Origin of the sequence: Marinobacter sp. LV10R520-4 (assembly GCF_002563815.1) — a bacterium.
Classification (GTDB): Bacteria; Pseudomonadota; Gammaproteobacteria; order Pseudomonadales; family Oleiphilaceae; genus Marinobacter.
In genome coordinates, this window is sequence record NZ_PDJM01000001.1 from 3,489,642 (window position 1) to 4,412,387 (window position 922,746).

At 54.1% G+C, this 922,746-nt stretch carries 824 protein-coding genes, 9 tRNA genes, 1 other RNA gene, 56 pseudogenes and 2 riboswitches (1 of these 892 cut by a window edge); of the genes and pseudogenes, 414 read left to right on the forward strand and 476 right to left on the reverse strand.

Going from position 1 to position 922,746, the window contains the following annotated elements:
- Positions 1–106: 106 nt before the first annotated feature.
- Together zipA and ligA are read left to right on the forward strand one after the other, a co-directional pair.
- Positions 107–1,180, forward strand: a complete 1,074-nt coding sequence (zipA, locus tag ATG98_RS16925; protein WP_098423905.1) for a cell division protein ZipA — start codon at positions 107–109, stop codon at positions 1,178–1,180.
- 1 nt (position 1,181) lies between these two features.
- Positions 1,182–3,215: an NAD-dependent DNA ligase LigA gene (ligA, locus tag ATG98_RS16930; protein ID WP_098423906.1), complete on the forward strand. Its 2,034-nt coding sequence runs from the start codon at positions 1,182–1,184 to the stop codon at positions 3,213–3,215.
- Positions 3,216–3,259: 44 nt separating this feature from the next.
- Here ligA and ATG98_RS16935 read toward each other — a convergent pair whose 3' ends face one another.
- The 6 genes from ATG98_RS16935 to flgA all read right to left on the reverse strand — a co-directional run bounded on the left by ATG98_RS16935 (position 3,260) and on the right by flgA (position 7,990).
- The gene (locus ATG98_RS16935) at positions 3,260–3,892 is read right to left on the reverse strand and encodes a CBS domain-containing protein (RefSeq protein ID WP_098423907.1); all 633 of its coding nucleotides are present in this window, start codon (positions 3,890–3,892) and stop codon (positions 3,260–3,262) included.
- An 11-nt stretch (positions 3,893–3,903) separates the two neighbouring features.
- Positions 3,904–5,493 carry an FAD-dependent 5-carboxymethylaminomethyl-2-thiouridine(34) oxidoreductase MnmC gene (gene mnmC, locus ATG98_RS16940; protein WP_228706179.1) on the reverse strand — a complete coding sequence of 530 codons (1,590 nt, stop codon included), beginning with the start codon at positions 5,491–5,493 and terminating at the stop codon, positions 3,904–3,906.
- 77 nt (positions 5,494–5,570) lie between these two features.
- Positions 5,571–6,191 carry a peptidylprolyl isomerase gene (locus tag ATG98_RS16945; protein WP_098423909.1) on the reverse strand — a complete coding sequence of 207 codons (621 nt, stop codon included), beginning with the start codon at positions 6,189–6,191 and terminating at the stop codon, positions 5,571–5,573.
- Between the two features lie 79 nt (positions 6,192–6,270).
- Positions 6,271–6,741 carry a flagella synthesis protein FlgN gene (locus ATG98_RS16950; protein WP_098418274.1) on the reverse strand — a complete coding sequence of 157 codons (471 nt, stop codon included), beginning with the start codon at positions 6,739–6,741 and terminating at the stop codon, positions 6,271–6,273.
- Between the two features lie 7 nt (positions 6,742–6,748).
- Positions 6,749–7,069, reverse strand: coding sequence for a flagellar biosynthesis anti-sigma factor FlgM (flgM, locus tag ATG98_RS16955; RefSeq protein ID WP_098418275.1), 321 nt, complete (start codon positions 7,067–7,069; stop codon positions 6,749–6,751).
- Positions 7,070–7,288: 219 nt separating this feature from the next.
- Positions 7,289–7,990 carry a flagellar basal body P-ring formation chaperone FlgA gene (gene flgA, locus ATG98_RS16960; protein WP_098421630.1) on the reverse strand — a complete coding sequence of 234 codons (702 nt, stop codon included), beginning with the start codon at positions 7,988–7,990 and terminating at the stop codon, positions 7,289–7,291.
- A gap of 210 nt (positions 7,991–8,200) precedes the next feature.
- On the opposite strand from flgA, the gene ATG98_RS16965 reads away from it, so the two are divergent.
- From ATG98_RS16965 to ATG98_RS16980, 4 genes are read left to right on the forward strand one after another with little or no spacing between them, the layout of a single operon-like run.
- Positions 8,201–9,130, forward strand: a complete 930-nt coding sequence (locus tag ATG98_RS16965; protein WP_098423910.1) for a chemotaxis protein CheV — start codon at positions 8,201–8,203, stop codon at positions 9,128–9,130.
- A 36-nt stretch (positions 9,131–9,166) separates the two neighbouring features.
- Positions 9,167–9,994 (forward strand): CheR family methyltransferase, encoded by an 828-nt coding sequence (locus tag ATG98_RS16970; protein ID WP_098423911.1) that lies wholly within the window; start codon positions 9,167–9,169, stop codon positions 9,992–9,994.
- A gap of 3 nt (positions 9,995–9,997) precedes the next feature.
- The gene (locus tag ATG98_RS16975) at positions 9,998–11,182 is read left to right on the forward strand and encodes an MFS transporter (protein WP_098418278.1); all 1,185 of its coding nucleotides are present in this window, start codon (positions 9,998–10,000) and stop codon (positions 11,180–11,182) included.
- Between the two features lie 54 nt (positions 11,183–11,236).
- Positions 11,237–11,767 (forward strand): lipocalin family protein, encoded by a 531-nt coding sequence (locus tag ATG98_RS16980; protein WP_098418279.1) that lies wholly within the window; start codon positions 11,237–11,239, stop codon positions 11,765–11,767.
- On the opposite strand, the gene ATG98_RS16985 is transcribed toward ATG98_RS16980, so the two are convergent.
- Positions 11,764–12,426 (reverse strand): cupin domain-containing protein, encoded by a 663-nt coding sequence (locus ATG98_RS16985; RefSeq protein ID WP_098418280.1) that lies wholly within the window; start codon positions 12,424–12,426, stop codon positions 11,764–11,766. The two genes, ATG98_RS16980 and ATG98_RS16985, sit on opposite strands and share 4 nt — an antisense overlap.
- Positions 12,427–12,502: 76 nt before the next feature.
- Positions 12,503–13,039 (reverse strand): isochorismatase family protein, encoded by a 537-nt coding sequence (locus tag ATG98_RS16990; protein WP_098418281.1) that lies wholly within the window; start codon positions 13,037–13,039, stop codon positions 12,503–12,505.
- Between the two features lie 120 nt (positions 13,040–13,159).
- Here ATG98_RS16990 and ATG98_RS16995 point away from each other — a divergent pair.
- Positions 13,160–13,250: transfer RNA gene (locus ATG98_RS16995), tRNA-Ser, on the forward strand.
- A gap of 244 nt (positions 13,251–13,494) precedes the next feature.
- On the opposite strand, the pseudogene ATG98_RS17000 reads toward ATG98_RS16995, so the two are convergent.
- A pseudogene (locus ATG98_RS17000) lies at positions 13,495–14,436 on the reverse strand (IS1595 family transposase).
- Positions 14,437–14,894: 458 nt separating this feature from the next.
- On the opposite strand from ATG98_RS17000, the gene ATG98_RS17005 reads away from it, so the two are divergent.
- The 3 genes from ATG98_RS17005 to ATG98_RS17015 all read left to right on the forward strand — a co-directional run bounded on the left by ATG98_RS17005 (position 14,895) and on the right by ATG98_RS17015 (position 19,418).
- Positions 14,895–15,848, forward strand: a complete 954-nt coding sequence (locus tag ATG98_RS17005) for a DUF2860 domain-containing protein (protein ID WP_098418283.1) — start codon at positions 14,895–14,897, stop codon at positions 15,846–15,848.
- 297 nt (positions 15,849–16,145) lie between these two features.
- Positions 16,146–17,636, forward strand: a complete 1,491-nt coding sequence (locus ATG98_RS17010) for a methyl-accepting chemotaxis protein (RefSeq protein WP_098423912.1) — start codon at positions 16,146–16,148, stop codon at positions 17,634–17,636.
- Positions 17,637–17,642: 6 nt separating this feature from the next.
- Positions 17,643–19,418 (forward strand): bifunctional diguanylate cyclase/phosphodiesterase, encoded by a 1,776-nt coding sequence (locus ATG98_RS17015; RefSeq protein WP_098423913.1) that lies wholly within the window; start codon positions 17,643–17,645, stop codon positions 19,416–19,418.
- A 57-nt stretch (positions 19,419–19,475) separates the two neighbouring features.
- On the opposite strand, the gene ATG98_RS17020 is transcribed toward ATG98_RS17015, so the two are convergent.
- Entirely contained in the window at positions 19,476–20,165 is a 690-nt protein-coding gene (locus tag ATG98_RS17020; protein ID WP_098418286.1) for a haloacid dehalogenase type II, read from the reverse strand.
- A gap of 45 nt (positions 20,166–20,210) precedes the next feature.
- Positions 20,211–20,975 carry a murein L,D-transpeptidase catalytic domain family protein gene (locus ATG98_RS17025; RefSeq protein WP_098418287.1) on the reverse strand — a complete coding sequence of 255 codons (765 nt, stop codon included), beginning with the start codon at positions 20,973–20,975 and terminating at the stop codon, positions 20,211–20,213.
- Between the two features lie 171 nt (positions 20,976–21,146).
- Here ATG98_RS17025 and ATG98_RS17030 point away from each other — a divergent pair, with 171 nt between their 5' ends.
- Positions 21,147–22,847, forward strand: a complete 1,701-nt coding sequence (locus ATG98_RS17030) for a L,D-transpeptidase family protein (RefSeq protein ID WP_098418288.1) — start codon at positions 21,147–21,149, stop codon at positions 22,845–22,847.
- On the opposite strand, the gene ATG98_RS17035 is transcribed toward ATG98_RS17030, so the two are convergent.
- Positions 22,774–23,637 carry a LysR substrate-binding domain-containing protein gene (locus ATG98_RS17035; RefSeq protein ID WP_098423914.1) on the reverse strand — a complete coding sequence of 288 codons (864 nt, stop codon included), beginning with the start codon at positions 23,635–23,637 and terminating at the stop codon, positions 22,774–22,776. The genes ATG98_RS17030 and ATG98_RS17035 overlap by 74 nt on opposite strands.
- 114 nt (positions 23,638–23,751) lie before the next feature.
- Between ATG98_RS17035 and ATG98_RS17040 the strand changes: the two genes are divergently transcribed.
- Positions 23,752–24,678 carry a DMT family transporter gene (locus ATG98_RS17040; protein WP_098423915.1) on the forward strand — a complete coding sequence of 309 codons (927 nt, stop codon included), beginning with the start codon at positions 23,752–23,754 and terminating at the stop codon, positions 24,676–24,678.
- A gap of 23 nt (positions 24,679–24,701) precedes the next feature.
- Here ATG98_RS17040 and ATG98_RS17045 read toward each other — a convergent pair whose 3' ends face one another.
- Together ATG98_RS17045 and ATG98_RS17050 are read right to left on the reverse strand one after the other, a co-directional pair.
- On the reverse strand, positions 24,702–25,337 hold the full coding sequence (locus ATG98_RS17045; protein WP_098423916.1) for a YceI family protein: 636 nt from the start codon (positions 25,335–25,337) through the stop codon (positions 24,702–24,704).
- Complete coding sequence (locus tag ATG98_RS17050) at positions 25,324–26,085, reverse strand: CDP-alcohol phosphatidyltransferase family protein (RefSeq protein WP_098423917.1); 762 nt, start codon at positions 26,083–26,085, stop codon at positions 25,324–25,326. Before ATG98_RS17050 ends, ATG98_RS17045 begins: the two co-directional genes overlap by 14 nt.
- 64 nt (positions 26,086–26,149) lie before the next feature.
- Here ATG98_RS17050 and ATG98_RS17055 point away from each other — a divergent pair, with 64 nt between their 5' ends.
- The 4 genes from ATG98_RS17055 to ATG98_RS17070 are packed head-to-tail and all read left to right on the forward strand — an operon-like array spanning position 26,150 to position 30,514.
- On the forward strand, positions 26,150–27,163 hold the full coding sequence (locus ATG98_RS17055) for a zinc-dependent alcohol dehydrogenase (protein ID WP_098418293.1): 1,014 nt from the start codon (positions 26,150–26,152) through the stop codon (positions 27,161–27,163).
- Between the two features lie 54 nt (positions 27,164–27,217).
- Positions 27,218–27,616 (forward strand): 6-pyruvoyl trahydropterin synthase family protein, encoded by a 399-nt coding sequence (locus ATG98_RS17060; RefSeq protein WP_098423918.1) that lies wholly within the window; start codon positions 27,218–27,220, stop codon positions 27,614–27,616.
- A complete protein-coding gene (locus ATG98_RS17065) occupies positions 27,603–29,555 on the forward strand; it encodes a glycosyltransferase family 4 protein (RefSeq protein ID WP_098423919.1) in 1,953 nt (650 codons plus the stop codon). The genes ATG98_RS17060 and ATG98_RS17065 overlap by 14 nt, the downstream gene beginning before the upstream one ends.
- 5 nt (positions 29,556–29,560) lie before the next feature.
- Positions 29,561–30,514, forward strand: a complete 954-nt coding sequence (locus ATG98_RS17070) for a lysylphosphatidylglycerol synthase transmembrane domain-containing protein (protein ID WP_098418296.1) — start codon at positions 29,561–29,563, stop codon at positions 30,512–30,514.
- On the opposite strand, the gene ATG98_RS17075 is transcribed toward ATG98_RS17070, so the two are convergent.
- From ATG98_RS17075 to ATG98_RS17100, 6 genes are all read right to left on the reverse strand, one after another.
- Positions 30,489–31,388 (reverse strand): RibD family protein, encoded by a 900-nt coding sequence (locus tag ATG98_RS17075; RefSeq protein ID WP_416376603.1) that lies wholly within the window; start codon positions 31,386–31,388, stop codon positions 30,489–30,491. The genes ATG98_RS17070 and ATG98_RS17075 overlap by 26 nt on opposite strands.
- 91 nt (positions 31,389–31,479) lie before the next feature.
- Entirely contained in the window at positions 31,480–32,427 is a 948-nt protein-coding gene (locus ATG98_RS17080) for an AEC family transporter (protein WP_098418297.1), read from the reverse strand.
- Positions 32,428–32,446: 19 nt separating this feature from the next.
- The gene (locus ATG98_RS17085) at positions 32,447–32,791 is read right to left on the reverse strand and encodes a branched-chain amino acid transporter permease (protein ID WP_098418298.1); all 345 of its coding nucleotides are present in this window, start codon (positions 32,789–32,791) and stop codon (positions 32,447–32,449) included.
- Positions 32,784–33,497: an AzlC family ABC transporter permease gene (locus ATG98_RS17090; protein ID WP_098418299.1), complete on the reverse strand. Its 714-nt coding sequence runs from the start codon at positions 33,495–33,497 to the stop codon at positions 32,784–32,786. The genes ATG98_RS17085 and ATG98_RS17090 overlap by 8 nt, the downstream gene beginning before the upstream one ends.
- 127 nt (positions 33,498–33,624) lie before the next feature.
- On the reverse strand, positions 33,625–35,433 hold the full coding sequence (locus ATG98_RS17095) for a PHA/PHB synthase family protein (protein WP_098423920.1): 1,809 nt from the start codon (positions 35,431–35,433) through the stop codon (positions 33,625–33,627).
- 88 nt (positions 35,434–35,521) lie between these two features.
- On the reverse strand, positions 35,522–35,863 hold the full coding sequence (locus tag ATG98_RS17100; RefSeq protein WP_098418301.1) for a phasin family protein: 342 nt from the start codon (positions 35,861–35,863) through the stop codon (positions 35,522–35,524).
- Positions 35,864–36,081: 218 nt separating this feature from the next.
- Between ATG98_RS17100 and ATG98_RS17105 the strand changes: the two genes are divergently transcribed.
- The 4 genes from ATG98_RS17105 (at position 36,082) to pgsA (ending at position 39,496) form a co-directional block, all read left to right on the forward strand.
- The gene (locus ATG98_RS17105) at positions 36,082–36,342 is read left to right on the forward strand and encodes a hypothetical protein (protein WP_098418302.1); all 261 of its coding nucleotides are present in this window, start codon (positions 36,082–36,084) and stop codon (positions 36,340–36,342) included.
- A gap of 101 nt (positions 36,343–36,443) precedes the next feature.
- Complete coding sequence (uvrY, locus tag ATG98_RS17110; RefSeq protein WP_098418303.1) at positions 36,444–37,094, forward strand: UvrY/SirA/GacA family response regulator transcription factor; 651 nt, start codon at positions 36,444–36,446, stop codon at positions 37,092–37,094.
- Positions 37,078–38,940 (forward strand): excinuclease ABC subunit UvrC, encoded by a 1,863-nt coding sequence (gene uvrC, locus ATG98_RS17115; RefSeq protein WP_098423921.1) that lies wholly within the window; start codon positions 37,078–37,080, stop codon positions 38,938–38,940. The genes uvrY and uvrC overlap by 17 nt, the downstream gene beginning before the upstream one ends.
- A 7-nt stretch (positions 38,941–38,947) precedes the next feature.
- On the forward strand, positions 38,948–39,496 hold the full coding sequence (gene pgsA / locus ATG98_RS17120) for a CDP-diacylglycerol--glycerol-3-phosphate 3-phosphatidyltransferase (RefSeq protein WP_098423922.1): 549 nt from the start codon (positions 38,948–38,950) through the stop codon (positions 39,494–39,496).
- Between the two features lie 36 nt (positions 39,497–39,532).
- Here the strand turns inward: pgsA and ATG98_RS17125 are convergent, their stop codons facing one another.
- The 7 genes from ATG98_RS17125 to thiB are packed head-to-tail and all read right to left on the reverse strand — an operon-like array spanning position 39,533 to position 46,512.
- On the reverse strand, positions 39,533–40,156 hold the full coding sequence (locus tag ATG98_RS17125; RefSeq protein WP_098423923.1) for an ABC-type transport auxiliary lipoprotein family protein: 624 nt from the start codon (positions 40,154–40,156) through the stop codon (positions 39,533–39,535).
- Entirely contained in the window at positions 40,153–41,091 is a 939-nt protein-coding gene (locus ATG98_RS17130; RefSeq protein WP_098418307.1) for an MlaD family protein, read from the reverse strand. The genes ATG98_RS17125 and ATG98_RS17130 overlap by 4 nt, the downstream gene beginning before the upstream one ends.
- Positions 41,091–41,933, reverse strand: a complete 843-nt coding sequence (locus ATG98_RS17135) for an ABC transporter ATP-binding protein (RefSeq protein ID WP_098423924.1) — start codon at positions 41,931–41,933, stop codon at positions 41,091–41,093. Before ATG98_RS17135 ends, ATG98_RS17130 begins: the two co-directional genes overlap by 1 nt.
- Positions 41,934–43,082 carry an MlaE family ABC transporter permease gene (locus ATG98_RS17140; protein ID WP_416376604.1) on the reverse strand — a complete coding sequence of 383 codons (1,149 nt, stop codon included), beginning with the start codon at positions 43,080–43,082 and terminating at the stop codon, positions 41,934–41,936.
- A 57-nt stretch (positions 43,083–43,139) separates the two neighbouring features.
- Positions 43,140–43,766: an ATP-binding cassette domain-containing protein gene (locus ATG98_RS17145; protein WP_098423926.1), complete on the reverse strand. Its 627-nt coding sequence runs from the start codon at positions 43,764–43,766 to the stop codon at positions 43,140–43,142.
- Positions 43,759–45,438 carry a thiamine/thiamine pyrophosphate ABC transporter permease gene (gene thiP / locus ATG98_RS17150; RefSeq protein ID WP_098423927.1) on the reverse strand — a complete coding sequence of 560 codons (1,680 nt, stop codon included), beginning with the start codon at positions 45,436–45,438 and terminating at the stop codon, positions 43,759–43,761. Before thiP ends, ATG98_RS17145 begins: the two co-directional genes overlap by 8 nt.
- A 12-nt stretch (positions 45,439–45,450) precedes the next feature.
- A complete protein-coding gene (gene thiB / locus ATG98_RS17155) occupies positions 45,451–46,512 on the reverse strand; it encodes a thiamine ABC transporter substrate binding subunit (protein ID WP_218925887.1) in 1,062 nt (353 codons plus the stop codon).
- Positions 46,513–46,560: 48 nt separating this feature from the next.
- Positions 46,561–46,653, reverse strand: a riboswitch (TPP riboswitch).
- Positions 46,654–46,976: 323 nt separating this feature from the next.
- On the opposite strand from thiB, the gene ATG98_RS17160 reads away from it, so the two are divergent.
- Positions 46,977–47,477 carry a TetR/AcrR family transcriptional regulator gene (locus tag ATG98_RS17160; protein ID WP_098421633.1) on the forward strand — a complete coding sequence of 167 codons (501 nt, stop codon included), beginning with the start codon at positions 46,977–46,979 and terminating at the stop codon, positions 47,475–47,477.
- 68 nt (positions 47,478–47,545) lie between these two features.
- Here the strand turns inward: ATG98_RS17160 and yghU are convergent, their stop codons facing one another.
- The 8 genes and pseudogenes from yghU to ATG98_RS17205 all read right to left on the reverse strand — a co-directional run bounded on the left by yghU (position 47,546) and on the right by ATG98_RS17205 (position 58,523).
- Positions 47,546–48,421 (reverse strand): glutathione-dependent disulfide-bond oxidoreductase, encoded by an 876-nt coding sequence (yghU, locus tag ATG98_RS17165; protein WP_098423928.1) that lies wholly within the window; start codon positions 48,419–48,421, stop codon positions 47,546–47,548.
- 95 nt (positions 48,422–48,516) lie between these two features.
- Entirely contained in the window at positions 48,517–49,071 is a 555-nt protein-coding gene (locus ATG98_RS17170; RefSeq protein WP_098423929.1) for a carboxymuconolactone decarboxylase family protein, read from the reverse strand.
- 602 nt (positions 49,072–49,673) lie between these two features.
- Positions 49,674–51,287, reverse strand: coding sequence for a Fic family protein (locus tag ATG98_RS17180; RefSeq protein WP_098423930.1), 1,614 nt, complete (start codon positions 51,285–51,287; stop codon positions 49,674–49,676).
- Between the two features lie 92 nt (positions 51,288–51,379).
- Positions 51,380–53,674, reverse strand: a complete 2,295-nt coding sequence (locus ATG98_RS17185) for a TOTE conflict system archaeo-eukaryotic primase domain-containing protein (protein ID WP_228706181.1) — start codon at positions 53,672–53,674, stop codon at positions 51,380–51,382.
- 394 nt (positions 53,675–54,068) lie between these two features.
- Positions 54,069–54,383: pseudogene (locus tag ATG98_RS17190) on the reverse strand (cysteine hydrolase family protein); the annotation flags it as partial.
- Between the two features lie 3 nt (positions 54,384–54,386).
- A complete protein-coding gene (locus ATG98_RS17195; RefSeq protein ID WP_098423933.1) occupies positions 54,387–55,748 on the reverse strand; it encodes a VOC family protein in 1,362 nt (453 codons plus the stop codon).
- Between the two features lie 60 nt (positions 55,749–55,808).
- Complete coding sequence (gene iscB, locus ATG98_RS17200; RefSeq protein WP_098423934.1) at positions 55,809–57,152, reverse strand: RNA-guided endonuclease IscB; 1,344 nt, start codon at positions 57,150–57,152, stop codon at positions 55,809–55,811.
- A 357-nt stretch (positions 57,153–57,509) separates the two neighbouring features.
- Positions 57,510–58,523 carry a cytochrome P450 gene (locus tag ATG98_RS17205; protein ID WP_228706182.1) on the reverse strand — a complete coding sequence of 338 codons (1,014 nt, stop codon included), beginning with the start codon at positions 58,521–58,523 and terminating at the stop codon, positions 57,510–57,512.
- A 453-nt stretch (positions 58,524–58,976) separates the two neighbouring features.
- Between ATG98_RS17205 and ATG98_RS17210 the strand changes: the two genes are divergently transcribed.
- Genes ATG98_RS17210 through ATG98_RS17225 form a run of 4 tightly spaced genes read left to right on the forward strand, consistent with a single transcriptional unit; the run spans position 58,977 to position 64,264 of the window.
- Positions 58,977–60,593: a cbb3-type cytochrome c oxidase subunit I gene (locus ATG98_RS17210; protein WP_098418319.1), complete on the forward strand. Its 1,617-nt coding sequence runs from the start codon at positions 58,977–58,979 to the stop codon at positions 60,591–60,593.
- Positions 60,590–61,195: a cbb3-type cytochrome c oxidase subunit II gene (locus tag ATG98_RS17215; protein WP_098423935.1), complete on the forward strand. Its 606-nt coding sequence runs from the start codon at positions 60,590–60,592 to the stop codon at positions 61,193–61,195. Before ATG98_RS17210 ends, ATG98_RS17215 begins: the two co-directional genes overlap by 4 nt.
- Positions 61,196–61,203: 8 nt before the next feature.
- Positions 61,204–61,992 (forward strand): c-type cytochrome, encoded by a 789-nt coding sequence (locus ATG98_RS17220; RefSeq protein WP_098423936.1) that lies wholly within the window; start codon positions 61,204–61,206, stop codon positions 61,990–61,992.
- Between the two features lies 1 nt (position 61,993).
- Entirely contained in the window at positions 61,994–64,264 is a 2,271-nt protein-coding gene (locus ATG98_RS17225; protein ID WP_098423937.1) for a heavy metal translocating P-type ATPase, read from the forward strand.
- 205 nt (positions 64,265–64,469) lie between these two features.
- On the opposite strand, the pseudogene ATG98_RS17235 reads toward ATG98_RS17225, so the two are convergent.
- Positions 64,470–65,559: pseudogene (locus tag ATG98_RS17235) on the reverse strand (RNA-guided endonuclease InsQ/TnpB family protein).
- A 20-nt stretch (positions 65,560–65,579) separates the two neighbouring features.
- Here ATG98_RS17235 and ATG98_RS17240 point away from each other — a divergent pair.
- Positions 65,580–65,711 (forward strand): annotated as a pseudogene (locus tag ATG98_RS17240) (transposase); the annotation flags it as partial.
- A 69-nt stretch (positions 65,712–65,780) separates the two neighbouring features.
- Here the strand turns inward: ATG98_RS17240 and ATG98_RS17245 are convergent.
- Complete coding sequence (locus ATG98_RS17245; protein WP_098423939.1) at positions 65,781–66,080, reverse strand: thiol-disulfide oxidoreductase DCC family protein; 300 nt, start codon at positions 66,078–66,080, stop codon at positions 65,781–65,783.
- A gap of 58 nt (positions 66,081–66,138) precedes the next feature.
- Positions 66,139–66,837, reverse strand: a complete 699-nt coding sequence (ytfE, locus tag ATG98_RS17250) for an iron-sulfur cluster repair protein YtfE (RefSeq protein WP_098424482.1) — start codon at positions 66,835–66,837, stop codon at positions 66,139–66,141.
- Positions 66,838–68,180: 1,343 nt separating this feature from the next.
- On the opposite strand from ytfE, the gene ATG98_RS23040 reads away from it, so the two are divergent.
- On the forward strand, positions 68,181–68,291 hold the full coding sequence (locus ATG98_RS23040; protein ID WP_218925889.1) for a group II intron maturase-specific domain-containing protein: 111 nt from the start codon (positions 68,181–68,183) through the stop codon (positions 68,289–68,291).
- Between the two features lie 1,343 nt (positions 68,292–69,634).
- On the opposite strand, the gene ATG98_RS17265 is transcribed toward ATG98_RS23040, so the two are convergent.
- The 3 genes from ATG98_RS17265 to ATG98_RS17270 all read right to left on the reverse strand — a co-directional run bounded on the left by ATG98_RS17265 (position 69,635) and on the right by ATG98_RS17270 (position 73,838).
- Positions 69,635–72,520, reverse strand: coding sequence for a plasmid replication protein, CyRepA1 family (locus ATG98_RS17265; RefSeq protein ID WP_098423941.1), 2,886 nt, complete (start codon positions 72,518–72,520; stop codon positions 69,635–69,637).
- A gap of 518 nt (positions 72,521–73,038) precedes the next feature.
- Positions 73,039–73,227 carry a hypothetical protein gene (locus ATG98_RS23045; protein WP_179888193.1) on the reverse strand — a complete coding sequence of 63 codons (189 nt, stop codon included), beginning with the start codon at positions 73,225–73,227 and terminating at the stop codon, positions 73,039–73,041.
- An 83-nt stretch (positions 73,228–73,310) separates the two neighbouring features.
- Entirely contained in the window at positions 73,311–73,838 is a 528-nt protein-coding gene (locus tag ATG98_RS17270; RefSeq protein ID WP_098423942.1) for a hypothetical protein, read from the reverse strand.
- A 145-nt stretch (positions 73,839–73,983) separates the two neighbouring features.
- Between ATG98_RS17270 and ATG98_RS17275 the strand changes: the two genes are divergently transcribed.
- Complete coding sequence (locus ATG98_RS17275) at positions 73,984–74,580, forward strand: hypothetical protein (RefSeq protein WP_098423943.1); 597 nt, start codon at positions 73,984–73,986, stop codon at positions 74,578–74,580.
- Here the strand turns inward: ATG98_RS17275 and ATG98_RS21640 are convergent.
- Both ATG98_RS21640 and ATG98_RS17280 read right to left on the reverse strand, forming a co-directional pair.
- The gene (locus tag ATG98_RS21640) at positions 74,552–74,965 is read right to left on the reverse strand and encodes a hypothetical protein (protein WP_143751487.1); all 414 of its coding nucleotides are present in this window, start codon (positions 74,963–74,965) and stop codon (positions 74,552–74,554) included. The two genes, ATG98_RS17275 and ATG98_RS21640, sit on opposite strands and share 29 nt — an antisense overlap.
- Positions 74,966–75,905: 940 nt before the next feature.
- Positions 75,906–76,106, reverse strand: a complete 201-nt coding sequence (locus tag ATG98_RS17280) for a hypothetical protein (RefSeq protein WP_098423944.1) — start codon at positions 76,104–76,106, stop codon at positions 75,906–75,908.
- Between the two features lie 408 nt (positions 76,107–76,514).
- Between ATG98_RS17280 and ATG98_RS17285 the strand changes: the two genes are divergently transcribed.
- The 4 genes from ATG98_RS17285 (at position 76,515) to ATG98_RS17300 (ending at position 81,200) form a co-directional block, all read left to right on the forward strand.
- The gene (locus tag ATG98_RS17285; protein ID WP_143751489.1) at positions 76,515–76,742 is read left to right on the forward strand and encodes a hypothetical protein; all 228 of its coding nucleotides are present in this window, start codon (positions 76,515–76,517) and stop codon (positions 76,740–76,742) included.
- 617 nt (positions 76,743–77,359) lie between these two features.
- Positions 77,360–78,373 carry a helix-turn-helix transcriptional regulator gene (locus ATG98_RS17290; protein ID WP_098423946.1) on the forward strand — a complete coding sequence of 338 codons (1,014 nt, stop codon included), beginning with the start codon at positions 77,360–77,362 and terminating at the stop codon, positions 78,371–78,373.
- A 46-nt stretch (positions 78,374–78,419) separates the two neighbouring features.
- On the forward strand, positions 78,420–78,932 hold the full coding sequence (locus tag ATG98_RS17295; protein ID WP_098423947.1) for an opioid growth factor receptor-related protein: 513 nt from the start codon (positions 78,420–78,422) through the stop codon (positions 78,930–78,932).
- A 159-nt stretch (positions 78,933–79,091) separates the two neighbouring features.
- A complete protein-coding gene (locus ATG98_RS17300; RefSeq protein WP_098423948.1) occupies positions 79,092–81,200 on the forward strand; it encodes an AAA family ATPase in 2,109 nt (702 codons plus the stop codon).
- 132 nt (positions 81,201–81,332) lie between these two features.
- Here ATG98_RS17300 and ATG98_RS17305 read toward each other — a convergent pair whose 3' ends face one another.
- Positions 81,333–81,992, reverse strand: coding sequence for a hypothetical protein (locus ATG98_RS17305; protein WP_098423949.1), 660 nt, complete (start codon positions 81,990–81,992; stop codon positions 81,333–81,335).
- A gap of 534 nt (positions 81,993–82,526) precedes the next feature.
- Here ATG98_RS17305 and ATG98_RS17310 point away from each other — a divergent pair.
- From ATG98_RS17310 to ATG98_RS17420, 24 genes and pseudogenes are all read left to right on the forward strand, one after another.
- On the forward strand, positions 82,527–85,439 hold the full coding sequence (locus ATG98_RS17310) for a DEAD/DEAH box helicase (protein WP_098423950.1): 2,913 nt from the start codon (positions 82,527–82,529) through the stop codon (positions 85,437–85,439).
- 14 nt (positions 85,440–85,453) lie between these two features.
- Positions 85,454–90,463 carry an Eco57I restriction-modification methylase domain-containing protein gene (locus tag ATG98_RS17315; RefSeq protein WP_098423951.1) on the forward strand — a complete coding sequence of 1,670 codons (5,010 nt, stop codon included), beginning with the start codon at positions 85,454–85,456 and terminating at the stop codon, positions 90,461–90,463.
- Between the two features lie 146 nt (positions 90,464–90,609).
- Entirely contained in the window at positions 90,610–91,404 is a 795-nt protein-coding gene (locus ATG98_RS17320) for an AAA family ATPase (protein ID WP_098423952.1), read from the forward strand.
- Entirely contained in the window at positions 91,405–93,045 is a 1,641-nt protein-coding gene (locus tag ATG98_RS17325) for a hypothetical protein (RefSeq protein WP_218925890.1), read from the forward strand. It abuts the gene before it with no gap.
- Positions 93,023–94,735: a LeoA/HP0731 family dynamin-like GTPase gene (locus ATG98_RS17330; protein ID WP_098423953.1), complete on the forward strand. Its 1,713-nt coding sequence runs from the start codon at positions 93,023–93,025 to the stop codon at positions 94,733–94,735. The genes ATG98_RS17325 and ATG98_RS17330 overlap by 23 nt, the downstream gene beginning before the upstream one ends.
- 33 nt (positions 94,736–94,768) lie before the next feature.
- Positions 94,769–95,734: a CsgG/HfaB family protein gene (locus ATG98_RS17335; RefSeq protein ID WP_098423954.1), complete on the forward strand. Its 966-nt coding sequence runs from the start codon at positions 94,769–94,771 to the stop codon at positions 95,732–95,734.
- Positions 95,734–96,054: a hypothetical protein gene (locus tag ATG98_RS17340; RefSeq protein WP_098423955.1), complete on the forward strand. Its 321-nt coding sequence runs from the start codon at positions 95,734–95,736 to the stop codon at positions 96,052–96,054. Before ATG98_RS17335 ends, ATG98_RS17340 begins: the two co-directional genes overlap by 1 nt.
- Positions 96,047–96,391, forward strand: coding sequence for a DUF4810 domain-containing protein (locus ATG98_RS17345; RefSeq protein WP_098423956.1), 345 nt, complete (start codon positions 96,047–96,049; stop codon positions 96,389–96,391). The genes ATG98_RS17340 and ATG98_RS17345 overlap by 8 nt, the downstream gene beginning before the upstream one ends.
- On the forward strand, positions 96,391–97,098 hold the full coding sequence (locus ATG98_RS17350; RefSeq protein WP_098423957.1) for a DUF799 domain-containing protein: 708 nt from the start codon (positions 96,391–96,393) through the stop codon (positions 97,096–97,098). The genes ATG98_RS17345 and ATG98_RS17350 overlap by 1 nt, the downstream gene beginning before the upstream one ends.
- 104 nt (positions 97,099–97,202) lie before the next feature.
- Positions 97,203–97,550 carry a hypothetical protein gene (locus ATG98_RS17355; RefSeq protein ID WP_098423958.1) on the forward strand — a complete coding sequence of 116 codons (348 nt, stop codon included), beginning with the start codon at positions 97,203–97,205 and terminating at the stop codon, positions 97,548–97,550.
- Between the two features lie 72 nt (positions 97,551–97,622).
- Positions 97,623–98,138, forward strand: coding sequence for a hypothetical protein (locus tag ATG98_RS17360; protein ID WP_143751491.1), 516 nt, complete (start codon positions 97,623–97,625; stop codon positions 98,136–98,138).
- 85 nt (positions 98,139–98,223) lie between these two features.
- On the forward strand, positions 98,224–100,680 hold the full coding sequence (locus ATG98_RS17365; protein WP_098423960.1) for a hypothetical protein: 2,457 nt from the start codon (positions 98,224–98,226) through the stop codon (positions 100,678–100,680).
- The gene (locus ATG98_RS17370) at positions 100,673–102,658 is read left to right on the forward strand and encodes a hypothetical protein (RefSeq protein WP_098423961.1); all 1,986 of its coding nucleotides are present in this window, start codon (positions 100,673–100,675) and stop codon (positions 102,656–102,658) included. The genes ATG98_RS17365 and ATG98_RS17370 overlap by 8 nt, the downstream gene beginning before the upstream one ends.
- A gap of 12 nt (positions 102,659–102,670) precedes the next feature.
- Positions 102,671–108,505, forward strand: coding sequence for a DEAD/DEAH box helicase (locus tag ATG98_RS17375; protein WP_098423962.1), 5,835 nt, complete (start codon positions 102,671–102,673; stop codon positions 108,503–108,505).
- 230 nt (positions 108,506–108,735) lie between these two features.
- Positions 108,736–109,818: a toxin-antitoxin system YwqK family antitoxin gene (locus tag ATG98_RS17380; RefSeq protein ID WP_098423963.1), complete on the forward strand. Its 1,083-nt coding sequence runs from the start codon at positions 108,736–108,738 to the stop codon at positions 109,816–109,818.
- Between the two features lie 107 nt (positions 109,819–109,925).
- Complete coding sequence (locus tag ATG98_RS17385) at positions 109,926–110,870, forward strand: hypothetical protein (protein WP_143751493.1); 945 nt, start codon at positions 109,926–109,928, stop codon at positions 110,868–110,870.
- A 113-nt stretch (positions 110,871–110,983) separates the two neighbouring features.
- A complete protein-coding gene (locus ATG98_RS17390) occupies positions 110,984–112,609 on the forward strand; it encodes a MotA/TolQ/ExbB proton channel family protein (protein WP_098423965.1) in 1,626 nt (541 codons plus the stop codon).
- Between the two features lie 66 nt (positions 112,610–112,675).
- The gene (locus tag ATG98_RS17395; RefSeq protein ID WP_228706184.1) at positions 112,676–113,326 is read left to right on the forward strand and encodes an OmpA/MotB family protein; all 651 of its coding nucleotides are present in this window, start codon (positions 112,676–112,678) and stop codon (positions 113,324–113,326) included.
- Positions 113,323–114,447, forward strand: a complete 1,125-nt coding sequence (locus ATG98_RS17400) for an HNH endonuclease (RefSeq protein WP_098423967.1) — start codon at positions 113,323–113,325, stop codon at positions 114,445–114,447. Before ATG98_RS17395 ends, ATG98_RS17400 begins: the two co-directional genes overlap by 4 nt.
- A 106-nt stretch (positions 114,448–114,553) precedes the next feature.
- Positions 114,554–115,195, forward strand: a pseudogene (locus ATG98_RS23050) (DUF262 domain-containing protein); the annotation flags it as partial.
- A 42-nt stretch (positions 115,196–115,237) separates the two neighbouring features.
- Positions 115,238–116,815, forward strand: a complete 1,578-nt coding sequence (locus tag ATG98_RS17405; protein ID WP_228706185.1) for a hypothetical protein — start codon at positions 115,238–115,240, stop codon at positions 116,813–116,815.
- A gap of 73 nt (positions 116,816–116,888) precedes the next feature.
- Positions 116,889–123,335: a DEAD/DEAH box helicase gene (locus ATG98_RS17410; RefSeq protein WP_098423969.1), complete on the forward strand. Its 6,447-nt coding sequence runs from the start codon at positions 116,889–116,891 to the stop codon at positions 123,333–123,335.
- On the forward strand, positions 123,313–125,454 hold the full coding sequence (locus ATG98_RS17415) for a UvrD-helicase domain-containing protein (protein WP_179888194.1): 2,142 nt from the start codon (positions 123,313–123,315) through the stop codon (positions 125,452–125,454). Before ATG98_RS17410 ends, ATG98_RS17415 begins: the two co-directional genes overlap by 23 nt.
- A 112-nt stretch (positions 125,455–125,566) precedes the next feature.
- The gene (locus ATG98_RS17420) at positions 125,567–126,280 is read left to right on the forward strand and encodes a hypothetical protein (protein WP_098423971.1); all 714 of its coding nucleotides are present in this window, start codon (positions 125,567–125,569) and stop codon (positions 126,278–126,280) included.
- Between the two features lie 95 nt (positions 126,281–126,375).
- Here the strand turns inward: ATG98_RS17420 and ATG98_RS17425 are convergent, their stop codons facing one another.
- The 4 genes from ATG98_RS17425 to ATG98_RS17440 form a co-directional block, all read right to left on the reverse strand.
- Complete coding sequence (locus ATG98_RS17425) at positions 126,376–126,744, reverse strand: hypothetical protein (protein WP_098423972.1); 369 nt, start codon at positions 126,742–126,744, stop codon at positions 126,376–126,378.
- Positions 126,741–127,139 carry a hypothetical protein gene (locus ATG98_RS17430; protein ID WP_098423973.1) on the reverse strand — a complete coding sequence of 133 codons (399 nt, stop codon included), beginning with the start codon at positions 127,137–127,139 and terminating at the stop codon, positions 126,741–126,743. Before ATG98_RS17430 ends, ATG98_RS17425 begins: the two co-directional genes overlap by 4 nt.
- A gap of 160 nt (positions 127,140–127,299) precedes the next feature.
- Entirely contained in the window at positions 127,300–128,274 is a 975-nt protein-coding gene (locus ATG98_RS17435; RefSeq protein WP_098423974.1) for a helix-turn-helix transcriptional regulator, read from the reverse strand.
- 22 nt (positions 128,275–128,296) lie between these two features.
- Positions 128,297–129,202: an ADP-ribosylglycohydrolase family protein gene (locus ATG98_RS17440; protein WP_179888196.1), complete on the reverse strand. Its 906-nt coding sequence runs from the start codon at positions 129,200–129,202 to the stop codon at positions 128,297–128,299.
- A gap of 113 nt (positions 129,203–129,315) precedes the next feature.
- Between ATG98_RS17440 and ATG98_RS17445 the strand changes: the two genes are divergently transcribed.
- From ATG98_RS17445 to ATG98_RS17490, 10 genes are all read left to right on the forward strand, one after another.
- The gene (locus ATG98_RS17445) at positions 129,316–130,245 is read left to right on the forward strand and encodes an ADP-ribosylglycohydrolase family protein (RefSeq protein WP_098423975.1); all 930 of its coding nucleotides are present in this window, start codon (positions 129,316–129,318) and stop codon (positions 130,243–130,245) included.
- Positions 130,246–130,381: 136 nt separating this feature from the next.
- On the forward strand, positions 130,382–131,002 hold the full coding sequence (locus ATG98_RS17450) for a hypothetical protein (RefSeq protein ID WP_098423976.1): 621 nt from the start codon (positions 130,382–130,384) through the stop codon (positions 131,000–131,002).
- A gap of 261 nt (positions 131,003–131,263) precedes the next feature.
- Positions 131,264–133,054, forward strand: a complete 1,791-nt coding sequence (locus ATG98_RS17455) for a GmrSD restriction endonuclease domain-containing protein (RefSeq protein WP_098423977.1) — start codon at positions 131,264–131,266, stop codon at positions 133,052–133,054.
- Between the two features lie 93 nt (positions 133,055–133,147).
- A complete protein-coding gene (locus ATG98_RS17460) occupies positions 133,148–133,414 on the forward strand; it encodes a hypothetical protein (RefSeq protein WP_098423978.1) in 267 nt (88 codons plus the stop codon).
- A gap of 176 nt (positions 133,415–133,590) precedes the next feature.
- Positions 133,591–135,132, forward strand: a complete 1,542-nt coding sequence (gene istA / locus ATG98_RS17465) for an IS21 family transposase (RefSeq protein WP_098423979.1) — start codon at positions 133,591–133,593, stop codon at positions 135,130–135,132.
- A gap of 9 nt (positions 135,133–135,141) precedes the next feature.
- Positions 135,142–135,882 (forward strand): IS21-like element helper ATPase IstB, encoded by a 741-nt coding sequence (gene istB, locus ATG98_RS17470; RefSeq protein ID WP_098423980.1) that lies wholly within the window; start codon positions 135,142–135,144, stop codon positions 135,880–135,882.
- Between the two features lie 274 nt (positions 135,883–136,156).
- Entirely contained in the window at positions 136,157–136,699 is a 543-nt protein-coding gene (locus ATG98_RS17475; protein WP_228706280.1) for a DUF4433 domain-containing protein, read from the forward strand.
- Positions 136,700–136,702: 3 nt separating this feature from the next.
- Positions 136,703–137,413 (forward strand): macro domain-containing protein, encoded by a 711-nt coding sequence (locus tag ATG98_RS17480; protein WP_098423982.1) that lies wholly within the window; start codon positions 136,703–136,705, stop codon positions 137,411–137,413.
- 44 nt (positions 137,414–137,457) lie between these two features.
- On the forward strand, positions 137,458–139,080 hold the full coding sequence (locus tag ATG98_RS17485; RefSeq protein ID WP_098423983.1) for a hypothetical protein: 1,623 nt from the start codon (positions 137,458–137,460) through the stop codon (positions 139,078–139,080).
- Positions 139,081–139,206: 126 nt separating this feature from the next.
- Positions 139,207–139,845, forward strand: coding sequence for a hypothetical protein (locus ATG98_RS17490; protein WP_098423984.1), 639 nt, complete (start codon positions 139,207–139,209; stop codon positions 139,843–139,845).
- Positions 139,846–140,047: 202 nt separating this feature from the next.
- Here ATG98_RS17490 and ATG98_RS22515 read toward each other — a convergent pair.
- From ATG98_RS22515 to ATG98_RS17510, 3 genes and pseudogenes are all read right to left on the reverse strand, one after another.
- A pseudogene (locus ATG98_RS22515) lies at positions 140,048–140,322 on the reverse strand (IS30 family transposase); the annotation flags it as partial.
- Positions 140,323–140,922: 600 nt separating this feature from the next.
- A complete protein-coding gene (locus ATG98_RS17505; RefSeq protein WP_098423986.1) occupies positions 140,923–141,816 on the reverse strand; it encodes a hypothetical protein in 894 nt (297 codons plus the stop codon).
- A gap of 343 nt (positions 141,817–142,159) precedes the next feature.
- A pseudogene (locus ATG98_RS17510) lies at positions 142,160–142,639 on the reverse strand (IS66 family transposase); the annotation flags it as partial.
- Positions 142,640–142,650: 11 nt separating this feature from the next.
- On the opposite strand from ATG98_RS17510, the pseudogene ATG98_RS21910 reads away from it, so the two are divergent.
- Together ATG98_RS21910 and istB (ATG98_RS17520) are read left to right on the forward strand one after the other, a co-directional pair.
- Positions 142,651–142,965 (forward strand): annotated as a pseudogene (locus ATG98_RS21910) (IS21 family transposase); the annotation flags it as partial.
- On the forward strand, positions 142,962–143,759 hold the full coding sequence (istB, locus tag ATG98_RS17520) for an IS21-like element helper ATPase IstB (protein ID WP_098423988.1): 798 nt from the start codon (positions 142,962–142,964) through the stop codon (positions 143,757–143,759). The pseudogene ATG98_RS21910 and the gene istB (ATG98_RS17520), both read left to right, overlap by 4 nt.
- 103 nt (positions 143,760–143,862) lie before the next feature.
- Here the strand turns inward: istB (ATG98_RS17520) and ATG98_RS17525 are convergent, their stop codons facing one another.
- Complete coding sequence (locus tag ATG98_RS17525; protein WP_098423989.1) at positions 143,863–144,210, reverse strand: SLOG family protein; 348 nt, start codon at positions 144,208–144,210, stop codon at positions 143,863–143,865.
- Positions 144,211–144,673: 463 nt separating this feature from the next.
- Between ATG98_RS17525 and ATG98_RS17530 the strand changes: the two genes are divergently transcribed.
- From ATG98_RS17530 to ATG98_RS17540, 4 genes and pseudogenes are all read left to right on the forward strand, one after another.
- The gene (locus ATG98_RS17530; protein ID WP_143751495.1) at positions 144,674–145,153 is read left to right on the forward strand and encodes a hypothetical protein; all 480 of its coding nucleotides are present in this window, start codon (positions 144,674–144,676) and stop codon (positions 145,151–145,153) included.
- Positions 145,154–145,468: 315 nt separating this feature from the next.
- Positions 145,469–145,671, forward strand: a pseudogene (locus ATG98_RS22520) (IS21 family transposase); the annotation flags it as partial.
- Positions 145,672–146,030: 359 nt separating this feature from the next.
- Positions 146,031–146,288, forward strand: coding sequence for a hypothetical protein (locus ATG98_RS17535; RefSeq protein WP_143751498.1), 258 nt, complete (start codon positions 146,031–146,033; stop codon positions 146,286–146,288).
- 2 nt (positions 146,289–146,290) lie between these two features.
- On the forward strand, positions 146,291–147,562 hold the full coding sequence (locus ATG98_RS17540; protein WP_228706186.1) for a hypothetical protein: 1,272 nt from the start codon (positions 146,291–146,293) through the stop codon (positions 147,560–147,562).
- A 121-nt stretch (positions 147,563–147,683) separates the two neighbouring features.
- Here ATG98_RS17540 and ATG98_RS17545 read toward each other — a convergent pair.
- The 8 genes and pseudogenes from ATG98_RS17545 to ATG98_RS17585 all read right to left on the reverse strand — a co-directional run bounded on the left by ATG98_RS17545 (position 147,684) and on the right by ATG98_RS17585 (position 151,261).
- A tRNA-Cys gene (locus ATG98_RS17545) sits at positions 147,684–147,757 on the reverse strand.
- 80 nt (positions 147,758–147,837) lie between these two features.
- A tRNA-Gly gene (locus ATG98_RS17550) sits at positions 147,838–147,913 on the reverse strand.
- Between the two features lie 134 nt (positions 147,914–148,047).
- Positions 148,048–148,770 (reverse strand): FGGY family carbohydrate kinase, encoded by a 723-nt coding sequence (locus ATG98_RS17555; protein ID WP_267283847.1) that lies wholly within the window; start codon positions 148,768–148,770, stop codon positions 148,048–148,050.
- Positions 148,751–149,329 (reverse strand): FAD-dependent oxidoreductase, encoded by a 579-nt coding sequence (locus ATG98_RS22755; protein ID WP_179888200.1) that lies wholly within the window; start codon positions 149,327–149,329, stop codon positions 148,751–148,753. The genes ATG98_RS17555 and ATG98_RS22755 overlap by 20 nt, the downstream gene beginning before the upstream one ends.
- Positions 149,330–149,336: 7 nt before the next feature.
- Positions 149,337–149,657, reverse strand: coding sequence for an FAD-dependent oxidoreductase (locus tag ATG98_RS22760; protein ID WP_098423993.1), 321 nt, complete (start codon positions 149,655–149,657; stop codon positions 149,337–149,339).
- A gap of 41 nt (positions 149,658–149,698) precedes the next feature.
- On the reverse strand, positions 149,699–150,067 hold the full coding sequence (locus ATG98_RS22765; RefSeq protein WP_098423994.1) for an FAD-dependent oxidoreductase: 369 nt from the start codon (positions 150,065–150,067) through the stop codon (positions 149,699–149,701).
- Positions 150,064–150,336 (reverse strand): annotated as a pseudogene (locus tag ATG98_RS17575) (FAD-linked oxidase C-terminal domain-containing protein); the annotation flags it as partial. The pseudogene ATG98_RS17575 and the gene ATG98_RS22765, both read right to left, overlap by 4 nt.
- A 370-nt stretch (positions 150,337–150,706) precedes the next feature.
- Entirely contained in the window at positions 150,707–151,261 is a 555-nt protein-coding gene (locus ATG98_RS17585; protein ID WP_228706187.1) for a type II secretion system protein N, read from the reverse strand.
- Between the two features lie 250 nt (positions 151,262–151,511).
- Between ATG98_RS17585 and gspE the strand changes: the two genes are divergently transcribed.
- The 11 genes from gspE (at position 151,512) to gorA (ending at position 160,663) form a co-directional block, all read left to right on the forward strand.
- Positions 151,512–153,026: a type II secretion system ATPase GspE gene (gene gspE / locus ATG98_RS17590; RefSeq protein ID WP_228706188.1), complete on the forward strand. Its 1,515-nt coding sequence runs from the start codon at positions 151,512–151,514 to the stop codon at positions 153,024–153,026.
- A gap of 3 nt (positions 153,027–153,029) precedes the next feature.
- Positions 153,030–154,229 (forward strand): type II secretion system inner membrane protein GspF, encoded by a 1,200-nt coding sequence (gene gspF, locus ATG98_RS17595; protein ID WP_098423995.1) that lies wholly within the window; start codon positions 153,030–153,032, stop codon positions 154,227–154,229.
- A 68-nt stretch (positions 154,230–154,297) separates the two neighbouring features.
- Positions 154,298–154,750: a type II secretion system major pseudopilin GspG gene (gspG, locus tag ATG98_RS17600; protein ID WP_098418330.1), complete on the forward strand. Its 453-nt coding sequence runs from the start codon at positions 154,298–154,300 to the stop codon at positions 154,748–154,750.
- Positions 154,751–154,756: 6 nt separating this feature from the next.
- Positions 154,757–155,287 carry a type II secretion system minor pseudopilin GspH gene (gene gspH, locus ATG98_RS17605; protein WP_098418331.1) on the forward strand — a complete coding sequence of 177 codons (531 nt, stop codon included), beginning with the start codon at positions 154,757–154,759 and terminating at the stop codon, positions 155,285–155,287.
- Entirely contained in the window at positions 155,284–155,658 is a 375-nt protein-coding gene (gspI, locus tag ATG98_RS17610; protein ID WP_098418332.1) for a type II secretion system minor pseudopilin GspI, read from the forward strand. The genes gspH and gspI overlap by 4 nt, the downstream gene beginning before the upstream one ends.
- Positions 155,658–156,374 (forward strand): type II secretion system minor pseudopilin GspJ, encoded by a 717-nt coding sequence (gene gspJ, locus ATG98_RS17615; RefSeq protein WP_098421636.1) that lies wholly within the window; start codon positions 155,658–155,660, stop codon positions 156,372–156,374. The genes gspI and gspJ overlap by 1 nt, the downstream gene beginning before the upstream one ends.
- Before the next feature lie 70 nt (positions 156,375–156,444).
- Positions 156,445–156,951 carry a general secretion pathway protein GspK gene (locus ATG98_RS22770; RefSeq protein WP_267283848.1) on the forward strand — a complete coding sequence of 169 codons (507 nt, stop codon included), beginning with the start codon at positions 156,445–156,447 and terminating at the stop codon, positions 156,949–156,951.
- A gap of 5 nt (positions 156,952–156,956) precedes the next feature.
- Positions 156,957–157,385 carry a type II secretion system protein GspK gene (locus ATG98_RS22775; RefSeq protein ID WP_267283849.1) on the forward strand — a complete coding sequence of 143 codons (429 nt, stop codon included), beginning with the start codon at positions 156,957–156,959 and terminating at the stop codon, positions 157,383–157,385.
- Positions 157,386–157,387: 2 nt separating this feature from the next.
- Positions 157,388–158,683: a type II secretion system protein GspL gene (gene gspL, locus ATG98_RS17625; protein WP_098423996.1), complete on the forward strand. Its 1,296-nt coding sequence runs from the start codon at positions 157,388–157,390 to the stop codon at positions 158,681–158,683.
- A gap of 3 nt (positions 158,684–158,686) precedes the next feature.
- Positions 158,687–159,184, forward strand: a complete 498-nt coding sequence (gene gspM, locus ATG98_RS17630; protein ID WP_098418334.1) for a type II secretion system protein GspM — start codon at positions 158,687–158,689, stop codon at positions 159,182–159,184.
- 105 nt (positions 159,185–159,289) lie between these two features.
- Positions 159,290–160,663, forward strand: coding sequence for a glutathione-disulfide reductase (gorA, locus tag ATG98_RS17635; RefSeq protein ID WP_098418335.1), 1,374 nt, complete (start codon positions 159,290–159,292; stop codon positions 160,661–160,663).
- Between the two features lie 53 nt (positions 160,664–160,716).
- Here the strand turns inward: gorA and ATG98_RS17640 are convergent, their stop codons facing one another.
- From ATG98_RS17640 to ATG98_RS17650, 3 genes are read right to left on the reverse strand one after another with little or no spacing between them, the layout of a single operon-like run.
- On the reverse strand, positions 160,717–162,348 hold the full coding sequence (locus ATG98_RS17640; RefSeq protein ID WP_098423997.1) for a sensor histidine kinase: 1,632 nt from the start codon (positions 162,346–162,348) through the stop codon (positions 160,717–160,719).
- Positions 162,345–163,376 carry an ABC transporter substrate-binding protein gene (locus ATG98_RS17645; RefSeq protein ID WP_228706189.1) on the reverse strand — a complete coding sequence of 344 codons (1,032 nt, stop codon included), beginning with the start codon at positions 163,374–163,376 and terminating at the stop codon, positions 162,345–162,347. Before ATG98_RS17645 ends, ATG98_RS17640 begins: the two co-directional genes overlap by 4 nt.
- 25 nt (positions 163,377–163,401) lie before the next feature.
- Positions 163,402–165,729 carry a TonB-dependent receptor plug domain-containing protein gene (locus ATG98_RS17650; RefSeq protein WP_228706190.1) on the reverse strand — a complete coding sequence of 776 codons (2,328 nt, stop codon included), beginning with the start codon at positions 165,727–165,729 and terminating at the stop codon, positions 163,402–163,404.
- Between the two features lie 133 nt (positions 165,730–165,862).
- On the opposite strand from ATG98_RS17650, the gene ATG98_RS17655 reads away from it, so the two are divergent.
- Positions 165,863–166,534, forward strand: a complete 672-nt coding sequence (locus tag ATG98_RS17655) for a J domain-containing protein (protein ID WP_098423998.1) — start codon at positions 165,863–165,865, stop codon at positions 166,532–166,534.
- An 8-nt stretch (positions 166,535–166,542) separates the two neighbouring features.
- Here ATG98_RS17655 and ATG98_RS17660 read toward each other — a convergent pair whose 3' ends face one another.
- A complete protein-coding gene (locus ATG98_RS17660; protein ID WP_098423999.1) occupies positions 166,543–167,436 on the reverse strand; it encodes a LysR family transcriptional regulator in 894 nt (297 codons plus the stop codon).
- A gap of 111 nt (positions 167,437–167,547) precedes the next feature.
- Between ATG98_RS17660 and ATG98_RS17665 the strand changes: the two genes are divergently transcribed.
- Both ATG98_RS17665 and ATG98_RS17670 read left to right on the forward strand, forming a co-directional pair.
- Positions 167,548–169,173, forward strand: a complete 1,626-nt coding sequence (locus ATG98_RS17665) for an NADH-quinone oxidoreductase subunit L (protein ID WP_098424000.1) — start codon at positions 167,548–167,550, stop codon at positions 169,171–169,173.
- Positions 169,170–171,623, forward strand: coding sequence for a DUF2309 domain-containing protein (locus ATG98_RS17670; protein WP_098424001.1), 2,454 nt, complete (start codon positions 169,170–169,172; stop codon positions 171,621–171,623). Before ATG98_RS17665 ends, ATG98_RS17670 begins: the two co-directional genes overlap by 4 nt.
- Here ATG98_RS17670 and ATG98_RS17675 read toward each other — a convergent pair.
- The 7 genes from ATG98_RS17675 to ATG98_RS17705 form a co-directional block, all read right to left on the reverse strand.
- Positions 171,560–172,696: a sulfate/molybdate ABC transporter ATP-binding protein gene (locus tag ATG98_RS17675; RefSeq protein WP_098424002.1), complete on the reverse strand. Its 1,137-nt coding sequence runs from the start codon at positions 172,694–172,696 to the stop codon at positions 171,560–171,562. The genes ATG98_RS17670 and ATG98_RS17675 overlap by 64 nt on opposite strands.
- Positions 172,696–173,580 carry a sulfate ABC transporter permease subunit CysW gene (gene cysW, locus ATG98_RS17680; RefSeq protein ID WP_098424003.1) on the reverse strand — a complete coding sequence of 295 codons (885 nt, stop codon included), beginning with the start codon at positions 173,578–173,580 and terminating at the stop codon, positions 172,696–172,698. Before cysW ends, ATG98_RS17675 begins: the two co-directional genes overlap by 1 nt.
- Before the next feature lie 4 nt (positions 173,581–173,584).
- On the reverse strand, positions 173,585–174,466 hold the full coding sequence (gene cysT / locus ATG98_RS17685) for a sulfate/thiosulfate ABC transporter permease CysT (protein WP_098418345.1): 882 nt from the start codon (positions 174,464–174,466) through the stop codon (positions 173,585–173,587).
- 3 nt (positions 174,467–174,469) lie between these two features.
- Positions 174,470–175,483, reverse strand: coding sequence for a thiosulfate ABC transporter substrate-binding protein CysP (gene cysP, locus ATG98_RS17690; protein WP_098418346.1), 1,014 nt, complete (start codon positions 175,481–175,483; stop codon positions 174,470–174,472).
- Between the two features lie 181 nt (positions 175,484–175,664).
- Positions 175,665–175,973, reverse strand: a complete 309-nt coding sequence (locus tag ATG98_RS17695; RefSeq protein WP_098418347.1) for a c-type cytochrome — start codon at positions 175,971–175,973, stop codon at positions 175,665–175,667.
- Positions 175,974–175,989: 16 nt separating this feature from the next.
- Positions 175,990–177,180, reverse strand: a complete 1,191-nt coding sequence (locus tag ATG98_RS17700) for a sulfite oxidase (RefSeq protein WP_218925891.1) — start codon at positions 177,178–177,180, stop codon at positions 175,990–175,992.
- 100 nt (positions 177,181–177,280) lie between these two features.
- Positions 177,281–178,249 (reverse strand): beta-ketoacyl-ACP synthase III, encoded by a 969-nt coding sequence (locus ATG98_RS17705; protein ID WP_098418348.1) that lies wholly within the window; start codon positions 178,247–178,249, stop codon positions 177,281–177,283.
- A gap of 334 nt (positions 178,250–178,583) precedes the next feature.
- On the opposite strand from ATG98_RS17705, the gene ATG98_RS17710 reads away from it, so the two are divergent.
- Complete coding sequence (locus ATG98_RS17710) at positions 178,584–179,330, forward strand: sulfite exporter TauE/SafE family protein (protein WP_098418349.1); 747 nt, start codon at positions 178,584–178,586, stop codon at positions 179,328–179,330.
- Between the two features lie 24 nt (positions 179,331–179,354).
- Here ATG98_RS17710 and ATG98_RS17715 read toward each other — a convergent pair whose 3' ends face one another.
- The 3 genes from ATG98_RS17715 to ATG98_RS17725 all read right to left on the reverse strand — a co-directional run bounded on the left by ATG98_RS17715 (position 179,355) and on the right by ATG98_RS17725 (position 183,853).
- Positions 179,355–180,518: an AI-2E family transporter gene (locus ATG98_RS17715; RefSeq protein WP_179888202.1), complete on the reverse strand. Its 1,164-nt coding sequence runs from the start codon at positions 180,516–180,518 to the stop codon at positions 179,355–179,357.
- A 97-nt stretch (positions 180,519–180,615) separates the two neighbouring features.
- Positions 180,616–183,210 (reverse strand): ABC transporter permease, encoded by a 2,595-nt coding sequence (locus tag ATG98_RS17720; RefSeq protein ID WP_098424004.1) that lies wholly within the window; start codon positions 183,208–183,210, stop codon positions 180,616–180,618.
- Complete coding sequence (locus ATG98_RS17725; protein ID WP_179888312.1) at positions 183,200–183,853, reverse strand: ABC transporter ATP-binding protein; 654 nt, start codon at positions 183,851–183,853, stop codon at positions 183,200–183,202. The genes ATG98_RS17720 and ATG98_RS17725 overlap by 11 nt, the downstream gene beginning before the upstream one ends.
- Before the next feature lie 81 nt (positions 183,854–183,934).
- Here ATG98_RS17725 and ATG98_RS17730 point away from each other — a divergent pair, with 81 nt between their 5' ends.
- The 10 genes from ATG98_RS17730 to ATG98_RS17780 all read left to right on the forward strand — a co-directional run bounded on the left by ATG98_RS17730 (position 183,935) and on the right by ATG98_RS17780 (position 192,059).
- Positions 183,935–184,306, forward strand: coding sequence for a hypothetical protein (locus ATG98_RS17730; protein ID WP_098424006.1), 372 nt, complete (start codon positions 183,935–183,937; stop codon positions 184,304–184,306).
- Between the two features lie 40 nt (positions 184,307–184,346).
- Entirely contained in the window at positions 184,347–184,529 is a 183-nt protein-coding gene (locus tag ATG98_RS17735) for a DUF1289 domain-containing protein (protein WP_098418352.1), read from the forward strand.
- Between the two features lie 191 nt (positions 184,530–184,720).
- A complete protein-coding gene (folE2, locus tag ATG98_RS17740) occupies positions 184,721–185,650 on the forward strand; it encodes a GTP cyclohydrolase FolE2 (protein ID WP_098418353.1) in 930 nt (309 codons plus the stop codon).
- Positions 185,647–186,195: a hypothetical protein gene (locus ATG98_RS17745; RefSeq protein ID WP_098418354.1), complete on the forward strand. Its 549-nt coding sequence runs from the start codon at positions 185,647–185,649 to the stop codon at positions 186,193–186,195. Before folE2 ends, ATG98_RS17745 begins: the two co-directional genes overlap by 4 nt.
- Before the next feature lie 220 nt (positions 186,196–186,415).
- Entirely contained in the window at positions 186,416–186,976 is a 561-nt protein-coding gene (locus ATG98_RS17755) for a carbonate dehydratase (protein WP_098418356.1), read from the forward strand.
- On the forward strand, positions 186,966–188,387 hold the full coding sequence (locus ATG98_RS17760) for a dihydroorotase (protein WP_098418357.1): 1,422 nt from the start codon (positions 186,966–186,968) through the stop codon (positions 188,385–188,387). Before ATG98_RS17755 ends, ATG98_RS17760 begins: the two co-directional genes overlap by 11 nt.
- A complete protein-coding gene (hisI, locus tag ATG98_RS17765) occupies positions 188,377–188,877 on the forward strand; it encodes a phosphoribosyl-AMP cyclohydrolase (RefSeq protein ID WP_098424007.1) in 501 nt (166 codons plus the stop codon). Before ATG98_RS17760 ends, hisI begins: the two co-directional genes overlap by 11 nt.
- Before the next feature lie 88 nt (positions 188,878–188,965).
- The gene (locus ATG98_RS17770) at positions 188,966–189,940 is read left to right on the forward strand and encodes a CobW family GTP-binding protein (protein WP_098418359.1); all 975 of its coding nucleotides are present in this window, start codon (positions 188,966–188,968) and stop codon (positions 189,938–189,940) included.
- The gene (locus ATG98_RS17775) at positions 189,933–190,958 is read left to right on the forward strand and encodes a WD40 repeat domain-containing protein (RefSeq protein ID WP_098418360.1); all 1,026 of its coding nucleotides are present in this window, start codon (positions 189,933–189,935) and stop codon (positions 190,956–190,958) included. Before ATG98_RS17770 ends, ATG98_RS17775 begins: the two co-directional genes overlap by 8 nt.
- A gap of 60 nt (positions 190,959–191,018) precedes the next feature.
- A complete protein-coding gene (locus ATG98_RS17780) occupies positions 191,019–192,059 on the forward strand; it encodes a CobW family GTP-binding protein (protein ID WP_098424008.1) in 1,041 nt (346 codons plus the stop codon).
- On the opposite strand, the gene ATG98_RS17785 is transcribed toward ATG98_RS17780, so the two are convergent.
- From ATG98_RS17785 to ATG98_RS17795, 3 genes are read right to left on the reverse strand one after another with little or no spacing between them, the layout of a single operon-like run.
- Positions 192,052–193,407 (reverse strand): peptidoglycan DD-metalloendopeptidase family protein, encoded by a 1,356-nt coding sequence (locus ATG98_RS17785; RefSeq protein WP_098424009.1) that lies wholly within the window; start codon positions 193,405–193,407, stop codon positions 192,052–192,054. The genes ATG98_RS17780 and ATG98_RS17785 overlap by 8 nt on opposite strands.
- A 39-nt stretch (positions 193,408–193,446) precedes the next feature.
- Positions 193,447–194,253, reverse strand: a complete 807-nt coding sequence (locus ATG98_RS17790; protein ID WP_098424010.1) for a metal ABC transporter permease — start codon at positions 194,251–194,253, stop codon at positions 193,447–193,449.
- Positions 194,253–195,011, reverse strand: a complete 759-nt coding sequence (locus tag ATG98_RS17795) for a metal ABC transporter ATP-binding protein (protein WP_218925892.1) — start codon at positions 195,009–195,011, stop codon at positions 194,253–194,255. The genes ATG98_RS17790 and ATG98_RS17795 overlap by 1 nt, the downstream gene beginning before the upstream one ends.
- A 139-nt stretch (positions 195,012–195,150) precedes the next feature.
- On the opposite strand from ATG98_RS17795, the gene ATG98_RS17800 reads away from it, so the two are divergent.
- Positions 195,151–196,155, forward strand: a complete 1,005-nt coding sequence (locus ATG98_RS17800) for a zinc ABC transporter substrate-binding protein (protein ID WP_098418365.1) — start codon at positions 195,151–195,153, stop codon at positions 196,153–196,155.
- A 24-nt stretch (positions 196,156–196,179) separates the two neighbouring features.
- Here the strand turns inward: ATG98_RS17800 and ATG98_RS17805 are convergent, their stop codons facing one another.
- On the reverse strand, positions 196,180–197,442 hold the full coding sequence (locus tag ATG98_RS17805; RefSeq protein ID WP_098424012.1) for a tyrosine-type recombinase/integrase: 1,263 nt from the start codon (positions 197,440–197,442) through the stop codon (positions 196,180–196,182).
- 202 nt (positions 197,443–197,644) lie between these two features.
- Between ATG98_RS17805 and ATG98_RS21650 the strand changes: the two genes are divergently transcribed.
- Together ATG98_RS21650 and ATG98_RS17810 are read left to right on the forward strand one after the other, a co-directional pair.
- Positions 197,645–197,860: a hypothetical protein gene (locus ATG98_RS21650; RefSeq protein ID WP_143751501.1), complete on the forward strand. Its 216-nt coding sequence runs from the start codon at positions 197,645–197,647 to the stop codon at positions 197,858–197,860.
- Between the two features lie 263 nt (positions 197,861–198,123).
- Positions 198,124–198,771, forward strand: coding sequence for a Crp/Fnr family transcriptional regulator (locus tag ATG98_RS17810; RefSeq protein WP_416376581.1), 648 nt, complete (start codon positions 198,124–198,126; stop codon positions 198,769–198,771).
- A gap of 20 nt (positions 198,772–198,791) precedes the next feature.
- Here ATG98_RS17810 and ATG98_RS17815 read toward each other — a convergent pair whose 3' ends face one another.
- The 7 genes and pseudogenes from ATG98_RS17815 to ATG98_RS17845 all read right to left on the reverse strand — a co-directional run bounded on the left by ATG98_RS17815 (position 198,792) and on the right by ATG98_RS17845 (position 204,351).
- A complete protein-coding gene (locus ATG98_RS17815) occupies positions 198,792–199,355 on the reverse strand; it encodes a YIP1 family protein (protein ID WP_098418369.1) in 564 nt (187 codons plus the stop codon).
- 238 nt (positions 199,356–199,593) lie between these two features.
- Complete coding sequence (locus ATG98_RS17820; RefSeq protein ID WP_098421641.1) at positions 199,594–200,304, reverse strand: ABC transporter ATP-binding protein; 711 nt, start codon at positions 200,302–200,304, stop codon at positions 199,594–199,596.
- A gap of 4 nt (positions 200,305–200,308) precedes the next feature.
- Positions 200,309–201,511 carry an ABC transporter permease gene (locus ATG98_RS17825; protein ID WP_098418370.1) on the reverse strand — a complete coding sequence of 401 codons (1,203 nt, stop codon included), beginning with the start codon at positions 201,509–201,511 and terminating at the stop codon, positions 200,309–200,311.
- A complete protein-coding gene (locus ATG98_RS17830) occupies positions 201,508–202,659 on the reverse strand; it encodes an efflux RND transporter periplasmic adaptor subunit (protein WP_098424013.1) in 1,152 nt (383 codons plus the stop codon). The genes ATG98_RS17825 and ATG98_RS17830 overlap by 4 nt, the downstream gene beginning before the upstream one ends.
- Positions 202,656–203,264 (reverse strand): TetR/AcrR family transcriptional regulator, encoded by a 609-nt coding sequence (locus ATG98_RS17835; RefSeq protein ID WP_098418372.1) that lies wholly within the window; start codon positions 203,262–203,264, stop codon positions 202,656–202,658. Before ATG98_RS17835 ends, ATG98_RS17830 begins: the two co-directional genes overlap by 4 nt.
- 199 nt (positions 203,265–203,463) lie before the next feature.
- Positions 203,464–203,781: a cytochrome P450 gene (locus ATG98_RS17840; RefSeq protein ID WP_143751502.1), complete on the reverse strand. Its 318-nt coding sequence runs from the start codon at positions 203,779–203,781 to the stop codon at positions 203,464–203,466.
- A gap of 1 nt (position 203,782) precedes the next feature.
- Positions 203,783–204,351, reverse strand: a pseudogene (locus tag ATG98_RS17845) (transposase).
- Positions 204,352–204,660: 309 nt separating this feature from the next.
- Here ATG98_RS17845 and ATG98_RS17850 point away from each other — a divergent pair.
- From ATG98_RS17850 to erpA, 8 genes are all read left to right on the forward strand, one after another.
- Positions 204,661–204,909 carry a BolA family protein gene (locus tag ATG98_RS17850; protein ID WP_098418373.1) on the forward strand — a complete coding sequence of 83 codons (249 nt, stop codon included), beginning with the start codon at positions 204,661–204,663 and terminating at the stop codon, positions 204,907–204,909.
- 17 nt (positions 204,910–204,926) lie between these two features.
- The gene (gene grxD, locus ATG98_RS17855; RefSeq protein WP_098418374.1) at positions 204,927–205,244 is read left to right on the forward strand and encodes a Grx4 family monothiol glutaredoxin; all 318 of its coding nucleotides are present in this window, start codon (positions 204,927–204,929) and stop codon (positions 205,242–205,244) included.
- A gap of 35 nt (positions 205,245–205,279) precedes the next feature.
- On the forward strand, positions 205,280–205,603 hold the full coding sequence (locus ATG98_RS17860; RefSeq protein ID WP_098421642.1) for a rhodanese-like domain-containing protein: 324 nt from the start codon (positions 205,280–205,282) through the stop codon (positions 205,601–205,603).
- A gap of 132 nt (positions 205,604–205,735) precedes the next feature.
- Positions 205,736–206,983, forward strand: coding sequence for a P-loop NTPase (locus ATG98_RS22885; RefSeq protein WP_098418375.1), 1,248 nt, complete (start codon positions 205,736–205,738; stop codon positions 206,981–206,983).
- The gene (locus tag ATG98_RS17870) at positions 206,967–207,611 is read left to right on the forward strand and encodes a NifU family protein (RefSeq protein ID WP_228706191.1); all 645 of its coding nucleotides are present in this window, start codon (positions 206,967–206,969) and stop codon (positions 207,609–207,611) included. Before ATG98_RS22885 ends, ATG98_RS17870 begins: the two co-directional genes overlap by 17 nt.
- Positions 207,608–209,356, forward strand: a complete 1,749-nt coding sequence (locus tag ATG98_RS17875; protein ID WP_098424014.1) for a protein adenylyltransferase SelO — start codon at positions 207,608–207,610, stop codon at positions 209,354–209,356. The genes ATG98_RS17870 and ATG98_RS17875 overlap by 4 nt, the downstream gene beginning before the upstream one ends.
- An 87-nt stretch (positions 209,357–209,443) precedes the next feature.
- Complete coding sequence (locus tag ATG98_RS17880) at positions 209,444–209,794, forward strand: tetratricopeptide repeat protein (protein ID WP_098424015.1); 351 nt, start codon at positions 209,444–209,446, stop codon at positions 209,792–209,794.
- Between the two features lie 39 nt (positions 209,795–209,833).
- Entirely contained in the window at positions 209,834–210,187 is a 354-nt protein-coding gene (erpA, locus tag ATG98_RS17885) for an iron-sulfur cluster insertion protein ErpA (RefSeq protein ID WP_098424016.1), read from the forward strand.
- Here the strand turns inward: erpA and idi are convergent.
- The 10 genes from idi to sufB form a co-directional block, all read right to left on the reverse strand.
- Positions 210,180–210,734, reverse strand: a complete 555-nt coding sequence (gene idi, locus ATG98_RS17890; protein ID WP_228706192.1) for an isopentenyl-diphosphate Delta-isomerase — start codon at positions 210,732–210,734, stop codon at positions 210,180–210,182. The two genes, erpA and idi, sit on opposite strands and share 8 nt — an antisense overlap.
- A 4-nt stretch (positions 210,735–210,738) precedes the next feature.
- The gene (gene mvk, locus ATG98_RS22540) at positions 210,739–211,476 is read right to left on the reverse strand and encodes a mevalonate kinase (RefSeq protein WP_267283850.1); all 738 of its coding nucleotides are present in this window, start codon (positions 211,474–211,476) and stop codon (positions 210,739–210,741) included.
- Positions 211,477–211,483: 7 nt separating this feature from the next.
- Positions 211,484–212,305 (reverse strand): hypothetical protein, encoded by an 822-nt coding sequence (locus tag ATG98_RS22545; RefSeq protein ID WP_228706194.1) that lies wholly within the window; start codon positions 212,303–212,305, stop codon positions 211,484–211,486.
- Positions 212,306–212,317: 12 nt separating this feature from the next.
- Complete coding sequence (locus ATG98_RS17900) at positions 212,318–213,403, reverse strand: mevalonate kinase (protein ID WP_098424018.1); 1,086 nt, start codon at positions 213,401–213,403, stop codon at positions 212,318–212,320.
- A complete protein-coding gene (gene mvaD, locus ATG98_RS17905) occupies positions 213,400–214,491 on the reverse strand; it encodes a diphosphomevalonate decarboxylase (protein WP_228706195.1) in 1,092 nt (363 codons plus the stop codon). Before mvaD ends, ATG98_RS17900 begins: the two co-directional genes overlap by 4 nt.
- Before the next feature lie 91 nt (positions 214,492–214,582).
- Complete coding sequence (locus ATG98_RS17910; protein WP_098424019.1) at positions 214,583–215,425, reverse strand: iron-sulfur cluster assembly protein; 843 nt, start codon at positions 215,423–215,425, stop codon at positions 214,583–214,585.
- The gene (locus ATG98_RS21915; RefSeq protein ID WP_179888203.1) at positions 215,415–215,564 is read right to left on the reverse strand and encodes a hypothetical protein; all 150 of its coding nucleotides are present in this window, start codon (positions 215,562–215,564) and stop codon (positions 215,415–215,417) included. Before ATG98_RS21915 ends, ATG98_RS17910 begins: the two co-directional genes overlap by 11 nt.
- 186 nt (positions 215,565–215,750) lie before the next feature.
- Positions 215,751–217,037: a Fe-S cluster assembly protein SufD gene (sufD, locus tag ATG98_RS17915; RefSeq protein ID WP_098424020.1), complete on the reverse strand. Its 1,287-nt coding sequence runs from the start codon at positions 217,035–217,037 to the stop codon at positions 215,751–215,753.
- Positions 217,038–217,050: 13 nt separating this feature from the next.
- Positions 217,051–217,827 (reverse strand): Fe-S cluster assembly ATPase SufC, encoded by a 777-nt coding sequence (sufC, locus tag ATG98_RS17920; protein ID WP_098424021.1) that lies wholly within the window; start codon positions 217,825–217,827, stop codon positions 217,051–217,053.
- 47 nt (positions 217,828–217,874) lie between these two features.
- Positions 217,875–219,323 carry a Fe-S cluster assembly protein SufB gene (gene sufB, locus ATG98_RS17925; RefSeq protein ID WP_098418385.1) on the reverse strand — a complete coding sequence of 483 codons (1,449 nt, stop codon included), beginning with the start codon at positions 219,321–219,323 and terminating at the stop codon, positions 217,875–217,877.
- A 409-nt stretch (positions 219,324–219,732) separates the two neighbouring features.
- Between sufB and ATG98_RS17930 the strand changes: the two genes are divergently transcribed.
- The 4 genes from ATG98_RS17930 (at position 219,733) to ATG98_RS17945 (ending at position 228,873) form a co-directional block, all read left to right on the forward strand.
- A complete protein-coding gene (locus ATG98_RS17930) occupies positions 219,733–220,341 on the forward strand; it encodes a MarR family winged helix-turn-helix transcriptional regulator (protein WP_228706196.1) in 609 nt (202 codons plus the stop codon).
- An 82-nt stretch (positions 220,342–220,423) separates the two neighbouring features.
- On the forward strand, positions 220,424–225,280 hold the full coding sequence (locus ATG98_RS17935; protein ID WP_228706197.1) for a glutamate synthase-related protein: 4,857 nt from the start codon (positions 220,424–220,426) through the stop codon (positions 225,278–225,280).
- Between the two features lie 104 nt (positions 225,281–225,384).
- A complete protein-coding gene (locus ATG98_RS17940; protein WP_098424023.1) occupies positions 225,385–226,848 on the forward strand; it encodes a glutamate synthase subunit beta in 1,464 nt (487 codons plus the stop codon).
- Between the two features lie 63 nt (positions 226,849–226,911).
- Positions 226,912–228,873, forward strand: coding sequence for an aconitate hydratase (locus tag ATG98_RS17945; RefSeq protein ID WP_098424024.1), 1,962 nt, complete (start codon positions 226,912–226,914; stop codon positions 228,871–228,873).
- A 123-nt stretch (positions 228,874–228,996) separates the two neighbouring features.
- Here the strand turns inward: ATG98_RS17945 and ATG98_RS17950 are convergent.
- Together ATG98_RS17950 and ATG98_RS17955 are read right to left on the reverse strand one after the other, a co-directional pair.
- Positions 228,997–229,351 (reverse strand): annotated as a pseudogene (locus tag ATG98_RS17950) (transposase); the annotation flags it as partial.
- A gap of 78 nt (positions 229,352–229,429) precedes the next feature.
- The gene (locus ATG98_RS17955) at positions 229,430–230,047 is read right to left on the reverse strand and encodes a tellurite resistance/C4-dicarboxylate transporter family protein (RefSeq protein ID WP_228706198.1); all 618 of its coding nucleotides are present in this window, start codon (positions 230,045–230,047) and stop codon (positions 229,430–229,432) included.
- Between ATG98_RS17955 and ATG98_RS17960 the strand changes: the two genes are divergently transcribed.
- The gene (locus tag ATG98_RS17960) at positions 230,004–230,627 is read left to right on the forward strand and encodes a Crp/Fnr family transcriptional regulator (protein ID WP_179888205.1); all 624 of its coding nucleotides are present in this window, start codon (positions 230,004–230,006) and stop codon (positions 230,625–230,627) included. The genes ATG98_RS17955 and ATG98_RS17960 overlap by 44 nt on opposite strands.
- A gap of 121 nt (positions 230,628–230,748) precedes the next feature.
- Complete coding sequence (locus tag ATG98_RS17965; protein WP_007349978.1) at positions 230,749–230,964, forward strand: heavy-metal-associated domain-containing protein; 216 nt, start codon at positions 230,749–230,751, stop codon at positions 230,962–230,964.
- Between the two features lie 164 nt (positions 230,965–231,128).
- Here ATG98_RS17965 and gnd read toward each other — a convergent pair whose 3' ends face one another.
- Positions 231,129–232,139 carry a phosphogluconate dehydrogenase (NAD(+)-dependent, decarboxylating) gene (gnd, locus tag ATG98_RS17970; protein ID WP_098424490.1) on the reverse strand — a complete coding sequence of 337 codons (1,011 nt, stop codon included), beginning with the start codon at positions 232,137–232,139 and terminating at the stop codon, positions 231,129–231,131.
- 297 nt (positions 232,140–232,436) lie between these two features.
- Here gnd and ATG98_RS22550 point away from each other — a divergent pair.
- Together ATG98_RS22550 and ATG98_RS23055 are read left to right on the forward strand one after the other, a co-directional pair.
- Positions 232,437–232,606, forward strand: a pseudogene (locus ATG98_RS22550) (IS5/IS1182 family transposase); the annotation flags it as partial.
- A 48-nt stretch (positions 232,607–232,654) separates the two neighbouring features.
- Positions 232,655–233,077 carry a hypothetical protein gene (locus tag ATG98_RS23055; RefSeq protein ID WP_218925894.1) on the forward strand — a complete coding sequence of 141 codons (423 nt, stop codon included), beginning with the start codon at positions 232,655–232,657 and terminating at the stop codon, positions 233,075–233,077.
- Positions 233,078–233,165: 88 nt separating this feature from the next.
- On the opposite strand, the gene ATG98_RS21920 is transcribed toward ATG98_RS23055, so the two are convergent.
- The 4 genes and pseudogenes from ATG98_RS21920 to ATG98_RS23070 form a co-directional block, all read right to left on the reverse strand.
- Complete coding sequence (locus ATG98_RS21920; protein WP_179888207.1) at positions 233,166–233,324, reverse strand: hypothetical protein; 159 nt, start codon at positions 233,322–233,324, stop codon at positions 233,166–233,168.
- 60 nt (positions 233,325–233,384) lie between these two features.
- The gene (locus tag ATG98_RS23060; RefSeq protein WP_416376582.1) at positions 233,385–234,077 is read right to left on the reverse strand and encodes a hypothetical protein; all 693 of its coding nucleotides are present in this window, start codon (positions 234,075–234,077) and stop codon (positions 233,385–233,387) included.
- Between the two features lie 188 nt (positions 234,078–234,265).
- A pseudogene (locus ATG98_RS23065) lies at positions 234,266–235,542 on the reverse strand (aconitase family protein); the annotation flags it as partial.
- Positions 235,515–235,811: a hypothetical protein gene (locus ATG98_RS23070; RefSeq protein ID WP_416376583.1), complete on the reverse strand. Its 297-nt coding sequence runs from the start codon at positions 235,809–235,811 to the stop codon at positions 235,515–235,517. The pseudogene ATG98_RS23065 and the gene ATG98_RS23070, both read right to left, overlap by 28 nt.
- Before the next feature lie 300 nt (positions 235,812–236,111).
- Between ATG98_RS23070 and ndhC the strand changes: the two genes are divergently transcribed.
- The 13 genes from ndhC to nuoN all read left to right on the forward strand — a co-directional run bounded on the left by ndhC (position 236,112) and on the right by nuoN (position 251,166).
- Positions 236,112–236,522, forward strand: coding sequence for an NADH-quinone oxidoreductase subunit A (gene ndhC / locus ATG98_RS17995; RefSeq protein ID WP_098421647.1), 411 nt, complete (start codon positions 236,112–236,114; stop codon positions 236,520–236,522).
- Positions 236,523–236,554: 32 nt separating this feature from the next.
- Positions 236,555–237,235, forward strand: coding sequence for an NADH-quinone oxidoreductase subunit B (locus ATG98_RS18000; RefSeq protein WP_098418390.1), 681 nt, complete (start codon positions 236,555–236,557; stop codon positions 237,233–237,235).
- 55 nt (positions 237,236–237,290) lie between these two features.
- Positions 237,291–239,078, forward strand: coding sequence for an NADH-quinone oxidoreductase subunit C/D (gene nuoC, locus ATG98_RS18005; RefSeq protein WP_098418391.1), 1,788 nt, complete (start codon positions 237,291–237,293; stop codon positions 239,076–239,078).
- Positions 239,079–239,080: 2 nt separating this feature from the next.
- The gene (gene nuoE / locus ATG98_RS18010) at positions 239,081–239,605 is read left to right on the forward strand and encodes an NADH-quinone oxidoreductase subunit NuoE (RefSeq protein WP_098424026.1); all 525 of its coding nucleotides are present in this window, start codon (positions 239,081–239,083) and stop codon (positions 239,603–239,605) included.
- Positions 239,602–240,954, forward strand: coding sequence for an NADH-ubiquinone oxidoreductase-F iron-sulfur binding region domain-containing protein (locus ATG98_RS18015; protein ID WP_098424027.1), 1,353 nt, complete (start codon positions 239,602–239,604; stop codon positions 240,952–240,954). Before nuoE ends, ATG98_RS18015 begins: the two co-directional genes overlap by 4 nt.
- Positions 240,954–243,734, forward strand: a complete 2,781-nt coding sequence (nuoG, locus tag ATG98_RS18020) for an NADH-quinone oxidoreductase subunit NuoG (protein ID WP_098424028.1) — start codon at positions 240,954–240,956, stop codon at positions 243,732–243,734. Before ATG98_RS18015 ends, nuoG begins: the two co-directional genes overlap by 1 nt.
- A complete protein-coding gene (gene nuoH, locus ATG98_RS18025; protein WP_098424029.1) occupies positions 243,731–244,741 on the forward strand; it encodes an NADH-quinone oxidoreductase subunit NuoH in 1,011 nt (336 codons plus the stop codon). The genes nuoG and nuoH overlap by 4 nt, the downstream gene beginning before the upstream one ends.
- 37 nt (positions 244,742–244,778) lie before the next feature.
- Positions 244,779–245,318: an NADH-quinone oxidoreductase subunit NuoI gene (nuoI, locus tag ATG98_RS18030; protein ID WP_098418396.1), complete on the forward strand. Its 540-nt coding sequence runs from the start codon at positions 244,779–244,781 to the stop codon at positions 245,316–245,318.
- Between the two features lie 66 nt (positions 245,319–245,384).
- Positions 245,385–245,915 (forward strand): NADH-quinone oxidoreductase subunit J, encoded by a 531-nt coding sequence (gene nuoJ, locus ATG98_RS18035; protein WP_098424030.1) that lies wholly within the window; start codon positions 245,385–245,387, stop codon positions 245,913–245,915.
- Positions 245,912–246,220 (forward strand): NADH-quinone oxidoreductase subunit NuoK, encoded by a 309-nt coding sequence (gene nuoK, locus ATG98_RS18040; RefSeq protein ID WP_098418398.1) that lies wholly within the window; start codon positions 245,912–245,914, stop codon positions 246,218–246,220. The genes nuoJ and nuoK (ATG98_RS18040) overlap by 4 nt, the downstream gene beginning before the upstream one ends.
- Positions 246,220–248,115: an NADH-quinone oxidoreductase subunit L gene (gene nuoL / locus ATG98_RS18045; protein ID WP_098424031.1), complete on the forward strand. Its 1,896-nt coding sequence runs from the start codon at positions 246,220–246,222 to the stop codon at positions 248,113–248,115. Before nuoK (ATG98_RS18040) ends, nuoL begins: the two co-directional genes overlap by 1 nt.
- Before the next feature lie 37 nt (positions 248,116–248,152).
- Entirely contained in the window at positions 248,153–249,724 is a 1,572-nt protein-coding gene (gene nuoM, locus ATG98_RS18050) for an NADH-quinone oxidoreductase subunit M (protein WP_098424032.1), read from the forward strand.
- Positions 249,724–251,166, forward strand: a complete 1,443-nt coding sequence (nuoN, locus tag ATG98_RS18055; RefSeq protein WP_098424033.1) for an NADH-quinone oxidoreductase subunit NuoN — start codon at positions 249,724–249,726, stop codon at positions 251,164–251,166. Before nuoM ends, nuoN begins: the two co-directional genes overlap by 1 nt.
- Before the next feature lie 58 nt (positions 251,167–251,224).
- On the opposite strand, the gene ATG98_RS18060 is transcribed toward nuoN, so the two are convergent.
- The 3 genes from ATG98_RS18060 to ATG98_RS18070 form a co-directional block, all read right to left on the reverse strand.
- Positions 251,225–251,458 carry a hypothetical protein gene (locus tag ATG98_RS18060; RefSeq protein ID WP_098424034.1) on the reverse strand — a complete coding sequence of 78 codons (234 nt, stop codon included), beginning with the start codon at positions 251,456–251,458 and terminating at the stop codon, positions 251,225–251,227.
- Between the two features lie 638 nt (positions 251,459–252,096).
- Positions 252,097–252,201 carry a DUF1499 domain-containing protein gene (locus ATG98_RS18065; protein ID WP_267283851.1) on the reverse strand — a complete coding sequence of 35 codons (105 nt, stop codon included), beginning with the start codon at positions 252,199–252,201 and terminating at the stop codon, positions 252,097–252,099.
- Between the two features lie 297 nt (positions 252,202–252,498).
- The gene (locus ATG98_RS18070) at positions 252,499–253,242 is read right to left on the reverse strand and encodes an alpha-ketoglutarate-dependent dioxygenase AlkB family protein (RefSeq protein WP_218925895.1); all 744 of its coding nucleotides are present in this window, start codon (positions 253,240–253,242) and stop codon (positions 252,499–252,501) included.
- A gap of 423 nt (positions 253,243–253,665) precedes the next feature.
- Between ATG98_RS18070 and ATG98_RS18075 the strand changes: the two are divergent.
- Both ATG98_RS18075 and ATG98_RS18080 read left to right on the forward strand, forming a co-directional pair.
- A pseudogene (locus tag ATG98_RS18075) lies at positions 253,666–253,989 on the forward strand (transporter substrate-binding domain-containing protein); the annotation flags it as partial.
- Positions 253,971–254,213 (forward strand): annotated as a pseudogene (locus tag ATG98_RS18080) (amino acid ABC transporter ATP-binding protein); the annotation flags it as partial. The pseudogenes ATG98_RS18075 and ATG98_RS18080, both read left to right, overlap by 19 nt.
- Before the next feature lie 68 nt (positions 254,214–254,281).
- Here the strand turns inward: ATG98_RS18080 and ATG98_RS18085 are convergent.
- Positions 254,282–256,252 (reverse strand): hypothetical protein, encoded by a 1,971-nt coding sequence (locus ATG98_RS18085; RefSeq protein ID WP_098424035.1) that lies wholly within the window; start codon positions 256,250–256,252, stop codon positions 254,282–254,284.
- 304 nt (positions 256,253–256,556) lie between these two features.
- Here ATG98_RS18085 and ATG98_RS18090 point away from each other — a divergent pair, with 304 nt between their 5' ends.
- Complete coding sequence (locus ATG98_RS18090) at positions 256,557–257,864, forward strand: ATP-grasp domain-containing protein (RefSeq protein ID WP_098424036.1); 1,308 nt, start codon at positions 256,557–256,559, stop codon at positions 257,862–257,864.
- A 90-nt stretch (positions 257,865–257,954) separates the two neighbouring features.
- Here the strand turns inward: ATG98_RS18090 and ATG98_RS18095 are convergent, their stop codons facing one another.
- Positions 257,955–259,910: an alkaline phosphatase D family protein gene (locus tag ATG98_RS18095; RefSeq protein ID WP_098424037.1), complete on the reverse strand. Its 1,956-nt coding sequence runs from the start codon at positions 259,908–259,910 to the stop codon at positions 257,955–257,957.
- Between the two features lie 268 nt (positions 259,911–260,178).
- Positions 260,179–261,193, reverse strand: a pseudogene (gene tnpC, locus ATG98_RS18100) (IS66 family transposase).
- Positions 261,194–261,461: 268 nt separating this feature from the next.
- Between tnpC (ATG98_RS18100) and ATG98_RS18105 the strand changes: the two are divergent.
- Positions 261,462–262,847 (forward strand): LTA synthase family protein, encoded by a 1,386-nt coding sequence (locus ATG98_RS18105; RefSeq protein WP_228706199.1) that lies wholly within the window; start codon positions 261,462–261,464, stop codon positions 262,845–262,847.
- 51 nt (positions 262,848–262,898) lie between these two features.
- Here ATG98_RS18105 and ATG98_RS18110 read toward each other — a convergent pair whose 3' ends face one another.
- The 9 genes and pseudogenes from ATG98_RS18110 to ATG98_RS18150 form a co-directional block, all read right to left on the reverse strand.
- On the reverse strand, positions 262,899–264,188 hold the full coding sequence (locus ATG98_RS18110) for a sensor histidine kinase (protein ID WP_098424038.1): 1,290 nt from the start codon (positions 264,186–264,188) through the stop codon (positions 262,899–262,901).
- Positions 264,185–264,976 carry a response regulator transcription factor gene (locus tag ATG98_RS18115; RefSeq protein ID WP_098424039.1) on the reverse strand — a complete coding sequence of 264 codons (792 nt, stop codon included), beginning with the start codon at positions 264,974–264,976 and terminating at the stop codon, positions 264,185–264,187. Before ATG98_RS18115 ends, ATG98_RS18110 begins: the two co-directional genes overlap by 4 nt.
- Positions 264,966–266,465 (reverse strand): ArnT family glycosyltransferase, encoded by a 1,500-nt coding sequence (locus ATG98_RS18120; RefSeq protein ID WP_098424040.1) that lies wholly within the window; start codon positions 266,463–266,465, stop codon positions 264,966–264,968. Before ATG98_RS18120 ends, ATG98_RS18115 begins: the two co-directional genes overlap by 11 nt.
- A complete protein-coding gene (locus ATG98_RS18125; RefSeq protein WP_098424041.1) occupies positions 266,449–267,489 on the reverse strand; it encodes a glycosyltransferase family 2 protein in 1,041 nt (346 codons plus the stop codon). Before ATG98_RS18125 ends, ATG98_RS18120 begins: the two co-directional genes overlap by 17 nt.
- Positions 267,473–267,862 (reverse strand): GtrA family protein, encoded by a 390-nt coding sequence (locus tag ATG98_RS18130; protein WP_098424492.1) that lies wholly within the window; start codon positions 267,860–267,862, stop codon positions 267,473–267,475. The genes ATG98_RS18125 and ATG98_RS18130 overlap by 17 nt, the downstream gene beginning before the upstream one ends.
- A gap of 191 nt (positions 267,863–268,053) precedes the next feature.
- Positions 268,054–268,739: pseudogene (locus ATG98_RS18135) on the reverse strand (VIT1/CCC1 transporter family protein).
- A gap of 86 nt (positions 268,740–268,825) precedes the next feature.
- A complete protein-coding gene (locus tag ATG98_RS18140) occupies positions 268,826–270,112 on the reverse strand; it encodes a ferric reductase-like transmembrane domain-containing protein (RefSeq protein ID WP_098424042.1) in 1,287 nt (428 codons plus the stop codon).
- Between the two features lie 70 nt (positions 270,113–270,182).
- Positions 270,183–271,511, reverse strand: a complete 1,329-nt coding sequence (locus ATG98_RS18145; RefSeq protein ID WP_098424043.1) for an ATP-binding protein — start codon at positions 271,509–271,511, stop codon at positions 270,183–270,185.
- Positions 271,501–272,166, reverse strand: a complete 666-nt coding sequence (locus tag ATG98_RS18150) for a response regulator transcription factor (protein WP_098418427.1) — start codon at positions 272,164–272,166, stop codon at positions 271,501–271,503. The genes ATG98_RS18145 and ATG98_RS18150 overlap by 11 nt, the downstream gene beginning before the upstream one ends.
- 149 nt (positions 272,167–272,315) lie before the next feature.
- Between ATG98_RS18150 and ATG98_RS18155 the strand changes: the two genes are divergently transcribed.
- Genes ATG98_RS18155 through ATG98_RS18165 form a run of 3 tightly spaced genes read left to right on the forward strand, consistent with a single transcriptional unit; the run spans position 272,316 to position 275,455 of the window.
- On the forward strand, positions 272,316–272,708 hold the full coding sequence (locus ATG98_RS18155) for a PepSY domain-containing protein (RefSeq protein WP_098424044.1): 393 nt from the start codon (positions 272,316–272,318) through the stop codon (positions 272,706–272,708).
- A gap of 17 nt (positions 272,709–272,725) precedes the next feature.
- Positions 272,726–273,211, forward strand: a complete 486-nt coding sequence (locus tag ATG98_RS18160) for a DUF2271 domain-containing protein (RefSeq protein WP_098418429.1) — start codon at positions 272,726–272,728, stop codon at positions 273,209–273,211.
- 18 nt (positions 273,212–273,229) lie between these two features.
- Positions 273,230–275,455 carry a PepSY domain-containing protein gene (locus ATG98_RS18165; RefSeq protein ID WP_098424045.1) on the forward strand — a complete coding sequence of 742 codons (2,226 nt, stop codon included), beginning with the start codon at positions 273,230–273,232 and terminating at the stop codon, positions 275,453–275,455.
- A gap of 77 nt (positions 275,456–275,532) precedes the next feature.
- On the opposite strand, the gene arsB is transcribed toward ATG98_RS18165, so the two are convergent.
- From arsB to ATG98_RS18185, 4 genes are all read right to left on the reverse strand, one after another.
- Positions 275,533–276,603 (reverse strand): ACR3 family arsenite efflux transporter, encoded by a 1,071-nt coding sequence (arsB, locus tag ATG98_RS18170; RefSeq protein ID WP_098418431.1) that lies wholly within the window; start codon positions 276,601–276,603, stop codon positions 275,533–275,535.
- 62 nt (positions 276,604–276,665) lie between these two features.
- Positions 276,666–277,394 carry an arsenical resistance protein ArsH gene (arsH, locus tag ATG98_RS18175; protein WP_416376584.1) on the reverse strand — a complete coding sequence of 243 codons (729 nt, stop codon included), beginning with the start codon at positions 277,392–277,394 and terminating at the stop codon, positions 276,666–276,668.
- Positions 277,391–277,804: an arsenate reductase (glutaredoxin) gene (gene arsC / locus ATG98_RS18180; protein WP_098424046.1), complete on the reverse strand. Its 414-nt coding sequence runs from the start codon at positions 277,802–277,804 to the stop codon at positions 277,391–277,393. Before arsC ends, arsH begins: the two co-directional genes overlap by 4 nt.
- Positions 277,805–277,810: 6 nt before the next feature.
- Entirely contained in the window at positions 277,811–278,197 is a 387-nt protein-coding gene (locus ATG98_RS18185; protein WP_218925896.1) for an ArsR/SmtB family transcription factor, read from the reverse strand.
- A gap of 406 nt (positions 278,198–278,603) precedes the next feature.
- Here ATG98_RS18185 and ATG98_RS18190 point away from each other — a divergent pair, with 406 nt between their 5' ends.
- A complete protein-coding gene (locus ATG98_RS18190) occupies positions 278,604–278,960 on the forward strand; it encodes a DUF2141 domain-containing protein (RefSeq protein ID WP_228706200.1) in 357 nt (118 codons plus the stop codon).
- Between the two features lie 273 nt (positions 278,961–279,233).
- A pseudogene (locus tag ATG98_RS22780) lies at positions 279,234–279,293 on the forward strand (hypothetical protein); the annotation flags it as partial.
- A 60-nt stretch (positions 279,294–279,353) separates the two neighbouring features.
- On the opposite strand, the gene ATG98_RS18205 reads toward ATG98_RS22780, so the two are convergent.
- The 9 genes and pseudogenes from ATG98_RS18205 to ATG98_RS18245 form a co-directional block, all read right to left on the reverse strand.
- Positions 279,354–280,766, reverse strand: coding sequence for an NADH-quinone oxidoreductase subunit N (locus ATG98_RS18205; protein ID WP_098424047.1), 1,413 nt, complete (start codon positions 280,764–280,766; stop codon positions 279,354–279,356).
- Positions 280,766–282,253, reverse strand: coding sequence for a complex I subunit 4 family protein (locus tag ATG98_RS18210; protein ID WP_098424048.1), 1,488 nt, complete (start codon positions 282,251–282,253; stop codon positions 280,766–280,768). Before ATG98_RS18210 ends, ATG98_RS18205 begins: the two co-directional genes overlap by 1 nt.
- Positions 282,254–283,020: 767 nt before the next feature.
- Positions 283,021–284,199, reverse strand: a pseudogene (locus ATG98_RS23075) (proton-conducting transporter membrane subunit); the annotation flags it as partial.
- Positions 284,199–284,504, reverse strand: coding sequence for an NADH-quinone oxidoreductase subunit NuoK (nuoK, locus tag ATG98_RS18220; RefSeq protein WP_098418437.1), 306 nt, complete (start codon positions 284,502–284,504; stop codon positions 284,199–284,201). The pseudogene ATG98_RS23075 and the gene nuoK (ATG98_RS18220), both read right to left, overlap by 1 nt.
- Positions 284,505–284,580: 76 nt before the next feature.
- Entirely contained in the window at positions 284,581–285,186 is a 606-nt protein-coding gene (locus tag ATG98_RS18225; protein WP_098424050.1) for an NADH-quinone oxidoreductase subunit J, read from the reverse strand.
- Positions 285,183–286,109, reverse strand: a complete 927-nt coding sequence (locus tag ATG98_RS18230; RefSeq protein ID WP_098424051.1) for a complex I subunit 1 family protein — start codon at positions 286,107–286,109, stop codon at positions 285,183–285,185. Before ATG98_RS18230 ends, ATG98_RS18225 begins: the two co-directional genes overlap by 4 nt.
- Complete coding sequence (locus tag ATG98_RS18235; protein WP_098424052.1) at positions 286,106–287,392, reverse strand: hypothetical protein; 1,287 nt, start codon at positions 287,390–287,392, stop codon at positions 286,106–286,108. Before ATG98_RS18235 ends, ATG98_RS18230 begins: the two co-directional genes overlap by 4 nt.
- Positions 287,383–287,739 carry an NADH-quinone oxidoreductase subunit A gene (locus ATG98_RS18240; RefSeq protein ID WP_098424053.1) on the reverse strand — a complete coding sequence of 119 codons (357 nt, stop codon included), beginning with the start codon at positions 287,737–287,739 and terminating at the stop codon, positions 287,383–287,385. Before ATG98_RS18240 ends, ATG98_RS18235 begins: the two co-directional genes overlap by 10 nt.
- Positions 287,740–287,831: 92 nt before the next feature.
- Positions 287,832–288,455, reverse strand: a pseudogene (locus tag ATG98_RS18245) (IS5 family transposase); the annotation flags it as partial.
- A 3-nt stretch (positions 288,456–288,458) separates the two neighbouring features.
- Here ATG98_RS18245 and ATG98_RS18250 point away from each other — a divergent pair.
- The gene (locus ATG98_RS18250) at positions 288,459–288,797 is read left to right on the forward strand and encodes a DUF6088 family protein (protein ID WP_228706201.1); all 339 of its coding nucleotides are present in this window, start codon (positions 288,459–288,461) and stop codon (positions 288,795–288,797) included.
- A gap of 228 nt (positions 288,798–289,025) precedes the next feature.
- A pseudogene (locus ATG98_RS18260) lies at positions 289,026–289,238 on the forward strand (formaldehyde dehydrogenase, glutathione-independent); the annotation flags it as partial.
- A gap of 140 nt (positions 289,239–289,378) precedes the next feature.
- Here ATG98_RS18260 and ATG98_RS18265 read toward each other — a convergent pair.
- Positions 289,379–289,531 (reverse strand): annotated as a pseudogene (locus tag ATG98_RS18265) (transposase domain-containing protein); the annotation flags it as partial.
- Between the two features lie 935 nt (positions 289,532–290,466).
- Positions 290,467–291,492, reverse strand: a complete 1,026-nt coding sequence (locus ATG98_RS18280; protein WP_179888209.1) for a fatty acid desaturase — start codon at positions 291,490–291,492, stop codon at positions 290,467–290,469.
- A 188-nt stretch (positions 291,493–291,680) separates the two neighbouring features.
- Between ATG98_RS18280 and ATG98_RS21925 the strand changes: the two genes are divergently transcribed.
- Positions 291,681–291,830: a hypothetical protein gene (locus ATG98_RS21925; protein WP_179887988.1), complete on the forward strand. Its 150-nt coding sequence runs from the start codon at positions 291,681–291,683 to the stop codon at positions 291,828–291,830.
- 170 nt (positions 291,831–292,000) lie between these two features.
- On the opposite strand, the gene ATG98_RS18285 is transcribed toward ATG98_RS21925, so the two are convergent.
- The 8 genes from ATG98_RS18285 to ATG98_RS18320 all read right to left on the reverse strand — a co-directional run bounded on the left by ATG98_RS18285 (position 292,001) and on the right by ATG98_RS18320 (position 304,630).
- Positions 292,001–292,459, reverse strand: coding sequence for an ATPase (locus ATG98_RS18285; RefSeq protein ID WP_098418444.1), 459 nt, complete (start codon positions 292,457–292,459; stop codon positions 292,001–292,003).
- A 48-nt stretch (positions 292,460–292,507) separates the two neighbouring features.
- Complete coding sequence (locus ATG98_RS18290; RefSeq protein WP_098418445.1) at positions 292,508–294,244, reverse strand: isocitrate/isopropylmalate family dehydrogenase; 1,737 nt, start codon at positions 294,242–294,244, stop codon at positions 292,508–292,510.
- A gap of 37 nt (positions 294,245–294,281) precedes the next feature.
- Complete coding sequence (locus ATG98_RS18295; protein ID WP_098418446.1) at positions 294,282–295,745, reverse strand: malate:quinone oxidoreductase; 1,464 nt, start codon at positions 295,743–295,745, stop codon at positions 294,282–294,284.
- A gap of 65 nt (positions 295,746–295,810) precedes the next feature.
- Positions 295,811–298,141: a xanthine dehydrogenase family protein molybdopterin-binding subunit gene (locus ATG98_RS18300; protein ID WP_098418447.1), complete on the reverse strand. Its 2,331-nt coding sequence runs from the start codon at positions 298,139–298,141 to the stop codon at positions 295,811–295,813.
- Positions 298,138–298,632, reverse strand: coding sequence for a (2Fe-2S)-binding protein (locus tag ATG98_RS18305; protein ID WP_098418448.1), 495 nt, complete (start codon positions 298,630–298,632; stop codon positions 298,138–298,140). The genes ATG98_RS18300 and ATG98_RS18305 overlap by 4 nt, the downstream gene beginning before the upstream one ends.
- Positions 298,633–298,899: 267 nt before the next feature.
- Complete coding sequence (locus tag ATG98_RS18310) at positions 298,900–302,022, reverse strand: efflux RND transporter permease subunit (RefSeq protein ID WP_098418449.1); 3,123 nt, start codon at positions 302,020–302,022, stop codon at positions 298,900–298,902.
- The gene (locus tag ATG98_RS18315; protein ID WP_098418450.1) at positions 302,022–303,305 is read right to left on the reverse strand and encodes an efflux RND transporter periplasmic adaptor subunit; all 1,284 of its coding nucleotides are present in this window, start codon (positions 303,303–303,305) and stop codon (positions 302,022–302,024) included. The genes ATG98_RS18310 and ATG98_RS18315 overlap by 1 nt, the downstream gene beginning before the upstream one ends.
- A 5-nt stretch (positions 303,306–303,310) precedes the next feature.
- Positions 303,311–304,630, reverse strand: a complete 1,320-nt coding sequence (locus tag ATG98_RS18320) for a TolC family protein (protein ID WP_098424054.1) — start codon at positions 304,628–304,630, stop codon at positions 303,311–303,313.
- Between the two features lie 223 nt (positions 304,631–304,853).
- Between ATG98_RS18320 and ATG98_RS18325 the strand changes: the two genes are divergently transcribed.
- The 10 genes and pseudogenes from ATG98_RS18325 (at position 304,854) to dmeF (ending at position 313,559) form a co-directional block, all read left to right on the forward strand.
- Complete coding sequence (locus tag ATG98_RS18325) at positions 304,854–305,204, forward strand: hypothetical protein (protein WP_098424055.1); 351 nt, start codon at positions 304,854–304,856, stop codon at positions 305,202–305,204.
- A gap of 156 nt (positions 305,205–305,360) precedes the next feature.
- On the forward strand, positions 305,361–305,627 hold the full coding sequence (locus ATG98_RS18330) for a hypothetical protein (protein WP_098418453.1): 267 nt from the start codon (positions 305,361–305,363) through the stop codon (positions 305,625–305,627).
- A 757-nt stretch (positions 305,628–306,384) separates the two neighbouring features.
- Complete coding sequence (locus ATG98_RS18335) at positions 306,385–307,152, forward strand: MotA/TolQ/ExbB proton channel family protein (RefSeq protein WP_098418454.1); 768 nt, start codon at positions 306,385–306,387, stop codon at positions 307,150–307,152.
- Positions 307,139–307,540, forward strand: a complete 402-nt coding sequence (locus ATG98_RS18340) for an ExbD/TolR family protein (RefSeq protein WP_098418455.1) — start codon at positions 307,139–307,141, stop codon at positions 307,538–307,540. Before ATG98_RS18335 ends, ATG98_RS18340 begins: the two co-directional genes overlap by 14 nt.
- Positions 307,541–307,576: 36 nt before the next feature.
- Positions 307,577–307,978 carry an ExbD/TolR family protein gene (locus ATG98_RS18345; RefSeq protein ID WP_098418456.1) on the forward strand — a complete coding sequence of 134 codons (402 nt, stop codon included), beginning with the start codon at positions 307,577–307,579 and terminating at the stop codon, positions 307,976–307,978.
- Positions 307,975–308,724 carry an energy transducer TonB gene (locus ATG98_RS18350; protein ID WP_098424056.1) on the forward strand — a complete coding sequence of 250 codons (750 nt, stop codon included), beginning with the start codon at positions 307,975–307,977 and terminating at the stop codon, positions 308,722–308,724. Before ATG98_RS18345 ends, ATG98_RS18350 begins: the two co-directional genes overlap by 4 nt.
- Before the next feature lie 123 nt (positions 308,725–308,847).
- On the forward strand, positions 308,848–311,037 hold the full coding sequence (locus tag ATG98_RS18355; protein WP_098418458.1) for a TonB-dependent receptor family protein: 2,190 nt from the start codon (positions 308,848–308,850) through the stop codon (positions 311,035–311,037).
- Positions 311,038–311,703: 666 nt separating this feature from the next.
- Positions 311,704–311,856: pseudogene (locus ATG98_RS18360) on the forward strand (DUF411 domain-containing protein); the annotation flags it as partial.
- Between the two features lie 337 nt (positions 311,857–312,193).
- Entirely contained in the window at positions 312,194–312,472 is a 279-nt protein-coding gene (locus tag ATG98_RS18365; RefSeq protein WP_098418459.1) for a metal/formaldehyde-sensitive transcriptional repressor, read from the forward strand.
- Between the two features lie 142 nt (positions 312,473–312,614).
- Entirely contained in the window at positions 312,615–313,559 is a 945-nt protein-coding gene (gene dmeF, locus ATG98_RS18370) for a CDF family Co(II)/Ni(II) efflux transporter DmeF (RefSeq protein ID WP_098418460.1), read from the forward strand.
- Positions 313,560–313,603: 44 nt separating this feature from the next.
- Here the strand turns inward: dmeF and ATG98_RS18375 are convergent, their stop codons facing one another.
- Positions 313,604–314,161 (reverse strand): manganese efflux pump MntP family protein, encoded by a 558-nt coding sequence (locus tag ATG98_RS18375; RefSeq protein ID WP_098418461.1) that lies wholly within the window; start codon positions 314,159–314,161, stop codon positions 313,604–313,606.
- Positions 314,162–314,172: 11 nt separating this feature from the next.
- A riboswitch (yybP-ykoY riboswitch) is annotated at positions 314,173–314,337 on the reverse strand.
- Between the two features lie 234 nt (positions 314,338–314,571).
- Complete coding sequence (locus ATG98_RS18380; RefSeq protein ID WP_098418462.1) at positions 314,572–314,850, reverse strand: metal-sensing transcriptional repressor; 279 nt, start codon at positions 314,848–314,850, stop codon at positions 314,572–314,574.
- Between the two features lie 81 nt (positions 314,851–314,931).
- Here ATG98_RS18380 and ATG98_RS18385 point away from each other — a divergent pair, with 81 nt between their 5' ends.
- Genes ATG98_RS18385 through ATG98_RS18395 form a run of 3 tightly spaced genes read left to right on the forward strand, consistent with a single transcriptional unit; the run spans position 314,932 to position 316,780 of the window.
- Positions 314,932–315,294: a hypothetical protein gene (locus ATG98_RS18385; RefSeq protein WP_098418463.1), complete on the forward strand. Its 363-nt coding sequence runs from the start codon at positions 314,932–314,934 to the stop codon at positions 315,292–315,294.
- Positions 315,295–315,340: 46 nt separating this feature from the next.
- A complete protein-coding gene (locus ATG98_RS18390; RefSeq protein WP_179888212.1) occupies positions 315,341–316,075 on the forward strand; it encodes a HupE/UreJ family protein in 735 nt (244 codons plus the stop codon).
- A gap of 15 nt (positions 316,076–316,090) precedes the next feature.
- The gene (locus tag ATG98_RS18395) at positions 316,091–316,780 is read left to right on the forward strand and encodes a hypothetical protein (RefSeq protein WP_098418464.1); all 690 of its coding nucleotides are present in this window, start codon (positions 316,091–316,093) and stop codon (positions 316,778–316,780) included.
- Between the two features lie 127 nt (positions 316,781–316,907).
- Here the strand turns inward: ATG98_RS18395 and ATG98_RS18400 are convergent, their stop codons facing one another.
- Positions 316,908–318,002: a saccharopine dehydrogenase gene (locus ATG98_RS18400; protein WP_098418465.1), complete on the reverse strand. Its 1,095-nt coding sequence runs from the start codon at positions 318,000–318,002 to the stop codon at positions 316,908–316,910.
- A 138-nt stretch (positions 318,003–318,140) separates the two neighbouring features.
- Between ATG98_RS18400 and ATG98_RS18405 the strand changes: the two genes are divergently transcribed.
- Complete coding sequence (locus ATG98_RS18405; RefSeq protein ID WP_098418466.1) at positions 318,141–318,713, forward strand: TetR/AcrR family transcriptional regulator; 573 nt, start codon at positions 318,141–318,143, stop codon at positions 318,711–318,713.
- 273 nt (positions 318,714–318,986) lie between these two features.
- Here the strand turns inward: ATG98_RS18405 and ATG98_RS22555 are convergent.
- The 3 genes and pseudogenes from ATG98_RS22555 to ATG98_RS18415 all read right to left on the reverse strand — a co-directional run.
- A pseudogene (locus ATG98_RS22555) lies at positions 318,987–319,268 on the reverse strand (CopD family protein); the annotation flags it as partial.
- A gap of 15 nt (positions 319,269–319,283) precedes the next feature.
- Entirely contained in the window at positions 319,284–319,889 is a 606-nt protein-coding gene (locus ATG98_RS18410; RefSeq protein WP_228706203.1) for a hypothetical protein, read from the reverse strand.
- Between the two features lie 40 nt (positions 319,890–319,929).
- On the reverse strand, positions 319,930–320,277 hold the full coding sequence (locus ATG98_RS18415; RefSeq protein ID WP_098418467.1) for a copper resistance CopC family protein: 348 nt from the start codon (positions 320,275–320,277) through the stop codon (positions 319,930–319,932).
- A 292-nt stretch (positions 320,278–320,569) separates the two neighbouring features.
- On the opposite strand from ATG98_RS18415, the pseudogene ATG98_RS18420 reads away from it, so the two are divergent.
- Positions 320,570–321,582: pseudogene (locus tag ATG98_RS18420) on the forward strand (IS66 family transposase).
- 114 nt (positions 321,583–321,696) lie between these two features.
- On the opposite strand, the gene arsJ reads toward ATG98_RS18420, so the two are convergent.
- Genes arsJ through ATG98_RS18435 form a run of 3 tightly spaced genes read right to left on the reverse strand, consistent with a single transcriptional unit; the run spans position 321,697 to position 324,736 of the window.
- Positions 321,697–322,929, reverse strand: coding sequence for an organoarsenical effux MFS transporter ArsJ (gene arsJ / locus ATG98_RS18425; RefSeq protein ID WP_098424057.1), 1,233 nt, complete (start codon positions 322,927–322,929; stop codon positions 321,697–321,699).
- A gap of 2 nt (positions 322,930–322,931) precedes the next feature.
- Complete coding sequence (locus ATG98_RS18430) at positions 322,932–323,936, reverse strand: ArsJ-associated glyceraldehyde-3-phosphate dehydrogenase (protein ID WP_098418469.1); 1,005 nt, start codon at positions 323,934–323,936, stop codon at positions 322,932–322,934.
- A gap of 29 nt (positions 323,937–323,965) precedes the next feature.
- Positions 323,966–324,736: a metalloregulator ArsR/SmtB family transcription factor gene (locus ATG98_RS18435; RefSeq protein ID WP_228706204.1), complete on the reverse strand. Its 771-nt coding sequence runs from the start codon at positions 324,734–324,736 to the stop codon at positions 323,966–323,968.
- A 380-nt stretch (positions 324,737–325,116) separates the two neighbouring features.
- On the opposite strand from ATG98_RS18435, the gene ATG98_RS18440 reads away from it, so the two are divergent.
- The 3 genes from ATG98_RS18440 to ATG98_RS18450 are packed head-to-tail and all read left to right on the forward strand — an operon-like array spanning position 325,117 to position 326,743.
- A complete protein-coding gene (locus tag ATG98_RS18440) occupies positions 325,117–325,785 on the forward strand; it encodes a HupE/UreJ family protein (RefSeq protein ID WP_416376605.1) in 669 nt (222 codons plus the stop codon).
- A gap of 11 nt (positions 325,786–325,796) precedes the next feature.
- The gene (locus ATG98_RS18445) at positions 325,797–326,393 is read left to right on the forward strand and encodes a hypothetical protein (RefSeq protein ID WP_098418470.1); all 597 of its coding nucleotides are present in this window, start codon (positions 325,797–325,799) and stop codon (positions 326,391–326,393) included.
- A gap of 29 nt (positions 326,394–326,422) precedes the next feature.
- Entirely contained in the window at positions 326,423–326,743 is a 321-nt protein-coding gene (locus tag ATG98_RS18450) for a DUF6488 family protein (RefSeq protein ID WP_098418471.1), read from the forward strand.
- A gap of 141 nt (positions 326,744–326,884) precedes the next feature.
- On the opposite strand, the gene ATG98_RS18455 is transcribed toward ATG98_RS18450, so the two are convergent.
- From ATG98_RS18455 to ATG98_RS18465, 3 genes are all read right to left on the reverse strand, one after another.
- Complete coding sequence (locus tag ATG98_RS18455; RefSeq protein WP_098418472.1) at positions 326,885–327,790, reverse strand: DMT family transporter; 906 nt, start codon at positions 327,788–327,790, stop codon at positions 326,885–326,887.
- A gap of 4 nt (positions 327,791–327,794) precedes the next feature.
- Positions 327,795–328,868: a YncE family protein gene (locus ATG98_RS18460; protein WP_098418473.1), complete on the reverse strand. Its 1,074-nt coding sequence runs from the start codon at positions 328,866–328,868 to the stop codon at positions 327,795–327,797.
- A gap of 315 nt (positions 328,869–329,183) precedes the next feature.
- Positions 329,184–329,702, reverse strand: coding sequence for a DsrE family protein (locus tag ATG98_RS18465; protein WP_098418474.1), 519 nt, complete (start codon positions 329,700–329,702; stop codon positions 329,184–329,186).
- Positions 329,703–329,960: 258 nt separating this feature from the next.
- Between ATG98_RS18465 and ATG98_RS18470 the strand changes: the two genes are divergently transcribed.
- The 3 genes from ATG98_RS18470 to ATG98_RS18480 all read left to right on the forward strand — a co-directional run bounded on the left by ATG98_RS18470 (position 329,961) and on the right by ATG98_RS18480 (position 332,955).
- Positions 329,961–331,253 carry a hypothetical protein gene (locus ATG98_RS18470; protein WP_098418475.1) on the forward strand — a complete coding sequence of 431 codons (1,293 nt, stop codon included), beginning with the start codon at positions 329,961–329,963 and terminating at the stop codon, positions 331,251–331,253.
- A gap of 139 nt (positions 331,254–331,392) precedes the next feature.
- The gene (locus tag ATG98_RS18475; RefSeq protein WP_228706205.1) at positions 331,393–332,124 is read left to right on the forward strand and encodes a DUF305 domain-containing protein; all 732 of its coding nucleotides are present in this window, start codon (positions 331,393–331,395) and stop codon (positions 332,122–332,124) included.
- Between the two features lie 75 nt (positions 332,125–332,199).
- On the forward strand, positions 332,200–332,955 hold the full coding sequence (locus ATG98_RS18480) for a MauE/DoxX family redox-associated membrane protein (protein WP_179888214.1): 756 nt from the start codon (positions 332,200–332,202) through the stop codon (positions 332,953–332,955).
- Between the two features lie 79 nt (positions 332,956–333,034).
- Here the strand turns inward: ATG98_RS18480 and ATG98_RS18485 are convergent, their stop codons facing one another.
- Together ATG98_RS18485 and ATG98_RS22560 are read right to left on the reverse strand one after the other, a co-directional pair.
- Positions 333,035–333,490: a hypothetical protein gene (locus tag ATG98_RS18485; protein WP_228706206.1), complete on the reverse strand. Its 456-nt coding sequence runs from the start codon at positions 333,488–333,490 to the stop codon at positions 333,035–333,037.
- 193 nt (positions 333,491–333,683) lie between these two features.
- Positions 333,684–333,881 carry a transposase gene (locus ATG98_RS22560; protein WP_416376585.1) on the reverse strand — a complete coding sequence of 66 codons (198 nt, stop codon included), beginning with the start codon at positions 333,879–333,881 and terminating at the stop codon, positions 333,684–333,686.
- A 69-nt stretch (positions 333,882–333,950) separates the two neighbouring features.
- Between ATG98_RS22560 and ATG98_RS22565 the strand changes: the two genes are divergently transcribed.
- Genes ATG98_RS22565 through ATG98_RS22575 form a run of 3 tightly spaced genes read left to right on the forward strand, consistent with a single transcriptional unit; the run spans position 333,951 to position 334,635 of the window.
- Positions 333,951–334,112, forward strand: coding sequence for a helix-turn-helix domain-containing protein (locus ATG98_RS22565; protein ID WP_267283868.1), 162 nt, complete (start codon positions 333,951–333,953; stop codon positions 334,110–334,112).
- Between the two features lie 7 nt (positions 334,113–334,119).
- Entirely contained in the window at positions 334,120–334,410 is a 291-nt protein-coding gene (locus ATG98_RS22570; protein ID WP_267283852.1) for a transposase, read from the forward strand.
- Positions 334,411–334,434: 24 nt separating this feature from the next.
- Positions 334,435–334,635: a zinc ribbon domain-containing protein gene (locus ATG98_RS22575; RefSeq protein ID WP_228706285.1), complete on the forward strand. Its 201-nt coding sequence runs from the start codon at positions 334,435–334,437 to the stop codon at positions 334,633–334,635.
- Positions 334,636–334,888: 253 nt separating this feature from the next.
- On the opposite strand, the gene ATG98_RS18500 is transcribed toward ATG98_RS22575, so the two are convergent.
- The 12 genes and pseudogenes from ATG98_RS18500 to ATG98_RS18555 all read right to left on the reverse strand — a co-directional run bounded on the left by ATG98_RS18500 (position 334,889) and on the right by ATG98_RS18555 (position 344,768).
- On the reverse strand, positions 334,889–335,362 hold the full coding sequence (locus tag ATG98_RS18500; RefSeq protein WP_098418477.1) for a hypothetical protein: 474 nt from the start codon (positions 335,360–335,362) through the stop codon (positions 334,889–334,891).
- A 133-nt stretch (positions 335,363–335,495) separates the two neighbouring features.
- Entirely contained in the window at positions 335,496–335,882 is a 387-nt protein-coding gene (locus ATG98_RS18505; RefSeq protein ID WP_098418478.1) for a DUF302 domain-containing protein, read from the reverse strand.
- 34 nt (positions 335,883–335,916) lie between these two features.
- Positions 335,917–338,262: a heavy metal translocating P-type ATPase gene (locus ATG98_RS18510; protein ID WP_098418479.1), complete on the reverse strand. Its 2,346-nt coding sequence runs from the start codon at positions 338,260–338,262 to the stop codon at positions 335,917–335,919.
- The gene (locus ATG98_RS18515) at positions 338,255–338,482 is read right to left on the reverse strand and encodes a hypothetical protein (protein ID WP_098418480.1); all 228 of its coding nucleotides are present in this window, start codon (positions 338,480–338,482) and stop codon (positions 338,255–338,257) included. Before ATG98_RS18515 ends, ATG98_RS18510 begins: the two co-directional genes overlap by 8 nt.
- A 148-nt stretch (positions 338,483–338,630) precedes the next feature.
- Positions 338,631–339,299, reverse strand: coding sequence for a methyltransferase family protein (locus ATG98_RS18520; RefSeq protein WP_098418481.1), 669 nt, complete (start codon positions 339,297–339,299; stop codon positions 338,631–338,633).
- A pseudogene (locus ATG98_RS22580) lies at positions 339,296–339,526 on the reverse strand (ATPase); the annotation flags it as partial. The gene ATG98_RS18520 and the pseudogene ATG98_RS22580, both read right to left, overlap by 4 nt.
- A complete protein-coding gene (locus ATG98_RS18530) occupies positions 339,516–339,740 on the reverse strand; it encodes a hypothetical protein (protein WP_098418482.1) in 225 nt (74 codons plus the stop codon). The pseudogene ATG98_RS22580 and the gene ATG98_RS18530, both read right to left, overlap by 11 nt.
- Before the next feature lie 30 nt (positions 339,741–339,770).
- Positions 339,771–341,123, reverse strand: coding sequence for an APC family permease (locus ATG98_RS18535; protein WP_098418483.1), 1,353 nt, complete (start codon positions 341,121–341,123; stop codon positions 339,771–339,773).
- Between the two features lie 11 nt (positions 341,124–341,134).
- Complete coding sequence (locus ATG98_RS18540; RefSeq protein ID WP_098418484.1) at positions 341,135–341,488, reverse strand: hypothetical protein; 354 nt, start codon at positions 341,486–341,488, stop codon at positions 341,135–341,137.
- Positions 341,489–341,653: 165 nt separating this feature from the next.
- Positions 341,654–342,403, reverse strand: coding sequence for a copper resistance protein B (locus tag ATG98_RS18545; RefSeq protein ID WP_098418485.1), 750 nt, complete (start codon positions 342,401–342,403; stop codon positions 341,654–341,656).
- Positions 342,400–344,151, reverse strand: coding sequence for a copper resistance system multicopper oxidase (locus ATG98_RS18550; RefSeq protein WP_098418486.1), 1,752 nt, complete (start codon positions 344,149–344,151; stop codon positions 342,400–342,402). Before ATG98_RS18550 ends, ATG98_RS18545 begins: the two co-directional genes overlap by 4 nt.
- Positions 344,152–344,168: 17 nt before the next feature.
- On the reverse strand, positions 344,169–344,768 hold the full coding sequence (locus tag ATG98_RS18555) for a cupredoxin domain-containing protein (RefSeq protein ID WP_098418487.1): 600 nt from the start codon (positions 344,766–344,768) through the stop codon (positions 344,169–344,171).
- 229 nt (positions 344,769–344,997) lie between these two features.
- On the opposite strand from ATG98_RS18555, the gene ATG98_RS18560 reads away from it, so the two are divergent.
- Together ATG98_RS18560 and ATG98_RS18565 are read left to right on the forward strand one after the other, a co-directional pair.
- Entirely contained in the window at positions 344,998–345,663 is a 666-nt protein-coding gene (locus ATG98_RS18560; protein WP_098418488.1) for a response regulator transcription factor, read from the forward strand.
- Positions 345,650–346,984 carry a sensor histidine kinase gene (locus tag ATG98_RS18565; protein ID WP_098418489.1) on the forward strand — a complete coding sequence of 445 codons (1,335 nt, stop codon included), beginning with the start codon at positions 345,650–345,652 and terminating at the stop codon, positions 346,982–346,984. Before ATG98_RS18560 ends, ATG98_RS18565 begins: the two co-directional genes overlap by 14 nt.
- A gap of 28 nt (positions 346,985–347,012) precedes the next feature.
- Here ATG98_RS18565 and ATG98_RS18570 read toward each other — a convergent pair whose 3' ends face one another.
- From ATG98_RS18570 to ATG98_RS18600, 7 genes are read right to left on the reverse strand one after another with little or no spacing between them, the layout of a single operon-like run.
- Complete coding sequence (locus ATG98_RS18570; RefSeq protein WP_098418490.1) at positions 347,013–348,191, reverse strand: CynX/NimT family MFS transporter; 1,179 nt, start codon at positions 348,189–348,191, stop codon at positions 347,013–347,015.
- Positions 348,192–348,228: 37 nt separating this feature from the next.
- A complete protein-coding gene (locus tag ATG98_RS18575; RefSeq protein ID WP_098418491.1) occupies positions 348,229–348,801 on the reverse strand; it encodes an ACP phosphodiesterase in 573 nt (190 codons plus the stop codon).
- Positions 348,802–348,858: 57 nt separating this feature from the next.
- On the reverse strand, positions 348,859–349,518 hold the full coding sequence (locus tag ATG98_RS18580) for an alpha/beta hydrolase (RefSeq protein WP_098418492.1): 660 nt from the start codon (positions 349,516–349,518) through the stop codon (positions 348,859–348,861).
- A gap of 12 nt (positions 349,519–349,530) precedes the next feature.
- Positions 349,531–350,391, reverse strand: a complete 861-nt coding sequence (locus ATG98_RS18585; RefSeq protein ID WP_098418493.1) for a DUF7281 domain-containing protein — start codon at positions 350,389–350,391, stop codon at positions 349,531–349,533.
- Positions 350,375–351,625 (reverse strand): hypothetical protein, encoded by a 1,251-nt coding sequence (locus ATG98_RS18590; RefSeq protein ID WP_098418494.1) that lies wholly within the window; start codon positions 351,623–351,625, stop codon positions 350,375–350,377. The genes ATG98_RS18585 and ATG98_RS18590 overlap by 17 nt, the downstream gene beginning before the upstream one ends.
- The gene (locus ATG98_RS18595) at positions 351,625–352,263 is read right to left on the reverse strand and encodes a condensin complex protein MksE (protein ID WP_098418495.1); all 639 of its coding nucleotides are present in this window, start codon (positions 352,261–352,263) and stop codon (positions 351,625–351,627) included. The genes ATG98_RS18590 and ATG98_RS18595 overlap by 1 nt, the downstream gene beginning before the upstream one ends.
- The gene (locus ATG98_RS18600) at positions 352,253–356,029 is read right to left on the reverse strand and encodes an ATP-binding protein (protein WP_098418496.1); all 3,777 of its coding nucleotides are present in this window, start codon (positions 356,027–356,029) and stop codon (positions 352,253–352,255) included. Before ATG98_RS18600 ends, ATG98_RS18595 begins: the two co-directional genes overlap by 11 nt.
- 263 nt (positions 356,030–356,292) lie before the next feature.
- Between ATG98_RS18600 and ATG98_RS18605 the strand changes: the two genes are divergently transcribed.
- Entirely contained in the window at positions 356,293–357,219 is a 927-nt protein-coding gene (locus ATG98_RS18605) for a DNA replication terminus site-binding protein (RefSeq protein WP_098424058.1), read from the forward strand.
- Between the two features lie 47 nt (positions 357,220–357,266).
- Here ATG98_RS18605 and ATG98_RS18610 read toward each other — a convergent pair whose 3' ends face one another.
- Together ATG98_RS18610 and ATG98_RS21935 are read right to left on the reverse strand one after the other, a co-directional pair.
- A complete protein-coding gene (locus ATG98_RS18610) occupies positions 357,267–357,875 on the reverse strand; it encodes an ATP-dependent zinc protease (RefSeq protein WP_098424059.1) in 609 nt (202 codons plus the stop codon).
- Between the two features lie 82 nt (positions 357,876–357,957).
- Entirely contained in the window at positions 357,958–358,161 is a 204-nt protein-coding gene (locus ATG98_RS21935) for a hypothetical protein (protein WP_179887990.1), read from the reverse strand.
- On the opposite strand from ATG98_RS21935, the gene ATG98_RS18620 reads away from it, so the two are divergent.
- On the forward strand, positions 358,136–359,548 hold the full coding sequence (locus ATG98_RS18620) for a TrkH family potassium uptake protein (RefSeq protein WP_098418499.1): 1,413 nt from the start codon (positions 358,136–358,138) through the stop codon (positions 359,546–359,548). The two genes, ATG98_RS21935 and ATG98_RS18620, sit on opposite strands and share 26 nt — an antisense overlap.
- Before the next feature lie 79 nt (positions 359,549–359,627).
- On the opposite strand, the gene ATG98_RS18625 is transcribed toward ATG98_RS18620, so the two are convergent.
- Positions 359,628–360,821, reverse strand: a complete 1,194-nt coding sequence (locus ATG98_RS18625; protein ID WP_098424061.1) for a 1-acyl-sn-glycerol-3-phosphate acyltransferase — start codon at positions 360,819–360,821, stop codon at positions 359,628–359,630.
- Positions 360,822–361,143: 322 nt separating this feature from the next.
- Between ATG98_RS18625 and recQ the strand changes: the two genes are divergently transcribed.
- The 5 genes from recQ (at position 361,144) to selD (ending at position 368,149) form a co-directional block, all read left to right on the forward strand.
- Complete coding sequence (recQ, locus tag ATG98_RS18630) at positions 361,144–363,003, forward strand: DNA helicase RecQ (protein WP_098418501.1); 1,860 nt, start codon at positions 361,144–361,146, stop codon at positions 363,001–363,003.
- A gap of 117 nt (positions 363,004–363,120) precedes the next feature.
- Positions 363,121–364,647, forward strand: a complete 1,527-nt coding sequence (locus ATG98_RS18635) for a bifunctional GNAT family N-acetyltransferase/carbon-nitrogen hydrolase family protein (protein WP_098421653.1) — start codon at positions 363,121–363,123, stop codon at positions 364,645–364,647.
- A 91-nt stretch (positions 364,648–364,738) separates the two neighbouring features.
- Positions 364,739–365,005, forward strand: a complete 267-nt coding sequence (locus ATG98_RS18640) for a hypothetical protein (protein ID WP_098418502.1) — start codon at positions 364,739–364,741, stop codon at positions 365,003–365,005.
- Between the two features lie 82 nt (positions 365,006–365,087).
- Complete coding sequence (locus ATG98_RS18645; RefSeq protein WP_098424062.1) at positions 365,088–365,828, forward strand: hypothetical protein; 741 nt, start codon at positions 365,088–365,090, stop codon at positions 365,826–365,828.
- Positions 365,828–368,149 (forward strand): selenide, water dikinase SelD, encoded by a 2,322-nt coding sequence (gene selD / locus ATG98_RS18650; protein WP_098424063.1) that lies wholly within the window; start codon positions 365,828–365,830, stop codon positions 368,147–368,149. Before ATG98_RS18645 ends, selD begins: the two co-directional genes overlap by 1 nt.
- Here selD and ATG98_RS18655 read toward each other — a convergent pair.
- On the reverse strand, positions 368,137–368,607 hold the full coding sequence (locus ATG98_RS18655; RefSeq protein WP_098418505.1) for a hypothetical protein: 471 nt from the start codon (positions 368,605–368,607) through the stop codon (positions 368,137–368,139). The genes selD and ATG98_RS18655 overlap by 13 nt on opposite strands.
- A 194-nt stretch (positions 368,608–368,801) precedes the next feature.
- Between ATG98_RS18655 and ATG98_RS18660 the strand changes: the two genes are divergently transcribed.
- Genes ATG98_RS18660 through ATG98_RS18670 form a run of 3 tightly spaced genes read left to right on the forward strand, consistent with a single transcriptional unit; the run spans position 368,802 to position 371,009 of the window.
- Complete coding sequence (locus tag ATG98_RS18660; protein ID WP_098421654.1) at positions 368,802–369,719, forward strand: ABC transporter ATP-binding protein; 918 nt, start codon at positions 368,802–368,804, stop codon at positions 369,717–369,719.
- A gap of 19 nt (positions 369,720–369,738) precedes the next feature.
- Entirely contained in the window at positions 369,739–370,500 is a 762-nt protein-coding gene (locus tag ATG98_RS18665; protein WP_098418506.1) for an ABC transporter permease, read from the forward strand.
- Positions 370,497–371,009, forward strand: coding sequence for a DUF192 domain-containing protein (locus tag ATG98_RS18670; protein ID WP_098418507.1), 513 nt, complete (start codon positions 370,497–370,499; stop codon positions 371,007–371,009). Before ATG98_RS18665 ends, ATG98_RS18670 begins: the two co-directional genes overlap by 4 nt.
- Here ATG98_RS18670 and ATG98_RS18675 read toward each other — a convergent pair.
- On the reverse strand, positions 371,006–371,797 hold the full coding sequence (locus tag ATG98_RS18675; RefSeq protein WP_098424064.1) for an enoyl-CoA hydratase: 792 nt from the start codon (positions 371,795–371,797) through the stop codon (positions 371,006–371,008). The genes ATG98_RS18670 and ATG98_RS18675 overlap by 4 nt on opposite strands.
- A gap of 205 nt (positions 371,798–372,002) precedes the next feature.
- Here ATG98_RS18675 and ATG98_RS22785 point away from each other — a divergent pair, with 205 nt between their 5' ends.
- Positions 372,003–372,137 carry a hypothetical protein gene (locus ATG98_RS22785; protein ID WP_267283853.1) on the forward strand — a complete coding sequence of 45 codons (135 nt, stop codon included), beginning with the start codon at positions 372,003–372,005 and terminating at the stop codon, positions 372,135–372,137.
- Positions 372,138–372,161: 24 nt separating this feature from the next.
- Here the strand turns inward: ATG98_RS22785 and ATG98_RS18680 are convergent, their stop codons facing one another.
- Complete coding sequence (locus ATG98_RS18680; RefSeq protein ID WP_098418509.1) at positions 372,162–372,647, reverse strand: DUF1456 family protein; 486 nt, start codon at positions 372,645–372,647, stop codon at positions 372,162–372,164.
- Positions 372,648–372,767: 120 nt separating this feature from the next.
- Here ATG98_RS18680 and ATG98_RS18685 point away from each other — a divergent pair, with 120 nt between their 5' ends.
- Entirely contained in the window at positions 372,768–373,772 is a 1,005-nt protein-coding gene (locus tag ATG98_RS18685) for a TerB family tellurite resistance protein (RefSeq protein ID WP_228706208.1), read from the forward strand.
- 103 nt (positions 373,773–373,875) lie between these two features.
- On the opposite strand, the gene ATG98_RS18690 is transcribed toward ATG98_RS18685, so the two are convergent.
- Both ATG98_RS18690 and ATG98_RS18695 read right to left on the reverse strand, forming a co-directional pair.
- Entirely contained in the window at positions 373,876–374,523 is a 648-nt protein-coding gene (locus tag ATG98_RS18690; protein ID WP_098418511.1) for an alternative oxidase, read from the reverse strand.
- Positions 374,524–374,661: 138 nt separating this feature from the next.
- Positions 374,662–375,126, reverse strand: a complete 465-nt coding sequence (locus ATG98_RS18695; protein WP_098424065.1) for a GGDEF domain-containing protein — start codon at positions 375,124–375,126, stop codon at positions 374,662–374,664.
- 421 nt (positions 375,127–375,547) lie between these two features.
- On the opposite strand from ATG98_RS18695, the gene ATG98_RS18700 reads away from it, so the two are divergent.
- On the forward strand, positions 375,548–376,825 hold the full coding sequence (locus ATG98_RS18700; RefSeq protein ID WP_098424066.1) for an MFS transporter: 1,278 nt from the start codon (positions 375,548–375,550) through the stop codon (positions 376,823–376,825).
- A 31-nt stretch (positions 376,826–376,856) separates the two neighbouring features.
- Here ATG98_RS18700 and ATG98_RS18705 read toward each other — a convergent pair whose 3' ends face one another.
- Entirely contained in the window at positions 376,857–377,216 is a 360-nt protein-coding gene (locus tag ATG98_RS18705; RefSeq protein WP_098418514.1) for a DUF1569 domain-containing protein, read from the reverse strand.
- A 182-nt stretch (positions 377,217–377,398) separates the two neighbouring features.
- Here ATG98_RS18705 and ATG98_RS18710 point away from each other — a divergent pair, with 182 nt between their 5' ends.
- A complete protein-coding gene (locus tag ATG98_RS18710; protein WP_098424067.1) occupies positions 377,399–378,529 on the forward strand; it encodes an L-dopachrome tautomerase-related protein in 1,131 nt (376 codons plus the stop codon).
- A gap of 24 nt (positions 378,530–378,553) precedes the next feature.
- On the opposite strand, the gene ATG98_RS18715 is transcribed toward ATG98_RS18710, so the two are convergent.
- Positions 378,554–379,747 carry a CaiB/BaiF CoA transferase family protein gene (locus ATG98_RS18715; protein ID WP_098424068.1) on the reverse strand — a complete coding sequence of 398 codons (1,194 nt, stop codon included), beginning with the start codon at positions 379,745–379,747 and terminating at the stop codon, positions 378,554–378,556.
- A 239-nt stretch (positions 379,748–379,986) separates the two neighbouring features.
- Between ATG98_RS18715 and ATG98_RS18720 the strand changes: the two genes are divergently transcribed.
- The gene (locus tag ATG98_RS18720) at positions 379,987–380,217 is read left to right on the forward strand and encodes a hypothetical protein (RefSeq protein ID WP_098424069.1); all 231 of its coding nucleotides are present in this window, start codon (positions 379,987–379,989) and stop codon (positions 380,215–380,217) included.
- Positions 380,218–380,232: 15 nt separating this feature from the next.
- Here the strand turns inward: ATG98_RS18720 and ATG98_RS18725 are convergent, their stop codons facing one another.
- Positions 380,233–381,165, reverse strand: coding sequence for a DMT family transporter (locus tag ATG98_RS18725; RefSeq protein WP_098424070.1), 933 nt, complete (start codon positions 381,163–381,165; stop codon positions 380,233–380,235).
- A gap of 159 nt (positions 381,166–381,324) precedes the next feature.
- On the opposite strand from ATG98_RS18725, the gene ATG98_RS18730 reads away from it, so the two are divergent.
- On the forward strand, positions 381,325–382,254 hold the full coding sequence (locus ATG98_RS18730; protein ID WP_179888216.1) for a LysR family transcriptional regulator: 930 nt from the start codon (positions 381,325–381,327) through the stop codon (positions 382,252–382,254).
- A gap of 12 nt (positions 382,255–382,266) precedes the next feature.
- On the opposite strand, the gene ATG98_RS18735 is transcribed toward ATG98_RS18730, so the two are convergent.
- Together ATG98_RS18735 and ATG98_RS18745 are read right to left on the reverse strand one after the other, a co-directional pair.
- A complete protein-coding gene (locus ATG98_RS18735) occupies positions 382,267–383,226 on the reverse strand; it encodes a LysR family transcriptional regulator (protein WP_098418520.1) in 960 nt (319 codons plus the stop codon).
- A gap of 856 nt (positions 383,227–384,082) precedes the next feature.
- Positions 384,083–384,733 (reverse strand): glutathione S-transferase family protein, encoded by a 651-nt coding sequence (locus ATG98_RS18745; RefSeq protein ID WP_098418522.1) that lies wholly within the window; start codon positions 384,731–384,733, stop codon positions 384,083–384,085.
- A 116-nt stretch (positions 384,734–384,849) separates the two neighbouring features.
- On the opposite strand from ATG98_RS18745, the pseudogene ATG98_RS22585 reads away from it, so the two are divergent.
- Positions 384,850–385,097, forward strand: a pseudogene (locus ATG98_RS22585) (type II toxin-antitoxin system Phd/YefM family antitoxin).
- Positions 385,094–385,249, forward strand: a complete 156-nt coding sequence (locus ATG98_RS18755) for a type II toxin-antitoxin system YoeB family toxin (protein WP_098418523.1) — start codon at positions 385,094–385,096, stop codon at positions 385,247–385,249. The pseudogene ATG98_RS22585 and the gene ATG98_RS18755 overlap by 4 nt, the downstream one beginning before the upstream one ends.
- Positions 385,250–385,544: 295 nt before the next feature.
- Here the strand turns inward: ATG98_RS18755 and ATG98_RS18760 are convergent, their stop codons facing one another.
- The 4 genes from ATG98_RS18760 to ATG98_RS18775 form a co-directional block, all read right to left on the reverse strand.
- Positions 385,545–385,952 (reverse strand): MAPEG family protein, encoded by a 408-nt coding sequence (locus ATG98_RS18760; protein WP_098418524.1) that lies wholly within the window; start codon positions 385,950–385,952, stop codon positions 385,545–385,547.
- A 121-nt stretch (positions 385,953–386,073) separates the two neighbouring features.
- Positions 386,074–386,400 (reverse strand): antibiotic biosynthesis monooxygenase family protein, encoded by a 327-nt coding sequence (locus tag ATG98_RS18765; RefSeq protein ID WP_098424072.1) that lies wholly within the window; start codon positions 386,398–386,400, stop codon positions 386,074–386,076.
- A 434-nt stretch (positions 386,401–386,834) separates the two neighbouring features.
- Positions 386,835–387,164, reverse strand: coding sequence for a DHCW motif cupin fold protein (locus tag ATG98_RS18770; protein WP_098418526.1), 330 nt, complete (start codon positions 387,162–387,164; stop codon positions 386,835–386,837).
- A 121-nt stretch (positions 387,165–387,285) separates the two neighbouring features.
- Positions 387,286–388,320, reverse strand: coding sequence for a threonine aldolase family protein (locus tag ATG98_RS18775; RefSeq protein WP_228706286.1), 1,035 nt, complete (start codon positions 388,318–388,320; stop codon positions 387,286–387,288).
- 191 nt (positions 388,321–388,511) lie between these two features.
- Here ATG98_RS18775 and ATG98_RS18780 point away from each other — a divergent pair, with 191 nt between their 5' ends.
- Together ATG98_RS18780 and ATG98_RS18785 are read left to right on the forward strand one after the other, a co-directional pair.
- Entirely contained in the window at positions 388,512–388,985 is a 474-nt protein-coding gene (locus ATG98_RS18780; RefSeq protein WP_098424074.1) for a hypothetical protein, read from the forward strand.
- A 6-nt stretch (positions 388,986–388,991) separates the two neighbouring features.
- Complete coding sequence (locus ATG98_RS18785) at positions 388,992–389,489, forward strand: hypothetical protein (protein ID WP_098424075.1); 498 nt, start codon at positions 388,992–388,994, stop codon at positions 389,487–389,489.
- 133 nt (positions 389,490–389,622) lie between these two features.
- On the opposite strand, the gene ATG98_RS18790 is transcribed toward ATG98_RS18785, so the two are convergent.
- The 3 genes from ATG98_RS18790 to ATG98_RS21940 form a co-directional block, all read right to left on the reverse strand.
- Complete coding sequence (locus ATG98_RS18790; RefSeq protein WP_098424076.1) at positions 389,623–390,717, reverse strand: hypothetical protein; 1,095 nt, start codon at positions 390,715–390,717, stop codon at positions 389,623–389,625.
- Positions 390,717–391,994 (reverse strand): hypothetical protein, encoded by a 1,278-nt coding sequence (locus ATG98_RS18795; protein WP_218925897.1) that lies wholly within the window; start codon positions 391,992–391,994, stop codon positions 390,717–390,719. The genes ATG98_RS18790 and ATG98_RS18795 overlap by 1 nt, the downstream gene beginning before the upstream one ends.
- 242 nt (positions 391,995–392,236) lie before the next feature.
- Positions 392,237–392,315, reverse strand: a tRNA-Leu gene (locus ATG98_RS21940).
- Positions 392,316–392,440: 125 nt separating this feature from the next.
- Between ATG98_RS21940 and ATG98_RS18800 the strand changes: the two genes are divergently transcribed.
- The 9 genes from ATG98_RS18800 (at position 392,441) to ATG98_RS18840 (ending at position 400,026) form a co-directional block, all read left to right on the forward strand.
- The gene (locus ATG98_RS18800; protein WP_098424077.1) at positions 392,441–393,742 is read left to right on the forward strand and encodes an integrase family protein; all 1,302 of its coding nucleotides are present in this window, start codon (positions 392,441–392,443) and stop codon (positions 393,740–393,742) included.
- The gene (locus ATG98_RS18805) at positions 393,739–394,185 is read left to right on the forward strand and encodes a hypothetical protein (protein ID WP_098424078.1); all 447 of its coding nucleotides are present in this window, start codon (positions 393,739–393,741) and stop codon (positions 394,183–394,185) included. The genes ATG98_RS18800 and ATG98_RS18805 overlap by 4 nt, the downstream gene beginning before the upstream one ends.
- Before the next feature lie 77 nt (positions 394,186–394,262).
- Positions 394,263–394,523 (forward strand): helix-turn-helix transcriptional regulator, encoded by a 261-nt coding sequence (locus tag ATG98_RS18810; RefSeq protein WP_228706209.1) that lies wholly within the window; start codon positions 394,263–394,265, stop codon positions 394,521–394,523.
- 3 nt (positions 394,524–394,526) lie between these two features.
- Positions 394,527–394,754 (forward strand): hypothetical protein, encoded by a 228-nt coding sequence (locus ATG98_RS18815; protein ID WP_098424079.1) that lies wholly within the window; start codon positions 394,527–394,529, stop codon positions 394,752–394,754.
- Entirely contained in the window at positions 394,742–396,874 is a 2,133-nt protein-coding gene (locus ATG98_RS18820) for a DUF3987 domain-containing protein (RefSeq protein WP_218925898.1), read from the forward strand. The genes ATG98_RS18815 and ATG98_RS18820 overlap by 13 nt, the downstream gene beginning before the upstream one ends.
- 423 nt (positions 396,875–397,297) lie before the next feature.
- Positions 397,298–397,654, forward strand: a complete 357-nt coding sequence (locus ATG98_RS18825; protein WP_098424080.1) for a hypothetical protein — start codon at positions 397,298–397,300, stop codon at positions 397,652–397,654.
- Positions 397,651–399,048 carry a hypothetical protein gene (locus ATG98_RS18830; RefSeq protein ID WP_179888218.1) on the forward strand — a complete coding sequence of 466 codons (1,398 nt, stop codon included), beginning with the start codon at positions 397,651–397,653 and terminating at the stop codon, positions 399,046–399,048. The genes ATG98_RS18825 and ATG98_RS18830 overlap by 4 nt, the downstream gene beginning before the upstream one ends.
- Before the next feature lie 10 nt (positions 399,049–399,058).
- Positions 399,059–399,760 carry a hypothetical protein gene (locus tag ATG98_RS18835; protein ID WP_098424081.1) on the forward strand — a complete coding sequence of 234 codons (702 nt, stop codon included), beginning with the start codon at positions 399,059–399,061 and terminating at the stop codon, positions 399,758–399,760.
- The gene (locus ATG98_RS18840) at positions 399,757–400,026 is read left to right on the forward strand and encodes a hypothetical protein (protein WP_098424082.1); all 270 of its coding nucleotides are present in this window, start codon (positions 399,757–399,759) and stop codon (positions 400,024–400,026) included. Before ATG98_RS18835 ends, ATG98_RS18840 begins: the two co-directional genes overlap by 4 nt.
- Before the next feature lie 76 nt (positions 400,027–400,102).
- Here the strand turns inward: ATG98_RS18840 and ATG98_RS18845 are convergent, their stop codons facing one another.
- From ATG98_RS18845 to ATG98_RS18855, 3 genes are all read right to left on the reverse strand, one after another.
- Entirely contained in the window at positions 400,103–400,753 is a 651-nt protein-coding gene (locus ATG98_RS18845) for an outer membrane beta-barrel protein (protein ID WP_098424083.1), read from the reverse strand.
- A gap of 162 nt (positions 400,754–400,915) precedes the next feature.
- Positions 400,916–401,001, reverse strand: a tRNA-Leu gene (locus ATG98_RS18850).
- 208 nt (positions 401,002–401,209) lie between these two features.
- The gene (locus tag ATG98_RS18855) at positions 401,210–401,842 is read right to left on the reverse strand and encodes a class I SAM-dependent methyltransferase (protein ID WP_098418529.1); all 633 of its coding nucleotides are present in this window, start codon (positions 401,840–401,842) and stop codon (positions 401,210–401,212) included.
- Positions 401,843–402,075: 233 nt separating this feature from the next.
- Here ATG98_RS18855 and ATG98_RS18860 point away from each other — a divergent pair, with 233 nt between their 5' ends.
- Genes ATG98_RS18860 through ATG98_RS18880 form a run of 5 tightly spaced genes read left to right on the forward strand, consistent with a single transcriptional unit; the run spans position 402,076 to position 409,108 of the window.
- Positions 402,076–403,503, forward strand: coding sequence for a cytochrome ubiquinol oxidase subunit I (locus ATG98_RS18860; RefSeq protein WP_098418530.1), 1,428 nt, complete (start codon positions 402,076–402,078; stop codon positions 403,501–403,503).
- Between the two features lie 2 nt (positions 403,504–403,505).
- A complete protein-coding gene (gene cydB / locus ATG98_RS18865) occupies positions 403,506–404,507 on the forward strand; it encodes a cytochrome d ubiquinol oxidase subunit II (RefSeq protein WP_098418531.1) in 1,002 nt (333 codons plus the stop codon).
- On the forward strand, positions 404,508–406,292 hold the full coding sequence (gene cydD / locus ATG98_RS18870; RefSeq protein WP_098418532.1) for a thiol reductant ABC exporter subunit CydD: 1,785 nt from the start codon (positions 404,508–404,510) through the stop codon (positions 406,290–406,292).
- Entirely contained in the window at positions 406,285–407,922 is a 1,638-nt protein-coding gene (gene cydC, locus ATG98_RS18875; RefSeq protein WP_098418533.1) for a thiol reductant ABC exporter subunit CydC, read from the forward strand. The genes cydD and cydC overlap by 8 nt, the downstream gene beginning before the upstream one ends.
- Before the next feature lie 28 nt (positions 407,923–407,950).
- Positions 407,951–409,108 carry an iron-containing alcohol dehydrogenase gene (locus ATG98_RS18880; protein WP_098424084.1) on the forward strand — a complete coding sequence of 386 codons (1,158 nt, stop codon included), beginning with the start codon at positions 407,951–407,953 and terminating at the stop codon, positions 409,106–409,108.
- A 31-nt stretch (positions 409,109–409,139) separates the two neighbouring features.
- On the opposite strand, the gene ATG98_RS18885 is transcribed toward ATG98_RS18880, so the two are convergent.
- The 3 genes from ATG98_RS18885 to ATG98_RS18895 form a co-directional block, all read right to left on the reverse strand.
- Entirely contained in the window at positions 409,140–410,381 is a 1,242-nt protein-coding gene (locus tag ATG98_RS18885; protein WP_098424496.1) for a saccharopine dehydrogenase family protein, read from the reverse strand.
- Between the two features lie 86 nt (positions 410,382–410,467).
- Complete coding sequence (locus tag ATG98_RS18890; RefSeq protein ID WP_098418535.1) at positions 410,468–411,406, reverse strand: electron transfer flavoprotein subunit alpha/FixB family protein; 939 nt, start codon at positions 411,404–411,406, stop codon at positions 410,468–410,470.
- Positions 411,406–412,155, reverse strand: coding sequence for an electron transfer flavoprotein subunit beta/FixA family protein (locus ATG98_RS18895; RefSeq protein WP_098418536.1), 750 nt, complete (start codon positions 412,153–412,155; stop codon positions 411,406–411,408). The genes ATG98_RS18890 and ATG98_RS18895 overlap by 1 nt, the downstream gene beginning before the upstream one ends.
- Before the next feature lie 373 nt (positions 412,156–412,528).
- On the opposite strand from ATG98_RS18895, the gene ATG98_RS18900 reads away from it, so the two are divergent.
- The gene (locus ATG98_RS18900; RefSeq protein ID WP_098424085.1) at positions 412,529–414,181 is read left to right on the forward strand and encodes an electron transfer flavoprotein-ubiquinone oxidoreductase; all 1,653 of its coding nucleotides are present in this window, start codon (positions 412,529–412,531) and stop codon (positions 414,179–414,181) included.
- 60 nt (positions 414,182–414,241) lie between these two features.
- Here ATG98_RS18900 and ATG98_RS18905 read toward each other — a convergent pair whose 3' ends face one another.
- From ATG98_RS18905 to ATG98_RS18930, 6 genes are all read right to left on the reverse strand, one after another.
- Positions 414,242–414,703 carry an FKBP-type peptidyl-prolyl cis-trans isomerase gene (locus ATG98_RS18905; RefSeq protein ID WP_098418538.1) on the reverse strand — a complete coding sequence of 154 codons (462 nt, stop codon included), beginning with the start codon at positions 414,701–414,703 and terminating at the stop codon, positions 414,242–414,244.
- Positions 414,704–414,809: 106 nt separating this feature from the next.
- Complete coding sequence (locus tag ATG98_RS18910) at positions 414,810–415,373, reverse strand: DUF1285 domain-containing protein (RefSeq protein WP_098418539.1); 564 nt, start codon at positions 415,371–415,373, stop codon at positions 414,810–414,812.
- Between the two features lie 34 nt (positions 415,374–415,407).
- The gene (sixA, locus tag ATG98_RS18915) at positions 415,408–415,857 is read right to left on the reverse strand and encodes a phosphohistidine phosphatase SixA (protein ID WP_098418540.1); all 450 of its coding nucleotides are present in this window, start codon (positions 415,855–415,857) and stop codon (positions 415,408–415,410) included.
- Between the two features lie 74 nt (positions 415,858–415,931).
- Positions 415,932–417,008 carry an NAD(P)H-dependent glycerol-3-phosphate dehydrogenase gene (locus ATG98_RS18920; RefSeq protein ID WP_098424086.1) on the reverse strand — a complete coding sequence of 359 codons (1,077 nt, stop codon included), beginning with the start codon at positions 417,006–417,008 and terminating at the stop codon, positions 415,932–415,934.
- Positions 417,009–417,048: 40 nt separating this feature from the next.
- Entirely contained in the window at positions 417,049–417,540 is a 492-nt protein-coding gene (locus ATG98_RS18925) for an STAS domain-containing protein (RefSeq protein ID WP_098418542.1), read from the reverse strand.
- An 18-nt stretch (positions 417,541–417,558) separates the two neighbouring features.
- On the reverse strand, positions 417,559–418,764 hold the full coding sequence (locus ATG98_RS18930; RefSeq protein ID WP_098418543.1) for a PP2C family protein-serine/threonine phosphatase: 1,206 nt from the start codon (positions 418,762–418,764) through the stop codon (positions 417,559–417,561).
- Between the two features lie 170 nt (positions 418,765–418,934).
- Between ATG98_RS18930 and ATG98_RS18935 the strand changes: the two genes are divergently transcribed.
- The gene (locus tag ATG98_RS18935; protein WP_098418544.1) at positions 418,935–420,407 is read left to right on the forward strand and encodes an HD domain-containing protein; all 1,473 of its coding nucleotides are present in this window, start codon (positions 418,935–418,937) and stop codon (positions 420,405–420,407) included.
- Here ATG98_RS18935 and ATG98_RS18940 read toward each other — a convergent pair.
- Positions 420,382–421,458, reverse strand: a complete 1,077-nt coding sequence (locus tag ATG98_RS18940; protein WP_098418545.1) for an NAD(P)/FAD-dependent oxidoreductase — start codon at positions 421,456–421,458, stop codon at positions 420,382–420,384. The genes ATG98_RS18935 and ATG98_RS18940 overlap by 26 nt on opposite strands.
- Positions 421,459–421,498: 40 nt before the next feature.
- Here ATG98_RS18940 and ATG98_RS18945 point away from each other — a divergent pair, with 40 nt between their 5' ends.
- The 10 genes from ATG98_RS18945 (at position 421,499) to ATG98_RS18990 (ending at position 430,069) form a co-directional block, all read left to right on the forward strand.
- The gene (locus ATG98_RS18945; protein ID WP_098418546.1) at positions 421,499–422,455 is read left to right on the forward strand and encodes an acyl-CoA desaturase; all 957 of its coding nucleotides are present in this window, start codon (positions 421,499–421,501) and stop codon (positions 422,453–422,455) included.
- Positions 422,452–422,919 (forward strand): nuclear transport factor 2 family protein, encoded by a 468-nt coding sequence (locus tag ATG98_RS18950; protein ID WP_098418547.1) that lies wholly within the window; start codon positions 422,452–422,454, stop codon positions 422,917–422,919. The genes ATG98_RS18945 and ATG98_RS18950 overlap by 4 nt, the downstream gene beginning before the upstream one ends.
- Positions 422,916–423,710: an SDR family NAD(P)-dependent oxidoreductase gene (locus ATG98_RS18955; protein ID WP_098418548.1), complete on the forward strand. Its 795-nt coding sequence runs from the start codon at positions 422,916–422,918 to the stop codon at positions 423,708–423,710. Before ATG98_RS18950 ends, ATG98_RS18955 begins: the two co-directional genes overlap by 4 nt.
- A gap of 33 nt (positions 423,711–423,743) precedes the next feature.
- The gene (locus tag ATG98_RS18960) at positions 423,744–425,009 is read left to right on the forward strand and encodes an NAD(P)/FAD-dependent oxidoreductase (RefSeq protein WP_098418549.1); all 1,266 of its coding nucleotides are present in this window, start codon (positions 423,744–423,746) and stop codon (positions 425,007–425,009) included.
- A 15-nt stretch (positions 425,010–425,024) separates the two neighbouring features.
- Positions 425,025–425,918 carry a DUF1365 domain-containing protein gene (locus ATG98_RS18965; protein WP_098424087.1) on the forward strand — a complete coding sequence of 298 codons (894 nt, stop codon included), beginning with the start codon at positions 425,025–425,027 and terminating at the stop codon, positions 425,916–425,918.
- Positions 425,906–427,189, forward strand: a complete 1,284-nt coding sequence (locus ATG98_RS18970) for an SAM-dependent methyltransferase (protein ID WP_098418551.1) — start codon at positions 425,906–425,908, stop codon at positions 427,187–427,189. Before ATG98_RS18965 ends, ATG98_RS18970 begins: the two co-directional genes overlap by 13 nt.
- Positions 427,186–427,707 carry a DUF2878 domain-containing protein gene (locus ATG98_RS18975; protein WP_098418552.1) on the forward strand — a complete coding sequence of 174 codons (522 nt, stop codon included), beginning with the start codon at positions 427,186–427,188 and terminating at the stop codon, positions 427,705–427,707. Before ATG98_RS18970 ends, ATG98_RS18975 begins: the two co-directional genes overlap by 4 nt.
- A complete protein-coding gene (locus tag ATG98_RS18980; protein WP_098418553.1) occupies positions 427,704–428,513 on the forward strand; it encodes a hypothetical protein in 810 nt (269 codons plus the stop codon). Before ATG98_RS18975 ends, ATG98_RS18980 begins: the two co-directional genes overlap by 4 nt.
- 77 nt (positions 428,514–428,590) lie before the next feature.
- Positions 428,591–429,403 (forward strand): exodeoxyribonuclease III, encoded by an 813-nt coding sequence (gene xthA, locus ATG98_RS18985; RefSeq protein ID WP_098418554.1) that lies wholly within the window; start codon positions 428,591–428,593, stop codon positions 429,401–429,403.
- Positions 429,404–429,439: 36 nt separating this feature from the next.
- Positions 429,440–430,069 (forward strand): TetR/AcrR family transcriptional regulator, encoded by a 630-nt coding sequence (locus tag ATG98_RS18990; protein WP_098418555.1) that lies wholly within the window; start codon positions 429,440–429,442, stop codon positions 430,067–430,069.
- 24 nt (positions 430,070–430,093) lie between these two features.
- On the opposite strand, the gene ATG98_RS18995 is transcribed toward ATG98_RS18990, so the two are convergent.
- On the reverse strand, positions 430,094–430,546 hold the full coding sequence (locus ATG98_RS18995) for a phasin family protein (protein WP_098418556.1): 453 nt from the start codon (positions 430,544–430,546) through the stop codon (positions 430,094–430,096).
- Positions 430,547–430,704: 158 nt separating this feature from the next.
- On the opposite strand from ATG98_RS18995, the gene ATG98_RS19000 reads away from it, so the two are divergent.
- From ATG98_RS19000 to ATG98_RS19010, 3 genes are all read left to right on the forward strand, one after another.
- Entirely contained in the window at positions 430,705–431,136 is a 432-nt protein-coding gene (locus ATG98_RS19000) for a TIGR01244 family sulfur transferase (protein ID WP_098418557.1), read from the forward strand.
- A 47-nt stretch (positions 431,137–431,183) separates the two neighbouring features.
- Positions 431,184–432,299: a ferrochelatase gene (hemH, locus tag ATG98_RS19005; protein WP_098424088.1), complete on the forward strand. Its 1,116-nt coding sequence runs from the start codon at positions 431,184–431,186 to the stop codon at positions 432,297–432,299.
- Positions 432,300–432,531: 232 nt separating this feature from the next.
- Positions 432,532–433,734, forward strand: a complete 1,203-nt coding sequence (locus ATG98_RS19010; protein WP_098424089.1) for an esterase/lipase family protein — start codon at positions 432,532–432,534, stop codon at positions 433,732–433,734.
- Positions 433,735–433,799: 65 nt separating this feature from the next.
- Here the strand turns inward: ATG98_RS19010 and ATG98_RS19015 are convergent, their stop codons facing one another.
- A complete protein-coding gene (locus ATG98_RS19015) occupies positions 433,800–434,561 on the reverse strand; it encodes an SDR family oxidoreductase (RefSeq protein WP_098424090.1) in 762 nt (253 codons plus the stop codon).
- A gap of 1,465 nt (positions 434,562–436,026) precedes the next feature.
- On the opposite strand from ATG98_RS19015, the gene ATG98_RS19020 reads away from it, so the two are divergent.
- Positions 436,027–437,283 carry a tyrosine-type recombinase/integrase gene (locus tag ATG98_RS19020; protein ID WP_098424091.1) on the forward strand — a complete coding sequence of 419 codons (1,257 nt, stop codon included), beginning with the start codon at positions 436,027–436,029 and terminating at the stop codon, positions 437,281–437,283.
- A 285-nt stretch (positions 437,284–437,568) separates the two neighbouring features.
- On the forward strand, positions 437,569–437,934 hold the full coding sequence (locus ATG98_RS22590) for a hypothetical protein (RefSeq protein WP_228706210.1): 366 nt from the start codon (positions 437,569–437,571) through the stop codon (positions 437,932–437,934).
- Positions 437,935–438,483: 549 nt separating this feature from the next.
- Here the strand turns inward: ATG98_RS22590 and ATG98_RS19030 are convergent.
- Positions 438,484–439,419: a hypothetical protein gene (locus ATG98_RS19030; protein ID WP_098424092.1), complete on the reverse strand. Its 936-nt coding sequence runs from the start codon at positions 439,417–439,419 to the stop codon at positions 438,484–438,486.
- Positions 439,420–439,857: 438 nt separating this feature from the next.
- On the opposite strand from ATG98_RS19030, the gene istA (ATG98_RS19040) reads away from it, so the two are divergent.
- From istA (ATG98_RS19040) to ATG98_RS22595, 5 genes and pseudogenes are all read left to right on the forward strand, one after another.
- On the forward strand, positions 439,858–441,399 hold the full coding sequence (gene istA, locus ATG98_RS19040; protein WP_098424093.1) for an IS21 family transposase: 1,542 nt from the start codon (positions 439,858–439,860) through the stop codon (positions 441,397–441,399).
- Between the two features lie 11 nt (positions 441,400–441,410).
- Complete coding sequence (gene istB, locus ATG98_RS19045) at positions 441,411–442,166, forward strand: IS21-like element helper ATPase IstB (RefSeq protein WP_098422572.1); 756 nt, start codon at positions 441,411–441,413, stop codon at positions 442,164–442,166.
- Positions 442,167–442,607: 441 nt separating this feature from the next.
- A complete protein-coding gene (locus ATG98_RS19050) occupies positions 442,608–442,826 on the forward strand; it encodes an antitoxin Xre/MbcA/ParS toxin-binding domain-containing protein (RefSeq protein WP_098424094.1) in 219 nt (72 codons plus the stop codon).
- Positions 442,827–443,082: 256 nt separating this feature from the next.
- Positions 443,083–444,215, forward strand: a protein-coding gene (locus ATG98_RS21675; RefSeq protein WP_143751503.1) for an IS630 family transposase whose coding sequence is annotated in 2 segments (ribosomal slippage) — positions 443,083–443,515 and positions 443,515–444,215 — 1,134 coding nt in all. Because the reading frame shifts where the segments join, the coding sequence is not laid out codon by codon here.
- Between the two features lie 194 nt (positions 444,216–444,409).
- Positions 444,410–445,079, forward strand: a pseudogene (locus ATG98_RS22595) (IS3 family transposase); the annotation flags it as partial.
- A gap of 495 nt (positions 445,080–445,574) precedes the next feature.
- On the opposite strand, the pseudogene ATG98_RS19075 reads toward ATG98_RS22595, so the two are convergent.
- A pseudogene (locus ATG98_RS19075) lies at positions 445,575–446,027 on the reverse strand (IS66 family transposase); the annotation flags it as partial.
- A gap of 27 nt (positions 446,028–446,054) precedes the next feature.
- Positions 446,055–446,397, reverse strand: a pseudogene (locus tag ATG98_RS19080) (transposase); the annotation flags it as partial.
- Positions 446,398–447,358: 961 nt separating this feature from the next.
- On the opposite strand from ATG98_RS19080, the gene ATG98_RS19085 reads away from it, so the two are divergent.
- From ATG98_RS19085 to ATG98_RS21680, 3 genes are read left to right on the forward strand one after another with little or no spacing between them, the layout of a single operon-like run.
- Complete coding sequence (locus ATG98_RS19085; protein ID WP_098424098.1) at positions 447,359–448,999, forward strand: acyl-CoA synthetase; 1,641 nt, start codon at positions 447,359–447,361, stop codon at positions 448,997–448,999.
- Positions 448,996–449,451 carry a MaoC family dehydratase gene (locus ATG98_RS19090; protein WP_098424099.1) on the forward strand — a complete coding sequence of 152 codons (456 nt, stop codon included), beginning with the start codon at positions 448,996–448,998 and terminating at the stop codon, positions 449,449–449,451. The genes ATG98_RS19085 and ATG98_RS19090 overlap by 4 nt, the downstream gene beginning before the upstream one ends.
- On the forward strand, positions 449,448–449,651 hold the full coding sequence (locus tag ATG98_RS21680; RefSeq protein WP_143751504.1) for a hypothetical protein: 204 nt from the start codon (positions 449,448–449,450) through the stop codon (positions 449,649–449,651). The genes ATG98_RS19090 and ATG98_RS21680 overlap by 4 nt, the downstream gene beginning before the upstream one ends.
- Positions 449,652–449,968: 317 nt before the next feature.
- Here ATG98_RS21680 and ATG98_RS19095 read toward each other — a convergent pair whose 3' ends face one another.
- Positions 449,969–450,670, reverse strand: a complete 702-nt coding sequence (locus ATG98_RS19095; RefSeq protein ID WP_228706287.1) for an IS5 family transposase — start codon at positions 450,668–450,670, stop codon at positions 449,969–449,971.
- Between the two features lie 292 nt (positions 450,671–450,962).
- Between ATG98_RS19095 and ATG98_RS19100 the strand changes: the two are divergent.
- From ATG98_RS19100 to ATG98_RS19115, 4 genes and pseudogenes are all read left to right on the forward strand, one after another.
- Positions 450,963–451,379: pseudogene (locus ATG98_RS19100) on the forward strand (FKBP-type peptidyl-prolyl cis-trans isomerase); the annotation flags it as partial.
- 41 nt (positions 451,380–451,420) lie between these two features.
- Positions 451,421–451,876, forward strand: coding sequence for a metallophosphoesterase family protein (locus ATG98_RS19105; RefSeq protein WP_098424100.1), 456 nt, complete (start codon positions 451,421–451,423; stop codon positions 451,874–451,876).
- A gap of 352 nt (positions 451,877–452,228) precedes the next feature.
- Positions 452,229–453,170, forward strand: a complete 942-nt coding sequence (locus ATG98_RS19110; RefSeq protein WP_098424101.1) for an IS1595 family transposase — start codon at positions 452,229–452,231, stop codon at positions 453,168–453,170.
- A gap of 162 nt (positions 453,171–453,332) precedes the next feature.
- A protein-coding gene (locus tag ATG98_RS19115) for an IS3 family transposase (protein ID WP_228706212.1) occupies positions 453,333–454,900 on the forward strand; the annotation gives its coding sequence in 2 pieces (ribosomal slippage) (positions 453,333–453,818 and positions 453,821–454,900; 1,566 coding nt in all).
- Positions 454,901–455,047: 147 nt separating this feature from the next.
- Here the strand turns inward: ATG98_RS19115 and ATG98_RS19120 are convergent.
- The 3 genes from ATG98_RS19120 to dctP form a co-directional block, all read right to left on the reverse strand.
- Positions 455,048–456,379 (reverse strand): TRAP transporter large permease, encoded by a 1,332-nt coding sequence (locus tag ATG98_RS19120; RefSeq protein WP_098424102.1) that lies wholly within the window; start codon positions 456,377–456,379, stop codon positions 455,048–455,050.
- On the reverse strand, positions 456,376–456,876 hold the full coding sequence (locus ATG98_RS19125; protein WP_098420332.1) for a TRAP transporter small permease subunit: 501 nt from the start codon (positions 456,874–456,876) through the stop codon (positions 456,376–456,378). The genes ATG98_RS19120 and ATG98_RS19125 overlap by 4 nt, the downstream gene beginning before the upstream one ends.
- 67 nt (positions 456,877–456,943) lie before the next feature.
- Positions 456,944–458,047: a TRAP transporter substrate-binding protein DctP gene (gene dctP / locus ATG98_RS19130; RefSeq protein ID WP_098424103.1), complete on the reverse strand. Its 1,104-nt coding sequence runs from the start codon at positions 458,045–458,047 to the stop codon at positions 456,944–456,946.
- A 259-nt stretch (positions 458,048–458,306) separates the two neighbouring features.
- On the opposite strand from dctP, the gene ATG98_RS23080 reads away from it, so the two are divergent.
- Both ATG98_RS23080 and ATG98_RS19140 read left to right on the forward strand, forming a co-directional pair.
- Entirely contained in the window at positions 458,307–458,690 is a 384-nt protein-coding gene (locus tag ATG98_RS23080) for a transposase (protein WP_179888220.1), read from the forward strand.
- A gap of 318 nt (positions 458,691–459,008) precedes the next feature.
- Positions 459,009–460,505, forward strand: coding sequence for a CoA-acylating methylmalonate-semialdehyde dehydrogenase (locus tag ATG98_RS19140; protein WP_098424105.1), 1,497 nt, complete (start codon positions 459,009–459,011; stop codon positions 460,503–460,505).
- An 81-nt stretch (positions 460,506–460,586) separates the two neighbouring features.
- Here ATG98_RS19140 and ATG98_RS22790 read toward each other — a convergent pair whose 3' ends face one another.
- Positions 460,587–460,718 carry a hypothetical protein gene (locus ATG98_RS22790; protein WP_267283870.1) on the reverse strand — a complete coding sequence of 44 codons (132 nt, stop codon included), beginning with the start codon at positions 460,716–460,718 and terminating at the stop codon, positions 460,587–460,589.
- A gap of 223 nt (positions 460,719–460,941) precedes the next feature.
- Between ATG98_RS22790 and ATG98_RS19150 the strand changes: the two genes are divergently transcribed.
- Positions 460,942–461,883, forward strand: coding sequence for an IS1595 family transposase (locus tag ATG98_RS19150; RefSeq protein ID WP_098424106.1), 942 nt, complete (start codon positions 460,942–460,944; stop codon positions 461,881–461,883).
- Between the two features lie 70 nt (positions 461,884–461,953).
- Here ATG98_RS19150 and ATG98_RS19155 read toward each other — a convergent pair whose 3' ends face one another.
- On the reverse strand, positions 461,954–462,310 hold the full coding sequence (locus tag ATG98_RS19155) for a hypothetical protein (protein WP_098424107.1): 357 nt from the start codon (positions 462,308–462,310) through the stop codon (positions 461,954–461,956).
- 1,160 nt (positions 462,311–463,470) lie between these two features.
- Here ATG98_RS19155 and ATG98_RS19160 point away from each other — a divergent pair.
- Entirely contained in the window at positions 463,471–464,154 is a 684-nt protein-coding gene (locus ATG98_RS19160) for a hypothetical protein (RefSeq protein ID WP_098424108.1), read from the forward strand.
- A 320-nt stretch (positions 464,155–464,474) separates the two neighbouring features.
- Here ATG98_RS19160 and ATG98_RS19165 read toward each other — a convergent pair whose 3' ends face one another.
- Positions 464,475–465,770, reverse strand: a complete 1,296-nt coding sequence (locus ATG98_RS19165) for an IS4 family transposase (protein ID WP_098424109.1) — start codon at positions 465,768–465,770, stop codon at positions 464,475–464,477.
- A 734-nt stretch (positions 465,771–466,504) separates the two neighbouring features.
- On the opposite strand from ATG98_RS19165, the gene ATG98_RS21685 reads away from it, so the two are divergent.
- The 9 genes and pseudogenes from ATG98_RS21685 (at position 466,505) to ATG98_RS19210 (ending at position 472,366) form a co-directional block, all read left to right on the forward strand.
- Complete coding sequence (locus ATG98_RS21685; RefSeq protein WP_143751505.1) at positions 466,505–467,029, forward strand: DUF6680 family protein; 525 nt, start codon at positions 466,505–466,507, stop codon at positions 467,027–467,029.
- A 95-nt stretch (positions 467,030–467,124) separates the two neighbouring features.
- Entirely contained in the window at positions 467,125–467,994 is an 870-nt protein-coding gene (locus ATG98_RS19175; RefSeq protein WP_143751506.1) for a hypothetical protein, read from the forward strand.
- 335 nt (positions 467,995–468,329) lie between these two features.
- Entirely contained in the window at positions 468,330–469,175 is an 846-nt protein-coding gene (locus ATG98_RS19180) for a cell envelope integrity protein TolA (RefSeq protein WP_228706213.1), read from the forward strand.
- A 182-nt stretch (positions 469,176–469,357) separates the two neighbouring features.
- Positions 469,358–469,837 (forward strand): hypothetical protein, encoded by a 480-nt coding sequence (locus ATG98_RS19185; RefSeq protein ID WP_098424112.1) that lies wholly within the window; start codon positions 469,358–469,360, stop codon positions 469,835–469,837.
- 256 nt (positions 469,838–470,093) lie between these two features.
- Positions 470,094–470,618, forward strand: a complete 525-nt coding sequence (locus ATG98_RS19190) for a hypothetical protein (protein ID WP_098424113.1) — start codon at positions 470,094–470,096, stop codon at positions 470,616–470,618.
- A gap of 156 nt (positions 470,619–470,774) precedes the next feature.
- Positions 470,775–471,025, forward strand: a pseudogene (locus ATG98_RS19195) (IS1182 family transposase); the annotation flags it as partial.
- Between the two features lie 178 nt (positions 471,026–471,203).
- Positions 471,204–471,755, forward strand: coding sequence for a hypothetical protein (locus tag ATG98_RS19200; RefSeq protein WP_098424115.1), 552 nt, complete (start codon positions 471,204–471,206; stop codon positions 471,753–471,755).
- A 117-nt stretch (positions 471,756–471,872) separates the two neighbouring features.
- Positions 471,873–472,130: a type II toxin-antitoxin system RelB/DinJ family antitoxin gene (locus tag ATG98_RS19205; protein ID WP_098424116.1), complete on the forward strand. Its 258-nt coding sequence runs from the start codon at positions 471,873–471,875 to the stop codon at positions 472,128–472,130.
- Positions 472,130–472,366 carry a type II toxin-antitoxin system YafQ family toxin gene (locus ATG98_RS19210; protein ID WP_098424117.1) on the forward strand — a complete coding sequence of 79 codons (237 nt, stop codon included), beginning with the start codon at positions 472,130–472,132 and terminating at the stop codon, positions 472,364–472,366. Before ATG98_RS19205 ends, ATG98_RS19210 begins: the two co-directional genes overlap by 1 nt.
- A gap of 311 nt (positions 472,367–472,677) precedes the next feature.
- Here ATG98_RS19210 and ATG98_RS19215 read toward each other — a convergent pair.
- The 6 genes and pseudogenes from ATG98_RS19215 to ATG98_RS19240 form a co-directional block, all read right to left on the reverse strand.
- Positions 472,678–472,942, reverse strand: a pseudogene (locus ATG98_RS19215) (transposase); the annotation flags it as partial.
- 308 nt (positions 472,943–473,250) lie between these two features.
- The gene (locus tag ATG98_RS19220) at positions 473,251–473,721 is read right to left on the reverse strand and encodes a DUF4468 domain-containing protein (protein WP_098424118.1); all 471 of its coding nucleotides are present in this window, start codon (positions 473,719–473,721) and stop codon (positions 473,251–473,253) included.
- A 392-nt stretch (positions 473,722–474,113) separates the two neighbouring features.
- Positions 474,114–474,707, reverse strand: a complete 594-nt coding sequence (locus ATG98_RS19225) for a hypothetical protein (RefSeq protein WP_143751507.1) — start codon at positions 474,705–474,707, stop codon at positions 474,114–474,116.
- Between the two features lie 156 nt (positions 474,708–474,863).
- Positions 474,864–475,753: pseudogene (locus tag ATG98_RS19230) on the reverse strand (transposase); the annotation flags it as partial.
- Positions 475,754–476,020: an outer membrane beta-barrel protein gene (locus tag ATG98_RS23085; protein ID WP_098424121.1), complete on the reverse strand. Its 267-nt coding sequence runs from the start codon at positions 476,018–476,020 to the stop codon at positions 475,754–475,756.
- A 352-nt stretch (positions 476,021–476,372) separates the two neighbouring features.
- Positions 476,373–476,822, reverse strand: a pseudogene (locus tag ATG98_RS19240) (transposase); the annotation flags it as partial.
- A gap of 65 nt (positions 476,823–476,887) precedes the next feature.
- Here ATG98_RS19240 and ATG98_RS19245 point away from each other — a divergent pair.
- The 4 genes and pseudogenes from ATG98_RS19245 to pcaQ form a co-directional block, all read left to right on the forward strand.
- Positions 476,888–476,980: pseudogene (locus ATG98_RS19245) on the forward strand (IS5/IS1182 family transposase); the annotation flags it as partial.
- A 176-nt stretch (positions 476,981–477,156) separates the two neighbouring features.
- On the forward strand, positions 477,157–477,405 hold the full coding sequence (locus ATG98_RS19250; RefSeq protein WP_098424122.1) for a type II toxin-antitoxin system Phd/YefM family antitoxin: 249 nt from the start codon (positions 477,157–477,159) through the stop codon (positions 477,403–477,405).
- The gene (locus ATG98_RS19255) at positions 477,395–477,685 is read left to right on the forward strand and encodes a type II toxin-antitoxin system RelE family toxin (RefSeq protein ID WP_098418563.1); all 291 of its coding nucleotides are present in this window, start codon (positions 477,395–477,397) and stop codon (positions 477,683–477,685) included. The genes ATG98_RS19250 and ATG98_RS19255 overlap by 11 nt, the downstream gene beginning before the upstream one ends.
- 611 nt (positions 477,686–478,296) lie before the next feature.
- Positions 478,297–479,280 carry a pca operon transcription factor PcaQ gene (gene pcaQ, locus ATG98_RS19265; RefSeq protein WP_228706214.1) on the forward strand — a complete coding sequence of 328 codons (984 nt, stop codon included), beginning with the start codon at positions 478,297–478,299 and terminating at the stop codon, positions 479,278–479,280.
- 39 nt (positions 479,281–479,319) lie between these two features.
- On the opposite strand, the gene ATG98_RS19270 is transcribed toward pcaQ, so the two are convergent.
- From ATG98_RS19270 to ATG98_RS19295, 5 genes are all read right to left on the reverse strand, one after another.
- Positions 479,320–479,502 (reverse strand): hypothetical protein, encoded by a 183-nt coding sequence (locus tag ATG98_RS19270; RefSeq protein WP_098418565.1) that lies wholly within the window; start codon positions 479,500–479,502, stop codon positions 479,320–479,322.
- Positions 479,503–480,455: 953 nt separating this feature from the next.
- Positions 480,456–482,027, reverse strand: coding sequence for an FAD-binding oxidoreductase (locus ATG98_RS19280; RefSeq protein WP_098418567.1), 1,572 nt, complete (start codon positions 482,025–482,027; stop codon positions 480,456–480,458).
- A gap of 14 nt (positions 482,028–482,041) precedes the next feature.
- Positions 482,042–482,680, reverse strand: coding sequence for a hypothetical protein (locus ATG98_RS19285; RefSeq protein WP_098424125.1), 639 nt, complete (start codon positions 482,678–482,680; stop codon positions 482,042–482,044).
- Positions 482,677–483,015, reverse strand: a complete 339-nt coding sequence (locus tag ATG98_RS19290; protein WP_098418569.1) for a c-type cytochrome — start codon at positions 483,013–483,015, stop codon at positions 482,677–482,679. The genes ATG98_RS19285 and ATG98_RS19290 overlap by 4 nt, the downstream gene beginning before the upstream one ends.
- Positions 483,016–483,047: 32 nt before the next feature.
- Positions 483,048–484,517: an aldehyde dehydrogenase family protein gene (locus tag ATG98_RS19295; RefSeq protein WP_098424126.1), complete on the reverse strand. Its 1,470-nt coding sequence runs from the start codon at positions 484,515–484,517 to the stop codon at positions 483,048–483,050.
- 412 nt (positions 484,518–484,929) lie between these two features.
- On the opposite strand from ATG98_RS19295, the gene pcaD reads away from it, so the two are divergent.
- The 14 genes from pcaD (at position 484,930) to ATG98_RS19365 (ending at position 499,558) form a co-directional block, all read left to right on the forward strand.
- Positions 484,930–486,108: a 3-oxoadipate enol-lactonase gene (gene pcaD / locus ATG98_RS19300; protein WP_098418571.1), complete on the forward strand. Its 1,179-nt coding sequence runs from the start codon at positions 484,930–484,932 to the stop codon at positions 486,106–486,108.
- A 2-nt stretch (positions 486,109–486,110) separates the two neighbouring features.
- The gene (pcaH, locus tag ATG98_RS19305; protein ID WP_098424127.1) at positions 486,111–486,809 is read left to right on the forward strand and encodes a protocatechuate 3,4-dioxygenase subunit beta; all 699 of its coding nucleotides are present in this window, start codon (positions 486,111–486,113) and stop codon (positions 486,807–486,809) included.
- 3 nt (positions 486,810–486,812) lie between these two features.
- Positions 486,813–487,412, forward strand: coding sequence for a protocatechuate 3,4-dioxygenase subunit alpha (gene pcaG / locus ATG98_RS19310; RefSeq protein ID WP_098424128.1), 600 nt, complete (start codon positions 486,813–486,815; stop codon positions 487,410–487,412).
- 5 nt (positions 487,413–487,417) lie between these two features.
- A complete protein-coding gene (locus tag ATG98_RS19315; RefSeq protein ID WP_098418574.1) occupies positions 487,418–488,269 on the forward strand; it encodes a CoA transferase subunit A in 852 nt (283 codons plus the stop codon).
- Between the two features lies 1 nt (position 488,270).
- The gene (locus ATG98_RS19320) at positions 488,271–489,038 is read left to right on the forward strand and encodes a CoA-transferase subunit beta (protein ID WP_098418575.1); all 768 of its coding nucleotides are present in this window, start codon (positions 488,271–488,273) and stop codon (positions 489,036–489,038) included.
- Positions 489,039–489,049: 11 nt separating this feature from the next.
- Positions 489,050–490,264, forward strand: coding sequence for a 3-oxoadipyl-CoA thiolase (gene pcaF, locus ATG98_RS19325; protein WP_098418576.1), 1,215 nt, complete (start codon positions 489,050–489,052; stop codon positions 490,262–490,264).
- Between the two features lie 166 nt (positions 490,265–490,430).
- The gene (locus ATG98_RS19330) at positions 490,431–491,759 is read left to right on the forward strand and encodes a class-II fumarase/aspartase family protein (protein WP_098418577.1); all 1,329 of its coding nucleotides are present in this window, start codon (positions 490,431–490,433) and stop codon (positions 491,757–491,759) included.
- Between the two features lie 403 nt (positions 491,760–492,162).
- Positions 492,163–493,098, forward strand: a complete 936-nt coding sequence (locus ATG98_RS19335; RefSeq protein WP_098424129.1) for an AEC family transporter — start codon at positions 492,163–492,165, stop codon at positions 493,096–493,098.
- A 215-nt stretch (positions 493,099–493,313) separates the two neighbouring features.
- On the forward strand, positions 493,314–494,225 hold the full coding sequence (locus ATG98_RS19340) for a SphA family protein (protein ID WP_218925900.1): 912 nt from the start codon (positions 493,314–493,316) through the stop codon (positions 494,223–494,225).
- Positions 494,226–494,299: 74 nt separating this feature from the next.
- Positions 494,300–495,484 carry a 4-hydroxybenzoate 3-monooxygenase gene (gene pobA, locus ATG98_RS19345; RefSeq protein WP_098418580.1) on the forward strand — a complete coding sequence of 395 codons (1,185 nt, stop codon included), beginning with the start codon at positions 494,300–494,302 and terminating at the stop codon, positions 495,482–495,484.
- Positions 495,485–496,360: 876 nt separating this feature from the next.
- A complete protein-coding gene (locus tag ATG98_RS19350) occupies positions 496,361–496,660 on the forward strand; it encodes a tyrosine-type recombinase/integrase (protein ID WP_098418581.1) in 300 nt (99 codons plus the stop codon).
- 218 nt (positions 496,661–496,878) lie between these two features.
- A complete protein-coding gene (locus tag ATG98_RS19355) occupies positions 496,879–497,628 on the forward strand; it encodes an IS5 family transposase (RefSeq protein ID WP_098418337.1) in 750 nt (249 codons plus the stop codon).
- Positions 497,579–497,953, forward strand: coding sequence for a transposase (locus tag ATG98_RS19360; RefSeq protein ID WP_098418582.1), 375 nt, complete (start codon positions 497,579–497,581; stop codon positions 497,951–497,953). Before ATG98_RS19355 ends, ATG98_RS19360 begins: the two co-directional genes overlap by 50 nt.
- Before the next feature lie 270 nt (positions 497,954–498,223).
- Positions 498,224–499,558: an ISNCY family transposase gene (locus ATG98_RS19365; RefSeq protein ID WP_098424130.1), complete on the forward strand. Its 1,335-nt coding sequence runs from the start codon at positions 498,224–498,226 to the stop codon at positions 499,556–499,558.
- 408 nt (positions 499,559–499,966) lie between these two features.
- Here ATG98_RS19365 and ATG98_RS21945 read toward each other — a convergent pair whose 3' ends face one another.
- The 3 genes from ATG98_RS21945 to ATG98_RS19375 form a co-directional block, all read right to left on the reverse strand.
- Positions 499,967–500,407 (reverse strand): hypothetical protein, encoded by a 441-nt coding sequence (locus ATG98_RS21945; RefSeq protein WP_179888223.1) that lies wholly within the window; start codon positions 500,405–500,407, stop codon positions 499,967–499,969.
- A 276-nt stretch (positions 500,408–500,683) separates the two neighbouring features.
- Positions 500,684–501,523: an ABC transporter permease gene (locus tag ATG98_RS19370; RefSeq protein WP_228706215.1), complete on the reverse strand. Its 840-nt coding sequence runs from the start codon at positions 501,521–501,523 to the stop codon at positions 500,684–500,686.
- A complete protein-coding gene (locus tag ATG98_RS19375) occupies positions 501,523–502,734 on the reverse strand; it encodes a quaternary amine ABC transporter ATP-binding protein (protein ID WP_098418584.1) in 1,212 nt (403 codons plus the stop codon). Before ATG98_RS19375 ends, ATG98_RS19370 begins: the two co-directional genes overlap by 1 nt.
- A 421-nt stretch (positions 502,735–503,155) precedes the next feature.
- Between ATG98_RS19375 and ATG98_RS19380 the strand changes: the two genes are divergently transcribed.
- Genes ATG98_RS19380 through ATG98_RS19390 form a run of 3 tightly spaced genes read left to right on the forward strand, consistent with a single transcriptional unit; the run spans position 503,156 to position 505,436 of the window.
- Complete coding sequence (locus ATG98_RS19380; protein ID WP_098418585.1) at positions 503,156–504,076, forward strand: 3-keto-5-aminohexanoate cleavage protein; 921 nt, start codon at positions 503,156–503,158, stop codon at positions 504,074–504,076.
- Complete coding sequence (locus tag ATG98_RS19385) at positions 504,073–505,029, forward strand: L-carnitine dehydrogenase (RefSeq protein ID WP_098418586.1); 957 nt, start codon at positions 504,073–504,075, stop codon at positions 505,027–505,029. The genes ATG98_RS19380 and ATG98_RS19385 overlap by 4 nt, the downstream gene beginning before the upstream one ends.
- Positions 505,029–505,436 carry a thioesterase family protein gene (locus ATG98_RS19390; protein WP_098424131.1) on the forward strand — a complete coding sequence of 136 codons (408 nt, stop codon included), beginning with the start codon at positions 505,029–505,031 and terminating at the stop codon, positions 505,434–505,436. Before ATG98_RS19385 ends, ATG98_RS19390 begins: the two co-directional genes overlap by 1 nt.
- A gap of 121 nt (positions 505,437–505,557) precedes the next feature.
- Here the strand turns inward: ATG98_RS19390 and ATG98_RS19395 are convergent, their stop codons facing one another.
- Positions 505,558–506,514 carry a GlxA family transcriptional regulator gene (locus ATG98_RS19395; RefSeq protein WP_098418587.1) on the reverse strand — a complete coding sequence of 319 codons (957 nt, stop codon included), beginning with the start codon at positions 506,512–506,514 and terminating at the stop codon, positions 505,558–505,560.
- Between the two features lie 493 nt (positions 506,515–507,007).
- On the opposite strand from ATG98_RS19395, the gene ATG98_RS19400 reads away from it, so the two are divergent.
- A complete protein-coding gene (locus ATG98_RS19400; RefSeq protein ID WP_179888225.1) occupies positions 507,008–507,961 on the forward strand; it encodes a GlxA family transcriptional regulator in 954 nt (317 codons plus the stop codon).
- Between the two features lie 118 nt (positions 507,962–508,079).
- A complete protein-coding gene (locus ATG98_RS19405; RefSeq protein WP_098418589.1) occupies positions 508,080–509,306 on the forward strand; it encodes a TauD/TfdA family dioxygenase in 1,227 nt (408 codons plus the stop codon).
- 6 nt (positions 509,307–509,312) lie between these two features.
- On the opposite strand, the gene ATG98_RS19410 is transcribed toward ATG98_RS19405, so the two are convergent.
- The gene (locus ATG98_RS19410; protein ID WP_218925901.1) at positions 509,313–510,389 is read right to left on the reverse strand and encodes a GlxA family transcriptional regulator; all 1,077 of its coding nucleotides are present in this window, start codon (positions 510,387–510,389) and stop codon (positions 509,313–509,315) included.
- A 28-nt stretch (positions 510,390–510,417) separates the two neighbouring features.
- Between ATG98_RS19410 and ATG98_RS19415 the strand changes: the two genes are divergently transcribed.
- From ATG98_RS19415 to ATG98_RS19475, 14 genes and pseudogenes are all read left to right on the forward strand, one after another.
- Complete coding sequence (locus ATG98_RS19415; protein WP_218925902.1) at positions 510,418–511,536, forward strand: TauD/TfdA family dioxygenase; 1,119 nt, start codon at positions 510,418–510,420, stop codon at positions 511,534–511,536.
- A complete protein-coding gene (locus ATG98_RS19420; protein ID WP_098418591.1) occupies positions 511,533–512,120 on the forward strand; it encodes an HD domain-containing protein in 588 nt (195 codons plus the stop codon). The genes ATG98_RS19415 and ATG98_RS19420 overlap by 4 nt, the downstream gene beginning before the upstream one ends.
- Complete coding sequence (locus ATG98_RS19425) at positions 512,117–513,706, forward strand: 5-guanidino-2-oxopentanoate decarboxylase (protein WP_098424133.1); 1,590 nt, start codon at positions 512,117–512,119, stop codon at positions 513,704–513,706. Before ATG98_RS19420 ends, ATG98_RS19425 begins: the two co-directional genes overlap by 4 nt.
- 49 nt (positions 513,707–513,755) lie before the next feature.
- Positions 513,756–514,703 carry a glycine betaine ABC transporter substrate-binding protein gene (locus ATG98_RS19430; protein ID WP_098418593.1) on the forward strand — a complete coding sequence of 316 codons (948 nt, stop codon included), beginning with the start codon at positions 513,756–513,758 and terminating at the stop codon, positions 514,701–514,703.
- Entirely contained in the window at positions 514,700–515,434 is a 735-nt protein-coding gene (locus ATG98_RS19435) for a class II aldolase/adducin family protein (RefSeq protein ID WP_098424134.1), read from the forward strand. The genes ATG98_RS19430 and ATG98_RS19435 overlap by 4 nt, the downstream gene beginning before the upstream one ends.
- Positions 515,435–515,456: 22 nt before the next feature.
- Positions 515,457–516,668 carry a pyridoxal phosphate-dependent aminotransferase gene (locus ATG98_RS19440; RefSeq protein ID WP_098424135.1) on the forward strand — a complete coding sequence of 404 codons (1,212 nt, stop codon included), beginning with the start codon at positions 515,457–515,459 and terminating at the stop codon, positions 516,666–516,668.
- Positions 516,665–517,462, forward strand: coding sequence for an amino acid ABC transporter ATP-binding protein (locus tag ATG98_RS19445; protein ID WP_098424136.1), 798 nt, complete (start codon positions 516,665–516,667; stop codon positions 517,460–517,462). Before ATG98_RS19440 ends, ATG98_RS19445 begins: the two co-directional genes overlap by 4 nt.
- Before the next feature lie 33 nt (positions 517,463–517,495).
- The gene (locus ATG98_RS19450) at positions 517,496–518,269 is read left to right on the forward strand and encodes a transporter substrate-binding domain-containing protein (RefSeq protein WP_098424137.1); all 774 of its coding nucleotides are present in this window, start codon (positions 517,496–517,498) and stop codon (positions 518,267–518,269) included.
- Positions 518,270–518,347: 78 nt separating this feature from the next.
- A complete protein-coding gene (locus tag ATG98_RS19455) occupies positions 518,348–519,055 on the forward strand; it encodes an ABC transporter permease (protein ID WP_098418598.1) in 708 nt (235 codons plus the stop codon).
- Between the two features lies 1 nt (position 519,056).
- The gene (locus ATG98_RS19460; protein ID WP_098418599.1) at positions 519,057–519,782 is read left to right on the forward strand and encodes an ABC transporter permease; all 726 of its coding nucleotides are present in this window, start codon (positions 519,057–519,059) and stop codon (positions 519,780–519,782) included.
- 15 nt (positions 519,783–519,797) lie between these two features.
- Positions 519,798–519,971, forward strand: a complete 174-nt coding sequence (locus ATG98_RS22080; protein ID WP_218925903.1) for a hypothetical protein — start codon at positions 519,798–519,800, stop codon at positions 519,969–519,971.
- Positions 519,972–519,985: 14 nt separating this feature from the next.
- Positions 519,986–520,228: an aldehyde dehydrogenase family protein gene (locus tag ATG98_RS22085; RefSeq protein WP_218925904.1), complete on the forward strand. Its 243-nt coding sequence runs from the start codon at positions 519,986–519,988 to the stop codon at positions 520,226–520,228.
- A pseudogene (locus tag ATG98_RS19470) lies at positions 520,228–520,662 on the forward strand (integrase core domain-containing protein); the annotation flags it as partial. The gene ATG98_RS22085 and the pseudogene ATG98_RS19470, both read left to right, overlap by 1 nt.
- Before the next feature lie 124 nt (positions 520,663–520,786).
- Complete coding sequence (locus ATG98_RS19475) at positions 520,787–521,746, forward strand: ABC transporter substrate-binding protein (protein ID WP_098424138.1); 960 nt, start codon at positions 520,787–520,789, stop codon at positions 521,744–521,746.
- Between the two features lie 100 nt (positions 521,747–521,846).
- Here ATG98_RS19475 and ATG98_RS19480 read toward each other — a convergent pair.
- The 4 genes and pseudogenes from ATG98_RS19480 to ATG98_RS19495 form a co-directional block, all read right to left on the reverse strand.
- Positions 521,847–522,038, reverse strand: a pseudogene (locus ATG98_RS19480) (IS4 family transposase); the annotation flags it as partial.
- A gap of 389 nt (positions 522,039–522,427) precedes the next feature.
- Entirely contained in the window at positions 522,428–523,324 is an 897-nt protein-coding gene (locus ATG98_RS19485; RefSeq protein WP_098424140.1) for a 3'-5' exonuclease, read from the reverse strand.
- Positions 523,325–523,342: 18 nt separating this feature from the next.
- The gene (locus tag ATG98_RS19490) at positions 523,343–526,864 is read right to left on the reverse strand and encodes an ATP-binding protein (RefSeq protein ID WP_098424141.1); all 3,522 of its coding nucleotides are present in this window, start codon (positions 526,862–526,864) and stop codon (positions 523,343–523,345) included.
- Positions 526,861–528,123, reverse strand: a complete 1,263-nt coding sequence (locus ATG98_RS19495; RefSeq protein WP_218925905.1) for a metallophosphoesterase family protein — start codon at positions 528,121–528,123, stop codon at positions 526,861–526,863. Before ATG98_RS19495 ends, ATG98_RS19490 begins: the two co-directional genes overlap by 4 nt.
- A 107-nt stretch (positions 528,124–528,230) precedes the next feature.
- Between ATG98_RS19495 and ATG98_RS22600 the strand changes: the two are divergent.
- The 4 pseudogenes from ATG98_RS22600 to ATG98_RS22610 all read left to right on the forward strand — a co-directional run.
- Positions 528,231–528,444, forward strand: a pseudogene (locus ATG98_RS22600) (transposase-like zinc-binding domain-containing protein); the annotation flags it as partial.
- 23 nt (positions 528,445–528,467) lie between these two features.
- Positions 528,468–528,602 (forward strand): annotated as a pseudogene (locus ATG98_RS19500) (ATP-binding protein); the annotation flags it as partial.
- A gap of 218 nt (positions 528,603–528,820) precedes the next feature.
- Positions 528,821–528,994, forward strand: a pseudogene (locus tag ATG98_RS22605) (transposase); the annotation flags it as partial.
- Between the two features lie 41 nt (positions 528,995–529,035).
- Positions 529,036–529,149, forward strand: a pseudogene (locus ATG98_RS22610) (IS5/IS1182 family transposase); the annotation flags it as partial.
- A 16-nt stretch (positions 529,150–529,165) separates the two neighbouring features.
- On the opposite strand, the gene ATG98_RS19510 reads toward ATG98_RS22610, so the two are convergent.
- A complete protein-coding gene (locus tag ATG98_RS19510) occupies positions 529,166–529,600 on the reverse strand; it encodes a type II toxin-antitoxin system VapC family toxin (RefSeq protein ID WP_098424142.1) in 435 nt (144 codons plus the stop codon).
- Positions 529,597–529,827 carry a type II toxin-antitoxin system VapB family antitoxin gene (gene vapB / locus ATG98_RS19515; protein WP_098424143.1) on the reverse strand — a complete coding sequence of 77 codons (231 nt, stop codon included), beginning with the start codon at positions 529,825–529,827 and terminating at the stop codon, positions 529,597–529,599. The genes ATG98_RS19510 and vapB overlap by 4 nt, the downstream gene beginning before the upstream one ends.
- Before the next feature lie 252 nt (positions 529,828–530,079).
- On the opposite strand from vapB, the gene ATG98_RS19520 reads away from it, so the two are divergent.
- Genes ATG98_RS19520 through ATG98_RS19530 form a run of 3 tightly spaced genes read left to right on the forward strand, consistent with a single transcriptional unit; the run spans position 530,080 to position 531,304 of the window.
- Entirely contained in the window at positions 530,080–530,325 is a 246-nt protein-coding gene (locus tag ATG98_RS19520) for an AbrB/MazE/SpoVT family DNA-binding domain-containing protein (RefSeq protein WP_098418620.1), read from the forward strand.
- Complete coding sequence (locus tag ATG98_RS19525; RefSeq protein ID WP_098418621.1) at positions 530,322–530,729, forward strand: PIN domain-containing protein; 408 nt, start codon at positions 530,322–530,324, stop codon at positions 530,727–530,729. Before ATG98_RS19520 ends, ATG98_RS19525 begins: the two co-directional genes overlap by 4 nt.
- Complete coding sequence (locus ATG98_RS19530; RefSeq protein WP_098418622.1) at positions 530,726–531,304, forward strand: hypothetical protein; 579 nt, start codon at positions 530,726–530,728, stop codon at positions 531,302–531,304. Before ATG98_RS19525 ends, ATG98_RS19530 begins: the two co-directional genes overlap by 4 nt.
- Before the next feature lie 251 nt (positions 531,305–531,555).
- Here ATG98_RS19530 and ATG98_RS23090 read toward each other — a convergent pair.
- From ATG98_RS23090 to ATG98_RS19540, 3 genes and pseudogenes are all read right to left on the reverse strand, one after another.
- Positions 531,556–531,701, reverse strand: a pseudogene (locus tag ATG98_RS23090) (IS66 family transposase); the annotation flags it as partial.
- A 166-nt stretch (positions 531,702–531,867) separates the two neighbouring features.
- Positions 531,868–533,292, reverse strand: a complete 1,425-nt coding sequence (locus ATG98_RS19535; protein ID WP_098424144.1) for an esterase-like activity of phytase family protein — start codon at positions 533,290–533,292, stop codon at positions 531,868–531,870.
- Positions 533,293–533,354: 62 nt separating this feature from the next.
- On the reverse strand, positions 533,355–534,230 hold the full coding sequence (locus tag ATG98_RS19540) for a hypothetical protein (protein WP_098418624.1): 876 nt from the start codon (positions 534,228–534,230) through the stop codon (positions 533,355–533,357).
- 238 nt (positions 534,231–534,468) lie between these two features.
- On the opposite strand from ATG98_RS19540, the gene ATG98_RS19545 reads away from it, so the two are divergent.
- Both ATG98_RS19545 and ATG98_RS19550 read left to right on the forward strand, forming a co-directional pair.
- The gene (locus tag ATG98_RS19545) at positions 534,469–534,717 is read left to right on the forward strand and encodes a type II toxin-antitoxin system Phd/YefM family antitoxin (RefSeq protein ID WP_098418625.1); all 249 of its coding nucleotides are present in this window, start codon (positions 534,469–534,471) and stop codon (positions 534,715–534,717) included.
- Positions 534,707–534,997: a type II toxin-antitoxin system RelE family toxin gene (locus ATG98_RS19550; protein ID WP_098418626.1), complete on the forward strand. Its 291-nt coding sequence runs from the start codon at positions 534,707–534,709 to the stop codon at positions 534,995–534,997. The genes ATG98_RS19545 and ATG98_RS19550 overlap by 11 nt, the downstream gene beginning before the upstream one ends.
- Before the next feature lie 132 nt (positions 534,998–535,129).
- On the opposite strand, the gene ATG98_RS22800 is transcribed toward ATG98_RS19550, so the two are convergent.
- Positions 535,130–535,390 (reverse strand): recombinase family protein, encoded by a 261-nt coding sequence (locus tag ATG98_RS22800; RefSeq protein ID WP_267283854.1) that lies wholly within the window; start codon positions 535,388–535,390, stop codon positions 535,130–535,132.
- Positions 535,347–535,613, reverse strand: a complete 267-nt coding sequence (locus ATG98_RS22805; RefSeq protein ID WP_267283855.1) for a recombinase family protein — start codon at positions 535,611–535,613, stop codon at positions 535,347–535,349. The genes ATG98_RS22800 and ATG98_RS22805 overlap by 44 nt, the downstream gene beginning before the upstream one ends.
- A gap of 246 nt (positions 535,614–535,859) precedes the next feature.
- On the opposite strand from ATG98_RS22805, the gene mads1 reads away from it, so the two are divergent.
- The 8 genes from mads1 to ATG98_RS19595 all read left to right on the forward strand — a co-directional run bounded on the left by mads1 (position 535,860) and on the right by ATG98_RS19595 (position 550,524).
- Entirely contained in the window at positions 535,860–536,048 is a 189-nt protein-coding gene (gene mads1, locus ATG98_RS19560; protein ID WP_098418627.1) for a methylation-associated defense system helix-turn-helix domain-containing protein MAD1, read from the forward strand.
- Between the two features lie 12 nt (positions 536,049–536,060).
- Positions 536,061–539,627 carry a helicase-related protein gene (locus tag ATG98_RS19565; RefSeq protein WP_098418628.1) on the forward strand — a complete coding sequence of 1,189 codons (3,567 nt, stop codon included), beginning with the start codon at positions 536,061–536,063 and terminating at the stop codon, positions 539,625–539,627.
- Positions 539,624–540,988, forward strand: coding sequence for an AAA family ATPase (locus tag ATG98_RS19570; protein ID WP_098418629.1), 1,365 nt, complete (start codon positions 539,624–539,626; stop codon positions 540,986–540,988). Before ATG98_RS19565 ends, ATG98_RS19570 begins: the two co-directional genes overlap by 4 nt.
- A gap of 1 nt (position 540,989) precedes the next feature.
- Entirely contained in the window at positions 540,990–541,625 is a 636-nt protein-coding gene (gene ptuB, locus ATG98_RS19575) for a retron Ec78 anti-phage system effector HNH endonuclease PtuB (RefSeq protein WP_098418630.1), read from the forward strand.
- 9 nt (positions 541,626–541,634) lie between these two features.
- A complete protein-coding gene (locus ATG98_RS19580) occupies positions 541,635–544,550 on the forward strand; it encodes a DUF1156 domain-containing protein (protein WP_098418631.1) in 2,916 nt (971 codons plus the stop codon).
- A 9-nt stretch (positions 544,551–544,559) separates the two neighbouring features.
- Positions 544,560–546,779 (forward strand): DUF262 domain-containing HNH endonuclease family protein, encoded by a 2,220-nt coding sequence (locus ATG98_RS19585; protein WP_098418632.1) that lies wholly within the window; start codon positions 544,560–544,562, stop codon positions 546,777–546,779.
- Between the two features lie 120 nt (positions 546,780–546,899).
- Positions 546,900–549,740 (forward strand): ATP-binding protein, encoded by a 2,841-nt coding sequence (locus ATG98_RS19590; RefSeq protein ID WP_098424145.1) that lies wholly within the window; start codon positions 546,900–546,902, stop codon positions 549,738–549,740.
- 214 nt (positions 549,741–549,954) lie between these two features.
- A complete protein-coding gene (locus ATG98_RS19595) occupies positions 549,955–550,524 on the forward strand; it encodes a recombinase family protein (RefSeq protein WP_098418634.1) in 570 nt (189 codons plus the stop codon).
- Between the two features lie 125 nt (positions 550,525–550,649).
- Here ATG98_RS19595 and ATG98_RS19600 read toward each other — a convergent pair whose 3' ends face one another.
- The 7 genes from ATG98_RS19600 to ATG98_RS19630 all read right to left on the reverse strand — a co-directional run bounded on the left by ATG98_RS19600 (position 550,650) and on the right by ATG98_RS19630 (position 556,191).
- Complete coding sequence (locus ATG98_RS19600) at positions 550,650–550,973, reverse strand: hypothetical protein (protein WP_098418635.1); 324 nt, start codon at positions 550,971–550,973, stop codon at positions 550,650–550,652.
- Positions 550,974–551,074: 101 nt separating this feature from the next.
- Positions 551,075–551,509, reverse strand: coding sequence for a hypothetical protein (locus ATG98_RS19605; RefSeq protein WP_098418636.1), 435 nt, complete (start codon positions 551,507–551,509; stop codon positions 551,075–551,077).
- A gap of 82 nt (positions 551,510–551,591) precedes the next feature.
- Positions 551,592–552,446 carry an HNH endonuclease gene (locus ATG98_RS22615; RefSeq protein WP_228706216.1) on the reverse strand — a complete coding sequence of 285 codons (855 nt, stop codon included), beginning with the start codon at positions 552,444–552,446 and terminating at the stop codon, positions 551,592–551,594.
- Positions 552,447–553,227: 781 nt separating this feature from the next.
- On the reverse strand, positions 553,228–553,983 hold the full coding sequence (locus tag ATG98_RS19615) for a hypothetical protein (protein WP_098424146.1): 756 nt from the start codon (positions 553,981–553,983) through the stop codon (positions 553,228–553,230).
- A gap of 52 nt (positions 553,984–554,035) precedes the next feature.
- The gene (locus ATG98_RS19620; protein WP_098418641.1) at positions 554,036–554,620 is read right to left on the reverse strand and encodes a hypothetical protein; all 585 of its coding nucleotides are present in this window, start codon (positions 554,618–554,620) and stop codon (positions 554,036–554,038) included.
- Between the two features lie 120 nt (positions 554,621–554,740).
- On the reverse strand, positions 554,741–555,337 hold the full coding sequence (locus ATG98_RS19625; protein WP_098418642.1) for a recombinase family protein: 597 nt from the start codon (positions 555,335–555,337) through the stop codon (positions 554,741–554,743).
- A 401-nt stretch (positions 555,338–555,738) separates the two neighbouring features.
- Positions 555,739–556,191 carry an aspartate carbamoyltransferase gene (locus tag ATG98_RS19630; protein WP_228706217.1) on the reverse strand — a complete coding sequence of 151 codons (453 nt, stop codon included), beginning with the start codon at positions 556,189–556,191 and terminating at the stop codon, positions 555,739–555,741.
- Positions 556,192–556,362: 171 nt separating this feature from the next.
- Between ATG98_RS19630 and ATG98_RS19635 the strand changes: the two genes are divergently transcribed.
- Both ATG98_RS19635 and istA (ATG98_RS19645) read left to right on the forward strand, forming a co-directional pair.
- Positions 556,363–556,995, forward strand: coding sequence for a Crp/Fnr family transcriptional regulator (locus ATG98_RS19635; protein WP_098418644.1), 633 nt, complete (start codon positions 556,363–556,365; stop codon positions 556,993–556,995).
- A gap of 908 nt (positions 556,996–557,903) precedes the next feature.
- On the forward strand, positions 557,904–559,259 hold the full coding sequence (gene istA, locus ATG98_RS19645) for an IS21 family transposase (RefSeq protein WP_228706218.1): 1,356 nt from the start codon (positions 557,904–557,906) through the stop codon (positions 559,257–559,259).
- Positions 559,260–559,348: 89 nt separating this feature from the next.
- On the opposite strand, the gene istB (ATG98_RS19650) is transcribed toward istA (ATG98_RS19645), so the two are convergent.
- Both istB (ATG98_RS19650) and istA (ATG98_RS19655) read right to left on the reverse strand, forming a co-directional pair.
- Entirely contained in the window at positions 559,349–560,104 is a 756-nt protein-coding gene (istB, locus tag ATG98_RS19650) for an IS21-like element helper ATPase IstB (RefSeq protein WP_098419152.1), read from the reverse strand.
- Positions 560,105–560,115: 11 nt separating this feature from the next.
- Positions 560,116–561,657 (reverse strand): IS21 family transposase, encoded by a 1,542-nt coding sequence (gene istA, locus ATG98_RS19655; RefSeq protein WP_098424147.1) that lies wholly within the window; start codon positions 561,655–561,657, stop codon positions 560,116–560,118.
- Between istA (ATG98_RS19655) and ATG98_RS21955 the strand changes: the two genes are divergently transcribed.
- From ATG98_RS21955 to ATG98_RS19670, 3 genes are read left to right on the forward strand one after another with little or no spacing between them, the layout of a single operon-like run.
- Positions 561,648–562,013 carry a hypothetical protein gene (locus ATG98_RS21955; RefSeq protein WP_179888229.1) on the forward strand — a complete coding sequence of 122 codons (366 nt, stop codon included), beginning with the start codon at positions 561,648–561,650 and terminating at the stop codon, positions 562,011–562,013. The genes istA (ATG98_RS19655) and ATG98_RS21955 overlap by 10 nt on opposite strands.
- On the forward strand, positions 562,006–562,764 hold the full coding sequence (istB, locus tag ATG98_RS19665; protein WP_098424148.1) for an IS21-like element helper ATPase IstB: 759 nt from the start codon (positions 562,006–562,008) through the stop codon (positions 562,762–562,764). Before ATG98_RS21955 ends, istB (ATG98_RS19665) begins: the two co-directional genes overlap by 8 nt.
- Positions 562,761–562,946, forward strand: a complete 186-nt coding sequence (locus tag ATG98_RS19670) for a hypothetical protein (protein WP_007348139.1) — start codon at positions 562,761–562,763, stop codon at positions 562,944–562,946. The genes istB (ATG98_RS19665) and ATG98_RS19670 overlap by 4 nt, the downstream gene beginning before the upstream one ends.
- Positions 562,947–563,054: 108 nt before the next feature.
- On the opposite strand, the pseudogene ATG98_RS19675 reads toward ATG98_RS19670, so the two are convergent.
- The 7 genes and pseudogenes from ATG98_RS19675 to ATG98_RS19705 form a co-directional block, all read right to left on the reverse strand.
- A pseudogene (locus ATG98_RS19675) lies at positions 563,055–563,375 on the reverse strand (IS66 family transposase); the annotation flags it as partial.
- A gap of 45 nt (positions 563,376–563,420) precedes the next feature.
- Complete coding sequence (gene tnpB / locus ATG98_RS19680; RefSeq protein WP_098424149.1) at positions 563,421–563,789, reverse strand: IS66 family insertion sequence element accessory protein TnpB; 369 nt, start codon at positions 563,787–563,789, stop codon at positions 563,421–563,423.
- Positions 563,789–564,109: an IS66 family insertion sequence element accessory protein TnpA gene (tnpA, locus tag ATG98_RS19685; protein WP_098418107.1), complete on the reverse strand. Its 321-nt coding sequence runs from the start codon at positions 564,107–564,109 to the stop codon at positions 563,789–563,791. Before tnpA (ATG98_RS19685) ends, tnpB (ATG98_RS19680) begins: the two co-directional genes overlap by 1 nt.
- A 79-nt stretch (positions 564,110–564,188) precedes the next feature.
- Positions 564,189–565,532 carry a UvrD-helicase domain-containing protein gene (locus ATG98_RS19690; protein ID WP_098418653.1) on the reverse strand — a complete coding sequence of 448 codons (1,344 nt, stop codon included), beginning with the start codon at positions 565,530–565,532 and terminating at the stop codon, positions 564,189–564,191.
- 13 nt (positions 565,533–565,545) lie between these two features.
- Positions 565,546–566,535, reverse strand: a complete 990-nt coding sequence (locus ATG98_RS19695; RefSeq protein WP_098424150.1) for a PH domain-containing protein — start codon at positions 566,533–566,535, stop codon at positions 565,546–565,548.
- A gap of 86 nt (positions 566,536–566,621) precedes the next feature.
- Positions 566,622–567,110: a conjugative transfer protein MobI(A/C) gene (mobI, locus tag ATG98_RS19700; RefSeq protein ID WP_143751135.1), complete on the reverse strand. Its 489-nt coding sequence runs from the start codon at positions 567,108–567,110 to the stop codon at positions 566,622–566,624.
- 727 nt (positions 567,111–567,837) lie between these two features.
- Positions 567,838–568,062, reverse strand: a pseudogene (locus ATG98_RS19705) (IS66 family transposase); the annotation flags it as partial.
- A gap of 533 nt (positions 568,063–568,595) precedes the next feature.
- On the opposite strand from ATG98_RS19705, the gene ATG98_RS19710 reads away from it, so the two are divergent.
- Genes ATG98_RS19710 through ATG98_RS19720 form a run of 3 tightly spaced genes read left to right on the forward strand, consistent with a single transcriptional unit; the run spans position 568,596 to position 571,443 of the window.
- Positions 568,596–569,492 (forward strand): site-specific integrase, encoded by an 897-nt coding sequence (locus tag ATG98_RS19710; RefSeq protein WP_228706219.1) that lies wholly within the window; start codon positions 568,596–568,598, stop codon positions 569,490–569,492.
- Positions 569,489–570,436 (forward strand): tyrosine-type recombinase/integrase, encoded by a 948-nt coding sequence (locus tag ATG98_RS19715; RefSeq protein WP_098424153.1) that lies wholly within the window; start codon positions 569,489–569,491, stop codon positions 570,434–570,436. The genes ATG98_RS19710 and ATG98_RS19715 overlap by 4 nt, the downstream gene beginning before the upstream one ends.
- The gene (locus tag ATG98_RS19720) at positions 570,433–571,443 is read left to right on the forward strand and encodes a tyrosine-type recombinase/integrase (protein ID WP_098424154.1); all 1,011 of its coding nucleotides are present in this window, start codon (positions 570,433–570,435) and stop codon (positions 571,441–571,443) included. The genes ATG98_RS19715 and ATG98_RS19720 overlap by 4 nt, the downstream gene beginning before the upstream one ends.
- A gap of 88 nt (positions 571,444–571,531) precedes the next feature.
- On the opposite strand, the pseudogene tnpC (ATG98_RS19725) reads toward ATG98_RS19720, so the two are convergent.
- The 3 genes and pseudogenes from tnpC (ATG98_RS19725) to tnpA (ATG98_RS19735) all read right to left on the reverse strand — a co-directional run.
- A pseudogene (tnpC, locus tag ATG98_RS19725) lies at positions 571,532–572,968 on the reverse strand (IS66 family transposase); the annotation flags it as partial.
- 39 nt (positions 572,969–573,007) lie between these two features.
- Positions 573,008–573,376 (reverse strand): IS66 family insertion sequence element accessory protein TnpB, encoded by a 369-nt coding sequence (gene tnpB, locus ATG98_RS19730; RefSeq protein WP_098424155.1) that lies wholly within the window; start codon positions 573,374–573,376, stop codon positions 573,008–573,010.
- Positions 573,376–573,696, reverse strand: a complete 321-nt coding sequence (gene tnpA, locus ATG98_RS19735) for an IS66 family insertion sequence element accessory protein TnpA (protein WP_098418107.1) — start codon at positions 573,694–573,696, stop codon at positions 573,376–573,378. Before tnpA (ATG98_RS19735) ends, tnpB (ATG98_RS19730) begins: the two co-directional genes overlap by 1 nt.
- Before the next feature lie 209 nt (positions 573,697–573,905).
- Between tnpA (ATG98_RS19735) and ATG98_RS19740 the strand changes: the two genes are divergently transcribed.
- The 7 genes from ATG98_RS19740 to ATG98_RS19770 all read left to right on the forward strand — a co-directional run bounded on the left by ATG98_RS19740 (position 573,906) and on the right by ATG98_RS19770 (position 579,709).
- Complete coding sequence (locus ATG98_RS19740; RefSeq protein WP_098424156.1) at positions 573,906–574,886, forward strand: ParM/StbA family protein; 981 nt, start codon at positions 573,906–573,908, stop codon at positions 574,884–574,886.
- Positions 574,873–575,253 (forward strand): hypothetical protein, encoded by a 381-nt coding sequence (locus ATG98_RS19745; RefSeq protein ID WP_098424157.1) that lies wholly within the window; start codon positions 574,873–574,875, stop codon positions 575,251–575,253. Before ATG98_RS19740 ends, ATG98_RS19745 begins: the two co-directional genes overlap by 14 nt.
- A gap of 61 nt (positions 575,254–575,314) precedes the next feature.
- Positions 575,315–575,869, forward strand: a complete 555-nt coding sequence (locus ATG98_RS19750; RefSeq protein WP_098424158.1) for a hypothetical protein — start codon at positions 575,315–575,317, stop codon at positions 575,867–575,869.
- Positions 575,869–576,714, forward strand: coding sequence for a hypothetical protein (locus tag ATG98_RS19755; protein WP_098418659.1), 846 nt, complete (start codon positions 575,869–575,871; stop codon positions 576,712–576,714). The genes ATG98_RS19750 and ATG98_RS19755 overlap by 1 nt, the downstream gene beginning before the upstream one ends.
- A 3-nt stretch (positions 576,715–576,717) precedes the next feature.
- Positions 576,718–577,902, forward strand: coding sequence for a hypothetical protein (locus tag ATG98_RS19760; RefSeq protein ID WP_098418660.1), 1,185 nt, complete (start codon positions 576,718–576,720; stop codon positions 577,900–577,902).
- Between the two features lie 359 nt (positions 577,903–578,261).
- A complete protein-coding gene (locus ATG98_RS19765; RefSeq protein WP_179888230.1) occupies positions 578,262–578,978 on the forward strand; it encodes a sigma-70 family RNA polymerase sigma factor in 717 nt (238 codons plus the stop codon).
- A complete protein-coding gene (locus ATG98_RS19770) occupies positions 578,975–579,709 on the forward strand; it encodes a hypothetical protein (protein ID WP_098418662.1) in 735 nt (244 codons plus the stop codon). Before ATG98_RS19765 ends, ATG98_RS19770 begins: the two co-directional genes overlap by 4 nt.
- 31 nt (positions 579,710–579,740) lie before the next feature.
- Here the strand turns inward: ATG98_RS19770 and ATG98_RS19775 are convergent, their stop codons facing one another.
- Positions 579,741–580,148 (reverse strand): hypothetical protein, encoded by a 408-nt coding sequence (locus ATG98_RS19775; RefSeq protein ID WP_098418663.1) that lies wholly within the window; start codon positions 580,146–580,148, stop codon positions 579,741–579,743.
- 223 nt (positions 580,149–580,371) lie between these two features.
- Between ATG98_RS19775 and ATG98_RS19780 the strand changes: the two genes are divergently transcribed.
- Positions 580,372–580,587 (forward strand): DUF4224 domain-containing protein, encoded by a 216-nt coding sequence (locus tag ATG98_RS19780; protein WP_098418664.1) that lies wholly within the window; start codon positions 580,372–580,374, stop codon positions 580,585–580,587.
- Complete coding sequence (locus tag ATG98_RS19785; protein ID WP_098418665.1) at positions 580,584–581,612, forward strand: tyrosine-type recombinase/integrase; 1,029 nt, start codon at positions 580,584–580,586, stop codon at positions 581,610–581,612. Before ATG98_RS19780 ends, ATG98_RS19785 begins: the two co-directional genes overlap by 4 nt.
- A gap of 95 nt (positions 581,613–581,707) precedes the next feature.
- Here ATG98_RS19785 and ATG98_RS19790 read toward each other — a convergent pair.
- A tRNA-Ser gene (locus ATG98_RS19790) sits at positions 581,708–581,798 on the reverse strand.
- A 402-nt stretch (positions 581,799–582,200) separates the two neighbouring features.
- Between ATG98_RS19790 and ATG98_RS19795 the strand changes: the two genes are divergently transcribed.
- The 5 genes from ATG98_RS19795 to ATG98_RS19815 all read left to right on the forward strand — a co-directional run bounded on the left by ATG98_RS19795 (position 582,201) and on the right by ATG98_RS19815 (position 584,448).
- Positions 582,201–582,920 carry a Bax inhibitor-1/YccA family protein gene (locus ATG98_RS19795; RefSeq protein WP_098418666.1) on the forward strand — a complete coding sequence of 240 codons (720 nt, stop codon included), beginning with the start codon at positions 582,201–582,203 and terminating at the stop codon, positions 582,918–582,920.
- A gap of 74 nt (positions 582,921–582,994) precedes the next feature.
- On the forward strand, positions 582,995–583,408 hold the full coding sequence (tusD, locus tag ATG98_RS19800) for a sulfurtransferase complex subunit TusD (protein WP_098418667.1): 414 nt from the start codon (positions 582,995–582,997) through the stop codon (positions 583,406–583,408).
- Positions 583,409–583,410: 2 nt separating this feature from the next.
- Positions 583,411–583,761, forward strand: a complete 351-nt coding sequence (locus tag ATG98_RS19805) for a DsrE family protein (protein WP_098418668.1) — start codon at positions 583,411–583,413, stop codon at positions 583,759–583,761.
- Positions 583,762–583,786: 25 nt separating this feature from the next.
- The gene (locus ATG98_RS19810) at positions 583,787–584,113 is read left to right on the forward strand and encodes a DsrH/TusB family sulfur relay protein (RefSeq protein ID WP_228706220.1); all 327 of its coding nucleotides are present in this window, start codon (positions 583,787–583,789) and stop codon (positions 584,111–584,113) included.
- 5 nt (positions 584,114–584,118) lie between these two features.
- Positions 584,119–584,448, forward strand: coding sequence for a TusE/DsrC/DsvC family sulfur relay protein (locus ATG98_RS19815; RefSeq protein WP_098418669.1), 330 nt, complete (start codon positions 584,119–584,121; stop codon positions 584,446–584,448).
- Positions 584,449–584,499: 51 nt separating this feature from the next.
- On the opposite strand, the gene nfuA is transcribed toward ATG98_RS19815, so the two are convergent.
- Positions 584,500–585,087, reverse strand: coding sequence for a Fe-S biogenesis protein NfuA (gene nfuA / locus ATG98_RS19820; RefSeq protein ID WP_098418670.1), 588 nt, complete (start codon positions 585,085–585,087; stop codon positions 584,500–584,502).
- Positions 585,088–585,357: 270 nt separating this feature from the next.
- On the opposite strand from nfuA, the gene metH reads away from it, so the two are divergent.
- Positions 585,358–589,056: a methionine synthase gene (metH, locus tag ATG98_RS19825; RefSeq protein WP_098424159.1), complete on the forward strand. Its 3,699-nt coding sequence runs from the start codon at positions 585,358–585,360 to the stop codon at positions 589,054–589,056.
- 29 nt (positions 589,057–589,085) lie between these two features.
- On the forward strand, positions 589,086–589,328 hold the full coding sequence (locus ATG98_RS19830) for a DUF2970 domain-containing protein (protein WP_098418672.1): 243 nt from the start codon (positions 589,086–589,088) through the stop codon (positions 589,326–589,328).
- Positions 589,329–589,530: 202 nt separating this feature from the next.
- On the opposite strand, the gene ATG98_RS19835 is transcribed toward ATG98_RS19830, so the two are convergent.
- Positions 589,531–590,568: a YhdH/YhfP family quinone oxidoreductase gene (locus ATG98_RS19835; protein ID WP_098418673.1), complete on the reverse strand. Its 1,038-nt coding sequence runs from the start codon at positions 590,566–590,568 to the stop codon at positions 589,531–589,533.
- Positions 590,569–590,636: 68 nt separating this feature from the next.
- Complete coding sequence (gene sohB, locus ATG98_RS19840; protein ID WP_098418674.1) at positions 590,637–591,725, reverse strand: protease SohB; 1,089 nt, start codon at positions 591,723–591,725, stop codon at positions 590,637–590,639.
- Positions 591,726–591,906: 181 nt separating this feature from the next.
- On the opposite strand from sohB, the gene ATG98_RS19845 reads away from it, so the two are divergent.
- Complete coding sequence (locus ATG98_RS19845) at positions 591,907–592,221, forward strand: SCP2 sterol-binding domain-containing protein (protein ID WP_098418675.1); 315 nt, start codon at positions 591,907–591,909, stop codon at positions 592,219–592,221.
- Between the two features lie 12 nt (positions 592,222–592,233).
- On the opposite strand, the gene ATG98_RS19850 is transcribed toward ATG98_RS19845, so the two are convergent.
- From ATG98_RS19850 to ATG98_RS19865, 4 genes are all read right to left on the reverse strand, one after another.
- Positions 592,234–593,928, reverse strand: a complete 1,695-nt coding sequence (locus ATG98_RS19850; RefSeq protein WP_323807762.1) for a chemotaxis protein — start codon at positions 593,926–593,928, stop codon at positions 592,234–592,236.
- 201 nt (positions 593,929–594,129) lie between these two features.
- Entirely contained in the window at positions 594,130–594,840 is a 711-nt protein-coding gene (dnaQ, locus tag ATG98_RS19855) for a DNA polymerase III subunit epsilon (RefSeq protein ID WP_098418676.1), read from the reverse strand.
- Positions 594,841–594,873: 33 nt separating this feature from the next.
- A complete protein-coding gene (rnhA, locus tag ATG98_RS19860; RefSeq protein WP_098418677.1) occupies positions 594,874–595,314 on the reverse strand; it encodes a ribonuclease HI in 441 nt (146 codons plus the stop codon).
- Positions 595,311–596,093: a class I SAM-dependent methyltransferase gene (locus tag ATG98_RS19865; protein WP_098418678.1), complete on the reverse strand. Its 783-nt coding sequence runs from the start codon at positions 596,091–596,093 to the stop codon at positions 595,311–595,313. Before ATG98_RS19865 ends, rnhA begins: the two co-directional genes overlap by 4 nt.
- A 150-nt stretch (positions 596,094–596,243) precedes the next feature.
- Between ATG98_RS19865 and gloB the strand changes: the two genes are divergently transcribed.
- Both gloB and ATG98_RS19875 read left to right on the forward strand, forming a co-directional pair.
- Positions 596,244–597,047, forward strand: a complete 804-nt coding sequence (gene gloB, locus ATG98_RS19870; protein ID WP_098418679.1) for a hydroxyacylglutathione hydrolase — start codon at positions 596,244–596,246, stop codon at positions 597,045–597,047.
- Positions 597,048–597,297: 250 nt separating this feature from the next.
- The gene (locus ATG98_RS19875) at positions 597,298–599,037 is read left to right on the forward strand and encodes a lytic transglycosylase (protein ID WP_098418680.1); all 1,740 of its coding nucleotides are present in this window, start codon (positions 597,298–597,300) and stop codon (positions 599,035–599,037) included.
- Here ATG98_RS19875 and ATG98_RS22620 read toward each other — a convergent pair whose 3' ends face one another.
- The gene (locus ATG98_RS22620; protein ID WP_228706222.1) at positions 599,038–599,214 is read right to left on the reverse strand and encodes a hypothetical protein; all 177 of its coding nucleotides are present in this window, start codon (positions 599,212–599,214) and stop codon (positions 599,038–599,040) included.
- Here ATG98_RS22620 and ATG98_RS19880 point away from each other — a divergent pair.
- The 6 genes from ATG98_RS19880 to ATG98_RS19905 are packed head-to-tail and all read left to right on the forward strand — an operon-like array spanning position 599,213 to position 606,690.
- Positions 599,213–600,946: an extracellular solute-binding protein gene (locus ATG98_RS19880; RefSeq protein WP_228706223.1), complete on the forward strand. Its 1,734-nt coding sequence runs from the start codon at positions 599,213–599,215 to the stop codon at positions 600,944–600,946. The two genes, ATG98_RS22620 and ATG98_RS19880, sit on opposite strands and share 2 nt — an antisense overlap.
- A complete protein-coding gene (locus ATG98_RS19885) occupies positions 600,947–602,029 on the forward strand; it encodes a microcin C ABC transporter permease YejB (RefSeq protein ID WP_098424160.1) in 1,083 nt (360 codons plus the stop codon).
- A 3-nt stretch (positions 602,030–602,032) separates the two neighbouring features.
- Positions 602,033–603,088 (forward strand): ABC transporter permease, encoded by a 1,056-nt coding sequence (locus ATG98_RS19890; protein ID WP_098424161.1) that lies wholly within the window; start codon positions 602,033–602,035, stop codon positions 603,086–603,088.
- A 1-nt stretch (position 603,089) separates the two neighbouring features.
- Positions 603,090–604,709 carry an ABC transporter ATP-binding protein gene (locus ATG98_RS19895; RefSeq protein ID WP_098424162.1) on the forward strand — a complete coding sequence of 540 codons (1,620 nt, stop codon included), beginning with the start codon at positions 603,090–603,092 and terminating at the stop codon, positions 604,707–604,709.
- Positions 604,710–604,761: 52 nt separating this feature from the next.
- The gene (locus ATG98_RS19900) at positions 604,762–605,556 is read left to right on the forward strand and encodes an enoyl-ACP reductase FabI (protein WP_098418684.1); all 795 of its coding nucleotides are present in this window, start codon (positions 604,762–604,764) and stop codon (positions 605,554–605,556) included.
- Between the two features lie 57 nt (positions 605,557–605,613).
- Positions 605,614–606,690 carry a 3-deoxy-7-phosphoheptulonate synthase gene (locus ATG98_RS19905; RefSeq protein WP_098424163.1) on the forward strand — a complete coding sequence of 359 codons (1,077 nt, stop codon included), beginning with the start codon at positions 605,614–605,616 and terminating at the stop codon, positions 606,688–606,690.
- Between the two features lie 116 nt (positions 606,691–606,806).
- Here the strand turns inward: ATG98_RS19905 and serS are convergent, their stop codons facing one another.
- The 17 genes from serS to leuC form a co-directional block, all read right to left on the reverse strand.
- Positions 606,807–608,081 carry a serine--tRNA ligase gene (gene serS / locus ATG98_RS19910; protein WP_098424164.1) on the reverse strand — a complete coding sequence of 425 codons (1,275 nt, stop codon included), beginning with the start codon at positions 608,079–608,081 and terminating at the stop codon, positions 606,807–606,809.
- A 116-nt stretch (positions 608,082–608,197) separates the two neighbouring features.
- Positions 608,198–609,535 (reverse strand): replication-associated recombination protein A, encoded by a 1,338-nt coding sequence (locus ATG98_RS19915; RefSeq protein WP_098424165.1) that lies wholly within the window; start codon positions 609,533–609,535, stop codon positions 608,198–608,200.
- Positions 609,535–610,209 carry an outer membrane lipoprotein chaperone LolA gene (gene lolA / locus ATG98_RS19920; protein WP_098424166.1) on the reverse strand — a complete coding sequence of 225 codons (675 nt, stop codon included), beginning with the start codon at positions 610,207–610,209 and terminating at the stop codon, positions 609,535–609,537. Before lolA ends, ATG98_RS19915 begins: the two co-directional genes overlap by 1 nt.
- An 18-nt stretch (positions 610,210–610,227) precedes the next feature.
- The gene (locus tag ATG98_RS19925; RefSeq protein WP_098424167.1) at positions 610,228–612,897 is read right to left on the reverse strand and encodes a DNA translocase FtsK; all 2,670 of its coding nucleotides are present in this window, start codon (positions 612,895–612,897) and stop codon (positions 610,228–610,230) included.
- A 6-nt stretch (positions 612,898–612,903) separates the two neighbouring features.
- Complete coding sequence (locus tag ATG98_RS19930; protein ID WP_098418690.1) at positions 612,904–614,145, reverse strand: O-succinylhomoserine sulfhydrylase; 1,242 nt, start codon at positions 614,143–614,145, stop codon at positions 612,904–612,906.
- A gap of 92 nt (positions 614,146–614,237) precedes the next feature.
- Complete coding sequence (gene purF, locus ATG98_RS19935) at positions 614,238–615,761, reverse strand: amidophosphoribosyltransferase (RefSeq protein ID WP_098418691.1); 1,524 nt, start codon at positions 615,759–615,761, stop codon at positions 614,238–614,240.
- A gap of 92 nt (positions 615,762–615,853) precedes the next feature.
- Positions 615,854–616,372: a CvpA family protein gene (locus tag ATG98_RS19940; protein WP_098418692.1), complete on the reverse strand. Its 519-nt coding sequence runs from the start codon at positions 616,370–616,372 to the stop codon at positions 615,854–615,856.
- Positions 616,373–616,466: 94 nt separating this feature from the next.
- Positions 616,467–617,114 (reverse strand): SPOR domain-containing protein, encoded by a 648-nt coding sequence (locus ATG98_RS19945; RefSeq protein ID WP_416376586.1) that lies wholly within the window; start codon positions 617,112–617,114, stop codon positions 616,467–616,469.
- A gap of 2 nt (positions 617,115–617,116) precedes the next feature.
- Positions 617,117–618,454, reverse strand: a complete 1,338-nt coding sequence (folC, locus tag ATG98_RS19950) for a bifunctional tetrahydrofolate synthase/dihydrofolate synthase (protein ID WP_098424169.1) — start codon at positions 618,452–618,454, stop codon at positions 617,117–617,119.
- Entirely contained in the window at positions 618,438–619,364 is a 927-nt protein-coding gene (gene accD / locus ATG98_RS19955; RefSeq protein WP_098424170.1) for an acetyl-CoA carboxylase, carboxyltransferase subunit beta, read from the reverse strand. The genes folC and accD overlap by 17 nt, the downstream gene beginning before the upstream one ends.
- Positions 619,365–619,589: 225 nt before the next feature.
- The gene (locus ATG98_RS19960) at positions 619,590–620,231 is read right to left on the reverse strand and encodes a phosphoribosylanthranilate isomerase (RefSeq protein ID WP_098424171.1); all 642 of its coding nucleotides are present in this window, start codon (positions 620,229–620,231) and stop codon (positions 619,590–619,592) included.
- Positions 620,224–621,135 carry a tRNA pseudouridine(38-40) synthase TruA gene (gene truA, locus ATG98_RS19965; RefSeq protein WP_098424172.1) on the reverse strand — a complete coding sequence of 304 codons (912 nt, stop codon included), beginning with the start codon at positions 621,133–621,135 and terminating at the stop codon, positions 620,224–620,226. The genes ATG98_RS19960 and truA overlap by 8 nt, the downstream gene beginning before the upstream one ends.
- Positions 621,136–621,227: 92 nt before the next feature.
- Positions 621,228–624,095: a FimV/HubP family polar landmark protein gene (locus ATG98_RS19970; RefSeq protein ID WP_098424173.1), complete on the reverse strand. Its 2,868-nt coding sequence runs from the start codon at positions 624,093–624,095 to the stop codon at positions 621,228–621,230.
- Between the two features lie 361 nt (positions 624,096–624,456).
- Positions 624,457–625,572 carry an aspartate-semialdehyde dehydrogenase gene (gene asd, locus ATG98_RS19975; protein ID WP_098418699.1) on the reverse strand — a complete coding sequence of 372 codons (1,116 nt, stop codon included), beginning with the start codon at positions 625,570–625,572 and terminating at the stop codon, positions 624,457–624,459.
- Between the two features lie 63 nt (positions 625,573–625,635).
- Positions 625,636–626,709 carry a 3-isopropylmalate dehydrogenase gene (gene leuB, locus ATG98_RS19980; protein ID WP_098418700.1) on the reverse strand — a complete coding sequence of 358 codons (1,074 nt, stop codon included), beginning with the start codon at positions 626,707–626,709 and terminating at the stop codon, positions 625,636–625,638.
- A gap of 45 nt (positions 626,710–626,754) precedes the next feature.
- Positions 626,755–627,402, reverse strand: a complete 648-nt coding sequence (gene leuD, locus ATG98_RS19985) for a 3-isopropylmalate dehydratase small subunit (protein ID WP_098421663.1) — start codon at positions 627,400–627,402, stop codon at positions 626,755–626,757.
- Positions 627,403–627,421: 19 nt separating this feature from the next.
- Complete coding sequence (gene leuC / locus ATG98_RS19990; RefSeq protein ID WP_098424174.1) at positions 627,422–628,840, reverse strand: 3-isopropylmalate dehydratase large subunit; 1,419 nt, start codon at positions 628,838–628,840, stop codon at positions 627,422–627,424.
- Positions 628,841–629,059: 219 nt separating this feature from the next.
- On the opposite strand from leuC, the gene ATG98_RS19995 reads away from it, so the two are divergent.
- A complete protein-coding gene (locus tag ATG98_RS19995) occupies positions 629,060–629,950 on the forward strand; it encodes a LysR family transcriptional regulator (protein ID WP_098418702.1) in 891 nt (296 codons plus the stop codon).
- A gap of 47 nt (positions 629,951–629,997) precedes the next feature.
- Here the strand turns inward: ATG98_RS19995 and ATG98_RS20000 are convergent, their stop codons facing one another.
- From ATG98_RS20000 to ATG98_RS20045, 10 genes are all read right to left on the reverse strand, one after another.
- Positions 629,998–631,161 (reverse strand): MFS transporter, encoded by a 1,164-nt coding sequence (locus ATG98_RS20000; protein WP_098424175.1) that lies wholly within the window; start codon positions 631,159–631,161, stop codon positions 629,998–630,000.
- Between the two features lie 102 nt (positions 631,162–631,263).
- Complete coding sequence (gene aroC, locus ATG98_RS20005) at positions 631,264–632,358, reverse strand: chorismate synthase (protein ID WP_098424176.1); 1,095 nt, start codon at positions 632,356–632,358, stop codon at positions 631,264–631,266.
- A 47-nt stretch (positions 632,359–632,405) separates the two neighbouring features.
- Positions 632,406–633,308: a 50S ribosomal protein L3 N(5)-glutamine methyltransferase gene (gene prmB / locus ATG98_RS20010; protein WP_098424177.1), complete on the reverse strand. Its 903-nt coding sequence runs from the start codon at positions 633,306–633,308 to the stop codon at positions 632,406–632,408.
- Between the two features lie 79 nt (positions 633,309–633,387).
- Positions 633,388–634,653: a patatin-like phospholipase family protein gene (locus tag ATG98_RS20015; protein WP_098418706.1), complete on the reverse strand. Its 1,266-nt coding sequence runs from the start codon at positions 634,651–634,653 to the stop codon at positions 633,388–633,390.
- A 4-nt stretch (positions 634,654–634,657) separates the two neighbouring features.
- Entirely contained in the window at positions 634,658–635,521 is an 864-nt protein-coding gene (locus tag ATG98_RS20020; RefSeq protein WP_098418707.1) for a DUF4892 domain-containing protein, read from the reverse strand.
- A gap of 68 nt (positions 635,522–635,589) precedes the next feature.
- On the reverse strand, positions 635,590–636,510 hold the full coding sequence (locus ATG98_RS20025; protein WP_098424178.1) for an alpha/beta fold hydrolase: 921 nt from the start codon (positions 636,508–636,510) through the stop codon (positions 635,590–635,592).
- Positions 636,511–636,518: 8 nt separating this feature from the next.
- On the reverse strand, positions 636,519–636,869 hold the full coding sequence (locus ATG98_RS20030; RefSeq protein ID WP_098418709.1) for a PilZ domain-containing protein: 351 nt from the start codon (positions 636,867–636,869) through the stop codon (positions 636,519–636,521).
- 160 nt (positions 636,870–637,029) lie between these two features.
- On the reverse strand, positions 637,030–638,040 hold the full coding sequence (locus tag ATG98_RS20035; RefSeq protein WP_179888318.1) for a DNA polymerase III subunit delta': 1,011 nt from the start codon (positions 638,038–638,040) through the stop codon (positions 637,030–637,032).
- Between the two features lie 53 nt (positions 638,041–638,093).
- Positions 638,094–640,226, reverse strand: a complete 2,133-nt coding sequence (locus ATG98_RS20040; protein WP_098424179.1) for a transglutaminaseTgpA domain-containing protein — start codon at positions 640,224–640,226, stop codon at positions 638,094–638,096.
- Positions 640,223–641,272, reverse strand: a complete 1,050-nt coding sequence (locus tag ATG98_RS20045; RefSeq protein ID WP_098424180.1) for a DUF58 domain-containing protein — start codon at positions 641,270–641,272, stop codon at positions 640,223–640,225. Before ATG98_RS20045 ends, ATG98_RS20040 begins: the two co-directional genes overlap by 4 nt.
- Positions 641,273–641,373: 101 nt before the next feature.
- On the opposite strand from ATG98_RS20045, the gene pabB reads away from it, so the two are divergent.
- Positions 641,374–642,777: an aminodeoxychorismate synthase component I gene (gene pabB, locus ATG98_RS20050; RefSeq protein WP_098418712.1), complete on the forward strand. Its 1,404-nt coding sequence runs from the start codon at positions 641,374–641,376 to the stop codon at positions 642,775–642,777.
- 82 nt (positions 642,778–642,859) lie between these two features.
- Here the strand turns inward: pabB and thrH are convergent, their stop codons facing one another.
- The 5 genes and pseudogenes from thrH to ATG98_RS20075 form a co-directional block, all read right to left on the reverse strand.
- Positions 642,860–643,474: a bifunctional phosphoserine phosphatase/homoserine phosphotransferase ThrH gene (gene thrH, locus ATG98_RS20055; RefSeq protein ID WP_098418713.1), complete on the reverse strand. Its 615-nt coding sequence runs from the start codon at positions 643,472–643,474 to the stop codon at positions 642,860–642,862.
- Positions 643,475–643,594: 120 nt separating this feature from the next.
- Positions 643,595–644,572, reverse strand: a complete 978-nt coding sequence (cysB, locus tag ATG98_RS20060; protein ID WP_098424181.1) for an HTH-type transcriptional regulator CysB — start codon at positions 644,570–644,572, stop codon at positions 643,595–643,597.
- Between the two features lie 158 nt (positions 644,573–644,730).
- The gene (gene dinG, locus ATG98_RS20065; protein ID WP_098424182.1) at positions 644,731–646,860 is read right to left on the reverse strand and encodes an ATP-dependent DNA helicase DinG; all 2,130 of its coding nucleotides are present in this window, start codon (positions 646,858–646,860) and stop codon (positions 644,731–644,733) included.
- Positions 646,860–647,108 (reverse strand): annotated as a pseudogene (locus tag ATG98_RS20070) (general secretion pathway protein GspB); the annotation flags it as partial. The gene dinG and the pseudogene ATG98_RS20070, both read right to left, overlap by 1 nt.
- 131 nt (positions 647,109–647,239) lie before the next feature.
- Entirely contained in the window at positions 647,240–648,100 is an 861-nt protein-coding gene (locus ATG98_RS20075; RefSeq protein WP_098424183.1) for a VacJ family lipoprotein, read from the reverse strand.
- A gap of 42 nt (positions 648,101–648,142) precedes the next feature.
- Between ATG98_RS20075 and ATG98_RS20080 the strand changes: the two genes are divergently transcribed.
- Positions 648,143–648,550, forward strand: coding sequence for an acyl-CoA thioesterase (locus ATG98_RS20080; protein ID WP_098424184.1), 408 nt, complete (start codon positions 648,143–648,145; stop codon positions 648,548–648,550).
- 30 nt (positions 648,551–648,580) lie between these two features.
- Here ATG98_RS20080 and ATG98_RS20085 read toward each other — a convergent pair whose 3' ends face one another.
- From ATG98_RS20085 to ffs, 14 genes are all read right to left on the reverse strand, one after another.
- Positions 648,581–649,702 (reverse strand): beta-ketoacyl-ACP synthase III, encoded by a 1,122-nt coding sequence (locus ATG98_RS20085; protein WP_098424185.1) that lies wholly within the window; start codon positions 649,700–649,702, stop codon positions 648,581–648,583.
- An 82-nt stretch (positions 649,703–649,784) separates the two neighbouring features.
- A complete protein-coding gene (gene hrpA / locus ATG98_RS20090) occupies positions 649,785–653,711 on the reverse strand; it encodes an ATP-dependent RNA helicase HrpA (protein WP_098424186.1) in 3,927 nt (1,308 codons plus the stop codon).
- Positions 653,692–655,368, reverse strand: a complete 1,677-nt coding sequence (locus ATG98_RS20095; RefSeq protein ID WP_098421665.1) for an AMP-binding protein — start codon at positions 655,366–655,368, stop codon at positions 653,692–653,694. The genes hrpA and ATG98_RS20095 overlap by 20 nt, the downstream gene beginning before the upstream one ends.
- A 203-nt stretch (positions 655,369–655,571) precedes the next feature.
- Positions 655,572–656,750: a vWA domain-containing protein gene (locus ATG98_RS20100; protein ID WP_098424187.1), complete on the reverse strand. Its 1,179-nt coding sequence runs from the start codon at positions 656,748–656,750 to the stop codon at positions 655,572–655,574.
- A 110-nt stretch (positions 656,751–656,860) separates the two neighbouring features.
- Positions 656,861–657,703, reverse strand: a complete 843-nt coding sequence (locus tag ATG98_RS20105; protein ID WP_014871450.1) for an AAA family ATPase — start codon at positions 657,701–657,703, stop codon at positions 656,861–656,863.
- A gap of 17 nt (positions 657,704–657,720) precedes the next feature.
- On the reverse strand, positions 657,721–659,829 hold the full coding sequence (locus ATG98_RS20110) for a VWA domain-containing protein (protein WP_228706224.1): 2,109 nt from the start codon (positions 659,827–659,829) through the stop codon (positions 657,721–657,723).
- Between the two features lie 72 nt (positions 659,830–659,901).
- Complete coding sequence (locus ATG98_RS20115) at positions 659,902–660,240, reverse strand: hypothetical protein (protein WP_098418722.1); 339 nt, start codon at positions 660,238–660,240, stop codon at positions 659,902–659,904.
- Positions 660,240–660,689, reverse strand: coding sequence for a YcgN family cysteine cluster protein (locus tag ATG98_RS20120; protein WP_098424189.1), 450 nt, complete (start codon positions 660,687–660,689; stop codon positions 660,240–660,242). The genes ATG98_RS20115 and ATG98_RS20120 overlap by 1 nt, the downstream gene beginning before the upstream one ends.
- Positions 660,686–660,982 carry a YcgL domain-containing protein gene (locus tag ATG98_RS20125; RefSeq protein ID WP_098424190.1) on the reverse strand — a complete coding sequence of 99 codons (297 nt, stop codon included), beginning with the start codon at positions 660,980–660,982 and terminating at the stop codon, positions 660,686–660,688. Before ATG98_RS20125 ends, ATG98_RS20120 begins: the two co-directional genes overlap by 4 nt.
- Positions 660,979–662,127, reverse strand: coding sequence for a ribonuclease D (locus tag ATG98_RS20130; RefSeq protein WP_098424191.1), 1,149 nt, complete (start codon positions 662,125–662,127; stop codon positions 660,979–660,981). The genes ATG98_RS20125 and ATG98_RS20130 overlap by 4 nt, the downstream gene beginning before the upstream one ends.
- Before the next feature lie 24 nt (positions 662,128–662,151).
- On the reverse strand, positions 662,152–662,754 hold the full coding sequence (recR, locus tag ATG98_RS20135; RefSeq protein WP_018404220.1) for a recombination mediator RecR: 603 nt from the start codon (positions 662,752–662,754) through the stop codon (positions 662,152–662,154).
- Positions 662,755–662,795: 41 nt separating this feature from the next.
- On the reverse strand, positions 662,796–663,119 hold the full coding sequence (locus ATG98_RS20140; RefSeq protein WP_098418727.1) for a YbaB/EbfC family nucleoid-associated protein: 324 nt from the start codon (positions 663,117–663,119) through the stop codon (positions 662,796–662,798).
- 4 nt (positions 663,120–663,123) lie between these two features.
- On the reverse strand, positions 663,124–665,028 hold the full coding sequence (gene dnaX / locus ATG98_RS20145; protein ID WP_098424192.1) for a DNA polymerase III subunit gamma/tau: 1,905 nt from the start codon (positions 665,026–665,028) through the stop codon (positions 663,124–663,126).
- A gap of 176 nt (positions 665,029–665,204) precedes the next feature.
- Positions 665,205–665,301: signal recognition particle sRNA small type (ffs, locus tag ATG98_RS20150), an RNA gene on the reverse strand.
- Between the two features lie 262 nt (positions 665,302–665,563).
- Here ffs and prsK point away from each other — a divergent pair.
- From prsK to ATG98_RS22625, 4 genes are all read left to right on the forward strand, one after another.
- On the forward strand, positions 665,564–667,669 hold the full coding sequence (prsK, locus tag ATG98_RS20155) for an XrtA/PEP-CTERM system histidine kinase PrsK (RefSeq protein ID WP_098424193.1): 2,106 nt from the start codon (positions 665,564–665,566) through the stop codon (positions 667,667–667,669).
- A gap of 90 nt (positions 667,670–667,759) precedes the next feature.
- On the forward strand, positions 667,760–669,139 hold the full coding sequence (gene prsR, locus ATG98_RS20160; protein ID WP_098424194.1) for a PEP-CTERM-box response regulator transcription factor: 1,380 nt from the start codon (positions 667,760–667,762) through the stop codon (positions 669,137–669,139).
- Positions 669,140–669,285: 146 nt separating this feature from the next.
- Positions 669,286–671,715, forward strand: a complete 2,430-nt coding sequence (locus tag ATG98_RS20165) for a tetratricopeptide repeat protein (protein WP_098424195.1) — start codon at positions 669,286–669,288, stop codon at positions 671,713–671,715.
- Positions 671,716–672,078: 363 nt separating this feature from the next.
- Entirely contained in the window at positions 672,079–672,705 is a 627-nt protein-coding gene (locus ATG98_RS22625) for a PEP-CTERM sorting domain-containing protein (protein WP_228706225.1), read from the forward strand.
- Between the two features lie 130 nt (positions 672,706–672,835).
- Here the strand turns inward: ATG98_RS22625 and ATG98_RS20175 are convergent, their stop codons facing one another.
- Complete coding sequence (locus tag ATG98_RS20175) at positions 672,836–674,377, reverse strand: hypothetical protein (protein ID WP_098424197.1); 1,542 nt, start codon at positions 674,375–674,377, stop codon at positions 672,836–672,838.
- Between the two features lie 300 nt (positions 674,378–674,677).
- Between ATG98_RS20175 and ATG98_RS20180 the strand changes: the two genes are divergently transcribed.
- Positions 674,678–676,099, forward strand: a complete 1,422-nt coding sequence (locus ATG98_RS20180; protein ID WP_098424198.1) for an exosortase/archaeosortase family protein — start codon at positions 674,678–674,680, stop codon at positions 676,097–676,099.
- A gap of 11 nt (positions 676,100–676,110) precedes the next feature.
- Here the strand turns inward: ATG98_RS20180 and ATG98_RS20185 are convergent, their stop codons facing one another.
- On the reverse strand, positions 676,111–677,286 hold the full coding sequence (locus ATG98_RS20185; protein ID WP_098424199.1) for a DegT/DnrJ/EryC1/StrS family aminotransferase: 1,176 nt from the start codon (positions 677,284–677,286) through the stop codon (positions 676,111–676,113).
- 9 nt (positions 677,287–677,295) lie between these two features.
- Positions 677,296–678,456 carry a glycosyltransferase gene (locus ATG98_RS20190; RefSeq protein ID WP_228706226.1) on the reverse strand — a complete coding sequence of 387 codons (1,161 nt, stop codon included), beginning with the start codon at positions 678,454–678,456 and terminating at the stop codon, positions 677,296–677,298.
- Between the two features lie 111 nt (positions 678,457–678,567).
- Here ATG98_RS20190 and ATG98_RS20195 point away from each other — a divergent pair, with 111 nt between their 5' ends.
- The 4 genes from ATG98_RS20195 to ATG98_RS20210 all read left to right on the forward strand — a co-directional run bounded on the left by ATG98_RS20195 (position 678,568) and on the right by ATG98_RS20210 (position 683,673).
- Complete coding sequence (locus tag ATG98_RS20195; RefSeq protein WP_228706227.1) at positions 678,568–679,671, forward strand: polysaccharide deacetylase family protein; 1,104 nt, start codon at positions 678,568–678,570, stop codon at positions 679,669–679,671.
- Between the two features lies 1 nt (position 679,672).
- The gene (locus ATG98_RS20200; RefSeq protein WP_179888232.1) at positions 679,673–680,839 is read left to right on the forward strand and encodes a glycosyltransferase family 4 protein; all 1,167 of its coding nucleotides are present in this window, start codon (positions 679,673–679,675) and stop codon (positions 680,837–680,839) included.
- A gap of 65 nt (positions 680,840–680,904) precedes the next feature.
- Complete coding sequence (locus ATG98_RS20205; RefSeq protein ID WP_098424202.1) at positions 680,905–682,704, forward strand: ATP-binding cassette domain-containing protein; 1,800 nt, start codon at positions 680,905–680,907, stop codon at positions 682,702–682,704.
- Positions 682,705–682,797: 93 nt separating this feature from the next.
- Positions 682,798–683,673: an ATP-grasp fold amidoligase family protein gene (locus tag ATG98_RS20210; protein ID WP_098424203.1), complete on the forward strand. Its 876-nt coding sequence runs from the start codon at positions 682,798–682,800 to the stop codon at positions 683,671–683,673.
- 285 nt (positions 683,674–683,958) lie between these two features.
- Here ATG98_RS20210 and ATG98_RS20215 read toward each other — a convergent pair whose 3' ends face one another.
- From ATG98_RS20215 to ATG98_RS20255, 9 genes are all read right to left on the reverse strand, one after another.
- Positions 683,959–684,768 (reverse strand): glycosyltransferase family 2 protein, encoded by an 810-nt coding sequence (locus ATG98_RS20215; RefSeq protein WP_098424204.1) that lies wholly within the window; start codon positions 684,766–684,768, stop codon positions 683,959–683,961.
- 202 nt (positions 684,769–684,970) lie between these two features.
- Positions 684,971–686,152, reverse strand: a complete 1,182-nt coding sequence (locus ATG98_RS20220; protein WP_098424205.1) for an ATP-grasp fold amidoligase family protein — start codon at positions 686,150–686,152, stop codon at positions 684,971–684,973.
- Between the two features lie 337 nt (positions 686,153–686,489).
- Positions 686,490–687,311, reverse strand: a complete 822-nt coding sequence (locus ATG98_RS20225; protein WP_098424206.1) for a hypothetical protein — start codon at positions 687,309–687,311, stop codon at positions 686,490–686,492.
- A 151-nt stretch (positions 687,312–687,462) separates the two neighbouring features.
- Positions 687,463–688,338, reverse strand: coding sequence for a polysaccharide pyruvyl transferase family protein (locus ATG98_RS20230; protein ID WP_098424207.1), 876 nt, complete (start codon positions 688,336–688,338; stop codon positions 687,463–687,465).
- Between the two features lie 121 nt (positions 688,339–688,459).
- Positions 688,460–689,284: a glycosyltransferase gene (locus ATG98_RS20235; protein WP_098424208.1), complete on the reverse strand. Its 825-nt coding sequence runs from the start codon at positions 689,282–689,284 to the stop codon at positions 688,460–688,462.
- Positions 689,285–689,543: 259 nt separating this feature from the next.
- Complete coding sequence (locus ATG98_RS20240) at positions 689,544–690,662, reverse strand: glycosyltransferase family 4 protein (RefSeq protein ID WP_143751513.1); 1,119 nt, start codon at positions 690,660–690,662, stop codon at positions 689,544–689,546.
- Positions 690,652–691,584 (reverse strand): glycosyltransferase family 2 protein, encoded by a 933-nt coding sequence (locus ATG98_RS20245; RefSeq protein ID WP_098424210.1) that lies wholly within the window; start codon positions 691,582–691,584, stop codon positions 690,652–690,654. The genes ATG98_RS20240 and ATG98_RS20245 overlap by 11 nt, the downstream gene beginning before the upstream one ends.
- 179 nt (positions 691,585–691,763) lie before the next feature.
- The gene (locus ATG98_RS20250) at positions 691,764–692,417 is read right to left on the reverse strand and encodes a PEP-CTERM sorting domain-containing protein (RefSeq protein WP_098424211.1); all 654 of its coding nucleotides are present in this window, start codon (positions 692,415–692,417) and stop codon (positions 691,764–691,766) included.
- A gap of 364 nt (positions 692,418–692,781) precedes the next feature.
- On the reverse strand, positions 692,782–693,792 hold the full coding sequence (locus ATG98_RS20255; RefSeq protein WP_098424212.1) for a hypothetical protein: 1,011 nt from the start codon (positions 693,790–693,792) through the stop codon (positions 692,782–692,784).
- Between the two features lie 446 nt (positions 693,793–694,238).
- Here ATG98_RS20255 and ATG98_RS20260 point away from each other — a divergent pair, with 446 nt between their 5' ends.
- Positions 694,239–695,078 carry a hypothetical protein gene (locus ATG98_RS20260; RefSeq protein WP_098424213.1) on the forward strand — a complete coding sequence of 280 codons (840 nt, stop codon included), beginning with the start codon at positions 694,239–694,241 and terminating at the stop codon, positions 695,076–695,078.
- Between the two features lie 278 nt (positions 695,079–695,356).
- Here ATG98_RS20260 and ATG98_RS22630 read toward each other — a convergent pair.
- The 4 genes and pseudogenes from ATG98_RS22630 to ATG98_RS20285 all read right to left on the reverse strand — a co-directional run bounded on the left by ATG98_RS22630 (position 695,357) and on the right by ATG98_RS20285 (position 699,423).
- Positions 695,357–695,977 (reverse strand): annotated as a pseudogene (locus ATG98_RS22630) (FkbM family methyltransferase).
- A 465-nt stretch (positions 695,978–696,442) separates the two neighbouring features.
- The gene (locus ATG98_RS20275) at positions 696,443–697,756 is read right to left on the reverse strand and encodes an O-antigen ligase family protein (RefSeq protein WP_098424216.1); all 1,314 of its coding nucleotides are present in this window, start codon (positions 697,754–697,756) and stop codon (positions 696,443–696,445) included.
- On the reverse strand, positions 697,757–698,290 hold the full coding sequence (locus ATG98_RS20280) for a low molecular weight phosphatase family protein (RefSeq protein ID WP_179888233.1): 534 nt from the start codon (positions 698,288–698,290) through the stop codon (positions 697,757–697,759). It lies immediately after the preceding gene.
- Between the two features lie 17 nt (positions 698,291–698,307).
- A complete protein-coding gene (locus ATG98_RS20285) occupies positions 698,308–699,423 on the reverse strand; it encodes a glycosyltransferase family 4 protein (protein ID WP_098424218.1) in 1,116 nt (371 codons plus the stop codon).
- Positions 699,424–699,539: 116 nt separating this feature from the next.
- Between ATG98_RS20285 and ATG98_RS20290 the strand changes: the two genes are divergently transcribed.
- Both ATG98_RS20290 and ATG98_RS20295 read left to right on the forward strand, forming a co-directional pair.
- Positions 699,540–700,718: an ATP-grasp domain-containing protein gene (locus ATG98_RS20290; RefSeq protein WP_098424219.1), complete on the forward strand. Its 1,179-nt coding sequence runs from the start codon at positions 699,540–699,542 to the stop codon at positions 700,716–700,718.
- Positions 700,718–701,737: a polysaccharide deacetylase family protein gene (locus tag ATG98_RS20295; protein WP_098424220.1), complete on the forward strand. Its 1,020-nt coding sequence runs from the start codon at positions 700,718–700,720 to the stop codon at positions 701,735–701,737. Before ATG98_RS20290 ends, ATG98_RS20295 begins: the two co-directional genes overlap by 1 nt.
- A gap of 21 nt (positions 701,738–701,758) precedes the next feature.
- On the opposite strand, the gene ATG98_RS20300 is transcribed toward ATG98_RS20295, so the two are convergent.
- From ATG98_RS20300 to ATG98_RS20330, 7 genes are read right to left on the reverse strand one after another with little or no spacing between them, the layout of a single operon-like run.
- The gene (locus ATG98_RS20300) at positions 701,759–702,760 is read right to left on the reverse strand and encodes a GNAT family N-acetyltransferase (protein ID WP_098424221.1); all 1,002 of its coding nucleotides are present in this window, start codon (positions 702,758–702,760) and stop codon (positions 701,759–701,761) included.
- A gap of 1 nt (position 702,761) precedes the next feature.
- Positions 702,762–704,078, reverse strand: a complete 1,317-nt coding sequence (locus tag ATG98_RS20305; protein WP_098424222.1) for a FemAB family XrtA/PEP-CTERM system-associated protein — start codon at positions 704,076–704,078, stop codon at positions 702,762–702,764.
- A complete protein-coding gene (locus tag ATG98_RS20310; RefSeq protein ID WP_098424223.1) occupies positions 704,078–705,436 on the reverse strand; it encodes a hypothetical protein in 1,359 nt (452 codons plus the stop codon). Before ATG98_RS20310 ends, ATG98_RS20305 begins: the two co-directional genes overlap by 1 nt.
- 4 nt (positions 705,437–705,440) lie before the next feature.
- Positions 705,441–706,316, reverse strand: coding sequence for a polysaccharide biosynthesis protein (locus tag ATG98_RS20315; protein ID WP_098424224.1), 876 nt, complete (start codon positions 706,314–706,316; stop codon positions 705,441–705,443).
- Positions 706,316–707,917 carry an XrtA system polysaccharide chain length determinant gene (locus ATG98_RS20320; RefSeq protein WP_098424225.1) on the reverse strand — a complete coding sequence of 534 codons (1,602 nt, stop codon included), beginning with the start codon at positions 707,915–707,917 and terminating at the stop codon, positions 706,316–706,318. The genes ATG98_RS20315 and ATG98_RS20320 overlap by 1 nt, the downstream gene beginning before the upstream one ends.
- Positions 707,917–708,555 carry an XrtA/PEP-CTERM system exopolysaccharide export protein gene (locus tag ATG98_RS20325; protein ID WP_098424226.1) on the reverse strand — a complete coding sequence of 213 codons (639 nt, stop codon included), beginning with the start codon at positions 708,553–708,555 and terminating at the stop codon, positions 707,917–707,919. Before ATG98_RS20325 ends, ATG98_RS20320 begins: the two co-directional genes overlap by 1 nt.
- 43 nt (positions 708,556–708,598) lie before the next feature.
- Positions 708,599–710,008 (reverse strand): TIGR03013 family XrtA/PEP-CTERM system glycosyltransferase, encoded by a 1,410-nt coding sequence (locus ATG98_RS20330; RefSeq protein ID WP_098424227.1) that lies wholly within the window; start codon positions 710,006–710,008, stop codon positions 708,599–708,601.
- Positions 710,009–710,208: 200 nt separating this feature from the next.
- On the opposite strand from ATG98_RS20330, the gene ATG98_RS20335 reads away from it, so the two are divergent.
- Positions 710,209–711,177, forward strand: a complete 969-nt coding sequence (locus ATG98_RS20335) for an XrtA system polysaccharide deacetylase (RefSeq protein WP_098424228.1) — start codon at positions 710,209–710,211, stop codon at positions 711,175–711,177.
- 18 nt (positions 711,178–711,195) lie between these two features.
- Positions 711,196–712,242, forward strand: coding sequence for an ExeA family protein (locus ATG98_RS20340; RefSeq protein ID WP_098424229.1), 1,047 nt, complete (start codon positions 711,196–711,198; stop codon positions 712,240–712,242).
- A 7-nt stretch (positions 712,243–712,249) separates the two neighbouring features.
- Here the strand turns inward: ATG98_RS20340 and prpD are convergent, their stop codons facing one another.
- Positions 712,250–713,734 carry a 2-methylcitrate dehydratase gene (gene prpD, locus ATG98_RS20345; protein ID WP_098424230.1) on the reverse strand — a complete coding sequence of 495 codons (1,485 nt, stop codon included), beginning with the start codon at positions 713,732–713,734 and terminating at the stop codon, positions 712,250–712,252.
- Between the two features lie 626 nt (positions 713,735–714,360).
- On the opposite strand from prpD, the gene ATG98_RS20350 reads away from it, so the two are divergent.
- Positions 714,361–715,200 (forward strand): PEP-CTERM/exosortase system-associated acyltransferase, encoded by an 840-nt coding sequence (locus ATG98_RS20350; protein WP_098424231.1) that lies wholly within the window; start codon positions 714,361–714,363, stop codon positions 715,198–715,200.
- 134 nt (positions 715,201–715,334) lie between these two features.
- On the opposite strand, the gene ATG98_RS20355 is transcribed toward ATG98_RS20350, so the two are convergent.
- From ATG98_RS20355 to ATG98_RS20405, 11 genes are all read right to left on the reverse strand, one after another.
- Entirely contained in the window at positions 715,335–716,177 is an 843-nt protein-coding gene (locus tag ATG98_RS20355) for a THxN family PEP-CTERM protein (RefSeq protein WP_098424232.1), read from the reverse strand.
- Positions 716,178–716,644: 467 nt separating this feature from the next.
- Entirely contained in the window at positions 716,645–717,823 is a 1,179-nt protein-coding gene (prpF, locus tag ATG98_RS20360) for a 2-methylaconitate cis-trans isomerase PrpF (protein ID WP_098424502.1), read from the reverse strand.
- A gap of 8 nt (positions 717,824–717,831) precedes the next feature.
- A complete protein-coding gene (acnD, locus tag ATG98_RS20365) occupies positions 717,832–720,444 on the reverse strand; it encodes a Fe/S-dependent 2-methylisocitrate dehydratase AcnD (RefSeq protein ID WP_098424233.1) in 2,613 nt (870 codons plus the stop codon).
- 178 nt (positions 720,445–720,622) lie between these two features.
- Positions 720,623–721,750, reverse strand: coding sequence for a bifunctional 2-methylcitrate synthase/citrate synthase (gene prpC, locus ATG98_RS20370; RefSeq protein ID WP_098424234.1), 1,128 nt, complete (start codon positions 721,748–721,750; stop codon positions 720,623–720,625).
- 147 nt (positions 721,751–721,897) lie between these two features.
- On the reverse strand, positions 721,898–722,788 hold the full coding sequence (gene prpB, locus ATG98_RS20375; RefSeq protein WP_098424235.1) for a methylisocitrate lyase: 891 nt from the start codon (positions 722,786–722,788) through the stop codon (positions 721,898–721,900).
- 45 nt (positions 722,789–722,833) lie between these two features.
- The gene (locus ATG98_RS20380) at positions 722,834–723,514 is read right to left on the reverse strand and encodes a GntR family transcriptional regulator (protein WP_098424236.1); all 681 of its coding nucleotides are present in this window, start codon (positions 723,512–723,514) and stop codon (positions 722,834–722,836) included.
- 95 nt (positions 723,515–723,609) lie between these two features.
- Positions 723,610–725,202 (reverse strand): glucan biosynthesis protein, encoded by a 1,593-nt coding sequence (locus ATG98_RS20385; protein WP_218925906.1) that lies wholly within the window; start codon positions 725,200–725,202, stop codon positions 723,610–723,612.
- Positions 725,203–725,259: 57 nt separating this feature from the next.
- On the reverse strand, positions 725,260–727,338 hold the full coding sequence (gene mdoH / locus ATG98_RS20390) for a glucans biosynthesis glucosyltransferase MdoH (protein WP_098424237.1): 2,079 nt from the start codon (positions 727,336–727,338) through the stop codon (positions 725,260–725,262).
- Positions 727,331–727,582: a hypothetical protein gene (locus ATG98_RS20395; protein WP_098418737.1), complete on the reverse strand. Its 252-nt coding sequence runs from the start codon at positions 727,580–727,582 to the stop codon at positions 727,331–727,333. Before ATG98_RS20395 ends, mdoH begins: the two co-directional genes overlap by 8 nt.
- A 2-nt stretch (positions 727,583–727,584) precedes the next feature.
- Positions 727,585–729,180, reverse strand: a complete 1,596-nt coding sequence (locus ATG98_RS20400) for a glucan biosynthesis protein G (RefSeq protein WP_098424238.1) — start codon at positions 729,178–729,180, stop codon at positions 727,585–727,587.
- A 133-nt stretch (positions 729,181–729,313) separates the two neighbouring features.
- Positions 729,314–730,417 carry a ShlB/FhaC/HecB family hemolysin secretion/activation protein gene (locus ATG98_RS20405; protein WP_143751514.1) on the reverse strand — a complete coding sequence of 368 codons (1,104 nt, stop codon included), beginning with the start codon at positions 730,415–730,417 and terminating at the stop codon, positions 729,314–729,316.
- A gap of 314 nt (positions 730,418–730,731) precedes the next feature.
- Here ATG98_RS20405 and galU point away from each other — a divergent pair, with 314 nt between their 5' ends.
- The 3 genes from galU to ATG98_RS22635 all read left to right on the forward strand — a co-directional run bounded on the left by galU (position 730,732) and on the right by ATG98_RS22635 (position 732,383).
- Positions 730,732–731,568 carry a UTP--glucose-1-phosphate uridylyltransferase GalU gene (gene galU / locus ATG98_RS20410; RefSeq protein WP_098421668.1) on the forward strand — a complete coding sequence of 279 codons (837 nt, stop codon included), beginning with the start codon at positions 730,732–730,734 and terminating at the stop codon, positions 731,566–731,568.
- 63 nt (positions 731,569–731,631) lie between these two features.
- Positions 731,632–731,708, forward strand: a tRNA-Val gene (locus ATG98_RS20415).
- A gap of 474 nt (positions 731,709–732,182) precedes the next feature.
- A complete protein-coding gene (locus ATG98_RS22635) occupies positions 732,183–732,383 on the forward strand; it encodes a BrnA antitoxin family protein (RefSeq protein WP_228706228.1) in 201 nt (66 codons plus the stop codon).
- 92 nt (positions 732,384–732,475) lie between these two features.
- On the opposite strand, the gene ATG98_RS20425 is transcribed toward ATG98_RS22635, so the two are convergent.
- The 4 genes from ATG98_RS20425 to ATG98_RS20440 all read right to left on the reverse strand — a co-directional run bounded on the left by ATG98_RS20425 (position 732,476) and on the right by ATG98_RS20440 (position 733,663).
- Positions 732,476–732,751: a type II toxin-antitoxin system RelE/ParE family toxin gene (locus tag ATG98_RS20425; RefSeq protein ID WP_098424240.1), complete on the reverse strand. Its 276-nt coding sequence runs from the start codon at positions 732,749–732,751 to the stop codon at positions 732,476–732,478.
- Positions 732,751–733,020, reverse strand: coding sequence for a CopG family ribbon-helix-helix protein (locus ATG98_RS20430; protein WP_098424241.1), 270 nt, complete (start codon positions 733,018–733,020; stop codon positions 732,751–732,753). The genes ATG98_RS20425 and ATG98_RS20430 overlap by 1 nt, the downstream gene beginning before the upstream one ends.
- 150 nt (positions 733,021–733,170) lie before the next feature.
- The gene (locus ATG98_RS20435) at positions 733,171–733,416 is read right to left on the reverse strand and encodes a BrnA antitoxin family protein (protein ID WP_098418792.1); all 246 of its coding nucleotides are present in this window, start codon (positions 733,414–733,416) and stop codon (positions 733,171–733,173) included.
- Positions 733,400–733,663 carry a BrnT family toxin gene (locus ATG98_RS20440; RefSeq protein WP_098418793.1) on the reverse strand — a complete coding sequence of 88 codons (264 nt, stop codon included), beginning with the start codon at positions 733,661–733,663 and terminating at the stop codon, positions 733,400–733,402. The genes ATG98_RS20435 and ATG98_RS20440 overlap by 17 nt, the downstream gene beginning before the upstream one ends.
- 330 nt (positions 733,664–733,993) lie before the next feature.
- On the opposite strand from ATG98_RS20440, the gene ATG98_RS20445 reads away from it, so the two are divergent.
- On the forward strand, positions 733,994–734,941 hold the full coding sequence (locus ATG98_RS20445; protein ID WP_098424242.1) for a DMT family transporter: 948 nt from the start codon (positions 733,994–733,996) through the stop codon (positions 734,939–734,941).
- Positions 734,942–735,025: 84 nt separating this feature from the next.
- Here the strand turns inward: ATG98_RS20445 and ATG98_RS20450 are convergent, their stop codons facing one another.
- Complete coding sequence (locus tag ATG98_RS20450) at positions 735,026–735,946, reverse strand: ROK family protein (RefSeq protein ID WP_098424243.1); 921 nt, start codon at positions 735,944–735,946, stop codon at positions 735,026–735,028.
- A gap of 151 nt (positions 735,947–736,097) precedes the next feature.
- Between ATG98_RS20450 and ATG98_RS20455 the strand changes: the two genes are divergently transcribed.
- Complete coding sequence (locus ATG98_RS20455) at positions 736,098–736,490, forward strand: glutaredoxin family protein (protein ID WP_098424244.1); 393 nt, start codon at positions 736,098–736,100, stop codon at positions 736,488–736,490.
- 47 nt (positions 736,491–736,537) lie between these two features.
- Here the strand turns inward: ATG98_RS20455 and ATG98_RS20460 are convergent, their stop codons facing one another.
- From ATG98_RS20460 to ATG98_RS20470, 3 genes and pseudogenes are all read right to left on the reverse strand, one after another.
- On the reverse strand, positions 736,538–738,043 hold the full coding sequence (locus ATG98_RS20460; protein WP_098424245.1) for an efflux transporter outer membrane subunit: 1,506 nt from the start codon (positions 738,041–738,043) through the stop codon (positions 736,538–736,540).
- A gap of 4 nt (positions 738,044–738,047) precedes the next feature.
- A pseudogene (locus ATG98_RS20465) lies at positions 738,048–740,007 on the reverse strand (MacB family efflux pump subunit).
- Complete coding sequence (locus ATG98_RS20470) at positions 740,004–741,134, reverse strand: efflux RND transporter periplasmic adaptor subunit (protein ID WP_098424246.1); 1,131 nt, start codon at positions 741,132–741,134, stop codon at positions 740,004–740,006. Before ATG98_RS20470 ends, ATG98_RS20465 begins: the two are co-directional and overlap by 4 nt.
- Positions 741,135–741,396: 262 nt before the next feature.
- Between ATG98_RS20470 and ATG98_RS20475 the strand changes: the two genes are divergently transcribed.
- Positions 741,397–742,326, forward strand: a complete 930-nt coding sequence (locus ATG98_RS20475) for an RluA family pseudouridine synthase (protein WP_098424247.1) — start codon at positions 741,397–741,399, stop codon at positions 742,324–742,326.
- Between the two features lie 48 nt (positions 742,327–742,374).
- On the opposite strand, the gene ATG98_RS20480 is transcribed toward ATG98_RS20475, so the two are convergent.
- The 5 genes from ATG98_RS20480 to dapA all read right to left on the reverse strand — a co-directional run bounded on the left by ATG98_RS20480 (position 742,375) and on the right by dapA (position 747,023).
- Entirely contained in the window at positions 742,375–743,382 is a 1,008-nt protein-coding gene (locus ATG98_RS20480) for an NAD-dependent epimerase (RefSeq protein WP_098424248.1), read from the reverse strand.
- Between the two features lie 12 nt (positions 743,383–743,394).
- Positions 743,395–744,120: a TIGR04219 family outer membrane beta-barrel protein gene (locus tag ATG98_RS20485; RefSeq protein ID WP_098424249.1), complete on the reverse strand. Its 726-nt coding sequence runs from the start codon at positions 744,118–744,120 to the stop codon at positions 743,395–743,397.
- Between the two features lie 28 nt (positions 744,121–744,148).
- Positions 744,149–744,862 carry a phosphoribosylaminoimidazolesuccinocarboxamide synthase gene (purC, locus tag ATG98_RS20490; protein WP_098421674.1) on the reverse strand — a complete coding sequence of 238 codons (714 nt, stop codon included), beginning with the start codon at positions 744,860–744,862 and terminating at the stop codon, positions 744,149–744,151.
- A gap of 101 nt (positions 744,863–744,963) precedes the next feature.
- Positions 744,964–746,109 (reverse strand): outer membrane protein assembly factor BamC, encoded by a 1,146-nt coding sequence (bamC, locus tag ATG98_RS20495; RefSeq protein ID WP_098418803.1) that lies wholly within the window; start codon positions 746,107–746,109, stop codon positions 744,964–744,966.
- A gap of 35 nt (positions 746,110–746,144) precedes the next feature.
- Positions 746,145–747,023 (reverse strand): 4-hydroxy-tetrahydrodipicolinate synthase, encoded by an 879-nt coding sequence (gene dapA / locus ATG98_RS20500; RefSeq protein ID WP_098418804.1) that lies wholly within the window; start codon positions 747,021–747,023, stop codon positions 746,145–746,147.
- A 74-nt stretch (positions 747,024–747,097) separates the two neighbouring features.
- On the opposite strand from dapA, the gene ATG98_RS20505 reads away from it, so the two are divergent.
- On the forward strand, positions 747,098–747,565 hold the full coding sequence (locus ATG98_RS20505) for a peroxiredoxin (protein WP_098424250.1): 468 nt from the start codon (positions 747,098–747,100) through the stop codon (positions 747,563–747,565).
- Between the two features lie 13 nt (positions 747,566–747,578).
- Here the strand turns inward: ATG98_RS20505 and ATG98_RS20510 are convergent, their stop codons facing one another.
- Both ATG98_RS20510 and ATG98_RS20515 read right to left on the reverse strand, forming a co-directional pair.
- A complete protein-coding gene (locus ATG98_RS20510; protein WP_098418806.1) occupies positions 747,579–748,652 on the reverse strand; it encodes an AI-2E family transporter in 1,074 nt (357 codons plus the stop codon).
- Positions 748,652–748,897 carry a sulfurtransferase TusA family protein gene (locus ATG98_RS20515; protein WP_098424251.1) on the reverse strand — a complete coding sequence of 82 codons (246 nt, stop codon included), beginning with the start codon at positions 748,895–748,897 and terminating at the stop codon, positions 748,652–748,654. The genes ATG98_RS20510 and ATG98_RS20515 overlap by 1 nt, the downstream gene beginning before the upstream one ends.
- Positions 748,898–749,024: 127 nt before the next feature.
- On the opposite strand from ATG98_RS20515, the gene ATG98_RS20520 reads away from it, so the two are divergent.
- Positions 749,025–750,533: a M48 family metalloprotease gene (locus ATG98_RS20520; RefSeq protein WP_098424252.1), complete on the forward strand. Its 1,509-nt coding sequence runs from the start codon at positions 749,025–749,027 to the stop codon at positions 750,531–750,533.
- Positions 750,534–750,538: 5 nt separating this feature from the next.
- Here the strand turns inward: ATG98_RS20520 and nadA are convergent, their stop codons facing one another.
- From nadA to aspS, 32 genes are all read right to left on the reverse strand, one after another.
- On the reverse strand, positions 750,539–751,615 hold the full coding sequence (nadA, locus tag ATG98_RS20525) for a quinolinate synthase NadA (protein ID WP_098424253.1): 1,077 nt from the start codon (positions 751,613–751,615) through the stop codon (positions 750,539–750,541).
- Between the two features lie 94 nt (positions 751,616–751,709).
- Complete coding sequence (locus ATG98_RS20530; protein WP_098424254.1) at positions 751,710–752,264, reverse strand: BMC domain-containing protein; 555 nt, start codon at positions 752,262–752,264, stop codon at positions 751,710–751,712.
- Positions 752,265–752,276: 12 nt separating this feature from the next.
- Positions 752,277–753,608 (reverse strand): 4Fe-4S dicluster domain-containing protein, encoded by a 1,332-nt coding sequence (locus ATG98_RS20535; RefSeq protein WP_098424255.1) that lies wholly within the window; start codon positions 753,606–753,608, stop codon positions 752,277–752,279.
- Between the two features lie 48 nt (positions 753,609–753,656).
- Positions 753,657–754,313 (reverse strand): ethanolamine utilization microcompartment protein EutL, encoded by a 657-nt coding sequence (gene eutL / locus ATG98_RS20540; protein WP_098424256.1) that lies wholly within the window; start codon positions 754,311–754,313, stop codon positions 753,657–753,659.
- Between the two features lie 37 nt (positions 754,314–754,350).
- Positions 754,351–755,355 (reverse strand): ethanolamine ammonia-lyase subunit EutC, encoded by a 1,005-nt coding sequence (gene eutC, locus ATG98_RS20545; RefSeq protein WP_323807757.1) that lies wholly within the window; start codon positions 755,353–755,355, stop codon positions 754,351–754,353.
- A 10-nt stretch (positions 755,356–755,365) separates the two neighbouring features.
- Entirely contained in the window at positions 755,366–756,730 is a 1,365-nt protein-coding gene (locus tag ATG98_RS20550) for an ethanolamine ammonia-lyase subunit EutB (protein ID WP_098424257.1), read from the reverse strand.
- A 14-nt stretch (positions 756,731–756,744) separates the two neighbouring features.
- Positions 756,745–758,178 carry an ethanolamine ammonia-lyase reactivating factor EutA gene (locus ATG98_RS20555; RefSeq protein WP_098424258.1) on the reverse strand — a complete coding sequence of 478 codons (1,434 nt, stop codon included), beginning with the start codon at positions 758,176–758,178 and terminating at the stop codon, positions 756,745–756,747.
- Positions 758,175–759,473 (reverse strand): ethanolamine utilization protein EutH, encoded by a 1,299-nt coding sequence (gene eutH / locus ATG98_RS20560; protein ID WP_098424259.1) that lies wholly within the window; start codon positions 759,471–759,473, stop codon positions 758,175–758,177. Before eutH ends, ATG98_RS20555 begins: the two co-directional genes overlap by 4 nt.
- Positions 759,474–759,519: 46 nt before the next feature.
- The gene (locus tag ATG98_RS20565; RefSeq protein WP_098424260.1) at positions 759,520–760,767 is read right to left on the reverse strand and encodes an iron-containing alcohol dehydrogenase family protein; all 1,248 of its coding nucleotides are present in this window, start codon (positions 760,765–760,767) and stop codon (positions 759,520–759,522) included.
- Between the two features lies 1 nt (position 760,768).
- Positions 760,769–761,650, reverse strand: coding sequence for an ethanolamine utilization protein EutJ (gene eutJ / locus ATG98_RS20570; RefSeq protein WP_098424261.1), 882 nt, complete (start codon positions 761,648–761,650; stop codon positions 760,769–760,771).
- 38 nt (positions 761,651–761,688) lie between these two features.
- Complete coding sequence (locus ATG98_RS20575) at positions 761,689–763,086, reverse strand: aldehyde dehydrogenase family protein (RefSeq protein ID WP_098424262.1); 1,398 nt, start codon at positions 763,084–763,086, stop codon at positions 761,689–761,691.
- 56 nt (positions 763,087–763,142) lie between these two features.
- Positions 763,143–763,448 (reverse strand): EutN/CcmL family microcompartment protein, encoded by a 306-nt coding sequence (locus ATG98_RS20580; RefSeq protein ID WP_098424263.1) that lies wholly within the window; start codon positions 763,446–763,448, stop codon positions 763,143–763,145.
- Between the two features lie 25 nt (positions 763,449–763,473).
- Positions 763,474–763,800: an ethanolamine utilization microcompartment protein EutM gene (eutM, locus tag ATG98_RS20585; RefSeq protein ID WP_143751531.1), complete on the reverse strand. Its 327-nt coding sequence runs from the start codon at positions 763,798–763,800 to the stop codon at positions 763,474–763,476.
- Positions 763,801–763,890: 90 nt separating this feature from the next.
- Positions 763,891–764,184, reverse strand: coding sequence for an ethanolamine utilization microcompartment protein EutM (gene eutM, locus ATG98_RS20590; protein ID WP_098424264.1), 294 nt, complete (start codon positions 764,182–764,184; stop codon positions 763,891–763,893).
- A 45-nt stretch (positions 764,185–764,229) separates the two neighbouring features.
- On the reverse strand, positions 764,230–765,216 hold the full coding sequence (pta, locus tag ATG98_RS20595) for a phosphate acetyltransferase (protein WP_179888235.1): 987 nt from the start codon (positions 765,214–765,216) through the stop codon (positions 764,230–764,232).
- On the reverse strand, positions 765,213–766,037 hold the full coding sequence (gene eutT, locus ATG98_RS20600; protein WP_098424265.1) for an ethanolamine utilization cob(I)yrinic acid a,c-diamide adenosyltransferase EutT: 825 nt from the start codon (positions 766,035–766,037) through the stop codon (positions 765,213–765,215). Before eutT ends, pta begins: the two co-directional genes overlap by 4 nt.
- Before the next feature lie 14 nt (positions 766,038–766,051).
- Positions 766,052–766,741 carry an ethanolamine utilization acetate kinase EutQ gene (gene eutQ / locus ATG98_RS20605; RefSeq protein ID WP_098424266.1) on the reverse strand — a complete coding sequence of 230 codons (690 nt, stop codon included), beginning with the start codon at positions 766,739–766,741 and terminating at the stop codon, positions 766,052–766,054.
- Positions 766,738–767,253, reverse strand: a complete 516-nt coding sequence (locus tag ATG98_RS20610; RefSeq protein WP_098424267.1) for a EutP/PduV family microcompartment system protein — start codon at positions 767,251–767,253, stop codon at positions 766,738–766,740. The genes eutQ and ATG98_RS20610 overlap by 4 nt, the downstream gene beginning before the upstream one ends.
- Positions 767,232–767,597, reverse strand: a complete 366-nt coding sequence (eutS, locus tag ATG98_RS20615; RefSeq protein WP_098424268.1) for an ethanolamine utilization microcompartment protein EutS — start codon at positions 767,595–767,597, stop codon at positions 767,232–767,234. The genes ATG98_RS20610 and eutS overlap by 22 nt, the downstream gene beginning before the upstream one ends.
- 264 nt (positions 767,598–767,861) lie before the next feature.
- A tRNA-Lys gene (locus tag ATG98_RS20620) sits at positions 767,862–767,937 on the reverse strand.
- A gap of 162 nt (positions 767,938–768,099) precedes the next feature.
- A tRNA-Lys gene (locus ATG98_RS20625) sits at positions 768,100–768,175 on the reverse strand.
- Positions 768,176–768,259: 84 nt separating this feature from the next.
- Complete coding sequence (ybgF, locus tag ATG98_RS20630; RefSeq protein WP_098418810.1) at positions 768,260–769,030, reverse strand: tol-pal system protein YbgF; 771 nt, start codon at positions 769,028–769,030, stop codon at positions 768,260–768,262.
- Between the two features lie 63 nt (positions 769,031–769,093).
- Complete coding sequence (pal, locus tag ATG98_RS20635; RefSeq protein ID WP_098418811.1) at positions 769,094–769,663, reverse strand: peptidoglycan-associated lipoprotein Pal; 570 nt, start codon at positions 769,661–769,663, stop codon at positions 769,094–769,096.
- A 144-nt stretch (positions 769,664–769,807) separates the two neighbouring features.
- Positions 769,808–771,121 carry a Tol-Pal system beta propeller repeat protein TolB gene (gene tolB, locus ATG98_RS20640; protein ID WP_228706229.1) on the reverse strand — a complete coding sequence of 438 codons (1,314 nt, stop codon included), beginning with the start codon at positions 771,119–771,121 and terminating at the stop codon, positions 769,808–769,810.
- A 33-nt stretch (positions 771,122–771,154) separates the two neighbouring features.
- The gene (gene tolA, locus ATG98_RS20645) at positions 771,155–772,162 is read right to left on the reverse strand and encodes a cell envelope integrity protein TolA (RefSeq protein WP_098424269.1); all 1,008 of its coding nucleotides are present in this window, start codon (positions 772,160–772,162) and stop codon (positions 771,155–771,157) included.
- Between the two features lie 79 nt (positions 772,163–772,241).
- On the reverse strand, positions 772,242–772,688 hold the full coding sequence (gene tolR, locus ATG98_RS20650; RefSeq protein WP_098424270.1) for a protein TolR: 447 nt from the start codon (positions 772,686–772,688) through the stop codon (positions 772,242–772,244).
- A gap of 33 nt (positions 772,689–772,721) precedes the next feature.
- Positions 772,722–773,399, reverse strand: a complete 678-nt coding sequence (gene tolQ, locus ATG98_RS20655) for a protein TolQ (protein WP_416376606.1) — start codon at positions 773,397–773,399, stop codon at positions 772,722–772,724.
- A 135-nt stretch (positions 773,400–773,534) separates the two neighbouring features.
- Positions 773,535–773,969: a tol-pal system-associated acyl-CoA thioesterase gene (gene ybgC, locus ATG98_RS20660; protein ID WP_098421675.1), complete on the reverse strand. Its 435-nt coding sequence runs from the start codon at positions 773,967–773,969 to the stop codon at positions 773,535–773,537.
- The gene (gene ruvB / locus ATG98_RS20665) at positions 773,962–775,017 is read right to left on the reverse strand and encodes a Holliday junction branch migration DNA helicase RuvB (RefSeq protein ID WP_098424271.1); all 1,056 of its coding nucleotides are present in this window, start codon (positions 775,015–775,017) and stop codon (positions 773,962–773,964) included. Before ruvB ends, ybgC begins: the two co-directional genes overlap by 8 nt.
- Before the next feature lie 121 nt (positions 775,018–775,138).
- Positions 775,139–775,768: a Holliday junction branch migration protein RuvA gene (gene ruvA / locus ATG98_RS20670; protein WP_098424272.1), complete on the reverse strand. Its 630-nt coding sequence runs from the start codon at positions 775,766–775,768 to the stop codon at positions 775,139–775,141.
- Between the two features lie 37 nt (positions 775,769–775,805).
- Positions 775,806–776,333: a crossover junction endodeoxyribonuclease RuvC gene (ruvC, locus tag ATG98_RS20675; RefSeq protein ID WP_007352044.1), complete on the reverse strand. Its 528-nt coding sequence runs from the start codon at positions 776,331–776,333 to the stop codon at positions 775,806–775,808.
- Between the two features lie 3 nt (positions 776,334–776,336).
- Positions 776,337–778,169, reverse strand: a complete 1,833-nt coding sequence (aspS, locus tag ATG98_RS20680) for an aspartate--tRNA ligase (protein ID WP_098424273.1) — start codon at positions 778,167–778,169, stop codon at positions 776,337–776,339.
- A 282-nt stretch (positions 778,170–778,451) separates the two neighbouring features.
- On the opposite strand from aspS, the gene fabR reads away from it, so the two are divergent.
- Complete coding sequence (fabR, locus tag ATG98_RS20685; RefSeq protein WP_098424274.1) at positions 778,452–779,087, forward strand: HTH-type transcriptional repressor FabR; 636 nt, start codon at positions 778,452–778,454, stop codon at positions 779,085–779,087.
- Here fabR and ATG98_RS20690 read toward each other — a convergent pair.
- The 7 genes and pseudogenes from ATG98_RS20690 to ATG98_RS23095 form a co-directional block, all read right to left on the reverse strand.
- Positions 779,084–779,509, reverse strand: a complete 426-nt coding sequence (locus ATG98_RS20690) for an HIT domain-containing protein (RefSeq protein ID WP_098418820.1) — start codon at positions 779,507–779,509, stop codon at positions 779,084–779,086. The two genes, fabR and ATG98_RS20690, sit on opposite strands and share 4 nt — an antisense overlap.
- Positions 779,510–779,520: 11 nt before the next feature.
- Positions 779,521–780,864 carry a UDP-glucose dehydrogenase family protein gene (locus tag ATG98_RS20695; RefSeq protein ID WP_098424275.1) on the reverse strand — a complete coding sequence of 448 codons (1,344 nt, stop codon included), beginning with the start codon at positions 780,862–780,864 and terminating at the stop codon, positions 779,521–779,523.
- A gap of 61 nt (positions 780,865–780,925) precedes the next feature.
- Entirely contained in the window at positions 780,926–781,915 is a 990-nt protein-coding gene (gene galE / locus ATG98_RS20700) for a UDP-glucose 4-epimerase GalE (RefSeq protein ID WP_098421676.1), read from the reverse strand.
- Between the two features lie 55 nt (positions 781,916–781,970).
- Positions 781,971–783,314, reverse strand: a complete 1,344-nt coding sequence (gene iscB, locus ATG98_RS20705; RefSeq protein ID WP_098424276.1) for an RNA-guided endonuclease IscB — start codon at positions 783,312–783,314, stop codon at positions 781,971–781,973.
- Positions 783,315–783,609: 295 nt separating this feature from the next.
- Positions 783,610–784,101 (reverse strand): tRNA adenosine(34) deaminase TadA, encoded by a 492-nt coding sequence (gene tadA / locus ATG98_RS20715; RefSeq protein WP_098418823.1) that lies wholly within the window; start codon positions 784,099–784,101, stop codon positions 783,610–783,612.
- Positions 784,102–784,285: 184 nt separating this feature from the next.
- Positions 784,286–784,651: a hypothetical protein gene (locus ATG98_RS22640; protein ID WP_143751515.1), complete on the reverse strand. Its 366-nt coding sequence runs from the start codon at positions 784,649–784,651 to the stop codon at positions 784,286–784,288.
- Positions 784,587–784,873, reverse strand: a pseudogene (locus ATG98_RS23095) (protein-L-isoaspartate O-methyltransferase family protein); the annotation flags it as partial. The gene ATG98_RS22640 and the pseudogene ATG98_RS23095, both read right to left, overlap by 65 nt.
- A 292-nt stretch (positions 784,874–785,165) precedes the next feature.
- On the opposite strand from ATG98_RS23095, the gene ATG98_RS20725 reads away from it, so the two are divergent.
- The 3 genes from ATG98_RS20725 to ATG98_RS20735 are packed head-to-tail and all read left to right on the forward strand — an operon-like array spanning position 785,166 to position 786,476.
- The gene (locus ATG98_RS20725) at positions 785,166–785,378 is read left to right on the forward strand and encodes a lipid A-modifier LpxR family protein (protein WP_228706230.1); all 213 of its coding nucleotides are present in this window, start codon (positions 785,166–785,168) and stop codon (positions 785,376–785,378) included.
- A gap of 54 nt (positions 785,379–785,432) precedes the next feature.
- A complete protein-coding gene (locus tag ATG98_RS20730) occupies positions 785,433–785,882 on the forward strand; it encodes a cytochrome c (RefSeq protein WP_098418825.1) in 450 nt (149 codons plus the stop codon).
- Positions 785,883–785,918: 36 nt separating this feature from the next.
- A complete protein-coding gene (locus ATG98_RS20735; protein ID WP_098418826.1) occupies positions 785,919–786,476 on the forward strand; it encodes a cytochrome c in 558 nt (185 codons plus the stop codon).
- 76 nt (positions 786,477–786,552) lie between these two features.
- Here ATG98_RS20735 and ATG98_RS20740 read toward each other — a convergent pair whose 3' ends face one another.
- From ATG98_RS20740 to ATG98_RS20790, 11 genes and pseudogenes are all read right to left on the reverse strand, one after another.
- Entirely contained in the window at positions 786,553–787,677 is a 1,125-nt protein-coding gene (locus tag ATG98_RS20740; protein WP_098418827.1) for an ABC transporter permease, read from the reverse strand.
- A 2-nt stretch (positions 787,678–787,679) separates the two neighbouring features.
- Positions 787,680–788,693 (reverse strand): ABC transporter permease, encoded by a 1,014-nt coding sequence (locus tag ATG98_RS23100; protein ID WP_416376587.1) that lies wholly within the window; start codon positions 788,691–788,693, stop codon positions 787,680–787,682.
- 8 nt (positions 788,694–788,701) lie between these two features.
- Positions 788,702–789,601: pseudogene (locus ATG98_RS23105) on the reverse strand (ATP-binding cassette domain-containing protein); the annotation flags it as partial.
- Positions 789,598–790,581 carry an HlyD family secretion protein gene (locus ATG98_RS20750; protein WP_218925907.1) on the reverse strand — a complete coding sequence of 328 codons (984 nt, stop codon included), beginning with the start codon at positions 790,579–790,581 and terminating at the stop codon, positions 789,598–789,600. The gene ATG98_RS20750 and the pseudogene ATG98_RS23105, both read right to left, overlap by 4 nt.
- An 89-nt stretch (positions 790,582–790,670) precedes the next feature.
- Positions 790,671–791,291 (reverse strand): TetR/AcrR family transcriptional regulator, encoded by a 621-nt coding sequence (locus ATG98_RS20755; protein WP_098418828.1) that lies wholly within the window; start codon positions 791,289–791,291, stop codon positions 790,671–790,673.
- 26 nt (positions 791,292–791,317) lie between these two features.
- Positions 791,318–794,419 (reverse strand): efflux RND transporter permease subunit, encoded by a 3,102-nt coding sequence (locus ATG98_RS20760; protein WP_098418829.1) that lies wholly within the window; start codon positions 794,417–794,419, stop codon positions 791,318–791,320.
- On the reverse strand, positions 794,416–795,783 hold the full coding sequence (locus tag ATG98_RS20765) for an efflux RND transporter periplasmic adaptor subunit (protein WP_098424279.1): 1,368 nt from the start codon (positions 795,781–795,783) through the stop codon (positions 794,416–794,418). The genes ATG98_RS20760 and ATG98_RS20765 overlap by 4 nt, the downstream gene beginning before the upstream one ends.
- A 180-nt stretch (positions 795,784–795,963) precedes the next feature.
- Positions 795,964–796,095: pseudogene (locus ATG98_RS20770) on the reverse strand (murein L,D-transpeptidase catalytic domain-containing protein); the annotation flags it as partial.
- A gap of 181 nt (positions 796,096–796,276) precedes the next feature.
- Positions 796,277–796,885, reverse strand: a pseudogene (locus tag ATG98_RS22645) (protein-L-isoaspartate O-methyltransferase family protein).
- Positions 796,882–805,476, reverse strand: coding sequence for a GH36-type glycosyl hydrolase domain-containing protein (locus tag ATG98_RS20785; protein ID WP_098424280.1), 8,595 nt, complete (start codon positions 805,474–805,476; stop codon positions 796,882–796,884). The pseudogene ATG98_RS22645 and the gene ATG98_RS20785 overlap by 4 nt, the downstream one beginning before the upstream one ends.
- Positions 805,477–805,618: 142 nt before the next feature.
- Entirely contained in the window at positions 805,619–806,551 is a 933-nt protein-coding gene (locus tag ATG98_RS20790) for a formate/nitrite transporter family protein (protein ID WP_098424281.1), read from the reverse strand.
- A gap of 287 nt (positions 806,552–806,838) precedes the next feature.
- Here ATG98_RS20790 and ATG98_RS20795 point away from each other — a divergent pair, with 287 nt between their 5' ends.
- From ATG98_RS20795 to ATG98_RS20820, 6 genes are all read left to right on the forward strand, one after another.
- On the forward strand, positions 806,839–807,492 hold the full coding sequence (locus tag ATG98_RS20795) for an ABC transporter permease (protein ID WP_098418835.1): 654 nt from the start codon (positions 806,839–806,841) through the stop codon (positions 807,490–807,492).
- Positions 807,479–808,708, forward strand: a complete 1,230-nt coding sequence (locus ATG98_RS20800) for an ATP-binding cassette domain-containing protein (protein ID WP_098424282.1) — start codon at positions 807,479–807,481, stop codon at positions 808,706–808,708. The genes ATG98_RS20795 and ATG98_RS20800 overlap by 14 nt, the downstream gene beginning before the upstream one ends.
- Positions 808,701–809,468 carry an ABC transporter permease gene (locus tag ATG98_RS20805; RefSeq protein WP_098418837.1) on the forward strand — a complete coding sequence of 256 codons (768 nt, stop codon included), beginning with the start codon at positions 808,701–808,703 and terminating at the stop codon, positions 809,466–809,468. The genes ATG98_RS20800 and ATG98_RS20805 overlap by 8 nt, the downstream gene beginning before the upstream one ends.
- A 3-nt stretch (positions 809,469–809,471) precedes the next feature.
- A complete protein-coding gene (locus ATG98_RS20810; protein WP_098424283.1) occupies positions 809,472–810,488 on the forward strand; it encodes a glycine betaine ABC transporter substrate-binding protein in 1,017 nt (338 codons plus the stop codon).
- 279 nt (positions 810,489–810,767) lie between these two features.
- Positions 810,768–811,799 (forward strand): zinc-dependent alcohol dehydrogenase family protein, encoded by a 1,032-nt coding sequence (locus ATG98_RS20815; RefSeq protein WP_098418839.1) that lies wholly within the window; start codon positions 810,768–810,770, stop codon positions 811,797–811,799.
- Between the two features lie 184 nt (positions 811,800–811,983).
- Positions 811,984–813,003 carry an ATP-grasp domain-containing protein gene (locus tag ATG98_RS20820; RefSeq protein ID WP_098424284.1) on the forward strand — a complete coding sequence of 340 codons (1,020 nt, stop codon included), beginning with the start codon at positions 811,984–811,986 and terminating at the stop codon, positions 813,001–813,003.
- A gap of 100 nt (positions 813,004–813,103) precedes the next feature.
- Here ATG98_RS20820 and ATG98_RS20825 read toward each other — a convergent pair whose 3' ends face one another.
- From ATG98_RS20825 to guaB, 12 genes are all read right to left on the reverse strand, one after another.
- Entirely contained in the window at positions 813,104–814,345 is a 1,242-nt protein-coding gene (locus ATG98_RS20825; RefSeq protein ID WP_098424285.1) for a TerD family protein, read from the reverse strand.
- A gap of 59 nt (positions 814,346–814,404) precedes the next feature.
- Positions 814,405–814,983, reverse strand: a complete 579-nt coding sequence (locus tag ATG98_RS20830; protein WP_098424286.1) for a TerD family protein — start codon at positions 814,981–814,983, stop codon at positions 814,405–814,407.
- A gap of 105 nt (positions 814,984–815,088) precedes the next feature.
- Positions 815,089–816,075, reverse strand: coding sequence for a calcium/sodium antiporter (locus ATG98_RS20835; protein WP_098418843.1), 987 nt, complete (start codon positions 816,073–816,075; stop codon positions 815,089–815,091).
- Between the two features lie 59 nt (positions 816,076–816,134).
- Positions 816,135–816,584, reverse strand: a complete 450-nt coding sequence (locus ATG98_RS20840) for a tellurite resistance TerB family protein (RefSeq protein WP_098418844.1) — start codon at positions 816,582–816,584, stop codon at positions 816,135–816,137.
- Between the two features lie 13 nt (positions 816,585–816,597).
- Positions 816,598–817,185, reverse strand: coding sequence for a TerD family protein (locus ATG98_RS20845; RefSeq protein WP_098418845.1), 588 nt, complete (start codon positions 817,183–817,185; stop codon positions 816,598–816,600).
- Positions 817,186–817,281: 96 nt separating this feature from the next.
- Entirely contained in the window at positions 817,282–818,226 is a 945-nt protein-coding gene (locus ATG98_RS20850) for an HpcH/HpaI aldolase/citrate lyase family protein (protein ID WP_098424287.1), read from the reverse strand.
- Entirely contained in the window at positions 818,223–819,344 is a 1,122-nt protein-coding gene (locus ATG98_RS20855) for a cysteine protease StiP family protein (RefSeq protein WP_098424288.1), read from the reverse strand. Before ATG98_RS20855 ends, ATG98_RS20850 begins: the two co-directional genes overlap by 4 nt.
- Positions 819,341–820,105, reverse strand: coding sequence for a hypothetical protein (locus ATG98_RS20860; protein ID WP_098424289.1), 765 nt, complete (start codon positions 820,103–820,105; stop codon positions 819,341–819,343). Before ATG98_RS20860 ends, ATG98_RS20855 begins: the two co-directional genes overlap by 4 nt.
- Complete coding sequence (locus tag ATG98_RS20865; protein WP_098418849.1) at positions 820,105–821,316, reverse strand: phosphoribosyltransferase domain-containing protein; 1,212 nt, start codon at positions 821,314–821,316, stop codon at positions 820,105–820,107. The genes ATG98_RS20860 and ATG98_RS20865 overlap by 1 nt, the downstream gene beginning before the upstream one ends.
- A 4-nt stretch (positions 821,317–821,320) precedes the next feature.
- Positions 821,321–821,959 carry a DUF1523 family protein gene (locus ATG98_RS20870; RefSeq protein WP_098424290.1) on the reverse strand — a complete coding sequence of 213 codons (639 nt, stop codon included), beginning with the start codon at positions 821,957–821,959 and terminating at the stop codon, positions 821,321–821,323.
- A 208-nt stretch (positions 821,960–822,167) separates the two neighbouring features.
- Entirely contained in the window at positions 822,168–823,745 is a 1,578-nt protein-coding gene (guaA, locus tag ATG98_RS20875) for a glutamine-hydrolyzing GMP synthase (protein WP_098418851.1), read from the reverse strand.
- Between the two features lie 63 nt (positions 823,746–823,808).
- Positions 823,809–825,272 carry an IMP dehydrogenase gene (guaB, locus tag ATG98_RS20880; RefSeq protein ID WP_098418852.1) on the reverse strand — a complete coding sequence of 488 codons (1,464 nt, stop codon included), beginning with the start codon at positions 825,270–825,272 and terminating at the stop codon, positions 823,809–823,811.
- Positions 825,273–825,482: 210 nt separating this feature from the next.
- On the opposite strand from guaB, the gene xseA reads away from it, so the two are divergent.
- Both xseA and iscB (ATG98_RS20890) read left to right on the forward strand, forming a co-directional pair.
- A complete protein-coding gene (gene xseA, locus ATG98_RS20885) occupies positions 825,483–826,859 on the forward strand; it encodes an exodeoxyribonuclease VII large subunit (protein ID WP_416376588.1) in 1,377 nt (458 codons plus the stop codon).
- Between the two features lie 256 nt (positions 826,860–827,115).
- Positions 827,116–828,459, forward strand: coding sequence for an RNA-guided endonuclease IscB (iscB, locus tag ATG98_RS20890; RefSeq protein WP_098424291.1), 1,344 nt, complete (start codon positions 827,116–827,118; stop codon positions 828,457–828,459).
- A gap of 110 nt (positions 828,460–828,569) precedes the next feature.
- Here iscB (ATG98_RS20890) and ATG98_RS20895 read toward each other — a convergent pair.
- Positions 828,570–829,119, reverse strand: a pseudogene (locus tag ATG98_RS20895) (transposase).
- Between the two features lie 248 nt (positions 829,120–829,367).
- Here ATG98_RS20895 and ATG98_RS20900 point away from each other — a divergent pair.
- Complete coding sequence (locus tag ATG98_RS20900; protein WP_098418858.1) at positions 829,368–831,245, forward strand: propionyl-CoA synthetase; 1,878 nt, start codon at positions 829,368–829,370, stop codon at positions 831,243–831,245.
- A gap of 140 nt (positions 831,246–831,385) precedes the next feature.
- Complete coding sequence (locus ATG98_RS20905) at positions 831,386–831,595, forward strand: cold-shock protein (RefSeq protein WP_007352080.1); 210 nt, start codon at positions 831,386–831,388, stop codon at positions 831,593–831,595.
- Positions 831,596–831,685: 90 nt separating this feature from the next.
- On the opposite strand, the gene leuA is transcribed toward ATG98_RS20905, so the two are convergent.
- Positions 831,686–833,380 carry a 2-isopropylmalate synthase gene (gene leuA, locus ATG98_RS20910; protein WP_098418859.1) on the reverse strand — a complete coding sequence of 565 codons (1,695 nt, stop codon included), beginning with the start codon at positions 833,378–833,380 and terminating at the stop codon, positions 831,686–831,688.
- Between the two features lie 145 nt (positions 833,381–833,525).
- Here leuA and ATG98_RS20915 point away from each other — a divergent pair, with 145 nt between their 5' ends.
- A complete protein-coding gene (locus tag ATG98_RS20915) occupies positions 833,526–834,023 on the forward strand; it encodes an Lrp/AsnC family transcriptional regulator (RefSeq protein ID WP_098421678.1) in 498 nt (165 codons plus the stop codon).
- 145 nt (positions 834,024–834,168) lie between these two features.
- On the forward strand, positions 834,169–835,905 hold the full coding sequence (locus ATG98_RS20920; protein WP_098424292.1) for a proline--tRNA ligase: 1,737 nt from the start codon (positions 834,169–834,171) through the stop codon (positions 835,903–835,905).
- 76 nt (positions 835,906–835,981) lie between these two features.
- Here the strand turns inward: ATG98_RS20920 and murB are convergent, their stop codons facing one another.
- The 9 genes from murB to ATG98_RS20965 form a co-directional block, all read right to left on the reverse strand.
- Entirely contained in the window at positions 835,982–837,022 is a 1,041-nt protein-coding gene (gene murB, locus ATG98_RS20925; RefSeq protein ID WP_098424293.1) for a UDP-N-acetylmuramate dehydrogenase, read from the reverse strand.
- A complete protein-coding gene (locus ATG98_RS20930) occupies positions 837,019–837,498 on the reverse strand; it encodes a low molecular weight protein-tyrosine-phosphatase (RefSeq protein WP_098418862.1) in 480 nt (159 codons plus the stop codon). The genes murB and ATG98_RS20930 overlap by 4 nt, the downstream gene beginning before the upstream one ends.
- Positions 837,498–838,295, reverse strand: coding sequence for a 3-deoxy-manno-octulosonate cytidylyltransferase (gene kdsB / locus ATG98_RS20935; protein ID WP_098424294.1), 798 nt, complete (start codon positions 838,293–838,295; stop codon positions 837,498–837,500). Before kdsB ends, ATG98_RS20930 begins: the two co-directional genes overlap by 1 nt.
- 14 nt (positions 838,296–838,309) lie before the next feature.
- Positions 838,310–838,498 (reverse strand): Trm112 family protein, encoded by a 189-nt coding sequence (locus tag ATG98_RS20940; RefSeq protein ID WP_098418864.1) that lies wholly within the window; start codon positions 838,496–838,498, stop codon positions 838,310–838,312.
- Positions 838,491–839,576, reverse strand: coding sequence for a tetraacyldisaccharide 4'-kinase (lpxK, locus tag ATG98_RS20945; protein WP_098424295.1), 1,086 nt, complete (start codon positions 839,574–839,576; stop codon positions 838,491–838,493). The genes ATG98_RS20940 and lpxK overlap by 8 nt, the downstream gene beginning before the upstream one ends.
- Before the next feature lie 16 nt (positions 839,577–839,592).
- Complete coding sequence (gene msbA / locus ATG98_RS20950) at positions 839,593–841,332, reverse strand: lipid A export permease/ATP-binding protein MsbA (RefSeq protein WP_098424296.1); 1,740 nt, start codon at positions 841,330–841,332, stop codon at positions 839,593–839,595.
- A gap of 107 nt (positions 841,333–841,439) precedes the next feature.
- On the reverse strand, positions 841,440–841,865 hold the full coding sequence (locus tag ATG98_RS20955) for an ExbD/TolR family protein (RefSeq protein ID WP_098424297.1): 426 nt from the start codon (positions 841,863–841,865) through the stop codon (positions 841,440–841,442).
- Between the two features lie 5 nt (positions 841,866–841,870).
- Entirely contained in the window at positions 841,871–842,497 is a 627-nt protein-coding gene (locus tag ATG98_RS20960) for a MotA/TolQ/ExbB proton channel family protein (protein ID WP_098424298.1), read from the reverse strand.
- Between the two features lie 68 nt (positions 842,498–842,565).
- The gene (locus ATG98_RS20965) at positions 842,566–845,070 is read right to left on the reverse strand and encodes a DNA internalization-related competence protein ComEC/Rec2 (protein ID WP_098424299.1); all 2,505 of its coding nucleotides are present in this window, start codon (positions 845,068–845,070) and stop codon (positions 842,566–842,568) included.
- Between the two features lie 79 nt (positions 845,071–845,149).
- On the opposite strand from ATG98_RS20965, the gene ATG98_RS20970 reads away from it, so the two are divergent.
- The gene (locus ATG98_RS20970; protein ID WP_179888240.1) at positions 845,150–845,668 is read left to right on the forward strand and encodes a DUF2062 domain-containing protein; all 519 of its coding nucleotides are present in this window, start codon (positions 845,150–845,152) and stop codon (positions 845,666–845,668) included.
- Here ATG98_RS20970 and ATG98_RS20975 read toward each other — a convergent pair.
- The gene (locus ATG98_RS20975; protein ID WP_098418870.1) at positions 845,665–846,381 is read right to left on the reverse strand and encodes an ABC transporter ATP-binding protein; all 717 of its coding nucleotides are present in this window, start codon (positions 846,379–846,381) and stop codon (positions 845,665–845,667) included. The two genes, ATG98_RS20970 and ATG98_RS20975, sit on opposite strands and share 4 nt — an antisense overlap.
- A gap of 9 nt (positions 846,382–846,390) precedes the next feature.
- On the reverse strand, positions 846,391–847,632 hold the full coding sequence (locus ATG98_RS20980) for a lipoprotein-releasing ABC transporter permease subunit (RefSeq protein ID WP_098418871.1): 1,242 nt from the start codon (positions 847,630–847,632) through the stop codon (positions 846,391–846,393).
- 119 nt (positions 847,633–847,751) lie between these two features.
- Here ATG98_RS20980 and ATG98_RS20985 point away from each other — a divergent pair, with 119 nt between their 5' ends.
- The 8 genes from ATG98_RS20985 to infA all read left to right on the forward strand — a co-directional run bounded on the left by ATG98_RS20985 (position 847,752) and on the right by infA (position 853,797).
- Positions 847,752–848,378, forward strand: a complete 627-nt coding sequence (locus ATG98_RS20985) for a PilZ domain-containing protein (RefSeq protein ID WP_098418872.1) — start codon at positions 847,752–847,754, stop codon at positions 848,376–848,378.
- 40 nt (positions 848,379–848,418) lie between these two features.
- Positions 848,419–848,733 carry a hypothetical protein gene (locus ATG98_RS20990; protein WP_098424300.1) on the forward strand — a complete coding sequence of 105 codons (315 nt, stop codon included), beginning with the start codon at positions 848,419–848,421 and terminating at the stop codon, positions 848,731–848,733.
- Between the two features lie 101 nt (positions 848,734–848,834).
- Positions 848,835–849,884: an agmatine deiminase family protein gene (locus ATG98_RS20995; RefSeq protein ID WP_098418874.1), complete on the forward strand. Its 1,050-nt coding sequence runs from the start codon at positions 848,835–848,837 to the stop codon at positions 849,882–849,884.
- A gap of 84 nt (positions 849,885–849,968) precedes the next feature.
- Positions 849,969–850,883: an AAA family ATPase gene (locus tag ATG98_RS21000; RefSeq protein WP_098418875.1), complete on the forward strand. Its 915-nt coding sequence runs from the start codon at positions 849,969–849,971 to the stop codon at positions 850,881–850,883.
- Between the two features lie 214 nt (positions 850,884–851,097).
- A complete protein-coding gene (trxB, locus tag ATG98_RS21005) occupies positions 851,098–852,051 on the forward strand; it encodes a thioredoxin-disulfide reductase (protein ID WP_098418876.1) in 954 nt (317 codons plus the stop codon).
- A gap of 19 nt (positions 852,052–852,070) precedes the next feature.
- Positions 852,071–852,787: a leucyl/phenylalanyl-tRNA--protein transferase gene (gene aat, locus ATG98_RS21010; RefSeq protein WP_098418877.1), complete on the forward strand. Its 717-nt coding sequence runs from the start codon at positions 852,071–852,073 to the stop codon at positions 852,785–852,787.
- Positions 852,784–853,497, forward strand: a complete 714-nt coding sequence (locus ATG98_RS21015; RefSeq protein ID WP_098424301.1) for an arginyltransferase — start codon at positions 852,784–852,786, stop codon at positions 853,495–853,497. The genes aat and ATG98_RS21015 overlap by 4 nt, the downstream gene beginning before the upstream one ends.
- Before the next feature lie 81 nt (positions 853,498–853,578).
- Positions 853,579–853,797, forward strand: coding sequence for a translation initiation factor IF-1 (gene infA, locus ATG98_RS21020; protein ID WP_007350942.1), 219 nt, complete (start codon positions 853,579–853,581; stop codon positions 853,795–853,797).
- Positions 853,798–853,872: 75 nt separating this feature from the next.
- Here infA and clpA read toward each other — a convergent pair whose 3' ends face one another.
- The gene (gene clpA, locus ATG98_RS21025) at positions 853,873–856,140 is read right to left on the reverse strand and encodes an ATP-dependent Clp protease ATP-binding subunit ClpA (protein ID WP_098418879.1); all 2,268 of its coding nucleotides are present in this window, start codon (positions 856,138–856,140) and stop codon (positions 853,873–853,875) included.
- Between the two features lie 18 nt (positions 856,141–856,158).
- Positions 856,159–856,518, reverse strand: coding sequence for an ATP-dependent Clp protease adapter ClpS (gene clpS, locus ATG98_RS21030; protein ID WP_098421680.1), 360 nt, complete (start codon positions 856,516–856,518; stop codon positions 856,159–856,161).
- 309 nt (positions 856,519–856,827) lie between these two features.
- Between clpS and cspD the strand changes: the two genes are divergently transcribed.
- The 7 genes from cspD to ATG98_RS21065 all read left to right on the forward strand — a co-directional run bounded on the left by cspD (position 856,828) and on the right by ATG98_RS21065 (position 863,408).
- Positions 856,828–857,061 carry a cold shock domain-containing protein CspD gene (gene cspD / locus ATG98_RS21035; RefSeq protein ID WP_098424302.1) on the forward strand — a complete coding sequence of 78 codons (234 nt, stop codon included), beginning with the start codon at positions 856,828–856,830 and terminating at the stop codon, positions 857,059–857,061.
- Between the two features lie 137 nt (positions 857,062–857,198).
- Positions 857,199–857,855: a pseudouridine synthase gene (locus tag ATG98_RS21040; RefSeq protein ID WP_098424303.1), complete on the forward strand. Its 657-nt coding sequence runs from the start codon at positions 857,199–857,201 to the stop codon at positions 857,853–857,855.
- Positions 857,856–857,903: 48 nt separating this feature from the next.
- The gene (mnmA, locus tag ATG98_RS21045) at positions 857,904–859,124 is read left to right on the forward strand and encodes a tRNA 2-thiouridine(34) synthase MnmA (RefSeq protein WP_143751517.1); all 1,221 of its coding nucleotides are present in this window, start codon (positions 857,904–857,906) and stop codon (positions 859,122–859,124) included.
- The gene (gene hflD, locus ATG98_RS21050; RefSeq protein ID WP_098418882.1) at positions 859,121–859,747 is read left to right on the forward strand and encodes a high frequency lysogenization protein HflD; all 627 of its coding nucleotides are present in this window, start codon (positions 859,121–859,123) and stop codon (positions 859,745–859,747) included. The genes mnmA and hflD overlap by 4 nt, the downstream gene beginning before the upstream one ends.
- A gap of 113 nt (positions 859,748–859,860) precedes the next feature.
- Positions 859,861–861,228, forward strand: coding sequence for an adenylosuccinate lyase (gene purB / locus ATG98_RS21055; RefSeq protein ID WP_098424509.1), 1,368 nt, complete (start codon positions 859,861–859,863; stop codon positions 861,226–861,228).
- A 16-nt stretch (positions 861,229–861,244) separates the two neighbouring features.
- The gene (locus ATG98_RS21060; RefSeq protein ID WP_098424304.1) at positions 861,245–862,396 is read left to right on the forward strand and encodes a cupin domain-containing protein; all 1,152 of its coding nucleotides are present in this window, start codon (positions 861,245–861,247) and stop codon (positions 862,394–862,396) included.
- 19 nt (positions 862,397–862,415) lie between these two features.
- On the forward strand, positions 862,416–863,408 hold the full coding sequence (locus tag ATG98_RS21065) for a GNAT family N-acetyltransferase (protein ID WP_098424305.1): 993 nt from the start codon (positions 862,416–862,418) through the stop codon (positions 863,406–863,408).
- A gap of 64 nt (positions 863,409–863,472) precedes the next feature.
- Here the strand turns inward: ATG98_RS21065 and ATG98_RS21070 are convergent, their stop codons facing one another.
- Complete coding sequence (locus ATG98_RS21070; RefSeq protein ID WP_098418885.1) at positions 863,473–864,453, reverse strand: LysR family transcriptional regulator; 981 nt, start codon at positions 864,451–864,453, stop codon at positions 863,473–863,475.
- Positions 864,454–864,587: 134 nt separating this feature from the next.
- On the opposite strand from ATG98_RS21070, the gene ATG98_RS21075 reads away from it, so the two are divergent.
- Positions 864,588–865,361, forward strand: a complete 774-nt coding sequence (locus ATG98_RS21075; RefSeq protein WP_098424306.1) for a hypothetical protein — start codon at positions 864,588–864,590, stop codon at positions 865,359–865,361.
- 8 nt (positions 865,362–865,369) lie between these two features.
- Here the strand turns inward: ATG98_RS21075 and ATG98_RS21080 are convergent, their stop codons facing one another.
- A complete protein-coding gene (locus tag ATG98_RS21080) occupies positions 865,370–865,852 on the reverse strand; it encodes a glutathione peroxidase (RefSeq protein ID WP_098424307.1) in 483 nt (160 codons plus the stop codon).
- Between the two features lie 170 nt (positions 865,853–866,022).
- Here ATG98_RS21080 and ATG98_RS21085 point away from each other — a divergent pair, with 170 nt between their 5' ends.
- The 4 genes and pseudogenes from ATG98_RS21085 (at position 866,023) to ATG98_RS21100 (ending at position 868,450) form a co-directional block, all read left to right on the forward strand.
- The gene (locus ATG98_RS21085; RefSeq protein ID WP_098418888.1) at positions 866,023–867,237 is read left to right on the forward strand and encodes a pyridoxal phosphate-dependent aminotransferase; all 1,215 of its coding nucleotides are present in this window, start codon (positions 866,023–866,025) and stop codon (positions 867,235–867,237) included.
- A gap of 59 nt (positions 867,238–867,296) precedes the next feature.
- A pseudogene (locus ATG98_RS21090) lies at positions 867,297–867,479 on the forward strand (protease HtpX); the annotation flags it as partial.
- 112 nt (positions 867,480–867,591) lie between these two features.
- Positions 867,592–868,029, forward strand: a complete 438-nt coding sequence (locus tag ATG98_RS21095) for a phosphate-starvation-inducible PsiE family protein (RefSeq protein WP_098418889.1) — start codon at positions 867,592–867,594, stop codon at positions 868,027–868,029.
- 79 nt (positions 868,030–868,108) lie between these two features.
- Complete coding sequence (locus tag ATG98_RS21100; protein ID WP_098418890.1) at positions 868,109–868,450, forward strand: DUF7352 domain-containing protein; 342 nt, start codon at positions 868,109–868,111, stop codon at positions 868,448–868,450.
- Between the two features lie 111 nt (positions 868,451–868,561).
- Here the strand turns inward: ATG98_RS21100 and pdxB are convergent, their stop codons facing one another.
- Genes pdxB through ATG98_RS21115 form a run of 3 tightly spaced genes read right to left on the reverse strand, consistent with a single transcriptional unit; the run spans position 868,562 to position 871,774 of the window.
- The gene (pdxB, locus tag ATG98_RS21105; protein ID WP_098418891.1) at positions 868,562–869,728 is read right to left on the reverse strand and encodes a 4-phosphoerythronate dehydrogenase PdxB; all 1,167 of its coding nucleotides are present in this window, start codon (positions 869,726–869,728) and stop codon (positions 868,562–868,564) included.
- Positions 869,729–869,786: 58 nt separating this feature from the next.
- Positions 869,787–871,148, reverse strand: coding sequence for a DEAD/DEAH box helicase (locus ATG98_RS21110; protein WP_098424308.1), 1,362 nt, complete (start codon positions 871,146–871,148; stop codon positions 869,787–869,789).
- Positions 871,145–871,774, reverse strand: coding sequence for an elongation factor P hydroxylase (locus ATG98_RS21115; protein ID WP_228706232.1), 630 nt, complete (start codon positions 871,772–871,774; stop codon positions 871,145–871,147). The genes ATG98_RS21110 and ATG98_RS21115 overlap by 4 nt, the downstream gene beginning before the upstream one ends.
- Before the next feature lie 200 nt (positions 871,775–871,974).
- Here ATG98_RS21115 and dsbD point away from each other — a divergent pair, with 200 nt between their 5' ends.
- Positions 871,975–873,912, forward strand: a complete 1,938-nt coding sequence (dsbD, locus tag ATG98_RS21120) for a protein-disulfide reductase DsbD (protein WP_098424310.1) — start codon at positions 871,975–871,977, stop codon at positions 873,910–873,912.
- Between the two features lie 12 nt (positions 873,913–873,924).
- Here dsbD and tusA read toward each other — a convergent pair whose 3' ends face one another.
- Positions 873,925–874,164 carry a sulfurtransferase TusA gene (gene tusA, locus ATG98_RS21125; protein ID WP_014871679.1) on the reverse strand — a complete coding sequence of 80 codons (240 nt, stop codon included), beginning with the start codon at positions 874,162–874,164 and terminating at the stop codon, positions 873,925–873,927.
- A 97-nt stretch (positions 874,165–874,261) separates the two neighbouring features.
- Here tusA and ATG98_RS21130 point away from each other — a divergent pair, with 97 nt between their 5' ends.
- Positions 874,262–874,552, forward strand: a complete 291-nt coding sequence (locus ATG98_RS21130) for an antibiotic biosynthesis monooxygenase family protein (RefSeq protein ID WP_098418895.1) — start codon at positions 874,262–874,264, stop codon at positions 874,550–874,552.
- A gap of 14 nt (positions 874,553–874,566) precedes the next feature.
- Here the strand turns inward: ATG98_RS21130 and ATG98_RS21135 are convergent, their stop codons facing one another.
- Positions 874,567–875,277 carry an alpha/beta family hydrolase gene (locus ATG98_RS21135; protein ID WP_098418896.1) on the reverse strand — a complete coding sequence of 237 codons (711 nt, stop codon included), beginning with the start codon at positions 875,275–875,277 and terminating at the stop codon, positions 874,567–874,569.
- A 208-nt stretch (positions 875,278–875,485) separates the two neighbouring features.
- On the opposite strand from ATG98_RS21135, the gene ccoN reads away from it, so the two are divergent.
- The 9 genes from ccoN to ATG98_RS21180 all read left to right on the forward strand — a co-directional run bounded on the left by ccoN (position 875,486) and on the right by ATG98_RS21180 (position 884,266).
- Positions 875,486–876,916, forward strand: coding sequence for a cytochrome-c oxidase, cbb3-type subunit I (gene ccoN / locus ATG98_RS21140; protein ID WP_098424311.1), 1,431 nt, complete (start codon positions 875,486–875,488; stop codon positions 876,914–876,916).
- Positions 876,917–876,930: 14 nt separating this feature from the next.
- Positions 876,931–877,539, forward strand: a complete 609-nt coding sequence (gene ccoO, locus ATG98_RS21145; protein ID WP_098424312.1) for a cytochrome-c oxidase, cbb3-type subunit II — start codon at positions 876,931–876,933, stop codon at positions 877,537–877,539.
- Positions 877,540–877,543: 4 nt separating this feature from the next.
- Positions 877,544–877,729, forward strand: coding sequence for a cbb3-type cytochrome oxidase subunit 3 (locus tag ATG98_RS21150; protein ID WP_098424313.1), 186 nt, complete (start codon positions 877,544–877,546; stop codon positions 877,727–877,729).
- A complete protein-coding gene (gene ccoP, locus ATG98_RS21155; RefSeq protein WP_098424314.1) occupies positions 877,726–878,616 on the forward strand; it encodes a cytochrome-c oxidase, cbb3-type subunit III in 891 nt (296 codons plus the stop codon). Before ATG98_RS21150 ends, ccoP begins: the two co-directional genes overlap by 4 nt.
- Positions 878,617–878,783: 167 nt before the next feature.
- Positions 878,784–880,214, forward strand: a complete 1,431-nt coding sequence (ccoG, locus tag ATG98_RS21160) for a cytochrome c oxidase accessory protein CcoG (RefSeq protein WP_098424315.1) — start codon at positions 878,784–878,786, stop codon at positions 880,212–880,214.
- Positions 880,215–880,268: 54 nt separating this feature from the next.
- Positions 880,269–880,772, forward strand: a complete 504-nt coding sequence (locus ATG98_RS21165) for a FixH family protein (protein WP_098418902.1) — start codon at positions 880,269–880,271, stop codon at positions 880,770–880,772.
- Entirely contained in the window at positions 880,769–883,222 is a 2,454-nt protein-coding gene (locus tag ATG98_RS21170) for a heavy metal translocating P-type ATPase (protein WP_098424316.1), read from the forward strand. Before ATG98_RS21165 ends, ATG98_RS21170 begins: the two co-directional genes overlap by 4 nt.
- A gap of 37 nt (positions 883,223–883,259) precedes the next feature.
- Positions 883,260–883,565: a cbb3-type cytochrome oxidase assembly protein CcoS gene (ccoS, locus tag ATG98_RS21175; RefSeq protein ID WP_098424317.1), complete on the forward strand. Its 306-nt coding sequence runs from the start codon at positions 883,260–883,262 to the stop codon at positions 883,563–883,565.
- Positions 883,565–884,266, forward strand: coding sequence for a sulfite exporter TauE/SafE family protein (locus ATG98_RS21180; RefSeq protein WP_098424318.1), 702 nt, complete (start codon positions 883,565–883,567; stop codon positions 884,264–884,266). The genes ccoS and ATG98_RS21180 overlap by 1 nt, the downstream gene beginning before the upstream one ends.
- Here the strand turns inward: ATG98_RS21180 and ttcA are convergent.
- Positions 884,187–885,053 (reverse strand): tRNA 2-thiocytidine(32) synthetase TtcA, encoded by an 867-nt coding sequence (gene ttcA / locus ATG98_RS21185; protein ID WP_098424319.1) that lies wholly within the window; start codon positions 885,051–885,053, stop codon positions 884,187–884,189. The two genes, ATG98_RS21180 and ttcA, sit on opposite strands and share 80 nt — an antisense overlap.
- Positions 885,054–885,181: 128 nt before the next feature.
- Between ttcA and ATG98_RS21190 the strand changes: the two genes are divergently transcribed.
- Positions 885,182–885,895: a DNA-J related domain-containing protein gene (locus tag ATG98_RS21190; protein ID WP_098424320.1), complete on the forward strand. Its 714-nt coding sequence runs from the start codon at positions 885,182–885,184 to the stop codon at positions 885,893–885,895.
- 51 nt (positions 885,896–885,946) lie between these two features.
- Positions 885,947–886,969, forward strand: a complete 1,023-nt coding sequence (locus ATG98_RS21195; RefSeq protein ID WP_098424321.1) for a polysaccharide deacetylase family protein — start codon at positions 885,947–885,949, stop codon at positions 886,967–886,969.
- Positions 886,970–887,003: 34 nt separating this feature from the next.
- Here ATG98_RS21195 and ATG98_RS21200 read toward each other — a convergent pair whose 3' ends face one another.
- Complete coding sequence (locus tag ATG98_RS21200; protein WP_098418909.1) at positions 887,004–887,669, reverse strand: SLC13 family permease; 666 nt, start codon at positions 887,667–887,669, stop codon at positions 887,004–887,006.
- Positions 887,670–887,838: 169 nt separating this feature from the next.
- Between ATG98_RS21200 and ATG98_RS21205 the strand changes: the two genes are divergently transcribed.
- Positions 887,839–889,611: a diguanylate cyclase domain-containing protein gene (locus tag ATG98_RS21205; protein ID WP_098424322.1), complete on the forward strand. Its 1,773-nt coding sequence runs from the start codon at positions 887,839–887,841 to the stop codon at positions 889,609–889,611.
- Here the strand turns inward: ATG98_RS21205 and ATG98_RS21210 are convergent.
- The 11 genes from ATG98_RS21210 to ATG98_RS21260 form a co-directional block, all read right to left on the reverse strand.
- Positions 889,565–890,092, reverse strand: coding sequence for a methylated-DNA--[protein]-cysteine S-methyltransferase (locus ATG98_RS21210; RefSeq protein ID WP_098424323.1), 528 nt, complete (start codon positions 890,090–890,092; stop codon positions 889,565–889,567). The two genes, ATG98_RS21205 and ATG98_RS21210, sit on opposite strands and share 47 nt — an antisense overlap.
- Positions 890,093–890,157: 65 nt before the next feature.
- Positions 890,158–891,828, reverse strand: a complete 1,671-nt coding sequence (locus tag ATG98_RS21215) for an NADP-dependent glyceraldehyde-3-phosphate dehydrogenase (RefSeq protein WP_098424324.1) — start codon at positions 891,826–891,828, stop codon at positions 890,158–890,160.
- Between the two features lie 31 nt (positions 891,829–891,859).
- Positions 891,860–892,672, reverse strand: coding sequence for a triose-phosphate isomerase (gene tpiA, locus ATG98_RS21220; protein WP_098418913.1), 813 nt, complete (start codon positions 892,670–892,672; stop codon positions 891,860–891,862).
- Between the two features lie 25 nt (positions 892,673–892,697).
- Positions 892,698–893,999 (reverse strand): phosphopyruvate hydratase, encoded by a 1,302-nt coding sequence (gene eno / locus ATG98_RS21225; RefSeq protein ID WP_098424325.1) that lies wholly within the window; start codon positions 893,997–893,999, stop codon positions 892,698–892,700.
- 161 nt (positions 894,000–894,160) lie between these two features.
- Complete coding sequence (locus ATG98_RS21230; RefSeq protein ID WP_098424326.1) at positions 894,161–896,167, reverse strand: methyl-accepting chemotaxis protein; 2,007 nt, start codon at positions 896,165–896,167, stop codon at positions 894,161–894,163.
- Positions 896,168–896,370: 203 nt separating this feature from the next.
- Complete coding sequence (locus tag ATG98_RS21235) at positions 896,371–898,119, reverse strand: extracellular solute-binding protein (RefSeq protein ID WP_098424327.1); 1,749 nt, start codon at positions 898,117–898,119, stop codon at positions 896,371–896,373.
- A 230-nt stretch (positions 898,120–898,349) separates the two neighbouring features.
- A complete protein-coding gene (locus ATG98_RS21240) occupies positions 898,350–898,625 on the reverse strand; it encodes a DUF2160 domain-containing protein (RefSeq protein WP_098424328.1) in 276 nt (91 codons plus the stop codon).
- Positions 898,626–898,636: 11 nt separating this feature from the next.
- Positions 898,637–899,443 carry a carbohydrate ABC transporter permease gene (locus ATG98_RS21245; protein WP_007352626.1) on the reverse strand — a complete coding sequence of 269 codons (807 nt, stop codon included), beginning with the start codon at positions 899,441–899,443 and terminating at the stop codon, positions 898,637–898,639.
- A gap of 10 nt (positions 899,444–899,453) precedes the next feature.
- Positions 899,454–900,320, reverse strand: coding sequence for a carbohydrate ABC transporter permease (locus ATG98_RS21250; protein ID WP_098424329.1), 867 nt, complete (start codon positions 900,318–900,320; stop codon positions 899,454–899,456).
- Positions 900,320–901,420 carry an ABC transporter ATP-binding protein gene (locus tag ATG98_RS21255; protein WP_098418919.1) on the reverse strand — a complete coding sequence of 367 codons (1,101 nt, stop codon included), beginning with the start codon at positions 901,418–901,420 and terminating at the stop codon, positions 900,320–900,322. Before ATG98_RS21255 ends, ATG98_RS21250 begins: the two co-directional genes overlap by 1 nt.
- The gene (locus tag ATG98_RS21260) at positions 901,420–902,514 is read right to left on the reverse strand and encodes an ABC transporter ATP-binding protein (protein WP_098418920.1); all 1,095 of its coding nucleotides are present in this window, start codon (positions 902,512–902,514) and stop codon (positions 901,420–901,422) included. Before ATG98_RS21260 ends, ATG98_RS21255 begins: the two co-directional genes overlap by 1 nt.
- A 329-nt stretch (positions 902,515–902,843) precedes the next feature.
- Here ATG98_RS21260 and ATG98_RS21265 point away from each other — a divergent pair, with 329 nt between their 5' ends.
- Positions 902,844–904,748, forward strand: coding sequence for a sigma-54-dependent Fis family transcriptional regulator (locus ATG98_RS21265; protein WP_098424330.1), 1,905 nt, complete (start codon positions 902,844–902,846; stop codon positions 904,746–904,748).
- A 34-nt stretch (positions 904,749–904,782) separates the two neighbouring features.
- On the opposite strand, the gene glpK is transcribed toward ATG98_RS21265, so the two are convergent.
- Positions 904,783–906,255 carry a glycerol kinase GlpK gene (glpK, locus tag ATG98_RS21270; RefSeq protein WP_098424331.1) on the reverse strand — a complete coding sequence of 491 codons (1,473 nt, stop codon included), beginning with the start codon at positions 906,253–906,255 and terminating at the stop codon, positions 904,783–904,785.
- Positions 906,256–906,457: 202 nt separating this feature from the next.
- Between glpK and ATG98_RS21275 the strand changes: the two genes are divergently transcribed.
- Positions 906,458–907,216 (forward strand): DeoR/GlpR family transcriptional regulator, encoded by a 759-nt coding sequence (locus ATG98_RS21275; protein ID WP_098418923.1) that lies wholly within the window; start codon positions 906,458–906,460, stop codon positions 907,214–907,216.
- 178 nt (positions 907,217–907,394) lie between these two features.
- Positions 907,395–908,891 (forward strand): glycerol-3-phosphate dehydrogenase, encoded by a 1,497-nt coding sequence (gene glpD / locus ATG98_RS21280; protein ID WP_098424332.1) that lies wholly within the window; start codon positions 907,395–907,397, stop codon positions 908,889–908,891.
- 201 nt (positions 908,892–909,092) lie between these two features.
- Here glpD and ATG98_RS21285 read toward each other — a convergent pair whose 3' ends face one another.
- Positions 909,093–910,286: a porin gene (locus ATG98_RS21285; protein ID WP_098421859.1), complete on the reverse strand. Its 1,194-nt coding sequence runs from the start codon at positions 910,284–910,286 to the stop codon at positions 909,093–909,095.
- Positions 910,287–910,844: 558 nt separating this feature from the next.
- Between ATG98_RS21285 and gap the strand changes: the two genes are divergently transcribed.
- The 3 genes from gap (at position 910,845) to ATG98_RS22650 (ending at position 914,181) form a co-directional block, all read left to right on the forward strand.
- Positions 910,845–911,849: a type I glyceraldehyde-3-phosphate dehydrogenase gene (gene gap, locus ATG98_RS21290; RefSeq protein ID WP_098418926.1), complete on the forward strand. Its 1,005-nt coding sequence runs from the start codon at positions 910,845–910,847 to the stop codon at positions 911,847–911,849.
- A 68-nt stretch (positions 911,850–911,917) separates the two neighbouring features.
- Positions 911,918–913,366, forward strand: coding sequence for a pyruvate kinase (pyk, locus tag ATG98_RS21295; RefSeq protein ID WP_098424333.1), 1,449 nt, complete (start codon positions 911,918–911,920; stop codon positions 913,364–913,366).
- A 458-nt stretch (positions 913,367–913,824) separates the two neighbouring features.
- Complete coding sequence (locus ATG98_RS22650) at positions 913,825–914,181, forward strand: DUF2141 domain-containing protein (protein ID WP_228706233.1); 357 nt, start codon at positions 913,825–913,827, stop codon at positions 914,179–914,181.
- A gap of 102 nt (positions 914,182–914,283) precedes the next feature.
- Here ATG98_RS22650 and ATG98_RS21305 read toward each other — a convergent pair whose 3' ends face one another.
- The 5 genes from ATG98_RS21305 to zwf all read right to left on the reverse strand — a co-directional run bounded on the left by ATG98_RS21305 (position 914,284) and on the right by zwf (position 919,421).
- Entirely contained in the window at positions 914,284–915,408 is a 1,125-nt protein-coding gene (locus tag ATG98_RS21305; RefSeq protein ID WP_098424334.1) for an NAD(P)/FAD-dependent oxidoreductase, read from the reverse strand.
- Between the two features lie 18 nt (positions 915,409–915,426).
- The gene (locus tag ATG98_RS21310; RefSeq protein ID WP_098424335.1) at positions 915,427–916,740 is read right to left on the reverse strand and encodes an SAM-dependent methyltransferase; all 1,314 of its coding nucleotides are present in this window, start codon (positions 916,738–916,740) and stop codon (positions 915,427–915,429) included.
- 188 nt (positions 916,741–916,928) lie between these two features.
- On the reverse strand, positions 916,929–917,237 hold the full coding sequence (locus tag ATG98_RS21315; RefSeq protein ID WP_228705974.1) for a hypothetical protein: 309 nt from the start codon (positions 917,235–917,237) through the stop codon (positions 916,929–916,931).
- On the reverse strand, positions 917,234–917,959 hold the full coding sequence (gene pgl / locus ATG98_RS21320) for a 6-phosphogluconolactonase (RefSeq protein ID WP_098421860.1): 726 nt from the start codon (positions 917,957–917,959) through the stop codon (positions 917,234–917,236). Before pgl ends, ATG98_RS21315 begins: the two co-directional genes overlap by 4 nt.
- Positions 917,946–919,421, reverse strand: coding sequence for a glucose-6-phosphate dehydrogenase (gene zwf / locus ATG98_RS21325; RefSeq protein ID WP_098421861.1), 1,476 nt, complete (start codon positions 919,419–919,421; stop codon positions 917,946–917,948). Before zwf ends, pgl begins: the two co-directional genes overlap by 14 nt.
- Positions 919,422–919,599: 178 nt before the next feature.
- Here zwf and ATG98_RS21330 point away from each other — a divergent pair, with 178 nt between their 5' ends.
- Positions 919,600–920,487, forward strand: coding sequence for a MurR/RpiR family transcriptional regulator (locus ATG98_RS21330; RefSeq protein ID WP_098418933.1), 888 nt, complete (start codon positions 919,600–919,602; stop codon positions 920,485–920,487).
- Between the two features lie 141 nt (positions 920,488–920,628).
- Here ATG98_RS21330 and ATG98_RS21335 read toward each other — a convergent pair whose 3' ends face one another.
- On the reverse strand, positions 920,629–922,482 hold the full coding sequence (locus tag ATG98_RS21335; protein WP_098421862.1) for a SurA N-terminal domain-containing protein: 1,854 nt from the start codon (positions 922,480–922,482) through the stop codon (positions 920,629–920,631).
- Between the two features lie 194 nt (positions 922,483–922,676).
- Positions 922,677–922,746, reverse strand: the 3' portion of a protein-coding gene (locus tag ATG98_RS21340; protein WP_007352523.1) for an HU family DNA-binding protein. It continues 203 nt past the right edge of the window; only the last 70 of its 273 coding nucleotides appear in the window; its start codon lies beyond the right edge, outside the window — the gene reads right to left on this strand; its stop codon occupies positions 922,677–922,679.

Consider the following 922,746-nt stretch of genomic DNA (forward strand, 5'->3'; position numbering starts at 1 on the left):
TACGCGGGTTCAATTTTTATAGTACCCACTTTGATAGCATCAAATTTACCAGTACCGGTTTTGATAGCAACAACATTCTTCGATCCGCAAACAGGACAGCAGCACTATGTCACCACTTAGGGAGTGGCTAATCGCCATCGGTACCCTGGTTATTATTGGTATTGTCATTGATGGCATTCGGCGCATGCGCCGCGCGCGCAAAGAGTCGTCGGCTATTTCCTCTGGCATGGGCGCTGACAACCTGCGGGATTCGCCGCTGGACGAGCATTTCAACCCGGAACTGCCATCAGGTGGTGCTCGAACCATTTCCCGCGACGAGCTGGGCCAGGATCGCACGTCCAAGAAAAGATCACGGACATCGCGCCAGGTGCAAAAACCAACTCGGCCGGTGATTGCCGCTGGCCGCAACAAAAGCTCTGAACCTGCAACAGAGGCAACAGCCAAAACTCATTCGGCGTTTGTTACCGCTGCTGATAGCACCGAAGTTGATAGCACCGAAGCAGATCGCGACAGCAGCGAATTTACCGAAGCGCCGCTGAGTGGCTTGCACGATCAATGGGAACCCGAGCCTTTCAGCGCAGACGTAGACAGCACCAATAGCCTTGAAAGTGATTATCCTGATACCCGCTACGCCGATGAAGACGAAGACCCACCTGTCATTGCGAAGGCCGAGCCTAAGCCCAAACCCAAACCAGCGCCTTTGCCCCGCGACCCGTCTCAGCCTTTGCCGGGTGCTAACCGCCCTCCTGCCAAAGAAGTGATTGTCATCAACGTACTGGCCCGCACCGGTGAGGAGTTTCAAGGCCCGGCTCTGCAGCGGCTGCTGGAAGCTTGTGGCCTGCTATACGGTGATATGGACATCTACCATCGCCACGAAACCACCGATACCACAAGCCCTGTGCAGTTCAGCGTAGCCAGCGCGGTTGAGCCTGGCACCTTCAGGCCCGCAGAGATTGCGGCTCTGAGTACGCCTGGCATCAGCTTTTTTATGAGCCTGCCAGGGCCGGAGAATGCCCTGCAGGCGTTCAACTTTATGTACGAAACAGCGCAAGCTGTCGTGCGTAATCTTGGAGGTGAACTGAAAGACGAACGCCGCAGTGTGATGACATCACAGACCGCCGAGCACTGCCGCCAGCGCATCCGCGAATTCGAGCGCAAGCAACATTCAAAACGGGATTAACATGAGCTCAGTCAGCACCAGCGTGCGCGACCGGGTTGACCAGCTGCGTACAACCATTACCGATCACAACCATCATTATTACGTGCTCGATGATCCACAAGTGCCCGACGCCGAATACGATCGGTTGTTTCGTGAATTGCAGGCCCTAGAAGCCGAACATCCGGAACTGGCGACGGCAACGTCGCCGACCCAGCGTGTAGGCTCCGCGGTAGAAACCAGCTTTGCGGAAGTGACCCACCGTATCCCCATGTTGTCTTTGGATAACGCCTTCAGCGCCGACGAGTTGCGGGATTTCGACCGCCGTGTGCGCGAGCGGTTAGATGCACAGAGCGCTATTGAATACGTGTGCGAACCCAAGCTCGACGGCCTGGCGGTCAGTCTGCATTATCAGAACGGCGAGCTGGTCCAAGCTGCTACCCGCGGCGACGGTTACACAGGTGAAGACATTACTGCCAACATACGCACCATTGCGTCTGTGCCTCTTACCCTGCGGGGCGGAGATTTGCCACAAACCGTAGAGGTGAGAGGCGAGGTGTACATGCCCCGCGCCGGTTTCGACCGGCTGAACCAGCGACTGGCCGGGCGCGGTGAGAAAACCTTCGTAAATCCCCGTAACGCCGCAGCCGGCAGTCTGCGCCAGAAAAAATCCAGCGTGACCGCCAGGCGCCCCTTGGAGATGTGCGCTTACAGCGTAGCGGTTACTGACGAGTCAGCGCTGCCGCCCACACACTGGGAAGGTTTGCAGCAGGTCAGCGAGTGGGGCTTTCGCATTAACCCTGAAATGTCTCTCGCCAGCGGGGCCGATCAGTGCCTTGAGGCCTACGAGGCATTGATGGCCAAACGCGACAGCCTGCCTTATGAAATAGACGGCATTGTGTTCAAGGTAAATCGTCTGGATCTTCAGCAGCAGTTAGGCTTTGTCAGCCGCGCGCCGCGCTGGGCGATTGCGCAAAAGTTTCCGGCTCAGGAAGAGTTGACGGTGGTTGAAAGCGTGGAATTTCAGGTCGGCCGCACTGGCGCTATTACGCCCGTGGCGCGCTTGAAGCCGGTGTTTGTCGGTGGTGTTACGGTATCCAACGCAACCTTGCACAATATGGACGAAGTGCGGCGGTTGGATTTGCACATCGGCGACACCGTGTTTATCCGCCGCGCCGGTGACGTTATCCCGAAAGTGGTCAAAGTGGTTCAGGATAAACGGTCCGCCGATGCCGGGGTAATAGAGCTTCCGGCGCAATGCCCGGCGTGCGGTTCAGACGTTGTACAGATTGAAGGCGAAGTGATTGCCCGTTGTTCTGGTGGTCTGTTTTGCCCGGCCCAGCGCAAAGAAGCCATCCGCCATTACGCCTCACGTAAAGCCCTCGACATAGAAGGCCTGGGTGACAAGTGGGTGGACATTCTGGTGGACAGCGAAAAAGTTGAAACCATTGCCGATCTGTATCGGCTGCGCAAAGCAGACCTAATCGGGCTGGAGCGCATGGGCGACAAGTCTGCCAGTAATTTGATTGCTGCCATTGACGCCTCCCGCCAGCCGTTGTTGTGGCGGTTTCTCTACGCCCTGGGTATTCGCGAGGTGGGCGAGGCTACAGCCAAAGGCCTTGCCGGCTACTTTGGCAATCTGGAGGCGATTGCCGAAGCCGATGAAAACGCCCTGCAAGCGGTGTCCGACGTTGGGCCCATTGTGGCCGGGCACCTACACAGTTTTTTTGAGCAGCCTCATAATCAGGAAATTCTGCAGAATTTGAAGCAGGCCGGCGTCATCTGGCAAACCCAGGAAATTACCGCGGCCAGTATGCCTCTGCATGGTCAAACCTGGGTACTGACCGGCACTATGGAGCAGGTGACCCGCGACCAGGCAAAACAAAAACTGGAAGGTTTGGGTGCAAAAGTGGCCGGCAGCGTGTCGAAAAAGACGGCGTGCGTGGTGGCCGGTGAAGCGGCGGGCTCCAAACTGACCAAAGCACAGCAGTTAGGCGTTGAGGTTTTGAGTGAGCAGGGTCTACTAGACCTGCTGCGCGGGCATGGCTTAGAGGTCTGATTGCGCTTGATCGCATCAAATGACAGGGTTGTTGCTACTGGCCGTCAGACGTCAGCTTGGTAACTGCCTGAATCGGCATAAAGACGCAGATAGTCGATGCTGGTAACGATACCCATTGGCTCGCCAGCGGTATCAATAATCAGGGCTGCATCCAGCTGGTGTGCCAGCATCAGTCGCGCTAGCTGATGTGCATCGGTTTCCGGAAAAGCGGTTAAGAATGCCGGCAGCTCGATAGTTGCCAGGCTTTGATCTGCAGCCTTGCCCGGGAACTCGTTGGCCCAAGCCAACAGCCAGAGTTCGTCGACCATGCCTGCAATGATGTTGTTGCCCACCGTAACCGCTAAGTGGCGAGTTTGGTTCTCCTCCATGGCGACCAGTGCCTCCGCTAGAGTGGCTGTTGCCAGTACCGACGCTACGCCCGACACACACATAGTCGACACCGGCAAGTAGGCGCGATGTTCTATAGGTTCGCCGGCGGTACTGCGGCCATACTGCTGGGCTTTACGTTTGCCAGCCTGCACCCCGGCCTGGAATTCTGCGTCCGTTGTTTCGCTGTACTCCGGGTTTATTTTTGCGCTTTCGGCCACCTCGCTCACGTCTCCCACTCGGCGATTGCGAAATATTTCTGGCAGGCGCGTTCCTATTGGCCGGCCTGGTTCACTAACGTGGATAGACATGGGCGTTTCCCTTATTCCTGCTGTAAAACGCGCTCGACACGGAGCCTGTGTGCCAATGCATGGGGTAGGGCAGCTGGCTGGCTACACATGCGATCAGCCAGGTATTCTGCCAACAGCGGTGCGTAGGTCAGGCCCTTACTGCCCAGACCGGTGAACATCCAGGCGCCGGCATTAGTCTTCATGCTTTGCGTGGCGAAGACGCCTGCCACCGGTTGATAATCGTGGGTGGTGCAGCGAAACGCCACCCGCCCTTGTAAGTTTTCCGCCGTCACAGCCGGGTGTTCTGTGTTCAGGATGCCCGGTAGCAAGCTGTCGAGTTCTGTCAAATTTTCCTGATGGCTGGCGGTGGTTGGCAGCGGGTTGCCATCGCGTAGGTCGAATGTGGCGCCGGTTACCGCTATGCCGTCGTGCTGTGGATTTAAATAGCGTGAACCACAAATAACGGCGCTGGGCGAGGTGATTGCAGCCGCTGGTAAATGACTGACTTGCCCGCGGATGGGTTTCAGACGCAGGCGCTCGCCAGGTGCCAGCCAGGCCTGGGGTAAGAGTTCGGGGGTTTGTGCACCCGCGCAGATAACCAATTGATCGGACTCTAGATTAAGGATTTGATCGGACCCCGCCGTCGCATTGCTCTGGCGCGCACTGATTTGCCATAGGCGGTCGCTTTGGGCCATGCCTGTGACCCTGCAGTGGGGGTGCACTGTAATCAACGGGTGTTGCACCAGGGCCTGGCACAATTGCGACGGCGCCAGCCATCCGCCCTGGGGAAACCAGAGCCCGCCGCGATGAACCGTCACACCCACCAAGTCACTGGCCTGTTGCGCCGTCACCGGATACAGCACGCCGGTGGGGTAGTGATTGCGGGCCAAAAATTTATGCTGGCGTTGTTGTTCGTGGTCGTTAAAGGCTAGTTGTAACAGGCCTGTAGCGTGAAAAAAAGGCGCTTGACCGGTGCTGCTCTGGTACGTTTGAAACTGCTGATAGAAACGCTCTGCGAACAGCAGTGCAGACAGCGATAGCGCCGTTTGCGGCGAGTAGTCCACCCCCAGCTTGGCGTAAAGCGCACCCTGCCTATTGCCCGAAGCGGCCTGGCCTGGCGTCAGTGAATCCAGTATCTGTACCGACACCCCGCGCTCTGCCAGATTGCGCGCCAGGCAGGCACCGGCAATGCCGGCGCCGATAATCACCACGGAACCCGGGCGGGATGCTGGCTGTGAATCGGGTTTGTTCAGGTCGTGCCAGGCGTCGCCTTGCGGGCCGAAGTGCAGTGTCAGGCGCACTTGCCCATCCGCAAATACCAAACGGTGCAGGCCCGCCACGGCGGGTGGCCAGGCTTGCACCAGCTGTTCGCTGAATTGGGCCAGTTGCGGCCAGAGTGAGACTGCACGCTCGAGATCGTCGCGGCTAAGGGGGTGCTGCTGATGGGCAACAAAATGCAGAACGCTGCCCGGCTCAGGGCGTTGAACGATCCAATTCTGCCAACAGGTCAGAAAGTCCAGCCCGACGTCGAATTCGGCCTCGGCAAAGACCGTCTGGTGAAAGTGTGCGACTCGCTCAACGAGCTGAATCTGAACGTGCTCCGGGCTGAGCGCATCATACATCCGACTACTGGCGCCGTTTAAGTAAAGGCCACCATTTTTCAGCCAGGTTACTTCAGCATGAGCAAGGGCCGGCCCGATCATTGATCACTGGAATTAACAATCGACATGCTTTCAATCGTAACCGCCTGAAGCGGAACATCATTCATGCCCTGGCGTGACCCGGTTTGTACATTGGCAATGGCATCAATAACGCCCATACCGGAAACAACCTTGCCAAAGACCGCGTAACCAGCACTGCGCGAGTTGGGGTTAAGGAAGTCGTTATCGGTCAGGTTGACAAAAAATTGGGCGGTTGCCGAATCCGGCGCATTGGTGCGCGCCATGGCAAGGGTGCCACGCAGGTTTGGCAGGGAGCCGGTGGCCTCGTTACGGATGGGCGGCCGGGTTTCCTTGCGCTGCAGCTGTTCGGTAAACCCACCGCCTTGAATCATGAACCCTGGAATTACCCGATGAAATACGGTGTCATCATAATAACTCGAACGCACGTATTCCAGAAAATTGGCCACTGTGTCCGGTGCGACGTCTGGCCTCAACTGAAGTGTAAATTGGCCTTCGGAGGTGATGACATCCACTTTGACCAGATCCTGATTGCTGAATTCGCTGGCGCTATCATCAGCGTTAGCGGTGCCCACCAGAGCGCAGGTTGCGGTCAGAACGGAAAAGCAAAATGCAGGAAAAAAACGTTTTACAGCGGGCATGCTCTGGCTACCTTTGCAGATTGCGATTAAAAAATGTGATTTAAAGCACGGCAGAGAAGCGGAACAGGCTATTAACGCTTCAGGCGCTGGCCAGAATAGTACTGGATGACACTGCCGTATGCTGGCCACCAGCGCCGTAGAGTTTTTGCCGGCTGCTAGCACCGCGAACTATATCACTTAATCTGGCCAGGCGTTTTTGCATGTGGGCCATTACCCGGCCGTTGTTCTGGTTTAGTTGCTGGCACTGGGTCAGTGCCTGATCGGCCTGTTGCCAAAGCTGGTGAAGCTCGGTCAAGCCAGCAGCGGCAATAAAGCGGGAAGGATTGCCGCTCTCAGGACGAAAGCCCATAGCAACCAAAGCGTGAATCTTGAGCTTGGCGCGTTCGCGAATTTGCTCCAGCTGGGCGTTCTTTTCGTCAGTCAGTGCCTGCAACTGTTTCATGTCAGAGGTGGACAGCAGTTCTTTTTCATCGCGCAAAAGATCCGCCATAGCAGACAACTGGCGGATATCCTGCGCAAGAAGGTGTTTCAGATCATCAATAGCGGCCATAATTTATTCACCCGAATATGCTTTTATCCATATCAAGCATTTTCTGGGCCAATTGTTGAGCGTCTACCTTGTAACTGCCATCTTCCAGGGCGCTGCGAATCTGAGAGATCCGCTCATCGTCCATTTCCGGGAAGTCGCCCAGTTTCTGCTCTAGCTGTTTAAGATCGCGGGCCTGAGTGCTCAAATTAACATTCTCACCGCGGGCCTGCGTGCTTTGGGCTGCGGCCTTCTCTGCCGTTGCGGTTTTGGCCGCGTTGCCGGCTTTATCGGCGGTGGGGCGCTGGGTGTTGATTTGGCTTTGGTTGATTCCATTGAAGTCAACGGACATGTTGGTACCTGCTGTATTGGGTGCTGCGCCGGTCGAGGCGCAAAATATGGCCTATGACTGAGTAACGGCGGCGGTCAAAAAAGCTTTAACATATTTTTACAAAAAAATGGCCGGCTAGTTTTTGCCGCTGGTGTTTTGGCGGCAAGGGCTTCTGTGGTGTAACGGCAAGGATGTGCCGAAAAGTGCAGAAAAAGCGCCGCCTGGCTTTCCGTTGGCTTCTTACATCGGAATCAGCACCTGGCCAGGCGCGGTCACCCGCCCTTTGATGGTTCGTGAAGACTGCAGGTTTTCCACCAACACCTGCTCACCAATCGCCGCATTGGCCAGGGCCTTTCCGCGCGAACGCACGGTGAAAGAACCGCTGCTGGCGGTGATCATAACATGGTCGCCACGCTCCACGGCATCGGGTGCCGCAAGTAGATTCGGGGTAATCAGCGAGCCACTGTTAATGGGCCGGCGAACTTCCATGCCGATGATTGATTGCGCTTCGACAATGGTCCCACGGCGGCTGGCATTCACCACAACGGTCCGCTGGCTTAACATATCGGCGCGAAGGCGCTCGCCGCGGGCGAGTGGGCGGCTAGCCACCAAAGCCGGTCCGCGAATGTCTACGGTAGCACCCAGATACATGCGCCATGGTCGCTCGCCGCTGCACTCGATTAACATAGAGGGCTGGCCGGACTTCCAGGGATCACCGTTGAAATGAACGTTCAGCGGACCACTGCAGGCAGCCAATGACAATCTGGGGTCGGGTTTTGCGCTTTCATAGCTGACTTCATAGCCTGCAGCGGCCTGTTCTGTGGCAAACTGTTGCAAAAACAGATTAGCCGCAGTGTGAATGTCATGTGCGGTAGAGTTTGCCAGCGCAAACGAGCTTAGGCATAGGCCGAGCAGGGCAATGACAAGAGTGTGTTTGCGCATAATATAAAAGCGTCCTGTTTTGCCGGTGTGTTGGTAAAGCCTGCTGTGCTGCGCAAAAATAATTCCGGTGGCATCACGATTTGCGGGCACTGGCCGTTAAACCTGACATGCGATAGCGATATTTTGGCGCATGTCAGAAAAATTGCTCTTTCAAGACTCTTAAGAAAGCAAAAACTGTGCCGGTTAGCCCGGCCGTCGGGAGAAAGAACTATGGCAGGTGTATTGGACAGCGTGAACCAGCGTACGCAGATGGTCGGGAAAAACCGGCTGGAGTTGCTATTGTTTCGGCTCCGCGGGCGCCAGGTGTATGGCATTAACGTGTTTAAGGTAAAAGAGGTGTTGCAGTGCCCTAAGCTGTTCAGCATTCCCAGCAGCCTACCGGTGGTTCGCGGCGTGGCGTACACACGCGGCGCGACTATTCCGATTATTGATCTGGCGATGGCGATTGGCATGCCGGCCATCCCTCAAGAAGATCTGGCCACCAGTTTTGTGATCATTACCGAGTACAATCGCAAAACCCAAGGCTTTCTGGTGAGTGGCGTGGAAGGCATTGTGAATATGAACTGGGAAGATATTCTGCCACCGCCTAAAGGCGCAGGCCGCGATGTGTACCTGACAGCCGTCACCAAAATTGACGACAAGCTGGTTGAAATCATTGATGTAGAGAAAGTTCTTTCGGAAGTGGCTCCACTGAAGGAAGACGTTGGTGAAGGTGTTCTCAGCCGCAGTGCCGAGAGGGTTCAAGGCCATCTTCCGGTGTTGGTGGTGGACGACTCGAATGTGGCCCGGCGGCAGATCGAGCGTTGCCTGAAAGCCATAGGCATGGACGCTGTTATCCACAATGACGGCAAGCAGGCTCTGGACTATCTGGTGGAGATCACCGCCGACGGCTCCAAAGCGACAGATCATCATTCGATGATGATTTCCGACGTTGAAATGCCTGAAATGGACGGCTATACACTGGTTGCGCGTTGTAAGGAAAATCCGCTGATCAGCGAGCTGTATATTATGCTGCATACGTCCCTGAGCGGGGTGTTTAACAAAGCGATGGTTCAGAAAGTGGGGGCGGACGATTTTATGGCGAAATTCAGTCCGGACGAACTGGCCGAGCGGGTTATGGATATTATTGATGGAAAATAAACGTGTTACGTCACAGGCCATTAGAATCGAGAACGCATGAAATCTGAAATTACTCATCAGGAATACGCGGCGTTCAAAACCTTTCTGCAGGACGCATCCGGCATTCTGCTGGGTGACAATAAACAGTATCTGGTGAAAAGCCGGCTACGCCGGATTTTGGAAGACAATCAGCTTGTCTCTCTTGGGGAGTTACTTGATCGCCTGAAGCGTCCGGGCCGCAATAATCTGAGCGAGGTGGTTATAGACGCTATGACCACCAACGAAACTCTATGGTTTCGGGATAATCATCCGTTCCGCATTTTGCAGGATATTTTGTTGCCTGAGTTTGCTGACCGTAAGATGCCGCAGCCGTTACGCATCTGGTCGGCGGCCTGCTCTACCGGGCAGGAACCGTATTCCACTGCAATGGTGATCGAAGAGTATCGCCGCTTGCGGCCGGGGCGCCTGCGTGACGTGAAGATTGTCGCCACCGACATTTCCAAAACGGTGCTGGATGCGGCGCGTCGTGGCGAATATGAAACTATTGCTATTGGTCGGGGCTTGTCGCCGGAGCGGCAAAAACAGTTTTTTACCGCTGCTGCCAACGGCCGTTGGCAGATCAAACCACAGATAAAAGCGATGGTGGAGTATAAGGAAATCAACTTATTAGAGCGGTATCTTCTAGGCAAGTTTGATATCGCCATGTGCCGCAACGTGCTGATCTATTTCTCCGCGGAGCACAAGCGCGACATTCTTACCCGTATTCACGCGTCCTTGAACCCAGGCGGCTATCTTATACTGGGTGCATCGGAATCCCTCACCGGATTAGCGGACCTGTACGAAATGGTCCAGTGCAGTCCGGGTATTATCTACCGAAAAAAATAAACTATGCCATTGAATGTCTGGGTGTTAATCGCGGCGCAAGCGATGGCCATGTGTACGGCGCCATTTATTGTGTTTATTGGCAGTATTCAGGGCCGGGCGCTGGCCGGGAGCCCTGAATACGCGACCTTGCCGGTTGCGCTCGTGGTGGTGGGTACGGTGTTGTCCATCAAGCCCGCCACCTGGCTTATGGCTCGCGTCGGGCGCAAGCCCGTGATGCTTTTGGGCACGGTTATGGGCACGGTTGCTGCTGGAGTGGGTGCGCTGGCTTCCTGGCAAGGTGCTTTTGCCCTTTTGTGTCTAGCGGCGGTACTTGGCGGCAGCGGGCTTGCGGTGGTGCATCAGTACCGCTTCGCCGCTATGGAATCTGTTCCCCCAAAACTGGCCAGCACTGCAGCGGCCCGCGTTCTGTTAGGTGGATTGGTTGCGGCCTGGGTCGGTCCGGAAATTGCCTCGATTGGTGGTGACGATCCGCTGCACCCGTTTCTGACCAGCTGGCTGGGACTGGCAGCGGTTCAGCTTGCGGCCATGATCATATTGGTGCTCGGTTACCGCAGCAGTGGCGAACTACCGCGACCGGTGCATGAAGGCGGTGGTCGGCCGATGCGTGAAATTCTTGCAAATCCGGTGATATGGGTTGCTATTAGCGCTGCTGCGGTGGGTTACGCGACTATGAGCTTCATTATGACGGCAACGCCCTTAAGCATGACCGAAATTGCAGGGCACCCCCTGAATGATGCCAAGCGTGTTATACAGTTGCACATTATGGCTATGTACTTGCCATCCCTAATAAGCGGCTGGTTGATTCGAGTGGTAGGCATAGGGCGCATGATGTTAGCGGGTATGGTTGCCTATCTGATCTGCATTGCCCTGGCGGTCAGCGGCGTCAGCTTTCATCATTACTTGGGTGCATTGATTTTACTGGGGATAGGCTGGAATTTTTTATTCGTGGGTGGTACCAGTTTGTTGCCGCAAGGCTATAGCGACTCCGAGCGTTTCCGCGTTCAGGGCCTGAATGACATGATGGTTTTTGGCTTTCAGGCCGTTGCGTCCATGTCAGCCGGTCTGGCCTTAAGCTCCCTCGGCTGGGCCGGCCTGTTGCTGCTTGCGATCCCACTTTTACTGTTGCACTCTGGGCTTATGCTTTTTTGGTACTTGCGCAGCAATTCAACGGTCACGCAACCGCACTGATACGGCTACTCTTCGCTAACTATCTACCCATATCCGCAAGGAGTGACCATTACCATGTACGACTTACGCAAACTCATTATCGCACCGCTGTTATTGATGGTGGGTGCCTGCACCGGCGTGCCTGAGGGTATCCAGCCGGTAAACAGCTTTGATACCGAACGTTATCTGGGTACCTGGTACGAAATTGCCCGGCTTGATCATTCTTTCGAGCAAGGTTTAAGCCGGGTAACTGCCAAGTATGAAAAGCAGGACGACGGAAGCCTGAAAGTGATCAACCGCGGTTACAATGACGAAAAAAGCGAATGGAAAGAAGCTGAGGGTCGGGCGGTCTTCGTAAATGAAGACACAGACGGCCACCTGAAAGTGTCCTTCTTCGGCCCCTTCTATGCGTCGTACGTTATTTTTGAGCTGGATGACCAATACCAGCAGGCCTACATCACCAGCTACAATCGGGATTATTTGTGGTTTCTGTCACGCAGCCCGACGGTTAGCGATGAGGCCATGGCCGAGTTCAGAAAAACAGCCCTGGCCGCAGGATTCGATCTGCAAGAGCTGATCTTGGTGGATCACAGCGCTGTTAATTAACTTGCTTGCTCAACAGGCAAGTGGCCGGTTTTTACCCAAATAATCGTCTCTTGATCGACAAAAGGATGATGTTGGCTCAGATGAGGGCTTCTAATCCAGGTTTCCTGGGGATACCGCCCGTTCTCGTCACAAAACTCTCCTGAAATAACATAGATTTCTTCCCCACCAAAATGCCGGTGGGGCTGGAAGCGTTCGTTAGCCGGCCATTTCACCAGTGCCACATGCTCGTGCTCGAATTCGTGCAGGGGCATGACTTCCAGCCCACCGATTCCGGGAAGCCAGGGAGTTTTCCGGGTATTGATTCGCACCGGAGTGCGGTCGCGCTTGTCGAACTGATGCAATTTTACCAACAGGGTGCAGCCAGGCTCGCTAAAAGGCGCGTGACCCGTGCCCGGCGGATTGCGCAGATAGGTACCTGCCGGGTAATCGCCGGTTTCATCCGAAAACACGCCTTCGAGCACCAGTATTTCCTCGCCCAGTGGGTGCTCATGGCGGCTGAACGACGCACCGGGCTTATAGCGAACAATACTGGTAGCGTGGCCGCGCTCCGCCTCTTCTCTGGCCAATGGCTTTCTGTCCACACCACCTGAGGGGCTGGCAAGCCATTCCTGTTCACCGGTATGAACTACAACCCGGCTGGCAAAATCCATATTTAGCATTGTTGACCTCTTTACTGGTGAAAACGTGATTTTTAAATACGCTGCCCGGCTATGAATGGATGGCTGGGTTTCATGCCTACTTAATCAACCGCTGCACATCTTTGAAGGCCGCGTTTTTACAGTGTCGCATCCACTCGAACGCGACCATTTCAACGGTAACTATGTTTGCGCCGCAAGCGCTGAGCCGGTCAATGGCGACATCCCGATCAAATTCTTTACGCGACCCTGTAGCATCTGCCACAACCCAGAGCGAGTAGCCGGCATCCATCAGGCTAAGTGCCGTTTGCATCATGCACACATGGGCTTCGCAGCCGGCAATAATAATATGTGGCCGGCACCGGCCTTCCGGTAGCGCCTCGAGCAGGCCATCTGAGCAGGCATCGAAGTGGTGTTTGGCCAGGGTAAGGTGGCAAAGCTCCTTAACCGTTTCCAGGTTTGGCCCCAGTTTTTCTGGCAACTGTTCCGTGGCTAAAACCGGCACGTTCAACAGGCCAGCAATCTTAGCGAGCGTGACACACTGGCTGACGACATCCTGCCCGTTGGCAATTGCTGGCATCAGCTTTTCCTGAAGATCGATTAGCAACAGGGTCGAGTGTTCAGATCGCATCAACATTAGTTATTCGCCTCGAAGTTTTGCGGCTTTTGGTTTCAAGGTAGTTGCCAAGCGCCGATAAAACCATTAAAGTCTGCGCCCTCGAATCGGTGATCATCTTGCTGATTCGACTCTGTTTTAGGAGAGGTGGCCGAGTGGCTGAAGGCGCACGCCTGGAAAGTGTGTAAACGTTAATAGCGTTTCGAGGGTTCGAATCCCTCTCTCTCCGCCATATTAAACCCCTGATTTTCTTAAATAAATTCAGGGGTTTTTTTTTGTTTGGGCCTAATTTGGGCCTAAGTTGAGATTTCACTGTCCGCTACTGTCCACAATAAAACCAAGTTGTTGAGAGATTTTTGCTGCCATTTTTGGTGAGTCGTCCGGAATCCATTTAGCGTAGTGCTTTTTCACCATGCTGGTGTCAGAGTGGCCCAGCTGCCTCGAAATCCATTCCAAACTCACATAATTCGACCTAATTACGCATAAGAGTCAGCCATCTTTAGCAGCCTATAGGGCATAGGCGGTGTCCGGGCTGCGACTGTGAGGAACCGCGGAAGCATGGCTTTGAGATCGTAGCGCCGATTGAAGCGGTATTCGAACTCAGCGAGGTAGCGAGGGGCATGCTGCTCCCGGATAGCGTGGTAAGTGCCAGTGATCGCGTTCTTAACGTTGCCGAGCAGGGTGTTGACCCAGTTGAACTCAGGATTTTCCACGCTGGCACGACCGCCTCCGGTGATGTGGCGCTCGTGGACGCAGGTGGCCGTGTCAAAGGCCCGGAAACAGTTGAGACCATCGCTGACAACGTGGCTTCCGGGCGCAATGGCCTGTTGGCTATAGCGACGCACCTCGGCCAGGGTAAAGCCACTCACACGGCGAAGCTGAACCCGCATCGGGTGGCCCTCGCTATTAGTTTGTACCGCAGCGACAAAGGGGAATTTATGCTCGGCACCACGACCTGGTTTTCCTGACCGTTAGCCGCCCAGATAGGCGTCATCAATCTCGATGCGGCCGCTGAGCCTCTCTCCCTGGTTGCGATCGTACATGACCTGCAGCACCTTGTGTTTGAGCTTCCAGGCCGTGTTATAAGTGACACCGAGATCCCGAGACAGCTGCAATGCCGAGAGACCGCTCTTACGCTGGGTCAGCAGATAAATGGCCAGGAACCAGGTGGTCAACGGCAGGTGAGTCGCATGAAAGAGAGTGCCGGCGGTCAGTGACGTCTGATGATGACAGCGATGGCACTGGTAATGCCCCCTCGATAGCCGGCAGCCGGTAGCATTGCCGCAGTCAGGGCACACAAATCCCTTGGGCCAGCGGTGCTGAAAAAGGGCTTCCTGGCACTGTGCTTCTGTGCCGTATTGCTTGAGAAAAGCCGGCAACGACAGGCCGGGCTGGAACTGAATTGGGTTACGTGCCATGAGATTGCCTCCTGTACTGTATATAATCAGTGTATGCCAAAATGGCGGCAGCGTGGCTGATTAACGTGAGTAATCAGAAAACTCTTTGGCCTGCTATGGATTCTTTTGTAGAAAAAATAGTAGATTACGGATTAAGTGTAAAAAAAGTGTGTTGAGTGTAAAAAAAGTGGGCTTACAGGGCAGGCAAGCATAAACATGCAATTTTGATTTTGTGTTTATGCACCCGTTCATGGATGGCGATGGTCACCTGTCGCGATCTCTGTAGCATTGCATCGCAAATAATCAGTCAGGCTCGATATCACCATCGCTTTTCAAGTGACCAGTGATCGTATGTCTCATCATGACCTTGCTGAAATAGAACTCTGCCTTGCCCGCATAGTCATATCAGATGGGCAGAACACCGCCTGCGTGCCCTGAGCACCTTTGCGCCGCATTCAACCCTGGATTGGAGCTTCCGAATGAAAAAGTACCTGGCACTTTCTGCTCTTTTCATCGCATTGCCCAGCTACGCACAATTAGCCCCCCAGCAAGGAATCAGTGGTGAAATCTCATTGAATGCGGGTGTTACGTCCTCAACCTCCAATTTTAATACCGAAGGTGACGCAACAATCAATTCGCTGGAAAACAAGGCACAAAGTGAGTCACAAAGCCTGATAGCACCGCTCGGAAACATCGCTTATACCTTTGGCAAGCAACTCAGGCAGCAGATTTATTTTGGTACCTCAAGAGAAGATATCGCGGTGGGAACCTTGGCGATGGAGCTGGGTTATAAACATGAGCTCAGCTCGGGCACTGTTGTGGATGTGTCCTTTTTACCAACGGTGGTATCCGGAGAAACCTGGCGAAACCCATATCAGCTCAACACCGCTCGAAGGGAGACCGACATCACAGGCAATGCCTACCGCCTGAAGCTTGAGAGCATCTCAGGTTCCAACTTCAGTCTGGATCTTGCCTACGCCACCACAGATGTTGAAGACGACCTCAACGCCGGCACTGACCTGGCGCGCGATGCTGAAAGCTACTATGCCAAAGGCGGTTATCGCTTCACCGTAGCGCCCACCAGCTTTCTGACACCTTCGGTCACTTACATTCAACATGATGCCGATGGTAGTGCAAACTCGTTCGACTCTTATGGCGCCGATATCAGCTGGTTTAATATTCTGGGCAAACACAGCCTGGTGTTAACTGCGGGTTACGCCAGGCGAGATTATGACAGTGCGAGCACACTGTTCAATAAAACGCGATCAGATGATGAGTTTAGCCTGTTTGCGGCTTACGAATACCCGGACTTCATAGAGTGGAAGGATTGGTCGTTTATTTCTTTTGCCGGCTATGGCGACACCCAATCCAACCTCATCTTTTACGATGAATCGTCTTACCTGCTTGCAGTTGGTTTGAACTACAAGTTCTAGTCAGGCTGACTCGTGAAAGACCATCCCCTCGGAATTTCATTGGCGCCGTGCCTTTAAAGTATTGAAAGATTTGATCATATTTAAAGAATGCCTCTGGCACACACGCCATTGAAACAAAACTGTCATGATCATGACCTATGCTCAGCGTGAACGTTTCGAGAGGTAGTTCACGTTATGCGTCTTACGGTCCGTCAGCGCTTAGTAGTGTTTTCTGGGTTTTGTTTAATCGCTCTTGCCGGTCTGACATGGCTTTCTATGTCAGTAGTGCGGGAGGCTGAGGAGGCGACGGATCGACTCGTGCGAGAGCAGATGTCGGATGTTTGGCTGCTCACCGATCTGGATCGCAGCCACCGCCAGCTCAAAGATCTTTCCTACAAAATTAAAGCCCAATTGTTGCTGTGGGATGAGATCAACGCACAGTTTGAAGAAACTTCGGCAGCGATAAAGGCGCAATGGCAGTCAGCTCTTGAGAACCCGCGCCTGCAAAGTTGGGCTGAGAAGAACATGGCGGCCCATCAGGCCGTTTTAAGTCTGCTTGTGGCTCTGAAAAAACCTATCGACGAAGCCAGTTATTATTCGGCCGGTAAAGTGGTGGACTTTCAGCTTTATCAGGCCCTTGATCCCATGCTTGACGATATTGATGCCCGGCGCTCGGTTGGCCGCCAACAGGCGGAGGCAGGGTCGGCCGCGCTGGTCGAATTTCTCGACCAGCAACAGCACTTCCTGGTTGCAGGCTCCCTTATTGTTTTGCTTGGCGTCCTGCTATTGACGTACTGGCTCCGCCGCACGGTGACCACAAGGCTTCAGTTGATTGCGGAACGCCTCCGGTCCATGGAAGCCGCTTCAGACCTTTCCACTCCGCTGCCGATTTCGGGGCGTGATGAAGTAACGGCTGTGGCATTGGCAATCAACGGTTTGATCGAAAAGTTCAAACTGTTCGTGGGTGACGTCACCGACGCTGCGGCCGCCCTACAACAGCGTTCAGCCAATTTGGATGAGCAGGCTGATGCAGTGCAGGCATCTTCGCTACATAACACTCGCCAGATCCACGATGTGGTTTCATCAATGAGTGCTATTACCAAGAGCGCAAGCCGGATTGAGCAATCAGCACAGCATTCCCGAACGCAGGTTACTGGCGCTGTGGAAGGCAACGATGATGTTCAGAACCAGCTGCGCGAGAGTGAGCGTGCCGCTGAACACGCGATTGAGGTTATCAATCGCGTGGCAGGAGCGATTGAGGCGCTTCACGGTTCCAGTAAAAAGATCGAACAGGTGATTGACGTGATCGCGGGCATCGCCGAGCAGACCAACCTGCTGGCCCTGAACGCAGCCATCGAGGCGGCTCGCGCCGGAGAGCAGGGTCGGGGGTTCGCCGTTGTGGCCGATGAAGTACGAAGCCTGTCCCGCCGCACCGGTGACTCCACCAATCAGGTGCGTCAGTGGGTTGGCGAACTGGTAGCCCAGGTTAAAAGTGCTAACGGCTTACTGGATGAGACCCGGGCAGCCGGTGGCACTAACCGGGAGACGCTGGGAACACTCAAGACCCACCTGGTGGCACTTAAGCAAACCTTTGATGATCTCAGCCATTTTACCACTGAGGTAGACGAGGCAATTCACGTTCAACGGGATGAGATTGGCCGGGTAGGGCGGCGCGCGGATGCGCTGGGAGAAAGCTCTCAGGGCCTGGAGCAGCATATCGGTCACACGAAGACGGTGAGCGATCAGTTGCGTGGGCAGTCAGAATCGCTGCGAGCCCTGATTGGTCGTTTCCAGATTCAGGAGGCATAAGTCAGAATGACAGCCGGTGACCAAGCGAGAGAGTTACAGCGCATTATTGATCAGCAGCTGATTTCAACGATGTTTCAACCCATTGTTGACTGCCAGAAAGGAACCGTTCTTGGCTATGAGGTACTTAGCCGGGGACCTTCAGACAGCCCCCTCCATGGGGCTCCTGCATTGTTTCAGGCAGGAGAGCAATGCGGGCAGGTGATTAGCCTGGAGCAGGCATGTCTGCTGGAGGCCGGGCAAAGCTGCATTCGTCACGGAGTCAGTTACCTGGTTTTCGTGAATGTTTCACCGGGGCTGCTGCTACCCACAGAGTTTTCAGAGGATCGCTTAGAGTCTTTGTTGACGACGAACGGTCTCAAGCCGGAAAACGTCGTTATTGAACTATCCGAACGTTATCCGGCGGATAACCCGGAGGCGTTAAAGGCTCGATTGATTGCATTGAAGAAACGGGGTTTCCGGGTTGCAATAGACGACCTGGGCACGGGTTATTCCGGGTTAAAACTCTGGTCTGAAATCCAGCCGGATTTTGTCAAAATTGACCGGCATTTTATACGCGATGTTGATCGAGACTTGGTGAAAAAAGAGTTCGTTCGGTCCGTCATCAACCTCTGTGAGCGGCTGGGGTGCCGGCTGATTGCAGAAGGCGTGGAGACGGTTGCTGAGCTGACGCTGCTGCGCTCAATGGGAATTCATCTGATTCAGGGCTTCCTGTTGGGGCGCCCCAATCCGTTTCCTACTGCCGAATTGTCAGCACTGGACAAGCCGTTGCCCGTCGGCGGGGGCCAGGCGACCTCCGATGCGGGATATCTCGGGCGCTACATCGTGCCACTTGCTCCAACGGCGTCACTGGGCGAGGCCTGGCAGGTCCTGCAATCTTCGCCCTCCATATTTGCGTTGCCCGTGGTGGACAATGACCGGCCTCTCGGTTTGCTGCATAAGTGGCGTGTGATGGAAGTGTTCAGCTCTACCTATGGCCGTGCACTTAATGAGACAAAGCCGGTGTCGAGTTTGACCGCCTACGATGCGCTTGTCGTGGAGCATGACGAATCTTTGGAAGCCGTAAGTCAGTCGCTTTTAGAGGACGACCTTCATTATCTCAAGCAGCATTTCATCGTAACCAGGAATGGCCTGTACATAGGGTTGGGTTCAACCCGGTCTCTGCTTCGTTTGATGACCCGGAGCCGGGTGGAGCAGGCAAGACATGCCAATCCTCTTACTCAGTTGCCGGGGAATGTTCTGATTCAGCAGGAAGCCGTTCGCCGGCTTCAGCAAAACAATCCGTTCACCTGCATTTACTTCGACATTGACCACTTTAAGCCTTTCAATGACTTGCTGGGCTATAGCAAAGGTGATGAGGTCATCTTGTCGTTGGCACGACAACTGTGTGCGGTTTTCAATGGGGATAATGAGTGGGTCGGTCATATTGGCGGGGATGATTTTGTGGTGTTCAGCGACCGACTTGAAATCCGAAAGCGCTGCAAAGAAGTGCAACAGCTTTTTGCTTTAGAGGCAGCGACGCGTTATCCGGAAGCGATACGTCAGGCGGGTTTCATAACCGGTGAAGATCGTGATGGCCAGCCAAGGCAGTTCCCCCTGGTGGCTCTCTCGGCAGGAATCGTTGTTGCAGATAGCAGGGCATTTGGTTCCGCGGCAGATCTGGCAGCGACCGCAGCGGTTGCCAAGTCCAAAGCCAAGAAAGCAATAAGCGGGATCCAGATTGTAAGTAATATTGCGTCTCTAAACGAGACGCCTGATGAACGCAAATTGGCTCTTTTAGACTGACCTGGTTTGCACGGCCCGCCTGGCTTTAGTGCCACAGCCGGGCGTTTCTATACCGAGTCAACGGTAGCCAATAATCTGATCGGCGAGGGCTGTCAGTTCGGCTGCAACCAGATCCGGAAGGGGCACACCAGGCGCTGTCAGAATAGCGTTGTGAGGGCGCGTTAAAAACGCACCACGGCAGCCCGCTGCCTGAGCGCCTATGGTGTCCCAAAGGTGGCAGGCGACCAGGCAAAGGTCTGAGGTCTCGACAGACAAAGCATTGGCGACCAGGCGATAGGTTTCAGGGGCGGGTTTAAATTTACCCGTCTCCTCGATGTTGAAGGTTCGCTCAAAAAAGTGGCTTAATCCAGCCTTTTCCAGCGGGGTGGGCGAAGCGCCGCTGGCCGAGTTGGTCAGGGTTACCAGTCTGAAACCTGCATCGCGCAACCGGATAAGAGCTGGAATAGCGTCCGGATGTGCCGGCATTGTACTCATCCGCTTTTTCAGCTCCGCAATATCGTCATCCCCGATGTCCACTTGGTGAATGTCGGCGGTCATCCGCAGTGCGCCAACGCCAAGCTCCCCAAAGGGTGTATAAAGACCGGATAAAGTCATTGTCTGTGAATACAGAACCAATGCTGAAAACCACTCTCTCAGCACCTGCCGGTCGCCGAACACGCGATGAAATAAAGGCTCCAGGGTGGTTATATCGAGAAGTGTTTCATTCACATCAAACACGATAATGGATGGAAACTTCTTGTCGGGCATGAGCATTCTCTTTTGGGTTGCAGTATTAATCGCGGAGACTAGACATCAGTTCATGGCCAGTCGGGCATCTGTGCGTTTACAGCTTAAGAATTCAGACGTTGCCAACCACTCGGGATCCGGGTAATAGGTAAACAGATACTGGTTTTCTTTCAGGCTATCGATCAGTTTGATGGCCACTTCCTGGCGAACCGCAGGGCAGCCGTGGCTGCGCCCCAGGCGCCCGGTTTGTTCTATGAAGTTCTCGCTGACGTAGTCGGCACCGTGAATCACGATGGCCCGCTGGTAGGCCAGATCGTTTACACCTGCCTCCAATCCTTTCAGGCGCAATGAGTAGCCGTTGCGGCCGTGATAACTGTTGAGCGTGCGAAACAGGCCAATACTGGATTGATAGCTTTCCGGAATGTTCGAAAATGACTCGGCCTCGGCATTGCCGGAGCCCCGGCCATGGGACACTAGTTCTTTAAATAGCAGTTTCTGGCGTTTCAGGTCAAACACCCAAAGCCGCTGCTCGGTGGATGGCAATGAAAAATCGATGACGGCAAGTCTCTCGGCATCGGGTTGGGCGCAGGCCAGCGCACGTGCCGCCAAGCGCAAGACTTGTGGATTGGCTTTTGGTGCCAGCCTTGCCAGTGTGTTGTTGAGGCGAGTTTGCTGGGCTGAAGGCGTTGCGCTATTAGAAGTTGCGGTATTAACGGTCGCGTTTTTTGCTGGTTTGTCGGAGTTGGCGGCCATCGCATTGTGGCCACCCAGAATTATTTGACTACAAAAAGCTGCGCCGAGCAGCCATCGGTTTAAACGTATCATCGGCATCCAGAAAATCCGTATTAAAGGCAGGACCTTACCTGACGTTGGACTGTCTTACTGGTAATGGCGGATCATGCTGTCATTATAAAAGCGGATCATCCGGTTTTCCGCTAGGACCATTATTATAACGATAGAAGCTGAAATAGCCAGATTTCCGCTGGCACATGGAGGAACTGTATGCTGAGGCGCCATGCGCTAAGCTGCGTTTTGTTGATGTTTATATTTTGGCTGGGCGTTGCTTACCAAAGCCTGGCTTCTCAGGAAAACGGCGAGCCAGACGAAGATTTCGTGGCTTACCTATCGTTTGAAACTGAGGATTTGCGCGCTTTTTACGCGGCCAGAGACGGTCGGCTTGTGTGGCAGCACAGTGAATCGGTTGCGGCTTTTGCGGCTGCACTCAATACCCTACAAAGTGATGGTCTGAATGTAGCCGACTACCAACCCGGCGCCATTATGGCGCGTTATCGTCAACTGCAGACACCTTACACAACAGCCAGTGACCGCCTGCGCTTTGAGCTGTCGCTGAGCCGAATCCTGTTGACCGCGTTGACGCACCTGCAGCGCGGCAAAGTGGACCCATACCAGATAGATCCTCAGTGGGAAATACCGATTATGGCGCGCCCTCTGGATTATCCGGGAATTTCCGAGGCGGTAGATGCGCAGCGTTTTGAACAGGCGTTTTCCCTGGCACGGCCTTACCCGGCGCCTTACCAGCGCCTGCGTGCAGGGTTGGCATACTATCGCAACATCCAGATGGAAGGCGGCTGGCCGCAGTTGCCGCAACGACGTCAGTCACTAAGGCCGGGGGATGTCGACGCCGACGTCCCTCTGCTGCGCCAGCGATTGGCGATGATAGGGGGCGCGGACTTACAAAACGACATGCCTGCTGGCAAGCCCGAAGAACAGACTGCGAATCTTCTTGGATACGATGAAGCCCTGGTAGAGGCCGTGCGTCTTTTTCAGCAGCATCACTTGCTGGAGACAGACGGTATAGTGGGTCAGCAAACACGAGACGCTTTGAATGTGACTGTAGGCGAGCGTATTGACCAGATTCGAGCCAATATGGAACGTGCCCGCTGGTTGTTACACGGTGAAGCCAGCTCTTTTATTCTGGTGGACATTGCCGGTTATCGCATCAGCTACTTTCGCCCTAGCGGCGAAATCTGGCGTTCGCGGATTGTGGTTGGCCAACCTTACCGCAGCACGCCGTCGCTGCGCTCTGAAATTACCCATCTGACCGTTAACCCGACCTGGACGGTGCCGCCGACCATTTATCGGGAAGATTCATTGCCAAAAATTCGCGACGACATTGATTATCTGTATCGCCAGAATATGAGCGTGCTTGACCTCCGGGGGCAGCGCCTGGATCCGCAACAGATCGACTGGTGGAATCCCGGTAGCATTATGCTGCGCCAGGGCCCGGGCCCGATGAACGCGCTCGGGCAATTGGTTCTGCGTTTCCCCAACAACCACCTGGTGTATTTGCACGATACGCCTGCGCAGGCGCTGTTCGGGCGCCAGCAGCGGGCGTTCAGCTCCGGTTGCATTCGGGTCCAAGGCATAGCGGAGTTGGCACAACTGCTGTTTGACGACACCGACACGGCTGCGGATGTGAACGCATTAATAGCGACTGGAGACACTCGCAACATTAACTTGCGGCGCACGATGCCGGTCATACTGCATTATTGGACGGTACACCCGGGCGAAGACGGCGAGCTGGTGTTCCGCCCGGATATTTATCAAAAAGATGCCAGACTGCAGAAAGCGCTCGACCAGCCTTTGGAATCACAGGGCTGGTTCGAGTTTAATCATTGGACGCCAGGTGAGTCCGAATCAGGTCCGCCAGCTGACGTGCCGGTTCCGATGGCCGGCCAATAGAGCGATGCAGGGCGATTTCAACGGATTGTAATGCCGGCATGCCGCTGCGCTCGTCAATCACCCGCAGTTGGTCAGTTAGCATATTGCGGGTCACCACAACCACCGCCAAACCAGCCACGACAACCGGTAAAAGTCCGGTCATGGACTGGCTGGAGTAGGCCATACGCCAGCTCCGGCCCGCCGAGGCCAGCGACGCTTCAGCAACATCACGAAACACGTCTGCGCCGGGCGAATAAAGCGCCAGCGGTATCGGGTCGGCCAGTGATGGTTGCGCGGTGGCGCCAACGGCCCATACCAGCGGTTCGCAGCGAATCACCTCACCGCCCGGTGAGCGCACCTGGCGCGTCACCACGGCCATATCCAGGTCGCCGTCTTGCACTTGCTTCACCAGATCGACGCTAGAGCGACAAATAACCTGTAATTGAATCGCCGGATACCGCTGACTGAAGTGCGATAACACAGACGTCAGCAGAAAAGCGTAATCCTCGGGAATACCCAGGCTCAGCTCGCCGGAGATCTGTCGGCGCTGCACGTCGTCTACCGCTTCGCTGTTCAACGCCAGCATTTTTCGTGCGTAACCCACCAGCTTTTGCCCCTCTGCTGTCAGGCGAATTTTACGCCCTGCGGGTTCGTGCAGGGCAACGTCCAGTGATGCCTCCAGCCTTCGCAGTTGCATGCTCACAGCCGATTGTGTGTAAGCCAGGCGTTCAGCCGCCGCGGTTATGCTGCCGGCGTCGGCAATCGCAACCAGCGTGTGCAACATGTTCAAATCCAGAATGCGCCGTCTCAATTCATCAATTCCTGTTAGGTCATCAATCAAAAAATGTCGATTTTGTGATGTATTGAAAGTGTATAGGGTTAGGTCCTGCCTTGCTAATTCAGCAGCGCCAAGGGAGCACTAACCGTGAACAGCCACACCATTGCCCTGTATCAACCGCTTTACCTCAGCGTTTTTGCGGCGCTTGTTGCCGTTGTTCTGTGGGCGATTGCGCCGCTGCTGGTGGATATCGCAAGCGCAGTTCCGCCGTTTCGATTGGCGACAATTGCTTTGTTAAGTGGTGCTCTGGCAGCTTTGCCCACGACGTTGCGCAAGCGCAAAAAAGCGCGAACGGAAGCCAGGCAGGTGGCGCTGTCGCTGAAGTGGAAACTGGTGATTTACGGATTGGTGCCAGTGCTGATTTTTGGCGCCGTGGTCGGTTATCTGGCGGGCATGGGCAAGGCGCCCGCTGCGGAGGCCGCGTTGATTACTTATACCTGGCCCATACTGTTTATTGTGCTTAGCCAATGGATGTTTCACCGGCGCATTCCATTGCCAGTCATCGTCGGGGCCGGTATTGCATTTTGTGGCGCAGCGGTATTGATAGCGCCTGATTCCCTGAGTGCGGGCGCTAGCGAACATTATGCCGGGTATGCACTGGCACTGCTGGCGGCTTGTTGCTGGGCATTGTATTCGTGGATTTGTCAGGCAGCTCCGGTAGCAATTGCACCGTTGATGCCATTGTTGTTTCTGGTTGCAGGCGCCGGCGCGGCAACCGCTGACACTTTGGCTGGAAGCACGCCGGGAATGCCTTCCGGTGGCGCCTTGCTGGCCGGCATTGCTCTTGGCCTTGGGCCTTATGGGCTTGCTATGGTGGCTTGGGACCTGGCTCTGCGCACCGGGCCTACGGCGTTGATTGGCAGCTTGGCCTATGCGGTGCCGGTATTGGCCGCAGTGCTTTTGGTTGTTGCGGGCATTGCCGCCCCGGATTGGCGTTTGCCGGTGGCGGCGTTACTGGTAGTGGCTGGCTCGGTGGTGGCGTCTATAAAATCTGGCCGCCAACAACCGGTCTAGAGTCGGTCAGCTTAGAGCTAACCCTATTGCTTGATGGCCTCAAAACCAAAACGCAGGGTGACTTCGTCGCCTACCATGTCGCCATCAAGACCGTAGGTCATGCCCCATTCGCTGCGTTTCAGGCTGGTTTCGGCGCTAATACCCAGCGTGTATTCCTCGTGCCCGAACGGATAAACCGCAGATTTGTTGAGTGTTACGTTTAACACAACTGGATTGGTTTGGCCGAGCATGGCCAGGTCTCCGGTGACCTGGCCGGTGTTATCGCCGGTGGTGTTGAAATCGGTCACGGTGAACACAATGTCGGAGTGCTTGGAGCTGTCGAGGAAGTCTTTGTTGGTAACGTGCTCGTCGCGCTTTTTGTGATTGGTGAAAACGCTGTCGCTTTTGAATATCAGCTTGCCGGAACTAAGCTCACGGTTTTCCTCGTCGTAAACAAATTCTCCCTCTATCTCGCGGAACATGCCCATCACCGGGGCGTAGCCGATGTGCATGATTTCAAACACCATGGAAAAGTGCTCATCATCGACTTTGAAATTGGTCGGCTCGGCGTGAGCCAGTGGAGCCATGGCCAAGCAGATTGGCACTACAGCAGTGGCGGCAATTCGACGCCAAGATGGTGTAACGATTCCGGCAGTAAGTTTTGTTTCAGGCTGTTTCATATTTTTTTCTCCGTTGATAGAGCCAATATACGTCTAGAAAAAACGACCAGGTTAATAGTAATAGCGCCGTTGCCAGCGACACGCTGACAAGCAGGGAAGGCGCTGGCGGCACAATCGCCACCATGAGCGTGACAATCTGCCATACGCACACTGTTTTGCGGCGAAAGCTCGGCGGTAGCGGCTGGTTCATCCAGGGCAGAGCCCAGGCCGCCGCTACAAATCCATAACGCATCAGGCCTAGCGCCAGCACCCAGGCGCCGGCTTTGCCAATGGCGAAAACCATCAGACACAGACCAAGAATAAACAGGGCGTCCAGTTCCATATCGAATCTGGCGCCGAACTCACTGGCGCTGTTGGTGCGCCGCGCGATCTGGCCGTCTACGCCGTCCAGTATCAGCGCCAACAAAGCCGCAACGGCATACCACCAAAGGCTGTTAACCGACAGTTCAGCACCCGCGGCCATAGCGAAGGCAACGGCAACCAATACAATGATTATGCATCCGCGCAGCAGAGTTGCCCGGTTGGCCCAGCCAAAGTCCTGGTGTGGCGGCCAGCGTGTGACCACACTCGCCACAATGGCACCATACAAAACGATAGTTACCGCGGTGGCGAGTGCGACTGCAGCTGCCTGAGTGTTCGCAACAGGCGAAATCACCAGTGCAGACAAAACCGCCAGCACTCCGGCACTCCACAGCAGATCCATCCATGGCGCAAGGCCTTGCGCCCGCGCTTGGGGTGCTGAATTCATCAGTGAACTCCGTCAGTAATTCTGTAGACTGTCTTGCATTTATTATAGACACAAGGAGCACTGGATGAGTTCCACAAATGATGGCTCATCGCACGCAGCGACACGGGCATTCTGGATTACCGCCGCTGGCGAAGGGAAAATACTGGACACTGTGCTGAATAGTCCGCCAGGCACGAGTGCAGGTGTTAAAGACACGGAGGTAACCGTGCAATCGTTGTACTCCGGTGTGAGCCGTGGCACCGAATCTCTGGTATTTCACGGACGAGTGCCCGCCAGCGAGCACCAGAGTATGCGCGCACCTTTTCAGCAGGGAGAATTTCCTTGGCCGGTGAAATACGGCTACGCCAATGTTGGCCGGGTTACCAGTGGTCCCGAGGCGCTAGCCGGTAAGACCGTATTTTGTCTGTACCCCCATCAACAGAGTTATAAAGTGCCTGCTGCGGCCGTTACGCCTTTGCCGCCGGGTTTACCTGCTGCTCGTGCCGTATTGGCAGCCAATATGGAGACCGCCGTAAATGGCCTTTGGGATGCCATGCCGGGCGTGGGCGACCGCATTGCGGTGGTAGGCCTGGGTGTTGTTGGTTTGCTTGTAGCCTGGTTAGCCAGCCGCATACCCGGAACCCACGTCGTCGCTCTGGACACCAACCCTGGTCGCGAAGCGGTGGCGCGTAAGCTGGGCCTGAACTTCGCCAGCCAGAGCAGCTTTGATGATTTTGACCTGGTGATTCATGCCAGTGGCCAAAGCGCCGGCCTGGCGACAGCCCTTGGCCTGGCCGGTCCGGAGGCAACGGTGGTGGAAATGAGCTGGTACGGCGACCAGCCCGTCAACGCACCCCTGGGCGCGGCCTTTCATCCCCGTCGCCTGACCCTGAAATCCAGCCAGGTGGGTGGAATTAACCCGCTCCGCAAGCCGCGCTGGGATTATCGCCGGCGCCTGACGCTGGCTCTGGAATTGCTACAAGATCCGGTGTTGGACGCTCTGATCAGCGCCGAAACCCCGTTCGAGCAAATGCCGCACACCATGGCGCAAATTCTCGCCCCGGGTGATGATACGTTATGCCATCGAATTCGTTATTAGTCATAGCTCTTTACAGATAGCTCTGCACATTATGCTTTGCCAAAGGAGATTTAAATGTACAGCCTGACCGTTCGCGATCACATCATGATTGCCCACAGTTTTAACGGCGAAATTTTTGGGCCGGCCCAGAAAACTCACGGTGCCACTTATATTGTCGACGTTAGCTTTGAGCGTAAGACGCTTGACCATGACGATTTGATTGTCGACATTGGCCTGGCTTCAGAGCAGCTGAAAGCACTGCTGGCGGAGTTCAATATGAAAAACCTGGACGACGTGGAAGAGTTCAAAGGCCGCAACACCACCACCGAATTTATGGCAAAGGTCATATTTGAACGACTTGCCGCGGCGATTCGAGCCGGCCAACTGGGGGAGTCAGGCAAGGGTGTTGAAAGCGTTAAGGTAACCTTGGCCGAATCCCATATTGCGTGGGCCAGCTACCATGGCGACATTTGAATCCAGCCACGAACTGCTGTTTGTTGTACCGGGTGATCCGCAACAGAATACCGGCGGGTACCGCTACGTGCGCGAGTTGGTAAACGCGCTGAACAATGCCGGAACCAATACCCGGTTAGCGGGATTGCCAGGCCAGTTTCCGCAACCCGATATGGTGGCGCTGACTGCCATGAACGAGTTGCTTGCGAGTGCGGCAGAACAGTCCTGGGTGGTGCTCGACGGACTTGCCATGAGCGCCATGCCAGACATACTGGAAGCACACCGGTCACGGCTGAATCTGGTCGCGTTGATTCACCATCCGCTGGCCGATGAAACTGGCCTGAGCTCGCAGCAGCAAGCGTGGTTCTTTGCCGCCGAAAAGCGGGCGCTGGCGGCGGTGCCCCACGTTGTGACCACCAGCCGCTTCACCGCAGAACGCCTTAAGGATTTTGGCGTATCGCCAGACCGCATCCGCATCGCCGAACCGGGTGTCGAAAAGCGTGCTTTGGGTGCGCCGGAACACTCTGCCGGTGGCACGGTTGAGGACACAAAGACGATACGGCTGTTATGCGTTGCGCAACTGTCGCCGCGTAAGGCCCAGCATCAGTTGGTAGAAGCCCTTTCCGGGTTGAAAGAGCTACCCTCGTGGCAGTGCGTTCTGGCGGGTGCCTGTGATCGTGATCCGCACTACGCCGAGCAGGTGCGCCGGCAGATTCAGCAGGCTGATTTGTGTTCGAGTATTACGCTGACCGGCGAAGTGGACGGCGATGCGCTGGCAGCACTTTACCGCAACGCCGATATCTTCGTGTTGCCGTCGCTGTACGAAGGCTATGGCATGGTGATTGATGAAGCACTGGGTGCCGGTTTGCCGGTTATTTCCTCCAACGGTGGCGCTTTGTTGTATACCGCCGATCGCCGCGGTGTTGCGATGTACAACGCGGGGGATGTGGCAGCGTTGCGCGAACGTTTGCGTAACTGGATAACCAACCCTGCCGCTCTGGCCCAGGCCCGCCTTAGTGCCGACTCCGAGTCGCGGCTTGTGCGCACCTGGGCCGATACAGCCGCGGCCTTTACGGCCGCGCTAACCGACTTTCAAAGCCATCACCCGGATACCGGGTTCAGCGCTGACTGGCTCAGCCTGCGGCAGCCGGCGGACTATCAGGCGCGGTCGCAAGACCTCAACACCAGGCTGCGTGACTGGCTACAACAGCAATCGGGGGACGAGGTTGGGCAACACCTGCCCACCTTGGTCGATCTGGGTACCGGGCTGGGGTCCAATGCCGGGTATTTGGCTAAGGTACTTGATAACCCGCAGAAATGGCTTTTGATCGATCAGGACACGGGTTTGTTGGCAGCCGCAACGGCGCGACTGGCGCCGCTGGGTCTGAACGTCGAGACCCGGGCTTTACAGCTGCTACCACACACGTTTGCCGGGCTATTACCCGCGAATACACGCCTGGTGACCGCATCGGCGCTGATTGATCTGGTGTCGGCCCAATGGCTGCAGGCGCTGGTAAAAGAAGTAGCGGACGAACGCGCGGCCCTATTGGTTGTGCTGAGCTACGCCGGACGCTTCGAGCTTAGTCCGCAGCACCCTGAGGACGACCTGTTGCGCACACTGGTGAATCAACACCAACACGGAGACAAAGGCCTGGGAGCAGCACTGGGGCCAAGTGCTACCGCAGCGCTGACCGCAGAACTGCAAAAATGTGGCTTTGAGGTGCACATTGCCGCCAGTGACTGGAAGCTGGGCGTGGATTTAGGTGCAGGTGAAGAGCATGCCGAACTGGCGCGCCAACTGATGCACGGCTGGGTCAATGCCGCCATCCAGCAGGACCCGGATCTGAGCGCACGCTTAAGGGGCTGGCTTGACGCCAGAGAAGGGCAGCTGGGCACAGGGGAGTTGCGCATTACGGTGTGCCATGAGGATCTGCTCGCGTTGCCGCCAAGGGCCGGGTAGCCGATATGTCTGCTACGGCAAAAACGGGCGCGCGGGGCACCGCTGCCTGGCGCTGGCTGGCGAGTGCGGCTTTGCTTGGCGCACTTTTCCTGCTGGTGGATACCACCGCCCTGTGGCGGGAGCTGCAACGAATTCCGCTCTGGGTGGTACTACCGGCCGTTGTACTGAGTGCGGTTCAGGTTGTCATTTCTTCCTGGCGCTGGCGTTACACTGGCAAACGCCTGGGCTTGAGCATCGGCTTAGGTGATGCGGTGCAGGAATATTACCTGGCCACGTTTATAAACCAGGTTTTGCCCGGCGGCGTGCTTGGTGATGTGAACCGAGCGATGCGCCACGGCGCCAAAGCCGGCAAGCGACAAAAAGCGGCTCACGCGGTGGCGATTGAACGGTTGTCTGGGCAGCTGGTTCTGGCGCTGGTGGTTGGCCTGGGCCTGGCTGTGCTTTGGCAGGCAAACGTGTTCAAACCGTCGCTGGCGGACTCTTCTGCTGCAATCGGCTGGTTGCCCACTATTTTGCTGCTGGCAATAGCGGGCGGTTTGCTGTTGCTACGGCGTTACAGCGCACGATTCAAATCTTACCTTCTGGCCTTGCGTGATGATGTGCGCCAGGCTTTGTTCAGCTGGCCAGCGTTGCCGCTGCAGTTAATATCCTCGCTGTTGGTTATGGCCAGCTATCTTGCGGTGTTTTTATTGCTGGCGGTGGCTGCGGATTACGTTAACGGCGCCGCAGCGGCGGTTGTGCTGCTGGCGCTGTGTACGGTGCTATTGCTGAGTATGGTCGTACCACTGACCGTGGCCGGTTGGGGTATACGCGAAGGGGCCGCAGCTTTGTTGTGGCCGCTGGCCGGGTTACCGGCAGAGCAGGGCGTAGCGCTCAGTGTCGGCTACGGTGCGTTGGTGTTTATCGGCAGTTGTCCCGGCGCCCTGGTGCTGCTTAAAGGCCGCCGTGGTTTACCTTGAACTCCAGAGCGAACAGCATATCAGATCCCAGACTGACCATGGTTGCCCTGGGTCGCAGGGCGTCGTCCAGATGATCGATTTCGGGCAGTGTAAACGCCGGCCGACCGCTACCGATGATCATCGGCGCCACCATTACGTGCAATCGGTCCAGCAATTGCGCGTTCAGAAATGACGACACAGTCACTCCGCCACCTTCTATAAATATTTTGTGCAAACCAAAATCCGCCAGTACCGCCAGTATCTGCGAGGGGCAAACGGGTTGCTGGTTGTGACCCAGGCACGGAACTTCTAAAACACCCCGTTTTAGCTTGGGTTTCGGGCCGGATTGGTAATCGCCAGCGACCAGCCGCAGTGTTGGTGCTGCGTTGTCGGTAAACAGGTGATGGCTGACGGGCACACGGCGGCGGCGGTCGATAACCACCCGTACCGGATTGTCACCAGAGGTGCGTCTGACCGTAAGCTGGGGGTTGTCGGCCACGGCCGTTCCAGCGCCCACCACAACCGCGTCTGATAACGCCCTTATGCGATGTAAATGGGTAATGCCATCGTCACCATTAATGAATCGTGAATGGCCACTCACCGTGGCAATACGGCCGTCCAGGCTCTGGCCTAACTGGCCGATAACCGATGTGGTCTGGCCGTCTGCCAGTGGGCTTGCCAACGGAAGAAACAAATCAAACAGCCGCTTTGCGTGCTCGTTGGCAGGGCGCAATAAACGCCAGTTTCCGCCGGCTTCAGACAACGCAAGTGCGGGTGCTGTGCCGTTTGGAACAGGCAAAATAACGTCGGCACAATCCCGAGCCTGCAGGATAAGTTGCCAGGCTGAATGGGTGTCCAGAAGTGGGGAATCCATAGCCAGTCTATTCATAGCCACTCTATCCATAGCCAGTCTATCCATAGCCAGTCGGTCCGGTTGCTTTGGCTGTATCTAAACAGGGAAAGCGTGCAAGGTACACCCAACCAGGCTAAATAATGCCGGAACTGCGCAAAACAAATACCCCGAGTGTAACGGTCACGCTGGCAAGCAACGTGGTCAGCCCGATGATGTTTGCGGCCAGGCGGTCGTTCCCCCCCAGCGCTTTGACCATCACAAAGCTGGCCGCTGCCGTCGGGCTGGCAAAAAACAGGAACATCAAACCCAGTTCTGCGCCGCGAAAGCCCCAAAGCCATGCCGCCAGAGTGGCTAGTGCTGGAATCGTTACCATTTTCATCAGGCTGGCGCCCATGGCCGTGCGGCTGTCGGTGCGAATGGAGCCCAGTGATACGGTGGCGCCAATGCACATCAGTGCCAGCGGCAAGGTGAGAGACGCAAAGTAATCCCCCGATGTCATTACCCAGGCGGGCAGTTCCAGATTCAGCGCGGCCACTGGAATGGCAATAACCACCGAAATAATCAGCGGATTGTGCAGAATGTCGTGGAGGATTTTGCCTGGGCTGGCGCTTTGGCCGTGTTGATAGGCTAGCAGCACCACCACCGACAAGATGTTGTAGGAAATAATCACCAGGCCCAGCAGAATGCCGCCGGCAGACAAACCATAATCGCCGTACAGATTGGCCGCCAGCGCCAGCCCTACGATGCCACAATTACCGCGGAATGCTCCCTGCACATACACGCCGCGGTCTTCCCGGCGAACGCGGAAATGCGCCCACACCCAAGCCAACCCAAAGCTGCCAAGGGTCGCCAGTAAAAAGAACACGAGCAAACTGGGGTTCAGGGCGATACCCAGGTCCGCCCGGATAATGCTCAGAAAAATCAGCGTTGGCAATGTTGCTTTGAACACCAGGCCAGACGCGGTATTGACGAACGCGTCGTCTATCCAGTTAACGCGGCGCAGCCCCATGCCAATAAAGACCATAATGAAGACGGGCAGTGTCGTTTCGAGGGTTTGGGCAAATGTGTTCAGCAACTCCATGGCGGTGCTTTCCTATGATTCAGAACAGGCCGGCCTGTTGAATGGCCATATACGGAAGGGTGCCTGCAGCAATAGAAAGCAGAGCGTTACGGCGCCAAAGGTGAATCAGCACCACCAGAGCGCCGGGGATTAGAGCATCCAGGCCAACAACGGGTAAAGACCATGTCGCCGAGCGTTGTAAAAATACGATAGCCAGCAACGCCATAACAGCGGCGGGTAAATAGCGCCCCAGGTGTTTGATGAGGGGGTGCTCAGTGTGGCGCTCGAAAAACACAAACGGAATGATGCGGGTGGCGAACGTTGCCAGTACCGTTACTGCTATAAAGCTGGACAGGTAGTAGTTTTGAAACAGGTTCTCAGCCATGGGTTGCCTCCCCGCTGCGATTGCGGGCCAGAGCGTCTCTGTGCCGGCGGTATTGCAGTAACAACACCAGTGAAACGATCACAATGGCTCCGATGAGTTGGTGCGGTGCTGGCAGAACGGCCATAGCGACCCCGGCGGCCAGAGCACCCAGCCAGAGCGGAAAGGTTTCGCCCAGCGCTTTGTACTGCTCAATGGTTAACACGATGAACAGCGCGATCAACGCAAATTCAATGCCGGTGCTGTTGAAGGCAACGCTGTGACCCAAAAACCCACCGGCCGCGCAGCCGACCACCCAGTACAACTGGTTCAGTAGGGTAATGCGGAAATCCGTATGCAACTCCTGCTCGCGGCTCTGGGTGCGCTGGCGGCTGGTGAGCAGCGAGTAAGTTTCATCGGTCAGGCCGAATATCAAATACAGCTTGCGCCAGCCGGCGCCGCGAAATTGGCCCAGCAAAGACAGGCCATAAAACAGATGTCGGGCGTTCAGCACAAACATCGCAATAAACACTTCCAGCAATCCGGCATGGGCGGCCAGCAAACTGACAGCCAGTATCTGCCCGGCACCGGCGTATACCAGCACACCCATCAGCGGGGCTATCCACCAGGGATAATCAAGCTGAGTTGCAAACAGTACGCCAAACGCCATGCCCAGCGGCAAATAGCCAAACAGGATTGGCAAGGTGAGTCGAAACGCAGAGGGAGTCATTAGCATCCAAACTATTTTCAGGGGCGGCAATGATAATCAATTTAAAGCGCAGATTGAAGAACCAAAAAACCGCGACGAAGCATAAGCTTCGCCGCGGTTTTCGGGCAGACCACTTTACACTCCGTTATCAGCTTTTCGCTGCGTCCGCTGCGCGGACTTTCACGTAACTGCCAGGGGCATCTTCCAACGCCTTCAACTTGCCTTCGCCTGGGACGCGGGCAGGAACCTGGTCGCCCTGATACTGGGCCAGCCACTCAACCCAGTGCGGCCACCATGAACCAGGATGCTGCTCGGCTTCTGCCAGCCAGTCGTCCGGATTCTCTGGCAATGTATCCACATTGTTGGTCCAGAAACCGTACTTTTCTTTGTATGGCGGGTTGATAATGCCCGCAATATGGCCTGAGCCGCCCAGCAAGAATTGTACTTTGCCACCGTGAACCTGAGCGCCGGTATAGCAGGACTTCCACTTGGCAATGTGATCCTGGCGTGCGGCGATGAACATAGACGGCACGTCAATCTCTTCCAGGTTGATGGTCTCGCCACAGAACGACAGAGAATCCGGCTGCACCAGACGGTTGTTCAGGTACATTTCCCGCAGGTAAGGGCCATGCAGCGCTGCCGGCAGGTTGGTGCCATCGGTGTTCCAGTACAGCAGGTCAAAGGCCGCTGGTTTTTCGCCTTTCAGGTAGTTTTTGGTCCAGAAAGACCAGAACAACTCGTTTTCCCGCAGCAGATTGAAGGTGAAGGCCATGGCGCGGCCGTCCAGGAAGCCCTTCTTGTTCATCATCTTCTCGATGCCCGCAAGCGAACGATCGTTGATGTAAATGCTAATGCCGCCTGGATCAGTGAAGTCCAGCAGCGTGGTAAAGTAGGTAACGCTGACGGTTGGTTTGCGGCCTTTTTTCTTCAACCAAGAAAGGGTCGATGCCACCAGGGTGCCACCAACGCAGTACCCAATCAGGTTCATTTTCGCTTCGCCGGTCGCTTTGGTAACGTTGTCCATCGCCGCTACCACGCCTTTCTCCATGTAATCGTCCCACGCCAGGTCTCTTTGGCTGGGCCCCGGGTTGAGCCAGGAAACAACAAATACCGTTTGACCCTGATTAACCAGCCACTGAATAAACGAGTTGCGGGCGGTCAGATCCAGAATGTAAAACTTGTTGATCCAGGGTGGCACGATCAATACCGGGCGCTTAGCGACGGTTTCTGTTGTCGCGGTGTACTGGATCAGTTGGATCAGTTCGTTCTGGAATACAACTTTGCCTGGCGTTGTTGCCAGGTTGCCACCGACCTCAAACGCAGAGCGGTCGGTCATGCCCACGTTGAACAGTTTTGGATTCTGTTTGTAGTCGTCAATAAATTGCTTGCCGCCTGTCAGCAGGTTCTTACCTTTGGTTTCCCAGGTAATGCGCAGCGCTTCCGGGTTGGTGGCCAGGAAGTTGGCAGGGGACAGCGCACTGGTGACCTGGCGCGCGTAAAAAAGCATTTGGTCACGGGTGTCTTTGGGCAGGTTGTCCATGCCCTCCAACCAATCTTGAAATGCCTGAGAGTTGATCAAATAAGCTTGTAACAACAAATCAAAAGGCAAATGTTTGGACCATTCTTCCGCTTGAAAACGACGGTCGTCGGATTCAGGGCTAGCCACCGAATCCTGATCTTTACCCATTGCGCGGCTGAACGTGTAGGAACCTAACGCCAGATATTTGCGCAGCAAGTCACTTTCTGCAGAAATTGTGCGCAACGGATTCTTTGCAACATCGGCGGCCATGGCCTTATAAATGTCCGACATTTCGCCCATCATTGACAGAGTAGTTGGGCTAACCAAGCCTTTGTCACTCAGCATCTTCGCCAGTTTCTCCTGGCCACGGCGTACATTAGTGTCAACAACACCTGCCACTAATTTTTTGGTTTTACTTAGCTTTTCCATTCCCAGCATGCAGAACTCCTCAAAGAAACAAAAGTAGCCGGTCAAGAATTGAAACTTGACTGACCACAAACGCTATTATTTCCGATGCCAGACGCAATTAACTTTTTTGCGAGCTCGCTTTGCCTTTTGGTGCGGTAGCTTCTTCATCCGCACCGGCTACAGCTTTCTGAACTTCTTCTCGAGCTTCGCTGGCATATTCCTGCCACGACTTCATATCGGCAGTGAATTGTTCGCTCAGTGTTTTGAGTGTTTCGGACTGTTCTGTCGCCAGGCTCTTCAATCCGTCGAGGTCACGAACCTCAGAGGCTTTTTTTGCTTGGCTCAGTGCCATCTCGGAGTAGCGCTGGAATGCGTTCATCTGCATTTCTGCGGCTCTGCCCAGTTGTTCCAGCATAGTTTCGTTCAGGCGACTGACTTTTTTGAACATATCATTATTCATGTTTGCAGATCCTTTGTGATTGGAATCATTAAAGAAAAGCTTTTCACATTAACGTATAATAGCTCTAAGTGAACAACAGGGAAGTTTGTCCCTTTGCAGCCAAAATGAGTATACAAGGCACCGCATGAAATTTTTGTTACAAGCATACTAAATTGTTTTGAGTGGGCGCACCAATTAGACCTTCGATATTTATGATTCAATGACCGAGGTTTTAAATAATGAACGAGTCGTTTTCAACGGTATCTGAACAGGACCCGCGAGAAGAATTATTTGTTGTACCTGCCGATATGCTGGCCGACGACCAGATACTGGGTCTTGTTGAAGAATACTGCACTCGTTATCACGGCCTGAACGATCAGGAAAACCCGCTGGTGGAAGCCAGCAGAGTCAAGGCTGCGGTGGATAAGGGCGAGCTAGTAGTGTGGTTTGATCCAGTCACTAATACCGCCAGTCTGGACAGGCCGCAGGCCCAGCGCTGACGATGTTGGTGATGTTTCGTTATGGTTTGTTGCCTATCGTGATTCGGCGTTAAACGTTACAATTGCGGTCTGAATGTTAACAGCTGTGTGTGAGGTGCATATTGATCAAAGTGTTACTGGTAGACGACCATGACCTGGTTCGATCCGGGCTTTCACGCATGCTGTCTGATAACCCGGACATCGAAGTCATCGGCGAGGCTAAAAATGGTGAAGATGCCATTGAACAGGTGCGCCGTAACCCACCCGATGTGGTGTTGATGGACATCCGCATGCCAGGTATTGGTGGTCTTGAAGCAACCCGCAAAATTCTGCGATTGAATGACGCCGTTCGGGTAGTTGTGGTAACCGGTTGTGCGGATAACCCCTATCCGGTTCGGGTTATGCAGGCCGGTGCGTCAGGCTATATTACCAAGTGCGCCGATATTCGCGAAATCATTCGTGCTGTGCGCAAAGCCCACGCCGGACAGCGCTACATCAGCCCGGAAATTGCGCAGCAAATGGCGTTGGGGCAGGGCAATGAAGATCACCCGGAACTGATGTTGTTCCAACGTCTTTCCGAGCGGGAGCGTGAAATAGCGTTGATGGTGGTGAAATGCAGAAAAGTTCAGGACATATCCGACGCACTCTGCTTAAGCCCGAAAACCGTCAATACCTACCGCTACCGCGTGTTTGAAAAACTCGGTATTTCCAGTGATGTTGAGCTGGCCCTCATGGTTGTACGCCTCGGGTTTCACGATGCCAGTATCGTCTGATGCGGCCGCCCCTCCGGCGGCGCCTTTTGATAGCCGGCACTTCCTTAAGCAACTTACCGAAAGGCCAGGCGTTTACCGGATGTTCGACGCCGCCGGCTCGGTGCTGTACGTGGGTAAAGCGCGCAATCTGAAAAACCGGGTTAGTAGCTACTTCCGTAACACCGGCCTGGCGCCAAAAACCCAGGCTCTGGTGGCAAAAATCTGTTCCATAGAGGTCACCATAACCGGCAGCGAAACGGAAGCTTTGCTGCTAGAACAGAATCTGATTAAGTCGTTGCGGCCGCCTTACAATATACTGCTGCGGGATGATAAATCTTACCCTTACATTTATGTATCCGCGCACCAGGATTATCCCTCACTGACCTTTCGCCGAGGGCGTACGAAAAAAGGTGGAGGAACCTGGTTCGGGCCTTTTCCCAGCTCGGGCGCGGTTAAAGAAAGCCTTAATGTTTTACAAAAAATATTCCGCATAAGATCCTGTAACGAAAGCTATTTCAGGAACCGAAACCGACCTTGCCTGCAATATCAGATCAATCGATGCACCGCGCCCTGTGTGGGCTATATCTCGCCAGAGGACTACCAGCAGGATATACGCCGAGCAGCGATGTTTCTTGAAGGCAAGAATCCGGTGGTGATTGAGGATCTGATGCAGGCTATGGAAACGGCGGCGGCAGAACTGAATTTTGAAAAGGCCGCTGCTTACCGCGATCAAATGAACCACCTGCGACATGTTCAGGAGCAGCAGTCGGTTGACGGTGAAGGCGGCGATGCTGATGTGATCGCCATAACCCAAGACGCGGGCATCGTGTGTGTGGTGGTTATTATTGTGCGTGGTGGCAGAGTGCTGGGTACTAAAGACTACTTTCCGCGATTTATCATTGAGCAGTCTGACGGTGAATTGCTGGCGGCGTTTTTGGGCCAGTACTATTTTGCCGGAGACACCCGTCGCGAGATCCCCCAGAATATTTTGGTGAGCTCTGAACCGGAAGGCATGGCGCTGTTAGCAGAAGCTTTGTCAGAGGCAGCCAAGCGAGACACCCGCATTCGTGGTAATGTGCGCGGCGAGCGTAGGCGCTGGTTAGAGCTGGCGCAAACCAACGCGCGCCAGACGCTGCTGACGCACCTGGCCAGCAAGGAAACCGTATACCGCCGGTTGTTGGCGTTAAAAGACCTGCTGGATCTGGCAGAAACACCGACACGCATGGAGTGTTTTGATGTCAGCCACAGCCATGGCGAAAACACAGTCGCGTCTTGTGTGGTGTTTGATGAAAACGGCCCATTGAAAAGTGATTACCGGCTCTACAACATTGAAGGTATTACCGGCGGCGATGATTACGCCGCTATGCGCCAGGTTCTGACCCGTCGCTACAAGCGATTGGTAGCCGGGGAAGGCAAGAGGCCCTCGTTGGTGTTTATTGATGGCGGTATAGGCCAGCTTAATATTGCCCGTGAAGTCTTTGAGTCTTTGGAAATTACAGACATTCCGCTGATTGGCGTTGCAAAAGGCGCTGCCCGGCGGGCGGGCATGGAACAGTTGATCGACGCGGTCACCGGGCGGCTATTCCGGGTGCCAGCAGATTCACCCGGGCTGCACCTGATTCAGCACATTCGTGACGAATCACACCGCTTTGCCATTACCGGCCACCGAGCGCGTCGAGATAAAAAGCGTCGCCAGTCTACCCTTGAGGGTATCGAAGGCGTAGGTCCAAAGCGCCGGCGCGATCTGATACGTTACTTTGGGGGCATACAAGAGCTGCGCAAAGCGGGCATTGACGAAATGATTAAAATTCCTGGCATCAGCAAGGCCCTGGCTGAAACCATTTACGCAGCATTGCACGACGAGTAGGCAACGAATGAACATACCAAATATTCTCACTCTTTCGCGCATCGTGATGATTCCGGTGTTTGTGTTTATCTTTTACATGCCGGTGCAATGGAGCTATCTGGTCAGCGCGGCTATTTTTACACTGGCTGCCGTAACCGACTGGCTGGACGGCTATCTGGCGCGCAAACTGAACCAGAGCACGCCTTTCGGAGCGTTTCTGGACCCGGTCGCTGACAAGCTGATGGTGGCTGTGGCTCTGGCGGTGCTGATTGAAGAGCATGCAGCGTTGATTCTGACGTTGCCGGCAACCATCATTATTGGTCGCGAGATTGTGATTTCCGCACTGCGTGAATGGATGGCAGAAATTGGCAGCCGCGCCAGCGTGGCGGTGTCTTATATTGGTAAAATCAAGACCGTTGCCCAAATGGCGGCCATTATCGGGCTATTGGCCTTCCCACCCGGCGTGGTTCAGGCTGACATCGCAATCGGGTTGCTGTACGTGGCCGCCGGGCTGACCTTGTGGTCTATGGGGTTATATTTGAAGGCGGCCTGGCCGGACCTGTTTCCGCGCAAGTAAGCGTTCAACCTGCGCTTAAGGCGACTGGTTTTCCGGTTACCGGTTGGCCGATAGCCCTTCGCAGGCGCTCGCCCAGAGCGCAAGCTCACTCATCAGGCGTTGCCCGGCGCCATCAAATGCAACAATCACATCGTCTAGGCTATTGCTGGCGGCGCTGGTTTTAATATCGAAGACCTGCGAGCACGCCGTTCTACGACTGCGATTTTCCATGATTTCGCTGTATAGGCGGATGACCACATCGCTTTGATTAGCGCCGGGTTGGCTTTGAAACGCCAGCAATTCGGTGACCATGGTCAGATCAGCTTCGGCCGGGCTAACGTCAGTAATTACCCGCTCAAAACCCTGACTTCTGCGCAATGCCGCAGTCATCGCATCGCGCATGATAACGGGCGCTGTGTCGCGCCAGCGCACGCCACCGTATATGCGAAATTCTGTAGCCTCGGGTTTTGCGAGAATGCGGGTGCTGTTGATGGGTTCAGAGGCCACCGGTGTGTCCACACGCAGACTAAAAGGCTGCTGGTCTCCAGCGCGGCCCAAGGTTAAAGGTGCGGGCGCGAAATCCATTACCCGTGGCGTCTCTGGAACCGGAAAAATGGTGCAGCCGGTCATCACCAGCGCGAACAGGGTGGCCGATACAAAACTCTTCGAATAGCGAATCATTGTGGCAATTCCTTGATAGTGTCTGCGCCCCAGAGTATTCCTGCCGGGTTCTCGTCCAGGCGGCGGGTAAAGCGGTTCAGGTTATTGAGTGTGTCACGTAATTCCCGCAGCGCCGGTGCCAGCTCGCCCATGCCCTGCAGCCCTGCATCCAGTGCGCCGGCGTTGGTGGAGGTGAGGGTGTCCAGCCTTTGCATAACGGCGTCAAAATTACCCAGGGCGCGGTCCATCGAGCGCAGCGCCGAGCGGCCTTCATTGCGCAACAGCGTATCGGCCGTGCCGGACACGTCGGCTATTTGGGCAGCGGCCTGGCTGGCAGTCGCGCTCGCCTGATTCAGATTTGCAAACAGCTCGTCCAGAGCGGCGCTTTTGCGCACCAGCGTTTCACTGGCCTCACGGGTATTGTTCAGAATGGCAGACACCTGCTCAATATTGTCAGCCGAAAATAACTGGTTGGCGTTACGGAGTAGTTGGTCGGCTTTATTCATGAGCATCTGACTGTTATCCAGCAGGCCGCTAAGCGCGGAGCGCTGGGCGTCAATAATCGGGGGATTCTTGCGGCTACCGATTAACAGCGGGCTGTTCTGGCTGCCGCCGCTAAACTCGATGCTCATGCTGCCGGTGATGTTCGCCAGTACCAGGCTGGCCCGGGTGTCTTCATGCATCGGGATAGTTTCATCGACGCGCACCAGTACCCGCACTTCCCCTGGATTTTTCCGTACCAAACGCAGAGACACAACGTCGCCCACGTTAACGCCGTTGTACAGAACCGGATTGCCTTCAGAGAGTCCACTGACGGTGTAGTCAAACGCCACCTCATACCAGGCCCACACCCGCTCGTTACTGGTTTTTCCGAGCCACAATGCGAACACCAGAGCGGCGGCGGCCGTGACGATCGTAAACATTCCAATCAGGAAGTGATGGGCCCGGGGTTCCATTATGATAACTCCTGCTGGGAATGGGGCACGTGTGATGCCTGGTTGGTTTGAACCGCATAGCTGGCGGCTCGGCCCCGTGGTCCAAGGAAATACTCCTGAATCCACGGGTCGGGATTTTCGACAACTTTCTGCAAACGGTCGGCCACCAGAACTTTTTTCTGCGACAGTACCGCCACCCGGTCACAACTGTTGTAGAGCGTATCCAGGTCATGGGTCACCAGAAACACGGTTAAACCCAGTGCATCACGCAGGGTAACAATCAGTTGGTCGAAGGCGCCTGCGCCGATTGGGTCTAGTCCGGCGGTTGGCTCGTCCAGAAACAGAATTTCCGGATCCAAAGCCAAGGCTCTTGCCAGCGCCGCGCGCTTGATCATGCCGCCGGATAACTCCGACGGATACTGGGTAGCCGCTTTTACTGACAAACCGGTCAGTGCCAGTTTCATGCGGGCAAGATGCTCGGCTTCCGATCGCGGCAGTTTACGATGCTCGATCAGGGGCAGGGCAATGTTTTCCTGAAGATTGAGTGAGGTAAACAGCGCGCCTTTCTGAAACAGAACACCAAAGCGCTGTTCGGTAAGCGAGCGTTGGCGAGAAGACAGCGCCAACAAATCTTTGCCAAACACCCGAATGTCTCCGCCTGACGGCTTGACTAACCCAACGATGCTGCGCATCAAAATCGACTTGCCGGTTCCAGATCCGCCGACCACTCCGAGGATTTCACCGCGAAACAGGTCCAAATCAAGCTGTTGGTGAACCACGTGACTGCCAAAGCGGTTTTCCAGGTTTCGCACCTGGATAATTGGAGCCTGGGATCTGTTTTCTTCATCCACTGTTTGAGTCATCTACCAGCCCATCTCCATAAAAAACAGCGCAGCGATGGAGTCGAACAGAATAACCATAAAAATCGACTGTACTACGCTGGATGTTGTGTGTACGCCTACCGACTGGGCGCTGCCGCTGACTTTGAAACCCTCAAGACAAGCCACAGCTGCAATTAGAAAAGCGAATATGGGTGCCTTGGACAAGCCCACCAAAAAGTGCTTCAACGCGACATCCTGCGACACAATCGATATGAATTGTGTTGGAGTAATGTCCAGCGTCACCGCACACACCAGGGCGCCACCCACCATGCCGGATATCATCCCCACAAATGTCAGCAACGGCAGGCTCACCATCATTGCAAGCACCCGCGGTAACACAAGCAGTTCGATGGGGCTGAGGCCCAGCGTGCGCAGCGCGTCCACCTCCTCATTCACTTTCATGGCGCCAATCTGGGCGGTGAAGGAGCTGGCTGTTCGGCCAGCCAGCAGAATAGCCGCCAATAAAACGCCAAATTCCCGCAGGAACGAAAACGCCACCAGGTTAACGGTGTAAATGGTGGCGCCAAAATCGGCCAGTACCGTGGCCCCGAGGAAAGCGACAACGGCACCCACCAGAAAGGTGAGCAGGGCCACAATGGGTACCGCATTCAGCCCGGTGTCTTGAACCGCAGCTACAAAAGCCGTCATGCGCCAGCGCCGTGGGTGCAGTGTTGTCCACGCCAGGGCTGCAATAATCTGGCCGATAAAGCCAATAAGGGTAACAACGAGCTGGTACAACTGTTCGACCCAGGCGCCTATATCGCGCAACATACCAGACAGCGTAAAGCCGGGTGGGGCTGGCAGTGGCTGTTGACCGGCCATGGCAGTTGCGACCGCACTCAAAAGCGCGGCGGTTTCGCGACTAATCGCTTGCGGGTTATCCGCTAGCCATTGCTCCAGTTTATGGGCCCCAATGAGTTCGGCCAGCAGTGACGCACCGGCGGTGTCTATGCGCCCCAACGTTTGCAGGTTCAGTGTTTGATAGCGGTCGGAGTCTTGGCCAGCTGCGGTAACGGATGAGTAGAGGGCGTGGTAGTAGGGCAGGGTCCAGTCGCCGCAGGCGCTTATTTGGTCACCGTCGATCAGCAGTTCGCCAGCGGCGCTCTGGCCAGGTTGTGAGTAATCCGACATGTCAGCACGGGTCACGTTGTTGCCAAACTCCCAGGATAATAACTAATGGATAGCAGCTTAAAGACTCCAGACCTTATCCGCCAGTACCTGGCGGTCTTCCGCATCGTGGCTGGCCAGTATCATCGCCACACCGTCGCGTTTTTGTTCCAGCAACAGGCCGTGCAAAATATGACGGGCGTCTGGATCAAGCCCGGTCAGGGGTTCGTCCAATAGTAACAGGGGCTGGCCGCGCAGCAGTGCTCGCAGCAAGGCCACCCGCTGACGCTGACCGCCGGACAGTTGCGCCGGGCGGCGCTTGCCCATGCCGGCCAGACCCACGCGCTCTAAAGCAGCGGCGATGGTTTGCTTCTGTGTGCCTGACAGCTTTAATCCCGGATGAAGGCCAAGGCCGATGTTATCTGCAACGTTCAGGTGCTCAAACAGATTGTGCTCCTGAAACACACTGGTGATCGGGCGCTCCCAAGGTGGCAATGGCGTCAATTCCTGCTGGCGCCAGCGAATAGAGCCGCCACTTGCTTGCAGGAACCCGGCAAGCAGATTGAGCAGGGTGGATTTGCCAGAACCACTGACGTCATGAATAGCAAGGCATTCGCCGGGTGCCAGCGTAAAATCAAACTGCCACTTTGGCCCATGTTGGTCGGGTGAAGTCGGGTAGTGAAAACCTAGACCGGAAACATCAAGCATGGCGAATGTCCATAACGGATAGGTTCTGCGGTCGGGCGAATGGGCGTAAGCGGGCGGCGCGGGTAAGAACATGAGCCAGGCTGAATATCATCAACAACAGTAGAATAAGCCAAAGCCCAGTAGCCGCTGCTGCAACCAGTTGATAGCTGCCGAGCTGCTGGTACAGCAGCACCGGAAGCGTGGGTGCACCAGGCGAGCCAAACAGCGCAATCACCCCAAAATCGCCGAGAGAGAGGCCGACCCCGTAGGCCAGCGCCAACGCTAATGGCCGCTTGAGCCGCGGCCAGTGCAACCAGCGCCAGCGATACCAGCCCAGAATGCCCAGCTGGTCAGCTTGCTGCCGGCTTGACTGGTCCAGGCTCGCCAGCGGCCCGCGGACCAACTGCAGAATAAAGGGCAGCGCCATCATGGCGTTTATCAGCACTACCAGAAGCATTCCCTGGCCGGCTGCGCCCAGGCTTGGGCGAAACAGCAGAAACAGACCGGTTCCCAATACCAGTGGAGGCACTATTAATGGCAGGTAGCCGGCGCTGTGAGTGACCGTTTTTGCCTTGGGGAATTGCCCGGCCGCAACAATGGCCAGAGTGGCGATGACCGCCAACAGGCCTGCGGGCAGGGCAATCACCAGGCTTTTCACAGTGGCTTGGAATAGCGCTGTTTGTGGATCAAGCATGGGCAGCGTGGCCAGCCCAGGATAACCGCGGACGGCAATAGCCAGCAGCGGTAGCAGCAGGAAAACGGCGAAGGCCAGTATCAGTGTAGCGTCGAAAAATCGTGCGCCTCCGCGATTATCGCGTCGCGGCGGTGGTTGGCTGAAGCGTCGTTCCGACAACACACTGGTGTGCTCACCCATGCCCAGAACCAGCCACCACAGGCTCCCACAAATACCCAGCTGCACCAGTGCCAGCAAAGCGGCGCGGCCAAAATCGAACTCAAAACGCAGGGCCTGGTAAATGGCCACTTCCAATGTGGTTGAACCTGGCCCGCCGCCCAACGTCATTACAATGGCAAAACTGGTAAAGCACAGGGTAAACACCAGCGCCAGCAACCCGGGCAACACCGGCTTCATGGCCGGCCAGTCCAGAACCCGCCACAGCATAAAACCGCGCAGGCCCATTTGGCTAGCCAGGCGCTTTTGGCCTTGCGGTGTCGCCTCCAAAGCTTGAAGTAGAATGCGCGCAATCAGCGGGGCGTTAAAAAACACATGGGCCAAAACAATGCCGTTCAAGCCGTACAAGTTCCACTGCAGCGCCGGTGCAAAGTCACTCACAATCCCAGTGAGCCAACCCTGGCGGCCGTAAACGTTAACCAAACCAGAGACCACCACAATGGTGGGCATCACCAGGCTGAGCTCCATCAGCCGAAGCAGCAGGCCGCGGCCGGGAAACCGGGGTTGCCGCGCCAGCGCCCGGGCAACGGGAATGGCCAGCAGCGTGCTGATAAGCACGGACAGCAGCGCCTGCCAAACGGTAAAACTAACCACATTGCGCAGGTAACGGCTGTGCCAGAGTTCTGCCGGGTTTAGCGCCGGTGCTTGCCATAGTAGGGCGCCCACGCCTGTGGCCGTCAGCGTGATTATGGCCAGGGCGATCAGCAGGCCGGGTGCCAACTGCCAGCCGGGGTGGCTCAGGGGCGCGCGATGGGTTTTATAAAAGCTCAGCGGATTTTGCATTAGCCAGCTCCGCTAGCGTGTCATGGCTTCCAGCCACTCATCGACCCATTCGCGACGATGTTGTGCCACCTCGGCCGGATCAAAAAACAGAGTGCGGGACGGCTGTATCAAACGGTTAAAAACATCGGGCAATTCGGCGCCCAGATCAATAGCCGGGTACATAACGTTCTTCAGCGGAATATGGCGTTGAAAGTCGGCGCTCAACATGAAGTCCAAAAACTCCCTTGCCAGCGCTTTATGTGGTGAACTGGCGACCACCGCCGCTACTTCTACTTGCAGGTAGTGCCCCTCGCTGAACGCCGCTGCCTGATAGCGCTCGGTCTTGTCGATGGCCATGTGGTAAGCCGGTGAGGTGCTGTAAGACAAAATCATTGGCGCTTCACCGTTCATAAACAATGAAAAATAGCCGTCACTCCAGCTCTTTGTGGTGGTCAGGATTTTTTTCTGCAACTGTTCCCACTTGGCCCCGGCATCGTCGCCGTAAACGTGGCGCATCCAAAGCAAAAGGCCAAGGCCAGGTGTACTAGTGCGCGGGTCCTGAATAATGATCTTCAAATCATCCGGTGCCGCAATCAGCTCAGCCAGATTTGTTGGCGGGTTGGCCAACTGCTCGGTGTCGTAAACAAACGCGAAGTGGCCCCAGTCGTAGGGTACGAATAATGGGTCTTGCCAGAGGATAGGCAGATTGAGAGCGTCCAGGTTTACATTGTGCGGCGCCAATAGCCCAGTGGCGCGAGCCAGTTCCATGGTGCCGGTGTCTAGGCCCAACACCAGGTCGGCTGAGCTGCTGGTACCTTCTAGCCTCAGTCGCTGTAGAATGTCTCCGCCGCTGTCGAGCACCACATAATTAAGTTGGCAGTCACAGCGCTGCTCAAACGCCGTTTTTACCGCCGGCCCCGGCCCCCATTCCGCTGCGAACGAGGGGTGGGTGTATACCGTTAAATCTGGGTTTTCGGTAGCGCTGGATAAACTGGTAAAAATGAGGATAAAGAGCCCTAAAACTGTCTGGGTTTTAGCAGGGAGTAGGGCAGTCTGACTCTTTTGAACAACGCGTTGGAACAGCGAATACGGCATGGTGGTTAAACCTCAAAATCCGGTTTTGGGGCACCATACGCGGTTTTCGGCCGATTAAAGCTCAATTCCTTCGCCGGCATTATCCGGGGCAGGTTCCGCGGGTATGGTCTCAGCCTGTTGGAGGCACCCCGTTGAGATGGGTGAGTATAACAGCCTAAGCCTTATAAGGACGACACCGCAGATCGACAAAACTATACCAACATGCAAAGACAAGCTTACCGTCTTGACGCAGCATAGGAGATCATATCAAACACGGTGGTATACCAAGGTTTCGTGAAAATATTTAACCAACGCATCCACTGCGCAAACCCCACCAACCGGAACAGAACCGCGTGATATTGGGAATTTATCAGGTTGTAGCTGTACTTGAGTAGTTGTTCAATACAAAATCGGATGATGACTTAAAATTTTCCCTGAAGCTACGTCTCAGCCTCAAAAATCTGGAATTGACCAGGGCTCGCGCGATGATTCACAACCGGCAAGACTCTCTGGAGCGGGCTCTTCAGCTGTTCTGGCAAAAGGGCTTTCATGCCACCTCGTTGAAGGATCTGGAGAAAGCACTCGATATGCGACCGGGTAGTATCTATGCCACTTTTGGCAGCAAAGATGGGCTTTTTCAGGAGTCCTTGGAGCGTTATGCCCGCTTGGGGCTGGCCGAGTTTGAGCGCACTTTGAACGCTTACCCATCACCATTGGCTGGGTTGGCCGCCTGGCGCAAGGCCGAAGATTTGTTGGCAGGCATGGAAGAACGCTTTATTGATCGTTTTGATGCGGCACAGCAGATCGGGGAACTGGATGCCCGGCTTGATCCCGTTCGCCTTGGGCGGCGCTTGCAGGCAGAAGTAATGGGGTTACGCGCTTTCGCCCAACGTGACGTCAACAGTGCGACTGTTCATGCTCTTGCTGAAGATATGGCACTGTCCCTGGAAGCTCTGCGTAAGGACGGTGTTACAGATAAACGCTAATATTTATCGCGTATTTGCCTGCTCTTGTTGCCTTAGGGCAGGGAGCAGGCTTCTTCAAGGCAGACTGTTTAGTCGATCGTTTTAGGTGCCAGTTTTTCTTGAGTTTTCAAATCAAAATCCGAGGCATCATGCCGCTCGTGCAGTTGCTCTGAAAGCTCACCCCAAGTGCGGTTGACTTTGCGGCCACGTTTGACAGCGGGGCGTTCAAAGATCTCTTGTGCCCAGCGGCGCAGGTTCTTGTAGCTTTCGACCTGCAGGAATTCACCCGCACCATAGGCCTCTCCCAGCACCAAATTGCCATACCATGGCCAAGTGGCTATGTCGGCAATGGAATACTCGTCTCCGCCGAGAAAACGGTGCTCGGCTAGCTCCCGGTCAAGCACGTCCAGTTGGCGTTTCACTTCCATCGTGAAGCGATTGATCGGGTATTCTAACTTCTCGGGTGCATAGGCGTAGAAGTGCCCGAATCCGCCGCCCAGATAGGGCGCTGAACCTTGCAGCCAGAACAGCCAGTTCAGTACTTCGGTGCGTGCAGCCGTGTCCTTTGGAAGAAAGTGCCCGAACGTCTCAGCCAGATAAAAAAGGATCGCACCGCTTTCAAAAACTCGGCTGCCGCTCTCCGTATCAAACAGAGCCGGGATTTTCGAGTTTGGATTTACGTCGACAAAGCCGGATGAAAACTGGTCGCCTTCGCCAATCTGGATCAGGTGAGCATCGTATTCGGCCCCGGTTTCACCGATGGACAGCAGCTCTTCGGCCATGATGGTGACCTTCTGGCCATTGGGTGTTCCCATCGAATAAATCTGCAAAGGGTGCTTTCCACGCGGCAGCGTCACCTCATGTGTCGCGCCGGCTATGGGGCGGTTAACACTGGCCCACGTTCCGCCGCTTTCGGCGTCCCAGGTCCAAACCTGTGGTGGTGCATATTGATGGCTGTTCGACATGATCCTGACCCTCTTTTAGAAATAAATAAAGCATTTAATAGAGCAGCGACACGTCAGGGCGGGAAACGAGAACCGCCTCCGACTTGCTGGGCATATTAGTCAGCCTTGTGCCACTCAAACTTCTGGAACGGCTTGTCTATCGGCGTGTCGGCAAGGTGATTTGTGTAGTTGCTCATCACCTTCTGTGCGGTGCCAAGAATGACCTCAAGAATCTGGCGCTTGGTGAATCCGGCCTCCAGAAATGCTGCCACGGCGCTGTCATCCACGTTGCCGCGGCCGCGCACAACGGCGAGGGTGAAGTCGCGCAGGGTTTCCAGCCGGTCTGTCGGTAACGGTGTTTCGTTACGCAGAGCGTCAGTGATGCCGTCATCAACGTTCATGCTCTTGGCGATGCCGGTGTGTGCGGGCACGCAGTAATGGCAAGCATGTTCGACGTTGATGGTTTGCCACACCACGGTGGTTTCTTCGTCGTCGAAACTGCTATCCAGAAAGAGCTGATGAAGCCGCTGATAACCTTCAAGTAAGCCTGGTGCTTCAGCCATAACCGCGTGAAGGCTTGGAATCATACCGAAAGCTTTGATGGAGTTGTCGAGTAAATTCTGGCTTTCTTGTGGGGCGCTTTCTTTGTCATGAAGAGTAAAGTTGGTCATGGAATGACTCCTTGCCTAAAAAGTAAAAGTGATGCGATTTACATCGAGTTAAACGTTGCCGCCAAATTTGAGTGATCGATCAAATTTAGGCGTTAACTTTTCAAAGTAGGTTTAACAGGAATAACACTAACTGAACTTGAGTGATCGTTCAATATTAATTTGAGCGATTACTCAAATTGCAGGGACGTATCGCCATCACAGTATTTTTAGAGCAAAAAATCTCTAACCAAATTCCTAGCCTTGTAAGCTTGCCATTACCTTAGCTTTCGAGGCCCTTTCGCGTTCGGCATAAAGGGATAGCTCATCGGTTACCTGAGCACCAAGAGCCTCTTCAAAGGCATCACGGTTCGCGCCCCCAAGGTTTGACTGGGAAATACCCGCCTCACTTACTGGAAAAAATCTTCATAGGTATTGGTTGCGCTTCAATCAGCCCTTACGCAATCAAGGCTTCCGTATCTTTGTCGGTGCAGTCCTTAGCGGCTTGCCTAACTTCGGTCAGATAATAGTGGAATAGGATCTGATGGCGACTATTGAGGGGTATTTGCCGGTGTCTGAACAATAATGCGCCCCTACAGGCAATGGATGTCGGGGCCTGCAGAGGTTTATGTCTTTTTTAGAGGGGAAATTCCTAGGACCCCATTTAGCAGTGCCTCGATCTCCGCACCAGGATCATAATTCTGGCGTACAGGGCGGTTAGCAGTGTGGGCATTGATCACATCTTTAATCGGTTCACCGATTGTTGAGTCATTCAGCACAGGAAATTCATTTTTTAATTTATTGCTGATCTGACCTTCATTGCGCTCGACTGAGCGCATAATCCGATCTATATGTTCATCCGGCCCTTCTAAGAAGTCCTTCACCTTATCCCGAGCTTCGATATATGAATGATGCGACTGAATCTGATGGCGCATCTCGTATTCAATCGTTTCGTGAATAACGTGGAAAAGGTATTCAGATTGCTCCGTGAGATCAGGATAGCGCCAGGCCGGGCGCAGGGTGTCATTGCCGGAAAACTCGAAATCCGACACCACACCATCTGGGTAGGCGGTCCGACTTCCGAATCGGATATCGTTGGCTGTTTTCGCCATCATCGGGCGGGAATAGGCTTCAAGAATCTTGTCGTAGCGGGTGCGACTGACTGTGCTTTTGGTGATAGTGGAGGATATCGGCAAAAGCAAAGGCGCCGGTATTGCGGAATCCCGGCGAAGGGTGTCGTTGATCAGAAAGCGAGAAATCCGCCCATTTCCATCTGCCATAGGGTGAATGAAAACAAAGCCGAAACTGGCTACCGCCGCCCGAATGACTGGGTTCACGTTCCGGGTTTTTTCCATGAACGTTTGCAGACCCTTGAGCATAGGTTCCACATCGTTGGCATCAGGGGCGACGTAGTGAACATAGGAGCCCATCTCCTGAGTTCCTGAGCCAACAAAGACCGGAGACTGGCGAAGCCCATGGCGAATGGTGCTAGTGCCAAGAATGCTGTCTTGAATTTCGGTTAACGCTCCGATGGAAAGGGGGGCTTCGATCTGCCCGCAATATCGGCCCATCGCCAAGGCGAAGCGGTGAATCTTGCTCTTCTGATCGCCCTCATGCTCGATCGCAAAGCTGGCTCGACTCTCACGGATGGTTAGCCAAACCGCGCTTCTGGTCATCAAATCGGTACCGTAGTCGTCCTCAATATTTTGAAGCCGCTCGGCTAAATTATAGTCGTCGATGAGGTCAAGCAGTTCTGTTCGACGGATTATCGGGCAGAAGTAGGGCGTGCCCGGGAGGTTGTCATTGATCCGCCAGCGTGAGTTTTTAATGGGTATGTCAGCGGCAACTACCTGATTCGGGTCAAGCAGGTTGCGATAGTTACCGGACATTTCCGGCGCCTGCAGAATGTTGCCGGTCAGCCATTCGTATAGAAAACCGGCTTTGCGAGTGTATTGCCCGGTTGGCTCAGAGGCGATCCAGTCTATCAATGCCTGCTTGTCAAAGCTTTTGAACGCGTGACTGAGTAGCTCTAAGTGAATGCCCTCATGTTTAAGGGCGAACGCCAGGTGAGCCAAAGGAATGTCGTCGGGCTTAGAATTAGGCCGGTAGGTTTCATAGCGAACGCCGTCCTGGAAGCTGGTCTTCCGGTCACGGCCAATCTGGCTGAGAATTGACAATTTCTGGGTTACCGGTAGATTGAAATGCTCTCGTAACCATGCATAGCCTGCCCAGGAACTCATGCCGCTCACCTTGTCGTTTGACCTGTGATTTCCGTTATTTCGTTTATCCTACTGCATTACTGATTATATTGTGCTGTAAAACCGTCTTTTTTCTACAATAATCTGGGTTGCCCGGAAGATACAAATTGATATCCCATTGCCTTGTAGCCTTTCTCGCGCTTTTGGAACATCCGCTCTAGCATTGGCAGGCCAGTATCCAAGTAGTCATACACGGTGACTTCCTGCTTGCCATCGGCTTCCCGGTGGATCCTGCAGGCATATTGCGCCAGCGTTCCTTTCCAGGCGATTGGCAGGGCCAAAAACAGAGTGTCTAGCCGTGGCAAATCAAAACCTTCTCCGATGTATTTTCCTGTTGCAACGATAACCTGAGCTTCATGTAACCGCGCCTCTGCATCCCGGCGCTCTCTGACGCGCATTCCTCCACGCAGCACAACCGACGGTATGGATTCAGCGTCCAGCATTGTCGCCAACCTCTCAGCATGCTCTCGCCGCTCCGTCAGCAGAAGACAGTTTGCCCGGTTGCGGGCACAGCCTGCGACATCCTGAACAATATCCTGATTCCGGGCGGGGCTCTGGGAGAGCCAACGGTAAACCGATGCTATATGGGGCCGCCCACTCGACTGATAAATGTCGGTGGGTGGACTTTCATGACGCTCCCGAACGATGACGCGTTGGACAAACCTGGAGCTGTGTTCCGCCCGAACTTTGTGACGAACGGGTCCCGCAACCATGAGCATGATTTTTTGGTGCCCATCCTGACGGTCAGGTGTTGCTGTCAAGCCGACGACGTAACGGGCGCTGACTTCATTAAGGAGCATTTCGTAACGGGGAGCGGAAATATGGTGGCATTCGTCTATGATGACCTGCCCATATTCCCGGACCAGGCTTGAGACAGTATTGTCTTTCTTGTTGATCAGGCTCTGGTAGGTGGCAACATCGATCTGACCGGTAGGTTTCTTTTTCCCACCGCCAATCACACCCACGGCTGCACCTTCAATGAAGGTTTCCAGGCGCTCCTTCCATTGGTCTAGTAACTGACGACTGTGAGTCAGGATCAATGTGTTGACCCCACGCTTGGCTACAATGGCAATTGCCGTTACGGTTTTACCGAAGGCGGTTGGGGCGTGGAGTATTCCGGTATCGTGATTGGTAAGCGCCTTCACAGCCTTTTTTTGATCCTCGCGCAGGGTTGCTTTCAGACTGGCGCCACCCAGCGACTGACCCGGAATCCTGCGGTCATCGATCTCTATCGTTATCCTCTGATCCAGCAGCAATGCTTGTAACTCATCAAAGCAGCCTCTCGGTACCGATAGATAACCTTGCTCAATCCGGGCACAGGATATGTACCGAGGAATACCATGAGTAGAGAAACGAAGTGCCTGTGTTTTGAAAAACACTGGATTGGCGAAGCTGGCCATGCGCTTTATTCGAGTAGCCAATGTCCCCGGTATTTCGGACAACTTCATATAAATGTGGTTTGCTAAAATGAGAGTGATGCGTTCAGGGCATCCTGTAATGATACCTGCCTCTACCGGTAACGATTGCTCCCATGGCAACGAAACCTCTGCTGTAAGATCAGAATCAGGCCCCTTACCGACCATCTCTCGAAGCTGGGCCGATGAAAGGGTCTTCTGCCGACTGAGCAGCGCCCATTGATCTGGATACGGAGTTAATTCATCGTCGACGAACACAGTACACCCGCGATTTCGCGCCTCGTGTTGAAGCGGAAGGGCAATCAGATTGCCAAACCCACCATCGGGCATCGTGTCCTGGTTGGGGAACAACCGGTCATAGGAATCGAAGGACAAGCCTGGATAGAGCTCCATGGCTTTATCCAGCAACTTGAACCCCAGAACTCTCGCAGACCAGGCCGAAACGGCTTCCGAAAAGAAGATCCATAAATGGGCACCAGCACCGGATCGAGACACCTCGACGAGATAAGGAATAGCTTCACCACGACAGGTCTCGGCCAACGCACGAACGTCTGCTTTCCAGTTGTCCTTATCAAAATCCACTGCCAGGAGGTAACAGGAGTTGTCCGATAGTAAAGGATATAGCCCAGCGACATGCTTACCAGAAAGGTGGTCGTACAAGGCACTGAAATCCAGAGGCTTGAATTTTCTGTGCGGACATTCTCCGCACTTGATCCTGGGTTTCTGACAAATTCTGGGGGCCCATTCGTTCTCACAGGCCACAGCATAGCCGGAGCGGCCACCGGAACCCTGCCAGCGAATTGCATAGACATCCTGTCTACCGCGAAAGAGCTTCCGGAACGATTCGATTTTTTGATCGGGGGTTAGGTGCGATAACGTGGATCGGCTCGCAGCTTGCCGAAGCTCTTTCTTTCGGGAAAGGAGGGCGGCCTTTTCCTTCTCAAGCTTAGACAACCTAAGTTCAATGGCTGCGAGCTCTTCATCTACTCGGATACGTGACTCCTACTCAGTGAATCCGTCAAGCATGGTGATTGACTGTTCTGAGGTCATTTCTAATCCTGCCGCTACTTGGCTGATCCTATCAGATTTAGTCTCACGATCATCAAATCAAATAACGAATTGTCTCATTGGTAACCCAGCAACATGTCTGTTATAGAAACTTTCAAACACTGGGTCGCCAGAGTCCCGAGAGGCAAAAAATTTACCAGCAGCCTGTTCCTGAAACTGGATCCGTCTTGAGAGCGCCCGTTCGGCTTCGGCCAGGGTAGGTAGGTTTACACTACTTGAATACCCTGGATGACGAATATGTGCTCAACCCCCAGGTGGGTGTGACCCGGCCCCCGGGCACCGGGTCAGTGGCGCCACAGCAATCCTCAACCAACAGGCAATCAAAGCCACGGTCGTTGCCCTCACGCATGGTGGTATGAACACAGACGTCCATGGTAATGCCGGTCAAGATAATATTACGGATTCCGCGTACCAGAATCTTGTCCAACGGGCTCTGGTTGCCGATACCGGGGCAAACCTGTTTGCCCCTCCAACGCTTGTTGAAGGGCAGATCCACCAGTTCGGGCCGGTGGCCTTCGCGAGTGTGGATGATATGCATATGCGGAATGGTCCGAACCGCCTCCAGAACACTGCGGATCGGCGGAATCGTGGCCCGGGCTTAGCCTTGTAAGCTTGCCAACACCCTAGCTTTCGAGGCATTTTCGCGTTCGGCATAAAGGGATAGCTCATCGGTTACCTGAGCACCCAGAGCCTTTTCAAAAGCATCACGATTTGCGCTACCTGAGTAGGCCTCACTTTTCGCGCCCCCAAGGTTTGACTGAAAAATGCCCGCCGCGCTTACCGGCAAAAAGTCTTCATAGGTAATTGGCTGAGCTTCAACCAGCCCTTGCGCAATCAAGGCTTCCGTATCTTGATCGACAACGCCCTTGGCAGCTTGCCCGGTGTCAGTTAGATAATAATGAAAGTAGGCCAACCCCTCACGACGCATCGCCTGATCACTGTCGGGAAACGCCGTAAAGACGCTGTTCATGACCGTTTGGTGCGCATCGTTATCCAGCCTTATCGCTTGTTCGCGGCCTTCATCAAGAAGCTGGTCATAAAGCGCGCGTCCTTTTGGCGTAAGCGCCGCACCACGCTGCTCAACTTCACCAAAGCGAGCAGTGTGGGTACCCTGGGCGTCACCGGCAAAGCGGATCGACTCCTCCAGCGCTTTAAAGCTCGTTTGCCGAAGCAAAATGGGCCATGCACGACGTGGTGGCCCTTCGATCACTGCTTTCGGATTCATTCCCACATCAGGCATGCGGCGTTGAACTTCATCGATATCTAAAGTGCGCGGCGTCAGGTGATTGATGTGCGGCCCACGAAAGCAGACGACGTCGGCAATCAAACGGTGTTCGTCACATAGCGCATGATAGGTCTCTAAATCGACCGTGGCGTTCTGGTGCCAGCGGAATGTTTCCAGGGCTTCCTTTACAAATTGGTCCGCTTCCTCGCTGGATAGCTCACCTTTTGACTCATGGCATTCGATCAGTTCACGTACTTTGGATGTAAAAATATCGCGCGTCGCTAAAATGGCTGTTGCACCCTGGCGGAGCGCCTCATTTTCAATTAACTCCAGGCGCAGTAGGGAGGTGAAAACACGGAACGGATTTTTTGCCAGCGCATTATCGTTGATGGGCCTGAAAGCGGTTGAGTGAACCGGCACGCCCGCTTCGGAAAGATCGTAATAACCGACAGGATGCATTCCCATAACGGCAAACAAGCGTCGCAACGTAGAGAGCTCATCCGCTGTGCCCACACGAATTGCTCCATGGCGCTCTACCGTAAGGCGTGCCAGTTCACCCTGCGCTTCCAGCCGGCGGTAAAGCTCAGGTTGCTGGCTAAGCGTCTCCTGGTTTACGCGTTCCACGAGCTCAAGCAGCGTTCCGTACTGAGGAACTTCCGCTTGATACATAGCCGACATGGCCTTAGAGAAACGGTCGCGAACATCATCGGTTGAGGGAAGTGTTTTTTGGTTCATTTCATCATTTTGCGCGAGATACCCCGTCCTTCAGGTCGGGGAGGGATAGCGCGTCGTGCCTCAGCGCGACTCGTTTTCCCTGTCTCCCTCCTCCTTTCGTTGGTTGGGTTGGATGTGATAGCCGTAGCCATCCGCTCGTTGGGTTAATGTGCAATGCCGATATGAGACGCCTTGTATGGCACCGCCCGATGTCTGGATGTTGAAACTGCCGGTCTTGCGAACGGCAACCCTGCCTAGCCAGGTGCCAGCTTTCGTGCCTGTCGGCACAATGGCTCGCACCATGTCGCCAGTCTGAAACCCCTGTACTTGCTTCTGGCGCATCAGATAGCCGCGGGGGAAGCCGTGCTTTGTTAAGCGTGTGCGCTTATAGCTGCCGCGCCCGGTGGCTTTGATCGCCAAGGTTGGAACGTCCCAACCCTCTACGATCTCGACTTCTCCGACGCAAGCCGCATCCAGCGCGTGTGTCTTAGGAATGTTCAGTCGCCGACGATTGAACTTGGTGCGGCCGCCGGTACCTACTTCAACCGGCAGGCCCGTCTGCTTCAGTGCCTGATGCAATGCCCACCGGGTTGAGTTGACCGCTGAAGCGTCTCTTAAGGGCTTTTTGCACTGTTTGAGGATGCGATCCAGCCTGGCCTGGTGGTTTTTCAGCCGCTTGGACGATGCAAAGAAATCAGCAAGTGGCTGCCTGCCTTTCTCCTGATTGCATGGCCGGCACGCCAATGTCAGGTTGCTGATCCGGTTCGAGCCACCGTTGGCTTTTGGGTCGATATGCTCAATTTGAAGAGGGGTGTCTTTACCGGTGCAGTAAGCGCATTCGCGGCCCCACTTCTCCAGAAGGTATTCGCGGACCTCGTAGCCGAGCAAGGTGCCCTGCTGGTACTCGACACCGCTGACTTCCGGGTTTTCCATCTTTTGCGTATCAAACCGAACCAGTTCCTGGCTGATAGATTCAACCGGCACCAAAGATCGAAGCCGATTCACCAAGCTTTTCGTGGTATCCACCCGGTGTTGCAGGCTCGGGGCCAGCCAGCCCCTGGGCTTGGTTCGATTCAGGAATCTGGGTGCCCGGTACCTGAGCTGGCTGCGACGACGCCGGCGAAACGCCCGACGTTGCTCCAGAGACTTGCTGATCTGGCGACCGCGATGAGCCAACTCCATTAACGCCAGAACGTGTTGCTTCTGGCCGCTTTCTCGAACCACTGCAATCCCGCTGGTTTTGCTGCCGGGATCGATCTTGATACGGACCGGCTGTGTGATGCCACCGGCACGGTCTTTCAGCCGGATCGTAAACGGATACGCACGCACCACCACGGCTCGCCTACGGCCGAGCAGAAGCCGCGCGCGCTTTTCGGTGCACGGCATCCGTGGTTGCTTGCGTCTATCCAGTACGAAGACCGACATCGTTTTCCTTTCAATGAATGCCCTTACGGGCCTTGTGACGGAGGCCGAAGCCTCTCTCCCCTCGGGAATGTCTACCACCGGCTCCCGCTTGCGCGGCAACTGAAACCTTCGGTGCTTTACCTTTCGCCAGCGTGACCCCAGTCTTCCAGAGCGCCGAACTGAGGAAGCATTCGGCGGTGGGTCTTAGCGACCTGTGATAAACGTAGCGGGTTGGTGTCCGCTTTCCCTGGTCAACCTGGCTTGCAGGGTGTTCTCTACAAGCCCCGTCCTTCAGGGCGGGGTAGTTGACCGCTCGATATTGAACAGTGTTGAGTTGAGGATGTTATACCTGCTTCCGTCGGGCTACCAGTCCGTTCCTTAACGCTTCCCAATAACAACAGGTAAATAACTGAACCCGCCGGTTGGGAAAACTGCGCGTTCAGGCAGCTCATTGGGCGCGAATTCCAGGGTATCGATACCGCGAAGAAATTCCTCAATCAGAATTCTGAGTTCCATCCTGGCCAGAGGTGCACCAGGGCAAATATGAATACCTGCACCATAAAGCAGATTCTGGCCACGGTTCTTCTCGGGACAAAAAACATCCGGATCGCCGAATACTTCCTCGTCACGATTGGCGGATGCCCACAGAACGGTGACTTTCTCGCCAGCAGGAATCTTTCTGGTACCCATCTTTACTTCCCGTGTTGTTATCCGGCGATTGGATATTAACGGTGCGTCGATGCGCAGTATTTCATCGATCGCATCCTCTACTTTGTAGGTTTCTTTGGTCAGGCTTTCTTTTAAGTCAGGGTGTTCAGCCAGATAATTCAGCAGAATCGATACGCTTGAGCTGATGGTACCGAGTTCACCAACTGTCCAGTTTCGCATCAGGCTGGTGAGCTCTTCATCGGTTAAGGGTCGACCATTAACGGTTTCTTCCATCAGTAACCTGGTGACGTCCCTTGGCGCGTTCGCTCCGGCTTGCCGCCGGGTCTCCAGTAGTTCATGAATATAGCCATCAAATTCTTGGGCAACATCAGCCATGGCCTTGCGGTCTCGGGCGAGTGTGGCCTGATGGTTCTTCAAGACCCACTCACGAAGTGGTTCATGGAGGGAGTCGGGCCATCCCATAAAAGCGCACTGTATTTGTAACGCAAAGGCTCTGCTGAACCGTTCGACAATATCAAACTCTTCACCACTAGGCAGGCTGTTTACAAGATTACGAGCTATGTTCCGACAGGTGGGCTCAAACTCGCTCATCGCCTGTTCTGAAAAATAGGGTTCGATCACCTGGCGATAGTGGGTGTGTTCGGGCGGGTCCATGCCATTCGGCACAGAAAGATGGCTGGACGACACGCTGCTAAACGTTTGGTGATCTTCCAGCGCCTGCATAACATCGCTATGCCTGAATAATGTCCAGTGTTGGTAGTTACTCCAGGCGACCGGGCACTGTGTACGCATGGTGTCGTAGGCGCGTATCTGGTCTTTTAAAACCTTACCTGCACGGGGGTTCCAGTCTGGTTCGCGGGGCCTGTTGACCATTGAAAATCCTCGTAAGAAAAACGGTTTTCAGGCTAACAGATGGCCAAATAGTCTTCTTAAAGATTAATCAATTAGTGCTAGATTCAATAACCTGAACCAGCCACCAACGTCTGCCAGCGGTCCGGACTTGATCTAGAACACGTGACACCATAGCTCAGCCATCTCGGTAGCGTTATCGTGCGATGGGTGTTCGTTGCCTCCCCAGAACGTGTTAATACAGCACTTTTAAGGCTGCAATTATTTGTACACGTGTCTGTATTTATCTACTAATATTTATCTGATATAAATCAAATAGGACGGTTTATGACGCCTACTATTGCCATTCTGCTGATCATTACCTTCGTGCTCTCAACGGTTGGTTTGCTGTTGTTGATCTGGTCTATTGCCAACAATCAGTTCAGCCATGGCCAGGAGGCCGCACGCAGTATTTTCTCGCCGGGCGAGGAGGGCCACAGTGAGGACCCTGCACGCCCTGCCGACCCGTCGTTCACGGGAGAAAACACAGCTCAGGCCGCCGCGATCAAAGCACGCTGGACCGCCGATCAATCTTCCCGAACGGCCGTGCTTACGTGGCTGAGCTCGTCCATTTTCTGGTTGGTGTTAGGCTCGTTTTTCGGCTTGGTGTCGTCCATCAAAATGCATCTCCCCGAATTTCTGGCGGCCAGTGAGTTTTTAACCTTCGGCCGGATACGCCCTGCTCACCTAAACGCAGTTACATACGGTTGGGCGTCAATGGCAGGCATTGGTGTGGCGTTATTTCTGATTCCCCGGTTATTTAAGACATCGTTGGCAGGCGGAAAATACGCTGTTCTGGGTGCTGTTATCTGGAATATTGGTCTGATTTTGGGTGTGGCGGCCATCATCCTAGGCTTATCCGATGGCAAGGAGTGGCTTGAGTTCCCATGGCAAATCGACATCCTGTTCGTTGTGGGGGGTGCCCTGTGCGCCATACCGTTGCTTTTAACTGCGGCCAACCGCCAGGTCGAACATCTTTACGTTACCAGCTGGTACTTAATGGCGGCGCTGGTGTGGTTTCCGATTCTGTTTCTAATCGCCAACTTGCCTTTTACTTTTCCCGGCGCATCCGGCGCCACCGTTAACTGGTGGTTTGCCCATAATGTTCTCGGGCTTTGGGTAACTCCCATAGGCATTGGTATCGCCTACTACATGATTCCAAAAATTCTTGGTCGACCGATCATTTCCTATCAGTTATCACTCATTGGTTTCTGGTCTTTAGCTTTGTTTTACAGCCAAGTGGGCATTCACCACATTATTGGAGGCCCCATACCGACCTGGCTGGTGACTCTGTCAATCGTTCACAGCGTGATGATGTCGATACCGGTTATTACCGTCGCCATCAACCACCACGGGACTATGATGGGCAACTTTGGGCGTCTTAAAGATTCGCCGACACTTCGATTTGTGTGGATCGGCGCTCTCATGTACACGGTGGCTTCGCTTCAGGGGTCTATGGAAGCACTGCGCAGCATTAATGTAATCACTCACTTTACCCACTACACGATTGCCCACGCGCACCTGGGTATGTATGCCTTCCTGAGCTTCATTCTTTTTGGTGCGGTTTATTTCATCATGCCCCGCCTGACCAACTGGGAGTGGCCATGGCGCAGGCTGATCAGTCTGCACTTCTGGCTGGTGAGCGTCGGCATCGTGATTTATGTGGTGTCGTTGAGCATTGCTGGCTGGAAGCAGGGTATGGCTTTGCTCGATGCGGCTATGCCGTTCATGGACATTGTTCGAATGACAATGCCGGCACTTCAGGCCCGCACGGTAGGTGGCGCTCTGATGACGCTTGGGCACCTGGTGTTTGCGTTCCATTTTGTTGCGATGCTGATGCATCGTGGAATTGGCAATCAGCAACCAACACTCTTTCGTTCTGCTATTAAGGAGGTCACTCAATGAAAGGTGCTCTTGCAATTATGGTCGGTGCGGCCCTTATTTTATTGTTGGCCATGCTTACCCTGGTGGTTATGCCGTATCTGCAAATGTCGGCAGAACAGGTTCCGCCTGATCTCAAGCCTTATACTGAAACGCAGCAGCGCGGTCGGCAGTTGTACATAGCGAACGGCTGTATTTACTGCCATAGCCAGCAACCGCGGGATCCGGGTTTTGCTCCCGGAGACAGAGATCGGGGCTGGGGGCGCCCTTCCGTACCCGGGGACTACGCTTACGATCAGCCCCACCTGCTTGGCACCATGCGCACCGGACCTGATCTGTTCAATGTCGGCGCACGGCTGCCCAGCATAGACTGGCAACTGCTGCACCTTTACAACCCCAGAGTGGTCCACAAAGACAGCATTATGCCGTCGTATCCTTTTTTGTTTCGCCATGTGGATGAGGCTGAGGCGGGTGATAAAGTCGTTTACCTACCGGCGTCTTTTGGTCCTGAATCCGGGCAGATTGTTGCTACCGACGATGCGCTGGCACTCGCCGAGTATCTGCTTGCCCTTGACCATACTTATCCGGCACCTACCTTGCCGAAAGCCGATAACTCCAAGGAGTAACGAGCGCTATGAACGAGCATGATCATCGCGCCCAAAACCGGGAATCTGCTGAACCGGAAGAGGGCACTCGCGCCGCTCCAAAAGTTGTATTCGTCTGGATTGCCATCCTGATTGTCTGGGGCGTTGGCTACTACGCCTGGCAGATTGGCAAGCCATTGCTGGGTGGTGACAGCCGCACACCCGTTATAACCGAGCATCAGGAATCCAGGCCGGCAGACGGCGCAAGCGCTGATAGCGCTATGGAATCTAATAATGTTGCAAACGCTGACAGCGCTGAAGTCCCGGTAAACCCGACTGCGCCGAACACAGATAAATCAGACGCTTCGAATTCGGGCTCGTCACGCGCGTCGGATCAAGAAATGTCAAACACTGCGAACTCAGAAGGTCCGGCCTCTGACAGCCTCACAGCAAGCGCAAAACCGGATGGCGCGGCCATTTTTAGCGCCCAGTGCAGCGCCTGCCATCAGGCAAGCGGACAGGGCATACCGGGCGCCTTTCCACCCTTAGCTGGAAGCGAATGGATGTTGGCCGACGCAGCCATTCCTGTCGCTATCGTCCATGATGGTCTGCAGGGGAAAATTGAAGTTGCAGGCAATCAGTTCCAGGGTGTTATGCCCAAGTTTGGCGGCCAACTTTCCGATGCGGAACTGGCGGCTGTATTGAGTTATGCACGCAGCCAATGGGGCAATGACGCGAGCGCGATCAGCCCGGGCGCGGTCACCGAACATAGAGAACGTTTCGGTGACCGTAAGGAATGGTCAGCAGAAGAGCTAACGAAGGTTTTCGGGAAACCCTGAGATGGCCGCCGATAACGTAAACACAGCACAGGAATCTCTGGACCGGGACCCCAGACACAGGGACCCCGAGCATTACAAAACCGGGCACCAGGAAATCTTGATGGTTGAGGGGATGCGCTGTGGCAGTTGTGCCATTGCCGTAGAAGCTCTGTTAAAAAAGCAACCGGGCGTTCGTGATGCGGCGGTTAATTTTGCAGCCGACGTCGCCATGATTTGCTGGGACAGGGAGAAGCCCCGGCTTGCCAACCTTCAGCAGGCCGTCGCCCGATTGGGTTATCGCCTGCACGATTCGGTTGACCCTGAACGGAGCAAGTTCCAGGCAGAGTCCGTGCGCAAGCACCTCCAAAGACGACTGGCGGTGGCGGTTGTCTTCGGCATGTGGAGCATGATGCCGGCTCTGTTGATTTATCTGGCACCGTTCGGAGCGGCAGAGCCGGAGGTTCTGTGGCCGCTCGCTTTGGCTAGCGGTCTGTTCGCGGTGCCCGTTGTAATTTACTCCGGATCTCACTTCTACCGCGTTGGCTGGCGCACGCTGATTGCCGGCGCACCGGGCCTCGACAGTTTGATTTTTCTGGCGGTTTTTTCGGCTTGTATCATCTCAACCTGGCAGCTCTTTTCCGGCAGCCACCATGTGTACTTCGATGCGGCCGTTATGCTGATCACTTTCCAGCTGATCGCAAGACTGCTGGATACCAGCGTACGCCGGCGTGCCTCGGAGATCATTCGACGCTACCTTCAAGATGTGCCCGAGCTAGTGACCGTAAAAGCTTCTGACGGCAAGCTCGAAACTCGCCTGGCCAAGGATGTTAGCGCTGGCGAACGCATTTTTCTCCAGGCCGGTGACCAGTTGGCATTGGACGGAAACGTTTTCCGGGGGCATGGTCAGGCCGACCTGTCCATGCTGACGGGAGAGCACCTGCCGCAATCGCTCGGGCCAGGGGATGAGCTGCTTGCAGGCTGCCAATTGGTTGAAGGTGAGCTCGAACTAACCGTAACCGCCATTATTGGCCAACGCCGGATCGACCGCTTATCGCGGTCCATCAGCGCTCTGCTCAGCCGCAAAACCACCTTGCAGCGACTGACCGACCGGATTGCCCGAATCCTGCTGCCGGTCATCGTGACTGCGGCCGCCCTGGCCGTGGGTTTGGCTTTTTTTCAAGGCGTTTCTGCCCCGGAAGCGGCAGCCCGTGGCTTGGCCGTCATGATCATAAGTTGCCCCTGTGCCCTTAGTCTCGCCATTCCGCTGGTGATCACCATGGGCCACGCCAATATGGTCAGCCGCGGCATCGTTTTGCGGGATCCCGCTGCACTGGAGGCTGCAGCAAAGGTTGGGGCCATCGTCTTCGACAAGACCGGCACTCTGACCACCGGTGTGCCCAGCGTGAACACGATCACGCCGGCCGGACAATGGACCGAGAGCAGTCTGTTGCAACTCGCACGAGACATTCTCAGAGAGTCGACGCACCCGGTCGCTAAGGGGCTTGCGGCGGATACAGAATTTGGGCTTGTAGCGGCCTCCGACGGCACGCGTGAAAGTATTGCAGGCGCGGGCACGCGCTGGACTAACGGCATGAATACCGCTTTGGCCGGGCAAGCGAACTGGCTCTGCAAACAAGGTGTTAAGGTACCATCAACCGAAGACACCGGAATGAGCGTCTACCTGGCCTGCAACGGAATCTATGCCGGTAAAATCGGTTTTAAAGAAACACTCAGGCCGGAGACTGCGTCTACTATCCATCAGCTGACACGCCAGGGTTTTACCATTTACTTGCTCAGCGGCGATACGCGCAACGCATGCCTTGAGCTGGCCGAACGCCTTGGTATTTCATCCAAACATGTGCTTTCCGGCTATTCACCCGAACAGAAGCACCGTTTTATCGAAACCATCGAGGAGCAGGCTAATGTGGTATTCGTAGGTGACGGCCTCAACGATGGCCTTGCCCTCGCGGGCGCCAGGCTTGGTATTGCTGTAGGTGATGCCTCGTCCGTCGCCGGTGCAGCAGCGGCCGTTTACCTGACCGAGAGCATCGCCAAAGTGCCTGCCACTCTACAGCTCGCGCGACGAGCCCGAAAGCTTATGCACCAGAACCTGTTCTGGGCAGTAGGTTATAACGCTGTCGTGATCCCACTAGCCGTAATCGGCTGGGTCCAGCCCGTTATTGCGGCCATTGCCATGTCACTCAGCAGCGTGTGTGTTCTGCTTAACAGCTTGCGTATGCAGAAGGAGGTGTCTGGCGATGATCCGAACAGTAAGGCCTCAGCCGTTCAGTAGGCCGTCCGATTGCAGATTTTTTATGTTAAAAACCTGTCACGCACTTCTTTTTTCGGCATCATGCACGTCGCTCGTTTGCCAAATAATGTGTAACGGTTCCGGGCAAGAATCCTGTAAAAATAATCCCGAACAACAGCAGGTACGATTTTAAAGGCTCCGAACTTGACATCCTCCCCGCCCTGAAGGACGGGGATTCCTACTGCGCTCAGGCGTGGCATTGAGCCATCCCTGAGTCGCTTCGGTGGGTTCCTGTTGCTGACGGCATTACCGCACCGTTCACTTCACAGGCTAACCGGGCATGACCTGCCCTTAGAATATTGATGGCGGCGTTGAGGTCTGCATTTTCAGCATACCCACATTCGACACAGTCGAATTGCGATTGAGTCTTGCAATTCTCTGCACAAATATGACCGCAGGCCGGATTTGGCTTTTACGCTTCGCCTTGGTGCCTCAAGTGTGCCGCTTGCTGACTTGCTCATATTCGTGACGTTCAGATCTTCGATGACGACCACCGCGTGGTTTTTGCTGATGATGTTCGAGGTCTTGTGGAGAAAGTCATTGCGGGTATGAGCAACCCGTTGATGCAACTGGGTGATACGGGCCTTTGCCTTTTTCCAATTGCTGCTGAACTTGACCTTGCGGCTCATGCGTCGCTGATACTTTGCCATCTTCGCAGCGCGGGTACGCAGCGCATTGACCGGCTCGAACATCGTGCCGTCAGAGAGCGTCGCGAATAGCGTGATGCCCGCATCGAGGCCGACTATCGACGTTGATGGATGTATTGGCTGCCCAACTTCGCGCTCGGTCTGAATGCTGGCGTACCACTTGCCAGCCACACAGGAAACGGTGATGTTCTTTGCCAGTCCGAGGATGCCACGGCTCTTGCGGTAGCGAATCCAGCCTAGCTTTGGGAGTCGAATACGTCGATTGGCTTCGTCAATCTCGAAACCTTGCGGAAAGCGAAAGCTGTCTGACGACCTACCTTTTTTCTTGAATTGTGGAAAATCGGCACGCTTCTCAAAGAAGTTCTTGTACGCAGCGGCCAGGTCTTTTGTGACTTGTTGTAGTGTTTGTGAGGGAGAGTCGCACAAGTACGAGAATTCCTGCTTCCACGCTGGCAGCCAATTATTCATGCCAAAGCTGTTGGTGAATTTTTCACCGGCCGTATGTAGCCCTTGCTGACGATTCAAAGCCAAATTCCAAATCTTGCGAGCATTACCCGCGTACTGACGCATGGCGCGGATTTGCTCACCGTTTGGCTCAATCTGAAATTTGAATGCTTGAAGGCGTTTCATAGCTCAATTATGGTTGGTCCATGGAAAAAAACAATGATATTAGGCACGGGCGGTATTGCGTTTTTAGGATGCACGTTCATTTGGTATTTGTGACGAAATATCGTCGCGGCGTGTTCACGGCTGAGATTATTGATGACCTGCGCGGTATCTTCTTTGAACAGCAGCAAACGCCGGAATGAGAATTTTGCTCACGAGAGGGACACCTGCGGTGTCCGCGCTATTCATCCCCGGCCTGAAGGCCGAGGTTTTCCGCGCATTCCGATAAACCAGAAACCGTCAAGGTCTTTTGTTATCTCAAGCGCAGCGTTGGTGCGTAAGAAGGATTGTCCATTTTTTATCAGAACAAAAGAGTCATAACCTACTTCAGGAACTTGATGCTTTAATAAAAGGTCCTGAGCTATTTTGCTCTGCGTTGGAGTAAATTTAAAAACGGCTTTAGAGTCTCGTTTAATGATGAAATTTACCGCTCCGTTGCAGAAGTTGCATATTCCATCAAAAATAACGATCTGATTATCCTCCATAACTCTCTCCGCATCTCCTGGATGAGCAGAACGCGAACGTTCACTGGAAGTTCGTCGCTCACATTGATGGGTTCGAGCTCTTGGCTGCCCCACCTTGCTGACCATCTACTTGAGTGAACAACACGTTATTTTCCAGGTGAATGTGGTCCATCAGATCCCTTCGGAATGTCTGTAGCCCTTTGTAGAGCGCCTGCCAGGTGTTGCAGGCGCGGTCCGGCAGGTTGTAGTGACGGGTCAGACTGTCCAAGCGTTCCAGTGCTTTGCCGTGATCGTCGTGCTCGGCACGCATGATCTGGATCGGATAAACGGCCATGCTGTCCACACCACGGGTGAGCATTGGAAACAGGATCTGTTCTTCCTTGGCCATGTGCTCTTCCAATTCCTGTGCCAACGTTTCCAGATGTGCGGCTAGTCCGGCCGGGCATTCCGGATGGCCACCGTGAACGCGCTCCACGCGTTGTGCCAGGCGGATAAGCTCGGGCAATTGCTCTCGGTAGACGTCGTGGTAGCTCGTAAGGATGTGTTCAATTAACCCGGGCAGGTCGGTACCTGCCCAAATGTCCTGCGGTTCATCACGCTGTTGAAGGCGCTCAAGACTGGCCAGAAGGATTGCTGTATTAAGGCCTTTCTTTTCCGCCGCGCTCCGCAACGTGCGTGCACCACCGCAACAAAAATCCAATTTAAAGCGGTGCAGGACCGCTGTTGCACCGGGAATGTCCCGGGCAATATTTCCCATAGATTGGTCCAGTAGATTCATGGCTTCATACCTCCGGTTTGCGTGAATCGGTTTCAGATTCTGCTGCGCCCCGGTGATGTGACGTATCGGGCCATTGCTCATCTGATTAAAGATTAAGCTTAGAGTACATCCTTTAAGATTTATATTAAATACTTTTTATAGGGTGTGTCTTCTGGGGCCCGGATTGAAGTGGTCAACTGAATTTGGTCAAGGTTGCGTCGTTAGAACGGCAACGGCACCACGCGAAATTCAGAGCAGAACGTTATCGCGTTTCTGACCTTCGCAAAAAAGACTGACAAAAGAATGCGTGATGCGGAGTAAAACCGAGAAGGATAACCATGAGACAAAAGCGATAGTGGATTGCTATCGGTTAATTGAGCCACTAAAAAATCGGAGTCACACTTACAAAATAGAAGTTTTTGATGTACCGATAAAATGGAGGCGCGGGTCGGAATCGAACCGGCGTTAACGGAGTTGCAGTCCTGCCTAAGTGGAGGGTTTTAAGTTATATAAAACAATAGTTTAAGATATTAAATTGATGTGATTTATCGCTCATTGCGGTATTTTTCTTTTGTTTTAAATCATATAGTTAGGTTTCTATTTTTTCACCAGTTTAGGTGCAGGTCAGGTCGCATTGCCTTGCGGTTCAGATGTCGATCCTGGTAAAAATGAAGAATAATGTTTGAGAATTTTCCGGCATGGTTCGAACATATTATCTTGCGGATAGAGACTCAAAAAAAGCTGCTTTATTGCAAGTTGGCCCCGGAGTCTAGGTGCGTTTGTCAAGACACAGACAGCTTTGACGAGGAAGAGATCTTCGTCAGCATTTTAAATGCAGTATTTACCCGTGCCTAGCCAAAAAACATTGACGACAGGGCCGTTCCTGACCACTGGGAAGAAGATCTGATTTCTAGGTCTATGAACTCCATATTGCAACGTTCGTATAGCGACAGTTCAGGTTTACGATGCTGATTCACGTTGCAGGCAAAGATACTAGCCGCGTTATTTCTTTACTTTTCAAGAAATTGGGAGTCCACCTGAGGAAGACAGGATTCGAACCTGTTAACAATGCCTCCACCAACTCCATAGCAGTAAAGTTAATGGAGATCACTTGACCATCGCGATCGATACCGCGCACGCCCTCGTCAAGGTATGCTGACGAGGGCATATTGCACTGCCGCAGCGAAGACGAAGCAGGCTATCTGCGAGAGTGATGAGCAAATTCAATTCGATTTTCTTGGCTACACATTCCGGCCAGGACGCACGGTTAGTCGAAACGAAACGGCAGACCCTTGCTGGGGTTTACTCCAGCAGTGAGTCGACAAGCGATGACCACCATGCGCCAGTCGATACGATGATGGCATTTGACCCACCGAAGTGAACTGTCACTGGATCAGCTAGCCCAGATGCTAGCGCTACGTGTACGAGGGTGGATCAATTATTATTGTCGGTTCAGAGTTTCAACCTGTAGCTGATCATCTTGATCGCGCCATCATTCGATGGGCTATGCAGAAGCAGCCAAAAATGTTCGCACATTGGTGCGGGCGTGGTGCATTTTCGGTTGGAGCAATGGGAGCCCGGTGAGCTGAGAGGTTCACGCCGGGTTCTGAGAGCAATTGAGGGGGCAGTTCCCCGGCTGACTCATCCCGCAACTCATTCTTTGGTAGGGACTCATCGTCGTAGCAACTTGAATCCCTGTTTAACTAATGCCCGGTATTAGCTGACTATTGTATCAGAGCTTTGGGTGGATTCGCTGAGACCGTTCCTTGCCTTCAGCATTTATGATTGACCCGCGGCCCAGAGTTGAAACCGACCGTCATTTCCCAGACTGAAGTGTGACACATTGGCATATATACTTTAATAAATAAACGGGCATGTGTCACACCTAACGGGTTGGGATCATTGTAGAAAGGGAACTACTGTCAATGATTTGAGCACACTTCAACGATGTCACATGGCTGGGGTCTTTAAAAAATCCCGGCCAGGTCAATGTCTTGATCGAATTGGTAGTTTCCGGTCAACTGCAGTTTTAGATTTATGACGTTGACTGTGCCTGAGCAAGAAATCCTGTGCCATATTAACGTGCCCAAAATAGGGGGCTTGACCGGATTCGTTTTTATATACGCGGGCCGTTTAGAAAAACGTGGGAAAAGACCTTGCACGGATCAAACCGGGCAAATGCTTGATTATGCGTTGCTGGAAATGATTGTCATCAATTATTGCATTCCGCCATTGGTTTGGTTTCACCCTAGGTCTTTGCGACAAAGAAAATTCCGATCTTTTTCCCCTTGACCCGGACTAACGACAATACAACCTCTGCGCCACTATTCAGCGTGCTAAGGTATGAAAGAAGGTTTGAGGATGGTAAATATCTAGGCTTTGTAGCCGGCGTAACCAGTTTGCAGTCTGCATTGTCATGTGGATTTCGACATCGCTCAATTGAATGTGGCAAAGCCTTACAGAGCCTTAAGCGGCTTGGCTTTGAAGATAGATAGATGCTACGAGCCGCGCATACGTTGTCCATTTTCGAGGCCTACATATTTCAGCAGTAATTCTTCGTTCGTGAGGGAACTGAGTCTAGACAGCCAGGTGCCTGTTTTCTGCTAGAAGCCAACAAGAGCAATTGGATAAGCATCCATTCAACCAGAGCGGTGCAGTAAAGCGGTGCAGTAAATAGTTCAGCCGTCGCTAAAAGTACTTTCGTATTTGGTGACGGCTTGAACTGCTGCTGCTCGTCGTTGCCGTTAAGGTGGGACGGACAATTACCCGTTACGGGTATATCTATACATTCGATTTTCAGTATACCGGCTAACTGGTCCTACACGATCTCAAATTGCTCGGTTGCTCGCTGCTGATTGCGCAGATTCGCCAAACGCTCCATCCTCTCGAAGTCCGCAGGTGCGATTTGGTAAAAGCGCTTAATTGGATTTCCTTTGGTTACTTTTTTCTGGTCACCGAATGAGGGGGTTTTGACCCGTTTTCTGGACGTCACCAGTTTCACTCCCATCTTTTGAAAAATATCACTGACATCTCTTACAGGATATTCGCGTTTTCCGTTCATTAAAGGGGCTATTCCCAAGAAATTAATCAGCGGTGATCGTTGCACCAACTTGTCGATCACGGTCTGTGCCGAGTCCCTATCAACACCGTATTCCATATCTATACCTGCAAAGAGCCAGCTGAGCATTTTAGCTCGCGCAATCGGATAGTTACGGCTGATAAGTGATTCATCAGATGAAGCCTGCGGTGGAACTATACCCCTGAAAGAATCAAACAGGTCCAGTTTACCGACACCGCGGCCGCGGTCCCAAAAAAGAACGATCTGCTCGGTTAGTGGCTCATTGCCTATGTTCAATGTTGATCGCAAAAAGTGGGCATCCATGATTATGTTCTGGGCTTCAGTGCGATGGCGTGTACGCTGGAGCCTGGCGGCATGCCTTTGATTCAAAATTGGAGCCGATATGAGGGCCGCGACATATTCCTTACGAGAATCTGACACAATTTTTTTGTGCGCACTCGTTTTTTCAGCATCTGATTTGTTATAGCTACGCCTGAGAACCCATCCGGCTGCATCGAGCTGCCAAAGTAGCCCCGCTGCGAAATCTTGCCGTGCAACGTAATCTTGAGTAATAATATCGGCAGTAAAATGGTCAAAATCTGTTGATAGAGTTGTGCATTCCTCCAGAGCGCATGCTGCTTCGGCAGCACGGATTTGCGCATCGGCCGTCAATCCAATACCTTTGCGTGGACCCGGCCTCATGCCAATAATGTGATGTTTTAGATACCGCACACGTCGGAGCTGCTGGAATGCCTCCGATGGAGTCGTAGTATAACCGCCTCCCACATACAGCCCAAGAGTGAACCGTTGATGCTCTGGAACCTGCTTGTGTTCGACAGAAATGCCAGAGCTGATTACTGGGGATGCGATAACAACATCGTATCGAAGGCTGTCAGCTTCAATGTTAGCCAAGAATCTCTTTTGGCGAGGGCTGCCCTTGTTGTCCCCGTGTATTGCAAGGGTCTTGTATCCGGCGTTGCTGAATATTTTCGCTAATTCAACTGTTGACGTTTTTGCCTCTGCAGCTATCCAAATTCGCCCTCCTGACTCCAGTTCTGCCTGACCCTCGCAGGCAATATGGGCCACCGCATCACTTCCGCTATAGTAATCCGCCTGGATCCCCGCCTTCTTTGGATGAGGAACATCGATAATTCGAAATTTCTCGCCAGGTCGACAGGTTTGGAGAAACTTGATAGTTCGAGAGTCAATATTTACGTCGGCGACGACGACACAGGTCGCACGCGCCACCAGCGTTTTTAGTTGCTCGTAAACCTGTTCGTTTGTCGACGTGGAGTTACTGCAGTACCTTCTATTTTGCAGGAATCGAAGAACCTGTGAGATTTCGTCGATGAACACCATTCGTGTCTTTTCGATCACCGATTTGTAGGCCTTGAGAGTAATCGATGGTAGGCATATTGCCAGCCCATTTTTCGGGTCCGCTTCCGCTTTAAAATCGTGATAGCTTTGCAGTTCTAAGCGTTTTTCCAGCTCTGAAGCCAGGGTAATTCGGTGGCAGATTGCGACAAAGCACTCTCCAGCGGCTGCGGCCCATGCTGCAAATGGTTTGCCAACGAGCTGAGTTTTCCCTTTGGCCATTGGCGCACGGATTATGATTACTCCCCGCCAATCATAATCATTCAGAACCGGAATTCCGCAGGGGTGTGCCTCATAGTTATGACTTTCGATTACTCCAGACGGCAGCCGAACATGCGTCAGCGCCAAATCACGACGAATATTGAGTTTTTTTTCAAGCTGCTTAAAAATTCTGTCCATGGTTACTGGATGAACTGTTGGTTCCTTAATAACAGCTTCGAGATGTTGTCGATGCTCCTCTAGACTCATGGTTTTTGGTACGCCGCCGAGAAGGCGCTTTGAGATACTCCACACAAGTGACGCGGCATTGGTTGGGTCTGTGGCTTGCGAGAGTTTATCAAACCAGGAACTTTTAAAGGACGCGCTGCCTAACTCGATGCGTTCTAGTTTGTGCACGTCCAGAATGGGCAAATCCGACACAGGAGGTTTCGAAAATATTTCCTGAGTTTGCTCAATTCCCATTGCGGAAAAACTAGCGCCGGGCTTCGATAGATAAAACGGTAGTCCAGTCTCTATTGCGGAGCGGATAGCGCTGTTCTGACCTGGTTTACGATTGAGAACGTTAGAGTTCGTTGAACCCTCATTCAGATTATCGACAGCGATACAGTCTCCTGGCTGTGTGGCCAGATTGTTAAATACTCGCTTAAGCTGTCCTGAATCCCAAACAATGATCACTGAGCGGCCGGTCGCTCGCCAAACTGCCCATGCGGTTGCAAAGTCAGCGCAAAATATTCTGCCGCCTTCGTCACACCCATCAATCACCGAGTGAAGGACATTAGTTTTGCTATCAGCAATCAATAGCGCGCTTGTGCCATCCTCGTGGATCAGCATGAAATTGACGATCTCTTTTTTGTCACCCGCCATCAACGGGATGACCAGTTTATGGTCGTCACTGATTCGAAGATCCAGATGCTTAGGATCGATACCCATTGCCCGGAGATAAAAGTGCTCTGACTCCGTGAGTGCAGATCGAGTCTGTTTCCAGTAAAGCGCTGTTTTAATGCCCAAAGTGTCGCTTAGCGGCGACATAACGAAATCTGTAAGTTTAAACATATAGATAGTGCTCCTTTTGAAATGGGAGCAACTAGATTACGAAAAAACAGCACTTGGCAATTTCGGCTAATTTCGGTAAATCGTTAATTACACGAAGAACGACATTTTTTTTGCTCGTTGGGGCAGAATTGGAGTAAACCTGTGACCGCTTCTGTCCGTCTTAGTCTGTCGGCTAGAAGACTCGGTGTTATAATTTCGCCTATGTCCGGCAGAGGGGCTTTGTAAGCGCTGATTTACAGGGTCGCGTTTGAATTCTTGCCGCCATGTTGCACGGAAGTTCAGGTTACACAAGACTACGGCATTGCTTTCGCACTTTTACGGACTAGTCGCAATGTCCAACTTTGGGGAACTTACTACAAAACTTCCGTAGTGTAGACAGGCACAATAAAACGAAAGCGTTGACGAGCGGGTTTGATAACGGTCCCAATCTGGGGCTTGGTCTGGTCGAAAGGAGAGGGTGAGTTAGCTTTTTGTAGTCGCTGTCTGTATTTACCTTAAACTTCCTCCCGTACCGGGCTTTAACGTCTGCCTCGCGCATCAGCGACCGCGCCTTTCGCCGGTTTACTAAATAACCCCGGGCGTTCACGGCCTGTTTCGTCCGCCTCAATCCATAGTGCTCCTAGACCTGAGTTGTTGCCGGCGCTGGCAAAACTGGGCGTTTTCTCTCCTGAAAGAGCAAAACGTAAAATAATACGCGCTTTTTTCATCCGCCTAAGGAGGGGTCACCTGATCATGGCGACAGCTAGTTTTAGGCGGACAATGAAGGCGCGATTATTTTTGACCTGGAAACCTACGAAGAAAACTCCAAGTCGTCATCGAAGCAGTGAATGGTTGCTGTCGTCGTATTGATTGTAATATTTACGGAAGGCCGTATTCCGTTTTTAATCAACTCATATTCATGTGGCTTCAAAACAGGCATATACGCACGATAAAATTTAAATGGAAGGCGTTGGTTGCAGCTTGCGTCAATCGACATTTGATCAATTCGAACGACAATATAATCAACCAGAGAGTTTTCATAAAACCCGTATTTCATATGCGACACGAAGTTTTTCTGTTCATCAGCCCCCAATAAACCATAAGATTTATCTAAGTCTAAAACTGGCACACCGGTCTGCGCCATGTTGTAAGCGTCATCTTCTGTATAGCAGGGTATGAAATAAAACAAAAAATTACGATCTGTGTCTTCAGCAACATAAAAATTACGGCCAGGACTCAGCTCCACGACTTTCACTCTGCCGACCAATGGGTGTTCAAGCATGCCATTATTAATGGACTCTAACATTTCAAGATCTTCACCATAAGCACTAAGTATCATTTTAATATTCCTGCTTTGAATTTTTATCAATTTTACATGATTGTAAAGACAATAGGGCTCGTCTAAACACGAACTTTTGGCGTTTAGAGAAATATTTACTTTTATTTGGTGGTGTATACTATAAAATCAAAAGTTGGAGAGTATTATGAGCGTGGAGCTTCGCTGGCATTACTTAAGGTGCCAAGTTATTAACCTTAATGATCGTCGGTCTGATGATTTTGATTCTATAATCCGTTATATGATGGGCATTGCCGAATCAATCGTTGATGAATATAAACAGGACAGAGAGTTTAATAAAAATAACGACTCACGGTTCCAGTTTTGGACTTACGTGCCCAGTGTTGAACGCGGCGCTTCCTCTGTCGTGATTCGCTGGAGAAGGTACAACGGATCAAGTCGTTACTCAGAACCCATAGCTACCTCATTGACGGTAGAAAATAAAATTCCACAATCGTTTTTCCCAGGCTGCAAAAAATCTGAGAAAAAGGCAGTTTTACACGCTGAGAAGCAATTTTCTATTGTCCGAAAAATTAACGAGAAACTTTTAGAGATCAGTCAGGCTCAGAACGCCCTCATGGGTATCACCGGGGCCCGAGAGCTAAAAGCTAGCTTTGATGAAAATTCTAAATCAGGGCAAAAAAATGGTTTTGACGCTGATCTCGGTGGCCCGCTTCCTCCAGCAAAAATTTTCACAGAAACTGATCGCACGAGGCTCAGGAAGTCGCTTGGTTTAGACCGTTAAGATACAGGCTGCCCTGTATCACAAGAGGGGGGGTTGTGGTCAAGATAGGATAGGTAACTTGACCCTTCAGTGTAATGGGAAACATATAGGGTTGAATCGGTGATGGGCAAGTTATCGAAGTCATTATCGCGTCGAAACTGGAAGTAATCGAAACGCCATTTGAGCTGAGATCGGTGCCAAAAGGGTTGCCTTCAATATCAAAGCCTCCAACACTGTCACCAGTCATTGGAAGGCCAGTAGCAGGATTGATACGGGTATCACCACCCATACGTTGGAAGTTATCATTACTGAAAAGTTCACTCGATTCATGACTAGAATTAAGATTTTCATCATCGATTTCAAAGGCGATGTTAACAATTACTAAACCAAAATCAGCCCCGATCAAAAACCAAAAGGGCCGAATAACCCACCAATAATTCCTCCTATCAAAAAAATAGCAATACTCAATTTAATAGCTCCTTTTAATGACTGTTGGAAATAGTTTAAGTGATTGTACGTTTCGTCCTAATCGAAGTGCCTCGACGAGGCATTCAGTCGGACTGGAGCTACGAGAAAGTATGATCATGAATAGGATGGGTCGGTTTAAAACTGGCACTGACGTGTGATAAAGGGGAGTTGTCCCTATGCCCCTGGTCACGACAAGGGAATGCTAGCGTTTACGCATTTCTAAAAACCAAATTCGGGGGGGGGGGGGCACGCACAGTAAGTTAGGATATATAGGGGAGGTGCCGCACATATGTGCATGACCGGGGGGTCAGGTTCATAGATAGGTTTTGTAAAGCACGGGCATGATTTCCTAAATAGAAAATTGAGAGTGCAGTGGTAGTGTGGCCGCGAATAACCTGAGGTTGCCAGAGAGGGCCACGTCGGTTGACCGCAATCGAGCGCCGTTAACATAGTTGCATAGCGGATTAGATTATATGCAGTAGATTTATAGCTATTGACTCCGCGCCAACGAATGGGCTAATAGCCCCATCTTTAAAATTGGATAGCAGTATTTCATGAGCTTTTAGCCCCGCGCTGTAAGCAGATCCATTAGTCAATAGTATTCACCCTGAATCGACTCTGTGCGGCCTCAGGTTGAGACTTTTTTATCACGCGAGGATTTGCTTACAGACTGACAGTTAAGGCAACCTAGAGCCGTTGTGCACCGTTTGCGAGTACAATCCTAAGCAAGGGAGAACCTGAATTTGCTATTCAGCATGGAATCAACGCTAAACCAGAGTTCGCGGATCATATAGCTCAGAATATTCAGAAAGTAGTCGGGTCCTAGGAATGCCTGGGTTTTACTGAGCGATGCCGCCCAAGTTAATAGTGCCCAATTATTAAAATTCAATATGATGGTCGGATTTAGATCGTTTTTTATTATTTATGGGTTCTAGGTTGCGCTCTGATTGTAAGCGAATAAAATCGGAACGTTGGCCGTCATGAGTGCGAATCAAAATAGTTAGTTCGACCTCATGAAATTGATCTGAACATTCTGCAGCATCAATTACCTTTTTTGCTAATTCATGAATGTTATTCATTGGGTTTCTCTTTTTGGTCGGGGGTTAGATGAATTGTCAAAGGTCTGTCGTTAAAATTCTTTGCTAATTATTAAAGAAATTCCATCCATGACCTGATTTTAAATTACACTAAAAAAATAGAGCTGCAAGTAACAAGCAGACTACGTTATAAAGCTTATTACTTGGATGTTATAATAAGTAAAAATTGCACGTCCCCGCAAGGAGGTTTTCTACGTGACGTGCTGTCGGTGTTTTTTGGCACCGCCGACTGGCCGCTATATGGAGCTATCTTACTACAAGTTCCATTAGCAGCAAGAAAATAGTTATCTCGGCAATGTCGATTAAGATTCATTCAATTGAGAGTTGGTTTATAATCGACATCATCGCCAAGATTAGAATAATTCATGGCGTTTTTAAAGAGGAATGGGCGTGAAAAAAAGCATTCGTTTTGTTATCGAGTTTGATGAGCGAGAACTGATCATCGACGAACTCCAGATTCAGGCCCGTCTTAACGGGATTAGTGTTGAGCATCTCATCAAGCGGTTTATTATTTGTGCAATGATGCCAGCTGATTTAGCTCCCTGTGTACCGGGTGAAAATTTAAACGATTTCTTAGAAAAAAATGGGGTTTTACGCCCTGCTAAAAAAGAGTCTTAGCACTACTAGAAATGTCATGAATTCTTCGTGAAGCGGATTGTCCAAGAATCGCTAAAATTCGTGTAACGTACGGCGATTCGCGACGGATTATCAGTTTCCTAATGCAAGAAGAATGCGAGCTTACCCGAGCTACATTCAAAGATGATCTGAAGTTCCTGCAGGTTTATCTATGTCCACTGGTTCTGACGTCCGTCTACCAAAAACAGACCATTACGCAGTCAATACAGCCAAAAATTACTTAAACTTCCTGCAAAAATTGCTTGGGCTGACTGGCGTGCAGAATTCCTTGCGCCTCCCGAATAAGTAAACCACAAGCTTGAGTTTTTAGTATTGAGGCTGCGTGCGCTGGAGCTAGTGATATTTTTAAACAGTGATCATTGATGTGAAAATATTACTGCGTAAGCGGCAAAGGCAGTTCCTAATTTTCTGAAAGCTGGTTGGGGCGGGCATTACATCTTTGCCAGTGACGTCAGCCTGCTAGGTTGAGACCGCCACTAATCATCAGGTGCAGGCTGCTAATACCGAATGCCGATGTGGCCTCTTTGCCCGTTGTTAAGTAGAGTAAGGCGACAGTCTAAGTCGCAATTGAAAGCATTGATCAAGGCAAGGAATCCGCTATGTCTAACACCGCCGTCCGATACCTCACCATGCTCCGAATGGTGCCACGCCATCCGAAGTCTATTACCACCACAGAGCTGGCAGAGCGACTGACTGAACACGATTTTATCGTGACTATGCGGTCACTTCAGCGGGATCTGGAAAAGCTGAGTGCATTTTTTCCACTTCAGGTCGATGAAACTAAACGGCCTTTTCTATGGTCGTTCGACCGGGATGCCACCGTGGACATCATTCCGGCCTTGGATTTGGCGGCTGCGCTGACGTTTGAGTTGGCAAAGGCGTATCTGACGCCCATGCTTCCCCAAAGGGCCCTGTCGCACCTAAGACCACATTTCGATGAGGCGCATCGCACATTGGCGCGAGAGAAGAGCCCCCTTGGTCAATGGCCGAACCGAGTGAGGGTGATTAGTCGTGGCTTGGGCGGACAGCGGCCTGCCATTGATGCCGACGTTCTGGAAACGGTGACGGAAGCTGTGTTGAGAGAACACCAGTGCAAGTTAACTTATCAGGCTCGCAATTGGCCGCAGCCAGAAGACATCGTTGTCCATCCATTCGGGCTGATTTTCCGAGACCCGAATGTTTATCTGATCGGAACCATTGACGGTCGAGAGGGGGTGCGACAGCTGGTCTTACACCGAGCCACCGCTGGAGAGCTCATGGAGGAGCAAATAGAACGACCGGATGACTTTGATCTGGATCTTTACATTCACTCTGGCGCCATGGGTATTCTGAAATCCAATGAGCCAGTGTTCCTGAAACTCCGCTGTGACAAGCCATCGCTAAATCATCTCATTGAGTCACCGTTAGGCCTTGACCAGATGACGGTGAAGATTAACGAAAATACCTTTGAAATCTCCGTAACGGTGGGAGATACACAGGATCTGCGCTGGTGGTTAGTGGCGCAGGCGACTCACTGCGACATTCTGAAACCTCGGTGGTTGAAAGATGAGATTGAAAACACGCTCGCGAAGGGCCTGGAGCGTGTTCGAAGTGCCCCAACCGACAGTGCCTAAACAGTGTGGTACCCGGGCACTATTCAGGGCGAAGAAGGAGGGGTAAATGGCCGAGCTCTCAGACAATCGACTGGTCCTGTTCACGCTTGGTGAGGGCACCGATCACAAAGGAAGAACTATCCACGACGTTCTGGCACTGGAGAACTTCTGGCTGGAACACACCCATGATTACATCCAATGGTTATTCCCCATTCCGGAAGCCGGCAGGTTCAATGGCTTTGCTCCAGTATTGGACAGTGGCACACGCGCCTGTTTTGGGGAAAATCCAAAGCTCCGCGAACAGCAGTCCCTTTCACTCAACCGCATGCTCGCTTTTTTTGGGCTTGAGCGAAACGGCACGGTCATCGAGCCAGCGCCGGACCTCAATCCTCAAGACCATATCTGGCTGAAAGCAGGCGGCCACAATCATCTGCGAATTACCCGGATGATTCGCAGCCTGCATTACTGCCACCAGCCCGAACTTGCGGAACAGTTCCAGACTGCCGCTATGACTCATGGCCAAACTCGCGGGTATGTGCGCGAAGCGACCTGTGACTATTGGCGCAAAGCCACTGAGTAATGCGCTTTGTCCGAGACGATCAAGTTCATGGCAAAGCCAGCAGGGCAAGGCTTTAAAGCTCAGATAATACCGCAGAATGTTGCCTCCAATATCCTTAAAGCGACAATACATGTCGCAGTCAGGGCGTAGAATACTTGTATCGATTCTGGAGGCCCGCCTATGCTGTTGTGGAAAGAACTTATCAACGAATCCCGTGAGCTGAATAAAGAAACGACCGCGTCCAAAGACGACCTGAAGCTGCTTCAGATTTATCTTTGTAGGCTTTATCTCACCCCTGCGTATGAAAATACCCTGAGCTTGTTCAACACCGAAGAAAGTTTGGTGTTTCTCGGTATCAAACCGCCGGAAGACGCCGATGCGCTGGGCACACGAGCGCATCGGAGCATCATACGCAAGCGGGAAAAGGCACTTACGTCCTCACTTAAAGGCAGTCCAAAACTGTCTTTCGAACCGCTACTGGCAAGCCTGGTGAAGCTCTTAAAACCCAGCCTGGTTGAGACCAAGCTGTTGGTTTATGCAATTTTGCTGCTTAAACACCCGCAGGCTCAGCCAGTGCTTCGGGAACTTGAAATCAACGAGTTCAATAATTCTGTGAGTGCACTGTCCAGGACTCTGCGTGAATCTTCTCGCATGGTCGCCCGAGCGCTTGAAGACGATTCGATGCTGTGCCAGGTTCGCTTGCTTGAGGCGGCCAATCGAGGCAGTGATATCTGGGATTTGGTGGAGGCCGGCCCGTTGCTTGGCCAGTTGGTACAGGCTACTTCTGATGGCGAGAAAGGCCAAAGCGAAAGCGACATTGAACAAATCCTATTTCGCCATGTGTGTCCGCCTGGGCCAGGCGCCCAACATCAGATCGCGGAATTTCAAGGCGTACCGGAACTGCAGTTGATGCTAGATTATTTGCAGAATGCGCTCGCCACCAAGGGCAGAGGTAAAAATATCCTGCTCTATGGAAAGCCGGGCACTGGTAAAACCCAGCTGGCCCGCGCCATGGCCGAAAAATTGTCGGCCCCTCTGTACGAAGTGCCAACCAAAGACGATGGCTCTGGTGCCATGACCGGCCGCGTCCGACTGGATGCAGCCAAGTTGGCTCAGATGTTTCTGGAAGACCGCCTGGGTGCCATATTGCTGTTCGATGAAATGGAAGACGCCTTCCGTAAAGCGAACGATCTTGCAAAAGGCTGGTTCAACCAATTACTGGAAGAAAACCAGGCGCCTGCGATCTGGATCAGCAACAACATCAGTGAGGTGGATTCGGCCTTCTTACGCCGCTTTGACTTCATCTTTGAAGTGCAGGGCTCCGGCACAGATCAGCAGGCCGAAAAGCTTGAGCGCGACCTGTCTGCGCTGCCTGTTAGTCAGGCTTGGATATCAGAAGCGGCCCGCACTTCCTGGATGACCCCCGCGCTGGCTAAAAATCTGTTAGACGTCGCGCAGTACATGCCGGCACGACAGATCATCCGTAACCAGCAGCGTCTGGAGGCCCTGATTCACCAGCGCCTGTCTGTCATGGGAGAACGCAAGCCCGCACCGTTACTGAAACGAAAGCCAACACAGGACTTTCCCGAATTCCGGCTGGAATGGATTAACACCAAGCCGACTCTGAAAAACGTAGAACGCCTGATTCGCAAAGAAGGAGCGGCCAAGATTTGTCTGTATGGCCCGCCCGGCGCCGGTAAAACCGCCTATGCACAGGAGCTGGCCAAGCGGCTGGAAAAGCCCTTTATGCTACAGTCCGGAAGCGACCTTTTGGGCAAGTACGTTGGTGAGACCGAGAAGAATATCGCCAAGATGTTCGACAAGGCCGAAAGAACCGGTGCTGTCTTGCTGTTGGACGAGGCTGACACATTTCTTTACAACCGGGGCATGGCTGATCGCAGCTGGGAGGTAAGCGCAGTCAATGAGTTCATGATTCGCCTGGAACGATTTGAAGGCGTTTTGTTGGCGACCACCAACCGTTTCGACAGTCTGGACAAAGCCATCCTGCGCCGTTTCCAGCTCAAGGTAGGGTTTGGCTACTTGAGTACCGACCAACTGAAAGAGCTCATCGAAGCCTGCGTGATGGACAAGGACAAAGCTCAAGCGTTGCGACCTGATCAACTTGCTCAATTTGAGTACCTGACGCCAGGCCTGGTGCGGGCAGCCGTTCAGCATCTTCGGTTACGAGGTTTCAAACCGCGCACAGAGCGGCTGTTGGAGGCGCTTAAGGCAGAACAGGATCAGCAGATTGACGGTGTAATTGGTCAGCCGATTGGGTTTGTGCAGTAAATAAACAGTGGGGTCAGAGTGACTCCAAACAGGTTCTGGAGCCTCGGCGGTGTCTATCATAAAGAATACTCATAACCTTTTGATAAGGACAAAGCCGAGGGCAACGGAATAAGCTGGAGCATCTCGCAGACATCAACTCACATTAAAGCCGAGATTTGGGCAAATCAGGTTCACCATTTTGTCGGACTTTCTACGATAATCTTCGCCCGCCCACACATAAGCTTTGATCCAGATTGTCATATTTTTATACTGGAAGCGGATACAGCTTCCTTCATCAAGGTGTTTTGACGTCCTTTTAATATAATCTTCACGCTCGTAAACTGTCGCGACGATTCCGACTCGATAATCTTTTTTATCAGCACCCTGCTGTTCCTCTTTAACGGCTTGAAAGTCGCCTTTGGAAAACTGATAAAGGCTGTTTCTCTCAAGGTCTAGTTCGGTCCTTACTTGATTTTGCGCTTCCGAGTAAGGGTGACTGTGGAAGTCACCTAAAAAACGAAATTCAGGGTAATAACAATCTAAAAAATCACGTTTGTATTCATAGCTTTCATTCTTTGCGATGACCCAGCTTTTGTCGCGATCGGCTGCGGTCGATACGTCAGCCATTTCAATTCTATAAACATATTCGCCACGCCTAGACTCATTAATAAAACCCCATAAATTGCCAATGGTTTCTAGGTGGGTTTCTGGGTCTCCATCAAGTTTTGCATGATCAACTTGATAGGCCTCCAAAGCCGAGGTGACAATTGTAAAGAAGGCCTGATCAGACAACGAAACCAAACAGTCAGCCATAGTGTTCCTTATAGATTAATGAATTGTGAGCCAATTTCACAAATCGCAGTTGGTGAAAAAATTACGATTTTGACTCTGCCACACGTCAAGTGATGCGACAAGTCCCCAATGCCTTTGTGGTGGACCGCAGCATTGTTCACTCCAGATGGTTTCGCGCAAGTGTCTCTTGCGCTCGCCTGTGCGGCTGGAATGAATTACAAAGGTGTTTTTGTCAAAATCAAATCGATTTGTCGGCTGCGTTCTGAACAAGGGCCCGGTGAAGCCTGATGACAAAATGATGGCTGATGTCGAGAAAAAAGAGTGATCAACAGTCTATGGCGCTTTTAATATGCGTTACGCATGTAAACACAAAAAAATCAGACAGTTAAATAAGGATTTTTATACGCCTCCTCTTTCGCTTTGCGCCAAACTGACGCATCATCCTGCTCATAACCAGAATGTAATTATTCATAAAGCGACAGCGGATGTCGGGCATCACCAGTAGTATGCCGTCATTACTCAGAAAGCCGTCGCGAAACGTTTCAGGGATCAGGCATGCAAGCACTCTACGCACCAGGCGCACGCGTTGTTGTTCGGGATTGTGAATGGATTGTTCGCCGTGCAGACCCCTGTGACGATGGCGGTTACATTCTCACGGTAGATGGCCTTTCCGAATTGGTTATGGGTAAAAGCGCCCAGTTCCTGACAAGCTTGGAAGAAAAAGCTGACGCTATTCGCGTTCTAGACCCAGCAGAAACCCGTTTCGAACAGGATATGAGCCCGGGCTTTGAAAAAAGCCGCCTGTTTATTGAAACCCAGCTGCGCCAGATTACTCCTGCGGATGACCGGATTCACCTTGGCCACGACGCGGCCATGGATGCAGTTCCTTATCAGCTAGACCCAGCCCTGCAAGCATTAAAGCAAAATCGCCAGCGCATTCTGATTGCCGACGCCGTAGGCTTGGGTAAAACGCTGGAAGCCGGCATATTAATGACAGAGCTTATGCGGCGCGGCAAAGGCAAGCGCATTCTGGTGCTCACGCTGAAAAGCATGATGACCCAGTTCCAGAAGGAGATGTGGAACCGATTCACCATCCCGCTTACCCGGCTGGACTCCCAAGGCCTGCAGCGTGTGCGCAACAACATCCCGGGCAATCACAACCCGTTTTATTATTACGACAAGTCGATTATCTCCATCGACACCCTCAAGCAAGACAACGAATACCGTCGCCATCTTGAGCAGGCCTATTGGGACATCATTGTTATAGATGAAGCACACAACGTCGCCGAACGCGGCTCCAGCTCCCAACGAGCAAAACTGGCGCAGCTGCTAGCCGGCCGGTCCGATACGCTCATCATGCTTTCCGCTACGCCCCACGATGGTAAAGCGCGCTCATTTGCCAGCTTGATGAACATGCTTGACCCCACCGCCATCAGCGACCCGGACGACTATGCCAAAGAAGATTTCCGCGACAAAGGCCTGGTAATTCGCCGATTCAAAAAAGACATTCGGGACCAAGTCGCGCAGGAATTCAAAGAGCGGGTGGTGAAAGACATTTATCTGGATGCCTCACCAGAAGAAGAGGTCGCTTACGAAAAACTGCTGCAAGTGCCGTTCACCTATCGCGGCGAGCACAGCCAAACCAAAAATGGCCAACTGGTGCGCGTGGGCCTGCAAAAATCCATGTTTAGCTCACCGGCGGCGGCAATAACGTCTGTGAAACAGCGTATTAAAAAGCTCCATGCCAAAGACGAGTCAACAGAAGACGAACAGTTAGAAACCGAAACGTTGCAATCACTGCTACTGGGTTTGCGTAACGTCACCCCGGAGCGTTTCAACAAATATCAGCAGCTGCTTAAACTTCTCAAAAGTGCCGATTACGCCTGGAAGAAAAACGACACCGAAGACCGTTTGGTTGTCTTCAGTGAACGCATAGAAACCCTCAACTGGCTGTGGGACAACCTAAAATCCGACTTGAAGCTGAAAGACGACGCCGTGCGCATACTCCACGGCGGTATGAGCGATGTAGAGCAGCAGGAGATTGTTGAGGCGTTTGGCAAGTCTGAATCCAAACTGCGAGTGCTACTGTGTTCCGATGTCGCCTCTGAAGGCATCAACTTGCACTACCTGTCTCATCGCTTGGTGCACTTTGATCTGCCCTGGTCGCTGATGGTGTTCCAGCAACGTAACGGCCGCGTAGACCGTTACGGCCAGACACAAATTCCAATCATCACCTACCTGATTAACCAGAGCGATAACCCCACGGTGAAGGGAGACCAGCGCATTCTGGAAATTCTGAAAGAGAAAGACGAGCAGGCGTACAAGAACATCGGTGACCCCGCCACATTTATGAAAGTGCACGACCCAGAGCAGGAAGAAACCCTAACCGCCGAAGCTATGGCGGCTGGGATTGCTGCAAACACCTTTGATGAACAGTACCAGCCAGACGACAGCAACGAAGGCGATGACCTGCTGGCCATGTTCCTCAACCCGCAAGCGGCGCAACCAAAAACTGAACCGCAAGTGATTCAACACACGGTTGAAGACTACAGCCTGTTCGCCAGTGATTTCGAGTTCGCGCGCCAGGCATTAGAAGCCATCAACCGCGAGCGCCGGCTGGTCAGTTTTAGCGTTAACCAAGAACGCAAAACAATTACGCTGACACCGCCAGACGATCTGGAATATCGCTTCCGTTTTCTGCCGCCAGAAATAAGGCCGGAAAACGGCAGCATGGTACTAACCGCCGACAAAAAGCGGTTCGAGGACGAAATTCGCCGCAGCCGTCAGGATGAAAACGCTTGGCCCAAGTTGCACTATCTATGGCCCCAACACCCTGCCATGCAGTGGCTGCAAGACAAGCTGATGGCCCAAGTAGCTCGCCATAGCGCGCCCCTACTGGTGCTGCCAGATACCGATAGCGTGAAAACCGCCCTGCAACCGGGTGAATCTGTATTTCTTGTGTCTGGCCTTATACCCAACCGCAAAGCGCATCCGGTGATCTGGCAATGGTTTGCTGTGCGTTGCCACAACAACGCCGTGGTAAACGTGCAGCCGGCAGAGGCCTGGCTAAAGTCCCTGCAACTGGACAACCGCGTGCCAAATCGGGGCCAACCAACAAACATTGCGCCTTTGGAAGCCTTGCGGGTGAACGTTATTGCGGCTGCTAATGCAGAAATGGCGAAGCGGCAGCAGGAATACACCAGCGCCACCGAGCCGCACTTGCAGCAGCAATTGAGCGAGCTTCAAAGCCTGAAAAACCGCCAGGTTACCCAGCTGGAACTCCAACTGCAAAGCTCCGCCCAAGCTGAACACTTCAAGGCGGCTCGACGTGAAGAACGCACCAGCCGCATAGACAGCGTGTTCAACGACTACCAAACCTGGGTACGCGACACCCTCACCATAGAGCCGGTGCCCTACGTACAGATCATCGCCGTGTTCACTCGGGACAATGACGATAGCAACGGTTAAACAGGACACACATTATGGCCGTACAAGACACCGCTGCCACCTTCATTGGCCTGACCAACGACAACGAATTCTTCAGTGCCCATTACCTGGCCGAAGTATTCCAGGGTGATTTCGCCGACACGATAAAAGACTGGGATAGCCTTGAAGAACAAGCTCGCAGCGACAGTGAAGGGCAGCTTGGCAACCAATTTACAACGCCGCACCGGGGCCTGCGTAATCTTAATCAGCGCTACTTCGCCCTGCGTCACCGGTTAAAAACCGAGCGCAGCGCGGAAGCGCGCATACAGCAGCAGCGTGAGTTTTATAAAGACCTGATGGCCGTGCTGGACATACCCTGGCAGCCACAAAATCGCGAACTGGCCCCGAACACCGAATTGCCGGTACTCAGCACTCTGGGCGACCAGCTTTGGGTGCTAGGCGCGCTGGATTCCGACAACGAAGGCGAAGACCCGCTATCGCTGACCCTGCACAGCAATCAGTTTTTTGGCACCGGCCCCCATCACGACAGCCTGAAAGGCAGCAGCTGGTACAGCATTTTAAACGAAGCCGTATTCAGGCAAGACAACCCGCCGCGCTGGGTGTTACTGGTTAGTGATCGCCAGGGCATACTCATAGACCGCTACAAGTGGTCACAAAACCGCATGCTGCGCTTTGACTGGGAAGAAATCCTGGGCCGGCGCGACGACAAAACCTTAAAGGCCACCGCCGTACTGCTGAACCGCGAAAGCCTGGCGCCGCAAGACCAAGGCGGGCAGGGCCAGTGCCGGCTGGACAACCTGGACGAAAACAGCCACAAACACGCCTTCGCTGTTTCCGACGATCTGAAATACGCTTTGCGCCAAGCCATTGAACAACTGGGCAACGAAGCCGCCACCCAACTGATTGCCCAAGCTAGAGAGCGCAAAGAGGGCATTTACAGCGGCAGCCATGCGCTAGACCCAGACCAGCTTTCCAAAGAATGCCTTCGCTACATGTACCGCATACTGTTTCTGTTCTACATAGAAGCGCGGCCAGAACTGGGTTACTTGCCGCATCAACACAGCGCCTGGCGCAGCGGCTACAGCATGGACAGCCTGCGCGACCTGGAAATGGTGCGGCTGACCACCGAAGACAGCCAACAGGGCCATTACTTCCACCACAGCCTGCAACGCATGTTCGGCCTTATTTATGAAGGCTACAGCCCCACCCACTATCACGCCAGTAACGATCAGCAAGGCGAAACCACTAGCAACGCCTTCACTCTGCAAGGGCTGGACAGCCACCTGTTCGACCCAGCCAAAACCCCGCTGCTGAACCGTGTGCAGTTCAGCAACGCCACATTGCAGCAAGTCGTGCAATCCATGTCGCTCACCCGTGCAGCGAAGGGCAAGTGGCGCCGTGGCCGGGTAAGCTACACCCAGTTGGGCATTAACCAGTTGGGCGCCGTGTACGAAGCCCTGCTCAGTTATCGCGGATTTTTTGCCACCGACGACCTGTACGAAGTAGCTGCAAAGGGCAGCAACATAAACCCCGACGAACTCGACACCGGGTATTTCGTTACCCGCGAACAGCTTGACGAATTCCACAACAACGAACGGGTATACGACAAAGTAGACGGCAAACTCAGCCTGCGCCTCCACCCCAAAGGCAAGTTCATTTACCGCATGGCCGGGCGGGACCGGGAAAAATCCGCCAGTTACTACACCCCGGAAGTGCTCACCAAAAGCCTGGTGAAATACACCTTAAAAGAACGCCTGACCGAAGACGTAAGCGCAGACGACATTTTAAAACTCAGCGTGTGCGAACCCGCCATGGGCAGCGCGGCCTTCCTGAACGAAGCCGTTAACCAGCTGGCCGAAGCCTACCTGGGTCGCAAACAGCAGGAGCTGGGCGAACGCATACCCCACGCAGATTACCAGCGCGAACTGCAACGGGTAAAAATGCACATCGCCGACCACAACGTATACGGCGTAGACCTGAACCCAATTGCCGTAGAACTGGCGGAAGTGTCGCTGTGGTTGAACGCCCTAAGCGGCGGCCACAACGTGCCCTGGTTTGGCTATCAGCTGTTCAGCGGCAACAGCCTGGTGGGCGCTCGCCGCGAGGTGTACGCCACAAGCACCTTGAAAAAACAGGCGAAAGACGGCCTCTGGTATAAAAACGCTCCCCGCCGGTTGCCGCCAGAAACCTTGTCGCGGCCAACAGGCGAGGGCGGCCGCAAAGCCGGTGATATTTACCACTTCCTGCTGCCAGACCCCGGCATGGTGGGCTACAACGACAAAGTGGCCAAGCAGCTGCGCCCGCAGGCGTTCAAAACCATCGCGAGTTGGAAAAAAGACTTCTGCGCCCCGTTGGACGACAACGAACTGCGCACCCTGGAACTGCTCAGCCAAGCCGTAGACCGCCTGTGGGGCGAACACACGCAAATGCTGGCGCAAGATCGTCAACGCACCGAAGACAGCTACGCTCTTTGGGGCCATCACATTGAAGAGCAGCACAATACCAGCACCCGCGAGAAAGACGATATTCGCACCCGCGGCATTTTCAATACCAACGCCCGCATTGCCTCGCCTTATCGCCGTCTGAAACTGGCCATGGATTACTGGTGCGCCCTCTGGTTCTGGCCGCTGGACAAAGTGGACCAACTGCCAGACCGGCAAAAGTGGCTGTTTGATTTGAACACCATACTCAACAGCGCCGGCACCTTCGAGTTCGCGCCAGAGCAAGAAGGTCTGTTTGAAAGCCCGGCACAACCGGATACCGCTGAGCAGGAAAGCGACCCCTTCGCCAAACCCCAGAACGACATGTTCGGGGCCGACGACGACCAGCTCAGCCTGCGCGAAGAAACCAAAGCCGCCCGCGAAGTTCATAACCAGCACGGTGACCTGAACCTGGAAAAGCTGTTCAAACAGCCGTTCTTTGCCACCCTGAACATTGCCAACCAGCTCAGTGAAAAATTCCGCTTCTTCCATTGGGAATTGGCCTTCGCCGATATTTTCGCCAAACGCGGTGGTTTCGACATAACACTGGGGAATCCGCCTTGGCGCAAAGTGGAATGGCAGGAAGGCGGAATACTGGGCGACCATAATCCGCGTTTTGTGTTGCACAAACTTAGCGCTACACAGTTGACCGCCGAGCGCGAAACAGCCTTTGCTCGCGACCCGCAGTTGGAGAACAGCTGGTTTGCCGAGCTAGCGGAAGCGGAAGGCACACAGGCGTTTTTGAACGCGATGCAGAATTATCCGCAGTTAAAAGGCGTGCAAACCAATCTGTACAAGTGCTTCTTGCCAGTGGCTTGGGCCAATGTGAACGCGCAGGGCGTAAGTGGGTTTTTGCATCCGGAAGGGATTTATGATGATCCGAAGGGTGGGCCGTTTCGGCGGGAGGTCTATCCGCGGCTGCGACAGCACTTCCAGTTTCACAACGAGATGGGCCTATTTGCTGAAGTTCACCATGCTACGATTTACAGCATCAACGTTTACGGTGAAAAGCAGGAATTCCCGGATTTTCGTCACATTGCTAATTTGTTTGTGCCTCAAACGGTCGATGTTTGCTTTGGCCATGAAGGCAAAGGGCAAGTCCCAGGAATTAAAGAGGAGGTTGAGTCTGCTAGTGGCGCTGTCAAAACCGTTTGGAACACGAACGGCCACCACGACCGCATTATAGAAATCGGCCCGCACGAACTGGCCATGTTTGCTCAGCTGTATAGCGAAGCCGGCACCGATCCACTTGAGGCTCGCCTGCCTGCCTTGCACGCTCGTCAATTGACCAGTGTGCTGGAAAAATTTGCCGCCCAGCCGCGACGACTGGGGGATGTGAATGGGCAATACTTTTCTACGGTAATGTTTGACGAAACTTTCGCCCAACGGGAAGGAACTATAAAGCGGGATACTCAGTTTCCGGATTCTTTACAGCAATGGGTGCTTTCTGGTCCGCATTTTTTCGTTGGAAACCCATTTTACAAAACGCCCCGAGCGGAGTGTACGCTGAGTAGCCATTATGACGTTGTCGATCTAAATACTCTTCCGGACAACTATCTGCCGCGCACCAACTACGCTCCCGCCTGCGATCCCGACATCTACCGCGATCGAACACCGAGAGTGCCCTGGGTGGAGGAGGGTGAGGCGAATGGCCGTCTGGTTACGGAGTTTCATCGGTTTGTGAATCGGGAAATGATCGGGCCATCATCAGAGCGAACGCTGATACCCACTATCATTCCTAAAGGTGCGGCGCATATAAACACTTGCCTTGCATCAATCTTCAAATCAGAGCATGTCATGCTCGATTATTTTGGTATGACGTTATCCATCGTCTTGGATTACCGCGTTAAAAGTACGGGTATGGGGCATGCCAATACATCCCTGATCAATCAACTTCCGATATTGTCTGATGAGCGATATCGGGCTTCGCTTCACCTGAGAGCTTTGGCGTTGGTTTCTCTAACCAATCATTACGCAGACCTCTGGCAATCCAACTGGCAAGACTGTTTTCGCCAACAACGCTGGGCCATCGCCGAACCTAACAACGCTTTGCCCCAGGACTTCTTCACCAATCTCACCCCAGATTGGCAACGCAATAACGCCCTGCGCAGCGACTACGCCCGCCGCCAAGCATTGGTAGAAATCGACGTTTTGGTCGCCCAGGCCCTCGGCCTTACCTTGCAAGAACTGCTCACCATCTATCGCGTGCAGTTCCCCGTGATGCGCCAATACGAAGCCGAAACCCACTACGACCAAACCGGCCGCATCGTCTTCACCCCCAGCAAAGGCCTGGTAGGCGTAGGCTTGCCCCGCAAAGCCAGCAAAAAAGAACTCGGCGAAGGCACTCACTACCGCGTAAACGCCCCGGGCAAACAACAACAAAACACCGCCCTAGGCTGGGAAGATATCCAGACCTTGACCGAGGGCAGTGTTTACAAAACCTACATGGACGACACGCTACCCGGCGGCCCTACCGAACGCACAGTGGAATACAAAGCGCCGTTCTTCAAACCAGATCGGGAAGAGGATTATCGGGTGGCTTGGGAGATATTCACGAATGGTTAATGGCACATCAAAGAATATGAAGCCAATCAGGCTCTCGTGGTTAAAAAATTTACATGCACTGCCGATTGCTGCCAATGCTTGCTCGCAAGAAAGTTGTAAGCACTCAACGCAATATTGGCAACAACTGATTTGGAAAAAGGAACTGCATGAACTCGTCTCAAGACTTTAACCAGTTGTATCGTGATGTTTCCGAAAACATGACCTCCGCAATGGCGGATCTCGCGGATTTAAAGGTTGATAACAAAGAAGGACAGGAACGGCTCTTCAGCATTAACAATAAGCTTCGTGAGATTCAGGCAGGCTTCGATGAAGAGCTGGAGTTTCTGGAAGAAAACGCAGAATGGGAAAAATTCACCATGGCGTTTTTTGGGGAAACAAATGCTGGGAAAAGTACCATTATTGAATCGCTGCGAATTTTGTTTAATGAAGAATCGCGCCAGAACCTTTTAGATGAGGGGCAGGGAGATCTGGAGAAGTTTTCAGAAGAGGTTGAACTTCATGCGGACAAGGTAAAAACGCAACTCAGTCAATTTTATCACCTCTATACAGCCGAGATTATGTCAATCCGGCATGAAGCCACCCAGCTTGCAGATATTCTCCGTCAAGAAGCTGATGCTCGTTTAAGGTTGGAAGAAAAGAGTGCCGTAGTAGAGGCGGATATTCTGCGCAAAGAAGTTAAGGCACGCTTGGAGTTAGAAAAGGAAAAAGCCGCAAAAGAGGCCGATATTTTGCGCAAAGAAGTCGATTCTCGTTTGAAGTTGGAAGAAGAGAGAATCGCAGCAGAAGAAGATATCCTGCGTAAAGAATCCAAAGCCCGCGTACAAGTAGTGGAAAATCAGGCATCAGCGAAGTTTATGCGTAAATTGACTTTTGTGGGTTTGGCGGCAGCGGGAACAGGCGCCGGTGTGGCAGCTCTGTCTTTTATGTTGTTAGGGGGCTAAATGAAAAACTCTGACAACCAGCAACTGTTCGATGACAGTTTACCGGCACTTACTCGTTCTCTGGTCAACCAAGCACGCCTGAAAGCATTGGCGGGAAAAGTTGACGGATTAATCATTGGCACGGGAGAAGCAGATTTTACAAAAGGCAATGTAACCTATCCGCTTCGTTATGAAAATAAGACGTTTCAGCTTGTAGACGTGCCTGGTATTGAGGGCGATGAAGCAAAGTATGTAGATTCAGTTCAAAAGGCGATAGCAAAAGCCCATCTGGTATTTTATGTAAACGGCACCAACAAGAAACCCGAAAAAGCCACCGCCGAGAAAATCCGTTCGTACCTTCGCCGTGGCAGTCATGTCTGTCCTTTGGTGAATGTGAGGGGAAGTGCCGACAATTACGAATTTGAAGATGACCGGGAGTCACTGCTTCAGAAAGGTGCCGATGGCACGCTGGAACAAACCGAAAAGGTTCTTGCGTCTGCTTTGGGTAAGCACGTTCTGTTGCCCGGGCACTGTGTTCAGGGACTGATGGGTTTTTCTTCACTCGCTTATAACCCGCATACAGAATCCACAACTATCCATCCCTCAAGGGACTCGTCACTTGTTCGCCAGCAGCGTAATTATCTGAAGCATTTTAATACTTCTTCAGAGATGTATCAGTTCAGTCAGATGGAATCTGTTGCGAATGTACTAAAAAGTAAACTTTCGACTTTTCGGGAAGATATCGTTGAGAGTAATAAGGCTAAAGTTAGAGAATTACTGGGCCGGAACATCAAAGAGCTTTCACAGGCTGTTGAATCCCATAATTCGTTTATTTGTGATACTGACCCTGAGTTTCAAAAATGCAGGGCGGCAGTTGAGGAAGCTGTGGCCAGTTTTGAGAGGATTTCGCTATCTGCACGGCGGAATATTATCAACAAGCTGTTTAATGGTCTTATGGAGGACAGCGACAGAATTGTTGATAGATATTTTGGTGAGGCCGATGACATTAAAAAAGGAATAGGTGAGGCCTTTGACCGACTCCGTGGCAGGGCCGAGGCAGAGCTGGAGAGCAATCTTGAGAAGAATATCGAAACGCTGCACGGTCAGTTGGAGCAAGCTATGAAGCGGCTCCTGGAAGATGTGGTACGCGTCGAGTTTGAGCAGCAGATTCAATCTGTTAAATCGGATGGCTGGGGCCTTGGGCACTCAGACGCAAAGGGCTGGGATCTGGGGCTTGGGGACTTTGGCTCTATTGCTTTCCAGATAGGCAGCTACGCGACAACGGGAGCTCTTCTCGGCACTCCCTTCGGGCCGCCGCTTGGAAACATTATCGGCGGCGCTGTGGGCGCTGCGGTGGGCGCAATCATTGCAATGGTTAATTTATTTATGAGTAAAGCCAAGCGCATCAGGAAATCCCAGAGTGAGGTGCGCAAAAAAGTAGAGAAAGTGCGGGATCAGAAACTTGCTGAGATTGACAAAGAGGTTGTTGAACTGATGACTGTTGTCCGGCAGGAAGTAAACGAAGGCTTTTTACGCAAAGTGGACGAGCTTGAGAAAAACCTGAAAGCGCCGGTAAAAATACTCGAAAAACAAATCGAAATAATGGACGAACTTAAAGACAAGATAGAGAGGATGCCATATGGAACAACTGAAGCAGCTTGAAAATGAGAAACAGAACACTATTGGCATGTTGGGGGCGCTCAGGGAGATTCTGCAAGAACTTCAGGCCATCGGAATGGATGTACAGCTCGACCTTAAAAAAATCGACGCTGCCGTGTCTTCCGTTGAAGATGACGTATTGCGCATAGCGTTGCTTGGTGCGTTCTCCGACGGAAAAACCAGTGTTGTTGCCGCTTGGCTTGGGAAGGTAATGGCGGACATGAACATTGATATGGACGAGTCTTCTGACAAGCTAGCCATTTATACGCCGGAAGGGCTCCCTGATAAGTGCGAAATTATTGACACTCCAGGCTTGTTTGGCGACAAGCACAAGGAAGTTGATGGTGAAAAGGTCATGTATGAAGACCTAACTCGTCAGTACATATCGGAAGCACACCTTATTCTATATGTTGTAGACGCAACAAACCCACTGAAGGAGAGCCACAACGCCGTTGTTAAATGGATACTGAAAGATCTGAATAAGCTGGATTCTATAGTTTTTATTATCAATAAGATGGATGAAGTTACTGATCTTTCAGATAAGCAGGCGTTTGACGAACAGGCAGCCATCAAAATCGATACACTGAAAAAGAAGCTTCAACGAGCTGCCGGCCTAAATGAAGAGGCACTATCTCGCCTCAGTATTGTGTGTATGGCCTCGAATCCTAATGGCCGAGGTTTGCCTTTCTGGTTTACGAAGCCGGATGTGTATAAAGCCAGGTCGCGAATCGATGACTTAAAAAGTGCTACTGCCAACATTCTCGATAATAACTTGCGCGAAACTATGATCGCAAAAACAGGACTGGATGTTGTTGCTGATTTGGTGAGCCAGCGTGTGACTTATGCTGAATCGCAGTTGGCCGAACTGGATGTGTTCGCCCAGCAGCGCGAGCAGGAGTCCAGCCGTATTCACGATGATATCAGGCAGGGACGACGAGACGTTAAAAGACTGGCAGGCGAGTTGTTTCGTGAGCTCCAGAGTGTTGAAAGTCAGTTAATGGGAAGGCTTCGTCCTTTGTCGCTGGAAGATCTACGGCCCTTTCTGGAAGATGAGATTGGCTACGGCGAACAGGGTGTGGGCTACAAACTCGGCACCAGAATAAAGACCATCGTTGATTCTTACTGTGGCGAAACTGCTGAGGTAACGGCCCGGCTATCACGAGAAATTAGTAGTCAGTGGGATTCGAGTGAAAGCTTTCTGAGTTCCATCTCGGGCGACGCTTTAAGTATGACCAGCAAAGCTTTCGGTCAACTATCCAAGGTTGATCCGAATACGATTAAGTCGACGATTTTTGCTGCCAGAGATGTGTTGGGGAGTATGACGGGCCATGTGTATAAGTTCAAACCCTGGCAGGCAAGTAAGCTAGCCGGCAATGTAACCAAGTGGGCGGGGCCTGTTGGTGCGGCAATCACTCTCGGTTCGGATCTTTATGGGGTATATAAAAGCCACGAACTAGAAGCCGAATTGCAGGCAACGAAGAGTGATATTGGCGAGATGGTAAAAAACGCGTTTAAAGATCTTTATGATGTGATTTCAGACGATCAGAAGTTGTTCGACTTTTTTGCACCGCAGCTGAAAGAATTTGAAAACCTGATGCTGGATCTTGACGGGCAGGCTAAGGAAATTCGACATAATCAGGAAAATATCAACACCATTCAATTGAAGCTGAAATCATTGTCTATATGCGGCTAATCGGACGAGTAAAATCATGAACTGGAGTAAATTGTGAAAAAAGTACTATCACTGACTGTTGCTATAGCCCTTACCGGTTGTGCGATTCAAACCCCACAAATGAAGGACGTTGAACCCAGCGTAACGGAGGAGCTGCAGCGTGCAGCCCAGCTTGATGCACAAGAGGCTGCCGCACCGGAACAGCTCGCGCTGAAGCGTAAAATCGCGGTTGGCCGTCTTTCCAACGAAACGAACTATGGTCGCAGCCTGCTACGCCAGAATGCTGAGGATCAGCTAGGCGGAAAGGTGACCGATATGTTTCTCCAGGCGCTGACCAATAGCGATAGCTTCCTGGTATTTGAACGCCCTGATATCTCCTTGCTGCAGAAAGAGGCGAGTCTTTCGGGCCAGAATGTAGATATCGTTGGTGTGGATACTCTGGTTATCGGTTCCCTTACCCAATTTGGCCGTGCCACCACGGGCGAACGTGGCTTTCTGTCGTCTTCGAAAAAACAGGAGGCAACGGCAACCGTCGATATTCGTTTGGTAGATGTTAAAACCGGCCGGGTATTCGAGTCGGTGACCGGCTCTGGTTCTTCTTCAACCGAATCTGCCCGCACTTTTGGATTCGGCTCCGCTGCGGGTTATGACGGCAGTTTGAATGACCAGGCGATTGCTGCAGCGGTAACCGCGGCCGTCGACAAGATGACCCGACTATTTATGGACAAGCCCTGGACGGCGGATCTTTTGGCTCAGGAAGACGGCATGGTGTTTATCAGTGGCGGTGAAAGTCAGGGTGTTAAGCCCAGTATGGTGTTTGATGTGGAAACCAGAGGCCGCGAAGTGAAATCCCAGACTACCGGCACAACGATTAGCTTGCCCGGTAAGAAAGTGGCTGAAATTAACGTGGTCAGTTTGTTTGGCGAAGACGTCCTAAACCAAGGTGCGGCGACAATGGTTACCAGTGGGTCTCTTGAAGGCTACAAATTGAACGAACTCCAAGTTAAGGAGCAAAAGTAATGAGATTTTTGATTGTATCGATGTTTGCGTTAATGCTCTCAGCTTGTGTTCAAACACCTACCCAAAATACTCAGGTGGTTGATGACCGGCCGGGTTTGGCTTTTGAACTTTCATCCTCCGCGGCTGAGGGCTATGAGCTGAAGGTGGACGGTGTCTCTTATGGTCGTGTTGGGCAGTACCTTGCCGGTGAAAACCGCCTACGCATTATCGATGGCAGCCACTTAGTGGAACTGGAAAACAACGGCGATGTGGTGTTCACACAGAAAGTTTACCTTGGCGCTGGCAGCAATCGGATTTTGAAGGTGGGCAACTATGAATAAGCGTTTAATACCGGTGGCTTTGGTTGTTTTATTAGCGACAGGTTGCGCAACAGGAAACAAACAACTGTATGACTGGGGCGATTATGAGCAAACGCTGTTTGTGGTTTATCACGAGCCTGAATATAAAGAGCAGGCACTGAACAACTATTTGACCTTTGTTCGGGAACACAACGGTCAGGGGACCCTTGCCCCCGGCCTGTATGCCGAAGCGGGTACTTTTCTGCTTGAGCAGGGCGATGTAAACGGGGCCGTTGATTTCTATAAAATGGAGTACGAGCGTTGGCCAGAAAGCCGGCCTATGCTCGGTATCCTTATTGAGAACCTGGAGGCGCAGTAATGAATAAGTTGAACCTAGCATTACTTTTGCTCATTTCGATAGTGGCCTCTGGTTGTGCTACCACTAAGAGCGATCCTACCCGGTTAAATGCCTTTCATGATGCCCAGCCAACATCCATTTTGGTGGTCCCACCAATGAATGAGGGGACAGATATTCAAGCAACCACCTCGGTTCTGGCAACTTTGCCTTACTTCCTCGGTGAGAAAGGCTTCTATGTTTTCCCGGTAAACACGGTGAAAACCTTGCTGGAGTTTGAAGGGTATTACGAGCCTGCCGAAGTCCATGCTGCTCCGCCAGAGCAACTGGCCAATCTATTTAAAGCCGACACCATTCTGTACGTAACTATCCATGAGTGGACATCCAAGTATGTAGTTTTCGCTACTGTTACCCAAGTGGATTTTGGCTACAAGCTCGTTTCTGCTGATGGGGCGTTGCTCTGGGAAGAACGATTGCAAGCAGAGTATTCGCCTAACAATAACAGCGGCGGTGGTCTTATCGGCTTGATTGTAGATGCGGTAGAAGCGGCGGTAGAAAGAGCCAATCCCACCTATATTCCGTTGACCAAAACGGTACATGCTCGGGCTTTGGTAACGCCCGTTGGTAATAGCGGCAACCAGGGCATTCCGCTGGGTCCCTACCACCCGGGCTACGATGAGTACTACCAGCGTGTTGTTGCGGAGAGCGGAACAGACGGAAAATCTGAATGAGAGTAGCTTCCCCCACGTAGGGACTCCGTGGGGGAAGCTACCAGAAAAGCTGAGAGCACAGCGTTGGGTAGTGGCGTTTGGATTATTTTACCAAGGAGATAGGAATGTCTAAGATCGAAAATACTTCAAGCGCAATGGAGCAAAAAGGATTCTTTTCAAAGTTGATGAGTGGTGATTTTGGCCTGGCAAAAACCTACTGGCTCTATGGTTTTTTGGTTGGGTTAATCATTAATGTTGTCACTCGGATCATTCCCTCTTTAGGTGCTGTTGCGATAATACTGGCACTGACAATTCCATACCAAGTGATGGTTTTGCTGGGCGTATGGCGGGCGGCCGACCGGTATCAGGGAAGGACGGCATGGGCGATTTTGGCAAAAATTGCGACGGTGCTTGGTTGGTTGGGGGTGCTGGGAAGTCTCGGCGTTTTCATTGAAGTTCTTGGCTACCTGTAAGTGTTGGCGGGCATGAAGTTTCTCGGGTTCGTACTGATAATCAGCCTGTTTGCTTTTTCACCAGCAAGTGCGATGGAGATAAACAATCGCAATAGCCGTAGCTTGGGCGAGGTTTACGGATTTGTTATTGCCCAAGGTGCGTCGCTTGAAGCCATCGCAAAAAAATATCCGGAATTAGCCCGCGAGGCTTTACTAGCTGATCTCAATTTTGAGCGAACCTTTGGCGATGTTGAGTCGCGTTTACAGACTATGTTCAGTAGCGTTTTGGGAAACGAGGAAACGACCAAGCTGAGGCTACAGCTTCTAAATCAAAATGCGCAGCGGCTTCAGGAAAACCCGATCACCAAAGACATTGCGTTGGTATTTTTGGAGGAGGACCGTAACCGGGCAAAAAGTGATGACCACGCTCACCGCCAGGCACTGGTAGAAACCGACGTACTGGTTACCCAAACGCTCGGCCTTCCTTTGCAGGAACTGCTTACCATCTACCGCGTGCAGATCCCCGTAATGCGCCAATACAAAGCCCCAGTCTTACGCCCGGATCGGGAGGAGGATTATCGGGTGGCTTGGGAAGTGTTTGCGAGATGAAGTTATGACATCTAAGCGTCCAATATTATCTGCCAAAGTGTGGGAGGAGTGTTTACAGCACCACTACCTCCGAACGGATGGACCAATGGGGAACACACCTTTAGATTCGTTGGATGCAACGCCGTCGGAGTTAAGGTCTGCGGTCGGCCTTGAGGATCTGTCTGACGAAGGAATCCTTCAGGAATTCATGGCGATTTTTTCGCGAGAAACTGTGAAAAAGATTTTGGGCTCTGAGGTATCTGAGCGGGCAGGCCTCTTCGCTTTTCGGCATTTTCATTTTCTCGTTTTAACATGTGTCGTCTGCGCGACTACAACCGACGCCGGCGATTCAGGTAATTTCCGCGAGAGATTGGGTGTTTTACTTGATGATGGTCGTGGTCAGACACAGCAAGTTCACGGTATTAATTCCCTTTGGCGCTCACTTGCCAAATGGGTCGACAGTGAAATAAAAAAAGGTGAACCACTCAGGCAGATTATTCTGCCCAATCCTGGCGCAATGACCCAGATCGGGCATGCTGTCCGGCTCGCACACCCATCACGAAATGACCGAACTCAGTTGAAAAGCGTCTTGAAAAGAGCGTCGGAGCGCGCTCTGGAAAACCGCTATGTCCTTTTGCAATTTTTACGTGGCGAAAGCGCATGGCTTCCACAGCGAATGCAAAGTGATCTGCACGAACTGGAAACACTCTATCAACGCAACGGCTCCTTTGATCAACATTCGTTTTGGCGGCTGATAGAAAATGTGTTGGCAGAGCTGTCGCAAGTTGAACCTGCAAGAGCCTCTTTACTTTGGTGCTTGTCTCTCGTTTTCAGCGGCTGGAACGGCGACGAAATTGATACTTCGCTGGCGCGCGGAAGTCATCGGTCCCAGTTAGATTTTTCATATTGGTCTGGCAGTTTTGAAGAACTGCTGAGTTACTTAAAAGTGCCTCTTCAGGTCAGAGACCTGTTGAAGTCCGGCGTTGTGATTTTACATGAAGTGCCCGGCGGCCGGTGGGTTCAAGACGACCGAAAAGTACCTGCAGATTGTAAAGCCATAGTGCTCTCACGCCGCGATGAAATAATTGCCGATAGTCGGTTTGCTTTGGTGGCTGGAAAAGGCTGGAAAGTATCTGAGCCGATGACGCTAGCAGAGGCCTTGGAGCTGACCGGAGGAGAAGGAGTCGCACATAAAGAACCTGCACAACCCAGCGTCCAACTTGAGGGTGGCGTGTCGCTTGGCCGCGGGAAATGGCTTAACCGAGATGGTTTATTGCCGTATTTAAGATTGAATGATTGTCGTCAGCTCACAATTATTCCGGAGATAGCCCTCAAATATGAGGCTGGTATCGCTGTAATGCAGGGTTCTTTGCTAACCGATGGTCGCCGGCGAATTAATGCTCTATCTAGAGAGTCGTCCACTTTTACGACATCGTTTCAGTTAATTCGTAATACCCCGTTGGCAACTCGTTGGGCGACAAGGTCCGAGCGTCATGAGCCGCCTAAGGAAGTTCTTTTTGAAGATGGGCCATTTCTGTCAAATGGTCGACGGCCATTTAACGCAGGCTCTTATCCGAATCGCTTTTCTGACATTCTTGAAGCTATATACTCGCGTGCTGGATCACCAAGGCCGGAGGGGGAGATCGTTCAGCTTTTAAAACGAGTAATACCTGGCGCTTTATCTCCTTGGGACATTTTACGCTCGTTGGAGGAAGCTGGCTGGGTCGAACAAGATCTGAACCGGCAATGGCGAGGACGTTTTTGGCGGGTGAAACCGCCGAGTATTGTCTATACGGGTGATGACATTGCCTTAGTAGAGGGCGCGCTGGGTAGTGCTGAGCTCGACCTGCTGACGGTTGAAGCAACAAAAGTTTCAGTTGAGCTATTAATAAACGCCGAAAAACCTTGGGCCGCACCAGTTATTGGGCTAACTGGTGATCGCATTCCCGAGGTTGCCAAAAATCTTGGTTACAGGATTTATCAAGCAAAAACCCCGAAACTTCGCCCGGCGCCAGCGTGCTGGCCGACGGAAAAGCGTACAGAGCGAGGTCGAGAATGTGTAGGTTTTTGGCATTCCACACTAAGAAAGTTTGTACCGGGTGGTTCAAATAGCGCACTTAATTGGGCGCTCTCACGCTTTGTCCGAGATGATGATCGTGATCTTTACGTTATCAAAAGAAAAAACGACACCTTTTTCGCTTCTCAGCGAATTGTTGCGCTCCTTGAACATTCTCGTCTTTCGAGAAAGCCACAGTTTGACTGGGCCGATTCCATTCTTTGCAGCAAAGGCCCAGGAATTCATCTTCCATTACCCGTTGCGCAATGGCTAAGGCGAGCGTCTTTTACACAAACAGGCCCTGCAATGTTAGAACCTGACCGGGCGGGCTACTTGTACGGTGTTAGTCCCAGCCAGGTGAACGTTTTGACGAAGGTATTTGGTGGAGTCATCGCTGTGCAAGGGATTCAGCGACAAAGGCAGACTGCAGCATCGCTTTCTATGCAGCGTCGCAGGGGAGAGCAATTGAGTATTTACAAGCATGGAGGTGTAGGTTTTTATGGCTGACTTATTTTATCTCGGCTACTCGGATTATCTTCCCAGGTCTCATACGAGACTTACCTGTGTAGCAAAGTCTGTTGCAGGAAAGTGGCAGCGAAGTGGGGATTTGACAGCAGAACTGCCACCGGTTGGTAAAGTCTTTGCTGTCTCTTTGCCGTGGATACAGTTAAACCAGCCCGTGGCAATTACGACCGCGCAGAACCGGATATCTGTTACTGATGAAGATAAAGACCGGTTGATTGTTGATCAAGCAACACGTTTGCGGCAGGTTGTTGATTTTAGAAAAAGAGGAATAGAGGCGGCCAGAGCTGCGTTGCTTGAAGAGGGGGTGGTCCGGGTGGCTCCTTATTCGAGTGAGCTCATTATGGCTATCTCAGATACTCAGTGCGCTGTTGTTGTTCTTTCCGAGCATCCGGTGTCTGGACGTTTGGTAGCGCCCTCGGGTGCGATAAAACTTTTCGGATTAAATCCGGAAGTTTTTGAAGGTGATCAATTTGATGACCAGTTTCTGGAGGTTCCAAGAGTAACTGTTGGTGAGTTTCAAGAAGAGATTCATTGGCAAATGGACCAAGATCTGCTCGATACAGCGTTAAAGCGTCTGAAGAAATTTGACGAGGAAGGGCCTTCCAGGAGTGAGCGAGAGAGAATTATATCCCTTTTAATTCGGGCTGTGGCCATCGCCAGCGAGAATCCTGACTGGCACTCACTCAAAGACTGGCTCGAAAGCTATGTTAGCCGCGTCCAGAGTCCCCTTAACTCTGCTGAGGAAATTGCAACGGCGCTTTCGAAGTTGGCGCCAGTACGGGATGAGCTTGATCTGATACGAGAGCATGCATTTGAGACACTTCGAAACGAGCTTGAGCCCGTTGTTCGAGCTGAAATAGAGAGCGATTTAAGTGAGCTTTACGATAAATGGGATCGTGTAGAAGGCGAGTTAGAAGCGGAAAAAAGTAAGCTGGATGAAACACTCCACGAGCAAAAAAATGCTTCAAAAACGCTAACCGAGCTGCAGTCTCAGATCTTCGCTGAAATTGGTTTGTTAAACGGTGTTCTAGGTGACGCCAGTGAGCCAGATAGTCAGGATTTTGAAAATCTGGTTGAACGATTTAAACACGCGTTAGGCTCATCTGGGGCTCTAATTCAACCTGTTAACCAGAGCCTTCCCCCTTGGGCGCGTGTTGACCATTCTGTCGCGCCGCAGACGATAGTGTTCAGTGAATTCATTGAACGTCTTTCGGCCGATACCAGAAGGATTGGCTTAGGCGCAGACGACCTCTCTGCAATGGACATAGCACTAAGATCAGGTGCTATTACTATTCTTCCACAGGCTGCAGCAGAAATTTTGGTTCCGGCCTACGCGATTGCGGCGACCGGTGGTGAATTTGTCCGACAACCGCTTGGGCCAAGTATTTTAAGCTTGGATGATTTGTGGAACGATCCGGTTCGAGGGGTTTTAACCGCGTTTGCTCATGGATGGAGCGCCGCTCTTAAAAACAGTGAGCGTTTCTACCTTGTATGGCTTGATGGTTTGCAGCGGACGCCAATGGATGTGTGGTTGCCAAGCTTGGCTGGGGTGCTCGCCAGTCAAGGTCGGCCGCAAAACTTGCTTTTGGTTGCAAGCCTTGATGCTCCGCTTCTTGACCGTGATCGCGTTTGTTCGAATCTGCATAAAATTGCTATTCCGCTTGCTCCGGTTCTGACGGAGCTCAGACCTGGGAACTTTCTTACCAGTATTAACAACGCAACTCCCAAGGGTACGTTCCTTCGTGCTAACCAGCTAATCGCAATAAATAGCGCTGAATTTCTTGACTATCTTGACGACGTCCAAGAAAAGGAAGAAGGCTGCATGTCTCTCGGAGCGGGGTTATATAAAGCAGCGAGCGCTTATATAAATGAAAGTCGTTCGACAGGTGAAGTGTTGAAACGAACCAGAGTGCCATTTAGTAGCGGGCACAATTGGTTAAAAGCCCTTTTTGAGAGTTAACGAGGTGTTGCGGTGATAGACCCCATAGGTGCGCATAAAGATATTCAGGAGCTTTATCTTTCTTACCTGGATACGGTGTATCGAATCAGGCGCGATGATCTGCGGCAAGAACGAATGAAGCTACTGTCTCAGCCAGGTACGTTAATGCCTGAGCCATTCCTTGAGCCTGTTGTGCGTTATCGCCCCTCCAAGCAGCCTTTGGAGTGCCTGCTTGCTGATGAGTCTGATGATAATCCGCTGTCACGCTTTTCAAGGGAGGAGCGCCGAGCCATTATCGAGATGACCCTTTCAGGTTTGTTTCCTGGTAAAACAACAGACGGTGAGCTGAGACGAAAAAGCTTATTTAAACCCTATCAACACCAAGTAGATATGCTTCGCCGGGGCTTAATGCCCGGGCACCCCGGCATAGTGACTTCGGGTACGGGTTCTGGGAAAACAGAATCCTTTTTGCTCCCCATACTCGCTGAAATTACAGCAGAGGCAACTCGCTGGCCGGCACCTGGCCTAGGTTACCTTGATACTCGTTGGTGGAAAGATGGTGGTGATTTTTCTCGGCATAGAAAAGAGGAGTCGCTTTCGCGCCCTAAGGCCGTAAGAGCATTGCTGCTTTATCCAATGAACGCACTGGTTGAAGACCAGATGGTTCGGTTGCGTAAGATGCTTGATTCGCCTGAAGCAGAATCAGTTCTGAATCAGCGAGCCAACGGTAATCGAATATTTTTCGGCCGGTACACCAGTGCCAGTCCAGTGCCAGGCTATGTGACACATCCTAGGCGAGTAGATCAGCAAGAAAAAAAACGCAGTAAAAAACGACTGGAGCGAGCGCGTGCCGCGCTTTGTGGTTTGGCCGAAGACCAAGAGAAGGCCCGTCGGTTCGATGCAGCCACGGGCGAGTCTGCAGATCCGACTCGCTACCTCTTTCCGTCACCGGAAGGTGCCGAACTAATAAGTCGGTGGGATATGCAGGCGACACCGCCTGATCTTTTAGTAACAAACATTTCGATGTTGAATGCGATGCTCTCACGCGAAGTGGATGCGCCAATCTTTGAGCAGACGCGGCAATGGCTAGAGACTGATCCCGATGCTTATTTCTTTCTAGTTCTTGATGAGCTTCATTTAATACGCGGTTCTACTGGCTCTGAAGTCGCTTCTTTGATTCGCATTTTGATTAACCGACTTGGGTTAGATCGCCCCGAACTCTGCCATAAGTTGCGAATTCTAGCTTCTAGCGCCTCACTGCCAATTGAAGGCGATGAAAGGTCAGCAAGCTTGCAGTATCTGTACGACTTTTTTGGCCCTTTTGGAACTTTTACAAGTGTTTCAAGTAAAGGTGCTAGCAGTCCAGATGAATGGGCGGCTTCAGTGGTGACGGGAGAGGTGTCTTTGCCTGATCCTTTGATTACGGGGCAGCTGATATCAAGCCCCTTTGAAGCGTTAACCAGACATTTGAGTCCATTAGATGAATATATTGGCAAGGTTAATTGCGAACCCGGAAACGACCCGGAACTTGATCGACTGCTTGCTGTTTGTGGTGAAGCCCTAGGGTTACCGCCCAATGCATCATTGACGAATGTTGTAGATGAGTCGGCAGCATTGCTCACTTATGGGTGTGCTGATGAGAATGGTGATATCAAAGCTCGACCTTTATCGCAGTTGGCTCGGAAAATCTTTGGTTCCCCTGACGCGATAAATTCAGTGAGAGGTTTGACTCTGATCAGAGGGCTTGGGGATAACATCGGGGCTGAAAGTATCGCTTTTCGTGAGCATCTTTTTTTGCGAAGTCTTGAGGGGTTATTCGCGACTCCCCTGATGACAGGGCAAGGGCTGCAATACGCTGGATTAACGATCGAGCCTGGCACCAGTCATTTTGAAACGCCGCAGGGGACGCAACGGCTTTTTGAACTTTTTCATTGTGAAGGTTGCCATTCAGAGTTTATCGGTGGTTTGAAGGGCAATGGTGCCCAGGGTGGGCCAAACCCACCAATAGAAGTTCTTCCTCAAACTCAAGACCTTGAGAAGCTTCCCGAGTCTGGGGTAGGCCGCAATTTTGAAGATCTGAGTCACGAAGAATTTGTTCTTTTTTGGCCTTATGATAAAGAACCTAGAAAAGGAGACAATGACGCCGAAAGCTGGGTGCCCATGTGGCTTGATGCCAGAAATGGGCAATTGCGCCGTAGCACTAAGGTTCCTGAGAGCATGGGTTCCATAAGTGGCTGCGTTTTTTCAATCATAAGCGGTGGCAAAAGAGATACGAGGGCGCCGAAAACTGCAGCTCCAAACTGCTGCCCGGCCTGTGGTGCAGACTATTTTAGGCGGAGTGAACAATATCGACGTTCCCCAATCCGAAGCTTCAGAACTGGGTTTGCCAAAACCTCCCAGCTTTTGGCTACCGAGGTTCTTGAACTTTTAAAACGTTCAGGCAACGCTCCCAAAGCGATTGCGTTCTCTGATAGCCGGCAAGATGCAGCTAAAACTGCTATCGATATAGAGAGGCATCATCACAATGACACCCGGCGGAAGGTGTTGGTGGATGCTTTACAAAAGGCGGCCCAACCGGCGGAGGATCTCTCGACCCTGCGAAAGCGTCAACAAACCGCAGAGGATGGCGGTGACTATGAACTTGCGGACGAGTTAACTGATCGAATAAGACAGGTCAGAAAACAAGGGGCCTCCGATCGCATTCCGCTGGGAAATGTACTTGAGTTTTCGGACTTTAGTGCGTCTATGAGTGGGGCAAAGACCCATCCGCTGCTATACGGAATGATCAATATCGGTGTTCACCCGACAGATGAAACCGGAGTGGAGCAAATAGCCGGTGCTGATGGAAACCGGGTTAAATTTGACTGGCCTGAACTCTTCAAAAGACAGGGAGATTCTATTTATTGGAATACAGATCTTGATTCACTTGATATCAACGCAGCCCGCGTGGAGGTGGCCAAAGCCCAGAGAACGCTCGTTGAGGATGTGTTGTTTTCTCGGAACTATTTTGCATTGGAAGAGACTGGGCTAGGTTATCCCTGCGTCGAAATCGGTGATGGAACAGAAGTCGAGGCAGAGGAACTTGATGCGTTTCTTCGCGTTCTAGCAGATAGTTACCGAGTGCTGGCCAACAAATGGGTGCGCGAGGACGACATCAAAGAATGGGTTGACGGATATTCCGTAAGCAGTCGTCGCCTCAAGGAATTTATGAAGGCGTCGGGGGTCGACGCTTCCACCATGACTGGGGTGTTAGAAAAACTCGAAAAGCTGGGGCATAAAGGAGGGATTATTCGGCTCGAACGGTTGCGTGTCCGCCTGGTTAAGCCTGACGCACCTGCGTTTGAATGTGGAACCTGTGGTAGAGCGCACTTGCATCGGGGAACCGGCGTTTGTACCCGTTGCCATGATGGTCTGCCTGAAACGCCAAATCTGACGGCTGGCGACTTACAACGCCGGAATTATATTGCTTTGCGATTGGATAAAGCGCTTTCTGATGAACAGCCTTCATTCAGACTTCGATGCGAAGAGTTAACGGGTCAGACCAGTTCCCCTGCTGATCGTTTGCGTCGCTTTAAGGGAATATTCTTGGATGAGGAAGTTGGAAGCCTTAAACGGCTTGCTGAAGAGATAGACCTGCTCTCCGTCACCACAACAATGGAGGTGGGTATTGATATTGGTTCACTTCAGGCCGTTTACCAAGCAAACATGCCTCCGCAAAGATTTAATTATCAGCAGCGTGTTGGTCGAGCGGGGCGCCGTAAACAAGCTTTTTCTTTGGCCATGACACTTTGTCGTGGGCGAAGCCACGATATGCACTACTTTCGCCACCCAGAGGCGATTACTGGCGACGCACCACCTCCACCATTCCTTACTCAAGATCATTTGGATATCAGCTTGCGTCTAGCACGTAAAGCTCTTTTAACAAGCGCTTTTTCTTTCTTGCGCTATGAAGATGGAGCTGATTTCCCAGGTGATCAGGCGCCGCCGGACATTCACGGTGAGTATCTTCCGGCAAGCGTATTTTATGAAAAGAGCAGTAGCTGGCCGGCGCGCTTAAACACAGCATTATTGCGAACGACACACTTGGCCGCCGAGATTTGTCGTGCTTTGGGCGCAGGTATACCGGGAAGAAGCGAAGCTTTGGCCGCGCTTATGCAGCCTAAACTCGTTATCAAAGACATTATGGCTCTCGGTGTGGAAGGAGCACGCAGGGATATCGGTTTGGCTCAGTTTCTCGCAGAAAGTGGTTTGTTACCTATGTTCGGTATGCCAACGAGAGTTCGGCCGATGTACCTTGGTCTTAAACCCTCCGGGCAGAAGAGCGTGGAGTGGGACTTGATCGATAGAGAGATTGACATCGCAATTTATGAATTTGCGCCCGGTCAGGTTGTAGTTCGCGATAAGCGACTTCATGAGAGTATCGGTTTCACAGATCAGCTGGGTTTTGTCCAGCCGTCAAAAGGCGGCTCCAGGGTTGTACCTCCGCCTAGTGAGAATTGGTGGACAGAAAAAGCAGGGTTTGCCGACTGTCCAAATTGCGGTGCTTTGAACCGAACAGACGATGTCGAACAAAAAATTCTGAGTTGCGATGATTGTGGCAAGGACATTCCTGTTGAAAATGTTGAAGAGTATTTCTCGCCAGCAGCGTTCCGGACTGACTTCGTGCCAAGAACTTCTGATGGAACTGAACCACCAAGAAGTATGATAAGGCGTGAAACTAGCTCAATCATAAAGCCGATGAAAACAACCACTGTCAGTGACACTAATCTTTCTGTTGCTAGTGGGACCGAGGCTTATGTAATCAGGCGAAATCGCGGCGCGATTTCAGTGGGTGGTGAGCCTGAGAGTTACAATATTATTAAACGGACACAGCACCGAGTGTACGCGCCGGTGCGAGGATTCAAACCCGTTGCTGAGTTACCCAATCAAGCTATTTTGGCTGATAAAGCGGCAAGTCGCGAACGCTGGATTGAGCAGCCGGGAGGGCCGGGCGCAGAGCACGTCAAGCTTTTTTCTAGTAAGCGAACTGACGCAGTTAGCATAGGTATGCTAAGCATTGCCAACGGGCTTTCAATGGACCGCATTGGGCCAAGGCGGCAGTCAGGGACCAGCCTGAGAGCCGCTGCATTAAGCGCAACTCACATGCTCGTGCAAAGAGCGTCTTTGGCTATGGATATTGCACCCGAAGAGTTTGAGCCGCTTGAACCAAGATTACGCAATGGGAAACCATATTTACAGATCGCGGACACGTTGGTTAACGGTGCAGGATTTTGTCGTCGTTTGGCTAAAGTAGATAGTGGGTCCGAACCGTTAGTTGTTGAGTTAATCCGTTCCATGCTTGACAACCCTGCGGACGCGATGACGGGAGCCTTTATTGAGAAAAATCATCGGGCCGAATGTGTCCGAGCTTGTTACCGATGTATGCAACGCTATGGCAATAGGGGGTACCACGGTCTGCTGGATTGGCGTCTCGGCATGGGTTTCCTGCGAGCCCTTGTCGATCCAGCATATCGGGCGGGTCTGGATGGGGACTTTCAGGGTTATCCAGAGCTAAAAGATTGGCATAACCAAGCAAAAATAGCGGCCGAGAATATTCGACGGCTGAATCCGGATCATTGCACTGTGGTGTCGATCGGCCATATTGGCTTGCCTACAGTAATCGACACTAGTAACCCAGAGTCGCACGCGGCGTTTGTGGTTGTTCATCCATTCTGGGATATAAATGCGAGAGCGTTAGAGTTGAAAGCGGCCGTAAATGAGTTAGATGATTCTGTAGCGTTGTATTTTGTAGATACGTTTGAGGCTAGTCGTCGGTTGATGAGTGCTATGCAGTTTGCAAGAGTGCGTGGCGATGCTAATCGGAGCTAAATTAGATATCAGAAAGGCAATATCCGGATTATAAAAAAAGACGTTTAGGTATTATGTCAATCGGTTTTCTGTTTATGCTTGAGTTTTTTATAGATAAAACGTCTTTTTATAGGGTTTTACAGACTAAGCCGACGCTGTATTACGACGGCCTTTGACTCCGTGATGATGGGATAGACTGCGCCGAATCCATCACGAACTTATCAAATAGCATTCACGCAACGCGAGGGATAATGGGTTTTTTTAGCAATTTGAAAACTGCAACCAGCGAGTCAATTAAAGCTGTCAATCACGGCGCTGAATTATTTTCGGAGGCTGCTTCGAGTTTAGAAAGAGCTACCGACATCTGGGTGATTGAGTCGAAAATAAGTCGCTTGGAAGACGATATTGATAGGGCGTTGTTAGGCGAATACTGTCGTTATGAATTGGAAGGAATGACCGAAGAGCTCGACGAGCTGTATCAGGAATTTTCAGAAAAAGCGGATTCCGGTGATATTGTCAGATTACGAGAACGGAGAGCACGACTCTATTCGCGAGTGCATCAAGTGCAGATGAATTCTCTTGCCGATGACATCCATAAAACTCAGGCCGCCTTGCAACATCGTACTTTTTTGATGCCGGTTGACTATAAAAGAGAGCTGGAGTGGTTGAAGTCTGAGGTAGAGAATTTGCTGGGGATGCTGCCAGCTAGTAAGCAGGGTATGAAACAAAAATACGAGCAGCAGCAGAAACAGCTAGCGGCAGACATACAGCGCCTTGAGGCCCAGCGCTATACAGAAGAGTTCGATTACTACCTTAGTGGCAGCAAAAAATCCGTTCTCCGCCGGCGCGACAGCAAGCTCAATGGCGACTCAGAGGAATGGTATGAAAACGGCATGCGCAAGCAACTTGCCCAGTTTTCCAACGGTAAATGTGATGGTCAATTTTTTTGTTGGCGAGATGACGGCTCTTTGATAGTTCAGGCGATTAAAAACCGATCAACGGGCGAGCGTATTCAGACTATTTACTTGGAAAATGGGACGATTGTGTGCGTTGTCAGGTTTGAAAGTTCAAAAAATGGACAGATGAAGATTTGGCTTTGGAATGGAGTCTATCTCGGGAAAGCATGTATTAATCACGGGTCTGTTGAACGTGGTGGTTTTTTATTTCAGATGCTGTTCCGGCCGTTAGTTTGGATGTCAGTATTCAAAGCTTGGAAATATAAGGCAGACCGAGATGGGCTAGAAAATCTAGTAGAAGCTACCCGCCATTGGGAGGCGTCGATAAACGTAATAGATCGGATGCAAGATATAGATAAAAATCCGAAAATTTTTTAAATTGAAAGACCATTGATATGAAGAATTTCGGATTCGTTCTGATAATCACGTTGCTGGCTTTTTCATCAGCAAGCGCCATAGAAATCAACAATCGCAATAGCCGTAGCTTGGGCGAGGTTTACGGCTTTGTTATTGCCCAAAATGCGTCCCTTGACGCCATCTTAATAAAATATCCGGAATTGGCCCGCGATGTCTTACTCACTGGTCTAGATTTTGAGCGAACTTTTGGCGATGTTGAATCGCGTTTACAGCCTATGTTCAGTAGCATTTTGGGGAAAGAGGAAGCGGCCGGGCTGAAGCTAAAGCTTCTAGCTCAAAATGCGAAGTGGCTTCAGGAAAATCCGATCACCAAAGACATTGCGTTGGTGTTTTTGGAGGAGGTTCGTAACCGGGCAAAAGGCGAGATTCACAGCCCAGTGCTTGAATACCTTTTGGCGCTGAGGTTTTCTGACAACCCCGCAAAAGAGCTAATAGAAGGGTTTCGGCAATCCTTCAAAACCGACGGCAGCGGAAAATCTCAAGGCCTTGTGCTGAATCTACAGCTACCGCGTTCTTGGAAAGAGAAAGAAGCGTCACGGCCTCACATTGTTCGGAAGTGGCAAAGTGAGGGCGGAACAGGCCCTGGCTTGATTATGTTAATGGTGCGCGACACTGCGGGTGAAACTCCTAGCCGAACAGATATTGCGGGTTGGATGCAGCCGGGTGAAATTGAGACCTTGGTTCCAGACGGTGGTGTGCTGCGAGACCACGGTTTGGTGATGATTGAAAATCAACCGGGTTACTTTATGGATTTTGAGATGCTCAATCAAAGAGCAGGTGCGGTGGTATTTCAGATAATGCGTCAGTACTCGGTGTTTTATCGCGGCAAGATGGTTAGCATTCATTGCGCCGCTGGCGCTCTGGAATCTCAACACATAAACGTGGATGAAGAGTTCCAGCGCATCAAACCACTGTGTCAGCAGGTTGTAAATACCCTGGTAATACCAGAGCTTTATACGCCAGCGCCATATAATGTCGCCCCACAGGCGGGAGAGCGGCAAAACGCTATTTGAGCTTTCCATTTAAAAAACTATTTCTACAATTCGCGTCGCCAGGAAGGTTGCGCTCATCACCGAAGGATTCGACATAAGTATGTTCCGTTTTACAGCGGATAGATGGAGTTTTTATGTTTTCGAGTCCTCTTGAGAAAGCCATTGCTCCCTTGCAGGCGAGTGCTGTTACTGATTTTTTTATCGGGATTTTATTGCTGGTTTTCGTTTTAGCCTGCGTTCTGAAACGCACCAATAAACTCCATGGTTTTACTCAGTACACCCCTACGTTACTCACCACGTTGGGTATTCTGGGCACATTTTTTGGCATTGTCGCCGGGCTTCTGGCGTTTGATATTGAACGGATAGACGAGAGTATACAGGGCCTTCTTGGTGGTATGAAAACGGCCTTTATAACCAGCCTGGTGGGTATGCTGCTTTCCATCGTCTACAAAGTGCTGGTGTCTGTTGGCCTGTTGGTCAACTCTGCCAAAGAAGAGCTGGATGAAGATCAGATTGGTGCAGCGGAACTCTACGCCGTGATGCGTGAACAACGTGATGGCATTGCGGCGCTAAACCAAGCTATTGGCAGCGGTGACGAGTCGAGCTTAACGGGGCAGATGAAACTGCTGCGTTCTGATATCAACAATGCTGGAAAACAATCCCGCAAAGATGCCGTCGAATTCCAGGAAAAGCTTTGGATAAAGCTCCAAGACTTCGCCGACATGATGTCAAAGTCGGCGACTGAAACGGTTATTGAGGCTCTGAAACAGGTCATTGCTGATTTTAATAAGAACTTGACGGAGCAATTCGGGGAAAACTTTAAACAGCTAAACCTGGCCGTAGAAAAACTCGTTGTGTGGCAGGACAACTATAAAGGCCAGGTTGAGGATATGACCAAGCAATACGCCCAAGGTGTGGCTGCAATAACGGATACGGAAGCTGCCGTCGCCAAGATTCATGAACACACCACGCATATTCCACAATCCATGACCAAACTGGGCGAGGTGATGACGGTGAACCAGCATCAGATTGATGAGCTTGGCCGCCACCTTGAGGCCTTCAAAGACGTTCGCGACAGCGCAGTTGAGGCAGTTCCGGCGCTTAAGGAGCAGATTGGCTTGACCGTTGACGGCGTCAGAGATGCTTCGAAAGTGTTGCTCGATGGTGTTGCCAGCACCACTGAATCCTTTCAAGAGGTGATTTCACAGGGAGCGGAAGAATTCCGTTCTAGCGCCTACAGCGCAAACCAGTCGCTGGTAAGTGCATCCGATGTAATTCAAAAAAGCACCGAACAAACCACACAACTATTGAAAGACATGGCAGACGAACTGAATAACAACTTCCGGAATCTGGCTGCCGATATGAACGAACAAAGTAAAACCATTGGCGATACGCTTCGTGATTCTGGCAGGGCGATGATGGATGAAGCCGCACGCAGCCGCGAAAGCTTTGAAAGTGGTCTGGAGAGTATGCGCACGCAGCTGGCGGGAAATCTGGAGCAGATGGCCGAGCAGCAGGCAGCCCAAGTTCAGAATTTGGTGGCAGGGTTGAAACAATCGATGGAAGAGGCCATTCGAAAGAGTGCAGAAACAACATCTGAAAGTGTACAGATTCTTGACCAGGCGCTTCAGTCTGAAATAAATCGCAGTATGGAGCAGATGGGGCAGGCTTTGGTGAGCATCACTGGGAAGTTTACAGAAGACTATCAGGGCTTGGTTAATGAAATGGACCAAGTGATTCGGACGCGGGCAACAGCTTAAGGGTTTGTTATGGCAAATTTTCTGAACCCCAAAGCGTCAGAGCAGGAAGAAAGCCACTGGCTGTCTGTGTCTGATTTGATGGCCGGTTTAATGGTGGTGTTTTTGTTTATTGCCATTGCGCTTATGCGTAATGCGCTAGCAGAGCGCGATAAAATCAAAGAAGTTGCGGTTGCCTATCAGGAAACCCAAGTACAGATTTACGACGCGCTCTTGGTCGAGTTTTCTGACGATTTGCCCGTATGGAACGCTGAAATTGACAGGGACTCCCTCACATTCACCTTCAACTCCCCTGATGTGCTATTCGAACAAGGGGAAATTGCATTAAGTGAGGAATATCAAGCGCTGTTAATGGATTTCTTTCCGCGTTATCTGGTTGTGTTGGGTGAGTTTAAAGAATCGATCAACGAGGTTCGTCTAGAAGGTCACACCAGTAGTGTGTGGGGCCGCACAACGAGTGATACAGAAGCTTACTTCCTGAATATGGCGCTGTCTCAGGGACGAACGCGAAGTGTGCTCGAATTTGTGTACAGTTTGGATCAAATCAAGCCTTATCAAAGCTGGATAAAATCCAATATTGCGGCGGTTGGTTTCTCTTCTGCAAAACCGGTGTTTAAAGACAATGCTGAAGAAGATTTTGAGAAAAGCCGACGTGTGACATTTCGGGTGATTACCAACGCAGACATCCGCATCAAGCAGATTCTGGAGATTGATGGATGAAGCTGCACTTTCCCATTGAGCAGCTTTGGCGTCAGGTTCGAAAGATGGGAGCGCAAGAGCGGCAATATTCTCTCAACGCGCCTGTCGCTGAACCGGTTCCTGATATTGTTACTCGCTTCAACCAGGGCGGCGCGGAAATTGCGTTGGAAGATGTCGACGTTATCGGGGGCGTGCTTGGCAGCCACGGTGCCCAGATTGTGCTTTACATACCGGATCAGGGGCAGGGCATTGATGAAGTTTTGCAAGATGGGCCGAAAGGTAAAAAAGTTCACGTTGCCGACTGCCAGACCCTTGAGCAAATGCGACAGAGAAATCGTTTCCAGCGATATCAGGCGGTTGTTAACGTAACCGGAGATTTCAACGTGTTCGGTTTTTCCATGTCCCAGCGCCAGAGTGTTGAGGGTACCGCTCGTTTGCGGGTGTGTATCAACTGCCTCAAGCACCTCAACTACAAAGGCTATGTAACTGAGCGAGGGCAGGCGAGCCAAATCTTGAGCCGTTTCAACCTGAAAGACTTTTTTGCCGAACACAGCACACTGTTCCGCTATTTACCCACAGCTTTCATTGAACCAAAATCCGGTTATTCCGATGATTGGAAAGAAATATCTCGCAACTTTCGCGCTCGAAAAAACTATAGCTGCGAAAGCTGCCGGGTAGACTTGAATGCCCATAAAAACCTGCTTCACAGCCATCATATTGATGGTAACAAACGGAATAACAGCGTAACCAACCTGCAAGCCCTTTGCGGTGATTGCCACCGCAAGCAGCCACTACATGACAACATGTATGTGAAAGCCGCCGACCTGAGCGTTATTCAAAAGCTGCGAAAAAACCAGGGGGTTCTGGGAGACACAACCGATTGGAATGACTTGTTCCAGTTAATTGACCCGCCTTATCAGGGGTTGCTGCGACTTTATAGGAGCAGAAATGAGCCAAAACCAGAAATCGGCTATGAAGTTATGGATGCCTTAGGCGCAGTAAAAGCGGAGGCCGAGATGGCCTGGCCAAGAACCAAGTTTGCGGTTGTAGGGGATCAAAAAGCGAAAGAAAGTTGGGGCGCACTTGGATGGAAAGTGGAGACTCTGGAAGAGGCATTGCGTGGTTTCAGGGATGGAAAATGAATGTGCCAGCCCGGGCAGCCTTTGATTTTTATGTACCAGAAATGTATGTCGATGATAGCGTTGTTTGAGCGTTTCACGATGGACTTAATCTGAAATAGGACGTTTCATGAAAATTTCCACTCTTCTTTCACAAATTGAGCTTGGTCAAATTGCTTTGCCGGAGTTTCAGCGTGGTTATGTTTGGAATCGTGACCAGGTGCGGGGCCTAGTTCGTTCATTGTACAAGCGCTACCCGGTTGGGAGCTTGCTGGCGTGGAATACTGATTCGTCTGAGGCGAAAAGCCGTGGTGTAAGCCATTCTCAGCAAAGCTCGAATGTAAAAATGCTATTAGATGGTCAACAACGGATGACCTCGCTTTACGGTATTGTGAACGGCTGTCCGCCAGCGTTTTTTGATGGCAATGCCAGCGCCTTTATCGACTTGTATTTTAACGTTGAAACGGAGGAGTTCTCGTTTTACATATCGAGCAAAATGCAGGCAAACCCTTTGTGGATTGATGTTACCGGCCTGATGAGAAATGGCCCGGACGTTTTTCTAACAAGAATCATCAGTAGTTGCGAAGACCCCATGGTGCTTGCGGGCCTGGTAAGCCGGTACTCCACGCGTTTGAATCGGTTAAGGGATATACGCGACATTGATGTTCACGTGGAGGATGTCTCTGGCCCCGAAATGACCCTAGATGTAGTGGTTGATATCTTCAACCGCGTCAACAGCGGTGGCCGAAAGCTGTCTAAAGGCGACTTGGCACTGGCTCGAATCTGTTCGGTTGAGCCAGATGCTCGTTCGCGTATGCGCAAAGCTCTGGACGACTGGAACGAGGCCGGGTTTTGTTTCAGCCTAGACTGGTTACTGCGCAGCGTTACCACCATTGCAACAGGTGATGCCCGTTTTACTGCACTTCATGATCTTGACCCCGGCACGTTCAACGCTGCCTTGCAGCGCGCCATCAACCATATCAATAGACTTCTTGATCTATTTGGTGCGCGCTTGGGGCTGGATCACCAGCAGGTTCTTACTGGTCATTTTGCTTTTCCAATACTGGCCCGATTTTTAGACGATGCAGGTAGTAAAGCGCAGAGTGCGGAAGTTCAGAATAAGATTTTGTTCTGGTATGTACAGGCCGCTATTTGGGGCCGTTATTCCGGTTCTACAGAAAGTGTTCTCGCCCGTGACCTTAACATACTGCTTAACGCAGAGCCTGGAGACGGCCTTGATGCGTTAATACGTGAGCTTCATTTGTGGCGTGGAAGTTTGCGTATTCGCCCTGAACACTTTACGGGGTGGAGCCGTGGAAATCGGTTCTATTTCACGTTGTATATGCTCACCCGGGTAGGCGAAGCCCAAGATTGGGGCACAGGTCTGCCGCTGAGGAAAGGCATGCTGGGCAAGAACACATCGCTTGAGATGCACCATATTTTTCCACGGGACTACCTTAAGAAAAATGGCCATGACGATAAGATAGCCATCAACGCCTTGGGTAATTTCTGTTTTCTTACAAAGAACAGCAACTTGCAAATAAGCAACCGGCCACCGACTGACTATTTTCCTGAAGTGGAAGCGCAGTACCCGAGCGCGCTGGTAAGCCAGTGGGTTCCGCAGAATCCAGAGCTGTGGAAGGCAGAGAACTACCCGCAATTTTTATTGCAGCGCCAGCAGATGTTGGCTGATGCGGCGAATGATTTTCTTGATTCGCTGTATCAATTGCCGCTAGGCGATAGCGGCTACGAGTATGCTCCCATCGAGCAGGGCGTGAGCGCGCCAGGTGGTATTTCCGATGCCGAAGAAGAGAGGCAGCTTGATGCTGTGAATGACTGGGTGTTGATGCGTGGTTTGCCGGCTGGCGATAAGGAATACGAGCTGCGTGACAAAGATACTGGCGAGCTAAGGGCTTTTCTTGATTTGGCCTGGCCATCTGGTCTTCAGGAAGGGCTTTCGGAGCCCGTCGCGCTCATTCTTAACGAAGGCGCAGACGTTGTAAAGGCTGCTATGGGCGCGGGTTTTCAGATATTTGAAGATGCTGAAGAGTTTCGTACTTATACGGCGCGTAAAGTGTTGGGTGATTTGCATTACGGTTTACCTGAATGGGCTGCTCAGGTTGAAGAAACCGCTATTCCCGTGGTGAACCATATTTTGAAAAGTGACTTGCCAGCGCCAGAGTGCGGAGCTGAAGTTCAGTTGCCGTCAGGCGAAGTGGCCGGTGAGTTTGAGTTTGCTTGGTACGAGCAGCGAGTGGCCGTGTGGTTTTCTGCGGTGCGTGCACCGCAAAGATCAATGCTTGCTGCGCAAGGTTGGCGGCTTTTTTCGTTAGAAGAAGTTATTACGCTGCCAAAGTTACTAGAGGTTGCGCTGGAAAAGCACTCATATTAAAAGGTTTGGGGTGATTGAAGCGTTGCAACTTCACGAATGAAAAAAGTCTAAGCATTTAGAAAAAGGAAGCATCATGATTCCCGGCCTTTTAGCTAACGAAGTATCGGCTGCACTGCGCGAGTTTATCGTTACCGGCTATGAAACTGAAACAGCGCCCTTCAAAGGTGAGTTCAAGCGGCTGGTAGAAGAGCAGCAAGACGGTGAAGCGTTTATTAAAGGGCCTTATGTGTCTGTAGGGCTGCCGTTCGTGAGCGGCTCCGCAGGCCGGGATTTCTTCCGAAGTTTTACCACAGAATTTCTTCCCCATGCACATCAGGAGCAAGCCTGGCAGCGTTTGGCTTCTGACAAGCAGGCCGCCAATACCCTCATTGCCACCGGCACTGGCTCTGGTAAAACAGAGTGCTTTCTGTACCCGATTCTGGACCATTGCCAGCGTGTGGGGAACCGCGGCATTAAAGCGATTGTCATTTATCCCATGAACGCGTTGGCCACCGACCAGGCTAAGCGTTTCGCCCAAACAATTCATAGTCAACCTGCTTTGAAAGGCCTGCGAGTCGGGCTTTTTGTGGGTGGTGACGGCCATGGCAGCAAAGCCATGGCGCCGGAACAGGTGATTACAGATAAAGACACTCTGCGGAGTAACCCGCCAGATGTGCTGCTGACCAACTATAAAATGCTCGATTACCTGTTGATGCGCCCAAAAGATCAAAAATTATGGGCCAACAACGGTTCTGACACGTTGCGCTACCTGGTAGTAGACGAGCTGCATACATTTGACGGTGCCCAGGGTACGGATTTGTCGCTGCTTATTCGGCGATTGAGGGCGCGGTTCGATATGGTGCCGGAAAAGCTGATTTGCGTAGGTACGTCGGCCACCCTGGGTGGAGACGACAGTACTCAAGGCCTGTTGGATTACGCCTCGGATGTGTTCTCAAGTCGGTTTCGCTCTAATGGCGTGATTGTAGAGCAGCGTAAAAGCGAGTCGGATTTTTTGGGTGACATGGTGTATTTAAGCTTGAACCCGCAGGTTGGCCCCGAGCAACTCAGTGAAACTCTTGGCCAAAGCCTGGAGGCGTATTTACAAGCTGCTTACCAACTGTTCTTTAGTAAAGTCCCGGAGCAAGGCCTCACCGGAATGGCCGGCCGCATTATGTTGGGTCGAGAGCTTAAGCAACACGGTCAGTTGGCGAATTTGTTACGCCAGCTAAAGCAGGGCAAAGGCACACCTACGTTTCGAACTTTGGTTGAACGCCTGGCGGCGCAGATTCCCAAGCGCTTTCAGCGCCAGCCCGAGCAGGCACTGATTGCATTGCTGGCGCTGCTGGCTCATGCCCGCGCTGATAACGAACAGCCGTTTGTACAGTTGCGTTTGCAGCTGTGGTCGCGAGAACTGCGGCGAATTGTTGGAACGTTGCGTGAACCCGCTGGCAACGCCGTAACCGATGACGAAACAGATGACGGCATCGGGGCACAGCGCCAGTCGCCGTTGCTGTCGTTTGGCGATGATCAGCCACCAAAAGATCAGCAATTGGTTCGTTTGCCGTTGGTGCAGTGCCGCGAATGCCACGGTACGGCCTGGTTAACGAGCATGGAGCAGAGCCACGCCACGGGGCAGACCATCGAAACAGATTTATCTCGTATCTATCCCGATTTTTTTGCCAATAAAAAACAAAGCAGCCTACTTTTGCCCTGGCAAGAGGGGCGGGCTCAGTCTTCGGGCGGGTTCCATCTTGAACATTTCCGAGTATGCCGCGATTGCGGCGACACAACCGCAGTGGATTACAACGGTGATTGCAAAAGCTGCCAAGCGGGTAACGAGGCGCTTGTTCGTGTTAGCAAACCAAACTTGCTAAAAGCGGTACGCAGGGGCAAGACAAACGATTCGGTGGCCGAACACAACTGTCCTTATTGCTCTGCTAAATCGGCTTTGGTGGTGTTCGGTGCCCGTGCAGCAAGCTTGAGTGCGGTAGCCATTCACCAGCTGTTCAGCAGCCGCGATAACGATGACCGCAAGTTGCTCGCGTTCAGTGATTCGGTTCAGGATGCTACCCATCGTGCCGGTTTTTTTGCCGCCCGAACCTGGCAAAATAACGTGCGTATGGCGCTCACCCAACTGCTTGAAAGTCAGCCCGGCCCAGTCCCGTTGGCGCGGTTTTCCGAACTGTTTGAATCCTGGTGGTTGAATCACCAAGGTCAGCAGGGGCGTTTAGCTTTGCCCGACTATTTACGCGAATTTATGCCGCCAGACAAGCGCTACCAGGGGGCTTTTGAAAAGTTTGAACAGTCCGGCACGATCAACGATCCCAGTACACTGCTAAAGCTAATTCGTGAGCGTATGCTGTGGCAACTGCTCGAAGACTTGGGTTGGCGTTCGCAGGTAGGTCGCTCCCTGAACCGCTTGGGTATTGCTGCGCTGACCTGCCCTCTGCCCGAGGTGAATGCCGCCGCGTTAGCTTGGCGTGAAACTGTGGATAACACCCTGGGTTACCGCATAGACGCAGACACCGCCGCCAAGTTCATGTTGGGGTTGGTTCAGCACCTTTTACAGTTGGGCGCCTTTGGACTCGAAAGCCTGGCCTACTACCGCGAGCACTCCGGAAAATCTTACCTGCTCAGTTTTTTAAATTACGCGCCGCCATTAGGGCCGGGCTCGCCCAGGCCAAAGTACCCGGCTACGGGTAAAGGTGAAGGTTATGAGCCGTTGGTGAATGCCAACGCATCGCAATCTTGGTATGAGCGGTGGTTAGCCTGTCTTGATCCGCAAGCTCTTATTGACCGAAAACAGCTGGAGCATGTTCTGGTCGCCGCGCTGGATGCATTGTGTACATGCGATCTGCTGCGCCAAGAGTTAAATGAGCGGGGCTCAAAACTGTGGGTGTTGAACCCCGAAAAAATCAACATCACAACGGATATTCAGGCTGTTGAATGTCCGGGTTACAGGCCGATGCACCTGCCGGCAAGTGAGGTGAGTAATTGGCTAGGCTTGCCTTTGCTGAATGCGGCCTCGGCAGAGCTTACCTATCAGCACTTGGCGCCAGTGCGCGATTCGTTGTACCGAACGCTGTATCGCCAGGGCGAAATTCACCGGGTGATTGCCCATGAACATACGGGTTTACTGGCGCCCGTTGAGAGAATACGGGTAGAGAAGAGCTTTATAGAGGGTGTTGGCCCCTGGGAATACAATTTGTTATCGGCGACACCCACGTTGGAAATGGGTATTGATATCGGTGGCCTGTCCAGCGTGCTGTTGTGTTCGGTGCCCCCGGCACAGGCTAATTATTTGCAGCGAGTGGGGCGTGGCGGCCGTCGCGACGGCAATTCCTTTGTGCTGACGGTTGCCAATGGCCGTCCGCACGATTTGGTGTTTTATGCAGACCCGAGCCGAATGCTGGATGCGCCGGTAGAGCCCCCAGCGGTTTTTCTTAAAGCCCGCCACGTGTTGAGGCGCCAGTTGCTGGCCTATGCGATGGATTGCTGGACACGTAAGGCCAAGGGCGATAACCACATACCGCCGCACATGCAGCCCGTGCTGGATGCGGTAGAAAAAACTCGCGAAGACAACTTCCCTTACACATTGTTGAATTTTCTGAAGCACAATATGCAGGAGATTTGGGATGGTTTTGCCGGCCATGTGGCGACCGACCTGAGTGACGACGACCAAGAACTGCTACGCCAGTATCTGTTTGGCGGGCCGCAACACCCGGATGATCACTTGCAGTTGTATGTGCTTAGCAGGCTGAAAGTGGTGGCTGATGAGCGCCTGCAAATGGCCACAACGATTAAAGAATTGGATAAGCAGTTGAGCAATCTGCGCAAGCAGCCACAAGACGAACACACAAAAGACGAGATTGTTGAGCTTGAGCGTGAACTGGCAGGTTACCGCAGCCTGCGTATTCGCTTAAACAAACGCGAAACCCTGAATTTCTTTACCGATGAGGGCCTGCTGCCTAACTATGCCTTCCCGGAAGAAGGCGCCACCTTGCACTCGGTGATTTTTCGGTCCGAGAAAGCGGTGGCTAGCAGTGCCGACGGCGCTGAACGGGAGTTTATAAAGCGCGAGTATGAATACCAAAGGCCCGCCCAAGCAGCCTTAACCGAGCTGGCGCCGGATTCGGTGTTTTACGCAGGTAATCGAAAGGTGAAGATCTCCCGGGTGGAAACGGCGAAAGGGCGCAATATTCAGGACTGGCGTTTTTGCCCCCGCTGCAATTACTCCGCAGCGGCAGATGTGCCCAAAGCAGGCTTTAGTGATAAAACTTGCCCGCGCTGCCAAACCAATCAGTGGGGTGATGAAAGCGCGCGCACCAAAATGCTGAAAATGACCCAAGTGTACGCCTTCACCAACGCCAGAGACGCTCAGCTGGATGACAACTCTGATAACCGCGAGCCGGTGTTTTTCAATAAGCAGATGTTGATTGATTTCAAACCGTCAGACATTCGCATTACTTGGGTTTTGGATGACAAAGATCGCCCCTTTGGTTTTGAGTTTATTCGCGCTGCCAACTTCCTGGAGGTAAATTTTGGCCGCAGGGATGGCGATGAAATGTTTTTTGATGTGGCTGGTGAAGAGCTTCAGCGCGCTGGCTTTCCGCTGTGTAAAGAGTGCGGCTCGGTGCAGTCGCGGGCGGCGGCTGCTGGCAAAGCCGAAGCCAGCCATTTGAAAAGCTGCACCTATTCACGGGGTGCAAAAAAGCTGCCCAACGGTAAGGAAGACATAGGCATTGAGAACTGCCTGTATCTGTATCGCCAGTTTTCGTCTGAAGCCTTGCGTATTCTGCTGCCGCGGCTTGCCACCGGCGGTACTGATGAGCAAGTGAATTCGTTTGTGGCGGCTTTGCAGTTAGGGCTGAAGCGCCGCTTTGGTGGCAAGGTAGATCATTTGCGAGTGGCCTACCAGAGTGAGCCGGTAGGTGAAACCGACGAGCGTAGGCACTTTATTGTGCTTTACGATTCGGTTCCCGGTGGAACAGGTTATCTACATGAGCTGTTGAGCAAGGCGGAACACATGCAGGCGGTGTTCCGCATGGCCTACAACGTGATGAAAGCCTGCGACTGCTACCAAGATACCATGGATGGCTGCTACCGCTGCCTGCTGGAATACCGCAACGCCTATGGTATGGAGAGCACCAGCAAAGCACTGGCGCTAGAGATGTTAAAGGACATTGTGGATAACGCGCACCAGTGGGTTCAAGACACTCATTCACTCAGTGCATTAGCGGCTAATCCGTGGATTGAAAGTGAACTGGAGGCGCGCTTCCCAGAGGCCCTTGCAGCGTTTTCGGGCCACGATGCAGTGAGTGGCCAAAAGGTTCGTGTTTCCCAGGATGTGATTCGTGGCAAGCATGGCTGGCGCCTGATCATTGGGCAGGTGGCCTATGAAATGGAGCCGCAGGTTAACCTTGGTTCGGCTCAGGGCGTGCAGTTCGCCAGCTGCCCGGATTTTGTTCTGTGGCCTGTGGGCAGTGATTTACAACCGGTGGCGATATTCCTGGATGGTTATAAATTTCATGCCAATAAAGGCAGTGAAGATTTGATCAAACGGCAGGCGTTAATGCATGCGGGTTTTGTTGTTTGGTCACTCAATTGGTACGACGTTAACAAGGTGCTGGGGGATAAGGCTATAGATGTACCGCTGCCGGCGGGTATGACTTCGCCAGAACAAAACCACGCAGCGATTGCTGGGTTGGCGAAGTTGGCGGGTGTTGAAAACAGTGCCGAGCACTTGGCGAAAACCACGTTTGAACTGCTTATGCATTTTCTGACTAAACAAGATTCGGATGCACTGGCTAAACAAGCGTTGCTGTTTACATTGCAGTGTTTGCCGGCGGGTTCGCTCGTAGACCCAGCCATAAAATCGAGTGTGCTGGGTAATCTAAACGGTTTGCCAGCGGCGTTTACCGATAGAACGCCCAGTGCGATTGCGCTGACAGGTTCGGTGCAATTGCGCGACGAAAAACAGGCGGCCGACATTGTTATGCAAATGGTCGCGGGCGCGGACCTGTTCAAAATCTGTGATCTTAACCAGGCTATGGTGTCTGTATGCTATGACTTGCACAAAGACAGCGCCGAACAAGCCCGTTATCAGTGGCAGAGATTCTGGGCCGCTGTGAACCTACTGCAATTTTTGCCGCTGATGTACGCTTGGACACCCGCTTCTAAACACGACGGTACAGCGGCCGGATTGTTATGGCCTGATTTGCAGAACCAGCAGGCGGAACAAAAATTCAACGAGGTTCCGGACTGGTTTGAACAACTGGATCAGCCGATAGCAGACTTACTCAGTGCCAAGAATATAAATTGGCTGGAGCCGGGCGTGGTGGGGGAAGCGGTGATGAACGTTAACAACGAAGTTATCGGCGAGGCTGAGATTCTGTTCTACGAAGGCAAAATTGCTTTTTTGCTAGAGGAGTCAGATGACCAAATGGCCAGTAAGTCCTATTTGCAGGCGGAAGGCTGGTGTGTGTGTAGCTCGGTAGATGATTTGGCCGCGGCCATCAATGAATTGGATTCAGGAGATTGAGATGGTCAGCGTTGCGTTTTCTGACAAGTACTTTGAAAATTTGTTGAAACTTACGCCGAATGAGCAAAGCCAAGCTAACAAAGCGGTGATGCAGTTTCAGCAAGACCCGCAACATAGCGGTTTGCACTATGAAAAACTAACGGCCTGCAAAGATACCAAACTGCGATCTATTCGTGCCAATCAGGACGTGCGCATCATTCTGGCCGCGGCCGAAAACCAAAGCCTCTACCTGATGCTGCACGTGGCGCATCACGACGATGCCTATGCTTGGGGCGCCAAGCGTAAGGTTGAGGTTAACCCGAACACGGGCAGCATCCAGGTTTACACGGTTGAAGAAAAGTCATTAAGTGCAGCGCCTGCTGAAAACGCTGATGTAGTTCAGCCCGGGCTGTTCGACGCTGTTCGTGACCGGCAGTTATTGCAGCTTGGCCTACCAGACAGTTCATTGGCTTTGGTTCGCGCCATGAGAATAGAAGCCGACCTCGAAAACGCCCGCGATAACGAACAGGTCCCGCTGGATGTTTACGAAGGATTGTTCATGCTGTTGGCCGGCGCGAGTTTTGAAGAAGCCTATAACGAGATTGTTCCTGTTGCTCCACAAGCGGTAGATACAGACGACTTCAGCACCGCGCTTGCGCGCCCTGAATCCCAGGCTCATTTTGCGGTGGCTGAAAACGAAGAAGCGCTGCAGGAAGTGCTTAACCAATCCATCGAAAAATGGCGGGTGTTTTTGCATCCGGCCCAGCGACGGCTGGCCAATGGCAAGAAAAACGGGCCTGTGCGCGTGCTCGGTGGCGCTGGCACCGGTAAAACTGTGGTGGCCATGCACCGGGCCAAATTTTTGGCTGAGCAGTTAGCCGACGACGAAGGCACCATACTGTTCACCACATTTACGCGTAATTTGGCGGCCGATATTCAGCAGAATCTGAATAAAATTTGCAGTCAGGAGGCTCTAAAACGCATAGAGGTGATGAACCTGGATGCCTGGGTGGTCAGTTTTCTAAAGAAGCAGGGCTACGATTATGGTTTGCTAATGGACAGCCAGGAAGAGAGGCGCTTGTGGGAGCAGGCCTATTCGGAAAAGCCGGCTGATTCTGATTTGAGTATGGCGTTTTTTCAAGAAGAGTGGGCCCGTGTTATTCAGCCCCAGTCGGTAACAACGGTAGACGACTACAAAAAGGCGTCGCGCATTGGCCGAGGCACCCGCCTAAACCGCCAGCAGCGCGTAGATATCTGGCCAGTGTTCGAGCGTTATCGGCATTTGCTGGCTAGCAATTATCTGAAAGAAGCAGACGACGCTTACCGCGACGCTCGCAATCTGCTTGAGACAAATCCTGAGCTGCGGCCAACTCTGCGTTCGGTGATCGTTGACGAGGCCCAGGATATCGGTAGCCAGGCGTTTATGCTGATTCGCGCGTTGGTGCCGCCAAGCCCCAACGATTTGTTTATTGTGGGCGATGGTCACCAGCGAATTTATGGTAAGAACAAAGTGGTTCTTGGCCAGTGCGGCATCGACATTCGAGGCCGCAGTGCGCGTCTTAAAGTGAATTACCGAACAACGGACGAAACCCGCAAGCTGGCGGTGAGTATTCTTGAAGGGGTCGAGGTCGACGATCTGGACGGCGGCCAAGACACGCAACAGTTCTATCACTCGCTGATGCACGGGCCGGTGCCAAGCGTTCAGTGTTTTGACTCCAGCGCAGATCAAGCGACCGCCATACTGGCCGCTATTCACGACAACAAATTGATGCCTGATGCCTGTTGCGTTATTGCCCGTACCCGCAAAGAAGTTAACGATCTGAGAAGTCAACTGGAGAGCCAGCAACAAATTTGCCACTTGCTAGACGGCCGCAGCGCCAGCACCCCAAACGGTGCGCTTAACCTAGCGACCATGCACCGAGTAAAAGGCTTGGAGTTTGACTCGGTGTTCATAGCTTCTGCCAACAAGGGCCTGGTGCCCATGGACTATGTGGTTAATACAGCCGCCGACCCCGTAACCCGGCGCCAACGGGAAAACGAGGAACGAGCATTGGTGTACGTGAGTCTGACACGGGCGCGGAAGCTGGCGTTTGTTTTTGGGTATGGGCAGATGAGTGAGTGGTTTGATACGGATAAATAATAGAGGCTGGGTGGTTCAATGGCTCGCTAAAACGTTTTGAGTAAGCCGATGGAAGGTTAAGCGGTCGATGTCTTGATATGGTTTTATTAGTCGGCAATGAGGAAATTGATCTATGAGTAAGCTCGCCGAAAATAAAATTCGAATCCCCGTTAAACTGGTCGATGGCAAGTGGGAGTTTTTCTATGGGGGGGATGTGCCTATCGCCGAGGAAACTTTCGCCGAAATTGTCGTAGACAGAGCACGAATTACAGATCAGGAATTTCTTACCCGGCTTAAGAAGAAAACGTCGTACAAAATTATGGAACCGGGAACAAAGCTGATTGTCTCGCTGACCATTAAGAATCAGCCGAAGATCGAAGGTAACCTCCTGCAGCATTTTAAAAAGATCGACATAAAACAGATATCAATCGAGAAAAAATTCACACGATATGGCGTCGGTCCTGAGACTCGCTTTGTCGAAATCATGGTGGGTGAGGCGTCGACGCGAAGACTTAACCGTGAAAAGTCTTCTCAGGGAGGCGTGTGGCTAGATTTGGAAGGGATGGAACCTCAAGGCCTGACAGTCAGCACTTTGATTTTACCTGAAGGTATTACTGATGAAGAAGTAGATAGTCTTAATTATGCGTTTACCCTTCTGTCCGACAAATTTGAGCCTTGGCGCAGGTCGCATACCGGTAACATCTATGAACGTATTTTCTATCAGGAGGAGAGTGGTGTTTGGCATCCTCTGAATGTCCTGCGGAATGCTGCGATTGCCAGCGAGGAGCAAAGGTTTATCCGAGCTCAGTGGCAAGATATTTGTAGGCAGTTGAATCTCAATTTTTGAGGGCGCGACTGCTCGTAGGACAGGTCTCCGCGTCGCGTTTAAATAAATTGCGACAGTATTCGGTAGCGTGTCAACTCCATCCAAGCACGGTGGCTTCAGATCGTCTCTAATCCTGCTACCCGCTTCCGAGCTTCACGAAACGCAACATCCCAGCTGTCATTGGTAGTTGGCATGCCGTTTAGTCCAAGTGGGCTTACCCCGAGTTTCTCACGACGCGCATTCACTTTCGCAGTGTATTCAGCGCTCATTGGGTTAATACCCCGCCGGCGGTCGGCGGCGTCGGAAATTGAATCAAGTTGGTTATCGGATTCTTCCGGAAACAATTCAAAATGCAGGGTGCGTGCAAGCTGTGAAATCTGCTGATTACGGGCATCTTCTTCGTTTACCCGTCTGATTTCAGCTTCGCTCAAGCCCTCGCGTGCTTTTTGGTACGCGCGGGCTTCTTCTTTTTTAAAGCGGTTCATAGGCTTTCCTTGGCAGGTTGTTTGATGCTGATATGAAAAGTCATCGCGTTGTGTGAGCTGATCAGCAGGGCGCGTATTTCAACGGACTCCGGCTGCTGGGTAATGTCCAGAATCTCCCGTGTTACGTTGCTGTATCTCAGTTCGGAAACCCAACGCTTCAAGAACAATAACAAAGCGCCATCCAGGCTGGCATTCCGGGTGATCAGTTCGCACCGCAAGTAGGCGGTTGGGTTGTCCCACTGTCGTATTATTTTTGATTGCTCAATATCAAAAACGGTGTCTTGGTCGAACAGTGCAAATTGCAGTTCGTAATCAAACCTGGCGATGGTGGCATCAAAATCGTAGCGCGTAGGCGTAAATCCGTTATCGGCAAGAATGGCTGCAAAATCGTTCATATTGTTTCCTCTGTTGACTGACGTGCCTTATTCATTGCCAGCTCTTCAAAGAACAAAACGATCATAGCGGATGTTTGCGACAGATTGTGTCGCAACGCTTGGCCGATTTGAGTTTGAGCGGTAAATGCACTGAAGAGCACGTTCTACAACCCGCGCCTGGTCAGCTTTGCTTCAAAAATCCCGCTGGCTCCAGAATTTCAAGCTCTGTTTCTATTCGCCGCGACAACCATCGGCGTAGCTGCGGGCTGTCTTCTATAAAGGTGGTGACGATGTAATGGCTCGGGCTGTCGCTGCTCCGTTCCAGGTTCTGCTCCCGGCCAATGGGGCGGTTGAACAAGGCCTCGGCCAGGGGCTGATTTGCGCGTATGACTAACCGAAACGAGCCCTCCATACCCAGCACGAACTGCTGCGCAAGATCCGGCTCCAGTGAGCTGTCGTTAAAGCTCAGACTGGCGCTTGCTTGGGTAATACGGTGCAGCGGGATCAGCTGAATGCTGTCGTCGATGGCGTTGGCGTCGGGATTTTCGGCGAGTAGATACAGAACTTCTTCCTGTAACAGCAGACGCAATGGCTGAAGTTTGCGGTAGGTTGTTTCGCCATTCAGCGTTGTGACTGTCAGGTCTAGTGCATCGGTGTCCCTAAGCGCGTCTTCGATAATGCTTTGTGCCTCTGCATCAATGGGCGGGGACTCCGGGCGCATTGGGTCAGGCAGGTACTGGATCAGCTGCATCCACTGTTGAGTCTCGCGGTTTTGAGCGGCCGTTGCGGTTGCTTGTTCCCAAAGGGAGTCGAGGCGGTTATAAACGCCGCGGGGTAATCGGTTGTAGGCCTGCTGTTTTAGCAGGGTTAGGGCTAAAGCCGCGTCGCTGTTGTTGATCAGTGTTTCCGGCAACAGGCCTTTAAGGCTTGTTAAATGCCAGTAACTTGCTCGCCCGTTATCGCCCTGATTGTCTTCACAATAAACGGCTTGCGGGAACGTATCGAGAAGGCTGGCCAGATCCCGCTCCACGCTGCGTTTGCTGGCGGCGTAGCCGCGGTCCCCGAGGATTTTGTGGATTTCTTTAGTGGACTTCGCCTGGCCCGGGCGAGGGAGAGTTTTAAGTATTTCAATTTGCCGTTGAAGCTGAGTCGCCATGGGTACAATGCATTCCCTGTCGTTATTCGCTTTGAGGCGTCATGCCGATTAACCGCTTGGCCAACGTTTCTATGCGACGTTTGCCCACCAACACGTTTAGCCAGCCTTCGGGAATTCCGTCGATGCCATAATGGCACCCAGCTAACTGGCCTGTTACGGCGGCGACGGTATCGCAATCGTCGCCAAGGTTGGCGGCGGTGAGTAACGCGGATTCCAACGAGCTGGTTGATGCGAAACACCAAAGGGCGGCTTCCAAGGTGTCGACCACATAACTTTTGGCTTTGATCAGCGTCTCCGGTTTGTTGAGGTATTCGCCTCGGGCTAATGCCATGATCTTTTTGCTTTGCCAGGTTTGGTCAGCCGCTGCCGACAGCGCGTCGGATTTGTCCTCGCCAAGGAGTAAGTGCTGAAGGATAAGGGCGAGCAATTCACTGGCTTCCAGACACTCTTGGGCGCCATGTGTGGTGCGCGTGGATTCCCGCGCCCAAAGGCGGACAAGTGCCGTGTGCGGGTGCGCGGCGAGCACAGCGGGAAGAAGACGCATCAAACCGCCGTTCCCTGCCGCCAGGGGGTGAGTGGACCCCGAGAAGGCTTCACCGGTGTCTTTGAATTTGTTCAGTGCTGCACCAAGGGTGTTGCCCGGGGTGAGTGCCAGCTCACACGGCCAACCTTCTTTGCGATCGTAAAACCCCTCGTAACGGCGCATTTGATCGGCGGGATCTAAGCGGTTTGTCTCAACCAGGCTTTCTCCCAGGCACAACGCCAGTCCCGTATCGTCAGACCACTGGCCGACCGGAAGGTAACGGCGGGTGCTGTGCATATCTGTGATTTCAGCGCTTCCACGGGGACTGAATTCAACGCCGTTGGCCAGAGCATCTCCACAAGCCAGTGCTAACAGTCCACCGAGTGCGCGATCGTTCAGGGTCATGGGTTTTCCGGTTGTTTGGGTGATGTCACTGTGCAATTCATTATCATAGCCGGTTGCGACAAAATGTGACGCATAGAGTGTATAGGCTGTTTCCATCATCAAGGAGACGGCAAATGAAAAACAACACCGAATTTGCGAAAAGTACGCTGCTGGGTTTGGCTTGTGGCGACGCGCTGGGGACCACCGTCGAGTTTCGACGCCGGGATACTTTCCCGCTGCATACGGAAATGACCGGCGGTGGCGCATTCAATGTAAAGCCGGGCGAGTGGACGGATGATACCTCTATGGCTTTGTGCCTGGCACAGAGCCTAGTTCAGTGCCAGGGGTTTGACTCGAAAGACCAGCTTGAACGCTATCTTCGTTGGATGAACGAAGGGTATTTGTCGTGCCACGGCTGCTGCATCGATATTGGCGGTACCACTCGCAACGCCTTAAAACGTTTTGAGCAAACTCGTGTGAGTTATGCCGGCACGGATAACCCGTTTGAGAGCGGCAACGGTGGAATCATGCGCCTGGCGCCCGCCATTTTTGCGAGTGCGGACCGCGCTAAGGCGTTGGAGCATTTGATTAATAGCAGCCGCACAACACATGCCAGTGCAGATTGCCTGGATGCGGCGGAGTTACTGGGTGCCATTCTCTGGGAGCTGCGCGAGGGTAAGGTGTTGAAAGCGGTGCTTGAAAATCTGCCTGACACTTGCGAGCGAGGTATGAAAATTGGCCGAATCAAGCGCGGGTTTTTTCGCACGCTTGGGCGCGAGCAGGTCTCATCAAGTGGCTACGTGATCGATACCCTGGAGGCTGCACTCTGGTGCTGTTACCACTCGGAGGACTTTGAAACCGCACTCATTACAGCGGTGAATCTGGGAGACGATGCCGACACGGTGGGGGCGGTTACGGGACAGATCGCGGGTGCGGCCTGGGGCGAAGCCAGCATACCCTCGCGGTGGCTAAACAGCTTGGTATGGCGGAGCCAAATTGAGGACATGGCGAATGGATTGGGGCGACTGGCAAGTTGCCCATTGAACGAAGAACATGCGGTTTAGATTCGCCTGATGTTTGTGGCGTTGCCTGTTGGCCTCTATGGGTACCGGCAGGTGATAGAGTGGGGCGACGGGCAAGTCTGGTACATTAATGTCGGGGTTTTAAATTAATCAGAAATAAGAATGGAATCTGTATTTCATGCCATTACAAAATCGCGTGTGCCCAGATGGGATAATAAAAAGCAGTCGCTCACGAGGTACCTTCATGGGTAACCGCGGTGTGCTTCACAACGCCAACAAAGAGCTCAAACGGCAGTTCAAAGCCAAGGCGTGGATTACCTGCCTTCTCGAATTTAAGGGAAGGCAGCGGGAGCTAATGTCGCCCAACGCATACACCGAGCTGTTCTTTCTTGATGAGGTAACTGCGTTCGCGGCCGGACATCGGCCCTGCGCAGAGTGCAGGCGAGCTCGTTACAATGAATTTCGCGATGCCTGGAGTGACGCCAACAGCTGGGAGGGCGACACCGTTGTTAGGGCCCCTCAACTGGATGAGGTTCTTCACGCTCAGCGGATCGATGGTGATCAAAAAGTTCTTTGGCGCCATTCCCTGGCGAATCTGCCCCACGGAACGATGTTCAGAGTTGGTGACGACAGCTATGCAGTGTGTGATCAGAAAATGGTGAAGTGGGGCTTTGAGGGTTATTCAGCCGCAGAAAGAGAAGATCTACCGGAAACTGTCGATGTTTTGACTCCGCGCTCCGTGGTGAATGTTTTTAATAGTGGTTTTAGGCCAGTGTTTCATCCAAGTGCAATTTCGTGAGTGTGAACTTTGGAGAGCGAGCTGATGATTCTACGACTTTGATGGATGAACAGAGGCAATGGTTGAGTAACTCCTCGGAATGCATTCTCAAAGACGGTTTTAAAAGTTGTTACGCGAGTCGAATTTTTGAGTTGAATAGGCATGGCAGATAAGTTTCGAGAGGTCTTGGCCGAACCTGCGGTCGCGATTTGACAGCAATGCTACCGTGCGTTCACGCGTTCTAGTTCCCCAAAGGCGCTCTAGGTTAGGGATATAAAAAGTATGGCGAAGTACGAAGTTAAGCAAACCGCAGTCAGTCAGGTACTGGCGGATGTGCGCAGTGACAAGATCGCAATACCGGAGCTTCAACGCCCGTTCGTATGGAAAACCTCCCAAGTCCGCGACCTGATGGACTCCCTTTACCACGGCTACCCGGTTGGCTACCTGATCACCTGGCAATCAGTTGGCGCCAAGCTCAAAGGTGGCCAGGTGGCTGCGCATCAGCAAATTCTGATTGACGGCCAGCAACGGGTTACGGCGCTGCGTGCAGCGATCGCCGGCCAGCCCGTGGTCGGCAAGCGTTATGAAAATAAGCGTATCGCCATTTCATTTAACCCTTTGACTGAGGAATTCGCGACACGGACCCCGGCCATAGGTAAAAGTAGCCAATGGATTCACGATATCAGCGAGTTCTTCTCGGGAGCCAGCCAACTGACGTTTTTGCGGAAGTATTTCGATAAAAACCCTGACGCTGATGAGGGCCAAGTCGAGGCCGCGGTGGCGAAGCTTGCAGGCATAGAGCACGCCCAGGTTGGTGTGATTTCTCTGGCGGACAATCTTGATGTGGATACGGTGGCTGAAATCTTTGTCCGCATCAACGCTAAAGGCGTGCCCCTGTCGAGTGCGGACTTTGTGATGAGCAAAATCGCTACCTACGGCGATGAGGGGCGCAACCTGCGCAAGTTGATTGACTACTTTTGCCACCTGTCGGTATCGGGTCACGCCTTCAAGGACATTAGCGAGAACGATGAGGAGTTTACCGCCTCAGGTCACCTCGCCAAGATTCAGTGGCTGCAAAACCAATCTGACGAGCTGTTTCAGCCGGAGTACACGGATGTTATCCGAATTGCGGGTCTGGTTGGGTTCAGCCGCGGCAAGGCTGGGGCGATTGTCAGTGAGCTTTCAGGGTTGGATCCGCAAACTCGCAAGATTGATGAAAGCCGTATTCCCGATGCCTTTGCCCGGTTTGGCCATGCGCTTGATCAAATAGTGCGCAAGACTCACGTTGAACGCTTTGTGATGATGATCAAGTCAGCAGGCTTTATCGACTCAAGCATGATTGGATCAAAAAACGCATTGAACTTCGCTTACGCCTTATATTTGCGCCTGCGTGACAATGAACATCTGTCCGAAGGCCAGCGGTCGCAGATCGTTAAACGCTGGTTTGTGATGACCTTGCTTACCGGTCGCGCGGTGGGTAGTTTTGAATCGACTTGGGAGAAGGATCTGCGACGCATTGAGGAGCTGGGAGCTGCCGAGTATTTGCTCAACATAGAAGCGGCTGAACTAAGTGAAGGCTTCTGGGATGTTGCCTTGCTTCAAGAGCTAGTGTCACCGAGCAAGCGCAGCCCTGCATTTCAGATTTTTTTGGCAGCACTTGTGAGGAAGGGCGCACGCGGTTTTCTGTCCAAGTCGATCAATGTCGCGCAGATGATTGAGGGGCATGGCGACATGCACCACATTGTGCCTAAAAATCACCTGATCAAGCACGGCTACCCCAAAGAGGGTGACTATAACCAGATTGCCAATTTTGCCCTCACTGAAACGCCAATCAACATTACCATCAAGGATCACCCGCCAACGGAATACATGGCTCGGATTGCCCAGCAAATTGAAATCGGGGAGCTGAAGATCGGTGAAATCACGCATCAGGCTGACTTAGAAGCCAACCTTGCCGAGAACGCCATTCCAGCGTTAATCCATGAAGTCTCTGCCGACAATTATCAGGAATTTCTTGAGGCGCGGCGTAAGCTGATGGCAGAGACGATTCGGGGTTATTACCGGGCGTTATAGGTCGGTTTATACATAACGAGAAGGCCTGCGGCGGGCAACTGCATGTGTGGTCGTGCACAGATTCAAAAAATACAGTCAAAGGATTTGCTATAAGTGTTCTGGATAATTGTTGGTATCGTCATTATCGGGCTGATCATTGAGTCTGGAAAGTCTGCAAAAAAAGGTGACCGCCCTCGCCCAATTGAGCGAGGCAGTGCCTATGAAAAAGAAAAGGACAGGCTAGAGCTGGAGCGGCAAATTAAGGAGGCCAACTGTATCCTAAGCGAGGCAAACGAACAGAAAGAAGCATCGGTGCATATTCCGGCCCATCATGAACACCCATTCCGGACGAACGTGAACACCTATTCTGGTTCAACGTGAACAGCCATTCCGGCTGAAGATGAACACTTTTGGTGATTTACCGGAATCGGTGTTCATGATGCCGGAATCCGCGTTCACATTGCCGGAATCGGTGTTCACGTTCGACCGGAATCTTTCTTAACGCATTGTTTATTCAACCGCTTGCTACTCTGGTTCCTTTTTTGGGGATCAGGGCTATGCCAGCTAAGAGAATGCCAATGCGTAAAATCAGAGAAGTACTTCGTCTGCGGCTGGAAGCCGGGCTCTCGATCCGACAGATCAGCGCCAGCACCAAGACCAGTGTCGGAGCTATCCAGAAGCTCTTATCTCGGGCCAATGCCTTAGAGATTGCCTGGCCATTGCCAGAGGATCTGGACGATGGCCGCCTGGCGGCCATGTTCTATCCCGGCTCCGATCCCGCCTCATCTTCACGCTATCAGGTGCCTGACTGGACGACGGTTTATCAGGAACTCAAGCGCAAAGACGTCACCAAACAGTTGCTGTGGGAGGAATACACCGCTCAATACCCCAACCGGTGTTACAGCTACTCTCAATACTGTGACCGCTTCCGGCACTGGCAAAAGCAGCAAAAGCGCTCCATGCGCCAGATTCACAAGGCCGGTGAAAAGTGCTTCGTGGATTATTGCGGCCCCACCGTACCCATCATCAACCCGCAAACCGGCGAAATCCGCACGGCTCAGGTGTTTGTCGCCGTGCTGGGGGCCTCTAATTACGCCTACGCGGAAGCCACCTGGAGCCAGGGATTGCAGGACTGGTTGCTGAGTCACGTGCGCACCTTTGAATTCTTCTGTGGCATTCCGGAGATGGTAATCCCCGATAATCTCCGTAGCGGTGTCAGCAAAGCCTGTCGGTACGATCCGGATCTGAACCCCAGTTACCAACAACTGGCGGCGCACTATCAGGTCGCGGTTCTGCCGGCACGGCCCTACAAGCCCAAGGATAAATCCAAGGCGGAAGTGGGCGTACAAATCGTTGAGCGCTGGATCCTGGCCCGATTACGCCACCACACCTTCTTCACGTTGGCCGACCTGAACCAGTGCATCCGGTCCCTGCTGGATGACCTGAACAGCCGGCCGTTCAAACGACTTCCGGGGAACCGGCAGGAAGCCTTCAAGACGCTCGATCAGCCCGCTCTAAGGGCACTACCCAAACACCCCTATGAGTACGTCGAGATCCGGCGTTGCCGGGTCAACATCGATTACCACATCGAGTTCCAGCAGCATCACTACTCGGTGCCGCACCAGTATGTGGGCGAACGAGTGGATATCCATGCCAGTGAGCGTCTGGTGCAGATCTACTTCCGGCAGCGGCAGATCGCCAGCCACCCTCGCAGTCACCAGTTCGGTATCACCACCGAGTCAGGACACATGCCCACCCGCCACCAAAAGCAACAACAGTGGACTCCCGGACGCCTTAAGAACTGGGCCCGGGACATCGGGCCAGACACGCTGATCTGGGTCAGTGGCCGGTTGGACGAACGGGCGCATCCGGAGCAGGCCTATCGTGTCTGTCTCGGGTTGCTCAACCTGAGCAAGGGGTATCCCAGCCCGCGCTTGAACGCCAGTTGCCGTCTTGCCAACCGGGAAGGTCTGAACCGACTGAAACACATCAAAGCCATTCTCCAAAGCAACCGGGATACCTTGCCGGAACAACTGGCCCTGCACGCCGAGTTGCCCCAGTACCACGAGAACATCCGTGGCCCAAAGAGCTTCCACTAGGACACCGTCATGAGCAATCTAAAAACCCTGACACAACTGCGAGACCTGAAGCTGGGCGGCATGGCCGCCGCTCTGGAGCATCAACAAAACCAGCCAGGCACCTATGACGAGCTATCGTTCACCGAACGCCTGGAACTGCTACTCGATCGGGAGTTCCAGACACGGGAGCACCGAAAGCAGGATCGCCTGGTTCGCCAGGCCCGCTTTAAGCTCCGCGCCTCGGTTCAGGACATCGATTACCAACACCGGCGCAATCTCAAGAAAGCACAGGTGGCGCAACTGGCTCAAATCGATTGGCTGGAGCGGGGACAAAACCTGCTGATCACCGGTCCCTGTGGCAGCGGCAAAACCTACCTGGGCTGTGCCATCGGCCATCAGGCCTGTCTGAACGGCCTCAGTACCCGGTACTACCGGATCTCTCGGCTACTTCTGGGACTGACTCAGGCCAAGGCCGACGGCACTTACCAGAAAGTCCTGAATCAGTTGGGCAAAGTGGAATTGCTGATCCTGGACGATTGGGGGCTGGAAGTGCTGACACCCGCACACCGGAATGACCTGATGGAGATCATGGATGATCGGCACGGAACTCACTCAACCATGATCATCAGCCAACTGCCAACCGACCAGTGGTACGCGGCCATCGGAGACAACACCCTGGCCGACGCCATTCTGGACCGGCTGATGCATAACGCCCACCGCTGGGCACTGAATGGAGAATCGATGAGAAAACGACTTCAAGAAATTGACTGAACATGAACACCCGAGGTACAAACCTCGGTGGGTGATGCGTTAAGAAAAAAGGTGTTCACGTTCAGCCCGAATGAGCGTTCACGTTCGCCGGAATACGCAATCGGAGCAAAAAAAAACGAATGGTCGTAATAATATAAAAGCACCTGCCGTCTCTACGGCGACTACAAATAGCGCGGATAGTCAGCCGCCTGCGATAAAACCTAAGGTTGTTCCGAAAACTGACTCTCCTGTAGTGCGAGAGTTTAAGCACAGGGGAGTTTCAAGTTTATGGCATATGACGCATGAGCGGAACGTGCCCAGCATAATGCGCAATGGAATACTGCCTCACACGTCGCCTACTCTTCAGGCATTTAATCACGTTGATATTTCAGATCCGGATGTGCAGAGGTGGAGAACGCGACCAGACCCCCATTATGGGCGCAAGCTTCACGACTACGTACCCTTATACATTAACCCCCGAAATCCGATGTTGTATCGGCGCAAGGAGATGCAAAAGGAGATTTGCTTGATTGAGATTTCATTAGAAGCTTTGGACGGGGGAAATCTATTGGTCACAGATGGAAATGCGGCCTCATACCGAACGCAATTTTATATAGTTCCCGCTGCTTTGCAGTATCTTCCATGGGATGTGCTCAACTCCAATTTTTGGACAGACTTTGAGGATGGCAAGAGGAAAGCATGCTCGGAGGTTTTAGTGCCAAATATTGTCGCTCCAAAGCATATTGCTGCTATTCATTGTTTTTCTTCTGCCCAATCTGGTCGATTGGCTCAAAAAGGTATCAGATCAGTGATTTCAATGGATAAATATTTCAGGTGATTCATGCCCGTTATTGTAATTAAAGGCAATATTTTCACGTCAAACTGCCAGACGATTGTTAATACCGTGAACTGTGTTGGGGTGATGGGGGCGGGCATTGCACTTGAATGCAGGCTGCGTTATCCAGACATGTTTGAACGCTATGTTCAACTGTGTGACGCTGGTCAGATTGAGATTGGCAAGCTATGGATTTACAAGTCAGACCGTTGGGTTCTGAATTTTCCTACCAAAAAGCATTGGAAGTATCCCTCCAAGATAGAATTTCTTGAAGCCGGTCTGGAAAAGTTTGTGGACACGTATCGCGATAAAGGCGTTGAGTCTATCGCCTTCCCGCTGCTAGGGGCCGATAAGGGCGGGATTCCTCCCCAAGACAGTCTCTCTGTGATGCGCCGATACCTCGAAGATTTGGATATCAATATAGAAATTTATCAGTATGACCCGAGTGCAAAAGATGACCTGTTTGCTGTAACTAAAGCATGGATGTTGAGTAAGGATGCATCTGAGCTATCAAGGCTCGCAGGAATTCGGCCGCAATATGTGGCCAAGGTTCTTGAAGCTATTGAGAGGCCTGATATCGCGCAGTTGAATCAGCTTGCTCGTGTTAACGGTATAGGTATCAGAACTATGGAAAGTATCTTTAGGGCGTCGAGATCGGTAGGTCCTGAAGGTGGTGGTGATCACAATGCAAGTGGGCAGGGAACGCTGCCTCTGTAAGGTAATGCATAGGCTCATTATATTGAACACGAGGAAACGACTTGATGGTAGGAAGCAATCTAACTGAACTTCGGAGTGAGGTCGCCAAAGAGCGCAAGCGAGCCGCGGTGCAGGGGCTACCCTGGTTTTTCTTGGCCTTTATTCTGTCATACCTGGCGTGGGCGGATGAGCTTGTACCGTTTGAGCTATCTGTCGGCTCGTTAGCGAAAGGGCAAATTTTGTTTTGTCTCTCTTTGTTGCCTTGGTTTGCTTTTGCCGTCTACGCAGGAAAGTACAACAGCCAACAATGGTTACTCTCTGAGGCGAAAACCGCTGATCAAGAGCTTCAAAGAATCTTAAATTCTTCAAGCATTGGATCGATTAAGGACGTTGTTACAGCGCATCGTCAGAAAGGGGGAAAGAACCCATTAGTTCAGGAGCTTTTAGACGCGAACCTTCCCCGACTGGCTGAACGCATCAGGATTCTCCGTACGGATGAGGCTTACGCGACGTTGAGTGCGAGTGTTCAAAAGGCCACTTCCAGAATTGACCCGTTTCTGAGGGCGGAGAAAAACAATTTGCCCATTTTCAAAGCCCGATCTGAAATAAAGGCGTCGGCTGAATTTTTAGGTAAGCGTAGGGAGGAACTTCAGCAGCAGTGGGATCAAGCGTACGAGCAGTTTTCATGGTGGAATAAACTGAAATATGGTGGCGGGCCGGACTTTTCAAAAATCGACAAGTTGCTGACAGATCTTCGCGTTATATCTCGCAAGCTCGAACGAAAACATGGGCAGGATTTTGTCGCCATTGAAAAACACTTCGAGACTCTACGGGAGCAGGCAATCGATCGTGTTCATGAGGCTCAACGGACAGGGGCCGAGTTTATTCGTCAGATTGACGGTGACGCGGCGGTTGGTTCTGAGGTGCTCCGGAAGTCAATGTGGCTCTCAATGCTCTCAATCCCGGTGTCCGTTTGGTTTGATGCCGACCAGGCAACTAACGTTTTCGATGCAGTTCGGGGCATTAATGGTGAGTTCGCTGGGATGTCTGATTCTGAAATTTGGTGGGAAACATTATTTCTGCCAACAGAGAGCTTGGCTGGACTGGCAGCACTGACGAAGGGGGCGTATTTCGAGCGGCTAGTTGCAGCGGACACCGGGGGTCAGCTCCATGAACACTTCAATCACCCGGGTACCGATGTCGTCATTGATGGAACAGCTTTTCAGTTAAAAGCGACCGATAGCGAAGCTTATGTAAATAGCGTGTCGGATGGCATACCTGTAATCGCTACGTCTGAAGTGGCGTGGGCGACAGGCTCAATTGATTCTGGGTTTACGAACGAAGAATTGAATAGTGCAGTGGGTTTGGCCCTTGGAGGAACGATTGTTGATATTGGCGATACGACTGTGGACGCTGTTTTGGCCGGTGTTGGAGGGCTGGGATTCTTTGCGACGCTTGAAGGTTTGAATCACGCAGTTAAAAAACACGAGAATGGTGGAGATGCTGTTGAAGCAATGTTTGAAGGAGCAGGCGTTGCTATAGAAGGTACTGCTCGTGCGTTGGTCGGAGCAGTCGAGATGGGATACAACGTTCTTGCATCAAGACCTAGCCGGTTTGTTGGAAGAGTACTGCTGAAGGGAGCTAAGAAGCTGGATGATAAAATGATGGCGGCAGGTGAGCAAAAGTAACTCGGCAGTTAGCGCTATAAAGGTTTTACTGAATGACTAATAACCAACAGGTTAATACTCGAAAAATTAACAAGGCTATTTATCTTCTGCTTGAAAAGTCCCACCGCCTATTTGGCTTAGAGGTCTATGGCTTCAGTGGAGGGCACGGCCCCGGTTACGCTGGTTTTCAAGTCGCAGCAAAGCGGTGCTGGTTTGATGGTAACCCGCACGTTAATTATGAGCGGCCCTTCGGAGATGGGCGACAGGTGCCCGTTACCTATTTTCTCCACGTTGTGGTTCCCGCTTGGTGCGCAGGGGGGGGGACAGTTGGAGCTGGCTGGGTGGGAGCAAAAGAGAACAAACTCTATTGTGGCGTGGCTGGAGAAACACTTAACCCATCTGGAACTTTGCGACTTATACAAGTCCGAGATTGACCAGTGGCGCAGCCTCTATACGGTCGAGCAATCAGAAAAGTACCTGCTCATGTTTAACTTGGCTGGATTGCTAAGTAGCAGGATAGGGGACTTTCCCAGAACGCCTGGGCAGCTGTTTCATAATATGGATCCTGAGGGTTGTTCGAAGGCTGAAGACATTGCATCTCGGCTTCGCTTGAAGGATCAATATATAGACGCCTTCGGCATTTCTGGCTGCATGATAGGTCGCAATGGCTTCGCCCTGGTCGGTGACGAGGTAGTGGGTGTTTGGGCGATGCGGACACAAGGGCAGTCTTTTTTTGCAATTGCAGACTATCTTTGGGAAGCACGAGCGCAAGCTCTGGTAGGTTAAATTTAAACACTTCGGGTCGATAAGGCGCGGTATATGGATTCGAAGCAGCTCACTGGGGGGGCACCGTGCATTTCTTTCAGAGAACAACCACTATGTTTCCAAGGTTTCTGGAATTTTCATAACGATAAAATCACGCAAGAAGATTGGGAAAGCCAGTTCGAGGGTAATCCCCCCTAAAAACCAAGGTGGCGTATTCAACCGGTCAGCGTAACACCTCTGCCAGCTTATCGGCTGGCGTATGAAAGCCCAGCGTTTTCCTGGGTCGATTATTTAATTTCGCGGCAAACCGATCTAGTTCATCTTGAGAATAATCCGACAGACCGCTGCCTTTGGGAATTACTGTCTCAGAAGCCCATTGGTATTCTCATTGGTACCGCGCTGCCACGGGCTCTGCGGGTCGCAGAAATACACTGCCATCTTGGTTGCCATTGAGAATGCACGGTGGCCCATCATTTCTGTTCCACGATCCCAGGTCAGCCACCTGCTTGACGGCTTCAATTTTGAATTCTTCGGTGTAACGTGGGTTGCTCATTGGACCTCCTGGGTGCCTTGATTATAAGGCCTGGAGGTGTCTATGAAGCTAGGGGCGATTCAAAGTCCGCAATGTCGGAAAGCCCTTAACCAGATCGCCGTCGCTGAAGAAAACGTGGGCGAAGCGGGGAACGCGCTAAGGTGGTGGACCGATGTGTGGACCTGCCCGGCAGGCCATGTGTTACGCGAGAGAGATCAATATATCAGGTTGATACAATCCCGCCATCGGTCATGAGCTGGCTCTGGCCAATTATGGAACCATACATGTTCTGAAAAGTTGGCAAAACCTTTAAGAGAAAATGAATAAAAAGAAGTTTTATGCCGGTGAACCGATACGTCGCGGTGTATTTATTTCAGTTGCAGAATTGGAAGAGAAGATTATGGAATTTATTGAGCACCATAATGAATCACCCAGACCATTTGTCTGAACACAAACGGTGAAGAAATATTGGGAAAAGTGGTGCACGCCCGTGAGAAAGCTAATAATCATCAGCTTGTTTGAAGCACTACACTATTAGGACCCAACGCCTTATCACATAATTCGAATCAACCGTCAAGGTTAGCGAAAAAAATAGAAAGCAAGTTTTCCTTTTGCTCGTTAGTCATATTTTCCACAGGAACATATTCCGAGAAAATAATACCCCTATCGCTATCTTCTGGAAAGGAAACTTCTGTGTTAGTGAGTTCAGATATTGGTAGATTGAGAATCGCGTCTTGTACCGCCTCCATAAAATCATTTTCAGTTACTGATCGATCCCCAAGAAAATCAATTATAGCTCCATCCTCAAAAATCGTGCAGTCATAATCTCCCTTAACCAAAAATTGAATTAACAAGTTGATAGATTCATCGTCCCATAGTCTGTATCTCATATGTGTTTTTTCATATTCTGAAATTAGGTCCCTAATAATATCGTCTCTGTTCAAACGAACATATAAGAATTCGTCGAAGGGGCGAAGGGAATCTTCTTCAAGGGTAGATGCGTCATTGATAACTCCTTCCTTGCAGTTTTTTATGAAGAACTTTGCCAACAATTTTCTACAAATTGAATATGAGCTTCCTCGCAATATAGGATCGACAATAGGCAAGCTTTTTACTTCATCAATAATCTCATAGATGATTGATTCTCTTATGCTTTTATTTATTTCAGAAAACCTCGATTCAAACCACGAAGCTAAAGTATCGTGTTTATAAAAAACATGTATGTCATCTTTAGGGATCAGCACTTCAGGAGGCATTGCTGTAATACCATCTTCGCGAGATGCACATACATTAGGTGAAGTCGGAACATGCATAGAATCAATGTAAACTGAGTTTTTAAAATAAATGCTAATTTTTTCTGTAATAAATCTCAGTTCCTCAATAGCCTTATCGACTTGATGTCTTGTGTGCTCTATTTCTGACTCCGTCCACTTTATTTCAGTTCTGTGCCATTCACTCATAAAACTCTCCTTTTATATTTTATTGATCAGGAATAAATAGACAAACCACCGTTACTGGCTAGTGTTCCGTCTGATATTTTTTTAACCAAGATGATATCTAATAAGTCCTATCTCTACATTCAGGATTATTTACTAGTATGGCCAGGCCGGTAGCTATTTTTTCCTCAGTTGATTATAGAGTATAATAAGTATAAATCACCTTTTTGCCCTTCTGGTGAAGCATAGTACCCGAAATTTCCTCACTCGTTTACCATTCGAATGGACTGGCTCGTTCACAACGCCTATAAGATCAATCTGAGGGGTGAATCTATGCGAAAACGACACGCACAGTTGACGGGCACCATGCGGAGCCTTCCGGCACTTTCTGTCGGTGTGCGAGCATCCATTGATGCAGAGCATCGGCAATCGGCCGTGCTTTTTCATTTCGGATAAAGTGTCGTTTGTCAGGCGGCAGATCTTTGGTTTCTCGCTCAACCTGGTAAAGCTGGCCGATGTATTCCAGAGCCTGTGCCGCCAGTTCACTCTTATTCGCTTGATGCAGATCGTAGAACTTGCGGCGGGCATGGGCCAGGCAACCGATTTCGGTGATGCCGTTGCCGAAGCCCGCCTTGTAGCCCGAGTAATCGTCGCAGACCAGCTTGCCTTGCCAGTCTGCCAGGAAGTTGGGAGCGTGCTCACCGGCCCGGGTGGGAGCGAAGTCGTAAACAACGGCCTTCAACTTCGAGAATGGTGTGGTGCAATAAGCCCAGACGTAAGCCCTATGAGTTTTCTTCTTGCCCGGTGCCAGCATGCTGACCGGTGTTTCATCGGCGTGCAGAACGGCGTGTTCCAGCAGATGGCTACCTGAAGGGCAGTTTCATCACGCCCCTGGCGGCCTCCCTGCATCAGGCCGGTTTGCGGTTGGACGTGACCACGGCCAACGCGCACATAGGGCCTTGGCTGGAGCTGATAGCACACCAGCGCATTCACGGCACCACGGGTGTTAAACCCAAGATACGGCTGGACCAGGAACGTTTTGAGCTCGCGCCACTGCCATCTCGGCCACAAACGGCGGTACAACAAAGACCGGAATCAACACGACCTGTTCCGACAGAGAGCTTTCAGCATCCCCTCAGTGTTTACGACCGGCTGCTGGAGGCTCATCTATGAACCTGCAACATCAACGTATCGAGCACGCCTGCGCAAGCCTCAAGCTCGATACCTTGGCCAGCGAATGGGCGGCTATCGCCGACCACTCTGCCTCGCAAGACGCCACGCTGGCAGACTTCCTGGAACAGCTACTAAATCTGGAACTGAACGCCCGGTCACAACGATCCCGAGAGACGTTGCTGAAGTTCGCAGGCTTCCCGGGACGAAAGCTCTTTGAAGATTATGACTTCAAGTTCGCCAGCGGAGCCCCGCGCAAACAGCTGAATGAACTGACGAGCATGGCCTTTGTAGAGCGAGCAGAGAACGTAGTGCTTCTGGGCCCCAGTGGCGTTGGCAAAAGCCACTTGGCCATCAGCCTAGGTCATAAAGCCGTCAGCCAAGGCATCAAAACGCGGTTCATTGCAGCCGCCGACATGATGCTGCAACTGGTTATTGCTCGAAAACAGGAACGTCTGGACCAGTACTTAAAACGCAGCATCTTAGCGCCACGACTCTTGATCATCGACGAAATCGGCTATCTACCGTTTGGTCGAGAGGAAGCCAATCTGTTCTTTAACGTCATCGCCAAACGCTACGAGCACGGCAGTGTCATCGTCACCAGTAACCTTCCGTTCTCACAATGGGCCAGTGCCTTCGATGGCGACACGACATTAACCGCTGCGCTGTTGGACCGCCTGTTACATCATGCGCACATCGTCCAAATCCGCGGAGAAAGCTATCGATTGAAGGATAAGAAAATGGCCGGTACCGCACCGATCTCAGCCAGCAGCCAAGATTTATTAACCAACACTTGAACGCCAAGGGTGGGTAAGTTTTAGATTGGCGATATCGCCGGTAAGTGGGTCAGTTTTGAGTTGGCGTTGACACTGAGTATCGATGATGAAGCCAATTTGCAGGTCACCCGTGAGAAACATCTTCAACAATAATGATTTTCTTTTGCTTAAGAGCGCAGTCCAGCGCGGACTTGGTTCCTTTTGACTCGCCATCCCAAAATGCGATCACCATATCGACGGCATCCACGATATCCCGATTGCGAATCGGGCCGGCAGCTCGACCGTGTTGCTGCCAATCCGGCTTGATGATAGTTATGACAAGCTTATGCTCCTGGGCAAGACGCTCAGCCAGAGCATCTGCGCCTTTTGCGCCACCGGAAACGATGTGTGCTGGAAGCCAGGGCAACAACACAGAGACAAGCCGGTTATAGTCGTTAAAGGAACGTGACCCAATAATTGCGATTTTTTGCATTCCTTTGTCTCTCCTGCTGCGGTAGGTTTAGCTGAATGGTAGGCTCGCTAAGCGACAATATATGTCGCATTTTTTTCGGGATGGACAAAGAGTCAGTGAGAGACCTACATGCTTCAAGCATGTTATTGGCTGGCCAGGTGGCGATTGTGCAGGGGCGCCAACAGGAATTAGGGGCAATACCTTAGTTATCTGGGGAACCCCGAAATGTCGCTTCCATTATCTTTAGAAGACGGTTCAACGACGGTGCATGGATGCTATCGGGCAGATCCTCTCAGGTTATTCGCTCCTTGAGGTCGATCATAGCCGCTGAGCATCCAGTGTCAGGTAAGCCTGGATCGTCGTCGTCAGCTTGTCTCCTTGTTACTCAATGAGACCCAATTGATCGTTAACGAAGGAGTGCGTCATTTGGTGTCGCCTTGAGCTGGTACGCTTCCGTCATTAGTCATCAATGGGGAAGCACGCTATGACAACGATCGAAGTCATCCGCGAATGGATGAGGCTTACTAATCAACAATTCGTACCACAAAGGAAACCCTGTACGGAATTCAATGATCTTTTTTTCGGGTATTTTCCAGAAGAATTTCTCGCTACAAGCTACTACGTTATCGTTCCGCATATGCCGGTTCCGGCACACAAGTTCCTGGTGCAACATGGCCTGACAGATCTTTTCAATCGCGATCTGGCCGGGTTAACGCTGAATGACACTTACTACCTGATCCCAACTCATGAAAATGACCTTCAAATTCATTTTCATGAGTTGGTCCGCGTTGCCCAGTGGCATCATTGGGGTTTCGAGGGCTTCATTGCTCGTTATCTGGAAGAACTAAAAAACTTTGGCTATGACAATATGCCGCTTGAACGGATGGCCCATGACCTAGGTGGCTACTACACGGCTGGAGATGCATTGGTTAACGTTCCCAGAATCATTGAGGCTTTGAAGTGAAACCAGCATGCATGAGACTCGCTACCCCGAATTTGCCACGCCAAACGGAATATGCGCCACGCTCAGAATCCGGTTTTTCTTTATTTCGCCGAGGAAGAAAACCTCTTTGGCGGTCATTCCCCAGCGCCAGAAAGCCGAATGCGATGGTTACCATCCAAACTGAGTTAAATTACATCGGTTGCAACCGTTCGGGAAGATGGTGATCATTGATCGATTTTTGTGACGCAGAAAAGTTACTTTTTTGAGGTTGGTTGTAAATGGAACTATTAGGGTGCGTAAGCCGCTGAAGGTTGCCACCCATTCCACGCGAAAGCTCCGCGCTGGATTGGTTCCCACATCCGAGTCTTCGAGTTCCTTAGGAGGTGGCAAAACTGGTGCGTCACGACAACCTGAAGTTCGGTGTCGCCAAGGACCACCGCTACGAGACTGGTCTCAATCCGACCTACCAAGACATAGCCGCCCAGTCCGGCTTGGCCGTTGTCAACACACGGGGCCGAAGGCCCCGAAAAAAGTCAAGGTGGAACGCTCAATCAGCTCATTTTGAGCGCATTACTCAAACACTTCGAACGTTCTGCATGTGTTGTTTAGCCATGTGCACGGTAAGTTCACGGACTCCCGGGTATCTTTTGAGTGTTGCCATACCTCAATCTCTCAAAATCAGGATATGCACACAAACCCCGGCATTATTAAAGCCGTCTAATTAGCTTTATGGCGCAGTTAGCCGAAACAAATAACCTCTAAATTCGTTTACATTTATGGCAATTCAATTGAAAACATATTAGGAGTTTGCCGTGAGTGTTAGCGCATATTTAAACCAGCTGATGATATCTGGATCTGTTCAACCCGCCGTTGGTGGAGATCTTCTGTCATGAGGCTAGTGTCTATTGAAAGCTTTATTAAGATCATTTTTGAACGTGATGAAAAGCCGCCGGCGCCTTCGACAATCCGCAGGCATTGCAGTCAATTCAACACCGATGGGTCCCACAAGATTCCAGGCGCCTACAAAATTGGGAAGGCGTGGAAAATAGATATGGATACCTACGTTCCAGAAATTGAACGCCGGATGGTTGCGCGCACAGACGTTTCGTTGGAAGACCGCACGTTTATTGAACAATTTTCACAGAGGATGTCATAGTAATGGCTCGTTCCCGCAAACCAGAAAATGAATGGTTACAGAGCTTTCCTGGGCTCTATATGAATCGGTACGGAGTTTTTTTTGTTGTTCATCCAAAAACAGGCCGCAGAGCAACTCTTGATACTAAAGACCGTCCCTCAGCAATTCGTCGATGGACGGCGGTCAGCCAATCTTGGGAAAAAGAAATAAACCAATGGCGTAGCGATTTACTGGTAGCAAAGCTTTCCGCACTATCAATACCCCATAATTTTGAAGGGCAGGTTCTTTTGTGTGACTACATGAGCAACTGGCGTAAAGAAGAATTGGGTCATGAGCTCTTGGATGGGAAAAACGTTTGGAGCGAGTGCAAGCTGACTTCCTTGCGTGGTGGTAAGCCCATAGCATCTTCGACTAAGCGTGATTACGCATCGGATTGTCAACAACTTGAAGTATTAGCTGACGCAAGATTTTTTTTATCTGATCCAGACTCGTTAAGAAAAATTCGAAAGCTCTTATCTCCTTGGCTTGATAAGCCAACTCACTATAACGGGCTAAAGAATACAATTAATCGAGTGTATATACACGCTGTGGAAGACGGAACTGTTCAGCGCAATCCTATGATCGATCTTCGCAAAGCAATTGTGCAAAAACGAAACGTTTTGGTTCCGGATGATGCATATATAGCCATTACGACGCGACTGTGTGTTCATAGACACAATCGGCGGATAATGGATGGGACGTGGCGCGCAAAGATCTGCGATCTTATTTATATGATGAGTCAGCAACCTATCGATGTTTTTGGAATCAAAGAGAGTAAGGGTGAAATTTATTCCGAGCCTGTGACAGTAGATGATGAGCTGATTTATGGAGTTATAAGTTTTGCTAGGCACAAAACCGAAATCGGAGTTGAGTTAGGTATGAATAAAGAATTAGCGGAGCTCTGGCAATGGTTCATCACGATGAAGAAAAAGGAAAAAATTATCAGTCCATATCTGCTGGTCAACCCGCGATATTTTGATATGCGCTCCAGAGCAGAACCGGCAACCCATAGGACTCTGCAAGCGGCATGGAGGGATGCGTGCAAAGAGGCCGGCTACGGCGGCCTATACCATCTGTCAGATCTCCGTAAAAAAGGGCTTACTGAAGAATTCGTGACTCAGGGCGAGAATGACAAAGGCGGCCACGAGACACAGGCGATGGCAGATCATTACAGGCTCATTAAACCTCCAAAACGCGCCAGATCTACGATCAAATTTCTTCGTGAAGAGGCTAGTCAGAGCGGGAGCGTAGGTTAGTCATGATTGAGCTTTGAGCAGCGAATCTAGCGGGTTATTTTTTCAGTTTATTGTCATTATTTTTTCAGTGCATTTTACAACTAATTTAATATTTCTAACGCTTTGATAAGTAACAAAAAAATGGAGGCGCGGGTCGGAATCGAACCGGCGTTAACGGAGTTGCAGTCCGCTGCATGACCACTCTGCCACCGCGCCTGATAAAGCCTGTTGACTTTGTGCTCTCAAGTGGGGTGAGAGACTTTTGAAGCATTTTTCCGGATGTTAACCGGAAAAATTGGAGCGGGAAACGAGATTCGAACTCGCGACCTCAACCTTGGCAAGGTTGCGCTCTACCAACTGAGCTATTCCCGCAAATGCCGTCGTAAGTTGTTGCCCGACAACGGAAGCGAATTATACGGATCTTTCCTCGAGCGTCAACAACCTGATGAAAAAATATCGGTAAATGCTGTAGCGGACGGGAGTTTGCTGGTTAGCCGTAGAGAATACTAGCGCGGGTAACCGGTAATGCGGCGGATGGTTTTATACAGGCTTTGCAGCTGCGGATAGATTTTCAGGTAAACCTCGCGGTACAGCTGCTGGTAAAGCGCCTGACTAGCCGGGTAGGGTGGTATAAAACGCACCGGTTCTACATAGCGTGGGTTGGTGGTATTCATCGTGGCGGTGGTGCCATAACTCAGGCAAGCGGTGTCGGGCGCAAGCGCGCCGCTGCCCAGCACTTCGCAGGCTTTATCCGACGCCGCCGCCAGCGCCGGCAGGCCCGCTGGTAGCCCGAGGTGCTGGGCAGCAATAGCGGTCAGTGGGCCGACGGTTTCACCGGGCGTAATCAGCTGCGGCAGCTGTTCAGGGCGAACCGGCATCAGCCGCCACTTGAAGTTGCGTTTGCCGGCCCAGGTCTGGCGTTTGTAATCGTAGGGCAGGTAGCCTACTTGGCTGGCACTGGAGTCGCGGAATTTGCCGGTCAGGCGATAGTTCAGGTAACCCGATAATAATAGAAAATGGCGGGTGTCGAGCCAGACATCTGGCTGATTCTCGGCAATCCAGTTGGCCTGGCAGTTTTCGCGAAAGCGCTGAATGGTAGTTGTCAGGCCCAGCAAACGGAACGTCCAGCGCAGGTAGGCCGGCAGGGGGGCGCTGGCGTCGGCGTGGCGTTGGTCCAGCCAGATAATGGCCGGGCGTAGCGGTGTTCCGTTAGCGTCCAGATTCACCACTGTGCCACGCTGGGTGGTCAGGATGACGCCTTTGACCTGCGCGGGGTTTATGGCTCACCGAATCTGGCTTTTGCAAATCGGGCGGGGGGGGGTTGAACACCCTCAGTTGGTTATTGAGCAGCGCCTGTCCGCGGGCTGCGGACAATCCCATGCTCAGGGCTTCCCGAGCGATCAGGCGAAAGGTGGTTAGTTTGCCGCCGGCGATGGTAATCAGCCCGTTATCGCTGCTGATGCTGTGCTCGCGACTTTCACCGGAAGGCGCAAGCTTGCGCCCGCCGTTTTTCTGGCTGCTGATAACGGGCCGAACACCGGCCCAGCTCGACAGAATGTCGCCGGATTTCAGCTCGCTTTCGGGAAACAGATGTGCGGCCATGGTCAGCAGGTAATTCACTTCGCTCTGGTTGATGACAGGCTCTTCGGTCAGGTCTTCGTTATGATCAAGATCGGTAGTGCCTAGCACGGTTTGCCCCAGCCACGGGAACGCGAACACGGGGCGCCGGTCCTGGGGGTGGAATGCGGTGACCGAGCAATTTACCGGCAAACGCTGCCAGGGTAGCACCAGGTGGCTACCGCGCAGGGGGCGTATGGCGAGCTGTTTCTCTCACTGCCGATTGGAACTGGCCACTCCAGGCACCGGTGGCTGCGATGACCAATTGAGTTTTTATGGCAAACGGTTCGGTGTCTTCCTCGGCCTGAGCGGTCAGGCCGCAGATCTGCCGCGAAGTGTCCGAGGCTCGTTGCAGTTCTAGCGCTTTCACGTAGTTCAGGTAGAGCGCGCCCTTGGCGCCTGCCTCGGCAAGCAGTCGCTGTACCAGCCGGGTATCGTGGGTCACCGCGTCGGTAAAAACGCTGGCAGCGGTCAGGTTTTTAGAATTCAGCCCAGGCACCCAGAGTGGAACCTGGGATGGCTGCAAAGGGGGCAATGTCGCTACGCCAGCAAATCGGTTGTACAGGCGCAGCAGCGCCGAAACAGCCGCGGGCCCGGAAACTCGCCTTTATAATGGGGCATGACATAGTGCATGGGTGTTACCAGGCCCGGTGCCTCAGTCAGCATGCGCTGGCGTTCCTGAACGGCGCTGCGAGCCAGGCGCAGGTGGCCGCCGGCCAGATAGCGCAGCCCGCCATGAACCATTTTTGACGAGCGGCTGGAACTGCCCCAGGCGAAACCCTGCTGCTCCAGCACCAGGGTTTTCAGGCCGCTCGCGGCGGCTTCAAGGGCGATGCCCGCGCCGATAACCACCACATCAAAACTTTGTGTCTGCTGTTTTAGCTCTGACAGCTGTTGCGAGCGGCTCATGATTTTGCGCCCTCACTTTTCTTTGGTGCGGGTGCCAGCGTTCCCGGGTTCATCATTGATTGCGGGTCAAAGCCCTGGCACAGGTGTTGAATTGTCTGAATCGCAAGCGCACCTTTTTCCTGCAACAAATAGGGGGCGTGGTCTTTACCCACGCCGTGTTGATGGCTGATGGTCCAGCCCTGGCGAACGATGAGCTCCGAGGTGCTGTGCTTGAGGGTCTTACAGCGATCTAATGTACTGGCGTAGCAAGCCGCAACGCGGAAGACGTAAGCATCGGGGAAGCAATCAATCTGCAAAATCTTCGCCGTTGCGGGGCAGTCTCAGTGAAAAAGAATCATCACCCTAGCCATTCCAACGCCGCATCCGGTGTGTTCCTTGTTGTCGAGTTTCAGGGTTGCCCGGACTGTTGCATCCGCTGGTTCAAATCGCGCCAACGAGACAGTTTGTCTGCCTCACTGTCGGTCTATCGGGGCTCTGCTGGCCAGGAGTTGTAGGCGCTGATAATTTTTCAGGCGCTGGTAGGCTTCGTCACCAAACTCGGTGCGCACATAGTTCATTAATTTATCATTGAGCTCTAACGCGTTTCCAACCGAGCCCAGAGTGAGCGTAAGCAAAATCGCCCATAACCAGGAATGGCCATTAAAAAGCCGGCGCTGCACCGACATTCTGGCTGCGGGTAAAGAAGCGCGGTCTTGGGACGCTAGAAACAAGCTTATCAACCCCATTGCGCAAGCTGTGGCGTAACTGCTCAAGCCTTTCGCGTATTTCGGCTCGTCGTTGTTCGTCAGTAGACGCAGTGGGAGCGCCGGTAGATTGTGAGAGGTCAGGTTGTGAGAGTGCCGGATTCGGAAGCATCGGAGGCGTATAGGCAGGCTCGGGGCTTTGCGTTTCATTAGCAACAGCGCTTAAACCACTAGGGCTGTCGATTTCTGGAAAATACAATTTTTCCAGCTTACCTGAACGCTCAATGATGATTCGTGCAGGGTGAACCGAACGCAGTATTGCGTTGCCGGGTAGGGTGTCACCCACCAGATAGGCGTCGGTGTTGTTGCGCTCGTCTTCAATCAGTGCACTGCCGGCAAAGTCGCCGGTGGCCGCCAGAACGCCCCGTAAGGTCAGCTGTAGATTGGTTTCGGGCAGATTCTCTGTGTTTTGCCGAAGGCCCGGAGTATTGGTTTGTGACTTGCCAAACACGCCAAGCCTGCCAGGCGGTGGATGCTAGCAACAGCGCTGCCAGCGCAAGGGCGGCAGCCGTTATAAGATATTTCGAATCCAGGCGCATGTGTTGTTCCGGCTAAGACAGGTTTGGCAGATAACACCAACAGGTTACCAGAGAGCCACTGATTAATGGCAGTATAGAACATCGGGTTATTCAGCTGGCCTGCCCGCTGTGGTAGCCTTTAGCCTTGTTTCGTCGGCACGCCGACCAGCAGCGAGAAACATCGTGAGCTCAGAAATCCAACAACTGCCGTACAATAATAATAGCGCTGCCAGCAGGCTGCCGTTTTCGTTTGCCAAACGCAACGGCGTTATTGTGACCCGCGCAGGTAACGGCGAAACAGTTATTCTGGTGCGCCCCGGCTCTTCCCACATTGCGTTGGCCGAAGCCAACCGCCTGTGCGGAGGGCGCGCCCGCTTTGCCACCGTTGAAGCGGATAAGTTCGATCAGGCCCTGAACGACGCCTACCAGAATGATTCTACCGCTGCCATGCAAATGGTTGAGGGTATTGGTGACGACATGGACCTGGCGTCGTTAGCGGATTCGGTGCCAGAAACCGAAGACTTGTTGGAACAGGAAGACGACGCTCCTATTATACGTCTGATTAACGCGATACTGACTGAAGCGGTGAAAACCGGTGCTTCAGACGTTCATATTGAAACCTATGAAACGCGATTGATTATACGTTTCCGGGTAGACGGCGTTCTACGCGAGATTGTGCAGCCCAAGCGGGCACTGGCGCCTTTGCTGGTGTCTCGTATCAAGGTTATGGCCAAACTCGATATTGCCGAAAAGCGTATTCCCCAGGATGGCCGTATTGCGCTGCGGGTTGCTGGTAGGGAAGTGGATATCCGCGTGTCAACCATGCCTTCGTCGGTCGGTGAGAGGGTGGTGCTACGATTGCTCGACAAGCAAGCTGGCGCTATACGTCTGAAATCTCTGGGCATGGGCGGATACGACCTGAAAAAACTGCGCAAGCTGATCTATCGTCCCTACGGTATTTTGTTGGTAACAGGCCCGACAGGCTCCGGTAAGTCCACGACTTTGTACGCGGCATTGCAGGAAATAAATGACCGCAGCCGCAATATTCTGACGGTAGAAGATCCCATTGAGTATAACCTGCCGGGGATTGGCCAGACCCAGGTTAATACCAAAGCGGATATGACCTTCGCCCGGGGTCTACGTGCAATTCTGCGGCAAGACCCTGATGTGGTGATGATTGGCGAAGTGCGAGACCTTGAAACGGCGGAAATTGCAGTTCAGGCGAGTTTGACTGGGCACCTGGTGTTGTCCACCTTGCACACCAATTCTGCGGTGGGTGCGATTACGCGGATGATGGATATGGGCATCGAACCTTTTCTAATTTCATCAAGCATTGTGGGTATTGTGGCCCAGCGCTTGGTGCGATTATTGTGCCCCTATTGCCGTGAAGCCTATGAGCCTACGCCGGAGCAGTGTGAATTTCTGCAGCAGGACCCGGCCAACCCGCCGCGAATATTTCGCGCCAGAGGCTGCGCACACTGTAACGATCTGGGCTATCGCGGCCGCATCGGTATTTACGAAACCGTGGAAATTAGCGAAAGTCTCTGTGCGCTGATTCATAAGCGCGCCGGCGAGCTGGTCTTGGAACGGGAGGCTCGCCAGCATAGCCCTAGCATTCATGCCGACGGCGTTGCCAAGATTTTGGCGGGCATCACCAGCGTGGAAGAAGTGCTTCGCGTTACCCACCGGAACCAATAAACCATGCCGGCTTTTGAGTACAAGGCGCTGGACGCTCGCGGGAAACAGACACAAGGCGTACTTGAAGCCGATGCACCGCGGGCGGTCCGCCAGCAGCTGCGGGAAAAAGGGTTGACGCCACTGGCGGTAGAGCCGGCTGTGGGAAAACTGGGGCGAGGCCCCTCATTGAATGGCAGCGGCTCCCTAAGTGCGGCGGATCTGGCGTTGGTGACGCGCCAGATGGCGACTTTGATCCAGTCCGGGATTCCCATAGAGCAGGCTCTGAGCGTTACCTCAAAACAATCAAATAATCCGCGTATTCGCAGTATGTTAATCGTTATTCGCGCCAAGGTGATGGAGGGTCATAGCTTCGCCAACAGCCTGGGCGAGTTCCCGCGGGCCTTTCCGCGGCTGTTCTGCTCAACAGTCGCCGCGGGCGAACACGCTGGCCATCTTGATCTGGTATTGAACCGGCTCGCGGATTACACCGAAAGTCGCCAGGAAGCTCGCCAGAAAATTCAGTTGGCGGCTATTTACCCAATTATTCTGAGCGTGGTCGCCATTTCCATTGTGGTGTTTTTGCTCACCTATGTGGTGCCGGACATCATCGCGGTGTTTGTTCGCCAGGGGCAACAGTTGCCGTTGCTGACGCGGGCCATGCTGGCCATGTCGGATTTTTTGCTGAGCTACGGCATCTATCTGTTAATGGCCCTGGGCGCCGGTCTTGTGGCTTTTCGTTTTGCCAAGGGTAAACCGGCGTTTCGCATGCGCATGCACAAACGCCTGCTGCACTTACCGCTACTGGCAGGTATGGTGCGGGGCGTTAATACGGCCCGCTACGCCAGTACCCTGAGTATACTGACCACCAGTGGTGTGCCGCTGGTGGACGCCATGCGCATTGCCGGGGAGGTTCTCGGTAACGATTATCTGCGCCAGGAGCTAAAAAATGCTGCGCGTAAAGTCAGTGAGGGCGGAGCATTACACAGGGCACTGGATCAGAGCGGTTATTTTCCGCCGATGATGCTGCACATGATTGCCAGTGGCGAGCTGGACAGCATGCTGGAGCGCACGGCCAGAATGCAGGAAAACACTCTGCAGGCAAAAATTGCCGCGATCGTTGGCCTGTTTGAGCCATTGATGCTGTTGCTGATGGGTGGAGTGGTGTTGATTATAGTGATGGCCATTATGCTGCCGATTCTGAATATGAGTAATTTAGTGGGCTAGACTGTGATGTCTGCCAAAGCTCACTCTGAACAGCCAATAGACCCATAACCCAGGACACGAGTCTTATCATGAAGCGTTCGAACTCTCCCGTAGGTCGCCGCAACCAGGGCTTCACCCTTATCGAAATTATGGTGGTAATGGTCATTTTTGGTTTGCTGGTCGCTATTGTGGCGCCCAATATTATGGGTCGCAGCGATCAGGCCAAGGTCACTGTGGCACAAACCCAGCTCAGCAATATTGGCAATGCTCTGGATTTGTATCGCCTTGACAACAGCCGTTACCCGTCAACCCAGCAAGGGCTGGAAGCCCTGGTTAATGAGCCGGCGGGCAGCCCGAAGCCGAAAAACTGGAACGCCGACGGCTACCTGAAAAACGTTCCGGAAGACCCTTGGGGCACGGCTTACCAGTACGTTAGCCCGGGCACGGAAGGCGCTTATGATCTTTACTCGTTGGGTTCAGACGGCCAGGAAGGCGGCGAAAGCGACGCCGCTGACCTCAGTATATGGAATACCAAAGGCTGATACACCTTGCCACGTAACACCCCCCAGAATGGCTTCACTCTGATCGAAATATTGGTGGTGCTGGTTATTATTGGCCTAATGGCGGCCCTGGCGGTGTTCACTATGGGCGGCAGCTCGCAGCAGCGCGAGCTGGAAGTTGAGGTTCAGGATTTGTATCTGCGAATGCAGGTAGTGTCCGAACAAGCCATGTTAAACAATCTGGAAGCGGGCCTGGTAATAGAGGCTGACAACTATCAGTTTGTAGTGTTCGATGATGAAACCCGTGCTTGGAAAACCAGCCAAGAACGGCTGTTTCAGGTACACGCCCTGCCATCCTGGCTGTCAGTAGACACAACCGTGGCCGCTGACGCCCCGCGCTTAACGAATGAAAATAATACGTTACGGCCGAATATTGTGTTTTTTTCTAGCGGAGAAAGCACAGCTTTCGAAATTGAATTGATGGCGAGGGGCCAGGCATCGCCACCCCATCGCTTGTATTCTGACGGTATTGCACTCATACACTGGCAAAAGCCCGGCGCTGAGGCGGAGGGTCCATGAGTCGGTCACGGGGCTTCACCTTAATCGAAGTGCTTGTGGCCCTGCTGATTTTTGGCTTGATTGCAACGGCGGCTGCGCAAGTGGGCAGCCAGTATATTGCCAGTTACGAACGTGTTCGCGATAAAACCCTGGCGGCATGGCTGGCAGAAAACCGAATCAACGAAATAAGGCTGAAAAGTCGTTTGCCGGCCACCAGTGACGCCGCCAGCGACCAAGAGTTTGGGCCCTACCGCTGGCAAGTCATCACCCGGGTAACAGCCACGGCAGATTCTGACATCCGGCGTGTTGAGGTGAGCGTTAGCCGCTACCGGGACGAATCTTCAGACCCTTACACGGTGCACAGCCTGGCCGCTTTTGTGGGTGCAAGATGATGGCGTGCCAACGCGGCTTCACATTAATGGAAATGCTGATAGCCGTTACCATTACCGCCGTGATTGGCCTTGGTGTCTGGCAGGTTTTAAACGGCGTTATCAACGCCCGCGACCGGGTAGACGAAGTGGCCGATGAGTTTGCGGCGCTTCAGCGCACCATGCTGTTGTTTGAACGGGATATGAACCAGATCATCAATCGCCCGGCGCGGGATATTTTTGGCGACGTTCAGCCTGCACTGACCAGTCGTAGTGAACCTTCCAACCTGCTTTTTACCCGTCAGGGCTGGCGCAACCCGCTGGGCCAGCGCCGCAGCGAATTGCAACGCGTTGCATGGGAATACGATGGCAATGCACTGGTGCGCAGTTACTGGCCAACGCTAGACCAGGGTCAGGAAGACAATCGCAGGCAAGCGCAGGTGCTGGACGGGCTAAAGACGTTCAAGCTGCGTTTTCTGGACAGTAACCGCCAGTGGCATGACAACTGGCCTGTTCAGGGGCCGTTTGCCAGCACCACAGTAGACAACGAAACGCCCGCGCTGCCTGCGGGCCTGGAGTTGACCATAGAGCACGACCGTTTTGGCACACTGGAGCGCCTCTTCGTACTAACAGATTTCGACGCCGGCAAGGCCCAGGCCAGTCTGAGCCGAAACGTTGAAGGCAACATCAGCGACAGAGCCGCCGATGAAGAGGCGTCAGTCCAAGCGGGCGGCCAATGATGCGTCACAATGAAGCCTTTTCAAAACGCTGTAATCAGCAGGGTGTGGCGTTAATTATGGTGCTGCTGCGATGGCACTGGTGGTTATACTGGCAACCGGAATGGCACGCCAACAAAGCTTTCGGGTGTTCAAGGCAGGGCATTATCTGGCTCAGCAGCAAGGGCTGAGTGTGGCCCTGGGTGCAGAAGCGTTCGCCCACCAGATACTGATCACAGATTACGAAGAAGACAACGAAGCTGGAACGCCGATCGACAGCCTGGACGAATTCTGGGCGGCCAACTCCGTTGTGCTGCCGTTAGACGACGGCGGCGTTGCAGAGATACAGTTGGACGGTTTGGGCGGCAGGCTGAACCTGAATGACCTTATAGGTGCCGATAACGAGCCAGACCCGGTCAGCCGTGAACGCTTGGACCAACTACTGCAGAACCTTCAGATAACAGGCCTGAAAGCCGATGTGTTTATTGACTGGGTGGATGCAAATAACCAGACCATCAGTGCTTATGGTGCCGAAGACGGCCAATATCTGCTGGTTAGCAGCCCGGTTACCGGGCTGCTAACCAGCCGTTTGCCAGCGTAACCGAGTTGCGCCTGCTGGAGGGCGTGACCGAGGAAAGCTATCAGGCGCTAAGGCCTTTCGTGGCGGCGCTGCCGGTCAGTGGCCTGGGTATCAATGTAAACACTGCCAGCGCGCAGGTGTTACAAACCTTGCACCCGGATTTGAACGCGGCCCAGGTAAAGGCGGTGATTGATAGGCGAAAAGAACAACGATTTGAAAACATCAAAGATTTTCTGGCGCTGCCACAATTTTCCGGTCTAGGCTTGAAACCAGAGGGCCTTACTTTGCAAACCCGCTTTTTTGAGGTTGTTGCACGAATTACCTACGATAAACGGGTTGTGCACCTGATCAGCACCGATTACCGCGACCCGGAAGGCAAGGTGTCTACGTTGCACCGGGACACAGGGCAGAAAAACCAGATTACCAAAGCGCCGTTTAACATCTTGGAAGGATAACCATGTCTTATCGCCTGTATGTGCGGTCGGTTTCAGGCTCTGTCGCTGTCGAACAACAGCCAGGCGAACGGCGTTACAGTTGGGCGCTGCTGGACAGTGCCGGCCATTGCCAGGCCAGAGGCGAAGCCGATAGCCAGGATGACATCGAGCAGACGCTGGCGCAGAACGCTATTGAACACAGCCTCCTGATTGGGTTGATTCCCGGTGACGAGGCGGCATTCTGTTTGGCCAATATACCCGCAAAACAACAGCGGTTTATTGCCCAGGCATTGCCTTATGCGGTTGAAGAACAGCTAGCGCAGGATATAGAAACCCTGCACCTGGCGCTCGGTAACCACGGCGATCAGGGCTACCGCGTAGCCGCGATTGATCGTGAGCGCATGGCCAACTGGGTCGGTGTGTACAGCGGTTGGCGCGACCTTACTTTGAGTGGCATATACGCCGACGCGTCGCTGCTCCCGCCCAGGGCTGACGGTTGGAGCGCCTGTGTAGATGGCGAGGTGACCATGTTGCTGGGCCCGGCCGGCGAGTGGTTGAGTGTGCAAACCTCCAATCTAAGCTTGTTCCTGCAAACACTGCTAGTGCCCGGCAACGACGCGGCTACGGCTCTGACCTTGTATCTTGAAGGGCAGGCGGGCGATGAGCCGTCTTTACTCATGACGAACAGGGTCGCTCAAGATGAAATAGAGATTACGACTGAACATTTCGAGCGCTTGCCAGTGGAACTGTTGGCCCTGTCTCACCAGCACCCGGGCGCAGGCGCCATCAACCTTTGCCAGGGCAACTTTGCCACTGGCCCGGCGAAAAAAAGTGCTCTGACGCCCTGGAGGCCCTTAATTCTGGTCGCGGCGGCCTGGCTGGTACTTCAACTGTCTTTAGAAACAGGGCTAGGCTGGTATTATCAAAATCAGGCCGACAACCTGAATGCACAGGCCATGAGTTTTTACCGACAGGCATTTCCCGACGATCGGCGCACCCACCCCGGCAATGCGCGCAGGGTGGTTGAGGGCCAGCTCAGACAAAACGCTGACAGCGGCCCGAGTCTGAATTTTATAACCCTGATGAAATTTACCGGCCAGCAGTATGCGGCGGTTTCTGGTAGCAACGGTATTCGCTTCAATTCGCTGAATTATAACCAGGCCCGCGGTGAACTGGTGGTGGATTTACGCGCAGACAGTTACGACCTGATGAGCCGGTTGCGCAATGGGCTTGCGGCCCAGGGGCTGGATGCACAAATTGGATCGGTGGTGAACGAAGCCGGTGAAATTCGCGGGCGTTTAACGGTTTCAGGAGGTTAAACGATGCTGGAAAAATTGAAAAACCAAGCCGGTGTACGCAAACTTCAGGTGCAGTATCTGCAACTCCCCCCGCGGGATCAAAAAGCCCTGCGGTGGCTGGCCGTTGCCGTACTGGCGGGTGTTTTGTATTTCGCCCTCTGGCTGCCGGCCACCGGTTATCACGATCGCGCGCAGACATCGCGGCTCAACGCCGCCCAGCTGCTGGCCTGGATGAACGGCAACGCTGCCAGTATAAGCGCGCTTGCAGGAGCGATCCCGGTTGATGATGGCGCCGACAGCGCTATCGAAAAGCCAGCAGACAGTCGCGCCTTGATGGGGTTGGTGACTCGCACGGCAAGGGAGTCCGGGCTGTTGTTGCAGCGCTTTGAGCCTGGCAGTGATAACTCTGTTCGTATATGGATGGATAACGTACCCTTTGCCGATGTGGCATCCTGGCTGGTAACTCTGAGTGTCGAAAATGGCGTTGTAATAGATCAGGCGGCGCTGGAACAGACCGCCTAAGCGGGCAAGGTAACAGCCCGTTTAACACTTGGCCTTTAATCGCCCAGCCAGCGTAAAACTGAATTGAATGAAACAGCTTCAAATCGATTAACAACGGGAGACAATGTGTCTGACTCAGCAGATTACGACTTGATTGTGATAGGTGCCGGTTCTGGTGGCGTTCGATTGGCCCGCATATCCGCCCAGCGCGGTGCGCGGGTAGCGGTGGTGGAATCGCGTTACCTGGGCGGTACCTGCGTAAATGTGGGTTGCGTACCCAAAAAACTGTTTGTTTATGGCGCCCACGTTCACGATGAACTGGAAGACGCCGCAGGTTACGGCTGGCAGGTGCCTCTTGCCGACGTAAAGTTCGATTGGCCCACATTGCTCGCTAACAAAAATCGCGAGATCGAGCGCCTGAACGGCATTTATGGTCGCCTGTTGGAAAACGCCGGCGTGACCATTCTCAATGGCAGTGCCCGCTTGAGCGGGCCAAACACAGTGGTTATTGGCGATAAAAGCTACAGCGCCAAACACATTACGGTTGCCACTGGCAGTTGGCCCGTAGTGCCTGACATTCCCGGCAAAGAGCACCTACTGACGTCTAACGAAATGTTCTTCTTACCGGAACTTCCACAGCATGCAGTCGTTTGGGGCGGTGGCTATATAGCCGTAGAGTTTGCCGGTATTTTGGCTGGCCTTGGTGTTAAAACCACACTGCTGTATCGCGGGGACCTGTTTCTTCGTGGCTTTGACGACGACATTCGCACGTTTACGGCCCAGGAAATGGTGAAGAAAGGCGTGGATCTGCAATTCAACGTCACTATCGAATCGGTCACCGGCGCAAGCGGCGATTATTCAGTGCTTTTGAGCAACGGCGAAACACTCAAAACCGGTCTCGTTATGGCCGCGACCGGACGCCGCGCGCTCGTTGACGGCCTTGGCCTGGCTGAGCTTGGCGTGGCGCTGAATGGCTCGGGCCACGTGGTGGTAAACGACTATTTCCAGACCGAAGTGCCCTCAATCTCTGCGCTCGGTGACGTGATCGGCACCCCCCAGTTGACCCCGGTCGCTTTGGCCCAGGCGATGGTGTTGTCACGAAGGTTGTTTGGCGATGGTGAAGGCGAGATGGACTACGCGGCGATACCCACCGCGGTTTTCTGCCAACCAAACATCGGCACCGTAGGCCTGACCGAGCAGGAAGCTCGTCTGGCAGGGCATAGCCTGCGAGTTTACCGCTCGGAATTCAGACCCATGAAGTACACCTTAAGCGGGCGCGATGAACGCTGCATGATGAAACTGGTGGTTGATAACCGCACCGACAAAGTGCTGGGCGCTCACATGGTAGGGACAGACTCCGGTGAAATCACCCAGGGCCTTGCTATTGCGATCAAGGCCGGGGCCACCAAGGCGCAATTTGACGCAACGCTGGGCATTCATCCAACGTCAGCGGAAGAGTTTGTCACCATGCGGGAGCCTGTTCGGGTTGATCCTGACTGACCGTGAAGGTGAAATGAAAGCGCTGGCTCTGATAAACGGAGCCGGCGCTTTTTTTATTGTTCGAAGGGGATCTCGAAGCGCAAGAGTGAACGCCCCTCGGCATTGGTCTCTACCTTTAGCTGACCCCCCATCAATTCGATAAGGCGTTGCACCAACGGCAGGCTAAGACCCATGAACCCGGAGTTTCCGCTCAGGTTGCTCTGGCTCACCTTGTCGAACTCATCAAAATTATTAAATCCAGAGCCTAAACTGTGGGACAAATCCTGAACAGCGGCATCGGACACTGTTACGCTCAGTAATACCGCCGAAGGGAGTTGATCGCCAGCGTCCCGGTGATCCAGCAATTGTTCTGTCTCTACGGTTTTCAGGCAGGCTTCAATCTGTATCTTGCCATCGTGACTGCCCTTAATAGAGTTATCCAGAAGGCCTGCTAATATCTGACGTAATTTTGGCGCGTCGCCTTGCACCATCGCTACGTCTGGAAAACCTGAGTGGAAACTCAGGTCCAGGGTTAATTCGGCCTCCAGCGCGGCTTGTCCGTGGGACGCCACGCAGTTGTGAATCAGCTGGTGCAAATCAAATGGATAAGACCGCAGCACCGCAGTGCCGCCGTCCAGACGGGAGTACTCCAAAATATCGTTTATCACCAGCAAAAGGTCCTGCGCAGAGCGACTGGCGGTCATCAGATATTCGCTCTGACTGCTGCTCAGGCTTTCGCGCTCGATCAGCTTGACCATGCTCAGCACAGCCTGAAGAGGGGTCTGCAACTCATGACTCGCAATGTCCATAAATTCAGATTTGGCCTGGCTGTTGCGCTCAGCCTGCTCCAGCGCAGAGCGGGTTTGCGTTAAGGTTTGCTCCTGCAGCTTTCGTTGCTCTTCGAGATGCTGGGCCAACTCGTTCAGGCGCGTTTCTATGGTTATGAGTTCCTGTGAATTACGATATTGATTCACCGGCGTCACCTTGTAATCGTGGTGGCTGAGGGCTTTAATTCGCCGCGCAATGTTGCGCATGGGGCGCAAGATACCAGTGAGAAAGTAATTAACCAGTAGCATAGTCAAAAGCAGCAGGGCAGTACTCAAAACCACAGACGTCCACAAAATGCTGCGGCGTTTGCTGGCCAGCAGGTCTGGATCAACGCCTACATACACGCTGCCTACCCGTAAGGCTCCGCCGACGAAGCTCAAACCCGGGTCGAACCACTCAGGGATATCCAGGTCGTCCATATTCAAGGGTTTTTGCAGAATCTCGGCGGTATAAATGTTTTTGTTTAAAGCTGGCACAGCAAGCGTCGCTATTCGTGCTTCCACCTCAGCCTGTTTACGAGCACGGGCGTCGGCGTTACTGACAAAGCCGATAACCTCGCCGCGAACGCTCGTTACGCGTATCCAGTCAGCGTCACTGCGGCGTAAAGATTCGGAAATAATGTCATTGAGCACGCTGGTGTTGCCCGATACGACCGCGTACTCCAATGCGGGAGCCAGACTGTCAGCAACAATCTGGCTGTGTTCCGCCACCCGTTCGTTGGCGTCTTGCAATCGCACATAGGTAAAAAACAGCATCAGTGCGGCGAACATCAGAACCGCGGGCAAAGCGCCAAGAATAAGCAGTTTGCGGGCGAGTTTTGCCGACTGACGGTGCGCCGGATTGCCCTTTGCAGGAACGCCCAGTGAAGGTGACTTCATGGCAAGATCCCACTGTTCGCGGCATCTGCTGCCGCGTCTTTGGTGGCAGACATCGCCTGCTTACGCAGCAGCTCTGTTACCTGTTGCTTCACGCTGTCCTCTGACGGCAGCGGGATGTTCAGGGAGCGTCCGACTTGCTCGTTTATCTGAACATTGAAATAGGTCGGGTACATAGGTTCCGGCAAAAAACCCTCTTGAAACCACTGTTCCAGAGCGCTGACCAAAGTTTGCGCAATCGCAGAGTAGGGCGCATAGCTTGAGGCCAGCGAGCCGGCTTTAACATAGACCTGGCTGGGACCAATGACCATGATGTTACGGCGGTAGGCGGTCAGAAGAATGTGTTTAATGGTGCTTGGGTTATAAATGCTGGGGTCTTGAGCTGCCAATACGAAATCACCGTAATAGAGCGCGCGCACCAGAGTCGGTATGAGCTCGCTACTGCTGTTTACAACAAACATCTGCGCTTCCAGATTGTACTTTGGCAGCTGCGACAGCAATTCGCTGTAAAGGTGGGTGCTGTCTGGCGTTGCTAACAGGGCAATCCGGCGGGCTTGGGGAAGTATGGCCTTGCCGGTAAGCGCCTGGTTGAGCAGAGGCACGTCGTAGTAAACGGCAGAAACAGTGCGCTCCGATCCCTTATCTGAGCGCGCACTGGTCATAGCCCGATAGTATTCCTGCGAAATCAGTGTTGCCAGTATCGGCGACTGCGGATACCTGCCCAGCGCCGTGGTAAACGCTCTGGGGCCAATGGTTACTATGGGCACGTCCGGATTTAATGTCGCTTCAGACTCCTTAACCGGCATGACCGGTATTTCTTGCCCGACCACTTGGCGAACCTGCTCCAGCAAATAGTTGTCCAGAACATCGTTACCTGAACCCACCACATAGATCAACGGAATCGTAATGTCTGAGCGGGCAGCGCTGGCAACCAGCATCAAGAGCAAACCGAAGAGCGCAGCAACAACACGTCCGCGGGCGATAAAGTAGGCCATCCGGAACAGGCCTGCCTTGCTGAGCGATCGATCCATGATTGCCATTACCTACGAACGTCCATTAAAAATGTAACCCTGCTTCCACAAAAAACTGGTTGTGGTCTGCAATATTGTTATCAGAACTAAGCTCAAACTCCCGGTTCAGGTAGTGCTGCATAACAAACGCAAGTTCCGCTGTGTAGCGTGGCTGAATAATCTGCTTGGCCAGGCGTATATCCAAGCGTTCAAACTGGGAGTTGCGGAACTCGTCGGCCCAGTAAAATGCGCTCGCCGCGGTAATATTCCATGGAAGTCGCTGGATGGCTGCAATGCTTCCAGAATGTCTTGCAGACAGGCGCCCAAGCCATTTGAGCTTGTTTTCCTTCTCTTCGGCGGATAACTGTTTGCCGTCATAACTATCAGGGCCGCTGTAGCGCGAATCCTGATCAAGATAGCCATAGCTTAGACGCAGAGTTGTTGAAGGAAAGACCACGGAGCCTTCGACCTCAAAACCTTTCTGATCAATATCCACGCTGTTATCAATATTCCATTCTTCGAACTGGATAACCCCGCCGATCATATCCCGCATCTCGTCCCTGAATCCACGCACCTCCAGTGTGAGCAAGGCAGGTGACACCGGGAACTGGCCGAAATAACTGATTTCGTGAGAGCGAATTTTTTCCTCCGTCAAATGGACCCCCAATGTGTTGACGTAATTTTTATTGAGTAAGTCGTTTATCGTTAAGCGGTAACTCTCAAGTTCACCAGCGTAAGCAGCATTGACATTTCGAAGTGTATAACCGTAGTCCGGGTTTTGCTCAAAACTGTCCGGCGTGCGCACGGCCTCAGAGTAAATAAAACGCAGCGCATGTTGATTATTGAAAATCAGGTTAGCCGCCAAGCGCGGGGAGAAGTAACCCCGGCCGGTTGTGTCTGTATGTTCCCAGTTACCACCGCCGTTAAAGGTCAGCCAGTCCGTAGGGCTATATTCCAGGTTGCCGAAAACCCGGTACTGTTCACTGGTACCGCGACCATTAAAAAAGGTTTCCGAACGATAGGTGTTGTGGCGATAACCCAGCCCGGATACCAATCTAATCTTGTCAGACAGTAACAGCGTGTCTTGCAATTCCAGTTCCAGACGCGAATCTTCGGAGTCAGCGTTCAGATTAGCTGTTAAGGGCTCCGTTGCAGCAGCCCGAGCTTCGCAGTCTTCAGGGTTGCCGCCAGCACTGATGCAAATGCCGTCAAATAAAGAGTTGAGCTCGCTTTTTTTTTCATCATCGCTTTTTTTCTCATCATCATCGCTCTTGTCTGCGGAGACTTCGATAGGCCAACGCTGACGGCGTTTGAAGTTCTCAAAACTGACCTGAACGTGGAAAAAATGATCGGCCGAGGGGATGAAGTTAAAGCGGCTATCCAGATAGTAATCCCGCACATCAATATCGGGATTGGCTTGCGCCGGGAAATAGCCTGTCTTGTATTGATCTTCCTCGTTAACGCCGTCTGTAACTCCAGCTCGCAATTCCATGTTGAAGTCTGGTTGCAGTTTTAAGCGCGAGTCGAACGTCAGAAAGTTCAGATTCTGGCCATCATGGAACGGTATGAATTCGCCACTCTCTTTCTGGTAATCGAATCCTCCGAACTCGCGTTTCTCGAAAGCCAGGCGCCAGTCCATGTCGGCGTTGGCATCGCCGACGCTGGCAAACGTGCGCCGATAATCGCGAGATCCGGACATCACCCTCAGTTCTGTACCGGCGGTGTCGGCCGGGTCCCGGGTAATAATATTGATGCTGCCCAGGAACGCATTGATGCCGTATGCAGCCGAGTTGGGCCCTCGGCTGATCTCGATGCGCTCAATCAACTCCAGCGCAACCGGCATACTTTGCCAATCCATATCCGACAGCGTGGCACGATGGGCTGTGCGCCCGTCTATTAGCACCTGCATACGGCGCTGCTCGTAGTGCGCAGTGCCATGGTAGGTTGTCACCGGTGTACCGCTGCCCACCTCGGCAACAACCATACCCGGCACCAGACGAAAAATTTCAACCAGACTGTTAATGCCCAGCTGCCGTATCAAATTGCCTTCAATAACGGTGGTGCTGCCCGGCACTCGGGTTTTGGGCTGTCGCAATCGGGTTGTGGTCAGAACTTCAGGGATGTCATCACTAAAACCGTAAAAACCGGGCAGAGGCTCAACCTTATCGGAAAGGTCATTGCCGTCGGCCAAGGCGGGTGCGACCGCTACGGTGACTCCCAGCAATGTTGCTGTGCAAAATAGCCCAAAGCCGCCAAATGCTCGGGGTGCACGGCGTAGAGTGGTCTGGCGCGGAGCCGCTTGCAAAGACGTGGTTGCTAAGAGCGAATCCGCCCGGGTACCGCTCGGGCAACAGGAATAATTCGTAACGGCCATGTTTGTGATTCTATACTTGTTGTGTAGTGCGATTCGAACGATCGATTTATGCAGTGCAAAGCGTATGCTATTGCAGTGAGGTTCATTTGTCGCGCATAAATGTACATTTTGTAATCATTGGAGATCCGTATTAATGAACTGCTGGGACCTACTAGGAATAGAGCCGACATCCGATCGCCAGCGCATAGAACAGGCTTACCAACAGCAACTGAAGTTTGCCAGCAGCGATGAGGCCGTGAGCCTGGAGCAAGCCTTTCGCGAGGCCACAGGTGCTGCTGCACCGACCGCCCCTGATATCGACGCAAAAACAACGTCACACGCTCCGGAGACACAGCCTGAGCAAGAGTCTGAGCAGTCCCAAGAGCTGGACGCTTATTCAGCGCAAGTGGCGCGCGAGGTGGTCATTCAGATTAAAGCGCTGCTGAATGACAGTATTCGCGCGGAAAATGTAAACGTATGGAAGGCCATTTTGTGTGAGCCACCTGCCGACCAGCCTGCTTTGCGCGCTGACATTGCCCGCCGGCTTGAGTCACAGTTGCGGCCGATGGCCAAAAATGGTGTGTTTCCGGCATCGGTCACTGCATTTCTGGGTGACTGGTTTGAATGGCCAAGCCTGCGCGAAGCGACGAGCAAAAATGAGAAAAAGCCGCAGCCGGACGAACGCAATTATCCCGAACCAGAGATGATGAGCGGCGAGCAGGATGAACAGCCACCGCAATCCGTTAACTTCTGGCCGGCGGTGATTGGTTGGATTATCGGGCTGGTCATTTTAACAAGCCTGTTCGGCGGAATGGGCGGCGGCTGACCAGCCGTTTAAACCTGATTAAGAAAATCGCCGACCGGTTGGGCCAACAGCCGGGCCAGACTGGCAGGCTCGAATCGGCGGCGGATGCTGATGGCGTAAAATTCTTCGAAAACACCGGGTAGGGCACCGTAATCTACCAGGCTTCCCGCTTTCAGTTCGTCACGGACGACCACAGGAGGTAGTACGGAAAAGTAGCGGGTGTCCCTTGCCAGCAGTCGCATCATCGCCATGTCGTCCACCTCTGCTATCAGTCTTGGCCGCACTTTGTGGTAATCGCAGAATTGATCAAACGCGTGGCGTATATTGTTTTCGGCCCCGGGCACAATTAGCCGCAAACCCTGAAGAAAGTCAGGGAATACCACGTTGGTAGCCGCGTCGGGAGGCCCGATAATGCTGACCGGCTGACGTGCGATGCGGCGGGAGCGAAATGGGTTCTGTTGGTCGCCTTGAACCGGCTGGTTTGACAGCACCAGGTCTAACCGGTGTGCCGACAGGCGCCGCAGCAAATCGTCAAGTCCGCCGCTTTGCAGGCTAAGCTCCAGATCATCCCGCTCTAGTAGCGGCGCCAGAAACCCCTCCTGAAAGTTTCGCGACAGTGTCGCCACAGCACCTACCTTTAATGTTTCGCGCGCCGGCTGCTGTCCGCTTTCAAACAAAGCGGACAGCTCCGCGCCTTGGCGAAAAATTTCCTCGGCGTAGCTGAACGCCACGCGGCCGGCCTCGGAAAGCTTCAGGCGCCGCCCTTCGCGAATAAACAGCGCTTCACCAAAACTGTCCTCCAGCTTTCGTATTTGCCCTGACAGCGCCGATTGGGATATGTGCAAAGCTTCCGCAGCACGGGTCAGGTGTCCGGTGCGGGCCACTTCCCAGAAGTAGTACAGGTGATGGTAATTAAGCTTCATATATTCGTTCTTTAAAAGTGAATATTACGTTCTTTATAAACTATTTTTTAAATGTATGCACGGTGGGCATAGTAGCTACGTTGCCTAATTTGCTGTTCAAGGAGTTGCTGAATGAACCCCATTGCCACCGTCGTTGCAGAACTTGCCCTGTTGGGCTGGTTGCTGGTCCCTTTGTCGCTGCTGTTGCTTGCGGCTTATGCCAGCTGGACCAGCAACCCACGCAAGCTTGCCCATTGCTGGACCGCCGCCAAGAGCCTGTTCGTCGCCTTGATGGCTATCACGGGCTTTATTGGCCTGATGTTGCTGGCCGATGGCCCGGGCTTCACAACCGGTTTGCCGGAAATTAGCGCCCAGTTTGGCCTGCTCCCCAATGGCCTGTCATTGTGGATGTCTATGCTGGTTGGCTTTATCGGCTGGGTCATCATTCGTTACGCAGACGACTACCTGCGCGAGGACCCGGGGCGCGAGCGCTTTTTCCCCTGGTTTCTTATTACCCTAGCCAGCGTTCTGGTTCTGGTGCTGACCAACCACCTGCTTATCCTTGTGGGTGCCTGGGTGGGCGTAAGCCTTTCATTTCACCATTTGCTCACCCTTTACCCCCAACGTGCCGCGGCGAATGCGGCCGCTTTGCAAAAGTTCATTATCAGTAGGGTAGGCGATGTGTGTGTACTCAGCGCCGTTTTGCTTCTGCACCACCATTACGAAACCTTTTACCTTCCGGAAATGATAGCCGCCGCAAGCGGTGGAGCTGATCAATCATTGGCGCTGCGGTCCGCGTCTGTACTGCTGGCTATAGCGGCGCTGCTGAAATGCGCCCAGCTGCCCGTTCACGGCTGGTTGTTGCGGGTTATGGAAGCGCCAACGCCGGTTTCGGCACTGCTGCACGCAGGCATTATCAACCTGGGTGGTTTCCTGTGGCTGCGTTTGTACCCGGTGTTTGACGGCTTTACTCCGGGCCACGGCATTCTTCTTGTCGTCGGCGGTGTGACCGCCGTGGTGGCTGCGCTGGTGATGATGACGCAGTCGTCGGTGAAGCACTCACTGGCGTGGTCTACGTCAGCGCAGATGGGTTTTATGTTGTTCGAAATTGGTTTAGGCGCTTACACCTTGGCCCTTCTTCACCTGCTGGCGCACTCGCTGTACAAGGCGCATTCGTTCCTTGCCAGCAGCCGCACCGTGGTAGCCAGCCATAAACTGGCAGGGTATGCGGGAGTGGAGAGAGTTCAGGTGATAAACGGCGTGCTGGCCGCAGTGGTCGCCGCTGTCATATTGTGGGCGGTGCCGGCACTGGTTGAAGGGAAACTGGTTCTAGGCACGCTGCTTGTGCTGGCGTGTACTGCTGCCGCACTGGGCATTCCAGCCTGGGTGAAGGCGCCTGTCCGCGCCAGTCTGCTGCTGTGCACCCTGATGCTGTTGCCGATGTATAGCTTGCTGCATGCGCTGCTGTCACCGGCTCTGGGTTCAGCCAACAACCTGGTGTTGCCATTTGCAGCACAAGTGGCGGGCCTGGCCATTGTCGCTGCTCTGGCGGCCGGCTCGCTGATGATTTTGCTTAAACCGCAAAGCCGCATCAGCCAGGCGCTCCACCATTACTGCTGCGACGGCTTAGGGCTAGACCTGCCGCTGAACCGCATCAGTGCTGCGCTGGCAAGAAAAACCAGCAGCTTGAGCCTTAGCGGCGCCAAACCGACCAATCTAAACAAAGCTAACCCGTTGAGTTCAGGAGAACAGTCATGAACCCTAACCACGCTATACAAAACGAATTACAGGCGGCTGTAACCGCGGCTTGCGAGGCCATAGCGCCGATATGGCCACTGGACCAGTTTATCGCCGTTAATCCCTGGTGGGGGATGCGGGAACAGTCGGTGGCAGCGGCGGCCGATCAGTTGCAGCGCCGTGGCGGTATCAGCATGTTAATGCCTGCGTCTTTCTACTTGTCGGCCTGGGAGGGCGGGCGTATTCGCCCCGAAGACGTGCAGGATGTGTTGCAGGCGGCTGGCCCTGAGCCTGCACCATCGCTTGAAGACCTGCTTAAGCGCTTGCGCGCGGGCGATTCTGTTCAGCCGCGGGTAGCCTGCTCTATTTTCCTCAGCCACGAAGGCCTTGCGCCAGCCGGCGATGGCAACTCCCAGCAAGCCGTTGTACGTCAAACCGGTCGTTTCTGTGCCCGTTACTTTGATCAGCGCCAGGCACGCTGGGCTGCAGACAAGGAACACGGCCTTTACACGGCTTGGCATCAGCATGTAAACGCCAGCCACCTGGTAGACAAGCAGATTGGCGTTAAAGGTTTACAGCGTATGCTTGCAGGCTTGCCGCAAGAGACCGAACAGGCCCTGGCACAACTGACCAGCGATCTGGCCCTGCCGCCCGCGGCGTTGGAAGCGCTTTGCCACGGATTGTTACTGGATATGATTGGCTGGGCGTCCTGGTGCCGAGGAATAGACTGGCGAGCCGAAAATCAAGGGGGTAGCAATAGGGTCTGTCGTGAACTGCTGACCGTGTTGCTGGCATGGGAATGGGCAGGGGTCGCGCTGGCCGATAACGCTACCCGGAAAGCCTGGCGTAGCCAGTGGTCTCTGGCCGCCAAGAGTGGGTTTGATGCGAGCGGTCTCGATAAGGGCGCAAACACTGACGGCCAGCTCTGGTTGTGGCAGCAGGCGTTCGAGCGGGCGTGGCAGCGCCAGTTGATATCAAGTCTGAATCTCGATGAGAGCCCGGTTGCGGCGACAAAGCCGGATATTCAAGCGGTATTTTGTATTGATGTACGTTCGGAAGTTATCCGGCGCAACCTGGAACAGGCGGACGGCGGGATTCAAACCAAAGGTATGGCCGGCTTCTTTGGCCTGGCGCTGGCACATCAGACACTCAGCGACAAGCCCGGCATGCGTCAGCTTCCTGGCCTGTTGGAGCCGGCGATTATAGCCGCTGACACCACGGGTACCAGCCAGGGTGACAATATACAGCGAAGCAAAACCAATCAGCAGGAACTGGTCCGTCAAGCCGTTCGTGGCGCCAAGTATGGGAGTCTGTCAACATTTACCCTGGTGGAAACCACCGGCTTGGCTTGGGCTTGGAAGCTGGTGCGTGACAGTTTAAACAAAGGGAATGGCAGTAAAGGTGAAGACCACGAGCCGGGCCAGCTACGCATGCATCATGCCGGAACCGGAGATCCGTTGTCTGATGCGAACAAAATCCGCCTGGGCACTGATTTTTTGCGGTCGCTGTCGCTGACGGAATATTTTGCCCCGTTACTGGTTTTGGTGGGCCACGGCGCCCACACAGACAATAACGCTCACCACGCGGGTTTGGCCTGCGGCGCCTGCGGGGGCCGCAACGGCGGCCTGAATGCGCAGATTGTGGCTGATATGCTGAATGAGCCGGTGGTGCGTGCAGGGCTGGAAAAAGAGGGTATCGTTATTCCGCAGGAAACTTGGGTGGTTGCCGGCCAGCACTGCACGGTAACCGACCAAGTGCAGATTATTCGCCGCAGCGCCTTACCGGACAGTCATCGGGGTGTCCTGTCGCGTTTTGAAAATGCCCTGAGCATTGCTGGTACCAGCATGCGGAGGGAGCGGGCGACACCGCTTCAGCTAAACGGTTTGGGCGATGACGCGCTGCTGGCCGAACTGCAAAGACGTACCCGGAACTGGGCAGAGGTGCGCCCTGAGTGGGGTTTGGCCAACAACGCCGCGATGCTGATTGGCAATCGCACATTGTCGCGCGGACGCGACCTGGGTGGCCGGGTGTTCATGCACGATTATGACCCCGGGGCAGACGAGGATGGCAATGTACTGACCGCCATATTCGGTGGCCCTGTGGTGGTTGCCAGCTGGATTAATTTGCAGTATTTCGCCTCGGTGACTGCACCGGAAACCTACGGTGCGGGCAATAAGCTGCTGCATTCGGTGATCGGCGGCAATGTGGGCGTGATTGAAGGCGATGGCAGCGATCTGCGGATTGGCTTGCCGTGGCAGTCGGTTCACGACGGCACGAACTGGCGGCACGAGCCCATGCGTTTAACGGTTCTGATTGATGCGCCCCAAGAGCGGATTGATTTGGCTTTGGAACGCACCCCGGCGCTCGCCACACTGGTTAAAAACCAGTGGCTGAGTATGACCAGCCTTCAACTGATCAAGCGAACCCGGGGTGCCAGTTCCGCTTCGGCCCAGTTGACCGTTGCGGGCTGAGCGTCGTTACCGGTAAACAGATGCCCGACCTCCGGCACTGCATAACGCAGATCGCCGCGAGTCGGGCGCTGACTATTGAACTCAGCATGGCTGATACCCACTTCCCAGATGTTATCCGATCCTTCGCTTTGCCAGCCTTCAGGGCGTAACTCAACCCGCACTTCCGAGCCAATCAGGCTGACCGCTTCAATGCGCAGCGGCAAATTGGCGTGCGCCACCGGCGCTGTTGCCAGCCGCACTTCATGTGGCCGCAGGTAGAGCTGGGCGTCTCCCTTGTGCTGCACTCCGGGTAAGGTTACCCAGGCATTACCCTGGCTCAGGCTGCCTTGCCTTACCTGGCCAGAAATAACATTTACCTGGCCCAAAAAATCGAACACAAAGCGGCTCTCTGGCCGAGCGTAAAGCTCTATGGGTTCATTCACCTGCTCCACTCGGCCCTGGCTCATAACCACCACCTGATCAGACAGTTCCAACGCTTCTTCCTGATCGTGGGTCACGAAAATGCTGGTGAAGTGAAATTCGTCATGAAGGTTGCGCAGCCAACGGCGCAAGTCTTTACGTACTTTGGCGTCCAGCGCTCCAAAGGGCTCATCTAAAAGCAGAATTTTCGGTTGGGTCGCAATCGAGCGGGCCAATGCCACCCGCTGTTTCTGACCGCCGGACAATTGCGCCGGGTAGCGTTGGGCCAAGTGCGGCAACTGAATCATTTCCAGTAGTTCGCTAACGCGCTTCTGAATATCCGTTTTTGACGGGCGCTGTTTGCGTGGCAGAGAATCCAGGCCGAAAGCAATGTTCTGTGCCACGGTCATGTGGCGGAACAGAGCATAGTGCTGAAACACAAAACCGATGTTGCGATCGCGCACATGAAGCCCGGTAACATCCTGGCCTGAAAACGAGATTTGTCCGCTGTCGGCGGACTCCAGCCCGGCAATAATTCGCAGCAAAGTTGTTTTGCCCGAGCCAGAGGGGCCCAGCAAAGCGGTGAGTTTGCCCTCGGGAATATCCAGAGAGACGTTATTCAGCGCCTGAAACTTGCCAAAGCGCTTGTTGATGCCATCAACGGTAATACTCATTAAGCAGTCTCCTGTGCTTGCAGACGGACAAGGGTACGAGCCTGCCGCCATTCCACAAAACCTTTAGCGGCCAGCGTAAACACGGCAATGCCGGCCAATAGTGAGGCGCTGGTGAAAGCGCCGACAACGTTATAATCCTGGTACAACAATTCCACGTGCAGGGGCAGGGTGTTGGTTTGCCCTCGAATGTTACCCGCCACCACCGACACCGCGCCAAATTCGCCGACTGCACGAGCGTTGGTCAGTACAACGCCGTAGATAAGCGCCCATTTGATGTTGGGTAGTGTGATGGTCCGAAATATTCTCCAACCCGATGCGCCAAGCACCACGCCGGCCTCTTCTTCCTCGCTGCCTTGCTGTTGCATCAGCGGAATCAGCTCGCGGGCCACAAACGGGCAGGTCACAAACACCGTCACCATAACAATGCCGGGCCAGCTGAACATCAGCTGAATGTCATAATCCGCCAGCCAGCTGCCAATCCAGCCGTTACGGCCATACAGCAGCAGATACAGCAAACCAGCCACCACTGGCGACACCGCAAACGGAATATCAATCAGGGTGATCAGCAGTTTACGGCCGGGAAAGCGAAACCGGGTGACCAGCCAGGCCAGCGCGACACCAAACACCAGGTTTAGCGGCACGGTCAAAGCGGCCACAAACAAGGTCAGCCCGATGGCGTGCAGAGTGTACTGGTCTAGCAGGTTATCAGCGAAGGTGCTCCACCCGGCGCTCAGGGCTTCGGTGAAAATAACCACCAGCGGCATAATTAAAAGGCCAGCGGTAACAGCGATGGCAATGCCAATCAGCAGCCACTTTATGGCCGGGCTGTCGCCAACGCGACGCTGTTGTAAAGAGCGTGAAGAGCGGGACCGGGTGCTTGCCATGGTGCTAGCGTCCTTCCAGGCGTTTGAGATAGCGCGCTTGCCATACCGTAATGGAAAACAGCAGCACCAGTGATGCCAGCAGAACAACCGAGGCGATCGCGCTGGCCGCCGCGTAGTCGTATTCCTGTAGGCGGATAAAGATCATCAGGCTGGTGACTTCACTGATGTAGGGCATGTTGCCGGCAATGAAGATAACCGCGCCAAACTCGCCAAGGCTGCGGGTGAACGACAAAGCCACACCGGTGACCAATGCTGGCCATAGTGCCGGAAAAATGACCCGGCGAAACACATGGGCGTCGCTGGCGCCCAGGCTTACGGCGGCTTCTTCATCTTCCGGTGCCAGCTCTTCCAGAACCGGCTGCACAGTGCGCACCACAAACGGTAAGCTGGTAAACGCCATAGCCACCACGATGCCAACCGGAGTGAAGGCAACTTCAATGCCCAGTTTGGTGAGCCATTGTCCATACCAGCCGTTTGCGGCGAACAGCGTTGCCAGAGTAATACCGGCAACGGCGGTGGGTAACGCAAAGGGTAGATCTACCACTGCATCAATCAGGCGTTTTCCGGGAAATTCATAGCGCACCAATACCCAGGCCAGCAGCAGGCCAAATGCGCCGTTGAACAGCGACGCGGCTAATGCCGCCAGTGCGGTTACCTTATAGGAGGCAACCACCCGTGGATCAGTGATTACAAACCAGAATTCGCTGAGGGTCATGGCGGACATTTCAATGACCAGACCGGTCAGCGGCAATAGCAGAACCAGGCTGATAAAGAACAGCGAAATGCCGAGGCTCAGACCGAACCCCGGCAATACCCGCTTACTGCGGCCCTTAGCAAGCGACCAGCGCTGTGGTTTCACAACGCTGGCCTGATTGGCAGTGGACATTAATTACTTCCGACGCTGCAGTTGGTCAAGTTTGCCGCCACTGGCAAAGTGTTCTTCGGTGGCGTTTTCCCAGCTGCCGGCAATGGCGCTGATGGGCAGTAATTTGACATCCGGGAAGCGGTCAGACGTTTCCTTTTTGACGACCTCGTTGTGCACGCGGTTGTTGAATCCGGCCAGCAGGCGCTGGGCGTCTTCGCTGTAAAGGTGCTCAAGATAAGCTTTGGCCAGTTCTTCGGTGCCGTTCTGTTTTACGTAATCGTCTATCCAGGTCACCGGGAATTCGGCCAGAAAGCTGACTTTAGGCGTGACAACTTCGTATTCGCCGTTGTCGTAGCGGTCGACCAGATTCAGTACTTCCGATTCAAACGTTAGTAGAGCGTCGCCAATACCACGCTCAATAAAAGTGGTCGTAGCGCCACGACCGCCGCTGTCGAAGACTTTTACGTGGCCCAGAAAGTCCCGCAGAAAGCCGTCTATTTTCTGCTGGTCGTCACCAAAGGTCTCCTGGGCGTAGCCCAGTGCGGCCAGGTAGGTATAACGACCGTTACCGGAGGTTTTCGGGTTGGGCATAACCAGAGCGACGTCTTCTTTTACCAGGTCGTCCCAGTTTTGGATGTTTTTCGGATTACCCTTACGCACCAGGAACGCCATAGTCGAGTAGTAAGGAGAGCTGTTGTTTGGTAAACGCTCGGCCCAGTTTTCAGGAATCAAGTTGCCGCGGGTGTGCAGAATGTCGATGTCGGTAACCTGGTTAAAGGTAACCACGTCGGCTTTCAGACCTTGAATAATCGCTTGTGCCTGCTTGGAAGAGCCTGCGTGAGACTGGCTGACTTCAACGTTGTCGCCGGTCTTTTCATTCCAGTATTCATTGAAATGCACGTTGTAAGCGGCGAACAGTTCACGGGCGATGTCATAGGATGAGTTCAGCAGTTCACGATCGGCCGATAAAGCGGCAGGTGCGAAGAGCGAGGCACTGAGCGCGAGGCCGGTAACCAGGCCCTTGAGTTTACGTTGCATGACATTCCCCTAAACAGATGGTGTGTTGAGGGGTAAGTTAACAAAGTGCGGTTAAAACGGGAAAGAATAACGAATCACTTAAATATAAATTTTTAGAATAAGAAGAGGGTAAGTAGTAAAAGCGCTTTCATGATGACGAAAACCTGAAGCCCGCAATATGTGCGAGCTTCAGGTTTTGCCGCTACTGCTTAGAGGCTTCGGCGACGTAATGCGCCACCGCTTTCATCTGCTCTTGCGACAGGCTGTCCGAAAAATTCGGCATAATACCAACCCCGCCGTTCAGCGCCTTCCAAACCTGCTCTTCAGAAGGCTTCAGATCATTGAAGTTGGGTCCGATAACACCTGCCGACCCTGCGTCTGCCAAAGTGTGGCAAATCGCGCAGGAAGGCTGAGACTGATCAAATACCTGCTTACCCTGTTTGTAAAGTTCGTCTGCAAAAGCGGTCCCAGCACACAGACATAATATAATACTAACAACCGCTGTTTTCATAAATGAGTTTCCACGCTCAAGTTACGTTAACGGTAACGCCGTGATCTTGCCAGCTGGTGTTGCCATAACCGCGTTCGTTCGGCGTACGCTCAGGTGGTTGAGTGTTGCCTTCAACATCGGTGGCACGACTGACGATGCGATGCTCGCCGGCCGGCAGATCGGTGCCCAGTACAAACGGACGCCATGCAAAAGGTCCTAAATCCGGTCCCAGGAAACGGGCCTGTTTCCAATTTTTGCCACCGTCGACAGAGACTTCTATTTTCTCAAGATCATTAACACCGCCAAAGGCCACGCCATAAATCATATTACGACCGGTTTTTGCGCCTTCTAGAGGAGCAGTTACCCAGGACTTAACCGGCATTTCCCACATGGAAGGTTGGTCCGGGGCGCCTTTTACGCCAACGTCGCGAAAGCGATAGCCCGAGGCCTGAATTTTGGCGTCGGTTTGGTCTTTCGTAAGAGTGATGTTTTTGACGTACTTAACGTTGTTGACACCAAAGTAGCCCGGCACAACAAAACGCAAAGGCCCGCCATGGCTCAAGGGTAAGGGTTGATCGTTCATTTCCCACACCAGCATAGCCTGGTCTAACGCTCTAAGGGGGACAGAGCGCTTTACCATCAGGGTTTTCGGGTCCAAACCTGCAGGCAGAGTCTCGCCGCCCGTGGCGGTTATGTAACGGGCATCTTCAATGTTGCCACCCAGTTCTTTGATCACATCGCTTAGGGGCACGCCTGTCCAAACGACACAGCCCGCAGCGCCGGTGGCCCACTGGGTTCCGCCCGGGCCATGGGTAAAGAAAGCGCGGCCATTGCCGGAACACTGCAATACAGACGCAACCGACGTGACATTCATTTTTTTCAGATCGGCAACCGTAAAGGTTTTGGGCGATGCCACACCATCAATGGCAACTTCCCAGGCATCCGGGTTATCCGTGATGCCGCCGGGCGCGGGCAGGTTGTTACGCACAAACAAATGGGTGCTTGGCGTTACCACACCGCTACCAATGGCACCACGCTGGGTTTCCATAGTGTTCGCGCTGTGCACGATCAACGCAGATTGATCTTTCCATTTCACGAAGTCAGGCAGGGTTTTGGGCTCTTCGGCACGCGCCAGTGGCACCATGCCTAACAAGCTGACAGAGGCCATGGCGCCGGCGCTGCCAACCAGTAAACGTCTGCGGCTGAGGCTCGCAGGTTGGGTTGTCATAGCTTGAGTATCCCGAGGTGACATTTTCATCATTTCTTCCTCTTATTTTTTTTGATGCACATCGGGACTAAGCTTAAACCAGCTTCTTATATGCTGCCACTTAAAAACGTAGTAACGCAGACCCCCAGGTAAAACCGCCGCCAAACGCTTCCAGCAAAACAACCTCGTTCCGCTTGATCCGGCCATCACGTACAGCTTCATCAAGGGCCAGAGGAATAGACGCTGCTGAGGTATTGCCATGCTTGTTAACGGTTACTACAACCTGATCCATCGGCATGTTCAGTTTTCTAGCGGTCGCTGCGATAATGCGCATATTAGCCTGGTGGGGCACAAGCCAATCAATATCCGATTTTTTCATATTGTTGTGGGCAAGGGTTTCATCAACAATTCTACCCAGCGTGTTTACCGCCATTCTGAAGACTTCATTGCCTTTCATTTCCACATAGCCCAAGCCTGCCTTGAACTTTTCAGGATTTTCGGCGATGCCACATGGCACGTGAAGAAGTTTTTCATAGCTGCCGTCGGCGTGAAGATGGGTGGACAAAATCCCAGTTTCATCACTGGCTTCAAGAATAACCGCACCGGCGCCATCGCCGAACAACACGCAGGTACCGCGATCGCTCCAGTCGATAATACGAGAGAATACCTCGGCACCAATGACGAGCACTTTTTTGCTGGTTCCGGTTTTTATAAACTTATCCGCGGTGGCCAGCGCGTACACAAAACCGCTGCATACAGCCTGAATGTCAAAAGCGGGACAGCCTCGAATGCCCAGGCGCGCCTGCAGAATACAGGCGGAGCTTGGGAATATTTTATTGGGCGTAGAAGTAGCGAACACGATCAGATCAATATCTGCAGCGTCTATTCCGGCGGCATCTATGGCTCTCAATGCGGCCTGTTCGGCCAGGTCAACCGTGGTTTGACCCTTCACCGCAATATGGCGCTGCTCAATGCCGGTGCGCTCGCGGATCCACTGGTCCGTGGTGTCCACAGTTTTTTCTAGATCTTTATTGGTAACAATCTGGTCCGGCAGATACGAGCCAGTGCCGGTAATACGTGCGAAGGTCATTCGTAACTTCCTGCAGCATTGATTTTTTGTCAATCCGTCATGCTATACCGGTCTATGCCGGCGGCGTTATTAGCGATTTGTCGGTTGAACGTTAGTTTGTCATCTTTCAGCATGGCAGCGACGGCTAGTTAGGTCTAGATTTAATCTTCGACTCGACCGCAATACACTGGAATGGGACGGAATTATGACACAGGGACGTTTTGTAAAATCTACCATTAGCTTTTCTTGTGCAACCTCCGTTAGCCTTGCGTTAAGCATTCAAGCTTGGAGCAGTTACAAATCTTCTGCCGCGGCAGCTCGCAAACCCTTGGTTCAACATTGATACGGTCACCGAATGACGCTCACTGAAATGGTTTTGCTGGCTGCCCTGGGCGGGGTCGCCGGCTTTATTAACGTGCTCTCCGCCGGCGGCTCAATGCTCACTTTGCCCTTGCTGATGTTTCTGGGCTTGCCGCCCCAGGTTGCCAATGGCACCAATCGGGTCGCTATAACGTTGCAGAGCGTTACCGCCGTTGGCAGTTTTTTCCGTAACGGGCACGGCCAGCTAGGCATTGGTTTGCGCCTGGCCGTGCCGGCCGTGCTGGGATCCTTGCTTGGTGCATGGCTTGCAACCGATGTGTCGGCAGCTGTTTTCGAGTTCATTCTGGTTGCCGCCATGATCGCCACCTCGGCATTTTTACTGTTGCCAGCGCCAAAGCTGGACACTCGGCCTTTAACCCCCCAACGGCTCGGCCCGGTGATCTACGCCGCCATGTTTGTGGTGGGTCTTTACGGTGGTTTCATTCAGGTGGGAGTAGGGGCGCTGTTTATTGTGGCGCTGCACCGTATGCTGAAAATAGACCTGCTCCAGGTGAACGTGCTCAAAGTCTTCATCATTCTTCTGTATACCATCCCGGCACTGGCGATATTCGCAGGCAGTGGGCAAGTACGCTGGGCCATGGGCCTGACCCTGGCCGCAGGTAACATTGCCGGGGCAATCATTGCGGTGAAGGTCAATGTTGGGCCACGGGGTGCACAGTGGGTGAAATGGCTAACTCTGATTATGGTCGGCGCCATTGTTATTCGCCTGATTGTCGCTTGATTGGCCGCTGACTATTGTGCTCTTTTACTTTCCCAGCAATTCACCCAGGGGCCTCAAGTTGACCACAGAATCACATAGGGATTTTGTCATCATCAACAAGGGCGTGGCGACAATCAAACCGACCGGCCCCCACAACCAACCCCAGACCAATAAACCAATAAAAATAACAACGGCGTTCAGGCTCGACACGCGCGCCGTTAACACCGGGGTAAGTATGTTGCCCTGAATACTGGTAATGATCAGTGAGGTCAACGACACCGCAAGGGCCATATTGACCGAGCCGAACTGAACAAACGCTGCTGCCCCTGTGGCTAGGAAAATCAGAACAGGCCCCAGATAAGGAACGGCACTGGCCACACCGGCGAGCACACCCCACAGGCCGGCTTGTTCAAAGCCCAGAGCCATGAATGCCAGCCAGGTTATGATGCCTACAAATACCGCGCCGATTAACGTCACAAACAGGAAACGCCGCACCTGATGGTGGAAGTCTGCCATGATATGGGCCGCTTTGCGCATACGGCCAAACGACGGCCCGGCAATGCGCACAACTTTCAAACGGTAGAGCTTGCCTACGGCCAACAGGAAAAATACCAGCAGCAACACTGAAAGCACCTGCGAGAACAGCACCAGTGCAGCAGGTGAGCCCTGCATAATAAAATTGCGGAGATCGAAGGGCTCTTTTGCAATCCTCACCAATGTAGCGCGAGTCCGGGAGCTGTCTCTTTTATCGTCTGACGCGGTCGTTTCTTCAATTTTGATTGCGGCCTCCTGGGCCTTTTCGATAACGCTTTCTTCTTTTACAGGATTTCTCGCCTCTTCACGCTGAAAGCGCTCAACCGCTTGCGGAATTTTGTTTAAAAGATCCATCGCTTCATCTTTTAAAGGCACGCTTGCGGCTGCGCAAATGGCTATAACGACGGTGATCACCAACCCAGCGGCAAGAGTTCGCGGCAGTCGCAAACGTTCGAGCCCGGTTACCAGCGGGTCGAGCGCATAGCTGATCAGCACCGCCACCACTAAGGGCAATAAAATGGCTTGCGCCCAGTCGATAAAAAACAAAGTGGCGACGGTCGCCAGAATGACCAGTGATACGCTTCGAACGTTTACCGCCTGAATCATTCCATCGGAGTTGTTCAGAGGGTTCCCGTTGGTTTTATCGGATTCGTCAGAGCCTGTCTGTACTATCATATGAGCCTTTTCCTGGCGTGTTGGTCGAGTGCAATTGTCTCAGTTTAGTCAACACAGAAAAACACGCATATACATTTCGTTAATAGCCACCCTCCACTCAACCCTCCCGCAGCAGCAGGGCCGGGTTCAGCCGCAGCGCCCGCAGCGTTGGCAGCAGGCCTGCCAGCAGGGCAAGGGAGCTGACGGCGCCCGCCACCAGCGCGCCAAGCCACCACAGATCGCCTGCCGGCAGTTTTAGCAACATGCTGGCCAGTGGAAGGGCAATCAGCGCTCCGAGTGCGGTCGCGAACACGGTAGAAAGCAAGGTAAGTAACCCGGTTTCCAGCAGCATGGACTGCCGAATAGCCTGGTGCCTCGCGCCAAGGCAGTGAAGCAGGTTGGCCTCGTATAGCTGTCGTCTGCGGCTGACACTGACCACGCTGGACAGCACAAGAAGGCTCGCCGTCAGGCTGACCAAAGCAACGGTGGCAAGGCCGGCCGCTGCTTTGTTGAGCAGGTTACCGGCGGTCTCGAGCCAGTCGGCTGTGCGCAGGGTAATCACATTCGGGATGTTTCTGGCCAGCCACTGCTGTGACGTTTTTGCGGCCGGGTCGGTTTGGTAAACCACGCCTACATACCTGCCAATCAACTCGTCCAGCGCGCCATCTTGCAGAAGGCCTTCGAACCAGAATCGGGTTTGAAGGCCTTTTTGCTGGTACAGGGCTTTAATTTCGGCGGCAATTGTCTGGCCCTCAGCCTGAAACTCCACTCGGTCTCCTACTTTCAGCCCGAGCTGGTTGGCTTCACGATCTTCCATCGCCATGAAGGCGGGCTCACCCTCTGCTGCCGGCGACGACCACCAGCTGCCACTGACGAGCTCTAGATCTTCCGGGTTTCCTGACAGATAACTGAGCTTGTACTCATCACCCATGGCCTCGCGTCTGGCTTGCGAGTTGTCTGCCAGAACATCCGCGATTGGCTGGTTGTTGATCGCCGCCAGGCGGCCACGAACCAGTGGCAATAGTTCAATCTGACTGGCCGGATCAAGGGATTCGAGGCCAGACTTGAGCGGGTCAATCTGATCAAAAAAAACCTCATACAGGATCAGGGCAGGGGCTTCGGCCGGGATCGTGGATTCCAGCGCGCGAAGGAGGGTGCCCACAAGCAGGGTGCAAGCCACCACAAGAGTCAGCGCCGTACCCAGCGAGAGCAGGGTTGCCCGCAACGGTGAATCTGGCCTGTGCAAATTGGCCAGCGCCAGTCGGCGTGCAAAATTTCGACCAGCAAAGCCGCTGTCTTCCAAATCTCTGGCAGCGCGTTGCAGTCCCTTGATCAGACCTTCCAGTAAGCCCCAGAGCAGCACAACAGCCAGCAGAAACAGGAACCCGAGTTGCGGGGAGGGTAGCCAGAGAAGAGTGGCGGCAATGTAGGCCGCTAGCAGAAGATAACTCGCTATCCGCCAGCTGCGAGGCTCATGGCTGGCCGCCTGAACCCGGCCGCGGAACAGGCCTGCCGGCGACGCAGCAAGTGCTCTGGCCAGCGCCGGCAGTGCGAAAACGTAGGCCGTCAGCACCGCAAACAGCCAGCTCAGCAGCAATGGCACAAGCCAAAGAGCTACCCACTGGCCAGCATCAACAGAGCCGGGCAGCGCAAAGGCATCACCGGCCAGACCAATGGCTGCGGCAGACAGCGCCAACCCGATGGCGCCGCCGATGATGCCGGCCATGCTGCCCAGCAGGCCAATCTGAAGAAGATAAATGCCCACCAAAGGCCGGCGGCGCAAGCCCAGTGTTTGCAGTGTGGCGATGGTGCCAAGCTTTTCGTCCAGGTAGGCATGTATGCTGTTGGCGACACCCAGGCCGCCAATGAACAGCGTGGTAAAAGCGATCAGAATGAGCGCCGTTGCAATCTGGTCAAGCCTTTCGGACAGGCGTTCGCTGCGCTCGGCAAAGGTTGTGGTATCCCAGCGGGTATCGGGAAACGCCTGCTCGAATTCATCCAGCCAGACGTCCAGATTGCGATCGGTCTGCACCCGGTATTCGTAGTCAACGCGGCTGCCCGGCCGAATCAGCCCAGTTGCTTCTACCGCCGCTTCGGAAATCATGATCGGCAAGCCGCGCCAGTTGGCATTCAGGCTGCGATCCGGCTGCGCCTGAATCAGGCCGCTGATGCGAAAAGTTGCTGCGCCAATCTGAATCTGATCGCCAATGGACTGGCCCAGACGCTCAGCAAGCAAAGGATCAATGATGGCGCCCCAAAGATCATTCTTCTGTGAAGTTAGCTCTGCAAGTGGTTGATCCGGCATTAGTTGCAGCTTGCCGTAAAGCGGATAGGCGGCATCCGGAATCAGTATCTCGGCTCTGACGAAGCTTGCGCCGCCGTCTTCACCTTCACCTTCACCACTCGCTGCCCCGCTTACCATCGTATCGAGCTCTCGAACCAGCGAGAGGCTGCCGGTCGCACGAACCCATGCAAGCACTTCATCCGGCAGAGGTTCACTGGCTTCCAGTTCGACGTCGCCGCCCAGAAGCATGCGGGTATCCGCTAGCAGACTCTGCTCGATAACCCGGTAGAGACTAGCCGTGGCAGCCACCAGGGTAACGCCCAGTATGAGGCATGCCAGAAAAACCTTGAGCGCGGAGATGCGCGAGCGCAGGTCCGAGATCGCGAATTTCAGCATCCAGAAGGGTCTTGCGGAGGTTTCAGATTTCATAGAGGTGCCCACCGTCCATCCGAACCCTGTGCTGACATCGCTCCGCGACGCGCTCGTCGTGGGTCACCAGCACCAGCGTAGACTTGCTTTTCTTATGCAGGTCGAACAGCAACGAAAGCACTTTCTCGCCGGTTTCCTGGTCCAGATTGCCTGTAGGCTCGTCACCCAGCAGCAAACTCGGTTGATTCACCAGTGCCCTGGCAATCGCTACACGCTGCTGCTCGCCGCCAGACAGTTGCGCTGGATAGTGCTGCAATCGATGGCTCAGCCCAACGGCCTCCAGCATGGCAATAGCTTGTTCACGGGCGTGGGCTTGCCCGGCAATTTCAAGGGGCAGGCTGACGTTACCCAGCGCGCTGAGACCGGGCAGCAAATGAAATGACTGGAAAATAATGCCAAGGTGCTTGCTGCGCCAGTCGGCCAATGCATTTGAATCCATGTCACCAAGGCGCTGGCTGCCAATCAGAATCTCGCCCTTGTCTGGGCGCTCAAGACCAGAAAGCAGCAGAAGCAGGGAGGTTTTCCCGCTTCCGGATGGGCCAGTAATCGCCAGTGTTTCGCCGGGTGGAACCTTGAGTGATGCGTTATTGAGCACTGAGACAGCACCTGATTCTGTTGGATAGGTAAGGTAAATGCCGCTCATTTCGACGCTGGTGGACACTGAGGCTCCTTGTTTTGTGATTAGTGCGAATCTGATCTTTTCGTTATGTTACTCTATAACACTATGAAACCTGACAAACGTGAACTTAAACAAATAGAACGCCAGTTTGTCGTGGCGCTCACCGAAGCCTGCGAAGCTGCAAAAACTGAAGTACCCGGTTTTTGCTGGCTGACACACGATAGCGGCGCAAATCAGTTTCCGGCGGGCCTTCGCGTGACCTGGATTTTTGATACCCGGGCCAACCTTGAGCAAGCGCTTGTTGATGGCTTTAAACAGCATGCGCGTGCACAGACCTTGGCCGCGCTTGAACAAACCGGCCTGGACCCAGGCCTCATTTCCAATTGCCTGCAGTTCGACAGCGAGGAAGCCTGCACGAACTCCCAGAAGGGTAACTGGTTAGCGCGGCTGGCGCAGATACGGCGCATCAGACATTAAGAGCAGGCAACACTTGACGATCCGCAGGCTGGGAGCCCCCATGGCGAAGGAAATAGAAAACCCCTGCAACTCTGTCTGTCAATTGGACAGCGGCGTCTGCCGGGGTTGCGGCCGCACACGGGCGGAAATCAAAGCCTGGAAAGGAATGAAGCGGCCCGAGAAACAGACGTCGGCAAGAGCGGCGGGTCTGAGGCTGAAAAAACAGAAAACGAAGAATTGCTAAAGACCCAGCCCAGAACAACCTCTTTCAGTACCGGAACCACGCACGTTTAAGTTGATCAAGTAGTTACATTGTGTTATGTTATAACATAACAATTAAGGGGAAGTGACCGACTGTTGGGGTGCGCATTCCCTCAATGACTTGCTCCACACCCCCAGTCTTGCCAAACAGCGCAGAATGCAGGGAGTCAAACGATGACCGCGGATCTTCCCGATATCGCAAAAAACCAGGTGGGGCAGGGAGGTGCTCCGCTGGATTGGGTGGGGATGGAAAACATCAGCCTTCCTGTAGTGCTCAATGAAGCCAGTCAGGTGTCTTATACATCCGGCAGCGCATCGGTATTTGTAAATGTTCCATCGGGGCCGCTGGCTGTGAAAGGTATCCACATGTCGCGGCTTTACCAGCTACTCAATACCTCGTCGTCCAGTGCACTAACCCCGGGATTGCTTCGGAGCCTGTTGGCATCGGCCATTGCAAGCCATCAGGATTGTGGTTCCGAAAAGGCAAAAATCACTTACTCGTTCAACTTTCTGGCTCTGCGCGATGCGTTAGTCACTCCCGATAGTTCAGGATGGCAGAGTTACTTGGTCTCATTATCTGCTGAAAGAGATGACGATAGAAAGTGCGAGCAAATATGGCTATCGGTGAATATTACATACTCGTCAACTTGTCCGTGCTCAGCCGCACTGTCCCGGCAGGTTCTGCGGGATGCGTTCACCAACGATCACTTTGGAATGACACAGGTATCGGTGAATGATGTGGCTCTTTGGCTCGATCAAAATGGCAGCGTCGCAACACCCCACAGCCAACGGAGCATTGCCCGTGTATCCGTTCCGTTGGATATGGCGCGGCCAGATCGTCTTGGCCTCATCGATCTGATTGATCGTGCTGAAGCAGCGCTCTCAACGCCGGTGCAAACGCTGGTTAAACGAGCCGATGAGCAGGCATTTGCTCGGCTCAATGGCGCAAATCTGATGTACGTGGAGGATGCCGTTCGGCGGTTGTCAACAGCACTTACGCCACATTATAAGGAAGTTGGGGTCAAAGTACGCCACCTCGAAAGCCTGCATGCCCACGATGCGGTTGCTTCCATTAGCCCCGCTAGGGGCGGGTTGGCGCCATGACTGACGCGCCTGACATCTTCATTTTCAACACACTGAGTAAGCGCAAAGAGGCGTTGGTTACTGCCGAATCAGATCGAGTAACCCTCTATGTCTGCGGACCTACGGTCTACAACTATTCGCACCTCGGCAATGCCCGCCCGGCAGTGGTGTTCGATCTTCTGGTCAACCTCCTGAAAACCAGATACAGCGAAGTGGCCTATGCCCGGAATTTCACCGATATTGATGACAAGATAAACCATGCGGCCGCGGCGGAAGGGAGTTCAATTGACACTGTTGCAACGCGTTTTATCAATGCGTATCACCGGGATATGGACGCGCTGGGTGTGGCACGACCGCAATGGGAACCCCGGGTCACCCATCATATTCCCCAGATAATTGCGCTGATTGCCCGGCTTCTCAAAAAAGGGCATGCCTACAGTCACAAAGGGCACGTGTTGTTCAGTATTGTTTCCTACCCAGAGTACGGGCTTCTCTCTGGCCGAAATATGAATAGCGTGAGCGCCACTGTACCAGCGCACGACCGACACCTTGGAGAACACGATTAAACCATTCTGGGTCGAGTGGATCGAAGCGCGGATAGAGCAACGCAATATTGCGCTGAAAGCGGGGAATTATGAGTTGGCGGACATCATTCGGTCTGAATTACTGGCCCGGCACGTCCAGTTGGACGATACCCGGAGCGGAACAACATGGGAGGCGATTGCCCAGCCTTTCGCTATCTGAGAAGTGGTATAAAAATGGCAACATCCCAACTGGAGGTATCAAATGATTCGTAAGAATCCGAATGGTGATCTGCCGAGAATTCATCCGGATGCGTTTGTGGACCCTACGGCAATTATTTGTGGAAAAGTCATCATTGAAAAGAATGTATTTGTTGGCCCTTACGCTGTCATTCGTGCCGACGAATCCAACGACGATGGAGACATGGAACCCATTGTCATAAAAGAGGGTTCGAATATTCAAGATGGCGTTGTCATTCATTCAAAATCAGGTGCTTCGGTTACTATTGGCGTTGGCGCATCCATCGCGCACAGAGCAATCGTGCATGGGCCCTGTAGTGTCGGCGACGGCGTTTTCATTGGATTCAATTCCGTTTTGTTTAACTGCAGTGTGGGTGAGGGCAGCGCGATACGCCACAATGCCGTCGTTGACGGGGTAGCGTTGCCATCAGGCTTTTATGTTCCCTCAACCACGCGGATAGGCCCGCAAACAAACCTGGCTGAAATCCCTAGAATGTCGTCGGCGGCGTCTGCTTTTTCCGAGGATGTTGCGCAAACCAATCTCAAACTGGTTCGAGGATACAAGGCGATTCAAAATGAACTGTGATGAACAGGCGCTCCACTCAGAGCAAAAACAGGCACTGAAATTTGCCGACTTGCTCATCAAAAATGCCCAAGTAATGCTGCCCTGGGGGTGTGAGGAGCTCGATGTTGCCTGCATCGAAGGCCGCATTGTGGCCATTGGCGAATCTGCGTGGAAGGGACGGGGAACCATTGACGCATCGGGCCTGCACCTATTACCCGGCGTCATCGACTCACAGGTTCATTTCCGCCAACCCGGTCTAGAGCACAAAGAGACCATTGAAGCCGGTACACGGGGGGCGGTTTTGGGCGGTGTCACTGGCGTTTTTGAAATGCCCAACACCAACCCGTTGACGCTGACCCAGTCCGACCTTCAACAAAAACTGACGATTGCCGAGAACGACGCGTGGTGCAATTACGCATTTTACGTTGGTGGCTCGCCTAAAAACGTGCACCTGCTGGAGGCTTTGGAGCAGCAGGCAGGCTGTGCCGGTGTGAAAATATTCATGGGCAGCTCATTCGGTGACCTCCTCGCCGAAGACGACGAAGTTCTAGAGCGCATTCTTGCAAGCGGCAACCGCCGCGTCTCGATACACGCTGAAGACGAAGCCCGCCTGAGACAAAGACGCGCCCTCGCAGAGCAGAGTGGCGATGTGCGTGACCATCCGAACTGGCGGGATGTTGAAAGTGCCTTCCGTGCGACGCGGCGTATTGTCAGTATCGCCCGCAAAACCAATAGGCCCATTCACATTCTCCACATTTCCACCGAAGAAGAACTTGCGTTTCTCGCGGAGCACAAGGATATCGTAACGGTGGAGGCATTGCCCCAACACCTGACGATGGTCGCACCCGATTGCTATGAGCAGCTCGGTACGCTCGCACAGATGAATCCGCCCATACGATCCCTTCGACACAGGGACGCGCTCTGGCGCGGAATAAACAACGGCCTAATCGATGTCTTGGGCAGTGATCACGCCCCGCATACATGGCAAGAAAAGCAGCTTCCTTATCCCGATACACCCAGCGGTATGACCGGTGTACAAACTCTGCTTCCCGTAATGCTGAACCATGTGAACGAGGAAAGAACCAGCTTGTCGCGTATCGTTGATTTGCTTTGTAGCGGGCCCGCCCGTGTCTTTGGGATGGTTGGCAAAGGTCGTATTGCGGTTGGGAACGATGCTGATTTCACCATCGTAGATCTGCAGGCAACCCGAACGGTCAGGGATGAGGATATGGCCAGTATGTCAGGATGGAGCCCCTACGCTGGTGTTACGTTAACGGGGTGGCCTGAAATAACCATTATCTCTGGCAAGCCCGTTATGCGTTCCGGCCAGTTGATCGGTCAGCCTGGGGGCCGCCCCATCGTTTTTCGCAATGAATTACGAAACCGGGAGCCATCAGAACAGACAATAGGAGGTGTCCCTGGTGGCCGATGACGGGCAAAGTGGTACTGACAGATCTTTCTTCTCGGACCGCATCAGTATTGAACAAGTGGAGGAAGGGCATACTCTGGCTCCGAAGTTTGATTCATCGGGGCTCATCACGTGTGTGACGACCCATGCTGATTCCGGTGAGGTGCTCATGCTGGGGTACATGAACGAAGACGCATTGACTCGCACCATTGAGTCGGGAGAAGCGCATTACTGGAGCCGGTCAAGGCAACAACTCTGGCACAAAGGAGGCACCAGTGGACACATCCAGACTGTTGTCGAAATACGAATAGATGATGATCAGGATGCCTTATGGCTGCGAGTTCGGTTGCGAGGCAGGCAGGCTAGCTGCCACGTTGGTTACAGGTCTTGTTTTTACCGGACGATAAACTGGAACAAGGCGCAATCGGCCCCGACACTGAGCTTCATTGAAACTGGAAAAGTGTTTGATCCGTCAGAGATCTATGGCGACGCACCTAATCCCACCATTCTATAACGTTTTTCATCATGAACGTCGCAACCTTTTTATGCGAGCGTTTAATTGTAATGTTATAACGTATTAATAAAATAGTCAGGAGAGCTTAATGAATAAAGTTCCGGTTACAGTCCTCACCGGCTATCTCGGTGCTGGCAAAACAACACTGCTTAATCGCATCCTCTCGGAACAGCACGGCAAGCGCTACGCCGTGATTGTTAATGAATTTGGCGAGATTGGCATCGATAACGACCTGGTTGTTGGGGCGGACGAAGAAGTGTTCGAAATGAACAACGGCTGCATCTGCTGTACCGTCCGGGGCGATCTGATCCGAATTATTTCAGGTTTGATGAAACGCCTGAAAGGCTTTGACGCCATCATTCTTGAGACAACAGGAATTGCCGATCCGGCGCCGGTGGCGCAAACATTCTTCGTAGACGATGAGGTGAGGGCGAAAACGTCATTGGACGCCGTGGTAACGGTGGTTGATGCCAAGAACCTGCCAGCGCGACTGGCTGACAGTTCAGAGGCAGCCGAGCAGATAGCGTTTGCCGATGTCATCCTGCTTAATAAAGTCGACCTGGTGTCTGAGGAGGAACGTAAAGCACTTGAGAGTCGCATCCTGGGCATGAACCCCTATGCCCGAATTATTCCTAGCAACTACTGCGATGTGCCGCTTGACCAGATTCTCAATCTAGGAAGCTTTGATCTGGAAAGGATCGTCGCGCTGGAGCCCGGGTTTCTCACCGAAGATCACGACCACGAGCACGACGATACGATAAAAAGTATTTCACTGAAGAGCAACGTTCCCCTAGATTCGGACCGATTCGAATCCTGGATAATGGAGGTGCTGCGCACCCAGGGCGTGGATATTCTTCGGTGTAAAGGCATTCTGGATTTGGTCGGCATGGATCAGCGGTATGTTTTCCAGAGTGTTCATATGCTTGCTGATGGCACTGCCACACAGCCCTGGCGAGCTGACGAAAAGCGCGAAAGTCGCCTTGTGTTCATCGGCCGTGACCTTGATGAAACAGCCTTAACGGCAGGATTCAGCGCCTGTAAAGCAGGCACCGTCCATGGCTAAGGCACCGTCTCTGATTGAACGCCTCGGTCGGGTCTGGCAACTATCAGATCATGTGGTCGCTTGCCGTTTTGAGCGATCGGGTGCCCTGGCATTCGCACTGGGCGACGGCTCGCTAACCATCATTCCGCATGCGGATGGCGAACCACTGACAGTGCAGGCGCATGCAGGGGGCTGTCTGAGCCTGGCTGCGGCTCCGGGCGGTGGGTTTATCAGTGGCGGTGACGATGGACGGTTCCTGGCAATATCCGTGGCCGGAGAAGTGACGGAACTGGCCAACTACCCCGGTCGTTGGCTAGACAATGTGAGCAGTCATCCGGCCGGCGTCATTGCCTGCTCCGAAGGCAAGCGTTTACATCTGACCCGTATCGGCAAACCCACGATCAGTTTCGAGTATCCCAGCACCGTAGGCGGTTTTTGTTTTTCCCCGGATGGCAAGCGAGTCGCCGTGGCTCATTATGGTGGCGTGAGTATACGCGCCGTTAACGACCAACACTCCGGAGTGCTGGCGTTGAAGTGGGCAGGCTCGCACCTGGACGTGACCTGGAGCCCGGATTCAAGATTTATCCTATCGGCAATGCAGGAGAACTGCATTCGAGGTTGGCGCCTTAAGGACAAACAGGACTTTCACATGAGCGGATATGCCAGCAAGGTAAAATCCTGGGCCTGGGTGGCTGGCGGGCGTTACCTGGCAACCAGTGGCGCCGATGTTATCCCGTGCTGGCCGTTTAGCGGTCGCAAAGGCCCCTTGGGCAAAGCGCCTGTCTCCTTGGGTTATGCCGAATCCGGACGGGTCACGGCCGTTGCTGCGGCACCCGACTATCCATTGGTGGCTGCAGGTTACGATGACGGGCTCGTGCTAGTTACCCAACTGGCTGATGGTGATGACAATGAGCAGGCTGCAGTCATCAAGCCGGCCGGGGGTGGCGGCGTTACCGATATCGCCTGGGCGCTCGACGGGAAATATCTCGCGGTAGCAACGGAGCAGGGGTTTGCCGGTATTCTGCCAACAGCCGCTTAATATTTGCCAGCTCGGTCCCCGAAAAGTGGTGTGAAAATTGCTTGATCAAAGAGTGTCAGTATGAAAATCACCAAAGCAGTGCCAACTAATATCATCACCGGATTCCTCGGGGTGGGTAAAACCACTGCCATTTTGCACCTGCTGGCCAATAAGCCCGCCAATGAGCGTTGGGCGGTATTGGTCAATGAGTTCGGCGAAATAGGTATCGACGGCGGTTTGATGGCTGGAGGCCAGGGGGCTCAAACCGGCGTTTTTATCCGCGAGGTACCCGGGGGCTGCATGTGTTGCGTTTCAGGTTTGCCCATGCAAATGGCGTTGAACAGATTATTGATGGCCGCAAATCCAGACCGGTTGCTCATCGAACCGACGGGGTTAGGGCACCCTCAGGAAGTGATTGAGTCGCTGAACCAGCCGCATTACGCCACCGTTATTGACTTGAGAGCGACGCTGACCTTGGTTGATCCTCGACGCATACGAGATTCGCGTTATACCCAGAACGCCACATTCATTCAGCAAATTGCAGTAGCCGATGTACTCGTGGCGAATAAGTCCGATCAGTGTACGGATGACGACTTTTCTTCCCTGAATGCTTACCTGGTGGAAAAAGCCAGTCACGAAAAGCCGTTGTATCGCGTGAGTTTCGGGGAGATCCCGTTCGCGGCTCTTTTGGTCCCTTCTGCCCACACAACGCCTAAGCCTGACCCGTCCAGGCGCTTCACGATGCCCGCATTATCACAAAACGCCTTTGGGCAACCTGAATCCACAGAGCGTTCAGATCACAAGCCATTGCCTGAGGGTGATTACATTAAAATCAAAAAACACGCTGACGGTTTCACGTCGGTTGGCTGGCGTTTTCACGCCAGCATTCTGTTTGATAGAGGCCGGCTGTTTGAGCTCTTTTCCGGTCTCACCCTTCAAAGGGTTAAAGCCATATTCATTACGCCAGACGGTGTTTTTGGCTATAACTTCAGTGATCAGGCGTTAACTGAGGTGGAGTTGGACGAGGCACAGGAGAGTTGCATCGAAGGCATCGACAATGACGTGACGGTTTTTGAAGGTTTTGAAGCGGGCCTTCTGGCCTGTAAGGCCCGCGTCAGTTGATGTCTTGACGCTCCTCATCTTTTTCAGTGGTTCGAGTGGATTGCGGCGACCTAATTGCCAAAACAAGATCGGAGCTGATTCGAGACTGCATGGACACCATTTGTTTGCTGACTTGTGCTTTAAAGGAGGCAAGTTCGATATCAGGCACTTTGGCGGCAGTCGGGATATCCGCGGTCAACGGATTAACGGGTTGGCCGTCCACATGAAATTCGAAATGCAGGTGGGGCCCCGTTGAGCGTCCCGAATTTCCGGTAAGCGCTATTTTTTGGCCCCGCTTTATTCTTTGACCTCGTTTGACCAAAACTTTGCTCAAGTGGAGGTAGCGTGTTTCAAAGGTCCCACTGTGATTGATATCAATATATCGCCCGGCAAAGGGGTGATTGCCAACACGCGAGACGACGCCGTCGCCGGTACTTACAATGGATGTGCCGAAAGGTGCTGCGAGATCGACACCGTTATGGGGTGATCGTCTGCCGGTAATCGGATGGAGACGATCAGGACTGAACGGGGAACTTATTCTGAAGCGTTTTTCGGTTGGCCAACGTAAAAATGCCAGCAAAACGCTTTCGCCGGTCGCGTTATAGTAGTTGCCATCGTCGAAGAGAAACGCGTTATAGGCTTTAGGTCCGCGAAGCAGGGATACCGCTTCAATTCGTTGGCGGCCCGTTGGCGTATCGTGAGTCATCTCGCGACCCGTGATAACAGTGAATGTATCGCCTGATCTGAGATCTCGCCGAAAATCGATTTTGCTTTTCAGAAGCTGAGCCACTTCGGCCACCTCGGCTTTACTCAGTCCCGACTTGACGGCGGAGGCATAAAAGCTGCCATTAACGGCCCCTCGGGTAATGGCTGATTGCCAGTGCGTCTCGGATTGCTGTTTGCGGGCGACAAATGCGCCATCGTCCTGGCGGGCAAAGGTAATGGTTCTGGCCGCATCAATGCGCAGTGTTAATGCCTTAAGCGCCCGGTTCCTGTCGTACTTGAACGTAACCCGTTTTCCAGGTTTCAGTGTTTCAAGAGACAGATACTCGACGTCAGCTTCAAGAACCTGGTGCAGCACAGACGCAGGAATACCTTTTAACTCGAAAATGTCACTTAGGGTATCCCCCTTTTTGATCTCATAACCCTGTGTTTCAGTCTCATTGGTAGGCGGAGAGGGCAGGTGTGCGGGTTCAGGCACAAGGGCTAAATGCCCATTCGGCTGAGCATTCAGGGAGCGGGGATTGTCCAGTTGGATTGATACGGCGCCGGAATGCTTTGGTGAAGCGAAAATAGCGACGACAACGAAAATGATCGCCAATGACAATAGGATTTTGTGGGTAAGTGTAAAAAAGTGTCGAAATAACATGGTTGCGAACTGTCTCCCCGAGCTGCCCAGAATCGCCGTTCAGGCATGAGTTTTTTGTGGCCGGATGAAGTACCGGAAAGCGCTGGATACACCGAAAAGAATAGCAACAATACAGACAATTGTTGGGCCTGTCGGGGTGTCCATAACGTAAGACACCTGCAATCCGGCCAGTGAGGCACCGCACCCGATAATCGCTGCAATAATGGCCATGGTTTCTGGCGTTCTGCTGAAGGGGCGAGCTGTCGCTGCCGGTATGATCAGCATGGCGGCAATCAGCAATACTCCCACTACTTTAATGGCCACAGCCACAACGACCGCCAACGATAAGGTAAGAATCATGTTCTCTCGCTTGGGTGAAATGCCACTTGCGCAAGCGAGTTCAGGGTTAACGGTTGATGTAAGCAGAGCCGACCAGCGCCAACCAACCAGTGTGAGAACAAGGGCTGCGCCACCCCAAATCACACCAAGGTCAAGGGTGCCCACAGAAAGAATATCACCAAACAGATAGGCCATAAGGTCGATGCGAATACCCGACAGAAAGGACACTGCCACCAGACCAAAAGCCAACGAAGAGTGCGATAAGACACCAAGCAGGGTGTCCATGGCGTAACCGCGCTCACTCAGAGTTGCAATGGCCAGAGCCATTAGCAGCGATACCACCAGGACTCCTGCAAATATTGGCATGGATAACGTAAGTGACAACGCTACCCCCAGAATGGCGGCATGTGCGGTTGCATCGCCGAAAAAAGCCATACGTCGCCAAACAATAAAGCAGCCAAGCGGCGCCGCGGCGATTGCGACACCGAGGCCGGCAAGGGAAGCGCGGAACATAAAGTCATCGAACATTAAACAGCTTCCTCGTGCCGGGGAGTCGCATGGTCATGGTGGTCGTGGTCGTGGTCGTGGTGATGGTAACTAGCGAACATTTCCGCATTATCGAGGCCAAATAATAATCGATATTCGGGGGCGACCTTGACAACCTCAGGCGCGCCTTCGCAACAAATACTGCCGTTCAGGCAGATAACCCGATCCGATGTTCGCATCACAGTGTGCAGCTCATGGCTGACCATCAGGATGGCGCAACCCAGTTCCTGCCGCACCCGCTCAATCTGCCGGTAAAAGTCTGCTGAGCCAGAATGATCCAGCCCTTGGGTGGCCTCATCCAACAAAAGCAGATCGGGTTTCTCTATGAGGGCCCGGGCCAGCAAAACGCGCTGGAACTGCCCTCCGGACAGGGTGCTTAACTGTTGTTTGCCAAGTCCGGACAACCCCGCTTGCTGGAGAGCAGCCTCCATGTTGTCCTTTTGCTGGCGCTTGGGAAGCGATAGAAACCGATAAACCGTCATTGGGAGTGTTTCATCAATATTGAGGCGCTGTGGAACGTAGCCGATGATCTGTTTACTGATCATTTCAACCTGACCGGAGGTCAGTGGCTGGGCGCCGATAATTGCGCGCAGAAGCGTCGATTTTCCTGACCCGTTCGGGCCGACAATCGTCACAATTTCGCCCCGCTCTATATGGATATTAATGTCTTTTAGCACACTGTTTCCGCCAAAACTGACGGACAGGTTTTTGGTGGCAAGGACTCTCATTTGTTTTCCCATCGAAAGCAGGTCTCACACATCCGCACAGGTCTGGAGCATTTTTCAGCTTTCACAACATAAACCTCTTTCCTAGTTAATGGCAATGTTATAACATAACGTTTAAGCAATAAAGCTTCCATGACGAAAAGGCTGAAAAAGAATGAGAAAGCGCCAAAAATTAATGGCTACTGCGTTTATAGCGACCTTGCCGTTTAGTGCAAATGCTGTTCCCAATGTAGCGACCGATGTTACACCCATTCACTCACTGGTGTCGCAAGTCATGGCGGGAGTAGGCAAGCCGGATCTGCTTGTTCAGTCTGGCGCTTCGCCGCATAACTATTCGCTCAGCCCGTCGGAAGCTCAAGCATTACAGGAAGCGGACCTCGTGTTCTGGGTGGGTGAGGGCTTGACACCCTGGCTGGAAAGGTCTCTGGATAACCTGTCTCCCGATTCAAGGAAAGTCGAGTTGCTGGAGGTGGTGGGCACAACAACCTATGCCTTCAGAGAAGGAGCTACGTTCGACGCTCATGATGACAGCGATCATGACAAGGAAAAAGAGGATGGGCACGACGCTCATGATGACCTCCATCATGATGAGAAGACAGAGGATGATCATAATGAAGGCGATCATCATGAACACAGCGGTACGGACCCGCATGCGTGGTTAGATCCCGCCAACGGAAAGGTCTGGCTTGATGTGATAGCAGCGGCTCTGGCAGAAAAAGATCCTGAAAATGCTGCCCAGTATCTTGAAAATGCAGCGACGGGAAAAGCTGACATTGATGCCGCAGTCAGTCGTATTGAAATCACCATAGCTCAGCTCAAAAATAAACAATTCATTGTTTTTCATGATGCTTACCAATACTTTGAAAAACGCTTTGGCATTCCGGCAGCAGGGGCGATCTCGATCGGGGATGCATCAAAACCAAGCCCAGCCCGGATTGCAGAAATCAGGAAAGTTGTGACGGATTTAAACGTAAGCTGTGTGTTCACTGAGCCGCAATACAACCCAGGTATCGTTAAAGCGGTTTTTGGCGGAACGGGTGTTAATACGTCTGGAGTTATTGACCCATTAGGATCAGGCCTGGTTACCGGCGCCAACCTGTACCCTGACTTATTGATCGAGATCGCTGACGGCCTCCAATCATGCCTTGGAGAAAAGTAGGGGGTTACGAACCCTCAACTTGTCTCATACTTTCCGCTCGCGGCCTTCAAACCGCTTGCGGGCCTGATCCGAGTTAACGTAAACCGACTCGGTAAAAGCCGCGCTGGCATGGCCGAGTTCTTCGCTGATGTGGCGAATATCCGCGCCGGATTCGATGGCTTGGCTGGCGCCGGTGTGGCGCAGGTAGTGAGTTTCTGACCTTATAGCTTCAAGCTGTCGGGCTTCGTCGACAAAACCGGCTTCCTCCATGCGCGCAACAGCGAACATAACGGCCTGCTCGTAAATGCGTTGAACCTGACGTTTGCCCAGTGCTGCGCCATGGGTTGAAGGTAGAACAGGGTGGTGATCGCCCGGGTCTGGCATAGGCGATGGCAGGCCCAAGTAGGCGCGCCAACGTTTTAAGTAGGGCAGGTAGGCATCTGGCAGGGTGACCGAACGGGCTTTATCACCTTTACCAAACACAAAATACGACCAATATTGCTCGCCTTGAATGACCTTTCTGCGAAAATCACCAAAAACCGGAATCCGTTCTGCGCCATCCTCTAGCGGACGCGGCGCCAACTCGCCAACCCGAAGAAACAACGATTTCATGGTTACGATCACAAACAAATGTCGTTCACATTTTGGGTTTTGATCTGCTTCGGTAACCAAGGTCTCTAGCAACCAGGACCACTGCCAATCGGTTAGCCGGCGCACAGCGACTTCGAGATCTTTGGCCAGTTGCGGTTTGGCGCGACGATCACGGCGGCGTAGATCGTTAAGCGGGTCTGTTAGCAGATATTGTTGGTAAACCAGATATTTAAAGAAGGTTTGTAAAGCAGTTCGGCTGGCGTTCAGGCTGGCTTGGCTGGCATTGTAAACGGCGTTTTCATCACTGGAGCGCAACGCGAACGGACGCCATTGCGGGTTTGGTAGGCGTAAACCGTTGGCATGGGTGAAAGCCGAAAATACGCCGCGGGCGATCCAGCTACGTGGTGGGTTCTTCAGGGTCTTGAAATACGCGGTTACAACATCAGCGTCGGTTTGCACCAGCGTGCGTTTGGTGGTTACCCAAAGATAATTCAAAAAACGCTGAACCTCACCGCGGAAGCGTGAAAAGGTTCCAGGCACATCGGCATATTTCATCAGAAATTGGCGACTGATTTCGTAATCATCGCGCAGTATGATCAAGGGCTGCGGTAAAGACGCCAAAAATGTCGGTATGGATGGGTGGCAATGAAAGTCGGAAAGATCTTCCAGGTAGTTTGCAGTATCGAACAGCGGCTGGCCGCTAAATGAAGTTGACACGTTAATCCTTTTAACCCTTGATTCAGTAGACAACCGCAGAAAGTACAAAATTTCTGAAACCACAAATCAACAGCTTGGGCTCGTAATTCCACGCAAAGTACTAAAGAGACTTAATGTGAATTCTAGTATACGGGATCCGTTTGAGTTTCCACACAAAGTACTGAATTCGTCGTATAGATTGTGAAATAAGCGGCGATAGCTTTTGGATGCAAACTTCACTCAGTTAACTAATATTTGCGAAGGCGTGGCGCGGAGGATTCGCTGGCTGAGCGATGGTTTTGACCATAAAGCGCGCCATTCACAATCGAATCACTCAGGGCTGAAACAAGCTCATATTGCTGCTGTCCCCGCGGCTATCATTCCATTTTTCGATAACATCCAGATCACTATAAAGGCTTCGCCCATACTGCGTTTCTGACTTAGGGCAGCACTTAAGAGCTGGCTTCTGAAAGTGCGCTATAGGTTCAGCTAAGACTTAGATGACGAATTGGCGCAAAAGGGACAACCGAAAGGGGTAATGACGCCTAAGCTCATATCGAATGATTTTTGAGATGAAAAGCGAATCGACGAAAAGTCAGGCGGTGATCGGACCTAATCTAGAATTGGCAAAAATGCTAAGAACAGTATTTTCCGGCCTGATGTGTTCTCATCGGCTATTTATTGTCGGAGCGTTATCCAAATATGATTAAGCCATCGCGCACGCCGTCAGAAACGGTCTTGCTTAACAGCCTAAGCCGTGTATTTGGAATGCGCTTGGGTGAAGACCAGACGACGCCAGGCGCAGTGCTAGTGAGTGACTTGGCCCGTCTATTCAGCATGCACAGCATAGACGCTGAGGCTGTATTAGAAAGGCATGACCAACCTTGGGCCCATGTCTACCTAATTCAGCACGGGGTGGTGCGTATGTTCCGCCAAACCGTGGGTGGCAAGGTGGCCATTCATCACTTTTTCTCGGAAGGCGATATCATTTGGCCGGTATTCGGTCGCAGCCGCACAATGCGCAATACGCTATGCTTGAAAAGCAGCACGCCGGTTACGGCATGGGTGGCAGATTTCGCTGCATTCCGTTCAGCGATACAAAGTCACGGCGCGGTACAATGGCCGAAATTTGCTTTAGCGTTGACAGAAGAACTGGCCGAGTTGGCCAGCATGCGCGAGTTCCGCAAACACACCATGCCTGCCAACGAACGCTATTCGTTGGTGCAGGAAGAGTACCCAGAACTGACGAAGCTAGTGCCAGACAACCAATTAGCGGCCTGGCTTGGTGTTGTGCCCGCTACTTTTTCGCGCTTGAAAAGAGCAGCGTCTAACCGCCAAAAAAACGGCTGACGCCGACCATCACAACTGATTCAGAAAGCCCACACCATTACCATCAACAGCGCCCATGCCAAAAACGACGCTGCCATTATTGTGTAGGTTGCAGACATAGCCTCCACGTCGGTATCTGGGCGATGGCTTAAAGCTCGCAAGCCTTGGTAAATCAGTGTGCATGACAGCCCCATCGCAATAAGCACAACGACAACGCTAAATGCTAGAGAGGGGACTAGCAACGCCAGCGACGACAGCCATAGCGGCACGGGAGCAATCGCAGCTAACAAATAGGCGTCTTCGTAACTGATAGCCAGATCCTTACCCGCAACAACCGAGTGAATCAGCCAACCCATCACAAAAAACGTCAGCAGCTCGGCCAGAAACAGAATAGTGGTAATAAAGCGCCATTCTTTGCCGGCGAAACCAGCCATAAAGTGCTCGCCGTAATGCGTGCCGGCGTAATACAACAGAATCGGTGGCAGTAAAGACAGGGGTAAAACAAGGGCCCAGGCAATCAACGGAATGGATATCTGTCGGCGCTGCAATTCGGGCCAAGCGCCTTCACTGTGAAAGGGTAATTGCAAAAGCATGGTCAGGTTCATGACGTTTCTCCGGATTCTAGCATTACGTAGATGATGCATCTGACATACATTTAGATCCCAAAACCGACTGTCAGCAAGAAACTGGAGTGACCTAGATCAAGTCACTTATCTGAAAAGCCATTTCAATTCAGTTCCTAGGCCGCCCGCGCGGCGGCTCAGCATGACACCGGCGAAAGCGACAGTTCTGGGGCCACGCTCTGCATGGCAGTCGTCGAGTGAAAAACCAGTCGGCGGAGGCTTACTCGAACCCACGTCCTTCACCCGTTTCTTCGTGAGTGACGCCGTCCCGAATGTGGTAAATACGCTTGAACGTAGGAATGATTTTTTCGTCGTGGGTGACAACGATGATAGCCGTTTGGAACTTGCGTGCCATTTCGTTGAGGATCTTGATGACAGCCATGGCGCGCGGACTGTCAAGGGCGGCAGTTGGTTCGTCGGCCAGTATCACCGGCGGCTGGTTGACCAGCCCGCGTGCGATCGCTACCCGCTGTTGTTCGCCACCCGAAAGCTTCGATGGCATGGCGCGGGCTCGATGTTGCACGTCCAGCGCTGTGAGTAATTCCAGCGCCTTCGCACGCGCCTCGCCATTGGGTACACCTCTTAACATCGGCAGCAATGCCACGTTGTCAGTAACATCCAGAAACGGAATCAAATACGGTGCTTGAAACACATAACCGATTTTGTCACGGCGCAGAGCACGCAAATCCTGAACCTTCCAGCCATCGTCAAAAATGACCTGATCACCCAGAGTCATGCGTCCCGCCGTCGGGCTGATGACCGCACCCAGACATTTCAGCAAGGTACTCTTGCCGGAGCCGGAAGGCCCAATGAGGCCGACAACTTCTCCCGGAGCAACATGCATATCCACATGCTTTAACGCATCAACGGCGGTATCGCCCTTGCCATAACGCTTGCTCAACCCTTCAATACGGATGCCTTTTTCGCTCATTTTGTCACCCAATCGCTTCGGCCGGATCAACCTTCAGTGCTGCATAGATGGCGATAACGCTCGACAATACGCAGATCAACACAACCGCAATAAACCCGAATATCGAATCAAGGGGTTCAAGCAAGACATACTTGGGAAATATCGGCGCCATAAACAAGGTGGCGACAATTTTTCCCACCACGAACCCGATAACCCCGAGCGCAATCGCCTGCTGCAGAATCATTCCGGCGATGGTGCGGTTGCGGGTGCCGATCAGTTTGAGTACGGCGATCTCGCGGATTTTTCCGAGTGTCAGTGTGTAGATAATAAAAGCCACGATAGCCGCACTGACCATCGATAGAATCACCAGAAACATACCGATCTGTTTTGCGGAGGTGGCGATCAATTTGCCTACAAGGATCTCTTCCATCTGCGCGCGGGTGTAAACCGTTAGCCGCTTCCAGCGGCGGATCGATTCGGCCACATCGTCATGGCTATAGCCGTCTTCGATCTGGACTAGAACCGCGTTTACATAGGTGTTGGTGGTTTGCAAATCGATAACGGCGCCAAGTAAATCCGGACTACCAGGCTTGTTAAATGCAGGGTTGGCCTCAGTTCGACGCCGGCTTTGCAGAATGGCGTCGTTGTCTTTCAGAAACTGTGCTTCTTGCGCATCCTTTAGCGGAATAAAAATCATGGGGTCGCCGCCAGACGAGACCATGCGACGGGTGAGGCCGACAACGGTGTAGTGGTTACGGCGTATCTGCAGGCGATCACCAAGCTCAAAACCGCTTGCGATATCGGCGACGGCTTCGTAATGGCTACGAGTGATCTGACGACCCGCAACAAGATACGGCGGCCAGCCTGGGGTACCGGGCTCGCCAGCCGTTATGCCGGCGATCATTGCCCGCACATCGCGCTCACCTTGGCGTACCTGCATGGTCAGGTAAGTAACATTGGCTGTTCGTGCCACACCGGGCATACCACGGATACCGCGCCAGGTATCCTGATAGATACTCGACGGTTCTGCATAAGGGCCCAGGGTATCCTTTTGCACCACCCAAAGATCTGCACTGCTGTTATCCAGCAACACTTTGGCGTCGTCGATCATGCCACGGTAGATTCCGGCCATAGACAGTGTCACACCGATCAGCAGACCAAGGCCCACCCCGGTAAAAACGAACTTTCCCCACGCCTGAAGAATGTCGCGACCGGCCAAGCTAATCATTTGGACACCCCTGGAATGCGGTCAACCACCTCGATGCGACTGCGCGAGGTCAGCGCTTGTTCGCTGTAGAGCACAATTTGGTCTCCTTCTTTAATTCCCTTCCGGACTTGAACAGAGCCATCCAGGTCTGTAACACCCAAGGTGACCGGAGTTAAACGCAACTCATCATCCACGATTTGCCAAACGCCGACGCTATTGCCGTCGCGTCGAATCGCAGCGTTGGAAATGGTCGGCGCGACGGGAAGGGCAGGGAGATCAACCGTGACTTCGGCTAACTCGCCTAACGGCGGCAAAGGCTGGGGGAGTTCATCAAAGACCACTTTCGCGAGCATTTCCTCGGTTACCGCATCGGCTTTTAATTCAACGCGCAACACACCGCCGCTCAGCGTTTGGCCGCTACGTGAACGCAAAACAATGCGTGCGGGTAGATCTTTGGCCAGCCCCGCTGCGCTAATCTGATCGAAGCGCACATTGACCCAAACACTTTCGGGATCGATGAGTTCCAGTACAGCCTGGCCGGCAACTACCGTGGTGCCTGGCTCGGTGTCCCGAGAGGCGACCACACCATCGTGCGGTGCGATCAGCTGTAGATTTTTTTGCTGCGTCACCAGAGCCTCTTGATCTGACCGAATACGAGCGAGGTTTTCGTAAGCAGCGGAAAGGCTGGCGGCGGCTATCGCCAGTTCCTGTTGTTTGGTGTTAAGAGTTTCATCGCTGGTTGATCCCGCAGCGAACAATCGTTTATATCGACCCACCTGGGTCTGCGCATAGGTTTGCCGGGCCTGGGCCTCGCGCAACGCGGCTTTGGCTCCTCTAAAGGCCGCTTGTTGCGAGCGCAGCCGGTCATCCAGATCGACCGGGTCCATCTCGCCGAGCACTTGACCAGCCGTTACTTGGTCGCCTACATGCACCTCAAGGTTTTTGACGCGCCCGGCGAACGTTGGCCCGATTTTGTAGGTGTAGCGCGCCTCAACTGTGCCTATACCGAACAGCGCCGGCGTAATCGCACGCGATTCCACGGTCATCACCGTTACAGCAACCGGTGCCAGTGGACCAGAGCGCAATCCGACGTAAACGAAGAGTGCAAGCAATGGAACGATAACGGCTAGCAGGGCCAAGGTACGGCCCTGAATAGGTAGGTGTTTCATAAATCAGTCCCGATACCGCGCCGATAAATTGCAAACACTCGTGGCGCATCGTGGCGTATGCGTTGCACATCGCCAGTCAGCAGCGATTGCATAACCAGGCCCTGAATCGTGCCTATAAAAAGCGTGCTCGCCGCTTCGCTGTCTAAAGAGGAACTCAATTCACCATTCGATTTACCCTTCTCAATAAGATGATTCAAGCGTTCGCCATAGCGTTGGATCAAGGTTTGCACCATACGCTTGGCAGGAGTTGACTCTGCTCTTTGAAGCTCGCCAAACAGCATCCTGGGCACGCCAGGATGTTCGGCCACGAATTCGACATGAGTCATGAAAATCGCCTCCATTGCGGCCAAAGGCGAATCGATTCCGTGTACAGAGCGGTCGATTCGATTCAGCAGACGCTCTGCCACCCATTCCATCACCGACTGCCAGATGGCTTCCTTGTTCGGGAAATGTCGAAACAGCGCGCCTTGGGTTAGATTCATGTGCTTGGCGATAGCAGCGGTTGTTATCTCGACAGGATTCTGTAACGCGGCGAGCTGAATTACAGACTCGACGGTCGCGAGCCGGCGTGCGTCGGCCGAAAGTTTTTTTGGGCGCTCATTCATTGTGGCCTCCAGATAAGAAAGAAAGTAATTAATTACTATCTTATCTGGAGGCCTTGAAACAAGCTATACAAACTTTAATTTAAGGCTGTGTAGGTCTGGATTTCAGGCCGGCGCCATGAATCGTCTTGATGGTGGTTATTTTCGTCATAAACACAGTCTTTTAGCTCAGCGCAGAGCGCATCCAGGCGCTTTACAATCCTTATTTTTTTCCAATAATCATCGGTAAATAATTGAAACCGCCGGTTGGGAAAACGGCACGTTCAGGTAGTTCATTGGGCGCGAATTCCAGGGTATCGATACCGCGAAGAAATTCCTCAATCAAAATCCTGAGTTCCATCCTGGCCAGAGGTGCACCAGGGCAAATATGAATACCTGCACCATAAAGCAAATTCTGGCCACGGTTCTTCTCGGGATAAAAACCATCCGGATCGCCGAATACTCCTTCGTCACGATTGGCGGATGCCCACAGAACGGTGACTTTCTCGCCGGCGGGAGTCTTTCTAGAGGCTGTTGACAATTCACATCGGCAGCCAGAGAAATGCGCAAGCTAATGACACGAATCTCTCATAATGACGAGTCAGTTTGTCACATCGGGTGGCGACGGCCCGATAATGCTTGAGTCTGGCAAACGCATTCTCGACCAGGTGTCTGAGCTTATACAAATGCCAGTCGAGCCCCCTGTTTCCCTTATCGAGTTTTTCCTTCTGGGGATAATAACGCTCATTTCGAGGGCTTCTGCCTTGTCACGTATTATCTGGCTGTCGTAGCCACCAGCGGCTCCGGCACTGTGCTGGTGTGCTTTCACATAACTGCCATCAATGAAGACCCATTCCAGATCGGAGTCTGTTTTCAGCACGTCAAAGAGCTTTTTCCAGATGCCTTTTTTCGACCAGTAATTGAACGCTTTGTAGACAGAATTCCATTTGCCGAAAGGGTCTGGCAGATCTCTCCAGGGCACACCGGTCCGCATTCTGAACAGAATGCCTTCGACTGTTTTGCGCAAACCTGCCTTGTTATACAGACTGAATTGAAGCAATATTTCTCTTAGCCTGGACCACAGCTTCTCTGTGAGCATGTATCTGGGCATTGCGGGCTCGTATGATTGTTGTTTCGGAACTTCATTATACGAACTTGCTCTTATCTTTCAAAGGCTTACGAGCAATTTTCAACAGATCCTAGGGTTTCGATGTTTCTTATTGTCTGTGAAGCCGTATCCCGGGCCCAAGTGATAGACCAAATCTGCGATCGCACGACTGTCCAAATTCAACCCCCTTTCATTAGGTTTTGAAAGTCGCGTTTTTAAACTATCTTGACAATATTATAGTTTCGGAACGATACTATAATCCTGCCGTATTGGTGAAGGTCATTAGGCCTTGGTAACCCTTGGGAGGACAAAATGCTGACAGCGAATAATCTAAGAGACTACATCATGAATGGCCTGACCTGCGATCATGTGGAAGTGCAGGGCGATGACGGTCAGCACTTCGAAGCAGTCATCGTGAGCCAGCAATTTGCCGGCAAAAATAAGATACAGCAGCATCAACTGGTTTATCTGGCACTCGGAGATCGGATGGGCTCGGAGATTCATGCGCTGGCAATGCGCACTTTTACGCCCCAAACCTGGGCGCAACCAGGCACCAAATAGCTTCGGAGAAATCAGAAATGAACGTACAGGAAAAAATTCTCAGTCAGGTCACAGCTGATACCGTTGTGCTCTATATGAAAGGCAAGCCCCAGTCTCCGCTGTGTGGTTTTTCTGCTACGACTGTGCAGGTATTAAATGCCTGCGGCGTGCAGGATTTTGCTGCTGTCGATGTGCTAGCCGATCCGGAAATCCGCGATGGTATCAAGGTATACAGCAACTGGCCGACCATTCCTCAGCTCTACATCAAGGGCGAGTTTGTCGGTGGTGCCGATATTGTGCGTGAAATGTATGAGCAAGGTGAACTGCAGAAATTGCTCCAATCAGCGCTGGCTTGATGACATTGAAACCGGTGAGGGGCGGGATCCCAACGATGCAAAGCTTGACTGCACCAGAACTGGCCGCATGGATCGAGAATGCGGCGCGCCCGAACCCCGTATTACTCGACGTACGTGAGCCGTGGGAATTTCAGATCTGTCATATTAGCGGTGCGTTGACGATGCCTATGAATACCATCCTTGACAAGTTCTCCGAACTGGACGCGGAGCATTCGATTGTCTGCATCTGCCACCACGGCGTGCGTAGTATGCAAGTCGGGTTGTTTTTAAAAAAGCATGGTATTAGCCACGTTAGCAACCTTACAGGTGGCGTTCATGCCTGGGCTCTGCAAGTCGACGGCACGATGCCGACCTATTGAGCTTCAGGTTTATCGACTTTCGCAAAAATGATGGTAGGCAATAAGCGTATGAATTGGGATTGGTTGTTATTTTGGCGGCAGAGATCAAAGCCACGTTCTCCCCCGTTAATTGAAAACACAAGGAACTTAACCATGCAGACCACTGACCGTAATCAATCTCACGCGCCTGACGCGTCATCCGGCTCGGCCGATAACTCGGATAAGCTGCCGGGGATACGCCATATCATTGCCGTCGGAAGCGGCAAGGGCGGCGTCGGAAAATCCACGGTAAGTGTGAATTTAGCGCTGGCACTGCAGCAGCTTGGGGCGCGTGTCGGAATCGTAGACGCCGACATTCTTGGCCCCAGTATCCCCGGTATGCTCGGCATCGCAACCGGTGAGAAGCCAGCGACGACCCAGAGTGGCAAGATGATCCCGGCGCAACAGCACGGTCTGAAGGTAGTGTCGATGGCCATGCTCACCGAAGATGACCAGCCAGCTGTTTTACGCGGGCCGATGGTAGGAAAATACCTGAAGATGTTCGTTGACGGCGTGCAATGGGGATCGCTGGACTACCTGATTCTTGACCTTCCACCCGGCACAGGCGACGTCCAGTTGACGCTGGCACAGAGTATGCCGCTGTCGGGTGTGGTGATCGTAACGACACCTCAGGCCGTTAGCCTCAAGATCGCCCGCCGAGGCTTGCGAATGTTCGAGAAGGTGCAGGTCAAGATTCTTGGGCTAGTCGAGAACATGCGCACCTTTACCTGTCCTCACTGCGGCGAGAACACGGATATCTTCCGTCACGGCGGTGGCGAGCAGATGAGCGAGGAGCTTGGCGTCCCGTTTCTGGGTGCCTTACCTCTCGATGCCGATGTTGTTACCAGCGGTGATGAAGGTCGCCCGATAGTGGCGGAACAGCCAGCGTCGGTCAGCGCCAAGGTGTATGCCTCCATTGCGACGGCGCTTGTAGAGCAGCTCAACGCGTCGGTCACGGTGCTGAAACCGTTTGTCTGGAAGTGGGACAGTAACGAGGGAGCCCCGGACTGGGCGGAAGATGCGGCGCGGCCTGCTGGATCACAAAACACCCCGATCGGTTTACTGCGTCGCGATCCGCGCACTTTATCCGTTCTCTGGGAGGATGGTCATCGCGATGATTTTGACGTCCGCGACCTGCGCCTGGCATGTCATTGCGCTCTTTGCGTCGAGGAAATGAGCGGACGCAAGTTACTCGATCCAAAGACAATACGCCATGATGTGGCGCCGCGACAGATCGTGAGCATAGGTAACTACGCCATCAAATTCGATTGGAACGACGGCCATAACAGCGGAATATATACGTTTAACAACCTGCGTGCCTTGGGTGCCAGCGCTGCAGCGAGCGATGTTGAAAATGTCTGATGTCCTGCTTGCGGATCAGCCGGTCAGTATTCGCGCCGAGTCTTCGCTCGCTGACCCCGACACGTGTAAGTTCATCGTGAGCCGTAGCTTGCACCCCGGCGGCTCGTTCTTTTTTGGCAACAAAGAACGAGCCGTTGGTTCACCGCTCGGCGAGCAACTGTTCGCACTCCTTGGCGTGGCCAATCTGCTCATTGCCGATAACGTAGTGACCGTGTGCAAAGAGCCAGCCGCCTCGTGGTCAGGGCTCAAAGCAGCTATCGGAATGGCCATCCGTACGCAGCTGCGTACGGGCGTGCCGGCGGTCCTGGAAATGTCTGTTCATAACGGCGTGCAAGGAAGGTCCGATGCAGAGCTTACGGCGGCTGTTCAGGAGCTTCTGGACAAAGAGGTCAATCGTTCGATCGCTAACCACGGCGGAAAAATTTCTATTGTGGAGGTCCGGCAAGGGAAGCTTTCCATCACCATGAGTGGCGGCTGCCAGGGATGCGCTTCCTCTCAGGTGACGCTGAGGCAGGGATTCGAAGTCATGCTCAAAAGAGTCGCCCCAGAAATCGATGAGATTATTGATGTGACCGACCACGCAGCGGGAAAGCAGCCTTTCTACCCGCGCCATCAGGAGCCCTTATGATAAAGTGTCCACCCCAGGAAACCGCCCCTATGGTTGCAACCCTCGACGATCTCGCAACCTTGGCAAACTATTCGCTCATGGATTCCCTCAACTGCGACCCTGACGCCAAAGCGAACGGAGTTGACCACGCCCCGCGGCAAGTCTTCTCGGGCCACTATGTTCCTGTTAATCCTACGCCCATCGAAAACCCCGAGTACGTCGCCCACAGCCAAAACCTGTTTCGCGAACTGGGCTTCGCCGACAGCATGGCGCAGTCGGCCGACTTCGTTCGCATGTTTTCCGGCGACCTTGAGAACGTCCCTGAGCCGATGCGCAAGGTCGGTTGGGCGTGTGGCTATGCACTGTCCATCTATGGCACTGAATACACCCACCAATGCCCGTTCCAAACCGGCAACGGGTACGGCGACGGGCGCGCCATGTCCGTGCTTGAAGCCGTCATCAACGGTCAGCGTTGGGAAATGCAGCTTAAGGGTGGCGGCCGCACGCCATACTGCCGCGGCGCGGACGGCCGGGCCGTTCTGCGGTCCAGTGTTCGGGAGTTTCTGGCGCAGGAGCACATGCACGCGCTTGGGGTGCCAACATCGCGTTCGCTGAGTTTGTACGTGTCGAAAACAGAGAAGGTCAGGCGGCCTTGGTATTCGGAGGGCTCACATTCAAGAGATCCGGACGCGCTGGTATCCGACGCCGTCGCCATCTCGACGCGTGTTGCACCGTCGTTCATTCGGGTTGGTCAACTGGAGCTCTTCGCCCGCCGTGCCCGCAAGAAGGAACACCCGCAAGCGATGGAGGAGCTCGAAAAGATTGTGTTGCACCTGATCGATCGTGAGTACAGTGACGTCATCGACCAGAACCTCGCAACAGCCGAGAAAGCGGTATTGCTTGCGCGGGAGTTCCGCAGCCGACTCACATCCCTTGTGGCGAACTGGATTCGCGTTGGCTACTGCCAGGGTAATTTCAACAGTGACAACTGCGCCGCCGGCGGTTTCACACTCGACTACGGTCCCTTCGGATTCTGTGATGTGTTTGATCCGCAGTTCCAGCCATGGACGGGTGGCGGACATCACTTCTCGTTTCTGAACCAACCAATGGCGGCAGAGCGCAATTTTCACACGTTTTGTTCGGCGTTGCGCCCGCTGCTAACGGCGAAACAGGACTGCCTGCTTCAGCTCGACGAGATTCAACGTGATTTTTCAAAGGTAATGCACGCGCAGATGGAAAAGATGTGGGCTGCCAAACTCGGACTTGCCACTTTTCACGCGGCCTTGTTCAGTGAGCTCGCCACGCTTATGGTGCAAACGCCTGTTGATTACACCCTGTTCTTTCGCCAGCTCTCAACGGTGCCAGACGACATTAGCCCGCTCAAAAAAAGCTTCTACAAAAGCTCAGCGTATAAATCAGACCCCGCAGGCATGGACCAGCGCTGGTCGGAGTGGCTCACAAAATGGAAATCGCTTGCCGGCATCGGCAGCGCGACCGGCGAAAATGCGACTTCGCCCCGCTCTCGTGAAGATCTTGCTAGCCAGATGAAACTCGTCAACCCGAAATACAGTTTGCGGGAGTGGTTCGTTGTGCCTGCGTATCAGCAAGCAGCTGCCGGTAACTACTCTCTAGTGCGAGAACTGCAGGAAGTCATGACGCAGCCATACGCCGAGCAATCGAAAGACGTAGAGGAGAAATACTATCGGCTGAAGCCGTTGGAGTGCTTCGACGTTGGCGGGTCGTCGTACTACAGCTGCTCGTCATGACCCAAAAAGTAACGGAAAAGTTGATCGAAAACCACCTGAGTGTAGACGTTATGAGGCGTGACGAAAAGATCGATAGGAGCCACAGGTATGGCTGATCAACTTAACGAAAAAAAGGCGTTTTTGACATGGGAAGAATCGGTGGTGGCCTTACAAACCGATGCTGGACAGGGCTCCGCCCGTGCGCAACGTTTATTGGCGATGCGATACTTGCGCGGCCGTGGAGTGCCTAAAGATGAGACCATCGCTTTTTATTGGATGCAGCTCGCTGCACAACAAAATTTTGCCTTGGCACATCGCAGTCTGGGCGAGCTTTACGAAAATGGCTCGGGTATCGCCCAAGACATGACCCTGGCGGCCCATTGCTATCGTCTTGCAGCAGAGCAGGGCGATCCCATCGCTCAAAAACATTTGCAACGTTTAGCACAGCCAAACACGTGATGTAAAAACCGTCAAATATCAAAGTACCCGGAGGCAATTTTGAGCATAGTTCAGGAACACACGATAACCCCGCTGTTTCTCAGTGAAAGTGCGGTGTCCAAAGTACGTGAATTAGCCGAAGTAGAAGGCAACGAGAACCTGAAGCTTCGGGTGTTTGTAACCGGGGGCGGCTGCTCTGGATTTCAGTACGGCTTCTCGTTCGATAAGGTACAAGATGATGAAGACGCGGTGATTCAAAAAGACGGCATGAGTCTGCTGGTCGACCCGATGAGCTATCAGTATCTTGTGGGCGCAATGGTCGATTATCAGGAGGGGCTACAAGGAGCCCAGTTTGTCGTGCAGAACCCGAACGCTAGCTCAACCTGTGGTTGCGGCAGTTCGTTCACTATCTAGTGTCGATATGGTTGCGCCCCTGGTCCATCAGTTCCTTCCATTCCATCTTGAACCAGGGCGTGTATTCGGATGGCGCGTCTTCGAGCTCGCGAGTCACTTCTTCCATGGGCACCCAGCGCCAGTCGGTGATTTCAGCCGGGTGCACCCGGGCTTCGCCGCCCGATGAGCCGATGTATACGTGGCACAATTCGTGCTCCGCACCGCGATCACCGAAATCGGCTTGGTAGATAAACTTATAAACGAATGTCAGCGACGCTTCCAGCCCCAGTTCTTCCCGTAGACGGCGGTGAAGCGCCTGGTCCATCGTTTCACCGCGTCGGGGATGCGAACAGCAGCTGTTGGACCAGTACAGCGGCCAGAGCGGTTTGCCCGCCGCACGCTGCTGCAGAAGCACCCGGCCCTGTTTGTCGAACAGGAAAATCGAGAACGCCCGGTGCAGGGTTCCATGGCCTTCGTGGCAGTCGCTCTTTGAGCGATAGCCAACTTCGTTGTCATCTTCATCAACGAGTATCAGGGGCTCGTCATCGAACGATACTTTTTCGCGCATATCTTCACCCATTTTTCGGCTTACCGCCTATTGTAACCTGAATCGCCTGATAGCCGGCTTCACGGATACCCGATTCAATGCGATCGGCAGCGCCGGGTTCCGGTGGACACAGGGCAATGATGGAACCACCGCCACCGCCACCGGTGAGCTTTGCCCCGAGAGCGCCGTGGCGGCGGGCAATCTGGATCATTTCCTCCAGTTCCCAGCTCGACACCTGCATCGCGTTGAGCAGGCCATGGCAAATGTTCATCAGCTCTCCCAGCGTTTCGAGCTTGTGCCTGACCAGCGCATCCACGCCCTCGATCACCAGCGAATCGATCTGGTTGAAGATATTCTCGTACAGTTCGGGGTGCGCTTCGCGTGCCTTGCGAACACGCGCGACTGTCGCCGCGGTCAGGCTCTCGATACCGCTGATACCGACGACCAGCTGCACGGCCTGATCGATCTCGATCACCTTGCGCAGCGGCGATTCACCGGAACGGAAGAGCATGGTCTGGCCATAGGTCGAGAGCGTGTTATCGATACCCGATGGCGTACCATGCGCGATCTTTTCGCACTCGAACGCCAGCTCGTTGACGCGCTCGTCGTCAAGGCCGAGTTCGAAACAGCGGTCTAGCGCGCGAATGGTGGCCACCGCGATCGCCGCCGACCCGCCCAGCCCCATGGCTCGCGGTACGTTGGGGAAGATTTCCAAACGCATGCTCTCGCGTTCGAGTCCGAGCGTCTTGAAAATAATCGCCAAGGATTTCTCATAAGAATGCTGTTTTTCCGCGCTTCGGTGTAATCGCTGCACGGTAGGGGTCGATCGAGGCAAATTCGTTGGCCAGGATGATTCCGTCGCGCACCTGCTCACCATCGAAGCCGCGGCCGGCCAGCGCGTCCAGCGGAATCGAGACCCGGGCCTTAACCAGGGCTCGATCGGTCAGATTTGAGAGAATCCGCAGGAACACCTTGCCTTCGGCGATATTCTCGACCAGTGAGGCAACGCCTTCGCACATTGTGTTGACCAAGTTCGCACCCATCGCGTCGCACGTATCCACCAGCAGGTGGGCGACGACCATGTCACCGCGCTGGCCCGATGATGGGTGAATCAGCACCTGGAGGTCCTTGGCCCCGCCGCCGCGAGCCACCATGTTCGGGTGCAGACTGTTGGCAAGGTTCAGGATTTCGCTTTTGCGCTGCAACAGTGCCGCCTTGGCGCGCTGCGGATGCGGTACATCGACGACCTGGATCTGGCCAATCAAAATCGGCTCGGAGCTTTCAACCCGGAAGCCGCCGCCGGCCCGTGCGATCTTGGCCGCAGAGCTCAGCGCCGCAACGATCGAAGGCTCCTCCACGACCAGTGGAATGGCGTATGCCTTGTCGTTGATAAGGAAATTCAGGCCCAGTGCCAACGGCAGCCCCATGACGCCGATGACGTTTTCGATCATCTTGTCGGCCGACTGGATCGAGAGCGTGTGATCGCCGCTGGCCAGCGCCTGGTAATCCTGGCTCGAAAGCAGGCCCTGCTTGCGAACTTCGTGAACCCGCTGCGAAACCGAAAGTTTGTAGAACTCGGGAATTCTTGCCATGCTCGTTCCTTATTAAGGTTTTCTGCCCGATTCGGGCACCTGGCGCCGCGCAGCCTCTGCGCCAAATTCTGACATCGCCAAGTTTAAGGGAACCCCGCCGCAATCTGAGACGCCGAGCTCGAATGCTTTGAGTCTTTCCGGGTCACGCGCCAGGGCAATTCCAAGGTCGCCACCACCGGCGCCACAACTCTTGTAGACCACGCCGCACTCGTGTCCATGCTCGGCCAGACGGCGATGGGGGGCAGTCATGACCTCCTTTCCCATGGCATCGCCCAGCGCGACCATCTCAACGGCGTACGCGGCGCAAGCATCGAACAGCACAGCCCCGTCGTGCGCGTTGGCCACGGCGTGGCGCGCAATCTCGTCCAGGCGGGACCGGATCCGGCCTGCACTAACAGGATCAGCCAGCTTCCAAGTAACGAACGCACCGACAAAATCCGTGGTCTGGGCAGCCTGACGGGTCCAGATTGCTCGCCAATACAGGTCTTCCGGCCAGTTCGCCGGCGTGCAGATCGCGAATTCGCCGGTGGATCGAAATTCGCTGATGCCACCGCAAAACGCCGCGGCCAGGTCTGCGCCACTGGCACGGGCGCCCAATGATTCGCGATAAACCGGCAACCATCGACGCAGACGCTCTCGCGGATCCGACGGACCTGCCGTCCCCGCGAACCACTCGGTCAACGCCACCGCCAGTGCCGCGCAGACGGCCGAACTGGAGCCTAGGCCCAGCTTTATCAATCGTCTGCGGTCGGATTCGAAAAGGGCCCTAGAATCGATCTCGACGTTCATTGTCGTGATCTCGCCGGGTGACCGGCCCAGCGCCCGCATGATGCCCGGTATCAACCGACCGGTCAGGCCCAGCACGGAGGAATCTACGCCATCGCAGCGCAGCGCATCGCCCTCGACCCGCATGGCTGCCCGCTCAAATCCGAGCTGGACGGCACTTAACCAGCCCGTACCGCTCGATGCCCGCTGCAACCGGACTTTCACCCGCCGATCCACCGCCATCACCAGCGCCGGTGCCCCGTCGAGCACCGCATATTCGCCAATCAAAAGCAGTTTGCCCGGCGCAGAGGCCTGGACGCAGTTCACATTCACGTCTGACCGTCGTCCATGCTCACCGCACCGCCGCCCAGCCCAGCACGCAGAATCTCAGTCACGCCGGGCACATCCTCGAGCGCGGCGGCCACCGTATCCGCCGCTTCCGGTGCACATATCGCTTTGACCTGGGGGCCGGCATCGACGGTAAAAAACACCGCAACGCCCCGGCCGCGCAAATGACGTATGCGATGCAGGCATTCCATAGTCGTTGCGTTGAAATACAGAAGACCCGGCCGGGCCGACATGGCCAGGCCGTGCAAGGCCAGTGCGCTTGCTTCAGAAACGTGCGCCAGCGCATCGAAATCACGGGCCGCGATAGCCGTTCGCGCCAGCGCGAGGTCGTCGGGCTGATTGTTCACCCAGGCCGAATAGAACGGTGATGTTTGTGCGGTCCGCTGCATGCCTTCGGTGGATCCCACCGACTTGCGGCCGCGCTCACTGACCGCGATCACGACAGCCAACGGCCAGTCCGCGGCCGTGGCCAACGGTTCGGCGACGCTGTCGCTGCCGTCGGGGAGTTCGCCGCGGTGCATCTCAACGTATCCGCCAAAAATCGAGCGCGCGGCGGAGCCGGACCCGATTCGCGCAAGCTCCGAAAGCCTGGAGAGAGAAAGACCCAACCCGTAGGCGCGATCCGCCGCAGTCACCAGCGCGGCGAAACCCGACGCCGACGAGGCCAGACCAGCGCCGGTAGGAAAGTTGTTTTGGCTGAAAACCCGGGACCGGGTCTCACTTCCCCCGATGGAGCGCATGCGCGTCAGCAGTGCCGTCACGCGCCCTGAACCGTGGGCCTCAATCTGACCATCGAGCTCGAAGCTATCCCGCTCCAGCGCCGGATCCAGTTCCACCCGGGTGCGGGTCCACAGCGCGTCCAGCGCGATCGAGACCGACCCGACGTCTGGCAGGTTCAAGTCCGCATCACGTTTGCCCCAGTACTTGACAAGGGCAACATTGGCGTAAGCGATGGCCTGGGCTCGACCCGGCGAGTATTCGGTGTTCATGAGATTCGCGACAGATCCGGCTCGTTCGTGGCTGGTACGGTCATTTCTGGCGGTTCGCATCCGTTTAGCTTCATCGGTCAGCATGTCGTTGCTCCAGAGCGGTATCTAAGTAGGCCAGAAATTCCACTTGTTTCTGATGGTCGCTTGCCTGGCCAGTACTGGTTACGATGCTGGCTCAGATCAGCCCCAGCTCCAGCCGCGCTTCCTCCTCCAGGTTGTCGTAGCTCCAGGGCGGATCAAACACCACATCCACCTTGCCGTCTTTAACATTCGGAACCTGCAATAACTTGTCTTTTACGTCGCCGGCAATAATGGCGCCCATTCCACAACCCGCTGACGTTAGGGTCATTTCAACAAATACAAAATGCTTGTCTTGGTCAATATCCAGTTTATAGATGAGACCCAGACCGACAACATTCACCGGAATCTCCGGGTCATAGACCAGTCGCATCGCATCCCAGCATTGCTGATCACTGATTTGCCCATCCTCAGGGGGTTCGAACACGATGGCGTCTGACTGAAAGCCCAGTTTCCGGGTAACTTCTGGGGACAGTCGATACAGATTGCCCTGGTGGTTAACAGTGAAGCTGCCGCCGAGCGCTTGGGTTATCAAGACAGAAGCTCCCTGCGTTAGCGTGACAGACTCACCGGAGGGCACCTTTAGCGCAGGACAGTCTTCTGACAAAACAAATGTCTTGGGCTGCTTTGCCAGTTTTTTCGAGTTCGGTGCCTTGATCGTCGGGGTCTGAAGACCATCCTCTTCATCAAGGCCGATCTGCATGTCTTGAAGATAAGGCACGCTCGCCGCGTCGAAATAGAGGATCAGGTCACCAAACTCTTTCCTGACATCCTTAGCTGACTCTTCGCCGGGCGGGCAGAAGGCCAGGCAGGTCTCGGCCTTCTGAGTGCCACCATTCTCTATATAAACACGCACCGTCATTCCTGGCACTGCCTGTTTTGCAAGCAAGGACATCAGGAAATCACGGGCTTCTGGTGTGACTTCAGCATTAATATTCACGAGCGATACCCCCGTGTTCTGCGTTTTCACGCCGGCGCTTGAGCTGGTTGGTTTTACACTCGTTGCTTACAAGATCCAGCCACCCCAAGTGTTGATCCCAGCTCTCGTCTTTAAGATGATCGGGTTTGTTGCAAGTCATCGTTACCTCCTCAGGCACTGTGGAAATGAGGAAAACTCTTGACACACTGTCAGCACCCGTCGAGCGTCTACCTCGCGTTTGGCGTCATGGTGACGGCAACGGTTGGTGTGAATACTTCGGTTGTCATGGTTCCACCTCCATCAGGCAAAAAGACGCTGGATTTTCTGCAGGGCCGTAAATAACGGCTCACGCCTCCAGAAATGTTTGATTGAAAAAGTCATTTAGCCGAAGCTGCACGGCTTCTCGAACCGCTTCAACGGGAATCTGTTCAACCAGCTCGTTGATAAATGCGATGGTCAACAGCGTCTTGGCTTCGCGACGACCGACACCACGGGAAACCAGGTAAAACAACGAGGTTTTATTGAGCTGGCCAATGGTGGCGCCGTGGGCGCATTTTACGTCGTCGGCGTAAATTTCCAGCTCGGGCTTGGTGTCGATTTCTGCGCCGGTTGAGAGCAATAGATTCTTGTTGCTCATATTGGCGTTGGATTTCTGGGCATCCTGATGAATATGGATGCGCCCATTGAAAATCGCATGAGACTGGCCAGCAGCGATGTTGCGATAGGTTTCTTCGCTGTCGCAATGAGCTGCTATATGCTCGATGGACGTGTGGTTGTCGAAGTGCTGTTTGCCCTGCGTGACTACGACACCGTTCAGTTTGCACTCGGCGCCTTCACCTTCAAGACGTACCTGCAGATCGTGCCGACGCAGTGGGCCGCCAAAGCCAACGCAGTGGCTTTCAAAACGCGAGGCGGTCGCTTGGCGAACACCCGTTGCCCCGATGTGCTGAACGCTTTCGCCTTCCAGAGTCAGCCTCACGCTGGTTATCCGGGCACCTTCCGCCAGAACAAATTCAGTGACCGTGTTGACCATCACCGGCTCACTACCGCTGGAAATGTACTCTTCTACCAGCGTCATCTGGCTGTGCCTTGCCGCATCGACGTAAATCCGCGGATAGGCGGAACCTACCGACGAAGCGGTGACTTCATGGATGATAAACAGCGGCTGGTCGAGAACGGCTTCTTTGTCCAGCTGGATAAACAGGCCATCCTCAAACCGGGCGGAGTTTAGCTGGGCCATCTGCACGGTTTGGCTGTCCAACGTGTTGTTCAGGCGTTCTGCCAGCGCAGCGGCGGCATGGTCGTCAAGGTCGCAGAACCGCTGAATACGAATGCCGTTAAGATCGGGAAAGTCGCTGGCTTCCGGAACCATTACGCCGTTGCGAGAAACCACGCGGTATCCAGCCGTGGACAGGCTGGTGCCTTCCTTGCCACGGGAGGGGAGGGCGACGGCAAGCTCATCCGACAGCTTTAGGTGGCGGACGGAATACTTCCAGTTCTCGGTTTTACGGGTCGGCAATGGCATATCCACCAGAGCCGTACCCGTTTGTTTGCGCAATGCGAGCAAAGGCTCAGGCAGGTAGTTGCCGGCTGGCTCAAGAAAGACACGGGAAAGCGTGGGTGCTGACTTCATTCGGTGGCCTCCGTTAACCGGCTGGGGAGCTGGCTGTGGCTTCTTTGTCTTTCACGTTGAGCCAGCCGTAACCGCGCTCTTCAAGCTCATAGGCCAGCTCGCGCCCGCCGGATTTGACAATTTTTCCATCGGCCAGAACGTGAACATAGTCCGGCACAATGTGGTTCAGCAGGCGCTGGTAGTGAGTCACCATCAAGATGGCTCGATCTTTAGCGCGCAGTGCGTTGACACCGTTCGAAACCACGTGCAACGCATCAATGTCCAACCCGGAATCGGTTTCGTCCAGAATGGCCAGCTTGGGTTGAAGCAGCAGCGCCTGCAAAATCTCGTTGCGCTTCTTCTCGCCACCGGAAAAGCCTTCGTTTACGCCGCGTTTAAGGAAGGCCGGGTCCAGATCGACTTGCATGGACACTTCCCTCGCATGCTTCATGAACTCAGCCGCATTCATCTCCGGCTCGCCACGGTGGCCGCGCATGGAATTAACGGCGGTACGCAGAAACTGCAGGTTGCTGACGCCGGGAATCTCTACCGGGTACTGAAACGCCAGGAAAACGCCTTCACGGGCCCGTTCTTCGGTTTTTAGGTCCAGCAGGTTTTCACCGTTAAAGGTGACTTCACCCTCGGTGACTTCAAAGGTTTCACTGCCTGCCAGCACCTGTGACAGGGTGCTTTTACCTGAGCCATTGGGGCCCATAATGGCGTGGATTTCCCCGGCTTTAATTTCCAGGTTGATGCCCTTGAGGATTTCTTCACCCCCAACGGACGCGTGCAGATTTTTGATGTTCAGCATGTATTGGCTTCTCTCTCTTCTGAAATCTGTAATCTGAAATTCTGTATTTAACCGACAGAGCCTTCAAGGCTCACCTCAAGCAATTTGCCAGCTTCAACGGCGAACTCCATCGGCAGTTCCTTGAACACCTCTTTACAGAAGCCGTTCACAATCATCGAAACGGCCTGTTCAGGGTTGATACCGCGCTGGCGACAAAGGAACATTTGTTCGTCGCTGACCTTGGAGGTAGTGGCTTCGTGCTCGATGATGCCCGATTTATTTTTGCTCTCGATGTACGGGAAGGTATGCGCACCGCAGCGGTCGCCAATCAGCAGCGAATCGCACTGGGTAAAGTTGCGTGCGCCCTCTGCACCTGGGCCAAACTTCACCAGGCCACGGTAGGCGTTCGAGCTGTTACTGGCAGAAATCCCTTTGGCGATGATGGTGCTGGACGTGTTCTTGCCCAAGTGGATCATCTTGGTGCCAGTGTCGGCCTGCTGGTAATTGTTGGTCAGCGCCACGGAGTAGAATTCGCCAACGCTGTTATCGCCCCGAAGGATGCAGCTCGGATACTTCCAGGTAACGGCAGAGCCGGTTTCGACCTGAGTCCAGGAAATCTTGGAGTTTTTGCCGATGGCAGCGCCACGTTTGGTGACGAAGTTGAAGATGCCGCCCTTGCCGTTTTCATCGCCCGGATACCAGTTCTGGACGGTGGAGTACTTGATCTGGGCGTCGTCCAGGGCCACCAGTTCTACCACAGCTGCGTGGAGCTGGTTTTCGTCCCGCATAGGAGCGGTGCAGCCTTCCAGATAGCTGACGTAGCTGCTGTCTTCGGCGATGATCAGGGTGCGTTCGAACTGCCCAGTGTTGGCTGCGTTGATGCGGAAATACGTAGACAGCTCCATGGGGCAACGCACGCCTTTCGGTATGTACACGAAGGTGCCGTCGGAGAAGACCGCAGAGTTAAGGCCTGCAAAGAAGTTGTCACCCGCCGGAACGACAGAGCCCAGATATTTTTTGACCAGCTCCGGGTGTTCCTGAATGGCTTCGGACATGGAGCAGAAAATCACGCCTGCTTTGGCGAGTGGTTCTTTGAACGTTGTCGCTACTGAGACTGAGTCAAACACGGCATCGACCGCCACGCCTGCCAGCTGTTCACGCTCGTGCAGGGGGATGCCCAGTTTTTCGTAGGTCCTGAGTAGCTCCGGATCCACTTCGTCCAGGCTCTGGAGCATGTCTTCTTTGCGCTTGGGCGCGGAATAATAGGAAATTGAGTTGTAGTCAATTTTTGGGTAACCCACGTGCGCCCAGTTCGGCTCATCCATTTCCAGCCAACGACGATAGGCCTTCAGACGCCACTCAAGCATCCATTCCGGCTCTTTCTTAAGGCCGGAAAGGCGGGCAATCACGTCTTCGTTCAATCCAGGTTCGAAAGTGTCGGATTCAATCTCAGTCACGAAACCGTGTTCGTATTCCCGCTTGACCAGCTCGTTCACTTCTTTATCAGTGGTCGCCATGATCGTCGCTCCTTATCTTTCATTGAAGGCTCCAAAAGCCTCGGTTTTTCTGCGGTTTTCATTTAATACCCAAGGTCACCATCGCTTTCTTCCTGATGTCTGGTAAGCGCGCCTATATCGATTTTTTCCTTAATTAGTGTCGTAACGATGCTAAATAAGCATATCGAATTTGTCAATATAGTATCGAAACGCTATCGTCTTTGTCGTGGCCTCATTATGGCCTGAATATTGAAGAGGTGACCTATCAAAAAGCGTTCAGGGCCTCACACTCTTCACGAATACGGCAATATTATGGTATCGCTCCGAAACTACAATCTTGTTAAATTAGTTCTTAAACGCTATTATCAGAGAATTATTTAGGAGCTTGAAATTAGACGTCACCAAATTAAGTATGATCAAGGAGTTGGAAATGAACGGTCGCGCTAACGCGGAGTTGGTCTTTCACTTGGGACGCATAGCGTCCGGCGAGGGTCTCGCGGAGGGGCTGACGGCAGCGCAATGGGCGGCGCTCAGATACTTCGCGCAGGCCAACCGTTTCTCGCAAACGCCGTCCGCCTTTGCCGCATTCCATGCCACAACCCGGGGTACCGCGTCACAGACAATCAAAAGCCTCGAAACCCAAGGCTATTTGACACGCATGCGGTCAGAGGACGACAGGCGCAGTGTCCGGCTAGTTCTGACCGAGAAAGCCCGGGGCATTCTCGCGAACGACCCCTTCGAATCCTTGGTCCGTGCTGCGGAATCCCTACCCCCCAGTGTCCAAGGCCACTTCGCCAGCGCGTTGCAACGCTTGCTCGGTCAGGTGACGCAAGAGAGAGGCAAGCCTCACTTCGGCGTCTGCACGTCGTGTCAACATCTGGAAAGCGACGGCTGCAGCCGGGACGGACAGGCGCCTTATGCGTGCGGTTTCATGAGCGCGCCCCTGTTTTTGGAAGAACTCGACGGAGTCTGCATCAACTTCATCCAGAGCAAACCGGTAACGGTAAAGGGTTCTGTCACCGGAGCCGAACAGCGATGAGTCCTGTTCCGCATCAGCGCTTGCCCTCGTCAGGACCGTGTCATGACTGATACAGCTTCACTGAAGCCCGTTAAGGCATATAATGAGCTCCAAACCGACATTATTGTCCGCCACCGCCACGGTGGATAAACGCGCCATTTTGCCGCTGCCCGATTCCCGCAACATCCATGAGGAGTGCGCTGTGGAGCACAAGCACGACATTGAAGCCGAAATCCAACACGCCCAGCAATACGGCCTTTACAACCCCGCCAACGAGCATGATGCCTGCGGCATCGGTTTTATCGCCCATATAAAAGGCCATAAAAGTCATTCGATCGTTAAGCAAGGCTTGCTCATCCTGAAGAATCTCGCCCATCGCGGCGCGGTCGGTGCCGACAAGTTGATGGGCGACGGCGCGGGCGTTCTGATCCAGCTGCCGGATCAGTACTATCGCGAAGAGATGGCCAAGCAGGGTGTTGAACTGCCGCCGCCCGAAGAATATGGCGTAGGCATGATTTTTTTGCCGAAGGCAAATACATCCCGCATCGCGTGCGAGCAAGAGATAGAACGTGTGGTGCGCGCCGAAGGCCAGGTCGTGTTGGGTTGGCGCAACGTGCCAATCGACACCGAGATGCCGATGTCGCCTACCGTGCGTGAAAAAGAGCCGGTGATCCGCCAGATCTTCATAGGTTGCGGGCCAGACATCACGGTGAGCGACGCGCTGGAACGTAAACTGTACGTGATTCGCAAGTCTTCCAGTCACGCGATCCTGGCGCTGGATTTGCCCCACGGCAAAGAGTTTTTCGTGCCTTCGATGTCGGCCCGTACCATTGTCTACAAGGGTTTACTGCTGGCAGATCAAGTCGGCGTCTATTACAAAGATTTACAGGATGAGCGCTGCGTTTCCGCATTGGCACTGGTGCATCAACGTTTTTCTACCAATACCTTTCCGGAATGGCCGCTGGCCCACCCCTTTCGCCTGATTGCCCACAACGGCGAGATCAATACTGTCAAAGGCAATGTAAACTGGATGCGCGCGCGTGAAGGCGTGATGAAATCCACTGTGCTAGGCGACGATTTGCAAAAATTGTTCCCGCTGATTGACGACGTGCAGTCCGACACCGCGTGCTTCGATGACGCGCTTGAACTGCTGCTGATGGCAGGCTATCCGATCGCGCAAGCGATGATGATGATGATCCCCGAAGCTTGGGAAAATCACCCGTTGATGGATGACAACCGCCGCGCCTTTTACGAATATCACGCCGCGATGATGGAGCCGTGGGATGGCCCCGCCGCGATGGCGTTCACCGATGGTCGTTACATCGGTGGCACGCTGGATCGCAACGGTTTGCGTCCCGCGCGTTATATCGTAACGGATGACGACCTGGTGGTGATGGCATCCGAATCCGGCGTGCTGCCGATTCCCGAATCCAGAATTATCAAGAAATGGCGCCTGCAGCCTGGCAAGATGTTCCTGATCGACCTCGAAGCCGGGCGCATCATCGATGACCAGGAAATCAAAGATACCTACGCCAACGCCAAGCCTTACGAGGCGTGGATCAATTCTGTGCGTATCAATCTGGACGACATTAAGCTTCACGAAGTCACGCTCGACGACATCAAAACGCAAACATCGGCAGCAAATACCCGCGCATCCTTGCTTGACCGTCAGCAGGCATTTGGCTACACCCAAGAAGATGTCAGGGTATTGATGTCGCCGATGGCGCTGAATGCCGAAGAAGCGACGGGCTCAATGGGCAACGACTCGCCGCCGGCCGTGATGTCTGACAAGCTCAAACCGCTGTATCACTACTTCAAGCAGAGGTTCGCGCAAGTAACGAATCCGCCGATCGATCCGATCCGCGAGGCGATGGTGATGTCACTGGTGTCCTTTATAGGCCCCAGGCCAAACCTGCTCGACGTCAATAACAACAATCCGCCGATGCGCTTGGAAGTATCGGAGCCGATTCTGGACTATTCAGACATCGCCAAACTGCGCAACATCAGTGCCCACACCAGCGGTAATTTTAAATCCCACGAACTGAACATTTGCTATCCGGTGGCCTTGGGTAAAGAAGGCATGGAAGTGCGCCTGGCATCGCTGTGTGCGCAAGCGGTGGATGCGGTCAAAGCGGACCACAACATCCTGATCGTGTCCGACCGCAAGGTGGACGCCGAGCACGTGGCGATCCCGGCCTTGCTCGCGACGTCGGCAATCCATTTGCATCTGGTTAGCACAGGTTTTCGCACGTCGACCGGCTTGGTGGTGGAAACCGGTTCTGCCCGTGAAACGCATCATTTCGCGCTGCTTGCCGGTTTTGGCGCAGAAGCCATCCATCCGTATCTGGCGATGGATACGCTAGCGGAAATGGCCAACAGATTATCCGGTGATTTGTCGCCAGAAAAAGCCATCCAGAATTTCCAGAAAGCGCTCGCCAAGGGTTTGTTGAAGGTGATGTCGAAAATGGGCATATCGACTTACATGTCGTACTGCGGCGCGCAAGTTTTCGAAGCGATCGGCTTGAATAAGTCGCTTATCGACAAGTATTTCGAAGGCACTGCGTCCAATATTGAAGGCATCGGCGTCGTCGAAGTAGCAGAAGAGGCGTTGCGTCTGCATCAGCAAGCTTACGGCAGCGATCCGGTATTGGCGCATGCGCTCGATGCCGGTGGCGAATACGCGTTTCGCGTGCGCGGCGAAGAGCACATGTGGACGCCGGATGCGATTGCCAAGCTGCAGCATTCGACCCGATCCAACAATTTCAGCACCTACCAGGAATATGCGCAGATTATCAACGACCAAAGCAAGCGGCACATGACCTTGCGCGGTTTGTTTGAATTCAAGCTGGACCCGTCCAAAGCGATTGCTCTGGATGACGTTGAGCCGGCGAAAGAAATCGTCAAGCGCTTCACCACCGGCGCAATGTCGCTTGGCTCGATCAGCACCGAAGCGCACGCCACGTTAGCGGTCGCGATGAACCGCATCGGTGGCAAGTCCAACACCGGCGAAGGCGGTGAAGATCCGAGCCGTTATCGCCAGGAGATGAAAGGCATCCCGGTCAAACAGGGCGAGACCATGGCGTCCGTTATCGGCCATGACCAGATTGAAGCCGATATTGTCTTGCAAGATGGCGATTCGGTCCGTTCCAGGATCAAGCAGGTCGCGGCGGGTCGCTTTGGCGTGACAGCAGCGTATTTGGATTCCGCTGATCAAATCCAGGTCAAAATGGCGCAAGGCGCCAAGCCTGGAGAAGGTGGGCAGTTGCCAGGCTACAAGGTGTCTGAATATATCGCAAAATTGCGTTTCTCGGTGCCGGGCGTGGGCTTGATTTCGCCGCCGCCGCATCATGATATTTATTCGATCGAAGACTTGGCGCAGCTGATTCACGATTTGAAAAATGTAAATCCAAGCGCGTCGATCTCCATTAAGTTGGTGTCCGAAGTCGGGGTTGGCACGGTCGCGGTCGGCGTCACCAAGGCCAAGGCCGATCATGTGGTGATCGCCGGTCATGATGGCGGCACCGGCGCCACGCCGTTGTCTTCACTCAAACATGCGGGAACACCGTGGGAACTGGGTTTGGCCGAAACCCAGCAAACACTGGTACTGAACGGTTTGCGAAGCCGCATCCGGGTACAAGCCGATGGCCAAATGAAAACCGGCCGAGATGTCGTGATCGCCGCCATGTTAGGCGCCGACGAGATCGGTTTTGCGACTGCGCCGCTGGTGGTTGAAGGCTGCATTATGTTGCGCAAATGCCACCTTAATACGTGCTCGGTCGGCATCGCGACACAAGACCCGGTGCTACGCGCCAAGTTCTCCGGCAAGCCGGAACACGTGGTCAACTATTTCTTCTTCGTCGCCGAGGAAGCACGGCAGTTAATGGCGCAACTCGGTATCCGCACGTTTGATGAATTGATCGGTCGCGTCGACTTGCTCGACAAGTCACAAGCGATTACCCACTGGAAAGCCAAGGGACTTGATTTCAGCAAGATTTTCTATCAGCCGGTCATGCCTACTAGCTCACCGTGTTATCACGTCGAGGAACAAGACCACGGGCTGGAAAAAGCCCTCGATCATACGCTGATTGCCCAAGCGCAAGCAGCGATAGAACATGGCAAAAAAGTCTCGTTCAGTTTGCCGGTCAGAAACCTCAACCGCACGGTCGGCACCATGCTGTCTGGCGTCGTTGCAAAAAAATACGGTCACGAAGGCTTGCCCGACGACACTATCCACATCCAGTTGTTAGGGACCGCAGGCCAATCGGCGGGCGCGTTTCTGGCGCATGGCATCACCCTAGATCTAGTCGGCGAAGGCAATGATTACGTCGGCAAAGGTTTGTCGGGCGGGCGCATTATCGTCCGTCCGAATACAGAGTTTCCCGGTTCGGCAGACGACAACATTATCATCGGCAATACCGTGTTATACGGCGCGATTGCCGGCGAGGCATTTTTTAACGGCGTCGCCGGCGAGCGTTTCGCGGTGCGCAATTCCGGCGCCATCACAGTGGTTGAAGGCGCCGGCGACCATGGCTGCGAATACATGACTGGCGGCACAGTGGTGGTGTTCGGAGAAACCGGTCGTAACTTTGCCGCCGGCATGTCGGGCGGTATTGCTTACGTGTGGGACCCTGACGGTGATTTCGCCAACAAATGCAATATGGCGATGGTCACGCTGGAACCTGTCCTCGCCCACGCCGAGCAAGAAGCGAACGTCGATCGCGCGATCTGGCATAGCCTGCTGCGCGGTGACCAAAGTGAGACTGACGAGGTGATTCTAAAGCGCCTGATTGAGCGCCATTTCAAGGTCACCGGCAGCACGCGCGCACGCAATTTGCTGGATGACTGGTCCAATGGCCGCAACAAATTTATCAAAGTGTTCCCGAATGACTACAAGCGCGCACTGGGTGAGATGAATACGGCGCGAGTGGCTATTCGGCAGAAAGAAAAAAACGCAACATAAGTTTGCTTCGCCAGTACCTTCCTCCTTTGGGGGAAGGTCAGGATGGTGATTCGACCCCGAACACTCTCCCTGGCAAGGAGAGTTAGCTAAGACAGAGGTAGGCAATGGGTAAAATAACGGGCTTTATGGAATTTCAGCGTCAGAAAGAATCGTATTTACCGGCCGATTCACGCGTCAAGAACTATAAAGAGTTCATCCTGCCGTTGAAAGATGTACAAGCGAAAACAGAGGGTGCGCGCTGTATGGACTGCGGTACCCCGTTTTGCATGACCGGTTGCCCGGTTAACAACATCATCCCCGACTGGAACCAGCTGGTTTATAGCGGCAATTATCGCGAAGCGTTAGAGACACTGCATTCGACGAACAACTTCCCCGAATTCACCGGTCGCATCTGCCCCGCACCGTGCGAATCTGCCTGTGTGCTTGCCATCAACAACGATGCAGTTGGCATCAAATCAATCGAGCATTTCATCATCGATAAGGGCTGGAAAAACGGTTGGGTTATGCCGCAACCAGCAGTCTTCAAAACAGGTAAAAAAGTTGCCGTGGTTGGATCCGGCCCAGCTGGTCTGGCCGCAGCCCAGCAACTCGCGCGTGTCGGTCACGATGTGACTGTGTTCGAAAAAAACGATCGGATTGGCGGTTTGCTGCGTTACGGCATTCCGGGCTTCAAGATGGAAAAGTCGCATATCGACCGCCGCATCGAGCAGATGCAAGCCGAAGGTGTGCAGTTCCGTACCAGTGTGTTGATCGGCGAAGATTTCCCGTCAAACATCATTAACTGGACCAAAGAAACCATTTCGCCCAAGCAACTCGATCAAAATTTCGATGCTATCATCCTTGCGGGCGGTGCTGAATTGCCGCGCGATCTGCCGGTGCCTGGCCGTGAGCTGAAAGGCGTCCATTTTGCGATGGATTTCCTGCCGCAGCAAAATCAGGTGGATGCAGGTGACAAAGTCAATAACCAGATCATGGCTAGCGGTAAGCACGTCGTCGTTATCGGTGGTGGCGATACCGGTTCAGACTGCGTAGGCACATGCAACCGTCATAGCGCAGCCAGCTTGGCGCAATTTGAGCTGATGCCGCAACCGCCGGAACAAGAGGATAAGCCGTTGGTATGGCCGTACTGGCCGATCAAGTTGCGTACCTCCTCGTCACAAGAAGAGGGTTGCGACCGGGATTGGGCGGTTGCGACCAAGCGTTTCGAAGGGAAGGGCGGCAAGGTCGAGAAGCTGATTGCAGTCCGCGTCGAATGGATAGACGGCAAGATGCAGGAGGTGCTAAATTCCGAATTCGAAATGAAAGCGGATTTGGTATTGCTGGCGATGGGTTTTGTGTCGCCAGTGACGCAAGTGCTGGAAGCGTTCGCTGTCGAAAAAGATACGCGCGGCAACGTCAAAGCAACCACCGATGGCGACGGTTGCTACCAGACTTCGGTCGACAAAGTATTTGCTGCCGGGGACATGCGGCGCGGCCAGTCTCTGGTGGTATGGGCAATCCGTGAGGGTCGTCAGGCCGCGCGTGCGGCGGATGAGTTTTTGATGGGTGCCTCTAATTTGCCGCGATGAAAATAGGATTGCTACATTAACTTTGTGTGATTCCGTAATCTTATCAAAGTTGGGAGAAAGATCATGAGCATGAACGTTACGCAGAAATTGATCCAGTCGCATCTGATGCACGGCGACATGACGCCCGGCGAGGAGATCGGGATTCGCATTGACCAGACACTCACCCAAGACGCCACCGGCACGCTGGTGATGCTGGAGCTGGAGGCTATGGGCCTGGACCGGGTGAAAACTGAGGTGAGCGTCCAGTACGTTGACCACAACATCATTCAGGAAGACTTCAAAAACCCCGACGATCATCTTTTTCTGCGCAGCGCCTGCCAGCGCTTCGGCGTGTGGTACTCGCGACCTGGTAACGGGGTGAGTCATCCGTGCCACCAGGAAAATTTTGGTAAACCGGGCAAGACGCTGCTTGGCTCTGACAGCCACACGCCGGCCGCCGGCGCAATTGGCATGCTGGCCATCGGCGCTGGTGGGCTGGAAGTGGCGCTGGCAATGGCGGGCGAACCGTTCTTCACACGTATGCCGCTGATCTGGGGCGTGAAGCTCACCGGCAGCTTGCCGGACTGGGTGAGCGCCAAGGACGTGATTCTGGAGATGTTGCGCCGCCACGGCGTCGACGGCGGAGTGGGCCGGATTATTGAGTATTACGGGCCGGGGCTGGCCACGTTGAGCGCGATGGATCGGCACGTGATCGCCAACATGGGCGCCGAGCTTGGCGCGACCAGCACCGTTTTCCCTTCCGATCTGGAGGTGCACCGTTTCCTGCGCGCCTGGCAGCGGGAAGAGGATTGGGTCGAGCTGGCCGCGGATGCAGACGCAACCTACGATGTGAATGAAGAGATTGATTTGTCCAGCCTGGTGCCGCTGATCGCCATGCCGTCCAGCCCTGGGAACGTGCGCCCGGTCAGCGAGGTTGCCGGCGAGCGGATCTACCAGACCTACATTGGATCGTCGGCCAATCCCGGCTACCGTGACTTCGCCGTTTCCGCGATGATGGTGCAGGATCGTAAAGTCAACGACCGCGTGTCGTTCGACATCAACCCCACGTCCCGAGCCCAGCTCGAAACCTTGGTGCGCGACGGGCACGTAGCCCACTTGTTGCACGCTGGCGCGCGGCTGCACCAAGCTGGCTGTAACGGCTGCATCGGCATGGGTCAAGCGCCAGCCACAAACGAGATTTCTCTGCGCACGGTGCCACGCAACTTTCCTGGCCGCTCAGGCACCCGCGAGGACAAGGTGTGCCTGGTCAGTCCGGAGACCGCCACGGCGTCCGCGCTCACCGGCGTGATCACCGACCCGCGCACGCTTGGCATCTCCTATCCACGCATCGCGGACCCAGACCACCCGATTATCAACCGCGCGATGTTCATGCCGCCGTTACCGCTTGAGGAGGCGCTGCACGTGGACCTTGTGAAGGGCCCGAACATCGCTTCGCTGCCGAACTTCGAGCCGCTGCCTGATGAAATCAAAGTGCCGGTTCTGCTCAAGGCAGCGGACGATGTTTCCACCGATGAGATCATGCCACCCGGTTTGCGGGTGCTGCCGTTTCGCAGCAACATTCCCAAGATCGCCGAGTTCTCCTTCGATCGAATCGATCCCACCTACGCCACGCGAGCCAAGCAGGTGCCCGGCCACGTGGTGGTGGGTGGCAGCAATTATGGCCAAGGATCAAGCCGAGAGCACGCTGCACTAGGCCCTCAGTATCTTGGGCTGCGCGCGGTTCTAGCCAAGGGTTTTGCGCGGATCCACGCGCAGAACCTGATCAACTTCGGCGTGCTACCGCTGACCTTCGTTGATTCTGCGGACTACGACGGCATTCAGGCTGGCGATGTGCTGCGCCTGGCCAATCTGCGCCACGTGCTGACGGAGGGCGGCGAACTGGTGGTCGAAAACGTCACGCGCCAGTACAAATTCGAGATGCGTCACGCCATGTCGCCGCGACAAGTGCGGTTCTTGCTCCGCGGGGGGTTGATCAGCTGGATGAAGGAGCGCCTCTCCGCTTTACCCGAGTCTAGCGACACATGATGGGGTCTGCAGCGCAAGGCACCAGTTCGGTATTGCCGACATCGAGCAGCTCGTGCTGCGCGTTGGCGGTGATGCCAGCCACCGGTTTGACGAAGGCCGGGCAGGGCAGCGGTAAAACGGCCTTCCAGCCCTGCTTTTACCGATATTCTCGTCGTAGCCACCAGCGGCTCCGGCACTGTGCTGGTGTGCTTTCACATAACTGCCATCAATGAAGACCCATTCCAGATCGGAGTCTATTTTCAGCACGTCGAAGAGCTTTTTCCAGATGCCTTTTTTCGACCAGTAATTGAACGCTTTGTAGACAGAATTCCATTTGCCGAAAGGGTCTGGCAGATCTCTCCAGGGCACACCGGTCTGCATTCTGAACAGAATGCCTTCGACTGTTTTGCGCAGACCTACCTTGTTACACAGACTGAATTGAAGCAATATTTTTATGAAACCAAGACCACAGCTCCTCTGTGAGCATGTATCTGGGCATTGTGGGCTTGTATGATTGTTGTTGTGGAGCTTTATTATACGAGCTTTCTATTACCTTTCAAAGACTTACGAGAAATTGTCAACAGACCCTAAGGGAAAACTTGAAAAACGTATAGCGATAGAAAATTAACGACATCATCCAAATGTACAGCATGCCGCCCCAGAGCCACATGGATAGCGCCAAAAAGTTAATGCCCAGTTTGTAAGGTTGCGGCATATCCACCGCTATCAACGCACTGAGTACTGCAATTGACTGGGTTGCCACCACTGCCAGTAGCCACCCGCCCGTAATGCCCTTATCTAGTGATGGCTTTTCCTCTTTGACCGTGAACGCGGTAAATATGGTGTAGGTCAGCGTCAGCCAAAGCAGTATGGCAAACACCCAGAGAATTCGGTCGGCCAGAGTGTAATCCGTCAACATAATGAACTGGCTGCCAAGAACACTGGATCTGGCAGGCAGGATAAAAAACCCGGGACCACGAAGGTAGTCTATAACATCGAGCAGGAATTCTCGGCGATACCTCAGAAACCTGGCAAACGTAGCAGCCCACAAAATCCCGTAGAAGCCTATGTTTACAGTGAACAGGCTGATGGCTATCAGCTCAAAACCCAACATGTGAGCGGTTAGCGAGATGATGCCAGTAGCCATCACCATGCCAAAGTATGCGGGTGACAGGCTTTTCAAATCGTGTGTCATACCTCGGTCACCTGCATTTCCTTTTAGTGGTTTCCCGAAAGCTTTTTCGTTCGCTGCCCACGGCACAGTCAAGCTGCTTCAGTACAGCGCCTCTGGGGAGGAGGTGCTGCTCGGCCTTTTGGGGCCGAGCGATTTATTCGGTGGCCTGACCATGCTCGGCCAGCGCTGCTACCCGCAGAACGCATTCGCGCAGACAACTTGTTGCGTGTTGGTGATCACGATCACCGACTTTCGATATCTGTTGCGCACCTATTCCGAGGTGGCATTGAACGTCCTTGATGCCGTTGCCCGTGATCTTGAGGCGGCTCAAGCGACGATCCGCGCGATCAGTACCTTGCCGGTGGAGGCACGGATCGCACGTGTGTTGGTGCGTCTAGCCGACCGGTTGGGTGAAGCCGACGACGGTGGCATTCTGATCCAGTCGCCGCTGTCGCAGCAGGATCTTGCCGCCATGGTAGCTACGACCTCAGAGACCGTGAGTCGCGTCATTTCCGGGTTACGGCGAAGCGGTGACATCGAAACCGGCCGACAGTGGATACGCAATCGCACGAACCTGGCCCGTCTGGCGGACGAAATCTAGCCTGTCTGTGCATTTTCCGCATTTTATGACAAATCAATGGAGCTACTTGTTGCGGCTCATGTAACACACCACGCACATCACTCATTCTAGTCGTGACCCAAACACAGACAGGAGATGAGAGATGAAGACCCTACTGCGTAGTGATGAGTTGAACTGTCCTTCCTGCATTACCAAGATCGAGAAAGCGCTGGGCCGGCTCGGGGGTGTGACTAATGCCAAGGTCCATTTCGCGACCGGACGCATCGAGGTCGAGCACGATGCCGAACAAATCAAGGCTGAACAGCTGCTTTCGGCGGTGCGTGAAGTCGGCTACGAGGCGCGCATCAGCGCATTCTGAGTTCACAAACGTTCGGGTGGGCCACAAGCCTGCCCGGCAGTTTCACCATGAGGTGAACAATCATGAAATTTATCAGTACATTGTCCCACTGGGCTCGCCAGTTGCGTTCACCAGCGCGGCTCAGTAGCCCTAGTGGCGGCACTTTGCAGCATGTCCATGATGCGTTATCTGCGACTACTCGGCCCATGCCCTCCGAACCCGTCACGCATGGCCGATAACAGGCGGTTGCCATAGCGCGCCTGATCCCGACTGGTAAAGCGCTGGAACAATGCCTGGGCCAGTAGCGGTGCAGCCGTCTCCGTCGCGATGGCTGTCTGCAGCGCCCAGCGTCCTTCTCCCGAATCTGCTACTCGGCCATCATGAGCGATCAGGGCGGGATCGACGGCTAATGCCTCACCGGTCAGATCGAGAAGCCAGGAACGGATCACCGATCCTTGCCGCCAAAGCTGGGCGATTTCCGCGACATCGAAGTCGTAATCGACGGCTTCCGGACTGTCGCAGGAGGCGGGAAGCTCATCGGGGCTTTGCCGATCGTGGCCGGCATTGCGAAGCAGTTCGAAACCTTCGGCATAGGCGGCCATGAGCACGTATTCGATGGCGTTGTGTGCCATCTTCACGTAATGACCGGCCCCTGCGGGGCCGCAGTGCAGATAGCCTTCTGCCGCGGTGTCGCTGTCATTTCCCAGAGGTACGGGTGCCATGGTGCTTCCCCTGCCGGGCGCCAGAGTGCGGAAGAGCGGAGCCAGACGAGCCACCGGCGCGTCAGCGCCACCGATCATCAGGCAGTACCCCTGCTCCAATCCCCATATGCCACCGGACACACCGACATCGACAAAGGCAACACCCTTTTCGGCCAGGCTCTTTGCTCGATAACGCGTATCACGATGATGGGAGTTGCCGCCGTCGACCAGGATATCGTCGGTGTCGAGCAAGGGGCTCAGGGTGTCAATGACATTCGCCACCGCGGTGGCGGGAACCATCAACCAAATCACCCGTGGCACGGTCAAATGCCCGACCAGTTCATCAGGCGTCCGTGCAGGTTCGGCACCAAGCGCCGCGAGTCTGCCCAGCGCCTCGGCATCACCATCATGCACGACCACATCATGGCCGGCCGCCATCAGGCGTTGCGCCATATTACCGCCCATGCGGCCCAGTCCGATAATTCCGATTTGCATTACACAGTCATCCTTTGCATAACAATCAAGCGTCAAGCGTTCGAGTCTGGCCTGCGGGTCGGTGTCTGCGACACGCAGCTCGCGAGTTGTAGGTCCGGAGGGAAGACTCACGACAGGCTCGTGTTTGGCACGAGGCGATACGCCGACCGACAAAACTTCCGATGTCAATTGAACGTAGCAGTTGATTGGGGTCTTAGCCACCGGTGCGATAAGTGAAATTTTGTTCGATTGACGGCCAGACATCTTATCTACTTCCCGCGGTCCGTTGGCGATTGGTTGCCCCGAGGCCATTTGGTGCGATTTCTCGACGAGTTGACCGATCTGTTTGTTCAGGCTCTCCGCGTAGCGCTTGGTATGAAGCTGCTCAAGCTGGGCACTACCAGTCTGGAGGGCACTAAGATCCACGCCAACGCCTCGCGTTACGTCACAGCGCTCTGTCTCATGGCCACATCGAGAAGATGGAAGCCTGAGCGCAGTAGGAATTCCCGTCCTTCCGGGTAGCTCGGATTGGCGCTTTGTTTATTCTGCGTTTCAGGATCGTGACGATAAAAGCGATCACTGGTGCCGAAGTAGCGAGCAAGCCGGAGCGCCGTATCCGCGGTGATTCCCCGGTTTTCCCGGACAATTCATTCATCCGGGTTGCCGGAACATGTAGCGCCTTGGAAAGCGCATTAACGCTCATTTCCAGCGGGTTTAAATACTCCTCCCGAAGAATCTCCCGAATGAATGGGGCGCATACCATTACGCGTCATTTTGCATTCTCCTCAGTGATAACCAGTAATTTCAACATCTTCAGGGCCATCCTCTGTCCATCGGAAACACATACGCCACTGCTTGTTTGTGCGGATGCTTTGTTGACCTTTGCGGTCTCCCTCCAGCAGTGGAGTGGTCAAGCGTTTTGTGACAACCCAGTTAAGCTGCTTTTCTCAATTCAATAACGGCTGACTCGTAATCGTTCGGGCTTGTGTAACCCAATGTAGAAGTAGCTGTATTTGCTACTTTTGGCGACTTGCTTCACATCAGCAATTATCGCCTCGCGCTCGGAATCTGGCGGCCTGTTACACTGACGCTGGCAACCTTACCCGGCTGAATGCGAAACTCAGGCGGAACCTGTGCGTTATGGGGTATGGGAAAGCGCTTGAATAGCGTCTTGCGTGGTAGTTCATCGGGCGACTTGATCAGCATGTTTATCTCCTCGCCCCATCAAAGGGCCCACTGTGATGTTTCACCATGCCAGCGATTGAGCTATCGACTGGCCTCTCCCGGCTCCAGCAACTGTCGAAGTACATAAGGCAGGATACCGCCGTGCCGGTAGTAATCGGCCTCAGCCGGGGTGTCGATGCGCACGATGGCATCAAATGTCCGGGTCTGGCCCTGTGAGTCGGTGGCTGAGACACGCAGCTCATGAGCCGGGGTCTCGGCACTCGCCAGGCCTTTGATCGCGAAGGTTTCTTCGCCGGTCAGCCCGAGGGTCTCTGCATTCTGGCCATCGAGGAACTGCAGCGGCAGCACGCCCATGCCGATCAGATTAGAGCGGTGGATGCGCTCGTAGGACTCGGCAATCACCGCGCGCACACCTAGTAGGGCCGTGCCTTTGGCCGCCCAATCACGGGAAGAACCCGAACCGTATTCCTTGCCGGCCAGGATCACCAGCGGCGTCTTGGCCGCAGCATAGCTCTCGGCGGCCTCGTAGATGGTGGTGACCGGCGCATCGGCCCGGGTGAAATCGCGGGTGAAGCCACCCTCGGTGTCGGGAGCCAGGTGGGCGCCGATGATATCGATCAAGGGAGCAGGATCGCGCTCCATACCGTCGAAGAACGGCGGCTTGCGCACGTAGGTCGAATCAGGCTGCCACTGGAAAGTATCACCCTCGGCAATATCCATGCCCTGCCAGCGTTCGTCCCCAGCGTAGAGATCGGAATAGCCATCGGTGAACATCCCGGCGTGCAGATTCGCAGCGATCGTGTCCTCGATGGTCTGTGACGAGGGCCATATATCGTGCAGATAGACCGGCTTGCGTCAGAGTCTTCACCTAAAGGATCGTGCAGCAGGTTAACGTGCAGGCTGCCGGCCAGAGCATAGGCCACCACAAGCGGTGGCGAGGCCAGAAAGTTCATCTGCGTCTGGGGATGAATCCGGCCCTCGAAGTTGCGATTGCCGGACAGCACTGAGCACACTGTCAAATCGTTGTCGTTGACCGCGGCGCCGACTTCGGGGATCAGCGGTCCGGAGTTGCCGATGCAGGTGGTACAACCGTAGCCCACCAGATGGAAACCGAGCTTTTCGAGATACGGCGTCAAGCCGGCGCGCTCGATGTAATCGGTGACCACCCGGGAGCCGGGCGCCAGCGAGGTTTTGACCCAGGGTTTGCTGACCAGTCCTTTCTCCACGCATTTTTGGCCAGCAATGCGGCGCCGAGCATGACCAACGGGTTGGAGGTGTTGGTGCATGAGGTGATCGCGGCGATCACCACCGAACCGTGGTCGATTTCACCCTGGCTGCCATCAGCCAGGGTTATCGGGATAGGGTTGGGTGACCATTCGGCGCCGCAGCCATCGTCGGGAAGCGCTCGCGGCGCATCGCTGGGATCACTATGTATGATCGAGATCGGGTCGCTCGCCGGAAAGGAGGCATCAGAGGCTGCGTCAAGACCGACCCGCAGCGCGTCAGCCTGGGATTGACCGGCAAGCAGCGCGCAGACCGTATTCGGCGCAATGCGCAGTGGCACTTGGTCCTGCGGGCGCTTGGGCCCGGCCAGCGACGGCTCGACGCTGCCAAGATCGAACTCCAGGATTTGGGAATATTCGGCCTCGTGCTCCGGGTCGTGCCACAAGCCCTGTTCTTTGGCATAGGCCTCGACCAGGCGGATTTGATGCTCGGGCCGCCCGGTCAGGCGCAGATAGGAAAGGGTCTCGTCGTCGATGGGAAAGATGGCGCAGGTCGAACCGTACTCGGGGCTCATGTTGCCGATGGTAGCGCGATTGGCCAGTGGCACACTGGCCAGGCCAGGGCCATAAAACTCGACAAACTTCCCAACTACGCCGGTTTTGCGCAGCAACTCAGCCACCGTAAGTACCAGGTCGGTGGCGGTAGTGCCCGGCTTCAGTTCCCCGGTGAGCTTGAAGCCGAGTACCTGAGGCATGAGCATGCTGATCGGCTGGCCGAGCATAGCAGCTTCAGCCTCAATGCCGCCCACGCCCCAGCCAAGCACGCCCAGGCCGTTGACCATCGGCGTGTGTGAGTCGGTGCCTACCAGGGTGTCCGGGTAGGCAAGGGTTCCATCGGGAGTCTCGCGGGTGAACACCACTCGGGACAGGTATTCGAGGTTAATCTGGTGGCAGATGCCGGTGTCAGGCGGAACAACCTTGAAATCGTTTAACGTTTGCGCGCCCCAGCGCAGCAGCTGGTAGCGTTCTGCGTTGCGTTCGAATTAATGCACGGCACACCGGTGAAATCCTGCATCAGCACCCGCGCCGGCGCCGGCGTGTACTGTATTTCCTGTGTGCGCACATTTTTCGGCTGCCACTCGGCCAGAGTCTGAATCTGCTCGGGGGTGATTCGCTCACCATCCTCGTTGCGCAGCAGGTTTTCCAGTAACACCTTCAGGCTGTAGGCAGCCGCTGCGCGCCGTCGATACGATCGAGGCGATAGGATAGATGGTGTAGGTCGCATCGTCGACTTTGAGTGTATCGCGGGTATTGAAACTGTTGGATGACATGAGAAACTCTCCACAGCATGTGGGTTGTAAGGTCGGGGGGGCTCCCGATTTTAATTAAACGTAGCAGATGATCGGAAGGGCGGCCACTGGCGCGCATGACCTTTGAGATGGGCTTAATCGACAGGCGCCCTTGACAAGACCATAAGCGCCTTCTAGTTTAGGACTGACTAATGATTGGCAACATAAGCGAGTTTGTTGCCAATCTCGGTGGGTTCCTTGGACGGCAAATCACAGAAGCCATTAGCAGGATAACTATGCAACAGGGCGGGACAGTGTTGATTGCCGAGTACTGGGCCACCGGGCTTTTTGTTCTGGCAGTCATAGGCCTGTGCGCTTTCATGATCGGCGTGTCTGCGCTGCTCGGCGGGCGCAGTCAGGGGCCCAGCAAAGGGTTGCCTTTCGAAAGCGGCATCATCGGCACGGGTAGCGCACGCCAGCGTTTTTCCATCCAGTTCTATCTGGTCGCAATGCTCTTCGTAATCTTTGATATCGAAGCCATGTTCCTGTTTTCCTGGGCCGTGTCGGTGCGCGAGGTGGGTTGGGGCGGCTTCTGGGGTGCCGCAATATTTATCGGCATACTTCTCGCAGGGCTGGTGTATGACTACCGTTCTGGTGCGTTGGATTGGGCTCCCGTAGGTCGCGAACGGCTACATCGAGGAAAGTAATCACTTATTGGTTTTCATCTGGGAGGCACACCATGGCATACACCCTTACTCGGGCCGAAGATGCAGTGGCAGCAGAAAACGATCGCTACCCCTTAGGTAAACAACAACACGTCGAAGACCCGATGAGGGACCAGGTGCACCGCAGCGTGTACACCGGCAAGCTTAAAGATGCCCTCAATTCGACGGTGAACTGGGGGCGCAAAAACTCCCTGTGGCCCTATAACTTCGGCCTGTCTTGCTGTTATGTGGAAATGACCACGGCGTTTACCTCGCCCCACGATATCGCTCGTTTCGGTGCCGAGGTCATTCGTGCTTCTCCACGCCAGGCGGATTTCATGGTTATTGCCGGCACCTGTTTTGTGAAAATGGCGCCGATTATCCAGCAACTCTACGACCAGATGCTCGAACCCAAGTGGGTGATTTCCATGGGCTCCTGCGCCAATTCTGGTGGCATGTACGATATTTATTCGGTAGTGCAGGGGGTTGACAAGTTTTTGCCTGTGGATGTTTACGTGGCCGGCTGCCCGCCGCGCCCGGAAGCTTTTTTGCAGGGCTTGCAGCTGCTGCAAGACTCGATTCAAGAGGAACGTCGGCCGCTATCCTGGGTAGTTGGCGACCAGGGCGTGTACCGCGCAGAAATGCCGTCCCAGCGAGAGAAGCATCGCGATCGGCGTATTCAGGTGACAGAGCTGCGAACACCGGACAGCGTTTAACCCAAGAATTTCCAGATATTCTCACGCACCTTAGAGCGAGAGGGACACTGTTAAAATGAGTGTTGTTAACCCCAACACCAGCGCGGCAGCCGCTCCCGACCATCGGGCCAGCTCCCTCGTGGCAATGCTGCGAGAGCGCTTTGGTGACCAGGTGCTCCATGAACAGCCCACTTTGACGGGCATGCCGGTGTTGTGGGTGAGCCGGGACGCACTGGTTGAGGTGCTGGCAACGCTGCGCAAGCTACCCGAACCATTCGAGATGCTGTTTGATTTGTCAGCGGTTGACGAGCGCCTGCGCAGTCATCGCCATGGCTTGCCCGAAGCCGATTTCACTGTGTTCTATCAGCTGCTGTCCGTATCGGGCAATCGCGACATCATGCTTAAGGTGGCGCTCCTCGAGCAGGATCTGTCTTTGCCTACAGTGATCCCGGTCTACCCCAACGCCAACTGGTACGAGCGCGAAGTCTGGGACATGTTCGGTGTTCACTTTGACGGACACCCCAACCTTTCCCGCATTTTGATGCCGTCTACCTGGCAGGGCCACCCACTACGTAAGGATCACCATGCCAGAGCGACCGAATTTGATCCTTATACCCTAACCGTGGCGAGCCAGGAACGAGAACAGCAAGCCCTGAAGTTCAAGCCTGAAGACTGGGGCATGAAACGTAAAAACGATGAAACTGATTTCATGTTTCTTAACCTGGGGCCGAATCATCCGTCCGCCCATGGCGCATTTCGCCTTGTATTGCAGCTCGACGGCGAGGAGATCATCGACTGCGTGCCGGATATCGGCTACCACCATCGTGGTGCAGAGAAAATGGCCGAGCGCCAGTCCTGGCACAGCTTCATTCCCTACACCGACCGTATCGATTACGTGGGCGGCGTAATGAACAATCTGCCCTACGTGCTTGCGGTGGAGAAGCTTGCCGGCATACAAGTGAATGGCCGCATCGAGACCATTCGGGTGATGATGGCAGAGCTTTTTCGTATTACCAGCCACCTGCTATTTCTGGGCACTTATTTGCAGGATCTTGGCGCTATGTCGCCGGTTTTCTATACCTTTACCGACCGCCAGAAGGGCTACGACGTGATTGAGGCGATCACCGGGTTTCGTATGCACCCGGCCTGGTATCGCATCGGTGGCGTAATGCAGGATCTGCCGAAAGGTTGGGACAGGCTCATGCAGGGCTTCGTTGACTGGATGCCTGCCCGGCTCAACGAATACGAGCGTGCGATGATGAAAAACTCCCTGGTATGGGATCGCACCAAACACATCGCCGCCTTCGATACTGCCAATGCCTTGGCCTGGGGCGTTACCGGTCCCAACTTGCGGGCCACCGGTTGCGACTTCGACCTGCGCAAGAAGCGACCCTATTCGGGCTATGAGAATTTCGACTTCGAGATACCGCTGGCACACAACGGCGACGTCTTTGACCGTGGCCAGCTGCGCATCGACGAGATGCGTGAAAGTGTGAAGATCATTCAACAGTGCATCAATCACATGCCCGCAGGCGATTACAAAGCAGATCATCCGCTGACCACGCCACCACCCCGGGAGCGCATGCTTGAGCATATTGAAACCCTGATTACGCATTTTCTGCAGGTGTCCTGGGGGCCGGTTCTGCCCGGCAACGAATCGCTGCAGATGATTGAAGCCACCAAGGGCATCAACAGTTATTACCTGACCAGTGACGGCGGCACCATGAGCTACCGCACGCGAATTCGCACGCCAAGCTTTCCGCATCTGCAGCAGATTCCTGTGCTGATGCGCGGCGGCTTTGTGCCGGATTTGATCGCGCATCTGGGCAGTATCGATTTCGTTATGGCCGACGTGGACCGCTGATCATGCCGCAAACATTTATACCTTTGAGCACAGCCACAGACCTCATCGCAACCGATGGCTTTGAGCTGCACGAGGACGACCGCCGAGCCATGCTCACCGAACGCGACCATTACGAGCAGCCTCAGGCAGCCTGCATCGAAGCACTGAAGATCGTGCAAAAGCGCCACGGCTGGGTGCCAGATGGAGCCATTGTCGCCATCGCCGAAACCCTCGGCATCGGTGCCGGAGCAGTGGAGGGCGTTGCTACCTTCTACAGCCTGATCTTTCGCGAGCCGGTGGGGCGTCACGTGATCCTGCTGTGCGATAGCAGCTCATGCTTCCTCACCGGCTATGAAGCGTTGAGCGAGGTTTTGAGTGAGCGTCTCGGCATAGGCTTCGGCCAGACTACGGGAGATGGCCGCTTTACTCTGCTGCCGGTGTGCTGCCTGGGAGCCTGCGATCGCGGCCCTGCGATGATGATTGGCGATGACACTTTCGGCCCCATCGAAGCAGACGACCTGGATGAACTTCTGGAGGCCTATCCATGACGGTGATACCGAAAGATTCACGGCTGCGCTATCACTGCCAGCTGCGCCAGAGTGCCGAGGAGCGCCACGCTGAGACACACCCGTTGACCTGGCGACTACGCGAGGACGGCGCCCGGGTCGGGTTCGCGGAATATTGTGCGAAGGAGGGTTATCAGAGCGCAAGACAAACCCTGACACAGCGCACACCTGCTGACATAATCGACACCATGAAACAGGCCAATGTGCGTGGCCGGGGCGGCGGTGGTTTCTCCGCCGGGGTCAAGTGGGGCCTGACACAGGTAGGAGATCATCTGCCCCGTGGCTACCTGATCTGTAATGCCGACGAGATGGAGCCGGGTACCTTCAAAGATCGCCTGCTGCTGGAACAGCTGCCGCACCTGCTGATTGAAAGCATGATCATCGCGGGCTATGCCAACCGCTCTTGTTATGGCTATATTTTCCTGCGCGGCGAATACGTGGAGGCGGCGCGCTCCGTGGCCCTGGCCATCGAAGAGGCACGGCAGGCCGGCCTGCTGGGAAGCGACATCGCCGGCAGCGGCTTCGATTTCGATATCGCCTTACACACAGGTGCCGGGCGCTACATCTGCGGTGAAGAAACCGCACTGATCAATTCCCTGGAAGGCAAGCGCGCTAACCCCCGGGCCAAGCCGCCGTTTCCCGGCCAATCTGGCGCCTGGGGCAAACCCACGGTGGTTAACAACGTGGAGACTCTGTGCAATGTGCCTAGCGTTATGCAGCACGGTGCAGACTGGTATCAAGGACTATCCGGCGGGCTCAGTGGGGATGGTGGCACCAAGCTGTATGGCGTCTCCGGGTTAGTTGAACGCCCGGGGCTCTGGGAGCTGCCCATTGGCACCAGCGGCCGGGAGATTCTCGAACGCGCCGGTGGCATGCGCCAGGGCCACACCCTCAAAGCCTGGCTGCCCGGTGGCGGTAGCACCGGTTTTCTGTTGCCGGAACATCTCGATTTGCCCATGGACTTCGATACGATCGGCCAATACGGCAGCCGTCTGGGCACCAGCGTGATAGCCGTGGTCAGTGAGCGCCAGAGTATTGTTTCGCTGCTCCGCAACCTCGAACAATTCTTTGCCCGGGAGTCCTGCGGCTGGTGCACTCCCTGTCGCGATGGCCTGCCCTGGACAGTAAAAATACTGCAGGCCCTGGAGAGAGGTGAAGGCAAGCCAGAGTATATCGAGATCCTCGAGCAGCACACCTTAGGGCTGAATTCTCCGCGTACTTTCTGCGCCCATGCGCCGGGGGCAATGATGCCGCTGGAATCGGCCCTCAAACTCTTCCGGGCAGAATTTGAGGCTGGCATCGCTAGTACATCGCTGGAAGGGGTGAGCTGATGGCGACGATTCACGTGGACGGCAAAGCCTACGAAGTAGACGGCGCGGATAATCTGCTGCACGCCTGCCTGTCTTTGGGGCTGGACATTCCGTATTTCTGCTGGCACCCGGCCATGGACAGCATTGGTGCCTGTCGTCAGTGCGCGGTCAAGCAGTACAAGGACAAGGACGACACCCAGGGCAAACTGGTGATGTCGTGCATGACGCCTTCTACAGACAATAGCTGGATCTCCATCGCCGACGAGGAAGCCAAGACATTCCGGTCGGAGGTGGTGGAGTGGTTGATGACCTATCACCCTCACGATTGTCCGGTCTGCGAAGAAGGCGGCCACTGTCATCTGCAAGACGTGACGGTGATGACCGGCCACAGCCGGCGCAGCTACAGTTTTCGCAAGCGCACCCACCGCAACCAGTACCTGGGGCCGTTTGTTGCCCATGAGATGAATCGCTGTATCAACTGCTATCGCTGCGTGCGCTTCTACAACGACTACGCCGGCGGCACAGATCTCGGCGTCTTCGGCTCGAACAACAACTTGTATTTCGGGCGCCATCAGGAAGGCGTTCTGGAGAGTCCGTTTGCCGGCAACCTGACCGAAGTCTGCCCCACCGGCGTGTTCACTGACCAGACCCACTCGGACCGCTACGTTCGCAAGTGGGATATGCAATTCGCGCCCAGCGTCTGCCATCAGTGCGCGGTGGGCTGCAATATCAGCCCGGGAGAACGCTACGGCGAGATTCGCCGCATCGAGAACCGCTATCACGGTGATCTCAATCGTTATTTCCTGTGCGATCGTGGACGTTTCGGCTACGGCTACGTCAATCGCACCGACCGGCCGCGCCAGCCAGAGTGGAGGAGAGAGGGGCGTAGTGAGCGCAGGAGTGATGATCATGGCGAGCGCGCCGAAGAGATAGTCATCCTGGAAGTGGACCCGGCTCTGGATCGCGGCGCTGATCTGCTGCGCAACGCCAAACGGGTGATTGGCATAGGTTCGCCACGGGCCAGCCTGGAAAGCAATCATCAGCTGATCAAGTTAGTCGGCCGGGACAACTTCTCTAGTGGTGTCGCCGCCGCTGAGCAGGCTTGTCTTGAGCGCATGGCGGAACTGGAGAGCTCTTGCGGCTTGCCGATTCCCACAGTGCGGGAGGTGGAGGCCCACGACGCAGTGTTGGTGCTTGGCGAGGACCTGATGCACAGCGCGGCACGTCTGGCATTGTCATTGCGCCAGGCAGTGCTGGCCCGGCGCGATGCTTTGGCGGAAGAACGTGGCATCCCAATCTGGAACGCCGAAGCGGTCAAGATCCTCGCCCAGGACAACCGACACCCACTGTTCATCGCCTACCCCAGCGCCACCGAACTCGACGAGATCAGTGCCGGTAGCTGGCAGTTAGCGCCTGCGGACATCGCCCGCTTAGGCTTCGCCATTGCTCATATTATCGACGGTAACGCACCTGCGGTGCCGGGGCTCGATGCGGCTCTGGCAGCGGCGGCGCAGACGGTGGCCAAACAGTTGATAGCGGCGGAGAGACCACTGGTAATCAGCGGTGGCTCATTGGAGTCCACCCAGGTACTCGATGCGGCGGGCAGCATTGCCCGGGCACTGTCGCGGCGCACCAAACGCGCCGGCCTTATGCTCATTCGTAGGGAAGCCAACAGTACAGGCCTTACCATGCTGGGCGGTCGTCCACTGGAGTGGGCCCTGGATGAAATCGTCGAAGGCCGGGCAGATGCCCTCGTGGTATTGGAAAACGACCTGTACGTCCGGCTGCCGGAAGCGCGGGTTGACGCCGCATTAAATACGGCAACCGCGTTGGTCGTGCTCGATCACCAGCGTACCCGCACCTGGCAGCGAGCCAGGCTTGGCTTGGCCGCCGCCAGTTTCACCGAGGCGGACGGCACGCTGGTGAATCTGGAGGGCCGGGCCCAACGGTTCTACCAGGTCTTCGATACGAGCTATATGCGCCCGGAGTCCCGCATTCACCAAAGTTGGCGCTGGCTACACGCCCTACGTACCAGTCTCATTCGCGGCGAGGACAGCACCATTACTCTGGACCAGGCCACTGAGGCCTGTGCCCAGGATTATCCGGCACTGGCGGACATTGTTGCGAGCTCTCTAAGCGCGGATTATCGAGTTAAAGGCGTCAAGTTGGCCCGGGCCCCCCACCGCTTCAGTGGGCGAACGTCTCTGCGTGCCAACATTGCAGTGAGCGAACCGCGCACGCCCCAGGACCCGGATACGCCCTTTAACTTTTCCATGGAAGGTTACAGCGGTTTCGATCGGCCTCGTAAAGAAGTGCCATTCGCCTGGGCCCCGGGCTGGAACTCGCACCAGGCCTGGAATAAATTTACCGATGAAGTGGGTGGACATCTGCGTGGCGGCGATCCCGGAGTGCGCCTGGTTGCACCGCGGCCCGGTGCGTATCGCTATGCCAGCGATATCCCCGCGGCCTTCGAACCGCAACAGGACCGTTGGCAGCTGCTGGTGTTGCCGCGACTGTTTGGCGGCGAGGAAACTTCCTCCCGCTCCGCGCCCATTGAAGAACGTGCGGAACTGCCGACCATTGGTTTATCCAGCGCAGATGCGGCACGGCGGGGGTTTGAGCAGGGCGCATCGCTGACACTGGAAACAGAGACCGCGTGTCTTACCCTGCCATTACGCTGCGATCAGCGTTTACCCAGCGGTATCGTCAGCTTGCCGGCAGGAATATCCAGCGAATTCAGCAGCGGCGATTGGGCCAGGCTTGAGGCTTCGGGCCCCGACTATAAGGAGGCGCGCGAATGAGCTGGATAACCCTTGGCGACTGGCGACCCGAATGGTTGACCCCGACGGTGATGGATATCGCCGTGGCCATGATCCAGGCAGTGGTCATTCTGCTGGTAGCGGTGCTGGTGGGGGCAATCCTCACGGTGGTAGAGCGTCGCCTGCTGGGCTGGTGGCAAGACCGTTACGGCCCCAACCGGGTCGGCCCCTTCGGCTCCCTGCAAGTGGTCGCCGATATGATCAAGATCTTTTTCAAGGAAGACTGGATACCGCCCTTCGCCGACCGGACACTCTTCGTGCTGGCCCCGGCGATTGCTATGGCATCGCTGCTGCTGTCGTTCATGATTATCCCCATCACGCCGGGCTGGGGCGTGGCGGACTGGAATATCGGTCTGCTGTTCTTCCTGGCCATGGGCGGCATCAATGTCTATTCCGTACTGCTGGGAGGCTGGGCCAGCGCCAACAAGTATGCGTTGATCGGCGCCATGCGCTCTTCGGCTCAGACCATCTCCTATGAGGTCTTCATGGGCCTGTCACTGATGGGCGTTGTTGCCATGGCCGGCACCTTTAACTTGCGCGAGATCGTCAATGCGCAGCAGGAAATGTGGTACATCATTCCCCAGTTTCTGGGCTTCTGTAACTTTCTTATTGCCGGCTTCGCGGTAGTGCACCGTCACCCCTTCGATCAGCCCGAAGCGGAGCAGGAGTTGGCAGACGGCTATCACGTTGAATACTCCTCTATGAAATTCGGCATGTTCTTTATCGGCGAATATGTCGGCATGCTGTTAATTTCGGCGCTCGTGGTGACGCTGTTCTTCGGTGGTTGGCACGGGCCGCTGCTGCCACCCATTGTCTGGTTTGTACTCAAGACCAGTGTCTTTTTGATGCTGTTCATTCTGGTGCGAGCTGCGCTGCCCCGCCCGCGTTACGACCGGGTGATGACCTTTGGCTGGATTGTCTGTCTGCCGCTGACGCTGATCAACCTTCTGGTAACCGGCGCGGTGATACTGCTTGTTGCGCCAGGCTAGGAGCATTCGAATGGATGAAGAACGAGGAGCAACTGCCATGTACAAGGGACTTTTAAAAGGTACCTGGTCGCAATTGCGCACCTTGGGCATGGTTTTCATGCACGGCTTTCGCAAGCGCGAAACCGTCAGCTATCCCGAAGAAGAGGTCTATCTGTCGCCGCGCTACCGCGGGCGCATTGTGCTGACCCGGGATCCGGACGGTGAGGAGCGCTGCGTGGCTTGCAATCTGTGCGCCGTAGCCTGTCCAGTGGCTTGTATCTCGTTGGAGAAGGGCGAAAGGGAAGATGGGCGCTGGTACCCCGAATTCTTTCGCATTAACTTTTCACGCTGCATTTTTTGCGGCATGTGTGAAGAAGCCTGCCCGACCTCGGCGATCCAGCTAACGCCAGACTTCGAGATGGGTGAATACAACCGCCAAGAGCTGGTATATGAAAAGGAAGATCTGTTGATTAGCGGCCCTGGCAAGGACCACAACTATAATTTCTACAAGGTAGCGGGCATGGCCATCGCCGGTAAAGACAAGGGTAAGGGCGTGGCGGAATACGAGCCGATCAAGGTCACCACGCTGCTTCCCTGAAGCCGCCTCTCCAGCGTCGCCTCGCTGGAGAGTAGTGGAAAGGAGGAGAGGAAGGGAGAGAGAAACATGGAATACGCATTTTACCTGAGCGGTTTGGTCGCGGTGCTGGCGACTGTGGGGGTTATCAGCAATACCAGCCCGGTGCATGGGGTGCTGTATCTGGTGGTGTCATTGCTGGCGGTGGCCATGGTGTTCTTTGCCCTGGGTGCGCCCTTCGCCGGAGCGCTTGAGATTATCGTCTACGCCGGAGCGATCATGGTGCTGTTCGTCTTTGTGGTGATGATGCTTAACCTGGGCGAGGCGGCGGTCGCCCAGGAGCGCATTTGGCTGCAACCGCGCACGTGGCTGGGGCCATCGCTGCTCGCGGCCGTATTGCTGCTGACATTGATCGACATACTGTGGCGCGGTGATGCGGGCATGCTGATTCAAGGCGATGTGCTGAGTGCCAAGCAGGTGGGCACGATTTTGTTCGGCCCTTGGCTGCTGGTAGTGGAACTCAGCGCTTTGCTGCTGCTGGCAGCGCTGGTCACGGCCTCTCATGTCGGACGTTTACGCCAGCCAAGGTCGGATTCAAAAATTGGCAAGGAGGCTTCATGAGCGGCGTACCCATGGAACATGGTCTGGTGTTGGCGGCCATCCTGTTCGCGCTGGGGCTGGCGGGCCTGATGTTCAGGCGCAATATGATCTTTATACTCATGAGCCTTGAGATCATGCTTAACGCTGCGGGGCTTGCCTTTATCGTCGCCGGCGCGGCCTGGCAGCAGCCGGAAGGCCAGGTCATGTTTCTGCTGGTGATCACACTCGCGGCTGCAGAAGCCAGCGTCGGTCTGGCGCTGCTGATTCAGCTGCACCAGCGCTTCAAGTCCCTGGATATCGATGCGGTCAGCAGGATGCGCGGATAATGGAAATAATGACATTACTGCCCTCGACCACGCTGCTGCTGCCGCTGACGTTTCTGCTGCCTCTTGCAGGAACGTTGATTCTGGCCTTTTCCCGGGGCACATTTAGCTACCGTGTCAGTACCATTGTGGGAACCGGCAGCGTGGGACTGGCTGCGCTGGTCACTGCACTGTTGGTACTGGGTTTTGTCAACGACGCGGCTAATGCCAGCCATCCTCAAATTGTTACCTTGTGGACCTGGATTGTCGTGGGGGAGTTTCAGCCCACCATGGGTCTTGCCCTGGACGGGTTGTCGCTGACCATGCTCGGCATTATTACCGGCGTAGGCTTTCTGATTCATCTGTTTGCTGCCTGGTACATGCGCGGCGATGACGGTGTTACGCGCTTTTATACCTATATGAACCTGTTCGTGTTCAGCATGGTGCTGCTGGTACTGGGTGATAATCTGCTGCTGCTGTTTCTGGGCTGGGAAGGGGTCGGCATGTGCAGCTACCTGCTGATCGGCTACTACTACCAGAATAACGCCAACGGCTGGGCAGGGTTCAAAGCCTTCATCATTACCCGCATCGGCGATGTGTTCCTGGCCATCGGTATGTTTTTGCTGTTTGCTAAACTCGGCACCCTAAACATTGCCGAGATCCTTTCTCTCGCACCGCAGATGTGGCGCGCGGGGGATCCAACCGTAGAGTTGGTGGCATTGCTACTGCTGGGCGGAGCAGTGGGCAAGTCTGCCCAACTACCGCTGCACACCTGGCTTGCCGACGCCATGGCAGGCCCCACGCCGGTGTCGGCTTTAATTCACGCCGCGACCATGGTCACCGCCGGGGTTTATTTGATCGCGCGCATGCACGGGGTGTTTGAGTTGGCGCCCACTGCGCTCTATCTGACTGGCCTGATTGGCGCCCTGACGCTGCTGATGGCTGGTTTCGCTGCCTTGGCCCAGACCGACATCAAACGGGTGCTGGCCTATTCCACCATGAGTCAGATCGGCTACATGTTTCTGGCGCTGGGGGTTGGCGCCTTCAACGCGGCGGTGTTTCACTTGATGATCCATGCCTTCTTTAAGGCACTGCTGTTCCTGTCTGCCGGCGCGGTGATCATCAGTTGTCATCACGAACAGGACATAAGACGCCTGGGCGGGTTGTGGCGCAAGCTGCCGCTGGCTTACATGGGCTTTATCGTTGGCGGTGCGGCCCTGGTGGCCTTGCCACTGGTTACTGCGGGGTTCTACAGCAAGGATGAGATTCTCTGGCAGGAGCTGGCGGCAGGCCGCCAAGGGTTGCTGATTGCCGGTCTGTTTGGCGCTTTCCTGACCTCGTTGTACACCGTGCGGCTGATCATTGGTATTTTCCATGGTGAGATGAAAAGTGATGGCGCCCGCCAGGCTAAAGCGGGGCGGGGCCTTGCCCACGGCTTACCACTGGTGATCCTGGCGCTGCTCTCAACGCTGTTGGGCGCCTGGATTACGCCGCCCCTGAGTGGGGTGCTGCCGGCTGGCCCCGCTGAGGGCATGGAAGCGGGGCATGCCGCGCTTGTGCTGGTCGCTTCGGCCACGGCGTTGATTGGTCTTGGCCTGGGAGCTTGGCTGTTTATCTTCAAACGCGACTGGCTTGCACACATCACTCGCCAGGGAATCGGTGCCGGGCTTTGGACCTTGTGGCATCTAGCATGGGGCTTCGACATTATTTTCGACTGGCTGTTAGTAAGGCCCTATCGCGGCCTGGTGCGCCTGCTGAAAGGCGATCTGTTTGATGCCTTCTTCCGGCTGATTGCCCAGGCTTTGCGAGTTGTACATTTAGGGCTTTCCCGAACCCAGACAGGCAAATTACGCGGCTATGCTGCCACCATGGTGGTCGGGGCGACGCTGATTTTACTGAGCCTGGCGCTAGTATACTAGCGGTTGCGCAAAACCCGGATAAGGAGATGCAACGCTTATGATACTGGTGTGGTTAATTGTGATCCCATTCGTCGGGGGACTCCTGTGCTGGCAGATAGAGCGATTAGGTGATAAGCCGACGCGCTGGATCGCGCTTGTCACCATGCTGGTCGAGCTGTTGATTTCGCTTTGGTTATGGGCACAGTACGATTTCCATCTGCCGGCGCTGGATGGCTCGACTACCCAGTGGGCTCTGGAATTCCGGGTGGTCTGGATTGAACGTTTTGGCATTGATTTTCACCTTGCCATGGATGGTCTGTCGTTGGTGCTGATCGCCTTGACCAGCTTTCTCGGCGCGCTGGCGGTGTTGTGTTCGTGGAACGAGATTGTGCGCCGGATCGGGTTTTTCCATCTCAACCTGCTGTGGATTCTCACCGGCGTTGTCGGGGTGTTTCTGGCTATCGATCTGTTCCTGTTCTTCTTCTTCTGGGAGCTGATGCTGGTGCCGATGTACTTTTTGATTGCTCTGTGGGGCCATAGTGGCTCGAAGGGCAAAACTCGCATCGGCGCGGCCATCAAGTTCTTTATCTATACCCAGGCCAGTGGGCTTTTGATGCTGGTCTCGATCCTGGGACTGGTGTTCGCTCATCATGCCAACACAGGTGAGTATTCTTTCAGCTATCAGGTGCTGCTGGAGACCAAGCTTTCGCCCACACTTTCCATGTGGTTGATGTTGGGCTTTTTTATCGCCTTTGCGGTCAAGCTGCCCGTGGTGCCACTGCACGGTTGGCTGCCGGACGCCCATGCTCAGGCACCTACCGCCGGCAGCGTGGATCTGGCGGGAATACTTCTCAAGACCGCCGCCTACGGCATGATGCGCTTCGCCTTGCCGCTGTTTCCAGAAGCATCCCAGGCATTCGCGCCCATCGCCATGGGGCTTGGCCTGCTCGGCATATACTACGGTGCGGTGCTGGCCTGTGGGCAACAGAACGTTAAGCGCTTCATCGCCTATACCAGTATCGCCCACATGGGGTTCGTACTGATTGGCATCTATTCCGGCTCTCTATTGGCTTTACAGGGTGTGATAGTACTGATGCTGGCTCACGCCTTTTCCGCAGCGGGGCTCTTTGTTCTCAGCGGACAGCTATACGAGCGCCTGCATACTCGTGAAATGGATAAGATGGGCGGTCTGTGGGGGCGGCTGGGGAGCCTGCCTGGGTTCTGGCTGTTCTTTATTGCCGCTTCGCTAGGTATACCGCTCACCGCCAATTTCGTCGGCGAATTTATGGTGCTGTTCGGTACCTTTGCCACGGCACCGTGGGTGGTTGTGATCGCAAGCTTTGGCCTGGTGCTGGCCGCAATCTATTCGCTGATCCTGATGCAGCGCGTGCACTATGGCCCGCCTCGCAGCGACACGCCATTGAAGGGGCTTGATGCCCGCGAATTTGCCATGATGCTGAGCATTGTCGTGCTGCTGATATGGCTTGGCATCTACCCCCAGCCGCTGCTCGATACCACCGAAGCCGCCATGGGCGAGGTGCAGCGGGTGTTCGAGATCTCGGGCGCCCCTGAGCGGGGCGTCGATGCCGGGCCGGGTGCGGCCATTACGCTAATGCCGGAGGCCCGCTGATGCCCGTTGCTGTTCTTATCGCCTATCTGCCAATAATTTTGGTCGCCGCAACGGCGATTGCGGTGATGCTTGGCATCGCGTGGCGTCGCGAGCACGCCGTAACGGTTGCCGCCAGCGTGCTGGGCCTGGCGCTGGCTTTGATCGCTCAGGTGTTTGCCTGGCGGGTGATTCCGGTACACACGCCACTGCTCGATTTTGATGGTCTGGCGCTATTAGCCGGGATCTTGATACTGGCGTCGACCCTGGTTTGCGCGATTCTGGCTCATGGTTATCTTGAGTCTTTTCACGGCGCCCGCGAAGAATTCTATGTTCTGCTGCTGTGCGCGGCAGCAGGAGGGCTGGTACTGGTGGCGAGTCGGCACCTGGCCAGCCTGTTCATCGGCCTGGAGCTGTTATCAATGCCGCTCTACGGAATGCTGGCCTACGCTTACCATGAGCCGCGTTCCCTTGAAGCCGGTATTAAATACCTGATTCTTTCTGCCGCCGCCAGCGCATTTTTGCTGTTCGGTATGGCGCTGCTCTATGCACAAACCGGTGAGTTACGGATCGACGTTTTGATGGCCAGCCTTGATTCGCACACCGGTGTCTGGGGCCTGGCGGGCGTTGGCCTGATGCTCGTTGGGTTGGGCTTCAAGCTTTCGGTAGTGCCCTTTCATCTATGGACCCCGGACGTCTACGAGGGCGGGCCGGGGCCGGCGGCCACCTTTCTGGCCACTGCCAGCAAGGTGGCGGTATTCGCGTTGCTGCTGCGGCTGATGCTGTCGACGCCGGTTGCCCAGGGTGACTGGTTGCGCGCGGTGTTTACCGGGCTGGCACTTGCCAGCATGTTAATCGGCAACCTGCTGGCGTTGACTCAATCTAACCTCAAACGCATTCTTGGCTATTCGTCGATTGCGCACTTCGGCTACCTGCTGATCGTGCTGGTGGTCGCGGACGGCCTGGCGGCGGAAACGGGAGGGGTCTACCTGATCACCTACGTGTTGAGCACTCTGGCGGCGTTTGGCGTGGTCATTCTGATTTCGAGCACGATCAGCGGCGAAGATGCAGCAGCGCTGCACCACTATCGCGGCCTGTTCTGGCGGCGCCCTTATCTGACCGCCGTACTGACCGTGGCTATGCTGTCATTGGCGGGCATTCCGGCAACCGTCGGCTTCATCGGCAAGTTCTATCTCATCGCTCTGGGCGTGGAGGCTCAACGCTGGTGGCTGGTAGGTGGCATCATACTTGGCAGTGCCATCGGGCTTTACTACTACCTGAGGGTCACCATCACGTTGTTTATGGCCGAACCGGGAATGCACCGTCGCGATGCGTCCGATGACTGGGGCTCGCGGGCAGGGGGGCTGGTTGTGCTTACTGTAGCGGGGTTGGTGATATTTCTGGGCGTCTATCCGGCGCCGATGATCGAGCTCGCGCGAGCCCTTGGTGGGATTACCCTCCGCTGAATGAAACCGCCGGACAGACTTCCAGCGGGATAACCACCAAGCTATGAAAGGAGTTCAGTCACTCCAGACAAAGAAGGTTGCCGTCTGTACCACCAGGCTGCGCCACCATTTCCCCGAACGGGCTGGCAGTAATTCCTTGGCTTTTCGGAGCTTGCTCGATTTTTGCCCTTGCTGAAGGAGCCACAGCCACTAGCAAGCCATCACTTGTTTGAGGGTCACACACGATAAGAGAATCACTATCTTCCTTTTGCCTGTATTCCAGCACCTTCAACTGGGCCGGAATGAACTGCAACGCTTCCTTAACAGAAGCCGGGAAATGACAACGAGTCGCGGATCGGGTTTCTGGTCAAACGGCCAGTCAGCGGCTAACCTAATTCGAAGGAAGTATGTCAACCCGCGCCACCGCCGAGATCGCCCCGATCCGTGGCCGTCGGCGAGCGACGTCGCATTGACGGATGACACCTGGGGTGAGCGTTATCTGGAAGGGAATAATGGTCACTACTGGATTAGCGCCGGCTGCCGCAATATTACAGTAGCGCTATCACATGAACTGGTCTCACTTCATTCAGCAGTAATGGCTCGACAAATACGATTGCTATCGACCCGTGAACAGGCTCAGATCCGAATTTGGGACCATGACGATTCTACTGGATCCGTCATCTTACATGTTATTCCTGCTGCCTCAAGAATCATGTAGTTAGACGGGTAGTACGCCAGATTAAGTACTTGCGTGGAAACTAAGTACTTTGTGTTGAAAATTTAGTACTTTGTGTGGTCGTCCACCAGTTGGTTTTTTAAAGGATATAGGGAAGCGCCATTTTTGTCCAATACTCCTAAATATTGGACATTGTATGATGGGCTTTGCAGGGCGGTTTACTCGCAACCTTTGACGCCTTTCCCCGGATTCGGTCTGGCTTCACGTTATCGGCATCAGTTGATGGCAATGCCGCGTTCTATAAGACGGCTCCTGAGTAACTCGACCCTGCGCCGATTCACTCCCAGATCGTAGAACCCGATAAGCGATTGAGACCTCACGTCCAGATGTTGTTTGTCTGAATCGACCAGCAGCTCAAGATAGTCCGGGGCACTTTACCCGTAGATGCGCATCCTGCGAGCAGGAGTATTGAGACGGCGACGAAATAACGCATAGTTATGAGGTACTCCTGAAAAGTGTGCCAGTGGGAACAAGATGCTTCAATGCAGTGATCCTGCACTGCCGACTCTCGAATAAACAATTCCTTCCTATAATCTCGTACTGCGCATAATGTATATTATGTTAAACACGGTAATTAGCAGTGCTTGAATTTGCAGTTGATGGCTGTAGAACCACCCTCATCGAATTGAACGAAACGTAAGGTTGAATCTTGAGCCGTTTGCTCTCTTTCGCTTCGGAACCGAATGCTCCCAGTAATGCTGCAATTCTCCCTGCATTACGAGCACAGTTCCGTGCGCTAACGGAAACACGATCTTTTTCATTTTATCATCCTTTCTTCTGACGACAAAATCACGAGTTTCTCCGAAATTTGCGGACGCAATGACAGGATTTCTTCCAAGTTCTCTTTCATCGTCGGAATGCCAGCCCATATGGTCGTCACCATCTCTATACCAATTAAGCAAAACGCTGTTGAAATTGACGCCCGCCCATTTTTCAATTTCACCTTTCAGATACAGCAGGCCTGTGTTCCACTCGTTGGGCGCTGAAGTGATTCCGGAATATGTGTAGCACTTGCCCCTGTCGCCGTACCACGACGTTAGCCTGGGCAGCCGGATGACCTTGCCATAAAACTTAATGAAGTCCTGTTTCCATTTGATGTTTTTAAAGTCGATTGGCGAGAGGTCTTCGCGAACCAAATCGTTCCATGCATTGCTTCTCCAATCGCAATTGGCATTCTCCTGGAAATATTCGACGGTTCTGTTGCTGATTCTTGAGTCAAAAAACGTTTCTGCATAGAGCATTTCGCCGTTAGGTACGGAAATCCGGTAACCCTGAAGTGTGTTATTCCAGTTTGTTTCGTACCCACTGCCTTGCGGTATCTCAAACGGTAATTGCTGCTTAGTTCTGCCAAAGAGATCCACGAGTTGCCTCCGCCTGAAAGATTCAAGATGCGCCGTCTTTGATTGGAACATTGGCGAGAGTTCAATGAAAATAATTTTCTGAACCAATTTACTACTGCCCTGCTCAGTCTGTTCTATTCAATGAAATACGCAGAAACGTGATGCAGGCCCAGCGATCGGAAATAAATGTCCACTAATAACAACGAAGTTCTTCGTTAAATGTACACCCTACTTCTAAGGTTGAAATACGCAGCCAATGCACCAAAGCCCAGCTTGAGCGCACCAATAAGCTGCGTTTTTTGTGCCTGACATACGCAAAGATGAGCGGCCATTTTTAGGAATAAAATACTATTTCGATAATAATCATAATGTTAGAAAAGTTGGCTTATGCTTTGCGTTAACGCAGTGGCTGTGTACCTAACGAAACTTTGGAGACGAATAATAATGAAAAAACAACTCTCACTGGTCGCCGTTGCAACGACCCTCGCCGGCACCTTAATGACAGGAAGTTTGCAGGCAGCAACCTTAGATGACGTTCAATCACGGGGCCATGTGCAGTGCGGCGTAACCTCTGGTTTGCCGGGTTTCTCCCAGCCCGACGAGAAAGGCAGCTGGACTGGCCTTGACGTTGACACCTGTCGTGCCGTAGCAGCTGCAGTCTTTGGTAGTGCCGACAAAACCCGATTCACACCACTTACAGCGAAAGAATGCTTCACCGCGTTACAATCTGGTGAAATCGATATTCTATCCCGCAACACCACCTGGACCCGGAGATGATCAAAGAAGTGCCGGACGTTATGATTGAACTGGCCGGCAGTGGCATGACCATGATCTGTGTCACCCACGAGATGGGTTTTGCTAAAACCGTCGCAGACCGGGTGATCTTCATGGACCAGGGCGAAATTGTGGAGTTGGCACCGCCTGAGGCGTTTTTCTCGAATCCCAAAGAAGCGCGGACCCAGCAATTCCTGAATCAGATTTTACAGCACTGAGTCGAAGGCTACTGATGACAACGGACGTCGTTTCTGCAGCTTCTCCCTAACGGAAGAGAAGCTGTGTTTTACTCATAACCGGCCGCCCAACTCGCGTGGCCGAGTTCTGTAGCGCGTGCGACGTCTGCTTCAGGTACAACGGATATGTCCCCCAGTTCCCTCGAATCGTAATGAAATACGCACAACCGTGACGCAAATTCAGCGAACGGCAGCGATGCTTCGCCGTACCGTTCACCATGGCTCTGGGTCGAGCAGTTAATACCCTGCCCCCAATCCTGACCGCTGTCATTATTGGGGTTATAAAAGTAGAGGCGCATCTCGCCGTGGCGATCAAGGCTTACGCGGATGATGGTTATGGCATGGCGTCCAACGAGGCGCCCTCCACTGTCGGTGACTGCGATACCCGCCGGTTGCGGATGAATGACGGGGATATTGCCGTTGTAGTACGGGTGATAGCAGGCATAAAAGTGGCGTATAAAGTTCTGATAGTCTTGGATTTTCCCTGTTTCCCGACTGATGACACTGAGGAATCCATGCCCGACCCACCAACCGTACATTTCGGGATTTATCCAGCGGTGAAGGTCATCATCGCGCTCGCCACACAAGCGTCCCATCTCGGCATAAATACGGTCAAGATGGGGTACAAGAATCAAAGAGACCGGATCCACATCGGTTGGAAGTTCTTTCGCCAGGCCTGCTTCCAGGTGTTGTGAGGTAATTTGCTGACCTTCAAAACGCATGATGACGTCGTCATCGCGGGCCGCCCAGGCGACCAACTGCAACAGAAAATCGGCGTCGTTGAAGGCCCACATGGACAGGCCGATGACCGACTGACACGTCGGGTTATTGCCCTGGCCCACACCCAGCGGTTGCCCTAGAAGGCTCAATACACCGGCGAGTAAATACACCCTTGGCGGGTGGGTATCACCAAAAGCGTCGCTCAGGGCCTCGGCTGCTGCCGGGCAAAGTTTCAGTTCAAGTTGGCGCCAAAGGCCCGAGGCTACAGGAGGCGTGAACAGGCCACCACGCTCAAGAAACATGGCTAGGCCGTACACTGCCTGGCAGGTTTCCGGGTGGACAACCTGGTCGATTAGTTCCAGGACAATTTGACGGTAGCATTGCAAAACATCGTTACCGGTGATGCTCAGCCCCAGTGCCAAAGGTATCAGATCATTGTGGTGCGCACGCAGGTGGCGCAACATTATGGGATGGTAAGGAGAAACCATGCCCGTCTCATGCATTGCCCTGGCAAAGCCCTGTGCCTCTTCCCACAGAGCTGACTCGTCCATGGCGGCCAAACGCTCGCTGTAAACCGCAAAACCCGGGTCATCACGGCAGCCTTTAGCCGGGCCGAACAACGCACGGACAAGGCGCGCGGCCTTGTCCATCCCTTCGGTCTCTATGTCAGGATCAAACAGGCATTTGGCAATTTGGCCGACCATCTGCTTGATGCTTTCTGTCTGTATCGGGCGCTGGGATAACAATCGACGCACTTCATCCACCAGGCTGTCGAGAATGCTCTCGTAGCCGAGCCTGCTGAGCAAATACTGATAGAGAGAATTGACGATCTGCCCCAGCCCCTGGGGCCGTTCCCGATCGGCTTCGCTCATCTGGCCAGACAACAGGTCCAGATTCAACGCCGTCACCTGGGTCAGAAAGCGCTTGGCCTGCTCTGCCGAAATTCCGCGATGACGATAATCACCCATAGCCACAGCAAGCAGGCGAAGCTCGCTCAAGGCTTCGATAGATGTGTAGTCTGGCGTTCCCAGGCGTAACGTGCGTACGGCAATAGCGGGTCTCAGAATGGCCGGCTTACCCCAGTCACCGTTGGTAAATACGCCATTGGTCTCCATTTCCGGTACTCGGGTGTACAACGCATCAAGCCCACCGGGCGCCTCCATCACGTAAAGTGCCGCTGCCAGCACCTCTCGGTTAGAGGCCATTCGGTCGGCCTGACGGGCGAGCGCCAACTGTTCCAGCGCCTCGTCAAAACTTGCCACTAACGCGTTGGTATTTCGGTCAAAATTGGTAAGAGTCACAACGTTATCCTTGCCTGCTCAATGGGCTATTTGGGCTCGCCCAAAGATGCTCTTATGGCGCTAAGGAAGCAATTGATTCCGGCGCTTTCGTTTCAATTTTTAACTATAGCGTCTATATTGCGATTGAGGATTGCAAACAGTGACCTTTTATAGCCGCACGTTGAGAACGTCTTCAGCTTAAGTATCTCGCCTAAATTAAGGCCACTCAACCTCCTCCATAAACGAAATTATTTAACGGCTCGGTTTCCGTTTTGCGCTCCAGATCCAGCGCAGTTTTTAGGCACATCATTAAGGAGCACGTCGAATGTCAATGACATCTGAGAATGGGTTAACCAAAGAAGTAGCAGCCTGGCTCGACCCGAAAATGGACTCGGTTAAAGGTACCGAAACTCCCAAAGACCCGAACAAAGGCTACATTGCCCTGCTTGGCTGGAGTGTTAATGCAATCAAGGCCGCGCAAAAGTTCGACCGCCGCTACATCGTAATTGCACCAGATTGGGCTGCTGATTTTTGTACGGCAAACAAGATTCCTTTCATTGCATGGGATTTTCTCCGCTTGAATGATCGGTCGCTGGAGATTGCAAAAAGGCTTCAGGCGGAAGGCGTTGACGTGGCAATACCGCTGTTCGAAGAGACCGTCGAATGGTCTGGTGCTATTAACTCTGTCTTGCTTAACAGCCCGCGGATGTTCGGACAGTCCATTTTGTTCCGCGACAAATCTCTGATGAAGCGCCGCGCTCAACTGGGCGGCATTCGCGTCGGGATCTTTGAGGAAGCACACGATAAAGAAGACATCGTTCGCTTCATGAAGCGCGTCAACCAGACGCTGCTAAAGCTTGACGGTGACCCGGACGACCCCATTCACGTCAAGGCATTCGACAAGGCCGGGTGCCTTGGTCACAGGATGATCCGCAAGGTTGAAGAAATCGACAACATTCCGGCGGAAGAATATCCCCTGCTGATGGAAAGTCACCTTGATGGCTGGGAGTTTGCCGTAGAAGCTTGGATTCACGACGGGAAAATCAAGTTCCTGAATATTTCCGAATACGTAACCCTCGGCTACTCGGTGTTTGTTCCTGCTACCGAGCAACTGGAAAGCTGGCGCAACGCGATCACCAAGCAGATCGAGTTGCTGGTGAAAACCTTCGACATCCAGTTCGGCTTGATTCACCCCGAATACTTCGTAACGGCTGACGGCGAAATGTACTTTGGCGAGGTTGCTTACCGTCCGCCCGGCTTCAAGGCGTTCGAGCTGATAGAGCGAGCTTACGGATTCAGCGCTTACCAAGCCTCAATGTTGGTGTTTGATCCCAAGAGCACCCAAGAAGAAGTAGATGCCTTTTTCCCACGGGAAGTGGTCGATGCAAAATGCTACGCAGGTTGCTTCGGCGTGTACCCAAGGCGCCGTGTGGTCAGCAAGCTGGAGATGCCCAAGGAGACAATTGAACATCCCTACTTCGAGTCTCACGAATTGGTCGCACCTACAGAAGAGACCGTTCCTGATCGGTCAGCTTTCGGAACTCATTGGGGTCTGATCTTTTTCGCAGGTGATGATCCCATCAAGATGCGGGACCTGCTGAAAGCCCAGGAAGATCTGGACTTCTACGTTTAGAGATTCGGCTTAATATGCCTGGTTTCCCGTTGGGAAACCAGGCATATTTTCAGTCTTCTAAAATGTATTCTGCTAGCCTTATCATGCATTTCAATGATCACTTTCTGCTTTTAGAAAGCGGGTTCCGCCAGAGCTCGAATTCAGTTGTTTTATGGCAGTCGGTTCCCCCTCCTCGTTAAGTTCCACGATTCCGATACCCGCATTGTTCCACAACCGTTCCCCGGCGCTACGGCCTTCGGGCATTCTTGGCGTTACTCGCATACGCCGCCGTTTTGTAAACCAGTTAAGTGGCGACCGCGGTGCATACAGCCAGCGATTCATCCGGTCCATCCACTCCATGAGCGAGTGCGGGAATTCGTTCTTGATACCACTGCTGGTGATCTGCCAGATTCTGGGCCGGTCTGGTCTGTGTCGAAGGCGCACATCGTTGACAAACGAATAATGAACGTCGCCAGACAGTATCACGAAGGTTTCGGGGGTACGGGAATGGCCAAAGATGTTCAGCAGCACGTTGGCGGCACCCCGGTGGGCCATCCAGTTTTCGGCATCTACAATCAGGGGTTTGCCCACGAAGGTGAACGCACTCTGAATGGCTTCAATCAGTTTGACGCCGAACATGGGGGCCGGCGAAACAACAATCACCGCCTTCTCGCCGATGATATCCTGCTGGAGGTCGCTCAATGCTTCCCAATTGAGCAAGCCAGAGGGCCTGGCCGCATTCAGTTCGCTGCGCCAGCGGCGAGTGCGGGTATCCAGCACCACGATTTTGGGCGAGGTTTGCAAAGTGTAATGCCAGTGCTCAAACCGCAGCAGACTATCAACAAGCGTATCTTGCCGGGCCTGATCGAAGTAAGCGCCCTGCTCTGCCGACGCCGTCAGCGCCTGAATGGATGGCATCGCGTCAGCGAAGGCGTCGGGGTCGTTGCCCCAGCCCTGGCAGAGCAAGTAGGCAATCAAGGCGTTGCCAACAATGCGCCTGGAAAACGGGTGTTCGTAGGTAGTGGTCTCCCACAAAGCAGACAGGTTCCAGTCGTCGGTAACGTCGTGATCATCGAAAATCATGTAGGTCGGAAGATGCGCCAGCGCCCGTGAAGCCCGTGGTAATCCAGCCACAAAGTCGTCAATCGCAGCCTGTTGCCCTTGATAGGTGGCTGCGTCCTTCGCGCTTAATACCGGAGGTTTTATGGTCACCAGGCGCCAACACACCGGCGACCAAACCAACAGATACATGGCCATGACTTCGTTCAGGGAGATCAGGTGATTGTGGGCATTGGCGGTGGTAAATACTGGTTTTTTGGCGCCCCCGAAGAAACGTTTTGTCAGCGCCTGGTTGCTGCTGACATCCGGCAGCAACTTTTCCCGGTGAAAGTAGGTATCCGGATTCTGCCGCAGCGTCTTACTGTCACTGACACAGCTTTCAGTGAGTGCCTCCTCGTAAAGGCCGAGGCGGTCAATCAGGCTGTGTATGGCTCGAAGCATAGGGCCAGCAACATCGTCGGCGTAGATCTGGTCGCCGGTCATCAATAGCAGGGCTGGCCGTTTTTCAACAGCATACTGAGCGTCTAACAGCGATTGGTCTACCCGTACAAGCCCGTCGGCGGCGGCGGAATGAGGCCGCCGGCATGAGCCGTGGGCCAGCCGGTCTAATCTCTCTTTAATCACGAAATCGGGCCAACTGGCGCCCGGCAGGCAAAGGTGTGGCGCCCAGTCTTTGATCCACAATTCGTCAGCGTTATCACTGTCATGCCCCAACTCATCAGACATGCCCAGGTCGTATCCGATGCGGGTATTTTCCGGCAGTGAATCGTCTAACTCAAGATCAATCAGGTGCAGGTAGGCAGAGGTTCCGAATCTCAGTCTGGTGACGTCTCTGTCGGTCAGTACCCGATCAAACCAAGGCTCGGCTGAACCCGGCAGATACAGCCGCATTCTCAGGGTCAAGGAGCAGGACCCCACCATCCAGAGAACCAGCCTGTTAACCCTTGTGTGCCTGAGAATCGGCCCAGACAGAACCTGCGGCAGGGACTTCAAACACGGCTCACTCATTGATGGCTCCTGGCGCACGTTGATGCCTGTTTTCTAATATCTAATGCCTGCTTCGATTATCTCAGCCCGGTCGGTCTTCGAAAAGTTACGACGAACAGCTATAATACGACTACCCGCCAACTTCAAGGTCTGACTGATGTCCTGCACGTGGTTTCAGACGGGGCGAATGCCCTGAGGGCTAGATGCCATTGACTTGGGTATGCGTGAAACCGATCATCAGGCGATACAAGTTACAGTAGGTGGTAAAGCAAAAATGAGTGGTAACTATTCAGCTGGTTTGATTTAAAACGGTCGTATCAGTACCCGCACCCACCGCCATGAACGGCGGCATACTCCCCTCGAACAAATGCATCAGGGCTTTCGAGGCAGACACGTTCTGCTTACGCGCCGTCGACAGATAACTGCGCACGCGACAGAAGATCTCGGCTCCTTCAAAGGATCGAAAACAACCCGATATTTTTTGCTGCACTTTGAACATACGGATGTCTCGCTCACCTTGGTTGTTGGTAAACGGACCCTCTGAATTGTCGAGGAAGCGCAGCACATCCGCTTCGTAGGCGATCAGCCGCTCCAGCAGATTGCGTGCCCGCGTGCGTTTGAGTCGCCCGGGCTTGCCCTGGCGTTGGCTTTCATCCGGCGGCGGGCACTCTTTTTGCGCTTTTGCCAGGCAGCGTCGGTACACCCCTTGCGCCACCGCTGCGCTTTGTCCGGTGGCAGGCAGCCGCCGGCGTCGTCGACGCTGTCGGTCATGATGTTCAGTAGAGTTTGCATCCGCTGAGCCCACACCTGTTTATCCTGCTCCCAGGCGCGCTGAAGTTCTCGCAGGTGGTGCGCATTGCACAGAGAGTGCAAGCATGAATAACGGTAATACGGCTTCCAGTGATCGTGACAGAGCACACCGTTGAAGCGCGGCAGGATGCCGATCGCATTCATCGCCTGCTGACCTCGTTGTGCATGGGGCGCAAGCCAGGTTAGTCGGTCATTCGATGCGCCGTGCAGCCAGTGACGTTTACCACCGGTTGCAACGTCTTCCCAACGCGACCGGGCTGCCCGCCTGGCTTACGCCCGCTCTTCAAACGGTTCTGTCTGGGGCGGTTCGGATCCTGAGACGGCGGCTTACTGCTGTTGGCACTGTGGGTGTTAATCCGCCCACTCAGTATCTGGACCAGCACAATCAGCAACTCGATGGCCGTCCGCATGGAAGGCGCGACGGTTGTGTCTGCTTGGAGTTGTTGTCTGACGTTCGCCAGCGCGGCGTCGACATCAATGTTGCTGATCTTCATGGGTCTGAGTACCGTCGAGTGATGCCTTATTATCGCACGACTTTTTCAGGTCGAATTTTTCGTCCTGAGCGCGGATTTGACGGGGTTTTTCAAATCGACGTCGCCCCGGGGATGGACAACAAAACGAAAGGGCCGTGAAGGGCTCTTGGAGGCTTTGCGCGTCGCTTAATGGGTTTGCGTTGAGTGTGGCCTAAATTCATAAAATTGGGGCCAAAACCCTGTTAAGAACTTTTTTAGAAAATTTGAGCTGAATAGTTACGCGGTTTTTATGTCCATTCGCTCCACCACTGGCCACCGCCCTGCCAACCCGGCAATGTTTGCGTTGACCTCCGATGCTCTGGTGAACTCGCTGATTATCAACTCTACCTGGTCCGTGGCGTTTGCAATCTACAATCTCAAGCACGAGGCAGACGCGAGTGCCCGGTATGGCGATATGAAAATGGCCGACATACTGGCCGAGGTCAGGAGTGCGCCCTGGCTCAGTGGCTCAGAATTTAACTCCAGTCCGTTCCCGACCCTGCATAGTCAAACCCCTGTGCAACAGAGACAGCGCCCTCTTAATTTAGTGATCGTTCTTGAGGAAAGCCTGGGTGCGACCTTTGTTGAATCGTTTGGTGGCACCCCGGTGACTCCTCGCCTGGAAGCATTGAAAGAATCCGGGTGGTGGTTCGAAAATTTGTACGCAACCGGTACAAGATCCGTTCGGGGTATTGAGGCCGTTGTGTCTGGATACCTTCCCTCGCCGGCGCGCAGTGTGGTGAAACTATCACTATCACAAACCGAATTTTTTACGCTGGGCGAGCTGCTGAAACAAAAAGACTACGACACCGGGTTCATCTACGGCGGCGAAACCCATTTCGATAATATGCGCAGTTTTTTTGCTGGCAATGGCTTTGACACGATTGTTGGCCAACAGGATTATACCGCCCCCTCGTTTACCGGTAGCTGGGGGGTCAGCGATGAAGATCTGTTCGCAAAGGTCCATGAAGACATTCAAAAGTTGCATGCCTCCGGGGAACCCTTTTTCCGTCTGGTTTTCTCGTCGTCCAATCACACACCGTTTGAATATCCGGACAACAGAATTGAGCAGTACGACGAAGAGAAAAACACCGTCAATAACGCCGTTAAATACGCAGATCACGCCTTGGGTCAGTTCATAGATACCGCGCGGAACAGCGTCTATTGGAAAGACACGGTGTTTCTGATTGTTGCGGACCACGACGCCAGAGTTTGGGGCGATGAGCTGGTGCCCATAAAGAATTTTCAGATTCCGGGGCTGATACTCGGTGCGGACATTGAGAGCCGCCGTATTAAAACGATCACAAGCCAGGTTGATCTTGCACCAACGCTGCTTTCACTCATGGGCATTACGAGCGAGCACCCGATGGTAGGCCGTGACCTGGTGCGATTTCCGGACCAACCCGGTCGGGCGATGATGCAATTTAACGATTATTACGCCTGGATGGACGAAAACTATAAAGTGACGGTATTACGTCCCGACCAAAAGCCTTTGGCAGGGGCATATTCGCGGGAAACCGGGAGCACCGAATATCTGGAGGATGTACCCGAAGACATGGCCGTGAGAAAAGCGCTGGCCCACGCTCTACTTCCTTTGGAACTGTATCGCGAGCGGGCCTATGGGCTACCCGATTAACCTGACCCGGGGCCGAGTTAGCGTGGACATCTGTGCAGAGAGCTGTGCCTGTCAGGCGCGATTGTGAACGTGTATCAGGAACTCCGTTCCCTTATTGTCTGACTGTGCGATCTCCAGCTCCCAGCCCAGTCGTTCACAAACCAACCGAACGATCAGCAACCCAAAGGTGGCATTACTGAGCTCTCCGGCCGTGGAGGTAATGGCACTGGGCGCTCCGATAGCGCTCAAGTGCTCCGTTATTTTACTAGGAAGCCCGGGGCCGAAGTCTCGCACCGAGATTCTGTTTTCGATCATGCGAACCTCCACTCCGGCATGAGTGTGCCTTAAAGCATTCTGCAACAGGTTACGGAGCAACATTCGCACCAGAGCGGGATGGGTTTTGACTCTCAGCTCAAGGTTATTGTTGCAGACAGTGATTCGCCCGGCGTGAGCCGGATTTCCATGCTCCAGGTCATCAATGGTGTTTTGAACGATGTCCTGCAGCACAATGGTTCTGGCGTCGCTTTCGGACGCCTCACTGCGGGCAAGCTCAAGCAGTACGTCGGTATCGTCGCGCATGGTTTGCATGGCTCGACGAATACGGGCGAGGGTTTTCTGATCGGGTGCCGACAAGCTTTGGCGTTGCTCCAATACATTCAAAGCGCCACTCATCACCGCCAGAGGCGTACGAAGTTCATGGCTGGCCAACTTCACAAAGGATTTTTCCCGCTCGATATGGTGCTCAAGCGCAGATAGAAAACGGTTAAACGCCTCGGCGATATCGCAAAACTCCTGATCACGATAGTCCGTGGCGATTTGCTCCATCAAAGCCCCGGGAACTGTGTTGAGTACTTCGTGGGTTAGCTTTCTGAAAGGACGTATCAGGTACTGCGCTCCTGTGCGGGCAACGAAAAAGCCAATAAGCAGCATTAAACCCGCCACACCCACCAGGACGAGCAGAACCAATCTCTCACGATTCTCCATGATGGTGATGTCTTTGGCCAGAAAGAGCTTGCCATAGGGCGCTTCCAGCTGTTCGCCGTAAATTAGCAGTGTTGTCTGCCCTACTTCAATTTCCCGGGAAAACGGTAAGGAAAGGCTCCGGAAATATTCCGGCATCACTGCGTCTGCCTGGCCTTCTGGCAGAAAAACGGCCTCAAGCTGCGCTGTTTTAATGGTCTGAAAACGCCCTTGCTGAAGTTGCTCCGTGAAATACTCGGCTTCAGCCTTTAGCTCCAAACGCAGAATGGTGTCCTCAACGTCGTTAACAAACACTTCGACAATAAACATCGACGTTGCTGTGGTGGCGGCAATCAGAAAAAACAGCGTTCGCACCAGGCGTGCGGTCAAAGACGACTTCATGGCGTCTCAGGATTCCCTGTTGCTGGCACTTCCAGGCTGTACCCCCGCCCATGAATTGTTTTTACCAGCCCATTGCCCAAGCCTGACTGCAAGGATTTTCGAAGCGTATAGATATGGGTGCGAAGACTGTTGCCTTCGGTTTCTCCATGGTGAGCGCCCCATACCGCATCGGTTAACGCCTCGTGGCTTAGAAAGCTCGGGTACGCCCGCACCAGCAATTCAAACAGGCGGGCTGGTGTGCCAGACAAGGTCGTTTTTGATCCACGCAGCGCCACTTCCAGCGTACCTGGATCGAACCTCATATCGCCCGCCGTTAAAACCGGCCTCTGCGGCGAATGGCGCCGATGCAGAGCATCGATTCTTAGCTGGAGTTCGCGCAGTTCAAACGGCTTCACCAGGTAATCATCCGCGCCGCAATCAAAGCCTTTTTCCTTGTCGCTAAGGGCGCTGAGTGCCGTCATCAAAATGACTGGGGTCTGGCACTGCAGGTCTTGACGGATACGCCGACAAATATCATAACCATTGACGCCGGGTAACATCAGGTCAAGCACGATCACGTCATAGCTTTGCGTGGCCAGAAGGTGCAAAGCCGTTAAACCGTCCGCAGCAAAATCCAGGCTGTAGCGGTCTTCACCCAGAAACTCGAACAGGTTTTCTGCCAGATCGACCTGGTCTTCGATAATCAACAGTCTGAGAGAAGACTGCGCCGGAACCTTCCGAGAAACTTGGCTAGAATTTTGGGCGGAAGCTTGGAGAGAAGCCTCGATAGAAGCTTGATTAGATGTCATTCGAGCGAACTCCGTTGGTGTCAGACACCGATTGCTGATCGCGGCGGAATCCATCAATGACCAGCAATTGATAGCGCTTATTTTCCATCACTTTTCTGGCTGACGGTGATAAATCAGCCACTTTTTCGCTTGACCATTTTTGGGGTACCGCAACATACAGATGTTGAAATGCGTCTGTAACGGGCAAATCATCCAAACCGTCTCTGGTGACTTCCAGAGCCATTCCACCTGAGTAAAATCTGGCTGAAAATGGCAGATCGCCCAGATAGATCAACGGGCTGTCATCGGCTTCCCTGACCTGCTCATAATAGCTTACCAGTTCCTTCTCTGTTTTGAGCTGCGTCCAGCCCATGGTGGCGACACCCACGAACACTGTCAGTAAGACAGGCACAAGCGCCACCAAACCACCGCGCACAGATGATAACCAGAAAGGCTTACATTCTGACACCCAGCGGCCGATCAAAATGGCGGTAAACGGCAGCGAAGGTAGTATATAAGTCCAGAGTGTATTACCTGCAAGCGTGAAAAATAGCATCGGTGCCAGTGCGCTTACCAGTAAAAAGCTAACGCCCGGGTTCGACAGTGTCCTGCTTACGATGCCGTGTCTTTTGCCCCTGAACCACGCCAGTGCCAAGCTGAGAACCGCGACTATGCCCCAGGGGAACGAGGCCCACAACCAGAACATCCAGATCATGCCTTTTGGTTGATTATGGGCGCTGCCATAAAGGTCACCCGCCCACCCCGGATCCAGAAACCGGCGAATATGCTCCCCAATAATAAAGTAATCCAGAAACCCGGGCGTCTTTAACTCAGCCAGTATGTACCACGGGCAGACCAGCACGGCCGTCATCAGTGTTCCTCGCAACCAGGGCAGTCGTCTCAGATTGTTGACGGCTTCGCGCCATGAGAGCAGTAACCACAACACGATGGGAATCCCGACGAGCACCAGGGCTAAAGGCCCCTTGGACAGAAGTCCGATCACCAAGCCAACAAAGAAGAGCCAGCGCCACCGGCCGCCTTCTCCCAGCATCGCCAAACAGAAACTGACTAACGTAAGGGTTGTGCCTAGGGCCAGAAAGGCGTCTGTCATCACGGCACCAGCACTGATATAAGTGAGCGCCATGGTGGCGAACACCAGGCAGCTCCATTGAGCCACCTGAACACTCCAAAGTTGCTTCGCCAGACGCCATACAAGCCAGACCATCGCAAGCGTTGCCAGCCAGGCGGGAAAGCGCAGCGAAAACTCCGACACACCAAACACCTTGATCGCCGCCGCCTGGGCCCAGAATGACAAAGGCGGCTTGCCCCAAAAAGGAACGCCGGGCTCAAACCAGGGTGTAATCCAGTCACCGGTTTCGGCCATCAGCCGAGCAATTTCCGCGTAACGAGGCTCAGTGGTGTCAGCAAAGGGAAACAGCGCCATGCCGATGAAACGACTGACCATTATTGCAGCCAGTATCAGCAGCCAAACGTTAAACCGCTTTGACATGACGCGTCTCCGTCATTTTTTGGTTAGCCTGTTGGCGCAGGCCATCCCGACTTTCAACGACTTCCTCTGTCAGGTAGATCGGCCGCTGCTTTGACTCCATATAGGTCTTACCGACGTATTCGCCCACGATGCCTACGCTCATCAGCTGAATACCCCCCAAAAAACTGATAATGGCCACAAGCGAGGGATAACCGCTGGTCGCATCGCCCAGCATGATGGCCTTAACCACGATCCACAGTCCGAAGACCGCGCCCATACTGGCGGCAATGAGCCCGATCACAGTCGCCCAGCGCAACGGTGAAATAGAAAAAGAAGTCAGCCCTTCAAGAGCCAGGCCTACCAGCCCTGGGTAATCCCATTTCGTCTCCCCGGCCACTCGCGATTCACGGTCGTACTGGATAACCTGAGTAGGCATGCCAATCCAGGCAAACAACCCTTTCATATAACGATTGCGCTCCGTCAGCACCAACAGAGCGTTAACGGCTTTGCGGCTCATCAACCGGAAATCGCCGGTATCCACCGGAATATTGGTTCGACTGGTCCGGTTCAGCAAACGGTAAAAAAGGTGTGCACTCCAGCGTTTGAACACGGTTTCGCCCGCCCGTGAACGACGCTGCATCAGAACAACGTCAACACCAGATTGCCAGCATTCGACCATAGCCGGAATCTGCTCGGGCGGATCTTGCAGATCAGCGTCCAGCACGATCACCGCATCGCCCCTTGCGTGTTCCATCCCCGCCGTCATTGCAGCTTCCTTGCCGAAATTCCGGCTCAGTTTGACAAGGCGGACGCCGGGCGTTCGGTCGATAACACTGCGAATGTACTGGGCACTGCCATCGTCACTACCATCATCAATCAGCACAACTTCCCAGCGTAGATGCAGCTTGGCAAGCACAGGTAAAACCCGGTCGAAGAATAGTGGCAGCATCGGGCGCTCGTTGAAAAGCGGCACCACCAGTGATAGCAGCGGCTTATCAAGCGGGCCATCAAACGGTAAAACAGGGAACTCAACGCGTTTGTTCATGGAAGACCAACCTTTGGTAGACGATGTAATTCAGTGCAGCGACAAGAGCTGTGGTTACGACTTGTGACAGCGGTACGGAAAGTGTCAGAACGTTATGGAGCAGGAAGAAAAAGACGAGATTGCACAGCCAGGCAACAAAGCAGGAGCCTATATAGCGCCAGAGCGTTACCCTGTGGGGACCGGCATTGCGGAATGCCAGGCGCCGTTGGAGGCCATAGTTGAGTGCGGCGCCAGACACGCTTCCGCTTGCGGTTGCCAGTGTTGGCTCAAGGCCTGCGCCGATCAGCGCTGCCATCACAAACCAATGGAACAGCGTGGCAAGGCCGCCGGCGGCAATAAACCCTTGCAATTGAAGCGGTAAGAATTGTTTCATTATGAAAATGACCACCACATTGACGACTGATAGAGTCGGCCTGACATTGAGATGCTAGGATAGCCCACCCCATGTCATGGCTTTGTGGAGGTTTCATCAGAAAAATGTCAAAAATTGACAGATTGTGGTTTATCTCAGAATATTTTTTAAACTGGGATGTTTGATGATCCGCAGCCATCTTCCCTGAGCAATCATGCAACCACACCGAATATTCGACCTACGCCAGCTGTAAGTGCCATTGCCAGTGCACCCCAAAATGTGACCCTGATTGCGCCGATAGCAATTGACGCCCCGCACGCGCAGCCATTCCGCCTAGAAGAGCGAGGAAAACCAAAGCAGATGCTGCAACAACAGAAATAAGCTGGCTACCCGGTACAAGCCACGCCGCCGCTAACGGAAGTGCGGCGCCCACGGTAAAAGTGCCTGCCGAAGAGAGGGCAGCCTGAACAGGTTGGGCGCGAGCACTTTCCGAGATACCGATCTCATCCCTGGCATGCGCACCCAGTGCATCGTGGGCCATTAGCTGTTTAGCAACTTGCATCGCCAAAGCCGACTCAAGCCCTCTGCGTTCGTATATTAAAGCGAGCTCCTCTGTTTCAGACTCAAAGTCCTGTTCCAACGATCTTTTCTCAATCGCCAGATCGGCTTTTTCAGTATCAGACTGAGAGCTAACGGACACGTACTCGCCCGCAGCCATAGACATAGCGCCTGCGACTAAACCGGCAAGTCCTGCCAAAAGAATGCCTTCATGAGCGCTGCTAGCCGCAGCAACACCAATAATAAGGCTCGCTGTAGACACTATTCCGTCGTTCGCACCCAGGACTGCAGCGCGTAGCCAACCTACGCGATGTGATCGATGGTTTTCAATATGGCTCATGTGCTTACCCAATCCCGCGTTACAAGTAATGAGGTTGAATGAAAACCCCTCGTAGATCTCATAAACAACATTTACCACACTAGCACTCAGCGAAACTCAAAAATTTCCTGATGAAAGCGCACCGATACGGACTGTTGCTTGAGGCCGCTTCGCAGCGCCTTTGCCAGGCCTTGCGGCCCGCAAAACCAGACATCCACCTTGGCGCTAAGGATCTGCAGTTGGTTTGCGGTCAATCGCTGTCCCTGCAGACTGTCGTGGATGTGCAGTGATATGTCCGGAAGTTGCTCCGTCAGTTGTTTCAGGCGAGTCACCATTGGGTCATTCACGGCTCCTGCGGTGCAGTAGTGGAGTGTCACGGCTGGATGTCTTTTTTCGGTATTCATTAGGCGGTTGTCCAGCGCTGCCAGAAACGGTGTGATGCCGATGCCGCCCGCCACCCAGATCTGCTGGGTGTTTTTCCTGCCGCTGTCGAGATCAAAACGACCATAAGGGCCTTCGAGCGTCACCTCCTGGCCACTGTGCAGCTGCTGCGGAATCTTGCGAGTGTAGTCTCCTAATGCCTTGATCTGAAAACTGAGTTGACCGGTGGCATTGTCAGCACAGGACAGGCTAAAAGGGTGTGCCCCTTCGATCCGGTCGAAGGTCACCAGGGCGAATTGTCCGGCTCGATGCCCGGGCCACCGTTTTCCCATGTCACAGACGACTTCCGTGATGTTGGCTGATGTCTGTTTGACGGCCTGAACCATCCCTTTGTAGCGGTGACTCCTGCCGATCTTTCCGGTCAGTGATTGCAGGCTCGCGGTGGCACCACCGACTATTAACAGCGCCATCAGCCAGCCGGTGGGTTGTTGCCACCACAGCAGCGGAGCCAACAATAGTGCATGGGCGGCCAGTGCCAGATAAATCAGTGGCATCACCCGGTGCAGGTAACGCCAGTAACCGTAGGGCACCCAGCGAATCAGGGTAATAACAACCAGAAACACCAGCAGATACAGGCCGGGTTCGCCCAGATCTTCAGCGCCATCCTGCAGACTGTCCAGTACGCCCGAAAAGTTGGCTTCCTTTAAGCCGCGATCGGTTCCAAACAGGGCTTCAAGGGCATCATCCGCCATTTCGATCAGCCAGTGTGACAAGGCAAAAATGACGGCCAGAATGCCGGTCCATTTATGCAGCTGATACATTCTGTCCAGACCACCCAGCGGGGATTCCAGCCACCCAGGGCGGGTAGCCAGCAGCATAGTGATGGACATGAAGTTGATGGCAAGGTATCCACTGAGTGTCAGAAATTGCTCATAGCTCAGCCCGGGAGACCAGACACTCAACTGAACCGCTAAAAGCAGAAAAAGGACGACACTGGTGCGTAGGTTGGGCACAAACAAACTCCGTTTGGGTTTGTCTGAATTATGCAAAGTGAACCTGACACCAGCCTTAAACCTTCGGTTTTCATTCGACCACAATAATATTGAGTTCGGCTTCAAAACCGTCGCTCTGGCCCGAGGCTGGTGACCGAAGGTTCAGGGATATGCCCGCGCCGCTGGCGATGGCTTCAACAATCGCAAGCCCAATGCCGGAACCCACTGTTTTTGTGTTGGAGCGGACAAACCGATTACGCAATAAGGCAAGTTTCTCCGGCGATACAATCTCACCGCGATTGACCACTCGCAGAGTACCGTCATCTGTCAGGCTGATATTCACAGGTTGATCGTCCGCGCCGTGCCTAAGGGCATTTTCGATCAGGTTCCGAACCAGAATGGCGAAGGCGTCCAAGTCAAGTAATGACGTAACGTCACCATCAGGCAGGTTGAGCAGGAGTCGGCCTGGCGCCTGGTGGTCATAATCACTGGCGACCATCCGCAGTATGGGCACAAGGTTGTGACCCTGTTCCGATAAGGCACTGCCACCCTCGGCCTTCGCCAGTTCCAGCAGCTTCTCTGACAGTCTGGACAGGGTGCGAAGCGACTCTTCAATCTCGCTGGCTCGTGCTTTCACTCCTGGATCCTGCGTTCCCGTCTTTAACCGCTGTAGCTTGGCCAGCGCCGTTGCCAGTGGGGTTCGCAATTCATGGGCACTGTTGGCGGTAAAACTGCGCTCTGCTTCAAGGGCGCGACGCAGACGTTCCAGCAACCGGTTCACCGAGATCATGATGGGTTCAAACTCTTCCGGCAAACGCTCGACTGCGACGGGCGAAAGATCGCCACCACCGCGAATTTCTATCGACTGCTGCAATTGAACAACCCGACGAAGTGACCGTTTTATCACCCACCACACCCCAACCAGGCTGATGGGAATCAGGAATATAAGCGGCAACAGTAATGCAAGGCTCGTGTCCAGAACGGCTTCGCGCCTGTGGTCCAAAGGTTCGGCAACCTCGATATAGAGGGTTTCGCTGATGGCTGATTCCCCGTATATCCGATGAGTTGGCGTGTAAGAGAAGCCTTCTCGCGGAATAGCGCCGAAAATCTGGGGGTCCGCGTCGTGGGATTGCAGCAGCAACTTGCCTGACTTGTTACGAACCAGATAGGTGAGATACTCGTTGTGTTCTTTCAGGGCCAATACCCGCTCCAGACCTGGGTCCCCTTCCCGGTTCAGTATGTCGGTCACCGCCAAAGGCAGGATACGCTGCGCTGTTTCCTCCAATGCACTGTCGAACACCTCGTTCATTTCGTGCCGGGCCACCACGCCTGATGCGATAACACCCAACAGCCAGAGCAAGGTCACGCCAAGGGTAAGCCAGGTGCCGAGGGTTTTGTGTAATCTGGTTCTAGTGCTCATTGGGTTCCAGCCTGTAACCCATCCCTCTGACGGTCACTATGGCATCGTGCCCCAGTTTTTTGCGCATACGGCTGATATAAACCTCTATGGTGTTGCTTTCAATTTCAGCCCCGAATTCGTACAGCCGGTCTTCAAGCTGAGCCCGCGATAGCAGTATTCCCGGGCGTTGCAGAAATCCCTCAAACAGCGCCCATTCACGGGCAGTAAGCTCCACCGGCTGGCCGTTGCGGCTGATGCGGTGGTCACCCAGATCCACTTCAAGGTCGCCAACACGCACCAGAGGATTCGGATTGCCGCGATAACGGCGCGCCACGGCGGCCACCCGGGCAGACAGTTCTGATAGGTCAAAGGGCTTCACCAGGTAATCGTCGGCACCGGCATTCAGCCCCGCGATGCGGTCTGACACTTGGTCCCTGGCGGTCAGAATGATTACGGGGGTTGTATCACCGGCTGCCCTCAGTTTTTTCAAAAAATCAAAACCGTGACCGTCTGGCAGCATCAGGTCGAGCAAAATCAGGTTATAAGGCGTGGTTTTCACGCTCGTATCAGCGAAAGCGAGGCTCTGTACCCAATCTACGGCATGGCCATCTTCGCTGATCTGATCCCGCACGGCCTCGCCCAACCCGGTTGTATCCTCAACCAACAGTACCCGCATATCTCACCCTTCCCGTGATCGTGACCAAACGATACTACAGCCGTTACCTGACCGCAGCCTGAAGCAGCATTATTACCGTTCAGGCCAGTGTCAGGTAGCAAGCTTAAGATTGTTTCAACGGACTCAACGGACTCAACGGGAGACATGCCATGAATATAAAACCCCTTGTTATCACCTTTTCGTTGCTGCTCATGAGCGGCAGCGCCTTGGCCGACGATGATTGCGATGACCCGATTGCCGGATGGCAACCCCGGGAGAGCCTGCGACAGAAGCTTGAAGCGGAAGGTTGGAAGGTGTTCCGCATCAAGGTGGATGACGGCTGTTACGAGGTTAAAGGAAGGGATCCAAACGGTCATCGTGTGGAGGCCGAGTACTCGCCAGCGACCTTTGAGCTGAGGGAAATGGAGCGGGAGGATGACGATGACGACGATCACGATGATGACCGTCATGGCAAGTCACGAAACGACAACGCATCGACCAATGAAGACCCGGTTTCGCCTAAGGGAATCGTCAAAGGTCGCCCCACCGTGACTGTTGAGTAATTAAAGGAGAGTAGATCATGAAAAAGATTCTGTTTGCGCTAGGCCTTGCGGCTGTGATGGCAGTACCGGGCTACTCACAGGCACAGGCACAGGCCAGGGAAGTCACCTTCAGCACACAACTGAGCAATTACGGCGGCGACGGAGCTTATCTTGCGCTCTACCTGACCGATGCCGATGGCCAATATCATGAGACCCTCTGGATATCCGGTGAGAAAAGCAAATATTACAAGCATCTGCGCGATTGGGCCCGGGGCAGCGGTTTGAACCAGGCTGAATATGATGGCCTGACCGGCGCCAGTGTGACCAGTGGGCGCACCCAGAACGTGACCCTGGAACTTGATGGCGCATTGATCGATGCCGGCTACCAGGTTCGTGTGGATAGCGCCGTTGAAGATATGCGCGACAACCGCTCGGATGTGGTGGTCCCGCTAACCACGGAAGGCTCTGGAAAGTCGGTTGCTGGCCGTGGCTACGTCCAGTCTTTTGTCTATAACCTCAAGTAACTGACGGGAGCCAGCTTCATGCTACGCAAGCTACATGGTTGGCCTGGACTGGTCGCCGCATTGCTGCTTTTGGTGCTGGCGACCACGGGCGTTGTTTTGTCCGTTGTACCCGCCATTGAACGGGCGGGCGCAACCATCCCGCCGACCGGTGAAATCAGCGTTGCTGACCTGTCTGAGCGTGTCGTGGCGCATTATCCGGGCACCGAGCAGATACAACGTTCTCTTTCAGGCGAAGTTGTCGTCTATTACAGCCGTGACCGTCAGCCAGGTGCCGATCTGGTTAACCCGCTGACCGGTGAGGGTATTGCCCCCTATCAGCCATCGGATTTTTTACGCTGGGTAAAGAACCTGCACCGCTCATTTCTATTGGATGATGCAGGCCGAATGCTAGCAGGCGGCTTGGCGGTAATGATGCTACTGCTCTGCCTGTCCGGCGTGTTTCTGCTGGCTCGACGTATGGGAGGTTGGAAAGCCATTTTAAAGCCCATTGCTGGTTCCGGTAGCTCGCGGATTCACGCCGAGCTGGCACGGTTTGCGGTGATTGGTTTGTTGCTGTCGGCACTGACGGGCAGCTACATGTCTGCCGTGCGGTTTGGCCTGCTGCCAGAGGCTGCTGCTGCGGAGCCATCCTTTCCGGCGGAGGTTTCAGGCGGCACGCCGGCACCGGTGAGCTCTCTGATCGCGCTAAAAAACGTAGACGCTAACGAACTGCGTGAGCTGGTATTCCCTTACCCGAATGACCCCAGCGACGTCTATTCCCTGAGCACGACCCAGGGTTCCGGGTTCGTTGATCAGGCAACCGGGAAACTGCTGCAGTACCAGCCTCGCTCTGCGGGTAATCAGTTCCAGCACTGGATGATTCGCCTGCACACAGGTGAAGGCCTGTGGTGGTTGGGTTTGATTCTCGGGATGGCTGCGCTGACCGTTCCGGCACTGTCGTTTACCGGCCTACAAGTCTGGTGGCAGCGGCGTTCATCATCTGCTCGCCCGGGTAAAGGCGCCAGTACCGAAGTGGCGGATGTGGTTATTCTGGTGGGTTCAGAAGGCAATACCACCTGGGGTTTTGCCAAAGATCTTCAAAACAAACTCAATCAGGCCGGCAAAAAAGTACATTGCGCGCCGATGAATGACCTGGCAAAACGCTACCCGCAGGCCTCGGTGCTTTTTGTTCTGACATCCACCTACGGTGACGGTGACGCGCCCTCCTCCGCCAGTCAGTTTATGACCCGACTTGAACGCTTTCAGGCGGATGACGGATTAGGGTTTGTCGTTCTCGGGTTTGGTGACCAACAGTTTCCGAAATTCTGCCAGTATGCGCTGGATGTGGATGCCGCCCTCAGCAGCAAAGGCCTGCAGAAAATGCACCCCGTTACCCGAATTGATCGCGGCTCCGCACTGCAATTTCGGGAATGGGGCGAGGCTATCAGCCAGCACATGGGCATCTCATTGGCGCTGACCCACAATCCCGTGCCAGCCGCCACTGCGGAATTCGAGCTTGTTGAACGTGTGGACTATGGCGTTGCGGTAAACGCGCCTACCAGCATATTGCGTTTCAGGCCGGTACAAGATTGCAGGAATTTATGGCAGGTGTTGTCTTTCAGAAGCCGGTCGCATCTGCCGAGTTTCGAAGCGGGTGACCTGTTTGGCGTTGCGCCACCGGGGGATAACACGGCCCGATTGTACTCGCTGGCGTCTTCGGCCTCGGATGGGCAGTTGGAAATCTGCGTGCGCAAGCAGACCAACGGCCTATGTTCAGGGTATCTGCACAACCTCAAACCGGGAGCTCGTATTACCGGGTTTATCCAGCAAAACCCGGGCTTTCGTCCGGCGGGCGGTGCAACGCCTATTATTCTCGTAGGCGCTGGTGCAGGGATAGGCCCACTGGCCGGCTTTATTCGAAAAAACGCGGATCTGAGCCCCATGTACCTCTACTGGGGCGGGCGCAATCCGCAATCGGATTTTCTCTACCAGCCGGAGCTTGGCGGTTACCTGGATGACCACCGTCTTACCGGACTGAATACGGCGTTTTCACGATCAGCAGAAAAAGCCTATGTTCAGGATGCCATCATGGCTGATGAAACCGCATTGCGGCAATTGATTGAGAAAGGCGCCCAGGTGCTGGTATGTGGTGGCCGGGATATGGCTTCCGGCGTAAGTCAGGTGTTTGACTCCATCCTCAAACCCTTGCACATGAATGTCGATGAGCTGAGAGCCGAGGGGCGCTATCTGGAAGATGTTTACTGACATGGAATGCAAAAATGGTTGTAGCGCCGTTATGCCGTAGCTTTGAACGCCATATCAATAGCTTAACGCCGAATCTGTTACGCCACCGGAAAGTGGCCGCGGGTGGCGTTGGCAAAACGCACCAGAGCTAGCATAACGGGCACCTCTACCAATACACCGACCACCGTTACCAGCGCCGCGCCTGACTGCAATCCAAACAGCGCAATGGCAACCGCCACGGCCAGCTCGAAAAAATTACTGGCGCCGATCATACCGGCAGGCGCCGCAACGCAATGGGGCACCTTCCAGGCCTTCGCCCAGCCGTAAGCGATGAAGAAGATCAGCACGGTCTGAAGAACCAGCGGGATAGCAATCAGCACAATGTGCAACGGATTAGCGATAATCACGTCGCCCTGGAAAGCGAACAGCAACACCAGAGTGATAATCAAGCCAATGGGTGTGATCGGTGCCAGGCGTTTCATAAAAACGTTGCTGAACCATTCGATACCACGTCGCTTGATAACCGCCTGACGAGTCAGATAGCCAGCGCCCAGCGGGATGACAATATACAAGACCACTGACAGGATGACCGTATCCCAGGGCACCTGAATGTTTGACACGCCCAGCAGGAAAACGACGATGGGCGCGAAGGCGAACAGCATGATTAAATCATTGAGCGCCACCTGAACCAGAGTGTAGGCAGCGTCGCCCCGCGTGAGGTAGCTCCACACGAAAACCATGGCGGTACAGGGCGCAGCACCCAGCAATATAGCGCCAGCCAGGTATTCATTGGCCCGATCCGCGGGTATCAGAGGCGCGAACACCACGGTAAAAAAGAACCAGGCGATGGCGAACATGGTGAAAGGCTTGATCAGCCAGTTCACCGCCGTGGTAATAACCAGCCCCTTGGGCTGACGGCGAACGCCGAGAACCGACGTGAAGTCGACCTGCACCATCATGGGAAAGATCATCGCCCAAATCAGCACCGCGACGGGAATTGAAACCTGCGCAACCTCAAAGCGTGACAAGGTCTCGGGGATGGCGGGAGCGAACTGCCCTATCAGCACACCCGCTATAATAGCCAGGGCTACCCAGAGCGTAAGAAAACGTTCAAAAAGCCCCATACCTTCAGACGCGCTAGGGGACTGTGAGCTTTCAGGTGTGGTCATGCCTCGTTTCCTTTGATCATTATTAACGTTGCGTTGCGTCAGCGGCTATCGAGTTTCTGGCGTCAAATGGCGCGCTGATTAACGCGATTTGACAGTGTATCGGCGCTCTCTTTGCGCTCCGAGTAACGATCGGTCAACGCAGTGTTGCGGTCGCGTACCAGCCAGGTGAACTTCACCAACTCTTCCATAACATCGACGATTCGGTCGTAAAAGGGTGACGGTTTCATGCGGTCGTTTTCGTCGAATTCCATGAAAGCCCTGGGCACTGACGACTGGTTTGGGATGGTCAGCATGCGCATCCAGCGCCCTAACACGCGCAGTTGATTCACGCTGTTGAATGACTGCGAGCCACCGCAGACCTGCATCACGGCCAGAGTCTTGCCCTGGGTTGGGCGCACGGCCCCCAGCGTCAGCGGAATCCAGTCAATTTGTGCTTTCATGATGCCGGTCATAGCGCCGTGGCGTTCCGGCGAACACCACACCATGCCCTCAGACCATTCGGCGAGTTCGCGTAACTCCGCAACCTTGGGATGGGAAGCGTCCTCGGCGTCGGGGAGCGGCAGTCCGGTAGGGTCGAAGGTTCGAACTTCACAGCCAAACCAGCTCAGCAGCCGCCCCGCTTCTACGGAAACCAGCCGAGAAAAAGACCTCGCTCGCAGCGAGCCGTAGAGCATTAGAATACGGGGGGCATGCCGAGATGCGCCGGGGCCGACCAACGCCTCAATATCAATGGCGTGAAGCTTGTCAGGGTCGATGTTGGGCAAGTCATGCAACAGGGTCATACGGGTCATTGCGCGACTCCCGCATGGTGAATCACGTCTCCGTCTTCCTTGGTGAAGTGCGCAATGGGGCTTTCGAGCATATCCAGAACGCGCTCTGACGGTCGGCACAAGCGGGCCCCTTTGTCGGTCACGACAATTGGCCGGTTGATCAGAATCGGATACGCAATCATGGTGTCGATCAACTGGGCATCGCTCAATGCCGGATTATCGAGCCCTAGCTCATCAAAGGGCGTGCCTTTGCGCCGAAGAAGATCGCGAGGCGTTATCTGCATCATCGAAAGCAGTGTTGCCAGTTGCTCTCGAGTGGGCGGTGTCTTGAGATATTCCACGACTTCAGGCGCTTCACCCGAGGCCTTCATCACTGCCAATGTGTTACGCGAGGTTCCGCATTCAGGATTATGATAAATATAAGATTTCATGATCTCTCAAAGCTCGTCCGATTGGGTGGAACAGGCGATTAACGAGGATGTGAGCGGCTCACAGACCTGTGGATGGCCTGCACAGCAGTCGTTAACCAGAAATTTGATCGTCTCTTGCACACAATTTAAATTCGCTCGATAGATAATGGAGCGACTCTGGCGCTGGGAGAGAACAAGCTCTGCACGGGCAAGCACCGACAAATGTGCGGACATGGTATTGTGCGGCACGCCCAGTTGTCTTGCGACCTCACCAGCAGGAAGCCCCTCTGGCTCATGACGAACCAAAAGCCGAAAGGCCTCCAGTCGAGTCTCTTGGGAGAGCGCGCCAAATATTGCTGTTGCTTCTAAAGTTTCCATATGTCCAAGAATATGGACATAATGAGGTTTAGTCAAGCGTCACAACACGAATGCAGGCAATCAGGGTATACCCAGCACTTGAAGCATTTTTATAGAAGAACTACTGTCGAACGGAGGGTGATTTTCCTACTACCCTGATTAATTTCCGCAACGACGTTTGCGGCGACGTGCTCCAGGCGTTTCTGTGAAAGATGTTATTTCTCATTGAATTAGCTGCAAGGCTGTTAATGGCGGATTCAACTAAACTACGCAAGTCAGACCTATGAGGGCGCTCATGAGTGAGTCAAAAAATTGTAAGTCCGTGTTGGCCTCCACGGTCAGGCATCCAGTAGTGACGCTGCTCTCTCCCCTGAGGGCTCGGTTTATAGCATTGTTTACAGTGCTAGTATTGACGAATCTTCCCGCAATCACCTTTGCCCAATCAGCGTGCCCTGGCATTCACGTGAAGATTCTGGACATCAGAAACAGCGCTGGAGCCGTAGCTTGCGCGCTTTTTAAAACGTCAGAAGGCTTTCCTACTGAGTTTCTGCAGTCAGCGACCAATATCATAATGACAAAGGTTCAGGATACGCAGGCGCGTTGCGATTTTGTAGGCATCCCGCCGGGTACCTATTCGCTTGCCGTTATTCATGATGAAAATATGGACGGCAAGCTTGGCTCCAACGGGATAGGGATCCCCACGGAAGGCTACGGTTTTTCAAACGGTGCAAGCGCCATGATGGGTGCGCCTTCGTTCGAGGCCGCCAGATTCCCGTACGATGGGAAAAACCTGGATCTGACGATCAGCTTGGGTTACTGAGTCACACCCACCTTGTTCCGTGAAGTGTAAGGTATGACCCCATTCGCACTTGATCCCTGATCAGACGCTCGCCTCCCTGAAAGAAACCAGCCTCCGCTTGTTCTCGTCCCAGAGCGCCAGGCGCACTGATTCGATGCTTTCGCGCAAAGTGACCCGGTTGAATGTTTGAAGTTCCGGGTAGTCCTTCAACACCTCGGTTCCCCAAGGCCGGCGCATGGTGTTTTTCCCCGGCTCGACCATTGGTAACTTCGAACCGGTAAGCACCGGATCGAAATGCATCTGGTCAGCGGATGCGACACCCGCATTTCGATCGCTGACCAGACGTTTAACCTGCGCTCTGGTGAAACCATCCACACCGAAAATTCCTATAAATACAGTTTGGACAGTGTCCATTTAACGGAACTGTATGAAGGCACTACTTTGAGCCAAGCTGATCAAACCATTTGCCCAGAGCCCCAGCCCCAGAACCATCAGCCCGGTTACGATCATGGTGGCGGCCGCAGGCCACCCCAGATCTGCCACGCTCTGTTGTTTTTCCGGAAACACCAGGGTTGCAATAACACGCAAATAGTAGAACAGCGAAACAACCGTATTAATCACCGCAACCACGGCCAGCCAGGCATAGCCGCCTTCAATAACCGAACTGAACAGCAGCAGCTTGCCAAAGAAACCAATCAGAGGCGGCAAACCCAGGAACGACAGTAAGGCCAGAATGATCACACTGGCGCACCAGGGGCGTTGATGGGCAAGACCGCGATAGTCCTCTAATTCCGTTCGCCCTCTCAGGTACACCACCACCGCGAACGCAGCAACGTTAGCCACCGCGTAGCCGGCCAGAAAAACTAGTAACGCCGCCAAGGCCTGATCCACCGCGCCAATAACCACGATGGCCATTAAGGCATAGCCGGACTGGGATACGGCGGACCAACCCAGCAGCCGGCGCAGATTTGTCTGCCAAAGCGCGGCCAGATTACCCCAGGTCATGGTAGCCACGGCCATCAGCGCGATCGCCCAGCGCCAGCCCAGGGTTTCAGGTAATAGCATGGCGAAGCGCGCCAGAGCGATGGCGGCCCCTACCTTGGTAACAACCGTAATCAGCGCCGCGACGGGCGCCGGTGCGGCCTGCGCGATATCGGGCATCCACATGTGAACCGGGGCCGCGCCCATTTTGAAACCCAAACCGATCAACACCAACACGAACGCCACAATGATGACCCACGGGTCGGGGTTGGCGGCCAGCCCCGCCGCCAGTTCGGTGTAGCCGGTAAATCCCGTCAGGCCAAACAGCAGCACCACCCCGACCACCAGCAAGGCGTTGGCAAGCGCACCGATCAAAAAGTATTTCATGGCGGCTTCTTGCGCCGGGCTCCATTGGCGGTGATACCCGGCCAGTGCGTAACCGGTGACCGACGACAGCAGAACCCCCACAATCAGCTGCATGGTATCCGCCGCTGCAGCCATCATAACGGCGCCAATAACGGCAAATAAAAGCAGGCTGTAATACTCGCCATGGCGGCGATCGGTTGCCATCCACTGTGGTGACAGCGCCGCGGCGGCGAGAGCTGTGCCAAAAATAAGCAGCTTGGCAAAGCGCGCGCCGCCGTCCAGCGCCCAGACTCCGGAAAACGTCAGTTGGGCCGCGTTATCCCAACGGCTTAATACCACGCCAAAGCTAATCCCCAGCAACGTGATCGCCGCTATGGCACACAGCCAGTGCAGGCGGTGCGGCAAGAACGAGGCCGCAACAACGATAGCGGCCGCGCCAATCAACAGAATCAGTTCTGGCAATAAATCGGCGACTGGCATCAGCTGCCCCTCACCAGCCAGCCGGTCGATGTTTCGATCAAATCGATCAACACGGCGGGATAAACGCCAATCACCACAACCAGCAGCAACAGAATGCTCAACACGGTGAATTCGGTGGCATTGAGATCCGGCATGGTCTTCCAGCGCTCAGGCAGCGGGCCGAAGAACAGCGACTGCAGCATACGCAGGAAGAGCGCGGCCGAGATGAGCAGCCCCAGCAAAGCAATGGCGGCCAGCCACGGGTACACACCAAAGGTGCCGACAAATATGTGGAACTCGGCAACAAAGCCCGCAAGCCCCGGAAGCCCCAGGCTGGCGAAGGCCGCCAGTGTGGTCAGGTTGGCCAGTTTGGGTGTGCGCCCCGACAGCCCACCATAGGCTGAAAAGTCGTAGGTTTCTCCCCGCTGCCAGAACGACCCTGCGATCAAAAACAGCGCCCCGGTAATCAGGCCGTGCGCCACCATTTCTATGGTCGCGCCCATCAGCGCCATGGAGCGAGCGGCTTCACTGCCACTCAGCATGGCACCTGCGGCGGCAATGCCGAGCACGGCGTAGCCCATGTGGTTGATGGAGGTGTAAGCAATACGGCGTTTGATGTCTTTCTGCCCCAGGGCCACCAAGGCGCCATAAAGGATCGAAACCAGAGCCAGAATGGCCAGGGGCAGCGCCCATTTTGTGAAGGTCTCGGCCATCATGCTGTAGGGAATACGGATCAGACCGTAAGTGCCCATTTTGAGCATTACACCCGCCAGAATGACGGAAACCGGCGCCGGCGCGTCTACGTGCGCGCTCGGTAGCCAGGTATGAAACGGTGCCAGGGGCGTTTTGATGACAAAGGCCAGAAGGAAGGCGGCCATAACGACGCTGGCGATGGTGCCGCCCCCGGCCAGGGGTTGTAGGGCAATCAGTTCACGCATATCGAATGTTAAAGGATCTGTCGCAAGATACAGGCCCAGAATTGCCAGTAAAAGAAACAGCGAACCAAACAGCGTGTAGATGAAAAACTTGAGCGCAGCGTATTGCGGCTTGCCGTGCCCCCATCCGGCTATCAGAAAGTACATACCGACCAGGGTCAGGTCGAAAAAGACATAGAACAGCAACAGGTCAATAGCCAGGAATACCCCAAGAGAGGCCGCCTCCAGGAACAGAATCCAGGCGTAATACTGGCGGGCAGAGCCACGGGTATCCACCGGGTAAGCCACGGCCGCGGCAAACAGCAGCGCCGACATGGCGGCTATTGCTAATGCGATACCGTCAACCCCGAGGCGGAACCCCATACCCAGCGATGGCACCCATTCTACCTCCTCAGCCAACTGAAACATTGCCCCGTTGGTGTCAAAACGCCACCAGGCAATCGCCATCAACGCCAGCGGAACAAGGGAGATCCCGACAGCCCAGATACGGGCGGCCGATTGCGACCAGCCGGGCCAAAAAGCCAGAGCGAGTGCGCCGAATAGCGGAACGGCCAGTGCAGCGGTGAGTATCAAGACAAACCTCCTTTGATGATGGCCAAAACCAGCGTGAGTACGAAAACTCCCACGCCGACTGCCATCAGGCTGTAATAGTGGTGCAACATGCCCGACTGAAGCCGCCGCACCTGATGGCCCGCCTGGCCGGAAAGGTGGGCCGGAGCTTCTGGCAGCTGGTCAGACAACCATTCAAGAAAGCGGCTGCCGAACGTGGCGAGCGATTGCCCAAAACGCGCGAACCCCTTGGGCAGTTGGTCAAATGTCCATTCACCCGAGCGGTTGCCAACGCTGGCAAGCCAAAGTGCAAAATGCGCACTGGCGCGAATACCGGCATCCACCGCCTGGTCATCAAGGCTCGCCAAGCGGCGCGCGAGCGCGTCTACCGGTATTACAATCAGGCGGCGGGCGAGGTGTGGCAAAAACATCCACTGGGCCAGAAAATCACGCACGGCACTGGCGCCCCGATCGCCCTGCCCGAGCTCTCTGACCGCCATTCGATACCCGCCAAACAAGCCCAGCAATACCAACGCCAATGAAAGGGCAAACTCCCACAGCTTGGTGCTCGGGAACGTCAGGCTCAGCCACTGGCTGAGCTGGCTGTGCAGGTTGGGTAACCAAAGCACACTGCTCAATAAAACGAGGCTAGCGAGTAGATAAAGCGGTGCACGTTGCGACCAGCCCATGGCGCCCTTGGGCTGATCGCTTTCATGTCGATCACTGTGATGAAAAAACAGGCTGCACTGAAAACGCGCAGCGTAAAGCGCACTCAGGCCGCCGGCAAAAGCTACCAGCACCGCGAGCCACGGGGTTATCAGCCCTGCCGCTGATAAAACACCTTCTTTTGACCAGGCTGCCCCCAGCGGAAACAGGCCCGCCAAAGCCAATGCCGCAATTGCGTTTACGTATTTGAGGTCGCGGGGTAGAGGAACGCGGGCAATCTGCGCCAGGTTATAGCTGTCTGCCCTGTGCCCGGCAATGCCTGCCATTATGAACAGCGGCGCTTTCATCAGCGCGTGTAACGCGAAATGCAGCAAGGCGACAGCGGGATAACCGGCACCGATGGCCACAAACATCAGGCCGTAATGGGCGGATGTGGAACCTGCCAGTAAGCGTTTGGCGTGTGGAGATGCCGCTGCCACAAGCCCCCCGGCGAACGCCGTGGCGAGACCCACTGTTACGAGCACCGGCCCAAACCAGCTGACACCCGCCAACATCGGTTGAAACTGAACCAGCAGCACAACCCCGGCGGCAACCATCGTGGCCGCGTGCAGCAAAGCAGAGACCGACGCGGGGCCAGACATCGCTGAAAACAGCCAGGGTGAGAATGGCAGCTGGGCCGACTTGCTTAGGGCCGCCATCGTCACGCCGGCCGCGAACAGGCTTGTCGCCAGCGGGCTCATCTGATCTAGCCCTGCATAAGCCAGGCTTCCGGTCTGCTGGAAGGCGATAAACGTCGCCAGGTACAAGCCCAAGTCCCCAGCGCGGGTGGCCAAAAACGCCTGTGAAGCATGGCGGCCCCGCTCTTTATCCTGAAACCGGTGACCGATCAGCAGCCATGATAGGGCGCCGGCGATCTCCCAGGCAATTAGCAGGCTCAGCAGATCCCGCGCCAGAATAATCAGCTGCATAACGCCGATGAACGCAACCAGCAGCGTTACCAGGCGGCCCAGTCTGTCAGTGTCTTCATGAGCAGCGGCATAGAACACGATGGGCGCAGCCACTACCGGTACCACCATAGCAGCCAGGAAGGTTGCCGGGGTAAAGTCGGTCGTGAGTTGAAGCTGGCTGCTCCAGCTCAGTGAGCCTGTCCAGCCGAAGGACTCGGCCCATAACACCAAGGCGAGCTCGGCGGTCACCACAGCGGTTGCGGATAACGCAATCGCTAACCGCGAATGACTTTTGGCCCAGTGCAGATACAACAGCGCCGCGGCAACGATTGGGAACAGCGGGATTAACCAGAGCATCAGTGTTTCAGCCCGTCCAGAGCTTCTGTCATGTCCGCTTGTTTGGCTCGGTAAACAGACACCACCAGGGCAAACCCCATCGCCATCTCAATCGCCATTACGGCCATCGCTATAATCGTTAGCAGTTGCCCCTCAGGCGCTCCGCCTGCCGTCAAAGCCCAGAAACTCACCGCAGCCAGCATGGCGCCGTTCAGTATCAACTCAAGCCCCATCATTAGCATGACAAACGACTGTTGAGAAAACGCTCCGTACAGACCAATGCCTATCAGCGCGGCAGCAACAATCAGCAGTGTTGGCAGCGTCATTTAAGGTCTCCTTATTTTTGGTCGAGCCGTTTCTGGTCTAGCCGTTTCTGGTTGAGCCGTTTCTGGTTGGGCAATCCTAGTGATGATGATGTTGGTGCCCCTCCTCTTTCGCTTCGGCCGGCATGTCGGCCGGATCACCACCGGGTTCCAGCCCCGGCGGCCGCGAGCCGAGGTTGGCGGCGCCGTAGCGACCGCGGTGACTGGTCAGCATAACCACCGCGATCATCGTCGCCAGAAGGGTTACGCCAGCGGATTCGAACACCAGCATGGAATCACCCAACAGTTCATGGCCCAGGGATACCACTGGCTGTAGTCCCTCTGGAACCGGTCGCGACGGGAACTGGCCGAACACAGCGACCGCACTGAGCGCAGCAAAAGCCACCACCCCGACACCGATGGCCACTTTTTCCTGATGCACCATTTTCATCGGGTTCAACCCGGCGGGGTTCATCATGAACATCACCATGAACAACGCCATAACCATCATCTCAACGGCCATCATGAAAAACAGCGCCACCCCCAGGTACACCGCGGCCAACAACAGCATGATCACGCCCACCGCGAGGAAAGAAATGAGCAAGAAGAACGACGCGCGCACCATGGAGTCAGTCACAAAGACCCTCCAGCCCGCATAGATTGCGATGGCGGCATTAATATAGAAGGTAATATCGACAGCGCTCATAACAAGGCCTCCACACCTGCCCAGGCAAGATCCAGAAACGCCAGCGGCAATAGAACCACCCAGGCGATGGTCATGAAGCGCTCAGGTGCCAAGCGAGGCAAGCGGTGCCCCAAAACAACCAGTATCAGCACAATAGTCAGCGTTTTAAGCACCAGCCACACAGGCCCCGGCAGCCAGGGGCCCTGCCACCCGCCCAGAAAGGCAGAGGCGGCAATGGCAGAAAATGATAGCAGCATAGCGGCGCGACCCATTTTCCAGAGCAGCCTGATCCGGCCGGAATCCTCCGACGCCGCGCCCCCGTGCAGATCATCAGCGTCGATAAAATTCAGCGGCCCCCAGAAGCTCACGCCCAATCCCACAATCAGAAACAGCGGCAAACCCAGCGGCTGGCGAATTACATTCCACATCTCGGCTTGCGCATCGACAACGGCGCTGACTTGCAGTGACTCGGCCGGCAGGGCAACACCAATCAGCACAAACATACTGACCAGGATGTACGACAAACCAAGAGCGACATAGCGATAGGCGCCAAGCAGCGGAAAGTGGGCGTTGGGGGCCCAACCTTTGAGAAAAATGAGGACGGTCGCCAGGGGTTCAATAGCTCCCCAAAAAACGATACCCGTGGTCAAGTCTACCGGGACAAATTCGCGACTCCATGGCACCAGTGCCAGGCCCATGGCAGCCAGCATCAAATAAAGTATGGGCGCCAGCCTCCAGGCGGGCATGTCCGGCGTCTCGGTCTGATTATGTGGCGCGTACCAAAGGCGTGCGGCGCTTTGCAGGGGAAGCAGCAGCGAATTGCTGCGCTGCTGGCCGGTGATTCGCGCCTCCACCGCGCAATCAAGCGCAGCCACGCAATATATGCCGACTAGCATTGCCAGTAGCACCACACCGACTGAAGCAACCAGAAGCGTATGGGTCAAACGGCGTCACTCATTTGCGCCTGGGCCAAACCCGCATGCCGAACGGCTGGCAGGTCGAAACTGCCCAGAACGGACATCGCCTCGCTCCACTCCAGGCCGATCAGCAGTGGTGGGAGAAGATCGCTGCAATCCAGCGGCGGCGCGGATTTTGTTAATGGACCAACGGGTGACTCCACCGCCGCAGAGGGCGAACTCATGGCCCGGTTCCTGGCCCCCGCTTCGGCGAGGGTGAGCGCCTGTTCGGCTTCATCCAGCCACTGTTTCCAGCGTGAAGCACCGGTGCCCTTTTTCTGAACAATGGGTTCAAAACCAAGCGTGACATAAGCAGGATCATTCTGGCGTGCGTCTTTGGCGCTGCCGGCCGCTCTTGCTGCGGGGCCGGCTAATCGGATGCGGCTTTCACCCTGTACAACACCCTTTCCAGCCCCCGCCACCCAGCGCAGCGACCGCAAAACTCCGGCATTCGTCACATCAGAGATTAAGTGGCCGGGCTGTAGTTCGGCGGCATTGTGCCGAAGACGTTGTGCGTGAGCCTTTAGCCCGTTCAGTTGCAGCACGGCGGCCAAACGGCGCAGATGCCAGGCGGCGCGGGCAAGTTCAAGCTCGGTAATGGCAACCGGTTCGTTAACGGCCCTGTAAAACACACTCGGCAGCGTCCGCTCGTAGGGTCGTGAAACCAGCTCCCAGCCAGCGATGACATCACCGTGCAGCGTTACTTTAGCCACCATTCCAGGGGGTAACAAGGGCGAAAACGGCCCGATCGAGAACACCAGTGGGTCGAGTTGCAAGCCATCCCGAAGGTCTTCCTCCGGCATAGCCATAGGTCGCCCATAAGGCTTGCCGCCCATCATGCCTTCGCCACCGTGGCCGTCGCCCACACCTTTCCATGGCGCCGGTGGCAGATCCGGGCACAGATTCACATCGCCGGTTTTATCGCCGGCATCGAGTGCCTGAACGGCCCTCTGTATCCGTTGCCCTAAATCTGCAGAGGCCTCCACCACAATCGCGGAGGCAGACAGCTCCGGGGGCATCGTCGTTGTGCTGCACCAAGCGATAATTCGAGGTGCCGGCACCTGATCGTGAACGCGCCTGAACGCTTCCTGATCGTTTTCGTCGATGGCGCCAAGCACAACTACGGCGCGCGCATGTTTTGGTGACTGAGCGACCGTCACCGCCGGGGATAGATAGAGCGCCTCAAGCGCCGCCTCGCCGGACTTCCCGACGACGGGAAAAATCGACACAGGTGCCTGATTCGCCATCTTGCGCAGCCAGTTCACTGCCATTTGAACGCCCCCTCGCGCCAGCCATAAAGGATGCCGATCGAGAGAATGCCAAGAAACATACCCATCTCGGCCAGGGCCTTGATACCTTCGGAGACATACACAACGGCCCATGGGTACATGAACATCATCTCCATCTCGAAGGCGATGAGCAGCAGAGTCATAGGATAGTAACGCACATGGAAGCGCGACCAGGCGTGGGTGTCCGGTTGCCCGCCACCCAGAAAAGGCGCCCGTTGTGGCCAGGGGATCGGATTTTTTGAATGCCCGGGCGTGCGCTGCACCCAAAAGCCAAAGCCTGCGGTAATCATGCCAACCAGCGCCAATACCAGTAACTGCCTCAATTCCATGACAAGGTTCGTGCCTCTTTACGTAGAAAGTGCGTGCAGACCATCTATAGTAAGTTCATGGTTTTATAAAAAGCCTAGGGTCTGTTGACGTTTCACATCGGCAGCCATAGGAATGCGCAAGCGAGTGCCACGACACCTTCGTAATTTCGTCCGGGTTTGTCGTATCTGGTAGCGACAGCCCGAAATTGCTTGAGTCTGGCGAAAGCATTTTCAACCAAATGCCGGTATTTGTATAACCGACAGTCGAGCCCCTTATCGGCTCGTTTTGAATTGCGCCTGCAAGGGATCGTCACATGCATGCCGCCGTTTTCAATATGTGCTCTGATCTTCTCGCTGTCAAAGCCTTTGTCAGCGCCCACGGTCTCGGCTTCCCTCAGTGTATCGATCAGTTCGGGCGCTACGGTGCAATCGGCTGTCTCACCGCCTGTGATGCTGAAAGAATAGGGTAAACCACAAGCATCCACCATCAAATGTATCTTGGAAGTGTTGCCAGCCCTGCTTTTGCCGATATTCTGAGGTCTGCCGCCAGCAGCACCGGCACTGTGCTGATGAGCTTTGACGTAGCTCCCGTCCATGAACGCCCACTCCAGATCAGGCTCGATAACCAGCGCATCGAACAGCGCTGTCCAGACCTTTTTCTTTGACCAGGCATTGAATTTTCTATACACCAAATTCCACTTGCCAAAGGCTTCTGGACGGTCTCTCCAGGGTACGCCAAAGTGCTGCGGTTATTATCTGAATTCGGAATTAGAAAGTTCCACGAACTGTGGACGACTGTGTCTGTGCAAAAAGCGCTGAGCAGACTTGCCCAGGAAGGCGTGGTCGAACGAGTAACCAAAGGTATTTGTGTACGCCCAAAGACCTTGGTCAGCATGCCATCTATCAAAATCACGGCAAGTGCAGAACAGATAGCCAAAAAATGGGCACAGCAGCACGGCTACACACTGGTAAGGCAGGGTATTTATTCCGCTTATCGACTTGACCTCCATCAAGGCCTCCTTCCCGATGAGCAGAAAGCCTTTCACAAATCCGGGCCCGGCTCATACCGAGCGCTTTAATCACGACTTCCGGACTTTCACCCTCCATAACTTGCTGGACAACACGAATGTGGAGGGCTTCTAATATTTTATGATTCAGTTTACGACCATCAATCTAGCCCATTAAGAGGCAATATCCGATAAGCTTTGGAACCACACCTCATAATATGAATGATGTTCGCTTACTTTTTAACCCATCAGTAAGCTGCGATTCCATACTATAAAAAATAAATCTGTCCCGGTTTTCCTGCCAAGGCAATGTCGTTTCATACCGGCCAGACGCCGGTCATGCGTTATCATCGCCAGCTTATGCAGGCGATTCTGTACGACAAAGTGCAGATCGGTAAGGCGGTTAACGTAACCCCCATTAGCCTCGACGAGGCGCCGAAAGGTTACGAAGAATTCGATGGCGGCGTGGCCAAGAAATTCGTCATTGATCCGCACGGCGTTTTAGGCAGGTAGACCTGATTGTGACGCCCCGGCATTGGTCGGGCGTCATCTATCTCACTTAAATTACGTGACGTGACGGATAACCCAGGGTTCGGTGAGCTCGATCGACCGATGGTTCTCAATCTCCCGGAAATACCGTTCTGGGCTTGTCCTCAGCCGATCTGCGACACATTTTTTGAAGCCCGTTCCAGGTCCACGTTCCACGGTAGCAGTGCTTCCAGCTTCTCCAGCGTGTCAGCTTCAGCGATTCGCTCCAGAATATGCTGGATATAAACCGAGCGTTCCAAGCTGTTGGCTTTAGCGGTTTATGCCGAACCCAGAACTATGCCGAACTGGCTTTGTCGTTTGCGTAAATAAGCCGACACCACGCCATTTTGGGTCTTTCACTAACTGTGCCGACTCGGCACAGTTAGTGATCAGCTACAAGTTATTAAGGAACGCCAGCAGTTCATCTCCGGGTTGTGCCTCAGGACATGCGGGGTGATCCGCTTCTGTTTTAGTGAAGGGCAATGCTGCCCAGCACAACCGAAGCGCGATCAAGACCTGTGAGTTCGGAAAGTCGTAAACCTGTCTGTACGGCAAGCAGCAGTAACGTCGGATCCCGACGACCGATCCACGTTGACTGATCCGGTGCTGCCAGTAGCGCCTCAATCTCTGGTCTCGCCAGAAAATGCACTATCCTCCTGTCCTGACGTTTGCCGGGCACTGCCAATACTCGCTGGATTTGTGCACTGTGTGCGGGTTCTTCGTAGGACACAAAACGGAAGAAAGATCGAATGGCAGTCAGCCTCAGGTTTCGGGTCCGGACGCTAATCGAACGATTGACTTCCAGATCCTCGAGAAATGCGCTGGCATAAGCCGATCGGTAAAGAAGCGTTCCAGCAGAGCCGGTAGAGTGGGAGTGTTCATGGCAATGCCTCCCAGTGTTTCTCAAGTCGGCGCGTGGCGTGTTCCATGAGCTCGGGACAAGCTGACAGATACCAATAGGTGTCACGAATGCATGTATGACCCAGATATGTCGACAGCACAGGCATCAGATTGTCCACATCTTATGCACGCGTCTGCCTTGTCCCGGGCATTGAGATACTATGACCTGAGGCTGCTGGTCCTCATTGCAGGCAATCGCGCCCAAGCTATTTTTGAGCGTCATGAGGTGTCTGCTGCCGTCGTGATTACCATAGTGGTGCTTGCGATCTGGGGTGGCGCTTTATTGGGCGGGTGACAGAAAAATCTGTCCCGATTAGCCCCCAGCCTCCCTAAAGGAAACCAGCCGCCGTTTGTCTTCGTCCCAGAGTGCCAGGCGCACTAACTCAATGCTTTCGCGCAACGTCACCCGGTTGAATGTTTGAAGTTCGGGATAGTCCTTCAATACCTCGGGCAGGCGGTAGCAAGGAATTCGGCTGGCCAGATGGTGAACATGGTGCACACCGATGTTGGCGCTGAACCAACGCAGGATGCCCGGCAGTACATAGTAGGAGCTGCCCTGCAGCGCAGAGTCATGGGCGTTCCAGTGTTCATTTTGTTCCCAGTAGGTGGCCTCGAACTGATGCTGAACGTAGAACAGCCAAACTCCCATGGTGGTGGCAAGCAGCGTGATCGGGATTTGTACCAGTAAGAAGGGGCCCACCCCGACAAACCAGATTACGGAAGTTGCCAGTGCCGCGATGGCCACATTGGTCCCCAGGGTACTGATCCAAGGCATTTTGCCAGCACGCATGAATCCGAAAGGCAGCCGGTAGTCCAGCAGGAACGTGTACATGGGGCCGAAACCAAATAGCACCAGAGGGTGGCGGTAGAGGCGATAGCGCCATTGCTGCCACCGCGGCAAAGCCTGGAACTCGCGCACTGTGAAGGTGTCGAGCCCGCCAATTTGCGGCCGATCCAGATTGCCGGAGTTGGCATGGTGGAGGTTGTGGGAGTGGCGCCAGAAATCGTGAGGCGTGAGGGTAAGCACACCGATGATACGGCCGGTCCAGTCATTGGTACGCCGCGAACGGAAAAATGCCCTATGACTGCAGTCATGCTGGATCATGAACAGGCGTACCAGGAATCCCGCCGCAGGGACGGCCAGTACCAGGGCCACGGGCCAGTATCCGGCACTGACCGCCAACCACATCAGAGCCCAGATCAACACAAAAGGAAGTGCGGTGATCAGGATCTCCGCAATACTGCGTGCCAGGCGTGGCTTGCAATACGCTCTGAGTGTCTGCCTCAGAGATCTGGGGTCTGTATTGAACTCGGGGGTCGATGCTGGCGGTATGCTCATGGTGCTTTTGCCTCGAATCCGGTGTCTTAAGCATCAAGCCTACACCAAGGCCAGTCGAAGTGGGCCAGGTGTTTAGCTCAATCTTAACGTGATTGTACCTAGTCGTAGATGAGTTTAGAACCGAGGCAAGTTATCAAGATGATGTTTACTGACGGTAAGTGTTTTAAGGTACTTCCTTCAGAAAAAGCATGCCTGATGGCCCATCAGAACCCGCCGACGAAACCACCACACACGCATTGATGCTGATGATGTCGTCTGCAAGCTTGGCGCTACTCGCCGCTAGCCCAAATCAGCTGGTGCTAGCGGCGTTTTCCGCGGTGCTCTTCGGCCTTGCCTAACATGTCAGCCATTCGAAGCTGCGCAGTAGAATTGCATTCACAGCACGCTCAAAAAAACGACTAATTCCCCCGCCCGACTGGCAAGGGTTGCCAGATTCCCCAGTGCCAAGCATTAGGCTTACGAACTAGTCAGACGGGACACTAGGCTCCAGCGTGGTTGAACGACTCAGTCATAGATCTTCCATGCGGCTTACCTGACTAGCAAGACGCTTCGATTCGTTTTTCTCCATCGTCAATAGTGACTCCATTAGCTCTCTTATTTTAGGAATCTCCGCTTTCTCGGCCAGTGTTTGGTAAAGATCAATTATTTGATCGTGAAAATCGAACACTTCAAGGCAGATACCGTTGAAATCAAGCGTTGCATAGGGCTGGTCACAGGTTCGGTGGGTTTTAATGGGGTGATTTGAAAGATAGTCATAAACCCTTGTTTCCAAAACATTGTTATCTGCCTGGTATTCAAACTCGTTTACAATACGCTCAATTTCGGACTCATGACCGGCCAGGTAGTTCAGAAGCGCTCGAGCTCGTTCATCCTCATTCCGTGGCGCACAATGGGAAAGGCAGCTCGCCAAGTGTGCATGTAGATCACTTGACCAGTCGATCAGTTCTCTATACGTATTGATGTCCATTCGTATTCACCTTTCGTATGTGTCGCGTTGCTGCTTCGCGGCTGAAATCTACTTGAGCGCGCCTTCTACAGCGTTCAGGAAACCTGTCATATCCACCACCTGCTCTGAATCTGGGTCGACGGTCTTGCCTTTGAGATCCGCAGTTACAATGCCCCTGTCGACGGTGTCGGTCAGGGCGGCTTTGAGGTTCACCGCGTATTCGGCCAGGGGCGCGTTGCCCTCGCGCTCGCCCAAGTATTCCAGAGCGTTAGCGAGTGCGAAAATCAGCGCGGAAGGGTTGAAGTGGGCGTCGCGGCCGTCGCTCTCTAAATATTTCAGATAAAGATCATGAGCCGTGCCGTGGGGCGCCTCAAAAAGCATGGTGCCGGCCTTGCTCTCGATGATGGAGCTGGCAGTGGCCAGGCTACCGCCGAGAGCAGCTGAGATGTCCGAAAAGATATCGCCATCCAGATTCTGGGACGGATAGAGCGCATTTCTCGGGGGATCGGTGATCATCTTCTTGAGCTGACTGGAGGGCCGCATGATCATGAAAGACGGCGGTGGCGTGTGTTCCCGTGCCAATTCCCGCCTCACTTCGGTGATAACGTTGCTGAAGACTTCGTCGTATTCCATGTACTCGCGTTTGAGGCCGAAGTAGACCTCTTTGTTCTTGCGAGAAGCGTCACGAAACACCTGTGCTACCCAGTCTTTTATGGCTTCATGATCATTGGACATGAACAGTATGGGGTCGCCGTTACCGACGCGCCGTGCGTGTTTCTCTTCGCCGTCTACGATCACCTTGAGGATGCCATCTTCCTGCGCCGGCATGTTGAAGCTGCCGTATTGGTCGCCACCGCCGGCGCTCATGCGGGAAATAGATACATGGGCACTGCGGCTGGGAATACCAACCTCTCGCAGCTGATTGACCAGTTTGAGCAGCTTGCGCCCAGTGGTGTTGTCAGGCACGCCCCAGAGCGCGCGCTCTGGCGGGTTAGAGACGATGCGTGCTGCCTGGGCGTCGATGAGCTCGTAGTGGTAGCTCAACCCCAGGTCTTTGATTTGCTGACGGTAGTCGCTTTGGTAGATGTCTTCAATCACCGCTCGCATGGCGCCGTCGTAGCCAGGGATAACGGTGTCTTTCAGGCCCAGATAAACATCACGCTTCTCGTTAATGGCACGCTGGAAAAAGCGGTGAGCCCAGGCTTTAACGTCTTCCACATCGTTGGTGGCGAGCAGCCAGGGATCGCCTTTACGGAGCTCACGGCGGTGCAGCTCAACCGGGTTGCCGCTGCTACCCACAAACATCAGCTTGACTACACCCGTGGACTGGGACAGCTGGTTGAAACTGTCTTTAATGCCGCCGCACTCCATGGTGTCAACTTCAATGTCGCGACCGATCCAATCCGGACGGCTGATCTTGAGGTTGCGAAACTGGATGTCTTCACGGGTTATATTGCCGCTGATGCCCTTTCGGATGGCGCCATTCGGAGATTTAGTGGCCAGTGGGTGAAGGTTGCCAGCGTCCACATTGGGGTGCTTGCGAAGCAGTTCTTCCAGTTGCTGGCGGTTAACGGTCATGCCGGCATTTTTCACCCCCACACCATGGCGTTTCAACGCGTCAATGGCATCAATCACTGCCTGACCGTTGGTCAGCAGGCGGCGTTCCGCAGACAGGTCGATTTCTTCAAGCTTGATATTCAGGCGCGCGGTCACGAATTTCTTGAGAATGTACTCAAAAGCAACTTGGGCCATTTCATCGCCGTGAAGGATGACCAAAGGCGACGTTACATTAATCTTGCTGTCCATAGATTGTTCTCCGCGGTTTTTGCAGTATTGATCGGTCTTATTGCGCCTTGGGCTGAATTATCCCCAACTGTTGGTTAGCTGCGTCGCGAATCTGCCGGTAACGATCAGGGTTGCCGATGAGTGTTTCCAGATCATCCTCGGGGAAAATCTCACTCCTCTTCTCCTTAGCGCCTTCTTTAGAAAAGACAGACGGTATCAACTGTTCCAGACAACGCAGTATAACCTCAGGCGAAACCGACGCCCCGGGCGATGCGCCCAATAAAGTCCCGTAAGTTTTGTCTTTCGACACAAGGATTTCTGTGCCCATCTGCAGATCACCGTCTTTGATGATCTGCACTCGCTGGCCAGCTTGAACCGGCTTCCAGTCAAACTTTTTACTCAAGCCCGGAGCAAAGCTGTCCAACTCCTCGAACATGCTCTTTTTGCCTTTGAAGGTCTCTGAAATCAGATATTTAACCAAGGGGAAATGCTCTAAAGCGACATTCAGCAAGCCAGGGATATCATGGGGGCGAATTGACCTGAGGTAATCAAAAAACCCTCGATCTCTCTCGAGGCGCGGTTTAAATGAGGCGAAAGGACCAAACAATAAGTAATGCTTACCGTCAACTACCCGCAAATCCAGGTGCGGTACGGACATGGGAGGCGCGCCCACTTTCGCCTTGCCATAGGTTTTAGCCCGGTAATACCCGGCTTGCTCTTCACTAATCGGCGCCCGAAGAAAACGCCCGCCCACAGGGAAACCGACAAAGCGGTTTCGGAACGGCAAGTGGCTTTTTTTCAGGAGGGGAAATGCGCCCCCACCGGCGCCCACAAAAAGCGCATCTGCTTTGTACTGAACAGGTTTTCCGTTGCATTCAGCCTTGATAACCCACCGCCCGGTCGGGCTCTTGTGCACACGCTTAACGTGGGTGCCGTACTCAAACTTCACCCCCAGGTGCTGGGCTGCGTAAGCCGCCATTTGCTCCGTTAACGCACCAAAATTAACGTCCGTACCCGTCTCAATAACGGTAGCCGCCATTTTTTCATGGCGTGGGCGCTCGTCCATGGTGTATGGAATCCAGCTCTTAATTTCATCAAAGTCTTCTGAGTAACGCATGTGCTCAAAAAAATGATGGGCCGACATTTCCTTGAACCGCAATCGCAGTTCTTCAATATCAGATTCGGAAACTATGGTGCAGTGTTTGGTTTGATTGATAAACGTTTTAGGGTCTTTTATGGCGCCCTTTTCGACCAAATGAGCCCAGAACTGCTTGGCAACATTGAACTGGGCGTGGATCTTCAGCGCTTTTTCAACCGAAATGACCTCTTCATCGACTGGCGTGTAGTTCAGCTCGCAGTTCGCTTCATGACCCGTGCCGGCGTTCCAGAATGGAGAGGAATTTCCCGCCCCGGCACTGTCCAGTCTCTCTAGGATGGTGATATCCAAATCCGGTGCCATCTCTTTTGCCAAGGTGGCAAAAGTGGTGCCCATAATTCCTGCGCCTATGATCACTACGTTCATAAAGGTCTACTCACCAGCGTCAAATGTTTAGAAGGACCCGCGAGAGTCCTGACTCTGTATCGGCTTTAGCTCAGCTGGTTGCCGACAGGAAGGCGCCGAATGCGCTTTCCTGTGGCCGCATAGATGGCGTTGCACAGTGCCGGCGCAACCGGCGGCAGACCGGGCTCACCCACACCGCCCATGGCGTCGTCGGGATTATCGATCAGGTGCACCCTGACCACTTTTGGCGCGTCGGGCATTCGCGGGACCAGATAGCTGTCAAAGTTATCTTGCTGGGCAACGCCATTCTTGAAGGTCACCTCGCTTTGCAATGCAACACCAATGCCCATCACGCAAGAACCCTCCATCTGCGATCGGATTCGTTCCGGATTGGCTTGGGGCCCGCAGTCGAAGGCAATATCCGCCCGATGAATGGTCAACTTGCCCTTGTCATCCACTTCCACGTCAAAAACAATAGCCGTGTAGGACACAAAGCTGTTGTGGAACGCCAGGCCCAGGCCGCGCCCTTTTTCAGTCTTACGCCCCCAGCCCGCCTCTGCGGTGGCGCGCTCAATTACCCGGCGCATCCGGCCGATATCGATCGGGTGCAGGTCCGGATCCTCACCGTAGTTCCAGCCATCGCCAACGGTCAGGTTGTGAATTTTCCGGGCTGGCCCAAGCAAATCCAGAACATAATCACGGTGATCCTTGCCGGCGGCCACGGCCATTTCATGGGCAAAGCTCTGGATCGCCCAAGCGTGGGGTAGATTGTACACCGATCGGAACCAGCCAATACGCACATGAGCCGGTGCAGGCGGATTTTCTAGCCGGATAGCAGGAATATCGAAAGGCATGGTGTTAAAACCCATGCCCAGCTCAAATTCCCCTTTGTGTTTGGGGTCCGGCATAAAGAGCGAGGCGATGCTGGGCGACAGGGTGCGGTGGCGCCAACTGGTGGCTTTACCCTCGGCGTCCAGGCCCGCGTCCAGATGATCGACGGAGACCGCGTGGAAGTAAGCGTGGTGAATGTCATCCTCGCGGGACCACTGCAGCTTAATAGGCTGCCCCTCGAACTCCTTCGCAACCAGGGCAGCCTCCATCACAAAATCTGGTTTCGACTTGCGACCGAAGCCGCCGCCAAGCAGCGTCTGATGAAGGGTTACATTGTCCAGATCCATTTCCAGCATCCCTGCGATGCCTTCCCGGGCCGCCCTTGGATGCTGAACCGGCGCCCAGGCCTCGGCCTTACCGTTCTTGATCATTACCACCGCGACCGGGGGTTCCATGGTCGCCTGTGCCATGTGGGGCATGTAGTAGGTTGCTGAAACACGTTTTTCGGCATTCTGCAAGGCGGCTTCAACGTCGCCGGATTGGCGAATAACTTTGCCGGGGGATTGCGCCGCCTTTTCCAAAGATTCCCGGTAAGCATCAGAGGTGTAATCGGCATTGTTCCCGGCTGGAGCGTTATCCCACTCGATCTTCAGGGCCTTGCGACCCTCCATGGCAGCCCAGGTATTGGATGCCACCACAGCAACCCCACCCAAAGGGTTGAATGCTGCGGGCTGGCTCGCGCCTTTAATACGGATCACCTTTTTAACACCGGCAACTTTCAGCGCCTCGCTGTCATCAACGCTTTTCACCTTGGCGCCGTAGACTGGCGGCCGGGCTATGACCGCGTAGAGCGTATTCTCCAGATCGATATCGGCGCCAAAAATTGCCTTACCCGTAACAATGTCCTCACCATCAATAGCCTTGGGGTAAGCAGATTTCAGCTCACCGTTGATCAGCCCGGATTCCTTGCCAATAAAGCGCAGCTCGCTGTCTGATTTCAACACCAGAGCATGCCGACCAGGAACATCCAGCCCCCTTGCGGCGTCTGCAAGGTCGCCAAAGCCGAGTTCCCGGCCCGTGGCTGAATGCACCACCTTGTGGATTTCGGTTCGAACCTCGTGTACCGGTACATCCCATTGACTGGCGGCGGCTTGCTCAAGCATCAATCTGGCGGCGGCGGCTGCGCGGCGCATGGGCTCATACCAGTGACGCATGCTGCGCGAACCGTCGGTATTCTGATTGCCGTACTTATCCTGGTCGCCTTCTGCTTGCTGCGCCCGAACCTGTTCCCAGTCTGCACCCAACTCGTCGGCAGCGACCATAGCCAGACTTGTGCGGATACCCTGCCCCATTTCGGCGCGATTGTTAATGATGGTGACCAGGCCGTCCGAATCGATTTGGATAAACACATTGGGGTTATCAACCCAACCGCCGGGCATGGCACCGGCGCCAAACTGAGCCTGCTCATTGGCCAGCGCCAGGTCCCAGCGAGCGGCCAACAGCAGCGCAGAGCCCCCGACTAACCCTTTCAAAAGACCGCGACGGCTAACATTGGCAAGCAACAGTGTGTCGTCTGATCGGCTCATGAGCTGGCTCCCTCTTTGTCCATATCTTGAGTGCCCATATCCCGAGTGTTCGCAGCCCGTTCAATGGCTGCCAAGATGCGATTGTAGGTGCCACACCGACACAGGTTGCCCGCCATGGCGTCGACAATTTCCTGGGTTTGTGGTGCCGGGGTTCTCTTCAGCAGAGCCGTGGCGTTCATGATTTGGCCACCCTGGCAATAACCGCATTGCGCCACGCCCAAATCCAGCCAGGCCTGCTGAACTTTATGGCCAACCGGATCGTCGGCCATAGCTTCAATGGTTGTAATCTCGCCCTTGGCGGCAGAGACCGGTGTGACACAAGACCGTATCGCAACCCCGTTCAGGTGAACGGTGCAAGCACCGCACTGAGCAATACCACAGCCGAACTTGGTGCCCTTCATGCCGACAACATCCCGAATAGCCCAAAGCAGCGGCATGCTGTCGGGAACGTCGAGCTCGTGTTCTTGTCCATTTATGGTCAGGGTAATCATGGGTCTGTCCCTCATAGTCTGCCGTTTGGCTCACATTGTCGTTAGTACAATAGTTGTAAACTTAGCAGCTATGAGGATTTGCCACCAACTCGGGTCAGAATGAGTCTTGCGCCAACCACCGCGAACCAGCTTCCTACATTGACGCCGCCCGCTCGTGCGAAATCGGCTGTGTCACGAGGGGTATCCGGGCCACCTGCGCCGATTTAGGTGGAAAAAATGCCCATGCAAGAGCCCACTCACTCTGAGCCCCTGCACTTTACCAAAACTCTAGTTTAAGAGCGGCTTGCGCCTCCATAAATAGAACAAGACCGGAATCACCAATAGCGCCAAAATGACCGCAGTGATCATACCCCCCACCATAGGCGCGGCAATTCGACCCATCACCTCAGAACCTGTTCCAGTGCCGACCATTATCGGAACCAGACCACCGATGATGGCGGCCGCAGTCATCATCACCGGTCGTACTCGCATACCGGCACCGTGAAGCACCGCATGACGGAGTGTTTCCCGCCTGGGCGTCAAGCCTTTCTGTTCGCAGGTTTCAAGCATTGCCTGATATGACTGGTTGAGGTACACCAGCATGATGACTCCAATCTCCACCGCTACGCCCGCCAAAGCAATGAAACCAACGCCAACGGCGACGGAGAAGTTATAACCCAACAGATACATCAGCCAAACAGCTCCGATCATTGCGAACGGAAGCGTACCCATGATGATGCCCACTTCCGCAAAGTTCCTGAAGTTCAGAAACAGCAGGATAATGATAATCGCCAGTGTCAACGGAACCACGTAGGTCAGCTTTTCTTTAGCGCGGAGCATGTATTCATATTGGCCCGACCAGGCGATGGAGTAACCCGCCGGCAGGTCTAATTCTGCCTGCACGACCGCCATCGCCTGTTCAACGTAAGTGCCGACGTCTACACCCTCTATATCCACGAAGGACCAACCGTTAAGACGAGCGTTTTCACTTTTGATCGCCGGCGGCCCATCTTCTATCCGGATATCGGCGACATCAGCCAGCGCAATCCGCTGGCCTGTGGTCGTTACGATGGGAAGCTGTTCCAGTTTTTCGGGAGAATCCCGGTAGTCTTCCGGATAACGAAGGTTAATGGGGTAACGCTCAAGGCCCTCAATGGTTCTGGAGACATTAATCCCACCGATTGCGGTGGCAATCACTTGCTGTACGTCCGCGATATTCAGACCATAACGGGCAGCGCGCTCACGGTTGATGTCCACCTTGATATACCGACCACCTGCTACGCGCTCTGAGTAAACCGACGCCGTGCCGGGCACGTCTGCCAGAATTTCCTCCAGCCGTTTTCCAACATCCTCGATGGTTTTAAGATCGGGGCCGGCGATTTTAATGCCTACGGGTGTTTTTATACCCGTTGCCAGCATGTCAATGCGGGTGATGATCGGCATTACCCAGGCATTGGTGACACCAGGAAATTGAATCAGTGTGTTGAGTTCCTCTTTGAGCTTGTCTGTGGTCATGCCCTCGCGCCACTGATCGCGGGGTTTGAGCTGAATGAAGGTTTCAATCATGGTTAAAGGCGCTGGGTCGGTTGCCGTATCCGCACGCCCTACTTTGCCGAACACGGTCTTCACTTCTGGCACCGTCGCAATCAGTTTGTCCGTCTGCTGCAGCAACTGGCGGGCTTTGCCGATTGAGATCCCAGGATAGGTCGTTGGCATGTACATCAAGTCCCCTTCGTCCAGCGGGGGTATGAATTCGCTACCAATTTTTGTTGCAGGCCAGAGGCCAACAGCCAATACCAGTAGGGCAGCCAGCACCGTCGACATGGGAAACCTGAGCACCAGCTTCAAGACCGGCATATAAGCGCCGACCAACACCCGGTTGAGGGGATTCTTATGCTCGGGCAGCACTTTACCCCGAATAAAGTAGCCCATCAGTACCGGAACCAACGTCACAGCAAGGAACGCACTGGCCGCCATGGCGTAAGTTTTGGTGAACGCCAGTGGCGCAAACATTCGCCCTTCCTGCGCCTCAAGCGCAAACACGGGTACGAAACTGACCGTAATGATCAACAGCGAGAAAAACAGCGCAGGGCCAACTTCAGAGGCAGACCTGGCCACAATCTCCCATCGGTTCTCGGGTGTGAGTGGCGTTCGCTCCATGTGCTTGTGCATGTTCTCTATCATAACGATGGCCCCATCGATCATGGCGCCGATAGCAATGGCGATGCCGCCGAGAGACATAATGTTGGCGTTAATGCCTTGCCAGTACATGACGGTAAACGCCATCAGAATGCCCACAGGTAAGCTGATAATCGCCACCAACGAAGAGCGGACGTGAAACAGAAAGACAATACACACCAGGCCGACGACCAGAAACTCTTCCAGCAGCTTAAAAAAGAGATTGTCGACGGCGCGCTCAATCAGGCCAGAACGGTCGTAAACCGTGACTACTTCAACGCCATCAGGCAAGCTCGATTGGAGTTCGCCCAACTTGGCCTTGACGCCATTGATCGTTTCCTGGGCATTTTCACCAAAGCGCATCACCACGATGCCACCAACGGTTTCACCTTCCCCGTTAAGTTCGGCAATACCGCGCCTCATCTGTGGCCCCACTTCGACACTGGCCACATCTTTGAGCAGAATCGGTGTGCCGTTTACATCCAGACCCAGCGGAATCACCATCAGGTCTTCCCGGGATTCAATGTAGCCGGAGGTACGCACCATGTATTCGGCTTCCGCCATTTCAATGACCGAGGCCCCGACTTCTTGGTTACCCTGCTGAATCGCTGTTTGGATAAGTGACAGGGGGATTCCCAGGGCGCGGAGCTTTTCCGGGCTGACCTTGACCTGATATTGCTTCACCATGCCGCCGAGCGCAGCCACCTCTGATACCCCGGGCACCGTTTGTAATTCGTACTTCAGAAACCAGTCCTGCAGGCTGCGCAACTGACTCAGGTCGTTTTGCCCTGTGCGATCAACCAATGCATAAAGATAAACCCAGCCAACACCGGTGGCGTCCGGCCCTAATTGCGGCCGTGCTGAATCTGGCAGGTTGGGCGCCACTTGCGACAGATACTCCAGAACTCTGGAACGCGCCCAATACATATCGGTATCTTCGTCGAAAATCACGTAAACGTAAGAGTCGCCAAAAAACGAATAGCCACGCACGGTTTCCGCACCGGGAACCGACAGCATGGCGGTCGTCAGGGGATAGGTGACCTGGTCTTCTACTACTTGCGGTGCTTGTCCAGGGAAGCTGGTTTTAATGATAACTTGCACATCGGACAGATCCGGAAGCGCATCGACCGGGGTTTTACTGAGTGAGTACAGGCCCAACCCTGATATTAATAGGCTCGCCAGCAACACCAAAAAACGGTTTCGGATGGACCAATGAATAATGGATGTAATCATCAGTTGGCTCCCTCACGATCCATAGTCTCGTGGTCCATCTCGCCGTGATCCATCGTGCTGGCCGGCATGGCCGACATGCGTTGAAAATCCGAGGTCTTACTGGATTCAGAATCAATCAGGAACTGGGCCGATGTGACCACCGTATCGCCCGATACGACACCGCCGAGAATCTCGGCGTACTGATCGCCCATCCGTCCAACATCCACATTGACGGATTTGAATGCCCCGCCATCCAACGCAAGCACCAGTCGATCGCTCTGGCCCGTTCGAATAACCGATTCGCGAGGCACCAGCATTTGCCGGTCTGCCCTTGCCCCCTGAATGTTTAATGCTACAAACATACCCGGCAGCAAGGTGCCATCGGCGTTGTCAAAACGCATTCTCACCCGAGCCGTACGGGTCTTGGAATTCACTTCCGGGTACACATAATCCACCTCGCCCGTCCACTGGCGCCCAGGCAGGTAGTCCAGCGTCATCACCACGCGATTGTTGGATGCCACGGTAGCCAACTGACGTTCAAATACTTCGCCAATGACCCACACCTCATCCAGTGCCGCAATGGAGAGGACTCGATCCCCTGGTTTGATGAACATACCTTCGCGAACATTGAGGTTATCGATAACACCTGAGGTGGGCGCATACACTGTTAACGTGCGCCGTGTTTCGCGGGTTTTGGTCAGCTGTCGTATCGCGCTTTCCGGCACATTGAGGGCCGCGAGCCGCTCCTTGGAGGCATTGATCAAACGCTCATTACCCCGGTTCAAAGCGAGGACTAATTCATCCTGGGCGTTGACCAATGTGGGTGAGTAAAGTGTATACAGAGGCTTGCCCTTCTCGACCGCTTCGCCCTCTGCCTTCACGTAGAGCTTCTCAATCCAACCCTCAACCCGAGGATGGACATGAGCCATATCGTCTTCGTTGTATTGAACGTACCCCACCGTCGTTATGTTATTCGGCAGCCGCCCCTGGGTGACAGGGCCCGTCCGCACACCCAGGTTATTAACCACGCTGGGTGAAATACGAACCGTGCCTGGGGCGTCTTTACCCGACCCGCTTTCGGCATAGACAGGAACCAGATCCATGCCCATGGGCGATTTACCCGGTTTGTCACTCTTGAAATTGGGATCCATGGGCGCTACCCAATGGACGGGTTCTTTACTGACACTGCTCGGGGCCTCGACCACCGAATCCTTTGATGTGTCGGGGGCAAACCAATAGGTTGCTGCCGCTCCGGCTACGCCACCTAACAACAGAAAGCCCAATGGGCGCATAACATTTGCCATGAGTGTTAATCCTGGGAATTTTTCAGTGAAAACGAGGGTGAGTCAGAGGTGTCAGCGGTGAGATAGCGAAAGTTCGCCACGTTTTTGGCGCGTTCAGCGGTCATCTGTATGAAATCAACCTGTGCGTTGAGCTCCGCGATGCGCGCACGGACAGCTTCGGCAAAATCGCCATCATCGTTGTTGTAAGCTGAGAGAGCTGCATTCGCCTGCTCCGCTATTTGCGGAAGCAGCGTTTGCTGGTAAAGCATGATGCGGTCATCAAGCCGGTTAATTCGGGCGGCCGCCGCACGGGCTTCGGCTGTTAGTCGCCGAACCTGCAGCATCCGATCAGACTTCGCCGCTTCCACCCGCGCGATTGCCGCGCTTACGGTGCGATCCTGGCGATTGCCGGTAAAAAAAGGCAGGTCAAATCCAATCCCGACTGAAAAGAGATCCGCCCGGTCTTGCCCGCCCGTAGTTTGGTCCCGATATCCATACTGCGCCGATACGGTCCATTCAGGCTTGTAAGCCTGACGAGCCAACTCAATGTCGAGTGACCCGGCATCAATCAACTGGTCGGTTGCGCGAATTGAGGCGTGCGTGATCGCGGCGTTGCCGTTGGTATAAGACGGCGTATTAACAACCTTGGCTAACAGATTCGAGGGAACACGTTCGCTTACCCGTAAACGAAACGTGTCAGCACCTACCCACTCTCCCAGCTCTTCCTGAGCGGTTTCCAACTGCGAGTGAAGTCCCGTTAAGCGATCATCAAGGCGGGTTAACTCAAGAGACCCACGAATGATGTCCTGCTGCCGTGAACCGGTCAACGTTGAGGTGTACCCGGCCTCAGCAACGTCTGCCAGCTGCTCAAAAAGGCCCCGATTGTTGTCAATTATTCGAATACTCTCTTGCGCTTTCCAAAGCTCAAGCCACAGGTAGGTTACCGATCTAACCACCAACTCCTGTCGATTCTCCCGCTGAAACGACTGGGATTCCGCGAGCTCTATCTTCTTAGCGCGGGCGAGAGAGCGACTATCACCACGAGGAAATCGCTGGCTGAGGCCAATAGTGGCTTGTGTCATGCCCTCCTGGCCGGTATCGAAGGTATCGGTGGGAAGGTTTGCGGCGCCCAACGTAATGCGTGGATCCGGTAAGGCACCTGCTGCAACGGATTCATCAAGAAGCGCCCGTTGCAGATAAATGCTTTGGGCTGACCAGGGATCGCCTCGAATGGCAATATCAATGGCGTCTTCAAGGGCAAGTGTCGGTTCCGCAGAAACACCAAGACTCGTTAGAAGAAAGGCACCTATTACCGCTGCTTTATATACACCAACAAAGTCATTCAATTTCTATTCTCCACTGAATTAGTACGCAGCGAAGAAGCATAAAAGCGCTATCTGAATTCAGGCTGAAATTTAAAAAAATATTGTGTGATTTTGATCTGAGTCAAACGCTATTAATGACTGATAAATATCAATAAAAATTATTACTTTTATTTTATTACTTCTTTCAGGGTGAATTCAGGAAGAGATGTTTAAATCGTTTCATCAACCAACCAGGAGGTACATCATGAAAACACCAATCGTATTTTTAGCCGCAATCACGTTATCCACAGCAGTCTTCGCAGGCAACATGCAGCAAGACACTAAGAGCAGCGATTCGATGCAAGGCGATATGAGCTCAATGCACAGCAGTATGAAGTCAATGCACAAAAACATGAATTCGATGCACAGCGGTATGGGTAAAGACGCGACGCAGACCGAGGTGCTAAAAAACAAAGACTTGCAACGCTTTCATAGAGAAATGACACGCAACGGAATGTCTGAAGGCGGTATGGAAGCTCGGCTTGATATGATGACGGAAAAAGGTAGAGCCTTTCATCGAGCATTGGAGCAGGATCAAAAAAACACCGCAGGATAACTCCTCGGGCTAGATTGATTCGAAAAAGCTCAAGGGTCGTTAGCACCATTTAATTCGCGCTGGTGACACCTTGAGAGATGAGCAGAAAAACATATAAACCTGAAATCAATCTGAATTACGTTTTAACGAACAGTAATTCAGAGCAAGGAGTTCAACATGAAAAAGATCATTATCGCGACTGCAATTACAGCTTTGTTCTCAATGACCGCAAGTGCCAACTCTGGTTTGGCGGATCGCTTTAACGAGGCGCGAAGCTATCCAAATAAAACAGTTGAGACGGTTAGCCCTAAAATGCTGCATATGCAGCATAAAAAAATACACATGAAAATGGATAAAGCTGAGTATAAAAATCACTCGAATTCATCTAACTCAAATCATGCAGAACAGCTGCGTGCTCAAGACGCCAGACACCAGAAATCATAGTGAACGTGTCCAGCCATGCCTCACTTAGCATGGCTGGTTCTTGCCTTATGCCCCGGCAGAACAGCTACGACGTACTGGCTTTCACCGCCACCGGTCAAACCGAAAGCGTGAAACGGTACCAATTCTGATAGGCCAAACTTTGCTGCTTGGCACCGCTCTTTTCTCCTCGTACTCCGCACGGGTGCCCGGCTATCTGCCCGTGCGCATCCATACTATCGCTAATTTTGAAAAGTTCTTCAGATCTTCCTTAGTCCACAAGAAGGAAGTGCGTACCTCAGAGATTTCAAACAGAATAAAAAAATACCGCAGGATTGCTCCTGCGGTAAATAAAACCCAAAAACGCAAAAACTCCGGAACCATTTGCACCGTTATTCCGTGCTGGTGGCACCTAAAGCTCAGGTATTACAACATACAAACCTGAAACCAAACTGAATCACTAAATCAATTTCGATAATTTGGAAAATAGAATTCAATACAGAAAAAAATAGCGGCAATCGGATTGAACACATCGCACTCGACAATATCAGCCGGATACACAGGCAGGTCTGGCTGACTGAAATTCCGATGATGGGCCGCGGCCTCCAGCAGGAGCAACATAGCGACGCCAAGCAAGAAGACGGACCTCGGGCGGCCCTGACTTTAATAGCATGATCTTGCTTCCGTAGAGGGTTTCCGGGTTCTAAGGTGTTCACAACTAGACTAATGTAATATCAATCGTTATTATTCGCACTATTATTTATCGCGGAGCCAGATCACCATGAACCCCCTCACCACGGATTTCAGCGGAGCGGCCATAAGCCCCCTGCAACAACTGACCGAGATGGGAGGCCCCGTCATGTGGGTGTTGCTGGGATTGGCGGTTCTTGGCCTGGTGGCGTTCTTCTATCTGGTTATCACCGGTGCGCTCTTCGCGCCTCGCCTGACTTCACGCCTGCGAAAAACCCTCAACCAGTGGCAACAGCAACCGTCACAGCATTGTGTTGAAGCGTTGAACGACGTCTCGGGCTGGCTTGCCCGATACAACCCGTTGTTACAGATGATTCGCGTGGCAATGACCGCCAGTCTCGAGTGCCGCGATGGAACAGACGTGCGTGAAGAACTGGCACGCCAATCCCAGCAGGCGCTGAAGCCATTCGAGGCGCCTTTGAAAATCATCGAAGTGATTGCAGCACTGGCGCCGCTGCTCGGCCTGCTGGGCACGGTAATGGGAATGATGTCTGCCTTTAGCGCCATGTCGGTGGCAGAAGGTCAGGCCAATGCCTCGCAACTCAGCGGCGGTATTTACGAAGCACTGACCACCACCGCGGCGGGGCTGGTTGTAGCGATTCCTTTTGCGGCTATTGCCGCCTGGGCGGAATTCCGCCTGCGCCGGCTGAACTTGATGATGAATGACACCCTGGTGCGGGTGATTACCGCGCCCATTGAGGCTCGCGAAACCTTGGCCCTTTCAACCGAGAGACCCTCGCCCACGGTGACTGCAGAACCCCGGGCCACTCAGCTCGACCCCGCCTATGCAACTGGTTGAACCCCGCCCGGCCCGGCCGCTACCGATTCGCTTGACGCCGCTGATTGATGTGGTGTTTATCCTGTTGGTGTTCTTCATGCTGACCACCCGGCTGCTGCCCGTGGAGCACTTGGCGCTGGACAACGCCACCACGCCAAAGGGATCGGTCGCCGGAGAGCAAATACCGGAAATGACACTCTACGGTGATGGCACGCTGGGCTGGCGCGGGCAACGTCTGCCAATACCCGCAATGGTCAGGCAGTTTACGGAGAACGGGACTGGAGAAGTGAACCTGAAGGCACTTGGGGAAGCCTCGCTGGCGAATTTCACGACCAGCCTGAGCACCCTGAAAAGCGCCGGCATCGACGTTCACTGGAAGCGCATGTCATCGAATCGTGAGGGTCAGTGAGTCGTGAGATTGTCAAGCAATGCACAGCGGACAACGTTGAGCGTTCCGATTACCGGTAGCGAAAAAACACTGTTGTCCCAGGTGGAAGACAATCTACTGCCGCTGATCAATCTGGTGTTCCTGTTGTTGATGTTTTTTATCGCGGTGGGCCAGATAAGCTCTACCTCCCTGCCCGATTTGCCAGACTCCAAGGCTCAGCAATCGCCCGAACAGCCCCGGGCGGATCTGGTCATCAAAAGTTCCGGTGGCTGGTTTGTTGATGGCCAGTCAATCACCGAAGCCGAATTACTGGATTTTCTGCCCGTACCCAATGACGAAACGCCTTTGCGTATTGGGGCTAACCGTTCGATGACCATGGCAGCTATGGAAGAACTGTTTCAGCGACTGGAAAGCGGTGGCTACAAGGACGTTGTCTTGCTGGTCCAGCCCGGCTTATGAGTTTACGGGCGCACTTATTTATTCTGCTGGCAGCAGTCACCCTGACCGGAACGATACTGCTTTTCGCACTATCCACGGCACTTTCCACGGCACAACCGCTGATCACGATCCCCGAGGGTAAGGACCCAGCCAACCAGACTCGCTCGATTCGGATTACACTGACCGACCGGGCATCCGAGCCGGAATCGGCTGCGCAACCAGTAGGCGAACCGGCTCCAAGGCCGGAACCGATGCCAGAGCCAGAGCCAGAGCCAGAGCCAGAGCCAGAGCCAGAGCCAGAGCCAGAGCCAGAGCCAGAGCCAGAGCCAGAAAGTGTCCCGGTCCCGGCTAAGAAAGCAAGTAAACCAGTTGTAAAAACCAGCACCAAACCAGCGGAAAAAGCGGTTGCTGACCTATCCGAAAAAGCAGCAACGCCAGCCCGGCTCACAAAAAAACAGCTGCGCGCCGGGGCATCACCGCAGACGGACAGCTACCTTGCCAAGCTCGTGCGCCACTTGAGCGCCTACCGGGACTATCCGCGCCGAGCCCGGCGACTGGGCATGCAGGGAACGCCCGTGGTGATGTTCGAGTTTGATCGGGCAGGTCGACTCCTGAGCTATCGCCTGTTAAAAGGCTCATCCCACCGCATACTGGATGACGCAGCGCTGAATATGCTGAAACAGGCGTCGCCGTTTCCGCCAGTACCGGATGACATGGCCAGCGAGACGTTCCGCTTCCAATTGCCAGTCGCGTTCCAGCTCCGTTAAACACACCGCAAGAGATTGGCATGTAAGCGAAAAACCTACAAATGATAATTTATGCTTGTTGTTAATGATTAACATTTGTATAGTTGCCTCCCTGATTTTAACCCGTTGTAACAGGAGAGCAACATGTCTACGCCTTTTTCCCGAAACCTTCTGGCTCTGGCGATCCTTTCCGCCTCTATGCCGACCATGGCCCAGGAGCACAGCCTTAACGAACTGGTCATCATCGGCGATGATGCATCCGCATCCGCCCTGCCCGGCTCCGCCCATGTGGTTACCAGCGAAGACCTGGAAACCATGAAGTACACGGACATTCACAAAGCCGTGCGAGAGGTGCCAGGGGTTTACCTGAAAGAAGAGGATGGCTACGGCCTGCGCCCGAACATCGGCATTCGTGGCTCAGGCTCCGGCCGCTCTTCCAAAATCACACTGATGGAAGATAACGTGATGATCGCTCCGGCACCCTATTCGGCGCCAGCGGCTTACTACTCACCAACGTTCGGCAGAATGAACGGAATCGAGGTTCTGAAAGGGCCAGACCTGCTGCGTTACGGCCCCTATACGGTGGGTGGAGCCATTAACCTGCGCTCAACACCCATTCCCTCATCGGAAGCTGGTAATGTAACGACCGAAATCTCGGAAAATGCAGGCAAACGCATTCACAGCTGGTACGGAAACAGCACCGACAACGCCGGATTCGTGATCGAAACCTTCCAGGACGAAACAAACGGCTTCAAGGAGCTTCAGCAATCCAGCCGTGATACCGGTTTCGAAAAGCAGGACTACGTTGCCAAGGCGCGCTTTAATTCCGACGCCTCCGCTGACGTTTATCACCAGCTCGATCTGAAATTCCAGTACAGTGAGGAGCTGAGCAACGAAACCTACCTTGGACTAACCGACGACGACTTCAGGCGTGACCCGAACAAGCGTTATTTCCTGTCCCAGCTCGACAACATGGACAACCGCCACAAGGGCTACTCCGCCAGGCATCTGGTGGAACTGACTGAAGACCTGTCACTGACCACCACGCTCTACCGCAACGAGTTCAAGCGCAACTGGTACAAAGGCAACTTCAACAACCTGATTGAAGCCGCCAACAATGGCGACCAGACTGCCTACAGCCAGCTTCAGGGTACCGAGCCCGTTGGCCCATTCACGCTGACCAACGGCGCACGGGAATACCTGTCCCAGGGTATCGAAGTGAAAGCCGACTATGGCCTCACACTGGCGGGTATGCGCCACGACATTACCATTGGTGCCCGCGTGCACGAGGATGAAGCGGATCGCTTCCAGCCCAAGGATCGCTATGAGCAGGTCATCAACAACGGCCGCCCGGCCTTCGAGTTTGTTGAACAGATCGCACCCACCGGCGGTGATAACCGCATCGACGAGGCCGAAGCCCTTAACCTGTTTTTGGCAGACCGGATCGCCATTACCCCCGACCTGGCCGTAACCGCCCTGCTGCGCTATGAGGATATTGAAACCTCGCAGACCCGCTGGAGCACCTCGGAGCGCACGTCGGCCAGTGAAACAGAAACTGCCAGCAACGACACCAGCGAAGTGCTGCCCGGCCTTGGCGCAACCTACCGCCTGAGCCCAACGGTTACCCTGATCGGTGGCGTGCACCGCGGCATGGCGCCGGCCGGCTCAGGCGGCACTAACGTGGAGCCGGAGTTGAGCACCAACTTCGAGGCTGGCGCACGATATAACGATGGTGGCTTGCGTGCCGAAGCCATCGTGTTCTACAGCGATTATGAAAATACCGTGAGAAACTGCTCCATTGCCAATCCCTGCAGCGCCGGCAATCAGATCATTGATTCCGGGACAGTCAGCGAAGGAGAATCGAAGATTCAGGGTATCGAGTTGCTGGCCGCCTCTGAGTTCACACTCGCCAACGGTCTGACTGCGCCGGTGCAGGCCACGTGGACCTACACCAATGCCGAAGTCACCAAAAACAGCGACGATGGTAGCGTGCGCAAGGGCGACAACCTGGCAGACTTGCCCGAAAATGTCGTATCTGTGCGTGCAGGCCTGCGCGATGGCAACCTCTGGGATGCCTACGTCAATATCTCGTATGTTGACGAAACCTGCATCGACAACAGCTGTGACCGCTCAGGCACTGATAACACATTCCGTAAAACCGACGACTACACCGTGGTGGACCTCTCCAGCAGCTACGCCCTGAACTCATCCACCCGGGTCTATGCCAAGATCGATAACGTCCTCGATGACCAGGAAATCGTTTCCCGCAGCCCCCATGGCGCCAGACCCAACCTGCCTCGCACGGCCTATGTGGGTATCAGCGTCGATTTCTGATGTCTCAAGGTGACAAATTCCGTCCTCTGGCGGGTTAACTCAGCAATCCGTCGACCCGGTCATTGACCGGGTCTTTTTTTAAACCGTTAAGCACTTCTTTCTTTGACGTCATCTTTTGGCTTCCTGCATTCAATCGCCGCCTCGCCATTGAGAAGCTCGGGAGTCACAACCAATACCGACGATGAGATACTCATTCCAGTGCTGGCGTCAAAACGCTCCAAACTATTCCGGCCTCCAGGTTGGCTGTGATCGACAGGCCAAGCTCGTGATACTCGTCACTAAAATTCTGCTTGGAAATCTCCCCTGTAGATAAGAGGGCCCCGTACTAATCTCCAACGCAATCTCTTGGTAATATTCTTAATTGCTCGGCGGGTGCCGGAACCACCGTGCCCTGCACGGAAGCTGAAAGGAAAGCCCTGGGTTTTCCAGAATGGCGTTGTAGCTGCGATCGAAATCTTTCGGGGCGCCACGTTACATGTCCCGTGAGACGTTCTGCTTTCAATCGCCGGTCGTGTTTCAGCTCCGCTAAACATACCAAAAGAGAATGACGTGCCGGCAAAACCAGTACCACCGGTGGCCTCGCGACTGGAAGGTGCTGGGTGTCGACTCAGGTGGCCAGCAATTGCCCAGAGACTCAATTCTTGATGCCACATCAGCATCAGGGCAACTCACCCGTTTGGTGACAAGACAATCGGAATTTCCGTTCCGGGAATGCCCCATGGCACTCCCGGCATGGAAACTGGCCGGCAGGACAGCTACGACGTGCTGGCTTTCACCGCCACCGGTCAAACTGAAAGCGTGAAGCGTTACGAGTTCTGATACGCCGAACTTTGCCGCTTGGCACCTCTTTTCTCTCCTCGTACCCCGCCCTGGTGCCCGGCTATCTGCCCGTGCGCATCGGCGGAGTCATTGCTGATTCTGGAACCTGCATAAAACTTTTTGGCTGAGCCTTTGCTCTCTGTATAAGGAGCTCAACCTTGTCGGCGTCATACGGCCTGGGCGAAGAGGTCAGCTGATAGTTAGCTTGGCATCGGGAAATCAGTGCGTCCTCCGTCGAACTGTCGTTCATCGTTTCATTGCCCACATACAGCTCATAGCTCTTTTCCGTCGCATATTATACTATACCCCCCTACCCTATAATTTTGACTGGTTGCCCATGAGCCACATCACACATAACAAATCCAAGTTGCTGGGCCGTGTGCGCCGTATACGCGGCCAGGTTGAAGCGTTGGAACGAGCCCTTGATACAGATAAAGGCTGCGCTGAGGTGTTACATCAGATCGCCGCCGTCCGCGGTGCCACAAATGGTCTTATGGCCGAAGTCATGGAAGACCATATGCAAATGCATGTCGCCAATCCGGATATCACAAGCGACGCCGAGCGCAATCAGGGTGCCAATGAACTGATGGACGTCATTCGCACCTACCTCAAGTAAACGCGTCCGCCAATAAAAAATGTCGGCTATTCGGCGCTGCTCGAAACACTGCAGACGGTAGGTCGAACGACGGTTTAATCAAAATGATGGTCAGGCGCTGTGGAGCCTTACTCAACCAAAGCTATTATCAGGACGCGGGCATATGCATGAAAAAGATAGTTCAAAATGGCACCATGACCACGCTTTTGGGCAAGACCAGAAACGGTCTGGTGAAAAGCGCACATTAATCGTCGTCGGACTGACTCTGGTGATGATGGTCTGGGAAATTGCAGCCGGCTTGGCCTATGGCTCCATGGCACTGCTTGCCGACGGCCTGCACATGGGCTCACATGCGACGGCGCTGGGCATCGCTGCGTTCGCATACGCGTACGCCAGGAAGAACGCCACTAACGCCCGTTTCAGTTTTGGTACCGGCAAGGTTAATGCACTGGGAGGATTCACCGGTGCCATACTTTTAGCTGGATTCGCACTTTTTATGGTGATTGAAAGCGTCGACCGTTTTATGAATCCGGTTGTCATTTCGTTCAACGGAGCTATTTTTGTTGCGGTTATAGGTTTGATCGTAAATGGCGTATCGGCCTGGATTCTCGGCGACGATCATGATCACAGCCACGCCCATCAGGAAGATGAATCACGCAGCCACCATCACCACAGCCATCACGATCATAATCGCCAGGCGGCCTATTTCCACGTGCTGGCCGACGCGCTCACCTCTCTCCTCGCCATTATAGCCCTGCTTGCCGGCAAATATGCGGGATGGAATTGGATGGACCCGGTTATGGGCATTGTTGGAGCCATACTTATCACCCGCTGGTCCTGGGGCCTACTGCAGACCACTGCGAGTGTATTGCTCGACGAACAGCAGACAAGTATCGTGCAGGACATCAAACGTACGGTGGAATGTGACGATACGCGTGTGAGTGATCTCCATGTCTGGTCGATTGGACCCAATCTGTACGCCGCGATTGTCGCGATCGTTGCCCATTGTCCGCAGTCTCCCGGCCATTACCGTGACCGAATCCAAACCGGCCACTCGTCGCTCGTACATGTGACAGTGGAAGTCGAAACCTGCCCATCGCATTCCTAACGGCGTTGTCACCCCAGGACGTCGGATAGATCAATGGCTGCCAGTTAAAGATTGCCTGACAAGATCCATGCACCAACGGCAATCAGTGTCAGACCGCCCATAATTTCAGCCTTCTGGCCGAACAGTGAACCCACGACTCGTCCCAACATGACGCCTAACGTAACCATTACCGTTGTGGCCAAGCCAATGAGCCCAGCGGCCAGAAATATGTTCACCTCTACAAATGCCAGGCTTGCACCCACTGCCATCGCATCAATACTGGTGCCAAATGCGGTCAAAGCAATCTTAAGAAAAGAATGTCTGGAGGGTTTTTCTATCTCTTCTCTACATGGATTCAGGCCTTCATAGAGCATGTGTAAGCCAAGAGCCACCAATAACGCGAACGCTATCCAGTGACCCCAAACATCCACATAAGACGCGGCGATATTACCGATTAACCAACCGATAAGGGGAGTGATGGCCTCTATTAATCCAAAAATGAGGCCCATTCTTAACGCTTCGGAGAACCGGGGATTTTTAAGGCTTGCGCCCTTGCATATGGCTACTGCAAACGCGTCAGTAGACATTGAAAGAGCCAACAAAAGAAGGGCTATGGGGTTCATTCGATGTTCTCCGGCCGGGCGTTGAGTCCACGACATATCCACACGCCCGACCACCAGGCATGGATATATCGATGGTCTCGCCAACCGAGAGGTGTTCGCACCATGGCATTTGGCCAGGTATGTTGACACGAACTCTTCCGAAAACCGGAAGCAGGCTACTCCCCAAAGAGCGCCAAATCTAACACAACCAACTTGTAAATCAAGTCGGAGGGAGATGAATATGCTTCCGCGACCGCAGAATTACCTAAAGCTTTATGGTTATAACAAAATAATGCCAAATCGCTTCATGACGACAGCGAGAACGCTAAAACACACCACAGCGATAATGGCACTTGCCGCAAGAGCCCCCAAGAAGCCAAGCCGGGATAGAAGGAACGGAAAAACCAGGAACAAGCATGACCCAACAACGTTCAAAGATAACGGGCAATGGCTTTGAACTCATCAACACTGCTTTGTTGTTCCGGTTCCAGTGGGCCAATCGCATCGTCCAGGCAGTGCTCGATGTGGTCCTGTACCAACACCCGCTTTGCCTGTTGAATGGCTTTTTCCACAGCATGAAGCTGCTGCGCCAGTTCCAGGCAGGATCGCCCTGTCTCAATCATCTCTATCACGCCGCCCAGATGACCTTGAGCCCGCTTCAGGCGCTTGACGATCTGCGGATGCGAGTGGTGCATTTGATCATTCGCCATATTTAATTCCTATCCCCCTGGGGGGGATGCTATCCTCTCTCACCGAATTAATCCAACAGCCTGACTAAAGAACGGACACCTATGGTTGCGGCCACCCACCGTAAAAAATTGATTCCACTTCTTGCCCTGCTGCTTGCGCTGGCTGGCATGTCCCTCTCGGCCGCTGGTGAGGCGTCATCTCACGGTATTGCAGAGTTAAGTGCGTTTGTGTCAGAGGGTCACGATAATCATTCACACAGCCACGACGATTTTGACGAAAAGTCAGACAGTCACCTGCATCACGACGCGGGCAATCACAGCCACGAATCCGCGGATCGCCTGACGCCCCGCCTCATCACTGGCTATTCAATCTCACTCCGGTTGCCTATTCCCTACGCCGGAGATTCTCCCCGCAGCTTTCGTTATCGGCTCGAACGCCCGCCAAAAACCTCTCTGATTGTTTAAGCCTCGCTGCACCGCAGCTTTTTAAACGAAATTAATTGGAGTCGTTATGTTGTCAACTTTGTTTGACGGCCATTGGCGTGCGCGCACAGCCGCCGGCGGTCGCCGTCTTATCTGGGTATTCCTGACACTGGGTTTGCTCGGAATGAGCGCCGAGGTGCTGGCCCATGCCATTGCCCAGGGAGACAAGGGGTACATCCAGGAAATATCCGGGGTAAACCTCATTGCGTTCATCTATCTCGGGGCCAAACACATGGTCACCGGTTATGACCACCTGTTGTTCCTTCTGGGGGTCATCTTCTTCCTTTACCGCATGCAGCACATCGCAATCTACGTAAGCCTGTTTGCGCTGGGGCATTCCACCACCATGCTGTTGGGCGTGTACTTCAACGTCGGCATCAACAGCTACATCATTGACGCCATCATCGGGCTGTCGGTGGTGTACAAGGCACTGGATAACGTGGGCGCGTATCAGCGCTGGTTCGGCTTCCAACCCAACACCAAGGCCGCCACCTTGATCTTCGGCTTCTTCCACGGCTTTGGTCTGTCCACGAAAATCATTGAGTACGACATCTCTCCGGATGGGCTGATACCGAATCTGCTCGCGTTCAATGTGGGTGTGGAAATCGGCCAGCTTTTAGCTCTGGCGATGATTCTCATCGTCATGAGCTACTGGCGTAAAACCGATGGTTTTTTTCGTCATGCCTATACCGCCAACGTGGCCATGATGAGCGCCGGCTTCCTGCTCATCGGTTATCAGCTCACCGGCTATTTTGTCGCTTAATTCTGGAGATTTTTTATGTACAACACCGATATGCCCCTACGTAGTGAACTACCCAGCTCCGCGCAGCTGATTCGGTCCACCATCATCGCCGCCATCGTAGCGCTGGTTCTGCTGGTAACCGTGGTGATGCCCTCCGAGTACGCTCTGGACCCCACAGGCGCTGGTCGCCTGCTAGGTTTGACGGAGATGGGTGAAATCAAGGCACAACTCGTGGAAGAAGCAGCCGCCGACGAGGCCGCGCAGATGGTGGCGGTGCAACCCTCCATCAACGAGGCTGCTTCAGAACCCGTTGAGCCTGTTTTCGAGACAGCCGCAGTTGTTAAAGTTGAAGTTGAGCCTGAGGTCGCGCCAAAAGTGAAGCAACCTGCCCCGCCAATGGCCGCCGAACCCGAATGGCAAGACGAGGTCCGTGTTGTCCTCACCCCGGGTGAAGGCACAGAGTTCAAGCTCACTATGCAGGAAGGAGCCGTCGCCCGATTCGCCTGGGTATCTGAAGGCGGCCCTGTCAACTTCGACACCCACGGTGATGGCGGTGGCCAGTCCATTTCCTACGAAAAAGGCCGGGATGTCCCTGAGGACGAAGGCGAACTGAAAGCTGCGTTTAGCGGCAACCACGGTTGGTTCTTCCGCAATCGCAACGATAATGACATCACACTGATGCTTCGCACCGATGGCGACTACGGTGAGCTGAAAAGGGCGATGTAAAAGTAGCAATGACTATCCCGTCATCTGAGTAGCTGAAAAAGTAGCCGTCACTGCCGTATCGAAGAGAGCTTAGGTGCTCCCTTAATCGCTCTGCACGTGACTCATCGAAAGTTAAATATTCTGTGATTTAACTTTCGATTGAAATTTTTACACCATGTTCTTGAAGTGTAGCGAGCGCGATATCAATATCTTCGTGGTGTTCTGGAAAGGTTATTCCATGATAAGCCTCTGTTTTACTTCCAATATTTAAAGCTCGTTCGACTTGAATAACACAACCTAAAGCTGTTAAGTGAGTCTGTCCTTTATCATCCAACAAACTAGCGCGAACAGTTTTATCCAAGCCATCAGAACCCTTGCCTACAACAGTCACAAGAACTTCGTGCGGACCGCCTTCGCCAGGATTATAGAGTAATGAGTGTCTAATTTTTTTGAACATAGGTCTATTAATAATACGCCAAAGTCCAGATCGAACCATGAAGGATAATAAACCGACAGTGTATTTATCATCGTATGCAATGCGCGCTGAGACACTATTTGCTTTTGAGCCCATCGGTAGCGTCAGTTGGTCAGGAGTATCAAAGCGGTAGGTCTTAGCGCTAAAGCCGCTGTTAAAATCTACATGCTTCGGTTCAGTCATTGGCTTGACAGTTCTAATAATTCCACCATCAAAAACATCATACGGTGTACCTATTTGATCGACATATTCAATTGAATTTGGACCAGCTTTATCTTTTAGTGAGAAAAGTATATCGATATCTATCGTATCTATAATTGAAAATTGTTCGGACACTTTTTTTGCCAATAGAGCAGCTGTACCAGCCATCCATGCAGAAGAAAATATGGTTGACTGAGTAACTTTTTCACCCGAAATGCGGATAATTGCTTCTTTAAGCCGCGTGGTCCAACGAGTTATATCAACGTAAGGAATATTATTATTAATAGTATCTAACAAAATATAATTATTGGGATCATTGGTTGCAGTAACTACCGCCGCTAATCTACCGTTTAAAGGTGATATCTGATTAACCTGTGTTACATCCATTGCAATACCCTCAGCATGACCGAGGGTTTCTGCAAACTCTTTTCCTTTCTTGAAATCACGTCCCGCAATTATTAAGGGCATTTTTGGATGTCGCTGTCTCAGTATCGACGCAATCTGCGTACCGACAATGCCATAGCCACCAACGATTAGTATCGATTTTTCATCTTTAAGCTTGCTCATAATTTATTTTCCTAAGTTAATTTATCACCACTTTACCAATTAGGTCGATTGACCTAAAGCGAATATAGGTCACTTGACCTAAAGAATCAACCGATATATATTAAAAGTCTGGAGAAAAAGTCATTAGCCGAGAAATGCATGAGTCCAAAAATTGAACACGTATTGAATTGCGCCATGACTATTTTGAAAGAGTCAGGTAATCAGGGCCTGACGATGAGAAAAGTCGCAGAGACAGCCGACATGAGACTGAGCAATGTGCAGTATTATTTTAAAACTAAAGAGCTGCTTTTAGAGGCTTTGCTTGAAGGCTTTTTATTAGACTATGCTGAGTCGATGCAATTGCTTTCGGTTTCCGATAATCACGACTCAGAAAAGAAATTAGGATTGTTATCTTCACTCATTTTAAATTACATTGATAACATCGATTGTATCATCGTATTTAAAGAAATATGGGTAATAGCGGAGCGTAATAGCGGAGTAAAAAAAGCGGTAGATGAATATTACAAAAAGCTGCACGCAATGCTTTTTGAAGCATTAAAACAAGCTGCTCCCGAAAACTGTCAGAGTCAACAATTGAATAATGCGATTGCTATTTTATTGCCCTTTATTGAAGGCTACTGCATCACGTCATCAAATATTAAAATTTCAAATGTAAAGTTATCAGAACAATTAGGACTTGTACTTTATTATTGCCTTTCATTGAAGGCTTAGGTATGAAAAATAATCTGAATAAACTGAGGCTTTCCTACATAGAAAATAATTTATAGTGGTTCAATGACTCCGGACACCAACGTAGGCGGTAATATTTCCGCCATAAGCGAGGTGTCTAATGATCAGAAAACACCGATTTTTTACGCCGGAGTTCAAGCAGGAAGCCGGATGAACACCACCATGCCTCAATGAGGACGGCGCTGTGGTTGGCCAACTGGGCTGCAAATCACCGATAGGCTCGGTCGGGCACGACCAAGACACTTGGATTAAAAATTACATCATCGGACCCACGAGTGTCGTCAGCACTGTCGTGATGGAATATATTCCGGCACCGATAAATTTTTCGATAAGAAGCGATATTTTTAACCGACTAGCATCTTGCGAAGATAACAACTGCGGTACAAGAACGAATTTGTGTAAGGCTGCCAGCCCTAGCAGCAGTAGAACCAAGATCAGTTTAGTGATCAAAAACAAACCATAACTGCTTGTAAAAAGATTGTTCCAGGCCGTCAGTTGGTAAGATAAAAATAGACCTGCCAAAACCACTAATAAAACAGCAACAACCGCAAACTATCCAAAGCGATGCAGCACCGCATGTGCTTCAGCAGAAGCCAAACGGTGGCACGCTAACCATAAAGGATACAAGGTACCCATCCACCAAGCTGTTAACGATAGATGTACCACAAGCACAAGTTGAAAAATCCACGACTGTGAAACCGCATGACCGGCCTCGGTATACGAGGTTGCCGTGAGTAGTAGCCCAAAAAACCCCAGCCATGCGACCCCCGCACCCGGTTCAACCCAGGTAGCGGTCAATTTTCTTTTGCGCCACAAAAAAACCAGCGCAACCAGCAGCAGAAACAGCCCGAGAACCCTTAGCAGTAGCGCCTCTCCAACCGCAGAGTTCCATATAATCGAAACGATATCTGGCTCAAACATGCCAGAAACGCCCTCCTCAAGGACAGCGCCCACTCGTACAAAAAAGTGCCCGAAAGCACTGGTAATAGCCAATAAAACCGCAAAGAGCGCGTATTTCAGCAAAGCGCCTTGCAGTCCTCTGTGCGCTTTTAAAAGATAGAGGCTGCAAATCCCGCCAACAGACCCGGCCACACCGGCATACAAAAGCCAACGGGTTATCAGGGTCGAGAATTCCCAGGAGGTTAGTTCCAGTCCCATCTTAAACACCGTTGGCCCGAGTTAACGAATATATCCGCTATTAGTGCTGCATAAAGCCAAACGTTCCATCCATCATGTGGCCATCATCGCCCACCGCTTTCCAGTGCACGGTGTAGTTGCCGGGCACCAATACGGGTGTCATCCCCTTGAAATGTGTGCCTGCTTCTTTAGCGCGTTCATAGTCGACGGCAACAGGTGTTCCATCGGCACCGATCACCTTTAGATTAATCAATTTCATAGGCATGTCGAAATTCACTTCGACATGCCTGGTTGGCTCCATCACCATTGCTCCATCCTGCGGAAATGTGCCTTCCATCGTTGCATGTGCAAGGACTGAGGACGATGCTGCTAAAGCTACAATGGTTACTAATGTTTGGATCTTTTTCATCACAATTCACCTTTCATTTTAGTTTAAAAAATTGTAACTATTCAGCTCAAATTTTCTAAAAAAGTTCTTAACAGGGTTTTGACTTCAATTCCGAGAACTTTGGCCGCACTCAGTGCGAGGCCATAAAGTCGTGCGCAGAACCTCCACCATCCTCTCGGTGCAGTCTTGTGCTGTCGCTCATCCCCTGGGCGCAGTGGCCTTGAAAAAGTCGCTCAAATCCGCGCTCAGGACGAAAAATTCGACCTGAAAAAGTCGTGCGATAATAAGGCATCACTCGACGGTACTCAGACCCATGAAGATCAGTAACATTGATGTCGACGCTGCGCTGGCAAACGTCAGACAACAACTCCAAGCAGACACAACCGTCGCGCCTTCCATGCGGACGGCCATCGAGTTGCTGATTGTGCTGGTCCAGATACTGAGTGGGCGGATTAACACCCACAGTGCCAACAGCAGTAAGCCGCCGTCTCAGGATCCGAACCGCCCCAGACAGAACCGTTTGAAGAGCGGGCGTAAGCCAGGCGGGCAGCCCGGCCGCGTTGGGAAGACGTTGCAACCGGTGGTAAACGTCACTGGCTGCACGGCGCATCGAATGACCGACTAACCTGGCTTGCGCCCCATGCACAACGAGGTCAGCAGGCGATGAATGCGATCGGCATCCTGCCGCGCTTCAACGGTGTGCTCTGTCACGATCACTGGAAGCCGTATTACCGTTATTCATGCTTGCACTCTCTGTGCAATGCGCACCACCTGCGAGAACTTCAGCGCGCCTGGGAGCAGGATAAACAGGTGTGGGCTCAACGGATGCAAACTCTACTGAACATCATGACCGACAGCGTCGACGACGCCGGCGGCTGCCTGCCACCGAACAAAGCGCAGCGGTGGCGCAAGGTGTACCGACGCTGCCTGACAAACGCGCAAAAAGAGTGCCCGCCGCCGGATGAAAGCCAACGCCAAGGCAAACGCGGGCGGCTCAAACGCACGCGGGCACGCAACCTGCTGGAGCGGCTGATCGCCTACGAAGCGGATGTGCTACGCTTCCTCGACAATCTAGAGGGTCCGTTTACCAACAACCAAGGTGAGCGGGACATCCGTATGTTCAAAGTGCAGCAAAAAATATCGGGTTGTTTTCGATCCTTTGAAGGAGCCGAGATCTTCTGTCGCGTGCGCAGTTATCTGTCGACGGCGCGTAAGCAGAACGTGTCTGCCTCGAAAGCCCTGATGCATTTGTTCGAGGGGAGTGTACCGCCGTTCATGGCGGTGGGTGCGGGTACTGATACGACCGTTTTAAATCAAACCAGCTGAATAGTTACAAAAAAGGGTTAATTGGAAGGCTGTTCATCATGCGCATCAGTCATCAGCGCGGCTCGTGCTAGGGGCCTGTCAGCGCTGAAACGCGTTTAGGTACGACGCCCTTCCTCATCCGGATTTTAAATAAGCGCCAATCTTATCGTCAGGTTTTTGATTCACGGGAAACTGAGCCACTGACACCGTCGCAATGAGCAAAAACACCGATGACACCCATAAACACGCCTCCAGCCCAAAGGCCTGATAAACCCAGCCAGAGAGCAGCGTGCCAATCAGTCGCCCCATGGCATTGGACATGTAATAAAAGCCAACGTCGAGAGACACTCCATCGGCCCTCGCCAAGCTGACGATCAAGTAGCTGTGCAGGGACGAGTTAACCGCAAACACGACACCAAACAGCAGCAGTCCGCCAACCACCACAGCTGGGGCAGGCAGGTCGGTACCCAACCCCACAGCGATGATGGCGGGAATACCGGTTAACAGCGCAGCCCACAAGACAGCGACACCTCGTCCCGGCATCGTCTTCGCTTTGCGGTGAGTGAGGCGTGGCGCGACTGCTTGCACCGCACCATAGCCAATCACCCAAATGGCCATAAAACCGCCCACCCGCCAGAAGTCCCAGCCAAAGACGGTATGCAAGTAAACCGGCAGCGCCACTACAAACCAGACATCCCGCGCCCCAAACAGGAACATTCGGGCCAGCGATAAGACGTTAATCGCCCGACTTTTTGACATTATGTCGCTGAATTTGGGTTTGGCGGTGCTCTTGCCCAGTTCCTGAGTGAGCAACACCAGGCTGGCCAGCCAGACAATTAACAGAGCTACACCCATGATAAGCACCGCACCGCGAAAGCCAGAGACCATCAATAACGCGCCGCCCAGAAAGAACCCCACTCCTTTGAGGGTATTCTTGGAACCGGTTAACAAGGCCACCCACTTGTAGAGCCTAGCTTGTTCCGAGCCCGGCACCAGCAGCTTGATACCGCTCTTGGCCGACATCTTGTTGAGGTCTTTGGCAATCCCCGACAGCGCCTGCGCGCCCATAACCCAGGGTACCGACAGCATGGCGGCGGGAACGGCTAGCATTCCGAGGGCCAGAATCTGCAAAAAAAGGCCGATATTCATGGTGCGGTTAAGGCCCATGTGGGCCCCCAGGTAACCGCCCACCAGATTGGTGATCACCCCAAAGATCTCATAAAAAATGAATAGCAGGGCAATCTCCAGCGGCGAATACCCCAGCTGGAAAAAGTGCAGCACCACCAGCATGCGCAGAGCCCCATCGGTCAGGGTAAAGGCCCAGTAGTTGCCGGTGATAATCAGGTACTGGCGGATGGCCGGGCTCATGTTCAGGCCGCCCCGACCTTGCGGACCAGGTCCACCGTCCGGTTCGCATAGCCCCATTCATTGTCATACCAGGCATAGATTTTCACCTGGCTGCCGTTTACAACCAGGGTCGACAGCGCGTCAACGATTGATGACCGCGGGTCAGTTTTGTAGTCAATGGATACCAATGGCCGTTCTTCATAGCCCAAAATGCCAGCCAGTGGGCCGTCCGCCGCCTCTTTGAGCAGTGCATTCACCGTATCCCGGTCAGTCGGCGTTTCGACTTCAAAGACACAATCCGTCAGGGAGGCATTGGTCAGCGGGACCCGCACTGCATGGCCGTCGAGCCGACCTTTGAGCTCCGGAAAAATCTCGATAATGGCGGTCGCCGATCCGGTGGTTGTGGGAATCAGGGAGCTGCCACAGGCCCGCGCGCGACGAGGGTCCTTGTGGGGTGCATCCAGGATCGTTTGAGTATTGGTCAGGCTGTGAATCGTTGTGATCGAGCCATGTCGAATACCGAGTTTCTCGTGGATCACCTTAACCACCGGTGCCAGGCAATTGGTTGTGCAGGATGCGGCCGTTACGATCCGGTGCAGGGCTGGGTCAAACTGGTCGTCGTTGACGCCCATGACGATATTGAGTGCCCCGGCTTCTTTTACCGGCGCCGTGACTACGACACGCTTGACGCCTTGCTCAAGATAGCCGTTCAAGACCTCGACGGTTTTCATCTTGCCACTGGCTTCGATCACTACATCGCAATCAGACCAATCCGTTTCAGCAATGGTTTTATTGGCGGTAACGCGGATGCTGTGATTGCCAACTCTAAGGCATTGGCCCTCAGCCGTGGCGTTGTGCTGCCAGCGGCCGTGAACACTGTCAAAGTTGAGTAAATGGGCTAGACCTTCAGCATTGGCACCGGGGTCGTTGATCGCCACAAACGCCATATCCGGCCAGTCAAACGCCGCACGCAGCGCCAGCCGACCGATGCGACCAAACCCGTTGATGCCCACTTTTAATGTGCTCATATTCGAAGCTCCTGAATGATTGAGAATGGTTAAAAAATGGCTTGGGCCGGTCGATTCGGCATGCTCAATAGTCGTTTGGCCATGGGTTCCAACAATGCGACATTTTCGTCAAGCGCGGCGGTCAGAGCCGTCAGCACCCAGTCGGGCAAGGCGGGATGCAGCCGATAGTAGATCCACTGCCCCCGGCGCTCACCCTGCACCAGTGCCAAATCACGGAGTTGCCCTAGGTACCGGCTGATCCGCGGTTGCGAGACATCGAGTGCCTCTGTCAGCTCGCAAACACAAAGCTCTTCCTGTTGCAGGATCAATAGCATAGAGGCCAGACGATTCTCGTCGCCCAATGCTTTGAAAACACCTGCCGGCGGGTAGTGAATCGAACGATGGACGGTTTTTTGATGGACCAGAACAAACAGGCTAATACGATCCTTGAGCTCTTTCATAACCAGAGCAAACGTCGCATGGCGATTTTTAGGGACTGGATCCGGGAAATCCCAGGCAATCATCTGACCGAAGGATGCGATGGGCTGGCATTCACGCGACGCTTTGTCACAGAGGGTGATAACGTAGTCCCAATGCACATCGCCAACCGACGCGACCGATTTGCTACGCGCGGTGGTGCTATCAAGGCCGGCTTCGTCAATGCACTGAAGCGCGAGAGGATGCGGCTTCGACGGCTCAGTGCCGGCGCTTGCCACCTCAAACTGATCGCCCGCCAAGTGCTTCAAAAGGGCTTCGGCCATGAGTGAGCGTGCACTGTTAGCGGTGCACACAAAGAGTACTCGGCGTCGGATCTCCGGCATGGCATGAGCCCTCACTTCAATTCTTATATAATAATAATGGTATATACGATTTAGAGAATATAACAGCATTGTGACGGTTGGAAGACTACGACTGGTAATTCTTAAGACAGAACTGGAACGTCGACAAATACTTGAATGCAGTGCTTCAGACAACGTCAGGCGCTCGTTGTGGGCACTTGGGTGGAGAACTGCAGAATGACGAAAGCGTGACACCAGCCCTTTTGCGCGTTCTCCTGTAGCAAGAACATATCTTTGCAATGCTTGCTACAAGAGTTGGATAATCTCCGATCGCCAATCCAGCAACTGATGAGAAACTCCGTGTTTCTAGGCCAAACTCAATCCGCCGTCGGCAGGGCCACTTTGATAGTCACAGTGCTATCATTGTTGATTCTTTTCGTGGTGGGTGGGCCTCGGACCAAAATGCTCATCAGGCGTCACAGAGTCTGTCTCTGATCGAATTTGCTGAAGATCACGGGCGTTTTCACCCCTCATCTATCTACCTGGGCGCCAAGCACATGGTGATCGGTTATGACCATCTCCTGTTCCTGGCGGGGGTCATTTTCTTCCTGTACCGCATGAAGGGTGTGGGCATCTATGTGCCCCTGTTTGCCGTGGGCCATAGTGTCACTCTCCTGTATGGCGTGCTCAGTGAAACCAACGTCAACGCCTACATGGTCGATGCCATTATCGGTTTCTCCGTGATCTACAAGGCTATGGATAACCTGGGGGCATTTCGGCGCTGGTTTGGCTTTCAACCCAACACCAAAGCGGCGGTTCTCATCTTCGGGTTCTTCCACGGCTTCGGTCTGGCGACAAAGCTCCAGGACTTCACGTTATCCGACGATGGCCTGGTGGCAAATATCCTTGCGTTTAACGTCGGCGTCGAGATCGGCCAGCTAATGGCGTTAAGCGTCATTCTGATCGCCATGAATTTCTGGCGCAGATCCGACGTCTTTCCTCGTCAGGCGTTCGCCGCCAACGTCCTGTTAATGAGTGCCGGGTTCATGTTGATGGGTTATCAGCTGACTGGCCTGTATACCGTTTCCTGAGGAGATAGATCATGCAAGACATTTCAAATATGAATCGTGAAGGGCTGTCTTCGACAAAGAGCCTGGTCAAGGCAACCGGCGTTGCGGCTCTCATTGGCTTGCTGGTTCTGATTACGGCTATTCTGCCAGCGGAATATGGAATTGACCCAACGGGTTTGGGCCAGAAGATGGGGCTAACTATGCTCAGCCAGGCAGAGGCTGCAGAGCCTGCATCTTTGGAAGCCGGCTCCTCCTCCAGCAACCTGCTCGCCCTTTCAGCAGGTCCTGTGTGGAAGACTCAGAGTTCGCTCAACTCCGACACAACGACCGTTACGCTGAAACCGAATGAAGGCCTTGAAGTGAAGGCAACCATGAACGCCGGCGATCGCATGGTCTTTAACTGGGCATCAGAAGGCGGCCCGGTTAATTTTGACATGCATGGTGAGCAAATTAACGACGGCGACAATTTCACCAGCTATTGGCAAGGAAGAAATGAATCCGTCGCCAGCGGGGCATTCGGGGCGCCATTTGACGGGACCCATGGCTGGTACTGGCGAAATCGCGGCGACGAGACGGTCACCATCGTCCTCCAGACCAGCGGTTTTTACGACGGTATCAATAAGAAGTAATCACCCAGTCATCACGAAGGAATTATTCCATGAAAAAGTTCATTCTTTCGTTCACGACCGTCATCGTTCTTTCATTCGCGGGCCAGGCATTTGCTGGAGCAGGCCATAGCCACGGTGTTTCAGAGCCTATCTCCAAAGTACAGGCAACGCAGAAAGCCGAGGCCATAAAGCAGCAACTGGTTGGCTCAAATCAGGTGTCCTCCGAGTGGCGAGGTGTTGGGGCTGGTAGCCCACAGCAGCGTTCTACCTCGGCAGATAACCTTTGGGTTGTTGAGTACGCCAATCCACAGGCCGCTGATGAAAACAAAGCCAAGCTGTTCGTGTTTGTGGATGAGGACGCTTACACATAGGGCTGGGTCTGGCAGAAAGCTTTGGCTACGGCTGGTACGTGGCGTTAATTTTCGGCCCCCTCTACAACTTCTTTGCCGTTCGTATCAATCAGCGGAAATGAGCGGAGACCATGGCTAGCACGCCGCGGGCATCGTGCTATCTCACGACTCAAGCAATACGCTTTCCTGCTTTGGAACTATGATTATCACCAGCAGCCCCACAACCGTGATCGCAATTCCCGTAATTTCCACGGTACTGAATGTCTCATCAAAAAATAGAGTCCCGATAAGTAACCCGAAGATCGGTGTCAGAAAAGTAAAAGGATTGAGCTTATTTAACGGTGCTCTGGCAAGAAGTGCATACCAGAGCACTACCATTAACGCCGTTGCCGGGACTGCAAGCACGAAGACAGCGCCGGCAAATGACCATGTCCAGTCAACCTCAAAGCCTTCCCCCGCCAACAAAGAAGCCAGAAACAGAAATACCGCCCCCATTACGAGCTGGATCCCCATAGGCCAGTACACATCCCCGTCGCCGGCCTGAAGTTTCAACAGAACATTCCCAATGGCCGTCCCAACGGCCCCGCCAAGTACATAGAGCGCGCCGATCGAACGATCTGCACCAACGTCAAAACCGGGTAGAGCAAGAATAACGACCCCGACAAAGCCAATGAACAAACCCAAATACAAACGAACAGTAATGACTTCCTTGAGCACAAAAAGCGACAGTATCGCGGCGAAAAGAGGTTGCGCATTCGCAAGCACAGTTGCGACCCCTGGCCCTACATCACTTGCTCCGAGGAACATACCGCCAAGCCCCATTCCGGTGTAACTGAAACCGATCAGCGCAAGCATCATCAAACCCCGAAGCGAATAATGGGGCATTCGCCCCATTTTCATTCCTACAACAATTAAACACCCTCCCGCCAAAAGGGCTCTTATAGACGCGAACAGCAAGGGGGGCGCATCCGGCAAACCAACCGTTATGAACGGAAAGCAGATGGCCCAAAGAATCGCAACGACCACCATTCCGATGATGGTCTGTAATGAAAGTGATTGGTTTGCCATTGCGTTATTTTTTACCCTTAATCGATATCTGATGGCCTATACCTTCTAACGAAATTTCATCAATCACTTTGAGGGACTCTGAGTCGAGCACCCAAAGCTTGCTCTTGGTGCGACTGGTAATCAGCAGCTGGCCATTCCGGGGGGATACAGCGAGGTGATAAGGTGCCGGCGCCAATGCCGCGCTTTGGCGAGTTCCGCTGGCCAGATCAATCCGAACGACCCGATTACTCCCCTTACTGGTTGCGTAGAGTACCTGGCCGTCTTCGCTCAAACCAACGCCATGAGGTTCCTCCCCCACTTCGTAAGTTGCCGTCACCGTGCCGCTCGAAAGCTCGACGACAACAACTTGGCCGGATGTAACATTGTTGACATAAAGCCGCTCGTTGTCGGGGGCGAGCACCATATGTTCCGGACCACCACCCACCCGAAGGTTACGCTTGACGAACCAGTGTCCGGTGTCCACTTCGCTGATTGTGTCATTACCGCTATTGCTGACCAGAAGAGACTGACCGTCGTCCGTTTCCACCATGTAATTAGGGGCAGGTCCTGTCGCCACCGTTTTAACCAGCTCTCCGGAATCCAGATCAACAACACTGATACCGCCACCCATGGGATGAGTGGAAACGGCATAGCGACCATCCGAGGTCACCAGCACATGATGCACCGGCCCTGGAACCTCCAGTTTGCGAACAATCGCATTCGTTTCAGTGTCCACCACATAGAGCAGTCCGGCATTCGATTCTTCCGATGTCGCAGCAGCGCCACCGCCATGATGGGTGGCGTGTTCATCTTCGGTTACACCTTTCGGCCGGCTGACAGGCTCCTCGCTTTCATGGGTGGTTAGACTGCCTACAATCAGGTACCGCCCGTCTGGGGTCAGTGCGGAGCCGTGGGTATTCACCGTTCCGGTAATTGACGACGTCATCTGACGACTTTCCAGATCAATAACGCCCACCGAATCGGCCACCCCCATGGGAACAAATGCCCGGCTAGTGCCCGCAGCCGCTATCAGCGAAAAACTCATCGTAACGCTGATGGTCAGCGCAACAAGCCAGCGTTTGCAAAAATGATGTTTCATCGCGTCACCTTTTGGATAGGAAGATTTCAATAAAATTAGCCCTACCCACTGGCAAGGGTTGCGACCGTGTGTGGTCATCACCTAGCAGTCGAACACACAAAACTGAATCAGGCCTGAACACAGCCGTTAAACATGTATTTTCTTGACCAGAATCAAGGCCAAAGATATGAAGGGTTATCGAGCAGAGATCGCTCGCCGGCAACTGCAGGAGAAAAAAAGGCGGAACACTCATGCAGAGTGTCCCGCTTTTTATGCGATCAATCTTGGCTAGCGAACCTAAAGATGAACCTCGCCTCGCAGAGCAACAACTTTTTTTTAGGGGATTCGGACAACCGCGTACCCCTGCATCTGATAGCCGATGACCGAGACGAAACCATTATCTACCGGGTCGATCTCCGGAATGATCGTCGCCTCATCTACACCCATCCCTTTCAAAGCGAAACGGCAAACTTCCAGCGTCACTCCGTCCTTCTTCATCTGTTTAAGAGTCGCCTGGAATTTCTGTACCTCGACCAGTTCTGCCTTATTAAACGGTGCGCTGTCAGTCGAGAGCAGTTTCACCACCGGCCCGTGAAAAACGATGGCGATGTTGGGATCTTTCGCGAGCGCCTTCACTTCAGGTGCTTCGTAGGAGTTCTTTATTACCAAGAAAACGGGGTTAACGACCTTGGGATCACCTTGGCTCACCTCGTAAACAGCGTCATAGTTTTTAACGCCCTTCAGAGCATTGTCGTACCCGGCTGCTCCTGCAGGTAGAGACATCAGGGCCATATAGACGGCCGCAAAGAAGATGCGGGGAATTCGGCGAAATATGCTTCTATAATTGATGATCATGACAAATCTCCTTGAGGGATAGGAACTTGTTTTTTGTTAACCAACTCATAAAAATCCTCCAAAATCTAAAATACTTTCTCCAAACTAATACAGGTACGATATATCTTAAATGGTTCAGTTAGGAGCAAGTTGGGATTCTAGCAGTCCAACACACGAAGCTGAAATAGACCTGAAAAAAGTTGCCAAACGTGTACTTGTTTGACGAGGATCAAAGCCGAAACTACAGTCCGAACAACTTACTTACACTACGGGCTCCAAATGGAAGACGTGACTCAGGAAAACCAACGAATCACCAATACTCACGCAGACCAGCTCAACCGACAGTGCTACTGCGTCACTCTTGACCGCAAAGCGCTCAACGAGAGTCTCCTGAATCAATTCGTGGGCGCAGGACACGAAGCATCGGCGACCCCCGAGCTTGATCATCTTTTTTCAAACACACCGGTTTTCGTCCCCCAAGCTGACATAGAGTCGATGGAACGGATCGTTCAGGCGATCGAATCAGCTGCCGAACTTCCGTTGTATCGGGAGCGCGCGCTGTCCTGGGCGCCAGAAATCGCAGGCTTCGATCCGGGCCCCATAGGCGCCTTCATGGGCTATGACTTTCACCTGGGTCCCGACGGCCCTCAATTAATCGAGATCAACACCAATGCCGGCGGCGCGTTTCTGAATACGGTACTGGCCCGGGCTCAACATCGATGCTGTGACCCATCGCAACAGACCGCAGCCACCAAGCAGGCGCTGGATGGATTTGAGGACGCAGTGTTCACCATGTTCAAACAAGAGTGGCAAAAGCAACATGCTGACTCCATGCCCAGCCGCTTGGCCATCGTGGACGATGCCCCGGAGACTCAGTTTATGTTCCTGGAATTCAAACTGGCCCAAACGCTGCTCCAGGCCAGAGGCATTGATACCTTGATACTTGACCCATCGGAGCTTGAGTATGTCGATGGTGCATTGACAGCACAGGGCAAGCCCATCGACTTGGTGTACAACCGGCTAGTGGACTTCGCACTGGACGCCCCGGCTCATGAGGCGCTAAGGCGCGCGTATCTCGACGGCGCGGTGGTGGTAACCCCCAACCCCCGTGTGCATGCGCTCATGGCGGACAAACGAAACCTGATTCTGCTGTCCGATCCCCAGACCCTGCGCGACTGGGGGCTGAGTGATGCTGATGCAAGATATCTTGAGAGCGCCGTGCCAAGGACCCGGCTGGTGTCAGCAAGCGACGCGGCAGCACTTTGGAGTGCCCGGCGTGAACTGTTCTTCAAGCCGGTTGCTGGTCATGGCAGCAAAGGTGTCTACCGGGGCAGCAAGTTGACCCGGCGCGTTTTCGAAAACATTCTTAAAGGCGACTATATCGCACAGAACTTCGTTCCCGCTGGGGAGCGAAACATGAAAATTGACGGTACCGTCACCACCAGAAAAGTCGACATTCGCCTTTACACCTACGCGGGGAAAAGTTTGCTCGCCGCTGCCCGTGTGTACCAAGGCCAGACCACCAACTTTCGTACGCCTGGAGGTGGCTTTGCGCCCGTGTTTCAGCTGTGACTGTCTGCCTCTGATATCTCACATCAGGTGCTTGCTCTATGAAAAAGGGTGCCTATACTTTTTATACTCAAATCGAAAGAACCTCTCGATCATAAAATCGTTGTAACCCTTACGGAACGTTCCGGCGGGAGAACGTTGCTTGTCGACGTTATCAGAGGAGATACCGCATGTCATATTGGCGCTTCTTCGGCATGATCGCCGCGTCCACATGGCGTTCTATATGGGCGCCGCAATGGCTGTCATCATGCTGACCTTTATGCTGAGAATGTACACAAACAAGACCGTTAACATGGCTATTTTCGCAGGTAGCGCTCTTGTCTTCGCCGGCGCACTGTTTCTGTTCCGCAGCCAGGATTTCATCGAAGATAAGGCCTGGATGAAGGCGATGATCCCGCACCACTCCATCGCAATTCTCACCTCTCGCCGGGCCGAAATCACCGATCCGCGAGTGGCGAAACTGGCCGAAGCGATCGTATTGGCACAGGACCGCGAGATTTCCGAGATGCGGTTCTTAGTTGAAGACATCGACCGCAATGGCAAAGCCGGCGCCGACGCGGCCCTCGGGCAGTCGAACGAACAAGCCCGGGTGGAGGCCGTGGCTGAAGCGCTGGCCACACCCGTTATTGCCGGCATTCGCCCGGCTCCTTTGACCGAAGCCGAAATTACCCGTGCTCTTGGCAAAGCCGCGACCTGTCGGTTTGACCGGGCTGTTGACGCCGACCCGATTCTGGCGACAGTGGATGGACGAGGCGTTGCTAAGATTTCCAGCTCGCTGATCCTGTTGGAAGGTGACAACACGACGATGGAGGCCGAAGGTATCCGTCTGACGTTGACGCCCCCGAAACCGATGCGGGCGAAGGTGCCGATCTGATCTTTGATCTGATGACCGAGCCGCCGCTACGCGTAGGCTTCGGCGGCTACTGGACCTGCAACTGAAGGAGGCTTTATGCCCAACGATACTCAGATGAAGAAGGCCGTCCTGTACCGGATGGTTATGCCTGGGCATACCTGCCCTTTTGGCCTGAAGTCCAAAGACCTGCTGGAGCGTGAGGGCTTCGAGGTTGAGGATCACTCTCTGGAGACTCGCGAAGATACCGACGTCTTCATGCGCGAGCATGATGTCAACACTACGCCACAGACTTTCATCGGCGATGAGCGGATCGGCGGTTATGAAGACCTTCAGGTCCATTTCGGCAAGAAAGACCCGGAGGCGGACGACACAACCTATCAGCCGATTATCGCGCTGTTCTCGGTTGCGGCGTTGCTTGCGCTGGCTTTCGCCTGGGTTGCGCTACCATCGGTGTTCGCATGGCAGACGCTGGGATGGTTCATCTCGATCTCCATGGTTCTGCTGGGTCTACAGAAGTTTAAGGACATCGAGAGCTTCTCAACGATGTTCCTGAACTACGATCTGCTGGCGAAGCGCTGGGTGCGCTATGGCTATGTCTATCCGTTCGTCGAGACGGGCGCGGGCCTTCTTATGACGGCGACGATCCTGCCGTGGCTGTCGATCCCGGGCGCGCTTTTTATCGGCACGGTGGGCGCGGTGTCGGTCATCAAAGCCGTTTATATCGACAAGCGTGAGCTGAAGTGCGCCTGTGTCGGCGGCGATAGCAACGTTCCACTGGGCTTCGTCTCCCTGACCGAAAACCTTATGATGGTCGGCATGGCGGTGGTGATGACCATCGTAATCTTCACCTAGTGCCGTCCAGCCATCCGGGACGCGGACGTTGATTTTTCTGGAAACGTTCCGGACGAACGTGGTTGTCGCTTTGCTCGATCTACTCGCGTTCGGTGCGCTTCGAAACCAACCACCCAAGAAACATCCATCTTGTGGAATAGGCCAGCAACATTGGCAAGACTACCCACTGGGCGAGCGGCAGTATTCCTGTGCCGGTCACAGCAAGTTGGGGCATTTGTTCGTTGTAGCTCCACCGCTGTCCGTCTCCGGTCGCCCAATACTCAAAAACGATCGTCACGATCAGCCCGACGCAGAGATAGACCAACAGAGTCGACCGGCTCCAGGATTTCGCCACCCAGAACCAATCCCGGGATACACATGCCGCCATCGTGTAAGCGCCAAAGGCTATATTCGCATCTCCGAGGGTCGCACGGGTGCAGAGCCAGACTACATCCCAGTGACGCGCTTCCGCCATACCAAGGAAAAACGGTACTTGTGCCATTTCCCAGAAAAAATGCAGAAAGAAGCTTACACCCCAGACCATCAGAGCGAGCACGGCTGCGGCCCCTGGCCGGCGCGAAATCTTTAGAAAAACCATTGCACCTCCAACAGAGCCAGCGGCTTCCGACATGGATCAAGTCGCCAAACAATACCTTTCGAATTTTATCGGAATGCGCGGAAAACCTCGGCCTTCAGGCCGGGGATGAATAGCACGGACACCGCAGGTGTCCCTCTCGTTAGCAACATTCTCATTCCGGCGTTTGCTGCTGCTCAATGTACTGGCGAATAATACTAATGGGTGCACCACCACAACTGCCAGCGAAGTAAGACGGCGACCATAAGGCATTACCCCATAACTTTTTCTTAAGTGTCTCGTACTTTTTCTTCCCTAAAAACGCAATGCCGCCCGTGCCTAATATCATTGTTTTTTTCCATGGACCAACCATAATTGAGCTATGAAACGCCTTCAAGCATTCAAATTTCAGATTGAACCAAACGGTGAGCAAATCCGCGCCATGCGTCAGTACGCGGGTAATGCTCGCAAGATTTGGAATTTGGCTTTGAATCGTCAGCAAGAGCTACATACTGCCGGTGAAAAATTCACCAACAGCTTTGGCATGAATAAATGGCTGCCAGCGTGGAAGCAGGCATTCTCGTACTTGTGCGACGCTCTCTGACGGCACGATGTTCGAGCCGGTCAATGCGCTGCGTACCCGCGCTGCGAAGATGGCAACGTATCAGCGACGCATGAGCCGCAAGGTCACATTCAGCCGCAATTGGAAAAAGGCGAAGGCCCGTATCACCCAGTTGCATCAACGGGTTGCTCATACCCGCAATGACTTTCTCCACAAGACCTCGAACATCATCAGCAAAAACCACGCGATGGTCGTCATCGAAGATCTGAAAGTCACGAATATGAGCAAGTCAGCAAGCGGCACACTTGAGGCACACTTGAGGCACCAAGGCGAAGCGTAAACGCCAAATCCGGCCTGCGGTCATATTTGTGCAGAGAATTGCAAGACTCAATCGCAATTCGAATGTGTCGAATGTGGGTATGCTGAAAATGCAGACCTCAACGCCGCAATCAATATTCTAAGGGCAGGTCATGCCCGGTTAGCCTGTGAAGTGAACGGTGCGGTAATGCCGTCAGCAACAGGAACCCACCGAAGCGACTCAAGGATGGCTCAATGCCACGCCTGAGCGCAGTAGGAATCCCCCTCTTTCAGGGCGGGGAGGATGTCAATACGTTTCAGTTTCGGAGAGTTAACCGCACAGATTGAGGACATCTGCGCACGCGTCGGGATTGAACCTGATGGTGAACATTCTATAATCGAAACCGACGCCACAGCCATCTGGGCCGCTTAAGCCCAGAGGCTTTCGAGACAGCTTCAGCGTGAGGCTTCGAAGTGTCCAGAAAGCTCGGGCATTCCAGATGATCGTCCATGTCAGAAAATTATTTCGAGCGGCCTTGCAACTCCTGCTGATGCTCCAGCATTTGCTCCATCATCAACTGCATCTGATCCATGCGTTTTTCCATAAACTGGAAGCGATCCTCCGGTTTAATTGCAGGTTGGGCTTGACTGGGACTCCCCTGCATACCTTGATTATTCATCATTCCCTCGCCTTTCATCATTCCTTGGCCATCCATCATGCCCCGGTTGCCCATCATACCGCCCCGCATCATGCGCATCTGCTCTTGCATACGCTCCATATGCTCCTGCATGAGCTCTTGATGGTCTTGTCCGGGATTTTGCCGCATCTGGCCGGTCATATCCTGCATGCGGGACATATTCTGCTGCATTTCCTGCGTTTGTTCTGAAGACATCATCATGCCACCGGACCTCTGCTGGTTATCTGAACCCTGCGCCCAGACAAACGGTGCGGCCATAATCAACGAGATTGCGATTACTTTGGTGAAACTCTTCATAGCGAAGCTCCTTAACGAGGTCGATTTGCGACATATCCAGTTAACTGCATCCACCTGAATTGGACCTGAATTTATGTTCAAATCAACCTCTCGATTGCTGTACATCAATTTTTTTGGCTGGTCGATTCAGCCGTCAGATTGCGTTGATAACTTCAGACAGCGTGTCTCTCACCTCACCCGCAACCTGCTTGAGCTGCTCATTGTCGATTGCGCTCATGGATGAAACGGGATCAACCGCACTGACTTCAACACCCTCGGTTGTCTCGCGAAGAATAACGTTGCATGGCAACATTGCTCCTACCCGAGGTTCTACGCCGATCGCTTCCCAAGCCATGTTTGGATTACATGCACCGAGAATTGTGTAGGCGAGCATATCCTTGTCCAGTTTCTTTTTCATGGTCGCCTTGACGTCTATTTCCGTCAAAATCCCAAAGCCCCGATCGGCCAAGGCCTTTCGGGTTCGTTCATCCACTTCAGCAAAGTCGGCATTCTGAATAACGCGATCCATTGTATAAGACATACACATCTCCTTTTTCGAGGGAGGCTCCATCAGCCTAGTCGTCTGATAGTTTCACTACCCTCAATCGTAGGGCATTCGTAATGACGCTTACCGAAGACAGCGACATTGCCGCAGCCGCAATGATGGGCGACAGCAGGATGCCGGCAACTGGGTACAAGACCCCCGCCGCAATCGGTATTCCCGCGGCGTTGTAAACGAACGCGAAAAACAGGTTCTGCCGGATATTGCGCATGGTTGCCCGCGACAACTTCCGGGCTTCTACAATGCCCATCAAATCGCCGCGCAACAGCGTAATGCCCGCGCTTTCAATAGCCACGTCAGTCCCGGTACCCATGGCAATGCCAACATCTGCGGTGGCCAGGGCTGGTGCATCGTTCACACCGTCACCTGCCATCACAACAATGCGACCTTCGTCCTTCAGGCGCTGAATGATCTTGCCCTTGTCTTCCGGCAGTACTTCCGCTTCCACTTCATCAATATGGAGCTTGCGGGCCACGGCTTCGGCGGAAGTCCGGTTGTCTCCGGTCAGCATCACCACCCGGATACCCTCCTTCTGCAGAGCGGCTATTGCCGCTTTCGTGGTCTCCTTGACCGGATCTGCAATCGCCAGCAAACCGCATATTTTTCCATCCACGGCCGCAAAGATAACGGTAGCACCGTCTTTTCTCAGCTGGTCCGCCTCTTCCTCAAAGGCGGAGGTATCGACGCTTTCTGATTCCATCAGCAATCGATTGCCAAGCAGAACTTTTTTGCCATCGATTTTTCCGGTGACACCTTTACCGTTCGGGGAGTCGAAATCCTCAGCGTCCGGCAATTTCAACTCCATGGTTTTGGCTTTTTCGAGAATGGCATGAGCCAAAGGATGCTCACTGCCCTTCTCCAGGCCGCCGGCGTATCGCATCAAGTCCTCATCGCTGAAACCGTTTGCCGAAACCAACTTCGTCACCTGAGGTTTGCCCTCGGTCAGGGTGCCGGTTTTATCCACCACCACCGTGTCGACTTTCTCCATGCGCTCCAACGCTTCAGCATCCCGGATCAGGACACCGCTCTGGGCGCCGCGTCCAACGCCGACCATGATCGACATGGGGGTTGCCAAACCCAGTGCGCAGGGGCAGGCAATAATCAACACGCTGACCGCTGCAATAAGCCCGAACGCCATGGAGGGTGGCGGCCCGAAAATGGACCAGACGACGAAGGCAATAACGGCGATGACGATGACCACCGGAACAAACCAGCCAGCCACTTTGTCTGCCAGGCCCTGAATCGGCGCACGACTGCGCTGCGCGCTGGCCACCATCTGGACAATCTGGGACAGCATGGTGTCGCGCCCCACTTTGTCGGCGCGCATGATGAAGCTGCCCTGCTGATTGATGCTGCCGCCAACCACCTGATCGCCCGCCTTTTTGCTGACCGCCAAAGGCTCTCCAGTCACCATGGATTCATCCACATTCGAGCTACCTTCAAGGACTTCGCCATCCAGTGGCACCTTGTCGCCAGGGCGAACCCGAAGACGGTCGCCGACTTTTACCTGGTCGAGCGACACATCGGACTCGTCGCCTTCATCATCCAGCTTTCTCGCGGTTGCGGGCGCGAGATCAAGCAGGGCCTTGATGGCGCCGGAGGTCTTCTCCCGGGCGCGCAGTTCCAGTACCTGCCCAAGCAACACCAGCACCACAATGACGGCAGCGGCCTCGAAATACACGGCAACCGAACCATCCGCCTGCCGGAAGGCATCCGGAAAGATTTGCGGCACCAGGGTAGCGACAAGGCTATAAATCAACGCGACGCCAGTGCCAATGGCAATCAGCGTGAACATATTCAGATTTCGGCTGAGGATCGATTTCCAGCCGCGAACAAAAAAGGGCGCGCCGCACCAGACGACTACTGGCGTGGCCAAAACCAACTGAATCCAGTTGGAGATTTGCGGCGACACAATCTGGTCAATCTTGAAAAAGTGGCCGCCCATTTCAAGCAAAAAAACAGGAAGCGCCAGAGCCAGACCGATCCAGAACCGACGAGTCATGTCCGTGAGTTCTTCGGAGGGTCCGTCGTCAAGACTTATTTCTTCTGGCTCCAGGCCCATGCCACAGATCGGACAATCTCCCGGGCCTTGCTGGCGAATTTCCGGATGCATCGGGCAGGTGTACATGGTGCCGGGTGCTACTGGCTCTGCCGGCTCCCTCTTATCACCCAGGTACTTGTCCGGATCGCCTTCGAACTTCGACTGGCATCCAGACGAACAGAAATACCAAGTTTTACCTGCATGCTCGCTACGATGCTTTGCTGTATGGGGGTCTACCGACATCCCGCAGACAGGGTCTTTTGCCGAATGCTCTTCGTGGTTTTCATGTCCGTGATGGTCGTGCTGGTGTTCACTCATTCTGTGCTCCTGTTTTATTCGCGGGCCAATCGGCAAAAGCGATAAAATACAACAACGCCAGATTGACCATCGGAATCAGCATCAAGAACCCCAACCAGCCCGGATATCCCGCACGCTGGCATATTCGCCAGACCGGTATGACGACTACAATCGCAATCACCAACATCCACAGCCAGTGCCCGGCCCACATGGTGTTTCCAAACATGTTCTCGTCCATCATGGTATTTCCTCCCTTTCAAATTGTAGACATTAATGGCGAGAACTGGTTGTGCTATTTTTTGACGACATAATTTGACCATCCTTTTTTGGTTATCATCTTCAATCCAGAAGGCCCGATTTAAAATCTTGTATCTGGATCAAGTAGGGACTCATACCGTGTTGTCATCATTGCTGGCTCGCGAGGCAGCAGCGAGTTGGCGCCAGCTGCCCCAACGAGGGATAAACATCGGTACTTGCCGCGTATAGTTGCGATAAGCGTCTCCGAACTGCTTCAGTACTTGCTGCTCCTCACGTCTAGCCAGCCAGGTGTAGACCAGCACGATCACCGGAAACAGGCCTACCGAAAAGAGCGTTGGCCAATGCACCACGCCTTCTCCAAACAGAGCAATAAACAGCCCTGTGTACTGGGGATGCCGCACATACGCATACAACCCGTCTGTTACCAGGCAATTTTCCCCTCGCGCCTTGTGAACCTGGCGCCACCCCTGAATAAAGAGCCCTATTCCGGTAAATGCGATCCCGTAGCCAAGCAACATTGAGACAAGCATGCCGGTTTCGCCAAGCCCAACCAGGGTCGACCATAGACTGGCGCTAACATACTCGCTGTCCAGACCAAAAAAGCGCACTAGCAGATAGATAGTGAGCGGAAAACCGTACATTTCGGCATAAAGCGCGATGATAAAGGCCTGCACCACACCGGCACCGGCCCACTCTCGCCAGTTCTTTGGCGCAAAATATCGATAAAAAAACCAAGACACCAAAACGATAACGATCAGTGTAATGCCCCAGGCTCCAGCGTGGTTGAAGGACTCATTCATAAATCGTCCATCCGGCCAACCTGACTAGCCAGGCGCTTCGATTCGTTTATTTCCATCGTCAATAGTGACTCCATTAGCTCTTTGACCTCCGGAATCTCTGCTTTCCCGACCAGTGTTTGGTAGAGATCGATTATTTGATCGTGAAAATCGAACACCTCACGGCAGATACCGTTGAAATCAAGCGTTGCATAGGGCTCGTCACAGGTTCGGTGAGTTTTAATGGGGTGCTCCAGCTTTGTCAGCTGGCCAGTCCGAAAACGCAATCAAGTACAAGACAACCAGGTTCACCATGGGAATAAGAATCAAAATTCCCATCCAGCCCGAGTAACCGGTACGCTGACAGATTCGCCAGGCTGGTATAACAACAACAATGGCAATGACCAGCATCCATAGCCAATGCCCGGCCCACATGGTGTTTCCAAACATATCGCCGTCCATCATGGGATTACCCTCCGATTTACACTGTGAGTATCAGTGATGGTGTGCATTAGACTCATCACTGTTCATCGCCTTACGTCTGGCGGAAGACTTCAGGAATATCTGCTCGGCAACCGCAATAACAATCATCGTGATCACCGACACACCGATCACAAAGGGGTCCGAGTTCAGTTTCACCCAAACAAAGCCGCCAAGAACCATCAGATCCAGACCGATCGCCACGGCGGGCACCCACCTCTTCGCCTTCACATCCTGATACAGGTAGCGCAGCACACCCCAGTGAATCGAGATGTCCATAATCAGATAAAAGATAATACCGAGGGCCGCAATCCGTGAGAGATCAAAAAAGGCGGTCAGAACCAGGCCCAGCACCACGGTATAAACAAGCGTGTGTTTCTGGATGCTACCCGGCATACCAAAGTGGCTGTGGGGTACCAGTTTCATCTCAGTCAACATGGCCAGCATGCGGGAAACCGCAAAGATACTGGCAAGAATGCCCCCAGCGGTCGCCATCATGGCAATCGCCACGGTGAACCACAGACCATAATCACCCAGTGCCGGACGTGCTGCGGCAGCCAGGGAGTAATCCCGGGTTTCGATGATTTCGGCGAGGGACAGATTGCTTGCAACGGCAAAGCCCACCAAGGTGTAAATAACCACGCAGGCGGCAATGGAGATCACAATGGCGCGACCAACGTTACGCTTCGGGTCTTTCACCTCGGCGCCGCTGTTGGTGATGGTGGTAAAACCTTTGAAGGCCAGAATGCCGAGGGCCGTCGCACCCAGAAAATTGCCTACAACGCCGGTTTCGCCGCTGCTGGAAAAGTCGACCGCAAGGCTGTCGGCCAACCATACGCCCACCAGCCCGAAGGCCAGAATGCCACCAATTTTCAGGACACCAATGAACGAAGCGACGCCCTGAATCCAGCGATTGCCCAGCAGGTTGATCATGAATGCCGCCAAAATAAGCGACACGCCCAGTATCGGCACCATGCGACCGCCTTCATCACCCCCGAACAGCTGCATGGTGTAGGACCCAAACGTGCGGGCCAGAAAACTCTGGGCAATCACCATCGAGAAATACATCAGTAAGGCATTGAACCCCGTCGATAAGCGATCGCCGTAGGCTTTGTGCAGATACATGCCAATCCCACCCGCTGACGGGTAAGCATTGGAGATTTTGATATAGGAATAGGAACTGAAGGAAATGACGATCGCGGCCGCCAGAAAAGCCAGCGGAAAAAGTGCACCAGCCATTTGCGCCATTTGTCCGGTAAGCGCGAATATGCCGGCGCCAATCATGACACCGGTACCTAGCATGACCGTTCCTGGCAGCGTCAGGCTGCCTTCCTGATAGCGCGAGGTTCTATCCTGGTTCTTGCTCATGCAACTTCCTTTTATTTTTTCATCGGTGGAATTTTTGAACAGCAGAAGGGATCAAGGTTGGCGTTGGCTCGGAGGTTTTCATCGCCGAATCGGTACCCTGCTAGTTTTCTGCGCTCCCACCAACCGCCCTTCAAATGGCCTCCGTGCGATCCAACCAGTTCAATCAGAGCGTCGGTTGACCAATGGGTGGCATCAAAAGTGACAATCAACTGACTTTCCGATTTGCGCTCGGCAAAATCGACGCACGGATGATGATTCAGCTCCTCAATGAAGTCCTTCCACTGAATGTCAGTAAGGCCTTGGACTGCGAGTTTGCGTCGGAGCAGAAATTGAGCCTGGTTTGTTGCTTTATGAGCTTTCGTCATGATTTCCCCCTGTCAGCCGGTGTTCTCAGCCTCTATCACAACACGCCAGGCTGAACTCCAACTGAAAAAGGCAGGGGTAAACGATCTATTAGACTAAAGCTTGAGTTACATCAAATTGTGCAGAAAAAAAGGCCGAGGACGAATGTCCAAGGCCCGTCCGTAGCGTCAGAAGAGAAGCCGTGCGCCAATCACCGCAAACCAGTCCTCTGTGCCGCCGCCGTCTGCTTTGGCAAAGTCCGCTGTGTTGCCGTACTTGCGTTCGTGAACAACACCCACGTAAGGCGAGAAAGCCCGGTCAATAAGATCATAGCTCAACCGCAACCCGGTTTCTGTCGATACCAGGCCCTTTCCAACCCCAATCTCTCTGTCTTCACTGAACGCCACGGTCGCATCCAGAGTGGCCGAAAGTATCCAATAGTTGGTGAAGAGCAGTTCATACTCTGCATCCAGAGCGGCGGACGTGTCGCCATCCTTGCTTACGTAAAGATTCGCATCAATTTCGAACCACTGTGGCGCAAGGCCCGCGACACCCAGAACGGCGTATGTGCGATCAGGGCCTTCGGGCGTGTCAAACCTTATCCCGGCTTTGGCATCGAAGAAGTCAGAGATGGGAATCTGGCCGACGATCTGGTTTTCCAGCTTTTCGTAGGCCTGCTCTTCAATGGCGTACTCGCCTTTTGTTAACCAACGAACTTTCAGCGCATCCGTGCCGTAGAAAAAATCGCCGCTCCATACGCCAAGTTCTTCGTCGTCGTCACTGTAGCGGTATTCAAATTCCTCAAATTGCGCGCCCCACACCTTTAACGGCGCCTTCCGTTCAGTGGTGTCACGCACCCGCTCTTGAGCAAATGCCAGAGTTGGCATGACACTCAGACCCAAAACTGTACTCACCACTAAAGGCGTCCATAGCTTCATACGTCACCTCCAACATCGCCCGGCTGGTCATCGGATGCCGCTTGCGTGGACTCCGGCCCGCCCTCAACAATGATCTTGCGGAACATTCCAGCCGCTGCGTGGTAGGACAGATGACAATGAAAGGCCCACTGTCCCGGCGCATCCACCTCGGTTTCCATATAGACCGTGGTACCCGGCTGAACGCTGACCGTATGCTTAATGGGGTTCAACTGGCCAGCGCCGACATCCAGAATGGACCACATGCCGTGCAGATGCATGGGATGGGTCATCATGGTCGTATTAACAAACTTGAACCGCACCCGCTCGCCATACTGGAGGCGGATCGGATCCGCGTCCTCATATTTGACGCCGTTGATGCTCCAGGTGTAACGCTCCATGTTACCCGTCAGTTTCAGTTCGATTTCCCGGGTTGGTTCGCGTTCGTCATAGAGCGGTTTTTGCGCTCTCAGGTCGGCATAAGACAGGAACTTGCCGCCATTGGCCGCCGTTGGAACCAGGCCACTGCCCGCCGCATAAAAGGGATCACTGGCGCCACCCGCGGATGCCATTGAACCCTGGCCCATCGCAGAATGATCCATGCCCTCCATGCCTTTCATGCCGGAGTGATCCATGCCTTCCATCCCTTTCATGTCAGACTGATCCATACCGGTCATTTTGGAGTGATCCATGCCTTCCATGCCGGCCATGCTCGAATGATCCATACCTTCCATACCGCTCATGTCGGCCATGGTCAATCGGGCCGCTTCGCGCAGTTCTGGCACTGCAGCGACCATTCCCGCCTCAGGGGCCAGTGTTCCCCTCGCATACCCTGAACGCCCCATGGATTCAGCAAAAATCGTATAGGCCTGTTCCTCTTTAGGCCGCACAATCACGTCGTAGGTTTCCGCCACACCAATGCGGAACTCATCCACAGTCACCGGCTGAACATTGTTTCCATCCGCTTGCACAACGGTCATTTCAAGGCCCGGAATGCGGATATCAAAATAGGTCATGGCAGACGAGTTAATAAAACGCAGCCGAATCCGCTCGCCGGGCTCGAAAATGCCGGTCCAGTTCTGGTCGGGACCTTTGCCGTTGATCAGGCCGGTAAAACCCTGCAGGTCTTCAACATCGGCTTTCATCATGCGCATGTCGCCCCAGGCCATCCGATCCTTCACGGTGGCCATCAGACCGTTTTCAGACGCTTCCGAAAAGAAATCTCCGACGGTTTGTTGCTCACGGTTGTAATAATCCGGCATTATTTTGAGGTTGCGCATGATGCGATCGCCGGAATGGGGGTGCTTGTCGGTCAGCTGAACCACGTAATCGCGATCGTAACGAAACGGTTCGCGGCCTTCGGGTTCAATCACAATGGCACCGTAGGCGCCATCCGGCTCCTGAAAGCCAGAGTGGCTGTGAAACCAGTAAGTGCCTGACTGGGTGATGGGAAATTCGTATGTGAAGGTTTCCCCAGGCTTGATACCCGCAAAGCTGATACCGGGCACGCCGTCCTGAGTAAATGGCAGGATCATGCCATGCCAGTGAATGGACGTCATTTCGTTCAGGTTGTTGGTCACGTTAATCGAGACCTCTTCGCCTTCCTTGAAGCGCAGAACCGGCCCGGGAGACGCACCATTGTAGCCGATGCCCTCTTTAACAAAGTCACCGGTGTCGATCTGAACCCGGTCGACCGTCAGGTTGTATTCACCCGCCAGGCCAATAACCGGTAGAAGCAAGCCTAAAGCGCCTGCGAGAAGGGTTGTCTTCATGGTCAACTACTCCAGAATTATTTTGCAGTATTCAAAGATTTCGATGCGTCGGCGAGTGAGCGAACGCGAGAGTCGCCGGAGTTAAAATTCACTTCGCCATACATGCCAGCCTGGTAGTGCCCCGGAACGTTGCAGGCAAATTCAATGCTGCTCTTTTCCGAGAATTTCCAAACAACCTCTTTGCTCTCGCCCGGCTCTAACAGCACGCTGTTGGGGTCGTCATGTTTCATGGACATGCCATTTCCCATGTCCATTTCCATCATGTCGCGATTCAGCTTGCCACCCTGAATAACCCCGTGCTCGACCATCATCATCATTTCTTTCTGATGGGATTCATGCATGGCCGGGGTACCAATATTGAATTCGTGAACCAACTTGCCCTTGTTTTCAACAACAAAGCGCACCGTTTCTCCTGGTTTGACCTCGATAGACTCAGGCTCGTAGTAGTTGTCGTACATCTGCACAGTAATGCTGCGCCCGGCGTCCGAGGCTTTACCCGGTTCACCGCTCTTTGCACCTTGACCGTGCCCGTGCCCGTCTCCGTGAGCGCCAGCCCCAAGAGCTACTGCTGAAACTGACATGGCTAATGCTGCGACTACGAACTTTGATACGCTCATCAAACTTTCTCCTTTGATATGTCATGGCGTGCGTTCAAAACCCACTGGGTTTATCCGGCAACGTGAGCATTCGGCTAAAACGCTTGATACCATCGCTCATCAACCTGAATTCTTTCTGAAAATGCTGAAATATTTTTAGTTCAGGCTGAATTCAGGTTAATAGCGGACACTGCATCAGCCGGTTTGGCCTAAGGCATCAGTGGGTGTGACACATAGAAAGGAACGACAGATGAGATTACTGCTAGTAGAGGACGACCGTTTGTTGGCCGAAGGGCTCGCCAGCCAACTTGAGAAGGCCGGCTTCAGTGTCGATGTCACCGGCTCTGCCAAAGAAGCGATGATTCTGGGCGCGCAGGAAGACTACCGCGCAGCTGTGTTGGATCTCGGACTGCCCGACGGAAATGGTTTGGACGTGTTACGGAAATGGCGCCGGGATAACGCAAACTTTGCGGTTTTAATTCTAACGGCGCGAGGCGACTGGCAAGACAAAGTCAGCGGCCTGAAAGCCGGCGCGGACGATTATCTTGGTAAACCCTTTCAGGCTGAAGAACTGATTGCCAGGCTGAATGCCATCGTGCGCCGCAGCGAAGGGCGCGTTCTCTCCTCAGTAAAAGCCGGGCATTTTGAGCTTGACGAGAACCGGCAGTGCCTGAAAAAAAACGACGGTACGGAACACAGTTTAACCGGCACCGAGTTCCGGCTGCTCAGGTGTCTGATGAGTCACCCCGGGCACATTTTTTCCAAAGAACAACTCATGGAGCAACTTTACAATCTAAATGAGAGCCCCAATGAAAACGTCATCGAAGCGTATATCCGGCGCCTTCGAAAATTAGTGGGTGCAGAGACCATCGCAACGCGTCGCGGTCAGGGGTACGTATTTAATGACGCTGTTTAAAAAGCCGGTTTCTGTAAAAGGTGCGCTTCTGACCCTGTTGTTACCCGCGGGCATTGTCCTTATGACTATTGCCTGGTTTGTACACGGATTACTCTTGGAGCGAATGTCCCGGGAGTTCGTTGAAAGCCGCCTAAAAGACGAAGTCGCGTTCCTGGAGCTCAATATCCGGCAAGCCGAGGGCAAGATAGATATGCTCAAAACCGGTGACTATTTTGAGAAGGTATTTCATCATGCCTTTGCCATCCAGTCTTCAGACCAAACGGTCATATCGCCGCAATCGTGGCAGCCGCTGTTAAATCCTTTGCTGCAATTTGATGGCGACGAAAGTATCAGAGTACACAATGCGAAAATAGCCAATGCCCCCTCCGACATTCTCGCTTACCGGAAATCATTTGTTGTAAACGGTGTACCGGTAAAAGTTATCGTTTCTGAAGACATGGGAGCACTGAAAAGCAGTCAGGCGGAACTGCATGCGTGGACGGCGATCGTGTCGATCTTGCTGATCATTTTGCTTGTGGGAATTATCTGGTTTGGTATTAACCTGTCAATGCGCCCCGTTGTCTCGCTTCAGGCCGCTCTCAAACGACTACAGAGCGGCGAAATATCGCGGATCGACGCAGAAGCCCCAGAAGAGTTTCAACCACTGGTGCAACAGCTCAACCAACTGCTTGACTCCCTGGATCAACGGCTTGAGCGCTCCCGGGAAGCGCTGGCGAACCTGTCTCACAGCGTTAAAACACCCATTGCGGCCGTTAGACAGGTTCTTGAAGATACCAGCCGGCCGCTGGATGAAAGCCTAAGGCATGAGATGGGATCACGCCTGAGCGATATTGACAGGCAATTAGAGGCGGAAATGCGGCGCAGTCGGTTTGCCGGGCCCCAGGTTGGTAAGAGTGCTTACCCTGTTAAGCAAGCCCGGGATCTTTTGTGGATGCTGGGCCGGCTTTACCCCGAAAAGTCGTTCGAACTGTCCACCTCACTCACCGAGGAATTTCGCTGGCCGATTGAGGAGCATGATCTAAACGAAATATTGGGAAATTTACTCGATAATGCCGGGAAATGGTCTACAGAATGCGTTGAACTCTCTTTAGAACAGCGCAATGGTTTAGCGCAGATTGTCGTAACAGATGATGGGTCTGGGGTATCAGAAAGTGATCAGGTGCACTTGGGTCAGAGAGGGCGACGGCTGGATGAGCAAACCCCGGGGCATGGGCTTGGTCTCGCTATCGTTCGCGATATTGTTGCCCGGTATGGCGGACACGCCTCTTTTTCCTCCGGGTCAAAAGGAGGTTTGAGGGTGCTCGTAGAAATATCGATCTAAACCAGGCAGCTTTTGCGCGGAAAAGGCTTTAATCATCCAGAACATAGGCATTGCGGCCGGCTTTCAGACCTGCCAGAACAGCACCAATGCCAATCGCAATGAGAAATCCTCCGGCGGCTTGCCAACCGCCGAACAGATCGCGCAGCACGCCAACCAACATTGGCCCAAAGGCCGCCATGATATACCCCAGGCTTTGCGCCATGCCGGAAAGGCGCCCGGCACCCTCTGCGTCCCGTGCTCGCACTGCCAGTAAAGTCAGCGCCAGGCTAAAGCTGCCGCCCTGACCAAGACCCAACAACACAACCCACAACCACATCTGATCCATTGGCCCGTAAATACAGCCGGCGAGGCCCGCGATAACCAGCAACATCACCAGAGATATCATTGCCCTTTGATCGCGCATCTGGCTGGCGATCAAAGGCGCGGCGATGGCGCTTACCACCTGCACGAGAATAGACACAGACAGCGCCAGGCCGGCTTCAACGGCGCTGATGCCGCGGTCTTGTAAAATGGTTGGCAGCCAGCCGAATACGGTATACGCCAATGACGACTGCAAACCCATATACAGAGCTATTTGCCACGCCAGTCGATCACGGTATATGGATTTTCCACAGGTTTTCCCCGGTTTGACGCCCAGCTTTTTATCACTTAACTGAACCCACCAGGCCACAAACGCCAGAACAGCTGGCACCAGCCAGAAAGCCAGTGCCGGGCGCCATTGCTGATCAAACAGCTCCCGCAGGGGTTCGGTTGTGCCCGCTGCAATGGCTGCACCTGTGCAAAGCATCGCAGTATAAATGCCTGTCATCAAACTGGCGTGGTTGGGGAAATCCCGTTTTACAATACCCGGCAGCAACACACCGATAATACCGATGCAGCCCCCGGCTATGGCAGTACCGATAAACAAACCCGCTAAGCCAGAATAGGGCCGCACAAGCAGCGCCAGCGCCAACATAACCAGAACACTCAGAACCGTTCTTTCAATACCCAGGCGGCTTGTCAGCTTTGGCGCCAGCGGAGCGGCCAGTCCTAAAAACAGTACCGGAAGAGTCGTCAAAATGCCCAGTGCTGTAGACGACAAGGTAAAGCTTTCGCCGATCGTGCGCAGCATAGGGCCGATACTGGTCAGGGCTGGGCGCAGATTAAGTGCGACCAGCATCAAGCCGATAAAAGCCAGAACGGCTTGACGGGTTTCGAGTTTTCTCATTGCGGTGGGAGTCCGATTCCAAGAAGCTGAAACTACATTAGGTTTGTCTGGCAAAGCTCTGTAGTTCAGGGAAAAAGTTTAGAAAATGTCGTTCCAGCTGAACGTCGTTATCGCGAATTTCATCAATAATACCGGCGAACTGATTGGGGAAACGGATACGCTCAGCCACCCTGTCCAGGGCGTCGCCAATATTGCCCATATTCTGGTAAGCACCAAACCAGTCATGGCGAACCATGTGGCGTGTCACCCTCACCATGGGCGCTGGCATCAGGTGTTCGTTATGCTGAAGCTCCTGATACACGCGGTGCACAAACGCATCCCGTGACGCCGGGCTAAAAACTTGCCAGTGGCGCAACAGGTAGTGATCATAAAGTATGTCCAGGGCTACCCCGGCAAAGCGCCTGCGTTGGGGCGAAAACAGACGTTTGCTGGCGAGCACCTCGGCGTGGCTGTCCGTGAACACATCAACGGCTATGTGATGGCGTACACCTTCCTGCACCTTGCACGGTAATGCCGACAGGTCAACGCCGCGGCTGAAGTCACCCAGAATGCTGCCAACACGACATTCGGCAGAATCCGGGGCGAGAAAAACGTGGGCAAGATGGTTCAAGGAATGAGTCCTGTCGGGTTTCTTATCAGTGTATGCCTCTGAGACTGCGGTCCGTCATTACAAGGCGTATTTGCGGATGAACTTGCCGACTTCCTGAATTTCCTCAAGGCACACGCTGTGTTCCATAGGGAAGGTCATATAGGCCGGCTGATAGTCCATTCCCTTGAGTGCCTCCAAGCTGCTTCGGCCTAGCGCTTCCGGAACCATCGGGTCAGCAGTCCCGTGATAGATGTTGATTGGAATACCGGCGTTGGCCTGCGAAGGCTTTACCGATTTTGCGGTGGCAAAATAAGTTGAAAGCGCAAGAATACCGGCAAGACGCTTCGGATAGGTCAGGCCTAACTCATAGGCAACCGCGCCACCCTGGGAAAAACCGGCAATGACGATGTTTTCGGAAGCGATGCCGCGCTCGATCTCCCGATCCACCAGCTTGCCCACAGCGCGGGCCGACGCCATCAGTTGCTCGGTATCGATAATGCGATCAATGTCCATGGCCTTGATGTCATACCAGGCTGGCATCGACATGCCGCCGTTGATGGTGATCGGTAGATTGGGCGCGTGCGGGAATATAAAGCGCACCGCGGCGCCGTCTGGTAAACCGAGTTCGGGTACTACGGGTTCAAAATCGTGTCCATTGGCGCCCAGACCGTGCAGCCAGATAACGGCCGCCGTGGGGTTCGCCTGGGTTTCAATCTCAATGTATTGTAGATCCTGCACCTTATACCTCGTTTATTTGGAACCTGTAATTGCAACCAGGGGCAACGCCCGCGCAGTAATATGTTCCTGCATGATCGCACACTCATGAGCAGCCATGAAGGCCAGAATACCGCGCTGCTGGTCGGTAACAGCGGCGGCCTGCGCTATTTTGAGTTCTGCGTGTTGTTGGCGGTAGGTGCCGCGCTGACTCAGGCCGCCTGCCGCGCTGCAGTCCAGCGCCGGCCAGTCTTGCGGCACCAGAATATGCCCCCTACTCCAATTCAGCGCCATGGCCATGCCCGCCGGGTCAAAATCGTAATACAAAGCCAGTCTGTCTGAAGGCTGTGCATGCGCCAGCTGGTTAACATCACGGACATTTTCGCCGTGGCCGCGATACAGCAATACGGCGTCTTGCCACGCCGGTGGCAGAACAATGCGATGCCAGTCTGGCATCAACGAGCCGTTTTCAATCATGATCAGATTTTGTTGGGTCAGCGCCTCGCAGTTGACAACACTCGGCTTCACAGCAAGCACGGAGCCTGGCTGCGTGGCGCTTGCTTGGCCGTTAATGAACACACGGGCGTCACCAGCGGTTGCCAGAAGCAGCAAGCTGCCGAATACCGACTGGCTGGTGAATTTTTCATTGCTGTGAATCTCCGCCATGTCCATGCGCGGGCCGGCGGGTTGATAAAACAGGGGGTCTAGCTCACCGCCGGTCAGGCTGCAGCCGTACTGACGCAGTTTGTCCAGCTCGTCCTCTGAGAACAGGAATTTATTGCCACGGACGGCGCCTAATCCGGTTTCCTCGTGAATTCTTTTCCAGACGTCACTGCGGGCGATCTCTCGTTTCCCTGCCTGTAGCAGCTTGGTAATGGCCTTAAATTCGGCTTTCATTGTTTCTTCGCAAAGTCATGCCGGTGATATAGAGGTTGTCTTTGTACAGCGGGTCCAGCTGGCTTTTGTACTCCACCGTAATCTGGCTCTGGTCATTGGGTGCCAGCGAGTCGATCTGTGCTTCCAGCGTGGACAGCCAGGTGGCTGTATCCAGTGCCAGGCCGCTGGCGCTGAGGGCCTCTAAGGCATCAATTTCGCCGTCGCCAATATCGCCGTCCACCACGAATTGCACCAGCTGTTCAATCAACTCGTCCACCGGATCTTCTTCTTCGGGATCAGAAGCTCCGTCAACGTCAAACTCAACAGTTTGCACAGCAGCTGCAGGTTCAGTGCCTTGCTGGTCGGCGCCCAGGCTGCGGGCGGTTTGGGCGAGCGCAATCAGGTCTTCGTCGTCTGAAGGGTCGTAAATATCGCCACGAGCGATGATCGCGAAGGGCGCGACCTTGTTCAGTGGCGCCGGGCAGTGGCCCAGATCCAGGTCATCGATAGAGGGGATATAACCACGATTGTTGGCGAAATAGCTTTCAAAGCCGCCGACCAGTTTACTGAGGCGCTGGTCTTCGCGCAGGCGCACCAGAGTCAGGCGCAGCTGGTTGAGGGCATAGCTGAGGTTTTTCTGGCCTTGCTCCAACGCAGCCGGCAGATATTTCAGCAGCAGCCGTTTCAGGAACGGATCGTTGCCAGCCTGATCGGCCAGATCCTGGGTGTTGAAGCTTTCAAATAGAGTGTTTAACTGCCCTGCACGCTCGATCACTTCGTGGTTTTTGCGAATTCGCAGATCCATATCGGTGATGTAGCTGAAGCCGCTGCTGATGTAAGACGAGAAGGTATCGGTGGCGTTGCGGATGTCTTCAATAATTTCCGACAGGCATTCTTTGATTTCACTCTCAATTCGCGATTTGTCCGTAAACGCTGCGCGTTTTTTGGCTTCGCGATAATCCACAAACAGCCGATTCAGGTCGCTCCAAAGGCGGTCAACCTGGGCGCTGGCAAAACGCCGGCGTTCCGATTCGGTGATGTGGTCTAACAGCCGCACCAGAACATTTTTCAGCTGCAGGTCTTCGGTGTCCCCCAGGCGCCACACCAGGCGGTGGTGTTCCAGGGTTTCCAGTACGCCAACGTTGTCGTCGTTCAGGGCAATTCGGTTGCCACGGTTCAGGTGGGCTTCCAGAATCACGTCACCGTAGGTGGCCAGCGCCCGCAGGGTGGATTGCGCATCGTGGGTTCTGGCCATCAGACAATCCTCAGCTGCGGGTCGTCTTCGGCGCTGTCTTCGCGGATGCCTTCGTGAGTTTGAATGAAGGTCATCACGTCGTACAGCCAGCTCCATTTTGCAGTCGCCAGAAACACGCTGCCGCTGGTGCCGATGGGTTTCAGGTAGCCGGCTTTGGTGAGGTTTTCCAGCACCACTCGCAATTGGCCCGCGCTGTCGCTGCGCTTGGTGCGGAACAGGTCTTTTTCACACAGGGAACGCAGTTTGGCTTCCAGCGACGGCGCGGTGGAAATGCGTTCCAACAATTTGCCTTCACGCAGGTGTTCGCCGGCGGAAATGGGGCGTTGTGCGGCTTCCACCATCATCACCAGCCGTAAAAATTGCACCAGGGCTTCCAGGTGGTTGGCTACCTCTCGAAATTGCTGGCGCACGGCGTCTTTGGCGTCGGGGCGTGACAGATCTTGGTAAGAGCATAGCCAGGCATCGTGGCTGCTGGTTTGGCGCAGAGTGCGGTTCATCTGTTGTAGGAAATCCGAAACTTTTTGCTGCACAGGTTGCGTCAGCAAATAGTTATACAGTTCATCGTGGCTGTATTCGCAGATGATTTCACCGGCCAGTAAGGCGCTTACCGTGCGTTCGAACAGTGGGTTAGTTTGCATGGTTGCCTCCTTCAATGGCGCTGGTAAACAGATCGTCCGCTGGATCGTCTGGTAAATCGGCCTCTGGGCGCGGGCGGGTCACACTGGCAAGCAAATCGCTTTTCGGCGCGCCCGGTGTGGCGCTTTCAAAGTTGTGTACGCGGCCGTGCTGCAGGCTGATTTTGTTTTCAAAAAACTTGCGTAGTGGCCGGTCCAGCTTCGGACAGGCTGAAATCATAGTCAGGTTGTTGTGTTCCAGCATTTCCGCCATGCGTGCGATGTTGTTGGGGCTGAGGGTGCCCAACTCGTCGATGGGCCAGGTAATACGAGTGTTTTTGTCCGGGCACAGGTAGCGGGTCAGGCCCATGAACACCGCCATAATGGCCAGATACGTCAGGCCCTGGGAACTGGCGGTCAGGAAGTCGTTGTCGTTACGAATCACCGCTTCGCGACCGTTTTCTTTCATGGTCAGGTGCATATCCACCATGGACTCCACGCTTTCACCCAGGCTGGCCGATTTCAACGTGTCGCTGACCAGCTGAAACGCCATGGTGATGCTGTCATCGGGCATTTCACGGCGATGCACGGCGTGCCAGTCGCGCCACTGCACCACAAAGCTCTTCAGGGGCTGCCAGCTTTCATCGTCTTCAATCCGCGGGCGCAGCACCACTTGAATGTCGCTGAGGGATTCGATGCGCTGGTCGGTGTTGATTTTCTGGCGCAGAGTGCGGGACACGGTTTTTACTTCCCGGGCCATGGTTTCCAGGCTGTCAAAGTAACGGCACAAGGTGTTGGCTTCAGAGGTAAACTGATCCACCAAGGTAGAACGCAGCTGGGGAATGTCGGTGTCCAGCAGTGAGCGCAAGTCTTGCACTTGTATGAGTTGGAAAGCTTCATCGTATTCCTGGGCCGGATCGGTCAGCCGCTGCCGGCGGAATTCACTCAGCTTCTGCCAGGCGCTCTGGATTTGGGTGCCGTTGTACTGATTCAGAACGGTCAGCGCGCGTTTGAAGGTAGCCATCACCTCGCGGCGCAGTTTGTCCAGACGCTCGTAGGCATCCTGCAGTTCGCCGGTGAGATTAACGATGTTGCCCGGCATCGCCATGTCATCGGGTGCGGCTTCGAACTTCTTCAGGATGCCGTCGGCCTCCTCGATCTGCTTGGCCAGCGCGCCGATTTTCTGCTGATGCTGGGTGATGTCCGCATTCACCTGTTTAACGCTGTCCTGGTGCTTGCGCTGACGTTCGCTACGCCGGGTTTTTATCTCGGCCACCTGTTTTTCCAGCAGGTTGCAATCGCCGGTCAGTCCATCTTTACGTGACCAGTCTTTGTCGAGCCAGTTTTTGTATTCGCGCACCAATGGCTCGGCTTGCTCAATTTCCTGCACCCGGCTTTTCAGGCTTTCAGCCTTGGCACGTGCCTGCTGCACCACTTTCGGGTCTATGCCTTCGTCTTCTAATTTCTGGTTAAACGCCGTTTGTTTCAGTTCTAGGCGTTGTTCGTGCTCGCTACGGGCTTGTTGTACCCGTTGCCGGGCGTGGTCGATGTTCAATTGCAGCTGGGATTCGCGCTCGGCCCACTGGTCGCGCAAATCCATTAAGCGTTTGGCAAACTGGCTGATGGTGGCGGTTTCGCTTATTTCGCTGTCTTTGTTGAACTGCTCCAGGCGGCTCTGCAGTTCGGTCACTTTCGCGCCCTGGGCGTGCTTTCGCTCGTTTAAAGCCTGGCGGATCTGTTCCCGCAAAGCCTTCAGGTACTCACGCTGCCGAGTGAGCGAGTCATCGGTGAGCTTTTTCTCAGTGTTCATGTGTTCTACAGCGGAACATCGGGACTGGTAGGCCTCGTTCCGATTGCGCGCGGCTTTTTCTGTGTCATCACGGGTTTTGCGGGCAGCCTGGCGTTTTTGATCAATGTCGTGCAGGCGTGCTTGCAGCTCGTCTTCCGTGGCCGCGAACTCCGGGGCGGATATGGCATCGGTGTTCAGCACCCAGCCCATGACTTGCCGGCGGTTAGCCGCCGCGGTGCTGTGCATTAACGGGTTAAGGTCCGTGCGCATCAGCAGGTCGGGATGAATGACCTTTGCCAGGCCTTGGGCCCAATCCGGATCTTGTTTGCGCAATGCACAGAGCCAGGTGTCGTTATCTGGCGAAATCTGTCGCTGCAAATCTTCAAACGCCGCCGTTAGGGTATCAATCTGCTCTTGGGCATGAAGTAGATGTTTCTGGCCGGTGTCGCGATCTTCCCGGGCCTGGTCTTTTTTGCGGTTAGCGTCGATCAGCTCGCCAGACACATGCTGCGCCTGTTCCTCGGCGTTTTGCACGGCCGCTTCGGCAGCGGCTATCTGGCCGGTTTCGTCATCGTTATAGCTTTGGTTATCGCGCAGGGTTTCGGCACGGGCCAACTGGCTTTGAATGGCGGAGCGTTCCTGACTGCGCTCTTCGCGCTGCTGGCCTATTTCACGGGTTTTCTCGTGATCCAGCTCGCTGATGGCTTTGTCATGTTGGTAAGCCGCGTCTTTACGGGCGGCGTCCGCGTCGCTGACCTTCCGTTCGCGATCGCCCTGCTCGCGGGAAAATGCACTTTTCAGCTCGCTGATTTCGTGCCTGAACTCGCTTTCTACTTGAGTCACTTTGCTGGTCAGGCCGATCAGATCTGAATCAGCATCGGCTTTTTGTCGGCGGTATTCGCCAATATTCTGCAGATCCTGGTTCAGCTCAGGCGCTCTTTCGGTATCGTAGTACTCGCGCTTTTTATAGATGCCGTCAAGGTCACCTTCTTTCACTTTCAATTCGTAGGTTTTATCCGCCAGAACCCCCGCAATCTCGTCGTCGGCCTGGCGCTGCTGTTCGCTTTCCTCGTTAATACGTTCTTTCAGTTTGGCGATGTCGCGGACAATGTCGGCTTTACTGTCATTAGCCTCGTCGACTGTCGCCGTCAGGCTGGCGACAGTGCGCCGGCTGGCAGCCAGAATCGCCTGGCGCTCATTTTCTTGCTGCAGGCACTCGCGAATTTTGGCTTCTTCTTTTTCAAAGGCCTTGATGCTGCGAATGTCACTTACCAGACCGCTTTCGTCGATGGTTTTGGGCCGACCATGAATGTGAATATTCTCAAACTGGGTTTCGCAAATCATTGCCTTAAAGCTGGACATCAAGCGGTTCTTATTCAGCACCACGTGGGTCAGGCGCTCAATATGGCTCATGTGCGTGTCCGCACTGCCCAGGCCAAAATCTGCTGCGAGGCCGCGCAGTTTGCGAGCATCGGCGGCGGAACGTTTCAATAGGCGGGGGTTGCGCTGAATAATGGCGCGGTAGTTGGTGATGGTGTCAATTATTCGAGACACATTGCGCTTTAAATCACGAAGCTTCTCAAAAACGGCGTCGGCGGTAGCGCCAGCCTTAAGCAATTCAATGACTTCCGGCGCAAAGAACGTGTCAGCAGCGGAGCCTTCCACAAAGCGGTAGCACAGCTTCCCCGAATGGTGCCGAAACATGACAGAGCAACAGGTACCGCGGTGGCGGCTGTACTCGAAAATCACCAGGCTTTGCAGGCTCGGCAAGTAATAATCGAGAAACGACAGGCGGCCGGAACCCTTGCTGACAATGCGTTCGGGCTCCTCGCCATAAAACGCCGGAATCAGTGACAGAATCGAGGTTTTTCCGGCGCCGTTCACGCCGCCCACATGGGTGCGCTCGCGGCAGTCGATGCGAATGGTCCGGCCCTTCACCTGGGTAAATGAATGGTGCAGAATAATGCTTTCCAGCCCATAATCTTGCTCTGTCGCAGCCACCGCTTTTCTCCTCGCTTTAATGCCTGATCAGTAAATTTCCGGCGCGTATTCTAGCCTGTTTTCAGGGTAAACCCGTGCTTAATCGAAAGGAATTTGCGCCATTCGGCGCTATCAAGACGTCGCCTGCACCCAAAAAGCAGTTTGACTGACGTAAAAGCGTTGGAACACCACTTTGTTTCGTGTGTTGTAAATTGCTTCAGGCACGTTAGGTGTTTATAGTGTTAATGCATGTTGGTATAGTTTTAACAAAACATAGGGCGCAAATGGCTTATTCTCCTTTACAACTGGACACTATCCAGAAAATTGTCCTGGCGGTTGAATGCCTGGAACAACATTGTGCCGACGCCAAACGCCTGCTGGCGCAAGCTGCTCTGGTACAGTGCCGCATCTATCAAATTTCGCGCACTGTTCGTGAAAACGAGAGCCAACCTGTTACCGCTATAAAACCCGCCGCTCTTTCCGGAACAGACGCCTTTAATGCGGCTCTTCACGCGCTGACTGACTGGTACGGCGATCCGCAATACAGCACCAAAGTTGTCAACCGAATTCCGGGAGCGATGGTGCTAGCCAAGGTGGATGAAAGTCGGGTTTTAGATCGAATCAGTGACATTAATCGCAACAAGGCAGCTATAGAATCTCTGATCCCGAGCCTTGGCAACCGAGACGACCGTTTCGAACTGCTGCACAGGCATTTTCCCTGGCTGATTCTGGCCCAACTTACCCGCCGTCTGCAGGTTTTGCCCTGCTCTCCCCCACTGCAGTCCTGCACCTTTACCTGGGGCATAAAAACAGAAATTAAAAAGATGACTGTGGATCAGGTATGCGAGAGGCTGGAATCATTTCGGCAGCGCCCGCGCTCGACGATTGATGACGTCCCCTGGGACATCAAGATTGACCGAGAAATCATGTCTATTCGCTCATTACCGGCATCCGCACAACTGCGGTCGCGCCGAGTACTTCGTGTTCGCCCCTTGGCGAACCTCCGCTATCACGGGATTGACGATGAACCGGCAGAAACCTACATGCGCGAAGCCCACACGCCTATCCTGATCCTGAATCCCAGCCGGCCGGTCAAGCTGGGGACTTTGAAAAACTACGATGTGCAAACGCGAAGCGGTCGCCAGCGGCTCAAAGACCGCGGGCACTATGAGAAAGTGAGTGATTTGTTACCCATTTACCTGCAGTCGTAAACCTGCACCGCGACGGCCCCTTAAACAGCGGCCGTCGCGGTGCAGGTTTACGATTCAGCTTTGTTGTTTTCTGCAATTTCTTCCAGGCTGATAAACTCACATTCTTTGCCAGCAATAAAACCGTTGGCGGAGTCCACCAGAATGTTGTCATCGCTCATGAAACGACGGCCCAGAAGCACCGGGTAAGAAAATTTTGCGCGGTCAGCCAGTGAAAATTGGGTTGTGTGCATTTCGCCCGACACGCAAAAGTCCATGTTTACCACATAGCGCCGCTGCGAAGGCGCACCCTTGCGTTTGATCAACACAGTCCGCTCCACCGGCATTTCAAATTCCAGTACTACTTCGTCATGGCTTATTTTCCCTTCGCTGGGCTGGTCTTCGTGGTCGCCCAAGGGCAACTGAAAGCTAACCCAACGTTCATCGCCTTTGTCGAACTCCTCAACATTGACCGCGTGCAGCGATGACGTCTTGGCACCCGTATCCAGCCTCGCCTTTAGCCTCACTCCGGTGTCTTGCATGACCACCCATTCCACAAACCCAAGCGTTTCAGCAGGGCGTTTACCGCTCTCATCGTCTTTGTCTTGGGCGCTGACTAAGGGCGAGCACATAAGCGCGGCGACAAATGCAGTGGCAATTAATGAACGTGCATGGGTCATATGGGGTCCTGTTTTACGAAAAATGGCTTGTGGATAAAATGACGGTTCCCAAGATAACCTCCGACAAAGAATGACAAAAGCATCAGCCCATGGTTTTACGGCGATGTAATTGACCGGTAATCAGGGCGATGAACAGCCCTGTTCCCTGCCCGCCAAGTTGCGGAGCTGGCGCCTCGGGAGTATCCTTGGCCGTCTTTGTATAACCTCGATTCGAGTGCCGTTTGAGAAACCTCACACCCGTTGTCTTTATCATCAGCGTCATGTTTATACTTTTGAGTATTTTCATGATCTTACCGCCACTTATTCTGATGGGTTCTGACGCTCCTAACAGTGCTGCGTTTATGGAATCGGCGGGCATTGTGTGCGTACTGGGGCTGCTGGGTATACTGGCGACCTATCGCCAGTCCAGAGACTTGAAACCGCGTTTTATGTTCGTACTTACCGTGTCGAGCTGGTTCTTTATCGCCATGTTTTCGTCGCTGCCTTTTTACCTGAGCGATAACAACATATCGGCGGCTAACGCTTTTTTTGAAGGTACCTCGGGCATCACCACCACCGGTGCAACGGTATTCAGCGGCCTGGACTCTATGGACCGTGATCTACTGCTTTGGCGTTCTATTCTGCAATGGATTGGTGGTATTGGCATTATCGGTATGTTCGTTGCTGTACTGCCGTTTCTGCGGGTGGGCGGCATGCGCCTGTTTGCGACCGAATCGTCAGAGTGGACCGACAAAGCTCTGCCCCGGATGAAAACCCTGAGCCGTGGATTATTAGGGGTTTATTTACTGTTCTCTGTAGCCGCGGTAATGACTTACTGGGCATCAGGCATGACCTTATTTGATGCTTTTAACCACGGTCTGACGAGCATCTCTACCGGCGGCTTTTCTACTTCGGATTTGTCTATGGGCAAATTCAACGACCTAATTCTGTTGGAATCTACGTTTTTCATGATTTTAGGCAGTGTGCCATTCTTTCTGTTCGTGCGGGAATTGCACGGCCAGCGCGGCGTGTTGTTCCGTGACCAACAGGTGCGGCTATTTCTGACTATCCTGCTGATTGTGCCCGCGCTGCTAACGTTGTATCGCTGGGCGGTATCTGCCGTTCCCTTCGATCCAGTTAGCAATTACATATCCACATTGTTTAACGTTACTTCTGTGGTCACCACCACCGGTTACGCGTCGGAAGACTACTCCGCATGGGGCCCGTTGGCCTTTGTGGTGTTTTTCTTTTTGATGTTTGTGGGCGGTTGCTCCGGCTCCACGTCTGGTGGCATGAAGATATTCCGCTTTCAATTGTCAGTGATTGTTCTGCGTGAGAACCTGATGCGCCTGCTTCATCCCCGGGCGGTGTTAACCCGCAATTACAACGGTCGCGCCGTCAGCGACGAAATTATTACTTCGATGATCGCCTACACCTTCATTTTCCTGCTGTGCCTGCTGGTTTTGACGGTGTCGTTGGCCGCTTTGCAGCTGGATTTCATCACTTCTTTGTCCGGTGCGCTGACGGCTCTGACCAACGTTGGCCCGGGCTTGGGTGACATCATAGGCCCTGCCGGAAATTTTGGGCCGCTGCCAGATGCCGCCAAGTGGATGTTGGGCGTAGGTATGCTGATGGGACGGCTGGAAATATTGAGCGTGGTAGTGGTGCTTTCGCCGGCTTTCTGGCGCAGTTAAACTGGCCGCGCCCAAGCGCGGCGGTTCCGTTCTTTCCAGTCAATTCCTGCCAAGTTCTAGTCAAACTATAGCAATATTATCAAGTACTTATGTTAGCTGTGCTCCTAGCGTTCAGCGCGCTCGTTACCGGGTTAGCGTACATGTCCAGCAGATAGGGCCGCGCTGATTCTTCACAAGCATTTAGACGTTTTTGCAGCTCGTTCTCAGCCGCTTCCAAAGCCTGGGGCGTGCAGCTTGCCGCTGCTGCCAGCGACGCAAACAGTCCGGCCTCTACCGGCCCCCTGCCCGCAGCAGCTTCACGCATCTGATACGCCACCAGATTGGATGGGTGCAAGTGGTAATGGCTGTGAATTTCCCGGTCAATCCGCGCCGCCAACGCTTTTGGGTCAGCCTCTGCATCCTCAATGGGTGCGCCGAAGTGCACGTGTACGTGGCCTTTAAAACCGGTTAGTCCACGCATAATCTGGCTGGTATCTTCGCCTTCTGCTTTCAGGTAGGCACCGGTGCGGGCCCGGGTTTCCAGCTCATTGGCTTTATCCAGATCACAGGGATCAAATTCGTAGGCAATCGAAACCGGCACAATACTCAACCGGTTCATCGCCGTTTGGAAGTCCAGTCCCAATTTTTTCGGGCTCATGTGGAACATCTTCACAATAGCCGGGTCTGTGCGGTCTATACCGTTTTTTGCCCGGCCTTCCCGTTGCGCAATCCAAACGCCGTTGTGGGTCTCGATGCTGTGATTGATAAAACCGGACAGCATAAGGTAGGCGTCGCGTATTTCCCTTGGGCTGGTCATGCTACGCCGCACCACAAAGCTCTTGTTCAATCGCATCATTTCGGCAAATACGCGATTTTCAAGCAAATTATCGCCAATAGCGATGCGAGTGGTTTTTAACCCTTGGTTGTACAACAAGAAATTCACAATCATTGGGTCAAACACAATGTCGCGGTGATTACAGATGAACAGGTGAGTAGATTCCTGTTCTAAATTCTGCAACCCACTCTGGGTAACCCGGGTGGTGGTTTTTCCAACCAGTTCGCCAACATAGTCCGACAAAGACGCTTGCAGATCGTCAATACGAGTGAAACCACCAAAACGGCGGCGCAACCAGTAACTCACAATCCCCCGCAGCATCGCCGGCGCCCAGCGTGCAGCTCCAGGCGATTTGATGCGGCCAATCAAGTTCAGAAATTCCCGATCGTGCACTAATCGTTGTATTACGGCGGAAGTCTCCTCGTCCGAGTAAGGACGGATGGCATCAAATTTCTGCATTAATAGTAAAACCTTGTGTTAGTCGAAAGCCGCGAGCCTCGGTAAGAATCACGCTTTTGCAGAGGCAATAAATTTTTGGCGCTATTGTATCGTTTTAAAAGCCGATTTTCCTTAACCGTTAATAAAGCGGTACGAATTTCCGCTGCTTCTTTGCTCTTAAATGACGACGCTGACGTAATGAAACCTGGTACAGGCACGTATCAACAATCCTACGGGGCAAAACACCCACCCTAAAATCTGCTATGATTCTGTCGCAGAAATCCACGGTGTCGCTCTGTCGGCGCTGCTCCATTCAGGCGGCTTGCGAGTAAACCGGCTTATTATGTACTCCCATCAAGACTTCGAACAGCTCTCAAGCGAACGGCCCACAGCCGTGCAGACTCCGGAACAGGTGCTGCATGAAGTGTTTGGCTATGACAGCTTCCGCCCGTTACAGGAGGACATTGTAAAAGAGCTGTGCGCCGGTGGCGATGCGCTGGTGCTTATGCCCACGGGCGGCGGTAAATCCCTGTGTTATCAGGTTCCGGCCCTGGTACGCCCGGGCACCGGTATTGTGGTGTCGCCGTTAATAGCGTTGATGCAAGACCAAGTAAATGCCCTGAACGAATTGGGAGTTCGAGCCGCCTTTTTGAATTCCACCATGGACTTCGAACAAGCCCGGGCGACCGAATATGCTCTGATGTCGGGTGAGCTAGATTTGCTGTATTGCGCCCCGGAGCGGCTGATTCAGCCCCGCACTATAGAGCTGTTACACAATACCTCCATCGCTCTGTTTGCAATCGACGAAGCTCATTGTGTTTCACAGTGGGGTCACGACTTCCGTTCGGATTACTTGCAGCTGAGCATGCTGGCGCAAACTTTTCCCGACATACCTCGTATAGCTTTGACGGCCACTGCCGATGAGCGCACCCGCAAAGAGATTGCCGAACGCCTGTCGTTAACTCAGGCCCGGCATTTTATTAGCGGTTTTGATCGCCCTAATATTCAGTACAGAATTACGCCAAAAATTAATGCTAACAAACAGTTACTCGACTTTATTAAAACCGAACATGAAGTCGATTGCGGCATCGTTTACTGTCTTTCCCGTAAAAAAGTAGACGCCACCGCAAAGCTATTGCAAAGCAAAGGTTACAACGCTCTGCCCTATCACGCTGGCTTGGCCGCGGATGAGCGAGCATCAAACCAGAACCGTTTCCTGCGTGAAGACAGCATTATTATTGTGGCTACCATCGCGTTTGGTATGGGCATAGACAAACCGGATGTGCGCTTTGTCGCCCACCTGGACTTGCCAAAAAGCCTGGAAGCTTATTATCAGGAAACCGGCCGTGCTGGCCGCGACGGTAAACCTTCCACCGCATGGATGGTTTACGGCCTGCAGGATGTGATCAAACTGCGGCAAATGCTGGAAACATCCCAGGGTAACGATCATTTCAAACGGGTTGAGCGGCAAAAGCTTGACGCCATGCTGGGCCTTTGTGAGGTTACCGGTTGCAGGCGCAAGGTACTGCTGAACTACTTCGGCGACGAACTGGACCAACCCTGCGGTAATTGCGATACCTGCCTGACGCCGCCGGAGACCTGGGATGGCACCGTTGCCGTACAAAAAGCTCTGTCTTGCGTATTTCGCACCGGTCAGCGTTTTGGTGTGACCTACCTGATTGATGTGCTGCGTGGGTCTGAAAACGATCGCCTTGTTCAAATGGGTCACCAGCAGGTATCCACTTACGGAATCGGCAAAGACTTAACCGCCAACGAGTGGAAATCGGTGTTTCGCCAACTCGTGGCAAACGGCTATCTGAGAGCAGATCCAGACGGTTACGGTGCGTTGCAACTGACTGAACTGTGCCGCCCCCTGTTGAAAGGCAACGCCAGCGTTCAATTACGTAAAGACCCGGAGCCGCCAAAAAGCACAGCGAAAGGCAGCTCACGCTCCGCTGCATCGGTGCGGGAGCAGATTACCGATCACGACGGTTGGGAAGCGCTGCGCGCATGCCGTAAACAGTTGGCCGATAAGCAGGGCGTGCCGCCCTACGTTATTTTTCACGACACCACGCTGTTCGACATGCTGGAGCGCAGGCCTTCCACCTTGGGCGAGCTTGCCGAAGTTAGTGGCGTAGGTGCTGCCAAGCTGGAGAAATACGGGGATCTTTTCTTGCAGACGCTGAACAGCATGCGCGCCTGAACGGAACGTCATGCCTGCTTTTTCCGCTTCTGTTAGACTCAATCGTCTTTTACTCTCTGGAAGCGCGTGTTTTCACCGCGCCACCAACTGACTGAACGCCCAGGGGAGCCGCTGTTTATGGCCCACGAAGAACTGCATTTAAACCTTCGCAACCTGACGCTGGATGATTACAACCAGCTGCAGATACTGATGGATCGGGTTTACCACGATATCGGTGGCTCCTGGCCCCGCGATACCATCAAAGCTCTGGTAGAACAGTTTCCGGACGGTCAGATCTGCATTGAAGAAAGTGGCGAACTGGTGGCCGTGGCGCTGACGGTAAGCGTGCAATACGAAAGGTTCAGTAATCCGCACACCTATGATGACCTGATCATGCGTGACGAAAAACTCCGACACGACGCAAAAGGCGATTCGCTGTACGGGCTGGATATTTTTATTCACCCGGAATATCGCGGCTACCGCTTGGGCCGCCGGCTTTATGAAGCCCGCAAAGAGCTTTGCCGCTCCATGAACCTGCGCGCCATTCTGGCTGGTGGGCGCATCCCGTATTATCACAAGTACAAAGACCACTGCACGCCGGCCGAGTACATCGAGCGGGTGAGCCGTAAAGATATTTACGACCCGATTCTGAGCTTTCAGTTGTCTAACGAGTTTCAGGTCACCCGGTTGTTGCACAAATATTTACCGGAAGATGAGAAATCTCTGGGCTATGCCACCCTATTGGAATGGCGGAACATTCTGTATGTTCCCCCCTCATCTGTGCTGAACACGCGTAAAACTCAGGTTCGCATGGGCGCCGTACAGTGGCAGATGCGTGAGTTCGCATCGGTTGAGGAAGTGCTAACACAGGTTGAGTATTTTGTTGACGCGCTGTCGGATTACAAAAGTGACTTCGCCTTGTTTCCAGAGTTTTTTAACGCGCCTTTGATGGGCCTGACTGATCAGGTTGATCAAACCCGCGCAGTGCGTTTCCTTGCTGGGTTCACAGAACAGTTCCGTAATGAAATGTCTGACATGGCAGTCAGTTACAACATCAACATAATCACCGGTTCAATGCCGCTGATTGAAAATGACCGGGTTTATAACGTCTCTTACCTGTGCCACCGCGATGGCCGTGTAGACGAACAGCGTAAAATTCACATCACCCCACACGAACGCCGTGACTGGGTGATTGAAGGCGGAGACGAGTTCAAAGTATTTGAAACAGACGCCGGCCGCGTCGCTATTATGATTTGCTACGACATTGAGTTCCCGGAGCTGGGGCGCATGGCAGCCGAGCAGGAAGTAGACATTATTTGCGTGCCATTCTGGACCGATACAAAAAACGGTTATCTGCGGGTACGCCATTGCGCCCAGGCGCGCGCTATTGAAAACGAATGCTATGTGGTCATTACCGGCAGCGTTGGCAACCTGCCAAAGGTAGAGAACCTGGATATCCAGTACGCGCAGTCTTCAGTATTCTCGCCCTCAGACTTTGGATTTCCCCATGACGCGGTGATGGCAGAAACCACTCCGAACACCGAAATGATCATGTTCTCAGATATGGATCTGTCAAAACTGACGCTGGTGCGTAATGAAGGCTCGGTGACCAACCTGAAAGATCGCCGGGTTGATCTCTATCAGCTAAAAACAAAACCATTCTAAGAGTGGGTTGAAAAACCGGTCGAACCTTGTACTTTAGGGAGTGAGCAACAAGGTTCGTCAAAAGCTGACATGACGGCAGGAATCTTTACTGATGAATGAGGCATTGCCCGATTTACGCGCCCGCTTCCATTTTCGGCGCGGGTTGTTTCGTAAGGAACGTGTGGATGTTCCAGTGTTTGAGTTGGACACTTACGGTTGCGTATTGAAAAGTGACAAGGTGTTTGCTGATCCGGATGCGCAAAAAAATCCCCATCTGACAGACCGCTTACATCGCATTCGCAGTGTGTTAACCAGAAAGCAGTCTATTCGGTCCCGCCGCTCATCAGGACCCGGCGCATCGTTACAGAAGTCGGCCTGAACCAGCTCTGTCGAGATTCTTAGCTATTCAGTTGTTCCATTCACCGCAAATGTATTGCCCCAACCCGCCTGAGGACACCATCATGGCCAAAAAAGAAAAGCCAAAAAACGTCGAGAAAATTGAAAAAAAAGTGAACAAAAAGTTCGCTAAAACCACATCGCACATTGAAAGTCTGTTTAATGATGCTCTGAAGCAGTTCGACAATCTGCAATCCCAGATAAAAGAGCCTGTGCACAAGCTGCGTAAAGACATTGACCAGTTGCGCGATCGCGAAATGAAGCGCTTTAACGACGAATTTGAGCGTCGGCTTCAGGAGTTTCAAGAAATGCAGAACAGCCTGCTGGAACGATTGGGCATTGGACGCGCCGATGAAGACAAGCCGGACAACAAGAAACCAGCGTTGCCGACTCCTGCAGCACCCAAGAAGAAAAAGGCAAAGTCTGGGTCTGATGTAGCCCCGGAATCCGCGCCATCAAAATCAAAAACGCCAAAATCTAAAGCACCGAAAAAAACCAAGGCCAAAGCCAAACCCGAGGCCGCACCTGAACCTGCTTCTACACCTGCATCTGCTAAAGCACTGGCAAAGGCGCCTGCTAAAGCTCCAGCGAAAACCAAGGCAAAAACAACTCAACTGGCAGATCCCTCCGACCTGACCCGAGTCAAAGGCATTGGCCCCGCTACCCAGAAAAAAATGAAAGAAGCCGGGTTGAACACTATCGGCCAGATTGCCTATCCCAGCGTCGAAGACCAGGAAAAGCTAAAAGCGTTTGCCAGCATAAAAGACTTTGACCAGCTGGCGGCTGAAGCCAAGAAAATCGTTTAATGAAAAAGCCTGATCAGCCTGTATTACAGGACATTGTCCTGATTGGCGGCGGGCACAGCCACGTCGGGGTTCTGCGGCAGTTCGCCATGAATCCCGTACCTGGCGTGCGTTTAACGTTGATTTGCCGCGACACTGACACACCCTATTCTGGCATGCTGCCTGGTTACATTGCCGGCCACTATAGCCATGACGACGTCCATATCGATTTAAGCCGACTGGCCGAGTTTGCCGGCGCACGCTTTTATAGGGACGAAGCCATCGGCCTGGATGCTGCTGCCCAACGGGTTATGTGCCGAGACCGCCCGCCCGTCAGCTACGATTTGCTCTCGATCAACATCGGCTCGTCACCACGCACCGCCGATGTGAAAGGCGCCGCCCAACACGCAGTGCCAGTGAAACCTATCAACCGTTTTAATCGGCACTGGCTGGACTTGCTTGACCGCATAAAACAACACCAGGGCCCTTTCACGCTGGCTGTGGTAGGCGCCGGCGCTGGCGGCGTTGAAATGGCGCTGGCCATGCAATACCGCTTGCAGAACGAGCTACGCAAGCTTGCCAGCCAGTCGGTAGAGCTCCATGTGCACATAATGGATGCCGCTGACACCATATTGCCCACCCACAGCCCAAAAGTACGTGCAGTGTTTGAACGCACCCTGGCCGAGCGGGGTGTGGCTGCTCATTTGGGTGCGGCAGTCACCGAAGTAACCGCCCGGACCCTACAAATTGAAGGCGAAAAATCCCCCTTAATGGCGGACGAAGTACTCTGGGTAACCCGTGCCGGCGGCCCGAAATGGCTTGCCGAAACCGGGCTGGCGTTGGATGACGGTTTGTTTATTCGGGTTCGCGATACGCTTCAGGTTGAAAACGACGATCGGATTTTTGCGGTTGGCGATATCGCCAACATGATTCACCACCCACGGGAAAAAGCCGGGGTATTTGCCGTACGCCAGGGTAAACCGCTGGCGGACAATCTGCGCCGGATAGCCCTTGGCAAAACGCCGTTGAACTATCACCCTCAGAAAAAATGGCTGGCGTTGATTTCCACCGGTGACCGCTACGCGGTGGCCTCGCGGGGAAAACTGAGCGTATCCGGCGCGTTGGTGTGGCACTGGAAAGACCAGATCGACCGTCGCTTTATGAAGAAATTCAAAGAGCTGCCGGCCATGCCCAATAAGCTGGTTAAACCGAATACCGACGCTGCACGCTCCACCGAAGACGCTGCCCAGGCGCTGTCTTTGGCCACCATGCGCTGCGGAGGTTGCGGCGCTAAGGTCGGTAGCACGGTATTGTCCCGCGCGCTGTCGAAGCTGCAACCGGTAAACCGCGATGATGTAATTGTTGGCCTTCACGCTCCGGATGACGCAGCCGTATTGCGCATGCCTCCGGGCAAAGCCATTGTGCAAACGGTGGACTTCTTTCGTGCCTTTATTGATGACCCCTACCTGTTTGGCCAGATTGCCGCCAATCACAGCTTGGGGGATATTTTTGCCATGGGTGCAACGCCGCAAAGCGCTACGGCTATCGCCACCGTGCCCTATGGCATCGAAAGCAAAGTGGAAGAGCAAATCTACCAGATGATGGCAGGCGCTGTGTCGGTGTTGAATAACGCCGATTGTGCTCTGGTGGGCGGGCATACCGGCGAAGGCCAGGAACTGGCTCTGGGGTTTGCGGTGAACGGCTTGATTGATCCAGATGTGCTGATGAGCAAGGGCGGAATGCAACCCGGTGACACCATTATTCTCACCAAGCCCATAGGCACCGGTACTCTGCTGGCCGCACATGCGCAGCTTATTGCCAAAGGCCGTTGGATTGACGCAGCCCTGCGCTGCATGGTTCAGTCCAGTGCCAGCGCTGCCGAGTGTTTTCAGCAACACGGCGCGACAGCTTGCACCGACGTTACCGGCTTTGGTCTGCTTGGGCACCTGGCAGAAATGCTACGTTCCTCAAGTTGCGCTGTGGAGCTAAATCTTGGCGCTATACCGCTACTGGACGGCGCTTTAGAAACCAGTAGCCAAGGCATTCTAAGCTCGCTTCATGCGGCCAACAGCAGCGCAGCCAGCCGTATTGAGCAGGTCGGCCAGTGGAAAAATCATCCGGTTTATCCGCTGCTGTTTGACCCGCAAACCGCAGGAGGTTTGCTGGCAAGCGTGCCTGCGAACAATGTTGAAGATTGTTTAATGGCATTACGTCAGTGTGGTTATGCTCACGCCGCGATTGTCGGCGTCGTCAAAGAAGGTGCAGAATCGGTTGGAGAAAGACCCACAAGCGGCGGTGAAAATGTCGCCAACACCGACATAACCCTAGTGGATCAGTCGGCCTGAAACACCATCCTGAACAGCGGTTGATCGGCCAGCGGCGTCATGCCTTTTTGCAAGTCTACGCGCCAATTCATAGCGTCGCCGGTGGTACAAAAAGGCGCGGAAAATTCGGCGTAATAGTCATTGCCGTTGCGCACCAGCGGCACCGGGTATTCGCCCATGTACATAGACTCGCCGCGCAACACCACTAACAGCGGCTGAGGCGCCCCCGGGGCAACAATATCGAGGCGGTAATTGGTCTCGGTGTCGTTATTCGTGGTGATGTCAGACAGGCTTACCCGCCAGTTTTGGCCCTGTTGTTGCCAGTCACATTCGCTCTGCTGAAGGTTACAGATGCTGGTTTGCTGCCCGGTCTTTTCGCTATTCGAGCTATCCAGCCAGCGCAGCGCCAGAACAGCGACGGCAATCAATACGATAATCAGCCCTATTTTCAAACCCGAAACCTTTATCCCACGTATCATTGGCACACCTTGCTGAGGAAATCGGCATTATGGACAGTTCTGCCGCTCATTCAAAGGTTTCTAAAGCGACCGAAGTCATGACAAAATGATCGCTTGCTATTGTTCAGCCAGTGTTTACCTATTTGAAAACAGACCATCGTTTACTTTTTTTAAAACAGCCCAGTGTTTACTTTTTTTTAAAACAGGATAGTGCCGTGCAACCGGAAATTTCCGTAAAAAATCTCAACAAATCCTACGAAAGCGGCTTTCAGGCCCTGAAAGACATTAACCTCGACATTAGCCGCGGCGAAATATTTGCCCTACTGGGCCCCAACGGCGCGGGAAAAACCACGCTGATCAGCATTATCTGCGGTCTGGTGAATATGTCGTCGGGTCAGGTTCTGGCGGCGGGTAACGATATCATTCGCGACTACCGCAAGGCTCGGCAAGCCATCGGTCTGGTGCCGCAAGAACTCGCTACCGATTCGTTTGAAACCGTTTGGGCCGCTGTCTCCTTCAGCCGAGGATTATTCGGTAAGCCGGCAAATCCGGCTCACATTGAAAAAATATTGAAGGCATTGTCGCTGTGGGACAAACGCAACAACCACATAATGACGTTGTCTGGCGGCATGAAGCGCCGAGTGATGATTGCCAAAGCTCTGTCTCACGAGCCACGTATTCTGTTTCTGGACGAACCCACCGCCGGTGTCGACGTAGAACTGCGCCGGGACATGTGGGCGCTGGTGCGGCAACTGCGGGAAAGTGGCGTCACCATCATTCTGACCACCCACTACATCGAAGAAGCCGAAGAAATGGCGGATCGTATCGGGGTTATCCGCCAGGGTGAAATTATACTGGTGGAAGACAAAAACCGGCTTATGAGCAAGTTGGGGAAAAAAGAACTGCGCCTGCAATTGCAGAACAAACTCGAGTTTTTACCCCCCGAATTGGCTGCGGAATCCCTGGAGCTGTCAGAGTCCGGCCAGGAACTGATTTACACCTTCACCCAACACGAGCAGACCGGTATTGCCCAACTGCTGAGAACCCTGGGCGACCTTGGCATTGAATACCGCGACTTAAGAACTCGGGAAACCTCCCTCGAAGATATATTTGTTGGGCTGGTGCGTGAATGAACACCCTACGGAGAACGGCATGAATTTTTACGGCGTAAGCGCCATCTATAAATTTGAAATGGCTCGCATGCAGCGAACCCTGATGCAAAGCATACTCTCGCCGGTGATTTCCACGTGCTTGTATTTCGTGGTTTTCGGTTCGGCCATAGGCGCTCGCATGGGCGATATTGGCGATGTGCCTTATGGCGCATTTATCATCCCCGGGTTAGTCATGCTGTCACTGCTGATGAACAGCATTTCCAACGCATCTTTCGGCATTTACATGCCAAAATTTTCGGGCACCGTCTACGAGGTGCTGTCGGCGCCTATATCCTATATCGAGGTGGTACTGGGTTACGTGGGTGCTGCGGCCACAAAATCGGTGATACTGGGGTTGATCATCCTGGCTACCTCTAAGTTTTTTGTCGATTACAGCATTTTGCACCCGTTCTGGATGGTGTCTTTTCTGGTGCTCACCTCCGTCACCTTCAGCCTGTTCGGCTTTATTATTGGCATTTGGGCTGACAATTTCGAAAAGCTACAAGTTGTACCGATGATGATTGTGACTCCACTGACATTTTTAGGCGGCACATTTTATTCCATCGACATGCTGCCAGAGGTCTGGCAAACCATCAGCCTGTTCAATCCCGTGGTGTACCTGATCAGTGGATTTCGCTGGGCATTTTTCGGCGTGTCTGACGTCCACATTGGCGTTAGCCTACTTATGACGCTGGGTTTTCTGACCGCCTGCTTAGTGACCATTAGTTGGATTTTCAAAACCGGATACAGACTGCGCCCATGAACCTGGTCGCGTTAAAACCAAGACTTATCGCTTTGAGTGTATCGCTGCTAATGGTGGCGTGCACCACGGGCGCTCAAGCCCTGGAGTCCCAGCTGTTGCCGGCGCAAGCAGCATGCTTTTTGAGTAATGAACAGAGCATTGCCGTTAGCCTGGAGTGGGCCGAAACAACAGAACAGCGGCGCATCGGCTTGATGGGGAGGGAAACCCTGGAAGAACGCAGCGGTATGCTGTTTAACTACGGCAGCCTTCAGCCTGCTGAGAACAGCTTCTGGATGCGCAACACACTAATCGCGCTAGACATTGCTTATGTAAACGAGCAAGGAACGATTATGGCCATTAATCGGATGGAGCCGTGCGAATCTGTAGCAGCGTTCAACTGCCCAACCTACCCTGCGGGCGCCGAATTTGTTCAGGCCGTAGAGATGAACGCCGGTTTTTTTAGCCGTTATCAGTTAACTCTGGGCGATCGCTTACAGACAGACCCGGCGCTTTGTCCCAATAAATCCTAGCGATCCTGCCAGTTGGCCGGCCGCTTCGCCAGAAACGCACAAATGCCCTCTTCCGCATCCTCAGCTTCCAGATTCTTCGCCATAACCTGCGAGGTGTAGGCATAAGCCTCGTGCAGGGGCATTTCCAGCTGACGATAAAACGCCTGTTTGCCGATTTTTAAAGTATGGCCAGATTTACTGGCGATTGTACCCGCCAACTGCGCAACCGCATTACCCAGTTCGCTGTCGGCAACCACCCGATTCACCAGCCCGATCTGCTCTGCCCGGGCAGCACTGATCATCTCGCCGGTGAGCAACATTTCCATAGCGTGTTTTGGTGATACGTTGCGGGACAGCGCCACCATCGGCGTGGAACAGAACAAACCTATATTCACCCCGGGCGTTGCGAAACGCGCCGTCTCACCGGCAACCGCCAGATCACAACTGGCCACCAGCTGGCAGCCGGCCGCGGTGGCTACGCCATCAACTCGGGCAATCATCGGTTTCGGCAAATTCACAATCTGCTGCATCACCGTGCTGCACAGTTCAAACAGCGACAACATAAACGGCGTACTGCCGAGCTGACCCTGCACCTCTTTCAAATCGTGACCGGCACAAAACACTTTGCCACTGGCGGCCAAAACTACAACCCGCGTGGCGGCGTCATCGGCCAATACCACCAACTGATCATGCAACGCTTGCAGCATCGCCATCGACAAACTGTTACGACCGGCTGGATTATTCAAGGTCAGCGTGGTTACGCCGTCCGAATTATCGACTAATAGCAGGGAATCCGATTCAGACGTCATGATGCTATCCTCTTATTTACAATTTTTATTCAGAACGTTATGTTGCGCCTTCAAGTATTGAATAGCCTGACAATCATGTCGACGCGACATTCGCAGCATGACGGAAAATTCATGCGCCAGAGCTTGAGATTCTCTTGCTTGACCGACAACCTACTCTGAATCATCAAAAATACACAGTGACTGAAAACCTGACGGGGATATACCCATGAACAAATCCAATATTCTGAAAGCCGTAGTCGGGCTGGCGATCATCATCGGGGGTGTGCTGGTGATACTGGAAGACAATCCACAGCCGCCCACGGGAGACATCAACCGGATTGAGCCCTTGCCGGAGCAGTAACCCGGAACGGTGCTTGTGAATATTTTATAGTTCCGAAGCTGAATCACTATGGTTTGGCCGTACCTTGCGCTGCAAGCCCAGCAAAAAGTTTCGAAGAATCTGGTCTTTGCACTCCCGGTAATTCTTATTACCTGGCTTGCGGAAAAGCGCACTTAATTCATGGTTACTTAATTGAAACTCTACCAACTGAAAAATAGCTAGAATATCGTCAGCCTTTAAATTTAAAGCAATTCGCAGCTTCTGGAATACAATGTTATTATTCAGCTGTTTTTCTGGCTCTGGTTGCTCACCATCGCGTTTGCCACGCTTATAGATAATGAAGCCATTAAGAAAAACGGCTAGAGCTGCGTCATTTAGCTTGAGAAAAGTATCGTCCTCGTCTTTTTTCAGCCAGGCAGAAACTTGCTCTTCGGTTACGGTAAAATCGGCCAAAGCAAAGATTTCAATCATTGTACTGTCGTTTAAATCAAAGATATAACGTACACGGCGTAAAACATCATTATTGGTCAAAATGTAATCCCTAGTCTTAGGTGAATCCAGCTCAGTCAAAACAGTCTTTTAGAAGACTTTATTTTACCATAATTGCAACTTCTGGCCCGAACCGATTGTCACCTCTTTCACGATTTTCTAATGTTCATTAATCTCAACCTTTCCTGTGGCGGCAGATTAAATTCGATGACCGATTCTCAGCCAGAAGACGTGATGCAAAGCGTCGAAAAGGTGATTCAGGACCCCCTTCGATTCAAGCTGAAACTTGACATCGGCGAGGATGCTTACACGTCGCTAAAGCTCAAGAAGCACTTCCTCGACAGTGTCGATGCAGCTACCGGCGCAACAACGGGCGTCGCCGTTGCCCATTCGTCGTTGGTCGCTTCAACCTTTTTTACTCAATCGGGGCTTCTGGGCGTGTTGGGTATTGGCACTGCCGCCACACCGGTTGGTTGGGCCATAGCCGCAGGTGTCGCTGGTGCAGGGCTGAGCATTGTCATCGGCAAATATTTTGTTCGTGGATCGTCAGGCCGAGTAAAATCGATTCCGGATTTTATCAATACGCCTCTGGATATTTTAGCCACTGGCCTTTTCGACATGATCGCCATGCTGGGGGTAAAATTGGCCGCCATGGATGGCAATGTGAATCACCAAGAGCGAGAGTTTATTAAGTCCTATTTTGTAACCCAGTGGGGCTATGACATAACCTTCGTCGATAAAGGCCTCTCGCTGATCGAGTTACAGGCTGACCAGTACACCGTGAAGGGAATAAGCGAGCAGCTCGCCCGCTTTAAAAAAACCAACCCTGACTGCAACTATAAATCCATGTCTAACGAGATCATCTCGTTTCTTACCGGCGTGGCAGAAGCGGACGGAGCCATTGACGAGCGCGAGGAGATGGCCCTGGAACGTGTCAGCACCATTTTCCTGACCGTAAACTCTTTCTCTACAACTGTATCCGAGGGTGCGAAGGCAGGAATGGAAGGCCTGAATCGTCAACGGCAATCTGCCCTGTCGGGCATAGCGGCTGGAATTCAAGCTTCGAAAAAAAGTTTTGGTTCTTTAGGACAAAAATCGAGGACCGTATTTTCCCGGCTTGGGCGTAAAAAAAATACCAGCGCGCCTAAGGTTCCTCCACAGGAGTAGCCGCGCCCCTAAGATTCCATACCATAAGAGGCGACGGCACTGGCACTGCACATTCACTCCAACTATTTAATTAAGAGCCTGGCCCGAAAACCAAGACGCGTGATCAATGATCAAAACTATCGGCAAAGCGGTGGTTAACATCCCGATGACCCGCTTCATCAAGCCTGACCACTATAATGACATCGCGCAAAGTCGCATCGGCGGGCAATTGCCAATAGTCAATTGCAATCTGCGGAGCGGGCACGTTTTCCAAACGGCCACTATCCACCTCGGCCAGGTATTCGCTATAGCTGTACACTGCCTCTTCTTCAAAATAGCCCACTAACCGATGAGCTGTGCGGCCCGAAACAACATAGAGAAACAAAAAGCTGGTAAAGAAAACCCCCTGCGCAAGCAAAATCAGCACCCGTTCCAAAAAGCTGGGCTGAGCAATTTGTACAAACGTCATCAGGTGCATGCGTTCGTTTTCAGCCTCTTCCAGCAGCGTGTGGATCCATTCCCGATTGTCTTCCATCCGACGAAGCGAGCGCATGTGCCCCACCATTCCGCCGACCATCCCGGGTACTGCGGCCACGGTTTCCAAAACCACCGCACGGTGACCATAGCGCTTTGCAAAAAAAAGGTCCGCAAAAAACCGCAACAGCCTGGTTAAGCGAAAGGCCACGCGGTCAGAAAAGCCCGACGGAGTGTGGTGTTTACTCAGCGGATCGCTGTTGTGTGTTGCTGCAAAAGACCCCGATGCTTCGTTCATGTCAACGATCTCCAAATTAAGCGTACCAAGACCCAAAAAAAATACTGCCGATGTGGGGAACGTTCGCGTCACTTATAATTACGAGGTTCACCAACCAGTTAGATCACTGTCCCTTGCATACTACTCGAATGTAATCATTTACTTTCTAGACGCTGGTGCTTGCCCCCCTCTGTCAACCTCAACGCGATTACGTCCGTGCTTCTTAGCTCGATAAAGTGCTTTATCGACACGGGCAATCATGGTGTCTGCGTTTTCATCTTGTTGGTGAACAGCGACCCCCAAGCTGGCATTGAGTACCCTTTTTTCAGCAAATTCGTGTTCCGCGATTCGCTTTCTAATCTGCTCGGCTAGAGTCTCGCAACCCTGTAGATCCGTGTCAGGGCAGATGATAAGAAACTCTTCACCGCCCCAGCGCCCGACAATATTGCTTTTACGAATAGATTGATCTTCAAGTTGAGCCTGCACATCATGCACTCCCTTTCCGATGGCGACGCCGACCAGGGCGGCCAGCACCGTATTGGATAAGGATTTTATGTTGGTCGGCGTGTTCAGGCCCCTGTTCTTTAAATCCAGCGCCAAAGCCCAACTAGAAAACCATTGCATAACTGCAAGCGCCCCTAAGTCAGCACCTACATTCCGGCTCGCCGATTGCACACACTGACTTACTCACCCACTCCATGAGGAATCAGCATAACACCAACCGAACGAGCACAGATCTGGCAGCAGCATATCACTGACTGGCAAACTACCGGCGTGGCACACTGGGTTATCCGCCTGGATGACGTGTTCAAACCGCTGAAGAACTTTAAAGCTTCGCTCGTCGGGGCTTTTTTCTGTCTGTGTTTTGTGTCGTTAGGAGAAGAGATCTTTCCCGGTTTTGTGAAAGGAAAAACCGGGACAGGTTTATTTTTAAACACTATCTCTGGTACAACTAAAGCCCAAATTACATCTATAAATCTGACCCGACTTCCGGTTTCCACGCTCCTGTTTCCGGGAATCCCAATGCCTGACTGGCGGAGGTGGCATGAAGTCTCTCTCGAACACAGGATTTGCGCTCTTTGGAGCAGCGCTGATTGCAATCAGCTACGGGCTCGCGCGCTTCGCATTTGGTCTATTTGTACCCCCTATCCGGGCCGAGCTGGGTCTTACGCCTGAAGTAATCGGTATCATCGGCGCGCTGCCGCTTATCAGTTTCCTTCTGGCGACGTTGGTAGCACCGCTCTCCGCCGATCGTCTCGGTGCCCGCAACACAGCCGTCCTGTCGTGTGGTTTCGGCGTCGTCGGTCTGGCGCTTATCAGCCAGGCGTCTAGTGCTTTGTCGCTCGGAGTGGGCGTGTTCGCGTGCGGCATCTGCACGGGTCTTATGATGCCGGCGCTCACGGCTGCCATGCAGGCGATGGTGAGCCGCTCGGTGCACGGCCGTGTCAGTTCAGTCATGAATGCGGGCACCAGCATTGGCGTGGCCGTTGCCGTACCGGTGGTTCTTTTCCTGTCTGGCGCTTGGCGCTCCGCGTACGTGTCCTTTGCCATCCTGGCTGGGATTGGCGTCGTTGCCGCGTGGTACTTTATCCCTTCCGTGTCTCGGGTCATTCCCGCGAACGCTGCGTCGACCACTCCAATCAGCGCCCTGCAGTGGTGGCGTCTGTTCAGGCTTTCGCTGTTTGCATTCGTGATGGGCTTCGTTTCCTCTGCGTACTGGATCTTCGCACCCGATTTACTGGTCACCCTCGGCGGCCTACCGCCTTCTGCAACCGGGTGGCTGTGGCTAGCGGTTGGCATTGCCGGCATCGGAGGTGCTGTGGTAGCCGACCTGGCCGATCGCAACAACCCACCCATTACACACTCACTGATGCTGGTGATGTTATCCGCGAGCTTGGCACTGCTTGCTGCCAGCCCTGATCAGCTGGTGCTCGCGGCATTCTCTGCGCTGGTCTTCGGTCTGGCCTATATGAGCCTGACGGGGCTCTATCTGATGACCGGTATTCGCCTGTTGCCGGGCCGATTGTCGATGGGGCCGGTACTGCCATTCATGGCTGTCTCGCTCGGGCAGGCAACTGGTTCGCCCGTTGTCGGCATGCTGGTGAGCGAATTCGGCTACGCCAATGCGTTTGCCACCTTTTCCGCCATCGGCATCCTGGTAGCAATGTTGTCGCCTCTGTACCCGCGCTACATTGACCATGAGCCCGAGGAGGAGGAACAGGTTGAAGACCAAACCGGTCTTCAGGCAGCTTACAATTACCAGCTCCTGGGCGAAGATGGCGAGCCTCTGGCACCCGTCGCGGATGAGGCCGAGAACCCTTAGCAGACCACAGCGACTTCAGGCGTCTTCTTGACTAACTTATTAGCTCTATCTCCAAAAGATGATTGTAGAAGTGCATTGCATGCGCCTGTTCATACTGTTGCTTGGTCATGCTTCCATAGGCGAAGTGCTCTACCAGCTGGTCATTATAGCCCTTAAACTTAATCATCGACTCCTTGAGCCGCTGATATGCATAGGTAATATCGCCGCTTTCTTTGATCAAAGGAGCCCCTGGAATTGCCTCGCTCAAGTCATGAGTCATTTTTCCTTTTGCAGAAAACGCGGCAAATGCCAGTTTGCCAACTGTATTCTTGAAAAGGGCTGGCTTGTGCTCAGGGAAGGTGGACATCGAGAACTCGACGCTCTGGGCCGAATGAACCAATATTTGATAGATATTCCATTTAGGATTCTACACACCCTAATTTTATGACTCTTCATACAGTTGATACCACTAATGATCCACTGAAAATACCGTAAACCGCTACAGGATGAGTCATGGTTAAGTTTATTGGCATTTTTTGATCGGTCGTCTGGCGCAACTCGTACATGCAGGCTCAATCAATTAGGGAGGAAGTTATGACGATTCGTGTTTCAACGCACGCACTGGGTGCGCTGCTGATACCGATGCTTCTGGCCGGTTGCAATGCCGTTGGCAACTGGAGTCACGGCGGGGTCGCCGCAACAAACACCGCGACACTGGAGCCGGTGCGTGGAGAAATACGAACCGTCGCAATGCTGCAGATTCGCCCCGGCAACGTTGCCGTCAGTGCGGAAGGCCGTGTTTTTTCTACCATCCATCCGATGGACGGTGATCACGACGTCCAGCTCATTGAGGTGACCGGCCCCCACAGCTACCGTGCCTGGCCGTCCACCGAGGTTCAGACGCACAATGGTAACTACCAGGATGCCACGATCGACTCGCCTCTAGGCATCGCACTGGATGGCCAGGGTGGGCTCTGGATTACCGACACCGGCAATCATCTGGGCAAAACCCGAATCTGGGGGTTTACTATCGCCTCCGGTGAATTAATCCAGAAAGTGACCCTGCCAGCAGATGTGGCGCCGAAAGGCAGTTTTATCCAGGATCTGGTGGTTGACCGCAAACGAGGCTTTGCCTATCTGGCGGATATCGCCAATCCCGGCCTGCTGACGGTAAACCTGGCAAGTGGCGACACCTGGCGCTTTCAGGGTCATGCGTCGCTTCAACCTCAACCCAATGCGCCCCTGGTAATCAATGGCGAGGCCATACAGTTTGGCGGCGCACCAGCGAACGTCGGGGCCAACCCCATCACCCTGTCGGATGACCGCAGCACCGTCTACTTTGGCGCCATGAATGGTCTGGACTGGTTTAGCGTGCCAGCCAGACTGTTGCGCAAGCACGCCAGTGCTCAGCAAGTTGCGGATGCGATTGTCCGGGTTGGGCCCAAACCGGTGTCCGACGGTGCCGATACTGACGCTGAAGGCCGCCACTTTTTCACCAACCTGAATCACAACGGCATTGATGCTCTGCTGCCCGGGGGTAGCCTCGAACCCCTGGTACGAGACGAGCGCCTCAGCTGGCCTGACAGTGTCCGTATGGGCCCACAGGGCTGGCTCTATGTTGCGGTCAACCAGCTGCACAAAGCGCCTCCCTTCACCGGTGGTAAAGATCAAGGCAAGCCGCCCTACTCTATCTATAAGGTCTGGGTTGGAAGCGTTGAAGAGTAACACTGCAATCACTCGTGGCTGCTCTTACTCTGGCAGGCCTGCCACGCCTGAATCGATCAGGGTCTGTATGTCATCCGCGGAATAGCCGCAGCCTGCCAGCAAAGCCGCAGTGTCCTGACCGAGAGCCGGGGCGCCTTGCAAAGGTTGCGTTGGCGCGGCTGAAAATCGGGCCGGGGCGCGGGTCTGGCGAATATGGCCAGCCTGCGGGTGGTTATACTCCACCAGTAAGTCATTGGCCTGAACCTGTGGATGGTTCAACACCTCCGTGCGGGTCAGTACCGGCGCGCAGGGCACCGACTCTTCTTCCAGCCGCGCCAGCCACTGCTCTGCCGAGTCTGTCCTGATCACGGACTGGATCAGATCGAGCCGAACGTCGATGTTTTTCTGCCGTAGCTCTGCCGTCAAGAACCTCGGGTCCTCGGCCCATTCCGGCCGATTCACAGCGCGGATCAGCGCCTGCCACTCGCGGTCATTCTGCACCGCAATAGTGATATAGCCGGTAGTGGTCTCGTAGATCAAATCCTGAAAACTGGCAGCGGCCTGCTGTGGCAGTTCGCCTTGCACAAACGTTTGGCTGCCCATGTCAGAACTCCACAGAAACGCGATGATGGCGTCCAGCATGGACAGCCGGACATGTTGACCCTCACCGCTGCGCTCACGGGCAAACAGGGCCGCGGTAATGGCCTGGGCAGCAACAACGCCAGTGAGTTTGTCAGGCAAAATCGTTCTGACCAGTTGCGGACGCCGTTGGTCAGTGCCGGCCTGCACCGTGGCCAGTCCAGACAGGGCCTGGATCAGCGGATCGTAAACCGGCCGTTGGGCGAAGGGGCCGGTGTCACCAAACCCACTGATGGACACCATAATCAGGTTCGGAGCCACCTTACGCAATTCGCCCTCGCCCAGGCCCATTCTGTCGATTACACCGGGACGGAAATTCTGCACAAACACATCAGCGGTAGCCACCAGTTTTAACAGCGCTTCGCGACCCGCTGGCTCTTTCAGGTTGAGCGCGACCGATTTCTTGTTGCGGTTGTTATTGAGAAAAGACGCTGACACATTGCCCTGCCGGTTGGCGGCAGACCGGGTAAAATCGCCACCGGACGGATTCTCGACCTTGATCACCTCGGCGCCTTGGTCCGCCAGCATCATGGTCGCCAGAGGGCCAGACACCATGGCGGTCAGGTCAATAATTCGGATGCCGTTGAGTGGGCCAGTCATATAGGTGCTCCTGTTATTTAGGTACTTCTATCATTTAGGTGCTAAATGCCATCTCTACTGACCCGATGGTACTCGTCGCTGATGATCCATGAGTATTCATATCCGAGCTGATCCAGATTAGCCGATACCCTTTAACCCAATCGCGACCGTATATCGAGGGAGATAAAACGCTTGTTACACACGAGCTTAAACCGTTAATGCTTAGCGATAACCACCGAAACGTTAGAAGGGAAGAAAATTTGTCGTCACAACGTCGTAATTGGAATGTCTGGTTAACCCTGCTGTTCGGCGCTTTAGGGCTTATTCACGTATTCAGTATGTCCGCAAGCGCTGTGGCAGAATTGCCCCACATACTGGCGGCACTAACCGTTCTGATCCCGCTGACGATGTTTGGCGTTGTGTTGCGAAACCCATGGCCAGCGGCATTGGCGCTCGTTTTCCTCGCGGTTATAAACGTAACGCTGACCTGAGGGTTGCTGAGGCCATCAAAAATTGACGCCAGACCAGTGACGGGTTTTTGCAGCGCCGTGGGTTTTATTCGCCTTAGGTAGCGTGGCATACAGAGACGCAATAACGATCAGTGACCCACCGAACCACCCCAGCGGTCCAATGTCTTCACCTAACCACCACACAGCAAAGATAGCTCCAAATGCTGGTTCCGACCCCATCAACAATGAAACTTTAGAGGGGCTGAGTTTTCGAGTCCCGTAATTTTGTACGAAAAAGGCAAATATCGTACAAAATACAACCAGATAAACAACTATTAACCAGAAGTTGCTGGAACTCGGGAGTCGCATCAAAAAGTCGGGCTCAGTGGCCCAAAGTGCTACCAAAGCGCCTGCGGCGACAACGCCAGACTGGATTCCGGTCAAGCTGATGGTTGATATATCTTTGCCGGTGGTCAGTTTCTTGGTGGTGGTGACCATAAAGGCACGTAAAACCGCAGCGACCAGTATCAAGGCGTCGCCCAGGTTAAACGCCATGTCATGGCTAATGGTTAAAAGCCCTACCCCCGTGAAAGAGGCCACGGCGAGGATGAAACTTTCCCGGCGCGGCTTTTGATTGAAGATCAGCCACTCGGTATAAGGCGTGAACAGCACACACAGGCTAATCAGGAGTGCGGCGTTAGCGGCACTGGTATGAAGTACACCGTAGGTCTCAAACACGAAGACGGCCAGCAATATGCAGCCGGTTGGTAGGCCAACGCGCCAATCGCGACCCTTGCCTGCTCTGTACTCCCTGATGAAGAATGGGAGCAGGCAGAAAAAAGTCAGCGAAAATCGAATCGCAACAAATCCCATAACGGAATAAAAAACCAGCGCTTCTTTTGATAGGCCGTAACTGGTTCCCCAAAAGGCTGCAACCAGCAACAGAAGACACTCCGCGACGGGGAAAGCGTTCCCTGGTTTAGCCTTCATCGCGAATACCTCTACCTTGCTGATCGCCTTTTACGCTACCCATGTCTTTCATCGTCTTTACCATCCCTTTTAACAGACTTGTGGCTCAATCAGAGCAAGTATGTTATCCAAATGGCACGACCGACATTAGCCCGTTTTAGTGCAAAGGAGTCTTTCGTTATGAGCATAAATCGAGCAATCGCACTGATGCAGGACATGGCCGTCTTTGTCGCCGTTGTTGAAGCGGGTTCGTTTACCTCTGCCGCCAAAAAGCTCGGCGCGACCACATCCTCTGTGAGCCGGCAGGTTTCACGTCTTGAAGAGTGCCTTCACGTCAAACTGCTGGAACGGACCACTCGGAACCTTCGTCTTAACGCTGCAGGTAAACGAGTTTTCGCGCAATGCCGGATAACTCTAGACTCTGCACGTGATGTGCTGGACGTAGCGGATCAGATTTGTGGCGAGCCTCAAGGGCGGCTGAAAATCGGCGTACCCAAGGCTTATGGTTCCCAAGTATTGAAAACCATCATTCCGTCTTTTCTGAACACGTATTCCAGTGTCGAGATTCAGCTTCTGGTTACCGACAGAACAATGGATCCATTTTACGATGACGTCGATATTCTGGTAACAATCACGGATAAACCGGTTGAGAGCTTAGTTGCCGTTTGTTTGGGTGAGGTACGTTCGGTGCTTTGCGCATCTGAACGTTACATTGCAAAAAGAGGACATCCTGTTCATCCGAGTGAACTGGCTGACCACGACTGCCTCTCACTGGGCGAGTCGGCCCTCGACAACGTCTGGTCTTTCGCCAAAGGGCGCGAGACAGCGAGCGTCACGACCTCGGGTCGCTATATCGCCAACCACACCGAAATTCGCAAAGACGCGGTTTTAAACGGGTTCGGAGTGGGCCTGTTTCCCGACTTTTCGGTAACGGATGAAATTGAAACGGGGGTTATGACTCAGATACTGGCGGATTGGTCGATTGTCGGGAAATACCAAGGGCAGGTAAATCTGCAGTACCCACAATCACGATATATCTCACCGTTGGTCAGAGCATTTGTCAATTTCGCCAAAGAAAATTTAGGGGCCGGAGCAGTTCAGGTTTCGTAACAACGAAACAGGCTAGCGTAATAATGGCCCGGCCAGGCGCTGTTTCTGTGCCCGGACAGCTTCCGTCAGAAAGTCCATCAAGGCATGAATCCTCACGACGCCTCGCAGGTCCGGGTGCATCAGAAACCACAAGCCGTATTCCAGCTCGGGGATGGGATTTGTAAGCTGGATAATGTCCGGGTCTTCGTCCGCCAGATAACAGGGCAGAACGGCCAGCCCCATGCCAGAGCGAATAGCGCTGAGTATGCTGACCAGAGTATCAACACGGTAGACACAGGCTGCCTTCAGCTCGTTATTGTCCATCCACTGATCCAATGCTGAATCCTTTAGTCTTGGCCCCGCACCAATCCAAGGTTGGCTGACAAGCGCCTCGACGGAAGCCCCCGGTGTCAGACCAAAGCTTCGGTGTCCGTAGACGGCCTGGCCAATGGTGGTCAGCGGTCGGCCGATCAGATTTTCAGGGGGACTGTTGGACGGGCGAATGGCGACGTCCGCTTCCCTGCGTGTCAGGTTGAACAGCTCGTTGGAGATGGCAACATCCAACACGATGCCTGGATATTTATGCCGGAATTGCGTGAACAGAGGCGCCAGCAATCCCATCAACAGGGAGTCCGTTGTGGTCGTCCAGATTTCTCCACTGGGCTCCAGGTCCCGACCGGCGACTTTACGTTCGGCTGCCAAGGCGGCCTCATCCATAATTCTGGCCGTGTCGGCGAGTTCTTCCCCTGCAAGAGTTGGCCGGTAACCGGTACGACTTCTCTCAAAGAGCGTAACGCCCAAGCGCTGTTCAATATCTCCCAACCGCCGGAAAATAGTCGCGTGACTTACACCCAGGGCGCGTGAGGCGCCAGATAGAGAGCCTGCGTTTACGATTGCAAGGATGATTTCAAAGTCATTCCATGCCAGAAGACTCCGTGTTTTCTGGGTAACGGTAGAGGACTGTTTACTCGGCTTCCCTGTTTTTTTTTGCAAAGTCTGTACTCATCTTTTTGGAATAGTTTGCATTTTAAAACAACATTAGCATGTACCTGAACCCATGAGAAAACCAACGCTCCCGTTTCTAGGGGCGATGTTATGGAGATCAGAGGCATGATGATTTCAGAAGAGGTACGGTATTTTCAGAGTGGCGGCCCGGTTACTCACCGGGAAGACGGTGAAGTGGCAGACAGGAGTGTCGACGACTCGCTTGAGGGAACTATCCCGCTCAGATACCGGGATGGGGTGGGAGGTATTGATCTTGAGCAGGTGAGGCGGGATCAGCTCCAGGCTAGGCGACAGGTCGTCCGGGCGATGATAAGACGCTTGGAAAAGCTGCTGCGTCGGCGTTGAGAAGTCGGAGGCGCGAATGCGCGCAGCCTCGTTCTAAGAGCCTGCGCGGTAGCAGCGTTTTAAGCATCGATCTGAATGGCATTGCCACTGCCAGCCCAGAATGACGTTTGGCACGGCCAAAAGAATTGTAAACACGGTTTTCCCTGCGACCACTTGAAATGATCTGGGCAATCGGCCGCACCTCCAACGCCGATAAGTGGGTCACTTTTAAACTGGTGTTGACAGACTCCATAAAGATAACTGTGCTGGGTTCGGGGGGGGTGGGGGGAAGCCATGTTGGCACATGGCCTGGATCATGGTCTGACGTAGAGGTATCATGACGAACACTCCTCTTTTGACGGCCTTCTTGGGCTAATCAAAAGTGTCCGTCAAATCACCTGATCTCGCGGGAAATTCCCCGGCCCATTCGCTAACGCGAAGCGGTTTAGTTCAACGCCAACAGCACGTGCGGCGGCGGAATGGAGGCGAAGCCGCAATGCAGTAGCCGAGCCTGTGATTGTTATATTCCTGCCTCGTCCACGTCTATGGTTTCAGGCTCAGCGTGAGCTTGCTTCACCCACTCGCCCATTTGTTCATGGTCGAGAATGAAGCGCATGTATTCTGCAGATACAGTCGAGACGTTGATCCCATAGGTTTTAAATCGCGACGCAACCGGAGCGAACATGCAATCCGCAATAGAGAACTCACCGAACAACCACGGACCAACACTCGAATAGATTTCTCGGTACTGTGACCAGATTTGATCTATCCGAGCTAACTCCCGTTCAAGAGTCGCATTGAGAGGGACTTTGCGCCCGATCGCGCGGCAATTCATTGGCAATTGGCCTCGAATCGCTGGAAAGCCAGAGTGCATTTCAGCACTGCAGGATCTTGCCTCTGCTCGTGCACGAACGGAACTCGGCCATCCGCCGCCATCCAGATACTGCTCTGAAATGTACTCGCAAATTGCCAGCGAATCCCAGATGGTCAGATCACCGTCTTTAAGCAAAGGAACTTTCCCTGCATCAGTATGCTGGGCGATAGTGGCGCGAGTATCGTCCTGGTTCAGTGAAATCCGCACTTCCTTAAAAGCCAGACCGTGAACCGAAAAAAACAGCCATGGCCTTAACGACCATGACGAGTAATTCTTATTCCCTATGACGAGTTCCACAATTCACTCCTTGAAATATAACGCCGGTCTGAAGCCGCAGATCGGCGTAAAATCGGTCGTTGTGCAGCTGATTGTTAAATCTTTATGCGTACGGCATCCTGTACAGGAGCGATCTTATGGATGCAATTAGCTACACAGCTGCAAGAACCAATTTAGCAAAAACCATGGGTAAGGTCTGTGAAGACCGTTCGCCAATTATTATCCCGGAGCAAATCGCAATCCGTGGTAATGATCTCGCGAAGACTACGAAGCGCTGCAGGAGACCGCCTACCTTCTGCGTGCACCTAAGAATGCCCGCCGATTATTGGAATCCGTTGCCGAATTGGAGCACGGCGGCGGACAGGAAAAGGAACTTTTTGAATGAAGCTCATCTTCTCCGAGAATGCCTGGGAAAACTATCTGTACTGGCAAAAAACCGACAAAAAGGTGCTTAGCCGAATAAATGAAGAAGATCACATGGTCTACAAGGTCACGGATGACGCCCTACTTATCGTTCAGCTCCGGTATCATTACTGATTTAACGCCTGCAATAAACGGCGCAAGAAACGAGCGCCCGGCGACCGTAGGGAGTGTACTTGAGAAACTTTTCAGCATTTTATTTACTCAACTCTACGCTGTTTTAGAATTTTTGATATTTCATTTAATGCATTTTTCTCTTCAATTTTAGATACATCCGGCTCAACAGTTGCCTTAAATAATTGAAATGCTGGAAAGACTAAACCACCGCCCGTTAATAATGTTGGCTAAAATGTTGAACGAAGTGAAGACAGTCAACTTTACTTTGTTCCTGTTTAATTTCTTGTTATTTTGTTTAGCTGATAATTATCACCAACTGCACCCACATGACTAGTACAATGCTACTTGATAACAAAAATGCCAAAAACCTATGAATTGGATTGTTATATGTAACATGAATAACTGAGTGAATTATACGAAAGGCAACAAAAGCCCAAGCAAAACCTAGCATTATTTTGTTGTTAATATCTAAAGTTAGCAGGATAATACCAACCGCATAAAACAAAATTGGAACTTCAAGTAAATTTGAAAAATTACGACCTAGTTTAACTATGTTATCGGGTGGAGTATATCCAGAGAATAACTTAAAATACCTGCGATCCACTAATCCTTTTTTCGCACTAATTAAGCGAGATATTCCCGTACTAAATCCAATAAAAAATGTAAGAACTACAAGTGCAAACATTGGGTAAATAATTTCCATTTATGGATAAACTCCTTCAGTTGAATAAAAACATAACGTCAAAATCAAGCGGCGCCCCATTTGGGCGTCCGCTAAGTCGGTAACGAATTTGAATGACTGATTAAAAAGCAATTGCACCCGTTTACCGCCACTGTTCTACCGAAAACTGATGCTCGATGACCTCATAATGCTTTACCGAAAGGTCAGGCTCAAGCTCATAAATCTCATCTTTAGGGTACAAGCGTGCCCGCGAAATATCGTTGCCAGAAAAGGTCTTGATTGATTCGAGCTTTTCCCAATATGTGATGAGAGTAAGTTCAACTTTGTGGGCCAGAGTGTGGCGAAAAATCTGAGCACCGAGAAAGCCCGGTGTTGAGGAAGAGTCCTTGATGCCGGTTTCGTACAGATAAGCAGTAAACCCTGCGCTATGGCACTCAGGTACCCGACACTTCCATTCCCTGGCGATCATGATTCAGTGCTCTCCCTTGCGTTGTAACGAGGCTGTAGAAAAACCCTCGAGACTTTTTGATGACGCTACTACGTAAAATCTGGGTGTGCTTTCGATGATAAGTCCTCCAGATTTTAAGAATAGGCGCTATTTTTAGATCGTTTATTAACAATTTCAGATCGATTATCGCCTTCGACCTTTTTTTACAGCCTCAACGCTTAGCTTAGCGGCAACCTTGTATCGCGATGGAGAAGCCGTTGCCGTAACTGATCGGGCTATGTTTTGATGCTACGCAGAAACTTCCTAGATACATTGTCATGAATCCACCATGCTAGCGCTTGCCGGTTACCTGTCTTGTCGTAGTACTCAACAAACGAATTAACAACAAATACCTCATGAAAAATGAAACAGACAAGCGCAGGTTTTGGCATCAATGATGGCCTGGTTATGTGAGTTTAGTCGACAACGAACAGCTTGGCCCCCTGCTCTGTCGATGAACGGTGAAGCTCTGCATTGTCTGCGACCTGATAGCTCGAACCAGGGCTGAGTACAAAACGGCGACCGTCCTCCAGTTCGGTATGAAGTTCCCCTTCTAGACAGAGAAGTATGTGCCCCTTCGCACACCAATGATCGGCCAAATAGCCTGGACTATACTCGACCATACGCACTCGGATATCGCCAAAATTTCGGGTTCTCCAGTAAGCCGAACCGTGCTCTCCCGAGTGCTCGGTCTTCTCAACGTCAGACCAGTCAGTGACTCCAAAAGGTAAATCCGTGATGTTCAAGGTTGTTCCTCCTTCATGAAGGAGGAACAACAGTCACCGCCTGAGGCGTTTCGGGACAGAAGCGTCCCGCGCTTCACATGGCAGGATGAAAGCACCTGAGCCGGTGAGGAGCGGGGCGGATTTATAACACCAGTGCGCGCAAGTCCGCCAGGAACTTGTCCACCTGGGCCTCGGTGGTGGACCAGGAACAGACCAGACGGGAGCAGCCACCAATAAAATTATAGAACCGCCAACCCTTGGCGCGGAGCGCAGTCTGGACCAATTCCGGCAACGCCACGAACACACCGTTCACTTGGCGCGGGTAGCGCAGCTCAACTCCCGGCAGCCCCGCCAGCCCATCGGCTAGTCTTTTTGCACAGGCATTGGCATGGCGGGCGTTGTCCAGCCAGACATTTCCCGCCAGCAAACCGCACCAAGGCGCGGAGATAAAGCGCATTTTCGAAGCCAGCTGTCCGGCCTGCTTGCATCGCCACTCGAAATCTTCCGCCAGTTGCCGGTTGAAGAACACAACCGCTTCACCCAGCGCCAGGCCGTTCTTGGTGCCGGAGAAACACAGCACATCGACGCCCACCTTCCAGGTGATCTCCGAAGGATGTACCTCCAGCGCCGCCACCGCATTGGCAAAGCGGGCGCCATCCATATGAATACTGAGTTTATGGCGATCGGCCACGGCCCGGATGGCAAGGAGCTCCCCGGGCGTGTAAACGGTACCCAGCTCCGTCGCCTGGGTGAGGCTCAGGGCTTTGGGTTTGGGAAAGTGGATGTCACTGCGCTTGGTCACCAGCTGCTCGATACTTGCTGGCGTCAGCTTGCCATCGGGCCCATGCCCCAGCAACAATTTGGCACCATTGGACGCATACTCCGGCCCACCGCACTCGTCTGTCTCGATGTGCGCCATCTCATGGCAGATCACACTGTGGAACGACTGGCCGATAGAGGCCAGCGCCAGCGAGTTGGCGGCGGTGCCGTTAAAGACGAAGTAGACATCGCAGTCGGTATCAAAAAGCGTGCGCAGGCCATCAGAGGCCCGCTGAGTCCAGACGTCCTCACCATAGGCTGGCTCGTCCGCCCGGTTGGCCTCGGCCATGGCGGCCCAGGCCTGCGGGCAAATACCACTGTAATTGTCGCTGGCAAACTGCTCAAACTGAGACACAATTACGCTCCTGAAATCATGGTCCGGTTAGCGGACAGCCCTTTACGTTACACGGTTCTGGCCATTACGCCAGTAACGCCAACGCCTGACGCGCTAACCAAGCAAGCTAATGATGTGCTACAAGGGTAAACCAATTGTCCCTATAAAAGCTCTTTGCGAATCATCGACCGGCATAGAAACGGCGTTATGGTCGTGTGTACTTTGAAATCAGCATTACCTCATATACGCCCATACGCTTTACAGCAGAGCCGCTGGCCTATTTGTGGGTAGCTGAAAGCCCTGACACCATAGACCAGGAAACCGGCGAAGTGCTGGGAGAAAACCCACACATTTACCTGATGATGAAATGGCAGGTGCCGTTCAAGCATTTTGCAGCTTGGGCGTCGCGGATTGAGGCGTTATGGGGCCACGGTTTCGCCCGCCTGGAAAAAATTAAAGACCCACAAAAAGCCGGAGCCTATGTAGCAAAGGCCGCTGGCTACCTAAGCAAAGCACAAGGCAAAACGGACCAGGGAAACATCAGAGGCAACCGTTACGGCATAAGCGCCAGAGCCAGAGCGCCTAGCTGGATTGAATGCGAACGGCACCAGGTCGGCCTCATGGGCTGGCTCTTAGCCGAAGCACACGAGAAGTGGCAAACCAAACACGGCCCTAAGATCACAATGTGAGAGTTTTTGAAAAAGAAACTGAATGGCGGAGACATAACCATAAAAGCCGGGAAAAAAGTCCAGATTCTGGCTGCACAAGGAGGCGAACGCCAGGCCATAGGTAAAACACTAGGAAAGGTACGACGTGAGATCGAACTTCTCCCAAGAATAAGCAAGTATGGCGCTGTATTTAAAAACGAAGAGCAGAAAGACCGGTTCATAGCTTGGGCGCAGCGTCATGGGTGGTCAAAACGACCGCAGGAAAGCCTATGGCTGAAGCAATGGCGACAGAATCAGTTATTTCGAAGGAATGAGTCGCGACTGCATGCTAGTGCGGAAGATTTTGCTGCTTGGTACCAGCAAGTAGATTCGGGTGAACTCAAGATAGCCGATGTCGGCTCAGGAACCGAACCGCCCGATGAGAGGTTCAGTTACGACGTTTCATTGCTTATCTTTGATGAGCCGCCTGGAACTTCGCTGCCCATGCTACCAAGCACTCACTGTACGCACCACCAACATGGGTAAAATGAGCGTCTCGACGATGATTAGTAATGATCAGCGTCAAATATCGAGGCCTGTCTGATCCAAAGCTACTCCACTGTACAATTTGATCGCTTGGAATAATATCAATAAAAGTATGCACGCTTCTTGATGATCGCTATCTCAGGTCATCGAAAGCTTTGTCTAGATCAGAAATAAACTCACTTGGGAGCTTGGTAGCCGTAACAAAGTAGCGAACTAAACTCATGGAAAACTGCCGTATTCTTTTATTGCTAGCAATTAAACTGGATAAATGAGCATCTTTTTTCTCATCTATTGGAGTAACAGATCTCATTGCCAACTCACGAAGCGGATTGACACACTTTTGTATGTCCGCTGGTGAATCGAGAAGACTCCTACACAATTCAACGAACATTGGCCATCCATTAAATTCGGCCTCTTCCTGAGGCAAGCTTTTATTCTGAGAGGCAAATGCGGATTTGAGCTTATTACGAAGCCGTAGGCTATCCCTTCCTCCCCATATATAAAATCTCACAACGCGTTCAAAGTCATCAAGCTCCGCATCAAAATCAACAACATTCCGGAGGTCGTGGATAATCTGGGCCATGAGAAATGCAAAGCTTGAAGTTGCATGATAGAAAATCGCTCTATGCTTTGATTTCGCTGGATCAAACTCTCCCCTAGATTTTTGGAATGCGGTAATAAGCTGTCTCAAAACTTTAGTAACATCTTTTTCAAGCGGCACGTTAATATTGCTTATTTTGAAACATTGTTCAAAATGATTATTGCCAACTTTTGCATTAAAAAGCGAAACCCAATTATCGATTTTTGTTGAATAACAGTAATCAACATTAAAGTCTATTGAGCACGACTCAGCGTAATTGGAAAACTGGCTGTCGTCAAAGAGATGAACATTTATAGTCTTCGCCGACAAACGGTGAGCCTCAGATGCTTTCCTCCTTAACAAAACAAAAGCTTCATCACAACCCGCATACTGCATTAAACCAGAGGCCCAGAATGCACGATTTATTGGGCTTACTTTTGATGTTTTACAGTCAAAAAGAATCTTTTGAGGCTGACCTGTTGGCTCTATTTTGACCCCCAACACGTCAAAATCTGTGATGACGGTCTCTGTTTCTGATAGCTCACGGAAATTGAGAACATCCACTTCGAGAAACGGTATCAACCCATTAATAAGGCAAAAACGAACTGCCGACTCCTTTTGGTACAAGTCTTTATCTAAAGCTGCCATTAGTGGAGCTCCATAATAAGCTGATCAAATTGCTCAGCCGCTTCTGCATCTGCACCGACGGATTTTCGTTTCTTAAGCTCCACCGACGATAGGATTGATTGTATATAGCTATCATCCTTTGACAGTGCTATCCGGGCTTCTTGATTCAAATCCAAGTTTTTTGTTTCTCCAGTGCTCAACAAATCAATTGCTAAATTTAATGCAGCTTTGTTCTCGTCGGTTTTTATAAGATGAAACTGATACTTATTGCCAGACGCATGGCGGAACTTACCAACGCGCATTGAAACAAGGTTCTTATACTGATTTTGTGCTTCAGAGTTTGCGCCTAGGTAGCCCCGATCCTTCAAAGCCGACAGAATAGCTAGAGGATTCTTGATGCGGTATGACTCTGCCAAAAGTTGCCCTTTACGGACGCAGGAGACAAGAGCCATAGCTCTCTCATATATCTCACGGTTAATGGAGTCTAATCTTTCGCCACCCGGGCGAGGGGTAAAGACAAACGACTCCACCTTATTGGCAAACTTTATTGATGGAGGCTTGAGTACACCCTCTGTGCATAGTTGAACCAATAACGATTTTTGAACAGAGGTTAATTTCTGCCCTCCTAGGGCGAGATTTGTTTCAATCATGGACAACGGCCAACCTTGGTTTTTCTTAATAACATCGACAACAAACGCGATATCATCGGCACCTGACTTGACAGAAATATCAACAAGCTGATCTAAATTGTCAGCGAAATAAAATGGACTTGCTATCACATCGCGACCACGCGTGCGAAATTGTTTAAAATAATTACCTGTAGTGCCAATGTCTATACATCGACTCATAAGAGGGCTATCAATTCCAGTCTTCGCAATTAGTCGATCTCTGTTTTCTGGTTTTTTTTGTAGCTCCGATAAAATCAACAAAGTGCCCTGTTCATGTTCATTTAAATCCGAGAAGTTAAAACGGTCACCAACACCGTCATATATGTCTTGAAACCTAGGAATATCAGGAATTATGCTTTCAATCTTCGTGCTCTTAGTTACGAGCTTTACATATTCAATTTCAGCAAGAATTTCGAGGCATGCTCTGAGCTCAGATGAATGAATGCCAAAGTAATGGTCGCTGACTCTGCGAAGAATTTCGTAATCGATTTCTGCTAGACCTCTAAAATGAATAGCTAGAGTTGTGGCCATGCCCATGATTCTGAGGGTATCAAAATCAGGTACATCGGTATTACCAAGACCGGACTGTATATCATAAGAAAGTTCAATTAATTGCTTGCCTTTCAGCATAGAAAATCGTCCTTGGCGGCAGATGAGTCAGAAAAATTCTTTTGGGTTGACTGTGCTGACTTTAACTTTCAACCACTCGAAAATTCTGATGTATCAGCGAAAAAGTCTGCATTTATCGCCGAGGGTAGTGTTGACGGCAGCTCTAGGCAAGCATCAATCCGCTTTAAAGTGCCTACATAGCGTCTACACAAAAAAAATATCGAGCTAGGCGAAGTGAAAAAACCTTAACCTGTTGATTTATATGGTGCTCCGAGCCGGAATCGAACCGGCACGACCGTGAGGTCGAGAGATTTTAAGTCCTTTTGTTTGAGCTTGAACAATCCCCGTTGAGCATTAAGAGCTTTGAATTTTCAACCGCTTAGATCATAATAGTCCCTATTGTGTATCACGTAATTTTGAATTGAAGTGATGCACCACTGATGCACCAGAGATGCACGAGGGACACCATGACCGATACCAAAAAGCCAACCAAGCAAACGCTAAACAAAACCAACCTAGACCGCATGGAAGCGACAGACGGAAAGCGCCGCATTGTTTGGGATACCGCAATACAGGGCTATGGTGTCCGCATAATGCCGAACGGCGGCAAGACCCTGTTTTTTCAGGCCCGCTTCAATGGCGAAGTGATCCGCGTAACTATTGGTCGCTATTCAGGCGTAGCAGCCAGCGCCGAAGCAGGCCGTAAACGTGCAAAAGAGATCAACGCAGACCTAGCCAACGGCATAGACCCCCGCCCCGAACGCAAGGCCGCAGACGCCGCCACGTTTGGCGATATGCTGACCGGCTATGTGGATCTGCTGGAATCCAAAGGCAAGAAATCAGCCCGGAATGTGCAAAACCAGATAACCGCAGACGTTGAGAAAAAGCAGCGGAAGCTGTGGAATAAACGCGCCATTGAAATAGACCTAGATGATTGCGTGAAAATCGTTGCGACTATTAGGGATCAGGGCAAGCTACGCCAAGCCGACAAGATCCGCTCTTATATCCGCTCAGCCTTTACCGAAGCAATCAAAGCGCGCGGCAACGTAAACGCCCCGGCCAAGTTGCGAAACATGAATATTAAGATGAATCCTGCCCGCGATATGGTGAAGGTGGAAGGCTCCAGCCAGGCTAGAACACGCGCCCTTTCCCTTTCGGAGTTTCAAGCGTATTGGAAGCGCCTAAAAGAGCAGCCAGAGCCGGGCCGCTCCCTTGGCATGATTCACGTTCTAACCGGCGGACAACGCATTAAGCAGCTATCCCGCGTCACCCTGAATGACATAGACCGGGAAGATTTGACCATGACCATACAGGACTACAAGGGCCGCAGAACCACGCCATACCAGCACAAGATCCCCCTAATGCCGGAGGTGGTCGCCTGTATTGATCGCATAACCGGCGCTGGTGAATATATGTTCAGTTGTGACGGTGGCATAAAGCCCGCCCATGATCTTTACCTGAATGATCTGGTGAACCGAATCCGCAAAGATATGGACAAGGCCGGGGAACTGGAAAAGGGAACCTTTACCGCTGGCACCATCCGAGCAACCATTGAAACCCGGCTAGGCAAAGACCCGTACAAAGTCCCCCGCTGGATACGTGGCTATTTAGCCAGTCACGGATTAGGTGGCGTTCAGGCCCGCAATTATGAGCATGATGATTACCTAGAGGAAAAACTAGACGCGCTGCAAAAGCTGCAACGCATGGTAGAAGGTGAGCCGGAGCCAACCGCCCAGGTTATCCCGTTTAACAGGGAGGCGAGCGCATGAACGAAAACACCCTGCGCCTATTACTCGAGAACGCACTGGAACTCAAGAAACCGGAATACGCCCGCAGCCTTATTCGGGTAGCCATGGCAGACAATCTGCCTATTGAGAAGCTAACAGATCTGCACTTTCGCGCTATGTTGCTGCTAGCCGCGCCAGAACAGGAGACTCGCGGCAGACCCCAAGACCCGGCGGCGGATAGGCTTTTATGGCTCTTAAACCTAGCATGTAAGGTCAAGGCCGAAATAACAGGAGCCAGTTTCTCAAAAACGTGGGCGGCCTTCTGCGAGAAAACGAGACCCAGAATTGATACTAATGATCTTTGGCGTTGTTCCAATATTTTGCTGCTATTAATACGTAACAACAACCGAGAGGCAAGGATAGCAATCAAGGCTTTTGAGCTAACAACGACAGACCTGAAACCGTGGTCAATTGTGAATAAATAAGCCTCTTTTTGTTGTTACGCGCCCCCAATGATGAAACCCAGAACATGGCCTTATTCAAACCCGAATGAGGCCATATCATGCAAAACACCACTTCTTTACAAGCCGCGCAATCTAACGGCGGCACCCTTCCCGCTTCACACACCGTCACGCTGCCCCAACTATGGGATCAGAAAGTTTTGGCCGCATACCTTGGTAAGTCTACCGCATGGTGTGAACGCGCCCGCTGGGCTGGTGATGGCCCCCGTTTCGTAAAGCTGGGCCGCCATGTTCGCTACCGCGCTGATGATGTTCTGGCATGGATCGAAGAAAGCGCCCGCACCTGTTCAGGGGAGGCGTAAAGCATGAGCCAAATTATCAGCTATTCAGACTTTGTAGCCCGCGCTGGTGTAGGCGAGTTGCGCCCGCTCAGCACCGTTGAAGAAATCACCCATATGGCAAAGATAGCCAACGCCTTGCCGCATTGGTTCGACCAGCGAAGGGCCACGACGCTAATTGCAGAGCGCGTAGGAGTGGACGCAGATTTGATTCATCGGCTGATGGCGCTGGAGGGGAAATCATGGATGGCGTAAAACGAGAAACCCCCGAAGCTGGGCAGGCAAGCGGGGGCGCATTCGATAAGTTACGGGTTAATTATAACACTACGCCGCACCCGTACCTAGAGCGCAAGGGTATTGACCTGGATGACCTGCAAGCGGCCTGTAAATGTAAGGTAGAGATCAGGCCAACGACCCTTGGCAATTTTCGCGGGCCTGCCGTGTTCCGTGAACTGCTGGACGTTGACGGAATCACTCAGGGTTTTGAACGGATCTTGTCGGAGCGGATTACTTTCAATGCTGGCGACAAGCCAAACGACAAGTTCACCGAGAAAGGCAGCACGGTATCAGGCACGTTCACGCCCATTGGTTTTTACCCTTCCGACCTAACGACTATGGGATCGACCGTTATCATCTGCGCTGGCCTTGCCGATGGCTACCGAATCCACGAGGCAACAGGCGAACCCGTGGCCTGTGGTGTAGGTGAAGGCAATATCCGCAGAATTGTGGAGGCTATACAGCCGTTAAACCCTAGCATTCTGGTGGCCGTTGATAATGACGACGCTGGCAAGCGAGCAGGCAAAGCCAGCGGCTGTAAGTGGACACACCCAACCATTCACAAGGATTGGAGCGATGTGTACCAAGCCGAGGGGCCGGACTCAGTGCGCAAACAGTTGGCGGTAGAAGTGAAGCCAGTAAAAGAACCCGCCGAAGCCCTTGCCGTGGATCTATTCGACAACCTGACCCCGCCGCCCTTCCCTTTGGATTTGCTACCGCCTGCAATAGCCAGTTACGCGCGGGATCAAGCCGAATTGATAGGCGTAGACCCTGCTGTGATCGCGCTGGCAGCCATTGGAGCCGCAGCCGCTTGCATTGATGACCGTATCGAAATACAGCCCAAAAGACACGACACAGGCTGGCGTGAAAACGCCCGGCTATGGGTGGGCATTATTGGAGACCCAAGCGCGAAGAAATCCCCAGGCATTACCAAGGCTATGGCCCCGCTGTTCAAGATTGACCAGAAATGGCGCGATGAAACCAACCAAGCCAACGCCGAGTGGTTGAAAGCCTGCGACGATACCCCGAAAGGTGAGGAAGAACCGCCCGCCCCTATCGGAAAGCGGCTGATTTTGAATGATGCCACCGTTGAAAAAATGGGCGACATTATGAGCAAGTCAGAACCGCGCGGGATGCTCAGCTATCAAGATGAGTTGAGCGGCTGGCTGGCTTCAATGGATGCTTACAAAAACGGCGCTGGCGGTAAGGACAAAGCCGCATGGTTGGAAGCATACAACGGCGGGCCGAAGGCCATAGACCGCATTGCCCGTGGTTCATTGTTTGTTGAGAACTGGAGCGCCTGCGTTATCGGCGGTATTCAGCCAAGCGTCGTTCAGGCGTATGCACAAAGCACCAACCACGATGGGATGTTACAACGGTTTATCCTGGTGAAAGCAGGGGAAGCCCGGCTAGGTGTCGACCGCCGCCCGGATCTTGAAGCGCGCGAACGATACACCGCCGTAATGGAGCAACTGGCGGGAACCGTGGCCGTGGGTGATCCGCTGGTGACATTATCAGAGGATGCTCACAAAGTGCGCGAAGCCCTCGACATAAAGTTGCATAAACTAACTATAAACCACCCGAACAAGTTTCTTGCAGCCGCACTAGGCAAGTGGAATGGGCTGTTTGCCCGACTGCTGCTGACGTTCCATTGCGTAGAAGCTGCAACCGACCATGAGTACCCGTGTTTTCGTGAGGTATCAGGCGAAACCGCACACCGTGTATCTGACCTGATGTGGCGAACGCTGCTACCCCATGCCGTAGCCTTCTACCAAGGGCTAGACCCTATAGAGGATACCGCCCGCGAGCTTGCCGCCTTGATCCTGGCCCATGAATGGGCGAGATTCACCGTTAAACGCGACCTGAACCGTAATTGGCGGGCCAGTCGTAAGCTGAAACCGTGGGAGCTGGAAGAAACCCTAGACCGTTTAGAGGCGTTCGGATGGATCATACCCGAGCCGCTCAACTTGAACGAGAAAGGCAAGCCCGCCGCCTATCGAGTAAACCCAGGCATTCACGCCCGATTTGCAGAACAGGCAGACCGAGAACGAGAACGGCGAAAGGAAGTCACCGCCATGATGGCAGACCTTAAACAGTAAACTCTAGCCGGGCTGTGTCCCGGTTTTTTAGTGCCGTGTCGACGTTGTCGTATACGCGCGCGTAACAGAATTAGAAAAAGTCGGTAATTATAAGGGAAGAACAAGGGTTTGATTTTTTATCACGGGCGCGCATACGACATTGTCGACATCAAACACACAGACCGGCTAAGAATGAACGCTCGAACCCGGTTTATACCCCAAAGCTATAACGATCTATCTGGCCATAGATTTTTGTAATATAAACGCCCCTACCCTGCTGAATCCGCACTGAAACAATACGGCATAGGGATATTATGTCCCCCGTGTGTCTATTTCAAAGCCTTGTTATATATAGGTTTTGTTCACTCGTTGATATACTGTGCATCAATAGGTGCATCATACAGAGCATATACAGACCATTTATCCAAGATATACAGCGCATATATGACCCACAAGACACCGCCAAACAAGTTCAACGCCGGATGGCTTTCAGAGCTAGACGGGCGAACGGCCATTGCCCAGGTTATGCGGGAGCGTTACGCCAGCTTCACTAATGACCTTGGTGGTGTGGAGCGTTTGAGCTATGCACAACGCAGCCTAGTTGAGAGGGCGCTATGGTTGGAGTTTTGGTTGTCACAACAGGAACAGGCGCTTGCCGGTGGATCTGATTTTGACGTGGGCAAGTGGACGCAAGCCGCCAACAGCCTGCAAGGCATACTCAGCAAACTGGGATTAGATCGCGTTGCCCGTGATGTGCCAGACCTTGCCCAGTATCTAGCCGGTAAGGGTGCCAAACAATGAACATCATTGAAGCAATGAACGATCCTGAACTGTTCGGGGAGCATTTCTCCGGGGATAGCTGGGCCAATTGGCGCTCCCTGCTGTCCGGCTTCTATGGCCTGCAACAAGATGAACAAGGCGCTGAAACCTTCCATACCCTAACGCAGCGTGAGCCGCCCTCAGAGGCCGCTAACGAGCTTTGGCTGGCTATCGGTAGACGTGGTGGCAAGTCATACATAGCCGCCCTGCTGGCCGTGTATGAGGCTGTATTCAATGACCACCGGGCGAACCTAGCACCGGGCGAAGTTGCAACCGTAATGGTAGTTGCCGCCGATAGAAAACAGGCCCGCACGGTTATGCGTTACATACGCGGCCTGCTGATTGATAACCCGATGCTGTCCCGGCTGGTGGTGAAGGATGGCCCGGAGTCTATCGAACTAACAAACCGCTGCTGTATTGAGATCATGACCGCAACCCATCGCGGCATTCGCGGCTATACCGTTGCGGCTGCCATTCTGGACGAAATAGCGTTCTGGTATTCAGAGGGAGCAAGCCCAGACACCGAGATCCTTTCGGCCCTGCGGCCTTCACTGGCCACGTTAGGCGGTAAGCTGATCGCCCTCAGTTCGCCATACGCCCGCCGTGGTGTGTTGTGGCACAACTACCGCCGCCACTTTGGCAAAGATTCGCGGGTATTGGTTGCCCAGGCACCGACCCTGCTAATGAACCCGACCTTGCCCCGCCATATCGTTGATGAGGCATTGGCAGAGGATCCGATTGCCGCCGGGGCTGAATACCTTGCTCAGTTCCGCACGGACGTTGAATCATTCGTTTCTATGGAGGCGCTGGACGCTTGCACACGCCCAGACTGGCTAGAGATCGCGCCCGACTACGACACCCGATATAAAGCGTTTGTTGACCCCTCTGGAGGCTCTGCTGACGCCTTCACCCTTTCCATTGCACACGTAGAGGATCGCTGTTGTGTGGTGGACGTTGTGAGGGCTATCAAGCCGCCATTCAGCCCCGAAGCCGTAGTGGAGGAGTTCTCGGAATTGCTCAAGCAATACCGGCTTTATGAGGTCTATGGGGACGCATACGCAGGCGAATGGCCCCGCGAACAATTCCAGAAACGCGGCATTACCTATCACCGAGCGGGCAAGCCTAAATCCGACCTTTACCGCGATATGCTCCCGCTTATTAATTCTGGCCGCGTGGAACTGCCCCCGAACAACCAACTGAAAAGCGAATTTTTGGGACTCGAACGCCGCACCGCCAGAGGTGGCCGGGACTCAATAGACCATGGCCCAGGTGGTCACGATGACGTAGCAAACGCCGTTGCAGGTGTCTGTGTTCTGTCTATCGGGCACGGTACGCCGTGGGGGCCAAACGACCTGAAAATCAGTTTTCAATTATGAGGCATTACCTATGAAATACAGCAACCCCCTGAAAGAAATCGGCTCACGCATGGCTAAGGCAGCCGAAAAGAACACATACGCACGGAGTCTTCAGACTCACGTTAACCAGATGATCCGCAGCGTTGAAGGGCTAGAGAATTTCAGCGCCAACAAAAGCCCCAAAGACACAGACGCGGGCCACACCCTAAAAATTGCAGCCCAGGCCAAGCGGCTGCAAACCGAAACCGCAAGATGGGAAAAAGTGTTAAACGATAATGTACGCCGGGGAATTGATGAATTAGACCGGGCGATCACCGAAAAATCAGGACTGCGCGAAACTTTGCACGGCGCTGAAATCCGTACAGCCTTGCGGGGAATGTCTTTCCAGGAGCGTAGCGCAGCCCTAAACGCGGCATTAAAGGCTGGTGACGCTTCATTCATAGCCGCGATAAGTGAGGCACCGAGTTTGCTTTCTGGTGTCACTGCCGATATGCAGACCCGTTACCGTGAGGGCATTATGGAATCACTCGCACCCGAGGAAACAGCGGCAAAATCTGACCTGCTGGAATCGTTCAGTGCCGGAATGACGGCGCTGGGAATTGTTAACAAATCAATAGCCAGCGGGTACGACCCCGTCCAATTGCGAGAAATTGAGCAAGCCGAAGCTAAAAGCGCCGATGCTTCTCGGAGTCTGGAAAGTTCTTATAATCCGGTACCGGCTGACGCTGATTGATCGTGGAGGCGGTAGACTACGGCAGGGACGCCGCAAAGCCTGAAACTAACCTATGGAGTGAAGCTCTACGCCTGCTGGTGTCGGATGCTCGCAGCTTTTGGCAGGGTGAGCACACGCGGGATTTCGACGCTGAAAACTACCATCTTGAACAGGCGTTTGATGATGTGGTGAGGTGCGGGCCTATGTTGCGGCATTGCTGTGGTTTTCTGGATCTTGAACCGGACTGGCTAAGTGAGGGCTTTATTCGGTGGTGTGAGGAGGTCTAAAAAAATGGCGACGGGGTATGGGCTATATTACGTTACCCCGCCACTTATTCTAGTGACTATGGTTTAAGCCTACCTTTCAGTAATTGAGACGATATCCAAGTTTGAATGTCTGATCTCCGTCATTAGATTCAAAGCCTCCGATCAACCCATGTCGCTCTCCACCCGCACGAAATTCGAGTATTGCAACATTATAAGTTTCGTTATCGGCGGGGCTACCAGCAACTTCAATGTCGAGATCTTCCCGCTCATATTTAGCAAGAATATCGAACCGTTCATTTATCTTTAAGCGAATGCCAGCGCCAATTACTGGACCATCTGCCTCTGCTGTAGCGCAAAACCCGGAAGAGCAAAATTCAATTTCTTGTCTTGTCAGCGCAACAGTTCCAATGACATCAAGGGCGCTGGTCAATGGATATGCAGTTCCTAAACCAATATCAAATAAGGTTGCTGAAAAATCAGAGCTACTTCCTTCATTATAAAAGCCAATCCCTTCTATGAAACCAAAGCCAAAGGCAAAGGGCTGGAACGATAATTTTGCACCACCACCGAGTGCACCGTCATAGATTTCACTACCACCACGAACGGGTATAGCTATTTCATCATCAAAATTGACCACTTGGGCGGACAAATCAAGGTAAGAATATTCATTCGCAGTCTGCTTGTTTGCCGCAACTGCGGTTGAGCATAAGGCCGCGAATGAAATGACGACGATAGCGCGCTTGACCATTTGAATTCCTTCTCTATTGCAGTGTAACGGACCCAGACCCTATAGGGCTGAAATTCTAAGTGCAACGGAAATCTGGGGATTGGGTGCCGGCCTCTTCCTGACAGTCACACCACTAGGCAGGTGTCGCAACCGCTAGGCAATCCATGCGAGCGGCTGAAAAGATGGTGCCCGGAGCCGGAATCGAACCGGCACGACCAATGGTCTCAAGATTTTAAGTCTTGTGTGTCTACCAATTCCACCATCCGGGCAATTATTTTCACGCGATGCACCAGTGATACACCGCGCCTCAAAAATACCAGTAAACACTTGATATACCTAGACCTTCTATCAACCAAAAATTGATTTTAAGTCTCTTGTGTCTACCTATTCCACCATCGGAGCATTTCGAGGGGATGTTTTTGAGCGAGGAATTGTATAAGGCCGCGTTCGCTAACGCAATTCGGATTGGCTTCTAATTTAAAAGATCTGCTTTGAGTGCACCGCAACACCCCGATAAATGTAGCCGGCAATGCGCGGCGCATTTTCCAGATAGAAGGTGTCTAGCTCAACGATATCGAAGTCTGCGCTGCGGATCAGGTCGGCAATGGGTCGGTTCAGGTGGCAGCCGCCACCAATGCGCTTCCAGGCCGGTGTTATTCGGTGTTGCCAGCGCTGAACCTTGGCATCCGGTGATTCGCCGTGCTCCAGAAACAACAATTTGCCATCAGCTCGCAATACTCTTTTCATTTGGATCAGTGCTTTTTCCCAGCCGGCTATGCTGCACAGTGTAAAGGTGAGCACCACTGTGTCTATGCTGTTGTCTGCCAGCGGAATTTCCTCGCCTGGCAAATCCAGCCACTCTAGGGGCACTGGTGATCGGTTGGCATTTTCGATGGCTTTGTGACGCATACCGGCCGACGGCTCCAGGCCGTATACGCGCGCAACTGCGCTGGGTTGGTAAAGCGAGAGGTTGATGCCCGAACCCATTCCCACTTCCAGCACAATCCCTTTTGCCCTGGGCACCAGGCTCTGGCGCAACGCCATCAGGTCGTCACTGGCGCACACTTTGGCAACCAGATGAGGCAGTATTTTTTCTTGGTAAAATCCCATTCGTGACACGCCCGTAAGTTGTTAATTTCTTTGGCTAAGCTATAGTATCAGTGCGTCGCAACCTTCGGTTCTTAATATATGTCATGAGTGCGACAATCTGTCCGACGCGCACGTCTGTATAAGATAGTACGATGCAATAACCTACTGGTAACAACAACACTAAAGATACCAAAGGCAGTCGACGCCAAGGGCATGAGCCCTATGGTTCTGTGTGAGAAGTTACCGGAGGTTCTATGGAACTCGATCCCATCCTGTTGTCGCGAATACAATTCGCATTCGTGGTGTCTTTCCACGCTATTTTCCCAGTGTTTACTGTGGGTCTTGCTTCTTATATTGCCGTGCTGGAAGGCTTGGCCTTTAAAACTGGCGATCAATCTTGGGTTCGCCTGTCTTCGTTCTGGACCAAAATTTTTGCCGTGGTTTTTGGCATGGGCGTGGTATCCGGAATCGTTATGTCGTTTCAGTTTGGTACAAACTGGAGCAACTTTTCCCAAGCGACTGCCAATTTTCTAGGTCCAATGCTGACTTATGAGGTGATAACAGCATTCTTCCTGGAAGCTGCATTTCTGGGCGTTTTGTTGTTTGGCCGTAATAAAGTTCCACCCGGTGTGCATCTGTTTGCCGCCATTATGGTGGCGACCGGAACCTTCATATCGACCTTCTGGATTCTATCGGCCAACAGCTGGATGCACACACCAGCAGGCGTCGAACTGCGTGACGGCATTTTTTACGTGACATCTTGGACCGAAGCGATTTTCAATCCTTCCTTCCCCTACCGCTTTGCCCACATGGTGCTGGCATCGTTCCTTACGGGTGGCTTTGTTGTCGCCGGAGTAAGTGCCTGGTATCTGCTCAACGGCCGCGAAGTAGAGGCCAACCGGAAAGCGCTGTCTATGTGTCTGTGGCTGCTGTTGATTGTGGCGCCGACGCAAGCAGTGGTTGGTGATTTTCACGGTTTGAACACACTTGAGCACCAGCCAATGAAAGTGGCTGCAATGGAAGGTCATTGGGAAACCGGGACTAACGTGCCTCTGCTGCTGTTCGCTATTCCAGATCAGGAAAACCAGACCAACCATTTTGAAATTGGTATCCCCAGCCTGGCCTCCTTCGTGCTCACCCATGATTGGAATGGTGAGATTTTGGGCCTGAATGAAGTCTCGGCTGAAGAGCGGCCACCGGTTGCGATCGTGTTTTGGTCGTTCCGCATAATGGTCGCCCTTGGTTTGCTGATGATTGTGTTCGCGCTGGCCGGCTTGTTCCTGCGCCGTGGTGGCAAATTCTGGCGCACAAGATGGTTTCTGCAGGGTCTGCGCGTTATGAGTATTACGCCGTTTATTGCGGTATTGTCGGGCTGGTTTGTGACCGAAGTCGGGCGCTCGCCCTGGCTGGTTCACGGCATGCTCGATTACTCAGCGGCCGTTACACCCTCACTCACCGGCGGTATGGCTCTGTTCACCCTGATTGGTTACGTGGTGGTGTATTCGATGGTGTTCTCCGCTGGAGTTTACTATTTGATGCGGGTTTTGTTTGAAGGTCTTGAGGCTGATTATGAAGAGCCCGAGTCACAAACCGAGCGGCCGAAGCGCCCCCTGTCTGCGGCACACACCACATTTGAAATTGGCAAAACCAATGGGCAGCCAGTGAACCAAGGAGGGCACTGATCATGGAACTATTTGATCTGACATTAATCTGGGCGTTTATTATTGGTTTTGGCGTAATCATGTATGTATTGATGGATGGCTTCGATCTGGGCGTGGGGATCTTGTTCCCCTTCGCGCCCTCGGAGCAGGATCGCGACACTATGATGAATTCGGTGGCGCCTGTTTGGGACGGTAACGAAACCTGGCTGGTGCTTGGCGGTGCCGGGCTGCTTGCGGCATTTCCTCTGGTGTACTCCATATTGTTGCCTGCTCTGTACATTGGGGTGTTCCTGATGCTGGCCGGGCTTATTTTTCGAGGCGTTGCGTTCGAATTCCGTTTTAAGGCGCAGAGCTCGCGCTATTTGTGGAATTGGGCGTTTGCCGGCGGCTCTACCCTGGCAGCGTTTGCGCAGGGTGTGGTGGTAGGGAGTTACATTCAAGGCTATGAAACCGCCAATCGAGTTTACGTCGGTGGCGCGATGGACTGGTTAACTCCGTTCACCATTATGACTGGCCTTGGCTTGATTGCCGGATATGCACTCCTGGGTTCCACTTGGCTGATCATGAAAACCGAAGGCCGGCTGCAAGAATGGGCATACAAGATCACCTTGCCTCTTCTTACGGCGGTTTTAGTTGTTTTTGGAATAATAGGTGTGTGGACACCGTTCGTGGATGACATGGTGCGTAACCGCTGGTTCGACAACTTAAGCGTGATTTGGGTGCTGCCGGTTCTGACCTTGCTGTTTGCGTTTCAGATTTTCCGCTCTGTGCGCAACCGGCTTGAAGGCATGCCGTTCGTGGCCACCATGGGACTGTTCATCACGACGTATTTTGGGCTAATCGTGAGCCGCTGGCCCTACCTGGTGCCGCCCGACTACACCCTGTGGGATGCCGCGTCGGCGTACAATTCACAGCTATTCCTGCTGATAGGTCTACTGATCGTTATTCCCTTTGTGCTGGTGTACACCGCCTGGACCTACTGGGTATTCCGCGGCAAAGTGCGCGCCGGCGAGGGATACCACTAAGTGGCTGAACCCGACGCGCGAAACACTAGCGCCCTGAATAACGCTAGCGCCCTTAATAACGGTAGTACCGGTGATTCGTCACCGGTACTACCGGGTGCAGAGGTGAAGCAATGGTTACAAGGCTTGGCCAAGACACACAGCAAAAGCGTTACCAGCACGGCGGTAGCTGGTTTGTTTGCAGGCCTCGCTACCATTGTACAAATGACCTTGTTAGCCACGATTATTCACCAGGGTCTGGTGGAAAAAGTCGCTTTGGCCGCATTGACACCGTATTTTCTGGGATTATTGGCCACATTAGGGGTGCGGGCACTGGCTCAAGGCTGGCAAACCACTCTGGCGTCACGCTGCAGCCAGCAGGTGCGCCAACAGGTACGTCAGCAACTTAACGATTGCTGGCAAGCCACCGGGCCAGTGAGCCTGAACCAGTCTTCTGCTGGCACTCACAGCCGTGAATGGCTTGACCACGTTGATGCTCTGCACGGCTACTTCGCACGTTTTCTGCCGCAAATGCTGATTGCCACCCTGCTACCGCTGATGATTCTAGCGTTTGTATTCTGGTTAGACTGGCTAGCGGCAATATTTTTAATGTTGGCGGCACCACTGATTCCATTGTTCATGGCCTTGGTGGGTATGGGCGCTGAATCACTGAATCAACAGCACTTTCAAACCGTCAGCCGCCTGTCCGGCCAGTTTCTGGATAAGGTGCGCGGGCTGACCACTTTGCAACTGTTTCAGCAAACCGGCCCCGCTTCCGAGGTTCTGCAACAGCGCTCGGACCAATACCGGTTTATCACCATGAAAACCCTGCGGGTGGCGTTTTTGTCGTCAGCTGTTCTGGAGTTCTTTTCGTCTGTGGCCATCGCCGTTATAGCCATGTATATCGGCTTTGGCCTGTTGGGCTACATCGATTTTGGCCCGGCAGCGGATTTAACGCTGTTTTCCGGTTTATTGGTGTTGCTGCTGGCACCGGAATTCTTTCAACCCTTGCGCACACTATCACAGCACTATCACGATCGTGCATCCGCTCTGGGTGCCGGCGCTGAAATTTTCAGCCGGCTTAACGCCTCAGAGCCGACTGGCCAGCGGGTTCGCCCTGCTCCCTCGCAGAACAGCACCGGGGTGATGGTTCAAGACGTCAGCTTTGGCTTCGGCTCTGGCTTTGGCAAAAACAAGCTGCTGTTTGACCGGGTGTCGTTCAGCGTAGGCCGCGGCCAAGCCCTTGCGCTAACGGGGCCCTCCGGAGGTGGTAAAAGCACCTTACTGAATATGATAGCGGGATTTATCGCTCCACAAAGCGGTGCCATTACCATTTTCGACAAAGCCCCCGGTCAGCAAGCGTTTGGCTGGTTAGGGCAAAAAGGCTTCTTGGTAGATGGCACCTGGGCCGACAACCTGCGCTTAACCGCACCGCAGGCCAGCGAGAGTGATATAGCAGCCGCGCTGGAACAGGTTGGCCTGGGTCCTTTGCTTGCTGAGCGCGCAGATGGCATTCACAGCAAAGTGATGGAAGATGGCCAGGGCCTGTCGGGTGGGCAGTCACGGCGCCTTAGCCTGGCGCGTATTCTGGTGGCCGATTACGACCTGATTCTGCTGGATGAGCCCACAGCCGCGCTGGATGCCGACAGCGAACAGCACATTGTGCAAACCCTGTCCAAATTGAAGCAGCAAGGAAAAACCCTGGTGTTTTCCAGCCACCACACGGCGTTGCTCGCACTGGCTGACCGGGTACTGCAGGTGGTAGATGGCCGGTTACAGGCCACTGCTGAAGGAGGTCACCATGTTTGATGCTCTGCGCCCTTGGTTGCAGTTGGTTTTTCACCGCCGTAACCGCTTACTGATTGGCGCTTTTTTGATTCTAGTTACGCTGCTTGCGGGTATCGCTCTGTTGGCGTTGTCTGGGTGGTTCATCACCAGAACAGCTCTGGTTGGCCTGTTGATCGCCATGGGTATTCAGGCCACGATCGAGCTGTATCTGCCCGGCTCGGCCATTCGGCTGTTTGCGGTTTCGCGTACGGTATTCCGCTACCTGGAACGAATTTACAATCACGAAACCGTGCTACGACTGTTGGCCGACATTCGGGTGACCCTATTTAAACGCCTGGCCCTCGTGCCCCGCAGCCAGCGCTCGCCAATGACGGGCGCACAATGGCTGTCACGCTTGCTCACCGATGTGGACGCGCTGGATACTCTCTACCTGCGCCTACTTGCCCCTGCGTCCCTGGCGGCGCTGGTAAGTGTTGGGGTTATTATCCTGGCCGCTACGGTGTTTAGTGTACAAACCGGCGTTTTGGTCGCTGCGTGCCTGGGCCTGGCCTTTGTGGTGGCAACGGGCACTGTCTACATGCGCACCCATAGCTTGGCTCGGGCTCAAAGTGAGCGCCGGGACACACTACGAAGCCAGCTGGTTCAGCACATTGAAGGTTACGCAGAGCTTACCGCTGCTGGCCGTGCCCGTGACCACAGTGCTTTGTTGATGCAGCAGGCCGAGCAGTTAACCAGCGAGCAATGCACTATTGAGGCTCGGGCGGGCTGGCACCTTGCCGGCTCAAACCTGTTGATAAACCTGGCAGTAGTGGTGGCTCTGTGGATGGGATTTAGCCTGTACCAGCAGCAAATGCTGTCTGGCCCGGTGCTGGTTTTGCTGCCCATCGCTTTATTGGGATTAGGCGAGGTGTATGGCGTGTTGCCCGACGCGTTTTCCCGCCTTGGCGGCACTGTCGCCTCTGCCCGGCGCTTGAACCGCGACACAGCAGAAAGCGCCAAGCACAGCGATGTCACCTTGGCGAAGACGACGGCAATGGAAACGCCTGAGAACGGCGTTTTTGCGGTCGCGGTTCACGATCTGCAGCTGCGCCACGGCAACAGTCAGCCTTTGCTGGCCCGCCCTCTCAGCTTCGAACTCAAGCCCGGGGAGTGGCTAGGCTTTACCGGCCGGTCTGGCAGCGGAAAATCGTCCCTGGCAGACGCTCTGAGCGGGCTAATAAACCCATCAGGCGGTAGCGTTAGCAGCCTTCCGGTTGCTTACCTGACCCAGCAAACCTATCTGTTTGACGACACCTTAAGCATGAACCTGAAAATGGCCAACCCGGAGGCCAGCGATGACGATCTATGGCAAGTGCTGGACCTGGTCGAGATGGGAGACCGCTTTGGTGACGAGCCGGCCCAGCTGGATACCTGGCTGGGCAGTGGCGGTAATGTACTGTCTGGCGGCGAAGCCCGGCGCATTGCGCTGGCGCGAGTGCTGCTAAGCCCTGCGACCGTGTTCGTGCTGGACGAGCCATTCACCGGTGTCGACAAAGCCCTGCGGGACCGCATATGCTGCCGTTTGGAACAACGTTTGGCGGGCCGTACGGTGATCAGCCTGGCTCACAGTGTGGATGCACTGGCAGGTGGCACCGCTACGATTGCGCTTTAATATAAATATAAAAACTTCGGGATCGACTATGTCTTCGCAAATAATACTTCCACGCATCCTGCAGGTTGGCGCCGGTGCCAGTGAAGAATTACCCAATGTACTTGCCAGCCTTAATTGCAGCCGACCGCTGATTATTACCGACAAGATGATGGTCGATCTAGGCTATGCAGAGTCGCTCAAGGCGTGCCTGCTGCAGCGTTCGATAAGTGCCGATGTGTTTAGCGATACCGTCCCGGAACCCACAGTGGGCTCTATTCAGGCCGGCGTTGAGCAGGTTCGCAACGGCGATTACGATTGTATTGTCGCTCTTGGCGGTGGCAGTCCGATTGACAGTGCCAAAGCGATTTCGATATTGGCCAGCTTCGGTGGGGTAATGAGCGATTACAAATTTCCGCGCATCGTCAATGAAAGCGGTATTCCGGTGATTGCGGTGCCAACCACCGCCGGTACAGGTTCGGAAGCCACCCGCTTTACCATCATCACCGATGAAACCAGTGATGAAAAAATGCTCTGTGTGGGCATCGGCTTTATGCCGGTTGCGGCTCTGGTAGACTACAACCTGACCCTCACCGTACCTGCACGAACCACCGCCGATACCGGCATAGACGCCCTGACCCACGCAATGGAGGCTTACGTCAGTCAGAAAGCGAATCCGTACAGCGACACCCAGGCGCTGGCCGCTATGCGCTTGCTGGGGCCAAATCTGCGTACCAGCTATAAAGACGGAGCCAACAAACCGGCCCGTGAAGCCATGATGCTGGGTTCAACCTTGGCGGGCATCGCATTTTCCGCTGCATCCGTGGCGTTGGTGCATGGCATGAGCCGCCCTATCGGCGCTGCGTTTCATGTGCCCCACGGTTTGTCGAACGCCATGTTGTTGCCGGCCGTTACCGAGTTCTCTATCCCCTCAGCGCCCGAGCGCTACGCCGATTGCGCGCGAGCCATGGGCGTTGCTGATGAGAGCGACAGCACAGACCGCGCTAACCAGAAGCTGATGAAAGAACTGTACGCGCTGAACGAAGAACTTCAGGTACCAACTCCAGGCGAATTTGGCATTGATCGCGCCGGATTCTTTGAGTTGATACCTACAATGGCCGAACAAGCCTTGGCGTCTGGCTCCCCAGGCAATAACCCGCGGGTGCCGACTGCGCTGCAGATCGCAGCGCTTTACGAAAGGCTTTGGTAAACCGGCAACGTGCTGATGACTGGGACCCGTTTTAACGGGTCTCCAGCACGTCAAAGCTCAACCCGGCGCGGCTGGTCAAGCGCTCCAGCAACGGTTGGCCCAGCAAGGATGCAGGAGTCCAGAAACCGCCGTCCCGATTCTTCGGAATGTCGAATGCCAAACAGGTTGCTGCTTCGCCGAGCATGCGACTCGTAGCACCGTAACCCGGATCGCGATCGCCTTTAACACGGGTAATGATCGTGCGTCCGTCAGCGGTTTTTCCCACAAATCGTATGTCAAAAAAGCCGGCCTGCTGAGCGTCCGGGCTTGGCCCCTCGCCTGGCTGCGGCACGAATTTTTCAATAGCCCAGCGTGTGGGTTTTACCGCAGAACCCATAAAGAACCCCGCCAAAGCTGCAGTGATGGCGTAAGCAGTCAGCCGGCCTTTCACACCCCGGCCGGTCATCACGGCTTCGTCGTAGGTGAATTCCAGGCCGTAGCGGGTATCTTGCAGAGCGTTAGACCGGTGAATAACACGGGTGTTGATGGCGCCCATCACAAACGGTGCCAGCCAGCTGTTCAGGGTTTTATCAAACCCGGGGCCTTTTAGCGAAGGCTGGCGGGTTTTTGAACGGTGGCCCGCCGGGCTGATGGAGAACGGGTTCGCCATAGAGCGGCGCAGCTCGGGATCGGCGGCCATTTCCTTGGCGATGTTGATCATTGACGCCACTGTGCCGCCAGAGAGCGTTCCCTTGGCCGCTTTCACGCGCATGCGTACGTCTTGGCAGACGCTGCCAAAAGCGTTCTGAGCCTGTTGCTGAAGGAACCAGACGCCCATATCTGAAGGAATAGAGTCGAAACCGCAGCAGTGCACCATTCGAGCGCCGGATTCCTTCGCGGCCGCTTCATAACGCGACACCATTTTGCCAATCCACTGTACTTCACCGGTAAGGTCACAGTAGTCAGTGCCGGTTTCGACGCAGGCTTTGATCAGTGGTTCGCCAAAAAGCGCATATGGGCCGACCGTAGAAATGATCACCCGGGTGCGCATGCACAGTGCCTGCAGTGCCGGCTCATCGGCGGCATCGGCGACCAATAACGGTAAGTCTGCAGCGCCTGACCCCAGCTGGTTCTTGAGTGTTTCAAGCTTTGACTGGGAGCGGCCGGCTATAGCCCAGGAAACATCGCCACCCACGCCATGGGTGTCGTACAGATACTGGGTCAGAATCTGACCCACAAAACTGGTGGCGCCGAACACCAGCAAATCGTAAGGGGGCTTCTTGCTTGCACTCATCACTTTTCCTGCCTGTGTTTTGATCGGATTTTTCATAAAAAAAGGCACCGGGAAAGGTGCCTTTTTTCAATAGAACCAGAAGCTTATTACGCTTTCTTAAGTTCTTCTTCAAGCTGCGGTATCGCTTCAAAAAGGTCCGCAACCAAGCCGTAATCTGCTACCTGGAAGATAGGTGCTTCTTCGTCCTTGTTGATAGCAACAATCACTTTGGAATCAGACATACCCGCCAGATGCTGAATAGCACCCGAGATACCAACAGCAATGTACAGCTGTGGCGCAACGATTTTTCCGGTTTGCCCTACCTGCATATCGTTGGGCACGAAGCCGGCGTCAACAGCGGCTCTGGATGCACCGACAGCGGCACCCATCAAGTCGGCGATCTGCTCCAGCATTTTGAAATTTTCGCCGTTCTGCATACCGCGGCCGCCAGAGATAACAATCCCGGCGCTGGCAAGATCAGGGCGGTCAGATTTTGCTTTTTGTTCACTCACAAACGTGGACAAGCCTGCATCTTTTACCACGTCCAGCTGTTCCACCGATGCGGAGCCACTTTCTGCTGCTACCGGGTCGAAACCGGTTGGGCGCACGGTGATCACCTTAACGCTATCGCTGGATTTAATCGTTGCGATGGCGTTACCCGCATAAATCGGGCGCACAAAGGTGTCTTGGGCTTCAACACGAATGATGTCAGAAATCTGAGCCACATCCAGCAATGCCGCTACGCGGGGCATGGTGTCTTTGCCCGTACTGCCGGCAGCTGCCAGGATGTGGGTGTAACCCTCGGCCAGCTCAACAATCAGCTGGCTAAGATTTTCACCCAAAAAGTGGCCATAAACCGCGTTATCAGCAACCATCACCTTGTTAACACCGTCAGCCTTTGCTGCGGCTTCCGCGATGGCGCCCACGTTTTCACCGGCAACCAACACATCGATGTTGCCACCGATAGCCTTGGCGGCTGCGATAACACTCAGGGTCGCCTGCTTCAGGCTGCTGTTGTCATGTTCAGCAATTACAAGGATGCTCATCAGATCACCTTCGCTTCGTTCTTCAATTTGTTAACCAGCTCTGCCACGTCTGCAACTTTGATACCTGCCTGGCGTGAAGCCGGGGCTTCCACTTTGACAATTGTCAGGCGCGGAGCGACATCAACACCCAGATCAGCCGGGCTGATGGACTCCAGAGGCTTCTTTTTTGCTTTCATAATATTGGGCAAAGACGCGTAACGCGGCTCGTTCAAACGCAAGTCGGTGGTAACAACCACGGGCAACGTCAGTGAAACGGTCATCATGCCGCCGTCTACTTCGCGGGTTACGTTTACTTTGTCACCGTCGATCACAACTTCAGACGCGAACGTACCCTGGCTCATACCTGCCAGCGCGGCCAGCATCTGGCCAGTTTGGTTGTTGTCTGAGTCGATGGCCTGCTTGCCCAGAATAATCAGGTTGGGCTGCTCTTTGTCGGCTACAGCTTTCAGCAGCTTGGCAACCTGCAAAGACTGAATCTCTGCGTCTGTTTCAATGTGGATGCCACGGTCCGCGCCCAATGCCAAAGCGGTGCGGATCTGTTCCTGACAGGCCTTGGGGCCAATAGAAACCACCACAATCTCGTTCACAACGCCCTTTTCTTTCAGCCGAACCGCTTCTTCAACAGCGATTTCGCAGAATGGGTTCATTGCCATTTTGACGTTAGCGAGATCAACGCCGGAGTTGTCCGGCTTTACACGCACTTTTACGTTGTAGTCAACTACTCGTTTTACAGCAACCAGAACCTTCATAGATTCCTCGTTCTTCTACGATGTGTTTAAAGACGTATCAGCAAATTCAATGGGAGTATCTGCTGCGGGAGTGCAACAATACTGCCGATAAAGCGAAAGCGGGTCAATAGAAATGGCGCCGTTTAGGTCATGCCGGCACAGCCGTAGCAGCTTGAGAACAGGGAGAAAATCCCTACACATCAATTAAAACGAACGTTTGTTTGGCGTACCAGGAAGACGCAAGAAGAGTTACTATAGATACAACGCTAGCTTAACTTTAGCAGCACGCAGTCGTCTGCAGGGTTTTTTACACGTATAATAGCGCACAGATTTTGAAGAGCTCGGTTCAGTCGTGACTGTCCAACATTTAAAAAATATGGTTGAGGAGACTAACGTGGAACGCGAATCGATGGAGTTTGATGTCCTGATCGTCGGTGGTGGTCCTGCTGGCCTTTCGGCAGCCTGTCGCCTGATGCAACTCGCCCAAGATGCAAGCCAGGAATTAACGGTTTGCGTGGTGGAAAAAGGCTCCGAAATCGGCGCTCACATTCTGGCCGGTACCGTTTTTGAGCCAACTGCTTTAAACGAGCTGTTTCCAAACTGGAAAGAGCTGGGCGCACCGTTGAATACTCCGGTCACCCGTGATGATATTTTCCTGCTAAAAGATCAGGAAAAAGCCACAAAGATACCCAATGCGTTTGTGCCAAAGAACATGCACAACCACGGCAACTACATTATCAGCCTGGGTAATTTCTGCCGCTGGCTGGGTGAGCGTGCCGAAGAGCTCGGTGTTGAAGTCTATCCCGGTTTTGCGGCGTCGGAAACGATTGTGGAAGACGGCCAGGTCAAAGGCATTATTACCGGCGATATGGGCGTAGCCCGTGACGGCAGTCATAAAGACAGCTACATGCCCGGTATGGAACTGCGCGCCAAATACACTCTGTTCACTGAAGGTAGCCGCGGCCACCTGGGCAAGCGCCTGATCAACGAATTCAAGCTAGACGCCGGCAAGGATCCCCAGCACTATGGTCTTGGCATCAAAGAATTGTGGGACATTGACCCGGCCAAACACGAACCGGGCCTGGTGGTGCACACTACCGGCTGGCCCCTGAGCGAAAGCAACTCTACCGGTGGCTCCTTCCTGTATCACCTTGAAGGTGGACAGGTATATGTAGGCCTGATTACTGATTTGAGCTACAGCAATCCACACCTTAGCCCGTTTGATGAAATGCAACGGCTCAAGCACCATCCGGAAATCAAAAAACATCTGGAAGGCGGCAAGCGTGTATCTTACGGCGCCCGTGCCATCACCAAAGGCGGCTTTAATTGCCTGCCGAAGATGAGTTTCCCCGGAGGCCTCCTGCTGGGCTGTAACGCCGGCACCCTGACCTTCTCCAAGATCAAGGGCACTCATACGGCCATGAAATCTGGAATGATGGGCGCAGAAGCGGTGTTTGAAGCGCTGAATGCAGGTAAAAGCGGCGAAGAGATCACCAGTTTTGAAGACCGCTTCAAAGACAGCTGGCTGTACAAAGAGCTCTATAAAGACCGTAACTTCGGCCCCAGCATTCACAAATTTGGCCCGATCATTGGTGGTGGCCTGGCGTATCTGGAGCAGAATATTCTGGGCCGTAGCCTGCCCTTCACGTTGCACGACACCCTGGCCGATCACGATGCGATGAAACCGGCGGCTGACTGCAGGCAGATCAGCTATCCAAAACCGGACAATAAACTGACCTTCGACAAATTGACGTCGGTGTTTATCTCGAACACCAACCACGAAGAAGACCAGCCGGTTCATCTGCAGCTCAAAGATCCAAGCATTCCGATAGAGCACAACCTGCCGAAGTACAACGAAGCGGCACAGCGCTACTGCCCTGCGGGTGTGTATGAGGTGGTTGAAGCGGAAGATGGCAGCGGCAAACGCTTCCAGATTAACGCGCAGAACTGCGTGCACTGCAAAACCTGCGACATTAAAGACCCGTCCCAGAATATTACCTGGGTAACACCAGAAGGCGGCGGCGGTCCAAACTACCCCAACATGTAATAGTAACAGGCAAAAAAAAGGCTCCCAAGGGAGCCTTTTTTACGAGCAGTCCACAGTAATTTAGTGAGCGTGCCCGTGTTCCTGTTCTTCGTCTGTTGCGTCGCGAACTTCAACAACTTCAACATCAAAGTGCAGGGTCTCGCCAGCCAGAGGATGGTTCGCATCAATAGTAACGGTCTCGTCACCTACTTCAATAACGCGCACCACCTGGGGGCCGTTCGGCGTCTCCGCCTGGAACTGCATGCCTGGCTCAATGGACTCTACGCCTTCGAATGCGCTGAGGGGAACCGGCTGAATCAGCTCGTCGTTCTTCTCACCATAGGCTTCAGCAGGAGCCACTGAAACTTTCATGGCGTCACCGGCGACTTTTTCATTCAGTGCACTTTCCAGCCCACCGACGATGTTCTGTGCGCCTTCCAGGTAAGACAGCGGCTCCCGACCTTCTACGCGGGAGGAATCCAGTTCTTCTCCCTGGTCATTGGTGAGCGTGTAATGGATGGATACAACGCGGGGTTGTGCCATGTGATCTCCTTGCGTGTCTGAAATGACTGTATTGAATTCATGTATACCCAGCTTAACAACGACTAAACCGCGATAACCATTATTTTTTGGGGCGCAGGCAGAGTTTTCAACCGTTACCGGTCAATTTATAAAAATTCCCTTTGCTGAACACGCCAACCACGGGTTCGCCGTCTGTTACACGCTCAACGGCCAAGTCCGCCAATTCGTAGTAAGCCGCCGTTACCAGCCGTGCCTTCACGCCATGGTGCACCGTTATCAGCGGTCGGGGTTCACCAGTACCGGGGTAAGTGTCCATTTGCAGCGGGTGGTCGGCGCCAACACTAAGAATTTCTCCCACATTGGTGATTAGCGTCAGCGCCTGTTGTTCGCCCTGCCCGCTTACTGTTAATGAGTGCGCCAGCAGCGGTGTGTCTTCCACTTGAATGCGCCATTTTTCGACCGGTGAAACCAGGTAATACTCGCCGTCTTCTTCTAGCCGCAATATGCTGGAAAACAGCTTCACCAGTGCCTCGCGCCCAATAATATTACCTTTAAACCACCAATCGCCGGCGCGATCTATGCGCATCTCCATATCGCCGGAGAGCGGCGGATGCCAGTCTTGCAGTGGCGGTAAACCTTTGGCAGGAACAGACTTTGCGAGCTGCTCCAGGTCTGTTGGTTGTTGGCTCATAGAAGACTCCCTTGGTGGGTAGCTACAGTGAAGGTCAGGGGAAAAACTGGTTTTTCAGATCAGCGCAGCCGGGGCCGACGACGGGCATGTCCAGCAGCACGGCTTGGGCCGTCATGAACGCTGCACCGCGCCGGTGGCCGTCTGTCAGCAGGCTGGTAAGCACGCCGACCAATGGCATGTGCGACACCAGCAACAACGGTGAAGCCGTACTGGCCAATAACGCCTCCAGGCAACGGGCCGGATCGTCGTCTGGCGTAATGAACCGCTTTTCTTCAACCGAACAATTCAATCTTTCGGCCACTATCGCGGCGGTTTGCCGGGCACGAACCAGAGGGCTGCACCAGATGAGCTTCGGGCGGCTATCACTTTCCGCCAGCTGGCCGGCCACTCGGGCAACCTGTTGCCTACCCACGTCGGTGAGCTCGCGCTGCTCATCCTGTGTGTGCCAGCCCGCTTCGCCGTGGCGCATTATAAGAAGCTTCATCAATAACCTCTAAGCGTTTGGTTAACTTGAAAAAAAAGTCGCGATAGAATTGCTATGAAACCGCTATGGAATCGTTATTGAACTATTGTGCGCGGCAGAATGAACTCCACATCGGAGTTCTGCGCGGCCGTCATCAAACCGTTGATAACCGCCTTTACAGACGCATTGCCATATAGAATTTCGTGTAAGCCCCGTACCAGCGGCATTTGAATGCCCATGGCCTCGGATTTGTCGCGCACCAGTTTCAAGGTGTAAATACCTTCTGCGACCTGCCCCAGCTCGGCCGCCGCTTCGTCCAGCTGCTTGCCTTTGCCAATCGCGTAACCAATACGGAAATTCCGGCTTTTGGACGATGTGCAGGTAACAATCAGGTCACCAACGCCAGCCAGTCCCAGGAAGGTCATAGGATTGGCCCCCAGGCTGACCGCAAAGCGGCTCATTTCGGCCATGCCCCGTGTAATCAGCATGGCTTTGGCGTTTTCGCCCATCTCCAAAGCCGAACCTAGCCCGGCGACAATGGCGTAAATATTTTTCAATGCACCCGCCAGCTCCACGCCGTACATATCGGCGTTGGCGTAAACTCGAAAATACTCGCAGCCCAGCAGGTTTTGAACGCTGGTGCGCACCTGTGGGTCTTCCGAGGCTATGACGGTGGCGGTCAGATCACGATTTACAATCTCCGCGGCCAGGTTGGGACCGCTGAGCACACCTATACGGCATTGGGGGATTTCTTCCTGCAGTATTTCGCTCATCAGTTTGAAGCCCTGGGCTTCAATACCTTTGGTCAGGCTAACGACTACCTGGCCATCACGAAAACAGCTGGCGTGCTGGTGAATGACATCACGGAAGGCTTTTGATGGGATGGCAACAAAGACAATTTCGGCGTTGGCAACGGCGCCGGGAAAATCTGTGGTGGGTTCTATATCACCGGCCAGCATGATACCGGGCATGTAACGCTCATTCTGACCGGTTTCGCGGATGCTGTCGGCTTGAGCTTGGTCGCGCATCCAGAAATGCACCCGATGGCCATTTTCAGCCAGCACTTTGACCATGGCTGTGCCAAAACTGCCGCCGCCAAGCACTGCCACATCATGGCGGCCTGGTGCATTGGACGCGTTGCCCTGCGCGGGCGCTGTTGTGTTTTCGGCCATAGTTATTTAACTCTTCAGGAACAGTCATTCCGTTTTTCGCTCAGCCGGTTTCTTCGCATTCCAGGGCGTGAACCAGATTTTTGAATTCTTCCCGATTGCGACTGTTCATACCCATCAGTATTTTATGGGCTTCCAGCACTTTGTCGCGAACCTGCTGCTCACCGGCTTTCAGCTCCGGAATTTCTTCCAGGCGCTCCATGCTGGAGACCGGCTCGCCGACAATAATAAAAATACTGTCGAAACCCATCGAACCGATGATGCGTGTGATATCCGGGTGGGTGGAAATCAGGCTGGGCGTGCATCCGCTCTGTTTTTTGGCGGCCAATGCTATTTTTGCCAAAAGTCCCAGAGTTGTGCTGTCGATGACTTCAGTTTCAGACAGGTCGATGACCACGGTTCTGAAATTGGGATCCTGAGTGATGGACTCAACCAGGTTATCCAGCGTCGAGCACAGATTCAGGCGTATTTCACCAACAAACTTCAAGACATAAATGCCTTTTTCTTCCGCTTGCAGAATTTTATAACCAGCCATTTTCCATACTGCCACTGTTTAGGACGACGGGCTTTCTGAATCACCTGAGGTGTCAGTGACCGACACCATAGCGATATCGTCGGGTAATTCCGTCATCTCATCGAGATTCAAGGCCTCGCTCAAAGAGTCAATAGTGTGACTACCTCCCGATACGAGTTCAAGTAGTGTTCGCTCCTTTTCATCCAGGCTTTTAGCCGGTATGACCTCCAGGATGCCGTCTGAAAACATCAGCAACCTGAACGGCGCCGTCAGCGCCAGCTGAAACACCTGCCATTCAGGCTCTTCAAACAGCCCAACCGGAAGCCCGCTACCCTTTAAGAACTCTGCCGGCTGATCTTCAAACACAATGATCGGCATTGGAAGATGCGCACCTACCGTGTAGCTCAAAACACGTGTTTTCAAGTCAATAATGCCCATGAAAATAGTCACGTGCTTACCCAAACCGGTATCCAGAAGCTCTGAATTTATACGTTGTAAAAAGAGTTCAGGATGCATGATTTCATCATTAAACCCTCGCCTTAAGTCACGCCGTAGCCTGCTGGTCAGATTTTTCAGTAGCACCGTAACAAACGCAGAGCTGGCACCATGGCCAGACACATCTGCGATGTACACCATTACTTTGTCATCGTTTAACTTGAAATAATCCAGAAAATCGCCGCTCAGGAACAACGATGGTTTGATCAGGTGGTCGATGACCACGCCGTTCACTTCCATATTGTGCTCTGGCAGCATTTTCATCTGCACCTTGCGGCCAGCACGGTGGTCTGCGCTGAGCTCGGACATACCCGATCGCAGTTCCCGGTTGGCGTCTTCCAGCTCTTGACGGTATAGCTGATTCAAGCGATTGATTCGTGCTCGCTCAAGCAGCTTTGCAATTACATCGTCCAGAGCGTTACGGTCTGAACTGCAGGGTTTTAGCAGGAAATCTGAGGCACCGGCCCGCATGACCGCTACAACGTCGGCGCCTGTGGCCTGTTCAGCGCAGGCCACAATCGGAATAAAATGATCGCTGTCTTCAAGGCGGTCTGCCACTTTTTGAATGGCGTCTGGCGGTAAATCCGCAAATATGATGTCTGGTGCTGGCCCCTCGTAAAGCGCGCTGGCCGCTGACGGACTTGCATACCCAAGCGCGTAAAAGCCGCGAACTTCCAGGTAACGGGACAGTTCGGCACGCGCATTTGCGTCGGAATCAATGATCAAAATGCGCTGAGTACGCAAAACCATAGCAGCTGCCCTAAACGACTGACGAGAAGCGGAAAACAGAGGGTACAGGGCTTATTCTGGCATTCCTCTGTGATATAACAACCGGTATAAAACCGGTACGAAACCATTACAAAACCATTACGAATCCATTACGAAACCAAGAGTACCATCAATTTTAGGGAAAGCCGATTATGAGGCGCGCCGTAAACGACTTGCTCGGAGCCTACGACAAACTGATTATGGACCCGGTTCACGGGGCCATTCCCCTGTACCGCCATGAAATACAGGTGATAGACCACCCGCTGTTCCAGCGCCTGCGCAATATCTGCCAGAACGACATTCTCAGCCTGGTATTTCCCGGCGCCACCCACTCGCGATTCTTGCACAGCATTGGCGTGATGCACGTGGGCACACGCATGTTCCGTGCGATGATCGACGCCTATCTGCGCGAGCGCCAACTCAGTGAACAAACCGACCTGACCCTGAGCCAACTTGACGCTATCGACTACCTGGCCAAAACCATTCGTTTGGGCTGCCTGCTTCACGACAGCGGCCACTCCAGCTTTTCGCACCAGTTCAGCCAGGCCCGCCACATTCGCGAACTGATGTCGCGGCCCGGAAGGTTTGAGGATTTGTGGGCCGATGTGGACTTTCGCCAGTACCACCCGCAGCCGCCGGAGGAGCTGGAGCACGAGCATTATTCTGTGCGTGTAGCGCACGAAGTGCTCAGCGCTATAGATCTGGCCGCCGCCGGGCTAAACGCGGTCGACGTTATCGGCATTATGGAAACCACAGAAGTTAAACCAAGCCCCACTTTCTGCAAGCACGCAATGACTTTCTGGGAATTCATCGCCGGGGCCGATGCTCACGGCGGCGCTATTGTGGAAGACGATATTCCGGGAATGGTCATGAACCTGCTGTCGTCTATCGTATCCGGCGAAATCGATGCTGACAGGGCCGATTACATGCTGCGCGACGGTTTTCACTCGTCGGTCACCATTGGCGGCTTTAATCTGGACCATCTGTTGAGCAACCTGCGCTTTGGCTGGAACCCCGACGAGCCATGGCTGGGGCTGGCCATCACCCAGAAAGGCTTGGGCGCGCTGGAGGATTTCGTTTATAGCCGTTACCAGATGTACCGCAAGGTGTATGCCCACAAAACCGCGCTGGGTTTTGACTGGCTGCTGCGCGAGGCCATCAACGAAGTATTGGATGACGAAGAAAGTTTCCACTGGATTGATACCTGCCTGAGTGACATGCAGTGGTTTGCGGAGTTAACGGACAACTTCTTCTGGGAAGCGTTTCGTAAAGTGGCGCGGCGCCAGCCAGAAAGCTTTTCATTCTGCATCGTGAACCGGGTAAAGCTGCAACACCTGGATACCCGGGAAGATCTGAACCCAGACGCCATCGCCCAACACAGTCAGTGGCTGGCCGGGCAGCTGGCGCTGAACCCGGCCAATGTGGTGACCTGTTCGATGTATGCACGTTTTTCCAATATTCAGGATAATTTCAACGGCATAAAGGTGCTTATGCGCAACCCCGTCAACCGACGCAGGTCGCTGCAGAAAATCACCGACGTCAGCGCTTTTTTCAGTAAGTTTGGCGACGGCATCATCACCCATTTTTACACACGGCCGTTTACGCCGGCTCCGATCCACCAATAGCGCCCACAAGGCTTACGGCGCTGTTATAAGCGCCTTCTATGCGCCCTCCTGCCAGCCAATCGCCGGCCAGCCCCAATTGCTCGTCTGGGAACCAGAGGTGGCCGGGCTGAGGCTCGTCGCCGGCGTCAGAACGGGCATACAGCCAGCGGTGGGTTAAGGTTTCCAGCGCTGGTTCGGCGCTGCCGCTAAGCTCGGCGAAGGCCGTCATCAAACCATTCACCACTTGCTGGGGTTCGTCGTTCACGTGGGCATTGGTCCACTCGGGCGTTGCGTGCAGCACCCACCAATGGCCTGCAGAAGGTTCATCGAATGCGTTCTCGCGACCCGGCTTGCTGGTGTTGTCCGCTACCCAGAACAACGGTGAATTGGCGACTCTGGCCCCTTGAAAACGCGGCCAGGGGTTAACGTTAAATTTAACGGCTACGGCCCAACACGGCAAAATCTGGGACACCGCCGTGTCCAGTTCGCAGGCAAGTTGCGCCGCACTGCTGTCCGCCAGCAGCTCGCGGGCCTGAGCCGGCGGAGCGGTTATAATTACCTGGTCAAACGCTCCCAAATTCTGGCCGTCGGTGTCCTGCAGAAGCCATTTTTTACTTTCTGAGTCACGGCGTAGTTTTACCACCCGGGTTTGCGCCTGAACATTCAAGCCTTCAGACAAGCCCCGGGTAATGGCGGTCATTCTGGGTGCGCCGACGTAACGCGGTTCCGCGGGAAATTCTGACCAGTCACCGTTATTCTGTTGGTAGCCAAGCTGGCCGTGCCAGGGAACAACCGTGTGCTCACCGGCATGCTGGCGTAAAAACGGCAAAAAATCCGGATTCCGCGATGTGAAATACTGGCCCCCTATGTCCACAGACGTTCCGGCAACCCGTTTTGCAGACAGCCGGCCACCGGGGCCGCGGCTTTTTTCGAACAGGGTCACATCGTGCCCTTGAGCATTAAGCAAAACGCCTGCGGTCAACCCCGCCACGCCTGAACCAACAATGGCAACAGAGCGTATAGTGTCGGTAACAGCGCTTACGGTTCCGTCAGAAGAGTTGTTCTGGTACATAGTGTTGCAGCTTCCATCAGTAATTAAAGGCTTAAAGGGTATGACCCCAGTTCGACATTGGTTTTTAAATATCGTTCGATGGTTTGATTCCGACGCAGGCGCGGACAATCTCGACAGTGATTCACGGGCATTCAACCTGGTTCGGGTTATACCATTTATTGCCCTGCATCTGGCATGCCTGCTGGTATATTTTACCGGCACCAGCACCTTTGCGGTGATGTTCGCACTGGCATTTTTTTGGCTGCGAATGTTTGCGATTACCGGATTTTATCACCGCTACTTTGCCCACAAAACATTCAAGACAAGTAGGAAAACCCAATTTATTTTTGGGGTATTAGGTGCTAGTTCGGCGCAGCGCGGGCCCCTTTGGTGGGCGGCACATCACCGCCATCATCACCAGCATTCAGATCAGGAGAAAGACCTGCACTCGCCCCACCAAGGCGGTTTTTGGTGGGCCCATGCAGGATGGTTCACGTGTGACGCCGGTTTTTCGATGAACGAACGCAAAGTACGAGATTGGTTAAAATTCCCCGAGTTGCGCTTTATCAATCGGTTCGACGCCTTGGTGCCGGCCATCGCGGCACTGATTATTTACGGCATAGGTGAAGGCTTGGCAGCTTGGGCGCCCAGGCTGGGAACGAATGGCCCTCAGTTGTTAGTTTGGGGCTTCTTCATCTCTACTGTTGTGCTGTTTCACGCCACGGTATCCATCAACTCACTGTCTCATGTGTGGGGTAAGCGGCGTTTTGAAACCGGGGACGACAGCCGCAACAACTTCTGGCTGGCGTTGCTTACTTTGGGTGAAGGTTGGCATAACAATCACCATCGCTGGCCGCAGTCTGTACGCCAAGGTTTTCGCTGGTACGAAATCGACATTACCTGGTACGGCCTGTGGTTACTGGCCCGGTTAGGAATTATCTGGGACCTGAACCCAATTCCGAAAAACGTTCAGGAAGAAACCCGCAAGTTAGACTCCATCAGGAGGATGCAATCGTGACCATCGCACCAAAAATCGAGGTAGGCTCACAACATGCAGCCACGCCTCACGTTGTTAATCGCTTTCGCGAGCTGTTTAACACATTAGACAAAGGCAACCTGAATAAGCTCGCCGGAGTTTATGGTGAGCATATCCACTTCAAAGATCCCTTGGGCGAAGTCCACGGTCTGGATGAATTAACCCGCTATTTTGCAGGGTCTTACCAGAACGTCATCGCCTGTCATTTTGTATTTGCCCAGGAAGCCGTGGACGAAGGCACCGTTACCCTGCCCTGGACCATGTATCTGCGCCACAAGCGCATCAATGGCGGCCGAGAAATTCAGGTAGAAGGTATCAGCCATTTACACATTGGCGGTGGCAAAGTGAATTATCATCGGGATTACTTTGATGCCGGCCAGCTACTGTATGAAAACCTGCCTCTGCTGGGCGGTATTATTCGCAAAATAAAGGAACATGCCGGATGAAAAACGTGCTTCAGAAAAGTAGCAATGTTTGGCTCACCGGCGCAAGCTCCGGCATTGGCGAAGCGTTGACCCGTGTGCTAGTAGCTGACGGCCATAAACTGGTGCTTACGGGCCGCCGCCCGGAGCCACTGCAAAACCTGCAACAATTGGCTTCAGACCGCATCAGTGTTGCCGCCGCCGATACCACCAGTAGTGAGGAGTTAGTCACGATTGCGCCGGTTCTGGAAAGCCATGGCCCGCTCAATATGGCCATTTTGAACGCAGGCACCTGTGACTACGTCGACATTGCCAATTACAGCAGCGACGTGATCGGTAACAACATCATAACGAATGTTATGGGCACCGCCCGTAGCCTGGACATTGCACTGCCTGCACTGCGCCGGGCTCGCGCCGAAGGCGAATCGGCGACTCTGGTCATCGTGAGCTCGTCAGCTTGGTGGCTGCCGTTCACGCGGTCAGAAGGCTATGGTGCTTCTAAGGCGGCGCTCAGCTATTTGGGCCATTGCCTTCGAGCCGATTTGGCGCCAGAAGGCATTGATGTCGTAGTGGTATCGCCCGGATTCGTGAAAACGCCCCTGACCGACCTCAACGACTTCCCCATGCCCTTTATCTTGACCGCTGAACAAGCCGCAGAGCGCATTGTCAGCGGTTTGAAGAAAGGCCATCGCGATATTGCCTTCCCCAAACGGTTCACTTGGGCAATGAAGCTTTTGGGTGCACTGCCGCAACCGGTTATTGACCGGATGGCCGCTGCCATGGCGCGGCAATCAGCCGCTAACACGGCAAAATAACCCGACATAATTCTGGCATAAGGCGAACAGTTAATGAGTTTTCAGCGTCAGCGAATTGCTGTCATTGGTGCCGGTGTGTCCGGCCTCACAGCAGCCTGGCTGCTGGCAGAGCACCACGACATCGAAGTTTTCGAGGCAGCGGATTACGCCGGAGGTCACACCAATACCGAACAAGTCTCCTCGGGAGGTCGTTTCTGGCCGGTAAACACCGGATTTATTGTATACAACGACTGGACCTATCCGAACTTCATCAAGTTGATGGATCGGTTAGGCGTTGCGTCAGAAGTTAGCGACATGAGTTTCAGTGTCGACAGTCGCCGCACGGGCCTGCAGTACAACGGCACGAATCTGAACACCCTGTTTGCCCAGCGCCGCAACCTGCTAAACCCTCGATTCCTCAAAATGATTCGCGAAATCTTGCGTTTCAATAAGGAAACCCAGCAGCAGTTGGCCAATCAAAGCATCGACGACAGCGAAACCCTGGGAAGCTACCTCGACCGCAACGGCTACTCGGCGTACTTTCGCAATTTCTACATTATACCCATGGGGTCCGCTATCTGGTCGGCGCCTGAGGTGGTACTGGAACGCTTTCCTATCCGCTTTTTTCTGCAATTTTTTAGCAATCACGGCATGTTGTCGGTTGATGACAGGCCAACCTGGCGAGTGATAACCGGCGGTTCTGCGCAATACGTGGGCAAAATGATGGACCGCCTGGACGGCCGCCTGCGGTTGAATAGCCCGGTGCAGCAAGTGAAACGTGACGCAGACGGAGTTACCGTGATGTGCGCGGGCGGCGAGCAGCGCTTTGACCAGATTGTATTCGCCTGCCACAGCAACCAGGCGCTGGCCATGCTGGCCCAACCCACAGCAACGGAACAACAGGTTCTCGGCGCCATCGCTTACCAGAATAACGATGTGGTACTGCACACAGACGCCAGCGTGTTACCGTCAAATCGCCGGGCGTGGGCGGCGTGGAACTATCTGATTCCTGCCAGCAATAACGAGTTGGTTTCAGTGACCTACAACATGAATATTCTGCAGAATTTCCACAGCGCGGAAGAGACTTTTTGCGTCACCTTGAACCGTAGCCACGACATAGCGCCCGACAAGGTTATCAAAAAGTTTGAATACGCCCACCCGGTGTTCACTTTGGAGGCTGTGGCGGCGCAAAAGCGCTACGAGGAAATCGGCAACCAGAACCGCAGCCACTTCTGCGGCGCCTACTGGTTCAATGGTTTTCACGAAGACGGTGTAAACAGTGCGTTGCGGGTAACCCGTGCCTTTGGCGTGGAGCTCTGACCATGAGTAATCGCCATGAGCAGTGATTGGCTGGAAGGCAGCATACGCCACCGGCGCCAACACCCAGTGCAACACGAGTTCAGCTACCACACCGGTATGCTGGCGCTGGATGTCGACAACTGGCAGTTGGCCACCACGGTTAGCCCACTGTTTTCTGTGGAGCGGTTTAACTGGCTGTCGTTGTATCGGAAAGACTACTTCAAGCCAGACCACGGTCCTCTGGGCCAGGCACTACGGGACTATGTTTGTGAGGCGACAGGCTGGACCCCCGATGGCAAAATCGAGCTGATCACCCACCCGCGCTACTTTGGTTATGTGTTTAATCCGGTCAGCTTCTATTTCTGTTACACCAAGGGTGATAACCCTGCAACCGGAGCAGTACCGCGGGTCATTATCGCGCAAATCACCAACACTCCCTGGCATGAACGCCACGCTTACTGCCTTGAAACCGTTGGCCATCCCGCCAACAAGGCCGGCTGGCGTAGCGAACAATTCGAGTTCGAAAAACGCTTCCACGTGTCACCGTTCAACGGCATGCATCAGAATTACCGCTGGACCTTCAGCTTTCGTGGGCCGCAATTGCGCGTTCACATGAGCGTGATGGAAGATAATACCCGTCAATTTGATGCCACCTTAGTGGTCCAACGCAAGCCGCTCAGTCGTAGGATACTCCATAGCAGCCTGCGACAGTTTCCGCTGGAAGCGTTAAAAATCGGCGCCAGAATATATTGGCATGCGCTGAAACTGAAACTAAAAGGTGCACCGTTTTACACCCATCCGGACAAGTTGGAACCCAACAACCCGGCATTCAGGCTGGGGCAAGAGGATTGCGGCTTGGATCTTGTGCCAGAGCAGTCCAATGAACGATCTCAAGGAACAAGCGGAAAGGTTAGCTCATGGAGAATATGAATACGTCCTCAGCGGTTTCGGCGAAAATAACATCCGCGCGGCGGCCCTCTCCTATGGCTAGCCGGGTGGCGCGTTCGCTGGTAATGCAGCAACTGACCCGCTTACAACAAGGCACGCTGGTTATTCGTGAAGCCGGTGCCAGCGATGTTACTGTAGGGGATGGCAATAGCGCTTATCCTGCCGCCGAGTTGGTTATTCACAATCACAGTACTTGGCGCGACCTACTCACCGGTGGCAGCATCGGGGCCGCTGAAGCTTATGTGGCTGGCGACTGGAGCTCCCCGAACTTGGTGTACCTGCTGCGTTTTTTCAGCCGCAACATTGATTTAATGAATCGATTTGAAGACCGTTTCAGCTGGGTAACCAAGCCCGCCCTGAAGGGGCTGCACTGGCTTAATCGCAATACGCCAGAAGGATCGCGTAAAAATATCAGTGCCCATTACGATCTCGGCAATGACCTGTTCGAGTTGTTTCTAGACCAATCCTTAATGTATTCGTCGGCCATCTATCAGGCGCCGGAAAGTACGCTAGACGAAGCGTCGGCCTATAAGCTCGATGTTATCTGCCGCAAGCTGGAACTCAAGCCTAGCGACCAAGTCCTTGAAATCGGTACTGGTTGGGGCGGTTTTGCTATCCACGCTGCCAAGCATTACGGCTGCCACGTGACCACCACCACCATCTCGGCTGAACAGCTGGCGCTGGCGAAACAACGGGTTGAAGCAGAAGGCCTGCAAGACCGCATTACATTGCTATTTGATGACTACCGCGACCTGAGCGGCCAGTACGACAAACTGGTGTCTATCGAAATGATTGAAGCCGTTGGCCCGCAGTTTTTGCCCAGTTACTTTGGCCAAATCAGCCAGCTGTTAAAACCAGAAGGCCTTGCGCTCATACAAGCCATCAACATGCCTGAACAGCGTTATCAGCGAGCCTTGAAAAACGTTGATTTCATTCAGCGCTACATCTTCCCCGGCAGCTTTATTCCATCATTCGGAGCCATGGTGGGCGCCGTTCGCGAGCAAACAGACCTGGTGCTTGCCCACGTTGAAGACTTGGGATTTCACTACGCCCGCACTCTCAATGACTGGTGTCAGCGCTTCCAGGCTCACAGCCAAAATCTTCACCAACGGGGCTATGACGATGCATTTCAGCGCCTTTGGCACTTTTATTTTGCGTATTGCGAGGCGGGTTTCAGTGAACGGGCCATTGGCGTAGCGCAAATTGTGATGGCGAAACCCGGCCACAAACACGCACCCGTTCACAGCGTATGATTTCCTCACAAACCCATCGTAACATTCTGAATTTCGTCATGTTCGAGCTTGGCTGGCTGGCCTGCGTTGTGCTCTCGCAGGCCTGGGCTCTGGCCATTGTGGCGGTATTCTTGATGCTGCATTTTGTTCTGGTCAGCCAGTACAAAATGGACGAACTGAAATTTATTGCTATAGGTACTCTGGCAGGTTCGTTACTGGATGGCCTTTGGCTGCGCACCGGCATTCTTGCCGACACCAGTGGCGCTGCTGTCATAACGCCGCCCTGGCTGATTGCGCTTTGGGCAACTTTTATGACCTCGCTTAATCATTCCCTGAAGTGGCTGGGCCGCAACCGGATGCTGATGTTCCTGATAGTGCCCATTGCCGGGCCTTTTGCTTACTGGTCCGCCAGCGCACTAGGAGCCGTTACCTTACCCAATATGCTGCCGTCTTTACTGGCGCTGGCCGTGGGGTGGTTGGTGCTGTTTCCGGCTCTGCTGTCTCTGCGCGACTTTCTGTACCCTAGGCTTGCGCAATGAACGCCCGCAACGCCAAGCCAAAATTTGAGTGGTGTGCAACGGCGGCCCTTGCTGCAACGTTGGCCTGGGCGCCTGCTATGGCCGACGCCAGCGCCGAGTTCCACTTCACCGGCAGCGCTCGCCCCTTAGGCAGCGCAAACGCCGGCAGCGAGCTTTACCGCGAACAACATACAATGCAGGGCGTCTGCCGCGGCAATCAGTTCAAACCGCAGAACCACAGGGTTGAATATTTTGACGCCGGCTCTGATACCCCGTTCGCTTTCAAGCAGCTTCGCTATGACCGCGACAACCAGCCCAGCCTGCTGCGCCCCGACGTAGAGTTCGTTCAACCCCGATTCAACGAGCGCCTTTCGGTCGGCTATGATTCAGGGAGTGTTGCCATAGAATGGCAATCGCCCGGCCAAGAGCTTGAACAGTTTCGTCTGGACAGTAACAACAGCCTGGTAGTGGACTCCGGTTTTGACAACCTGGTTCGGCAAAACTGGCAAAGTGTGGTTGAGGGCGGCTCTGTGAATTTCGAATTTCTGGCGCCAACCCGCGGTAGTTACTACAGTTTTGTGATGGAGCCTGTCGATGACAAGGCCAGCAGCGACCGGATTCGCGCCGATCACCTGATTCAAATTCGCCCAACCAGTCTCTTTCTGCGGCTGGTGGTAGAACCCATCTTGCTGGGCTACAACCAGCAAGGCGCCCTGACCCACTATTCCGGCTTGACCAATATCCGTCGCAACCAGCAAGAAAATATTCAAGCGGATATCGTCTACAGCGTTACGGAATATCCGCCTTGTTCGCTGCTGGCACCCTAAGCGAAAACCAGGCGCCATTCCCTCGCGGTTTCAATGTGTTAAACTCCCGCTAAACTTGTGCCGGAGAACCGTCCCCCATGATGTTTGTGTCATTCAACGTCAACAGCATTCGTACACGCCAGCATCAGCTTGCGGCTGTTATTGAACAGCTGGAACCGGATTTTATTGGTTTGCAGGAAACAAAAGTCAGCGATGAAGATTTCCCGCTGGCAGACATCGAAGCGCTGGGTTACCACGTGCAGTTTCACGGCCAAAAAACCCATTACGGCGTGGCGCTTTTGTCAAAAATGACGCCCGACAAGGTATACAAAGGCTTTCCTGACGACCTGGATAACGCCCAGCGCCGACTGATTACCGCAGACTTCACCGTGAATGGTGAAACCCTGACCGTTATCAACGGCTATTTTCCCCAGGGCGAAAGCCGAGAACACCCGGTGAAGTTTCCCGCAAAACAGAAGTTTTATGCAGATCTGATGAGCTACCTGGATGAGCTGAAACTGCGCGACACCAAAGTGGTGGTGATGGGGGACGTGAACATCTCCCCGACTGACAAAGATATCGGCATAGGCGCAGATAATGCCAAGCGCTGGCTGCGTAGTGGTAAGTGCAGTTTTCTGCCAGAGGAGCGCCAATGGCTGGGTGAAGTGGAAAGCCGTGGCTATACCGATGTGTTTCGCCACCTGCACCCGCACGAAGCAGACACGTTCAGCTGGTTTGATTACCGCAGCAAAGGTTTCGATCGCGAACCAAAGCGCGGGCTGCGCATTGACTTGATCATGGCCAGTGATAATTTGTTGCCCCAAGCGCAAAGCGCCGGCGTCAGCTATGATGTTCGTGCTATGGATCGCCCTTCTGATCACGCTCCGGTGTGGGCCAGATTCACGCTCTGATTCTTTCTTCACCAACCAGGAAGGTGGTCGCGCGTTATGGCAAAGATCAAAACTCGCGATCGCATTCTGGACACCAGTCTGGCGCTGTTCAACGCCCTGGGTGAGCCGAATGTCACCACGCTGCTGATATCCGACGAACTGGACATCAGCCCGGGCAACCTTTATTACCACTTCAACAACAAAAGCGACATTGTCAGCGAACTGTTTGAAGGTTTCGAGCTCCAGATGCACGACTTACTGGCCGTGCCCGCAGACGCCAGCATAAGCCTGGACCAACAAAATTTCTTTTTGCATCTGTTATTCGAAGCGGTGGCTCACTACCGTTTTCTGTATCAGGACCTGGTGAATGTGCTGTCGCGCCATCCCCGGCTACAGCCAAAATTTCGCAAAATATTGAAGCTGAAAAACAACGCGTTCCACACCATCTGCACCAGTTTCAGTGCCCAGGGATTTATGACTATCGGCACCGAGGAGCTAGCGACTTTATGTGACCAGTTAACGCTCACCACTTGTTACTGGAGCAGTTTTGATACGCTTTCACATCTTGATGATCGTAATGCGGTAGACCCTGGTCGCGGGGTATACCAGACCATGAGCCTGATGCTGCCCTACTTGGCCCCAGAGGAAAAAGAGCAGGCGTTGCTGATCAGCAGAAGTTACCTATAAAACAGCGGAGTTCTGATGGCCGTGTCACTCTTCCTCATTATAGCCAGGCGTTAATTTCTTAAGGCGATCAAGTTCTGCTTCCAGGCGCTCTACCCGCTTTTGCAAACTCATGACATCTTCATGGCGATACATTCCCAGGCGACGCAGAGCGCCAGATACCCGCTGATCGAACAGATGTTCTAGCTTGTCCCAGGTGCCCGTAGCGCGCTCGCGAACGCCCTCTACCCGATCTTCCACCGACTTCAGCTGTTTTTCCACCACACCACGGGTGCGGCTCTCCATTTGCTCGCCTTCTTGCACCAGGCGTTCGAAAAAACGACCGGTATCTTCTTCGGTTTTATTGAAGGCGCCCAGCCCTGCCAACCAGATCTGTCGTGCCGAATCCTTTATTCTGCCCGGCAACTGGGCATCGGAATCCTTTATTTTGTCCGGCAACTGGGCATCGGAATCCGTATTTTTTTCATGGTCATCGGTCATGACAAAACCTCCAGGCAGGCGCCGAAGCGCGAGTTAAAGCAAGGCTCCCATTGTATTACAGCCGGCGCCCGATTGCAGTGGAGGCTTTCTTTTGCATGTTCGCCGCGGTATGCGATTATGGAGGCTTGTTTCCAAACTCGATTCCGGGAGATAACGCGATGGACCTCAGAAAAATTAATGACCGTATTTCGGTAGCACCGCAGATTCAGATAGCCGACCTACCCGCCATAGCGGGCCTGGGCTTCAAAACTCTGGTCGCCAATCGCCCGGATGGCGAAGAGCCAGGCCAGCCGCTCATGGCCGGCATCGAGGAAGCCGCCCGTGAGCAAGGCTTGCAATTTGTATACATGCCGGTGGCCTCTGGCAATATCAGCGATGATGACGTGGAACGCTTCGGCGCAATGATCCGCACAGCCGACGCCCCCGTACTGGCTTTCTGCCGCTCCGGAACTCGCTGTACCGTTCTGTGGGCGCTCAGCTCGGCTGGTGAAACTCCGGCAAAGGAAATATTCGAAAAAGCCCAAGGCGCCGGCTACGACATCAGCGGCATTGCGCCACGGCTGGCTCAGCAGGCTCAGAAAAAGGGCTGAAAAGCCAACATACCCCACTCGCACAGGCAATCAGTCAGGACTCATTCATGCAATTCAAAGGTTCCGAAAACTTCCGCCACAACCAGCAGGAACGCCTGGGCGTGCTGGTTACCAATTTGGGGACACCCGATGCCCCAACCACATCGGCGCTGCGGCGCTATCTGGGGGAATTTCTGTGGGACCCGCGCGTGGTAGAAGTACCCCGCCCTTTATGGTGGCTGATTTTACACGGCGTTATTCTGCGCATTCGCCCATCACGCAGTGCCAAAGCCTACGCCGGTGTGTGGCAACCAGAAGGCTCGCCATTACTGACCCACACGGCCGACCAAGCCAGCGCCATTAGCGAAGAACTCAAAGCCCGCTACGGCGACAATGTGGTGGTGGAGTTTGCCATGCGCTATGGCAACCCATCCGTGGCCAGCGCCCTGGACGAAATGCAACGGCAAGGCGTGCGCAAAATGCTGGTACTGCCCCTGTACCCGCAATACTCCGCGTCTACCTCAGCCTCCACCTTTGATGCCATCGCCCAGGATTTCGCCAAGCGCCGCTGGTTGCCAGATTTTCGCTTTATCTCTCATTACCACGATTTTCCACCTTACATCGAGGCCATGGCCGAGCTTATCGAAGCCCATTGGATAGAGCACGGGCGCAAACAGAAACTGATGCTGTCTTACCACGGCGTGCCTAAGAAATACTTGACCAAAGGCGACCCTTACCACTGCGAATGCCACAAAACATCGCGCCTGCTGGCGGAGCGCCTGGGCCTGACAAAAGATGAATACATGACCACTTTCCAATCGCGATTTGGCCGCGAAGAGTGGTTAAAACCTTACACCGACGAAACCCTGAAGGCCCTTCCCGGCCAAGGCGTCAAATCCGTGGATGTATTCTGCCCGGGCTTCTCTTCAGACTGCCTGGAAACGGTAGAAGAAATCGACGAAGAAAACCGCGAGTACTTTATGGAATCCGGCGGTGAGGCGTTTCATTACATCACCGCATTGAACGCAACGCAGGGGCACATTGACGCGTTGGTTGCCCTGATCGAGCAGAATATTGAAGGCTGGCAAATACCGCAGAACAATCCGCAACACCTGGCTGAGCGCCAGGCCCTGGCCGATGCGCAGCAGGCAGCTGTGTACCCCCACGAAACGACAAAACTTTAGAGTTTGTAGCGCTAGAGACTTCCGTTGTACCCGGGGACAGATTTCAAATCTGTCCCCTTACCTGCGTTGTATCCAGGGACGGATTTCAAATCTGTCCCCTTACCTGCGTTGTATCCGGGGACGGATTTCAAATCCGTCCCCTTATTGATCTGTCCCCTCCTTATTCCTATTAATCTATCCCCGTCATTTTACCTGTGTCAGAATCTTCAGCATATGCTAGGAGAACAACACAATGGTATCCGTCAAATCGCTACACGGCTCGGCCCAACTGCTTCTGGATGTGGCGGGTGGCGTTACCCGCATAGCCGAACGGACACATCGCACCATTGTCCGGGAGATAAACCCGTTAAACCGGCTGCGTGACGTTGCAGGCGTGCCCTCTAAGGAACGGGAAGGCCACACCTATCAGTTTATCCAGTCAACCATGTTTTCACTGCAACAAGGCTTGCATCGTTCCCTAGACGGGTTCTCGGCGGATGACGAGCCCCCGCACTCGACACAAAGCGAGAAAGTCGCGGCGGCGTTGAATGGTGTCTGCGGTGATCACTTGGAAGCCAGCAACAACCCCCTGGCAATTACCCTGCATTTCAGAGACAGCCAGGGCGCAAAACTAAGGCCTGACGCAGGCAGCGTGAGCGCCATGTTTCCCGACGCCAGTCCGCGTATTGTCGTTTTGGTGCACGGTCTTTGCTTGTCACACGAGTACTGGAAAGGCCACGAAAAAGCGGATTTGGGTATCGAGCTGCAGCGAGCCCATGGCTTCACGCCGCTGTACCTCAATTACAACACTGGCCGGCATATTTCCAGTAACGGCAGGGAGTTAAGCGAACAACTTCAGGTATTAATAGACGCCTGGCCGGTCGAAGTTGAAGAGCTGGTTCTGATTGGCCACAGCATGGGCGGGCTGGTTATCCGCAGCGCCTGCTGGTATGGCAGCGAGCCGACATTACCCTGGACCCATCTGGTAAAAAAAGCACTTTACCTGGGCTCACCCCACCACGGCTCCGCACTGGCCAAAGCCGGGCATTTACTCACCTTCGTGATGCACAGATTCCGCTACGCCAGCCCTTTTGCGCTGGCGCAACATACCAGCGCCGGCATCAAAGACCTAAGACACGGCAATTTGCTTGACGATGACTGGAAAGGCATCAATCAGGACGAATATCACCCCGACATCCGCAAGCCGGTTCCTCTGCTAGAGGGCGCCCGACACTACTTCCTGGCCGCTACCATAGGCGATCACCCAGCAGACTTTTCCAGCACCATGGTGGGAGATCTTCTGGTGCGGCTGAATAGCGCAAAGGGGCATCATTCGGACGCTTTGAAAAAATTACACATACGCCCGGAAGACTGTCGGGTGTTTGAAAAATTGAATCATCTGGCGCTGCTCGACAACAAGGTCGTGCATGACCAGATACTGGAGTGGCTGGCTTGAAAAAACCGCAGCAGACAGACTTTGTCTGGGGACGGATTTTAAATCTGTCCCCTTCCCTTCACCCCCTACTCTTCGTAAATCATCTTGCGCACCATGCCGCCATCCACCACCATATTTTGTCCGGTGATAAACTCGGCTTGGGGGGAAATCAGATAATGCACCATCGCAGCAACGTCGCGGGGTTGACCGACCCTGCCTGCGGGGTGCTGGTCGTGATCCCGCGCGCTTAGGGGCTCAGGCTCCTGCCCTGCATCCGGCTCGCGGGTATCAATCCACCCCGGACTAATGCAGTTGACTCGTACATCTGGCCCCAGGCTGACGGCAAGGGCGTGGGTCAGGGCCACCAGTCCGCCCTTGGTGGCTGCGTAGGCTTCGGTATTGGCTTCGGACTGCAAGGCGCGAGTAGAGGCCATGTTGATGATAGTGCCCCGAGTCCCGCGCAGGTGCGGTATCGCGTGCTTTGCCATCAGAAAGGGACCGGTAAGATTCACGTCCAGTCGTTTCTGCCATTCCGCCAGCGTCAGATCTTCCACCGCACCGGTCACCGGATCTGCCAGGCCGGCGTTGTTCACCAGCGCATCCAACCGGCCTCCCCAGCTTATAACCCGACGCAACGCCAATTCGACCTCGCTCTCATCCGCCACATTGCAGCGCACAAACAACAGATCCGCGGGGTTCCCAAACGCTGCGGTAATTTCATTCCCGGCAGTGTCATCCAGATCGAAAAAAGCGACACGCCAATTCTGCGTCAACAGGTGTGCCACTATGCCCCGGCCAATGCCATGAGCTCCACCTGTTACCAGGGCAAGATTGCGATCATCAGACATTGGAAAAACTCCTTCGGAAACCTCAACGGAATACACTGGCAGGGGCCAATAGATCTGTCCAGTTCAGGTTCAGATTCAGATTATTACTGCATCACTGTAAAACAGCCGGAGAAATCAGAAAACCAGGGAAGAAATTCAAACGTATTTATAGCAGTGGTCGCGATTACGGACCGAGAGGATCTTTTTGCTGGGGTGTATCAACTTGAGAAGAGAATGGCGGTGGGTCAGGGATTCGAACCCCGGGAGGACTATTAATCCTCGGCGGTTTTCAAGACCGCCCATTTTTATAATATATTTCTTATTAAAATCAATTATTTAGGTAAATATTTGTATATTGCTTTTCGTCTTGGGGCAGCTTGTAACTTGCTGTTTTTTAAAGAACTAACCCAATCATAATATACAGCTTTTCAGGCAAACAACGTGATTCACCACCACCTATAGCGCGACAATTAACTTGGCCGACCGGTCATCCTAATTGTCGCAGAACACCCACGGGCGTGGGGAAGACGCTAACCCGGCCACTAGTGTCCCTTAACAAAAATTCGTATAGATAATTATTCTGCCCTGTATAATCTGACAAACAGACACAGGAGAGGTGCTCATGGCGCGGATAGCTAGACCCCTTGAAGTTAGTGACTCTGAACGAGAGGAGCTGGAGTCGTGGTTGCGGCGACAACGCATCCCCCTCTGTCAGCCTAGTTGTCCAGTTGGCGATTTAGCCTAAATTCATGTCAGATTGGGCGGTATGAGAGCAGTCATGCCACGTTGTTCCGAGGAACGTAAAGCCTCTGTGATAAAGAAGTTATTACCTCAAAAACTGCAGTGTGGTGTCGAGCACCGCAGAGGAAAGCATATCGGATGTGACTCTTTATAGTTGGTTAAAAAAGAGTCAAAAACTAAGAATGCCTGTACCAGGCAACCGTAATACTAGAGACGATTAAGTTTGCCATCGCGATGATTTGTACGAAGCCAGCGGCGCCGCTGGCCAGCCTGATGGGACTAAACCAGCGTATCTGAAAACGCTAAAGGCAGAACAATGGCGCTGCTGCGGAGGATCAACGCTTAAAAGCAGAGTGCGTTGTGCAGCCTCAACAGCTTGCTCACACTGAAGCAGTTGCCATTCTGAGCACCTGCAATGAACCATAATACCTAAGCTTTCCTCCATCTAAATGATCCCTAGGCTGGCTGAAATATGGCTTTGTTTGGCACCTGAGTCATCGTTTTATCGAGTACTAAAAAGCATCGGCAAAATAACCAAAGAGAGCGCATGACAATCTCCCCGTGAAACCTCTGAAAACGGTTCCAGACGCCTGCGCTATAGTTGCGTGTGACCGCCGTCCAGATACAGAGTGGCGAAGAAACGTGCATTACATGTCAAATACTGATAAGTATTTGACATGGGGTTTCGTGCGCTCTACCGTTGTGTCGTAACCCTTTTTCATATCCGACCAATGGAATATTCAACGTGGCTAAATTTAAGGGCTTCCCAATTTTTGATACCGCTGACCGCCTCTCTGAACAAGCTGACCAAAACGGCTATACAGATGTCGTTAGCCGACTCTCAAAACTGCCCCTGAAATACGAGCTGCTTGAACGCGATCTCACTCTAAGCTTTCAATACCTGTTGGATTACACCGGCACTGCAGGAACATACAATCGCTTTAGAGGCGAAATTCAGAGATTCCTCAACTACCTCTGGATCATCGCCGGCCGAACTCTGGACCAAGTTGACGCTGAAGTTATTGAGTATTATTTCCAATTCCTAAGAACGCCTCCTGGTACTTGGGTTGCCCCAAACATTGCCCCCGGCTTTTCGGATCACGCCATTCAGCGCGTGGTTAATCCAAAATGGCGGCCATTCACTTCACAGCGCTCCCAAGGCAAGACCTATTCAGCCAGCCCGGCAAGCATAAAATCCTCTCGGGTCGCCCTTTCTTCGTATTTTCGTTTTTTAATGGTTCGCCGTGTGTTGCTTGAAGATCCCTTTCTTCAGGTTCGTAAGCGCGAAACAAAAGCCACTTCAGGCGCCCTGCTCGAACAGGCCGAGCCGTCAGTTCGCCGGTACACCAATTGGCAGTGGTCGTATATTCGGGAAACCATTGAATCTGCAGCTAACCAGAATGCGAAATACGAGCGACACCTGTTTGTCGTTATTACTATGAAATCCCTGTTTTTACGGGTCAGCGAGCTGGCAGTTCGCCCAATCGAGGGAGAGCCGCGGTTACCGACTTTCAAGGACTTTAAGAATAACGTGTCTAAAGCTGGAGCATATTGGACGTTCTATGTGTTTGGCAAAGGTAATAAAGGCCGAACCATCACATGCCCAGATGCTTATATGACCTATTTGAAGCGCTGGCGACAACATCTTAACTGTGACACACACCTCCCTTTACCCAATGATTCCCGCCCTATTCTTCCATCCAAGCGAGGTGGTGGCCTGGGTGCGCGTCAGGTGGAGCGTACTTGCGAAGAAGCCGTGATGTTGGCGGTTAAACGAATGAGTGATGAAGGTCTGCAAAGTGAGTCAGATCAACTGAAAACGATCGCTTCAGAGACTCATTACCTGAGACATACCGGTGCTAGCCAGGCCATAGAGGCCGGCGCCGATATTCGTCATGTTTCAGAAGAACTTGGCCATGCCAGTGCCGCGTTTACTGAGCAAGTGTACGTTAACGCCGATCAAGATCGCCGGCGGGCTGCCGGCCAGCAACGCTCCATTTAGAAAGCTTATACAGGGGCAACTAACAGCGTGCCAATGGTGCCTGCCAGCATAGTTGCCGTCTGTTGCTTATTCCGGCCCATCATGAACACCCATCCCGGGCGAACGTGAACATTCATTCCGGCTGAAAATGAACGCTTTTGACGATTTTCCAGAATCAGTGTTCGCCACGCCGGAATCCGCGTTCACGTTAAACCAGAAACTTTCTTAACGCATTGTTTATTCAATCGTTTGCTACTCTGATTCCTTTTTTCGAGGATCGGAGTTATCCCAGCAAAGAGTATTTCAATGCTAAAAGTCAGAGAAGTGCTTCGTTTGCGGCTGGAAGCCAGGTTCTCGATTCGGCAGATCAGCGCCAGCACCAGCACCAGCACCAGCACCAAAATCAGTGTTGGTGCCATCCAGAAACTAATGTCCCGAGTGGATACCTTAGAGATTACTTGGCTATTGCCAGAGGACCTGGACGATGGACGCCTAGCGGCCATGCTTTATCCCGGCTCCGGTCCTGTCTCGTCTTCATGCTATGAGGTGCTCTACCAAGAACTCAAGCGCAAAACGTCACCAGGCTGTTGCTCAGGAAGGAGTACACCACTCGATACCCGAACCGGTGCTACAGCTAACCCCAATACTGTGACCGTTACCGGCACTGGCTGAAGCAGCAAAACGTTCCATGCGTCAGACTCATAGGGCGGTGAGAAATGCTTCGGGGATTACTGCGGCCCGACCGTACCCGTTTTCCAGCCACACACGGGCGAGATCCGCACGGATCGAGTGTTTGTCGCGGTGCTGGGTGCGTCCAATTACACCTACGCAGAGGCGACCTCGGAACGTATCAACGGTATTTGAACCAACTGGTTGCTGAGCCACATGCGCACCTTCGAGTTCTTTGTGGGCGTTCTCGAGATGGTAGTTCCAGATTATATGTCCTGGCTGGCACATAATCGAAAAGCATGGCTTTTGCAGATACCTCACAGGGCGCTCGTGCCAGCGCAACCTGTTACTCCTTGGTCGATACCGCTCCCCTGTGTGCCGAACTAGCTTTGTCGTTTGTGTAAATAAGCCGACACCACACCATTTTGGGCCTTTCACTAACGGTGCTGGTTCGGCATAGTTTGCGGTCAGCTACAATTCGGATACCGCGCCTCCCACTCTGATAGCAATGCCCCTCTCTCGAGTGCGTGCGTTTTCTCCACCTGTTCCTATCTAGTCGAAAAATCTGTCAAAGGCGATTTCGTCAACTGCGTCATCGATTTCCTCAGGAGTTGCAGCTAGGACCCCCGGTTTTCGTTGGCCAAGTCCGATAACACCCTTCTTTGTTGGGCAGAATCTTTCTCTGAATGCTAGGTAATCATGTGCTCCACGCTGTTGAGTGAGGGAGAGCAACACCTTCTCTCTTTCGGTTAAGTCGCTCGACGCATCCAGAGGATCGATATAAGGCTCAGGGTATTGGAAGAACCGATAAATTACCGACACAATCCGTGCTGGTATCCAACTGCCTGCACCCACGTCGTGAATAGAGTCGCAAGCGGCGTTTCCGAGGGTTTTCTCCGGACTGTCCGTGCCTACAAAAAATGAAGCCGGAAGTGGTACTCCGTTGTACTTCAGAAAATCGTTAAAGATATGCCGCTGATAATCGTGCTCAGCCTCAAAAATGAGCTTGTGCGCTTCAACACTTATCTTTGACGCTACGATTTCGGCGCGGGTAATCAACCGAGCGGCGGTTACCCAACTGATTCGATCATTTGTGACCTTTGTTTTCTTCTTCTGGATGGCTATTTTAGCTGCTCCGAATTCAGCATCCATACCGGAGCTTGCCTTCAAAGTGAGGCGATCGGGCCTTTTTTCCGTCAGTACATCCCGCGCTCTATTCACCAGATCGATTGCGTTGTCCAGATAGGCTGCAGACTGCTCGAACTCTGCATTCTTGCGGTAGGCTCGCATGGAGACCCACGCGGTCAGCGCAATAAAGAACAGGATCAGCAGCTGGATATAGTCGCCAAGTTCAATGACTGGCTCTAGAATCAGAAGCTTACCGAGGTAAAACGCAAACCCGATCCCCAGGAACCCGGTGAGAATTGCGACTACATCTGGTACCAGTTTGTGCGCTTGCTCGAAATATCGTTCGCTGTCCATGTCCATCGTTTCTCCCAGGAGTCAGGCTGTAGTGGTCAACTAATTCCAAGCTCTATTTCGGAGTAGCAGTCTCCATCCATCCAGATAACCGCTTTCGTCGGAACCTGAGTTGAAATCTCGATTCATGCCAAGTCGATCTAGGACGTCATGGCAGACCTGCGGGAATCCACCGTCAGCATCCAACATCGCACTTACGGCAATCTGGTTTTCTCGGACTTTCGCGTATGAGGTCTTTAATAACCGTTTTCTATTTACAAGTTGCGTATTCCAGACCAAGGTTGCCACTGATTCCAGACGAAGCCTGCCACCCATTCCACGCGAAAGCTGCCACTGATTCCACGGCAAAGCTGCCACCCCGGCAGGTTGCCTGACTCACCCCATCGAAACCGCCCGACGCGGGATAACTTAACGGTACTCTGAGTCTTTTCATCCGGAGAAGATCAGATGCCAGCAAAGAGGTTATCCATGCGTAAGATCAAAGAAGTCCTTCGCCTCAAATGGGAGCGAGGGCTAAGCAACCGACAGATTGCAGCGGCCTGCGGCGTCAGCCGCCCCACGGTAAGCGAGTATCTTCGACGTTTGGCCGAAGCCGGTCTGAACTGGCCACTGCCGGAGGATCTGGGTGAGGCTCACTTGGAGCAGCTGTTGTTCCCGCCCCCTCCAGACCTGCCGGCCGAGGTTCGAGGCATACCGGACTGGAAGCAGATTCACGAGGAACTGAAGGGTAAATACGTCACTCTGTTCCTGCTCTGGCAGGAGTACCGTCAGGCAAACCCAGAGGGGTATCAGTACAGCTGGTTCTGCGAACACTACCGGGCCTGGCAGGGCAAGTTGGACCTGGTGATGCGCCAGGACCATAGAGCGGGTGAGAAGCTGTTTGTGGACTACGCCGGCCAGACCGTGCCCGTCATTGACCGCACCACCGGAGAGGTCCACGAGGCGCAGATCTTTGTGGCGGTTATGGGCGCTTCCAATTACACCTACGCCGAAGCCACCTGGAGCCAGAAGCTGCCGGACTGGATTGGCTCCCACATCCGGGTCTTCGAATTCCTCATGGGAGTGCCTGAACTGGTAATCCCCGATAACCTAAAATCCGGTGTGACCAAAGCTCACCGCTACGAACCAGACCTCAACCCAACCTACCAGGACATGGCCGCCCATTACGGCGTGGCCGTTGTCCCTACACGGGTCCGAAAGCCACGTGATAAAGCCAAGGTGGAAGGCGGTGTGCTGATCGTCGAACGCTGGATCCTGGCGGCGCTGCGCCACCGTCAGCACTTCTCGCTCGGACAGCTCAATGCAACCCTCCGTGAGCTGCTGGAAAAGCTCAATCGCCGCCCCTTCCGAAAGCTGCCCGGCTGCCGGCGTGACCACTTCGAACAGCTGGACAAACCCGCCCTACAACCCCTGCCAGCTGAGCGTTATGTCTACGCGGAATGGAAGAAGGCCCGAGTGAATATCGACTACCACATAGCCGTTGACGGGCATTACTACTCGGTACCCTACACCCTGATCAAGAAGGAGGTGGAGGTCCGAATCACCCACAACATCATCGAGTGTTTTTACCGGGGCAACCGGATCGCCAGCCACCGCCGCTCGGACCAAAAGGGACGGCATACCACCATCGCCGCTCACATGCCTGAATCCCATCGGCAGGCGGGTGAGTGGTCACCGGAACGGCTCATCGCCTGGGCGGCCAAGACCGGGCCCGCGACGGAAAAGCTCATCCGCACCGCACTGGGTGCCCGCAAACACCCGCAGCAGGCTTACCGCTCCTGCCTGGGCATTCTCCGGCTGGGCAAGAGCTACGGCGAGGCACGACTGGAAGCCGCCTGCCGGCGGGCCCTGATGCTGGGTAGTTGCCGTTACAAAAGCATTGAATCCATCCTCAAGCATCGCCTAGACCAGCAGCCCCTGGAAGAACAGCAAGAGCTGGCCTTACCGGATACCCACGACAACATCCGCGGCCCGGCCTACTACCACTGAGGAAACCTGACATGCTGAAACATCCGACTCTGGACAAACTCCATGCCCTCAAATTGACCGGCATGGCCGCCGCACTGGCTGATCAGTCGGCCACGCCTGACATCACGGAACTGAGCTTCGAGGAACGCCTTGGACTGCTGGTTGACCGGGAGATGACCGAACGAGATAACCGACGCCTGACCAGCCGGCTGCGCCGGGCTGGACTGCGACACACCGCCGTTCTCGAAGACCTGGATTACCGGAACTCACGGGGGCTGGATAAAGGACTGATCCAATCCCTGGCAAGCTGCCAATGGGTGAAGGAACACCTGAATGTGCTCATCACCGGTCCCACCGGTGTTGGCAAAACCTGGCTGGCCTGTGCCTTGGCGCACAAAGCCTGCCGGGAGGGCTACACCGCCCAGTACGTTCGCCTGACCCGGCTGCTACGAGAACTGACCATCGCCAAAGGAGACGGCCAGTACCCCAAACTCCTGACCAACCTCGCCAAAGTCGATGTGCTGATCCTGGACGATTGGGGGCTCATGAAACTGAGCGCAGAGAACCGAAGAGACTTGCTGGAAGTGCTGGAAGACCGTTACGGCCGTCGCTCCACCATCGCCACCAGCCAACTCCCTATCGAGGAATGGCATGACGTCATCGGTGACGCCACTCTGGCGGATGCCATTCTGGATCGGCTGGTTCACAACGCCTACAAGATCAACCTCAGGGGTGAATCCATGCGAAAACGACAAGCAAAGTTGACGGGCACCACGGCTTCGGAGTAACAATGAAACCCCCGCGTCGCTACGCTCCGATGGGTGGCAGCCTTGCGCCGGTCCGGGTGGCAGGCTTCAGGTGGAATGGGTGGCAACCTTCAGCGGTTTACGCATACAAGTACCTGAATCGCACGAAATAAAGCTCCATGATTCTGATCTGGCGAAAAATCAGATGGCAAAATGCGTTGTTGCGATGCACTTACATGTTTTTCAACTAAGTCTGCAAGATCATGTATCAACTTTATATAAAAATTGATGGCGTTTCTTGGGCTCGTGAATCCTCTTTTATCATGGTCGATGTCACAAAAAGGCTCAAGCATCTCTGGAGACGAAAGGCCGTCAACTAAAAACCGATTTAATACGAACTCGGCGTTGAAAGCACTATGTGCAATACTGACAGAACACATCGCTGACGTTGTCGGCTCACGCCTTCGCAAGGGAAAGATCACCATGAGCCAAAACGACATACATCTGAACACCCTACGCACAAAGGCTATTGTGGAAGCCGTCGCACTGTTCGAATGGGATCAAAAAGCCGCCGAGCACTGGCTCTCGACGCCTGTCCGTGGGCTGGGCCACAGAAAACCAAATGACCTAATTGCAACTAAGGAGGGTATTCAGCAGGTACGAGACATAATCGGTCGGCTTGAACACGGCGTCTTCATCTGAATGAGTCCTCAGGTGCGTTTTATGTCCTTCACTGGCAACGTGATATGGCGCTTCAGTGTGCGCACCCATCTTTCCCGATACTGTTCTGGGCCCACCACTGCCGATTTCTTCCCTGTTTTTTGACACGTCGGGGGGGAGCTTACATGCTCTCCGGGTTGCAGTCGTCGAACGTCCCTAGTACACTGTACATCTTAATAGTTCGCAATTAATAGCATTTTGCTATACTCGTTCTCAACCATCAATTGAGGACGACGATATGGCACCACGTTACAAGGTGACACTGACAAAAGAAGAACGAAAAGAATTGGAGGCAATTTCAACGAAGGGCAAAAGGGCCGCCCGAACCGTTTTATCTGCCCGCGCATTGCTACTGCTTGATGCTGGAGAATATGGGCCTAAATGGGTTGTTGCAAGAGTTGCTGAAGCCTTAGGGCGAACGACTCGAAGTCTCGAACATTTAAAAAAAAGATTTGTTGAAGAGGGTCTCACCGCAGCCATCGAACGGAAGAAACGCGAAACACCTCCCCGAGAAATTCTGTTTGGAGGTGAGTTTGAAGCCCGGCTTTTGGCATTGGCGTGTTCACAAGCGCCGGAAGGCCGAAAGCGTTGGACCGTACGGTTACTGGCTGAGAAAGTGGTGGAATTGGAAATAGCACCGAGTGTTTCCCCTATGACGGTATGTAACACTCTAAAAAAAATGAACTTAAGCCTCACCTGAGCAAGTACTGGAAAATACCACCGGATGAGAATGCCGCTTTTGTAGCGGCGATGGAGGACGTTCTTGATATCTATTCACGGCCATATGATCCGAAATTTCCGGTGGTCTGTATGGACGAATCGAGCATGCAGTTAATTGGCGAGGTTCATGAACCTATTCCAGCAGCTCCTGGGCACCCTGTTTTGATGGATGATGAATATGTTCGTAAAGGAGTCGCAAACATATTTATTGAGGTAGAACCACTTGGAGGGCGGCGGAAAGTAAAAATTACTACAACACGAAAGCGAATTGACTGGGCCTTTTTTACCAAGGAAATGCTGGAAGAGCGTTACCCAGATGCGGAAAAAGTTATTTTTATTATGGACAATTTGAATACACACAATATGGCTTCGTTATACACGGCTTTCCCACCTGAAAAAGCCAAACGTTTGGCTGACCGGCTTGAGATACATTACACTCCAAAACATGGGAGTTGGCTGAACATTGCAGAGATAGAACTCAGTGTTTTGAAACGACAATGTCTTGCAGGACGAATTGATTGTATTGAAAAGATGCGAACTAAAGTGGCTGCATGGAATACAGACAGGAACAATCGACAAACCAATGTGGACTGGCAATTCGGTACAAATGATGCAAGACGCAAGTTAAAGCGTTTATATCCGAAGTTTTAAACTATACAGTGTACTAGTATGGAGGCATTATGGACAAGGGAGGAACGTAAGCGCCAATAAATCAGCACCTACATTCCGACTCGCCAATTGAACACACTGACTCCTCACCCATTCCATGAGGAATCAGCATGAAGTGGTTTAATGGATGTGACCAGCCCAGTTAAGGAATAATACCCTGAAACTGGAGAACGTATATGACCACAAGAAAGCTGGACGCCATCAGCCTTGTTCTGGAGCAGGGATATTCAAGAGCCCACGCGGCGCGCAGTCTGGAGATCAACCCAAACATGCTGGGGCGTTGGATAGAAGAGCATGAATCGGTCGATGGGCAGGCTTTCAGAGGGAATGGCAAACTGACCGCTGAACAGTTAGAAATCCGTCAGTTGCGAGAAGAAAATCGTCGCCTGAAAATGGAGAAAGACATCTTAAAAAAAGCGACGGTCTTCTTTGCCAAGGAAACGCATTGAAGTATGCGTTCATTGCCCAGCACAAGAAGACCTGGCCAGTCGACGTAATGAGTCGGCTCTTGGGTGTCAGTCGAAATCCCTATTATCGGTACTGCCAGCGTCAACACGAACGGCTGCCGAATGCGGAGCACGAGGCGATGATTGAGGCTGTGAAGGAGGTCGCTCAAAGTAGCGACAAGAGCTATGGCTCCAGGCGGATGAAGCACGCTCTGAATGCTCTGTTCTATCCAGTGGGTCTGCGAAAGGCGCGGTCGCTGATGCGTGAAGCAGGCGTCAAAGCCCGGTACCGGAAAAAGTTTAAGGTAACCACCAACAGCGACCATAAACAGCCGGTGTTCGACAACGTACTGCACGAGACTTTAGCGCTGCTGAGCCTGATCAAGCATACGTCGGTGACTCCAACCTCGCAGGACATCCGCGCCAGTGCAACGTGTTACTTCCTGGTCAAAACTGCTCTATGCCGCATGCGGCATAGAGCGGTCTATGTCGAACTCAGAACTATGCCGAACTAGCTTTGTCGTTTGTGTAAATAAGCCGACACCACACCATTTTGGGTCTTTCACTAACGGTGCCGACTCGGCATAGTTTGCGGTCAGCTACAATTCGGATACAGCGCCTCCCACTCTGATAGCAATGCCCCTCTCTCAGCAGTTGTGCGGCATACAGATCAACGTAATCCCCCAACGGACCTTCGTACAATCGTCGAAGTACCTTTAGTAACGTAAAGTATGCATTGGCAGTCATGTCCTCTACTCCTCATCAAATGACGGGAGATAGATCAAACTATGCCGAATAGGCTGACGGCAAGTCCGGGGAATACAGGCTTCCAAATGGGGGGGTGTGGCATAGTTCTGGGTTCGGCATAAACCGCCCTATGCCGCATGCGGCATAGGGCGGTCTCGACCAGGGAATAACACGTGGCACTGGCGCGGGCGCCCTGCGAGGTATCCGCAAACAGCCACGATCTTCGGCCCAGAGCGAACGGACGGATTGCGTTTTCGGCCAGTACGTTGCTGATCTGTAGGTCGCCTCGTTCGCAGTAACCCACCAAGGTGGGCCATTGGTTCAACGTATAATCCATCGCGGTACGGGTCAGGGTGCCCTTTGCCACTCGGCCTGCGTTGATCTCCAGCCAGGTCTTCAGTGTGTTCAGTTTGGACACACTCAGTTCCTGACGAATGCGATAACGCTCGTTCACACTCAGCTCTTTGATCTTGCGTTCGATCGCGTAGAGTTTATTGATGTTACTCAGAGCCACATCGGCTTTGGATACGTTCGTAGGTTTGCCTTTGCCCTGAGGCTTGGCCCCCTTGGTGGCCTCCACGAAGTTCCGCCACCTGTGATCCTTATCTGGAGCTCCAGATAAGGATCACAGGTGGCGGAACTTCAGCAACGTCGTGGCGTCCGGAACCGATTCCACACCCAGGTCGATACCGACAAAGGCACACGCTGGCCTGGCTGTCATAAATGGCGTCTTCCAGTGCGTCATCGGCCAAGGCATACCACTGCTGAACAAAGTACATCCGCAGAATGCGCTTCAGGGGAATGGGCGGGCGTCCTCGCTTGCCGCGGGAATCGAGATAATAATGGGGCGAGAGCGCTTCCAATAGCCGCGACCAGGGCACGGCTTGTTCCATCTCGGCCAGAAACCGCTCACGTCGGGTTATCTTTTTCTTTGCGGCGAACTCGGCTTGGGCGGAACTCGTCTGCTTCATGATGGTTCCTGATCGATTCGATTACCGGAAATCTAATTTTACCAAAACAGAGACTCAAGCTGAATTAATCAGCGCTTCCTTAGATAACTGGGCTCCCCCGGCCCGACACCAAGGGGGGAAAGGCGGAGTTGTGCCAGAGTGCCTGAAACTAGTTAAATAATCGCCGGCTTCGATAATGACCACTTGGATCTGGCGCTATCGGGCTTGGTCTGCAAAGCTTGTTGGAGCACTGTGAGATATCCGGGCTAGCGGCCGTGTGCTTCGCGGAATTCATAAACCAGGCGAGCGATCTGTCCGAACTCCCTGCACCATCATGTCTCGTATCTCCCCCAAGCGTTCACCCGTTGGCCGTTTCCACGTGCTAGCCTAGGCCCCAGGCGACAGCCAGCAAAAGCATCGAAACCTTACGCTCACGGTAACTTAAATCAAAGAAAAATTCGTGACAATTATCATTAGCTACGCGGAGCCTTATTGGCGTGACAGCTCGACTTCCCGTATTTTTGTCGCTTCAGCACCCGCGCTGTGCTGGTGTCGTGAGGTTCTCTCTGCCGAAAACATAGCCATACGCGTTGACAGCAACCCATCACTGGCATTACGTTAACGTAAACGATAGGATTTAAGGTCAGTTTTGCGGGATACCTCTTAACCTAGCTACCTCCGCGTTATCGAAAACTCAACTTGACAAAAACATAACGATAAGAAAGCTAGAGATGAATATGTTGGCGATATTGATTTCATTGTTGCTGTTGATGTTTTTCGCCTACCGTGGCGTGGCCGTACTCATTCTCGCCCCACTCTGGCGCGGTGGTTACCCTGCTAGCGATATGCGGGCTGACTCATAGCCAGGTTCTATCCGCAGATTCTTATGATGACTGCTGTTGGCCCGGTCACTGAGCTGGTGCTCGGCTCTACTTTCGGTAGCTTCTAGCAATTCGTAGAACAAAAAATAAAGGACACCATCATGATGCCAGTATTTTCGTCCCAAAACCCCGATGTTCCCCAATGGGACATTCCGGATCGATTCAACATCGCTGAGGCTTGCTGCGACCGTTGGGCTAATGATCCAGGGAGAATCGCAATCATCCAGAAGAACCCGGATGGCTCGGTTCATCAATTCAGTTTTCTGGACCTTCAACAACAAGCCAACCGCCTCGCCAACAGCTTGCGCGAGCAAGGCGTGGTGGCCGGCGACCGAATCGGCATCATGCTTGCGCAAGGGGTGGAGGCCGGTATCGCGCATATGGCCGTCTACAAGTTGGGAGCGATAGCCGTTCCATTATTCAAACTGTTTGGCGCCGACGCGATCCAGCACCGCGCCACCAACTGCACCATGTGCGCGATCATTACCGATTGCAGCGGCCTGGCGAAGATCGATGGTATCTGGCCGAACCTGAGCAATTTGCGGCTGAGTTATGTGATCAATGCGCCGACTGGGCGCGACAACGTTTTGGATTTTTATGGCGAGCTCGGGAGCCAGAGTCCGATTTTCGAAACATTAGACACTGGAGCCCAAGATCCGGCATTAATCATTTATACCTCCGGCACCACCGGCCACCCGAAAGGTGCCTTGCATGCACACCGGGTACTGCTTGGGCATTTGCCTGGAGTGCGAGCATCTCACGACGACTTTCCCCAACCCGGCGATCGCATGTGGACACCTGCAGACTGGGCTTGGATTGGCGGCTTACTGGATGTGCTACTGCCGTCCTGGTATCACGGCGTACCGGTGGTCGCCCATCGCGCCGAGAAATTCGACGCCGAAGATGTGTTTGCGCTAATCGAAGAATTGCAGATCAGAAACATCTTCTTTCCACCCACCGCGTTGAAACTGTTGCGCACGGTCCAGCATCCAGAACAACGCTGGAAACTCTCGCTGCGCTCCGTCGCCTCTGGCGGGGAGTCTCTAGGTGATGAACTGCTGGCCTGGGGCGATCGAGCGCTGAGCGTGCGGATCAATGAGTTTTACGGCCAGACAGAGTGCAACCTGGTGGCCACTTCGTGCGCCAGCGGTGGCATCTACCGCCCCGGGGCCATTGGCAAGGCAGTTTCGGGGTTTCGCATCGCGATTATTGACGATCATGGGGAGGAGCAACCGGCCGGGGAGCCCGGACACATTGCTGTTGCATCACCGAGTGGCAGCGAAATGTTGGCCTATTGGAACAACCCGGACGCAACCAAGGAAAAATACATCGGTATGTGGCTGGTTACCGGCGACAAGGGCTCGATGGATGACGCTGGTTACATCTATTTCCAGGGCCGCAACGATGACGTGATCACCAGCGCCGGATATCGCATCGGCCCGACACCGATTGAAGACTGCCTGCTCAAACATCCAGCAGTAAAAATGGCGGCAGCGATCGGCAAGAAAGACCCGATACGCACTGAGGTGGTCAAGGCATTTGTCGTGCTCAACGAAGGCTATGAGCCAAACGACGACGCTGTACGCGCCTTACAGGAACACGTTCGCAGCCGTCTGGCAGCACATGAATACCCCCGCGAAATCGAATTCATCGAAGCCCTTCCAATGACCGCGACAGGCAAGGTCATCCGCAACGCCCTGCGCCAGCGCGAAGAGCAACAGGCCACTGAGGAGAACGCATGAACTTTATAGGCAAGGCTTACGACGAAATACACCAAGGCGAAACCTTCGGCCAGAACCTCACTATCGAGTCCTCTCACATCACACAGGCATGCGGCATGTTTGGCGACTTCAACCCGCTGCACAGCGATGCTGAATTCTGCGCCAAAAGCCGTTTCGGTCGGCCGATTCTGCATGGACCTATGACCAGCGCATTCATGTCTGCGTCCATCGGCATGTACTTCTATGGCACCGCCGTGGCCTATCTGGAGCATAACTGCCGCTTCCTCGCGCCGGTATTCGTTGGTGACACTCTGAGCGTGCTCTGGACCGTCAGCGAGACGCTGGACAAGCCACGAAGCAACGGCGGCATCGCCGTGCTCAGTGGCCAATGCAAAAACCAGCGCGCCGAAATTGTGGCTGAAGCCAGCGGCAAGATCCTATTGATCAACCGTACCGCAGGAGAGCACCCATGAGCATTCTGACAGGAACGCTGCCTGATGGTCATACATCAGATTTGACAATAACTCCGCACCGGGATGGGATAGGCTCCGCCTGTCTTAGTGGCAACGGAATTGAAACTAGAGAAACTGGCTCATTGACTGCTGGAATATCGACCCAATGGTCTGAGAAATTTTATTCACGACTAACTTTTAGTGTTGTGAAATCTAAGTAACCAAAAGACCAATTCACCAACGCCACTGAATATATGAAAACTGCACATTTTATTGATTTTTACAACCCATTTAGTCCGATCACAATTGGGTTTGAAGTTTTTTATGTCGAAAAATCATTATTTGACGGTCGAGATGCAAATAACGTGCGGTTGCAAACGTCCTTCCAATACGATTTTTAATATCTGTAAGTGAAAAATTATTGACTGAGCATCTGGATACCAGTTGCCCGGCAACCCTATGCTAGCTCAAGGCATTCCCCAAATGGGAAGGCCTAAATTTCTCACTTGGATCCAGGATATTAGGGGTTGTTGACAATTCACATCGGCAGCCAGAGAAATGCACAAGCCAATGACACAATGCTCTCATAGTTACGAGTCAGTTTGTCATATCGGGTGGCGACGGCCCGATAATGCTTGAGTCTGGCAAACGCGTTCTCCACCAGATGTCTGAGCTTGTACAACGGCCAGTCGAGTCCCTTGTTGCCTTTGATCGAATTTTTCTTTCTGGGAATAATAACGCTCATTCCGAGGGCTTCTCCCTTGTCTCGTATTATCTGGCTGTCGTAGCCTTTATCCGCTATCAGCACCTGCGCAGCGTCAATTTTTTCGATGAGTGCTGGCGCTTCAGTGCAGTCATTGATGTGACCGCCCGTGATGATGAACACCTCCGGCAGGCCGTAAGCATTCACCGCCAAATGCACCTTGGAAGTGTTGCCAGCTCTGCTTTTGCCGATATTCTCGTCGTAGCCACCAGCAGCTCCGGCACTGTGCTGGTGTGCTTTCACATAGCTGCCATCAATGAAGACCCATTCCAGATCGGAGTCTGTTTTCAGCACGTTGAAGAGCTTTTTCCAGATGCCTTTTTTCGACCAGTAATTGAACGCTTTGTAGACAGAATTCCATTTGCCGAAAGGGTCTGGCAGATCTCTCCAGGGCACACCGATCTGCATTCTGAACAGAATGCCTTCGACTGTTTTGCGCAGACCTGCCTTGTTATACAGACTGAATTGAAGCAATATTTCTCTTAGCTTGGATCACAGCTCTTCTGTGAGCATATATCTGGGCATTGCGGGCTCGTATGGTTGTTGTTGTGGAACTTCATTATACGAGCTTACTCTTACCTTTCAAAGGATTACGAGCAATTGTCAACAGATCCTAGTCTATTTCGTCGCAATTAGAACCATCACGGAAGGAATCAGCGCCGCCGCTGGTTATAATGGCGTACTTTGAACTTTCGCAGAGAATCCTATGCCAATCGAAAAGAATCAGGTGGTCTTGTTACACTAAAGTGTCAGTGATGAACAAGGCAAGGTCGTTGAAAACTCTCGTGGCGGCGAGCCGAACACCTACCTGCATGGCCACGGCGGCATTGTCCGGGGTCTGGAAGAAGCTTTGGAAGGTCGCGACGCAGGCGAAAGCTTCAATGTCACCATCGCTCCGGGAAAAGCCTACGGTCCGCGCAAAGCCGATTCCATACAGCGTGTATCGATCAAGCATTTGATCGGTGCCAAACGCTGGAAGCCGGGCATGATCGCGCAGGTAAAAACCGAGCAGGGCCAGCGCCATGTGATCGTCGTTAAGGTCGGCCTCAAGTTTGCCGATATCGATAACAACCACCCTATGGCCGGTAAAACCCTGGCCTTCGATATCGACAACATCGAAGTACGCGCCGCCAGTCCGGAAGAGATAGCCCACGGCCACGCGCATGTGCCGGGTGGGCATCATTGAAGGATTATCTTCACGAGAAAAAACCGATAAAAGGCTGAAACATGCAAATCGGCGTCATCGCAGATACCCACAGTAAAATGCGTCCCGAAGCTTTGGAGGTATTGAAAGGCTCAGACTTGATCCTTCACGCCGGTGACTTCGGTCGCGACGAGGTTCTGGAAGCGCTGGAGGCGATCGCCCCCGTGATTGCAATTCGCGGCAATATCGACAAAACAGGCCGTGCAGCAAATCTTCCCGATGTTCAGGATTTGAAATTCCTCGGCCACGCTTTTTACATGCTCCACGACGTCAAAATCCTCGACATCGATCCGCAAGGTCGTTACCGCGTGGTGATCGCCGGCCATTCCCACAAACCCCGTAACGAGTGGATCGGCGACGTGATTTACTTCAATCCTGGCGCCGCCGGGCCCCGGCGCTTTAATCTGCCGATCACGGTAGGGCGGCTGCTGGTGAACGAAGACGATGTGGCGGGTGAAATCATCGAACTGCCGGTTTGATTAATACCCTGTATTTCTGCGTGACGATGCGAGTGCCACGATTATGCCTTCGTCTGCGGCCAGCTTGTCTTGGCAAATATCCGTATAGGTCTCTGCCAGACCACTCAAGCCTTCCACCGTTCTGATTTTAGCCAGTTACGGCTCCAGGCAGCCGGTGCGTGCAAAAAACGCTCACTCCGCTCAGAGAATTCCTGTGGCCTCCGGTCCTGCATGCGCTTCGGGATTAACAACCGCCAAACTGCAGTTCTTCGAGCATCTCGCTATCAAAAGTTTTCCTGATTACTCACGTTAATCAGCCACGCTGCCGCCATTTTGGCATACACTGATTATATACAGTACAGGAGGCAATCTCATGGCACGTAACCCAATTCAGTTCCAGCCCAGCCTGTCGTTGCCGGCTTTTCTCAAGCAATACGGCACAGAAGCACAGTGCCAGGAAGCCCTTTTCCAGCACCGCTGGCCCAAGGGATTTGTGTGCCCTGACTGCGGCAATGCTACCGGCTGCCGGCTGTCGAGGGGGCATTACCAGTGCCATCGCTGTCACCATCAGACGTCACTGACCGCCGGCACTCTCTTTCATGCGACTCACCTGCCGTTGACCACCTGGTTCCTGGCCATTTATCTGCTGACCCAGCGTAAGAGCGGTCTCTCGGCATTGCAGCTGTCTCGGGATCTCGGTGTCACTTATAACACGGCCTGGAAGCTCAAACACAAGGTGCTGCAGGTCATGTACGATCGCAACCAGGGAGAGAGGCTCAGCGGCCGCATCGAGATTGATGACGCCTATCTGGGCGGCGAACGGTCGGGAAAACGAGGTCGTGGTGCCGAGCATAAATTCCCCTTTGTCGCTGCGGTACAAACCAATGGCGAGGGCCACCCGATGCGGGTTCAGCTTCGCCGTGTGAGTGGCTTTACCCTGGCCGAGGTGCGTCGCTATGGCCAACAGGCCATTGCGCCCGGAAGCCACGTTGTCAGCGATGGTCTCAACTGTTTCCGGGCCTTTGACACGGCCACCTGCGTCCACGAGCGCCACATCACCGGAGGCGGTCGTGCCAGCGTGGCAAATCCTGAGTTCAACTGGGTCAACACCCTGCTCGGCAACGTCAAGAACGCGATCACTGGCACCTACCACGCCATCCGGGAGCAGCATACCCCTCGCTACCTCGCCGAGTTCGAATACCGCTTCAATCGGCGCTACGATCTCAAAGCCATGCTTCCGCGGTTCCTGACAGTAGCAGCCCGGACACCGCCTATGCCCTATAGGCTGCTAAAGATGGCTGACTCTTATGCGTAATCAGGAAAGTTTTTACCGGTGTCCGCTACGGTAGACACCGGACAGCTCCTCAAAATATTATTTCTCAATGTCTATGCTTGCAGCCTCCCCCTCTGCCAGCCTAGTTGTCCAGTTGGCGATTTCGCCTAAATTCATGTCAGATTGGGCGGTGTGAGAGCAGTCATGCCACGTTATTCCGAGGAACGTAAAGCGGCCGTGTTGAAGAAGTTGTTACCTCCGCAGAATCGCAGTGTGGTGCAGGTGGCGGCAGAGGAAGGCATATCCGATGTGACCCTGTATAGTTGGTTAAAACAGTGTCGACAACAAGGAGTGCCTGTGCCGGGTTATCGTAATGCTGGAGACGAGTGGTCTCCTGATGCCAAGTTGGCCGTCGTGATCGAAACGGCGTCTATGTCTGAAGCGGAACTGGGTGCGTATTGCCGCCAGAAAGGCCTGTATCCCGAGCAGGTGCAGCGCTGGAAAGATGCCTGCCTACACGGTACCGGCCTGCAAGAAGGGCAAGAGAAAGCCGCTCAGAAACAGCAGCGTGATGCCCGTAAAACCATCAAAAAGCTGAAGGCGGAAGTTCGCCGTAAAGACCGGGTTCTGGCAGAAACGACCTCGTTGTTGGTGCTGTCAAAAAAGCTCGAAGCCTTGTACGGCGAGGACCCGGACAGCGAGGACAGCTAACACCGCTGACCGAGCGTACAAGGCTTTTAAACGACTATGACGAAGCTGTCGCCAGTGGTGCAGCCCGGTACAAGGCGGCCGATTTGATGGAGCTGAGCCAGCGCACGTTGAAGCGCTGGCGACGCACTAATGGCGCTGTGAAGGAGGATCAACGTCCGCAAGCGGAGCGCGTTGTGCAGCCACACCAGCTCACTCACGCTGAAGAAGCGGCCATTCTAGACACCTGCAATGAACGGGAGTACCAGAGCTTGCCACCGTCCCAGATCGTGCCTCGACTGGCTGATAAAGGTCTTTACCTGGCCTCTGAGTCCTCATTCTACCGAGTGCTCAAAAAGTACCAGCAAGTGAATCATCGGGGCCGCATGAAACCGCCGCGCAAGGTCCCTGAACCCACCAGCTTTACCGCCACAGGCCCGAACCAGGTGTGGAGCTGGGACATCAGTTATTGTCCTTCAGAGGTGCGCGGTCAGCACTGGTACCTGTACCTGATTATGGACATCTACAGCCGCAAAATCGTGGCTTGGGAAATCCACGAAGCAGAGTCCGGCGAGCTTGCCAAAAAGCTCATTGATCGAGCTCTGTTGCGCGAGAAATGTTGGCAAAACCCACCGGTGCTGCATTCAGATAACGGCGCGCCAATGACGTCTTACACGCTGAAAGCGCGGCTGGCAGACTTGGGTATGTTGATGTCTCACAGCCGGCCAAGGGTGAGCAACGATAACCCGTACTCAGAGTCGTTGTTCAAGACGCTTAAGTATTGCCCAAAGTGGCCGGCTAAAGGCTTTAGATCACTAACAGCGGTGCGTGAATGGATGCTGTTGTTCGAGCAGGCCTACAACGAGGAGCACCTGCACAGCGGCATCAACTTCGTGACGCCCGCGCAACGGCACCAAGGTGTTGATGCAGAGTTGTTAGCCAAACGTGAAGCGGTTTATGAACGAGCAAAGAGCCTGAATCCCAGGCGTTGGTCTGGTGACATTCGAAACTGGAAGGTCGCCGGAGCCGTATCCCTCAACCCTGGAAAATTGCAGGAAATTGAGCGCAATAAACAGGCTGCTTAAACGCAGCTATTTGGACAACTGGGTTGCAAATCACCGGCCTGTGTCAGGCATTTGAGCACAACCTTTGAACCACAACGCCCGCCACTTTTCAGTGGCGGGCGTTGTGGTCATCAACCCGAATGGGGCTTCAGCCCCAGGAAAAAGAGATCAGCCCAACAAGATGGCCGGCAAACCGGTAACCAACCAAGGGAAGAATGCCAGCAGTACGCATGCCACGATTATCAAAGCTACGAACGGAATTACCGCCTTATACAGATCGACGATTTCCACTCCGGGGGGCGCGACCCCCTTCAAATAGAACAGGGCGTAGCCAAACGGCGGCGTCAAGAACGAGGTTTGCAGTACCACGGCGACCATCACCACGAACCACAACATATCAACCCCCATGGCTTCAACGATAGGCAACATGATCGGGAAGCTGAGCAGCACAATGCCAGTCCAGTCGAGGAACATACCCAGAATAAACACTAAGAACAGCATTAGAATCAATGCCCCTGTAGTGCCGCCGGGCATGGCTAACACCACATCGCTGATCACGCTCATACCGCCACCCCGGGAGAAAACCCCGGTGAACGCCGTGGCCCCTACCAGTACCAGCATGACCATGGTAGTGGTCTTGCTGGCATCGATCAGGGTGTTGTAGCAGGTCTTGAGCTTGCGGTCCCCGAAAATCATGAACAGCAAAAAGGCGATGAATACCCCGATGGCTGAGGCTTCCGTGGCCGTGGCCAAACCGGTGAACAAGGCCCCCAATACCCCAAGAATTAATGCCATAGGCGGAAGAACATACTTGAACAGCATGACGATCAGTTGGCCGGTGCTCGTTTGGGCGCGCTCTTCAGCAGGCACCTTCGGGCCATAATCGGGCTTGAGGTAACAGATGATCAAGACGTAAAGCGCGTACATTACCCCCAATATCAACCCCGGTACCAAGGCACCTGCAAACAGAGCCCCTACCGAGACCGGCGAGTAGCTAGCCATCAGGATCAGCATGATACTGGGCGGAATCAGGATTCCCAGGCAACCGCTGGCCATGATTACCCCGGCACTGAGCTCCTTGTTGTAGCCATACTTGAGCATCGGCACAAGAGCGATCATGCCCATCACCGCTATCGAGGCGCCCACGATGCCGGTGGTTGCAGCCAACAGCACTGAGACTATGACCACCGTCAATGCCAGACCACCACGCAGGTTCGCCAGTAACAGGCGCATGGCATCGAACATTTTCTCGGTGACCCCCGAGTCGTTCAGAAACCGCGCCATCAATACAAATAACGGGATCGCTACCAGCACGTAGTTATCCATGGCATTGCCATAGATGTTGTTGATCAGCGTGCCCATCACATTCAATCCGGGCCCTAAAAGGGCACCGATGACCGCGACGCCACCCAGAACAAACGCCAGAGGGTGGCCCATGAACAGACCCACTATCAATCCCGCGAACATAACCAAGGTGAGCATTTCCGGACTTAAATTCATGTTCGCTCCTCACGCAGTTGCTGAATAGCCCGAATGAAGATCGCGATACCCTGCAGCAGAATCAGTGCTGCCGCAACGAAGATGACGCCTTTAATAGGGTAAACCGGAATTGACACCATGCCATAGGTGGTTTCGCCGCGGCTGAACGAACGCATAAAGAAGTTCCAGCCGAGGCTTGTTAACACCCACATAAAGGGCACGAAGAAGATCAGATAGCCGATAATATCCAATACCGCCTGCTTCTTGCGTGAGAGCAGCCGTTTGATCACGTCGACTTCGACGTGAACATGGTGGCGCAGCCCGTAAGCTGCCATCAGCATGAAATGGGCGCCGAAAAGCATCTTGGTGATGTCGAAAGCCCAGTCGCTGGGGCGATCGGTAAAAAAGCGCAACGCGATATCGTAAAGAACGATTAGCGCGATGATGGCAATCAGTGGCGCAATGATTCGCCCGAAAACATCATTGAGCCTATCGATCGCCTTGGCAATTGCATTCATGGAGAAACTCCGCAATCAATACCAAAAAGCCGCCCCGATGCGAGGCATCGAGACGGCGGTGAATGCCTTAAAGGCAGGCTTCGATTTCTTTCAGAGAGGGCAGATTGTCGATGGTGCGGCTCATGTTGAAGGGTACGGTAAGATCACGCCAGTTAGCGTAATGCTCCATGTAGCTGATCATGGAATGGTAAATCTTGGCGTGCATCTTATCTTCACAGGCCCCGCGAACGATCACTTCATTGGTGATGTCCTGAATGCGTGCCAGGTCTGCCTCGGAGAATTGGTTGATTTCGACACCGGCTTCCTGGAACTTGATGGTGCCTTCGGTGGAGCCGCGCTCGGACCAGGAAAGTGACCAGGCCAGGGTGGCGTCAGCCGCAATCTTCAGCTTCTCTTGGGTTTCTTTGGAAAGTGCGTCCCAGGCATCCTTGTTGATCATGACACCGAATACGCTGGCGGACTGATGCCAGCCAGGCGTGGCCCAGTATTCCGCCACTTCAGCAAAGCCGGCCTCGTAGTCGACGCCTGGCGTGGAAAATTCACCGGCGTCGATCACGCCGCGCTCGATGGCTTGGTAGATTTCACCGCCGGCGAGGGTGACCTGTGAGCCGCCGAGTTCCTCCAGAACGCGTCCTTGGTCACGTCCAGAAAGACGGATGCGCTTGCCGTCGAGGTCCGCTAGACCTTTGATGGGGGTACGACCCATGAAGCCGGACTCGTTATTGGTGATACCGTACGGCAGGTAGACCATGTTGTACTTGCCGTAGACTTCTTGGTACAGCTCGAAACCACCCCATTGTTGAATCCAGTTCAGATAATCCACGCCGTTGAACAGGCTGGTGGTGGTGGCGAGCGGCGAGAAGGCGGGGCTGCGGCCTGCCCAGTAACCGGGCCAATCACCCGAGGCTTCAATGCTGCCGGTTTCGGTGGCATCAAACACTTCGGTGCCAGGCATCAAGGTGCCGCCGGCACGGAAGTTGATTTCCAGCTCGTCACCGGTCAGCTTGTTGGCTAGGTCAACCCAATGGCGATCGATTTCGATCAGCGCCAAGTTGTCCGGCCAAGTGGTGGTCATGGTCCAGCTTTCCTTGGCATGAGCGGTAGCAGAGACCGCGGAAAAGGCGATACCGACAGCCAGGCCGGCGACGGCAAATTTGGTCGTTTTCTTCATTTCAAATTCTCTAGTATTTGGTTTTTGTAAATATTGTTTTTGATCATCGAGAAACAGGAATGCGCAGCTGACGTAAACGTCAAGTCTAATTGATCAGCTGCCCAAGTAAATTAGCATTGATACTATGCATACTTCAACCGTTGCACCTATTCTATGCATGCAGGCACTCAAAAAAATCTATGAAAATGTAGTGGCATAGTAAATCTGGCCACCTGATTTTGAGTGTATGATCACTCACATAGAAAGTCAGGTACAGCCGATGACGAATAAGAGAAGGTACAGTCCGGAATTCCGCTTGGAGGCGGCCCAGTTCGTGGTCGACCAAGGCTATACACTAAAAGGCGGCCTACGATGCCATGAGCATTGCAAATCCACCATGGAGTACTCGGTTCGCAGGCTCCGCTCGGAACGAGCAGGCAGCAGACCAAAAGGCGAAGCCCTGACCTCGGAACAGCATGAAATTCAGGAGCTGAAGCGTCGGCTTCGTCGGACGAATGAAGCAGCCCAATCGGGTTTGGACCGGAGATATTACTGTTATCTGGAGAGGAGTACGCTGGCTTACTTGGCATTCCGCCATAGCGGCGGACTGCCGCCTAATGTCGCAGAGTTAACCTATTGGAACGCTCAAAAGATGGTGGCCTAAAACACGTGACCACTACAGACCTGAAAATTGATGGCCGACGCCTTGCGACTCAACCGGTTGAGAGTTCACGTCAGGCTATTCTCGAATTGACCTAGTGAACAGCGACGCGTACTAGAGCAAAGTTTAACTCGACAAATTTTGCGTACCAAAAAAATTAGTATATCGTTTAGGTGAGAGTTGAGGGTTTATGACAAATAAAAGCTTCGATAGGTGTGATCAATAAAATCTTTCAAGCGACGATAATAAAGAAGTTCAGCGCGTTATTTTTGGAAGATGATATTTCTTTAAGTAAAATTGATAATAACAGGATATGGTATTATGAGTATTCGTGAAATCGCCATGTATATTAACGGCCAGCCAGTTGTCTCCCAGAGTCAGGATTGGCGTGACGTGATTAATCCAGCCACCCAGGAAGTCGTTGCACGAGTTCCGTTTTGCACCACTGATGAAGTCGATCAGGCCATTGCTAACGCAAAGCAAGCCTTCACGACTTGGCGCAAAACCCCGCTAGGCAAGCGGATGCGTATCATGCTCAAGTTTCAGGCGTTGATCCGCGAGCACACCGACGAGTTGGCAGCGCTGATCAGCGAAGAACATGGAAAAACTCTGCCCGACGCTATGGGTGAAGTGGGGCGTGGACTGGAAGTGGTCGAGCATGCCTGCTCAATCACTTCGCTGCAATTGGGTGAGCGGGCCGACAACGCTGCGAATGAAGTCGATGTCTACACACTGCATCAGCCACTGGGCGTGGGAGCGGGCATCACCGCGTTTAACTTCCCGATTATGCTGCCATGCTTTATGTTCCCAATGGCCATCGCTACGGGTAATACCTTCGTTTTTAAGCCCTCCGAGCAAGACCCGAGTTCTTCTATGCGCCTGGTCGAACTGGCCCACGAAGCCGGTGTACCACCGGGTGTGCTCAACGTCGTGCATGGCGGTCCAGAAGTCGCAAATCAGATTGCCGATCATGCTGATATCCAAGCACTATCCTTCATTGGTTCCACACATGTGGGTCAGCTACTTTATGATCGTGCTGCAGCAGCGGGAAAGCGTATGCAGGCGATGATGGGGGCTAAGAACCACTGCGTTGTCATGCCCGATGCGAACCGTAGCCAGGCCATTAACAGCTTATTAGGGTCCGCCTATGGCGCTGCCGGACAGCGTTGCATGGCCAACTCCGTTGTAGTGCTGGTGGGTGAGGCGCGTGAGTGGCTCGAGGATATCATCGAAGGCACGCGCAGTATGAAGGTAGGCCCCGGCACCCAGCTCGATGCAGATCTTGGTCCGCTGGTCTCGCCGGCCGCTAAGGCGCGCGTAGAAAGCCTGATCGCGACCGGCGAACAGGAAGGCGCCACGATGGAAGTGGATGGCCGCGGCTGCCAAGTTGAAGGCTATCCGAACGGTAATTTTGTCGGCCCAACTCTGTTCAGTAACGTCACCGCTGACATGACGGTGTACCGCGAAGAGATCTTTGGCCCGGTGCTGTGCGTGGTGAATGTCGAGACAATGGATGAAGCGATTGAGTTTATCAATGCCAACCCTAATGGTAACGGCACATCGATTTTTACCAACTCCGGCTGGGTCGCGCGTCGCTTCGTATCAGACATCGACGTTGGTCAGGTGGGCATCAACGTGGCTATCCCCGTGCCAGTGGCTTACTTCAGCTTCACCGGCTCACGAGGTTCCAAGCTTGGTGATCTGGGACCTAACGGCAAACAGGCCATCAGCTTCTGGACCCAGACGAAGACCGTGACTGCGCGCTGGTTTGAACCCGACAATGTCTCCAGCGGCATCAACAGCACTATTTCATTGTAAGCGCTGCTCGAACTGCGGCGTGATGCGACCGTCAGTCAGGAACACCGTCAGTTTTTCGATGAGTGGACAGCTTTTACTTTCTCACAAGGCCAGCCTTTTCTCCGCCGTCATTGTTTTGGCTCTCTGCTCTACGGCATAGAGGCTGCGGATCAAACTCAAGGCAAGGTCGGCGCGGCCGACTTTGCCTTTGGGCTGCACTTTCTGGGCGTCCACCCCCCCACACCATCAGGTCAGCAAAGCACAATCCTTGTTCAATCGTCATGAAACGGGTTTGCCTGTGGATCGCTGAGCTCTCCCATGCGAACCCAACGGGCCAGTGCGCTCGCAACCTCTACCTCTGCAAGATGGCTAATCCTTTCCTGATTACTCACGTTAATCAGCCACGCTGCCGCCATTTTGGCATACACTGATTATATACAGTACAGGAGGCAATCTCATGGCACGTAACCCAATTCAGTTCCAGCCCAGCCTGTCGTTGCCGGCTTTTCTCAAGCAATACGGCACAGAAGCACAGTGCCAGGAAGCCCTTTTCCAGCACCGCTGGCCCAAGGGATTTGTGTGCCCTGACTGCGGCAATGCTACCGGCTGCCGGCTGTCGAGGGGGCATTACCAGTGCCATCGCTGTCACCATCAGACGTCACTGACCGCCGGCACTCTCTTTCATGCGACTCACCTGCCGTTGACCACCTGGTTCCTGGCCATTTATCTGCTGACCCAGCGTAAGAGCGGTCTCTCGGCATTGCAGCTGTCTCGGGATCTCGGTGTCACTTATAACACGGCCTGGAAGCTCAAACACAAGGTGCTGCAGGTCATGTACGATCGCAACCAGGGAGAGAGGCTCAGCGGCCGCATCGAGATTGATGACGCCTATCTGGGCGGCGAACGGTCGGGAAAACGAGGTCGTGGTGCCGAGCATAAATTCCCCTTTGTCGCTGCGGTACAAACCAATGGCGAGGGCCACCCGATGCGGGTTCAGCTTCGCCGTGTGAGTGGCTTTACCCTGGCCGAGGTGCGTCGCTATGGCCAACAGGCCATTGCGCCCGGAAGCCACGTTGTCAGCGATGGTCTCAACTGTTTCCGGGCCTTTGACACGGCCACCTGCGTCCACGAGCGCCACATCACCGGAGGCGGTCGTGCCAGCGTGGCGAATCCTGAGTTCAACTGGATCAACACCCTGCTCGGCAACGTCAAGAACGCGATCACGGGAACTTACCACGCCATCCGGGAGCAGCATGCCCCTCGCTACCTCGCTGAGTTCGAATACCGCTTCAATCGGCGCTACGATCTCAAAGCCATGCTTCCGCGGTTCCTCACAGTCGCAGCCCGGACACCGCCTATGCCCTATAGGCTGCTAAAGATGGCTGACTCTTATGCGTAATCAGGAAGTATTTTGATGAACGAAGGGCTCGACTTGGCTAATCGGGCAACCGAAAGAACTAGGTTATAACCTAGTTCCACTCCACTACGGCATTCGCCTGGCAAGAAGTTATGCCCGTCAACCCGTTGCGGCCCATAGAAATACGAATTCTTTGTTCGTTGACAGGCTCTATTCCACGCCCCTCGTTATCCGCGTACTCCCAAGCAATGGCTGTGAGCTGACTCTTGCAGGCTGTGGCCACTGCGTCACTCTCAGGTATGAATTGATAGCGTGAATAGAAAACAGTAACTCCGAACCCCTGCTCCCGTTTTTCGATTCCATACTCGGTATCTTTATCATAGGTTGAGAGAGGTATGTTTGTATGACTGACCGGCGTTGCACATCCAGTTAGCATCAACGCAAACAACAGCAAACTTCGAATTTTCATAGAAACTCCATATGGTTATTGCGACGCTGTAGAAACCCCTTCGCAGAGCCTAACCCATAGCCGCTTTGTTGCTTTTTTTACACCCTGTGATCAACTGCCGCGAGTCTGATCATTCGATAGCAGCACTGCAGCATAATCGATATCTGGCGCTAAATGTCTTTCACATAGCCGGCTGAGGCCTTTTTCTGACCCTTGTACATGCCGCTAACTGCCCATAATTCGCCAGCTTCTCAATATTACCTTCACTCCCGCGATAACCTCGGTCCGGAATCTTTCCTAGGTCTGCTGCCGCCGATTTCTGTGAATCACAGGCATGCGGTAATAGATCCGCTCCTTGATCCACAAGTGAGGCCAGCATTGCGTTTATTGGCCTTCAAGGCGCTGCGTCTGCGAGTCTCGCTCAAGACTTGAGCCCCTTTAGGTTTGTAGTCCGTATTTGTCGCCAGATTGCGCCTGGGCACCTCTCGGGACCGAGCTATTATGGAAGCCCACAATCTTGCCTCTTGTCCGCATGCTCAGACCGGGGCTGCGCAGCGCTAAAATCTGGTATCGTTGTGCCTAGGTCAGTTGTCGGTATCCCATGATTCTCTTCACTTTGGTCGGTAAAGCGAATGAGGGTACCGGCAAAGGCCCTCCTACCTCTACCTGTTAATCCAAAGTGCCGCACTTATTCTATGAATCCAGGATTGGAAGGAAAAGGAATATGGTTTTTCGGTCGTCAGGCGTCTCACTCAGGGCGGCGATATTACCATTTAGGTGGATACCCGGAATCATTGAAACACTATAAGTGGTTACTTTTTTTGTCCAAGTTGCGTAGAGAGAAAAGAAATCCAAATATTCCAAGACCGGGGGTGGCTTCAGGCAATTTTTACTTCTCCGGATGCGAAAAACTTTTCCAGTAAAACCTCGAGATCGGTGCTGCTATGTTCGATGATTATGAGTTTCGTTAACAAGTGCTAGCAAGGGACTCTCCTGCTGCAAGCGCTATTCGGGCGAAGGGTAACGATGTTTCAGGATGGACCCCGTCAAAAACCTTCCCCCCGGTCTACTTGCCTGTCTTGAAAGTTATTTAGGTTCACTGCATCATCAGCCAGCGATGTGCAGCTGAGAGTGACGTGGTAAGTTACTTTTGCTTTGACTATTTTATCCAGGGAGAAGGTATGTTTTTTCGAAACAAGTTGGCGTTTGTTGTGCTCGCAGTAATGGCGTTGGGTGTCTTTTCGGGCTGCACCTCAGTTCAATATAATGGCTCAAAGTCCAAGGTCCAAGATGTGAACTATCCACCGGTCGATGAGGTCGTCACGGCATACGTTGGTGATCACATGGTAGAAAAAGGACAGATTTCTCAGGTTGAAGTGCTGAACGTTTACCAACCTATCGACGGAGCAATGTATAACATACCTGCCAAGACATACGCCCAGCTTGGTTTTGACTCCTCCCAGGATTTTTATGAAGCATCTGGCGTGACCAAGAACCCGTTTGCCGACCCATTCAATGCCCTATCGGTAGATCGTACAGCTGGCGCTCAGATCTGTGTGGTTACTGTGTTTGGCGTTGAAAGCTGCTATTCCGGTCAATTTGAAAGGCAGCAGGTAATGTCTGAGAGAAGTAATAGTTTCCAGCAAACACTAATCTACAGTGGCCGAGTCGGCGACAAAATCAACATCGGTTATCGCGAGTTTTCGAGTAGCATGGCAAGGCCAGCATTCAATAACGAAGTTGAATATGATCTGGGTGAAAGTTCTACAATAGGTTACAAAGGAGCTCTGATTGAAGTTATTGAGGCAAACAACAACATGATCAAATACAAGCTTCTCAGAAACTTCCCGGATGAGGTTAATTAAACCGCGGGTATAGGTGATGACCGACATTATCGAGCAATGAGTGGTTTAGCGATTGGGGGTGGTAATCCCTCAATGTCATCAACTTAAGCTCCAAAAGTCCAGCATGGCCTGCTGAGCCAGCGTCGATAATGAGCGGTGAGGCAGCCTGTTGTTGAAGTGACAGGCTGTTAAAGCCAGATTCTAGCCCGGTAACCGGCTCTAAAGAGTGTGTCTGGACGTGGCAAAGCGGTTTCAGCACTATTCAGGGCGAGCGCCATCCGACCGGTGGCTGGCACAGTCTGTCAGGAAATCTTGTTAAACGCCGTCGAGGGTAGTGTCGGTCAGCGAGTCGGCTTGTACCCTTCACAGCCTTTGGTGGCCGGTCGTTTTCGGCGTCGTGGGCTACTTCGCCCGGGACGCACTGCACTCAAGCTGTTACCCAACAGGCGCCACAGGTTATCCAGGGCCTCACAGCTGGGCCTCACCAGAAGGGCGACGAGGGTATGCTTCAGGCGGGATACGCCCTGGGTGAAGTTAGCCTTCCAGGCCAGTTTCCGGTGTGCGGTTTTGCGCTCAATGTCGGGCTGCTGTAGGGCCTGCATCAGCAGGGCCAGGTTCTTGAGCAGTTGGCAGGCGTGGATGTCCTGCTGTACGGCACAGACCGTCCGGCCACTGACGTTTTCCAGGCTCAGGGTTTGCTTAAGCCGGCGGTAGTCGGTCTCGATGCCCCAGCGCCGTTGGTACAGGTCGGCAAAGAGCTCGGCGGGGAAGGCCCCGGTGTCCAGGAGTGAGGTGGCCAGCACTTCCGTTTCCCCGGTGGGCAGCGTCACCCGAATCAGCCGGATCTGGAGGGCCGTGTCCGGATCAACGCCGGACTGCCTACAGACCTGTCGGGATAACCCGTGCCGGCACGTCATCGAGACGGTGTCGTCGTCTTTTCCAGAATCCACAAACGCGCGGACTTCTCGGGAATGGGTCAGTGTCAGGCGCATCAGGAATTGCTGTTCACAGCGCTGTAGCTCGGAAAAGAGCCAGTGGGCGGGATAGCCCCGATCAAACAGAATCAGACTGTGGTCAGGAGCATGCTTCAGGTGCATGCTGGCACAGCCCCGCTCATCCACATCCGGCGTGATCAGGAGGGTGTGCAGAGCCTGATTGGACAGCAGGTCTTGCAGGACCGACACTCGGGCCACCGGCAACCCTTTGTGGGTACCAAAGTGCTTGGCCAGTGGGTCTTCCAGCGGCAAGTGCATGCTGGAGCCGTCCACGGCCAGCAGGCGCAGGCCCTGCCAGGTCTTGTGCAGCCCCAGCTCATCCATCTGGGCTTGCAGGGCGCTGTTGAGAGCCTCAAAAACTGACGCGCTGAGCTTCTGGCGGGCTTTGCTGAAGGCTTGTGCGGTGACCACCTGGGTTTCAAAGGCCGAGCCATTGAGCGCCTGAAAGAAGGCATCCAGTTCGGTTTGCAGGGCGCTTTTGGGCTGATTCAGCAGAAACAGGATCAGATTGCGGAAGGTCAAATGGCGTTTGCGGGTAAAGTGCTTCGGATGGGTGCGATGCTGGGCAATAAACTCGGGGCAGCTCAGTAAGCTGGTTATTTTATGTACAATTTTCGGAAAGAATGTCGGTTGGGTTGTCAATCGTTGTTTTTTTATTGTGCTCCATAGGGTATTTCCTCGTTGGTGGGTGAGGTCTAATTATATGATATTTTTAGGGAAATGTCTTAAGTTGATGACATTGGGTAATCCCTCCCCCCCAATTTTTGAGGACTTAAAAAGTGGAGCTCAGGCTCCAGTCGCCAGTTTTTGTTGTGGGGTAATGTATTGGTCCAATGACGCCAGACACCAACTTCAGTAATAATTTCGCCACCACAATCGAGGAGCCTTACAAACCCTCCATATTTGAGTACGAAGATTCACCATAACCCGCGATTATGCGCAGTTGTGAATTAGTTTCTGTTTGGACTTCTCTCATTCCAGTTGAGGAAAACTGAGAATACTGTCCGGGATGACTGGACCACTACACTGCACCCAGGCTTGATCGACCAGTGGCCTGACTGGTAATTGACCGATCGCTCGTTGAGCAGGCTCCGATGCGTCGGACGGCCCCAGATAAGGACATGCACTGTCACTGCACAACGGCATCATTTACGGTGGCCGTTAGATCACGTGGCTTCACGGGAGGCCGCCCCGTCGGCTTGTGCCAGCTCGCCTCCGGGCTACGCCTCATATGATGTTCTTGTTTATCAGCTCGCAGTTTTGCTAGCGGCTTACTTCCGGCCGGCGTTCCGGAGACCGCTCCTCACGGATTGGCTCTTGCCATTCGCTAGTGGTTAGCATTCAATCGGCTAAAACCGGCTAAAACCGGCTGAACGGTGACCTCCCCACAGGGGACTTTCACCCCATTAGTTTATGCCCATGCTGGGCGTACACAAGCGCATGTTGTCGGATTGGTTTTATGCTTCACTCCAAACCAACCGCAAATGCAGGCATTATATTTCATCAAGGAAATCACTTTGACTCAAGAAGGCGTTATCGTTACGATTATTGCATCGCTACTTTCTGGAATAATTGGTGTGGCTATTTCATCATGGTTTTATTACAGACTTGAACGCCATAAATTAAAGGTTGATCTCGCTAGGCGTCTGCTGGGTTATCGTTTCAGTATTTCAGGAGAAGACTTTTCATGTGCTATGAACCAGGTCATTGCTGTTTTTGCAGATTCTCCAGAAGTTCTTCAGAAAATGGAACGCTTATATCAAGCATTGGAAGTCTCCGGTAAGCCACATGCAGAAAGCGCTTTAATTGATTTTCTTAAAGCAGTTTGCAAGTATTCAGGCCTTACTCAGGCAACGCTAAACGATGCGTATTTACTCAAAACTTTCAATGCGCGCAACTAGATATAAAAATTTCAGAAATCACCATTGTGCGGGTGGGACGCCAAAAAATGCCGCCTTTGTGCAAGGCGTCAGCACCCATAAACATGGAGAAAATTGTGAAATTATTTATAGAATTTGTAAAGATTGCTCTGTTATTGGCTATTGCCATTTTTTTAAGCATGAGCATAGGGCTACTACAAAATCCAGTATTAGGTCAAAATGAACTGATAGAATCCTCTACAAAAATTGCATTGACCGAAGTCAAAAAAAATGATGCCAATCAACGGGGAAATGACCTAAGAAAAATCATGGAGAACAGCCTTGCTCAGCCTTTCAATTTTCCTAGCAGCGTAATTTTTCAGGATACAGAGTATGAATATAAACGCGTTTTTCACGATCATGGAATTAATATCCTCCCAGAAAAAGAATTAGAGTTTGCTACTTTGTGTGGTCAATACTCTGCTTCAAATGCAATGGCAGTTTATGGAGCATTGAGTCCATTTTATGCGGAAGTTTCAGTAAATAATGCAGAAAAAGGTATTACAGGCGAGGTTTGGCTGGAAATTGATGGGAAGATTAAAAGACTCATATCATTAGATTCATCTTCCACACTTGATGGTGACTTGCAGGAGTTTAAAAAGCTATATGCAAAAAACTGTGGCGATATTAACAGCTCATTCATGGGAAAATTCAGCAAATACGATATAGGATTTAAAGCATTTTTTGTAAAAAATAATCTTGAATATTTAAATAAATTATCAAAATATCCCGATTCTAAACAGTCGTTACAACACTGCTTTGATTCAGGCGCGTCAGGCAATTATTGTATTATTGCGGAAGCGTGCCTAAGAATAAAACAACTCAACAAAAATACGATGGAGTCCTGTTCGTTCAGAGATAAGGTTTGTTCAGTTAATGATACGGGGGCGGAGTGTGAGGAAAAACTTAAAACAGCTTCTGAGACCAAAAAATCATCCAATAAATAAATGCAAACAAGCTGCTGCACTTGGGCGTGGACTTCCCCCAGTGTAGTGGACACGCATCGATAACTTCTCAATAGAAGCAAACCGAAGCGCTAGATATTTATCTCTTCATGCTGTCATTCTGGCGACGGGAATACCGTGAGAGATAATTTGCTTTTAAGCGTGTTAAGAAAGCGCCAGCGGATGCCAAGAAGAGGATGAAGGAACGGGATGGGATCAACCGCCTGAGACACCGAATATCGGAGCTTCAGGAGGAAAACGGTATCCCAAAAAAATTTCAATTTTTCCAGGCCGAGGAACAGATTTATATTTTGAATAAAGGAGGGTATCTAATTTAATTGATCGCCTTTGGCTTCGCTGTACAAGCTGCCGATAATACCCATCAGACGAAAGGATGTTTTGTGCGTTTAGTGACCGCCGTTTTTTTTGCGAGCCTGTTTACTGCCAGCGCAGCTTACCCAGCCGACTGGACATCATATGGATCCAAAGCGCAGTCCGGACCTAGTTTTAACGACTTTTCAATGGAGTTTCACTGTGAGTACGGGAAACCAGAATTTCTGCTGAAATACGATAGTTTTCTGGGATTGCACGGATCGAAAGTAAAGGTGACGCTGCAAGAAACCTCTAAACCAGGGATAAGCTTCAGTATGCTTGTATTTCCCGATGATGACACGAGTGCCTACACCGGCGATGCACGCGAAATCGCGGAACTCATGATGGGTGCGAGTTTAATAATGATGACCGTGACTCCTGAGTACCGCAACAAGATGTATTCCGCGTTCACTATGGAAGGTTCCGACTATGCAATTTATCGGGTTTTTGAAACCTGCAATCAGACCTTAGAGGGACCAAAGCCCCCTAAGCCAGCAATAAAATCTGATAAGAAGGAATCTAAACCTGACAGTGAGAAATACGCAGCATTAATCAGAGAGAGAATCTACAGTATTTGGTATCCACCGTCGTCAGCAACGGACAAACACACCACACGAATTGTTATTGGCATTCAACCGACTGGCGAAATCGACACCATTTCTATCGATACTAGCAGTGGAGATCGCTCATTTGATGTATCGGCTCTTTCAGCCGTTCGGTCGTTGGTGATGCTTCCCGTGCCAGCTGATAGTGACACTTTTGAGCGATACTTCCGGAAGTTCACGATTGACTTCAATCGCAGAGGAAATTGAGGTTTTCGCTTGAGTGACCTCGATCACCGTACCCGTGCGCTTGAGGAAACCGGCGCTGCCTTTTGCGCCTAATGACCGATCTTGCCAATAAAATCTAACAAGGCGCTGCTGAAGAAAATTTACTCGCTCGCGCTCTTAAATGTTCGCAAAGCGTAGCGCCAACAAAAATATGGGGTGAAGTGATGAAGTATGCTGTTTTAGTCATAGCAATTTTTGCTTTTTCTGGTTGTGCTAGTGTCAGTATGCTCCCAAAAAGTGTTTCCGAAGTCAGTTTTGAGACAGCCGAGGGCAAAACTGGCTGGTCAAAATATGAACACGTCGAAACCTTCCATGGCTACAATGCAAAGCAAGTCTATGAGGCTGCTAAAGTTGGCCTGGGAAATGCTGGTTTTTCTCTGAGAATTGCTGACATATCTAGAGGGTTGGTGATTGGAGAGCACGGAATGACTGCACATGACTGGAATGTGATTGGTGGTGTCTATTTTCGCGAGCTTGATCAAGCGACCCAAGTAAAGGTGATTGTAGAAGGGTCGAAGGATATAGGGTTTAGTGGCGACGTAACGTCCGACGGATGGACAGGTAAGATACTTAAAGGTCTACGCGATTACCTCAACGCCACGTATCAATCAGTTCTTAAAGTTGACAGAGCGGATCTTAAATAATCGCTAACAAGTCAGTCAAGTTTTCTCTGCGCAGCCTGGCGGACGTCCACTGGGTGGCTCTCAGGTCAGCATTAGCCTTTACACGTTTAAACTAAAAAACAAAAAGGTGAAAGCCGCGTCTTTCATGACATCAACTTCTCAAACCACCTATTTCCCAACCGCTTGCCGGGCTAGGCTGTGCTGATTACATGGTTTATAATAGTCAATGCGAATCAAAACAACGTTTTAGCGGTAACCAATTGGAGTCTAAATATTCATGTCGGCTTACCGTTTTCTGAGTGATTCTGATACCCCAGACGTGTTTTTTGCAACTGTGGTAAACGCCGCTAGTCGTGCAAAAGCTGAAGGGATAATGAAGAGTCGGCTGACCGCCGACGAAACCGTGGTTTCAGTAAATGTTCTGCTAAATGGGTGCTGGCTAGTCCTACATGGGCAGGCTGTTCCAGCAGAACATATCAAAAAGCACAGCAAGTTTGGACCAGACATCCAATTCGGTGGTGCCGCTATCTTGGATAATGTGGCGAATTCACCATCGGGAGACCAACCCGAGAAAGGGGGTGGTGCAATGACGGCTGAAGCCAACGCCGTCTATGGATCTCCTCAACAAAACGTAGTACTTGGAGCGATCGGAATTTTAATTTTAATAATTGGTGGTTTGATACTTATCGATCCAACGATCGGTGGAGAGAGCGAGATCGCCAATATTCACTTGTTATCAGTAGGCGAAACTCTCAGCATCGTGGGTGCGCTATTTATAGCGGCTCAGTGGCGACCCCGTTAAACGATCCTGTTTTTTATTCATCTGCCAGGCCGCGCTAAAAAGTCATAGAAGACGGACGCGTAAAACACGTTGCTTCGTTTAGCGTTGGGGCCGTAGAAAAATCTAAAATCAGGTTGGTTTTGGTAGTATTGAGCAAATAGACAGGGAGCCTTTGGAATGCCTCGTTTTAAGCACTACAATTACAATCAAGATACGATGGTCGTCATCAACTACCGAGAACAACTCCAGCCCGGCACTTCTGAACACGCCGTTCATTACCTGATTGAGTACAAGCTTGATCTGACGGTGTTTCACCCGAAATATCGCAACGATGACACCGGCCGCCTAGCCTACGATCCGGCCCCTTGCTGAAGATAATTCTGTTTTCTCACTCTAAGGGCGTCACTTCAAGCCGCGAGATCCACTTCATGCTGACCCCCTCATGGAATTGGTGAGGGCGTCAGTGTGTGCAATCGGCGAGTTGTAATGTAGATGCTGATTTATTGGCGCTTACCCGATTTTCGTCGCGGACAGACGTTAAGTGTCAATCTTGCGACGATTAAACTATGCTTCCAAGCTCTCTTTATATGACTGGTGATTTCTCTAATGGTGATTTCAAACGTGACTAAAAAAATTCTTAATGGTTTTTTGCTTTTTTCTGTACTTTTAGTTTCACCTATTTCTGCTGCCGAAGAAAATTTCTCAAAACATACCATTTATGCTGGCGTAGGACCCGCGCCGGATGGTGATGAAAAAGAAAACGATGATAAACCTTGGTCACTAGGATATTTATATAGCCCGGAAAGTATTCGCATCTTTGTCGGTATGGATTTAGCTCTTGAAGGAACTTCATTGGACAACACTTCTAGAAAAGTTGATTCAGTTGATCAAGGGTTTTCTGTCAACTTAGTTATTGGGCCAAGGTTCCGGCTAAACGATGAGTGGGGGGCGGGGGTTGGCGCTTTGATGGGGGCTCGTGAATCCGGGAGGTCTTGCCCAGACTCATACCTAGGTTATCAATGCTATGCAGATGAAAAACCAGAAATGGATTTCAAATTCAATTATGGTGCTCTTCTTCTCCTGACGTACAAAAATGCGATAATTGGGACAAGGTTGGCGGTCGAAAGTTCGCAGCTGATAGTCGGAGTTACCTTCTAAGGTTGGAGTGGGGGTAGTGAGATAGGGGTAAGAAAGCCCTTGCGTCAGGTTGGTGATATGTAAATAATTTGCAGCTAAAATAAGGCTACAAGTCAATGAGGGGCTTTATATGAGGGGGTGAGTACTGACTCTGTGGTGCGTTCCCGGATCGACAGCGACACCAAAGCGAGGGCAACGGCAGCCCTTGACGCTATGGGCTTGTCCGTGTCCGACGCCATTTGCTTGTTGATGTTTCGGATCGCCGACGAACAGCGGTTGCCGTTTTCGGTACAGGTGCCCAACGCCAAAACCGTGAAAGCGATGGACGAGCTGGAAGCCGGTCAGGGTAAACGGTTTAACAACGAACAGGATTTGTTTGACGACCTAAAGTTGTGATGCTGACCCCGGTGCAATCGACGCAGTTCAAAAAAGACGTGAAGAAGGCCCGTGCGCGGGGTAAAGACTTGGATAAATTAAAGACTCTGCTCAGTCTTTTGATTCACCAAACACCGTTGCCCGAGGCGAATCAGGATCACCCGTTGCGGGGAAACTGGGAGGGGTATCGGGACGCGCACATCGAGCCGGATTGGTTGCTGTTGTACCGGATGGGGGCAACTCACGAAACAGAATAAATCGTACGCCAAGGGCGCAAAATGTCGTTTTGAGCTCATAGACCTTGCCACTAACGCGCAGATCAATCGGATACTGAGTTTATTCTGACCATTATAGGCTAGGTGCCCGACGTCTAGCTGAGGTCTACCTCAATCGGACAGACGCTCTTTGGCTAGGGAAACGCTGACCAATTAAAGAAAGACGGCAACTAATCGCAAGCCAACCAAACTCGGCTTGATAAATAATCTGCTTTCCCGTTCAGCGTTAAATCGTTCAATTTTATCGACGAAGTCGCCGATTTTCTGTCTTAATCTGGTCTTTTAGGCGCACTTTAGACACATGGAGACGGATTTAGTCTGCGTGCCAGTACGAGATTGGCCAAGCCGAACAACGTAAACAACTGCGCCGTGTTCTTTAACAGCCCCCCGATAGCGCACCTTGCGGTGCCGGAACAGGTTCTTCACCACGTGGAATGGATGCTCAACCTTTGCGCGAATCTGAGCTTTGACCCCCTCCCGTTGGACGGTCAGAGTTTTGCGAGGACCTTCTTCCATCTTCTTAAGCTTGCCGCGCTTCTCAGCCACGTGCCAAACCACATCCGCGGTGCGCTACCGTGGCCTATCAAAAAACACTAATCGGGCACCTGCTGGCCGCCTTCACCAACTTGCTGATCGGTGAAAAATATCTACTGGCGTAGGGCAAGTGCGCCCAAATTCCGCCAAAATGGCGGGAAACGGGCAAAAAACGAACAAATGAAAGGGGTAATGACGCCTGAATCCAGGTTGAATGGCTTTTTTTCGGGCTGAAAAGCGATTCAGCGGGAAATCGGGCATTAGTCAGACCTTCCCTAAGATCTTTGAGGACGAGCAGGTCAAAACATCATGTCTAGTATTCTAATACAAAATTACCAATCGTCAGTTCCTGATTTTTTTTCGCTTAAGAACTTATATAAGCGCATTTCAAGATCGGTAACTTGAATCACGATTGACTCAACTTGCTGCTTAAGGACAACTGGTTTTCCTGAAGCAGATGATGGCGGAGCATATACGAACCCATTCCAATTTGTTCGATAACGACCATCTTTTATATCTATTTTTATATTGTAACGAGCATTTGTAACACCTAAACCAACGACATAGCTTAAGCTGCCTGTTCCGACGATGGTTCCTGCATTTCTGTCGTTTAGCTTGATAACATTACGAGAGTCTTTATAAGTCGTTGCAAACCACTCAGTTATTGAATTTTGTATTTCTGTTTTTGAAAATTTATCAATCTCTCTTATTGTTGTTAGTTCTCTTTCTGAAGGCTCGGACTTTTCCATCATCGCACATCCAGAAAGAAAAACGAAAAAAACGAAATAAAAAATTGTTTTCATATCTATTCAACCTCTATGTAATCTTGCAATTAGCCCAAAATCCACAATCCGGATTTCTCATAGGGGAAGAGAGTATCCGTTAAAATTAGCGTTAACATAATCACTAACACTAACTTTTATAAAAATTATGATTAGCTACCCATTTTCGTCAAGGACCAATGCACACAGCCGCCAAAAGGACCGAGGCACAACCTTATATATGTGCAAAAGCTCTAACAATCATCAAAACAGCGATTTTTCTCATTAAAATTACTCCACCTTCAGGCTTTATAAAGCGCGAAGTTCATCACACTTGGGGGGGGGTCAGAAACATAACCCCTCACATCAGCCCGCCCAAAGGAAAAGTAAAGCAGCGCTTTTGAGCGCTCGACTAGATGTGATTGTTATGTGCTTTACAATGCTCCATCTTCTAATGCTGCAATTTCCTTATCGCATACTTCCTTGTTTGAAAACGAATATTCAAGTGACAGATACCCTTCATCTCGCCCACCAGGACTTGCAATAAGAGCTATACTTTCAAGATTATCTTTGAGAGAAGACCCTTGTTCTCTATCCCATACAGCCATTAAGAACCTTTCCTTTTTGATCATTGCCATCATAAAGTCATCAGGCTCATCCCATATGCTACCAGGCAATAGGACATCAGTCGTCTCATGTTTCCCGTAGGCTTTCTCTAGCTTGCTCTTCATATCATTAAACTCTGACTTTAGCTCTATACCATATGCGCTGGTACCAATATCTTTTCCTATCGCCTTAACCCAACACAAACCACTCTTTTTACCAATTTTTAGGGCGTATAACTCAAAGGCAGAGTGTGGTTTTGGCACTTCTGATGTTGTGTAGACATTTGGCGCTGCTTGTTTTGCGTCATTGTCAATCTGCGTTAACGATTGCCCCATTTCAAGACCAAACGGACCCGCATTTGCGGCTACAGAACTGATTAACAAAGCCATGCCTATGGCCGCCATAACTGATTTTTTCATCATTTTTCCTCTATTTTTTTACACATGATGAGGCTGTAAAAACTCCACAGAGACCAATCCACAGCCGCTTTGTTGTTTTTTACACCCTGCGATCAACTGCAGCAGGTCTGATCACTCGATAGCAGCACCGCATGATTGATATCTGGCGCTAAATGTCCTTCATATAGCTGTCTTTGACCTTTTTCTGGCCCTTGTACATGACGCTAACTGCCCACAATCCGCTAGCTTATCAATATTGTGCGCCAGGCAATACAGCTGCCTCTGACCCTGCACCTTCTTTTTGCTCCGCAGACTGAAGCGATTCAGGCGCTTATTGCTGCCGATGTTGCCAAACACAGGCTCAACCACCGACATGCGATGACCGTAAATCACTTTGCCTTGCTGGCTATCGACTCGGTGTTTCATCCAGTCGGTATACGTTGGGCCTAGCCTGAGCTCTAGGGTGCAGGAGACCTGTCTTCCTTTTCCCTTGCGGTGATCGGCTGAGCTGGGATTCTGCATGCATTGATGCTTTTTTGTGCAGTGTCGGCACTGCAATAATCGCCCTTGGAAGTGGGCTCTGGGTACGCCGTTTTGGTCGGTTCGATGGCCCTCGTGACGCAGGGATTCTCCAGCGGGACAGATACACGTCATCGCACCGGTATCGAACTGGAACTCACTGGCCGGAATCACCTGTTTCCAGAAGTTTTTCGATGGGGTTTGCTCGCGCTTACCGTACTTGGTTTTCTGGTCTGCGAACTTCGGATCGCGGCTACGAAAGCAGTTGTCCGGGATGTAACCGTTGATCTGGTGTTCATGCAGATACTGCATGTTCGATTCGCTAACGAAGCCGGTGTCGGCGGTGACAATCGCGCCGGTTTGATAGATGTTGTCGGTGATGCCCAGATTTTTATAGCGCCGCTGAACGGTTTCCAACACAGGCTTCAATGTGTGATGTTCCTGGCCTTCACTGAAGGCTTAGGCATCGATGATGACCTGGTGTTTTTGTCCACCGTGGCCATGCCGTTATAACCTTGGATCGTGCCCTTACTGGTGGTCATCTTGCCGCTTTAGCTCTTGGTGATGTTGATACTGGCAGACTCATCAGCGACACCAAAACCAACCCGCAATTCTCCCGACACATAGGGGTTTATTTTTGCGCCAACCTTTCCGACCAATGCTCCGAGATCAATATCCTCTGCAAACCCGTCTTCTTCGTAGGTAGCAAAAACATAGTTTACTCCCACATATCCATTCTCCGACGCTTGCTGTGCTGAAACTAACGCGGAAAAGCCCATCAGCGCTATCGAAGAGCTTACCAATATTATTTTTTTCAATTTTCCTCCTGAGGGATTCAATCCATGAAGTTATTGGATACCAACATTTACACTTTGGGGACATATCCAAAATCTGTCAACATCCTCCGGAATTATCTTTAGGCAGCATAAGTGCTTCTAACGACAAGAATTCTTGTTCAACACTGTTAACAAAGTACTCGCTCAAAAGCTGCGCTTTTGCAGAGGCCCTAGCCCGAACTTCTCACAGTCGCCCGGCACTGCCGCTTTCTTGATGATATGTCGGTTTCCGGCGTCTCGTCCGGGCCGTTTTGATCAGAAATTAGACGATTCCGGGCGTCCAGATACAACTGCCCATTCCCCCACTGGTGTCGGGCCGGGGGAACCCCTTGATCTAAGTGGGCACCAATCGCTGAATCAGTGCCGAGAGGTCTTTCTTGTAAGGATAGCTGTCACTCATTAACACTCGGATTCGACGGGTGTTGCGGATCATCACAGCGTCGACCTTAATCAGTTTCAACCGCAAGGTGCCAGCGCTCATGCACTCGAACAAGGTATAGGTATAGGCAAAGCCGAAGAGGATAAGCCGCCACTGATTGGGCCACCACTGGGTACCGGATGTGCGGTCGGCGAACAGACCCCGCTGCTGATCCTTGATCCGATTTTCTATGTCACCGCGGGCACAATATTGTTCGCAGTAGATTTTGAAACCGACGTCGTAGCGGGAGCTGATCACGAAGCGGGGGTTCGGACCCTAGGGGCCGTATTCCAGGCGGGCCTTGCGCCAACTGCGGGCCCTGTAGCCAAAGCGGAACGTAGCGGCCAGCTTGTGGCCGTAGGTGTCACCGCCAGAGTAATACTGACTCCCTAGCGCCAACTTAAAACTGACCCACCTGAGGCAAAATTGCACGCTTGAAACATTTTCGTGGGCTGGCGACGCGCTATGACAAATTGAAGCGCAATTATCAGAGCGGCGTCGCCATAATTTGTGGGTTTTTATGATTGCCGATGCAATAAAACGTCAACAGATCTTAATTGTCGCCGAACATACCTACTTTATTATGATCTCATACGAGAAAGTCGAAGGTGGGTCTTCATCGGCAAAAGAATGACGAGGTGCGGGATTCGAGTATCTCTGATACCCTAAGACCTGTTAATAGGTCTTAGGGCGTCTGTTTATGACTCAACCCATTTATACCGAAATCACGGCTAGTATCTCTGAATTGAAGAAAAACCCAATGGCGGTCGTGGGCGCCGGAGAAGGTTTTCCTATCGTCGTTTTGAATCGAAACAAACCAGCATTCTACTGTGTGCCAGCGGATGTCTACGAGGCGATGCTGGAGAGACTGGACGATCAGGAACTGATTCGTTTAGTGGAGTCGCGACGATCTGAGCGTGGTATTCCGGTGACCTTGGATGCACTCTAAGTATTCCCTGGAGTTCAAACCATCTGCGTTGAAAGAGTGGAAGAAGTTAGCGCCGGTGCTGCAAGAGCAGTTCAAGAAAAAGCTAAAACAGCGGCTCGACGATCCCCATGTCCAGTCGGATGCCTTATCTGGCCTGGTAAACTGCTACAAGATCAAACTGCGTAGCGCAGGTTACCGGCTGGTCTATGAGGTCGAAGACGACCTCATAGTGGTAATCGTCGTCGCCATCGGCAAGCGAGAACGTGGTGAGGTTTACAGCCGGGCTCACCGGCGAATGTGATCGTCCGGCCGACTGCCTAAAATCGGTGCTAATCGGTCAAAATTTTGATGTGTAGGCATTTTTATATTAAAAGTTGTCGTACTAGGTGTTTGATTTTCCGGATTTAGATCGATTAATTCCTCTTATAAACGCACTGTAGTGGCGTTCTCCGAGGACAGTGGTCACAGGTTCGAATCCTGTCGGGCGCGCCATATTGTTAGAGCATTGAATTTGATCATGCCTTCATCAAGTCATCCAATGCTCAAGAAAAAGTTCCCGCGCCCTCTTGGCCCTGCCATATGTGCGCGTGATGGTGCAGACCTCTAACGAATATTGCTTAGTTTCCGGCACCAGAGCGCACAGATCTCCTGCCTCAACATACCGCTGAACGTAGGCGTCAGGCATGAACCCGATGTAAGCTCCGGACAAAATCATAGCAAGCCGCGCTTCGTAGAAATACGAAATCGCTGCCTTGTTCATATCCGCCAATTGAGCGCCAACCTCGGGGCTGGTGTGAATTCCTGCGTGTGCAACTTTACTGGAGAGATACCTCAGTATGGGACTCGAAGAAATTATCCCTTAACGGAAACTGGCCCTGATGGCCTAACGTCCAATCTTGTATCCTGCTGAAAATGGGACAAACCCATAGTTGCGCATTTCGCTTAGCTTCAGAGGCAAAGATGATAGAAAACAGAATCAAGTTCAGGCACCTTCAGTGTTTTATCGAAGTTGCCCGCCAGAACAGTGTCAGTCGTGCCGCCGATGTGTTGTCGCTGACTCAACCTGCGGTTTCAAAAAAACTAAAAGAACTAGAGGAAATACTGGAAGTTCAGTTGCTGGACCGCAGCAAAAGAGGCGTTGAACTCACCCAGTTTGGCAGGGTATTCCTTAAATACGCAGGAGCCAGCTTGTCTGCTCTGCGCGAAGGCACTGACAGCATCATTCAAGCTCAAATGAAGGGAAGCATGCGAATCAACGTTGGCGTGTTGCCAACGGTCGCCGCCAACGTACTACCCGCGGCGGTGATCAACTTCAGGCAGTCAGGTGTGGATGTTACGCTCAATCTGATTTCAGGTCCCAACACGCTGCTGCTGAGCCAACTGAGGGTCGGTGAGTTGGATCTGGTGGTCGGTCGACTGGCGGAGCCCAAGCTGATGACAGGACTGTCTTTTCAACATCTCTATTCGGAGCGCGTGACCTTCGTGGTCCGTCCGGGCCATCCGCTGCTAGATCGCACGCCGTTTAATATCCAGGATATTCGCCAGTTCAACGTTCTCTTTCCTACTAAGGGTTCCATCATCGCCGTAGCGGTCGAGCGATTTCTGATCTCTCAGGGCATGGGCTTGTTACCGGATCGCATAGAGACAATATCGGGCTCATTCGGCAAGGAATATATTCGCCAGAGCAACGCCATCTGGATTATTTCCCGGGGGGTAGTAGCGCGAGAAATAGAAGAAGGCGAGCTGATAGAGTTGCCGTTGGACACCAAGGAAACCCTGGGGCCTGTAGGTCTGACCATTCGTGCCGATACTCTTCCCACGCCGGCAATACAGATGTTCATTAATAGCATCCGCACTGCTGCTGCCTCGGTAGCCGAAAAAAACGGGGAATTGTAATAACCTTCGCCCCCTGTTCGTCAACGAGCCAAACAGTTCTTATTCGTAGATGTCCATATCGCTGGCCAGCACAAATTTTCCATCATAATGCTGTGCCAGTTCCGCCACCATGTCTTCATCGGTCTTGCCGAAGAATAGCGGATGGTTCATCACCAGCATGCCCGGCTTAATCGCCTTCGCAATCTCGGCCAGCTGTCGGGTAATGGTATGGGCGTGGTACATTCTGACATAACTGCAATCGCTCCTTCATGCATAACCTCATGAATCAGGATATCAGGCACCCTCGAAGTGCTCGTAGTTGGTTTCGTCTATGTGTGGGTGTCACCACTGATGACGATGGTCTTACTGGGGGGTTCTACCCGATAGCCGAAGGACATGCCATCTTCCCAGCTGCCATGGGGCACTCGGAACGCTTTCACGACCACCTTGTCGTCCTGATAGACTATCTGCGTCTCGCTTATCTCGGTTACCTCGCCCTTGAAGCCGTCGGCATTGGCCGGGGGTGTCGTTCAAACCATGATCGAAGTCATCTTTGAACGCCGCCAGACCATTGTCGACCAGCCCCTGAGTGCCCTTGAGGCCAATCACCTTCATCGGTTGATCCCGCCCCGGAACCCAAGGACGCAGCAGTAGTTCGGGCAGCCGCAGAATATGATCCGACTCCAGATGGGTAAGAAATACTTTGTCCATGGCGCCATAAACTGAGTTGTTGGTAAACATCACATCAGGCGGCATAAAGTCCTGGCACTGGCCGGCCAATGCCTTGAAGTTACGCACAAAGCCGGGCCCGCATCGAACAGGGACATATTCTTGTCAACCACCACCAGGATAGCCTGAGCAGCCCGCTTGTACTGCAGGGTCGGGGTGCCAGTGCCGAGCATAACCACATGGGTCCGGCTGACGGCAACTGGGTGCTGTGCCTCGATTTGGGTCTCGGCTAGGGCGACAGAGGAGACCAGTCCCGCTAAGATAAGTTACAAAAACAAGGGCTTGAGAGTTTCTTTCATTTCTTGTCGTTATTGGTTCAATTTCGTTGTTCGCTTTGGGCGGATTTTTATCAATTTCAGAAGCTTAGGTGCAAAAAAACCGAGCCTGTTTATCTCGCCTCAGTAAGGAGAAAAACCCGGCTCGGGATAATTATTCATCGTAACGATGTCAACGACACCGCTGCCTGTTTACCAGTCGTTGAACTTGTCCAGATCGATACCGGATTTCCCCGGCGACAGGATGTTGTTCGGATCCAAAGCGCGTTTGAGAGTGTGTTCCAGACGACGCTTAACTGGGCCATAGCTATCGGCCACTCGATCCATATAGTCGGTACTGACACGGTACACGGCATAACCACGCTTCTCGAATTCATCAAGCAACTCGTTGAAACAGGCGTCGGCACGTTTGGTCTCTTCCGGGTTGGTACGGTCGTAGAGCACGTCGATGACGTGGTGCATGTCGCGCCAACCAACGATGAACTCGCCAACGTAGTCGAGGCCATGCTTGTTAAGGATATTCTTAGCGAGTGCATACTGATTGTCGCACTCAACTCCCTTGGCCTGACTGACCGGGGCAAACCACATGGATCCACCACCCCCTCGCCAGTTGTACAGGCCAAATTCCCGTAGATTGGGCACACCGGACATCAGCTTGGCTCTATAGGCGAACGGCTCGGTGCCCGCAGCCTCTTCCTCGGTGACAATTTGCCCCTTGCCCAGTTGCTTGAGCGCGCCGTTGACGATATTCCAGTTAACTTCCACCTGCTCTTTGGTACCGTATAGGGCACAGTAGACGTTCCAGGCACCTAGATTCTTATCTTTCTGGATCTGCTTGAGAATGGCATCCGAGGTGGCGCCCGGTTCTGTGGTGTAATCGGAACGACGCACTCCGGCCGTGGAGGCTTCCCACAGTAAACCGGCAATCACCACGGAGTTGGGAATAACCTGGTTGATCCGCAGCGGACGAATGAAATCAACGATCTCGGCAATATCGGTCTCTTCCTCAAACCGTATCTCGAAGGGTTTGATCACCGGCGGCTTATGCATCAACCAGAAGCCCAGTTTCGTACAGATACCGTAGTTGGCCTGGGTAAACATGCCGTCCAGTGTCGGGCCATAGCCCCACTTGAACACCTGCCAGGCCTTGTCACCTTTGACGCCGCCCATGCCCGTGCGATAAACCTCGCCATTGGCCAGCACCAACTCCATGCCACACTGCATCATGAAATGCTCACCGTAGGGGGTATACCCCACACCGCGATCCATAGTGTTGCCCACCGGTCCGGCAATAGCTGAGGGCGCCGAGAAAGACAGCATCAGCGGCAGGTTGTTTTCCTCAATGTAATCGTACAGTTGCTGGTAAGTTACCCCCGGCTCGACCAGGGCTGTACCCAGCTCCGCATCCACATGAATAATTTTGTTCATTTTTTTCAGATCAAGGATGATCTGACCACGATGATGCGGCGCGGCTGTGCCGTAACCGAAGTTACGACCGGTGGAGATAGTCCATACTGGGATCTTGTACTCATTGCAGATCGCAACTACCCCCTGCACATGCTCCACGGTAGTGGCGGTAACTGCGGCGGAAGGCGCATGCTCCGCATCTTCACTAGGCAACATGATCTTGTTATAGGGATTAAGCTGCGTTTCTTCAACCAACACGTTCTCCTCGCCCAGCAGGGCGCGGAATTTCTCTATTGCCTGATGGAAGTCCGCCTGTGCGACGCCTGTTGGCAATACCTTATAGTTTTGTTCACTCATGATATCGAATTCCTTCAGGTCTCAATAAAAAATGAAACATAGTGGCCAGTCAATGCTGGGGCCTGTTTGGGCGGCGCCGCCCGCAGGTAGCGGCGGCCCGGATCCGGCGAGGACAGGGAAAAACCCAGGGCCGGTGCCCAATGGCGACCAGCGGTCAGTGACTGATTCGCCAAGCTTGATGGACGACTACAGCCGTCGGTCAGGCCCGAAAACTGACCGATACAATCGATCACACCCGGAGTGGCCGACAACCGGTGACGGGACTGGCCGCCCTCGGTGACATGCTGTCCAGACCAATGAAGACGCGCGCCGGCACTGCGGGCCAGATCCAGGATCAGAGCGCCAGTGGCATCGTCTACCAAGCCAATAATGCGTTCACCGTTCGAGGCGTTCAGCTGTCGTTGCAAGGAAGATATAAATTCCAGCCCGTGATCGGTGCGCAATACTGTGACGATACCGGCAGCGGGATTAGACTGGGCGCCAGCGGCAAAGGCCGCCTCGGCCTCGGCACCGCTGACTAGCACCATCAACGGTTTGCGAGTTAGGGTCGCGGCGGAAGTGCCGGCACTGGCCAGACCGGCGCGGCCCAAGGTCAGACCGGCCAATCCGCTCAGGGCCATGCCTTTGAGTACGGAACGACGCTTGATGCTCATTTTTGCTCCTGATCCGGGGCTGGCAATTGCTGAATATAGTCGCTAACTTGCTGCAAAGACGCATCATCAATAAAGGAGGCGGGAAAGGCCGGCATGGCCAGGTAACCATTACGCACCCTATAGCTAATATAGGCCGGCGGCAGACTACGACCGGCTAACACCGGACCAATATCGCCCTTGGTTTCATGACAATGCCCACAAACTTTCTGATAGACATCCTCCCCACCCTTCCACTGCCCATCACCGCTGGCGCTGGCAGAGAAAGTCGCCAGTGCCACCGGCAGCGCCAGCCCGGCAACTGCAAAGGATATTACCTTGGAACGAATCGCTGACATCTGGAACACTCCTCACTTTTTGTTAGATTTTTTTAGAACGGATACCGACGCGGCTCATGCTGTACAGTAATCCAATGGTCGGTGGTGAACTCCGCGATAGCCCACTCGCCGTTGAAACGGCCCAGGCCCGAGCTCTTTTCACCACCGAAAGCAGCGTTGGGTGCATCGTTGACCGGCATGTCATTGACATGAGTCATGCCCGCATGAATACCTTGGGCGAAGCGCACGCCACGCTCAAGGCTGCCGGAAAAGACGGCGCTCGACAGGCCGTATTCGCTTTGATTGGCCAGTTGAAGTGCGTGCTGCTCGTCGCGGGCCGCCTGAATGCCCACCAAGGGACCAAAGATTTCTTCGCGGGCAATCTCCATGTCGGCAGTGACATTGCCGAATACATGAGGCGGCAACACGTTGCCCTGGGGATCGCCGCCGACCAACATTTTGGCACCTTCGGCCTTGGCGGTTTCGATTTTCTGAAGTAGGCCCTGCAACTGTTTGGCGTTGATCACTGGGCCAACCACTGTGTCAGCCTTGCTCGGATCACCGTAAGGAAGTGCCTTGACCCGCTCTGTATAGCGGCGGGTAAATTCCTCGACCAGTGGTTGCTCTACTATGATTCGGTTGATTGCCATGCAAATCTGACCTTGATGCAAGAACTTGCCGACCACGGCAGCATTAACAGCCAGTTCGACGTTCGCATCGGCCAGCACGACGAAGGGGCTGTTGCCGCCCAGCTCTAGAGCCACATGCTTAAGGTACTTGCCACCACAGGCCAGGCGACCGATATTACGGCCGACTTCAGAGGAGCCGGTGAAGGAAATGAAACTAGGAACCGGGTGCTCAACGAAGGTATCGCCAATCTCGGCGCCGGAACCGACCACCACGCTCAGCACGCCTGCAGGCAAACCAGCTTCTTCAAAGATGCGCGCTATCAGCAGGCCGCCGGTAACCGGCGTATCGCTGGCCGGTTTTATCACCACGGCGTTTCCCAGGGCTAGGGCCGGCGCCACCGAGCGCTGGGTTAGGTGCAGGGGGAAATTCCAGGGGCTGATTACGCCCACCACGCCCAGCGGTTTGCGGTAGACCCGACTTTCCTTCCCCGGAATATCGTTAGGTAAAATAAAGCCGTGAACCCGAGACGGGAAGCTGGCGGCTTCCAGTGTGATCGCTCGGGCCGCCCCCCATTCTATTTGGGCCTTGATACGGGTGCTGCCCGACTCCGCAATAATCCATTCGACAATCTCGTCATGACGCTGATCAAAGATCGCCACGGCTTTCAGCATGATGGCAGCGCGAGCGGCTGGCGCCATAAGCGCCCAGCTTTTCTGAGCTTCACGGGCTGCAATAAAGGACTCGTCGAGATCTTCTTTGGTGGCTAGATTCAACTCCAACAGGTTTTCTTGGTTAAAGGGGTTAACAACCTGCAGCTTGCGCTCCGACTGGCCTGCCCGCCAATGTCCTGCGAGCGGCTGTAACTCAAAGTTTTGATAGGAACTAGTAGGCATAAGACGTCCTTTCAATATATTTGTTTTTCTGTTAACCGACTCTAGTAATTTATCTCTGCGGTTAATAATGAAATTTCTGCCAAGATATATATCAAAATCGATATGCATCAGGTTTAGACGACTCTTTAATGTCGCGTTCTGAACAACTTAGCCTTTGTGATAGATCATCAAACGAACCCAGATTAATTATCTTCGGTTTTATCGATAAAGCGGCGGGCAGGCCTGGACAGTCTCCGGTTCGGCCGCTTTGCAATAGTTGTACTCTATTCGGCATTTCGCCGCGATATTTGATGGCACACGCGAACGTCATACCATTTTCGATATATAAAATTGCTAAAACCTTATTTTACATACCCACTGCTTTAGGTGACATTGAAACAATCACATTAAATAGCCAATGCAGGCAAGCATCATGATACAGACCTTGGCAATCAACGGAGTCATGCTCCATTACCGACTGGAAGGCCCCAGCCATTTGCCATTATTGGTCTTCTCCAATTCACTCGGCACAGATCTGCGTGTGTGGGAAACTCTGCTGCCATTGCTGGCCAGCCAATACCGCTTTTTACGTTACGACAAACGCGGCCACGGACTCTCGGATTGTCCCCCAGCGCCGTACCATATTGACGAACACATCGATGATCTGATTAGTCTTCTTGATCAACTCGATCTCAGCCAAGTGGCTCTTTGTGGGCTCTCTGTGGGCGGCATTATCGCTCAGGGTGTAGCTGCCCGGCGGCCCGAACTGGTCAAGGAATTGATTCTGTGCGACACCGCACACAAAATTGGTCCCGCCCAAGGTTGGGAAGATCGCATCAGTACTGTCCGCAGTCAGGGCATTGAATTCATCGCCGATGCGGTAATGGAACGTTGGTTCGCCACCGAGTTCCGCACCCAAAAGCCGGTTGACGTGGCCTTGTGGCGTAACATGCTGGTACGCACCCCAGTGGAAGGCTATATCGGCACGTGTGCCGCCATCCGTGATGCGGATATGAGCGAAAGCTCGGCGCGTTTGACTCAGCCAACTTTATGTGTGGTCGGCGATCAAGACGGCGCCACTCCGCCGTCGCTTGTGAAGAGCACAGCGGCGCTGATCACCAACAGCTGCTTTGAAGTGATTGACCGTGCCGGTCACCTGCCCTGCGTTGAGCAACCGGCGGCGTTGGCGGCGTTAATCATCGATTTTCTTAATCAGCACAACCCGGAGCTGAGCCGTTTTGACCAAGGCATGAAGGTTCGCCGTTCAGTGCTGGGCAACAGTCATGTGGATCGGGCAGAAGCCAACAAAGTCGCTTTCGACGAACCTTTCCAAACGTTTATTACAGAAGGGGCGTGGGGTTCAGTCTGGAGCCGGCCAGGCCTGAGCAAGCGGGATCGCAGCCTGTTGACCATCGCACTGATGGCCGCACTCGGCCATGAAGAAGAGCTGGCCATGCATATTCGCGCCACGCGAAATACCGGTGCCAGCAAGACAGAAGTACAGGAAACTCTATTGCATCTCGCCGTGTATGCCGGCGTACCCTTCTCAAATGTCGCCTTCCGCATTGCCAAGGAAGTCTATAACGAACCCGAATACAAAAAGGAACAATAATCATGAATAACCTAACCAATAGAGACTGGCCTAGCCAGCCCGCTTACATTTCGCCCGAGTACAAGTCATCTACCCTGCGGGGCGTGTCTCAGAGCCTTGTGAAGATCGATCCCGAGCTGGCCGAACTGACCGGGCCGGCCTTCGGCCCCGAAGTATTAGGACCACTGGATCACGATCTGAGCAAGAACGGCCAGGTCAATGGCGAGCCCATCGGTGAGCGCATCGTGGTGACCGGTCATGTGTTCGATGAATTTGGCCAGCCTGTGGCCAACACCCTGATCGAGATTTGGCAAGCTAATGCGGCCGGCCGTTACGTACACAAAACCGACCAGCACGATGCGCCGCTGGATCCCAATTTCTTAGGATCGGGTCGCTGCATGACAAACGCCGAAGGCCGCTACAAGTTTTACACTATTAAGCCCGGCGCCTATCCTTGGGGCAACCATCCCAACGCATGGCGCCCGAACCATATCCATCTTTCCCTATTCGGTCCGTCTATTGCTACTCGCATCGTGACTCAAATGTACTTCCCCGGCGATCCCCTACTGCCTCTGGATCCCATCTTCAAAGCCACCCCGGCGGAAGCCCGTGACCGGCTGGTCAGCGAATTTTCATTAGATGTGACAGAAGAGGGCTTCGCCCTGGGTTATATTTTTAACATTGTGCTGCGTGGTGTAAACGCCACCCCTGTGGAGGCTTGAGCCATGACGATGAAACAAACCCCGTCGCAAACCGTTGGTCCCTACTTCGCCTTCGGTCTGACTGCCCAGCAGTATCACTACCCCAACTCCCAGGTCGCCGGCAGTCAGCTGGTGAAGAACGAGGTACAGGGTGAACTTATCCGCATTACCGGTCAGGTATTCGATGGACATGGCACCGTCGTGGACGATGCCATGATCGAAATCTGGCAGGCCAATGCTGCTGGTCGCTTTAACCATCCGCTGGATAATCGCGCCGACAGAACGCTGGATGAGGGTTTTCTGGGTTTTGGCCGCTGTGGAACAGGCACCAGCCCTGATCGAAGTTTCAACTTCGATACCGTCAAACCGGGTGTAGCTCAGGATGGTCACGCGCCGTTCGTCACCGTCGTGGTTTTTCTGCGTGGTCTGCTGAGCCATGCCTACACCCGCATCTACTTTGCCGATGAAGCCATAGCTAACCAGGCCGACCCCGCACTGAACAAAGTACCTGCCGAGCGTCGCCAGACCCTGATTGCCCAACGTAAAGAAACCGGCACCGGTGTGGAATATCGATTCGATATTCATATGCAGGGCGACAAAGAAACCGTGTTTTTCGAGGTGTAATCCAAATGGCTAAGTTTGTATCCTTGAAAGAAGCAATCGCACATAACCTGCGTGATGGCGATGTGGTCGCCATGGAAGGTTTCACCCACCTGATCCCTCATGCTGCTGGCCATGAAATCATTCGACAGCAGAAAAAGAACCTGACCCTGATCCGCATGACTCCGGACATTATCTACGACCAGCTGATCGGCACCGGCTGCGCCAAAAAGATGATGTTCTCCTGGGGTGGCAATCCGGGCGTTGGTTCTTTGCGCCGCCTGCGCGACGCTTATGAGCAGGCTTGGCCCCATCAGCTAGAAATTGAAGAGCACAGCCACGCCGCTATGGCCAACGCCTATGAAGCCGGCGCCGCCGGTCTGCCCTGTGCCGTGTTCCGCGGCTACTTGGGCGCCGAACTGGCTGAGGTCAATCCTAATATCCGCTTCGTTGAATGCCCCTTTACCGGTGAGCGACTGGCTTCTGTGCCGGCTATCCGCCCGGATGTAACTATTATCCATGCCCAGAAAGCCAACAAGAATGGCGATGTACTTATTGAGGGAATCGTTGGCGTACAGAAAGAAGCCGTGCTGGCCGCCAAGCGTGCCATCGTTACTGTGGAAGAGATTGTCGACGACTTCGATGACGTGCACACCAATGCTTGCATTTTGCCGGCCTGGACGATATCCGCCATCGCACTGGTTCGGGGTGGCGCCCATCCCTCCTACGCCATGGGATATTATCCCCGTGACAACGCTTTCTATAAAAACTGGGATCCCATCGCCTCCGATCGCGACACCTTCCTCGACTGGATCAAGGAAAATGTGATGGAGGTTGGCCCAGAGGTTTTTGCCCAACGCGTTAAATGGCAGGAGCAATAACATGAGCTATACCCCAACCGAAATGATGACGGTAGCCGCCTCTCGCTCTATTCGCAAAGACGATGTCTGCTTTGTCGGCATCGGCATGCCCTCCGCCGCCTGTAACCTGGCACGGCTGACCCATGCCCCCGATGTGACCCTGATTTACGAGTCTGGCACCATCGGCACCAAGCCCGACGTGTTGCCGCTGTCCATCGGTGACGGCGATCTGTGCGATACCGCGGTGACGACCGTCTCGGTACCCGAGATGTTCCGCTACTGGCTGCAGGGCGGCCGTATCTCCGTCGGCTTTCTGGGCGCGGCCCAGCTCGACAAATTCGGCAACATCAACACAACAGTGGTAGGTGACTATCACAAGCCGAAGGTTCGCCTGCCCGGCGGTGGCGGCGCCCCAGAAATCGCCACCTCTTGTGGCGAGATCTTCATTGTGATGAAACAGTCTAAGCGCAGCTTCGTCGACAAAGTGGATTTCATTACCTCCCTCGGCCACGGAAAAACCGGCAAGGAGCGTGAACAATTGGGCGTCAAGACAAAGGGTCCGAGCCGGCTGATCACCGATTTATGTGTGATGGAAACCGACCCGTTAACCAAGGAATTCATCGTCACCTCCATTCACTCGGGCGTGACCCGCGCGCAAATTCAAGACAACACTGGCTGGACAGTACGCTACGCCGAGCAGGTGACCGAGACCCAGGCCCCGAACGAGCCAGAGCTGTCGGCATTGCGTGCCCTCAACGAGCGAACAGCCCGTGCTCACGCCGGCAAATAAGGAAAAACCACATGGCCACCGCTTACATTTGTGATTACGTACGCACCCCCATCGGCCGTTACGCCGGCGCCCTTTCGGCTGTGCGACCTGACGATCTCGGCGCCGTGCCACTCAGGGCGCTGCTGGAGCGCAATCCGGGCCTGGCCCCCACCGCGATCGACGATGTGATCTTCGGCTGTGCTAACCAGGCCGGTGAAGACAACAGGAACGTGGCGCGTATGTCGCTGCTGTTGGCCGGTTATCCGGTCGCCGTCACAGGCACTACCATCAACAGGCTGTGCGGCTCCGGCATGGACGCCATTATCAACGCCGCCCGCGCCATCAAGTCCGGTGAAGCCGATCTGATCATCGCAGGCGGCACCGAAAGTATGAGCCGGGCGCCGTTCGTAATGCCCAAGGCCACCAGTGCCTTTACCCGCACCAACGAAGTGCACGACACGACCATCGGCTGGCGTTTTGTCAATCCGAAAATGGCCGAGTTGTACGGTGTGGACGCCATGCCCGAAACCGGTGACAACGTTGCCGAGCAGTTCAACATCAGCCGCGCCGACCAAGATGCCTTCGCCCTGCGGTCCCAGCAGCGTGCCGCCAAAGCTCAGGCTGCCGGTATCTTCGCCGAGGAAATCGTGCCAGTCACCATTCCTCAGCGAAAGGGTCATTCCATAGTCGTGGAAACCGACGAGCATCCCCGTCCTGACACCACCGCCGAGGCGCTGTCCAAGCTGAAGGCACCGTTCCGCAAGGACGGCAGCGGCACGGTGACGGCCGGCAATGCGTCTGGCGTCAACGACGCTGCTGCAGCACTGATCATCGCCTCCGAGCATGCGGTTAAGAAATACGGCCTTCGCCCTATCGCCAAGATTCTGGGCGGCGCTACCGCTGGTTTGGAGCCGCGTATCATGGGCTTTGGGCCAGCCCCGGCCAGCAAGAAGCTGTGCAAGCGTCTAGGTATGACCATTGACCAGTTCCAGGTGATTGAGCTAAACGAAGCCTTTGCCTCTCAGGCCCTGGCTAGTGCCCGGGATCTGGGGCTGGCGGACGATGCCGAACACGTCAATCCTAACGGTGGCGCCATCGCTCTGGGTCATCCTCTGGGCGCCTCGGGCGCCCGCATCACTGGCACGGCGGCGCTGGAGCTGAGGCGCCGCGGCAAACGCTACGCTCTGGCAAGTATGTGCATCGGCGTTGGCCAAGGCATCGCTATCGCTCTAGAATTCGTGGAATAAGACGTTATAGGCCAGCGTTATCCGGCTCCTATCATGCACTCATATCCTAGCGGGAGCCTGTGTATGTTTCACTATAGCGATACCATCTTGCGAGTTGGTATCGCTAGGTGCCGGGTAAATCGCGCTTGAGCATCGACCCAGCAACCGTTAATTCAGCGAGGCCGACATGTTTTCCATCGCTCCCTTTGATTCCGTTCTGTTCCGCCAGCTTTTATCTGACAATGAAGCCGCCCGTTACCTTGGCGATGATGCCCAAATTCGCGCCATGCTGAATGTAGAAGGTGAGCTGGCGCTGGCACAGGCCGATTGTGGACTTATCCCCGCCGCCGCCGCCGATGCCATCGCACACGCCGCCTCCGTGCTGGAATTTCCTACCAGTGAGCTCGCGCCCGGTACCGGCGCCGCCGGTGTGCCGGTACCGGCGTTGGTCGAGGCGCTAAAACAGTCTCTGCCTGCCGAGCACGCCCGCTGGGTGCATTTTGGTGCCACCAGTCAAGATATCGTCGATACCGCCTTAGTTTTGAATTGCCGCGAGCTCCTCGGCCTTTATCAGGCACGCCTTGGAGGGATTATCGATCAACTCGCCCGCCTGGCAAATGCGCAGCGTCATACCCTGATCGCCGGCCGCACCCGTACCCAGCAAGCGGTACCGATGAACTTCGGCTTCAAGGTTGCCAACTGGCTGGCGCCGCTGCTGCGCCAGCAGCAGCGGCTAACGCAGCTGACACCACGCCTACTCAAGCTGCAGCTGGCTGGTGCAGTGGGCACTCTGGCCTCCATGCAAGAGCAGGCTCCGGCCATTGCCGAGCGCCTAGCCGAACGACTAGAACTGGCTCCCGGGCGTGGCTGGCACACCCAACGTGACAGCCTCGTAGAGCTAGCGGACTGGCTATCATTGACCACTGGGCTGCTCGGAAAAATTGGACTGGATTGGCTGTTGCTGAGCCAGACAGAAGTGGGTGAGATCACCTTCACGAATGGCGGAGGCTCATCCACTATGCCGCAGAAATGCAACCCGGTAAACGCCGAAATCGTTGTAGCCATGGCTCGCCACAATGCCGGCCAAGTGGGCCAAATGCATCAAGCCATGCTGCAGGAGCACGAACGTAGCGGAAGCGCCTGGACTCAGGAATGGATGGTATTGCCCGGCATGCTGATGACAACGGCGGTGGCGCTGAATCATGCCGAACACGCGCTTAACCACCTTGTGGTTAACACCGAAAAAATGCAGGCAAATCTGGGACTGCACAACGGCATGATCTACGCCGAAGCCGCGACCTTCGCTTTAGCTCGCAACATGCCTCGGGATCAGGCGGCCGAGCTGGTAAAGGCAGCCTGCAAACTGGCAAGCAGCGGAGATCGCCATCTATTTTCGCTCATCAGGGAGCAATGCGGTATCGAACTGAACCTGGCCCAGCTGCAACAGAATCTGTTGGAAGGAGGCGCCACCCCAACCTGGTTCGAAGAAATATTGGCTGAGGCCGGTCAGGGCTGAGCATGACCTGCCGCCGTTTTTAACCGTGCAGAAGCTTATCGGCGGATACTATGTTGTGAATGTTAGATGCCTTGGTGTCGTTGCTGTAAATCCATCCGAGTGTGTCGTCGACACCGATATTCATATTCAGACTGACGAACGGTTGGCTGACTCCCTTGACCTAGTGAGTGTTTAGATCACGCTAGCCGCGTTCGTTCTTGCAGGCACTCATTGCTAAAATAAAGCTGACAGGAATAATGTTCTCTTCGTGCAGCATTTATTCAATCCCGCAGATCGCGTCTTTATCGCCCGGTCGCTGGAGCTGTAAAAGAATTACACGCACTGAACCCGCAGCATGGGAGTCAATGACTACAGCACCCGGTCTCATGTCCTCCTTGTTTCTAACCAATGACGGAACCAACCCATGCTGGCCATAGTGTCCATTACCGCCCCTATTTTCCTGCTAATTGCCATAGGCTACGCTGCCGTACGATCGCGATTACTTCCCTACGAAGCCATTCCCGGCTTAGGACGATTTGTACTCTACTTTGCCCTGCCGAGCCTGATAGTGAACACCTTGAGCTCCATGGATATCGAAGAGGTCATAGAGCCCGGCTTTATATTGGCTTATGCACTTGGCTCATTGTTGATGATAGGGCTCGGCCTGCTACTGACCTTGAAGATTTTAAAAAATGAGCCGGTTTTAGCCTCACTCAAAGCCATGGGAATGACTGTGTCAAATACCCCTTATTTCGGCTTTGCAGTGCTATTACAAGTATTAGACAATGTTGCCGGCCAGGCCCTGGCCATGGCCATGTTGGTAGAGACCCTACTTATTATCCCGTTGTCGATGACGCTGCTGGAATTCCATGCCTCGCGCAGTATCGGTATGTCTCTAGGTCGGGTATTGATCAAACTACCCCAACGGATATTGCGCAACCCGCTGGTGATCTCCATCACCTCCGGCATCGTGATTTCATCGCTCGACATTTCCTTGCCACAAGCCGTCAGCACTACACTGGAGATGCTTGGCCGTTCTTCGGCGGCGATCGCCCTGTTCGTGATCGGCGCCTCTCTGGTTGGTAGTCCGCTCAAAGGCACGCTTTCTGGTATCACACCCGTCTTGATCGGTAAGTTATTGATCCATCCTCTGCTTGTAGGCTTAATAATCTGGCTGCTACCGCCGTTCAACCCCGAGCTACAACTGGCGGCTGTTCTGCTGGCCGCCATGCCGATGATGAGCATTTATCCTATTTTTGGCACGCAGTACGGATACCGTAACTTCACCGCCAGCACCCTCATGTTAACCACCATCACCGCCTTTATCACTATTTCGTTGATCCTGTTATTCATTCAATAGCTAATCTTGAATTCGGCATTTTTCACTTATTTATATCAAAAACAATATACAAAAAGGTCAATTATTCATTACTACTCACTGATGGAATGTTTTAGCTTTGTTAATTCAATAGTGACTTCCTTCGTAATGGCGGTAGGCCTCACTTGAAACCTGATATCAACAATAATATTGGCAGGGTCGCACCCTGCTCTGATTAAACAACAATAAGGATGTCTATGAAAATTTTAGGTTCTATAACGTCTCGTAAAAATAAAGCCCTCGTCTTTGCGCCTCTGGCTGCGGCCATGCTGCTGACCTCTCCGACTGTACTGGCGGTAACTGGTCATTATGTACCCGGGGTCGAAGGGGTTAAGGGATCTTCCGTGCCACCTCCCGGCACCTACTATCGAGGCTACGCAGTTCAGTACGAAATTGATCAGCTTAGCAACAACCATGGTAATGCCTTACCCGGCAGCAACACAGGCTCGGTCACCGCCCTGGCCAATCGTTTTATCCATATTACCGACAAGAAATTTCTCAATGCCGATTACGGCTTCGAGACTATTATTCCGATTCAACATACCTCGTTGGACTTCAATATCGCAGGCATCGACAGCTCCGACACTGGCGTGGGCGATATTTTTGTCGGCCCCGTGATTCTGGGCTGGCACGGAGGGCAGTGGGATGCGGTCTTCGCGTCCGGTATCTGGTTCGATAACGGTAGTACCTCCGAGCCTGCGGCTGCCGGCAAGGGCTACAAAAGCGCAATGCTCACTTTGGGCGGAACCTACTATCTCAATCCCGCTAAGACGTGGTCTTTCTCAGCCCTGTCCCGCTATGAAATCAACTTCGATGACGACAATCGCGTCGATCGGAGCGACAGTTACCTGGTGGAATGGGGGCTGGGCAAGCTTCTGGATAACGGTATTGAGCTGGGGCTAATCGGTTATGACGGCTGGCAGCTAGAAGAAAACATCGGCGGCGACGCGCAGCAGGGCAAGTTAGAAAAGCACGCCTTAGGCCTGGAAGCTGGCTATTTCTGGCCAAGTCTGGGCCTTGGCATGAGCGCCGCTTACCTAAACGAATATGATGTAAAGAACAGTCCTCAGGGTGACCTGTTCCGAATCAATATGACCAAGGTATTCTGAGCTCGTCAAGAGAAACTGAAGTCGGGTCTGCCCCATTAACGTTAGCCACCTTAATACCGGCCATAGAGGAAATTATGAAAACACAAATTGCAATTATTGGTGCTGGACCTGCGGGCCTTTTACTGGGTCAGTTACTGCATAAGGCAGGTATCGACAATATAATTATAGAGCGCCAGACACCGGAATACGTGCTGAGCCGCATTCGAGCCGGCGTACTTGAGCAAGGTTTGGTTGACCTACTACGTGAGGCTGGTGTTAGCGAACGGATGGACGCCGAAGGCTTGGTGCACGATGGCTTTGAACTGGCACTCAATGGCCAGCTGGAGTACATCAATCTGAAAACCCTGACCGATGGTAAGACCGTTATGGTCTACGGCCAGACCGAGGTTACCCGTGATCTGATGGCCGCCCGCGAAGCCTGTGGCGCTCAATCCATCTACCAGGTTAGCAACGCTCAGCCACATGATATGAAGAGTGGCAACCCTTACATTACCTTTGAAAAAGACGGTGAAACCCATCGCCTGGACTGTGATTACATCGCCGGTTGTGACGGTTTCCATGGTGTATCGCGCAAGTCGATTCCACCCGAGGTGCTAACCGAGTTTGAACGGGTTTACCCTTTCGGCTGGCTGGGTATGCTAGCGGATACCCCCCCGGTGCATGAAGAGTTGATCTACGCGCGTCATGAACGTGGCTTTGCGATGTGTAGCATGCGCTCATCTACCCGCAGCCGTTATTATGTACAGGTGCCGACGACCGAAAAAGTAGAAGACTGGTCCGACGAGCGATTCTGGGACGAGCTTCGTAGCCGCCTACCCGCCGAGCAAGCTGCCAAGCTGGTGACTGGCCCGTCTATAGAGAAGAGCATAGCGCCGTTGCGCAGCTTCGTGGTGGAGCCGATGCAATACGGCAAGCTGTTCCTGCTCGGTGATGCCGCTCACATAGTCCCGCCAACTGGGGCCAAGGGACTCAACCTGGCTGCTAGTGACGTGAATACGATGTACCGTATCTTAGCCAAAGTCTATCAGGAAGGCCGTGTGGATCTGCTGGACAGATACTCTGAGATCTGTCTGCGCAGAGTTTGGAAGGCCGAGCGTTTCTCTTGGTGGATGACCAACATGTTGCACGACTTTCCGGACAACGATGCCTTTACCAAGCGTATATTGCAAACTGAGCTGGGGTATTTTGTCGAATCAGAAGCTGGACGTAAAACCATTGCGGAAAACTACGTGGGCCTTCCCTACGAAGAAATAGAATAACTTTTTAATCAAGGTCACCGTTCATAGGAACATTGAGGGAAGATCCCGGTGAACCGCGGGCAAAGGCATGCATATCCCTTTGCCCGCGGTGGCGATTACTAAGCTAAACTGGCCCTTAAAATGGGGATAAACTTGTGAGACTGGGTGGCCCTAAGCTCAAGTAATAAGCTCACCACAAGTTTTGAGGGCGTCTGAATGCTCGTTTCAAAACACCCCTGCAGGTCTTCGGTACCCCAGCCGTTCTTCGAGACGATTGTTGAGCGCCTTGATCATTTTTGGAGATCGGCGAATTCACTGCCGTTGTTTAATGTCAGCGCCTTAAAGGCGCCCTTGATCAGTCTCAGTAAACGCCTGATCAGGCGTCATACTCCATCTCCTCGCTATTCCGTATCTCCCGATCAATCGTCGTGTTGTGTCAGCCCAACGAATCTGTGATCTGACGCTGGCTTCGGCCTACGGTCAATAAGTCTAAACCTGAAATCGTTTTTCCCGGGGTAGCCCCCTGTGTGTCAGCGTAGTTCTGCCTTATTTTCTTGACTTTGGTCGTATATGGAGTCCTCCGCGGTTGCAAGCACAAGATACGATGATCGACAGGTACGACTGCACACGTATATCCGGTCTTTATAATGATGCCAGTGGCATCGGACCCTAATGGGCTATCCGCACGTCAGTGCCCAAATGGTAAAGCGAGATGTTAACTCTTCGACCAAAACGGGTTTAACTGACCCGTGACGTCGGTTCGACCTGTTCACCATCTTTCTGCATGCTCAGCAATCGTTGTGGTGGGCGACCTAAGTGAATTAAGGAACCTCTGAATAACTTTCCAAAATCAGCGATAATATAGCTATCGCTAACCGCATAGGATTCGCCGCCACCATGGGCCAGAACGGTCGGCCACCGTACCCGTTGTCTTCCATGCTGCGGGTTCCGGTGATGCTGGCGGTTAAACGAATGAGTGATGAAGGTCTGCAAAGTGAGTCAGATCAACTGAAAGCGATCACCTCAGAGACTCATTACCTGAGACATACCGGTGCCAGCCAGGCCATCGAGGCCGGCGCCGATATCCGTCATATATCAGAAGAGCTTGGCCATGCCAGTGCCGCGTTCACTGAGCAAGTGTACGTTAACGCCGATCAAGATCGCCGGCGTGCGGCCGGCCAGCAACGCTCAATTTAGAGAGGTTGATTCAGGGGCAGCTAACAGTGTACCAACGGTGCCTGTCTGTAGTGGCATAGTGAATTTGGTCACGTGATTGGAGTTGCTAAAATGCACTCAAACATGACCAGTGATTCAATAATGACTAGGGGCTGTTGACGTTTTCGCATAAGGCATTGAATAAAATAGGTAAACTCGTAATATTAAGGTTCCTACACCACCAATAAAACGAGTTTGCCATGCCCCGATTCATGCTCAGTGATGAGCACTGGTCGAAGCTAAAAGGAATGATGCTTCAAGAAAATATTTATAACAAGCGCGACCTGCGGATGATGGTCGAAGGCATGTTTTATCGACTGCGAGTGGGTTGTCCGTGGCGAGATTTACCTTCTTGTTTCGGTCGATGGAACTCGGTGTATAAAAGATTCAATGAGTGGTCAAAAAAAGGAAAATGGTTGCTGCTGTTCAAAAACCTGGTCAGCGAACCGGATACTGAGTGGGAATTTATTGATGGAAGCTATGTGAAAGCCCATCAGCATAGCACGGGCGCAAGAGGTGCTGACTCGCAAGCTATCGGTAAAAGTCGCGCCGGAAATACAACAAAAATTCATTTGGCAGTCGATAGTTACGGCTTACCGATTGAGTTTACAGTAACGGGCGGCGAGATCCATGACAGCACGGCGGCAAGCGAATTAATTGAACCATTACCGCCGGCTAAAGCCGTGATAGCGGACAAAGGTTATGACAGTGAAAAGATTCGCGAACAGATTAGAAGCAGAGGTGCCATCGCCGTAATTCCAAGAAAGTCGAATTCGGTCATAGGTAATGCAGATATGGATTGGTCGTTATATCACCACCGTCATTTGGTGGAAAATGCGTTTGCACGCTTGAAACATTTTCGTGGGCTGGCGACGCGCTATGACAAATTGAAACGCAACTATGAGAGCGTCGTCGCCATGGCTTGTGGATTTTTATGGTTGCCGATGTAATGAAACGTCAACAGCCCCTAGAAAAGTAGGGCCTCGTTCCAGTCCTGATTTTAAAGTCGAATGTGCCCAGCTGGTTATCGACCGGGGCTACTCCTTTCGAGACGCTGCACAAGCTATGGGTGTGGGTAAATCCACGCTCGACAAGTGGGTTCGAAAATTAAAGAGCGAGCGTCCAGGTCATGTTTTGCCGGGTCAACCGCTGACAGATGAGCAGCGCGAGATTGCAGAACTGAAGCGGCAGATTAAGTGCCTGGAAATCGAGAAAGATATATTAAAAAAGGCTTTGACTCTTTTAATCTTCGACAGCATGAACGATTTTCGCTAGTCAAAGAGCTTAAGAGAGCCCACACAGTCAGTGATTTGTGTCGTGTCTTGGGCGTGCGCAGCTATCGGATGTAATGGTAAAAGAAAACTTGTCACTCGAATTTCATTGCATGGAGCTACAGCAGGAACTTGCTAGTGTTCATCCGGAAACGTAAGTGTCTGAATTTTCTACTTAATTACAATAAAAGAGGAGAAGCCTCTACTTGTTTTTGCTATCATGAACAGTCAAACCATTGAATATCATGACAAAACGCAAACAAGAGAGGCAACAATGCGTCAGAAACGCACCGTCCAGCCCAGTCTATTCGATTCTGTCCTTGAACACGACATCGAGCTCGAAGCCATGTCCAACCTGCTCGACGCCCATCCGATCGTGCTGGACTGGGTCGAGTCTGATCTCCGTGATCGGACGTTGGCCAGCACCGGGCGTAAAGGCCTGTCGGTCGAGTCCATTCTGCGGTGTGCCATACTGAAGCAGTCCAGACAGTTGACGTATCAGGAACTGGCCTTCTTCCTTCAGGATTCCATCTCGCTCAGAGGCTTCGCGCGTCTGGCCATGGGCTGTCCTCAAAAGTCAGCCTTGCAGGCCGGCATTGAAGCGATCACGGCAGATACCTGGGAGAAGCTCAATCTGCTGTTGCTGGACACAGCCAGCGTTCACAAGGCTGAAACCGGTCGAGTTGTGCGTATCGACAGCACGGTCACGGACTCGCCCATTACCACACCCTCAGACAGCGCCCTGTTGCACGATGTCGTCCGCGAGAGCGTGCGACTGTTGAAGCGGTTCGACGGTCTCATGCTCGAGCGACCGGTCCAATGGCACAACCATCGCCGCGTGACGAAACGGCTGGCGTACCAGCTGCAGTACACCGTGAAGCGCAAACGACCACCGGCCTACCGCAAGCTGCTCAAGGTCGCCAGCCGTTCACTTCAGTACGTCTGTCTTGCACGTGTTCAGGCGGTGGCCAGCGCACCTGCAAACAGCAAGATCCGTGCGTGGATCGCGTCGGCTGAAGCGCTCGAAGCTCTGGGCGCCGCGGTGATGGATCAGACGCAGCGGCGGGTATTCAAGGACGAGACCGTGCCGGCGGATAAGAAGGTCTTCAGCCTGTTCGAGCCGCATACCGACATCATCATCAAAGGCGCCAGAGACGTCGCGTTCGGTCACAAGCTGAATCTCACCACTGGCCGCAGTGGGCTCGTGCTTGATGTGGTGATCGAGTCAGGCAACCCGGCTGATACCGCCCGTTTCCTGCCGATGATGGCGCGGCAGACAACGATCTACGGACGTCCACCGCGCCAGGTCGCCACGGATGGCGGCTATGCCAGCCAGGAGAACCTGGCGGCGGCCAAGGCGCTGGGCACCAAAGACGTGGCCTTCCATAAAAAGAAGGGGCTCAAGGTCAGTGAGATGGTCAAGAGCCCCTGGGTGTATCGCAAGCTCAGGAACTTCCGTGCCGGCATCGAGGGCAACATCTCCTGTCTGAAGCGTGCCTATGGCCTGTCCCGTTGCACCTGGAAAGGACTTGAACACTTCAGATCGTACGTCTGGTCTGCGGTGGTCTCGAGAAACGTGCTGTTGCTGGCACGACTGCTTCAGACCTGAATGGGTAGCCGCTGAACAAGAGACATATCACGCCAGAATGAGTGGCACGGCCTTCGGCCGTCTGCAGAATGGCCAAAACAATGGCCCCAGAGCGAGATGCCGCCCGCTGCCGCTAATGGTAGATTGACCACCACACGACTGTATAAAATACGATCAGACGTGGTGCTGGAAATCACTGGTTTCCGGATGGACACTTGCTAGAGCAACCGCATTGAAAAAACATCGATAAAGTAAAGATGTTTGAAATAACGGTTTGATTGATCAATGTTTCACGCTATTTTTTAGTATTTTTACACCAAAGAGTGAAGTGCGTCTAAGATACTAATTTATATATTTTTTAATACTTTGTTCATACTGCTATGTGTAACAGTAGCCGCTTTAAACACCAAGCACAAAGGAGTTTTGAAATTAAAGGCCGAAGGACTGTTGGTCTCTGCCCATCGAGGCTCGCGTAATTCCGGCAAGTTGCCGGTCGCTGCCTAAGAAGTGGAAAGCTTCGCCTGAAGGGCGGAGAGTAGTCACCTGCACAATTTCTCTAAGCCGTCCATCGGGCGGCCCACCCCACACTCGGGACGACAGTCTTGCTCCTAGCTCTGCAAGAAATAGGGCTTCTTCGTCGGTGGCATCGTCATAAACAGGGGTGAGCCCAAACAGTCGCATTTCCATTTCCTCATAATACGTGTCGAGATCAATCTTCCACGCCTTTCCGAACTTGAACGCTCCAGGAGTAGCCGCTACCCCGTTTTTGTCCGCCTCTGCACAGAGCCCTGCGGATGGTTGACGGGCTGGTGGTCTGCTGTCGTGCTCGAACACTACTTTGATGAAATCGTGAATCGAAACCGGACGCATGACTGACCCCATAGCTTTTTGCTGAGGCGGCTGACCGTTTGGTACCGCCGAATCAAACTATACTCTAATATGTCTCTTGAGCGAGCGACCGCAGAACGACACCATAAAAGCGGGGCTATTCAGCACAGCCCGATCACTTGCAGGTGCGTTAACCCGCGGGATCCTGACTGTACATGAACCTCTACAACAAATTCTAAATACAGGAAGCGTGAAGCTACAAAATTTACTTTAACATCTCAATCATGTTCGTTTATGACTTCACGGGCTAACAGAAGATTACGACTTACGGCCCTTGCCCAGGGACTGGGTGATGCGATCCAGCAGCATGGCCAGGATGACCACGGCGATGCCTGCCTCAAAGCCGGCACCTGGCTGCAGGCGTTGAATAGCACGCCACACCTCGCTTCCCAGGCCGCCGGCACCGATCATAGCGGCAATCACCACCATAGACAGCGCCAGCATGATGGTTTGGTTGATGCCCGCCATCACAGTGGGCAGGGACATCGGCAGCTGCACCTTGAACAGTTTCTGGCTGCGGGTAGCACCATAGGCGTCGGACGCCTCAATCAGCTCCTCCGGTACCTGTCGAATCCCCAGGGTGGTGAAACGGATGGCTGGCGGCATGGAGAAAATCACCGTGGCAAAAATCGCCGATACCGAACCGATGCCGAAGAAGGGAATCGCCGGAATCAGGTAGACGAAGGCCGGCATGGTCTGCATGAAGTCTAGCCCCGGCATGATGACGCGATACAGCCGATCGGAGAGTGCTGCGGCGATCCCGATTGGCAAGGCGATGACGACGGCCAACAGGGTGGCGATCACCACTAGCGTCAGAGTCTCGATCATCGGAGTCCATAAGTTCATGTTCCAGACTAGTGCCAATCCCAGGAGTGCACCGATGGCCAGACGGTAATTGGAGACCCTCCAGCAAATGCCGACGATGATCAATAGCAGCGCCCAGGGTGGCAACCACATCAGAGCGTCGTTGAGGCCGTCAATACCGTTCTGTGTAACTTGCGAGATACTGCGTGTCACGTTGGAGAATTCACTGGTCAGCCAGTCGAGACCGCCCTCGATCCAGTCGCCCAGCGGAATTCTTGGAATATCGATAGCCATTACTTGTTTTCTCCTACCTGTGCCAGTTCATCGAGGACAGTGCCCTTGACCACAACGCCGAGCAGGCGCTTGTCGTCATCCACCACCGCAATAGGAAAGTTCTTCTTGTTGAACATGGCAAACAGGTTTTGCAGCGGCTCATTCAGACCTACGCTGCGGAAGTCCTGAGTCATAATATTGCAGATATCGTCCTTGCCTTCCTTAGCGGCGAGCTCAAGGGAGTCGATTTCCACCAGGCCAAGTAAGGCGCGGTTGCGCGATGTGACGTAGATGGAATCGATGCTGTTTTCACTCATCTTGCGCAGAGTCGTACGCGGTCCATCGCTCTCGCGCGCGGTCGCCCGCACCGGACGCATGGCGTGTTCGGCGGTGAGAATTTTGGACATGTCCACCCCTTCGACGAAGCGCTTTACATAGTCGTCGGCAGGCTTGGTGAGAATCTCCTCTGGGGTACCGATCTGTACGACCTCGCCGTCCTTTAGCAGCACGATACGATCGCCGATGTTGATGGCCTCGTCGAGGTCGTGGGTGATGAAAACAGTGGTTTTCTGCGTGCGGTGCTGCAACTCTTGCAGCTCCTGCTGCATGTCACCACGGATCAGCGGGTCCAGCGCCGAGAAGGCTTCGTCCATCAGTAGCACCGTGCCGTCGTTAGCCAACGCCCGGGCCAACCCCACCCGCTGCTGCATGCCGCCGGAGAGCTGGTTGGGATAGGCCTCTTCCCAGCCATCCAGCCCCACCTGCTTGAGGATTTTGAGAGCAGTATCGCGGCGCTTTTGCTTTGCCACACCGCGGATTTCGAGGCCGAATTCGGCATTTTGTTGCACGGTACGATGAGGGAAGAGAGCGAAGTTCTGGAATACCATGGAGAAATGACGGCGACGGGCTTCAAGCAGCTCTTTGGCGCTGAGGCTCAGAATGTCTTCGTCATCAATGACAATTTCGCCTTCGGTAGGCTCGATCAGGCGGTTGAAGCAACGGATCAGGGTGGACTTGCCGGAGCCGGATAGCCCCATGATGACCAACAACTCGCCTTCATAAACATCGAAATTAATATTGGACAGGGCCAGTGTCTGACCCGTTTTCTCGAATATTTCGGGACGTTTGAGTCCATTATTACGAAGTTCCAGCGCCTGCTTGGGCCGGTTGCCGAAGACTTTGCTCAGGTTACGAACCCGAATCTTCACGTTTTGCTTATTATCATCTTGCATTGGCGTTGCCTTTGATCGGACTTCTGGTTCGGTAAGTGACTCACGCTGGACGAAGTAACTGGTCGATTCAGTCGTTTGCAGGTGAGCACTGTAGGACAGTAAAAAGGCTGCTTACCCTACCTGTCTCTAAACCATCACTCAACTTCGATGGCATCGATATATTGACAACGGTGCCCGCCGAAGCTGCTTGACTCAGCGTCTGAGGCAATTATTAGTCACCCTAATTGCATTGCAGGCTTGCTGGACCGTGTAGCTCTGATCGACAACCAGACTAGAAGCCTGTCGGACTCCTAACTGTTTCATGCTCACGTACTCAGGAAGCTGCTATTTTGACGGCTTTCGACAACTATTTGTCGTCTTTTGTACACTTCTTGCTGCGCATTTAGGTGACACTCTTCGTAACGTTTTACAAGGAGATCCCATGAACCGTAATGTCATTCTGACCTGCGCCATCACTGGTGCTGGCGATACCACCGGCAAAAGCTCCCACGTACCGATCACCCCCAAACAGATCGCCGACAGCTGCATCGAGGCCGCTCGAGCCGGCGCCAGCGTGGCGCACATCCACGTGCGCGACCCCGAAACCGGCGGCATCAGCCATTCGATCGAGCACTACCGCGAGGTGATGGACCGGGTTCGTGAGGCGGATACCGACATCGTCATGAACATCACCGCCGGCGGCGGCGGCGACTGGATTCCGGACGTCGAGGACCCTACCCGCGGCGGCCCAGGCACCGACATGCAGACCCCGGCCCAGCGTCACGAACCGGTGGCCGAGCTACTTCCGGAACTCTGCACCCTAGACTGTGGCAGCCTCAACTTCGACAATATGGTCTACGTCAACACCGCTAATTGGCTACGCGAGCACGCCCGCCTGGTACAGGCCGCCGGCGTCAAGCCGGAGCTGGAGTGCTTCGATCTGGGCCACGTCTGGTTCGCCCGCCAGTTGCAGCAAGAAGGCCTGATCGACGGTGACCCGCTCTTTCAGCTGTGCCTGGGCATCCCCTGGGGCGCTGAGGCCGACACCGAGACCATGCTGGCAATGCGCAGCAAGCTGCCAAAAGACGCCAACTGGGCCGCCTTCGGCATCGGCCGCCACCAGATGCCCATGGTTGCCCAAGCAATGTTGCTCGGCGGCCACGCCCGGGTCGGACTGGAAGATAATCTGCTTCTCGAGAAAGGCGTGCTGGCCACCAACGGCAGTCTGGTTGAGAAGGCCGGCGGCATCATCGATGCGCTCGGCGGCCGCATCATGACGCCTGCCGAGACCCGCGCCCATCTCAAACTGCGCGACCCGGCCAGCGGCTTGATCGTCGAGACAGCTGCAGGAGGTGATGCATGAGTCAGCAACTAACCGTCATCGGCACCGGCGTCATCGGCAACGGCTGGATCGCCCGGGCGCTGGCCCAAAGCTGGGACGTGGTCGCCTTCGATCCGGCTGAAGACGCTGAGGTTCGCACCCGCGACTTCGTCACGAGTGCCTGGCCGTCGCTTGAGAAACTGGGGCTGGCCGAGAGCGCCGACCCCGCGCGGCTGACCTTCGCTGACAGCCTGGAGACGGCCGTCAAGGGTGCCGACCTAATTCAGGAGAACGTCCCCGAACGTCTCGAGCTCAAGCAAGAAATTCTCGCGGCGATCGATGCCGCTGCCGCACCAAGCGTGATTATTGGCTCGTCCACGTCTGGTTTCAAACCCAGCGATCTACAGCGGGACTGCCGGCAAGCGCCGGGACGCGTGATCGTCGCCCACCCCTTCAACCCGGTTTACCTGCTGCCGCTGGTGGAGCTGGTTGGCGGTGAAGCCACCAGCACCGAACAGACCGGCATCGCTCAAAAACTCTACCAGTCTCTGGCCATGCGGCCACTGATCGTGCGTCGCGAAATCGAGGGGCATATTGCCGACCGGCTGATGGAGGCGCTGTGGCGCGAGGCACTGCACTTGGTCAACGACGGCGTAGCCACCACAGAGGAGATAGACGCCGCCGTGGTTTACGGGTGTGGCTTGCGCTGGGCACTGATGGGCACTTTCATGACCTTCCACCTGGCCGGCGGCGAGTCGGGTATGCGCCATATGCTTGAGCAGTTCGGTCCGGCACTGAAGCTACCCTGGACTAAGCTCGAGGCTCCGGAGCTCACCGATGAACTGATCGAAAAGGTCGTCAAAGGCTCTGAATTCCAGGCCGCTGGCCGGTCCGTCGCCGAGCTCGACCGGCGTCGAGATGATTTCCTGGTTGAATTGCTCGATCTGGTACAGAATTACTGGCCCGAAGCCGAGGGGCTCAAGGGGCGCATCTGATGGCATTACTCGAAACCCGCGTTGCCCCGGAATGGGTCGACTACAACGGCCACATGAACGACGCCGAATATGCCCGAGTATTCTCCTTGAGTGTCGAAGCGCTACTAGATGCCATCGGACTAGACGATGCCGGACGGCGTCGCCACGGCTACACCATCTACACGTTAGAGACCCACCTTTGCTATCGTCGCGAAGCTCACGAGCATCAGCCGCTCAACGTCGAGGCGACGATGCTCGACAGCGACGCTAAACGTTTGCATGTATTTTTCGAAATGCGTGACGCCGAGCGCAATCTGCTAGCCACCAGCGAGCAGATGCTGATGGGCATCGACAGCGAGGCCGGCCGGCCAGCGCCCTTCCCGCCGCCCGTCGCGACAGCTATTAGCAAGCTGCCGAATCGGGACTGACGCAGCATGTGAATGCAGACCTTTCTCAAACTGAATTCTGCCGCCAATCTGCCTTGCGGCTTGGCAGTGTGGGCGGTAGACGTATAATTCACTTACCGTATAACTGGACTATTCTTCACACTTATCGGACTTGCCTGGGCGAGCTACCATAGCGCTGGCGGAAAGCCCTTGAGAAGCTGGAGCTCGAAGCGAAGCCGCAAGCTAAGCCCACCACCAGCACATCAAGATCGGTTTCTGTTAACAGGTGGTAAGCTCGTTCCAGGCGCAGTCCCAGATACCAATCGCGAGGCGAACTTCTCAACTCGTGCTCAAAAATACGTTGCAACTGGCGCAGCGAGACCCCGCTGCGCCGTGCAACGTCGGCAAGCGATAGCGGCGTCTCCAAATGACGTTCCATCAGATCAACAGCCTCCACCAGTCGAGCGTTGTGGGTGTCAAGCCGTCGTGCCAATGTCATACGCTGCTGATCGTGACGCGTGCGCATACGCTCATGGACCAACTGCTCGGAAACGTCGATGGCTAAACGCTGCCCATGGCGACGAGCGATAACGTCTAGCGCCATGTCCATGGCTGCTGTGCCCCCGGCACATGAGAAACGCCGCGCCCCGAGTTCAAAAAGTTCGTTTGAGGTGGCGATCGCTGGAAAGCGTTCCTTAAATGACGGAAGGCTCTCCCAGTGAAGAGTGACTCGCTCGCCATTCAACAGCCCCGCCGCAGCCAGCACGAAACAACCGGTATCGAGCCCGCCCAGCACGCAGCCGGCAGCGGACAGTCGGCGCAGCCAGCGTACCAGGGCGGGGCTCAGATAACGTTCGGGATCGAAGCCGCTGCATAAAGCCAACGACGGCAGATGAGGCACCGCTTCGATGGTCTGATCGGCGAGCAGTGTCATACCGTTGGAAGCGGTCACAGATCCTCCGTTCTCGCTGATCAGCATCCATTCAAAGAGCGGTCGGCCACTGATACGGTTGGCGATTCGCAGCGGCTCGACAGCCGAGAAGAAGGCCATCATCGAGAAGCGTGGCAGCAGAAGAAAACCGATTAGTTCGGGATTAGGGCCGGAATAATTGAGGCGCATGGGACAAAATGTCAGAAAGGACGTTAGCTAACCATCATGGCCGACCCTCGTCGCCTCGACAAGTAAAAGATGCCGGGGGTTAGTCGAAATAGGCCTTCAGACTTCAATAGCGGGGCTTTCATCATCCTTAGCCTCGACACTTGGTAACCAGCCGGCTAGCAGTGGATGCTTTCATACTGAGTGAATTACTACGCTACTCAAATCGCACCTTCAAGCAGATAATTTTCGCCAAAAGACCCATCGGTCAGTAGGGCGACAATATCATAGCCTGCCAGCCCGGCGTCGATACGCTAGCAGCTTGAGCACTTTGTGCCGGTCAAAAATGCCTATCACTGCGGTAATTCTGGAACAAGGATCACCACTTAAAACGCCTTACCACCAGTATCTATGCAGCCCGATGTTGCAACCGGCCGCGCAGCCTTTACAATCAACACAACGAAGCCACGATGCCAAACCGGACGCGGTGCCCCTCCCCGATATCGACCCGAAGCCCATGAGACTCCAGCCCCCCATCCGCGTTCCGGAGCGAATCGGTTTCTTGCTGCTACCGCGCTTTGCGATGATGGCTTTCTTCTCGGCCATAGAACCGCTGCGCATTGCCAACCGCATCAGCGGGCGTTCACTTTTCGAATGGGATGTGATCAGCAAAGACGGTGGCCCGGTTAAAGCCTCTAACGGCATGACGTTGGACGCCACCTGCGCGATCGCCCAAGCACCTTTAGTAACGAGCCTGGCAGTGTGTGCCAGCTTCGACCCCGACGACAGCGTCAATGGCGCACTACTAGACTGGCTACGCGAACGCGCCGCCTCAGGATGCGTGCTAGGTGGCATAGACACCGGCTGCTTCGCACTGGCCGCGGCCGGTTTGCTTGACGACCAGACGGTAACCCTACACTGGGAGTCTCTACCCGAATTTCGCTCCCGTTTTCCACGCGTTGACGCCGTCGAATCGATCTACGAAGTAACGCCCGAAGGCTTCTCATGCGCCGGAGGCAGCGCCGCCATCGATATGAGCCTCGACCTGATACGCCGCCGCCATGGCGATAATCTTGTCAAGCGCGTCCGAGACCAGCTGATTCATGACCCTGAGCGACGACCAGCCAGTCGTCAGCGCGACCCCATCATTCCTGACGACCCGGGCTTGCAAAAAATCATCGACTTAATGGAGGCTAACCTGGAGACGCCGTTTGGTATAGGCGAACTGGCTGCTAGGCTCAGCCTCTCCTGGAGAGGCCTGGAGAGGCTCTTCGCTCGTCATATGGGTATGTCGCCCCAGCGCGTCTACCTCGATATGCGACTGGATCACGCTCATCGGCTGCTGCGCGAGACCCGCCACAGGGTGATAGATATTGCCTTGGCCTGTGGTTTCGCCTCCGCGTCAAGCTTCACCCGCGCCTTCCGCCGCCGGCATGGTCTCACCCCAAGCGAATGGCGTCGGCGTTCCTGATTTTCCGATGCGCCGCTGCAACTGTCGAACTATGCACAGTCAGCGTCGGATTCTGTAGTGAGACGACCTCCTATCGCTGACACTCTAGCGGTCTTCCCTTGACGCTCAGGAGCTCTTAATGTCACTGAACAAACTGCCTCTTACGCCCGATTATGATGCTTGGCTGATCGACACCGACATCGCCGACGTTTCGTTTACGCCGCGCCTCGTCACGGTGCGCTGGAGCGACGGACGCGTCAGCCGCTACCACAGCATCTGGCTGCGCGAGAACGCCGCCGATGAGACCACCGTCAACCCGGCAACTCGGGAGCGCATCCTGGACCTTTCCACCTTGCCCGCTTGGCCAGAAATCGACGCCGTCAATATTGACGCCGCTGGCGCTCTGTGCGTGACTTTCGCCCCAGAAAACCGTCGCCTGCGCTTTCATCCCGGCTGGCTGCGAGCTCACGACTATGATAACGCCACCGACTCCGAGGCGCCGCTAGTGCCGATGAACACCTGGCTGGGCGGCCCCGAGGTCGCTCCCGAAACCTTGGATGCCAGCGGCCTGCTCGATACCGCACCTGACAGCGATGCCGAGGAGGCGATCCTTGCCCCGGCATTAAAAAGCGTGCTCGGCAAGGGGCTGGTGCGGCTGCGCGGCCTGCCCACCGAGCCCGGCTCGCTCGAAAGCATCGCTCGGCGCATCGGCCCCGTACGTCCCACCAACTTTGGCCAGCTATTCAACGTCAAGGCCAAGCCCGATCCCGACTCCAACGCCTACACGTCCCTCGCCCTGCCCCCCCACGTCGACCTACCGACTCGCGAATACCACCCCGGACTGCAGATGCTTCACTGCCTGGAGAACAGTGTGAAAGACGGCCAGGCGGTGATGATGGACGGCTTTGCCGTGGCCGAGGCCCTGCGCGACCGCCACCCCGAGGCATGGGCGACGCTAACCCGGGTGCGCTGGTGCTATGCCAACACCGCCCGCACTACTGACTACGTCTGGTTTGAGCCGATGATTCGCCTCGACGCCCGGGGCGAGCTGCTTGAGGTGCGCATCGCCGACTTCCTGCGTGGCCCTTTGCAGACCGCGTTCGAGGACGTCGAACCGGCCTATGAGGCGCTAATAATCCTGCAGCGGCTGTTGCGCGATCCGGCCTTCGCCATCCGCTTCACTTACCGCCCCGGCGACTTGGTGATTTTCGACAACCGCCGTCTGCTGCATGCCCGGGACGCCTTCGAGGGCAGCACCGGCCACCGCTGGCTGCAGGGCTGCTATATGGAGCGCGACGAGGTGCGGTCGCGCTATCGCATGTTCCAGCGCGCACGCCGTCAGCGGCAGCTCACTGCCGAGACCTGATAGCGCTTAGTCCGCGTCTCGAGCCGCGGTTTCCCGGGGGGATTCGTCAAAGCGCGCCCGATAGGCCCGCGAGAAATGCGCCAGGTGCTGGAAGCCAGTGGCCAGCGCCGCCTCGGTAGCCCGACAGTCGCTGCCGGCGAGCAGCTGCTGGGCGCGGTCCAGCCGCATCCCCAGATAGCACTGCTTAGGGGTCTCGCCAAAATGCACGATGAACAGCCGCGTGAGCTGGCGCTGGGATTGGCCTGCCAACCGGCAGACCTCGGGGATCAGCAGCGCCTTGGCCAGATTAGCCTCCATCACCGCCAAGCTCTTCACCACGCTGCGCGGCAGGCGGGCATAGCGCACGTCGAGATCCACCGGCGAGCGCTCGTGGCGCTGGTGAACCAGCTGGCGGCTCACGGCGTCAGCCAGGGCTGGGCCGTAGGTGAGCTCAATCCAAGACAGCATTATGTCAATACTCGCCACGCCCCCGCCACCGGTTAGCCGCCTGGAGTCAAGCTCATAGTATGACGAGCTGACCTCAAGCAGCGGAAACTCGCGACGAAAGGCGGGTGCGCTTTCCCAGTGTAACGCCACCCGATACCCCTTCAGTACGCCGGCGCGCGCCAGGATGAAAGGCGCTGTTTCCAGCCCCCCCAGCCAACCCCCATGGGCTGCAATACGGCGTAACACCGCATGATCCTGGGCGCTGACGTCGGCCTCTGGCTGATAGGACGACACCACCATCAGGCTGGCGTCATCAGGTACTCCAGACAGCTCAGCATTCACCTCGATACTCACTCCATTGCTAGCCACTACGCCCTTACCGTCCAGCGAGCGCAGACGCCAGGCAAAGAGATCGCTACCGAAGCGATTGGCCACCCGCAACGGCTCCAGCATGCAAAACAAAGTCAACATCGAGAAGTTGGGTAGCAGCCAGACGTCCAGGGTGTGTTGCGCCTGCTCAGGAGTGAGCAGCGGCGGCGAATCGGGTCGCGGATAGGGCCATAGAGTGTCGACAACGTCATTCATGGCCAGAATGATCAACAAAAAGACGACTTTTATCAAGTCGTCGCTGCTGAGCTGGGATAGGGTAACAGCCACTATCACTTGCACGCCTGTGGAGATCGCCGTGATCCAAGCCAGCCTTGTAGCCAATAATCGTCGTCTAGCCATCGTCCAGGGAGAGCATACTAAAGAGTTCGCCACTCTCTGGCTGCGTGAGCGCAGCCCGAATCCCGACACTCTGGACCCACAAACTGGCCAGCGGCTGATCGAGGCTGCGGCTTTGCCGCTGGATCTGCGCATCGAGCAGGCCGACGTCGAGGGTGAAACGCTGCATATCCGCTTCAGCGATGGCCATCGTGCCGACTTCGAACTAGACGCGCTGCTTCAGACGCCATCGAGCGTTGCAGCGAAGCCGCTCTGGGACGCCGACCTTGCCGAGCCGCCGCAGGCAGACTTCGCCGCCGCCCTGAACGACGACGACGCCCTGCTCGATATGCTTGAAGGACTGCACCACTACGGTTTTGTGCTGGTTTCCGACGTGCCCACCACCGAGAACGGCATGCAGGCATTGATCGAGCGTGTCGGCCCGCTGCGCCGCACCAACTGGGGCGGCATCGCCGACGTCAAGGCGGTGGCCAACGCTTACGACTTGACCATGACCCAGCGCGGCCTGGAGCCCCACACCGACAACCCCTACCGTGACCCCATTCCCGGCTACATCTGGCTGCAGTGCCTGACCAACGCCGCTGAGGGTGGCGACAATACCTTGGTCGACGGCTATCGCGCGGCCCAGTTGCTCCGCGAACGCGATCCGGCTGCCTTCGAGTGCCTGACGCGGGTCTCGCCAACTTTTCGCTACTGCGACGACAACACCCATCTGGAAAGCGAAGGGCCTTTAATCGAGCTCAACAGCCAAGGTGAGCCTGTTCGCGTCCGCTATTCTAACCGTACCGAGAGGGTTCCGGCACTCCCCGCCGCGGAGCTTGAGGCCTACTACGCCGCGCGCCAGGCTTTCTATGAGCTGATCACCGGCGATGAGCTGACCTTGCACATCAAGCTTGACTCCGGGCAGATGTTGATCATGGACAACTATCGCTTGTTCCATGGCCGGCGCGCCTACCAGCTGGCCGGCGGCGTACGCCACATGCGCCAAGGCTACGTGGACCGTGACAGCACCGCCAGCCGCCGTCTGGTACTACGCCGTCAGCTGTCTCAAACTCACCAAAACGAGGATGTCGCATGAACCAGGCCCGCTTCCGCCACTTCGGTGAAGCCCACCGCGACGAATGGGCACTGATCGACGACCGTTTCCGCGAATACGTCGCCGGTGCCCCGCGACGGGTGCTCGCTCACCTTCATCGCCTGTCCGGCGATACCCACGGTTATCCGGTGGATCGTTTCGAGCACAGCCTGCAGACCGCCACCCGCGCGCTGCGCGACGGCGCAGACGAGGAAATGGTGGTCTGCGCCTTATTGCACGACATCGGCGACGACCTGGCTCCGGCCAATCACGCCGAGATTGCCGCCGGAATCCTCGAACCCTTCATCGATCCGCTCAATACTTGGATGATCCGCCATCACGAGCTCTTTCAAGGCTACCATTATCGCCATTTTTTCGGCCTGGACCCTCACGCTAGGGAGCAGTTCCGCGATCATCCCGCCTACGAGCGCACGGTGCGCTTCTGCGACGATTGGGATCAGGCCAGCTTCGATCTCGATTACGACAGCCTGCCACTCGAGCACTTCGTGCCGATGGTCGAGCGCGTTCTGAGCCGCGAACCCTTTGACGGCTTGCCGGCAGTCAGCAAGGAAAAGGAAACTCTATGAATTGCGCCCAGCGATTGATCCAACTGCTCGAGGCCTATGGGGTCGACACGGCGCTCGGCATTCCCGGTGTACATACCATCGAGCTGTATCGCGCCTTGGGCCAGAGCGGCCTTGTCCACGTCACCCCGCGTCACGAGCAGGGTGCTGGCTTCATGGCCGACGGCTATGCTCGAGCCAGCGGCAAGCCCGCCGCCTGTTTCATCGTCACCGGCCCCGGCATGACCAACATAGCCACCGCCATGGGTCAGGCCCTGGCCGATTCAGTGCCGATGCTGGTGATCTCCAGCGTCAACCGCCGCGACACACTAGGCCGTGGCCAGGGGCGCCTGCACGAACTCCCCAGTCAGCAGCAGACCCTGGCCGGTATCAGCGTCTTTAGTCACACCTTGCACGACCCAGGAGCACTGCCGGAGCTCTTTGCCCGTGCCTTTGCGATCTTTCGCGGCGCACGACCGGGGCCAGTACACATCGAGATTCCCATCGACCTGTTCGATGCCCAGGTTCCCGAAAGCCTAACGCGTCCAATCGAGGTGTTTCCCCCGGCACCAGCTCCCGCCGCCATTATCCGCGCCGCCGAGTGGCTACTCCAGGCCGAGCGCCCGCTGCTGCTGCTAGGCGGCGGCTGCGTGGCTGCTCCCGAGGCCGCCCGCGAATTGGTGGAATGCCTGCAGGCCCCGGCCCTGACTACCATCAACGCCAAGGGCGTGCTGGGGCTCGATCATCCGCTCGATCTCGGCGCCACCATGAGCCTGCCCGCTGCACGCCGCCTGGCGGCCGAAGCCGACGTTATCCTGGCACTGGGCACCGAACTGGGCGAGACCGACTATGATCTGGTTTTCGACGAAGGCTTCCGACTTGACGGGCGGTTAATCCGAGTGGACATCGATCCCCAGCAGTTGGGCCGCAATCAGGGCGCCGATCTGGCCATGGTTGCGGATGCTGGCGAGACGATGTCCGCCCTGCTGCGAGCGATGCCTACGAGTCGTGGCGCTGACGATCGCGCCGCCACGGCTCGCCAAGAGCTGGCACTCAACGAAGATCCCGAGCTGGCTCCCTATGTGCCGCTCTACGCCACCCTGCGAGCCACCCTGCCCGAAGCGATTTTGGTAGGCGACTCTACCGGGCCGGTCTACGCTGGCAACTTTCTCGCCTCATTGCCCGAGCCACGTCGCTGGTTCAACTCTGCCACTGGCTACGGTACCTTGGGTTATGGCCTGCCCGCCGCCCTGGGGGCCGCCCTGGCGCGCCCGGAGCTGCCGGTAATCGCTCTGGTCGGTGACGGCGGGCTCCAGTTCGTGCTCGGTGAGCTGGGTACCGCCCGCGATCTGGGCCGGCCGGTGGCCGTTATCATCTGGAATAACGATGGCTACGATGAAATTCGTCGTTATATGTCACTCAGCGAGATACCGCACCTGGGCGTCGACCTGGCCGCCCCCAACTTTTCAGCTATCGCCTTGGCTTATTCCTGTCGCCATATGAGTGTCACTGAACCAGCAAGCCTGGCCGATGCTCTAGGTCAGTTAGACAAGGCTAGCTCGCCACTGATTATCGAAATCGATGCTGCCGCTTGGGCTGCATCGCTCTGACGCCGGGCCGCTATCCGCCCACAAACGACAATAAGGAAACACCTGATTCATGAGTGCCAAAACGCAACGCACTGCAACGATTCTGACCCTGATCAGCGGTCTGGCATTGGCTGGCCCCGCCCTGGCGACCGACCGCGACGACAATCTGCGCCTGGTAGTCCCGCCCTGGCCAGGCGTGACTGTCAAAAGCGAAATGATCTCTCAGCTCATCGAACCGCTGGGCTACAGCACCGACAAACAGCCGCTCAGCTCGACTGTGGGCTATTCCACCATGCAGTCCGGCGATAGCGACGCCTTCCTGGCCGGCTGGGTGCCTGCCCAGCAAGGTAGTTACGATGCCGCTATGGAGAGCGGCTCCATTGTTGACCTGGGCAACAACGTCGAAGGCGCGCGCATGGGCTTCGCGGTACCGGGCTACGTTGCCGATGCTGGCATTACCAGCGCCGAGCAGTTGGCCGATCCGGAGGTGGCCGAGCGCTTCGACCGCAGCGTCTACAGCATCGAAAACGGCTCCACAGTTGACGATATGCTCAACGATGCCATCGACGCCAATATTTATGGGCTTGGCGACTGGGACAGCAAGCCTTCCTCGACGCCTGGCATGCTCAGCGAGGTGGCGGGCGCGGCCAAGCAGGGGCGCTGGATTATCTTTTACGGCTGGACGCCCCACTGGATGGTGCCGGAATACGACACCCGGATTCTTGACGACCCCGAAGGAGTTTACGGTGATGACAACGGCAGCAGCGCCGTCAAAACCATCGTCGCCAAGGACTACGCCGAAGCCAACCCCAATCTGCTCCGATTGCTCAAACAGTTCGTGCTATTGGCCGACGAGCAAAGCGAGTTCATACGCGCCTACGGCCTAGAGAAAGGCGACCTTGAGGTCGTGGCACACGATTGGTTGGTCAGCCATCCCGAGCGTGTCGCCGCCTTTCTAGATGGCGTAACTACCCGCGACGGTAAGGAGGCGCTTGCAGCGGTAAAGGCCAGCCTATGAACGCCACCACTTCAGAGGAGCGTGATCTTCGCCAAAACCTAGCGGCTGCCTATCGGCTGATCGCCCTGGATGGCATGGACGACGGCATTGATACGCATATATCGGCCCGCCTGCCCGGCGAGCGCTTCCTGCTCAACGCTTACGGGTTGCGCTTTGCCGAGGTGCGCGCCGACAACCTGGTGACTGTGGACGCCGACGGCAAAGTACTTGACGACCCCACTGGGCTGGGCATTAACCCAGCCGGTTTCACCATACACAGCGCCCTCCATGCCGCTCGCCCCGACGTCAACTGCGTAATGCACTGCCACACCGTGGCTGGTGTCGCGATCTCTTGTCTTGAGGAAGGCCTACTGCCGCTCAACCAATGGGCGTTGCAGTTCCACGACCGGCTGGCCTACCACGACTTCGAGGGCATTGCGCTGGAGCTCGATGAACGCGAGCGTCTGGCTGAGGACCTCGGCGATCACGCAGCAATGATCCTGCGTCAGCACGGCTTGCTAACCTGCGGTCGAAGCGTCGGCGAAGCCTTCCTGCGCATGCGCAACCTGGAGCGCAGCTGCCAAACGCAGCTGGCGGCCCAGGCCACCGGCCAGCCGCTGCGTTTAGCATCACCCACCATGGCAGAGCACGTGGCGCAACAGTTTGACGCCTGGGCGACGGGCCCTGCAGGCAGCGACCGCGCCTGGCAGGCCGAACTACGCCGACTTAGTGGCGCTGACGACTCTCTCTAATCAGAACCAGAACGGGATCCATATGCACTATTCACGACTAACCGACCGGATTGCCGGCGAGGGCGCCGCGGCCTGGGATATCCACTATCGAGCCCTGGCCCGCCAGGCCGCTGGCGAGCAAATCACCGTGCTCTCGGTGGGTGACCCAGATTTTGCCACCCCAACGCCGATTGTCGAGAGCGCCGTGGCCAGCCTGCGCGGTGGCGCCACCCATTACCCCGACGTGCAGGGTAAGCTGGCGCTGCGCCAGTCCATCGCCGACGATTATCATCGCCGGGGCTTCGATGTAGGTCCAGACAATGTCATTGTCATGGCAGGCGCCCAGTGCGGCCTGTATGCCGCAGCCCAGTGCCTGCTTGATTCAGGCGACCAGGTGCTGGTGCCCGAGCCAAGCTATGTCACTTACGAGGCGGTATTGCGCGCCACCGGCGCCGAGATGGTACAAGTGCCGTTGAATAGCGAGGAAGACTTTCGCCTTGATCCAGCGGCCCTGGAGGCGGCCATCACCCCCCGCACCCGGGCTATATTGCTCAACAGCCCCCATAACCCCACCGGCCAACTGATCGATGCCGACACCTGGGAGGCGGTCGCCGCGCTGTGTCGGCGGCACGACTTGTGGTTGATCTCCGACGAGGTCTACGCCGAACTGATTTTCGAGGGCGAGCACCTCTGCCCCGCCACGCTGCCAGGCATGGCTGGGCGTAGCGTAATCGTCAGCAGCCTCTCCAAGTCCCATGCGATGACCGGCTGGCGCTTGGGCTGGGTGCTGGGCCCCGAGACGCTGATTCAGCATCTTGCCCATCTGGCGCTGTGCATGCTCTACGGCTGCCCGGACTTCATCCAGGATGCTGCCTGCGATGCCCTAAAGACACCGCCTGCCGAACTGGATGACATGCGCGAGGCCTACCGGGTGCGCCGCGACGCCGTTTGCAAAGCGCTCGCCGAGAGCACTGCGGTGGCCACCATCCGCCCCCCGGCGGGAATGTTCCTTATGGTGGATGTTCGCGCCACGGGGCTCTCTTCCCAAGCCTTTGCTGATCGCCTGCTCGACGAGGAGGGCATCTCGGTGCTCTCCGGCGAGGCCTTCGGGCCTTCAGCGGCAGGCTTCGTACGCATCAGCCTTACCATGGAGGCAGAGCGCCTCACCGCAGCCAGTATGCGCCTCGTGGCCTGCGCCGAACGCGCACAAGCCGAACGGTCACCAACCTCGGCTGCGGAGGCCGATTGCCTATGACATCATCATTCACTCATTTATCCCCTACCCGCACCGCCACCACTCCAGCCGTGGTGGCCAACAAGCTAATCAAGCATTTTGGCGATCTAGAAGTACTCAAGGGTGTCTCTCTCGAGGTACCCGAAGGCAGTGTCACCTCCATCATCGGCGCCAGCGGCTCAGGTAAAAGCACCTTGCTGCGCTGCATGAATCTGTTGGAGAGACCCGACCGGGGCGAACTAGCGATTGCAGACGAGGCGATTCTCTTCACCCGCAACCCCCAGGGCGGCATTACCGGTCTAGATCGGCGCCAACTACAACGGTTGCGCGCTAAGGTCGCTATGGTCTTCCAGCAGTTCAATCTTTGGCCCCACTTGACCGCGCTGGGCAACGTCATTGAGGCCCCCATGAGGGTCAAGGGGCTCTCACGGAAGCGAGCCACCGAATTGGGCGAGCACTATCTGCAGCGGGTCGGCATGGACGATCGGCGCGACGCCTACCCCGCTTTTCTCTCCGGTGGCCAACAGCAACGGGTGGCCATTGCCCGAGCTCTGACCATGGAACCGCGTCTACTTTTCTTCGACGAACCTACTTCGGCACTGGATCCTGAGCGGGTCAACGAGGTCCTGGGCGTGATCCGTGGCCTCGCCGCCGAGGGCCGTACCATGCTTCTGGTCACCCATGAGATGCACTTTGCCCGGGAGGTCTCCGACCAGTTGATCTATCTCGACCAGGGGCGCATCGCTGCCGAGGGCACACTGGAAGACGTTTTTAAGGATCCCCGATGCCGCCAGTTCATGGCGCCCGCGGCCTGAATACTCCAAACACAATAACGATAGGATAAGACCATGCACTATTATCTAAAGATCGCCACCGCTTTCGTCACACTGGGCATCGCTCTTTGCGCCCAGGCCGATGCGCCCCTTAAAGTAGGTATCTCCGGCGAACCCTACCCACCTTTTACCTACAAGGCCGCCAGCGGTGATTGGACTGGCTTTGAAGTGGAGCTGGCGCATGCCCTCTGCGCGGCCATAGAGCGCGAGTGCGAAATCGTGCCCACCGGCTGGAGCGGCATTATTCTTTCGCTCCAAGCTGGCCGCATCGACATGATCATGAACTCCATGTCGATCACCGAGAAGCGCCAAAAAGTCATCGACTTCACTCGCCCCTACTACTTCACCCCAGGCTCTTATGTGGCTGCCAGCGATCTCGCGCTCGGTATTCCTAACGGCCTGGACGGCTTGGTGATGGGGGTTCAAGCAGCCACCACCAACGCCACCTATGCGCGGCGTGAACTTCGCGACAGCGGCGTGGAGATCCGTATTTACAATCAGGCGGAACAGGTCAACAACGATCTGCTTTCAGGACGCCTAGATGTAATCTTGGCTGACGAGATCGCCATGGTGCAGTTCCTTGACCGCGACGAAGCGGAAGGCTTCGAAATCAAAGCCACGGCCCCACGCCACGACGCCTACGGTGAGGGTATCGGGATCGGCTTGCGCCAGGATGACGATGCACTGCGAGCACCCCTCAACGAGGCGATCAACGCAGTGATCACGGACGGCACCTGCGCCAGTCTCTCCGAGCAGTACCTGGGCACCGACGTCTGCGTCTACGACTGAGCGACGACCGCCCGTCATCGCTCCCCCGGTGCCACCGGCATCGGGGGCTTCGTTTTGTGACCAAGAAAAGAGTCAACCATGACTGCCATGACATCGGAGGGGCTCGCCGACTGGGCCGGCCCCATTCTTAGCGGCGCACTTACCACAGTGCAGATCGCCGTGCTGGCATACGCCATCGGCCTGCTGTTGGGATTGCTGGGTGTCAGCGCAAAGCTCAGCCCCTGGGCGCCCTTGCGCGGCCTGGCCACCATTTACTCGACGTTGATCCGTGCGGTGCCAGAACTGCTGCTGATCCTTTTGCTCTACTATGCCGGTGCCCAAGCGCTGGATGCCCTGCTGGCTTATCTGGGCATGGCCGGCGCAGTGCAGATAACCGGTTTTGCCACTGCGGTGGGCGTGCTGGCTTTCGTCCAGGGTGCCTATATGACCGAGGTGTTCCGCGGTGCCGTCCTGGCCATCCCCAGGGGCCAGCTAGAGGCCGCTGAAGCCTTCGGCTTTTCGCGCTGGGCCCGTTTCCATCGCATCGTGCTGCCGGGCATGCTACCCAATGCCTTGCCCGGCATGTCCAATTTATGGCTGATCCTCATCAAAGACACCGCTCTGATCAGCGTAATCGGCTTTAACGAGCTGTTCTTCACCATCCAACAGGCCGCCGCTAGCAGCCGCGCCTATTTCCTTTTCTATGCCGTCGCCGGTGTCATCTACTTGCTAATGACCTTGAGCTCCACGGCGCTGTTCGCACGCCTTGAGCGTCATGTTCGGCGCGGCCAACCCACGGAGGCTTGACATGGATTATTCTTGGCTGAGCGACCCCTTCTATCAGGGCTACTTGTGGGAGGGCTTCATCAATACCCTTTGGCTGCTGCTGGTCTCCGTGGTGGGCGGCCTACTCCTTGCCGTGGGGGTGGCGCTGGCGCGAATCCGCGGACCTAAGCCACTGGCCTGGCTGGTCTGGGCCTTCACCACCGTGATACGCGGCACCCCACTGCTGGTGCAGCTGTTCTTCTTCTACTACGGGGTGGGTCGTCTGCTAGAGGGTATACCAGGCATCCGCGAAAGCTTGCTGTGGCCGCTGTTGCGCGATCCCTTCTTCTTCGGCGCCCTGACTTTCATATTCAGCGTGGGAGCCTACTCCGGCGAGGTGATCCGCGGTGCCATGCTGAGTGTGCCCCAGGGTGAGCTGGAAGCCGGCCGCGCCTTCGGCCTCTCCGGCTTCCAAGTGCTCACCCGGCTGTGGCTGCCGCGGGCCATCCAGCTCTGCCTGCCGACTCTCACTAACGAGATAATCCTGCTGCTTAAGTCAATCCCGTTGGTCTCCACCATCGCCCTGATGGATTTGCTGCAAGCGGCCAACATCATCCGCGACGAGACTTTCCTGGTCTACGAACCACTGCTGCTGATCGCTGGCATTTACCTAGCCACCACAGTGGTGCTGACCCTAGCGCTGCGCCTTGTGGAGCTCAACTTCCCCGGCATGCGGCCGACTCGGCGCCGCTGGCTGTCCCTTCGCTGAACAGGATAAGATTCCATGCATTCTTCCATGTACTCTCTAGACGAACAGCTCATCGACAACGCCTGGGTGCCGAGCCAGAGCAAGGTGCGCCACCAAGTGCTCGACCCCTACCGCGAAACACCCATCGCTGAGGTGACCCGCGGCGCCCCGGCAGACGTCGATGCCGCCGTGACCGCGGCGAGTACCTGAGGGCCATCGCGGCAGTGCTTGAGTCCCGTCGCCAGGCTCTAGCCGAGCTCTCTAGCCGCAATAACGGCAAGGCTCTACCCGAGGCCTACCAAGATCTGGACGACGTCATCGCCTGTTACCGCTACTACGCCGAGGCGGCCGTGGCCCTAGGGCATCGTCAAGGAACGACCGACCTCAAGGCGCTTCGGTACTGGGATTCCATCGGTGTGGTGGGACTGATTACCCCCTGGAATTTCCCACTGGTCAGCAGCGCCTGAATGGCGCGCCGATGACGTCCTACACGCTGAAAGCGCGGCTGGCAGAACTGGGTATGTTGATGTCTCACAGCCGACCCAGGGTGAGCGACGATAACCAGTACTCCGAGTCGTTGTTCAGGACGCTGAAATACTGCCCGAAGTGGCCTGCTAAAGGCTTTTCATCACTAACGGCGGTGCGCAAATGGATGCTTTTGTTCGAGCAGGCCTACAACGAAGAGCACCTGCACAACGGCATCAACTTCGTGACGCCCACACAACGGCATCAAGGTGTTGATGCGGAGTCGTTAGCGAAACGTGAAGCGGTTTATGAACGAGCAAGGAGCCTGAGTCCTAGGCGTTGGTCTGGTGATGCTCGAAACTGGAAAATCACCAGAGCCGTGTCGCTCAACCCTGGAAAATTGCAGGAAATTGAGCGTAATAAACAGGCTGCTTAAACAAGGCTATGTGGACAACTGGTCTGTAAATCACCGCCCTACAGCTGTAGTGTAATTCGACCATGGCTTTTTTCAACAGCCTCATGCAGTGAAGATACCAAACTTTTTGACGGGAAAAACTATTATGATCTCCACATTTACGAAACGACGCTGGTTAATGGCAGGTGCGCTTTCTACAGCTCTGTTTGCCCTGCCCACCTTACAGGCCGCATCGTCCGAGCAGCCCACTCTCGACGAAATCCGCTTCGGCGTGCCTCCTTGGCCGGGTATCACGGTCAAGAGCGAAGTCGCCAGCCAGCTGCTCGAGGCACTCGGCTATAATACTCGACAGCGTGAACTGGCGGTTAGCATAGTTCTCAGTGCCTTATCTAAGGGTGATCTCGAAGTTTATCTTGCCGGTTGGTACCCTCAGGAGGCGGATATGTTGGCCCCGCTACTTGAGAATGGCACAATCATTGAAATCGTCGACAACGTGCCTTCGGCTCTTACAGGCATCGCCGTCACCGACGATGCCTGGCAGGCGGGCGTGCGCAGCATCACCGATCTGGACAAGCACTCCGATCGCTTTGATAGCCGCATCTACGGTATCGAGGCCGGCTCGGGGATCAACGATGCCGTACTCAGCGTCATTGACGATGGTCGGTTCGGCCTCGGCGATTGGCGACTGCAGGAGTCCAGTAGCCCCGCGATGCTCGCCCAGGTGGGCCAGAAAATCGAAGCAGGCGAGTGGGCAGCCTTCATCGGCTGGCAGCCGCATTGGATGAACGTCGCCTACGACATGCACTACCTGAAGGACTCTGGCGACTCTGGTGCAGCGCAGCTCGAGGGCCGTGTCGCGACGGTCGTGCGCTCCGATCTTGCTGAGCTGGATCCCAACGTCGCGCATTTCTTCAAGCAGTTCGTGGTGGGTAGCGAGATCCAGAGCGAGTGGGTCGACGCTTACTCTCGCGATGAACGCGCTGCTGATGAAGTCGCCAGCGAGTGGATTAACGAACACCAGAACACTGTCGCCGAGTGGCTCGACGGCGTAACGACCCGAGATGGCACTCCCGCCATGAAGGCGATGCGCGCCCAGATGCAGTGATCCTCAGGCCTGGCAACTCTCCGGAGCCAGGCCCATTAGCTTCACACGCCTGCACACCTGATCAGTTCAGAATCGCCTCCTCTTCTCCCTGGGTAAGTTGCGAACACAGCCGATTCACCGACGCCTCATTGAGTGCTTTCTGGCAGGACCGGTCAGCGTTCATGCCCTGTGCCAAAAACATGGCCGGTGATTCTGTTGGCGAAAACAGCTGCTCTCGATGGGGCAGCAAAAGCGACTCTACGGTATCGAGCAACCTGTCGCCGGTGAGCAGGTTAAAGAACGTAAGCGCATCGCCCCTCACTGATTCTTTTAGATCTGAACATGGCAGAGAGACTTAACTGGCAGTGATGTAATGCTGGCTTCAACCAGTAGCCACGACGTGTTAATTTCCGCTCGCTCCATCAAGTGAGTCAGTTTTTTTACCGTCGGTGACAGTTAACGCGCGCACTCGCTCAACCACGTCGATAATATCCCCACCGGCGACGTGCCAGTGATGGACCAATCAGTAGCGGCTCATCCTCTCCAGCTTTGCTTATACCCTGTTCGAGCGCCTACGGGATATATCATCAAGAAAGCGGCAGTGCCGGGCCATGATGAGAAGTTCGGGCTAATACCTTGAACAACGCTCGGTGAGCTTGGGAAGGGATGTACCAGGGTAATGCTGATCAAAATCCTGTCTCTTTAAATGAAACGCGTTCGACTTTTTATTGGAATTATCTCAGATCGCGAATCCCCACGATGGTACAGCGCCGCCAAGAAGGCCTTCTCTTCCATCAGCTGTGACTCATCAATAACCGTTCGCCAGACCTTGCCATGCTTCTCCGGGTTCCAGCGATACCCGCGGGCCTTGAGCGAGTCTTTCACGTCGAACGGTGCACCAACAGCCTCAACCACATACTCAAGTCTGGCTTCACTGGCGATCAGCTGTTTCAATGCGCCCGGCTGACGGTGCATCAGCCATGCCACGGCCAGGCAATCCGTCTCGGCACGGTGGCCTGAATAAAAATAACCGTTTTTGAGCAACAAAAACTCCAGCTTAGAGCTTTCGAAACCCAAGGCTCGCCAGTTAACGCCCTGGATAGAGCACGCCCAGCGGCGCCCTGAATACTGGGGGAAGCGCCGATCAAAAAAGCCCCGATCGAAACGAGAGTTATGGGCGACAAGGATGGCATCGCCAGCCACAGCCTGCGCCAGTTCTATCTCATCGAATCGATGCCCGGCAACCATGTCGTCGGTAATGCCCGTGATCTCGGTGATCAACTCAGAAATGGGCACGCCTGGATCTTCGTACTGACTGAGGACAGATACAATTTCGGTCACCTGCCCCGCAGACGGACTCACCCGAACCTTAACCAAGCCAAGCTCGATAATTTTGTCGACTTCCGCGGTCAGCCCTGTCGTTTCCAAATCCAGAATCAGCAAGTCAACCTCATCCCCGATAGCCGGAGCCAACGTAACGGGGAACGTGGCATCGGCCAGCGTGAACGGAATTTGCTCAAGAAGCCTGAATCGGCTTGGGTCGCTCTGGATGTCGGCTATACGACCCAACGGAAAGAGCGGTGTTTTAGTATCGGCCATTATAATTTTTCCTCGCAGTCAAAGCTCATGAATCTGAAATCGCTCGGAACCCAATGTGTCCTTAGCAATATCCAGCAAATGCCGGTGATGGGTATACAATAAGACCTGCCCACTATCGCCAAAGCGGTCGAGCGCCTTCAACAAACAAGCAGTGCGCCGATCGTCCGAAGTCATCGCAACATCGTCCAATACCAAAGGCATGAAACCACTGGCACCATCACGAATTTTCAGCGCGGCCAGCCGGAGCGCCAGGTATAACTGATCCGCGGTGCCCTCCGACATCTGGCTCACATTTATGAGCCGACCGTCGGGCGTCTTGGCCAGAAGCACCATGTGCTCACCTTGCTCATCTGGAACGAGTTCCTGATAGCGACCACCCGTCATCATCGAAAAGAACTCGCTTGCCGCCTTAACGATAGGCCCCTGAGCCTTCTCTCTATAGCTCGCCAGCGCTTGGTTCAACAAAGCGCCCGCAACCTGCAGACGGCTCCACGACCCAAACGCATCCACAAGCTTGGCGCGGAGCGCACTCATTTCCTCTTGAATACTCGCAGCCTGGTCCGACGCATCAATCGCCTCCAACTCACGCGTGGCCGTCATCAGTCGTTCGTCAGCGGCTTCCATAGAACTTTTCAGGCGCCCAATATGACCGTCGAGTTCGGTGATTTTAGTGTCCAACGCGGATTCATCGTCGTTAGCAGCCAACGAACGCAACGCCTCTTCTTGTTGGCCAGGATTGCTCTGCAGCAGGAGTTCCTCCGCATCCTGAAGTTGCTGCTTTAGGTGCCGAAGCCTCTGTACGCCCTCTTCCACTCCTTCGAGCTCTCCCATTGTTGAAACCCCGGCCTCACAGAGGAGCGTCTCAAGCTCTGAACTCTGGTCTTGCAGTCGCCTTTTTTCAGTATCCAGTCGCTCTTTGGCATCCGCCTGTTTTGTCTCTATGTGCCGTTTTTCTCGGCACTGTTCGAGCGCTTTTTTCAACCGACCGGCCAGGCGTTCAACCCAAGGCGCCCGGTCCTCCCAGGCCGCTTCCTGCAGCTGATCCGAAAGAGCGTCGCATTTCGTGCAAAACTCACTAACCGTAGCTTTGAACCCATGGCACTGACGCTCCAGGCTCCAGATGTCCTCTTGAGTGGTGTTGATATCTCTGAACTCATCCAGTCGAGCCCGCAGCGTCGCTAAACCCACGTCTTCAGTCAGGCTTAACCGAACCGTCCACTGATTCAGTGCCCCCAGTTGCACTTCCCGCCTGGTCGATAACGATTCGATGTGTCCGGTCAGGTCTTGACGACGTTTAAAGCGTTTACGCGCATTGCGCTCTTTTTCAGCTCGCATGCCTTCACTTTGCGTTTCGGCTTTCAACCATGCATCCGCCTGCAGCGTAGCGGCTTCCAGCGTTTTCAACTGAAGTTTTTCGCCCAACGCAGTCAGACTCTCGGCTAATTGCAGAACTGCGTTGTCACGGCGGCGTTTGAGCAACTCCAATTCACTTTCTTTAGAGCATTTCGATCCGTCCAATTCCAAAGCAACGACCCGCAGGCGTTGCCACTGAAACAAAGCCGACGGTTGTAACGTCTCGGGTAAGCCCCGCTTACCTAAGCTCTCAGACCAACGTTTTAATAAGGCGTTGCGTTGTTCCTGTACGGCCGCGATTTCTTTGTTAAGGCTCCCCAGGTATTCGCTCTTTTGCCCATGCTCAGATTGGCGTTGAGCCAATTGAGTGCTTCGTTGTACGTCCTCATGCAACTTGTCACCGTAGTGATCTGCGCGCGCGATCGCGTTCTGAAAAGCGACCGGTAGGGGCGAGTCGCCGGCATATTGATGAATGGCATTCACTAAAACCTTCGGCTCCACCGACTCTATGTATCGCCGAAACACTAAATCCCACCCATCATCCCGCGTTTGCCTGGCTTCGATCAGCATGGCTGGCGTGACCGTCTCGCCTTCAGCCTGCAGTCGAGCCACCTCAGCCGCCGCGTCCACAATTTCATGTTTGATTGTTTCAATTCTGTCTTTTAGTCGACTTTCTGATGTTTCCAATTCGCCCAGCTGACGTTCAGCTTCCTGAATTTCGGCTTCCATCAAAGGTTGTACCGTCCTGGCATCGTCTACCGAGTCGCGTCCGAGATCCCCCAGTTTCTGTTCCACAGCACTCTCATCCGTTCGAATCGCGCGATCCAACGAATCCACTCGTTCGGTCACATCACCCAGTCCCCGGACCTGCCTTAAAGCCTGCTCAAGCGCCGCCTTCACCTCTTCAGACACAGGCTCGGCGATACTGTCCATTTCTTCTCGCTCTTCATCATCTAGCCGCGACAATTCCCCCTCAGCCAAATTCAAATCGCGTTCTGCTTCTTCCACCGCATCGAGCCGGCCCTGAATTTCAACCGTATCCGCCTCGCCTGGCATACGTCGAATCAATTCATCAACGTCTGTGCTGCTGATTCTCCCAGCGTTGATCGCCAGTTCCTGTTGCTTCTGCTCGACGGCCGACCGACTTGCCCTCCATTGCTCAAGTGCCTCACTGTAACGATCCCTTTGTCGGTCCAATGCCTCCACGCTTTCTTGGGCTTCGAGAACCTGATGGTCAATGTCGAACCCAGCCAACTCCCCGTCGCTTATGCGAATGGCCTCTTCCAGAGTCGAAATGTCGAGCGTGGCACGCTTGATTCCCTGTTGTGCCGACAGTCTGCGGTCACGGATATCACTGCTGAGATCGGGTAAATGCGCAAGCTCATCCAAGGATCGTCGAAACCCGTCAATTTTGCCCAACGTTGGTAGGGCCGCCCGCAATTTCTGCGCTTGAGCAAGTTCCCGACGCTGGTTTTCCATATCTTCAAGCAGGCGTTCACGATGTCGTTTCGCGTCGCGAAAACTCTTATCCTTCTCGGCCCACACAGCTGGTTTGACCTGGCGCTGCTTTAGCTCTTTAGCCAGCTCAGATAACCTTTTTGCCGATTTATTAATCTCTCTAGTGGATGCACGGGGCGTAAAGTATTTGCCGGCTTCGCCCGCCAAACTAGCAAGAATCGACTTAAGGCCAACGGTGCCGGCGCTTGCCTCAAACAATGCACTGCCGAGATCGCCCTCACCATTGACCAGTTGCCTGCCCCCTTCCTGGAGCCGGCTGTGATCAATTCCGTACATCTGCTGGAAATCCTGACGCGAAAGTCCTGCTTCCAGTAACGCGACCAGTTCGACGTCTGCGTCCTGCTCTAAAGCGTCCGGCGCATTCGGATCAAAGATTTTCAGGTCGCCCTTTCGCTTTTTCAGGCGCCTGACTCCGACTTCTGTCCCGTCCGGACGTTCCATCACGGCGGAGACGGCCAACTCCTGTGAGTTGTGAATGAAGTCCATGCTGGTTGAATGTGGAAATCCGAATCGCAGATCTGCCAAGGCGTTGAGCGTTGTAGACTTACCCGCTTCATTTGGCCCGTAGAGCAGATGCAGATGGCCCGCAGAGCCCTGCTCCGGATAAAAATCGATCTCTCGGTCTGTAAAGACCCCGTAGCGATCCAGGATGAGTTTTTTGATTTTCACGGCCGAGTACCTCCTGCACTCAAGCTTGCAAGGATGGTCGCTTCCGCATCTGTGAGCAGCCCTTCAAGCCCCCTTTCTCCCAAGAGCACCTCCAGATCTCGCAGATCAGACGGCAGAACCGCCAAACACTCCTTCATCTGATCATTCATAAACTGCTTAAGCGTATCAGGATCCGATTTGATGTCGTCCACAAGTCTAACCAACTCACCCACCGCATCATCCCGCCGTGCCTCGTGTTCGCGATCGATAATTGGGCTCAGTTGATTAATCACTTTTTCTACCCAGACTTGCCCCGCGGAAACCTCAAAACTTGCCGCTTGTACCGTTGCGCTGAGCACTCCTGGAGTCTGGGCTTCCTTCTCGTTCAGTCGACTTTGCCCTATCAAAATGATCCGCACCGCCAACAACCGATCCTGGCCTTGGATCGCCAGCGCCTCCAAGCACCCGATCACCGCCTCCTTCAACCCAACGTCATCATCAATACCTGTGAGATCCAGTGTCGTTCGGTGCCACCGCACAACATCCAGCTCAACCGGCTCATTAATGACAGTGCCATCCTCTTTAACCGTGACCAGATCACATCCCTTGGCGCCGGTTTCTCGAGCGTGCCGCCCCTGGATGTTGCCCGGAAAAACAATGCGCGGAGATTCGCTGACCACTTCTCGAGCATGAACGTGTCCCAGAGCCCAGTAGTCGTAGTCTTTCTCTGTCAGGGTTTGCTCGGACGTTGGTGCATATACGGCATGGCCAGGCCGGCCCGTCAGACTGGTGTGCAAAATACCGATATTGAAATGACCGTCTATAGGCGCCGGATAGTCGGGTACCAGATCTTCAGGCACATGACGCTCAGGAAAAGAACGTCCATGGATGGCCACCCCTTTATCTTCAAGCCGTCGGGTCTCCGCCGTGCGACTAGAAAAAACATGTACGTTGTCGGGTAGCGGCAGACGCTTCGTCATTCCACCTTCCGAATCATGATTGCCATGCACAATAAAAACGGGAATATCTGCATCGTTCAACTTCTGCAATTCCGATACGAAAAACAGTCCCGTCCTGAAATCCCTCCAGTCACCGTCAAAAACGTCCCCAGCCAACAGCACAAAAGCGACACGTTCTTCAATCGCTAAGCCAATAAGATTCTGGAAAGCGGCCCGGGTGGAATTTCTCAGTTCCTCAACCGGTGCACCTTCGTATCGATCCAGTCCTGTTAATGGTGAGTCAATGTGAAGGTCGGCGGCGTGAATAAATTTAATTGGCACAGTTAAACGCTCCTGTATCTATGTGACCATGTTGTTATCGATTGTTGGCGCATTTACACATTACTGTATAAGGTACTGTATATCTAAATTTTTCTCTGAAACCCGCGATGAAGCGAACAGAGATCAACGCTATTGAACTGTTACTATCCCGCCTCCCTGTTGAGCTCAAAAAATACTGCGCGAATCAAATTCTTGGGCAGATTGAACGCTCAAGCCGACACTCTAATCGAAATGGCAAGCCCTCATCTTTTATGCCCTCACTGCGGCAATGAACACCCAGTCAAACGGGGGCGTTCTGGTGGCTTGCAGCGGTATCGATGCGATATCTATCCTGACAAAGGGGGCCCATCGATCAGTGGTATGCCGCCATTGGTGACAACACCCTGGCCGACGCCATCCTGGATCGGCTGATGCACAACGACCATCGCTGGGCTCTGAACGGAGAATCAATGAGAAAAAGACTTCAGGATATTGACTGAACGTGAACACCCGGGGTAAAAACCTTGGTGGGTAATGCGTTAAGAAAAAAGGTGTTCACGTTCAGTCGGAATGAGTGTTCACGTTCGCCGGAATATGCAGGAAGTTTTCACCGCTTGCGATCGATGCTTTTGTGCTCGTGCTGAACTCCTGGTCAGAAAGCTTTAGATCGATGATATCAGAATGCCCGCCTTGGCTCCTGAGCGTGACGCCACCCCTTCGCAGTCTGGAAATCAACCCAAACATGCTGGGGCGTTGGATTAAAGAGCATGAATCGGTCGATGGACAGACGTTCAGAGGGAACGGCAAACTGACTGCTGAACAGTTGGAAATTTGTCAGTTTCTAGGAGAGAATCACCGCTTGAAAATGGCGAAAGACATCTTAAAAAAAGCGACGGTAGATTCAACCTGGAGAAGAACGGTCTGATACTGCGTGAAGTCAGTATCGTGGACGCCAGCATAATTTCGGCGCTGAGCTCCACCAAGAATGAAAGTGGCCAGCGCGATCCAGAGATCTACCAGACCCAAAAGGGCAACCAATGGTACTTCGACATCACTCGCGCGCTCAGTAGGCTGAATCGAATGAACTTTCAACCCAGTCTTCGTACATAAGGCCAGTAATACGGCTAAATTCACGCACATTGTTTGTTACCAGCGTACAGCCCGATGCGATGGCATGCCCCGCAATGGCTGTATCGTTAGGGCCAATGGGTGTGCCGATCTTCATCAATAATCGCATGGTTTCGACGGTAGCGTCGACTGCCCGGTGATCCCACGGCAGCACGGCATCCAACCGTTTTACGAACTCATCCACTAGCGTCTTGTGCTTGGTTGAAGCTTCTTTGCCGATCTGACCATAACGCATTTCAGCGTAGGTGATGGCTGAAATAACAACCCGGTTGCCATGCTCCGCTTCGACGATTAGCCGTTGAATCACCGAGGCCGGATGCTCCCGCATTATGAAAGAGCAAATGCAAGTATCGAGCATGTAGGTCATCAAAAATTGAACCTGCCTTCGTCATTTACGACCACTGAACGCTCTTGCAAGAGGCTAGCATCAGCCTTCGGCAGCTCAGAAAAGGAGGCCCAGGATGGGCGAGCAGGACGCAGAGTGATCACGTCGCCTTCCCGTGAAATTTCAAGCTCTCCTAAGCCTTCGTAGGCCATGTCGGCGGGAAGACGAACAGCCTGGTTCTTGCCGTTTTTGAAAATAGAGACGGTGCGCATTTTTAGCTGCTCCTACATATATGTGTCACAAACAATGTAGCGCTGAGCTCTTGCCTATGCAAGGCATATGCATACTTTTGTATTTTCACGGAATTAGCGTGAATCTGACCATTAGCTCAACCCTTTGTCCTGAGCCTGATGTCGCAGCTGTCAAGATGTGTAAGCGAGAGGGTCGCTTACAGATTGTCTTACGATTAGTAAGACGGTATACTTTGAGTGTGGCATGAAATCATTCAGACAGGAGATTGCGAAATGATCAGGGGTGAATCAACAGTCAGTGAAAAAGGCCAGTTAGTCATCCCTCGGGAGATCCGACACGCACTCGATGTTCAGAGGGGGGACAAGCTGGCATGGGTAGTGGAGGATGACGGCACGCTAAGGGTAACAATAGCCAAGGGTGACCTGATGGCGCTCAAGGGTCGGATCAAGAGTGGTGGGCGTTCTGTATCTATAGAGGAAATGGACGACGCTATTAAGTCCGGAGCTGTCAGCGAATGAAGGCTTTGGATACCAATGTTTTGGTTCGGTTTCTGGTCGATGCTGAAGGCGACCCCGAGCAGCACGTCATCGCTGCGGATTTCATCGAGACTCACTGCACCGCAGACTCCCCGTGCGCCGTTTCAACCATTGCGCTTTGTGAGTTGGCCTGGGTTCTGCAACGAGCATACAAAGTATCAAGAGCGGATATAGCCGACCAAATCGCCGCACTGCTTGATGCGCAGCAATTGGCGGTAATGGACAGAGAGTTGGTGCGTCGTGCCGTAGTCGATTACCAAAAATCCAATGCCGACTTTCCGGACCATCTAATTGCTTGGTTCGGGAAAGCCGCCGGGGCAGATGAGACAGCTACGTTCGACAAGAAAGCCGGGAAAACACCGCTTTTCCAATACATCGGCAAGTGAGTTGCTATTACCCAGCCAACCAAATTCAAGAATTGTTCGGCAGCTTAAAAAACATAGCAGACACCGCACGAGACAATCATCTTCAGCTTGCTAGAGATATTCAAGAGCGGACTAGTCATTATCAGCATGTACGCTCAGGACGGCCCAAGAACAGGTTCAACGTGAAGCGAACGGCGGTCGGTCAAACGTTAGTACAGCGTTACGGTTTGATCGTCACCGAGACTGAAAAACAGGTGACTGTGCCGCCGCAGAACCCGGCGACACCGGCACAGATCGCCGCTGCGTTGTACCGTGGCAGTTGTGAAAAGTGGCCTACAGCGCACTTCACAGTCAGCGATGAAGTCGCCGATCAGCTAATTAAAATGACAGTGCAGGACAACCGCTCAGACGTTGTGAGCTTCGATAACATTGCGCAAAATGGACGCCTGCTAACAGCCCAGAAGTCGCATGAAAGGCAAACGCAGGAGCCTGAGCGAACAATAGTCATGCAAGAACAGCAGGGCTTTGATAACGAGAGCGGCCATCAAATCGATGACTTTGTCGATGACAAGCCAGGCGGGCCAAGTTTAGGTTGAATTGGTTTTTTCTGTTATTTTTTTCGTTAGGGTCTTTGAGTGGGTTTCCGTTCATGCCCTATAGCTGACTCGGATGTCTGGCTGATGCGACACCTGCCAAGTGGTGTGACTACCAGGGAGAGGTCTGGTCTTACCCCTCTCTTTTTTCTACGTTCACCATAACCGCGATTATGCGCAGTGGATAAAACTGCTTACCCTAAAGTCTGTCTGTAAACGCCGTTAAATCGACCCACTTGTCCTCAGTCGATCTGCGGCACTTTGCCCGCCCGTGATGGGTCGCATTCAAATAGAACCGACGGTTGCCCCGGCGGACCGCCGCGGGTGACCCACATCCATTTGTCCGATTGGGCTGTTTTGCCGTCTTCTTTAGGACGTATATTCGGGATTCATCGGCCCGCCAGTTTCCACCGTTCTGATACTGCTGGTGTTGCCAGCGTCCTATGGCATTCTGGAGAACCTTGGCTCAGCCAAGGTACCCGCCCCGGACCAGTAGCTATATTATGTATAGCTTAGAGGAACCATAAACCCCCTGTTCGTGATCGGATTGATTCAAATTTGTTTCATCAATCCGTACTAAGATTGGCCTCAACAATAAACAGCCTATTGCCATCCACTGTATTGGTGTCCAACATCTTCTGCTCTAGTTCACCCCCTGTCGCCCAGGTAGCAAAGTCGTCGTCGTTGAGTACTCCCAGATGCTGATCATCGATAACCCACAGCCCTTCCATTTTGTCGTGGGAATAGCTGACTCTCGAGACCATGTCGACGACCAGTGACTTTTTCACCGGAACAATCCCCGCGCTCCTTAGGGCGCTCCAGCCTTGCTCCAGAACAACCTCTTCCATGGTCTTTCCGGCCAGGGTCAAGCCCAGTTCAGCATCCTGAGCCAAGTTGCCGCCGGTTGCGATCGATTCTAGATTGATGCCGGAGGCAATATCAACGCGATAGACCTGTTTCTGGGCACTCGGTGTCGCTGCCCCGGCACCATTGGGGCCGCCATAAAGGAAGCTGCCGTCTCGCTCAATCACCAGAAACTCATTAGCGCTTAGGGCTACAATCTCTGAATTTGAGTTCTGGTTTTTTTCCTGACGGTAGAGGTATTGGCCGATTTTGCCGGACTCTAAGTTCACCGTCACGATACGGGTGATGTCCAAATCCTTCACTGTGCTGTTCGGGTTGTACATGGTTGACTGCATAATGCCCACCAAGGTTTTCTCGTCCGGCGTGACAGCCAGCCCTTCCATACCCCGGTTGGCCCGACGGTTTGCAAATTCTGCCGGAAGATTAATGCTGACCCGATCATCGTCAGCGAACGGGTTGATACGATCAATCTCGCGGCCTGATGCATCGAAGTGCACCACGTGCGGACCGTACTCGTCGCTGACCCAGAAGCTGCCGTCTGACAGCGCCACCAGACCTTCACCGTCTAGGCCGTAGTCATCCAGCCGGAGCGGATTGGTGGATTCATCATAGGGCTGACTGTCATCCTCTAGGATCGGCTGACCATCAGCGTGGTATGGGGTTTCGCCAGTTCCACCGAGGGCGGAGCTGTTAGGCAGGCCACTAATCTCAGTGCCATCGGGACGCTTGAGCAGTACAGTTCTGACTAACTCGATCACCCCGTCCGCCTTAACTTCGAACAGGCCAATGCGCGGAATATAGTCCGGTGTTGGGAAGGTTTTACCCTTGCCAAAATCACCGGTAAAGTTAGCGTTCGGTCCCCGATCAGTCAGTGCATAGAAGCGCGCTGAATCTGAAGGGTGTGCCGTCATCGCCGACCCAAAACCACCATTACGTATCTCAAAGGTTTGCTGGGACTTACCATCCACCAGATCATCCCGAAGTACACTGTAGGGCAAAAAAGCACCTTCTGCCGGGAAGCTGTCGAACACGGAAGCCGTGGCGTTATCAGTGTCGTCGTCATCGCTGCAGCCTACCAGCAAAGAAGAGGCCAGTAGGGAGGCCAGCAGAAGTTTATAGCTGTTCATTCATTGTTTCCTTGTCGAGTTATTGGGTGCAGGTTGGCGCCGTCCGATACCTGAAATGCCAGTTATGGACAGAAGGCAGGATTGAAACCGTATACAAAAGCTGTCTTGGTCTGTGAGTCGGGCGAAACCCAAGAGGACAGGGATTTGAGTGCCTCAAAGGACCTGATCGCCCGGCTCACCACCTTACGGGTGTAGTCGGCGGAACCATCTTCATAGCGGAATGACAGCTCGCCAATCAAAGGTGCCTGTGCCCCTAACGGCACGCCTTGGTACCAGAGGGTAACGCTTATCTGCGCATCGTACTGACCCAAGTCGATTTCCGTACCACGGTAGACGTGTTCACGAACCACCAGGTTGCCCACTAGTGACAGGGACTGTGAGTCCGAGAGACCATAATCGACCTCGAAGCCGGGAAAATGGTGGTTTACATCCTTGATTTCGTTTAGATTCCGCGTATTAGGCGCCTTGGTAGAATGACCATATACCACCTTGAATGGGACGACGGATGTGGCCCCTATATCAGCTTCCAACTTGGTTTCGGAGCCAGAAGTGGTGGACGAGAGGTCTTCATAATCGGAAATGTAACGGTCGGGGCTCCGAAACTTGAGAGTTACTTCCGACTGGCCATTTTCCACTCGCTCACGAAAAGAGTAACCCAACTGACGAAGTTCGCAGGAGCCTTGAGTATCGAAAAAGCGTACATCTCGCTGCTTTGCCAAAACGGGGCTCCCGGAAACGTCACGAGCAATGGCCGATTCGATCGCAGCTTCTGCAGCGGCCAGTAGCTGTCCAACCGCTACCGCTTCATTCTGGTATGTGAACTGACTGGCATCCAGCATCAGCTTGTATTCGCGAGAAGTGACATCGGGATTTGCCAGGGCCAAGGTGCTGAACAACGTAGTGGCGAAAAAGCCCGTAGTACGACTGCAAACGGTCATCATAATCTCCCTGAACCGACCATGGCGGCCATATTTCCATCGCCTATATGGCACTACACTCGCGGCTGCCAACTCTTAAGTGACTTAATGCTAGCGAGCAAACATGACATTTTGCTTACATTTAGACGACTACAGAGCAATGTGTCACCGCCACAGTAATACTGGCCCACTAGGAGGTGCGGGATTCGAGTATCTCTGATACCCTAAGACCTGTTAATAGGTCTTAGGAGGTATGTTTATGACTCACCCCATTTATACCGAAATCACGGCGAGTATCTCTGAATTGAAGAAAAACCCAATGGCGGTCGTGGGCGCCGGAGAAGGTTTTCCGATCGTCGTTCTAAACCGAAACAAACCCGCATTCTACTGTGTGCCAGCGGATATCTACGAGGCCATGCTGGAGAGACTGGACGATCAGGAACTGATTCGTTTAGTGGAGTCGCGACGATCTGAGCGTGGTATTCCGGTGACCCTGGATGCACTCTAAGTATGCCCTGGAGTTCAAACCATCTGCGCTGAAAGAGTGGAAGACGTTAGCGCCGGTGCTGCAAGAGCCGTTCAAGAAAAAGCTGAAACAGCGGCTCGACGATCTCCACGTCCAGCCTGACGCCTTATCCGGCCTGGTAAACGGCCACAAAATTAAACTGCGCAGCGCAGGTTACCGGTTGGTCTATGAAGTCGAAGACGACCGCGTAGTGGTCACTGTTGTCGCCATTGGTAAGCGAGAGCGTGGTGAGGTTTACAGCCGGGCTCACCGGCGAATGTGAGCGTCCGATCGAGCCAACATAATGGGTATTATGCGCAGTGACTGGTGAGCAAAACTCAGGGCGTCATTTTAAATTAAATACGCAGATTTAGGAGGAAGCCAGTTACCTTCTCACCACATTATTTTATTCCAGTCAGTTTGAGTCTAACAGGATGGCCGCAGCCTTCTTCACATCAGTGTCTAACATGGCCGGTTTTCGGCCACCTTTTTGCTTTCGGGCCTGGGCTGCCTTCAATTCGGCTATCGTCCGTTCCCGAATCGGATCGTGTTTAAGCTCAACCAAAGCACCGAAGATGTGGAACACCAGACGGCCACCGGAACTGGTGATGTCGATGGATTCCGTCAATGACTTAAAGCCGATTTCTCGATGATGGAGTTCCTGGACTATCTTCAACCAGGTCTTTTACCGAACGGGCCAGCCGATTCAGCTTCCAGACACCTTTCCGGAGCATGCGGAGGCACTGCGACAAATCGAGTCGTTCTCTTAGTTTGCCGGCAAACTTTTCCTGAAAGATCTGCTCAGCTCCAGCTTTCTCCAAAGCATCCACTCGGAAATCCGAATTCTGATCTTGGGTGCTGACCCGTGCATAACCTATGAATCCAGAATTACCGTGCATTGACGTTGGACAAAGTGGGTGGGCGCCGCAAAGTCATTGGAAGTGCCGGATGGGTGTAGCCGCCACAGCAAACAACTAACACGCGCCAGATAACGGAATTTCCACAGCTGCGGCATTTCTAAATTTCCCCTGTATCCACATTATTACCTCTGCCATAATCAGGCGAAATCGGATTAAAGTGGGTCAAAACCGGCATGTTCACCGGTACAGTTGAATCACAATCTAGGGAATCTCAAGGTACGAAGCATGAGCGAGATAACAGATCGATGGCTCTCCATCAGTGAGATATCCCAGTACCTGGGAGTCTCCAGCGATACTGTCTATAAGTGGATAGAGCGCAAAAGTCTTCCAGCTCACAAAATCGGCCGGCTGTGGAAATTCAAGAAAGAAGAAGTGGATGAATGGGTTCGGTCTGGACAGTCTGCGGAAAAGTAGGGATTACTAAACATGCTCAAGCTTGAAGACATAAAAAAAGATGCGCAGGTCCGCGGTATACAGGGCGACGAGGTGGTTCGCGTCGTGCAGACCGAGCCCGTGGGTGATCATGCTCTGACCGTGTATTACAAAGACAGCCAGGGTCGCTTGAACGAACAAATGCTGTTCCGCACCGATGAAGCACGCTTAGAACTCGCTCAGGCTGGCCGCCCTTGGGCATTTGATGCGCCCGGAGCAGATTTTAAATTGGGTTTGGAAGCCTATCGCATCACCCAAGCTGCGATGTTCGACCCCATGATGGCGGTTCACACATCCAATGTTGAACCCCTACCCCACCAGATTTCGGCAGTGTACGAGCACATGTTGCCGCGCCAACCACTTCGCTACGTGCTGGCCGATGACCCGGGTGCTGGCAAAACCATCATGGCTGGCTTACTGATTCGCGAGCTGCTCATGCGGGCTGATGCAAAGCGGATTCTGATCGTCTCGCCAGGCGGCCTGACCGACCAATGGCAAGATGAGATGCTGGAAAAGTTCAGCGTCCAGTTCCAAATATTTAGCCGCGAGAAACAAGAGCAGTGTGCATCCGGTAACTATTTTAACGAAGTCGACCTTCTGATCTGCCGGCTTGATCAGCTTTCCCGAAACGAAGATCTTCAGGAAAAACTGAAAAACAGTGAATGGGACCTCATCATTGTCGATGAGGCCCACAAGCTTTCAGCCAACTATTTTGGCAACAAAGTTAATAAGACCAAACGGTTTCAGCTGGGCGAGCTACTGGGCACCATTACCCGTCACTTTCTACTGATGACAGCCACGCCCCACAACGGCAAAGAAGAAGATTTCCAGATTTGGCTATCCTTGCTCGACGGCGACCGCTTTTACGGCAAATTCCGAGAAGGCGCACACAAAGTCGATATTTCCGACATGATGCGTCGCATGGTCAAGGAAGAACTGCTGAAGTTCGACGGTACCCCCCTATTCCCAGAACGGCTGGCCTACTCCGCAAACTACCAGCTGTCAGACGCCGAAGCTGACCTTTATGCCCAAGTAACGGATTACGTTCGCAACGAAATGAACCGTGCGGACAACCTGGATGGCAAGCGCAGGGGCACAGTTGGGTTCGCTCTAACCCAGCTACAGCGTCGCCTAGCATCAAGTCCAGAGGCCATATATCAGTCCATTAAACGCAGACGTAAGCGTTTGGAGTCACGTCTGGATGAAATGAAGCTTGTCGCTCGCGGCCATGCTGTGGCGCAAGCAGGCAAAAACAGCGTCGCTGAAACTCTGGGCGAATATCAACTCAATAAAGAACTCGACATACCCGACAACATCGACGAACTGGATGACGACGAGCTAAGCGCAGAAGAGTATGAACGGTTCGCAGAACAGGTAGTAGACCAAGCCACAGCTGCTGAAACCATTCCTGAGTTAGAGGCAGAAATTCAGATTTTAAAGGATCTGGAATACCAAGCTATGACCGTTGTGCAATCTGGCAACGATAAAAAATGGGAAGAGCTTTCTCACCTGCTGCAAGACCGTCCCGAGATGTACACCGCAGGTGGCAGTCGTCGCAAGCTCATCATCTTCACTGAGCATAAAGACACACTTAACTATCTGATGCAGCGTATTCGTGGCTTGCTGGGCAACCCCGAGGCCGTGCTCACTATTCATGGCGGTACCAGCCGGGATGCCAGGCGCAAGGCCCAGGAAGAGTTTCGAAACAATCCGGATGTACTGGTTTTGGTGGCAACAGATGCCGCAGGCGAAGGCGTAAACCTGCAAAACGCCAGTCTTATGGTCAACTATGACCTGCCCTGGAACCCTAACCGCCTGGAACAGCGCTTTGGCCGTATTCACCGTATCGGTCAGACTGAGGTATGCCATCTATGGAACTTGATTGCCAACGAGACGCGAGAAGGCGCAGTCTTCCAGAAGCTGTTTGAAAAGCTGGAAATTGAAAAGAAAGCGCTGGGCGGCAAAGTTTTCGACGTACTGGGCGAAGCCTTCGAAAACCGATCGCTCAAAGACTTGCTAGTGGAAGCCATTCGCTATGGCGAATCGCCAGAAGTCAAAGCCAGACTGAACCAAGTGATTGATGGCGCCTTGGACACGGCGCATCTGCGTGAAATCCTTAAACGCAACGCCTTAGTTGAACAGCACATGTCACTGGAAGACCTTTACGCAGTAAAAGAGGAAATGGAAAAAGCCGAAGCTCGCAAGCTTCAACCCTATTTTATTCGCGCCTTTTTTACCGAAGCCTTTCGGACGCTCAGCGGCGAGATGCGACAAAGGGAATCTGGCCGATATGAAGTTCGCCATGTACCCGCAGCCATTCGCGAACGAGACCGCGTTATGGGCGAAAGCCGCACGCCAGTGCTGAAAAAGTACGAACGTGTCTGTTTTGAAAAGCAGCTGATTCGTAGCCCTGGCAAGCCGATGGCTGACTTAATTCACCCTAACCACCCTCTGATGGCCGCCACCACGGACCTTGTGCTTTCTGCGCATCGCAGCAAACTCAAACAAGGCGCGGTACTGGTTAATCCGAACGACGAAGGAATCGAGCCTCGAATTCTCTTTATGGTGGATCATAGTATCCGTGAAGGTGAAAGTGCAGGCACCGCTGAAAAACCCGCCATCGCGTCGCGTCGCCTGCAATTTGTGGAGATTGATCAGCAGGGCAACACCTCTCACGCTGGTTGGGCACCACATTTGGACCTGCAACCTATCGATAGTGACGACCGCAAGTTGATTCAAGACGTACTGAATGCCCCCTGGATTACCGGCAATCTTGAAGCCGTAGCCTTGAACCATGCCTCTCAGCACCTGGTACCAGAACATTATCGGGAGATAAAAACGCGCAGAGAGCTTCAGTCTGAAAAAATCCACGCGGCAGTTCATGAACGGCTTGTGAAAGAGATCAACTACCTTTCTGGGCAAGCCATTAAATTGGACCAGGATGTGGCCGCAGGCAAACAGCCGCGCATGCAACCAGAGAACTTTCGGCGACGAGCAGAAGAATTGACTGCCCGATTAGAACAGCGCAAACGTGAGCTGGAGGCCATGAAGAACGTGGTCTCAAGCACACCAGTGGTTATTGGTGGCGCCCTTGTCATTCCGCAGGGTTTACTGGATATGCGAAAGGGTAAACCCCTGTTCACAGTGGATGCCCGGGCCCGCGCGCACATCGAGCAGGTCGCTATGCAGGCCGTAACGGATCATGAAGAAGCCTTGGGACACACGGTGAAAGATGTATCCGCCGAGAAATGCGGCTGGGATATCACATCGCGCCCAAAAGCCAACCCGGATGGGTCTTTGCCGCAAGACAGGCATATTGAAGTCAAAGGCCGAGCAAAAGGTCACGATGTGATCACCGTTAGCCGTAACGAAATTCTCTACGCTCTCAATCAGGAAGATAAGTTCTGGTTGGCGATTGTTTTAGTGGACGGTAACAGTTTCGAAGGCCCTTACTACGTGCAAAATCCATTCACTATAGAACCAGATTTTGGTGTGCCCTCTGTGAACTACGAACTCAAACACCTGCTGTCCAAAGCCGTGCCCCAGGAGCCAAGCTCATGAATCTTGAGACGCTGAAAGTTACCAATTTCCGGCGCTTTGAACATCTGGAGGTTAGCTTTCATCCCGAGCTGACCATATTAGCAGCCCGAAACGGGCAAGGTAAAACCTCAATACTGGATGCTGCAGCTATTGCTCTGGGAACATTTGTCGGGGCTTTTGACCTGGGAACGGCCAAACATATCGCACAGGCAGATGCTCGCTATCAGCGCCTACCCGGCCACTCTGATAGTGAACAAGTGTTCCCCGTTCGGCTTGAAGCCACCCTAAAGAGCATGGATAAACCTGTCATCAGGGAGCTTCTTGGTGCAAAAGGCCGGACAACGATAAAACATGCGTCCGCGCTCACAGGGCTTGGCAAAATACTCATGAAACAGGTTCAAGCCTTAGAGTCCGTGCCACTGCCATTGCTGGCTTACTATGGTTCAGGCCGCCTCTGGAATGCTCATAAAAATATGAGTCGCAAGTCTGTGCTTAGCGAAAGCCGCACTTTGGGGTATGAAGACTGCTTCAGCTCTGCCTCCAGTTTTACCCAGGTGCAGCAATGGATGACCAAAGCTACCTTCGCGGCGCTTCAGCAGCAGAGCATGGAAGTTTACCAAGGCCACAAAATTGCGGATCAGATTAAAGGCATCCAAAACACCGTTGATACCGTTCTTAGCAGCGATGGCTGGAGTGGATTCCATTACAGCGTTCAGCATGAAGAGCTAGCAATGACTCATGAAGAGTTGGGTGTATTGCCTGTGTCCATGCTCAGCGACGGCGTTCGCGCTATGGTGTCGCTAGTGGCTGATATGGCCTGGCGCTGTGCCAAGCTCAACCCCCAGATGGGGGCAGATGCATCCAAAAAAACAGCAGGCATCGCCTTTATCGATGAAGTTGACATGCACCTTCATCCAAAATGGCAACAGACTGTGATTGGCTCCCTGCGCTCTGCCTTCCCCAATGTGCAATTCATTGTCACTACACACAGCCCACAAGTCCTTTCAACGGTGAAATCTGAATCTATCCGCCTAGTACGCAGTGAGCTCGACCGGGAAACAGGAAAGTTCATCTCACAAGCAGTAATACCAACTATGCAAAGTCGTGGCGTAGCGAGTAACGATGTAATGGCAGAGCTACAAGGTACCGACGCCGTCCCTAACGTCGAAGAAGCCAAATGGCTCCAAGATTACAAAGCGCTCGTCACCTCAAACCAGCTAACGCCTGAGCAAGCTAATAGAAAACAAGCGCTTATGACCAACATCATTGCCCACTTTGGTGACGATCACCCCGAGTGGCTGGAATGTCAGCGCATCGAACGCTTGCAAGCGATGAAAGCCAAACTAGCTGGAAAACTATCGGCCGGTAAATCAAGGGACTGACATGCACCAATTGAACCGACCACCGGCACCACTATTCCTCAATCGTTACCGACATGGCCGAAATAACTGGGCCGAGGTGACAAAAGTCGAAAAGGCAGAGATCTGGGCTGGCCTAAATATGATGCAGAGTAATCGCTGTGCATACTGCGAATACGAGATACGCACAGAGCCAGATAGTCATCATGCCCATATCGAGCACTTTCGACAGCGAAACTGCCACCCACAAGGCACGTTCGATTGGAATAATCTGTTTGGATCCTGCAACCGTGGAGACAGCTGCGGCAAATACAAAGATAAACAGACCTATGAGCACCACGACTTAATTAAGGCAGATCAGGAAAACCCGGATCGCTACCTTCGCTTTTTGCCAGACGGCCAAGTAGTTCCTGCCGAGAACCTTGCACCAGACGAGATTCAGCGGGCGGAAGAAACAATCAGGGTATTCAACCTGAATGGCTCACTCCGGAAAATCCGAGAAACTTATGTTAAGGGCTATCTGCAAACGGCAGAAACACTTCTAGGCCTCTCTGAAATGTTTGAAGAGGAAGAATGGCGACCATGTCTCGAGCAAGAACTGAAAGACATTGCCGGTCAGCCGTTTGAGACAGCCATTCGCCATGTTTTGCAGATTGCGTAAGAGATCATTATGACTGCTATTAAGTCCCCAAAAAAATTGATCGAAGTGGCGTTACCGCTGGATGACATTAATGCTGCTTGCGCCCATGAGAAAATGCCCGGTATTGGCCCTCACCCCAGAGGGATACATCTGTGGTGGGCGCGTCGCCCTTTAGCTGCAGCCCGTGCAGTGTTGTTCGCCCAGCTAGTCAATGACCCTGGCTACCAGCGGGAGCTGGGTTATGGCGTTAACAAAAAAGAAGCGGAAATAAAACGCGAGACACTATTTCAAATCATCCGCGATTTAGTGAAGTGGGAAAACACTAATAACGAAGAAGTGCTCAACCGCGCCCGCGAAGCAATATGGGAAAGCTGGCGTGAAACTTGTCAGCTAAACCGTAATCATCCGCAAGCAGGGGAGTTGTTCAATCCGGACAAATTGCCCGCCTTCCATGACCCGTTTGCTGGTGGTGGTGCGATTCCACTAGAAGCCCAGCGCCTAGGGCTGGAAAGCTATGCCAGTGATTTAAATCCCGTCGCAGTAATGATTAACAAAGCGATGATTGAGATTCCGCCAAAGTTTGCCGGCCAACCACCAGTTGGCCCAAGATTGAAATCCGACAGTCAGAAGAAAAAAACAGCGACTAACGACGCTTTTGAGGACTGGGCTGGTATTAAAGGGCTAGCCGAAGATGTGCGACGCTATGGCCATTGGATGCACGAAGAGGCCGTCAGAAGTATTGGCCCTCTCTATCCAAAAATCGAAATTACGCCAGCGATGGTAGCAAAAAGATCAGATCTTAAAGCTTATGAAAACAAAGAACTAACTGTGATTGCTTGGCTGTGGTCCAGGACAGTAAACAGCCCCAACCCTGCTTTTAGTAACGTAGATGTTCCGTTAGTTCGATCCTTTGTGCTGTCGAATAAGAAAGGCAAGGAAGCATGGGTCGAGCCTGTCATCGATGAGAACAATTACTACTTTGAGGTCAAAACGGGTGAACAACCCTCAGATGCGGTAGCTGGAACCATGACGCGTACCGGTGCAACCTGCATAATGTCTCAGACAGCAATGCCTTTTAAATATGTGCGAACTGAAGCTAAAGCAGGTCGGATGGGTGAACGTCTAATGGCTATTGTTGCTGAAGGGGTGCGTGGCAGAGTTTATCTATCCCCCTCGGTCGAATCTGAGCAAATTGCGAGACAAGCCAAGCCAAGCCGGGTGCCCGAAACAAACCTACCGGATAAAGCATTAGGATTTAGGGTTCAAGAGTACGGGATGCTAAAGCATCGTGACCTTTTCACCCCCCGGCAACTGTTAGCTTTATCCACCTTCTCAGATTTAGTGCAAATAGCCAGAGACAGGGCGATTGTAGACGCCATAACTGCCGGCATGAACGATGATGGTCAAGCTTTGGACTCGGGTGGTTTAGGTGCCACGGCTTATGGAGATGCCGTCGCTACATATCTCACCTTCTGCGTTGACCGTTGCGCTGACTTCAACAATTCACTTACAGGGTGGCGTCCAGGTAACGAAAAAATCATGTATTTGTTTGCCCGGCAAACGATCTCAATGATTTGGGATTTTGGTGAAGCGAATATTTTGGAGAACGTGGTTGGCGGGTTTATCACTAATCTTGAATATCAGGTTAAGTGCTTGCTAAAACTGGGAACAAGCCATAGTCCAGGTCACGCGCTGCAACTTAACGCCGCTGCACAAGATACTAGCTGCCTAAAAGTCATTTCGACAGATCCTCCGTATTACGACAACATTGGCTACGCTGACCTCTCCGATTTTTTCTACGTTTGGATGAGACAGTCGTTAAGAAATATTTTTCCGAGTCTTTTTGGGACTATGGTGGTTCCAAAAACTGAGGAGTTAGTAGCAACTCCTTTCCGTCATGGGGGCAAAGAAGAAGCAGAAATCTTTTTTTTGGAAGGTATGACTCAAGCTATTCATAACATGTCAGAGCAAGCTCACCCAAGCTTCCCTGTTGCTATTTACTATGCTTTTAAGCAGTCTGAAACTAAAAGCGATAGCACAACAAATACGGGCTGGGTCACCTTTCTTGAAGCAGTTATTCTGGCGGGCTTTTCTATTGATGGCACCTGGCCTTTACGAAGTGAACAATCATCTCGCATTCGAGGCGTAGGATCTAATGCCCTTGCCTCATCAATCGTTTTAGTATGTCGTAAACGCGAAGCCAATGTTAAGTCCATCTCACGCCGCCAGTTCCAACGCCAACTCCGTGAAGACATGCCCGAAGCACTGGAGACCATGATCGGCGGGCAGACTGGCCAAACGCCGATTGCTCCTGTGGATCTATCACAAGCCGCGATTGGTCCAGGCATGGCTATCTACTCAAAGTACAAAGCCGTGCTGAACCAAGACGGTAGTCGCATGAGCGTGCACGACGCATTGGTGTTTATTAACCGCGCTATCACTGAATATCTGAGCCCAGATTCAGGCAACTTCGATGCTGATACGCAATTTTGTTCAAGTTGGTTCGAGCAGTACGGTTGGAGTAGCGGTCATTTTGGTGAAGCCAATGTTATAGCGCAGGCAAAAGGGACAACCGTCGACGGTGTTAAATCAGCTGGTGTGGCTGAGTCAGGCAGCGGCAAAGTACGTCTGCTTCGCTGGGCAGAGTATGAGTCAGACTGGGACCCCACCAAAGACGAACGCACTCCGATATGGGAGGCCTGCCACCAGATGATCCGCCGCCTAAATAACCACGGCGAATCCGCCGCCGGTGAGTTACTGGCTAAAATGCCAGAAAATGGCGAAGCCATCCGCCAACTGGCCTATCACCTCTACACTCTATGTGAGCGCAAAAAATGGGCCGAAGAAGCTCGCGCCTACAACGAATTAATTGCTTCATGGCATGCCATTGTTGCAGCGTCGCATTCTCTAGGTCACAAAGATGAGCAACAAGGAATGGACTTTTAAGGAATATCTATGAGAAACAAAAATGTAGCCATCCGGAAGATCGTTAAGTATCTCAATAACCCAGAATACGACGGGGGCTTTTGGCTACCAAATATCCAGCGGCCGTTTGTGTGGGGCCCAGAGCAGATTGAGAAGTTATTTGACTCGATCATGCGCGAGTACCCCATCAGTACGATGCTGGTTTGGCGCACCCCGTCCATTATCAAGCGTCGCAAGTTTATCGATAATTATTACGATGGCATCAAGCTATCCCAATTCCAAATACCCGAAGACAGCCGGACGAAACTCTTGGTTCTGGATGGGCAGCAGAGATTACAAAGCCTGTTTATCGGGCTCTGCGGCAGCCACAGCAAACAGGAATTGTATTTCAATGTGCTCAGTGGCGCTCCCACCAGCACCGAGGAAATGCGCTATCAGTTTCGATTTTTGCCCTCAGCCAGGGCAGCCTTCCCTTGGGTCAAATTTAAAGAAATTGTTTTCAGCAATGAAATGCCAAACGACTTGGCCAGAAATTTGGAAACAAAAGCCGCTTCGGCATTAACGGAGGACCAGGAACGAACACTCATCCGCAATCTTTGGCAGGCACAAAGAGTATTTGTTTCTGAAGAGTATGTGGGATATCAGGAGCTTGATAGCGTTGATAACCCGGAGGCTTACACCGAGAACGATGTGGTAGAGATCTTTATTCGGGCAAACTCTGGTGGCACCAAACTCGGCAAATCTGACCTTCTCTTTTCTTTGCTAACCGCATCTTGGCAAGATGCTGATGAAGCAATGGAAGACTTAATTGGGGAGCTGAACCTGTCTGGCTACGAGTTCACACGTGATTTTGTGATGAAAACGTGCCTCGTACTGCTAGGAAAAGGAGCCGCCTATGACGTTAAAAAGTTCCGCGACGAACAAACCAAGCAGGATATTATCGAAAAATGGCCTCGCATTTCTTCTGCTATCAGAGATGTACGAGACTACCTGCACTCCAAAACGTTTATACGCTCTGACCGGGCATTGCCTTCGTACCTGACGCTTATACCTGTGATCTATTACAGATTCCATTTCCCACAGCAATGGCAGTCCTTGTCAGGTCTTGACACCTACTTGTTAAGAACACTGCTATGCGGCGCTTTCAGTGGTCGTCCGGATGGTTTAATTGATAAATGTATTCGCCGAATTAATCAGGATCAGGATTTCTCAGTCACAAATCTTTTTGAAGTGTTGCGCAATGACGGGCGCAACCTGGATGTTTTCGAGGAAAGCCTATTCCAGACCAGCTATGGATCGAAAGCCATTCATCTTATCTTCAACATCTGGTATCGCCAGTTTGACTACCAGCCTGCCTATGCCGGTAATTTGCCACAGGTTGACCACATATTTCCGCAGTCTTTGCTGAAAAGCATGAAGGATGAAAACCCAGAGACCGGCAGGCAATCACTTCTCCGTTACCCAGCTGCTGTAAGAGATCAGCTTGCCAACTGCATGCTACTGACTGCTGACGATAATGGTTTTCAGGGAAAGTGCGACAAGCTCCCCAGAGACTGGTTTGCGGATAAGTCTGATGCTTACCTGAGCATGCACTTAATCCCCGCCAGGCCCTCGTTGTGGGAGATCGAGAAGTTTGATGAGTTTATAGTCGCTCGCAAGGCGCTCATAGTGGCAAAGCTGAAACACTTGATCTCCGGTAGCGAAGCAAGCCCACACTCTACTAAGCCAGAGCCTGCTCATGAAGAGCATCCGTTCACTGACGATTCTAAATCCATAAAGCTTGCTGAAGATCCGCAGCCGGAGGCAGAAGAGCCAGTTTCAACAGCTGACACGCAGATCCCAGCTAGTATCGAAAAACACAACGATACAACAACTGGCTCACTGGCAGCAGAGACAGGAACTGTAGAGGCGACACTGGCCAAGTTTCTGGATCGGATTTCAGAGCCTACAAAATACATTGCGGGTTTTCGAACAAATGATGGCAAAGAGTTGGCGTTTGAAAGAACGGGTGAATTTGTCACTCTGTGGACACAGAGGGTTGTATTGAGCGACTCAGAATTTGAGCCGACGCGCGAGTATTCGGACATAGACACACGCAACTCAAATCTTAATCGCAAGAACTGCCCTGCACTGCGCCTGGGCAATCCCGTGTTGTTCTGGAAGCTCGATGGCGAAGAAGACCTTCTGGATTTTTTGAACTGGTACAGTGCCGCAGAGGTTCACCAAAGGCTTGAGAGTGTGGACGGCTGATACGTCAAAACTGCAGCTGGACTCAAAAACATATTTTTAAAACAGTGGATCGTCATTCGGGCATTGTTGATTAAACAAACTTGAACCCGACGATGCACTGACAGGTAACAGGATACGACTATGAGTTTGAAACCTTGGAGCGAGATTGCCCGCCCACATAAAGACGTTCTGGAGGGCTCATTCAAACAGTCTGAGTTTGCTGCCGACATCACCCAAGTGGCAAGCGGAACGGCCCCAGACGAGTATCAAGATGCGGAAAAGTTCTTTTCCCGTACCTACATTACCGAAGGAATGCGCTTACTGCTTGTGTCTGTGGCACAGCGCCTCGCCGGTCAGGGTGGCGACCCAGTCATTCAGCTACAAACTGCCTTCGGTGGTGGTAAAACTCACACAATGCTAGCGGTATATCACTTGGCCAGCCGTGAAGTCAGCACAGACAAGTTAATGGGCATTCCCCCGATTCTGGATGAAGCCGGTATTAGTGAGCTGCCGAAGGCGCGTATTGCCGTTCTGGATGGAATACGCCAATCACCCAGCCAGCCCAGCTCCTATGGATCTATCACTGTAAATACCCTCTGGGGTGAGCTAGCTTGGCGGCTTCTTGGCGAAGAGGGTTACGCTTTGGTTGCGGCCAGTGATGCAGACGGCACTTCCCCCGGTAAGGAAGTACTCAAAGAATTGCTTACCAGAGCCTCGCCCTGTGTCATTCTAATTGACGAATTGGTTGCCTACATTCGACAGTTGGAGCTGGGTAAACAATATAAAGGCGGCACCTTCGACAGCAACATCAGCTTCGTTCAAGGTTTGACTGAAGCGCTGAAGGCGGTGCCTAACGCTATGCTGCTAGCGTCTTTGCCTGAATCTGAACTGGAAGTTGGCGGTACCATGGGCCAACGTGCTCTGAACTCCCTGGAAAAGTACTTTGCCAGGGTAGAATCGGTGTGGAAGCCTGTCGGTTCCAGCGAATCCTTTGAAATCGTCCGGCGGCGCCTGTTCGAAAGCTCGGGCGAACGTGCCGAAGTGGAAGGCATAAGCCGCCAGTTCTCAGACTTTTATCGGAAAAATGCCGAGAAGTTTCCGGTCGAAACTCAGTCCAACGAATACTACGAGCGGCTGTGCTCCTCTTATCCTATCCACCCCGAAGTGTTTGACCGCCTTTATGAGGATTGGTCCATGCTGGATAAATTCCAGCGCACTCGGGGTGTACTCCAATACATGGCGATCGTAATTCATCGGCTTTGGAACAGCGGTAACAAAGATGCGTTGATCATGCCTGGCTCGTTGCCACTAGATGATACAAACGTCCGTAACAAAAGCATTCACTATCTACCTCAAGGCTGGGAGCCGGTCATCGAAAGGGAGGTTGACGGGCCACGATCTGTGCCTGCGAATATTGATGGCCACCAGACCCTGTTTGGTGGTGTTCAGGCAGCCCGACGTACATCTCGTGCAATTTTTCTAGGAAGCGCACCCTCCTCTCAGGAACAGATGATTCGTGGCGTTGAAAAAGAACGAATTCTGCTGGCCACTGTGCAGCCAGGCCAAACTATCGGTGTTTTTGAAGACGTGCTCAAGCGCCTGCGAGATCGTTTGCACTATTTGTACTCAGAGCACGACCGCTACTGGCTAGACACCAAGCCAAACCTACGCAGGGAAATGGAGAGCCGAAAACAAAATGTCAGTGAGCGGGATGACGTAATTCCCCTACTGAAGGATCGTGTTACTCGCGTGTTTGGTCGCAACCATCAGTTTAGTGGAATTCATGTTTTCACTCCGTCGGTTGACGTCCCAGACGACTACGGCCCTGGCCCACGCTTGGTGGTATTACCCGAAAGTGCTGGCTACAGCCGAACCCCTTCCAATCAAGCGTTTGGTGAAGCTGAGAAAGTTCTGCGTAACCGAGGAGATCAACCTCGTCAGAAACAGAACCGGCTGATATTCCTGGCTCCAGACTTTGATGTGGTCAGCCGCCTCAAAGAACAGGCACGTATCTACCTGGCGTGGCGTTCTATTGTGGCAGACATTGAAAGTGGCTCGCTCAATCAAGATTTGTCTCATCTGAACCAAGCCAAGCAGAATCGTGATGGCGCTGAACAGTCACTCGGTCAGCTGATCCGGGAAACATGGAAATGGCTGCTAGCTCCTGTCGAAGACTTTGTGAAAGGTCGACCCGAGCTCAACTGGGAAGCGGTATCTATTCCACCAACTTCGCCCAATTTGATCCAGAGTATTGAGGAAAAGCTCAAAGAAGAAGAATGGATGGTGTACGAGTGGTCGGCGATTCACCTGCGCAAAGTGCTCAAGGATTGGTATCTAAAGGATGGCGTATCCGAGGTAAGCGCTCCGAAAGTGTGGCGAGACACCTGTCATTACCTTTACTTGCCTCGACTGGTGAACGACCAAGTGTTTCGGAATGCCATAAGCCAAGGCGTTGAAAGCGAAGATTTCTTTGGCTTTGCTTCTGATAAGGAAGAAGACCGCTATCTGGGCTTCTGCTTCGGCAAGGGTTCTATAGTGCCACTGGATGAATCATCACTCTTGATTGAACGCGAAGCTGCGGCCGCCTACGCCGAGAAACTGCGCGAAGCTCAGCAACCCGCACCGCAGCCTGGAGCCATCGATTCCGGACTAATTGGAACTGGCGCAGCGTCTGGGTCCCGACCTGACATTTCGGAGGGTCCTGTCGGTGGCTCTTATGCTGAACCAACAGCTGCACCTGCTATAGCAAAGACTCACTTCTATGGAACTGTGGATCTGGACGCCGTAAAGGCAAAAATGGATTTTGCCACCATCATGGACGAGGTAGTCCAGCAGTTCACAGCCCAGCTCGGTGTGGATGTGACCATCTCGGTCGAAATTGAAGCGCGTAAAAAAGGTGGGTTCGACGAATCATTGCAGCGAACAATCAAGGAAAACTGCAATGTTCTGAAATTCAGCTCTTCGGAATTTGAAGAAGACTAGTCTGCGAAATAGCGTGGTGCTTCCTATGAAGTTAGCACCACGTTTTATGTCGCCAGATTATCAGACAAATTCAACTTTGGCCGCATCAAGCGTCACAATAGAGTACACCCATAGGGGATGGTGTGATGTGACACTTAAAATAGTAACTATTGGGTGTAAAATGAATTTTGTTACAGTAACATTACGATAACCACCCTAATGTGACACAAACACTATGCCCCGTATCGGATATGCACGTGTTAGCAGTGCCAGCCAGGATCTAGATATTCAAATCAGAAAACTGACCGACGCAGGTTGCGAAGTCATTCGATCCGAAACGGTGTCTGGTGCTTCGCGCGATGGGCGCACCGAGCTGGAGACTGTGCTTGAGTTCTTACGCCGTGATGATGAACTCGTCGTTCATCGCCTTGACCGTCTTGGTCGTTCTACCCGTGACGTCCTTAATTTGGTTCATGAGCTGGATGCCCGGGGCGCTTCGTTGCGAATCCTTGAGCCAGACATTACGACGAAAGGTGCAATGGGTCGAATGATGATCACGGCCCTGGGCATGGTCGCGGACATGGAACTGACGTTTATAAAGGAGAGGCAACTTGCTGGCATTGAGGCTGCAAAGCGAAAAGGGATTTATAAGGGCCGTCCAAAAATGATCGACGAAGCCGAAATCTGCAAACGGATGGCGAACGGAAGCACGAAGGCCCAGATTGCCAGGGACATGGGTGTATCACGAATGACGGTTTACCGTGCCTTACAAACGTTGCCGTCCACTAAGGGTGAGTCAGCCTAAGGTTTCCAAATTTTTAATCCATCCAATTACTCTAAACGTTTTCGGGAAACGCCCTGTGCGGATTCGCATGCAGAGTGTTGTAGGGCTGGGGGTTAGATACCCTCGGCCACCCAATTAGCTGCATATTATTGTGAAATATTTGATACACAAGATTCTGTCCATTTTATTGAAAGAAGCTTAATGTAGCTATCAGCAGTATCCGGATTCGAAATAAACTCAGCCTTTTTTGATAAAAAGTCGCTTGCTTGTTTTTTGCTTCCGTATGATTCAAGAAATGTGTAAGCAAATCTAAATTTTTCGTCTACGCTTAATCCCGCTACCTTTTTTAAAGTAGAATTATGGACACTTAGGCATTCTAAAAATTTTTGCTTACCTTCATCTTTTTCTTGCGCCAAGGCTGAAGACCCAGAAAACAAAACAAGAACAGCTATCAAAACATTTACGTTCATATATCAGGAATCCTTCTTGGAACAGCTATCGCATAGCCAAACGGCGACCCGACAGGGGCGTCCGGTGGAGGCCGCAGACCGAAACGAACTTAATTGATTTGTTAGGCATTTTTCTCGCGAAGAAAGTTAGCGATCAGGTGCCATTTTTCTTCGTATTGCTCGTAATTTGGAATGTCTCTAAGATTTACTTTGCCCCAGTTTTCGCTTCGTGGAGCGGACTCCACGATAGCTACCGGAAAGACGAAATAATTCGGCGGCATAACTTCTTTTTTGCCATCCTTCGAACCCCGGTTGAGCAGCACCACAATAACAAAATCGCAGTTGAAATTTTTGATGGGAAACCCACCAGCCCCGGTTCGCCACCTACTTTTTACTTGAACCATCGCGGATCTATTTGACTCAGGATTTGTCGCGACCAAATCATAGCCAGGCATATTTGTATAAGTCTTGTAGGAAGCAATTTTGTGGAGCAAAAGCTGCCCCAGAACCAAAAACTCAGCTCCTTCTGCCTCCAGCCGTGTATCTAGTCTCGCCATTGCCAATCCTAGTTTTGATGCCTAACGCTTAGCTTTGCGGCGTCCGAAGCGCAGCGTAGGTGCGTCCACCAACAGCCACTTGTTAGGCGTAGTGCTCCCTGCGATGGCAGTTCGGACAAAGTGCGGTCGCGTTCTCTACCGTGTCCTCCCCGTTATCTGCGAGTCGCACCTTATGATGAACCTCAAGATACGGAGTACCATCTGAGCGACGATTGAAAGGAGCGGCTTGGTGGCAAAGCTCGCAGATTCCGTTGGCTCGGGACAACACCTCTGCAATAACGTCAGCGTTGCGTATGAACGCGGTAGTAGTCACCGGAACTCGGATCGGTTTAACGGGTGCTGCCTCAAGCCTTTTCTGGCGAGTTACTGTGGTGCCAGAAAGTGAATCTTGAACCTCCTCGGCGAAGCGCTGGTTTAGCTCGTCCAAGTCGCGAACGACGTTAGAGTGAGGGACTACAGTTTGTTTGGAATACTCAACGTCCGGTGCGATGGAGATTTCGCCAAAAAAACCACCCGACGCTCGCTGAACTGCGGTTCGTTGTCGGTGCTCCCAACCATGGACGCTAACATTTTGGGCTGCACTATGGACGTGCTCCATTTGGAATCGACGCGCAGGCCGTGGCGGTTTTCCTCGGGTATTGTCAAACTGTTGGTGCCCCGCGCTAGATAGAGAGTAAGTGTCGCCTTCCGCGTCGACGTCCAGGACCTTGAAAACACCATAAACGCGGTCATGAACGACCACTACTAAAAGGTGAACCGGAGGGTGATCGGGATGTCGATAATCGTATGACGAGCGTATAGGCTGCACGAAGGTGTACTCTTCCAAGGTACCACCCGCATCTAGAAGTTCTTTCACTGCCCTATCGGAGTGTCGGAGCAACATCACGTTTTCCAGCGCGACCTCATGCTCACCCGCGACGAATTCTGCCAATTTCACAAATTTCTCCAACTTAGTGCCTAAAAGTAGCTATACCGAATTCCACGATATTGTAGAAAAGTGCGTTCTCGATAATACCACTTTTCTGTTACGACACGTGGAGGAAAGTCTCATATTTAACAATAGCTTAGTCCAATTATTCCTGCATCGCCATGTAATCGCTTGGCTTCTTGATTCCTTGTTTAGCACCCTAACCGAACCGCTCACATGTTGCTCAGTAGAAAACATCATGCCTAGAAAATAAATATTTGTGCTCAGTTTAACTCCATCGGCTGCGCCAACCGTTGAACAGTAAGCGCCAATAAATCAGCACCTACATTCCTGCTCGCCGATTGCACACACTGACTTCCTCACCCATCCCATGAGAAATCAGCATGACCACAACCGAACGAGCACACGCCTGGCACGTCGCAAAGGCGGCATCGAGGCTGTTGAAGATCCGCACCTGGTCGGTGCCGTGGCGCTTGCGGTTCAGGTCCAGGGTCACCCTTGCCCCGTTGCGCCGGCGAAACTGGCAGCTCCAGACTCCAGGGGCGCAGGCACGATGTCCGCGACCATGAGGTTGCCGGCCTCAAACAACAGGCGTAGCTGGTCGAGTCGCATGATGGGGTTTTTGCTCCTGCAAATCTGGGATTTGAGCGGTAAAGGGTAGCGCAAAATCGGAAAATTGTCGGGGCGTGATCGTCCGGATGCGACAGTCGGTTTACCATAAGACCTGTTGTGCGCAACGGGTTCCTGACCGATCGGTGTCGATAGAGTTTGAGGCGTCGCCTAGAATCCGTCAAAACTCTCCCTGAGAAATCGCTTCCAAGAAAGTAATTAAAGACTGGCGCTGCATCTGGCTCAGCTCACGATTCAAGCAGTCTGCATTCATCCCAAATTCCGGTATGGTTACTGCTTTTCCTGTACATCGAGCAAAGATCAATTCTTCAAAGTAAGACGGAAAGTTGGACAGAACTCTGTCAGCATCAGTTGCTGATATCGTCCACATCTCACGGGAACTAACACCCATCATTTTTTCAATGATCGATTCAGAAACATAAGCGTCTTCCAAAAAATCTCGGACTTCTTTATCCATTCGGCGATGCCATTGCTCAACGTAGAATGGATCCGTCTCCTCATAAAACTCCGGATTATAATAAGGACGATGAAGCCCAATTTCGCCTGCGAAAACGCGATAAACGCTTGAAAGCGCAATCATTGAGCATGCGCTGTAGCATTTATTAAGAACGATAACCTTCCATTTTAATGTGCGGGCTAAGAAGCCTATACTCATTGCCTCCTCAAGGTTCCCACCATTTGATGGACCAAGCAGAAGAGTGGAAATGGGGAGCTGATCTTCGGAGAGGTTAAAAATGAGGTTGGTTAAAGTCTCAGTATCACCTTTTTCAATATCTCCTGAAATTACAAGTAATTTGGAGGTATCAATACCCTTATTGGGCGAAGCCATCCGAATATCAGCAGCAGACAAGAAAGAGGGAATAAGAGAGAAAATAACTATCGATAAGATAAATACGAAAATAAATTTAGTTTTCACTTTAGGTTTTCTCCGGCTGCTTAAAATCTATTATGCTTTAGATTAACCACCGCTAGTCAAAACGAATCAAAAAATTCTCTGAATTTGTTGACGATGATTTGTGCCATTGAGAAATTATATCAATTGCTTTTTGTATATTTTCTGCAGTTTCCTTAACAGCACAAACCCACTCTTCGAGTGGATTAATTAAAGCGAAATCAGAATTACCAATTTCTCCATAGCCTAATCTGCGCGAAGCGTAGACTTTACGAGTTTTAGACATTCGGTCACCATATATCATTTCTCGGATGACTAGCGCGCTATTATTACCGCAATTATTATAAGTCATGGCTGCAATTATAGGATCATATGACGATGACCCTAACCGCTCATAAGCTAATCTCGCTAACTCCTCCACCCCGTGGCCTTTTTTGGTTTGTCCTTTAAAAGTTTCATTACGATTAAATAGGTTAGACTCAATTCCTACATGTTTTAATGATATTTCTAACGATTGATAGAGCATAGTGACAAATATTGGGACAACCGCTGGCTCTGCTTCTAATAGCTTTCCATCACCTTCTATCATCTTTTCGGCCGTTATTGCGTAAGCAAGAGCCGCCTCTTCAAAGTCAAAAATATGTGCATCTTGCTGATTCATGATTAGTCCAAACCGTAAAAAACTGAGTTTTAAAAAATTTGACCAGATTTTGATCTAAAATGAAACTCTTATGATTACATCTATATTTGTGTGCACATTCGGCGACTATATCTTAAAAATCTAGCTATCTTTATTGCTAATACCAAAGGGTGGTGTGTTGATCTGGGTGTACCTCTGGAAAGATGCATTGAATGTAGTTCTGGAAACTTGAAAATGTTCAGCCACCTCTTTTTTCGTAATATCTGGATTGGACAACATGGCTGCTGCTTTTCTGATGTCAGAGTTTGACATGGATGGCTTGCGCCCCCCTTTTCGACCTCTTGCTCTGGCTGCCTGAAGTCCCGCTATCGTTCGTTCACGAATCAGGCTGTGCTCGAACTCGGCCAATGCACCGAAAATATGAAACACGAGCCGGCCACCGGAGCTGATTGTGTCGATAGCTTCTGTCAGAGATTTGAAACTGACCTGGCGATCATTGAGATCCTGGACTATCTCAACCAAGTCCTTGAGGGATCGAGCAAGCCTGTCCAGTTTCCAAACGACCAGGGTATCTCCCGTCTGAAGCGTACGAAGACATTGCGACAGTTCAGGTCGCTCACGCAACTTGCCCGTTATTTTTTCCTGGAAGATTTGTTCGCACCCGGATTTCTCCAAAGCATCCACTTGGAGCTCAGCGTTCTGGTCCTGAGTGCTGACACGTGCATAACCTACGATCATAAAAGGTACCTTTTCTGTTCATAGATTGTTGTACGTGATTGTTGAGCATTAAACAAACAACGAAAAATTGGTCTTTTTGAAACAGCGCTGGGAACGTCCAAAAAACGACCGTATGTTGAACGCCGTGGCGGTCGGATTCTGGCAGATAGCGGTCGGTCAACTTGTTGCATCGACCGGTTGAATCCGCCACCGAAAGCGGAATTACGCTGATTGCCAAAGCGGTCATTTAACGTGGAGTTGAGGTGCCCGCGCGGCTTTTCGCGCAGTGGTAGCCGTGGAGCGCAGTGTCATACGGCACCTTTCAAACTCGCCAACTGCTCAGCGAAAGTATCTTTGGGGCTACTCTAGGCAAGCCTGAAGCATCAACCAGCTACATTTGATCACGTCACTGCGGCTCACTGCTACTTCATGCCATCATGGAGCGCATGGCCCTCCATGGCGTCCTTGCCATGATCGGAGAGTTGAGCGTCGAACCACTTGTGCAATGCTGCCACGAGGCTCACATCCGATGTCGTATAAGTCAATTGGGCCCCGCCTTTTACCTCTTTGTAGTCGATTGCGATCTGCCCTGGCTTAGATGCTTTGAGATCGGCCAGGCCTGGCATGTCTTGCCCGTGGATATGGGACGGTCCGGAGAAGTCACCCTTTATGAATTGATCCCGAATCTCTTGCAGGTGTTGCCTGGTCATCTTGACTTGGCCTGCGTCCGTGGGCTTCTTAACCACGACTTGCTGAATGCCGCCCCTAACGTTTTTGGTGAAGATGTGGGTCGTTGCCGCAAGGCTGAACGGCATCACGTCCTTGCCTCGACCGGCTACTTCGGCTTGGCGCTGCGAATCGGCCATCATCTTCATGTGAGCGCCATGGTCCATTGTCGAGTGATCCATATTTTGGGCATGAAGGCTTCCTGCGAGAGCCGAGATAACGATTGTTGCGATGGCAGTTTTGAGCACGATATTTCTCCAATGTTGATGTTGGGCTGATCCTACGGTTAGATACTCTCCTGCGCATAGGATCCAAATCACATGAAAAAAGTCAGCGAAAGCTTAAATTGGCCGAGCCTCATTGCAACCCAACCGACAGCAGGGCTCATACCCGAGGCCCTACGGGAAGTCGCCAAGAGGGTGGACGCCATCGCTCGCGAAACGCTTTTTCGCATTGGTGATCCGGTTCGTCAGATCTATTTGGTGATCTCAGGCGAAGTCCGCCTGATTCGAATCGACCGTCGCGGCGGGGAAGTCATCCTGCAACGCTCGCGCGGCGGCTTCATCGCGGAAGCGAGCCTCGACAGCCGTTCCTACCACTGCGACGCCATCGCAGCCGAATCCACCACGATGCTCATGTTCACCGCTTCGGTTTTTCGGCAGGCCTTGGAAGATGACTTTGCTTTTTGCCGGGCCTGGCAAACGCAGTTAGCCAAGGAGGTGCGCAAGCTGAGAGCCCAATGCGAAAGGATGGCCCTTAACAGCGCAGCCGACCGCGTCAATCACTACATCGAGTCCGAGGGGTCTGTTGGCGTCGTCACCTTGAATCAGTCCCGCAAGTCGTGGGCTGCAGAACTCGGCCTTACCCACGAAGCCCTCTACCGAACTTTGAAGCGTATGCAAGATGACGGCGTTCTTGAGGTCGCGGGGAATCGTCTGTCTACAAGGGTTTGAACCCTCGCTCTGCGGACAAGCATTCCTTTGCCAAACTCCACCGCGCTGAACTCACCCGCGCCGGACTTCATAGCGATGCTAGTGTTGGCGCCCATAAAACGCTAGTCATATTTTGAGGCGCGGTGTCGCCTATTGTAAACACCGGTCTAAAAGCGCTGCTATTTGCCGAATATCCACACAGTCAGATTTTTCCTCAGATCGAAAATCCATAAAACATTGCACAATTCAGGCGGGTCATTCACGAGATTGGAAATAGATAAGCCAAGCAATATCGTTTTACTCGGGCTATAAAGATGTTGTCGGTGAGAAAGGTATGACGCCAAGAATGATTTGACAGTCCTAACTGACGCCATACCCCTCAAAATCGTGCAGGCGCACGACCCAATGATTGTTACACACTTTGGGATCAAATCCAGCCCTCATCGACCTTTAGCTGTCGATGCAAACTTCAAGTCGCCTATATCACTGCCTCCTTTGCCATGCACAAGTCATTATTTGTTCTCGTTGTGATCGCGGTCATCGTTATTGCACGGATGGGTGTTCTGAAAAAGCCCGTCGAGTATCCCTTGCTCGTGCCTCAAAAAAGTATCAAGAAAGTCGCGTTGGGTGCTTCAAAAATGCCGAGCGTCAACAGCGATTTCGTCAACAAAAAAAGCACAAAGTAACGCATCAGTCTTCCCAGATAATCACCCGTAATGATGTACTCAATGCGCAACGAAAAAGTCGTAAAAGGGTGATCCCGCCGCTAAAAAACAGCACCTTTATGGTCTGCCATCATTGTGGTGAGGTCTGTAGTCCCTTTTTACGACATGATTTTTTACGCGGGACGATCTTTAAAGAAGGACTGAGGTGTTAAACCATCTTACGGCAGCATTTAGATCCGACGCTTAGTGAATAAGGCAGGATTAATGACCATAAATAAAGACATGGAAGCAAAGATATTGCGCTATCACTTTGTGGAGAAATGGCGCACCGGCACCATTGCCACGCAATTAGGTATTCACCATAGCGTGGTTGACAGAGTGCTGTCCCAAGCGGGCTTGCCTAAAGTAGAACGCACTGAACGCACGTCTATTCTGACGCCCTATTTGCCCTTCATCATTCAAACCTTGGAGACTTACCCCACACTCACCGCCGTGCGCTTGTATGAAATGGCGAAGCAGCGCGGTTATCCTGGCGGGCCCAGTCAGTTTCGCCACCGTATTAGCGAGCTTAGGCCCCGTAAGCAGCCCGAAGCGTATTTACGCTTAAAGAGCTTACCCGGGGAGCAAGCACAGGTCGATTGGGGGCACTTCGGGCACATACAAATCGGCCAGGCAAAGCGCGCATTAATGGCGTATGTGATGGTGTTGAGTTGGTCAAGGCAGATATTTTTACAGTTTTATGTCAATCAGCAAACAGCCAGTTTTTTACGCGGGCAAGTGGCGGCGTTCGAGGCATTTAACGGCGTGCCCAAGGTCTGCCTTTTTGACAACATGAAAACGGCGGTGCTTGAGCGCAATGGCAGCGCTATTCGATTCCACCCTGCGCTGCTCGATTTATCCAGCCACTATCACTTCGAGCCTCGGGCCGCTGCGCCGGCCAGAGGCAATGAGAAGGGGCGAGTGGAAAGAGCCATTCGCTATATCCGCGATAACTTTTTTGCCGGTCGTCATTACTCATCGCTTGAAGATTTAAATGCGCAAGCGGATGAGTGGTGTAAAGGCACAAGCGCAGAGAGGCGCTGCCCTGAAGACCCTCAACTCAGCGTAGGAGAGGCCTTCTTGCAAGAGCAACCTGGCTTATTGGCACTGCCAGACAACCCCTTCGATACGCGTGAGCATGTGGTGGTGCGCGCACAAAAAACACCTTACGTCCGGTTTGATAGCAATGATTACTCGGTGCCTCATCAGCACGTCCAAACATCCTTAACCGTGAACGCCTGCCTAAAAGAGGTGCGTATTATTAGTGGCACGAATGTTATCGCGACTCATTTACGCAGTTTTAGCAAAGGCGAACAAATAGAAAACGAAGCGCACGTGAACGCTTTATGGCTGATGAAAACGAACGCCAAACAACATCGCGCACAAGATAGGCTGTGCCAAATATCCTCCCATGCACAGCCGTTACTGCAGCACATCATTGACCGAGGCCATGCGCTGAAAGGCGCCGTGAATCGCTTAAACCAATTACTGGATGATTATGGCGCCACTGAATTGCATCAGGCCATGGGCGAAGCCATCGAGAAAAACGCACCTTATGTAGAAGGCTGCGTAAACCGCTGAAGGTTGCCACCCATTCCACCTGAAGCCTGCCACCCGGACCGGCGCAAGGCTGCCACCCATCGGAGCGTAGCGACGCGGGGGTTTCATTGTTACTCCGAAGCCGTGGTGCCCGTCAACTTTGCTTGTCGTTTTCGCATGGATTCACCCCTGAGATTGATCTTGTAGGCGTTGTGAACCAGCCGATCCAGAATGGCATCCGCCAGAGTGGCGTCACCGATGACGTCATGCCATTCCTCGATAGGGAGTTGGCTGGTGGCGATGGTGGAACGACGGCCGTAACGGTCTTCCAGCACTTCCAGTAAGTCCCTCCGGTTCTCTGCGCTCAGTTTCATGAGCCCCCAATCGTCCAGGATCAGTACATCGACTTTGGCGAGATTTGCTAGCAGTTTGGGGTATTGGCCGTCTCCTTTGGCGATGGTCAGTTCTCGTAGCAGCCGGGTCAGGCGAACGTACTGTGCGGTGTAGCCTTCCCGGCAGGCTTTGTGCGCCAAGGCACAGGCCAGCCAGGTTTTGCCAACGCCGGTGGGGCCGGTGATGAGCACATTCAGGTGTTCCTTCACCCATTGGCAGCTTGCCAGGGATTGGATCAGTCCTTTATCCAGCCCCCGTGAGTTCCGGTAATCCAGGTCTTCGAGAACGGCGGTGTGTCGCAGTCCAGCCCGGCGCAGCCGGCTGGTCAGGCGTCGGTTATCTCGTTCGGTCATCTCCCGATCGACCAGCAGTCCAAGGCGTTCCTCGAAGCTCAGTTCCGTGATGTCAGGCGTGGCCGACTGATCAGCCAGTGCGGCGGCCATGCCGGTCAATTTGAGGGCATGGAGTTTGTCCAGAGTCGGATGTTTCAGCATGTCAGGTTTCCTCAGTGGTAGTAGGCCGGGCCGCGGATGTTGTCGTGGGTATCGGGTAAGGCCAGCTCTTGCTGTTCTTCCAGGGGCTGCTGGTCTAGGCGATGCTTGAGGATGGATTCAATGCTTTTGTAACGGCAACTACCCAGCATCAGGGCCCGCCGGCAGGCGGCTTCCAGTCGTGCCTCGCCGTAGCTCTTGCCCAGCCGGAGAATGCCTAGGCAGGAGCGGTAAGCCTGTTGCGGGTGTTTGCGGGCACCCAGGGCGGTACGGATAAGTTTTTCTGTGGCGGGTCCGGTCTTGGCCGCCCAGGCAATCAGCCGTTCCGGCGACCACTCACCCGCCTGCCGATGGGATTCGGGCATATGGGCGGCGATGGTGGTATGCCGCCCCTTCTGGTCAGAGCGACGGTGGCTGGCGATCCGGTTGCCCCGGTAAAAACACTCGATGATGTTGTGGGTGATTCGGACCTCCACCTCCTTCTTGATCAGGGTGTAGGGTACCGAGTAGTAATGCCCGTCAACGGCTATGTGGTAGTCGATGTTCACCCGAGCCTTCTTCCACTCTGCGTAGACATACGGCTCTGCCGGTAGCGGCTGTAGAGCGGGCTTGTCCAGTTGTTCGAAGTGGTCACGCCGGCAGCCGGGTAACTTCCGGAAGGGGCGGTTGTTGAGTTTCTCCAGCAGCTCACGGAGGGTTGCATTGAGCTGCCCGAGCGAGAAGTGCTGACGGTGGCGCAGCGCCGCCAGGATCCAGCGTTCGACGATCAGCACACCGCCTTCCACCTTGGCTTTATCACGTGGCTTTCGGACCCTCGTAGGGACTACGGCCACGCCGTAATGGGCGGCCATGTCCTGGTAGGTTGGGTTGAGGTCTGGTTCGTAGCGGTGAGCTTTGGTCACACCGGATTTTAGGTTATCGGGGATTACCAGTTCAGGCACTCCCATGAGGAATTCGAAGACCCGGATGTGGGAGCCAATCCAGTCCGGCAGCTTCTGGCTCCAGGTGGCTTCGGCGTAGGTGTAATTGGAAGCGCCCATAACCGCCACAAAGATCTGCGCCCCGTGGATCTCTCCGGTGGTGCGGTCAATGACGGGCACGGTCTGGCCGGCGTAGTCCACGAACAGCTTCTCACCCGCTCGATGATCCTGACGCATCACCAAGTCCAGCTTGCCCTGCCAGGCCCGGTAGTGTTCGCAGAACCAGCTGTACTGATACCCCTCTGGGTTTGCCTGCCGGTACTCCTGCCAGAGCAGGAACAGAGTGACGTATTTACCCTTCAGTTCCTCGTGGATCTGATGCCAGTCCGGTAGGCCCCGGACCTCGGCCGGCAGGTCTGGAGGGGGCGGGAACAACAGCTGCTCCAAGTGAGCCTCACCCAGATCCTCCGGCAATGGCCAGTTCAGACCGGCTTCGGCCAAACGCCGAAGATACTCGCTTACCGTGGGGCGGCTGACGCCGCAGGCCGCCGCAATCTGTCGATTACTTAGCCCTCGCTCCCATTTGAGGCGAAGGACTTCTTTGATCTTACGCATGGATAACCTCTTTGCTGGCATCTGATCTTCTCCGGATGAAAAGACTCAGAGTACCGTTAAGTTATCCCGCGTCGGGCGGTTTCGATGGGGTAAGTCAGGCAACCTGCCGGGGTGGCAGCTTTGCCGTGGAATCAGTGGCAGCTTTCGCGTGGAATGGGTGGCAGGCTTCGTCTGGAATCAGTGGCAACCTTGGTCTGGAATACGCAGAAGGCGTCGCACAGATCCTAGAATACCGCAGAGAAAGGCGTCAACAACCGCCACCCATTGCGGTGAGCGTGCCCAATAAAGTGAAGCAATACTGCGTCAAACCCGCCAACCTGACTCATTATGACGCGCTGAGCACGGTAGAAATGCAAGGAGATGATGACGATGAATGAACATGAGACCCTTAAAGCCCAGGCATCTGCCCTTAAACTGCATGGCTTGCTCAGCCACTGGAATGAATTAACGCCCGAGCAAACACCCTGGCTGGCAGAACTATTAGCGTGGGAAATAAGCGAGCGTAAACAGCGCTCACTTGAGCGCAGATTAAGCAGTGCCAAACTCGGTCGGTTTAAATCATTAACCGAATTCGACTGGCAATGGCCAGCAAAAATAGACCAACAAGCAGTGCACCGTGTCATGCAGCTCGACTTCATTCAGGACCCAAGCAACATCATCCTCATTGGCAGTAACGGTGTGGGCAAATCGACCATCGCGCAGAACGTAGGCTATCAGGCGGTTATGCAAGGACACACCGTTCTATTCACTTCTGCCGCCAACATGCTTAACGATTTAGCGGCGCAAGATGGTGATAACGCACTTCGACGACGATTAGCTCATTACAGCAAGACGACGTTACTCATCATCGATGAAGTGGGCTACCTGTCCTACAGCAATCGCCATGCCGACTTACTGTTTGAAATCATCAACCGCCGTTATGAGAAAAACGCGACCCTCATCACAACGAATCGGCCGTTTAGCGAATGGAATGACGTGTTCCCGAATGCAGCCTGCGTGGTATCGCTAGTCGACCGCTTGGTGCATCACAGCGAAGTGATTGCGATTGAAGGAGACTCTTATCGCATGAAAGAAGCACAAGAGCAGGCATTAGCACGGGGAAAAGTTAAAAGAGGAAAGACAAAATGAAAGTGCTGAAAATTACCACCCATTGGACAACAGAAGAAGCGGCATGTGTTCACGAAGCGCTCGACACGTTACAAACCGCTATCTGGGAAAGTTACGGCAAAGATATTACCGGAATGTACAGACATATTGCCAACGAACAAAAGGAAAAAAGCGAGCAGTCTAATGCCGGCATGGACTTCTAAGGACTAAGGCATCCAACTCAACGGCTATTGAAAAATGGCAATAAACGTCGTTTTATCGCCATTTTTAAACTGCGGCAAATAACAGCGGATCTTCACCGGCGCTAACACGGGCAGTTGATCGCGCAGGGCATCAATCTCAACTTCCAGCTCGGCTTCGTCAAACAGATGAATCTGGTGTGCGGACTTTTCACTGCTGGCGCCGAACTGCTGAATCCGTTTCCAACGCAGCAGTTCTTCGAGAATCTGAATGGTGTGATCGCGTTGTTTGACCGCTTGGGCGCCTTGCGCAAGAGCGTGATCGCGCTGTTGGATTTCAGCGCTCTTGGCCGCCAGTTCCTGCTGAAGACCTTCGACAACCGACAGCAATTCGGCGGCCGAAAGGCCGCTGATATCGGGTGTTTTTGAAGGTGATTCAGGCTTTAATCTCATGAACAAAGTATAGCAAAAACAACGCTCTAAAGCACGAAAAAAGGGCTAATTAACAGACTCATAATGCAGAATTTTGTGCCCTTTTAACAAGGCAATGCCGTAGCCGTCCAGCAACCAGTTGATCTGCTCGCCCGTCAGTGGCATCAGCTCATCCGAGGCCTTAGGCCACTTGAACTTCTCCTCCGCCAACGCCTTATAATAGAGCACAAAACCGTTGTCTTCCCACATCAGGCACTTGATCTTGTTTCGATGCCGGTTGGTGAAGGCGTAAAGCGCTCCGGTAAACGGATTGTGGCCCAGTTCCTGTTCAACCAAGACTGCCAGGCCCTGGGCCTGCTTACGGAAATCAACGGGCGCTCGGTACAGATAAATCTCTGGCAACGACAAGGACGGGCGTAAATATCGGTGGCGCATCACAGCTGTCTCAGAACAGCGCCGAGCAACTCGATGTTGCCGGTGTGCAGCCCGGTGATGGAGACACCACCGGGCAGTGTCACGGTCAGGCCATCGGCTCCGCCGATGGTAGCGCCAGGAACAGAAACGACCCGAGCGAACCCGGTGACCGTTTGCGCCTGCTCCAGAGAGTCTTCAGTCGGGGCCAGCTTCCGGCGCCAGTAAACGAATTGATGATAAACCAATGACTGCTGCTTGCAGTAAGCGCTGCCGGACACGCCGGAGACTTCCCAGTCAGTAATATGCTGCTGCCAGACGTGTGCTCGTTCGGTTGGGGTCATGCTGATTCCTCATGGAATGGGTGAGGAAGTCAGTGTGTGCAATCGGCGAGCCGAAATGTAGGTGCTGATTTATTGGCGCTTACTGATCCGTAATCCACGCCGCAATGCACTTCAGCGCCGGGCCTTCCATCCCGTCGATGATCATCCCCGACCAAAATGCGAGCTGCTCGTGAAAGCCCGTGACCCTACCATCCTCAGTTAGGTGCCCGGGCAGACCCGCGTACAATCCCTGATCAACAATGTGCCCCCGATACCGGTTTACCAGACCCTGAGGAACCTGCGCCCAAGACAAAGCGTTCGCCGCATTCGGTGCTTCCAGGTACGTCCGGAACGTGGCCAGCTCCGCCAGGCCCAGAAGTAGACCAGCGCCCTGAGTGTCCCAGATCGACTTACCGCCAATACGACGGTACTTGTAGCCGCCGACCCGGAGCATGGCCTCGATGTTATCCAGGAGCCGGTTCGTCCGGGCCAGAATCCCTATCGTCTGACCCTGACGCTCTGCCCGTATTTCCTTGATCCAGATGTCCAGAGCCTCAAACTCATTCTCGGGCTCATCGTAACGACCGTGCTTAACAATCCCTCCAGGCGCCGACATCGATCGAATGTCCTTACGAATTCGCGCCAGGTTGTGACCGATCACCTTGCCGGCAACATCCACAATCTCGGGCGCACACCGGTAGCACTCATCGAGAAAGAAATCCTCTGCGCTCGTCTGCGACGCGAACTCCTGCATACCCTCATTCCCCATTGCGCTGCGAAACCCGTAGATCGATTGATCGTCATCACCCACTACCGTCACTTTGATCCCGCGATCCCAGTGAGCCTTGAGCCACGCCAGCTGAACCGGCGCCGTGTCCTGAAACTCATCAACCAATAAGTGCGTCACCGGCAACGGCTCGATCTCACCCGACTGAAGCTTCAGCACAACCTGCCGCGCCACTTCCGCAAAATCTATCAAGCCGTCTTCAGCCATCAGCGACTGGTAAGTATCAAACAGCTCTACGCATTCCGCAGCACCCTCCTCCGGGTGTAACCGGTTATTCAGTTCGTCTATTACTGACCCCGCCGTTTCCTCGTCGAAGTCAGAACCTGTGCTGGCAATCGAACGACTGATCAGTATCTGGCGCTCAAAAAACTTCGGCGGCCGACGGCCATTCAGAAAAGGGAGGAATTGCTGTCGCGCATAGGCGTCGAACGTCGACACCCGGACGCGACTCATATCTACATTCCCTCCCAGCCGCTCTCGCATTTCCTGAGCCGCCGGGTTCGCAAACGTCACCAGCCCTACAACCGAACCCCTCTGTTCAAGTAGGAACCCTGTCCGAGCCACCAGCAGCGTTGTCTTCCCAGAGCCAGGCCCGGCGATCACACGAACGTAATCGCCACCCGTCCGAGCCCTGTCTTGTTGTTTACTCAAGCCCATCTTGCGCTCCTACTCACTTCTTGCCGGGGGCTATCAGGCCGAAAAACTCATCCGGCTTTGACTCATCTGGTGTCTCGGACTCTTCAGAGCTGAACTCTCCGGACTGAAACTCTTCGCGGTCGGGTTCCGACTCCAGATCAAATTCGGGGGTAGCGCTCAGATCCGAATCCGAAGAAATCGCTTCCGGCTCGGCCTGGCTATCCTCAGGCGCATCAAACATCTTCGGGCTGGCAGAGTGATGATCTTCTTCGCCCGACTCAGGTAACTCCCCGTAATCGCTATCCGAAACATCTTCTGGCTCCTCCGGCATATCGGCGGAGCGCGACGCTACGAATGACTCTGCATAATCATCCGGGTCCGGGTCAGATTCGCTCGCACCAACTGCACCACTCTTTAGCGCCGCACTCAGCAAAGAGGCGTTCCGCCGAGTCTCACTGCGAAGCCCTTGAATCGCCGCAAGCATCTCCTTCTGGACCGCGACACTCTCCGTCACGGACTCACTGAAGGCAGCCAGTATCTGGTGGTCAGCCGACGACCCAGCACCCAACAATTGACTGGCCTGAACTTCCGACTGCGCTTTCGCTTCCCTGTCGCCGCCCTGCTTTTTCTTCACCAGGTTATCCGCTTCTTTCGCCAAGGCTTCAGGGTTTGGAATGTCCTTGAGTAGAACATCGACGCCGCCAGAACCAGCGGTGTAGTACAGATCATCCCCGTACCCGAAGATCCGACCCATGATTCCGATCTCGACGCTGACGCGACGAATATGGATCAGCTTGGTTACCCGGGTGTCCTTCTTGATTAGGCCGTAAACCTCGGTCACCTCTTCATCGGTCAGCGTGTATCGGTTAGCCAGCAAGTCGTAGCCGATTTTGTAGACGCATGAGTACAGGGCAGCCAGTATCCCCGAGCACTGCAATATGAGCTTGACCGGAATCCCCTCCAGCACTTCAGGGCCCACCTCCGCTTCAAGCCAGCCAATGATCATCCCAGGCATGAAAATCATCACCAGCCCGACCGCCAGAATGATCCACTCTTTCCAGAATGCCGCTTAAGCCTGCCTTATGGTTTTACCTGCTCGACTTTGACTGCTCATGCCACTTCCCCTCCAAGCACTTCTTGGTTGCCAGATTCTTTCCGCGGTTGACCAAGACGTTTGGCCGCCTTCTTATTGACCTCTTTCGCATAGGTGATGATCTTCCGAACGCTCGCGTATTCGGCGCGAATCTCGGCCAGCTTCTCTTCCGTCTCCAGCACCTGGTCGATCTCCCAATCTTTTGCGCGAACGGTCAGGCTGTGAGCGCGGTACTTGTTGCCTCGCCCTTTTGTGATGTGAATCGATTTGGGCCGAGAAGACACGGCTCCCGCATGCTTCACAAACCGGAAATGTGTCCACGAAATCTCTAGGCCGCCTTTCCGAGCCCTTACCCATACGTTCAGGCGCCCCTTCTCCCGCGGAGGTCGCCCTGCGTTTTCCCTGTAGTGAAACCGCCAATGTTCATTAGCAACTTCCTGAGCATCACCTGCTAATTCCTTGATACGCTCTTCACACTCAATAATCATCGAATCGAATTTTGTCATTTCCCAACCTTTCTGCCGTTCCGGGAACACTGAGCAATTCCCTCATCAAACATCTTTTAAGCCAAAAACGGCGATGTTAGATGCGGGAGCCAAACCTATGACCCGCATCAGATGCGGGGGGTGCTTAGTTTTCCCGCATCAAACATCTGCCGTGAGATGTTTGATGCGGGAATTACGGACAACTCCCTATTCAGATAAGGCAACCGTCCAAGTAGCGCCACCAACCTTCTATTTCAGAGCCTTCTCCTGACCTGTTCCCGCATCTTGATGAGGGAATCTTTTGCTTTTCCCACATCAAACATCTACTTACTTGATGTTTGATGTGGGAATTGTTCGTCTCTCCCTCATCTTGATGCGGCATGGGTGCTTTTAATGCCTACGTATAAGTCTACCGGCCTTACCAATCGCCACTTACATAACGCCCTTGTTTTTTGGCCGTCGTTTTGCGCTTGCAGTTGAGAGAGCGAGGTTAATCTACTTGTGGGCGGGTTCTCTTTGTGAACCTGTGGGTACACCGTAGGCGGACTCCGAAGGGTCATCTAGCCTGGCATGTGTACCGCTAGTGAACCCACGGGTACACACGGGCCGAAACGGGGCGCGTCGGTAAGCTCACCTGTGTACCGTCAGTGAACCTGTGGGTACATAGGTGCAGCTGAAGAGCTTTCTGGGTCAGAGCTTCGTGTACCGCCAGTGAACCGTAAGCGCCCTTAAACCGACCCACTTGCCCTCAGTCGAACTGCGGCACTTTTTTTGAGACTCGCTCTAGTTTGACGTTCCATGGCAGCAGTGCTTCCAGCTTCTCCAACGTGTCAGCGTCGGCAATGCGCTCCAGAACATGCTGGATATAAACCGACGGTTCCAGTTTGTTCGCTTTAGCGGTTTCGACTAGGGAATAACACGTGGCACTGGCACGGGCGCCCTGGGAGGTATCTGCAAAAAGCCATGCTTTTCGGTTATGCAAAGCTTTGCATAACCGAAATTATCCTCACCCTATAATTATGCAAGGTTTGTTGGGCTATTCCGGCGAAGGCCAGTGGCGACGAAGCTTTTAGCTGTGTTGTAGCTATCGAGCTTTGCATAAAAACAGTGTTTCCTGTGGGCTCGTCCCTAACCGCAGGAGCACACACCATGCCCGCCGATAAAACCCTCACAAACCTTGTTCGCTACAACTGGCTGATTGATAGTCCGCTCGAGAGCGTCGTTTCATCCTACATTAAGGCGCTGCGAGGCCAGCGCTACGCTGATCGCACTATCAGAATCTATTTGGGCTGCCTTGCCCATTTTGGTTTCTGGCTTAAAGCTGAAGAGCTCGAGTTGACGCACGTCGATTCATCCCTTATTAAACGGTTCTTGCGCGAACACCTCCCGGCGTGCACCTGTCCCGTACCCTGCTACGATTCTGTAGGCTGCTCCGGAGCGGCGCTTCGGCATCTGCTCAAAATACTGATGCGTTCACAGCCATCGCCAACGATGGCGAAGGATCCAGTGACGATCGAGCTCACTCGGTTCGCCGAGTACTTAACGGATACTTGCGGGCTATCATCAGCCACCCGTGACAGACGAGCTCAACACGTTGGGGCGTTCCTCTACGACGTAGGCGTTACTGATACCGTGAGCGTCTTGTCGCTGTCGGCGACCGACATAGATGCTTACTTTTCGACGCTGGCGTCGCGCCTACGGCCGGCATCGCTGCGTATCGTGTGCAACAGTCTGCGTAGCTACTTTCGTTACCGTGCCGTGCGCGGTGACGAGACCGACGGGCTAGCGGCAGCGCTTCCACGAATCGCAGACTGGCGCCGGGCCACGTTGCCCAAGGTATTGTCGGACGCCGAACTAACGGCCTTTCTGGATGCCTTCGATCGCACGGACCCCGTTGGCCTGCGTGACTATGCCATCGCGCGCTGCTTGCTTGATCTGGGTTTACGCGGTCACGAAGTAACCTACCTCACGCTGGAGTCGATCGACTGGCGCAGGGCAATACTGACCATCAGCGGTACCAAAAGTAAACGCATTCAACAGCTTCCCCTGCCTGCGTCCACGGGAGAGGCGGTAGCGCAGTATCTGCGACAGGGACGCCCGCAGACGACGAGCCGCAGACTATTCGTCCGGCACCGGGCACCGCTAGACACGCCACTGAGCGTTCCGGCCATTCGCAATTCAATGAACCGCGCCTTTGTTCGTTGCGGTTTGCGCGATCAGTTCTGCAACACACACGTGCTGCGGCGAACGATGGCAACGCAGCTACAGCGCGCTGGGGTCTCAGTCAAAGAGATCGCCGACGTATTGCGTCACAAGAGTCTTGACACTGCCTACAGCTACGCCCGCGTTGACGTGGAGCAATTGCGCGCGATGGCACTGCCGTGGCCCGGGAGCCCGTCATGAGCGCCCGGTTGTCTTGGATGGCGCGGGTCGAAGCGTACCTGGCGTATCGTCGTCGTAACGGATTCGAGCTAACCATCGACGCAACGCAGCTTCAGTCATTTGCCCGTTTCGCGGATGAGGTCTCTCCTGAAGGGCATCTGACGGTGCCGCTCGCTGTCGCATGGGCACAGACTTCGCAGCTTAAGGCGTCGTTTACCTGGGCGCGCCGCATCGGGATTCTTCGCGGTTTCGCCCGCTTTTGCCAGCGCGAGGATCCGGCGACGGAGGTTCCACCGCGAAGTCTCTTTGGTTCGGCCCACCGGCGTCTCGTCCCACACATCTACACAGAAGCCGAACTGTGCACACTGCTTGAAGCCACGCATGGCTTGGCGCCCACCGAGGGATTGCGTCCAGCAACTTGCCGCTGTGTTTTTGGCTTGCTCGCCGCGACCGGGCTACGCATCGCCGAAGCACTGACCCTGACCGCGGCTGACGTCGACATGGACAGTGGCGTTTTGCATATCCGCGAAGCCAAGTTCCATCAGCAGCGTCTTGTACCGCTGCATCCGAGCGTTACCGACTCGTTGCGCGCCTATGCACGACAGCGAGATAGGCTCGTGCCACGGCCATGTTGTGACAAGTTCTTCCTGCGTGATGATGGCAGCGGCGTAAATCAGCCCAGTATGCTGTATGCCTTACAGAGGCTGTGTCAGCAACTGGACTGGCAAACGCGCGGTGACTATCAGCGTCACCGCCTGCATGACATCCGGCACACCTTCATCGTGAGAAGCATGCTGCGCCTCTACGAAGAGGGCGTAGATATTGATCGTGCCATTCTGGCGCTATCAACCTACGTCGGGCACGCCAAGGTGAGCGACACCTACTGGTATGTCACCGGCATTCCCGAACTGATGGCGATCGCCGCCGAACGCTTTCACCTCTATACGCAAGGAGAGACGTCATGAACCCCTTGCTCACCGCTCCCACCGAATTCGGCGCGTTGCTCCAGCGCTTCTTCGCCGAGCGCTTGATCCAGCAACAGAACGTCAGCCCGCGAACAGTCGCTGCCTATCGCGATACCTTCAAGCTCTTGCTGAACTATGCGGGACGCGCAACGGGCAAGCCACCTGCCATGCTGGCACTGTGCGATATCGACGCAACCCTGGTGCTGGATTTCCTCACGCATCTCGAGACCGAACGACACAACACGGTACGCACGCGCAATGCAAGATTGGCGGCGGTTCGTGCCTTTGCCCACTACGTCGCCTCACAAGCGCCGCCAGCTCTGCATCTTGCACAACAGATTCTCGCGATACCGATGAAACGCTTCGAACGACCCATGCTTGAGTTTCTGTCTCGCGACGAGGTTCGCGCGCTGCTTGCAGCCCCGGGTATAACGACCTGGTGCGGGCGCCGCGACACCGCCATGCTCACGGTGCTTTACAACACCGGCGCTCGGGTTTCCGAACTGATCGGCATCCGGGTGGCCGATATCACGTTGGCGGCAACTGCCTCGGTACGCCTGCATGGCAAGGGCCGAAAACAACGAACCGTGCCTCTATGGAAGGAAACGGCGAAGGAAATTCGGCAGTGGCTGAAATACGCCGACTTGCATGTCGAGCAACCCCTCATTCCAAACCGCAGCGGATTGCCAATGACGCGCACCAATGTGGCCGAACGACTGAACCTGGCCGTCAGCACCGCGACAAAGATGTGTCCACAGTTAGCAGGCCGCAGGATCTCGCCGCATACCTGGCGCCATACGACGGCCATGCACCTGTTGCAGGCGGGCGTCGATCTGACCGTGATCGCGTTGTGGCTCGGTCACGAAAGCCCCGTCACCACTCACGGCTATGTCGAAGCGGACATGGGCATGAAGGAGCGGGCCCTTGCCGCCATCACCCCACCTGCGACCCAGCACAAGCGCTACCGCCCGACGGACGCACTCCTCCAGTTCCTGGAAAGTCTCTAAAACTATGCAAGCCTCCGCTCGCGCTCCGCCCCTGAAAACACCGCTTGTGTTCCGACGAACCTTGCATAATTATAGGGTGAGGATAATTTCGGCCAACTGCAAATGGACGGATGGCGTTTTCGGCCAGCACGTTGCTGATCTGTAGGTCGCCCCGTTCGCAGTAACCCACCAAGGTGGGCCACTGGTTCAACGTATAATCCATCGCGGTGCGTGTCAGGGTGCCCTTTGCGACTTTGCCAGCGTTGGCCTCCAGCCAGGTCTTCAGTGTTTTCAGTCTGGGTACACTCAGTTCCTGACGAATGCGGTAACGCTCGGCCACACTCAACGCTTTGATCTTGCGTTCGATAGCGTAAAGCTTGTTGATGTGGCTCAGAGCCACATCGGCTTTGGACACGTTCGTGGGTTTGCCTTTACCTTGAGGCTTGGCCGCTTTGGTGGCCTCCACGAACTTACGTCGGGCGTGATCCCAACAGCCGATCCGGGTGATGCCGTTATTCCGACACACCTTGCCGTAACCTGAGTAGCCATCGGCTTGCAGGATGCCCTTAAAGTCGTCAAGCAGACGCACCGGCACTTTGCCCGCCCGTGAGGGGTCGTATTCAAACAGAACCGACGGTTGCCCTGGCGGGCCACCGCGGGTGAGCCACATCCATTTATCAGACTGCGCCGTTTTACCGTTTTCTTTTAAAACGACCATTCGGGATTCGTCGGCTTGCAAATAATCACCGCTGTTCTGCACTTCGCGCATCAGGTTGATCAGCGGTTTGAACACGTCATCCAGACGGATAACCCAGTGTGCCATGCTGGTGCGGCTGATCTCATGCCCCAGGCGTTTGAGCATGTGTTCCAGACGATACAGAGGCAGGCCATCGGCGTATTTCGAGGTAATGATGTACGCCAGCAACGAGGTGGTGGCCGTGCACTTGCCCAGCGGATGAACCGGGCGGGCAGCTGCCATGATGCGCTCTTCGCCGTCTTGTTCGAACACGGCTTTTTCCTGCCAGTATTCCAGAACTTTCAACTGCGCGGGAATGAACTGAAGCTCTTCTTTGACCTTGGTAAAAAAGGTCTTGCTGGCGCCGACCTTTTCTTCGTCGCTGAGGGTCAGTTCGATGCGCTCGCGCAGCAGTGTCTCCGAGAAGCCACGCTGCCGACGTTTACGGGAGGCCGGCGGTGCACCTTCCTCTTTGACATCGTCGGGCAGTTGATCGCGCAGGGCATCAATCTCAACTTCCAGCTCGGCTTCGTCAAACAGATGAATCTGGTGTGCGGACTTTTCACTGCTGGCGCCGAACTGCTGAATCCGTTTCCAACGCAGCAGTTCTTCGAGAATCTGAATGGTGTGATCGCGTTGTTTGACCGCTTGGGCGCCTTGCGCAAGAGCGTGATCGCGCTGTTGGATTTCAGCGCTCTTGGCCGCCAGTTCCTGCTGAAGACCTTCGACAACCGACAGCAATTCGGCGGCCGAAAGGCCGCTGATATCGGGTGTTTTTGAAGGTGATTCAGGCTTTAATCTCATGAACAAAGTATAGCAAAAACAACGCTCTAAAGCACGAAAAAAGGGCTAATTAACAGCCTCATAATGCAGAATTTTGTGCCCTTTTAACAAGGCAATGTCGTAGCCGTCCAGCAACCAGTTGATTTGCTCGCCCGTCAGTGACATCAGCTCATCCGAGGCCTTGGGCCATTTGAATTTCTCCTCGGCCAGCGCCTTGTAATAGAGCACAAAACCGTTGTCTTCCCACATCAGGCATTTGATCTTGTTCCGATGCTTGTTGGTGAAGGCGTAGAGCGCACCGGTAAACGGATTGTGGCCCAGCTCCTGTTCAACCAATACTGCCAGGCCCTGGGCCTGCTTACGGAAATCAACGGGCGCTCGGTACAGATAAATCTCTGGCAACGACAAGGACGGGCGTAAATATCGGTGGCGCATCACAGCTGTCTCAGAACAGCGCCGAGCAACTCGATGTTGCCGGTGTGCAGCCCGGTGATGGAGACACCACCGGGCAGTGTCACGGTCAGGCCATCGGCTCCGCCGATGGTAGCGCCAGGAACAGAAACGACCCGAGCGAACCCGGTGACCGTTTGCGCCTGCTCCAGAGAGTCTTCAGTCGGGGCCAGCTTCCGGCGCCAGTAAACGAATTGATGATAAACCAATGACTGCTGCTTGCAGTAAGCGCTGCCGGACACGCCGGAGACTTCCCAGTCAGTAATATGCTGCTGCCAGACGTGTGCTCGTTCGGTTGGGGTCATGCTGATTCCTCATGGAATGGGTGAGGAAGTCAGTGTGTGCAATCGGCGAGCCGAAATGTAGGTGCTGATTTATTGGCGCTTACAGTGAACCTGTGGGTACACAAATGACACCCGCCTCCTTACATCTGCCAACCGAACACGCAGAGTGAGCTATGACTTGTGAACCGATGGTGAACCTACAGGTACACCCGAACCTCTTGGAGAATTGAATGTTTATACTGGGAATGGATATTGGCTACTCGAATCTGAAGCTTGTTTGGGGTGACAGTAATGCCAAAAAACCCGCCATGGCTGTGTACCCTTCTGGCGCTGCGCCAACGGATTGCATCTCGACATCTATCACTTCGGGTGGTGATCATGGCGGGTTCAAAGTGAGCGTTAACGGCGAGGAGTATGTGGCCGGTATTGAGCAATCTTCGATCGACGGGTGGGAGCGAGTGCTGTCGAAAGAGTACCCCTTCTCCATCGACTATAAGGCGCTTTTCCATGCCAGCCTGATGGCCACAAAACGCGAAAAAATCGACACCCTGGTGACCGGGCTGCCTGTTGAGCAGTGTGCTGACAAAGCCTATAAAGAGCGTGTTGAAAAGCTTCTTCAGGGCCGTCACGAGATCTCCCCTGGGCGCTTTGTTGTCGTTCATAAAGTCTTCGTTATTCCGCAGCCGGTTGGCGCGTACATCGACTATCTAATGACCTGCGAGAACCCGGCTATTGTTAGTGCGTCACGAGTTCTGGTCATTGACCCCGGTTTTTTCTCGGTCGATTGGTGCGCGATTGATAAGGGTAATTTCGACAAAGCCTCATCCAATTCCAGCCAAGAAGCGATGAGCGTCTTACTGGAAGAGGCCGGAAAACTGGTCACTTTGGATCATGGTCGCCCATTCGATCTGGCCTCAATAGAGGATGCTGCGCGTGGGGATATGCAGGTTCCTGTCTTCGGGAAGATGGTGAACTTGGCCCCTTACCTCACTCTTGCAGCGACCAATGTTGCTGAAACTGTCATGCGGAAAGTCCGCCAAAACCTTCGCCGTTCTAAGGTGCAGGGCGCGGATTTCACCCTTCTTGCCGGCGGCGGTGCAGACCTATACAAGCAATCTGCATCAACGATTATGGAAGGCAGCCAGGTCGTAACGGCTTATGACCCGGTGATCACTAACGCTAAGGGGTTCTTCGAGTATGGCCGCGGATGAAACCATAAGAGTTGTTGTGAAGGTGAACCCTTCCCGACATCCAGAGCTGCATGAGGCGCTCAAAAATAACGATGGCAGGGCTGAGCGGATTCGATCTCTCGCCCTTATGGCTCTTTCTGGCATCGCCGTTGCAGGCGATGTTAGGCCCGATCCCGACGGCTCCAGCGGTCAACGCACCAAGCGGAAACCAGCCGGCAACCAGATTAAGGGGGAGAGCCCAACTTCTGAGTCAGCCAGCGCTGTTAATGATGACAATGCTAAATCTGTTGCTGCTTTACCATCCAAGCCGGAGCCAGAACCCGAGGAAGATCCACAAAAAGACCTTATAGCCTCCGTTGTGAGTGGGCTAAAAAAATCTAGTTTCTAGGGTTGCAGATAGAAAGTTGCGTGGATACTGGTAGTGAGATAAACAGAAAAAAAGGTGCAATATGAAACTCAACAAAATGACATTGATTGCAATCACCCTGGCCGTTGGCGCACTCGGTGCCGGTTGTTCTTCTACTTACAAGCCGCCCCAGGTGGCGGATACGTTGATCTGGACTTCCGACTCTGAAGAAGAGCGCCCCATGTGGACGCTGACAGGTGAGATTCAGGAAGATGCCAGCGAGGAGGTTGTTCGATTCGTTGGAATGAGTAACCGACACAGCACTCAGAAAGGTGCGCGTGATGCGGCCATGGATGATGCTCGCCGGCAGGTTGCCAATTACGCAACCACCGAGGTTGAGGATGTTGTCACGCGAATGGAGAAAGGCGGAAGTCTTCAGAGCAACATCCTAGATCCCATGCAGAAGCTGGAGCGTGTCACAACCCAGGTTTCAGTTCACGCCTTAAGCAAGATGAAGCCGGTCGACTGGCGCTTCGAGCAGTGGGGAGATAAGGCAAAGGGCAAAACATTCTTCCAGGCCTTTGTTCGTGCGTCCGTCCCTGAGAGCACCTTTGACGTTCAGGAAAACGAAATCGTGAGCGCTCTGGAGGTGGAGTGATGTTCGCCCTGCGCTCGCTGGCGATCGCCACAATCGTTCTTGCGGTAACTGGTTGTGCGTCAGGCCCGGTAGCTCAGGATCGCAGTGGGCTGCCAGCCTGGACGACAAAAACCCAGTTTGTTGACGCCGCGGCGTCCCATCAGGTCTTTGTTGGTATTGGCCAGGCATCCATTGAGCCGGAGGCAAAGCGTCGGGCAAGAAGTGACGCCCAGGCTCAGTACATCCGGGCGGTGGGCGGAACAGTCGTGACCAGCCAACGGATACGGGAGTCAGGGAAGTCTGATTCCGACGGGATCTCTCAGCGATCGGTTTCTAGTGAGCGTTACACGGGTTCCACCTCATCTGCCCTACTCCACAGCACGCAGTCGGAGTATGTGGTTTATAGGGACGAAGGATCCATTACTGTTTATGTCCGGATGAGCGTTCCAATCGACGTTCTGAAGGATGCCAGAGAGGAAGTTAAGCGGAGTCACGAGCAGGCAATTATGCGGAAGTTGGAAGCGTACAAACTTGCGAAGGAGTCCCGCCAGGGAGATGTGGACGGCACCGTTTATGCGTTTGTCGTTGGGAAATCATCGTCAGATCGACAGTCAGGCATGTCCGCCATCTCGGTTGAGCGCACAGCTCGGGAACGTGCCCGGCACGATGCCAAGGTGTCAGCAACAGAACAGATTCACGGTCTGAATGCAAAGTCAGCAACCGTCCAATCTGGTAGCCGCTCTAATTGGAGCTACACAACATCTTCAGGCACCGTGCGATCGGAAGTTATTGCTGAGCGAATCTGGTGGGAAGGAAACACCGCCGTAGCAGAGAGCTATGTGCTTGGCTGGAAAAATCTGGAGTAATGTATGAGCACTATATTTCGAACCCTTACCTTTGCTTTAGCTGCGATGACTGCTCAGGCGGCAACTGCGAGCACGCAGGTTACTGTCGGGGCGACTGCGGCCAATCGTGACGCAGCCATCGAGCTGGCCCTGGGCGACGCCCTGGTTGAGGCCCTTGGTAGTCATGTCTTTTCTGTTTCAACAAAGACCGGCGACTCGTTTAACTCGATGTCTACATCGGTTACCGCTGGACGCATTGATGACTTCGAGGTGCTGGAAGAGTATGAGACTTTCGACGGTGTGCATGTTCGCCTATCGGTGAATCTCACAGATCAGAATTTGTCGCGCATCGCCCCGAAAGAAATCAAGACGTGGGAACAGCGAATCGACGAAACGCATTCCTTGGACATGGCGCAGAGAACCGTTGGCAATTACCGTCGAGTGCTTGATGAATTTCTTGTTGGCCCGCGAAATCAGTTAAACGCAGGGTATGCCTTTGTTCTGAGATCCTACGACGCTCGCGCTGTTGATACTGGCTCTATAAGCGGCAACATCTATGTCGATGTGACAGTCAATCAATCCTGGTGGAACACCTATTATCACCTAGTGAGTGTACTGGCACCGCAAGGCAGCCAGGTGTTGGATGAGGGGCCTCTAAAGGTTCATCGCAATGTTGCCCGGGTGGATCTTGAAAAGAGCGGTCGGGTGGATAGAACCTTGCAGTATGATTTGGCCCATCCCCTGCCCGTGCGCCTATCAGTTGGCGGACTGACTTCTCAGTTTATTCTTTATAAGAACGCGTTACTCATCTCAGCTCAGCCGATGACGTTGGATACCGCCACGAACAACCATCAGGTAGGCCAGGCGCGGCGTGGAGAGATATCTATGATGAAGGGCAATGTTGCAGGCGGCACCGCAGTGGTAGATCGCTACAAGTCAGCCCTTTCTTGCGGATCAGTAGTGAGATATGAGTCTGCTGTCTATTGTGGCGAGAGGTTCACCATCAAAATCCCTTTTGACGCGAGAAACGAGTCAGAAGTGATTGAGATGATGAATGAAGGGTTGAATGCGGAGCTCAATCTATTCGGCTCGGCTTGCGAGAAAGACTGTGACATTTTCAAAGAGAAAACATTTCATGACATGAGTGAGTCTGAGCTGATAATAGAAGCAATCCAGAGTGCTCGCTCCCGCAATCACCGCCGATACTAACGGCTGGTTAGCCCGCACTTGCAGTTTCGATGCCCCATGAGAATCTCTAGCTAACACTAAATTTGTTGGAGGCATCAGTGGATATAAAAGTTTCAGATCATCGAGTAACTCAGTTAGCGCCCGCAAACAAACCAAACTGTGAAGAGGTGGCACCCATTGATCCATCGGGCGGGCAGCCTATGGAACACCAGATAGCTAGGGACATTGGCTTTTCGCTGACGAGTCTATTTCGGGCTGCTGGAAAACGGCCAGACATCTGGAGTGCCGCGCTAAAACGGATGGCACCTCACAGCCCCACGCAAGCTCGTCGTGCATTCAGACAATTCATGTCCTGGAATAATAATCAGAGAAGTAAGGCGATGTCTGCACTTGAGATTGCCATTGACCGGGCCGCCGATGATCAGGGCGAGCTACTCCAAGGCGTGATCAGTAAATACCAGTTGTCTCCGGGTCTGGCCCATACGCTATTCGCGTGTTGGCCTGCGTCCGAGCGCGACGCCATCAGCGAGCCTTACAATCGGTGGCGCGATGCCGTTAACAAGCTCGTGAACAAATACCAGCGACTGGCCTTTAAGCTGGCCAACCAGCAACGGCAAAGAACTGGGGGAGATGAAGAGTGGGTGTCGTACGCATTCTTTGCGCTGATAAAGGCCGCGGAGATGTACGACGACCCGGGCAAGGCAGAGTTCATGACCTTTGCATACCGGTGGATCCAGTATGAGCTAAAGAAGACGTCTGAGCGCGAATATGAAAGCGCTAAACTTACATCGCTCACACTGGACACGCACAGTGAAGCCAAACTCCTCTTAAACGGAGACGAGAAAGCTCTAGTTGGTCTAATGGCAAACCCCGATCAACAGTTTATGGCTGTCAATCGAGCGAAGGAGGTTTGTTCAGTAATCAGCCTGCTCACCGAGCGTGAGCGATTCGTCATACGACGGCTCTATGGGTTAAACGAGGAAGAGCTGACCTCAACGGCAGACCAGATATCTCGAGATATTGGAGTAACCAGAGCAAGAATTTACCAGATCAAAGCTTCTGCTTTTTCAAAGATACGGCAAAGGTATCCGCTATGACTGCAAAACAAATTTTCTTCGGCCTCCTAGTCGCCATTACCGGCATTGGTTCCGCATCAGCTTGGGACTTCGACCGAACACGAGCTGCGGACATTATGGATCGCGCATCCAACGACGGCGATCAGACCGCACAACTTCTCCTGGCTTTCGCCCTGGATGACCGGGTTCAGACCATCTTCGATAACTACCAGTTTCGCCTGCCCGTCGTTACCGACGAAAGCAGTCTGCACGTTAGGTACCTTCACCCCGAACACCTCTACGAAAACCTAATGGCCGGTCATGGAAGTGCCTCCAAAGAAAGCTTTATGGTTTATTCTGTGCAGGGGTCGTTTGCCCTAGATCGAAAGAAGTATTGGATGGCTGCCAACTACTACGGCATGGCGGCAAGCATCGGGCGCAAATTACTCAACGGAGGCATGCACCCAGAGATCAGCGCGGTGACGCAAGACGCTCAAGCCGGCAAGGTTGCAGCGACAGTGTGTAATGGAGATACGCCTCGACAGAACTCTGCAAACAAGATCGCGTCGATGTTGCGACGCATGCCCGCTTCGGACATGGCTGCCGACTACCTGTCGTTTATTGAGAGAAAAAGCTACGGATCACCTAGCTCGTTCTCGATGAAAGGTGCGGGATGTTTTAACGCGCCCCTGCATAATGCGACCGTAATTTTGCCGCTAGCACCTTACAACTATGAGACAAACACCCGTAAAGCGACGACCGTGTTGCGATAGCCGCATCTATTTTCAAGCATCCTCCTCGACGCTAGTGGAGCACTGTATTTTCCGAAATAAGGACAATTCCGACGACCAACCCCCAGCTCATAACCTCAATGGCGTAATGAATCAGTTTTTTGGGCTGGTACTGAGAGTGGCTTAGCAGTCCGAGCTTGTCGTTCCTGAGATTCCCTACCAACCGGTCATTGAACATCTCAATAGCGACTGAGGTGATATTGCAGTCTTGGTACTCATAAAACTCAGTGATGACATTTCTGGCGTTGACCAAATGTGCGTTACCTGGAGCGCAGTCATCCAAATGATCCATCTGAACAATAGCTTCAGTAAAAATTTCCAGGATAATTTTAAATTTATCCACTGAAATATGATTACCGTGGCCTGCGAGCAGGTTGCTAAGGATTATTGATACGTGAGTTTCAAGTGCTGTGTCGCGCATTGCTGGTTCCTACCGCGTGTGAGTTCACACCACTATGCCTGCGTGCTCCCAATAACTAAGTTTTGCACTCCCCTGCAGAACGGCGGCAGTTTTATGCGGTCGTTCGGTGCTTGCACCTACAAAAAAAGTCTTACAGTAGTTTAAAGGCTCGGTCGTTGCCGCCTCCGGTGAGGCGTTTCCAAACGTCCAGATAGATCCGATCTAGTAATCACGGGAGATTGTCATGTTCTTGACCAATAACGAAGTAGTGAGGCTAACCGGAAGGCACCGGCGGACTCAACAAAAGCAAGTTCTGGAAGCCCTTGGGATTGTATATATCGAAAACGGCATTGATGAACTGGTGATTTCAACGGTTCACGTTGAACGCGTTTTGTCGGATATAACTCATCACGGCATCGAAACCGGGCCGAATTTTAATGCGTTAAGGAAGGTTTCATGAGCCCAAAGCCACGATCCCGTAATCAGGACATGCCAACGTATGTACATTGGAAGAACGGCAAATGGAGATTCAAAACACCCGCACATCTGCGCAACTACGTTCCAGGAAGGAAGACGTGGATCACTCTGAGCACTGACAAGAAAGAGGCGCTAAAAAAGTATGCAGAACTGGTTGGCAATTTGTCTGCAGAATCCGGTATGAGCAAGCTGTTTAATCGATACGCTGCAGAGGTGATCCCCTCAAAGGCACCTCGCACTCAGAAGGACAATACAAAAGAGTTGAAGAAATTGCGGAGCGTGTTTGGCGAAATGCACCCCAGCGAGCTTTCAACCATGCACTGTCAACAGTATCTGGATAAACGTGGAGACTCGTCCAAAACTCAGGCCAATCACGAAATCGCGCTGCTCTCGCACATTTTTCGCAAAGCCATGCAGTGGGGGGTTGTTGATCGCAACCCAGTTAAGGGCGTCGAAAAGCACAAAGCCATTGCGCGAGACAGATACGTAGAAGACTGGGAGCTCGACGAATTCCTGTCTGTTTCAACGCCGTTTATTTTGGCCTGGGTAGACGTGAAAATGATGACTGGTTTGCGCCAGGGCGATATGCTGGCCATGCTGCTGAGTTCCCTGCGGGATGACGGCATACGTTTCAAAAGTAGAAAAACTGGGCGCAAGGGCTTCATACCGTGGACGCCAGAGCTAAAAATGGCAGTAACTGCACTGAAGGCCTGCAATCAAAAACAAGGGTTGACGATCGTCTGTGACCGCAGTGGCAAACCGATGAGTGACAGCGCGTTTCAGAATCGTTGGCGAGCAGTGATGATCCGTGCGCTTGAAAGCACAGATCTGGTTGAGCGGTTTACCGAGCACGACTTGAGAGCTAAACACGCAACTGACGTAGATGCTGCGGGCGGCGATGCCACAGCAAACCTTCTGCACGATGACAAGCGCACAACAGATGGTTATTTGAGGGCAAAGAAAGCCGTGACTATTAAGGCCTGGAATCGGAAAAAATCGGAAGGATAATATACAACTGTATATTATAGAGGATATACAAGAACTTTAGCGACCTATCAGCAGTTAAGAGAAGCCCCTCTAACTAACTGTATTCAAAGAAAAAATGGCGGTGGGTCAGGGATTCGAACCCCGGGAGGACTATTAATCCTCGGCGGTTTTCAAGACCGCTGCATTAAGCCACTCTGCCAACCCACCATATTCTTCCGTTACTGCCTAGCGACAGCCGGGGGAATGATACCGGAATTCTTATCTCTGTCAACGCCCTGCACAAAATTCAGGGTTAGAAACTGCAAAGAGTCAGCCCCACAGTTAAACCAGAGCCACCACAGAGGTAAACCATAGCTACAACATAGTGCAACAAGAGTTACGTCAAATAGTGCAACAAGAGTTACGTCAACTTAATGAAATTTTTCAAACTTGCAATTGTCACAGTAGTTACCGAAAAACCCGACAAAATTAACCGTTTAATGATTGAAAGTTGTGAAATCGACATTACTATGAGCTACAGTGATTGCCCCACTTAAAAGGGCATCTAGCTGGCTTGAATGGAACTCAGATGGTTCAGATGGCACCCAGAAATATTAATCGGAGATGACAATGGAAAACAGACAGTACAACGTTCCACAGAGTTCTAGCGGCAAGATTGCCCGCGGATCCGCTACCGCACCCATCAGTGCTTCGGCGACGAAAGTGCTGCGCAACACTTACACGTTACTGGCAATGACGCTGGCGTTCAGTGCTGTTATGGCGGCTGTTGCCATGTCGATTGGCCTGGGCCAGGGCGCAAGCCTGATGTGCATGCTTGGCGCTATTGCTCTGGTGTGGTTTGTATTGCCACGTACAGCCAACAGCTCTGCCGGTATTGCCGTGGTGTTCGCATTCACCGGTCTGCTGGGTCTTTCACTGGGCCCGACTCTGCTGTACTACCTCCAGTTCTCGAATGGCGGGCAGATTGTCACCCAAGCTCTTGGCGGAACCGCGCTGGTGTTCTTTGCGCTTTCTGGCTACGTTCTGACCACCAAAAAAGACTTCAGCTTCATGCGCGGCATGTTGGTTGCGGGCTTGGTTGTGGTACTTGTCGCGATGGTAGGTGGCATAGTCGCCAGCATGTTTGGTGTTGAGATAACAGCCTTCAGCCTTGCCCTTAGCGCTGCTATCGTGCTACTGATGTCAGGCTTCATCCTGTACGACACAAGCCGTATCGTTAACGGTGGCGAAACCAACTACATCATGGCAACCACAGGGCTGTACCTGAACATCTATAACCTGTTCCTGGCCTTGCTGCACCTGCTGGGCGCATTCGGTGGTAACGACTGATTTAATCTGGTTTTAACGTAACCCGAAGCCCCGGCATTTGCCGGGGTTTTTGTTATCAGACAAGATTCGAAACCATGGCTGACATTTTTCTGCAAACCTACACACTGGTCATAACCGGTGCCCCCTACTCATCCCAGGCCCCTCAAACCGCGCTGGACTTCGCCCGTGCGGCCGTTGCCGCAGGTCACCAGATTGATCGTGTCTTTCTCTACGGCGATGGCGTTCACATCGCCTCGGCGCTGGCATGCCCGCCTTCTGATGAGCCCCATTGGCCCCGGCTATGGTCGGAATTCTTGGCAGAGCATGGCATTCCAGCCGTGGCCTGTGTGGCTTCGGCCCTGCGCCGCGGCCTGGTCGACAGCGGCGAGCAACAACGCTATGAGTTACCTGCGCACAACATTCTGGCGCCGTTCGAAATTGCCGGGCTGGGCGAGTGGGTGGAAGCCAGCGCTTGCAGCAAAGTTCTTTATTTTCACAGTGGGGCCTGACCATGACGACGTTGATTGTGATTGACCAGGCACCCTATGGCAGCTGGAGCGGTCGCGAAGGTCTGGATATGGCGTTTTCCCTGGCCGCCTTTGACCAAAGCTGTGCCTTGTTGTTCAGCGGCGCGGGTGTGAACTGGCTGCGCGCGGGACAGCAACCCGATGGCCTGGGCCAGAAGTCTGTGGCCCAAAATCTGGGAGCGGCTGCTATTTTTGGTGTTGAAGCTCTGTATGCCGACACCCGGGCTTGTCAACGCTATGGGCTGGCCGATGACGCTGTGATTGCTGGCATAACCCTGATAACACCTGACCAGGCGTTCATGACGGGTTTCGAAAATGTCACTTTCGCCGGCTGAACATTTACAACCATTGGACCACCTTATGAGCCAGTCTGTTGCAGACTTACCCGTCCAGATTCACACCCTGCACATACTGAACAAGACAGCGGAGCACCCCAGGGCAGCACAGTGCCTTGCAACGCTGGCCGCTGCAGACACGGTGCTGCTGATTGAAAACGCGGTGTTAAGCGCGTCTGAAGTGACTACTGCAGCGCCCTGCCCGGTGTTCATGCTGGCCGCCGACGCCCGCGCCCGCGGTTTGACTGCTACAGCGGATGCAAGCACGGAAGTGGCGGGCGTTAAACCACAGATTAGCTACGAGCAGATGGTGCAGTTAAGCGCCCTGGCCACACGGATCATAAGCTGGTGATATCGATGATCAACGCAAGCAACATGCCGTTACGCAATAACGAAGGTTTTCTGGAAGATGCCCACAGCTGGACGCCACAGGTCGCCGAGCGCATCGCCGCCGATAACGGTCTGGAGCTGTCGCCGGCCCACTGGGAAGTTGTGCGGTTTTTGCGGAATTTTTATCAGCAGCACGCCATGTCACCGCCGTCAAACCGGCTGTTTGTAAAAGCGGTGAAGGAAGTTCTGGGTGAAGACAAAGGCAACAGTATTTACCTAATGCAGCTGTTTTCCGGTACTCCGGCCAAAAGCGCCTGCCGCGTTGCGGGTTTGCCAAGGCCTACTAATTGTTTGTGAGGCTAGGACCGGGGACAGATTTTAAATCTGTCCCCTATGTTGAGCGGGATGTTATTGATAATAGGCGTTTTCAGTCACGGTGTGATCGGTCACGTCGCGCACGGCGGTTACTTCCGGTACCCGCTCTTTTAGCGTGGTTTCAACGCCCTGCTTCAGCGTAAGGCTGACCGCGGAACAGCCCTGACAGCCACCACCAAATCGCAATACCACAATGGAGTCGTCGACAATTTCAACCAGCGACACTTCACCGCCGTGGGACGCGAGGCCAGGATTGATTTCCGACGCAAGAATGTAATTCACCCGGTCTGGCAGGGGCGCGTTTTCATCGACGTTGGCCACTTTGGCGTTCGGTGCCTTGATTGTCAGCTGTCCGCCCATCTGGTCTTTGGAATAATCCACATAGGCTTCTTCCAGAAATGGCACAGACGCGTGGTCCAGATACAAGGTGAACTTGTCCAGATCGAACTGCTCGTCCGTCGGCACAATTTCATTTGGCGGGCAGTAAGCAAGGCAGGTTTCGGCATTTTTGGTGCCGGGCTGGGTGACGAAAATACGCACACCCATACCTTTCACATCCTGCTTTGCAATCAGTTCCGCAAGATAGTCCCGCGCGGGATCGGTCACAGTTACCACGGACATAGTTTGAACTCGCTTTAGAATTTCATCCTATTTTACGGCAGATGGCGGCAACATGAAAGACCAACCAAAATGGTTGGTCTTTATGGGGTATAATTACTTTCCGCTATTGCTCCAGTGTGGATTATCCAGCGTATGAACTACGCCAAAAGCGCCGAATTTGCTATCATCTGCCGCCGAATATTAACAGAAACGCCTTAGCGCCATTTTCACAGCGCTCAGCAGCCAGCAACGCCCGTGCCTGTTTTACAACAATCTATGAAAGAGAAACCCATGACTGATCGCACCACCCGCCTGAACCAACTGCACCAAGCCCTGAAAGAACGCATTGTGATTCTAGACGGCGGCATGGGCACCATGATCCAGCAACTGAAGCTGGACGAAGCGGCGTTTCGGGGTGAGCGATTCGCCAATTACGCAAGCGATCTGCAGGGCAACAACGACCTGCTGAACCTGACCCAGCCCGCGCTTATGCGCAATATTCACGCAGATTACATGGATGCGGGCGCAGACATTATTGAAACCAACACTTTTAATTCTTCGCGTCTGTCGCAAGCGGATTATGGTCTGGAAGACATCGCCAAGGAACTGAACGTGGCTGCCGCACGGCTGGCGCGAGATATCGCCGACGAGTTTACCGCCAAAAACCCCGCAAAACCGCGTTTCGTGGCCGGTGCCGTTGGTCCCACGTCTCGCACCGCCTCGCTTTCACCCCAGGTGAACAACCCGGGCTATCGCAACGTGGACTTCCAGGGCTTGGTGGATAACTACTACGAAGCGGTGGAAGGCCTGGTTGAAGGCGGCTGCGACCTGATTCTGATCGAAACCATTTTCGACACCCTGAACGCCAAAGCGGCCATCTACGCCACCCAGCAATATTTTGAAGACAGCGGTATCGAGCTGCCCATAATGATTTCCGGCACCATTACCGATGCCTCTGGCCGCACTCTTTCGGGCCAGACCACCGAGGCTTTCTGGAACTCCATCGCCCACGCCAAGCCCATCTCGGTGGGCCTGAACTGCGCCCTGGGCGCTGACGCCCTGCGGCCCTATGTGGAAGAGCTGTCTGGCAAAGCCAATACCTACGTTAGCGCCCACCCCAACGCCGGTCTGCCCAACGAGTTTGGTGAATATGACCAAACCCCGGAAGAAATGGCCGACATCATCGAAGGGTTTGCCCGCGATGGTTTTCTTAACATCATTGGTGGTTGCTGCGGTTCGCGCCCGGACCATATTGAAGCGATTGCCAACGCCGTCGCCAAATACCCGCCACGGAAAATCGCGCAGCCAAAACCCGCACTGCGCCTGTCGGGCCTGGAGCCGTTTACCGGTGATAAACACACCCTGTTTATCAACGTGGGCGAGCGCACCAACGTCACCGGTTCCAAGCGCTTTTTGCGCCTGATTAAAGAAGAACGCTACGAAGAAGCTCTGAGCGTGGCCCGGGACCAGGTTGAGAATGGCGCGCAAATTATTGATATCAACATGGACGAAGGCATGCTGGAGTCCAAAGAGGTGATGGTCACCTTTTTGAACCTGGTGGCGTCAGAACCCGACATCTCCCGCGTACCCATCATGATTGACTCCTCCAAGTGGGAAATCATCGAAGCCGGTTTACGCTGCATCCAAGGCAAGGCGGTGGTGAACTCCATCAGCCTGAAAGAAGGCGAAGAAGAATTCTTCAAGCGCGCCCGAGACTGCATGCGTTATGGCGCCGCCGTGGTGGTTATGGCGTTTGACGAACAAGGCCAGGCCGATACCTTCAAGCGTAAAACCGAGATCTGCAAACGTTCTTATGACGCGCTGATAAGCATCGGTTTTAAACCGGGCGACATCATTTTTGACCCGAACATTTTTGCCATTGCCACCGGCATTGAAGAACACAACAACTACGCGGTGGATTTCATCAACGCCTGCCGCTGGATTCGCGCCAACCTGCCCCACGCCTCGATTTCCGGCGGTGTCAGTAACGTGTCTTTCTCGTTCCGCGGCAACGACGTGGTGCGCGAGACCATCCACTCGGTATTTTTGTACCACGCCATCAAAGCCGGCCTGAATATGGGCATCGTCAACCCCGGCCAGCTGGTGATTTACGACGACATTGAAGCGGAACTAAAAGAAGCCGTAGAAGATGTGGTGCTGAATCGCCGCGAAGATTCTACCGACCGCCTGCTGGCACTTGCCGAGCGTTTCAAAGGTCAGGGCGTAAAAACCCCGGAAGAAGATCTGGCCTGGCGTGATTTGCCGGTCAAAAAACGCCTGGAACACGCCTTGGTAAAAGGCATTACCAGTCACATTATTGAGGACACTGAAGCTTGCCGGCAAGAAGCCGATCGCCCCATTCACGTCATTGAAGGCCCGTTGATGGACGGCATGAACGTTGTTGGCGATCTGTTTGGCGACGGCAAGATGTTCCTGCCTCAGGTAGTCAAAAGCGCCCGGGTTATGAAGCAGGCGGTAGCCCACCTGATTCCATTTATTGAAGCGGAAAAATCCGGAGGCCAGCAGGCCAAGGGCAAAATCCTGATGGCCACGGTAAAAGGCGATGTGCACGACATCGGCAAAAACATTGTGGGCGTGGTGCTGCAGTGCAACAACTACGAAGTAATCGACATGGGCGTTATGGTGCCCTGCGACAAAATTCTGGCCGCGGCGAAAGAGCACAACGTGGACATTATTGGCCTTAGCGGACTGATCACACCGTCACTGGACGAAATGGTGCACGTAGCCCGTGAGATGCAGCGTCTGGATTTTCACCTGCCACTGATGATCGGCGGCGCTACAACCTCCAAAGCCCACACCGCAGTGAAAATTGAGCCGCACTATAAAAACGACATCGCCCTTTACGTGTCAGACGCCTCGCGCTGCGTTAACGTGGCCTCAAAACTGCTGAGTAAAACCGCCAAACCCGGTCTGGTAGAAGCGGCCAGGGTGGAGTACGACGAAATCCGCGAACGCCGCAAAAATCGCAGCGAGCGCACCAAACTGGTGTCATTGAAAGAAGCCCGCGACCGCGCACCGGAGATCGACTTTGACAACTACGTGCCCCCCAAGCCGGCCTTTCTGGGCGCCCGCTTGTTCGAAGAATACGATCTGAACGAACTGGTGCCTTACATTGACTGGACACCGTTCTTCATTTCCTGGGATATCTCGGGCAAGTACCCGCAGATTTTTGACGATCCCAAGCGCGGTGAAGTCGCCAGAACCCTGTTCGACGAAGCCCAGGTCATTCTTCGCAAAATGATTGATGAAAAACGTGTAACCGCTTGTGGTATAGCCGGTTTCTGGCCGGCGAACCGTCGTGGCGATGACGTTGTTGTGTACACTGATGAAAGCCGCACTGAAGAGCTTGCCGTGCTGCACCACCTGCGCCAGCAAGATGAAAAAGCACCCGGAAAGCCGATGATGGCGTTGTCAGATTTCGTGGCTCCGAAAGGCTATGAACACCCTGATTACGTAGGTGGCTTCGCGGTCACCACCGGTATCGGCGCTGAAGAAATGTCTAACGAGTACAGAGATGCGAACGATGACTACAACGCCATTATGGTGAAATCTCTGGCAGATCGCCTGGCCGAAGCCTTCGCCGAACGTCTGCACGAACGCGTACGCACTGAATTCTGGGGCTACGCCAGTGACGAGAGCATGGACACTGCCGCGCTGATCAAAGAGCGCTATCAGGGTATTCGCCCGGCACCCGGTTATCCCGCTTGCCCCGACCACATTGAAAAGGCCACGCTGTTTACCCTGCTGGACGCAACCGCCAAAACCGGTATCACCCTGACCGAGCACTTCGCCATGTTCCCGGCCGCTGCGGTCTCTGGCTGGTACTTTTCGCACCCGCAGTCCAAATACTTTGCCGTCGGCCGCATTGGCGTAGACCAAGTTGAAGACTATGCTGACCGTACCGGCCAAACCAAAGCCGAAGCCGAACGCTGGTTACAACCCAGCTTGGCATACGATCCAGCGGAATAACGCTCTGATGTAAACAGCGGAGACTGGCTATGACCACAAAAGACAATAATGAAAACACTCAGCCCGGCAGCAAAGCGCTGCCACGGCCGAGTTTATGGAAAGTGATGCAGAGTATTCTGGCGGGCGCTCTGGGTGTTCAATCCAGCAAGCGCCATCAGGAAGATTTTGCCAACCCCAGCCCGTGGGCCTACATTGTTGGCGGGATATTGTTTACCACCTTGTTGATTGGCGGCTTGGTACTTCTGGTGAATGTGGTGCTGGCCAACGCCTGAGCGCTGAGACCCAGCACCCGTCTTATTGGCCAGAAACCCAAATCACCGCTAAAACGACCGCAAGTGCTATCAACACAACGGCCGCAATGGCGTCTACTTGGCTATCACTGCGTACAGATTTACTCATACCCGCTTCCTCGTGCTTAATTGAAAACAATTGCCCTTAGTTAAGCACGAATTGCGTAATCTGCCAATTTTCGGGTTAATTCAACCCGTGCTGCAGCACAATCTTGCCGCTGGACTTGCCCGCCAAAAATGCTTCCAAGGCGCTGGCAAGGCCACTGCGGCCGATGACCCTGGCCGACTTTTCCGTTTGCGGACAGCCCCAAGGGCCGGCCAGTTTGTCCCAAATGGCTTGTTTATCCGCCAGCGGAATTTCTACCGAGTCGACACCCAACAGGTTCACGCCGCGCAATATGAACGGCAGCACGGTGGTAGGCAACTCAATGCCCGCAACCAGACCGCAACAGCTAACAGATCCGCCGGGCTGTACCTGCTTCAGCAGCTCTGCCAGCGGCGCGCCACCTACGGAGTCTACTGCGTTGGCAAACGCCGGTTTTAACATCGGCTTTTTTTGCGCCTCCAGTGCCTCACGGCCCACAATTTCAGCCGCACCCAGGGTACGTAGCGTGTCTTCCTGTTCGGCTTTGCCGCTGATGGCTACTACGTCAAAACCCAGAACCGATAGAATTTCCACCGCCACGCTGCCTACCGCACCGCTGGCGCCAGAAACAGCCACTTTGCCCTGCTCTGGTGCAGCGCCCATGGTTAGCAGCTTGTGCACGCACAGACCGGCTGTAAGGCCGGCGGTGCCATAGGTCATTGCGGTTTTCGCCGCCCACCCCTCTGGCATGGCAATACACCAGGCTGCAGGCACGCGAATGTATTCGCCAAATCCGCCAGCGGTGTTCATGCCCAAATCGTAACCGGTCACCAGCACCTGGCTGCCTACACCCAGTACACCCGCAGGCGCACCAGCGGCTAACTCAACCACTTCACCAGCAGCATCTATGCCGGGTGTGTGGGGGAACTGTCGGGTAACGCCTTTATTGCCGGAGGCAGACAGCGCGTCTTTGTAGTTAAGTGACGAGTGGCTGACCCGTATCAGCACGTCGCCAGCCGGCAAATCGGCTGTACTCAGGGTCATTTCGCTACCGCGATAACCGCCATCCTGCTCGCTGACCTGCCAGGCCTGGTAAGTCTGTCCGTTTTGCTGCGGGTTGCTCTGGGATTCACTCATTTGACGACTCCTGGTTTGGGGCACTAAAAAGTACTATCTAACTAAAAAGTACTATCTAAAGAGCCTTTTTAGTGCAAATTCTGGTTACGGAACACACTCAGCAAACGCCAAACTGTGTTCTCCACGGCCGAACTGGCTGCCAGCCCAAGCTTCTCTGGTAGTGTGCGTTTGCGTTGATACGACACCGAAACCACCTCTGCGCGATCTGCCGCTTCCAGCAAATACTCGTCTGAGGTTTGTATAGCGTCAATCAGCTTTACGTCTAACGCACGGCGGCCAAACCAGATGTCACCGTTGGCAACCGCTGCCATGTCTAACTGCGGCCGGCGCTCACCTACGTAATCTTTGAACAGCTGGTGGATGTCTTCAAGGTCTGCCAGAAATTTCTGACGGCCCTTATCGGTGTTTTCACCAAACATGGTCAATGTGCGTTTGTGCTCACCCGCCGTCAATACTTCAAAGTCTACGTTGTTCTTTTTCAGCAACCGGTGCACGTTGGGCAATTGCGCCACCACGCCGATGGAACCCAGAATCGCAAACGGCGACGCCACAATGCGGTCTGCTACGCAGGCCATCATATAGCCACCGCTGGCGGCTACTTTGTCTACACACACGGTCAAATTCAGGCCTTTGGCGCGGATGCGGTCTAGCTGTGCTGCCGCCAGGCCGTAGGAATGCACCATGCCGCCACCGCTTTCCAGGCGCACCACCACCTCGTCTTGCTCCGGCTTCGCCACACTGAGCACGGCGGTAATCGCGCGGCGCAGGCCTTCGGTGTCGCTGGCCTTTATGTCACCATCAAAATCCAACACAAACACTCGCGTTTTGGCTGCTTCGTCGGCAGTCTCAGCGGTGTCACTCTTGGCGCCTTTCGCTTTGGCTTTTACCTTTTCGGCTTTGCGCTCGGCTTTGTCTTCTTTTTTGCGCAACTTGGCAAACGCTTTGCGCTCGGGGTCTGTCATCAATCGCGCTTCGATGCCCTCACGCAATTTACGGTAGTTATCATTGAGTTTGCGGATGCGCAGTTCACCGTCTTCGTGTTCACTGCTTTTCTCCCGCTGGGCAGCGGAGATAATCAGGGTAATAATCACCACCACAGCCAGCACCAAGGTGACGGCTTTAGCAAGGAAAAGACCATAGTCTGCAAGGAATTCCAAAGGGTTTCTCCCGTAGGTTCAGATAAGCAAGCAAGTGTAACCCAGAGCTCATCGGGTGATAACCCGGGCATAAATTAAAACAATCGTTTGAATGCACTTGACAGCTGTCGCTACCGGCCATAAAGTCAGGAATTGAGTCGGGCTGTGTCGCCGTCATCACAACCATTTAAAGGGTCAATTTATGTCCGTAGAACAAATCTTTGAAAAGCTGGAACAGAGTTTTAACGCCGAAGCCGCGCAAGGTCTGGACCTAGTTTTTCAGTTCGATATCGAGGACGACAAAACCTATCACCTGGTGATTAACGACGGCACCTGCAAGCTGCACCATGGCGCCCACGACGACCCTTCCGTTACCTTGATCATGAACTCCGAAACCCTGGAAGACGTGGTTTCTGGTGAAACCGACGGCATGCAGGCATTCATGGCTGGCCAACTGCGCGCCGAAGGCGACATGATGCTGGCTACCAAACTCGGCGACCTGTTTAACATGGGCTGAGTCTGTCCGCGTCTAAAGGCGAACGTCGTCCAAAGACGTTTTCGCCAGGCGCAACAGGTCGGCGTTTTCGGGCTCGTGTTTGCCAATATTGCCAATGTAGTATTCGAGGGATGTCAAAGCATCTGCCATGGCTTCCAGCACCTGTTCAGACGGAGGCTCAGTGTCATCCAAAAGCCGGTGCTGAATTGCATCACCAATACGCTGCAGAACTTCCGCGGCATCCGGGTCGTTAATCATTACCAATCCACCCCAAATGGTATGCAGGGTGGCCGGCACGTTAGCCAGGTGCAATTTATCGTAATCCGATTCAATGAACGCTGTAATCGCTCGTTTTGCCAGGGTCAGCGCGTTACGGGCTTCATCCGCCACCACCCACACGGCTTCGCGCAGGCACAATGATTCTTCGCGGCTGTCAGACGGGTTAACGCTTGCCAGATCTGCTTCGTTGTTAATGCCACGATTGGCAATCTGCAACACCACGTCTTCGATGCCCAGTACAGAATCCGCGAGGCTGTGCAGCTCGGCTTCATCTGGCAGACGCGATTCCTGCTCCAGCTTGCGCAACTTAACGGCTTCCTGGTTCGCGGTTGCAGCCAGACGCTTCAAATCCAACATCAGCAGCGTGTTGGCCAACTTCTCCAGGATTACGGCAATCAATCCCAGTTCAGCCAGGTCTGGTTCGATACCACGCTCAATAATGTCCAGCTTGTCTTTTAATTGGTTCAGCTCATCCTGCATTGCTTCTGACAACGACTTAAGCACGTCACTGCCCGGGCCGTAAAGTTTGCGGGAATGGGCTTCCAGAATGGCGTCCGAAAATTCTGCAGGCGCCAGGCGAAAAGCCTGGAGTACCTGCACCACTTCGGGATTGGCCGAGCCACTGCAATGCAGCAGGTACACCAGATCGGTAAGCAAGTCGTCAGGTATTGGTTTATTGGCCGAATCAGCACCCATGTAAACCCGTTGGCGGGCGTATTTTTCAATCGCCATAAACAGTCGCTTGCGAGCCTTGGAAAACATCATGGCCCGGTCGAGCATGGTATCGGCAACAATTTCCACCAGGCACCACAGTTGCCCCTGGGGTTTACCGTTGCACAGCCGCGCAAAACCGCGAGCAGCGCGGCTGATGAGCTTCTTTGTTACTGCGTCGTTGCGTTCGTGCAGAATGCCCAGCAGCGCCACTTGATAGGTCAGGCTCATGCGCCGGGCCATAATGTCGACATCGTTGGTGTCGCCGGCGACAGGCCGCAGCTTCATGCCTTTGCAAAAGTCCGGGCGTTGCGCAAGGTCGAGCTTGAAATGCCAGGATTCCGGGTAAACAGCTTCGTTGCGCGCTTCGCGCAGTTCGTTAATCACCGGTAACAGCAGATTGGGGTGGTCCTGGCGCTGCTGCTGATGGTATTCCACGTAACGGCGCAGAACAAATAAGGCCTTGTTGAGGGCGGTTAATAGAATATTTTTGTCGGTTCTTGCACCAACTGGAACATTATTGCAGGTACTTACCGCCTCCTCGCACAGCAAGGTTCCGCCACGCAGTTCCACCAATGTAAAGATGCCCCGCAGCTGGTTCAGACAATCCAGGCAGTTTTGCAGATCTTCGTCACTTTCCCGATTTTCCTGAAAGCATGCCAGGTTGTTTTCAGCCTGCCGGATGGTTTGCTCGATTTCACTTTTAACGAGATCGAAGGACTGCGATTTCGTTGCCAGAGACGATTACACCATAACTCACGCTTCCCTGTTGACCCTGCGGTGACACCGCACGCTACTTGACCGGTTACATCAAAAAATGACGTAACTCCCGTCAATTATAACACAATTTTAACGCCACTCAACCAGGGCGTCAGGGTCAGGTAATTTCTTTCTACCCAGTTTGCTACGCAGTTCCTGGCACAGCTCCCGACCCAGTTCTCATTCGGCGCCCAGAACCTGGCTCCACACGGTCGAGCCCGCTTTTTTTTCCATCATCGCCATAAACTCGCGATGGGCCAGGTCTTCGTCTGCACTGGCACGAATCACCTGCAACGCCTCGCGGGCGGCCTGCACCCGGCGGATACCATCGCCCTGGCCACCCTCACCCGAGCCGGCATCCAGCAACAGCGCAGTCTGGCCGCCGGTTAACAGCAAATACACATCGGCCAGAATTTCCGCATCCAGCAGAGCGCCGTGCAATTCGCGATTGCTGTTGTCTACCCCGTAGCGTTTGCACAAGGCGTTCAGGTTGTTTTTCTGGCCGGGATGGCGCTTGCGCGCAATGGCCAAGGTATCAACAATGCCACAGTGTTCGGCGGTTTTACGGCCGCCGTCAAGACGGCCAAATTCGGCGTCCATAAAGCCGACGTCAAATGCCGCGTTGTGAATCACCAGCTCCGCACCGCGGATAAACTCGAAAAATTCGTCAGCAACAACCGCAAATGGCGGCTTGTCGACCAGAAACTCGTTGGTAATGCCGTGTATGGCGATGGCTTCGGCTTCTATTTCGCGGCCAGGGTTCACGTAAACATGGTAGTTACGGCCGGTTAACGACCGCTCAACCAACTCTACGCAGCCAATCTCGATAATTCGATGGCCGTCGTTGGGGTCAATACCGGTGGTTTCGGTATCCAATACAATTTGTCGCATGCAGTTGCCCTTTACTGTTTTCAGGCTGACCGGTTAACCCGTCAACTCTTCAACGCCTTGGTTAGCCAGCTGGTCGGCCAATTCGTTATCCGGCACGCCGGCATGGCCTTTCACCCAATGCCAGTTTACACGGTGGCGCTCGCTTTGTTCATTCAGGGCTTTCCACAGATCGTCATTTTTAACCGGCTTTTTAGCCGCGGTTTTCCAGCCGTTGCGTTTCCAGCCGGCCAGCCACTCGGTAATGCCTTTGCGCACGTACTGGGAGTCGGTATACAACTCTACGTCACAATCACGCTTCAGCGCTTTCAGCCCTTCAATCGCGGCCATCAGCTCCATGCGGTTATTGGTGGTGTGCTGCTCGCCACCGTGCAAGGTTTTGCAAACCTCGCCCCAACGCAGCACAACTCCCCAACCGCCGCGCCCGGGGTTGCCCTTGCAGGCGCCGTCGGTGTACATAATCACGTTACCGCTCATTCACTCTCCTGATGATTCTGATGACTCGTATGTGCCACTCCTACGGGGCGACTACCCGCCAGGCCTATAACCTTGCTTTTACTCCACGCACGTCGGCCAGGCGTGCGGGCCAGTTCCCGTTTGCGCGCAAGGATACAGTAATAAGCGCCGCCCGGCATAAATCCGCTAGGCCGCCGCTGCACCGGATTGCGTGCGCAGCGCTGTAACGGTAAACCGTAAAAACGGGTCACCGAATGTTCTATCTGAAAGCCCAATAACCGCAACCAGTCTTCCATCCGCCCCGCCGGCATAAAACGCCCGCCCCAAGGACCGCCCGACGGCCTGCCAAAGCGCCCGGACAAAAGCCGGCGCAGGCCCCAAACGCTAAACGGATTAAAACCGGTAATGGCGATGCAGCCCTCCCCCCTCAACACCCTCGCAGATTCGCGCAGAACCTGATGGGGGTAACGGGAAAAATCCGCCGTGTGGGGCAAAATAACCAAATCCATCGAATCGCCGGAAAATGGCAGTTCATCCGCGTCGCAAACCGCAACCCCGCCGGGAATATCAGGATGCCATTGAGGCACGACAATAATTCGTTGCAAAAAATCGGTACCGGTTGCCAGCGGCAGGCGATGGCTGACGCCGACCTGCAACTGACGGGCGCCGGTGTGGCTGGCCAACTTATGGTCCAGGTACTGGCGCTGATCGGCCAGCAGAGCCCGGCCAAGCGGAGTCTGGAACCAGTGCTCGAAGCTGTCATGGCGCGCCTGGTAATCAATAGCGTCTTCGAGTTTCACTATACTGCTGCTCCTGTTAGCCCTGCTTTTTAACCCCGCTTTTCAACTCTAAAGCTAAGCCGGCGCACGCCACCCGGGCCTGCAAGTTTTGGGGTAAATCGATGAATGCTTTATAGTAGCAGCCACATTGGCTAAGCACATGGGTGGGTTATGTTGACGATTTCTGCAATACCGGCGTTCAATGACAACTATATATGGTGCATCGCTGACCCGCACCGGCACAACGCCCTGATCGTGGACCCGGGCCAGGCGCAACCGGTTCTGGACCACCTGGCGCAACAGGGCCTGGCGCTCACCGCCATTCTAATCACCCACCACCACCCTGATCACGTTGGCGGCGTAAAAGCGCTGCGCGAAGCGTATCCCGACTGCCGGATAATTGGTCCGGCCGACAGCCCGTTCAAAGGCAGCACAAACCCCATCCATCCTGGCGACACCGCGTTATGGGAGGGCATTACTTTCACCAGCATGTCGGTCCCGGGCCACACCCTGGACCATATCGCCTTTTTTACCGACGACACAGCCATAACCGGGCGACCGCTGCTGTTCGCCGGCGACACTCTGTTCGTTTCAGGTTGTGGCCGGCTCTTTGAAGGCACACCGGCGCAGATGCGCCAATCCCTGGAAAGCCTGCGTCAGCTGCCTGACAACACGGCTGTCTACTGCGGCCACGAGTACACCCTGGCAAATCTCAGGTTTGCCCGCACCTGGTTACCGCAATCAAGTGCCCTGGTGGAGTTTGAACAGCGATGCCAGCAAGCACGAGCGAATAACAAGGCAACGGTGCCGTCCACCCTGGCTGAGGAGAAGCGCCTGAACCTTTTTTTGCGCTGGGACGATCCCGAGGTAATTGATGTTGCCAAACGTTATGCCAGTGAGCACACACTGCCGATGGAAAGCGCAGACGACGTCTTTGCCGCGATTCGCCACGGTAAAGATCATTTTCGCGGCTAACCGATCAAGATAGGGACAGATTTGAAATCTGTCCCTAGTTCCTGAAATCTGTCCCTAGTTCCTGAAATCTGTCCCTGGTTCCTGAAATCTGCCCCTGGTTTGTGCGATCCTCTCGCAGCGGTAACAATCGGTTTCTTGACCACTGGTAAACCACACCCATAAAATCCTTTCACCTTTATTATTTGCAGCCAAAGTCGCCGGGCACAATTTGCCACTGGTTTGGCCAACTATTATCCCGGAACGTGTGTTTATGTCGCCCAACCGATTATTAACTTGCCTGTTTAGCGCCGCTCTTATTGCCGGTTGCGCCAGTGAACGCCCCCTCAGCAGCGCTGACAACCCTCTCGATTCCACACACGTAGCCGTCGCCAGCGGTGATGACGACCTCAAACAGGCGGTCATCAAAGGCCAAGCCGATGCCAGCCAGGACGACCCGCTAGACGACGCCATTGCGCCAGAGCTAAAAGCCCAGGCCAGAACCGCCCGAAGTAAGCTAAACGCCGCCAATATTAAACAGCCCGCAACGCTAGCCGATAACGCTCTTGAAAACGGGATCAAGACCGAGAACACCAATTTGTGGCAACGCCTGCGGGACGGCTTTGCGCTGGATCATGACGTAGACCAACCGCGCCTGGAACAGCAACTGGCCTGGTTTGCCAGTCACCCGCGCTACATTGAACGGGTGATGGAGCGCGGCAGCCGCTACTTTCACTACATCATCAGCGAGACCGAGCGCCGTGGCCTGCCCACAGAACTGGCCCTGCTGCCCATTGTAGAAAGTGCGTTTGACCCGTTTGCCTACTCCCACGGCCGCGCCGCCGGGCTCTGGCAGTTTGTACCGGCCACCGGAAAATACTTTGGCTTAACCCAAAGCTGGTGGCACGATGACCGCCGCGATGTCGTCGCTGCTACCGACGCTGCTCTAACCTACCTCGAACGCCTGAGCAAACGCTTTGACGGCGACTACACACTTGCGCTGGCTGCGTACAACAGCGGCGGCGGCACGGTTTCCAGCGCCATACGCCGCAATACAAACGCTGACAAACCAACGGATTTCTGGTCGCTGAAGCTGCCGAAAGAAACCCGCCACTACGTACCAAAGCTACTGGCTCTGGCGAAAATCTTCGCCGATCCGCAAGCTTATGGTATCGATTTGCCAGCACTGGCCAACGAGCCTTACTTCGCCGTGGTTGAAACCGGCTCGCAGCTAGACCTGGCCAAAGCCGCCGAACTGGCCGCGACCGATATAGACGAAATGTACCTGCTAAACCCGTCTTTTAACCGCTGGGCCACCAACCCCGATGGCCCACACCGGCTGTTGGTGCCCGTGGCCAGCGCGGAACGCTTTCGCAAAGCACTGAAAACCTACCCGGTCAATCAACGTGTGTCCTGGCGCAACTACAGGGTGCGTTCCGGGGATAGCCTAAGCACCATAGCCCAGCGTTTTGAGACCACCGCACCGGTCATCCGCAAGCTTAATAAACTCAACGGCGACACAATTCGTATCGGCCAGCGCCTGATGATCCCATCCGCAACCGGCGACAGCGAAACCTATGCCCTAAGCGCCGCCCAGCGTCTGGAAAAGAAACAGTCGCGGCCGCGTGATGGCGACAAAGTCAGCTACCACGTTCGGCCCGGGGACACCTTCTGGGATATCGCCCGCGAACACCGGGTGAAAGTGCGTGAACTGGCCGCCTGGAACAGCATGGCGCCGGCCGATCCGCTGATCCCGGGAAAGAAGCTTGTGATCTGGTCGCAAAACACCAAAACCACCGTCGCCAGCTCTGGTTCAAGTACCAGTGCGCGGATAAAAGCCCTGGTGCGCAAAGTCGGCTACAGGGTGCGCAAAGGTGATTCCCTGGCGGCCATTGCCGGACGTTTTTCGGTCAACGTCAGCGATATTGCTGGTTGGAATGACCTGAATACCGAGCATTATCTGCAACCTGGACAAAGTCTGGTACTCTACGTGGACATTCGTAACAGCCCCTGATTAGGGAACCATGAAAGTGGTTAAAACAAAAAAGGTACCCATGATAAAAAAACGCTCGCATACATCATTGGCCCGGCCTTTTAACCACTTACTTTGCGCCGCTACCATCGGCTTGGCCATGCTCGCCACGCCCTTGATGGCGCAAAACAGCGACGCGCCCCCGGCCTCAAATACCATGCCTTTTAACACCCCCCAGCACGGCATCGCCATGCATGGTGATCCCAAGTACCCACCGAATTTTTCCCATTTCGACTACGTCAATCCCAGCGCGCCGAAAGGCGACACTTTGCGCCTTGCGGTAGTCGCCAACGGTTTTGACACCTTCAACCCATTTCATTTGCGCGGAGTGGCGGCGGCTGGCATCAGTGGCTATCTTTACGACACCCTGATGGAGTCATCCGCCGACGAGCCATTTTCGGCCTATGGCCTGATTGCCGAATCCATTGAAACACCCGCCGACCGCAGCTACGTGGTGTTCAACTTGCGCCCCGAAGCCCGTTTTCAAGACGGCGAACAGATTACCGCCGAAGACGTCGCATTTTCCTTTAACACGCTGGTTACCGAAGGCCATCCGTTTTTCCGCAACTACTACGCCGATGTCAGCAACGTAACTGTAGAGAGCCCCCTGCGCATACGATTTGATTTCGACACCACTAAAAACCGCGAATTACCGATGATTCTGGGGCAGCTGCCGATACTGCCGGCACACTACTGGGCCGATCGCGAATTCGGCGACAGCGGTTTAACGCCTCCACTGGGAAGCGGCCCCTATCGGATTGCCGAATTCGATGCCGGGCGGTCAGTGACCTATGAACGGGTGAAGGATTACTGGGCGAAAGATTTGGGCGTGCGCAAAGGCCGCTACAACTTCAACCAGATCCGCTATGACTACTATAACGACGACACAGTCGCCCTGGAGGCGTTCAAAGCCGGTAATTTTGATTTCCGTCTGGAGTCCTCCGCCAAAAACTGGGCTACCTCCTACACCGGACAACGCTTCGAAAGCGGTGAAATTATCACCGAAACCATTGGCCACCAGCGGCCAGCCGGCATGCAGGGCTTTGTGTTCAATACTCGCAAGGCCATTTTCAGTGATCCCAGAGTGCGCAAAGCGCTGACCTACGCATTCGATTTTGAATGGGCCAACCAAAACCTGTTTTATGACCAGTACACCCGTAGCGACAGCTATTTCGCCAACAGTGATCTGGCGTCTTCCGGCTTGCCTGAGGGCCGCGAACTGGACATTCTGGAACCCTACCGCGATTCATTACCGCCACGGGTGTTCAACCAAACCTATCAGCCGCCGGTGACCGACGGCCAGCAGGGTTTACGTGCCAACCTCAAGATCGCATTGGAAGAACTGCGCGCCGCCGGCTACAGCATCAAGAACGGCAAGATGGTGCACAGCGAAACAGGCGAAACGCTGGCCTTTGAAGTGCTGTTGTTTCAGAAAACGTTTGAGCGGGTAGTATTGCCGTTCAAAAACAACCTGGCACGCCTGGGGGTAGACGTTACCGTGCGCCTGGTAGACAGCAACCAGTACGTGCAGCGGGTGCGTTCGTTTGACTACGACATGACCACCCAGGTATTTGGCCAGTCTGACTCCCCCGGCAACGAGCAGCGCGACTACTGGCATTCCTCCAGTGTGGATGTAAACGGCTCACGCAATTACGTTGGCGTGAATAATCCAGTGGTGGATGCACTGGTCGAGCAGGTGATTCAAGCACCCGACCGCGAAGAACTGGTGTACCGCACCCGCGCCCTGGACCGGGTTCTGCTAAACGATTATTACGTGGTGCCACACTGGTACCTGGCCAGTGATCGGGTGGCCTACTGGTCGCATCTGAAGCACCCCGGACACACCGCCAAAAACGGCATCGACATCAACAATTGGTGGGTAGAACGCTAAATGGGCGTTTACATTCTGCGTCGGCTGGCGCTGATTATCCCCACTCTGATCGGCATTATGCTGCTCAATTTCGTCATTGTTCAGGCGGCCCCGGGCGGCCCGATTGAACAAATGATTGCCCAAATGCAGGGCCACGGTGGCAACACTCTGGCCCGTGCAGGAGGCGGCGACAGCAGCGGCGAAGTCGTCACCAGCAACGATAGCCGGGGCAGCCGTGGTATTCCGGACGAATTGCTGAAAGAAATCGAAGTCATGTACGGCTTCGACAAGCCCGCTCACGAGCGCTTTTTCAAAATGCTCAAAGACTACGCCACTCTCGATTTCGGCGACTCGTTTTTCCGTGATAAAAGCGTGCTGGAACTGATTCTGGACAAAATGCCGGTGTCCATTTCCCTCGGGCTCTGGTCCACGCTTATTATCTATCTGATTTCTATTCCCCTGGGCATTCGCAAAGCGGTCAGTGACGGCTCACGCTTTGACGTATGGAGCAGTTCGGCGATTGTGATTGGCTATGCCATTCCCGGCTTCCTGTTTGCCATATTGCTGATCGTACTGTTTGCAGGCGGCAGCTACTATGACTGGTTCCCCCTGCGCGGGCTTACCTCCAGCAATTTCGACGAAATGACTTGGTATCAGCAGGTGGGCGACTATTTTTGGCACCTGGCGCTGCCGGTGACGGCCAATGTGATTGGCGGTTTTGCCACGCTCACCTTGCTGACCAAAAACTCGTTTATGGATGAAATCGGCAAGCACTACGTGGTCACTGCCCGCGCAAAAGGCCTGGAAGAAAAGCAGGTGCTTTACGGCCACGTCTTTCGCAACGCCATGCTGATTGTGATCGCCAGTCTGCCCGGGGTTCTGGTTTCGTTGTTTTTCACCGGATCCTTGCTGATTGAGGTTATCTTCTCCCTCGACGGTCTTGGGCTACTGGGCTTTGAAGCGGCCCTGAACCGGGATTATCCGGTGATATTTGGTACCCTGTTCATATTCACTCTGATGGGCCTGTTGCTGAAGCTGATCAGCGACATCACCTACGTATTGGTCGACCCGCGCATCGATTTCGAAAGCCGGGAAGGTGCCTGACCCGTGTCAAACTGGACAGCAACCTTGACCGCATTATTCCCAAAGCCAACCCCCATACAGAAGCGCAGGCTCGCTAACTTCCGCGCCAATGGTCGCGGTTTTTGGTCGCTGTGGCTGTTTTTGCTGCTGTTCGGACTGGCCCTGATGGCAGAGGTGATTGCCAACGATTCGCCGCTGCTGGTGTCGTATCAGGGCCAGTTGTACGCCCCGGTTGTTCAGGATGTTCCGGAGGAAACCTTTGGTGGCTTTCTACCTACCACCGCAGATTACCGCGACCCGTTTATCGCTGATGAAATCAACGCTAACGGCTGGATGCTGTGGCCACCCATCCGCTTCAGTTACAACACCATCAATTACAATCTGGACGTGCCTTCGCCGGCGCCGCCCAGCGCCGAAAACTGGCTAGGCACAGACGACCAAGGCCGCGATGTTGCCGCCAGGGTTATTTACGGCTTCCGCATTTCCGTACTGTTCGGGCTGATTCTGACCCTGGCCAGCTGCGTAGTGGGCGTCACCGTTGGCGCACTGCAAGGTTTTTACGGCGGTAAAGTAGACCTGTTTGGCCAGCGTTTTATCGAAATCTGGTCCGGCCTGCCGGTGCTCTACTTGCTGATTATTCTGTCTGGCATTGTGCAGCCAAACTTCTGGTGGCTGCTGGGCATTATGCTGCTGTTCAGCTGGATGGGGCTGGTGGATGTGGTCCGTGCCGAATTTTTGCGCGCGCGTAATTTTGAATATGTGAAGGCGGCAAGGGCACTGGGGCTGGACAACCGGAAAATCATGTTCCGCCATATTCTGCCCAACGCCATGGTGGCCACCCTCACCTTTTTACCGTTTATATTAACCGGCGCCATTACCGGGCTGACCTCGCTGGATTTTCTGGGTTTTGGTTTGCCTTCCGGGTCGCCGTCATTGGGCGAACTGATTGCCCAAGGCAAAGCCAACCTTCATGCCCCCTGGCTGGGCATCTCGGCGTTCGTGTCCCTGTCGGTGATGCTGACTTTGCTGGTGTTTGTCGGCGAAGCGGTGCGCGATGCTTTTGACCCGAGGAAAAACTGATATGACGGGTCAAAAAACACAGCCGTTATTATCCATTAATGACCTGTCCATCAGCTTTAACGGCCAGCCGCCCCTGGTACGAGGCCTGGGTGTACAGGTGCACGCCGGGGAAACCCTGGCTCTTGTAGGTGAAAGCGGTTCTGGCAAATCCATTTCAGCGCTGTCTGTGCTGCGCCTGTTGGACGCCCGCCACGTTAGTTACCCCAGCGGCCAGATTCTGTTCCACGGTGAAGACCTGTTAAAAGCCCCGGAAAACCGTTTACGCCAGGTGCGCGGACGCCAGATCAGCATGATTTTCCAGGAACCGATGACCTCGCTGAACCCGCTGCACACCGTGGAAAAGCAAATCAGCGAAACACTGGCCTTACACAAAGGCCTGCGCGGTGACCAGGCTCGGGCCCGCTGCCTGGAGCTGCTGCAGCTGGTGGGCATAGACGACCCGAAAAGCCGCCTGGCCAGCTACCCACATCAGTTGTCTGGCGGGCAGAAACAGCGGGTAATGATCGCTATGGCGCTGGCCAACGAGCCGGAACTGCTGATCGCTGACGAGCCCACCACCGCGCTGGACGTAACCGTGCAAAAGCAGGTCCTGGAACTGTTGCAGCAGCTGCAGGAAAAGCTGGGCATGGCCATTTTGCTGATCACCCACAATCTGACCATTGTGCGCCGCTACGCCGACCGGGTGGTGGTGATGGAACAAGGCCAGTTGGTGGAACAGGCCACGGTTGAAACTCTGTTTACAACGCCACAGCATCCGTATACCAAACGCCTGCTAGACGCCGAACCACCCGAATCACCGCCCGCCAGGCCCGACATTGAAAATGCAACGCTGCTGCTGCGGGTTCGCGATTTGAATGTGCGCTTTACCACGGCCAAAACCCTGCTAGGGCGCGTAAAATCGAGCTTCCATGCGGTACAAGACGTTAGTTTTGAGCTGGAACGGGGCCAGACTCTGGGCATTGTAGGCGAAAGCGGCAGCGGCAAAACCACCATCGGCCACGCTTTGCTGAAGCTAACGGCGGCCAGCGGTCACATCGATCTGGATGGACAGCCCTTAGCGAACCTGAACCAGAAGCAGTTTCGTTCTTTTCGCAAACGCATTCAGATTGTGTTTCAGGATCCGTTTGGCAGCCTTAGCCCGCGCATGTCGATTGCCGAAATTGTGCAGGAAGGACTTGAAATTCATACGCCAGACACCCCTGAAGCCCAAGACGCGCTGGTGGTGCAGGCGCTGACGGACGTGGGCTTGAACCCGCAGGACCGCCACCGCTACCCGCACGAATTTTCCGGTGGTCAGCGCCAGCGGGTAGCCATTGCCCGGGCTCTGGTGTTGCAGCCGGATTTGATCATCCTGGACGAGCCAACCTCGGCTCTAGACCGAACCGTACAAAAGCAGGTGATTGAGCTGTTACAATCGCTGCAGCGAAAATATGCGCTAAGCTACATTTTTATCAGTCATGACCTGGCGGTGGTTCGGGCGCTGAGCCACAAACTGTTGGTGTTGCAGCATGGCCGAATTGTGGAATACGGCAAAGCCGCCGAGATATTTGCCGCACCTGAACAGCCGTACACACGGGAGCTGCTGAATGCAGCCTTCTTTTACCAGAAACCTTTAGACTAATTGAGCGTCATTCGTTAATAAAGCGTAACGCGTTACTATAAGGAGAACACCCATGGGAATTCTCAGTGGCAAAAGAGCCCTGATCGTTGGCGTTGCCAGCAAATTGTCGATTGCCTACGGCATCGCTGAAGCCTTCGCCCGCGAGGGCGCCGAACTGGCCTTTACCTACCAGAATGAAAAGCTGCAGCCGCGGGTCGAGAAATTCGCCGCACAATGGGGCAGCACGCTCACCTTCCCTTGCGATGTCGCCAGTGATGACGAAATCAACAACGTGTTCACCGAACTTGGCAAGCACTGGGACAACATCGACATTATTGTTCACGCCGTGGGTTTCGCCCCCGGTCACGAACTTGACGGCAACTACGTCGACGTGACCACCCGTGAAGGTTTCCGCATTGCCCACGACATCAGCTCCTACAGCTTTGTGGCCCTGGCCAAAGGCGCTCGCGGCATGATGCACGAAGGCAGCTCGCTGCTGACCCTGAGCTACCTGGGCGCAGAGAAAGTGCTGCAGAACTACAACGTGATGGGTCTGGCAAAAGCCTCGCTGGAAGCTAACGTGCGCTACATGGCAGCCAGCCTGGGCCGCGACGGCATCCGCGTGAACGGCATTTCTGCCGGGCCAATCCGAACTCTGGCAGCGTCTGGTATCAAGAGCTTCCGCAAAATGTTGGCCGAAAACGCCAGGCGCGCCCCGCTGCGCCGCAACGTAACCACCGATGAAGTCGGCAACGCCGCGGCTTTCTTGGGGTCCGACATGTCCAGTGGTATCACTGGCGAAATCATGTATGTCGATGCCGGCTTCAACATCACCGGTATGGGTGAACTGGAAGACGCAGAGATTTAACAACTGCGTGCATCTCCGGAACTCTTACTCAAGGAATATCAAGGAATAATCATAACTATGTTAGGCACGAAATTAGAGAACCTGAACGTGGCGAGCCAGGAAACACTGATGCCGCCTGAAACACTTAAGCAAGATCTGCCACTTACAGACAAAGCAGCCGCCACCGTGGCGAAAGGCCGCCAGGATATATACAACATTATCGACGGCACTGATCACCGGCTGTTTCTGGTGTTGGGCCCCTGCTCTATTCACGATGTAGATGCCGCCCTGGATTATGCCCGGCGCCTGAAAAAGCTGGCTGACGAAGTAAGCGACACACTGCTGATTGTAATGCGGGTCTATTTTGAAAAGCCGCGCACCACTGTTGGCTGGAAAGGCCTGATTAACGATCCCCGGCTGGACGATACCTTTGATATTCAGCAGGGCCTTCACATTGGCCGCAAATTACTGATTGATATCAGCGAACTGGGCCTGCCCACGGCCACAGAGGCACTAGATCCTATTTCCCCGCAGTATCTGCAGGATGCGATTTCCTGGTCGGCCATTGGTGCTCGCACCACCGAATCGCAAACCCACCGGGAAATGAGCAGTGGCTTGTCGATGGCCATTGGCTTTAAAAACGGCACCGATGGCAATCTCGACGTTGCCGTAAACGCCATGAAATCCGTGTCTCACCCCCACAGCTTTCTGGGCATAAACCAGCAAGGCCAGGTTGCCATTATTCGTACCAGGGGCAACAACTACGGCCACGTGGTTCTGCGCGGTGGTGGTGGCAAACCCAATTATGATTCGGTCAACGTTGCCCTGTGCGAACAGGCTCTAGAGAAGTCTGGCCTGCGCAAATCCATCATGGTGGATTGCAGCCACGCCAACTCCAGCAAAGACCCAGGCATTCAGCCCCTGGTGATGAACGACGTGTCTAACCAGATTCTGGACGGCAACACCTCTATCCAGAGCCTGATGATTGAGAGCAACATCAACTGGGGCAACCAGTCGATTCCGCAGAATCTGGCAGACCTGAAGTACGGCGTATCGGTGACCGATGCCTGTATTGACTGGGAAACCACCGAAAAAGCAGTTCACGACATGCGTAACAAGCTCAAAGATGTGCTGCCAAAGCGTGCCAAGACGTAAGATATACGATAGGGGACAGATTTAAAATCTGTCCCCGGTTTGTCACTGGTGCGAGGTCCGCAAGATGGGGACAGATTTCAAATCTGTCCCTGCTGTGTCCCCGGTTTTGGTTTGAGTCAGCCGATCTTGTCCAGGCCACGCATATACGGCTTTAGAACGTCCGGCACTGTAATGCTGCCATCTTTGCGCTGGTAGTTTTCCATCACCGCAATCAAAGCACGGCCAACGGCCAGGCCTGAGCCGTTGAGGGTGTGCACCGGCTCTGGCTTGCCGGTTTCAGGGTTGCGCCAGCGCGCCTGCATGCGGCGGGCTTGAAAGTCCCGAGTGTTGGAGCAAGACGAAATCTCGCGGAACTTCTGCTGCCCCGGCAGCCATACCTCCAGATCGTATGTGCGAGCAGCGGAGAAGCCCATATCGCCACCGCACAACGCCATGGTGCGATACGGCAGCTCCAACAGCTGCAACACTTTTTCAGCGTGGCCGGTCAGGGCATCCAGAGCCGCGTCAGAATCTTCAGGCCGTACGACCTGAACCAGCTCTACCTTGTCAAACTGGTGCTGGCGAATCATGCCGCGGGTATCACGGCCGTAAGAGCCGGCTTCACTGCGGAAGCAAGGCGTGTGGCACACCACTTTCAAGGGCAATTCAGCGGCATCCAGAATGCTGTCGGCGATCAGGTTGGTCACCGGCACTTCCGCTGTGGGAATAAGGTAAAGCGGCTTTTCACTTTCTACCCGGAACAGATCTGCTTCAAATTTTGGTAGCTGGCCAGTGCCATAGAGCGCGTCGGCGTTCACCAGATAAGGTACGTAAGCTTCGGTGTAGCCGTGCTCTTCGGTATGAAGGTCCAGCATAAACTGCGCCAGCGCCCGATGCAGGCGGGCCACCTGGCCGCGCATCACCACAAAACGCGAGTGCGCCAAATTCGTCGCGGTCTCAAAATCCATACCGTGAAGGGCTTCGCCCAGAGCAACGTGATCTTGCGGCTCAAACGAAAACTCCCGGGGCGTACCCCAGGTACGAAGCTCCACGTTATCATCCTCGTCTTTACCCGCGGGTACGTCTTCGTCCGGCACGTTCGGAATGGCGGCAAGAAAGTGACTCAGTTCTTCCTGAAGTTCGCGCAGTTGGTCTTCGGCTTCGGATTTACGGGCTTTGAGGTCGTCTACTTCATCCAGCAACGGTTGTATGTCTTCGCCGGAGGCTTTGGCTTTGCCGATGGACTTGGATTTTTTATTCTGCTCGCCTTGCAAGGTCTCGGTCCGCACTTGAAGGCCGCGGCGGCGCTCTTCCAGCTGCTCGAAGGTGGAGGTATCAAAGGTAAAGTTTTTGATGGCCAAACGGCGGGCAATGTCTTCGGTTTGGCTGCGAACGCGTTTTGGGTCGAGCATGATTATCCTGACTGGTCGGTTTAACAATGATTTTGTGAATGGCCGCCATTATACCGTCACGGCAGCGCGTGGCCAGTGCTTCAGCTACAGGCCACCCTTATAGAAAGCCCAGTGCTTCAGCTATAGCGTTTGCGTGGGCTGGCGGCGTTCAGTTGGTTCAGGCGCTGGCGTTTTTCAGCGAGTTTGATCTCCAGCCCGCGGGCCACCGGCTGATAATACCGGCGCTCGCTGATGGCTTCGGGCAAGTAAGCTTCACCGGCCGCAAAAGCGTCGGGCTCGTCATGGGCGTAACGATAGGATTCGCCGTGGCCCATGGACTTCATCAATTTGGTCGGTGCGTTGCGCAGGTGGACCGGTACTTCGAAGTCTTTATCCTGGCGGATGTCAGCCATACACTGGTTGAACGCCTTATAAACAGCGTTGCTTTTTGGTGCCATGGCTAGGTAAATCACCGCTTGCGCCAGCGCCAGTTCACCTTCGGGCGAACCCAGGCGCTCCTGGGTATCCCAGGCTTCCAGGGTCAGCTGCAGCGCCCTAGGGTCAGCGTTACCTATGTCTTCACTGGCAATACGCACCAGCCGGCGAGCCACGTACAGCGGGTCGCAGCCGCCGTCGAGCATACGGCACATCCAATAAAGCGAGCCGTCCGGATCAGACCCCCTCACCGACTTGTGCAACGCCGAAATCTGGTCGTAGAAAACATCGCCACCTTTATCGAAACGGCGCAGACTGGTTTGCATCACCAGCTCAAGCTGATCTTCACTGACGCTATCGACACCATCAGCGTCTGGCTGCGCCAGATCGGCGGCCACTTCCAGAATGTTCAGTGCCCTGCGGGCATCGCCGCTGGCGGCGCTGGCCATCATCGCCAGTACGTCCTCGGCCACCCGCAGGCGACCACCAAAGCCTTCTTCGGCGCTTAGCGCGCGGATAAGCAGGCGCTGAATATCGTCGTCTTCCAAATTTTTCAAGACGTAAACCCGGGTGCGGGACAACAGCGCGCTGTTTAGCTCAAAAGACGGGTTTTCGGTGGTGGCACCCACAAAAATAAAGGTGCCGTCTTCAATGTGCGGTAAAAAGGCGTCTTGCTGGCTTTTGTTGAAGCGGTGAACTTCATCCACAAACAGCAAAGTGTCCTGGCCGCTGCCCTGCTTGCGTGCCCGCGCACGCTCAACCGCCGCGCGTATATCTTTTACACCGCTGAGTACCGCTGACACGGTCTCAAAGGCCAGGTCACTGACGTTAGCCAGCAATTGGGCGAAAGTGGTTTTGCCCACCCCGGGCGGGCCCCACAAAATCATCGAATGCAGCTGGCCCTGCTCTACCGCCCGCCGCAGCGGTTTGCCGGGCCCCACCAGGTGGGGCTGACCCACATAATCTGCCAGTTGGGTCGGGCGCATGCGCGCAGCCAGCGGGCGAAATCCGCCGCTGCTGGCGAACAGGCTATCCTGCATCAGCTGCCGTCACGGATAATATCCACACCGGCCGGGTAGTCCGGCTTGAATACCGACGCGGGTATATCCCCGTTCAGCACGATGTCGTCAAAGCTCAGAATACTGATCTGCGCCAGGGAATCTTCCATTCGCATTTCCTGCAGCTGTCCGTCAAAAAACGACATCCGCAGCGAAACGAACAGTGAGTCCGGATTTTTGGGCGTCAGCGTAAATTCGCGAATGTTGTCGCCCACCCTGCGGGTAGAAACGTCGTAGGTTTGCGCCAGGTTGTCCACCTCACCGCTCAACAGCAAAGCCGGCGTGGCCTGCACATCGCTGTTTAGCTTGTGCACGGTTACCTGCTCCAGGTCCGGGTCGTACACCGACACTTCATCGCCGTTACTGACGATGTGCTGGGCCATAGGCGCTTTGCTTTCCCAATAAAACAATCCCGGACGCTTGGCCTTCATAGAGCCTCGGCTTTCCTGAATGCGGTCACCGCCGTTGCCCACCACAATCTGGATGAAGTCAGCCTGGTATGTCTGGTAACCCCGCAATAACGCAGCCAGTTGAGTCGCCGCGTCTTTCTGAAGAGTCGCTTCACTGACAGCCGCCGTTACCGTGCTGGTCAGAATCATCGCAAACAGCGCTGTGGCCAGCTGTTTCAAAACACCCGTCGTGCTTTTATTCGCCATACTGCTTGCTCCTGGACACTAGTTCCGTGGAGGCGGCGGAGCCAATACTTCCCGCGCGCCGTTGTGGCCTGCCGAACTGACAACCCCCGAAGCTTCCATTGCCTCGACCAGGTTGGCGGCACGGTTATAGCCAATCTTTAATTTACGTTGAACCGACGATATCGACACCCGGCGGCCTTCTGTCACGAACGCCACGGCTTCATCAAACAAAGTATCCATTTCGCTGTCATCATCGTTCAAGCTGGGTACGCCGGGCAGATTTTCGCCTTCGGCGCCATTAAGAACGTCGTCTATATATACCGGCACGCCTCGGGCTTTCCAGGCGCTGACCACCCGGTGCACTTCATCGTCGTCGACAAAGGCGCCGTGTACCCGCACAGGCAAGCCAGATCCTGGTGGCAAATACAGCATATCGCCGTGGCCCAGTAGCTGCTCTGCGCCACCTTGGTCAAGCACGGTACGGGAGTCAATTTTTGACGACACCTGGAACGAGATACGGGTGGGAATATTGGCTTTTATCAAACCGGTGATAACATCCACCGACGGTCGTTGGGTAGCCAGAATCAGGTGAATACCGGCGGCGCGAGCCTTTTGCGCGATACGGGCAATCAGTTCTTCCACTTTTTTGCCAACAATCATGATCATGTCAGCAAATTCGTCAATCACCACCACAATAGAGGGCAATGGCTCCAGTTCCGGCCGTTGCTGCTCGTCGTTATCCAGATAGTCGTCGGGTTTCCAGAACGGGTCTCGCAAGGGCTCACCGGCCTCCGCCGCTTCTTTTACCTTACGGTTATAACCGGCCAGATTACGCACGCCCAGGGTGGCCAGCAGGCGATAGCGCCGCTCCATTTCGGCCACACACCAGCGCAGTGCGTTGGCGGCTTCTTTCATGTCTGTGACCACCGGCGCCAACAGGTGGGGAATACCGTCGTAGATGCTCAGTTCCAGCATCTTCGGGTCTACCATGATAAAGCGAACTTCTTCCGGCCCGGCCTTCAGCAGCATGCTCAGCAGCATGGCGTTCACACCAACCGACTTACCGGAACCGGTGGTGCCTGCCACCAGCAGGTGAGGCATTTTCGCCAGGTTGGCTACTATAGGATTGCCGCCGATGTCGTTGCCCAGCGCCATGGTCAGCGCGGAGGTCGATTCGGAGAATACCCGCGAGCTCAATACTTCACTCAACCGCACCATCTGGCGGTATTCGTTGGGAATTTCGATACCCACTACGGATTTCCCGGGTATTACTTCAACCACCCGCACGCTCAGCACCGCCAGGGAACGCGCCAGGTCTTTCGCCAGGTTGGATATTTTGCTGACCTTAACGCCCGCCGCCGGCTTGATCTCGAAACGGGTAATCACCGGGCCCGGATTCACCTCAACCACCTCTACGGTGACCCCAAAGTCAGCCAGCTTTTCTTCCAGCAGCCGCGACATATGTTGCAGAGACTCTTCAGTGTAGCCTTTTTCCTGCTGCTCCTCGGGCGGGTCTAACAGCGTGATGGGTGGAATCGGGCTTTCGATATCTTCCAGCAGCGAAGATTGTTTGCCAGCCCCATTGCTGGCGCCGGGCTTACCCTGATCGTCTTTTTTGAACGGGGCGATCTTGAATGAACGGCCGGTGTCTTGAGAATTGCCTTTTGCCGCGATATCGGCGGAAGCCGATAAAGGCGTGGCTTTGCGCGCTGATCGCCGCGATGCAGGTGTGGGCCTACTGCTTTTGGAATCGCTATAATCGCTGCGAGCGCTCTCGTCATGGGCACTAAAGCTTTCAATGCGCGCCGGCTCATCGTCTGAATTGGCGCTCAGATCAAAGTAGTCGCCGGAGTCATCGCTGTATTCCGTTTTAGATTGGCCGCGACGGCCAAACCCCGGAATACGCTGCCACCAGCGCACTCGTTCAACCGCTTTTGCCGCGCGAACTTCGTTATCAAACTGGTCTGAAGCCTTGCCTTCAACCCTATGATTCAAAAGCGGTGGTTGATAATTTTCAGCGGTTTCTTCGGCGGCTTTTTCAGCATAGTTCTTTGCGGAACGGCTGCCTCTCAACCCATCTTGTATCCGTGTGCCAACCGTCAGCGCCATGCCGCCCAACTGGTCCATCAACCAGAACCAGGAAAGCCCAGTGGTAACCGTGAGCGCAAACAAGAATATGGCAATCAATACCAAGGTGGTGGCCGGCAGGTTAAAAAACCGCACCATAGCATCGGCCACAGCGACGCCCATCACGCCGCCGGAAGATTCACCCAGACCAAAAAGAGAATAAAGCGACAACAGACTGGTGGCCGACAGCAGAATCAGAACAAACCCGCCAAAGCGCACCATTAACAGGGGCCAGTGAAGGTCTTGGGAGCGATTGCGAAGACGAATCAGCAGCAGCGCGTAACCTGCCACCATGGCTGGAAACAGCCAGGCCACGTAGCCGAAGAAATTGCGCAGCAGGCTGGTCAGCCAGGCACCACTGCGGCCGGCGTAATTCAGCACTTGGGCGTCATGGCCTACACTGGCCCAGCCGGGGTCATTGGCGTGAAAGCTGAACAGCGCCATGCATAAATAAATCGCCAGGGCAATGAGCGCAATAACGGCGCCCTCGCGGGCACCTTGGGTCAGCAGCTTGCGAAAACGCAGCTGCTTATCAGTCAGCGGCTGGGCCGATGTGTCTTTTGCTTTTGCGCTTGCTGCCATGAATGCTCAGATGTTGCCATGACCGGGGTTCTGAAGGGCCTGAAAACCCCGGTCAAGATCGGCTTTCAGGTCGTCAATGGCTTCAATGCCTACCGACAGGCGAATCAGGTTTTCACTAATACCGGCCTGTTCTTTGTCTTCGGGCGACAATCGCCCGTGGGTCGTTGTTGCCGGGTGGGTGATGGTGGTCTTCACATCACCGAGGTTGGCGGTAATAGACACCATCCGAGTGGCGTCAATAAAGCGCCAGGCCTCTTCCCTGCCCCCATTTACCCGAAACGACAATACGCCGCCAAAACCCTTTTGCTGGCGTTTCGCCAGCTCATAATGCGGATGCTGCGGCAGGCCGGTATAAAAAACCGTTTCCACCGCGCTCTGCTGGTGCAGCCATTGTGCCAACTCTAACGCATTGTCACAGTGGGCTCGCATACGAATTGGTAAGGTTTCCAGGCCCTTCATGAACACCCAGGCGTTGAACGGGCTCATGGTTGGGCCTGTTGCCCGCAAAAACACGAATATTTCTTCCAGCAGCGCGTGGGGGCCTACAACAACGCCGCCTATGCAACGGCCCTGACCGTCCAGATACTTGGTCGCGGAATGGGTTACCAAGTCTGCGCCCAACGCCAGCGGCTGTTGCAACACTGGCGTACAGAAACAGTTGTCTACCATTAACAGCGCACCATGGGCATGGGCTAGATCCGCCATCTTTCGAATGTCGGCAATTTCGCACAACGGGTTAGACGGCGTTTCCAGAAACAACAGGCGGGTATTGGGCCGCATAGCCGCTTCCCAGCCCGCTTCGTCTGTCAGTTTTACAAACGTGGTTTCAACACCAAATTTGCTCAGATACTTCTGAAACAGCGAATTCACCGTGCCGAATACGTCCCGTGAACACACCACGTGGTCACCGGCCTTCAGCAACGCCATACAGGTGCTGGTAATGGCAGCCATACCCGAGGCCATTGCCACTGCCCGTTCGCCGCCCTCCATCGCCGCAATGCGATTTTCGAAGGCGGTCACCGTGGGATTGGTAAAACGCGAATAAATATTGCCGGGCTCTTCACCGGCAAAACGCGCAGCCGCTTGCGCCGCGCTGGCGTAAACAAAGCTGGACGTCGGAAATATGGCGTCGCTGTGTTCCAGCTGACCGGTACGAATCTGCCCCGCGCGCACCGCCAGGGTATCGCCAGACATGCCGTCCAGGTCTGATTCTGGTATCAAAATCGATTCTTCGCGGCAAAATGTCATCGTTTTCTCCTGGTCATGATTTTCTGCTGGTCGTGGCTTTCTGCTGGTCGTGGCTTTCTGCTGGTAATAGTATTCTTGCGCGGTCTAAAGCATCAGTCTTCGTCGTTATGCATGTCTATACTGCCGTTTTCGGTATCGTTCTTCACGATGCCGGAGCGGGTTGCATCGTTACGCTGGCCATCCAGGCGATCCAGATAGGCACGATCAATATCGCCGGTTACGTATTCACCGGTAAACACCGAACATTCCCAGCCATCGATGTCACTATTAACATCGCTAACAGAGGTAATCAGGTCTTCCAGGTTCTGATACAGCAACCAGTCGGCGCCGATCAATTCACGGATTTCTTCCACAGTGCGATCGTGAGCGATCAGTTCTTTCGCAGACGGCATATCAATGCCGTACACGTTGGGATAACGCACCGGGGGCGCGGCCGAGGCGAAATACACTTTGCGGGCGCCGGCATCGCGGGCCATCTGCACGATTTCCTTGCAGGTGGTACCGCGCACAATGGAATCGTCAACCAGCATCACGTTTTTGCCGCGGAACTCCAGATCAATGGGGTTTAGCTTCTGGCGTACCGATTTCTTGCGCATGGTCTGGCCGGGCATAATAAATGTTCGGCCGATGTAACGGTTTTTAATAAAGCCTTCGCGGAATTTCACGCCCAGGCGGTGGGCCATCTGCATGGCCGAGGTGCGGCTGGTGTCTGGTATCGGCATAACCACGTCAATATCGTGATCGGCAAAATCCTTCAGCACTTTATCCGCCAGAGTCTCACCCATGCGCAAACGCGCTTTGTAAACCGAGACTTTGTCCATGATGGAGTCCGGGCGGGCAAAATAAACGTGCTCGAAAATACACGGATAAAGCTTTGGCTGTTTGGCGCACTGCTCACTGTGAAAGGTGCCATCGGTTTCAATATACACCGCTTCACCCGGCGCAATGTCACGCACCAGGGTGAAACCGGAGGCGGCCAGGGCCACGCTTTCAGACGCAATCATGTATTCTTTGCGACCGTCACTGGCTACGCGCACGCCATAACAGATAGGGCGAATGCCATTGGGGTCGCGGAAACCGACAATGCCATAACCGGTAATCATTGCGATAACCGCGTAAGCACCGCGGCAGCGTTCGTGTACAGAACGCACGGCGGCAAAAATGTCGTCTTTGGTGGGGTCTAGCTTGCCCAGTTTCTGAAGCTCGTGAGCAAACACGTTCAAAAGCACTTCCGAATCGGAGTTGGTGTTGATGTGGCGCAGATCGGTACGAAACAGGTCGGTGCTCAGCTCGTCAGAATTTGTCAGATTGCCATTGTGGGCCAGGGTAATGCCATAGGGACTGTTGACGTAAAACGGCTGAGCCTCGGCGGAGCTCGCGCTGCCGGCGGTAGGATATCGAACGTGACCAATGCCGACATTACCCACTAACCGGTGCATATGGCGGGTATGAAATACATCGCGTACCAGGCCGTTGTCTTTACGCAGGTAAAAGCGCTCGTCTTCGAAGGTAACAATACCTGCTGCGTCCTGACCCCGATGCTGAAGAACGGTCAGCGCATCATAGAGCAGCTGGTTCACGTGGGAAGTGCTGACGATACCGACGATGCCACACATGGAATGGAGATTCTCCGAGTGTTAAAACTGAATGAAAGCCACGCCAGGCAGATTGCCTGATATAGCGCCTGGCGTTTGAATAGCCAAGTTTACTAGATGCCTTGCCCCTCGCTTTGGGGAGTAAGGAATCCGGAAATCTCATCACCAAAGGTACGACGGGACCAGTCTTCTAACACCGACAACCGGTCAATCATTGGCGATTCTTGCCACCAGGTATCTTGAGACACCGGTGTGTAACGCAACAAAGCAATGCCTACCACCACCACCAATACCCCACGCAACAGGCCAAAGCCCATACCCAGCACCCTGTCGGTGCCGGATAAGCCTGTGGCCCGCACCAGCTGTCCGATAATGCCGTTAATGATGGCGCCCACAATAAGCGTACCAATAAACAGAATCGCGAACGCCGCAACCGACCTCACCATGGGCGTTTCCACGGTGCTGGCCAGTAGCGACTGCATCTGGGGGTGAAATGTGCGAGCAACAATGAAGGCCATTACCCAGGTAACCAACGACAGGGCTTCGCGAACAAAGCCGCGCCTCAGGCTGATCAGCGTTGATATGGTAATAACCGCAATAATGACCCAGTCAATCCAGATCAACGCATTCATGAACCACCCGGGCGACGCAAAATAGAGAGCGCGGATTCTATCAGGAAACCGCCCTCTGCCAAACCACCGTTGCGAGAAAACCTGGCCGTGCGGCTTATTTATCAGGGCTGGTGACCAAACTGTTGAGGCTGAAGGCCTTGTCAAGGGCCGCTTTGGCCGCGCCGGCTTCGGATTTGCTGACAAAAGGCCCACTGAATACCCGGGTCAGCCGGGTTTCACCGCGGCTGAATTCTTGAAGGTGTGAACTGTAGCCCTTTTCGCGGGCGTTATCACGCAAACGCCGGGCGTTGTCGGCATCGCCAAAGCTGCCCAGCTGAACAACCCATGCGCCTTCCAGAGAGCGGCTGAACTCTTCCTCGGTTTGCGGGCTGGGTTCGGGCCGGGCCGGGGCCGCTGTGGCCTGTTTGACCTCTGCAGGCTGAGCGGCTGCCGCCGTAACGGCGCTGCTGGCCGCAGTCGGCTCAGGCGCCTGCGGCGTCACTTCTTCAATGAGCTGAAATTCCCCAGACCCACTGGCACGGTCTGCTACCGCCGTTTCTGACCCGGGGGCGCTCTGATATTCTGGCATGGCGGTCTGCGGAGGTGGCTCGGTGTTCACTTCCGGAAATGGCGGCTCTTCAGGAATGCTTATCGAGGTGGAGTTGCGCCCTGAATGGGGCTCGTCAAAGATCATCGGCACAAAAATCACCGCCAGTGAAATCAGCACCAGGGCGCCGATGATCCTCTGCTTTAATCCGTCCACAATCATGCTCCAGGGTTGGTAACGGCGGCGCTTGGATGCAAAATATTGCGGGCCGCCGCCACAGTAAAGAACGAACCAAACACGATCACAATATCATTAGCACGGGCCTGGCTTTGGGCTTCAGCCAGGGCCTCCGACACCGAGTGCCAGCAACCGGCAGGCTCTATACCGCACTGCTCAAACTGCGCATTCAGAGCCTCGGCGCTATAGCCGCGGGGAGCTTCTTTCAACAGTCCAGCCAGATACCAGCTGTGAACCACGCTGGACATGGCTTTGGCAACACCTTGCACGTCTTTATCAGCAAGCGCACCGTAGACCGCGTGAATGCGGGTTTCCGGATGCTGTAACAGGCGTAACCGGCTAGCCAGCCAACAGGCTGCGTGGGGGTTATGTCCCACATCCAGAATCACCAGCGGCGACGTGGCTACCTGTTCAAAACGCCCGGGCACCGACACTGCGGCCACCGCCCGCTCAATCTGCTGAACACCCAGATTGGGCGCCAAGGTGCGGGAAGCAACAACCGCTGCAGCCAAGCTTTTCACCGGCAGGGCAAAATCTGGCAGGCGAAACTCTTCTTCCCCCAACTCCAGGTTCACCATCGCCGGCTGGCTTGAACACTGCACCAACTGATAATCACGACCCAGCAACGCCAGGTCTACTTCTTGCGATAACGCTTGCTGCAATACCGAGCGCGGGGGATCAAAATCGGCGTACACCGCGGGAATACCCGGGCGCAACACACCGGCTTTTTCAAAACCGATAGACTCGCGATCGTTGCCCAGAAAGCTCGCATGATCAATATCAATCGAGGTCAGGATCACAAAATCCGCGTCTAGCGCGTTCACCGCATCCAGACGGCCGCCCAGGCCAACCTCCAGAATCCAGTCGTCTACGTCGGCTTCGGACATGGCAACAAACGCAGCCAGAGTTCCGAATTCGAAATAGCTCAACGACACTTCCGCCCTGGCCTCTTGAACTCGTTCGAACCCGTGAATCATTTGCGCGTCCGAAATGGGCTCACCCAGCAGGCGTACCCGCTCGTTATAAACCTGAAGATGTGGCGACGTGTAGGCTGCGGTGCGACGCCCTGATTCCTGCAACAGCGCCTCCAGAGCTGCAACCGTGCTGCCCTTGCCGTTGGTGCCAGCCACGGTAATAATGCGGGCCTCGGGCTTATTCGGGAACAGTCTCTGCAAAACCACCATCACCCGGTCCAGCCCCAGTTCGATTTCAACCGGGTGAATGGCCTCAAGGTAGCTCAGCCATTGGCCCAGGCTGGCATCGGCGCCGGGGGCCGCTGTTTTCGGCGCAGTCTGATCCGGATTATGAGACTGGGACATTATCGTCCGGCTTTTCAGTCACTTCAATTTCGATGGGCGCCTCGGTGTCAGGTTTTTCCAGGTTGCCAAATTTTGCCAACAAGTGTGCAATTCGCCCACGCATCTGGTGACGGTGCAGAATCATATCGATAGCACCGTGCTCCAACAAAAACTCGCTGCGCTGAAAGCCTTCAGGCAACTTTTCGCGCACGGTCTGCTCGATTACCCGCGGTCCGGCAAAGCCAATCAATGCGTTAGGTTCGGCAATATTCAAGTCACCCAACATGGCCAGGCTGGCCGATACGCCACCAAAGACCGGGTCCGTCATTACCGAAATATAGGGCAGGCCTTGCTGCTTCATGCGCTCAAGAACCGCCGCGGTTTTGGACATCTGCATCAGCGAAAGAATAGCTTCCTGCATACGCGCGCCGCCGCTGGCAGAGAAGCACACCAGAGGAATGCGCTCTTCCAGCGCCACATTGGCCGCCCGCACAAACTTTTCGCCAACCGTCTGGCCCATAGAACCGCCAAGGAAGTTGAACTCGAAGGCGCAAGCCACCAGTGGAATCCCGATTGTGGTGCCCTTCATGGCTAACAGGGCGTCTTTTTCGCCAGTCGCTTTCTGGGCCTGGCTCAGGCGATCTTTATAACGTTTGGTGTCTTTGAACTTAAGGCGGTCCCAAGATTCCAGGTCTGCGCCAATTTCTTCACGGCCGTCTGGATCCAAAAAAATATCAAGGCGGCGGCGGGCAGCCACTCGCAAGTGGTGATTACACTTCAGGCACACGTCCAGATTTTTTTCCAGCTCGGGCTTGTACAGAAAAGCGCCACATTTCGGGCACTTTTTCCACAGACCTTCCGGCACACCGGTCCTCGTCTTGGATTCCGAGCGGATCTTGCTCGGCATTATCTTATCTAGCCAACTACTCATGATTTAATCCCGTCTGTAGAACCTATTTTGATCGTTCTATTGTAAACACCCACTACCGGCCAACAATTACACCATCGGATAGCGTGTTTGATGAGCCCATTCTGGCAGCATGCCATGCTGTGTAAACGTCTCATTCAATGAAACATAGTACATATAACGCCGGGCTGGCCCAATTTTTCCAATCGCATACCCTGCCCCTGCGTTCTATTTAATCAATCCATGAGTCTACCAACAATCAGCGCTTCTGGTCGCGGCCACGAAGTCTGCCATCTTTTTGGCGCATTTGATGCCTTTCTTACTTTTCACGCCGCCGCTTTCCACGCCGCCACTGACGTCCACTGCCCAAGGCCGTACATGCTGCACAGCTGCGGCAACGTTGTCGGGTTGCAAGCCACCGGCCAATATCAGTGGCAACGGCCGCTGTTCAGGAATCAGCGACCAGTTAAAACCATGGCCGGTGCCTCCGTATTGTTCAGGATGCCAGGCATCCACCAGCAAGCCAGCTGAATTTTGGTACGCCTCAAAGGCCTGTTCAATTTGCCCTTGCTGCCGCACCCGTATGGCCTTAATCCAGCGGCGCTGAAACTGCTCACAGAAAGCAGCGGTTTCGTCACCGTGAAACTGCAGCAAATCCAGAGCCACCTGCTGCAACACCTGCCTGACAAAATCCGCCTGCGGATTCACAAACAACCCCGTTACGCTAACAAACGCGGGTATCCGGGCGGCCAGCTGCCGCGCCAAGTCAATACTCACAGCCCGCGGGCTGGGGTCGTAGAACACCAGGCCAATGGCGTCAGCGCCGGCGGCCACGGCGGCGTCTACGTCCTCTAGGCGGGTCAGGCCACAGATCTTTACACGGCTAATCACGGTTGGGCGGCCTTTGTTTGCGGTGAATATGAGTGGCCGCAACCGGCCGATTCTGCTCTGCACTAAACCAGGGTTCTGCGAACGCCGGGCCACAGCTGGGCTGGGGAATTCCGAATTCGGCGGGATAACCCACGTCTACCAGGTACAAACCGTCAGGCGGAGCGGTTACACCCGCCTGCCTGCGATCCTTCGTCGCCAGAATCTGGCCAATCCAATCCAGCGCCTGCTCCTGGCAACCTACGGCCATCAAGGCCCCGGCAATATTGCGTACCATGTGATGCAAAAAAGCATTGGCCTGAACGTCAATCACCAAATAATCGCCTTTGCGCGTTACGCTGATGCTCTGCAAAAATCGAATCGGGCTATGAGACTGACAGCCAGCGGCGCGAAAAGCACTAAAATCGTGTTCGCCTACCAGCGCCTGGGCCGCCTGATGCATGTTTTCGGCATTCAGAGGCCGAAAATTCCAGCTTACCTGGCCGCGCTGAATACCTGGGCGCACCGGGTCGTTATAAATGATGTAGCGATAGCGCCGGTAAACCGCGGAGAACCGGGCATGAAAGTCGCCCTTGCACTGGCCAGCCCAGCGCACGGAAATATCGAAAGGTAAGGCTGTATTAATACCCATCACCCAAGAACGCATTGTGCGCAGTGATGATGTATCAAAGTGCACCAGCTGATAACTGGCGTGAACGCCGGCATCGGTGCGGCCGGCACACACCAGCTCTACCCCGTGGTCGGCTACTTTGCTGGCGGCTTTTGCCAGCTGTTGCTGCACCGCACGGATACCGGATTTTTGTTGCTGCCAGCCGTGGAATTCACGGCCATCGTATTCAAAGACCAATGCCACACGGCCGTTGCCAATGAGTGTATCCGCTGTAAGCGCCTGGGGTTCAAGAAACAAAAGTCAGCTCGATGTGTTGTCTGGTTGTTAAAAAACAAAGCCGGCGGTCAGAAGGCTCTGAGCGCCGGCTTTGTTTGAAGGATTATAACCAATCAGGACAGATTTTTAAGCAGTTCCTTCGCTTCTGCTTTCTGTTCAGTGGTGCCTTCAAGTTCCACTTCCATCAGAATGTCGCGGGCGCCGTCGATATCGCCCATCTCGACGTAGGCCTGCGCCAAATCCAGCTTGGTTGCTGCCTCGTCGGTGCCAGCCAGGAAGTCGAAATCATCGTCGTCACCCAGATCGCTCTCGTCGATCGCTCGAGGCGCGCCAGGTGCCACAATGGGTAGGTCTTCTTCTAAAAGATCCTCTTCCAACAAGTCCACTTCTGGAAGGTCGTCTTCCGACAGATCGTCCTCAGGAAGGTCGTACGCCGGAAGGTCTTCTTCGGGCAACTCCAGCGTCTCCAGATCGTCCAGGCTGATGTCATCCTCATCGTCCTGGTTCTCGGCCAGCTTAACGCCCAGCTCTTCCTCGGCTTCAATTCCAGCTTGTGGGTCGTCACCCATCTCCAAAGCCAATAGTTCAGCGTCGGTCATCTCTGGCAGTTGTTCTGCTTCGGATTCGGATTCGGATTCGGACTCGGCATCACCACCACCGGCATGATTGGAGCTATCTGCGCCATCTGAAAATTCGCCCATCAACGCCAGATCATCGTCCGAAATGTCCAGATCCAATCTCTCCAGATCCGGTTCCTGCATGTCCAAAGGCTTGAGTTCGGCCTCGGGGTCATCTTTATCAAGCTCGGCATCCAGCTCGTCCAGGAAAGCCTCATCCAGGCTCAGGTCGTCATCGTCAGACGTATTGCTGGCCGTGTTGGCGGTGTCGTCAGCCCTGGACCGCGGTGCGGCGTCTTCATCGGCAAATTTCCGGGCGAAGTCGTCAGACAACACAAAGTCTTCAAAATCTTCCGGAGCTTCAGACTTTGCGGGCTCTTCCTTGTCGCTCAGGTCGTCAATGCCGCTCAGATCGTAGTCTATAGGATCGTCTGACGTTGGCTTGGCGCTGTATTTTGCATCGTCTGCTTCCTCATCGAAGCCCCCGAAAGAGCCGGCAAAGGAACCGGAGCGCAATTCAGATTCAAGATCATCAATGCTGGGTGCCGCTTCCGCCTGCTCAAGATCGGTCAGCAAACGATCGGCCTCTGCCACGGCCTCGTCATCGTCCAAAGCACTGAGCTCGCCATACTGGCGTTCAAAAGCCACTCTATCCTGGGCATCTGCGTAAACCGCCAGCAGTTTCAGGCGCAGTTCGGTGCGGCTAGGCTCGCGGGAAATCGCAGACTCCAGAGTATTCACCGCCTGTTCGTGCTGACCGTAAGCCAGGTAGGAATTAACCTCTACCATAGCGTCCGGTTCAGCTTCGGGTGCTGGCGGTTCCTGATCGTCCAGACCAAGATCCAGGTCAAACGAACCGGAACTGGGTAAAGGTTCAACCAAGGGTGCTTGTTCAAAGCCGGTATCGGCCTCGGTCTCTCGCTCAGTCTCAGTCTCGGTCCCGGCTGCATCCTTATTTTTCGACTTGCGGCGCGACACCAAAAGCAGCAGCAGTAGCAGCAAGAGCAAGCCGCCGCCCAGAACCATTTGGTACAGCAGGTTATTCATAATGCTGTTGACCAAACCACCTTGGGCTGCGCTTTCTTCAGCTGGATCAGGCTGTGCGATCTGGGGCTGCGCGTCTTGTTCAGGTTGCACTGCAACCGCACTGGCCGTTTCGGCTTCGGCGACACCATCCATTGCGGGTTCGTCAGCTGCATTCTGGTCCATACTGACGACCGCGTTATCGCCGTTCATACCCGCTTGCTGCATGTCGGCCAACTGGCTATTTTTCAGCTCCAGCAACCGCTGCAGGGTTTCTACCTGCTCTTGCAGTGCATCAACACGGGTAGTTAACTCGCTGTTTTCACGGCGAGCACTGTCAAGTTCTTCGAGCGCCACCGTGGTGCCGGCATCTGCGCCGTCAGCCTGGTTACCGTCAGTACCGGCAGATCCGCTCTGTTCAGTGTTATCGACGGCTTGCGGTGCCTCAGTCTCGGCCACAATCAGTTTCAGTTCCGCATCGCCGCCGTCTATCGCTGCGGGCGCAGATGGCGTAGCCGCTGGGCTGGCATCAATCGTTGCCCGGGTCGTGTTGACGTCCTGGTTTTGTGCTCGCACGACCTGATTTGCCTCGCCCTGGCCCAGGCGCTGGATTTGCGCCAGCGTGGGTGCGCGCAGAACTTCACCGCGTTTCAAACGGTTGATATTGCCGCCTATAAACGCATCGGGATTAATCTCTTGAATCGCCAGCATAACCTGCTGCACAGATACGCTGTTGTTTGGGCGCATCCTGGTGGCAATGCTCCACAGGGTATCAGACGAGGTTGTAGGGCCGTAAACACCGCCAGATGCAAGAGATTGTGCGGAACCAGAACTTGCGGGCGCCGGTCGGCTCACTGCGCCGCTATTGGCGCTGGGCGATGAGTTGCTGCGGCCAGCAGACGGTGCCGCTACAAGCGGTTCCCGGATGCCGGTTTCTGCCGCATACACAGGTGGGTCTACCAACACCGCGTATTCGCGCAGCAAACGGCCACTGGGCCAGGTCAGCTCCAGCAGAAAATTGAAGTACGGCTCCCGTAACGGTTCACGGGAAGACACGCTGACCGCCAGGCTGCCATCACTGCGGGTAACCACCTGAAATTTTAGCTTACTGGCAAACTGGCCGCGATTAAGACCCACCCGTTGATAGGCGGATTCAGAAGCCACATTGACGAAAACATCACCAGGGCTAACGCCGCGACTCTGGCGTAGCACAATTTGCGCATCCAGGGGCTCATTCAAGTAGGACTGCAGCTCCACCTCCCCCAATCCCAGGGCTTGTGCAACGCCGGAGCCAAGACCTCCAGCCAGTGCCAGAGCAACCGCAAGCTTGCGTACCTTCATGCTTTTTCCTTTCCAGTCTCCGTTATTCGTACCTGCTTCGGTGCACGGCGGCGTTAAAGCAGTTTCGGACGAGGTTGGATGACTTCCGTCTGGGTGTTGTATAAGTGTGGCGGAACTTTAATCCTCAACGCGGCAAGTATTGTTGATAAGCATCATTTTATCAATAAATCAACGTTCTTCAGTGCACTGCTGCGCTACTTTGCCAACTCTTGATCGCAAACACACAGCCATCACGAAGATTAAGTTATTGCGGGCGCTGAGGAGACACCGGCTTTTATAGTTATGAAAATAACAGGGGCGAAGGCTGAAAGCAGCCTTCGCCCCTCACCGGTTGGTTGAAACCGGACGCAGTTGGCATTAATCAACGACTTTGAAGAATTCGCAGCATGCGCCTCAACGGTTCTGCCGCACCCCACAACAGTTGGTCACCCACGGTGAACGCAGAAATATACTCCGGCCCCATGGTCAATTTGCGAATACGGCCCACGGGAATACTCAGAGTGCCGGTGACTTTCGCCGGTGTCAGCTCGTTCATGCTGGCTTCACGCTCGTTGGGAATAACTTTCACCCAATCGTTGCCGGCGGCCAGAATCTTCTCGATTTCAGCAACAGGAAGATCTTTGCGCAGCTTTATGGTCAGTGCCTGACTGTGTGAACGCATGGCACCGATTCGAACGCACAAACCGTCGATAGGAATAGGATTGTCGCTACGGCCCAGAATCTTGTTGGTTTCAACACCGGCTTTCCACTCTTCCTTGCTCATACCGTTTTCGAGCTGCTTGTCGATAAACGGAATTAGGCTGCCCGCCAGGGGCACACCAAAGTGCTCGGTCGGGAAGGCGTCGCTGCGCATGGTGTCGGTCACCTTGCGATCAATCTCAAGAATCGCAGAAGACGGGCTTTCCAGCTCGGCTTTAACACTGCCGTTCAGCTCGCCCATCTGGTTCAGCAGCTCTCGCATGTTCTGCGCGCCGGACCCGGAAGCGGCCTGATAGGTCATGGGCGATACCCATTCAATCAAGTCCTGCTCCAGCAAACCACCCAAGGCCAACATCATCAGGCTCACGGTGCAGTTGCCGCCAATGTAATCTTTCACGCCTTTGTCGAGCGCTGCATCAATCACGTTACGGTTAACCGGGTCTAGCACAATCACAGAATGGTCAACCATGCGCAGGGTAGACGCAGCGTCTATCCAGTAGCCGTTCCAGCCGGCGTCACGCAGCTTCTGATACACCGCCGAGGTGTAGTCGCCGCCCTGGCAGGTCAAAATCACGTCCAGGGTTTTCAGAGTGTCAATATCGAAGGCGTCCTGCAGCGGCAGAATGCCATCGCGGCCCACATCCGGCGCCGGTTGCCCGGTTTGCGACGTGGAAAAGAATACCGGTTCGATATCCGCGAAATCGTTTTCTTCACGCATGCGCTGCATGAGGACAGAACCCACCATGCCACGCCAACCTACAAGCCCAACTCGCTTCATGTGACTTTCAAACCTTTTTTATACCTGCCCGGGCCGGTTTCGCGGGCCCGGGCGGAGTGAATGTTAAAGCTGCGACAGCACCGCTTCACCCATTTCACGGGTAGAAGACCGGGTGCAGCCTTCCGACATTATATCCGCTGTGCGCAACCCCTGGTCCAGTACCTTGCCAACCGCGGTTTCAATGGCTGCTGCGGCGGCGCTCTCATCCAGACTATAGCGTAGCATCATCGCAACGCTAAGAATGGTCGCCAGCGGATTCGCAATGCCTTTGCCGGCAATATCCGGCGCCGAACCATGGCAAGGCTCGTACATGCCCTGCTTCGCCGAGTTCATAGAAGCCGATGGCAGCATGCCGATGGAGCCTGTCAGCATAGCGGCTTCGTCAGAAAGAATATCACCAAACATATTGCCGGTTACAATCACGTCAAACTGTTTGGGTGCGCGCACCAGCTGCATAGCGGCGTTATCCACGTACATGTGCGACAGCTCTACGTCCGGATACTCAAGCTTCAACTCGTTCATGATCTCACGCCACAGCACCGTCACTTCCAGCACGTTGGCCTTGTCGACCGAGCATAGTTTTTTGCCGCGCTGCTGGGCCGTTTCAAACGCCACCCGGCCAATACGACGAATTTCCGTCTCGGTGTAGGCGTAGGTGTTATAGCCCTGGCGCTCACCGCTTTCCAGTTGCCGCACACCCCGGGGCTGACCGAAGTAGATACCGCCGGTCAGCTCACGGATAATCATGATATCAAGGCCCGACACTACTTCAGGCTTCAGCGAAGAAGCAGACGCCAGCTGCGGATAAAGAATAGCCGGGCGAAAATTGGCAAACAGCTCAAGGTTGGAGCGCAGTCCCAGCAAACCTTTTTCCGGGCGCTTGGCCATCGGCAGGGCGTCCCACTTCGGGCCGCCAACGGCGCCCAGCAGAATCGCATCGGCCTTGGAGGCCAACTCCAGGGTTTCATCCGGCAGCGGAGTGTCAGAATCATCCAGCGCAGCACCGCCAACCAAGCCGTGCTGAAAGCTCAAATCAAGTTTGAAAGACTCATTCACCCGGCGCAGTACTTTTTCGGCTTCGCCCATGATTTCAGGGCCAATGCCGTCGCCCGGCAGCAGTAATATGGTTCGTGACATATCAGGTTCCTTGATATCGGTTTCGACATTGGTTTAACAGGAAAATTACTGGCCGGCACCAAACAGCCAGGGCGCGGTTTTGCGACGCGCATCTTCGTAATGCTGGATCACATCGGCGTCTTCCAAAGTCACACCAATATCGTCCAGGCCATGCAGCAGGCAGTGGCGACGAAAGCCGTCTACGTCGAAGCTGAAAGATTCCCCAGACGGCGTGATAACGGTTTTCGCTGCAAGATCCACCGTCAGTTCATAGCCTTCGCTGGCCTCAGCTTCAATAAACAGCTGATCAACTATTTTTTCATCAAGAACAATAGGCAACAGCCCATTCTTAAAGCAGTTATTATAAAAAATATCAGCAAAACTGGGGGCAATAATCACCCGAAAGCCGAAATCTTCCAGCGCCCAAGGCGCGTGTTCGCGGCTGGAACCGCAGCCAAAATTGGTACGGGCCAGCAGCACACTGGCGCCGCTGTAGCGTTTCTGGTTCAGCACAAAATCCGTGTTTAACGGGCGTTGGGAATTGTCCTGACCAGGCTGGCCCTCGTCCAGATAACGCAATGGATCAAACAGATTGGGGCCGAAGCCGGTGCGTTTGATGGACTTCAAAAATTGCTTGGGAATGATCAGGTCCGTGTCCACATTGGAACGGTCCATGGGGGCTACCAGGCCCTGATGTTGGGTAAATGCGCGCATGGTCATTGTCTCCTGTGGATCAGTTCAGCATTTCACGAACGTCAACAAAATGGCCGGCAATCGCTGCCGCCGCTGCCATAGCCGGGCTAACCAGATGGGTACGCCCACCAAAGCCCTGACGCCCCTCAAAGTTGCGGTTAGAAGTAGACGCACAATGCTCGCCCTGGCCCAACTTATCGGCGTTCATGGCCAGGCACATAGAGCAACCGGGGTCGCGCCATTCCAGGCCCGCTTCCAGAAAAATCTTGTCCAGCCCTTCGGCTTCGGCCTGCAACTTCACCAGGCCTGAACCTGGCACTACCATGGCCTGCTTCAAACTCGCCGCCACTTTGCGACCCTTAACCACCAGCGCCGCTTCGCGCAGATCTTCAATACGGCTGTTGGTGCAAGAACCGATAAATACCCGATCCAACTTGATGTCGGTGATCAACTGATTGGGCTGCAAGCCCATGTATTTCAGGGCGAGCTCAAGCCCCTCCCGCTTTATCAAGTCGGTTTCCTGAGCCGGGTCTGGCACCTGGCCGGCCACGTTCGCCACCATTTCCGGGGATGTGCCCCAGCTCACCTGAGGCTGAATATCCGCACCTTCAAGCTCTACTACTTTGTCGAATTCGGCGTTCGGGTCACTGTGCAAGGTGCTCCAATGAGCAACGGCTGCATTCCAGGCTTCACCCTTGGGTGAAAACGGCCGACCCTTGATGTAATCAATAGTGGTGCCGTCTACCGCCACCATGCCAACGCGGGCGCCGGCTTCAATCGCCATATTGCACACCGTCATCCGGCCTTCCATGCTCAGGCTTTGTATGGCTTCGCCGCCAAACTCGATAGCATGCCCGGAACCGCCAGCGGTACCGATTTTGCCAATAATCGCCAGCACTACGTCTTTGGCGGTTACGCCTTTACCCAACTGGCCATTCACTTTCACCAGCATATTTTTTATTTTCTGCTGCACCAGGCACTGGGTAGCCAGCACGTGTTCCACTTCCGAGGTGCCAATACCGTGGGCCAGGCATCCGAACGCACCGTGAGTCGAGGTATGGGAATCACCGCAGACAATGGTCATACCGGGCAAGGTTGCACCCTGCTCGGGCCCGATCACGTGCACGATACCCTGGCGCTGGTCTTTAATCTTGAATTCAAGAATGCCGAACTCGTCGCAGTTGCTGTCCAGGGTTTCTACCTGAATGCGCGATATCGGGTCCACAATGCCGTCGATTCCCATGGCGCGGTCAGTGGTAGGCACGTTATGGTCGGGCGTTGCCAGGTTGGCATCAATCCGCCAGGGCTTTCGGTTGGCCAGGCGCAGACCTTCAAACGCCTGCGGCGACGTCACTTCGTGCAGCAGGTGGCGGTCAATGTAAATAAGGGCAGAACCGTCATCACGCTGTTTTACCAGATGATCGTCCCACAATTTGTCGTATAAGGTTTTACCCGCCATGATCGCTCTCTCATCGTTTTGGGGTTTGAAAATCGCATCACCGTTGGTAAGGCTGCGCCCTTTGAAGTTCTGATTGTCTGAACAGTTTAAAGTGCCTCGCCAATAACCTCAATTCATGTTTTTTATGCATAGCATTCCTATTTGGAATACTACCGAATAGAATGAACCGTTTCAGGGTGTTGTAAAAAGCACTTTTAGTCGACGACGGTCGTGATAACTATGGATTCCAATACTCTGCGCGCCTTTCTGGCCATTGTTGACCAGGGCTCGTTCTCTGAAGCCGCCGAGCAGCTGCACATTACCCAACCTGCCATCAGCAAGCGGTTGGCCGCTCTGGAAGTCCAGCTCGGCGCCGAACTGGTTGATCGCAGCCAGCGCCAGCTCAAACTGACCGACGCCGGCACACGACTGCTGCCCCACGCCAGGCGGATTCTGGATGAAATCCACAACGCCCGCATTGCGCTGTCACCAAGCACCCGCGAAGTGGCCGGTAAGCTACAGATTATTGCCAGCCACCACATTGGCCTGCACCACCTGCCAAACTGGTTGCGGCGCTTCAAGCGCGACTATCCGCAGGTCAGCCTTGATCTTCAGTTTATGGAATCAGACGCCGCCTACGCCCAGATGCGCAAACGCGGCGCCGAGCTGGCGTTTGTTACCCTGAGCGACGGCATAGACCCGAACTTTAAGGTATACGCCCAGTGGCCAGATCCAATGGCGTTTGTGGTCGGGCCGGAGCATCCACTGGCAGCGCTGGAGCAGCCTACTCTGGCGGACTTGTCTGGCCACGCTGCGCTATTGCCAGACACCAGCACGGGAACTTACCGGTTGGTCAGCCGGCTGTTTATGGAGGCCAACCTGCCGTTGAGCTCGCAAATGCCCACAAATTACCTGGAGACCCTGAAAATGATGACCAGCGTGGGTCTTGGCTGGAGCGTGTTGCCGGTGCGCATGCTAGACAGCAGCCTGCGGGTGCTGCCGGTGGCGCATTCGGTGGCGCGGTTGATGGGGGCTATTGGCCTGTCAGGCAGAGACCTGAGCGGTGCCGCCCAGGCTCTGCTGGCGATTGTGGAGCAACAGGAACCCAAGGCAAAGCGGGGACGGATTTGAAATCCGTCCCCTACCTCTCACCGCAGACCGCACACTGGGGACAGATTTCAAATCTGTCCCCTACTTTCCTCCAGCCTCGGCGGCGGTTGCAAGCCGCGCCAGGCGGCGGCAAGCGCCAGGGCGGTAACAACCGCGCTGCCCAGGAAGGCCGCGGAGGTGTCGATGCCGTCTACCAGAAACCCCGCACCCCAGGCGCCCAGCGCGCCGCCGGCACCAAAGGTTAGCCCGCTATAAAGAGCCTGCCCCTGGCCGTGATGGTGGCGGCCAAAAAAGCCTTGAATGTACTGCACCGACACCGCATGTAATGCGCCGTAAGATGCCGCATGCAACAGCTGGGCAAATATCAGCACCGGCAGCACCGACGCCATTTCCGCAATCAGCAACCAGCGCAGCAAGCTTAGCAGCAAAGCCGCCAGCACAATGTGGCGACCGCTGAAACGCGCGCCCAGGCGATGCATCACCATAAACAGGACAATTTCGGCGATAACGCCCAGTGACCACAACAGGCCGATGGCCAGCTTGCCATAATCGTGCAACTGCAGGTGAATACTGAAAAACGTGTAGTAAGAGCCGTGGGCCACTTGCAGCAAAAAGTTCATCACAAAGAACGCAATCACCGCAGGATGGGTCAGAATGGCTTTTAGGCTGCCCCGCGGGGACTTCTGCTTACGAACGATTTTTTCAACAGGCAGCATCCAGGCCGACACCGCAATGCCGGCAAACAGGGGAATCAACAGCATCGGCAAGTATCGAATATCCACCCATTCCAGCAGCACGCCAATCAACGCCACTGCCGCAATAAAGCCCACCGAACCCCATAAGCGGATTTTGCCGTATTGGTCCCGCTGTGCACCCAGAACCTGCAGAGTGATGACTTCGTAAAGGGGCAGCACCGCGTTCCAGAAAAAAGTGAACGCCAGCATCACCAGCAGCAGGCCGGTAAAGCCCGGCTCCAGAAGCACACCAGCAAAACACAGGGAACCGGTGATGGTACCGAAGCGGACCAGGCGAACCCTTTGCCCCGTGCGGTCGCCCAAATGTCCCCACACGCTGGGAGCCACAATCTTGGTAAGCTGGATGGTCGCCATCAAACTGGCGATTTGCAGATAGGAAAAACCGCGGCCGTCAAGGTAAAGCGACCAGTAAGGCAGCATGCCGCCCAGCAGGGCGAAGAACCAGAAATACAAATTCGACAGGCGCCAGTGCGTCACTGTTACCCCTTACCTTTGATTCGCGCCGCTACCTTTCAGTACCATTTTTAAGCCAGTAGGGACGGATTTCAAATCCGTCCCCGGTGTCTCATCCCTGGTCTATCAAAGCTGAGGCAGCACCGGCGTGGTTACCCGCACGTCGGCGTTCTGGCCGCGGTGGCGCAGGTAGTGGTCCATCAGCACAATGGCCATCATTGCCTCGGCGATGGGCGTGGCGCGAATGCCCACGCAGGGGTCGTGGCGGCCGGTGGTGATAATCTCGACCGGGTTGCCGTCAACATCAATACTCCGGCCCGGCAAGCGCAGGCTGGAGGTCGGCTTGAGTGCGATGCTTGCCAGAATAGGTTGGCCGGAGGAAATACCCCCCAGAACGCCACCGGCTTGATTCGACAAGAAACCTTCCGGCGTCATTTCATCCCGGTGCTGGGTGCCTTTTTGGTCGATACAGCCAAAACCGGCTCCAATTTCAACGCCTTTTACCGCGTTAATGCTCATTAGTGCGTGGGCAAGATCTGCGTCCAAGCGGTCGAAAACCGGCTCGCCCAGCCCCGGCGGCACGCCTTCAGCCACCACATTAATACGGGCACCAATCGAGTCGCCTTCTTTAACCAACGCTTCCATATAGGCTTTCATTTCCGGCACTTTGCTGGCGTCCGGGCAGAAAAACGGATTCTGGTGAACCTGCTCCCAATCCAGGGTTTCGGCTTTTATCGGGCCTAATTGGCTCAGGTAGCCACGCACGGTAATGCCTAGGCGCTGCAGCAGGAATTTGCGCGCAACGGCGCCAGCGGCCACCCGCATAGCGGTCTCGCGGGCCGAGGAACGCCCGCCACCGCGATAATCCCGCTCACCGAATTTGTGGTGATAGGTGTAATCGGCGTGAGCCGGGCGAAACTGGGTGGCGATTTTTGAATAATCTTTAGAGCGCTGGTCGGTATTTTCAATCAGCAGACCAATGGATGTGCCAGTGGTGCGGCCTTCGAATACGCCGGAAAGAATGCGCACTTCATCGGCTTCGCGGCGCTGGGTGGTGTAGCGCGACGTGCCCGGTTTGCGGCGATCAAGATCGTACTGCATGTCTTCTTCAGACAGCTCGAGCCCCGGCGGACAGCCATCAATCACACACCCCAGAGCGGCCCCGTGGCTTTCACCAAACGTGGTCACCGTGAACAGCTTGCCAAATGTGTTTCCAGACATAATTCAGTATCTTATCCAGTTGTTATAAAAAAGGTGTAAAGATTTTATCAGCTGTTCGACAGGTATTTACGCAAGTCTTTAGCGACAATAGCGAGCACCCCGTCGCCGCCGTTTTCAAACTCCAGCCAGGTCAGCGGCAGCTGAGGATAGGCCGCATCCAGCTCTGGCCAGCTGTTACCGACTTCCACAACTAACAGACCGTTGTCGGTCAGCCGATCAGCCGCTCCGGCCAATATGCGATGGGCAATCTCCAGGCCGTCTTCACCGGCCGCCAGGCCCAATACTGGCTCATGGCCGAACTCCGCTGGCATGCTGGCCAGGTCGTGCGCGTTCACATAGGGCGGGTTGCTCAGAATCACATCGTAACGTTCATTCAGATTGCTGAACACATCCGATTGCACGGTGCGCACCCGCTCACCCAGCTGATGCAATGTAATATTGGAATCGGCCACCGCCAGCGCGTCAGTAGAAATATCCGCCAGGTCCACCTTGGCGTCTTCAAACACCGTAGCGGCGGCAATGCCAATACAACCACTGCCGGTACACAAATCCAGAATGCGCTCCACATACACATCGCCCAACCAGGGCTGCAAACCGTTCTCCAGCAGCTCGGCCAGCGGCGAACGTGGCACCAGCACCCGTGAATCCACGTTAAATGGCAGCCCCATAAACCAGGCTTCGCCCAACAGATAGGCCAATGGAACCTGCTCTTCTACCCGGCGCTCTATGCGCTCCAGAATCAGCTCGCGCTCTTCGCGCACCAGGCGCGCATCCAGAAACAGGTTATTGTTTTCCAGCGGTAAATGCAGGCTGCGCATAACCAGCTGGACCGCTTCGTCCCAAACGTTGTCGGTGCCATGGCCAAAGTACAGCGGCGACTTGGCAAAACGGGAACAGGCGTAACGCAAAAAATCGCGTACGGTGGCCAAATCATCAACGGGGCTGGTCACGGCAAAAGAGTCCTGTCTGAACGGAAAATGGGCCCACAGTATACGTGTTTCGGCTGTCTTGCGCGCGGCCTAAACCGGCTTAAACCGCGAGCGGGCCTGAGCTGCTGTGGTCTTGCTCATAGCGGTCCAAAGCCGCTGCCATGCGCTCACGACCCAGCTGAATCAGCTCTGGCGCTTTGTGGAAATCGTAGCTGCGGCACACGTTTTTCGGAATATTCACCAACAGGTCAGGCGGGTAGCCGGCAATTTTGTACTGCACCAGCACGCTCTGCATGGTTTCAATGGCCAGGTTCATTACCTCGAACTTGCCGATACCCAGCTTGTCCCAATCAATGGTCTCAACTTCGCCCTGCTGTTTGCCAGTGCTGCCCGGTTCTGGTGTTTTCGGGCTTTGTACCGCTTCTTCTTCTTCCTGCTTACGCTGTTTTTTGGCATTCTGCTTTTGCACTTCGCGGCTGATTTTATCTTCCGCAGGTTCGCCGTCGACTTTGCCGCCGGCCAACCCTTTCAATGTGTCCCAGTCAAACCAGCGCGACGCTTTTTCGCGCATGGCGCTCATCCACTCTTCACTGTCGTCATCATCGTCGAGGCTGGTAAAAGCCGCATCCGACAGGCGCTGGCGGCGGTCGTCTTCACCCGCCAGGTTCACCGCAACAATCAAGTCGGCGTGGGCCGAAATGGTCGGAATGATCGGCAGCGGGTTCAGGGTGGAGCCATCGACCAGCACCCGGCCGTTCAGCACCAGCGGCGTAACCACACCGGGAATAGCCACCGATGCGCGTATGGCCTGGTCCAGCGGGCCTTCCTGAAACCAGATTTCTTTATGGCCCAGCAGGTCTGTGGCGACCGAGGTAAACGCAATGGGCAGGTCTTCTATGCGCGTATCGCCTAGAATGTCGCTTACAATAGAAAAAATTTTGTCACCACGAATAGCGCCCACCGCACTAAAGGTAACGTCCAGCAGCCTTAGCACATCAAACTGCCCTAACCCCGTTACCCAGTCTTTGTACTGCTGCAGTTTTCCCGCGGCGTACATGCCGCCCACCAGCGCCCCCATAGAGCAACCGGATATGGCAATAATTTCATAGCCGCGCTCGTTAAGCACTTCAATAGCGCCAATATGGGCATAGCCGCGGGCACCGCCGCTGCCCAAGGCGAGCGCTACGGTAGCGCGCTTTTGCCGAGACGCCGGCTTTTTGTCTTTGCCGGTTTCCGGCGCACCGGCAGAATCCAGGCCGCCGCTTTCGACCACCCCGGAACTGCTGCTCGCAGCAGTTTTCGCGGGACCTGCCGCCAGGCTTTTGCCAGCAGCTGCAACAGCCTTGTCATCGTCTTTAGATGTCATTCCATCACCTTGAAATAACTAAAATTTCCACACGGTTACCCTTGCGCAGCGGATCTGACTGAACGATGCTCGGGCCCACCACCACTAACTGCTGGCGTTCCTTCACAATGCCAGTTTGCACCAGCAAATCAGACATGGATTCACCGGCCGTGCGCGCGCGAGCCATGGCGTCTTCCAGCGGCTCGCTGCCTTCCAGTTCCGAGTAGGTGATCAGTATCACGGTACTGCCGTCGGCATCGGCCCAGTCCCGTAACATGCGGCGGTCCTTTGATTTCCAGTCAAAGCGCACAATAAAGCCGTCTTGCCAAGCTACGATTAAAGGCCCGCGAATGCGACTTTGCAGGGATCCCAGGCCTGGCACCACGGCGCCCGAGCCAACCTCGAAGTGCTCTACCCAGACGTATTCGCTCTGGTTACCGCGGGTAACCGTGTATACCAGAGTCAGCCAGCGCTGGCCGTCTTCGCTGACGGTGCCCACCACCAGGTAATCCTGTGCGGTATCCCGGCCAAGCAGCATGGATTTGTCAAAAATCTGATTGGCCCACACGTTGCTGCGGCCGCAGCGCACGCCTGTACATTCGAACAAGATGTTAGCGCCGGAATTCAGCAGCTCCTGGCGATAGTGATTCAACGCACCCACCCGGCTGGCGTCTGCGTTAATGCGATACAGCAGGCTGTTGCCGGATACCGGCAGCCGAGCCATCACATCGGAGCGAATTTCGCTGTTAATCTCCCGCACCGGGCTGAACAGAACAAGATGCCCACCCGACTCCAACGGCCGGGTTTCTTCCAGCTCTGACGCGGGAAACTTCTCTGGAGCTGTCTCCGGAAATGCCGCCAGTGCCTGCTGGCTCGCTACAGCGAGCATCGCACCCAATATTAACGCAGCTCCAATTACAAAGTTTTTCGCACATCGATCATTCAACACAGCATCACCTATTGATTCAAAAATCGTTTAACAGCCAGGGTCACCGGACGGGTGTCGCCATCCAGATGACAGTGGTGGCCGCCGGGAACATCAACCTGCTGGAAATCTTTAATCACTTGGGCGCGGGCCTGGGTTGTGTCGGCGTTGTCTGCCAACAAACCGGATTGCGCCCGCACAAATAATGTTGGTGTGCTCAGCGCCGCCAAAGACGCCCGCACCTGCTGTTCTGACAGCATCAGCGCCGAAGGATGACGCAGCCGCGCATCGGTGCGCCACAACCAGCCGCTTTCCACCTTTTGCATATTACGGGGTATAAGGGCCAGAGCAGCTTCCGGGCTCAAAGGACTCAGGCCGCCGGCCCGTACTTTCGCCGCTGTCGCCAAATCCGGATACAACGTCGGCTTGCCAGAGCCCGCCAGGCGTTTGCTGATGGAGCGGCGCAACTGCGGAATCACATCGTGTTCGTGGCGACTGAGTGCACCCAGGCTGTCAATCAGCACCAGCTTGCGTACCCGCTCCGGGAATGCCGCAGCGTAAAGCGCTGCAACAATACCGCCAAGGGAGTGCCCAACCAGGTCCAGCGGAGTTTTGTCAGCGTCAAAGTGAAGCTCAATCAGTTCGGCAAGATCCGCTACATAATCCATCAACACATAATGTTGCCCCGGCGGGCGATGGCCGGAATGGCCGTGGCCTGCAAAATCAAACGCGTACACGTCGCCCATGCTGCTCAGTTCCGGCGCCAGATGGGTAAAGGTTTCGCTGTTATCCAGCCAGCCGTGCAGCAACAGCGTTGGCCGCCGGTTCGGGGCTTCAGGCTGTGCGGGCCAGCTCAAACCCGCCAGCGTGATGTGTTCCAGTGGCCAGAGAGCTTCCTGCCCGGCAGCAGTTTCTGTGCCTGTATCCGCCAAAGCGGCAGCAACTTGGGTCATCGGGTACCTCAGAGTGTATGGGTGGGGCGGTCTGAACTCAGCGAACCCGCCAAATACGACTCGATTTTGGTTCTGGCCAATTCGGCGTCGTCATTAAACTGTACGCCAATGCCGGCCGCACGGTTCCCTTGCGCGCCTTTTGGTGTAATCCAGATAACTTTGCCAGACACCGGTAATTTCTCCGGTTCGTCCATCAGATTGAGCAGCAAAAACACCTCGTCACCGAGCTGATATTGCTTTTGGGTGGGAATAAACAAACCACCCTGGCGGATATAAGGCATGTACGCAGCGTAAAGCACTGCTTTGTCTTTGATGGTCAGGGTCAATATGCCACTGCGATTTCCGAATCCGGGCCCCATAACAAATACCTTATCTGTGATGTGTCAATAAATGTTGCAACAAAATTTGTCAATAAACGTTTCGGCAAAGGTTTCAATAAATATCTGTTAATCATAACAGTAGCGAGACCGATGCGGGTATTTGCCGGCTCTTCAATCCACATTGGCCCGCGCGGCTGTTTCAGCCGGCACGCTGGCGTTTTGGCATCAGTTGTTGCCACGCCAGCAGCAGCCGGCTGGCTTCCAGCTCCGGGCTGGCATTGTATACAACGGCTTCACGGCCTTCGTGCACCGCGTCCAGCAATGCATGGGCGCGCCAGGGCGGATTGCAGCCGGCCAGAAAGCGCAGCATATCCGCAGCTTCACGGTGCGCCGGCTCACTCCCGGCGCTGAGGCGGGCCAGGTCTGCGGCCCAGCCTTCGAACAGCCACAGGGTTTCATCCAGCCCCAGGGCTTTGAAGGCTTTGGCGGCATCGGCCAGAGTCATCTGGTTTTTCATGAAATCGCGAAAACCACAAAAAGCCGCGTCGTGCAGCGCTATAAAGCCGCCGTTCAGATAATCCAAAGCCAGCCTTGGGGCATTGCCGGCGAGCATCAACGCTTTCGCCACGGCGATACTTTCGGGCTGTTTCTCAGACGGCAGCAGGGTCAGCTGGCTCACCAGCCAGCGTTCAGCGTCGGAGGCTTCAGGTACCGGCAAATTATGAGTCTGGCAGCGCGAGCGAATCGTGGGAATCAGCGGCCGGCCGCTTTCCTGCAACAGCAGCAGCACGGTATCGCCGCTGGGTTCTTCCAGAGTTTTCAGCAAGGCGTTAGCGGCGTTGATATTGAGCTGGTCGGCGCGATCAATAATCGCAATCTTGCGCTGGCCCACCTGAGGTGACGCCGAAGCAAACGCAATCAATTCCCTGATTTGAACAATGCGTACCATGCGCGATTTTTCAGGGGCGTATACCCGCACGTCCGGATGGCTGCCGGCACGTTTCAATTCGCACTGCTTGCAGTGGCCGCAAGCTTGTGGCATTCCCCGGGAGTCGGTTTGCAGCTGGTCACACAACAACAAACCGGCAACCGCATCGGCCCAGGCACGTTTACCAACACCGCGCTCGCCATTAATAATCAGTGCGTGGGGCAGCCGCGACTCCGTCAGCTGTTTCTGTACGCTGTGCCAGGCTTTTGCCAGCCAGGGCATATCGGTCGCAATATCGGTGTCCTGATGTATCAATCCTTTGCCTCGCTGCTCGCTCAAAATGATTCGCTAGATTTAGTGGAAGCCGCAACTGTACCCGCCGCCGCCTGCCGCCGCTGCCGTTTCATGCGGGCCAGCAAGCGTCGCAGACGGCGAATGTCAGACGCCGGCTCCACAGCGGCATCGGCCGTTTGGCGACTGTATTGGCGACTATAGTAGTGAGTATTGACCACACCAGCAAAAACTCTGGCCGAATCCGCCAGCGCCGGTTCCGCCCGCGCCAGTCGTTCAGCCAGGCCCAGGGGCGTTTCACCCTGGCGCACAGGCACGCCAACACCCTCGCAAAACCTTTGCCACCGTTGAAGCTGACGCGCCACACCGGTGCTGCGACGGCCCTGCCGGCCGCGCCAGCCGCTGATCAACCCGGCCAGCAACAGTGCGGCTGCCACAGTACCGGCGCTGATATAACCCAGATCGCGCATGGTAAGGCCACCGGGCAAACGCGACAGCAGGTCCATCTGGCTCTGGCCCTGATACCCTACCACCCAGCGTTGCCACTGATAATTGACGCGATCCAGCTGCAGGCTGGCCCAGGTCAGCAGGGGCAAGTTGCCGTATTTTTGCGGCGACAGCCAGCTGTTTTCCAGAAACGAACCTTCCTCTGCCATCGCCTCCCGCAGGCCGGATTCAATGCGCGACGGCGCAATCGCCGCGGTCGGGTCAAGCCGAATCCAACCCGCACCCTCAAACCAGCCTTCTACCCAGGCGTGGGCGTCGTACTGACGCACAATCAGGTATTCGTCTCCGGCCCCGGATTCACCGCCCTGATACCCAACAACTATTCGCGCGGGAATACCGGCCGCACGCAGCACAAAGGTCATGGCGCCGGCGTAGTGGGCACAAAAACCCCGTTTCACATCGAACAATAAGGCGTCAATACCGTCATCGGGCATGGCCGGCGGCCGCAGGGTGTAAAAGTACGGCTGCTGGCGGAAACGCTGCAGCAGCGCAGCGGCTACCCCACGGTCGTCATAACGGCTGCGCAGTTCATCAGCCAAAGCCCGGGCCCGCGGGTTGCCACGGCCAGGCAGTTGCAACAATTGGCGGCGCTGCGCCGGTGACAGTTGCGCGTCAGCATTGGCCGCAGGCGTTTCCAGGGCCAGGCGATAGCGCACGCTGGTGTCCGCAGGGCGGCGGAAGCGAAACAGATCTTCCTCTACTTCTTCAATATTGGGCGATGCCGCCACCGAGTCCGCCAGCGCGAACGCCCAGCTCTGATCGGTAGGCTCCAGCAATATTTCGTATTGGTTTGCGTCCAGAGGCCCGGATACGCCTTCGATTTCAACCCGCCCCAAGCGCCGAAAAGCGGGCTGCGCGGACTGTTTCCAGCTTGCGCCGTCAAGATAATCCAGGGTCAGGCCGCGCCAATAGCGTTGCGGCTGGGGTGGTGCCGGCCCACCGAAGCTCACGCGAAACGCACGTTCGCTGCTCTGAGCCAGGCTGGAAATATCCCCCGGGGTCATCTGATCGCTTATGCCGCTGCGGGCCTGGCCCGACACCAGCGGTACGCTCCACAGGGGCGCCATGCGCGGAAAGAACACAAACAGCACAATCACCACCGGCAGCATTTTTAGCAGCAAGCTCGCTAGCCGGCGGCCACCAGAGCGCACACCGGCTGGCAATTCGGGCGCGTTCAGCACCTGCAAACCCATCAGCAGCAACACCACCGCGGTAAAATTCAGCAGGGTCCAGTGTATGGCCTGGTGAAACAAAAAATTCACCGCGGCCATGTACAGCAGTATGAAAAACAACACGTAAAAATCACGGGCACTGCGGGTTTCAAGCCATTTAAGCGCCACGCACAACACAAAAAACGACGCGGCTGTGTCTACCGTGAACTGGCTTTTTACCGTGGCCACGTACACTCCGCCCAACACCACCACCAGCCCCGTTCGCCACCATCTTCCAGGTAAGCGTACACGGCCCAACCGCGCCAGCCAGCGCCAGAGCATAAGCGCAACACACGCCACCAAAAGCCAGGGCGGCAGCCGGTCCCATTGTGGCACCAGCAGTATGGTAAACGCCGCCACTAACCATAAAAGTGCCTTGCCAGGCAGTTGCGCAGCCGGCGCTTGCACGCCAGAACCGAGGGCTGGCGAAGGTTGTTTGTTACCTCGGCGGGTAGTCATTGCGGGCTCCCGTTGCTGGCGCCATTCAGCAGTTCCGGGTCGGCGCTAGTGGATTTCAAGCGACTGCCAAAGCGGCGGGGCTTGTTGTCACGGGGCTTCTCTAGCCCCCACACCGCCAGCGCGCGCTGGCAGCGCAATGCGTGGGCAACGCCGCTGTCTGGCTCTATTAACTGCCCCGGCAAACTCAGCCCGTAGCGCACACCCAGGCGCTGACGGTCATCCACCAGAAACGCCAGATAACTTAAACGCATTTCGTTACTTGCACCTATAAACGCCTGAAAATCCAACCATTGTGGACTTCCAGCCTGCCCTTGCCAGTCTGCCACCACCAGCTGCCCGGTGCGGGCAAAGCGTTTCCACAGTACTCGCTGGCTGGAATCGCCTTCGCGCCAGGGCCGCAAATCGGCGCTGTCTGAACCCGCCTGAACACTGGCCACCGCCTCGCTTTCGCCGTCCTCGGCGGTGGCCCGCAGCTCGGGCGCAGTGATGGGTTTTGCAAAGGCCAGGCCGGCTGACACCGGCCGCAACCAGGACCAGGCTTTTAACAGCCCAAAGGGGTAACGGGTTTCTATGCGAATTCGGTCCGGGCGCACATAACCACGGCGCGGCGCCAAAACCTGCACAGACACATCACGGCTTTGCCCGGCGGGCACACTCACCCACACCGGCAACGAATCCCCGCTGCTAACCTGCACCGCAATGGCGTCGTCTTTACCGGCGGTCAGGCGCAGGCTAAATGGCACCATGTCACCGGCAACGGCCTCTCCCGCCCGGCTCAGGGCCAGAGTCAAACCCGCCAGGTTGCGGTGAGTCTGGTGCATGGCGCCCACAAATACCCCGCCAAGCACAAAGGTCAGCATATAAATCAGGCTGTTTTGATAGTTGATGCCGGTAATCAGCATAATCAGTAGTAACGCACCGAACATAACGCCGGCACCGGTCGGCAGAATAAACAGATTTTTCTGGCTGAACGTCTGGCGATCAGATCTGGGCAGGCGTCGATTCACCCAGCGCTGCCAAAAACCATCGTTTGTCGGTTTCTTCATTGTCATAAATCCAGTATACGTAACAGCCTTTCGCGAATCGCCAGCGTATTAACAAATCGCCGAATTAATTTTCCTTCAAAAGAATATGAGAGGTTTTAACCTTGATAGCGGCTACACCCATCAGCGCTGATCAATTTGCCCGGCTTCAGGCTCACGCCAGCCAGTGCAGCGACTTTATTTGCCTGGGCGCTCCCGGGGCAGAAGCTGGCCGTGGCGAACGCTTTGGTTTCGCCGCCCTCGCAAACATAACCGTAACCCTCGACTGTAGCGATGTATTCGCCGATAAAGCTGCGCTGGCCCGCACCGCACACTTTATGGAAGACCAGTTGGCGCAGATGAAAAGTCAGCCTTCGCAGGTTGACGAGCCGGCGTCGCAAACGACACCCTGGCTGAGCGGTGGCTGGCTGGGTTTCGCCAGTTACGAGCTGGGCTATCGGCATTTGAAAGCTCCGACAAACACGGCAACAGCCGCTTTACCCAGCGCCGACCGCAATCCACTGCCCGCCATGCAAGCCGGTTTGTACCTGTGGATGGCGAGCTGCGATCGGCAAAGCGGACAGTATTACCTGTGGATTCACCCCCAGTGCGCAGCGGCAACCCAGGCGCAACTGGCGCACTGGCAAAGGGAAGATTCAGCCTCGCCCCTGCCCGGCCACAACTGGCGCATGACCCAGGCCTTTGCGCCACGGCAATCTGCGACAGACTTTATGGCCGGCGTTGAGCGGGTTAAAGAATATATTCTGGCGGGCGACTGCTATCAGGCCAATCTGTCCCAGCAGTTCAGCGGCCAGTACCGGGGCGATCCCTGGCGCGCCTACCAGGCGCTTACCAGCGCGCACCCTACGCCTTACGGCGCCTTTCTGCGGCTCGGCGACCAGGCCATTGTGTCGGCCTCGCCGGAGCGCTTTCTTCAGATCAGCGGCGATACCGTGCTAACCAGCCCTATCAAAGGCACACGCCCGCGGGGCAACGATGCCGAGCAGGATCGCGCCCTGGCGCAGGAACTGATGGATTCGGAAAAAGACCGGGCAGAAAATCTAATGATTGTGGATCTACTGCGCAACGACCTGGGTCTGAACGCGGCCACGGGGTCGGTGCGTGTGGACAAGCTGTTTGCATTGGAGTCTTACCGCAATGTGCACCACCTGGTCAGCCACATTCGCGCAACGCTGGCGCCCGATGTATCACCGCTGCGGGCGTTTTTTGATGCGTTTCCCGGTGGTTCAATTACCGGCGCGCCGAAAATCCGCGCTATGGAAATTATTCAGGAACTGGAGCCCCACTGGCGCGGCCCTTACTGCGGATCGGTATTTCATCGCAACTTTGACGGCCAGCTAGACAGCAGCATCGCTATCCGCACCCTGGTGTGCGACAACACCGGCGCCATCCACTGCTGGGGTGGCGGCGGCATAGTCACGGATTCAGAAGCCGAAAGCGAATATCAGGAAACCCTGACCAAGGTAAAACCGCTAATGGATTGCCTGGAAAAGGAAGGCGGGCTATAGGTTTAAAGTACACAGACCCGCCTTCTTGTTCATGACTCTACATTTGAGCTCTGAAAATTCTGGCACCACAGGCTCCAAATCTTCAGGCGCTATGAATCAGGCTGGCCTTCAGGAATTCCTGCTTTAAATCCTCAAACGTCTGCACCGCCGGGAACTGCGGAAATTCGCTGATCACGTTTTGCGGCGCGTGGAACAAAATACCGGCCTCAGCCTGCGCCAGCATGGTAGTGTCGTTGTACGAGTCGCCGGCGGCAATTACCCGGTAATTCAGTAGCTGAAAGGCGCGAACCGACTGGCGTTTGGGGTCACGCTGACGCAACAAGTAGTCGGTAATCTGGCCGCTGTCTGCGACTTCCAGCTTGTGGCACAGCAGCGCAGGATGGCCCAGCTTGGCCATCAGCGGCATGGCAAATTCGTAGAACGTGTCTGACAGAATCACCACCTGAAAGCGCTCTCGCAACCAGTCCAGAAACTCCGCGGCACCGGGCAGCGGGTCCAGCCCGCCAATCACTTCCTGAATTTGTGGCAAGCCATAACCGTGCTGGTCCAGCAGCTTCAGGCGCTGCTTCATCAGTACGTTGTAATCAGGAATGTCGCGGGTGGTTGCCTTGAGTTCTTCAATGCCGGTTTTCTCCGCAAACGCAATCCAGATTTCTGGAATCAATACTCCTTCAAGATCAAGGCATGCCAGTTCCACAGTGCTCTCCTGTTTCATCAATAAGGGAAGATTCGGTTTCCATCGCAGTGCCGCGCACCCGCATCGGTTCGCTATAATAGAAAAAACCGCACGGAATTGCACCGCTCTGCAAACAGCCCGTCAGAGCACGGGTAGCTCTACATTCTCGAACAGCGCTTCAATTTCAGCGCGGTTGCTCTGTTTAGACACAACCTGATCTACTACGTCGCGGGTCAGGTGGGGAGCAAAGCGCTGGATGAAATCGTACATGTAACCACGTAAAAAAGTGCCCTTGCGAAAGCCAATATGGGTAATGCTACTGTCGAAGAGCTTGCTGGCGTCTATCACCACCAGATCAGTGTCTACTTTCGGGTCGTACGCCATGCTGGCAATAATGCCCACGCCAAGCCCCAGGCGCACGTACGTTTTGATCACGTCGGCGTCGGCGGCGGTAAACACCACCTTGGGAATCAGACTTGCGCTTTTGAAGGCTTCATCCAGCCGCGAGCGCCCGGTAAAGCCAAATACATAGGTTACCAGGGAATATTCCGCCAGCTTGGCAAGAGTCAGCTCCGGTCCCGCCACCAACGGGTGGTCTTTGGGTACCACAATGCAGCGGTTCCAGCGGTAACAGGGCATCATGATCAGGTCGTTGAACACTTCCATGCCTTCGGTGGCAATGGCGAAATCGGCCGTGCCGGTGGCGGCCATTTCTGAAATCTGGGTGGGCGTACCCTGGTTCATGTGCAAAGACACGTCTGGATAGGCGTCCAGAAACCCACGAATCACTGGCGGCAAGGCGTAACGTGCCTGGGTATGGGTGGTGGCTATGCTCAAGTCACCGGCGCGCTGATCACTGAATTCCTGGGCGATCTTTTTGATACCCTCGGCGCGGCGTAAAATTTCGCCGGCTTCGCGCACAATAATCTCGCCGCCCGGGGTAATGCGGGTCAGATGCTTGCCACTGCGGGCAAAAATCTCAAGCCCCAGTTCGTCTTCCAGCAGGCGAATCTGCTTGGAAATACCCGGCTGCGACGTAAACAGACTCTGCGCCGTAGCAGACACGTTCAGGTCGTGGTGCGCAACCTCCCAGATGTAGCGTAGCTGTTGTAATTTCATTGGCTGGGTTGCTCCTTGGACGACCGGCGCAACGGGCCGACTCGCACTCACTGATTTATTGAAAGGTTGAAAATTGAATTTTACGCATAAGAAAATTATTTTTCATTCTTTTTTCGAATACTGAAAGCTTTTAGCTTACTAAAAGCGCGTTGCGTTTATCAGCGCTCGATTACCCGCCGAAACGGCGGCAGCGAATCCAGTAGCAGCTGGCCATAGCGCCGCGCCACAATGCGCCGGTCCAGAATGGTCACCCGCCCGGTGTCTTCTTCGGTGCGCAGCAAACGCCCGACTGCCTGAACCAGCTTAATAGAGGCTTCCGGCACGGTAATCTCCATAAACGGATTACCGCCGCGCTGGGTCACCCACTCCGCCAGGCTGGCATCAATCGGGTCATCGGGTACTGAAAACGGCAAACGGGTAATGACCACGTGGTGCAGATACTTACCCGGCAAGTCTATGCCCTCGGCAAAACTGGCAACGCCAAACAACACGCTGGGCCGGCCTTCATCCACCCGCGCGCAGTGTTGGCGCAGCACTTCGCCTTTGGCCATATCGTCCTGGGTAATAATCAGCCCGGGGTAATCACTGGCTAGAGCGTCCTTTACCTGGTGCATCTGGCGCCGCGACGTAAACAACACCAGGGTCGCGGTTTCTCCTTGCCACAGCGTGGGCAGGCGTTCAATCAGCTCTTCCAGAAAACCGTCGTCGGTGGGCATGGCCTTCATGGCCGGCACTTCCACCGTGGCCATCTGCTGGTAACGGAACGAGCTGGGCACCACCAGGTAGCGGGCATCTTCCGGCAATCCCGCGCGGGAGCGAAGGCGATCAAATTTACCCAAAGCAGTTAGCGTAGCGCTGGTTAATACAGAACCGTAGGCCCGCGACCACAGCCGCGTATACAGCAGGTTGTCTGCTAACACCGGCGAGCTGTAAAGCGTGATGTCCTCGGCGTGGTCCCAGCGCTGGCGCACTGTCCAGCGAGCCGGCGGCGGGCTTTTTGTTTCCTCACACCAGGCCGCCCAAAGGCGCAGCTGCTCTTCAGAGCGGCTGTGGAACGAGCCAATCACCGGGTACCAGGATTCTGCCGTTTCACGGTCAATATCGTGGGTTTTGCGCTCGTCAAAGGCACCCTGAAGCTCTTCAGCCAGAGCACCCAGATGGCGCGAAAAATTAGCGCTGGCAATGCGCGCTTCCGCCGCCAGTGCCACCATGGCATCCGGCAGCTGGCCTTCAGGATAGCGCCACTGGGCCGAGCGGCGCTCTTCGTTGAATTCCCAGGTAATATTGTGTTCACAATATTCGTACACCCGGGTGACCACCAGGTCGACGTCCCGCGCGGCTTCGCTGATGCGCTCCAGGGTTTTTGCCCCTTGGGTGCCAGGACTCAGGTACGGCTGCATTTTTACCAGCATCTGCGACAGCTGTTTTAGCCAGCTGCGAGTAGAGTTCAGCGAAATAGACGCGGCAAAGTGATTCAGCGCTTTGTCTGGCAAATGGTGGGCTTCGTCAAATATAAACAGGGCGTTTTCCGGTTCTGGCAGTATCGCGCCGCCGCCCAGCGCCAGATCTGCCAGCACCAGATCATGGTTGGCTACGACTATATCGGCGGCGTCCAGGTCTTTGCGGGCTTCAAAAAACGCACAGCTGTCAAAATAACTGCAGTGGCGGTTGGTGCACTGGCGGTGGTCGGTGGTTACCTGGCGCCAGATATCGTCCGGAATCTGCTCCGGCCAGTGGTCGCGGTCGCCGTCCCACTTGCGCGCGCCGTAACTGGCCAACATTTCCTCGAAAAACGCGCGGGTGCCAGGTTCTTCTTTACCCGGCGCATCCAGCAAAAACAGCGGCATGGTATCGCTGTCGCCGTTGCCTTCGTCGTGCAGGCGGCCTTCCAACCGCGACATGCACAAATAGCGGCCGCGGCCTTTGGCCAGGGTCCAGTTGATATCCATCTTGCTGTGCTTTTTCAGGTCTGGCAGGTCTTTCAGAACAATCTGGTCTTGCAGCGCCACCGTAGCGGTAGAAATCACCAGGGTTTTGTTCAGGGCTTTGGCCACCGGAATAGCGGCAATCAGATAGGCCAGGGTTTTACCGGTACCGGTACCGGCTTCTACCACACAGGCCGACGGCGGTGACGTACGCTGGCCATCGTTGTCAGTGATGTCGCCCATATAGCGGGCTATTTCAGCAATCATCAGGCGCTGGCCATAACGTGCGCGCACCTGCTTGCCCGCCAACATGTCGCGGTAACCCTGCTGAATTTGCTGCTTGGTCTGTTCGCTCAGGGCCATCAGCGCGGGCTCATCCAGTCGCGTACAATACCCAGTCGAAATTGTTGCCCTTGCCTGCTTAACACCACGCCATCCTCAGTAATTTCTTCCACCCGCAAGCCTTGAAAGCTATCGCCCGGCCGCAGATTCTGGTTATTGATCATTACCCTGCGGGCCTTTGGCACCGAGGCAAATATGTGACTGTTTACCGTCAAATCCGGCACGCTGCGCTGGAACGACAGCGGCAACTCAACCAGGTGCGGAAAACGCACGCCGCCTGCGCTGTTTGCAGACGCCTTGGCGCCCGAGGACGCCAGCGGGTCAAAGAAGTCGTAATACATGGTTACGCTCGTGTCCCGTTAGGCTAATTCGTGAACGTGCTGAGCGAGAGACTAACTCATTAAAAGTCGTCGAGCATCAGGTCGTCACTGTCGTCGGCGGCAAACGGGTCGCGCTGTACCTTGCCGTCGTTAATCAGGAAGTCGCGGCGCTGCATATACGCATTGCGAAAGAACACGTAGCGGTCACCGGAAATCAGCTTTTCAGCCGGAATCAGGTCAGCCCGCAAGTCCACCAGCTGCACGCCACGGGCGTACCCGTTGTATGGGCTGTCAATTTCGTCCCAGGTAGATGGCAATACAAAGCTGTCGATACCAAAGCCTACAAAGTCCCGCGGGTTGGATGGTCCCAACAGCGGAAGCATTAAGTAAGATCCGGCGCCCGAACCCCAGTGGCCCAGGGTTTGGCCGAAATCTTCCGGGCGCTCCGGCAAGTCCCAGGCAGTGGCTACATCAAACACGCCCGCTAGCCCGAACACCGTATTAAAGGTAAAACGACCCGCGGCGACGACGGCCGACTCAAGCTTGAACTGCAACACGCTGTTGGTGAAATTGCTGAGTTCCCCCAAATTGCTGAACACATTGGTAACGCCACGGTCCGCAAACTCCGGCATAATCGCGCGATAACTCTGGGCGATCGGCTTCAGCAACCAGCGGTCCACGGTTTCGTTAAACGCAAACACCTTGCGGTTCCAGTTCTCATAAGGGTCGCGCTTGTGCTTGCTGGAGTTCGTGGTCAAGGGCGCAGATTCAGTAAACCCTGCGCTTACCCGTTGCTCTGCTGTCTGTGTCGATGCCTGGGCCTGTGTCGATGCCTGGGCCTGGGCTTGGCCGGATGCGAATAAAAGCATCAACGCCAGCGTCGCTAACACGCCACGGGGAAGCATAAACAGTGAGTAAGGCCAGAGATTGAATTGGGTCATGTTAAGCTCTTTTGCATTCTATATTTACAAACGGAGAGATCGATGTCGGTACCGGGAAATCTAGTCAACACAATCACAGCTCCCCTGCGCTGGGGTGATATGGACGCCTACGGGCACGCCAACAACACAGTGTACTTCCGCTTCTTTGAGGAAGCTCGAATTGTCTGGTTGGCCGACATAAACATCGGCATGGGCGGCCCTACAGGGCCCATCATTATAAAGACTAGCGCGACCTTTCTAAAGGAATTGAAGCATCCTGCCAACTTGGTGATTACCACCTACGCCGACGAAGCCGGCAATACCAGCCTGGACACCTACCACGAGATAAAAGACGCAGACAGCGGAGAACTCTACGCGGAAGGTTACGCAAAGCTGGTGTGGTTTGACCACAACACCCGCGGCTCCTGCCCTTTGCCAGACACCCTGCGCGCCCTGGCAACAAACCCCTGATCGGCTTGCAGGGTTTGAATACCTTTTTTGTCAGCGGCGGCGCACAACCACGCTGCCGATAGAATAGCCGGCACCGAACGAGCAAATTACGCCAACATCGCCAGACACCAGATCGTCTTTATTCAGGTGAAAGGCAATGATGGAGCCGGCGGAGCTGGTATTGGCGTACTCATCCAGAATCACCGGTGCTTCGTCTTCAGTGGCATCGCGGCCCAGAACCCGGCGCGCAATCAGGTGATTCATATTCAGGTTGGCCTGGTGCAGCCACATGCGTCGCAGTTGATCAGGCACCAAGTCAAGGCTCTGCAGATGGTTCTGAATGGTATCGGCCACCAGCGGTGACACTTCTTTGAACACCTTGCGGCCCTGCTGCACAAACAGCTTGTCTGGCTGACCCACACCGCTGTCGTCGGCACGGTTCAAAAATCCAAAATTGTTGCGGATGGCGTTGGAATACAAGGTTTTCAGACGGGTACCCAGAATTTCAAAACCGGCGCCCGGCGCAACCAAATCTTCCCGCTCCACCAGAATGGCGGTGCAGGCATCACCAAATATAAAGTGGCTGTCGCGCTCGCCAAAATTCAGGTGGCCGGAACAGATTTCCGGGCTAACCACCAGCACCGCGCGGGCAGTACCGTTTTCCACCGAATTCACCGCGGCCTGCAAGCCAAACGTGGCAGAGCTACACGCCACGTTCATATCGTAAGCAAAACCCTGAATACCCAACGCGTTCTGAACTTCAATCGACACCGCCGGGTAGGCCCGCTGCAAGTTGGAGCAAGCCACAATCACCGCGTCTACGTCATCCGCGGTTTTATCCGCCTGCTGCAGAGCTTCGCGACAGGCCGCGACGCTCATATCGCACTGCACCGAAGGCTGATCGTTGGCGCGGTCCGGAATATTCGGCTTCATCCGCGTGGGATCCAGAATGCCCTCTTTATCAATCACGTGGCGGCGCTTTATGCCAGACGCTTTTTCAATAAAGGCCGAAGACGAATGCTCCAGAGCCGGCTGCTCGCCGCGGGCAATCCCATCGGCGTGTTCGGCGTTGTGCAGGTCTATATATTGATTGAACGCTGCAACCAGTTCGTCATTGCTGATGGTCGCCGGTGGTGTGTACAAACCGGTTCCACTGATGATGGCTTTAATCACGCTAACCCCATGTCATGGTGAAAATCTGAAAGGTTAAAGAAAAAAAGGTTACCACAGTCACAGGCGTTTGCCCGCGTTCCCATTACACCCGGGTAGCGTGCCATTGCTTATCAAGGCGCTTGATAGACACCGTCATTTGCGTGCCCAACTGCTGGGCGAAAAACGACACCCGGTATTCTTCCAGCATCCAGCGGTACAACTCAAGCTCCGGGTCTTTGACACCCTGGCGCTGCTGCTCCTTAAGCTTGGTGGCGTATCGCGCCCACAGCGGTTCAATGGTGTGCAGGAACTCCCGCTCGCGGCCCATCTCCCGCGCCATCTTCTCGAATCTTGCCAAAGCCGCCTCAAAATAGCGCCCGAACTGGGCCAGAGACTGCGCCGGGGTGTTCACCAAAAAGCCAGGGTAAACAAGATTTTGCATTTGAAACTTAATGTCGGCCATAGAATTGGCCAAGGCCAGATCAATCTTGCCCTTCAAGCGTTTTGCCACCTGCTGATAGCCATGCATGGCCTGGTGCAGGTGCTCTACCGCAGTTTCAAGCGCAGGAATAAAGTCGCCCCTGTGCTGGTTAAAACAGGCGTCGAACGCCTCCGGGCTCCGCGGTAGCGGGCCAGCCAGAAAATGCTGCATGGCGGTCGACAGCAACAGGTCGTCCAGCAGAATACGCGCTTGCCCAACCGTTGCGAACATCAGCGCCGCCGGTTTGAATTTCGGCAGTTTGCGTTCCAGATCGTCCAGGGTATTGCCAAACCGGTTCAGAATCAGCCGGGCGATGGCCTTGCGGGTGATGGTTTCCGCCGTTAACGAATCCAGGCAGCGGGTTTGTCGCACTTCTTTGCCCAGATCTTCCAGAGCCGGATACACCGTCACCTGCATACCGCCTTTTTCGGTTTGCACCTGCGGGGCCAGGGTGCCGAACTGCCAGCTGGTGTGAGTCGCGGTGGTGGTCTCGTCTTTGCTATCCGTGGCGGTAATGGACGCCAGGGCCTGCTCGGCTTTGGCCTCAAGCTGGCTCTGCAAATCCACGGTTTCACGGCTTTCTGCGATAACGGCGCCTTTGTCCCCGGTCACCCGCAGATTCATTCGCAGGTGCCGCGGCAGATCGTTTTGCTGCCAGGCTTGCGGGCCTATCTGTACCCCGGTCATGCGCCGCAGCTGCGCGCCTAGTTGTAGCGCCAGGGGCTCATTAGAAGGCTGAAGGTTGGCCAGAGCAGCATCAACAAAATCCGGTACCGGCACAAAATTACGCCTCAGGGATTTCGGCAGCCCTTTCACCAGCGCAATGCACTTTTCTCGCAGTAAACCGGGCACCAGCCACTCCAGGCGCCGCGCCGGTATTTGCTTCAGTGCCATCAACGGCACCCGCAGAGTCACACCGTCGCGCTCGCTGGTAGGCTCAAACTCGTAATCCAGCGGGTATTTCACCCCCTCCCACTCCAGAAAATCCGGATACAGGGCATCGGCCTGGGCGTCCAGTGGGCGCTGCAGTACGTCTTCTTCGCTCAGCTCCAGAGCTTTCAGCTCGGCGGCTTCCAGATGTTTCCACCAGTGCTCAAAATGGCGACCGCTGACGATGTCTGCCGGCACGCGCTGATCGTAAAAAGCCACCAGGGTTTCGTCGTCTACCAGCAAATCCCGGCGCCGGGTTTTCTTTTCCAGGTCTTCGACCGACTCCAGCATTAACCGGTTAAGTTCAATAAACGGCGCCCGGGAGCGGTAATCGCCGTCGACCAGGGCGTGGCGAATAAACAAGTCGCGGCAGGCGGCCGGGTCAATGTCGCTGTAAACAATGGCGCGGCGCGGAACAATATCCAGACCGTACAGGGTGATTTTTTCAAAACCCATCACCTGCCCGCGTTTTTGCTCCCAGTGGGGCTCAAAATAGTGATGCTTTACCACGTGGGCAGCCAGGGGCTCTATCCATTGGGGTTGAATGGCCGCCACCATGCGCCCGAACACCCGGCTGGTTTCCACAATCTCGGTGGCCACAATCCACTTGGGTGCGGTTTTTGCCACCTTTGAGCCCGGAAATATCAGCAGTTTTCGATTGCGCGTGGCCATGTATTCGCGGTTTTCAAACTTGGTCGCCACCTGCCCCAGCAAACCCGCCAGCACCGCCGTGTGTACCGATTGGTAACTGGCGGCCTGGGGATTCAGCTTCAGCTTCTGTTCGCGGCAAATCAGCGTCAGCTGGCGGTGCACGTCGCGCCATTCACGCATACGCATCCAGCTCAGAAAGTTTTTCTGACAGACTTTTTTCAGCTGATTCAGCGACAGTTCCTGGCGCTGCTCTTCGTAAAAATTCCAGATATTCAGCAGGGTAACAAAGTCGGATTCTTTGTCGTTGAACGGCGCATGGGCCTGGTCGGCCTGCTGTTGTTTGTCTTGCGGCCTGTCACGGGGGTCTTGCACGCTCAGCCCGGCAATAACGATCAACACTTCGCTCAGGCTGCCTTGCTCCGCAGAGGTCACCAGCATGCGCGCCAGGCGCGGATCCAGCGGCAGGCGCGACATGGTGCGGCCAGCCACGGTTACCCGGCGCTTGCCGGTGACCGCACCCAGCTCTTCAAGCAGTTTGTAGCCGTCGTTTATCTGGCGATTATCCGGCGATTCCAAAAACGGAAAGTTACGAATCTCACCCAGGCCCGAGGTGGCCATCTGCAAAATCACCGAGGCCAGATTGGTGCGCAGAATTTCGGGGTCGGTGTATTCCGGGCGATTGATGAAATCGTTTTCGTCATACAGGCGAAAACAGATGCCCGGCGCCACCCGACCACAGCGGCCGGCGCGCTGGTTAGCGCTGGCTTGGGAAATCGGTTCTATTGGCAGGCGCTGAATTTTCGAGCGCACGCTGTAGCGGCTGATGCGCGCAACACCGGTGTCAACCACATAGCGAATGCCCGGCACCGTCAGCGACGTTTCTGCCACGTTGGTAGACAACACCAGGCGCCGGCCCCGATGGCTCTGGAACACCCGGTTCTGTTCCTGATTGCTGAGCCGCGAATACAGCGGCAGCACTTCGGTGTGCCGCAGCTCAGCGTGGCGCAGCACGTTGCTCAAGGCACGAATTTCCCGCTCCCCGGGCATGAACACCAATACATCGCCCGGCGGCAGACTGGCGCTGCGTTCGTGCTGCTCAATTTCTTCCAGCGCCTGCAACACGCCGTCGGTCCAGCCCTGATCGCGGTCGTCTTCATCGCCCGCTAAAGGTCGATAGCGAACTTCTACCGGAAAAGTACGGCCACTGACTTCAATCACCGGAGCGTTATCGAAAAATTCGCTAAAACGCCCGAGCTCGATGGTGGCGGAGGTGATGATTATCTTGAGATCAGGCCGCTTTGGCAGCAGCTGTTTCAGATACCCCAGCAGAAAATCGATGTTCAGACTGCGCTCGTGGGCTTCGTCAATAATCAGCGTGTCGTAACGGTCTAAAAACGGGTCGTGCTGGACTTCCGCCAGCAATATGCCGTCGGTCATTACTTTCAGGCGGGAATCTTCGGAGGTGGTATCGGTAAAACGAATCTGGTAGCCCACTTGCCGGCCGGTTTGCTCGCCCAGTTCTTCGGCAATGCGCGCGGCCACGCTACGGGCCGCAATACGCCGGGGCTGGGTGTGGCCAATCAAGCCACGAATACCCAGGCCGGCGTTCATGCAAATTTTTGGAATCTGGGTGGTTTTACCAGAGCCGGTTTCGCCGGCGATGATCACCACCTGATTTGCCGCAATAGCAGCGGCTATGTCGTCTACCCGCTCCGAAACCGGCAAGCCATCAGGAAAGCTGGCCGGTTTGTGCAAGCGCTGGCGCGACTGCACTTTTTCCTGCCCGGCCTGCAGCCAGCGGCCGATTTTTTCCAGCTCTTTGGTGCCGGGGCGGCCTTTGGCGCGGACAAGAGTGCGGGTTATGCGCGCAGCTTCAAGCTGCGCGCAGGTGCCAAGCTGTTCCGCTATGTCATTAACAGCGGCACCAGAAACAGTGTCAGTTGAAGATTTATTGATTACTTGCTTCATCCCTTAGTTCGCGGCGCAACACTTTGCCAACGTTGGTTTTTGGCAACTCGGTGCGAAATTCAAAGTGACGCGGCACTTTGTAGGCGGTCAGGCGTTCACGGCAAAACTCTTTCAGCTCGCCGGCGGTTACGCCGTCTTTGGATGCAACCAGGTACACCTTCACAGCTTCACCGCTTTTTTCGTCAGGTATGCCCACCGCAGCGCATTCCAGCACATTCGGGTGGCCGCTGATCACGTCTTCGACTTCATTGGGGAACACATTAAAGCCCGACACAATAATCATGTCCTTTTTACGGTCCACAATGCGGATGTAGCCATCTTTTTGAATAACAGCTATGTCACCGGTACGCAAATAGCCGTCGTCGGTCATGGATTTGCGGGTATCGTCCGGGCGCTGCCAGTAACCGCGCATGACCTGCGGGCCCTTGACACACAGCTCGCCCCGCTCGCCAAAGGGCGTTTCATTGTTATCGTCGTCCACGGTTTTCAGCAGGGTACCCGGCAGCGGCAAACCAATGGTGCCGAGCTGAATCGCGCTGACCGGATTAAAACTCACCACCGGCGAGGTTTCAGTCATGCCATAACCTTCGCAAACTTCGCAGCCGGTCACCTGCTTCCAGGTTTTCGCCGCCTTGGAGGTCAGCGCCATGCCGCCGGAAGCCGTCAGCTTCAGGTGGCTAAAATCCAGTTTGCAGAATTCTTCGTTATTACACAGCGCAACAAACAGCGTGTTCAGGCCTAGGAACGCCGTGAATTGGTGATTTTGCAGTTCTTTCACAAAAGCGTCTATATCCCTCGGGTTGGGAATAAGCACGTTGTGGGCACCGGCTTCCAGCATGGTGCCGCAGTTCAGGGTAAACGAATAAATGTGATATAGCGGCAGCGGTGCAATCACAACTTCTCTGCCTTCAATAATGTTGTCTTCCAGCATCGGCCGAATCTGCAGCAGGTTTGCCACCAGATTGCCGTGGGTCAGCATGGCGCCTTTGGCCACGCCGGTCGTGCCACCGGTGTACTGCAGCACGGCGATGTCGTCCTGTTTGCATTCAACCGGAGTAAACTTCTCGCGGGCACCGGCTGCCAGCACCGCGGGTAATTTGTGGGCCTGGGGCAGATTGTACGCAGGCACCATCTTCTTGACGTGCTTGACCACCGCGTTCATCAGCGTGCGCTTAAAGGTGGAATGCAAATCCGCCACTTCGGTCAAAATCACGTGTTCAATGCTGGTATTGGGCAGCACTTTTTCCGCGTTGGCGGCCATGTTAGCCAGCACCACCAGCGCTTTTGCGCCAGAGTCATTAAACTGATGTTCCATTTCACGGGGGGTATACAGCGGGTTGGTGTTCACCACAATCAGCCCGGCGCGCATAGCACCAAAGGTAACCACCAAATACTGGCACACGTTCGGCATTTGAACGGCAATGCGGTCACCCGGCTTCAGGTCGGTTTTGTTCTGCAGCCAGGCTGCAAAATTACGGCTTTGAACATCCAGATCTTTATAACTGAGGGTAACGCCAACGGCAGACACTGCTGGGCGATCCGCGTACTTGGTCACCGCCTGATTGAACACGTCAACCATGCTAGAGTATTTTGCCAGATCGACATCCAAGGCCATACCTTGTGGGTACTTGTCCTGGTAAAACTGCTCGAAACTCATCATTACTCGAACTCCTGTCTGCGCTTTTCTAGTTATAATATTTGGCCTTGCAAGTCGCGCAACTGAGCTTTTTCGTTGAAATCAAGTCGACGAAAGTCTAAGTCGCGGAATTGTTTAAAGAGTAGCAGTTTTGAGCGCATGCAAATAGCAGTTTCTGCTCGCCACCTTATTCATTTTCCAGCAAATTACAGCTACTTTCTCAACTACTTCGTCAGCTGTTTCATTGCACCTTCCAGGCCTTCCACCGTCAACGGATACATCTGGTTATCCACCAGCTGGCGGGCCATGGCCACAGAGCCGCCCTGGTTCCAGAAGGCCTCTGGCAGGGGATTCAGCCAAACCACTTTGCGGAAATGATCGGTAATGCGTTGAAACCAGGTGGCGCCGGATTCTTGATTCCAGTGCTCGATGGAGCCGCCCGGATGGCTGATTTCATAGGGCGCCATGGTGGCGTCCCCCACAAAAATAACCTTGTAGTCCGAGCTGTATTTATTCAGCAGCTCCCAGGTGGGCGTTACCTCGTTGGTGCGGCGAACGTTCTGGGTCCACACGCCCTCGTAAATGAAGTTGTGAAAGTAAAAATACTCCATATGCTTGAATTCCAGCCGCGCCGCTGAAAACAGCTCTTCACATTCGCGAATGTGAAGGTCCATAGAGCCGCCCACATCAAAAAAGATCAGCACTTTTACCGCGTTGTGGCGCTCGGGCACCATTTTCAAATCAAGGTATCCGGCGTTACGGGCGGTGGAGCGAATGGTGTCGTCCATATCCAGGGTATCGGCGGCGCCTTGGCGGGCAAATTTACGCAACCGGCGCAGCGCCACTTTGATGTTGCGAATGCCTAGGGTAACGCTGTCATCCAGGTCTTTAAACTCGCGTTTTTCCCACACTTTTACCGCGCGACCGTGGCGGCCTGTTTTCTGGCCGATACGAAAGCCTTCCGGATTGTAGCCATCCGCGCCAAAGGGCGATGTGCCGCCGGTGCCGATCCATTTATTACCGCCGGCGTGGCGCTCTTTCTGCTCTTCCATGCGCTTTTTGAAGGTTTCGACCAGTTCTTCCAGGCCGCCCAGGGAATCGATTTTCGCCTTTTCTTCATCGCTCAGGTGCTTTTCAAACTCGGCCCGCAGCCAATCGTCGGGAATCAGCGATTGCAGCAACTCGTCCAGATGCTCGATGCCCTCAAAATACACCTTGAAAGCACGGTCGAATTTATCGTAGTGGCGCTCGTCTTTGACCAGACACAGGCGCGCCAGATAATAGAATTCTTCCATGTCTGCGAAAGCCAGGCGTTGCTGCAGGGCCTCCAGCAAGTCGAGAAACTCCCGCAGGCTGGCCGGCACCTTCGCCCGTCGCACTTCCAGAAAAAAATTGATCAGCATAAAACCCTACCTTTAAACCACCGCACGAACGCATAGGGCCAGAACGGCCTTAATAGCTACCGACAAGAGCAACCCATAAAAGCACTGCACTCTTGCGGAACCCGCCATCATCAGCCGCGGCGACGCGCCATAAACGCCAGCTTCTGCAGCAGGTGAACATCCTGCTCGTTTTTCACCAGGGCGCCGTACAGCGGTGGCAATGCACTGCTGCTGTCTTTCTGGTGCAGCATCTTGGCAGACAGCTCATCGGCCATCAGCAGCTTCAGCCAGTCAATTAACTCAGAGGTAGACGGCTTTTTCTTCAGGCCAGGCACCTTGCGCACGTCAAAAAACACTTCCAGGGCATCGCGTACTACCTGCTGCTGAAGACCCGGGAAATGCACGTCAACAATGCTCTGCATGGTGCCCTGGTCAGGAAAGCTGATGTAGTGAAAAAAGCAGCGGCGCAGGAAGGCGTCGGGCAGTTCTTTTTCGTTGTTGCTGGTGATCACAATGATCGGCCGATACTTGGCCTTTACGAACTGCTGGGTCTCGTAAACGTAGAACTCCATGCGGTCGAGTTCCTGCAACAAGTCGTTGGGGAACTCAATGTCGGCCTTGTCGATTTCATCAATCAACAACACTACTTGCTCTTCGGATTCGAAGGCTTCCCACAATTTGCCGGGAATAATGTAGTTGCTGATGTCTTTCACTTTTTCATCGCCCAACTGGGAATCCCGCAGGCGCGACACCGCATCGTATTCGTACAGACCCTGCTGGGCTTTGGTGGTGGACTTGATGTGCCAGGGAATCAAACGCTTGCCCAAGGCCGCCGCTATTTCTTCCGCCAGCAGGGTTTTGCCGGTGCCGGGCTCACCTTTGATCAGCAACGGGCGTTGCAGCGTTATAGCCGCGTTAACCGCCATTTGCAGGTCGTCAGTGGCGACGTATTTATCGGTGCCGGTAAATTTCATGTTCTGGGTCCTGTAAGTTACTTCTTGGGATCGTTGTCGGGCGTTTTCTTTGGCTCAGGGCTCGTATCTTTTTCAGCGCCTTTTTCAACTTCGGCGCCTGGCAGGTCGTCAAATTCAGACAGGTCAAGGTCGTCCAGACCAAGCTCGTCATCGGCCAGCTCTTCTGGCTCGGCTAGCGTCGCTTCCAGCTCGTCATCAGGAAACGACAGCTCAAAATCGTCATCAAAAGCCAAAGGTTCAGGGTCGCCCTCTTCCGGCTTTACCAGCGGCATGGTCTCTTCGGGCAGTGGCTCTATGGTGGGCACTGGGGTTTCGTCAACCACGGGTTCAGCGGCGGGTTCTGGCTCAATCTCTGGCTCAATCAGGTCGTCCGGGCTTAATTCCAGTACGTTTTCAGGCTCGTCAATGTCGGTAATCACCGGCACGGCAGCCACTTCCGGGGCTGGGACGGGCGCAGCCGCTTCTGCTTTCACGTTTACTTCGGCGTTAGTTTCGGCATCGATTTCATCGGTGTTTTTGCGTTTGCGCAGCAGCAGCCAGATCAACAAGGCCAGCACTAACAGAGCGCCCGCGCCGGCCGCAATCATCCAAGGCGCTATTGCTGAATCTGCACTCTTGGGTTCTGCCGGCTCGGGCTCTGCTACAGGTTCAATGACAGGCTTAACTTCTGCGACAGGTTCGCCTGCGGGTTCAGGCGCGGGCGCCTCATCAACCGCAGGCGCAGTATTCGGCTGCGGTTCGGGCTCAGTAGGGGTGGCGGTTTTGAAAGGATTAGCGGCGTCAATTTCAGGCGCAAACAGTGGCGCGTTTGCGGCGGAAACTTCGGCACCGGCGGCAGGTTCAAAACGGGTGGTTCCGGAGAACTTGCGCGCAAAGGTGCTGCTGCGCGCTTCCACTACCACTTGGTACTGGCCGGCGGTCGGCATCTCGGCAATGTTATAGCGATACACACCATCTGCTGGCGGGCTCTGCTCTGACAACAGCTTGGTACCTCTACGGCCATCTTCATGTGCCAGCGTCAGGTTAACGGTCAGCACACTCAGAAAATCGGCATTGGTAATCGGCTCATTCCCGTCAAAAAGCCTTACTCGAATCGCCAGCGGCTCCTCTATCGAGAATGTGCCCGGAATGGGGCTCACAATCATCCGCAAATCACTCACCACGCTTACTCGGCTGCCCTGGCCTAATTGGCCATCCAGAATCCAGCGCCCGGCTACGGGGTCGGTTACGGTGATCAGGTCGTAACCCGGTTCACGGGCCCAGCGAATATTGTCCGGGTGCTGCTGCAAGGTGGCAGCGGCTGCACCAGGCGCTTTCAACGCCAAGGTGCGGTTAGCAGAGGTTTCACTGTCGCCCCAGAAAATCAGCGCGGTGTATTCGGTTACCCCGGCGTCTACCATAAAGCCGTCGTCGTCTATGGGCGTCTGCTCTTGCGGCACGGCGGCGTTAAAAGCGTCTAGGAAGGCGCGGCTCAAATCATCCGCATTTTCCGCCACGTGAAAGCTGCCATTAGAATCGGCGGCCAGTCTGCGCAGAAACTCGCTGTCTGCCTCGGCCGACAGCGCTACCGCGTGAAAACGGGCGCCCTGTTGCTTCAACGGAGGAACCAAAGTATCCAGAATGCGGTTAGCTTCGGCTTTATTGGCGCTGGGGTTTCGGCTGATGTCCACCTTGCCGTCGGTAAGCACAATAAAGTGGGTATTGCTCAGTATGCCACCGGTAAAGTAACCATCGCTGGCGGTTTCGATGGCTGCACCCAAATTGGTGCGCATGGCCACGGAATTGATCGCGTCGCTTTGCGCAATGGCCATATCACGCCAAGCATCGTTAACTTCGCGGTGGGGCACCAGCATGTTCACGTACTGGCCGAAAGTCCACACACCGGACGTGGCGCCATCGGGCAGCAATCGAGCCAACAAGCGCACCGCCGGGCGGCGCAGGTTTTGCGGGTCGTTCTGCTTCATAGAGCCGGAAATATCAACAATAATGCGCACGTCCACCGCGCCCGGCAGTTGCGGGCTATCCCCCGGCTCGGCCTGAGCCTGGACCATACCCGCAAACGCCGCAACCAGTGTGATAATAAGCGCGTGCCACAGTGTTTTGTGCGTTACCAGAGTTGACTTCATGAAGCTTCCCACCACGTTTTCCCTGTGTAAAACGGCCATAAAAGGAACAGCCGTCAATTTATTATTCAACGCTCAGCGTTTCATCCGATAACGCACCAGGTCCAGAATCCAAACCAGCAGCAATACCATGCCGGCCAACGAAATATTTAACAAGGCAGTGCTGGCCGCAACGCTGTCACCCAGAATCAGTTCATAACCGCCGTACAACCACGCCGGAATCCACCAACCCGCTATGTCTAAAGATTCCACCGGGGCCATCAGAATAGCCGCCAACGCAGCCAGCAACAGTGTGCGCAAACCGTAAAACGGCAAAAATCGCAACAATCGCTGCATCATCCATAAAAACAGCACCAGCCCTACACCGTAGGCGGCCCAAAACAGCCAGTACACGTTCTGCAATTCCGCATCCATTATGTCATTACCCAGTGAATAATATGTTCTTCCCAGTCTTGCTCGGCCACAGCGGCCTCTGAAACCACCTTACCCCGCACCGACACACCCGCCTCATGCACGGTTTGCGGATCACCGCTGCGCAGTGGGTGCCAGTCGGCCAATGGGCGGCCGTCTGCCAGAGTGCGATAGGCACAGGTATAAGGCAGCCAGTGGTAATCCGGCAATGTTTGCGGCGTAATCAGCGTGCATCCGGGTACTTTTTTTAACCGCTCGGGGTAAACCGTACAACCGCAGGTGTCAGTATCCATGTACTGGCACACTAAATCCGTGTGGTATACCTCACCGGTGTCTTCATCTTCCAGCTTGTTCAGGCAGCACTGCCCGCAACCGTCGCACAGGGAATCCCACTCGGCCGGTGTCATTTCATGCAGGCGCTTGCGCTGCCAGAATGGCACCTGGGCAATCATCGGTTGCGCTGCCCCAGCTTCATCTTGAACTCGACAATCGCCATGTCCTGCTCTTCCGGCATCTGCAAGAAAAAGCCTTTATCGGCAATGCCCGCCAGAACCTGTTCGGCGCTGATGCGAGCCAGTTTACGCTCCGGCGTCAACACCAAATCCATGGCGTGTACCGGCTTGCCAAACAAAGTGCGCAGGGTTTCCGGCAAGTCATCCCAAAGGTGACCTCGGCGCACGTATATATAAGTGTCTGGCTTTTTACTGCTGCGAAAAACAGAAACAAAGTCGCGGGTTTTGGTCACGAAAGCAGTTCCTCGATTGTGCCCCGAACCGGAGCCAGTATCTGGCTGCGCCAGCCTTCAAAAAACGGGTTACCCGCCAGGGTTTGTTGCTGCAAAACGGCTTCCAGGCGCTTGCGCGGCGCCAGCAATTCTATAGGAATATCAGCCGCTTCCGCAGCACGCACAAAGTGCTTCTTGAGCTGTTTGTAAAAGCTTTGCTGATCCCGGGTCAAAGGCGCCGCAATCGGCTCGATGGCCACATCCTCGGCGGCATCTGCTTTGGCGATCAGCGCCAGCAGGGTGTCGCCGTGACGGCGAACCTGGCCGGATGCCAGGCCCTGAATATCCGACAAAGCGTTCAAGGTTTTGGGCTGGGTCTCGGCCATTGCCAGCAGCAAAGGGTCTGCCATTACCCAGTTACGGGGTTTGTCCTGGCGATGACATTCGCGCTCGCGCCAGCTCACCAACGCCTGCAGCACCTGTTGCTGCGGGGCGCTCAAAGGCCAACCGCCGCGCAGCTTTAAATAATGCCGGGTAGGATCGTCCTGGCTTGCCAGGTCTGCGGCAAAGCGAGCGGACTCTTCCACCAGGGCCTGTTGCAGCCCGCGCCCGGCCAAAACCTCTTGCAGCCAGTCGTAAATCGGCTTTAAAAAGCGCACGTCATCAATGGCGTAGCGCTGCTGTAAATCGCTCAAAGGCCGTGAAATCCAGTTGGAGCGGGTAAGCGTTTTATCCAGGCTCTCACCAAACAGGCTTTCAACTAATTTCGCGTAACCCTTAGAAAACCCGAGCCCGGCAAATGCCACGCCCAGCTGCAAATCAATCACCCCCTGCATGGGAAGGCCCAGCCAATGGCGGAACAGTTCCAGGTCTTCGCTCACCGCGTACAACAGCTTTGGGCGTTGTTCGTCTTCCAGAGCCGCGCGAAAACCGGCAGAGGCCTCTGCCACTTCCGGGTCCACCAGGCGAAATTGATCGGCCAGCCCAAGCTGCACCAAGCCCGGTATCGGGTAATAGGTGCTCACCCGCTCGAATTCGGTATCGAGGGTCAAAGGCTCTTTTGGCTGCGCCGCCAGCCAGTCGTCCAGCTGCTCAGGAGTTTCCAGCCATAGCACCGGTTCGGATGGCGCAGGCGCTGTCAGCCGGGGAAGTTCATTCGCATTCATACAATTGCCTGATCGGAAAATGACTTAGCCAGCTAAAGGTTTGCGGCCGCGAAAAGCGTGGGTCAGGGTAAAACCGTCAACATAACCCAACTCGCCACCCACGGGAATGCCGTGAGCCAGCCGGGTAATCAGAACGTTGTTGTCGGCCAGGCGGTCGGCAATGTAATGCGCCGTCGCTTCACCTTCCACGGTGGGATTGGTGGCCAGTATTAATTCGGTTACGCCTTCATCGCGCACCCGGTGAACCAGCCGGTCAATACCAATCTGCTCCGGCCCAATGCCATCAATGGGGGATAGATGCCCCATCAGCACAAAGTAACCGGCGCGATAGTCACCGGCTTGCTCGATCGCCAACAGGTCTGACGGACTTTCCACCACGCACAGCACACCGGTGTTGCGTTCCGGGTTTTCGCAAATGCCGCACACGTCGGTGTCGGCAAAATTCTGACAACGATCGCAGCGGCGCACGCCGTCCATGGCCCGGCCCAAAGCATCACCCAGGCGGCTACCGCCGCTGCGGGCGCGTTCCAGCAAATGAAAAGCCATACGCTGGGCGGTTTTCTGGCCTACGCCGGGTAGCACCCGCAAGCTTTCAACCAACTCATCCACCAAAGGACTGAACGCCATAATAATCCCAAAAGTTCAATAATTTAGAAAGGCATCTTAATTTAGAAAGGCATCTTAAAGCCGGGAGGAAGACCCATGCCCGACATCATGCCAGACATTTTTTCTTTCTGATTGGCGTCCACACGGCGCACTGCGTCATTCACCGCCGCCGCCAGCAAGTCTTCAAGAATGTCCTTTTTTTCGCTCATCAAAGACGGATCAATCTCCACTTTACGAACGTCGTGGCGGCCGTTCATCAGCACCTTCACAAGCCCCGCACCGGATTCGCCCGTTACTTCTGCCTTGGCGATTTCTTCCTGCGCTTTTTGCATATTTTCTTGCATTTGTTGGGCTTTTTTCATCAGCTCACCCATGTTGTCCATCATAACGCTATCTCCTGTTTGAACCGGCCGGGCTCTTTATGTCGGCCGGGTACTTTTTGGGGACTTCAATCGGTCGAATACTGTCTTCCACGACACGGGCAGCAAACCGATCCACAATCGATTGCACCAGCGGGTCGGTGCGAATGGCCTGCTCCGCCGCTTGCTGCCGAATTTTACGTTTACGCTCCTCAAAGGCAGCCGGCGTATCGCTTGGCTGCCCTCTCTCTATACGTAATTCAGTGGCATCGCCAAAGCGATTTCTCAAGGCGGCCAGAATTTTTTCTTCGTGCCGCGCGTTCAACAGCCGCGCGTGGCCCTCATCAATGGTCAGCAGCACGACATTGCCTTGGTGCAGCATAGACCCGTGGCTGGCCAGATTGCCCGGCATACCCGCAATATTCAGGCTGCGAAAATCCCGCTGCCAAACAAATTCACTCGCGGGTAATGCTTCTTCCGCAGATTCTGGCTGCGCTGACGACTCACTGGCCGGCGGTACTGGAACACTTTGATGCGCTTGCTGATCATCAGGCTGCGATTGTGATTGAGCATTGGACGAAGCTTTTGGCTGAACAGCAGGTTGCGGCTCGGGTTGATGCTGATGCTGAGGCTCCCAGGATGGAACTTCATCAACCGGCGCTCGCTCTTTCGATGGTGGCGCCGAAGCAACAGGGGCCACTGGCTCAGGCTTCGCAGGAATTGGCGCCTCAGGCTTTACCGGTACGGGCGCTTCAGCCTGGCCAGCAATAGCAGCAACAGGGTCTGGTTCATCGCGATTTCCAGCCGGCGCCGACTCCGCAGCAATTGCCGTGGGCGGTTCCCGGCGAGCGGTTCCGGGCCGGAACGCCAGCATCCGCAGCAACGTCATCTCGAACCCCATGCGCGCATCCGGCGTTATCGCCAGATCTTTGCGCCCCATCAACGCCACCTGGTAAAACAACTGCGCGTCTTCGGCACTCAGCTTTTTGGCCAGCGCCTGAATCTGGTGGGCGTCGCCCAAAGCGTTATCCGCACTGCCAGGCACCACCTGCTCCATGGTCACCCGATGGAACAGCGACAACAGGTCCGCCAGAATTATCCCGTAATCCGGCGCAAAATCGGCAATACGACTAATTTCCGTCAGCAACGCCGGGCCATCACGGCCAACCAACGTGCCCACCAAGCTTTCGATGTCACGCTGGTTAATCGTGCCCAGCATAGAACTGACATCGCTTGCTGCCAGCTGCTGGTTACCAAACGCAATGGCCTGATCCGTCAAGCTCAGGGCATCGCGCATACTGCCATCTGCTGCGCGCGCAAGAAGCCACAGGGCCGGCTCTTCAAAAGGAATCTTTTCGGCGGTTAATACGTGGTTCAAATGGCCGGCGATGTGTTCCGGTGTCATCCGCTTCAAATTGAACTGCAGGCAGCGCGACAACACCGTCACCGGCAGTTTTTGCGGGTCGGTGGTGGCCAACAGAAATTTAACGTGCTCTGGCGGCTCTTCCAAGGTTTTCAAAAAGGCGTTGAACGAATGAGTGGTGAGCATGTGCACCTCGTCAATCAGGTACACCTTAAAGCGCCCGCGGGTGGGCGAATACTGCACGTTGTCTGTCAGCTCACGCATGTCGTCAACGCCGGTGCGCGAGGCGGCGTCTATTTCGATCAGGTCAACAAAGCGGCCTTCCTGAATTTCGCGACAGCTGCCGCACACACCGCAAGGTTTCGCGGTAATGCCGGTTTCACAGTTCAAACAGCGGGCCAACAGACGGCCAATGGTGGTTTTACCCACACCGCGGGTGCCGGTGAACAAATAGGCATGGTGCAGGCGCTGGCTTTCCAGCGCGTGGATTAACGCCTGAAGCACGTGTTCCTGCCCCACCATGTCTTCGAAGGTGCGCGGGCGCCATTTACGGGCAAGTACCTGGTAGCTCATAGTTCGCCAATTGCCGTGAAAAATAGCATTAATTCTAGCATGAATGCTAAAACCGAAAAATAGAGGGTGTAGGTAATGAAGAATGAATAGGAGTCATCGAAAAGGTAATCAGATAATAGATAGCTTATAAAGAAAGAGGCAATAATAGAAAAACAGGGGGCTAAAACAGGTGGTGGCCCCACCAGCGACACTCCGGCACACATATCGACCGCTGCGGCTGCTCCCTTCCGGGTCTGACCGGGTTCACGGTTTCATGTTGCGAAGGCACCAATAGGGCCACCATAACGGCGTTTCAGAATGTTTCCCTGAAAGCGGGGCGCATGTTAACAAACGCAATGATTTACCACAAGCATAAGTGGTGAGCCGATTACGATCATTATCCGGCTCATGATGTGGGATGAATAATGCGACGACAGACTCCTTTAACACTTTTCCCGCTGCCGCACCTCGCCCAAGCCGGCGTTTTAATTTACTCTTTGCTTAACCTGCGCCCACAGTCACAAGCAGCCGCCAGAACAAAAACCCGGAAGAATCCATGTTTAACGATTTCAACGCCCTCAGCCACGCCGTTGCGTTTATCACTTACGGTCTGCTGGCGATTCTGATTGCTTCGCGCTACATGCGCCGCTACTCCGACCGGGCACTGTTTTTTGCCGCACTGTTTTCCGCCCTGTGGGCCGCGGCGTTGGTGACTCAGTCGCTCTGGGGCTTCCCCGACTTTGCCGTGCGTTACCTGCTGGAACTGCTACGCAACGGCGCCTGGATCGCACTTATATTTACTCTGCTGGGCAGCGCATTACCAAGCGACGGCTCTGCACTGAAAATCAAAAAAATGCTGACGGGCTCGGTTGTTGGGCTGATAGTGGTACTGCTGCTGGTCAGTGCCGCTGAATACTTTGGCATAGATCACATACTGTCTGGCAAAACAAAAATAGTTGGCCAGCTGGCGCTGTCGCTGATTGGCCTGCTGCTGATCGAACAAATCTGGCGCAATTCTCTAGGCTTTCGCCGCTACAGCATCAAGTACATGTGCACGGGCGTAGGCACCATCTTTATATTCGATTTTGTGATGTACGCCGACGCCCTGCTGTTTGGCCAAATCAGCCAGAGCTTCTGGGACGCCCGTGGGCTCGCCAACGCACTGCTGGTGCCGCTGTTTGCGGTCAACGTGATCAACACCCGCAAACAGCCGATAGACTTCCGGGTATCGCGGCGTGCCGCCTTTCACGTAGGCACCTTGTTGTTCGCGGGTGCCTACCTGGTGTTCCTGTCGGTAGCCGGTTATTACATCAAAACCGTGGGCGGTAGCTGGGGCGATGCACTGCGCATTCTGTTCTTCACCCTGGCAATGGTGTTTCTGGTTACCCTGCTGCTATCGCGCCGGCTTCGGGCCCGACTGATGGTTGCCATCAGTCAGAACTTTTTTGACTACAAATACGACTACCGCAACGAATGGCTGAAAATGACCAAAGAGCTGGCCAACCTGACCGACTCGCCGCCCCTGCCGGAACGGGTTATCCGCATTCTGGCAGACCTGGTCGAAGGCAACGCCGGCGCCATCTGGCTACAAGACGAGCAGAACCACTACCAGTTAAAAGCTACAATCAACATGAACTTTGATCGCCACACCCTGATTGATTCCAACGACGACCTGGTGCGCTATTTCCGCGATAGAGAATGGATCATAGACCTGAACGCCTACAAGGCAGATCCGGTTGCTTATGACTTACTGGAGGTGCCAGACATGATCATCCAATACCCGAAAGGCTGGCTGATCATCCCGCTGTACCTGGGCAACGAGTTGTACGGCATGGCATTAATAGGCGCCCCGCTCACCCAGGTAGAACTAAACTGGGAGAACTTCGACTTAATCCGCGTGGTTGCCCGCCAAACCGGCAACCTGTTGGCCCAGGCCGACGCCCAGAGCGCACTCACACGGACCATGCAGTTTGATGCCGTCAGCAAGGCGTCTGCCTTCATGCTGCACGATTTGAAAACCGTGATCGCGCAACTGTCCCTGCTGGTTAAAAATGCACCAAAGCACCGCAACAACCCGGCGTTTATCGACGACATGATTCAAACCGCAGACCACGCGGTGAACAAAATGTCGAACCTGGTCACCCACATCCAAAAGCCTCAGGACAGCCAGGGGAAAATCGCGGAAATGATCAACCTGAAAGACGTACTCAGTAGCGCCGTAACCGACGCCAGCAGGCGAATGCCGAAACCGCATTTTGATTACCAAAATGGCGACGTGTGGATAAGGGCAGATTCCGAACAACTGAGCACCGTAGTGGGCCATTTGCTGCGCAACGCCCAGGAAGCCACGCCGCCAGAGGGCGACATTACTGTCACCTTAAAAGTTGCCCGCGGAACCGCCGTGGTGTTTATTCAGGATTCCGGCAGCGGCATGACCGAAGAATTCATCCGTAATCGCCTGTTCAAGCCCTTCGAAAGCACCAAAGGGCTGACAGGCATGGGCATAGGCGTTTACCAGACTCAGGAATACTTGCGGGAGCTGGGCGGCAGCGTAGACGTTACCAGCGAGCCAGGGGTAGGCTCGTGCTTTTCCATGCGTCTGCCGGTGGCAGACCCTGCCGCGAATTTGGTAAAAGCCGCGCCCGTTAGTGTAAGAACGTGAATCAGCACACACACAATCGTTGCAAACGGCGGGCATTGAGTTAAGACTTCTAACTGTAGATACACGCGTCAACAAGGAACGAACAAACCCGTGACAAGACAATTATTGATTGTAGAAGACGACCCGGGCCTGCAAAGCCAGATGCGCTGGTGCTTCACCGACGACCTGCAAGTATCGGTTGCCGCTGACCGCGAAACCGCCCTTACCCTACTGCGGCGGCTGGAACCCGAAGTGGTTACGCTGGACTTAGGCTTGCCGCCAAACCCCGGCGGAAGCACCGAAGGCTTCGCCCTGCTGGAAGACATACTGCGCCTGGCCCCCACAACCAAAGTGATTGTGGTCACCGGCCGTGAAGAAAAAGAAAACGCGGTAAAAGCCATCGGGATGGGCGCCGCCGACTTCTACCAAAAACCGGTAGACGCCGACATCCTAAGCTTTGTGGTTAACCGGGCGTTCCGCCTGGCCGAACTGGAAAAAGAAAACCTCGAGCTGGCCAACCGCGACGTTACCAGCGTGAAAGGCATTATCGCGGCCAGCCCGCAGATGCTGGCGGTGTGCCGCACCTTGGAAAAAGTGGCGCCAACCGACATCACCACCCTGATCAACGGCGAAACCGGCACCGGCAAAGAAGTACTGGCCCGCGCTCTGCATGATCTAAGCCCACGGGCAAAAATGCCCTTCGCCGCCATCAACTGCGCGGCCATTCCAGAGAACCTGCTGGAAAGCGAGCTGTTCGGCTTTGAGAAAGGCGCGTTCACCGGCGCCACCCAAAGCAAAAAAGGCAAAATTGAAAGCGCCAACGGCGGCACCCTGTTTCTGGATGAAATCGGCGACATGCCCATGGCACTGCAAGCCAAACTGCTGCGCTTTCTGCAGGAACGGGTGGTAGACAGAGTCGGGTCACTCAAACCCACGCCGGTAGATGTACGTGTGGTGTGTGCTACCCACCGCAACGTGAACGAACTGATTCAGGAAGGCACTTTTCGTGAGGACCTTTACTACCGCATCAGCGAAATCACCCTGGACTTGCCCGCGGTTCGTGACCGTGACGGCGACGCTTTGGTGATCGCACAATCACTGCTAAAAAGCCTGAGCAAACAGTTAGACCGGCAAGGCCTTAGCTTCTGCGAAGACGCCATCAGCGCTATTGAGAACTACGCCTGGCCCGGCAACGTGCGCGAAATGATCAATAAAATAAAACGCTCGGTGATTATGGCCGACGGCAAACGCATCACCGCGGATGACCTGCAACTTCCCCTAAGCACCGACAACTCAGACGCCAGCGACAGCAAGCTGAACCTGCGCAAAGTTCGCGAAAACGCCGAACGCGCCGCCATCGTTCAAGCTCTGCGCAGCAGCAACTCCAACATGGCACAAGCGTCCCGACTTCTCGGGGTTACCCGCCCCACCCTGTACAACCTGACTGACAAATACCGGATTAACACCTCAGCCGATGCTATAGAAAGCTAACGCGGGAGTCGGTTGATCGGGGACGGATTTCAAATCCGTCCCCTACTCTACAGATCAAACTGGGGACAGATTTCAAATCTGTCCCCTTACCCAAACCCGGGGACAGATTTGAAATCTGTCCCCTACCTTCATCGGAGCCATAAACGATGTCGATAACAGTACCCAAGAAAAAACTACCTCGGCTGATCCTGCTCGGCAGCCTGATGCTGCCCCTGCTGAGCGCCTGTAACAACGGCCCGGATACCTCGGAAGCATTGCCGCACCTAAGCCGCGCAGACACCTACGCCGAGCAGGGCCAATACCGCTCGGCTATTCTTGAAATCAGAAACGCCATACAGACCGAACCAGACAACGTCGCCCATATTGCGCGTCTGGCCGAAATGTATCTGCAAGTGAGCGCCAACAAACAGGCCACAGATCTTTTAGAGCCCTGGCTGAAAGACGCACCACAAGTAGTAGCATTGCCTCTGGCCCGCGCCTACGTTGAGCAACGTAAACACTTGTCGGCGATGGAAACACTGGCACTGGCAACACCTGAAACCGACAGCAAAAAACTGGAAGCGGCGCTTATAAAAGCCGAAGCCCTGCGCCTGTCAAGCGGCCCCGACGAAGCTCTGGCCGCGTTTCAGGACATCAGCAACAACAACCCGGCAAACGTAGAGGCCATAACCGGCGTACTGCAAAGCCAGCTGCAGCTGCGCAACAGCAGCGCCGCACTGGCAGCCGCAAACGACTGGCTGGCCAGTAACGAAACGACACCCGCTATTTTGCACCTGAAAGGCGCCGCGCAATATCAACTGGACGATTTGGAAAGCGCCACAGCCACACTTACAGACGCGGTTACCGGATTGCCAACATCCGACATGTTTCTGCCGTTACGGGGCGAAATACTAACCCTGTTGGCACGGGTGCTCACCGAACAGGGCAAAATCACCGAAGCCCAGGTGTACAGCCGTATTCTGGCCGAACGCACAGATTCCGGATCTCGCGAACAGAGCGAAGCTGCTATCAGTGCCATCAGAGCCGGCAACTTTGACGAAGCAAAAACAATACTGCGGGATATGCGCAAGATAGACCCTGACAACGAACAGCTGGCACTCATGTTAGGCACCCTGACCGCAGGCACCGGCGAACTGAAAGAAGGCGCCGAACTGCTGTCTGAAAACCTGGACCCGGAAACCAGCCCAACCCGCTTTATCCGGGCGTCTACCATGGCCCAGATTGACCTCGGCAAACGGGAAGAAGCACTGGCCACTCTCGATCGTGCCGTAAAAGCCCGTTCCGACGACAACGACCTGCTGGCCATGCACGGTATTCTGGCCCTGAGCATGCCGGGCCAGGAAGCCGCAGGCGTAACCAGCCTGAGCAAAGCCATCAGCAACGAACCCGAGCGCACCCGGTTGCGGGTGGCGCTAGCCCGGCACTACATAAACAGCCAGCAAACCGATCAGGCTTTGAGCCAATTGCGCACGGCGTTTACCACCCAGCCGGCAGATTGGGCAAGCACGGCGATCTATTTAAGCCTGCTGATCGACAGCGGTGAAACCCGCGAAGCAGAAGACGTGCGCGATTCACTGATCAACGGCTACGGCAACCAGCCACAAGCGCTTCTACTGGCAGCCATCGCAGATGGCCGCATGGGCAACTCCGACCTCGCGATCATTCGCCTGGAGCAACTGGCCGTCGACAACCCGGACATGCAGCCCGCGCGCCTGGCCCTGGCCAACCTGTACGCCTCAGTCAACAGCCCGGATAAAGCCGTTGAACAATTCCTGGCCGCCGCCGTCATTACACCAAATGTCATCGGGCCGCTTCAGCAGGCTACCCAGACCTATGGCACCATCCACAACGTAGAGGAAGTTCAGCAGTGGCTTAGCACCGTTGCCGACACCCACCCGCCACTGGCGCCAAACAGCAGCTTGTTGTCGGCCTTGATTGATATACAACAGGGCAATCTGGAGCAAGCGCGAACCATTCTGGAGCCAATGGCCAACGAAGATAACCCCATCGGTTACAGAGCTTATGGCCAGCTACTGGCTGCAGAAGCCGTTATATCCGCACAAGCGGAAGACTATTCAACGGCGCTCGCTAAAGCCGCAGAAGCCATTACCATACAACCTGACAGCGTCAGCATTGCGCTGCTGCCTGCGCGCATACTCATCACACAGGGTAAAAACGCTGAGGCCCTGGAAGCACTTCAAGCCGCCGCAGAGACCCACAACAACCACGTCACCATTCTGATGGCCCAAGCCGATCTGCAGATGAACCAACAGCAGAATCAGCCCGCGATCGAGTTGTATGAACAAGTTGTGACAGCGCAACCCAATAACGTAGTAGCGCTGAACAACCTGGCCTGGCTGTTACGCGAGCAAAACAACAGCCGCGCCATAGAACTGGCCGGCCGCGCCAGCAAGCTGGCACCCAACGCGCCAGACATACTCGATACTCATGGATGGGTTCTGCACTTGGGTGGCGACCACGAACAGGCCAAGGTCATTATTGAGAAGGCCTTAGCGCTGGCGCCAGAGAACGCCGAAATCCAGACACACCTGAAAACCATTAAAGCGGCAATGTAAAATAACCTGACACTTCGCAGTATTTGCAAACTAAAACCGGGGACAGATTTCAAATCTGTCCCCTACTCCGCATCCAGCGGCTTTTTTGACTCTATTCTGTGTTTCCCCAATTCTGAATACCCAGCATTTTCTGAACTATCGGCTCAGGCGACATAACATGCGTCGACATTCTATACACTTTGCGCAGCCAAGCCTTTTTAGTCACTTTTTTTCTTGCTCTACCTATTTGATTTTTCAGTTATTTTCCAAGTTGGCCCTCTTATTGGTTAGTAAAACTACAAGCCGCTTAATATTAGGGCGCAAAAACTTCCTAGCTAAAGCCAATATTTAGCTCAGGGATTGGCAAAAAACGGGGAAATGATCATGAAGAAATTACAACTGAAAACCAAACTCCTTGCCGGCGCTGTCGCCGCTTTAGGTATAAGCTCAGTAACAAACGCAGGGCCTATCACGGCCAAATACCTTGGTGCGACTTGCATAGCAGCAACATGCGCTGATCTTGGCAGCACTATGGCCGGAGTTGTCGGAGGCACTGTCATTGCTCCAGCAACAAACGCCGACGGGGGTAAAACCCCGGGCTCAGATTCTAACAGCGCAAACCAAATCCTTTCCTACAACATAACGAGCAGTGCTGGAAAACCGAATTCTGACGCCCTAAACGATATTACAATTACCGAATTGAACAATGAATTTGATTTTTACTGGGGTTCGATTGATATCGGCAACTTAGTACGCTTCTATTCGGCTGGGAATCTGACTGCTAGCTATAATGGCACCGCCGCTTACGCCGCCATAACAAATGATCCAAAGTTCGGGTTCGGTAAAACTGATGGTTACTTTTCTTTCTCAGGGGACTTCGACGAGGTGGTGCTGAGTGCTAACAACGTGTCATTTGAAGTAGCTCGCGCAGTACCAGAACCAGGCACCCTGGCCCTCCTCGGCCTAGGCCTTGCAGGTCTTGGCGCAGCTCGCCGTCGTCAGAAAGCCTGATTACGGTAGAGCACTAAAAAGTCAGCTTCGGCTGGCTTTTTTATTGACCAAACCGGGGACAGATTTCAAATCTGTCCCCTACCTTGCCCGGGCAATTCCGGGCCTTAACCTAGACCAGATCCTTCGTGACCTATTGAACCGTCATTGTCGCAGGCTCACTAAACCTACTCGCCGCACCATCACTGTCGATGGTCCTTATCTGGAAGTTCCAGGAGCCAGCCGGCAACTTCTCCTCGATCTTCACAGACTGCTGCGAGCCAGGCACAATCATCGTGCTCATCGTTGACACAGCGTTTGGATTCAATCTCACAGCATCTGCAATAACGTATCCATCCGTTTCGCTCGGAAGCTCGACCACTGCTGATGAATCTGAAGGTGTAAACTCCGCGACCTTTACCCACTGCCCTCCTGAAGTCCGCTGGTCAATAGCCGGGCCCTGAATACTGATTTCTTCAACGTCTCCTTTAAACCCGATTCGATAGGTAGCCTTCTGAGAGTGATTGGAACTTGCAGTCCATCTCGCCTCAAGCGCATAGGGTATGCCGGGATTCAGGTCAAAAAAGCTCCATTTAGCGAATACAGAACCATCGCCCGGCGCGATTGGATGGTATCCAGCACCTAAATAACCGGAAGTGGCTGAAGACACAGCCACATTAGAACCCACTATATTAAAAAAGCCCGAGTTATCGTCGAGAGTTACGATCTCCGCCGCGTAAACGGGGAAATACTGAATTTCATAATGGTCAATTTCAGAGACATCCAGAACACTACCGTCTTCGCGACTTGTAGGCGTACTCCAACTCAGCGCTGGCCCACTCTCAGGGAGACTGACCTCATCACTTGGATCTGAACCGGCACTATATTCATCAATATTCAGAGAACCGTCCCCATCCAAATCCTGGGACGCATCGTTAATGGTTGGGTCTAAGCCATAACTGAGCTCGTAACCGTCTGGGATTCCGTCACTGTCTGTATCAGCTCTCGTCGGATCGGTGCCTACGTAGTATTCCTCAAGATTCGTTACGCCATCGCCATCTAAATCCAATGCTCCATCTTTTGGATCGTTTGGATTCAACCCGACAAGCTTTTCAAACCCGTCATCCATCCCATCGCCGTCGGAATCGAGCACTGCCGGCTCTGTTGCCGCCGAATAAACCGGCACAAATTTCACCGCGTCAGCAACGACGTAACCGTTCGCATCATCACGAATTTGAACCCGACCGGTAAGGCTGGATATTTTATAAGTGCCAAGCTTAAACCACTCCCCTCCACCGGAACGCTGATCTACCGTTACCGTCGAAACCACAAGTCGATTTGAATCGTCTAAATGGTGTACTTCATACCGGGCATTTGAGGCTCTGTTGGCGTGTGACGCCCAGCGAACATAAATGTCAAAGTAATCAATTAACTCCAGATTCCAGACAGCAAAATTGTCACCGTTACCTCTGGGAATAACATGGTAGCCTTCTCCTAAGTAGCCCCTGCTATGGGATGAGGCTTTCCATGGACCATCAAAAAAGGCGGTCGAAGCCGAGTCATCAACAATAACTTCCCCGCCCAGCCCTGCCGAGGGCGGGGGAAAGTTGTCTTCAAAGGGAGGGGGCTGGGTTGCGCACCCTGCAAGAGCAACCAGCCCGCTACTCAGCAATATATTGAACTTATTTACGACCATATCCTGCCTCATTTATACTAATTTTTGCCAAGAAAGTTATGCTACCTAAAAACGATTGGCAAATACGGGACGTCAGTCACTCATTGTAAAATACAATTTTAGAATGAGTTTACCGGACCGAGTGTCAATCGTATTAAAGTTATTTGCGTTGAAAATATGCAAACGCTCCCCGCAAAACTAATGGCTGTGCGCGAGCGCAGCAAAAGCCTGAATTCGGCTGGTTTTTATTTTTAATTTGAGTTTTATGTACTCGCAATACACAGTATCCTGTCAACCAGTTAACAGTCTGGCGGACAAACAATGTTAAGGAAGATAGTAGACAACCTGCCTCGATCCAGACCCTATCTGGTCGTTACTGCGATTGCAGTACTGATTTTTTATCCCACCTGGATCAGGCTTGCAGAGGCGTGGCTTGAATTCGAGCAAGCGACCGCACATGGGCTTGCGACGGCCGTCATTTTTTTGGGGCTGCTGCTGATCCATCCGCCTGTTCATGCCATCAGTCACAAACAGCTCAAGCCCTACCGTCTTGCCGGCGCAGCACTGCTAATTGCCACAACGCTGACCTGGGGTCTGCTAGAGCTGGTCCGCATCGACACCCTTACCTATCTGATGTTATCCGCAGGGCTAATCGCAACGGCTTGGGCACTGCTTGGTTTGGCGCGAACACTGACCTTCCTACCCTACGCGCTCCTTTTGTCGCTTTCATTGCCTATCTGGGCAGACATGGCTCCGGCCCTTGTGGATCTCGCAAGCGTCGTTGTAGGAACATGGGTAGGCTGGTTCGGGATGACAGCCTTCATTGAAGGCAACAGCATCACCTTGCCCTATGGCCGGCTTATCATTGCCGATGGCTGCTCCGGCTTCCGCTATTTTGCAATGTCCATTATGTTAGCGATGATGACATCCATCCTCAACGACTACCGCTGGCGTGGCTGGCTGATCACCTTGGTGGCAGCTGGTACTATTGGCCTTATTGCTAACTGGGTACGCATAACCATTCTGGTGGTCGTTGCCTACGAAACCGACATGCAAAGCGACATGATCGCCGACCACGACACCATGGGCTGGGTCGTTTTCGCAGTGTTTATTTTACCGGCATTGTACTTCTCACCGGTTCGCAAGAGAAAACCGGGCGAAAATCTTACTTCGACGGTCTCTGTGTTCAGTAAAATCGGCGCCATCGCTGTTGTTGTCGCAATCGCACTCGGCCCAATCGCTCTCACAATTTTGCAAAGGCCCGGACTACCCGTCTCACCGTGGGCACTCGAGTTATTCGGGGCCAGACCCGCAAAAACGGGCGACTTACCGATAGCACTCGATTTGCCAGAGTCATTAAGCCAACAGGCATGGCGTGCAGGCGATCTGTGGATACTGCTCGCACAGAGCCAGAAAACCCTTTCTGATGACAAGCTTGTGCCCTACCTACCTCTGATGTTCGACACGTCACTATGGCAGTTACAAGAAACAGTCCAGCCAGGCCTGCGCCGTTATCGAAACATACTAAGTCGCGAACAAATAATAATTGGCCAACGGTTTCAGACCGGTTCCCGGCGCAGCTGGAATTACACAGAAGCGAAAATGCTTCAGATTCCAGCGCTGCTGACACAGGAGAAACAATTTGCTCTGATCGTTCTTCAGATGAAATGCGCTCAGAGAAGCTGCGACCTCGCCACGGGAAAAGTCCAGCAGGCCATGACATCCATTCAGCTTGTCAGGTGATTCAACCGGCCTCAGCTTTGCCCTAAAAGAATGCCAGCAACACACTGGATGTCTTCGAGGCAAACATCCTGGTGGGCAGGAAGGGTGATAAGGCGCTCAGCAAAGTCACAGGCGCAAGGGAATGCCGACGGGGTAAAAGCCACAAGTTCGCTAACCCCGTCTATCGCCGGCAGTGCCTGGCCGTAGAAAGCGCTGGCGCCGATGCCGCCACGATTAAGCTCAAGAAGCGCTTTATCGCGAATCTGGCGAGATGGCGCAAGCAGCGGGTAACGCAGCAAGTTGGACGACGCTGGAACCAGGCCCTCACGGGTCATTTCTTCGAAACATTCCGGTGCTAATTGAACCCAATCTTTACCAGTGAGTTCCAGTAACGCTTCCGAATAGGCAGCGCCGTTGTCTTTCCGGTTGTTATATCCCTGAACGCCCGCTTCCAGTAGCCCCTCAACAGGTGTTTGGCGGTTGATCGAGGCAAGCGGATGAAACACCGTTTGCCCAATACCGAGAAACGGAATGCGCTCCATTAAACCGTACAACGGCCTTGTTAACAGCAGGTTGATCAACCAGCGTTTGAACCGCCAGGCCGCGCCCGCCGATACCTGGACTTCAGGCAGAGCTGCTAAAACGCTCGCACTTTGTTGAACGTGATCCTTACGAATTAAAAGCGCCCCGCCACCGATCAAATTTATTGGCTTGCCGCGGCCAAAACTTAATACCAAATAATCCGCCAGGCCGTTACCGCAAGAAAAAGGCGGGAACACCTGGGCCGAATCCTCAATCAACACCACATCGTTTTTATCAGCTATCCGCCTCAGTGCAAACAAACGTTCCGGTATGCCCAGAAAACCCACTGCTATTATGCCCACGGTATTTCCGGTTACCGCGTTTTCAACGGCCTCCAGATTCATCCACGGCCGCCCCTCCGCCAAATCAATCAAAACCGGTCGAGCCCCTTGAGCTATCACAGCAGCAACCAGATCCGGGCAGCCGTAGGCGGGCAAAATCACTTCGGGGCTTTGCAGAGTGTGCCTGCAGTTAACCGATAATTTTACCGCCAGTGAAAGTGCAGCGGTGCCGCTGTTCACAAACACCGAATCGTAGTACCCGGCCCAGGGCGCAGCCAAAACACCGCAATTCGCCTTGGGCAAAGGCACCCGGCCGCCCACTGGCCGCAATTTGGAAAAGCTCACGTTATGCCCTTAACGCTGGGAGGGCGTCCAAACGGTCATCCGGCGCCCCCCCAGAAACTTTAAGGTGGCATGGGCAATGGCGTAATTCACCTGCACAAAGAAATACGGAATCCGGATATAGCCTTTGGCACGCAAGCCGGGCGAGAAGTGTGCTGCAAGAACAACACCGTAAAAAGCAAGCTGCAGCACCAGCGCCAGGCCGTAAATCCAGCCACTACCTGCCAGCATGATTGAAACCACAAACAGGACGACCAAAAACCAGGGCACCGCCCAACGCATCAATTTATGGCTGAATACCTGCCAGGCAAACAAACCGAATTTGGCGGGGTTGAGCACTTCCGGGTGCCTGGCCAATGCCGTCCAACCACGAATAACGGTCCGCAGCTTGCGCTGGTACTCTTTGCCGGGGTCTGCCACATCCTGGTAGTGGCCCAGAACGTCAGGCGCTGAAACCGCTACGTAGCCATCAAGGGCGCAATTCAGAGCGGTATTGAAATCACTGGGTGCGTGAATATCCCAGCGCTTACACAACACATGCCGCACCGCAAAAAATGACCCGCTGAGGCCAACCAGGCCACCTCGGAGCGACTCCAGCTTACGCAGCCACATTTCATATTTCACATAGGCGCCCTCGCCTACTACGCCGCCATTCCGGCTAACAAACACATCCTCACTTGAAATCGCGCCCACGGTGGGGTTATCAAAATATCGGACCAGCGCAACAATCGCATCTGCCGGAATACTGGTCGCCACATCCGAAAACACAATAATGTCGCCGGTTGCCATGGCGATGGCATCCTTCTGGGCGTTCTCCTTCCCCAATCTTTCGTCAGTTCTGGACAACAAAATGCCCTTACTCTGATACTCCCGTACAATATCATCTGTTGCATCAGCCGAGCAGTCTGAAGCCACGATGATTTCAAGATTGGAATAGACCAGCTCAAGAGTGTTTTCCAGTTTTTGACGGATGCGCCCGGCTTCGTTGTGTGCCGTAATAATAAGAGACACGGAAGGTGAGACCGATTGTGTATCCATCGTCCCAACGCCAGCAACAGGTGCCGGCAGCGATCTTCTGGCTGGCAGCGCCATAAGCACCAGAGGGTATATAAAATAGCTGTACAAAGACCCAAACACCGCAACCCAGAACACCGCTTCCAACATCCGAATCATCCCTGCATCTGATCAAATTTGAGGCGCTATAATAGCATACCAAGCAAAGGTAAATGAGCCCCTCGAACACGCTCGATATATCCCCAAGTATAATGACAAGACTGGCCTTAAATGGCACAATCCGCGGGCAGCGCAACGGCGTTAATGGCCGCCTGTGTTTTGCGTCAGGGAGGATTGTTGATCGTGCAGATGGTAAAACAGGTTTTAAAACAGGCTCGCAATAGCCTGTTCGCTGCCATCGCGTTAATGAAGATAAAGCTCAAAAGTTCGCCCTCGCTGGTTATCCTGACCTACCATCGCATTCTGCCCGGCCAGTCCCCCCTCAGGCAGACAGAACAACCCGGCATGATAGCCACACCTGAAGCTCTGGACATGCACATTAGCCTGCTCAAACAGCTCGGTGCTGAGTTCGTGTCACTGGATGCCTGGCTCGATGCCCAGCGGCAGAAAAAAACGCTACCTCGGTTAGCGGTAGCCGTCACCTTTGATGATGGCTGGCAGGACAATTACGAACATGCTTTCCCGGTGCTCAAAAAACACAAAGTTCCAGCCACCATATTTTTGGTGTCTAAGCGCATCAATACACCCTGGCAGTTCTGGCCGGAGCAGGTGCTGGATTTACTGATCAGCCATGCCCACCATCTTGATCATGATGCACTGCAGTGGCTGCGCCCTTACCTGGGCGACAGGCCGACGAGTAAACAGTCTGCATCGCCTTACACCATTCTCCAAGCCGACTCGGTGATAAACCGACTCAAGGCACTGGATGACCACACCATTGAGACGAACCTGGAGCGAACCCGCAACGAATTACCGGCGCTGAGTCAGGCGGACCTAAATGCCAGGCCGCTACTTAACAAACAAGAGCTGGATGCCATGCTCGCAAGCGGACTCATAACTTTTGGGGCCCATACCCGGCACCATTACCGGTTAAACCATCTTGGGAACCCGTCAGACCTTGAAAACGAAATTGCTGGCAGCCGAACGGATCTGGAAGAACTCGACCTCAAGCCCGTCAATATCTTCTGTTACCCGAACGGCGACATCACCGGCAAAGGTGAACAGCTTGTCCAAAGTCACTTTATCGCAGCCTGTACCACCGAACGGGGCTGGAACAAAACGCCAATAAACCCGTTTTCCCTGCGCCGGTTTAACTTTCACGATGGCAATGGCAGTACGCCACTGAGTTTTCTCGCATCTCTTGGGAGGCCATAAAGTGGCAACGAGTGACTCAGATAAAAAGCTTGTGGTGACTCATATAGTATCCGGAGACATTTGGGCCGGCGCCGAAGCACAGGCATTTCAGCTTATTTCCGGGCTGCAGGCCAACGGTGTTATCAAACCAACGGTAGTGGTCTTCAACCCGGGTGTTCTTTACGACAAACTTGCGGCTTTGGGTATAAACGTCAGCCTTGCGGATGAGTCGGCTTTATCGCCTCTGGGCCAGATAAAAACCATCTGCAAACACTTAAGGCAAAACTCCACCGACATTCTCCATACCCATGGTTTCAAGGAGAATGTGTTGGGCACGGCTTCCCGCTACCTGACCGGCGTTAAACGCTCCGTTCTAACGGTACATGGAAGCCCTGAGTCTCAATCAACCTGGCGCGCCCCCAGGAAAAAACTGACCCACCTTCTGAATAGCGTAATGACAGGGTTTTGTCAGGATGCGGTGGTTGCGGTGTCTCAACACTTGAAAACCGTGCTGGAGCCACGCTATCCCAACAAAACAGTCGTCATCCGGAACTTCATAGACACCGACGAAATTCTAATCGCTCCCCCGGAACAACCTGACGACCTAAGGCAATTAGATACTCCTTACAGGATTACTCTGGTCGGCCGCTGCGTACCGGTCAAGCGCATCGATCTGTTTATTGATACTATTGCCAGCCTCAGAAACGACCATAAATTTGAAGTCGAAGGCAGCATCTGCGGGAATGGGCCGCTTCTGGAGACTATGAAGCAATACGCAAAAAGCAAAGGCGTGACAAACTTTATCCACTTCCGGGGTTTCGTCCATGATATGGAGCCCGAATGGGCATCAATGGACGCGTTGGCAATGCCCTCCGACCACGAAGGCTTGCCCATGACACTGCTGGAAGCGTTGCTGCGGAAGGTCCCGGTGGTAGCCCACAACGCGGGGGGTATACCAGAAGTGCTGGACCATGGGAACAGCGGACTTTTGGTGGATGACCACAGTGCGGCGGGCTACGCCGAAAAGCTCGCACAACTCATAAAGCAGCCGGAAATAACCAGACAGCTTGTGGCTAATGGGCAGAATCATGTCAAAAAAGAGTTCAGTAAATATGAGAATGTACAAAAATACGAAGCACTCTACCGAGCAATCATGCAGAACACACAACGCCTAACCCAAAACACATAAGCACCGGCTAGCCCACTCTTCAACGTGATCGGGATGTCGCAAGCAGGATTTACCAGAGCCTATTCATGTATATATTCAATGTTATAAAAGCTATTCTTTCTGTTCTGGATGCACCTACCCGAAACAAATATTTTGCGTTGCAGCTCGTTTTTTTCTTTTCTGCCTTCTTCCAGGTCGTCGGTATAGCGAGTATCGGGCCTTTTATTTCCATTCTCTCGAATCCCGACGTTATTCACACCAATACGGTGCTCTCATGGGCATATCAGAAATTCGGATTCGAAACTAACCTTCAATTTATTATTGCAGCGGCACTAGGCTCGCTAATTTTAATTTTGTTATCCAACGCAGTTGCGGGTATGACAATGTGGCTAACCTTCCGGTTCTCGGTATCGCTTGGCAGCAGTCTTCAACAAAAAATTTACAGAAATTTTCTTTACAAAGATTATCTGTCTCATAAAACCGAAAATTACACCAAAAAGATTGCCGTAGTGGCCACACAAGTTCCTCGCTTTGTTTACATGCTTTTCCAGCCCTTCCTGCTTCTAACAAGCCAACTATTTATTGTAATGCTTATTCTTATTGGGTTACTAGTGCTGGACCCGCTATTAGCTTTTATCGCCGGCGGAATTATTGGCGGTTCCTATTTAACGACCTATGTCGTGTTGCGCAAGAAACTGGCCTACCACGGAGCGGTGATTTCGGAGAAAAACAATCGGGTGCAAGGAATTCTATCGGAATCTTTTATCGGTATTAAAGACGTAAAGCTGGACTCTCTCGAGAACCGGTATATTGATCGATTTAATACAATAAATGTCAGGGGGTTGAAATCACAGGCCTTCATTGCGTTGGCTGGTGATCTGCCCAAATTTGTCATTGAATCTATTTCTTTTGGGGCGATCCTGATCCTTGCTTTGGTGCTACTTACTACACAGGATGATATCCGTTCGGTTGTTCCCCTGCTAAGCATCTACGCACTTGCAGGTTATAAACTCCTGCCCACGATGCAACAGATCTACAAATCTCTTTCCAGCCTTAGCGGCCATGGTTCTGTTGCCAATATAATCAAAAATAGATTGAAATCGGCATCAACAGACCCCTCTGTAGATTTTGAACAAACGAAATCAATGAGAATCGATCAGGTTACGCTTTCTGAGGCTGACTTTTTCTATAACGTAGATAGCGCGCCTGCAGTTCATAACGTCTCGTTGACCTTGAACAAGGGTGAAATCTATTCGCTGGTTGGCCATTCAGGTTCGGGAAAATCCACGCTGGCAGATGTGATACTGGGGTTACTTAAACTCCATTCCGGTAGGCTCATTGTCAACGATGAGGTTCTCACCAGCGAAAACCTGGCTTCTTTCCGGAAGAAGGTTGGATATGTTGCCCAAACCATATTCATCCTGGATGACAACGTGGTAAACAACGTTGCCTTCGGCGTGCCAGACGCTGAAATTGACATGAACCGAGTCCAACACGCCCTCACATTGGCCAACGCCGATGAATTTGTGAACAATCTTTCAAAAGGGATATATTCAAACCTCGGACAGGACGGAAAGCTCCTGAGTGGCGGTCAGCGCCAGCGAATTGGTATCGCCAGAGCTCTTTACAAGCAGACTGATCTACTGGTTCTGGACGAACCTACCAGCGCCCTTGACATGGAGTCTGAATACAAACTGATGACAACGTTGAATTCCCTGAAAAAAGACCTGATTATATTGGTCATTTCCCACAGGCCTGCCTCCATTAAAATGTCCGATAAAATCATCTTGATGGCGGCCGGTGACTTAGAAGATATTGGGTCTTATAAAGAACTTGTGACAAGGAATGATAATTTCAGGGAGATGATGGCGCACTCAACAGAATAATAGATTGGGGGGGGGGCAATTATTCCGAAGAGCGGCGCCAGACTGGCTTGGCCAAGTTGTTGTCGACTTACAACCAAAGCAACCGGAAATAAAATGAAAAAAACGATAGCTAATGGGAAATTTGATTCGACTATAGTTTTTGCCAAGCGCTTTCTTCCAAAAAATCGTTGGGGCGACTACATGAGCTCGCTCTTCACCTTTGTTCAGTACCAGGGTCGATTTCCTAATAGAAAGGCAGGCGGGGATCTCAATGATTTCTTGTTTTCTATAAAAACGTCTAAAGAAATACTTAACCCCCTCAGAGTTTTTGTTAGCGATAAACAGCATCTGAAGCTTTTCGTTAAGGCAACCATCGGCGACTCATATAACGTTCCGACAGACGCTGTACTCTCGAGCTATGAAGAGGCCCTCTCATACAGCTACCCTAAAGACTGTGTTATCAAGCCAACACACATGTCGGGAGAGGTAATTTTTCGTCGAGCTGGAAGCTCCGTTGATTTTACAAAAGTAGCCAGCTGGTTTAACTCAAACTATTATAACTGGACGCGTGAGGCAAATTATAAGAGCCTAAAGCCGAAGATAATCGTTGAACCATTCATTTTTGGTGCAGATAACTGCGACGATTATAAAATTTTCTGTATCCGGGGTCAGCCTCGACTTATCGTAGTCGATACCGAACGCCAGACAAGCCACCGGCGCAACCTTTACACGACGGACTGGACCTTCTTACCGGTAGAACTAGCATGTCCTCCAGGGAAAGATCTTCCTAAGCCTCAAAATCTCGAAGAAATGCTTCGGCTTGCTGGCGAACTTAGCCGTGACTTCTCTTTCATGAGAGTCGACCTATATTCTAACGGCAATGATATCTTGGTTGGCGAGCTCACGAATTGCCCTGGAGATGCGCGGGATACATTCGAGCCGAAAGAAAATGCACCAATAATAACGAAGCTTCTATTTGATCATAACTGATCTCACCGAGGTGATTCATGGTCAAAAAATAGCAGTATATTTAGAGCCTTTAGCCTGAAACTTAGTCGTCGCTGGATCTTGAGGAGCATGCTTGGGGTTTAGCGCTCGACGATTAGGAGGCAGGTCACCGGATCGACTACGCTGACACAGAGGGGAAATCCCTAAATTTACCTCTTAGACTCGCCCAATCACATTTAAAATATTCCATGACTAATCATTTTTACTCTTTAAAAATCAAACGCTCCAAAGACACTTCAATGTTGCATCTAAAAATAAAACTAAATGTCAATCAGGTATTCCAAAGTACGTGCGTCTAATTTTTGAATTCATCCATCTGAGGTTAATAATACGTTTTACAAGAGTTTTCGGGGATTTTACTATCGCTCTTTTCAAGAAAAAGGTGTCAATAATTCCCCTACTTTTACTATGTGCATCCGCGTGCCCAACGCGATAAATCGCTCCTTTAAAGGGTAAACACTTGAGAGGTGTTTTATTCTTATCTAGCTCATTTTTTATATATATATGGCTCCCTAGCATACGCTTTAAATATTTAAAGCCCACATCTTGATCGAAACTTTCTAGCGCCAACAAATCAGAGCGAACTATATGAGAAGTGCCACAAAATAAATAAAAGTTTGTGTAGTTCATCAGTAAACTGCTACCGTCTTGCCAAATTAACCCGTCTTTAATATACCATCCATTTTGCCCCATATTTTCAGAAACATACTGAGTCAAATTGCAATGAAGAAAATCGTCATCGTCAACAAACATGAGATACTTTGTATTGCCTGCGTATTTTATGCCCTCTAGGAGTCGCCTTCCTTTGTCAAGCCGGACTGCTTCACGAAAAACTTCCAAATCCGAAGACCCTCTAATATAAAGTTCATTAGGAGGAAAATCGACAAAACAAACATCGAAATTTTTGGGTAATTCTGGCAGTCTAGCTCCGTAATTTGCTACGATAACGGCTTTCCAATCCGGATTTTTTTGTGCGCATATCGAACGAATAGTCTGTTTAAGATTTCCAATGAGTAAATTCCAGTTTTCTGAATTTTCTTGGTGTCGTATCGGAATGACAAACGTTAGACAAGTCATAATTTAGGCCTTAATTTTAAAAAAATGCATGACCGAAAAGCGGAAAAAATATTGATACATTAGGTTCGGTGGATCTACACCACCAAACACATCTGCCTGAGTGCCAAAACTTCTTTTCGAATTCAGGCAGATTAGCCAGCAATTTTTACGTTTCCTTTAAGCTACAAAAATAAAAATTTCAAGAATACTAACGGTACCAAACTTATGTATTCAGTTGGCTAGCCCTTTTCCCAATTTCAAACTCCGCTGAATATTCCGGAAATTTTTTACCACAAAGAAGGTCTTCCAACAATCGTTCCTCTGCGCATAAAAAAGCTACACCTAGTCGATAATCAGTTTCAGCATCTCGGTCGCAGTAAGTTCCAGGCCTTGGCGTAAACTCACCGAATACGATGTCATCTTTACCTTCAAGAAAATCGATTCGAATGAAAGGTGCGGGTATCGATCCACCAATTCGATCAGCAAGACTTACTGCTTCCGCAATACGCGGAGCCAACGCAACACCTGTGCTGTCTAGCTGATTACCTTCGCGGTCAAGCCAAGTGGACTGTAAACGCGGATACCTCTGAATATAGAGGACAAGTTCAGTTCGACCGTAGAAAGTGTAGCATTTAATGTCTGCCGCCGCACTTTGCCCATCGGCTCCTATAACCAGCTCTTCAACCAGCCAATGGTCATGACGCACCAATCCTTCTTTCATTAGGCCGCGAGCATGTTCTTTTAGCTCCTCCTTGCTCGAAAGCAGATTAGCTTCCTTTATACAGATGATTTCTCCATCACAATTAACAATGTAGACACCCGTCGAAGCAGAACCAGAAGCAGGCTTTATAACGATGGAATTTTGAAGATCAATTTCATTAAGCGGGACACCATTCTGTAGCAAAGCCGGGGACCGCACACCCAGCTTGCTTGCGTATCGCGGACCAACCCGTTTGTCACTTAACCGCCACTCGTTGAGCATGAAAAGCTCTTTCTTTTTTGAACGCAACGTTAAGCTAACGCGAAACGAGGCACGCAAGGGAATACTTAATCGTTCGGCCCGCCTGACCGACTGCTCATTTATCTGTTCAATCGAAAGATTAGCAATACAGGTAGCGACGAAATCTTTATCCGGGCCATCGCCTAACCACTTGTGGCTAGCGATACCAGCAGTATTCAGAAACGCACTAAAATCACTGTTACGCTCGGATTGCTCCTGACATACCTTCTGGACATATCTGACTTTAGCAGCTGCACTATCAATCGAATTCAGCTTTGAAATCCACGGATTTCGCCCTGTCATGCCACGACCCAAAATTGATATCAAATTCAAGGCAACTTTTTTTACCATTCGCCGGACAAAACTTTGGCGCTGTACCAGACGAGTTTCTTGATGCTTAAGCACGCGTTACTCCAGCAATCCACAACATCAACACTCGTTCCATTAAATTAAACACCTGTTTTATATAGGAATCGCCCTGAGGGCCTAGAGCAGAACTATTGCGCTGAAAGAGAGAGTTTACTCCCATAGCGGGCTTGAAATAATTCTCCGCCTGCCATCTGACTACCTTTAGCAAGTGTCAAGGCCAATTTTAAATCACTTACCCGATCAAGTCTGTTCTTCCAGCGTTTAGGAAATCAGTGAGATTTATGCTAGAAATTATGCGTTATAACAAAACAAAATTAGGATGATAAAAATGTTCTTCTTTCAAAATGCCGGACTAATCAACACATTTTAGTCTTTAATCACAAATAAAAGTTTTTTCAATTTTTTGTCCGAAGTAACGTAAACGAGAAAGCCACATCAGAAAATTCTTCGGATTGCTAAACAGTTTTTTAGGCGCCAGAACACTTTGCATCAAACCTCGCCTCATATAGTTACCTTCAGAATGGTTTACCACGTAAACAGCCGCTCTGAAGTTAATCGGCTTGAGTTTTGTTCCTGCTTTTGCCATATAAGGGATTAATTCTCGATGATGACCATATATCCCTTTAATAATGGCCGGGTCCATCACCTCAACGCTCTCTTCCAACGGCAACAAGTCAGCCCTCACAATCGCATGAGTTCCGCACCAGTTTTGAAAATCTGGCAGCGCCAGTCCCCACCTCGACCCATGAGGCAGCAGCCAGCCCATGTTGATGTACCAGCCGTTCGCGGAACAATCTCGTTGAATGATATTGGGTATTTCATTCGATAGCAGGTCATCTGCATCAACACCCATGAGGAACTGGCTACCCTGTTGCTTGGCATGAATCATGCCATGGGCAATTTTATAACCTTTGTCCCACTTAACAGCCTCTGCCCTCTCCTCTTCATTACAATCTCCGCGGTAAACAGACATTTGAGGCGGAGGAAGGTCTACTCGAAGTATTTCAAAACACGCAGGCAACGGACGAAGGCAGGCTTCCTTATTCACTACGAGAATCGCCACGACATTTTTGTGATTCCGGTGGATGTTGTCGATGGACCTGGCTGTCTCGTTAAGCCTGTCGAGTACTTCATTCCAATTTTTAGCTGCGAGTGGAGAAACTAGGGGCAAGACAAACGTCAATAACGATTTCACGAAACATACTCCAATTTGTAACCTATCATGAAAATACCATCGTAGATCGTTTGCTGGCAAGCGGCGCCAAAACTCATCACTCAGGCCATTTTGCTACAACCACAGTGCGCTGCAGGCGTAATTAATCAGGGTTTCTCAAAGGAAAAATCCTCTACGAATAACGGTTATTGATCTCATTTACCACATTTAGAAGTACGTGCTTCTTTTCATCTATAATGCCCGGTGCGCTAAGAAGCGGTTCTTGAGTGGCGATAATGCTTCTTAGCTTTTGCTTAAGAAAATAGGCTTTGCCTTCTCTATAGAGTCGCTTTGTAGCCGATACTGGCTGGGTTTTCGGATTCTCATCCCAACATTTTGGTGATATCGGGTGAACTCTACCTTCATTTAACCCTACAGACTCCATCCAATCATTCCACTTGAATTCTAGGAATTCATGAAATCCAATAGGTATCCATGGGACACGCATGGAGTCGGCAAGAATTGCTCCGTGCATCGCCTCTGTTACTAAAAACGGAGCGCCGGCCACTTTTTCTATAAACTCATCTGAACTACAAATGGGAGGAAGATAATCGAGCCCAAGACTTTCCACGATATCTTTTAGTAAAAAACCTGCCGAAATATGAGAACTGACATGAGGCACGAATAGCCCTCTGGATCGCCGCACGGTGGGCTTTTTATATACATCTGATAATAAAATGGCTCCGTCACACACGGACTTTTCTAACCCAACGCCAAGCGCTTCCGCAGATTTCGGCCCTCTGACGCAAGCTATGTCCCAAGATTCATCCAGTTTTTTCGTCAGATTTCCATAGCCGACTCCCGAACTGAATATAACCTTACGATGGAAATGCTGATTATCATTCAAATTTTTGTCGTGAAGTATTGTCCCTATACCAAATAGACAGATTTTATCCGAAGATAAAATACTCTTTTTAATGAACCGCCCCAACAGAGCTGGATTGATATCATCACCAAAGTTTTCAACGCCAGTCCGTTCTTTGAATTTACTATAATAAAAAAGCGCCACTTAAGTCACTCCTTCGCTGTGCTGAAAACGAAATCATTGCTTCTATCTAGAAATACAAGATTACCCCTCACTTTTAGCGTCACCGCTCTATATCAAGGAGAAAAATCTTTTATTGTACATCTTACTTATTAGAAAACTTCTCTTGAAATAGGTAACGTAAGAAGGCCGCGTCTAATCTGTCCACCGCCCATCGATACGAAGGATATGAAACTGATAACTCAAGCGCTTTCGGACTGGTCAAAACATCAAAGTCTTTCTGAAGCTGTTCAAGACGTGAACCGTACCGATGACCACTCGGCCCAGCGTAGTGAATCATATAGCTCCTGAATCTCGTATGAGTGTCAGTTATTACTCGAGTGTGATTATATTTATACCCGACATCTAATAACTCGATGCCTAAATCGTTTAATCGATGATTCAAGTAGGGCTGATCGTTTAGCAAGTTGACTTCTTTTTTCCTGAAATCACCAGTGGACCAGAATTTCAATTCAGATCTCGCAGGGTCAAAAACCTGCTTATGCTTCTTACCGAGAACCATCACACCTGAATTGAAATAGGTATTACGCCATTGCACTTCACCTAATATTCTTTGAGTGAGCTCGACATCACGGCTGGCTTTCGAAAAGCCGGCCTCCGACGCTGCAGCAAACCTGTCCGGGGGAACAAGATCAAACAAAGAAGGCGCTTTCGGTGATATCAATATATCCGTATCAATAAAAGCAATCTGATCATAATCATCAATCAGGTCATATAACTGAAATTTTTCGTAGCGTTCATCCAGACCATATTTTTCGTTAACTTTTCGCTCGGCAATCACGATAAAGTCTACGCCGCATCGGTCAGCGTATGAACGCATTAAAGGATGAGTGATCAATCCCATTTTAGTATAAAGATCGCCCACTGCCAGCGTCACCAAGGCTTTCGTATTTTTTTTCACTTCTCCCACGGCTCAAAACTCCTTAAATTTGGTATGACCTAAGTCATAATATTTCAGATACCTTTGCGTATCGACTAAATTCATGAAGTCAAACGGGTCTCATATCCGTAGTCAAGGGCCAGATAGCAAAATAAAGACCTTATGAGTGCCTCGTTGGTGCCTGCGAGCATTGTGATCTCTTTCGTTTTAACGTGCCCGACTAACAGCAGGCCACGTTTTCAGCGGTGCTTTACATACACCAAATTGCCTAATTATTCATCGGCGTTTGTTAGCCGATCACGGTGGATAGCGCCCGCCGAAACCGAAGCAACATGGCCTCCGTTGAAAACTCATTCACTATCCTACTCTGACCACATTTTCCGAGCCGGTTTCGGTACTCCGAAGATGTTATCAGCCCAAGCAGAGCATTAACGGCGTTTTCCACGTCTCCTTCCTGATAAATGATTGAGTCCTGGTCATGTTCCAGGGTGGAACTCACCGAAGGATTGTTAGGCGCAACCACGGGCAGGCCCGCTCGCATATACTCCAATATCGCCAACGACATCGCTTCTCCCTTTGAGGGGTGAAATGCAATGTCGCATGTCTCCAGCTTTGCGGCCACATTACTCACCGCGCCGTGAAACACTACGTAAGGCTCAATCTCAAGTTCCGCCGCTAACTTTTTAAAAGTCTCAAGATCCGGCCCATCTCCGAACAGTTCATACCGAATATTACGACACTCATGCTCATAAACCAAAGAACGGATAACCCGGAGTGCAAAATCAATCCCTTTGTAGTAAGAGGCTCTGCCTACCGTCACAATCCTTACAGTTTCACCCTCTTCCCGCAAACCCGGCTTCACATTCGTTGCTTCAATTCCGTTGGTCACGCAATGAACCTTGGAGGGCGGCACACCATTGATGTTAATCAGGCGTTGCTTAACGTAGGGGCTAACCGCAAAACATGCAGTGCATGAGAACAAGGGTAACCTGTTAAGAATTACCTTAATGAGCTTCTTGAGAAAACCCGGGTGCGTCCGCACACCGGGTGTGTGGTCGTGGACAATGATTTCCCGAACACCACACAGTCTGAAGATGAAAAACCGGAACGATTTTGTTTCCTGATCTGTCAGGTAGACTGCCTTAATCGAGTTTTTTTTGATGTAGCTCGCCTGGTGCATTACCGAGCGGAGAGACCTGGACGTAAAATCCGCCTGTTCAACGATGCAGTTATGATCAATCAAACATTCAGGGACTTCAGAAACCGTTGGGAATACAACGTAGGTCTGATAATTCTTCGCTTCATAAAAGACCGACAGCTCACACCAAAGCCGCTCCATTAACTTCCAAGCGTAACCGGTATTTGAATCGAAATTGCCTGCAGCCAATACACCTGATTTACGCTGCACGTTTTTCCCCCGAAGGTTTTGTAAAAACACGCTTAACCAGCCGCTTCCAGTTTTCTTTATAAAGTAGAGACTGGAAGATGTGTGCCACACCCAACTTCAAGAGGCCGTGCCTTAAGTAACTTTTTCCCATGCCAAATTGTTTCTGTGAAATATAAAAGTTACACAGAGGACGGATATCTTCTTTCACATACAGGTCTCTATATAACTTCATACTAAACAGGTTAACGTTATTTTTTGTCAGAAAGTCAGCAGATTTATTTGAATCGTGAACACGCACCGTCGTCAAACTTTGGCTGAGATAAGCAAAGCCGTATTTTCGTGAAACCTTAAGTGTAAAATTAAAATCTTCCGACTTCAATATACCGGGGTCCCATCTAAAGTGGTCATGGACATCTCGCCGCACGGCGAAAGTTGACGGGTATAGAGGATAGCCTTTGAACAGAAGCCTTAGTAGATTCTCACCTTCAACAGTAAACAGTTTACCCTCCTGATTCTTCGACAAGTCGTAGATGTAGGGAAACATATCGGAGTTTGAGAGGGTGTAAGGCTCTGGAAGCTTTATATCATGCTTGTGGAAATCCGAGAACAGAAAAGCGATGTTCGGCGTAGTATCTATGGCTTTTTTATAGACAGCCAGTTTCTCCGGGTGCCATAGATCATCGCTGTCCAGATAACAAATGTAACTGCCGCTCGACAGCGAGATGCCTTTGTTGCGGGCAGACGCTACACCCGAATTTTTCTGCTTGTGGTAAGTGATTCGATCGCTAAAACAACGTAAAGCTTCCTCAGTGTCATCAGTCGAACCATCGTCGACAACAATAATTTCAAAGTCTCGGAAAGTTTGGCTAAGAACGGAATTTACAGCGTCAGCAGCCATCCCAGACCGATTATAAGAGGGTATTATAACTGAAAAGAAAGCCATATTAATTCCATGTAAATTGATTCACTCCTCTGGCTTGAACACGTCCTCCGCGAGGAGGATCAGCCCTTTTTTTCTCTAAGCCTATCTATTTTATACCAATTTCTGGCGGAGCTAAATGATGACAGAGGGGAGAAGGTCGCACCCGATAAAACGCTAGATACCGACCTGCGGCGGCACAGCTACTTAACTGTTTTGAGTCGCCGGCAGCCAACAAGCATAAGCAGCCCTCCTGTAAGCAATAGAAGCGAAGAGGGTTCGGGCACCGCGTCTTGCCTGGTCCACATTTTCGTGATCACCCCTTGTATGCTATACACAGTATAATCGTCATTGACCCACATATCATCGTTCACAGCACCGAAGGAACCACCTATGAAACTTTCAACTGGAAAATGGGCAGGACCACTTACGAAGGGTGTTGCATCAAAATTGAAACTTAGGCTGACCACATCTGGACCGCGATAACCCCCTCCAGGCACTTCGTCGAGGTAGCTGAACCGGTTATGGTAAAATCGGAGGTAATAAAAGGGGGGGTCAGAGCCTGGCCCCCAATAGTCGAGTCCTTGAGTAGCATATTTCCAAGACAGTACCTCACCCCATCCAGACCCTCCTGCACCCTCTCGCCAAGCCTGTGGGTCAAATACGATTTCACCATTCATGACGCTATCGCCATTTGTGACCACTATTCCATCATCCCTTACAAGAGGCACCAAGGCATCGTGGCGGCCTATGGTCGTCTGGATATCGTTAGTAACACCATGGAAATAATAGGTAACCGGCGTCGCCCAGCAAGCTGCGCTACTAACTAGTAGAAGAGTGAAGATAATGACGCGCATAATGGCTAACACCTAACTTAAAGCATGAGACAATATTTAAAGCAAGTTTCGTGCCACCATTTTTGTATCAGTCACTTAGAACAATAAAGATATCACGCCTGTTAAAAAAACCGACGCTTTTGAAGCGTTTCCCGAGGGTGCCTGCTTCTCAAATACCCGTCAGCACATGCGAGTTATAAAAAAAGTCCTAAGCCGTTAGCTTTTGCAGTTTCGATCAGAGAACCGCGAGTCGCACGGCGCATGCAAGAGGCGGAGCTTATGGCCGCAACCTCTTCTTCGATATCGCTCGGCAGCGCGATCGCACAATGCGCGATTTATTTGCATTTACAAACAGCTGTTCAAAAAAAAGCGCAAAGTGTTATCGCTAAGGGCCTGTAATAGAGCAAATGAAACCGTCTCGCCTAAGCTCTTCTCGCTCCAGAATTTCAGCTTTAAGGAGCTTAATCGATTCTTGGTTCTGATCAAGATCCTTTAACATCTCATTCAAACCGCTTTGAATCCCCCCACAGGTAGTACTGCAGAAAACCGCGCCTTTATAAAAATACGCCCTCTGAGGCTTAGTATCTGAAAGCAAAACCGGCTTACCGGCAGAAACACTTTCATATGCCCCGCAAACCAGACAGTCCGCTCGCGTCGTAAGATCAATAGTAAAATTGCATTCTGACAAAAGTGAAAAGTAAACTTCTTCGTCGACGAAGCCCAACAAATGCACATTTTCGGGTAAAGCCTCTGCCGAAATTTTAAAAATCGCTTTCCGATAATTTCCTGTAAAATAAAAATTTATCGAATTCGTAAACATTTCAGCCGCGGCCATCAGGGCCTCAATGGGTTCATCCTCGCCCCAAGACGTGATGCAAAACGCAGTTAGTTTTTTGTCTGTTTTAGATCGAATGAAACCGTTAACACTTGCTGATTTAGAAGCTGGCAGAACAGGTAGTGGATCAGGCAATATTAACGGCTTACCACCTTTAGAACTGACAACGTTCGCCATATGTTCATTTGTTACAATAATAAAATTCGAATTTCTAATTATTATTCGGTTAAGTAAATTAACTAGCCTGTTAAATCTCCCTTCATAATGTATCCCGGTATTATGAGCATCAACGATCAGGCTGAAACGAAGAAGTTTCGAACACGCCAGCACAAGTACGCTAAGAACCACGGAAGGATTCTGAGCGAATACATAGTGGGGCTTGCGGCGCATAATCAGCTTGAAGGTTGTGTAGCTGCTCACTACGTAACGCACAAGAGCAGAACTCTGCCCGTGGGTTATCTCCCAGAGAGGCACCCCTAAATATTTGCTCGCGGAGCGGTTTCTGGTTTGGCGTTCCCACGTTATCCAGATTGAGCGAGATAAATCACTTCCCTTCTTCATTGACTGGCCCTTATCTTCACATCAAGCACAAAAAATTCTAATCCCCAAGAAACATCGCTTGGCAATTTCTGCTTGTTTAGCAAAAAATACTAAAATTTGACTGTGGTGCGCCGCTCCTCCACTAGTTTATAATTTTTTGAGCCAGTGTGCCAATGGACTTCTATTCGGGCTACTGAGCCTGCAACTTAACTCTTCTGACTCTTCAAATTTCGTGATGCGAGCGTGAAATCCAATCGACACAATGGTCGCTCCCAGTCAATAGGCTGAGGCGATACAGAGGTTTCCATGTAACTTTCTGGCAGGGACTTCGGCCATTAGTTCTCTGTTATGTTAGCATCAGTAACTATGCGAGGAGTAGCTCTCGTTTCTACCTAACTCCACTAGAACCAGTCACCCTCACGGTTTACACTTGGTGGTAAGTTTAATGAAGCCTTCTTGGAGCCTTTATGAATCTCAAATCAATTTCCTTCGGTTTACTCCTCACGTCGCTTACCGGTCCAACGCTGGCTTGGACTATATCCGCTGACTTCGACTCAGGTGAACTGGGCACCAAAGCAGACCGTGGTGGGGACGGTTTCTCTGGAGCTGGCGGTAACAGCATTTACACCAATGAACAGACAGCCAGTGGTAATGCCGCCAAACTAACGATAGAAAAAGGTAGCACAGGCTATGGCCGCTGGGGCGGGGAATTTATGTTCCCCGAAAAAATAGGAAGCGGAGACACAATCTGGTATCAAGTTTATACCTATTTCCCGGTTGGCTTTGATCACTATTCATATAGCGAAGGAAACCGATTGAAGTTCCTCCGCATACATACCAAGTCTTCTAGCGGCAGCAATCATGGTTATGTCGATTTTTATATTGACAGACACGATAACCCTAATGCTTTCAAATGGATTTATGAAGGCGCTGCCCAATGGCGTAACGTTGGCAATCCGGAGGATCTAATCGTCTTAGGGCAATGGGAAAGCTACCAGATGAGAGTAACGTTTGATGATGTGCCTCGTGACTTAGGCGGAAAAGCAGAAGTATACATTTGGAAAAATGGAACTCTCTTACAGCACATAACGAACAGAAAAACACTAAAAACCGACACAGATTATTCTGATCGGGCTCTGCTTTTTACATATTGGAACGGTGGATCGCCCAAGACCCAATCAATGTATGTTGACAATATAACCCTAACCACCGAGACTCCCGCCGGTTTTGATGCTCAAGGCACAGCATTGATCCCAAGCCCTATTTCTAACCCTCCAGCTAAAATTAATACCTTGGAGATCCAATAAGCTTTAATCCGAGATACAATTTTAGAGGGCACCAACCAAAATACGATATCTATTCCAAATATCGCTGAGCGGTGTTGCACTTATTCTATGAATCCAGGCTTACAAAAGCTCACTCTTTCGGGCCATCAATTCAGCCACAGATTATTTTTCAGACCTAATTTGAGTCAAAAACTTAAAAGTTGATTAAGAAACCTCTGAACAACTCTTGGGTCGCCTCCGGCGTTCAGATGCTCTCTAAAAGAAGATACGATTAAAAAAAAAGCACAAAGGCACGCACCTTAATCAGATTCTGGAATAAAAAGGACATTAGGCGAATTCGTCAACCTCTCTGACCCACACCCTCTTTTCTTTATCGTATCAATAAGTTTTTCTAACTCCGTCTCAATTATTAGAATTGGATGATCTCTTTCGATCAATTTGTACATACCGGCTAAAACATGATTTTCATGCCCTTCCGCATCGATTTTGATACATTTGATCCTTCTATTAAATTTGAAGTCGTCTAAAACTATCGTCATCACAGAGATACCGGAAGCTAACCCGGGAACAAGATGGGCTTGGTAATAGTTATCCAGACCCGATTCGAAGGCTGGAACTTCGATTCCCATAACATCAATTTTATCAGAAACAGCGGCATTGAAAAGTGCGACGTTAGAATGCTAGAAAATACGGGTATTCGCCGCAAGAAGTGAAAAAGTTACCGGCACCGGCTCAAATGCCATTACACGACCGCTCTTCCCTACAAGCTCTGAGAATCGTTTCGTGTAGTGCCCCACGTTTGCCCCAACATCAATAACCCAGTCGCCTTCTTTCAACAATTCCGGCAGCTTTCCATACTCAGGCTCGTCAGTATAAAAGGAAGAACTCATAATTTGGCGCGCAAAATATATACGTTTCATCTAATACTGAATAAACTTCGGTAGACGAGCAGCAATCGCTTTCAATATTTCCACGTAAAGCTCCCTATTGAATCCATTTTAATCTTTTAAAATTAGAAATTACCATGGCAGCTCTGCATGTCAACCTCATCTATAACCGCATACTGTCAAGTAACTGGACAGTTTAAGTACGATTAAAGACGCGAACTGAAGCGTAACGCCGGAATTACCGGTTACCCAGAGAACCGACATAGGAATCTGCCGCGTCAATCCACATGTTCCCTAGCCATCAACCAAAATAACAATAGGATTTTGCACTAATACATGATCAATGAAATAGACTTGTCCGCTTTTAGCCAGGACAATTTGAATATCATAGCCTTCTAGCTCAACACACCCGGCCCCGAAAGTTACTCGGCCTCAAGGCGCCGCTGGATATATTTATGAACTTCTCAAACAAACCCACGCCGCCTCAACTGGGATTCGTTAACTAGGTGTTGCACTTGAAGCTGGAGACCGTACAACTTTCGCTCCAGACATCCCCTTGTGCACTTCAATTTCTCTTTCATTTTCCTTGAATAGCCGCACTTTAATTATCGCCAGACCTAACAAAAAATAGATGTAGGGGTAAAACGTGATGGACATAAAAATCGCACCTATAAAATAAGTCAGTATGGCTCCATTCAAGGATACCCTGAAGCTCTCGAAGAATACGAGTTCCGGCTCTGGTTCTTTGTGCTTCTTTAACAGAGACCCGATGGAAAATACCGAAAAATGAAACCAAAGATACAAAATTAGAGCAGGTATCCCAAGGGTGGAAACCACCTCGATCATTGAATTGTGGGCGACCTCTTTTCTGTTCGAAAGGAAACTTCCATCCATTACCTTGTAATGCCTATGATAATGCTCTGGAAACGCCTTGAACCCCACACCTAGCAATGGGTACTCCTTAGCCATATCAATTCCGGCCTCCCAGTAATCCAGCCGCGTCGTTGAGGTCTGGTCCGAACCTGCTGTTTCGAAGCGGGCTTTCTGTTCTGCCGGAAAAAGCGCCCAGGCGACCGACACAAAAACAGTGACATACACCAGGTTTTTCAAGCGAATCTTCTTGTACGCCAATAACAAATATATGAGACCTACGAGCAATGCAAGCTGCCCTCCCCTGGAGCTTGCGGCCATAACCGTCATAACCGCTGTTAATGGGAACAACCAGTACAGTTTTGTTTTTGGTTTCATATATAGAATTAGCGGAATCGACATAACCGCACATATCGCCATCAGCAAGCTGAACTCGCCGCTGTTCTGAAAAAATCCGGCTGGGCCCTGTATACCCCAGGCCGCAAAGCCAAAACCACGGCTAACCCAGGTACGTGCGCCAAAGAACGACATCTTGAAAATACACAGGAAGAAAACAATCAGCAGCAGTTGTAGCTGTTTGACGTTTTTTACACAGTTCGACAGGAATAACACTTCAAGGGCAAATATAAAGGGCGTGGTAATGCTCCTGGACGAAATGTCCGGGTAAAGCGAGTTCATGGCCGAAAGTACGGCCAGAGTTGCGAACAGGAAAACCAGAAAATGAGTGCCGGTGAATTGGAGCCTGTTCTTACCCATCATGGCCAGAAAACCAAACAGGATAGTAATCTGGAGCCAGGGAATGAAATCAAGCCCGGAGATGATGACCTGGGGGCGCAGGTAATAAAGCACGATAAAGGCGAGCCCAAGGTAGAAAATCAGGTCCTGGCCTTTCAAACCCTGCCGGAATGCTTTTACGTCATCTTTGATTACAGAGAACACCACTTACCTCTTTAGGCTTTTTGCCAATTCAACAGTGTGGTAAACGATGTCATCAATGGTTTTTCCCATGAAGGTGTCGTTAGCGGAATAAGGATCGTTGATGCGGAACGTCTTCTTTTTTCCGAAAGATCCCAGAAGCAGGAAAGGCCCGCTATACCCAAGGCTTTCAATTGACTTGATGTGGCTCGCTTCCATACACACGAAAACGTCGCCGGCCCTGGGTACGTAATCTTCTACGCTCGTGGTTGTATGGGATGAAAGGTCTATATTTTTCGTTTCATACGCAATTTTTAGCAGCCGGGGGTTCGCACCTTTGCCGGTGTGCGTGTTCAGGCCCAATGATATAGCTTCTATGTCCGAATGGCTTTTGAAAACCCATTCAGCAAGCGCGCTTCGGCAGATGTTTCCCTGGCAGACGAATACCAACCGTTCGGGCGGCGTTTCCCATCGAGTGTAATGCCGGAAAAGTCCAATTCGGCAGGAGAGCTCGTCCCGTAAATAACGCAGCAGACCCTTTTTACTGCCGAATTTGTTCATGATGTATTCACGGAACATTACGCTGCCCCGATTTCATAGAGATTGGTGTACCGCTGGCGCATTACATCCTCGCTGTAGTTTTCCTTTACGTACTTTCTTCCTTCAACCAAGCGCTCTGACCCTTCAGTGCTCTGAATGCTCTGCAGAAGTGTTTCCAGCGCTTTAAACAGCGAAGCTGCAGTGTGTTCTTCGGCTAGACACAGCAGGTACTCCGGCACCACACGCTCTACACCATTGCGAGTGGAGAGAATTGGCTTGGCCGCTGCCAAGGCCTGGGTCAACGCCAGTGGGTGCCCTTCTGACGAGGACGTCATTAGAAACACATCAATGGATCCGAAGAAACCCGGTACGTCATCGATAAAGCCCAAGAACTCGACGTTATCTTCTAACCCAAACGCTTTGACCTTCTGTTTAAGCTCGATGGCACCGCTTTTAGTATCGTCACCGGCGATCCGAAGCCTGACGTTGATACCCTTGCTCTTCAAAAGCCGGACAAACTCAATGGCCAGGGGATAGTTTTTTGCGGGCCTTACATTACCCAGGCAGCCAAGAATCAGCGGCTTGTCGGACTTTCCCAGTGCATGAACGGGCAGTTTTTCCAATTCGTTCAAATCGATACCGTTAGGGATAACTATGGGATGAAGCAGGAAGTAGGAGCTAGTGGTGAGGTTAATCGTGTTTTTCAGGTCTTCCGTCACAGACACCACATGTTTGGCGCCCATTTTTATAACGGCCAGCTTTGCGTTGCGAAATCGTTCGTTCGGCGAAATGTCTACATGACCGTGAAAAGTAGCGGTGACGGGAAGCCTAGTAAAGAGCCCCAAAATGGATGTGTAAACGTTGGAACCGAGTAGGTGGGACTGAATGTGCGTCACTTTTTCCTTGCGGATAATGGAAAACATCTCTAAAAGAAACCTGAGGTTCAGTGAGCCCTTGCAGTCACGGATGTAATAAGGGATAGCGCACATTTTAAGCTGTTGCTCCACCCAGCCCGGCCCACGAATCAACGCTACGCTCCGGTAGCCCTGTTTAATGCAGCCCTCAGCGAGTGCCAGGAACACCGTTTCTGCCCCACCCGGGCCCGTCGTGTCGATTACATGCAGTACGGTGGGGGTTATTCCACGTTTGGCCATTCCATTGATCCGCTCTCTGTATTCGTTCTATGTTAACCTACGACATTACGTGGGGCCACTGCTGTTTCTACACGGATTTGTTAGACTTGTTAACTTGTATTTCCGAGAGGTAGTGAATGGATTCTAATCTGCCCAGCGTGCTGGTTCTGGATGCCAACCAGCGCAGTGCTCTAGCCGTTACTCGCTCCTTGGGCAAATCTGGTCAGTTCCTGATTACTACAGCTGACGCCACGGCACAGGGCCTTGCAGGCGCTTCTCGCTACAGCAAGGCTTACTTGCAGCACCCTGACCCGGGTCAACAGCCCCGGGAATTTGTAGCCTGGATGAAAGACCTTACTGGCCGCCAACATTTCGATCTGGTGATGCCTACCACCGAAGTAACCAGCCAGTTGCTGCTGTCTTGCAAGGATGAACTGCCGGAAATCGAACTTCCGTTTGCGCCCTATGCAACGGTGATGGCGCTATCTGACAAGATTTCCCTGGTGGAGCTTGCGATTAGCCTGAAAATTCCCGTTCCTGATAGCCGAATGTTCAAAAATGCGGCTGAACTGGAGGGGGTTTCAGTCAGCTACCCTTGCGTGCTTAAACCTGCATTGTCGCGCATTTTTACGGGCAATGACTGGATACACACCTACGTGAAAGTCATTCACGATGAAACCGCATTACAGCAGGCTTTAGAACGTTCCCCGTATCTCAGAACAACCCCTTTTATGCTACAGTCATTTATTCCTGGTCACGGCGGCGGGATTTTCTGCCTTTATGACAACGGGCAGCCGGTCCAGTTCTTCGCCCACGAGCGTCTCCGGGAAAAGCCGCCCGAGGGTGGCGTTAGCGTTCTTAGCCGGAGTGTGCTGGTAGATCAAGAACTTAAGGCAAGCGCACAGAAGCTGCTGGGCGCCGTCAACTGGCATGGGGTGGCAATGGTCGAGTTTCGAATCACCCCGGAAGGCAAGGCCTATCTTATGGAGGTCAACACGCGCTTCTGGGGGTCTCTGCAACTGGCAGTAGATTCCGGCGTGGATTTCCCCCTGATGCTGGCAAGAGCACAACTGGGGCACCCGGTCGCCCGTACGGATAATTACCGCATTGATCAGCGGTTGCGCTGGCTGCTGGGTGATGTTGACAGTCTGTACCTGACTTTAAAAGGGCGGCAGCCTTGGATGAAAAAGTTTATAAAATTAATGAGTTTTCTATCCATCAGGCTTCGTCATCAAAAGCACGAAGTTAATCGTTTGAACGACCTGATGCCGGCCTGGCTCGAATTCAAGCAGTACATAAGGGCGCTGGTTAAATAATGATGCTATCCAAAGCTGCGATCAGCCTTTTAACGAGCGGGCCGGTTTGCAAAGTGTTGCAACCTCTCAGAAAGAACGTAGTGCCGGTCTTTTTGTTACATCGGTTCGCCGATGAGTCCCGGGGGATAAAGGGTCACTCACAGGCTCACCTTGAAGCCGCCCTCACCTACCTCAAACGAAATGACTATACCGTGGTATCTGTGCGCCAGGTTGTAGAAGCCCTTATTAGCGGTGATGCACTGCCTCCGAAAGCGGTTGCATTTACCCTTGATGATGGTTTTTATGACCAGGCTAAAACCGCGCTACCGGTATTCGAAAGCTACCAGGCGCCGGTTACGCTGTTTTTGGCCACAGACATGCAGGACCACCGTTACTGGTCGTGGGATTACAAACTCGAATATGCGTTCAAACACACGCGCCACCAAAGCCTGGAACTTGACCTCGGCAATGGCGCCACCTATGTGGCGTTCGCAAACTCCGAGGATAAACGGAATCTGGTAAGAACCCTGAGAAACCACCATAAACGCGTGCCTAATGAGGTCGCCGAGGCGGCCATCGAAAGCTTCTCTAAGCGCCTTGAGGTTGATCTTCCAAAGGCAGCACCCGACGAGTATCAGCCGATAAGCTGGGAGCAGGCCCGCAGCCTTGAGTCGCGCTTCATTGAATTTGGGCCACACACGCAACGCCACCCGATTCTGGCTCAGGTCAGCGATGAAGAGGCAAAGAAGGAAATAATTGGCAGCTGGAACGCTTTGCAGACCAATATGGCCAACCCCGTCCCGGTTTTCTGTTACCCAAGCGGCCGGGAGGGTATTGATTTCGGAGTCAGAGAACAGGAAATCGTGAAACAGGCGGGTTTAATTGGGGCGCTGTCAGCAGACCCTGGATATGTTCGTCTCAAAGAGGCAAATAACAATCTTTATGCCCTGAAGCGGTTCAGTTTTCCGGACGATATGGCTCACTTCAAGCAGTATTGTAGCTGGCTGGAGTACGCCAAGGAGCGGATGTCGCGCCGATAGGCATTCTGCGATAGGTAAAAGTTAATGCGCGTCTCTCTTTCGGTCCTTCAGGCGGTACAGCAGTTTCAAAACAGGGTGTTTGACTAACATCAGCGAGATCAGCGGCTCACTCTCGGTTGCTAGGCGTTGTTTGTAGTTTTCGTTTTTACCAGAACCAGCGAGCATATCGAAGGTCTGCGTGCCCTCCTCCTGAAAAGCCCTCTCAATAGCGTAACCGAGGTGCAAGGTGCCAATGGCGAGCTTGGGGTGAAAGTTCTCTTCAAAGCCACTTTGAAGGTTATAGACACACCCCTGATATTTCACGTTATAAAGCACAGATATCAGTTTACCGCCACTTCTCAATGCCAGAAACTGGGGCTCGCCGCCCTCGCTGATAACTCTGTCTAGAAAAGCGGTGTTAAAAGCCAGAGCCTTGTGGTTGTAGACCGGTTTTCCCCAGCGGCGCTGGTGGAAATCATTCAGGTGTGCAAAAAATTCACTGGGGTTGCGGCTCGTCTCATACAGGTTCTCGTGAGAAATTCCGCCCAGGGATTCCAATACCCCACGGCGGTTATGAAGGCGAAGCCGCGTATTCCGCCCAAGGTCTTTCAGGTAGTCGTTAAAAGACCGATCTGTGCGAATCTTCCAGGCGGTATCCGCGGCCGCAACCCGTACCAGCCACTGTTTATTGCGAGCTAATGCGAGTAGTTCAGCTGTCTTGTCTGAATCTGCACGCAGATCATTGAAAATGGCTTCTGCCCAGGGACGCGTGTCCAGCAGCTTTTTTAACTGGCCAATTGCGTCTGCCGGGGTATCACTGGCTGTTGAGAAAGTGTTGTATTCCGTTCGGGTAGACCGAATTTTTCGGTAACTGCTACCCACGAACTCAATAGAGCGCACCGGTAGAAAGCCTTTTATGCGGTATGTTGACGTGTAGATGCCAGTCCTGCCATTACCCCAGCCTGTTACCAGTTCCAACCCGCTTTCCACCCCCCAGGTATCCCACCAGGCACTTTGCCATGCGTCGGTTTGAAAGAGGCTCATATCAGGGCAGGCTCTTCACAATGTGTGGGCCGATAAGCCGTGTAAGCCATACTGGCAAACGCTGCCATACCGCTATCAGCAGTTTGAATTTCGGATTGTTCGGGTTCAGTTCCGGCAGGCTTTTCCCGGGGGGCAAGCAATAATCCCAATGCATGGGAATGGGCTGGGCGCCCCATTGCTGTTTGAACTTGTAGGTGCCCGCATCTTTACTGCAACGGCCGAAATCAAACATCTTGTAGCCTTGGGATATGGCAAATTCTAGCACTTTCCAGTACATAAACATGTTGATGCCGGTGGTGTTGAACTCCCGCAGCGTAGATGCCCAGGGGATCTCCATTTGCTCCGCATAACCCATCAAAAATGCACAGCCCGCAGGCTTTCCATTCACTTTCACGACCACGAGCCGGGCTGATTCGCCCAGATGCTGGAGCAGATTTCCGAAAAAGTCTTTGCCATAGACGGGGGTACCGAGGTCTCTCATGTTACTGGCGAATACGTCATAGAACTCGTCAAGCAACTCTGAACCGCCAATCGTTAATTCCGGCTCTTCCCGCTCGGCCCGGCGTATCTGGGCGCGAAGCTTGGGGCGGAAGCTCTGCCAGAGCAATTCCGGGGCCGTCGGCAAGGGCAGCAGGAAGGTGACTTTATCGCGCCTTTGTTGCAGTTCAAGCTCGCTATCCTGAAGATGACGCAACTCGATGTGGCTGGCACCTATACTTTGTCGCCACTCGTTCGCGGCAGCAACCAGCCTGACAGCGGTTTCCTGGCTGTTGGCCAACAAACCCCCGTAATTAAAATAAGGTACAGAGACCACAAAATTCCCAAACAGTTTGCTGCTGAGCTGAACGAGAGGCAGAACGCCCAGTATTTCCCCATCCGCTGATAATGCGTAGCAATAATGGGTGGTGTGTCCGTATGTCTGCTCAATAAAACGGCGGATGTTGATAAAATGGTAGGGTGTTGCTGCCGGATGATTTTTAACAAACTGATCCCAGGCGGCTTCCGCTTCTGCGCCACGAACAGCCGCCACTATATGGTGAACCGGTTTGGACGAAAGATTCCGGATTGGGCTGGCAAGCGCAGGGGCAAGGTCCAGAAACGTCGATCCCGATGACACCGATGTGTCTTCGACCTTGTTCAGCTTGTTCTTCTGGGTTTTTTGTAGAGCTTTAACCTCATCCGACACAGCTTTTAACCGGAGGATCAGCGCGTCTGAATCCTCTCCGGCTTTCTTTGCCTCGCCAATTTGGCGGCTCAGGCTTCCCTTGAGGGCTTTCAAATCGTCTAGTTGCTGTTTGGGTGGCGATGTAGCTGCCACTAACGCCTGGCTCCGGTCAACGAAAACCCGTGGCTCAATACCATTCGCAGCTCAAACTGATCCTGATCGTTTCTGAGGGACTTTGAGCGTAAATATGACTGATAAAACTCAACGCCAAACGTTGTATTTTCGGCAATCCGTCGCGTCCAACTGGTGTTAAAGCGATGAATCTGGTCAACGATGTTCGTGGCGCCTTCATCTGCATCGCCTTGCCAGCTGTAGCCAAAGTTAAGCCGCTGAAGTGACGTTAGCTGAAAGCCCAGATTTACGCCCGTGCGGTATTCATGGGTTGTTGTATTGGAAATCTGCGATTCAAGTATGGCGCCTTCCACATAAACGCCAAGGTCGCAGGCATTACACAACTGTTGATTGTTATGGGAGAGCAACAACGAATCTTTTACCACCAGATCTCGCAAGCGAACGGTGTCTGGCAGAAAAGAAAATTCAGGTGGCAAGTTCAGGGAAAGGTCTGTGGCGCTGTCTGACAGGCTACGATCGTATTTCAACGATGTACGCCAATTGGGTGCTACCCAGGCGCGCTCGGCAAAACCGGTTACCGCGTCGCTTTCGCTGGTGGTGCCGCCGGCAAGTTGCGTTTCAGCCTGACTGCCACCTGCACCTACCCTGAGGTACCCACTCTCCATCTGCAGGCTGTAAACCAGCTGCGCTGAATCAATGGTAATGTCTGTACCGCGCTCGTCAGACCAGCTTCGGCTGGCGTTGAGGCCGCCCGTGGAACGCTCGCTCAGCCTTCGTGAAAGTTCACTGCCGGCGGTGTAGGATTCCTGATCTTCCAGAGAGTTATCGCCAAAGCTTTGCCCGGCCTGGCCGAAAAACCGCAGCGTTGTTAGTGCTCCCGGATTAAAGCGCACCCCTGCGCCTGCACTTAAGGTGTTTTGGGTGTCGTAGCCGGCGGGGTTTACCTCGAAACCTGTGTTATTGCGTACAGAGCTTATGGTGTGGCCGAGGTTAAAATCGACGCGACTGCCGGGATCAAAGTACGTATAGCGGGAGGCGCCGGTAATAGACGTGTTCCCCGCTTGACCGCCGCCGACCGTGTCCTGATTGGTTTCAAGAGTTCCGCCGTATTGCAACGCAAGCGCATTGGCACCGCTTTCAAGCGTGCCGCCTATCCGCCCTGACACACCAACACCGGGCTCTGTGTTGGTATCGGTTGACGCTCCACGATCCGTTCGGGTGTGCGTAACGCCGGTAAACACCGAGGCCGAGCCAGAGAGCCTACTGACATTATCACTAAGGCCTTGAGCGGTTGCCGCACAAGACCAGGCCAAACAGAAGGCACCGACATAAACACCGCTGAGGCTGACTGTGCTTGCGTTCCCTGCTTTGGGTTCCATAGGGCTACTCCTGGAAAATCAGGCCGGAGAATTTATCAGACCCTAGTGCCGCCACCGAATCTGCAATGAATTCTCCGGTCACCTCCCCGAAGGGAACACCGAAGATTATCTGGTCTGCAAAACGTTCAATAATCCGCGCTTCCGTGTTTTCCTTAAACGGCGGCGCGTTCAACACGATGCAACGGTCCGGATAACGGGCCTTGAGCTCAGCAACCAACTCCCGCATACGCACAGACGAAAACAACTCAACCGCCGAAGATGCCTGAGTCCCCGCCGGTATAACAGACAGGCGCTCGACACCACTGGGATAAAGAATTGATTCGATCGTCATTGAACGATCGGCTACAAAATCCGTAACACCGGCGCCCATCGGGCAGGAAACCAGGCCAGCCAGCTCGCGGCTGTATGGATCGCAATCCACGAGCAGCGCCGAGGTATGCGAATCCAGAGCAAAGGCAACAGCAAGGTTAAACGCCGTCAAAAGTCCGCCGGAAGCGCTACCGAGGTTGCTGAACATCACCGTGAAATTGCCTTCCCCGGCGCGATTACGGAGCTGAATACGCAGTTCGCGATAGGCATCCATCACTTCTTTGTCCGGCATGCCGGAATAGATTATTTTCCGCTCCCGTAGCTGTTCACGGCGCCAAGGGCTTGGATTACCAATCAAACCAAGAGATACCGACGAATCGTAAACCGTTGGAGGCTGCTCACTACCCTCTGCCTGCAAACGAGTGCCGGTAGGCTTGTCGCGCTCCGAGCCGGCGTAAGGGCGCTCTTTGCGGAAACTCTCTTCGGGCTTTGCTTCTCCGCGGTCGTGTTCGAGCCGCCGGCGATCATCCTGGCTCTTCAGGAGCGCATTGTAGAGTTTGTTGTCGTCCATCAATTGCTTTCTCCTCCAAAGCTACGCACAAACTCAAGCCCTAGCTCGGTTAATTCGCCCGCTTTATTGACCAGTTCTTCCGGGGTCATACCCAGTACTTTGAAAACCAGAACGAAGAGATAAGCTGTCATGAACACTGCCAGTACAAACAGGATCGCGAGCACGTCCTTACGCAGCATGCGGTCTTTCCATGTGCTGCGATAATGGGGAATGGTGGTTAGCACTGGAATGGATTCCGGTAGGGCCATTTGTAGCGCGCGGGGCGATCTTACCCGCTGGTCAAGCATCACCAGCAAAACCAACAAACCCAGCACCGTGGCGCTACCGAGAAACGGGCTGGCAAGGCCAACCTGATAAAGCTGAACGCCATCCCACTGTGTGGGGTAAGAGGCCGGCTCCTGGATCTTGTAGCTTATACCCTCGCCCTGGACGTCCAGGGTCATCGACAGCCGGGCTTTTTCCCGACTCTGAAGCATGTCTTCGTAAACGCCACGGGTGACGTCGTAATCACGGGTCAGCTCAGAGAATTGTGCCGAATTTTCAGCAACCCTCTGTGAGCGTTCAAAAGCCTCTTCAAGAAGCCGCTCCAGGGATGTCAGGCGGTTCGTTTGGACGGCCAGGCGGGTGGTGCTTTCGGCGAGCTGAAGTTTCAGATTCTCGTAAACCGGGTTTTCCATGACTTCGGTCACCGCACCTTCCCGGGATGACTCGCTTTGTCCGGAAACCTGACCCTCCAAATCTGCAATCTGAGATTTGGCGCTGACCACGTCTGGATGGCGTTCGTGATAACGCAGCATTAGTGTATCTAATTCCGTTCGCAACGAGGCCAGACGGCGCTCGGCGCCGGATTTGCCCGGATCTAAGGTAATACGACGTACCGGTTGCTCCTGTGATAGCTGGGAGCGGGTCAACCGAACTTCGTTGTTCGTTTGCTGAATTTCCAGCTTCAGGTTTTCAATTTCGCGGCGTAGACTTTCGATGCGCGCCAGGGCACTGTTTTCGTTGCCGTCTTGATTAGCGCTTTTGAAATCTTTTAGCCGTTCTTCCGCTTTTTCCAGCTGGCCCTGATAGGTTTTTACCTGGGAGTCGATGAAATCGAACGCGCCCTGGCTTTCCGAGCGCCTTTTACGCTCGGTGCGCTCGACAAAACGGGTCAGTACGGCGCTAAGAACGCGGAAGGACCGGTCCGGGCTTTCGCTGGTGTAGGAAAGCTCAAGGAAATTCTGGTTTGACTCCCGTATCCCCACCTGACCGCGCAGACTCTTGATTTTTTGGTTACGAACTGCATCCGTTTCGCCGCTTTTGATGATCTCGGTATCAAAGGCAACCTGCTCCAGAAATGACCGGCTTTGCATCATTTCTCTGGCTTCGTTGATCCGGTCGACCTGACTTATCTCAGCTTTGCCCTTCAGCAGCGGCTTAAGAATATTGGACTGATCTGCATACAGGAGCGCCTGAGAGGTATAACTTTTGGGTACAGCATAACCCATTGTTAAGATGCCGGTTGTTACCAGCATAAAGACAATAGCTGCCGCCAGCCTGTGGCGGTAAAGCTCAAGCTTTACCGCACGCAGGATGTCGATGATGAACTGCAGATCCATCAGAGTTCGCCCCGGAACAACTGCTTGCGGGGCACGCTAATAACATCACCGGCTTGCAATGTGTGGTTGGTTTTCATATCGCCTTCGGTAAAGATGGCACCCAAATCCAGGCCGTAGCTTTTATATTCACCATCTACCTGGCGATGCAATACGGCGCGGCCGTCAGCGGCAAAGTCGGTAACGCCGCCAGCCATCAACACCAGGTCTAACACTGTCATACCTGGCTGAAAAGCAACTGACTGGGGTGAGGCTACCTGACCGGTAATACGAAGGCGGTTACGGAATTCTTTACTGGCCGGCGAGGTGACCATAACGGACACTTCCGGAGTGCGAATGTACTCGCTCAAAGCGGTGCCTACTTCGGCGGCCAGCTGTTCCGGGCGTTTGCCATCGGCTTCGACGTCGCCCATCAGCGGCATTGAGATAAAGCCGTCCGGACGCACCACGATGCTCTGGTTGAGTTCCGGGTTACGCCATACGTGAACCGTAATGGTGTCGCCCACGCCAATTTCGTAAGCTTCCGTTTCCATTTCGGAAGAAGGTGGCATTTCTGCGGACGATGGCAAGCCGGAGCAACCCGCTAACACCAATGCAAAAAACGCCGTAGATACCGCTGCAATCGCTTTCAACCTGCCCATAATTTTCTCCCGATCCCTGTTTTTTTCGTTATTGCTTTTGCTGCTATCGCACGCCTTTACCCAGAAGCACCACTTCTACTGTTTGAATCATAATGAGTATATCCATTAGTAGGCTGTGATTTTTCGAGTAATAAAGGTCGTATTCCAGTTTGCCTTTGGCGTCCTCTACCGAGGCGCCGTATGGGTATTTAAGTTGGGCCCAGCCCATTAAGCCAGGTTTAACGTAATGCCGCGTGTCGTAAAGCGGTATTTTTTCTTTCAGTTCCGAGACAAATTCCGGCCTTTCCGGACGCGGCCCGACAAAACTCATTTCGCCTTTGATCACGTTATAAATTTGCGGCAGTTCATCCAACCGGGTATTACGTATAAAGGCACCCACGCGGGTGATGCGATTGTCATTGGCCGACGCCCAGCGGGCCTTGCCGTCTTTTTCCGCATCCTGGCGCATGCTGCGAAACTTATAAATGCGAAACTCTTTACCAAACAGGCCAATTCGTTGCTGACTATAAAGCACCGGGCAGCCAGTCTCTAGAAATACTGCAAGCGCAGTAAGTATAATGAACGGCGACATGATTGCCAGCAGCGAGATACTAAGCATTAAGTCTAATAGGCGCTTTGTGAGGTCGCGGCTGCGGGATGCGCTAAAGCCGTCTGAAAACAGTATCCAGGATGGGTGCACCATATCGAGCTTGGCTTTTTTTAGTTCGCGTTCGTAAAAATCAACGCCATTGGTAACGCTGATGCCGCGCAGCTTGCATTCCACCAGCTCGGTTATTGGCAACCAGCCGCCCTGCGCCTGGCGCCGTTCTTGTGGCGCGATAACAATTTCGGACACTTTGTTGTGGCGGCAAAACTCGTAAAAATCGACGGGGGTTGGCAGTAGGTGATCTTTTTTTACTGCGGCCTGGTCCGGATTGTCTGCGATACAGCCAACAATGCGAACGCCCATGGCGCGCATGTTTTGATCGTACTCTTGCATTAGGTTAGCCGCGAAAGGGCCTGCGCCAAACACCACTACCCTACGCACCAGTTGCTCTGAACCCACCACTCTTAAGAAAACCAGTCGGCATAGAATAACAATTAACAAGGACAGGGCCACAGCGTAAAATAGCGCAGAGCTGCCCGGGTCTAGCGCAGGTGCGAATAAATAGACAAGGGTGAGCCCAAGGCCACCTACGAAGCAGTAAGCCACCAGCGTACGGAAAAACAGGGACGTGACGTTTTCAAAGGCAAGGGATGAATAGCCGCCCATAGATAGAGTGCCAGCGCTTAGCATTAAAGAAAAAACCAGCGCAGCTAGTGCTCCAGAGGCCAGCTCCGGCGGTAAGGAAATAGGGAAATGAACGCTCGATGCGAGCAGGCGGTAAACAACAAACAGAAGACAGAATTCCAGCGTGCCAAGCAACAGATACGGGATGTGTAAAAACTGTTTCCGAAATCGAATATATGACACACCAAACTTCCTTGCTGTATGACAACTGGAGCGACCTGGATCAACGCCGTTATCTGATCAATGTTAAGCCGTTTGTATCTTTATGTAAGAAGCATTTACTGTTTCTTCGGCAAGGTCGGGATTTTACGGGTACGGCAATTGTTTTTGAACCTGCAGTAGGTGAGAATTGCAAAATACTTGCAAAAAGGATGCCCGCGCCCATGTCAGATTGGCAAAATAGTGAATCCAGCGCTCCCGCTACCGCATTAGGCGACACAAAAAACAGTGGGAAAACGCTACACGCCATGAGCATTGACGTGGAAGACTACTTTCATGTGGCTGCTTTGGCAAAGGTGATCCGCCCTGATCGGTGGGGCAGCCTGCCCAGCCGTGTTGAACGCAATACCGAGCGCCTACTGGCGCTGTTTGAACGCAACAATGTGAAGGCAACGTTTTTCATATTGGGTTGGGTGGCCGAGAAGTATCCTCAATTGGTGCGTAAAATTGCCGCTGGGGGTCATGAAGTAGCGTCCCACGGCTATAGCCATCAACTGATTTACAGCCAGACGCCAGATGTGTTCCGCGAGGAAACCCAGCGTTCGAAAGCTTTGCTGGAAGACATTATTGGCGCCGAGGTTAGCGGTTATCGCGCGGCCAGCTATTCGATTACCCATAAATCGTTGTGGGCACTGGATATTCTGGCGGAATGCGGGTTTACCTGGGATTCCAGTATTTTCCCGGTGCGTCATGATAATTACGGCATTCCGGGTTCGCCCCGTGAGCCTTATACCATTGAAACTGAAAAAGGTCATTTATTGCGGGAATTCCCGCTGACCACGGCCAAAATTGGCGGGCTGTCTATACCGGCTGCAGGCGGGGGCTACTTTCGTCAGTTCCCCTACCCTGTTTTTCGCTATTTGTTTAATAATGCTTCTGGTGACGGCAGCCGGCCGCAGATGTTTTATTTGCACCCCTGGGAGATAGACCCAGACCAGCCGCGCTACAATGACGCCAGCTGGTTTTCCCGCTTCCGCCACTACACCAACCTGGATAAGTGCGAGCATCGCCTGGAAAGGCTGATGCAAGACTTCCGCTTTGGTACAGTGTCACAAAGCTATAACGCCTATAAGCCCGAGAGCGCTCACGTGAGTACACGGCTGACCACGCAACAGATGGTCGGACTGGCCTGAAACTGACAGGGATTGCCCATGTATTTAGAATTTTTCGGCCTGCACAGGCACCCGTTTCGGATTACTCCGGAAGACGATTTTATTTATATGAGCCAGCAACACTCGCGGGCTTATGTGTATATGTCGTCGGCTATTTGGAGTTCAGAAGGCTTTGTGGTGATCAGCGGCGAAATCGGCTCTGGCAAAACCACTCTGCTGAAGAAAACCATCCGCAATATGGATGGCGACCTGAAGCTGTTAAACGTGGCCTACACCAACCTGGAATCCAAAGATCTGTTCAGCCTGATTCTGCGTAAGGCGGGATTGACGGCCGAAGACGACAGCAAGGTTGGTATGCTGTTTCAGATTACCGAATACCTGGAGAAGATGGCCGCCGAAGGCACGCCGGTGGTGTTGACCATTGACGAAGCCCAGAACCTGACCCGGGAAAACCTGGAAGACGTGCGCATGCTGGCCGGTATGGAAAGTATGGGCGGGCCATCCATGCGGGTAATTTTGCTGGGCCAGCCTGAGCTTAAGCAAGCCGTGACCGCTATTCCCCAACTGTCGCAACGGGTGAAGCTGTTTTTCCACCTGGAAGGGCTTACGCCAACTGAAACGACCGAGTACATCGATTACCGGCTGCTTGTTTCAGGACATGGTGGCAACAAGCTGTTTGATAAAGACACCGTTCAGGAAATTCATGAGCTAAGCCATGGTATTCCGCGCCTGATTAACAAGCTTTGCGACGGCATGATGATGTGTGCTTACGCCGAAGACCGACCGTTTATAGACCCCCACGATTTAAAAAGTATCCGCAAAGATTTGCTGGGGGAAGAAGACGTGCCAAAGGCAAAATTACCAGAGCCTGCTAGCCATAAAATAGGCGCTGCGCCTGCACAGGCTAGTTCGCCGGCCCCCGAGGGCTTTGGTGATATGGCAAAAACCCTGCACCGAATTGCCAGCGCTCTTGAGAGCATTGATGGGCGCTTGGCGAATACGTCACCAGAAGTGACCTCCTCACAAAAAGAACCCGCTGGTTCCGCTGACAATGTGAAGCCACTCACGCCCTTCTGGAAGAAATGATGCCTGTTTAGATAACAAACAAGGCCGTAAATTCGTGAACAGCCATACCTTCGAGTTCTGCCTGGCTCTGTAACGCCTCGGAGATTCGCTGGCACTGGCCCGGTGGGAAGCGGGTTGAAAGGTTTTGCTGGAACTTCTGTTTAAGCAACGGAATAGCTGCTTCGCGACGGCGACGGTGGCCTATTGGATACTCGACGACCACGTTTTCTGTGCTTGAGCCATCGTTAAAGAAAATCTGTACCGCGTTGGCAATAGAGCGCTTGCTTGGGTCCAGGTAATCCGCTGTGTAAGCCTCCTTTTCGACCACTTCCATTTTGTTTCGCAGCTGATCAATCATTGGGTTGGCGCTGTGAAAGCTGTCTTCATACTGCTCGGCTGTGAGGTCACCAAATATCAGTGGTACCGCCGTCATGTATTGCAGGCAGTGGTCGCGGTCTGCGGCGTTGGCCAAGCTGCCCACTTTGGAAATAATGCGAATAGCGGACTCGTGGGTGGTAAGTACTATTTTATCAATATCTTGCAGGCGGTCTTTCACTTGCGGGTGAAGTGTAACAGCGGCTTCTGCAGCGGTTTGGGCGTGGAATTCTGCAGGAAAAGACACTTTGAACAGGATGTTTTCCATCACGTAAGAACCAAATGCCTGTGGTAAAGAAAGCTGACATTGATCCGCAGGTTTGATTTTCTGGTCTTTGTTGGTTTTGCTGAACAGTACGTCGTTAAAGCCCCACTGGGGTGCTGTTAATGCGCCAGGTATGCCCATTTCGCCGCGCATGGCGATGTCGGCCAGGCGAACGGCTCTGGAGGTTGCATCCCCTGCGGCCCAGGACTTGCGTGAGCCGGCGTTGGGGGCGTGGCGGTAGGTGCGTAGCGATTGGCCGTCTACCCAGGCGTGAGACAACGCTGACAGCAACTGATCACGGCTTGCGCCCATCAGGCGAGCCACCACCGCCGTTGAAGCGACTTTCACTAACAGAACGTGATCTAGCCCTACGCGATTGAACGAGTTTTCCAGCGCCAGTACGCCCTGAATTTCGTGGGCCATGATCATGGCTTCCAGTACGGCTTTCATGGCAATCGGTGATTTGCCCTCGGCCACGCGCTTTTGCGACAGATGATCCGCGACCGCCAGTATGCCACCCAGGTTATCAGAAGGGTGGCCCCACTCTGCCGCCAGCCAGGTGTCGTTGTAATCCAGCCAGCGCACAATGCAACCAATGTCCCAAGCGGCTTTGACCGGGTCCGTCCGAAACGATGTGCCGGGAACCCGTGCGCCATTGGGTACAATTGTGCCTTCTACTATTGGACCTAAATGCTTGGTGCATTCCGGAAATCTTAAGGCCAGCAGACCGCAACCCAGAGTATCCATCAGGCAGTGGCGGGCGGTGGTCCACGCTTCCTCGCTGTTAATTTGGTAGGTCAGAACGTAATCGGCGATGGTTTGCAGGATGTCATCGTAATCCGGGCGTTCGTTCAGGTCGAATGTGGCAGACATGGGTTGTTCTCCTGATTGACTCATTGGGTTTTAAATAGCGCACGCTATTATATGCCGTAAATCTTGTCATGTAGTTAATTGATATCACATACTTTCGTCTACCATACTTTCATCTACAATCATCTGATTTGACTGAATGTTTTTATGTCGTCGAAATACCTAGACCTTAACTTGCATTATTTTTTTTTAATTAAAAAGTCATTACGTACTGCTCTCGATTGCACCCAACTACCTGTTCGTACTTCTATTGTTCAATAAAAACCTTTTTTCAAGCTGTAATGTTACAGCGTGGTTTCACAAACCTTATGTCGACTATAATTGTCGCGTTATAGATGAACAACTCAGCATTAAACTTTACCGACGCATTTGTAATCTTCATCGAAAGACCATGGAAACGCCCGTGACTATTACGTCTAGCGAAGCTGCAATAGCAAAATGGCTCACTATGTCCCAATTTTATCCTGGCACCCCAGCGTTACGTGCCAGGATCAAGCGCTCCGAGGTCTGATGAATTGTAACCTCGATACACCCGTAATACGCCGTCATAGTATGTTAAAACGGCGTTTTTTCTTCTGGCGACTATTGTCACAACAGCTTCCTTTACGGGAAAGCATCAGGACCCAAAAATGGATACACGTTTTGATCTTCATCATGAGACACGAAAAACAAAAATCACACAATCTGTCGAAGACGTCGGTGCGATTTTCAATTCGGTGTTCAGTGTCGAGTTAGCAACGTCTCCCGAGGAGATTAACGAAATCTTCGAACTTCGGTATCAGGTTTATTGCATTGACCGACCTTTTGAGGACCCCAATTGCTTTGCCGATAAACGCGAACACGATGCATACGACCCACGATCTGCTCACGCTTTGGTTCGGCACCGAGCAAGCGGCGACGGCGTAGCGGCTGTTCGGATTGTTATGTCGGGAAATACCCCGGAGCAGGCTTATTTTCCAATGGAGGGTTCCTGTGTGCATCAGATGGACCGGCATGCGCAAAACGCGTTTGCGGGCGAGCCCCGTGAGCGGATCGCAGAAATCTCGCGGATGGCGGTCAGCCGCGAGTTTCGACGGCGCTTCAATGAGGATCGATCAACCTCTGGCATCAGCGATTTCGCCAGTTACAGCGATTGGGAGAATGGTAAACGAGCGCTACCCTACATCAGCCTGGGGCTTTTCGCCGCGATTCTACAGATGTCGGTTAAACACGCCATAACCCATTGGACGGCAGCCATGGAACCCGCACTGTTGCGCATGTTGAAGCGATTTGGTGTGGAATTTGATCATGTTGGCCCTGTGCTGGAGTATCACGGGCGCCGTCGACCTGCTTTCACCGAAGCTGCGTCAATGATTGAAGGCGCAAAGAAGCGCCGCCCTGATGTGTGGTCGCTGGTGACTGACAATGGGCGACACATGCCAGCGCAATCGACTACCGACTGTATGACAGCCGAGAAAGATGTTGCGTGACACCACGCCTGAGCGATTCTGAATTCCCCCGAACTTGCCGTATAGAGAAAAGCTCAAAATAAAAGAAGCCCCCGCTTCTGGGCGGGGGCTTCTTTTATTAGCACTGTTACCTAAACATTACAGTTGTTCAGATATTATGCCGTTGCTGCTTTTCTCCTGCGTGACATACCAAGCCCGGCTAGGCCCAAGCCCAACAGTGCGAGGGTGCCTGGCTCAGGCACTTGCGTGGCCGTAATCGAGAATCTGGTTCTGAAGGGTGTAGTAAATTCCTCGTCAGTCACAAAGCCAAGACACCCGGCGTTCGCGCCCGCGGCTGCACAGACGGTGGGGCTCAGGGCAGTCAGGTCCGTCAGCTCAAGGAGCACTGTATAAACGTAGTCATCAATAGTGAACGACGGTGTGGTGACAGTGAAGGTGTTGTCGCCATCCAACACACCGATGTTGCCGATGGTAAAGATATCAGCGCACGCGACTGAGCTTGTTTTGACGACACAATCTTGAAGATCTACAGTATTGTCCGTTTCTTTGAAGAAGCTCCGAAAAGTAATAGTTGGTAAGTTCCGTTCAGCGCCGCCCTCAGGACTGGCCGGAGTCAACGTCAGGTTGGTGTTCAAATTAAACGACTTTAGGGAGCCACCACCAGCGATAGGGTTGTTGGTGTGAGTGAAAACGCCGCCTGCTAAGGCACTACCATTAGTGATAAGGCCGGAATCACCAGATACACCATCGATCATGAGAGAGGACTGACCGGAACCCAGATTACCGCCCCATGTCAGAGTACTACTGGTAACGTTCCCGCCGCCATCTATTACGTCAACAGCGTTGATGGCATTGTTTTTAACGTTAAGCGCTTCAGATAGCGTGTTATTGACCTGATAACCCCAGTCAGTAATCAGCACCGCATTAGCAGACTGAGCCCCCAATACAAAGGGTACGACTAAAGATGCTAAAAGTGTTTTTCTGAAAATTGTATTCATAATCGTCTCTCCATGATTGTGGACGCTGACAGCTTGAAAGCAGGTTATTACATCAGCGCTGTACCATTATAAGCATCATCCGTACCAAACATTTAAAACTCAGATCTTTCATATGCTTAAGATTTAAAAGTCATCGGTATGAAGATGCAGGTGTAAGACTTTTCGACACTTTAAACAGATAAATACATCGCATAAGTAATCATGTATTTAAAAGCGAAGTATTTAATGTTCTTAACTCATGAAAGTAGCGGTTTTGGAATGTCACTTTTTACCTGTTCGACGTTTAAAAGACTCCAAAACGGTCAGTAAGCTTCGATGTGCGTAAAATATTCTGACATCATGAAAGCAAGGTTGAGCCAAACCCCGTAAAACTCACGGTCAAAAAAATACCCCCGGTTAAGCCCCTGATGCTTTAAAGGCAGTCGGTTCTTAATTCGGGGGTATTTTCGGTATTCTGTAATAAAGCGTTAGAACGAATCTCCGGGAATTCTTACCCAGCCTTCCATCAGCACTCGCGCGCTGCGGCTCATGATAGCCTTGGTGGCTGTCCACTGGCCGTTTACTTCTTTGGCTTCGGCGCCCACTTGTAAGGTGCCAGACGGGTGGCCGAAGGTGACGGAGGTACGGTCACCGCCGCCTGCCGCCAGGTTTACCAGGGTGCCGGGAATCGCTGCTGCGGTGGCTATTGCCACGGCCGCTGTACCCATCATGGCGTGGTGCAGTTTGCCCATAGACAGTGCCCGAACTAACAGGTCTATGTCATTGGTGGTAATGGCTTTACCGCTTGAGGCGCTGTAGTTCGCAGGTGGCGCTACAAACGCGACTTTTGGCGTGTGCTGGCGCGCGGCGGCTTCTTCGATGTTCTGAATCAGCCCCATTTTTACCGCACCGTAGGCGCGAATGGTTTCAAACATCGCCAGCGTTTCGGGGTTGCCGTTAATGGCATCCTGAAGTTCGGTGCCGTTGTAGCCTACCGCGTCGGCATTGATGAACACCGTGGGTATTCCGGCGTTGATCATGGTGGCTTTCAGGGTTCCAACGCCCGGTACCTCCAAATCGTCCACCAGGTTGCCGGTGGGGAACATGGAGCCTTCGCCGTCGGCTGGGTCCATGAACTCTACCTGCACTTCGGCCGCGGGGAAGGTGACGCCGTCCAGCTCGAAATCACCGGTTTCCTGCACTTCGCCGTTGGTGACCGGTACTTTGGCTATGATGGTTTTGCGGATGTTGGCCTGCCAGATACGCACCGTAACGATTCCATTGTCTGGTATGCGTTCTTCGTCCACATAGCCACTGCTAATGGCAAAGGCGCCGACCGCTGCGGTGAGGTTGCCACAGTTGCCGCTCCAGTCCACAAAGGGTTTGTCTATGCTGACCTGGCCGAACAGGTAATCCACATCGTGGTCTGGTTGGGTGCTTTTGCACAAAATGACGGTTTTGCTGGTGCTGGACGTCGCGCCGCCCATGCCGTCGGTCTGTTTGCCGTAGGGATCGGGGCTGCCGATCACCCGCAGCAGCAGGTTGTCCCGGGCCGGGCCCGGGGTTTGTGCGCGTTTGGGCAGGTCTTCCAAACGGAAGAACACGCCTTTGCTGGTGCCGCCGCGCATATAGGTGGCGGGGATTTTTACTTGTGGTGCCTGGCTCATAAGACCGCTCATGCGACCGCCCCTTCTGCCTCAAGGAAATCCTGAGCGAAGCGCTGCAGCACACCGCCGGCTTCGTACACAGACACTTCGTCTGCGGTATCCAGGCGGCAGGTAACAGGCACGTTCAGGCTTTCGCCGTTGGTGCGGTGAATAACCAGAGTCATGGTGCAGCGCGGGCTCATATCGCCTTCTACGTCGTAGGTTTCAGTGCCGTCTAGCTCCAGAGTCAGGCGGGTGGTACCCGGCTTGAATTCCAATGGCAATACGCCCATTCCGACCAGGTTGGTGCGGTGAATACGCTCAAAGCCTTCGGCGGCGATGGCTTCTACACCGGCCAGGCGCACGCCTTTGGCGGCCCAGTCGCGGGAGGAACCCTGTCCATAGTCGGCGCCGGCCACGATGATCAGCGGCTGCTTGCGTTCCATGTAGGTTTCAATGGCTTCCCACATGCGCAGGTTTTTGCCTTCCGGCTCGACACGGGCCATGGAACCCTGAATAACGTTGCCCTTTTCATCCCGAACCATTTCGTTCATCAGTTTCGGGTTGGCAAAGGTGGCACGTTGGGCGGTCAGATGGTCGCCGCGATGGGTTGCGTAGGAGTTGAAGTCTTCCTCTGGCAGGCCCATTTTGTGCAGGTATTCGCCTGCAGCGCTGTCCATCATGATGGCGTTGGACGGCGACAGGTGATCGGTGGTGATGTTGTCCGGCAGAATTGCCAGGGGGCGCATGCCTTTCATGGTGCGCTCGGCCGCCAAGGCGCCTTCCCAGTAGGGCGGGCGGCGAATATAGGTGCTTTTCGGGCGCCAGTCGTACAGCGGGCTTTCGGCTTCTTCGAACGAGCCCAGATCAAACATCGGGATGTACACCTGTTTGAACTGCTCGGGCTTGACGCTGGATTTGACGATGGCGTCAATTTCTTCATCGCTTGGCCAGATGTCTTTCAAGGTAATCGGGTTGCCGTCTTTGTCTTTGGCGAGTACGTCTTTTTCGATGTCAAAACGCACGGTACCGGCGATGGCATAAGCCACAACTAACGGCGGCGATGCCAGGAACGCTTGCTTGGCATAAGGGTGAATTCGGCCGTCGAAGTTACGGTTGCCCGACAGTACGGCCGTGGCATAGAGGTCGCGCTCAATGATTTCCTGCTGGATGACGGGGTCCAGAGCGCCGGACATGCCGTTACAGGTGGTGCAGGCGTAGCCCACGATACCAAAGCCCAGCTTTTCCATTTCTTTCAGCAGGCCGGCTTCTTCCAGGTACAGGCGCGCGACTTTTGAGCCCGGTGCAAAGGACGATTTCACCCAGGGCTTGCGCACCAGGCCCAGCTCGTTGGCTTTTTTCGCAATCAGGCCAGCAGCAACCACGTTGCGGGGGTTTGAGGTGTTGGTGCAGGAGGTAATCGCGGCGATGATCACCGCGCCGTCTGGCATTTTGCCTTCGGCTTCTTCCGCCAGCGCGCTTTCCAGATTGCCGGCAATGCCCTGAGCATGCAGATCGCTGGTGGCTACGCGGCGATGGGGGTTAGACGGGCCAGCTACGTTGCGCACAACGGTGGACAGATCAAATTCCAGTACCCGCTCGTAGAACGCGTCTTTCAGCGAATCTGCCCAAAGGCCGGTGTGTTTGGCGTAGGTTTCAACCAGATCAATTTGCTCTGGTTCACGGCCGGTCAGTCGCAGGTAATCAATGGTCTGCTGGTCGATGTAGAACATGCCGGCAGACGCACCGAATTCCGGAGTCATGTTAGAGATAGTCGCACGGTCGCCGATGGTCAGGCTTTCGGCGCCTTCGCCAAAGAATTCCAGGTAGGCGGATACAACGCGCTCTTTACGCAGGAATTCGGTAATGGCAAGAACGATGTCAGTGGCGGTAATGCCTGGCTGACGTTTGCCAGTGAGCTTCACACCGATGATGTCCGGCAGACGCATCATGGACGGACGGCCCAGCATGACGGTTTCTGCTTCCAAACCGCCGACGCCAATGGCGATGACGCCCAGGCAGTCGATGTGCGGGGTGTGGCTGTCGGTGCCGACGCAGGTGTCCGGGAAGGCGACGCCATCACGGGACTGGATCACCGGAGACATTTTCTCCAGGTTGATCTGGTGCATGATGCCGTTACCGGCGGGAATCACGTCGACGTTTTTGAAGGCCGTTTTGGTCCACTCGATGAAGTGGAAACGGTCGTCGTTGCGGCGATCTTCAATGCTGCGGTTCTTGTCGAACGCGTCCGGGTCAAAACCCGCGGCTTCTACTGCCAGGGAATGGTCCACAATCAGCTGTGTAGGTACCACCGGGTTCACTTTTGACGGCTCACCGCCTTTTGCAGCGATGGCGTCGCGCAGACCCGCCAGGTCAACCAGAGCGGTGGTACCCAGGATGTCGTGGGTTACTACGCGGGCCGGGTACCAGGGGAAGTCCAGGTCTTGCTTGCGTTCGATGAACTGCTTTAGTGATTCAGTCAGCATGTCGGGGTCGCAGCGGCGAACCAGTTGTTCGGCCAGTACGCGGGAGGTGTATGGGAGTTTGGCGTAGCTGCCAGGCTGGATATCTTCGATTGCCTGGCGGGTGTCGAAATAGTCCAGGCTGGTGCCTGGCAGGTTTTTGCGGTAGTGGGTGTTCATATTTTGGGTTCTCTACGCAATAGGGGGTTGGGCGATAGGGGACGGATTTGAAATCCGTCCCCGGTCTGGCGCTGGGCAATGTGGTTGGGGACAGAATTTAATTCTGTCCCCCGGCTGACCTCGAGATAGGGGACGGATTTGAAATCCGTCCCCGTCGGCAATCTGTCCCCGCTTTGTCTTAGCGCTTTTCGATCGGCAGCCATTCGGCGTGTTCTGGGCCGGTGTATTCTGCGCTTGGGCGGATGATGCGGTTGTTGGCGCGTTGTTCTTTTACGTGGGCGGTCCAGCCGGATACCCGTGACATCACAAAAATAGGCGTAAACAGTTCGGTGGGGATGCCCATGAAGTGGTACGTGGAGGCATGAAAGAAGTCGGCGTTGCAGAACAGTTTCTTCTCGCGCCACATGACTTCTTCACAGCGTACGGACACCGGGTAAAGCACGGTGTCGTTCACTTCTTTCGACAGTTTTTCAGACCACTTTTTGATAATCACGTTGCGCGGGTCGGAATCGCTGTAGACCGCGTGGCCGAAGCCCATGATTTTTTCTTTGCGCTGCAGCATGCCCATCAGGCCTTCTTCGGCTTCGTCCGGGGTCTTGAATTTCTGGATCAGTTCCATCGCTGCTTCGTTGGCGCCGCCGTGTAGCGGGCCACGCAGGGTGCCGATAGCGCCGGTTACGCAGCTGTGAATGTCAGACAAGGTAGAGGCACACACGCGGGCCGCGAAGGTAGACGCGTTGAATTCGTGCTCGGCGTACAGAATCAGGGAAACGTTCATCACCCGTTCGTGAAGCTCGCTGGGCTTTTTGCCGTGCAGCAGCTCTAAAAAGTGGCCGCCGATGGAGTCGGAGCTGCTGTTGGTATCAATACGCACGCCTTTGTGAACAAAGCTGTACCAGTAGTTGATGATGCCCGGAAACGCGGCCAGCAGGCGGTCGATTTTGTCGTCTTGCTCGCTGAAGTTTTCCTCGGTTTCTAGGTTGCCCAGCATGGAGCAGCCGGTGCGCATGACGTCCATGGGGTGGGCGTCTTTAGGGATATTTTCGAGCACGGTTTTGAGTGCGTCTGGCAGTGTGCGCAGGCTTTTTAGCTTGGCTTTGTAGGCGTCCAGTTCCTGCTGGTTTGGCAGTTTGCCTTGCAGCAGCAGGTAGGCCACTTCTTCGAACTGGGCGTTGTCTGCCAGGTCGCTAATGTCGTAGCCGCAATAGGTGAGGCCAGTTCCGGTTAAGCCAACGGTGCACAGTGCGGTTTGACCGGCGACTTGTCCACGCAGCCCTGCGCCACTTAATTTTTTTGCTTCAGCCATGGGTGCTCTCCCTTATTATTTGTAAACCGGGGACAGACCTAAGGTCTGTCCCCGGTTGTTAGACTGGGGACGGATTTGAAATCCGTCCCCTAGTTGGTTGTTTGACACCAGGGACAGACCTTAGGTCTGTCCCCTACTCCCCCTATCTCAGCCTTTAGACTGCTGGAAAAGCTGGTCAAGCTTTTGTTCGAAATCGTGGTAGTTCAGGTAGTCGTAAAGCTCCATGCGGGTTTGCATGAGGTCGATGACGTCTTTTTGGTCGCCCTTTTCCAGAATGTTTTGGTAAACCGTTACGGCGGCTTTGTTCATAGCGCGGAAGGCGCTTAGCGGGTAAAGCACCATGCTGGCACCGGCGTCGCCCAGTTCTTTGCGGTTGTACAGGGGGGTCGCGCCAAATTCGGTGATGTTGGCCAGCAGCGGCACATCGCCCAAGGCGGCGGAGAAGGCTTTGTAGTGTTCCAGCTCGTTTACGGCTTCAGCGAAGATGCCGTCGGCGCCGGCTTCTATATAAGCTTTGGCGCGATCGATGGCCGCTTCCAGGCCTTCTTTCTGGAACGAATCGGTACGGGCCATGATGAAGAAGTCTTTGTCGGCGCGGGCGTCAACGGCCGCTTTGATGCGGTCTACCATTTCTTCTTTGGAGACAATTTCTTTGTTCGGGCGATGACCGCAACGTTTCTGGGCAACCTGATCTTCAAGGTGAACGGCGGCGGCACCGGCTTTTTCCATTTGCTGAATAGTACGGCCAATGTTGAATGCGCCACCCCAACCGGTGTCTATGTCTACCAGCAGCGGGATATCCGTGGCGCCGGTGATGCGGCGCACGTCTTCAAGTACGTCGTTCAGGCTGGTCATGCCAAGGTCTGGCAGGCCGTAGGAGGCGTTTGCAACACCGCCACCAGACAGGTAAATAGCCTGGTGCCCTACCCGCTCGGCCATCATGGCCGCGTAGGCATTGATGGTGCCAACAATCTGCAGGGGCTTGTTGTCGTTCAGGGCTTTACGAAAACGCGCGCCCGGGGAAAGTTTGCTGGACATGATGTTGCCTCCTTTGGATAAAGATGACGATGGTTTGCTGACTGGTTAGATAGTCAGTTCGCCGTCGCGGATTTTTTGTTCAATGTTTTTTCGTGCTGCGTGAATGTGGCGTTTCATCAGAAATTCCGCCAGTTCGCCATCCCGATTGGCAATGGCATCGACAATGTTGCGATGCTCGCCCAAGGCCATGTGCGGGCGCCCGGAGGATGTGCTTAAACGGTAGCGGTACATGCGCACCATGTAGTACAGGTCGCCCAGCAGCATTTGGGTTAGTTTGGTGTTGCGACTGCCGGTGGCGATGCGGTGATGAAAATCGTAGTCGCCCTCGGCCTGGTAGTAAGCCTGGCCCTGAGCTTGTTCGATCATGGTTTCGTGGGTGTCGAGGGTGGCGCGCAAGGCGGCTATTTCGCCGCCTGTCATGCGTTCGGCGGCTTGCCGCGCGGCCAGGCCTTCCATGAGTTCGCGTATGCGATAGAGCTCTATTAACTCGTCGGCGCTTACAGAAACTACTTTCACCCCGGCGTGGGGGCGGCGTACCAGCAAGCCACGGGATTCCAGGCGGCCCAGCGCTTCGCGCAGCGGCCCGCGGGTTAAGTGAAAGCGGGAGCAGAGTTCAACTTCGCCAATTTTTTCGCCCGGGGTCAGGTCGCCTTTAACAATCGCCGTTTGCAGACAATCGAAGGCTTCATCAGCGCGGGTATAGGCTTGAGGGACAAGTTCCAACATGCTTTGTTAACAATCCTGTAGGCGGTGGTGCGAAATTACGCGCCATTCTACGGATTGTCAACAATCCTTCAGTCTAAGACGTTACATCTGACGCATTACAATTCCAGAAACCGGGCTTGTTCTTCAGCCGGTGGCGGCGTGTACTGGTAAAGCCACACTTCAGAGACCGGTTGCTCGCTGAGCATCAACTGCAAACGGATGTCGATGGGAGCGCCCGATTCACCGGGCACCAGATCAAACATTGCGCGGTAGCCTTTAACCGAGTCCAAAGGGCGTACAGACGCTATCTCTACCTGGCCACTGCTGGTTGTGATGGCCGCTTCCAGTTCGGCATCGGCACCCAACATGCTCAAGCCACCGCCGCCGAAATCGATGGCAAAACGCCAGGAAAATACGTCCCGCTGCTGGCCTATAACGCCGCCAAGCCCTGTGCGGGTGGCTTGCACTTGCGCCAATTTTTCTGGCTGCACCGGTGGCTGTTCACCCCAGGTCAGAGTGTAGGAAAACAAGTGTTCTTCGCCGGCGGCCAAGGGCTTTTGCGGATTCCAGAAGGCCACGATATTGTCGAATGTTTCGTTTCCGGTGGGGATTTCAGTGAGCATGACCTGCCCTGGGCCCCAATCGCCTTTTGGCGCGACCCAGACGCTTGGCCGGCGGTTGTAGAACACGCCGTCGTCTTGGTAGTGCTCGAAGTTCCGATCACGCTGTAACAGGCCAAAGCCTTTCAGATTATTGTCAACAAAACTGCTGACATGAACGTTGAGGGGGTTCATCAATGGCCGCCACAGCCATTCGTTGTTGCCGTTTTGAATCGCCAGGCCATCTGAATCGTGAATTTCCGGGCGCCAGTCGTAGGCCATGCGGCGGTCGTTTTCGCCCACCTGATACATGCTGGTTAGCGGCGCAATGCCTACCCGTTCGATGGCTTTGCGTGGGTAGAGCGCTACATCTACATCCATCACTGTATTTTGCCCGGGCTGAATCCGGAAGGCATAGGCGCCGGTCACGCTGGGAGAATCCAGCAAGGCCCAGACGGTGACGAAGTCCTGACCGGGGGCCGGTTTTTCGAGCCAGAAGGTGGTGAAATCGGGGAATTCTTCTTCCCGGTTCATGCCCGTGTCTACGGCCAGACCGCGGGCAGACAAACCGTACTGCATGGATTCGCCCACCGCACGGAAGTAACTGGCGCCCAGAAAAGACGCCAGATCTAACTGGAAATTGGTGTAAAAATGCAGGCGAAAGCCGGCGTAACCAAGATTGGGTTGCAGATTACCCAGTGACTCTTTGCCACTGTAGTCGAAGTTGCTCTGGCGATATTCCAGAACCCGGGCGACACCGCCCTCTACTTCGAATATCTGCACCGGCTTTTTGAAGTACAGGCCAAGATGGAAAAGCTGCACCTGAAACAACAAATCGTCGCTGCGCCAGAGCGCATCCTGGGGCTTGAAGCGGATGGACTGATAATCATCCCAGCTCAGGTTGCTCAGGCTTGCGGGAACGCCGTTGATTTGCGGTTGGTAGGCCTTGCTGGCCAGATTGCGGGCGTGGCCTTTGAGCCAGGCGTAATCAAAAGACCCGCCGCGTTTTTTGCTGCGAGTCACTTCGCCCGCCTGCAGCCAGGCCGGCATGGGTAAGGCGCCCAGAACAGTAGCAGCGGATACGGCTTTGAGAAGAGAGCGACGGCGCATTATTAAACCTCACAAATCGGTGTGGTAGGTTGTCAGTTGTTGGTCAATATTCTGTTGTTAAAGACGGGCAATCGCCTGGCCCCAATAGCTACCCGTTGGCGCAATCCAGGCGCGGCGATGAAGCTCGGCCAGGGCCACTCTGTCTTCGCATAATTCGCTGATCTGTTTCTTGTTCAGTCCCGCCGGGCCGGTATGGATGCATTGGTCCACCAGACCGCTAAGCCTTTCGGCACGCCCGGAATGGCGATCTGGCCGGGCCAGCGCCAGTTGTTGCTGGTGAACCAGCGGCACCAGAACAGCCTGCTCAAAGTGGCCAAGGCTCCAGGAGCTGGCCGACTGGGCGCGATTTTCAGCGGCATTTTCCAGCACCGGCAGCGCTACGAGCTCTTCAGGAATCAGTAGCAACCCGGCGCGGCGTATGGCTTGGCCCACCGTGACCCGGCTGAGCAGCACCGAGGTGGGCCCCGCGAGTATTAAAGGCACGGCCACGGGCAGCGACCAGATGAAAAAGCTGACATCCAGCCACCAGGCGAACACCGCCCAGCTTCCGCCAATCACGAACCCCGGCAGATGGGTAATTAAGGCTTCGCGCCAGCCGGTTTCTTCCGTGCGGTTTTGCCCCGCCCAGCTTAAGGAAACGTTTAACAAAGACGCGATGACGAAGCGGCTGTGGGCCAGCATGCGAATGGGTGCCAGCAACACCGAGAATACAATTTCGACCCACACGCTTAAAAACAGCCGCAAAGGGCCACCGAAACCTTTGGCCAGGCCGTGAATGATGGCGTCGATAATGGCCAGAAATTTTGGCACGAACAGCAAGGCCAGGGTGCTAAGGGCCAGGGTAAGCGCCCACTCTGGCCGCCATTCTGGCCACAGCGGGAAGAGCCCTTCGTGGCCTGCCGGAAAATATTCGATGGGCGACAGCGTTAATTGCGCGGCGGCCACGGTGGTTAACGCCAGGAACGCCAGCCACAAGGGCGAGGCCACGTAGGCCATTATGCCGTTGAGAAACGCCATGCGGTGCGCCAGGCGGATACGGCGGCCAAAGCACAGAATCCACAGGTGCTGCAAGTTGCCTTTGGCCCAGCGGTTGTCTCGTGACAGTTCATCCGCCAGCGTGGGGGGTGACTCTTCAAAACTTTCGCCCAAACCGGGCTCCAGCCAGACTTCGTAACCGGCACGGCCGATATAGGCCGCCTCGACAAAATCGTGGCTCATGATTGGCCCTTTAAACACGCCAAAACCGCGCAATTTGCGCAAGCCGCAGTGCTGCATAAACGGCTCTACCCGCAGTATGGCGTTGTGGCCCCAAAAAGCGGCGTGGCCCATTTGCACGGCGGCAAGGCCGGTCGCAAAGAGCGAAGAATACAGGCGGTTGCCAAACTGTTGCAGACGGGCAAACAGCGACTGGCCGTTGATGATGGAGGGGTTTGTTTGCAGGATGCCGACCTGTGGCTCGAGCTCCATCAACTGAACCATTCGCACAATTGTGCGCCCGCTCATCAAGCTGTCGGCGTCTAACACCACCATGTATTTGAAAAGCCGGCCCCAGCGCCGCAGGAAATCGGCGACGTTGCCGCTTTTAAAGTTCAGGTTAACGTTGCGGCGGCGGTAAAACAGCCGGCCGTTGGCGCCCAGCTCGTCACATAACTGATGCCATTTTGCCTGTTCTTCCAGCCATATTTCCGGGTTGCGGCTGTCTGACAAGATGAAAAATTCAAAGTATTCAATCTGGCCGTTGCGCTCTAGCTCTTGATACACCGCTTTCAGCCCGCTAAACGTCCAGTGCACCGGTTCATGGTACACGGGCAGCACAATGGCGGTTTTGACCAGCGGGGTGTGTTCCAGGTCATCGCTGCTGTAGCGGTTCAGCAATGAGTGCTTATCGCCACCCGTCAGCCGTAACACAAATCCGACCACCGCGGTCCAGAAACCCACGGCAATCCAGGCATAGAGCAAGGCAAACAACACCAGCAGGCCGATTTCCAACGGGGTGCCACCGTGGTAAGGCATGATCCACAACAGGTAATAGCTGGCCACGGCGGTTTGGCCGAATACCAGCAGCGCCAGCAAGCTGCGCCTTATTCTGGCAACGGTGCGCCAGCGCCAGAGTTTTTTGGGGGCCAGATCACTCATAACCCATGCTTCCCCTGAGCAGCTCTGGCCCGGCTTCAAGCGTCAACTTTGGTTGTCGCAATTCGAAATACTGGGGCAGCAGTTCCATAACCAGGCTTATATAATCGCCATCAGGGGCCTGCTGCAGAGCGTGACCGACCAACTCAAGAGCAGTGCGGCATTCATTGACACCCGGGTGAATTCCGCTGCCGCGAAGGTAGGCTATTACCCGGTCCAGTGCCTTCTGGCACGGTAGCTGCTCCACGTTTATTCCCTCGCCTGGGTTAAGGCTGGCAGCTGGTACAGCCAGGTTTCAGACACCGCGTTCGGGCCTGCCAACAATCGCGCTCTCAGGGGTGTGTCGTTATTGGGCGCGGGTTTAACAAGCATTGACAGGCGCCAGATGCCCTGCTCTGGCAGGTGCTCTACAAAGTGTTCCATTATTTCGGCGTTGTCGCTGGTGCCCACTTCACTGACAATCGGAACATCGGCGACGTTGAGGGTTTCGCCCTCAAAATCGACGATTACCCGCCAAGTACCGTCCAGGTTGCGATTATTTTCATCGGGGACAGCAGCGTTGTTCCGGCCAGCACCTACCCAGGTATCCACAACGCGGCCAATACCACCGTCGAATGCGGTATGTTCGCCAAATCTAAGGCGATATTGGAAACTCAGTTCTGCGCCCTGCCCGACTTTCTGACGCGGTTTCCAAAAGGCCACAATGTTGTCGTTGGCTTCTGAGGATGTGGGAATTTCCACCAGCACAACTTCGCCCGCGCCCCAATCGTCGGTATTGTCGATCCAGGCGCTTGGACGCTTTTCGTAGTGCGCTTCTGCGTCTGAAAAATCATCAAAGCGGGTATCGCGCTGCATCAGCCCGAACCCTTTCAGATTCGTCACTTGGAAATAGTTCATCCTCAGACTGATGGGGTTCAGCAATGGCCGCCACACCCACTCGGTCAGTTCAGCGGATTTTTCATCCTGTATCAGCAGGCCGTCAGAGTCGTGAACCTGAGGCCGCCACTCCCCCGCTGGCTGGCGGGTGTTCTCGCCGAAATAGAACATGGAGGTTAACGGTGCCAGGCCAATCTGGTCGATATTGCTACGGGCAAAAAGGCGGGCGCTGACTTCAATGCCAGTGGCCGTATCCGGGGTGATCACGAAACGGTAGGCACCGGTGGCGCTGGGGCTGTCGAGCAGCGCGTAAACGGTCATGGTGCCTGAGTTGGTGCCAGGCCGCTCCAGCCAAAACTCGGTGAACGCCGGAAACTCCTCGCCGGAGGGTAAGCCTGTGTCTATGGCCAGGCCGCGGGCTGACAGGCCGAAACCGTTATCGGCCCCAACACCGCGAAAATAACTGGCGCCAGCGAACACCAGGAACTGGTTGCCCTGGCGCTCCGGACTTTTGATTGCGGACGATGCTTGTAACGGCCAGGTCAGCCGAAAGCCCGCGTAACCCAAATCGGCGGGGATACGCTTGGCCAGATCGGGGGACGGATAGGTAAAGTTATCGCGATTAAAAATCAGCGGTTCTACGCCCTCTAGATCCACTTCGTTCAGGGTTACGGAGTGCCGATATACGCTGCCTGCGGGCACCATCATGACTTCAAAGTGCTTTTCGCCCTCACTGGCCGGCTGACGCCATAGATTGGCTTCGGGTTTGAAGCGGATTGACTGGTAGCGGTCGTAAGGCAATGCGGTTAAAAAATCGGGAACCGCGACGGGTGCTTTGTATGGTGTTTGCGCCAGCGCCTGGGCTTTTTCGGTGACATCGACAAAACCAAAGCTCCAGACCGGAGCACTGGCGCCTAGGCAAAATACGACAACGCACCCGTTCACGGCACGGGTTGTCTTTGCAAGCATGGTTGGTATTTCCTGAGTTCAATTCGATTTGTTATGACTATACAACATCATGGTGTTGACTCGCTCTAAGTGACAGCGATGTAAGATGCTGTCCACGAACCAAAACAGGACAATTCCGAGCGGATTTAGGGTGTCAGATATCGACCGTAAGGGATAAGCGGAAGTTTGGCGAGTTGCCTGCATCGGGTAGCAGGGGAGAATCGCCCAGTACCCGGCCAATTGAGGTGCTTGCGCTCATGTAGCGGGTTCTGAGTTCCAGTGAGAGTTCACCGGCGTCGGCGTTCAGATACTGATCGTACCGGGTGCTGTGAACGTCAGCCCAGCCTCGCAGTAACGACAACCGCGCTCCGGCGCGAACGCCCGTGATAAAAGGAACGTTAAAATCCGGCGTATCGGCGTCTATTCGAAGCCAGCCACCGGATGCAGCCGTGTGGGAGTTGCCGGCGAACCCCTCAAGCAACTGTGAGCCGGCAACGCGGATCTGCTCTGCGGCAGGCAGTTGATCGGTGCCAGCCTGGTAGCGCCCGCTTAACCCCAGGTGCCAGTCGCTCAGTTCGCGGCCGAGGGAGCCATCCAAAAGCAGCTTATAAAAATTTTCAGAATCCCGGTAGTCAGCCTGGGTGGGTGCCTTCCGGCTATTAATGCTTAGCCCGCGGGCGAAGGTGACCATAGTTGCGGCATCCCACCCGTAAAGCTGTATTAACCCGCGCTTACCACTCACCCCCAACGACGATGTTTGTGCAGAGGTGGTTTCATTCCACTCGCCCTGCAACATGCGACGACTTTCGCGGGTGCGATGACTCAGAACGCTGTCGAATTTCAACCCCTGCCAGCCGAAAAGTGCCCGCTGTGCCGAAAAGTTGGTTTCGTCCGATATCACATGCACTTGCTTGCGCAGTGTGTCGGAAACCTGATCGCCGTAACGGCTATTGTTACGAGTGCTTAATGCAAAGTAATTGCCGTGCAAGGGGAAACTGTAGCTAGCGAACAGCGATTCACGTCGGGCGCCTTCGCGGGCCCGGCTGTTGCGGTCAAAAACCACGCCCAGTAAATGTTCGCGGAACATCAGGCCGTCGGCGCTGACACCCAGTGAGCCGTTCATTTCATCATCCGATAACGTGCTGCTACCCGTGACAGACAGTGCGGGCCACAGCCCTGCGGCGGCGGCAGGACGGGCCAGTACGCAGGTACTGGCTAAAACGATGATAAAAGCGAACATCAGACGAAGCGATAGCACAAACAATTCCGCAATATTAAGCAGTCGGAACAGAGACTGCAGGTTAAAAAAAGTATCGGGCAACCATAAGCTAAGAACATCCCTGTGACCAGCCTGAATTCTCAAAATTGAAAAGTGTAATAATCTAATTTTTCAATGCTTTACTAAGCAGTATTAAATAACTTTTTAAGATTCAGCCCATTGCGCCAAATCTGCCAGCTCTTGCAGGTAAGTTACGGTAAGCTAATCGTGGGATGAATTCTTTGACGGGCACTGCATTTTTTACATTAACCTGGGTAAACTCCGCCGATACCGATCTTCTGAAGGATTCCGAAATGATCAAAAAATGCCTGTTTCCCGTTGCCGGCTACGGCACCCGTTTTTTACCGGCCACCAAGGCCATGCCGAAAGAAATTCTGCCCATCGTCAACAAACCGCTGGTTCAGTACGGTGTTGAAGAGGCATCAGCTGCCGGCATTCATGAGTTCGGGTTTGTGACCGGTCGCGGCAAGCGCGCCATTGAAGATCATTTTGACATTAGCTACGAGCTGGAGCACCAGATTGCCGGCTCTGGCAAAGAGGGACTGCTGACCTCTATCCGCGATTTGATTGACAACAATAGCTTCGCCTTTACCCGTCAAAGCGAAATGAAGGGCCTGGGCCATGCGATTCTGACCGGGCGCAACCTGGTGGGCGACAACCCTTTCGCCGTGGTGCTGGCGGACGACTTCTGCGTGGGACCTGATGGCGAAGACGGCGTGCTGGCGCAGATGGTCAAGCTTTACAGCCAGTTCCGCTGCTCGATTGTGGCCATTGAAGAAGTACCGGCCGACGAAACCCACAAGTACGGCGTGATTGCTGGCGAGTGCATGAAAGACGGCCTGTTCCGGGTAACGGACATGGTGGAAAAACCCGCACCGGAAGACGCGCCCAGCAATATGGCCATCATCGGCCGTTACATTCTGACACCGGATATTTTCGACATTCTGGAGCGCACGCCGGCTGGTAAGAACGGTGAAGTGCAAATTACAGACGCCCTGCTGGAACAAGCCAAAACCGGCTGTGTGCTGGCCTACCAATTCAAAGGCCGGCGTTTTGACTGCGGCAGCATTGATGGTTTTGTAGAGGCGACCAATTATGTGTATGAAAACATCTACAAAAAGGGCTTATAGCCTAAGCCAATAAAGAGTTGACGCATCGCAGCCGAATCAGTATATTTCGCTGCGTTGCAAAACAGGACCATAGCTCAGTTGGTTAGAGCGCTGCCTTGACATGGCAGAGGTCGGCAGTTCAAATCTGCCTGGTCCTACCAGAATTTAGTTCAAAAAAAAGCCACTTAGAGCGAAAGCCTGGTGGCTTTTTTTATGCCTGAAGATTGGGGATTGAAAGCCGGGGACAGATTTCAAATCTGTCCCCTATCTGCAACTTATTACCTGTCTCAACATCTTTTTAGCTGACCTCTGCCATGTTAAGGCAACGCTCTAACCTGCTATGCAATCCGAGTATTTCAACATTATCTGCGCCGCGCAGGTTGGAGAAAAGCACCAAGTTACTCTGAGTTGTCTCTCACACTTTCTGTACGCACAATAAGTCCATGAGAATCGAATTCGAACCCGCTAAAGATGAAACCAATCGCACGCGCAAGGCCAATAGACGAGAGGTGGCATTCTATGTATCTGAAAACTAAATCGGGCAAGCTGGTGGAACTTCCCAGCCCCGAGGAAGACGAGAAAATCACGGCGGCGGCACTATCAGACCCCGACGCTCTTCCGCTCACCGATGAGGAATGGGCGGACCAAAAGAGCGCCTGCGCCCGATGGGCCGACCAAAAGCCGCGGTTACGAAGGAGCGGATCACCATTCGCCTGTCACCGGAGGTGGTAGAGCAGTTCCGGGCAACCGGCAGTGGCTGGCAGGGCCGAATGAACAGAGCGCTAGAGGATTACTTGAAAACACACAGCCAATCAGATATCGAGCGGTTGGGATGAAGCAGACGATCTAATTGGGCATTTTTTGGGCAGTCGCCGCGCTAATGATAGTAACTGTTTCTTCTTGTGTGGCCGGGCTCGCGTAGCCTGGCTCAACGATCCTCGCGGGCATGCCACAGTCGCAAGATGAAAATGGCACTTTTCTGAATTTCATATCGAACTTCGTAATGACCAACCTGTAGTCGTCGAACGTCTCTTGGATCAAACTGATGTAACGACTCGCCAAGGCGAGGATTATCAATGAGCCGAGTGGCGCCGTGGGTCAGTGACCGGACAACGTTAATGGCAGCAGGCTTATTCACAGGCTCCAGAAACTCATAAAGCCGGGCAATGTCCGACATGGCTTTAGTTGTCCATTGAAGCACCATCAGCGGGGAACAGGCAGCGGCTGATCGGAACCAAGACTGTCGGCCCAAGCCAATACCGCCTGGTGGTCAATCACCTGCCTGGCGTCGACGTTAGACAAGGCCTCTTGTGTTAGCCGATCCCGCTCATCTTCTCGGGCAATCCAGTCAGCCAAGGCTTGCTTTACGATCCAGCCTTTGGAGCGCTCAAGACGCTGAGCAATCAACCCCACCTTGTCGGCCATAGACACTGGCACATGAGCGGTCATCACACGGGTATCTGTCTTGGACATAAGAGCACCTTTTACAGCTTTGATTCATCTTGATTCAGTATAAATCAACATGAATCAAATTGTCGCCTATGGCGAATCATTAAGACCTCGGGTCTCATTTTGGGAAGCCAGGGACAGATTTGAAACCTGTCCCTCTTGCCAGAATGCCGTTCAGCTATGCTCTGACATATACTGCCGCAACGCTTCGTTCAAGCGCGTTTGCCAACCACTACCGTCGCGCTTGAAATATTCAATAACATCCTCGTCTAACCGCAATGTGGTGGATTGCTTAGGTGATTCAGATTTTGGGCGCCCTACCCGTCTTGCTGCTGTGCCCCGCTTGGCCTTGGTAAACATGGCATCAGACCACTCCGGGTTATCGGTGTCTGCCAGTTCCGGATCAACTGAATTGTTCATAACGGCGTACCTCGCGTTTGTTGGCTTTGCGCAGGCTAATGACGCGAACGATATCTCCACGCAAAGTGTAAACCAGAGCGTGAAGGCGGGAGCCGATGTAGCCGAGCGCAAAATAGCGCAACTCGCCCTCTATTTCCTGCTCGACCTCAATGGCCCCTTCGAAATCGAACTTGGCGACTAACTCAAACCCGAGCCCTCTCAGCTCTAGATTACGTTCGTTCTTGGCATCATCAAATTCGATCATCATATTAATTATCGTAGTAACATAAACTATTCAGTGCAAGCATTTTTGTCATGACACAAAAGATTAAAATGGCAGATTCGTGCAACAGCAGTGTGTAGTAAGAGCTACAACATTTTGGAGTAATTTTTTCAAAAGCTGGCGCCATATGGCGAATTTTCAAAGTTAACCGCGGCGCAATACAGCGAGCACCACCATAAGCCTTCTTCCTTTTTTACTTCGCAAACTATACATTACCCGCAAACCGGGGGCCGATTTTAAATCTGTCTCTGATGAGTAGCCGGGGACAGATTTTAAATCTGTCCCCTATCTTTTGGCAGCCGAGCCGTACTGTGTATGACCAACGCCCATAAATCTGACCTGATTCTGGTTGGTGTTACCCTGCTTGCGGCCATCAGCTGGATTTTTTCCAAAGAATCTATACTGCTGATGCCGCCGTTGTTGTTCATGGCGCTGCGGTTTTTGATCGCAGGTGGTTTTTTGGCGGCTTTCGCTTTCCGGTCGCTGGGACGTTTGAGTGGGGATCAGGTTAAACGCGGCCTGGGTGTTGGCCTGGTGTTCGGCGTTGCCATGAGTTTCTGGGTGATGGGCCTGTTTCATGGCACCAGTATGGGTGAAGGTGCCTTTATAGTCAGCCTGGGCGTGGTTATCGTTCCCATCCTTGCTCGCCTCCTTTTTAAAGAGGCACAACCTGCAAGCACCTGGCTTGCCATTCCCGTTGCGGTCGCCGGGCTGGCGCTTCTGTCGCTTCGTAACGGTTTTCAGCCAGAGCCTGCGCAAATATTTTTCGCGATGGCAGCTTCTATTTTTGCGCTCTATTTTACACTGAACACCCGCGCTGCGAATCAGCGTACTGCCATCAACCGGCAGGGCGACGCCATCGAAAAACAGCGTATTCCCGCTCTTCCGCTGACGGCGATTGCATTGCTTACCGTGGGCTTGGTGACGTTGGTGGAATCGCTGATTACAGAGCCCTGGCAGCCAACGTTCAGTGACCCACCGCCGCTTCTGGTCTGGTGGATTCTTGCCAGCGCTATTGTGGGCACCGCAGGGCGCTTTCTTGCGCAAACCTATGCGCAGAGCTTGTCTGCCCATAGCCATGGCGCCGTTATTCTAGTGATAGAACCGGTTTGGGTGTCGTTGTTTGCAGCAGGGTGGTTTGATGAAATCATGACGCCAGTTCAGCTGGCCGGCTGCGGTTTGATTTTTGCGGCATTGATCGTAAACCGCTGGGGCGTGCTCAGTTCGGTTTTAAGGGCTTCACTGAGGAAAAGGCGGAGCTAGGGGCGGGGGAAAAGCGGGGCGGGGGGAAACGGGGACGGATTTGAAATCCGTCCCCTGGTTTGGTGGCTAAGTCGGGGGCGGATTTTAAATCTGTCCCCTGTCTTGGGCCAGCCACGCGGCGCCGCGGACACCGCTGGAGTCGCCGTGTATGGCCTGGCGTATGGGTGTTTCGCACTCACCTCCTAGAACGTACTCCGGCAGGCGTATCCCCAGTTCGCTGTACAGAGCTGGCACGTTTGATAGCCCACCGCCGAGTACAATCACGTCTGGATCCAGCAGGTTGATGACGGCCGCCAGGCCGCGGGCCAGGTGGTTTATATAATCATCCAGCGATCGCGAGGCACGTGAATCGGTTTGCGCCAGTTCAACGATGGCCCTGGCATCCAGCTTTTCATTCCAAAGCAAGAAGTGCGTGAGCGCAAGGCCGGTGCCAGACAGGAAGGTTTCGTTGCAGCCAAAGCGGCCACAGAAGCACGGGCGCTGGTTCAGTTCTGCTTGTGGTGTCCATGGCAGTGGGTTGTGGCCCCATTCGCCTGCGACGCCGTTCGGGCCTGTGAGCAGTTGGCCGTTAACAGTGATGCCGGCGCCGCAGCCGGTGCCCAGAATGGCCGCGAACACAACTTTGTAGCCTTGCCCTGCGCCGTCGCTGGCTTCAGACAGGGCCAGGCAGTTGGCGTCGTTCGTCAGGCCAACCGGGCGTTGCAGCAGGCGGGTTAAATCAGCGGCCATGGGCTGGCCGTTAAGCCAGGTGGAGTTGGCGTTTTTGACCAGGCCTGTCAGGCCCGACACGGAGCCAGGAATGCCCACGCCTGCGGGCAACGCAGCTTCACCGGCCCGTAATTCCGCGGCTTCAACCAGTTCTTTGATGGTGTTCAGGGTGGTTTCGTAGTCTCCCTGAGGGCTTGCGATACGGGCGCGAAAGTGGGTTTTGTTAGCACCGTCTAACAAGATGACTTCGGTTTTTGTTCCCCCAAGATCGATGCCTACCCGCCAGCGGCTGTTCATGCGTTTATCACCCTGCTTTATCATTTACGGAATGGTCACAGGATTCTGCGCGGATCGCAAAAAATCTGATACCCTGTCGATCTTTAGTTGCGAATCGATCGTAAATAAAAGAGTGTCCCTTTTTTTAATACTGACTGCCAAGGCTTCTTTCATGAGAATTGTTATTCGTTATTTTTTCCGCACTTTACGGCTTATTCTGACCCCGTTTGTACTGCTGAGTGAAAAAATCGGGGGCGGCAAGCCGGTACAGCGTAGCGCCCAAGAGCAACAGAAAGTAGACGAAGCCTGCCGGGACCTGGCGCTGTATCAGTTCAAAACCTGCCCGTTCTGCGTCAAAGTTCGTAAAGAAATCAAACGTCTGAATCTGAATATTGAACAGCGTGACACCCAGCATAACACCGAGCACCGCGCTGAAATTCTAGCCGGCGGTGGTGCCGTGAAGGTACCCTGTTTGCGGATTGCCAAAGCGGACGGCAGCCACCAATGGCTGTACGAATCCAACGACATCAGCGCCTGGCTGAAGCAGCGCTTCGAACCGGCCTGATTCGTTAAACCGCTCTTCCCGCATGTGCTTCGTGTCACGGCGGTGGTTTAAAAACCACCGCCGACTGCTTTGTACAAATCCACAGTTGCCAGCAGATGATTCAGCCGCGCTTCGCTGCGCTGTACTCTGGCATCGAACAAGGTGCGCTGGCTGTCTAGCAGGGTGATCAGATCTTCTGCGCCCTGGCGATAACGAACTTCACTCAAGCGCAGGGTTTCTTTTGCCTGCTGTTCAATTTCCGTCAGCCGCTGTTCCTGCTCCCGATACAAATTGATACGCGCCATGGCGTCTCCCGCTTCTAAAAACGCAGTCAACAAGCTTGAGCGATAACCTTGCACCAGCGCGACCTGGCGCGATTCGGTGAGCGCTACATTGTTGCTTCGTGCGCCACCGTCGAACAAGGTTTGGCTAAGAGCAAGCAAACCGTTCGCCGTTGCCAACGGACTGGAAAGGCTGAGCAAGCCATCGGAAGAGAGCCCCAGGGCGGCGCTGAGTGACACCGCCGGCAAGAGCGCGGCACGGGCCTGGGCGATGTTGGCATTGGCCGCATGCAAGCGGGCCTCGGCGGCGGCAAGGTCTGGCCTGCGGGTAATCAGCTCTGCGGGCGAGCCTGCATTAATGTCTGGGATACTGAGTTGTTCTAAAGCCCCCGCAGGCACATCCGTGTTTGCCATCCAGGGCGGCTCGCCGCTGTCTACCATCCAGGGCGGCTCGCCGCCTAGCACCTGCAATGCAGCTTCACTCTGGCGCAGGCGAAACACCAGCGTGGGCAAAACATTGCGTAACACCAGCACGGCGGTGCGTTGGCGGGCCAATTCGAAGCGGTCGGCTACGCCGTTGCGGTATCGCACATCCACAATACGCAAGGTTTGCTCTGCCAATTCCAGATTTTGCCGGGCGATATTCAGGCGCTGGCGTAACTCCAGCAATTGAAACCAGTTACTGGCCACTGCGCCGGAAAGGCTAAGCTGCGCGGCGGCGAAATCAAAAGCACTGGCATCGCGGCGGAAGCTGGCGGCGTCTTCGGCTGCACCCAGCCTGCCCCACAAATCCACCTCGTAACTGATGGATGTGGATACCGATGTGTTTCCACTGCTGCGCCAGTCGCCGCTGCTTGGGCGCCGTGTTTGTTCGCCGGTGCTGCCGCTTAAACCAATGCCTGGCAGCAGGCTGGCGCCGGCGTTCTGCAGCTGTAGATCGGCCTGTACCAGATTTTCGGCCAGAATGGCCAGGTCGGGATTGGCCGCCCGCGCTTTTTCAATCAACGCCAGCAGGTTGGGGTCGTCATAGCCCCGCCACCATTGTTGATCGGTGACGGCTGGCCCGTTTAAAGCAATCGAGTTCAGTTCTGGCGCCCAAGCCAAGGCCGTCACAGGTGCGCCGTCAATAAGCACGGGAGCTGACGGGGCAATCTGAGTGGCGCAGCCTGCCAGGGTTATACAAGCCGTTAAAATGCAGATGGCGGATGTCCGTCGCCGTTCAGGCGGTTCAGGCAGGGCCAGGCGCCGTTCAGGCAGCGTCAAGCGTAAAGTTTGTTGTGAGCTATGGGGCATGAGATTACTCCGCGGCCAGGGCCTGGACAGGGTCCAGATGAGCGGCTTTGCGCGCGGGCAAATAGCCAAACAGAAGTCCGGTGCCAAAGGCGCAGCTGAACGCCAGCACCATGGGGAACACGGTGACCACAACGGGTGTGTCAAGCCAGCCCACGATTTGGGTGGCCGCTATGCCAAGGATGACGCCGATAACGCCACCAACAGCCGAAACCAGCCAGGCCTCGGTTAAGAACTGCTGAAGAATATTACGGGTGCGGGCGCCGGTGGCCATGCGGATACCAATTTCCCGGGTGCGCTCGGTTACGCTCGGTTACGCTCACCAACATAATGTTCATAACGCCTATGCCACCTACCAGCAGCGAAATCGCCGCGATAGAGCCTAACAGCCAGGTCAGTGTGTCCTGAGTATCTGACACGGTATTAATCAGCGACGCCATGTTGCGAATCTGGAAGTCTTCGCTGCCGTGGCGTGTGAGCAAGGTACTGTGAACCTGGTCTTGCACCGCGTTCATGTCGGCAGAATCTGCCACCGCAACGGTGATGTTACGCAGGTAGTTCTGACCAAATATGCGCAGGTTGGCGGTGGTGTAAGGCACCAGCACCACGTCGTCTTGGTCCTGCCCCCAGGGGGATGCCCCGCGCTCGTCCATTACGCCAATGACCTGAAACAGAACGTTATTAACCATCAGGTAGTGGCCCAACGGGCTTTGTTCGGGGAATAGGGAGTCAGCCACGGTTTTGCCCAACACCGCCACCGCGGCGTAACGGTTTTCATCAGCTTCGTTAAAAAAGGTACCGGCGACCACGGGCCATTGCCGTGCGGCGGGAAATTCGTAGGCCGTGCCATTCACTTCGGTTTGGTGATCGCGATTGCCGAAACGCAGGGTTTGGCCGCCGGTGACTTCCGGAACAGCTGCACGAATGCCGGGTATGTCTCGAATGGCGTGGTAGTCAGACGGCACCAATGTGGTGACGCTCCATCGCCCACCGCGCTGGTCCGGGCCACCCGGGCGCACCAGCAGTAAGTCGCTGCCCATGGCGCTGATTCTGTCCACAATGTCTTGCCGTGCGCCTTCACCGATTGCCAGCATGGTGATCACCGAGGCTACGCCAATCACAATGCCCAGCAGGGTCAAAGCGGTGCGAAACAGGTTTGTGCTGAGGGAGTGTACCGCGCTTTTTAACGCTTCAAACCAACCGGACGCGCCGCTAACGTCGGATGTTTTAGCAATGGGCTGCAGGGCCTTGGGGTTTTCTGTCGCAACGGCCTTGTGCTGAACGGCGCCGGTATCGTGGGTAATCAGCCCGTCGGCGATGGTGATCTGGCGATCTGCCGCCTGGGCGACTTTGGCGTCGTGGGTAATCAGAATAACGGTGTGGCCGCGGTCGGACAGGCTTTGCAGAAGCCGCATGACGTCTTTGCTGCTAACGCTGTCGAGGGCACCGGTTGGCTCGTCCGCCAGTATGATCTGGCCGCCGTTCATCAAGGCGCGGGCGATGGACACACGCTGCTGTTGCCCGCCCGACAGCTGAGCCGGGGTGTTGAGCAGTTTATCGCTTAGCCCGAGCTCACCAAGCAGTTCGGTGGATCGCTCCCGGCGCTGTTTTTTGCCAAGGCCGGCGTAGATGGCCGGTATTTCGACGTTGTCTAACGCACTTATGCCTGGCAGCAGATTGTAACTCTGGAATATGAAGCCGAAGGATTCGCGGCGGGCGCGGGCCAGATCGTCTCGTTTGAACCCTGACACGTCTGTGCCCTGAAACAGATAGTGCCCGGAGCTTGCCACATCCAGACAGCCTAGAATGTTCATCAGGGTGGATTTGCCAGACCCGGACGCCCCCATAACGGCGACAAATTCCCCGGCCTGAATGCTCAAGTCTATGCCTTTGAGCACGGGCACCTGCATGTCGCCTTCACCGAAGGTTCGGGTAATCTGGCGTAATTCAATCAGCGGGACTGTCACCGTGGGCGCCCGCCCATACCAGAAGATGCCGCTTCCCTTGATGGAGCTCCGCCGGTGACTACCAAATCGCCGTCCGCCAGACCGTCGCGAACCTCGGTGTAAATGCGGTTGCTGATGCCTACCTCAATTTTGCGTTCTACCAGCTCGCCGGAGGCCTGTTGCAGCCAAACCTGGCCGCCCACAACGGTCGCCGCGGGCACCCGCAGTACGTCACGTGCTTGTTCCACCACAAAAAATACCTGTGCCGTCATGCTGGGCAATAAACGCCCTGCTTCATTGGGCACGCTGAAAAACGCGTTGTACAACACCACGTTGTTGAGCACTTCGGGAGTGGGTTCGATGTAGTCAAGCTCGCCATAAATCTGCTTGCCAGGTTCGCCCAGAGTGGTGAAATACACCTTGTCGCCCGGTGCTAGCCTGCCTACGTCTGCTTCGGACACCTGGGCGCGGACTTTCATACTGGACAGATCGGCAATGCGCATCAGCACCGGTGCTTGTTGTGATGTATTCAGGGTTTGGCCCTGGCGGGCCGTGATGGATACGACCGTGCCTTCCATGGTGGAATAAATGCGGGCGTAATCCAGATTGGCTTCTTCGGCGCGCAGGGTAGATGCGGTCTGTTCCAGTTGCGCTTGCAACATGGCTAGCTGGGCCTTGGCAGACGCCAGAGAGGCCTCGGCAATCTGCAGGTTTTCACGGGTGGTGGCGTCTTCACGGAACAGATTGGTCTGGCGCTGGAACTGAATGTCGGCCAGGGTGAGTTGGGCTTTGCGATCGGCCAACTGGGCCTGTTGATTTTTCAGCTGGGCACGATTGGCGTCTACCCTGGCCAGATAGATGGTCGGGTCAATTTCTGCCAGCAGCTGATCTTTGCTGATTTGTTCGCCCACTCTGACGTGAATCACGTCCAGCAGCCCGGACACCTGCGCGCCCACGTCTACAAAGTTGCTGGGTTCCAAAACGCCGGTGGCGCTCACCAAAACGTCTATGTCCCCTCGGCTGACGGCAGTGGTGGTTACGTCAGCGGTGTTATTACTTATGGCGTAAAAGTGGCTATACGCCCAAAAGGCGCCGCCCGCGAGTACGGCGACAAGAATCAGAACAACAAGAACACGGGGAAAAGACAAACTCGGTGAATCCACAACTTCAAACCTCAATAATCGTAAGCAAGCGGCATAGCCTAACCTGATCGGCTTGAATAGCCAGACATCCGGTGAGTTTTACGCTGGTGCTGGCGTTTTGGGCAGATAAGTAGGGGACAGATTTGAAATCTGTCCCCGGTTTGGTGGCTAAGTCGGGGACGGATTTGAAATCCGTCCCCGGTTTGGTGGTTGTCTGGCCAGCCATATCTTCTATAATCGGCGGCTCACTTTTTCTATCAGGCTTGCTATGCGTACCACCGTTGATATCACCGTAGAAACTCCCGGCCTGGCCGTGGACATTCTGAGTGAGGCTTCTGGCCTGCCAAAACAGCGCATCAAAGACGCCATGGCGAAAGGCGCCTGCTGGTGGACCTTGAAGGGTAAAATTGTGCGGCTGCGCAAAGCCAAGCGCGACGTGAAAACCGGCACTCGCATGCAACTGTACTATGACGAAGCTGTTCTGGCGCGCAAGGCAGCAGAAGCTGAACTGCTGGAAGACAAAGGCCGCTACAGTGTGTGGTTCAAACCCCACGGGCTGCTGGCGCAGGGTTCGCAATGGGGCGATCACTGCAGTTTGTTGCGAGTGGCTGAAGTGCAGTTAAACCGACCCTGCTTTTTGATTCACCGCCTCGACGCCGACGCTGCAGGTTTGATGCTGATTGCCCACGATTCAAAAGCCGCTGCGGCACTGTCAAAGCTGTTTGCCGGGCGCACGATCATCAAACAGTATCTGGCAGACGTAACAGGCGTAATGGATGTGAAGGAGCAGACGATTGGCGAGGAAATTGACGGTAAAGCTGCGGTTAGCCATGTGACTACTCTTTACATCAATGCCGGCTCCATCAATGCCAGCTCCATCAATACCAGTTCTGTCGTTAATAAGGCCGTGGACACCAAAGTTGTGAATACCGAGGAGGCGAATACCAAGGCCAATCGTAACGATGCCAACACTTCCCGGGTAAATGTGCGCATTGAAACCGGCCGTAAACACCAGATTCGCCGCCATTTAGCGAGTATTGGCCATCCGATTGTGGCCGACAGATTGTATGGCGCTGCCGCTGGCGTGCCGTTGCAGCTGCTGGCGTATTATCTGCAATTCGACTGCCCGCTAGCCAAGTCAAAAATCACCCTGGAACTGCCGGAACGGTTAAAACAGCTGGATTCAGACGCTCTGTAAAAAATTCCTGGGAGAAAGCTCTCTAAGAATTGCTCACGCGAGACGCATTTAAACCTTGTAGAAATCCCGATACCACTGAACAAATTGTTCAATACCCTGCTCTAGCTGGGTTTCGGGTTTGTAGCCGACATCGTTGATCAGGCCATCTACGTTGGCGTAGGTTGCGACTACGTCACCCGGCTGCATGGGCAGCAGGTTTTTCTCGGCTTTTTTGCCGGTGCAGTGTTCGATGGTTTCAATAAACCGCGCCAGTTCCACCGGGTTGTTGCTGCCGATGTTGTAGATGCGATAAGGCCCGCGGCTGGTGCTTGGATCTGGCTGAGCGCCGCTCCACTGGGGATTGGGTTGCGCGATTTGATCCAGAGTGCGCACCACGCCCTCCACGATATCGTCGATATAGGTGAAATCGCGTTTGTGATGGCCGTGGTTGAACACGTCAATTGGCTCGCCGGCCAGAATTTTCCGGGTGAAGATAAACGGTGCCATATCGGGCCGGCCCCAGGGGCCGTACACGGTAAAAAAGCGCAGCCCGGTGGTGGGCAGGTTGTACAGATGGCTGTAGGTATGGGCCATCAGCTCGTTGGCTTTTTTCGAGGCAGCGTAAAGGCTAAGGGGATGGTCTACGTTGTCGTGCACCGAGAACGGCATGGCTTCGTTGGCACCGTAAACCGAGCTGCTGGACGCATACACCAGGTGCTGCACATCGTTGCGGCGGCAGCCTTCCAGAATGTTCATAAAGCCCACCAGGTTGGCGTCGACATAGGCCTGGGGGTTTTCAATGGAATAGCGCACCCCGGCCTGGGCCGCCAGGTGCACTACGCGCTCGGGCTTGTGCTCTTCAAAAAGCGCGGCCATAAGGTCGCGGTCGGCGATATCCTGGCGTACTTCGGTAAAGCCGGTTTTTCCCGTTAGCCTTGCCAGCCGGGCTTCTTTCAGGTTCACATCGTAGTAGTCATTCAGGTTATCGACACCGATGACTTCGTCGCCGCGATCCAGCAGGCGTTGCGCCAGATGGAAACCAATAAAACCGGCACTACCGGTGACCAGAATTTTCAACAGACTTTCTCCTTAAAACACCACGCCGGCGCTGATGAACGGGCCGTCGATTTCCACGTCGAAGCGGTCGTCACCGTCTTCGTAATCCACCGCCATCTGGCGATAGCCGGCACGCAACTGCAATAGTGACAACTGATACTGGCCGTACACGTTAAAATCGTGCAGGGAATCACCGCTGTAGGCAATGGCATTGCCTTCGATGCCAACACTGACACCGCTGAACGGCAGATCAAAACGCGCTGCAAGATAGCCCATGGGCAAAACCGCATCGGCTGTGGTGCGGCTGATCGGGTCTATGCCATTCTGTACAATAAGTTCACCGGAGAAATCGCGGACCGTCAGGCCCAGGTCCAGATTCACCCAGTTATCCAGTACTTCGTAATACAGGGTGAGGTCCAGCTGTTCCAGTTCCAGATCAGAGCGCACCAAGCCTGCATCAACATTGTCAAAGTCATTGTTAAGGCGACCGCTAGCGGTCTGGTCAATGTTGATATAAGCCACACGCACGTTAGGCAGCAAAGGAATCGGGTGTTCCAGATACAGGCTCAGCTGATTGCTGCTTTCGCCATCCAGATTAAGCTCATCGTTTACATCCACGGAGCCGCCATTGGTGGCCACGTCACCAGACAGCTCAGAATCCCAGTAGCCTACCTGGGCGCCAAGCCCCAGTATATCCGCTTGCACCATCGGCGCTGCCAATACCGCTGAACCGGCCATAACCATCAATAATTTACGCATTGCTTGTGCTCCGTATTTAGAATCGGTATCAGTCGAACGACATACCCAGGCGGCGGCCTACTTCTTCGTAGGTTTCAATCACGTTACCAAGGCCCTGGCGAAATCGGTCTTTGTCCATTTTATTGCGAGTTTCGGCATCCCAGATACGACAGCCGTCAGGGCTGAACTCGTCGCCCAGCACAATCTGACCGTGGCTGCGGCCGAATTCCAATTTGTAATCCACCAACAGCATGCCGGCGTCTGCAAACAGTGTTTTGAGCACGTCATTTACTTTATAGGTCAGCGTTTTCATCTGTGCCAGTTCGTCGGCTTTGGCCCAGCCCAGGCTGATGGCCAGTGATTCGTTGACCATGGGGTCGTGCAGTGCGTCGTTTTTCAGGAACAGCTCAAAGGTGGGCGGATTCAACTCCAGGCCTTCTTCTACGCCAATGCGACGGCACAGGCTGCCGGCAGAGATATTGCGAATCACACATTCGACCGGAATCATGTCGAGCTTTTTCACCAGGCATTCAACGTCTGACAGCAAGCCTTCGAAGTGGGTAGGAATGCCCGCGGCTTCCAACTTTTCCATAATGAAGGCGTTGAACTTGTTGTTCACCATACCTTTGCGGTTCAGCTGCTCTATTCTCTCGCCGTCGAAAGCCGAGGTGTCGTCGCGGAATACCAGTACAAAACGCTCGGGATCGTCAGTGGTGTGCACCGATTTGGCTTTGCCGGCGTAGAGTTCTTCACGCTTTTCCATGGGGTTCTCCAGAAACGGGCCGGCGTAAGCCAGCCCGGTTATCATCAATAAAACCAGCGGTTAATCACAAAGCCCGCGGCTGTTAACAAGGTCTTTGGTCGTTAATACAGATAGTCAAACAGGCGGTTAAGAAGCGTGGAAGATGTTTGTTCACCGCTGTAATTATTCGCGGTTTCTGCGCTGACCTGCACCGTCTGTTCGCCGCCGGTCACGTTCACCGTATGGGTGTGACGCGGGGCTTCGTTATCGCTAAACCAGCTGAACCAGCTGAACCAGCCAGATTCGCGCTCGTCAGCGCTGCGATAGTCCACCTGGAACCAGCCTTCACTGCGATTCAGGTCTATGATGGTCATATCCGATTCGTTCAGTGCGCGGCTGACTTCTGCCCAGGCGCGGCCGTAATCGAGCTGCATGTCGATGGCACTGGCCTGCTCGTTTTCAGATATCAGTTTTACCAAAGGTTTGCTGGTCATGCCAGACGCTGCGCGGGAGAAGGACTTGTTCTCTTCCCCGGCTTTCAAAAACTCGCCCATATCGGCCAGAAGGCGTTTTTGCAGCTCCAGATCAGCGGAGTCTGGCACACGGGTGGTGTCCCAGCTCAGCAGAGCCTCGGGCTGATCGGCTACCACTATGTTGCGGATCTGAATTTCCGTGGATTTACGGCGAACACCGGGTGCAATGCGTACCTGTAGCAGCACTTTGGGTTCGCTTGCGCTGGCCTCGCCCTCAAGCTGCACCAGTTCACGGGCGCGCAGGCTGAAGTTCACCAACTCGCTTTGCTGCAAGCCAAGCTGCGGGCTGTCAAACGCAACGCCCAGGCGGCGGTCAGACATATACGCGGCGACTGCCGGCCACAGGCGACCCGGCACGTCGTTAACCAACAGCCAGGCGCGACCGTCCAGCTCTTCTACCGCATAATTCTGGTTCAGAATTTCAGAGGTCATGTCCGGCGGAGTGGGAATGCCGTCAGGGAACAGTTTGCCCGCGTTGGCCAAATTAATATCACGCACGGGCATAACCTGTCGGAAGCGGGATTCGTCGGCGCTTGCGGGCAGCTCAATAGCCTTGCCTTCGGGTGCACCGACGTAATCCGCGGAACGGTCCGACACCAGGCTGCAGCCTCCCAAGCCCGCCACCAGCGCAAAGCCGGTGGCGATGGCCAGGGGTTTGCAGGCCTGAATTTTGGAGAATTGGGTTTTAAAAGGCGCTGTGCACCTTGAATAACGGGTTCTGGAGAGAACCTGCATGGACTTACTCCGGTATTGGAACGGGTTCAGCACGTTCAGAGTACGCCTGAAGCTTTCAGGGCCTCTTCCACTTCGCCATGGAATTGTTCGCTGAGTACCGTCAATGGCAAGCGCAAGCCGGCACCGATCATACCCATGCGATGCAACGCCCATTTTACCGGAATCGGATTGGCTTCCAGAAACAGTTTGCGGTTCAGGGGCATCAGCAGTTCGTTCAGGCGTTCGGCTTCTTCGCGGTTGCCCGCAACAGCCGCCGTGCACAAGTCGGCCATGGCCCGGGGGGCAACGTTGGCCGTTACCGATACGTTGCCTTTGGCGCCGGCCAGCATCAGTTCCATGGCCGTTGCGTCGTCACCCGAATAGACGTCCAGGCGGCCTTTTACCGCTTGAATTAACTCGGCGCCGCGGGGAATATTGCCGGTGGCGTCTTTAATGGCAATGATGTTGGAGATATCAGCCAGGCGAACCACGGTTTCATTCAGCATGTCGCAGGCGGTGCGGCCGGGCACGTTGTACAGCATTTGCTTCATCATCGGGACGGCTTCGGCGATGGTGCGGAAATGCTGGTACAGGCCTTCTTGGGTCGGCTTATTGTAGTAAGGCACCACTAGCAGGCAGGCGTCAGCCCCAAGCTTTTCGGCCGCGGACGTGAGCGCAATGGCTTCGCGGGTACTGTTGCCACCGGTTCCGGCAATCACCGGAATACGACCATTCACCCGTTTGATGATGTGGCCGATGGTCTTACAGTGCTCTTCCGGGTCCAGAGTTGCAGACTCGCCGGTTGTGCCCACGGCAACGATGCCATGGGTGCCATTTTCAATGTGAAAGTCCACCAGTTTGTCCAGGTGCTCCCAGTGAATGTCTCCATTTGGGTGCATGGGTGTGACCAGTGCGACAAGGCTACCCGTAATCATAAAAGCTCCGTCCGAATAAAACCGTTATGGTAATGTTGGGCACGAACTGACACAAGGGAATTAAAGGAGATGTTATGCCATCCGTAGAACTGAACAAAACCATACCTGACTTTGAAGCGACTGCTACCGGCGACCAGACGGTTCGCCTGGCCGATTTACGCGGCCGCAATGTGGTGATCTATTTTTACCCGAAAGACGACACACCCGGCTGTACCACCGAGAGCCAAGACTTCCGCGACAACATGCAAACCTTCACCGAACATGACACAGAGATTTTTGGCGTGTCCCGCGATGGCCTGAAATCCCACGATAATTTCCGTGGCAAGTTCGAACTGCCGTTTCACCTGATTTCCGACAAAGACGAAACGCTCTGCGCTTTGTTCGAAGTGATCAAGCTGAAAAAACTCTACGGTAAAGAATACATGGGTATTGACCGCAGTACCTTCCTGATTGACGCCAAGGGCGTACTTCGCCAGGAATGGCGCGGCGTAAAAGTGCCGGGCCATATTGACGAGGTGCTCGCGGCAGTCAAAGCACTATAGTCGTTATCTGCCTTTAGCGGTTGACCGGTGCCGGGGGTAACTCCCGCACCGGCCACGCAGCCACCACCGCCTTTACCATGGTGGCCAGAGGGATGGCAAAAAACACACCCCATAGCCCCCATATACCGCCGAAGAACAGCACCGCGACAATAATGGCCACCGGGTGCAGGTTGTTTACTTCAGAAAACAGCACCGGCACCAGCACGTTGCCGTCCAAAGCCTGAATGACGCCGTACGCCACCATTATCCAGATAAACTGGCTGCCCCAGCCAAAGGCAAACAGGGCGATAATAGCCACTGGAACCGTGACGACTGCGGCGCCGATATAAGGAATCACCACGCTCAGACCCACCAGCAGCGACAGCAAGGCGGCATAGGGCAGACCTAGAATTTTGAACGTTATATACGTGGTGGTTCCAATAATCAGAATCTCCAAAGCTTTGCCACGCACGTAGTTGGCGCATTGGCGATTCACTTCATGCCAGATTTTGCGCATGGTTGCGCGCTGCGGCGGCAACATACGGGCGATTGAGCCCAACAGAACATCGCGGTCTTTCAAGAAGAAAAACACCAGTATGGGCACCAGCACGGCGTATATCAGCAGCGCCAACAGATCCGGAATACTGGACAGTGATGCCGACACCAGCCACTGGGTAGCTTGCCCTACTTCGGTCGACACCTGTTGGTAAATAGTAGCGACTGCGTCCAGCGACACCAGCTGCGGGTAGCGCTCGGGCAAGAGTTCCAGATACAACTGTAATTCGCCGATAATGCGCGGTGTTTCCCGGGCCAGATTGGTCAGCTGAGCCCACACCAGTGGCAGAAGGCCAAAAATGGCGCCGGCCAGAATGCCGAGAAACAGTAAAAACACAACCAGGATGGCCAGCGGTTCTGGCACTTTCCAGGACACCATCTTGGTAACCAGGCCTTGTAGAATAAAAGCAACGATTAAAGAAGCGATGGCCGGGGCCAGCATGGCGCCAAACCAGATGACGAACATGGTGCCGATAATCAGCATCAACCCGAGGATGACAGCTTCTTCATCTGAAAAGTATTTGTGGGCGAATCCGCGTAATATTCTAACCATTAATGGCTCCGCCGCACTGAATCGCCGCAGCGGATAACAAAACGGTACTGACTGCCGTCAACGGTGGATTCAACCACCTGATGGGCAGATACGGCGATGAATGCCGGAATATCTCTGGCAGAGCCAGGATCTGTAGCAACCACTTCCAGCTGTTCGCCGGGGGCCATGGTGTTCAGTTCGAGTTTGGTTTTCAACAAAGGCATCGGGCATTGCAGGCCCGATGCATCCAGAGTTCGATCAGCCATGTTAAACGTTAACCCGTAACAGCGTTTGATTAATGAGCCGGCATTATGCCGCCAGTGTTATTGTATTGCATCACAATCATTGGTTATGTGACGCTCAGGATATTCCGACACAGGACAGACCCAGAACATGAACAGCCTGAATGGCCACCTTCGCTTCAATACCCTGCTGTGCGCGCTGCTGGCGCTGACATTAATGACTATGGGTGTCAGTACAGGCGCCGCTGCCCAGAGCCAGGGTAGCACGCTACCCACCATCGGCGGCACCGGTGGCGGCCTGATTGCCGGCCAGCAGGAAGCTGATATCGGGCGCCAGGTGCTGGTGTCGCTGCGGCGTTCCGCTCCGCAGATCACCGACCCTCTGGTGTATGACTACCTGGGCGCCATTCTTTACCGCTTGGTGCCATCGGCGCCTTTGCAGAACCGTGACCTCACACTGGCGCTGATTGATGACCCTGCCCTCAATGCTTTTGCGGTGCCCGGCGGCATTGTAGGGGTAAACGGCGGTCTGTTTCTGTTTGCCCGCACCGAGCAGCAGTTTGCATCGGTGCTGGCCCACGAGCTGGCCCACCTTAGCCAACGCCATTTTGCCCGCCGCCTGGAACAGCAGCAAACCAGCACCCCGCTGACCATCGCCGGCCTGATTGCCGGTATTGTGCTAACAGCCGTTACCCAGTCTGACATTGGTATTGCCGCCATTGCTGGTACTCAGGCCCTGGCGATTCAGAATATGCTGGAATACAGCCGCGCAAATGAGCAGGAAGCGGACCGGGTGGGGCTGGATATTCTTGCCAATGCCGGACTAGACCCCCGTGGCATGCCAGAAATGTTTGAAATTATGATGCGGAAGAGCCGCTGGCAAGGCAACAGCGTGCCCGAGTACTTGTCTACCCACCCACTATCCCAGAGCCGGGTTGCAGACACCCAGAACCGCGCCGCGCAATACCCGTTGACGCGCATCGAAGACAGCCCGGAATACCATCTGATACGGGCCCGCCTGCAGGTGCATTATGCGGCTTCTGCGGGTGCTGCCATCGACAGTTTTCGGGCGGCGCTTAATGAATTAAAAAATACCGGCACCGGCTCTAGCAACGATACCAGCAATACCGCCATTCGTTATGGGCTGGCAGTGGCTTATATAGAAGACCGCCAATACGCCGAAGCTGAGACCCTGCTTAACCAGCTGTTGGTGGCCAACCCTGGGCGCATTACGTTTCAGGTGACTCTGGCGCAAAGTTTAATTGCCGACAAACGTCTGACTGAAGCTCGGGCGCTGCTGGTGCGGGCGCTGGCTCGCAACCCGGGCAACTACCCGATTACCCACACGCTGGCGCAGCTGGAACTGGCCTCGGACAACGGCGCAGCGGCGGCGGAACTGCTGTCACAGCTGGCTCGCAACAAACCGCAACAGGAACACTTGTGGTTCCAGCTGGCGGAAGCCGAAGGCATGGCGCGCAATATTGTGGGAGTGCACAGGGCAAGAGCGGAATACGATGCGTTGATGGGCGACCTGGAATCGGCCCAGCGCCAATTACGCCAGGCCCAGGAAAAACTGACGGCCGGGTCGCCCATGCGCCAGATTGTAACCGAGCGCTTGAGCGCCATTACCGCCGAGCTTAACGTTCGGCGCAATGGTTAAACGTTTCAGGCGTTGCCAGCCGCCTTCAGATTCATATTGGCGGTGAAATCCAGCATGCGCTGTAAAGGCCGCAGAGCGTCTTCACGTAGGGCTTCATCTACCAGCACTTCCTGATTGCTGGCCTGGCCCTTTGGTGCTTCCAGCACTGCCAGCAGGTTTTCCAGCCCATTCATAGCCATCCACGGACACTGAGCGCAGCTGCGGCAGGTCGCACCGTTACCGGCGGTGGGCGCTTCAATCAGGGTTTTGTTGGGTGCCAATTGCTGCATTTTATAAAAAATGCCGTTGTCGGTCGCCACAATAAAGCGTTCGTTCGGCAGGGTTTTTACGGCGTTGATCAGCTGTGAGGTAGACCCTACAACGTCGGCCAGTTCCACCACCGCATCCGGCGATTCCGGGTGCACCAATACGGCGGCGTCCGGGTAAATCGCTTTCAGATCTTCCAGGCCACGGTGCTTGAACTCTTCGTGCACAATGCAGGAGCCGTTCCACAGCAGCATGTCGGCGCCGGTGGTTTTCTGCACCCAGTGGCCCAGGTGTTTGTCTGGCGCCCACAGGATTTTTTCACCGCGGGCGTCCAGCGATTCCACAATGGCCTGGGCGCAGCTTGAGGTGACCACCCAATCGGCGCGGGCTTTAACCGCCGCCGAGGTATTGGCGTACACCACCACAGTGCGGTCTGGATGCTCATCGCAGAAGGCTGAAAATTCATCCACCGGGCAACCTACGTCCAGTGAGCAGGTGGCTTCGAGCGTGGGCATCAGAACTGTTTTTTCTGGATTCAGAATCTTGGCGGTTTCGCCCATAAAGCGAACGCCGGCCACCACTACGGTAGACGCGGGATGCTGATTGCCAAAACGGGCCATTTCCAGGGAGTCGGCGACACAGCCACCACTTTCTTCAGCCAGGCGCTGAATGTCTGGGTCGACGTAATAGTGCGCCACCAGAACAGCGTTTTTTTCCTTCAGAGCAGCCTTGATGCGAGCTTCAAGCCGCGCCTTTTCTTCAGCGCTAAGGGGCTTCGGCTCCGCGGCGTGGGCCAGGTATTCCTGAACAAGGATACGGTCTTCGGCTTTAGTCATTTACAGCTTCTCTCAATTGCTTTCTGACAGTGACTTTGTACGCACGAGTATACCATTTCAGACTCTAGTGTTCTGTCTGGCAGCACTGAAAGAGTTATAACTTGTCCTGCAAGATTTCCTTCCGCGGCTGAGGGATCACGACTTTGTCGACCAGCATACCTTTGCGTTTGATGTAATCTGTTCCAGCTTCGACCGCTGCGGTGACAGCGGCGACATCGCCAGTCAGTGTCAGAAAGCCCTTACCACCAATTGCCATGGCCAGATGGATGTCGATCAACTCTACGTTCGCCGCCTTAACCGCCGCGTCAGCCGCTTCAATAATCGTGGCCACCGAGAAGGTTTCGATGATACCCAGGGCGTCGGTGTGCTCAATCACCCGGGTGCCGCCTATGGCTGCGAACACCGAGGGGTGAACATTGGGGATGATTAGCTCATCCACAATGGTGGCGTCGCCCAACTCCAGGCCCGCCGTCATGGACGCTTCTACCGCCGCAACATCGCCCGCCACCATCACCATGAACTTGCCCGGGCAGATGGTGCGGTTAAACAGGATTTCAACGTTGGCGGCCTTTAGCATGGCATCGCCAACCGCATAGCCTTTGGCGATTGAATTCATTTCAATCATGCCGATTGCGCTTTTGTTGGTCATAGTGTGTTCCTGTTAGTTAACTGCACTGATGGCGATAAATCCGTCAATCAACATCACGGTGCCTGCGATACTGGCGTGCAGTGGTACACCCATGCCCTCGCCTGGCGGCTTTGCAATCACATCGCCTATACCGACAATGTCACCGGATTTCACCACGGGCACAGGTTGCTGACCCATGCGCTGGTGCAATGGAATGATGACCCGTGATGGCGCCGCAATCACCTCTTTCCAGTGCGCAGCTTTGCCATCGTACTTCGCCAACCCCAGCTTGCGAGTCAGACGCTGGGATGGCACGCCGCGGTAATCCCGCATGGGGTGCACGTCGCGGGTCTGGCTTTGCAGCTGCTGCTGCGTCTGCCAGAGATCATTCGCTTTCAAGTCGCGCTTGGTCGAGGCGCATATGTCCCTGGGGTTGAGTTGCTCCGGGCAGGCCCAGAGCGTGCAGATATTGCACTCGCAGCAGGCCTGGGCGTGCACTGACAGTGTTTCGCTGACTTCACCGGTGGTGAGCAGCGAGCGCATCACCAGATGGGGCTGAATCGGGTAACCCAGCAGGTAACGCGGGCACATTTCGGTACACAGGGTGCATTGGTCACAGCCAGATTTGCCAATGCGCCGGTACTGGGATTCGGTTTCGGAGCGCCGCTTCACCAGATTGCTGTCCCGCGGCAGTACCAGCAGACCACTGCTGACCGCCGAGATGGACGCCTCTTTATCGGTGACCACCTCACCCATCATGGCGCCGCCGTCGATCACCACCGGGTCGCTGCAGGTTATGGCGCCCGCCAGGTTTATCACATCGGCAAAGCGCATACCGATTGGCAACCAGGCGGTGAATGGATGTTCTACCTCGCCGTGCACTGTCACCATGGTGTGAGTGACCGGCTGGCCTTGCGCCGCGCGGGCGATATTCACCAGGGTTTCGACGTTCTGTACCGCCACGCCGATGTCTTTGGGCAGTCCGCCCGCGGGAATGCGATTGCCGGTGATTTCGTACACCAGCTCGTATTCGTCACCCGCCGGATACATATTGACCATTCGCTTCAGCTCCATATTAGCCGGCAGCATCGGTTCGATATGGGATATCGAATCCTGGTGCTTTTCTTTGATGGCTAATACACCGCGGCTAGCACCGGTCTGTTCCATCACCAGAGCCATACCGCGAATCAGGTCTTCAGAGAAGTGCTGGATGATGGTCTGATCTTTGTACAAAAGCGGTTCGCATTCTGCGCCATTGGCGATAACGACATCCGCTCGGGCCATCATTTTCACGTACGCGGGGAATCCGGCGCCGCCGGCACCCACCACTCCCGCGTTGCGAACTTTCTCAACAAGGTCGTTCATTTTTCCCCCAATTCAGACGGTGGCCTGAATACCGGCCCAACCGGCAGTTCATATATCAATGGGGTTTGCCGCAACCGCCAGCACGGCTTCTTCGAATGCCTCACAGGCGGCTTTGCACGCAGCCTGTGAGCCCGTAAGGAGGCCGCCACCGTAGTTGGTCTCTGACGGTGGTGCAAAAAAGTCTACGACGGTAACACCCGCCGCCTTCAACGCGGCGTCCATACCGAACATGGCTTCCAGTGGCGGGGCAATCAGGTACGCCAGCGCCTGCCCTCTGGGGATGTTCGCCTGCTTTGACAGATGACCGCCGGTTGCCGTGACCAGATGGGCAAAGTAGGCGATGCTGCCCTCTTCGTTGGCCGAATAAAAGCAGGCTTCGCGTTCAATGACATCCCTCGCTCGCTGCAGGCCGGCAATCACGTCTGCGGGGCCTGGGCCCGCAATAATGCCGATGACCTCGCCCGACAACAGGCCTGAGGAATGCGCCGCACCGGCGTAAAAGGATTTCGCGTAGACCACGTCTACGTTGGCCGCTTTGGTGGCTTCATCCAGTGCGACGTAGGTTACGTCGTCGCTGTCGGCGGTTATCATGCCGATGCAGCGCTGCTCTTTTTTCAGTTTGAACTGTTTCATCATTCCATCGTCGACCGAGGCGATCACCCGGGTTGCCAGAACCGATGCTCTGATTTCATCACGAATTGCCATGATGGTACTCCTGCTGTTCTTGTTGAAAATTAACGGGTCAGCGCTTCAACTTGAGGCCACTGGCTTTCTGTTCCAGCATTTTGCGCGCAAGGTCCACAATCACCGCCGCTGCCTCAATCGGAGGAGTTCCACCTTCGTGAATATTTGAAATCACCATGCGATCTGACTCCACGGTGTCTTTGGTGGGCTTGTAAACGCAATAGCAACTCAGGCTTTCAGACTGCCCCAGCCCCGGCCTTTCGCCGATCAGCAGCAGATTGGCCTCTGCCTGCAGCAGGTTGCCAATTTCATCCTGAGCTTTTACTCGGCCGTAGCGTAAAAAGAACGGTGTGCCTACGGTGAAGCCGGCGCTTTCAAGGCCTTTCATCAACGGCAGAATGATCTCCTCCAAGTTGCTGGTGACGGCATCGGTACTGAGGCCATCAGAAACCACGACCTGCACCTGGGGCGATTTTTTGCAGCGCTCTTCAATGGTTTTTTTGGCCTCGTCAGACAGCTTGCGGCCAAGATCCGGGCGCCGCAGGTACTCGCTTTTATCAGCAACGCAGGTTTGCACTTCCCACAGGTCATTCTGTTTCAGCCAGTCCGTAGACACTTCTTTCACCACCGTGTCTTTGGAACGGGAGTGGTCCGCCAGAAAGCGTAACAGTGACCGGGTGCGCGGCCTTGGGCCAGCGCGCCCCTGGCACACACGGGCCGCAGTCTGCTTGACCATGTCACTGTTTACTGACGCGTTATGGGCATCTTTAATGCCGTTCCAGTGAATGAACTTGTCCAGGCTGAGGTCTTCAAGGCCCTCGTTTTCGTTGTCTGGCGGCACATTTTCATTTGTCTTTTCAGGCTCGGCAGAACCTTTAGCCGGGGCTGGTTTATAGGCCGGCGGAGCGCTGTTTTGTGATTCGCTTTTCTGCGTGCCATTTTGGCTTTGTTTGGTGCCTTTATCGTTCTGCTGGATACGGGTTATCTGCCCGGCAGGAAGGTCTTGCTCGCCCAGCTCACGCAACACCGAATTGACGATACTCTGAATGGTTTTCTCGTCCATGGCTGTCACCTCAATCAAAGAAGATGGATGGGTCACCCGCGCGGGCGGTTAGTTTGCCGTTTTCCATCAGGCCCATGGTTTCCATCCAGGCTTCGAACTCAGGCGCCGGACGATAGCCCAAGAGCTGGCGGGCGGTCACGACGTCCTGGAAGCTTGTGGTCTGATAATTCAGCATGATGTCGTCTCCCAGAGGAAGTGACATAACGTAATTACAGCCCGCTGCGGCCAGCAGCACCGTCAGGTTTTCATTAGAGTTCTGATCGGTATCGGCGTGGTTGGTGTAACAGGCGTCACAGCCCATCGAGATACCGGTCAGCTTGCCCATGAAGTGATCTTCCAGCCCGGCCCGGGTAATTTGCTGGTGATTGAACAGGTACTCCGGCCCGATAAAACCCACCACGGTGTTGACCAGGTGCGGCTTGTAGCGCCTGGCAAGGCCGTAATTGCGGGCCTCTACGGTTACCTGGTCGGCACCGTGGTGGGCGTTGGCAGACAGCGCTGAGCCCTGCCCGGTTTCAAAGTACATCATGCTGGAGCCAGCCAGCTTGCAGTAGTGTTTGCCCATCTCATAGGCTTCGTCGAGCAGGTCTACCGTCACGCCAAACTCGTTCAGCCCTTTCTCGGTGCCAGACAAGCTCTGAAACAGCAAACCGCAGGGCGCGCCTTTTTCAAGCGCTGCCATTTGGTTAGAAATGTGGGAAAGCACACAGCCCTGGGTAGGAACGTTCCATTTGTCAGTCACTTCTTTGATGGCGCTGAGAATGCGGATGGTGTTTTCCACCGATTCGGTGACCGGGTTCACGCCAATCACCGCGTCACCGCAGCCGTAGCTCAGGCCTTCATAGGTTTGAACGATGATGCTGTCGATGTCATCACGGGTGTCGTTGGGCTGTAGCCGCGACGAGAATCGCCCGGGTATCCCAACGGTGCAGTTTGCCTTGGAGATCACGTAGAGCTTTTTGGCACCCACCATCAGGTCAGCGTTAGAGCAGATTTTGCAGACTGCCGCGACCATTTCCGAGGTAAGCCCCCGGCGCATGCGTTCGTAATCCTCGCGCGTGGGCAGATCAGAGAGTATGTATTCCCGCAGTTCACTGACGGTCCAGTTTTTCATCTCATGGTAAATGGTGGTGTTGATCCCGTCCTGAATCACCCGGGTTACCGCGTCTTCTTCATAGGGAACAATCGGGTTCTCACGCAGGGTCTGCAGAGTCATTTCACTCAGTACCTGCTTGGCCGCCACCCGCTGTTGGGCGCTTTCGGCCGCCACGCCGGCCAATACATCGCCGGAGCGCAGCTCGTTGGCCTTCGCCAGCACGTCTTTCACGTCGCGGAACTGGTATACCTTGCCAAACAGTGTTGTTTTTAAATTCATGGAAAATCTCCCCTCTATGCAGGAAATGCCAGCGATTTGATGGTTAATGGCACAACTTCGCCGCCAAAAAAGCTCTCACCAATGTCAAGATAATCACCGGCAACAGCACGCACCTCGTCAATCACCAGAAGCCTTTGCGGGTCTACCAATGGTTGCAGTTCCATCCCCAGAACCTTGCCCAGATCGTTTTCTGTAACGATGATGGCGGCGGCCTGGTTGTTGCCATATTCTTTATAAAATTGCGCTATTTCCTTTGCGGTGTGATGCACCGCGCGGTACTTCATGGGCATGTCCTTGCCCAGTGCGATGGCGTATTGGTCTTCGCGCAAGCGCAGGTCCATACGCTTTGCGGCTTCGATGATCTGCTGGCAAACCGCCGGCTGGTCATTCGCCTGCCAGTCAATCTGCGGCTCTACCACCGGTATATTGCGGATGGGCAGCGCATCTACATTGAGCCAGATCGAACTGCCAGACAGCGACATGGAGTAAGCCCCGGCGCCAATAACCGTAGCCTGCTGGGTTTGCTGGGGCTGCTTGACGTTCATGGTGGCCAGCACTGGATTTTTTAGCAAAGCTTCGGCCAGCAAGATGCCTATGTCTTGCCACTGGAACGGGTCCATTTCTTCGGTGCGCAGGCGGTAATAGCTGGTACCCACGCCGCCACTGATGAACACCGCGTCGAAGTTGTCACTGTGCTTCAGCTCCGGTGTCATCATTAGCGCATCGCCTAATTCGGAGCGTTTACCAACAATCACGTCCACAACCAGCTGCGCCATGCAGTTCGCCACCTTTTTCAGGTGGTCAACGCTGAACGCATTTTCCGCCAGGTTTTGCCCGAACAGACTTCCCACAACCTGGCGTGCGGGTTCGCGGATTTTCGTGACCGCGCCGCTGCGGTCTGTTTTGATCAGGTTGCCGCCGATATTCAAGCACGCCGTGCTTTCCACCTGGCCACTGTTGAACACCGCGTAGTTACTGGTACCGCCGCCGATGTCGATGTTCAGCACGCGGGCGTGATTGCGCTTTGAGTAATCGCCGGCGCCGCTGCCGCGGCCGGCGATCACCGACTCTAAATTAGGGCCGGCAGTGGCCACCACAAAATCACCCAGGCGTTCGGCCAGATTCATCACCGTGTCTTTGGCATTTTTTACCTTGGAGGTTTCACCGGTGATGATGATGGCTCCGGTTTCGATATCGTCCAGCGAGACACCGGCCGCCGCAAACTGCTCGTCGATAAACCGCTGCAGCATGGCCGTATCCACCGTGCCGTCTTCCTGCAATGGCGTAGCGCTCACCAGACTCTGGAAAAATATTTCCCGTTCCACGAATTCGTAACGGGGCACTTGAGTAACGGGCGCCCGGTTGACCATGGTCAGGCGGGAAAAAATCACCTGAGTTGTGGTGGTGCCGATATCAATACCGACGCTGTGCACGGTTTTTCTGTTCACGATTTCGCTTCCGTTTCCCCAGAGGTAGACAAGCCCGCGTCCGGCTTACGGTTTTTTTCGATAGATGCAATCATCCGGTCGGCCAGCAGCATGGCAAACAGCACCGCCGTGATACCGCCCACCAGCTTGCCGATAATCACGGCCATGATCATGTCCGGCTTATTGGCGGCGGTGAAACCCAGGTGATCGCCAAAGGTAAAAGCCGCGCTGACGGCGAAGGCCGAGCACAGGATTTTGCCGCGACTGTCCATGTCTTTCATTACCTGGAACATCGGGATGTTGTTGGCCAGAGTGGCAATCAGGCCGGTTGCCGCCGTTGTATTTATATTCAGCACGCCGCCCATTTTCAGCAGTGGCTTTTCAAACCAACGGGTCAGCAACAGCACCATGGGGTAAGCGCCCAACAGTATGATGGCGATGGAGCCAATCACTTCGATAGCACGCATATCCACACCGGGCTCGTCCCCTGGCACCATGAAAATCGGATCCATACCCGGAATGAGGGTAATGCCCAAGGTGTGTTTCAGTACCGCAGCGGCCAGGCCAATGGTGATGAACGCCACCAGAAATTTTGCAAATATTGCGAAGCCGCGAATCATCCGTTCAGGCATGAACCACAGGCCTGCGGCAATCAGCCCCGACACAATAATGACCGGGATCAGGTTCATGAAAATCAGCGGCAGGTTGAAGACGATAGCTTCATTGGTGCCGGGTATCATCACCGTTGATGCCATAGCCGCCAGCCCGCCCGCGATACAGCCGATAGGAATGGTCACGATGCCGGCAAGAACGCCAGACGCCAGGTAAGGGCGGTCTTGCTCTTTGATGATGCCGACGGCAACGGGGATAGTGAACACAATGGTGGGGCCCATCATAGCGCCCAGAATCAGGCCGGCATACATCCAGGCGCCGTAGTTAATGCTGCCGTCTACCGCGGTGGCCATTTCCTTGGCCAGGAAGTAACCGCCCATGTCGTTGGCCAGCAGCGTAGTGGCGAACATGGCGGGGTCCGCGCCTAAAAAGGTGTAAACCGGCACCACAATAGGCGACAGAATTTTCGCCAGCACAGGCGCCATGGCAATAATGCCCACCATCGCCAGTGCCAGCGCACCCATAGCCTGAAAGCCTTCTTCGAACTGGCTACCCGCGCCTGAAATCGATTTTCCTACTTTACCCAGGCCCAACTTGCCAAGAACCAACGGCGAACCACCAAACTGCATGAATACCCGGTCCAAAGCGCCGATGACCATAAACGTCATCATAATGTACAGAATTATCTGATTTAACATTTCCATAATCGGTCACCTTCCTTGTAGAAATGGTCAAAATCACACGACCGCTTCAGGTACTGCACGCTTCCTCAAGCAGTTGAACAATATCTGCTTCGGTTACATCTCTTGGGTTGTCTTTGATACACACATCTGCCAACGCCTCGGCGGCTATGGACGAAAATTCGGCAGGGCTAATACCGCTGGCGGCGAGGTTGCCCGGCAATCCGATGTCCGCTAACAGTTGACTGACCGCTGCGATAGAGGCCATGCACTGTTCGCGCTGGGTCATACCGCTGTGGGTAACTCCCAACATATGGGCGATAGCCGCGTATTCACGCTGGCACACCAAGGCGTTGAACCTCATCACGTAGGGCAGCAGGATTCCGTTGGCGATGCCGTGGGCGATTTGATAACGGGCACCAATCTGGTGAGATATGGCGTGTACAAGACCAAGGCCGGAATTGCTGAACGCCAGTCCGGCTTTGTAAGCGGCTGTTGCCATGGTCAGCCGCGCTGCCATATCACGGCCGTTACCGACCACAATGGGCAGAGCTTCAGCGATGCTCTGGATCGCACATATTGCGAGCGCTTTGGCGAGCGGATGTGAGCTGCGAGCGGCGTAGGCTTCAATGGCGTGGGTCAGCGCATCGATGCCGATGGCAGCGGTTACCCGCGGCGGTAAATTCAGCATGAGCGCCGGATCTACAATTGACAGGTTTGGCATCAGGTCCAGATGTTTGATCACGTATTTGTGCTGTCGATCTGCGCGCATAATCACGCTGATGTCGGTCACTTCCGAGCCTGTGCCAGCAGTGGTTGGAACGGCGCCCAGACCAATACTGCGGCTACCGCTAAACCCTGGCGCAGCCATTGTGTGCAAGGTGGCGCCAGTACTGCCCGCCAGGGCAATCGCCTTGGCGGCATCCAGAGCCGAGCCACCACCGAAACCCAGAACAAAATCTGCGCGCTCACTGATCAGCAACTCAATGGCCCTGGCAACCACGGCTTCGTCGGGCTCGCGCTCAATGCCCGGGAAAATAATGCTCGATATACCGGCGCGTTCAAGACTGCGCTGCATGGATTGCGTCAGTCCTTTTTCGTACACCACCCGATCTGCCACCACCAGCACGCGGGTTACACCCAGGTGCGTAAGCAAGGCGCCAATTTTGAGGATGGCGCCCTCGCCCATCAATGTTTGCCGCGGTGCGTTGAAGCTGAACAGGCCTTGCGGAGCCAGTTCATCCAACGTGCAGGTAACGATCTGCTCAATCGCTTTAGTGCCAAGAGGCGGGTCCAGGTGCGAGTCGAGTGGGTTCATATCATCCGACCTTCTGTCGCTGCGCTTGGCGCTGTGTCTGGCGCTGTTGATGAACAGGAGCCTGAACCGCCTCGGAATAAGTCGCAATCGCCAACGGGGTTAAATACAACGGGTGTTCCGGCAGGATCACATCGATGCCAGGGAACTCTGCGGCGAACACGTCGAGGAAGCCAGGTAAGGCGCAAGAGCCGCCGGTCAGGTAAATAGCAGGAACCTTATGGCCGGCAATGTGGCTGCGAACGATATCTGCCATTTTTGCGATCACCGGAGCCACCAGCCCGCACAGCGCCTGATCGCGGCTTGCGCGTTTCATCTCTTCGGCTTCTTCATAAGGCAAACCAAAATGCCCGGCAATGACCAGGCTGATGTGACGGCCGCCGGTGGCGTCGTCCATAGATCGCACAACCTCTCCGTTTTCGATAATCGCCGTGCCGGTTGTGCCGCCACCAATATCCACCACCGCTGCGTGCTGCAGCTGTAACAATTTTGCAACGCTGCTGGGTTCGTCTATCACGCCAGCGACTTCTAGCCCGGCGGCTTCAATCACATTGGTGGATATGCGGGAATCGGTGCCTGGTGGAAACGAGGTAGTCACCTGCTCAATGCGTATGCCGAGCTTTTCGCTGGCGCGTCGAACCTGTTCTCGCACAATCTGGCTGGCACCGAAGAAGTCCACCACAATGCCATCGCGGACCACATTGGCCCACTCCATATAGCCCGCCAGCGGCTTGCCTGCCGCATCTACAACAATGGTCTGGATGTCTGCGGTACCCAGATCCACGCCCACGCGAAACTGGCCTTGAAAAGGGCTTGGGTTATCGTTGTTGATCAGGCCAGCGGTTTTGCGCAGCAAGCGATTGACCTCCGCCATTGTTGTACTCATACCGATCTCCTTCTAACAATTCGTGCCACACCCCTGTTTCAAACAATCCGGAACGAATCCACCAGCGTGCAGCGTCGTTTACGCACAAACGTACTGGCGTTGGTGACGCCTTCTCCGGTGGGGGTCGAAATGGTCATGGAGGTCCAGCCCTCACCGCCAGCACCCAGTCCCGCCAGGCAAGGTCCGTTTTTAACAAACAGGCTGCAGTTGATTTCCACAGCCATGCGCGACAGGTTGTCGATGTTGCGCGAATGCATGGCGGCGGTATGGCGATTGCCTGCTTCCAATTCAACCGCCCAGTCAATGGCCTGGTCGGCGTCACGGGCGCGAATCAGCGAAATAACCGGCAGCATCAGCTCGGTGGTCGCAAAGGGGTGATCGCGGTTGGTTTCCACCACCAGCAGCCGGGTGCCCTGGGGCACGCTAAAACCGGCGGCAGCGGCAATTTTTTCGGCATCACGGCCCACCCACTCAGACTTGGTGCGTGGGTTTGGGCCGGGGTAATCCGCCAGCACAAGGCGCGCAACCGCGTCGGCCTGTTGTTGATTGATCTCGACCGCACCGTGCTGGCACATGGCTTTTTTTAGTGCGTCAGCGATGGACTCGACTGCAATGATTTCTTTTTCATCAACACAGATAATGTTGTTGTCGAAGGACGCGCCCTGGACGATGCTGATGGCTGCGCGTTCAATATTGGCGGTTTCGTCGACCACCACCGGCGGATTGCCCGGCCCGGCGGCAATCAGGCGTTTATCAGTGACTTTGCGAGCAGCGTTGACCACAGCCTCGCCGCCAGTAATGGTTAGCAGGTGAATACCCGGGAAGCTGAACAGCCGGGTGGCGGCGTCGATGCTTGGGTTTTCCAGGCAGGTCACCAGGTTGGGTGGCCCACCCGCGCTTTCCGAGGCGCGGTTGATCAGTTGAATGGCACGCTGGGACACCGCCTTGGCGGCCGGGTGTGGCGAAAACACTACGGAATTGCCCGCCGCAATCATGCTGATGGCGTTGTTCAGAATAGTGGCGGAAGGGTTGGTGGACGGCGTGACCGATGCAATCACACCCCAAGGCGCGTTTTCAATCAGTGATAAACCGTGATCACCGGTGATCACGGTGGGCACGATGGCTTCAACGCCCGGTGTTTTTTCAAGCACCAGTTTGTGTTTGCGTATTTTGTCTTCAACCCGGCCAAAGCCGGTTTCTTGCACCGCAAGTTCCGACAACTCCTGAACGTGTTTGGAGCCGCTATGGCGAATAGCAGAAATGATGGCTTGCCGCTGCGCCATTGACCGTATTTTTTTATGGGCGCTCTGAGCCGCTGCGACGGCATCATCAAGGGTTTTGAAGACACCGTAGCGCTCACCATCGTGCTGGGGCGAATGCAGTTGCTCGATCACCCTGCGTACAATCGTCTCAATCTGCTGTGGGTCCATTTGCATCTTTGGTCTCCCGCGGTCGGCCGGTGAATCCGTGACCGTTTCCTAAAACGCTTTATTTAATAGTTGCGCTGATATTTCTGAAACCAGGTGCTAGTGCCGCCGGTTACCTCGTCAACGATGCCCACCACGCTAAGGTCAACGGGTGCGTGGCCACTGCTGTCGATAGACATGCGAGCGGAGCTGCCGCCAACCACCAGCACCCATTCACCTTCACCGGCGCCCAGCCTGTCGGCCGCCACTGACACAGAGCTTTCTTCCTCGCCGTTCTGGTCAATGAATTTGATCAGCGCCAGTTTGTCCATGCCCAACCCTTCGCTGCGGACTGTTGCCACAACCTGGCCAATTACCTTTGCTAGTCTCATGGGATACCTTCCCGGTCAAATGGCTCTAGCCCGTTATTTTTTTGCCTTGCCCGGTTTTATCCCCGTTGCCCGCCGATCTTGGCGAAATCGGAAAAATCGCTTCAAGATCGGAATGGGGTCGCGGAATCACGTGAACCGCAATCAGCTCGCCAAGGCGTTGCGCTGCGGCCGCGCCGGCGTCTGTTGCAGCTTTACAGGCTGCTACATCACCGCGGACCAAAGCGATGACGTACCCGGCGCCAATCTGCTCAAAACCCACCAGCTCTACCCTGGCGGCCTTTACCATGGCATCGGATGCCTCTATCAGCGCCGTCAAACCTCTGGTTTCGATAATACCCAGTGCTTCCATCATTCTCGTATCCTCGCGCTTTGTGGCTTGTACTGTGGTCTGCTTCAGGAGTGCATTCATCTGCATACACCTATTTCGGGGTGGGCCAACCGCCTATAACAGAGGCTGACCGGTCGGTGTGATCGGGAAAATGGCTTCCAGATCGCCGTGCGGACGCGGAATGACGTGCACGGCCACCAGTTCGCCCAACCTTTGTGCCGCAGCTGCACCAGCGTCGGTTGCGGCTTTGCAGGCGGCTACGTCGCCACGCACCATCGCGCTCACATACCCGGCGCCAATCTGCTTGTAGCCAACCAGCTGCACGCGAGCTGCTTTGACCATGGCATCTGACGCTTCGATTAATGCGGTCAGGCCTTTTGTTTCGATAATGCCAAGTGCTTCATTCATGAGTAGTACTCCTCGGTGTGTCTCTGCGTTTTTTAGAACGCTGTGTTAAAACGCCTTGTTAGCCAGGCACGATGCCAGCGTCGCAACGTCAACAATATCGTCAGCGCTGCAGCCCCGTGACAGGTCGTGCATTGGTTTTGCCAATCCTTCCAGCATGGGCCCCAGCGCCATGTAGTTGCACAGGCGCTGGGTAATCTTGTAAGCAATATTTCCAGCGTCCAGCGACGGGAAAATCAACACGTTCGAATTACCCTTTAACGGGCTTTGCGGCGCCTTTTTTTCGGCAACCGTCGGCACCACGGCGGCATCGAACTGCAGCTCTCCGTCAACGATCAACGATGGCTCCCGGCTCTTAACCAGATCAAATGCGGCACGAACACGCTGGGCTGCCGGGTGCTGCGAGCTGCCTTTTGTGGAAAATGACAGCAGCGCTACCCTGGCCTGTTCGCCGGTCAGCTTTTCAAAACTGCGAGCAGAATCGATGGCAATATCAGCCAGCTGTTCCACCGTGGGTTCGGGTATCACGCCGGCGTCTGCGAACAGTTTGAAATCGGTGTTGTCTGCCGACGACATCAGAAAAAACGAGGACACTGTTTTGTTGCCAGCCGCCACGCCGATCACCTTGATGGCAGCACGAACAACGTCACCGCTGGTGGACAGGTTGCCGGCGATGCAGATATCGGCATGCTGCTGTTGGACCATCATGGCGCCAAAGTACAGCGGATCAGCCATCTGCTTCTGCGCCTGCTGGCGGTCAACGGTTTTATTCTGATCGGCATAGGCGCTGACAAACGCATCGATCAGCGGCGAGTTCTGGGGATCCGCTATGGCCAGGCAAGGCAAGGCCACGCCGGCGCGATGGGCGTAATCCCGCAAATCAAAAGGGTTGCCCAGCAGTATGGGCTTTGCCAGGCCGCGCCTTTGCAGCTCATTGGCGGCATGCAGAACACGCACATCGCGCGCATCCGGAAAAACGATTCGCAGAGGCTTGGCCAGGCAGTCTTTGCGACACTGCTCCATCAGGCGGATCATCGCGCAGGCCTCAGCTCTGGCAGCGAACCGGTCGACTCAACCACCAGGGTCATCAGCATCAACACATAAAGTGCGCTGCTGAGGCGGTTCAGGCCCTGAACCAGGTCTGGCCGTGTCAGGCCAAAGGTTTGCGACTGAAACGTCCGGCAAGCTTCCAGCTCGGCTTCCCGGCTGAGGGCTCTGAGCACGTTCAGCAAAGACACATTGGCCCCGTGTTTCAGCTCCGGAACAATATGATCGTGCCCCAGATATTTTAGCGGCTGGTGCGAAATGCGATGAATGGTGTCGTCGTCCAGCTCCGCCATACTGATTTCGGTCAGCTCGTCGCCGGTCACTTCGCAGCGCAACAGATTGCCCATGAACGAGCGCAAGTCGGCCAGGGCGTGAGACAGCATCGGGTATTTTTTAAAACCGGGTGCAAACTGGGTTTGTACCCAGACCGTTTGCGAAATGAGCGTATCCAGCTTGCCGCGCAGGGCAATTCGCGGATGGGTTTTTGGCACCAGCTGCTCGTTATCCAGCAGTGTCAGTAATTCGGTTTTGTGTTCAACAGCGCTGTGGCACAGCGAACATTGGTTGCCCGGGTGTTGGTTGGCACTGGTCAGGGGGTGCACGGAAGCTTTCTGAGCAGCTCCCTGTTCCGCGCTGTCTGGAAGAAAAACACGGCCATCGTCGCTCACGTATTTGATGCGGATTTTACGCTCTGCCAACAGCTGGCTGGCCGACGGTGTTAGCCGGGAGCCTTGGGGCAGATGTACTTCGCTGCCGTGAGCCAGGCCGAAATCGGCTCTTAAAGCGGTTTCTGTAATCCAGGATGGCATCGTTACAACCCCTTCTATTGAGCTGACCAGTCCGCCGGATAGGTCACATAGACAAAGCGCACTTTGCCCGGCGATCCAAACTCGATCGCTGAACCTTTGGGAATGAAAAACACGTCTCCGGGCTTGCCCTTGTATACCTGGTCGCCGCTGGTGATGTGCAGTTCACCCTCAAGCACGACGTTTATCTCGTCGTAGGTCAGGGTCCAGGGAAAGCTGCAGTTCTCCCATTGCATGTAGCCGGCGGCCATGGAGCTTTTGTCCGCTGCGCCGATTACGTCGGTCACACCGATGGGTTTGCCTCCTGCGCCATCGAAGCGGCCGAGCTTGACCGAGTTACCCCTGACCAGAACCACCCCATTGGGGGCTCGCTCACATTCGCACGATGGACCTTCTGAATCCTGCTGGCGAAGTTCTTTCAAGGCCTTTTCGATGAGCTGGTCCAGCAACCCAGAGTTCTGGTGCCCGGCGGGCAGCTTTGCTTTGACCGCTTGTTTTATCGCGTGCAGGCTATCGACATTGACCGCCGCGTTTTGCTTTTTGAGCGGCAGCTGGCCAGCGGGTATATCGACAATTTTAAGCCCGAGTTTTTTGGCAACATCCCGGGCTTCCGGAGTAATAATGGTTTGCTGAGGCGAAAACTCCACCGACGTTTGTCCGTTGCGGTGAAGTTCTTTGATAGTCTCAGCTGTTAGCAGGGATTTCATGATGTGGCCCCCGAGTTTGATTCTGGTTGTTGCAGACTGATCAGGAAGGATCGCAGCGCATCAACGCCGTCCCCCGTTACCGTTGAGGTCAAAAAATACGGCGGTGAAATGTTGTGTTCGGTAAGCACACGGCAGGCCCTTTCAGGGTCCGCGTCTGGCAGATCGGTTTTACTGACCACGCCAACAACCCGCTTTTTGGGATACACGTGCAGCAGGCCAGGCGGCAAAGAGAAGGCTTTGCTGTTGGCGGGCTGCAAATAAACAATGGTGCTGATATCAACAATGGTAGACAACAGAGCGCCATAATAAGCGGGGCGATTGACGAACTCCCCTGGTGTATCCACTACATGACTTGCGTGGAACACAACGGCCTGGGTTTTCAGTACTTTTTCATCCAATTCCAGCAACGCCAGGGTCAGCGCGGTTTTGCCGCAACCCACATCACCCACCAGCACAAAGTCCGTAAGATCCGGATGCAGGCGCTCCTTGCTTACGTCCTTGTTGCTTGACATACCCTGTACCCCAGTGACGAATGCAGCGTGGAGAGAATAGCGTTGAGTGCCTCTTCTACCGAACCAATGCTGCCTGTCAGCACGAGAGCACCTGAAAACCGATCGAGAAAACCAATTTCGACCGCTGCAAATTTGGTGGCGATGTCGCCAGCGATTATGGCGGTTTCACCCGGCGTTAGAGTCAGTATGCCAATCGCATCAGCATGCTCAACGCCCACCTTGGTGCACAAATCTTCAGTGGGGTTTGCCAACAAGTGTGCGAGCGTAACCTGCTTACCCGGAACGTATTCCTGAATAATGCGCTCAATGCCGGCTGACTTGTCAGGGCTGATGGCAGACACCATTGAATGCTCCATGGGACTGGCGATGGGCGCCGCTGACACAATCAGGCAGAAACCCTTGATGTGCTTAGAGCATAGGGCAGCATTGGTTACTTTTCCGACCATTCGTGGCTAACGTTGACGCTGGTCAAAAAATAGACATTTTAGAGATTGGGTACAACAGGGGTTTTGAAGACAAAAAGCGAGGCGAATTAGAGAGATAACAAAAAGAAAAAAAAGAAAAAAAAAGATAAAAAAAAGGTCTGCTTTTCAGCAGACCTTGAGTAATGGTGGGTCGTGATGGATTCGAACCATCGACCAATTGGTTAAAAGCCAACTGCTCTACCAACTGAGCTAACGACCCTAAATTGCTCACTGAATAACAAACAGCCTGTTGGTCGGCGTGCTTGCGCGTTGAAACTGCTTTAAACCACCGCAGCACTGCAACACTTCAGTGCTTACCGCCGGAGCTCTGTGCTAACACTTTGTGCCACCACACTGTGTTAACAAGACCCTGACGGGTGTTTGGTGGGTCGTGATGGATTCGAACCATCGACCAATTGGTTAAAAGCCAACTGCTCTACCAACTGAGCTAACGACCCCGAGCGAGGCGCACATATTAATGATTTTTCAGGCGTGATCAACCCTTTGCGCCCGTTTTTTTCATTTTTTCCAAACGCCGGCCTTCAACTGCCGCTACTTTGGCCGTCAAGATAGCTCTGAGCCAGCTTCGCCGCGCTGCTGTCCGGGTAGTTTTTTACCACGGTTTGCATTCGCCGGCCAGCCTCTTCCTTTTCGCCCAGCCGGTCCAGAGTAATCCCCAGTTTATAGGTTGAATCCGCTGCCTTGCGGTGGTCGGCAAAACGCGTAGCGACAATGCTGAAGGCCTGCTTGGCCTGCTCAAGCTGAGGTTTCACCAGATAGACTTCACCGAGCCAGTAATAGGCATTCACGGTTAGGTCACCTTCGGGATAGGTGTCCAGAAACTCATAAATCTGGGTGATCGCCTGGTCGTATTTTTTCTGGTTACGAATCAGGTCAACAATACTGTTGTAGGCTTTGCTTTCTTCAGCGGAAGGCTGACGATAGTCTTTTGCTTGCACGGCGGCAGGTGCAGGCGTTGCGGGTGCGGCACTGGCGGCCGCCTGAGCCTGCTGCTGCGCCGCAGTAAGCTTCAGAATACGCTGATCCAGATCAATGTAGCGATCGCGGCTCTGCTGCTCCAGGCGTTCTAGCAGATGGCGTTGCTCTTCTACCTCACCCTGCAGGCGCCGTAAATCGCCCTGCAACTGCTGCAGCATGTAAAACAGCTCTGCGCTCGCTTGATTATTGCCGGCCTGGCGGCTGGCCTCAGACGCATTATTCTGGAATGCCGGTGTCGACGACTGTGCCAGCACCGCTCCTGCCTGCGTTACCGCAAACAGGAGGGTGGCAGCCGCCATGAGCTTTATAGTCATGGGCGTACCTGATGAAGGCTAAAAGTTCCTCGTCGTGTTAACAGCGAGTGTTAACAACGAGGTTTAACGGAAAAGCAGCTCTACCCGACGGTTCTGGGAACGGGCGCTGTCGCTCATGCCCTGTACCGCTGGCTTTTCTTCACCATAGCTGATGGTTTCAAGCTGGCCACGTGAAGCGCCATTTACGATCAAGAAGCGCTGCACTGCGTTAGCACGGCGCTCGCCCAGGGCCAGGTTGTATTCTTTGGTGCCACGATCGTCCGCATGGCCTTCCAGGCGGGCGTTCATTGACGGGTTAGCAGACAGGTAGCGCGCATGGGAAACCAGTGCGTCACGGGATTCTGAGTTGATTTCAGCGGTGTCGAAATCAAAGTAAAACACGGTAACGTCGCGCAGCGCCATCTGTTGCGACTGCTGCTGTTCAGCCATGCGCTCTTCTTCGCTCAGCTGTGAAGACGATACACCGTCACGGCTGCCGTCGCTGAACACGGTGGAGCCACCCTGCTGGTCTACTGCTGACACATCGGAACCGTAATCGGCGTCTTCCATCGGGTCGCCGGTAGAGCTACAACCGGCAATCAGGCCAACCGAGAACAGCATGGCAATAGCTTTGGACTGAACTGAAAACATCATGAGCATTTCCTCGTCGTCAATGGACTAAAATATAGTCATCAATAGGTTAAAGACTTGTCGTTAATGGGTTAAAACACGGTCATTAATCATTCAAAAACTGCGTTTACTTCCTAACTCACCGGTCGGCCTTTTTTGGCCAGCCAGTTACCGAGTCAGCGGGCCCCACGCCGGCTCACGGACATCGCCTTCGGTAGCAGGCAAGCTATAAGCTGCACCGCCATCCGCCGAGATAACCGTCAGCACGCTGGCACCACCCTGACGGGTAGCGTAGATCAGCATGCGTCCGTTGGGGGAGACACTGGGTGATTCATCGGATTCGGTGCGGGTAAGCACTGTCTCTTCCCCGCTTTCAAGGTTGGTGCGCGCAATATGAAACCCGCTACTGCGCTGGTGCACGTAATACACAAACTCGCCCTTATGGTCAGGCCTGGGGCGCGCGTTGTAGCGGCTACCGAAGGTCATCCTGCGCGGCTCGCCCTTACCTTTCTGGCGGTAGATCTGCGGGCCACCAGAGCGGTCAGAGGTAAAGAAAATTTCGTCTCCGCCGGCACCGTAGCTGGCTTCGGTTTCGATAGCCCAATGGTCGGTGAGCTTGGTCAGATCACGGCTGGCCAGATCCATCCGGTAAATGTCAGCATTGCCGCCTTTAGACAATGTCATCAATAAGGATTTACCGTCAGGAGACCAGGCCGGGGCCGAGTTCAAGCCACGAAAGTCGGCGATTTTTGTGCGTTTTCCACTGGCCAGTTCGTGCACGTAAATCGCCGGCTTGCCGGTTTCAAACGACACATACGCCAGACTACCACCATCCGGCGACCAGGCCGGCGACAAAATCGGTTCAGGGCTTTCAAGGCGCACTCGCGAACGTTTGCCATCAATGTCGCTGACCTGCAGGCGATAGCGAACTTTATCGCCAACGTTTTCCCGGGTTATGTACGCCAGTTGCGTTGAAAAAGCACCTGGCTCGCCGGTAATGGCTTCATAAACCCGGTCACTGACGTGATGGGCCAGGGTGCGCAGGTCGCCCAAAGGCGCTCCCGCGCTCTCGCCCAAAATGCGCTCCTCGCGGTTCACATCAAACAACTCATAGCGGGCCTCAAGACGATCACCCTGACGGGTCAACTGGCCGACCAGTACATAACGCTGGCCCAGCAGTCGCCAGTCGCGGAAGTGCACTTCGGAACGCTGCGACGGCAGGCTGAGCATTTTTTCCGCTGATAGAGTGCGAAACTCGCTGCTCATGGTCAGATCCGACTGCACAATGTCGGCCAGGGTATCGCCCGGCGGGATAGCGCCACTTTCGGCAAACGGCACCACGGCGATGGGCAGCGCCGAACCAGCACCTTCGGTGATGCGGATCAGCAGCTCGGCGCGCAGCGGCAAGCTGGTCGCCAGCAGCAAAACCAGTGTCAGCGCCGCGCGAACGGTGCGATTTTTCAGGGCTGTTAACGACGTCATGTTCAGAGCCTGTGTCATAGTGTTACTCGTATTCTAGCGCAACCGACTGGGGTTGAACTCGATGGTAAACTGGCGAAAATAGCTGTCAAACGTGTCCCGGTCGGGAGGCACAGAGTAGCGGCTCAATGAACGCACCGCACTCAGTGCCGAATTATCAAACGCCGTATTACCGCTACCACGCACCAGCGTTACGTTCACCAACTCACCGGTTGGCAGCAGGGAAATCTGTAATCGTGCTGTCATCTGTTCGGTGGCTGACGACGGCGGATACCAGGCCCGGCTCAAGCTTTCGCGAATCAAAGCCTGGTACTTTTCTGCATCGGTCAGCATTTGCGCTTCACGCGCTCTGGCTGCCGCAGCTTGTTGTGATTGTCGCGCCTGATCGGCTTCTGCGTCTGTCGCCTGTTGCGCCAGCGCTTTCAAATTCTGCTCACGCAGCCTGCGCTCTGCCTCCTGGCGTTTACGCTCGGCTTCCAAGCGTTCCTGCTCGGCCTTTTCCTTCGCTTGCTGTTCGCGCTTCTGGCGTTCTGCTTCTGCCTTTTTGCGCTGTTCTTCCAGCTGCTTCTGCTCTTCGACTTTGCGCTCTGCTTCCTGGCGCTGGCGCTCGGCCTGCTGTTCCGCTTTTTGCCTGGCCTGCTCTTTAGCTTCAGCGTCGGCTTTTAGTTTTGCAGCCTCTGTGACCTGCGCCTGCTTTTGTTTTTCAGCCTGTGCGCGGGCTTTTTCCTGGGTCTGTTCCTCGCGCTTCTGTTCCGCCTGCTGTTGCACGCGGGCGTCCGCTTCCTGTTTTTTCTTTTGTTCTTCGGCTTTGCGTTGCTGTTCCGCCTTACGCTGCTGCTCAAGCAATTTGCGATCTTCTACCAGGCGCTGTTCGGCTTCGTCAGGCTGGTCCACCTCGGTTACTGCCGGCGCCGGCCGCGGTTCAGGGCCTATCAGCCTGGCAGAAATGCTGCGCGGTGGTGGTTCGTAGTTAGAGCTGCTCCAGCTCCAACCGCTAATGGCTATCACCAAAATCAATAGGTGCAAGCCAACGGAAACCGCCACGGGCGATTTCCAGGCTGGCGTTCCAGCATTGTTCTGCTCGCGCTCCCGTCCACTCACCGTAAACCCGCCTGCACTGCTGTCATGGCTTGTCCAGGGGCGCTTCGGTAATCAGCCCGATATTGGCTGCGCCCGCCATTTGCAGCGCCGACATCAAGCGTACCACTGTGCCATAACGTACCTGCTCGTCGCCGCGCACCAATACTTCGCTGTTGCTGCGCTGGGACAAAATCTTGGCGACTTCTGCCTGCAACTCTTCCAGCGCCATCGGGTCACTGCCGCGATCACCCACTTCCACGTAATAGGCGCCATTGCTGTCTACCGACACGATGATCGCTTCTACGTTTTTCTCGGCCTGGATCGGGTCGGAACTGGTTTGCGGCAAGTCTACCTTCACGCCTTGGGTCAGCATGGGCGCGGTTACCATAAAGATGATCAACAGCACCAACATCACGTCGATGTAGGGCACCACGTTGATTTCAGACATTGGTTTGCGCCGGCTTTCCGGCATCATCCCCATACCTTTCATAAGGTTACACCCTTGCCTTCAGCGAATTGAGATTCACGATGCTGCTCGGTCGCCGCTGTGAACCCGGCGGTGCAATATGCTGGAGAACTCTTCAGCAAAGGTTTCATAGTTTTTCAGCAGAGCGTCGGAGCGCGCGGCAAAGCGGTTATAGGCGATAACCGCTGGAATGGCGGCGAACAAGCCCATGGCGGTGGCGATCAAGGCCTCGGAAATACCGGGGGCCACTGTAGCCAGCGTTGCCTGCTGCACCTGTGCCAGCCCGCGAAAGGAGTTCATAATGCCCCATACGGTTCCAAACAGGCCGATGTAAGGACTGGTAGAACCTACCGTAGCCAGAAATGGCAAGCTGGCTTCCAGCCGTTCCTGCTCACGGGAAAAGGCCACTCTCATGGCGCGCTGGGCGCCGTCCATTACCGCGTCAGCGTCATGGCTTTGCTGGCGCAGGCGGGAGAACTCGCGGAAGCCAGCGCGAAAAATGGATTCCATCCCGGAAAAGGGCGTGGGTTCGGCGGCCACTTCACGGTAAAGCTGGCCCAGGTCCATGCCTGACCAGAACCGCTCTTCAAACGCCAGCCGTGACTGTTGGGCTTTGCGAAATACCTGAAAGCGTTGCAGGATCAGCGCCCAGGACGCGACCGACGCCAACAGTAATAACAGCATCACCAACTGCACCAGCACACCGGCGTTGGAAATCAGATACCAGACCGACATTTCAGATTCCACCTTCTACTCCCGGTTATTTTGATGATTCTTCAGAGAATTCTTTAATCCATTTTTTGGACAGTATTTCAAACAACGTATTAAACAAATCTTCAAACGTTTCTAAAGCGGCTGTGCGCTCTGCGGCTACTTGCTCTGCTGTACCTGCTGCTCAAGCAGGCTGGTCATATTAGCGGGTAAACGCTGGGGTCGGCCAGTATCCATGGTGACACAAGCGACCGTAACGCTGGCCTCGCACAACAGCTTCTGATCGCACTGGCGCACGACTTGTTCGCGAAACTTCATCCATACCCTACCAAAAGCAATTGGTACAGCGCGAACTTCCAGCATGTCATCAAGCTTTGCCGGCGCGCGGAAATACAGCTCCATACGCTGAACCACATAACTGACGTTGTCGGCTAGCCCGGCACGTAGGCCAATACCGTGGCTGCGAAGCCATTCGGTACGGGCACGCTCCATGTAGTTCAGATAGTTGGCGTGAAAAACAATGCCGCCGGCGTCGGTGTCTTCAATGTAAACCCGTACCGGTAAAACAAAACTGTTGCTGATGAGCTCAGTCATCAGCGGGCGCTCCATTTGCCGCAGGCGGCGTGCTTTCTCCGTTTGCTGCTCCACGGGCTACGCCAAAATGCTGGTAGGCGTGGTTGGTGACCATGCGCCCGCGAGGGGTGCGCAGCATAAAACCCTGCTGAATCAAAAACGGTTCCAGCACGTCTTCAATGGTGCCGCGCTCTTCGCTGATGGCAGCGGCCAGGCTTTCGACGCCCACCGGGCCACCGTCAAACTTTTCAATCATCGCCAGTAACAGACGCCGGTCCATGTGGTCAAAACCCTGATCGTCCACTTTCAGCATGTTCAGCGCCAGGTCAGCTATGTTGGCGGTAATACGGCCATCTGCGCGCACTTCGGCGTAGTCGCGAACCCTGCGCAACAGGCGGTTGGCGATACGCGGTGTGCCGCGGGAACGGCGCGCCATTTCAAACGCACCAGCCTCGTCAATATGCACCGACGACAGCCGCGCCGACCGCAGAATAATACGGGTCAGGTCGGCGTTGTTGTAAAACTCCAGACGCTGGACAATGCCAAAACGATCCCGCAAGGGCGACGTCAGCAGGCCTGCTCGGGTGGTGGCGCCTATTAGGGTAAATGGCGGCAAATCGAGCTTGATCGAGCGCGCAGCCGGGCCTTCGCCAATCATAATGTCCAGCTGATAATCTTCCATCGCCGGATATAGAATTTCTTCAATCGCTGCGCTCAAACGATGGATTTCATCGATAAACAGCACGTCGCCGGCTTCAAGGTTGGTCAGCATGGCCGCCAGATCACCGGCTTTTTCCAATACCGGGCCAGAGGTGGTTTTAATCGCCACGCCCATTTCATTGGCTATAATATTGGCCAGAGTGGTTTTACCCAGCCCGGGCGGGCCAAATATCAGTACGTGATCCAGCGCTTCTTGACGGTTGCGGGCCGCAGTAATGAAAATATCCATCTGCTCGCGTACCGACGGCTGACCTACGTAGTCCGCCAGCAATGTAGGGCGAATAGCGCGGTCCTGAACGTCTTCGTAGTCGGCAGGCTTTGCCGAAATCAGGCGATCAGATTCGATCATTGTGTAAGCGGCTCTTTTATCAGGACTGTTTAAACGCGTGGCAATTGTACAAAGGCTGTGCAGGCTGTCACGTTACGCTGACGCAAGGTTCGGCGCCAGCCCCGCGCGCATTAAAGCCGCGTCATACCGTGGGTATCATGTTGCGCAGCGCCATGCGAATCAGCTGTTCGTTGGTCATGCCGTCTTCGGCAATACGGCTGATGGCCTTGGCGGCTTCCTGGGGTTTGTAACCCAGCGCTATCAAGGCCGCTTCGGCTTCTTCGCGGGGGTCGTTCGCCGCCGGCATGGCGTTAGCGGGCAGCGTTGCACCAGAAGCGGATGCTGCCGTCAGTTCAAATTGCCCTTCCAGCTGACCTATCCTGTCTGTCATCTCGACCAGCAGGCGTTCGGCGGTTTTTTTGCCCACACCGGGCAGTTTTACCAGGGCGCTGGTGTCTCGCGCCTGCACGCTGCGAATAAACTGGCCGGCGTTCAACCCGGACAGAATGCCCACGGCCAGTTTGGGACCCACACCATTCACTTTTATCAGCAGGCGAAACAGGTCGCGATCCAGTCTGGAGGAAAAACCAAACAGGCTTTGAGCGTCTTCGCGAACGACAAAATGAGTGTGTAATGTGAGTTCCTGCCCCGGATCGGGCAAGTTAAGGAAGGTAGAAAGGGGGATATCAATCTCATAACCCAGCCCCTGGCATTCAACCATCGCTTGGGCCGGCTTTTTTTCCAGCAAAATGCCGCGGATACGACCAATCACATCAAGGCTCCTGGCACGGGTGCCGGTTGGATGTCGGTTATTGCTGCCGCATTCGCCCGCTGCGGGCCTTGCCGCCCTGCCCGGCTACGCGCAACAGGCTCTGATTCATGTGAGCGTGGCAAAGCGCTATGGCGAGGGCATCGGCGGCATCCTCCTGAGGCTTGCGCGACAGGCTTAAAAGCACCTGCACCATATGCTGCACCTGGGCTTTTTCGGCGCCGCCGGAACCCACCACCGCCTGCTTTACCTGACGCGCCGAGTATTCGTGCACTTCCAGACCGCTAGTGGCTGCGGCTACGATGGCCGCACCGCGGGCCTGCCCCAGCTTCAGGGCAGAATCCGGGTTGCGAGCCATAAACACCTGCTCTATGGCAAATTCCTCGGGACGAAATTCCGCAATCAGCGTGACCAGGCTTTGAAAAATCACTCGTAGCCGCTCCGCCATGGGTTTTTCACCCACGCGGATGCAGCCGCTGTCGATGTATTCAGTATGCCTGCCCTCGACGCGGATAATACCATAGCCGGTAATGCGCGAGCCGGGATCAACGCCGAGGATTATGGGCACGGATCAGGCGTTACCGTCGACGTTGCTGTTGTCGACGATACGATCAGTACCAGCAATATTGCCTTCGACAGCCTTCGCCGATTTGCGCAGGCGAATGTGCAGCTCGCGCAGTTGCTTTTCGTCGACCGCGCCTGGCGCCTGGGTCATCAGGCAGGTGGCGCTCTGGGTTTTCGGGAACGCAATCACGTCGCGGATGGAGCTGGAGCCTGTCATCAGCATCACCAGACGGTCAAGGCCAAAGGCCAGGCCACCATGGGGCGGGCAACCAAACTTCAGTGCGTCCAGCAGGAAGCCGAACTTGGCGCGGGATTCTTCTTCGCTGATACCCAGAATGCGGAACACTTCCTGCTGCATCTGCTGGTCGTGAATACGGATGGAACCGCCGCCTAATTCGGTGCCGTTCAAAACCATGTCGTAAGCGCGGGACAGCGCGGTGGCCGGGTTGGCCACCAGCTCTTCCGGCGAACACGAGGGCGCGGTGAACGGATGGTGAATAGCGGTCAGGCCGCCATCAGGCAACTCTTCGAACATGGGGAAATCCACTACCCACATCGGCGCCCATTGACAGGTCAGCAGATTCAGATCGTGGCCGACTTTGATGCGCAACGCGCCCAGGGCTTCATTCACCACGTTGGTTTTATCGGCACCAAAGAACACAATATCGCCGTCCTGGCCGCCGACACGCTCGATAATCGACAGCGCAACATCAGCGCCCAGGAACTTGACGATGGGCGATTGCAGCCCTTCAGCACCTTTGACCAGCTCGTTGATTTTGATGTACGCCAGGCCGCGGGCACCGTAAATGCCCACGTACTTGGTGTATTCGTCAATCTGCTTGCGGCTGAGTGAGCCACCGTTGGGCACACGCAGTGCAGCAACACGGCCTTTGTCATCGTTGGCCGGGCCGGCGAACACTTTGAAATCTACCTTGGCGACCAGGTCGTCTACGCTTTGCAGTTCCAGCGGGATACGCAGATCCGGTTTGTCGCTGCCATAGCGGTCCATAGCTTCAGAATGTGGCATGCGCGGGAAGTCTGGCAATTCTACCTGCATGACGTCTTTGAACAGGGCGCGAATCATGCCTTCGTTCAGGTTCATCAGGTCTTCTTCATTCACAAACGACGCTTCTACGTCTATCTGGGTGAATTCCGGCTGGCGATCGGCGCGCAGGTCTTCATCGCGGAAGCATTTGGCGATCTGGTAGTAACGGTCGAGGCCGGACACCATCAGCATCTGCTTGAACAGCTGCGGCGACTGCGGCAGCGCGAAGAAGGAACCTTCGTGGGTGCGGCTGGGCACCAGGTAGTCACGGGCGCCTTCCGGGGTCGCACGGGTCAGGATGGGGGTTTCCACATCCATAAAGCCGTTGCTGTCTAAATAATTGCGGATATAGCTGGTAACCCGCGAGCGGAAGCGCAGGCGATTCAGCATTTCCGGGCGGCGCAGGTCTATAAAGCGGTAGCGCAGACGTACGTCTTCGCCCACATCAACGTGTTCGTCCAGAGGGAACGGCGGTGTAGCCGCGGCGTTCAGAATGGTCACTTCTTTGCCCAGCAGTTCAACCTGGCCGGTGGCCATGTTGCTGTTTTCGGTGCCGGCGGGACGACGACGCACACGGCCAGTAATTTTCACCACGTATTCGCTGCGAACTTTTTCCGCCAGGGCAAAGCTTTCGGGGACGTCTGGGTCTACCACTACCTGCGAGATTCCGTCCCGATCGCGCAGATCCAGGAAGATAACCCCACCGTGGTCACGGCGGCGATGTACCCATCCGCAGAGTGTAACTTCCTGATCGATGTGAGATTCGTTGATCTCACCGCAATAATGACTGCGCATACCGGTTCCCGTTATAGAAGGTGTCTGAGGTTTGAATGCTGAAATATTTTCACGGTGTTCATACCGTAACGTCGGGAAAGCGAGCGAGCGCCCGCCGTTAAGTTGTTTCTGGCTCGCAAAATTTAGCGCGAACGATACTTTAAAAGTGCAACATTATAAACAGAATGGTGGTGAAAATCAGGCCTGTTTGAAGGCCGGCGTTATTGTTGCCTTGCCGCTAAGTGACGCAGCCTTGGTAGGTGACTAGAATATGCGTTATCAACCGTTTTTGGAGTCGTTATTTTGTCGTCCCGCGCTGAGCAGAAAAGCCGTACCCGCCGCGCCCTGATGGATGCTGCCCTAGCCCAGTTAAGCGCCGACCGCAGTTTTGGCAGCCTTAGCCTGCGTGAAGTGACGCGCCAGGCCGGGCTTGCACCTACGTCGTTCTATCGCCATTTCACAGATCTGGACGAACTGGGCATGACTCTGGTGGACGAAGGTGGCGTGGCATTACGCCAGCTGATGCGTCAGGCCCGCCGGCGCATTGTTCGTGACGGCGATGATGGCAGTGCTATCGCGACCTCTATTGATACCTTTATGGAATATTTGCAGGGCAACGCCAACCTGTTCCGCTTGATGCTACGGGAACGCACCGGGCTGTCGGAGCATTTTCGGACGGCGATTAAAGCCGAGATTGATCATGTCGCAACGGAACTGGCCGTGGACTTGCGCCGCTTTGCCGCCGCAGAAGGCCGCCCTCTGGCGGAGCCCAAACTGGTGGCCGAGGCTATGGTGGCGCTGGTTTTCAGCCAGGGAGCGGAAGCGCTGGATGCCAGTGCAGAAATTCAGGAACAGCTGAAAGTTAAACTGAAGATTGAGCTGCGCATGGTGTTGTTTGGTGCCCAAGAAATGGGCACCAAAGGCTACGACAAGGTTTAATTCAGCCTCGCCAAAACCGACTCTAGCAGCTCGCGTACGCGGGCGAGTTCCGCCTCACCATAGGCCACTGGAGGCTGCGTGCCCCACACCGGGCCAGGCCAGGCCGGGTCGTCTTGGTAACGCACGATATGGTGCAAATGAAGCTGCGGCACCATGTTGCCCAGTGCAGCGATGTTCATTTTATCGCCGTCGAACAGTTCCATCATGGCGCGACTGAGCTCTGACGACTCCCACAACAAACGCTGCTGATCAGCTTCTTCAAGCTGATAAATCTCACGAGTGCTTTCGCGCATAGGCACCAGTATCACCCAGGGCCAGGTGCTGTCGTTCATCAAGCGCAGCTCGCACAAACGGCTTTGGCCTAAGCTGTGAGTGTCAGCTTCCAGGCGCTGGTGGAGGCTAAAGCCGTTAATGTTTGCCATGTTGCTTCCCGTTATTCGCTGTGAAACTGGTTGCGGCCGCGGCCGATGGCGTAATACACCAGGCCATGGCGTTCCAGCATTTCCGGCTCGTAGAGGTTACGGCCGTCAAATACAACGGAATGCTTGAGAGTTTCGGCAATGGCTTTGAAATCTGGCGAGCGGAATTCTTTCCATTCGGTACAGATTGCCAGCACGTCGGCGCCCTTGATGGCCTGCTCTTTGGTGCCGCACAAGGTCAGGCGCGCTTCGTCGCCGTAGATGCGCTGGGTTTCTTCCATCGCTTCCGGGTCAAACGCTTGCACGGTGGCGCCGGCTTTCCAAAGATCTTCCATCAAAGTGCGTGCCGAGGCTTCGCGCATGTCATCGGTGTTGGGCTTGAACGCCAGGCCCCACAGGCCCACAACCTTGCCCTTCAGATCGCCACGGAAATAGTGGCTGATTTTGTCAAATAGCACGTGCTTCTGGGCGTAGTTGACGGATTCCACTGCGTTCAGCAACTTGGCCTCGTAACCGATGCTTTCGGCGGTGCGGGCCAGGGCCTGCACGTCTTTGGGAAAGCAGGAACCGCCGTAACCGCAGCCGGGATAAATAAAGTGGTAGCCGATGCGGGGGTCTGAGCCAATACCGCGGCGCACGGCTTCGATGTCGGCGCCCAGGCGCTCTGCCAGGTTGGCAATTTCGTTCATAAAGCTGATCTTGGTGGCCAGCAGCGCGTTGGCGGCGTATTTGGTCAGCTCGGCGGAGCGGATGTCCATGTACACCATGCGATCGTGATTGCGGTTAAATGGTGAATACACCTCGCGCAGCAGGTCTGCGGCACGGTCGCTGTCGCAGCCGATGATGATGCGGTCCGGCTTCATGAAATCGTTGATCGCCGCGCCTTCTTTGAGGAATTCCGGGTTCGATACCACGTCGAATTCCAACGTCAGGCCGCGGCTGTCTAGTTGTGCACGCACTGCAGCTTTGACCTTATCGGCAGTGCCGACCGGTACGGTCGATTTATCCACCACCACCGTGTAATCGTCCATGTACTGGCCGATGGATCGGGCGACCGCGGTAACATATTGCAAATCTGCCGAGCCATCTTCGTCTGGGGGCGTACCCACGGCAATAAACTGCAAGCTGCTGTGTCTTACTGCTTTTTCAGCGTCGGTGGTAAAGGACAAGCGCCCTGCTTCCACTGTGTGCCGCACAATATTTTCCAGACCGGGCTCGTAGATGGGAATCTGACCGTTTTCCAACTTTGCGATCTTGGCCTGGTCCACATCCATGCACAGCACGTTATGGCCGACATCCGCCAGGCACGCGCCCGTTACTAATCCTACGTAACCGGTGCCAAAAATCGTTATATTCATGAATCATTTCCTGCTGTTCTAAGCAAATTAAGGGTAACTGTGAATTCTTGCGGGCCCGGTTCTATTGCTCGCGCTTGCGCGTTTGCCAGATGCCTTCCCACGCCAGCGCGGTGCCCACAATGATGTCCAGATCGTCGTAGTCTGGCTGCCAGCCCAGGGTGTGTTTGATCAGCTGGTTATCGGCCATCAGCGCCGCGGGGTCACCCGCACGGCGGCCACTGCGCTGAACCGGGAAGTCTACACCAGAGAGACGTTTGACCACGCTGATGACTTCATCAACGGTAAAACCGCGGCCGTAGCCGCAGTTCATCACCTGGGACTGACCACCACGGGCCATGTAGTCCAGCGCCATCACGTGGGCCTTGGCCAGGTCTTCCACATGAATATAATCACGCACGCAGGTACCATCGCGGGTGTCGTAGTCGGTGCCGAATACACTCATACCTTCGCGCTGGCCGGTAGCACATTCGCAGGCGACTTTGATCAGGTGGGTGGCTTCCGGCGTGGCCTGGCCCAGCAGGCCATCGGGGTTGGCACCGGCAACGTTGAAGTAGCGCAAAATAACGTAATTCAGGGACGATGCCGCGGCCAGGTCCATAATCATCCGCTCGCTCATCATTTTAGAGGCGCCGTACGGATTGATGGGCACTAACGGCAGATCTTCGGTGAGCACGGTCTGCTCTGGCGTGCCGTAGACGGCAGCGGTAGACGAAAACACCATGTAAGGAATTTGGTAACGATCAACCGCCTGCAATAAATTCAAGGTGTTGCGTGTATTGTTGGCGTAGTACTTCAGGGGATTGCTGACCGATTCCGGCACTACAATGTTGGCTGCAAAGTGCAGCACCGCTTCAAACTGATGCTGGCTGAAGACGGCGTCAATGGCCTCCGGGTCTGCCAGATCACCCACCACCAGTTCGCCGGCGGTGACGGCCCAGCGATAGCCGGTGGAAAGATTGTCGAACACCACAATGTCATGGCCGGCCGCAGCCAGCTGGCGCACTACGTGGCTGCCAATGTAGCCGGCACCGCCGGTAACGAGAACTTTCATCATTTTGCGCGGGATACCCCGTCCTTCAGGGCGGGGAGGGATAGCGCGTCGTGCGTCAGCGCGACTCGTTTTCCCTGTCTCCCTCCTCCTTTCGTTGGTTGGGTTGGATGTGATAGCCGTAGCCATCCGCTCGCTGGGTTAAAACACAGTGGCGATGAGATATTCCTTGAATAGCACCACTACTTGTCTGAATATTGAAGCTGCCGGTTTTACGAACCGCCACACGACCCTGCCAGGTGCCGGCTTTCGTGCCTGCTGGCACCACGGCGCGCACCATATCTCTGGTTTGAAACCCCTGTACTTGCTTCTGTCGCATCAGATATCCACGAGGGAAACCGTGCTTTGTTAAGCGTGTGCGTTTATAACTGCCGCGCCCGGTGGCTTTGATCGCCAAGGTTGGAACGTCCCAACCCTCTACGATCTCGACTTCTCCGACGCAAGCCGCATCCAGCGCGTGTGTCTTAGGAATGTTCAGTCGCCGACGATTGAACTTGGTGCGGCCGCCGGTACCTACTTCAACCGGCAGGCCCGTCTGCTTCAGTGTCTGATGCAATGCCCACCGGGTGGAGTTGACCGCTGAGGCGTCTCTTAAAGGCTTTTTGCACTGTTTGAGGATGCGATCCAGCTTGGCCTGGTGGTTCTTTAGCCGCTTGGATGTGGCAAAGAATGAAACCAAGGATTTCCGGTCCTTTTCCTGATTGCAGGGCCGGCACGCCAGCGTCAGATTGCTGATGCGGTTCGAGCCACCGTTGGCTTTTGGGTCGATATGCTCAATTTGAAGCGGCGTATCGGTATCAGCGCAATAGGCGCATTCGCGGCCCCACTTTTCCAGTAGGTATTCGCGGATCTCGTAGCCGAGCAAGGTGCCTTGCTGGTATTCGACACCGCTGACTTCCGGGTTTTCCATCTTTTGCCTATCGAATCGAACCAGCTCCTGGCTGATAGACACAACCGGCACCAGAGATCGAAGCCGATTCACCAAGCTCCGGGTGGTATCGACCCGATGCTGGAGACTCGGGGCCAGCCAGCCTTTCGGCTTGGTTCGATTCAGAAATCTGGGTGCCCGGTACCGCAGCTGGTTGCGACGCCGGCGGCGAAACGCCCTGCGTTGGTCCAAAGACTTGCTGATCTGGCGGCCGCGATGGACTAATTCCATTAACGCCAGAACGTGTTGCTTCTGGCCGTTTTCTCGAACCACCGCGATCCCGGTGGCCTTGCTGCCGGGGTCAATCTTGATTCGTAACGGCTGTGTGACGTCACCGGTACGGTTTTTCAGCCGGATTGTAAACGGATACGCACGCACCACCACGGCTCGCCTACGGCTGAGCAGAAGCCGTGCGCGCCTTTCGGTGCACGGCATAAGGGGGTGTTTGCGTTTGTCTAATACAAAGACCGACATCGTTTTCCTTTCAATGAATGCCCTTACGGGCCTTGTGACGGAGGCCGAAGCCTCTCTCCCCTCGGGAATGTCTATCACCGGCTCCCGCTTGCGCGGCAACTGAAACCTTCGGCGCTTTGCCTTTCGCCAGCGTGATCCCAGTCTTCCAGAGCGCCGAACTGAGGAAGCATTCGGCGGTGGGTCTTAGCGACCTGTGATAAACGTAGCGGGTTGATTGCCGCTTTCCCTGGTCAACCTGGCGTGTAGGGTGTTCTCTACAAGCCCCGTCCTTTAGGGCGGGGTAGTTGACGTCCATTTACTCCGTTTTGGCTGACTGGCGCCTGAGTTCGCGCCGACGGCTGAAAAAGTCACTGATAATACGGCTGCAAGGCTCTGCCAACAAACCGCCACGGGTTTCAACACGCCAGTTAAGGTGAGGTTCGTCAAAGGTACGCCGGGCCGATTCCACCGCGCCGGCTTTGGGTTCGGTAGCGCCATACACCACTCGGCTGATGCGGCTGTGAACAATTGCGCCCACGCACATGGTGCAAGGTTCCAGTGTAACGTAAAGCGTGGCGCCGCTTAACCGATAATTTTTCAGGTAGGCCGCGGCCTGGCGCAAGGCGCAGATTTCAGCGTGGGCGGTAGGGTCGCAGCTGCTGATTGGCTTGTTAAAACCCGCACCCACTTCCTGGCCGTCAACCACCACGACCGCCCCTACCGGCACCTCGCCCAGGGCGGCGGCCTGCGCCGCCAGCGCAAGAGCTCGGGCCATCCAGTAATTGTCGTCTTTATCTAACTCAGGCATAGCGACGGCTCTGCTGACAGGTGCATGCGGGTGCTTTTAACTCAGTTCAAGGCGAGTTGACCCTCGTTGCGGTTACAGCTCAGGCAAAGTGCCCAGCAAAAGCTGACTGCAAAAAAATCTACGAAGAACCATGGGGGCAGGAAGTTCGTAGGCATCCAGAAAACCCGTTTTATATAGGATAGTATTATAACCACAGGTTTCGTAATGGAAAGGCTTTACCAACACCACACGGGAGAAGGCGATGACGGCACTCAGGAAATAAGAGGCACGAAACGAAAGCCAGGGAAATCGCTCTGCTCAATGCTGCCATCCTCGCGCTTAAAATCACAACCATGTTGTTCTGGATGGGAATCACCATGATACCGCCGGGATTCAGCTGTTGGGTCAGTTCGGAAGGAAGTTCTTCTGCGGCGGCAGATACCAGGATTTTGTCGAACGTCTGCCCTGGAATACCGAGAGCCTCGCCAGCTATCCTGCAGCTTGATGTTGGCAAAGTGATATTTTTCGAGGTTGCTACGGGCCAGGTCCAGAAGCTCCGGAACGAGCTCAACCCCTGTCACAAAACCCGACTTGGCCGTTTGAGCCAGTAGCGCCGTACTCCAGTCCGAACCGCAACCGATATCCAGAATACGGTCGTCCTCTTTAAGCTCCAGCAACTCCAGCATAAAGCGACAGTGTAGGGCTGGGAAATCGTTTGCCCTGCCCCGATGGCAAGGGGATGATCCTCATAGGCCTCATTGAGATATTTCATTGCACGTTTTAGACTCTCCATATAAGATAGCAATTGATTACTATCTTATATGGAGAGTTATCGTAGCCAATCGCCTAAAGAACTTCCCGCCGAGGCACGTCGGCCCATTACCGTCGAGTCTGTGATTCAGCTCGCCGCTTGCCAAGCGGGTTGTGCATACCCTGACTCAGCGCTACGGCGAGCGTCTGATTACTCTCCAAATTTCTGGGGTATGGCGGGCGATGTGGCACATGTCTGTGAGGAGTATCGCTATGCCCAAGAACGCCGGAGGTCTCGATAGTGCTGCACGCATTGTCGCCGGCTTGGCGCTAGCGTGCACAATGTTTTGCCCAGCCCCCAGCCGCGCAGTCACCGTGTCAGCCGGCGACCATGGGTCGCCCAGGCGGCAGTCGGCATCAGCAGCCAGTGGCTTGTTTCTGGGCATGGCGTCCGGCTGGCACTGATGCGGGTCTGGCGAACCCGCGAGTTTGACGAGCAACTCAGTGGTCATGCCTTTGGTTCGGTCGCATTGAGTTTTGAAATTTAAATGACGTAACAGCCTTTGATCAGCAACCCCCCATCCAACGATAAAGGAACACAAATGAGCAGATCAAAATGCCTTTCAGCCCCCGCCATTGCCATAGCTATGGTATTACTCGTCACTGCTGCAACTCTGCGCGCTGAGCCTGCCGAACCCTTGGCTTTGCAGGGTGTAATGCAGCAACTCGGACGTGATATGCAAACGGTTACAGGTGCAATTGCCACGGAAGACTGGGGTACTGTGGCCGAACTTGCACCCAAAATTGCTCGTCATGCCGAGCCACCAATAGCGGAAAAGTTGCGCATCCTAAGCTGGATTGGTAGCGATGCCGGTAAGTTTCGTGGATTCGATGGTGAGGTGCACGATGCGGCAACTGCGATGGAGGAAGCTGCAATGCGCGGCGACGGCCAAGATGTTATTAGTGCATTTTCCGAGGTGCAGCTAAGCTGTCTGGGGTGTCACCAGAATTTCCGTGAGCCGTTCATTAAGCATTTTTATGGGCGACGCTGAAGAAAACAACGCAACCGTAGAGCAAGGAGTACAAGTATGAGTAAACGTGTGATAGCGAGCAGCTACACCATGATGAGCGCCTCATTACGTAGTCGTGGACGACGATTTCGAACCGTCGCAGCGGCTGCCCTCCTGGGGAGCCTGGCACTGAACGGAGCCGTTGTTGCTGCGGAGCCGGTGGGGCCCGATCTGACTGAGAAGCTGCGTGGACTGCTGGCAAAGGAGATGATCGAGATAGAGACGGCGATGAAGGCGACCTACAGCGCCATCATCCAGGGCAGGCACCACGAGGTGGAGCAGAAAGGGCAGGCCATCCACGACAGCTTCATCCTCGCGCAGTCTCTGACCAAGCAAGATCGCCAGGATCTAAAGACGGCGGTGCCCGAGGAGTTCCTGAAGATGGATACGCACTTCCACCAGCTAGCAGCAGCACTGGCTGAGGCGGGGAAACAGCAGAATACTCAGGCCCAGGCCGAAACCTTCAACCGCATGACCGAATCCTGCGTGGCTTGCCACAGTCAGTATGTGACAGATCGATTTGACGGATTGAAGGAGCAGTCGGTTCCTCAAGCGTGGGGTCACGCCACTGAATAGTTTCCTTGAACGCCGAGCGCGGTTGTTTTGAGCCGCGCATCGGTATGCACAAAGACTACGACTGGTCACCTTCCAACTAGCTGGAAAGGCTCATGGACCTGCGAAACAGCGCCAGGCTGGCTCCGAAGAAGGCGATTCCCAGCCCCGCCATCATCGACAACTCGAACCATACGGTATCCGGACCTGCGCCACGGAACACCACGGCCTTGGCAAACGCGAGAAAGTGTCGCGAAGGCAGCGCCAGCGTCAGGCGCTGGACAATATCAGGCTGGCTTTCGATCGCGCCCATACCGCCAGAAAGCATAATGATCGGGATAATCACCATGATCACCAGCAGAGCGAACTGGGCCATGCTGCGCGCCATTGTGCCCAGGAACATTCCGATGGCAGCGGCGGCGGCAAGATACACGGTCGTGCCCGCCAGCAACAGCGGCACAGACCCGGCCACAGGCACTTTCAGAATCTGCTGGACGACAAAAACAAGCGACAAGGTGAACGCCCCCAATACCACCACAACGTTGGCCAGTACCTTGGAAAGTGCGATTTCGAACGGCGTGAGCGGCATGACCATCAGATGCTCGATGGTGCCCTGCTCGCGCTCACGCAGCATCGCCGCACCTGTCAGCGCGATGGTGAGCAGCGATAACTGATTGAGCAACGACGAGACTGCTTTAAACCACACTGGATTGCCGTTGGGGTTAAATGCCCGGCGCAACTCAAGCTGTACCGAGGGTTCCGGGGCCTCAGGACTGCCCGACAGGAATTCCCGGCTTTCGGATATCAGAATATTGGTAATGTAATCGGTGCCGAGCTCCGCCTGCGAGACGGCCGTTGCGTCTACCTCAAGCTGGGCTGCAGGCATCAGGCCGGCGATCACGTCGGCCTCAAATCCCGGCGGGAAGCTGAGGACAAACATGATTCGCCCGGCGTCCATCTCGGCTGCCACCTGATCCGATGAAATCACAATGGGCGGCTGAAACCAGGGTGGCTCCAAAGCATCCCTCACTTGCCGAGTAAGCGACGAATGATCTTCATCGACAATGGCGATCGCCGCATTGTAGACCGTATCACCCGCTCCGCTGGCCTCCAGAATAACGGCTACCACAAACGACCACAGGATCAGGATAACCATCACCGGGTCGCCAAGAACACTTTTCAATTCCTTACCCGCGAGCCAGAAAATATTGGCGAGACGCTTCATACTTACTTCTCCTGCTTACGCAGCGCCAGCACGGCCAATCCTGTCAGAACAGGGCCAAAAGCGGCGAGACGCAAGAGATGACCAGACAGATCCGAAAATCCCAGCCCCTTAGTAAAGGTGCCAACGCTGACTCCCATGTACCAGGTTGTTGGCCAAAAAGTGCCGACCACCTGTGCCGCACCCTCCAGCGAGGAAACCGGGGTAATCATTCCGGAAAACTGCAGGGTTGGCATGACTGACAAAATGGCCGCCGCAAAAACAGCCGTTACCTGGGTTTTGGCAATCATGGATACCAACAGGCCGTACCCCGTTGCGGCGACGGCGTATAACAACGCTCCAAAAACCAGCGTGAGAGGTGCGCCCTTCAGCGGAACTCCAAGAACCGTTACCAGCAGCGCCGTCAGGATCACAAAATTCAAAAGCGTGATAACAATATAGACCAACTGTTTACCAATCAGGAATTCGGCACGGCTGGTGGGCGTTACGTAAAAATTGGTGATTGTTCCTATCTCTTTTTCGCGGGCCACACTGACCGCCATCAGGATCGCCGGGAACAGCAGCAGCAGCAGCGGCGGAATTGACGGGCCAATCGCCGGCAGGCTTTCCATAGCCGGGTTGTAGTGAAAGCGTGGGATCAAGGTCGCCGGCGGAGCCGCATCCGGTGATCGGGGTATCGTCAAATCGGTCAGCGCCAATGCCGATTTCGCGTCAACACCCACGACATGGGCATGAGCGTTCATAACATAGCTTTCCACGGTGCCGGCCCGGTTGGTATCTGCGCCGTCGATCAGCGCAGCAATCTCGGTTATCTCAGCCCCTCGCACCGATCTTCCAAATTCAGGCGGTATCTGGATAGCAAGCGCCAGTTCGCCGCTTTTGAGCCGTTGTTCGAGTTCTTCGATATTGCTGATGGCTGATCGCCTCAGAAACCATTCCGACTCCTCAAACCCCGAAATATAGGCACGGCTTTCGGGACTCCGGTCCTGATCGAAAGCGGCAAAGGGAATGTTGCGCACTTCCTGCGAGTCAGCATTTTCATGGTGGTGGTTTTGCCGCAGCCATTCGACCCCAGAAAACCGAAAATCTCACCGCGGGCAATCTCGAAACTGACGGAGTCCACGGCGGTGAAATCGCCGAATCGCTTGGTCAGGTTGTGCGCCCTGATGGCCGGGCGCTCATTCTCCCCGCCCGCTAAAACCGGAGCACGTGAAGCATGCTGATGCGCAGGGATCGATTCAGATTCACAACCCAGTAATGCTACATACGCGGCTTCCACTGTGCTGATTGCTGTCTGAGCAAGTAATTCATTGGGGTTACCGGAGGCCAGGACGCGTCCGTTGTTCATGGCGACAAGATGCCCAAAACGTGCGGCCTCTTCCATATAGGCAGTAGAGACGAGAACACTCATCTGTGGCCGATCGGCGCGGATGGTATCGATCAGATCCCAGAACTGACTTCGTGACAGCGGATCCACACCGGTTGTCGGTTCGTCCAGCAACAGGAAATCCGGATCGTGAATCAGCGCAGCGCAAAGCCCCAACTTCTGTTTCATCCCACCCGATAGCTTGCCCGCTGGCCGATTCATGAATGAGTCCAGACCCGTTGCCTGGGTCAGCTGGACAATTCGCGCCTTGCGCTCAGATTTGTTCAGTCCAAACAGCTTGCCGAAGAAATCGAGATTCTCCTGCAAGGTAAGATCGTGATAAAGATTGCGCCCCAGCCCTTGGGGCATGAAGGCAATTCGACTCCCTGCATCGGCCTGGTGGCATTTTTTCGACATATCGCCGTCCGGTCCGATCGAGCCAACCATGTGCCCGTCGGGCAGGTCCAGAGTGACGTCATTGAGCGCACAGACCTTGCCGTAGCGATGACTCACATTAGCAACGCGTGCAACCAATGTTGTCAAACTGTCGGCGGCATTCATTTTTCAGATTCCTCAGATACCTCATCGGCTGACGTAGAGGGCCCGGCTGGCCCAGGCAGAACTTTAGCTACCGGTGGCGTCAGCCCCTCTGGCCAGTCAGGCAAGGTTCCGTCCGAACCAGACAGCCGAACCCAGGCAACGCCGCGCACTCCGGTTTTTACCTGTGCGAGTCTTGCTGCAACCATCTCCGGGGGAATGCGCACACGAATGCGGAACATGAGGCTCTCGCGCTCCTCCAGAGTCTCAACCTGTTTTGGTGTGAACTGGGCCTGGGGCGCAACGAAACTGACAACCGCCGGTATCGCCATATCGGGCATGATATCCGCCACAATCCGCGCTTCATCACCCAACTGCACTTTTGGTGCGGCATTGGCAGGCAAGAAAAACTCCATATAAACGTCACCAAGGCTGACCAGCGTCAGCACCTTGCCACCGCTGCCCAGGACTTCACCGGGTTGGGCAAGACGATAGAGCACGCGCCCCGCTTGCGTTGCATAAAGCGTGCTGTCGGCAATGCGAGCCTCAATTTCCTGCAAAGCGGCTTCTTCCGCATCAACAACCCGCTGTTTCGCAACCACTTCGGCATGCCCTGCGACCAGAACGGACTCGGCGACTTTGGCTTCCATCCGCCGAATATCCAATTCCTCGCGGGTTACGACGCCCCGTTTGCTCAAGGTTTCCGCACGGGCCAGATTACTCTCCGACAAGGCAAGTTTGGCTTTGGCCTGAGTAACACCAACGTTCGCCACAGCTACAGCTGCCTCTGCGCTTGCCACAGCAGCCTGTGCCCGTCTTTGTTGCGCTACCAGTTCGGTCGTATCCATCACTGCCAGCACGTCGCCAGGCCGCACCAGATCACCTTCACGTACGGCGATGTCCGAAACCCGGGCTGCCAGACGCGTCGAAACGTCAACCAGGTCGGCTTCAATCCGACCATTACCACGGGCGAAACCGTCAGGTGGCGTGTTATCCGGCGCCAACAGCACCTTCTAGATGGCGTAGCCCAGGAATGCCACCAGAACGGCCAGAACAAGAACAGTGGAAATTTTGCGCGACATAACTATTCACCTCATTTTTCCAGATCTGCGCAGATAATTCCGCGCCGGTAAATGGCAAACACACGCGGAGCATCAAGACGCATCTGCTCCATGTCGCCAGCGATCAGTGACTGCATGATCAACCCCTGGATGGTGCCGATAAACAACGTGGCAGCAGCCTGATTATCAAGCTCGGAGGGAAGTTCATCGCGCGATTTTGCCGTCTCAAAAAGCACATCCAGGCGCTCCGCGTACTGTTTCAGCAGCGCGTGTACCAGGCGCTTCGCCGGCGTCGATTTGGCCCCCTGAAGCTCACCGAACAGCATACGGGGAGCCCCCGGATGCTCAGACACAAAAGCGATATGAGCCAGGAACATGGCCTCCATGGCTTCAAGGGGTGATTCAACCCCTTCTGCAGCTTTCTCGATCCGAGACATCAGACGCTCGGAAACCCATTTCATGACCGCCTGCCATATCGCTTCTTTATTCGGGAAATGCCGGAAGAGTGCTCCCTGGGTCAGCTTCATGTGTTTGGCGATGGCCGCCGTTGTTATATCGCCCGGGTTCGTCGAAGCAGCGAGGTCAATCACCGCCTCAACGGTGACGTTGCGACGCTCCTCAGCCGGAAGGTTCTTTTGTCTGGTCTTATCCATTACGCCCTCTCTCTAAACGTTAAAAACTATTCGGCCTTGGCAGGCTCCTCTCGAGTCCAGCCCCAGTCATCAAACAATACGTATACCGCCGGAATCATCACCAGCACCAGCACGGTCGTGGCCAACAAGCCGAACACGACGGAAATCACCAGAGGCTTGATGGCCGCTGACTGCACGCTGGTTTCTGCCAGCAGGGGCAACAATCCGGCGATAGTCGTGGTAGAGGTAATGAGGATGGCGCGAAGCCTGTCGCGACTGGCCTGCCCTGCAGCTACGACTGCGCTCATGCCCTTGCTGCGATTTTCCTTGATGAACTGAACCAGCAGGATGGAATCGTTCACCACAATGCCCGCCAGAGACGCGGCACCGATCATTGATGGCATGGAAATGTACCAGCCCAGCAGAACATGCCCCCAAAGCGCGCCGACAAAGGCCAATGGAATTGCCAGCATGACGATTAACGGCTCCGCATAACTACGAAACTGGAAGGACAGGATCACAAATATCCCCAACAGACCAATCACCAGCCCGCGCGCGATCGAGCCGCCGGTTTCTGCCGAGCGGGCCACCTGGCCTTCAAAGCTGACCTCGACAGCCGGGTGGCGCTGCTCAAACCCCACCACCCAACTGGCTTTCATATCGTTAACAATGGCTTGCGCGCTGGCCTGCCGCGCATCCACATTAGCCTGAACCGTGACGGTGCGCTGGCCGCCAACGCGGGTGATCATGGCCCAGTCGCGCCGGTCGTGCATGTCTGCCACAACGTCCAACGGCATCTGACGCCCATCGGGCAGCAGAATGGTCTGGTCGGCAAGATCGTCCAGGCTGGACCTGTCGCGTTCAGCCTGGCGCACCAGGATGTCCACATCGCGCTGGTCTATGCGCTGCGTATCAGCAATCTCCCCAAGAAAGGCCGCACGCAACTGGGATGCGACCATTTCCGCCGTTAATCCGGATGCCAGGGCGCCGTCTGCCAGTGTGAAGGTTCGCTGCGGTTTACCGGGGCGCAGATCGTCGATGATGTTATATACCGCCTCATAACCCATAAGATGATCGCTCGCATCAAGCGCCGCCGCTTTCAGTTCGTCCAGATCCTCCCCCTGCAGACGCACTTCGATAGGTATGCCCGCCGGGCCGAAGCCCGGTTCCTGAATAATCAGACTTGAAAGCCCCGGGATATCACCTATCTGTTTGCGCCAGGCAACCGTCAACTCATCTAGGGTCATGGTCCGGCGCTCGGCACTCAACAGATCGACCATTACCGTTGCGACGTGGGCGCCCGACTCCTGTGCACTGGGGTTGTAATTGAAGCGTACCTGAATGGCGTCGACCAAGGGGGACTCATCGGGCTGTTCCGGCGTAAGAACATCATTGAGATGCCACATAGCGTCTGCAATCTGCGCCGCGGCCACCTCTGTGCGCGCCAGCGGAGTTCCTTGGGGCAGCAGAAGCCGGGCCTCTAACGTATCGCCGTCGAGATCGGGCATGGCTTCTGTGCTGACATGGCCACCTGCCATAAAGCCCGCCGTGCCCAGCAATATCAGCAACACTCCTCCTAACACGGCATAACGCCAACTCACTGCCCTGTCTGCGAGCCTGCCAACGCTTTCCTGAAACACGCCAAAATACCGGTCAAAAGCTGTGCGAAAACGGGATTGGGTGCCTGCCTGCAACGACGGAACACTGCCCTTGAGGTGATGCGGCAGGATCCAGAGTGCTTCTATAAGGCTCGCGAACAAGGCTGCAATCAACACCACCGGCAACACTTCAAGCACGGCACCCAACTCGCCGGCAAGAAACGCCAGCGGAGCAAACACCCACACGGTTGTTAGGAAAGACGAAACAACTCCCGGCAACACCTGTCGAGTGCCCTCTACTACGGCGTCTAAGGGCGATGCGCCGTTCCGGGCCTGGACGGCGATGTTATCGGCTATCACAACCACATCGTCCATGACGAGACCGATCGCCATCAACAGTGCCACCAGGGTGATCATATTCAACGACAGGCCAGTCAGGCTCATCACAAAAAAGGCGCCCATAAACGCAACGGGTAAGCCGAGCACGGCCCAAAGCGCGAGACGCGGGCGAAAGAACAGGCCCATTACCACGATCAGCACCGCCAGCCCTGCTATGCCGTTGCTTACCAGCATTTCCAACCGATCGCGGACGATGCTGGTCATATTCTGCGTCAGAGTCAGCTGCAGTGGCCCGTCGACACTCTGGCGCTCAGCGTCTATTAATACTGTCAGCTCCTCCAGCACATTCAACGAGTCATCACGAAGCGTCTTGCTAACTTCCAGCACTACCGCGCGCTGGTTATTGAAATAGATCTGCGCCTCGGGTTGCTCGCCGGTTTCCCGCAGCGTTGCGATCTGGCCGAGGGTAAGCTCGCCTCCGCCGCTGCCCGAAACCACCACCAGATCCGCAAGCTCCTGCAGGCTGCGCCGCTGGTCGGTAAAACGCAGCAAAATATCGCGATCCGGAGTTTCCAGGGTACCCAGCGGCACATCGATGCTCTGCTGTCTGAGCCGCAACGCCAGATCGCCGGCGGACAATCCATACTGGGCCAGCACAGCCCGCGGTACCTCGACCTGCCACTGGCGCTGGGAAAGCCCCTGCAGAGTTACCTGGGCCACGCCCGGCAGCGCCATGATGCGTTCTTCCAGTTGCAACGCGTAGTTTTCAAGCTGGTTCGGTGCCATGTCGCCATAGACTGCAACGGCCGCCACCAGATCACTGCGGTGCAGCTCCCGCACCACTGGTCTTTCAGCCCGCGCCGGCAGGTCGGTAAGCGCGTTGACCTCGGTGTCGATATCGCTCAGAAAGCGGATGGAGTCGCCGGCAGCCTGCATGGTGACCGTAGCGCGGGCCAGATTGTCCTGCGCAACACACTCTATTTCGTCAAGGTAATCAACGCCCTTAACGGCATCGTACAAACGGCGACAGACCGCATCCTCCACATCAGCGGCACTGGCGCCGCGATAGACGACATCGATACTGACCTCAACAGGACGATAATCAGGAAAGGTTTCGCGCTTCAAGTTTGGTGCCGCAAATAAACCCGCCGCCAACAGCAGTATCAGCAGCAGGTTAGCCGCTGTCGGATGGCCTGCAAACCAGCGGATCATTGCTCAGCACCCAGCGCAAGTTGTTTCAGGTGTTCTTCAAAATCCGGGTCACGATGTGGCGCAACTTTCATACCTGTGACGGCCGGCACAGGATCATCCGTTATCAGCAGTTCGCCGGCCACCAACCCATCTTCAATCACCGCCAGGCCGTTCTGTTCGAAAGCTACCGTCACCGGGCGCCGTTGCAGAAGGCTATCCTCCCCCAGCAGGTAAACCTCGCCCTGATGCACCGCCGAAGAAGGCACCGCCAGCAAAGACTGAGGGCTGTCGGCGGCAAACCTGACCTGCACGTGCATATCACGCTGAAACGCTGGGCGCTCAGGCACGCTTGCAAGACTGTAGGGCTGATCCACCGTAACGACCACCCGCCCACTGCGTGTGCCGGGATCCAGACCACTGGTCACCCTGCTAACGCTTGCCGGCCAGCGCACAGCCGGGAAACCTGTCAGCTCTACCTCGCTGCGTATAGCCGCAAAATCAAACCGTTCGGTGATATCCAGTGCGACTGGCTGCGAATCAACCGGTATCGACACGGCTGTCATGAGCCTGCGTAACATGGTCAGTGGCACCTGCGCTTCAACTTCAGCCTGTTCAATACGGTCGGCAAGAAACAGAGGTTGCCCGAGAGCGGCGTACTGATGCTCTTCCACGTCGACAGTGCGAACGCGAAGATCGTATGGAGCGATAAAACGGGTGTCCTCAAGATCCTGGCGACCCTGCTCCAGGCGCGTCCTGGAGCGTTGAATCTGTGCATCAAGATACTGCTGCTCCGACGGCAACAGCGAGAGCTGGTTATCCAGCGACTGTACAAGCTGGCGCTGCGCCAGGGTGGTACGGCGCTGCTCATCAAGTCGCGACCGGGACACGGCACCGGTTTCGAGGAGCCTCTCGATGCGGTTGAGCTCGCCTTCGGACAACTGCAGCCGTTCATTTTCCAGCTGTAACAGGTGGCGGGTGTTCGATGCTTCTGCTTCAAGCTGAGCCTGCTCGGCTGCCAGGGAGGCCAGCTCGGCTTCTGTCTCTGCAATCGCCAACTGGTAACGCCCCGGGTCCAGCGTCAGCAGCAATGTGCCTGCCGGCAGTAACGTACCACTGTTGAGTTGCGGGTGACGCTGAACAACGCGCCCGGCGACGTTTGCCACAGCCTGCCAGGTTTGTACCGGACGAGTAATGCCTAAACCCCGCGCCGTCAGAACAAACGGCATTGACTGCACTTCAATCACCGTCATGTGCAGAGGTCGGGAATTTACTTCACTGTGGGCCGGCCTTTCGCGCAAAAAAATGAGAAGCGCAACAAGTAGTATGCCGCCCACCAGGCCGACTAACGCCAACACCTTTCTATTACTGAACTGCCGCAGAGCCATTGGATTTTCTCTTGTGAAAATTATTCGACAGAAACATAGTAATTAGTTACTACCTTTTCTGCAACCAATGGACTCATTTGTGTTTCAAAAGGTCGAGACAACTATGGGTTAATAATGCAGATCAGTTCAGAGCAAACTGACCGTCGTTGGGTTACAGCGCAGAAACTCCGAGCTTGCCAACTACTCCGAGTCCGGATAATAGGTAAACAAATACTGGTTGTTTTTCAGGCTGTCAATCAATGGTCCGGTGACTTTCTGGCGAACCGCCGGGCAACCATGGCTGCGGCCGAGGCGACCGGTCTTTTCAATAAAGCTTTTGCTGGGTACTTTGCCTGTGGTTAAGCAAGATCATGCAGTAACGGGGAACTTAATACCCATACGCATTATAGCCATAGGCACCATAATGGAAAGGTTTTGCCAGGAGCACAGGAGAAAGATGGCGTCAGTTTACAGGGTGGCGATCTGCTGAGGGCACTTGACCAGACTTTGGCGCTCAGTAAATAAGTGGCACGAAACGAAAACCTGAGAAATCATTCTGTTGAATGCTGCCGTCCTCGCGCTTACGGATCACGACCATATCGTTCTGAATGGGGATCACCATGATGCCGCCGGGACCGAGTTACCGGACCAGTTCGGTAGGGAGCTCTTCTGCGACGGCGGATACCAGTATTTTATCGAACGTCTGCCCCGGAATGCCAAGAGCATCGCCAGCGATCTGAAACCTGACGTTGGCAAAATGGTATTTTTTGAGGTTGCTACAGGCAAGATCGAGCAGTTCGGGAACGTGCTCAATTCTTGTCACAAAACCCGATCGGGCCGTTTGGGCCAGAAGAGCCGTGCTCCATCCCGAGCCACAGCCGATGTCCAGAACACAGTCGCTTTCTTTAATCTCCAGAAGCTCCAGCATAAAAGCGACGGTGTAAGGCTGGGAGATCGTCTAGCCGGCACCGATGGCAAGAGGATGATCCTCATAGGCTTCATCCTGCAAGTTGGGGCGAACAAAGTCCTTGCGGTCAACAGCATTGAAGCTATCGACAAGCAGCGGAGACTTGAGTATCCCGCGCTGCTGCAGATAACGAGAGAGTTCGTAATGACTGTTCATAGTTTCGTCCTGAAGGTGTTCACATCAGGGCTGGGCTGGCCCAACTCCACTTCGACATAATGTTCCTGATGGTCGTCCACTAGCGGGATCGTGCCCTGCGCGGAATGTTCGCCGCCGCACCTGACGTTGATGTGGTAGACGGTCTCGCGGTAACGATAATGGATTGTGTACGCATCCCAATGGGTCGGGACGCAGGGTGCAATGATCAGATGATCCTTTTCCAGTTTCAGACCCAGCAGACTTTCCAGCGCCAGCCGATACATCCAGCCCGCCGCCCCGGTGTACCAGGTCCAACCGCCTCGGCCCGTATGCGGCGGCGCGCCGTAGACATCCGCGCACATAACGTAGGGTTCGACCTTGTAGAGCTGCATGGAATCCGGCTCACTGCTGTGATTGATCGGGTTGAGCATGGTGAAAAACTCCCAGGCACGCTCCCGGTCACCCAGCTTGGCGAATGCCATCGTGGCCCAAATCGCGGCATGAGTATACTGGCCGCCGTTTTCGCGCACACCGGGAACGTAGCCCTTGATATAGCCGGGCTCAAGGGCTGATTTATCGAAGGGTGGATCGAGCAGCTGGATCAATTGGGCATCCCGGCGCACCAACCGTCGGTCAACCGCATCCATCGCCTTACGAGCACGTTGGGGATCGCCACCGCCCGATATGACCGCCCAACTCTGGCTAATCGAATCAATCTGGCATTCGTCGTTTTCGGATGAGCCCAGGGGCGTACCATCATCAAACCAGGCGCGGCGGTACCAGTCGCCGTCCCAAGCATTGGCCTCGATGTGTCCCACGAGCTGTGCGGCCTGAGTGCTGCACAACTCGGCGAAGGCTGTGTCGCCCTGCTCATTCGCAAGACGGGCAAACTGCTGCAGATTCTCGTATAGAAACCAAGCCAGCCACACACTCTCGCCCTTGCCGTGCAGGCCGACCAGGTTCATGCCATCGTTCCAGTCGCCACAGCCCATCAGCGGTAACTGATGGGTACCGAAACGCAGCCCGTTCCTGATGGCACGCACACAGTGCTCGTAGAGGCTGGCCGATTCTGCCGAACGCTGGGGCTGATCGTAATAGGCCTCTTCGTACGGATACAACTCACGGCCCTCCACGAAGTGCACCGTCTCGTCGAGAACGCCAGTATCGCCGGTCGCCAGCACATAACGGCAAGCGACATAAGGCAGCCAAAGATAGTCATCGGAAAAATGCGTGCGCACACCTTGCCCCCTGGGCGGGTGCCACCAGTGTTGTACATCGCCCTGGATAAACTGGCGCCCGGCGCAGCGGATCAACTGCTCACGGGCAAGCCAAGGTGTGGCATGGATCAGCGCCAGAGTATCCTGCAACTGATCACGGAACCCGTAGGCGCCCCCAGACTGATAATAGCCACTCCTGCCCCAGAGCCGGCATGACAGCGTCTGGTAAAGCAGCCAGCCGTTGACCAGCACGTCCATCGCTGGGTCCGGTGTTTCCACCTGCACCGCACCCAAGGTATGGTTCCAGTATTCCTCGACCGACGCCAAAGCTCGCCGGGCACCTGCCGGCCTAATGAAGCGCTGTATGAAGTGCTGTGCTTCATCCGTGTTGCTGGCCGCGCCGAACACGAACACAACTTCACGCTCCTGCCCGTCGGCCAACTCAATTTGCGTTTGCAGCGCGGCGCAGGGGTCCAGCCCCGCACCGACCCTGCCCGACAGGCGCGTGCGGTGCAGCGCTGCCGGACTGGCCAGGGAACCGTTGCGACCGATGAACTCACTACGATTGCCCGTCAGTGTATGTACGTGCTCGCCGACTCCGTCATGGTTGACGTGGGCGAAGACGACTCGATTGGCGCACTCACGACCATAGGCGTTGCGTGCAAACAGCGCACCGCTATGCGGGTCTTTCTCGGTTACGATGTGCATCAGATTGGCGTGGCGCGACTCACCGAGCACCAGTTCCCAGTATCCGGTAAGAGATACACGACGCGGTCGGCCGGAATGGTTGCGCAGTTTGACGACGAGGAACTTCACCGGTGCGTCCATGGCAACGTAGGTGAACAGTTCCGAGTAGATACCGGCTTCGTCGTGCTCGAATACGCTGTAGCCAAACCCGTGCCGGCACACATAGCCTGAACCGGTCTGGTTGATGGTTGGCGCGGGCAATGGCGTTGTCGACCAGAACACACCGGTGTCCTCATCCCGGATATACAGCGCTTCGCCGCTGCTGTCGCTCAACGGATCATTGTGCCAGGTGGTCAGACGGAATTCGTGGGCGTTCTCCACCCAGGTATAGGAACCACCGCTCTCACTAACGACTGTGCCGATGTGCGGGCTGGCAATAACATTGACCCAAGGCGCCGGCGTGGTCTGGCCCGGCTCGAGGGTAATGACGTATTCACGCCCGTCAGGCGTAAATCCGCCCAGGCCATTGCAGAATATGCGCTCGCGAGCTGGCAGAGCATGCTTACGTTCCGTTGTCGGCTCAACAACGGTTTGCGCCAAAGGCAACGGACGATCCGGCACACGCTCCACCAGCGCACGGCGCCCAACCTGCTCAGCCAGGGTCTCAGCGGTATCCGTGATGACGACACGTGCGACCGTCATGAACAGAACACGATCCTCTTCGGATAGCTCATCCGCTCGCCGTACAAAGACTCCGCCCGGTTTGTGGGCGATCTCCGCCTCCGGGCCAGTGTTGATCAGGCCTATGATCTGATCGTGCAAAACGGCTCGGTAACCCGAAAAATCTTCATTCAGAATCACCAGATCCGCACGCAGGCCCTTCATCCGCCAATAGGCATGGGCTCGCAACATCTGTTTGACCAAATCAATGCGGTTAAGATCTCCGATGCGCAGCAGAACGATCGGCAGATCACCCGAGATAGAAAAGCGCCATAGTCCGGACTGTCCCAGTTGATTACGAGCAATGACGCTAGGCGTTGAGCGGCGTAACGCATTTGCGTAGATCACCGAACTGGCCAGCCGGGCATAAACCTGCGCATCGGCTTCCGTCGTGTTGATAAGATGCAGAACTTCCTGGCTTTGGCACCAGGCCATTTCAAAGGCGCGTTCGATGAAATGCTTGTCGCAGTATTTCTCAAGCAGCGCCAGGGCCGCTTCTCGCGTGTCTGCGACACCGGAGATGAACTGTACAGTGGCGGGTTCGTACGGCTCCAGCGTGAGTGTACTGCGGATTGCCACGATGGGATCAAGCACCGGACCAGCCGTATTTGACAACCGCTGCGTCTCGTCAATGGTCAATCTCCTATTCCCGGGAGACGATTTTTTACGGCTATCCAGCTTCAAGGGATTGGCGGCGGTTCGGCCCCGCCCGATGAATCGGCTGCGATCGGTCTCGTACGACGGCGCGTCGGCATTCGCGCCGGATGCCGCGAACAGGTGGAACATCCAGGGCGTATGTTCACCCGGTGTGCGTGGCCGCCGTGTGCAGAGGATTGCTTGTCGGTCTGGCAAAATTTCGGTCTGCACGAACAAATTACTGAAAGCCCGATGGGCAAGATCGGCGTTCAGAGGCGCCAACACAACCTCAGCGTAACTCGTCAGCTCAATGTGGCGGATTCTGGACGACTGATTGGTAAGAGTGACCCGGCGGATCTCGACGTCGTCTTCGGGCGATACGCTGATTTCGGTGTGGGCGTCGATCGCCTCATCACGGCGTCGATATTCAGCACGCGCCTGGACAAATATCGCCTCGTAATGATCGGCTTTGCGCAGAGTAGGCTGATGCGCCGTTGACCAGTAACGCCCCGTGTCACGATCGCGCAGGTAAATGAAGGTGCCCCAGTTATCGGCCGTGGCGTCCTCGCGCCAGCGGGTTACTGCAAGATCATGCCAACGGCTGTACCCACCGCCGGCATGGGTCGCCATAACATGGTATGTGCCGTTGGATAACAGATGGACTTCAGGCAGAGGTGTATTCAGATCGGTGAAGACTCGCATTATCGCGTCATCTTCCGCTGCGGAAGGGCGAGCGGCAGCACTGACTTCCGAAGCATGTGGCTGCAAGGTGGCACCCTGCTTCGGCACCCGTTCCTGCAGCAATAACTGCGTCGCCCGCGCCAGTGGGTCAGACATAAAACGGCGCTGCATAGGCTGATCGAGCAATAGATGCTCGAAGGCCAGCAGGCTCATGCCCTGATGATGCGCCATAAAAGTACGCACGACGGCATGCTGCTTGCCCCGCGGTACCCGCGAAGGCGTGTAATCGATCGCTTCGTAGAATCCGTAGGTGCCAAGAAAGCCGTTCCCCGCCAATATCTGCAGATTGCGACAGGCCTCCAGCGGCATCACCATCAGCGCCAACGCACTGGCGTAGGGCGCAATGACCAAATCGTCCCCAAGCCCACGTTTGAGACCCATTCCGGGTACGCCGAACGCCCGATACTGATAAACCTGGTGCATATCCGTGGCGTTATAACAGGACTCCGAGATGCCCCAGGGCACGGCACGCTGCCGGCCATATTCGATCTGGCGCGACACCGCAGACTTGCAGGTCTGATCCAGTAACGTGTTCTGATAACTCGGCATGATCAACTGCGGCATTAGGTACTCAAACATTGAGCCGCTCCACGAAATCAAGCTCACGTCGCCGCCATGAATGGTCAACAAACGCCCAAGTGCGAACCAGTGTTTCTGTGGCACCTGGCCCTGGGCGATGAGCAGAAAACTGGCCAGCCGGGCCTCGGACGCCAGCAGGTCGTAGCACGCTGGGTCGCGACGTCGTTCGCCCACATCGTAGCCAATCGTCAACAAGCTGCGGGCGGCATCGTAGAGGAATTCAAAATCCATCATGGCCAGTTCGCGGCATCGATCTGCAAGATCATCAATACGTCGGAGGCGTTCCACCGCGCCCTTGTAACCTGAATGCCCGGCCCTGGCCAGGGCCGACAGTGTCGGGATGGTATCGAAAAGCCCGGGTTCCGGAGCCATACCGCGAAGATCGCCTTGCAACGCAAGGGACTGTTGGTCGAAAGCCCGTGCCCAGTAATAGAGTTCACCATCACTATCGGTGTCGCGCGGCAACCAGGCAATCAGCCCCCCTTCAATACGATGAAGCTCATCCAACGCGCTGTCAGCGGCAACCAGTGTCTGAAGTTGTCCATCGAGAGTGAGCGCATGCAGGGTGTCCTGAAGAAGCCTGATCTTGTCTGCAAGCTCTTGGCTAAGTGTCACCGGTGCGTGTTCTGCAAGGACCTGCAGGGTATCCTGTAACCCGTGAAACGCATTCGCCGCCAGTATCGGCGCGCCTTTCAGCTCGGCCAGCCCCGCCTGCAACGTGAGCAGGCTGCCGGCCAGGTTACCGCTGTCCACCGACGACACATAGTGTGGCCGCAGCGGTTGCAGGGTGCGGGTGTCGTACCAGTTATAGAAGTGGCCACGGTAGCGCTCCAACCTTTCCATTGCCGTCAGCGTGTTCTCGATCAGGCGCAGGCATTCACCGGCGTGAATGTACCCGAAATCGTACGCTGCCAGATCGGCCAGCAGCGCCATACCCATATTGGTGGGCGAGGTACGGAAGGCAATGGCCGGCTCGGGATATTCCTGAAAGTTATCGGGGGGCAGCCAGTTGTCCAGCGGAGAGACGAAGTCTGCAAAAAAACGCCAAGTGCGGCGGGCCGACGTGCGCAGGAAAACCCGCTGCTCAATCGTCAACTTCGGCTCTGGCGTCAGTAGTGGCGTACTGATCCACCAGCCGACGATGGGCGACAGCAGCCACAGCAACAAGGTGGGCGCCCAAACCATCCACTCAACCGAACGGGTTTGCCATAGGGCAATAGCCAGCAGCACCGACAAGATCGGCGCGACCCACATTTCTCTTAAAAAACCGCTCAGTGTTTTGCGCGCATTGCGAATCCCATAGGATCTTAGCTGCCAAAGCAGCAAACCGCGTTGAGTAAACAGCATGCGTATACCCGAGCGCAGGATCGCATCCAGGCAAATCTGCGCTTCGTAGGGCAGCATAATCCAGGCAAGCAGGGTTACTGCGAGCGGACGAAGCGCGGATTGGCTGGCCAGAATCAGATGCTGCCGCCAGCTAAGCTCTTCAGGCTTACGGATGAATTGAATCAGAATCCCCAAGAGCGTCGGCACAAATACTAGGCCGGCGGCCAGCAATAACCAGAACCACGCAGGTCCCGGCCCCAGTAGCCAGCCGCCCGCCAGCAAAATCAGCAGCGCCGGAGAGACAAGACTGCGGCGCAGATTGTCGACGATTTTCCACCTCGACAAGGCGGATAGCGGGTTTGGCTGCCGCTTTATTCCCGGCCCGGGTACCCGAGGCCACAACCAACCGGTAAGCTGCCAATCGCCGCGCATCCAACGATGCCGCCGACTGGTCTCCTGAGCGTAACTGGCCGGATGCTCTTCAATAAGGTCAACATCTGTTACCAATGCTGAACGCGCATAGCCGCCTTCCAGCAGGTCATGACTTAGAATGAGATTGTCCGGAAATCGACCATCGACGGCCTGGCGAAACGCATCCACATCGTAGATACCTTTACCGATGAACGACCCCTCTGCGAAGATATCCTGATAGACGTCCGATATTTCGCGGGTGTAGGGATCGATACCCGCTTCGCCCGCGAACAGTTTGGTAAATCGTGACTGGCCAGCACTGGTAAGGCTGATCGAGGCGCGCGGCTGCAGAATCGCGTAACCCTCGACGACGCGCCCCTTGCCCGCATCGTAGACCGGCCGATTGAGCGGATGCGCCATATTACCGACCAGTTTGCGTGCGGCGTCGCGCGGCAGTTGGGTGTCAGTATCCAGAGTAATGACGTACTTGATCGAGCCCAGGATGGATGGATCACCGATTGTTTTCGAAAATGCCGCTTGCCTCTCCCCCCGCAGCAACGCATTGAACTGCTCCAGTTTGCCGCGTTTACGTTCATGCCCCATCCATACCCGCTCAACGGCGTTCCACACTCGAGGCCGATGAAACAGATAAAAAATGCATGGACGATCGTCGTTGTAGGTCGCGTTGAGCGTATCGATTGCAACACGCGCGTATTCAAGCAGCGATTCATCCTCGGGCAAGGTGCATGTGGACGCGTCACGGAAATCCGTCAGCAGGGCAAAGAACAAATTGCGATCACGATTGCCGAGATAACGGATCTCCAGTGCCTCGAGCAGATCATCAATTTCCTGCGTTCGGTCGAGCAACGTGGGGACCACCACCATAGTGCGTTCGCTATCTGGTATGCCTTTGGAAAAATCCAGACGTGGCAACGCTCGCGGCGGCAGGAACATCGTTACCACTCGGTTTACCAGAGACACGGCCAACGCCGAGCCACCGATCAAGCCCATGGCAGCGAATAACCAATAGCGCCAGTCCCCCGGTACACATCCGCCAAAAGGAAACTGCGCCAGCACTGTCGTCACGGCGGTAAGCAGCAGAATCGAACTGGCATACAGCAAGAGGCGGTGACGCCGGCACGCCCGTCTGACCCGCGTTTTCCGAGACAAACAGCAGCCGACAGACTGTTCCAGACAGTGACGACCCCGATCAATCAGATAGTAGCCGACATGGGCGCTTCGATCGTCCGGACCGAGTCGTTTCACAGCCTTATGAGAGAGGGCAATGGCTTCGCGTGCCACTTCCCACTCTCGGCGGGGGCTAACTCTCGCGATGTCCTCAATAACATGCCGATAGCGATCGCGGGTGGCGAAATCCTGGTGAACGTATGTGTCTGCCGGATCTTCTCGCAAACTCTTTTCGACAGCGCTGAGTGACTCGACGAAATCCTTCCAGTCCGTTGCACCGATTAAGCGCAGACTGCCGATGCTGTTGGCGATGGATACCTGGTTGGCTGCGGCTGTTCGGCTGGCGGCTTGTGACAACTGGATTGCAGTCACGCCTTGTTCGTGCAGCTTTTGTTCGACCCATGCCTGCACAAAAGCCATCGTGGACCCCTGCACCTGGAGCCTTGCGTAAAACTCCTCCACAAAGGGAGCCGTCAGCGGCACACCCGCACTGGCAAACTCGGCCAGCAAATGAACCAGCCGCCCGGGTTCGTTTTCAGCTGTCGTGAGCATGCGATCCGCCCAGGTGATGGCGGCATCGAGATCTTCGCGTCGACGCGCTATACGCACCGCCACACGGCGCAGGTTTTCCAGCAGCGCCAACTGCAACATAATCGGGAACGCCCACAACTCGCCGAGTTGCAGCGGTTCAGCGGTCTGGTAGGCGACGACGAACTGGGTGGTGTTGTCGATATCGACGCGACCGTCCATGTGCGAAATCAGTTCCAGGGCCAGATCATAGATGCGCGGAAAACCGGCAGACGAGCCCACCGCCAGCCGCGGCAATTGCCGGCTGTAGCCACGAGGAAGGTGCCGGCGAGCCAGGTTGATCTGCTGTTCGATGAGATAGAAATTGTCGAGCAGCCAGGCTTCCGACGGGACAATTCTATGTCCGGGCATGACGGCGGCGGTTACTACGTCGTAAGCCACCAACAACACGCGCGCGTTGTCCGCCAGTCGTGGCAGCAGTCTGTCGGGCCCCGGACGCGGATCGATTCCATGCTGTGCGGCCAGCGTAACCGCGTGGCATTTGAGTTGCTCGATACTGAATAGTTCCGCACGTAACAACTCCGTATCCCGGCCATTGAACGGAAGGTTCGGCGTGCGTGCGCTAAATCCAATATCTATCTTGCCTATGAGATTCTCCTGGTTGTAACCCGCCTGGACTATCTTGATTCTTACTCAACGAGCGCCTTCTTGGTGCGACTTATCACATTTCTTCATGAACCTGGCCATAGGCCAGCATCGCAAACAAACCTGTACCGCCCAAAATGTTGCCGATGAGTACCGGGGCAATATGGTAGATAAAGGCGGTAAAAATATTCATGTCCCCGTTGAGCACCAGAGTGAAAATTTCGTTCGAACCAGCAATAACGTGGGTAAAACCACCGGCCGCGATCAGCCAGGTGAACATGATGATCACCAGTACCTTGGACCCTTTCGCAGACGGCAGCATCCACACCATGGCGGCTATGAAAAAGCCCGAGGGAATACCGCGCAAAAACGTCTCGGTCGGCGTCAGTGTTGCCAAGTGGCGCGATATCTCAAGGATTGCTGCAAGGGTGTCAGCGGGAAGGATGCTTCCGTGGATGGCCATAGCGGCGGTTAAAAACGTGCCACACAAGTTGGCCGCGAGCACAATTGCCCACAGGCGCGCGGCGTTATAAAACTGTTTGCGGGTGGGGTCGGCCAGAACCGGCAGAACCACGGTAATGGTGTTCTCCGTGAACAGTTGGAGCCGGCATAGAATGACCAGCACAAACCCGAACGCGTAGCCCAGGCTTTCAATTAACGTCAGGTAGGGGTGATCTGAGCCTATGTTGGCGCGAATAATTCCCTCGACAAGGACCGACGTTGAAATCCCCACCCCAGCTGCCACGCCGGACCACCAAAGCGAGATATTAGGACGTTGCAGCTCCTCTTCGCCCTCGCGCAGGATAACGGAATAGATAGCCAGCGACGACAAACCGCCATGTTCGGCCACCGAGTCACGCTCTTTCGGAGCCAGTGACTTCTCGCTCGACGTTGGTGTCTGTTCGCGGGATTCGCGATCCTGAGCCTTGGCGCGAGACGCATGCTCGTCCGCGGCGTCCTTGGCTTTCTTTTCGGAGGAGGTATCCCGATTAGCTTCTCCGTCACTCATTTAACTGTCCTTTGGCCACCAAAAAGCGCTTGTGTTGCTGCAAAATTTAACCCTCTGGAAAATGGCTTTCAGTCACTATGATAGTTTAGATCCTGTATTTGGACATAAGCGTCTCTGATTATTAGAAAAATGCTGCACGGAATGCCAGAAACCGTCCTCCAGCGCCACTCACATCCACTTTCTTCAATGAATTCGTGGCAAGTCTGCCTATAATATTCTCCAGGTAATGCTTTTTATTGGCACAGATCCTGCTAGTCTTAGTGCCCAACCCTTCAAGGAGAAATCAGTTGGCGCTCTTGAATTTCATAATCGACCGGTCGGACCAAATCTGGCTCGCGTCCTGGCAACATTTATCACTCGTGGTGCAATCCCTGACGTTAGCAGTCGCACTGTCATTGATTCTCGCCTTCCTCGTTTATAACAGCCAAAGATTGAGCGCGATGGCAAATGGACTGTCTGCAGTGGGGCTAACCATTCCCTCTTTTGCGTTGATAGGCCTTCTTATTGCTCCACTCGGGTTTGGCGTGACACCGTCAATGGTGGTTGTCACCTTTTTTGCCGTACTGCCAATTTTGCGCAATGCGGTCGTCGGGCTTAGCGGTGTTGACAAAGCCATTGTCGAATCGGCACGTGGCATTGGTATCGGCCGTATCCGCACGATGCTGACCATCGAACTTCCGCTGGCGTGGCCAATCATTCTCACCGGCGTCAGAATATCGGCTCAGATGACGATGGGTGTTGCTGCCGTGGCCGCCTACGTTCTGGGCCCCGGGCTTGGGAGTTTTATCTTCTCCGGGCTGTCACGGCTGGGTGGAGCAAATTCACTCGAGGCCGTTGTGGTCGGTGTGGTTGGCGTTATCCTATTGGCTTTCATTCTAGATCTTCTTCTTGTCGGCATTGGCCGCCTGACTATCTCGCGAGGTATTCGTGTCAGCAACTAACACTACACAGAGCAACGATCAGGCCTCACGTACCATCCTGCTCGACAAGGTAACCAAGCACTACCCGGGGCAATTGAAACCCGCCGTTGACGGCCTTACGCTGGAAATACCCGCCGGCAAGATCGTGATGCTGGTTGGTCCCTCCGGGTGTGGCAAAACAACGACGCTAAAGATGATCAATCGGCTTATTGAGCCAACGTCAGGTCGCATTATGCTGGGGGACGAAGACGTCACTGATCTGGACGGCGACAAACTCAGACGTCGAATGGGTTACGTGATCCAGGCCGGCGGCCTGTTTCCACATATGACAGTGGCCGCGAACATCGCGATTGTCCCCAAGATGCTGGGCTGGTCGAAAGGCGCAATTTCCAAGCGGATCGATGAACTGCTGGATCTGGTGTCGCTCGACCCTGCGCTCTACCGCGATCGTTACCCGAAAGAGCTGTCCGGAGGCCAGCAGCAGCGGATTGGCGTAGCCCGTGCGCTGGCAGCAGACCCCCCGGTGCTGCTGATGGATGAGCCGTTTGGAGCCGTCGACCCGATCACACGACAGCGCTTGCAGGACGAGCTAATCCGGATTCAGGAAGAGGTGCAGAAGACGATCGTTTTTGTCACCCACGACTTCGATGAAGCAGTAAAATTGGGTGACTGGATTGTGATCTTTGGCGAAGACGGGCAGATCGTACAATATGACAGCCCGGAACGGATTCTGGCGCAGCCGGCAAATGATTTTGTTGCAGATTTCATCGGCGCAGGTGCGGGGCTCAAACAACTGACGCTGGCCCGGGTGCGAGACGTTCAGCTTGCCGACCCAGTTACCGCTTCGCCCGGTGAGAAAGGCGCGGATGTGCTGGCGCGCGTGCAGCAGACCAATCACGATTATGTCGTTATCACTGACGGCCGGGGACGCCCTATAAGCTGGCTGTCGCGGCGCCAACTGTCGCGCCTAGACACCATCGATAAATCGGAAAACCCCGATCTACCGCTGGTGGCAGAGGGGTCCACGCTGAACGATGCACTCGACGCCATGCTGGCCTCCAGGCTCGGCGCCGCCTTGGTTACCAATCGCAGCAAAGCTCTGGTTGGGATGATCACGTTCGATATTGTCATGAAGTCCATCAACCAACTGCGCGCTGACGTGCAAACGGCCGATGACGAGTCGCCGGTTGGCACCAATACTGGCTCTCCGGAAGTCTCAGAGGTGCCAAATGATTGATGCTGCGCGCAACAAGGTGGCCGCCAGCGACGCGGGCGGCACAAACGGGCGCAGCCTGGTTATTCAACTCGTTGCAATCCTGCTGGCTCTGGCCGCTTTTGCAATCTGGCTGGCGACGGCGAACCTGTCTTCAACGGAACGGGCCACTCTTAATCCTTCCGCTTTACTGGCCTATACCGGCGAGCACCTGGCGCTGACGTTTGTTTCGATCATTATTGTTCTGACGATCACTATCCCGCTGGGAATTCTGCTGACGCGGCGACCGTTCGTTCGCGCCAGCGGCACCATTCTGGCCATCGCCAATTTTGGCCAGGCGGCGCCGATCATCGGATTAGTGGTGCTGCTTGCGTTTTGGCTCGGATTCACATTCTGGACGGCTGTGGTCGCTCTGGTTGCCTACGCCGCACTGCCCGTGCTGAGAAATACCATGATCGGCATTCAGAGCGTGGACGCCCAGCTGGTTGAAGCGGGCCGGGGCATGGGCATGAGTGCGACTTCGGTGTTGCTGCGCGTTGAATTGCCACTCGCAGTACCAGTGATGCTGTCCGGTATCCGCACCGCCCTTGTATTGGTGGTGGGCTCGGCAACACTTGCGACATTTATTGGCGCTGGGGGCCTGGGGCTTCTGATTACCACCGGTGTGAACCTGTTCCTACCCAGCGTACTGGTGTCAGGTGCCCTGCTCGTCGCACTACTTGCCCTGTTCATCGACTGGATCGGTCGTGTGTTCGAACACTACGCGCGCCCAAAAGGACTTTAGATTATGACCGTTCGCCATCACACGCACGCCATACGCCGCAGCACATTTACAGTTGCCGGGCTCGCGGCAGCGCTGTCGCTTGCAGGATGCGGCCTGGAGCCGGCAGGCTCCTTCGTGCCCGCTGCCGCACCCGGTTCAATACAGGCCATTGAGGGCCTGCCCGCCAGCGCAGCTATTACCATTACTTCCAAGAACTACACCGAAGCGCTAATCCTCGGCAAAATGGCTGTACTTGCGGCAAAAGTGGCCGGTTTTCAGGTTACCGATATGTCGAATGTACCAGGCAGTGTGGCTGTGCGCGAGCTGATGCTCAACGGCGATGTCGATTTTGTCTGGGATTATACCGGAACAGGCTGGCTGGCCTATCTCGGCAACGAAGCAGGAATACCCGGTGAGCGCCCGCAGTACGAGGCGGTTCGCGACGCCGACCTGAAAAATGGCATAACCTGGCTGGAGCCCGCGAAACTTAACAACACCTACGCATTTGCCGTAAAAGCCAGCGCGGTGCCTGAACTTAATGGCATCACCAAGCTATCAGAAATTAAAGACCTACCGCTGAGCGAGCGCTCGTTTTGCGTGGAGTCGGAATTCAATTCGCGGCAGGATGGCTTCAAACCCATGCTGGAAGAATATGATCTTACGCTGGGTAGCGCAGACGGTGTGAACCCGTCCAATGTCAAAATTCTCGACACCGGCACCATCTACGAGGCCACCGCTCGCGGTTCGTGTAACTTTGGTGAGGTCTTCGCCACAGACGGTCGCATCGTGGCGCTTGACCTGGTGGTTCTGGAGGATGACAGAGCCTTCTTCCCCGCCTACAACGTGGCCCCGGTGGTGCGCAGCGAAACCCTAAAAAAATACCCGCAACTGCAACAGATTTTTGCCCAGATTTCCTCGAAGCTGACAAATTCGCAGCAGCAGACACTCAACTCCCGCGTTGATGTTGATGGCGAGGAGCCTGCCTTTGTGGCCTTCGACTGGATGCAGGCAGAAGGTCTGATCACTGTGCCTGTGAAGTGAATTCGATGTACATGTTATACCCAACTTTGAACACCCAGAACCGCTTGTATTACTGCAAGATCTAGCCTGCTGGAAAGTTATCTTCAGTGTATGATAGCCTAGAATTTGCCATTTAAGCGGGCCTCTAATGGGTGATGTCGATGGTTTCAACGGCACACACTGTCGTTGTCCACCAGCCTTGCTCCTGATGTAAATCAAGATGTCCGCGTGCAATATGTGTAACGTTGGAATGATGATATTTGGCATTCGCGGCTTTGCACCTTCAAAGGAGAACGTGTCATGAAAGCAATGGTATTTCACGGACCGGGCAAACGCAGTTGGGAAGAAAAGCCCAAGCCAGAAATCGAAAAGGCCACGGATGCGGTAGTACGCATTACCCATACCACCATCTGCGGCACTGACTTGCACATCCTGAAAGGTGATGTGCCGGCGGTAACAGTGGGCCGCATTCTGGGTCACGAAGGCCTTGGCGTGGTGGAAGAAATTGGTAGCGGCGTAAGCAACATCAAGGTTGGAGACGAGGTATTGATCTCCGCTGTCACCTCTTGCGGTCGTTGCGACTACTGCAAACGCGGCATTTATGCCCATTGCCGCGACGGTGGCTGGATTCTTGGTCATCTTATTGACGGCACCCAAGCGGATTATGTGCGCATCCCCCATGCAGATAACAGCTTGCATATGTTGCCCAAAGGCATGGACCCCGCTGCAGCCCTTATGCTTAGTGATATCCTGCCCACCGGACATGAAATTGGAGCCCTGGCCGGCGAGGTCAAGCTAGGCGACACTGTGGCCATCGTCGGAGCGGGCCCCATAGGGCTGGCAGCTCTGATGACCTCACGCTTTTACTCGCCAGCACGGCTGATCATGATTGATCCGGACGAAAATCGTCTGGCCATGGCCAAGATGCTCGGAGCCACTGACACCATCGCCAAGAACCCGGTTGAAGCCATCAAAGAGTTGACCAACGGTGAAGGCGTCGACGTAGCTATGGAGGCAGTAGGCTACCCCGAAACCTTTGATATCTGCCAAGATATTATTCGCCCAGGCGGCTTTATTGCCAATATAGGCGTGCATGGCAAGAGCGTCGAATTCAAGCTGCAGGACTTGTGGATCAAAAACATCACTGTGCGCACCGGACTGGTAAGCACCAATACCATTCCAGTATTGATGAAGTTCGTTGAAAGCGGCGGCGTTACGCCTGCAGATCTGGTTACGCACCGCTTCAAACTCAACGAGATTGAAAAGGCTTACGACATCTTCAGCAATGCGGCGAAGGAGCAAGCTATCAAGATGTTGCTTACCGCCGAATGAGGCTGAAAATCTAGCTAAAAACAAAACTGGACTACTTTGTGCCCTTCTTTTCACCGTTACGCCGGAAGAGCTGGCGTGACGGTGATATTGGACACTGAGTATAATGTTCGCCCGTAATTCGGGCTATTACTGGATGGAAATCCTGGGTCAGTATTGTGCAGTCATCAACCGCTAGGAATCTTTCTTGCGAATTCTCTTTAATCACAATATCTCCGGCGCTGCCGACCTGATCGACCTGATGCGCCGCGCGCAGCCAGGTCTTCACGTTATCGCGACCCATGAGCGGCGCGACACTCCGATCGCCCTTGCGGCGGACCGACTGTTACCAGAGCCGGCCGAGACCCGGTTGATGAGCCCGGACGCCTATGCAGACTGGCTGCTCCAGGTAGCGCTCGCGGAGGGGGCTGAGCTAGTTCTGCCTTATCGGCGGCGTGAGGAGCTGGCCGGGTTTCGAGACCGGTTCAGCGCGCGCGGGGTCCGTCTATTGACCGCCTCGGACTCGAACACGATACGATTCCTTGAGGAAAAGCCGTCACTCCTTGCCCGAATGGAGGCAGCCGGGGTCCCGGTCACCCCGTTCAGACGTTTCGAGGGGGCTGACGAGTACGGATGTCTGCGCGCGGAAGGCAGCCTCTTCCCAGATCACCCAGGCCAGCTGTGCGTGAAACCCGCTTCCGGCATTTACGGGGCCGGGTTTCGGATTATCCAAGACGAGCTGCCTGCCATGGCCCTACTCTCTGATCTCTCGGCGCTCGAACTGCCGGATATTGCGTTTCGGGCACTGCTTGGAGCACTGCCCCAGCCAGAGCCGATGATGCTAATGCCGTTCCTGGAAGGGCCGGAACGGAGCGTCGACTTCTCTTGCCACGAGGGGCGCCTTCTCGGGACGGTGACCCGGATCAAAGCGGGGACTTCGCAGCTGCTTCTTCATGACCCCTACGGTGAGGAGCTAGCCCAACTCGTCGCCCAGACATTCAGACTGACAGGCATTCTGAACCTACAGACAATTGAGGACACGGCCGGAACGCAAAGGCTAATGGAAGTGAACACTCGCGCCTCAGGTGGGATCGGAATGACCGGGCTAACAGACGTTAACCTACCTGCACTCTTGCTTGATTCCATCGTCGGGGTAAGATCGGATCTGCCGGCACGGGTCACCGGAGAGGTACAGGCAGGGCGGCGCGAACTGTTCTGGGCGGTTTAAGAGAGCGCTCAATACAATAAAACGTTCGGGCTCTCGAAAACCTGTTCTTTTACGCCACCCCGGACTTCCTGCAGCTGTTGTTTACTCAAATCATCTCTGGTTATTTGCGGCCGGCGGTCCAGCGGAATCCCCAGTCGTACTGTTTGTCCAGAGCCTTATGGCCACTGTGAAAAGTGACCTGCCGGGAGACGCGTACCTGACCGTCATGATTGTCTATGCCAACCACCGCGCACATGCTGCCAGACTGTTCGAACTCGTTCATCCGGATTTCGACTTCTGGCTGCCCCGGTACCAACACTCGAACAATGCCGTCCGTTTCCTTCCAGTTCGGGACCCCTTCGTAAATGAATGCGTAAACAAGAACGCGCTTGATATCTGCCCAACGGTCCCCGTTGATCTCAAGCCACTCTCCGTCTGAGACAGAGCCGGTACGATCATCCCCAAGCAATCGCACAAAGGGCGCCTGCTGGAAGTCACCGAAGCCGTTGCCAAGCGCCTGAACCACATGCCTCTTCCCGTCTCGCGTCTCTACGAACGCGCCCAGATCAAGGTCGATCGCGACCGAACCCTTAGAGAAAAACCCGGTTTTTTTCTGGGTCTGGCTCTGGTTCCAGTTCAGGTTGATCTGCATTTTTCCAAAACGGCCGCCCTCTTTCTTCAAAGAGACCGTGTTGTTTTGCTTGGTCAGACTTACTTTAGAGAGATTGACCGAGCTTGTTGACGGTGGGGGCGCAGGAGTTGGAGTTGGAGTTGGAGTTGGAGTTGGAGTTGGAGTTGGAGTTGGAGTTGGAGTTGGAGTTGGAGTTGGAGTTGGAGTTGGAGTTGGAGTTGGAGGGGCCGGCTCGGCAATCTCGACGCCAAGGTGTTTCGCCAACGCAGCAAGCCCCCCGTTAAACCCTTGCCCAACGACCCTGAATTTCCAGGCCCCGTTGCGCTGATAAAGTTCGGCCAGAATAAGCGCCGTTTCTGTCATACCGGCGCAGGGAATGGCACCCCGTACTCCGCCCGCATCCAGTGTAATCTCCGGGACTTTGGAGAACGACGCCCGATTCTCGTGAATCGTGGCAGTGAACACCACCTTTTCTACCCCGGCTGGAACTTGGCCAAGCCCCACAGCAAAACGCGCCTCGCCGTTTTCGGAGCCCAACAGCGCCACAGCACCCCCGGCAATCGACGGCTGACCGTAGAAACACATATCCGTATCTGACCGAACTTTGCCCGACGCAGTGACCAGAAAAGCGGACACGTCGATATCCGCACCCGGTATTGTGCCATGGCGGATCAGAACGGTTAGATCATTGGAGGAAAGGGGCGCGTTTGCGCCAGGGCCGAGGACAGTCATCAGGAACTCCTTAATAAACCGGTGCGGGCCGCCCGCAATGGCAGCGGCCCGCGCCCGAACTAGCCGACGTTTACGCCGTGTGCCGTGGCCAAAGGCCCCAGACCGCCAGCGAAGCCGGCGCCAATTGCTTTCATTTTCCACTCTTCGTTGTGCCGATAAATCTCACCAAAAATCATCGCGGTTTCGGTTGAATAGTCTTCAGTAAGATCGTACTTCGCAAGTTCAGCGCCGCCGTCCTGATTGACAATGCGCATAAACGCATTGCTAACCTGGCCAAAGTTCTGATTTTTCTTTTCAGCTTCGTGAATCGTCACTACGAAAACCAGCTTTTTGACGTCCGCCGGGATTTTTGACAGATCGATCTTGACTTGCTCGTCGTCACCTTCACCTTCGCCGGTGCGGTTGTCGCCGAGGTGCTCAACAGCGCCGCCAAGCCCGCTCAGATTTCTGTAAAAAATGAAATCCTCGTCGGAACGCACCTTGCCGTTTTCACCGCAGATAAATACTGACGCGTCCAGGTCAAATTCTGTGCCGTCAGTAACGCGCGGGTCCCAGCCAAGACCAACCAGGATGGAAGTGAGACCCGGAGCCTCTTTAGAAAGCGAAACGTTGCCACCTTTACTAAGAGAAATTGCCATGTCGTTTTCCTTTGCGAAATGTAAGTTGTAACCCGCCCGAATCAGACAGGTCAAGATTACAGGTTGCTACCAAACTCTTTGTACATCGTTATAAATAGTTGTGCATCAAGGGGCCGCGACCCCAACGAATGCGTCAGCCACTCCGCTGTACTGAGCGAAAGTGAACAGAAGATAAGAAACCGCCATGATCCCGCCAGCAATGCGGCCAATTCGACCGACAAACAGCAGGAAGAGCGCGAACACAAACGTTACGGCAAGAACGATCAGCAGGTCAAATTGACCGAACCGCGGATCGATCACCAGTGGCTTCACTACCGCCGTAATCGCCATCACCGACAGGATGTTGAAAATATTCGATCCAACAATTCCGCCAATGATCATATCCGACTGCCCCTTACGAGCCGCCGCGACGCAGGCGGTCAGCTCAGGCAGGGAGGTCCCGAATGCAATCACGGTCATCCCGATCACGGCTTCAGGAACGCCCAGAGCGAATCCGCCGGCAACCGCTCCTTGAACCAGTACTTCCGACCCGATCACAAGCGTTGCAATTCCGATCGTGACCATAACAAAAGGATTCCCGGGACTCGCGTCTTCGCCCTCCTCGTCTTCGTCAACTTCGATTTTACTTGCTTTGTACTGGTAGGTCACATAGGCAACAATGGCGAAAACCATCGCCAGACCTGCCCAGCGAGGAAGAATCCCGGCCCAGACCGCTGCTGCCATAGCGGCGGTGGCGAAAATCATCACCAGAGTGTCGACCTGAGCTTTTTTACGGTCAAACACGATTGGGGCGATCATTGCCGAGATACCAATTACCATCAACACGTTCGCGATGTTGGACCCGATCACGTTGCCAACCGAGATGCCTGCAAAGCCGCTGATGTTTGCGTTCACCGATGTGAACAGCTCCGGCGCCGAGGTACCAAAAGCAACAATGGTCGCCGCAATGAACATCTTTGAAAGGCCAGACCTTTCAGCAATACGAACCGATGAATCGATCGTGAGATCGCCACCTTTAACAAGAAGCCATACCCCGAAAAAAATAGCACCCAGCGCAATGACCGCGAGCTGATAGGTGGTTAATCCGTCCATTTATGATTCCGTTTGTCAAAAAAATGAGGGCGGCATGAGCGCCCTCGTTGAATTGCTGATTAAAGATCGAAATCGGCGGGTTTTAGCCCAAGCTCCACACAAATCTCGCGCACGACAGCCTTTTCGTCATCATCAAAGGTTCCGTCTGACGCACCGATCGCGCAGGCAACACGAACCATAACCCTGCCTTGCTCTTCGTTATCACGAAGGCGGCCGATCACTTTGAGCGCCTCGGCCTTGCCGATCGCCGCATCGAAATCAAAATTCGCGATCACCTTCTCGAAGTAGGCAATTACGTCGGGCATCTCAAAATGCTTGAGTTCGTCCGAGTTCCGCATGTACCCCGCCATCTTCTGTTTTTCGTCAGAGGATACGGTTCCATCCGCCGCCGCCACCAGGGCACAGGAGGAAACAACGGCCTCCATAAAGGTGCGATTGCGAAACTTCGATACTTCCGCCGTCAGGCGGGTGCGGGCTTCATTACTTTTGTCTTTCAACCAGTTCAACATCGTTAAGCTCCTGCTAAATGACAGATTTCGAAACGCCAACCAGATCGTCTACGGTGCGACCGGTGGCCTGAACGCCGTGGGCCGTCATGCTCCAGCCGTCGCTGCCTTTTGATAAAGACGCCATAACAACTCCGGTGTGCGCGCCTTGCTCGCGCAGCGTGTACGAGCAAATTTCACGCTGGTTGGTGTCGTCTACCAGCCGCGCGACTGCGTTATCGACTTCATTGAAGGTCTGACCGCGAAAGCTGTTAACGGTGAAAACCAAGTGCGCAGCCTTTGCGTCCAGGCGGGACAGATCGACCCGAATCACTTCGTCATCTCCGTCGCCTTCACCGGTCAAATTGTCGCCGTCATGGGTGATAGCACCGTTTGATGATTTGAGTTTGGTGAAACAGACTCTGTCAATTTCGTTCTTCGCGCTGTCAAAAACCAGTACGCTTGCGTCCAGATCAATGGCCGAGGCGCCTCCACCAAACAGCTTCGACAGGAAGCCGCCGCTGCTTTTTACCGGATCCCAACCCAGCCCCATAAAAACACGGGACAGCCCCGGATTGTCTTTTGACAGGCTTATTGCCTGGCCTTTCGATAAAGAAATACTCATTTTTTAATTCCTTTTATGGCTTTGAAAAACAGTACAATTTTCTGCATCTGTTGTGCAATGCTTTTTCCATTCCTTAATTAATCCTAATTTAACCTTTCAACCGGTACCGGTCTCTCGGTTATAACGGGCCTGCCCATACGAGTGACATCCGAACCGGTCCGCGCGCGCCAGTGTGCGGCGTGCCCAAGCGGCATGCGTTGCAGGCTCGCACATAACGCCACCAATCTGAAACACGGCACTCGCGTCCCGATCAAGGATTGCTTTGGCGGCACGGAGGTCTTCCTCCGATACGGAGAGCGCGCCTTCAATGATCGGGACCTGAGCCGGGTGGATGGCGGTTTTTGAGACGAATCCCATTTGCACATCGCGTTCCACCTCACGGCGCAACGTCTCCGTGTCTTCAATAATGTCAAAGACCGGGGCAGAAACGGGAATCCCGGCCGGGATAAGGATCGACGCCGCCATCGATAAAAACCAGCCAAGCGGACCCTCGTAGGCCGTCATGCCACGCACCCGACGCAGCGCCATCGAACCCAGAAGATCGTTCCCACCAATCCGGACCGCGGCGATTCGGTCCGGCCCGGCGCTCAGCAATAGATCCCGAAATTGAATCAGCCGGGCCGGATCGAAAAATTCCGGCGTCTCAAGCGTTGGCATGAGCTTCAGGGTGGTTCCTGACAACAGCGAAATCCAGTCCGGGGCGGTTTCAGGCCGAGCCTTTGGCAGTACAAAACCATCAATCTGGGTAATGCCGTCAATTGCCCGAAGCCGGCACGCCATGTCATAAGACCGGGGCCGGATGAAAACCTGTGGCCGGCTGTCAATGCTACCAAGACGGGTCTTTAGCAGTTCTGTCAGGGTTCGGATGCCCTGTTCAATGTCCTCCTCACGCATCGCGTCCTCCAGGCAAAGGACAATCGATGAGGCTGGCGACGTTGCCAATCCTGACACTATGTCTGGCACCTTCGGATGTATGGCGGGCATGTAGAGGGTAGCCCCCAACTTATAAGCCGAAAACATATGAGACCCAAAGTCAGTCATTTAGTTTCCCTGATGAGCGTAATCGCCCGGTAAGGCCCGGTGAGGTCAGGCGCCTCAATCAGATTGACCCCGTCCTGACGGCAAAGGTGAATGAGCGCCGCAAGGTCTGGGTCTTCGCTGAGCGATCGAACCAGAACGCATTCTGGCCGGCGCCGCAGAACCGCCCTTGTGGCCTCCGCAATGCCTGGCTTGATGCGGTTGCGGTTGTGCACTCCGAACCGTTTGGCAACCGCCGCAACGGTGCGATCTGCTTCTGTGCGGAACCGGCCAGCCGCGGACGAATCCGCCTCTGAGTCCAACTCAACCGGGCCTTCCAGCGCCGACAAGGCTACATCCACCCGATCAACAAACGAGCGCGACAGGTCAATGTCAGCAAGGTGATCCAGCAAAATGCAGCCGTGATAATCCCCGGGACCTATCAGGTCGGACCGGAGGATAGAGCGGGAGATAAGACCAGACACGTTACCGCCAAGAATGCCGGAGGGGATCAGCCAGTCCTCGCGGGATCCGCAGAGATTTGCGCGACCGCAAGGATCGGCGATCACGGCAAGCATTGGCTCCCGGTCAGTGAGAGCACGCCAAGACTCCGCCAGCTCCGCCGTGATGGCCCCTTTACCTGTCCACCCGTCAACGAAGATCACCCCGTCAACCGGGCGCCGCGCAAGCACTTCCACCATGGCCGCCTCGTCGAGGCCCCGATCGCGGATGATCGAGATCCCGAAATGGGCGACATCAGCGCCCAACCGAACCAGATCGCGCTTAAGCAAAACACCGTAAGGCACTCCGGCGCGAACAAGGCTGCACAAGGTAATTTCTTGGTTCAACCGGCCCTGCTGGACCAGATCAAGAATTTGCCCCGCCAGGGAACGGATGTCTCGGGCAAGCCGCGGCACTCCAAGCCGGCAAGACTCCTCGAACAGAGACAGGTAACGGGCATCCGGGCGCCGCTCCTCAGAAATCATTTCCGAGTAGTGGGTCGCGCCGGTTTGAATCCGGCGCTCTTTCTCCTCCACCGGGGTGGGTGCAAGCGCAACCGGCTTCAGCAAAAATTCCACATCTTCCGGTAAATAGCTGCCTGAAAAAGGGCGTTTTTCGGTATCAGTCAGTGGGCGGTTCAAGGTGTTAGGTCTCCATCGGTCATCCGCGCCATGAGGTCTGCAATCTGCGACCCGGACGGGGTCATGATGAAATCGCAGAGACCCATGAACGGAAGGTCCGTCAGGCTGTCTCCAATGCCGATCAGCGGCGCCCCGCCGCCGTCTCTGATGCTGTCTATCAGATGCCGACAGGCTTCCCGCTTTGAGATGCCTATTGGCGTGAACGAGAGATTATTGCCATTTGCGTGCTGCTGCAGACCGGACAAGTCGAACCGGCTTGCGAGGCGTTCCGCTGCGGCGGTGATTCCGCTTCGAACCTCTGCCGCCCCGGTCGCGTTCATTTTCACGCAGAAATAGACCGGCGCGCCGTACTCTTCGACGATCCAGCTGCGGGCCGCTGATCCAAGCTCCGCGCCAATAAGCGCAGACATGTCGAGCAGCAACGTTTCTGCGCTGCGCCCAATGTGCGCCGTGTGCGCGAGCCAGGCAGGGTCTGCAACGCCCTCGGCGTTCAAAATCACCGCCCCGTTGGCCAGAATAGCGCGCCGGGTGCCAAAATCGAGATGAACCCGGGAAAAGGCGTCGGTGCTACGGGCAGTCACCGGAATCACCGCCCCGGTTGCCCTCAGCGCCGAGAGCAGGCCCTGCTGCGCCGGGTTCATATGGCCATGGTGGCCATTGGTCGCGGTGGTTACCCGCGTAAGGGCTTCGCCCTGCGGATGTTTGTGAGATGATCGAAAAAGAGTGTCGTCAAGATCCGTCAAGTAGATACATTGGCCCATTACGTCTCGAACTCCGTCACTTGGCCGGCTCCGTTAATGATGTGCCCGCGCCCGAGATAGGCCCGGAGCGTTGGGCAGATTCCGTCATCGCCGGTTTCGGTCATGATGATGACTCGAGCGCAGGGGCGTTCGGGGACATTGTGAAGATACATAGGTACGCCTACCCGGTAATGGTCTGGAAACGTCACTTTGTGCCGGATAACCTCTCCGTTGAGGATCGGCGACCGGGTGGTCGCAACGAACGTTACATCCGCTCCTTCCTGCTCAAGGCGTTCAGCCAGCAGCATCGGACCCCAAACGTGCTCGCCGGTCCCGATCACAAGAACGGCGTCGCCTGGGGCCACCGCCGGCAGAGCGGCCGGAATCAAGGGCCGCATCGGTTCCATCATCGATTCAATAATCGGCTCCATCTGAAGCCCGAGCCGCGGCGCGTGAAACAGCAGATTCGGCACAGGATTCGGGTTCGGAACCCAGGCCGGAAGTGTCGCATCCCCGGCCCAGACCGGAACAGCCGGAAGCGTTGCTTTCGCGTCCTGCTCCCATCGCCATTCCCCTCGAACTAAAGAGAACGCGTCCACCGGGATACCAGGGCACAGCTCCATAATTGCCTGGGCGGCTCGTCCGTTGGACCAGTCGGTCAGGGTCAGAAGTAGAACACGTTTAACGTCTACCCCGCCGTCATGAACCGCCTTGAACAAAGCCGCAAAGGTGTTTCCGGTGGTCGTCTCGTCATCCACAAGAACAAGCGTTCTTGCAAGCCCGCTTGAAAGCTCGCACGACGTTGGCGCCATCACATGATGTGCAGTGGCGTGACTGTGCCCTTCCGAGAAGCTGACCCATTCCCGACTCGCAACCGGGTGGCGGGTGGTCGACAGGTAAAGAATATCCGCTTCGGGCCGGCGCTCCCGGATGCGCCGAGCCGCGGCCGCTCCGATTCCAACCGCCGTCTCCGCGTAACCCATCACCAAAAGGGGGCCATCAAGCAGAGCATCGGGAATTTGATCGACGATCGCATTGACCGCATCAAAATGGTCCCGCGGTCTGACGGGGATATGGCGCCCGAGTACGGTGGAAACAAAAAGAAAGCTGCGCTTCGGGTTGATTCGCTCCGCAATCCGGAATAATTCGCCGTCCGTCGGGGCTGCGCTGGTCCGCAGTTCAAGAACCCCCGTGTTCAGGGGATGTCGCGTGATAACCGGTGTTTGTTGCATCCGTTCAGTCGTCCCTCTCCGACTTATCGGACCGGCTCGACGTTTGCTGGTCGCGCTTCAGCCATTCGTCATCCCCCGCATCGCTTGCCGAGGATGACTTTGAGGATGATGAGGGCGAAGACGAGGGAGTATTATTTCCACTCGCAGACGTGTGACGGGCACGCAATTCCATGAACTTACCGGACGCACGCTTCAATGCACGACGCGCTATAAACGCCAAGACCAAAAGAAGCACCAGTATGACTATGTTGAAAATCGGGATATGACGGTACCCGGGCTCGACAGGCCAGACTGACGTCGCATTCGGAAACATCGAAAAAAGCGGGAGCCGCCAGCCGTAATGGCGAATAGCAACGGCCGTGCCCTTCTCTTCGCGGGCAAAGACAGCCGCTTGCGTCTGAAGATTCGCGGAGTTGATCTTAAAATAAAGCCATGCGTCTTCGTTGCGGAACACGCGGACTTCGTCGCCGCCGATCAGCCGGGTTTGAATCATGTAAACGTCTCGGGTTCCCACCTCTACATCGGTGCGCTTGACCTCAACGCCGATCACCTCGACAACGGAGACCCGCGGCAACACATAATACAGGGCCAGGCCCATAACGATCAGGACAAACCCGATCAGGATAATTTTGAGTTTCTTCATGTGCAGTTTCCTAGAGTTCTATTTCGCTCTGACAATCTTTTGGACTTCAGCCTAACAGCCTGAGTGAGTGTGTCACAGCGATGCTGCCCGGTCTTGCAGGAGTTTAATCGACTGCGTTAAAACGCTGCTGCAGAGATTGAGCAAACGGATCAAAAAAAACCGACACAGCTGTGTCGGTTTTTTTATCAGGCGATCTTTATGGCCAACGTTATTCCCACTCTATGGTCGCCGGCGGCTTGGACGACACATCGTAAGTCACCCGTGATACGCCGCTGATTTCGTTGATAATGCGGTTAGACACGGTTTCCAGCAGTTCGTACGGCAGATGCGCCCAGCGTGCGGTCATGAAATCGATGGTTTCTACAGCGCGCAGTGCAATCACCCATTCGTAGCGGCGGGCGTCGCCTACTACGCCTACCGATTTCACCGGCAGGAAGACCGCAAAGGCCTGACTGGTTTTGTGGTAATAATCGGCGCGGTGCAGCTCTTCCAGGAAGATGGCGTCAGCGCGGCGCAAGATGTCGGCGTAGTCTTTTTTCACTTCGCCGAGAATGCGCACGCCCAGGCCCGGCCCCGGGAACGGATGGCGGTAGACCATGTCGTACGGCAAACCCAGCTCGAGACCAATACGGCGCACTTCGTCTTTGAAGAGTTCGCGCAGGGGCTCGACCAATTTCAGTTTCATGGTTTCCGGCAAGCCACCCACATTGTGGTGAGATTTGATCACGTGGGACTTGCCGGTTTTGGACGCAGCCGATTCGATCACGTCCGGATAAATAGTGCCTTGGGCCAGCCAGTGAACATTCTGAATGCGGGTAGCTTCTTCATCGAACACGTCGATGAAGGTGTTACCAATCACTTTGCGCTTTTGTTCGGGATCGCTGACGCCTTTGAGATTGTTCAGAAAGCGTTCTTCAGCGTCGGCGCGAATGACTTTTACGCCCATGCTGCTGCCGAACATATCCATCACCTGGTCGCCTTCATTCAGGCGTAGCAGGCCGTTATCAACAAACACACAGGTTAGCTGATCGCCGATGGCTTTGTGCAGCAGCGCCGCGGTCACCGAGGAATCTACCCCGCCAGACAGGCCCAGCAGTACTTTGTCGGTGCCGACCTGTTCGCGGATCTTTTGCACGGCGTCGTCGACAATTTTGGCCGGCGTCCACAGGGCTTCGCAGCCGCAGATGTTCATCACGAAGTGTTCCAGAATGCGCTTACCCTGCAAGGTATGGGTCACTTCCGGATGGAACTGCAGGCCGTAAAGGTGGCGCGACACATCCTGCATGGCTGCAATAGGTGCGCTTTCGGTGGAGGCCAGCAGTTCGAAACCTTCGGGCATGGCAACCACTTTGTCACCGTGGCTCATCCACACGTCCAGCAGAGATTCGCCGGTCACGGTCAGGTGGTCGGTGATGTCTTGTAGCAGTGGGCCCTTGGCGCGTACTTTTATCTGAGCGTAACCAAATTCGCGTTTTTCCGAGCTGGCCACCCGGCCGCCCAGCTGCTCTGCCATGGTTTGCATGCCGTAGCAAATACCCAATATAGGAATACCACGATCAAACAGGCCGTCAGGCGCGCGCGCGCCACCCAGCTCGGTGACCGACTCAGGACCACCGGCCAGCAGAATACCCTTGGGGTTGAACGCTTCGAGCTCTTCAGTACTGATGTCAAAAGCGCGCACTTCGCAATAAACGCCGATGTCCCGCACCCGGCGGGCAATCAGCTGGGTGTACTGGGAACCGAAATCTAGAATCAGGATGCGGTGATCGTGAATGTCGTGGGCCATGGAATCCTCGGGGAAATTAGCAATGCGGCCCCAACAATGGGGCCGCATAAAAACAACCTGTAATCAGCTAACGCGGTAGTTCGGTGCTTCTTTGGTGATGGTCACATCGTGAACGTGACTCTCGCGCATACCGGCACCGGTGATGCGCACAAACCGGGGCTTGTTGCGCATATCGGTTATGGTGGCACTGCCGGTGTAACCCATCGCGGCGCGCAGGCCGCCCATCAGCTGATGAATAATGTTGCGCATCGGACCCTTACAAGCGACGCGGCCTTCAATACCTTCCGGAACCAGTTTTTCTATGCCTTTGCTGGCATCCTGAAAATACCGGTCGCTGGAACCCTGGCCCATGGCGCCAATTGAACCCATGCCCCGATAGGCCTTGTAACTGCGGCCCTGGAACAGCTCGATTTCACCCGGGGCTTCGTCGGTGCCGGCCAGCAGGCTGCCGATCATCACACAGTGGGCGCCGGCCGCAATCGCCTTGGCAATATCACCGGAGAAGCGCAAACCACCGTCGGCAATCAGCGGAACGTCGGTGTTTTTAAGGGCCTCAGCCACGCTGGATACCGCTGAAATCTGCGGCACACCCACACCGGCTACAATGCGGGTGGTACAGATGGAGCCCGGGCCGATACCCACCTTAACCGCGTCTGCGCCGGCGTCAACCAAGGCAAGGGCAGCCTCAGCTGTGGCAATATTGCCGCCAATCACCTGCAGCTCGGGGTAATGTTCCTTTATCCAGCGCACACGATCGAGCACACCGCGGGAATGGCCGTGAGCCGTATCCACCACAATCACATCAACACCGGCTTCCGCCAGAGCTATCACACGGGCTTCGGTGTCGCCGCCGGTGCCGACGGCCGCACCAACACGCAGGCGGCCCTGATCGTCTTTACTCGCCAGCGGGTAGTCTTTGGACTTCTGGATGTCTTTTGCTGTGACCAGCCCGCGCAGCTGGAAGTTGTCGTTTACCACCAAAACTTTTTCAATGCGGTGGCGGTGCAGGAGTTCTTTCACTGATTCCAGATCGGCGCCTTCTTTCACCGTAACCAGTTTTTCCTTAGGCGTCATGATGTCACGCACCAGCGTGTCCATGCTGCTCTCAAAGCGGATATCGCGACCCGTTACAATACCCACCAGTTCGCTGCCGTCTACGACCGGCAGGCCGGAAATGTTATTGGCCATGGTAATTTCAACCAGCTCGCGTACGGTGTTCTCGGGCTTGACCGTAATCGGGTCTTTTACCACCCCGCTTTCAAACTTTTTTACCTTACGCACTGCGGCGGCCTGCTGCTCGGCGCTCATATTTTTGTGCATAATGCCGATGCCGCCTTCCTGGGCCATGGCAATCGCCAGCTCTGCGTCTGTTACTGTGTCCATGGCCGCCGACACCAGCGGGATATTCAGCATGATGGTGCGTGTCAGGCGGGTGCGAAGATCGGCTTCGTGGGGCAGAACCTCGGAGTAACCGGGCACCAACAGTACGTCATCAAATGTCAGAGCTTCTTCGGCAATTCGCAGCATTGGGATCGGCCTTTTAACGTGCTAAATTTAAACCTTGGCAGGGGCATTGAAGGTGCCTCTGCCAAGTAGAATTCTTAATCGGGCTATTATAAAGATCTGTTGCAGCCCAGTAAACCGCGCACTTTCTCGCCAAAGGTTGCATGCATCTGAATTTTAAGCGGTTTACATTCAATTTTTTTCGGCTATTGCGTATAAAACCATGGGGGTTTTTTGGTGAATGATGCCTTTCAGGACAACCGGCCGCGGGCGCTGACCGTTAGCGAGCTGAATCATCAGGCCCGCCACCTGCTGGAAACCAGCTTTATGCAGGTTTGGGTTGAAGGCGAATTGTCGGGCTTTTCACGCCCTTCTTCCGGGCACTGGTACTTTTCTCTGAAGGATCGAAACTGCCAGATTCGCTGTGCCATGTTCCGCGGCGCCAATCAGCGGGTTCGCCCGGCGCCAAAAGAAGGCGAACTGGTGCGAATTCGCGGCAAGGTGACCTTGTACGAAAATCGCGGCGACTTCCAGATTATTGTCGAGCACCTGGAGCCGGCCGGAGCCGGCGCGCTGCAGCAGGCTTTTGAAGCGTTAAAGTTAAAGCTTTTCAACGAAGGCCTGTTTAGCACCGAGCGTAAAAAACCCATACCCGCCCTGCCCCGTCACATTGGCGTGGTTACCTCCCCAACCGGTGCTGCGATTCACGACATACTCACGGTGCTGGCTCGGCGCTGCCCGGGCATTCCAGTCACGCTTTACCCCACCGCGGTGCAGGGCCAGGCCGCAACCGCAGACATAGTTGCCGCCATTGGCCGGGCTGTTGCCCACAACCGCGCTGACGTGCTGATTATCGGTCGCGGCGGCGGCTCTCTAGAAGATTTGTGGTGCTTTAACGAAGAGGCCGTAGCCCGCGCCATTGCTGCCTGCCCTATTGCCACCGTCAGCGCTGTGGGGCACGAGGTAGACACCACCATTGCCGATTACGTAGCGGATTTTCGGGCGCCGACACCGTCAGCAGCAGCGGAAAAGATATCGCCGGATCAAAGCGTCTGGTTACGCCAGCTACAAGCGAGCAGCGAACGCCTGCAAGCTGCCATGGGGCGCAAGCACGTGACTCTTGAGAACAGGCTGCAGCAGCTTTCCGCGCGATTAAAAGATCCGCGCCGCAGCCTGCAGGAAAAAGCGCAGCGCCTGGATGGGCTGGATGTGCGCCTGGGCCGTGCCATGTCGCAGATGACCCAGCGCTTGCATATGCGTACCGACCATTTGCAGCAGCGCTTGGCCATGCAATCACCTAATAGGCAACTGGCCAGCGCCAGCGAACGTGTGTTGCGGGCAACAACAGGCTTGAATCTGGCCATTCAGCAAGCGCTTAAAAGCCGCCGTGAGCAACTGGATTACACAGCGCAAACCCTGAATCTGGTCAGCCCGCTGGCCACTCTGGGGCGGGGCTACGCCATTGTAAAAGACGACCAGGGCAAGATTGTGCGGCATGCCGGGCAGCTTGAAGCCGGCCAGGCCATCAGCGCCCGAGTGGCCAGCGGCACTGTTCACGCCCAGGTGACGAGTTGCGGTCAACTACCCCGCCTTAAAGGACGGGGCTTGTAGAGAACATTCTGCAAGCCAGGTTGACCAGGGAAAGCGGTAACCAAACCGCTACGTTCGTGACAGGTCGTTAAGACCCACCGCCGAATGCTTCCTCAGTTCGGCGCTCTGGAAGACTCAGATCATGCTGGCGAAAGGTAAAACGCCGAAGGTTTAGGTCGCTGCGACATCGCAGGAGCCGGTCACGGACATTCCCGAGGGGAGAGAGGCTTCGGCCTCCGTCACAAGGCCCGTAAGGGCATTCATTGAAAGGAAAACGATGTCGGTCTTCGTATTGGATAGACGCAAACACCCCCTTATGCCGTGCACCGAAAGACGCGCGCGGCTTCTGCTCGACCGTGGTCGAGCGGTGGTGGTGCGTGCGTATCCGTTTACGATCCGGTTGAAAAGCCGGGTTGGCGGAAATACTCAGCCGGTCCGGATCAAGATCGATCCCGGCAGCAAGACCACCGGGATTGCAGTGGTGAGAGAAAACGGGCAGAAGCAACACGTTCTGGCGTTAATGGAGTTGGCCCATCGCGGCCGCCAGATCAGCAAGTCTCTGGAGCAACGCAGGGCGTTCCGTCGCCGGCGTCGCAATCAACTGCGGTACCGGGCACCCAGATTCTTGAATCGAACCAAGCCGAAAGGCTGGCTGGCCCCAAGCCTGCAACACCGGGTGGACACCACGAAAAGCTTGCTGAATCGGCTTCGATCTCTGGTGCCGGTTGTGTCTATCAGCCAGGAGCTGGTTCGTTTCGATACGCAAAGGATGACGAACCCCGAAATCAGCGGTGTCGAATATCAGCAGGGCACTTTGCTCGGCTACGAGATCCGTGAATACCTTCTGGAGAAGTGGGGCCGCGAGTGCGCCTATTGCACCGACAAAGACACCCCGCTGCAAATTGAACATATCGACCCAAAAGCCAACGGTGGTTCGAATCGCATCAGCAACCTGACATTGGCGTGCCGGCCGTGCAACCAGGAAAAGGACCGGCAGTCTCTGGCTGATTTCTTTGCATCGTCCAAACGGCTGAAGAACCACCAGGTCAGGCTGGATCGCATCCTCAAACAGTGCAAAAAGCCCTTAAGAGACGCTTCAGCGGTCAACTCCACCCGGTGGGCGCTGTATCAGACACTGAAGCAAACGGGCCTGTCTGTTGAAGTGGGTACCGGCGGTCGCACCAAGTTCAATCGCTGTCGATTGCGCATGCCAAAGACTCACGCCCTGGATGCGGCTTGCGTCGGAGAAGTTGAGATCGTAGAGGGCTGGGACGTTCCAACCTTGGCGGTCAAGGCCACCGGGCGTGGCAGCTATAAGCGCACGCGCTTAACAAAGCACGGCTTCCCCCGCGGTTACCTGATGCGCCAGAAGCAAGTCAAATGCTTTCAGACCGGAGATATGGTGCGCGCCGTGGTGCCGACAGGCACGAAAGCCGGCACCTGGTTGGGCAGAGTCGCCGTTCGCAAGACCGGAAGCTTCAATATTCAGACAAACAGTGGCGCCATCCAGGGAATATCTCATCGCCACTGCGTTTTAACCCAGCGAGCCGATGGCTACGGCTATCACATACAACCCAACCAAAGAAAAGAGAAGGGAAACAGGGAAAACGAGTCGCGCTGACGCACGACGCGCTATCCCTCCCCGCCCTGAAGGACGGGATCTCCTGCGCTTAATGATGAATCTTAATGCAGTACGACACATTTTGATGGAGCCTAGGGGCTGATGGCAATTCACATCGGTAACCATGGAAACGCGCAAGCCAGAGACACGATGCTCTCATAATTTCGAGCAAGCTTGTCATATCGGGTGGCAACGGCACGATAGTGCTTGAGTTTGGCAGACGCATTCTCGACCAGGTGTCTGAGCTTATACAAATGCCAGTCGAGCCTCTTATTTCCCTTTATCGAGTTTTTCCCTCTGGGGATAATAACGCTCATTTCGAGGGCTTCTGCCTCAGCGCGTATCGTCTGACTGTCGTATTCTTTATCGGCCATCATACATAGCGGCCATCAATGAAGACCCATTCCAGATCGGAGTCTGTTTTCAGCACGTTGACGAGCTTTTCCAGATGCCTTTTTTCGACCAGTGATTGAACGCATTGTAGATGGAATTCCACTTGCCGAAATGCTCTGGCATATCTCTCCATGGTATGCCAGTACGCATTCTGAAGAGAATACCTTCGACTGTCCTGCGCAGGCCCGCCTTGTCATAGAGGCTGAATTGAAGCAATATTTCTCTCAGCTTGGACCAAAGCTCCTCTGTGAGCATGTACCTGGGCATTGCGGGCTCGTATGATTGTTGTTTCGGAACTTCATTATACGAGCTTGCTATTACCTTTCAAAGACTTACGAGCAATTGTCAACAGCCCCTAGCAACGCTTAAAAACACCTCATTTTGTCGTGTGATTGCTTTATTCGGGCCCACGCCCGCAAATCTACGCCCATGGTCTACTGGTTGCGTGACGGAAACGGCCTAAAGTGGTTAACAAATACATTAAGAATAAACACTGACACAGTGAGGTGGAGTTAATGGACTACAACGCAGAATTTACACGCTCGATCAGCAGGCCGGACGATTTCTGGCGTGAAAAGGCCGCCGACATCGAATGGATTACATTTCCGCACACCATCTGGCAGGCCAAAGACAACGGCCACGGCGACTGGTTTACTGATGGCGAGTTGAACACCAGCGACATTGCTCTGGACGCCAACCTTCGCGCTGGCCGTGGTGAACAAACCGCACTGATTTACGACTCACCGGTGACCAATACCCAGAAAAGCTACACCTACAATCAGCTGACCGATGAAGTCGCGCGTTTTGCCGGCGCCCTGAAAGCCCGCGGCATTGAAAAAGGCGATCGCGTGGTTATTTACATGCCGATGATCCCTCAGGCGGTGATTGCGATGCTGGGCTGCGCCCGTATTGGCGCGGTTCATTCGGTGGTGTTTGGCGGCTTTGCGGCCCACGAACTGGCCGTTCGCATTGACGATGCAACGCCCAAGGCCCTGATTACCGCGTCCTGCGGCATCGAAGTCAGCAAAGTGATTGCCTACAAGCCGCTGGTGGATAAGGCTCTGGAGCAGGCGAAACACAAACCTGAGCTGTGTGTTGTGTATCAGCGCCCGGAAGCACTGGCCAGCCTGCAAAGCCCCAGAGATGTGGACTGGAACGACCTGACCCGCAACGCCGAACCGGCTGCCCCGGTAGCCGTTAAATCGACTGATCCTCTGTACATTCTTTACACCTCCGGCACCACCGGCAAACCCAAAGGTGTGGTGCGGGATAACGGCGGCCACGCGGTGGCACTAAAATACAGCATGAAGCTGGTTTACGACGCCAGCCCCGGTGATGTGTTCTGGACCGCCTCGGATGTGGGCTGGGTAGTTGGCCACAGCTATATTGTTTACGCGCCGCTGTTTGCCGGCTGCACCACCGTACTGTACGAAGGCAAACCGGTTCGCACCCCCGACGCCGGTGGTTTCTGGCGCGTGGTTCAGGATCACAAGGTGAATATTCTGTTTACCGCCCCAACCGCATTCCGCGCGGTGCGCAAAGAAGATCCGGAAGCGGATTTTTTAAAGAAATACGACATCAGCTCGCTGAAACGCATCTACCTGGCCGGCGAGCGTCTGGACCCGGCCACCTATGACTGGCTGCGTGAGCATACCCACTTGCCCGTGCTCGACCACTGGTGGCAAACCGAGACTGGTTGGGCCATCTGCTGTAACCCCGCCGGTATTGAAATGATGACCACTAAGCCGGGTTCCGCCACTATGCCATCCCCCGGCTACGATGTTCAGATAGTCGATATACGCGGCAATCAGATGCCGGCGGGTGAACAGGGCCAGATCGCGATAAAACTGCCACTGCCGCCGGGCTGTCTGCAAACCGTCTGGGGCGATGACACGCGCTTCCGCGAAAGTTATCTTGACGCTATTCCCGGCTTTTACAGCACCGGTGATGGCGGCTTTGAAGATGAAGATGGTTATATCTTCGTTATGGGCCGCACCGACGACGTGATTAACGTAGCCGGCCACCGGTTATCTACCGGTGAAATGGAAGAAGTAGTGTCGTCTCACCCGGCGGTCGCTGAATGCTGCGTGGTAGGTGCTCATGACGAAATGAAAGGCCAGATTCCGATCGGGCTGGTGCTGATTAAAGACGGCGCCACCATTGACCATGACGAACTGGAAGATGAACTGGTAGAAATGATGCGTGACAAAATCGGCGCCATCGCCTGCTTTAAACGGGCCATGGTGGTTGACCGCTTACCAAAAACGCGTTCTGGCAAGATTCTGCGCCGGGTGATACGCCAGATTGCAGACGGCGAAGCCTACAACGTGCCAAGCACCATTGATGATCCGTCCATTCTGGAAGAAATCAGCGACCAGTTCCGGCCTCGGTGAATATTTCAAAACAGCGCCCGAAAGGGCGTTGACGGCGCCTTTGTCGGGTCTATACTGGGATGGCAGTACCAAAACCCCTACCGGGGAAAATCAGAAAAAGCTCCGTTTATAGGAGCTCATGTGAAATACAGGAAAGATCGATGTCTGAGACCACAACTGGCCACGTGAAGTGGTTCAACGAAGCAAAAGGCTTTGGCTTTATCGCCCAGGAAGACGGCAGTGACGTATTCGTTCACTTCAGCGCCATCAACGCAGACGGTTTTCGCACTCTGGCTGAAGGCCAGAAAGTGCAGTTTACTGTAACCGACGGCCCCAAAGGCCCGCAGGCAGAGAACGTAACGCCTGTTTGATAAGGGCTGTCGCTGTTAAAGCGTGACCAGTCAGAAAACGGGCCGATGATTCACCGGCCCGTTTTTTTATGGCTGATTTAAATCCTGAACTCAGGCGCTTAACGCCTCACTGCCTGTTCTGGACGTTTTATTTACCGGATTTACAGCTTGGGCCACCGCATTTAATAACGCCTGCAAGGTCGCCGACGTGGTGTCTTCCGCCAAGGCTGCTGCGCTGCATGTCTGGCCGTTAGCCTGCAAACGAATACACGCCATGGCATTGGCCGACGTACCCGCGCCCAGAGCGAACTCGTCATAAGCCTCTACCGCCAGAATAATGGAGAAACGCTGGGACAGCGCCGCCGCCACCGCTTCCACCGCACCGGAACCATAGCCTTGAAGCGTTACCGGGCTGTTTTCGTTACCTATGACCAAATCTGCGCGTACGCCCTCTTCGTTACGATGAAGATCGTAAGTGCGTAATGCCCAGTCGGCCGGCACCGCAAGGTAGCGAGCTTCAAACAGGCGATGAATGCTCATAGAATCGATTTCGCCGCCGTTGTTTTCCGCTTCACGCTGCACCACTTTGCTGAATTCAATTTGCAGCCAACGTGGCAAGCTGATGTTGTAATCCCGCTCTAGCACATAAGCCACGCCGCCCTTGCCAGATTGACTGTTGATACGCACCACCTCGTCATAGCGACGGCCCAGGTCGAACGGATCAATCGGCAAATAGGCCACATTCCAGGCATCACCTTCTTTGCGCTGGGCCAGACATTTGCGGATGGCGTCCTGATGACTGCCAGAAAATGCGGTGAATACAAGTTCACCGGCGTAGGGGTGGCGCGGATGGGTCGAAATTTCGGTGCAGGCTTCAACCACCTCGGTAATGTCAGCCATGCCGGACAAATCCAGGGTTGGGTCAATCCCCTGTGAATACAGGTTCATGGCCATGGTCACCAGGTCCATATTACCGGTGCGTTCGCCGTTCCCCATCAGGGTGCCTTCCACCCGATCGGCGCCGGCCATTACCGCCAGCTCAGCCGCGGCTACGCCACAGCCCCGGTCATTGTGAGTGTGCACGCTGATGCTCAGATGTTCGCGGCGCTGAATGGTGTCGCAAATCCACTCAATCTGATCGGCAAATACGTTGGGCGTGGCCATCTCTACCGTGGCAGGCAGGTTAATAATGACCGGTTGGCCTTGGTCCGGGCGCCACACGTCGGTCACCGCATCGATGACTTCAGCAGCAAAATCCAGCTCGGTGCCGGTAAAGCTCTCCGGTGAATATTGAAAGGTCCATTCGGTGTTGGGGTAACCGGCAGCCAGCTCCTTCACCAAACGCGCTCCCTCTACGGCAATATCACGGATGCCGTCACGGTCTAACCCGAAAACCTGCTGGCGCTGCACGGTGGAAGTGGAATTATAAACGTGCACAATGGCTTTTTTTGCGCCTTCCAGCGCTTCGTAAGTGCGCTTGATCAGCGCCGGCCGGGCCTGGGTCAGCACCTGAATTTTTACATCGTCAGGAATGCGCCCTTGTTCGATTAGTTTGCGGCAGAAATCAAAGTCCGGCTGGCTGGCTGCGGGAAAACCAATCTCGATTTCCTTGAAGCCCAGCTTTACCAGCAAATCAAACATCCGCTGTTTCTGGCTGACCGACATAGGTTTGACCAGAGCCTGGTTGCCATCCCGTAAATCAACCGCGCACCAGGTGGGCGCCCGCTCAATCACACGATCGGGCCAGCGCCGGTTGGTTTTGGCGATGGGCTTGAAGGCTGCGTATTTTTGATGATCAAAAGCCATACAACGATTTCCTTTTGCGGGTGCGGACTGCCAGTTACAGAACACAAGAGTACACAAAAAGGCGGCGCAGGTGATTGCTAATAAAGACTACAAATCGGATTATAAAGCCATTAAATATTGCTTAAACCGAAATAAGAGGCAGAATATGCTTAATAAATCCGAAACCCTGATTGTACTGGACAAAACCGACCGGAAAATTCTGGACCATCTGCAAAAAGACGGCTCGCTCACTAACCAACAGCTGGCCGACAAAGTCGGGCTATCGCCGTCGCCATGCCTGCGCCGGGTGCGTGCGCTGGAGCAATGTGGCGTGATTGTGCGCACGGCCACCATTCTCAATCACAAGAAGCTGGGACTGGCGCTCACCGCCATCATTCTGATTGGTATGGACCGGCACACCCCAGAGCGTTTTGCGGCGTTTGAGGGGGCCATCAGCGCCTATCCGGAGGTGCTGGAATGCTACCTGATTACCGGCCACGATGCGGACTACATGCTCAAAGTGGTAGTGCCGGACATGGACCATTACCATCACTTTCTGCTGAACCAGATCACCCGCATTGCCGGGGTGAGCGGCGTGCATTCAAGCTTTGTGCTGCGACGGGTTCTGGACAACACGGCCCTGCCCTTAGGCTATTTGTCCTGACCTTGCGGGCTGCGCGCCCCTACAACCCGCCAAGCCCAACTTTACCGGGCCGGTGTCTGTACCTGCCTGTTGCAGCTCCGTACAATAGAGCCCATTATTTTTGAGGCTGCGGCCTCTCCATGAATCACTCCTGACGGAACCTAAAATGCGAGCAAGCCGTTATCTGATTGCCACCCAGAAAGAAACACCTGCCGACGCCGAGATCATCAGCCACCAGCTGATGCTGCGTGCCGGTCTGATCCGCAAACTGGCCGCCGGCCTATACACATGGCTGCCCATGGGCCTGCGCACCCTACGCAAAGTTGAGCGTATTGTGCGTGAGGAAATGGACCGCAGCGGCGCGCAAGAATTGCTGATGCCGGCGGTGCAGCCGGCAGAACTGTGGCGGGAATCCGGCCGTTGGGACGAATACGGCGGCGAACTGCTGCGCATGAACGATCGCCACGGCCGCGAGTTTTGCTTTGGCCCTACCCACGAAGAAGTGATTACCGACCTGATCCGCAACGAGCTGAAAAGCTATAAGCAGCTGCCGGCCAACTTCTTTCAAATTCAAACAAAATTCCGTGACGAGCGCCGCCCCCGTTTTGGCGTGATGCGCGCACGGGAGTTCATCATGAAAGACGCCTATTCATTTCACATCAGCGCCGAATCCCTGGACGAAACTTACCAGCTGATGCACCGCACCTACTGCGCCATATTTGATCGCCTGGGCCTGGATTACCGCCCCGTGCAGGCTGATTCTGGCGCCATTGGCGGCAGTGGGTCTCAGGAATTTCACGTGCTGGCGTCCTCTGGTGAAGACGCCATTGTGTTCAGCACCGACAGCGATTACGCGGCGAATATAGAAAAAGCTGAGGCTGCTGCACCCTCTGGCGAGCGCCCTGCGCCTTCCCAAGCGATGACTGAAGTGGCGACGCCGGGCCAACGTACCATTGCTGACATTGTCGGGTTTCTGAAAGGCGATGCTGCGCAAACCGTGAAAACTCTGCTGGTGAAAGCCGAAGCGGCAGCCGATGCCGAAGAAGGCAGTAACCCGGGATTGGTGGCGCTGATTCTACGCGGTGACCACACCCTGAATGAGATCAAGGCGGAAAATCTGGCCGGCGTAGCCGACCCGTTGACCATGGCCACAGATGAGGAAATCCAGCGCGCCACCGGATGCGAGCCCGGCTCAATCGGGCCGGTGAATCTGTCAGTGCCGGTGATTGTCGATCGCAGCGCAGCGCACCTGGCGGACTTTGTCTGCGGCGCCAACAGGAATGACATGCACCTGACCGGCGTAAACTGGCAGCGTGACCTGCCATTGAGCCGGGTGGAAGACCTGCGCAACGTGGTGGAAGGCGACGCCAGCCCCTGTGGCCAGGGCACCCTGGAAATTCGCCGCGGTATTGAAGTCGGCCATATTTTCAAGCTAGGCAACAAATACAGCAAGGCGCTGAACGCCACGGTGTTGGATGAAAATGGCAAAACCGCCACTATGGACATGGGCTGCTACGGCATTGGCGTGTCGCGGATTGTGGCGGCGTCCATCGAGCAAAATCACGATGACCGCGGCATTATATGGCCCGACGCGATTGCGCCTTTCCGGGTTGCCGTGGTGCTGCTGAACGGCCATAAGTCGCCAACCGTGGCCGAAGCCGGTGAAAAGCTCTACCAACAGCTGCAAGAAGCCGGTTACGACGTGCTGCTAGACGACCGCAACGAGCGGCCCGGGGTGAAATTTGCGGATATGGAGCTGACCGGTATTCCCCATCGCTTTGTGGTGTCTGACCGCGGGCTGGAAGCCGGAACTCTGGAATACAAAGGCCGCCGCGATGCCGACAAGCAGGACATTGCCCTGGCGGATGCAATTCCCTTTCTGAAGAGTGTTTCGCCGCTCTAAAAACAGAAATGCGCCATCAAAAACCCTGGTCGCCGAAACGCACCAGGGTTTTTTTATTCGTGACCGATCGGTTTGGCTAATGAATGGCCGGCTGTGTAAGAGGCTCCTGTTCCAGCTCAACGCCAAAGCGCGCCTGAACCGACTCACGTATTTCCTGGGCCAGCGCCAGCAACTGTTCACCGCTGCCGTCGCCGTGGTTGATTAACACCAGGGCCTGGCGATTGTGCACACCTACCCACTTGTTGCGGTAGCCTTTCCAACCGCACTGTTCAATCAGCCAGCCCGCCGCCAGTTTCACGCCCTGATCGTGTGGCAGTGGGTAGGCAACCAGATCTGAAAAACGGCTTTGCAACTGCTCAAACACCTCTTGGCTGACCACCGGGTTTTTAAAAAAACTGCCGGCGTTTGGCAGGCGCTGCGGGTCTGGCAGTTTGCGGCGGCGAACGGCCATCACCGCTTCGGCCACGTCTTCAGCGTTTAATTTTGCCACGGGCGTGTCGCCAAAGTACGCCGCAAGCTCGCCGTAACCTAACTGGAAAGGCCGGCTGCGGGACAGGCGCAGATGCACGTCCAGAATAAGATACCGTTCGGGCTGCTGTTTAAACAAGCTGTCACGGTAGGCGAAATTGCACGCTTCTGCGCTTAGGGTGATTTGCTTGCCAGTGCTACGATCCAGAGCAGTGGCACACACCAACGTGTCTGCCAACTCTACACCGTAAGCGCCGATATTCTGTACCGGTGCAGCACCACAGGTGCCGGGAATCAGCGCCAGATTTTCGATACCACGATAACCGCTGCGGGCGGCGTACAAAACCGCATCGTGCCAGTTTTCACCGGCACCCAGCACCAGCGTGGCCGCCTCAATACTGATATCACGCCAGTGCCGTCCGGCCAAGGCCATGTGCACAACCAGGCCATCAATGTCGGTGCGGAACACCAGGTTACTGCCACCCCCGACAATCAGCACCGGCAGATTTTTTTCATCAGCCCAGGCCAGGGTGGCGCCAACCTGTTCACGATGGGTTATGCGGGCGAAATAACGGGCACTGGCCGCAATGGCCAAGGTGTTATAGGGCGTTAAATCTACCCTTTCCCGTATTTCTGGCAGGGTTTTCACCCCAGCTTTCCGCGGATGTCATTCAGCAAACCTTCACCGGCTTGATGAATCAGTTCCAGCACGTGCTGAAAACCATCGTCTGCACCGAAGTACGGATCTGGCACTTCCTGGTCATCAAAATCGGCAAAGTCCAGAAACAGCTGTGGCACGGTGCCGCCGTTCTGGTGCCAGATTTCTTTCACGTCTGCCAGATTCTGGCGGTCCATCACCAACACATAGTCAAAACGGTCCAGGTCTTCAGCCTCGAACTGACGCGCCCTCAGGCCGCTGATATCGATACCGATTCGCCCGGCCGCGGTCACCGCGCGCTCATCCGGACCTTTGCCAATGTGCCAGTCACCGGTACCGCAGGAATCAATACGTACCTGCTGTTCAAGACCGGCAGACGCTACCTGTTTACGAAACACGCCTTCGGCGGTGGGTGAGCGGCAAATGTTACCCAGACACACAAATAAAACGCTGACAGAGGCTGCCATTAGTTTGTCTCCTGCTTGTTCAAAAAAGCCCTGACCCGTTGCAGATCTGCTTCGGTATCTACCCCGGCTGGCGGACTGACGGCGGCCAGATCCACATGAATACGAGCACCGTGATAGAGCGCGCGCAATTGTTCCAGCGCTTCCACCTGTTCGGCGGGCGCCGGTGACCAGCGCACAAAATCCGCCAGTACGCCGGCGCGATAGCCATAAATGCCGATATGGCGAAAATAACCGACATTGTCTGGCAAATCACGATTTGCGGCGACATCTGCAGCGCCGGCCCAGCCATCGCGATACCAGGGTATGGGCGCGCGGCTGAAATAATGTGCCATCCCCTGCTGGTCGAAAACCACTTTTACCACGTTGGGGTTAAACACCGATTCGGTATCATGCAGGCGCTCGCACAGAGTGGCAATGGCCGCTTCGGGGTGCAAGTCCAGATTGTCGGCCACCTGGTTAATCAACACGCTGGGAATCAGTGGCTCGTCCCCCTGTACGTTAATCACCCGGTGATCTTCGTCGAGATTCAAGGCCTGCGCCACTTCAGCCAGACGGTCGGTGCCGCTGACATGGGCAACCGAGGTCATGACAACTTCAGCACCAAAGCGCACACAGGCTTGCTGTACCCGCGCGTCGTCGGTGGCAATCACCACTCGCCCGGCGCGGCTTTCCTGCGCCCGCTGCCACACGTGCTGAATCATTGGCTGGCCGCCAATGTCTGCCAAGGGTTTGCCCGGCAAGCGGCTTGAGCCGAAGCGCGCGGGAATCACAACGGTAAAGGGCGTGGTAAAGGACATGAATAGCGCCTCGCTCAGCTTTTGTGCAGGCGTTCGTCGGTGCTCAGGGTGCGGGCTTCGGTAGCCAGCATCACCGGAATACCTTCGCGCAAGGGAAACGCCATGGCGTCCAGGTAGCACAGCAGTTCGGTTTTTTCCTCGTTGAGCTTGAGCTCGCCTTTACACACCGGGCAGGCCAGCAGCGCCAGCAGTTTTTTATCCATGATGGTGGTCTCGTTCTGTTGCAACGGAAGCAGCCGCCAGCGGGCTGCTTTTAATCGGGTGTTGCTGGCGCCAACGGGCCAGCTGGCTTAGCAGCCGGCGGCCAAATTCGGCGGGCAGCTGGGCTTCAATCATCAGAGCGTAAGCGTTATCCGGTGCAAAATCCTGGCATTTCACCGCGTCTTTGGCGGTCATCACCAGCCATTCCCCGGCGTCGGTTTTCAGGTCGCTCGGCTTGAAGCGGTGGTGGTCGGCAAAAGCCCGCGGCCTTACCTGTGCGCCCAAGGCACTGAGGGTGGTAAAAAAACGCGCCGGATTTCCGATACCCGCCACCGCCAGCAGGTTTTGCCCCACCAGCTTTGCCAGCGGTACCTGCGCTCCGCTAGCCAGGTGCAGAAGGTACATAGGGTTCAGATTCATGGTGTAAATGGCACTGTGTTGCACGCCGGCAAATTGGCTATGGCGGCGAGCGCCTGCTCCGGTAGAGCCGTTGAGGATAATATAATCCACCGAGTTCAGCCGTTCTGCCGGCTCGCGCAGTGGCCCCACCGGAATGCTGGCGCCGTTGCCCAAGCCCCGGCTGGCGTCGAATACGGCCAGTTCTATGTCACGGGGCAGAGCGTAATGCTGCAGGCCATCGTCGCACACCAGAACATCGCCCAATCTCTGATCAATGGCGTAGTGCGCTGCACGCAGCCGTTGCGGATCTACCACCACCGGGCAGCCAGTGGCCCGTGCCAGCATGACCGGTTCGTCACCGGCGATGCGGGCGTTGCTATCGGCATTCACAAAAAGCGGGTATTGCCCGGACTTGCCACCGTAACCACGGCTCAGAATCACCGGGTGCCAGCCGGCGTTGCGCAGTTGCGTTACCAGCCAGGCCGTCAGCGGCGATTTCCCGGTGCCACCGGCGGTGATATTGCCCACCACCACCACCGGAGCCGTTAGCGCCGGTGCTCGGTTTTTTAACGCTTTGCGCCGGCGCGATGCGGCAATGCGCCGGTACAGCCAGGCCAATGGCGCCAGAAATCCCAGCGGGCGATTCCGGCTATACCACAGCCGGTCTACCAGCGAACTCATACCCGCTTACCGCTGATCATGCGTGCTCACTGAACTGCATCTGATGCAGTTGGGCATAGGCGCCGCCCTGGTCCAGCAACTCCTGGTGGCGGCCGGATTCCACTATTCGGCCATTATCCATCACCAATATGCGATCGGCGTTTTCAATGGTCGACAGGCGGTGCGCAATCACCAGGGTGGTGCGGCCTTTCATCACCGTTTCCATGGCGTTCTGGATGTAGCGCTCAGATTCGGTATCCAGCGCCGATGTGGCTTCGTCCAGAATCAGAATGGGGGCATCTTTTAGCAGCGCACGGGCAATGGCCAGGCGCTGGCGCTGGCCGCCGGACAGCATAACGCCGTTGTCGCCAATCATGGTCTCCAGACCTTCGGGCATGCGGTCGATGAATTCCAGAGCGTGGGCTTTGCCGGCGGCCTCACGGATGGCCTCGGGGCTGCAATCGCGCAATGCACCGTAGGCAATATTCGCGGCAATCGTATCGTTAAACAGCACCACGCTCTGGGTAACCAACGCTATCTGGGCTCGCAAAGCCTGCAGCGTAAAGTCTTCCAGCAAATGGCCATCAATGCGGATTTCGCCGTGGGTGTAATCGTAAAACCGCGGCAGCAGGCTCACTAGCGTGGATTTGCCACTGCCACTGCGGCCAACCAAAGCAACGCTCTGCCCCGCAGGCACCGTCAGCGAAATATCGTTTAATACCTTATCGAGCTGGTCGCGATAGCTGAAGCCCACGTCACGAAATTCGATGTCGCCTGTAACCCGTTGCGGAGCAAAGTCGCCGAAATCCGGCTCCGGGCGTTCGTCCAGGGTTTCAAACACATCGTAGGCTGCCGCCAGGCCCTTCTGGATTTTTGAGTGCACGGAGGTTACCTGGCGAATGGGCTTGGCCATAGTTGTTGCCGCAGTAATAAACGCGACGAGTTGACCTGTGCTCATTTCGCCGCGAATAGTGGGCGACAACATGGTCCATACCAGCGCAGCGATCGCAATGGCCACCAGAACCTGAATCACCGGCACGCTGATGGCCTGGGTAGATGACATTTTCAGGCTTTGCTTCAGGTTGCCTTCACTGACCTTCTGAAAACGCTTGCGTTCGAAATCCTCACCGCCAAAGGTGCGCACCACTCTATAACCGCTGATGGACTCCGATGCAACGTGGGTAATGTCGCCCATGGAGGCCTGAATGCGTTTGCTGATTTTGCGGAAGCGCTTGCTGGCGTAGCTGACCACCATTCCGATCAACGGCCCTACCGCCAGAAAGACCAGCGTGAGTTTCCAGTTGGTGTAAAGCATGTAGCCCAGCAGCCCAACAATGGTAAGGCCCTCGCGAAAGGTAATGGTGATAGCGTCGGTTGCGGCTTCAGCCACTTGTTCTACGTTAAAGGTCAGCTTCGACACCAGGCGGCCGGCCGCGTTGTCGTCAAAGTAGCGCGACGGCAAGGTGAGCAGGCGGTCAAATACATCGGTGCGCAGGGCATTGATGACGTTACGTCCCACGTAGCTGATGAAATACTGGCTCATGAAGGTGCCCAGGCCACGAAACGCAAACACCCCGACAATCAGCAAGGTTAAAATCAGCCGATTTTGATCGGTCGGGTTTTCAATGGCCTTGATGACGTATTCCATGGCGGCCGCCATGCCGGTAGACGCGGCGGCATAGATAACGTTGCCGGTGATCGCCAGGGTAAACGCTATCCAGAAGGGTTTCACATAGCGTAGAAGGCGCTTATAGGTATGCCAACTGCCCTCTGACATCTTACCCGGCCTTTCCGGCTCTGCGTCTGGTTTTGGGCCTGGATTTTGGCCTGGATTTGGGCCTAGAGAACTCTTTGGGATTGTCGGGCCTGGGGAACTTGCTGCACTCACTGGGATTGGGCCTCACGTTCGGTGGTAATGCTGAGTTTGGCGAAACCCAGGCGACCGGCCGCATCCATCGCCCGCACCACAAACTCGTGGGGAGTTCGGGCATCGGCGGTAATAATGAACGGCAACGATGTGTCTGCGTCGACCAGTTCCCGAATGCCCCTCTCCAGGGTTTCGCGGCGATTGTTGACCAGCGGTTTGTCGTTCAGCAGGTACTGGCCATCGGCGCTAATTACCACATCAATCTGTTCGACTTCTGCCGGCGGCGCCGGATTACCGCTGGCTTGCGGCAACTCCACCTGAAGATGACTTTCCCAGGTGAAGGTTGTCGATACCATAAAAAAAATCAACAGCAAAAACACCACGTCGATCAGCGGTGTCAGGTCCATAGCCACGTGCTGGCTGCGCTGGCGCTTGAACTTCACGGGGTTCAGGCTCCTTCTACGTCAATTTCGCGATCGCCGTGCACCACTTCCACCAGCTTGATGGCCTCTTGCTCCATGTTTACCACCAGGGCATCCACCCGGCGGATAAAATAGCGATGGGCAATCAACGCGGGAATGGCCACACTCAGGCCAGAGGCGGTTGTTATCAGAGCCTCTGAAATACCGCCGGCCAGATTGCCGGCATTGCCCACACCGGCCAACTGAATTTCCGCAAACACTTTGATCATGCCGATAACCGTGCCCAGTAGGCCCAACAATGGCGTAATAGTTGCAACGGTGCCCAGTGGATTCAGAAACCGCTCGAGCTGGTGAACCACCTGACTGGCTTCGTGCTCGATGCTTTCTTTCATCACCTCACGGCCGTGTTTAGCGTTCAGCAAACCGCTGGCAAGCACTCGCCCCATGGGTGACGACGCCTGCAGGGTTTTAAGACGCTTGCCATTCAGCTCTTTTTTCTTGATCCAGCGCCACAGCTCGTTCAGCACTTGTGGCGGCGCAATCCGGCTGTCACGCAGACTCCAGAAACGTTCAAAGATGATGGCCAATGCCAACACAGAACAAAACAGTATGGGCACCATCAAAATGCCACCGGCTTTTAAAAGCTCGAACACGCTCTGTCTCCTGATCAATTACAAGCCGCGCTACTTTAGCATAGCTGTCAGCATTTTCAGCATAGTGACTATTGTGTGACCTTGCGCAACCGTTCCAGACACTGCGCCCGTGCCAGACCCGGGCCGCCAATCCAGAATGGCGCATTCTGCTGCACCTGGCGGATGACCAGCCTGGCAGATTTTACCTCCATAACCACCGCGCCGGCACACGCGGTATTGATCTGATGGCTACCCGTCAATGCATAACGGCGAGTTACCTGCGGGTGCGGGTGGCCGTAGCGATGGCGGTAGCCGGCGGTGTAAATGACAGTATCCGGCGACAGTGCCTGAACCAGAGCGTCGGACGACGACGTTTTGCTGCCGTGATGGGGCGCCAGCAGCACCCTGTTAATGGCCTTGTGCGCCCTTTGCGTTTTTTGTGCAGACTGATCATTCAAATAGCTCAGGTATTCGGCTTCCTCCCTGACGGTAATATCACCGGTGAGCAGCCACTCGGTCGCCGAAGCAGGGTCACGGATGCGCAGCACGCAGGAGGCACCGTTACCTTCTTTGGCGCGGCCTGAGCGCCAGAAGTCCAGCTCCAGCCGCCCTAACATCAGGGTCTGCCGCTTGCAGTCGTCCACGTTTCTGGCCAGCCCTGCCTGCTCCAGGCGATCGGCTGTTTCGCCCGCTTCACCGCTGATCAAACGCGCCAGCGGCAATTCGGTGACAAGCTGCTCCAGCCCGCCGCTGTGGTCGCCATCGGCATGGCTCACCACCAGCGTATCCAAGCGCTGCACCCCCAGCGCCCGAAGGTTGGGAAGTATCACCGACTCTACCGCCGAGAACACACCGGGAATGGCTGGGCCGGTGTCATACAGCAATGCCTGCTGCTGATGGCGCACCAGAACCGAAAGACCCTGGCCGACATCCCACACGATCACCTGTGGCAAAGGTACGGGGCGATTATCAACCGGCGCCTGAACCCACCAGTGCGACACTAACCAAAGCCCCAGTAACACCGCCAGCGCAAGACGAAAGCCCCGCTGCGGATACCACAAAGCCAGAAGTACAACCGCTGCCAACCCGATGGCCGCGCCAACACCCAGTTGAATTGTCGGGCTGCCCCAGCCCGCCAGCCACTGCAATCCTTGCCATAAAACCCCCAATACGGTGTCCAGAAGCAGCGTCACCCACACGCTGCTGGCGGGTACAAGCGCCACTAACAAGGCGCCGCACAACAGCAGCGGCATAACCACCATCGACACCCACGGAATGGCAAACAGATTGGCCACAAACCCCGCCAGCGGCTGATTCTGGCCCAGTAACAGCAGCCCCGGCCATAATCCGGCGAACATGGCAGTCTGCGCCAGCACCAGCGCCAGCACGCCCTGAACCACGCCAAGACGCCCAGAGAACACCAGTATCAGCACCGCCACCGCACAAAACGACAGCCAGAAGCCGGCGTCCAGCGGCGAAAATGGATCGGCAATCAACACCACTGTCAGCGCCAGCAGCAGGCTGCGCCAGGGCGGTATGTGCCAGCCTTGCAATAGCGCCCAGCCCAGTACACCGATCATTAACAGCGCGCGCCGGGTGGGCACGGTAAAGCCGGACATTAACGCGTAGGCCAGGCAGCCGACCATCACCGCGCCAAACACCAGGCGCCGCCTGGCACGTTCAGACAACATGAATTCGGGCACCCCCAACGCACACCGGCGCGCTACCCATCCAATACCCAAAGCCACCAGCCCCAGATGCAGGCCCGAAATCGCCACCAGGTGAATGGTGCCGGTGGCTTTCAGAGTGTCCCAATGGGCGGGGGTCATGGCGCCGCGATAGCCAATCAGCAAAGACGACAACAACGGGAAATGCCTGGCTTCGCCAAACTTCGCCGTCACCCAGTTCAGCAGGCGGCGGTGCTGGTAGCGGTAACGGCAGTGCAGGCCACATTCAATACTGGCATCCGGCACCACCGTGCGCACACTTCCGGTGGCGCGGTAACCGTGACGGAACAGCCAGTCTTCATAGCGGAAACCGGTCAGGTTCAAGCCACCGTGGGGGCGTTTAAGCACAACCGTTATATTCAGAGTGTGACCGGGTAACTGATCCGGATGGTCGCCGTACCAGGCCAGCCGCAAGCGGGAGGGTAAAGAGTGCGCCGGTAATGGCGCTTGCACGTTACGCTGGTAAGCGTTTTCCACTAGGCAGAAATCGAACTTTAAACTGTCAAAACTGCCCCGAGCGGGAAGACTGCAGACATAACCGGACACCTCCAGCGGCACCCTTTCCCATGCCGCCGGCAGGCGCTCATGCAAGCGCTGACTGGCGTGCCATGAAGCCCAGGCGGTGCCCGCTAACAGCACCGCAAGCAGCATAAAAGCCATGCGACCCCAGCGGTGAGGAAGCAAAAGCGCCAGCAGGCCGCAACCTGCCATAGCCGCAAACAGCCATTGCCACGCTGGCAACACCGACAACCGATACAGTAAGATAACGCCGCAACAGAACGCAATTAGCAAAGGCTCGACAACAAGGCCTCGCGGGCTGCGAGACAGCGGGCGGTTTGAGTCGTCACTGAAAAAATCGCCGGACATTCCTTGTCCTCCTGAATTATGGCATCGGCGTTGTCCCTAACACCGGTCGTTTACACGTCTATAGGCAGAACAACTTCTTATGCCGAAGAAGTTCATGAAACGCTATTTGCCGTCTCCGGAAAAGGTGAGGCAAATGAAATCGCTGAATTTTCTGGGCGATATCGTACGGGAACCCAATCTGTGGCATATCAACCGCCACAGTGTGGCTCGTGCGTTTCTGGTAGGCGTGTGGTTCTGCTTTATTCCGATGCCTTTCCAGATGCTTGCATCGGCGCTTTTCGCGATCTGGCTCAACGCCAACCTGCCGCTGGCGGTGGCGCTGGTGTGGATCAGCAACCCGGTTACCATGCCCCTGATTTTTTACTTCAACTACAAACTGGGGGCCTGGATGCTGAGCCGGCCGCTGCTGGAATTTGAATTCTCGCCGTCACGGGCGTGGGTCAGTGAACGCCTGCTGGATATTGGCGTACCGCTTTACCTGGGCTCGCTGGTTGTGGCTACGGTGTCTGCCTGCTTCGCTTATTTGATCATTCAGTTGTTATGGCGCAGACAAGTCCGCGCCAACTGGAGTCTGCGCCGGGGGCAACGCCGCGACTAGCCCTCGTGCACCAAACGCCCCTGCTCCAGCCGCATAACCCGCCCCAGGCTTCGTGCCATCGACATATCGTGGGTCACCATCACAAACGCCATACCAAACTGATCGCGCAGCGATTCGATCAATGCGCGCACACCGGCACCGGTGTGTTCGTCAAGATTGCCGGTGGGTTCGTCCATCAAAACGCAGTCGGGCTCGTTCACCAGGGCTCGGGCAATGGCCACGCGCTGGCGCTCACCGCCAGACAGTTCGCCCGGCTTGTGCTCCAGACGTGCGCCCAACCCCACACTGTTAAGCAGAACAGCGGCCTTCTTGCGCGCTACCGCCACGCTGACACCACCCAGCACGCAGGGCATCATCACGTTCTCAAGCGCGGAGAACTCCGGCAACAAATGGTGAAACTGGTATACAAACCCAAGATGCTTATTGCGAAAGCGCGCCCGCGCGGCTTCCGACAGTTTGTAAATTTCCTTACCGCAAATTTCGATATGGCCCGTTGACGGGCGGTCTAGTCCGCCTAGCAAGTTCAGCAGCGTGGTTTTTCCGGAGCCGCTACTGCCCACAATGGCAATGGTTTCACCGGCGGTGACTTGCAACGAGATGTCGGAAAAGATCGTCAACTTTTCCGGGCCCTGGTTATAGGTGCGGGTCACTTGATTGCAATCAATAACCCAGTTCGCGGTGTTAGCCGTTACGTCTTTTATGCTTTTGCTCATAGGTTGGCTCTATTCATATCTAAGCGCGTCTGCCGGGTCGATACGAGACGCACGCCAGGCCGGGTAAATAGTGGCCAGCAGACTCATGGCCAGGCCACTACCGCTGATGATCATGACGTCTTCCCACAGCAGCTGGGACGGCAAGTAACTGATAAAATACACATCGGCACTGAGGAACTGATGGCCCAGTGCGCCCTCCAACCAGCTGATGAAACCGCTGATGTTGAGCGCACCCAGAATACCAAGCACAGTGCCCACCAAGGTTCCGAAAATGCCGATGACCGCGCCCTGCACGATAAAAATGCGCATGATGCGCGCGGGAGTCGCGCCCATGGTGCGTAAAATGGCAATGTCTGCGGTTTTGTCGGTAACCACCATGACAAGAGTGGACACAATATTGAACGCCGCCACCGCCACAATGAACATCAGCAACACGCCAATCATGGTTTTTTCCATTCGTATGGCCTGGAATAGATTGCCGTGGGTGCGGGTCCAGTCGGATACGTAATAGCGCCCGGTAAGCAGCTGCGCCGCTTGCTCTGCCACCCGCGGCGCGGCGAACAGGTCGTCTACCAGCAAGCGGATACCTTGGGCTTTACCGTCTGTACGCATCAGCTTGGCGGCGTCGTCCATATGAATCAGAGTATAACTGCCGTCTAGTTCGGCTCCCACGCTGAACACGCCCTTTACAGTAAAGCGCTTCAATCGCGGCAATACGCCAGCCGGCGTTACCGACACTTCAGGCAGCACCACGGTTATTTTGTCACCCAGCTGCAGACGCAGGCTGGACGCCAAAAAGCGCCCTATAATGATGCCGAATTCGCCAGACTTCAGATCGTCCAGGCTGCCCTGCTCCATGTGGTCTTCAATAATCGATACGGTTCGCTCCTGATCTGGCAAAATGCCGTTTAACAGCACGCCGCGCACCTCTCCGCCGCCGGTGACCATAGCCTGGCCCTGAATAAACGGCGCCGCCGCCAACACTCGCGGGTGTTTCTCGACTGCTGCGTCTACCGCTTCCCAGTTTTCAAGCGGGCCGGCGCCCTCGATAATAGCGTGGGGCACCATACCCAGAATTCGCTGTTTCAGCTCGCGATCGAAACCGTTCATGACTGACAGCACGATAATCAGCACCGCAACGCCCAGCATCAAGCCGATCATAGAGGTCAGAGAGATAAATGAAATGAAGTGATTGCGGCGTTTGGCAGCGGTATAGCGCAAGCCGATATAAAATGATAAAGGTTTAAACATAAAGCCTTGCCTGCTGCTGGCTGCGACTAATTCGTGATTGATTGAACCCGGTCGTGTTAATGCCGCGCCGGGAACTGCTAAACTTCACCCTACAAACGAACATCCGTATCGGAGTCCTAATGACCCAGTGCAACGATGACAGCGCCAATGCGAAGAAACAACGCGAACGGCGGGATTACTTTAGAATAAACGACCGGATTGGGTTGGAGGTGCACAAACTGCCCACCAGTACCCAAGACGATTTTAGTGCCTTCGAAAATACCCCGCTCACCAGCTTACAGGCAGAATTCCAACGTCTTGACCATGACATCAAAACCCAACTTGCCGGCTTAAGCGAGCGCGACCGGGCGTTGCAAAGCCTGTTAAAAGCGTTCAACTCCAAGCTGGATATTCTGGCGCGCATTATGGCCTTTGAGCAAAATCCGTTGCAACCGGAGCATTGGCACCAAACCACGCTCAGCGAGGGTGGCGTTGCCTTTATTAGCAACGATGACAGCTTGCAGGTAGGTGACCATATTGCCATACGCCTGACTCTGCCGCCGGAACTGCTCCAGCCCCGGGCCGTTGGCGAAGTAGTCGGCGTTAACACCAAAGACCGCGACGGCACACGGATTCGCATCCGCTTTGTTCGCTTGGAAGACAGTGACCGTCAACAGCTGGCGCGCCACATCATGCGCTGGCAAATTCGCCAGCGCCAGCAACCGAATACCGGAACTGCCGAGGCGAATGACCAGAGCGCAGACTAAATTACGTTTTATTCATTTCTGCTGAGGAGTCATTCTGATCATGAAGACCTATCACTTTTGGCGCCCTTTGTTGCGAGCAGGCCTGTTATCTGCCTCTCTGGCGACGACCCTGTCGGTGATGTCTGCCAGTGCTCAGGAATTGATTATTCCGCTCGGCCAGCAGGGCGACCGCGATGTCATGTCACTGCCACAGACCGGCATGAAAGCCGAGCGCGTGCGCGAGCGCTGGGGCTCACCCGGGTCAACCGGCGGCCCGGTAGGCCAGCCTCCCATCAGCCAGTGGCACTATCCCGCTTTTGTGGTGTATTTCGAGAGCGAGCGGATTATCCGCGCGGTTATGAAGCGCACGCCCTGACACAGACACAGAAAAGGCCGAAAAGTTTTGCCAGTAGATCCTGACGTGCCGGCGGCTGTCCGTTAGAATGGTTTTTTTCAACAGGTAAAGGTACTGGCCCAGTGAACTCGAAGCCGTTATTGCCCGCAGAGTGGGCGCCGCAGAGTGCGGTGATGCTGACCTGGCCCCACCGGAAAACCGCTTGGGCCAGCAATCTGGCACAGACAGAGCCGGTATTCATGGCCATTGCGCACGCGGTTTTGCGCTTCGAATCCCTACTGATCAGCTGCGAAGACCCAGAACAGGCGCAGCGACTGCAGGAACACCTAAATCAGTATGCAGAAACCGCTGGAGTGGCATTCCGCGCGCTGGTTCTGGTTGTGCCGTCAGACGATAGCTGGGCGCGGGACCACGGCCCTCTAACGGTGCTCACGTACCAAGGTTCCAGGCTGATTGATTTCAGTTTTAACGCCTGGGGCAATAAATTTCCGTGGGGCAAAGACAACGCCCTGAACAACAGGCTGCTCAGGGCCGGCGCGTTTGACGGCAGCACCCTGAAGAGTGTCGACTTCATTCTGGAAGGCGGCGCCATCGACACCGATGGCGAAGGCACTCTGCTGACCACCAGCGAATGCCTGCTAAGTCCCAGCCGCAATCCCGATTACAGCCGCAGCGGCATGGAGCAGCTTTTTAGCCAGTTACTGGGCATTCGCCGGGTGCTCTGGCTTAATCACGGTTACCTGGCCGGCGACGATACCGACAGCCACATAGACACCCTGGCACGGTTTTGTGCACCCGACCACATCTGCTATGTCGCCTGCCCTGATGAAAACGACGAGCATTATGGCGCCCTTAACGCCATGGCCGAAGGCCTGCGCGAATTCCGCCAAGCCAATGGTGAGCCCTACCGGCTAACACCTCTGCCATGGCCCGATGCTATTTATAACGAAAACGGCCAGCGCCTGCCGGCCACTTACGCCAACTTTCTGATCATCAACGGCGCGGTATTGCTGCCGGTATACGATGTGCCCCAGGATGCGGCAGCGATCGCCACACTGCAGAGCCTGTTCCCCAGCCGTGAAATCATCGCTATACCCTGTCGGCCGCTGCTTCAGCAAGGTGGCAGCCTGCACTGCGTGACGATGCAATTGCCGGCGGGCGTGATGACCTAATAGCGCCGCACCTGTTCTTTCCTGAGCGGCCGGCGTATTGCCTGCTACGCAGACATTTAAAACAGGTAAAAGATTGATCAGAATATGAACAAATCGATAAATCATATCGTCCATGAACTCAATGGTATTCTGCTGGGCAAAGACCAGCAGGTTCGCCTGGCGCTTTGCAGCTTGTTCGCCGGCGGCCATTTGCTGATTGAAGACATTCCCGGCATGGGTAAAACCACGCTTGCCCACGCTCTGGCGCACATAATGGGGCTGCGCTATCAACGCATTCAATTTACTAATGATTTGTTGCCGGCGGACGTACTGGGCTATTCAATTTATGATAAGGCCGCCGGCAGCCTGGTTTTTCATCCGGGGCCAATTTTCGCCCAGTTGATCCTGGCCGACGAAATCAATCGCGCCTCACCCCGTACCCAGAGCGCTCTACTGGAGGCAATGGAAGAACGGCAGGTGTCGATTGAAGGTGAGACCCGGCCCCTTCCCCAGCCGTTTTTTGTGATTGCCACCCAAAACCCCATCGAGCAAGGTGGTACATTCGCGCTGCCAGAGAGCCAACTCGACCGGTTTTTGATGCGTTTGCACCTGGGCTACCCTGACCCCCAGGCAGAACGTCAGTTACTGGAAGGCGAAGACCGCCGCAGCCTGACCAAGCGCCTGCCCACTCTGTTAGCTGAAAAGCAGCTGAAACACATTCAACAAACAGTGCTGCAGGTAAACACCAGCCCCGCGCTGCTGGATTACGTACAGCGCCTGCTGGAAGCCAGCCGCAACATTCCGGGCCTGCTTTACGGCCTGTCGCCGCGCGCCGGTTTGGGCCTGCTGCGCGCAGCCAAAGCCTGGGCGTTTATGCAGGGCCGTGATTACGTGCTGCCAGACGACGTACAGGCAGTGTTTGCGGCGGTGGCAGAGCACCGTCTGGAACAGGGCGAAAGCGGCAAAAGCCGGGAGCGGGTGCAACGCTTGCTGGCCGGCGTATCGGTGCTTGGCGACTGAATCTAATGGGTGCCTGGCGACTGAACCCATAGAGCGGGCGTATCGGCAGAATTGGCCAAAACAACTGGCAAGCGCACCGGCTATTCATGATAGCCTTTAACTCTTCCTACTGAACTTTCTAAGCTTTCTAAGCTTTTTAAACTTTTTAAATTTCGTGCCGCTGCCATAACGGGCTGCGGGCACAATGACCACACGCGTATCAAGTGAGAACAGCATGAGCACCAGCACACACTCCCGCCTGATTATTCTGGGTTCCGGCCCTGCCGGCTATACCGCTGCCGTTTACGCAGCCCGCGCCAACCTGAAGCCGACATTGATCACCGGTATTGAAGTGGGTGGCCAGTTGACCACCACCACAGACGTCGATAACTGGCCCGGTGACAACGACGGCGTGCAGGGACCAGAGTTAATGCAACGCATGTTGAAACATGCGGAACGCTTTGAAACTAAAATCATTTATGACACGGTAAATGAAGTTGATTTGAACCAGCGTCCGTTTCGCTTGAAGGGCGACAGCGGGGAGCACACCTGCGATGCGCTGATCATTTCTACCGGCGCCTCAGCCATGTACCTGGGGCTTGAGTCGGAAGAGAAATTCAAGGGCCAGGGTGTGTCGGCCTGTGCAACCTGTGACGGCTTTTTCTATCGCAACCAGAAGGTAGCGGTTATCGGCGGCGGCAACACCGCCGTTGAAGAAGCCCTGTACCTGTCCAACATCGCCGCCGAAGTGACGCTGGTGCATCGCCGCGACAGCTTGCGCGCAGAAAAAATTCTGCAGGACAAATTGTTTGAAAAAGCTGCCAACGGCAATGTCCGGATCATCTGGGATCATACCCTGGACGAAGTGCTGGGTGATGGCACCGGCGTAACCGGTATGCGCATCCGCAGCATGAAAGACGACTCCAAGCAGGACATGGAGCTTTCCGGTGTGTTTATCGCTATTGGCCATAAACCCAACACCAGCCTGTTCGAGGGTCAGCTGGAAATGACCAATGGCTATTTGCACATCCGCTCCGGGTTGGACGGCATGGCGACCCAGACAAGCGTGCCCGGCGTGTTTGCGGCCGGTGACGTTGCCGATCATGTGTATCGCCAGGCGGTAACCTCGTCCGGTTTTGGCTGTATGGCAGCGTTGGACGCCGAACGTTATCTGGACCTACAAAGCTGAGCTGAACAGCGAATACACTATGACGTCTCTGCCCTGGTTGCCTGAACATGTGCTGTGGTTCCCCCCGCCGGAAAGCGCGCTGGCGGAACCCGACGGCCTGCTGGCTGCCGGCGGCGATTTGAGCAGCAAGCGCCTGATGCTGGCCTATGAAAACGGTATTTTTCCCTGGTACAGCGACGACCAGCCCATACTCTGGTGGTCACCCGATCCGCGCTGCGTCATTTTTCCGGAAAATATCCACATTTCCCGCAGCCTGCGCCGCAGCCTCAACAAAGGTTATTTCACGATAACCGCAGACCGGGCCTTCAGCCGGATTATGCGCCTGTGTGGATCTACCCGTGCCGAGGGCACCTGGATTACCGAAAACATGCTTCAGGCCTACAACAAGCTGCATCGGGAGGGCATTGCCCACTCTATTGAAGCCTGGAACCCGCACGGCGAATTGGCGGGCGGCATGTATGGCATAGCGCTGGGCAGCTGTTTTTTTGGCGAGTCTATGTTCTCGCTGGAAACCAACGCGTCCAAGGTATTAATGGTGCACCTTGCCAACCAGCTGCGGCAGTGGGGATACCGGATTATTGACTGCCAGATAGCCAGCGATCACCTGTTGAGCATGGGCGCACAAACACTACCGCGAACGGAGTTTCTGGCCCTGCTCGGCCGCTATACAAAACAACCACCGGCAGTGGCAGACTGGCAGTTTCAATGGCGTTGGCCAGGCTCGGAGGGTGAATGAGCAATTTGACAACACTGGTGTTCTTTGCAACGCCCGCTCACGACTGCAGCTATCTGCTAGGTCGCCAATCCACCACCATGTTTGTAGATCCTAAAGCAGAGGTTAACCGCACGCTTTACAGCCAGCTGACGGCTCTTGGCTTTCGCCGCAGCGGCTCACACTATTACCGCCCCCACTGTGAAAACTGCCAGGCCTGTATTCCTGTCAGGGTACCCGTGGCAGAGTTTATCCCCGACCGCAACCAACGCCGGGTCTGGAAAAAAAACGCTGATGTAGCCTGCGCGCTGGTGCCAGCCGCCTATACGGAGCAATGGTATCGGCTTTATGCCCGCTACATTGAGCTGCGCCACAAAGACGGCGACATGTACCCGCCATCACGAGAGCAGTTCATGGCGTTTCTGGTGGAAGGCCAGACCGATTCCTGGTTTCTGGAAATGACCCTGCATGGCGAGCTTATCGGGTTGGCGGCGGTTGACCGTCTGGACGACGGCCTGTCGGCTATCTATACCGTGTTTGAACCGGACATGGATCATCGCAGCCTGGGCACCTTCGCGGTACTCTGGCAAATTGAAGAGGCCCGGCGCCAGCAGCTCAGCCATGTGTATCTGGGGTACTGGATTCTGGAATGTCGCAAAATGAACTACAAAAGCCGCTTCAAACCCATCGAGCAGTTCACGGATAACCGCTGGCAAGCGCTCGATAGCAACTGACTTTTGCTAAACGGCTCGAAATCAGGCAGTATTACGCAATTTAAAATTACGGAAAGTATTCCAAAACGAGGTTTTTACTGAATGGCGAAGACAGATGTCATTGAAATGGAAGGCGTTATTATCGATACGCTACCAAACACCATGTTCCGTGTTGAGCTGAGCAACGGCCACGTTGTGACCGCACACATCTCTGGAAAGATGCGCAAGAACTACATCCGCATCCTGACCGGCGATAAAGTCAAAGTGGAACTGACGCCATACGACCTGAGCAAAGGCCGCATCGTTTATCGCGCGCGTTGATTTTTGAGCACGTATTCATAGAAAAGCCCGCAATTGCGGGCTTTTCTTTTTTCCGGACTAAAACTCAATCGATGGTCACACCGCTTCTGCGGGTTCCGGCTCGTATTCGAACACCAGTTCGTCATTTTCGAGGTGCACAAACACTTCACCGCCTTTCTCGGCCAGTCGACCAAACAGGATCTGCTCGGCCAGGGGCCGCTTGATCTTGTCCTGAATCAACCGTGACATCGGCCTTGCACCCATGGCCACATCGTAGCCCTTGTCGGCTAGCCACAGCTTGGAAGGTTCGTCTACGTGCAACACCACGTGCTTGTCGTCCAGCTGGGCCTGCAGTTCGGTGAGGAACTTGTCCACCACGTGAGTGATGGTCTGGCGCTGCAGATCCGCAAACTGAATAATGCCATCCAAACGGTTGCGGAATTCAGGCGTAAAGGTTTTGCTGATGACTTCCATGCCATCGCTGCGGTGATTTTGCTCACTGAAGCCCATGGAGCGACGGGCCATGCTTTCGGCACCGGCGTTGGTCGTCATCACCAGGATTACGTGACGGAAGTCGGCTTTACGACCGTTGTTGTCCGTCAGCGTGCCGTGGTCCATTACCTGCAGCAGCAGGTTAAACACCTCTGGGTGAGCCTTTTCAATTTCATCCAGAAGCAGTACGCAGTGCGGATGCTTGTTCACCGCTTCGGTTAGCAGACCGCCCTGGTCAAAACCGACGTAGCCCGGCGGGGCTCCAATCAGGCGTGACACGGTGTGGCGCTCCATGTACTCGGACATATCAAAGCGCACCAGCTCGATACCCAACACCTTGGCCAACTGCTTGGTGACTTCGGTTTTACCGACACCGGTGGGGCCGGCAAACAGGAATGCACCTTCCGGTTTTTCCGGTGATTTGAGCCCGGCGCGAGCCAGCTTGATGGCCGTAGACAGGGATGCGATGGCCGGGTCTTGCCCGAACACCACCATTTTAAGGTCCCGCTCCATATTACGCAGCACATCTTTGTCACTGGTGGACACGCTCTTGGGTGGGATGCGTGCAATATTGGCCACGACTTCCTCAATTTCTGCCACATCGATCACTTTTTTGCGTTTGTCTTCGCTCATCAAGCGCTGATGAGCGCCGGCCTCGTCGATCACGTCTATGGCTTTGTCAGGCAAGTGCCTGTCATTGATGTAGCGTTCAGACAGCTCTGCGGCCACCCGCAGGGCTTGATCGGTGTAGGTTAAATCGTGATGCTTCTCAAAATTTGGTTTCAGACCTTTCAGGATCAGATAAGTGTCTTCGACGCTGGGTTCGTTGACATCAATTTTCTGGAATCTGCGAGCCAGGGCAGCATCTTTTTCAAATATACCGCGGAATTCCTGGTAGGTGGTCGAACCAATGCAGCGCAGCTCACCCGAGCCGAGCATGGGTTTGAGCAGGTTCGACGCGTCCATCACGCCACCCGACGCCGAGCCGGCGCCAATAATGGTGTGAATTTCATCGATAAACAAAATAGCGTGTTCCTGCTTTTTCAGATCCGACAGCAGACCTTTCAAACGCTTTTCAAAATCACCGCGGTACTTGGTACCCGCCAGCAGCGCTCCGAGATCCAGCGAGTACACCACCGCATCGGCAATCACTTGCGGGACCTGAGCATCCACAATGCGCTTGGCCAGCCCTTCGGCAATGGCGGTTTTACCAACGCCGGCCTCGCCGACCAACAGGGGATTGTTTTTGCGGCGGCGCACCAGAATCTGCACCACACGCTCGACTTCGTGCTCGCGACCGATTAGCGGATCGATACGGCCCAGGCGGGCCTGTTCATTCAGGTTGGTGGTGTAATTTTCCAGGGGTGTGGACTGCGTCGCTTCTTCGCCGCTCTCCTCTTGGGCAGCCTCGCGGCCTTCCTGATCCTCGGCACCCTGAACTCGGGAAATGCCGTGAGACACAAAATTTACCACGTCAATGCGCGCTACGTTCTGCTTTTTCAGCAGGTAAACCGCCTGGCTTTCCTGCTCACTAAAGATCGCCACCAGCACGTTGGCGCCGGTTACCTCTTTTTTGCCAGACGACTGCACGTGGAAAACCGCACGCTGCAGCACACGTTGAAAGCCCAAGGTTGGCTGGGTTTCTCGATCGCCGTCAGAATCCGGAATGAGTGGCGTTGTAGAGTCAACAAATTCAAGCAGTTCCTGTTCTAGCAGGCCTAACTCTGCGCCGCACGCTTTCAGAACTCCCACTGCCGAATCGTTGTCCAAAAGGGCCAACAGCAAATGCTCTACTGTCATGAATTCGTGACGTTTGTCACGGGCATTCTTGAAGGCCGAATTCAATGTAAGTTCAAGATCTTTGCTCAGCATGGGCTACTCCAAAAGCTATCAATCTGCACGTTCAATTTCGCACAACAGCGGGTGATCACATTCTGACGAATACTGATTCACCTGGGCTGCTTTGGTTTCTGCGATATCCCGGGAATACACACCACATACGGCTTTGCCTTGCGTATGGACGAGAAGCATCACCTGTGTTGCCTTTTCTTCGTTCATTCCGAAGAAAGTCGTTAACACCTCCACCACGAAATCCATAGGAGTGTAGTCGTCGTTTAAAAGAATCACCCGGAACTGCGCAGGCCGCTTCAGGGCTGGCTTTTCCGGCGCCACACTGAGCTGGTCGTGGCGACCCGGCTCACTTTCATCTCCCTGATTCCATATTAGTTGAGAATTTTCAATCATTCGCATCATTCTTTACCGAATTTGCCGGTGCCTTACTAGTAATGTGGGTGTGGTCCCCCGCTTTTTCAAGCAGGCTGGTGTTCCGTGTAGATGAAGTATATCCCCCACATGGAACACCGGGCCGCGGCCTTGGCTTCTATAAGTACGCACATGATACCGGTTCCGGACTGCCTTCAACCACTCAAAACCTCTACGGCGGGCAGTTGACTGCAGCTCTGTATTGAACCAAAGTTCATAGCAATGTAAAAAAATGTTACCCAGCTCCAGAATTCAACAATAATAACTACTGACAGCACAGGTACAGGGGAGTTCAACATGCCCAGCGGCAAAGTGAAATGGTTCAACAACGCCAAAGGTTACGGTTTCATCATTGAGGACGGCTGCAGTGACGACCTGTTCGCTCATTTTTCGGCCATTCAAATGGATGGCTATAAAACCCTGAAGGCCGGCCAGGCGGTCAGTTTCGAAAAAAAAACGGTGGATGACGGTGTTCACGCCGTCAACATAACGCCGCTGCTGCGAGCAAGCCACAGTGTCTTGTCTGGCTGAACGACAAATCTGCCGGATTTGTGCGAATCCAAAGAGACTGGCGGTTGCGAAATCCTGCATCTGGGGTAGTCTTTGCAGCCAGCCTCCATTCGTTAGCAGCAGAGACCTTTAGAGAGACCTTTTAGAGAGCCCCTTAAATGGCCGAATTGATTCTGTTCAACAAGCCGTTTCAGGTACTCAGCCAGTTTACCGATGAGCGGCAGCCTTCCGGCAAGCCCCGGCGAGCCACCCTGGCTGACTGGATCAACCAGCCGGGCATATATCCTGCCGGTCGATTAGATTATGACTCCGAGGGCCTGCTATTACTGACCTCAGACGGCCAGCTACAGCATCGCATCGCCTCACCCCACCGCAAGATGGAAAAAACCTACTGGGTTCAGGTTGAAGGCACCATTAACGCTCAAGCTCTGCGTCAGCTGGAACAAGGTGTAAAGCTGAAAGACGGCCTGACGCTCCCGGCCCTTGCCCGAGCCATGGACGAACCGGCGGTTTGGTTGCGCAATCCCCCTGTACGTTTTCGCCAGAACATTCCCACCAGCTGGCTGGAACTGACCATCTGCGAAGGCCGTAATCGCCAGGTAAGACGCATGACCGCGGCGCTGGGTTTTCCTACGTTGCGACTTATCCGTTATCGCATTGGTGACTGGAACCTTGGCTTACTTGAACCCGGCCAGTTCAGCTCAACAACCGTGAATATGACCGCGACCGCAGCGCCCGCGCAGTGCACAAGGTATCAGCGCGGCTTGATAGCGACATTATTGCCGCTGGATCTGATTCACGACCCACAGACGTGACGACTGCAAGCTGATAAAATAATCCGCTTTTACTGACACAGAGCCGTTATGACCGAGTTCCATACAGCCGTAAACACCCTGCCGGGCGCTATTCAAAATACTAGCCCAAACACCAGCCGCGTTATCGTCGGCATGTCCGGCGGTGTCGATTCCTCCGTTGCCGCCTGGCTACTGAAAGAACAGGGTTATCAGGTAGAAGGCCTGTTCATGAAGAACTGGGATGAAGACGACGGCACCGAATATTGCACCGCCATGACCGACCTGGCCGATGCCCAGGCGGTGGCCGACCACATCGGTATAAAGCTGCATACCGCCAGCTTTGCGGCGGAATACTGGGACCGGGTGTTCGAGCATTTTCTCAGCGAATACAAAGCCGGCCGCACCCCAAATCCAGACATTTTGTGCAACAAGGAAGTGAAATTCCGCGCCTTTCTGGATTACGCGATAACACTGGGCGCCGACTACATTGCCACCGGGCACTACACTCGCCAATACCCGCTTGATGACGGTTCCGGTAGAGCTCAGCTGCTGAAAGGCCTCGACGGCAACAAAGATCAAAGCTATTTCCTGCACGCGGTATCTGGCGATCGCATTGCCCGCACCTTGTTTCCCGTGGGCGAACTGGAGAAACCGGAAGTGCGCCGCATTGCCGAAGCGCAAGGGTTTGTCACACACGACAAAAAAGACTCTACCGGCATCTGCTTTATTGGCGAGCGCAAGTTCACTGACTTCCTGAAACAGTACCTGCCGGCCCAGCCTGGCAATATTGAAACACCGGAAGGCCATGTTATTGGCCGCCACCAAGGCCTGATGTACCACACCATTGGCCAGCGCCAGGGCCTTGGTATTGGCGGTTTGAACGGCTACAGCGATGAGCCCTGGTACGTAGCGGAAAAAGATCTGACCCGTAACGTGTTGATTGCCGCCCAGGGCAAAAACCACCCGCTGCTGTTTTCCCGCGGCCTGGTGTCTGGCCCCGTCGACTGGGTTGCTGCGGAGGCGCCCAGCGCTCAGTTCCGCTGCATGGCCAAAACCCGCTATCGCCAGCCCGACCAGCTGTGTGAGGTAACGGTTATCGACGGCGGCGCAAAAGTGGTGTTCGACGATGCCCAGCGCGCAGTGACGCCTGGTCAATCGGTGGTATTTTACGATGGCGAGATTTGCCTGGGTGGCGGCGTAATCGAACACACCTGGCGCGATGGCGAACCACTGCCCCCGCGCCTGACCACTGAGCCAAAGACCGGATTAAAGTCAGGAGTGCAGTCATGAGCCGCACACTGCACGACCAGACCCTGGCCCTGGCCGGCGTTTTTCAGGCCGCGAATCTGGTTACCCAGATTGCCCATGACGGCATTTGCGACGCAACCGATCTGGAAACCTGCCTACGCTCACTGTTCGCCACTGACCCGGCGACCACACTGGACGTTTACGGCGGGGAACTGCGCGACTTGAGCCTAGGGCTAAATACGTTGATTCGTGTGCTCAGCGAGCAAAGCAAGCCTACCGACATCGAAATACTGCGCTACGTGCTGAATCTGATCCAACTGGAGTCCAAGCTCAACAGCAGCAAAGACATGATGTCGGTGCTGGGCAGCCGGATTGAGCAGGCACGTCACACGGCCAGTCATTTTGGTTACGTACACAGCAATCTGATCGGCAATCTGGCGTCAGTGTATACCGACACCATCAGCACCTACCGCCAGCGCATTCAAGTCGGCGGTACGCCGGCTATTCTGCAGCGGGAAGAGAACGCCGCTAAAATACGGGCGCTGCTGTTGGCCGGTATCCGCTCTGCGGTGCTCTGGCGGCAAACCGGCGGGCGCCGCTGGCAACTGATCTTTACCCGCAAAAAAGTGATTGCCCACGCCGGCGAATTGCTGAAAACCGGTTAATGTCCCGTTTGACTCATTCGTAAACCGGCCAAGCTGATTCCGCCAGGCCGCTGGTGTATTATACCGCCCTGACTTTTACCGCCCCCGCTTCAAACATTTTTGAGAGGTTTTCGATGGAACTCACCGCCCTGACCGCCATTTCCCCGGTGGACGGACGCTACGGCAGCAAAGTTAGCGTTTTCCGCGACATCTTCAGTGAGTATGGCCTGATCAGAAACCGCGTAACCGTCGAAATCCGCTGGCTGCAAAAACTGGCTGCCCATCCGCAAATTCAGGAAGTTCGCGCATTTTCTGTTCAAGCAGACGCCGCTTTGAACGCCCTGGTCAGCGAATTCGGTCTAGCCGACGCCCAGCGCATAAAAGATATTGAACGCACCACCAATCACGATGTGAAAGCGGTGGAATACTTCATCAAAGAAAAAATCGCCGGCAACGCCGAACTTCACGCAGTCACCGAATTTGTTCACTTTGCCTGCACTTCGGAGGACATCAACAACCTGTCCCACGCATTAATGCTGCGCGAAGGCCTGGACAGCGGCATGCTGCCAGCGATGACAAAAGTTATAGACCAGATCGCCAGGCTGGCACACGACCACGCTGCCCAGCCCATGCTGTCGCGCACACACGGCCAAACCGCGTCGCCCTCGACCGTGGGTAAAGAACTGGCCAACGTGGTCCACCGCCTTCGGCGCCAGCTAGCGCAGATCAAAAATGTGGAATTGCTGGGTAAAATCAACGGCGCTGTAGGCAATTACAACGCTCACTTGTCGGCCTATCCGGACATTGACTGGGCGGAAAACGCAAAAACGTTCATTGAAGGCCTGGGGTTGAATTTCAACCCGTACACCACTCAGATTGAACCCCACGATTACATCGCCGAACTGTACGACGCGGTTGCCCGCTTCAACACCATTTTGATCGACTTGGACCGCGACATCTGGGGCTATATTTCTCTGGGTTATTTCAAGCAGAAAACCGTCGAAGGCGAAGTGGGTTCGTCCACCATGCCACACAAAGTTAATCCCATTGACTTCGAAAACTCCGAAGGCAACCTGGGCATTGCCAACGCCTTGCTAAGCCATTTGTCAGCGAAGCTGCCGATCTCGCGCTGGCAGCGTGACTTGACCGACTCCACGGTGCTGCGCAACCTGGGCGTGGGATTTGCCCACAGCCTGATTGCCTATGAATCGACCCTGAAAGGCTTGAGCAAGCTGGAACTGAACGCCGCGCGCCTGGACGCCGACCTGAACCAGGCCTGGGAAGTTCTGGCGGAACCGATTCAGACCGTCATGCGCCGTTACAATATTGAAAAGCCTTACGAAAAGCTGAAAGCCCTGACCCGCGGTAAAGCCATGAGCGCCGAGGTTATCCAGAGCTTTGTCAGCAGCCTGGACATTCCCGAGCAGGCCAAAGCTGAACTGATGGCGATGACGCCCGGCAGCTACATTGGCAACGCCGTAGACCAGGCCCGCAACATCTGAAAACCGGAGTAACACCATGGACATGCTTAGCGGAATAACCCCTGCAGAGTTTTTACGGGACTACTGGCAGAAAAAACCCCTGGTTATCCGCCAGGCGTTTCCCGGCTTTGAAAGCCCCGTGAGCGCCGACGAGCTGGCAGGGTTGGCCTGTGAAGAAACCGTAGAATCGCGCATCGTGATTGAAGACGATGCCGGCAAACCCTGGCAAGTACATAACGGCCCGTTCAACGAAGAGCGTTTCAGCAAGCTGCCAGAGCAAAACTGGACCCTGCTGGTGCAGGGCCTTGACCACTGGGTACCGGAAGTCGCCGATTTGCTGGAGCACTTCCGCTTTGTACCCAACTGGCGGCTGGACGACATTATGGCCAGCTACGCGCCGAAAGGCGGCAGCGTAGGCCCCCATTACGACCAGTATGACGTGTTCCTGCTGCAGGCTCAGGGTAACCGGCGCTGGACGTTCGGCGGTGAATGCGGCTCTAAGTCGCCGCGCCTGGAAGGCACGCCGCTGCGTATTCTAAGTGATTGGCAGGGCGAGGAAACGGTTATTCTAGAGCCGGGTGACATGCTGTACCTGCCCCCCGCCATTGGCCACCATGGCATAGCCGAAGACGAGTGTATTACTCTGTCAGTGGGCTTTCGCGCGCCCACAGTCGACGATTTGCTCACCGGCTTTACCGACTTCCTGTGCAACCAGCCTGATGCGGCCGAGCACATGAACGATCCGGACCTGGCTATGCAGGACAATCCCGGTGCCATCGCACCGGTTGTGATTGACCGCCTGGAAGCCCTGATACAGGAAAAAATAGGCGACCGGCGCAACCTGTCATTGTGGTTCGGCCAATTTGCCACCGCTCCCAAGAGCGTGGAAACCGTGGTGCCCGCCGATGAGCCTGCCGCCAGCGAAGACCTGCAAGCAGCGATACAGGCCGGTGAACAGGTGCGCTGGAACGAAGGCTCTCGTTTTGCCTTTCACGAACTGGACAACGAAACCGCACTGTTTATAGACGGTGAGCAATACCTGCTGCGCGGCGATGCCCGCCCTTTTGCGCCGCTGCTTTGCGCTGGCGCCCGGGTTGACGTGCAGGCACTGGCAGCCTTCGCCGAAGACGACGCTATCCTTGGGCTGCTCACCAACCTGTACAACCAGGGCTCAATCTACTTCGAATAAGCAGCCGCACGAGGCTCCGATGAATCTGCACATTCGAAAATACGACTGGCACAGTGCGCCACCGCAAATTCGTAGGATTCGCCAGCGGGTATTTGTGGAGGAGCAGAACGTGCCACCGGAGCTGGAGTGGGACGCCACCGACCAGAGCGCCAAGCACTTTCTGGCAGTGCTGGATGGCAACAAGGCGGCCGCCACAGCGCGCCTTTACGGCATTCCGGGTGCCACTGGCTTCATCGGGCGCATGGCGGTGCTGCCGCAGTACCGCGGCCAACAGATTGGCCAGGCACTGTTGCAGCATCTGATTTGCCAAGGCGCGGCATATTACTCCCAGCTGCAGCTGTCGGCGCAGCAGCACGCTGTCAAATTTTATCAGCGTGCCGGTTTTCACCTGTGTTCAGACCAGTATGACGATGCAGGCATCGCGCATTTCGACATGCGTTGCCTGGCGCCTTCTGTGCTGGCCGAAGAGCTGGTGGCGGAACCGGTCGAGAAACGGCCTGGCATTCGCAAATTTCCAATGAACCTTGGCAACGATTCCCGCAGCTGGCTGTTCGAGCGGCCGCAGCAACTGGTAGAGCTGATGCACAGCCTGGCGGGACAGGCCCGGCAGCGATTATGGCTGTACGACAACACGCTGGACTTCGACCTTTACGACCAGTCGCGCTTTTGCGAGTTGGTGTCGCGGATGGCCAGACGCCATAGGCGTAGCGATGTCCGTCTACTGATTCAAGATGACAAAGCCCTGACTCAACGCCAGCACGGGCTAGTTGAGTTAATGCGACGGCTGCCAAGCAGGATCGAACTGCGGCTATTAAGCGACGCCACTCCACCAAACAAAGAACCCTTTGTTCTGGCCGACCGCCAGGGTGTGCTTTGCCGCCACGAGTTTGGCGGCAACCAGGGATTTGCCAACTTTGCCGACGGCGGACGGGTTAAGCGCTTGGAAGAGCGTTTCTTGCAAATGTGGAACACCAGCCAGCGCTCTGCGGAGCTACGGGTTCTTTCTCTCTAATGTTTAAGGCGGCCGCAGGCGCTTTAGTTTTTAAAGCAACTGCGGGCGCTTTCTAACGTTTAAATCAGCCGCGTTCAAAGGGTGTGCCGAATTCGGCAAACTCTGCGTCTACCTCTTCAGCCACCTCAGCAATCAGCCGGCGCAGCCATTGGTGGTCGGCGTTGTGTTGCAGCAGGGGGCTCCAGGCCATTTTCAGATCGAACGGCGGAATGTCAAAGGGCGGCACCTTGAACACCAGGTGCGGATTGTCACGCTGAAGCCAGGCCGCCCGTGATGGCAGCGTGGCTACCAGGTCATGCTGCTCGGCCAGCAGCATGGCCACCTGGTAGTGGCGGGTAAACACTGATATCTGCCGTTTATGGCCAATCCTGGCCAGAGCTTCATCAACCCAGCCCAGGCGCTGCACGTCTTTCGGATTTACCCCTACCCCCACACCAAAACCTGTCTTACTGACCCAGATGTGACTTGCTTGCAGATAGCTTTCCAGGGTAAACGACTGTTTTAAAATCGGGTTTTCGGCATTCATCAGGCAGGCAAAATATTCGCTCCACAGGGTTTTCTGGTGAAACGACTGTGGAATTTTGTCGAAGCGGTTGATGGCCATATCCAGCCTGCCCTGTTCCACGTCCAGAAAACTGACGTCGCTGGGAGTTAATACATCCAGGGTCACCTGTGGCGCTTCCTGGCGTATGCGTCGCAGTACTCGTGGCATCAGGCAGGATTCAGCGTAATCACTGGCCATAATACGAAAAACACGCTGGCTGTTCATCGCGGAAAACGGGGTTTTATCCTGCATCACCTGCTCGATGCTGGACACAATCGAACGCACCACGGGCTGCAGTTCCCGGGCTCTTTCGGTGGCGGTCATGCCTTCGCTGGTGCGCACCAGCAAAGGGTCACCAAACAACTCCCGTAACCGTCGCAAGCCGTTACTCATGGCGGGCTGAGTAATGCCCAGATGGTTGGCCGCCTTGGTTACATTGCACTCCCGCAGCAGCACGTCCAGGTACACCAACAGATTCAGATCTACGCGGGAAATATCCAAGGCCTGCTCTCCTTCACATTTAACAACATTTTCAAGCCTTCACATTTAAAAACATTCTTAAGGCGCTATTTCTGATACCCTTTTTATCATCATTCAACATGCGCCAGCTTGCCGACGGAGGCTCGTCGTAACTCATGGAAACTTTAACACTTGTTCTGCTACTAGCAGCCGTGGTTGCCATTGCCATTACCGTGGTCACCATAAGCCATATGCGTGAAAAAGCCCGCATTCAGCGCATTCGCCGCATTGCCACGCTTGAAGAGAACTACAAACTGGCCGACCGGCTTCTAACGGAACTGCCCGGCCAGTATCTGACCAGTGATTTGAAACTGGTGCTGATCAAACAAATGGAGCACAGCTGCAATGGCCTGGCAACCCTGAACACCGCCCTGCCAATTGACAAACGGCGCGATGCTCTGGGCCAGCTGAAACAGCAGATACGCGACGGTACAGACAAAACGGTGCCCGTGCGCATAGAGTCACCGCAAAAAGCCACCGCGGTCAAAGATCTACTGCAAAGCCTGTTCGCTCTGTTAGAAACAATGCACAAGGCCGGCAGGCTGGACGCTGCCACGGCGCGGAAGAACTTGAAATACGTGCTGTTTCTGGTGCATAAAACCCACACCGATCTGCATGTTTTTCAGGCCCGGGATTATGTGCGCCAGAACGAAATACGTAAAGCCATTTACGCCTACCATCTGGCCAGCACCGAAATGGGCAAATCTGCGGATAACCCCGTGGCCATGAAAGCCGTGAAAAGCTTCCGCACCCGCATCAAGGAACTGGAAGCGTTGACCGGCACAGAGACCGACAGCGCAAACCTTGACGCTCACCGCAAGCACGATAAAGAGTGGGACACCCTTCTGGAAGACGACAGCTGGAAGAAAAAAGCCAACTACGACGATTAGAAACGCGACTAACCCAACGCTTTTTCGATGTCAGCACGAATATCGGCAGGCTTGGTGGTGGGCGGGTAGCGCTTGAGTATCTTGCCATCGCGATTCACCAAAAACTTGGTAAAGTTCCACTTCACTTGCTCGGACCCAAGCAACCCCGAGGCCTCATGCTTTAGATAGCGGTAAAGCGGATGGGTATTGTCGCCGTTTACTTCAACTTTGGCAAACATCGGAAAGCTGACGCCGTAATTCAGTGAACAGAACTGACCGATGCTGTCGTTGCTGCCCGGATCCTGGTTCATAAACTGATTGCAGGGAAAACCCAGCACTTCCAGGCCCTTATCAGCCAGATCACTATAAAGTGCCTGCAGCCCCCCAAATTGCGGTGTGAAACCGCATTTGCTGGCGGTATTCACAATCAACAAGACTTTGCCCTGGTAAACCGCCATGCTTTGGGCATTACCGCGAATGTCTTCTACCTCAAAATCGTATATACCGGCCATCGCGCTGTTCCTTCTATCTGAAATGCGGTGGAATCGTGTCGAGCGCCAAGCTTAGCACTATTCATCATAATTCAACTGTTGTTCAGGGCACCCGCTCCATTAGAATGAATGGATACTCATTGTTTTCGCTATTAACCGCAACATACGCCATTAGAGAGGGTCGACCGGGCATGCAGAATTATCACAAATCCACCAAACTGGACAATGTGTGCTACGAGATACGCGGCGTGGTTCTGCGTGAAGCGAGGCGCCTGGAAGAAGAAGGCCACCGCGTACTGAAGCTGAATATCGGTAACCCGGCCAGCTTCGAGCTCGATGTACCTGAAGAAATTCAGCAAGACGTCATCTACAACATGCACCAGGCCCAGGGATATGTGGAATCCAAGGGCCTGTTTTCCGCGCGCAAAGCGGTAATGCACTATTGCCAGCAGCGCGGCATCGACAAAGTCGACATTGATGACATTTACCTGGGTAACGGCGTCAGCGAACTGATCGTCATGTCGATGCAGGCGATGCTCAATACCGGCGACGAAGTGTTGATTCCCGCGCCTGACTACCCGCTGTGGACCGCCGCGGTGGCACTTTCCAGTGGCAAGCCTGTGCACTATCACTGCGATGAACAGCAGGGCTGGTTTCCGGATATTGACGACATTCGCCGCAAGATCACCAAACGCACTCGCGCCATTGTATTGATCAACCCCAACAACCCCACGGGCGCGGTCTATTCTACCGAGCTGCTACACCAGGTGATTGAGCTGGCACGGGCCCACAACCTGATCATTTTGTCTGACGAGATTTACGACAAGATTCTTTACGATGGTGTGAAGCACGTCTCTACCGCATCCCTGGCCGATGACGTGCTCTTTTTCACCTACAATGGCCTGTCGAAAAATTATCGTGCTGCAGGCTATCGCTCCGGCTGGATGATCATCAGCGGCGCCAAACATAAAGCGAAAGACCTGATTGAGGGCATCGAAATGCTCTCGAATATGCGTTTATGCGCCAACGTGCCCGCGCAACTGGGCATTCAGACGGCCCTGGGGGGATACCAGTCCATCAACGACCTGGTCATTCCCGGCGGCCGCCTGTTCGAGCAGCGCCAGACCGCCTGGGAATTGCTCAACGACATTCCCGGCGTCACCTGCGTAAAGCCCCAGGGCGCGCTTTATCTGTTTCCACGCCTGGACCCCAAACGCTACCCCATCGTCAATGACGAAAAACTGGTGCTGGACCTGTTGATTCAGGAAAAGATACTGCTAGTACAGGGTTCCGCTTTTAATGTAACAGACAGGCAACATTTGCGGGTTGTGTTCCTGCCGCGCAAAGACACTCTGGCCGATGCCGTCGGTCGCCTGGGGCGATTCCTGGAACAATACAGCCAGTAAGGCGGTCAAATCGGGATCCAGACAATCAGGCCCCGCTACATTCATAAGAGTCGGACGATATGAGAATACTGCTGTTTCTGGCGACCAACCTGGCAGTGATCCTGGTAGCCAGTTTCACCTTGAGATTATTGGACGTAGACAGTTATCTGGCCCAGAACGGTATTGAGTACGGCTCTTTGCTGGCGTTTGGTATCAACCGGGGCCACAGGAGTGACCTGGGTGCTCTGTTCATGACCCATCCGCCGCTCGAACAGCGTATTCAGGCGTTGCAGCAGGCCAAACTTTAAAAAAGGTACAAAACTTCTTATGCTCAATAAGCGGGACGTGGACAGTAAAGACACTAAGGAACAACTGATGAGGCACGACGAGATACCGGCAGACAGCGACGACCCGCTGCTGAACGTATTGCACAAGTCGATCCGCTTTGCCGTGCGTATTCTGGCAATTCTGATGGTATTGGTGATTTACTGGAGCGTTGCCGACGTTATTTATGTAATTTACGAAAGATTGCAGTCCCCGCCCTTTATGTTGATGGATGTGGAGGACATTCTGCAGGTGTTCGGTGCCTTTATGGCGGTGCTGATCGCTATCGAAATCTTTATAAACATTCGCCTGTATCTGGGCTCTAACGTGATTCCGGTGCAGCTGGTTATCGCCACCGCGCTGATGGCCATTGCCCGAAAGGTTATTGTGCTGGACCTGACCCTGGTCAGCGCTGAACAGATTGTGGGTATCGGCATTACTGCGCTGGCTCTGGGCATCTGCTATTGGTTAGTGCGACTAAAAACCTGACCTATGGGTGAAAACGCTGTTTTTCTGAGCCGCGGCCGCGGTAGTATCGAACGGTGTTCTACTTGAGAGGATAACTGTCATGAAAACAATCCATAAATTTCGGCTTGAAGGCGGTAAGGTAATCAACACCCTGAAACTGCGGGAGGGCTATAGAGCGGTACGCTGCGAGTACGTGGTGCCCGACAAATGCGTGTACCTTTGGGTTGAGCAACCGTTAAATGTCGACATTGCGACGGTGGTGCGGCAGTTTGTTGTGGCGTTCTCCGGCGACCCGGTGCCTATCCGCTACAACTACGTAGACACCGCCATCGACACTCTGGGCGCAGAAGCCTACCACGTGTTCGAGGTGTCCGGACCGGCTACCACTGAGATGCTGGCTAAGGGCGAAGTACACGCCGAGCCGTTGGCTGCGGCGCGCTAAGGCCACTGTTTTTAAACGGCACCCGTTCGAATTGGCCTGCCAGATTCGACCTTAATAAAACACAAACAGGCCCTCAGGGGCCTGTCTTGGTTGTGAACGATAACGCGGACGTCAGATATTGACTTTGAATCCCAGGGAGCGGAACTGCTCTCCCATGGATTTGCTGCTGCCCTTAAGCTGAATTTTCAGACTGGAGCACTCACGGCGCACCGGGTATTCCTTACGGAGTCGATCGAAAGCGCGTGCGCGCTGCTGCTCATCGCCTGCCATGCTCAGCCTTAAGCGGGCGTCGTCACGGCGCGGATCGTAGCAGTTGTGCAGAGCAAGCTGTATGGCATCGTCGCCTGCGTTGCTGGTGAATGCCAGCTTGCTTAGAGGCGGCTCTGGCAAGTACTGGCCTGCCTGCTTGCGCACCGGCAGACCAAGAAAGCGGGACAGCGCACGGTATATGGTTTCGGTGCCATGCACTTTGCCTTCCAGACTGTAACCGGCAATGTGCGGCGTACCCAGCCAGACCTGCTGCAGCAGCTGCGAGTCTATTGCAGGTTCGTTTTCCCACACGTCTAGTACCACCGTGGGCGCATCTGGCTGCTGCAAGCGGGTAAGCAGAGCGGCGTTGTCGATCACTTCACCTCGCCCGCTGTTGATCAGTAGCTGATCGGACCTTAGGGTTGCAAGCTCTTGGGCTCCGACCAGGTGATAGGTTGGGTGGTCGCCATCGCGGGTTAGCGGGGTGTGCAGCGTTACCAGGTCACACTCAAGCGCCTGCTCGAGGCTGGAGAATTCAGTTGCGCTGGCTTCATCCAGCCCATCAGACTGGACCTGCTGCCTTGGCGGATCGCACAGAACAACGGTAAAGCCCAAGCGTTCCAGCCTTTGGGCCAGTAACCCGCCAACGTTGCCAGCCCCCACAATACCAACACTCTGGCGCGCCCAGTTGCTGAGCCCGCGCCTGGAGGCGTGCAACGAAGCCACAGCCAGAATGTACTCAACCACGCTGTTGGCATTGCAGCCGGGGGCGGCGCAAAAATGGATGCCCTGAGATTCTAGCCAGAACTGATCAACATGGTCGGTACCAATGGTGGTGGTACCCACAAAACGCACCCGGCTGCCTTCCAGCAAGTCGCGATTTACCCGGGTAACCGAACGCACCAGCAACACATCGGCGTCGCGCACCTGGTCCGGGCTAAGCTCCCGGCCGCTGACCCGGCGGATGTCACCAAAATCGGAAAAAAACGAGTCCAGTAACGGAATGTTTTCGTCTGCAACAATCAACATGCCGGTTATCCGCCTTTTTATCTAAACTGTTGAGTCTAAAACAAAACGCACGCCTGAATCAGCTTCTGCGCGGCCGGCTATTGCTGCTGCGGTTGCGGTTGCTGCTGCTACGGTTACCTGTAGGGCGCGTGCCCTGTGGCCGGCGACCGCGCTTGCGAGCGATCGGGGCGTTGTCCATGGGCACCATCAAAGCTTGGTCCGGTACCTCGTTGGCAAGCTTCTGACCGATGTACTTTTCAATCGCCGGCAGGGCAAAGGAATCGTCTTCGCCGGCAAAGCTGATAGACACGCCGGTGCTGCCGGCACGACCGGTGCGGCCGATACGGTGTACGTAATCTTCGGCGTTGTCTGGCAAATTGTAGTTGAACACGTGGGTTACGCCATTAACGTGAATACCACGGCCGGCGACGTCGGTAGCCACCAGCACCTGAATACTGCCGGCCTTGAACTGTTCAAGGGTTTTCAGGCGTTTGGCCTGGGCAATCTCGCCAGACATCAGCGAAACAGAGACCCCCTGATTGCGCAGGTCTTCTTCCAGATCACGGCACTGGTCACGGCGATTGGCGAATACCAGTGCTTTGTCCACCTCCGGGCGCTTCAGATAATTCACCAGCACCTGCAGTTTTTCGTCATCGCCGACCAGGTAAACTGTCTGCTCAATCCGCTCGGCGGTTTTCTGCTCCGGTTCGATTTCCACAAACTCGGCGCTTTGGGTCCACATAGACGCAAGATTCAGTACATCCTGGTTAAACGTCGCGCTGAACAGCAGCGTCTGGCGATCTTCCTTCGGGGTACACTTGCGGATAATGCGTTTCACATCCGGAATAAAGCCCATGTCGAGCATGCGGTCGGCTTCGTCAAGAATCAGAATATCGATCTGGTCGAGAAACACGTCCTGAGAGCCCAGAAAATCGATCAGCCGGCCCGGCGTTGCCACCAGAATATCGACAACTTCGTTCTGTAGCTGGTCACGCTGTTTGTCATAGTGCATACCGCCAACCACGGTCACCACTTTGTGGCCGGTATGGGCACACAGCTGCTCGGCGTCTTTGGCGATCTGCATCGCCAGTTCGCGGGTGGGCGCCAGCGCCAGAACCCGCGGCTCCGAGGCAAAGCGCTTGCTGTCTTCAATCGGCGTTTCCAGCATGGTCTGGATGGCGGTAATCAGAAACGCTGCGGTTTTACCGGTGCCGGTCTGGGCCTGGCCGATCAGATCCTGGCAAGCCAGTGTCCAGGGCAGGGTTTCGGCCTGTATCGGTGTGCAGTATTCAAAGCCTATTGCGGCAATGGCCTGCTGCAGGCGATGGTCCAGATTCAAATCGCTAAAGCGCAAATCAGAGGTATGGCTTCTGTCAATAGAAGGACTGTCACTAGCAATGGGTATGTCGTTATCAACAGTCGGGTTGTTATCAATGGTCATACAGTTTCGGTGTCCTTAATATTCTGGGAGTCAGAACCGACAGCCGCCCATAATGGCGCAACTCGCCGTGCATCTTTTTGCAAGGCCTCTGTGAGCGAGCCCTCGGTTCCATAAAAACGCATTAACGCGTGTAAAAAGTCCGCCGCGCGGCATGAAATGCTGCTATTAAAGCCGCTTGGGAGTAAGTTCTCAAATCCGCTTGCACTGGCTTCAGAGTCATCCTGTGCAAGATACGCCATTGCCTGGCAAGCAACCCGACTGGCAAACAGTTGCGGATCAGCCGCGCCCTGCCCCGCCAGGTTGTCAACGCTGATATGAAAGCGCCAGCCGCAAGCCAAGGCAAAAAGCCATTCCAAAGCCTGGGGTTTCACCTCAACCTGTTCGAAAGCGCACTGCTGCTCATGGCTGCGGCCGTCAGGGCAATACCAGTAGCCGTAATCTTGCAGTGAGCGACGGTGTTCGCCGGCAATGCACCAATGACTGATTTCGTGCAAGGCGCTGGAAAAATAGCCGTGGGCGAAAATCACCTGTGCCGGGCCTGGGCCAGCAGGCAAATATTCCGGTTCGTTGTCGCCACGCACCAGAATAGTCTGGCAAGGCTGACGAAACAAACCATTAAATAGCATGATAAGATCGTTTGAGCAGTGCATCATTGGGAGCTATTGTGCGACTTTAACAGCCTCAATGCCAGCGCGATCTTGGGCCTGCGTCGAGGCATAAAGTGCTGCGCCGGAAAACGCCGATGGACACTTGGGGAACTTGGCGCAACATTTACCCTCTACACCGCTGTCGGTTTCCACTCATTCGCTTGCAATTAAGGTTCAACATGATCGTTACTGCCACGGCCCGGCAACGGCCTCGGGCTTTTTGCCAGCTTAGCGCGCTTGTCGCACTGATGTTTTTTTTGCTGGCGCATAACACCGCGTTCGCACAACAGGATTCCACATTCTCAAGCTGGTTTGGCGGCAGCTCCGCCAGCCAAGGGGATTTTCTTCCTGTCGATCAGGCTTTGCCTTTTAGTTACCGTACTGACGGTGACGCGCTCATACTCGAGTGGGATATTGCGCCAGAGCACTACCTTTATAAGAGCCGGATTTCAGTGACCCCGGTCAGCGCGGACTTAAGCCTGGGGGAGCTGGAATTCGATCGCCCGGGCATTATTACCAACGACGAGTTTTTTGGCGAGATGGCGGTGTTTTACGACCCTGTCCAGGCTCGGCAACCCATTCAACTGCCGGCCGGGGTGACTGAAGCCGAGCTTCAGGTCAGCTATCAGGGTTGCGCCAGTGCCGGTCTGTGCTACCCACCACAAACCCGAGATCTGCTGTTTTATGCCAATAGCAGTGGCTTGACCACTGCAGCGCCTGACGACGCGATCAATTCAAATACCAATGCAAATTCTAGCGCCAGCAGCGGCCGCCCAAACCCTACAGATACGGCGTCGGATACCCGCAGCGCCAGTGGACTTGCCGGCTTTATGAGCCAACAGCCAACCTGGCTGATTGTGGGTGTATTTTTCCTGTTGGGCCTGGGGCTGACTTTTACCCCCTGCGTGCTGCCCATGATACCCATTATTTCCTCGCTGGTGTCCGGCCAGAACACCCGCTCCAGCGCCCATGCTCTGGTGCTCGCGTCCAGTTACGTGCTGGGCATGGCGCTGACCTACGCCGCAGCTGGCGTGGTGACCGGTTTGCTGGGGGCCAGCTTTAACCTGCAAGCACAACTGCAGTCGCCCATCGTATTGAGCGTTTTCGCTGCGCTGTTCATTGTGTTTGCGCTGGCCATGTTTGAAGTTTTTGAATTACAGCTACCGGCGTTTATTCGCAACCCGCTCAGCAATGCCAGCCAACATCTGTCCGGGGGGCGAATTGCCAGCCTGTTCGGCATAGGCGCACTGTCGGCGCTGGTTGTGTCACCCTGCGTATCGGCGCCGCTGGCTGGCAGCCTGCTGTACATTTCCGCAACCCAGGACGCGGTCATCGGCGGTCTGGCGCTGCTGGCCATGGGCTTGGGTATGGGCGTGCCGCTGATTGCTGTTGCAGTGGGCGGGCGCAAAATTCTGCCTACCTCTGGCGCCTGGATGACAACAGTTAAACACGGTTACGGCATTATGCTGCTGGCTGTCGCTATCTGGCTGCTTGAAAGGATGCTTGCGCCCTGGCTTACTCTGACTCTGTGGGGCTTGCTGGTTGCTGTGGTGGGGGTTCAACTGGGTGCCTTCGACGCCGCCAAAGCCGGCTGGCAACGCACCCGCAAAGGTCTGGGACTTGTGGTCTTTGCCTGGGGTATGGCTCTGTTGGCGGGCGCACTGGCAGGTGCCAGCGATCCGCTTAAGCCGCTGGCGCCGTTCACGGCTGGCAACGCAGGCACCGGCACCGGCAGTGCTGCCAGCCACGCCAATTTCCAACGCACCAGTGAACCGCAGCAGATACGCCAGCTTTTGCAACAGGCACAAGCCGCCGGAAAGCCCGCGCTGCTGGATTTCTACGCTGACTGGTGCATTGCCTGCAAAGTGATGGAACGCAATGTGTTCAGCGATGCCGATGTCGTTCAGGCCCTGGCGCCTTACAGTCTGATACAGCTTGATATGACCGCCAACACGCCGCAGCAGCAGGCCCTACTGGACGAACTCGGTCTTTTCGGGCCGCCGGGCATCCTGTTTTACAACGTTAGTGGTCAGGAAATCGGTAGCCAACGTATTCTGGGGGAGATGAACCGCGGCGAGTTTCTACAGCACCTGACCGGCGTTGATACCCGCGGCTAACACGCTTAAACATTAGCCGCCGCGGCGAATCATGAAATGGAACTCGCCATCGGGTTGGTCCTGAGCCAGAAGTTCGTGGCCGAGAAACTGACAGAACCGGGGAATGTCCCGCACAGTGGAGGGGTCGGTTGCTGTCACCCGAAGAATACCGCCCGCCGGCACGTCCAAAATGCGGCTGTGCAGCATCATTACCGGTTCCGGGCAGTACAGGCCCCGGGCATCGAGTTCTGCGTCAAATTCTGGATTTTCCACGGTTTAGCTCCTGAGAATGGGTCGATTCAACCTATAAATCTGTTAACTTACTGTTTATTGGACACCAGAATTCGAATCACAACAACCGAGGCACGCCATGATCCGAGTATTAATTGAACGGCACATCGCCGAATCCCTGGAGGCCGCTTACGAAACCCGCTCGCGCAAGATTTTGCAAAACGCAGTTGCGGCCCCGGGCTTTATATCCGGTGAAGCCCTGAGCAATCGCAACGATTCAAACAACCGCTTTATACTTTCAAATTGGCATTCGGTCAGCCACTGGGATCGGTGGTACCGATCGAAAGAGCGCAAAGAGCTGATGGCGGAACTGATGCCGATGATGGATCGCGAGGAGATAATCACCATCCTCGAGCAGGGTGGATCCTGACTCCGGGGCAAGAATCAACGTTCAGCGATGGTCCTGACTGCGAATTGCCGAGTCAATTGCGCAGCCTGACGAATTAGATCGTTCTGGGTTTCCGGCTGGCGCGCCAAGGGCTGAAAATCATGATTGCCACCCTCCAGCCAACGCAACTCGCAGTTGGCCAGCGCCGCGCTTTGGGTTTCAAGTTCTGCCGGTTTGCCAAACGGGTCGCGGGTACCCTGAACTATCAGCAGCGGACAAGTAATATCCGCCAAGTGCTCAGTGCGCCAGCGGTCAAGCTTACCCGGCGGATGAAACGGGTAGCCGTAGCAGACCACCCCGTCTATCGGGTTGCTTTTAAAAAGGTTGCTGTTAAAACCCGGATCAGAACTTTTACCTATATTGGCAGATTGAGCCAGTAAGCTGGCCATACGCCCGCCCATGGATTTTCCGCCCGCCATCACAAAGCAATCCGGCGGCAACTCGTCTTTAGCGCGCTTAAGAGCCAAAGCGAAGCTGTCCAGTAAACCCGGTTGCCGGTCGGGCGGGCGTTTACGTCCGTCAGCGCGACGCTCTTGCATGTAGGGGAACTCGAATCTCACGCTAGAAATACCTACATCATCCAACGCCATAATAAGTTGTTCCATATAGTCAGAATCCGCCGGTGCCCCGGCACCATGGGCAATCACCATAGCAATCTTGGGGACATCGTAGAAACCAGCGCTGGGCAACCATGTATTTTTGTTCATATTTCTCTCCAGAGAGCCAATTTAAACGGCACAAGCACGATGCGAAATAGTCAACCCAGATTACAACCTAATCCCTTAACTCGTTGCCGTATATCCATTTACACTACTTTTGATGGATGTCAGGAGTTGACCTGAATCATTGCAAAGGCCTAATGCTTTCCTCATAATTACGCCCGAATTAACCCCTTTCTAACCCAATGGTAAGGCTATGAGCACATTGAATCCGAACCTGACATACAACTACAAGGTGGTGAGACAGTTCGCCATCATGACAGTCGTATGGGGAATTGTTGGTATGGCTCTGGGTGTGCTGATTGCAGCACAGCTGGTTTGGCCGGCCCTCAATTTCGACCTACCGTTTACCCACTTCGGCCGCCTGCGGCCGCTGCACACTAACGCCGTTATTTTCGGCTTCGGTGGAAGTGCGTTGTTTGGAACGTCGTATTACGTTGTTCAGCGTACCTGTCAGGCGCGCCTGATCTCCGACAAGCTTGCAGCCTTCACCTTCTGGGGCTGGACTGCCATTATCGTTTCCGCAGCTATTACTCTGCCAATGGGCTTTACGTCCTCTAAAGAGTATGCCGAACTGGAATGGCCGATCGACATCGCAATTGCGATAGTGTGGATCACTTATGCCATCGTCTTCTTTGGCACCATCGTCAAGCGCAGCATGCCGCACATTTATGTGGCTAACTGGTTTTACGGTGCCTTCATTATTACCATCGCGGTTCTGCATATCGGTAATAACCTGGCGCTGCCGGTGAGTGCGTTCAAGTCCTACTCGGCCTATGCCGGTGTTACCGACGCTATGATGCAGTGGTGGTACGGACACAACGCCGTAGGTTTCTTCCTGACCGCAGGCTTTCTGGGCATGATGTACTACTTTGTTCCCAAGCAGGCTAACCGTCCGATTTATTCCTATCGCCTGTCTATCGTTCACTTCTGGGCGCTGATTGCGACCTACGTTTGGGCCGGTGGTCACCACCTGCACTACTCTGCCCTGCCAGACTGGGCCCAGACCGCCAGTATGGTCATGTCCCTAATTCTGCTTGCTCCATCCTGGGGTGGCATGATCAACGGCATGATGACGCTGTCCGGTGCATGGCACAAGCTGCGTACTGACCCTATCCTGCGCTTCCTGGTGGTTTCCCTGTCGTTCTACGGCATGTCCACCTTCGAAGGCCCGATGATGTCAATCAAGACCGTTAACGCCCTGTCGCATAACACTGACTGGACCATTGGCCACGTGCACTCCGGTGCTCTGGGCTGGGTTGCCATGATCAGTATCGGTGCTATCTATCACCTGGTTCCAAAACTCTGGGGTTTGAAAGAGATGTACAGCACCAACCTGATCAACGTGCATTTCTGGCTGGCCACTGTAGGCACTGTGCTATACATCGTCGCTATGTGGGTCAACGGCATTATGCAGGGCCTGATGTGGCGCGCGGTTAACGAAGACGGCAGCCTGACATACAGCTTTGTAGAAGCTCTGGAAGCCTCTCACGGGGGTTATCTTGTGCGCTTCCTGGGCGGTGTGCTTTTCCTGAGCGGTATGCTGTTTATGGCCTACAACGTCTACATGACTGTTCGTCAGAAAGACGCCGTTGCCGAGAATAACGCCGCTGTCCAGGCCGTGTAACGGAGAGAAATCAGATGAATCATGAAACAGTAGAAAAGAACCTTGGCTTGATGATCGTACTGATCATTCTGACCATCAGTGGCGGTTTTTTGGTGGAAGTGGTTCCGCTATTCTTTCTGAAGAGCGTCAACACACCCATCGAAGGTCTTGAACCTCTGGCAGCGCTGGAACTGGAAGGTCGTGACATCTACATCCGCGAAGGTTGTCATGTATGCCACACCCAACAGATCCGCCCGTTCCGTGCGGAAACCGAGCGCTATGGCCATTACTCCGTTGCGGGCGAGTTTGTTTACGATCGTCCGTTCCTGTGGGGATCCAAGCGCACCGGTCCGGATCTGGCCCGCGTTGGCGGCCGTTATTCCGATGCCTGGCAGCGCCAGCATCTGTATGACCCGCGTAGCCTCGTTCCCGAATCTATCATGCCGGCATTCCCATGGCTGTTTGAAGATTTCGTCGATCATAACGGTACCCCAGACAAACTGGCGGCCATGCAAACCCTCGGTGTTCCTTACACCGACGAGCAGATCGCAAACGCCGCCGCCTCAGTAGAGGGCAAGTTTGAGATCGAGGCCCTGGTTGCATACCTGCAGCAGCTGGGTACTGTCCTTTCGGAAAAACGGTGATCTGATGGATGTTAACGACTTACGCGGCGTTCATACCCTTATTATAATGGCGATGTTTATCGGCATTATCTGGTGGGCGTTCAGCGCCCATCGCAAGAAGGCGAACAAAGAAGCATCGCACCTGCCGTTTGATGACGACGAGGTCGCGCAGCGTACCCTTGAACGGGAAAAAACGGAGAAAAAACAATGACGACCTTTTGGAGCATCTGGGTCACTGTGATCGTGCTCGGTACCATTTTCGGGTGTACCTGGCTGCTGCTTTCGACTCGCAAAAGCCAGACCTCCGATGTGGAAACAGATCGGACTATGGGTCACTCCTTCGATGGTATCGAAGAATATGATAACCCGCTGCCGAAGTGGTGGTTCTATCTGTTCATGTCCACCATTATATTCTCGCTGGGCTATCTGGCGCTCTACCCAGGCCTTGGTAACTTCAAGGGACTGTTGGGCTGGACCTCAACCAACCAGTGGGAAGCGGAAGTCGCCGAAGCCGACGCGCTTTACGGCCCGATCTACGCTCAGTATGGCCAAACGGCGGTACCCGAGCTGGCCAAGGTAGACGACGCCCTGAAGCTTGGCCAACGTCTGTTCGCCAACAACTGCGCGGTGTGCCACGGTTCTGCGGCGCGCGGCCAGGTAGGTTTCCCTAACCTGACCGACGATGACTGGCTTTACGGTGGTTCACCAGACGCCATTCTGCACACCCTGAACAACGGCCGTATGGGCGTTATGCCGGCCAAAGGCGTGATGCCCAACATGACAGACACCCAGGTAGACCAGGTGGTCAACTACGTGTTGAGCTTCAGTGACCGTGCCAGAGATCCAGCCTCTGTTGAAGCCGGCAAAGCCGTGTTCATGCAGGGTTGTGCCGCGTGTCACGGTGCTGACGGTAAAGGTATGCAGGCCGTCGGCGCGCCTAACCTGACCGACAACGTGTGGCTGTATGGTTCCAACTTTGACTGGATCCGTCAAACGGTCATCCACGGTCGACAAAACCAGATGCCCTCACAAAGCGGCCGCTTGTCTCAAGATCAGATTCAGATACTCGCCGCCTACGTTTACAGTATGTCGAACTGAGAAAACCGGCTGGAGTTCGCTCCGGCCCGGTCTTATCAACTCTGCGTCTGCCCATGGCGGACGCAGACTTGAAGTGATCGAATAGATGTTCTATTAGCGACAAATCAAGCATTCACTTCCAGGGCCCCGCGCGCCCTGCCCCTCGCTTACCTTCATCGGAGAAATCGATGAGCACCAGAATTCCGGTACAGCAAATTGATCCGGCCAAAGAGTCATCCGACAAAAAAAAAGCGCCTGAATCTGTTGATCTTTACGCCAGTCGTAAAAAAATATACGTCAAAGAAATAAAGGGCTTTTTCCAGCGTATTCGCACATTCAGCCTGCTGGCGTTAATGGGTATGTATTTTTTGTTCGCATGGTTGACGCTGAACGGCGAGCCGTTGATTCACTTTGATCTGCCAGCCCGCGAATTTCATCTGTACGGCATTACTTTCTTTCCTAAAGACTTCATTCTGCTATCAGGCATGCTGATTATCAGCGCCTTTGGTCTGTTTTTCATTACGACTCTTTTCGGTCGCGTGTGGTGCGGCTACACCTGCCCGCAAACGGTCTGGACCTTTATCTTTATGTGGGTGGAAGAGCGCATTGAGGGCAATCGCAACAAGCGCATGAAGCTTGATAAAGCGCCTAACTCCCGCTCGAAAGTCGCAAAAAAAACGGCCAAGCATTTTATTTGGCTGCTCATTGCGCTGGCAACGGGTCTAACTTTCGTTGGCTATTTTTATCCGATCCGTGAACTGATCGCCGATCTGTTTACCCTGCAGGCCAATGGCTGGGCTTATTTCTGGGTGGCGTTTTTCACCATTGCCACTTACCTGAATGCCGGCTGGATGCGCGAGCAGGTGTGTCTGTACATGTGCCCTTACGCTCGCTTTCAGTCGGTTATGTTTGACCCCAATACCCGCATTGTGTCCTACGACCCAAATCGCGGCGAACCCCGTGGTGGCCGTAAAAAAGAAGCCAAACCCGATGAAGTGGGCCTGGGTGACTGTATCGACTGCGGCCAGTGCGTTCAGGTGTGCCCCACCGGTATCGACATTCGCGACGGTTTGCAGTACGAGTGCATCGGCTGCGCCTTGTGCATCGATGCCTGCGACGACATCATGGACAAAATGAATTACCCGCGCGGTTTGATTCGCTACACCACCGAAAACGAGTTGGACGGCAAAACCTCCAAACTACTGCGCCCGCGCACCTTCGGTTACGGCTTTATGCTGGCCCTGATGATTGGCGCTATCGGGTACACTGTGGCCACTCGGGTGCCAGCGCAATTGGACGTGCTGCGCGATCGCGGCGCACTGTTCAAATTTAACGGCGAGGGCCGGATCGAAAACTCCTACACCCTGAAGCTGGCTAATATGTCTGAAGCAACGCAAACCTACACCCTCAGCGTAAGCGGCATGGACGACATCCAGATTCTGACATTGACCCAGTTCACCGTTACAAGCGGCGAAAAATACGCGTTGCCGACCGTGGTGGACGTTCCGCCAGAATCCATTAGCCAGAGCAACAACGATATTGTCTTCAAGGCCGTTTCCGATGACGAAATTGTTCTGACGCTTGAAACTGAAAGCCGATTTGTCGGTCCAACGCGCTAACGGCGGTTGAGCCACAACGCACCACGCTTGAATGTAAAACCGAGACGTAATTTTATGACTGCTGAAACACCCGTTGCACCCTGGTACCGCCAGCCCTGGTTCTGGTTTTTGACCATCGCTCCACTGGCAGCCATTACGTGGAGTATGACCATGCTGGTCGTTGCCATTAACATGGAAGACAGCATGGTGTCAGACGACTATTCGAAGGAAGGTCGTGGTATCAACCTGGAAATAGCCCGTGACGTCAGAGCTGCCGAGCTGGAACTGACAGCCGACATCCAGTTTGATGGCCGCCAACTATCCCTGGACCTGACCTCCACCGAGGATTTCCCCTATCTGGTCCTGAACCTGTTCCACCCTACCCTGGACACGTACGATCGGGTGGTACAGTTCCGCCGCGAAAGCTTGGGCCACTACACAGCGCTGATAAATGAAGACATCGAAGGCCGCTGGTACTACGATTTGCGCGGTCCCACCAACGAATGGCGGCTTAAAGGCGAAGCCCAACTGCCAGCAGAGAACGGGCTTAAACTGAAAGCAGGCCTAGCCAAAGGGTGACCCCTTTGAATTGCTTCCACTGCGGCGAGCCGGCAAACGGTGAGCCGCCCATTACCCTGCTTTTGGATGACACACAAAGGCACTTTTGCTGCCACGGCTGCAAAGCCGTTTGTGAAACCATCCGCCGGGAGGGCCTGGCCGGATTCTACGATTTCCGCACAGAACCTGCTACTACTCCGCGACAGCTTAACAGCGCAGAACTTGGCCGCCTGCGCGAGCTTGACCATCCTCTGGTACAGCAATCGTTTGTGAGCCCGGTAAAAGCCGGCCAGGAAGCCCAGATACTAATCGGCGGCATTACCTGCGCGGCCTGCATCTGGCTGCTTGAAAACCACCTGCAGCGACAGGCCGGAGTGTTGTCTTTTACCGTCAACCACACCACCCAGCGCGCGCGGCTGGTGTGGGCCTCAGACCAGGCTCAACTCAGCGATCTGCTGATAGCGGTTCATCAGCTGGGCTATACCGCACGACCCTACCACGCCGATGAAGTAGAAAGTGCATTGAAATTAGAACACCGGTCTATGCTGATCCGCCTGGCTGTGGCGGGCATTGGCTCGTTTCAGAGCATGATGCTGGCGTTTCCCATGTATTTTGAGATGGTCAGCGGCCTATCGCCCGAGTTCATCAGCTTCTTCCGCTGGTTCAGCCTTCTTGTGGCCACCCCGGTGGTGTTTTACAGTGCCAAACCATTTTTCCAGAACGCCAGCCGCGACCTTCGTAGCCGCCACCTGACCATGGACGTACCGGTCGCCATTGCGATCGGCCTGGCCTACGGCGCCAGTACCTGGGTAACGGTAATGGGCGGCGACGAAGTCTATTTTGAATCGGTGTGCATGTTCACCTTTTTCCTGCTGCTGGGCCGTTATATTGAAGTACAGGCGCGGTATCGTGCCGGCCTGTCCGGTAACGCTCTGGTGGGTTTCCAGCCCAGGGTGGCCACGCTCGTTAGTAGTGAAGACAACGAAACCAGCATTGTTGCCGCCCACAGTCTGAAAGCTGGCGATGTGGTGCGCATCCGCCCGGGTGAAACCCTGCCAGTAGACGGCGAAATACTCCGCGGCCAGTCTACCCTCAACGAAGCCGCGTTAACCGGTGAGTATCTTCCAGAAACCCGAATACCCGGGGATACCGTGCACGCCGGCAGCGTTAACGGCGAAAACCCTCTGGACATAAAAGTGGTGAGCGCCGGTGCGCAAACCCGCTTGTCGAGTATTCTGCGGGTACTCGACCGGGTGCAGTCGGAAAAACCAAAAATAGCCCGCATGGCAGACCGGATGGCTGGCAAGTTTGTTGGCCGGGTGCTAATTCTGGCGCCTGTCGTGTGGCTGGGTTGGTGGTGGTACGGTGCTGATAACGCGTTTGATATTACTCTGTCAGTGCTGGTGGTTACCTGCCCCTGCGCGCTGTCGTTGGCGACTCCCACTGCCATTACCGCGGCCACGGTAAAGCTGCGCAAACTGGGCCTGCTGCCCACCCGCGGTCATACCCTTGAATCCATGAACGATATCGACACCGTGGTGTTTGACAAAACAGGCACCTTGACCCGTGGTGAGCTCAGCCTGCTGAACCAGCACAACGCTGGCACTTTGGATGCGGACCATTGCCTGCGCCTGGCTGCGGGCCTGGAAGCGTTTTCCGAACACCCCATTGCCAGAGTGTTTCATAATTTACCAAAAGCTCAGGTCAGCAATGTCAAAAACTACCTGGGCGGCGGGTTGTCTGGCCAATGGGGCGAACAGACTTTATACATCGGCCATCCGCAATTTGTGGCCGAGCACAGCGGTCTTGCCATGCCAGAAGCGCCTGAATGCGCAGGTATCGCCATTTGGCTGGCCTCAGACCAGCAGTGGCTGGCCCGTTTTCAGCTTGACGACCAGCCCCGTGCCGATGCAGCCAACGCCATTGCGGCCCTGCACGAGCTCGGCATTCGCACCCTGTTGCTCAGCGGTGACCGCTCCGGACACGTGCAGCAGATTGCCCTCCAGCTGGGTATTAAAGAAGCCATTGGCCAGGCCTCGCCAGAAGACAAACTGGCGGTGTTGCAAAAACTCAATGCCGAAGGGTGCAAGATCATGATGGTGGGCGATGGCCTGAACGATTTGCCGTCTATGGCCGGTGCCAGCGTGTCTGTAGCCATGGGCTCGGCTGCAGACCTGACCCAGCTGAAAGCCGACGCCGTACTTTTAAATGGCCAGTTAATGCAACTGGTGGAAGGGCTTGCCACCAGCCGCCAGACCCGAAAGGTTATTCGCCAGAATTTGTGGTGGGCACTCATTTACAACCTGGCCGCTCTGCCTTTGGCGGCGGCAGGATTGGTGCCGCCCTGGTTGGCGGCCATCGGTATGTCCGCCAGCTCTCTAGTGGTGGTATTAAACGCGCTGCGCCTGGGCAAAATGCCAGCGCCAGCTCGCGAATCACAGCCTTTAGTTGGTAGCATGGCGCTGCGCTGATAACCTGATTTTTAACCCCAAACCCCGGGAGTGCATTGTGGAAATTGTTGTGGTGCTTGTGCCATTGATGCTGATGCTGGTCACCGGCGGCATTATTCTATTCAACTGGGCGGTCAAAAACGGTCAGTATGACGACCTGGAAGGGCCCGCCCACCGCATTCTGTATGATGACGACAAAGAACTGATTCCGGAAGATGCCATCACCGGGCTGGAAAAAACCCGACGCAGCGCCAGTGACGCGCAAGATGAGACGAAAACCGACATTGAAGCAAACACAGACGCAGACGCGGGTACATTGAAATCCGACGACGCGGCCCACAAGCCTGGGAATAGCGGCACCTGATGGCGGGCGAACTTTACCTTAGCTATTCCAGCGCGTTTCTGATTGGCATCCTTGGCAGCACTCATTGCCTAGGCATGTGTGGTGGAATCAGTGCGTCGCTATCCATGGCAATGCCAGTGGGCAAGGGTTTTCGTTTTCGCCAGACACTAACGCTGCTGGCGTTCAACGGCGGCCGCATTGGCAGCTATGCTCTGATTGCCGCCTTGGTGGCATTACTGAGCACCTCGGCGGCAAGCCAATGGGCCTCCATGGGCCTGGCATTGCGAACTCTGGCAGGACTACTGCTAATTTTCATGGGGCTGTCCATGGGGCAGTGGTGGCAGGGCATCCGCTATGTGGAAAAGCTGGGAGCGCCGGTGTGGAAAAAACTGTCGCCGCTAACCCGCAAACTGCTGCCGGTGCACAACCCCTTACAGGCCCTGGCGTTGGGCGCTCTTTGGGGCTGGCTGCCCTGCGGTCTGGTATACAGCACTCTGGGCTGGGCAGCGCTTCAGCCTACCGTGCCATCAGCGGCACTGACCATGCTGTTCTTTGGCCTGGGCACCTTACCCTCTATGTTAGCCACCGGTTATGCCGCGCGCTGGGTACGCGGGCTGCAAAGCCACCGGTTGTTCCGTAAATTCAGTGGTGTTCTACTGATTGTATTCGGCGTTTGGACTCTGCCTTTGATGGCGTTGCTGAGTAGCGCGAATTCTCACTGAAATTGAACAGCTGCGGGTCTGCCAAGTGCGACGGCTCTACGTTACACAAGGCACTGAACATGGTTTCCAGACGCCCGGGGTGCTGTTCGTCCCAGACCTTGAACATGTCTTTTATCACCTGGCGTTGCAGATTTTTCTGAGAGCCGCACAAGTTGCAGGGAATGACGGGATAGTCTCGCAGCTCGGCGAAGCGCTCGAGGTCTTTCTCGCGGCAATAGGCCAGCGGTCGGATGACCGTATTCCGGCCGTCGTCACTTCGCAGCAGCGGTGCCATCGACTTGAGTTTGCCAGCGTAGAACATATTTAGAAACAAGGTTTCCAGCAGGTCGTCACGATGATGACCAAGGGCAATTTTGGTCACACCATTGGCCTCGGCGAAAGCATACAGATGCCCCCGCCGCAGGCGTGAGCACAAACCACAGGTGGTTTTGCCGGCGGGAATTTTGTCTTTAACGACGCTGTAGGTATCGCGCTCGATAATATGGTATTCAATGCCCAGACCCTGCAGGTATTGCGGTAGAACATGCTGCGGGAAACCTGGCTGTTTCTGATCCAGATTGACCGCAATCACCTCAAAGCGCACCGGGGCTTTTTTCTGCAGGCTCAGGAGAATGTCCAGCATCGCATAGGAATCCTTCCCGCCGCTGAGGCAACACATAATCTTGTCGCCGGCCTCGATCATCGAGAAATCCGCAATTGCTTGCCCGGCTTCCCGTTGCAGGCGCTTCTGCAGTTTTTGTTGCTCGCGCCGCGCATCAGGTTTTTGCGGATCGGTTACTGGGTGCATAGCGGCTTCAACGTTAAAAAATATAGAGCACGATTATACTCGTCGCATTCCGCTGTTAACACTGCACAAGCCCACATACGCTGCCATCAGGCTGGCAGGGCGACCCGTGAGTGCTCTACCATAGGCTCATGACCAACACATCAACACTCAACCAGCCCGGCGCCATTACCCACTCTGGCGATTCCAGTCCCCATGAGGCTCTGCAAAGCCACATAGCCCACCTGCAAGTCGCTCTGGAGCACGAGCTGCGCCAAGCACCTGGAGGGCTGAGTGAATATGCCCTGATCAAAAAGCTGCAGCAGCCACCTTGGCAACTCTTGGGTGATGTGCGCTTTGATCAACCCGAGCTGCTATACCAGGTTCACTTCTTGCTGTTTCACACCCTGTATACGCTGCGCGATCAATTGGCCGAAGACGGTGAAACCCTGGCGATATCAGCCTTGCTGACCCGGCTTGAAAAGCGCCCCGAAGTGTCGAGCCAACGGCTGTCTGGCCCGAGATTATCTGGCCAAAGCCTGCCGGCTCAGGCAGATTCTTTGCGGGCATTTTATCTGGATCTGAATCAATACCGGCTATCCACAGCGCAGATCCACGCCATGCTTGACAACTTCTACGCCGGTCATCGGGGTGCTAATCATCACGACACAGCGGAGGTTGCCGCAGCAGCGAACTGTCTGGGCTATGGCGACAGGCGTTTGCCAGACTGTTTTCACGAGGTAAAACAGCGTTTTCGCCGTGCCGTCATGCAGGCGCACCCCGACAGGGGCGGAAGCACCGAGCAAATCCAGACACTTAACGCAGCCTTTGCCGTTATCAGACAGCACTATCGCAGGCGCGACTAAGTGCTTCGGTAAGCAGCGTGAAGGCAACCCTTTAAAATGAAGGAATTTTACATGCACCGACAGGATTTTATAGCCGCCACGCTGGCTATTGCACTGGCATTGCCTGCGGGCGCCAGCGCAGATCTGGCCATATTGCAATACCACCACATCAGCAATAACACGCCGGGCGCCACGAGTACGTCGCCGGCACTGTTTGAAGCCCAACTGCAACTGATTGACCAACTCGGGCTGGCGGTTGAACCACTGTACGAGGCAACACAAAAAGCCTTGGCGGGTAATGGCGGCGATGCCGTTGCCCTGAGTTTTGATGACGCCTACAGTTCCGTGTATTCCAACGCGGCACCCATATTGGCGCGGCTAAACTATCCCTACACCCTGTTTGTGAACACCGACACCATCGGCAAAAGCGGTTTTATGACGTTACAGCAGCTGCAGGAACTGGCGTCTACGGGCCTGGCGACCATCGCCAACCACAGCGCCGGCCACGGACACCTGGCAAAAACACCTAACGAGAAAGTAGAGCAGTGGCAAGAGCGTGTTCATCAAGGCCTTGATGGCGCGCAAACGTTGCTTGAAAAAGAGTTTGGCAATGCCCCACCAATGTTCGCCTACCCCTATGGCGAGTTTGATGCAGCACTTGAACAGCAAATAAACCAGCGCGGCTGGCTGGCATTCGGGCAGCAATCCGGCCCCGTCGGCGCAACCTCAAGCCGCACCCGACTGCCACGATTTCCCATGGCCAACGCTTATGGGCAGTTACAAGGCCTGGAAAACAAGTTGCTGAGCAAGGCGTTTCCGGTGCCGGCCAAGGATCTTCCGGACGGCATTGTCAGCACCAATCCGCCGCACCTGCGAATGAGCCTGCCGAGCGGATTCACACCAGACAAACTAACCTGCTTCGGCTCCGGCCAGGGCCGAATCAAGGTAACCGCCAACGCACAGCAGGCGAATGTTCAGGCGCCCGCTGCATTCAGCAGCCGCCGCTTTCGCTATAACTGCACCTACCCCGCAGGCGACGGACGCTTTTACTGGCTGTCCCAACCCTGGCTGGATTTATCCCGGCCAGAAGATTGAATGCCTGAGCGCAGCCACAATTATTATCTAGACATCACAAGCCAAACACCCAGCTCATCAACCAATAGCTGGCCACAGTAACCACTACCACACCCATCAGGTTCAGGGCGAAGCCGGCACGTAACATATCGCCGATCCGCACATGGCCGCTGGAGAATACGATGGCGTTTGGCGGTGTGGCCACCGGCATCATGAGGGCACAGCTGGCGGCAATGGCCTCGAGCTCGCGGCGGATCATTTCGCCGCTGTCATCAGCGCGACCAATACCAAAATCGACCCGGGCCAGCCACCACCACACTAGCAATAGCATCACCACAGCAACCGGCAGTCCCAGCAGCATCCATTGGGCAAAGCCCACTTCAATGCCCTGGGTATCCAACAAATAAGCCGCCAACAAGGCGTTGGGAGGCGTACCAATCAAGGTGGCAATGCCGCCAACACTGGCGGAGTAGGCAATCGCCGGCAGCAGCGCTGTGCCGAAGCGGCGCAGGCCGTCTTCGTTATCGCTCTGGGTCATGGCGATGATAGACAGGCCGATGGGCAACATCATGCCGCCGGCAGCCCAGGCTTCGACCGACATACCACCAGGCGGCGGTATAATCAGACACGCCAAAAAGCCCGCCAAACCGACCACCAATCCGATCACCTGACTTCGCGGCAAACCTTCCGGCTGCTCCACTGACAACGGCTGATTGCTCATATCATCTGTTCCATTTTGTTAAGACACCGATGTGAAACCAAACACTGTATACACAACACAGATAGCGACAGGTGCTATTGGTAGATCAACCCGTATTGAGGCATAATCGATCAAATTCTTCTGTAAACTCATGCCTTCAGCATGGCACCGCAAACAGGATTCTATTCGTATGGTACCGCAACTTCTTGTCTCCCGACTGATGCACAGCGGTGTCCTTCTGCATTGCGATCCTGATACCACTATAGCCACTGCCGCCGCGATGATGGCGGAGCGAAGTGTCAGTTCCATTTTCGTTATTCGCAATGACGACGTGTTGGGCATCTGGACAGAGCGCGATGCTCTGGGCATTGATTTTACATCATCGTCTATCTTTGCCCAGCCGGTCAGTTCGGTAATGAGCTCACCGGTTATCTCCGTGCCCACCGACATGCCCATGCAGGAAGCCGCGGTTAAATTCCGCGAAACCGGCAAACGTCACTTTCTGGTGGTCGACGCCGACGGCAAGGCGGCCGGTATTCTCTCGCAAACCGACATGGCGATAAACCAGGGTATTGAACCCTATCTGCGTTTGCGTGACGTGCGCTCCGCCACCGCCACAATGCCACTGTCGATAAGCGGTGATAAGACCCTGGCGGAAGCAGCGGCTAGCATGTACAAAAACTGCGCTCATGCGGCGATTATTGATTGCGAAAAACTGGGATTGGGGATTCTTACCGAGCGCGACATAGTCCGTCTTATCAGCCGCAATACCGGTAATGAAGTGGTCGGCCCCCTGGCCAGCCGCCCATTGATAACCGTGCACGAAGACGACCCGCTTATTCACGCCCGTGATCGCCTTATAAACCTGCGCATCCGTAACTTGGCGGTGGTCGATGACAATAACCAGGTGATCGGCCTGGTGGGCTTCGGTCAGATGCTTGCCGGTGTGGAACAGCTGTATACGCAGGATTTGCGCGCTGCGCTGGAGCAGCGGGACTCGGCCCTGGCCCAATCACGGCGAACCCTGCAACTGGCTGAGCGGGTGATTGCCTCTTCACTGGAAGGCATCATGATTACCGATGCCAAATCGCGCATAGAATTCACTAACCCCATGTTTACCCAACTGACCGGTTACAACGCGGACGAGGTAATCGGTAAAACGCCGGCGCTGTTTTCATCTGGTCGCCATGACAAAGCCTTTTACGACCAGATGTGGCAAGCCCTGGCGCGGGAAGGCGTATGGCGCGGCGAAATCTGGAACCGGCGTAAAACCGGCGAGCTGTATCTGGAATTGCTGACCATTACTGCGGTAACCGATGATAACGACATCATAACCCACTACGCTGCCCTGTTTACCGACATCACCCAGAACCGCCGCAACGAGGAGCGCATTCGCCAGCTGGCCTATTACGATGCACTCACCGGCATTCCCAACCGCCGGCTGATGGAGGACCGCCTGGAACAAGCCATCCGCCAGACCCACCGCAACCGACTGGGGCTAGCCGTGCTGTTCATCGACCTGGACCATTTCAAACAGATTAACGACACTCTGGGGCATCACGTAGGCGATTCTTTGCTACTTCAGTTCACCGAAAGAGCACAGACCTGCCTTCGCGAGGGCGACACATTAGCTCGCCTTGGCGGCGATGAATTTGTGGTGATACTGCCAGAATTGAACAGTTCCGAAGCGGCACAAATGATTGCGCAGCGCTTGCTGGACAAGCATCGCGAGGACTATCAAATTGATGGCCATACCCTGAGTGCCGGCGCCAGCGTAGGCATAAGCCTGTATTCGAACGAAGTCGACACCGCCCGGCAGCTGCTGGAACGGGCCGATGCGGCCATGTACACGGCCAAACGCGCCGGCCGTAACGCCATTTGCTTATTTACAGACGCCGAAAGCCAAAAAAACGAAACTAGCGGGCAGACAGCGTCTGCTCATGGGCCAGCAGCGCTTTTTTGATAGCAACACCGCCATTATAGCCACCCAGATCACCGTTGCTACGCAATACCCGATGGCATGGCACCAACACGGCCACCGGATTGGCCCCACAGGCACTGGCGGCAGCGCGCACAGCCTTTGGCCGCCCTGCCCGCCGCGCCAGCTCGGCGTAGCTGATGACTTCACCACTGGGGATGCTTTGTAGCGCTTGCCAGACTTGCTGCTGAAACTCAGTGCCGCGCAAATCCAGAGCCAGGGGTTCCGCGCTGCGGCCGTCTGTCAGCTGGGCCTTCACTTTGCCCAGCCAACTCGGGCAAGCATTCTCTGCCTGGCATAATTGAGCACGTGGGAAGCGACTGCGCAATCGTTCCATTAGCGGTGGCAGTGACTCCCCGGCCATCAGAGCGCACACACCTGTGTCACTGCAGGCCACAAGCACCTGGCCCAGATAGCATTGCACGGATTGCCAGGTGATGTGCTCTGTGACTTGAGATGATGACATAGCGACCTCCTCTTCTTACGCCGGCGTAGAAACGCAGTATGGCGCAAAATTCGGCCGCCGCGTAATCAGAACAGATAATCCGTGGTCAGAGTCCTGGAATGACGCTCACGCACAATACTGGTGACCAGGTCGCGGTTGAATTCACTGGATTTGGCGGCAATCGTGGTGCGAATTGAAAACACCCGCAGCGCATCCGATACCGACAGTGTTCCTTCCGCCGAATTTTTGCGACCGTTAAACGGCAGCGTATCGGGCCCGCGCTGGCACTGGCTGTTCAAATTGATGCGCCCCACCTGGTTAGCCAGAACATCAATCAACCCACCAATGGCGGCAGGGTCACTGCCAAATATGCTCAGTTGCTGGCCAAATTCGGATTCCCGAACGTGGCGAATCACCTCGGACTCATCACTGAACGCCACCACCGGAATGACCGGTCCAAATTGTTCTTCCTGGTAAGCGCGCATCTTGGTGGTCACCGGGTACAGAACGGCAGGGTGGAAATAAGTGCCGTTTGCCTGGCCGCCCCCGGTGTTCATAACGCGCGCGCCCAGAGCCTCGGCGTCACTGACCAACGCTTTCAGATAGTCGATCTTACCGGGTTCGGGCAGCGGCGTTAACGACACATTGGGCTGCCACGGCATGCCTGCAACCAGATTGTCTACTGCTTTGGACACACGCGCTACAAACTCGTCTGCCAGCGACTCATGTACCAGCAACAGTTTTAAGGCGGTGCAACGCTGACCGTTAAACGACAGGGCCCCGGCCACACACTCACTCACGGCCAGATCCAGGTCGGCGCCTGCCAACACAATGGCCGGGTTGTTGGCATCCAGGCCCAGTACCGCTTTCAGACGATGAGGTTTGGGGTGCATCTGTTTCAGTGCAGAAGCACCGCTGTGGGTACCAATAAACGCGAACATATCCACCTTACCGCTTTTCATCAAAGGCCCGATGGTATCGCGGCCGCGGCCAAAAATAATATTGATCACACCGGCGGGGAACGCTTTCTGGAACGCCTCCAACAGCGGGCCAATCAGCAGCACGCCGTATTTTGCGGGTTTAAAAACCACGGTGTTACCCATAATCAGAGCCGGAATAAGCGTGGTGAAGGTTTCATTCAACGGGTAATTGTAAGGGCCCATGCACAGAGCCACACCCACGGGTAACCTGCGAGTTTGGGCGACCACACCGCCGACGGTTTCAAAACGCGACGAGCGTCGGTCTAGTACTTTCAACTCGTGAATGGTGTCTTGAATGTAGTCTGCAGTTCGGTCGAATTCTTTGCAGGCGTCGGCGTAGGTTTTACCAATCTCCCACATCAACAGTTCCACCACCGCTTCACGGTGTCTGCGCATTTCCACCAAAAACTGCTCAACGTGTTCAATGCGCTGAGCAACCGACAGGCTGGGCCAGGCTCCACGGCCCTGTCCGTATGCTTCAACGGCTGAGTCCAGAGCTTCAAGCGCGGCATGCCCATCCATCAGCGGCGTTCTGCCAATCACCAGTGGCTGGGGTTCTTCTGTGCCCGTGGCACGCAAACAGATCGGGCTGCGCACCTCTGCAAAAGGGCCTGGCCAAGGTTTCAGCTGGCCATTAACCAAGGTTTCGGTGATGGACACTCCGCCCTTCTGGCGAAATTTCTCCGGAACACCCTCGATGTCTGGAAAAAAATCATTAGCGCTCCAGTTTGCGGGTTCAACGCTTGTATCAGATCCAGATTTTGTTTTTTTTTGCATGACAGCCTCCAACAATCTTCATTATTTTACGTTAATGAGATTCACTCTCGCCTGCCGCCTCAGGATACGTGGCCCCGAGGGCCTCGGCGATGGCGGCGAAGTCATCAGCATGCAATGACGCGCCGCCAATCAACCCACCGTCGACATCGTCCAGGCTAAAAATCGCAACCGCGTTCGCCGGTTTGACGCTACCACCGTAAAGAATTCTCAATGCCTGACTGATCACCTTGGCCTTGGGCTCGCCACAGCCAGCAATGAACTGACGAATACCAAAATGCGTCTCTGCCACTTGCTCGGGCGTGGCGGTCTTGCCAGTGCCAATAGCCCAGACCGGCTCGTAGGCCAATACGCCCTCGGCAAGGCCAGCCAGCCCGACTTTGTTAATTACCGCCTGAATCTGTGCCTGTACAACCTCGGCAGTGCGGCCTGACTCACGATCCTGCAGTGACTCACCCACACACAACACCGGCGTCATTCCCAGGCCACGAACCGCAGCGAAGCGCTCCGCAACGTCGGCGTCGGCGTCGGTTTCACCGTACAGGCTGCGCCTTTCCGAATGCCCCACCAGCACGTAAACGCAACCCATCTCCTTGAGCATGGTGGCACTGGATTCGCCGGTATGGGCGCCGGATACAAACCCGGACGCATTCTGAGCGCCCAGAGTAATGCCGGTATAACCCAGCAAATCGCGTACCTGAAACAGGTAAGGCAGAGGCGGACAAACCGCTATATCAACCACCTTGCGCAGCGGTCTAAGCCGCGGTAACAATCGGGTAATCAGAGCCTGGTTAGACTGCAGACTGCCGTTCATTTTCCAGTTTCCAATCAAAATCGGCTTTCTCATGGGCACTCTCCCAACAAGGATACAATCAGTTATCAAGGGCGCAGCGAATGGCGCCAATACCAGGATAAAAAGCGTGAGCACCCAGTTCCTGTTCTATCCACAACAAACGGTTGTATTTGGCAACGCGGTCAGAACGGCACAGCGAACCGGTTTTGATCTGTCCGGCGCGGGTGGCAACGGCTAAGTCAGCAATGAAGGTATCTTCGGTTTCTCCACTGCGGTGTGAAATCACCGCGGTATAACCCGCGCCCTGCGCCATGGCAATGGCCTCAAGAGTTTCGGTCAGCGTGCCAATCTGATTGAACTTGATCAGCACGGAATTGGCAATGCCTTTTTGGATACCTTCGGAAATCAGCTCGGTGTTGGTGACAAACAAATCATCACCCACCAGCTGAACCCGCTCACCGACTTTGTCGGTCAGCAACTTCCAGCCTGCCCAGTCGTTTTCATCCATGCCATCTTCAATGGACGCAATGGGATAGGCCTTAGCGAGAGACACCAAATAGTCCGCAAACTCTTCCGAGTTGTACTTTTTCCCGGCGCCCTTTAGGTCATAGCAACCATCGGAGTAAAACTCGGAGGCAGCGCAATCCAACGCCAGAACAATGTCGGAACCTGGGCGATAACCGGCTTTTTCAATCGCCGCAAGAATCAGGTCAAGAGCCTCTTCGCTAGACTGCAAATCAGGCGCAAACCCGCCTTCATCTCCCACGGCGGTCGACAGGCCTTTTTCTTTCAGCAGTGCTTTCAACGCGTGAAAAGTCTCGACTCCCATACGCAATGCTTCACTGTAACTGGGAGCCCCCACCGGCTGAATCATGAACTCCTGAATGTCCACGTTGTTGTCCGCATGGGCACCACCATTGATGATGTTCATCATCGGCACCGGCAGCACGCTGGGCGACGCACAACCGTATAACTCCGCAAGATATCGGAAAAGCGGCAGTTTGCGGGCCTTGGCCGCGGCATCCGCTACACCCAATGACACGGCAAGAATCGCGTTGGCACCAAATTCGGCCTTGTTCGGCGTACCATCCATTTCGCACATCAAACGATCGATTTGCGACTGTTCAAACACCACGTGTCCCACAAGAGCCGGCGCGATGCGTGTATTAACAGCGTTGACCGCTTGCAACACGCCCTTGCCGTTGTAACGCGGGCTATCAAGGTCACGTTTTTCCAAGGCCTCGCGGGAGCCGGTAGACGCCCCCGACGGCACACGTCCGCAACCGACCACGCCGTTATCCAGCAAAACATCAACTTCCACTGTGGGAAAACCGCGGGAATCCAAAATTTCACGAGCCGTAATGTGAGTTATCTTTTCCATAGTAGCCTTCCTTTCAATTGTTTTTGTTTATGAATGCATCATTTTTTTCGAACACAAATGTTGATGATAATGTTTGAAAACGAACATAATCAAGTAAAAAAAAGCCAGAGGGAAACCGAATTTTCGATAAAGAAACGAAAAATCAATCACCTCCGGACAAATTAATTAACGCGGAATCGCCCCGCCAGCGCTTCGATATTGCCCACAGAGGCCTCAAGGCGCTCGCAGGTTGCAACGAGTTCGTCAATTTCCTCCAGGCTGGCGTTAGCGGAACTGCTGATTTCGTTTACCTGGCGAGCAACCGACTTACTTACGCTTTCCTGTTCATCCATCCCCAGACGGGTTTGATCAGCTCCCTGGTAAATTCGCGCCATGGCACTGCGAATCTTTTCGGCACCTTCGGAAACACTGGCCATCAGCGTTTTAACCGCCGTCAGTTGCGAAAAGTTACTGTTCATTGAACGAACAGATTCCGACGCTTCACCCTGAAGACGCTCTACCAACGTGCGAATGGTCTCAGTGCTTTCCGTGGTTTTCCGGGCCAGGCCCCGAACCTCGTCAGCGACGACCGCAAAGCCGCGCCCGGCTTCTCCGGCCCGAGCAGATTCAATCGCGGCGTTCAATGCCAGTAGATTCGTCTGATTGGCGATACCATCGATCACTTCGGTAATTCGGCCGATGTCCTGAGACGCTTTTTCAAGTTCATGGAGCTTGGCCGCCGTGTGCCCGGATTGGGTTTCGAGCTCTGCCACACAGAGGCTTCCACGTTCTGCGTCGGACAGGTTCTCTGCAACCTGCTGGTTTATTTCACCCACCAGATCGTGAGTTCCCCGTACTGAACCCGCCACCTCGCGAGCAGACGCCTCCATCTGGGTCATAGCCGCCGCTATGGCGACGAGTTCTTCAGACTGTCCGCGCACCCGTTCATTGAAGTCCCGGGCAAAACGGGCATTGCCTGTTGCAATAACGGCAATGTCGCCACCTGCCTGCTGCAGGCTTCCCAGAACAGTCGCCATAGCGTCTGACAACTGGTTCACGGAAGCTTTAAGGTCAATAAACTCACCCTTGGCATTGAACTCCAGTCGGCGCGAATAATCACCCTTTGCCATGCTGGCCAAGTGCGACAGTGTGGCTCTAAGAGGCCGGCTGATCATTCTGGCAAGCCACACCGAGGTGCCCAAAGCAAACAACACAACCAGCGATAACAACCAGTAAACCAGCTGTTCCGACCGCCTGGCAGACTCGTCAAGCGCCGCGACTGTTTGGGTAATACGTTCTGAAACAGCCACTCTCATATCGTCGAGATTGCCCGCAAGATCACCCAGGAGCCGGTCCACTTCCCGCCCGGCCGCTGCCAGCTTCAGGCGATTCTGACGGTAGCCCAGATACTGATTAATAATGCCGTCGTCCTGATTCACCGCCGCCATAAAACTGCTTATCAATACCGGAAGCCCTTCCAGTCGTGGAACTTCCGACACTAACGCCTCAATATCCGGTTCAATGATCTGGGTGTTCATCTGTAAATTCTCGATGACACTGGCGAGTTTATCCGCATCATCGGTACTGACCATTTGCATAATGAGCAGCTCAATACTCGCCAGGTTTTCCATAATCGTGGTAAACAGGTCGCGAATATAAATATCGTCACCGGCGGGTTCCGTGCCCTCTCTCACTAAGAGCCGTTTTATTTCTGCGTTATTCACCAGAAATGCCGACAGACCTTCATTTATTATTTCGGAAACGTCCAACACCGAACGATTGTATTCGCCCAGTTGGTCAACGGATGACTTCAACGCAATAACATTCTGCGCAACACGTTGATTTCGAGTTTGCACCGCAGGAAATCGTTCTATGTTGTCTAGCGAAGAAATGCCATTCGCTAACGTGTTTAATCTATTAATGGTTGTTTCGAGCGCAGACAATCTGACAGCTAATACATCGGGATCTTCTGCCGCCATTATAGAAAGTGCCTGCTTTCCTGCTTCAGCCCGGTGAGTGTCAACTTGTTGGATTTGCGCCGCAAGGGGGAAATAGTCTGATGTCAGCTCGCTGGTGGTGCCCGAGAAAGACGACATAGTGCGACTGTTAAACACACCCCACAAAACAATGATCAAACAGAGAATTGCAAAGCCAGCGTAGAGCCGGTGAATAACCGAGATTTTATTCATATTTTTGTACTCTCACCACTAGCCCAAAATGAACTGAGCAACAGAGCAGAAAAGGCCGACAGGAAAACGCGTGGGCCAGAAGAGGTTGTTTAAATTAATGTCATTGGGGGGGGAATAGCAAATCGACCACACTTACCATGATACCGGTAAAATGCCTGCCGCAATCTAAATGTTCGACTGCGGCAGGCATCGGTCTTCAGGAATTAGCTCTTACGAGCGTCTTCCCAGGTTTTAAGCAGTTCGTTGTAAGGTACGGTTACGCCTTGTACCTTTTCGTTGGCCAGCTTGGGCTTGGGTGCGCCCGGCTGATCCAGCCAGTACTGCGGGTCACGCGGCTCGTTCAGCTTCGGACCACAGGTTTCCTGTACGTTGGCACGCTCCAGGCGCTCCATGACGCGATCCTGAGCATCGGCCAGGCCGTCCAGAGCTTCTTGGGGAGTCGCTTCGCCACTGGCTGCTTGGGAAACGTACTGCCACCACAGTTGGGCCAGCTTCGGGTAATCAGGAACGTTTGTGCCAGTTGGCGTCCATTGAACCCGTGCCGGACTGCGATAGAATTCAACCAGACCACCGAGTTTCGGCGCCATTTCTGACATGTAATCAGAGTTGAGATCGGAATCGCGAATCGGCGTCAGGCCAGCGACGGTTTTTTCCAGGGAAACAGTCTTGGAAACCGTGAACTGGGCGTACAACCAAGCCGCCAGGCGGCGCTTCTCAGGAGTGGACTTCATGAACGTCCAGGAGCCTACGTCCTGATAGCCCAACTTCATGCCTTCTTCCCAGTAAGGACCACGGGGTGAAGGCGCCATACGCCATTTCGGAGTACCGTCTTCATTTACAACCGGCAGTCCTTCTCCAACCATGCTAGCGGTGAAGGCCGTGTACCAGAAGATCTGCTGGGCAATTGCGCCCTGGGCAGGCACTGGGCCAGATTCAGAGAAGGTCATACCCGTTGCTTCGGGCGGCGCGTACTTTTGCATCCAGTCGACGTACTTGGTGGTCGCGTAAACCGCTGCCGGGGCGTTTGTTGCGCCACCGCGGGACATGTTAGACCCGACCGGGCGACACTCGTCAACCCGAATGCCCCACTCGTCTACCGGCAAGCCGTTAGGCAGGCCTTTGTCGCCGCCACCGGCCATTGAGAACCAAGCATCGGTGAAGCGCCAGCCAAGAGACGGGTCTTTCTTGCCGTAGTCCATGTGGCCGTATACTTTCTTGCCATCAATTTCTTTAACGTGAACCGAAAAGAACTCCGCGATGTCTTCGTACGCAGACCAATTCACCGGAACACCAAGATCATATCCGTAGAGATCCGCAAACTGCTTTTTCAGGTCTTCACGCTCAAACCAGTCAGCCCGGAACCAATACAGGTTGGCGAACTGCTGAGTCGGAAGCTGATAAAGCACGCCATCGGGCCCAGTGGTAAAGTCCAGGCCTATAAAGTCTTCAAGATCCAGAGTCGGCAGAGTAAGGTCTTTACCCGCGCCATTCATGATGGCGTCAATGGACTCCACTTTTCCGTAGCGGAAATGCGTACCAATGAGGTCTGAATCGTTTACATACGCGTCATAGATGTTACGGCCAGACTGCATCTGAGTCTGCAGCTTCTCGATGACGTCGCCTTCCTGGAGCAGGCTATGGGTCAGTTTGATACCGGTAATTTCGGAGAATGCTTTAGCCAGAACGTTGGATTCATACTCGTGAGTGGCAAGGGTTTCTGAAACCACATTGATTTCCATTCCGCGGAACTCTTCCGCAGCCTGAATAAACCAAGCCATTTCCTTCATCTGCTCTTCTTTGCTGAGAGTCGACTTCTTGAATGACTCACTCACCCACTTTTCAGCGGCGTCCGAATATTGATCGGCGTAGGCTTGCAGGCTCAAACTCATACTGGCAGCGGCGATAGCGACACTGAGTATAAGAGTTTTAGGATGTTTGTTATTTTTGAACATACCCAACCTCATTTACTTTTTATGGATGGAGCGGGACCAGTCCGCGCTCCGATTTTACATCAACATCACTTACAGCACTCGAGTCATTAAACGTTGTATTCGAGAACCGCTTAATGATCGTTTTCGATCATTAACTCAAAGTTAGTTCGTTTCCGAATTCTTTACAACCTTTTTGGCCAACAATTTTCACTATTTCACATCACATCACGTCACGCTCTCGTCTCGTCTCGTTAGCCCCAGCGTAGCAGCACCGCCGCCCAGGCCACAGACACCGCCAACGCAACCCATAAACTGACATCGCTTATTGCCAGAAAAGTCAGATGAATGTAAGCAGTTGACAGCAAGCTAATAAATAGCCTGTCGCCGCGAGTGGTTTCGATAGGCAGAAATCCTTTGCGCTCACGACAGGGCGAAACAATTTCGTAAACGGTCATAACCGCGAGAATCGAAGCGATCACCGCAAAAAAGATTACCACCGTGGGGGTCCAGTTCATCCAGTCAATCATCAGTGTTCTCCTTATACGCGTCCGAGAGCGAAGCCTTTGGCCACATGGTTACGAACAAACCAAATCACCAATATGCCGGGAATAATCGTCAGAGCACCCGCTGCCGACAGCACACCCCAATCAATACCGCTGGCCCCTATGGTCCGCGTCATGATGGCGCCAATAGGCTGAGCGTCCACAGATGTCAGAGTGCGGGCAAGCAAGAGTTCTACCCACGAAAACATAAAGGTAAAGAATGCGGTTACGCCGATGCCAGAACGAATCATCGGCAGGAACACTTTGATAAAGAACCTTGGAAAGCTGTAACCGTCAATAAAGGCCATCTCGTCGTATTCACGTGGGACACCTTTCATAAAACCTTCCAGAATCCACACCGCCAGAGGTACGGTGAACAAACAGTGCGCCAGTGCAACGGCAATGTGTGTATCGAACAGACCAATTGACGAGTACAGCTGGAAGAATGGCAACAGAAATACCGCAGGCGGCGCCATCCGGTTACTCAGCAGCCAGAAAAACAGATGCTTGTCGCCCAGGAACTTGTAGCGGCTGAATGCGTAAGCCGCCGGCAGCGCCACCAGCAACGTGATGACCACGTTCATGGCCACATACGTCATCGAGTTCAGATAACCGTTGTACCAACTAGGATCACTAAAAATGACCGCATAATTGTCAAGGGTGAACGTTCTTGGAAACAGTGTAAGGCCGCCCAGAATTTCCTGGTTTGTTTTGAACGACATGTTCAACAACCAGTAAACCGGAGTTAGTACAAACGCTATAAAAAGGGTGATCCCTACGTTTTTGAAACGACTTTGTTTCATCTCACTCTCCTTATTTTTCTTTGTCATCTTGAGTGATGGCGGTAAAAAACAGCCACGAAATCAACAGCACAATCAGGAAGTAGATCAGCGAGAAAGCAGATGCGCGCCCCAGGTCGAACTGTCCAATGGCCATAGTGGTCAATGTTTGGCTCAAGAACGTGGTCGAGCTACCAGGCCCGCCGCCGGTCAATACAAACGGCTCGGTGTAAATCATAAAGCTGTCCATAAAGCGCAACAGCACCGCAATGATCAACACGCTTTTCAACCGTGGCAGCTGGATGTAACGGAACACTGCCCATTTAGAGGCGCGGTCAATTTCAGCTGCTTGATAAAAGGCTTCCGGGATGGCGCGCAGGCCCGAGTAGCAAAGCAGCGCTACCAGCGGAGTCCAGTGCCACACATCCATCAACAGAACCGTTAACCAGGCATCAACGGTGTTGCCGGTGTAGTTGTAGTCAAAGCCGAGCTCGTTAAGACCCCAACCAAACAGGCCAATGTCACCACGGGCGAAAACCTGCCAGATGGTGCCTACCACGTTCCAGGGAATCAGCAGCGGAATAGCGATCAGAATCAGACACAAGGAACCTTTAATGCCAGACTTCGGCATCATCAGCGCAACGCCGATACCCAAAGGAATCTGAATCAGCAGCACAGCGCCGGAAAACATGAACTGGCGAATCAGGGAATCCTGCAAGCGCTCGTCACCCAGCACCTCTCTGAACCACTCGGTACCGACGAAAAATGCCTGTCCGGGGCCAAAAATATCCTGCACTGAATAGTTCACAACGGTCATTAGCGGAATCAACGCTGAAAAGGCGACCAGCAAAAATACCGGCAGCACCAGCCACCAGGCGCGATTATTATGGATTTTTTGCATTATTGTTGCTCCTGCACCAGGAATTCATCGACATACAGCTTCAGCCACTGCTGCGGGAACGAAAGGTACGTGCGGCTGCCAATGGCACCCTCAAACTCTTCGTTCATCCGCACTTTCATCTCCTGCTGATCCAGCCGTACGGTGATAACTTTATAAGTACCGAGGTCTTCCATATCCAGGATCTCGGCCTCGTAGGTGTCGTCCGAAGCAGTCGGAGACAACTCGATAAATTCCGGACGGATCCCGATTTTGATGTTTTTGGATGTGAGGCGTTTCAACAGCTCGACCTGCCATGGCGCCAGGTCCACCTGAGTAGACCTGAAACGAACCCCTGCGGCGCTGCGCTCTACTTCAACCAGGTTCATGCCCGGGCTGCCAATAAAATAACCAACAAAGGTATGGTTGGGCTGCTCGAACAACTCGGTGGGCGTACCGAACTGAACAATCTGGCCGCCGTACATCACCGCAATCTTGTCGGCAAATGTAGACGCTTCCAGCTGATCGTGGGTGACGTACACCATAGTGATATCAAACTGCTCGTGAATCTGCTTCAGTTTACGCCGCAGCTTCCACTTCAACTGGGGATCAATCACCGTCAGCGGTTCATCAAACAGAATGGCCGACACGTCTTCCCGCACCAGGCCGCGCCCCATGGACACTTTCTGCTTTTCATCGGCGGTCAGATTTTTAGCTTTCTTGTACAGCTTGTCTTCAATTTCCAGCACTTCGGCAATTTCTTGCACCCGCGCCTTGATGCGTGACTTCGGTATTTTGTTGTTCTTTAACGGAAATGCCAGGTTATCAAACACAGTCATAGAGTCGTAAACAACCGGAAACTGGAACACTTGGGCGATGTTACGATCCCGCGGCGACAGCTCGTTGACCCGCTTACCGTCAAACAGCACTTCACCTTCAGAGGGCTGAACCAGGCCGGAAATGATATTCAGCATGGTGCTTTTGCCGCAACCAGATGGCCCTAGCAGAGCGTAGGCGCCGCCTTCGTGCCAAACGTGGTCGAGATGGCGAATCGCATAGTCTTCTGGCCCGCCAGGCGTATCGCTGTAGCTGTGAGCCAGTGATTTCAATTGAATTTCAGCCATTAGACAGCTCCTCCTGATATCCGCGATGGTGTGTGCACCAACTTTTCGGCGCTATCGAAAACGAACAGCTTGTTGATTGGCAGGTAAACCTTAACCGGGGCACCGGTGTGGTATTGGTGAACACCCATCAGCTGCATCACCATTTCAAAATGGCTGTTTTCGATGTGTATAAACGTTTCCGAACCGCTGATTTCGCTCAGCGCTACTTCCATTGATATTTCAAGATCGTCGTCGTTAGCCGGCACCAGAGCAATGTGGCTCGGGCGAACCCCGAACCAGTAATCGCCTGGCGTCAGTTTGGACAATTCCTGAGTCAAAGCATGGTGGGAGTATTCGTCAAACGTTACTTCGGTGTCTGTCACGCGTCCGCGGATCATATTCATAGGCGGTTCACTGAACAGCTGCGCGGCCAGGGTATTTACCGGTGACCGATACACATCCATAACCGGACCGTTCTGAATCACACTGCCTTCATGCAACAGCGTGGTTGTGCCGCCCAACGCCAAGGCTTCGTTGGCTTCCGTGGTGGCGTATACCGCAATACACTGGCGTTCACGGAACAGGTCGCGCAATTCGGCCCGCAGTTCTTCCCGCAGCTTGTAATCAAGGTTGACCAAGGGTTCATCGAACAGCACCAATGTGGCATCTTTTACCAACGCCCGCGCCATCGCCGTACGCTGTTGCTGGCCACCGGAAAGTTCAAGGGGATAGCGCTTCAGAAGGGGGCTAATCTGCAGCATGGCCGCGGTTTCTTTCACCCGGCGGTCAATCTCAGACTCAGCCATTTTCGCCAGGCGCAAAGGCGAGGCGATGTTTTCATACACCGTTATGCCTGGGTAGTTGATGAACTGCTGATAAATCATCGAGACATTCCGGGCTTGCACGCTCTGGCCGGTTACATCCCGGCCGTTGAAGATCAATCGACCTTCGGTTGGTGTATCGAGTCCGGCCATCAAACGCATCATCGAGGTTTTACCCGAGAGCGTTCGGCCTAGCAGCACATTAAAAGAGCCAGCCTGAAAGGTGAGATTGGCATCCCGGATAAAGTCGACACCGTCGACCCTATGGGAGAGGTTCTCCAGAGTTAAGGACATATCTATTCCTTGTTGTTCTTGTGGAAACACGTCTGGGCAAATGATCGCGCCCGATCTTTCGGTTGCGAAATAGGCAACGCAAAGGCTGTACCAGCTTTTAGCAATTCTACGTAAAAATACTTATATAATTGATTCATATGGAATTTTTTTATCACCATACTTTCTAAACCGAAACAAAACATGTTCGCTTAACACTACTTTGTTCAAATTGAACATTGACCTCAACAACATTTATACAGATGATTGAACAGTATTCAGTGCAACAATGAACAATCCGCCTCGCACATCGGCACCAAATAACTCCAAAACGAACACAGAGATGCGGCTTAATGAAAAATACCGAATATGAAAATGAACGCAGTTTGGTCGAACAATCCTGGGATCGCTGCATCGCCTGGGGCCTTGATCACGACTTCGAACCCACACCACCGGCACCCGGCGCGGCACAGGTAGAAGAGCTGGAACGCCAATACCACGAACTACTCGCCAGTACCGAAGCCGAAGTGTTGCCCTACTATAGAAATGTACTCTCCAGCAGTCGCTGCCTGATTCTGCTGGCAAACCGGCACGCAACAGTGCTCAAAAGCTGGGGTGACGAGCGTATTACCGGGGCACAATTAAAACCCTGGTTCCAGCAAGGCTCAAACTGGCAGGAAGAGCGCTGTGGTACAAACGCCATAGGCACTGCGATTGCCGCCAACAAAGCGGTGCAGATTCAGCGCAACGAACACTTTTTAAAACTCAATCGCAGCATGATTGGCTCTGCCGCGCCTATTTTTGACGCACACAAGCAGTTGGTTGGCGTACTCAGCGTATTCAGTGACGCCTACCTGCCCCAGGCTCACACTCTGGGCGTGGTTCGGTTGCTGGCGCAGTCGGTAGACAATCGCCTGCTAAAGCGGCAATTTGAGCGGGACCACTTCCTGCTGACACTCAGTACCACCGCAGACAACTTCGACAGCCCCTGGTCCGGTATACTGATTTGCGATGACTTGGGGCGTGTCGTGGCCAGCAATCAGCGTGCTGATCAACTGTTAAGTAAGACGACCGTTGGGGTTCGGCTGGACGACCTGTTCACGACCCATCGCAATCACATTCTTGGGCACCCACCGCAATCTGCGTTGCAGCTCAGCACTAAAAATCGAGTACGTTTGAGTGCGAAGGTCCAGCGACCCACTGTTGTCCAGGTAAAGTCGCCCTCCGAGGATGATCTAGTAGCACGACAAACCAAGGCGACACAGACGAACAGCGCCGACTTTTCAACCCTCGAATACGGCGACGCAACCGTTCGCCGCTGCGCCGAACAAAGCCTTAAAGTGTTGGAGCGCGGCGTGCCAGTGCTGATTACCGGAGAAACCGGGGTTGGCAAAGAAGTGCTGGTTAAAGCCCTGCATCAGGCCACACAGCGCAGAGAGCAGGCGTTGGTTGCCGTTAATTGCGCGGCTATCCCGCCGGAGCTGGTGGAATCGGAACTGTTCGGCTACGAAGCCGGCGCCTTTACCGGAGCACGGGCGCAAGGTTCGTTGGGGTTCATTCGTAAAGCTCACAAAGGCATTTTGTTTCTGGATGAAATTGGCGAAATGCCATTATCGGCACAATCCAGGTTATTGCGGGTACTTCAGGAACGAGTGGTAACACCGGTTGGCGCCACCGACAGTATTGCGGTAGATATTCTGCTGATAACAGCCACCAACCGAGCACCGGCCTTGCACGTTGAGTCGGGCCAATTACGTGCAGACCTTTACTATCGCATCAACGGATTGTGTGTCGAACTGCCAGCACTTCGTGATCGCACTGATAAACAAAAGCTGGTGCAACATATTTACAGCCAATACCGCGACCCAGTGCAAAGCGAGGCACTGTCGCCCCGGATTCTGGCAGCACTGACCAATCACCCGTGGCCCGGAAATATCCGCCAACTGGTCAATGTGGTCAGGGTCGCTGTTGCCATTGCCGACGGCGAAGATCTCCAGATATGGCATCTGCCCGCCGATTTTTTGGCACAGCTTGACTCTACCGCTACCGGAAACCTGTCAGACGCAGTGACCTCCGCCACCGGCGAAAGCGGCTCGGAGGCCACGTTTGGCGAACTGAAAAAAGCCGCGCCAGAACCCTTTGGTCACACATTGCAGGTCTATCAAAAATGCATGGGCAACATTTCCAGCGCAGCGCGGGAGCTGTCAATCAGCCGCAACACACTCTACAAGCGTCTGCGGGAGCTGGGGGTGCGCTAGCGCGCGCAACCCAGGTTTGTAATGCCCGCTTCAATTAAAGCTTGTGCACCGCCTGAATCCAGCCGGCGTACAAACGGTCGCGATCTGCCTTTGACATTACTGGTTCAAAGCGGCGGTCGCAGCGCCATAAATCGGCAAGCTCTTCCAGCGAACCGTAAACGCCAGCTTTTAAACCCGCTAAATAGGCTACGCCTAGAGCTGTGGTTTCCACCAACGAAGGCCGATCAACTGTGGCCCCCAGGATATCGGCGAGGAACTGCATAACCCAGTTGTTTTTAACCATGCCGCCATCTACCCGCAGGGTAATCGGACGAATGCCGTCTTTCTCCATAGCCTTTTGCAGGTCTTTGGTCTGATAACACACCGATTGCAATCCGGCGGTCACAATTTCCTTGATGCCGGTATCACGAGTCAGGCCAAAAATGGCGCCGCGGGCGTCAGGGTCCCAGTAAGGGGCGCCAAGCCCGGTAAACGCCGGCACTAAATAAACTCCGTGATCTACCGGCGTACCTTCCGCCAGCGGCTCGGCCTCGCAGGCGTCGCTAATCAGTTGCAAACCATCGCGCAGCCATTGAATGGTTGCCCCGGCAATAAAGATGCTGCCTTCTATCGCATAGGTCGGTTTACCATTCAGACGGTAGGCGACGGTTGTCAGCAATCGATGCTCGGATTGCAGCGCTTTGTCGCCGGTATTGAGCATCAGAAAACAACCGGTGCCGTAGGTACTCTTCGCCATCCCGACTTCGAAACAGGTCTGGCCGAATAATGCCGCCTGCTGGTCGCCGGCAACGCCCATAACAGACACGCCATTCAAAGCGCCGCCTTCTGTGATCTTGCCAAAATCGTCTGACGAATCCATCACCTCGGGCAGCAAGGATGCAGGAATGTCGAATAATTCCAGTAGCTCTTCGTCCCACTGCTGAGTATGAATATTAAACAGCAAAGTGCGACTGGCGTTGGTGGCGTCGGTGCGGTGTACCTGCCCCCCGGTGAGCTTCCACAACAGAAAACTGTCAACGGTTCCAAAAGCCAATTCCCCACGTTCTGCCCGCTCCCGCGTACCGGGCACATTTTCCAGTATCCAGCGGATTTTTGTGGCAGAAAAATACGGGTCGATTAACAGTCCGGTTTTGCTATGCACTGCGGGTTCGTGGCTGGACGACTTCATGGTTTTGCAGTAAGCGGCGGTTCGCCGATCCTGCCAGACAATCGCGTTATAAACCGGCTCGCCGGTTTTCCGATCCCATATAATGGTGGTCTCACGCTGATTGGTAATACCCACCGCGACCACTTCGTCATCTGCACCAAATTCTTCTGCCATCACCTCATCGCAGGTACTTTTCACCGTTGACCAGATGTCTGCCGGCTTATGCTCTACCCAACCACTGTCGGGAAAATGCTGGGGGAACTCCTGCTGCCGTACCGCATGAATATTGCCGTTCAAATCAAAAAGAATGGCGCGGGAACTGGTGGTTCCCTGATCTATGGAAAGTATGTATTGACTCATTTTTTGTAGACCTCGTTTTCTTATTTGTTCGTATTTTTACTTTTTTGAACATAAATGCCAAGAAGTTTCGCCTTTATCCGCAGGCCGTAAACATCCATAAGCTTCGAAGAGCTGCATAAACCATCGAAAACGACTAAACTTTCGTAGTATTTTTAATCAAACACACATTCAGATAGTAAAGAACCCAGACGGAGGATGTTGAATGGCACAGCGGCGCCGACAGGATTTGATTATGGAACTGATCCAGCACAACGGGTTTGTAACCACCGAACAGCTGGTAGACCAGTTCAAAGTAACGCCGCAAACCATTCGCCGGGACTTGAACGAGCTGGCCAAACATAAAAAACTAAGGCGCCATCACGGCGGTGCCGGCATAGACTCAAGCACGGTCAACACCGATTATCAGGCCCGAAAAATTATGGACCTAGAGGCCAAAGAGCGTATCGCCGAAGCCATGGTCAAGCTGATTCCCGACAATTCCTCGATGTTCATCAACATTGGCACCACCACCGAAACCATTGCTAAAGCCTTGCTCGAAAAGAACAACTTGCAGATTGTAACCAACAATCTGCATGTCGCCTCTATTCTATCCGCCAAAGAGGACTTCCACGTTATTATCGCCGGTGGCGAAGTACGCAGTCGCGATGGAGGCATTGTAGGCGAAGCCACCCGAGATTTTATCAATCAGTTCAAAATGGATTTTGGCATTATCGGCATCAGCGGCATTCACAATGACGGATCGCTGCTGGATTTTGATTACCGCGAAGTTCGAGTCGCCCAAGCAATTATTGCCAATTCCGGTCAAATTTTACTGGCTGCGGACCACTCCAAGTTTGGCCGCAATGCCATGGTTCGGTTAGGCAACATCACCCAGGCCGATCACGTGTTCACTGACCAGACACCACCCCCGGAAATCTCCCGGCTGCTCACCGAGCACGATGTCACCCTTCATTTAGTCTGATTTTGGTCGACTAATCCGCTTTAGGATACATATCTTCTTTTATTTTCGCTTTTTTTCTATTTTTTCCTTTACGAATATATCTCGCTTTCGCATAATACGCTTTGTAGCGCGTATGAACACTGAAAAGTGCGCATAACAAGAAAGCGTCTTTTCCAATGGCATCAGGAGATGACCGACAATGACTGTAGATCACCAACGTTATGACGTCGTCGTAGTTGGCGGCGGCGTAAATGGTACAGGCATCGCAATGGACGCCGCCGGCCGAGGCTTGAAAGTACTGCTTTGCGAAATGAATGATTTAGCTTCGGCAACGTCATCCAGCAGCAGCAAGCTTATTCACGGCGGACTGCGTTATCTGGAACACTATGAATTTCGCCTGGTGCAAAAAGCACTGGCCGAGCGCGAGTCTCTTTTGCGCAATTCTCCTCACATCATGTGGCCCATGCGCTTCCGCTTGCCACACCGGTCGCACTTACGCCCCGCGTGGATGATTCGCGCAGGTTTGTTTCTTTATGACCATTTGGCCAAGCGGGAAATTTTGCCCGGCTCCAAGTCAATCCGTTTTGACGAGTCCGGTCCGTTAAAACCGGATATTACCCGCGGCTTTGAATATTCTGATGGCTGGGTAGACGACGCACGGCTGGTGATACTGACCGCTAAAAAAGCCCAGCAGTCCGGCGCCACCATTTTGACTCGCACCAAGTGCGTAAACGCTGAACGCGGTCGCGACGAATGGCAAATTACCCTTCGTGACACCGACACAAACGCAGATCAGATAATTTCTGCCAAGTGCATCGTGAACGCCTCTGGCCCCTGGGTAAGCTCGTTGTTTGGCGAGAGCCTGTCGATGCCGGCACCGAAGATGATCCGCATGGTAAAAGGCAGCCACATTGTTGTACCCCGCCTGAACCAGGAAGAAGAAGCCTATATTCTTCAAAACGAAGACGACCGCATTGTGTTCGTGATTCCTTACGAAGATAACTTCTCGCTGATTGGCACCACTGACGTGGAATACGAAGGCGACCCGAAGAAGGCCAAAATCTCACCGGAAGAAACCACCTATTTGCTAAAAATTGTGAACGAGCACTTCAAGCGACAGCTGAAACCTTCTGACGTGGTCTGGTCTTATTCGGGCGTGCGCCCGCTGATGGACGGCGAAGAAGAGAACGCACAGAAAGCCTCCCGCGACTACACCTTTGAAGTCAGCGAAGAGAAAAACAAAGCGCCGTTGATTTCGGTGTTTGGTGGCAAAATCACCACCTATCGCAAACTGGCGGAAGCGGCCACCGATAAAATTTGCCACTTCTTCAAAAACAACCGGGGCCATTGGACAAAGACTGCCGTACTTCCGGGTGGCGACTTTGATAACCAGATTAATCTGGCCGCTGCGCTCAATGAGACCTATCCCTGGTTGCCAGAAAACCTGGTCAGCCGCTACGTGCGCACCTACGGCACAACCTCACGGGATATTCTGAGCAACTGCGCTAGCGTAGACGATCTTGGCAAGCACTTCGTGGGCACGCTCTATGAGAAAGAAGTAGAGCACCTGATCAACAACGAATGGGCCATGACCTCCGAAGACATCCTCTGGCGCCGCACCAAGCAAGGACTCTACGCATCAGACAGCGAAGTTGAGGCATTGGACAGCTACCTGGCAGACAGGGCAGCAGCTTAAAGCAGTAAACCTTCTCCACCACAGTGCCTGGTATTCTTTCAGGCACTTTTCTCCGGCCGGATTGTTCCGCCCGGAGCTTTTTTTTGCCTGATATTCAGACAAAATTCAGGCAAAAAAAAAGACTGAGAACCCCACTCAGTCTTTTTCCACTTCTTTGAAGGGTTCTGATAACAGAACCCTTCCTTCTTCAAACCATCGGCATTAGAACGTTAGCTGTGAGCCAAAGATGATGGCGTTGTATTCGCCTTCACCGTTTCCTGTGCCAAGAGTCGTGTACTCAGCCAACAAAGTGAAGTTGTCCGTAGCTGCGTAGCGAGCGAACAACATGGTCAGATCCGTGTCGTTACCGTTGCCGGCTACGATGTCATCTTCACCTTCACCGTAGCTTACGCCCAGCGTGGTCTTGTTGATCTTATACGTTGTCTCAACGTACCACTGGCTCGCATCTTCTTCGTCAGGATCGAAGCGATTGGCAAATACCGCGTTACCTGTGCCTGAGGTCATCGAGTAGTTACCACGAACGGCCAGGTCCCCCAATGAAACAGAACCACCAAAGTCAATACCGGACATGGTGTAGTCTTTACCACCGGCTCTAAAGTCTATGTCTTGAGTAAAACCGCTAGACCATAACGAGAAGTTGTCTGCAGTGTAAACCACATTGGCCTCAATACGCGGCATGGTGTATTCAGCACTGTTAAACCCATCAATAGCAGCCTGCTCAGCTGGTGTCAGATTATTTGCGTCAAGAGCTGCCGGAACATCCTTATCACCTAACTTCGACGGGCTGAATAAGCCCACTTTAAATTGCAGGCCACCAAAATCATTCGATGTGTAGATCACTCGCGGCGTAAAGTTCGCATAGAAATAGCCGTTACCGATGCGCCCAGCAGTGGCTGTATCTGTGTCCGGGCCACCGATCAAACCGACACCCAAACCGCTGCCGTTATCACCGATAGCTGGTGTTCCGAAAATACCAAAACCCTTACCGATGTTAACGGTACCAAAGTTACCAGCTACAGCAATTTCAGACACCCGGCTACGGAAATCGTCGTCCGCATCACCCGGCGCTAGGTTAGCATTCATCTGGAAGTGGCCAGACACCTGAAGACCGTTCATCTCCGGAGCGTAAATGTTGGTTTGCAGTGTTGCCGGATTAAAACCTGTGGTGATAGTAAATGAATCTTCGTCAGTCGGTTCGTCATAATTGCCAAAAACAGCAAAAACCGGCAAGTGGCCATTAACACCCACTTTCCAACCGTTATCAGATTCAAATGAAACCTCCGCCATTGCCGGTGAGGCCATCCCTGCTACCATAAGTGACAGCGCAGCCGCCAAAGGCGCCTTGCGTAGTGGACGACGGCTGGGAGTATCCGCAAATGCGTTTTTATCGATCATGTCAGCTTCCTGTTGTTATTAGTGCCAGATCTCAAGCTGCTGTACCGTTGCAGCGCCGGCGGCGCTCCCTTGGGTGCAAGCACAACAGCCCGATTCGTGAACGAATATTGTGCTTTCGTTTTTAATCAGAATATTCGGAACACAACAAATCTAACCCTCGAATGACAAAATGGAAAGTTTTGATCGAAGTTATTTTCGCTTTGCGTGACTTTAGATGCGCTAACTGCCCATGAAATCACATTAAAATATTGTTCTATAAGTACTTATCGAAAACTAAAAAAATTGAAATAAATTCGTTAGCGAACTTACTAATAACGCGTTTTAAATAGTTTTGTGCGAAAACAAACATAGCCGCAGCGCATCCAACCAAACAGTTCACGGTCATGGCCGTGATGAGATGCTGCCAGGTTCATTTTGATTATTTCGGCTATGAACGTAGTTTTACGTTCGATTTCTAACATTTTACGGGTTTCAGTGTTCATTTTTTTGCGTTTTGTTGATACATTTACTACATCAGGTATATTTCCGAATAAAAACCATCCGTTCAGGAGTAAGAATATGACCATCCGAATCGCAATTAACGGGTTTGGCCGCATTGGCCGCAACACGCTTCGCGCTCTTTACGAGAACAATTATCGCGAGCAGATGCAGGTGGTCGCTATTAATGACCTGGGCGATGCCGAAACCAACGCTCACCTGCTCAAGTATGACAGTGTTCACGGGCGCTTTGCTGCCGACGTAAGCCACGATGCCGACTCCCTCAGCGTAAACGGCGACCGCATTGCCATCAGCGCAATCCGCAACCCCGCCGACCTGCCGTGGAAAGAACTGGGCGTAGACGTAGTACTGGAATGCACGGGGCTGTTCACCACGAGGAAAAAAGCCGCAAAGCATTTACAAGCTGGCGCCCGCAAGGTGATTATTTCTGCACCCAGCCCAGACGCCGACGCTATGGTGGTTTTCGGTGTAAACGACCAGATTCTGAACGCCGACCATCACATTATTTCCAACGCCTCCTGCACCACTAACTGCCTGGCACCCATCGCCGAAGCTTTGAACAGCGCGGTCGGAATTGAAAGCGGATTGATGACCACCATTCACTCCTACACCAACGACCAGAATCTGAGCGACGTGTACCATTCAGACCTGTACCGCGCGCGCTCGGCCACCCAGTCGATGATCCCTACCAAAACCGGTGCGGCCGCCGCGATTGGTAAAATCATTCCGGCACTGAACGGCAAGCTGGACGGCCTGGCGATTCGTGTGCCGACCATTAATGTATCGCTGGTCGACTTTGGTTTTATCGCGAACCGCGACACCTCCGTAGAGGAAGTCAACGCAGCGGTAAAATCCGCGGCTGACAAAAACAGCGTACTGGGGTATAACCAGGAAAAACTGGTCAGCGTTGATTTTAACCACGACGCGCGTTCGAGTATTTTTGATGCCAACCACACGCGCGTGATCGGGCGTCATGTAAAAGTCATGGCTTGGTATGATAATGAGTGGGGTTTCTCGAACCGAATGCTGGATAATGCTGCTGCACTGATCAAAGCCAGCCAGTGAAGCCACAAGCCGACAACCAGCCTGATCGCGGAAGCGAAACACCTTCACATACTAATAGGACACCCACTATGCTCCGGCGTACAAAAATTGTTGCCACCCTTGGTCCCGCTACCGACAGCCCCGAATCTTTGGGCGCTATTATTGCTGCAGGTGTCGACGTTACCCGCCTGAACTTTTCCCACGGCACGGCGGAAGATCATGAAAAGCGCGCGCGCCTGGTGCGCGACACCGCCAAGGCCCAGGGCCGTTTTGTCGCTATCATGGCCGACCTGCAAGGGCCAAAATTGCGCATTGCCCGCTTTCGCGACAATAAAGTCACCCTGACCGCCGGCCAAACCTTTGTGCTGGATGCCACCATGGACAAAGACGCTGGCACCTCCGATTGCGTCGGCATCGATTACGAACAGCTGATTCGCGATGTAAAACCCGGTGACATTCTGGTGTTGGACGACGGCCGCATCGAAATGCAAATAGACGCGGTAGACGATCACAGCATCACTTCCACGGTTCTGATCGGTGGGCCCCTATCTAACAACAAGGGTCTGAACAAGCGCGGTGGCGGCCTGTCAGCTGAGGCCCTGACCGAGAAAGACAAGCAAGACATCGTTACCGCCGCCAAACTGGGCGCGGATTATGTTGCTGTTTCTTTCGTTCGCAACGCCGAAGACATGCACACGGCCCGTCGTTTGCTGAAAGAAGTCGGCTCTGAAGCGGGGCTGGTGGCAAAAATTGAACGCGCCGAGCTGGCCCACGATGACGCCGCACTGGATGCGGTCATCGAAGCGTCTGACGTGGTCATGGTTGCCCGCGGCGATCTGGCAGTGGAAATCGGCGATGCCGAACTGGTCGGTGTGCAAAAGCACATTATTCAGCGCGCGCGGATTCTTAACCGCGCGGTGATTACCGCCACCCAGATGATGGAGTCGATGATCACCAACCCCATGCCCACCCGCGCCGAAGTGTCGGATGTGGCTAACGCGGTGATGGATTACACAGACGCCGTGATGTTGTCGGCAGAAACCGCTGTTGGAGATTATCCGGTGGAAGCGGTATCCGCCATGGTACGAATTTGTATTGGTGCGGAGAAACACCCTTCCATGCACCAGTCCAAACACCGGATGCACGAATCCATGGGTCGGGTAGATGAAGCCATTGCTCTTTCTACTATGTACGCGGCCAATCACCTGAACGGTATAGCCGCGATCATCTGCCTGACCGAAACCGGTGCAACCCCGCGACTGATGTCTCGCATCAAGTCCAGCCTGCCGATTTACGCGTTTTCACGCCATCACACCACCCAGCACCGGGTAGTAATGTACCGTGGCGTGCAAACCGTGCCCTTTGATGCCGCCAACTTTGCGGCGGAAGACACCAATAACCAGGCGGTTGAGGAACTGGTGAAGCAAAGCGTGGTGAAAGACGGCGATCTGGTTATCATCACCAAAGGCAACTTTACCAATGCCCAAGGCGGCACCAACTCCATGCAAATTCTGCGGGTAGGTGAACACCTGCATTAAAAATGCGGGTTATTCAGAATTAAAAAACGCCAGCTTGCTGGCGTTTTTTAGCGTTTCAAAGTCTTGCCGCGTGAACTTTAAGCGTGAGCTGAGCCTAGTCCGAATTTCTCGGCAATGGGGACACGAGGTTATCCACACACGCCCGATATCCTAAACACCTAATAGCTTCATGAAATACTGTTTCCCAGCGATTGACGCCTACTTATAGAAGAACTATCGTTTGGAATTGAGTAATTTCCCGATTACATTAAATAATGTCTAAAACGTCAAAAATCGGACCTAAGAGGAAACTCATGAGTGAGTCAACTAATTGCAAGTCCGTGTTGGCCTCCACTGTCAGGCACCCCGCAGTGACGCTGCCACCCCTGAGGGCTCGGTTTGTAGCATTGTTGACAGTGCTAGTATTGGCGACTTTTCCCGCGATCACCTTTGCGCAATCATCGTGCCCTGGCATTCACGTGAAGATTCTGGACATCAGGAACAGCACTGGAGCAGTAGCTTGCGCGCTTTTCAAAACGTCAGAGGGCTTTCCTACTGAGTTTCTGCAGTCAGCGACCAATATCATAATGACGAAGGTGCAGGATACGGAGGCGCGTTGCGATTTTGTAGACATACCGCCGGGGACTTATTCCCTTGCCGTCATTCATGATGAAAATATGGACGGCAAGCTTGGCACCAACGGCATAGGAATCCCCACGGAAGGCTACGGGTTTTCAAACGGTGCAAGCGCCTTCATGGGTGCGCCTTCGTTCGAAGCAGCCCGCTTTCCGTACGAAGGGGGAAACTTAGATCTGACCATCAGCTTGAATTACTGAGTTACACCTATCGTGTTCCGTGAAATGTGGGGTCTGACCCATTCTCACGTGATGCCCGATCCGACGCTCGCCTCATCAGAGCCCGCGATGGCTGCAGGGAAACTACAGTGCAGACTCCAGCGGCGGTACTTGCTGGTGCAAAAACCACTTTTCGGTCACCACTTTGCGTGTAAACCACTGGGACCGCATCAGGCCGCTGGCCAGGGGCAGCTTTACCCAGTCGGGGATTTGCCAGCTGGATTGATCGTTCAGGGCGCGGGTGCCAAAGCGCTCGGAAATCGCCTCGCCGTATCGCTCCAGATTGCGGGCTGATACATCAGACACTTGCCGGATCACGTTTGCGGCTATTAATGCCGATTCAATGGCGGGACGAATACCTTCGCCACTTTGGGTATACGCGAGGCCAGCGGCATCGCCAATCAACATTACGCCGTCATCTACCAACGGCCGCTCTGCGTGCGCATACAACAGGTAGGCATGACCCTTGAACCGCCCTGGGAGGTCTGCGGGAACGCGACCCTGGGCTTTCATGTCGTCAACAAAGTCATTGAGGTGATCCGTCAGCTTGTGACTGTCCTCACGACCAAGGCCGATATTCAGAAAGTTGCCCTTGCGGAATACCCAGGCATAGCCTTTCAGGTCACGGCAGAACCAGAGTTCCGGTGTATCGCCCCGGGCCTGGCAGGCGCTGGCCTGGGCGGGGGTCATTTCGAACTCGATTTCTTTTGCGGCTACCACGGTTTCATGGCTGCCGGGGCCGTGTCCCAGTTTTTTGGCGACGGGACAGAAATGACCGCCCGCTCCAATCAATAGTGGGGCTTCAAAGGTGTCGTTGATCACCCAGTTGCGGCCTTTCTGCTCGATGGATTTAACCGGAGTGTTCAACTGCTTGCTGGCGCTCACCCGGTCCAACAGATAGGCATCGAACTCACAGCGGCGAATACCGTAACTGACCGTTTCACCATGATCGTTGTCGACAGGAGCCTGACCCATCATACCGATTCGGAAAGCACTGATGGGCTGTAAGGTTCGCCCTCGGGCGTAATCGTCCTGATCGATTTCCAGCGTATCCATCACGGCCGGCGTCACCCAGCCAGCACAGGTTTTATCCCGCGGAAAATTCTGCTTGTCGATTATCAGCACCCGTTTACCGCTTTTTTCCAGCGACCAGGCCAGGGTTGATCCCGCAGGGCCGCCGCCAATAACGATGATGTCATAGTGATCCATGGATGGGCTCCATATCTGCTAGGCCTCCGGCGCAGCGGGAAAGCTGTAGAGATGTTTGCGGGTCGGGAGCAGGTTGTTGTTATCCCCGTGGGTGAACACAACCTGGAACAGTTGCAGAGAGCCCGCCCGGAAGGCCGCAGTAGAGCCCGCCAGATACATGTGCCACGCCCTGGTGAAGTGCGCGTCATACAGCTCGGTGACCTGGTCCTGAACACTTTCAAATCGTTTCATCCAGTGCTCCAGGGTGGCGGCGTAGTGCAACCGCAGGTTCTCTACGTCCAGCACCGAGAAATCGCCGCTCTCACAAATGCTCATGAACTCGCCGATGCTGGGTGGGTAGGCGCCGGGGAAAATACGCTTCTCAATCCAGGCATTCATCAACATCGGGCGGTTTCGACCGATACTGTGCAGCAGCGCCATACCCTCTGGTTTAAGGGAACGACGAATCACCCGGGCCATCTCGCCGTAATGGTCCTTGCCCACATGCTCCAGCATGCCGATAGAAACAAACGCGTCGTACTGGCCCTCGATGTTACGGTAGTCGTCCTCAATGTATTCGATCAGATGGCTCAGGCCTTGTTTTTCAGCCTCCGCGCGCGCAAAGGCCAATTGCTCCCGAGAGATGTTGTAGGCGTGGACTTTGACACCGTATTGGCGGGCCATATACCGTGCCAGGCCGCCCCATCCACAGCCAGCCTCGACCACGGTCTGGCCGGGTTGGAGCCGCAACTTCCGGCAAACGTGTTCCAGCTTTGCCAGCTGTGCCTGCTCCAGGGACAGGTCCGGGCTTTCGTAGTAGGCGCAGGTGTACTGCATTTCGGCGTGGTCGAGCCAGAGCTTATAAAACTCGTTGCCAAGGTCGTAGTGGTGGTGAATGTTCTCCCTGGCATCTGAAACGCTGGTAGAGCGGGGGTTATGGTTGCGCCATGCAGCTTCAAGCCATTTTGGCCACTTTTCCCTGGCTTTGTGCACAGTTCGATACAGCGCTGTCATCAGGTCTGACAGATCCCCTTCAACTTTTAACCGCCCGGAGCTGTAGAGGTCACCGAAGGCGAGGTTGGGGTTGCTGACCAATTGATAGAGGGCTTTGGGATCGGCCAGCCGGAGGGTAAAACTGGCGATGATGAGGTCCGATTCAATGATTTCGTCATTCCAAAGCTGAAAGCGAACGGGCGGATTGCCTGCCATTCTCAACAACTTCGCGATCAGCCAGCGTTCGTAACTGTGGGGCTTGCGATCCGTGCCTTCCTCTGGAACCGCTATAGATAACTTATGGGGCCGGTTAGACGGTTGCTCCTGCAGGGTGTCTGCTTTCCTGGTGCTCTGGCTCATAGATCCTCTCGCTCCCTGATGCTTGCTGGCATTCACTTGTTCGGTACGTCTCACGTAAATGCGCCCAATATAGCCACTTCCCGAAACATACCGATGACACCCAGTGTCAGTATAGAAAACAGGCGGGTTTTGTCACGTAATTCCCCTTTTTCAGTTGCTAGGGAAAAGCGACCATTTTCCCCTGGCTTTCATCCCACAGCTTGAGCCCGAAAGCCGCCAGGCTCTGCCTGCTTATACTGTTCTACCGTTAACAACGTACCCGCACCTATAACAGCGTCAGGAAGCGCTTTGCGCAGAGCACGAATCGCATCCAGACCGTATTCACTGCGCAGAGTAATCTCAAACACCGTGAGACCACCCTGCATCAACGCCTCGCATAGGGGCACGGCGGTGCCTGGGTGATTAATGGTGATCACCGGCAGCAACGGCGACAGACGGACGAAGTCGTCTAGCCGTTGGCGCTGTGCGTGAGCTTGGGCATTCATCAATAAAGTCACTGTGCAGGACTCCAAAAAATGTGCAAACCCGACCGCAGAAACGCGCGGATTGGCATTTGCGCCCAGTTATCAGGTTCGGCCAGCGCCTTAGTCAGAGTGGCTAGCTTGTCGTCGCCCTGAATGTGCAGAAAGCAATCACAGGCGCCGGCAATGGCGCTTCGGGTCAGGGTGATTCGCGCCTGGGCTTGTTGGGGTGGTGTTATCGCGGCCAATTTGCTGCCGTTTTGCTCCGCCATGGCGGCGGCCAGTTCCGGCGCATCAGGAAACAAGGACGCAGTATGGCCGTCGTTGCCCATTCCCAGCACCACCACGTCCAGCGGCCAGCTCACGGCTTCAAGGCGTTGGCAAACTGCTCCCAGGCCAGCCGACGGGCTTGGGGCGTTATCATACAGTGGGTGAAAACGCGCCACCGCAGCCCTCCCCTGCAACATATGCTGGCGTATCTGGGCGCTGTTGCTGTCGGGGTGCGACGGCTCAACACAACGTTCGTCTACCTGCACGATGTCTATCCGCTGCCAGTCCAGTTCTTGCTGGGCCAAAGCCTTAAACAGCAAAACCGGTGTACTGCCGCCAGACAACGCCAAACTGGCCCGCGGCGCTGCGTGAAGACGTTGGCGAAGAAGCAACGCAATCTGCTCTGCCAGTTTCCGGGCAAGGTCGGCGGGCGTTGCCGCCGAATGCCAAAATACGCCATTGGGTAATAAGGGTTTAGACATCTTCATACCAGCTTCGTCCGTCACGGGTTATTAACGCTACCGACGCCACCGGCCCCCAACCACCTGCAGCGTAACGTTTTGGTGGCTCGCCACTGTCTTGCCAGTTGGTGATGATCTGGTCTATCCAGCGCCAGGCGTGTTCAACTTCGTCGCGGCGCACAAACAGGTACTGGTGGCCTTTCATGACTTCCCACAGCAGCCGCTCATAGGCTTCAGGGATACGAACCTTGGCAAACGTTTCGGCGAAGGTCAGTTCCAGCGGCCCTTGGCGCAGGCGCATGCCTTTATCAAGGCCCTGGTCTTTGGTCAATATTTTCAGCGCCATACCTTCGTCTGGCTGCAGGCGAATAATCAATTTATTGTTGGCCAGATGTTTCTGGTCCGGGTCAAATATGTAATGCGGTGCCGGTTTGAAATGAATCACAATCTGGGAAAATTTTTCCGGCAGCCGTTTACCGGTGCGGATATAAAATGGTACTCCGGACCAGCGCCAGTTATCGATTTCTACTTTCAAGGCGACAAAGGTTTCAGTGTCACTGGATTTATCGGCGCCTTGTTCATCAAGGTATCCCGGCACCGCTTTACCCTCGCTGGAGCCTGCGGTGTACTGCCCGCGCACCGCATAATGTTCCATCATGGCGGGCGTGATTTTGCGCAGGGCTTTCAGCACTTTCACTTTTTCATCGCGAATGCTGTCTGCTGACAAATCAGACGGCGGATCCATGGCAATCAGACACAGCAGCTGCAACAGATGGTTCTGAATCATGTCGCGCAGCTGCCCGGCCTTGTCAAAATAGCCCCAGCGCCCTTCAATACCCAGGCTTTCTGCCACGGTGATTTCCACGTGGGAAATGTGGTTCTGATCCCACTGGGAGGCAAAAAGATTGTTGGCGAAACGCAGGGCAATCAGATTTTGTACGGTCTCTTTGCCCAGATAATGGTCAATGCGGAACAGCTCGCTTTCAGAGTACACCTCGGCCAAGGCATCGTTAATGACCCGCGACGATTGCAAGTCATGGCCAATGGGCTTCTCAACCACCACCCGAATGTTCTCACTGCAACAGTCGGAATCTCGCAGATTGCGCGCAATCACCCCGTACAACGACGGTGGTGTAGCCATGTACACAATCAGATTGTTATTGACGCTGTCACGCCAACCGTTCAATTCCGGGTAACTCTCGCGGCAACTGAAATCAAGGCTGCGGTATTCCACCCGCTGTAACAGGCGCTCTACAATTGCCTGTTCAAACTCTTCATCCGGAACCCGCTGGCGCAAGTTATCGGCAATCTGCTGGCGTACGTCGGCGCTGCTGTGTTCGCGCCGGGCCAGTGCAAGAATACGACTCCCTTCAGCCAGTAATTCCGCGCGCTCAAGCTGGTAGAGCGCCGGAAACAGCTTGCGGTTGGCCAGGTCGCCCAGAGCACCAAAAATCATCAAGTCGCAGCGAGTAGGGTCTGATTTGGTCATTGTAGTAATTTTATCCAATAATCGTCGCTAAAATCGGAGCATCTGATCATTTAACCCCACTTCCGACACTTTTACTACACTACCATTCTGTCAAACAGGGTATAATTTTTAAAATTTGGCATCAAACATTTCGTATCAAACATTTCGCGTTAAACAACGTATTCAGGGAGCTTCAGGCATGGCTGCAACTACCCTCACCCATTCCCGCCGGGATGATAATCTGCTTGAGGATATTCAACAGAGGCTGGAGCAGCTCAACAAATCCGAGCGCAAGGTGGCCGAGGCCATCTTGCGCGACCCCAGCGCCGCAACCCGTTACAGCATTGCCGCGCTGGCGCGGGCGTCTGACGTCAGCGAACCGACGGTAAACCGTTTTTGCCGCGGGTTTTCCGCCACCGGTTTTCCCGACTTCAAGATTCGCTTGGCACAAAGCATTGCCACCGGCACGCCTTATGTTGGCCAGAACGTTGAGCCTGACGACACAGTGGCACAGTTTGCCGACAAGATCATACTCAGTACCATGGCGAGCCTGGATAAGGCGCGCCAGACGCTGGATGCCAAGGCGCTGGCCCAGGCCATCGATTCGCTGATTCAAGCCAAGCAGATCAGCTTTTTTGGTATGGGAGCCTCGGCGTCGGTGGCGATGGACGCCCAGCACAAGTTTTTCCGTTTCAACATACCCGTTACCACCTACGACGACGCCTTGATTCAGCGCATGGTGGCTGCAGGCTCCCACGTGGGCGATGTAATTGTGGCTATCTCTTACACCGGCCGCACCCGGGAAACCGTGGAAATAGCGCAAATTGCCCGGGATAACGGCGCCACGGTCATTGGCATCACCAACCCTCAATCGCCTCTGGCGGCAGTGTCCAGCGTGGTGTTGCCGGTGATTTCGCCGGAAGATACCGAAGTGTATATGCCCATGTCGTCCCGTATTATCCAGCTTACCGTCATCGACATTCTGGCCACCGGGGTGACCTTAAAGCGCGGCCCGGATTTTCTCAGCCACCTGAAAAAAATCAAGGAAAGCCTGCGCCCTACCCGCCTGCCCCTGACGCAACCCTGACCGCCCATGCCCTAAAGCTACTTTGACGTCAGAAACAAAAAAGCCCGAACCGGTTGTCCGGTTCGGGCTTTTTACTGGCCTTAGGCGTCATCCTGCCCTGGCTTTTTCCTGACGTTATTCTAGCTGTGCACTAAACCTGCACTACGGACGCTCCACCTCGGCGTTGTTCCGCAGCCACTGCTGGTAGGCCGTATATTCGCGCTGGCCGTCAAGCGAGGCCAGAAACTCCTGCAGTTGCACGTATTCGGTGCTGTCGGTGTCTACCTCGCCTTCATTCACCTTATCCAGAGCGATGACCACCGCATTGTTACCGCTAACAGTGTGGCCATAACTGACTGTGCCTTCCTGCGGGCGGGGCATCGCATAGACCGTCTGCATAACCCCACCACCCAGCTCCGGCGCACTGCGGGGCTGTTCGCTGTAGGCAGTCCAGCTATCGCCAGCGATATCCTGCAACGACTCACCAGCCTGAAGCTGCGCAGCTATTTCGCTGGCACGGGCAACAAGCGCGGTTCGGGTTTGCTCGGCCTCGAGATTGCCTCGAATAGCGTCTTCTACGCCAACTAGCGGCAGCACCTCGGCCCCGCGATAAACCCGCACGCGGGCAACTACAGCACGATTTTCGGCAACTTCAATCAGCTCGGTGTTGTAGCCACCGTTCAATACGTCTTCCGAAAACAACTGGCGTACCAGTCCGGCATGGTCAAACGGCTCACCGCCGCCGTTGCGGGTAATCTTGTCCGCCTGGCGAAGCTCAAGGCCAAGGTCTGTCGCAGGCCCTTCCAGATTGTCGGCCGCGTAAGCCAAGTCTGCCAGTGTTGTACGTGCCTTGGCATAGGCTTCGCGTGCCTGCTCGCGGGACAAGTCGTCACGCAGCTGCGCGGCAACGTCATCCAGCGCTGGCACGTCTGAACGACGAACGTCGTTCAGCTTGATCAGGTGCACACCAAAGCTGGTGCGCACTGGCTCTGAAACAACGCCGGGTTCGAGGCTGAACAGCGCTTCATCGAAGGCCGGATCGTAAACACCGCGACCGGCAAAGCCGAGATCGCCGCCCTGCTCGCCAGAAACCGTATCAATCGACAGCTCCTGCGCCAGCGCTGCAAAGTCTTCACCGTCAGCCAGGCGCTGCTGGATACTCTCAATAGCGGCGTCCGCATCGGCGGTGTCTTCAATCAGGATATGGGCCGCCCGGCGCTCTTCGCGAGCCAGATCGGCTTCGCGGCTTTGGTAATAAGTCAGGAGCTCTTCGTCACTAATGACGATGGCGTCAGCCAGCGCGTTCAGTGATAACACAACATAACTGACATCGACTTGCTCGGGCTGCTGAAACAGGTTCGGATTGCTGTCGTAAAACGCCTGTATGTCATCGGCGCTGACGTTTACCTGGTCCGCCACGGCACTGGCAGAAATGTTGAGCAGGCGGAAATCACGGGTCTGATTTTGAATCTGCATCAGCCGCGTAATGTTACTGCTGGTGGCAACGCCACTGGCAACGATACCGGCGCGAATCTGGTTTACCACGGTTTGCTCGCGTATGGCGTCGCGGAATTCGCCAACACCCATACCCACATTGCGCACGGTAGCCACAAACTGATCGCGATTGAACTGGCCGTCTACCTGAAACTGGGGCATCTGGGTAATCAGCGCATCAATATCGGCATCAGACAAAGCCAGGCCCTGCCTGTCTGCATCTTGCGCCAACACCTGTTCTTCAATCAGTGCCTGCAGTACGTCGACACGAATCTGATCTTCGTTTAACAACGAAGGATCCGGCCGCTCCATACGGGACAGACGGTTCTGGCTTTCCAGCTGCACCACCCGCAAAAATTCGCGCTCGGTAATGTCTTGGCCATTCACCGTAGCCACTTCCGGTTCGCCACCGAAGCCGCCAATAATGGCGTCCATTCCCCAAACGGAAAGCGATAAAATCAGCAAGCCGATAATAACCTTGGCAATGGTGCCCTGGGCGTTTTCCCGCATATCTTGAAGCATGTGTCTCCCGAATCCCTGTTCAAGGTCGTACTGTGCCAGCGAATGCCGGCGAATTTTTTATCGTCATTGACGCAGATCTGGCGTTGTTAACGTAAATCTTGCGTGGCTAACGTAAAAAGGCGCATTCAGTGTGGAATGCGCCTTTAATATTTCTGGCGCAGCTCCAAAACGCGGAGCTGCCGACGAAAAACCCGTTACTTAACGGCGTCTTTCAGGGCCTTACCTGCTTTGAAGCCAGGCACTTTAGAGGCCTTAATCTGAATC

What these genes read in the sequence shown, in the direction of transcription:
- zipA (WP_098423905.1), top strand. Translation starts at nt 107, where the DNA reads ATGTCACCACTTAGGGAGTGGCTAATCGCCATCGGTACCCTGGTTATT.
- ligA (WP_098423906.1), top strand. Translation starts at nt 1,182, where the DNA reads ATGAGCTCAGTCAGCACCAGCGTGCGCGACCGGGTTGACCAGCTGCGT.
- ATG98_RS16935 (WP_098423907.1), bottom strand. Translation starts at nt 3,892, where the DNA reads ATGTCTATCCACGTTAGTGAACCAGGCCGGCCAATAGGAACGCGCCTG.
- mnmC (WP_228706179.1), bottom strand. Translation starts at nt 5,493, where the DNA reads ATGTATGATGCGCTCAGCCCGGAGCACGTTCAGATTCAGCTCGTTGAG.
- ATG98_RS16945 (WP_098423909.1), bottom strand. Translation starts at nt 6,191, where the DNA reads ATGCCCGCTGTAAAACGTTTTTTTCCTGCATTTTGCTTTTCCGTTCTG.
- ATG98_RS16950 (WP_098418274.1), bottom strand. Translation starts at nt 6,741, where the DNA reads ATGGCCGCTATTGATGATCTGAAACACCTTCTTGCGCAGGATATCCGC.
- flgM (WP_098418275.1), bottom strand. Translation starts at nt 7,069, where the DNA reads ATGTCCGTTGACTTCAATGGAATCAACCAAAGCCAAATCAACACCCAG.
- flgA (WP_098421630.1), bottom strand. Translation starts at nt 7,990, where the DNA reads ATGCGCAAACACACTCTTGTCATTGCCCTGCTCGGCCTATGCCTAAGC.
- ATG98_RS16965 (WP_098423910.1), top strand. Translation starts at nt 8,201, where the DNA reads ATGGCAGGTGTATTGGACAGCGTGAACCAGCGTACGCAGATGGTCGGG.
- ATG98_RS16970 (WP_098423911.1), top strand. Translation starts at nt 9,167, where the DNA reads ATGAAATCTGAAATTACTCATCAGGAATACGCGGCGTTCAAAACCTTT.
- ATG98_RS16975 (WP_098418278.1), top strand. Translation starts at nt 9,998, where the DNA reads ATGCCATTGAATGTCTGGGTGTTAATCGCGGCGCAAGCGATGGCCATG.
- ATG98_RS16980 (WP_098418279.1), top strand. Translation starts at nt 11,237, where the DNA reads ATGTACGACTTACGCAAACTCATTATCGCACCGCTGTTATTGATGGTG.
- ATG98_RS16985 (WP_098418280.1), bottom strand. Translation starts at nt 12,426, where the DNA reads ATGCTAAATATGGATTTTGCCAGCCGGGTTGTAGTTCATACCGGTGAA.
- ATG98_RS16990 (WP_098418281.1), bottom strand. Translation starts at nt 13,039, where the DNA reads ATGTTGATGCGATCTGAACACTCGACCCTGTTGCTAATCGATCTTCAG.
- ATG98_RS17005 (WP_098418283.1), top strand. Translation starts at nt 14,895, where the DNA reads ATGAAAAAGTACCTGGCACTTTCTGCTCTTTTCATCGCATTGCCCAGC.
- ATG98_RS17015 (WP_098423913.1), top strand. Translation starts at nt 17,643, where the DNA reads ATGACAGCCGGTGACCAAGCGAGAGAGTTACAGCGCATTATTGATCAG.
- ATG98_RS17020 (WP_098418286.1), bottom strand. Translation starts at nt 20,165, where the DNA reads ATGCCCGACAAGAAGTTTCCATCCATTATCGTGTTTGATGTGAATGAA.
- ATG98_RS17025 (WP_098418287.1), bottom strand. Translation starts at nt 20,975, where the DNA reads ATGCCGATGATACGTTTAAACCGATGGCTGCTCGGCGCAGCTTTTTGT.
- ATG98_RS17030 (WP_098418288.1), top strand. Translation starts at nt 21,147, where the DNA reads ATGCTGAGGCGCCATGCGCTAAGCTGCGTTTTGTTGATGTTTATATTT.
- ATG98_RS17045 (WP_098423916.1), bottom strand. Translation starts at nt 25,337, where the DNA reads ATGAAACAGCCTGAAACAAAACTTACTGCCGGAATCGTTACACCATCT.
- ATG98_RS17050 (WP_098423917.1), bottom strand. Translation starts at nt 26,085, where the DNA reads ATGAATTCAGCACCCCAAGCGCGGGCGCAAGGCCTTGCGCCATGGATG.
- ATG98_RS17055 (WP_098418293.1), top strand. Translation starts at nt 26,150, where the DNA reads ATGAGTTCCACAAATGATGGCTCATCGCACGCAGCGACACGGGCATTC.
- ATG98_RS17060 (WP_098423918.1), top strand. Translation starts at nt 27,218, where the DNA reads ATGTACAGCCTGACCGTTCGCGATCACATCATGATTGCCCACAGTTTT.
- ATG98_RS17065 (WP_098423919.1), top strand. Translation starts at nt 27,603, where the DNA reads ATGGCGACATTTGAATCCAGCCACGAACTGCTGTTTGTTGTACCGGGT.
- ATG98_RS17070 (WP_098418296.1), top strand. Translation starts at nt 29,561, where the DNA reads ATGTCTGCTACGGCAAAAACGGGCGCGCGGGGCACCGCTGCCTGGCGC.
- ATG98_RS17080 (WP_098418297.1), bottom strand. Translation starts at nt 32,427, where the DNA reads ATGGAGTTGCTGAACACATTTGCCCAAACCCTCGAAACGACACTGCCC.
- ATG98_RS17085 (WP_098418298.1), bottom strand. Translation starts at nt 32,791, where the DNA reads ATGGCTGAGAACCTGTTTCAAAACTACTACCTGTCCAGCTTTATAGCA.
- ATG98_RS17090 (WP_098418299.1), bottom strand. Translation starts at nt 33,497, where the DNA reads ATGACTCCCTCTGCGTTTCGACTCACCTTGCCAATCCTGTTTGGCTAT.
- ATG98_RS17095 (WP_098423920.1), bottom strand. Translation starts at nt 35,433, where the DNA reads ATGCTGGGAATGGAAAAGCTAAGTAAAACCAAAAAATTAGTGGCAGGT.
- ATG98_RS17100 (WP_098418301.1), bottom strand. Translation starts at nt 35,863, where the DNA reads ATGAATAATGATATGTTCAAAAAAGTCAGTCGCCTGAACGAAACTATG.
- ATG98_RS17105 (WP_098418302.1), top strand. Translation starts at nt 36,082, where the DNA reads ATGAACGAGTCGTTTTCAACGGTATCTGAACAGGACCCGCGAGAAGAA.
- uvrC (WP_098423921.1), top strand. Translation starts at nt 37,078, where the DNA reads ATGCCAGTATCGTCTGATGCGGCCGCCCCTCCGGCGGCGCCTTTTGAT.
- pgsA (WP_098423922.1), top strand. Translation starts at nt 38,948, where the DNA reads ATGAACATACCAAATATTCTCACTCTTTCGCGCATCGTGATGATTCCG.
- ATG98_RS17125 (WP_098423923.1), bottom strand. Translation starts at nt 40,156, where the DNA reads ATGATTCGCTATTCGAAGAGTTTTGTATCGGCCACCCTGTTCGCGCTG.
- ATG98_RS17130 (WP_098418307.1), bottom strand. Translation starts at nt 41,091, where the DNA reads ATGGAACCCCGGGCCCATCACTTCCTGATTGGAATGTTTACGATCGTC.
- ATG98_RS17135 (WP_098423924.1), bottom strand. Translation starts at nt 41,933, where the DNA reads ATGACTCAAACAGTGGATGAAGAAAACAGATCCCAGGCTCCAATTATC.
- ATG98_RS17140 (WP_416376604.1), bottom strand. Translation starts at nt 43,082, where the DNA reads ATGTCGGATTACTCACAACCTGGCCAGAGCGCCGCTGGCGAACTGCTG.
- ATG98_RS17145 (WP_098423926.1), bottom strand. Translation starts at nt 43,766, where the DNA reads ATGCTTGATGTTTCCGGTCTAGGTTTTCACTACCCGACTTCACCCGAC.
- thiP (WP_098423927.1), bottom strand. Translation starts at nt 45,438, where the DNA reads ATGCAAAATCCGCTGAGCTTTTATAAAACCCATCGCGCGCCCCTGAGC.
- thiB (WP_218925887.1), bottom strand. Translation starts at nt 46,512, where the DNA reads ATGCCGTATTCGCTGTTCCAACGCGTTGTTCAAAAGAGTCAGACTGCC.
- ATG98_RS17160 (WP_098421633.1), top strand. Translation starts at nt 46,977, where the DNA reads ATGATTCACAACCGGCAAGACTCTCTGGAGCGGGCTCTTCAGCTGTTC.
- yghU (WP_098423928.1), bottom strand. Translation starts at nt 48,421, where the DNA reads ATGTCGAACAGCCATCAATATGCACCACCACAGGTTTGGACCTGGGAC.
- ATG98_RS17170 (WP_098423929.1), bottom strand. Translation starts at nt 49,071, where the DNA reads ATGACCAACTTTACTCTTCATGACAAAGAAAGCGCCCCACAAGAAAGC.
- ATG98_RS17180 (WP_098423930.1), bottom strand. Translation starts at nt 51,287, where the DNA reads ATGAGTTCCTGGGCAGGCTATGCATGGTTACGAGAGCATTTCAATCTA.
- ATG98_RS17195 (WP_098423933.1), bottom strand. Translation starts at nt 55,748, where the DNA reads ATGAACCAAAAAACACTTCCCTCAACCGATGATGTTCGCGACCGTTTC.
- iscB (WP_098423934.1), bottom strand. Translation starts at nt 57,152, where the DNA reads ATGTCGGTCTTCGTACTGGATAGACGCAAGCAACCACGGATGCCGTGC.
- ATG98_RS17205 (WP_228706182.1), bottom strand. Translation starts at nt 58,523, where the DNA reads ATGCAGGCGCTGGAAGATCACCAAACGTTTAGCAGCGTGTCGTCCAGC.
- ATG98_RS17210 (WP_098418319.1), top strand. Translation starts at nt 58,977, where the DNA reads ATGACGCCTACTATTGCCATTCTGCTGATCATTACCTTCGTGCTCTCA.
- ATG98_RS17215 (WP_098423935.1), top strand. Translation starts at nt 60,590, where the DNA reads ATGAAAGGTGCTCTTGCAATTATGGTCGGTGCGGCCCTTATTTTATTG.
- ATG98_RS17220 (WP_098423936.1), top strand. Translation starts at nt 61,204, where the DNA reads ATGAACGAGCATGATCATCGCGCCCAAAACCGGGAATCTGCTGAACCG.
- ATG98_RS17225 (WP_098423937.1), top strand. Translation starts at nt 61,994, where the DNA reads ATGGCCGCCGATAACGTAAACACAGCACAGGAATCTCTGGACCGGGAC.
- ATG98_RS17245 (WP_098423939.1), bottom strand. Translation starts at nt 66,080, where the DNA reads ATGGAGGATAATCAGATCGTTATTTTTGATGGAATATGCAACTTCTGC.
- ytfE (WP_098424482.1), bottom strand. Translation starts at nt 66,837, where the DNA reads ATGAATCTACTGGACCAATCTATGGGAAATATTGCCCGGGACATTCCC.
- ATG98_RS17265 (WP_098423941.1), bottom strand. Translation starts at nt 72,520, where the DNA reads ATGTTTAAACTTACAGATTTCGTTATGTCGCCGCTAAGCGACACTTTG.
- ATG98_RS23045 (WP_179888193.1), bottom strand. Translation starts at nt 73,227, where the DNA reads ATGAAAAAAGCGCGTATTATTTTACGTTTTGCTCTTTCAGGAGAGAAA.
- ATG98_RS17270 (WP_098423942.1), bottom strand. Translation starts at nt 73,838, where the DNA reads ATGATACTTAGTGCTTATGGTGAAGATCTTGAAATGTTAGAGTCCATT.
- ATG98_RS17275 (WP_098423943.1), top strand. Translation starts at nt 73,984, where the DNA reads ATGAGCGTGGAGCTTCGCTGGCATTACTTAAGGTGCCAAGTTATTAAC.
- ATG98_RS17280 (WP_098423944.1), bottom strand. Translation starts at nt 76,106, where the DNA reads ATGAATAACATTCATGAATTAGCAAAAAAGGTAATTGATGCTGCAGAA.
- ATG98_RS17290 (WP_098423946.1), top strand. Translation starts at nt 77,360, where the DNA reads ATGTCTAACACCGCCGTCCGATACCTCACCATGCTCCGAATGGTGCCA.
- ATG98_RS17295 (WP_098423947.1), top strand. Translation starts at nt 78,420, where the DNA reads ATGGCCGAGCTCTCAGACAATCGACTGGTCCTGTTCACGCTTGGTGAG.
- ATG98_RS17300 (WP_098423948.1), top strand. Translation starts at nt 79,092, where the DNA reads ATGCTGTTGTGGAAAGAACTTATCAACGAATCCCGTGAGCTGAATAAA.
- ATG98_RS17305 (WP_098423949.1), bottom strand. Translation starts at nt 81,992, where the DNA reads ATGGCTGACTGTTTGGTTTCGTTGTCTGATCAGGCCTTCTTTACAATT.
- ATG98_RS17310 (WP_098423950.1), top strand. Translation starts at nt 82,527, where the DNA reads ATGCAAGCACTCTACGCACCAGGCGCACGCGTTGTTGTTCGGGATTGT.
- ATG98_RS17315 (WP_098423951.1), top strand. Translation starts at nt 85,454, where the DNA reads ATGGCCGTACAAGACACCGCTGCCACCTTCATTGGCCTGACCAACGAC.
- ATG98_RS17320 (WP_098423952.1), top strand. Translation starts at nt 90,610, where the DNA reads ATGAACTCGTCTCAAGACTTTAACCAGTTGTATCGTGATGTTTCCGAA.
- ATG98_RS17325 (WP_218925890.1), top strand. Translation starts at nt 91,405, where the DNA reads ATGAAAAACTCTGACAACCAGCAACTGTTCGATGACAGTTTACCGGCA.
- ATG98_RS17330 (WP_098423953.1), top strand. Translation starts at nt 93,023, where the DNA reads ATGGAACAACTGAAGCAGCTTGAAAATGAGAAACAGAACACTATTGGC.
- ATG98_RS17340 (WP_098423955.1), top strand. Translation starts at nt 95,734, where the DNA reads ATGAGATTTTTGATTGTATCGATGTTTGCGTTAATGCTCTCAGCTTGT.
- ATG98_RS17345 (WP_098423956.1), top strand. Translation starts at nt 96,047, where the DNA reads ATGAATAAGCGTTTAATACCGGTGGCTTTGGTTGTTTTATTAGCGACA.
- ATG98_RS17350 (WP_098423957.1), top strand. Translation starts at nt 96,391, where the DNA reads ATGAATAAGTTGAACCTAGCATTACTTTTGCTCATTTCGATAGTGGCC.
- ATG98_RS17355 (WP_098423958.1), top strand. Translation starts at nt 97,203, where the DNA reads ATGTCTAAGATCGAAAATACTTCAAGCGCAATGGAGCAAAAAGGATTC.
- ATG98_RS17360 (WP_143751491.1), top strand. Translation starts at nt 97,623, where the DNA reads ATGGAGATAAACAATCGCAATAGCCGTAGCTTGGGCGAGGTTTACGGA.
- ATG98_RS17365 (WP_098423960.1), top strand. Translation starts at nt 98,224, where the DNA reads ATGGGGAACACACCTTTAGATTCGTTGGATGCAACGCCGTCGGAGTTA.
- ATG98_RS17370 (WP_098423961.1), top strand. Translation starts at nt 100,673, where the DNA reads ATGGCTGACTTATTTTATCTCGGCTACTCGGATTATCTTCCCAGGTCT.
- ATG98_RS17380 (WP_098423963.1), top strand. Translation starts at nt 108,736, where the DNA reads ATGGGTTTTTTTAGCAATTTGAAAACTGCAACCAGCGAGTCAATTAAA.
- ATG98_RS17390 (WP_098423965.1), top strand. Translation starts at nt 110,984, where the DNA reads ATGTTTTCGAGTCCTCTTGAGAAAGCCATTGCTCCCTTGCAGGCGAGT.
- ATG98_RS17400 (WP_098423967.1), top strand. Translation starts at nt 113,323, where the DNA reads ATGAAGCTGCACTTTCCCATTGAGCAGCTTTGGCGTCAGGTTCGAAAG.
- ATG98_RS17405 (WP_228706185.1), top strand. Translation starts at nt 115,238, where the DNA reads ATGCGCAAAGCTCTGGACGACTGGAACGAGGCCGGGTTTTGTTTCAGC.
- ATG98_RS17410 (WP_098423969.1), top strand. Translation starts at nt 116,889, where the DNA reads ATGATTCCCGGCCTTTTAGCTAACGAAGTATCGGCTGCACTGCGCGAG.
- ATG98_RS17415 (WP_179888194.1), top strand. Translation starts at nt 123,313, where the DNA reads ATGAATTGGATTCAGGAGATTGAGATGGTCAGCGTTGCGTTTTCTGAC.
- ATG98_RS17420 (WP_098423971.1), top strand. Translation starts at nt 125,567, where the DNA reads ATGAGTAAGCTCGCCGAAAATAAAATTCGAATCCCCGTTAAACTGGTC.
- ATG98_RS17425 (WP_098423972.1), bottom strand. Translation starts at nt 126,744, where the DNA reads ATGAACCGCTTTAAAAAAGAAGAAGCCCGCGCGTACCAAAAAGCACGC.
- ATG98_RS17430 (WP_098423973.1), bottom strand. Translation starts at nt 127,139, where the DNA reads ATGAACGATTTTGCAGCCATTCTTGCCGATAACGGATTTACGCCTACG.
- ATG98_RS17435 (WP_098423974.1), bottom strand. Translation starts at nt 128,274, where the DNA reads ATGGCGACTCAGCTTCAACGGCAAATTGAAATACTTAAAACTCTCCCT.
- ATG98_RS17440 (WP_179888196.1), bottom strand. Translation starts at nt 129,202, where the DNA reads ATGACCCTGAACGATCGCGCACTCGGTGGACTGTTAGCACTGGCTTGT.
- ATG98_RS17445 (WP_098423975.1), top strand. Translation starts at nt 129,316, where the DNA reads ATGAAAAACAACACCGAATTTGCGAAAAGTACGCTGCTGGGTTTGGCT.
- ATG98_RS17450 (WP_098423976.1), top strand. Translation starts at nt 130,382, where the DNA reads ATGCCATTACAAAATCGCGTGTGCCCAGATGGGATAATAAAAAGCAGT.
- ATG98_RS17455 (WP_098423977.1), top strand. Translation starts at nt 131,264, where the DNA reads ATGGCGAAGTACGAAGTTAAGCAAACCGCAGTCAGTCAGGTACTGGCG.
- istA (WP_098423979.1), top strand. Translation starts at nt 133,591, where the DNA reads ATGCCAGCTAAGAGAATGCCAATGCGTAAAATCAGAGAAGTACTTCGT.
- istB (WP_098423980.1), top strand. Translation starts at nt 135,142, where the DNA reads ATGAGCAATCTAAAAACCCTGACACAACTGCGAGACCTGAAGCTGGGC.
- ATG98_RS17475 (WP_228706280.1), top strand. Translation starts at nt 136,157, where the DNA reads ATGACGCATGAGCGGAACGTGCCCAGCATAATGCGCAATGGAATACTG.
- ATG98_RS17480 (WP_098423982.1), top strand. Translation starts at nt 136,703, where the DNA reads ATGCCCGTTATTGTAATTAAAGGCAATATTTTCACGTCAAACTGCCAG.
- ATG98_RS17485 (WP_098423983.1), top strand. Translation starts at nt 137,458, where the DNA reads ATGGTAGGAAGCAATCTAACTGAACTTCGGAGTGAGGTCGCCAAAGAG.
- ATG98_RS17490 (WP_098423984.1), top strand. Translation starts at nt 139,207, where the DNA reads ATGGCTTCAGTGGAGGGCACGGCCCCGGTTACGCTGGTTTTCAAGTCG.
- ATG98_RS17505 (WP_098423986.1), bottom strand. Translation starts at nt 141,816, where the DNA reads ATGAGTGAATGGCACAGAACTGAAATAAAGTGGACGGAGTCAGAAATA.
- istB (WP_098423988.1), top strand. Translation starts at nt 142,962, where the DNA reads ATGAACCTGCAACATCAACGTATCGAGCACGCCTGCGCAAGCCTCAAG.
- ATG98_RS17525 (WP_098423989.1), bottom strand. Translation starts at nt 144,210, where the DNA reads ATGCAAAAAATCGCAATTATTGGGTCACGTTCCTTTAACGACTATAAC.
- ATG98_RS17530 (WP_143751495.1), top strand. Translation starts at nt 144,674, where the DNA reads ATGACAACGATCGAAGTCATCCGCGAATGGATGAGGCTTACTAATCAA.
- ATG98_RS17540 (WP_228706186.1), top strand. Translation starts at nt 146,291, where the DNA reads ATGGCTCGTTCCCGCAAACCAGAAAATGAATGGTTACAGAGCTTTCCT.
- ATG98_RS22765 (WP_098423994.1), bottom strand. Translation starts at nt 150,067, where the DNA reads ATGAGCCGCTCGCAACAGCTGTCAGAGCTAAAACAGCAGACACAAAGT.
- gspF (WP_098423995.1), top strand. Translation starts at nt 153,030, where the DNA reads ATGCCGGCTTTTGAGTACAAGGCGCTGGACGCTCGCGGGAAACAGACA.
- gspG (WP_098418330.1), top strand. Translation starts at nt 154,298, where the DNA reads ATGAAGCGTTCGAACTCTCCCGTAGGTCGCCGCAACCAGGGCTTCACC.
- gspI (WP_098418332.1), top strand. Translation starts at nt 155,284, where the DNA reads ATGAGTCGGTCACGGGGCTTCACCTTAATCGAAGTGCTTGTGGCCCTG.
- gspJ (WP_098421636.1), top strand. Translation starts at nt 155,658, where the DNA reads ATGGCGTGCCAACGCGGCTTCACATTAATGGAAATGCTGATAGCCGTT.
- ATG98_RS22770 (WP_267283848.1), top strand. Translation starts at nt 156,445, where the DNA reads ATGGCACTGGTGGTTATACTGGCAACCGGAATGGCACGCCAACAAAGC.
- gspL (WP_098423996.1), top strand. Translation starts at nt 157,388, where the DNA reads ATGTCTTATCGCCTGTATGTGCGGTCGGTTTCAGGCTCTGTCGCTGTC.
- gspM (WP_098418334.1), top strand. Translation starts at nt 158,687, where the DNA reads ATGCTGGAAAAATTGAAAAACCAAGCCGGTGTACGCAAACTTCAGGTG.
- ATG98_RS17640 (WP_098423997.1), bottom strand. Translation starts at nt 162,348, where the DNA reads ATGAAGTCACCTTCACTGGGCGTTCCTGCAAAGGGCAATCCGGCGCAC.
- ATG98_RS17645 (WP_228706189.1), bottom strand. Translation starts at nt 163,376, where the DNA reads ATGGATCGATCGCTCAGCAAGGCAGGCCTGTTCCGGATGGCCTACTTT.
- ATG98_RS17650 (WP_228706190.1), bottom strand. Translation starts at nt 165,729, where the DNA reads ATGGCCGTTACGAATTATTCCTGTTGCCCGAGCGGTACCCGGGCGGAT.
- ATG98_RS17655 (WP_098423998.1), top strand. Translation starts at nt 165,863, where the DNA reads ATGAACTGCTGGGACCTACTAGGAATAGAGCCGACATCCGATCGCCAG.
- ATG98_RS17660 (WP_098423999.1), bottom strand. Translation starts at nt 167,436, where the DNA reads ATGAAGCTTAATTACCATCACCTGTACTACTTCTGGGAAGTGGCCCGC.
- ATG98_RS17665 (WP_098424000.1), top strand. Translation starts at nt 167,548, where the DNA reads ATGAACCCCATTGCCACCGTCGTTGCAGAACTTGCCCTGTTGGGCTGG.
- ATG98_RS17670 (WP_098424001.1), top strand. Translation starts at nt 169,170, where the DNA reads ATGAACCCTAACCACGCTATACAAAACGAATTACAGGCGGCTGTAACC.
- ATG98_RS17675 (WP_098424002.1), bottom strand. Translation starts at nt 172,696, where the DNA reads ATGAGTATTACCGTTGATGGCATCAACAAGCGCTTTGGCAAGTTTCAG.
- cysW (WP_098424003.1), bottom strand. Translation starts at nt 173,580, where the DNA reads ATGGCAAGCACCCGGTCCCGCTCTTCACGCTCTTTACAACAGCGTCGC.
- cysT (WP_098418345.1), bottom strand. Translation starts at nt 174,466, where the DNA reads ATGTCCACTGCCAATCAGGCCAGCGTTGTGAAACCACAGCGCTGGTCG.
- cysP (WP_098418346.1), bottom strand. Translation starts at nt 175,483, where the DNA reads ATGCAACGTAAACTCAAGGGCCTGGTTACCGGCCTCGCGCTCAGTGCC.
- ATG98_RS17695 (WP_098418347.1), bottom strand. Translation starts at nt 175,973, where the DNA reads ATGAAAACAGCGGTTGTTAGTATTATATTATGTCTGTGTGCTGGGACC.
- ATG98_RS17700 (WP_218925891.1), bottom strand. Translation starts at nt 177,180, where the DNA reads ATGACAACCCAACCTGCGAGCCTCAGCCGCAGACGTTTACTGGTTGGC.
- ATG98_RS17705 (WP_098418348.1), bottom strand. Translation starts at nt 178,249, where the DNA reads ATGACCTTCGCACGTATTACCGGCACTGGCTCGTATCTGCCGGACCAG.
- ATG98_RS17710 (WP_098418349.1), top strand. Translation starts at nt 178,584, where the DNA reads ATGACGCTCACTGAAATGGTTTTGCTGGCTGCCCTGGGCGGGGTCGCC.
- ATG98_RS17715 (WP_179888202.1), bottom strand. Translation starts at nt 180,518, where the DNA reads ATGATAGTACAGACAGGCTCTGACGAATCCGATAAAACCAACGGGAAC.
- ATG98_RS17720 (WP_098424004.1), bottom strand. Translation starts at nt 183,210, where the DNA reads ATGAAATCTGAAACCTCCGCAAGACCCTTCTGGATGCTGAAATTCGCG.
- ATG98_RS17725 (WP_179888312.1), bottom strand. Translation starts at nt 183,853, where the DNA reads ATGAGCGGCATTTACCTTACCTATCCAACAGAATCAGGTGCTGTCTCA.
- ATG98_RS17730 (WP_098424006.1), top strand. Translation starts at nt 183,935, where the DNA reads ATGAAACCTGACAAACGTGAACTTAAACAAATAGAACGCCAGTTTGTC.
- ATG98_RS17735 (WP_098418352.1), top strand. Translation starts at nt 184,347, where the DNA reads ATGGCGAAGGAAATAGAAAACCCCTGCAACTCTGTCTGTCAATTGGAC.
- folE2 (WP_098418353.1), top strand. Translation starts at nt 184,721, where the DNA reads ATGACCGCGGATCTTCCCGATATCGCAAAAAACCAGGTGGGGCAGGGA.
- ATG98_RS17745 (WP_098418354.1), top strand. Translation starts at nt 185,647, where the DNA reads ATGACTGACGCGCCTGACATCTTCATTTTCAACACACTGAGTAAGCGC.
- ATG98_RS17755 (WP_098418356.1), top strand. Translation starts at nt 186,416, where the DNA reads ATGATTCGTAAGAATCCGAATGGTGATCTGCCGAGAATTCATCCGGAT.
- ATG98_RS17760 (WP_098418357.1), top strand. Translation starts at nt 186,966, where the DNA reads ATGAACTGTGATGAACAGGCGCTCCACTCAGAGCAAAAACAGGCACTG.
- ATG98_RS17770 (WP_098418359.1), top strand. Translation starts at nt 188,966, where the DNA reads ATGAATAAAGTTCCGGTTACAGTCCTCACCGGCTATCTCGGTGCTGGC.
- ATG98_RS17775 (WP_098418360.1), top strand. Translation starts at nt 189,933, where the DNA reads ATGGCTAAGGCACCGTCTCTGATTGAACGCCTCGGTCGGGTCTGGCAA.
- ATG98_RS17780 (WP_098424008.1), top strand. Translation starts at nt 191,019, where the DNA reads ATGAAAATCACCAAAGCAGTGCCAACTAATATCATCACCGGATTCCTC.
- ATG98_RS17785 (WP_098424009.1), bottom strand. Translation starts at nt 193,407, where the DNA reads ATGTTATTTCGACACTTTTTTACACTTACCCACAAAATCCTATTGTCA.
- ATG98_RS17790 (WP_098424010.1), bottom strand. Translation starts at nt 194,253, where the DNA reads ATGTTCGATGACTTTATGTTCCGCGCTTCCCTTGCCGGCCTCGGTGTC.
- ATG98_RS17795 (WP_218925892.1), bottom strand. Translation starts at nt 195,011, where the DNA reads ATGGGAAAACAAATGAGAGTCCTTGCCACCAAAAACCTGTCCGTCAGT.
- ATG98_RS17800 (WP_098418365.1), top strand. Translation starts at nt 195,151, where the DNA reads ATGAGAAAGCGCCAAAAATTAATGGCTACTGCGTTTATAGCGACCTTG.
- ATG98_RS17810 (WP_416376581.1), top strand. Translation starts at nt 198,124, where the DNA reads ATGATTAAGCCATCGCGCACGCCGTCAGAAACGGTCTTGCTTAACAGC.
- ATG98_RS17815 (WP_098418369.1), bottom strand. Translation starts at nt 199,355, where the DNA reads ATGAACCTGACCATGCTTTTGCAATTACCCTTTCACAGTGAAGGCGCT.
- ATG98_RS17820 (WP_098421641.1), bottom strand. Translation starts at nt 200,304, where the DNA reads ATGAGCGAAAAAGGCATCCGTATTGAAGGGTTGAGCAAGCGTTATGGC.
- ATG98_RS17825 (WP_098418370.1), bottom strand. Translation starts at nt 201,511, where the DNA reads ATGATTAGCTTGGCCGGTCGCGACATTCTTCAGGCGTGGGGAAAGTTC.
- ATG98_RS17830 (WP_098424013.1), bottom strand. Translation starts at nt 202,659, where the DNA reads ATGAAACACCTACCTATTCAGGGCCGTACCTTGGCCCTGCTAGCCGTT.
- ATG98_RS17835 (WP_098418372.1), bottom strand. Translation starts at nt 203,264, where the DNA reads ATGAATGAGCGCCCAAAAAAACTTTCGGCCGACGCACGCCGGCTCGCG.
- ATG98_RS17850 (WP_098418373.1), top strand. Translation starts at nt 204,661, where the DNA reads ATGCTGACAGCGAATAATCTAAGAGACTACATCATGAATGGCCTGACC.
- grxD (WP_098418374.1), top strand. Translation starts at nt 204,927, where the DNA reads ATGAACGTACAGGAAAAAATTCTCAGTCAGGTCACAGCTGATACCGTT.
- ATG98_RS17860 (WP_098421642.1), top strand. Translation starts at nt 205,280, where the DNA reads ATGCAAAGCTTGACTGCACCAGAACTGGCCGCATGGATCGAGAATGCG.
- ATG98_RS22885 (WP_098418375.1), top strand. Translation starts at nt 205,736, where the DNA reads ATGCAGACCACTGACCGTAATCAATCTCACGCGCCTGACGCGTCATCC.
- ATG98_RS17870 (WP_228706191.1), top strand. Translation starts at nt 206,967, where the DNA reads ATGTTGAAAATGTCTGATGTCCTGCTTGCGGATCAGCCGGTCAGTATT.
- ATG98_RS17875 (WP_098424014.1), top strand. Translation starts at nt 207,608, where the DNA reads ATGATAAAGTGTCCACCCCAGGAAACCGCCCCTATGGTTGCAACCCTC.
- ATG98_RS17880 (WP_098424015.1), top strand. Translation starts at nt 209,444, where the DNA reads ATGGCTGATCAACTTAACGAAAAAAAGGCGTTTTTGACATGGGAAGAA.
- idi (WP_228706192.1), bottom strand. Translation starts at nt 210,734, where the DNA reads ATGCGCGAAAAAGTATCGTTCGATGACGAGCCCCTGATACTCGTTGAT.
- ATG98_RS22545 (WP_228706194.1), bottom strand. Translation starts at nt 212,305, where the DNA reads ATGGCAAGAATTCCCGAGTTCTACAAACTTTCGGTTTCGCAGCGGGTT.
- mvaD (WP_228706195.1), bottom strand. Translation starts at nt 214,491, where the DNA reads ATGCTGACCGATGAAGCTAAACGGATGCGAACCGCCAGAAATGACCGT.
- ATG98_RS21915 (WP_179888203.1), bottom strand. Translation starts at nt 215,564, where the DNA reads ATGACTTGCAACAAACCCGATCATCTTAAAGACGAGAGCTGGGATCAA.
- sufD (WP_098424020.1), bottom strand. Translation starts at nt 217,037, where the DNA reads ATGAAGTCAGCACCCACGCTTTCCCGTGTCTTTCTTGAGCCAGCCGGC.
- sufC (WP_098424021.1), bottom strand. Translation starts at nt 217,827, where the DNA reads ATGCTGAACATCAAAAATCTGCACGCGTCCGTTGGGGGTGAAGAAATC.
- sufB (WP_098418385.1), bottom strand. Translation starts at nt 219,323, where the DNA reads ATGGCGACCACTGATAAAGAAGTGAACGAGCTGGTCAAGCGGGAATAC.
- ATG98_RS17930 (WP_228706196.1), top strand. Translation starts at nt 219,733, where the DNA reads ATGAACGGTCGCGCTAACGCGGAGTTGGTCTTTCACTTGGGACGCATA.
- ATG98_RS17935 (WP_228706197.1), top strand. Translation starts at nt 220,424, where the DNA reads ATGAGCTCCAAACCGACATTATTGTCCGCCACCGCCACGGTGGATAAA.
- ATG98_RS17940 (WP_098424023.1), top strand. Translation starts at nt 225,385, where the DNA reads ATGGGTAAAATAACGGGCTTTATGGAATTTCAGCGTCAGAAAGAATCG.
- ATG98_RS17945 (WP_098424024.1), top strand. Translation starts at nt 226,912, where the DNA reads ATGAGCATGAACGTTACGCAGAAATTGATCCAGTCGCATCTGATGCAC.
- ATG98_RS17960 (WP_179888205.1), top strand. Translation starts at nt 230,004, where the DNA reads ATGCCAAAGTATGCGGGTGACAGGCTTTTCAAATCGTGTGTCATACCT.
- ATG98_RS17955 (WP_228706198.1), bottom strand. Translation starts at nt 230,047, where the DNA reads ATGACACACGATTTGAAAAGCCTGTCACCCGCATACTTTGGCATGGTG.
- ATG98_RS17965 (WP_007349978.1), top strand. Translation starts at nt 230,749, where the DNA reads ATGAAGACCCTACTGCGTAGTGATGAGTTGAACTGTCCTTCCTGCATT.
- gnd (WP_098424490.1), bottom strand. Translation starts at nt 232,139, where the DNA reads ATGCAAATCGGAATTATCGGACTGGGCCGCATGGGCGGTAATATGGCG.
- ATG98_RS21920 (WP_179888207.1), bottom strand. Translation starts at nt 233,324, where the DNA reads ATGCTGATCAAGTCGCCCGATGAACTACCACGCAAGACGCTATTCAAG.
- ATG98_RS23060 (WP_416376582.1), bottom strand. Translation starts at nt 234,077, where the DNA reads ATGTTCACCGATGGCTATTCCGATCTCTACGCTGGGGACGAACGCTGG.
- ATG98_RS23070 (WP_416376583.1), bottom strand. Translation starts at nt 235,811, where the DNA reads ATGCGACCTACACCATCTATCCTATCGCCTCGATCGTATCGACGGCGC.
- ndhC (WP_098421647.1), top strand. Translation starts at nt 236,112, where the DNA reads ATGCAACAGGGCGGGACAGTGTTGATTGCCGAGTACTGGGCCACCGGG.
- ATG98_RS18000 (WP_098418390.1), top strand. Translation starts at nt 236,555, where the DNA reads ATGGCATACACCCTTACTCGGGCCGAAGATGCAGTGGCAGCAGAAAAC.
- nuoC (WP_098418391.1), top strand. Translation starts at nt 237,291, where the DNA reads ATGAGTGTTGTTAACCCCAACACCAGCGCGGCAGCCGCTCCCGACCAT.
- nuoE (WP_098424026.1), top strand. Translation starts at nt 239,081, where the DNA reads ATGCCGCAAACATTTATACCTTTGAGCACAGCCACAGACCTCATCGCA.
- ATG98_RS18015 (WP_098424027.1), top strand. Translation starts at nt 239,602, where the DNA reads ATGACGGTGATACCGAAAGATTCACGGCTGCGCTATCACTGCCAGCTG.
- nuoG (WP_098424028.1), top strand. Translation starts at nt 240,954, where the DNA reads ATGGCGACGATTCACGTGGACGGCAAAGCCTACGAAGTAGACGGCGCG.
- nuoH (WP_098424029.1), top strand. Translation starts at nt 243,731, where the DNA reads ATGAGCTGGATAACCCTTGGCGACTGGCGACCCGAATGGTTGACCCCG.
- nuoI (WP_098418396.1), top strand. Translation starts at nt 244,779, where the DNA reads ATGTACAAGGGACTTTTAAAAGGTACCTGGTCGCAATTGCGCACCTTG.
- nuoJ (WP_098424030.1), top strand. Translation starts at nt 245,385, where the DNA reads ATGGAATACGCATTTTACCTGAGCGGTTTGGTCGCGGTGCTGGCGACT.
- nuoK (WP_098418398.1), top strand. Translation starts at nt 245,912, where the DNA reads ATGAGCGGCGTACCCATGGAACATGGTCTGGTGTTGGCGGCCATCCTG.
- nuoL (WP_098424031.1), top strand. Translation starts at nt 246,220, where the DNA reads ATGGAAATAATGACATTACTGCCCTCGACCACGCTGCTGCTGCCGCTG.
- nuoM (WP_098424032.1), top strand. Translation starts at nt 248,153, where the DNA reads ATGATACTGGTGTGGTTAATTGTGATCCCATTCGTCGGGGGACTCCTG.
- nuoN (WP_098424033.1), top strand. Translation starts at nt 249,724, where the DNA reads ATGCCCGTTGCTGTTCTTATCGCCTATCTGCCAATAATTTTGGTCGCC.
- ATG98_RS18090 (WP_098424036.1), top strand. Translation starts at nt 256,557, where the DNA reads ATGTCAATGACATCTGAGAATGGGTTAACCAAAGAAGTAGCAGCCTGG.
- ATG98_RS18095 (WP_098424037.1), bottom strand. Translation starts at nt 259,910, where the DNA reads ATGAGTGAGCCGTGTTTGAAGTCCCTGCCGCAGGTTCTGTCTGGGCCG.
- ATG98_RS18105 (WP_228706199.1), top strand. Translation starts at nt 261,462, where the DNA reads ATGTCCATTCGCTCCACCACTGGCCACCGCCCTGCCAACCCGGCAATG.
- ATG98_RS18110 (WP_098424038.1), bottom strand. Translation starts at nt 264,188, where the DNA reads ATGAAGTCGTCTTTGACCGCACGCCTGGTGCGAACGCTGTTTTTTCTG.
- ATG98_RS18115 (WP_098424039.1), bottom strand. Translation starts at nt 264,976, where the DNA reads ATGACATCTAATCAAGCTTCTATCGAGGCTTCTCTCCAAGCTTCCGCC.
- ATG98_RS18120 (WP_098424040.1), bottom strand. Translation starts at nt 266,465, where the DNA reads ATGTCAAAGCGGTTTAACGTTTGGCTGCTGATACTGGCTGCAATAATG.
- ATG98_RS18125 (WP_098424041.1), bottom strand. Translation starts at nt 267,489, where the DNA reads ATGAACAAACGCGTTGAGTTCCCTGTTTTACCGTTTGATGGCCCGCTT.
- ATG98_RS18130 (WP_098424492.1), bottom strand. Translation starts at nt 267,862, where the DNA reads ATGAAACAATTCTTACCGCTTCAATTGCAAGGGTTTATTGCCGCCGGC.
- ATG98_RS18145 (WP_098424043.1), bottom strand. Translation starts at nt 271,511, where the DNA reads ATGAGCACTAGAACCAGATTACACAAAACCCTCGGCACCTGGCTTACC.
- ATG98_RS18150 (WP_098418427.1), bottom strand. Translation starts at nt 272,166, where the DNA reads ATGCGGGTACTGTTGGTTGAGGATACAACCGGGTTGGGCGAGGCCGTG.
- ATG98_RS18155 (WP_098424044.1), top strand. Translation starts at nt 272,316, where the DNA reads ATGAATATAAAACCCCTTGTTATCACCTTTTCGTTGCTGCTCATGAGC.
- ATG98_RS18160 (WP_098418429.1), top strand. Translation starts at nt 272,726, where the DNA reads ATGAAAAAGATTCTGTTTGCGCTAGGCCTTGCGGCTGTGATGGCAGTA.
- ATG98_RS18165 (WP_098424045.1), top strand. Translation starts at nt 273,230, where the DNA reads ATGCTACGCAAGCTACATGGTTGGCCTGGACTGGTCGCCGCATTGCTG.
- arsB (WP_098418431.1), bottom strand. Translation starts at nt 276,603, where the DNA reads ATGACCACACCTGAAAGCTCACAGTCCCCTAGCGCGTCTGAAGGTATG.
- arsH (WP_416376584.1), bottom strand. Translation starts at nt 277,394, where the DNA reads ATGACCCGTATGACCCTGTTGCATGACTTGCCCAACATCGACCCTGAC.
- arsC (WP_098424046.1), bottom strand. Translation starts at nt 277,804, where the DNA reads ATGAAATCTTATATTTATCATAATCCTGAATGCGGAACCTCGCGTAAC.
- ATG98_RS18205 (WP_098424047.1), bottom strand. Translation starts at nt 280,766, where the DNA reads ATGCCAGTCGCCGATTTATTGCCAGAACTGATTCTGTTGATTGGCGCG.
- nuoK (WP_098418437.1), bottom strand. Translation starts at nt 284,504, where the DNA reads ATGACGCTGCCAACACTGCTGATTGTTGCTGCCGCGCTGATAGGCATT.
- ATG98_RS18225 (WP_098424050.1), bottom strand. Translation starts at nt 285,186, where the DNA reads ATGAGCGCTGTCGATATTACCTTCTATATTAATGCCGCCATCGCAATC.
- ATG98_RS18235 (WP_098424052.1), bottom strand. Translation starts at nt 287,392, where the DNA reads ATGGCAGTGAACTGGCTGCGCAAGATGGCGAATCAGGCACCTGTGTCG.
- ATG98_RS18240 (WP_098424053.1), bottom strand. Translation starts at nt 287,739, where the DNA reads ATGGAATTGAGGCAGTTACTGGTATTGGCGCTGGTTGGCATGATTACC.
- ATG98_RS18280 (WP_179888209.1), bottom strand. Translation starts at nt 291,492, where the DNA reads ATGAGCATACCGCCAGCATCGACCCCCGAGTTCAATACAGACCCCAGA.
- ATG98_RS21925 (WP_179887988.1), top strand. Translation starts at nt 291,681, where the DNA reads ATGCCTGATGGCCCATCAGAACCCGCCGACGAAACCACCACACACGCA.
- ATG98_RS18285 (WP_098418444.1), bottom strand. Translation starts at nt 292,459, where the DNA reads ATGGACATCAATACGTATAGAGAACTGATCGACTGGTCAAGTGATCTA.
- ATG98_RS18290 (WP_098418445.1), bottom strand. Translation starts at nt 294,244, where the DNA reads ATGGACAGCAAGATTAATGTAACGTCGCCTTTGGTCATCCTTCACGGC.
- ATG98_RS18295 (WP_098418446.1), bottom strand. Translation starts at nt 295,745, where the DNA reads ATGAACGTAGTGATCATAGGCGCAGGAATTATGGGCACCACTTTTGCC.
- ATG98_RS18300 (WP_098418447.1), bottom strand. Translation starts at nt 298,141, where the DNA reads ATGAGCCGATCAGACGACACACTGTTGCTTGCCAATGTTAGCCGTCGC.
- ATG98_RS18305 (WP_098418448.1), bottom strand. Translation starts at nt 298,632, where the DNA reads ATGATTACCCTGACCATAAATGGACAAGAACACGAGCTCGACGTTCCC.
- ATG98_RS18310 (WP_098418449.1), bottom strand. Translation starts at nt 302,022, where the DNA reads ATGATTACATCCATTATTCATTGGTCCATCCGAAACCGTTTTTTGGTG.
- ATG98_RS18315 (WP_098418450.1), bottom strand. Translation starts at nt 303,305, where the DNA reads ATGGCAAATGTTATGCGCCCATTGGGCTTTCTGTTGTTAGGTGGCGTA.
- ATG98_RS18325 (WP_098424055.1), top strand. Translation starts at nt 304,854, where the DNA reads ATGAAAACACCAATCGTATTTTTAGCCGCAATCACGTTATCCACAGCA.
- ATG98_RS18330 (WP_098418453.1), top strand. Translation starts at nt 305,361, where the DNA reads ATGAAAAAGATCATTATCGCGACTGCAATTACAGCTTTGTTCTCAATG.
- ATG98_RS18335 (WP_098418454.1), top strand. Translation starts at nt 306,385, where the DNA reads ATGAACCCCCTCACCACGGATTTCAGCGGAGCGGCCATAAGCCCCCTG.
- ATG98_RS18340 (WP_098418455.1), top strand. Translation starts at nt 307,139, where the DNA reads ATGCAACTGGTTGAACCCCGCCCGGCCCGGCCGCTACCGATTCGCTTG.
- ATG98_RS18350 (WP_098424056.1), top strand. Translation starts at nt 307,975, where the DNA reads ATGAGTTTACGGGCGCACTTATTTATTCTGCTGGCAGCAGTCACCCTG.
- ATG98_RS18355 (WP_098418458.1), top strand. Translation starts at nt 308,848, where the DNA reads ATGTCTACGCCTTTTTCCCGAAACCTTCTGGCTCTGGCGATCCTTTCC.
- ATG98_RS18365 (WP_098418459.1), top strand. Translation starts at nt 312,194, where the DNA reads ATGAGCCACATCACACATAACAAATCCAAGTTGCTGGGCCGTGTGCGC.
- dmeF (WP_098418460.1), top strand. Translation starts at nt 312,615, where the DNA reads ATGCATGAAAAAGATAGTTCAAAATGGCACCATGACCACGCTTTTGGG.
- ATG98_RS18375 (WP_098418461.1), bottom strand. Translation starts at nt 314,161, where the DNA reads ATGAACCCCATAGCCCTTCTTTTGTTGGCTCTTTCAATGTCTACTGAC.
- ATG98_RS18380 (WP_098418462.1), bottom strand. Translation starts at nt 314,850, where the DNA reads ATGGCGAATGATCAAATGCACCACTCGCATCCGCAGATCGTCAAGCGC.
- ATG98_RS18385 (WP_098418463.1), top strand. Translation starts at nt 314,932, where the DNA reads ATGGTTGCGGCCACCCACCGTAAAAAATTGATTCCACTTCTTGCCCTG.
- ATG98_RS18390 (WP_179888212.1), top strand. Translation starts at nt 315,341, where the DNA reads ATGTTGTCAACTTTGTTTGACGGCCATTGGCGTGCGCGCACAGCCGCC.
- ATG98_RS18395 (WP_098418464.1), top strand. Translation starts at nt 316,091, where the DNA reads ATGTACAACACCGATATGCCCCTACGTAGTGAACTACCCAGCTCCGCG.
- ATG98_RS18400 (WP_098418465.1), bottom strand. Translation starts at nt 318,002, where the DNA reads ATGAGCAAGCTTAAAGATGAAAAATCGATACTAATCGTTGGTGGCTAT.
- ATG98_RS18405 (WP_098418466.1), top strand. Translation starts at nt 318,141, where the DNA reads ATGAGTCCAAAAATTGAACACGTATTGAATTGCGCCATGACTATTTTG.
- ATG98_RS18410 (WP_228706203.1), bottom strand. Translation starts at nt 319,889, where the DNA reads ATGGGACTGGAACTAACCTCCTGGGAATTCTCGACCCTGATAACCCGT.
- ATG98_RS18415 (WP_098418467.1), bottom strand. Translation starts at nt 320,277, where the DNA reads ATGAAAAAGATCCAAACATTAGTAACCATTGTAGCTTTAGCAGCATCG.
- arsJ (WP_098424057.1), bottom strand. Translation starts at nt 322,929, where the DNA reads ATGAGCCCGGCCATCCGCCAGTACCTGATTATCACCGGCAACTACTGG.
- ATG98_RS18430 (WP_098418469.1), bottom strand. Translation starts at nt 323,936, where the DNA reads ATGAGCACATTAAAAGTGGGCATCAACGGGTTTGGTCGCATCGGTCGG.
- ATG98_RS18435 (WP_228706204.1), bottom strand. Translation starts at nt 324,736, where the DNA reads ATGCCGGAGATCCGACGCCGAGTACTCTTTGTGTGCACCGCTAACAGT.
- ATG98_RS18445 (WP_098418470.1), top strand. Translation starts at nt 325,797, where the DNA reads ATGCAAGACATTTCAAATATGAATCGTGAAGGGCTGTCTTCGACAAAG.
- ATG98_RS18450 (WP_098418471.1), top strand. Translation starts at nt 326,423, where the DNA reads ATGAAAAAGTTCATTCTTTCGTTCACGACCGTCATCGTTCTTTCATTC.
- ATG98_RS18455 (WP_098418472.1), bottom strand. Translation starts at nt 327,790, where the DNA reads ATGGCAAACCAATCACTTTCATTACAGACCATCATCGGAATGGTGGTC.
- ATG98_RS18460 (WP_098418473.1), bottom strand. Translation starts at nt 328,868, where the DNA reads ATGAAACATCATTTTTGCAAACGCTGGCTTGTTGCGCTGACCATCAGC.
- ATG98_RS18465 (WP_098418474.1), bottom strand. Translation starts at nt 329,702, where the DNA reads ATGATCATCAATTATAGAAGCATATTTCGCCGAATTCCCCGCATCTTC.
- ATG98_RS18470 (WP_098418475.1), top strand. Translation starts at nt 329,961, where the DNA reads ATGGAAGACGTGACTCAGGAAAACCAACGAATCACCAATACTCACGCA.
- ATG98_RS18480 (WP_179888214.1), top strand. Translation starts at nt 332,200, where the DNA reads ATGCCCAACGATACTCAGATGAAGAAGGCCGTCCTGTACCGGATGGTT.
- ATG98_RS22560 (WP_416376585.1), bottom strand. Translation starts at nt 333,881, where the DNA reads ATGGTTGGTCCATGGAAAAAAACAATGATATTAGGCACGGGCGGCATT.
- ATG98_RS22565 (WP_267283868.1), top strand. Translation starts at nt 333,951, where the DNA reads ATGCGTCAGTACGCGGGTAATGCTCGCAAGATTTGGAATTTGGCTTTG.
- ATG98_RS22570 (WP_267283852.1), top strand. Translation starts at nt 334,120, where the DNA reads ATGTTCGAGCCGGTCAATGCGCTGCGTACCCGCGCTGCGAAGATGGCA.
- ATG98_RS18500 (WP_098418477.1), bottom strand. Translation starts at nt 335,362, where the DNA reads ATGAAGAGTTTCACCAAAGTAATCGCAATCTCGTTGATTATGGCCGCA.
- ATG98_RS18505 (WP_098418478.1), bottom strand. Translation starts at nt 335,882, where the DNA reads ATGTCTTATACAATGGATCGCGTTATTCAGAATGCCGACTTTGCTGAA.
- ATG98_RS18510 (WP_098418479.1), bottom strand. Translation starts at nt 338,262, where the DNA reads ATGAGTGAACACCAGCACGACCATCACGGACATGAAAACCACGAAGAG.
- ATG98_RS18515 (WP_098418480.1), bottom strand. Translation starts at nt 338,482, where the DNA reads ATGATGGACGAGAACATGTTTGGAAACACCATGTGGGCCGGGCACTGG.
- ATG98_RS18520 (WP_098418481.1), bottom strand. Translation starts at nt 339,299, where the DNA reads ATGAATGAGTCCTTCAACCACGCTGGAGCCTGGGGCATTACACTGATC.
- ATG98_RS18530 (WP_098418482.1), bottom strand. Translation starts at nt 339,740, where the DNA reads ATGATGGACGGCGATATGTTTGGAAACACCATGTGGGCCGGGCATTGG.
- ATG98_RS18535 (WP_098418483.1), bottom strand. Translation starts at nt 341,123, where the DNA reads ATGAGCAAGAACCAGGATAGAACCTCGCGCTATCAGGAAGGCAGCCTG.
- ATG98_RS18540 (WP_098418484.1), bottom strand. Translation starts at nt 341,488, where the DNA reads ATGACGAAAGCTCATAAAGCAACAAACCAGGCTCAATTTCTGCTCCGA.
- ATG98_RS18545 (WP_098418485.1), bottom strand. Translation starts at nt 342,403, where the DNA reads ATGAAGCTATGGACGCCTTTAGTGGTGAGTACAGTTTTGGGTCTGAGT.
- ATG98_RS18550 (WP_098418486.1), bottom strand. Translation starts at nt 344,151, where the DNA reads ATGAAGACAACCCTTCTCGCAGGCGCTTTAGGCTTGCTTCTACCGGTT.
- ATG98_RS18555 (WP_098418487.1), bottom strand. Translation starts at nt 344,768, where the DNA reads ATGAGCGTATCAAAGTTCGTAGTCGCAGCATTAGCCATGTCAGTTTCA.
- ATG98_RS18560 (WP_098418488.1), top strand. Translation starts at nt 344,998, where the DNA reads ATGAGATTACTGCTAGTAGAGGACGACCGTTTGTTGGCCGAAGGGCTC.
- ATG98_RS18565 (WP_098418489.1), top strand. Translation starts at nt 345,650, where the DNA reads ATGACGCTGTTTAAAAAGCCGGTTTCTGTAAAAGGTGCGCTTCTGACC.
- ATG98_RS18570 (WP_098418490.1), bottom strand. Translation starts at nt 348,191, where the DNA reads ATGAGAAAACTCGAAACCCGTCAAGCCGTTCTGGCTTTTATCGGCTTG.
- ATG98_RS18585 (WP_098418493.1), bottom strand. Translation starts at nt 350,391, where the DNA reads ATGAAAGCCGAATTTAAGGCCATTACCAAGCTGCTACAGGCAGGGAAA.
- ATG98_RS18590 (WP_098418494.1), bottom strand. Translation starts at nt 351,625, where the DNA reads ATGGCCAGAACCCACGATGCGCAATCCACCCTGCGGGCGCTGGCCACC.
- ATG98_RS18595 (WP_098418495.1), bottom strand. Translation starts at nt 352,263, where the DNA reads ATGCAAACTAACCCACTGTTCGAACGCACGGTAAGCGCCTTACTGGCC.
- ATG98_RS18605 (WP_098424058.1), top strand. Translation starts at nt 356,293, where the DNA reads ATGGCTTATTCTCCTTTACAACTGGACACTATCCAGAAAATTGTCCTG.
- ATG98_RS18610 (WP_098424059.1), bottom strand. Translation starts at nt 357,875, where the DNA reads ATGACCCATGCACGTTCATTAATTGCCACTGCATTTGTCGCCGCGCTT.
- ATG98_RS18620 (WP_098418499.1), top strand. Translation starts at nt 358,136, where the DNA reads ATGTTTATACTTTTGAGTATTTTCATGATCTTACCGCCACTTATTCTG.
- ATG98_RS21935 (WP_179887990.1), bottom strand. Translation starts at nt 358,161, where the DNA reads ATGAAAATACTCAAAAGTATAAACATGACGCTGATGATAAAGACAACG.
- ATG98_RS18625 (WP_098424061.1), bottom strand. Translation starts at nt 360,821, where the DNA reads ATGCAGAAATTTGATGCCATCCGTCCTTACTCGGACGAGGAGACTTCC.
- recQ (WP_098418501.1), top strand. Translation starts at nt 361,144, where the DNA reads ATGTACTCCCATCAAGACTTCGAACAGCTCTCAAGCGAACGGCCCACA.
- ATG98_RS18635 (WP_098421653.1), top strand. Translation starts at nt 363,121, where the DNA reads ATGGCCCACGAAGAACTGCATTTAAACCTTCGCAACCTGACGCTGGAT.
- ATG98_RS18640 (WP_098418502.1), top strand. Translation starts at nt 364,739, where the DNA reads ATGAATGAGGCATTGCCCGATTTACGCGCCCGCTTCCATTTTCGGCGC.
- ATG98_RS18645 (WP_098424062.1), top strand. Translation starts at nt 365,088, where the DNA reads ATGGCCAAAAAAGAAAAGCCAAAAAACGTCGAGAAAATTGAAAAAAAA.
- selD (WP_098424063.1), top strand. Translation starts at nt 365,828, where the DNA reads ATGAAAAAGCCTGATCAGCCTGTATTACAGGACATTGTCCTGATTGGC.
- ATG98_RS18655 (WP_098418505.1), bottom strand. Translation starts at nt 368,607, where the DNA reads ATGATACGTGGGATAAAGGTTTCGGGTTTGAAAATAGGGCTGATTATC.
- ATG98_RS18665 (WP_098418506.1), top strand. Translation starts at nt 369,739, where the DNA reads ATGAATTTTTACGGCGTAAGCGCCATCTATAAATTTGAAATGGCTCGC.
- ATG98_RS18670 (WP_098418507.1), top strand. Translation starts at nt 370,497, where the DNA reads ATGAACCTGGTCGCGTTAAAACCAAGACTTATCGCTTTGAGTGTATCG.
- ATG98_RS18675 (WP_098424064.1), bottom strand. Translation starts at nt 371,797, where the DNA reads ATGACGTCTGAATCGGATTCCCTGCTATTAGTCGATAATTCGGACGGC.
- ATG98_RS22785 (WP_267283853.1), top strand. Translation starts at nt 372,003, where the DNA reads ATGAACAAATCCAATATTCTGAAAGCCGTAGTCGGGCTGGCGATCATC.
- ATG98_RS18685 (WP_228706208.1), top strand. Translation starts at nt 372,768, where the DNA reads ATGTTCATTAATCTCAACCTTTCCTGTGGCGGCAGATTAAATTCGATG.
- ATG98_RS18690 (WP_098418511.1), bottom strand. Translation starts at nt 374,523, where the DNA reads ATGAACGAAGCATCGGGGTCTTTTGCAGCAACACACAACAGCGATCCG.
- ATG98_RS18695 (WP_098424065.1), bottom strand. Translation starts at nt 375,126, where the DNA reads ATGCAATGGTTTTCTAGTTGGGCTTTGGCGCTGGATTTAAAGAACAGG.
- ATG98_RS18700 (WP_098424066.1), top strand. Translation starts at nt 375,548, where the DNA reads ATGAAGTCTCTCTCGAACACAGGATTTGCGCTCTTTGGAGCAGCGCTG.
- ATG98_RS18710 (WP_098424067.1), top strand. Translation starts at nt 377,399, where the DNA reads ATGACGATTCGTGTTTCAACGCACGCACTGGGTGCGCTGCTGATACCG.
- ATG98_RS18715 (WP_098424068.1), bottom strand. Translation starts at nt 379,747, where the DNA reads ATGACTGGCCCACTCAACGGCATCCGAATTATTGACCTGACCGCCATG.
- ATG98_RS18725 (WP_098424070.1), bottom strand. Translation starts at nt 381,165, where the DNA reads ATGAAGGCTAAACCAGGGAACGCTTTCCCCGTCGCGGAGTGTCTTCTG.
- ATG98_RS18730 (WP_179888216.1), top strand. Translation starts at nt 381,325, where the DNA reads ATGAGCATAAATCGAGCAATCGCACTGATGCAGGACATGGCCGTCTTT.
- ATG98_RS18755 (WP_098418523.1), top strand. Translation starts at nt 385,094, where the DNA reads ATGAAGCTCATCTTCTCCGAGAATGCCTGGGAAAACTATCTGTACTGG.
- ATG98_RS18760 (WP_098418524.1), bottom strand. Translation starts at nt 385,952, where the DNA reads ATGGAAATTATTTACCCAATGTTTGCACTTGTAGTTCTTACATTTTTT.
- ATG98_RS18765 (WP_098424072.1), bottom strand. Translation starts at nt 386,400, where the DNA reads ATGATCGCCAGGGAATGGAAGTGTCGGGTACCTGAGTGCCATAGCGCA.
- ATG98_RS18790 (WP_098424076.1), bottom strand. Translation starts at nt 390,717, where the DNA reads ATGGCAGCTTTAGATAAAGACTTGTACCAAAAGGAGTCGGCAGTTCGT.
- ATG98_RS18795 (WP_218925897.1), bottom strand. Translation starts at nt 391,994, where the DNA reads ATGCTGAAAGGCAAGCAATTAATTGAACTTTCTTATGATATACAGTCC.
- ATG98_RS18800 (WP_098424077.1), top strand. Translation starts at nt 392,441, where the DNA reads ATGACCGATACCAAAAAGCCAACCAAGCAAACGCTAAACAAAACCAAC.
- ATG98_RS18805 (WP_098424078.1), top strand. Translation starts at nt 393,739, where the DNA reads ATGAACGAAAACACCCTGCGCCTATTACTCGAGAACGCACTGGAACTC.
- ATG98_RS18810 (WP_228706209.1), top strand. Translation starts at nt 394,263, where the DNA reads ATGCAAAACACCACTTCTTTACAAGCCGCGCAATCTAACGGCGGCACC.
- ATG98_RS18815 (WP_098424079.1), top strand. Translation starts at nt 394,527, where the DNA reads ATGAGCCAAATTATCAGCTATTCAGACTTTGTAGCCCGCGCTGGTGTA.
- ATG98_RS18820 (WP_218925898.1), top strand. Translation starts at nt 394,742, where the DNA reads ATGGATGGCGTAAAACGAGAAACCCCCGAAGCTGGGCAGGCAAGCGGG.
- ATG98_RS18825 (WP_098424080.1), top strand. Translation starts at nt 397,298, where the DNA reads ATGACCCACAAGACACCGCCAAACAAGTTCAACGCCGGATGGCTTTCA.
- ATG98_RS18830 (WP_179888218.1), top strand. Translation starts at nt 397,651, where the DNA reads ATGAACATCATTGAAGCAATGAACGATCCTGAACTGTTCGGGGAGCAT.
- ATG98_RS18835 (WP_098424081.1), top strand. Translation starts at nt 399,059, where the DNA reads ATGAAATACAGCAACCCCCTGAAAGAAATCGGCTCACGCATGGCTAAG.
- ATG98_RS18845 (WP_098424083.1), bottom strand. Translation starts at nt 400,753, where the DNA reads ATGGTCAAGCGCGCTATCGTCGTCATTTCATTCGCGGCCTTATGCTCA.
- ATG98_RS18855 (WP_098418529.1), bottom strand. Translation starts at nt 401,842, where the DNA reads ATGGGATTTTACCAAGAAAAAATACTGCCTCATCTGGTTGCCAAAGTG.
- ATG98_RS18860 (WP_098418530.1), top strand. Translation starts at nt 402,076, where the DNA reads ATGGAACTCGATCCCATCCTGTTGTCGCGAATACAATTCGCATTCGTG.
- cydB (WP_098418531.1), top strand. Translation starts at nt 403,506, where the DNA reads ATGGAACTATTTGATCTGACATTAATCTGGGCGTTTATTATTGGTTTT.
- cydC (WP_098418533.1), top strand. Translation starts at nt 406,285, where the DNA reads ATGTTTGATGCTCTGCGCCCTTGGTTGCAGTTGGTTTTTCACCGCCGT.
- ATG98_RS18880 (WP_098424084.1), top strand. Translation starts at nt 407,951, where the DNA reads ATGTCTTCGCAAATAATACTTCCACGCATCCTGCAGGTTGGCGCCGGT.
- ATG98_RS18885 (WP_098424496.1), bottom strand. Translation starts at nt 410,381, where the DNA reads ATGAGTGCAAGCAAGAAGCCCCCTTACGATTTGCTGGTGTTCGGCGCC.
- ATG98_RS18890 (WP_098418535.1), bottom strand. Translation starts at nt 411,406, where the DNA reads ATGAGCATCCTTGTAATTGCTGAACATGACAACAGCAGCCTGAAGCAG.
- ATG98_RS18895 (WP_098418536.1), bottom strand. Translation starts at nt 412,155, where the DNA reads ATGAAGGTTCTGGTTGCTGTAAAACGAGTAGTTGACTACAACGTAAAA.
- ATG98_RS18905 (WP_098418538.1), bottom strand. Translation starts at nt 414,703, where the DNA reads ATGGCACAACCCCGCGTTGTATCCATCCATTACACGCTCACCAATGAC.
- ATG98_RS18910 (WP_098418539.1), bottom strand. Translation starts at nt 415,373, where the DNA reads ATGAGCCAACAACCAACAGACCTGGAGCAGCTCGCAAAGTCTGTTCCT.
- sixA (WP_098418540.1), bottom strand. Translation starts at nt 415,857, where the DNA reads ATGAAGCTTCTTATAATGCGCCACGGCGAAGCGGGCTGGCACACACAG.
- ATG98_RS18920 (WP_098424086.1), bottom strand. Translation starts at nt 417,008, where the DNA reads ATGGCCGAAAACACAACAGCGCCCGCGCAGGGCAACGCGTCCAATGCA.
- ATG98_RS18925 (WP_098418542.1), bottom strand. Translation starts at nt 417,540, where the DNA reads ATGGCTGGTTATAAAATTCTGCAAGCGGAAGAAAAAGGCATTTATGTC.
- ATG98_RS18930 (WP_098418543.1), bottom strand. Translation starts at nt 418,764, where the DNA reads ATGGTTTTGCGTACTCAGCGCATTTTGATCATTGATTCCGACGCAAAT.
- ATG98_RS18935 (WP_098418544.1), top strand. Translation starts at nt 418,935, where the DNA reads ATGAGGCGCGCCGTAAACGACTTGCTCGGAGCCTACGACAAACTGATT.
- ATG98_RS18940 (WP_098418545.1), bottom strand. Translation starts at nt 421,458, where the DNA reads ATGTACCAGAACAACTCTTCTGACGGAACCGTAAGCGCTGTTACCGAC.
- ATG98_RS18945 (WP_098418546.1), top strand. Translation starts at nt 421,499, where the DNA reads ATGACCCCAGTTCGACATTGGTTTTTAAATATCGTTCGATGGTTTGAT.
- ATG98_RS18955 (WP_098418548.1), top strand. Translation starts at nt 422,916, where the DNA reads ATGAAAAACGTGCTTCAGAAAAGTAGCAATGTTTGGCTCACCGGCGCA.
- ATG98_RS18960 (WP_098418549.1), top strand. Translation starts at nt 423,744, where the DNA reads ATGAGTTTTCAGCGTCAGCGAATTGCTGTCATTGGTGCCGGTGTGTCC.
- ATG98_RS18965 (WP_098424087.1), top strand. Translation starts at nt 425,025, where the DNA reads ATGAGCAGTGATTGGCTGGAAGGCAGCATACGCCACCGGCGCCAACAC.
- ATG98_RS18970 (WP_098418551.1), top strand. Translation starts at nt 425,906, where the DNA reads ATGGAGAATATGAATACGTCCTCAGCGGTTTCGGCGAAAATAACATCC.
- ATG98_RS18975 (WP_098418552.1), top strand. Translation starts at nt 427,186, where the DNA reads ATGATTTCCTCACAAACCCATCGTAACATTCTGAATTTCGTCATGTTC.
- ATG98_RS18980 (WP_098418553.1), top strand. Translation starts at nt 427,704, where the DNA reads ATGAACGCCCGCAACGCCAAGCCAAAATTTGAGTGGTGTGCAACGGCG.
- xthA (WP_098418554.1), top strand. Translation starts at nt 428,591, where the DNA reads ATGATGTTTGTGTCATTCAACGTCAACAGCATTCGTACACGCCAGCAT.
- ATG98_RS18990 (WP_098418555.1), top strand. Translation starts at nt 429,440, where the DNA reads ATGGCAAAGATCAAAACTCGCGATCGCATTCTGGACACCAGTCTGGCG.
- ATG98_RS18995 (WP_098418556.1), bottom strand. Translation starts at nt 430,546, where the DNA reads ATGACCGATGACCATGAAAAAAATACGGATTCCGATGCCCAGTTGCCG.
- ATG98_RS19000 (WP_098418557.1), top strand. Translation starts at nt 430,705, where the DNA reads ATGGACCTCAGAAAAATTAATGACCGTATTTCGGTAGCACCGCAGATT.
- hemH (WP_098424088.1), top strand. Translation starts at nt 431,184, where the DNA reads ATGCAATTCAAAGGTTCCGAAAACTTCCGCCACAACCAGCAGGAACGC.
- ATG98_RS19010 (WP_098424089.1), top strand. Translation starts at nt 432,532, where the DNA reads ATGGTATCCGTCAAATCGCTACACGGCTCGGCCCAACTGCTTCTGGAT.
- ATG98_RS19015 (WP_098424090.1), bottom strand. Translation starts at nt 434,561, where the DNA reads ATGTCTGATGATCGCAATCTTGCCCTGGTAACAGGTGGAGCTCATGGC.
- ATG98_RS22590 (WP_228706210.1), top strand. Translation starts at nt 437,569, where the DNA reads ATGCTAAAAGTCAGAGAAGTGCTTCGTTTGCGGCTGGAAGCCAGGTTC.
- ATG98_RS19030 (WP_098424092.1), bottom strand. Translation starts at nt 439,419, where the DNA reads ATGGACATGGACAGCGAACGATATTTCGAGCAAGCGCACAAACTGGTA.
- istA (WP_098424093.1), top strand. Translation starts at nt 439,858, where the DNA reads ATGCCAGCAAAGAGGTTATCCATGCGTAAGATCAAAGAAGTCCTTCGC.
- istB (WP_098422572.1), top strand. Translation starts at nt 441,411, where the DNA reads ATGCTGAAACATCCGACTCTGGACAAACTCCATGCCCTCAAATTGACC.
- ATG98_RS19050 (WP_098424094.1), top strand. Translation starts at nt 442,608, where the DNA reads ATGAGCCAAAACGACATACATCTGAACACCCTACGCACAAAGGCTATT.
- ATG98_RS19085 (WP_098424098.1), top strand. Translation starts at nt 447,359, where the DNA reads ATGATGCCAGTATTTTCGTCCCAAAACCCCGATGTTCCCCAATGGGAC.
- ATG98_RS19090 (WP_098424099.1), top strand. Translation starts at nt 448,996, where the DNA reads ATGAACTTTATAGGCAAGGCTTACGACGAAATACACCAAGGCGAAACC.
- ATG98_RS21680 (WP_143751504.1), top strand. Translation starts at nt 449,448, where the DNA reads ATGAGCATTCTGACAGGAACGCTGCCTGATGGTCATACATCAGATTTG.
- ATG98_RS19105 (WP_098424100.1), top strand. Translation starts at nt 451,421, where the DNA reads ATGCAAATCGGCGTCATCGCAGATACCCACAGTAAAATGCGTCCCGAA.
- ATG98_RS19110 (WP_098424101.1), top strand. Translation starts at nt 452,229, where the DNA reads ATGGCACGTAACCCAATTCAGTTCCAGCCCAGCCTGTCGTTGCCGGCT.
- ATG98_RS19120 (WP_098424102.1), bottom strand. Translation starts at nt 456,379, where the DNA reads ATGAATTTAAGTCCGGAAATGCTCACCTTGGTTATGTTCGCGGGATTG.
- ATG98_RS19125 (WP_098420332.1), bottom strand. Translation starts at nt 456,876, where the DNA reads ATGAATGCAATTGCCAAGGCGATCGATAGGCTCAATGATGTTTTCGGG.
- dctP (WP_098424103.1), bottom strand. Translation starts at nt 458,047, where the DNA reads ATGAAGAAAACGACCAAATTTGCCGTCGCCGGCCTGGCTGTCGGTATC.
- ATG98_RS23080 (WP_179888220.1), top strand. Translation starts at nt 458,307, where the DNA reads ATGACGAATAAGAGAAGGTACAGTCCGGAATTCCGCTTGGAGGCGGCC.
- ATG98_RS19140 (WP_098424105.1), top strand. Translation starts at nt 459,009, where the DNA reads ATGAGTATTCGTGAAATCGCCATGTATATTAACGGCCAGCCAGTTGTC.
- ATG98_RS19150 (WP_098424106.1), top strand. Translation starts at nt 460,942, where the DNA reads ATGGCACGTAACCCAATTCAGTTCCAGCCCAGCCTGTCGTTGCCGGCT.
- ATG98_RS19155 (WP_098424107.1), bottom strand. Translation starts at nt 462,310, where the DNA reads ATGAAAATTCGAAGTTTGCTGTTGTTTGCGTTGATGCTAACTGGATGT.
- ATG98_RS19160 (WP_098424108.1), top strand. Translation starts at nt 463,471, where the DNA reads ATGTTTTTTCGAAACAAGTTGGCGTTTGTTGTGCTCGCAGTAATGGCG.
- ATG98_RS19185 (WP_098424112.1), top strand. Translation starts at nt 469,358, where the DNA reads ATGAAGTATGCTGTTTTAGTCATAGCAATTTTTGCTTTTTCTGGTTGT.
- ATG98_RS19190 (WP_098424113.1), top strand. Translation starts at nt 470,094, where the DNA reads ATGTCGGCTTACCGTTTTCTGAGTGATTCTGATACCCCAGACGTGTTT.
- ATG98_RS19200 (WP_098424115.1), top strand. Translation starts at nt 471,204, where the DNA reads ATGGTGATTTCAAACGTGACTAAAAAAATTCTTAATGGTTTTTTGCTT.
- ATG98_RS19210 (WP_098424117.1), top strand. Translation starts at nt 472,130, where the DNA reads ATGCTGACCCCGGTGCAATCGACGCAGTTCAAAAAAGACGTGAAGAAG.
- ATG98_RS19220 (WP_098424118.1), bottom strand. Translation starts at nt 473,721, where the DNA reads ATGAAAACAATTTTTTATTTCGTTTTTTTCGTTTTTCTTTCTGGATGT.
- ATG98_RS19225 (WP_143751507.1), bottom strand. Translation starts at nt 474,707, where the DNA reads ATGATGAAAAAATCAGTTATGGCGGCCATAGGCATGGCTTTGTTAATC.
- ATG98_RS19250 (WP_098424122.1), top strand. Translation starts at nt 477,157, where the DNA reads ATGACTCAACCCATTTATACCGAAATCACGGCTAGTATCTCTGAATTG.
- ATG98_RS19255 (WP_098418563.1), top strand. Translation starts at nt 477,395, where the DNA reads ATGCACTCTAAGTATTCCCTGGAGTTCAAACCATCTGCGTTGAAAGAG.
- pcaQ (WP_228706214.1), top strand. Translation starts at nt 478,297, where the DNA reads ATGGGACAAACCCATAGTTGCGCATTTCGCTTAGCTTCAGAGGCAAAG.
- ATG98_RS19270 (WP_098418565.1), bottom strand. Translation starts at nt 479,502, where the DNA reads ATGTACCACGCCCATACCATTACCCGACAGCTGGCCGAGATTGCGAAG.
- ATG98_RS19280 (WP_098418567.1), bottom strand. Translation starts at nt 482,027, where the DNA reads ATGAGTGAACAAAACTATAAGGTATTGCCAACAGGCGTCGCACAGGCG.
- ATG98_RS19285 (WP_098424125.1), bottom strand. Translation starts at nt 482,680, where the DNA reads ATGAGCATCAAGCGTCGTTCCGTACTCAAAGGCATGGCCCTGAGCGGA.
- ATG98_RS19290 (WP_098418569.1), bottom strand. Translation starts at nt 483,015, where the DNA reads ATGTCAGCGATTCGTTCCAAGGTAATATCCTTTGCAGTTGCCGGGCTG.
- ATG98_RS19295 (WP_098424126.1), bottom strand. Translation starts at nt 484,517, where the DNA reads ATGCCTACTAGTTCCTATCAAAACTTTGAGTTACAGCCGCTCGCAGGA.
- pcaD (WP_098418571.1), top strand. Translation starts at nt 484,930, where the DNA reads ATGATACAGACCTTGGCAATCAACGGAGTCATGCTCCATTACCGACTG.
- pcaH (WP_098424127.1), top strand. Translation starts at nt 486,111, where the DNA reads ATGAATAACCTAACCAATAGAGACTGGCCTAGCCAGCCCGCTTACATT.
- pcaG (WP_098424128.1), top strand. Translation starts at nt 486,813, where the DNA reads ATGACGATGAAACAAACCCCGTCGCAAACCGTTGGTCCCTACTTCGCC.
- ATG98_RS19315 (WP_098418574.1), top strand. Translation starts at nt 487,418, where the DNA reads ATGGCTAAGTTTGTATCCTTGAAAGAAGCAATCGCACATAACCTGCGT.
- ATG98_RS19320 (WP_098418575.1), top strand. Translation starts at nt 488,271, where the DNA reads ATGAGCTATACCCCAACCGAAATGATGACGGTAGCCGCCTCTCGCTCT.
- pcaF (WP_098418576.1), top strand. Translation starts at nt 489,050, where the DNA reads ATGGCCACCGCTTACATTTGTGATTACGTACGCACCCCCATCGGCCGT.
- ATG98_RS19330 (WP_098418577.1), top strand. Translation starts at nt 490,431, where the DNA reads ATGTTTTCCATCGCTCCCTTTGATTCCGTTCTGTTCCGCCAGCTTTTA.
- ATG98_RS19335 (WP_098424129.1), top strand. Translation starts at nt 492,163, where the DNA reads ATGCTGGCCATAGTGTCCATTACCGCCCCTATTTTCCTGCTAATTGCC.
- ATG98_RS19340 (WP_218925900.1), top strand. Translation starts at nt 493,314, where the DNA reads ATGAAAATTTTAGGTTCTATAACGTCTCGTAAAAATAAAGCCCTCGTC.
- pobA (WP_098418580.1), top strand. Translation starts at nt 494,300, where the DNA reads ATGAAAACACAAATTGCAATTATTGGTGCTGGACCTGCGGGCCTTTTA.
- ATG98_RS19350 (WP_098418581.1), top strand. Translation starts at nt 496,361, where the DNA reads ATGGGCCAGAACGGTCGGCCACCGTACCCGTTGTCTTCCATGCTGCGG.
- ATG98_RS19355 (WP_098418337.1), top strand. Translation starts at nt 496,879, where the DNA reads ATGCCCCGATTCATGCTCAGTGATGAGCACTGGTCGAAGCTAAAAGGA.
- ATG98_RS19360 (WP_098418582.1), top strand. Translation starts at nt 497,579, where the DNA reads ATGAGAGCGTCGTCGCCATGGCTTGTGGATTTTTATGGTTGCCGATGT.
- ATG98_RS19365 (WP_098424130.1), top strand. Translation starts at nt 498,224, where the DNA reads ATGCGTCAGAAACGCACCGTCCAGCCCAGTCTATTCGATTCTGTCCTT.
- ATG98_RS21945 (WP_179888223.1), bottom strand. Translation starts at nt 500,407, where the DNA reads ATGCGTCCGGTTTCGATTCACGATTTCATCAAAGTAGTGTTCGAGCAC.
- ATG98_RS19370 (WP_228706215.1), bottom strand. Translation starts at nt 501,523, where the DNA reads ATGGCTATCGATATTCCAAGAATTCCGCTGGGCGACTGGATCGAGGGC.
- ATG98_RS19375 (WP_098418584.1), bottom strand. Translation starts at nt 502,734, where the DNA reads ATGCAAGATGATAATAAGCAAAACGTGAAGATTCGGGTTCGTAACCTG.
- ATG98_RS19380 (WP_098418585.1), top strand. Translation starts at nt 503,156, where the DNA reads ATGAACCGTAATGTCATTCTGACCTGCGCCATCACTGGTGCTGGCGAT.
- ATG98_RS19385 (WP_098418586.1), top strand. Translation starts at nt 504,073, where the DNA reads ATGAGTCAGCAACTAACCGTCATCGGCACCGGCGTCATCGGCAACGGC.
- ATG98_RS19390 (WP_098424131.1), top strand. Translation starts at nt 505,029, where the DNA reads ATGGCATTACTCGAAACCCGCGTTGCCCCGGAATGGGTCGACTACAAC.
- ATG98_RS19395 (WP_098418587.1), bottom strand. Translation starts at nt 506,514, where the DNA reads ATGCGCCTCAATTATTCCGGCCCTAATCCCGAACTAATCGGTTTTCTT.
- ATG98_RS19400 (WP_179888225.1), top strand. Translation starts at nt 507,008, where the DNA reads ATGAGACTCCAGCCCCCCATCCGCGTTCCGGAGCGAATCGGTTTCTTG.
- ATG98_RS19405 (WP_098418589.1), top strand. Translation starts at nt 508,080, where the DNA reads ATGTCACTGAACAAACTGCCTCTTACGCCCGATTATGATGCTTGGCTG.
- ATG98_RS19420 (WP_098418591.1), top strand. Translation starts at nt 511,533, where the DNA reads ATGAACCAGGCCCGCTTCCGCCACTTCGGTGAAGCCCACCGCGACGAA.
- ATG98_RS19425 (WP_098424133.1), top strand. Translation starts at nt 512,117, where the DNA reads ATGAATTGCGCCCAGCGATTGATCCAACTGCTCGAGGCCTATGGGGTC.
- ATG98_RS19430 (WP_098418593.1), top strand. Translation starts at nt 513,756, where the DNA reads ATGAGTGCCAAAACGCAACGCACTGCAACGATTCTGACCCTGATCAGC.
- ATG98_RS19435 (WP_098424134.1), top strand. Translation starts at nt 514,700, where the DNA reads ATGAACGCCACCACTTCAGAGGAGCGTGATCTTCGCCAAAACCTAGCG.
- ATG98_RS19440 (WP_098424135.1), top strand. Translation starts at nt 515,457, where the DNA reads ATGCACTATTCACGACTAACCGACCGGATTGCCGGCGAGGGCGCCGCG.
- ATG98_RS19445 (WP_098424136.1), top strand. Translation starts at nt 516,665, where the DNA reads ATGACATCATCATTCACTCATTTATCCCCTACCCGCACCGCCACCACT.
- ATG98_RS19450 (WP_098424137.1), top strand. Translation starts at nt 517,496, where the DNA reads ATGCACTATTATCTAAAGATCGCCACCGCTTTCGTCACACTGGGCATC.
- ATG98_RS19455 (WP_098418598.1), top strand. Translation starts at nt 518,348, where the DNA reads ATGACTGCCATGACATCGGAGGGGCTCGCCGACTGGGCCGGCCCCATT.
- ATG98_RS19460 (WP_098418599.1), top strand. Translation starts at nt 519,057, where the DNA reads ATGGATTATTCTTGGCTGAGCGACCCCTTCTATCAGGGCTACTTGTGG.
- ATG98_RS22080 (WP_218925903.1), top strand. Translation starts at nt 519,798, where the DNA reads ATGCATTCTTCCATGTACTCTCTAGACGAACAGCTCATCGACAACGCC.
- ATG98_RS19475 (WP_098424138.1), top strand. Translation starts at nt 520,787, where the DNA reads ATGATCTCCACATTTACGAAACGACGCTGGTTAATGGCAGGTGCGCTT.
- ATG98_RS19485 (WP_098424140.1), bottom strand. Translation starts at nt 523,324, where the DNA reads ATGGCCGATACTAAAACACCGCTCTTTCCGTTGGGTCGTATAGCCGAC.
- vapB (WP_098424143.1), bottom strand. Translation starts at nt 529,827, where the DNA reads ATGCGCACCGTCTCTATTTTCAAAAACGGCAAGAACCAGGCTGTTCGT.
- ATG98_RS19520 (WP_098418620.1), top strand. Translation starts at nt 530,080, where the DNA reads ATGATCAGGGGTGAATCAACAGTCAGTGAAAAAGGCCAGTTAGTCATC.
- ATG98_RS19525 (WP_098418621.1), top strand. Translation starts at nt 530,322, where the DNA reads ATGAAGGCTTTGGATACCAATGTTTTGGTTCGGTTTCTGGTCGATGCT.
- ATG98_RS19535 (WP_098424144.1), bottom strand. Translation starts at nt 533,292, where the DNA reads ATGAACAGCTATAAACTTCTGCTGGCCTCCCTACTGGCCTCTTCTTTG.
- ATG98_RS19540 (WP_098418624.1), bottom strand. Translation starts at nt 534,230, where the DNA reads ATGACCGTTTGCAGTCGTACTACGGGCTTTTTCGCCACTACGTTGTTC.
- ATG98_RS19545 (WP_098418625.1), top strand. Translation starts at nt 534,469, where the DNA reads ATGACTCACCCCATTTATACCGAAATCACGGCGAGTATCTCTGAATTG.
- ATG98_RS19550 (WP_098418626.1), top strand. Translation starts at nt 534,707, where the DNA reads ATGCACTCTAAGTATGCCCTGGAGTTCAAACCATCTGCGCTGAAAGAG.
- ATG98_RS22805 (WP_267283855.1), bottom strand. Translation starts at nt 535,613, where the DNA reads ATGCACGGTAATTCTGGATTCATAGGTTATGCACGGGTCAGCACCCAA.
- mads1 (WP_098418627.1), top strand. Translation starts at nt 535,860, where the DNA reads ATGAGCGAGATAACAGATCGATGGCTCTCCATCAGTGAGATATCCCAG.
- ATG98_RS19565 (WP_098418628.1), top strand. Translation starts at nt 536,061, where the DNA reads ATGCTCAAGCTTGAAGACATAAAAAAAGATGCGCAGGTCCGCGGTATA.
- ATG98_RS19570 (WP_098418629.1), top strand. Translation starts at nt 539,624, where the DNA reads ATGAATCTTGAGACGCTGAAAGTTACCAATTTCCGGCGCTTTGAACAT.
- ptuB (WP_098418630.1), top strand. Translation starts at nt 540,990, where the DNA reads ATGCACCAATTGAACCGACCACCGGCACCACTATTCCTCAATCGTTAC.
- ATG98_RS19580 (WP_098418631.1), top strand. Translation starts at nt 541,635, where the DNA reads ATGACTGCTATTAAGTCCCCAAAAAAATTGATCGAAGTGGCGTTACCG.
- ATG98_RS19585 (WP_098418632.1), top strand. Translation starts at nt 544,560, where the DNA reads ATGAGAAACAAAAATGTAGCCATCCGGAAGATCGTTAAGTATCTCAAT.
- ATG98_RS19590 (WP_098424145.1), top strand. Translation starts at nt 546,900, where the DNA reads ATGAGTTTGAAACCTTGGAGCGAGATTGCCCGCCCACATAAAGACGTT.
- ATG98_RS19595 (WP_098418634.1), top strand. Translation starts at nt 549,955, where the DNA reads ATGCCCCGTATCGGATATGCACGTGTTAGCAGTGCCAGCCAGGATCTA.
- ATG98_RS19600 (WP_098418635.1), bottom strand. Translation starts at nt 550,973, where the DNA reads ATGAACGTAAATGTTTTGATAGCTGTTCTTGTTTTGTTTTCTGGGTCT.
- ATG98_RS19605 (WP_098418636.1), bottom strand. Translation starts at nt 551,509, where the DNA reads ATGGCGAGACTAGATACACGGCTGGAGGCAGAAGGAGCTGAGTTTTTG.
- ATG98_RS19620 (WP_098418641.1), bottom strand. Translation starts at nt 554,620, where the DNA reads ATGAATCAGCAAGATGCACATATTTTTGACTTTGAAGAGGCGGCTCTT.
- ATG98_RS19625 (WP_098418642.1), bottom strand. Translation starts at nt 555,337, where the DNA reads ATGATCGTAGGTTATGCACGTGTCAGCACTCAGGACCAGAACGCTGAG.
- ATG98_RS19630 (WP_228706217.1), bottom strand. Translation starts at nt 556,191, where the DNA reads ATGAAGATGATGGCCGATTCGCAGCGCCAAGCCGAAGTAGCCGGTCGA.
- ATG98_RS19635 (WP_098418644.1), top strand. Translation starts at nt 556,363, where the DNA reads ATGAAAAAAGTCAGCGAAAGCTTAAATTGGCCGAGCCTCATTGCAACC.
- istA (WP_228706218.1), top strand. Translation starts at nt 557,904, where the DNA reads ATGACCATAAATAAAGACATGGAAGCAAAGATATTGCGCTATCACTTT.
- istB (WP_098419152.1), bottom strand. Translation starts at nt 560,104, where the DNA reads ATGCTGAAACATCCGACTCTGGACAAACTCCATGCCCTCAAATTGACC.
- istA (WP_098424147.1), bottom strand. Translation starts at nt 561,657, where the DNA reads ATGCCAGCAAAGAGGTTATCCATGCGTAAGATCAAAGAAGTCCTTCGC.
- istB (WP_098424148.1), top strand. Translation starts at nt 562,006, where the DNA reads ATGAATGAACATGAGACCCTTAAAGCCCAGGCATCTGCCCTTAAACTG.
- ATG98_RS19670 (WP_007348139.1), top strand. Translation starts at nt 562,761, where the DNA reads ATGAAAGTGCTGAAAATTACCACCCATTGGACAACAGAAGAAGCGGCA.
- tnpB (WP_098424149.1), bottom strand. Translation starts at nt 563,789, where the DNA reads ATGCGCCACCGATATTTACGCCCGTCCTTGTCGTTGCCAGAGATTTAT.
- tnpA (WP_098418107.1), bottom strand. Translation starts at nt 564,109, where the DNA reads ATGACCCCAACCGAACGAGCACACGTCTGGCAGCAGCATATTACTGAC.
- ATG98_RS19690 (WP_098418653.1), bottom strand. Translation starts at nt 565,532, where the DNA reads ATGGGCTTGAGTAAACAACAAGACAGGGCTCGGACGGGTGGCGATTAC.
- ATG98_RS19695 (WP_098424150.1), bottom strand. Translation starts at nt 566,535, where the DNA reads ATGATTTTCATGCCTGGGATGATCATTGGCTGGCTTGAAGCGGAGGTG.
- mobI (WP_143751135.1), bottom strand. Translation starts at nt 567,110, where the DNA reads ATGACAAAATTCGATTCGATGATTATTGAGTGTGAAGAGCGTATCAAG.
- ATG98_RS19715 (WP_098424153.1), top strand. Translation starts at nt 569,489, where the DNA reads ATGAGCGCCCGGTTGTCTTGGATGGCGCGGGTCGAAGCGTACCTGGCG.
- ATG98_RS19720 (WP_098424154.1), top strand. Translation starts at nt 570,433, where the DNA reads ATGAACCCCTTGCTCACCGCTCCCACCGAATTCGGCGCGTTGCTCCAG.
- tnpB (WP_098424155.1), bottom strand. Translation starts at nt 573,376, where the DNA reads ATGCGCCACCGATATTTACGCCCGTCCTTGTCGTTGCCAGAGATTTAT.
- tnpA (WP_098418107.1), bottom strand. Translation starts at nt 573,696, where the DNA reads ATGACCCCAACCGAACGAGCACACGTCTGGCAGCAGCATATTACTGAC.
- ATG98_RS19740 (WP_098424156.1), top strand. Translation starts at nt 573,906, where the DNA reads ATGTTTATACTGGGAATGGATATTGGCTACTCGAATCTGAAGCTTGTT.
- ATG98_RS19745 (WP_098424157.1), top strand. Translation starts at nt 574,873, where the DNA reads ATGGCCGCGGATGAAACCATAAGAGTTGTTGTGAAGGTGAACCCTTCC.
- ATG98_RS19750 (WP_098424158.1), top strand. Translation starts at nt 575,315, where the DNA reads ATGAAACTCAACAAAATGACATTGATTGCAATCACCCTGGCCGTTGGC.
- ATG98_RS19755 (WP_098418659.1), top strand. Translation starts at nt 575,869, where the DNA reads ATGTTCGCCCTGCGCTCGCTGGCGATCGCCACAATCGTTCTTGCGGTA.
- ATG98_RS19760 (WP_098418660.1), top strand. Translation starts at nt 576,718, where the DNA reads ATGAGCACTATATTTCGAACCCTTACCTTTGCTTTAGCTGCGATGACT.
- ATG98_RS19765 (WP_179888230.1), top strand. Translation starts at nt 578,262, where the DNA reads ATGTCTGCACTTGAGATTGCCATTGACCGGGCCGCCGATGATCAGGGC.
- ATG98_RS19770 (WP_098418662.1), top strand. Translation starts at nt 578,975, where the DNA reads ATGACTGCAAAACAAATTTTCTTCGGCCTCCTAGTCGCCATTACCGGC.
- ATG98_RS19775 (WP_098418663.1), bottom strand. Translation starts at nt 580,148, where the DNA reads ATGCGCGACACAGCACTTGAAACTCACGTATCAATAATCCTTAGCAAC.
- ATG98_RS19780 (WP_098418664.1), top strand. Translation starts at nt 580,372, where the DNA reads ATGTTCTTGACCAATAACGAAGTAGTGAGGCTAACCGGAAGGCACCGG.
- ATG98_RS19785 (WP_098418665.1), top strand. Translation starts at nt 580,584, where the DNA reads ATGAGCCCAAAGCCACGATCCCGTAATCAGGACATGCCAACGTATGTA.
- ATG98_RS19795 (WP_098418666.1), top strand. Translation starts at nt 582,201, where the DNA reads ATGGAAAACAGACAGTACAACGTTCCACAGAGTTCTAGCGGCAAGATT.
- tusD (WP_098418667.1), top strand. Translation starts at nt 582,995, where the DNA reads ATGGCTGACATTTTTCTGCAAACCTACACACTGGTCATAACCGGTGCC.
- ATG98_RS19805 (WP_098418668.1), top strand. Translation starts at nt 583,411, where the DNA reads ATGACGACGTTGATTGTGATTGACCAGGCACCCTATGGCAGCTGGAGC.
- ATG98_RS19810 (WP_228706220.1), top strand. Translation starts at nt 583,787, where the DNA reads ATGAGCCAGTCTGTTGCAGACTTACCCGTCCAGATTCACACCCTGCAC.
- ATG98_RS19815 (WP_098418669.1), top strand. Translation starts at nt 584,119, where the DNA reads ATGATCAACGCAAGCAACATGCCGTTACGCAATAACGAAGGTTTTCTG.
- nfuA (WP_098418670.1), bottom strand. Translation starts at nt 585,087, where the DNA reads ATGTCCGTGGTAACTGTGACCGATCCCGCGCGGGACTATCTTGCGGAA.
- metH (WP_098424159.1), top strand. Translation starts at nt 585,358, where the DNA reads ATGACTGATCGCACCACCCGCCTGAACCAACTGCACCAAGCCCTGAAA.
- ATG98_RS19830 (WP_098418672.1), top strand. Translation starts at nt 589,086, where the DNA reads ATGACCACAAAAGACAATAATGAAAACACTCAGCCCGGCAGCAAAGCG.
- ATG98_RS19835 (WP_098418673.1), bottom strand. Translation starts at nt 590,568, where the DNA reads ATGAGTGAATCCCAGAGCAACCCGCAGCAAAACGGACAGACTTACCAG.
- ATG98_RS19845 (WP_098418675.1), top strand. Translation starts at nt 591,907, where the DNA reads ATGTCCGTAGAACAAATCTTTGAAAAGCTGGAACAGAGTTTTAACGCC.
- dnaQ (WP_098418676.1), bottom strand. Translation starts at nt 594,840, where the DNA reads ATGCGACAAATTGTATTGGATACCGAAACCACCGGTATTGACCCCAAC.
- rnhA (WP_098418677.1), bottom strand. Translation starts at nt 595,314, where the DNA reads ATGAGCGGTAACGTGATTATGTACACCGACGGCGCCTGCAAGGGCAAC.
- gloB (WP_098418679.1), top strand. Translation starts at nt 596,244, where the DNA reads ATGTTGACGATTTCTGCAATACCGGCGTTCAATGACAACTATATATGG.
- ATG98_RS19875 (WP_098418680.1), top strand. Translation starts at nt 597,298, where the DNA reads ATGTCGCCCAACCGATTATTAACTTGCCTGTTTAGCGCCGCTCTTATT.
- ATG98_RS19880 (WP_228706223.1), top strand. Translation starts at nt 599,213, where the DNA reads ATGCCTTTTAACACCCCCCAGCACGGCATCGCCATGCATGGTGATCCC.
- ATG98_RS22620 (WP_228706222.1), bottom strand. Translation starts at nt 599,214, where the DNA reads ATGGTATTTGAGGCCGGGGGCGCGTCGCTGTTTTGCGCCATCAAGGGC.
- ATG98_RS19885 (WP_098424160.1), top strand. Translation starts at nt 600,947, where the DNA reads ATGGGCGTTTACATTCTGCGTCGGCTGGCGCTGATTATCCCCACTCTG.
- ATG98_RS19895 (WP_098424162.1), top strand. Translation starts at nt 603,090, where the DNA reads ATGACGGGTCAAAAAACACAGCCGTTATTATCCATTAATGACCTGTCC.
- ATG98_RS19900 (WP_098418684.1), top strand. Translation starts at nt 604,762, where the DNA reads ATGGGAATTCTCAGTGGCAAAAGAGCCCTGATCGTTGGCGTTGCCAGC.
- ATG98_RS19905 (WP_098424163.1), top strand. Translation starts at nt 605,614, where the DNA reads ATGTTAGGCACGAAATTAGAGAACCTGAACGTGGCGAGCCAGGAAACA.
- serS (WP_098424164.1), bottom strand. Translation starts at nt 608,081, where the DNA reads ATGCTCGACCCAAAACGCGTTCGCAGCCAAACCGAAGACATTGCCCGC.
- ATG98_RS19915 (WP_098424165.1), bottom strand. Translation starts at nt 609,535, where the DNA reads ATGCAGGATAGCCTGTTCGCCAGCAGCGGCGGATTTCGCCCGCTGGCT.
- lolA (WP_098424166.1), bottom strand. Translation starts at nt 610,209, where the DNA reads ATGGCGAATAAAAGCACGACGGGTGTTTTGAAACAGCTGGCCACAGCG.
- ATG98_RS19925 (WP_098424167.1), bottom strand. Translation starts at nt 612,897, where the DNA reads ATGGCAGCAAGCGCAAAAGCAAAAGACACATCGGCCCAGCCGCTGACT.
- ATG98_RS19930 (WP_098418690.1), bottom strand. Translation starts at nt 614,145, where the DNA reads ATGACATTTTGCCGCGAAGAATCGATTTTGATACCAGAATCAGACCTG.
- purF (WP_098418691.1), bottom strand. Translation starts at nt 615,761, where the DNA reads ATGTGTGGCATCGTCGGTATCGTCAGCACTTCCCACGTGAACCAGCTG.
- ATG98_RS19940 (WP_098418692.1), bottom strand. Translation starts at nt 616,372, where the DNA reads ATGAATGCGTTGATCTGGATTGACTGGGTCATTATTGCGGTTATTACC.
- folC (WP_098424169.1), bottom strand. Translation starts at nt 618,454, where the DNA reads ATGTCCCAGTCTCATAATCCGGATCAGACTGCGCCGAAAACAGCGGCC.
- accD (WP_098424170.1), bottom strand. Translation starts at nt 619,364, where the DNA reads ATGAGTAGTTGGCTAGATAAGATAATGCCGAGCAAGATCCGCTCGGAA.
- ATG98_RS19970 (WP_098424173.1), bottom strand. Translation starts at nt 624,095, where the DNA reads ATGAAGGTACGCAAGCTTGCGGTTGCTCTGGCACTGGCTGGAGGTCTT.
- asd (WP_098418699.1), bottom strand. Translation starts at nt 625,572, where the DNA reads ATGAAGCGAGTTGGGCTTGTAGGTTGGCGTGGCATGGTGGGTTCTGTC.
- leuB (WP_098418700.1), bottom strand. Translation starts at nt 626,709, where the DNA reads ATGTCACGAACCATATTACTGCTGCCGGGCGACGGCATTGGCCCTGAA.
- leuD (WP_098421663.1), bottom strand. Translation starts at nt 627,402, where the DNA reads ATGCGCGCATTTACCCAACATCAGGGCCTGGTAGCCCCCATGGACCGT.
- leuC (WP_098424174.1), bottom strand. Translation starts at nt 628,840, where the DNA reads ATGGCGGGTAAAACCTTATACGACAAATTGTGGGACGATCATCTGGTA.
- ATG98_RS19995 (WP_098418702.1), top strand. Translation starts at nt 629,060, where the DNA reads ATGGATTCCAATACTCTGCGCGCCTTTCTGGCCATTGTTGACCAGGGC.
- aroC (WP_098424176.1), bottom strand. Translation starts at nt 632,358, where the DNA reads ATGTCTGGAAACACATTTGGCAAGCTGTTCACGGTGACCACGTTTGGT.
- ATG98_RS20015 (WP_098418706.1), bottom strand. Translation starts at nt 634,653, where the DNA reads ATGACATCTAAAGACGATGACAAGGCTGTTGCAGCTGCTGGCAAAAGC.
- ATG98_RS20020 (WP_098418707.1), bottom strand. Translation starts at nt 635,521, where the DNA reads ATGCTCGCTGTAGCGAGCCAGCAGGCACTGGCGGCATTTCCGGAGACA.
- ATG98_RS20025 (WP_098424178.1), bottom strand. Translation starts at nt 636,510, where the DNA reads ATGACCCAAGTTGCTGCCGCTTTGGCGGATACAGGCACAGAAACTGCT.
- ATG98_RS20030 (WP_098418709.1), bottom strand. Translation starts at nt 636,869, where the DNA reads ATGGGGCCCGGATTCGGAAATCGCAGTGGCATATTGACCCTGACCATC.
- ATG98_RS20035 (WP_179888318.1), bottom strand. Translation starts at nt 638,040, where the DNA reads ATGCCCTGGCTGGCAAAAGCCTGGCACAGCGTACAGAAACAGCTGACG.
- ATG98_RS20040 (WP_098424179.1), bottom strand. Translation starts at nt 640,226, where the DNA reads ATGACTACCCGCCGAGGTAACAAACAACCTTCGCCAGCCCTCGGTTCT.
- ATG98_RS20045 (WP_098424180.1), bottom strand. Translation starts at nt 641,272, where the DNA reads ATGAAGAAACCGACAAACGATGGTTTTTGGCAGCGCTGGGTGAATCGA.
- cysB (WP_098424181.1), bottom strand. Translation starts at nt 644,572, where the DNA reads ATGAAATTACAACAGCTACGCTACATCTGGGAGGTTGCGCACCACGAC.
- dinG (WP_098424182.1), bottom strand. Translation starts at nt 646,860, where the DNA reads ATGGCCCTGAGCGAACAGACCAAGCAGCAAATTCAGCAGGGTTACCGC.
- ATG98_RS20075 (WP_098424183.1), bottom strand. Translation starts at nt 648,100, where the DNA reads ATGACCCAATTCAATCTCTGGCCTTACTCACTGTTTATGCTTCCCCGT.
- ATG98_RS20080 (WP_098424184.1), top strand. Translation starts at nt 648,143, where the DNA reads ATGTCGGTACCGGGAAATCTAGTCAACACAATCACAGCTCCCCTGCGC.
- hrpA (WP_098424186.1), bottom strand. Translation starts at nt 653,711, where the DNA reads ATGAAGCAAGTAATCAATAAATCTTCAACTGACACTGTTTCTGGTGCC.
- ATG98_RS20095 (WP_098421665.1), bottom strand. Translation starts at nt 655,368, where the DNA reads ATGAGTTTCGAGCAGTTTTACCAGGACAAGTACCCACAAGGTATGGCC.
- ATG98_RS20100 (WP_098424187.1), bottom strand. Translation starts at nt 656,750, where the DNA reads ATGCTGATCAATTTTTTTCTGGAAGTGCGACGGGCGAAGGTGCCGGCC.
- ATG98_RS20105 (WP_014871450.1), bottom strand. Translation starts at nt 657,703, where the DNA reads ATGAAATTTACCGGCACCGATAAATACGTCGCCACTGACGACCTGCAA.
- ATG98_RS20110 (WP_228706224.1), bottom strand. Translation starts at nt 659,829, where the DNA reads ATGAAGTCAACTCTGGTAACGCACAAAACACTGTGGCACGCGCTTATT.
- ATG98_RS20115 (WP_098418722.1), bottom strand. Translation starts at nt 660,240, where the DNA reads ATGGATGCGGAATTGCAGAACGTGTACTGGCTGTTTTGGGCCGCCTAC.
- ATG98_RS20120 (WP_098424189.1), bottom strand. Translation starts at nt 660,689, where the DNA reads ATGATTGCCCAGGTGCCATTCTGGCAGCGCAAGCGCCTGCATGAAATG.
- ATG98_RS20130 (WP_098424191.1), bottom strand. Translation starts at nt 662,127, where the DNA reads ATGAATGCGAATGAACTTCCCCGGCTGACAGCGCCTGCGCCATCCGAA.
- recR (WP_018404220.1), bottom strand. Translation starts at nt 662,754, where the DNA reads ATGGCGTTCAGTCCTTTGGTGGATGAGTTGGTTGAAAGCTTGCGGGTG.
- ATG98_RS20140 (WP_098418727.1), bottom strand. Translation starts at nt 663,119, where the DNA reads ATGATGGACAACATGGGTGAGCTGATGAAAAAAGCCCAACAAATGCAA.
- dnaX (WP_098424192.1), bottom strand. Translation starts at nt 665,028, where the DNA reads ATGAGCTACCAGGTACTTGCCCGTAAATGGCGCCCGCGCACCTTCGAA.
- prsK (WP_098424193.1), top strand. Translation starts at nt 665,564, where the DNA reads ATGTTTAACGATTTCAACGCCCTCAGCCACGCCGTTGCGTTTATCACT.
- ATG98_RS20165 (WP_098424195.1), top strand. Translation starts at nt 669,286, where the DNA reads ATGTCGATAACAGTACCCAAGAAAAAACTACCTCGGCTGATCCTGCTC.
- ATG98_RS22625 (WP_228706225.1), top strand. Translation starts at nt 672,079, where the DNA reads ATGAAGAAATTACAACTGAAAACCAAACTCCTTGCCGGCGCTGTCGCC.
- ATG98_RS20175 (WP_098424197.1), bottom strand. Translation starts at nt 674,377, where the DNA reads ATGGTCGTAAATAAGTTCAATATATTGCTGAGTAGCGGGCTGGTTGCT.
- ATG98_RS20180 (WP_098424198.1), top strand. Translation starts at nt 674,678, where the DNA reads ATGTTAAGGAAGATAGTAGACAACCTGCCTCGATCCAGACCCTATCTG.
- ATG98_RS20190 (WP_228706226.1), bottom strand. Translation starts at nt 678,456, where the DNA reads ATGATTCGGATGTTGGAAGCGGTGTTCTGGGTTGCGGTGTTTGGGTCT.
- ATG98_RS20195 (WP_228706227.1), top strand. Translation starts at nt 678,568, where the DNA reads ATGGCACAATCCGCGGGCAGCGCAACGGCGTTAATGGCCGCCTGTGTT.
- ATG98_RS20205 (WP_098424202.1), top strand. Translation starts at nt 680,905, where the DNA reads ATGTATATATTCAATGTTATAAAAGCTATTCTTTCTGTTCTGGATGCA.
- ATG98_RS20210 (WP_098424203.1), top strand. Translation starts at nt 682,798, where the DNA reads ATGAAAAAAACGATAGCTAATGGGAAATTTGATTCGACTATAGTTTTT.
- ATG98_RS20215 (WP_098424204.1), bottom strand. Translation starts at nt 684,768, where the DNA reads ATGACTTGTCTAACGTTTGTCATTCCGATACGACACCAAGAAAATTCA.
- ATG98_RS20245 (WP_098424210.1), bottom strand. Translation starts at nt 691,584, where the DNA reads ATGGCTTTCTTTTCAGTTATAATACCCTCTTATAATCGGTCTGGGATG.
- ATG98_RS20250 (WP_098424211.1), bottom strand. Translation starts at nt 692,417, where the DNA reads ATGCGCGTCATTATCTTCACTCTTCTACTAGTTAGTAGCGCAGCTTGC.
- ATG98_RS20255 (WP_098424212.1), bottom strand. Translation starts at nt 693,792, where the DNA reads ATGAAGAAGGGAAGTGATTTATCTCGCTCAATCTGGATAACGTGGGAA.
- ATG98_RS20260 (WP_098424213.1), top strand. Translation starts at nt 694,239, where the DNA reads ATGAATCTCAAATCAATTTCCTTCGGTTTACTCCTCACGTCGCTTACC.
- ATG98_RS20280 (WP_179888233.1), bottom strand. Translation starts at nt 698,290, where the DNA reads ATGAACAAATTCGGCAGTAAAAAGGGTCTGCTGCGTTATTTACGGGAC.
- ATG98_RS20285 (WP_098424218.1), bottom strand. Translation starts at nt 699,423, where the DNA reads ATGGCCAAACGTGGAATAACCCCCACCGTACTGCATGTAATCGACACG.
- ATG98_RS20290 (WP_098424219.1), top strand. Translation starts at nt 699,540, where the DNA reads ATGGATTCTAATCTGCCCAGCGTGCTGGTTCTGGATGCCAACCAGCGC.
- ATG98_RS20295 (WP_098424220.1), top strand. Translation starts at nt 700,718, where the DNA reads ATGATGCTATCCAAAGCTGCGATCAGCCTTTTAACGAGCGGGCCGGTT.
- ATG98_RS20300 (WP_098424221.1), bottom strand. Translation starts at nt 702,760, where the DNA reads ATGAGCCTCTTTCAAACCGACGCATGGCAAAGTGCCTGGTGGGATACC.
- ATG98_RS20310 (WP_098424223.1), bottom strand. Translation starts at nt 705,436, where the DNA reads ATGGAACCCAAAGCAGGGAACGCAAGCACAGTCAGCCTCAGCGGTGTT.
- ATG98_RS20315 (WP_098424224.1), bottom strand. Translation starts at nt 706,316, where the DNA reads ATGGACGACAACAAACTCTACAATGCGCTCCTGAAGAGCCAGGATGAT.
- ATG98_RS20320 (WP_098424225.1), bottom strand. Translation starts at nt 707,917, where the DNA reads ATGGATCTGCAGTTCATCATCGACATCCTGCGTGCGGTAAAGCTTGAG.
- ATG98_RS20325 (WP_098424226.1), bottom strand. Translation starts at nt 708,555, where the DNA reads ATGGGCAGGTTGAAAGCGATTGCAGCGGTATCTACGGCGTTTTTTGCA.
- ATG98_RS20335 (WP_098424228.1), top strand. Translation starts at nt 710,209, where the DNA reads ATGTCAGATTGGCAAAATAGTGAATCCAGCGCTCCCGCTACCGCATTA.
- ATG98_RS20340 (WP_098424229.1), top strand. Translation starts at nt 711,196, where the DNA reads ATGTATTTAGAATTTTTCGGCCTGCACAGGCACCCGTTTCGGATTACT.
- prpD (WP_098424230.1), bottom strand. Translation starts at nt 713,734, where the DNA reads ATGTCTGCCACATTCGACCTGAACGAACGCCCGGATTACGATGACATC.
- ATG98_RS20350 (WP_098424231.1), top strand. Translation starts at nt 714,361, where the DNA reads ATGGATACACGTTTTGATCTTCATCATGAGACACGAAAAACAAAAATC.
- ATG98_RS20355 (WP_098424232.1), bottom strand. Translation starts at nt 716,177, where the DNA reads ATGAATACAATTTTCAGAAAAACACTTTTAGCATCTTTAGTCGTACCC.
- prpF (WP_098424502.1), bottom strand. Translation starts at nt 717,823, where the DNA reads ATGAGCCAGGCACCACAAGTAAAAATCCCCGCCACCTATATGCGCGGC.
- acnD (WP_098424233.1), bottom strand. Translation starts at nt 720,444, where the DNA reads ATGAACACCCACTACCGCAAAAACCTGCCAGGCACCAGCCTGGACTAT.
- prpC (WP_098424234.1), bottom strand. Translation starts at nt 721,750, where the DNA reads ATGGCTGAAGCAAAAAAATTAAGTGGCGCAGGGCTGCGTGGACAAGTC.
- prpB (WP_098424235.1), bottom strand. Translation starts at nt 722,788, where the DNA reads ATGTCCAGCAAACTTTCCCCGGGCGCGCGTTTTCGTAAAGCCCTGAAC.
- ATG98_RS20380 (WP_098424236.1), bottom strand. Translation starts at nt 723,514, where the DNA reads ATGTTGGAACTTGTCCCTCAAGCCTATACCCGCGCTGATGAAGCCTTC.
- ATG98_RS20385 (WP_218925906.1), bottom strand. Translation starts at nt 725,202, where the DNA reads ATGCGCCGTCGCTCTCTTCTCAAAGCCGTATCCGCTGCTACTGTTCTG.
- mdoH (WP_098424237.1), bottom strand. Translation starts at nt 727,338, where the DNA reads ATGAGTGATCTGGCCCCCAAAAAACTCTGGCGCTGGCGCACCGTTGCC.
- ATG98_RS20400 (WP_098424238.1), bottom strand. Translation starts at nt 729,180, where the DNA reads ATGCTTGCAAAGACAACCCGTGCCGTGAACGGGTGCGTTGTCGTATTT.
- galU (WP_098421668.1), top strand. Translation starts at nt 730,732, where the DNA reads ATGATCAAAAAATGCCTGTTTCCCGTTGCCGGCTACGGCACCCGTTTT.
- ATG98_RS22635 (WP_228706228.1), top strand. Translation starts at nt 732,183, where the DNA reads ATGGGCGGACCAAAAGAGCGCCTGCGCCCGATGGGCCGACCAAAAGCC.
- ATG98_RS20425 (WP_098424240.1), bottom strand. Translation starts at nt 732,751, where the DNA reads ATGGTGCTTCAATGGACAACTAAAGCCATGTCGGACATTGCCCGGCTT.
- ATG98_RS20430 (WP_098424241.1), bottom strand. Translation starts at nt 733,020, where the DNA reads ATGTCCAAGACAGATACCCGTGTGATGACCGCTCATGTGCCAGTGTCT.
- ATG98_RS20435 (WP_098418792.1), bottom strand. Translation starts at nt 733,416, where the DNA reads ATGAACAATTCAGTTGATCCGGAACTGGCAGACACCGATAACCCGGAG.
- ATG98_RS20440 (WP_098418793.1), bottom strand. Translation starts at nt 733,663, where the DNA reads ATGATGATCGAATTTGATGATGCCAAGAACGAACGTAATCTAGAGCTG.
- ATG98_RS20445 (WP_098424242.1), top strand. Translation starts at nt 733,994, where the DNA reads ATGACCAACGCCCATAAATCTGACCTGATTCTGGTTGGTGTTACCCTG.
- ATG98_RS20450 (WP_098424243.1), bottom strand. Translation starts at nt 735,946, where the DNA reads ATGAACAGCCGCTGGCGGGTAGGCATCGATCTTGGGGGAACAAAAACC.
- ATG98_RS20455 (WP_098424244.1), top strand. Translation starts at nt 736,098, where the DNA reads ATGAGAATTGTTATTCGTTATTTTTTCCGCACTTTACGGCTTATTCTG.
- ATG98_RS20460 (WP_098424245.1), bottom strand. Translation starts at nt 738,043, where the DNA reads ATGCCCCATAGCTCACAACAAACTTTACGCTTGACGCTGCCTGAACGG.
- ATG98_RS20475 (WP_098424247.1), top strand. Translation starts at nt 741,397, where the DNA reads ATGCGTACCACCGTTGATATCACCGTAGAAACTCCCGGCCTGGCCGTG.
- ATG98_RS20485 (WP_098424249.1), bottom strand. Translation starts at nt 744,120, where the DNA reads ATGCGTAAATTATTGATGGTTATGGCCGGTTCAGCGGTATTGGCAGCG.
- purC (WP_098421674.1), bottom strand. Translation starts at nt 744,862, where the DNA reads ATGGAAAAGCGTGAAGAACTCTACGCCGGCAAAGCCAAATCGGTGCAC.
- bamC (WP_098418803.1), bottom strand. Translation starts at nt 746,109, where the DNA reads ATGCAGGTTCTCTCCAGAACCCGTTATTCAAGGTGCACAGCGCCTTTT.
- dapA (WP_098418804.1), bottom strand. Translation starts at nt 747,023, where the DNA reads ATGATTACGGGTAGCCTTGTCGCACTGGTCACACCCATGCACCCAAAT.
- ATG98_RS20505 (WP_098424250.1), top strand. Translation starts at nt 747,098, where the DNA reads ATGCCATCCGTAGAACTGAACAAAACCATACCTGACTTTGAAGCGACT.
- ATG98_RS20510 (WP_098418806.1), bottom strand. Translation starts at nt 748,652, where the DNA reads ATGGTTAGAATATTACGCGGATTCGCCCACAAATACTTTTCAGATGAA.
- ATG98_RS20515 (WP_098424251.1), bottom strand. Translation starts at nt 748,897, where the DNA reads ATGGCTGATCGAACTCTGGATGCATCGGGCCTGCAATGCCCGATGCCT.
- ATG98_RS20520 (WP_098424252.1), top strand. Translation starts at nt 749,025, where the DNA reads ATGAACAGCCTGAATGGCCACCTTCGCTTCAATACCCTGCTGTGCGCG.
- nadA (WP_098424253.1), bottom strand. Translation starts at nt 751,615, where the DNA reads ATGACTAAAGCCGAAGACCGTATCCTTGTTCAGGAATACCTGGCCCAC.
- ATG98_RS20530 (WP_098424254.1), bottom strand. Translation starts at nt 752,264, where the DNA reads ATGACCAACAAAAGCGCAATCGGCATGATTGAAATGAATTCAATCGCC.
- ATG98_RS20535 (WP_098424255.1), bottom strand. Translation starts at nt 753,608, where the DNA reads ATGAACGACCTTGTTGAGAAAGTTCGCAACGCGGGAGTGGTGGGTGCC.
- eutL (WP_098424256.1), bottom strand. Translation starts at nt 754,313, where the DNA reads ATGGCAATTCGTGATGAAATCAGAGCATCGGTTCTGGCAACCCGGGTG.
- eutC (WP_323807757.1), bottom strand. Translation starts at nt 755,355, where the DNA reads ATGGACGAGAAAACCATTCAGAGTATCGTCAATTCGGTGTTGCGTGAG.
- ATG98_RS20550 (WP_098424257.1), bottom strand. Translation starts at nt 756,730, where the DNA reads ATGAATTTAAAAACAACACTGTTTGGCAAGGTATACCAGTTCCGCGAC.
- eutH (WP_098424259.1), bottom strand. Translation starts at nt 759,473, where the DNA reads ATGGAAATGTTAAATCAGATAATTCTGTACATTATGATGACGTTTATG.
- ATG98_RS20565 (WP_098424260.1), bottom strand. Translation starts at nt 760,767, where the DNA reads ATGAACCCACTCGACTCGCACCTGGACCCGCCTCTTGGCACTAAAGCG.
- eutJ (WP_098424261.1), bottom strand. Translation starts at nt 761,650, where the DNA reads ATGAGTACAACAATGGCGGAGGTCAATCGCTTGCTGCGCAAAACCGCT.
- ATG98_RS20575 (WP_098424262.1), bottom strand. Translation starts at nt 763,086, where the DNA reads ATGCAAATGGACCCACAGCAGATTGAGACGATTGTACGCAGGGTGATC.
- ATG98_RS20580 (WP_098424263.1), bottom strand. Translation starts at nt 763,448, where the DNA reads ATGAGACTAGCAAAGGTAATTGGCCAGGTTGTGGCAACAGTCCGCAGC.
- eutM (WP_143751531.1), bottom strand. Translation starts at nt 763,800, where the DNA reads ATGATGGAAGCACTGGGTATTATCGAAACCAGAGGTTTGACGGCGCTG.
- eutM (WP_098424264.1), bottom strand. Translation starts at nt 764,184, where the DNA reads ATGAATGAAGCACTTGGCATTATCGAAACAAAAGGCCTGACCGCATTA.
- pta (WP_179888235.1), bottom strand. Translation starts at nt 765,216, where the DNA reads ATGATCCGCCTGATGGAGCAGTGTCGCAAAGACTGCCTGGCCAAGCCT.
- eutT (WP_098424265.1), bottom strand. Translation starts at nt 766,037, where the DNA reads ATGCCATCCTGGATTACAGAAACCGCTTTAAGAGCCGATTTCGGCCTG.
- eutQ (WP_098424266.1), bottom strand. Translation starts at nt 766,741, where the DNA reads ATGAAATCCCTGCTAACAGCTGAGACTATCAAAGAACTTCACCGCAAC.
- ATG98_RS20610 (WP_098424267.1), bottom strand. Translation starts at nt 767,253, where the DNA reads ATGTCAAGCAACAAGGACGTAAGCAAGGAGCGCCTGCATCCGGATCTT.
- eutS (WP_098424268.1), bottom strand. Translation starts at nt 767,597, where the DNA reads ATGGTGTCTGCCATCAGCCCTGACAAGTCAGCCGGCATTGAGCGCATT.
- ybgF (WP_098418810.1), bottom strand. Translation starts at nt 769,030, where the DNA reads ATGACTATAAAGCTCATGGCGGCTGCCACCCTCCTGTTTGCGGTAACG.
- pal (WP_098418811.1), bottom strand. Translation starts at nt 769,663, where the DNA reads ATGATGTTTTCAGTTCAGTCCAAAGCTATTGCCATGCTGTTCTCGGTT.
- tolB (WP_228706229.1), bottom strand. Translation starts at nt 771,121, where the DNA reads ATGACGTCGTTAACAGCCCTGAAAAATCGCACCGTTCGCGCGGCGCTG.
- tolR (WP_098424270.1), bottom strand. Translation starts at nt 772,688, where the DNA reads ATGAAAGGTATGGGGATGATGCCGGAAAGCCGGCGCAAACCAATGTCT.
- tolQ (WP_416376606.1), bottom strand. Translation starts at nt 773,399, where the DNA reads ATGTCGGTCTGGTATCTGATTTCCAACGCCGGTGTGCTGGTGCAGTTG.
- ybgC (WP_098421675.1), bottom strand. Translation starts at nt 773,969, where the DNA reads ATGACTGAGCTCATCAGCAACAGTTTTGTTTTACCGGTACGGGTTTAC.
- ruvB (WP_098424271.1), bottom strand. Translation starts at nt 775,017, where the DNA reads ATGATCGAATCTGATCGCCTGATTTCGGCAAAGCCTGCCGACTACGAA.
- aspS (WP_098424273.1), bottom strand. Translation starts at nt 778,169, where the DNA reads ATGCGCAGTCATTATTGCGGTGAGATCAACGAATCTCACATCGATCAG.
- ATG98_RS20690 (WP_098418820.1), bottom strand. Translation starts at nt 779,509, where the DNA reads ATGGCAAACATTAACGGCTTTAGCCTCCACCAGCGCCTGGAAGCTGAC.
- ATG98_RS20695 (WP_098424275.1), bottom strand. Translation starts at nt 780,864, where the DNA reads ATGAATATAACGATTTTTGGCACCGGTTACGTAGGATTAGTAACGGGC.
- galE (WP_098421676.1), bottom strand. Translation starts at nt 781,915, where the DNA reads ATGAAAGTTCTCGTTACCGGCGGTGCCGGCTACATTGGCAGCCACGTA.
- iscB (WP_098424276.1), bottom strand. Translation starts at nt 783,314, where the DNA reads ATGTCGGTCTTTGTATTAGACAAACGCAAACACCCCCTTATGCCGTGC.
- tadA (WP_098418823.1), bottom strand. Translation starts at nt 784,101, where the DNA reads ATGCCTGAGTTAGATAAAGACGACAATTACTGGATGGCCCGAGCTCTT.
- ATG98_RS20730 (WP_098418825.1), top strand. Translation starts at nt 785,433, where the DNA reads ATGAGCAGATCAAAATGCCTTTCAGCCCCCGCCATTGCCATAGCTATG.
- ATG98_RS20735 (WP_098418826.1), top strand. Translation starts at nt 785,919, where the DNA reads ATGAGTAAACGTGTGATAGCGAGCAGCTACACCATGATGAGCGCCTCA.
- ATG98_RS20740 (WP_098418827.1), bottom strand. Translation starts at nt 787,677, where the DNA reads ATGAAGCGTCTCGCCAATATTTTCTGGCTCGCGGGTAAGGAATTGAAA.
- ATG98_RS20755 (WP_098418828.1), bottom strand. Translation starts at nt 791,291, where the DNA reads ATGGATAAGACCAGACAAAAGAACCTTCCGGCTGAGGAGCGTCGCAAC.
- ATG98_RS20760 (WP_098418829.1), bottom strand. Translation starts at nt 794,419, where the DNA reads ATGATCCGCTGGTTTGCAGGCCATCCGACAGCGGCTAACCTGCTGCTG.
- ATG98_RS20765 (WP_098424279.1), bottom strand. Translation starts at nt 795,783, where the DNA reads ATGGCTCTGCGGCAGTTCAGTAATAGAAAGGTGTTGGCGTTAGTCGGC.
- ATG98_RS20790 (WP_098424281.1), bottom strand. Translation starts at nt 806,551, where the DNA reads ATGAGTGACGGAGAAGCTAATCGGGATACCTCCTCCGAAAAGAAAGCC.
- ATG98_RS20805 (WP_098418837.1), top strand. Translation starts at nt 808,701, where the DNA reads ATGATTGATGCTGCGCGCAACAAGGTGGCCGCCAGCGACGCGGGCGGC.
- ATG98_RS20810 (WP_098424283.1), top strand. Translation starts at nt 809,472, where the DNA reads ATGACCGTTCGCCATCACACGCACGCCATACGCCGCAGCACATTTACA.
- ATG98_RS20815 (WP_098418839.1), top strand. Translation starts at nt 810,768, where the DNA reads ATGAAAGCAATGGTATTTCACGGACCGGGCAAACGCAGTTGGGAAGAA.
- ATG98_RS20825 (WP_098424285.1), bottom strand. Translation starts at nt 814,345, where the DNA reads ATGACTGTCCTCGGCCCTGGCGCAAACGCGCCCCTTTCCTCCAATGAT.
- ATG98_RS20830 (WP_098424286.1), bottom strand. Translation starts at nt 814,983, where the DNA reads ATGGCAATTTCTCTTAGTAAAGGTGGCAACGTTTCGCTTTCTAAAGAG.
- ATG98_RS20835 (WP_098418843.1), bottom strand. Translation starts at nt 816,075, where the DNA reads ATGGACGGATTAACCACCTATCAGCTCGCGGTCATTGCGCTGGGTGCT.
- ATG98_RS20840 (WP_098418844.1), bottom strand. Translation starts at nt 816,584, where the DNA reads ATGTTGAACTGGTTGAAAGACAAAAGTAATGAAGCCCGCACCCGCCTG.
- ATG98_RS20845 (WP_098418845.1), bottom strand. Translation starts at nt 817,185, where the DNA reads ATGAGTATTTCTTTATCGAAAGGCCAGGCAATAAGCCTGTCAAAAGAC.
- ATG98_RS20850 (WP_098424287.1), bottom strand. Translation starts at nt 818,226, where the DNA reads ATGACTGACTTTGGGTCTCATATGTTTTCGGCTTATAAGTTGGGGGCT.
- ATG98_RS20860 (WP_098424289.1), bottom strand. Translation starts at nt 820,105, where the DNA reads ATGGGCCAATGTATCTACTTGACGGATCTTGACGACACTCTTTTTCGA.
- ATG98_RS20865 (WP_098418849.1), bottom strand. Translation starts at nt 821,316, where the DNA reads ATGCAACAAACACCGGTTATCACGCGACATCCCCTGAACACGGGGGTT.
- ATG98_RS20870 (WP_098424290.1), bottom strand. Translation starts at nt 821,959, where the DNA reads ATGAAGAAACTCAAAATTATCCTGATCGGGTTTGTCCTGATCGTTATG.
- guaA (WP_098418851.1), bottom strand. Translation starts at nt 823,745, where the DNA reads ATGGCCCACGACATTCACGATCACCGCATCCTGATTCTAGATTTCGGT.
- guaB (WP_098418852.1), bottom strand. Translation starts at nt 825,272, where the DNA reads ATGCTGCGAATTGCCGAAGAAGCTCTGACATTTGATGACGTACTGTTG.
- iscB (WP_098424291.1), top strand. Translation starts at nt 827,116, where the DNA reads ATGTCGGTCTTCGTATTGGATAGACGCAAACACCCCCTTATGCCGTGC.
- ATG98_RS20900 (WP_098418858.1), top strand. Translation starts at nt 829,368, where the DNA reads ATGGACTACAACGCAGAATTTACACGCTCGATCAGCAGGCCGGACGAT.
- ATG98_RS20905 (WP_007352080.1), top strand. Translation starts at nt 831,386, where the DNA reads ATGTCTGAGACCACAACTGGCCACGTGAAGTGGTTCAACGAAGCAAAA.
- leuA (WP_098418859.1), bottom strand. Translation starts at nt 833,380, where the DNA reads ATGGCTTTTGATCATCAAAAATACGCAGCCTTCAAGCCCATCGCCAAA.
- ATG98_RS20915 (WP_098421678.1), top strand. Translation starts at nt 833,526, where the DNA reads ATGCTTAATAAATCCGAAACCCTGATTGTACTGGACAAAACCGACCGG.
- ATG98_RS20920 (WP_098424292.1), top strand. Translation starts at nt 834,169, where the DNA reads ATGCGAGCAAGCCGTTATCTGATTGCCACCCAGAAAGAAACACCTGCC.
- ATG98_RS20930 (WP_098418862.1), bottom strand. Translation starts at nt 837,498, where the DNA reads ATGGCAGCCTCTGTCAGCGTTTTATTTGTGTGTCTGGGTAACATTTGC.
- kdsB (WP_098424294.1), bottom strand. Translation starts at nt 838,295, where the DNA reads ATGTCCTTTACCACGCCCTTTACCGTTGTGATTCCCGCGCGCTTCGGC.
- ATG98_RS20940 (WP_098418864.1), bottom strand. Translation starts at nt 838,498, where the DNA reads ATGGATAAAAAACTGCTGGCGCTGCTGGCCTGCCCGGTGTGTAAAGGC.
- lpxK (WP_098424295.1), bottom strand. Translation starts at nt 839,576, where the DNA reads ATGAGTTCGCTGGTAGACCGGCTGTGGTATAGCCGGAATCGCCCGCTG.
- msbA (WP_098424296.1), bottom strand. Translation starts at nt 841,332, where the DNA reads ATGTCAGAGGGCAGTTGGCATACCTATAAGCGCCTTCTACGCTATGTG.
- ATG98_RS20965 (WP_098424299.1), bottom strand. Translation starts at nt 845,070, where the DNA reads ATGTCCGGCGATTTTTTCAGTGACGACTCAAACCGCCCGCTGTCTCGC.
- ATG98_RS20970 (WP_179888240.1), top strand. Translation starts at nt 845,150, where the DNA reads ATGCCGAAGAAGTTCATGAAACGCTATTTGCCGTCTCCGGAAAAGGTG.
- ATG98_RS20975 (WP_098418870.1), bottom strand. Translation starts at nt 846,381, where the DNA reads ATGAGCAAAAGCATAAAAGACGTAACGGCTAACACCGCGAACTGGGTT.
- ATG98_RS20980 (WP_098418871.1), bottom strand. Translation starts at nt 847,632, where the DNA reads ATGTTTAAACCTTTATCATTTTATATCGGCTTGCGCTATACCGCTGCC.
- ATG98_RS20985 (WP_098418872.1), top strand. Translation starts at nt 847,752, where the DNA reads ATGACCCAGTGCAACGATGACAGCGCCAATGCGAAGAAACAACGCGAA.
- ATG98_RS20990 (WP_098424300.1), top strand. Translation starts at nt 848,419, where the DNA reads ATGAAGACCTATCACTTTTGGCGCCCTTTGTTGCGAGCAGGCCTGTTA.
- ATG98_RS21000 (WP_098418875.1), top strand. Translation starts at nt 849,969, where the DNA reads ATGAACAAATCGATAAATCATATCGTCCATGAACTCAATGGTATTCTG.
- trxB (WP_098418876.1), top strand. Translation starts at nt 851,098, where the DNA reads ATGAGCACCAGCACACACTCCCGCCTGATTATTCTGGGTTCCGGCCCT.
- aat (WP_098418877.1), top strand. Translation starts at nt 852,071, where the DNA reads ATGACGTCTCTGCCCTGGTTGCCTGAACATGTGCTGTGGTTCCCCCCG.
- ATG98_RS21015 (WP_098424301.1), top strand. Translation starts at nt 852,784, where the DNA reads ATGAGCAATTTGACAACACTGGTGTTCTTTGCAACGCCCGCTCACGAC.
- infA (WP_007350942.1), top strand. Translation starts at nt 853,579, where the DNA reads ATGGCGAAGACAGATGTCATTGAAATGGAAGGCGTTATTATCGATACG.
- clpA (WP_098418879.1), bottom strand. Translation starts at nt 856,140, where the DNA reads ATGCTGAGCAAAGATCTTGAACTTACATTGAATTCGGCCTTCAAGAAT.
- clpS (WP_098421680.1), bottom strand. Translation starts at nt 856,518, where the DNA reads ATGCGAATGATTGAAAATTCTCAACTAATATGGAATCAGGGAGATGAA.
- cspD (WP_098424302.1), top strand. Translation starts at nt 856,828, where the DNA reads ATGCCCAGCGGCAAAGTGAAATGGTTCAACAACGCCAAAGGTTACGGT.
- ATG98_RS21040 (WP_098424303.1), top strand. Translation starts at nt 857,199, where the DNA reads ATGGCCGAATTGATTCTGTTCAACAAGCCGTTTCAGGTACTCAGCCAG.
- mnmA (WP_143751517.1), top strand. Translation starts at nt 857,904, where the DNA reads ATGACCGAGTTCCATACAGCCGTAAACACCCTGCCGGGCGCTATTCAA.
- hflD (WP_098418882.1), top strand. Translation starts at nt 859,121, where the DNA reads ATGAGCCGCACACTGCACGACCAGACCCTGGCCCTGGCCGGCGTTTTT.
- purB (WP_098424509.1), top strand. Translation starts at nt 859,861, where the DNA reads ATGGAACTCACCGCCCTGACCGCCATTTCCCCGGTGGACGGACGCTAC.
- ATG98_RS21060 (WP_098424304.1), top strand. Translation starts at nt 861,245, where the DNA reads ATGGACATGCTTAGCGGAATAACCCCTGCAGAGTTTTTACGGGACTAC.
- ATG98_RS21065 (WP_098424305.1), top strand. Translation starts at nt 862,416, where the DNA reads ATGAATCTGCACATTCGAAAATACGACTGGCACAGTGCGCCACCGCAA.
- ATG98_RS21075 (WP_098424306.1), top strand. Translation starts at nt 864,588, where the DNA reads ATGGAAACTTTAACACTTGTTCTGCTACTAGCAGCCGTGGTTGCCATT.
- ATG98_RS21080 (WP_098424307.1), bottom strand. Translation starts at nt 865,852, where the DNA reads ATGGCCGGTATATACGATTTTGAGGTAGAAGACATTCGCGGTAATGCC.
- ATG98_RS21085 (WP_098418888.1), top strand. Translation starts at nt 866,023, where the DNA reads ATGCAGAATTATCACAAATCCACCAAACTGGACAATGTGTGCTACGAG.
- ATG98_RS21095 (WP_098418889.1), top strand. Translation starts at nt 867,592, where the DNA reads ATGAGGCACGACGAGATACCGGCAGACAGCGACGACCCGCTGCTGAAC.
- ATG98_RS21100 (WP_098418890.1), top strand. Translation starts at nt 868,109, where the DNA reads ATGAAAACAATCCATAAATTTCGGCTTGAAGGCGGTAAGGTAATCAAC.
- pdxB (WP_098418891.1), bottom strand. Translation starts at nt 869,728, where the DNA reads ATGTTGATTGTTGCAGACGAAAACATTCCGTTACTGGACTCGTTTTTT.
- ATG98_RS21110 (WP_098424308.1), bottom strand. Translation starts at nt 871,148, where the DNA reads ATGACCATTGATAACAACCCGACTGTTGATAACGACATACCCATTGCT.
- ATG98_RS21115 (WP_228706232.1), bottom strand. Translation starts at nt 871,774, where the DNA reads ATGCTATTTAATGGTTTGTTTCGTCAGCCTTGCCAGACTATTCTGGTG.
- dsbD (WP_098424310.1), top strand. Translation starts at nt 871,975, where the DNA reads ATGATCGTTACTGCCACGGCCCGGCAACGGCCTCGGGCTTTTTGCCAG.
- ATG98_RS21130 (WP_098418895.1), top strand. Translation starts at nt 874,262, where the DNA reads ATGATCCGAGTATTAATTGAACGGCACATCGCCGAATCCCTGGAGGCC.
- ATG98_RS21135 (WP_098418896.1), bottom strand. Translation starts at nt 875,277, where the DNA reads ATGAACAAAAATACATGGTTGCCCAGCGCTGGTTTCTACGATGTCCCC.
- ccoN (WP_098424311.1), top strand. Translation starts at nt 875,486, where the DNA reads ATGAGCACATTGAATCCGAACCTGACATACAACTACAAGGTGGTGAGA.
- ccoO (WP_098424312.1), top strand. Translation starts at nt 876,931, where the DNA reads ATGAATCATGAAACAGTAGAAAAGAACCTTGGCTTGATGATCGTACTG.
- ATG98_RS21150 (WP_098424313.1), top strand. Translation starts at nt 877,544, where the DNA reads ATGGATGTTAACGACTTACGCGGCGTTCATACCCTTATTATAATGGCG.
- ccoP (WP_098424314.1), top strand. Translation starts at nt 877,726, where the DNA reads ATGACGACCTTTTGGAGCATCTGGGTCACTGTGATCGTGCTCGGTACC.
- ccoG (WP_098424315.1), top strand. Translation starts at nt 878,784, where the DNA reads ATGAGCACCAGAATTCCGGTACAGCAAATTGATCCGGCCAAAGAGTCA.
- ATG98_RS21165 (WP_098418902.1), top strand. Translation starts at nt 880,269, where the DNA reads ATGACTGCTGAAACACCCGTTGCACCCTGGTACCGCCAGCCCTGGTTC.
- ATG98_RS21180 (WP_098424318.1), top strand. Translation starts at nt 883,565, where the DNA reads ATGGCGGGCGAACTTTACCTTAGCTATTCCAGCGCGTTTCTGATTGGC.
- ttcA (WP_098424319.1), bottom strand. Translation starts at nt 885,053, where the DNA reads ATGCACCCAGTAACCGATCCGCAAAAACCTGATGCGCGGCGCGAGCAA.
- ATG98_RS21190 (WP_098424320.1), top strand. Translation starts at nt 885,182, where the DNA reads ATGACCAACACATCAACACTCAACCAGCCCGGCGCCATTACCCACTCT.
- ATG98_RS21195 (WP_098424321.1), top strand. Translation starts at nt 885,947, where the DNA reads ATGCACCGACAGGATTTTATAGCCGCCACGCTGGCTATTGCACTGGCA.
- ATG98_RS21200 (WP_098418909.1), bottom strand. Translation starts at nt 887,669, where the DNA reads ATGAGCAATCAGCCGTTGTCAGTGGAGCAGCCGGAAGGTTTGCCGCGA.
- ATG98_RS21205 (WP_098424322.1), top strand. Translation starts at nt 887,839, where the DNA reads ATGGTACCGCAACTTCTTGTCTCCCGACTGATGCACAGCGGTGTCCTT.
- ATG98_RS21210 (WP_098424323.1), bottom strand. Translation starts at nt 890,092, where the DNA reads ATGTCATCATCTCAAGTCACAGAGCACATCACCTGGCAATCCGTGCAA.
- ATG98_RS21215 (WP_098424324.1), bottom strand. Translation starts at nt 891,828, where the DNA reads ATGCAAAAAAAAACAAAATCTGGATCTGATACAAGCGTTGAACCCGCA.
- tpiA (WP_098418913.1), bottom strand. Translation starts at nt 892,672, where the DNA reads ATGAGAAAGCCGATTTTGATTGGAAACTGGAAAATGAACGGCAGTCTG.
- eno (WP_098424325.1), bottom strand. Translation starts at nt 893,999, where the DNA reads ATGGAAAAGATAACTCACATTACGGCTCGTGAAATTTTGGATTCCCGC.
- ATG98_RS21230 (WP_098424326.1), bottom strand. Translation starts at nt 896,167, where the DNA reads ATGAATAAAATCTCGGTTATTCACCGGCTCTACGCTGGCTTTGCAATT.
- ATG98_RS21235 (WP_098424327.1), bottom strand. Translation starts at nt 898,119, where the DNA reads ATGTTCAAAAATAACAAACATCCTAAAACTCTTATACTCAGTGTCGCT.
- ATG98_RS21240 (WP_098424328.1), bottom strand. Translation starts at nt 898,625, where the DNA reads ATGATTGACTGGATGAACTGGACCCCCACGGTGGTAATCTTTTTTGCG.
- ATG98_RS21245 (WP_007352626.1), bottom strand. Translation starts at nt 899,443, where the DNA reads ATGAAACAAAGTCGTTTCAAAAACGTAGGGATCACCCTTTTTATAGCG.
- ATG98_RS21250 (WP_098424329.1), bottom strand. Translation starts at nt 900,320, where the DNA reads ATGCAAAAAATCCATAATAATCGCGCCTGGTGGCTGGTGCTGCCGGTA.
- ATG98_RS21255 (WP_098418919.1), bottom strand. Translation starts at nt 901,420, where the DNA reads ATGGCTGAAATTCAATTGAAATCACTGGCTCACAGCTACAGCGATACG.
- ATG98_RS21260 (WP_098418920.1), bottom strand. Translation starts at nt 902,514, where the DNA reads ATGTCCTTAACTCTGGAGAACCTCTCCCATAGGGTCGACGGTGTCGAC.
- ATG98_RS21265 (WP_098424330.1), top strand. Translation starts at nt 902,844, where the DNA reads ATGAAAAATACCGAATATGAAAATGAACGCAGTTTGGTCGAACAATCC.
- glpK (WP_098424331.1), bottom strand. Translation starts at nt 906,255, where the DNA reads ATGAGTCAATACATACTTTCCATAGATCAGGGAACCACCAGTTCCCGC.
- ATG98_RS21275 (WP_098418923.1), top strand. Translation starts at nt 906,458, where the DNA reads ATGGCACAGCGGCGCCGACAGGATTTGATTATGGAACTGATCCAGCAC.
- glpD (WP_098424332.1), top strand. Translation starts at nt 907,395, where the DNA reads ATGACTGTAGATCACCAACGTTATGACGTCGTCGTAGTTGGCGGCGGC.
- ATG98_RS21285 (WP_098421859.1), bottom strand. Translation starts at nt 910,286, where the DNA reads ATGATCGATAAAAACGCATTTGCGGATACTCCCAGCCGTCGTCCACTA.
- gap (WP_098418926.1), top strand. Translation starts at nt 910,845, where the DNA reads ATGACCATCCGAATCGCAATTAACGGGTTTGGCCGCATTGGCCGCAAC.
- pyk (WP_098424333.1), top strand. Translation starts at nt 911,918, where the DNA reads ATGCTCCGGCGTACAAAAATTGTTGCCACCCTTGGTCCCGCTACCGAC.
- ATG98_RS21305 (WP_098424334.1), bottom strand. Translation starts at nt 915,408, where the DNA reads ATGGATCACTATGACATCATCGTTATTGGCGGCGGCCCTGCGGGATCA.
- ATG98_RS21310 (WP_098424335.1), bottom strand. Translation starts at nt 916,740, where the DNA reads ATGAGCCAGAGCACCAGGAAAGCAGACACCCTGCAGGAGCAACCGTCT.
- pgl (WP_098421860.1), bottom strand. Translation starts at nt 917,959, where the DNA reads ATGAAGATGTCTAAACCCTTATTACCCAATGGCGTATTTTGGCATTCG.
- zwf (WP_098421861.1), bottom strand. Translation starts at nt 919,421, where the DNA reads ATGACCAAATCAGACCCTACTCGCTGCGACTTGATGATTTTTGGTGCT.
- ATG98_RS21330 (WP_098418933.1), top strand. Translation starts at nt 919,600, where the DNA reads ATGGCTGCAACTACCCTCACCCATTCCCGCCGGGATGATAATCTGCTT.
- ATG98_RS21335 (WP_098421862.1), bottom strand. Translation starts at nt 922,482, where the DNA reads ATGCTTCAAGATATGCGGGAAAACGCCCAGGGCACCATTGCCAAGGTT.